The 922,746-nt window shown below is 72.5% G+C and carries 790 protein-coding genes, 1 tRNA gene, 10 pseudogenes and 2 riboswitches (2 of these 803 only partly in view); of the genes and pseudogenes, 427 read left to right on the top strand and 374 right to left on the bottom strand.

Annotated features, from left to right (window positions below; all coding sequences use genetic code 11):
* Both C6W10_RS04735 and C6W10_RS04730 read right to left on the bottom strand, forming a co-directional pair.
* Window positions 1–252, bottom strand: the 5' portion of a protein-coding gene (locus tag C6W10_RS04735; RefSeq protein ID WP_107256844.1) for a response regulator transcription factor. The gene continues 417 nt to the left of window position 1, outside the view; only the first 252 of its 669 coding nucleotides appear in the window; it begins with the start codon at window positions 250–252; its stop codon lies beyond the left edge, outside the window.
* Complete coding sequence (locus C6W10_RS04730; RefSeq protein ID WP_199853864.1) at window positions 249–1,610, bottom strand: sensor histidine kinase; 1,362 nt, start codon at window positions 1,608–1,610, stop codon at window positions 249–251. Before C6W10_RS04730 ends, C6W10_RS04735 begins: the two co-directional genes overlap by 4 nt.
* Window positions 1,611–1,816: 206 nt before the next feature.
* On the opposite strand from C6W10_RS04730, the pseudogene C6W10_RS04725 reads away from it, so the two are divergent.
* Window positions 1,817–2,508 (top strand): annotated as a pseudogene (locus C6W10_RS04725) (ABC transporter ATP-binding protein).
* Window positions 2,505–4,889, top strand: a complete 2,385-nt coding sequence (locus C6W10_RS04720; RefSeq protein WP_107256842.1) for an FtsX-like permease family protein — start codon at window positions 2,505–2,507, stop codon at window positions 4,887–4,889. The pseudogene C6W10_RS04725 and the gene C6W10_RS04720 overlap by 4 nt, the downstream one beginning before the upstream one ends.
* An 81-nt stretch (window positions 4,890–4,970) precedes the next feature.
* Here the strand turns inward: C6W10_RS04720 and C6W10_RS04715 are convergent, their stop codons facing one another.
* On the bottom strand, window positions 4,971–6,002 hold the full coding sequence (locus C6W10_RS04715; RefSeq protein ID WP_107256840.1) for a LacI family DNA-binding transcriptional regulator: 1,032 nt from the start codon (window positions 6,000–6,002) through the stop codon (window positions 4,971–4,973).
* A gap of 176 nt (window positions 6,003–6,178) precedes the next feature.
* Between C6W10_RS04715 and C6W10_RS04710 the strand changes: the two genes are divergently transcribed.
* The 10 genes from C6W10_RS04710 (at window position 6,179) to C6W10_RS04665 (ending at window position 19,271) form a co-directional block, all read left to right on the top strand.
* Window positions 6,179–7,351, top strand: a complete 1,173-nt coding sequence (locus tag C6W10_RS04710) for an amino acid ABC transporter substrate-binding protein (RefSeq protein ID WP_234359399.1) — start codon at window positions 6,179–6,181, stop codon at window positions 7,349–7,351.
* An 8-nt stretch (window positions 7,352–7,359) separates the two neighbouring features.
* Entirely contained in the window at window positions 7,360–8,247 is an 888-nt protein-coding gene (locus C6W10_RS04705; RefSeq protein ID WP_107256837.1) for a branched-chain amino acid ABC transporter permease, read from the top strand.
* Window positions 8,231–9,367 carry a branched-chain amino acid ABC transporter permease gene (locus C6W10_RS04700; protein WP_107256836.1) on the top strand — a complete coding sequence of 379 codons (1,137 nt, stop codon included), beginning with the start codon at window positions 8,231–8,233 and terminating at the stop codon, window positions 9,365–9,367. The genes C6W10_RS04705 and C6W10_RS04700 overlap by 17 nt, the downstream gene beginning before the upstream one ends.
* Window positions 9,364–10,194: an ABC transporter ATP-binding protein gene (locus tag C6W10_RS04695; protein WP_234361615.1), complete on the top strand. Its 831-nt coding sequence runs from the start codon at window positions 9,364–9,366 to the stop codon at window positions 10,192–10,194. Before C6W10_RS04700 ends, C6W10_RS04695 begins: the two co-directional genes overlap by 4 nt.
* Entirely contained in the window at window positions 10,184–10,990 is an 807-nt protein-coding gene (locus C6W10_RS04690; protein WP_107256834.1) for an ABC transporter ATP-binding protein, read from the top strand. The genes C6W10_RS04695 and C6W10_RS04690 overlap by 11 nt, the downstream gene beginning before the upstream one ends.
* A 62-nt stretch (window positions 10,991–11,052) precedes the next feature.
* Window positions 11,053–12,018, top strand: coding sequence for a hypothetical protein (locus C6W10_RS04685; RefSeq protein ID WP_199853863.1), 966 nt, complete (start codon window positions 11,053–11,055; stop codon window positions 12,016–12,018).
* Between the two features lie 44 nt (window positions 12,019–12,062).
* Window positions 12,063–14,162: a sorbosone dehydrogenase family protein gene (locus C6W10_RS04680; protein WP_107256833.1), complete on the top strand. Its 2,100-nt coding sequence runs from the start codon at window positions 12,063–12,065 to the stop codon at window positions 14,160–14,162.
* Window positions 14,163–14,331: 169 nt separating this feature from the next.
* Window positions 14,332–14,772 carry a protein-tyrosine phosphatase family protein gene (locus C6W10_RS04675; RefSeq protein WP_107256831.1) on the top strand — a complete coding sequence of 147 codons (441 nt, stop codon included), beginning with the start codon at window positions 14,332–14,334 and terminating at the stop codon, window positions 14,770–14,772.
* A 402-nt stretch (window positions 14,773–15,174) separates the two neighbouring features.
* Window positions 15,175–17,751 carry an alpha-L-arabinofuranosidase C-terminal domain-containing protein gene (locus C6W10_RS04670; RefSeq protein WP_107256829.1) on the top strand — a complete coding sequence of 859 codons (2,577 nt, stop codon included), beginning with the start codon at window positions 15,175–15,177 and terminating at the stop codon, window positions 17,749–17,751.
* The gene (locus tag C6W10_RS04665) at window positions 17,748–19,271 is read left to right on the top strand and encodes a family 43 glycosylhydrolase (RefSeq protein WP_107256827.1); all 1,524 of its coding nucleotides are present in this window, start codon (window positions 17,748–17,750) and stop codon (window positions 19,269–19,271) included. Before C6W10_RS04670 ends, C6W10_RS04665 begins: the two co-directional genes overlap by 4 nt.
* A gap of 79 nt (window positions 19,272–19,350) precedes the next feature.
* Here C6W10_RS04665 and C6W10_RS04660 read toward each other — a convergent pair whose 3' ends face one another.
* Window positions 19,351–20,208 carry a CPBP family intramembrane glutamic endopeptidase gene (locus tag C6W10_RS04660; protein ID WP_159104466.1) on the bottom strand — a complete coding sequence of 286 codons (858 nt, stop codon included), beginning with the start codon at window positions 20,206–20,208 and terminating at the stop codon, window positions 19,351–19,353.
* Between the two features lie 268 nt (window positions 20,209–20,476).
* On the opposite strand from C6W10_RS04660, the gene C6W10_RS04655 reads away from it, so the two are divergent.
* A complete protein-coding gene (locus C6W10_RS04655) occupies window positions 20,477–21,904 on the top strand; it encodes an MFS transporter (protein ID WP_107256823.1) in 1,428 nt (475 codons plus the stop codon).
* A 51-nt stretch (window positions 21,905–21,955) separates the two neighbouring features.
* Here C6W10_RS04655 and C6W10_RS04650 read toward each other — a convergent pair whose 3' ends face one another.
* Window positions 21,956–22,798, bottom strand: a complete 843-nt coding sequence (locus C6W10_RS04650) for an NmrA family transcriptional regulator (RefSeq protein WP_107256821.1) — start codon at window positions 22,796–22,798, stop codon at window positions 21,956–21,958.
* 81 nt (window positions 22,799–22,879) lie between these two features.
* On the opposite strand from C6W10_RS04650, the gene C6W10_RS04645 reads away from it, so the two are divergent.
* Window positions 22,880–23,821, top strand: coding sequence for an AraC family transcriptional regulator (locus tag C6W10_RS04645; RefSeq protein WP_107256819.1), 942 nt, complete (start codon window positions 22,880–22,882; stop codon window positions 23,819–23,821).
* Between the two features lie 55 nt (window positions 23,822–23,876).
* Here C6W10_RS04645 and C6W10_RS04640 read toward each other — a convergent pair whose 3' ends face one another.
* The 4 genes from C6W10_RS04640 to C6W10_RS04625 all read right to left on the bottom strand — a co-directional run bounded on the left by C6W10_RS04640 (window position 23,877) and on the right by C6W10_RS04625 (window position 28,343).
* On the bottom strand, window positions 23,877–24,317 hold the full coding sequence (locus C6W10_RS04640; RefSeq protein ID WP_107256817.1) for a hypothetical protein: 441 nt from the start codon (window positions 24,315–24,317) through the stop codon (window positions 23,877–23,879).
* Between the two features lie 121 nt (window positions 24,318–24,438).
* On the bottom strand, window positions 24,439–26,613 hold the full coding sequence (locus C6W10_RS04635) for a molybdopterin cofactor-binding domain-containing protein (RefSeq protein WP_234361614.1): 2,175 nt from the start codon (window positions 26,611–26,613) through the stop codon (window positions 24,439–24,441).
* Window positions 26,610–27,191: a (2Fe-2S)-binding protein gene (locus C6W10_RS04630; RefSeq protein WP_107256815.1), complete on the bottom strand. Its 582-nt coding sequence runs from the start codon at window positions 27,189–27,191 to the stop codon at window positions 26,610–26,612. Before C6W10_RS04630 ends, C6W10_RS04635 begins: the two co-directional genes overlap by 4 nt.
* Before the next feature lie 174 nt (window positions 27,192–27,365).
* Window positions 27,366–28,343 carry a YafY family protein gene (locus tag C6W10_RS04625; RefSeq protein WP_107256813.1) on the bottom strand — a complete coding sequence of 326 codons (978 nt, stop codon included), beginning with the start codon at window positions 28,341–28,343 and terminating at the stop codon, window positions 27,366–27,368.
* Window positions 28,344–28,442: 99 nt separating this feature from the next.
* Here C6W10_RS04625 and C6W10_RS04620 point away from each other — a divergent pair, with 99 nt between their 5' ends.
* The 9 genes and pseudogenes from C6W10_RS04620 (at window position 28,443) to C6W10_RS04585 (ending at window position 40,130) form a co-directional block, all read left to right on the top strand.
* Window positions 28,443–29,456: an ATP-binding cassette domain-containing protein gene (locus C6W10_RS04620; protein WP_107256812.1), complete on the top strand. Its 1,014-nt coding sequence runs from the start codon at window positions 28,443–28,445 to the stop codon at window positions 29,454–29,456.
* On the top strand, window positions 29,453–30,292 hold the full coding sequence (locus tag C6W10_RS04615) for an ABC transporter permease (RefSeq protein WP_107256810.1): 840 nt from the start codon (window positions 29,453–29,455) through the stop codon (window positions 30,290–30,292). Before C6W10_RS04620 ends, C6W10_RS04615 begins: the two co-directional genes overlap by 4 nt.
* A gap of 330 nt (window positions 30,293–30,622) precedes the next feature.
* Window positions 30,623–31,126: a hypothetical protein gene (locus tag C6W10_RS04610; protein WP_107256809.1), complete on the top strand. Its 504-nt coding sequence runs from the start codon at window positions 30,623–30,625 to the stop codon at window positions 31,124–31,126.
* On the top strand, window positions 31,126–32,541 hold the full coding sequence (locus C6W10_RS04605; protein ID WP_107256807.1) for a hypothetical protein: 1,416 nt from the start codon (window positions 31,126–31,128) through the stop codon (window positions 32,539–32,541). Before C6W10_RS04610 ends, C6W10_RS04605 begins: the two co-directional genes overlap by 1 nt.
* Window positions 32,538–32,846 (top strand): annotated as a pseudogene (locus tag C6W10_RS39610) (hypothetical protein); the annotation flags it as partial. The gene C6W10_RS04605 and the pseudogene C6W10_RS39610, both read left to right, overlap by 4 nt.
* Window positions 32,847–32,999: 153 nt before the next feature.
* Window positions 33,000–34,103: pseudogene (locus C6W10_RS04600) on the top strand (VWA domain-containing protein); the annotation flags it as partial.
* A 12-nt stretch (window positions 34,104–34,115) separates the two neighbouring features.
* On the top strand, window positions 34,116–35,228 hold the full coding sequence (locus C6W10_RS04595) for an AAA family ATPase (protein WP_107256803.1): 1,113 nt from the start codon (window positions 34,116–34,118) through the stop codon (window positions 35,226–35,228).
* Window positions 35,225–38,143, top strand: a complete 2,919-nt coding sequence (locus tag C6W10_RS04590; RefSeq protein ID WP_107256801.1) for a DUF5682 family protein — start codon at window positions 35,225–35,227, stop codon at window positions 38,141–38,143. The genes C6W10_RS04595 and C6W10_RS04590 overlap by 4 nt, the downstream gene beginning before the upstream one ends.
* A 118-nt stretch (window positions 38,144–38,261) precedes the next feature.
* Window positions 38,262–40,130, top strand: a complete 1,869-nt coding sequence (locus C6W10_RS04585) for an ABC transporter ATP-binding protein (RefSeq protein WP_107256799.1) — start codon at window positions 38,262–38,264, stop codon at window positions 40,128–40,130.
* On the opposite strand, the gene C6W10_RS04580 is transcribed toward C6W10_RS04585, so the two are convergent.
* Window positions 40,061–43,081 carry a BTAD domain-containing putative transcriptional regulator gene (locus C6W10_RS04580; RefSeq protein WP_107256798.1) on the bottom strand — a complete coding sequence of 1,007 codons (3,021 nt, stop codon included), beginning with the start codon at window positions 43,079–43,081 and terminating at the stop codon, window positions 40,061–40,063. The two genes, C6W10_RS04585 and C6W10_RS04580, sit on opposite strands and share 70 nt — an antisense overlap.
* Window positions 43,082–43,179: 98 nt before the next feature.
* Here C6W10_RS04580 and C6W10_RS37130 point away from each other — a divergent pair, with 98 nt between their 5' ends.
* On the top strand, window positions 43,180–43,365 hold the full coding sequence (locus C6W10_RS37130) for a hypothetical protein (protein ID WP_159079237.1): 186 nt from the start codon (window positions 43,180–43,182) through the stop codon (window positions 43,363–43,365).
* 79 nt (window positions 43,366–43,444) lie between these two features.
* Window positions 43,445–44,035, top strand: a complete 591-nt coding sequence (locus tag C6W10_RS04575; RefSeq protein ID WP_159104465.1) for a peroxiredoxin — start codon at window positions 43,445–43,447, stop codon at window positions 44,033–44,035.
* Here C6W10_RS04575 and C6W10_RS04570 read toward each other — a convergent pair.
* Window positions 43,988–44,440 (bottom strand): S26 family signal peptidase, encoded by a 453-nt coding sequence (locus C6W10_RS04570; protein ID WP_234359395.1) that lies wholly within the window; start codon window positions 44,438–44,440, stop codon window positions 43,988–43,990. The two genes, C6W10_RS04575 and C6W10_RS04570, sit on opposite strands and share 48 nt — an antisense overlap.
* Window positions 44,441–44,491: 51 nt before the next feature.
* Here C6W10_RS04570 and C6W10_RS04565 point away from each other — a divergent pair, with 51 nt between their 5' ends.
* From C6W10_RS04565 to C6W10_RS04530, 8 genes are all read left to right on the top strand, one after another.
* A complete protein-coding gene (locus tag C6W10_RS04565) occupies window positions 44,492–45,082 on the top strand; it encodes a MauE/DoxX family redox-associated membrane protein (protein WP_159104464.1) in 591 nt (196 codons plus the stop codon).
* Window positions 45,083–45,134: 52 nt separating this feature from the next.
* Complete coding sequence (locus tag C6W10_RS04560; RefSeq protein ID WP_107256792.1) at window positions 45,135–45,632, top strand: GNAT family N-acetyltransferase; 498 nt, start codon at window positions 45,135–45,137, stop codon at window positions 45,630–45,632.
* Between the two features lie 101 nt (window positions 45,633–45,733).
* Window positions 45,734–48,289, top strand: a complete 2,556-nt coding sequence (locus C6W10_RS04555) for a DUF6351 family protein (protein WP_107256791.1) — start codon at window positions 45,734–45,736, stop codon at window positions 48,287–48,289.
* An 87-nt stretch (window positions 48,290–48,376) separates the two neighbouring features.
* Window positions 48,377–49,945 (top strand): glycosyltransferase family 39 protein, encoded by a 1,569-nt coding sequence (locus C6W10_RS04550; protein WP_107256789.1) that lies wholly within the window; start codon window positions 48,377–48,379, stop codon window positions 49,943–49,945.
* 199 nt (window positions 49,946–50,144) lie between these two features.
* Window positions 50,145–51,167 carry an HlyD family secretion protein gene (locus C6W10_RS04545; RefSeq protein WP_199853862.1) on the top strand — a complete coding sequence of 341 codons (1,023 nt, stop codon included), beginning with the start codon at window positions 50,145–50,147 and terminating at the stop codon, window positions 51,165–51,167.
* Window positions 51,164–51,988: an ATP-binding cassette domain-containing protein gene (locus C6W10_RS04540; RefSeq protein WP_107256787.1), complete on the top strand. Its 825-nt coding sequence runs from the start codon at window positions 51,164–51,166 to the stop codon at window positions 51,986–51,988. The genes C6W10_RS04545 and C6W10_RS04540 overlap by 4 nt, the downstream gene beginning before the upstream one ends.
* Window positions 51,985–53,304: an ABC transporter permease gene (locus C6W10_RS04535; RefSeq protein ID WP_107256785.1), complete on the top strand. Its 1,320-nt coding sequence runs from the start codon at window positions 51,985–51,987 to the stop codon at window positions 53,302–53,304. Before C6W10_RS04540 ends, C6W10_RS04535 begins: the two co-directional genes overlap by 4 nt.
* A 207-nt stretch (window positions 53,305–53,511) precedes the next feature.
* Window positions 53,512–53,976, top strand: a complete 465-nt coding sequence (locus C6W10_RS04530; RefSeq protein WP_234359394.1) for a hypothetical protein — start codon at window positions 53,512–53,514, stop codon at window positions 53,974–53,976.
* A gap of 25 nt (window positions 53,977–54,001) precedes the next feature.
* Here C6W10_RS04530 and C6W10_RS04525 read toward each other — a convergent pair whose 3' ends face one another.
* The 7 genes from C6W10_RS04525 to C6W10_RS04495 all read right to left on the bottom strand — a co-directional run bounded on the left by C6W10_RS04525 (window position 54,002) and on the right by C6W10_RS04495 (window position 58,812).
* On the bottom strand, window positions 54,002–54,214 hold the full coding sequence (locus C6W10_RS04525) for a ferredoxin (RefSeq protein WP_107256783.1): 213 nt from the start codon (window positions 54,212–54,214) through the stop codon (window positions 54,002–54,004).
* An 8-nt stretch (window positions 54,215–54,222) separates the two neighbouring features.
* Complete coding sequence (locus tag C6W10_RS04520) at window positions 54,223–55,401, bottom strand: cytochrome P450 (protein WP_107263657.1); 1,179 nt, start codon at window positions 55,399–55,401, stop codon at window positions 54,223–54,225.
* Window positions 55,402–55,514: 113 nt separating this feature from the next.
* On the bottom strand, window positions 55,515–56,489 hold the full coding sequence (locus C6W10_RS04515; RefSeq protein WP_107256781.1) for an NAD(P)-dependent alcohol dehydrogenase: 975 nt from the start codon (window positions 56,487–56,489) through the stop codon (window positions 55,515–55,517).
* Window positions 56,486–56,719: a helix-turn-helix transcriptional regulator gene (locus C6W10_RS04510; protein ID WP_101365586.1), complete on the bottom strand. Its 234-nt coding sequence runs from the start codon at window positions 56,717–56,719 to the stop codon at window positions 56,486–56,488. The genes C6W10_RS04515 and C6W10_RS04510 overlap by 4 nt, the downstream gene beginning before the upstream one ends.
* 2 nt (window positions 56,720–56,721) lie before the next feature.
* Entirely contained in the window at window positions 56,722–57,177 is a 456-nt protein-coding gene (locus C6W10_RS04505) for a hypothetical protein (protein ID WP_234359393.1), read from the bottom strand.
* Window positions 57,178–57,328: 151 nt separating this feature from the next.
* Window positions 57,329–57,961, bottom strand: coding sequence for a GNAT family N-acetyltransferase (locus C6W10_RS37890; protein ID WP_199853861.1), 633 nt, complete (start codon window positions 57,959–57,961; stop codon window positions 57,329–57,331).
* An 11-nt stretch (window positions 57,962–57,972) separates the two neighbouring features.
* Entirely contained in the window at window positions 57,973–58,812 is an 840-nt protein-coding gene (locus C6W10_RS04495) for an FkbM family methyltransferase (RefSeq protein ID WP_107256777.1), read from the bottom strand.
* A 191-nt stretch (window positions 58,813–59,003) separates the two neighbouring features.
* Here C6W10_RS04495 and nhaA point away from each other — a divergent pair, with 191 nt between their 5' ends.
* Window positions 59,004–60,317 carry a Na+/H+ antiporter NhaA gene (nhaA, locus tag C6W10_RS04490; protein WP_107256775.1) on the top strand — a complete coding sequence of 438 codons (1,314 nt, stop codon included), beginning with the start codon at window positions 59,004–59,006 and terminating at the stop codon, window positions 60,315–60,317.
* Between the two features lie 103 nt (window positions 60,318–60,420).
* On the opposite strand, the gene C6W10_RS04485 is transcribed toward nhaA, so the two are convergent.
* The 3 genes from C6W10_RS04485 to C6W10_RS04475 all read right to left on the bottom strand — a co-directional run bounded on the left by C6W10_RS04485 (window position 60,421) and on the right by C6W10_RS04475 (window position 62,409).
* Complete coding sequence (locus C6W10_RS04485) at window positions 60,421–61,434, bottom strand: nucleotidyl transferase AbiEii/AbiGii toxin family protein (protein WP_199853860.1); 1,014 nt, start codon at window positions 61,432–61,434, stop codon at window positions 60,421–60,423.
* A gap of 134 nt (window positions 61,435–61,568) precedes the next feature.
* A complete protein-coding gene (locus C6W10_RS04480; RefSeq protein WP_107256773.1) occupies window positions 61,569–61,961 on the bottom strand; it encodes a DUF4180 domain-containing protein in 393 nt (130 codons plus the stop codon).
* Window positions 61,954–62,409 carry a helix-turn-helix domain-containing protein gene (locus tag C6W10_RS04475; protein ID WP_234361612.1) on the bottom strand — a complete coding sequence of 152 codons (456 nt, stop codon included), beginning with the start codon at window positions 62,407–62,409 and terminating at the stop codon, window positions 61,954–61,956. The genes C6W10_RS04480 and C6W10_RS04475 overlap by 8 nt, the downstream gene beginning before the upstream one ends.
* A 17-nt stretch (window positions 62,410–62,426) precedes the next feature.
* Between C6W10_RS04475 and C6W10_RS04470 the strand changes: the two genes are divergently transcribed.
* Window positions 62,427–62,858, top strand: coding sequence for an ATP-binding cassette domain-containing protein (locus tag C6W10_RS04470; RefSeq protein WP_107256769.1), 432 nt, complete (start codon window positions 62,427–62,429; stop codon window positions 62,856–62,858).
* A 63-nt stretch (window positions 62,859–62,921) separates the two neighbouring features.
* Window positions 62,922–63,656 carry a hypothetical protein gene (locus C6W10_RS04465; protein WP_159104463.1) on the top strand — a complete coding sequence of 245 codons (735 nt, stop codon included), beginning with the start codon at window positions 62,922–62,924 and terminating at the stop codon, window positions 63,654–63,656.
* A 34-nt stretch (window positions 63,657–63,690) separates the two neighbouring features.
* Here C6W10_RS04465 and C6W10_RS04460 read toward each other — a convergent pair whose 3' ends face one another.
* Window positions 63,691–64,713 (bottom strand): SMP-30/gluconolactonase/LRE family protein, encoded by a 1,023-nt coding sequence (locus C6W10_RS04460; RefSeq protein WP_199853859.1) that lies wholly within the window; start codon window positions 64,711–64,713, stop codon window positions 63,691–63,693.
* A gap of 196 nt (window positions 64,714–64,909) precedes the next feature.
* Here C6W10_RS04460 and C6W10_RS04455 point away from each other — a divergent pair, with 196 nt between their 5' ends.
* From C6W10_RS04455 to C6W10_RS04445, 3 genes and pseudogenes are all read left to right on the top strand, one after another.
* Window positions 64,910–65,254 carry a helix-turn-helix transcriptional regulator gene (locus C6W10_RS04455; RefSeq protein ID WP_107256765.1) on the top strand — a complete coding sequence of 115 codons (345 nt, stop codon included), beginning with the start codon at window positions 64,910–64,912 and terminating at the stop codon, window positions 65,252–65,254.
* Window positions 65,254–65,724: pseudogene (locus C6W10_RS04450) on the top strand (SRPBCC family protein); the annotation flags it as partial. The gene C6W10_RS04455 and the pseudogene C6W10_RS04450, both read left to right, overlap by 1 nt.
* A 107-nt stretch (window positions 65,725–65,831) precedes the next feature.
* The gene (locus C6W10_RS04445; RefSeq protein WP_107256762.1) at window positions 65,832–66,242 is read left to right on the top strand and encodes a VOC family protein; all 411 of its coding nucleotides are present in this window, start codon (window positions 65,832–65,834) and stop codon (window positions 66,240–66,242) included.
* Window positions 66,243–66,276: 34 nt separating this feature from the next.
* Here C6W10_RS04445 and C6W10_RS38395 read toward each other — a convergent pair whose 3' ends face one another.
* The 3 genes and pseudogenes from C6W10_RS38395 to C6W10_RS39605 form a co-directional block, all read right to left on the bottom strand.
* On the bottom strand, window positions 66,277–67,650 hold the full coding sequence (locus C6W10_RS38395) for a TrpB-like pyridoxal phosphate-dependent enzyme (RefSeq protein WP_107256760.1): 1,374 nt from the start codon (window positions 67,648–67,650) through the stop codon (window positions 66,277–66,279).
* A gap of 179 nt (window positions 67,651–67,829) precedes the next feature.
* Complete coding sequence (locus C6W10_RS38390; RefSeq protein ID WP_234361610.1) at window positions 67,830–68,216, bottom strand: hypothetical protein; 387 nt, start codon at window positions 68,214–68,216, stop codon at window positions 67,830–67,832.
* A gap of 136 nt (window positions 68,217–68,352) precedes the next feature.
* Window positions 68,353–68,886 (bottom strand): annotated as a pseudogene (locus C6W10_RS39605) (asparaginase domain-containing protein); the annotation flags it as partial.
* Between C6W10_RS39605 and C6W10_RS38380 the strand changes: the two are divergent.
* The 6 genes from C6W10_RS38380 to C6W10_RS04410 all read left to right on the top strand — a co-directional run bounded on the left by C6W10_RS38380 (window position 68,831) and on the right by C6W10_RS04410 (window position 73,388).
* Window positions 68,831–69,274, top strand: coding sequence for a hypothetical protein (locus C6W10_RS38380; protein WP_234361608.1), 444 nt, complete (start codon window positions 68,831–68,833; stop codon window positions 69,272–69,274). The pseudogene C6W10_RS39605 and the gene C6W10_RS38380 sit on opposite strands and share 56 nt — an antisense overlap.
* A 111-nt stretch (window positions 69,275–69,385) precedes the next feature.
* The gene (locus tag C6W10_RS04430; RefSeq protein WP_107256758.1) at window positions 69,386–69,964 is read left to right on the top strand and encodes an RNA polymerase sigma factor; all 579 of its coding nucleotides are present in this window, start codon (window positions 69,386–69,388) and stop codon (window positions 69,962–69,964) included.
* Window positions 69,961–70,869, top strand: a complete 909-nt coding sequence (locus C6W10_RS04425) for an anti-sigma factor (RefSeq protein ID WP_107256756.1) — start codon at window positions 69,961–69,963, stop codon at window positions 70,867–70,869. Before C6W10_RS04430 ends, C6W10_RS04425 begins: the two co-directional genes overlap by 4 nt.
* Before the next feature lie 75 nt (window positions 70,870–70,944).
* Complete coding sequence (locus tag C6W10_RS04420) at window positions 70,945–71,670, top strand: hypothetical protein (protein WP_107256754.1); 726 nt, start codon at window positions 70,945–70,947, stop codon at window positions 71,668–71,670.
* Window positions 71,667–72,467, top strand: coding sequence for a hypothetical protein (locus C6W10_RS04415; RefSeq protein ID WP_107256752.1), 801 nt, complete (start codon window positions 71,667–71,669; stop codon window positions 72,465–72,467). Before C6W10_RS04420 ends, C6W10_RS04415 begins: the two co-directional genes overlap by 4 nt.
* Window positions 72,468–72,497: 30 nt before the next feature.
* Entirely contained in the window at window positions 72,498–73,388 is an 891-nt protein-coding gene (locus C6W10_RS04410; RefSeq protein WP_107256750.1) for an ABC transporter ATP-binding protein, read from the top strand.
* Between the two features lie 22 nt (window positions 73,389–73,410).
* Here C6W10_RS04410 and C6W10_RS04405 read toward each other — a convergent pair whose 3' ends face one another.
* The 3 genes from C6W10_RS04405 to C6W10_RS04395 all read right to left on the bottom strand — a co-directional run bounded on the left by C6W10_RS04405 (window position 73,411) and on the right by C6W10_RS04395 (window position 78,545).
* On the bottom strand, window positions 73,411–76,791 hold the full coding sequence (locus C6W10_RS04405; RefSeq protein WP_107256748.1) for an NACHT domain-containing NTPase: 3,381 nt from the start codon (window positions 76,789–76,791) through the stop codon (window positions 73,411–73,413).
* Window positions 76,792–76,908: 117 nt separating this feature from the next.
* A complete protein-coding gene (locus C6W10_RS04400; protein ID WP_107256746.1) occupies window positions 76,909–77,445 on the bottom strand; it encodes an NUDIX hydrolase in 537 nt (178 codons plus the stop codon).
* On the bottom strand, window positions 77,442–78,545 hold the full coding sequence (locus C6W10_RS04395; protein WP_159104462.1) for a DNA-binding protein: 1,104 nt from the start codon (window positions 78,543–78,545) through the stop codon (window positions 77,442–77,444). Before C6W10_RS04395 ends, C6W10_RS04400 begins: the two co-directional genes overlap by 4 nt.
* A gap of 665 nt (window positions 78,546–79,210) precedes the next feature.
* On the opposite strand from C6W10_RS04395, the gene C6W10_RS04390 reads away from it, so the two are divergent.
* The 3 genes from C6W10_RS04390 (at window position 79,211) to C6W10_RS04380 (ending at window position 80,923) form a co-directional block, all read left to right on the top strand.
* Entirely contained in the window at window positions 79,211–79,417 is a 207-nt protein-coding gene (locus C6W10_RS04390; protein ID WP_107256744.1) for a hypothetical protein, read from the top strand.
* A gap of 38 nt (window positions 79,418–79,455) precedes the next feature.
* Window positions 79,456–79,845, top strand: coding sequence for an Imm1 family immunity protein (locus C6W10_RS04385; protein WP_159104461.1), 390 nt, complete (start codon window positions 79,456–79,458; stop codon window positions 79,843–79,845).
* A gap of 538 nt (window positions 79,846–80,383) precedes the next feature.
* Window positions 80,384–80,923: a hypothetical protein gene (locus C6W10_RS04380; RefSeq protein ID WP_159104460.1), complete on the top strand. Its 540-nt coding sequence runs from the start codon at window positions 80,384–80,386 to the stop codon at window positions 80,921–80,923.
* Here C6W10_RS04380 and C6W10_RS04375 read toward each other — a convergent pair.
* From C6W10_RS04375 to C6W10_RS04365, 3 genes are all read right to left on the bottom strand, one after another.
* Entirely contained in the window at window positions 80,920–82,185 is a 1,266-nt protein-coding gene (locus C6W10_RS04375) for a hypothetical protein (RefSeq protein WP_107256739.1), read from the bottom strand. The genes C6W10_RS04380 and C6W10_RS04375 overlap by 4 nt on opposite strands.
* Before the next feature lie 177 nt (window positions 82,186–82,362).
* Window positions 82,363–83,082 (bottom strand): hypothetical protein, encoded by a 720-nt coding sequence (locus C6W10_RS04370; RefSeq protein ID WP_234359390.1) that lies wholly within the window; start codon window positions 83,080–83,082, stop codon window positions 82,363–82,365.
* 291 nt (window positions 83,083–83,373) lie between these two features.
* A complete protein-coding gene (locus C6W10_RS04365; protein WP_159104459.1) occupies window positions 83,374–86,469 on the bottom strand; it encodes a tetratricopeptide repeat protein in 3,096 nt (1,031 codons plus the stop codon).
* Between the two features lie 71 nt (window positions 86,470–86,540).
* Between C6W10_RS04365 and C6W10_RS04360 the strand changes: the two genes are divergently transcribed.
* Window positions 86,541–87,407 carry an AfsR/SARP family transcriptional regulator gene (locus C6W10_RS04360; protein ID WP_107256735.1) on the top strand — a complete coding sequence of 289 codons (867 nt, stop codon included), beginning with the start codon at window positions 86,541–86,543 and terminating at the stop codon, window positions 87,405–87,407.
* Between the two features lie 48 nt (window positions 87,408–87,455).
* On the opposite strand, the gene C6W10_RS04355 is transcribed toward C6W10_RS04360, so the two are convergent.
* The gene (locus tag C6W10_RS04355) at window positions 87,456–88,034 is read right to left on the bottom strand and encodes an AAA family ATPase (RefSeq protein WP_107256733.1); all 579 of its coding nucleotides are present in this window, start codon (window positions 88,032–88,034) and stop codon (window positions 87,456–87,458) included.
* Between C6W10_RS04355 and C6W10_RS04350 the strand changes: the two genes are divergently transcribed.
* From C6W10_RS04350 to C6W10_RS04340, 3 genes are all read left to right on the top strand, one after another.
* A complete protein-coding gene (locus C6W10_RS04350) occupies window positions 87,977–88,384 on the top strand; it encodes a GNAT family N-acetyltransferase (protein ID WP_107263653.1) in 408 nt (135 codons plus the stop codon). The two genes, C6W10_RS04355 and C6W10_RS04350, sit on opposite strands and share 58 nt — an antisense overlap.
* A gap of 343 nt (window positions 88,385–88,727) precedes the next feature.
* The gene (locus C6W10_RS04345; protein WP_199853287.1) at window positions 88,728–89,408 is read left to right on the top strand and encodes a lytic polysaccharide monooxygenase; all 681 of its coding nucleotides are present in this window, start codon (window positions 88,728–88,730) and stop codon (window positions 89,406–89,408) included.
* Between the two features lie 300 nt (window positions 89,409–89,708).
* Window positions 89,709–92,156, top strand: a complete 2,448-nt coding sequence (locus C6W10_RS04340) for a M14 family metallopeptidase (RefSeq protein ID WP_107256731.1) — start codon at window positions 89,709–89,711, stop codon at window positions 92,154–92,156.
* A gap of 150 nt (window positions 92,157–92,306) precedes the next feature.
* On the opposite strand, the gene C6W10_RS04335 is transcribed toward C6W10_RS04340, so the two are convergent.
* The 3 genes from C6W10_RS04335 to C6W10_RS04325 form a co-directional block, all read right to left on the bottom strand.
* Window positions 92,307–93,692 carry a serine hydrolase gene (locus tag C6W10_RS04335; RefSeq protein WP_107256730.1) on the bottom strand — a complete coding sequence of 462 codons (1,386 nt, stop codon included), beginning with the start codon at window positions 93,690–93,692 and terminating at the stop codon, window positions 92,307–92,309.
* An 89-nt stretch (window positions 93,693–93,781) separates the two neighbouring features.
* Window positions 93,782–94,822: a 1-aminocyclopropane-1-carboxylate deaminase gene (locus C6W10_RS04330; protein WP_107256728.1), complete on the bottom strand. Its 1,041-nt coding sequence runs from the start codon at window positions 94,820–94,822 to the stop codon at window positions 93,782–93,784.
* Window positions 94,823–94,824: 2 nt separating this feature from the next.
* Window positions 94,825–95,475: a GntR family transcriptional regulator gene (locus tag C6W10_RS04325; RefSeq protein WP_107256726.1), complete on the bottom strand. Its 651-nt coding sequence runs from the start codon at window positions 95,473–95,475 to the stop codon at window positions 94,825–94,827.
* A 276-nt stretch (window positions 95,476–95,751) separates the two neighbouring features.
* On the opposite strand from C6W10_RS04325, the gene C6W10_RS04320 reads away from it, so the two are divergent.
* A complete protein-coding gene (locus tag C6W10_RS04320; protein WP_107256725.1) occupies window positions 95,752–96,813 on the top strand; it encodes a lytic polysaccharide monooxygenase in 1,062 nt (353 codons plus the stop codon).
* Between the two features lie 61 nt (window positions 96,814–96,874).
* On the opposite strand, the gene rpsD is transcribed toward C6W10_RS04320, so the two are convergent.
* The gene (gene rpsD, locus C6W10_RS04315; protein ID WP_107256723.1) at window positions 96,875–97,483 is read right to left on the bottom strand and encodes a 30S ribosomal protein S4; all 609 of its coding nucleotides are present in this window, start codon (window positions 97,481–97,483) and stop codon (window positions 96,875–96,877) included.
* 47 nt (window positions 97,484–97,530) lie between these two features.
* Between rpsD and C6W10_RS04310 the strand changes: the two genes are divergently transcribed.
* Window positions 97,531–98,265 (top strand): DUF2470 domain-containing protein, encoded by a 735-nt coding sequence (locus tag C6W10_RS04310; RefSeq protein WP_107256721.1) that lies wholly within the window; start codon window positions 97,531–97,533, stop codon window positions 98,263–98,265.
* Between the two features lie 37 nt (window positions 98,266–98,302).
* On the opposite strand, the gene C6W10_RS04305 is transcribed toward C6W10_RS04310, so the two are convergent.
* Window positions 98,303–99,229, bottom strand: a complete 927-nt coding sequence (locus C6W10_RS04305; protein ID WP_107256719.1) for an SDR family NAD(P)-dependent oxidoreductase — start codon at window positions 99,227–99,229, stop codon at window positions 98,303–98,305.
* A 389-nt stretch (window positions 99,230–99,618) separates the two neighbouring features.
* On the opposite strand from C6W10_RS04305, the gene C6W10_RS04300 reads away from it, so the two are divergent.
* The 3 genes from C6W10_RS04300 to C6W10_RS04290 all read left to right on the top strand — a co-directional run bounded on the left by C6W10_RS04300 (window position 99,619) and on the right by C6W10_RS04290 (window position 102,933).
* Entirely contained in the window at window positions 99,619–100,803 is a 1,185-nt protein-coding gene (locus tag C6W10_RS04300; protein ID WP_107256717.1) for an aromatic acid exporter family protein, read from the top strand.
* Window positions 100,804–101,010: 207 nt separating this feature from the next.
* Window positions 101,011–101,973 (top strand): hypothetical protein, encoded by a 963-nt coding sequence (locus C6W10_RS04295; RefSeq protein WP_107256715.1) that lies wholly within the window; start codon window positions 101,011–101,013, stop codon window positions 101,971–101,973.
* Window positions 101,974–101,979: 6 nt separating this feature from the next.
* Window positions 101,980–102,933 carry a hypothetical protein gene (locus C6W10_RS04290; RefSeq protein ID WP_107256713.1) on the top strand — a complete coding sequence of 318 codons (954 nt, stop codon included), beginning with the start codon at window positions 101,980–101,982 and terminating at the stop codon, window positions 102,931–102,933.
* Between the two features lie 5 nt (window positions 102,934–102,938).
* On the opposite strand, the gene C6W10_RS04285 is transcribed toward C6W10_RS04290, so the two are convergent.
* The 4 genes from C6W10_RS04285 to C6W10_RS04270 all read right to left on the bottom strand — a co-directional run bounded on the left by C6W10_RS04285 (window position 102,939) and on the right by C6W10_RS04270 (window position 105,760).
* Window positions 102,939–104,231 carry a caspase family protein gene (locus C6W10_RS04285; RefSeq protein ID WP_107256711.1) on the bottom strand — a complete coding sequence of 431 codons (1,293 nt, stop codon included), beginning with the start codon at window positions 104,229–104,231 and terminating at the stop codon, window positions 102,939–102,941.
* 8 nt (window positions 104,232–104,239) lie between these two features.
* Window positions 104,240–104,614 (bottom strand): hypothetical protein, encoded by a 375-nt coding sequence (locus C6W10_RS04280; RefSeq protein ID WP_107256709.1) that lies wholly within the window; start codon window positions 104,612–104,614, stop codon window positions 104,240–104,242.
* Between the two features lie 67 nt (window positions 104,615–104,681).
* The gene (locus C6W10_RS04275) at window positions 104,682–105,416 is read right to left on the bottom strand and encodes a cation transporter (protein ID WP_107263651.1); all 735 of its coding nucleotides are present in this window, start codon (window positions 105,414–105,416) and stop codon (window positions 104,682–104,684) included.
* Window positions 105,416–105,760 (bottom strand): helix-turn-helix transcriptional regulator, encoded by a 345-nt coding sequence (locus tag C6W10_RS04270; protein ID WP_107263650.1) that lies wholly within the window; start codon window positions 105,758–105,760, stop codon window positions 105,416–105,418. Before C6W10_RS04270 ends, C6W10_RS04275 begins: the two co-directional genes overlap by 1 nt.
* A gap of 196 nt (window positions 105,761–105,956) precedes the next feature.
* Here C6W10_RS04270 and C6W10_RS04265 point away from each other — a divergent pair, with 196 nt between their 5' ends.
* Window positions 105,957–109,736 (top strand): S8 family serine peptidase, encoded by a 3,780-nt coding sequence (locus C6W10_RS04265; RefSeq protein WP_107256707.1) that lies wholly within the window; start codon window positions 105,957–105,959, stop codon window positions 109,734–109,736.
* A 45-nt stretch (window positions 109,737–109,781) separates the two neighbouring features.
* Here the strand turns inward: C6W10_RS04265 and C6W10_RS04260 are convergent, their stop codons facing one another.
* From C6W10_RS04260 to C6W10_RS04230, 7 genes are all read right to left on the bottom strand, one after another.
* Window positions 109,782–110,777, bottom strand: a complete 996-nt coding sequence (locus C6W10_RS04260) for a helix-turn-helix domain-containing protein (protein WP_107256705.1) — start codon at window positions 110,775–110,777, stop codon at window positions 109,782–109,784.
* Between the two features lie 125 nt (window positions 110,778–110,902).
* Window positions 110,903–111,214 (bottom strand): NIPSNAP family protein, encoded by a 312-nt coding sequence (locus C6W10_RS04255; RefSeq protein WP_107256703.1) that lies wholly within the window; start codon window positions 111,212–111,214, stop codon window positions 110,903–110,905.
* 26 nt (window positions 111,215–111,240) lie between these two features.
* Complete coding sequence (locus tag C6W10_RS04250; protein ID WP_234361607.1) at window positions 111,241–113,736, bottom strand: DUF4132 domain-containing protein; 2,496 nt, start codon at window positions 113,734–113,736, stop codon at window positions 111,241–111,243.
* On the bottom strand, window positions 113,736–114,128 hold the full coding sequence (locus C6W10_RS04245) for a hypothetical protein (RefSeq protein WP_107256701.1): 393 nt from the start codon (window positions 114,126–114,128) through the stop codon (window positions 113,736–113,738). Before C6W10_RS04245 ends, C6W10_RS04250 begins: the two co-directional genes overlap by 1 nt.
* A gap of 66 nt (window positions 114,129–114,194) precedes the next feature.
* Window positions 114,195–114,944, bottom strand: coding sequence for an MBL fold metallo-hydrolase (locus tag C6W10_RS04240; protein ID WP_107256699.1), 750 nt, complete (start codon window positions 114,942–114,944; stop codon window positions 114,195–114,197).
* Between the two features lie 5 nt (window positions 114,945–114,949).
* Window positions 114,950–115,345, bottom strand: coding sequence for a RidA family protein (locus tag C6W10_RS04235; protein ID WP_107256697.1), 396 nt, complete (start codon window positions 115,343–115,345; stop codon window positions 114,950–114,952).
* A complete protein-coding gene (locus C6W10_RS04230) occupies window positions 115,342–116,067 on the bottom strand; it encodes a GntR family transcriptional regulator (protein WP_107256695.1) in 726 nt (241 codons plus the stop codon). The genes C6W10_RS04235 and C6W10_RS04230 overlap by 4 nt, the downstream gene beginning before the upstream one ends.
* A gap of 228 nt (window positions 116,068–116,295) precedes the next feature.
* Between C6W10_RS04230 and C6W10_RS04225 the strand changes: the two genes are divergently transcribed.
* The 11 genes from C6W10_RS04225 to C6W10_RS04170 all read left to right on the top strand — a co-directional run bounded on the left by C6W10_RS04225 (window position 116,296) and on the right by C6W10_RS04170 (window position 128,114).
* A complete protein-coding gene (locus C6W10_RS04225; RefSeq protein ID WP_107256693.1) occupies window positions 116,296–117,618 on the top strand; it encodes an ABC transporter substrate-binding protein in 1,323 nt (440 codons plus the stop codon).
* Window positions 117,615–118,577, top strand: coding sequence for a carbohydrate ABC transporter permease (locus C6W10_RS04220; protein ID WP_107256691.1), 963 nt, complete (start codon window positions 117,615–117,617; stop codon window positions 118,575–118,577). Before C6W10_RS04225 ends, C6W10_RS04220 begins: the two co-directional genes overlap by 4 nt.
* Window positions 118,574–119,422 carry a carbohydrate ABC transporter permease gene (locus C6W10_RS04215; protein ID WP_199853285.1) on the top strand — a complete coding sequence of 283 codons (849 nt, stop codon included), beginning with the start codon at window positions 118,574–118,576 and terminating at the stop codon, window positions 119,420–119,422. Before C6W10_RS04220 ends, C6W10_RS04215 begins: the two co-directional genes overlap by 4 nt.
* Window positions 119,419–120,195 carry a sugar isomerase domain-containing protein gene (locus tag C6W10_RS04210; RefSeq protein ID WP_159079229.1) on the top strand — a complete coding sequence of 259 codons (777 nt, stop codon included), beginning with the start codon at window positions 119,419–119,421 and terminating at the stop codon, window positions 120,193–120,195. The genes C6W10_RS04215 and C6W10_RS04210 overlap by 4 nt, the downstream gene beginning before the upstream one ends.
* 33 nt (window positions 120,196–120,228) lie before the next feature.
* Entirely contained in the window at window positions 120,229–121,170 is a 942-nt protein-coding gene (locus tag C6W10_RS04205) for a sugar phosphate isomerase/epimerase (protein WP_101365630.1), read from the top strand.
* Window positions 121,167–122,684, top strand: coding sequence for a xylulokinase (locus tag C6W10_RS37125; protein WP_159104457.1), 1,518 nt, complete (start codon window positions 121,167–121,169; stop codon window positions 122,682–122,684). Before C6W10_RS04205 ends, C6W10_RS37125 begins: the two co-directional genes overlap by 4 nt.
* Window positions 122,681–123,868: a M20 family metallopeptidase gene (locus tag C6W10_RS04190; RefSeq protein ID WP_107256685.1), complete on the top strand. Its 1,188-nt coding sequence runs from the start codon at window positions 122,681–122,683 to the stop codon at window positions 123,866–123,868. The genes C6W10_RS37125 and C6W10_RS04190 overlap by 4 nt, the downstream gene beginning before the upstream one ends.
* The gene (locus C6W10_RS04185; RefSeq protein WP_107256683.1) at window positions 123,865–124,743 is read left to right on the top strand and encodes an IclR family transcriptional regulator; all 879 of its coding nucleotides are present in this window, start codon (window positions 123,865–123,867) and stop codon (window positions 124,741–124,743) included. The genes C6W10_RS04190 and C6W10_RS04185 overlap by 4 nt, the downstream gene beginning before the upstream one ends.
* The gene (locus tag C6W10_RS04180; RefSeq protein WP_107256681.1) at window positions 124,740–126,011 is read left to right on the top strand and encodes a pyridoxal-phosphate dependent enzyme; all 1,272 of its coding nucleotides are present in this window, start codon (window positions 124,740–124,742) and stop codon (window positions 126,009–126,011) included. Before C6W10_RS04185 ends, C6W10_RS04180 begins: the two co-directional genes overlap by 4 nt.
* A complete protein-coding gene (locus C6W10_RS04175; protein WP_107256679.1) occupies window positions 126,008–127,045 on the top strand; it encodes a Gfo/Idh/MocA family protein in 1,038 nt (345 codons plus the stop codon). Before C6W10_RS04180 ends, C6W10_RS04175 begins: the two co-directional genes overlap by 4 nt.
* Window positions 127,046–127,223: 178 nt before the next feature.
* Window positions 127,224–128,114 (top strand): glycoside hydrolase family 19 protein, encoded by an 891-nt coding sequence (locus C6W10_RS04170; protein WP_107256677.1) that lies wholly within the window; start codon window positions 127,224–127,226, stop codon window positions 128,112–128,114.
* Window positions 128,115–128,215: 101 nt separating this feature from the next.
* On the opposite strand, the gene C6W10_RS04165 is transcribed toward C6W10_RS04170, so the two are convergent.
* A complete protein-coding gene (locus C6W10_RS04165) occupies window positions 128,216–129,091 on the bottom strand; it encodes a universal stress protein (RefSeq protein WP_107256675.1) in 876 nt (291 codons plus the stop codon).
* A 284-nt stretch (window positions 129,092–129,375) separates the two neighbouring features.
* Between C6W10_RS04165 and C6W10_RS04160 the strand changes: the two genes are divergently transcribed.
* The 11 genes from C6W10_RS04160 (at window position 129,376) to C6W10_RS04110 (ending at window position 140,833) form a co-directional block, all read left to right on the top strand.
* Window positions 129,376–129,849 carry a Crp/Fnr family transcriptional regulator gene (locus C6W10_RS04160; RefSeq protein ID WP_107256673.1) on the top strand — a complete coding sequence of 158 codons (474 nt, stop codon included), beginning with the start codon at window positions 129,376–129,378 and terminating at the stop codon, window positions 129,847–129,849.
* Window positions 129,850–129,970: 121 nt separating this feature from the next.
* Window positions 129,971–131,632 (top strand): carbamoyltransferase C-terminal domain-containing protein, encoded by a 1,662-nt coding sequence (locus tag C6W10_RS04155; protein WP_107256671.1) that lies wholly within the window; start codon window positions 129,971–129,973, stop codon window positions 131,630–131,632.
* Complete coding sequence (locus C6W10_RS04150; RefSeq protein WP_107256669.1) at window positions 131,629–132,654, top strand: glycosyltransferase family 2 protein; 1,026 nt, start codon at window positions 131,629–131,631, stop codon at window positions 132,652–132,654. Before C6W10_RS04155 ends, C6W10_RS04150 begins: the two co-directional genes overlap by 4 nt.
* The gene (locus tag C6W10_RS04145) at window positions 132,651–134,342 is read left to right on the top strand and encodes an HAD-IIIA family hydrolase (RefSeq protein ID WP_107256667.1); all 1,692 of its coding nucleotides are present in this window, start codon (window positions 132,651–132,653) and stop codon (window positions 134,340–134,342) included. Before C6W10_RS04150 ends, C6W10_RS04145 begins: the two co-directional genes overlap by 4 nt.
* Window positions 134,339–135,310, top strand: a complete 972-nt coding sequence (locus tag C6W10_RS04140; RefSeq protein WP_107256665.1) for a glycosyltransferase — start codon at window positions 134,339–134,341, stop codon at window positions 135,308–135,310. The genes C6W10_RS04145 and C6W10_RS04140 overlap by 4 nt, the downstream gene beginning before the upstream one ends.
* Window positions 135,295–136,512 (top strand): glycosyltransferase, encoded by a 1,218-nt coding sequence (locus tag C6W10_RS04135; protein ID WP_107256663.1) that lies wholly within the window; start codon window positions 135,295–135,297, stop codon window positions 136,510–136,512. Before C6W10_RS04140 ends, C6W10_RS04135 begins: the two co-directional genes overlap by 16 nt.
* Window positions 136,512–137,219, top strand: coding sequence for an SIS domain-containing protein (locus C6W10_RS04130; RefSeq protein WP_369937825.1), 708 nt, complete (start codon window positions 136,512–136,514; stop codon window positions 137,217–137,219). Before C6W10_RS04135 ends, C6W10_RS04130 begins: the two co-directional genes overlap by 1 nt.
* Window positions 137,216–138,790 carry a PfkB family carbohydrate kinase gene (locus tag C6W10_RS04125; RefSeq protein ID WP_107263645.1) on the top strand — a complete coding sequence of 525 codons (1,575 nt, stop codon included), beginning with the start codon at window positions 137,216–137,218 and terminating at the stop codon, window positions 138,788–138,790. The genes C6W10_RS04130 and C6W10_RS04125 overlap by 4 nt, the downstream gene beginning before the upstream one ends.
* Window positions 138,787–139,479, top strand: coding sequence for an SDR family oxidoreductase (locus C6W10_RS04120; protein ID WP_107256661.1), 693 nt, complete (start codon window positions 138,787–138,789; stop codon window positions 139,477–139,479). The genes C6W10_RS04125 and C6W10_RS04120 overlap by 4 nt, the downstream gene beginning before the upstream one ends.
* Window positions 139,476–140,522 (top strand): glycosyltransferase family 9 protein, encoded by a 1,047-nt coding sequence (locus C6W10_RS04115; protein WP_107256659.1) that lies wholly within the window; start codon window positions 139,476–139,478, stop codon window positions 140,520–140,522. Before C6W10_RS04120 ends, C6W10_RS04115 begins: the two co-directional genes overlap by 4 nt.
* Window positions 140,523–140,626: 104 nt before the next feature.
* Window positions 140,627–140,833: a hypothetical protein gene (locus tag C6W10_RS04110; protein ID WP_107256657.1), complete on the top strand. Its 207-nt coding sequence runs from the start codon at window positions 140,627–140,629 to the stop codon at window positions 140,831–140,833.
* Between the two features lie 37 nt (window positions 140,834–140,870).
* On the opposite strand, the gene C6W10_RS04105 is transcribed toward C6W10_RS04110, so the two are convergent.
* The 4 genes from C6W10_RS04105 to C6W10_RS37120 form a co-directional block, all read right to left on the bottom strand.
* A complete protein-coding gene (locus tag C6W10_RS04105; RefSeq protein ID WP_107256655.1) occupies window positions 140,871–146,387 on the bottom strand; it encodes a carboxyl transferase domain-containing protein in 5,517 nt (1,838 codons plus the stop codon).
* 201 nt (window positions 146,388–146,588) lie between these two features.
* Complete coding sequence (locus tag C6W10_RS04100) at window positions 146,589–147,842, bottom strand: MFS transporter (RefSeq protein ID WP_107256653.1); 1,254 nt, start codon at window positions 147,840–147,842, stop codon at window positions 146,589–146,591.
* A gap of 74 nt (window positions 147,843–147,916) precedes the next feature.
* The gene (locus tag C6W10_RS04095) at window positions 147,917–148,648 is read right to left on the bottom strand and encodes a DUF6766 family protein (protein WP_234361606.1); all 732 of its coding nucleotides are present in this window, start codon (window positions 148,646–148,648) and stop codon (window positions 147,917–147,919) included.
* A gap of 156 nt (window positions 148,649–148,804) precedes the next feature.
* Entirely contained in the window at window positions 148,805–149,032 is a 228-nt protein-coding gene (locus tag C6W10_RS37120; RefSeq protein WP_159104456.1) for a DUF2188 domain-containing protein, read from the bottom strand.
* A gap of 169 nt (window positions 149,033–149,201) precedes the next feature.
* Here C6W10_RS37120 and C6W10_RS04085 point away from each other — a divergent pair, with 169 nt between their 5' ends.
* On the top strand, window positions 149,202–150,179 hold the full coding sequence (locus C6W10_RS04085) for a DNA topoisomerase IB (RefSeq protein ID WP_107256649.1): 978 nt from the start codon (window positions 149,202–149,204) through the stop codon (window positions 150,177–150,179).
* A 69-nt stretch (window positions 150,180–150,248) separates the two neighbouring features.
* On the opposite strand, the gene C6W10_RS04080 is transcribed toward C6W10_RS04085, so the two are convergent.
* From C6W10_RS04080 to C6W10_RS04055, 5 genes are all read right to left on the bottom strand, one after another.
* Window positions 150,249–150,938 (bottom strand): DUF3618 domain-containing protein, encoded by a 690-nt coding sequence (locus tag C6W10_RS04080; RefSeq protein WP_107256647.1) that lies wholly within the window; start codon window positions 150,936–150,938, stop codon window positions 150,249–150,251.
* Window positions 150,935–151,378 carry a phage holin family protein gene (locus C6W10_RS04075; RefSeq protein WP_199853284.1) on the bottom strand — a complete coding sequence of 148 codons (444 nt, stop codon included), beginning with the start codon at window positions 151,376–151,378 and terminating at the stop codon, window positions 150,935–150,937. Before C6W10_RS04075 ends, C6W10_RS04080 begins: the two co-directional genes overlap by 4 nt.
* The gene (locus C6W10_RS04070) at window positions 151,375–152,061 is read right to left on the bottom strand and encodes a hypothetical protein (protein WP_107256645.1); all 687 of its coding nucleotides are present in this window, start codon (window positions 152,059–152,061) and stop codon (window positions 151,375–151,377) included. Before C6W10_RS04070 ends, C6W10_RS04075 begins: the two co-directional genes overlap by 4 nt.
* Window positions 152,062–152,465: 404 nt before the next feature.
* A complete protein-coding gene (locus tag C6W10_RS04060; protein ID WP_107256643.1) occupies window positions 152,466–153,266 on the bottom strand; it encodes an SDR family oxidoreductase in 801 nt (266 codons plus the stop codon).
* A gap of 221 nt (window positions 153,267–153,487) precedes the next feature.
* Window positions 153,488–154,672 carry a zinc-dependent alcohol dehydrogenase gene (locus C6W10_RS04055; RefSeq protein ID WP_107256642.1) on the bottom strand — a complete coding sequence of 395 codons (1,185 nt, stop codon included), beginning with the start codon at window positions 154,670–154,672 and terminating at the stop codon, window positions 153,488–153,490.
* Window positions 154,673–154,968: 296 nt separating this feature from the next.
* Between C6W10_RS04055 and C6W10_RS04050 the strand changes: the two genes are divergently transcribed.
* From C6W10_RS04050 to C6W10_RS04030, 5 genes are all read left to right on the top strand, one after another.
* Window positions 154,969–156,312 carry an extracellular solute-binding protein gene (locus C6W10_RS04050; RefSeq protein ID WP_107256640.1) on the top strand — a complete coding sequence of 448 codons (1,344 nt, stop codon included), beginning with the start codon at window positions 154,969–154,971 and terminating at the stop codon, window positions 156,310–156,312.
* Window positions 156,313–156,319: 7 nt separating this feature from the next.
* A complete protein-coding gene (locus C6W10_RS04045) occupies window positions 156,320–157,294 on the top strand; it encodes a carbohydrate ABC transporter permease (RefSeq protein WP_199853857.1) in 975 nt (324 codons plus the stop codon).
* The gene (locus tag C6W10_RS04040) at window positions 157,291–158,226 is read left to right on the top strand and encodes a carbohydrate ABC transporter permease (protein WP_107256638.1); all 936 of its coding nucleotides are present in this window, start codon (window positions 157,291–157,293) and stop codon (window positions 158,224–158,226) included. The genes C6W10_RS04045 and C6W10_RS04040 overlap by 4 nt, the downstream gene beginning before the upstream one ends.
* Window positions 158,227–158,343: 117 nt before the next feature.
* Window positions 158,344–158,760 carry a CBS domain-containing protein gene (locus tag C6W10_RS04035; RefSeq protein ID WP_199853282.1) on the top strand — a complete coding sequence of 139 codons (417 nt, stop codon included), beginning with the start codon at window positions 158,344–158,346 and terminating at the stop codon, window positions 158,758–158,760.
* Window positions 158,761–159,019: 259 nt separating this feature from the next.
* Window positions 159,020–159,979, top strand: coding sequence for a TIGR03557 family F420-dependent LLM class oxidoreductase (locus C6W10_RS04030; protein WP_107256634.1), 960 nt, complete (start codon window positions 159,020–159,022; stop codon window positions 159,977–159,979).
* A 49-nt stretch (window positions 159,980–160,028) separates the two neighbouring features.
* On the opposite strand, the gene C6W10_RS04025 is transcribed toward C6W10_RS04030, so the two are convergent.
* Window positions 160,029–160,538: a DUF6098 family protein gene (locus C6W10_RS04025; protein ID WP_199853856.1), complete on the bottom strand. Its 510-nt coding sequence runs from the start codon at window positions 160,536–160,538 to the stop codon at window positions 160,029–160,031.
* A gap of 95 nt (window positions 160,539–160,633) precedes the next feature.
* Here C6W10_RS04025 and C6W10_RS04020 point away from each other — a divergent pair, with 95 nt between their 5' ends.
* Window positions 160,634–160,939, top strand: coding sequence for a hypothetical protein (locus tag C6W10_RS04020; protein ID WP_159079225.1), 306 nt, complete (start codon window positions 160,634–160,636; stop codon window positions 160,937–160,939).
* 175 nt (window positions 160,940–161,114) lie between these two features.
* Here C6W10_RS04020 and C6W10_RS04015 read toward each other — a convergent pair whose 3' ends face one another.
* The 3 genes from C6W10_RS04015 to C6W10_RS04005 all read right to left on the bottom strand — a co-directional run bounded on the left by C6W10_RS04015 (window position 161,115) and on the right by C6W10_RS04005 (window position 165,103).
* The gene (locus C6W10_RS04015; RefSeq protein ID WP_107263640.1) at window positions 161,115–163,649 is read right to left on the bottom strand and encodes a glycoside hydrolase family 65 protein; all 2,535 of its coding nucleotides are present in this window, start codon (window positions 163,647–163,649) and stop codon (window positions 161,115–161,117) included.
* A 41-nt stretch (window positions 163,650–163,690) separates the two neighbouring features.
* A complete protein-coding gene (locus C6W10_RS04010) occupies window positions 163,691–164,671 on the bottom strand; it encodes a PfkB family carbohydrate kinase (protein ID WP_234361605.1) in 981 nt (326 codons plus the stop codon).
* Between the two features lie 72 nt (window positions 164,672–164,743).
* Window positions 164,744–165,103 (bottom strand): STAS domain-containing protein, encoded by a 360-nt coding sequence (locus tag C6W10_RS04005; protein ID WP_107256631.1) that lies wholly within the window; start codon window positions 165,101–165,103, stop codon window positions 164,744–164,746.
* A gap of 210 nt (window positions 165,104–165,313) precedes the next feature.
* On the opposite strand from C6W10_RS04005, the gene C6W10_RS04000 reads away from it, so the two are divergent.
* The 4 genes from C6W10_RS04000 (at window position 165,314) to C6W10_RS38370 (ending at window position 169,127) form a co-directional block, all read left to right on the top strand.
* Window positions 165,314–167,086, top strand: coding sequence for a glycoside hydrolase family 15 protein (locus C6W10_RS04000; protein WP_107256629.1), 1,773 nt, complete (start codon window positions 165,314–165,316; stop codon window positions 167,084–167,086).
* A 345-nt stretch (window positions 167,087–167,431) separates the two neighbouring features.
* Complete coding sequence (locus C6W10_RS03990) at window positions 167,432–168,208, top strand: hypothetical protein (protein WP_107256625.1); 777 nt, start codon at window positions 167,432–167,434, stop codon at window positions 168,206–168,208.
* A gap of 95 nt (window positions 168,209–168,303) precedes the next feature.
* Window positions 168,304–168,765, top strand: a complete 462-nt coding sequence (locus C6W10_RS38375; protein ID WP_107256624.1) for an SRPBCC domain-containing protein — start codon at window positions 168,304–168,306, stop codon at window positions 168,763–168,765.
* A 2-nt stretch (window positions 168,766–168,767) separates the two neighbouring features.
* Entirely contained in the window at window positions 168,768–169,127 is a 360-nt protein-coding gene (locus C6W10_RS38370) for a helix-turn-helix domain-containing protein (RefSeq protein WP_107256622.1), read from the top strand.
* A gap of 157 nt (window positions 169,128–169,284) precedes the next feature.
* Here C6W10_RS38370 and C6W10_RS03975 read toward each other — a convergent pair whose 3' ends face one another.
* Window positions 169,285–170,085: a TetR/AcrR family transcriptional regulator gene (locus C6W10_RS03975; RefSeq protein WP_107256621.1), complete on the bottom strand. Its 801-nt coding sequence runs from the start codon at window positions 170,083–170,085 to the stop codon at window positions 169,285–169,287.
* 85 nt (window positions 170,086–170,170) lie between these two features.
* On the opposite strand from C6W10_RS03975, the gene C6W10_RS03970 reads away from it, so the two are divergent.
* The gene (locus tag C6W10_RS03970; protein WP_199853855.1) at window positions 170,171–171,181 is read left to right on the top strand and encodes an ATP-binding cassette domain-containing protein; all 1,011 of its coding nucleotides are present in this window, start codon (window positions 170,171–170,173) and stop codon (window positions 171,179–171,181) included.
* Entirely contained in the window at window positions 171,178–172,020 is an 843-nt protein-coding gene (locus tag C6W10_RS03965) for an ABC transporter permease (RefSeq protein WP_107256619.1), read from the top strand. The genes C6W10_RS03970 and C6W10_RS03965 overlap by 4 nt, the downstream gene beginning before the upstream one ends.
* 57 nt (window positions 172,021–172,077) lie before the next feature.
* Here the strand turns inward: C6W10_RS03965 and C6W10_RS03960 are convergent, their stop codons facing one another.
* Window positions 172,078–172,905, bottom strand: coding sequence for an NmrA family NAD(P)-binding protein (locus C6W10_RS03960; RefSeq protein ID WP_107256617.1), 828 nt, complete (start codon window positions 172,903–172,905; stop codon window positions 172,078–172,080).
* 36 nt (window positions 172,906–172,941) lie between these two features.
* The gene (locus tag C6W10_RS03955) at window positions 172,942–175,230 is read right to left on the bottom strand and encodes a DUF6461 domain-containing protein (RefSeq protein WP_199853853.1); all 2,289 of its coding nucleotides are present in this window, start codon (window positions 175,228–175,230) and stop codon (window positions 172,942–172,944) included.
* 139 nt (window positions 175,231–175,369) lie between these two features.
* Here C6W10_RS03955 and C6W10_RS03950 point away from each other — a divergent pair, with 139 nt between their 5' ends.
* Entirely contained in the window at window positions 175,370–175,822 is a 453-nt protein-coding gene (locus C6W10_RS03950) for a GntR family transcriptional regulator (RefSeq protein WP_107256615.1), read from the top strand.
* Between the two features lie 124 nt (window positions 175,823–175,946).
* On the opposite strand, the gene C6W10_RS03945 is transcribed toward C6W10_RS03950, so the two are convergent.
* From C6W10_RS03945 to C6W10_RS03925, 5 genes are all read right to left on the bottom strand, one after another.
* On the bottom strand, window positions 175,947–176,375 hold the full coding sequence (locus tag C6W10_RS03945; RefSeq protein ID WP_234361604.1) for a hypothetical protein: 429 nt from the start codon (window positions 176,373–176,375) through the stop codon (window positions 175,947–175,949).
* A complete protein-coding gene (locus C6W10_RS03940) occupies window positions 176,359–177,018 on the bottom strand; it encodes a hypothetical protein (RefSeq protein ID WP_107256611.1) in 660 nt (219 codons plus the stop codon). The genes C6W10_RS03945 and C6W10_RS03940 overlap by 17 nt, the downstream gene beginning before the upstream one ends.
* Complete coding sequence (locus C6W10_RS03935; protein WP_107256609.1) at window positions 177,015–177,275, bottom strand: hypothetical protein; 261 nt, start codon at window positions 177,273–177,275, stop codon at window positions 177,015–177,017. Before C6W10_RS03935 ends, C6W10_RS03940 begins: the two co-directional genes overlap by 4 nt.
* A gap of 347 nt (window positions 177,276–177,622) precedes the next feature.
* Entirely contained in the window at window positions 177,623–177,826 is a 204-nt protein-coding gene (locus C6W10_RS03930; RefSeq protein WP_107256607.1) for a DUF397 domain-containing protein, read from the bottom strand.
* Window positions 177,819–178,703: a helix-turn-helix transcriptional regulator gene (locus tag C6W10_RS03925; RefSeq protein ID WP_107256605.1), complete on the bottom strand. Its 885-nt coding sequence runs from the start codon at window positions 178,701–178,703 to the stop codon at window positions 177,819–177,821. The genes C6W10_RS03930 and C6W10_RS03925 overlap by 8 nt, the downstream gene beginning before the upstream one ends.
* Window positions 178,704–179,024: 321 nt before the next feature.
* Between C6W10_RS03925 and C6W10_RS03920 the strand changes: the two genes are divergently transcribed.
* Window positions 179,025–181,103 carry a hypothetical protein gene (locus C6W10_RS03920; protein ID WP_159104455.1) on the top strand — a complete coding sequence of 693 codons (2,079 nt, stop codon included), beginning with the start codon at window positions 179,025–179,027 and terminating at the stop codon, window positions 181,101–181,103.
* A 53-nt stretch (window positions 181,104–181,156) separates the two neighbouring features.
* Here C6W10_RS03920 and C6W10_RS03915 read toward each other — a convergent pair whose 3' ends face one another.
* The 10 genes from C6W10_RS03915 to C6W10_RS03870 form a co-directional block, all read right to left on the bottom strand.
* Window positions 181,157–181,885: a GntR family transcriptional regulator gene (locus C6W10_RS03915; RefSeq protein ID WP_107256601.1), complete on the bottom strand. Its 729-nt coding sequence runs from the start codon at window positions 181,883–181,885 to the stop codon at window positions 181,157–181,159.
* Window positions 181,886–181,994: 109 nt separating this feature from the next.
* The gene (locus C6W10_RS03910) at window positions 181,995–183,197 is read right to left on the bottom strand and encodes a dipeptidase (RefSeq protein ID WP_199853852.1); all 1,203 of its coding nucleotides are present in this window, start codon (window positions 183,195–183,197) and stop codon (window positions 181,995–181,997) included.
* Window positions 183,198–183,233: 36 nt separating this feature from the next.
* Window positions 183,234–184,226, bottom strand: coding sequence for an ABC transporter ATP-binding protein (locus C6W10_RS03905; RefSeq protein WP_107256599.1), 993 nt, complete (start codon window positions 184,224–184,226; stop codon window positions 183,234–183,236).
* Entirely contained in the window at window positions 184,213–185,211 is a 999-nt protein-coding gene (locus tag C6W10_RS03900) for an ABC transporter ATP-binding protein (protein WP_107256597.1), read from the bottom strand. Before C6W10_RS03900 ends, C6W10_RS03905 begins: the two co-directional genes overlap by 14 nt.
* Window positions 185,211–186,080 carry an alpha/beta fold hydrolase gene (locus C6W10_RS03895; RefSeq protein ID WP_234361603.1) on the bottom strand — a complete coding sequence of 290 codons (870 nt, stop codon included), beginning with the start codon at window positions 186,078–186,080 and terminating at the stop codon, window positions 185,211–185,213. The genes C6W10_RS03900 and C6W10_RS03895 overlap by 1 nt, the downstream gene beginning before the upstream one ends.
* Window positions 186,077–187,252 carry a Xaa-Pro peptidase family protein gene (locus tag C6W10_RS03890; protein ID WP_107256595.1) on the bottom strand — a complete coding sequence of 392 codons (1,176 nt, stop codon included), beginning with the start codon at window positions 187,250–187,252 and terminating at the stop codon, window positions 186,077–186,079. The genes C6W10_RS03895 and C6W10_RS03890 overlap by 4 nt, the downstream gene beginning before the upstream one ends.
* A gap of 4 nt (window positions 187,253–187,256) precedes the next feature.
* A complete protein-coding gene (locus C6W10_RS03885) occupies window positions 187,257–188,138 on the bottom strand; it encodes an ABC transporter permease (protein ID WP_107256593.1) in 882 nt (293 codons plus the stop codon).
* Window positions 188,139–188,196: 58 nt separating this feature from the next.
* Entirely contained in the window at window positions 188,197–189,150 is a 954-nt protein-coding gene (locus C6W10_RS03880) for an ABC transporter permease (RefSeq protein WP_107256591.1), read from the bottom strand.
* Between the two features lie 35 nt (window positions 189,151–189,185).
* Window positions 189,186–190,823, bottom strand: a complete 1,638-nt coding sequence (locus tag C6W10_RS03875) for an ABC transporter substrate-binding protein (protein WP_107256589.1) — start codon at window positions 190,821–190,823, stop codon at window positions 189,186–189,188.
* Window positions 190,820–192,022, bottom strand: coding sequence for a dipeptidase (locus tag C6W10_RS03870; RefSeq protein WP_107256587.1), 1,203 nt, complete (start codon window positions 192,020–192,022; stop codon window positions 190,820–190,822). Before C6W10_RS03870 ends, C6W10_RS03875 begins: the two co-directional genes overlap by 4 nt.
* Before the next feature lie 430 nt (window positions 192,023–192,452).
* On the opposite strand from C6W10_RS03870, the gene C6W10_RS03865 reads away from it, so the two are divergent.
* Both C6W10_RS03865 and C6W10_RS03860 read left to right on the top strand, forming a co-directional pair.
* On the top strand, window positions 192,453–193,403 hold the full coding sequence (locus C6W10_RS03865; protein WP_234361602.1) for a GlxA family transcriptional regulator: 951 nt from the start codon (window positions 192,453–192,455) through the stop codon (window positions 193,401–193,403).
* A 13-nt stretch (window positions 193,404–193,416) separates the two neighbouring features.
* Window positions 193,417–194,064, top strand: a complete 648-nt coding sequence (locus tag C6W10_RS03860; RefSeq protein ID WP_107256584.1) for a DJ-1/PfpI family protein — start codon at window positions 193,417–193,419, stop codon at window positions 194,062–194,064.
* A 6-nt stretch (window positions 194,065–194,070) separates the two neighbouring features.
* Here the strand turns inward: C6W10_RS03860 and C6W10_RS03855 are convergent, their stop codons facing one another.
* The 4 genes and pseudogenes from C6W10_RS03855 to C6W10_RS03840 all read right to left on the bottom strand — a co-directional run bounded on the left by C6W10_RS03855 (window position 194,071) and on the right by C6W10_RS03840 (window position 198,645).
* Window positions 194,071–195,432, bottom strand: coding sequence for a condensation domain-containing protein (locus C6W10_RS03855; protein WP_159104454.1), 1,362 nt, complete (start codon window positions 195,430–195,432; stop codon window positions 194,071–194,073).
* A 445-nt stretch (window positions 195,433–195,877) separates the two neighbouring features.
* Window positions 195,878–197,209, bottom strand: coding sequence for a diaminopimelate decarboxylase (locus C6W10_RS03850; RefSeq protein ID WP_107256580.1), 1,332 nt, complete (start codon window positions 197,207–197,209; stop codon window positions 195,878–195,880).
* A 97-nt stretch (window positions 197,210–197,306) separates the two neighbouring features.
* A pseudogene (locus C6W10_RS39600) lies at window positions 197,307–197,546 on the bottom strand (Lrp/AsnC ligand binding domain-containing protein); the annotation flags it as partial.
* Window positions 197,547–197,829: 283 nt separating this feature from the next.
* Window positions 197,830–198,645, bottom strand: a complete 816-nt coding sequence (locus C6W10_RS03840; RefSeq protein ID WP_107256578.1) for an SDR family oxidoreductase — start codon at window positions 198,643–198,645, stop codon at window positions 197,830–197,832.
* 180 nt (window positions 198,646–198,825) lie between these two features.
* Window positions 198,826–199,059, top strand: a riboswitch (cobalamin riboswitch).
* A gap of 124 nt (window positions 199,060–199,183) precedes the next feature.
* Here C6W10_RS03840 and C6W10_RS03835 point away from each other — a divergent pair.
* The 3 genes from C6W10_RS03835 to C6W10_RS03825 all read left to right on the top strand — a co-directional run bounded on the left by C6W10_RS03835 (window position 199,184) and on the right by C6W10_RS03825 (window position 204,217).
* On the top strand, window positions 199,184–201,736 hold the full coding sequence (locus C6W10_RS03835) for a ribonucleoside-diphosphate reductase subunit alpha (RefSeq protein WP_107256576.1): 2,553 nt from the start codon (window positions 199,184–199,186) through the stop codon (window positions 201,734–201,736).
* Window positions 201,737–201,759: 23 nt separating this feature from the next.
* A complete protein-coding gene (locus C6W10_RS03830; protein ID WP_369938635.1) occupies window positions 201,760–202,842 on the top strand; it encodes a ribonucleotide-diphosphate reductase subunit beta in 1,083 nt (360 codons plus the stop codon).
* Window positions 202,843–202,945: 103 nt separating this feature from the next.
* Window positions 202,946–204,217 (top strand): cytochrome P450, encoded by a 1,272-nt coding sequence (locus C6W10_RS03825; protein WP_234361601.1) that lies wholly within the window; start codon window positions 202,946–202,948, stop codon window positions 204,215–204,217.
* A 73-nt stretch (window positions 204,218–204,290) separates the two neighbouring features.
* On the opposite strand, the gene C6W10_RS03820 is transcribed toward C6W10_RS03825, so the two are convergent.
* Genes C6W10_RS03820 through C6W10_RS03810 form a run of 3 tightly spaced genes read right to left on the bottom strand, consistent with a single transcriptional unit; the run spans window position 204,291 to window position 207,975 of the window.
* Window positions 204,291–206,687, bottom strand: coding sequence for an ABC transporter permease (locus C6W10_RS03820; RefSeq protein WP_107256574.1), 2,397 nt, complete (start codon window positions 206,685–206,687; stop codon window positions 204,291–204,293).
* Complete coding sequence (locus C6W10_RS03815; protein ID WP_107256572.1) at window positions 206,688–207,425, bottom strand: ABC transporter ATP-binding protein; 738 nt, start codon at window positions 207,423–207,425, stop codon at window positions 206,688–206,690.
* On the bottom strand, window positions 207,418–207,975 hold the full coding sequence (locus tag C6W10_RS03810; RefSeq protein ID WP_199853279.1) for a PadR family transcriptional regulator: 558 nt from the start codon (window positions 207,973–207,975) through the stop codon (window positions 207,418–207,420). The genes C6W10_RS03815 and C6W10_RS03810 overlap by 8 nt, the downstream gene beginning before the upstream one ends.
* A gap of 304 nt (window positions 207,976–208,279) precedes the next feature.
* Here C6W10_RS03810 and C6W10_RS03805 point away from each other — a divergent pair, with 304 nt between their 5' ends.
* The 7 genes from C6W10_RS03805 to C6W10_RS03775 all read left to right on the top strand — a co-directional run bounded on the left by C6W10_RS03805 (window position 208,280) and on the right by C6W10_RS03775 (window position 219,600).
* Entirely contained in the window at window positions 208,280–209,392 is a 1,113-nt protein-coding gene (locus C6W10_RS03805) for a glycerophosphodiester phosphodiesterase (RefSeq protein ID WP_107256570.1), read from the top strand.
* 268 nt (window positions 209,393–209,660) lie between these two features.
* Window positions 209,661–210,860: a low temperature requirement protein A gene (locus C6W10_RS03800; RefSeq protein ID WP_107256568.1), complete on the top strand. Its 1,200-nt coding sequence runs from the start codon at window positions 209,661–209,663 to the stop codon at window positions 210,858–210,860.
* An 84-nt stretch (window positions 210,861–210,944) separates the two neighbouring features.
* Window positions 210,945–212,342 (top strand): acyl-CoA synthetase, encoded by a 1,398-nt coding sequence (locus C6W10_RS03795; protein WP_107256566.1) that lies wholly within the window; start codon window positions 210,945–210,947, stop codon window positions 212,340–212,342.
* A 232-nt stretch (window positions 212,343–212,574) separates the two neighbouring features.
* Entirely contained in the window at window positions 212,575–213,879 is a 1,305-nt protein-coding gene (locus tag C6W10_RS03790; RefSeq protein WP_107256564.1) for a radical SAM protein, read from the top strand.
* A gap of 153 nt (window positions 213,880–214,032) precedes the next feature.
* A complete protein-coding gene (locus C6W10_RS03785) occupies window positions 214,033–217,395 on the top strand; it encodes a BTAD domain-containing putative transcriptional regulator (RefSeq protein WP_107256562.1) in 3,363 nt (1,120 codons plus the stop codon).
* A gap of 123 nt (window positions 217,396–217,518) precedes the next feature.
* Complete coding sequence (locus C6W10_RS03780; protein WP_107256560.1) at window positions 217,519–219,045, top strand: hypothetical protein; 1,527 nt, start codon at window positions 217,519–217,521, stop codon at window positions 219,043–219,045.
* Window positions 219,046–219,057: 12 nt separating this feature from the next.
* Complete coding sequence (locus C6W10_RS03775) at window positions 219,058–219,600, top strand: DUF3558 domain-containing protein (RefSeq protein WP_107256558.1); 543 nt, start codon at window positions 219,058–219,060, stop codon at window positions 219,598–219,600.
* 54 nt (window positions 219,601–219,654) lie between these two features.
* Here C6W10_RS03775 and C6W10_RS03770 read toward each other — a convergent pair whose 3' ends face one another.
* On the bottom strand, window positions 219,655–221,199 hold the full coding sequence (locus C6W10_RS03770; RefSeq protein WP_234361600.1) for a serine/threonine-protein kinase: 1,545 nt from the start codon (window positions 221,197–221,199) through the stop codon (window positions 219,655–219,657).
* A 185-nt stretch (window positions 221,200–221,384) separates the two neighbouring features.
* Complete coding sequence (locus C6W10_RS03765) at window positions 221,385–223,661, bottom strand: APC family permease (protein ID WP_107256554.1); 2,277 nt, start codon at window positions 223,659–223,661, stop codon at window positions 221,385–221,387.
* Window positions 223,662–224,215: 554 nt separating this feature from the next.
* Between C6W10_RS03765 and C6W10_RS03755 the strand changes: the two genes are divergently transcribed.
* Entirely contained in the window at window positions 224,216–225,175 is a 960-nt protein-coding gene (locus tag C6W10_RS03755) for an LCP family protein (RefSeq protein WP_234359575.1), read from the top strand.
* A gap of 252 nt (window positions 225,176–225,427) precedes the next feature.
* The gene (locus tag C6W10_RS03750; RefSeq protein WP_234359379.1) at window positions 225,428–226,981 is read left to right on the top strand and encodes a sugar transferase; all 1,554 of its coding nucleotides are present in this window, start codon (window positions 225,428–225,430) and stop codon (window positions 226,979–226,981) included.
* 18 nt (window positions 226,982–226,999) lie between these two features.
* On the opposite strand, the gene C6W10_RS03745 is transcribed toward C6W10_RS03750, so the two are convergent.
* The 9 genes from C6W10_RS03745 to C6W10_RS03705 form a co-directional block, all read right to left on the bottom strand.
* Complete coding sequence (locus C6W10_RS03745; protein ID WP_369937801.1) at window positions 227,000–228,250, bottom strand: DUF1501 domain-containing protein; 1,251 nt, start codon at window positions 228,248–228,250, stop codon at window positions 227,000–227,002.
* A 1-nt stretch (window position 228,251) separates the two neighbouring features.
* Entirely contained in the window at window positions 228,252–229,523 is a 1,272-nt protein-coding gene (locus C6W10_RS03740) for a DUF1800 family protein (RefSeq protein ID WP_107256549.1), read from the bottom strand.
* A gap of 27 nt (window positions 229,524–229,550) precedes the next feature.
* Window positions 229,551–230,813, bottom strand: a complete 1,263-nt coding sequence (locus C6W10_RS03735) for a hypothetical protein (RefSeq protein WP_107256547.1) — start codon at window positions 230,811–230,813, stop codon at window positions 229,551–229,553.
* Window positions 230,810–232,018 (bottom strand): glycosyltransferase, encoded by a 1,209-nt coding sequence (locus tag C6W10_RS03730; protein ID WP_107256545.1) that lies wholly within the window; start codon window positions 232,016–232,018, stop codon window positions 230,810–230,812. The genes C6W10_RS03735 and C6W10_RS03730 overlap by 4 nt, the downstream gene beginning before the upstream one ends.
* Window positions 232,015–233,628, bottom strand: a complete 1,614-nt coding sequence (locus tag C6W10_RS03725; protein WP_107256543.1) for a hypothetical protein — start codon at window positions 233,626–233,628, stop codon at window positions 232,015–232,017. The genes C6W10_RS03730 and C6W10_RS03725 overlap by 4 nt, the downstream gene beginning before the upstream one ends.
* Complete coding sequence (locus tag C6W10_RS03720; RefSeq protein WP_107256541.1) at window positions 233,615–234,814, bottom strand: glycosyltransferase; 1,200 nt, start codon at window positions 234,812–234,814, stop codon at window positions 233,615–233,617. The genes C6W10_RS03725 and C6W10_RS03720 overlap by 14 nt, the downstream gene beginning before the upstream one ends.
* Before the next feature lie 145 nt (window positions 234,815–234,959).
* Window positions 234,960–236,111 (bottom strand): trypsin-like peptidase domain-containing protein, encoded by a 1,152-nt coding sequence (locus C6W10_RS03715; RefSeq protein WP_107256539.1) that lies wholly within the window; start codon window positions 236,109–236,111, stop codon window positions 234,960–234,962.
* A 198-nt stretch (window positions 236,112–236,309) separates the two neighbouring features.
* Complete coding sequence (locus tag C6W10_RS03710) at window positions 236,310–237,905, bottom strand: hypothetical protein (protein ID WP_159104452.1); 1,596 nt, start codon at window positions 237,903–237,905, stop codon at window positions 236,310–236,312.
* 217 nt (window positions 237,906–238,122) lie between these two features.
* Window positions 238,123–238,530: a four-helix bundle copper-binding protein gene (locus C6W10_RS03705; protein WP_107256536.1), complete on the bottom strand. Its 408-nt coding sequence runs from the start codon at window positions 238,528–238,530 to the stop codon at window positions 238,123–238,125.
* Between the two features lie 404 nt (window positions 238,531–238,934).
* Between C6W10_RS03705 and C6W10_RS03700 the strand changes: the two genes are divergently transcribed.
* The 8 genes from C6W10_RS03700 (at window position 238,935) to C6W10_RS03665 (ending at window position 248,965) form a co-directional block, all read left to right on the top strand.
* Window positions 238,935–239,480: a DUF523 domain-containing protein gene (locus C6W10_RS03700; RefSeq protein WP_107256534.1), complete on the top strand. Its 546-nt coding sequence runs from the start codon at window positions 238,935–238,937 to the stop codon at window positions 239,478–239,480.
* A gap of 259 nt (window positions 239,481–239,739) precedes the next feature.
* Window positions 239,740–241,257, top strand: coding sequence for an L-arabinose isomerase (gene araA, locus C6W10_RS03695; protein ID WP_107263629.1), 1,518 nt, complete (start codon window positions 239,740–239,742; stop codon window positions 241,255–241,257).
* Window positions 241,258–241,399: 142 nt separating this feature from the next.
* Entirely contained in the window at window positions 241,400–242,527 is a 1,128-nt protein-coding gene (gene chvE / locus C6W10_RS03690; protein ID WP_107263628.1) for a multiple monosaccharide ABC transporter substrate-binding protein, read from the top strand.
* Window positions 242,528–242,950: 423 nt separating this feature from the next.
* Entirely contained in the window at window positions 242,951–244,567 is a 1,617-nt protein-coding gene (gene mmsA, locus C6W10_RS03685; protein ID WP_107256532.1) for a multiple monosaccharide ABC transporter ATP-binding protein, read from the top strand.
* 6 nt (window positions 244,568–244,573) lie between these two features.
* Window positions 244,574–245,836, top strand: coding sequence for a multiple monosaccharide ABC transporter permease (gene mmsB, locus C6W10_RS03680; protein WP_107256530.1), 1,263 nt, complete (start codon window positions 244,574–244,576; stop codon window positions 245,834–245,836).
* Window positions 245,837–246,095: 259 nt separating this feature from the next.
* Entirely contained in the window at window positions 246,096–246,572 is a 477-nt protein-coding gene (locus tag C6W10_RS03675) for a hypothetical protein (protein ID WP_107263627.1), read from the top strand.
* A complete protein-coding gene (locus C6W10_RS03670) occupies window positions 246,569–248,374 on the top strand; it encodes a glycoside hydrolase family 15 protein (RefSeq protein WP_107256528.1) in 1,806 nt (601 codons plus the stop codon). The genes C6W10_RS03675 and C6W10_RS03670 overlap by 4 nt, the downstream gene beginning before the upstream one ends.
* 120 nt (window positions 248,375–248,494) lie before the next feature.
* On the top strand, window positions 248,495–248,965 hold the full coding sequence (locus tag C6W10_RS03665) for a hypothetical protein (RefSeq protein WP_107256526.1): 471 nt from the start codon (window positions 248,495–248,497) through the stop codon (window positions 248,963–248,965).
* A gap of 26 nt (window positions 248,966–248,991) precedes the next feature.
* On the opposite strand, the gene C6W10_RS03660 is transcribed toward C6W10_RS03665, so the two are convergent.
* Together C6W10_RS03660 and C6W10_RS03655 are read right to left on the bottom strand one after the other, a co-directional pair.
* Window positions 248,992–249,810, bottom strand: a complete 819-nt coding sequence (locus C6W10_RS03660; RefSeq protein ID WP_107256524.1) for an NAD-dependent deacylase — start codon at window positions 249,808–249,810, stop codon at window positions 248,992–248,994.
* 79 nt (window positions 249,811–249,889) lie between these two features.
* On the bottom strand, window positions 249,890–251,059 hold the full coding sequence (locus C6W10_RS03655) for a glycosyltransferase (RefSeq protein WP_159104451.1): 1,170 nt from the start codon (window positions 251,057–251,059) through the stop codon (window positions 249,890–249,892).
* A gap of 37 nt (window positions 251,060–251,096) precedes the next feature.
* Here C6W10_RS03655 and C6W10_RS03650 point away from each other — a divergent pair, with 37 nt between their 5' ends.
* Window positions 251,097–252,200 (top strand): NAD(P)-dependent oxidoreductase, encoded by a 1,104-nt coding sequence (locus C6W10_RS03650; protein ID WP_159104450.1) that lies wholly within the window; start codon window positions 251,097–251,099, stop codon window positions 252,198–252,200.
* Here C6W10_RS03650 and C6W10_RS03645 read toward each other — a convergent pair.
* On the bottom strand, window positions 252,082–253,152 hold the full coding sequence (locus C6W10_RS03645) for a phosphotransferase (RefSeq protein WP_107256521.1): 1,071 nt from the start codon (window positions 253,150–253,152) through the stop codon (window positions 252,082–252,084). The genes C6W10_RS03650 and C6W10_RS03645 overlap by 119 nt on opposite strands.
* Window positions 253,145–255,805, bottom strand: coding sequence for a hypothetical protein (locus C6W10_RS03640; protein ID WP_107256519.1), 2,661 nt, complete (start codon window positions 255,803–255,805; stop codon window positions 253,145–253,147). The genes C6W10_RS03645 and C6W10_RS03640 overlap by 8 nt, the downstream gene beginning before the upstream one ends.
* Window positions 255,806–255,881: 76 nt before the next feature.
* Between C6W10_RS03640 and C6W10_RS03635 the strand changes: the two genes are divergently transcribed.
* Window positions 255,882–257,159, top strand: a complete 1,278-nt coding sequence (locus C6W10_RS03635; RefSeq protein WP_107256517.1) for a glycosyltransferase family 1 protein — start codon at window positions 255,882–255,884, stop codon at window positions 257,157–257,159.
* A 9-nt stretch (window positions 257,160–257,168) separates the two neighbouring features.
* On the top strand, window positions 257,169–258,425 hold the full coding sequence (locus tag C6W10_RS03630) for a PP2C family protein-serine/threonine phosphatase (RefSeq protein WP_234359377.1): 1,257 nt from the start codon (window positions 257,169–257,171) through the stop codon (window positions 258,423–258,425).
* Between the two features lie 133 nt (window positions 258,426–258,558).
* Here C6W10_RS03630 and C6W10_RS03625 read toward each other — a convergent pair whose 3' ends face one another.
* On the bottom strand, window positions 258,559–258,924 hold the full coding sequence (locus C6W10_RS03625; protein ID WP_107256515.1) for an STAS domain-containing protein: 366 nt from the start codon (window positions 258,922–258,924) through the stop codon (window positions 258,559–258,561).
* A 207-nt stretch (window positions 258,925–259,131) separates the two neighbouring features.
* On the opposite strand from C6W10_RS03625, the gene C6W10_RS03620 reads away from it, so the two are divergent.
* The 4 genes from C6W10_RS03620 (at window position 259,132) to C6W10_RS37875 (ending at window position 260,756) form a co-directional block, all read left to right on the top strand.
* Window positions 259,132–259,554 carry an ATP-binding protein gene (locus tag C6W10_RS03620; RefSeq protein ID WP_107256513.1) on the top strand — a complete coding sequence of 141 codons (423 nt, stop codon included), beginning with the start codon at window positions 259,132–259,134 and terminating at the stop codon, window positions 259,552–259,554.
* Window positions 259,555–259,793: 239 nt separating this feature from the next.
* On the top strand, window positions 259,794–260,273 hold the full coding sequence (locus tag C6W10_RS03615; protein ID WP_107256511.1) for a DUF2975 domain-containing protein: 480 nt from the start codon (window positions 259,794–259,796) through the stop codon (window positions 260,271–260,273).
* Window positions 260,273–260,479, top strand: a complete 207-nt coding sequence (locus C6W10_RS03610; protein ID WP_107256509.1) for a helix-turn-helix transcriptional regulator — start codon at window positions 260,273–260,275, stop codon at window positions 260,477–260,479. Before C6W10_RS03615 ends, C6W10_RS03610 begins: the two co-directional genes overlap by 1 nt.
* 112 nt (window positions 260,480–260,591) lie before the next feature.
* Window positions 260,592–260,756, top strand: coding sequence for a hypothetical protein (locus C6W10_RS37875; protein ID WP_199853278.1), 165 nt, complete (start codon window positions 260,592–260,594; stop codon window positions 260,754–260,756).
* Window positions 260,757–260,943: 187 nt separating this feature from the next.
* Here the strand turns inward: C6W10_RS37875 and C6W10_RS03605 are convergent, their stop codons facing one another.
* Window positions 260,944–262,089, bottom strand: a complete 1,146-nt coding sequence (locus tag C6W10_RS03605; protein WP_107256507.1) for a hypothetical protein — start codon at window positions 262,087–262,089, stop codon at window positions 260,944–260,946.
* 166 nt (window positions 262,090–262,255) lie between these two features.
* Between C6W10_RS03605 and C6W10_RS03600 the strand changes: the two genes are divergently transcribed.
* From C6W10_RS03600 to C6W10_RS03585, 4 genes are read left to right on the top strand one after another with little or no spacing between them, the layout of a single operon-like run.
* Window positions 262,256–263,296: a hypothetical protein gene (locus tag C6W10_RS03600; protein WP_107256505.1), complete on the top strand. Its 1,041-nt coding sequence runs from the start codon at window positions 262,256–262,258 to the stop codon at window positions 263,294–263,296.
* Window positions 263,293–265,509: a hypothetical protein gene (locus C6W10_RS03595; protein WP_107256503.1), complete on the top strand. Its 2,217-nt coding sequence runs from the start codon at window positions 263,293–263,295 to the stop codon at window positions 265,507–265,509. Before C6W10_RS03600 ends, C6W10_RS03595 begins: the two co-directional genes overlap by 4 nt.
* Complete coding sequence (locus C6W10_RS03590) at window positions 265,506–267,464, top strand: ABC transporter ATP-binding protein (RefSeq protein WP_107256501.1); 1,959 nt, start codon at window positions 265,506–265,508, stop codon at window positions 267,462–267,464. The genes C6W10_RS03595 and C6W10_RS03590 overlap by 4 nt, the downstream gene beginning before the upstream one ends.
* Window positions 267,464–269,251, top strand: coding sequence for an ABC transporter ATP-binding protein (locus C6W10_RS03585; RefSeq protein WP_107256499.1), 1,788 nt, complete (start codon window positions 267,464–267,466; stop codon window positions 269,249–269,251). Before C6W10_RS03590 ends, C6W10_RS03585 begins: the two co-directional genes overlap by 1 nt.
* A gap of 12 nt (window positions 269,252–269,263) precedes the next feature.
* Here the strand turns inward: C6W10_RS03585 and C6W10_RS03580 are convergent, their stop codons facing one another.
* Complete coding sequence (locus C6W10_RS03580; RefSeq protein WP_107256497.1) at window positions 269,264–270,511, bottom strand: NAD(P)/FAD-dependent oxidoreductase; 1,248 nt, start codon at window positions 270,509–270,511, stop codon at window positions 269,264–269,266.
* Between the two features lie 61 nt (window positions 270,512–270,572).
* Window positions 270,573–271,010 (bottom strand): RpiB/LacA/LacB family sugar-phosphate isomerase, encoded by a 438-nt coding sequence (locus C6W10_RS03575; RefSeq protein ID WP_107256495.1) that lies wholly within the window; start codon window positions 271,008–271,010, stop codon window positions 270,573–270,575.
* A gap of 185 nt (window positions 271,011–271,195) precedes the next feature.
* Here C6W10_RS03575 and C6W10_RS03570 point away from each other — a divergent pair, with 185 nt between their 5' ends.
* On the top strand, window positions 271,196–271,462 hold the full coding sequence (locus C6W10_RS03570) for a GlsB/YeaQ/YmgE family stress response membrane protein (protein WP_107256494.1): 267 nt from the start codon (window positions 271,196–271,198) through the stop codon (window positions 271,460–271,462).
* Window positions 271,463–271,507: 45 nt separating this feature from the next.
* Here C6W10_RS03570 and C6W10_RS03565 read toward each other — a convergent pair whose 3' ends face one another.
* On the bottom strand, window positions 271,508–272,440 hold the full coding sequence (locus tag C6W10_RS03565) for a DMT family transporter (RefSeq protein WP_107256492.1): 933 nt from the start codon (window positions 272,438–272,440) through the stop codon (window positions 271,508–271,510).
* On the opposite strand from C6W10_RS03565, the gene C6W10_RS03560 reads away from it, so the two are divergent.
* Window positions 272,439–273,833, top strand: a complete 1,395-nt coding sequence (locus C6W10_RS03560; RefSeq protein ID WP_107256490.1) for a PLP-dependent aminotransferase family protein — start codon at window positions 272,439–272,441, stop codon at window positions 273,831–273,833. The two genes, C6W10_RS03565 and C6W10_RS03560, sit on opposite strands and share 2 nt — an antisense overlap.
* A 172-nt stretch (window positions 273,834–274,005) precedes the next feature.
* Here C6W10_RS03560 and C6W10_RS03555 read toward each other — a convergent pair whose 3' ends face one another.
* Both C6W10_RS03555 and C6W10_RS03550 read right to left on the bottom strand, forming a co-directional pair.
* The gene (locus C6W10_RS03555; RefSeq protein ID WP_107263624.1) at window positions 274,006–274,896 is read right to left on the bottom strand and encodes a class I SAM-dependent methyltransferase; all 891 of its coding nucleotides are present in this window, start codon (window positions 274,894–274,896) and stop codon (window positions 274,006–274,008) included.
* A 20-nt stretch (window positions 274,897–274,916) separates the two neighbouring features.
* Entirely contained in the window at window positions 274,917–275,681 is a 765-nt protein-coding gene (locus C6W10_RS03550; protein ID WP_107256488.1) for an alpha/beta fold hydrolase, read from the bottom strand.
* A 237-nt stretch (window positions 275,682–275,918) separates the two neighbouring features.
* On the opposite strand from C6W10_RS03550, the gene C6W10_RS03545 reads away from it, so the two are divergent.
* Window positions 275,919–276,770 carry an alpha/beta fold hydrolase gene (locus tag C6W10_RS03545; RefSeq protein WP_107256487.1) on the top strand — a complete coding sequence of 284 codons (852 nt, stop codon included), beginning with the start codon at window positions 275,919–275,921 and terminating at the stop codon, window positions 276,768–276,770.
* 107 nt (window positions 276,771–276,877) lie between these two features.
* Here C6W10_RS03545 and C6W10_RS03540 read toward each other — a convergent pair whose 3' ends face one another.
* The 10 genes from C6W10_RS03540 to C6W10_RS03490 form a co-directional block, all read right to left on the bottom strand.
* The gene (locus C6W10_RS03540) at window positions 276,878–277,105 is read right to left on the bottom strand and encodes a ferredoxin (RefSeq protein WP_107256485.1); all 228 of its coding nucleotides are present in this window, start codon (window positions 277,103–277,105) and stop codon (window positions 276,878–276,880) included.
* Window positions 277,102–278,307 (bottom strand): cytochrome P450, encoded by a 1,206-nt coding sequence (locus C6W10_RS03535; RefSeq protein ID WP_199853981.1) that lies wholly within the window; start codon window positions 278,305–278,307, stop codon window positions 277,102–277,104. Before C6W10_RS03535 ends, C6W10_RS03540 begins: the two co-directional genes overlap by 4 nt.
* A gap of 156 nt (window positions 278,308–278,463) precedes the next feature.
* Window positions 278,464–279,108: a response regulator transcription factor gene (locus C6W10_RS03530; protein ID WP_107256481.1), complete on the bottom strand. Its 645-nt coding sequence runs from the start codon at window positions 279,106–279,108 to the stop codon at window positions 278,464–278,466.
* Window positions 279,060–280,364 carry a sensor domain-containing protein gene (locus C6W10_RS03525; RefSeq protein WP_107256479.1) on the bottom strand — a complete coding sequence of 435 codons (1,305 nt, stop codon included), beginning with the start codon at window positions 280,362–280,364 and terminating at the stop codon, window positions 279,060–279,062. Before C6W10_RS03525 ends, C6W10_RS03530 begins: the two co-directional genes overlap by 49 nt.
* 146 nt (window positions 280,365–280,510) lie before the next feature.
* Window positions 280,511–281,038 carry a MauE/DoxX family redox-associated membrane protein gene (locus tag C6W10_RS37110; RefSeq protein WP_159104449.1) on the bottom strand — a complete coding sequence of 176 codons (528 nt, stop codon included), beginning with the start codon at window positions 281,036–281,038 and terminating at the stop codon, window positions 280,511–280,513.
* 90 nt (window positions 281,039–281,128) lie between these two features.
* Window positions 281,129–281,950, bottom strand: coding sequence for an RNA methyltransferase (locus C6W10_RS03510; protein WP_107263623.1), 822 nt, complete (start codon window positions 281,948–281,950; stop codon window positions 281,129–281,131).
* 95 nt (window positions 281,951–282,045) lie between these two features.
* The gene (locus C6W10_RS03505; RefSeq protein WP_107256473.1) at window positions 282,046–282,945 is read right to left on the bottom strand and encodes a carbohydrate ABC transporter permease; all 900 of its coding nucleotides are present in this window, start codon (window positions 282,943–282,945) and stop codon (window positions 282,046–282,048) included.
* Window positions 282,942–283,907, bottom strand: coding sequence for a carbohydrate ABC transporter permease (locus C6W10_RS03500; protein WP_107256472.1), 966 nt, complete (start codon window positions 283,905–283,907; stop codon window positions 282,942–282,944). Before C6W10_RS03500 ends, C6W10_RS03505 begins: the two co-directional genes overlap by 4 nt.
* Window positions 283,908–284,027: 120 nt before the next feature.
* Window positions 284,028–285,317, bottom strand: coding sequence for an ABC transporter substrate-binding protein (locus C6W10_RS03495; RefSeq protein ID WP_107256470.1), 1,290 nt, complete (start codon window positions 285,315–285,317; stop codon window positions 284,028–284,030).
* A 627-nt stretch (window positions 285,318–285,944) separates the two neighbouring features.
* Complete coding sequence (locus C6W10_RS03490) at window positions 285,945–286,331, bottom strand: DUF1992 domain-containing protein (RefSeq protein ID WP_107256468.1); 387 nt, start codon at window positions 286,329–286,331, stop codon at window positions 285,945–285,947.
* Window positions 286,332–286,539: 208 nt separating this feature from the next.
* On the opposite strand from C6W10_RS03490, the gene C6W10_RS03485 reads away from it, so the two are divergent.
* The 3 genes from C6W10_RS03485 to C6W10_RS03475 all read left to right on the top strand — a co-directional run bounded on the left by C6W10_RS03485 (window position 286,540) and on the right by C6W10_RS03475 (window position 289,796).
* Window positions 286,540–287,727: a metallophosphoesterase gene (locus tag C6W10_RS03485; protein ID WP_107256466.1), complete on the top strand. Its 1,188-nt coding sequence runs from the start codon at window positions 286,540–286,542 to the stop codon at window positions 287,725–287,727.
* Between the two features lie 85 nt (window positions 287,728–287,812).
* Window positions 287,813–288,190, top strand: coding sequence for a VOC family protein (locus C6W10_RS03480; RefSeq protein WP_107256465.1), 378 nt, complete (start codon window positions 287,813–287,815; stop codon window positions 288,188–288,190).
* Window positions 288,191–288,296: 106 nt separating this feature from the next.
* Window positions 288,297–289,796 (top strand): hypothetical protein, encoded by a 1,500-nt coding sequence (locus C6W10_RS03475; protein ID WP_159104448.1) that lies wholly within the window; start codon window positions 288,297–288,299, stop codon window positions 289,794–289,796.
* Between the two features lie 28 nt (window positions 289,797–289,824).
* Here the strand turns inward: C6W10_RS03475 and C6W10_RS03470 are convergent, their stop codons facing one another.
* Window positions 289,825–290,532, bottom strand: a complete 708-nt coding sequence (locus tag C6W10_RS03470; RefSeq protein WP_199853277.1) for a GntR family transcriptional regulator — start codon at window positions 290,530–290,532, stop codon at window positions 289,825–289,827.
* 148 nt (window positions 290,533–290,680) lie between these two features.
* On the opposite strand from C6W10_RS03470, the gene C6W10_RS03465 reads away from it, so the two are divergent.
* From C6W10_RS03465 to iolC, 12 genes are all read left to right on the top strand, one after another.
* Window positions 290,681–291,442: a LamB/YcsF family protein gene (locus tag C6W10_RS03465; RefSeq protein WP_107256459.1), complete on the top strand. Its 762-nt coding sequence runs from the start codon at window positions 290,681–290,683 to the stop codon at window positions 291,440–291,442.
* Between the two features lie 226 nt (window positions 291,443–291,668).
* Window positions 291,669–293,000 carry a hypothetical protein gene (locus C6W10_RS03460; RefSeq protein ID WP_159104447.1) on the top strand — a complete coding sequence of 444 codons (1,332 nt, stop codon included), beginning with the start codon at window positions 291,669–291,671 and terminating at the stop codon, window positions 292,998–293,000.
* Window positions 293,001–293,129: 129 nt separating this feature from the next.
* On the top strand, window positions 293,130–294,395 hold the full coding sequence (locus tag C6W10_RS03455) for an ABC transporter substrate-binding protein (RefSeq protein ID WP_107256456.1): 1,266 nt from the start codon (window positions 293,130–293,132) through the stop codon (window positions 294,393–294,395).
* A gap of 37 nt (window positions 294,396–294,432) precedes the next feature.
* Window positions 294,433–295,293 (top strand): branched-chain amino acid ABC transporter permease, encoded by an 861-nt coding sequence (locus C6W10_RS03450; RefSeq protein WP_107256454.1) that lies wholly within the window; start codon window positions 294,433–294,435, stop codon window positions 295,291–295,293.
* A 22-nt stretch (window positions 295,294–295,315) separates the two neighbouring features.
* Entirely contained in the window at window positions 295,316–296,401 is a 1,086-nt protein-coding gene (locus C6W10_RS03445; RefSeq protein WP_107256452.1) for a branched-chain amino acid ABC transporter permease, read from the top strand.
* Between the two features lie 19 nt (window positions 296,402–296,420).
* The gene (locus C6W10_RS03440; RefSeq protein ID WP_107256450.1) at window positions 296,421–297,143 is read left to right on the top strand and encodes an ABC transporter ATP-binding protein; all 723 of its coding nucleotides are present in this window, start codon (window positions 296,421–296,423) and stop codon (window positions 297,141–297,143) included.
* Entirely contained in the window at window positions 297,144–297,845 is a 702-nt protein-coding gene (locus tag C6W10_RS03435; RefSeq protein ID WP_107256448.1) for an ABC transporter ATP-binding protein, read from the top strand.
* A 26-nt stretch (window positions 297,846–297,871) separates the two neighbouring features.
* Window positions 297,872–298,594, top strand: a complete 723-nt coding sequence (pxpB, locus tag C6W10_RS03430; RefSeq protein ID WP_107263622.1) for a 5-oxoprolinase subunit PxpB — start codon at window positions 297,872–297,874, stop codon at window positions 298,592–298,594.
* Entirely contained in the window at window positions 298,591–299,487 is an 897-nt protein-coding gene (locus C6W10_RS03425) for a biotin-dependent carboxyltransferase family protein (RefSeq protein ID WP_107256446.1), read from the top strand. The genes pxpB and C6W10_RS03425 overlap by 4 nt, the downstream gene beginning before the upstream one ends.
* Window positions 299,488–299,577: 90 nt before the next feature.
* Window positions 299,578–300,009: a VOC family protein gene (locus tag C6W10_RS03420; RefSeq protein WP_107256444.1), complete on the top strand. Its 432-nt coding sequence runs from the start codon at window positions 299,578–299,580 to the stop codon at window positions 300,007–300,009.
* Between the two features lie 169 nt (window positions 300,010–300,178).
* Window positions 300,179–300,925, top strand: a complete 747-nt coding sequence (locus C6W10_RS03415; RefSeq protein ID WP_107256442.1) for a cyclopropane-fatty-acyl-phospholipid synthase family protein — start codon at window positions 300,179–300,181, stop codon at window positions 300,923–300,925.
* A gap of 121 nt (window positions 300,926–301,046) precedes the next feature.
* Window positions 301,047–302,003 carry a 5-dehydro-2-deoxygluconokinase gene (gene iolC, locus C6W10_RS03410; RefSeq protein ID WP_234361598.1) on the top strand — a complete coding sequence of 319 codons (957 nt, stop codon included), beginning with the start codon at window positions 301,047–301,049 and terminating at the stop codon, window positions 302,001–302,003.
* A gap of 4 nt (window positions 302,004–302,007) precedes the next feature.
* Here iolC and C6W10_RS03405 read toward each other — a convergent pair whose 3' ends face one another.
* Both C6W10_RS03405 and C6W10_RS37870 read right to left on the bottom strand, forming a co-directional pair.
* A complete protein-coding gene (locus C6W10_RS03405; RefSeq protein ID WP_107256441.1) occupies window positions 302,008–302,679 on the bottom strand; it encodes a sulfotransferase family protein in 672 nt (223 codons plus the stop codon).
* Window positions 302,680–302,760: 81 nt separating this feature from the next.
* The gene (locus C6W10_RS37870; RefSeq protein WP_199853276.1) at window positions 302,761–302,934 is read right to left on the bottom strand and encodes a hypothetical protein; all 174 of its coding nucleotides are present in this window, start codon (window positions 302,932–302,934) and stop codon (window positions 302,761–302,763) included.
* 951 nt (window positions 302,935–303,885) lie between these two features.
* On the opposite strand from C6W10_RS37870, the gene C6W10_RS03400 reads away from it, so the two are divergent.
* Together C6W10_RS03400 and C6W10_RS03395 are read left to right on the top strand one after the other, a co-directional pair.
* Window positions 303,886–304,413 carry a DUF5994 family protein gene (locus tag C6W10_RS03400; protein WP_159104446.1) on the top strand — a complete coding sequence of 176 codons (528 nt, stop codon included), beginning with the start codon at window positions 303,886–303,888 and terminating at the stop codon, window positions 304,411–304,413.
* Between the two features lie 252 nt (window positions 304,414–304,665).
* On the top strand, window positions 304,666–305,139 hold the full coding sequence (locus C6W10_RS03395) for a nitroreductase family deazaflavin-dependent oxidoreductase (RefSeq protein ID WP_107256437.1): 474 nt from the start codon (window positions 304,666–304,668) through the stop codon (window positions 305,137–305,139).
* Window positions 305,140–305,163: 24 nt separating this feature from the next.
* Here the strand turns inward: C6W10_RS03395 and C6W10_RS03390 are convergent, their stop codons facing one another.
* The 5 genes from C6W10_RS03390 to C6W10_RS03370 all read right to left on the bottom strand — a co-directional run bounded on the left by C6W10_RS03390 (window position 305,164) and on the right by C6W10_RS03370 (window position 310,154).
* Window positions 305,164–306,243, bottom strand: coding sequence for a PmoA family protein (locus tag C6W10_RS03390; RefSeq protein ID WP_107256435.1), 1,080 nt, complete (start codon window positions 306,241–306,243; stop codon window positions 305,164–305,166).
* Complete coding sequence (locus C6W10_RS03385) at window positions 306,237–307,316, bottom strand: Gfo/Idh/MocA family protein (RefSeq protein WP_107256433.1); 1,080 nt, start codon at window positions 307,314–307,316, stop codon at window positions 306,237–306,239. The genes C6W10_RS03390 and C6W10_RS03385 overlap by 7 nt, the downstream gene beginning before the upstream one ends.
* Window positions 307,317–307,349: 33 nt before the next feature.
* Window positions 307,350–308,102 (bottom strand): cupin domain-containing protein, encoded by a 753-nt coding sequence (locus C6W10_RS03380; protein ID WP_107256431.1) that lies wholly within the window; start codon window positions 308,100–308,102, stop codon window positions 307,350–307,352.
* Window positions 308,099–309,025: a PmoA family protein gene (locus C6W10_RS03375; protein ID WP_107256429.1), complete on the bottom strand. Its 927-nt coding sequence runs from the start codon at window positions 309,023–309,025 to the stop codon at window positions 308,099–308,101. Before C6W10_RS03375 ends, C6W10_RS03380 begins: the two co-directional genes overlap by 4 nt.
* A gap of 70 nt (window positions 309,026–309,095) precedes the next feature.
* On the bottom strand, window positions 309,096–310,154 hold the full coding sequence (locus C6W10_RS03370) for a hypothetical protein (protein WP_159104445.1): 1,059 nt from the start codon (window positions 310,152–310,154) through the stop codon (window positions 309,096–309,098).
* A gap of 194 nt (window positions 310,155–310,348) precedes the next feature.
* Here C6W10_RS03370 and C6W10_RS03365 point away from each other — a divergent pair, with 194 nt between their 5' ends.
* A complete protein-coding gene (locus tag C6W10_RS03365; protein ID WP_107256425.1) occupies window positions 310,349–311,386 on the top strand; it encodes a LacI family DNA-binding transcriptional regulator in 1,038 nt (345 codons plus the stop codon).
* A gap of 46 nt (window positions 311,387–311,432) precedes the next feature.
* On the opposite strand, the gene C6W10_RS03360 is transcribed toward C6W10_RS03365, so the two are convergent.
* From C6W10_RS03360 to C6W10_RS03345, 4 genes are all read right to left on the bottom strand, one after another.
* Window positions 311,433–312,356 carry a helix-turn-helix domain-containing GNAT family N-acetyltransferase gene (locus C6W10_RS03360; protein ID WP_107256423.1) on the bottom strand — a complete coding sequence of 308 codons (924 nt, stop codon included), beginning with the start codon at window positions 312,354–312,356 and terminating at the stop codon, window positions 311,433–311,435.
* A gap of 101 nt (window positions 312,357–312,457) precedes the next feature.
* Entirely contained in the window at window positions 312,458–313,807 is a 1,350-nt protein-coding gene (locus C6W10_RS03355) for an NAD(P)/FAD-dependent oxidoreductase (protein WP_107256422.1), read from the bottom strand.
* 8 nt (window positions 313,808–313,815) lie between these two features.
* Window positions 313,816–314,184 (bottom strand): TcmI family type II polyketide cyclase, encoded by a 369-nt coding sequence (locus C6W10_RS03350; protein WP_107263620.1) that lies wholly within the window; start codon window positions 314,182–314,184, stop codon window positions 313,816–313,818.
* 387 nt (window positions 314,185–314,571) lie between these two features.
* Complete coding sequence (locus C6W10_RS03345; RefSeq protein ID WP_107263619.1) at window positions 314,572–315,444, bottom strand: BTAD domain-containing putative transcriptional regulator; 873 nt, start codon at window positions 315,442–315,444, stop codon at window positions 314,572–314,574.
* Between the two features lie 504 nt (window positions 315,445–315,948).
* On the opposite strand from C6W10_RS03345, the gene C6W10_RS03340 reads away from it, so the two are divergent.
* From C6W10_RS03340 to C6W10_RS03290, 11 genes and pseudogenes are all read left to right on the top strand, one after another.
* Entirely contained in the window at window positions 315,949–316,293 is a 345-nt protein-coding gene (locus tag C6W10_RS03340) for a TcmI family type II polyketide cyclase (protein ID WP_107256420.1), read from the top strand.
* Window positions 316,290–318,035 carry an acetyl-CoA carboxylase carboxyl transferase subunit alpha gene (accA, locus tag C6W10_RS03335; protein ID WP_107256418.1) on the top strand — a complete coding sequence of 582 codons (1,746 nt, stop codon included), beginning with the start codon at window positions 316,290–316,292 and terminating at the stop codon, window positions 318,033–318,035. The genes C6W10_RS03340 and accA overlap by 4 nt, the downstream gene beginning before the upstream one ends.
* Window positions 318,032–318,583: an acetyl-CoA carboxylase biotin carboxyl carrier protein gene (accB, locus tag C6W10_RS03330; RefSeq protein WP_107256417.1), complete on the top strand. Its 552-nt coding sequence runs from the start codon at window positions 318,032–318,034 to the stop codon at window positions 318,581–318,583. Before accA ends, accB begins: the two co-directional genes overlap by 4 nt.
* Window positions 318,584–318,602: 19 nt before the next feature.
* Window positions 318,603–320,030, top strand: coding sequence for an acetyl/propionyl/methylcrotonyl-CoA carboxylase subunit alpha (locus tag C6W10_RS03325; protein WP_107256415.1), 1,428 nt, complete (start codon window positions 318,603–318,605; stop codon window positions 320,028–320,030).
* The gene (locus C6W10_RS03320) at window positions 320,027–320,839 is read left to right on the top strand and encodes an SRPBCC family protein (RefSeq protein ID WP_107256413.1); all 813 of its coding nucleotides are present in this window, start codon (window positions 320,027–320,029) and stop codon (window positions 320,837–320,839) included. The genes C6W10_RS03325 and C6W10_RS03320 overlap by 4 nt, the downstream gene beginning before the upstream one ends.
* Window positions 320,832–321,209: pseudogene (locus C6W10_RS03315) on the top strand (cupin domain-containing protein); the annotation flags it as partial. The gene C6W10_RS03320 and the pseudogene C6W10_RS03315, both read left to right, overlap by 8 nt.
* Window positions 321,210–321,346: 137 nt before the next feature.
* Window positions 321,347–322,618 carry a beta-ketoacyl synthase gene (locus tag C6W10_RS03310; protein WP_107256409.1) on the top strand — a complete coding sequence of 424 codons (1,272 nt, stop codon included), beginning with the start codon at window positions 321,347–321,349 and terminating at the stop codon, window positions 322,616–322,618.
* Window positions 322,615–323,871: a beta-ketoacyl synthase N-terminal-like domain-containing protein gene (locus C6W10_RS03305; protein ID WP_107256407.1), complete on the top strand. Its 1,257-nt coding sequence runs from the start codon at window positions 322,615–322,617 to the stop codon at window positions 323,869–323,871. Before C6W10_RS03310 ends, C6W10_RS03305 begins: the two co-directional genes overlap by 4 nt.
* A 31-nt stretch (window positions 323,872–323,902) precedes the next feature.
* Entirely contained in the window at window positions 323,903–324,217 is a 315-nt protein-coding gene (locus C6W10_RS03300; protein WP_107256405.1) for an antibiotic biosynthesis monooxygenase, read from the top strand.
* A 185-nt stretch (window positions 324,218–324,402) separates the two neighbouring features.
* The gene (locus tag C6W10_RS03295) at window positions 324,403–325,824 is read left to right on the top strand and encodes a BNR repeat-containing protein (RefSeq protein ID WP_107256403.1); all 1,422 of its coding nucleotides are present in this window, start codon (window positions 324,403–324,405) and stop codon (window positions 325,822–325,824) included.
* A 245-nt stretch (window positions 325,825–326,069) separates the two neighbouring features.
* On the top strand, window positions 326,070–327,161 hold the full coding sequence (locus C6W10_RS03290; RefSeq protein ID WP_107256401.1) for a GDSL-type esterase/lipase family protein: 1,092 nt from the start codon (window positions 326,070–326,072) through the stop codon (window positions 327,159–327,161).
* Between the two features lie 183 nt (window positions 327,162–327,344).
* On the opposite strand, the gene C6W10_RS03285 is transcribed toward C6W10_RS03290, so the two are convergent.
* A complete protein-coding gene (locus C6W10_RS03285) occupies window positions 327,345–327,950 on the bottom strand; it encodes a TetR/AcrR family transcriptional regulator (RefSeq protein WP_107256399.1) in 606 nt (201 codons plus the stop codon).
* A gap of 165 nt (window positions 327,951–328,115) precedes the next feature.
* Between C6W10_RS03285 and C6W10_RS03280 the strand changes: the two genes are divergently transcribed.
* The 5 genes from C6W10_RS03280 (at window position 328,116) to C6W10_RS03260 (ending at window position 333,358) form a co-directional block, all read left to right on the top strand.
* Window positions 328,116–329,267, top strand: a complete 1,152-nt coding sequence (locus C6W10_RS03280) for a sorbosone dehydrogenase family protein (RefSeq protein ID WP_107256398.1) — start codon at window positions 328,116–328,118, stop codon at window positions 329,265–329,267.
* Between the two features lie 97 nt (window positions 329,268–329,364).
* A complete protein-coding gene (locus tag C6W10_RS03275; RefSeq protein ID WP_107256396.1) occupies window positions 329,365–329,871 on the top strand; it encodes a SigE family RNA polymerase sigma factor in 507 nt (168 codons plus the stop codon).
* Window positions 329,868–331,322 (top strand): hypothetical protein, encoded by a 1,455-nt coding sequence (locus tag C6W10_RS03270; RefSeq protein WP_107256394.1) that lies wholly within the window; start codon window positions 329,868–329,870, stop codon window positions 331,320–331,322. The genes C6W10_RS03275 and C6W10_RS03270 overlap by 4 nt, the downstream gene beginning before the upstream one ends.
* A gap of 238 nt (window positions 331,323–331,560) precedes the next feature.
* Window positions 331,561–332,547 carry an MBL fold metallo-hydrolase gene (locus tag C6W10_RS03265; protein WP_107256392.1) on the top strand — a complete coding sequence of 329 codons (987 nt, stop codon included), beginning with the start codon at window positions 331,561–331,563 and terminating at the stop codon, window positions 332,545–332,547.
* Between the two features lies 1 nt (window position 332,548).
* Complete coding sequence (locus C6W10_RS03260) at window positions 332,549–333,358, top strand: DUF4232 domain-containing protein (RefSeq protein WP_199853850.1); 810 nt, start codon at window positions 332,549–332,551, stop codon at window positions 333,356–333,358.
* 60 nt (window positions 333,359–333,418) lie between these two features.
* On the opposite strand, the gene C6W10_RS03255 is transcribed toward C6W10_RS03260, so the two are convergent.
* The 3 genes from C6W10_RS03255 to C6W10_RS03245 all read right to left on the bottom strand — a co-directional run bounded on the left by C6W10_RS03255 (window position 333,419) and on the right by C6W10_RS03245 (window position 336,645).
* Window positions 333,419–334,837: a glycosyl hydrolase family 18 protein gene (locus C6W10_RS03255; RefSeq protein WP_107256390.1), complete on the bottom strand. Its 1,419-nt coding sequence runs from the start codon at window positions 334,835–334,837 to the stop codon at window positions 333,419–333,421.
* A gap of 217 nt (window positions 334,838–335,054) precedes the next feature.
* Window positions 335,055–335,639: a TetR family transcriptional regulator gene (locus C6W10_RS03250; RefSeq protein WP_107256388.1), complete on the bottom strand. Its 585-nt coding sequence runs from the start codon at window positions 335,637–335,639 to the stop codon at window positions 335,055–335,057.
* Between the two features lie 10 nt (window positions 335,640–335,649).
* Window positions 335,650–336,645: an aldo/keto reductase gene (locus C6W10_RS03245; RefSeq protein WP_107263618.1), complete on the bottom strand. Its 996-nt coding sequence runs from the start codon at window positions 336,643–336,645 to the stop codon at window positions 335,650–335,652.
* Between the two features lie 248 nt (window positions 336,646–336,893).
* Here C6W10_RS03245 and C6W10_RS03240 point away from each other — a divergent pair, with 248 nt between their 5' ends.
* A complete protein-coding gene (locus C6W10_RS03240) occupies window positions 336,894–337,211 on the top strand; it encodes a DUF6582 domain-containing protein (protein ID WP_107256386.1) in 318 nt (105 codons plus the stop codon).
* 52 nt (window positions 337,212–337,263) lie between these two features.
* Here the strand turns inward: C6W10_RS03240 and C6W10_RS03235 are convergent, their stop codons facing one another.
* On the bottom strand, window positions 337,264–338,025 hold the full coding sequence (locus tag C6W10_RS03235) for a zf-HC2 domain-containing protein (protein ID WP_107256385.1): 762 nt from the start codon (window positions 338,023–338,025) through the stop codon (window positions 337,264–337,266).
* A gap of 175 nt (window positions 338,026–338,200) precedes the next feature.
* Between C6W10_RS03235 and C6W10_RS03230 the strand changes: the two genes are divergently transcribed.
* Window positions 338,201–338,782 (top strand): sigma-70 family RNA polymerase sigma factor, encoded by a 582-nt coding sequence (locus tag C6W10_RS03230; protein WP_107256383.1) that lies wholly within the window; start codon window positions 338,201–338,203, stop codon window positions 338,780–338,782.
* A gap of 61 nt (window positions 338,783–338,843) precedes the next feature.
* Here C6W10_RS03230 and C6W10_RS39435 read toward each other — a convergent pair whose 3' ends face one another.
* The 4 genes from C6W10_RS39435 to C6W10_RS03210 all read right to left on the bottom strand — a co-directional run bounded on the left by C6W10_RS39435 (window position 338,844) and on the right by C6W10_RS03210 (window position 345,301).
* Window positions 338,844–340,298 (bottom strand): ATP-binding protein, encoded by a 1,455-nt coding sequence (locus C6W10_RS39435; RefSeq protein WP_107256381.1) that lies wholly within the window; start codon window positions 340,296–340,298, stop codon window positions 338,844–338,846.
* A 48-nt stretch (window positions 340,299–340,346) separates the two neighbouring features.
* The gene (locus C6W10_RS03220) at window positions 340,347–342,005 is read right to left on the bottom strand and encodes an FAD-dependent oxidoreductase (RefSeq protein WP_107256379.1); all 1,659 of its coding nucleotides are present in this window, start codon (window positions 342,003–342,005) and stop codon (window positions 340,347–340,349) included.
* A 70-nt stretch (window positions 342,006–342,075) separates the two neighbouring features.
* A complete protein-coding gene (locus tag C6W10_RS03215; RefSeq protein ID WP_107256377.1) occupies window positions 342,076–343,131 on the bottom strand; it encodes a zinc-dependent alcohol dehydrogenase family protein in 1,056 nt (351 codons plus the stop codon).
* 88 nt (window positions 343,132–343,219) lie between these two features.
* Window positions 343,220–345,301, bottom strand: coding sequence for a M14 family zinc carboxypeptidase (locus C6W10_RS03210; RefSeq protein ID WP_107256375.1), 2,082 nt, complete (start codon window positions 345,299–345,301; stop codon window positions 343,220–343,222).
* A 685-nt stretch (window positions 345,302–345,986) separates the two neighbouring features.
* Between C6W10_RS03210 and C6W10_RS03205 the strand changes: the two genes are divergently transcribed.
* From C6W10_RS03205 to C6W10_RS03165, 10 genes are all read left to right on the top strand, one after another.
* Window positions 345,987–347,279, top strand: a complete 1,293-nt coding sequence (locus C6W10_RS03205) for a cytochrome P450 (RefSeq protein WP_159079217.1) — start codon at window positions 345,987–345,989, stop codon at window positions 347,277–347,279.
* 539 nt (window positions 347,280–347,818) lie between these two features.
* On the top strand, window positions 347,819–348,442 hold the full coding sequence (locus C6W10_RS03200; RefSeq protein ID WP_159079216.1) for a helix-turn-helix transcriptional regulator: 624 nt from the start codon (window positions 347,819–347,821) through the stop codon (window positions 348,440–348,442).
* Between the two features lie 322 nt (window positions 348,443–348,764).
* Window positions 348,765–351,302 carry a nitrate- and nitrite sensing domain-containing protein gene (locus tag C6W10_RS03195; protein ID WP_107256369.1) on the top strand — a complete coding sequence of 846 codons (2,538 nt, stop codon included), beginning with the start codon at window positions 348,765–348,767 and terminating at the stop codon, window positions 351,300–351,302.
* 20 nt (window positions 351,303–351,322) lie between these two features.
* A complete protein-coding gene (locus C6W10_RS03190) occupies window positions 351,323–351,700 on the top strand; it encodes a roadblock/LC7 domain-containing protein (RefSeq protein WP_107256367.1) in 378 nt (125 codons plus the stop codon).
* A gap of 97 nt (window positions 351,701–351,797) precedes the next feature.
* Window positions 351,798–352,997 (top strand): ABC transporter substrate-binding protein, encoded by a 1,200-nt coding sequence (locus C6W10_RS03185; RefSeq protein WP_107256365.1) that lies wholly within the window; start codon window positions 351,798–351,800, stop codon window positions 352,995–352,997.
* A complete protein-coding gene (locus C6W10_RS37865; protein ID WP_234361597.1) occupies window positions 352,994–353,911 on the top strand; it encodes a branched-chain amino acid ABC transporter permease in 918 nt (305 codons plus the stop codon). The genes C6W10_RS03185 and C6W10_RS37865 overlap by 4 nt, the downstream gene beginning before the upstream one ends.
* On the top strand, window positions 353,908–354,978 hold the full coding sequence (locus tag C6W10_RS37860; RefSeq protein ID WP_199853849.1) for a branched-chain amino acid ABC transporter permease: 1,071 nt from the start codon (window positions 353,908–353,910) through the stop codon (window positions 354,976–354,978). The genes C6W10_RS37865 and C6W10_RS37860 overlap by 4 nt, the downstream gene beginning before the upstream one ends.
* A complete protein-coding gene (locus C6W10_RS38355; protein WP_107256364.1) occupies window positions 354,975–355,721 on the top strand; it encodes an ABC transporter ATP-binding protein in 747 nt (248 codons plus the stop codon). Before C6W10_RS37860 ends, C6W10_RS38355 begins: the two co-directional genes overlap by 4 nt.
* Window positions 355,721–356,671 (top strand): ABC transporter ATP-binding protein, encoded by a 951-nt coding sequence (locus C6W10_RS38350; protein WP_234361596.1) that lies wholly within the window; start codon window positions 355,721–355,723, stop codon window positions 356,669–356,671. Before C6W10_RS38355 ends, C6W10_RS38350 begins: the two co-directional genes overlap by 1 nt.
* Window positions 356,672–356,806: 135 nt before the next feature.
* Window positions 356,807–357,622 carry a bifunctional 2-polyprenyl-6-hydroxyphenol methylase/3-demethylubiquinol 3-O-methyltransferase UbiG gene (locus tag C6W10_RS03165; RefSeq protein ID WP_107256362.1) on the top strand — a complete coding sequence of 272 codons (816 nt, stop codon included), beginning with the start codon at window positions 356,807–356,809 and terminating at the stop codon, window positions 357,620–357,622.
* A 257-nt stretch (window positions 357,623–357,879) separates the two neighbouring features.
* Here C6W10_RS03165 and C6W10_RS03160 read toward each other — a convergent pair whose 3' ends face one another.
* Complete coding sequence (locus tag C6W10_RS03160; protein ID WP_107256360.1) at window positions 357,880–358,128, bottom strand: flavin reductase; 249 nt, start codon at window positions 358,126–358,128, stop codon at window positions 357,880–357,882.
* Between the two features lie 3 nt (window positions 358,129–358,131).
* Window positions 358,132–358,494 carry a hypothetical protein gene (locus tag C6W10_RS03155; protein ID WP_159104444.1) on the bottom strand — a complete coding sequence of 121 codons (363 nt, stop codon included), beginning with the start codon at window positions 358,492–358,494 and terminating at the stop codon, window positions 358,132–358,134.
* Between the two features lie 231 nt (window positions 358,495–358,725).
* Here C6W10_RS03155 and C6W10_RS03150 point away from each other — a divergent pair, with 231 nt between their 5' ends.
* The 4 genes from C6W10_RS03150 (at window position 358,726) to C6W10_RS03135 (ending at window position 362,521) form a co-directional block, all read left to right on the top strand.
* On the top strand, window positions 358,726–359,523 hold the full coding sequence (locus C6W10_RS03150) for a helix-turn-helix transcriptional regulator (protein WP_107256357.1): 798 nt from the start codon (window positions 358,726–358,728) through the stop codon (window positions 359,521–359,523).
* The gene (locus tag C6W10_RS03145; protein WP_107256355.1) at window positions 359,510–359,701 is read left to right on the top strand and encodes a DUF397 domain-containing protein; all 192 of its coding nucleotides are present in this window, start codon (window positions 359,510–359,512) and stop codon (window positions 359,699–359,701) included. Before C6W10_RS03150 ends, C6W10_RS03145 begins: the two co-directional genes overlap by 14 nt.
* 208 nt (window positions 359,702–359,909) lie before the next feature.
* Entirely contained in the window at window positions 359,910–361,325 is a 1,416-nt protein-coding gene (locus C6W10_RS03140) for an NAD(P)/FAD-dependent oxidoreductase (RefSeq protein WP_199853848.1), read from the top strand.
* A gap of 299 nt (window positions 361,326–361,624) precedes the next feature.
* Window positions 361,625–362,521 (top strand): hypothetical protein, encoded by an 897-nt coding sequence (locus C6W10_RS03135; protein ID WP_107263617.1) that lies wholly within the window; start codon window positions 361,625–361,627, stop codon window positions 362,519–362,521.
* 36 nt (window positions 362,522–362,557) lie between these two features.
* Here the strand turns inward: C6W10_RS03135 and C6W10_RS03130 are convergent, their stop codons facing one another.
* Window positions 362,558–364,387: a glycoside hydrolase family 15 protein gene (locus tag C6W10_RS03130; RefSeq protein ID WP_107256353.1), complete on the bottom strand. Its 1,830-nt coding sequence runs from the start codon at window positions 364,385–364,387 to the stop codon at window positions 362,558–362,560.
* Window positions 364,388–364,580: 193 nt separating this feature from the next.
* Here C6W10_RS03130 and C6W10_RS03125 point away from each other — a divergent pair, with 193 nt between their 5' ends.
* From C6W10_RS03125 to C6W10_RS03105, 5 genes are all read left to right on the top strand, one after another.
* A complete protein-coding gene (locus tag C6W10_RS03125) occupies window positions 364,581–365,762 on the top strand; it encodes an aromatic acid exporter family protein (RefSeq protein ID WP_107256351.1) in 1,182 nt (393 codons plus the stop codon).
* Window positions 365,763–365,828: 66 nt separating this feature from the next.
* Complete coding sequence (locus C6W10_RS03120; RefSeq protein ID WP_234361595.1) at window positions 365,829–367,028, top strand: aromatic acid exporter family protein; 1,200 nt, start codon at window positions 365,829–365,831, stop codon at window positions 367,026–367,028.
* A 325-nt stretch (window positions 367,029–367,353) separates the two neighbouring features.
* Window positions 367,354–368,028 carry a C1 family peptidase gene (locus tag C6W10_RS03115; RefSeq protein ID WP_369938630.1) on the top strand — a complete coding sequence of 225 codons (675 nt, stop codon included), beginning with the start codon at window positions 367,354–367,356 and terminating at the stop codon, window positions 368,026–368,028.
* A 42-nt stretch (window positions 368,029–368,070) separates the two neighbouring features.
* A complete protein-coding gene (locus C6W10_RS03110; RefSeq protein WP_107256347.1) occupies window positions 368,071–368,409 on the top strand; it encodes a protease inhibitor I42 family protein in 339 nt (112 codons plus the stop codon).
* A gap of 200 nt (window positions 368,410–368,609) precedes the next feature.
* The gene (locus C6W10_RS03105) at window positions 368,610–369,056 is read left to right on the top strand and encodes a DoxX family protein (protein WP_107256345.1); all 447 of its coding nucleotides are present in this window, start codon (window positions 368,610–368,612) and stop codon (window positions 369,054–369,056) included.
* On the opposite strand, the gene C6W10_RS03100 is transcribed toward C6W10_RS03105, so the two are convergent.
* From C6W10_RS03100 to C6W10_RS03065, 8 genes are all read right to left on the bottom strand, one after another.
* Window positions 369,057–370,229: a 4-hydroxybenzoate 3-monooxygenase gene (locus tag C6W10_RS03100; protein WP_107256344.1), complete on the bottom strand. Its 1,173-nt coding sequence runs from the start codon at window positions 370,227–370,229 to the stop codon at window positions 369,057–369,059.
* Between the two features lie 101 nt (window positions 370,230–370,330).
* Window positions 370,331–371,617 (bottom strand): MFS transporter, encoded by a 1,287-nt coding sequence (locus C6W10_RS03095; RefSeq protein ID WP_107256342.1) that lies wholly within the window; start codon window positions 371,615–371,617, stop codon window positions 370,331–370,333.
* Complete coding sequence (locus tag C6W10_RS03090) at window positions 371,575–373,035, bottom strand: benzaldehyde dehydrogenase (protein ID WP_107256340.1); 1,461 nt, start codon at window positions 373,033–373,035, stop codon at window positions 371,575–371,577. The genes C6W10_RS03095 and C6W10_RS03090 overlap by 43 nt, the downstream gene beginning before the upstream one ends.
* Window positions 373,036–373,087: 52 nt before the next feature.
* Complete coding sequence (locus C6W10_RS03085) at window positions 373,088–374,689, bottom strand: thiamine pyrophosphate-dependent enzyme (protein WP_107256338.1); 1,602 nt, start codon at window positions 374,687–374,689, stop codon at window positions 373,088–373,090.
* Window positions 374,686–375,564: an ABC transporter ATP-binding protein gene (locus tag C6W10_RS03080; RefSeq protein WP_107256336.1), complete on the bottom strand. Its 879-nt coding sequence runs from the start codon at window positions 375,562–375,564 to the stop codon at window positions 374,686–374,688. The genes C6W10_RS03085 and C6W10_RS03080 overlap by 4 nt, the downstream gene beginning before the upstream one ends.
* Window positions 375,561–376,451 (bottom strand): ABC transporter permease, encoded by an 891-nt coding sequence (locus C6W10_RS03075; RefSeq protein WP_234361594.1) that lies wholly within the window; start codon window positions 376,449–376,451, stop codon window positions 375,561–375,563. The genes C6W10_RS03080 and C6W10_RS03075 overlap by 4 nt, the downstream gene beginning before the upstream one ends.
* Window positions 376,452–376,468: 17 nt before the next feature.
* Window positions 376,469–377,320, bottom strand: coding sequence for an ABC transporter permease (locus C6W10_RS03070; RefSeq protein WP_234361593.1), 852 nt, complete (start codon window positions 377,318–377,320; stop codon window positions 376,469–376,471).
* Entirely contained in the window at window positions 377,317–378,279 is a 963-nt protein-coding gene (locus C6W10_RS03065) for an ABC transporter substrate-binding protein (RefSeq protein ID WP_107256334.1), read from the bottom strand. The genes C6W10_RS03070 and C6W10_RS03065 overlap by 4 nt, the downstream gene beginning before the upstream one ends.
* Before the next feature lie 358 nt (window positions 378,280–378,637).
* Here C6W10_RS03065 and C6W10_RS03060 point away from each other — a divergent pair, with 358 nt between their 5' ends.
* The 7 genes from C6W10_RS03060 to C6W10_RS03030 are packed head-to-tail and all read left to right on the top strand — an operon-like array spanning window position 378,638 to window position 384,641.
* Window positions 378,638–379,819 carry an acetyl-CoA C-acyltransferase gene (locus C6W10_RS03060; RefSeq protein ID WP_369937769.1) on the top strand — a complete coding sequence of 394 codons (1,182 nt, stop codon included), beginning with the start codon at window positions 378,638–378,640 and terminating at the stop codon, window positions 379,817–379,819.
* 12 nt (window positions 379,820–379,831) lie between these two features.
* A complete protein-coding gene (pcaH, locus tag C6W10_RS03055) occupies window positions 379,832–380,641 on the top strand; it encodes a protocatechuate 3,4-dioxygenase subunit beta (protein ID WP_107256331.1) in 810 nt (269 codons plus the stop codon).
* On the top strand, window positions 380,634–381,299 hold the full coding sequence (pcaG, locus tag C6W10_RS03050) for a protocatechuate 3,4-dioxygenase subunit alpha (protein WP_107256329.1): 666 nt from the start codon (window positions 380,634–380,636) through the stop codon (window positions 381,297–381,299). Before pcaH ends, pcaG begins: the two co-directional genes overlap by 8 nt.
* Window positions 381,274–382,662, top strand: coding sequence for a 3-carboxy-cis,cis-muconate cycloisomerase (gene pcaB / locus C6W10_RS03045; RefSeq protein WP_107256327.1), 1,389 nt, complete (start codon window positions 381,274–381,276; stop codon window positions 382,660–382,662). The genes pcaG and pcaB overlap by 26 nt, the downstream gene beginning before the upstream one ends.
* A complete protein-coding gene (gene pcaD, locus C6W10_RS03040; RefSeq protein ID WP_107256325.1) occupies window positions 382,659–383,477 on the top strand; it encodes a 3-oxoadipate enol-lactonase in 819 nt (272 codons plus the stop codon). Before pcaB ends, pcaD begins: the two co-directional genes overlap by 4 nt.
* Window positions 383,470–383,850: a 4-carboxymuconolactone decarboxylase gene (pcaC, locus tag C6W10_RS03035; RefSeq protein WP_107256323.1), complete on the top strand. Its 381-nt coding sequence runs from the start codon at window positions 383,470–383,472 to the stop codon at window positions 383,848–383,850. Before pcaD ends, pcaC begins: the two co-directional genes overlap by 8 nt.
* Window positions 383,847–384,641 (top strand): IclR family transcriptional regulator, encoded by a 795-nt coding sequence (locus tag C6W10_RS03030; protein ID WP_234359369.1) that lies wholly within the window; start codon window positions 383,847–383,849, stop codon window positions 384,639–384,641. Before pcaC ends, C6W10_RS03030 begins: the two co-directional genes overlap by 4 nt.
* A 54-nt stretch (window positions 384,642–384,695) precedes the next feature.
* On the opposite strand, the gene C6W10_RS03025 is transcribed toward C6W10_RS03030, so the two are convergent.
* A complete protein-coding gene (locus C6W10_RS03025) occupies window positions 384,696–385,304 on the bottom strand; it encodes a DUF1349 domain-containing protein (protein WP_107256322.1) in 609 nt (202 codons plus the stop codon).
* Between the two features lie 197 nt (window positions 385,305–385,501).
* Between C6W10_RS03025 and C6W10_RS03020 the strand changes: the two genes are divergently transcribed.
* A complete protein-coding gene (locus C6W10_RS03020) occupies window positions 385,502–386,797 on the top strand; it encodes an Ig-like domain-containing protein (protein WP_107256320.1) in 1,296 nt (431 codons plus the stop codon).
* A gap of 135 nt (window positions 386,798–386,932) precedes the next feature.
* Here the strand turns inward: C6W10_RS03020 and C6W10_RS03015 are convergent, their stop codons facing one another.
* Both C6W10_RS03015 and C6W10_RS03010 read right to left on the bottom strand, forming a co-directional pair.
* The gene (locus tag C6W10_RS03015) at window positions 386,933–387,280 is read right to left on the bottom strand and encodes an Lsr2 family protein (RefSeq protein ID WP_107256318.1); all 348 of its coding nucleotides are present in this window, start codon (window positions 387,278–387,280) and stop codon (window positions 386,933–386,935) included.
* Window positions 387,281–387,562: 282 nt separating this feature from the next.
* Window positions 387,563–388,546, bottom strand: coding sequence for a LacI family DNA-binding transcriptional regulator (locus tag C6W10_RS03010; RefSeq protein ID WP_107256316.1), 984 nt, complete (start codon window positions 388,544–388,546; stop codon window positions 387,563–387,565).
* Window positions 388,547–388,953: 407 nt separating this feature from the next.
* Here C6W10_RS03010 and C6W10_RS03005 point away from each other — a divergent pair, with 407 nt between their 5' ends.
* The 7 genes from C6W10_RS03005 (at window position 388,954) to C6W10_RS02975 (ending at window position 397,128) form a co-directional block, all read left to right on the top strand.
* Window positions 388,954–389,898 carry an ABC transporter substrate-binding protein gene (locus C6W10_RS03005; RefSeq protein ID WP_234359572.1) on the top strand — a complete coding sequence of 315 codons (945 nt, stop codon included), beginning with the start codon at window positions 388,954–388,956 and terminating at the stop codon, window positions 389,896–389,898.
* 45 nt (window positions 389,899–389,943) lie between these two features.
* On the top strand, window positions 389,944–391,542 hold the full coding sequence (locus tag C6W10_RS03000; RefSeq protein WP_199853847.1) for a sugar ABC transporter ATP-binding protein: 1,599 nt from the start codon (window positions 389,944–389,946) through the stop codon (window positions 391,540–391,542).
* A complete protein-coding gene (locus tag C6W10_RS02995; protein WP_107256312.1) occupies window positions 391,542–392,597 on the top strand; it encodes an ABC transporter permease in 1,056 nt (351 codons plus the stop codon). Before C6W10_RS03000 ends, C6W10_RS02995 begins: the two co-directional genes overlap by 1 nt.
* A complete protein-coding gene (gene yjfF / locus C6W10_RS02990; RefSeq protein WP_199853270.1) occupies window positions 392,594–393,592 on the top strand; it encodes a galactofuranose ABC transporter, permease protein YjfF in 999 nt (332 codons plus the stop codon). The genes C6W10_RS02995 and yjfF overlap by 4 nt, the downstream gene beginning before the upstream one ends.
* A 187-nt stretch (window positions 393,593–393,779) precedes the next feature.
* The gene (gene araB, locus C6W10_RS02985; RefSeq protein WP_107256310.1) at window positions 393,780–395,447 is read left to right on the top strand and encodes a ribulokinase; all 1,668 of its coding nucleotides are present in this window, start codon (window positions 393,780–393,782) and stop codon (window positions 395,445–395,447) included.
* The gene (locus tag C6W10_RS02980; protein WP_107256308.1) at window positions 395,444–396,130 is read left to right on the top strand and encodes an L-ribulose-5-phosphate 4-epimerase; all 687 of its coding nucleotides are present in this window, start codon (window positions 395,444–395,446) and stop codon (window positions 396,128–396,130) included. Before araB ends, C6W10_RS02980 begins: the two co-directional genes overlap by 4 nt.
* A 179-nt stretch (window positions 396,131–396,309) precedes the next feature.
* Window positions 396,310–397,128 carry a 4'-phosphopantetheinyl transferase superfamily protein gene (locus C6W10_RS02975; RefSeq protein ID WP_159104442.1) on the top strand — a complete coding sequence of 273 codons (819 nt, stop codon included), beginning with the start codon at window positions 396,310–396,312 and terminating at the stop codon, window positions 397,126–397,128.
* Window positions 397,129–397,177: 49 nt separating this feature from the next.
* Here C6W10_RS02975 and C6W10_RS02970 read toward each other — a convergent pair whose 3' ends face one another.
* From C6W10_RS02970 to C6W10_RS02950, 5 genes are all read right to left on the bottom strand, one after another.
* Window positions 397,178–397,723, bottom strand: coding sequence for a YceI family protein (locus tag C6W10_RS02970; protein ID WP_107256305.1), 546 nt, complete (start codon window positions 397,721–397,723; stop codon window positions 397,178–397,180).
* A gap of 176 nt (window positions 397,724–397,899) precedes the next feature.
* Window positions 397,900–398,679: an LLM class flavin-dependent oxidoreductase gene (locus tag C6W10_RS02965; RefSeq protein WP_107256303.1), complete on the bottom strand. Its 780-nt coding sequence runs from the start codon at window positions 398,677–398,679 to the stop codon at window positions 397,900–397,902.
* A 128-nt stretch (window positions 398,680–398,807) separates the two neighbouring features.
* A complete protein-coding gene (locus tag C6W10_RS02960) occupies window positions 398,808–399,119 on the bottom strand; it encodes a hypothetical protein (protein WP_107256301.1) in 312 nt (103 codons plus the stop codon).
* 107 nt (window positions 399,120–399,226) lie between these two features.
* Window positions 399,227–400,306: a LacI family DNA-binding transcriptional regulator gene (locus C6W10_RS02955; RefSeq protein ID WP_107256300.1), complete on the bottom strand. Its 1,080-nt coding sequence runs from the start codon at window positions 400,304–400,306 to the stop codon at window positions 399,227–399,229.
* A 338-nt stretch (window positions 400,307–400,644) separates the two neighbouring features.
* Complete coding sequence (locus tag C6W10_RS02950) at window positions 400,645–401,097, bottom strand: hypothetical protein (RefSeq protein WP_234361592.1); 453 nt, start codon at window positions 401,095–401,097, stop codon at window positions 400,645–400,647.
* A gap of 104 nt (window positions 401,098–401,201) precedes the next feature.
* Between C6W10_RS02950 and C6W10_RS02945 the strand changes: the two genes are divergently transcribed.
* The 3 genes from C6W10_RS02945 (at window position 401,202) to C6W10_RS02935 (ending at window position 403,253) form a co-directional block, all read left to right on the top strand.
* Window positions 401,202–401,717, top strand: a complete 516-nt coding sequence (locus tag C6W10_RS02945; RefSeq protein WP_107256298.1) for a GNAT family N-acetyltransferase — start codon at window positions 401,202–401,204, stop codon at window positions 401,715–401,717.
* An 89-nt stretch (window positions 401,718–401,806) separates the two neighbouring features.
* Window positions 401,807–402,628: a MerR family transcriptional regulator gene (locus C6W10_RS02940; protein WP_107263609.1), complete on the top strand. Its 822-nt coding sequence runs from the start codon at window positions 401,807–401,809 to the stop codon at window positions 402,626–402,628.
* Between the two features lies 1 nt (window position 402,629).
* The gene (locus tag C6W10_RS02935; protein WP_107256296.1) at window positions 402,630–403,253 is read left to right on the top strand and encodes a GyrI-like domain-containing protein; all 624 of its coding nucleotides are present in this window, start codon (window positions 402,630–402,632) and stop codon (window positions 403,251–403,253) included.
* A 114-nt stretch (window positions 403,254–403,367) separates the two neighbouring features.
* On the opposite strand, the gene C6W10_RS02930 is transcribed toward C6W10_RS02935, so the two are convergent.
* On the bottom strand, window positions 403,368–403,898 hold the full coding sequence (locus C6W10_RS02930) for a DinB family protein (protein WP_107256294.1): 531 nt from the start codon (window positions 403,896–403,898) through the stop codon (window positions 403,368–403,370).
* A gap of 324 nt (window positions 403,899–404,222) precedes the next feature.
* On the opposite strand from C6W10_RS02930, the gene C6W10_RS02925 reads away from it, so the two are divergent.
* Together C6W10_RS02925 and C6W10_RS02920 are read left to right on the top strand one after the other, a co-directional pair.
* Window positions 404,223–407,327: a LuxR family transcriptional regulator gene (locus C6W10_RS02925; protein WP_107256292.1), complete on the top strand. Its 3,105-nt coding sequence runs from the start codon at window positions 404,223–404,225 to the stop codon at window positions 407,325–407,327.
* Between the two features lie 53 nt (window positions 407,328–407,380).
* A complete protein-coding gene (locus C6W10_RS02920; RefSeq protein ID WP_199853845.1) occupies window positions 407,381–410,809 on the top strand; it encodes a glycosyl hydrolase family 18 protein in 3,429 nt (1,142 codons plus the stop codon).
* Window positions 410,810–410,907: 98 nt separating this feature from the next.
* On the opposite strand, the gene C6W10_RS02915 is transcribed toward C6W10_RS02920, so the two are convergent.
* The 9 genes from C6W10_RS02915 to C6W10_RS02875 form a co-directional block, all read right to left on the bottom strand.
* Window positions 410,908–411,756: an alpha/beta fold hydrolase gene (locus C6W10_RS02915; RefSeq protein ID WP_199853844.1), complete on the bottom strand. Its 849-nt coding sequence runs from the start codon at window positions 411,754–411,756 to the stop codon at window positions 410,908–410,910.
* Window positions 411,757–411,860: 104 nt separating this feature from the next.
* Entirely contained in the window at window positions 411,861–413,450 is a 1,590-nt protein-coding gene (locus C6W10_RS02910; protein ID WP_107256288.1) for a glycosyltransferase family 39 protein, read from the bottom strand.
* Window positions 413,447–414,850 carry an MATE family efflux transporter gene (locus C6W10_RS02905; protein ID WP_107256286.1) on the bottom strand — a complete coding sequence of 468 codons (1,404 nt, stop codon included), beginning with the start codon at window positions 414,848–414,850 and terminating at the stop codon, window positions 413,447–413,449. The genes C6W10_RS02910 and C6W10_RS02905 overlap by 4 nt, the downstream gene beginning before the upstream one ends.
* Complete coding sequence (locus C6W10_RS02900) at window positions 414,847–416,484, bottom strand: glycosyltransferase family 39 protein (RefSeq protein WP_159104440.1); 1,638 nt, start codon at window positions 416,482–416,484, stop codon at window positions 414,847–414,849. The genes C6W10_RS02905 and C6W10_RS02900 overlap by 4 nt, the downstream gene beginning before the upstream one ends.
* A 143-nt stretch (window positions 416,485–416,627) precedes the next feature.
* Window positions 416,628–420,263: a type I polyketide synthase gene (locus C6W10_RS02895; protein WP_107256283.1), complete on the bottom strand. Its 3,636-nt coding sequence runs from the start codon at window positions 420,261–420,263 to the stop codon at window positions 416,628–416,630.
* A gap of 47 nt (window positions 420,264–420,310) precedes the next feature.
* The gene (locus tag C6W10_RS02890) at window positions 420,311–421,384 is read right to left on the bottom strand and encodes a hypothetical protein (protein WP_107256281.1); all 1,074 of its coding nucleotides are present in this window, start codon (window positions 421,382–421,384) and stop codon (window positions 420,311–420,313) included.
* Window positions 421,381–422,217 carry an ACP S-malonyltransferase gene (locus C6W10_RS02885; protein WP_159104439.1) on the bottom strand — a complete coding sequence of 279 codons (837 nt, stop codon included), beginning with the start codon at window positions 422,215–422,217 and terminating at the stop codon, window positions 421,381–421,383. Before C6W10_RS02885 ends, C6W10_RS02890 begins: the two co-directional genes overlap by 4 nt.
* Window positions 422,218–422,270: 53 nt before the next feature.
* A complete protein-coding gene (locus C6W10_RS02880; protein WP_107256277.1) occupies window positions 422,271–423,404 on the bottom strand; it encodes an ACP S-malonyltransferase in 1,134 nt (377 codons plus the stop codon).
* Window positions 423,401–423,865, bottom strand: a complete 465-nt coding sequence (locus C6W10_RS02875; protein WP_159104438.1) for an SRPBCC family protein — start codon at window positions 423,863–423,865, stop codon at window positions 423,401–423,403. Before C6W10_RS02875 ends, C6W10_RS02880 begins: the two co-directional genes overlap by 4 nt.
* A gap of 223 nt (window positions 423,866–424,088) precedes the next feature.
* Window positions 424,089–424,204: riboswitch (SAM riboswitch) on the top strand.
* Between the two features lie 13 nt (window positions 424,205–424,217).
* Here C6W10_RS02875 and C6W10_RS02870 point away from each other — a divergent pair.
* On the top strand, window positions 424,218–424,847 hold the full coding sequence (locus C6W10_RS02870) for a GNAT family N-acetyltransferase (protein ID WP_234361591.1): 630 nt from the start codon (window positions 424,218–424,220) through the stop codon (window positions 424,845–424,847).
* Between the two features lie 46 nt (window positions 424,848–424,893).
* On the opposite strand, the gene C6W10_RS02865 is transcribed toward C6W10_RS02870, so the two are convergent.
* Entirely contained in the window at window positions 424,894–425,652 is a 759-nt protein-coding gene (locus C6W10_RS02865) for a DUF6585 family protein (RefSeq protein ID WP_107256273.1), read from the bottom strand.
* A gap of 267 nt (window positions 425,653–425,919) precedes the next feature.
* Window positions 425,920–426,639 (bottom strand): DUF2625 family protein, encoded by a 720-nt coding sequence (locus tag C6W10_RS02860; RefSeq protein WP_107256271.1) that lies wholly within the window; start codon window positions 426,637–426,639, stop codon window positions 425,920–425,922.
* A 137-nt stretch (window positions 426,640–426,776) separates the two neighbouring features.
* Between C6W10_RS02860 and C6W10_RS02855 the strand changes: the two genes are divergently transcribed.
* Complete coding sequence (locus C6W10_RS02855; protein WP_107256270.1) at window positions 426,777–427,454, top strand: hypothetical protein; 678 nt, start codon at window positions 426,777–426,779, stop codon at window positions 427,452–427,454.
* A 179-nt stretch (window positions 427,455–427,633) separates the two neighbouring features.
* Here the strand turns inward: C6W10_RS02855 and C6W10_RS02850 are convergent, their stop codons facing one another.
* From C6W10_RS02850 to C6W10_RS02840, 3 genes are all read right to left on the bottom strand, one after another.
* Entirely contained in the window at window positions 427,634–428,728 is a 1,095-nt protein-coding gene (locus tag C6W10_RS02850; RefSeq protein ID WP_234361590.1) for a glycoside hydrolase family 5 protein, read from the bottom strand.
* 290 nt (window positions 428,729–429,018) lie between these two features.
* On the bottom strand, window positions 429,019–429,816 hold the full coding sequence (locus C6W10_RS02845) for a family 16 glycosylhydrolase (RefSeq protein WP_107263606.1): 798 nt from the start codon (window positions 429,814–429,816) through the stop codon (window positions 429,019–429,021).
* A 183-nt stretch (window positions 429,817–429,999) separates the two neighbouring features.
* Window positions 430,000–431,448, bottom strand: a complete 1,449-nt coding sequence (locus C6W10_RS02840; RefSeq protein WP_107256268.1) for an RICIN domain-containing protein — start codon at window positions 431,446–431,448, stop codon at window positions 430,000–430,002.
* A 716-nt stretch (window positions 431,449–432,164) separates the two neighbouring features.
* Here C6W10_RS02840 and C6W10_RS02835 point away from each other — a divergent pair.
* Window positions 432,165–433,034, top strand: coding sequence for a family 43 glycosylhydrolase (locus tag C6W10_RS02835; RefSeq protein WP_234361589.1), 870 nt, complete (start codon window positions 432,165–432,167; stop codon window positions 433,032–433,034).
* Window positions 433,035–433,174: 140 nt separating this feature from the next.
* Here C6W10_RS02835 and C6W10_RS02830 read toward each other — a convergent pair whose 3' ends face one another.
* The 9 genes from C6W10_RS02830 to C6W10_RS02790 form a co-directional block, all read right to left on the bottom strand.
* Entirely contained in the window at window positions 433,175–434,266 is a 1,092-nt protein-coding gene (locus C6W10_RS02830) for a LacI family DNA-binding transcriptional regulator (protein ID WP_107263604.1), read from the bottom strand.
* A gap of 11 nt (window positions 434,267–434,277) precedes the next feature.
* Window positions 434,278–435,042 carry a 2-dehydro-3-deoxy-D-gluconate 5-dehydrogenase KduD gene (gene kduD, locus C6W10_RS02825; RefSeq protein ID WP_107256266.1) on the bottom strand — a complete coding sequence of 255 codons (765 nt, stop codon included), beginning with the start codon at window positions 435,040–435,042 and terminating at the stop codon, window positions 434,278–434,280.
* Between the two features lie 2 nt (window positions 435,043–435,044).
* Window positions 435,045–435,869, bottom strand: a complete 825-nt coding sequence (iolB, locus tag C6W10_RS02820; RefSeq protein ID WP_107263603.1) for a 5-deoxy-glucuronate isomerase — start codon at window positions 435,867–435,869, stop codon at window positions 435,045–435,047.
* 42 nt (window positions 435,870–435,911) lie between these two features.
* Window positions 435,912–437,096, bottom strand: coding sequence for a glycoside hydrolase family 88 protein (locus C6W10_RS02815; protein ID WP_107256264.1), 1,185 nt, complete (start codon window positions 437,094–437,096; stop codon window positions 435,912–435,914).
* 82 nt (window positions 437,097–437,178) lie between these two features.
* Window positions 437,179–437,856: a ferredoxin-NADPH reductase gene (locus C6W10_RS02810; RefSeq protein ID WP_107256262.1), complete on the bottom strand. Its 678-nt coding sequence runs from the start codon at window positions 437,854–437,856 to the stop codon at window positions 437,179–437,181.
* 5 nt (window positions 437,857–437,861) lie between these two features.
* Window positions 437,862–438,752, bottom strand: a complete 891-nt coding sequence (locus C6W10_RS02805; RefSeq protein WP_107256260.1) for a carbohydrate ABC transporter permease — start codon at window positions 438,750–438,752, stop codon at window positions 437,862–437,864.
* Between the two features lie 5 nt (window positions 438,753–438,757).
* Window positions 438,758–439,621: a carbohydrate ABC transporter permease gene (locus tag C6W10_RS02800; RefSeq protein WP_234361588.1), complete on the bottom strand. Its 864-nt coding sequence runs from the start codon at window positions 439,619–439,621 to the stop codon at window positions 438,758–438,760.
* A gap of 119 nt (window positions 439,622–439,740) precedes the next feature.
* On the bottom strand, window positions 439,741–441,042 hold the full coding sequence (locus C6W10_RS02795; RefSeq protein ID WP_107256257.1) for an ABC transporter substrate-binding protein: 1,302 nt from the start codon (window positions 441,040–441,042) through the stop codon (window positions 439,741–439,743).
* A 10-nt stretch (window positions 441,043–441,052) separates the two neighbouring features.
* Complete coding sequence (locus tag C6W10_RS02790) at window positions 441,053–443,239, bottom strand: DUF2264 domain-containing protein (protein WP_107256255.1); 2,187 nt, start codon at window positions 443,237–443,239, stop codon at window positions 441,053–441,055.
* Window positions 443,240–443,677: 438 nt separating this feature from the next.
* Between C6W10_RS02790 and C6W10_RS02785 the strand changes: the two genes are divergently transcribed.
* Both C6W10_RS02785 and C6W10_RS02780 read left to right on the top strand, forming a co-directional pair.
* Complete coding sequence (locus C6W10_RS02785) at window positions 443,678–444,817, top strand: substrate-binding domain-containing protein (protein ID WP_107256253.1); 1,140 nt, start codon at window positions 443,678–443,680, stop codon at window positions 444,815–444,817.
* 247 nt (window positions 444,818–445,064) lie between these two features.
* The gene (locus tag C6W10_RS02780; protein WP_199853843.1) at window positions 445,065–446,513 is read left to right on the top strand and encodes an alkaline phosphatase PhoX; all 1,449 of its coding nucleotides are present in this window, start codon (window positions 445,065–445,067) and stop codon (window positions 446,511–446,513) included.
* 159 nt (window positions 446,514–446,672) lie between these two features.
* Here C6W10_RS02780 and C6W10_RS02775 read toward each other — a convergent pair whose 3' ends face one another.
* A complete protein-coding gene (locus tag C6W10_RS02775) occupies window positions 446,673–447,032 on the bottom strand; it encodes a hypothetical protein (RefSeq protein WP_159104436.1) in 360 nt (119 codons plus the stop codon).
* A gap of 468 nt (window positions 447,033–447,500) precedes the next feature.
* On the opposite strand from C6W10_RS02775, the gene C6W10_RS02770 reads away from it, so the two are divergent.
* Window positions 447,501–448,394, top strand: a complete 894-nt coding sequence (locus C6W10_RS02770) for a hypothetical protein (RefSeq protein ID WP_107256247.1) — start codon at window positions 447,501–447,503, stop codon at window positions 448,392–448,394.
* Window positions 448,395–448,502: 108 nt separating this feature from the next.
* On the opposite strand, the gene C6W10_RS37105 is transcribed toward C6W10_RS02770, so the two are convergent.
* Window positions 448,503–448,658, bottom strand: coding sequence for a hypothetical protein (locus tag C6W10_RS37105; protein ID WP_159104435.1), 156 nt, complete (start codon window positions 448,656–448,658; stop codon window positions 448,503–448,505).
* 68 nt (window positions 448,659–448,726) lie between these two features.
* On the opposite strand from C6W10_RS37105, the gene C6W10_RS02765 reads away from it, so the two are divergent.
* The 3 genes and pseudogenes from C6W10_RS02765 (at window position 448,727) to C6W10_RS02755 (ending at window position 450,960) form a co-directional block, all read left to right on the top strand.
* Window positions 448,727–449,464, top strand: a complete 738-nt coding sequence (locus C6W10_RS02765) for a uridylate kinase (protein WP_234361587.1) — start codon at window positions 448,727–448,729, stop codon at window positions 449,462–449,464.
* A 538-nt stretch (window positions 449,465–450,002) separates the two neighbouring features.
* Entirely contained in the window at window positions 450,003–450,527 is a 525-nt protein-coding gene (pyrE, locus tag C6W10_RS02760; protein ID WP_107256245.1) for an orotate phosphoribosyltransferase, read from the top strand.
* Window positions 450,528–450,561: 34 nt separating this feature from the next.
* Window positions 450,562–450,960 (top strand): annotated as a pseudogene (locus C6W10_RS02755) (cyclic-phosphate processing receiver domain-containing protein).
* 67 nt (window positions 450,961–451,027) lie between these two features.
* Here C6W10_RS02755 and C6W10_RS02750 read toward each other — a convergent pair.
* The 4 genes from C6W10_RS02750 to C6W10_RS02735 all read right to left on the bottom strand — a co-directional run bounded on the left by C6W10_RS02750 (window position 451,028) and on the right by C6W10_RS02735 (window position 453,271).
* Window positions 451,028–451,555: an HAD domain-containing protein gene (locus C6W10_RS02750; RefSeq protein WP_107256243.1), complete on the bottom strand. Its 528-nt coding sequence runs from the start codon at window positions 451,553–451,555 to the stop codon at window positions 451,028–451,030.
* 101 nt (window positions 451,556–451,656) lie between these two features.
* A complete protein-coding gene (locus tag C6W10_RS02745) occupies window positions 451,657–451,941 on the bottom strand; it encodes a hypothetical protein (protein WP_107256241.1) in 285 nt (94 codons plus the stop codon).
* Window positions 451,942–451,981: 40 nt separating this feature from the next.
* Window positions 451,982–452,503, bottom strand: coding sequence for a hypothetical protein (locus C6W10_RS02740; protein ID WP_107256239.1), 522 nt, complete (start codon window positions 452,501–452,503; stop codon window positions 451,982–451,984).
* A gap of 339 nt (window positions 452,504–452,842) precedes the next feature.
* Window positions 452,843–453,271 carry a nuclear transport factor 2 family protein gene (locus C6W10_RS02735; RefSeq protein WP_107256237.1) on the bottom strand — a complete coding sequence of 143 codons (429 nt, stop codon included), beginning with the start codon at window positions 453,269–453,271 and terminating at the stop codon, window positions 452,843–452,845.
* 87 nt (window positions 453,272–453,358) lie between these two features.
* Between C6W10_RS02735 and C6W10_RS02730 the strand changes: the two genes are divergently transcribed.
* Together C6W10_RS02730 and C6W10_RS39430 are read left to right on the top strand one after the other, a co-directional pair.
* Window positions 453,359–453,730, top strand: a complete 372-nt coding sequence (locus tag C6W10_RS02730) for a YciI family protein (protein ID WP_107256235.1) — start codon at window positions 453,359–453,361, stop codon at window positions 453,728–453,730.
* On the top strand, window positions 453,718–454,980 hold the full coding sequence (locus tag C6W10_RS39430; protein WP_107256233.1) for an RNA polymerase sigma factor: 1,263 nt from the start codon (window positions 453,718–453,720) through the stop codon (window positions 454,978–454,980). The genes C6W10_RS02730 and C6W10_RS39430 overlap by 13 nt, the downstream gene beginning before the upstream one ends.
* Before the next feature lie 181 nt (window positions 454,981–455,161).
* On the opposite strand, the gene C6W10_RS02720 is transcribed toward C6W10_RS39430, so the two are convergent.
* The gene (locus C6W10_RS02720; RefSeq protein WP_159104434.1) at window positions 455,162–455,758 is read right to left on the bottom strand and encodes a tetratricopeptide repeat protein; all 597 of its coding nucleotides are present in this window, start codon (window positions 455,756–455,758) and stop codon (window positions 455,162–455,164) included.
* Between the two features lie 229 nt (window positions 455,759–455,987).
* Between C6W10_RS02720 and C6W10_RS02715 the strand changes: the two genes are divergently transcribed.
* A complete protein-coding gene (locus tag C6W10_RS02715; RefSeq protein WP_234361586.1) occupies window positions 455,988–456,353 on the top strand; it encodes a hypothetical protein in 366 nt (121 codons plus the stop codon).
* Window positions 456,354–456,491: 138 nt separating this feature from the next.
* Here C6W10_RS02715 and C6W10_RS02710 read toward each other — a convergent pair whose 3' ends face one another.
* A complete protein-coding gene (locus C6W10_RS02710; protein ID WP_369937746.1) occupies window positions 456,492–457,025 on the bottom strand; it encodes a hypothetical protein in 534 nt (177 codons plus the stop codon).
* A gap of 218 nt (window positions 457,026–457,243) precedes the next feature.
* Between C6W10_RS02710 and C6W10_RS02705 the strand changes: the two genes are divergently transcribed.
* From C6W10_RS02705 to C6W10_RS02695, 3 genes are all read left to right on the top strand, one after another.
* Window positions 457,244–457,492, top strand: coding sequence for a zinc-ribbon domain-containing protein (locus C6W10_RS02705; protein ID WP_107256227.1), 249 nt, complete (start codon window positions 457,244–457,246; stop codon window positions 457,490–457,492).
* A gap of 200 nt (window positions 457,493–457,692) precedes the next feature.
* Window positions 457,693–458,298: a hypothetical protein gene (locus C6W10_RS02700; protein ID WP_159104433.1), complete on the top strand. Its 606-nt coding sequence runs from the start codon at window positions 457,693–457,695 to the stop codon at window positions 458,296–458,298.
* A gap of 171 nt (window positions 458,299–458,469) precedes the next feature.
* Window positions 458,470–459,009: an alpha/beta hydrolase gene (locus tag C6W10_RS02695; protein ID WP_107256223.1), complete on the top strand. Its 540-nt coding sequence runs from the start codon at window positions 458,470–458,472 to the stop codon at window positions 459,007–459,009.
* A gap of 387 nt (window positions 459,010–459,396) precedes the next feature.
* Here the strand turns inward: C6W10_RS02695 and C6W10_RS02690 are convergent, their stop codons facing one another.
* The 3 genes from C6W10_RS02690 to C6W10_RS02680 all read right to left on the bottom strand — a co-directional run bounded on the left by C6W10_RS02690 (window position 459,397) and on the right by C6W10_RS02680 (window position 463,485).
* A complete protein-coding gene (locus C6W10_RS02690; protein ID WP_107256221.1) occupies window positions 459,397–461,874 on the bottom strand; it encodes an excinuclease ABC subunit A in 2,478 nt (825 codons plus the stop codon).
* Window positions 461,871–462,473, bottom strand: coding sequence for a PadR family transcriptional regulator (locus tag C6W10_RS02685; protein WP_159104432.1), 603 nt, complete (start codon window positions 462,471–462,473; stop codon window positions 461,871–461,873). The genes C6W10_RS02690 and C6W10_RS02685 overlap by 4 nt, the downstream gene beginning before the upstream one ends.
* Window positions 462,474–462,804: 331 nt before the next feature.
* Window positions 462,805–463,485: a 2-phosphosulfolactate phosphatase gene (locus tag C6W10_RS02680; protein WP_159104431.1), complete on the bottom strand. Its 681-nt coding sequence runs from the start codon at window positions 463,483–463,485 to the stop codon at window positions 462,805–462,807.
* Window positions 463,486–464,085: 600 nt separating this feature from the next.
* Between C6W10_RS02680 and C6W10_RS02675 the strand changes: the two genes are divergently transcribed.
* The 5 genes from C6W10_RS02675 (at window position 464,086) to C6W10_RS02655 (ending at window position 467,544) form a co-directional block, all read left to right on the top strand.
* Window positions 464,086–464,448 (top strand): metalloregulator ArsR/SmtB family transcription factor, encoded by a 363-nt coding sequence (locus C6W10_RS02675; RefSeq protein ID WP_107256216.1) that lies wholly within the window; start codon window positions 464,086–464,088, stop codon window positions 464,446–464,448.
* Window positions 464,445–464,924: an SRPBCC family protein gene (locus tag C6W10_RS02670; protein ID WP_107256214.1), complete on the top strand. Its 480-nt coding sequence runs from the start codon at window positions 464,445–464,447 to the stop codon at window positions 464,922–464,924. The genes C6W10_RS02675 and C6W10_RS02670 overlap by 4 nt, the downstream gene beginning before the upstream one ends.
* Window positions 464,925–465,062: 138 nt before the next feature.
* Window positions 465,063–465,320: a transposase gene (locus C6W10_RS39595; protein ID WP_107256212.1), complete on the top strand. Its 258-nt coding sequence runs from the start codon at window positions 465,063–465,065 to the stop codon at window positions 465,318–465,320.
* A gap of 101 nt (window positions 465,321–465,421) precedes the next feature.
* A complete protein-coding gene (locus tag C6W10_RS02660; protein WP_304598409.1) occupies window positions 465,422–466,096 on the top strand; it encodes a response regulator transcription factor in 675 nt (224 codons plus the stop codon).
* 29 nt (window positions 466,097–466,125) lie between these two features.
* Entirely contained in the window at window positions 466,126–467,544 is a 1,419-nt protein-coding gene (locus C6W10_RS02655; protein WP_234361584.1) for a HAMP domain-containing sensor histidine kinase, read from the top strand.
* Between the two features lie 208 nt (window positions 467,545–467,752).
* Here C6W10_RS02655 and C6W10_RS02650 read toward each other — a convergent pair whose 3' ends face one another.
* Complete coding sequence (locus tag C6W10_RS02650) at window positions 467,753–469,828, bottom strand: MMPL family transporter (protein ID WP_234361869.1); 2,076 nt, start codon at window positions 469,826–469,828, stop codon at window positions 467,753–467,755.
* 416 nt (window positions 469,829–470,244) lie between these two features.
* Here C6W10_RS02650 and C6W10_RS02645 point away from each other — a divergent pair, with 416 nt between their 5' ends.
* The gene (locus tag C6W10_RS02645; RefSeq protein WP_107256204.1) at window positions 470,245–471,450 is read left to right on the top strand and encodes a monooxygenase; all 1,206 of its coding nucleotides are present in this window, start codon (window positions 470,245–470,247) and stop codon (window positions 471,448–471,450) included.
* A 267-nt stretch (window positions 471,451–471,717) separates the two neighbouring features.
* Here C6W10_RS02645 and C6W10_RS02640 read toward each other — a convergent pair whose 3' ends face one another.
* Entirely contained in the window at window positions 471,718–472,383 is a 666-nt protein-coding gene (locus C6W10_RS02640; RefSeq protein WP_107256202.1) for a response regulator transcription factor, read from the bottom strand.
* Window positions 472,384–472,853: 470 nt separating this feature from the next.
* On the opposite strand from C6W10_RS02640, the gene C6W10_RS02635 reads away from it, so the two are divergent.
* Together C6W10_RS02635 and C6W10_RS02630 are read left to right on the top strand one after the other, a co-directional pair.
* Window positions 472,854–474,002, top strand: coding sequence for a glutamate--cysteine ligase (locus C6W10_RS02635; RefSeq protein WP_107256200.1), 1,149 nt, complete (start codon window positions 472,854–472,856; stop codon window positions 474,000–474,002).
* 49 nt (window positions 474,003–474,051) lie between these two features.
* Window positions 474,052–474,963, top strand: coding sequence for an iron-containing redox enzyme family protein (locus C6W10_RS02630; RefSeq protein ID WP_234361583.1), 912 nt, complete (start codon window positions 474,052–474,054; stop codon window positions 474,961–474,963).
* A gap of 24 nt (window positions 474,964–474,987) precedes the next feature.
* Here the strand turns inward: C6W10_RS02630 and C6W10_RS02625 are convergent, their stop codons facing one another.
* From C6W10_RS02625 to C6W10_RS02605, 5 genes are all read right to left on the bottom strand, one after another.
* On the bottom strand, window positions 474,988–475,230 hold the full coding sequence (locus tag C6W10_RS02625) for a CDGSH iron-sulfur domain-containing protein (RefSeq protein ID WP_107256197.1): 243 nt from the start codon (window positions 475,228–475,230) through the stop codon (window positions 474,988–474,990).
* The gene (locus C6W10_RS02620; protein ID WP_107256195.1) at window positions 475,214–475,936 is read right to left on the bottom strand and encodes a methyltransferase; all 723 of its coding nucleotides are present in this window, start codon (window positions 475,934–475,936) and stop codon (window positions 475,214–475,216) included. The genes C6W10_RS02625 and C6W10_RS02620 overlap by 17 nt, the downstream gene beginning before the upstream one ends.
* A 214-nt stretch (window positions 475,937–476,150) precedes the next feature.
* On the bottom strand, window positions 476,151–476,948 hold the full coding sequence (locus C6W10_RS02615; protein WP_107256193.1) for a hypothetical protein: 798 nt from the start codon (window positions 476,946–476,948) through the stop codon (window positions 476,151–476,153).
* A gap of 499 nt (window positions 476,949–477,447) precedes the next feature.
* A complete protein-coding gene (locus tag C6W10_RS37850) occupies window positions 477,448–477,903 on the bottom strand; it encodes a DUF6069 family protein (RefSeq protein ID WP_199853842.1) in 456 nt (151 codons plus the stop codon).
* Between the two features lie 298 nt (window positions 477,904–478,201).
* On the bottom strand, window positions 478,202–479,203 hold the full coding sequence (locus C6W10_RS02605) for an RNA polymerase subunit sigma-70 (protein ID WP_369937737.1): 1,002 nt from the start codon (window positions 479,201–479,203) through the stop codon (window positions 478,202–478,204).
* A gap of 129 nt (window positions 479,204–479,332) precedes the next feature.
* On the opposite strand from C6W10_RS02605, the gene C6W10_RS02600 reads away from it, so the two are divergent.
* Both C6W10_RS02600 and C6W10_RS02595 read left to right on the top strand, forming a co-directional pair.
* On the top strand, window positions 479,333–479,680 hold the full coding sequence (locus C6W10_RS02600; RefSeq protein WP_107256189.1) for a PadR family transcriptional regulator: 348 nt from the start codon (window positions 479,333–479,335) through the stop codon (window positions 479,678–479,680).
* Between the two features lie 8 nt (window positions 479,681–479,688).
* Window positions 479,689–480,651, top strand: coding sequence for a hypothetical protein (locus tag C6W10_RS02595; RefSeq protein WP_159104429.1), 963 nt, complete (start codon window positions 479,689–479,691; stop codon window positions 480,649–480,651).
* Window positions 480,652–480,665: 14 nt separating this feature from the next.
* Here C6W10_RS02595 and C6W10_RS37100 read toward each other — a convergent pair whose 3' ends face one another.
* From C6W10_RS37100 to C6W10_RS02585, 3 genes are all read right to left on the bottom strand, one after another.
* Complete coding sequence (locus tag C6W10_RS37100) at window positions 480,666–480,824, bottom strand: hypothetical protein (protein WP_159104428.1); 159 nt, start codon at window positions 480,822–480,824, stop codon at window positions 480,666–480,668.
* Window positions 480,825–480,830: 6 nt separating this feature from the next.
* Window positions 480,831–482,981 (bottom strand): acyltransferase family protein, encoded by a 2,151-nt coding sequence (locus C6W10_RS02590; RefSeq protein WP_159104427.1) that lies wholly within the window; start codon window positions 482,979–482,981, stop codon window positions 480,831–480,833.
* A gap of 153 nt (window positions 482,982–483,134) precedes the next feature.
* Window positions 483,135–483,557: a GNAT family N-acetyltransferase gene (locus tag C6W10_RS02585; protein ID WP_234361582.1), complete on the bottom strand. Its 423-nt coding sequence runs from the start codon at window positions 483,555–483,557 to the stop codon at window positions 483,135–483,137.
* Between the two features lie 169 nt (window positions 483,558–483,726).
* Here C6W10_RS02585 and C6W10_RS02580 point away from each other — a divergent pair, with 169 nt between their 5' ends.
* Both C6W10_RS02580 and C6W10_RS02575 read left to right on the top strand, forming a co-directional pair.
* Complete coding sequence (locus tag C6W10_RS02580; protein WP_107256181.1) at window positions 483,727–484,968, top strand: sorbosone dehydrogenase family protein; 1,242 nt, start codon at window positions 483,727–483,729, stop codon at window positions 484,966–484,968.
* A 333-nt stretch (window positions 484,969–485,301) separates the two neighbouring features.
* The gene (locus C6W10_RS02575; RefSeq protein ID WP_159104426.1) at window positions 485,302–486,627 is read left to right on the top strand and encodes a cytochrome P450; all 1,326 of its coding nucleotides are present in this window, start codon (window positions 485,302–485,304) and stop codon (window positions 486,625–486,627) included.
* Window positions 486,628–486,695: 68 nt separating this feature from the next.
* Here the strand turns inward: C6W10_RS02575 and C6W10_RS02570 are convergent, their stop codons facing one another.
* Entirely contained in the window at window positions 486,696–487,886 is a 1,191-nt protein-coding gene (locus tag C6W10_RS02570) for an acyltransferase (RefSeq protein WP_107256178.1), read from the bottom strand.
* On the bottom strand, window positions 487,883–488,275 hold the full coding sequence (locus tag C6W10_RS37095) for a hypothetical protein (RefSeq protein WP_159104425.1): 393 nt from the start codon (window positions 488,273–488,275) through the stop codon (window positions 487,883–487,885). The genes C6W10_RS02570 and C6W10_RS37095 overlap by 4 nt, the downstream gene beginning before the upstream one ends.
* A gap of 1,214 nt (window positions 488,276–489,489) precedes the next feature.
* Between C6W10_RS37095 and C6W10_RS02555 the strand changes: the two genes are divergently transcribed.
* From C6W10_RS02555 to C6W10_RS02545, 3 genes are all read left to right on the top strand, one after another.
* Window positions 489,490–490,401, top strand: a complete 912-nt coding sequence (locus C6W10_RS02555) for an AraC family transcriptional regulator (protein ID WP_107256174.1) — start codon at window positions 489,490–489,492, stop codon at window positions 490,399–490,401.
* A 256-nt stretch (window positions 490,402–490,657) separates the two neighbouring features.
* Window positions 490,658–491,107: a nitroreductase/quinone reductase family protein gene (locus C6W10_RS02550; RefSeq protein ID WP_199853841.1), complete on the top strand. Its 450-nt coding sequence runs from the start codon at window positions 490,658–490,660 to the stop codon at window positions 491,105–491,107.
* A 126-nt stretch (window positions 491,108–491,233) separates the two neighbouring features.
* On the top strand, window positions 491,234–492,262 hold the full coding sequence (locus C6W10_RS02545; protein WP_107256172.1) for an aldo/keto reductase: 1,029 nt from the start codon (window positions 491,234–491,236) through the stop codon (window positions 492,260–492,262).
* A 104-nt stretch (window positions 492,263–492,366) separates the two neighbouring features.
* On the opposite strand, the gene C6W10_RS02540 is transcribed toward C6W10_RS02545, so the two are convergent.
* A complete protein-coding gene (locus C6W10_RS02540) occupies window positions 492,367–493,302 on the bottom strand; it encodes an AraC family transcriptional regulator (RefSeq protein ID WP_107256170.1) in 936 nt (311 codons plus the stop codon).
* Here C6W10_RS02540 and C6W10_RS02535 point away from each other — a divergent pair.
* The gene (locus C6W10_RS02535) at window positions 493,295–494,386 is read left to right on the top strand and encodes an SDR family NAD(P)-dependent oxidoreductase (protein WP_199853840.1); all 1,092 of its coding nucleotides are present in this window, start codon (window positions 493,295–493,297) and stop codon (window positions 494,384–494,386) included. The two genes, C6W10_RS02540 and C6W10_RS02535, sit on opposite strands and share 8 nt — an antisense overlap.
* Window positions 494,387–494,431: 45 nt before the next feature.
* Window positions 494,432–495,535 (top strand): alpha/beta hydrolase family protein, encoded by a 1,104-nt coding sequence (locus C6W10_RS02530; protein ID WP_369937728.1) that lies wholly within the window; start codon window positions 494,432–494,434, stop codon window positions 495,533–495,535.
* Window positions 495,536–495,671: 136 nt separating this feature from the next.
* On the opposite strand, the gene C6W10_RS02525 is transcribed toward C6W10_RS02530, so the two are convergent.
* The 4 genes from C6W10_RS02525 to C6W10_RS02510 all read right to left on the bottom strand — a co-directional run bounded on the left by C6W10_RS02525 (window position 495,672) and on the right by C6W10_RS02510 (window position 500,142).
* On the bottom strand, window positions 495,672–497,828 hold the full coding sequence (locus C6W10_RS02525) for a xanthine dehydrogenase family protein molybdopterin-binding subunit (protein WP_107256166.1): 2,157 nt from the start codon (window positions 497,826–497,828) through the stop codon (window positions 495,672–495,674).
* Window positions 497,825–498,808 carry a xanthine dehydrogenase family protein subunit M gene (locus C6W10_RS02520; RefSeq protein ID WP_107256164.1) on the bottom strand — a complete coding sequence of 328 codons (984 nt, stop codon included), beginning with the start codon at window positions 498,806–498,808 and terminating at the stop codon, window positions 497,825–497,827. Before C6W10_RS02520 ends, C6W10_RS02525 begins: the two co-directional genes overlap by 4 nt.
* Window positions 498,805–499,263, bottom strand: coding sequence for a (2Fe-2S)-binding protein (locus C6W10_RS02515; protein ID WP_234361864.1), 459 nt, complete (start codon window positions 499,261–499,263; stop codon window positions 498,805–498,807). The genes C6W10_RS02520 and C6W10_RS02515 overlap by 4 nt, the downstream gene beginning before the upstream one ends.
* Before the next feature lie 480 nt (window positions 499,264–499,743).
* Window positions 499,744–500,142: a hypothetical protein gene (locus tag C6W10_RS02510; protein WP_107256163.1), complete on the bottom strand. Its 399-nt coding sequence runs from the start codon at window positions 500,140–500,142 to the stop codon at window positions 499,744–499,746.
* Between C6W10_RS02510 and C6W10_RS02505 the strand changes: the two genes are divergently transcribed.
* The gene (locus tag C6W10_RS02505; protein WP_107256162.1) at window positions 500,141–501,013 is read left to right on the top strand and encodes a helix-turn-helix domain-containing protein; all 873 of its coding nucleotides are present in this window, start codon (window positions 500,141–500,143) and stop codon (window positions 501,011–501,013) included. The two genes, C6W10_RS02510 and C6W10_RS02505, sit on opposite strands and share 2 nt — an antisense overlap.
* Window positions 501,014–501,045: 32 nt before the next feature.
* Here C6W10_RS02505 and C6W10_RS02500 read toward each other — a convergent pair whose 3' ends face one another.
* Window positions 501,046–501,978, bottom strand: coding sequence for an SDR family NAD(P)-dependent oxidoreductase (locus C6W10_RS02500; protein ID WP_107256161.1), 933 nt, complete (start codon window positions 501,976–501,978; stop codon window positions 501,046–501,048).
* 101 nt (window positions 501,979–502,079) lie between these two features.
* Here C6W10_RS02500 and C6W10_RS02495 point away from each other — a divergent pair, with 101 nt between their 5' ends.
* Window positions 502,080–502,946: a helix-turn-helix transcriptional regulator gene (locus tag C6W10_RS02495; protein WP_107256160.1), complete on the top strand. Its 867-nt coding sequence runs from the start codon at window positions 502,080–502,082 to the stop codon at window positions 502,944–502,946.
* Window positions 502,947–503,085: 139 nt separating this feature from the next.
* Here the strand turns inward: C6W10_RS02495 and C6W10_RS02490 are convergent.
* Window positions 503,086–503,172, bottom strand: a tRNA-Leu gene (locus C6W10_RS02490).
* Window positions 503,173–503,326: 154 nt separating this feature from the next.
* On the opposite strand from C6W10_RS02490, the gene C6W10_RS02485 reads away from it, so the two are divergent.
* Both C6W10_RS02485 and C6W10_RS02480 read left to right on the top strand, forming a co-directional pair.
* The gene (locus tag C6W10_RS02485) at window positions 503,327–503,731 is read left to right on the top strand and encodes a RidA family protein (RefSeq protein WP_107256159.1); all 405 of its coding nucleotides are present in this window, start codon (window positions 503,327–503,329) and stop codon (window positions 503,729–503,731) included.
* 359 nt (window positions 503,732–504,090) lie between these two features.
* The gene (locus C6W10_RS02480) at window positions 504,091–504,573 is read left to right on the top strand and encodes an NADPH-dependent FMN reductase (RefSeq protein ID WP_107256158.1); all 483 of its coding nucleotides are present in this window, start codon (window positions 504,091–504,093) and stop codon (window positions 504,571–504,573) included.
* A 153-nt stretch (window positions 504,574–504,726) separates the two neighbouring features.
* Here the strand turns inward: C6W10_RS02480 and C6W10_RS02475 are convergent, their stop codons facing one another.
* From C6W10_RS02475 to C6W10_RS02465, 3 genes are read right to left on the bottom strand one after another with little or no spacing between them, the layout of a single operon-like run.
* A complete protein-coding gene (locus C6W10_RS02475; RefSeq protein ID WP_107256157.1) occupies window positions 504,727–505,482 on the bottom strand; it encodes an ABC transporter ATP-binding protein in 756 nt (251 codons plus the stop codon).
* The gene (locus C6W10_RS02470; protein ID WP_234361581.1) at window positions 505,455–506,294 is read right to left on the bottom strand and encodes an ABC transporter permease; all 840 of its coding nucleotides are present in this window, start codon (window positions 506,292–506,294) and stop codon (window positions 505,455–505,457) included. The genes C6W10_RS02475 and C6W10_RS02470 overlap by 28 nt, the downstream gene beginning before the upstream one ends.
* Window positions 506,291–507,475 carry an aliphatic sulfonate ABC transporter substrate-binding protein gene (locus tag C6W10_RS02465; protein ID WP_107256156.1) on the bottom strand — a complete coding sequence of 395 codons (1,185 nt, stop codon included), beginning with the start codon at window positions 507,473–507,475 and terminating at the stop codon, window positions 506,291–506,293. The genes C6W10_RS02470 and C6W10_RS02465 overlap by 4 nt, the downstream gene beginning before the upstream one ends.
* Before the next feature lie 407 nt (window positions 507,476–507,882).
* Here C6W10_RS02465 and C6W10_RS02460 point away from each other — a divergent pair, with 407 nt between their 5' ends.
* The 3 genes from C6W10_RS02460 (at window position 507,883) to C6W10_RS02450 (ending at window position 510,776) form a co-directional block, all read left to right on the top strand.
* Window positions 507,883–509,142 (top strand): LLM class flavin-dependent oxidoreductase, encoded by a 1,260-nt coding sequence (locus C6W10_RS02460; protein ID WP_107256155.1) that lies wholly within the window; start codon window positions 507,883–507,885, stop codon window positions 509,140–509,142.
* A gap of 162 nt (window positions 509,143–509,304) precedes the next feature.
* Window positions 509,305–510,039, top strand: coding sequence for a PIG-L deacetylase family protein (locus C6W10_RS02455; RefSeq protein ID WP_107256154.1), 735 nt, complete (start codon window positions 509,305–509,307; stop codon window positions 510,037–510,039).
* The gene (locus C6W10_RS02450) at window positions 510,036–510,776 is read left to right on the top strand and encodes a 4-carboxy-4-hydroxy-2-oxoadipate aldolase/oxaloacetate decarboxylase (RefSeq protein ID WP_199853260.1); all 741 of its coding nucleotides are present in this window, start codon (window positions 510,036–510,038) and stop codon (window positions 510,774–510,776) included. Before C6W10_RS02455 ends, C6W10_RS02450 begins: the two co-directional genes overlap by 4 nt.
* A 184-nt stretch (window positions 510,777–510,960) precedes the next feature.
* On the opposite strand, the gene C6W10_RS02445 is transcribed toward C6W10_RS02450, so the two are convergent.
* From C6W10_RS02445 to C6W10_RS02420, 6 genes are all read right to left on the bottom strand, one after another.
* Window positions 510,961–512,043 (bottom strand): endonuclease/exonuclease/phosphatase family protein, encoded by a 1,083-nt coding sequence (locus C6W10_RS02445; RefSeq protein WP_159104424.1) that lies wholly within the window; start codon window positions 512,041–512,043, stop codon window positions 510,961–510,963.
* Window positions 512,044–512,192: 149 nt separating this feature from the next.
* Window positions 512,193–513,251 carry a glycosyltransferase family 2 protein gene (locus C6W10_RS02440; RefSeq protein WP_107256152.1) on the bottom strand — a complete coding sequence of 353 codons (1,059 nt, stop codon included), beginning with the start codon at window positions 513,249–513,251 and terminating at the stop codon, window positions 512,193–512,195.
* Entirely contained in the window at window positions 513,248–514,261 is a 1,014-nt protein-coding gene (locus C6W10_RS02435) for a glycosyltransferase family 2 protein (protein WP_107256151.1), read from the bottom strand. Before C6W10_RS02435 ends, C6W10_RS02440 begins: the two co-directional genes overlap by 4 nt.
* Window positions 514,258–515,226 (bottom strand): UbiA prenyltransferase family protein, encoded by a 969-nt coding sequence (locus C6W10_RS02430; protein WP_107256150.1) that lies wholly within the window; start codon window positions 515,224–515,226, stop codon window positions 514,258–514,260. Before C6W10_RS02430 ends, C6W10_RS02435 begins: the two co-directional genes overlap by 4 nt.
* A gap of 38 nt (window positions 515,227–515,264) precedes the next feature.
* Window positions 515,265–516,284 carry an NAD(P)-dependent oxidoreductase gene (locus C6W10_RS02425; protein ID WP_107256149.1) on the bottom strand — a complete coding sequence of 340 codons (1,020 nt, stop codon included), beginning with the start codon at window positions 516,282–516,284 and terminating at the stop codon, window positions 515,265–515,267.
* Window positions 516,278–517,591, bottom strand: coding sequence for an aspartate aminotransferase family protein (locus C6W10_RS02420; RefSeq protein ID WP_234361862.1), 1,314 nt, complete (start codon window positions 517,589–517,591; stop codon window positions 516,278–516,280). Before C6W10_RS02420 ends, C6W10_RS02425 begins: the two co-directional genes overlap by 7 nt.
* 278 nt (window positions 517,592–517,869) lie before the next feature.
* Between C6W10_RS02420 and C6W10_RS02415 the strand changes: the two genes are divergently transcribed.
* From C6W10_RS02415 to C6W10_RS02405, 4 genes are all read left to right on the top strand, one after another.
* A complete protein-coding gene (locus tag C6W10_RS02415) occupies window positions 517,870–518,871 on the top strand; it encodes a glycosyltransferase family 2 protein (protein WP_107256147.1) in 1,002 nt (333 codons plus the stop codon).
* The gene (locus C6W10_RS37090) at window positions 518,868–519,005 is read left to right on the top strand and encodes a hypothetical protein (RefSeq protein WP_159079198.1); all 138 of its coding nucleotides are present in this window, start codon (window positions 518,868–518,870) and stop codon (window positions 519,003–519,005) included. Before C6W10_RS02415 ends, C6W10_RS37090 begins: the two co-directional genes overlap by 4 nt.
* Complete coding sequence (locus C6W10_RS02410; RefSeq protein ID WP_234361580.1) at window positions 519,002–519,718, top strand: polysaccharide deacetylase family protein; 717 nt, start codon at window positions 519,002–519,004, stop codon at window positions 519,716–519,718. Before C6W10_RS37090 ends, C6W10_RS02410 begins: the two co-directional genes overlap by 4 nt.
* 92 nt (window positions 519,719–519,810) lie before the next feature.
* Window positions 519,811–520,617, top strand: coding sequence for an AfsR/SARP family transcriptional regulator (locus tag C6W10_RS02405; RefSeq protein ID WP_159079197.1), 807 nt, complete (start codon window positions 519,811–519,813; stop codon window positions 520,615–520,617).
* On the opposite strand, the gene C6W10_RS02400 is transcribed toward C6W10_RS02405, so the two are convergent.
* From C6W10_RS02400 to C6W10_RS39585, 3 genes are all read right to left on the bottom strand, one after another.
* Entirely contained in the window at window positions 520,577–521,392 is an 816-nt protein-coding gene (locus C6W10_RS02400; protein ID WP_107256145.1) for a trans-aconitate 2-methyltransferase, read from the bottom strand. The genes C6W10_RS02405 and C6W10_RS02400 overlap by 41 nt on opposite strands.
* Before the next feature lie 125 nt (window positions 521,393–521,517).
* Window positions 521,518–522,609, bottom strand: coding sequence for a lysylphosphatidylglycerol synthase domain-containing protein (locus C6W10_RS39590; RefSeq protein WP_107256144.1), 1,092 nt, complete (start codon window positions 522,607–522,609; stop codon window positions 521,518–521,520).
* Entirely contained in the window at window positions 522,606–523,646 is a 1,041-nt protein-coding gene (locus C6W10_RS39585; protein ID WP_159104423.1) for a glycosyltransferase family 2 protein, read from the bottom strand. The genes C6W10_RS39590 and C6W10_RS39585 overlap by 4 nt, the downstream gene beginning before the upstream one ends.
* A gap of 130 nt (window positions 523,647–523,776) precedes the next feature.
* Here C6W10_RS39585 and C6W10_RS02385 point away from each other — a divergent pair, with 130 nt between their 5' ends.
* Window positions 523,777–524,301: an SAM-dependent methyltransferase gene (locus tag C6W10_RS02385; protein ID WP_234359351.1), complete on the top strand. Its 525-nt coding sequence runs from the start codon at window positions 523,777–523,779 to the stop codon at window positions 524,299–524,301.
* Window positions 524,302–524,371: 70 nt separating this feature from the next.
* Here the strand turns inward: C6W10_RS02385 and C6W10_RS02380 are convergent, their stop codons facing one another.
* The 4 genes from C6W10_RS02380 to C6W10_RS02365 all read right to left on the bottom strand — a co-directional run bounded on the left by C6W10_RS02380 (window position 524,372) and on the right by C6W10_RS02365 (window position 529,274).
* Window positions 524,372–525,748, bottom strand: coding sequence for a glycoside hydrolase family 6 protein (locus C6W10_RS02380; RefSeq protein WP_107256142.1), 1,377 nt, complete (start codon window positions 525,746–525,748; stop codon window positions 524,372–524,374).
* 107 nt (window positions 525,749–525,855) lie between these two features.
* Window positions 525,856–526,647 carry a class I SAM-dependent methyltransferase gene (locus tag C6W10_RS02375; RefSeq protein ID WP_107256141.1) on the bottom strand — a complete coding sequence of 264 codons (792 nt, stop codon included), beginning with the start codon at window positions 526,645–526,647 and terminating at the stop codon, window positions 525,856–525,858.
* A 190-nt stretch (window positions 526,648–526,837) separates the two neighbouring features.
* Entirely contained in the window at window positions 526,838–528,592 is a 1,755-nt protein-coding gene (locus C6W10_RS02370) for a DEAD/DEAH box helicase (protein WP_107256140.1), read from the bottom strand.
* An 85-nt stretch (window positions 528,593–528,677) separates the two neighbouring features.
* The gene (locus C6W10_RS02365) at window positions 528,678–529,274 is read right to left on the bottom strand and encodes a hypothetical protein (RefSeq protein WP_107256139.1); all 597 of its coding nucleotides are present in this window, start codon (window positions 529,272–529,274) and stop codon (window positions 528,678–528,680) included.
* Window positions 529,275–529,363: 89 nt separating this feature from the next.
* On the opposite strand from C6W10_RS02365, the gene C6W10_RS02360 reads away from it, so the two are divergent.
* The 9 genes from C6W10_RS02360 to ptsP all read left to right on the top strand — a co-directional run bounded on the left by C6W10_RS02360 (window position 529,364) and on the right by ptsP (window position 537,259).
* Window positions 529,364–530,206 (top strand): SDR family oxidoreductase, encoded by an 843-nt coding sequence (locus C6W10_RS02360; protein ID WP_234361579.1) that lies wholly within the window; start codon window positions 529,364–529,366, stop codon window positions 530,204–530,206.
* A 264-nt stretch (window positions 530,207–530,470) separates the two neighbouring features.
* Window positions 530,471–531,232 carry a DeoR/GlpR family DNA-binding transcription regulator gene (locus C6W10_RS02355; RefSeq protein ID WP_107256138.1) on the top strand — a complete coding sequence of 254 codons (762 nt, stop codon included), beginning with the start codon at window positions 530,471–530,473 and terminating at the stop codon, window positions 531,230–531,232.
* Window positions 531,229–532,173 carry a 1-phosphofructokinase gene (pfkB, locus tag C6W10_RS02350; RefSeq protein ID WP_107256137.1) on the top strand — a complete coding sequence of 315 codons (945 nt, stop codon included), beginning with the start codon at window positions 531,229–531,231 and terminating at the stop codon, window positions 532,171–532,173. Before C6W10_RS02355 ends, pfkB begins: the two co-directional genes overlap by 4 nt.
* 125 nt (window positions 532,174–532,298) lie before the next feature.
* The gene (mtlA, locus tag C6W10_RS02345) at window positions 532,299–533,474 is read left to right on the top strand and encodes a PTS mannitol transporter subunit IICB (protein WP_199853839.1); all 1,176 of its coding nucleotides are present in this window, start codon (window positions 532,299–532,301) and stop codon (window positions 533,472–533,474) included.
* Between the two features lie 33 nt (window positions 533,475–533,507).
* On the top strand, window positions 533,508–533,816 hold the full coding sequence (locus tag C6W10_RS37845; protein ID WP_199853257.1) for a PTS lactose transporter subunit IIB: 309 nt from the start codon (window positions 533,508–533,510) through the stop codon (window positions 533,814–533,816).
* 1 nt (window position 533,817) lies between these two features.
* Window positions 533,818–534,267: a PTS sugar transporter subunit IIA gene (locus C6W10_RS02340; RefSeq protein ID WP_107263594.1), complete on the top strand. Its 450-nt coding sequence runs from the start codon at window positions 533,818–533,820 to the stop codon at window positions 534,265–534,267.
* Window positions 534,264–535,304, top strand: a complete 1,041-nt coding sequence (locus tag C6W10_RS02335) for a zinc-dependent dehydrogenase (protein WP_107256136.1) — start codon at window positions 534,264–534,266, stop codon at window positions 535,302–535,304. The genes C6W10_RS02340 and C6W10_RS02335 overlap by 4 nt, the downstream gene beginning before the upstream one ends.
* A 13-nt stretch (window positions 535,305–535,317) precedes the next feature.
* Window positions 535,318–535,602, top strand: a complete 285-nt coding sequence (locus tag C6W10_RS02330) for an HPr family phosphocarrier protein (RefSeq protein ID WP_107256135.1) — start codon at window positions 535,318–535,320, stop codon at window positions 535,600–535,602.
* Window positions 535,595–537,259, top strand: a complete 1,665-nt coding sequence (ptsP, locus tag C6W10_RS02325; RefSeq protein WP_107256134.1) for a phosphoenolpyruvate--protein phosphotransferase — start codon at window positions 535,595–535,597, stop codon at window positions 537,257–537,259. The genes C6W10_RS02330 and ptsP overlap by 8 nt, the downstream gene beginning before the upstream one ends.
* 220 nt (window positions 537,260–537,479) lie before the next feature.
* Here ptsP and C6W10_RS02320 read toward each other — a convergent pair whose 3' ends face one another.
* A complete protein-coding gene (locus tag C6W10_RS02320; RefSeq protein ID WP_107256133.1) occupies window positions 537,480–537,704 on the bottom strand; it encodes a DUF2188 domain-containing protein in 225 nt (74 codons plus the stop codon).
* Window positions 537,705–537,927: 223 nt separating this feature from the next.
* Here C6W10_RS02320 and C6W10_RS02315 point away from each other — a divergent pair, with 223 nt between their 5' ends.
* On the top strand, window positions 537,928–538,743 hold the full coding sequence (locus tag C6W10_RS02315) for an SRPBCC domain-containing protein (RefSeq protein WP_107256132.1): 816 nt from the start codon (window positions 537,928–537,930) through the stop codon (window positions 538,741–538,743).
* 167 nt (window positions 538,744–538,910) lie between these two features.
* Entirely contained in the window at window positions 538,911–539,825 is a 915-nt protein-coding gene (locus C6W10_RS02310) for a pentapeptide repeat-containing protein (protein WP_234361860.1), read from the top strand.
* 88 nt (window positions 539,826–539,913) lie between these two features.
* Here the strand turns inward: C6W10_RS02310 and C6W10_RS02305 are convergent, their stop codons facing one another.
* Complete coding sequence (locus C6W10_RS02305; RefSeq protein WP_107263593.1) at window positions 539,914–541,140, bottom strand: multidrug effflux MFS transporter; 1,227 nt, start codon at window positions 541,138–541,140, stop codon at window positions 539,914–539,916.
* Window positions 541,141–541,487: 347 nt separating this feature from the next.
* On the opposite strand from C6W10_RS02305, the gene C6W10_RS02300 reads away from it, so the two are divergent.
* From C6W10_RS02300 to C6W10_RS02280, 5 genes are all read left to right on the top strand, one after another.
* Complete coding sequence (locus tag C6W10_RS02300) at window positions 541,488–542,549, top strand: DUF2332 domain-containing protein (protein WP_107256130.1); 1,062 nt, start codon at window positions 541,488–541,490, stop codon at window positions 542,547–542,549.
* 198 nt (window positions 542,550–542,747) lie between these two features.
* Window positions 542,748–543,767 (top strand): sugar kinase, encoded by a 1,020-nt coding sequence (locus C6W10_RS02295; RefSeq protein WP_107256129.1) that lies wholly within the window; start codon window positions 542,748–542,750, stop codon window positions 543,765–543,767.
* Between the two features lie 19 nt (window positions 543,768–543,786).
* Window positions 543,787–544,539: an IclR family transcriptional regulator gene (locus C6W10_RS02290; RefSeq protein ID WP_107256128.1), complete on the top strand. Its 753-nt coding sequence runs from the start codon at window positions 543,787–543,789 to the stop codon at window positions 544,537–544,539.
* Window positions 544,540–544,550: 11 nt separating this feature from the next.
* Window positions 544,551–545,162: a bifunctional 4-hydroxy-2-oxoglutarate aldolase/2-dehydro-3-deoxy-phosphogluconate aldolase gene (locus tag C6W10_RS02285; protein ID WP_234361578.1), complete on the top strand. Its 612-nt coding sequence runs from the start codon at window positions 544,551–544,553 to the stop codon at window positions 545,160–545,162.
* A gap of 84 nt (window positions 545,163–545,246) precedes the next feature.
* Window positions 545,247–546,338 (top strand): CapA family protein, encoded by a 1,092-nt coding sequence (locus tag C6W10_RS02280; protein ID WP_107256126.1) that lies wholly within the window; start codon window positions 545,247–545,249, stop codon window positions 546,336–546,338.
* 16 nt (window positions 546,339–546,354) lie between these two features.
* Here the strand turns inward: C6W10_RS02280 and C6W10_RS02275 are convergent, their stop codons facing one another.
* The 4 genes from C6W10_RS02275 to C6W10_RS37835 all read right to left on the bottom strand — a co-directional run bounded on the left by C6W10_RS02275 (window position 546,355) and on the right by C6W10_RS37835 (window position 550,506).
* Window positions 546,355–547,437 (bottom strand): ABC transporter permease, encoded by a 1,083-nt coding sequence (locus C6W10_RS02275; RefSeq protein ID WP_369938624.1) that lies wholly within the window; start codon window positions 547,435–547,437, stop codon window positions 546,355–546,357.
* A gap of 59 nt (window positions 547,438–547,496) precedes the next feature.
* Window positions 547,497–548,381: an ABC transporter ATP-binding protein gene (locus C6W10_RS02270; RefSeq protein WP_107256125.1), complete on the bottom strand. Its 885-nt coding sequence runs from the start codon at window positions 548,379–548,381 to the stop codon at window positions 547,497–547,499.
* 170 nt (window positions 548,382–548,551) lie between these two features.
* The gene (locus tag C6W10_RS37840; protein WP_199853838.1) at window positions 548,552–549,286 is read right to left on the bottom strand and encodes a response regulator transcription factor; all 735 of its coding nucleotides are present in this window, start codon (window positions 549,284–549,286) and stop codon (window positions 548,552–548,554) included.
* Entirely contained in the window at window positions 549,283–550,506 is a 1,224-nt protein-coding gene (locus C6W10_RS37835) for a sensor histidine kinase (protein WP_234361858.1), read from the bottom strand. Before C6W10_RS37835 ends, C6W10_RS37840 begins: the two co-directional genes overlap by 4 nt.
* A 339-nt stretch (window positions 550,507–550,845) precedes the next feature.
* On the opposite strand from C6W10_RS37835, the gene C6W10_RS02260 reads away from it, so the two are divergent.
* From C6W10_RS02260 to C6W10_RS02250, 3 genes are all read left to right on the top strand, one after another.
* The gene (locus C6W10_RS02260) at window positions 550,846–551,955 is read left to right on the top strand and encodes an LLM class flavin-dependent oxidoreductase (protein ID WP_107256124.1); all 1,110 of its coding nucleotides are present in this window, start codon (window positions 550,846–550,848) and stop codon (window positions 551,953–551,955) included.
* Complete coding sequence (locus C6W10_RS02255) at window positions 551,952–552,566, top strand: FMN reductase (RefSeq protein WP_107256123.1); 615 nt, start codon at window positions 551,952–551,954, stop codon at window positions 552,564–552,566. The genes C6W10_RS02260 and C6W10_RS02255 overlap by 4 nt, the downstream gene beginning before the upstream one ends.
* Before the next feature lie 77 nt (window positions 552,567–552,643).
* Window positions 552,644–553,111 (top strand): hypothetical protein, encoded by a 468-nt coding sequence (locus C6W10_RS02250; RefSeq protein WP_107256122.1) that lies wholly within the window; start codon window positions 552,644–552,646, stop codon window positions 553,109–553,111.
* A 38-nt stretch (window positions 553,112–553,149) separates the two neighbouring features.
* On the opposite strand, the gene C6W10_RS02245 is transcribed toward C6W10_RS02250, so the two are convergent.
* The 3 genes from C6W10_RS02245 to C6W10_RS02235 form a co-directional block, all read right to left on the bottom strand.
* The gene (locus tag C6W10_RS02245; protein ID WP_107256121.1) at window positions 553,150–553,989 is read right to left on the bottom strand and encodes an aldo/keto reductase; all 840 of its coding nucleotides are present in this window, start codon (window positions 553,987–553,989) and stop codon (window positions 553,150–553,152) included.
* A 123-nt stretch (window positions 553,990–554,112) separates the two neighbouring features.
* Complete coding sequence (locus C6W10_RS02240) at window positions 554,113–555,102, bottom strand: xanthine dehydrogenase family protein subunit M (protein WP_107256120.1); 990 nt, start codon at window positions 555,100–555,102, stop codon at window positions 554,113–554,115.
* Entirely contained in the window at window positions 555,099–555,620 is a 522-nt protein-coding gene (locus C6W10_RS02235) for a 2Fe-2S iron-sulfur cluster-binding protein (RefSeq protein WP_107256119.1), read from the bottom strand. Before C6W10_RS02235 ends, C6W10_RS02240 begins: the two co-directional genes overlap by 4 nt.
* A gap of 209 nt (window positions 555,621–555,829) precedes the next feature.
* On the opposite strand from C6W10_RS02235, the gene C6W10_RS02230 reads away from it, so the two are divergent.
* The 4 genes from C6W10_RS02230 (at window position 555,830) to C6W10_RS02215 (ending at window position 562,364) form a co-directional block, all read left to right on the top strand.
* Window positions 555,830–559,294, top strand: a complete 3,465-nt coding sequence (locus C6W10_RS02230; RefSeq protein WP_107256118.1) for a BTAD domain-containing putative transcriptional regulator — start codon at window positions 555,830–555,832, stop codon at window positions 559,292–559,294.
* Between the two features lie 144 nt (window positions 559,295–559,438).
* The gene (locus C6W10_RS02225; RefSeq protein WP_107263590.1) at window positions 559,439–560,422 is read left to right on the top strand and encodes an ATP-binding cassette domain-containing protein; all 984 of its coding nucleotides are present in this window, start codon (window positions 559,439–559,441) and stop codon (window positions 560,420–560,422) included.
* Between the two features lie 175 nt (window positions 560,423–560,597).
* The gene (locus C6W10_RS02220; RefSeq protein ID WP_107263589.1) at window positions 560,598–561,353 is read left to right on the top strand and encodes an ABC transporter permease; all 756 of its coding nucleotides are present in this window, start codon (window positions 560,598–560,600) and stop codon (window positions 561,351–561,353) included.
* Window positions 561,354–561,632: 279 nt separating this feature from the next.
* Window positions 561,633–562,364, top strand: coding sequence for a dienelactone hydrolase family protein (locus C6W10_RS02215; RefSeq protein ID WP_107256117.1), 732 nt, complete (start codon window positions 561,633–561,635; stop codon window positions 562,362–562,364).
* A gap of 183 nt (window positions 562,365–562,547) precedes the next feature.
* On the opposite strand, the gene C6W10_RS02210 is transcribed toward C6W10_RS02215, so the two are convergent.
* Entirely contained in the window at window positions 562,548–563,138 is a 591-nt protein-coding gene (locus tag C6W10_RS02210) for a TetR/AcrR family transcriptional regulator (RefSeq protein ID WP_107256116.1), read from the bottom strand.
* 95 nt (window positions 563,139–563,233) lie between these two features.
* Between C6W10_RS02210 and C6W10_RS02205 the strand changes: the two genes are divergently transcribed.
* The 3 genes from C6W10_RS02205 (at window position 563,234) to C6W10_RS02195 (ending at window position 566,063) form a co-directional block, all read left to right on the top strand.
* Window positions 563,234–563,935, top strand: coding sequence for an SDR family oxidoreductase (locus tag C6W10_RS02205; RefSeq protein WP_107256115.1), 702 nt, complete (start codon window positions 563,234–563,236; stop codon window positions 563,933–563,935).
* 90 nt (window positions 563,936–564,025) lie between these two features.
* Complete coding sequence (locus tag C6W10_RS02200) at window positions 564,026–565,081, top strand: SPFH domain-containing protein (RefSeq protein WP_107256114.1); 1,056 nt, start codon at window positions 564,026–564,028, stop codon at window positions 565,079–565,081.
* A 64-nt stretch (window positions 565,082–565,145) separates the two neighbouring features.
* On the top strand, window positions 565,146–566,063 hold the full coding sequence (locus tag C6W10_RS02195; RefSeq protein ID WP_107256113.1) for an NAD(+)/NADH kinase: 918 nt from the start codon (window positions 565,146–565,148) through the stop codon (window positions 566,061–566,063).
* Here C6W10_RS02195 and C6W10_RS02190 read toward each other — a convergent pair.
* The 4 genes from C6W10_RS02190 to C6W10_RS02175 all read right to left on the bottom strand — a co-directional run bounded on the left by C6W10_RS02190 (window position 566,060) and on the right by C6W10_RS02175 (window position 569,688).
* Window positions 566,060–567,259, bottom strand: coding sequence for a low temperature requirement protein A (locus tag C6W10_RS02190; RefSeq protein ID WP_107256112.1), 1,200 nt, complete (start codon window positions 567,257–567,259; stop codon window positions 566,060–566,062). The two genes, C6W10_RS02195 and C6W10_RS02190, sit on opposite strands and share 4 nt — an antisense overlap.
* A 501-nt stretch (window positions 567,260–567,760) precedes the next feature.
* Window positions 567,761–569,014 carry a formamidase gene (gene fmdA, locus C6W10_RS02185; RefSeq protein WP_107256111.1) on the bottom strand — a complete coding sequence of 418 codons (1,254 nt, stop codon included), beginning with the start codon at window positions 569,012–569,014 and terminating at the stop codon, window positions 567,761–567,763.
* A gap of 20 nt (window positions 569,015–569,034) precedes the next feature.
* Window positions 569,035–569,316, bottom strand: a complete 282-nt coding sequence (locus tag C6W10_RS02180) for a zinc ribbon domain-containing protein (protein WP_107256110.1) — start codon at window positions 569,314–569,316, stop codon at window positions 569,035–569,037.
* Between the two features lie 87 nt (window positions 569,317–569,403).
* Entirely contained in the window at window positions 569,404–569,688 is a 285-nt protein-coding gene (locus C6W10_RS02175) for a DUF427 domain-containing protein (RefSeq protein WP_107256109.1), read from the bottom strand.
* 239 nt (window positions 569,689–569,927) lie between these two features.
* On the opposite strand from C6W10_RS02175, the gene C6W10_RS02170 reads away from it, so the two are divergent.
* Entirely contained in the window at window positions 569,928–570,668 is a 741-nt protein-coding gene (locus C6W10_RS02170) for a D-Ala-D-Ala carboxypeptidase family metallohydrolase (RefSeq protein ID WP_107263588.1), read from the top strand.
* Window positions 570,669–570,850: 182 nt separating this feature from the next.
* On the opposite strand, the gene C6W10_RS02165 is transcribed toward C6W10_RS02170, so the two are convergent.
* From C6W10_RS02165 to C6W10_RS02125, 9 genes are all read right to left on the bottom strand, one after another.
* On the bottom strand, window positions 570,851–572,104 hold the full coding sequence (locus tag C6W10_RS02165) for a cell wall metabolism sensor histidine kinase WalK (protein ID WP_234361577.1): 1,254 nt from the start codon (window positions 572,102–572,104) through the stop codon (window positions 570,851–570,853).
* Window positions 572,105–572,177: 73 nt separating this feature from the next.
* On the bottom strand, window positions 572,178–572,858 hold the full coding sequence (locus C6W10_RS02160; protein WP_107256107.1) for a response regulator transcription factor: 681 nt from the start codon (window positions 572,856–572,858) through the stop codon (window positions 572,178–572,180).
* A 9-nt stretch (window positions 572,859–572,867) separates the two neighbouring features.
* Complete coding sequence (locus C6W10_RS02155) at window positions 572,868–573,797, bottom strand: S1C family serine protease (protein ID WP_107256106.1); 930 nt, start codon at window positions 573,795–573,797, stop codon at window positions 572,868–572,870.
* 39 nt (window positions 573,798–573,836) lie between these two features.
* Window positions 573,837–574,796, bottom strand: coding sequence for a VWA domain-containing protein (locus tag C6W10_RS02150; protein WP_107256105.1), 960 nt, complete (start codon window positions 574,794–574,796; stop codon window positions 573,837–573,839).
* A gap of 22 nt (window positions 574,797–574,818) precedes the next feature.
* Window positions 574,819–575,832: a DUF58 domain-containing protein gene (locus C6W10_RS02145; protein WP_107256104.1), complete on the bottom strand. Its 1,014-nt coding sequence runs from the start codon at window positions 575,830–575,832 to the stop codon at window positions 574,819–574,821.
* Window positions 575,833–575,920: 88 nt separating this feature from the next.
* A complete protein-coding gene (locus tag C6W10_RS02140; RefSeq protein ID WP_107256103.1) occupies window positions 575,921–577,006 on the bottom strand; it encodes a MoxR family ATPase in 1,086 nt (361 codons plus the stop codon).
* Between the two features lie 10 nt (window positions 577,007–577,016).
* On the bottom strand, window positions 577,017–577,241 hold the full coding sequence (locus C6W10_RS02135; RefSeq protein WP_107256102.1) for a hypothetical protein: 225 nt from the start codon (window positions 577,239–577,241) through the stop codon (window positions 577,017–577,019).
* Between the two features lie 186 nt (window positions 577,242–577,427).
* Window positions 577,428–577,679, bottom strand: coding sequence for a flavin reductase (locus tag C6W10_RS02130; protein ID WP_107256101.1), 252 nt, complete (start codon window positions 577,677–577,679; stop codon window positions 577,428–577,430).
* A 25-nt stretch (window positions 577,680–577,704) separates the two neighbouring features.
* Entirely contained in the window at window positions 577,705–578,046 is a 342-nt protein-coding gene (locus tag C6W10_RS02125) for a hypothetical protein (RefSeq protein WP_159104422.1), read from the bottom strand.
* 176 nt (window positions 578,047–578,222) lie between these two features.
* Between C6W10_RS02125 and C6W10_RS02120 the strand changes: the two genes are divergently transcribed.
* From C6W10_RS02120 to C6W10_RS02110, 3 genes are all read left to right on the top strand, one after another.
* Complete coding sequence (locus tag C6W10_RS02120; protein ID WP_107263587.1) at window positions 578,223–579,008, top strand: helix-turn-helix transcriptional regulator; 786 nt, start codon at window positions 578,223–578,225, stop codon at window positions 579,006–579,008.
* Window positions 578,999–579,187 carry a DUF397 domain-containing protein gene (locus C6W10_RS02115; protein WP_107256099.1) on the top strand — a complete coding sequence of 63 codons (189 nt, stop codon included), beginning with the start codon at window positions 578,999–579,001 and terminating at the stop codon, window positions 579,185–579,187. Before C6W10_RS02120 ends, C6W10_RS02115 begins: the two co-directional genes overlap by 10 nt.
* A gap of 179 nt (window positions 579,188–579,366) precedes the next feature.
* Window positions 579,367–580,659 (top strand): lipase, encoded by a 1,293-nt coding sequence (locus C6W10_RS02110; RefSeq protein ID WP_107256098.1) that lies wholly within the window; start codon window positions 579,367–579,369, stop codon window positions 580,657–580,659.
* Window position 580,660: 1 nt separating this feature from the next.
* Here the strand turns inward: C6W10_RS02110 and C6W10_RS02105 are convergent, their stop codons facing one another.
* On the bottom strand, window positions 580,661–581,278 hold the full coding sequence (locus C6W10_RS02105; RefSeq protein WP_107256097.1) for a TetR/AcrR family transcriptional regulator: 618 nt from the start codon (window positions 581,276–581,278) through the stop codon (window positions 580,661–580,663).
* Window positions 581,279–581,332: 54 nt separating this feature from the next.
* Here C6W10_RS02105 and C6W10_RS02100 point away from each other — a divergent pair, with 54 nt between their 5' ends.
* The 3 genes from C6W10_RS02100 (at window position 581,333) to C6W10_RS02090 (ending at window position 584,832) form a co-directional block, all read left to right on the top strand.
* Window positions 581,333–581,830 (top strand): SRPBCC family protein, encoded by a 498-nt coding sequence (locus tag C6W10_RS02100; RefSeq protein ID WP_107256096.1) that lies wholly within the window; start codon window positions 581,333–581,335, stop codon window positions 581,828–581,830.
* 92 nt (window positions 581,831–581,922) lie between these two features.
* Window positions 581,923–583,836, top strand: coding sequence for a molecular chaperone HtpG (htpG, locus tag C6W10_RS02095; RefSeq protein ID WP_107256095.1), 1,914 nt, complete (start codon window positions 581,923–581,925; stop codon window positions 583,834–583,836).
* 42 nt (window positions 583,837–583,878) lie between these two features.
* The gene (locus tag C6W10_RS02090; RefSeq protein ID WP_234361576.1) at window positions 583,879–584,832 is read left to right on the top strand and encodes a diacylglycerol kinase family protein; all 954 of its coding nucleotides are present in this window, start codon (window positions 583,879–583,881) and stop codon (window positions 584,830–584,832) included.
* 22 nt (window positions 584,833–584,854) lie between these two features.
* On the opposite strand, the gene C6W10_RS02085 is transcribed toward C6W10_RS02090, so the two are convergent.
* On the bottom strand, window positions 584,855–585,601 hold the full coding sequence (locus C6W10_RS02085; protein ID WP_107256094.1) for an HAD family hydrolase: 747 nt from the start codon (window positions 585,599–585,601) through the stop codon (window positions 584,855–584,857).
* 173 nt (window positions 585,602–585,774) lie between these two features.
* Here C6W10_RS02085 and smpB point away from each other — a divergent pair, with 173 nt between their 5' ends.
* Window positions 585,775–586,305, top strand: coding sequence for an SsrA-binding protein SmpB (smpB, locus tag C6W10_RS02080; RefSeq protein WP_107263585.1), 531 nt, complete (start codon window positions 585,775–585,777; stop codon window positions 586,303–586,305).
* Window positions 586,306–586,544: 239 nt separating this feature from the next.
* Here the strand turns inward: smpB and C6W10_RS02075 are convergent, their stop codons facing one another.
* A complete protein-coding gene (locus C6W10_RS02075; protein ID WP_107256093.1) occupies window positions 586,545–587,030 on the bottom strand; it encodes an FBP domain-containing protein in 486 nt (161 codons plus the stop codon).
* Between the two features lie 60 nt (window positions 587,031–587,090).
* Between C6W10_RS02075 and C6W10_RS02070 the strand changes: the two genes are divergently transcribed.
* Both C6W10_RS02070 and C6W10_RS02065 read left to right on the top strand, forming a co-directional pair.
* A complete protein-coding gene (locus C6W10_RS02070) occupies window positions 587,091–587,696 on the top strand; it encodes a TetR/AcrR family transcriptional regulator (RefSeq protein WP_107256092.1) in 606 nt (201 codons plus the stop codon).
* A 193-nt stretch (window positions 587,697–587,889) separates the two neighbouring features.
* A complete protein-coding gene (locus tag C6W10_RS02065; RefSeq protein ID WP_234361575.1) occupies window positions 587,890–589,440 on the top strand; it encodes an SGNH/GDSL hydrolase family protein in 1,551 nt (516 codons plus the stop codon).
* A gap of 91 nt (window positions 589,441–589,531) precedes the next feature.
* On the opposite strand, the gene C6W10_RS02060 is transcribed toward C6W10_RS02065, so the two are convergent.
* Window positions 589,532–590,560 (bottom strand): phosphotransferase family protein, encoded by a 1,029-nt coding sequence (locus C6W10_RS02060; protein WP_107256091.1) that lies wholly within the window; start codon window positions 590,558–590,560, stop codon window positions 589,532–589,534.
* 230 nt (window positions 590,561–590,790) lie between these two features.
* On the opposite strand from C6W10_RS02060, the gene C6W10_RS02055 reads away from it, so the two are divergent.
* Entirely contained in the window at window positions 590,791–591,114 is a 324-nt protein-coding gene (locus tag C6W10_RS02055; RefSeq protein ID WP_234359344.1) for a hypothetical protein, read from the top strand.
* 89 nt (window positions 591,115–591,203) lie between these two features.
* Here the strand turns inward: C6W10_RS02055 and C6W10_RS02050 are convergent, their stop codons facing one another.
* From C6W10_RS02050 to C6W10_RS01990, 13 genes are all read right to left on the bottom strand, one after another.
* Window positions 591,204–592,952, bottom strand: a complete 1,749-nt coding sequence (locus C6W10_RS02050) for a metallophosphoesterase (RefSeq protein ID WP_107256090.1) — start codon at window positions 592,950–592,952, stop codon at window positions 591,204–591,206.
* A gap of 120 nt (window positions 592,953–593,072) precedes the next feature.
* Window positions 593,073–594,095 carry a hypothetical protein gene (locus C6W10_RS02045; protein ID WP_159104420.1) on the bottom strand — a complete coding sequence of 341 codons (1,023 nt, stop codon included), beginning with the start codon at window positions 594,093–594,095 and terminating at the stop codon, window positions 593,073–593,075.
* A gap of 40 nt (window positions 594,096–594,135) precedes the next feature.
* Window positions 594,136–594,732 (bottom strand): hypothetical protein, encoded by a 597-nt coding sequence (locus tag C6W10_RS02040; RefSeq protein ID WP_107256088.1) that lies wholly within the window; start codon window positions 594,730–594,732, stop codon window positions 594,136–594,138.
* Window positions 594,733–594,745: 13 nt separating this feature from the next.
* Complete coding sequence (locus C6W10_RS02035) at window positions 594,746–595,621, bottom strand: hypothetical protein (protein WP_107256087.1); 876 nt, start codon at window positions 595,619–595,621, stop codon at window positions 594,746–594,748.
* Window positions 595,622–595,642: 21 nt separating this feature from the next.
* On the bottom strand, window positions 595,643–596,929 hold the full coding sequence (locus tag C6W10_RS39425) for an MCE family protein (protein WP_107256086.1): 1,287 nt from the start codon (window positions 596,927–596,929) through the stop codon (window positions 595,643–595,645).
* On the bottom strand, window positions 596,926–598,512 hold the full coding sequence (locus C6W10_RS02025) for an MCE family protein (protein WP_107256085.1): 1,587 nt from the start codon (window positions 598,510–598,512) through the stop codon (window positions 596,926–596,928). Before C6W10_RS02025 ends, C6W10_RS39425 begins: the two co-directional genes overlap by 4 nt.
* On the bottom strand, window positions 598,509–599,762 hold the full coding sequence (locus C6W10_RS02020; protein WP_107256084.1) for an MCE family protein: 1,254 nt from the start codon (window positions 599,760–599,762) through the stop codon (window positions 598,509–598,511). The genes C6W10_RS02025 and C6W10_RS02020 overlap by 4 nt, the downstream gene beginning before the upstream one ends.
* The gene (locus C6W10_RS02015) at window positions 599,762–600,745 is read right to left on the bottom strand and encodes an MCE family protein (RefSeq protein WP_107256083.1); all 984 of its coding nucleotides are present in this window, start codon (window positions 600,743–600,745) and stop codon (window positions 599,762–599,764) included. Before C6W10_RS02015 ends, C6W10_RS02020 begins: the two co-directional genes overlap by 1 nt.
* Window positions 600,742–601,776: an MCE family protein gene (locus C6W10_RS02010; RefSeq protein ID WP_107256082.1), complete on the bottom strand. Its 1,035-nt coding sequence runs from the start codon at window positions 601,774–601,776 to the stop codon at window positions 600,742–600,744. The genes C6W10_RS02015 and C6W10_RS02010 overlap by 4 nt, the downstream gene beginning before the upstream one ends.
* Window positions 601,773–603,107 (bottom strand): MCE family protein, encoded by a 1,335-nt coding sequence (locus C6W10_RS02005; RefSeq protein WP_199853836.1) that lies wholly within the window; start codon window positions 603,105–603,107, stop codon window positions 601,773–601,775. The genes C6W10_RS02010 and C6W10_RS02005 overlap by 4 nt, the downstream gene beginning before the upstream one ends.
* 4 nt (window positions 603,108–603,111) lie before the next feature.
* Window positions 603,112–603,915 (bottom strand): ABC transporter permease, encoded by an 804-nt coding sequence (locus tag C6W10_RS02000; RefSeq protein ID WP_107256081.1) that lies wholly within the window; start codon window positions 603,913–603,915, stop codon window positions 603,112–603,114.
* Window position 603,916: 1 nt separating this feature from the next.
* On the bottom strand, window positions 603,917–604,720 hold the full coding sequence (locus C6W10_RS01995; protein WP_107263581.1) for an ABC transporter permease: 804 nt from the start codon (window positions 604,718–604,720) through the stop codon (window positions 603,917–603,919).
* Between the two features lie 23 nt (window positions 604,721–604,743).
* Window positions 604,744–605,781 (bottom strand): ABC transporter ATP-binding protein, encoded by a 1,038-nt coding sequence (locus tag C6W10_RS01990; protein ID WP_304598408.1) that lies wholly within the window; start codon window positions 605,779–605,781, stop codon window positions 604,744–604,746.
* A 207-nt stretch (window positions 605,782–605,988) separates the two neighbouring features.
* Here C6W10_RS01990 and shbA point away from each other — a divergent pair, with 207 nt between their 5' ends.
* The gene (gene shbA / locus C6W10_RS01985; protein ID WP_107256080.1) at window positions 605,989–606,567 is read left to right on the top strand and encodes an RNA polymerase sigma factor ShbA; all 579 of its coding nucleotides are present in this window, start codon (window positions 605,989–605,991) and stop codon (window positions 606,565–606,567) included.
* On the top strand, window positions 606,564–607,736 hold the full coding sequence (locus C6W10_RS01980) for a hypothetical protein (protein ID WP_159104419.1): 1,173 nt from the start codon (window positions 606,564–606,566) through the stop codon (window positions 607,734–607,736). The genes shbA and C6W10_RS01980 overlap by 4 nt, the downstream gene beginning before the upstream one ends.
* A 24-nt stretch (window positions 607,737–607,760) precedes the next feature.
* Here C6W10_RS01980 and C6W10_RS01975 read toward each other — a convergent pair whose 3' ends face one another.
* The 3 genes from C6W10_RS01975 to C6W10_RS01965 all read right to left on the bottom strand — a co-directional run bounded on the left by C6W10_RS01975 (window position 607,761) and on the right by C6W10_RS01965 (window position 610,008).
* Window positions 607,761–608,159, bottom strand: coding sequence for a VOC family protein (locus tag C6W10_RS01975; protein WP_107256078.1), 399 nt, complete (start codon window positions 608,157–608,159; stop codon window positions 607,761–607,763).
* Between the two features lie 133 nt (window positions 608,160–608,292).
* Complete coding sequence (locus tag C6W10_RS01970; RefSeq protein WP_107256077.1) at window positions 608,293–609,330, bottom strand: glycoside hydrolase family 11 protein; 1,038 nt, start codon at window positions 609,328–609,330, stop codon at window positions 608,293–608,295.
* 420 nt (window positions 609,331–609,750) lie between these two features.
* On the bottom strand, window positions 609,751–610,008 hold the full coding sequence (locus C6W10_RS01965) for a carboxymuconolactone decarboxylase family protein (protein WP_234361573.1): 258 nt from the start codon (window positions 610,006–610,008) through the stop codon (window positions 609,751–609,753).
* Here C6W10_RS01965 and C6W10_RS01960 point away from each other — a divergent pair.
* Together C6W10_RS01960 and C6W10_RS01955 are read left to right on the top strand one after the other, a co-directional pair.
* Complete coding sequence (locus tag C6W10_RS01960) at window positions 609,992–610,483, top strand: hypothetical protein (protein ID WP_159104418.1); 492 nt, start codon at window positions 609,992–609,994, stop codon at window positions 610,481–610,483. The genes C6W10_RS01965 and C6W10_RS01960 overlap by 17 nt on opposite strands.
* A 117-nt stretch (window positions 610,484–610,600) precedes the next feature.
* Window positions 610,601–611,251, top strand: a complete 651-nt coding sequence (locus C6W10_RS01955; RefSeq protein WP_107256075.1) for a DsbA family oxidoreductase — start codon at window positions 610,601–610,603, stop codon at window positions 611,249–611,251.
* Between the two features lie 73 nt (window positions 611,252–611,324).
* Here C6W10_RS01955 and C6W10_RS01950 read toward each other — a convergent pair whose 3' ends face one another.
* Window positions 611,325–612,419 (bottom strand): DMT family transporter, encoded by a 1,095-nt coding sequence (locus tag C6W10_RS01950; RefSeq protein WP_107256074.1) that lies wholly within the window; start codon window positions 612,417–612,419, stop codon window positions 611,325–611,327.
* A 145-nt stretch (window positions 612,420–612,564) separates the two neighbouring features.
* Between C6W10_RS01950 and C6W10_RS01945 the strand changes: the two genes are divergently transcribed.
* Both C6W10_RS01945 and C6W10_RS01940 read left to right on the top strand, forming a co-directional pair.
* Window positions 612,565–613,449, top strand: a complete 885-nt coding sequence (locus tag C6W10_RS01945; protein WP_234361572.1) for a fructosamine kinase family protein — start codon at window positions 612,565–612,567, stop codon at window positions 613,447–613,449.
* A gap of 203 nt (window positions 613,450–613,652) precedes the next feature.
* Window positions 613,653–615,197 carry an alkaline phosphatase gene (locus C6W10_RS01940; RefSeq protein WP_107256073.1) on the top strand — a complete coding sequence of 515 codons (1,545 nt, stop codon included), beginning with the start codon at window positions 613,653–613,655 and terminating at the stop codon, window positions 615,195–615,197.
* Between the two features lie 48 nt (window positions 615,198–615,245).
* On the opposite strand, the gene C6W10_RS01935 is transcribed toward C6W10_RS01940, so the two are convergent.
* Together C6W10_RS01935 and C6W10_RS01930 are read right to left on the bottom strand one after the other, a co-directional pair.
* Window positions 615,246–615,467: a DUF397 domain-containing protein gene (locus C6W10_RS01935; protein WP_107256072.1), complete on the bottom strand. Its 222-nt coding sequence runs from the start codon at window positions 615,465–615,467 to the stop codon at window positions 615,246–615,248.
* A complete protein-coding gene (locus C6W10_RS01930; RefSeq protein ID WP_107256071.1) occupies window positions 615,467–616,333 on the bottom strand; it encodes a helix-turn-helix transcriptional regulator in 867 nt (288 codons plus the stop codon). The genes C6W10_RS01935 and C6W10_RS01930 overlap by 1 nt, the downstream gene beginning before the upstream one ends.
* A gap of 467 nt (window positions 616,334–616,800) precedes the next feature.
* Here C6W10_RS01930 and C6W10_RS38320 point away from each other — a divergent pair, with 467 nt between their 5' ends.
* Window positions 616,801–617,181 carry a hypothetical protein gene (locus C6W10_RS38320; protein WP_234361571.1) on the top strand — a complete coding sequence of 127 codons (381 nt, stop codon included), beginning with the start codon at window positions 616,801–616,803 and terminating at the stop codon, window positions 617,179–617,181.
* A gap of 93 nt (window positions 617,182–617,274) precedes the next feature.
* The gene (locus tag C6W10_RS01920) at window positions 617,275–618,018 is read left to right on the top strand and encodes a GH25 family lysozyme (protein ID WP_107256070.1); all 744 of its coding nucleotides are present in this window, start codon (window positions 617,275–617,277) and stop codon (window positions 618,016–618,018) included.
* 117 nt (window positions 618,019–618,135) lie between these two features.
* Here C6W10_RS01920 and C6W10_RS01915 read toward each other — a convergent pair whose 3' ends face one another.
* A complete protein-coding gene (locus C6W10_RS01915) occupies window positions 618,136–618,816 on the bottom strand; it encodes a TetR/AcrR family transcriptional regulator C-terminal domain-containing protein (RefSeq protein WP_107256069.1) in 681 nt (226 codons plus the stop codon).
* 196 nt (window positions 618,817–619,012) lie between these two features.
* On the opposite strand from C6W10_RS01915, the gene fabG reads away from it, so the two are divergent.
* The 3 genes from fabG to C6W10_RS01900 are packed head-to-tail and all read left to right on the top strand — an operon-like array spanning window position 619,013 to window position 621,443.
* Window positions 619,013–619,771, top strand: a complete 759-nt coding sequence (gene fabG / locus C6W10_RS01910; RefSeq protein ID WP_107256068.1) for a 3-oxoacyl-ACP reductase FabG — start codon at window positions 619,013–619,015, stop codon at window positions 619,769–619,771.
* 26 nt (window positions 619,772–619,797) lie between these two features.
* Entirely contained in the window at window positions 619,798–620,970 is a 1,173-nt protein-coding gene (locus tag C6W10_RS01905; RefSeq protein WP_107256067.1) for an acyl-CoA dehydrogenase family protein, read from the top strand.
* Complete coding sequence (locus C6W10_RS01900; protein WP_107256066.1) at window positions 620,967–621,443, top strand: MaoC family dehydratase; 477 nt, start codon at window positions 620,967–620,969, stop codon at window positions 621,441–621,443. The genes C6W10_RS01905 and C6W10_RS01900 overlap by 4 nt, the downstream gene beginning before the upstream one ends.
* Here C6W10_RS01900 and C6W10_RS37830 read toward each other — a convergent pair.
* Window positions 621,403–622,173, bottom strand: coding sequence for a hypothetical protein (locus tag C6W10_RS37830; RefSeq protein ID WP_199853835.1), 771 nt, complete (start codon window positions 622,171–622,173; stop codon window positions 621,403–621,405). The genes C6W10_RS01900 and C6W10_RS37830 overlap by 41 nt on opposite strands.
* A 68-nt stretch (window positions 622,174–622,241) precedes the next feature.
* On the opposite strand from C6W10_RS37830, the gene C6W10_RS01890 reads away from it, so the two are divergent.
* The 3 genes from C6W10_RS01890 (at window position 622,242) to C6W10_RS01880 (ending at window position 625,465) form a co-directional block, all read left to right on the top strand.
* A complete protein-coding gene (locus C6W10_RS01890) occupies window positions 622,242–623,060 on the top strand; it encodes a phosphotransferase family protein (RefSeq protein WP_107256065.1) in 819 nt (272 codons plus the stop codon).
* Between the two features lie 442 nt (window positions 623,061–623,502).
* Entirely contained in the window at window positions 623,503–624,810 is a 1,308-nt protein-coding gene (locus C6W10_RS01885; protein ID WP_199853834.1) for a polysaccharide lyase family 1 protein, read from the top strand.
* A gap of 325 nt (window positions 624,811–625,135) precedes the next feature.
* On the top strand, window positions 625,136–625,465 hold the full coding sequence (locus C6W10_RS01880; RefSeq protein WP_107256064.1) for a multidrug efflux SMR transporter: 330 nt from the start codon (window positions 625,136–625,138) through the stop codon (window positions 625,463–625,465).
* 99 nt (window positions 625,466–625,564) lie between these two features.
* Here the strand turns inward: C6W10_RS01880 and C6W10_RS01875 are convergent, their stop codons facing one another.
* A complete protein-coding gene (locus C6W10_RS01875; RefSeq protein WP_107256063.1) occupies window positions 625,565–626,155 on the bottom strand; it encodes a TetR/AcrR family transcriptional regulator in 591 nt (196 codons plus the stop codon).
* 386 nt (window positions 626,156–626,541) lie between these two features.
* Between C6W10_RS01875 and C6W10_RS01870 the strand changes: the two genes are divergently transcribed.
* On the top strand, window positions 626,542–628,029 hold the full coding sequence (locus tag C6W10_RS01870; RefSeq protein WP_234361570.1) for an MFS transporter: 1,488 nt from the start codon (window positions 626,542–626,544) through the stop codon (window positions 628,027–628,029).
* 147 nt (window positions 628,030–628,176) lie between these two features.
* Here C6W10_RS01870 and C6W10_RS01865 read toward each other — a convergent pair whose 3' ends face one another.
* The 4 genes from C6W10_RS01865 to C6W10_RS01850 form a co-directional block, all read right to left on the bottom strand.
* On the bottom strand, window positions 628,177–628,527 hold the full coding sequence (locus tag C6W10_RS01865; protein WP_107256061.1) for an MmcQ/YjbR family DNA-binding protein: 351 nt from the start codon (window positions 628,525–628,527) through the stop codon (window positions 628,177–628,179).
* 122 nt (window positions 628,528–628,649) lie between these two features.
* Window positions 628,650–630,866 carry a xanthine dehydrogenase family protein molybdopterin-binding subunit gene (locus C6W10_RS01860; RefSeq protein ID WP_107256060.1) on the bottom strand — a complete coding sequence of 739 codons (2,217 nt, stop codon included), beginning with the start codon at window positions 630,864–630,866 and terminating at the stop codon, window positions 628,650–628,652.
* Window positions 630,863–631,840 (bottom strand): xanthine dehydrogenase family protein subunit M, encoded by a 978-nt coding sequence (locus C6W10_RS01855; protein WP_107256059.1) that lies wholly within the window; start codon window positions 631,838–631,840, stop codon window positions 630,863–630,865. The genes C6W10_RS01860 and C6W10_RS01855 overlap by 4 nt, the downstream gene beginning before the upstream one ends.
* Window positions 631,837–632,298 (bottom strand): (2Fe-2S)-binding protein, encoded by a 462-nt coding sequence (locus C6W10_RS01850; protein WP_234361856.1) that lies wholly within the window; start codon window positions 632,296–632,298, stop codon window positions 631,837–631,839. Before C6W10_RS01850 ends, C6W10_RS01855 begins: the two co-directional genes overlap by 4 nt.
* Window positions 632,299–632,690: 392 nt before the next feature.
* Here C6W10_RS01850 and C6W10_RS01845 point away from each other — a divergent pair, with 392 nt between their 5' ends.
* Together C6W10_RS01845 and C6W10_RS01840 are read left to right on the top strand one after the other, a co-directional pair.
* Window positions 632,691–633,494 carry a hypothetical protein gene (locus C6W10_RS01845; RefSeq protein WP_234361569.1) on the top strand — a complete coding sequence of 268 codons (804 nt, stop codon included), beginning with the start codon at window positions 632,691–632,693 and terminating at the stop codon, window positions 633,492–633,494.
* Between the two features lie 95 nt (window positions 633,495–633,589).
* Entirely contained in the window at window positions 633,590–634,441 is an 852-nt protein-coding gene (locus C6W10_RS01840; protein WP_199853252.1) for an SAM-dependent methyltransferase, read from the top strand.
* A gap of 70 nt (window positions 634,442–634,511) precedes the next feature.
* Here the strand turns inward: C6W10_RS01840 and C6W10_RS01835 are convergent, their stop codons facing one another.
* Window positions 634,512–636,887 (bottom strand): M64 family metallopeptidase, encoded by a 2,376-nt coding sequence (locus tag C6W10_RS01835; RefSeq protein ID WP_107256058.1) that lies wholly within the window; start codon window positions 636,885–636,887, stop codon window positions 634,512–634,514.
* A gap of 231 nt (window positions 636,888–637,118) precedes the next feature.
* Here C6W10_RS01835 and C6W10_RS01830 point away from each other — a divergent pair, with 231 nt between their 5' ends.
* On the top strand, window positions 637,119–638,153 hold the full coding sequence (locus tag C6W10_RS01830; protein WP_107256057.1) for a TRM11 family methyltransferase: 1,035 nt from the start codon (window positions 637,119–637,121) through the stop codon (window positions 638,151–638,153).
* 63 nt (window positions 638,154–638,216) lie between these two features.
* Here C6W10_RS01830 and C6W10_RS38315 read toward each other — a convergent pair whose 3' ends face one another.
* Together C6W10_RS38315 and C6W10_RS38310 are read right to left on the bottom strand one after the other, a co-directional pair.
* Window positions 638,217–638,633 carry a M23 family metallopeptidase gene (locus C6W10_RS38315; protein ID WP_234359563.1) on the bottom strand — a complete coding sequence of 139 codons (417 nt, stop codon included), beginning with the start codon at window positions 638,631–638,633 and terminating at the stop codon, window positions 638,217–638,219.
* A 30-nt stretch (window positions 638,634–638,663) separates the two neighbouring features.
* Window positions 638,664–639,062: pseudogene (locus C6W10_RS38310) on the bottom strand (hypothetical protein); the annotation flags it as partial.
* A gap of 338 nt (window positions 639,063–639,400) precedes the next feature.
* On the opposite strand from C6W10_RS38310, the gene C6W10_RS01820 reads away from it, so the two are divergent.
* The 5 genes from C6W10_RS01820 to C6W10_RS01800 all read left to right on the top strand — a co-directional run bounded on the left by C6W10_RS01820 (window position 639,401) and on the right by C6W10_RS01800 (window position 645,593).
* Entirely contained in the window at window positions 639,401–640,516 is a 1,116-nt protein-coding gene (locus C6W10_RS01820) for an L-dopachrome tautomerase-related protein (protein ID WP_107256055.1), read from the top strand.
* 270 nt (window positions 640,517–640,786) lie between these two features.
* A complete protein-coding gene (locus tag C6W10_RS01815; RefSeq protein WP_107256054.1) occupies window positions 640,787–641,047 on the top strand; it encodes an acyl carrier protein in 261 nt (86 codons plus the stop codon).
* Window positions 641,037–642,266 carry a beta-ketoacyl synthase N-terminal-like domain-containing protein gene (locus tag C6W10_RS01810; RefSeq protein ID WP_107256053.1) on the top strand — a complete coding sequence of 410 codons (1,230 nt, stop codon included), beginning with the start codon at window positions 641,037–641,039 and terminating at the stop codon, window positions 642,264–642,266. Before C6W10_RS01815 ends, C6W10_RS01810 begins: the two co-directional genes overlap by 11 nt.
* Window positions 642,253–643,473, top strand: a complete 1,221-nt coding sequence (locus C6W10_RS01805) for a beta-ketoacyl synthase N-terminal-like domain-containing protein (protein WP_107256052.1) — start codon at window positions 642,253–642,255, stop codon at window positions 643,471–643,473. The genes C6W10_RS01810 and C6W10_RS01805 overlap by 14 nt, the downstream gene beginning before the upstream one ends.
* Window positions 643,395–645,593, top strand: a complete 2,199-nt coding sequence (locus tag C6W10_RS01800) for an AMP-binding protein (protein WP_159104417.1) — start codon at window positions 643,395–643,397, stop codon at window positions 645,591–645,593. Before C6W10_RS01805 ends, C6W10_RS01800 begins: the two co-directional genes overlap by 79 nt.
* A gap of 19 nt (window positions 645,594–645,612) precedes the next feature.
* On the opposite strand, the gene C6W10_RS01795 is transcribed toward C6W10_RS01800, so the two are convergent.
* The 8 genes from C6W10_RS01795 to C6W10_RS01760 all read right to left on the bottom strand — a co-directional run bounded on the left by C6W10_RS01795 (window position 645,613) and on the right by C6W10_RS01760 (window position 656,975).
* A complete protein-coding gene (locus tag C6W10_RS01795; protein ID WP_107256050.1) occupies window positions 645,613–646,644 on the bottom strand; it encodes a DUF4331 family protein in 1,032 nt (343 codons plus the stop codon).
* Window positions 646,645–646,780: 136 nt separating this feature from the next.
* Window positions 646,781–647,641 carry an ABC transporter permease gene (locus tag C6W10_RS01790; RefSeq protein ID WP_107256049.1) on the bottom strand — a complete coding sequence of 287 codons (861 nt, stop codon included), beginning with the start codon at window positions 647,639–647,641 and terminating at the stop codon, window positions 646,781–646,783.
* Window positions 647,641–648,597 carry an ABC transporter permease gene (locus C6W10_RS01785; RefSeq protein ID WP_234359334.1) on the bottom strand — a complete coding sequence of 319 codons (957 nt, stop codon included), beginning with the start codon at window positions 648,595–648,597 and terminating at the stop codon, window positions 647,641–647,643. The genes C6W10_RS01790 and C6W10_RS01785 overlap by 1 nt, the downstream gene beginning before the upstream one ends.
* A complete protein-coding gene (locus C6W10_RS01780; protein ID WP_107256048.1) occupies window positions 648,594–649,772 on the bottom strand; it encodes an ABC transporter ATP-binding protein in 1,179 nt (392 codons plus the stop codon). Before C6W10_RS01780 ends, C6W10_RS01785 begins: the two co-directional genes overlap by 4 nt.
* Window positions 649,769–650,983 (bottom strand): ABC transporter substrate-binding protein, encoded by a 1,215-nt coding sequence (locus tag C6W10_RS01775; RefSeq protein WP_107256047.1) that lies wholly within the window; start codon window positions 650,981–650,983, stop codon window positions 649,769–649,771. The genes C6W10_RS01780 and C6W10_RS01775 overlap by 4 nt, the downstream gene beginning before the upstream one ends.
* A gap of 230 nt (window positions 650,984–651,213) precedes the next feature.
* Window positions 651,214–654,372: a glycosyl hydrolase 115 family protein gene (locus tag C6W10_RS01770; RefSeq protein WP_234361568.1), complete on the bottom strand. Its 3,159-nt coding sequence runs from the start codon at window positions 654,370–654,372 to the stop codon at window positions 651,214–651,216.
* A gap of 264 nt (window positions 654,373–654,636) precedes the next feature.
* Window positions 654,637–656,052, bottom strand: coding sequence for an aminopeptidase P family protein (locus tag C6W10_RS01765; protein WP_107256045.1), 1,416 nt, complete (start codon window positions 656,050–656,052; stop codon window positions 654,637–654,639).
* Window positions 656,053–656,231: 179 nt separating this feature from the next.
* The gene (locus C6W10_RS01760) at window positions 656,232–656,975 is read right to left on the bottom strand and encodes a helix-turn-helix transcriptional regulator (RefSeq protein WP_107256044.1); all 744 of its coding nucleotides are present in this window, start codon (window positions 656,973–656,975) and stop codon (window positions 656,232–656,234) included.
* Between the two features lie 124 nt (window positions 656,976–657,099).
* On the opposite strand from C6W10_RS01760, the gene C6W10_RS01755 reads away from it, so the two are divergent.
* Window positions 657,100–658,341 carry an MFS transporter gene (locus tag C6W10_RS01755; RefSeq protein ID WP_199853833.1) on the top strand — a complete coding sequence of 414 codons (1,242 nt, stop codon included), beginning with the start codon at window positions 657,100–657,102 and terminating at the stop codon, window positions 658,339–658,341.
* Window positions 658,342–658,358: 17 nt separating this feature from the next.
* Here C6W10_RS01755 and C6W10_RS01750 read toward each other — a convergent pair whose 3' ends face one another.
* From C6W10_RS01750 to C6W10_RS01735, 4 genes are all read right to left on the bottom strand, one after another.
* Window positions 658,359–660,020 (bottom strand): extracellular solute-binding protein, encoded by a 1,662-nt coding sequence (locus C6W10_RS01750; RefSeq protein WP_159104416.1) that lies wholly within the window; start codon window positions 660,018–660,020, stop codon window positions 658,359–658,361.
* A 50-nt stretch (window positions 660,021–660,070) separates the two neighbouring features.
* A complete protein-coding gene (locus C6W10_RS01745) occupies window positions 660,071–660,967 on the bottom strand; it encodes a carbohydrate ABC transporter permease (protein ID WP_107256042.1) in 897 nt (298 codons plus the stop codon).
* Window positions 660,964–661,872, bottom strand: coding sequence for a sugar ABC transporter permease (locus tag C6W10_RS01740; RefSeq protein ID WP_234359332.1), 909 nt, complete (start codon window positions 661,870–661,872; stop codon window positions 660,964–660,966). The genes C6W10_RS01745 and C6W10_RS01740 overlap by 4 nt, the downstream gene beginning before the upstream one ends.
* 207 nt (window positions 661,873–662,079) lie before the next feature.
* Entirely contained in the window at window positions 662,080–662,949 is an 870-nt protein-coding gene (locus C6W10_RS01735) for an NAD(P)-dependent oxidoreductase (protein ID WP_107256040.1), read from the bottom strand.
* Window positions 662,950–663,160: 211 nt separating this feature from the next.
* Between C6W10_RS01735 and C6W10_RS39185 the strand changes: the two genes are divergently transcribed.
* Window positions 663,161–663,295 (top strand): hypothetical protein, encoded by a 135-nt coding sequence (locus C6W10_RS39185; protein WP_255419747.1) that lies wholly within the window; start codon window positions 663,161–663,163, stop codon window positions 663,293–663,295.
* Between the two features lie 129 nt (window positions 663,296–663,424).
* Here C6W10_RS39185 and C6W10_RS01730 read toward each other — a convergent pair whose 3' ends face one another.
* The 4 genes from C6W10_RS01730 to C6W10_RS01715 all read right to left on the bottom strand — a co-directional run bounded on the left by C6W10_RS01730 (window position 663,425) and on the right by C6W10_RS01715 (window position 667,225).
* Complete coding sequence (locus C6W10_RS01730) at window positions 663,425–663,799, bottom strand: hypothetical protein (RefSeq protein ID WP_199853832.1); 375 nt, start codon at window positions 663,797–663,799, stop codon at window positions 663,425–663,427.
* A gap of 170 nt (window positions 663,800–663,969) precedes the next feature.
* Window positions 663,970–664,818 (bottom strand): nickel/cobalt transporter, encoded by an 849-nt coding sequence (locus tag C6W10_RS01725; protein ID WP_107256038.1) that lies wholly within the window; start codon window positions 664,816–664,818, stop codon window positions 663,970–663,972.
* Window positions 664,815–665,489: a hypothetical protein gene (locus C6W10_RS01720; protein WP_107256037.1), complete on the bottom strand. Its 675-nt coding sequence runs from the start codon at window positions 665,487–665,489 to the stop codon at window positions 664,815–664,817. Before C6W10_RS01720 ends, C6W10_RS01725 begins: the two co-directional genes overlap by 4 nt.
* A gap of 68 nt (window positions 665,490–665,557) precedes the next feature.
* Entirely contained in the window at window positions 665,558–667,225 is a 1,668-nt protein-coding gene (locus C6W10_RS01715; protein WP_107256036.1) for a metallophosphoesterase family protein, read from the bottom strand.
* 307 nt (window positions 667,226–667,532) lie between these two features.
* Between C6W10_RS01715 and C6W10_RS01710 the strand changes: the two genes are divergently transcribed.
* On the top strand, window positions 667,533–668,012 hold the full coding sequence (locus C6W10_RS01710; protein WP_159079185.1) for a hypothetical protein: 480 nt from the start codon (window positions 667,533–667,535) through the stop codon (window positions 668,010–668,012).
* A 15-nt stretch (window positions 668,013–668,027) separates the two neighbouring features.
* Here C6W10_RS01710 and C6W10_RS01705 read toward each other — a convergent pair whose 3' ends face one another.
* The 4 genes from C6W10_RS01705 to C6W10_RS01690 all read right to left on the bottom strand — a co-directional run bounded on the left by C6W10_RS01705 (window position 668,028) and on the right by C6W10_RS01690 (window position 672,402).
* Window positions 668,028–668,816: an SDR family NAD(P)-dependent oxidoreductase gene (locus C6W10_RS01705; protein ID WP_107256034.1), complete on the bottom strand. Its 789-nt coding sequence runs from the start codon at window positions 668,814–668,816 to the stop codon at window positions 668,028–668,030.
* A 73-nt stretch (window positions 668,817–668,889) separates the two neighbouring features.
* On the bottom strand, window positions 668,890–671,049 hold the full coding sequence (locus C6W10_RS01700) for a glycogen debranching N-terminal domain-containing protein (protein ID WP_234361567.1): 2,160 nt from the start codon (window positions 671,047–671,049) through the stop codon (window positions 668,890–668,892).
* Window positions 671,050–671,236: 187 nt separating this feature from the next.
* Complete coding sequence (locus C6W10_RS01695) at window positions 671,237–671,911, bottom strand: DUF6766 family protein (protein ID WP_107256032.1); 675 nt, start codon at window positions 671,909–671,911, stop codon at window positions 671,237–671,239.
* Window positions 671,912–671,994: 83 nt separating this feature from the next.
* Window positions 671,995–672,402 (bottom strand): hypothetical protein, encoded by a 408-nt coding sequence (locus tag C6W10_RS01690; protein ID WP_107256031.1) that lies wholly within the window; start codon window positions 672,400–672,402, stop codon window positions 671,995–671,997.
* Window positions 672,403–672,542: 140 nt separating this feature from the next.
* Between C6W10_RS01690 and C6W10_RS01685 the strand changes: the two genes are divergently transcribed.
* Together C6W10_RS01685 and C6W10_RS01680 are read left to right on the top strand one after the other, a co-directional pair.
* The gene (locus tag C6W10_RS01685) at window positions 672,543–674,336 is read left to right on the top strand and encodes a thiamine pyrophosphate-requiring protein (RefSeq protein WP_107256030.1); all 1,794 of its coding nucleotides are present in this window, start codon (window positions 672,543–672,545) and stop codon (window positions 674,334–674,336) included.
* A gap of 106 nt (window positions 674,337–674,442) precedes the next feature.
* Window positions 674,443–674,568, top strand: a complete 126-nt coding sequence (locus C6W10_RS01680; RefSeq protein WP_369937670.1) for a hypothetical protein — start codon at window positions 674,443–674,445, stop codon at window positions 674,566–674,568.
* Window positions 674,569–674,664: 96 nt separating this feature from the next.
* Here the strand turns inward: C6W10_RS01680 and C6W10_RS01675 are convergent, their stop codons facing one another.
* The gene (locus tag C6W10_RS01675) at window positions 674,665–675,624 is read right to left on the bottom strand and encodes a methionyl-tRNA formyltransferase (RefSeq protein WP_107256029.1); all 960 of its coding nucleotides are present in this window, start codon (window positions 675,622–675,624) and stop codon (window positions 674,665–674,667) included.
* A 198-nt stretch (window positions 675,625–675,822) separates the two neighbouring features.
* Between C6W10_RS01675 and C6W10_RS01670 the strand changes: the two genes are divergently transcribed.
* Entirely contained in the window at window positions 675,823–677,175 is a 1,353-nt protein-coding gene (locus C6W10_RS01670; protein WP_107256028.1) for a lysine N(6)-hydroxylase/L-ornithine N(5)-oxygenase family protein, read from the top strand.
* Window positions 677,176–677,324: 149 nt separating this feature from the next.
* Window positions 677,325–678,989, top strand: a complete 1,665-nt coding sequence (mptB, locus tag C6W10_RS01665; RefSeq protein ID WP_107256027.1) for a polyprenol phosphomannose-dependent alpha 1,6 mannosyltransferase MptB — start codon at window positions 677,325–677,327, stop codon at window positions 678,987–678,989.
* A 73-nt stretch (window positions 678,990–679,062) separates the two neighbouring features.
* On the opposite strand, the gene C6W10_RS01660 is transcribed toward mptB, so the two are convergent.
* A complete protein-coding gene (locus C6W10_RS01660) occupies window positions 679,063–679,482 on the bottom strand; it encodes a CU044_2847 family protein (RefSeq protein ID WP_107256026.1) in 420 nt (139 codons plus the stop codon).
* 191 nt (window positions 679,483–679,673) lie between these two features.
* On the opposite strand from C6W10_RS01660, the gene C6W10_RS01655 reads away from it, so the two are divergent.
* The 4 genes from C6W10_RS01655 (at window position 679,674) to C6W10_RS01640 (ending at window position 682,696) form a co-directional block, all read left to right on the top strand.
* The gene (locus C6W10_RS01655; protein WP_107256025.1) at window positions 679,674–680,030 is read left to right on the top strand and encodes a DivIVA domain-containing protein; all 357 of its coding nucleotides are present in this window, start codon (window positions 679,674–679,676) and stop codon (window positions 680,028–680,030) included.
* A 145-nt stretch (window positions 680,031–680,175) separates the two neighbouring features.
* Window positions 680,176–680,898, top strand: a complete 723-nt coding sequence (locus C6W10_RS01650) for a restriction endonuclease (protein ID WP_107256024.1) — start codon at window positions 680,176–680,178, stop codon at window positions 680,896–680,898.
* A gap of 131 nt (window positions 680,899–681,029) precedes the next feature.
* Window positions 681,030–681,839, top strand: a complete 810-nt coding sequence (locus C6W10_RS01645) for a hypothetical protein (protein WP_159104415.1) — start codon at window positions 681,030–681,032, stop codon at window positions 681,837–681,839.
* Window positions 681,836–682,696 (top strand): hypothetical protein, encoded by an 861-nt coding sequence (locus tag C6W10_RS01640; RefSeq protein ID WP_107256022.1) that lies wholly within the window; start codon window positions 681,836–681,838, stop codon window positions 682,694–682,696. The genes C6W10_RS01645 and C6W10_RS01640 overlap by 4 nt, the downstream gene beginning before the upstream one ends.
* Window positions 682,697–682,990: 294 nt before the next feature.
* On the opposite strand, the gene C6W10_RS01635 is transcribed toward C6W10_RS01640, so the two are convergent.
* A complete protein-coding gene (locus tag C6W10_RS01635) occupies window positions 682,991–684,085 on the bottom strand; it encodes a LacI family DNA-binding transcriptional regulator (RefSeq protein WP_107256021.1) in 1,095 nt (364 codons plus the stop codon).
* Window positions 684,086–684,420: 335 nt separating this feature from the next.
* Here C6W10_RS01635 and C6W10_RS01630 point away from each other — a divergent pair, with 335 nt between their 5' ends.
* From C6W10_RS01630 to C6W10_RS01615, 4 genes are all read left to right on the top strand, one after another.
* Window positions 684,421–685,341, top strand: coding sequence for a carbohydrate ABC transporter permease (locus C6W10_RS01630; RefSeq protein ID WP_107256020.1), 921 nt, complete (start codon window positions 684,421–684,423; stop codon window positions 685,339–685,341).
* Window positions 685,334–686,209 carry a carbohydrate ABC transporter permease gene (locus tag C6W10_RS01625; protein WP_234361566.1) on the top strand — a complete coding sequence of 292 codons (876 nt, stop codon included), beginning with the start codon at window positions 685,334–685,336 and terminating at the stop codon, window positions 686,207–686,209. The genes C6W10_RS01630 and C6W10_RS01625 overlap by 8 nt, the downstream gene beginning before the upstream one ends.
* A gap of 84 nt (window positions 686,210–686,293) precedes the next feature.
* The gene (locus tag C6W10_RS01620) at window positions 686,294–687,583 is read left to right on the top strand and encodes an ABC transporter substrate-binding protein (RefSeq protein ID WP_107256019.1); all 1,290 of its coding nucleotides are present in this window, start codon (window positions 686,294–686,296) and stop codon (window positions 687,581–687,583) included.
* Complete coding sequence (locus tag C6W10_RS01615) at window positions 687,580–689,751, top strand: hypothetical protein (protein ID WP_107256018.1); 2,172 nt, start codon at window positions 687,580–687,582, stop codon at window positions 689,749–689,751. The genes C6W10_RS01620 and C6W10_RS01615 overlap by 4 nt, the downstream gene beginning before the upstream one ends.
* Window positions 689,752–689,821: 70 nt before the next feature.
* On the opposite strand, the gene C6W10_RS01610 is transcribed toward C6W10_RS01615, so the two are convergent.
* From C6W10_RS01610 to C6W10_RS01600, 3 genes are read right to left on the bottom strand one after another with little or no spacing between them, the layout of a single operon-like run.
* A complete protein-coding gene (locus C6W10_RS01610) occupies window positions 689,822–690,685 on the bottom strand; it encodes an ABC transporter ATP-binding protein (protein WP_369931407.1) in 864 nt (287 codons plus the stop codon).
* A 19-nt stretch (window positions 690,686–690,704) separates the two neighbouring features.
* On the bottom strand, window positions 690,705–691,769 hold the full coding sequence (locus tag C6W10_RS01605; protein ID WP_107256016.1) for an iron chelate uptake ABC transporter family permease subunit: 1,065 nt from the start codon (window positions 691,767–691,769) through the stop codon (window positions 690,705–690,707).
* Between the two features lie 4 nt (window positions 691,770–691,773).
* Window positions 691,774–692,844: a FecCD family ABC transporter permease gene (locus C6W10_RS01600; protein ID WP_369937662.1), complete on the bottom strand. Its 1,071-nt coding sequence runs from the start codon at window positions 692,842–692,844 to the stop codon at window positions 691,774–691,776.
* A 310-nt stretch (window positions 692,845–693,154) separates the two neighbouring features.
* On the opposite strand from C6W10_RS01600, the gene C6W10_RS01595 reads away from it, so the two are divergent.
* The 3 genes from C6W10_RS01595 (at window position 693,155) to C6W10_RS01580 (ending at window position 711,834) form a co-directional block, all read left to right on the top strand.
* Entirely contained in the window at window positions 693,155–694,180 is a 1,026-nt protein-coding gene (locus C6W10_RS01595; protein ID WP_107256015.1) for an iron-siderophore ABC transporter substrate-binding protein, read from the top strand.
* Window positions 694,181–694,252: 72 nt separating this feature from the next.
* Entirely contained in the window at window positions 694,253–711,595 is a 17,343-nt protein-coding gene (locus C6W10_RS01585; RefSeq protein ID WP_199853831.1) for a non-ribosomal peptide synthetase, read from the top strand.
* Complete coding sequence (locus C6W10_RS01580; RefSeq protein ID WP_107256014.1) at window positions 711,592–711,834, top strand: MbtH family protein; 243 nt, start codon at window positions 711,592–711,594, stop codon at window positions 711,832–711,834. The genes C6W10_RS01585 and C6W10_RS01580 overlap by 4 nt, the downstream gene beginning before the upstream one ends.
* Before the next feature lie 320 nt (window positions 711,835–712,154).
* On the opposite strand, the gene C6W10_RS01575 is transcribed toward C6W10_RS01580, so the two are convergent.
* From C6W10_RS01575 to C6W10_RS01530, 10 genes are all read right to left on the bottom strand, one after another.
* Complete coding sequence (locus tag C6W10_RS01575) at window positions 712,155–713,675, bottom strand: alpha-N-arabinofuranosidase (protein WP_107256013.1); 1,521 nt, start codon at window positions 713,673–713,675, stop codon at window positions 712,155–712,157.
* Window positions 713,676–713,709: 34 nt separating this feature from the next.
* Window positions 713,710–714,609: a carbohydrate ABC transporter permease gene (locus C6W10_RS01570; protein ID WP_107256012.1), complete on the bottom strand. Its 900-nt coding sequence runs from the start codon at window positions 714,607–714,609 to the stop codon at window positions 713,710–713,712.
* A 2-nt stretch (window positions 714,610–714,611) separates the two neighbouring features.
* A complete protein-coding gene (locus C6W10_RS01565) occupies window positions 714,612–715,556 on the bottom strand; it encodes a carbohydrate ABC transporter permease (protein ID WP_234361565.1) in 945 nt (314 codons plus the stop codon).
* Between the two features lie 25 nt (window positions 715,557–715,581).
* Window positions 715,582–716,940: an extracellular solute-binding protein gene (locus tag C6W10_RS01560; protein ID WP_107256011.1), complete on the bottom strand. Its 1,359-nt coding sequence runs from the start codon at window positions 716,938–716,940 to the stop codon at window positions 715,582–715,584.
* 308 nt (window positions 716,941–717,248) lie between these two features.
* A complete protein-coding gene (locus C6W10_RS01555; protein ID WP_107256010.1) occupies window positions 717,249–719,087 on the bottom strand; it encodes an ABC transporter ATP-binding protein in 1,839 nt (612 codons plus the stop codon).
* A 76-nt stretch (window positions 719,088–719,163) separates the two neighbouring features.
* Window positions 719,164–720,858 carry an ABC transporter ATP-binding protein gene (locus C6W10_RS01550; protein ID WP_107256009.1) on the bottom strand — a complete coding sequence of 565 codons (1,695 nt, stop codon included), beginning with the start codon at window positions 720,856–720,858 and terminating at the stop codon, window positions 719,164–719,166.
* Between the two features lie 197 nt (window positions 720,859–721,055).
* On the bottom strand, window positions 721,056–721,997 hold the full coding sequence (locus tag C6W10_RS01545; RefSeq protein WP_234361564.1) for a hypothetical protein: 942 nt from the start codon (window positions 721,995–721,997) through the stop codon (window positions 721,056–721,058).
* A 139-nt stretch (window positions 721,998–722,136) separates the two neighbouring features.
* Complete coding sequence (locus C6W10_RS01540; RefSeq protein WP_234361563.1) at window positions 722,137–723,576, bottom strand: M28 family peptidase; 1,440 nt, start codon at window positions 723,574–723,576, stop codon at window positions 722,137–722,139.
* A 142-nt stretch (window positions 723,577–723,718) separates the two neighbouring features.
* Window positions 723,719–724,087 carry a hypothetical protein gene (locus tag C6W10_RS01535; RefSeq protein ID WP_107256008.1) on the bottom strand — a complete coding sequence of 123 codons (369 nt, stop codon included), beginning with the start codon at window positions 724,085–724,087 and terminating at the stop codon, window positions 723,719–723,721.
* A gap of 95 nt (window positions 724,088–724,182) precedes the next feature.
* Window positions 724,183–725,166 (bottom strand): LLM class flavin-dependent oxidoreductase, encoded by a 984-nt coding sequence (locus C6W10_RS01530; RefSeq protein WP_159104414.1) that lies wholly within the window; start codon window positions 725,164–725,166, stop codon window positions 724,183–724,185.
* Window positions 725,167–725,622: 456 nt separating this feature from the next.
* Between C6W10_RS01530 and C6W10_RS01525 the strand changes: the two genes are divergently transcribed.
* Complete coding sequence (locus C6W10_RS01525) at window positions 725,623–726,666, top strand: LacI family DNA-binding transcriptional regulator (RefSeq protein ID WP_107256006.1); 1,044 nt, start codon at window positions 725,623–725,625, stop codon at window positions 726,664–726,666.
* Between the two features lie 84 nt (window positions 726,667–726,750).
* A complete protein-coding gene (locus C6W10_RS01520; RefSeq protein ID WP_107256005.1) occupies window positions 726,751–727,347 on the top strand; it encodes a hypothetical protein in 597 nt (198 codons plus the stop codon).
* A gap of 163 nt (window positions 727,348–727,510) precedes the next feature.
* Here C6W10_RS01520 and C6W10_RS01515 read toward each other — a convergent pair whose 3' ends face one another.
* Window positions 727,511–728,893 (bottom strand): endo-1,4-beta-xylanase, encoded by a 1,383-nt coding sequence (locus tag C6W10_RS01515; RefSeq protein ID WP_107256004.1) that lies wholly within the window; start codon window positions 728,891–728,893, stop codon window positions 727,511–727,513.
* A 323-nt stretch (window positions 728,894–729,216) separates the two neighbouring features.
* Window positions 729,217–730,419: a low temperature requirement protein A gene (locus C6W10_RS01510; RefSeq protein ID WP_159104413.1), complete on the bottom strand. Its 1,203-nt coding sequence runs from the start codon at window positions 730,417–730,419 to the stop codon at window positions 729,217–729,219.
* 300 nt (window positions 730,420–730,719) lie between these two features.
* Between C6W10_RS01510 and C6W10_RS37825 the strand changes: the two genes are divergently transcribed.
* Complete coding sequence (locus C6W10_RS37825) at window positions 730,720–730,887, top strand: hypothetical protein (protein WP_165436734.1); 168 nt, start codon at window positions 730,720–730,722, stop codon at window positions 730,885–730,887.
* Between the two features lie 84 nt (window positions 730,888–730,971).
* Here C6W10_RS37825 and C6W10_RS01500 read toward each other — a convergent pair whose 3' ends face one another.
* Window positions 730,972–732,096 carry an acetate/propionate family kinase gene (locus tag C6W10_RS01500; protein WP_107256001.1) on the bottom strand — a complete coding sequence of 375 codons (1,125 nt, stop codon included), beginning with the start codon at window positions 732,094–732,096 and terminating at the stop codon, window positions 730,972–730,974.
* 325 nt (window positions 732,097–732,421) lie between these two features.
* Between C6W10_RS01500 and C6W10_RS01495 the strand changes: the two genes are divergently transcribed.
* From C6W10_RS01495 to C6W10_RS01470, 6 genes are all read left to right on the top strand, one after another.
* Window positions 732,422–733,351: a hypothetical protein gene (locus tag C6W10_RS01495; protein WP_107256000.1), complete on the top strand. Its 930-nt coding sequence runs from the start codon at window positions 732,422–732,424 to the stop codon at window positions 733,349–733,351.
* Window positions 733,352–733,424: 73 nt separating this feature from the next.
* Window positions 733,425–735,905, top strand: a complete 2,481-nt coding sequence (locus C6W10_RS01490; protein ID WP_107255999.1) for a beta-L-arabinofuranosidase domain-containing protein — start codon at window positions 733,425–733,427, stop codon at window positions 735,903–735,905.
* A gap of 53 nt (window positions 735,906–735,958) precedes the next feature.
* Window positions 735,959–737,410, top strand: coding sequence for a glycoside hydrolase family 43 protein (locus C6W10_RS01485; protein WP_234361562.1), 1,452 nt, complete (start codon window positions 735,959–735,961; stop codon window positions 737,408–737,410).
* 86 nt (window positions 737,411–737,496) lie between these two features.
* Window positions 737,497–740,850 carry a discoidin domain-containing protein gene (locus C6W10_RS01480; RefSeq protein ID WP_107255998.1) on the top strand — a complete coding sequence of 1,118 codons (3,354 nt, stop codon included), beginning with the start codon at window positions 737,497–737,499 and terminating at the stop codon, window positions 740,848–740,850.
* A gap of 142 nt (window positions 740,851–740,992) precedes the next feature.
* Entirely contained in the window at window positions 740,993–742,789 is a 1,797-nt protein-coding gene (locus tag C6W10_RS01475) for a DUF6055 domain-containing protein (RefSeq protein ID WP_107255997.1), read from the top strand.
* 142 nt (window positions 742,790–742,931) lie between these two features.
* Entirely contained in the window at window positions 742,932–743,354 is a 423-nt protein-coding gene (locus C6W10_RS01470) for a helix-turn-helix domain-containing protein (RefSeq protein WP_107255996.1), read from the top strand.
* Window positions 743,355–743,373: 19 nt separating this feature from the next.
* On the opposite strand, the gene C6W10_RS39420 is transcribed toward C6W10_RS01470, so the two are convergent.
* Complete coding sequence (locus tag C6W10_RS39420; RefSeq protein WP_159104412.1) at window positions 743,374–744,951, bottom strand: restriction endonuclease; 1,578 nt, start codon at window positions 744,949–744,951, stop codon at window positions 743,374–743,376.
* Between the two features lie 278 nt (window positions 744,952–745,229).
* Here C6W10_RS39420 and C6W10_RS01460 point away from each other — a divergent pair, with 278 nt between their 5' ends.
* Window positions 745,230–745,736 (top strand): hypothetical protein, encoded by a 507-nt coding sequence (locus C6W10_RS01460; RefSeq protein WP_159079181.1) that lies wholly within the window; start codon window positions 745,230–745,232, stop codon window positions 745,734–745,736.
* A gap of 46 nt (window positions 745,737–745,782) precedes the next feature.
* Here C6W10_RS01460 and C6W10_RS01455 read toward each other — a convergent pair whose 3' ends face one another.
* Complete coding sequence (locus tag C6W10_RS01455; RefSeq protein WP_107255993.1) at window positions 745,783–746,691, bottom strand: YcnI family protein; 909 nt, start codon at window positions 746,689–746,691, stop codon at window positions 745,783–745,785.
* Window positions 746,692–746,885: 194 nt separating this feature from the next.
* On the opposite strand from C6W10_RS01455, the gene C6W10_RS01450 reads away from it, so the two are divergent.
* Entirely contained in the window at window positions 746,886–748,082 is a 1,197-nt protein-coding gene (locus tag C6W10_RS01450) for a monooxygenase (protein ID WP_234361561.1), read from the top strand.
* A 75-nt stretch (window positions 748,083–748,157) separates the two neighbouring features.
* Here the strand turns inward: C6W10_RS01450 and C6W10_RS01445 are convergent, their stop codons facing one another.
* Entirely contained in the window at window positions 748,158–751,664 is a 3,507-nt protein-coding gene (locus tag C6W10_RS01445) for a PT domain-containing protein (protein ID WP_107255992.1), read from the bottom strand.
* Window positions 751,665–751,913: 249 nt separating this feature from the next.
* Here C6W10_RS01445 and C6W10_RS01440 point away from each other — a divergent pair, with 249 nt between their 5' ends.
* On the top strand, window positions 751,914–752,816 hold the full coding sequence (locus C6W10_RS01440; RefSeq protein ID WP_107255991.1) for a DUF2726 domain-containing protein: 903 nt from the start codon (window positions 751,914–751,916) through the stop codon (window positions 752,814–752,816).
* A gap of 68 nt (window positions 752,817–752,884) precedes the next feature.
* Here the strand turns inward: C6W10_RS01440 and C6W10_RS01435 are convergent, their stop codons facing one another.
* A complete protein-coding gene (locus C6W10_RS01435; RefSeq protein WP_107255990.1) occupies window positions 752,885–753,985 on the bottom strand; it encodes a lytic polysaccharide monooxygenase in 1,101 nt (366 codons plus the stop codon).
* Window positions 753,986–754,279: 294 nt separating this feature from the next.
* Between C6W10_RS01435 and C6W10_RS01430 the strand changes: the two genes are divergently transcribed.
* Complete coding sequence (locus C6W10_RS01430) at window positions 754,280–754,936, top strand: hypothetical protein (protein ID WP_107255989.1); 657 nt, start codon at window positions 754,280–754,282, stop codon at window positions 754,934–754,936.
* 7 nt (window positions 754,937–754,943) lie between these two features.
* Here C6W10_RS01430 and C6W10_RS01425 read toward each other — a convergent pair whose 3' ends face one another.
* Entirely contained in the window at window positions 754,944–755,720 is a 777-nt protein-coding gene (locus tag C6W10_RS01425; RefSeq protein WP_159104411.1) for an HSP18 transcriptional regulator, read from the bottom strand.
* Window positions 755,721–755,820: 100 nt separating this feature from the next.
* Between C6W10_RS01425 and C6W10_RS01420 the strand changes: the two genes are divergently transcribed.
* From C6W10_RS01420 to C6W10_RS01390, 7 genes are all read left to right on the top strand, one after another.
* Entirely contained in the window at window positions 755,821–756,264 is a 444-nt protein-coding gene (locus tag C6W10_RS01420; RefSeq protein WP_107263564.1) for an Hsp20/alpha crystallin family protein, read from the top strand.
* A gap of 606 nt (window positions 756,265–756,870) precedes the next feature.
* Window positions 756,871–757,374, top strand: a complete 504-nt coding sequence (locus tag C6W10_RS01415) for a metallophosphoesterase (RefSeq protein ID WP_107255987.1) — start codon at window positions 756,871–756,873, stop codon at window positions 757,372–757,374.
* An 18-nt stretch (window positions 757,375–757,392) separates the two neighbouring features.
* Window positions 757,393–758,247, top strand: a complete 855-nt coding sequence (locus C6W10_RS01410; RefSeq protein WP_107255986.1) for an aminoglycoside phosphotransferase family protein — start codon at window positions 757,393–757,395, stop codon at window positions 758,245–758,247.
* A gap of 72 nt (window positions 758,248–758,319) precedes the next feature.
* Entirely contained in the window at window positions 758,320–759,723 is a 1,404-nt protein-coding gene (gene sthA, locus C6W10_RS01405; RefSeq protein WP_107255985.1) for a Si-specific NAD(P)(+) transhydrogenase, read from the top strand.
* A gap of 100 nt (window positions 759,724–759,823) precedes the next feature.
* Window positions 759,824–760,369: a glycosyltransferase gene (locus C6W10_RS01400; RefSeq protein WP_107255984.1), complete on the top strand. Its 546-nt coding sequence runs from the start codon at window positions 759,824–759,826 to the stop codon at window positions 760,367–760,369.
* A complete protein-coding gene (locus C6W10_RS01395; protein ID WP_107255983.1) occupies window positions 760,362–761,159 on the top strand; it encodes a MerR family transcriptional regulator in 798 nt (265 codons plus the stop codon). Before C6W10_RS01400 ends, C6W10_RS01395 begins: the two co-directional genes overlap by 8 nt.
* Before the next feature lie 198 nt (window positions 761,160–761,357).
* Window positions 761,358–761,924, top strand: coding sequence for a CHRD domain-containing protein (locus C6W10_RS01390; protein ID WP_107255982.1), 567 nt, complete (start codon window positions 761,358–761,360; stop codon window positions 761,922–761,924).
* A gap of 31 nt (window positions 761,925–761,955) precedes the next feature.
* Here the strand turns inward: C6W10_RS01390 and C6W10_RS01385 are convergent, their stop codons facing one another.
* The 4 genes from C6W10_RS01385 to C6W10_RS01370 form a co-directional block, all read right to left on the bottom strand.
* Window positions 761,956–762,357, bottom strand: coding sequence for a hypothetical protein (locus C6W10_RS01385; protein ID WP_159104410.1), 402 nt, complete (start codon window positions 762,355–762,357; stop codon window positions 761,956–761,958).
* A complete protein-coding gene (locus C6W10_RS01380; RefSeq protein ID WP_107255980.1) occupies window positions 762,354–762,605 on the bottom strand; it encodes a hypothetical protein in 252 nt (83 codons plus the stop codon). Before C6W10_RS01380 ends, C6W10_RS01385 begins: the two co-directional genes overlap by 4 nt.
* Window positions 762,602–762,787 carry a hypothetical protein gene (locus tag C6W10_RS01375; RefSeq protein ID WP_159104409.1) on the bottom strand — a complete coding sequence of 62 codons (186 nt, stop codon included), beginning with the start codon at window positions 762,785–762,787 and terminating at the stop codon, window positions 762,602–762,604. Before C6W10_RS01375 ends, C6W10_RS01380 begins: the two co-directional genes overlap by 4 nt.
* A 247-nt stretch (window positions 762,788–763,034) precedes the next feature.
* Entirely contained in the window at window positions 763,035–764,030 is a 996-nt protein-coding gene (locus C6W10_RS01370; protein ID WP_107255978.1) for a helix-turn-helix transcriptional regulator, read from the bottom strand.
* Window positions 764,031–764,267: 237 nt separating this feature from the next.
* Here C6W10_RS01370 and C6W10_RS01365 point away from each other — a divergent pair, with 237 nt between their 5' ends.
* From C6W10_RS01365 to C6W10_RS01340, 6 genes are read left to right on the top strand one after another with little or no spacing between them, the layout of a single operon-like run.
* A complete protein-coding gene (locus tag C6W10_RS01365) occupies window positions 764,268–765,059 on the top strand; it encodes an ABC transporter ATP-binding protein (protein ID WP_107255977.1) in 792 nt (263 codons plus the stop codon).
* Window positions 765,056–765,913 (top strand): ABC transporter ATP-binding protein, encoded by an 858-nt coding sequence (locus tag C6W10_RS01360; RefSeq protein WP_234361560.1) that lies wholly within the window; start codon window positions 765,056–765,058, stop codon window positions 765,911–765,913. The genes C6W10_RS01365 and C6W10_RS01360 overlap by 4 nt, the downstream gene beginning before the upstream one ends.
* The gene (locus tag C6W10_RS01355) at window positions 765,910–767,874 is read left to right on the top strand and encodes a long-chain fatty acid--CoA ligase (protein WP_107255975.1); all 1,965 of its coding nucleotides are present in this window, start codon (window positions 765,910–765,912) and stop codon (window positions 767,872–767,874) included. Before C6W10_RS01360 ends, C6W10_RS01355 begins: the two co-directional genes overlap by 4 nt.
* Window positions 767,871–768,761: a branched-chain amino acid ABC transporter permease gene (locus C6W10_RS01350; protein ID WP_107255974.1), complete on the top strand. Its 891-nt coding sequence runs from the start codon at window positions 767,871–767,873 to the stop codon at window positions 768,759–768,761. The genes C6W10_RS01355 and C6W10_RS01350 overlap by 4 nt, the downstream gene beginning before the upstream one ends.
* Complete coding sequence (locus C6W10_RS01345; RefSeq protein WP_107255973.1) at window positions 768,758–769,885, top strand: branched-chain amino acid ABC transporter permease; 1,128 nt, start codon at window positions 768,758–768,760, stop codon at window positions 769,883–769,885. Before C6W10_RS01350 ends, C6W10_RS01345 begins: the two co-directional genes overlap by 4 nt.
* A 33-nt stretch (window positions 769,886–769,918) precedes the next feature.
* Window positions 769,919–771,235 (top strand): ABC transporter substrate-binding protein, encoded by a 1,317-nt coding sequence (locus C6W10_RS01340; protein WP_107255972.1) that lies wholly within the window; start codon window positions 769,919–769,921, stop codon window positions 771,233–771,235.
* Window positions 771,236–771,361: 126 nt separating this feature from the next.
* Here C6W10_RS01340 and C6W10_RS01335 read toward each other — a convergent pair whose 3' ends face one another.
* Window positions 771,362–772,621 carry a glycosyltransferase gene (locus C6W10_RS01335; protein WP_107255971.1) on the bottom strand — a complete coding sequence of 420 codons (1,260 nt, stop codon included), beginning with the start codon at window positions 772,619–772,621 and terminating at the stop codon, window positions 771,362–771,364.
* A 210-nt stretch (window positions 772,622–772,831) separates the two neighbouring features.
* On the opposite strand from C6W10_RS01335, the gene C6W10_RS01330 reads away from it, so the two are divergent.
* From C6W10_RS01330 to hpnH, 9 genes are all read left to right on the top strand, one after another.
* Window positions 772,832–774,319 carry a glycosyltransferase gene (locus C6W10_RS01330; RefSeq protein ID WP_159104408.1) on the top strand — a complete coding sequence of 496 codons (1,488 nt, stop codon included), beginning with the start codon at window positions 772,832–772,834 and terminating at the stop codon, window positions 774,317–774,319.
* A 66-nt stretch (window positions 774,320–774,385) separates the two neighbouring features.
* Window positions 774,386–775,228, top strand: a complete 843-nt coding sequence (locus tag C6W10_RS01325; RefSeq protein WP_107255969.1) for a DMT family transporter — start codon at window positions 774,386–774,388, stop codon at window positions 775,226–775,228.
* Window positions 775,229–775,457: 229 nt separating this feature from the next.
* Window positions 775,458–776,387: a squalene synthase HpnC gene (hpnC, locus tag C6W10_RS01320; protein ID WP_199853830.1), complete on the top strand. Its 930-nt coding sequence runs from the start codon at window positions 775,458–775,460 to the stop codon at window positions 776,385–776,387.
* Window positions 776,384–777,262, top strand: coding sequence for a presqualene diphosphate synthase HpnD (gene hpnD, locus C6W10_RS01315; protein ID WP_107255968.1), 879 nt, complete (start codon window positions 776,384–776,386; stop codon window positions 777,260–777,262). The genes hpnC and hpnD overlap by 4 nt, the downstream gene beginning before the upstream one ends.
* Entirely contained in the window at window positions 777,259–778,635 is a 1,377-nt protein-coding gene (gene hpnE, locus C6W10_RS01310) for a hydroxysqualene dehydroxylase HpnE (protein ID WP_107255967.1), read from the top strand. Before hpnD ends, hpnE begins: the two co-directional genes overlap by 4 nt.
* Window positions 778,632–779,663, top strand: coding sequence for a polyprenyl synthetase family protein (locus C6W10_RS01305; RefSeq protein WP_107255966.1), 1,032 nt, complete (start codon window positions 778,632–778,634; stop codon window positions 779,661–779,663). The genes hpnE and C6W10_RS01305 overlap by 4 nt, the downstream gene beginning before the upstream one ends.
* On the top strand, window positions 779,663–781,666 hold the full coding sequence (gene shc, locus C6W10_RS01300) for a squalene--hopene cyclase (RefSeq protein ID WP_107255965.1): 2,004 nt from the start codon (window positions 779,663–779,665) through the stop codon (window positions 781,664–781,666). The genes C6W10_RS01305 and shc overlap by 1 nt, the downstream gene beginning before the upstream one ends.
* Window positions 781,667–781,680: 14 nt before the next feature.
* Window positions 781,681–783,174, top strand: a complete 1,494-nt coding sequence (gene ispH, locus C6W10_RS01295) for a 4-hydroxy-3-methylbut-2-enyl diphosphate reductase (RefSeq protein ID WP_234361559.1) — start codon at window positions 781,681–781,683, stop codon at window positions 783,172–783,174.
* 76 nt (window positions 783,175–783,250) lie between these two features.
* The gene (hpnH, locus tag C6W10_RS01290) at window positions 783,251–784,255 is read left to right on the top strand and encodes an adenosyl-hopene transferase HpnH (RefSeq protein ID WP_107263561.1); all 1,005 of its coding nucleotides are present in this window, start codon (window positions 783,251–783,253) and stop codon (window positions 784,253–784,255) included.
* 33 nt (window positions 784,256–784,288) lie between these two features.
* Here hpnH and C6W10_RS01285 read toward each other — a convergent pair whose 3' ends face one another.
* The 3 genes from C6W10_RS01285 to C6W10_RS01275 form a co-directional block, all read right to left on the bottom strand.
* Entirely contained in the window at window positions 784,289–785,050 is a 762-nt protein-coding gene (locus C6W10_RS01285; RefSeq protein ID WP_107255964.1) for an SDR family oxidoreductase, read from the bottom strand.
* 81 nt (window positions 785,051–785,131) lie between these two features.
* Window positions 785,132–785,989, bottom strand: coding sequence for a helix-turn-helix transcriptional regulator (locus C6W10_RS01280; protein ID WP_107263560.1), 858 nt, complete (start codon window positions 785,987–785,989; stop codon window positions 785,132–785,134).
* A 312-nt stretch (window positions 785,990–786,301) separates the two neighbouring features.
* On the bottom strand, window positions 786,302–786,541 hold the full coding sequence (locus C6W10_RS01275) for a DUF397 domain-containing protein (RefSeq protein WP_107255963.1): 240 nt from the start codon (window positions 786,539–786,541) through the stop codon (window positions 786,302–786,304).
* Between the two features lie 473 nt (window positions 786,542–787,014).
* Between C6W10_RS01275 and C6W10_RS01270 the strand changes: the two are divergent.
* A pseudogene (locus tag C6W10_RS01270) lies at window positions 787,015–787,602 on the top strand (GGDEF domain-containing protein); the annotation flags it as partial.
* 187 nt (window positions 787,603–787,789) lie between these two features.
* Window positions 787,790–788,059: a hypothetical protein gene (locus C6W10_RS01265; RefSeq protein ID WP_107255961.1), complete on the top strand. Its 270-nt coding sequence runs from the start codon at window positions 787,790–787,792 to the stop codon at window positions 788,057–788,059.
* Window positions 788,060–788,229: 170 nt separating this feature from the next.
* Here the strand turns inward: C6W10_RS01265 and C6W10_RS01260 are convergent, their stop codons facing one another.
* The 4 genes from C6W10_RS01260 to C6W10_RS01245 form a co-directional block, all read right to left on the bottom strand.
* The gene (locus C6W10_RS01260; protein WP_107255960.1) at window positions 788,230–788,634 is read right to left on the bottom strand and encodes a hypothetical protein; all 405 of its coding nucleotides are present in this window, start codon (window positions 788,632–788,634) and stop codon (window positions 788,230–788,232) included.
* 64 nt (window positions 788,635–788,698) lie between these two features.
* On the bottom strand, window positions 788,699–789,601 hold the full coding sequence (locus C6W10_RS01255; protein ID WP_107255959.1) for a carbohydrate ABC transporter permease: 903 nt from the start codon (window positions 789,599–789,601) through the stop codon (window positions 788,699–788,701).
* Entirely contained in the window at window positions 789,598–790,575 is a 978-nt protein-coding gene (locus tag C6W10_RS01250; protein ID WP_107255958.1) for a carbohydrate ABC transporter permease, read from the bottom strand. Before C6W10_RS01250 ends, C6W10_RS01255 begins: the two co-directional genes overlap by 4 nt.
* A gap of 40 nt (window positions 790,576–790,615) precedes the next feature.
* Entirely contained in the window at window positions 790,616–791,878 is a 1,263-nt protein-coding gene (locus C6W10_RS01245; RefSeq protein ID WP_159104407.1) for an ABC transporter substrate-binding protein, read from the bottom strand.
* A 253-nt stretch (window positions 791,879–792,131) separates the two neighbouring features.
* On the opposite strand from C6W10_RS01245, the gene C6W10_RS01240 reads away from it, so the two are divergent.
* Both C6W10_RS01240 and C6W10_RS01235 read left to right on the top strand, forming a co-directional pair.
* Window positions 792,132–793,127: a hypothetical protein gene (locus tag C6W10_RS01240; protein WP_107255956.1), complete on the top strand. Its 996-nt coding sequence runs from the start codon at window positions 792,132–792,134 to the stop codon at window positions 793,125–793,127.
* A gap of 5 nt (window positions 793,128–793,132) precedes the next feature.
* Window positions 793,133–794,713: an asparagine synthetase B gene (locus C6W10_RS01235; protein WP_107255955.1), complete on the top strand. Its 1,581-nt coding sequence runs from the start codon at window positions 793,133–793,135 to the stop codon at window positions 794,711–794,713.
* 28 nt (window positions 794,714–794,741) lie between these two features.
* Here the strand turns inward: C6W10_RS01235 and C6W10_RS01230 are convergent, their stop codons facing one another.
* On the bottom strand, window positions 794,742–795,941 hold the full coding sequence (locus tag C6W10_RS01230) for a PLP-dependent aminotransferase family protein (RefSeq protein ID WP_107255954.1): 1,200 nt from the start codon (window positions 795,939–795,941) through the stop codon (window positions 794,742–794,744).
* A gap of 927 nt (window positions 795,942–796,868) precedes the next feature.
* On the opposite strand from C6W10_RS01230, the gene C6W10_RS37085 reads away from it, so the two are divergent.
* The 3 genes from C6W10_RS37085 (at window position 796,869) to C6W10_RS01215 (ending at window position 799,311) form a co-directional block, all read left to right on the top strand.
* On the top strand, window positions 796,869–797,720 hold the full coding sequence (locus C6W10_RS37085; RefSeq protein ID WP_159104406.1) for a hypothetical protein: 852 nt from the start codon (window positions 796,869–796,871) through the stop codon (window positions 797,718–797,720).
* Between the two features lie 214 nt (window positions 797,721–797,934).
* The gene (locus C6W10_RS01220) at window positions 797,935–798,564 is read left to right on the top strand and encodes a response regulator (protein ID WP_369937634.1); all 630 of its coding nucleotides are present in this window, start codon (window positions 797,935–797,937) and stop codon (window positions 798,562–798,564) included.
* Window positions 798,565–798,711: 147 nt separating this feature from the next.
* Window positions 798,712–799,311, top strand: a complete 600-nt coding sequence (locus tag C6W10_RS01215; protein ID WP_107255952.1) for a response regulator transcription factor — start codon at window positions 798,712–798,714, stop codon at window positions 799,309–799,311.
* Between the two features lie 129 nt (window positions 799,312–799,440).
* On the opposite strand, the gene C6W10_RS01210 is transcribed toward C6W10_RS01215, so the two are convergent.
* The gene (locus C6W10_RS01210; protein ID WP_199853829.1) at window positions 799,441–800,559 is read right to left on the bottom strand and encodes an aldo/keto reductase; all 1,119 of its coding nucleotides are present in this window, start codon (window positions 800,557–800,559) and stop codon (window positions 799,441–799,443) included.
* Window positions 800,560–800,689: 130 nt separating this feature from the next.
* Here C6W10_RS01210 and C6W10_RS01205 point away from each other — a divergent pair, with 130 nt between their 5' ends.
* Window positions 800,690–801,322, top strand: a complete 633-nt coding sequence (locus tag C6W10_RS01205) for a TetR/AcrR family transcriptional regulator (RefSeq protein ID WP_159104405.1) — start codon at window positions 800,690–800,692, stop codon at window positions 801,320–801,322.
* A gap of 66 nt (window positions 801,323–801,388) precedes the next feature.
* Here the strand turns inward: C6W10_RS01205 and C6W10_RS39415 are convergent, their stop codons facing one another.
* The 5 genes from C6W10_RS39415 to lanKC form a co-directional block, all read right to left on the bottom strand.
* A complete protein-coding gene (locus C6W10_RS39415) occupies window positions 801,389–802,885 on the bottom strand; it encodes a carbamoyltransferase C-terminal domain-containing protein (protein ID WP_107255950.1) in 1,497 nt (498 codons plus the stop codon).
* A gap of 10 nt (window positions 802,886–802,895) precedes the next feature.
* A complete protein-coding gene (locus C6W10_RS01195) occupies window positions 802,896–804,689 on the bottom strand; it encodes an ABC transporter ATP-binding protein (RefSeq protein WP_107255949.1) in 1,794 nt (597 codons plus the stop codon).
* Window positions 804,686–806,563, bottom strand: coding sequence for an ABC transporter ATP-binding protein (locus C6W10_RS01190; RefSeq protein ID WP_107255948.1), 1,878 nt, complete (start codon window positions 806,561–806,563; stop codon window positions 804,686–804,688). The genes C6W10_RS01195 and C6W10_RS01190 overlap by 4 nt, the downstream gene beginning before the upstream one ends.
* 77 nt (window positions 806,564–806,640) lie before the next feature.
* Window positions 806,641–806,769, bottom strand: coding sequence for a SapB/AmfS family lanthipeptide (locus C6W10_RS01185; protein ID WP_101366223.1), 129 nt, complete (start codon window positions 806,767–806,769; stop codon window positions 806,641–806,643).
* Between the two features lie 19 nt (window positions 806,770–806,788).
* The gene (gene lanKC / locus C6W10_RS01180; protein WP_107255947.1) at window positions 806,789–809,662 is read right to left on the bottom strand and encodes a class III lanthionine synthetase LanKC; all 2,874 of its coding nucleotides are present in this window, start codon (window positions 809,660–809,662) and stop codon (window positions 806,789–806,791) included.
* 467 nt (window positions 809,663–810,129) lie between these two features.
* On the opposite strand from lanKC, the gene C6W10_RS01175 reads away from it, so the two are divergent.
* From C6W10_RS01175 to C6W10_RS01140, 8 genes are read left to right on the top strand one after another with little or no spacing between them, the layout of a single operon-like run.
* On the top strand, window positions 810,130–811,563 hold the full coding sequence (locus C6W10_RS01175) for an extracellular solute-binding protein (RefSeq protein ID WP_199853246.1): 1,434 nt from the start codon (window positions 810,130–810,132) through the stop codon (window positions 811,561–811,563).
* Window positions 811,538–812,512, top strand: a complete 975-nt coding sequence (locus tag C6W10_RS01170) for a carbohydrate ABC transporter permease (protein WP_199853245.1) — start codon at window positions 811,538–811,540, stop codon at window positions 812,510–812,512. Before C6W10_RS01175 ends, C6W10_RS01170 begins: the two co-directional genes overlap by 26 nt.
* Window positions 812,509–813,402, top strand: coding sequence for a carbohydrate ABC transporter permease (locus C6W10_RS01165; RefSeq protein ID WP_107255946.1), 894 nt, complete (start codon window positions 812,509–812,511; stop codon window positions 813,400–813,402). The genes C6W10_RS01170 and C6W10_RS01165 overlap by 4 nt, the downstream gene beginning before the upstream one ends.
* Window positions 813,402–814,544, top strand: coding sequence for an ABC transporter ATP-binding protein (locus C6W10_RS01160; protein WP_107255945.1), 1,143 nt, complete (start codon window positions 813,402–813,404; stop codon window positions 814,542–814,544). The genes C6W10_RS01165 and C6W10_RS01160 overlap by 1 nt, the downstream gene beginning before the upstream one ends.
* Before the next feature lie 30 nt (window positions 814,545–814,574).
* Window positions 814,575–815,807 carry a PHP domain-containing protein gene (locus C6W10_RS01155; protein ID WP_199853828.1) on the top strand — a complete coding sequence of 411 codons (1,233 nt, stop codon included), beginning with the start codon at window positions 814,575–814,577 and terminating at the stop codon, window positions 815,805–815,807.
* A complete protein-coding gene (locus C6W10_RS01150; protein ID WP_199853827.1) occupies window positions 815,798–816,736 on the top strand; it encodes a sugar phosphate isomerase/epimerase in 939 nt (312 codons plus the stop codon). The genes C6W10_RS01155 and C6W10_RS01150 overlap by 10 nt, the downstream gene beginning before the upstream one ends.
* A gap of 16 nt (window positions 816,737–816,752) precedes the next feature.
* Complete coding sequence (locus tag C6W10_RS01145) at window positions 816,753–817,907, top strand: Gfo/Idh/MocA family protein (protein WP_107255944.1); 1,155 nt, start codon at window positions 816,753–816,755, stop codon at window positions 817,905–817,907.
* A complete protein-coding gene (locus C6W10_RS01140) occupies window positions 817,904–820,942 on the top strand; it encodes a glycoside hydrolase family 38 C-terminal domain-containing protein (protein WP_107255943.1) in 3,039 nt (1,012 codons plus the stop codon). Before C6W10_RS01145 ends, C6W10_RS01140 begins: the two co-directional genes overlap by 4 nt.
* A gap of 9 nt (window positions 820,943–820,951) precedes the next feature.
* On the opposite strand, the gene C6W10_RS01135 is transcribed toward C6W10_RS01140, so the two are convergent.
* Both C6W10_RS01135 and soxR read right to left on the bottom strand, forming a co-directional pair.
* Window positions 820,952–821,158 carry a hypothetical protein gene (locus C6W10_RS01135; RefSeq protein WP_101366221.1) on the bottom strand — a complete coding sequence of 69 codons (207 nt, stop codon included), beginning with the start codon at window positions 821,156–821,158 and terminating at the stop codon, window positions 820,952–820,954.
* 179 nt (window positions 821,159–821,337) lie between these two features.
* Window positions 821,338–821,778 carry a redox-sensitive transcriptional activator SoxR gene (gene soxR / locus C6W10_RS01130; RefSeq protein ID WP_369938618.1) on the bottom strand — a complete coding sequence of 147 codons (441 nt, stop codon included), beginning with the start codon at window positions 821,776–821,778 and terminating at the stop codon, window positions 821,338–821,340.
* A gap of 130 nt (window positions 821,779–821,908) precedes the next feature.
* Between soxR and C6W10_RS01125 the strand changes: the two genes are divergently transcribed.
* Window positions 821,909–822,805, top strand: a complete 897-nt coding sequence (locus tag C6W10_RS01125) for an NAD(P)H-binding protein (RefSeq protein ID WP_107255941.1) — start codon at window positions 821,909–821,911, stop codon at window positions 822,803–822,805.
* 23 nt (window positions 822,806–822,828) lie between these two features.
* The gene (locus tag C6W10_RS01120; RefSeq protein WP_107255940.1) at window positions 822,829–823,287 is read left to right on the top strand and encodes a nitroreductase family deazaflavin-dependent oxidoreductase; all 459 of its coding nucleotides are present in this window, start codon (window positions 822,829–822,831) and stop codon (window positions 823,285–823,287) included.
* A gap of 70 nt (window positions 823,288–823,357) precedes the next feature.
* Here C6W10_RS01120 and C6W10_RS01115 read toward each other — a convergent pair whose 3' ends face one another.
* Window positions 823,358–824,413 carry an amidohydrolase family protein gene (locus tag C6W10_RS01115; protein WP_199853826.1) on the bottom strand — a complete coding sequence of 352 codons (1,056 nt, stop codon included), beginning with the start codon at window positions 824,411–824,413 and terminating at the stop codon, window positions 823,358–823,360.
* 238 nt (window positions 824,414–824,651) lie between these two features.
* On the opposite strand from C6W10_RS01115, the gene C6W10_RS01110 reads away from it, so the two are divergent.
* The gene (locus tag C6W10_RS01110; RefSeq protein WP_107255938.1) at window positions 824,652–825,842 is read left to right on the top strand and encodes a glycosyltransferase; all 1,191 of its coding nucleotides are present in this window, start codon (window positions 824,652–824,654) and stop codon (window positions 825,840–825,842) included.
* A gap of 91 nt (window positions 825,843–825,933) precedes the next feature.
* Here C6W10_RS01110 and C6W10_RS01105 read toward each other — a convergent pair whose 3' ends face one another.
* The 8 genes from C6W10_RS01105 to C6W10_RS01070 all read right to left on the bottom strand — a co-directional run bounded on the left by C6W10_RS01105 (window position 825,934) and on the right by C6W10_RS01070 (window position 834,674).
* On the bottom strand, window positions 825,934–827,196 hold the full coding sequence (locus C6W10_RS01105; protein WP_107255937.1) for a nucleotide sugar dehydrogenase: 1,263 nt from the start codon (window positions 827,194–827,196) through the stop codon (window positions 825,934–825,936).
* 166 nt (window positions 827,197–827,362) lie between these two features.
* Window positions 827,363–828,790, bottom strand: a complete 1,428-nt coding sequence (locus C6W10_RS01100) for a serine/threonine-protein kinase (protein WP_107263553.1) — start codon at window positions 828,788–828,790, stop codon at window positions 827,363–827,365.
* A 139-nt stretch (window positions 828,791–828,929) separates the two neighbouring features.
* Complete coding sequence (locus C6W10_RS01095) at window positions 828,930–830,021, bottom strand: ABC transporter ATP-binding protein (RefSeq protein ID WP_107255936.1); 1,092 nt, start codon at window positions 830,019–830,021, stop codon at window positions 828,930–828,932.
* A 12-nt stretch (window positions 830,022–830,033) separates the two neighbouring features.
* On the bottom strand, window positions 830,034–830,855 hold the full coding sequence (locus C6W10_RS01090) for a carbohydrate ABC transporter permease (protein ID WP_234359320.1): 822 nt from the start codon (window positions 830,853–830,855) through the stop codon (window positions 830,034–830,036).
* The gene (locus C6W10_RS01085; protein WP_234359319.1) at window positions 830,852–831,775 is read right to left on the bottom strand and encodes a carbohydrate ABC transporter permease; all 924 of its coding nucleotides are present in this window, start codon (window positions 831,773–831,775) and stop codon (window positions 830,852–830,854) included. Before C6W10_RS01085 ends, C6W10_RS01090 begins: the two co-directional genes overlap by 4 nt.
* The gene (locus C6W10_RS01080; RefSeq protein ID WP_107255935.1) at window positions 831,772–833,124 is read right to left on the bottom strand and encodes an ABC transporter substrate-binding protein; all 1,353 of its coding nucleotides are present in this window, start codon (window positions 833,122–833,124) and stop codon (window positions 831,772–831,774) included. Before C6W10_RS01080 ends, C6W10_RS01085 begins: the two co-directional genes overlap by 4 nt.
* A 273-nt stretch (window positions 833,125–833,397) precedes the next feature.
* Window positions 833,398–834,291 carry an SRPBCC family protein gene (locus C6W10_RS01075; RefSeq protein ID WP_107255934.1) on the bottom strand — a complete coding sequence of 298 codons (894 nt, stop codon included), beginning with the start codon at window positions 834,289–834,291 and terminating at the stop codon, window positions 833,398–833,400.
* Entirely contained in the window at window positions 834,288–834,674 is a 387-nt protein-coding gene (locus C6W10_RS01070) for a helix-turn-helix transcriptional regulator (protein ID WP_107255933.1), read from the bottom strand. The genes C6W10_RS01075 and C6W10_RS01070 overlap by 4 nt, the downstream gene beginning before the upstream one ends.
* 131 nt (window positions 834,675–834,805) lie before the next feature.
* Between C6W10_RS01070 and egtA the strand changes: the two genes are divergently transcribed.
* The 4 genes from egtA to egtD all read left to right on the top strand — a co-directional run bounded on the left by egtA (window position 834,806) and on the right by egtD (window position 839,361).
* Complete coding sequence (gene egtA, locus C6W10_RS01065; RefSeq protein ID WP_107255932.1) at window positions 834,806–836,035, top strand: ergothioneine biosynthesis glutamate--cysteine ligase EgtA; 1,230 nt, start codon at window positions 834,806–834,808, stop codon at window positions 836,033–836,035.
* Window positions 836,032–837,366 carry an ergothioneine biosynthesis protein EgtB gene (gene egtB / locus C6W10_RS01060; protein WP_107255931.1) on the top strand — a complete coding sequence of 445 codons (1,335 nt, stop codon included), beginning with the start codon at window positions 836,032–836,034 and terminating at the stop codon, window positions 837,364–837,366. Before egtA ends, egtB begins: the two co-directional genes overlap by 4 nt.
* 43 nt (window positions 837,367–837,409) lie before the next feature.
* The gene (egtC, locus tag C6W10_RS01055) at window positions 837,410–838,186 is read left to right on the top strand and encodes an ergothioneine biosynthesis protein EgtC (RefSeq protein ID WP_107263550.1); all 777 of its coding nucleotides are present in this window, start codon (window positions 837,410–837,412) and stop codon (window positions 838,184–838,186) included.
* A 209-nt stretch (window positions 838,187–838,395) separates the two neighbouring features.
* Entirely contained in the window at window positions 838,396–839,361 is a 966-nt protein-coding gene (gene egtD / locus C6W10_RS01050; protein WP_107263549.1) for an L-histidine N(alpha)-methyltransferase, read from the top strand.
* Between the two features lie 29 nt (window positions 839,362–839,390).
* Here egtD and C6W10_RS01045 read toward each other — a convergent pair whose 3' ends face one another.
* Window positions 839,391–839,804 (bottom strand): VOC family protein, encoded by a 414-nt coding sequence (locus C6W10_RS01045; RefSeq protein ID WP_107255930.1) that lies wholly within the window; start codon window positions 839,802–839,804, stop codon window positions 839,391–839,393.
* A gap of 81 nt (window positions 839,805–839,885) precedes the next feature.
* Here C6W10_RS01045 and C6W10_RS01040 point away from each other — a divergent pair, with 81 nt between their 5' ends.
* The 7 genes from C6W10_RS01040 to C6W10_RS01010 all read left to right on the top strand — a co-directional run bounded on the left by C6W10_RS01040 (window position 839,886) and on the right by C6W10_RS01010 (window position 847,529).
* Window positions 839,886–840,476, top strand: a complete 591-nt coding sequence (locus C6W10_RS01040) for a TetR/AcrR family transcriptional regulator (protein WP_107255929.1) — start codon at window positions 839,886–839,888, stop codon at window positions 840,474–840,476.
* Between the two features lie 314 nt (window positions 840,477–840,790).
* A complete protein-coding gene (locus C6W10_RS01035; protein WP_107255928.1) occupies window positions 840,791–841,378 on the top strand; it encodes a TMEM165/GDT1 family protein in 588 nt (195 codons plus the stop codon).
* Window positions 841,379–841,471: 93 nt separating this feature from the next.
* A complete protein-coding gene (locus tag C6W10_RS01030; protein WP_107263548.1) occupies window positions 841,472–841,687 on the top strand; it encodes a hypothetical protein in 216 nt (71 codons plus the stop codon).
* A 407-nt stretch (window positions 841,688–842,094) separates the two neighbouring features.
* Window positions 842,095–843,573, top strand: coding sequence for a polysaccharide biosynthesis tyrosine autokinase (locus tag C6W10_RS01025; RefSeq protein ID WP_107255927.1), 1,479 nt, complete (start codon window positions 842,095–842,097; stop codon window positions 843,571–843,573).
* Between the two features lie 40 nt (window positions 843,574–843,613).
* A complete protein-coding gene (locus C6W10_RS01020) occupies window positions 843,614–844,861 on the top strand; it encodes a glycosyltransferase family 4 protein (RefSeq protein WP_107255926.1) in 1,248 nt (415 codons plus the stop codon).
* Window positions 844,862–845,057: 196 nt separating this feature from the next.
* Window positions 845,058–846,833 (top strand): DUF4012 domain-containing protein, encoded by a 1,776-nt coding sequence (locus C6W10_RS01015; protein WP_107255925.1) that lies wholly within the window; start codon window positions 845,058–845,060, stop codon window positions 846,831–846,833.
* A gap of 69 nt (window positions 846,834–846,902) precedes the next feature.
* The gene (locus C6W10_RS01010; protein ID WP_159104404.1) at window positions 846,903–847,529 is read left to right on the top strand and encodes a hypothetical protein; all 627 of its coding nucleotides are present in this window, start codon (window positions 846,903–846,905) and stop codon (window positions 847,527–847,529) included.
* Between the two features lie 167 nt (window positions 847,530–847,696).
* Here C6W10_RS01010 and C6W10_RS01005 read toward each other — a convergent pair whose 3' ends face one another.
* Complete coding sequence (locus C6W10_RS01005; RefSeq protein WP_107255923.1) at window positions 847,697–848,191, bottom strand: MerR family transcriptional regulator; 495 nt, start codon at window positions 848,189–848,191, stop codon at window positions 847,697–847,699.
* Between the two features lie 28 nt (window positions 848,192–848,219).
* Here C6W10_RS01005 and C6W10_RS01000 point away from each other — a divergent pair, with 28 nt between their 5' ends.
* Window positions 848,220–848,774, top strand: coding sequence for a class I SAM-dependent methyltransferase (locus C6W10_RS01000; protein WP_107255922.1), 555 nt, complete (start codon window positions 848,220–848,222; stop codon window positions 848,772–848,774).
* A gap of 368 nt (window positions 848,775–849,142) precedes the next feature.
* Here the strand turns inward: C6W10_RS01000 and C6W10_RS00995 are convergent, their stop codons facing one another.
* Entirely contained in the window at window positions 849,143–850,009 is an 867-nt protein-coding gene (locus tag C6W10_RS00995) for an LLM class flavin-dependent oxidoreductase (RefSeq protein ID WP_107255921.1), read from the bottom strand.
* A gap of 80 nt (window positions 850,010–850,089) precedes the next feature.
* Between C6W10_RS00995 and C6W10_RS00990 the strand changes: the two genes are divergently transcribed.
* A complete protein-coding gene (locus tag C6W10_RS00990; RefSeq protein WP_107255920.1) occupies window positions 850,090–851,073 on the top strand; it encodes a pirin family protein in 984 nt (327 codons plus the stop codon).
* Window positions 851,074–851,229: 156 nt separating this feature from the next.
* Window positions 851,230–851,895: a hypothetical protein gene (locus tag C6W10_RS00985; RefSeq protein WP_107255919.1), complete on the top strand. Its 666-nt coding sequence runs from the start codon at window positions 851,230–851,232 to the stop codon at window positions 851,893–851,895.
* A 253-nt stretch (window positions 851,896–852,148) separates the two neighbouring features.
* On the opposite strand, the gene C6W10_RS00980 is transcribed toward C6W10_RS00985, so the two are convergent.
* The 3 genes from C6W10_RS00980 to C6W10_RS00970 all read right to left on the bottom strand — a co-directional run bounded on the left by C6W10_RS00980 (window position 852,149) and on the right by C6W10_RS00970 (window position 854,477).
* Window positions 852,149–852,799, bottom strand: coding sequence for a DUF1345 domain-containing protein (locus C6W10_RS00980; RefSeq protein ID WP_107255918.1), 651 nt, complete (start codon window positions 852,797–852,799; stop codon window positions 852,149–852,151).
* 15 nt (window positions 852,800–852,814) lie between these two features.
* Complete coding sequence (locus C6W10_RS00975) at window positions 852,815–853,120, bottom strand: DUF2795 domain-containing protein (RefSeq protein ID WP_234359318.1); 306 nt, start codon at window positions 853,118–853,120, stop codon at window positions 852,815–852,817.
* 184 nt (window positions 853,121–853,304) lie between these two features.
* Complete coding sequence (locus tag C6W10_RS00970; protein ID WP_107263547.1) at window positions 853,305–854,477, bottom strand: CaiB/BaiF CoA-transferase family protein; 1,173 nt, start codon at window positions 854,475–854,477, stop codon at window positions 853,305–853,307.
* 129 nt (window positions 854,478–854,606) lie between these two features.
* On the opposite strand from C6W10_RS00970, the gene C6W10_RS00965 reads away from it, so the two are divergent.
* The 6 genes from C6W10_RS00965 to C6W10_RS00940 all read left to right on the top strand — a co-directional run bounded on the left by C6W10_RS00965 (window position 854,607) and on the right by C6W10_RS00940 (window position 859,869).
* On the top strand, window positions 854,607–856,454 hold the full coding sequence (locus C6W10_RS00965) for a glycosyltransferase (protein WP_107255916.1): 1,848 nt from the start codon (window positions 854,607–854,609) through the stop codon (window positions 856,452–856,454).
* 165 nt (window positions 856,455–856,619) lie between these two features.
* Window positions 856,620–857,210: a molybdopterin-dependent oxidoreductase gene (locus C6W10_RS00960; RefSeq protein WP_199853240.1), complete on the top strand. Its 591-nt coding sequence runs from the start codon at window positions 856,620–856,622 to the stop codon at window positions 857,208–857,210.
* On the top strand, window positions 857,210–857,941 hold the full coding sequence (locus tag C6W10_RS00955; RefSeq protein ID WP_199853824.1) for a ferredoxin reductase: 732 nt from the start codon (window positions 857,210–857,212) through the stop codon (window positions 857,939–857,941). Before C6W10_RS00960 ends, C6W10_RS00955 begins: the two co-directional genes overlap by 1 nt.
* A gap of 22 nt (window positions 857,942–857,963) precedes the next feature.
* Window positions 857,964–858,290, top strand: coding sequence for a DUF6510 family protein (locus C6W10_RS00950; RefSeq protein WP_369931281.1), 327 nt, complete (start codon window positions 857,964–857,966; stop codon window positions 858,288–858,290).
* 218 nt (window positions 858,291–858,508) lie between these two features.
* A complete protein-coding gene (locus C6W10_RS00945; RefSeq protein WP_234361557.1) occupies window positions 858,509–859,234 on the top strand; it encodes a cyclopropane-fatty-acyl-phospholipid synthase family protein in 726 nt (241 codons plus the stop codon).
* Window positions 859,235–859,350: 116 nt separating this feature from the next.
* Entirely contained in the window at window positions 859,351–859,869 is a 519-nt protein-coding gene (locus C6W10_RS00940; RefSeq protein WP_107255913.1) for a TrmH family RNA methyltransferase, read from the top strand.
* A 179-nt stretch (window positions 859,870–860,048) separates the two neighbouring features.
* Here the strand turns inward: C6W10_RS00940 and C6W10_RS00935 are convergent, their stop codons facing one another.
* Window positions 860,049–860,729, bottom strand: a complete 681-nt coding sequence (locus C6W10_RS00935; RefSeq protein WP_107255912.1) for a TetR/AcrR family transcriptional regulator — start codon at window positions 860,727–860,729, stop codon at window positions 860,049–860,051.
* Between the two features lie 68 nt (window positions 860,730–860,797).
* Between C6W10_RS00935 and C6W10_RS00930 the strand changes: the two genes are divergently transcribed.
* The gene (locus tag C6W10_RS00930) at window positions 860,798–861,589 is read left to right on the top strand and encodes an SDR family NAD(P)-dependent oxidoreductase (RefSeq protein ID WP_107263544.1); all 792 of its coding nucleotides are present in this window, start codon (window positions 860,798–860,800) and stop codon (window positions 861,587–861,589) included.
* A 195-nt stretch (window positions 861,590–861,784) separates the two neighbouring features.
* Window positions 861,785–864,229, top strand: a complete 2,445-nt coding sequence (locus C6W10_RS00925; RefSeq protein WP_159104403.1) for a DUF4132 domain-containing protein — start codon at window positions 861,785–861,787, stop codon at window positions 864,227–864,229.
* Window positions 864,230–864,254: 25 nt separating this feature from the next.
* Here the strand turns inward: C6W10_RS00925 and C6W10_RS00920 are convergent, their stop codons facing one another.
* Window positions 864,255–865,358, bottom strand: coding sequence for a hypothetical protein (locus tag C6W10_RS00920; protein WP_107255910.1), 1,104 nt, complete (start codon window positions 865,356–865,358; stop codon window positions 864,255–864,257).
* Between the two features lie 346 nt (window positions 865,359–865,704).
* On the opposite strand from C6W10_RS00920, the gene C6W10_RS00915 reads away from it, so the two are divergent.
* Entirely contained in the window at window positions 865,705–866,409 is a 705-nt protein-coding gene (locus C6W10_RS00915) for a VOC family protein (protein WP_107263543.1), read from the top strand.
* Window positions 866,410–866,486: 77 nt separating this feature from the next.
* On the opposite strand, the gene C6W10_RS00910 is transcribed toward C6W10_RS00915, so the two are convergent.
* Both C6W10_RS00910 and C6W10_RS00905 read right to left on the bottom strand, forming a co-directional pair.
* Window positions 866,487–866,921: a VOC family protein gene (locus C6W10_RS00910; protein ID WP_107255909.1), complete on the bottom strand. Its 435-nt coding sequence runs from the start codon at window positions 866,919–866,921 to the stop codon at window positions 866,487–866,489.
* A gap of 70 nt (window positions 866,922–866,991) precedes the next feature.
* Window positions 866,992–867,717 carry a TetR/AcrR family transcriptional regulator gene (locus C6W10_RS00905; RefSeq protein ID WP_234361556.1) on the bottom strand — a complete coding sequence of 242 codons (726 nt, stop codon included), beginning with the start codon at window positions 867,715–867,717 and terminating at the stop codon, window positions 866,992–866,994.
* A 24-nt stretch (window positions 867,718–867,741) separates the two neighbouring features.
* Here C6W10_RS00905 and C6W10_RS00900 point away from each other — a divergent pair, with 24 nt between their 5' ends.
* The 4 genes from C6W10_RS00900 (at window position 867,742) to C6W10_RS00885 (ending at window position 871,744) form a co-directional block, all read left to right on the top strand.
* Window positions 867,742–868,875 carry an NAD(P)/FAD-dependent oxidoreductase gene (locus C6W10_RS00900; protein ID WP_234361555.1) on the top strand — a complete coding sequence of 378 codons (1,134 nt, stop codon included), beginning with the start codon at window positions 867,742–867,744 and terminating at the stop codon, window positions 868,873–868,875.
* 97 nt (window positions 868,876–868,972) lie between these two features.
* The gene (locus C6W10_RS00895) at window positions 868,973–869,839 is read left to right on the top strand and encodes an NAD(P)-dependent oxidoreductase (RefSeq protein WP_107255907.1); all 867 of its coding nucleotides are present in this window, start codon (window positions 868,973–868,975) and stop codon (window positions 869,837–869,839) included.
* A 150-nt stretch (window positions 869,840–869,989) separates the two neighbouring features.
* Complete coding sequence (locus tag C6W10_RS00890; protein WP_234361554.1) at window positions 869,990–871,279, top strand: MFS transporter; 1,290 nt, start codon at window positions 869,990–869,992, stop codon at window positions 871,277–871,279.
* 111 nt (window positions 871,280–871,390) lie between these two features.
* Window positions 871,391–871,744: a hypothetical protein gene (locus C6W10_RS00885; protein WP_159104401.1), complete on the top strand. Its 354-nt coding sequence runs from the start codon at window positions 871,391–871,393 to the stop codon at window positions 871,742–871,744.
* A gap of 148 nt (window positions 871,745–871,892) precedes the next feature.
* On the opposite strand, the gene C6W10_RS00880 is transcribed toward C6W10_RS00885, so the two are convergent.
* Window positions 871,893–872,918: a serine/threonine protein phosphatase gene (locus tag C6W10_RS00880; RefSeq protein WP_107263540.1), complete on the bottom strand. Its 1,026-nt coding sequence runs from the start codon at window positions 872,916–872,918 to the stop codon at window positions 871,893–871,895.
* A 157-nt stretch (window positions 872,919–873,075) separates the two neighbouring features.
* Here C6W10_RS00880 and C6W10_RS00875 point away from each other — a divergent pair, with 157 nt between their 5' ends.
* From C6W10_RS00875 to C6W10_RS00855, 5 genes are all read left to right on the top strand, one after another.
* Window positions 873,076–874,278 (top strand): MFS transporter, encoded by a 1,203-nt coding sequence (locus tag C6W10_RS00875; protein WP_107255905.1) that lies wholly within the window; start codon window positions 873,076–873,078, stop codon window positions 874,276–874,278.
* A gap of 324 nt (window positions 874,279–874,602) precedes the next feature.
* Window positions 874,603–875,355: an N-acetyltransferase gene (locus tag C6W10_RS00870; protein ID WP_107255904.1), complete on the top strand. Its 753-nt coding sequence runs from the start codon at window positions 874,603–874,605 to the stop codon at window positions 875,353–875,355.
* Between the two features lie 307 nt (window positions 875,356–875,662).
* The gene (locus C6W10_RS00865; RefSeq protein WP_107255903.1) at window positions 875,663–877,825 is read left to right on the top strand and encodes an MMPL family transporter; all 2,163 of its coding nucleotides are present in this window, start codon (window positions 875,663–875,665) and stop codon (window positions 877,823–877,825) included.
* Window positions 877,826–877,832: 7 nt separating this feature from the next.
* Window positions 877,833–878,522, top strand: coding sequence for a response regulator transcription factor (locus C6W10_RS00860; RefSeq protein WP_199853238.1), 690 nt, complete (start codon window positions 877,833–877,835; stop codon window positions 878,520–878,522).
* The gene (locus C6W10_RS00855; protein ID WP_107255901.1) at window positions 878,519–879,361 is read left to right on the top strand and encodes a cell wall metabolism sensor histidine kinase WalK; all 843 of its coding nucleotides are present in this window, start codon (window positions 878,519–878,521) and stop codon (window positions 879,359–879,361) included. The genes C6W10_RS00860 and C6W10_RS00855 overlap by 4 nt, the downstream gene beginning before the upstream one ends.
* Window positions 879,362–879,388: 27 nt before the next feature.
* On the opposite strand, the gene C6W10_RS00850 is transcribed toward C6W10_RS00855, so the two are convergent.
* Window positions 879,389–880,573, bottom strand: coding sequence for an MFS transporter (locus tag C6W10_RS00850; protein ID WP_199853823.1), 1,185 nt, complete (start codon window positions 880,571–880,573; stop codon window positions 879,389–879,391).
* A gap of 263 nt (window positions 880,574–880,836) precedes the next feature.
* Between C6W10_RS00850 and C6W10_RS00845 the strand changes: the two genes are divergently transcribed.
* From C6W10_RS00845 to C6W10_RS00795, 11 genes are all read left to right on the top strand, one after another.
* Window positions 880,837–881,223 (top strand): peptidase inhibitor family I36 protein, encoded by a 387-nt coding sequence (locus C6W10_RS00845; protein ID WP_369931275.1) that lies wholly within the window; start codon window positions 880,837–880,839, stop codon window positions 881,221–881,223.
* 111 nt (window positions 881,224–881,334) lie between these two features.
* A complete protein-coding gene (locus C6W10_RS00840; RefSeq protein WP_199853822.1) occupies window positions 881,335–882,117 on the top strand; it encodes an SDR family oxidoreductase in 783 nt (260 codons plus the stop codon).
* A 141-nt stretch (window positions 882,118–882,258) separates the two neighbouring features.
* Complete coding sequence (locus C6W10_RS00835) at window positions 882,259–883,425, top strand: pyridoxal-phosphate dependent enzyme (RefSeq protein ID WP_199853821.1); 1,167 nt, start codon at window positions 882,259–882,261, stop codon at window positions 883,423–883,425.
* 26 nt (window positions 883,426–883,451) lie between these two features.
* Complete coding sequence (locus tag C6W10_RS00830) at window positions 883,452–884,225, top strand: bifunctional 2-polyprenyl-6-hydroxyphenol methylase/3-demethylubiquinol 3-O-methyltransferase UbiG (protein ID WP_107255899.1); 774 nt, start codon at window positions 883,452–883,454, stop codon at window positions 884,223–884,225.
* Between the two features lie 113 nt (window positions 884,226–884,338).
* Window positions 884,339–886,951, top strand: coding sequence for a penicillin acylase family protein (locus C6W10_RS00825; protein ID WP_107255898.1), 2,613 nt, complete (start codon window positions 884,339–884,341; stop codon window positions 886,949–886,951).
* Between the two features lie 29 nt (window positions 886,952–886,980).
* Window positions 886,981–892,314 carry a non-ribosomal peptide synthetase gene (locus C6W10_RS00820; protein ID WP_159104400.1) on the top strand — a complete coding sequence of 1,778 codons (5,334 nt, stop codon included), beginning with the start codon at window positions 886,981–886,983 and terminating at the stop codon, window positions 892,312–892,314.
* Between the two features lie 19 nt (window positions 892,315–892,333).
* On the top strand, window positions 892,334–900,355 hold the full coding sequence (locus C6W10_RS00815) for a non-ribosomal peptide synthetase/type I polyketide synthase (protein WP_159104399.1): 8,022 nt from the start codon (window positions 892,334–892,336) through the stop codon (window positions 900,353–900,355).
* Between the two features lie 3 nt (window positions 900,356–900,358).
* Complete coding sequence (locus C6W10_RS00810) at window positions 900,359–904,996, top strand: non-ribosomal peptide synthetase (RefSeq protein WP_107255895.1); 4,638 nt, start codon at window positions 900,359–900,361, stop codon at window positions 904,994–904,996.
* A complete protein-coding gene (locus C6W10_RS00805) occupies window positions 904,993–912,933 on the top strand; it encodes an amino acid adenylation domain-containing protein (protein ID WP_107255894.1) in 7,941 nt (2,646 codons plus the stop codon). The genes C6W10_RS00810 and C6W10_RS00805 overlap by 4 nt, the downstream gene beginning before the upstream one ends.
* 410 nt (window positions 912,934–913,343) lie before the next feature.
* Complete coding sequence (panD, locus tag C6W10_RS00800; protein ID WP_107255893.1) at window positions 913,344–913,712, top strand: aspartate 1-decarboxylase; 369 nt, start codon at window positions 913,344–913,346, stop codon at window positions 913,710–913,712.
* 53 nt (window positions 913,713–913,765) lie between these two features.
* Window positions 913,766–914,812 carry a pyridoxal-phosphate dependent enzyme gene (locus C6W10_RS00795; RefSeq protein ID WP_159079166.1) on the top strand — a complete coding sequence of 349 codons (1,047 nt, stop codon included), beginning with the start codon at window positions 913,766–913,768 and terminating at the stop codon, window positions 914,810–914,812.
* A gap of 165 nt (window positions 914,813–914,977) precedes the next feature.
* Here the strand turns inward: C6W10_RS00795 and C6W10_RS00790 are convergent, their stop codons facing one another.
* Window positions 914,978–915,193 (bottom strand): MbtH family protein, encoded by a 216-nt coding sequence (locus C6W10_RS00790; protein ID WP_107255891.1) that lies wholly within the window; start codon window positions 915,191–915,193, stop codon window positions 914,978–914,980.
* A gap of 342 nt (window positions 915,194–915,535) precedes the next feature.
* On the opposite strand from C6W10_RS00790, the gene C6W10_RS00785 reads away from it, so the two are divergent.
* Entirely contained in the window at window positions 915,536–916,459 is a 924-nt protein-coding gene (locus C6W10_RS00785; RefSeq protein WP_199853820.1) for a TauD/TfdA family dioxygenase, read from the top strand.
* On the opposite strand, the gene C6W10_RS00780 is transcribed toward C6W10_RS00785, so the two are convergent.
* Window positions 916,450–918,207 (bottom strand): ABC transporter ATP-binding protein, encoded by a 1,758-nt coding sequence (locus tag C6W10_RS00780; protein WP_107255889.1) that lies wholly within the window; start codon window positions 918,205–918,207, stop codon window positions 916,450–916,452. The genes C6W10_RS00785 and C6W10_RS00780 overlap by 10 nt on opposite strands.
* On the bottom strand, window positions 918,204–919,925 hold the full coding sequence (locus C6W10_RS00775; protein WP_159104398.1) for an ABC transporter ATP-binding protein: 1,722 nt from the start codon (window positions 919,923–919,925) through the stop codon (window positions 918,204–918,206). Before C6W10_RS00775 ends, C6W10_RS00780 begins: the two co-directional genes overlap by 4 nt.
* Window positions 919,926–920,137: 212 nt before the next feature.
* Here C6W10_RS00775 and C6W10_RS00770 point away from each other — a divergent pair, with 212 nt between their 5' ends.
* Window positions 920,138–922,746 carry the start of a non-ribosomal peptide synthetase gene (locus C6W10_RS00770; protein WP_107255887.1) on the top strand. The gene runs 3,709 nt beyond the window's last position, so only the first 2,609 of its 6,318 coding nucleotides appear in the window; its start codon is at window positions 920,138–920,140; the stop codon falls past the right edge of the window.

Here is a 922,746-nt window from a genome sequence, read left to right as displayed (position 1 = left end):
CAGGATGATCACGCGCGGATCCCCGGTGGCGCCGGTGAGGATCCGCCGGGTGGCTTCCAGCCCGTCCATCTCGGGCATCCGAACATCCATCAGTACGACGTCCGGCACGGTACGCCGGACCGCGTCGACCGCCTCGGTGCCGTTGGTCGCCTCGGCGACCACGTCTATGCCGTCGGCGGTCAGGATCATCCGGAAGCCGGTACGGACCAGCGCCTGGTCGTCGGCGACGACGACGCGGAGCGGTGCGGTCACGGCGCCTCCAGCGGAATCCGCGCGGCGACCCGGTAGCCCCCGCTGAGCCGTCGTCCGGCCTCCAGGGTGCCACCGTAGACGGCCAGCCGCTCGCGTAGACCGATCAGGCCGTGCCCGTCGCCGGTCGAGGCGGAGACGCCCGGGGCGCCGCCACTGTCGGTCGCCTCGACCAGCAGTTCGTCGGTGCCGTACTCGACGAGCACCCGGGCGGTCGCCCCGGTGGCGTGCTTGACCGTGTTGGTCAGCGCCTCCTGGATCACCCGGTAGGCGGTCAGTTCGATTCCGGAGAGCAGCGGACGCGGTTCGCCGGTCACGGTCAGCTCGACGGGTATCCCGGTGTCGCGTACCCGCTGCACCAGCGCCTCGACCCGGTCGAGGCCGGGTTGCGGGGTCAGCCCGCTGGTGGCCGCCGGATCGGTGCCGTCACTGTCCATGGTCAGCAGCCCCATCACGTGCCGCAGTTCGGCCATCGCGGCCCGGCCGCCGGCCTCGACCGAGAGCAGCGCGTCCCGGGCCTGGTCGGGGTCGGCCCGCATCACCTTGCGGGCGGCTCCGGCCTGGATGACCATGACGCTCACGTTGTGCGTCACCACGTCGTGCAGTTCCCGGGCGATCCGGGCGCGTTCGTGCTCGGCGGCCCGGCGCAGCGCCTCGGCCTGCTCGTGCTCCAGGGCGGAGAGCCGGGCCCGGTCCTCGTCGGCACGGCGTTTCCACCGCCGCAGTCCGTTGGCGGCGAGGACGATCGGGATGAGGATCAGGAACGGGACGGCGTTGTCCGGGACGGTCGGCACCGCCGGCTCCCGGAGCTGGGTGTAGATGAACGCGGCCACCGGCAGGCTGGCCAGCGCGGGCAACCGGTAGGGGCTGTAGACGGCGGCCGTGTAGCCGGCGATCACGCAGGCGTAGAAGGAGACCCGCAACGCGGCGTTGAAGTCGCTGGCCAGCGGGGCCGTGACCAGGACGACCCAGAGTACGGCGAGCGGATAGCGGCGGCGCAGTACCAGCGGTACCACCACCACGAGGAGCATGAGGATCGTCCCGGCGATCTCGTAGTCCTCGATCGGCAGGAAGGGCTCGGGCATCTCCCGGCGCCGGAACGGATCGGGCGGGATCGGCGGCAGATCCGGCTCGGGTGGCTCCGGCGGCCCGGAGAGGTCCCGGCGGTCGGAGCCGACGACCGACGTCTGGTCGCTCCGGTCCTGACTGTCGCCCTCGACGATCGCGGCGAGGAGGAGGCCGAGCGCCAGCAGCCCGTCGAAGACCCGGCCGCGCCAGGAGAGGCCGGGCAGCGGACCGGACGGCTGTGTCAGCAGCCTGACCCGGGCCCACAGCCGGCTGGGCAGCCCTGCGCTCCTCACCGGGCCATTCTCACCCGCCGTATCCGGCCGGCGATATCCGCCGAGCTGACCACCCGGCTACCTCCGTCGACTACGCCGCAGGGATGACCCCGGCTCCGCTCATCCCGGGGCGGTACCGGATTTGCCTCCGGCGGCCGACGCCCGCGATCCGGCGCCGGACCTAGCGTCGAGCGGCCAGAGGCGCAGCGAGCAGGAGGGGATTCACCATGACCACACCGGTGATCGAGTTGAACGACGTGAGCCGCCGGTACGACGAGGGCCCCCGGCACTGGACGCCGTGTCGCTGCGGATCGCGGCCGGGGAGGCGGTCGCGATCCTCGGCCCGTCCGGCAGTGGCAAGTCCACCCTGCTGAACCTCGTCGCCGGGCTGGACCGGCCGAGCAGCGGCACGGTCACCGTGGACGGTGTCCGGGTCGACGAGTTGGGTGAGGCGGGCTCCGCCCGCTACCGGCGGGCGAAGATCGGCATGGTCTTCCAGTTCTTCAACCTGCTCGACGACCTGACCGTCGTGGACAACGTCATGCTGCCGGCGCAACTGGTCGGCACGGCCCGTACCGCCGCCCGGCGTCGCGCGATGGAGCTGCTCGGCACCCTCGGCATCGACCGGCACGCCGCCGCCTATCCCGGCCGGCTCTCCGGCGGCGAGCGGCAGCGGGTGGCGGTGGCCAGAGCCCTGATGAACCGACCGGCGCTGCTGCTCGCCGACGAGCCGACCGGGGCGCTGGACACCGCCTCCGGCGAGGAGGTCCGGCACCTGCTCACGGCCCTGCACGCCGAGGGTCAGACCATCGTGCTGGTCACCCACGACCTGACCCTGGCGCGGTCCTGCGCGACCCGCACCGTCCAACTCGTCGACGGCCGGGTCGCCGCCGACCGCGCGGTGGAGCCGGTCCGATGAGTGCGCTGGGCGGGGTGGTCCGGTCCGGGGTGGGCCGTCGCCGGGTGCAGACGGTGGTGGTCGGGCTGGTGGTGGCGATCGCGGTGACCGCCGGGGTACTCGGCGGGTCGCTGATGGTGGCCTCCACGGCACCGTTCGACCGGGCCTTCGCGCAGCAGCACGGCGCGCACCTGACCGCGCAGTTCGACGGCGCCAAGGTCGGCGTGGCGCAACTGTCGGCATCCGCCCGAGCCGCCGGGGTCGCGGCGGCGGCCGGCCCGTTCCCGACCGCGACGATCACCCCGGCCCCGGCCCGGCGTGGACCGGTGGAACCGGTCACGGTGGTCGGACGGGCCGACCCGGGTGGTCCGGTCGACGCCGTGACGCTGCTCGAGGGGCGCTGGGTGACCGGCCCGGGGGAGATCGTGATCCACGTCGACCACCGGCTCCCGAGGAGTCTCCAGCCGCAGCCGGGCGACGCGCTGGCGCTGTCGGACCCGGCCGGCGGCCCGGCCCTGACGGTGGTCGGGGTGGCCCGGTCGGTCAGCGAGACCGCCGGCGGCTGGGTGGCACCGGAACAGGTCACCGCGTTGACCGCGCCGGGCGCGGCGCCCGGATACCAGATGCTCTACCGGCTCGCCGCGAGCGACACCGCCGCGCAGGTCGACTCGGGCCGCGCCGCGATCGAGGCGAGCGTACCCGCAGGCACGCTGGCCGGGGCCCGTTCCTGGCTCACCACCAGGACCGACAGCGCCGGCAGCACGCTGCTCTTCGTGCCGTTCCTCATCGCCTTCGGGGTGCTGGGCGTACTCATGGCGGTGCTGATCATCGCCAACGTCATCGCCGGAGCGGTCAGCACCGGGACACACCGGATCGGCATCCTCAAGGCACTCGGCTGCACCCCGTCGCAGGTGGTCCGGGCGTACACGGTGCAGGCGCTGGTGCCGGCCGTGGTCGGCGCCCTGCTCGGCGTCCTCGCCGGCAACCTGCTGGTCGTGCCGGTCCTGGCGCAGACCAACGAGGTCTACGGCACGACGGACACCGGGGTCAGCCCGCTGGTCAACCTCCTGGTGCTCGCCGGTGCGCTGGTCACCGTCACCGTGACCGCCTGGGTCGCGGCGTCCCGGGCCGGCAGGTTGCGTACCGTCGACGTGCTCGCGGTCGGCCGCACCCCCGGCCCGGGACGCGGCCAGTGGGCGGCCCGGCTGGCCGCCCGGCTGCCGCTGCCCCGACCGGTGACCCTCGGTCTGGCCCAGCCCTTCGCCCGGGCGCTCCGGTCGGCCACCATCGTCGCGGCGATCGCGTTCGGCGCCGCCGCCGCGACCTTCGCCGTCGGTCTGGGCGCCTCGTTGAACAAGGTCCAGGCCACGGAGAACCACGGCGACGTCGTCATCCACCCGGGCGCACCGGTCTCCGGTCCACCGCCACCCGGGGGTGCTCCGGAGGGCCCGCCGAGGGTTTCGGCGGAGCCGCCGCCGCTGCCGGACCCGGTCGCGGTGGTCCGGGCCATCACCGCACAGGCCGGGACCAGCGGGTACAGCGGCGTGGCGCACACCGAGGTGACGATCGCCGGGCTGACCAGTCCGCTCGACCTGCTCGCCTTCACCGGTGACGGTTCGGCGTACGGCTACGAGATGATCTCGGGCAACTGGTTCGGTCGATCCGGCGAGATCGTGGTTTCCAGACCGTTCCTGACCGCCACCGGCACCGAGGTCGGCGACCGGGTGGTCCTGGTCGACCACGGCACCCGGATCGACACCCGGATCGTCGGCGAGGCATTCAACCCCGAATCCAGGGGCATGCAGATCCTCACCGCCGCCGCGACGCTCGCGGCCAGCCAACCCGAGCTGCGGCCGATGGAGTACCACGTCACCCTCGACCCCGGCACCGACCCGGCCCGGTACGTCGAGGCGCTGAACGCCGCGCTGGGACCGGTGGAGGCCACCGCCGAGGTCGTCGAGCAGGAGGTCGACGAGATCCTCGTGGTCATCAACACGCTGACCGGCCTGCTCACCCTGATGCTGGTCACGGTGGCCGCGCTGGGCGTACTCAACATGGTCGTGCTGGAGACCCGGGAACGCGTCCACGATCTCGGGGTGCACAAGGCCCTGGGGATGACCCCACGGCAGACCACCGTGATGGTCATCGCCTCGGTCGTCGTCACGGGTCTGGTCGGTGGCGCCGTCGGAGTGCCGGTCGGGGTCGTCATGCAGCGGGTGACCGTCGCCGAGATGGGCCACGCCGCGGGGTTCCACCTGCCCGCCTCGGTGATCGACATCTATCACCCCGTCGAGTTGGCGCTCTTCGGCCTCGGCGGCCTGCTCATCGCCGTACTCGGCGCGCTGCTTCCCGCCGGCTGGGCGGCGCGGACCCGTACCGCCACCGCACTGCGTACCGAATAGCACTGGACCGGCGCTCTCCGTGACGTGGCGGCGGAGAGCGCCCGGCCCGGACCCGTCCGGTGCGGGGCGTCCGGGGCGGAGTCAGCCGGGCACCGGCCCGGTCGAGTCGCGGATCACCAGCGCGTGCCCGGTGGGCCGGCGCCGTGGTCGCTTCGACCTCGGCCTGAGGGCCAGCTCCAGGGCCATCCGACCCATGTCGGTCATCGGCAGCCGGACCGTGGTGAGGCCGGGCGCCAGGTCCGCGGCGACCGAGACGTCGTTGAACCCGACCACCGAGACCCGCTCCGGTACGCCGACCCGGTGCGCCCGCAGCGTCGCGAGCACCCCGATCGCCATCGAGTCGTTCAGCGCCACGATCGCGGTGGTGTCGGGGTGCTCCCGCAGGATCCGTTCGGCGGCGGTCCGGCCGCCGTCGCGGGTGAAGTCGGTGTGCACGATCGGCAGATCCTCCAGGGCCAGCCCGTGCCGGCGCAGCGTGGCGGCCACCCCGGCGAGCCGGTCGATCACGGTGGTCAGCCCGCCGGTCGCGGCGACCACCGAGATCCGGCGGTGCCCCAGCGCCAGCAGGTGCTCGCCGAGGGCCCGGCCGCCGGCCTCGTTGTCCGGCAGCACCGCGTCCATCCCGAGGGGATGCCGGCCGATCACCGCGACCCGGCCGCCGAGGCTCTGGTACGCCGCCAGTTCCCGCCGCGCCTCGGCCTGGACCCGCGGATCGTCGTAGCCGGAGCCGGCGATCAGGATGATGCCGACCCGCTGGGCGATGAGGTGCCGCAGTTGCCGCAGCTCGCGCTCGGGATCGCGGCCGGAGTGGCAGATCTGCACCAGCAGGCCCTGCTCGTCGGCGACCTGGATGACCCCGCCCGCTATCTCGGAGAAGTACGGGTCCTCGACCTGGTGCACGACGAGTCCGACTGTCGAGCTGACGCCCCCGGCCAGGGTGCGGGCGTACGGGTTGGCGACATAGCCGAGTTCCCGGGAGACCTGCCGGACCCGGTCGGCGACGGCCGGGCTGACCCCGTCGCGGCCGGCGAGCGCCCGGGAGGCGGTCGCCAGCGACACACCGGCCCGTTCGGCGACGTCGACGAGGCGCAACCGCCCGCCAGGTTTCGGCATCGGCAACTCCCGGGACAACATCAACTACTGCGGCGGTACCTATTGCGAGTGACGCAGGACACAGCCTATGGTACGAAAGCGCTTACGAAAGCGCTTTCCTCACCCTCTGCAGAGGAGCGTCAGGAATGACATCCCGAGCGACACGTGCACGACGGGCAACGGCCCTCGGTGCGGCGGTGGCACTTCTGCTGGTGGGCTGCGGCGACGACGGCGGCGGGTCGGGCTCCTCCGACGACCCGATCGTCGTCGGGATCTCGCTCCCGCTGACCGGGGACTTCTCCGAGCCCGGCAAGGGTGTGCAACGCGGCTACGAGGCATGGGCCAAGATCACCAATGACAAGGGTGGACTGCTCGGCCGGCAGGTCGAGCTGAAGATTCTCGACGACCAGTCCAATGCCGACCGGGTGGTCGCCGACTACGAGCAGTTGATCGGCAAGGACAACGTGGACATCGTGGTCGGTCCCTTCTCGACCCGCCTCGTCGTCCCGGCCGCCCGGGTCGCCGAGGAGTACGGCATGCTCTTCGTCGAGCCGGCCGGCGCGGCCAAGGAGGTCTTCGCGCAGGGCTTCAAGAACCTCTTCTACGCGGCACCGGCCGTCGCCGACGACCACTACAACCACCTCGCCGAATACCTGCTGGCCCTGCCACCCGGGCAGCGGCCGACCACCGTCGCGTACGCCGCGATGGACGACCCGTTCGCCCAGGGCACCGCGTACGGGCTCAAGGCGAAGCTGGAGGCGGGCGGGGTGCGTACCGTCGTCGACGAGGTGTACCCGCCGAACACCACCGACTTCGGCACCATCGCCGCCAAGATCGCGGCCTCCAAGGCGGACATGGTGGTGGGCGGCTCGCAGTACCAGGACGGCGTGAACCTGATCGTCGCCCTGCAACAGCTGAGGTACCAGCCGAAGCTGGCGGCCTTCTCGACCGCGCCGACGAGCCCCGAGTTCGCCGCCGCGATCGGCAACAAGACCGAGGGCATCCTCGCGCCGACCGGCTACACCCAGAAGGCGCCCTATCCGAGCAACGTCGAGTTCGTGCAGAAGTACACCGCCCAGTTCGGCTCGCCGCCGGAGGAGGACGAGGCGAACGCGTACACCACCGGCCAGGTGGTGGCCGCCGCCGTCACCGCCGTCGGCTGCGCCGAGCAGGGGGAGTGCCAGCAGAAGCTGGTCGACTGGATCCGCGGCAACAAGGTCGAGACCGTCGTCGGGCCGCTCACCTGGGACGCCACCGGCAAGCCGCAGGGCGCGCACATGATCCAGCAGTGGGTCGGCGGGCAGATCCAGATCGTGCTGCCCACCGAGGCGAAGGAAGTCGACCTCGTCTACCCGAAGCCGGCCTGGTGAGGTAACGGATGCCGTCCGGCGCCCTGCTCTTCCAGAGCGTCATCCTGGGCCTGCTGCTGGGTGGGCTGTACGCCCTCCTGGCAGCGGGCCTGACGCTCTACTTCGGCATCATGCGGGTGGTGATGATCGCCCACTCGGCGTTCCTCATCCTCGCCGCCTACCTCGCCTGGTGGTCGCATGCCAGGCTGGGCGTCGACCCGCTGCTGTCGATGGTCGTCACCGTCCCGCTCTTCTTCGGCCTCGGCGTCCTGCTGCAACGGCTGCTGCTGGCCCGGCTGCGCCCGGTGACCCTCACCATGATGTCGGTACTGCTCACCTTCGCGATCGCCGTACTCATCGAGGGGCTGCTCGGCTACGCCTTCACCGGTACCCAGCGGCGGATCCAGCTCGGCTACGGCTCGGCCAGCCTCGGCCTCTTCGGCGCCCGGATCGCGGTGGTCAAACTGATCGCCTTCGGGCTCGCCGCGGTCGCGCTGCTCACGCTCTATCTGCTGCTCAAGCGGACCAGGTTCGGCTGGGCGCTGCGGGCGACGATCCAGCACCCGGACGCCGCCCGGCTGCTCGGAATCGACACCGACCGGGTCGCCAGCTTCGGCTTCGGGGTCGGGTTGGCCACCGCCGCCGTCGGCGGTACGGCGCTGGCACTGGACACCACCATCTACCCGTCGCTGCACTGGCACTGGATCGGCCCGCTGATGGCGATCATCGTGGTCGGCGGGTTGGGCAGCGTACCGGGGGCGGCGGTCGCCGCGATGCTGCTCGGGCTGGTGCAGAGCCTGTTGCAGATCCCGCTCGGCACCACCTGGGCGCAGACGATCTTCTATCTGGCCCTCTTCGCGACGCTGGCGTTCCGCCCGCAGGGATTCTTCGGAGGCCGGCTTGCCCAGCGCTTCTGAACTCGCACCGGCCCCGGCACAGCGGCTCGCCGGGCTGTTCCGGGTGGTCGTGATCGTGGCCCTCGCCGCCGCCGTGCTCTCGTTCCCGTCCTGGGCGCCCAACCCGTACATCCTCTCTGCCGGCGTCGTCGTGCTGAACTACGCGGTGCTCTCGACGGCGTGGAACTTCGTCGGCGGCTTCACCGGGTACATCTCGCTCGGGCACGGCGCGCTGGCCGGGCTCGGCGGCTATGCCACCGGCCTGCTCGTGGTCCGGGCCGGGCTGCCGAGCTTCGTCGCGCTCGCCGTGGCGACCCTGCTGGTGGCGGTGTTCGCGGTCCCGGTCGGCTACGCGGCGCTGCGGGTGCGCGGTGCGTCGTTCGTGATCGTGTCGATCGCCCTGGTGCTGATCCTGCTGCTGGTCTTCCAGAGCTGGGCGTCGTTCACCGGCGGGTCGCGCGGGCTGGTCGTGCCGCGCCCGTTCCCGGGGCTGCTCCGGCCCGAGCACCACCGGGTCTTCTTCTATCTGTTCGCCGCCCTGCTCGCGGTCGCGCTGCTGGTCTGGTGGCTGGTCGACCGGTCCCGCTTCGGGTTGGGGCTGAAGGCGATCCGCGAGGACGAGGACAAGGCGGAGTCGCTGGGCACCCCGACCTTCGGGTACAAGCTGGTGGTCTTCGTGGTGTCGGCCGGCTTCACCGGCCTGGCCGGCGGCCTCTACGCGCTCTGGTTCGGCGACCTCGACCCGGTCTTCCAGTTCTCCATCCTGACCGGCGCCTACCTGGTGCTGATGGCGCTGCTCGGCGGGGTACGCCAGCTCTTCGGCCCGCTGGTCGGCGCGCTGATCGTCGGCATCGGACTGGAGTACTTCAAGGTGGAGTTCGGCAACACCCCGCTGCACCTGGTCGCCACCGGACTGCTGCTGGCCCTGGTGGTGATGTTCATGCCGGACGGGGTGCTGCCGGCGCTGGGCGCCCTGGTCGACCGCTTCCTGCGGCCGGCGCAGAGTTCGATCCGCGAGGTGACCGCGGCCGAGTTGCGCGACCGCGCCACCACCGGCCCGGACGCCGGCCCGGCGACCGATCCGCCGCCCACGGTTCCCGTCGGTGCCCCCGACGGCCGGTCGACGGAGCAGCGGTCGTGACCGGCCGGCCGACCGGCCCGACGGGTCCGGCGACGAGCGGGACGTCGGGGCCGGAACAGGCGGGCGGCACGTCGAGCCCGGAACAGGCGAGCGGCCCGGAGAGCCTGGCGACCGTCGGGCTGACCAAGGCGTTCGGCGGGGTCACCGCGCTGGACGCGGCCACCGTGGCGTTCCGGCACGGGCAGATCAACGCGCTGATCGGGCCGAACGGCTCCGGCAAGACGACCTTCTTCAACTGTGTCACCGGGATGATCCGGCCGGACAGCGGGCGGACGTCGTACCGGGGCGAGGAGATCACCCGGCGGAGCCCGCACGCGATCGCCCGGGCCGGCATCGGGCGTACCTTCCAGCTCTGCCGGGTCTTCCCCCGGATGTCGGCGCTGGACAACGTCCTCGCGGCGGCCCGCCCCGTGGGGTTCCTCGGCCAGTTGCGGGGCGCCCGGCGCCGCGCCGAGCTGGACCGGGCCCGGGGCTGGCTGACCCGGCTCGGCATCGAGCACCTGGCCGACGTCGAGGCCCGGAACATGTCCTGGGGGCAGCAGAAGCTCCTGGAACTCGCCGGGGTGCTGATGAGCGGCCCGGAGACCGTGCTCCTCGACGAGCCGGCCGGCGGGGTCAACCCGGCGCTGCTGGACCGGATCGGCGCGCTGGTGCGGGAGCTCAACGCCGAGGGGAGGACCTTCGTGATCGTCGAGCACAACATGGACCTGGTGATGGGCATCAGCGACCACATCGTGGTCTTCGACCGGGGAAGGCCGATCGCCGAGGGACCGCCCTCGGTGATCCGTTCCGACGAGCGGGTGCTGGGGGCGTACCTTGGCATCTGAGATCGAACTCGTCGACGTCCAGGCCGGGTACGGGCGGGCGGCCCCGGTGCTGCGCGGGCTCTCCGTCTCGGTCGAGGCCGGCTCGATCGTCTGTCTCGTCGGCCCCAACGGCGCCGGCAAGTCGACGGTGCTCAAGGTGGCCAGCGGGCTGCTCAAGCCCCGCTCCGGCCGGATCCTCGTCGGCGGGGTCGACGTCACCGGCCAGGGGCCGCAGCGGATGCTCGCCGCCGGGGTGGCGCACGTGCTCCAGGGGCACAGCGTCTTCCGGGAGATGACGGTCGCCGAGAACGTGCTGCTCGGCGGCTACACCCTGCGGGACAAGGCGCTGCTGGCCCGGCGGGCCGACTTCGTCCGGGACGTCTTCCCGGTGGTCGCGCAGCGCTGGGGGAGCCTCGCCGGGCTGCTCTCCGGCGGGCAGCAGAAGCAGGTCGAGTTCGCCCGGTCGCTGATGGTCGAACCGAGGGTGGTGCTCCTCGACGAGCCGTCGATGGGGCTGGACCCGAAGGCGACCAGCACGGTCTTCGAGCAGGTGATCCGGATGCGCGACGCCGGCACGGCGGTGCTGCTGGTCGAGCAGAACGCCCGGCGGGCGCTGGAGGCCGCCGACCTCGGCTGTGTGCTCGACCTCGGCCGGGTGCACATCTCCGGGCCGGCGGCCGAACTGCTGGCCGACCCGCAGCTCGGCGACCTCTACCTCGGCGGCCGGCCCGGCGATTCGCCACCCGCCGTCGGCACGGCGGCCCGACGCTCCACCGACCAGGCGGGTGACGACGGCACCGGCGAACCCACCGGTTAGGGCCGGCGCGACGTCGGCCCGCCCGGCGCCACCTCGCCGCGACGCAGAGAGAGGTGTACCCGATGTCGAGACCCAGACGTACCGCCGTGGCCGGCGCCGCCACCCTGCTGGCCGCGCTGCTGGTGGCGACCGGCACGGCGACACCGGCCCAGGGGTACGGCGACCGCCACCGTGCCGTCCACCCCGAACTGCGGTACCGGCTCGTCGCGCACTACGACTTCGACCACCCGCTGCGCGGCGACCCGGCCCGGGAGCGGGACCTCGGCCGTTCCGGCACCACCCTCGACCTGGTCAACGGGGGCGCCGCGATGCGGGTGCCGGACCGGGCCCACCGGGGCAGTGGCCGGGCGGTGCAGACCCGGCAGGTCGACCCGGGCACCGCCGGCAACGACGACTGGAAGGCCGGCGTCTACGCGCCGACCGGGCTGCCCAGCCTGCACGCCTTCAACGGCGCCGCCGGGGCGAGCGTGCTGGGCTGGTTCAAGATGCTCGGCGACGGGCCCGCGCCGAACTCCAACACCGCCGACCCCGGCGACCGGTTCGCCGCGGTCGGGCTGGCCGGGGTACTCACCGGCGACTCGGACGGGCACGCCGTCCGGGCGCTGCTCGAACTCATCACCGTCGACGGCGAACTGCGGCTGGTCGCCCTCGGCCGGCGGCTGGACGGCGGCGAGTCGCAGACCTTCGCGGCGGCGGCGGACTGGCGGACCCTGCTGCCGGTCGGCGAGTGGGTCTTCCTCGCCGCCACCTTCGACTTCACCGACGGCAGTATGGCGCTCTATCGCAACGGCCGGCCGCTCGACGGCTTCTACACCCGGACCGACGACCCGTGGCAGGTCGCCGGCCCGGGGCGGCACCGCAGCAGCGCCACCGACCCCCGGGGCATCAAGATCGGCGGCAGTTTCCCGCAGGACACCCGGGAGCAGAATCCCTGCGACTGCCGGATGGACTCGCTGATGTTCCTCGACCGTGTCGTCTCGGCACGTCAGGTCGAGAAGCAGTACCGCCACGTGACCGGAGGACGTTGACCCCCATCCGCCGAAGTTCCCTCCCGAGAACGGAGTGACCCCGCGTGCGTACTTCCACCCGTCGGCTCCGCAGACCGCTCGGCACCGCCTCGCTCACCGCCGCCGCCGTCGTACTCTCCACTCTGGTCGGTGCGGCACCGGCCCGGGCCGCGGACGCGGTCTACGATCCCGTACCCGAACAGCAGATCCAGTCGCGGCTCGGGCTGGTCCTGACCGAGTACGCGGCGTTTCCGAAGTCGGAGCCGACGCCGGCACCCACGGATCGGCGGTTGATGCGGCAGGCCCGGATCAACACCATCATGGAGCTGCCGGACGGATCGGGCCGGCGGGCGGTACCCGACCTCAACGGCAGCCTCTATCTGGTCGAGAACGGCGTGCCGCACGTCTACCTCGACGTGGCCGGCACCTTCGCGCCGCGCTTCTTCTCCGGCCAGGGCCTCGGCCAGGGCTTCGGGTACGTCGCCTTCCATCCTGACTTCGGGCGCAACGGCCGGTTCTACACGGTGCACACCGAGTCGGCTCCGTCGACGACGGTGGTGCCGGACTACAGCCAGCCGGAGACCGTCTTCCACGGCATCATCACCGAGTGGACCGCCACCGACCCGGCCGCCGACACCTTCGCCGGCAGCCGGCGCGAGGTGCTGCGGATCGGCTTCGGCGGTCGGGTGCACGGCATCCAGGAGATCAACTTCAACCCGACCGCCCGGCGCGGCGACGCCGACCACGGCCTGCTCTACATCGCCGCCGGTGACGGCGGTGTCGGGGTACGCAACACCGACCCGCAGAACCTGGCGATGCCGCACGGCAAGCTGCTCCGGATCGACCCGGCCGGCAGCAACGCCCCGAACGGTCGGTACGGCATCCCGCCGTCGAATCCGTTCGTCGGCCGGGCCGGCGCGCTCGGCGAGATCTACGCGCTCGGGATGCGCGACCCACACCGGTTCAGTTGGGACCGGGCCACCGGCCGGATGTATCTCGGGCACATCGGCGAGCACGCCATCGAGGCGATCTACGAGGTGCGGGCCGGCGACAACTTCGGCTGGAGCGAGCGCGAGGGCGCCTTCGTCTTCGACCGGACGCCGGCCGACCCCTGTGACCGGATCTTCCCGCTGCCGCCGGACGACGCCAGCTTCGGCTACACGTACCCGGTCGCCGCCTACGACCACGAACCGGCGCCGGGCTGGGACTGCACCTCGGACATCGGCGTCGCGGTGGCCGGCGGTTTCGTCTACCGGGGCCGGGACGTACCCGCGCTGCGCGGCAGGTACGTCTTCGGCGACCTCGTCGACGGCCGGGTGCTCTACACCGAGGTCGACCAGATGCGGCGGGGTGCCGACCCGGCGCCGATCCACCGGCTCGCCCTCTTCGACGCGGCCGGCACCCCGGTGCGGATGCAGGACCTCTCCGGTCCCGGTGCGCCCGGCGACCCGAACCGGGTGGACCTGCGGTTCGGCACCGACGCTCAGGGCGAGCTGTACCTTCTCGCCAAGGCCAACGGGAAGATCTGGAAGGTCACCGGCACCCGGGAGTACGCCGGTGGACCGGTCGGCACCACCCGGGTCCGGGACACCATGCGGGCGACCAACTGGGCACCGGTCACCCCGGAGAAGTGGCGGTTCACCGGCAGCCAGGTGATCCTCGCCGAGGCGGGCGCCCAGCGCCCCGGCCCGCGCCGCCCGTACGAGTACGCGGTGCTGACCGCCGGGCCCGAGTTCGGCGCGGTGGAGATCAACGCGGAGGTACGCCTCGACACGCCGGTCGAGGAGACCAACCGGGACGTGATCATCGTGTTCGGCTGGCGGTCGGACGCGGAGTTCTACTACGCACACCTCTCCACCGACAACACGATCTATCCGCACAACGGAATCTTCAAGGTGGACAACGCCGACCGGGAACGGATCGACCACCAGTGGAACGGGCGCTCCGAAGGGGCGGCCCCGGCGATCACCGACGACCGCTGGCACCGGGTGCGGCTGGTGCACCGGCCGGCGAGCGGTGAGATCGCGGTCTATCTCGACGGCTCCCGGGATCCGCTGATGACGGCCGCGGACAGCAGTTTCGGCTCCGGCCGGGTCGGCTTCGGCTCGTTCGACAACGTCGGCCGGCTGCGTGACCTGAAGGTCCGGGGCACACCCGCCGGCTGATCCTGCGGTAGCGCCCCCGTCCCGGCGCCCATTCGACGACGGGACGGGGGCGGCTCTCCCGCCGGTCGGGCCGGGGTCAGTGTCTCGACCCGACGCGGGCTCCGGCGGGCGTACCAGCACCTCGGCGTACCGGACGGTGGCCGGGGGCGTGCTGACCTAGACTGCCGGAATGACCGATTCCTGGCCGTCTTCCGACCCCGGTGTGCTGCGGCTGCCGTCGGGGCGACTGGTGCGGGGTCGTGGCCTGCGCCACCCACTGCCGTCCGGACCGGTACCGACGTTCGGTGTGTACCTGCTCGGCCGCCCGCCGACGGAGATCCCCTGGCAGAGCCGGTGGGTGCGTTGGCCGGACTTCTGGCTGCCCCGCGACGACGCCGACTTCCGGGCCGCGCTCCGGCAGGCGTGGGAGCGGTCGGCGGAGGAACGTGTCGAGTTCGCCTGCGGCGGCGGCAAGGGTCGCACCGGCACCGCGCTGGCCTGCCTCGCCGTCCTCGACGGCGTGCCGGCCGAGCAGGCGGTCGCCTTCGTCCGCCAGCACTACGCCAGGGGTGCGGTCGAGACGCCGTGGCAGCGCCGCTACGTCGCCCGGTTCACCCCGGTCCCGGCCTGATCGGCTCACCCCGGTCCCGGCGTGATCGGCTCACCCGGTCCCGGCGTGATCGGGTGCACCTCCGTCCCGGTCTGATCGGGTTCACCTCGGCACCGGTCTGATCGGGCTCACCTCGGTCCCGCCTGATCGGGTCGACCCGGTCCCGGCCTGACGGGTTCGGGTTCACCCCCGTCCCGGCCTGAGTCGGGCCGGTTCGGTCGCCGGTCTGCGGCCGGCCACCTCCGAACGGCGGGTCGGGGTCGGCTGGTGCCAGTGGTGTGAACGCTAACCGGTTCGTCGGGTGTGGATCGGCCCAGGGTTGACACCGAATGTCGATCTATCTATGTTAACGCTCATCCGCGCCACCTACCGCTTCGGCGCAGCGGGCGGCTACCGGGCCGACCGGCAACGGACGGAGGAGCGATGTCCCGATCCCGCCCGACCCGCGCCCTCGCGGGCGCCCTGGTGCTGACCGGTGTGCTCGGCACCGTCCCCGCCGCCGCCTCGGCCGCCGCGCCCAGCACCGACTACACCGTCGAGGTCGACGCCGCCGGCACCGGTCCGGCGATCGCCGACACCATGTACGGGGTCTTCTTCGAGGACATCAACCGGGCCGCCGACGGCGGGCTCTACGCCGAACTCGTGCAGAACCGCTCCTTCGAGTACGACCCGGCGGACAACGCCGCGTACACCGGGATGACCTCGTGGGCCCCGACCGCGCCGGACGGGGCCCGGGGCACCGTCGCGGTGGTCGACGACACCGGACGACTCAACGAGCGCAACCGCCGCTACCTGCGGCTGGACCTGCCGGCCGGTGGACAGGGCTACGGCGTGGTCAACGCCGGCTACAACTCCGGCATCCGGCTCGACCGGCAGCGCTGGTACGACTTCTCGCTCTGGGCCCGCACCGGCGCCGCCGCCGGCACCCCGCTGACCGTCCGGCTCACCGACCCGGCCGGCGCCGACCTCGCCGCACCGCTGCGGATCGTGGTCCGGGGCGACGGCTGGACGAAGTACACCGGCAGCTTCCGGGCCACCGCGACCAGCGGTACCGGCCGGCTGGCGGTGACCGGGACCGGCGGCGGCACCGTACGCCTCGACATGGTCTCGCTCTTCCCCCGGGACACCTTCAAGGGCCGGCCGAACGGGATGCGCCGGGACCTGGCCGAGAAGGTCGCCGCGCTGCGCCCGGGCTTCCTGCGTTTCCCCGGCGGCTGCCTGGTCAACACCGGCAGCCACTACGGCTACACCGCGCCCGACTACCCCCGGCAGCGCTCCTACCAGTGGAAGGACACCGTCGGGCCGGTCGAGGAGCGGGCCACCAACGCCAACTTCTGGGGCTACAACCAGTCCTACGGCCTCGGCTACTACGAGTACTTCCAGTTCGCCGAGGACATCGGCGCGATGCCGCTGCCCGTGGTGCCGGCGCTGGTCACCGGCTGCGGGCAGAACCGGGCCACCGACGACCCGGAACTGCTGCGCCGGCACATCCAGGACACCCTGGACCTGATCGAGTTCGCCAACGGCCCGGCGACCTCGCAGTGGGGCGGCCTGCGGGTCCGGATGGGCCACCCGGCGCCGTTCGGACTGACCCACCTCGGGGTGGGCAACGAGGAGAACCTGCCGGACGAGTTCTTCGCCCGCTTCCAGCAGTTCCGGGCGGCGATCGAGGCCGCGTACCCGGAGATCACCGTGATCAGCAACTCCGGGCCGGACGACGCGGGCGGCACCTTCGACCGGCTCTGGCAGCTCAACCGGGATGCCGGGGTCGAGATGGTCGACGAGCACTACTACAACAGCCCCGAGTGGTTCCTCCAGCACAACGACCGGTACGACTCCTACGACCGCAACGGTCCGAAGGTCTTCCTCGGCGAGTACGCCTCGCAGGACAACCGGTTCTACAACGCGCTCGCCGAGGCGGCGTACATGACCGGGCTGGAGCGCAACGCCGACGTGGTGAAGTTGGCGTCGTACGCGCCGCTGCTGGCCAACGAGGACTACGTGCAGTGGCGGCCGGACCTGATCTGGTTCAACAACAACACCTCCTGGCCGTCGGCGAGTTATCAGGTGCAGAAGCTGTTCATGACCAACGTCGGCGACGAGGTGGTGCCGAGCCGCGCCTCCGGGACGCCGGCCAGCACGGCACCGATCACCGGGGCGGTGGGGCTGTCGACCTGGGCCACCAGTGCGGCGTACGACGACGTCACGGTCACCTCCGCCGACGGCGCCACCCTGCTCCGGGACGACTTCTCCGGCGGCGCCTCGCAGTGGAGCCACCCCACCGGACGGGGATCGTGGTCCGTTGTGGACGGTGCGTACGTGCAGTCCGACGCGGTCGCCGAGGACACCATGGTGACCGCCGGGGACCCGGGCTGGCGCGACTACGACCTGCGGGTCACCGCCACCAAGCGCTCCGGCCGGGAGGGCTTCCTGGTCGCCTTCGGGGTCCGGGACACCGGCAACTTCTACTGGTGGAACGTCGGCGGCTGGAACAACACCCAGACGGCGGTGGAGAAGGCCAGCGGCGGCGGCAAGCAGACGATGATCGCCAAGCCCGGCAGCGTCGAGACCGGCCGCGCCTACGACCTGCGGGTCTCGGTGCGGAACCGGACGGTGACCCTCTATCTGGACGGGCAGGAGTGGGGCAGCTTCACCGACGACCGGGTCGCCGAGCCGTTCCGTCAGGTGGTCACCCGGGACCGGGCCACCGGCGAGCTGGTGCTGAAGGTGGTCAACGCGCAGGCGTCCGAGGCGGCGACCCGGATCGACCTCGGCGACCGGGTGCGGGTCGGCTCCACCGCCCGGGTGACGACCCTGACCGGCGGGCCGGACGACGTCAACACCGCCTCGTTCACGCCGATCCAGCCCCGCGAGTCCCGGCTGACCGGGGTCCGGAACACCTTCTCGTACACCTTCCCGGCGTACTCGGTGACCTTCGTCCGGCTCGGCGTCACGGAAACAGCACCCGGAAGCGGAGCAACGGAGAGGACGGCGCGGTGAGCACCGACGGAGTCAGCCGGCGTGGACTGCTGCACGCGGCCGGGAGCGGCCTGGTCGTCGCCGGAGCGGCCGGCGCGCTGCCGCTGGCCACCGGGGGCGCGGCCTGGGCGGCGCCCGACACCGGCCCGGCGCCCGGCGCCGACCGGCGGGCCGGGTCGGCCGGCACCGGCCTGACCACCCGGAATCCGCTGGTCGCCCAGCGCGCCGACCCGTTCGTCACCCGACCGGTACGCGGCATGTACTACCTGACCGGCTCGGTGCCGGAGTACGACCGGATCGTGGTGCGGGGCGCGCCGACGCTGGACGGCCTGGCCAGCGCGCGGGAGCGTACCGTCTGGCGGCGCCCGGCCGCCGGCCCGATGGGTGGCTACATCTGGGCGCCGGAGCTGCACCACATCGACGGGCGCTGGTACATCTACTTCGCCGCCGGTGACTCCGACAACCCGTTCCGGATCCGGACCTACGTGCTGGAGTCCGCCGAGCCCGACCCCCGCACGGCGGCCGGCTGGGTGCTGCGCGGTCAGCTCGTCACCGCCTGGGACACCTTCACCCTGGACGCCACCACCTTCGCGCACCGTGGGGTCCGCTACCTGCTCTGGGCGCAGAGCGAGCCGGGAATCGCCACCAACAGCAACCTCTACATCGCCGCGATGGCCTCCCCGCTGGCGATCCAGGGCGACCCGGTGCGGATCGCCGTGCCGACGTTGCCCTGGGAGGTGCAGGGTTTCCGGGTCAACGAGGGGCCGGCGGTGCTGATCCGCAACGGCCGGGTCTTCGTCACCTTCTCCGCGAGCGCCACCGACGCCCGCTACTGCATGGGACTGCTCACCGCCGACGAGAACGCCGACCTGCTCGACGCCCGCTCCTGGACCAAGTCGGCGCAGCCGGTCTTCGCCACCAACGAGAACACCCGCCGGTACGGCCCGGGGCACAACTCGTTCACCGTGGCCGAGGACGGCGAGACGGACGTGCTCGTCTACCACGCCCGGGACTACCGCGACATCACCGGCGACCCGCTCTTCGACCCGAACCGGCACACCCGGGTGCAGCGGCTGTACTGGAACACCGACGGTACGCCCAGCTTCGGGGTGCCGGTCGGGGACGGCGGGCCGGTGCTCCGGTTCTCCCCGCTGGACGCGCCGGAGGCGTACGTCCGGCACTTCGGCTATCTGCTCCGGGTCGAGGGCGGGGTGCGGGAGGTCGCCGACACGCAGTTCCGGCTCGTGCCCGGGTTCACCGGTCCGGGCCGGGTGGCGGTGCAGTCGGTCAACTTCCCCGACCGGTACGCCCGGCTCGACGGCACCGTGCTGCGGGTCGACCCGTACGAGGACAGCGACGCGTACGCCGCCGCCGCGAGCTTCGTGCAGGTGCGTGGGCTCGCCGACCGGCGGGCGGTGTCGCTGCGGCTCGGCGACGACCCCGACCGGTACGTCACGCACGACGGCAACGGGCGGCTGACCGTCGGCCGGCCCGGCAACCGCCGCGTCGACCGGGAACGGGCCACGTTCCGGATCGGCTGACCGCCGGTGGCGGCTCCGGCTCCCGCCACCGCTGCGGGGCACGGATCAGGGTGCCCCGATCCGACCGCCGCCCGGTCGCTCAGCCGAGCAGCAGCGGCAGCAGGCTCAGCGAGTTGACCGCGGTGTGCAGTGCGAAGATGGCCCAGATGTTGCGGTGGCGGGCCCAGAGGTAGCCGGCGAGGAGGCCGAATCCTCCGTTCCAGGCGAGCATCACCGCGACCGTCTGCCACAGTGGACCGTCGCCGATCCGGTGCACGTGCATGAGTGCGAAGAGCAGCGAGGTGGCGACGATCGCGGGCCAGCGTCCGTACAGCGCCTCCAGACGGGTCTGCAACAGCGCCCGGTAGAAGATCTCCTCGGCCAGGCTCGCGGTGACGAAGGTCAGCAGGGTGGCGGCGAGCAGGTAGACCCGGTCGTACTGGCGGTAGCCCGACATGTCCTGACTGCCGGCGAGCGGGCTGTAGTAGAGCAGGTACGCCCAGCCGACCAGGGCGGGGAGCGGGCCGAGCCAGTACCAGCGGCTCGGCACGGCGCGTCGGTGTTCCCGGCCGCCCCGCCACTGCGTCGGCCAGCACCTCAGCACCAGCGCGGCGCCGCCGAAGAAGAGCAGGAGCTTGATCGGCGCGTACCAGATGCCGGGGTCGACGGCGAGCACCACGGCGGGGAGCAGCAGGGCGATCCCGACCAGCCCGGCCGCCTGCCGGCCGAGTGCGGGCCGCTCGGCGGCCCCGGCGGCCGGCATCGCCGGTAGCCGGAGCGGGACGAGCCGGACCAGCAGCAGGCCGACCAGGGTGGCGGCGACGATCCCGGCCAGCGGCTTGGCCGGCGCCTCGGCGTCGGCGGAGGTCCGCACCTCCGCCCCGCCGAAGAGTGCCAGTGCGGCCGGGGCGGCGATCAGCAGCGCGACACCGATACCGGTGAGGATCCGTCTGGGCATGGTGCCAGCGTGCCGACCGGGTCGGCCGTTCTCCTCGCCCGGCATGACGATTCGTCGCTACATCCTTTGATCCATGGTCTCGCCCCGCGCCGGGTTCGCCGGGTGCCCGCCCGCGCGCTTCGGCCCGGGAAATGTCGGGGGTGCCGACGACAATGGCGCGGGCTCCGATCGGGGGACCCGAGGCTGGTCCGTCGGCCCGGACGGTAACGGGTCCGGCGGGTTCGGGCCGTGACATCATCGAGCGGTTGTGACACGAGGGGGACGGGCGATGGACAGCGCCACGGGGGAGAGCCGACCGGGCTGGCTGCGCGGGCCGCTGCGCCCGTTCCGCAACGGGCAGTACCAGCTCCTCGCCGGTGCCCTGACGATGTCGCTCTTCGCCGCCGGGGTGTGGATGATCGCCGTCGTCTGGCAGGTCATCGAGATGGACGGCGGGCCCGGCGAACTCTCCTTCGTCTCCGCCGCGATGGCGGTCGGCATGCTGCTCACCACGCTGCTCGGTGGGGTACTGGCGGACCGCGTCCCGCAGCGCCGCATCCTGCTGGCGGTGGCCGGCGGCCGGACGGTCGCGATCGGTCTGGTCTCGCTGCTGGCCGTGACCGACCAGCTCCGGCTGTGGCAGCTCGCGGCGGTGGCACTGCTGATCGGGGTCGGCAACGGCTTCCACTTCCCGGCATATTCGGCACTGCTCCCCTCGATCCTGCCGCCCGAGGACCTGATGCCGGCCAACGGTGTCGAGGGGATGCTGCGGCCGACGATCATGCAGGCCGCCGGCCCGGCCCTGGCCAGCGTGCTGATCGCCGCCTGGTCACCCGGCGCCGCGCTGCTGGTGGTGACCGCGCTGGAGGTCGCCGGTGTGGCGTTCCTGCTGGCGCTGCGTCCGGTGCCGCTGCGGCACGACCAGGCCGCCCCGGCGGCCCACCCGGTCCGCTCGACGCTGATCGACCTGCGGGACGGCTTCACCTACATGGGCCGTACTCCCTGGCTGCTCGCCACGCTCCTCTACGCCTCGGTCCTGATCCTGCTGATCATGGGGCCGATCGAGGTGCTGATCCCGTTCGTGGTCAAGGATCGGGCCGGTGGCGGGCCCGGCGACCACGCGTTGGTGATGGCCGCGTTCGGCATCGGCGGCGCGATCGGCTCGCTGGGAATGGCCGCGTTCCGGATGCCCCGGCGCTACCTGACCATCATGAACCTCCTCTGGGGCCTGGGCTGCCTGCCGCTGGCCGTGGTCGGCATCGCCAGCCAGGTCTGGTTGATCGCCCTGGCGGTCTTCGCCGTCGGGATCTGCTTCTCCGCCCCGATGGTCATCTGGGGCACCCTGCTCCAGCGCCGGGTTCCGCCGCACATGCTCGGCCGGGTCTCCAGCCTCGACTTCTTCGTCTCGCTGGTCTTCATGCCGCTGTCGATGGCCATCGCCGGCCCGGTCAGCGCCGGCATCGGCCTCGGTACGACGTTCGCGCTCGCCGGACTGCTGCCCGCCGTGCTCGCCGGGCTGGCGATCGTGCTGGCCCGGATGCCGCAGGACGAACTGGCGCACCCGCTCGACGCACCGACGGAGCCGGTCGAGATACCGGCGGAGCTGGTCGACGCACCGGCAGAGCCGGTCGATGCACCGGCGGGGCCGGTCGGTCCGGCGACGGGGCCGGCCGATTCGGCCGACCCCGTCACCCCGGAGCCGGTCGTCCGGGTCTGACCGCCCCACCCCACCCCGGCCCGGGTGCGCGGTCCGGGCCGGGGTGGGGCGTCACCCGGACCAGATGCCGGTCGCGGCGGCACGCCGGGCGAAGTCGCGGAAGTCCCGGGGCTCGCGGCCGAGCGCCCGCGACACCCCGTCGGCCAGCCGCGCGTTGCGCCCGTCCAGCACCTCCACGAAGAGGTACGTCAACAGCGCGGCCACCTCCGCCGGCAACTTCTGCTCCGCCAGCATCGCGGCGTACTCCTCGACCGGGACCGTCCGGAACCGGATCTCCCGGCCGGCCGCCCCGGCGATCTCGGCGACGGCCTCGGCGAAGGTCAACAGCCGGGGGCCGGTCAGCTCGTAGAGCTGGCCGACGTGACCCTCCCCGGTCAGCGCCGCCTCGGCCACCTCGGCGATGTCGTCGGCGTCGACGAAGGGCTCTCCGACGTCACCGACCGGCAGCACGAGTTCGCCCTCGCGCAGCGGCGCCAGCAACTCGCCTTCGCTGAAGTTCTGGTTGAACCAGCTCGCCCGCAGGATCGTCCACTCCGCGCCCGAATCCTGGACCATCCGCTCGGCCAGCTGCGCCTCCTCCTCGCCCCGGCCGGAGAGCAGGACCAGTCGGCGTACGCCGCCGCGTACGGCGAGTTCGGTGAAGGACCGGACGGTCTCGGCGGCTCCCGGCACCGCGAGATCCGGATAGAAGGAGAGGTAGGCGGCGGACACCCCACGGATCGCGTCGGCCCAGGTGCTCCGGTCCCACCAGTCGAAGGGCGGTCGGCCGGAGCGGGACCCGACCCGGACCGGTACGCCCCGTGCGGTGAGCCGCTCCGCGACGCGGCGACCGGTCTTGCCGGTACCGCCGAGGACCAGGGTCAGGGCTGTGCTCTCGGGTTCGTTCCTCGTCATGCCCGTCAGTCAACTCGGCCTGGCTGCGACTTCCCATAGCCGAGAATCGCAATTCCATGTCTCAGCGTCTAACCTGTCGGCGTGGACGCGCTGACCGGACTCCTCGACGGGCCTCGGGCCCGGGGCGCCTTCCTGCTCCGGTCGGTGCTCGAACCGCCCTGGTCGCTGCGGATCCAGGACCGGGCACCGCTGACCGTGGTGGTGATGGTCCGGGGCAGCGCGGTCGTCCTGCCCGACACCGGCGGGTCCCGGTCCCTCGGGGTGGGGGACGTGGCGGTGCTGCGCGGCCCGGACCCGTACACCGTCGCCGACGATCCGGCGACCCCGCCGCAGGTGGTCATCCACCCGGGTCAGCGCTGCACGACGGTGCACGGGGAGAGCCTGGGCCAGGCGATGGACCTGGGGGTCCGGACCTGGGGCAACCACCCGGACGGCTCGACCGTGCTGCTCACCGGCACCTACCAGCTGGACGGCGAGATCGGGCGCCGGCTGCTCGCCGCGCTGCCGCCGCTGCTGGTACTGCCCGAGCAGGGGCGTCTCGGCCCGCTCGTGCGGCTGATCGGCGACGAGATCGTCAAGGAGGAGCCCGGTCAGGAGGCGATCCTGGATCGGCTCCTCGACCTGCTGCTGGTCACGGCCCTACGGACCTGGTTCGCCCGGACCGAGGCGCAAGCACCGGGCTGGTACCGGGCGTACGCCGATCCGGTGGTCGGGCGGGCGTTGCGGATGTTGCACCACAACCCGGCGCAGCCCTGGACGGTGGCGTCGCTGGCCGCCGCGACCGGAGTCTCCCGGGCCGGGCTGTCCCGCCGCTTCACCGAGCTGGTCGGCGAACCCCCGATGACCTACCTGACCGGCTGGCGGCTGGCGCTCGCGGCCGACCTGCTGCGGGAGCCGGACAGCACCGTCGCCTCGGTGGCCCGACGGGTCGGCTACGGCAGCCCGTTCGCCCTGAGTACGGCCTTCAAGCGGGAACGGGGCGTCAGCCCGCACCAGTACCGGGTCGGCGCCGCGCGCGGATAGCGGACGGGTGGCGGCACGGCTGGGGAAGGTGTCGGCCGCCTGCGCCGGTCGGCCGTCAGCGCTCGTCGAGCTGGTCGTCGAACGGGTCGTGGCCGAGGAGTTCGAGGAACGCCTCCCGGACGTCGATCCGGGTCGACTCGCCGCGCGCGGCATGGTCCCGGACGTGCTGGAACAGCGGCATCAACTGGCGGATCTCGTCGGCCGAGACGACCGCCACCAGCGGAGCGAGGTCGTCCGCACGGTCGATCTCGATGCTGACGAGGCCGGTCGCGGGCATCGCCGCGAACCGGAACGGGCCGAGCCGGTCCACCGTCACGGCGGGGGTACCGGTGCCGACGCCGGTGCGGGCGGCCCGCAGCGCGGCGATCCGCTCAAGCTGGTAGTGGGCCAGTTCCCGGAGCGTCGTCGACTTCTCCGGGTCGTCCCGGATCGCGCGTAGCCGGCGCTCGACGTCGTCGAGTTCGGCCGAACCGTCGTCTTCCCGCGAGCCTCGCATGACCGAAGGCTATCGATCCGCCGGCTGCGGCAGTCGCACAGGAGGTGCGAAGCCGCCCTTCAGGAAAGCCCTTGCCCACGCAGTACCCGCGACCACGGAGCGGCCGACGGTCCGCCGCCGGCTAGAGGGCGGCGACGATGCGGTCGGCGGTGATCGGCAGGTCGCGTACCCGGACCGAGAGCGCGTCCGCGACCGCGTTGGCGATGGCGGCCGCCGTCGGGCCCTGGGCCGCCTCGCCCGCGCCGACCGACGGCTCCGACGGGCGATCCACCAGGTGTACGTCGACCCGCGGCACCTCACCGAACCGCAGGATCGGATAGCTCTCCCAGTCCGCGCTGGTGACCCGCCAGCGGTCGAACCGGACCCGTTCCTTCAGCGTCCAACTGGTCGCCTGGACGGCACCGCCCTCGATCTGGTTGCGGACCCCGTCCGGGTTGACCACCCGACCCACGTCCACGACCAGCGTCAGCCGGCGTACCCGTACCTCGTGCAGGGTCTCCACCTCCGCCAGCACCGCGCAGTACGCACCCCGGTCCTTGTAGCGGGCGAAGCCGATGCCGTAGCCGACGCTCTCCTCGGTGCCGCGTCGCTGCCAGCCGCCGAGTTCGGCGGCGGTCGAGAGCACCTCCCGGGCCCGGGGGTCGGCGAGCTGGGCCAGCCGGTACGCCACCGGGTCCGTACCGGCGGCCAGGGCCAGTTCGTCCATGAAGGACTCGATGGCGAAGACGTTGGTGAACGCGCCGAGCGAGCGCAGCGACGAGGAACGCAGTGCGGTCCGCAGCGCCCGGTGGCCGTGGATCCGGCGCTCCGGGAAGGTGTAGATCGGCCAGGCGTTGCGGGTCGTCCCGCCACCGCCCCAGGCCGGTGGATCGGCCGCCGGTGGCGTCGGGCGGGACCGGTCCCGGTGCGTGGCGGCGAGCAGACCGGGGCTGCCGGCGTAACCGGGCCGGGCCGTGTGCCCCTGACTCCACACGTCGTAGCTCCAGGTCAGCACCGTACCGTCGGCGCCGACACCGGCCTGGACCTCGGCCACCATCGCCGAGCCGAACGGCGCCCAGGTCAGCTCGTCTCGGCGGCTCCACCGCACGTGCACGGGCCGGCCGGAAACCGCCCGGGCCAGCAGTACGGCGTCGAAGGCGGCATCGTCCGCGCCGTTGTGCCCGTAGCTGCCGGCGCTCTCGACGTGTCGCACGTCGACCCGGTCGGCGTCGAGTCCCAGGGCCGCGCCGATCGCCCGACCCAGCCCGTGGATGCCCTGGCTGTGGCTCCAGACGGCGACCGCCGTACCGTCCTCGGCCCAGCGGGCGGCACCGCAGCTCGGCGCCATCGACGCGTGGGCCAGGAAGGGCCGGCTGTAGCGCGCCCGCAGCCGCCGGACGACCGCTCCGCCGGCCTGCCCCGCCGGTACGCCCGGCCGGGCGGCGCCACCCGGCTCGGGTACCGGGATCGACTCGGCCGGACCCTCGCGCAGGAAGGTGGAGATGTCGTCCTCGTCCGGCAGGGTCGGCTCCTCGTGCCAGCGCGCCGCGCCGGCCAGTGCCGAGGCGGCCCGTTCGGCGTTCGCCTCGCCCTCGGCGACCACGCCGAGGAAGTCGCCGTCCCGGATCACCGCCTGCACCCCGGGCAGCCGCCGGGCGGCGGCGGTGTCGACCTCGACCAGGGTCGCCGCCGGTGACGGCGGCCGCACCACCCGGCCGGAGAGCTGCCCGGGCAGTGCGAGGTCCTGGATGAAGCGTGGCCGGCCGGCGAGCTTGTCGGGCAGGTCCAGCCGGGGCACGCTGGTGCCCACCCAGCGGGCCTGCTGCGCCGGCTTCGGCCGGACCGCCCCGGTCGCCTCCCGGTCCAGATCGACCCGGTCGGCCAGCTCGCCGTAGCAGGTGCGTCGGGCACCGGCCGCATCGGTGATCACACCGTCCTGGACCGTGACGGTCTGCGGATCGAGGGGCAGGGTCAGCACCGCCTCGGCAACGAAGAGCGCCCGTACCTCGGCACAGACCTGGCGGACCGCGGCGCCGGAGTCGGCGACGGAGAGGCTGCCGGCGGTGAGTCCCTCGTCGGGCCCCTCGACGGTGCTGGCCGCCGCCATCCGGACGGCGGCGAGGTCGACGTCGAGTTCGTCGGCGGCGATCTGGGCCAGCGCGGTGAGGATGCCCTGCCCGAGTTCGACCTTGCCGACCCGGACCGTGACGGTACCGTCCGGGTGCACGGTGATCCAGCGGGCGAGCCGTGGATTGGCCACCACCCCTCGGGGCAGCGGCGGCGTGCTGGTGGTGACTTCCGGAGCGTCGCCGTTCACCGCTCGACCGCCGTCGCCCCGTCGCCCCGGCCGGCCGGGTCCGTTCCGGTGCCGTCTGCGTCGTTCGGGTCCGGGTGGCTGGTGCCGGTGCCACCCCCGGTGGCAGCGGTGTCGACCATGGACTGTCCGGTCCGGAGCACGGCGCGGATCATCCGCCGCTGGGCACCGCAGCGGCACAGGTGCCGGTCGAGCGCGGCGGCGACCGTCGCCTCGTCCGGCCGCGGCTGCGCGGCGAGCAGCGCGGCCGCGCTGACCAGGATCCCCGAGACGCAGTACCCGCACTGTGCGGCCTGCTCGTCGAGGAACGCCCGCTGGACCGGATGCGGTACGTCGCCGTCGGCCAGCCCTTCGACGGTGGTGACCGTTCGGCCGGCGACCGACCAGAGTGGAGCGTCGCAGGCCGGCGCGGGTCGGCCGTCCAACAGGACGAAGCAGGCGCCGCAGAGGCCCTGGCCGCAACCGAACCGGGAGCCCTTGAGGCCGAGCACCTCGCGCAGCACGTGCAGCAGGGAGCTGTCGGCGTCGGCGTCGACCTTCCGCCGCTCGCCGTTGACGGTCAACTCGAATGTCTTTTCCATGTCCCAGGCTTCCCGGCGTCTCGGCTGTCCCGCAGAGCCTCGGGACGATGATCCACAGTCGGTTGCAGCAGCCTCGCCTACCTCCGGTCGGACGTCAACTCGCGCGCCGCCCGCCCGGCCGCCGCGATCCGGACCGTGCGAGGGTGACCCGGCTGCTGCCCCCCGTCCGCCGGCTCAGCCGCGTGATTCCTGGTCGGTCGCGGTCGCCCGCCGGAACCGCTCGCTCCACTCCCGGAGCTGCTCGGTCAGCTCGGGCGGGGAGAGCACCTCGAACTCCGCGCCGAGCGAGCCGAGCGCCATCACGGGCCAGTCCAGGGTGTCGGTGGTCATCACCATCCGGCAGTGCCGCTCGTCGACGTACTCGATCGTGGCCCAGCGCGACAGCCGCTCCTCGACGACGGCCAGCGGCGCCCGGACCAGCACCTCGACCCGGTACGGTGCGGGCAGGTTCTCGATGCCGGCCCGGACGAACGCGGCGGCGTCCTCGGCGGGGAGTTGCCGGGGGTGGAACCGGGCTCCGGTGCCGCGCGGGTCGTGCAGCCGGTCGAGCCGGAAGCTGCGCCAGTCGTGCCGGGTCAGGTCGTAGCCGACCAGATACCACCGCCGGCCGAGCGAGACCATCCGGTACGGCTCGACGTGCCGTTCGGTCCGCTGCCCGTCCCGGGCGGTGTAGCCGAAGTGCAGCCGTTCGGTGTCCCGGCACGCCTGGGCGACGGTGGTGAGGACCGCCGCCTCGACGGTCGGCCCGCCGTCGCCCCAGAGCGCCGGTACGGTCATCGCGCGCAGCGCGTCGACCCGCCGCCGCAGCCGGGCCGGCATCACCTGTACGACCTTGGTGAAGGCCCTGATCGACGACTCCTGGATGCCGGCGACCGCACCGTGCGCGGCGGCCTGCAATCCGACGGCGAGCGCGACGGCCTCCTCGTCGTCGACCACCAGTGGCGGCAGGGCGGCGCCCGGGGCGAGCTGGTAGCCGCCGTCGACGCCACGGTGGGCGTCGACCGGATAGCCGAGTTCGCGCAGCCGGTCGACGTCCCGGCGGAGGGTGCGGACCGAGACGCCGAGCCGGTCGGCGAGTTCGGTGCCGGGCCAGTAGCGGTGGGTCTGCAGGAGGGAGAGCAGGCGGAGGGTCCGGGAGCTGGTGTTCGCCATGCCGACAAGTCTGCCCGGCATTCAGGCCAGAAAGTGGCCGCTATGCCGCCTAGCGTTTCGGACATGACAGAACCGATCCTCCGACCGGGGGAGCAGCCCATGATCGACGCCCGCTCGCTGACCCGGGACTTCGTCGTGAGCAGCACCCAGACCGTGCACGCCGTCCGGGGCGTCAACCTGCGGATCGAACCCGGTGAACTGGTCGCGCTGCTCGGCCCGAACGGCGCCGGCAAGACGACCACGATGCGGATGCTCACCACACTGATCGCCCCGACCTCCGGCACCGCCACCGTCGCCGGCCACGACGTGGTACGCGAACCGGGCAGGGTCCGCCGGCACATCGGGTACGTCGGCCAGGGCAACGGGGCCGGGCACAGCCAGCGGGTCCGCGACGAGTTGCGTACCCAGGGCGCGATCTACGGCCTGGACCGGCGTGCCGCCCGGCGGCGGGCCGACGACCTGCTGGCCGACCTCGACCTCGGCGACCTCGCCGACCGGAAGGTCTCGGCCCTCTCCGGCGGGCAGCGGCGCCGGCTGGACGTGGCGATGGGCCTGGTGCACGCGCCGTCCCTGCTCTTCCTCGACGAGCCCTCGACCGGGCTGGACCCGCAGAACCGGGCGAACCTCTGGGAGCACATCCTGCGGATGCGCGCCGAGGCCGCGATGACGGTGGTGCTCAGCACGCACTACCTCGACGAGGCGGACTCGATGGCCGAGCGGGTCGTCATCGTCGACCACGGCGAGATCATCGCCGACGACTCGGCGGCGGCGCTGAAGGCGAAGCTCGCCGGGGACCGGATCGTGGTCACCGTCGCCGGGGACGATGCCCGGCCGCTGGCCCGGCTCGTCGACCGGCTGCCCGGCGCCCGGGACGTCGTCTGTGCCGGGTCCCGGGTCGAGGCGCACGTCGCCGACGGTCCGGCGGCGCTGCCCGAACTGCTCCGGGCCGCGGTCTCCGCCGGAGTACGGGTCGGCACCGCCCAGGCGCACCAACCCACCCTCGACGACGTGTTCCTCACCCTCACCGGCCGCAGCCTGCGCGAGGCCGGACACGACACCCCGACCGCGCAGGAGAGCCCGCGGGACCAGCAGACCCGGAAGGACCTCGCATGACCGCCATCGGTGCCACCGCCCCCTCGCCGACCCTGGTTCCGGCGGAACGCCGGACGGGTCCGCTCGGCCTGCTCCGGGACACCGGCATCGTGCTGGCCCGGGAACTGCGCCCGCTGCGGCACGACCCGTTCTCGCTCATCTTCGGCATGGTGCAGCCGCTGGTCTTCCTCGGCCTGTTCGGGCCGCTGCTGGTCGGCTCGCTCGGCGGCCAGGCCGGTACGACCCTCGGCGCCGGTGGCGTCTGGCAGTGGTTCGTACCGGCCATCCTGGTGATGACCGCCCTCTTCGGCACCTCGGCCACCGGAGCCAACCTGCTCTTCGAGTTCCAGACCGGTGCGCACGAACGGATGCTGGTCACCCCGCTGTCCCGCCCCTCGCTGCTGGTCGGCCGGGCGCTCAAGGAGATGGTGCCGCTGGCCGGGCAGGCGGCGATCATCGTCACGGTGATGATCCCGTTCGGCTTCCGGCTCTATCCGGTCGGCGCGCTGGTCGGGCTGGCGCTGCTCGCGGTCTTCGGCGTCGGGCTCGGCGCGCTGAGCTACTCGCTCGCGATCGCCGTACGCAAGCAGGACTGGATGTTCTGGGCCGTGCAGCAGACCCTGATCTTCCCGCTGATGCTGCTCTCCGGGATCCTGCTGCCGTTGGAGACCGGTCCGGGCTGGATGCGGGTCGCCGCGCAGTTCAACCCGTTGGCCTATCTCGTCGACGCCGAGCGCGCGCTCTTCGCCGGTGAGCTCGGCTCGTCGACCGTGCTCTGGGGCTGGGTCGCGGCGCTGGTCACCGCCGCCGTCGGCCTGACCGTCGGGGTACGCGCGATGGCCCGCAGCGCCGGCTGAACGCGATGGCCCGCAGCGCCGGCTGAACGCGATGGCGCGCGGCGCCGGCTGAACGTGATGGCCCGCAGCGCCGGCTGAACGCGATGGCGCGCCGGGGCGGTTGAATGATGGCCCGTCGGGGCGGCTGAGCGGTGGCCCGTCGGGGTGGTACGGCGGTCGCGCGCCGCACCGCCCCGGCGGAGGCCACCGCTGCCGAGAGGGCGTACCGCCACCGCCGGACGCCCGTCTGGAGGGTCGCCGCGCCGTTGTCCAGGGGCCCGTCCGGGTGTGGCGGAAAATGTCGCCGCGCCGGTCTATCTTCTCGGGGCATCGAACGAGAAGGGCGGGGTCGTGGGAACGATCGAGGACGGGTGGGAGCGGCGCAGTGTCGCCCGGGTGCTGCCGGCGGTGCAGCCCCGCAAGCTGGCGAAGGTCCCCTTCGTCGAGTTGGCGGACGGTCGGTTGCAGGGTGTCGTGTCGAGCGGTTCGGACATCGAGCGGGTCTACGTCTCGTCGATCGCCGCCGGCAGCCACGCCTTCAACTGCAGCACCAACAACAACCGCCCGTGCGGCGGGTTGCGTGGTGCGCCCTGCAAGCACCTGCACGCGCTGCTGGACGAGGCGACCGTGCAGTACGGCGTCGAGCGGGTCGCCCGCTATCTGCGGATCGACGTGGCCGACGGGGCCTCCTCCGGTGCCGACCTGGCGGCCCGGCTGAACGGCGCTCACCAGCCGACACCGGCGGCGGTGGTCTTCAGTCGCTTCCTCCGGCACCTGTCCTATCTGGAGGTCCCCGGCAGCACCGAGCCGCTGCCCGAACTGCACTGGTTTCCGGCGACGGGGACGGTCGGCTGATGCTCGCCACCCAACTGTCCGGGCTCGCCACCGTCGAGCCCGGGATCGAGGAGACGCTCGACCTGGTCGGCGGCTTCGACGACGGTTTCAGCCACGGTTTCGCCCGGCTGGGTGAGCAGCCCCGGGCGGCGCTGGCCGCGCTGGCCGACACCCTCGCGGTGACGCCACTGGGCGAACGGGTCCGGGAAGCGGTGGAGAAGGTGGTCGCGGGCTCCCTCGCCGACGAGCACCTGACCGCGCTGGCCGGCGGACGTGCCGCACTGCTCGGCGCGGTGCACGACGCGCTGCTCGCCCGGCTGGACACCGCGCTCGGCCGCGCCCGGGCAGACTGGACGGCACCCGCGCCGGCCGAGACCGCCGGGTCCGTGCCGGAGAACGTGCTGGCCGGCTGCCGGTCGTGGCTGCGCGAGCTGGCCATCGCGGGCTGGCGCGGCGTCGACCACGACCTGGTCGCCGCCTCGGGGCCGACCCTCGACGCGGCGCTCGCCGTGCCGGGACTGCGCCGGCTGGCGGTACTCCTCGACGGTCTGGCGGCCGAGCTGCGCGGCTGCTGTCCGGTGTCGACAATGGACAGGCTGCCGGCCCGGCGCTGGGCCGACCTGTGGGCCCGGGCCCTGTTGCTGGCCCAGCCCGGGGGCCTGCCGGCGGGGCTGGCCGCCGCCACGCCGGTCTCCGGTCGGCTGCTGCCGCTCGGTGCCGACGTGCACGAGCACGGCACCGCGATCCAGGTGCAGGTGCACGCCGTACTCGAACCGGCCGGTGGTGCACCGGCCCGGCAGGTCCGGACGAGCGTCGCGGCCGCGAAGGTGGAGACCATCGTCGGCCCGGCGGTCTGGCGACTGCTCGGCAGCCACCCGGTGCTGCTCGGCGCGCTCGCCAAGCGGCACGCCGTGGAGATCACCGACCTGCCGCTGCTGCCCGGCGGCGACCTGGTCTGGCGGGACGACCAGGCCCGGCCGGCCGAGCCGGCCGACCCGTTCGCCACCGCCCGGCTCCGGCTGCCCGAGGCGGTCGCCCCGGCGGTCGCCCCGCTGGACCGCCATCCGGTACGCATCGCCGAACCCGTCCTCCTGGAGGGCTACTCCGCCACCGCCGACGACCGGGGCGGAGTCACCCTGGAACTCGGTGGGCAGTCCCTGCCGGTCGACGTGTCCCGGCTTCCCCGCTGCGCGCCGCTGACCCCGGAGCTGGTCGCCAGGTCGTCGGCGTGTCTCGGCCTGCTCCGCTGGGACGCCGGCCGCTGGCTGCTGCAACCGCTCGCCGTGCGACACGGCTCGAAACGCGCGACGGCGGAGGCGCACACCGGCGACTGGGCGCTCGGCCCGACCGATCCCAGGGTGGTCAAGGCGGAGGCGAAGTCCGGCGACGCGGTGGCCGTACTCCGCGAGCGGGCGGGACGGTTGCTGCGGCGATGAGCGAGCAGAGCGGAGATCCGCGCGGCGGTGCCCGGATGCACGAGAACCGGCGGCAGGTGCTCTACTGGCGCCTGCTGGCCCGGCTTTTCGACCCGGACGAGCAGCCCGCACTGGAGTCGGCCAGCGTGGCGATCGTCGACGACCTCGGCCTGCCGGCGGCGCTGCTGGATCCGACGGTCTCGGTCGACACCATCGTGCAGCGCTTCCCCGAGCTCGCCACCGACCTGCGGGACCTGATGACGCCGCCACCCGCCGAGGAGGACGACACGGGCGGTTCCGGCCCGCACGGCGGTGACAGCGCGGTGCACGGCGACGGCGCGGTGCACGGCGACGGCACGAACGGCGGCGGCGCGGTGGACGGTGACGGCGGGGTAGACGGTGACGGCGCGGTGAACGGCGACGGCGCGGTGGACGGCGGCGGCGGGGTGGACGGTGACGGCGGTTCGGACGAGCAGGTCGGCGGCGTCGAGGTGCGCCGGGCCGCCCTGGTGTCGAAGTTGCTGCTCAACGTCTTCGCGACCGGTTCGGGCAACGTCACCGCCACCCAGTTGGCCCGCTGGCAGTCCGACGCCGGCTGGTTCGAGCAGGCACTCGGGCTGCAACCGGGACAACTGCGCAGCGGCCGGCCCGGCGCGACCAGCGGGCCCGGCGTCGGGACCCAGCCCGGCACCGGCGAGCTGGCCGGGGTGCTGGCCGGGATCGAGGGCGACCTGGTGCGCCGGATGCAGTTGCGCGAAGTGCTCGGCAACAGCGCGCTGGCCAGCAAGCTGACCCCGAGCATGTCGCTGATCGAGCAACTGCTGCGGGACAAGCACAACCTGTCGGGGGTGGCGCTGGCGAACGCCAAGGCGCTGATCCGGCGCTTCGTCGACGAGGTCGCCGAGGTGCTGCGTACCCAGGTGCAGCAGACCAGCGTCGGCAGCATCGACCGCTCGGTGCCGCCGAAGCGGGTGTTCCGCAACCTCGACCTGGAACGCACCATCTGGAAGAACCTCAGCAACTGGAACCCGGAGGACCAGCGGCTCTACGTCGACCGGCTCTACTACCGGCAGACCGCCCGGCGGACCACCCCGGCCCGGTTGATCGTGGTGGTCGACCAGTCCGGGTCGATGGTCGACGCGATGGTGAACTGCACCATCCTGGCCTCGATCTTCGCCGGGCTGCCCCGGGTCGACGTGCACCTGGTGGCGTACGACACCCGCGCGCTGGACCTGACCCCGTGGGTGCACGACCCCTTCGAGGTACTGCTGCGGACCAAGCTGGGCGGCGGGACGGACGGCACCGCCGCGCTCACCCTGGTACGCCCGAAGATCGCCGAGCCGCGCAACACCGTACTGGTGTGGATCTCGGACTACTACGAGGCGAATCCGCAGGGCGTCTTCGACGGACTGGCGGCGGCGCACCGCAGCGGGGTACGGGTGATCCCGGTCGGCTCGGTGAACAGCGGCGGCCAGCAGAGCGTGAACCCGTGGTTCCGGCAGCGCTTCAAGGATCTCGGTGCGCCCGTCCTCTCCGGGCACATCCGAAAGCTCGTCTTCGAACTCAAGAACTTCCTCAGCTAGGAGACCCACCGAATGACCGACATGTTGCGTGCCCCCGCCGAGGTGAAGTACGCCGAGGAACTCGACTGGCTGGAGTCGGTCGACGACGGCCCCAAGCCGTTCTCCTGGCGGCTCAGCCCGCGGATGGTCCGGCTCTTCGTGCTCGGCTCCGAGCGGGCCGACGGCCTCGACCGGGAGATCTCGCAGAAGTGGTTCGGCGACCGGAGTTTCGTCGAGCGCAGCATCGTGACCCTGGCGTCGGACCGGGGCCTGCTGTTGATCGGCGACCCCGGCACCGGCAAGAGCTGGCTCGCCGAGCTGCTCGCCGCCGCGATCTGTCGCAACTCGACACTGGTGGTGCAGGGCACCGCCGGCACCACCGAGGACCACATCAAATACTCGTGGAACGTCTCGATGGTGATCGCCCGGGGCCAGTCCCGGGAGTCGATGATCCCGTCGCCGATCATGACGGCGATGGAGCGGGGGGTGATCGGGCGGTTCGAGGAGCTGACCCGGTCGACCAGCGACGTACAGGACGCGTTGATCTCCATCCTCTCCGAGAAGTACGTCTCCATCCCGGAGCTGGACGACGACAACATCGTCTTCGCCCAGCCGGGCTTCTCGATCATCGCCACCGCGAACAGTCGGGACCGGGGCGTGAACGACCTCTCCTCGGCACTCAAGCGCCGGTTCAACTTCGTCCGCATCCCGGTGGTGACGAACAAGCGCAGCGAGGCGGAGATCGTCCGGTTCCGTACCACCGAACTGCTGCGCCGGCACCGGATCGAACTGGACGTGCCGCCGACGCTGCTGGACATCCTGTTGCAGAGCTTCGCGGACCTGCGGGCGGCGGCGGCCGCGGCCGGCAGCGACGACGAGAAGCTGGAGTCGGCGCTCTCCACCGCCGAACAGATCGGTGTGCTGGAGGACGCGATCCTGCACAGCCACTTCTTCGGCGACCGTACCCTCCGGGCCGCCACGCTGGCCGGCTCGCTGGTCGGCTCGCTGGCCCGACGTGCCCCGGAGGACCTGGCGATCCTGAACAAGTACTGGCACGGCGTGGTCGAGCCGCGCAGCAAGGCCGACGGCGGGTCGTGGCCGGAGTTCCTCGAAGGCGGTCGCGAGGCGATCGCGACGCTCTCATGAGCGCCGGCCCCTCCGTTACCCGCGTCGACGTCCCGGACCGGTCGGCGGGCACCTTCGCCCCGCTGCGCGCGCAGCTCGAGGCGGCGGCGACCACGTTCGCCGGTGGTCCGGGCGCGGTGGCCGAGATCCTCACCGGAATCGTCGACGACGTCGACCGGGCGCTGCTGGAGGAGCTGGAGATCTTCCCGGTCTGCCACCACTCGCCCGCCTCCGCGCTGGCGATGGCCCGCCGGCTCCGCGAGAAGCAGCCCGCCGTCATCTACCTGGAACTCTGCGAGGACCTGCGACCGCTGCTGGCGGAGTTGCGCAACTGCCGGCTGCCGGTGGCGTTGCAGGCGTTCGCCTCCGATCTCGACGGGTTCCCGTCGGCCTGGGCGCCGCTCAACATCGTCGCCCCGATCAGCGAGGCGTCGGCCGAATACCAGGCCATCGCGTACGCGCTGGAGACCCCGGGCGTCGAACTGGTCCTGGTGGACCGGTCGGCGGACCACGTCTTCCAGTGGACGCCCACCGCGTCGGCTGAGCCAGCCTTGGACATGGGGCCGGAGTCCGGGGAGGACGACGCGACTCCGGACGGGTCCGGCGGGCAGCCGGCGGAGGAGGCGGCCCTGCACGGGGAGGCGGTCGGGATCGGGATCGGCGACCTGCGTCCCCGGTTCGCCGAACTCCGGTCGTACCTGCTGCACCACGGCAGGGTGCGGCACTGGTCGGAGTGGTGGGACCAGTATGTCGAGCAGCCGCTCGCCGACGCCGACTACGACACGTACCGGCAGGTGATGGTCCTGATCGGCAGCCTGTTCCGGCGACTGCGTCCACCGGCCGGTTCCGGTCCCGACGACCGGGACGCCGACCGCGAGCGCTACATGTGGACCCGGATGCGTCAGCACATGGCGGCCACCGGCGTCGACCGGTCCCGCTGCCTCTACGTCTGCGGCGCCTTCCACGCGGCCAGCCCGGTGCAGGAGTTCGGCACCGCGCCCGGCACCCCCGACTGGGAGATCAGCCCGCGCACCGCCACCCGCTGGCTGTACGGGCTCATCCCGTCCAGCCACTCGGCGATCGAGCGGCAGTTCGACCTCGCCCCCGGGTCGGTGTCGATCGCCCAGGCCGGCTGGGCGAAGGCGGTGGGTCGGGGCGGTGTCACGCCGTACCAGCTTGCGGGGCAGCAGGCTGGCCGCAAGCGGGGCCGGGCGAAGAAGCAGCCCGCGGCAGCGGCGGCACCGGCACCGGTCACCGACCGGCTCTCCGGCTTCCTCTCCCGGCCGCCGGTGCTGGACGAGGTCGACGAGGCGGAGCTGCTCGGCTGGTGCGTCGACATCGTGCGGCTGGCCCGCCGCAACGGCTACCTGGCCAGCACCGCCGACGCGATCGCGGTCTTCGAGACCTCGATCCTGCTGGCCGGGATCCGCAACCGGGCCCGACCGACGCCCTACGACTTCTCCGACGCGGCGGTCACCTGCATCGAGAAGGACGTCGTTCCGGGCCGGCGGGACGTACGCCGGCTCTGTGAGATCCTGCTCGGTGGTGACCGGATCGGCCAGGTCGGCTACGACGCGCTGCCGCCGCTGGCCCGGGACGTCTTCGACCGGCTCGCGCCGCTGGGGCTGGCCCTGGAGACCCGCACCATCCAGCGGGCCCTGCTGGACCTGACCGCCCGTCCGGAGCTGGCGCCCTGCTCGGACCTGCTCTGGGTGCTGCACCGGCTGCTGCCCGACGGCGTCGTCCGGCCGATCATGGGGGAGCGGCGGCTCGGTGAGCGCTCCATCCAGGAGAGCTGGGACCTGGGCCTGGGCCGGCACCAGCGCGCGGTGATCGAGCTGGGCTACGAGGGCATCACCGTCGAACAGGTGCTGGAGAAGCGGCTGCGTCGCTCGGTCTGGGCTCCGGACGCCACCGCCGCGGTCGCGCTGGCGGCGGTCGAGGACGCGATCCTCTTCCTGCCCAGCCGGCGCTTCGTCGACGAACTCGGTGCGCGGGCCGTCGAACTGCTCTCCGCCGAGCGCACCGTGGACGACGCGCCCGAGGTGCTGCGCCGGATCCGCCGGCTGCTGGCGCACTACCGCAACACCGAGCCGGAGCTGCCGGCCTGGTGCGAGAGTTTCGTGACGACCGGGTACGCGCACTACTGCACCCTGCTGCCGACCGCGTTCACCGACGACGAGACCGGGGTACGCCAGGTCGGGGCGATGCTCGGCTTCCTCTTCTCGATGGAGAGCCTGGCGTTGTCCCTCGGCTGCGACCGTGCCCAACTGGAGTTGGCGGTGCGGCAGTCGCATCCGGAGGCCCCGGCGAAGGTGGCGCTGCTCTGGGCCGCCCAGTCCCAGCTGGGGCTGCTGTCGGTGGCGCAGCTCCGGTCCCGCTGTGCCGAACTGTTGGGCAATCCGCTCGTCGTGCCGGCGTTCCCGCAGTACCTGAGCGGTTTCGTCCAGGCGTTGGAGTCGGTGCCGACGCTGACCCCGTTCGTCGTGGAGGTGATCTCCGAGGCGTTCGCCCGGTTGCCCGACCCGGTGCTGCTGCCCTGGCTGCCGAAGCTGATCACGACGCTGCGGGAGCAGGGCCGGGAACTCGTTCCGCTGCTGGTCCGGGAGGCGGGTCGGACCTTCCCGGGAAGCCTCGCCGCGCTCGACGCCTGGGTGCCGCCGTGGTCGCCCGACGCGACCGTCCCGGTCGGGCCGGGTGCCGTGCCGGCCGGTGTCGAGGTGTCGTCGTCGGGGCCGGCGGTCGGGTTGCTGCGTGAGCATCCGGCCGCCTGCGACGCCGTTGCCGAGCTGCTCGGCTGCGATGCCGGCTGGCAGCCGGCCGGGGCGTCCGGGGGCGGGTCGCCGTCGAGCGGGGCGGCGTTGCTGCTGGGCGCGCATCCGGCGACCGCATCCGCCGTCGTCGAGCTGCTCGCCGGGACGGCCGGTTCCCGGTGAACCGGGCGGCCTCGCCGAAGGTGGTGGCAACGACCGGCAGCGTTTCCGGTGCCGGCCCGACCGGTACCTGTACCTTCGCTGTAGCTGCTCCTGGAGGTGGCGTCCGTACCCTCGCGCAATGATCAGCATCGCCCGGACCGCCCGGGCCGTCGCGGTGGTCTGGCGGTCCGGGCGGGCCAACCTGACGGCGTACGTGCTGCTCGCGCCGATCGCGGGCGCGCTGCCGGTACTGGCGGCCTGGCTCACCAAACTCGTCCTCGACCGGGTCGCGAACGCCTCCGGTGGCCCGATCCTCGGGGTGGCGAGCGCGCTGGCGGGCGTCTCCATCGGCCTCGCCCTGGTGCCGCACCTGACGAACTACCTGCGGGCGGACCTCGGCCGCTCGTCCGCCATCGTCGCGCTGGACCAGCTCTACGCCGCCACCGACCGCCTCGCCGGGCTGCGCCGGCTGGAGGAGCCGACCTTCCAGAACACGCTCCGGCTCGCCGAGCAGGCCGGGCGGGACGGGCCCGGCCGCTGCGTCGACGGGCTGCTCGGCCTGGTGCAGGGCACGGTGCTGCTGACCGGCTTTCTCGGCACCCTCGTGGTGATCAGCCCGCTGATGGCCCTGCTGGTGGCGGCCGGCGGCGTACCGGCGCTGGTGGCGGAGGTCCGGCTGAGCCGGCGACGGGCGAACCTGCTCTGGGAGATCGGGCCGGGCGAGCGGCGCGAGATGTTCTACGCCAGCCTGCTGACCAGCCTCTCCGCGGCCAAGGAGATCCGCCTGCTGCGGCTGGGCGGGCTGTTCCGGCGCCGGATGCTCGCCGAGCTGGGTACGGCGAGTGCCGCCCGCCGGGCCCTCGAACGCCGGGAGGTACGCGTCCAGGCGCTGCTCGCGATCCTGAGCGCGACGCTCTCCGGCGGCGGCCTGGTGTGGGCGGTCGTCACCGCCCGGTCCGGCGGGCTCACGGTGGGCGACGTGGCCGTCTTCGTCGCCGCCGTCGCCGGGGTGCAGAGCAGCCTGAGCACGCTGATCGACCACATCGCCGGCATCCACCAGGCGATGCTGCTGCTCGCCCACTACGAGCAGGTCGTCACCTGCCCGCCGGACCTGCCGGAGCCGACCCGGCCACGACCGGTCCCCCCGCTGCGGCGGGGCATCGAGTTGCGCGACGTCTGGTTCCGCTACGGCCCGGACCACCCGTGGGTGCTGCGCGGCGTGCACCTCTTCATCCCGGCCGGCCAGGCGGTGGCCCTGGTCGGCCACAACGGTGCCGGCAAGAGCACCCTGGTCAAGCTGCTCTGCCGGTTCTACGACCCGACCCGGGGCGCGATCCTCTGGGACGGTCTCGACCTGCGCGAGCTGCCGGTGGCGGAGCTGCGGGCCCGGATCGGCGCGGTGTTCCAGGACTACATGACCTACGACCTGACGGCCGCGGAGAACATCTGGCTCGGCGACGTCGACCCGACCGGCCCGGACCAGGTGCGTGCCGAGGACGCCGCCCGGATCGCCGACGCCGCCCGCCGGGCCGGCATCCACGAGACCATCGAGGCGCTGCCCCGGGGGTACGCGACGATGCTGTCCCGGGTCTTCGAACTGGACGGCGATCCGGCGGACGCGGGCGTACTGCTCTCCGGCGGGCAGTGGCAGCGGGTGGCGATCGCCCGCTCCGTACTGCCCCCGGCGCGGGACCTGCTCATCCTGGACGAGCCGAGTGCCGGTCTGGATGCCGAGGCCGAGCGGGACATCCAGCTCCGGCTGGCCCACTACCGGGCCGGCCGGACCAGTGTGCTGATCTCGCACCGGCTCGGTACGCTGCGGGACGCCGACCTGATCGTGGTGCTGTCGGGTGGGCGGGTCGTCGAGGCGGGCCGGCATGAGGAGCTGTTGGCGGTCGACGGCACCTACGCCACGCTCTTCCGGATGCAGGCGTCGGGTTACGCCCCGGCGGAGGCAGAGGCAGAGGCGGAAGTGGAGGCGGAGGCGGAGGCGACACCGGCCGGCTGACCGGCCCCGGCGAGGAACGTCTCGAGTACCCCGTCCCGCTGGCCGGGCAGGTCGGCGAAGATCAGGTTGGCGCGTCGGGCGTACCCGTCGGCCGCCGCCCGCTCGCCACGGCGCTCCCGTACCCGGCCGAGCTGCCGGAGCGCCGCCGCCTCGCCGTACCGGTCGCCGGCCTCCCGGGCCAGGGTCAGCGCCTCCTCGCCGTCCTGCTGGGCCAACGCCGCGTCGCCGATCCGCAGGTACACCTCCGAGCGGCTGAGCAGCGCCTCCCACTCGTCCTCCCGGTTGCCGGTCCGCCGGCACAGCCGCAGGCCGGCGGTGAGGGCCGTCAACGCGGCCAGGTGCCGTCCGAGTTGGCTCTGCGTGCGGCCGAGCGCGACCAGGGTGATCGCCTCGCCGACGGCGTCGTCGTCTTCGCGCCGCATCGCCAGGCAGCGGGTGAGGTGGACGTCGGCGGCCGGGAAGTCGCCAAGCTCGAACTCGATCTCCGCCAGGTTGTGCAGCGCCATGGCGAGCCACACCGGTTTCGCCTCGGCGAGCAGCCCGACGGCAGCCCGGACGAGTTCCGCCGCCCGGCGGGGCGAACCCGTCCGGTGGTGGAACCAGCCGAGGTTCTGGAGCGCGCGCCCCTCACCCTCGCGATCACCCAGCCGGCGCCACAGCCCGAGCGCCGATTTCAGCGCGCCGCGCGCCGCCTCCGGGGATCCGGTACGCCAGTGCAGCGTCGCGCGCAGCGGCAGCACGGTGGCCCGGGCGGCGTCGTCCCGGGTCAGGGTCGCCGCCTGCTCACAGACGCCGACCAGCGCGTCGGCCTCCGCCCACCGGTTGTGCTTCTGCAACCAGACGGCCACCGACGGAATCGCCTCCACGCAGAGCCGGCTCAGCTGCGGTGCCGCGTCGCACGCCTGGCGCGCCGCCGCGATGATTCCGGCCAGTTCGCCGTCGACCCAGCGCACGGCGTCGTCGATGGTGCCCAGTTCGGCGACGGTGGGCCCGGCGGCCAGCTCGGCCACCCGCTGCGGGCGCAGCAGCTGGCCCGCGCGCAGCACCGTGGTCAGATACGCGGTGAGCCCGCGCCGGACCGCGCGTTCGCGCTCGGCGGTCGGATCCACCTCCTCGGCCAGCTCCGCGCCGAAGAGCCGGAGCAGGTCGTGGAAGCGGAACCGGGCCGGCCCGATCGCGTCCAGCAGGTGCGTCTCGGTGAGCCGGTCCAGCAGGGTCAGGGCGCGCCGTTGCGGGACCCCGATGGTGACCGCCGCGAGCGGCAGCGGCAGCTCCGGCACCCGCAGCAGCGACAGCGACCGGAAGGCGGCCGCCGCCGTACGGTCGTCCGGATCGGCGCTGTCGAGCAGCTGGCGGTAGGTGTGCCAGAAGCTGGACCGGATGGCGAGGTCCTCCGCACGGAGTTCGTCGAGGCGTTCCCGCTCGTCGTCCAGCCGGCCGGCGAGTACCGAGACGGACCAGTCGGGGCGGGCCGCGAGTCGGGCACCGGCGATGCGCAGCGCCAGCGGGTGCCCGTCGCAGAGCGTCACGAGTTGCTCGGTCGCGTCCGGGTCGACCGCCACCCGGCCGTCCCCGCAGAGAGTGTCGAGGAGCTGCCGCGCCTCGGCGTCGCTGAGTCGGTCCAGCCGGAGCCGGAGCGCGTCGAGGGTGCTCGCCGGCCGGCGGCTGGTGACCAGGACCGCGCAGTCCCGACCGGCCGGGAGCAGGGATCTGATCTGCGCCGCCCCGGTCGCGCCGTCGAGGAGGATCAGCAACCGCCGGGCGGCGGTCTCGGACCGGAACCGCGCGGCCGCCTCGCCCAGGTCGAGCGGTACGTCCCTGGCCGGCACGCCGAGTGCGCGCAGCAGCTGACCGAGCGCGGACAGCGGGTCGAGACCGGGCATGCCGCAGGTCCCGCCCTGTAGGTCGAGGTAGAGCTGTCCGTCGGGGTAGTGGGCCGCGAGCCGGTGCGCGGCGCGTACCGCCAGGGTGGTCTTGCCCATACCGCCGGGGCCGTGCAGCACCACCACCGCCGGACCGGTCCGCGTCCCGTTCGCGGCGGTGCAGGCCCGCGCGATGGTACCCAGCTCGTCGACCCGGCCGACGAACGCGGCCGGGTCCGGTGGCAACTGCCGGGGTGGCCCCGGTGGCTCGCTGGGCGCGGCGGCCGGTGGCGGGTCGACGGGCTCGGCACTGGCGTCCGATGTGGACAGCTCCGGGGCCCGGCGCAGGATGGCCTGGTGCAGCCGGGACAGCTCCGTGCCGGGTTCGAGGCCGAGCTGGTCGGCGAAGACCGCCCGGGTCTGCGCGTACGCGGCCAGTGCCGCCGGGGCGTCGCCGGAGCGGTACAGCGCCAGCATGAGCTGGTGACGCAGCCGCTCCCGGTACGGGTGGGCGGTGATCAGCAGCCGCAGCTCGCCGGTGACCGAGGCGTGCTCGCCGCGCGCGAGGCGTACCTGGATCAGGTCCTCGACCAGCGACAGGTGTTGCTCCTCCAGCAGGGTGATCCGGGCGGCAAGTTCCGGCCCCGGGCGTACGTCCTCGGCCGGCCGGCCCCGCCACAGCTCCAGCGCGGCCCGGAATTGTGCGGTGGCGGTGGCGTGGTCGCCGCGATCCAGTGCCGCCCGGCCCAGCTCGACCGCGCTCTGGAAGCGGTGCAGGTCCAGCTCCTCCGGGTCGACCCGCAGCCGGTATCCGGCGGCACCGGCGACCAGCCGGTCGTCGTCGGCGGCTCGGCCCTCCAGTTCGGACAGCAACCGGCGCAGCCCGCTGGCGTAGGTGCGCAGGTTCGCCACCGCCGAGCGGGGCGGCTGGTCCCACAGCTCGCCGACGAGACGGTCCAGCGAGACCCGCTCGTTGGCCGAGAGCAGCAGGATGGCCAGCATCGCCCGCTGTTTCTGCGGGCCGACCGGCACGGCCCGACGGGCGGCGGTGATCCGGAGTGGGCCGAGTAGCTGGAATCGCAGGCTCAAGGCACCTCTACCAGTTTTGTATCGATGTTGTAGGTCGCCGTGTACCACGGCCGGCTACCGTCCGCGATCAGTCTAGAGATCCAGATTGGAGGTACGCGATGACCCGTCACGTCGGCACCCTGGCGGACCGGTTCTTGGCGCTGATGCTGCCCAAGACCACCGCCTCGGCGGTCTGCCAGCCGTCCTGCACCAACACCCCGATGTGCTGCCGGTTCACCAACACCCGGTTCAAGTGGCGCACCTGTAACAGCCAGTGCCAGTGCTGGTGGGGTACCGAGTGCTGAAGTACCGCCCGTGAGAGCGTCGCGGCCGGACACCCCCGGCCGCGACGCGCTCGTGCCCATTCCCGTCAGGAGCGAACCCGTGACCGTCGTCGTCGCCGTACTCGTCGTCCTCACCACACTCACGCTGTTGAACCTGCTGCTCACCTTCGGCGTAGTCAGGAAGCTGCGCGAGCACACGCAGGAGTTGGCCGCCGTCCGCCCGCCGGTGACCCTCACGGTCGGCGCGCGGGTACCGGATTTCACCGCGTCGACCGCCGGCGGCGAGGTCGTCTCCCTCGCCTCGCTGCGCGCGGCCGGTGCCCTGGTGGCGTTCCTCGCCCCCGACTGTTCGGGATGCCAGGAGCAGCTCCCCTCGGTACGGTCGGCGCTCGCCGAGGCGCTGGAGACGCCGACGGCGGTGCTCGTCGTGCTCACCAGGCTGCACCCGGAGCAGCCGGACCGGGAGGAGCGCGAGCGCGCCGAGCTGGTGGCGGCGCTGGGCGTCTCCGACACCCGGGCGGCGGTCGTCCACGAGCCGCTCGACGGGGCGCTCCAGTCGGCCTTCCAGGTCGCCGCCTTCCCCGCGTTCTATCTGGTCGGCACCGACGGGCGGGTGGCCGGGGTCAGCAACAGCGCCGCACAGCTAGCCGAGCTCGCCCCGGGGCGCGACGTCGTGCCCGCCGGGCGCTGATTCCACGGCGGCCCGCAGCCGTCGGACGACCACGCCCCGCACCAGTTCCGGTGCGAGTGCGCCGAAGGCGCGGGAGTCGAGGCTGTGTCGCGGTGCGTCACCGAGGACGTAGACCTGTCCCTCCGGCAGCGCCGCCACCCGCTTGACCATCAACTGTGTGGCGGCGTCGACGTCGCCTGAGGTGATCCTGATGCCGGGCGGCGGCAGGCAGACGACGACGGCGCCGACCCGCAGCCGTCGCCGGAATCCCCGCCGGAGCACGAGGAGCTGATCGCCGTCCCGGTACGTCGGGGTCATGCTGTCGCCGTTGACCCCGACGACCTGGAGCAGGGCGCGGGCAACCAGGACGGCGATCCCGAGCGTCACGAACGAGCCGGCGACGATCAGCAGAGTGGGTCCAGGCACCGCGCCACGGTAGCCCCTCGTGGGGCGGGCGATGACAGGAGGCGGGAGAGCGTGTCGTACGTGTCGGAGTTCAGCCGGTGGCTGCTCGTACTGGTCTTCCTGGCCTCGGCCGGCAGCAAGGTGCGGGGGCGGGCGGCGTTCCGGGCCTTCGCCGACTCGTTGCGGGCGATGGCGCTGCTGCCGTCCCGGGTGGTCGTCCCGCTGGCGGTCGCGGTGACGGCGGCCGAGGCGGCGGTGCCGCTGCTGCTGGTACCGCTGCCCGTCGCCGAGGTGACCACGGTCGGGTTCGCGCTGGCGGCGGCCCTGTTGGCGGCGTTCACGGTGGCGGTCGCGGCGGTGCTCCGCCGTGGTACCCGGGTCTCCTGCCGGTGCTTCGGGGAAGCCGCCGCGGCCCCGTTCGGCCGGCAGCACCTCGCCCGCAACGTCGTGCTGACCGTGGTCGCCGGGATCGGCGGGTACGCCTCGCTCGGTGGTACCCGGATGACGGTCGGCACGGTCGTGCTCGCCGTACCGCTGGCCGTGGTGGGGGCGCTCGTCGTCGTCCGCCTCGACGACATCGTCGCGCTCTTCCTGCCCGGCACCCCGGCCGGGGGAGCGGCCCGTCGCGGTACCGCCGTCCGGGGCGGCCGTTCGGCCGGCTGAGCGGCCGGGCTCGGAACGAGGTCGCCTCGGGTCCACCCGTAGTCTTCGGCGGGTGAGGGAGATCGTGACGTACCTGGAGCTGACGGCCCGCGACCAGTTCGTCCCGGCCGACCCGGTGCCCGGGCTGGCGCTGGAGCCGTTGGACCGGGACTCGCCGTTGGTCGTCGAGTTGCAGGTCGAGATCGGCGCTCCGCACGGCTGGCCGTGCGCGACCCGAACCGGGGAGGAATGGCGCGCCTGGTCCGCCCGCTATCCGGACCGGGTGTTCTGGCTGCTCTCCTTCGCCGGTGAGCCGGCGGGACTGGTTGCCTACGATCTCCATCCCGGCGACGAGGTGGAGATCGAGACCTTCGGGCTGGTGCCGAGGTTCGTCGGCCGGCGCCTGGGCGGGTACGCGTTGACGCTCGGGGTCCAGCGGGCCTGGGAGCTGACTCCCACCGTACGGCGGATCTGGCTGCACACCTCGTCGGTGGACCACCCGCACGCCCTGCCCAACTATCACCGCCGGGGTTTCCGCACCTTCCGGACCGAAGAGGGCGAACGCGGCTGAGCCGACGCCGACGATCTCGACAAGCGAACGATCCTCATGACATCGTCGGTGTCCGCCACCATCCGGGGCTGCCGGCTCCGGGGGGAGGAGACGGAGGGACGATGTCCGCGCTCAGCTTCCTCGCTCGCCGTCGGCGTACCGCTGACGGCACCGTCCACACCGGTCGACCCGGCCGACGGAGCCGCTCCGCCCCGCCCGCCGGGGCCGGCACCACGTCCGCCCGATCCCGTACCCGCCGGGGCCTCACCGGTGCCCTCGGCATCACCCTGACCGCCGTACTCGGCGCCGGCCTGGCGACGCCGGCCGCCGCCTGGACCGGCGGTGCCGGGCAGCGGCTCGACATCGAGGTCCTCTCCAGCCGAGCCGATCAGGTCACCGGCGGCGACGCGCTGGTCCGGGTCACCGTCGACGGCCGGACCGACCCGCGCTCGGTCCGGGTCACCCGTAACGGCGCCGACGTCACCCGCGCGTTCGGGGTCGACGGCCGGTCACTGCGCGGCGTCGTCGACGGGCTCCGGGACGGCGCGAACCTGCTCCGGGCGAGCGCCCGGTCGGCCCGTACCGCGACCCTGGCCGTACGCAACCATCCGATCTCCGGTCCGATCTTCTCCGGGCCACAGCAGTATCCGTTCCTCTGCCGCACCGAACAGAACGGGCTCGGCGCCCCGCTCGTGGACAACCAGGACGGGCAGGGCATGCGGGTGTCCGGTCCGGATGGCGCGATCGTCGGCTGGAGCCGGGACTGTGCCGCCCCGACCGTCACCGACCGGCTCTACCGGGCCGCCGACGGCACGTTCAAGCCGATGCCGACGGACGGCAGCCGGCCGGCCGACCTGACCACCACCCGCACCCTGGACGGCCGGACCGTCGACTACGTCGTACGTCGGGAACGCGGCACCATCAACCGGTTCGTCTACTCGATCGCGGTGCTGGAGGGGAACTGGAACCGGCGGGTCGTCTACCGCTTCGACGGCGGGGTGGCGATCGGACACGACCAGGGTCGGCTTCCCGGCGGGCACCTCTACCACGAGGGTCTCTCGCTCGGCTACGCCGTCCTCTACTCCACCGGCACCCGCACCGCCACCCACTACAACCTGGTGCTCGGCGGCGAGACCGCGCTGATGCTGAAGGAGCACTTCGTCGAGGAGTACGGCGTTCCGCTCTACACGGTCGGGGTCGGCGGCTCCGGCGGCGGCATCCAGCAGTACGTCTACGGCCAGAACTACGGCAACCGGGTGATCGACGCCGCGATTCCGCAGTACTCGTATCCGGACATGGCCACCCAGACGATCCACGTCGGCGACTGCGAACTGCTCGAGTACTACATGGACGTCACCGATCGCGCGAACCCGAAGTGGCGGGACTGGGAGAACCGGACCTGGCTGATCGGCATGAACGCCAGCGCCACGGTGCCGAACCCGTACCTCGGTGGTGCGCCCGGCTCCACCGAGTGCATCGAGGGCTGGCGCGGCCTGACCCCGCTGGCGCTGAACCCGCGCTGGTTCCCCGGCGACCCGCTCTGGGACCGGATGGACCCGCCCGGGGTGACCGAGACGGTGCAGTGGTCGCACTGGGGCGACCTGGTCAACATCTACGGCACCGGCCCGGACGGGTACGCCCGGTCCACCTGGGACAACGTCGGCGTCCAGTACGGGCTCTCGGCGCTGACCTCGGGCCGGATCACCCCGGCCGAGTTCCTCGACCTGAACGCCCGGGTCGGCTCCTGGAAGCCGCAGCCGGAGATGGTGCAGGAGGGCTGCCCGTTCACCCCGGCGGCCTGTGCCGACCCGGCCCAGTTCGACCCCTGGTCGTCCCGGAACATGCGCCTGTCGCCGGACGGCGGCCGGACACCGGCACCGCGTACCACGGGTGACCGGCGGGCGATCCGGGCCGCGTACGAGTCCGGCATCGTCTTCACCGGCGACATCGACATCCCGATCATCGACTGGCGGCACTACCTCGAAGAACAGCTGGACATGCACAACTCGCACCAGTCCTTCGCGTCCCGGCAGCGGATGCGCGACCACGACCGGGACGCCGGCAACCAGGTCATCTGGTTCACCGACGCCCGCCCGGCCGAGGCGCACGACCAGACCCCGGAGGCGCTGGCGGTGATCGACGACTGGATGGCCAACCTGCGTCTCCGGCCGTGGCGGGGCGTGCAGGGCAACAGGCCGGCGCTCGCCGTCGACCGCTGCTTCCGCACCGACGGTACGGAGATCGCCCGGGGTGACCGCGTCTGGGACGGCATCCTCGACAACCGGCCCGACGGCGCCTGCACCCGGCAGTTCCCGCTCTACGGGACGTCCCGGACGGTCGCCGGTGGGCCGATCGAGGGCGGCGTCTACGCCTGCGACCGGCAGCCGGTCCGGGTGGCGATCGCCCGGGCCTCTACGGATCGTGGCGCCCGACCGACGCCGAGCGGCGGCGCCTGGAGCAGATCTTCCCGACGGGGGTCTGCGACTACCGCTGACGCACCGCCGGCCACGAGCCGGCGCCCGACCTCCAGGCCGGGCCGAGCGGACCGCCTCGCGTCGAAGCTGGCGCGGTGCGGCCGAGCGGCCCGGCCGCGGTCTGTCCCGGCCACGGTGGACGTCGTCCCGGCCGGTCGTTCGGTCGTCGGTCCTGTTCGGAGGGCGTTGACAGCCTATACATAACCGTTAAGCTCTAACCGTTATGTATAGGCGGTCGGGGTTCGGGTCACGGGCTCGCCGGCACCGCCGCGCCAGGGGGAGGGGCGACCGATGACCGAGCACGCCGTCCGGCCGGCCGCGATCACCGCGGACAGCGCGCCACCGGGAGTACCCGAGTCGACCGCGACCGCCGACGGCGGGCGGGTCGCGCCGCCCCCGGTCGCCTGGCGACCGCTCGGCGCCGTCGCCGCGCTGGTCGGCACGCTGCTGTTGGCCACCAACGGGGGCTACGGCTACCACCGCGACGAGCTCTACTTCCTGATGCTCCGCCCCGACTGGGGCTACCGGGACCAGCCGCCGCTCACCCCGGCGATCGCTCGGCTGGCCGACACCCTCTCCGGCGGCTCGCTCTGGGGACTGCGGGTGCCGGCCACCCTCTGCGTGCTGGCGGCGCTGCTGCTGGCCGCCCTGCTCGCCCGCGAACTCGGCGGCGGCGCGCTCGCCCAGACCCTGGCCGCGTTCGGTCTCGGCACCGGGGCGGCCACGCTGATCTTCGGTCACGTGCTGCTCACCGCCGGGTTCGACGTGGTGGTCTGGCTCGGCATCGTCCTCTGTGCCACCCGGGCGCTGCTGCGCGACCAGCCGCGCTGGTGGCTGGCGGCCGGGGCGGTGCTCGGGATCGGGCTCTACAACAAACTGCTGGTGGCGCTCCTGCTGGTCGGGCTCGGCGCCGGGCTGCTCGCGGTGGGGCCGCGTCGGGTCCTGGCCAACCGCTGGCTCTGGGCCGGCGTGGCGCTCGCCCTGGTGGTCGGCGCACCCAACCTGGTCTACCAGCTCAGCCACGAGCTGCCCCAGGCCGACATGGCCGGCGCGATCGCCGAGAACAAGGGCGCCGAGTCGCGGACCACCTTCCTGCCCTTCCAGTTCCTGCTGATCGGGCCGCCGCTGGCGGCGGTCTGGCTCGCCGGCCTGGTCGGGCTGCTGCGTCGCCGGCCGTGGCGGCCGGTACGCGCGCTCGCCGTGGCGTACCTGGTCGTCTGCGTACTGGTGCTGGTCTCCGGCGGTCAGCCCTACTACCCGTACGCGCTGCTCGGCGTGCTCTTCGCCGCCGGGTGCGTACTGGTGGCCGAGTGGCTGCGGCGGGGGCGACGGCGGCTCCGCGCCCTCGTGGTCGGCGCGGCGTACCTGCTGAACGCGGCGACGAGCGCGGTGATCGCGCTGCCGCTGCTCCCGGTCGAGGTGCTCGGCGACACGCCGGTGCCCGGCATCAACATCACCGCCGCCGACTCGGTCGGCTGGCCCCGCTACGTCGACCAGGTGGTCCGGGCGTACGACGAACTCGCGCCCGCCGACCGGGCCGCGGCGGTCGTGCTGACCGCCAACTACGGCGAGGCCGGTGCGCTCACCCGACTCGGCGCCGACCGGCTACCGCCGATCTACAGTGGACATAACGAGCTGGGCTTCTACGGGCCGCCGCCGGAGTCGGCGACCGTGCTGATCGGGGTCGGCGTGGGCGAGGCGGCGGAGCTTCGCCGCTACTTCGGCGAGTGCCGGACCGCCGACCGGCTCGACAACGGGGTCGGGGTCGACAACGAGGAGCAGGGCGTGCCGGTCGTGGTGTGCCACGACCGGGGGCCGGCCTGGGCCGAGCTGTGGCCCCGGGTCCGGCACTTCGACTGATCCCGTCCCGGAGCGCCGGGCTGCGGGCGGGACAGTGCCCCGGCGGGCGTTCTGGTTTGATACGGCGGTAGCGGTGCGGACCACGCGCACCGCACCTTGCCGGTCGTTCGTCGCGAATCATCCGTCCCGAGGCAACCGATGACCGGCGGGCTGCGTCTTGTCAGGTGTCGGTCCAGGACTACGTCGGTGAGGGGTGCCGGTGCGAAGGCGACTGCTGCTGCGTTCGTGCGTGCTCGTGTTGCTCGTCGGTGCGGGCGCCGCGTGCAGCGAGTCGGATCCGGAGGCCCAGACCCCCGGACTGGCGGCCCGGGGCACCACGATGACCACGGCGAAGCCGGCCCGGCAGAATCTCGACAACCGGGTCAGCCTGACCGGCAGGGTCACCATGAACCCGGTCTTCGGTGTGGTGGCACCGGTCGCCGGGCAGATCCGCTACCGCGACGTCGACCCGCCGCAGAGCACGCCGACCAGGGCGACGCGGGTGGCCAGCGTCTGGGCCAAGGGCAAGTCGCACCGGGTCGACGTCCCGGCCGGTGCCGTCTTCGCCGGTCGGCTGGTCGACGACCGTTCCAACGTCACCGCCGGGATGCCGGTGGTGTCGGCGAAGCGGATCGGGTACGGGCTGGTCGCGGAGATCGACGGCGCTCAGGCGTACCAGATCTCGGACTCGCTGGCGACCGTGCAGGCCCAGATCAAGAACGGCCCCGGCCCGTTCGCCTGCAAGGTCCTCGGCACCATCGCCGCGCTGCCGGCCGGGACGATCCCGGACCCGCCGGCCCCGGAGCCGTCGACCGACCCGTCCGCCGGCCCGGGTGCACGCCCGGTCGTACCGGTCGGCCCGCCGCCGGACCCGGGGCGGCCGGTCGAACCCTCCGAGCCGACCGGCATGCGGCTGGTCTGCACGGCGCCGTCGAACGTCAAACTGATCAACGGTGCCACCGCCACCCTCCAGGTGGTGACGGCCCGGGCGAAGAACGCACTCGTGCTCCCGGTCGAGGCGGTCGCCGGAGGGCAGGGCAGCGGCAAGGTGGACGTGGTCGGCCCGGACGGCAACCGGGAGACCCGGGACGTGGTGCTGGGGCTCAGCGACGGCAAGGTCGTGCAGATCAGGTCCGGGCTGACCGGTGACGAGACGGTCGCCGTACCCGGACCCAACCTGCCACCGGCGAAACCGGCGCCGGGGCAGCCCGGCGGCCCGGCCGACCCGATGGGCGGGAAATGACGGCGCTGCTCGAACTGCACGGCATCACCAAGACGTTGAAGGGGCAGCGCACGCCACGGACGATCCTCGACGGCGTCGACCTCACCGTCGCCGAGGGGGAGAGCGTGGCGATCCTCGGCCGGTCCGGCTCCGGCAAGAGCACCCTGCTCAGCCTGATCGGCCTCTTCGACCGTCCCGACGGCGGCCGCTATCTGCTCGGCGGCCGGGACATCACCCGGCTGCCCGAACGCCGGGCCGCCGCCCTGCGCAGTGCCGAGTTCGGCTTCGTCTTCCAGCGGTTCTTCCTGCTGGGGCACCTCACCGCCGCCCAGAACGTCGCGATGGCCCTGGTCAACGGGCAGGGCTGGCTCCCGCGCCGCAAGCGCCGGGCCCGCACCATGGCCGCGCTCGACCAGGTCGGCATCGCCCACCTGGCGAAGCACCGCCCGGCCCGGCTCTCCGGCGGTGAACAGCAGCGGGTGGCGGTGGCCCGGGCCCTGGTCCGGGAACCTCGCCTGTTGCTGGCCGACGAGCCGACCGGCGCGCTCGACACCGAGACCGGCAACCTGGTGATCGAGGTGATGCGCTCGGCCACCGAACGCGGCTGCGGGCTGATCCTGGTCACCCACGACCGGGACCACGCCGACAAGATGCGCCGGGTGCTGCGGCTCAACGACGGGGTGCTCGCACCGGCGACCGCCACCCCGGACCAGCCGGCGGGGAGCCCGGAGCCGGGCGCGACCGGAGCCACCCCTTCCGGGGCCGCGCACTCCGCAACACCAGCGCCGTCCGGGACCGCGTCGTTCGGGACCGTCCCGGCGCCGGAAGGGGCGGGCCGGTGATCCGGCTCTCCGGGCGGTTCCGCTCCGCGCTGATCATCGGCGTCCAGGGCATCCGGGCCCGCAAGATGCGTACCTTCCTGTCGATGGTCAGCCTCTTCCTCGGCGTACTGGCCGTGGTGGTGGTGCAGGCCGGCGCCGAGACCCTCGAAGAGGCCCAACTCGCCAACCTCGCGCTACAGGTGGGCAAGGACGGCACCCGGCAGGCGTACCTTCCGGGCAGCCGGGAGACCGTCCGGGCCAGCTCCGAGACGCTGGCGGACCGGCCGGACGCGGTCGCGATCGTCACCCGGCAGGCGATCGTCGGCGAGCCCGGAGTCGCCCCGGTCAACCCCGGCGGAGCCCCGTTCGACCAGGCCGGTGGCTACGGCGGCCCGGGTGGTCCCATGTACTGCGACCAGTACGGCTGCCGCCCGACCTCGCCGGGCGGCGACGCCGGCACACCGGTGCCCGGTCAGGCGATCGAGTTGACCCTGACCACGTTGACCGGCGACATCCGCCAGTTCAAGCCCTTCCGGGAGGTTTCCGGGGAGTGGCTGGACTTCACCTCGGCGCCCTCCCTGGCACCCCGGCTGGTGCTCAACCTGGAGGCGGCGAAGGGCTTCAACCGGCACCAGGTGCCGGCCGAGATGCGCATCGACGGGGCGACGGCCAACCCGACGCCCCGGATCATCGGCGTCGTCGACGACGGCAGCCCGCAGCCGGTCGCCTACTCCCGGGCCGACGAACTGGCGACCTGGATGGCTCCGGCGGCCGACCCGAACGAGCTGGGTCCGGGCCTCCAGGTGATGTTGGCCCCGACTGCGGGCGAACTGGAGCGGCTGCTGGCGCTCCGGCTCGCCGCGGCCGGGATACCGGCGGACCAGATCCACTTCGAGACGATCGAGGCCCGCAAGCAGATCGCCCGGGACCTGGCGTTGATCCGCTGGATCTTCCTCGGCATGGCGAGCCTGGTCCTGTTGATCGGGGTCGCGGGAATCCTCAACGTCGGGCTGGCGACGGTCGGGGAGCGGGTCGAGGAGTTCGCGCTGCGCCGGGCGGTGGGCACCTCGCGGCTGCTGTTGGCCGGCATCGTCCTCGCCGAGACCCTGCTCACCGGCCTGTTGACCGCGGCCGCCGCCATCGGGGCGTCCGCGTTCGCCCTGAACGTCGCCGGCACCCTCTTCGCCGACCAGGCGCCGTTCCTGGCGGACACGGTGTTCCCGTGGCGCGCGGGAGTCGCCGGAGTCATCGCCGGCCTGCTGGCCGGACTGCTCGGCGGTCTGATCCCGGCCATCCGGGCCGCCCGCATCCCGATCGCGACCGTCATGCGCGCCTGACGGCGGCGCGGGGCCGCGTGCGGCCGGACGCCGCCATCCGGTACCCGGCTATACCCCGGGCGGACTGCGCCAACCCCGTACCCTCCGGCGCTCACGGACGTTCCTCGGAGATCCATTCCGGTCCGGCCGCATGTCTCGCCGTCGGCCGGGAACCGCACACGCACCGGACGACCGGGCGGGACGACGCGGCAGCGAGGGTGGTGGGGGATGGGCGCGAAGAGGCGACCGGCGGACCAGGATCCGGGCGGCCAGCTCCGGCCGGCTGACCCCGACGGCGGTCAGGCGGCCCCGGACGGGCAGGACCGCGGTCCGCAGTCGGTCGAACCGTGGGGCACCACCGGCGGTACGGAGGACCGGGACGCGCCGTGGGGCGCGGCCGAGGACTCGCCGCTGGACGAGGGGAGCGAGGAGGCCGGCCTGCCACCGGCACGGCGTGCCGAACGGCGGGCCGACGCGCAGCCGCCCCAACCGTGGCCGCAGGGGGCGGGCAAGCACGGGTTCGGTTCGGTCGAGCCGACCCGTACCCCGGAAGCGGGACCGGGCGGCGCCCCGGCCGACCCCGGGCCGGGTCGCCGGTTCTTCCCCGACGACACCGCGCTCGACGACCTCCGCAACAACCCGTTGCAGGAGGAGACCGGCATGCACTCCGAGGGCGTCAGCCGGCACGAGTAGCGCGACCCCGGCCCGGCGGAGGGGCTCAGCGCGGCGGGCCGGGCTCGGTGAGGGTCAGGGCCTGACTGGGGCAGAGGTGGACGGCTTCGCGTACCCGGCGGATCGTCTCGTCGTCGTCGGCCGTGGCGCGCAGGACGATCACCGTGCCGTCGTCGTCGTTCTGGTCGAAGACGGCCGGTTCGGTGAGTACGCACTGGCCGGCGCCGACACAACGCTCCAGGTCGGCCGTTATCCGCATCGCGTCTCCTACCAGGTGACCGGGAGCGAGTGCAGGCCGTAGACGGTGGAGTCGTCCTTGAAGGAGAGCTTGTCGGCCGGCACCGCCAGCCTGAGGTCGGGGATGCGGGCGAAGAGGGTGTCGAAGACGATCTGGAGTTCGACCCTGGCGAGGTTCTGCCCCAGGCACTGGTGGGCGCCGAAGCCGAACGCGATGTGGTGGCGCGCGCCGCGGTCGATGTCGAAGGTGTCGCCGTCGGTGAACGCGGCCGGGTCCCGGTTCGCCGCGTTGGCGAGCGTGATGACGCCCTCGCCGGCCCGGATCAATACTCCGCCGATCTCGACGTCCTCGACGGCGATCCGCGAGGTGACGTACTCGGCGATCGTGAAGTACCGGAGCAGCTCCTCGACGATCTGCGGTGTGACGGCCGGGTCCCGCTTCAGCGCGGCCAGCGCCTCCGGCCGCTCCAGCAGGGTCATCGTGCCGAGGGAGATCATGTTTCCGGTGGTCTCGTGCCCGGCGAGCAGCAGCAGGAAGCCGAGGCCCGCCAGCTCCTGGTGATCGGCTCCCTTGCCGAGCTGCCGGCTGAGCAGGTCGTCACCGGGTGTCTTCGCCTTCTCCGCGATCAGCGTGGCCATGTACTCGCGGATCTCCTGGGCCGCGGCGAAGCGTTCCTGCGCCGGGGTCGACCGGCGCAGCAGGTTCGCCGAGCGACTCTGGAAGAAGTCGTGGTCGGTGTAGGGCACGCCGAGCAGTTCGCAGATGACCAGCGACGGCACCGGCAGCGCCAGCGTCGGCACGAGGTCGGTCGGGCGTGGCCCGGCGAGGACGGCGTCGAGGCAGTCGTCGACGATCTGCTGGATGCGCGGGCGCATCGCGTTCATCCGCTTGATGGTGAACTCGCCGACGACGGCGCGACGGGCTTCACCGTGCTCCGGCGGGTCGAGCCCGATCAGCACCGGTCGTTCGTCGGCGGCGCGCGGCCGGCCGGGGGGCTGCAACGGATATCCGTCGCGCTGCCGGTCGGAGCTGAACCGTGGATCGGTGAGCATGGTGCGGATGTCTTCGAGCCGGCTCAGTGCCCACGCCGTCGAGCCGTCCGGCAGGGTCACCCGGGCGACCGGCTCCTGCTGTTGCAACCGCAGGTGTTCGGCCGGTGGCGCGTACGGGCAGCTGCGCTTCAGGGGAAGTACCGGAGAAGCGGTCATCGTGTCCTCTCCCATCGCAAAGGATGCTCAAGCAGACGAACTTCCTCCGCCGCAGCGAGCGTACCGCGATCCGGGGGGCCGCTGTCCATGGTGCTGATCCGACGCCGTGGCTCTCAGCCGGCCGGGTCCATGGTGACGACGATGTTGCCGTACTTGCCGCGGTCCAGGTGGCGGTGCGCCTGCGCGATCCGCGCCAACGGATAGCGCTCCGCGATGACCGGCCGGAGCGCGCCGGCCTCGGCCAGCTCCCGCACCAGCAGCAGGTCGCGGGTCTTCTCCGCCGCCTTCCGCAGCCCGGTGAAGGCGACGACCGCCTTCCGCCGGCCGAACGCGGCCGTCCACGGGGTCAGGAGCAGCAGGCTCGGCGACGGTACCGGACTGAGGTAGCGTCCGGCCGGGTTGAGTATTCGACGGCAGCGGCCGAACGTACTGGTGCCGGCCACGTCGAAGACGACGTCGTAGCTCTGGCCGGTGCGGGTGAAGTCCTCCCTGGTGTAGTCGAGCACGGTGTCGGCGCCGAGTTCGCGTACCAGGTCGAGGTGGGGTGTGCTGCACACCCCGGTGACCCGGGCGCCGAGGTGTCTGCCGAGTTGCACGGCGGTGCTCCCGACGCTCCCGGAGGCACCGTTGACCAGGAGCGTCTGGCCGGGGCGGAGCCGGGCCCGGTCGCGCAGGAACGCCAGCGCGGTCCCGTCGATCAGCGCGACCGCCTCGGCGAAGTCGAGGTTGGCCGGCTTGGGTGCGATGGCGCCGTCCTGGCGGACGCGGACGTACTCGGCGTGCGCGCCGAAGTCCGGCCCGGTGACGCCGACGACCTCGTCGCCGACCCGCAGCCGCGTCACGCCGGCCCCGACCGCCGAGACCACACCGGCGAAGTCGGATCCGAGCACCGTCCACCTCGGACGGCGGAGCCCGAAGAAGAGTCGGGAGTAGCCCGGCGAGCCGCGCCGGGCGGTACCGTCGGTCACCCCGACCGTCGCGGCGTGGACCTGGACGACGACGTCCTGGTCGCCGGGAACGGGGGTCGGGACCTCCTCGACCCGGACCACGTCCGGCGGGCCGTACGTCCGGTACACCGCTGCTCTCATGGCTGCTCTCCTCCGGGGTCGGGGTACTGGAACACCTCGTCGAGCGGCACCGCGAAGACCCGGGCGATCTGGAACGCCATCTCCAGCGACGGCGAGTATCTGCCCTGCTCGATCGCGATGATCGTCTGGCGGGTCACCCCGATCCGCTCGGCGAGCTGGGCCTGCGTCATCTCGCCGGCGGCGAAGCGCAGGGCGCGGATCGAGTTGGTGACCCTGGTGGGTTTGACCACGGCTAGATACCCCTGCGGTAGGCGCGGAGCTTGACCACCGACCCGACCACCGCGGAGGCGACGAAGCCGAGGTAGAGCACGTTCGCGATCCAGAAGTGCTCGGCCTCGAAGAGCGCCAGGCCGAGTGCCGCGAGCGCGGCGGTCATCAGCAGCCGCTGCCCGACGCGGTCACCGAGCCAGTGGATCTCCCTGTCCCGGACGTCGCCGGAGTGGCTGTCGCTGGGGCGGGCGATCTCGACCGCGATGCGGGCCACGATCGACGCGACGATCGAGACGCCGATCGCCAGCAGCAGGGTCGGCACGTATGTCACCGCGGCCACCGGCGTGCCGGCCAGCCGGCCCAGGACGACCGCGAGGTAGCCGAGGTAGACGGTGACGCCGACCATCAGGGCCACCCAGGTGCCCTTTTCCTCGTACGACATGGTTGCCGCCTTCGAGAGGTAAAGAATTATTGACATGTCGAAGAGTAAAGAGCCGTAGACATCATGTCAAGTTTTCTAGACACGATGCGGCCCGGCATCCCACTGACGTGGTGTTCCGGTGGTGGGGCGTTCGGGCCGGCAGCGGTGCGGAGCGGCCCGGCTCGTCCGCAGCGCTGCCGGCCGCGCCTCAGTGCGGTAGCGGCCGGTTGGTGTAGACGGTGATGCCGTAACCGGTGCCGTGCCGGACCCAGCCCGCCGCGTCGTAGAAGGCGGTGGTGCCGGCGACCTGGGGAACGGTCAGCAGCCACGCCGGCCGGTCGTCCGTCAGCGCCGCCAGCAGGCGCCGGCCGAGTCCGGCCCGCCGGGCCGCCGGACGTACGGCCAGCTCGGCGACCTCCAGCCAGCCGGAGAGCGTCTCGGTGGCCGGTCCGAGGAGCCGGCGTACCAGCCCGTAGGCGCGGTCGGCGGGGAACGGGGTCGGAGTGGTCAACCCGAGCGCGAAGGCCGGAACGGTCCCGTCGTCGGCATCGGGTCCGCCGAGCCCGGCGCCCTCGGCGAGGACGGCGACGAAGCCCGGCTGCCCGGCCCAGTCGGCCAGCAACTCGCCGAACCGGGCGACCCGCTCGGGGGAGTCGTTCCACGGCGGCGCGCAGAACACCGCCGCGTACGTCTCGACCAGCCGGTCGTGCAGCACCAGCGCCTCCGGCCCGGTCAGTCGGCGCAGTACCGGTGGCAGGTCGGCGTGGACGAACCGGTCGGGTTCGGCGCTCCGGAGCGGATCCGTCGCGGCGTGGCGGTGGTCCCGGTCCGAGGCGTGCACGATCCGGCAGCCTACCCGCCGCCGGTGGCGCCCTCGGCCCCGCCGGCCGGCGGATCCACCGCCCGACCCGGTGCGCGGGAGTGGTCCGGGCCGGTCCCGGCCGACGCCAGTCGGGCGTAGACGTCGCCGGACCGGCCCAGCGGGCGGAAGCGTTCGAGCAGTCCCACCAGGCCGGCGGCGTCCAGCCAGCGCTCGCTGGCGAACCGCATCGTCTCGACCGGCGAGTAGTTGTAGCGGTATCCGCCGACGGGCGCAGCGAGGTCGTCCACGATGTCCAGTGCGGCGATCGCGGCGTCGTGCGCCGACGGAAGGTACTCGAACGACAGCGCGGCCAGCGGTCGGCTGAGTCCGGCGAGGACGTTCGCCTCGAAACCCTCGACGTCGATCTTGCAGAACGCCGGTACGCCGTGCGCCTCGATGAGTTCGTCGAGGGTCGCCACCTCCACCTGCACCGCACGGTCCCACCTCACCCGCGCGAAGCTGCGGTCCGTGGTCACCGAGCGGATCCAGTCGGCCGACATCGTCGACACCGTCGGGGTGGCGGTGGAGAGTGCCATCGTCGCCCGACCGGATCGAGCGCCGAGCGCCGCCGGGACGATGGTGACGCCGTGGTCCCGGCGGAACGCCCAGCGCAGCACGCGCAGGCAGTCCGGCTGCGGTTCGACGGCGACGACCCGGGCGCCCAGCCGCCGCCAGATCCGCACCCGGCCGCCGACGTGCGCGCCGATGTCGAAGCCGACATCTCCCGGGCGCAGGAACTGCCCGTAGAGTCGCGCGGCCCGGCGCTGGGTGGCCGGCCGGCAGTGGTAGAGCAGCAGGGACCGGGCGATACCTCTGGCCCGGATGAACATGTTTTCAACCTAGCAGCGGCAATTGTCGTCCCGCTTCCGTTCGGAGTTGCCGGTCAGCCCCGGTACGGGCGCTCCACGAAGGTGGAATCCGTACTCGGCTGGGGCCGTGATCGCGGGTTCGGTAGGGTGGGACCCGGTGTGCCGGGAAGTCTGGTCGGCGGTTCATTCGTCGACCCACCGGAGGCACTGTGATGGCCACCCCCGGCAGCCGCATGCCGAGCCTCTTCGACCGGGGCAGTTGGCCCGAGGTTCGCCGCATCGGTGACATCCTGCGCGCCGAGACCGTCGGCGGCGTGTTGCTGCTGGTCGCCGCCGTACTCGCGCTGGCCTGGGCGAACTCGCCGTGGTCCGGGGCGTACCGGTCGCTCGGTGACCTCACGATCGGCCCCGCCGCCCTGCACCTGGACCTCTCCCTGGCGACCTGGGCGGCCGACGGCCTGCTGGCGATCTTCTTCTTCGTCGCCGGCTTGGAGCTCAAACGCGAGTTCGTCGCGGGGGACCTTCGGGAACCCCGCCGGGCGGTGCTGCCGGTCGCGGCCGCCGTCGGCGGCATGGCGGTGCCGGCCCTGATCTACGTGGCGTTCAACCTGCGGACCGGGGACGGGGCGCTGGCCGGTTGGGCGATCCCGACCGCGACCGACATCGCGTTCGCGCTCGCCGTACTCAGCGTGATCAACACACATCTGCCTTCGGCGATGCGGACGTTCCTGTTGACCCTCGCGGTCGTCGACGACCTGCTGGCGATCATGATTATCGCGTTCTTCTACACCAGCGCGCTGCACCTCGGCTGGCTGCTGCTGGCGCTGGTCCCACTGGCGCTGTTCGGCCTGCTGGTCCAGCGGCGGGTGCGATCCTGGTGGCTGCTGCTCCCGCTGGCGGCGGTGACCTGGGCGCTGGTGCACGCCTCCGGGGTGCACGCCACGGTCGCCGGGGTGGCGCTCGCCTTCACCGTACCGGTGTTGCGGCGCAAGCCGGGGCCCGGACCGGGGCTGGCCGAGCACTTCGAGCACCGGTTCCGGCCACTCTCCGCCGGGATCGCGGTGCCGGTCTTCGCGTTCTTCGCCGCCGGGGTCTCGGTGGTCGGCGCGGGCGGCCTGGGTGCGTCCCTCACCGACTCGGTCGCCGTCGGGGTGGTGGTCGGGCTGGTCGTGGGCAAGGCCGTCGGGGTCTTCGGCGCGACCTGGCTGGTGCAGCGGTTCACCCGGGCCAGGCTCGCCGAGGGGCTCAGCTGGTGGGACGTGTTCGGGCTGGCGCTGCTGGCCGGGATCGGCTTCACCGTGTCGTTGCTGATCGGCGAGCTGGCGTTCGGCGCCGGCAGCGAACGCGACGACCACACCAAGATCGGCGTACTCGTCGGCTCACTCCTCTCGGCGCTGCTGGCCGCGGTCGTGCTCCGGGCCCGCAACCGGCACTACCAGCGCATCCGCACGGTGGAGGAGCACGACGGCGACGCCGACGGGGTGCCGGACGTCTACCAGGAGCGGGACCAGAGCACCCGGGGATGATCCCGACACCCGCCCACCTGGCCGGGGCGTGCGACGTTCGACGCCGCGAAAGCCGCCCGAGGACACACTCGTGGTCGTCGAGGCGGAGCGTCCGCAGCGCCGACTACGGCGGCAGGTCCGGCGTGAGCGCCACGGCCAGCCGGTCGAGCCAGGGCGTCGGGTCGGCCCCGGCCGGCGGATGCCCGTCGGACAGGTCGGACCAGTCCACCACCCAGCCCCGGACCGCCGCCGGTCGCAGCAGCTCCGGGTCGGGAATGCGGCGCAGCAGCGTACGGAGCAGCCGGGCCGGGAGGCGTACCCCGGGCAGCTCGGCGAGCAGCACCGCGTCGTAGAGGTCCTTTCCGGCGCAGTGCCCGTCGGTCGCCTGGTCGGTGCAGAGCCACTGGAGTTTCCAGGCGAGCGAGAGCTGTGGCGTCGCCGCCCACACCACCGTCGGCGGGTCGGTGCCGTCCTGCCGGGGCACCGCGAGCAGTCGGGGCGGCTCGGGCAGCCGCTCGTCGTACGCGAAATCGAGCTGGACCGTGCCGGCGAGCGCGTCGCCGGCCCGCCAGGGCACGACGAGCCGGCTTCCCCCGCCGCCCTCCCCGGCGCGGTAGTCCGAGTCGTACGAGTAGCCCCAGGTGCTGTCCTCGACGATCCCCTCCGGGTCGACCCGGAGGTCGCCGACGGCCGTGGGGTGGTGGCGCAGCAGCTCGACGACGTCCCGGTGCGGGCTCGGCAGCAGCGCGGTCTCGGCGGCCTCGACCCAGTGCAGCCCCTCCGGCGGCAGCCGCGCCGGCAGGCCGCCGGTGTCGAAGTCCTCGAACATCCAGGGCTCGTCCCGGGGCACCCCGTGCACCGCCTCCGGCCAGAGCCGGACCGGGTCGAGGCGGTCGACGTAGGGGTGCGGGTGCAGGTCGTCCAGCGGGACCGGTGCGCCGGGCCGCACCACCCAGTCGAGGTCGCCGGGCTCGCGCGCCCGGTCACCGACCCAGGACCGCATCGTCATGCTGCCGCGCAGCACCAGGGCGTCTCCGCAGGGTGCCGCCGCGACCAGCGCGAGTATGTGGTCGAGCACGGCGAGTCGGGCCGCCCGCTCGTCGGTCAGGCCCGGTCCGGCCCCCGCCTGGCTGTGCACGCCGGGCAGGCTACCGGCCCGGTACGACGGCCACCGCCCGCCCGACGCCCGGCATCGGCGTCCGCGCGGCTCCGCCCCGGAAGCGCCGGGCCGGAACCGGCGGCTGCGGGCCGTAACCGACGGCTGCGGGCCGGTCAGGCCGGTCGGCGGTCCGGCCGGTCGGCCAGGGCGCGGAGCCGGTCGTCGAGGGCGTCGAGATCCGGTACGAACCAGATGTGGTCGGCCCGGTTCGACTCCTGGACCAGGGCGCGCAGCGCGGAACTGGCCGCGAGGTGCCCGGAGATGTCGCCGACCACCACCAGCCGCAGCCGGTAGTTGACGAACTTCTGCATCACCTCACCGGCGAAGCGGGTGCCGAGGGTGAAGAAGCTCGGGTCGAGCCGGCTCGCCGGCACCGCCACCACCGTGGCACCGAGGAAGGCCGCGCCGATCAGGTCCAGCGCGTCCTGCTCGGTGCGGATCGGCGGGCCGGCCGGGTCGCAGACCAGCACCGACGCGCCGGCCCGGTCCTGGATCTCGTCAGGCATCCGGCACCTCCCCGCCGAGCAGGCCGTTGTCGCCGTGCAGCACGGCGTCGAGCAGTTGTAGCAGCTCGGCGGTGGCGGCGGCGTCGCCGAGTATCACGATCTTCATCCGGCCTCGTTCCCCGTCGTGGACGATCTGCACCCGCAGCGGATGCCCCGGAGCGTGGTTGGTGTTCGCCCCGGCCAGCAGGAGGGTGCCGAGCCGGTCGGCTCCGGACCGGTCGATGCCGTCGACCTGCACGATGCTCGACACCTCGACCGTGGCACGGCCGCCGGGTCGGGCCGGGCCGGCGCCGCCGGTCAGCGCGTCCAGGTCGGCCCGGGCGATCCGGTACTGCTTGCCGATTCGTACCGCCCTGAGCCGGCCGGAGCGGATGTAGCCGCGTACGGTCCGGACGTGCAGGCCGAGCCGGTCGGCCACCTGCTCGACCGAGTACATTTCCTCACTCATCAGCACCTAACCTACCCCTGATAGGGAGTGATAGGGAAGGGAAGCAGCTCTCCGGCGGGCAGCGGCAGCGGGTCGCGATCGCCCGGACGCTCGCCTGCGAGCCCGACGTGCTGCTGCTCGACGAGCCGTTCGGCGCACTGGACGTGCAGACCAAGGAGGACATGCAGCTCTTCATCCGGCGGGTGTGGCGGGACACCGGTACCACCGTGCTGATGGTCACGCACGACGTGGAGAAGGTGGTCTTCCTCGGCCAGCGGGTGGTGGTGCCGACCAGCGATCCGGGTCGGGTCGCCGCCGACCTCACCCTGGAGCTGCCGGACGATCGGGATCTCGGCCTGAAGCGGACGCCGGAGTTCCTGACGCTGCGGGCCCGGGTCGAGGACCTGGTCCGGAGCTCCACCACGCCACCTGAGGGCACGCGGCGGCCAGGTACCGCCTCCTCGACGTGAGGTTTGTCCGATCTGCCGGCCGGGCAGTCCTGACGGAGCGACCGGATCACGACGGGGGATGCCATGCGCCGTTCTCGACGAGCCCTTCCCGCCGCAGTGGCGGCGCTCGCCCTGCTGGTCGGCTGTTCGGCCGAGGGCGACAGCGACGGCGACGGCAGCGCGGGGACGAGCCCGGGCGGCGGTCCGGTGACGGCGTCGACCGGGCCGGCCACGAGCGCGCCGAGCCGGCCGGCCGGCTCGCCGTCGCCGAGCGCCGGGCAGGTGATCGCCTCGTCGGCACTGCTCCAACCCGAGGATCTCGGCGGGGCGCGGCTCGAACCGCTACCGGAGGGCGACAACGCACACCTGCGGCCGACGCGGCCGTGCGCCGAACCGTACCCGAGCGACGCGACCCGGAGCGCGGCCGTGGCCATGCGGGCGTACGTCAGCCCCGGCCAGAACGAGACACCCCGGGTGGTGTTGCAGTACGTGGGGTTGCACCCGGGGCACGGCGGAGCGGCCTTCGCGGAGATCGCGGCGGCGGTACGGCGGTGTCCGGGCGGCCTGGGCGCGGGGCAGCACCGGTGGGAGGTCGCCGAGACCGGGGTGGCCGGCGACGAGTCGATGCTCCTGCGGGTCTCCGCCCGGTTCAGCTACGGCGACGAGGACGTCGTCTCCACCACCCCGGCCGTGCTGGCCCGGGTCGGCGACCATGTCACGGTCGTCGCCGACCTCGGCTGGGAGAGCGCCAGCGGCGCCGAGCCCTACGTCCGGGACCTGGCGGCGAAGGCCGTCGAACGCCTCCGCGCGGCCGAGTGACCTCCTGCCCGGCTTCGGCTGCCTCCCGCCAGGTCTAGCGGGCCACGGTCGGCAGGGCGAACTCGGCGACGGCACCGCCGTGCAGGCTGCCCAGCCAGACGGTGTCGCCGTGTGCGCGTACCCCGGTGACCATCGAGAAGCCCGGGATCGTGGCCTGGAGGTCGTACCGGAGCCGGCCCTCGGCGTCCAGCGCCTGCACCCAGGCGGTGTTCGCCGGCTTCGGTTGCAGCGGGTCCGGCAGGGCCCAGACCGCCCGGCGCACGGCGGGATGCCACGCGGAGACCAGGTCCAGCAGCGCGTTGCGGGGCGAACCCATCGCGATCCAGAGCAGCCCGTCGTCGTCCCGGGCGAGGTTGTCGGGGAAGGCCGGCAGGTTTTCGGCCAGCCGGTCCACCTCGCCGGTACGCGGCCCGGCCAGCCACCGCCGGGTGAGCCGGTACGCTCCGGTCTCGGCCACCACCACGTACGACCCGTCGGCGGCCAGCGCCACCCCGTTGGCGAAGTGCAGCCCGGTCAGCACCTCCTCGGTGTGCCCGTCCGGATGCCACCGGAGCAGCCGCCCGGTGCCGGAGTGTTCGAGCAGGTCCGCCTTCCAGTGCGCCAGGGCGAAGCGCTGGGAGGAGTCGCTGAACCAGACCGAGCCGTCGCCGGCCACCGCCGCGTTGTTGCAGAGCCGCAGCGGCGCCGACCCGACCGGGGTGCCGGCGGCGACCAGGGTGTCGATCCGGCCGGTGTCGGGATCGACCCGGAGCAGCCCGCGCGAGGCGTCGCAGACCACGAGTCGGCCGTCGGGGTCCACCTCGACGCCGAGCGGCCGGCCGCCGGTCTCGGCGACCACCTGTGCTCCGCTGCCGTCCGCCGCGAGTCGTACGAGTCGGCCGTCGGCGAGGCCGGTGTGGATCCGGCCGGCGGAGTCGACCGCGACGTCCTCCGGCCCGTGGCCGGGCACGGCGTGCAGGCGTACCGGTGGCATCGGGTCGGTCCCGCCGCGCTGCCGGGCCCGGGCCGGTGCCCGCTCCGGTCGCCACACGATGGGGTCGATCCGGGGTCTGGCCATGGCCCATGGTATCCATCCGGATCGTCGTCAGCGCCGGTCATGATCCGGCGCCGTCCACGTGTATGGCCCGACCGGCCGTCCACGTCGTCCACCCGGAACACGCTGTCCACACCGGACAGTTCGGGCGCGGCGGCTTGACGTCCGCACCGGGTGACGATATAAACCACATGGTTATAGAACCGAGAGGTTACGAAAGATGACTGCGGATCTGCTCGACGCGACCTTCGCGGCCCTGGCCGACCCGACCCGGCGGGCCATCCTCGCCCGCCTGGCGGCCGGCGAGGCGAGCGTCACCGAGCTGGCCGCGCCGTTCGCGATGAGCCAACCCGCCGTCTCCAAGCACCTCAAGGTGCTGGAACGGGCCGGGCTCGTCTCCCGGGGGCGGGACGCGCAACGCCGGCCCTGCCGGTTGGAGGCGCGACCGCTCAAGGCCGCCCTGGACTGGCTGGAGAACTACCGCGACTACTGGGCGGAGAGCTACCAGCGACTCGACGGACTGCTCGCCGAACTCCAGGCCGAGGGCGACGAGGGGCGGGCCTGATGAGCGACGGCGGCCGGGAGTTGACCGTCACCACCCCGACGGACCGGGAGATCGTGCTGACCCGGGCCTTCGACGCCCCGGCCGGGCTGGTCTTCGACGCGCTCACCCGCCCCGACCTGCTCCGCCGCTGGTTCGGCGCGCGAGGCTGGCAGCTCGTCGGCTGCCGGATCGACCTGCGGGTCGGCGGCGCGTGGCGGTTCGTCTCCCGGGGCCCGGGAGACGAGGAGATGGCGCACGGCGGGATCTACCAGGTGATCGAGCCGGCCCGGCGGCTGGTCTACACCGAGCGGTACGACGACCAGTCCTACCCCGGGGAGACCCTGATCGACCACCGGCTCGTCGAACGGGCCGGCGTGACCACCCTGACCAGCACGATCCGGTACGCGACCCCGGAAGGTCGGGACCGGGTGCTCCGCTATCCGATGCGGCGCGGCGTGGCCGAGGGCTACCGCCGGCTCGACGACCTGCTCGCGGAGCGGGTCGAGGCCCCTGTGACCACCCCGATGACCACGGTGCCCGGCGATCGTGCCGGCACCGGCCGGAGACCGATCTCCACAGACGCAGAGAGGCAGCAACCGTGAACTGGACCCTGGAAGTGGTGGTGGTACCCGTCTCCGACGTGGACCGGGCCAAGACCTTCTACGCCGACCAGCTCGGCTTCCACGTCGACCACGACACCCGGGTCGGCGACGACGTACGCATCGTCCAGCTCACCCCGCCGGGCTCGGGCTGCTCGGTCGTGATCGGCACCGGGGTCGTACCGGACATGCCGCCGCCCGGCTCGCTGCGCGGGCTGCAACTCGTCGTCGCCGACCTGGCCAGGGCGCGTGCCCAGCTCGTCGCGCGGGGTGTCGAGGTCAGCGAGATCCAGGTGCTCGGCGAGAACCCGCGCCCCGTCCCGGAGCCGCTGGACAACGTCGGATTCGTCTTCTTCAGCGACCCGGACGGCAACGGCTGGGCCGTGCAGCAGATCTCCTCGCGGGGCTAGCCTCCCGATCTGACGGATCACGGGTGGGCTGCGGCTACGCCGGCCCGGCCGGTACCGTCGGCAGCCCGGCGGTGGCGGCGTGCAGCTGCGACTCGGCGAGTTCGTGGTCGGTGAGGTCGCCGGCCAGATAGGCCCCGTAGGCGGCGAGGTCCAGGTGCCCGTGCCCGCAGAGCGCGGTCAGGATGACCTTCTCCTCACCGGTCTCCCTGCACCGCAACGCCTCCTCGATGCAGGCGGCCAGCGCGTGGGTGGGCTCGGGGGCCGGCACGATCCCTTCGGTACGCGCGAACCGCACCCCCGCCTCGAAGCACTCCCGCTGACTCTTCGCCACCGCCTCGATCAACCCCAGCTCGTAGATGTGCGAGATCAGCGGTGACATGCCGTGGTAGCGCAGCCCGCCGGCGTGGATCGGGTCCGGGATGAAGTCGTGTCCGAGGGTGTGCATCTTCATCAGCGGGGTCATCCCGGCGGTGTCGCCGAAGTCGTACGCGTAGACGCCCCGGGTCAGCGACGGGCAGCTCGCCGGCTCGACGGCCCGGATCGTCACCTCCATCCGGCCGGCCAGCTTCTCCCGGAGGAACGGGAACGCCAGGCCGCCGAAGTTGGAGCCGCCGCCGGTGCAGCCGACGATCACGTCCGGGGTCAGCCCGACCTTGCCGAACTGGGCGATCGCCTCCTCGCCGATCACGGTCTGGTGCAGCAGTACGTGGTTGAGCACGCTGCCCAGCGCGTAGTTGGTGTCCGGGCTCCCGGCGGCCACCTCGACCGCCTCGGAGATCGCGATGCCCAGCGAGCCGGGCGAGTCGGGCTGGCTGGCCAGTACGGCCCGGCCGGCGGCGGTGAGTTCGGACGGTGACGGATGGATGGTCCCGCCGAACGTCTCGATCATGATCTTCCGGTACGGCTTCTGGTCGTAGGAGGCGCGCACCTGCCACACCTCGCACTCCAGGCCGTACTGGGAACAGGCGAAGGCGAGGGCGGTGCCCCACTGACCGGCACCGGTCTCGGTGGTCAGCCGGCGGATTCCCGCTGCCGCGTTGTAGTACGCCTGCGGCACCGCCGTGTTCGGCTTGTGCGAGCCGGCCGGCGACACCCCCTCGTACTTGTAGAAGATCTTGGCCGGGGTGTCGAGCGCCCGCTCCAGCCGGTGCGCCCGGAACAGCGGAGAGGGCCGCCAGAGCCGGTAGACGTCCAGGACCTCTTCGGGGATCTCCACGTAGCGCTCGGCGGTGACCTCCTGCTCGATCAACGCCATCGGGAAGAGCGGGGCCAGGTCGTCCGGCCCGACCGGCGCCAGCGTGCCCGGGTGCAGCACCGGGGGCGGCGCGGCGGGCAGGTCGGGCACGATGTTGTACCAGCGACGCGGCATCTCCGACTCGTCCAGCAGAATCTTGCTCGGCTCACCCATGGTCCCGAATTGAACCGGTCGGGGGCGCCGATGTCCACGGTCGCCGCACCGTGCTCCACCTCGGCACCGGCGCGGCCGACCGGCGCGACCGGACGGAGATCGTGGTTTGCGCGGCGGCGCCGGTGCCGGGCGGACTCCGGTGACCACCGCTCGTCCGCCCGGCACCGCCGGTGTGCCGGTCAGTCCTTCGGGCTGCCCTTGGGGGCGGTGTTCCACTCCGGGTTTCCGAGCGTGCCGACCCAGCCGCGCACCTTGGCCACGTCGGCCGGGGCGAAGGCGAGGCTGAGCATCAGCAGCAGTCGGGCCTTCTGCGGCAGCAGGTCGTCCCCGGCGATGATCGGCGCGGTGGTGCTGCCGCCGTAGACGGAGCCGGAGCCGGTCCGGGTGGTGCTGACGAAGACGACTCCCTTCGCCGCCGCCGCGCTCCGGGCGCTGCTCTGCGCCGAGGAGATGCCGCCGGCACCGGTACCGGCGGTGACGATGCCCTTCACCCCGGCGTCCGCGAAGGCGGTGATCGCCTCCCCGCCGGCCTGCTGGTAGCCGTAGACCACCTCGACCCGGGGCACCGAGGTCGGCGCGATCCTCGACAGGTCGAAACGGGGTCAGCCAGCGCTTCTTCGTGTCACACTCCTCGACCCGGGCCGGTGCCCGGCCGACCTTGATGTTCGGCCCGTCGACCCAGCCCAGTACGCCCAGTTCCCGGGACTGGAAGGTGTCCATCCGGTAGGAGCTGGTCTTGGTGACGTCCCGGGCGGCGTGGAACTCGTCGCCGAGCAGCAGCACCGTGCCGTAGCAGTAGGTGGACTGGCTGGCCGCAAGCACGATCGAGTTGTAGAGGTTGGCGGGTCCGTCGGCGCCGATCACCTGCGGCCCGTCCGGGGTGACCGCCGCCCACGGGCGCATGGCACCGGTGAGCACCACCGGCTTGCGGCTCTGCACGGTCAGGTCCAGCCAGTACGCGAACTCCTCCATCGTGTCGGTGCCGCTGGTCACCACCACCGCGTCCGACTTCTTCAGGGCCGCCTCGACGGCCAGGGTGAGGGCGTGGAACTCGGCGATGGTGTAGCCGCCGGAGCCCTTGTTGCCGAACTGCACCGTCGAGACGTCGGCGACCTGGCCGATCTCCGGCTGGAGCCGGGCGACCAGGTCACCGATGGCGATCCGGCCGGACTGGTAGTCGGTGAAGCTGCTCCGAGAGGTGGCGACGCCGGAGATCGTGCCGCCGGTGCCGATCACCGTGACCCTGGGCTTCTTCGCCCTCGCCCCGGCCACCGCCTGGGCGTACGCGACGCTGTTGATCTCGGTCGGTCCGGTGACCCCGGAGACGGTGCCGCTGATCGGGGGGAGCGCCACCGCCGTCGGTGCGGGGGCGCGGTTGACGACCGAGACGACGGTGGCGGTGAGTGCCGCGGTGAGGACCGGAACCAGTACGGCGGTCAGGCGCCGAGGTGTCGGCCGGAGTCGACCGGGAAGGCTGGACAATGCGACCTCCAGTTGCGGGATGGGGGTGACGGCGATGGTGCGAGTCCCGGTTTTCCTCGGCGTTACAAGATCATTTCTCGTTGCCGCCTTTCGGAACGCACCCGGTCGACCGCCGATGTTGATCGATCTTCCGGGGTGGTAACCGCCGGTTCGACCGCCTTCGACGCCGGATTCGGTAAAGCCCACTGTGACGAGCGGCACATTCCGCGCCGGGACGTGAACCCGGGCGGGTCGGCCGGCTACCCAGGACGGGATGGATGACGTCGACCGCGCGCTGTTGCAGCGGGTGGCCGCCGGTGACCAGCGGGCCTTCGAGGAGCTGTACACCCGGCACGGCCAGCCGCTGCTGGCGTACGCCGAGGGGCTGCTCGGCGGCGACCGTGGGCGGGCCGAGGAGGCGCTCCAGGACACCTTCCTGGCCACCTGGCGGGGCGCCGGCTCGTTCGAGGGGCGGTCCACGGTGCGTACCTGGCTCTTCGGCATCTGCCGACGGCAGGCGCTCGGCCGGATGACCGCACACCGGCCGGCGCCGCTGCCGATGGAGGCCGCCGCCGAGGTGCCGGCCGGCGAGCCGGGGCCGGAGGCGGTGGCCCTGGCCCGGGCCGACGCCCGGGCGGTGGCCGCCGCGCTGGCCGCGCTGGCTCCGGCGCACCGGGAGGTGCTGGACCTCGCGTTCGGCGCCGGGCTCGTGCACGCCGAGATCGCCGAGGTACTCGGCATCCCGGTCGGCACCGTGAAGAGTCGGTTGTTCCACGCCCGGGCGGGGCTCGCCCGGGCGCTGCCCGACGACGCCGCGGCGGTCGGGCTCTCCGGACGGGAGGCGGCACGATGACCCACCCGGCTGACCTGCTGACGGCCTTCGCCGCCGGCACGCTGGCAGCCGACCGGGCCGACCAGGTGGCCCGGCACGTCGCGCAATGCCCCGGCTGCGCCGCCGAGCTGGCGGCCTGGCGACGGGTGGCCGACGCCGTCGGCGACCGTGTCGCGGCGGTCGCCGCACCGCCGGCCAGACTGCGCGACACGCTGCTGTCCCGGATCGCGTCGGCCCGGCCGGCGGTCGACGCGTCGGCGGTACCCCGGTATGCGGCACCGCTCGGCGGCGCCGCCGCCCGCCGCGCGGCGCGGATCCTGGCCGCGCAGCGCCGCCTGGTCGACCGGCGGATCTGGCTGGTCGCCGCCGTGGTGCTGGCGGTCGGCACCGGCGTCGCCGGCTGGGCACCGCCGGGGATCTCCGAACAGGTCCTGGCCATCGTGGTACCCCTGGTCGCGGCCCTCGGCGTGGCCGGCGCCTGCGGCAGCGGCGCCGATCCGGCCGGCGAACTGGTCGCGGCGAGCCTGACCGGGGTACGCGCGGTGCTGCTGGCCCGGCTCACCCTGGTGCTCGGGGCGATCTTCGGCGCATCCTCGCTCGCCTCCCTCGGCCTGGTCTGGGTCGACGCCGGAGCACCACCGGCACTCTTCGCCGCCTGGCTCGGGCCGATGGCGCTGCTCTCGGCGGTCAGCTTCGCGCTGTCGGTGCTCTGGCGACCGGCGGTCGGGATCGGGGTCGCCATGGGTCTCTGGGTGCTCCGGCTGCTCGCCGGCTCCAGCGCCCTGGACGGGACGGTGGACCGGCTGGTCGAACCGCTCTGGCGGACCAGCGGACCGCAGCTGCTGGTGGCGGCGCTGCTGATCGCCGGCACCGTCGTACTGCTGCCGCACCTGCCGGCGGTCGGACGCCGCGCCCACCCGGGGTGACCGGCCCCGGAATGTGGTCCGGGTCACCGGCCGCACCGTGAACCCCGGCGGCCCGCCGGCCCACCCAGTTGCGTGATGGCCCAACATTCCTGGCACGTTCCACTGCGGCGGGCCGAGTCCCGCCAACTGTGGCGGTACGAGGCGAGGCGCGCCGGCTGGGCGGCCGTGGCCACCCCACCGGCGGCACTGCTGGTCGCGGTGACCATGGCCCTGTTCGCCGGCAACGGCGGGGCCGGGCGACGGCAGATCGGCGACCTGCTGCTCACCGGCCTGGAGGCCGTGCTGCCGCTCGCCGTGGCGATGAGCGCGGTGACCCTGGTGGCCCGGGACGGCTGCCGCGAACTGCAACTCGCGCTCCCCACCCGGTACGCCCGCACGCTCGGCCGCCGGCTCGGGGTACTGGCGCTCGCCACCGTGCTCTCCGCGCTGGTCTACTCCGCCGGGGTCGGAATCACCGGCTGGTGGACCGGCCCGAACCCGCTCGCCTCGGCACTGGTCTGGGCGCCGCCGACGCTCTGGCTCGGCGCGCTGGCGGTGCTGCTCGCCGTACTCGGCCGCAGCGTCGTACTGGCCACCAGCGCGGTCGCCGGGCTGTGGCTCTGCGAGCAGGTCCTGGCGAGCCTGCTGGTCGGTCACGACTGGACCCGCCCGCTCTACCTCTTCACCACCAGCCGGGTGGGGACCGGGGAGGGCTGGCTGACGAACCGGCTGACGCTGACGCTCACCGGGCTGCTGCTCGCCGGTGCCGTCGCGCTGCTGCTGCGCCGGCCCCATCTGCTGTTGTCCGAGGAGGAGGAGTGAACGGGATGTCGGAACTGCTCGCGGTCGGCCGGTACGAGTTCCGGATGCAGGCCCGCAAGCGGTCGCTGTGGCTGACGACGCTGCTCCTGGCGGCGGTGATCGCGCTCTTCCAGGGGCCGCGCGGGCCCCGCTACCTGCCGGCGGACGCCACCGCGCCGGAGGTGATGGCCGGCTGGGCGCTGCTCTTCGGCATCGTCGTGCCGCTCGGCTTCGGGATGGTGCTGGCGGACCGGCTGGTCCGGGACCGCCGGCTCGGCACCGCCGCGCTGCTGGAGAGCCTGCCGGTCCGGCCGGGTCTGCTGCTGGCCGGGAAGTATCTCGGCGGGCTCGCCGCGACCGCGCTGCCGGCGCTGCTGGCGATGCTGGTCGCCGGTGGCTACGAGACCGTGCACCGGGGCGACCCGCTGATGCTCGGCTGGGCGGTACTCGCGTTCGCCGTGATCATGTTGCCCGGACTCGCCTTCGTCGCCGGGTTCGCCCTCACCTGCCCGCTGGCGATCTCCGCGCCGCTGTTCCGGGTGCTCTTCGTCGGCTACTGGTTCTGGGGCAACATGCTCGCCCCGGACTTCCTGCCCTCGCTGACCGGCACGCTGATCACCCCGATCGGCGACTACCAGGCGAGCTGGCTCTCCGGCGAGCTGGCCTTCTTCGCCGGCGCACCCGGCTGGCTCTCCTTCCTGCGCCCCGAGCCGGGCGCCGGCAGCGCGCTGCTCAGCGTCGCCCTGCTCGTCCTGCTCGGCGTCGCGCCCCTGCTGGTCACGCACACCCTCCTGTCCCGTCGCCGGCACGCCGCCTGACGCGTCCGGCTGTCGAAAGGCTCACCTCGCATGGACATCCAGACCACCGGTCTGACCCGCCGGTTCGGCCGGGTCACCGCGCTGCACTCGGTCGACCTCGACATCCCCGGCGGCATGTACGGCCTGCTCGGCGCGAACGGCGCCGGCAAGACCACCCTGATGCGGATCCTCGCCGGAGTACTGCCACCGAGCGGCGGGCAGGTGCGGGTCGGCGGCCACGACCTGACCACCGGCGCGGGCCGGCTGGCGGTGCAGCGCCGGCTCGGTTACCTGCCGCAGGACCTCGGCCTCTATCCCGACCTGTCACCTCGGGAGTTCCTGGACTACGTCGGGCTGCTCAAGGGGCTCGACGACACCCGGGCGCGGCGCCGGCAGGTCGACGAGCTGCTGGAGCTGGTGGCGTTGACCGACGTCGCCGGCCGGCGGATGAAAGGCTTCTCCGGCGGCATGCGACGGCGGGTCGGCATCGCGCAGGCGTTGCTCGGCGACCCCGCCCTGATCGTGGTGGACGAGCCGACCGCCGGGCTGGACCCCGAGGAGCGGGTACGTTTCCGGACCCTGCTGGCCAGGCTGGCCGGGCATCGTACGGTGCTGCTGAGTACGCACATCGTCGAGGACGTGGCGCAGACCTGCCAGCACGCGGCGGTGATGGCGGCCGGTCGGGTGGTCTACACCGGGATGGTCACCGACCTGGTCCGGGTCGGTGAGGGTGCCACCTGGGAGGTGACCAGTTCCGGTCCGGCGCCGACGGTCGGGGTGGTGGTCTCGGCGATCGGCCGGACCGACGGTACGCACTACCGGGTGGTCAGCCCGACCCGGCCGAGTGCGGACGCGAAGCCGGTGGCACCCTCCCTTGAGGACGGTTACGTCGCGCTGATGCAGCGGGCCACGACGTCGACGGCCTCGACCACTGCCGGTTGAGCCCCGGTCGACCGCAGCCCGGTCAGCCGGGCGGGGCGGGCCCGGCCGGGCCGCCGGCCATCGTGGCGGTGGCCCGCAGAATCGGTGGCAGGGTCGGGTCCACGCCGGCCTCGTCGAGCAGGTCGAGTCGTTCCAGCTCGTCGAGGACGGCCGTCAGATGCTCGGCCGTTGACGTCCCCGGCCGTGGGCGATTCCGCTCCACCAGCAGGTCCGGCAGGAGGTGCCGTAACAGCCGGGCCAGCTCCCGGTCGGCGTCCTCGTCCCGACCCAGCCACACCCGGACACAGCGCAGGTACGGCTCGGGTGGCAGCGGACGCGCCTGGAAGTACCCCTGGCGCGCCTGCCCGGTGGCGCTGGAGAGGATTCCGGCCGCGACCGGCGCCGGCAGGTCGGTGTCGGCGGCGAGCCGCTCCAGCAGCAGCGTCAGCGGCAGCGTCTCGAAGGGTCGGAACTCGCACATCCGGAGCCACCGCCGATAGACGGAGAGCCGCTCGGTCGGGGTGGTTTCGGAGAGCGGGGTCAGCAGGAGCGCGACCAGCTCGTGCGCCTCGGACCGCAACTGCGCCGCGGGCCCGACCCGAGCCACCTTGACGGCGTCGGGTTGGCGCGCGATCAGCGGGTCCAGCGCGTGTTGGGTCATGTCCTCGCCGACCCCGCAGAGCAGGTTCACCTCCCGGGCCCCCCACCGGAAGGTGACAACCCGGGGAACGTGCTCCGGCTGCTGGTCCGGCCAGACCTGGCCCATCGTCCAGCCAAGGTCGATCGGCGGCGGCGTCTCGTCTTCCGGACCGGCCAGCCGGAGCTGGATGTCCCGGTGCTCGCCCATGCCGACCCGGTCGAGCGCGACGGTCCGGACGAAACTCGTCCAGTCGGCCGAGAGCAGTTGTGAGCGCCACAGCAACACGTGCCGGTGCCAGGAGGGCACGACGTTGGTGCCGGCGCCGTAGAGGGTGCTGCCGGGGAGGGTACCGGCGGCGCAGACGGCGAGCAGCAACAGGTTGACCGAGTACGCGGCGTGCCGGGCCGGCACCGGCACCGGGCGGGGCTGGTATCGGTCGTACCGGTGCTCGGCGCGCGCCCAGTTCGCCGCCCGGAACAGCCCGATCAGCAGCTCGACCAGGCAGTTCCGGCGCTCCTGATCCAAAGTGGGCATCATCCCGGTCAGGAACTCCACCACCGGCGCCCGGCCGCAGAGCGCGGCCCACGAGGTGAGCGCGTGCAGCCGGCCGTCGTCCACCGGCTGCGGGTCGCCGAACGGCATCCCGAAGGGTGCGACGGCGGCCGCCTGCCGCGCTGCCACCATGCCGGCCAGGACGTGCCAGACGAGGCGCGCGACCAGATATTCGCCGAAGGTCGCGTGCAGAAACTCGTACGTCTCCAGCTCGTCGTCGCCGGCCGCCGCGTTGTCGGCCACCCGGGAGCGGTGCACGAAGAAGAACCGGCCGAGCACGATCTCGGCCGGGCGCAGCGGCGTGCGGCGGTGCTCGGCGGGTGGGCTGGACGGAGCCGGGCCGAGCAGCGCGCCGAGGTCGTCGTCCAACTCCTTCTTGGTGACCCACTGCGCACCCCGGTTGAAGAGCGCGAACGCGACCACCGACAACCGGTACAGCTCGGCGGCCACCGCCGCGTCCAACTCCGACCGGTCCAGTCCCGCCCGGTGCTTGGTCACCTCGCGGCGGGCGAACCGGTCCAGCAGCCGCTCGTACAACTCGTCGCGGCGGAGCTGGCCCGCGGCGCGCAGCGCGTTGCCGTCCGCGTCGTAGAGCGCGAGCATGAGCAGCAGCAGGGGTTGCTCGGCCAGCCTCCCGTGCGCGAGCACGGTGTCGGGGGCCAGCGGTGCCACGTCGCGCCGGGCGAAGTTCTCGGCGTTCACGGCGTTCCACACGTCCAGCCAGGCCGACACCCGCTCGGCGTCGAACGGCTCCAGCCGGACCGCGACCGTACCGTCCGGCGGCACCGCCCGGTCCGCCACGCTGGTCCGGCTGGTCACCACGACGACCACCGGCCGGCCCTGGACCGCCTCCCGGCGCTGGAACCGGGCCACCCGGTCCAGATAGTCGGTCTGGCTGATCCCGGTCGCCTGCAACAGTTCGTCGAAACCGTCGAGCAGCACCACCGGCAGGGCGCCGCCGGCCTCGCCGGCCAGCGCCGGCCAGTCCATCCGCTCACCGGTGACGTCCCGGACCGCGCGCTCGATCTGGTCCTGGAGGTCGGTGAGGGCCGACACGTTCCGCAGCTCGACCCGTACCACCAGGAAGTCGGCGGCCGGTAGCCGTGCCGCGAGCGTCCGGGTCAGCACGGACTTGCCCGAGCCGGGCTGGCCCAGCACCAGCAGCGGCGTCCGGGTGGCTCGCGGCGAGGTGAGGTAGCCCAACAGGAACTCCGGCAGGTCGTCCCGGACCGGCTGCTGCGTCCACCACCACTCGTCGCTGGGCCTGGCGTCGTCGCCGACCAACTCCGCGACCCGACACAGCGGCGGCACGTACGCCTGGCCGAGGGTCGGCACCGAGAGCCAGTCCGGCACCTCACCGGACTCGACGACGGAGTCGTCGAGAGTGTCGGCGTAGGCCCGACGCAGCGCCTCCGGCAGGTCGGCGGCGGTCCGGCCGGCCGCGATCCGGGCGAGCGTCCGTTCCAGTCCGGCGAGCGAAATGCCCAACTCCCGTACGTCGGCCCGCGCGTCGCGCAGCACCGCCAGCACCCCGCGCACCTCGGCCCGAGTCCCCTCGTGCTCGCGGAGCTGCGCCCAGAACGCCACCTCGGGGAAGTCGGCCGCGAGCCGCCCGAACAACTCGTCGTACCGGCGTATCGCCTGCTCGGGCAGCGGCTCCACGCTTGTCAGGAAGGCGGTCCGATCCGAGGGTGGCAGCCGCTCCCAGGCGGCGAGACCGGGCAGGAAACCCTCCAGTCGTACCGTGACGACCTCGTACATCAGTCGGAGTGCGCCGCGGAATTCCCCGTACGGTTCGTGCGGCGCCGGCCGAGGCACCGGCGAGGAGAACAACGCCCTGAGTGGCGAGCGTACGGTGCTCTCGATCTTGTGGCCGGTGAGGAGCAACTGCTCGTCGCGGGTCAACTCCAGTTCGGCGAAGGAGATCGGCAGGTCGAGTTCGGCCAGTGCCTCGAAATAGGCGGTGACCACGAGCACCGAGTGCGCGGCGGCCAGCCGCTCGGTACGGTCGTACCTGCCCAGCCCGTGCCACTGCTCGCTGGCCTTGCCGACCAGTTCCCGGCTCAGCCGGGCGAACTCCGCCTTGGCATCGAAGAGCGCGAGCAGTCCGGGCACCAGCAGCGACCCGCCGAGCAGCAGCCCCCCGGCCAGGTTGTCCAGGGCGGTGACGACCCGGCTGCGCCCGCCGCCGAGCAGACGTACGGCGTCGGTATACGAGTACGTGTCAGCCACCGGGCCATCATCGTCGAACGGAGAGCCGGACGGGTATCGCCGAGCTGTCCCGAACACGTCAGCCGGCGCGGTCACCGGTGTGCCGGGCCGTGACTGCCCAGCTCGCACAACACGTCGTCATCCGGATAGCCAGTCGTGCACCGACGTATGCAGGTAGCCCGCCGTGCCGTCGGTGCCGGCGGCCAGTGCCCGATCGAGCCGCTTCCAGACGTACGGCCTGAGTAACGTCGCCGCCTGGTCCACGGAGACGAACTCGAACGCCCTGATCTCCGGATCCGCCACATGGAGCGAAGCGATCTGTCGATCGTCGAGGATGCCGCCGTCGAAGACGAACATGAGGCTGTCGTCCCAGGGGCCGTGCGGTGCGACCCAATCGACCACCAGCATCGTGTTGAGCGAGAGTTCGAGACCCAACTCTTCCCGCAGTTCACGCTCGGCAGCCTGGTGCGGTGGTTCGTTCTGCTCGGCCATGCCGCCCGGGAGATCCCAGTCTGGTTTGTAACTCGGATCCACCAGCAGGATCTCACCCCGACCGTTCCGGATGAGGGCGTCCGCGCCGACCCGTTTGCGGGCCTGCCTGGAGTTACCCTCGGCGAGGTGCTCACGCCAGGCTGCCCGGTCGCGTTCGTACAGTGGCCGTTCTTCGCTGGTCATCGCGACCGACGTACCGCTGGCAGCTCATGCAAGGCCCCGGTGGTGCCGATCCACGCCCGGTCGAGCACAGCTTGTCGAAGCCGCTCGATCAACTCCGGAACGTCGCCGCATCGCTCGGTGTGGGACCTGAGCAGCAACGCCACGTGTTTCAGCCGGTCGAGGAGTACTGCCGAGCCGAGGTTCGTGGTGCTTGCGAGCACCTCGCGGACAAGAGCGCACGCCTCGTCCGGCCGCCCTTGGCCAAGCAGGGCCGTGGCAAGCGTGATCTGGGCGAGCGCACGGCTACGTACGTGACCGTGCTTGCGACCTGCGAGGGCCTGGTGTAGTCGTCGGGCCGCCTCGGCGAAGTCGCCTATCTGGAGAAAACACCGGGCTGCCTCCGCGGCGAGGGATGCTTCGTCGAACGGGCTCAACCAGCGTGAGGAGGGGGCAGATGTGCCCTGGAATGCTCTCTCGGCGGCGGTGATCGCCGCTACGGCCTCGACGGGGCGGCCGCCTGCGGCCAACCCGGACGCGCGGACTGCCTGTAGCCGAGCCTCAAGAGGGCCGTGCGGTGGCGCCTTCCGGAGATGTACCAGCCCGGCGTCGGCGTGTGCCACCGCATCCAGCGCGTTGCCATCCTGGTGGGTGAAGTGGCTGAGACTCGCACAGACCTGAGCGGCCAGTTGGCTGTCGCCGCTGATGACGGCGGTGGCGACCGCGTAGGACAGATGCCTGTGGGCCGTCGTCCTGGCGCCGCTCTCCAACGCCATCCAGGCCGCCATTTCGGCAAGGGAGGCTACAGATGCTGGTCGGGGGTGCGTTCGTGAACTTGCACCGGTCGATTGAAGCGCGGACGGGTACTGAGCGAGGTGGGCTGCGACTGTCGCGTAAAGGTGAGCGCCGCCGACCTCTCGATCGACGGCACGGAGCGAGTCCACAAACGGAAGCGCGATGTCGTCCGGACCAGGATGGGGCTGTGCTGGCGCACTGCTGGGCAGCACGAACCAGAGCATCTCCGCAGGCATGCCGAGTAGCAGCGCCCAGTCGACCAGCCGATCGAGGTCGCGTAGCCTTGGCCCGTTTTCCAGACGGCTGAGCTGGGCCTGCGACAGGTTCATCCAGCCAGCTACGAGGTCCTGGGGCAGCGGTCGTGGCCCGTGGTGGGGATGATGCCGGTACGCCCTGATCACGTGGCCGATGTGGCGCTCGGCGAAAGCATCGCGTAGCTCCCTCGCCCGCCAGAACCCGGAGGGCAATGGTGGCGGCGCGAAAAGGTAACTGCTGGCCTCGCCGCCGCAACGCCGACAGACTCTCGTGCGATTGTCTTTCGCCAGCCGCGTGCCACACCGGCGGCAGGCTGGCGGGGCTTTGCTGGACATGTCAGGACCCCCACGAGGGTTGCCGGTTGGCGTCGGGCAGATACCCGACGAGGTTATCGAACCAATGAGCTTTGCGTATATATCGCACCAACAACGCGTCATTCTCGCAGCCCAATCCGACCCGCAGGATCCAGCTACGGCCCGGGGCGGGTGCTGTGGCCACCGGTTTCCGCGATGTACGTCGCGCTGACCGACCCCGCCCGCCTCGGTGCCGATCCAGTCGACAGGTAAGGACGACGTCGGGAGGCACAGGTGTCCTGGTTCGCGGGAGCCGCCCGGAGGGCGGGGTGGGGTGGTGTTGCGGTTGGGGCGCTGGTGGGCGTACCCGGTCGAGCTGGTGGTGGTCGGCGGTGACGGACCGACCGGTTGATCGGCCGTCTGCGGCCGTCGAGGTTTCCGACGAGATGGCGGCGCACTTTCGGGACACGATGCGGACGCACGCCAACGATCCCGACCTCGGAGTCTGCGTGCGCTGTGGCCGGAGCCGGTGCGACGAGTGGCGGTGGGCTTACGAGCGGCTGGTCCTGGCCGGCCGGCTCGGCGACCTGCCCCGACCCGCCCGGCCGGGCGGTGGTGGGGCGTCCTCGGTGGACGCGGGAGCCGCCGGGTGATGGTGGCGGTGGGGTGGGGGTCGAGCAGATGGCGGGCGGTGGGCGACGTTGCCGAGTTGGATGCCCTGCTGGCCGGACTGGCGGTGATCTCGACCGGGCCGCAGGTGGTAGGACTGTATCCGCCGAGGTTTCTGGAGCCGGGTTTCCGGCCGGGCGGGCAGCCGGGGCTGCCGTCGTTGCAGCTGGGGCTCGGGCATCCAATGCGAGGATTCCTCTACTGGGCCGGACCTCACCCCAGCTTGGGCTACGAGCTGGAGTTGCCGTCATGGCCGGCCGAGGTGGAACGAATCGAGTTCGACTACGGCGGCGATCCGATCACCTGCGGTCCGAAGCTGGCCAGCGTGACCCCGGGCGCGGTCCGCGACGCTGCCCTGGAGTACGCGGCCACCGGCCTCCGCCCGACCCGGGTCCACTGGCGTGACAGCTAGTGCCTCGTCTTTGAAGGTTGATTGGGCAAGCCCTTTGGTGTGGGGCGTCTTTTGGCGAGCTGTCTTCCGGTCTTTGCGGTCGTCTCGGTAATCCGCTATCCGGATCACCGTTGCAGGCCGTGTGACGTGACGTGACGTGGCAGCGGCATCGCTGGGCGGACAGCCGGCAACCACAGGAGCGACCCGGCGGCGGAGCCAGGGGTAGTTGGCGCGGAGACTGTCGAGCTGGGTGCACAGGCGGGGCACGGAAACCGGGGTTGTCGACGGCGTGCTGCGGTTCGCCGTCGACCGGCCGGGCGAGACCAGGGTTCGGCAGCCCGGGAGGGTGGGCGCACAAGCGGGGCAGCTCGACAGTCTCCTCGGCGAGTATCACCACCCCGCTCCCCACCCGACGTCAGGAGATCGCCGGCTCAGAGTTGCCTGGAAGCATCGGGTTACCCGATCAACCTGTCAAAGACGGGGCACCAGCCCGGGGATGTGCTTGCCCGGACGGAAACGTCGATGATCTGGAACCGTCTGCGACGATACCCGGGCAGCGGTGTCGTCAATTCCCGGTACTGAACGCATTGGAGTGCCCATGCCGAGCGGCAGACCACTGCTGGCCGCGACGTTGCTGGTCATGGCCCTGGCGGGTTGCTCCGGCAGCGGAGAGAAGACGTGCCATCTGATTGGTGTCCCTGAGGGGATCGGCGTCACCGTCGACGCGGCGGTCGCGGGACGGGTGGAGACAGGGGAGTTGACGGTGTGCTGGAACGACTCCTGCCAGACGCGGCCGGTCATCCTGCAGCCGAGTTCCCGGATCGCGGACGAAACCTGCACCGGGAACGCGTCTGACTCCGTCTGTGCCGCGCGCGCGGAGCCGACGGGCGAGGAGTCGGGCTTCGTCGAGATTCCCGACATGCCGCCCGGCCCGGTCGAGGTGACCGTGGACCTGACCGACCCGACAGGCAGCCGGATAGTCGATCAAACGCTGACGGTCGACCCGAAGATGACCGACTCTCCCGGGGAGTGCGGGGGAGTCAGCCCGCAGGGCCGGATCGCGGTCCGCGCCGACGGGAGGGCGTACGCGGTCGGCTAGTCGATCGAGCGCATCGCGGCTGCGCTCCGGCGCCGCCAGCGCAGCAGCACCAGGACGGCGAGCAGCAGCCCCACGGCGAGGGCGGCGATCAGCCACGGCGGCGCGGCGAACGGGGACGGACGCGGATCCGAACCGCCGAACGCGGCCCGGACCAGCAGGTCACCGGGTACCTCCAGGTCGCTGACCCCGGCCGGGGCGGTCAGCAGCACCTGCTCCGCGCCGCCTGCGGTGACCGCCGCGAGCGCCGTCTGCCGCTTCTCGTGGTCCACCTCCGGCGACTGTCGCTCCACCACCGGGTCCGTGCCGCGCCAGGAGACCAGTTCGGTGGCCGAGCCGGTGACCGGGACCGGGGCGCCTGCCGGGCGGCCGGTGGCGGCGTCGAGGAACTCGATCCGCCACGAGCGGCGCAGCGTCTCGGCGATGTCTGCGCAGCGGGTCGTGCAGCCGTCGTGGGTCAGCAGGGCGATCCGCCCGCCGTCCGGTGTCCAGGCGGCCCGGCCGGCGAGCCGTTGCCGCTCGCCCAACTCGACCCGCCAGCGCACCGCGCCACTGACCGGGTCGACCACCACCAGCCGCTCCCGCTCGGCCAGTTGCGCGGCCGGGTCCGCCGGGCCGGTCACCGCCAGCGCCGAGCCGTCGGGCGACCAGGCCGCCGCACTGTGGCTGGCGAAGACGCCGACCGGCAGTACCCGCTGCACCCCGCTCCACGGGTCGACGACGAGCAGGTCGTCCGGCTTCGCCGGATCGTTGAGCTGCCGGTTGTCCGGCCCGTACGTGATCACCTGGTCGTCGTTGTTCCGGGTGGCGACGACCGACCTGCCGTCCGGGGACCAGGCCAGCGGGTGCAACCCCGGCGGGTGGGTACGCCGTTCGTCGCCGCTGCGCAGGTCGAGCAGGCCGCCGGTGCCGGGACGCAGATACCAGCGGCCGTCCGGTGAGAGGAGTCCGTGCTCCTCGCCGATGTTGATCGGCAGCAGCCGGTAGCCGCCGTCCCGGCCGACCACGACACCGGTGGACTCGAAATAGCGGGTGTTCGCGGTGAAGAAGAGCACCGAGGCGGGCCCGACCGGATGTTGGTCGACGGTCGCCTGCCAGAGCCAGGGGTTCCGCACCTGGCCAGGAACGATTTCGGCCGGGGCGGCGTCGCGGCGCGCGGCGAGCCAGCCGGGCGCCTGCGCCGCGGCGACGACGAGGGCAGCGGTGGCGGCCAGGGCAGCGGCTGCGGCGAGGTACGCCACGATCGGGGTACGGCGCGTCGGCACGGGACCATTAAAGCCGAATCGACCTGGCGAGCGGGCCCGCCTCCGGGATCGGACCGGGGGCGGGCTCGTGACGTGCGTCGGCTCTGCGGATCGGCTTCACCTCGTCGATGAGCGGCGCGTCGGGCTTCGGCCGCTCGGGGCGGCGGCACCGCCCGCGTACCGTCTCGATCCCCGTTCTCAGGAGAGGAAGGAGCCGTACCGTCCGTTGAGGATTCTGTCCTTCTGCGCCTGGCTGAAGTGGGTGTTCGGGTAGTTGTAGAAGGACGCCGACATCGGTGTGCCGTCGGTGTAGGTGGAGTCCGGCAGGCCCAGGGCGTGGCCGAGTTCGTGCACCATGCCGCCGTACCAGCGGTTCATGTTGCCGTTGATGCCCGCCGCCCCGTCGGCGTCGTGGCCGCTGAGGATGACCCAGCCGTTGCCGCCGCCGCCTCCGGCGCCCTCACCCTCGGCGCTGATCTCGCCGACGTTGATCCAGCGGCTGTCGGGTGCGCCGAGCCCGAACTTGCGCCTGAGCTCGGCCTGCATATTGCAGACGGTCCACCAGTATTTCGCGCCGCAGGCCGGGGTGTTCTCGTACCAGGTGCGCAGCTGGTCGCCGGTGACGACCTCGACCACCGGGTCGTTGAGCCGGAACGTCCGGCCCAGCTCCTGCCGGTAGTACCGTTGCGCCTCGCGCATCACGTTGGCGATGCCGTCCGGATAGCGCTGGTCGTACGCCACGTCGGCGGGCTTGAGCCAGAAGACGCGTACGGTCCCGTTCGGCGGGGCGGCGGACGCGGCCGGCGGTGCGACGGTGGCCGCGGCGAGGACGGTCGCCACCACCACGCCGATCGCCAGGCCGATGCGCCAGCCACGGCGTCTCGACCGCGTCGGTGGTCGCCTCTGTTCGGTTGCCATCTCGTTCGTCCTTCCGTTGTCCGGGCCGGAGGTGGCGGAGGCGGGACGGTGTGGCAGATCTGCCTCGACACTCCCCGGCGTCCTGGAGGCAGCGACCGGGCACCGGCGACGAGACGGTCCGATGGGGGCGGTCACCGGGCTGTGTCGTCGTCGGGGCGCTGTCGGCACCCGGCGGTCCGGATGCGCGGTCGCGGGTCTCACATCACACCATGACGGACGAAAACCTTTTCGGCAATGCTTCGACCAACATCAATGGATGCTTTTCCTCATCAAGTTGAGCAGTGGAATCCGCTACGGCTCCCGCCGAAAAGGTTCGCGGTCGAGCTTGTGCCGGACCGTCTCGGCCTCCGGACGGCCGAGGCGGTCGAGAACGGCGAGCGCCGCCCGCCAGGCCACCCTGGCTTCGGGTACGGCTCCGGTGGCGTACTGGGCGTCACCGAGGCGGTGCAGGGATTCCGCCTCCTGCGTCCACTGGCCGAGTTCCCGGCACAGCGCGACCGCCTGCCGCAGATAGCCGATCGCCGCGCCGTGGTCGCCGAGGAGGTGGTGGGCGTAGCCGAGGCTGTCCAGCGCACTGGCCTCGCCGCCCCGGTTGCCGTTTTTGCGATGCAGCAGCAGCGCCTGCTCGCAGTGCTCGATCGCCTCGCGGTGCCGGCCCAGCAACGCCTGACACCAGCCGACCGAGTTGAGCGCGCTGGCCTGCCCGTCCAGGTGACCCACCTGCTGGAACAACCGCAGCGCCCGCAGGTCGCTGCGGAGCGCGCCCGCCGGATCGCCCTGCCGTTCGGCCAGCCAGCCCAGGCTGCGGTGGGTGAAGGCTTCGCCGACGGTGTCACCGAGTTCGCCGAAGAGGTCCAGGGCCCGCCGGTACGCCGCCCGCGCGTCGTCGTGGCGCTGCAACCGCACGTACGCGGCACCGAGGAGCCGGTGCGCGTGCGCCTGGGCGGACCGGTCACCGAGGCGGTCGAGCGCCGGCATCACCCGGCCGACGGTGGCCAACCAGTCGTCCCAGTGTCCACGATGGTCGAAGAAGTTCACCAGCGTCCAGGCGAGCTGCCAGGCGGGGGCGTCGGATCCGGTGTCGACCGCCCGGGCCACCACGTCCAGCAGTACGGCGTGCTCGGCGGCGAACCAGGCCAGCGCCGACTGCTGATCGGCGAGCCGCTCGGGGGCCACCCCGTCGCCGGGTGGCGCGATGGCGATCGGGTCCCGCTGCGGCCAGATCAGCCGGTCGGCGGCGCGGGCCGTGTGCAGGTAGTGGTCGAGCAGCCGGCGTTCGGCGGCCCGTCGTTCCTCCGCCGGGTCGCCGCCGGCCAGCTCGACGGCGTACGCCCGCAGCAGGTCGTGCCAGGCGTACCGGCCGGGGGCCACCTCGGCGACCAGGTGCGCGGCGGCCAGCTCGGCGAGGACCGGTCGGAGCCGGTCGACTGGCTCGGCGGCGAGACTCGCCGCGGCCGGCGCGGTGATGCTGGGGCCGGGCGTCAGGGCGAGCAGCCGGAACAGCCGGGCCGCCGCCGGGCTGAGGGTGTGGTAGGACCAGGAGAAGACGGTACGGATGTTGGTGGCCGGACTGGCCGCCCGGAACCCGTCCAGACCCTGGTCGGCGTGGCGCAGCTCGTCGGCGAAGGATTCGAGCGGGAAGCGCGGGTTGCCGGCCGCCCGGGCGGCCACGATCGCCAGCGCCAGCGGGAGCCGGCTGCACCGGCTGACGATCTCCGCCACCGCCACCGGTTCGTCGGCCACCCGCCGGTCGCCGAGGCGACGGGCCAGCAACCGCCGGGCCTCCGGTTCGGAGAGCAGATCCAGGCCGAGCGGATGCGCTCCCTCGGCGGCGACCAGGTCGGCGAGCTGGTTGCGGCTGGTGACGAGTACGGCGCAGCCCGGCGACCCGACGAGCAGCGGGCGTACCTGGTCGGCGTCGCGGGCGTTGTCCAGCACCACCAGCATCCGCCGGCCGGCCAGCCTCGCCCGGTAGAGGCCGGCCTGGGCCGCCTCGGTGACCGGAAACTGCTGCTGCGGTACGCCGAGCGCGTCGAGGAAACCCCGGATCGCCTCACCGGGGCCGAGCGCCGAGCCGGTCTGGTCGAAGCCGCGCAGGTTGACGTACAACTGGCCGTCGGGAAACCGCTCCGTCACCGCGTGCCCGGCCCGGATCGCCAGGCTGGACTTGCCCACCCCCGGCGGCCCGGTGATGACGATGATCTCGGCCCGGTCGGTCAGGTCGTCGAGCCGGCGCCGGATGTCGTCGAGTTCCGCCTCGCGGCCGACGAAGCGGGCCGGGTCCGGCGGCAGCAGATGCGGCGCGACCGACCCGGCCGGCCCCCGTCCGTCGGTCTCGGCTGCGCCGGCTGCGCCCCGGCGATCCGGTCGATTCGGCGAAACGGACCCGGTGGCCGGAGCTGGCCCGGCGACCGGCGCTGGCCCGGTGGCCGGAGCCGGCGCGGTGGCGGAGGTCGGCGACGGTCCGCTCGCGGCGGGGTCCCGGACCGGCGGAGCGGTGCCGGCGGCGCTGCCCGGCCGTCGGTGCGGCGGTCGGTGCAGCGGCACGTCACGCCGCAGGATCTGACGCTGCAACTCCTGGAGGCCCGGAGCGTCGATGCCGCGCTGGTGCAGCAGGAGCAGACCGGCCCGGCAGAGCTGGGCGGCCTCGTCGACCCGCTGCTCGGCATAGAGGGCGACGGCGAGCAGCCGGCGCGACCCCTCGTCGTACGGCTCCTCGGCCACCACACCGGAGAGCTCGATGACCACCTCGCCGTACCGGCCGAGCGAGGCGAGCGCCTCGGCGTGGGCGAGCCGGGCCGAGCGGTGCAGTGCGTCGAGTCGGGCGACCTCGTTCAGCGCGAACGGCCGGTCGGCCACGTCGGCGAAGGCCGGGCCACGCCAGAGTCCCAGGGCGTCGTGCAGTACGGCCACCGCCCGGGTCGTCGCCTCGGTGTCGTTCGCCCGCAGGAGCTGCCGGGCCCGGGCGTACTCCTGCTCGAACCGGTGTGCGTCGATCCGCTCCGGAGCCAGGTCCAGCCGGTACCCCCGGCCGGAGGCGTTGCCGGCGCCACCGATGATGCCGGCGGCGCCGGGGGAGTCCGCCCGCAGCGCCCGGCGTACGTGCGACACGTGGCTGCGCAGCGTGGCCGGCGCGCCGGGCGGAACCGCGTCGCCCCAGAGCAGGTTCACCATCCGGTTGGCCGGCACCGACGTACCCCGGTTGAGCAGCAGGATCGACAGCACCTCGACCTGTCGCGGCCCGAGCCGGACCGGGACGCCGTCGCGCAGCACCCGCAGCGGTCCCAGCACCGAAACCAACAGCATCGCGACCTCGCACTTCGACGGCTTCTCGGCCCGGCAGTGGAACTTGTTGATGTTATCGGGGCGGCTCCACGTCCCTTCCACGCTTCTTCCACGCCCCCCGTGTGATCCTGAACGGACGGTGCTCTGCGGCAACGGGGGAGGGAGCGGTCGCGGTGGAACTCGCGGTCGGACTGTTGGGGCCGTTGGACATCCGTCAGGACGGGGAGCCGGTTACGGCGCCGGTCGGCAACCGGCGCCGCATCCTCGCCCTGATGCTGCTCGACGGCGGCGCCGTGTCGCGTACCAGGTTGGCGGCCGAACTGTGGGGCCGGGCGGCACCACGATCGGCACCGGCCAACCTGCGCACCTACCTGTCCGGGCTGCGGGCGTGGCTGGCCGACCGCGCCGACCTGGTACGTGACGATTCTGGTTGGCGGATCGTCCCGCCGGCCCGGGTCCGGTTCACCCTCGACGTGACCAGCTTCCAGGCCGCGCTGGCGCAGGGGCGGCGCGCGGCCCAGGCCGGTGATCTGGCGGGGGCGGGCGGACACCTGCGCCGCGCCGTCGGGTACTGGCGGGGAGCGCCGTTGCAGGACGTGCCGCAGGGTGGCCCGCTGGCCGCCCGCGCCGCCGTACTGGAGGCGGAGCGGTTCGCCGCCACCGAGGAGTACGCGGACCTGCTGGTCCGGACGGGAGAGTACGAGGCGGCTCGGGCGATGCTGCACGAGTTTCTCGGCGACCATCCGCACCGAGAGCGCGCCTGGGCGCAGCTCATGGTCGCCTGTTACCGCGGTGGCGACCTGGCGGGGGCGCTCGCCGCCTACCGGAGCGCGCGGGTCGCACTGATCACCGGGTACGGGATGGAGCCGGGCGACGAGCTGACCGCCCTGCACCGGGCGATCCTGCACCGCAGGCTTCCGAGCGAGCTGGGCCAGCTGTCCCGGTACCGGCCGGAGCATCCACCGCACCGGCACCTGCCGCGCCCGCCGACCCGGACCGTACGCCGACGGGAGGCCGCTGGATTCGCCGAGCCGGCGTGACCCCGCCGGCCGATTTTCCGGGGCGTTGCCGCTGGTCCCAGCCTTCCGCTACACCCGGTCCGGACTCGGTCGCCGGGCCTGGCCGAGGGCGGCGAGGACCACATTCAGTCGACCGTCGAGCGGTCCGGTCAGCTCCAGGATCGGTGTCTCCGCCCAGGCATCCAGCGGATCGTCGTAGGCCAGTTCCAGCAGCGCGTCGTTCATCCGAGAACGCAGGCCGGGCAACTCCGCCGCCGGCAGTACCTCTTCCGTCTCGGGCGTGACGACCGTGACGACCAGCAGATCGAGGCTCGCGAAGGCCGGCCGGAGCGTGCTGACGTCGGCCTCCTCCGAGGGGTCGGCGCCGGTCGCGGCCAGGTATGCGAGGTAGTCCAACGGCGTCCGATCGAAGATCATCCCCGACGGCGGCGGCGACGGCGACGGCGACGACGAGCGCAGGCTCCGCACCGAACGGACCAGCAGCGCCCGATAGTCCTCCAGCGACGGTGGAAACTGGAACTCGTATCCTTCCTCCTCCAGCAGGTAGTACGGCTCGTCCGCCGCGACGTGCCCCGCTAGGTGCGCGCACAGTGCCTCGACCAGCGTCGTCTTCCCGGTCCCGTGTGTCCCGGAGATCCCGACCCGCATCCGCGCCCCTGCCCTCCGGAGGATTTTGCGGCGAGCATAACCCCGCTCGCCATCCCGGACGCCGCAGATCGGCGCATCTCGATGCAGCCTGGGGACAGTGGGAGATCTCCTATCAATTGCGGCCGTCGTTCGGGGGTGGCGGCCTGGCATCGGCGACGATCAACGCCCTGGTCGAATGGTTCTTTTCGCACATGGAAGAGGAGATCCTCATTGCGGTGACCCAGGACGCCAACGAGCGATCGACGAGGCTCCTGGAGCGCAACGGCGCGACGCTCCAGCACCGGTTCGTGCAGTACGGTGCACTCCAGCGGCAGTACGAGTTCCGGCGCACGTCCCGCCCCCAGGGGTGACCGTGGGTAGCAGACGAGGCTCGGCCAGCCGAGCGCGGCAGCGGCCGGGAGGGTACGGTCGGATGGTCGCCGCGTCGGGATTTTCCTCGCGCGGGGTCGGGTCCAGGTGCTCCGGCGATGGTGGTAGTCGGCTGTGACCTGGGGTTATGTCTGGCAGCGTCGCTGCTCGCCGGATCGCCACAGACCGTCGCAACTCAACAAACTAGGCTGCACTAGCGGCGACTCCGGCGAACTGGACTCCCGGCGGCACTAATAGACGATCGTTGATATTTCGTTTCGTAGCTGTAATACTTCTGGAAGCGCTCCCAGACGGATCTTGAGCGCCGATGAAGGAGGATGCACAGTGCGTTCACACCACCACGACCAGTCTGGCCGGCGACCCCGGTCCGCCGCCCACCAGTCCCTCCGAGCGCTCGTCCTGGTGCTCGCCATGGTGGCCGGCTCGCTGGCCTGGACCGGAGCGGCCCAAGCTCACGGCACCATCGTCAACCCGGCATCTCGCGCCTACAAGTGCTGGCAGGCCTGGGGAAGCAACCACACCAACCCGGCCATGCAGCAACAGGACCCGATGTGCTACCAGGCGTTCCAGGCCAACCCCGACACCATGTGGAACTGGATGAGCGCGCTGCGGGACGGTCTGCGCGCCAACTTCCAGGGCAGTACCCCGGACGGCCAGCTGTGCAGCAACGGCCTCTCCAGGAACAACAGCCTGAACCAGCCCGGAGCGTGGAAGACGACCAACGTCGGCCGCAGCTTCACCGTCCAGCTCTACGACCAGGCCAGCCACGGCGCTGACTACTTCCGGGTCTACGTCACCAAGCAGGGGTTCAACCCGGCCACCCAGCGCCTCGGTTGGGGGAACCTCGACCTGATCACCACGACCGGCCGGTACGCGCCCGCCCAGAACATCTCGTTCAACGTCTCGACCTCGGGACGCACGGGACACCACATCCTCTTCGTGATCTGGCAGGCGTCGCACCTCGACCAGGCCTACATGTGGTGCAGCGACATCAACATCGCCTGATCGGCAAGACCGACAGTCGAGTCTGACCCGGCCCAGGACATCGTCCTGGGCCGGTTCAGTTTTTCCGGAACGTTGCCCAGCCGGGCCGGTGCTGAGCGAGCTGACGGAGCGTAACCGTTCCTCTGTGGTCGGTGATTGACAGAACGATCACGACGGCTTCAAGATTATCCAGCCCGGGCAGTAGGCAACGAGCGCCGCCGCTCCAGGTGGCTGTTGCATCCTGCGTGTCATCCAGCGGCCCGTCGAGTCCCCGACGGCCGGCCCCGCAAGGGGAGAACTGCGCAGAAAGGTTGCAACGCCATGTCAGATCTTCCTGGCTCCGGCTGGCGTCGCCGCGTCCTCGTCGCCGCGTCGGCCGCCCTCGCCGGCCTGCTCCTGGTCAGCCCGGCCACGGCTGGCGCGCCGACCCCGACCCCAGCCGGTTCCGACACCCGCGAACACCTCGATCTCGGCCGGCTCGCGGGCGAGGCGGCGAGCGTCGTGGAGGTCCTGCTCGCCGACAGCGGTGAGCTGGACAGGCTGGTCGCCACCGGCGTCGACCTCGACCACCACGTGAGCCGCACCGCGAGCGGCATCGTGGTGCACGCCGTCGTCACCCCGAACGAGGTCGCCACGCTGCGGGCCGGCGGCTACCGGCTCGGCGACGTACTCTTCACCCCCGCCGACTCGGCCCGCCGGATCGCCGAGCGCGAGGCGACCATCGCGGCCCACACGGCCGAGAACGAGGCGCTGCGCGAGACCCAGTCCCGCCGGGGCGCCCAGGCGCCCGCCGACGTCAAAATCATCCGGGCCGACTACTACACCTCCGGCACCGACCAGGTGCTGTCGGTGGAGGCGAAGTGGGCGCAGGGGCAGACCGCCACCGACGTCCTCACCGTCACCCGGGACAGCGGCCCCGGTACGCCGATGGGCTCCGGCGGCACCCAGACCATCGCCCGCTTCGTGGACGCCGGGGTGTACCTCTACCACCGTGGCGCCTCGACGGTGACGGCCCGGCCGAACTACATCCAGATCACCAGCCCGAGCGGCGACGTGGCGGTGGCCAAGGTGAACCAGTGGCTGCCCATCCCGAGGGAGAACCCGGAAGGCCCCGGCTACCAGAAGGACTTCGTCTCCAGCTACCTGACCCCGACCGAACTCTACGACCGGATCCACCAGCTCGCCGAGCAGTACCCGAGGCTGGCCGAGATCGTCGAGTTGCCGTACAAGACGAACGGCTACCGGCGTAAGGCGCAGGCGGTGCTCGGCAGCGCGAACCCGAGCCGGGTCGCGGTCGACTCCAAGGCGTGGGGACACGAGGGCGGCAACGACATCACCGTCGAGTTCGCCGACCCCGGCGCCGCCGACCAGACGCTGTCGGTGCAGGTGACCGGCAACGCCATCCGGGTCAGCCTCGGCACCGACGCCTCCGGCGCGGTCACCAGCACCGCCGCCGAGGTCGTCGCGGCGTTGAACGCCACCGCCGGATCGCTCGTCGTCGCCTACACCTACCGGGGCGACACCGGCGCCGGTGTGGTCGCGCCGGCCGCCTCGACGCCGCTGACCGACGGGCTGAGCGCGCCGGCCAGCGTCTCGCGTGACCCGCATCCGGTGTACGCGATCAGGATCGGCAAGGACCGCAGCACCAGGAAACTGGGTGTCCTCGCGTACGCCCAGGAGCACGCCCGGGAGTGGGTGCCGCCGCTGGTCACGATCGAGACCGCCGAACGGCTGCTGCGCAACTACGGTCACGACCGCAAGACCAGGGACCTGCTCGACAACCTCGACATCTGGATCGCGCCGTCGATCAACCCCGACGGCGGGCACTACTCGTTCTACGACTTCAACTCGCAGCGCAAGAACATGACGAACCACTGCCCGCAGACCGGGTCGGCGGACGCTCTCGGCCGCAACTCCTGGGGCGTGGACAACAACCGGAACTACACCGAGTACAGCCTCTTCGACGGCTACTCGGGCGCCTCGTCGAGCTGCACCAGCGGCACCTACGCGGGACCCGGCGAGCTGTCCGAGCCGGAGAACCGGAACCTCGACTGGCTCGCCTCCCGACCGAACATCAAGTTCTCGATGAACCTGCACTCCTCCGGCAACTACTTCATGTGGTCGCCGGGCGCGTACGCGACGCCGGGCCGGATCTCGGCACCCCGGCCGACCCTCGGCGAGGAGTCGTTCTTCTGGGGCGCCTCGTCCCGGATCCTCACCTCGATCAAGCGGCACCGGAACATGGCGGTCACGCCGGCCCGTACCGGCCCGATCTCCGACGTGCTCTACTCGGCCGCCGGGAACTCCGGCGACATGCTCTGGTACAGGTACGGCATCTACGCCTGGAACTTCGAGGTCGGCACCTCGTTCCAGCCGGAGTGGGCCGAAGCGCACGACGAGACGATGGAGTTCGCCAACGGACTCGTCGAGCTGATGCGGGTGGCCCGGGACTTCGACACCGACCGCAGGCGGCCGGAGAGCGGCCTCTCGGTCACCCGCAGCGCCACGCCCGGGATGGTGGACGTCAGGTTCGAGGTGAGCGAGCCGGCAGCGGTCTTCTACACCCTGGACGGCCGCAAGCCGACGTACTCGTCCACGCTCTACGGCTCGGCCGGCATCCGAGAGGGCGGCGAGACCCTGACCGTGCGGTACGGCACCAGGATCCACTGGTTCTCGGTGGACGCGGCCGGCAACGTGGAGAACAACTACCGTCCGGACGGTCGGGGCAAGAACTATCGCAAGGGCGTCGCCATCCCGCCCCGGCGGTGACGACGGCTCCGACCCGACCACGTGGCGGCCACGGCACCTCCGGGTACCGTGGCCGCCGCGTCGCGTCCGGTGGGCGTGCGGCGGTCCCGGGCGCTGGCGGGTACCGGCCGGGTTGCGCCGGACCCGCCGATCACCTCACGGACCTGCCGATCACCTCACGGACCGGGCGAGCAGGTCCGCCACGGCGGCGCGTACCGGATCGGGGTCCGCCCAGCTCCAGTTGGGGTGGGCCCGGTTGGTGAGCAGGGCCAGCACGAGTTTGCGGGCGGGGTCGACCAGCAGCGAGGGGCCGGCGAAACCGGTGTGGCCGAAGGTGCGCGGGGAGGAGAGCCGGCCCATGAACCAGGGCTGGTCGAGGACCACGCCGAGGCCGTGCGCGGAGCTGCGGTGCGGGCGGTCCGGGTCGACGGCCGGTTTGCCGGCGTTGTGGTTGCGCAGCATCCGGGCCACGGTCTCGGCGGCCAGGATCCGGGTACCCCGGTAGCTGCCGCCGCCCAGCAGGAGTTGGCCGATCGCGGCGACGTCGGTGGCGGAGGCGAAGATGCCGGCGTGTCCGGCGATCCCGCCGAGGTGGTTGGCGACGTCGTCGTGCACGGTGCCGCGCAACAGACCTCGGGAGGATCGGGCGTCGGTGGCGACCAGCCGGGTGGCCCTGGCGGTGGCCGAGAGCCAGGTGTTGGGGACGAAGCCGGTGTCGCGCAGGCCGAGCGGTCCGGTGAGGTTGCTCTTCAGGGCCTGGTCGAGGCGCTGGCCGGTGACCTTCTCCACGATCTTGCCGGCGACCATCAGACCGACGCTGGAATAGCGGAACGTGTCGCCGGGTGTCGCACCGGCGAGCAGCGGGGTGCTCAGCACGGCGTTCCAGCGGGCCGTGTTGTCCGGCAGGCCGGTGACCTTGGCGCCGACCGGGAGGCCACTGGTGTGGGTGAGCAGCATCTCGACGGTGACGCTGTCCTTGCCGGTACCGGTGAAACCCGGCAGGTAGCGGCGGACCGGGGCATCGAGGTCGACCCGGCCCCGCTCCACCTGCTGGAGCAGCAGGATGGCGGTGTAGACCTTGGTGACCGAGGCGAGGTCGAAGATCGAGTCGGGGCGCATCGGGACCCGTTGACCGGCCGGCAGGAGCTTCGGCCCGGCGCCGTAGCGCAGCGCCTCGCCGACCGCCGTGTGCACGGTGGCGACCCCTCGGACCAGGACCGTGGCGACCGCGCCGGGAAAGCCGCTGTGCTGGAAGGTGCTCGCGGTGGCGGGTAGCTGCCGCTTGAGCAGGGCGGTCACCTCCGCCGCGTACCCGAGGCGGTTGCCGGGCACCGGTTCCGGCGCGCCCGCCGGGCCGGGGGCGCCGCCGGGGGTCGGCGTACCGGTCGGCGCGGTACCGGCGACGTCCGCGCTTCCGCTCCCGGTCGTACGCGTCCGGTTGCCTCCGCCGCTCCACGCCGCGTCGGGTGCGGTGCCGTCGGGGCGATCGCAGCCGGCGAGGGTGGCGGTGGCGGCGGCGAGACCGGCGCTGACCAGGGTACGGCGGGTGATGCCCATGGCGGTGATCCTGACAGCCCGGGGTTCCTGGCACCACCGACCCGCCGTCCACGGTTGTCGGTCTGTCCGGCCGGCGTGACCCGGGTGCCTCAGCGGGTGACCGGACGGGTCTGGGTGAACAGGCCGCTGTAGGCGTTCAGGGCCGGCTGGCCGCCCAGGTGGGCGTAGAGGACGGTGGACTGCTCGGGGATCTCGCCGCTGGTGACGAGGTCGATCAGCCCGGCCATCGACTTGCCCTCGTAGACCGGGTCGATGATCATGCCTTCGAGCTGGCCGGTGAGCAGGATCGCCTCCAGGGTGGACTCCACCGGGATCCCGTAGCGGTCGCCGGCCCACCCGGGCAGGACGGTGATCTCGTCGTCGCGCAGCGGCCGGGTGACGCCGATCAACTCCGCGGTGGCCCGCGCGATCCGGGCGACCTGGGCCCGGGTCTCGTCGAGCTTGGCGCTCGCGTCGATCCCGATCACCCGGCGTGGCCGGGCACCGGCCTGCTCGGCGGCGGCGAACCCGGCGATCATGCCGGCCTGGGTCGAGCCGGTCACGGCGCAGACCACGATGGTGTCGAAGAAGACGCCGAGTTCACGCTCCTGCTGCTCGACCTCGTACGCCCAGTTCGCGAACCCGAGGCCGCCGAGCCGGTGGTCGGAGGCGCCCGCCGGGATCGGGTACGGCCTGCCGCCACGGTCCCGTACGTCCTCGATCGCGCGCTTCCACGAGTCCTTGAACCCGATGCCGAAGCCGGCCGGGTCGAGCCGGACCTCGGCGCCCATGATCCGACTCAACATGATGTTGCCGACGCGGTCGCTGACGCAGTCGGGCCAGTCGACCCAGTTCTCCTGCACCAGCACCGCCTTCATCCCCAGCGACGCGGCGACGGCGGCGACCTGCCGGGTGTGGTTGGACTGGTAGCCGCCGATCGACACCAGCGTGTCGGCGCCCTGCGCCAGCGCGTCCGGGACGATGTACTCCAGCTTGCGGGTCTTGTTGCCGCCGTAGGCGAGCCCCGCGTTGCAGTCCTCGCGCTTGGCCCAGATCGACGCGCCCCCGAGGTGGGCGGTCAGGCGCGGCAGCGGGTGGACCGGGCTCGGCCCGAAGGTCAGCCGGTGGCGGGGGAAGTCGGAGAGGGCCATCGTCACTCCTCGGTGGTCGGCAGGGTGCGCCAGGTGTCGAAGGCGACGGCTGCGGCCCGGTCCGCGTCTCCGGCGGCGCAGAGCCGGATCAGCTCGTCGTGTCGGTCGAGCGAGGCGCGGCCGGCGAGCGAGGAGAAGCGCAGCCGTTCGGCTCGCCGCAGCACCGGGGTGAACTGTTCGAGGACGGCGGTCAGCGCCCGGTTCGAGGTGACGCTCACCGGGACGGCGTGCAGGTCGTCGTCGGCCCGCAGGGCGGCCTCGACGTCGCCCTGCTCGATCGCGGCGCCGAACCGGTGGTTGGCCTCGCGCATCGCCTCCAGGTCGGCCCGGGTCAGGCTGCCCACCGCCTCGCGTACGGCCAGCTCGTGCATTGCCGCGACCACGTCGCGGGCGTCCCGGACGGCGCGCAGGTCCAGTGAACTGACCGTCGTGGAGCGTCCCGGCCGGGCCACGACCAGCCCCGCTTCCGCCAGTCGCAGCAGCGCCTCTCGGACCGGGGTACGGCTGACTCCGAGCCAGGCGGCGAGTTCCACGTCGCGGAGCTGCTCGCCGGGTGCGAGGCTGCCGTCGACGATGACGTCCCGGAGCCGGTGGTAGACGTCGTCGCGCAGCAGTCGACGGTCGATCGCGGGCGCGTGGCTGGGGACGGGCATGCAATATATTGCACATCGCCGGGATGATCTGACAAGCCCCGGAGCCCGCGCGACCGGTTCCCACCCGGGCGGCCGGCCGGGGAAACTCCCGCAATGAGATTCACATATTTAGATACGTCCAGTACGCTCACCGCGGGAGCCACCCAGCCACCGCGGGCAGCACACGAGTCCTGCCTGCGGTTCCGAGATCGTTGACGTTGGTGTCGGCGCGTGTTTCCTCGTGGGCCAGGGCATCCCGTCGAGCGACGCAGGCGTCGACGGAATGCTGGAGCACAGATGAAAGCTGCACGAAGAGCCCGCCGTCTGATTTTCGGTGCGGTCGCCGTACTCGTCACCGGGCTCACGATGGTCGTGATCAACCAGGCCGGCCCGGCCTCGGCGCACGGATCGGTCACCAACCCGCCGTCCCGGAACTACGGGTGCTGGGAGCGCTGGGGTGACGATCACCTCAACCCCAACATGGCACAGACCGACCCGATGTGCGCCCAGGCCTGGCAGGCCAACCCGAACACGATGTGGAACTGGAACGGCCTGTTCCGGGAGAACGTCGGCGGCAACCACCAGGCCGCCGTCCCGGACGGGCAGCTCTGTAGCGGCGGCCGTACCCAGGGCGGGCTGTACGCCTCGCTCGACGCGGTCGGCGCCTGGGTCGCGAAGCCGATGCCGAACAACTTCACGCTGACGCTGACCGACGGGGCCCGGCACGGTGCCGACTACATGCTGATCTACATCACCAAGCAGGGCTTCGACCCGACCCGCCAGCCGCTCACCTGGGGCAACCTGGACCTGGTGCTGCGTACCGGCAGCTACCCGACCACCGGGCTGTACGAGGCGCAGGTGAACGCGGGCAACCGCACCGGCCGGCACGTCGTCTACACCATCTGGCAGGCGAGCCACCTCGACCAGCCGTACTACCTGTGCAGTGACGTGATCTTCGGCGGTGGCGGCGACCCGACCAACCCGCCGCCGACCAACCCGCCGCCGACGAACCCGCCCCCGACCACTCCGCCGCCGACCACCCCGCCGCCGTCGGGCAACGGCGGCTGTACCGCGACGTACGCAAAGACGAACGAGTGGGCGGGTGGCTTCGGCGCCCAGGTCACCGTTCGGGCCGGCAACGCCGCGATCTCCGGATGGACGGTGGGCTGGACCTGGCCCAACAGCCAGAGCATCACCAACTCGTGGAACGCGACGATAACCTCGTCCGGGTCATCGGTGACGGCCACGAACGCCGGTCACAACGGCGCGTTGAGCGCCAACGGCAGCACCAGTTTCGGGTTCAACGGTTCCTGGAACGGCACGAACACCGCACCGACCCTGACCTGTACGGCCAGGTAGCAACAACCGTGACGGGGGTGGCACCGTTCGGTGCCGCCCCCGTTGCGCCGCCCGGAGCCGGTCAGCGTGAGTAGTACTCGACGATCAGTTGCTCGTCGCAGACGACGGGTATCTCGGCGCGGACCGGCAGCCGGTCGAGGCGGGCGGTCAGGCCCGCCAGGTTGACGTCGAGGTAGGGCGCGGGGCGTGCCGGGGCGTGTGCGCCGGCCGCGGCGGCGAGGAACGGCGTCTTCTCGCGGCTCCGCTCGGCGATCGCGATGGTATCGCCGGGGCGCAGCCGGGCGGAGGGTCGGTCGACGCGCCGGCCGTTGACCGTGACGTGCTGGTGGGTGACGGTCTGGCGGGCCTGGTAGATGGTCCGGGCGAAGCCGGCCCGCAGCACGAGTGCGTCGAGCCGGGTCTCCAGGTCGATCAGGAGTTCCTCACCGGTCTTGCCGGGGCGGTGCGCCGCCCGGTCGAACGCACGCCGCAGTTGCCCCTCGCGCAGGTCGTACTGCGCCTTGAGCCGCTGCTTCTCCAGCAGTCGGACCTTGTAGTCGCTCTCCTTGCGCCGCGCGCGGCCGTGTTGCCCGGGCGGGAAGGGGCGGTTCTCGAAGTACCGCACGCACTTGGGCGTGAGCGGGATGCCGAGGGCGCGGGAGCGTCTGACCTTGGGGCGTGTCTGGTTCATCCGTGATCTCTCCTGTGTAAGGTGAGCCTAACCTAACTGGAGGCGTCATGTCTGGCAACCAGCCCGCTCCCGTACCGGCCGCGACCCCGGCCGAACGCCTGCACTCGCTGCTCGTCGCGGCAGGCTCGCTGAGCCTGCGTACGCCCGGACACCGGGCGGAGCTGATCGGACGGCACCGCCTGGCATCCGGACGGTTGATCGTCGAGCTGCCCCCGGCAAGCTGCCTCGCCCAGCACCTGCGCCAGTCGGGCGAGCTGGCGGCACTGGTCGAGGCGACGGATCTGGCACCCGTCCCGATTCGTGACCGGATCCGGGCCCGCGCCACCCTCACCGGCTGGTTGACCGTGGCCGAGGCCCCCGCCGACGCGGAGCTGCCGGCCGTACTCGAGCCGGCCACGGCCGAACTGGTCACCGCCGACACGACCATCCCGATCGACCCGGCGGAGTTCGCCGCCGCCCGGCCCGATCCGCTGGCCGACAGCGAGGCCGACCTGCTCTGCCATCTCAACGACCACCACCCCGAGACGCTCGCGCGGTTGTCCAGGCTGGTGCCGCCACGCCGGCTGCACGGGGTACGCCAGGTCCGTCCGCTGGCGCTGGACCGGTTCGGCATCGTGCTCCGGCTGGAACATCCGGGCCACGACTCCGACGTCCGGCTGCGTTTTCCGGTACCGCTGCGGAGCGCGGACCAGTTGGTGGAGGCGATCGAGGCGATGCTGCACGGCAGCCACGCCGCCGCCGCGTCCGACGACGGCGACCGGCCCGGCGGCCGGGCAGGCTGACCGGCCCGTCAGCGCGGTGACCGCAGGCTGTCCCGGGTCAGCCGACCATCCGGTCGCACATCCGCCACAGCCGGTCGGCCTTCTCCGGGTCGATCGCGTAGTCGGCCACGGACGAGGCGAGTTCCGCCTGGTCCGTGGGCTGGATGGTGACCGGGGTGGCCTCGGCGCAGTCGTTGAAGTAGCGACCGGTGACCCCGGAGAGCAGCGGCGAGGTGGCCAGCAGCACGGAGGTGGCCGCGCCCTGCTGCGGACTCTTCTGTAGATCGACGGGAACACCCAGGTCGCCGCCGATGTACTGCTGGAGCCCGGTCGGGATGGCGCCCGGGTTGAGGGCGTTGGCCGTTATCCCCAGCCGGGCCCAGCGCCTGCCGGCGGCGACGGCGAAGAGCGCCACCGCGGTCTTGGCCTGCCCGTACGCCTGCTGCGGATGATAGGGGCGGGAGAGGTAGTGGATGTCCTGGAAGATCACGGGGGAGAGGTGGTGGGCACTCGAACTGACCGACACGATGCGGGCGCCCTCGGCCCGGGCCAGCGCGTCACGCAGTCCGACGGCGAGCAGGTAGTGCCCGAGGTGGTTGACGGCGAACTGTTCCTCCCAGCCCTGCGACGTGCGGCGCAGCTCGGGCAGGGCCATGATGCCGGCGTTGTTGACCAGGATGTGCAACGGCCCGTCCCAGGCGTCGACGAAGGTCCGGATCGACGAGACGCTGGTCAGTTCGAGGGGTACCACCCGCACGTCGGGGTTTCCGGTCGACGCCGCGATGTCGGCGGCCACCTGGCCGGCGTTGTCGTCCCGGGCGGTCACCGTCACCTGCGCCCCGGCGCCGGCCAGCGCCCGCGCCGTCTCCAGGCCGATGCCGGAGACCCCGCCGGTGACGATGGCCCGGCGCCCGGACAGGTCGATTCCGGCGACGACCTCCTCGGCGGTGGAGTGCCGCCCGTACGGTGTGACGATCCGTGCCATGATCCGTCTCTCGGTTGGTTCGCTCTCGGGTGGTCCCGCCCGGCAACCGTCCGTACCCGCCGCAGCGCGCTCCCCGTGCGCCGCGCGACGGGCGGTCCGCGTGGTGGTGCCGGTACCGGTCGCGCCCACGCTTCGCTCCCCATGATCGTCCGCCTGTCGGCCCCAGCATTCCCGTCCGGCACGACTTCAAGCGCGGGCGCTGCTTCGGCGGTTGGCCTCCGGTGGCGGGGCGCGAAGATTTCGACCCGGCGCCCGGAACCGCACCAGTCGACCGGATCGGGCGGGGCTCCGCGTACCCGCGGTTGGCATATGCCGGATCCGCCCGCCGTCGCCGTACTTCCTTCCTATCGTGGCACTGTGGTGGCCCGCAGACCGTCCGGGCGACGGTGATGAGCACCCAGCGGGTCGGCAAGGTTCGCGGCGCGCTGGTCGAACGGTGGCGCCAACTGCGGGCGGTCGAGATCGTCGTGGTGCAGAGCGCCGTGGCGGCGGCGCTGGCCTGGTTCCTGGCCGCGGAACTGGTCGGCAACCCACAGCCGGTGTTCGCCCCGATCGCGGCCATGGTCACCCTCGGGATCTCCTCCGGTCAGCGCCTGCGCCGGGCGGTGGAACTGGTGCTCGGGGTGACCGCCGGCATCGCCGTCGGCGACGGGCTCATCTATCTGATCGGGACGGGCTCGTGGCAGATCGGCGTGGGCGCCGTCCTGGCCATGACGGTGACGATCCTGGCCGGTGGGTCGGCGGGCGTCGTCTCCCAGGCGGCCACCTCGTCGGTACTGGTGGCCACACTGCGGCCGCCGACCGAGGGGATCTACTTCACCCGCCTGATCGACGCGTTGATCGGCGGCACCGTGGCGTTGGCGGTGATGGCCCTGCTGCTGCCGGTGAACCCGGTGACCGTGGTGTCGCGGGTGGCTCGGCCGGCACTCGACGTACTCGTCGACAGCCTGACCGGGACGGCGCGCGGCCTCGCGGAGCGCGACCAGGACCGCGTGCAGGAGGCGCTGGCCGCGTTGACCCGTGGCGAGGAGAAGCTCGACGAGTTCTACGACGTGCTGCCCGAGGGCAGGGAGGCGGCCACCATCGCACCCCTGCGCTGGCGGTCGCGGGCCGCGTTGCAGCGGTACGTGAAGGCCGCCGAATACCTCGAACGGGCGGTACGCAACGCCCGGGTGCTCACCCGGCGGGCGGTGACGCTGCTCCGCGACGACGAGCCGGCGCCGGCCGAACTCGTGGCCTCGCTCTGCGGGCTGGCGGAGGCGGCCAGGGTGGTGCAACGCGATCTTCGTCGCGGTTCGCTGCCGAAGGCGTCGAAGCTGGTCTGCCACGCCGTCGAGCAGGCGAGCGTGGCCTACCGGCAGGGTCTCGGCTTCTCCGGCAGCGTGGTGGTCGCGCAGGTCCGCGCGATCGGCACCGACCTGCTCGGCACGACCGGGCTGCCGCACGACGAGGCGGAGCGGGAGGTACGCCGGGCCGGCGGCAGGCCGGGAGACAGCTTCGAGGCCACCGACTCCGGTGGTACGGCGAATCCGACCGGCGCCAACCGGCGTCCCGACCACGGCGGCAGCGGCTGAGCGGATCGGGCGGCGCCGGCTGAGCGGCTCGACAGTGCCCGGGCGGGCGCGGGGTGGGGAAGGTGCGGGGCCCGTCACCGGGCACTGTCCCGGAGCCGTCGGTTCCACGGCCGTGTCGGGGTCTCCGGCGACCGTTGCCGGGCGATACGATCGGCCGTGGGTGAGCGCATCGTCGCGGTGGGCTGTCCGAGAGGACGTGGAGACCCGATGTCGGGGACGTCGCTTGGGATCGGCTTCGTGTTGGTGCTGCTGGCGTTCGTCGGCTGGACCGGATACCGGGCGGCCAGCGTCGGTGGCATCTGTCTGTTCCTGGCCGGTGTCGGACTGGTCCTCCAGGAGACCGTCGGATGGATGCCCGCCGACCGGGAGGCGGTGCTGAGCTATCAGCTCGGGGTGGTCGTCGTGACGGCGGCCGTCGCCATCCCGTTCGGCCTGCGTCGCCGCCTCGACGGTGTCGGCGGCATCGTGGTGGCTCTGCTGTTCGCGCTGGCCGCGCTCGGGGCATCCCGGTTCGCCGACCCCGACCCGGCACTACGGGTCGTACTGGGGGCGCTGACCGCCGCCCTGCTGCTGATCGCGCTGCACATCTTCGCCGAGGTACGGGTGCTGCGGCCGTACGCCGCCGTGGGGACGTACCTGCCGATCCGGCGGTTGTGCCGGGGGGCGATGCTGACCGCGCTGGCCGGAATCCTCGTCAACACCGCCAGTCTGCTGGCGCCACACCTCTGGCTCGCGCTCGGCCTGCTGTTTCTCAGCTTCACCTGCTTCGTCGTCGCGTTGCAGCTCGCGACCTTCGTGGTGATCCTCGTCCGCAACGGCGCGTTCGCGAAGGCGTGGGCCCGGCGGTGGTCGCGGACCCGGCGAGCGGCCGACACCGAGCTGGTCGGCTGGGCCGCGGCGGGCGCCGGTGCGTTGACGATGCTGGGGATTCCGGTGGCCGTCCCGGACGTTCTCCGGCCACCCGCGCCGGTCACGGTTGCGCTCCTCGTCCTCGGCGCGGGGTGTGTGGTGGCCGGCGGCGAGATGCTGCGCAGGATATTGGACCGGGCCGCTTCGCACCGGTACGGTCCGGAGCCACCGGAGAGCCCGCAGGTCGCCTCGGCGCTGCGCGGACTCGTCGAGTCGGAGCCGGTCTACCGGCTGCTGCCGGGCATCGCGCGAAGGTGGTGAGGGTCGGTGCGTGGCGCGATCCAGACCGGCACGCTGGTGCTGGTGGCGTGGCTGCTGATAGCTGCCCTGTTCCGTGGCGACGCCGTCGTGCAGGCCGGGCTGTCGTTGGCCCTGGCCACCGGTGGGCTGCTCTGGGAGTCCGTCTCGCCCTGGATGCCGCCGGACCTGCGGCCCGCGCTGCTGAACTCCGCCGTGACCCTGGTGGGCTCGGCGACGGTGGCGATCATGATCAGCATGCGCAGCGACGACCGCTGGCGGGCCTGGGTGGCGCTGCTCGGCGCGGCGGCGGTCACCGGCGCGCTGCTGCGGTACGACGTCGGCGAGCACCGGTCCTCGCTCATCATGGCCGCGACGGTGCTCGCCGTGGTGGCGGCCGGGGTGGCCGTGCACGTTCCGCTGGTGCGGTACGTGCTGCACCGCGAAGAAGCGCAGGCGGCGAGGAGTGTGCACGGGCTCTGGACGACCGCAATGATGTGGACGTTGCTGTTGGCCGTCGGCGTCGTCGCGCTGTGGCAGCAGACCATGCCGGGCTGGGCGGTGGTGCTGCTGGCGACCGCGTCGACCGCGGCCGGGATCGCGGCGTCGACGATCGGCTACACCATCGGGCTGATGTGGCGCCACCCCGGGTTCGCCGGGGCGTACGCGGTGCCGATGTCCCAGACCCGGATCGACGTCCGGGGCGCCCTGCTCGGCGGGGTTCTGCTGCTCTCCCCGAGCGTCGCCCTGCCCGGGATCGTGCGGGCGCTGGGTGGCGGCCCCGAGTGGGTGAGTGTGGTGGGCTGGATGAGCGGCGCCGTCGTCGTGGCCGGGGTGTCGAACGTCATGCGGGCGATCCGGCGTGAGGCGCTCCGGCAACGCCGCAACGCGCTGGCCGGACCGGGCTCCGCCGCCGTCCGGGACCGGGCGCTGGAGGAGCCCGTCTACCGGCTGCTGCCCGGGTTGGGCGGCGATCGCGACTGAGGCGGTCAGAGGTCCTTCATCGCGGCCTGTACCGCGCGGCGGTCGGAGACCGGCAGGCCACGTCTGCGCACCATCCCCCTGAGTACGCTGCGCGCCTGATCGGCGTACCCGTGACCGGCGAGTTCGGTCACCGCGGCGGTCTGGTCGGGCACCGGCAACCCGCTCGCGGACAACCAGATCGCCATCATCAGTCCCCAGAGGACTTCCGGGTCGTCGGTGCTGCCGACGTCCCAGGAGTCGACCAGTTCCGCCGCCCAGATCCGGTTCTCCGCCACCAGCGAGCTGAACTCGCGCATCCTCTTCAGCGCCTGGTGCGGATCGCCGTCGACGCCGAGGTCGCGGAGCGTCTCCAGGGCGCTTCCGGTCTCGCCGAGGTGGTCGAGTTCGGCCGCCATGCGCAGCCGGGCCAGTGCCGGCCAGCGCCGGTCCCGGGCGGCCTCGCGGAGCACGAACCGGTCCCGGCCCTCCTCGCCGGCCCGGCGTACCAGCAGGTCGACGTGCCGGAACGGATCACCCTGCGGTCCCGTGGACGGTGGCACCGGGTCGGCGCCGAGGTAGGCGACGTTCTGCACGAGCGCGAGGTCGCTGGCCGTGTCGCTGTGCACCTGCCTGGGTGCCGGCAGGCCGCTGCCGCGCATCCTGCGCAGCAGGTGCCGGTATACCGCGTCGACCGACAACAGCGGGGCTCCGTCGGGGATGCCGTTCCGCAGCGTGGCGATCAGCTCTCCGGTGAAGACGGTGTAGCGCTCGCCCTCGTGGAACAGCGCCTGGAGGTCGCCCGGTACCGAGGCGAGGGTGTAGGTGCCGGAGACCTCCACCTGGCCCAGCAGGTCGGCGTCGGCACCGCCGAGAGCCCGGATCGCCCGTCCGGAGTAGCAGCAGTCCAGGACGAGCACCCTGGTCCGGGCCGGACTCGCCTGTACGGCCCTGCGCAGCAGGCTGATCGGCAGCGCCGTGTACTCCGCCATCTCCGGGTCGGTGTCGGCGCAGGCGAGCAGCAGTTCGCCGTCCTCGCCGAGCAGGCCGTGCCCGGAGAAGTAGACGAGGAGTACGTCGTCGGCTTCCCGGCACCACGCCGCGACCTGCCGGATCGCGCGGTCCTTGCTCGGGTCGACCAGGGTGTGGCAGCTCTGCTCGCCGAGACCACCCAGCCGGGGGTCGCGGAAGACCCGGGCCAGACCGTCCACGTTGCCGGCCACCGGCGGGATCTCCGGCAACCCGTACCGGTAGTTCGCCGTGCCGACGAGGATCACCCGGGACCGGTCCGGGTCGGCGAGCCGGAGGTCCCTGGTCGGCATCGCCCGGCTCAGCTCTCGTCCAGGGTGCGGGAGAACTCCGCCACCATCTCCTTCAACTGGGCGATGTCCGCTGCCCGGACCCGGTCCGCGTTGATCGTGACGCTCCGGTTGCCCTTCTTGACGGTCGCGGTGATCTTGGCGCCACGGTGGCGCATCCACACCGACATCGTGCCGAGCAGAGCGGTCACCGCACCGCCGCCGCCCGCGGCGATGGTGATCGTGTCGAGCACCGCGCCCATCTGCCCCGGCCCCGGGTCGGGCCGCAGCAACCGGGTCCGGCCGGCGAAGTCGTCCTGCTCGCCGAGCCACCGCTGTAGCGACAGCACCTCGTCGAGGCTGCCGTCCACTGTCACCCGCAGGTCGGCCGGATCGTCAACCGTCACGGTGTCTGACGCTAGCAGCCGATCGGTGGCCCGGTCACCGACCGAGGTCGGCCTCCGCGCCCGGGTGTCAGTCCCGGCATCCGGAGCAGCCGGGTTGGCAACCGCACGCGTCGCCGCTGGTGACGGCGGCGACGGCCGGGTCGGGGTCGGGCGGCGCGCTCAGCGGTACGGCGCAGCAGGTGTCGCCGCGCCAGGCCTCCCGCCCCTCCCGGACCGCGACGGCGGCGATGACCAGCGCGGCGACCGGGTCGGCCCAGGACCAGCCGAAGAGGCTGTTCAGGCCGAGCCCGACCAGCAGTACCGCCGAGAGGTAGGTGCAGAGCAGGGTCTGCTTGGAGTCGGCGACCGCCGATCGGGAGCCGAGTTCCCGGCCGGTGCGACGCTGCGCGTAAGACAGCAGTGGCATCACGGCCAGCGAGAGCGCGGCCAGTACGAGTCCGACGGTGGAGTGTGCCGCCTCGGCGCCGCCGACGAGGGCGCGTACCGACTCGACCGTGACGTAGCCGGCGAGGGCGAAGAAGGAGATCGCGATGATCCGCAGCGCGACCCTCTCCCGCGACTGCGGGTCCCGGCCGGCGAACTGCCAGGCCACGGCCGCCGCCGAGGAAACCTCGATCACCGAATCCAGACCGAATCCGATCAGGGCGGTCGACGAGGCGAGCGTGCCGGCGGTGATCGCCACCACCGCCTCGACGACGTTGTAGGTGATCGTCGCCGCGACCAGCAGCCGGATCCGCCGGGCGAGCAGGGCGCGGCGGGCCGGTGTCGGGCCGGCCGGCCGCAACCGCAGCGGCGCGGCCATCAGCAGCAACCCCGGGTCGCGGCGTCGGGACAGGCGGCCGGGTCCACCGCCAGTACCAGGCCGAGCAGGTCGCCGAGGGCGTGCGCCATCCGGGCGTCGGCCAGCTCGTAGCGGGTCCGGCGACCCTCGGGTACGGCGACCACCAGGCCGCAGCCGCGCAGGCAGGCGAGGTGGTTCGAGAGGTTCTGCCGGGTGGTGCCGAGCAGCTCGGCCAGCTCGGCCGGGTAACCCGGGCCGTCCCGCAGGGCGAGCAGGAGTCGTGCCCGGGTCGGATCCGAGAGGGCGTGACCGAACCGGGCCAGCACCTGTCCATGCGTCAGCGTCTGCACGGCCCGATAGTACATCATTCGCTGTACTGTCCGCTGCCGGACGGCATACCCGCTGGGTGCACGCCGCGGTACCCGCAGTGGCGGGCCGGTGTCCACTTGGCGCCATGTCGCCTCTGCGGCACCGCAGGTTGCTGACCGGGGAAATGCTCCGGCCACAGACTCCGACTGTCGCCGTTGACGGCGTCTTCGTGAGAGTCGAAGGAGACCCGCCATGTCATCTCCGCTGGGCCGTACCGCCGCCGTGCTGGCCGCCGTACTCGCCCTCACCGCCGCCGGGCCGCCACCGGCGAGCGCCGGGCCGCCGACCGCCGTACCCGGGGCGACCGGACCGTCGGCCGCGCCCGGTACGGCCGGCGCGGGGTCGCGGGTCACCCTGGTCACCGGCGACGTCGTCGAGGTCTCGCCGGCCGGCGACGGCCGGTACGCCGCCTCGGTCCGCCCGGCGGCCGGACGGGAGGGGATCACCTTCCACACCCAGGAGGTGGACGGCGGGCTGCGGGTGCTGCCCAGCGACGTCGTGCCGTACGTCTCGGCCGGCACCCTGGACGAGGACCTCTTCGACGTACAGGAGCTGATCGCCGACGGGTACGCGGACGGCGCCACCGCCGGCCTGCCGCTGATCGTCCGGTACCGGAACCCGACCGCCGACAACGTCCGCGCCCTCGCCGGTATGACCGACGCCCGGCCACTGCCCAGCATCGGCGGCGCCGCGCTGACGGCCGGAAAGGACTCGCTGGCCGGCCTCTGGCGGACGGTCGCCCCGGTCAACCCCGGCTCGGCCCGCTCCACCGCCACCCTCGGTGCCGGGATCAGCCAGATCTGGCTGGACGGCCGGGTCCGGCCGGTACTGGACCGCAGCGTCGCCCAGATCGGCGCCCCGACCGCCTGGCGGGCCGGCCTCGACGGCACCGGGGTGACGGTGGCGGTGCTGGACACCGGGGTCGACCAGACCCACCCGGACCTGACCGGCCGGGTGAGCGCGGCCCGGAACTTCAGCGACAGCCCGGACCCCACCGACCGGCACGGCCACGGCACGCACGTCGCGGCGACCGTGGCCGGCACCGGCGCCGGGTCCGGCGGCACCCACAAGGGGGTGGCGCCCGGCGCGCGCCTGCTCGCCGGCAAGGTGCTCGGCGACGACGGCAGCGGCTACGACTCCTGGATCATCGCCGGGATGGAGTGGGCCGCCGAGCAGGGCGCGGCGGTGGTCAACCTGAGCCTCGGCGGCGGGCCGACCGACGGCACCGACCCGCTCAGCGAGGCACTGGACCGGATCACCGCAGACACCGGCACCCTCTTCGTGGTCGCCGCCGGCAACGAGGGCGCGGACTACAGCGTCGGTACGCCCGGCGCGGCCCCGTCCGCGCTGACCGTCGGGGCGGTGGACCGGGACGAGTCGCTCGCCGAGTTCTCCAGCCGGGGCCCGCGCCTCGGCGACGAGGGGCTGAAGCCGGAGATCACCGCCCCGGGGGTGGATATCGTGGCCGCCCGCGCCGCCGGCACCACCATGGGCCGCCCGGTCGACGACCGGTACACCGCCGCCTCCGGCACCTCGATGGCGACCCCGCACGTGGCCGGCGCGGCGGCGCTGCTGGCCCAGGCACATCCCGACTGGTCCCCGGCACGGCTGAAGGACGCGCTGGTCAGCACCGCCCGGAGCAACCCGGAACTGTCGGTGTTCGAGGAGGGCACCGGACGGGTGGACGTCGCCCGGGCGACCGGCCAGCGGGTGTACGCCAGCGGCCAGGTCGACTTCGGCCTGCACACCGACCCGGACGGCGCCGCCACCGCCCGTACCGGTGCGACGGCGGTGCCGGTCGGCAAGGTCGTCACGTACACCAACGACGGGCCGGCACCGGTGACCCTCAGCCTCGCCGTCCAGCTGGAGAACGTCGCCACCGAGGCACCGGAGACCGACGCCGTCACCACCGGTTCCCGCACCGTGACGGTGCCGGCCGGGGGTTCGGTGCAGGTGCCGGTCACGGCCGACCTGACGAAGCTGGACCGGGGACTCTTCGGCGGCTCGATCACCGCGACCGGCCCGGGCGGCCTGCTCGTCAGCACGGCGCTGGGGATCAGCCTGGACGGCCCCCGGCACCGGGTCACCCTCCGCGCCGTCGGCCGGGCCGGCCAGCCGGTGTCGGTGCCGGTCATCGCGCTGATGGGCGACAGCTACCGCTGGGACACCCTGGACTTCCTCTGGGCGGGGGAGAGCAAGACCGTCGAGGTCGGCGAGGGTACCTACCTGCTGCACGCGCTGATCGAGGACGGCGGCGTACTCGACGAGCAGGCCACCCTGATCACCGACCCGGAACTGCGGGTCGACCGGGACGTCGAGGTACTGCTCGACGCCCGCCGGGGTACCCCGATCCGGATCGAGACGCCCCGACCCGCCGAGCAGCAGTCGGTACTCAGCTACTACTCGCACCGGGTCACCGGCACCGGCCGGCAGATCAGCCACGGCACCATGCACTTCAGCACGATCCAGCAGGTCAACGTCACCCCGACCCGGAGGCTGACCAGCGGCCGATACGAGTTCTCGTCGCGCTGGCAGCTCGTCGCGCCGATGGTCCGCGCCGAGGTCGCCGGGGTCTCCGGCCCGCTCGACGTCAACCTGACCGGGCAGTCCCCGGCGTACGACGGCACCCGCCGCTTCCCGCTCGTGTACGCCGGCCGGGGCACCCCGGAGGAGTTGGCCGAGGCGAAGGTGCGCGGCGCGGCCGTACTCATCGAGTCGGCCAACGAGCCGGGCGGGGAGGACGCGCCGAGCGAGAGCGAGGTGACCGCGGCGGCGGCCCGGGCCGGTGCGGCGGTGACCCTGATGGTGCGCCCGGCGGACTGGTCGGCCTGGACCGTGTGGCGGCCCACCGGCGACCGTGAGCCGATCCCGATGCTGGCGGTGGCGAACGACGACGGCCAGCGGCTCATCGCGCGGGCGCAGCGCGGCCGGGCGACGCTGGCCCTGACCCTGACCACCTCCAGCCCCTACCTCTACGACGTACAGCACGTGGAACGGAACCGGATCCCGGACCGGATCGTCTACCGGGTTACCCCGGCCAACTCGACACGGATCACCACCCGGTACGCCGACAACGGCGGATTCCCCTGGGCAAAGGAGCAGCGGTTCGGATGGCGCCCCTGGCAGACCTATGCATGGAACGACACGTCCCGGTTCGTGGCGACACCGAAGGAGCGCGAGGAGTGGGTGACCACCGGCGACTCGGTCTGGCAGCACCGGGTGAGCCACGAGTGGCCGTGGAACGACTTCGGCGCGCTACAGAGCGGGATGGCCGAGCGGCCCACCAGCTACCGTGCCCGTAGCGCCGAGCAGACCTGGCTCGCCCCGGTGGTCCGCCCCGCCTCGCCGCGCGGGATACCGGAGCTGGTCTCCACCCGCACCGCCAACACTCTCGGGCTGCGGGTGCCCGAGTTCGTCGACGCCGAGGGCCACTACACGATCGGCGAGGCGTCCCGGGTCGCCGCCACGCTATGGCGCGACGGGAAGCTCCTCGCCGAGCTGCCCGACGCCCGCCGGGACGTACCCACCACCGGGCCGGAGGCCGGCTACCGGCTGGCCCTGACGACCGAACGCACCGGCGAGGAGTGGAGCTGGGGCACCCGTACCGCGACGGTGTGGCAGTTCCGGTCCGGGCAGCGGCCCGGCGACGAGGCCCGACCGCTGCCGTTGTTGCAGGTCGACTACGCCGCGCCGGTGGACCTGACCGGCCGGGCCAGCGGCCGGCCGCACCCCGTCGGGCTGACCGTCCGGCACCAGGACGGTCACGCCACTCCGAAGGGGACCAGCCTGACCGCCGAGGTCTCCTTCGACGAGGGCGCCACCTGGCGGGCCGTCCGGGTCACCGGGCACGGCAACGACTACCGGGCGAGTGTTCCGGCCGGGAAGGGCACGGTCTCGCTGCGGGTCCGGGCCGCCGACCGGTCCGGCAACGCGGTCACCCAGACCGTGATCCGGGCGTACGGCCTGCGCTGAGCGGGTTCCGGGCGGGACGGCAGCGCGCCGTCCCGCCCGGACCGGTCAGAGCCAGCCCCGGCGGGCGGCCTGGAAGGCCAACCCGGTGCGGGTGTCCACCCCGGCCAGTGCCATCAACCGCTCCAGCCGGCGCTGCACGGTACGCCGGCTGACTCCGAGCTGCGACGCGATCGACTTGTCGGGAAAGCCGGCCACGAAGAGCGACAGCAGGAACCGCTCGCCGTCGTCCAGGGCGTCGTCGGGTGCCGCGTCGGCGAGTCCACCCTGGTCGGCGTCCCAGCGGATCGGCGTCGCCCGGTCCCAGTGGCTCTCGAAGAGCGCCAGCAGCGCGTCCAGCAGCTCGCTGCGCCGGATCAGTGCGGCGGTCGGCTCCCCGACGTCGCGCTCGTCGTCCGGCACCAGCGGGCAGATCGCGGTCGACCGGTCGGCGATGGCGATCCGGACCGGCAACGTCGGCAGGGTACGGGCCTCCTCCCCGGCACGGACACTCTCCGCGATGCTCTCCAGCTCACCGGGTGTCTCCAGCAGGGCGCGTTCGTAGATCGCCCGGTAGCGCACCCCACGGGCCAGCGCCCCGGACTCCTCGGCGTTCTCCGAGCCGGACATGGCCAGCGGATTGGCCCGGCAGAACCAGAGGATCTCCTCCCGGGCCGAGTCCTGGAGGTCACGCAGCCGGTCGCGCAACGCGGCCGCGCCGACCACCACCTCCACCAGATGGTCGGCGTTGCGGCGCCGGGCGCTGGTCCGGTACTCCTCGGTCAGCGCCGCCACCGCCTGGCGGGCGCTCTCCAGCGACTCCTGCCGGCGCAGCAGGGTGTTGCCCAGCGCGACGTCCGGCGGCAGCGGCTCGAACACCGGGTCCGGGCCGGGTCGGGCCATCGCCAGTCCCTTGCTCCGCAGCGCCTCCAACACGCCGGCGGCCTCGTCGGGCGGCACGTCGGCCAGCCGGGCGAGATCGGCGGGCCGGGCCGCGGAGAGGCGGAGCAGCAGCCGGTACGCCCGCTCCTCCTGCGGTCGCAGCAGCCCGGTGTCGTCGAACATGCCCGTCTCCCCATTCCCCGTGGACTGCGAAGACTCTACGAAGCCCGGTCGGCTGGCGTGGTGGCCCGGGGACGCCGGCGCGGATCACGCCCGGCCGACGGGGCGGGCCGTCGACCGGTCGAGGGTCAGTCGCTCGGCAGGAGTGGACGCATGAAGGTCCGCTCGTACCGCAGCACACAGCCCGACTCGTCGCGGATCCGGTCGGCCGCGACGAACTCCGGATCGACGCCGAACCGCGCCCGGTAACGCTCGTAGGCGGCCAGGCTCTCGAAGCTGAACAGGGCTTCGGCCCGGTCGCTGGCTCCCTCGGCCGGCAGGAAGTAGCCGTGGTGCACGCCCCCGTGCCGGGCCACGAGTCGCATCCACGCGCGGGCGAAGCGTTCGAACGCCTCGATCTGCGCGGGGTCGATGGTGTAGTGCACGACGCAGGTGATCACCGCACCACCGTACGACGCCGGCCCCGTCAGCGCCGGAGCTGCCCGGTGATGGTGGGATCGGTGATCTGGGTGTCCTTCGCCAGCATGAACGCCTTGCTGAGGATGACGGCGAGCACCCGGTCGCCCTCGAACGGCAGGAAGACGTCGCCGGTCGAGGAGCCGGCCGTCTGCTTCGGCACGATGCAGAGGTATTGGTCGTTCGGACTCATCAGGATGTTGCCCGAGCCGAGGTGGATCCGGTAGGTGCGCAGGTCGCCCCGGACCACGAGGAAACGGCCGTCGACCCGCGCCCGCTCGGCGATGGCGAGCCGGGGGACGAGGCGTTCGAGCATCTCCCGGCGGGTCTGCGCGGTGCCGCTGAGTTCGCCGAAGCTGTAGGACGCCCAGTATTCGCGGAACCGTCCGCCGGGACCGCCGTCCTGCCAGGTCGGGTCGTTGCCGACACTGGCGACGCCGACGAAGAGGTCGACGTCGCGGAGGATCTCGCTGAGCACCAGCGGCGGGATCTCGGTCAGCGGTAGCGGTTCGGTCGGTTGCGCCTCCTGGGAGACCCACTGCTCGTAGCCGCCGCCACCGGCGTGCGCGTAGTGCTCCGGGGCGTCGATCGGATAGAACCGGACCTGGTCGGTGGCGATCCGCAGGTACGCCCCCGACTCGGTGGTGTCTTCCTGCCACTCGTCGCCGATGCCCTCGATCCAGAACTCCGCGCGCAGCCCCCACTGCGGCAGCTCCCGGGTGGCCGGCTCGTACGCGTCGTCGACCATCATCCGCAGTTTGTTGCGCCACCCGCGGGCCGCGGCCAGGGCGTGGAACTGGTGCTGGCGCAGCACGTGCGCGGCGTACCGGTTGGAGTAGACCCGGGTCTTCTCCTCGGCGGCGGTCAGCAGGTAGACCTCACGGTGTGCCTGCTTGAACGGCTGGGTGATCCGGTTGGTCTCCAGCCAGCCGCGCCAGGCGAGCACCTCGGCCACCTCGCGGCCGATCGGGTGCCAGAGCCGGACCGTCTCGCCGGAAACGATCTCTTTGTCCTCGTGCGTGCGCAGCGCGCCGTCGGCGAAGGCGCAGGGCACGTCGTCGACGAGCCAGATCAGCCGGCGGGCCAGCGTACCGACCAGCGGGTGGTCGAGGTAGCGGGCGCGCCAGGCGTCGAACGGCCAGACCCGCTGGGCGAGGAGTTGCCGGTCGAGGCGTTCCGCCTGGGCGGAGAGCATCTTCTCGACGTCCTTGACGGCGGCTTTGAAATCGGCGAGTTCCTCGGGGTGGGCGGACCGCACCGAGGCCGGTACGGACTTGACGACCTTTCCGGCGCCGTTGCGCCAGGTGACCGTGACCGTCCCGGAGGTGGCGTCCAGGGTCGCCGAGGCGTCGCCGAAGCGTTCGACCCGCACACCCACGTTGGTCAGCCCGTACGCCGGCACGGCGAGCTCCTCGACCTCGTCCCGGGTCAGGCCCAGCGCCGCCGCCCGGGCATCCAGCGCCGCGTTCAGCTCCTTGAGCGTGCCCTTGAAGGTGACCCGGGCGGCGAGCCGGGCGATCTGGGCGAGCGCCTCCTCGGTCGGGATCCGCGACAGCGCGTGGACCGCCGCGTTGGCGATCTTGGGGTTGCGTGGGCCGAGCCCGGCGACCTTGCGCAGCGACGTCTCGACGAGCGCGCCGAGCAGCCGTGCGGTCTCGGGGTGCTCGGGCAGGAAGGAGAGCACCCAGACCAGTCCCCGCAGCGGGGTGGTGTTGAACTGGTCGAAGGCCTCGTTGACGTCGTGTTCCCACTGGGTGCGGTTGAGCCGGAGCGTGCGCGGCTGCCCGACCAGGGCGAGCCAGCTCCGTAGCCGGTCACCGGGCTCGGCCAGCCCGCCGAGGAGTTCGCGGGCGGTCGCCTCCCACTTCCGCGACGGTCTGGCGCTGGTCGCGGTCGCCGCGTGCCGGAACAGCTCGTGCCAGCGACGGGCCTGGTCCGGGTCGAGCGCGGCGACGTCGGCGAGGGCGCGGTCGGCCCACGCCTCACCGGGGTTGAGCGCCGGTGCGTCCAGCCTGGCCAGCAGCGGCTTGAGCGCGTCGGCCGAACCCCAGTAGCCGTGCGCGACGGTACGGCGCATCACGGCGACGACCTCCGGCGGCAACGGCCGCCCGGCGTCGAGCAGGAGTTCGGCCATCCGCCGTAGCTCGCCGCCGCCGAAGTAGGCGGTGTGCCGGGCGGCGAAGGCGAGCGCGACCTCGGCCGACTCCGGGCCGCGGATTTTGCTGTAGGGCTTGATGAGGATCTTCAACAGCTCGTTGGTGACGTCGCGCTGCTCGGCCCCGGTGACCAGGCAGCAACGGTCGAGGATCGCCATCAGCAGCTCGGGCTTGCGTTCGGCGGCGACGAGCCCGAGCGCGTCGGTCACGTGCCGGCTCTCCGCGCCCCAGTCGCCGGTGTATCTGGCGGTGTAGGCCATGGTCTCGTCGGCGAGGCCCTCGACGTCACCGTGCCGGGCCAGCGCCGCCATCCGCTCGGCGTACTCGGGGAAGAGCAGCGGCGTCGACATCAGCCACCCACCAGCGGTACGAGCTTGAGGAAGGTGATCCGCGTCCCCCGGGTCAGCTCCACCACCGCGTCCAGCTCGTCGACCTGCCGGTCGTCGACGAGGACGATGAAACCGTTGCGAGAGAACGCCTCCAGGGCGCGGTCGGCCTGCTCCTCCGGGTCGATCCGGCGGGGCTGCCGGAGCTTGAAACCGTTGAGCGTCCGCTCGGTGTCGGTCGGCTGCACCAGGCCGCGGAAGAGGTCGCCGCCCTTCGCGTTGTGCTCGGCGACCTCCTGGAAGACGCGTCGGCGGATCACCTCCCGCAGCGGCAGGCGCTCCTCGAAGATCTCCAGGTGCCATGCGGCGCTGCGCTCGCCCGCGGTCGTCTCGTCGACGAAACTCACCATCGCCATGGCGCCGCAGTCTAGGGCGGCCCACCGACAGAGCGTCGGCCGTGCAGCGCCAGGAGCACCGGACGGTCAGGAACCGAGGACGTTCGGCGGCGGGACGAGCCGGCGGAAGGACTCCGCCGCCCGGGCGATCTCCACCCCGGCGTCGGTCAGCACCGGCTCGCCGTGCCCGGGGAGCAGGACGTCGACCTCCTCTCCGGCGAGGGCGACGACCGTCTCGGCGTACCGGTCGAGCCGGCAGTCGTGGATCGCCTGGATGCTGACCCGCCCGCCGGCGAAGAGGCAGTCCCCGCTGAACAGGATGGTGCGGCCGGCGCGCCGCAGCAGTACGACGAGGTGGCCGTCGCAGTGGCCGGGTGCGTCGACGATCCGGAGGTCGAGGTCGCCGGCCCGGACGACGTCACCGCCGGCCAGTACCCGGTCCACTCTGGCCGGTGCGAGCCGGTAGTCGGCCGGGTAGACGCCGGCCGCCCGGGCCACCGCCAGCGAGCTGCGGGACTCGTCGGCGGTGGCCAGTGCGGCCGAGGTCTCGGCGCTGGCCAGCAGGGGCAGCCCGGCGGCCTGCGCGGCGGCGGCGCCACCGGCGTGGTCGGCGTGGTAGTGCGTGACGATGACGCCGGTGAGGGCGGCCGGGTCGCAGACCTCGGCGACGGCGGCCAGCCAGGCTCGCGCACCGAGGCCGGTCCCGGTGTCGACCAGTACGCCGCCCTTGCCGTCCCAGATCAGGTAGCAGTGGCAGTCGTGCGGGTCGGTGCGGGCGTCGGGGTGGCTGCCGCTGCCGACCAGCCAGACGGAGTCGACCAGGGGGACCGCACCCATCGCGCTCAGCCCGCCTGGGTCGGGTCGCGGCGTACGGCCACGACGTCGACCTCGACCAGGATCCCGGCGAGGGTGCTGCCGACGGTGGTGCGTACCGGGTAGGGCGGCCGGAAGCGCCTGGCGTACACCTCGTTGTAGGCGGCGAAGTCCCGGTCGAGGTGTTGCAGGTGCACGGTGGCCTTCACGACGTCGCCGAGGCCCAGCCCGACGGTGCGCAGCGCGCCCTCGACGTTGTCGAGCACCTGCTCGGTCTGCGCGGTGATCCCCTCCGGGACGATGCCGGTGGCCGGGTTCTTCGGTCCGAAGCCGGCCGTCCAGACCAGCGTGCCCGTGTCGACGACGTGACTGTAGGGTCCGGCCGGTTCGGGCAGGTCCGGGCTGGTGTGGGCGGTCCAGGTCACTTGACGGTCTCCCTCGGTTCGGTGCTGGGGCGGTGCAGGTCGGACATGACCTCGTAGCGGTCGTGGCGGTAACGGGACCGGGAACGCTGCGCCGGGCGGCGGTTGGTGTCGTAGAAGATGTCGACGATCTCCAGCGCCGGGGCGTGTTCCGGCAGGCCGAGAAGTTGAGCATCGCGTGACGGTGCGGGCACGGCGCGTACTCGACGTCGGGCCGCCGCGACCACCACGCCGGCCCTGGCGAGTACCTCGTGCAGCGAGCCCTCCAGTTCGGCGGTTTCCAGGATGCGCTGGAACCGGGCCGGCAGGTGGGCGTCCTCCAGGCACATGGGCTCGTCGTCGGCGAAGCGCAGCCGCTCCAGCCGGATCACCGGGCTGTCGACCTCGACGCCGAGGTCGACGGCGACCTCTGGGGAGGCGGCGACCTCCTCGATCGCGACGAGCCGGCTGCTCGGGCGCAGCCCCCGGGAGCGCATGTCCTCGGTGAAGGAGGAGAGGTTGGGGCCCATGGCCACGGTGGGTCGGCGGACGAACGTGCCGAGGCCGGGGACCCGTTCCACCCGTCCGTCGGTGGCCAATGCGTCGAGCGCCTGCCGGACCGTCATCCGGCTGACCTCGAAGCGCACGGCGAGATCCTTCTCCGAGGGCAGCCGGGACCCGACCGGCAGGTTCCGGCACTGCTCGCGGAGAGCGTTCGTGATCGCGACGTGTTTCGGCGTTGACATGAAGTGAGCATCCCGTATCTCCGGCTGGCGGCCGTACCCGGCCAGGTCCGGTCCAGACCCGGTACTCCCTTGCTCTTGACTGGTCTAGACCGCCTCGGTATGGTCCGGAACATTATTCCAACACCGCTCGGTCCGTCTAGTCCGCAGCGTCGTCGTCAGCCGCACGAAGAGTCGTGACGATCCGGAAGCTCGCGGAACACCTGAAGGCCGTGAGAGGAGTACCAGCTCATGAGGTACGGGAAGGTCAAGCGGCTGACCGCCGTGGCCGTGGCCGCGGTGGTCGGGCTCTCGGCCGCCGCGTGCGGCGGTTCGAGTGGGCCAGCCGGTGACGACAAGACACTGATCCTGTGGCACATGGAACAGCCACCGAACCGGGTCGAGGGCTTCCAGAAGCTGATCGACGGCTACAACGCCACGAACCCGGAATACAAGGTCCAGGCGCAGGTCCAGGACTGGAACCAGATCTACACGAAGATCTCGGGCGCGGTGCAGTCGAAGACGCAGCCCGACATCCTCTTCACCATCCCCGACTTCACCACCTACGTACGCCCGCTCGGCGCCGTCCGGCCGGTGACCTCGCTGGTGGAGGAACTCGACAAGGCGCACACCTTCGGCGAGGCGGCCAAGGCGCCGTACCGCGACGACGACCAGTACTGGGCCGTCCCGCTCTACGGCATGGTGCAGATGCTCTGGTACCGCAAGGACCTGCTGGCCAAGGCCGGCATCAACGAGCCGCCGAAGACCACCGCCGAGCTGCTGGAGGCCGCCCAGAAGCTCACCCAGGGCAACCAGAAGGGGATCGCGCTGCCGGCCGGCAAGAACCTCGCCACCGACCAGGTGCTCTACAGCCTGATGCTGACCAGCGGAGCCGGGAACTTCTTCGGCCCGACCGGTGAGATCAACTTCAACACCCCGGAAACCGTCCGGGCCCTCACCCTCTACCGGGACCTGCTCAAGCAGTCGCCGTCGGACAGCGGCAACTACTCGTGGGGCGAGCCGCAGGCGGCGTTCAACAGCGGCGCGGCGGCGATGGCGATCGAGAAGGGGCAGTACCTGGCGCCGTTCGAGTCCGAGTCCGGCCGTCCGGCGAGCGACCTGGGCTGCGCCCCGATCCCGGTCGCGGAATCCGGCGGCAAGCCGGGCAGCATCTACTACTCCAACGCCGCCATGGTGATGTCCAACGACGACGCCAAGGCCGCCGGTGCGGAGGCGTTCCTGAAGTACGTCCTCCAGCCGGAGAACTACGGCACGCTGCTCAACTCCGAGCCGGGGCTGTTCCTGCCGCTGACCGCCGACGGTGCCACCGCCGAGTCGTGGACCAGCAACGAGGTCATCCAGAAGTACCGGGGCTGTGTCGACGCCATGCTCGAACAGTCGAAGACCGGCGCCCTGTTCGGCTTCGTCGACGGCCAGTACGTCGACTCCGTCGGCAAGATCTCCGGGCAGAACATCCTGGCCCAGGTCGTGCAGCGGATGTACAGCAGCGGAGAGTCGCCGGAGGCGGCGGCCAAGTGGGGTGACGAGCAGATGCGTGCGGCGGTCGCCAAGTGAGCAGCCGCAACGCGGTGCCGGGTACCGGGGAGGTCCTCCCCGGTACCCGGGCGGCCGGGCGGCCGGCGACGGCCGCCCGCCGTCGCCGACCCTGGCACACGCACCTGCTCGGGTACGGCCTCGTCGCGCCGCTGGTGCTGCTGATGCTCGGCGTGATTGGCTATCCGCTGCTGAACACGGTGCTGCTCAGCCTCCAGGACCAGGGTGTCGTCGGCAGCAGCTCGAACTTCGTCGGCCTCGACAACTACACCGAGGCGTTCGGCGACGGCGCGTTCTGGGCCGCGATCGGACGGTCCGGGATCTGGCTGGTCGGCAACCTGCTGGTGCAGACCCTCATCGCCTTCGGCACCGCGCTGCTGATCGGTCGCTCCGGGCGCTGGGCCCGGGCCTCCCGGACCTGGGTGCTCATCCCCTGGGTGATCCCCACCGTCGCGGTCGCGGTCATCTGGCAGTGGCTGAGCAACAGCAACTACGGCATCGTGCCGAAGCTCGCCGCCGCGGTCGGGATCGACGGGCTGGGCAGCCCGTTCGGGGACAGCGCGCTGGCGATGCCGGCGCTGATCCTGATGAACAGCTGGCACTGGTTCCCGCTCGGCGCGGTCGTCATCTTCGGCGCGCTGCGGACGATTCCCGGCGAGATCTACGAGGCCGCCCGGGTGGACGGCGCCGACGCCTGGCGGATCTTCTGGCGGATCACCTTCCCGCTGCTCCAGCCGGTGCTCTTCGCGCTCGGGCTGGTCGGGTCGCTCTGGTCGTTCAACATCGTCGACTCGATCTACCTGGTCACCAAGGGCGGGCCCGCCGACGCGACGACGACGGCCCCGATCTTCATCTACAACAAGGCCTTCAACCAGTTCCAGGCGAGCGATGCCGCCGCCGTCAGCGTGATCACGATCATCCTGCTGGCCGCCGTCGCCTTCTTCTACATCCGCGTCGCGAAGCCGAAGGAGGACTCGTGACATCCGCGCCACCCGTGACGTCCCGGCTGTCCTGGGCGCGGCTGCCGCGCCTGGTCACCTGGACCGTGCTCACCGCCATCGTGCTCGGCCCGCTCTACTGGATCACGATCTCGGCGTTCAAGGACCGCGAGGAGATCCTGCGTACGACGCCGACGCTGATCCCGACCCACCCGACCCTGGACAACTTCCGGCAGCTCTTCACCGCGACGGACTATCCGAGCTATCTCACCAACAGTTTCGTGATCGCCCTCTCCACCGCCTTCTGCACCGTGCTGGTGTCGTTCGCGGCGGCGTACGGGCTCTACCGGCTGCGCATTCCGGGCGGCAACAAGCTGGCCGGGGCGATCCTGGTGGCGTACATGATTCCGGGGACGCTGCTGCTGGTGCCGCTCTACCAGGCGTTCGCGGCGGTGGAGCTGATCGACACCAGGAACGCGCTGGTGATCGTGAACGTCGCGTTCACCGCACCGTTCTGCACCTGGCTGCTGCGCGGCTTCTTCTTCGCGATCCCCCGGGACATCGACGAGGCCGCCGCCGTCGACGGGGCCGGCCCGGTCCGGATGATGCTGCGGATCGTCCTCCCACTGCTCGCGCCGGGCATCTCGACCGTCGCCGTCTACGCCTTCGTCTTCTCCTGGACCGAGTTCGTCTTCGCCTCGCAGCTCATCGTCAGTGACCAGCTCAAGACCCTGCCGATCGGGCTCAGCGCGATCATGGGCCAGTACACCGTGAACTGGGGGCTGCTGATGGCCGGTACCGTCTGCACGGTCATTCCCGCCATCGTCCCGTTCCTCTTCGCCGGCCGCTACTTCGTCGGCGGGCTGACCGCCGGAGCGGTCAAGTGAGCGGCGCGGCGCCCGCCGAGGGCGCGGCGTGGTCGCCACAGGACGTCACCGCCAGCGGGTACGCGGCACGCGTGCAGGAGGTCCTCGGCCGCGCCCTGGCCGAGGAGCTGCCGGCGGTACGGCGGGCCGCCGAACTGGTCGCCCGGTCGTTCGCCGAGAAGGGACTCTTCTACGTCTTCGGCAGCGGCCACTCGCACATCTTCGGCGAGGAGGCGTTCTACCGGGCCGGCGGCGCGGTACGGGTCTGCCCGATCCTCAAGCCGGCGCACATGCTGCACGAGGGCGCGGTACGCAGCACGGTGCTGGAACGGGAGCACGGGCACGCCGAGGCGCTGCTGGCCGGGTACCGGCTCGACGGCGAGCGGGACGTCCTGCTGGTCGCCTCCAACTCGGGCGCGAACCCGCTGCCCGTCGAGGTCGCCCAGGCCGCCAAGGCGCGCGGCCTGCCGCTGATCGCGATCACCTCCCGCCGGTACGCCTCGGCGATCTCCCGGCCCGGCCCACGGCTGCACGACATCGCCGACGTGGTCGTCGACAACCACTGCCCGCCCGGCGACGCGCTCGTCGAGCTGGGCCCCGGGCTGCCGTCCGCCGGACCGTCGTCCAGTGTGGTCGGTCTGGCCCTGCTCGACGCGATCATCGTCGAGGCGCTCGGCATCCAGATCCGGCGCGGCGAGACGCCGGAGGTGTTCATGAGCGCGAACATGCCCGGCGCCGCCGAGCACAACAGCGAGGCCGCGCGGCGGATGTCCGACCTCGTCCCGCACCTGTAGCCCGTCGCACATCTGAGGAAGGGAAGAGACCCGGTGAAGATCAGTTTTGAGGTCTGGCCGAACATGCCCTGGGGTCGGCTGGAGGCCGCCGGCCCGGCCTGGAACTCCTGGGGGGACAAGCCGGCGACCTGGTGCGTGGAGCAGACCGCGAAGTACGGCTACGACGGTGTCGACTTCATCTTCGCGAAGCTGCTGGAGGCGCCGAAGGCCGAGTACGACCAGCAACTGCGGGACGTGCGGGCCACGGCGGAGCGGGTCGGCATCGACATCGGCTACCTCGGCCACCACACCACCTTCGTCAGCCCCCGTGAGTTCGACCGGGAGCGCGGCATCGAGTCCTTCAAGAAGGCCCTCGACGCGGCGGCCGTACTCGGTGCGAAGTCGGTCTGCACGCTGATCGGCGACGGCTACTACGACCCGCCGCTGAACGTGCTGCTCAGCCGGAAGGACGCCTGGCGACAGTGCCGGGAGGCGATCACCGAGGTGGCCGCGCACGCCTCGACGCTCGGGCTCAACGTCAGCATCGAACTGTTGCAGGGCACCATCCTCAACCGGGTCGAGCTGATCGAGCGGATGTTCGACGAGGTCGGCGCGAGCAACCTGCGGATGACGATGGACACCGGCGCCTTCTACGTCGCGGTGAAGCCGTTCATGAACGTCAAGCAGGCGATCAAGCGGCTCGGGCCGTACATCGACATCGTGCAGATCAAGGACGAGGTCGGGCTGCCGACGATCGTGCACTGCAACCACATCTGGTTCGGCGGCGGGCTGGTCGACTTCCGGGAGACGTACGAGGCACTCGCAGAGATCAACTTCGACGGGTACGTCAGCGTCGAGTGGGAGGGCTGGCAGGTCGGCGGCAACATCGGCGTCGGCGAGCCGGCCGGGGTGGGACTCGCCGACTTCGACCGGGTCGCGGAGGAGTCCCTGGAATACCTGATGGAGTTCGGCTTCGTCCCCCGGCGCAGCCGTTGACCGGCGCCGTACCGGGCAACGCCCTGCTGGTCGGCATCGACCTGGGTACCACCGGGGTGAAGGTGGTGGTGGTCGACGCCGCAACCGGCGCCACGGCGGCCCGGTCCTACCGGGACTATCCGTCGGACACCGGCCGGCCGGGGCGGCACGAGCAGGACCCGGCCGACTGGTGGCGGGCGACGTCCGGCGCCGTCCGGGAGGCGCTCGCCGACCTCGACCCCGGCGCGGTGGCCGGGGTCGGGCTGAGCGGCCACATGCACGCGGTGGCGCTATTCGACGACCGGGACCGGCCGGTGCGGCCGGCGATGACCTGGGCGGACCGGCGGGCCGTCGCCGAGGTGCGGGAACTGCGCGACCGGGACGACCTCTTCGGCGAGCTGACCGGCAACCCGGTGGTCGAGGCGTTCAGCGCCCCCAAGCTCGCCTGGCTGGTCCGGCACGAACCCGAGGCGGTACGCCGGGCCGTCCGGCTGGTCCAGCCCAAGGACGTGCTGCGGCACCATCTCACCGGCGACTGGGGCACCGACCCCACCGACGCGGCCGGCACCCTGCTCTACGACGTGGGACGGCGACGGTGGGAGCCCCGGCTCTGGGCCCGCTGCGGGGCGGACGAGCGGTTGGCGCCCCGGGTGCAGGGCTCGGCGGAGATCGTCGGAACGGTCCGGCCCGAGGCGGCCGAGGCGACCGGGCTGCCCGCCGGTACCCCGGTGGTGGCCGGCGGCGGCGACGTCTCCTGCGCCGCGCTCGGCGCCGGGGCGGTCGCCGACGGCCGGGTCTACGTCAACGTCGGCACCGCCGCCCAGATCGTCACCCCGGTCGCCGAGCCGAGGGCCGGCGTCGACCGGTTCGTCTTCGCCCGGGCCGGCGAGGAGGGCTTCCTCGGCATGGTCTCCTCGTACGCGGCCGGGCTGGCGATCCGCTGGGCCGAGCGGAACCTGCTCACCGGTGCCGCCCCGGAGGTACCGGACGGTACGGCGGACCGGCTCGCCCGGGACAGCCGCCCCGGCGCCGCAGGGCTGACCTTCCTGCCGTACCTGCTCGGTGCCAGCGCCCCGATCCACGACCCGGCGGTCCGGGGTGCCCTGCTCGGCGTGGCACCGGAACACGGACCCGCCGACATCGCCCGGGCCGTCCTGGAGGGCGTCGCGTACGCCTGCGCGGCGGCCGTCGAGCAACTCCTCGACGGTGCCGGTGCCGCCACCGAGATCCGGGTCGGCGGCGGGGTGACCCGCTCCGAGGTCTGGTGCGAGGCGTTCGCCGCCGCCTGCGACGCGCCGGTGCGACGGCTGGGCCAGGACGCCTCGCCGCGCGGTGCCGTCGCGCTGGCCGGGATCGGCGCCGGGATCTGGCCGGACGTCGCCGCCGCCTGCGCGGTGCTGGACGACAGCGCGCCGCTGACCGCCCCGGACGAGCACCGGAGCGCCTACCGGCGGGCCCGGCACCGCTACACCGCCGCCTCGGCGGCCGTCGCCGCGCTGCACCGCGACCCGGCCCTGACCGGTGGTGCCGGATGATCGGGCGGATCGACCCGGACGCGGTGCTGGCGGAGGCGGCCCGGCTGATCGCGATCGAGGGCCACCAGGACCATCCCGGGCAGGAGCGCCCGGTAGCCGACTACCTCGCCGACCGGCTGCGCGGCTGCGGCGCCGAGGTGGAGCTGCAACCGGTGCGGGGCGACCGGGCGAACGTGATCGCCCGGGTACGGGGCAACCGGCCCGGCCCGACGCTGATGCTCAACGCCCACCTGGACACCGTGCCGCCGTACGGCATGCCGGACGCGCTGCTGCCCAGGGTCGCCGACGGCCGGCTCTGGGGCCGGGGCGCCGTCGACATGAAGGGCGCGCTCGCGGCGATGATCGCCGTCGTCGAACTGCTCGCCGCCCCGGACGTCACCTTCGACGGTGAACTGCTGCTGACCGGGGTGGCCGGGGAGGAGAACGGCAGCCCGGGAATGCGGGCGCTGGTGGAGGCCGGCGTACGCGCCGACTTCGCGATCGTGGGCGAGCCGACGATGCTGCGGGTCGGCCGGGCGCACAAGGGCGCGATGTGGGCAGAGGCGACGTTCCGCGGCGTCGCCACGCACGGCAGCGTGCCGCAGGACGGGGTGAACGCCGTCTACCACGCGGCCCGGTTCATCGCGGCGGTCGAGCGGGACCTGGTACCCCGGCTCGACCGGCGCCGTCATCCGCTGCTCGGGCCCGCGACCGTCAACGTCGGGGTGGTGGCCGGTGGCGACCGCCCGCCGATGGTTCCCGCCTCCTGCGTGGTCCAACTCGACCGGCGGTGGCTGCCGTCCGAACGGCACGACGAGGTACTCGCCGAGCTGCGCGAGCTCGTGGCGGAGCTGCGCCGGGCGGACCCCCGGGTCGACGCGACCGTGGCGGAGATGGCCGGTACGTCGACCTTCGTGCACGCCCCGCTGGACTGCCCGCCCGACGACCCGTACCTGCGGATGCTCTGCGCCGTCGCCGCCGACCCCGAGCCGGTCGGGCTGCAGTTCTGGACCGACGCCGCGCTGCTCGCCGCCACCGGCACCCCGGCGGCGGTCTGCGGACCGGGCGACATCGCCCAGGCGCACTCCCTCGCCGAGTGGGTGCTCGTCGACCAGTTGCGCGGCGCGGCCGAGGTCTACTGTGCTATGGCGCAGCGGATGCTGTCGGTGCGCCCGCTGGAGACCGACGCCGGGGTGAGGGCATGAAGATGGTCAACAACGAGCGGAAGCCCGACGGCCTGCGGGCGGTCGAACGGACCGTCGCGGTGCTGGCGGCGCTGGCGGAGACCCCGTCGGGGGCGTCGCTGACCGAACTCGTCAAGGCGACGGAGATCCCGGCCACCACCCTGCACCGGATGCTCGGTGTGCTGCGCGGTACCGCGCTGGTCCGGGAGACGGCCGACGGCCGGTACGCGCTGGCCGCCGGCACGATGACGCTGGCCCGCTCCTATCTGGACGGGCTCGACCTGCGGCACGAGGCGCTGGGGGTGATGCGGCCGCTCTCCGCGCGGACGGGCGAGACCTGCCACCTCGGGGTACTCGCCCTGGTGCACGTCGTCTACATCGAAAAGATCGACAGTCCGTCCCGGGTCCGGATGCACAGCCGGGTCGGCCAGACCAACCCGGCGCTGACCACCGCGATCGGCCGGGCCATCCTCGCCCACTCACCGGCGCACGTGCTGGACGAGGTGGTCGACGCGCACCGGCGGCTCTCCGGCGAACGGACGGACCGGGCCGAGGTCGACGCGCTGCTGGCCGGGGTGCGGGCCGACGGCTACGCCCGGGACATCCAGGAGAGCGAACACGGCATCTGCTGCGTCGCGGCTCCGGTCTTCGACCACACCGGGCACGTCGTCGCCGGACTGAGCATCTCGGCCCCGGCGACGCGGTTCGACGCCGAGGCCGCCGGCCGGCTCGGCCCGCAGGTCCGGGCCGCCGCCGCCGACCTCTCCGGTCAGCTCGGCTGGCCGGGTGCGCCGATCCGCGACACCGCCGACCCGCAGGCCGACCCGGTCGACCGGACCCCGCAGCCGCGTCCGGCACCGGCGGAGCCGCCCTCCACGCCGGTGGCGGCGCCGTGAGGGATTTCACCGTCGGCTGTCTCCGGTGTCACCGGAGCACCGGCTTTCCCGCCTACCGCTGCCCGGCCTGCGGATCGCCGCTGGTGCTGGAGCTGGCCCCGGTCTCCGCCGCCGCCTGCCGGCCCGGCTCCGGGAACGGAGTGTGGCGGTACGCCGGGATGCTGCCCCGGACCGGACACGCGGTCACCCTCGGCGAGGGTGCCACGCCCCTGCTGCCGTTGCGGCTCGACGGTGTCGACGCGCACGTCAAGCTCGAGTCGCTGAACCCGTCGCTCTCGTTCAAGGACCGCGCGATGGCGCTGGCCGCGTCCGCCGCGCTGGACCGGGGACTCGAGGGGCTCGTCCTCGCCTCGACCGGCAACGCCGCCGTCTCGGCGGCCAGCTATGCGGCGGCGGCGGGACTGCGCTGCCGGGTCTTCTGCGCCACCGGCTCGAACGCGGGGGCGAAGGTGCGGACCGCCCGGGCGCACGGTGCGGAGGTGGAGTTGGTCGACGGCCACTACAGCGACGCGTACGCCGCCGCGACCCGCGCCGAGCAGGAGGGCTGGCTCAACGTCACCACCACCTACCGGAACCCGCTGCTGACCGAGGCGTACCGGCCGATCGCGGCCGAACTGGTCGAGGAGTGCGGCGGCGTACCCGAGGTGGTGGTGGTACTGGTCGGGGCGGGTCCGCTGCTGCGCGGCATCTGGCTCGGCTTCACCGACCTGCGGGACGCGGGCGTGACGACCGGTCTGCCCCGGATGGTCGGAGTGCAGGCCGAGGCGTGTGCGCCGCTGGTGCGGGCCTGGGGTGTGGCGGACTGGGAGTCGTCACTGCGCGAGCCGCTCGCGGTCGCCCCGACCGCCGCTACCGCGATCGCCGACGCGCTGCGCGGTTACGAGGACGAGGGCCTGCTCACCCTGGCCGCCGTCCGGGACAGTGCCGGCGCCCTCGTCGCCGTCGACGAGCCGGCGATCGCCGAGGCGGGCCGCACGCTCGCCCGCCGGGGGCTCTTCGTGGAGCCGGCGGCGGCCGCCGCCGTGGCGGCCCTGCACACCTCCGCCGTTCCGGCGGGGTCGCGCGCCGTCGCGGTGCTCACCGGGCACGGCGCGAAGGAGCCGTCCACCCTCGACCTGCTCACCGCCCCCGGCCCGCACGACCCGACCGGCTTCACCGGCCCCGGCCCGCACGACCCGGCCGGCTTCACCGACCCGGGCGATCCGACCGGCTTCACCGGCCCGGACCCGCACGAACCGTCCAGCACCACCCTCGGGAGGAACTCATGACCGGACCGACCGTCGCCATCGCCGGTGTGGGCCGGTTCGGCGCCCTGCACGCCCGCGTCTGGGCCGAGGCCGGCGCCCGGCTCGTCGGCCTGGCCGACCCGGACCCCGACCGGCTCGCCGAGGTGGCCCGGGCGCACGACGTGGCGGAGACGTGGAGCGACCTCGCCCCGCTGCTCGACCGGGTCCGCCCGGACGTCGTGGTGATCGCCTCCGACGAGGCATCGCACGTCGGGCTGGCGGTGACCGCGCTGGAGGCGGGGAGCCACGTCTTCGTCGAGAAGCCGCTGTCCCTGTCGAGCGTGGACGCCTGGCGGGTCGCCGACACCGCCGCCGCGCACCAGCGGCAGGTCGTGGTGGGGCACATCTCCCGGTTCACCGCGCCGATGGCCCGGATGCGGGCCGGCGTCGAGCGGGGCGCGGTCGGCACACCCTGCGCGCTGCGGCTGCGCCGGGACTTCAGCCGCGCCTGGTTCCTCAGCTTCGGCGACCGGGTGCATCCGGTCTGGGAATCCTGCATCCACGACATCGACCTGGCGATCTCGTTCGCCCGTACCCCGGTGCGCCGGGTGACGGCGATGTGCAGCGGTGCCGCCGGTGACGCGGCGCCGAGCGTGGTCAGCGCCCTCCTCGAGTTCGACAACGGGGTGATCGCGACGGTGGAGTCCGCCTGGCTGGTGCCGGCGACCGCACCGGGCACCCTGGACGACGGCCCGTTGACCCTGGACGGCGCCATCGTCGGCGAGGTCGAGGTGCTGGGTCTGGAGGGGATCCTCAAGGCTCGGCTGGTCAGCGACGCGCTGGTGGAGTGGACCCCGGCCGGGGTCCAGGTTCCGGACCTGTCGCTCTGGCCGGAGGAGGACGGCGTGGTCGGCGGGGCGTTGCGCCGCGAGGTCGGGTACGCCCTGGCGGTCTTCACCGGCCGGCGGAAGCCCGACGTGATGCCGGTCGAGGAGGCGTGCTGGGGCGTCGCGGCGGCCGAGGCGGTCGTCGAGTCCCTGCGTACCGGCGGGCCGGTGGAGCCCGCCCGGCGCTGACCGGGCCGGGGTGGTCCAACCGGTGGCCGCAGGACGCGAGCGCTCGGCCTCCAGCCGTCAGGAGAATTATTAGTAAAGCATGCTGATAGATTAGTAAAGTTTGTGAACAGAACGTGTTACGGTCACCTCCATCGATGTGCGGCGTCCACCGCCCGCACGTACCCAGGAAGGAGTGACCATGTCGAGACTGCGCGCTCTGGTCGCGTTCGCGGCGCTGGTCGTCGCCGCCGGACTCGTGGCGGTCGTCCCGTCGACCCCGGCATCGGCGGCGGCCTGCGCGGCACCGTGGCAGTCCTCGGCCGTCTACTGGGGAGGCGACCAGGTCTCCCACGGCGGTCGCAACTACCAGGCGAACTGGTGGACCCAGAACGAGAGGCCGCCGGGCACCACCGGCGTCTGGCGGGACCTCGGCACCTGCGGCGGCGGCACCACGCCGCCGCCACCGGGCGGCAGCTTCGCGGTGAGCGAGGCGCAGTTCAACCAGATGTTCCCGGGCCGCAACTCCTTCTACACGTACTCCGGGCTGGTCGCCGCGCTCAGCGCGTACCCGGCGTTCACCCGGACCGGCAACACCACCGTCCAGCGTCAGGAGGCGGCCGCCTTCCTGGCGAACGTGCACCACGAGACCGGCGGACTCGTGCACATCGTCGAGCAGAACACCGCGAACTACCCGCACTACTGTGACGCCGGCCAGCCCTACGGCTGCCCCGCCGGGCAGGCCGCCTACTACGGGCGCGGGCCGATCCAGCTGAGCTGGAACTTCAACTACAATGCCGCCGGGAACGCCCTCGGGCTACCGCTGCTGACCAACCCCTGGCTGGTGCAGAACGACGCGGCCGTGGCCTGGAAGACCGCCATCTGGTACTGGATGACCCAGAACGGTCCGGGCCGGATGACCGCGCACAACGCCATGGTCACCGGCGCCGGGTTCGGCGAGACCATCCGCAGCATCAACGGCTCGATCGAGTGCAACGGCGGCAACCCCGCGCAGGTGCAGAGCCGGATCAACAGGTACCAGCAGTTCGTCGGCATCCTCGGCGTGCCGGCCGGAGCCAACCTGTCCTGCTGAGCCAACCCCGGGCCTTGTCACCCGGCCGGTCGGCGGGTGACAAGGCCGCGGCGCTCCGGCACGGCGTGCCGGAACACCCCCGCCAACTCCCGATCGCGTGGTCAGTCGGTGGTCGTCGGGAGTTCCCGGATCACCGCGACCGGGCAGTGCGCGTGGTGCAGCAGTTGCTGGCTGATCGAGCCGAGCAGCAGCCCGCCGAAGCCGCCCCGGCCCCGGGAGCCCACGACCACCAGTCGGGCCTCCCGGCTCGCGTCGACCATCACCCGACCGGCCGGGCCGGGGACCACGTCGACGGCCACCTGGACCTGCGGGTACCTGCTCCGCCCGTCGGCGAGTACCTCGTCGAGTTCAGCCCGCTCGGCGCCGGCCTGCTCGTCCGGGCCGGATCCGGCCGGCTGCCCGCCCGGGCCGGCCGGCTGGTACGCCCGGACCACCCGCAGTTCGGCGCCGTGGGCCGCCGCCTGCGCGAAGGCGTACTCGAGGGCGAGCTGTGCGCACTCCGAGCCGTCCACGCCGACCACGACCGGCCCGTCCGGCCGCTCCCGCTCGCCCCGCACCACGACGACCGGGCAGTGCGCGTGCGCCGTCACGGCCACGCTGGTCGAGCCGAGGAGGAGACCGGTGAAGCCGCCGTGACCACGGCTGCCGAGCACCAGCAGACCTGCCTGTCGGGAACGCTCCCGCAGCAGCAGCGCGGCCGGACCGTCCGCGACGGTGCGGGTGACCAGCACCTGTGGGTGGGTCTGGAAGGCGTCGAGGATCGCGGCGTCGAGCATCTTCTGCGCGTCGTCCCGGACACCCTGGTCCGGCCAAGTCGTCGCCAGCGGGGCGACCGTGCTGGCGACGGCCGGCCACTCGAACGCGAAGAGCAGCGACACCTGTGCGCCGGTACGGGCCGCCTCGTCGAGGGCCCAGCCGAGGGCGGCCCTGGCGCCGTCGGACCCGTCGTAGCCGACGGTGATGGGGCGTACGTTCATGACATCCTCCAACCGGACTTCCCGGAACAATTTCCGCCTACCGGGCTCCTATCACAAACCGTAACAGTGCGTGACGTCTGCGGCGTAGGGCCGATGGTCGGTTCGGTAGGGGACCCTGTACCCGCCCCGGCGGGCCCGTATGGCCCGATGCGGAAGAGCGGGGCCGGTTGGCAGTGACATTCGGGTCCTTCGGCCCTGTCCGATCCCGGCCGGTCGGCGTGTCATGGAGGGAGGAAACCGCGCGGCGGACGGAACGGCGTACCCGAGCGGCGATTGGGGAAGTCATGACGAGCACCCGCGACCTGCTGGTCGAGCAGTCGTTCCTCGACGGCCTGGCCCCGGCCTGGCTCGACCGGCTCACCGCCTACGCCCACCCGGTGTACCGCAACCGCGGCTACCGGCTGTTCGCGGCGGGGCGCTCCGCGACGCGCTTCTGGCTGCTGCGCTCCGGACAGGTGGCACTGGACCTGCCCACGCCGGGCCGGGGCGACGTCGTCATCGAGACCCTCGGCCCCGGCGACGTGCTGGGCTGGTCCTGGCTCTTCGCGCCGCAGCGCTGGCAGTTCGGGGCGGTGGCGGTGGAGCCGGTCCGGGCCGTCGAGTTCGACGCGTCCGGGGTACGGCACCTGATGGCGGACGACACGACGTTCGGGTACGAACTCAACCGCCGGTTCATGGCCGTGATGCTGGACCGGCTCCAGGCCACCCGCACCCGCCTGCTCGACCTCTACGGCTACCCGGAGCACCGCGCCTCGTAGTCCGGGCCGGTGGCGGTGCCCGACAGCCGGAGCGGTCAACGGACTATTTGGACACTCCTCACTTATGGGAAGTTGCTGATCTTCCGTGTGAGGGCGCCCCGGGCCGGGTAGGAGCGCCGGCATGCGCGTACTCGGGATCAACGCGATCTTCCATGACCCGGCGGCCGCACTGGTCGTGGATGGCCGGGTGGTGGCCGCAGCCGAGGAGGAGCGGTTCAGCCGGCGTAAGCACGGAAAGCGTCCGGTCGCCTTCTCCGCCTGGGAACTGCCCGAACTCTCCGCCGCCTGGTGCCTGCGCCAGGCCGGCATCGACGCCGCCAGCCTCGACGCGGTCGCCTACTCCTTCGACCCCGGCCTGTGCCGGGACGCGGCCGAACTCGGCCTGACCGACCCGTGGGACTGGCTGCGGATCGAGTACGCCAAGCGGGCGCCGCAGTTCCTCGCCGAGGTGCTGCCCGGCCTCGACCCGGAGATCGTACGGTTCGTACCGCACCACGTCGCGCACGCGGCCTCGGCCGGGCTGGCCGTACCCCCGGACCCGACCGGCACGACCGGCTCGGCGGTACTCGTGCTCGACGGCCGGGGCGAGACCGCGAGCCACCTCGGCGGGGTCTACCGGGAGGGACGGCTGCGGCAGCTCGCCGCCCAGCAGTTGCCGCACTCGCTGGGCCTGCTCTACGAGGACCTCACCCGGCACCTCGGCTTCCTGCACTCCAGCGACGAGTACAAGGTGATGGCCCTCGCCTCCTACGGCGAGCCCCGGCACCTCGGGCTGCTGCGCGAACTGGTCCGGGTGACCGACGACGGCGGCTTCACCGTCGACCGGATCGACTGGGCCTCGCTGGCCAAGCCGCGCCCGCCGGACGCGGAGATGACCGGCGAGCACGCCGACCTCGCAGCCAGCGTGCAGGCCCGGCTGGAAGAGGTGATCCTCGACCTCGCGCGCTGGCTGCACGAGGCGGCCGACGGCCCGACCACGCTGACCATGGCCGGCGGGGTCGCCCTGAACTGCGTGGCCAACGCCCGGATCGCCGCCGAGGGCCCCTACCAGCGGGTGTGGGTGCAGCCGGCGGCCGGTGACGCCGGGACCGCACTGGGCGCGGCGCTGCACCTGGACAGCGTGCTCGGCGACACCACCGCGCCGATGCCCGGGGTCGACCTCGGCCGGGGCTGGACCGACGAGGAACTGGAGGCCGAACTGCGCCGCGCGGCGCTGCCGTACCGGCGACCCGACTCGATCGCCGCCGAGGCGGCCCGGGTACTCGCCGACAACGGCATCGTCGCCTGGTTCCAGGGACGCAGCGAGTACGGGCCACGGGCCCTCGGTCACCGGTCGCTGCTGGCCCACCCGGGCGACCCCGAGACGACCCGCCGGATGAACGACGTCAAGGGGCGGGAGCAGTTCCGGCCGATCGCCCCGATGGTCCGGGCCGAACGGGCCGCCGAGATCTTCGACGGCGTACTGCCCAGCCCGTACATGCTCTTCGTGCACCGGGTCGCGCCACAGTGGCGGGACCGGATCCCGGCGGTGGTGCACGTCGACGGCACCGCCCGGGTGCAGACGGTCGACCCCGGGACCGAACCGCTGGTGGCCGAGATGCTGGCCGAGTTCGACCGCCTCACCGGGCTGCCGGTGGTGGTCAACACCTCGCTCAACACCGCCGGCCGGCCGATGGTGGACACCCCGCGCGAGGCGATGGAACTCTTCGGCTCCGCACCGGTGGACCTGCTCGCCATCGGCCCGTACGCCGTGCACCGCGGCGACCTCGGAGCGGGGCGGTGATCAGCGTCGTCGTACCGACCCTCGGCCGGGACAGCCTCGCCGACCTGCTCGGCATCCTCGCCGGGCAGGTGACCGAGGGCGGTGAACTGGAAATCCTCCTGGTCGACGACCGGCCGACCGGCGGCACCGAGCTGGCCGTACCGGGGGCGCTCGCGCCGTACACCAAGGTCCTGCGCGGACGTGGCGCCGGCCCGGCGGCGGCCCGCAACCTCGGCTGGCGGGCGGCCCGGCATCCCTGGGTGGCGTTCCTGGACGACGACGTGCTGCCGGCACCGGACTGGCTGGCGCGGCTCCGGACGGACCTCGCCGTGCCGGACCGGGTCGGCGGGGTGCAAGGTGAGATAAGCGTGCCGCTGCCGGCCGGTCGCCGGCCGACCGACTGGGAACGGGTCACCGCGGGCCTCGCCGACGGCGAGTGGATCACCGCGGACATGGCCTACCGGCGGGTCGCGCTCGCTGCCGTCGGCGGCTTCGACGAACGGTTCCCCCGGGCCTACCGGGAGGACGCGGAGCTGGCCCACCGGGTACGCCTGGCCGGCTGGCAACTGCTCCGGGGCACCCGCGGCGTCCGCCATCCGGTACGCCCGGAGAGCCGCTGGATCAGCCTGCGCACCCAGCGGGGCAACGCCGACGACGCCCTGCTGCGCCGGCTCTACGGCCCGAGCTGGCGCACCGAACTCGGCATACCGGCCGGACGACGCCACCGGCACGCGGCCCTGACCGGCGCGGCGGTGCTGGCCACCGCCGCCCTGGGCGGTGCCGTGGCCGCCCGGGGTTCCCGACTCCGCCGCCCGCTCGTCGCCGTCGCCGCGCTGGCCGGTGCCGGCTGGCTGGCCGGTACCGCCCGGTTCGCAACCGCGCGGATCGCGCCCGGGCCGGGTACCCCGGCAGAGGTCGGCACGATGCTGGTGACCAGCGCCGTCATCCCGCCGCTCGCCGTCACCCACTGGCTGCGGGGCTGGTGGCGGCACCGCGCCGAGTTGCCACGCCCGATCGGGCGGTACCCCGGTGACCGGCGATGACCGGGCCGGCACGGCCGCCCGGACCGCTCTTCGACGCCGTACTGCTCGACCGCGACGGCACCCTGATCGAGGACGTGCCCTACAACGGCGACCCGGAAAAGGTACGCCCGATGCCCGGCGCCGGGGCGGCGCTGGCCCGACTGCGCGCCGCCGGACTGCGACTCGGGGTGGTCACCAACCAGTCCGGGCTGGCCCGTGGCCTCTTCACCGCCGCCGAGCTGGCCGCCGTCAACGCCCGGGTGGAGGAACTGCTCGGCCCCTTCGACACCTGGCAGATCTGCCCGCACGGTGACGGCGACGGCTGCCGGTGCCGCAAGCCCGCACCCGGACTCGTCGAGGCCGCCGCCCGGGCGCTCGGCACCGACCCGCGCCGCTGCGCGATGATCGGCGACATCGGCCGGGACATGACCGCCGCCCTCGCGGCCGGCGCCACCGGAATCCTGGTACCGACCCCGGTGACCCGGCCGGAGGAGGTCGCCGCCGCCCCGGCGGTCGCCGCCGACCTGGCCGACGCGGTCGACCAACTGCTCCGCCGGCAGGCACTGCTGCCCACCGGATCGACCACCGGCCGGACGTCGACGGCGCCGCGCCGGGCCGGCGGGCGAGCGGGCACGGTGCTGGTGGCGCGGAGCGACTCGGCCGGGGACGTCCTGGTCACCGGGCCGGCGATCCGGGCGGTCGCCGCCGGTGCGGATCGCGTCGTCATGCTCTGCGGCCCCCGGGGCCGGGGCGCCGCCCGGCTGCTGCCCGGCGTCGACGAGCTGATCGAGTGGCCGCTGCCCTGGATCGACCCGGCACCGGCCCCGGTGCGGCCGGACGAGATGCGCGAGCTGACCGCCCGGCTCGCCGCCGTGCAGGCGGACCAGGCGCTGATCTTCACCTCCTTCCACCAGTCCGCCCTGCCGCTCGCCCTGCTGCTGCGGATGGCCGGGGTACCGCTGGTCGGTGCGATCAGCGACGACTATCCGGGCAGCCTGCTGGACCTGCGCCACCGGGTGCCGACCGGGGTGCCGGAGCCGGAGCGGGCGCTGTCGCTGGCCGCCGCCGCCGGTTTCGCGCTGCCGGCCGGCGACGAGCCCACGCTGCGACTGCGGGCCGACGCGCTGACCGGACGACCGCCCGTCGACCTGCCGGCCGGCTACGTCGTCGTGCACCCCGGCGCGTCGGTACCGGCCCGGGCCTGCCCGCCGCAGCGCTGCGCCGACATCGTCGCCGCGCTCACCCGGGCCGGTCACCGGGTACTGGTCACCGGCGGCCCGGGGGAGCGGGACCTGACCGCACGGGTGGCGGCGGCCGGCGGCGTCGACCTCGGCGGCCGTACCTCCCTCGGCGAGCTGGCCGCGCTGCTGACCCGGGCCGCCTGCCTGGTCGTCGGCAACACCGGGCCGGCGCACCTGGCCGCCGCGGTCGGCACCCCGGTGGTCAGCCTCTTCGCGCCCACCGTCCCGTTCGGACAGTGGGCGCCCTACCGGGTACCGGTGGTGCGGCTCGGCGATGCCGGCGCCGGGTGCCGGGACAGCCGTGCCAGCGTCTGCCCGCTGCCCGGCCACCCCTGCCTGGACCGACTCGACCCGGCCGCCGTGCTCGCCGCCGTCGACCTGCTCGCATCCCGACCGCCACCACCACGAGCACCGGCCGGCTCCGGCTTCGGGGCCGGCCACCCGACAGCAGGAGGAGGCGCAGGGTGAACATCCTGCTGTGGCACGTGCACGGCTCGTGGACCACCGCGTTCGTCCACGGCAAGCACCACTACCTGGTACCGGTCACGCCGGACCGGGGGCCGTACGGCCTCGGCCGGGCCCGGACCTACGACTGGCCGGCGACGGTACGCGAGCTGCCTCCGGAGCGGCTCGCCGCCGAACCGGTCGACCTGGTGATCCTGCAACGGCCGGAGGAACTGGAGCTGGCCGAACGCTGGCTGGGCCGGCGCCCCGGCCGGGACCTGCCGGCGATCTACGTCGAGCACAACACCCCGAAGGGCGACGTACCGAACACCCGGCACCCGATGGCCGACCGGGACGACCTGCTCGTCGCGCACGTCACCCACTTCAACGACCTGTTCTGGGACACCGGCGCCACCCGCACCGCCGTGATCGAACACGGCATCGTCCCACCCCCGGTCCGGTACGACGGCAGCCTCGAACGGCTGGCGGTGGTGACCAACGAACCGGTCCGCCGCTGGCGGGTCACCGGAACCGACCTGTTCGGACACTTCGCCACGGTCGCCCCGCTGGACGTCTTCGGCATGAGCGTCGACGCGCTCCCCGACGCCGTCGGCCTGCCCGCCGACCGCCTCGGCACCTACGACCTGCCCCAGGCGCGGCTGCACGAGCAGCTCGCCCGACGCCGGGCCTACCTGCACCTGTGCCGCTGGACGTCGCTCGGGCTCAGCCTCCTGGAGGCGATGACGATCGGGATGCCGGTCGTCGTACTCGCCAGCACCGAGGCGGTCGCCGCCGTACCGCCCGAGGCGGGCGTCCTCTCCACCAACCTCGACACCCTGCGGGAGGCCGCCGCCTGGCTGATCGACGATCCGGCCGCCGCGCGGGCCATGGGTGAACGGGCCCGGCACGCCGCCACCACCCGCTACGGCCTCGACCGGTTCCTCGCGGACTGGGACCGACTGCTTCAGGAGGAACGATGCGCATCGCGATGATCTCCGAACACGCCAGTCCGCTCGCCGAACTCGGCGGCCCGGACGCCGGCGGCCAGAACACCCACGTCGCCGAACTCGCCGCCGCGCTGGCCGACCAGGGCCACGACGTGCACGTCTACACCCGACGCGACCAGCCGCACCAGGGCCCGGTGGTGCCGATGCGGGACGGGGTCAGCGTGCTGCACGTGCCGGCCGGCCCACCGGAGCCGGTGCCAAAGGACGAGCTGCTGCCGTACATGGCCGACTTCGGGCGCTGGCTCGCCCGACACTGGCAGGACGGGCTGTGGCGGCCCGACGTCGCACACGCGCACTTCTGGATGAGTGGCCTCGCCACCCTCGTCGCCGGCCGGCAGAGCGGGGTGCCGGTGGTGCAGACCTACCATGCCCTCGGCACCGTGAAGCGCCGCCACCAGGGCGCCGCCGACACCAGCCCGCCACAGCGGATCAGATACGAGCGGATGCTCGGCCGAGGGGTCGACCGGGTCGTCGCGCAGTGCCGCGACGAGGTGGCCGAACTGACCCGGATGGGCGTACCCCGCTCCGCCATCAGCGTCGTACCCTCCGGGGTCAACCCGGACGTCTTCACCCCGGACGGTTCCGCCGTCAGCCGGGAACCGGGCCGGCCCCGGCTGCTGGGCGTCGGCCGGCTGGTCGAACGGAAGGGTTTCCTCGACGTCGTCCGGGCGCTGCGGATGGTGCCCGAGGCCGAGTACGTGCTGATCGGCGGCCCCCCGGCGGCCCGGCTCGGCGAGGACGGGTTCGCCAACCGGCTGCGTGCGCTGGCCGAATCGGAGGGGGTCGCCGACCGGGTACGCCTGGTCGGGGCGGTACCCCGCGCGGAGATGCCCCGGTGGTACCGGTCGGCCGACATCCTCGTCGCCACCCCCTGGTACGAACCCTTCGGGCTGACCCCGCTGGAGGCGATGGCCTGCGGGGTACCGGTGCTCGGTACCGCCGTCGGCGGTCTCACCGACACGGTCGTGCCCGGCCTCACCGGCGACCTCGTACCGCCCCGTGACCCGGAGACGTTGGGCGCGGTGCTGCGTCATCTGCTGGCCGACTCGGACCGGCGCCACCGCTACGGTCTCGCCGCCGTGGAGCGGATCCGTACCGGCTACTCGTGGACCCGGACGGCGGCGCGGCTCGGCGCCGTCTACACCGCCGTCTGCGGTACGCCCCAGACCAGCGGGGCGGTGGCCTGATGTCCGAACAGCTTCTTCTCGACGCGCACCTGAGCCAGCTGTCCCGCGCCCTGCCCGGCTACCGTGACGCGGCCCGGCGGCTGAGCCGGTGGGGCGGCCAGCTCGCCCGGATCCTCTCCGACGGCGGGCGGCTGCTCGCCGCCGGCAACGGTGGAAGCGCCGCCGAGGCCCAGCACCTCACCGCCGAGCTGGTCGGCAAGCTCCGCGACGACCGTGCCCCGTTCTCCGCGATCGCGCTGACCGCCGAGACCTCCTCGCTGACCGCGATCGGCAACGACTACGGCTTCGCCGAGGTCTTCGCCCGGCAGGTACGGGCGCACGGCCGGCCCGGCGACGTCCTGTTGCTGATGTCGACCAGCGGCCGCAGCGAGAACCTGCTCGCGGCGGCCGACGCCGGCCGGCGGGCCGGGCTGATCTGCTGGGCGTTCACCGGCCCGGCGCCCAACCCGCTCGCCGACGCCTGTGCCGAGGTGCTGGCGGTGCCGTCACCCGAACCGCAGGTGGTGCAGGAGCTGCACCTGGTCTCCACCCACCTGCTCTGCTCCTACGTCGACCAGGCCCTGTCCCGGCCGCGCCACCCCGGCAACGGCCGGCCGGTCGCCGCCCGGGACGGTACGGCGCCGCCGTCCATGGCGCAGAACGGGTGGGATCCCTCCGGCGCGCGGCGGCTGCTCACCGTGCTCTCCAGCGAGGAGGCGTGCTCGTGAGCGCCCCACTGGTGGTGGTCGGCGACACGCTGCTGGACCGGGACGTCGACGGTCGGGTCGACCGGCTCTGCCCGGACGCCCCGGTGCCGGTCCTGGCGGAGGAGTCGGCCACCGACCGGCCGGGTGGGGCCGGGCTCGCCGCCCTGCTCGCCGCCGCCGACGGGCACGACGTCGCGCTGGTCACCGCGCTCGCCGACGACCCGGCCGGGGCCCGGCTGACCGCGCTGCTCACCGCCGCCGGCGTACGGCTCTATCCGCTGCCGCTGCCCGGCGCGACTCCGGAGAAGATCCGGCTGCGGACCGGCGGCCGGACGCTGCTCCGGCTGGACCGGGGCGGTGACGCGCAGCCTCCGGGCGAACCACCGGACGCCGCGCTGGAGGTCCTGGCCGGGGCGGGCGCGATCCTGATCAGTGACTACGGGCGTGGCGTGGCCGGACTGTCGGCGATCCGCCAGGCACTCGCCGGCAGCACCGCACCCGTGGTGTGGGACCCGCATCCGCGCGGACCGGCGGCGGTGCCCGGCAGCCGTCTGGTGACCCCGAACGAGGGGGAGCTGTTCCGGCTCACCGGCGACGCCGGCTCCGGGCCGCGACTGTCCGGGGTGGCCCGCGCGGCCCGGCTGCTGCGGGACCGGTGGCGGGCCGCCGCGGTCGCGGTCACGATGGGCGGCGACGGCAGCCTGCTCTGCCACAACGGCGGGGCCCCGCTGGTCGTACCCGCGCCGGTGGCCGCCACCGGCGACACCTGCGGTGCCGGTGACCGGTTCGCCGTCGCCGCAGCGGCGGCCCTGGCCGACGGGGCGCTCCTGTCGGAGGCGGTGGAGGAGGCGGTCCGGGTCGCCTCGACCTATGTCGCGGCCGGCGGCGCCGCCACGCTCCCTAGACCAACCGGTGCCGCCACGCTCCCTAGACCGGCCGGCCCAGGCGGATCGCACGCCGCAGCCGGAGCGGGCGGATCGCACGCCGCCGCCGGATCGCACGCCGCAGCCCGTCCGGGCGGGGCGCGCGACGTCGTAGGCGCGGTAGCGGGCGGCGGGCATCCGGTCGGCGCGCCGGGGGTCGACGGTGACGGGCGCGAGGCGGCCTCCGCCGTGCTGGCCCGGACCCGCGCGAACGGCGGGACGGTGGTCGCCACCGGCGGCTGTTTCGACCTTCTGCACGCCGGTCACCTGGCCACCCTGCGGGCCGCCCGGCGGCTCGGCGACTGCCTGGTCGTCTGCCTCAACTCCGACCGCAGCGTCGCCGAGCTGAAGGGTCCGGGGCGACCGCTCACCCCGCAGGCCGACCGGGCCGGTCTGCTGGCCGCCCTGGACTGCGTCGACGCCGTCGTGATCTTCGACGAGCCGACGCCGCAGGCGGTGCTCTCCTGGCTCCGCCCGGACATCTGGGTCAAGGGCGGCGACTACGCCCGGGGCGCCGACCCCGACCAGCCGGACCTGCCCGAGGCCGAGCAGGTCCGGCGCTGGGGCGGCCAGACGGTACTCGTGCCGTACCTCGACGGCCGCTCCACCTCCGGCACCATCGCCGCCGCCCGGGCCGGCGATCGTCAACTCGCGGAAGGACGACGATGAACAACCTGACCGACAAGGCGATCCTGGTCACCGGCGGCGCCAGCGGACTCGGCGCCGCCGTCGTGACCGCGGTGCAGAAGGCCGGCGGACGGCCGTACGTGCTGGACCGGCAGGCACCGGCCGACGGCGTGCCGTGGATCGAGTGCGACCTCGCCGACACCCGGGCCGCCGAGCGGGCCACCCGGCAGCTCGCCGAGCAGGCCGGCGGCCTCGACGGCGTGGTCACCGCCGCCGGTGTCGACACGCCCGGACGGCTGGCCGACGTCCCCGCCGAGGTCTGGGAACGGGTCGTCACGGTCGACCTCTTCGCCACCGCCGCGGTCGTCCGCGCCGCCCTGCCGGCGCTGGAACGCTCGCACGGCACGGTCGTCACCGTCGCCTCCACCCTCGGGGTCAAGGCGGTCAGCGACGCCACCGCCTACTGCGCGGCGAAGTTCGGGGTCGTCGGCTTCACCCGGGCCCTCGCCGCCGAACTGGCCGGCACGGTCGGCGTCACCCTGCTCGTCCCGGGCGGCATGCGTACCGCGTTCTTCGACGGCCGGGACGAGCAGTACCGGCCCGGCGCCGACGCGGTACTCAACGACCCCGGGCACGTCGCCGACGCGGTACTCTTCGCGCTCTCCCAGCCGCCGGGGTGCGCCGTACGGGAGCTGGTGGTCTGCGCCGAGCGGGAGAGTTCGTACCCGTGATCCTCGTGCTGCGCGCCCTCGGCATCGGCGACCTCGCCACCGCCGTGCCGGCGCTCCGCGCCCTCCGTGCCGCCTTCGCCAGAGACCGGCTGGTGCTGGCCGCACCCCGCTGGCTCGGGCCCCTGGTCGAGCTGGTCGGCGGCGTCGACGAGCAGGTCGACGTCGACGGGCTGGGCCCGTACCGGTGGCCGCCGATGGCTCCGGAACGGGCGGTGAACCTGCACGGTCGGGGGCCGCAGTCGCACCGGTTGCTGCGGGCCGCCCAGCCCCGGCAGCTGATGGCCTTCGCCTGTCCCGAGGCCGGCCACCACGTCGGCCCGGTGTGGCGGCCGGACGAGCACGAGGTCGCCCGCTGGTGTCGGCTGCTCGACTGGTACGGCATCGCCACCGACCCGTCCGACCTGGCGCTGCGCCGGCCGGCGCCGGGTGACCTGCCCGTCGGGGCCAGCATCGTGCACCCCGGTGCGAAGGCCGCCGAGCGGCGCTGGCCGCCCGACCGGTTCGCCGCGGTGGCGCGGGAACTGGCCCGCCGGGGACACCGGGTGCTGGTGACCGGCGCACCGGGCGAGCGCGACCTCGCCGAGGAGGTCGCCGCCCGGGCCGGGCTGCCCGGGTCGGCCGTGCTGGCCGGGCGCACCGACGTCGGCGAGCTGGCCGAGTTGGTCGCGCACGGCCGGCTGGTGGTCGCCGGTGACACCGGCATCGGCCACCTGGCCACCGGATACGGCACACCGTCGGTACTGCTCTTCGGACCGGTGGCACCGGCACTCTGGGGACCGCCGGCCGACCGCCCGTGGCACCGTGCCCTCTGGGCCGGGCCGGTGCCGGGGTGGCCATCCCCGGCCCGACCCGTTCCCGCCGCCCGGCAGCCGGAGCACGGCGCGTCGGGGCGGCCGGAACGGGTGCACCGGCGGGCAGGAGCGCCGTCGGCGGAGACGACGGTCCACCCGGCGCTGGCGGCACTCGACGTGGCGCAGGTCCTGGCGGCCGTCGAGCAGGTCGGGCAGGTCGAGCGGGGACGCCCGGCGGTCACCGCGCGCTGACCGGAGCCCGCCGGGCGACCGGACCGCCCCGGCTCCTGCCGGACAGCTCACAGCAACCTGCCTGAGCTGCGTAAACGCTTCGTCTTGCGGTTACGCTGCGCGGCATGGCGGGGGAGTGGGCGGTACTGCTCGGCGGGCCGGGCGGCGGCCAGCGGATGCAGGTGTCCGGGGCGACGGTGGTGTGGCGGGCGTGCCTGTACGAGCGGACCGCCGACCACCAGCGGGTCGGCGGCGCGGAGCTGCGGGTCTACGCGCACCGGCCGGACTGCTGTCAGGGGTACGGGCGCGGCGACGCCGACGGGTGCGAGTGACCCCTCCGGGTACCGTTCGTCAGCCTCGCCGCCGGTCTCAGCCGGCCACCGCCGCCCGCACCGTGCCGTGCCCGGGGTGACCGCCGTCCCCGGCCGGTTGCGACAGCCGTGACTCGATGGCCTCGATGACGCGTGGCCGCAGTTCGGCCGCCCGGATGACGGCGTCGACGGAGCCGACCTCGACGGCGCGCTGGATGCTGTGCACCCGGTCGAACTCGGTGGCCACCTCGCCGAGCTTCTCCGCCCGGACCGACGCGCGGAGTTCGTCGAGTTCCGCGGTCAGCGCGGCCCGGTCGGCGCCGGAGGCGGACCCGACCCGTGCCTCCAGGTCCCGCACCCGCGGGTCGGCGGCGGTGCGGCCGTCGACGTCACCGGAGAAGACCACCGCGGCGGCCGGGGCCCCGCCGAGCACCGAGGCGAAGGAGCCCTCCAGCGCCAGTACGGTCATCTCGGGGTTGAGCGCCTTCGAGAAGACCACGAACGCGCCGCCGTGGTACCGCGAGATCACGCAGAACACGATCGGGCCACGGAAGTTGACGATCGCCCGGCCGATCTCGGCGCCGTACTCCAGTTGCAGCTTCCGCATCGACTCCGGCGAGCCGTCGAAGCCCGAGAGGTTCGCCAGCACCACCAGTGGCCGGTTGCCGCTGGCCGCGTTGATCGCCCGCGCGGCCTTCTTCGAGGAGGCCGGGAAGAGTGTGCCGGCGGTGTAGGTGTCCGGGCCGTCGGTGGGCGGGAAGCCGCGCCGGGGCACCGTACGCGACTCGATGCCGAGCAGGCAGACCGGGATGCCGCCGAGGTGCACGTCCTGCACCACCGCGGTCTCCGCGTCGGCCATCCCCGCCCAGCGCTCCAGCACCGGGTGGTCCTGGTCGGCGAGCGCCCGCATCACCGTCCGGATGTCGAACGGCTTCTTGCGGTCCGGGTTCGCCGCCACCGAGAAGATCTCGCCGACGGTGCTGAAGTCGCTGCCGGGCATGGCGTGCGGGAAGTCGGAGACGTCGCGGTCGACCGGGTCGCTGGTGGGGGCGCGCCGGGGCGTCTCCTCGCCGGGGGCGACGTACGTGTGCTCGTAGTGCGCCATCAGCACGTCCCGGGCGGCGGTCAGGTTCGGCGCCCAGTACTGTGCCTGCCCGTTCGGGCCCATCACCCGGTCGTAGCCGCCGATGCCGAAGTTGTCCTCGGCCGAGACGCCGCCGGAGAAGTCGAGCGACTGCTTGCCGGTGAGCACCATCGCCGAGTCCGGCGTCATCACCAGGATGCCCCTGGTGTGCATGAGCATCGTCGCCTCGGCGTTCCAGTACGGCTGCGCGCCGACGTTGATCCCCGCGACCACGATGTTGATCTCACCGCCGTGCTGGGTGAACTCGACGATCCGCTTGAGCGCGGCGGCCACCCAGTCCATGTTCTCGGTGCCGGAGGTCATGGAGATCCGGGCTCCGGCGGAGAGCGCGTACCACTCCAGCGGCACCCGCATCCGCTCGGCCAGGTCCAGTGCGGCGATCACCCGACGGCACTCCGGCTCGGAGAGCGCACCGAGCGACTTCGTGGGGTCGCCGAGCAGCACGACCCGGGTGACGCCCTGCGGGTGCCCGGCGGTCGGGGTGCTGACCACCCCGGCGACGATCGCCGCGCTGTTGCGCCCCTTCGGCCGGTCGACGGGAACCAGCGCGTGGTCGCCGTCGAGGTCGTACTCGACGAAGTCGCCGAGCAGGCCGGTCAGCTCGTACGGGTAGACGGTGTTGCGGCTGCTCGCCCGGAGCACCTTCAGCCGGTAGTCGTCGAGCGGCTCGACCGGGTCGACCGGCGGGTCGCCGACGGTCAGTTCGGCTCCGCCGGTGGCGTCGAAGGAGATCCGTACGGCGATCTTGGTCAGCTCGCCGGTCCTGCGGTCGCGCTGCCGGGCGATGAAGAGGATCTCCTCCAGGCCGGCGCCCGCGGTCGTCGGGCGTACCCGCCCGGCGATCATCTCCATCTCCTCCCGGGTGAGATCGCTCGGCGGCCAGACGTAGATCACGATCCGGTTGGTGTTGAAGCGGGTCTTCGACGGTCGCCGCGCCTGTGCCCGGCGGATCGAGTCGAGGCAGGCGGCGACGGTGTCCTCGGTCGTCGGCAGCGAGACCAGCCGGCCGTCCTGCTCGCGCAGCTCGGTCAGGTCGCGCACCTGCGCGAACGCGACGAGGCGCTCGTCGGACGGGTTCTGCCGGGCCACGGCCTGGAAGAGATAGACCTCCTCGTCCAGGGAGGGCAGTCGGGTCAGGTCGAACTCGCGCAGCCGCTCCAACTGCATCCGCTGCGCGATGTACGGGTGCAGGCCGCGGATCAGCCGCTCCTCCGCCATCCCGGTGGTCGACGGGCGGAACGTGAAGTGGTGGTGCATCACCGCCCCGTGCCGCCCGGCGACGGTGGTGGTGAGCCGGCGGACCTGCGGCGGCAGCGGGTGCGCGCCGATGACCTCCAGCAGCCCGGCCGCCATCGCGTCGAAGTCCGCCGGCTGGTTCTCCCAGCCGAGGTAGAGGTCGGCGTCGACGGAGTCCTCGCCGCCGGCCACCTCGGCGAGCCCGCGCAGCGCGCCGCCCAGCGCGTCGAAGCGCACCGCCGCGGAGACCAGGCTCGAGTCCGCCCGCCGGGCGACCACGAACGTGCAGCCGCCGACCTGGCGGGTGTCGACGCCGGTGAGCCCCTTGTTGCCGTAGTACCGCCGGGTCAGCACCTCCAGCATGACCGCGTTGTCGAGGTCGTCGCGGACGAGTCGCTGGCCGAGCAACCGGACCAGGGGCTCGGTGCTGCGTACCATCTCGGCGATCCGCTCGGCGCGGTCCGGCGCGTCGGGGTGGGTGTCCAGGTGGCGCAGGTGCTTGCGGACCCGGGCGTAGACGAGGGCGCGGTTGCGGCGCAGCAGCGGCTGGGCGAACCAGGCGAAGACCACGCCTCGGGCGAGGTCGGCGACCACCGGGAACCGGACCTGTGTCGCGGCCACCAGCCGCTCCAGCGCGAGACCGGCCGGCTCGCGCAGCGTCTCGTCCGGCGGCGGCTCGCGCAGCCAGGCGCGCAGCAGCGTGGCGACGACCGTGGCGTCGGCGGAGGCGCGCTGCTGGGCGAGGAAGATCCGGAACACGGCGGCTTCCAGCGCGGGGGAGCGCTCCAGTTCGGTGACACCGTAGTGTTCGAGCGCCCGGGCGAGCCTGGCCTGGAACGCACTCGGCAGTCCGGCCCGCTCGACGTCGAGACTCTGTAGGTAGGTGTGGAAGTACTCCCGGGCGCTGTGCACGTGCGCCTCGCCGCCGCCGTCCTCACCAGAGGGCCGGTTGCGGCTCAGTTCGGCGAGGTTGGCGAAGACGTTGACCAGGTCGAGTTCCTCGGCCAGCGGCCGGTGGCCCTCCTCGATCGCCACCTGGCGGGTGGCGAGGTAGTCGTCGAGCACCCGGCGGTCGTCGTGCGGGTCGACGTCGAAGCCGAGCAGCAGGCCGCGCAGGTTTTCCTGGCCGCGCCGGGCGCGCTGCCGGGCCGGGATCTCCCCGGGCGCCACCGGCAGGTCCAGCTCGACGGAGGCGGCGGCCGGATCGTCGGCGGCCTCCTCACCGAGCGGCTCCAGCCGCAGCAGCGGCGCACCGGCCTGCACCTGGCTGCCCACCGACACGGCACATTCCTTCAGCCGCGCCCGGAACGGCGCCCGCAGCACCGTCTCCATCTTCATGGCTTCCAGCACGAGTACCGGGGCACCCGCCTCGACCTCGGCGCCGACCGGCAGCGGCGTGGCGACGACCAGGGCCGGCATCGGGGAGCGGACGACACCGCCCTCGTCCCGGCTGACCCGGTGCGTCACGCCGTCCACCTCGACCAGGTGGATCGGCCCGTGCGTGCCGGTGAGCAGGCGGTACCGGTTGCCGTTGACGACGATCTGTCCGCTGTGCCGGTCGAAGCGGTCGAGCTCGACGTCGGCGGTGCGGACGCCGCCGCCCGTCTCGATGCCGACCCGGAACCGGTGCGGGCTGATCCGGGCCACCCGCAGTCGGTAGCCGACCCCACGCAGCTTGAGATCCAACGGCCGGCCGCTGGAGTGCTGCACCTGCGGGCGCCCGCCGGACGCCGTCGCCAGCAGCCGCCGCCGCTCGACGCGTTCCTCTTCCTCGTACGTCTCGATGGCCGCCGCCGCCAGCGCGACGGCGGAGTGCCGGTGCGCGACGAGCCGGCCCTCGCCCCGGACCCGGTCGATCCAGCCGGTGTCCGCGCTCGCGTCGATCACCTCGGGCTGGTCGAGCAGGTCGAGCACGAAGCTCTTGTTCGTCGCACCGCCCTCGATGACCACCGTGGTCTCCGCCATCGCCCGGCGCAGCCTGCCGAGCGCCTCGTCGCGGTCCCGGCCGTACGCGATGATCTTCGCGATCATCGAGTCGAAGTCGGCGGGGATGGTGTCACCCTCGCTGACGCCGGTGTCCACCCGGATGCCCGGCCCGGCGGGCAGGTCCAGCCGGACGATCCGGCCCGGCGAGGGTGCGAAGTCCCGGTCGGGGTCCTCGGCGTTCAGCCGGGCCTCGATGGCGTGCCCGCGCTCCACCGGCGGCCCGCCCTCCAGCCGCCCGCCGGAGGCGACGTGCAGCTGCGCCTTGACCAGGTCGAACCCGGTGGTCGCCTCGGTGATCGGGTGCTCGACCTGTAGCCGGGTGTTGACCTCCAGGAACGCGAAGAGGCGGTCACCGGGGTGGTAGAGGAACTCGACGGTCGCCGCGCCCCGGTAGCCGACCGCGACGGCCAGCCGCTCGGCCGACGCCTTGAGTTCGGCGGCCTGCGCCGGGCTGAGTACCGGTGAGGAGGACTCCTCGATCACCTTCTGGTTGCGTCGCTGCACCGAACAGTCCCGGACGCCGAGCGCCCACGCGGTGCCCTGGCCGTCGGCGATGACCTGGACCTCGACGTGCCGGGCACCGGTGACCAGGCGTTCCAGGAACACCACGCCGCTGCCGAACGCCCGCGCCGCCTCCTGGCGGGTCCGCTCGAAGGCGTCGGAGAGTTCGGCATCGCTGGTGATCACGCGGATGCCGCGCCCGCCGCCGCCCGCGGTCGCCTTGAGCATCAGCGGGTAGCCGATCTCGGCCGCCGCCGCCAGCGCGGCGTCGAGGGTCTCGACCGCGCCGCGACTCCAGGGTGCGACCGGTACGCCGACCTCTTCGGCAATCAGCTTCGCGCCGATCTTGTCGCCCAGTTGGCGCATCGCGTCCGGGTTCGGCCCGACGAAGGTGATGCCGAGCTTCTCGCACAGTTCGGCGAAGGCCGGATCCTCGGCGACGAAGCCCCAACCGACCCAGGCGGCGTCGGCGCCGGACCGGACGAGCGCCTGCTCCAGCACCGCCATGTCGAGGTACGGGCGCGCCGAGGCGGGGCCGAGGTAGTAGCCGAGATCCGCCTCCCGGACGAAGGTCGCGGTACGGTCGACGTCGGTGTAGAGAGCGACGGTCTCGATCCGGGTCCCGGTCTGCGCAGCCAGCTCTCGGACCGCGTGGATGAGCCGCATCGCGGCCTCACCACGGTTGACGATGGCGATACGGCTGAACACCCGACCGACCCCTCCGGTAGACCCACGATCAACTCGCCACGGGACGGCTGCCCCCGGCAGTGATCACCCTGCTGCCTGGCGGCTGGCGGCGCCATGTCGTACGCACCGAACAGTACGCACCCCTGTTTGTAGGAACCTAACAAAAGCTTTTGGCTGTCTCCACCCCCTGATGGCCGGCACTGCCACCGGTCCGGTCGACCGTCAGCCGGACTCGACACCCGCGCGCGGGGTTGCCCGGGCCGCCGCCGGGGGTGCCTCGGCGGACGGGCTGGGACCGGAGACGCGGCGCAGCCCGCGTACCGCCGGAGCGAGCAGCAGGGCGACGCAGCCGAGTACGCCGACCGCGACCGAGGTCGCGAGCACCCGTTCGGCACCGACCAGACCGGCCGCCGGACCGGAGAGCGCCTGACCGATCGGCAGGCTTCCGTTCGAGCCCAGCACCTCGTACGAGGTGACCCGGTTGAGCAGCTGGGGCGGTATGTGGGTCTGCACGCTGGTCTGCCACATAATCGACCAGAAGGCCCAGGCCAGGCCGTTGACGGTCGCCGCGGCCATCAGCACCGTCAGCGGGGCGTGCAGGGCGATCGCCAGCGGCAGCAGCCCGTAGCCGAACATCATCACCGCACCGGCGGCCAGCGGCCGGTGCGGCTTGACGCGCAGCGCACCGAGCCCGCCGAGGATGGTGCCGACGGCGACGGCCGACTGGACCCAGCCGTACGCCGGGGCGCCCAGGCGCTGGCTGATCAGCACCGCGCCGAGCGGGATCAGCGGGCCGAACAGCACGATCCCGTAAACCGCCCAGATCAGGATCACGTTCCACATCCAGGTACGGGACCGGAACTCCCGCCAGCCGTCGGCGAGGTCGCGCAGCATGGAGCCGCCGGTGCCGGCCACCGGAAGCCGGCCCAGCCGCAGCCCGGCGAGGCAGGCGGCGCTGACGGCGAAGGCGCCGACCGCGACGGTGAAGACCGGACCCGCGCCCAGAAAGCCGAAGAGCAGGCCGGCGGTTGCCGGGCCGAGCATCTCGGCGAGCGAGTTGGCGACCTTGATGGTGGAGTTCGCCCGTTGCAGGTCGGTGGCGACGATCGGCACCATGCTGTTCACGCCCGGCTGGAACATCGCGGCGGCGGCCCCACTGACCGCCCAACAGAGCAGGAGCAGCCACAGTGGCGGCGTGCCGAGGAAGAACGCGGCGGCCACGACGGCCTGGGCGAGCATCCGGGTCAGGTCGGCGCCGACCATCAGCGGGCGGGCGCTGAACCGGTCGGCGAGTACGCCGCCGAAGAGGATGCAGCCGAGGAACGGGATCATCCAGGCGGCGAGCACGAATCCGACGCCACTCGCGCCGTAGAGCCCTCCGATCGCCAATCCGGCGCCGACCACGAGCATCGCGTCGCCGAAGAGCGAGACCGCCCGGGCCACCAGATAGTACGAGAAATTGCGGGTCCACAACACGTGTCGAGCGAATCATGACACCCGTGGCTGCGCCATCGGAGAGGATGTCGGCTCCGATCGGGATCGCCGGGCTGTCACGTCCCGGTTTCGTGGTGTGGGGTGTTGACCGGCTTCGACTCCGGCGAGCCGTGCTGGCGCAGGAAGACACTGAGCACTATCAGTGTGCCGACGGCGAGGAACTCGCTCTGCCAGTTCTGCATCGACTGGAACCAGAATTCGCTGCTGCCGAGGAACTGCCACGCCGTGACGGGCGGCGCACCGGAATCCAGCATCTGCTGTTCGTTGTACTCGGCGGTGCCGCCGAGCAGGTGCAGCACGAAGGAGGCGCCGAAGAGCAGGAAGAGCGCGATGGAGAGGCTGTTGCGGTAGAGCGCCAGCACCAGGCCACCGGCGCGTACCGGCCAGGGCGAGTTCGACTTCGCCTTCGTCGGATTGTCGCCGGGCCGGTCCTGGTCGGGGTCGGGCTTGGACTCGGCAGAACCCCGCTGCACCAGATAGACCGTGAGCAGCACGTACGCGCCCATCTGGAGGAACTCCGATTCCCAGTTCTCGAAGACCGCCTCGGCGAAGTGCCCGGTACCGAGGTAGCCGAGATAGCCCTCGGGCCGCAGACCGGCCTGGACCAGATCGTCGTTGCGGGTCTGCCAGCCGAAGAGGCTCTGCAACACGAGGAAGAGCAGGAACGCGCCGAACATCGTCACGGCCAACCCGTTGTTCCGCAGCCAGCGACGGAACCGGCGGGCCGGCTGCGCGCCGGCGGGGCGGCGTGCTCCGGGCCGCCCCGGTGCGAGGGTCTGCTGTCCCATGCCGGGACCTCCTTTCCCCGGAGGTGCACTTCCCGGGTCGGGGGAAATCCCTCCTACCCGGGCGATGCTTCCCGGCCCAGGTTCGCGGAAAACCTGGTCACGGCGTGTCGTGGCCGAACGAACAGAATGGAGGTTGCCGGCGGCGGGCGGACGGAATCAGCGCCCGAGCGGCGGAAGGGGGTCGTGCTGGTAGGTGTGCACCATTTCCACCTGCCCGAAGGGCCGGTGTACGACGAGCCGGCTCGGCGGATTCGCCCGGGCCACCCTGCGACCGGCGACGATCGCGTTTTCCTTGCTGCCGTAGCGCCCGACGACGGCCGAGTCGCGTTCCACCTTCCAGCAGTCGATTTCGGGGATCACGTGGTATTGCGCCCGGTCGGGCATTCTGCGCCTCCTGTCTGCTTCTCGGATAGGAGCTACCCAGGTAGCGGCAGGGGAAACCGGAAATCCATTCTGATGGATGCGGTCGCGTTCCGATCGGCGATCCCTACCGACCTGGCGTGCCCGAGTGGGTCCGGGGGTAGAACAGCAGGCATGGCAGCGATGGTGAGACATGAAGCTACGTCGCGCTGACCTGGGCGCGCCCGGTTACGGCCGCCGTCGACGGGGACGCGGGGTGACGTTTCTCGACTCCGAGGGGCGGACCGTCACCGACCCGGCGCAGCTGCGCCGGCTGCGGGGACTCGCCATCCCGCCGGCCTGGCGCGAGGTGTGGATCTCACCCGACCCCCGGGGCCACATCCAGGCAACCGGGATCGACGAGGCCGGCCGCAAGCAGTACCTCTACCACCCGGTGTGGCGGGAGCGGCGGGACCGGGAGAAGTTCGCGCACGTCCTTGAGGTGGCCGGACACCTCGGCCAGCTCCGCAAGCAGGTCGACCACGATCTGCGCGAGCGCGGCCTGACCCGGCCACGGGTGCTGGCCACCATCGCCCGCCTGCTCGACCTCGGAATGTTCCGGATCGGCGGCGACCAGTACACCGCCGGGGAGGCACCGACGTTCGGCGTCGCCACACTCCGGCCGGAGCACGCCCGGGGGTCCGGCGGCTGCGTCGTGCTGGAGTTCCCGGCCAAGGGCGGGGTGGAGCAGAGCCGACGGGTGACCGATCCCGAGGTCTGCCAGGTGCTCCGCAACCTGCGGCGGCGGCGCCGGGGCCGGGAGCGGCTCTTCGGCTACTGGGAGCGGCGGCGCTGGTGGGACGTACGCGCCGAGGACGTCAACGACTACCTCCGCGAGGCCAGCGGTACCGACATGACGGCGAAGGACTTCCGTACCTGGCACGCCACCGTACTCGCGGCCACCCGGCTCTGCGCGGCCGGACCGCGCAACTCCGAGGCGAAGCGACGACGGGTGGTGGCCGGGGTGATGCGGGAGGTGGCCGAGCTGCTCGGCAACACCCCGGCGGTGGCCCGGGCGTCGTACGTCGACCCCCGGCTGCTCGATCTCTATCGGGACAGTCGGCTCGGGCCCCTCGAAGGGGCGTCCGGCCAGGCGGCCGAGCAGGCGGTGCTCGCCCTGCTCGGCGACTGACCCGACACCCCGGCACGGCGGCCGCTGCGCTGCCCGGCCGGAGGCCCGGCGCGGGGTACGCCGACGCGGTCAGCGCCGACGTACCTCGCCCATCGTCTCCTGGGTCTGCCCGCGCAGATCCTCCGCCGAGGAGCGCGCCTGGTCCCGCATCTCGCCCGCGTGCTGGCCGGCGCGCGAACGGACCGACTCGACGGCCTGTTGGGCCGGCCCCCGCAGGTTCTGCTGTGCCTGCTGGGCGATGCCGCTGGCCTGCTGCTTGATCTGGTCGGAATGTTCGACGACCTCGTCGCGGAGCTTGCCGACCGCCCGGCGTTCCGCCGAACTCGCCGGCAGCAGCGCGGAGGCGAGCACACCGAGCCCGAACGCGACGAGCCCGGCGGCCAGCGGGTGCCCTTCGGGCATCTTCCGGGTCTGCTGCCCGAACTCCTGGATCCGGTGGCCGGCCGAGGAGATCCCCGCCTGCGACGTCTCCCGGGCCCGCTGCATGCCGCCGCGCGCCTGCTGCGCACCCTCCCGGGTCCGATCGACCGCGCCGGCCACGTCCTGGCGGGCGTGCTCGGCGGTACCCATCACGGACTCCCGCATCCGCTGCCAGGCGTTTCGGGCCCGGCCGGCCTGGTGCTGCGCCATGTTGCGCGGGTTCACCCGGTCGCCGATGTTGCGCGGGTTCATCCGGTCGCCGAGCGCGCTCAGGTTCTCGCCCAGGCGATCCTGGGTGCGGTCGACGTCGGCCCGCATCGAGCCTGGGTCCGTACTCATCCTTGTCCCCCCGATCGATGGTGTGTCCCGTCACGCATGGCGGAAGGCATCCGCCGGATCGACTCGGACGTCTGCGGCAGCGGCCGGAGACTGCGCGCCTGGCGCCTGGCCACCGCGACGAGGACGGCGGCGATCACTGCCCACACTCCGGCAACGACCAGCGCCGCCCAGCCCTGGTCCATCACGTTCGACAACCCCCACCAGAGGGCGTACGACAGGAACAGCAGCACCATCAGCGCGCCCAGGGCCGCGCCGCCGAACATCCCGGCGGCCTTTCCGGCGGTACGCGCCTCCTGCCGCAGTTCCAGTTTCGCCAACTGGATCTCCTGGCGGACCAGGGTCGACGTGTCGCGGGTGACGGCGCCGAGCAGCTCGCCGATCGAGGCGCGGGTGGGGTCCTGCTCCCGGTCCGCGCCGAGACCACCCGCCGAGACGCTCACCGCCGTACCTCGGTGGCTCGTCCGTCACCGGACCCGCCGCGCTGCCCCGCCTCCGGGTTGCCGTGCGGCTGCCCGGCCTGCGACGGGCCGGTCATCCCGGCCGGCCGTCCGAGCATCCCCGCGTCGGGATGGCCGGCTTCGGTCTGCCGTCCGTCCGGATGGGGCTCGGATCCGCCGCCGCCCTGCAACGCGTCGCGGGTCCGGGTCAGCCGGCCGGCGAGTACACCGGCGACGGCGGCCCCGGCGAGGAAGAGTCCCGGGTTGCGGCGGGCGTAGTCGCGCACGTCGTTGAGTACCATTCCGGGTTCCCGCTGGTCGAGCCACTGCGCCGCCCGCTGGACCCGGTCGGCCGCCTGCTGGACCAGGTCCTTGCCGACCCCCTGCTGTTCGCTGCGTTCGGACATCGCCCGCAGTTCGTCGCCGAGCGCCCGCAGACCGGACGCCGCGCGATGCTGCTGAGCGCTGGCCTGCTCTTTGAGCTGGGCCGACGCCTGCCCCATCAGCTCGTTGGCCTGCCGTCCCGCCTCGGCGGCGACGTCCCGGCCCCGGTCGGCGGCGTTGTGCGCCAGACCGCCTCCGGTCTGTGCCAACCGCTGTCCGGTCTCGGTGGCGCCATGCCGCGCAACCTGGGTCTTCGACCGGTGACCGTCACCGGTCGGGTCGGCATTACTGTGCTGTGTCATATCCGCCCCCAGCTTCGCCCGCGGTGTCGGCGGCCGGTTACCCCGCTGATCGGCTGATATACCGACTGCTACCGACCTTTCGCGCCCCGTGACCAGGGGCGACGGTGATAGTCGACGCGATCGCACCGGTCATCCGTTCTGTCCCGAACGGCGTGCGGGCGGCGGTATGGGGAGTGGAGTCGCAGACAGTGCCGCTGGCCCGAACAGCGCCGCCAGGCGGTCTCAGCGCGGCCAGGCGGCTCAGCGCGGCCAGGCGCGGCCAGGCGGCTCAGCGCCGCCGGGCGGCCCGGTGGCCCCGGTCGGTTCGGCCGGTCCCGCCGGGCGGCTCGTGGCCCGGCCAGGTCGGTTCGGCCGGGCGGCTCGGTTGCCCGGTTTCGGTGGGTTCGGTCGGTTCGGCCCGCGGCTCAGTCGCCGGCCGAGCCGGGACGGGAGAGCCTGGAGTGCAGCTCCGCCTTGACCCGCTCCGGGAGCAACTTGGCCGCGCCGGCGAGCAGCCGGTTGTGCACCGAACCGGCGACCACGTGGTCCTTGCCCGCCATCATCGCCTCGAAGCCGTGCCGGGCCACCTCGGCCGGGTCGTCCTTCGGGCCGGCACCGAGCCTGGTGTCGCGCATGTCGGCACGATCGAAGAAGTCGGTCTCGGTGGCGCCCGGCATCAGCGCGGTCACGGTGACCCCGGAGTCCTCGAGTTCGTTGCGCAGCGCCTCCGCGAAGGAGAGCAGGAACGCCTTGGAGGCGGCGTACCCGGCCTCGAAGGGCCCCGGCTGGGTGGCCGCGATCGACGAGGTGAACATGACCCGACCGGCGCCCCGGGCGACCATCTGCGGTATCCCGAGCTTCGCCAGGTGCACCGACGACCGTACGTTGAGGTCGATCAGCCGCAGTTCGTCGGCGAGGTCCGTCTCGGCGAACCGTCCGTTGACGCCGATACCGGCGTTGATCACCAAGGCGTCGAGGGGGCGACCCGTCGCGAGAACCCGGTCGTACGCCCGCTGCACGCCGTCGGGTGTCGCCAGGTCGGCCTGTACGGGCTCGACCGTGGCGCCGAGCGCCTCGACGTCCCGGGCGGCCTGGCCGATGCGGTCGTCCTCGGCGACGACGACCAGGTCGAAGCCGTTCCGGGCGAACTCCTTCGCCAACTCGTAGCCGATGCCGCTGGACGCGCCGGTGACCAGCGCGAGCGGCCGGCCTGAGGTGTCGGTCATGTCGGTGCTCCCTGCTGGTCTGCGGAACGGTCTGGTCTGCGGAACGGTTCGATCCGACGAACGGTTGGTCTGCGGAACGGTTCGCCGAGACGGTCGGCGCCGGCCGCGCAGCCCGCCGCGAGTCGGTCGGGTCGGATGATGCCCCGCCGGCCCCGCGCTAAACCGTCAGCCGTACCGACGGGTGCGGGACCGGCGTCGCCACGGGGCCGGCACCGACCTCGCTACGGGTTCAGCACCACCTTGATGCAGCCGTCCGTCTTCTTCTGGAACATCTCGTAGCCCTCGGGCGCGCGCTGCAACGGCAGCCGATGGGTACGCAGGTCCTGCACGCCGAGCGGATCGTCCTCCTCGGCCAGCAGCGGCATGATCTCGTCGGTCCAGCGCCGTACGTGTGCCTGCCCCATCCGCAGCTGGACGCCACGGTCGAACATCTCCATCAGCGGCATCGGGTCGAGTTCCCCGCCGTAGACGCCGGAGAGGGAGACGGTGCCGCCCCGGCGTACCGACTTGACCGCGGCGTGCAGCACGCTGAGCCGGTCCACCCCGAACCGGTCGGTCATCGACCGCGCCACCGCGTCCGGCAGCATCCCCACGGTGGTCTGGGCGAGCTTGCCCCACGGGGAGCCGTGCGACTCCATCCCGACCGCGTCGATCACCGCGTCCGGGCCCCGGCCGTCGACCAGGTCGAGGAGGGCGCCCGGCACGTCGTCGAGATCGGTGACGTCCACGGTCTCCACGCCGTGCCGCCGGGCCATCGCCAGCCGCTCCGGCACGAGGTCGAGCCCGATCACCCGGGCGGCACCGAGATGGCGGCCGACCCGGGCGCAGAGTTGCCCGACCGGTCCGAGCCCGAAGACGGCGAGCGTGCCGCCCGGTGGTACGTCGGCGTACCGTACCGCCTGCCACGCGGTGGGCAGGATGTCGGAGAGGTACAGGTACCGCTCGTCGGCTCCGGTCGCCGGCACCTTGACCGGGCCGAACTGCGCGTGCGGAACCCGCAGGTACTCGGCCTGGCCGCCCGGCACCGAGCCGTAGAGGGAGGTGTAGCCGAACAGCGCCGCACCCTTGCCCTCGGACCGGACCTGGGTCGTCTCGCACTGCGCGTAGAGCTGGCGCTGGCACATCCAGCACGAGCCGCAGGAGATGTTGAAGGGTACGACCACCCGGTCACCGGGACGGAGCCGGTCCACCGCCGGGCCGACCTCCTCGACGATCCCCATCGCCTCGTGGCCCAGGATGTCGCCCGGTTTCAGGTAGGCGCCGAGCACCTCGTAGAGGTGCAGGTCCGAACCGCAGATGGCGGTCGAGGTGACCCGGATGACCGCGTCGGTCGGTTCCTCGATCCCTGGGTCCGGCACCTCCGCCACCCGCACGTCGCGCTTGCCCTGCCATGTCAACGCCTTCACCGTGTCCGCCTCCCGTCGGCAGTGGGGATGACAGAACTGCTACCCGGGTGTCGGCTGCGTCAACCAGCGTCGACCGTCCACGCTGGCGCCGGGTGACACCGTGCCAGGCCGACTCCTCACCGTCATGAGATGTCGCCGTGAGTCACCGGTGGCCGTGCCCGTCGCGGCTCCGCCGACGGCAGATGGTGCAGATCACGCGGTATGAACCGGTCGAGCGTTTCAATCGGACGGCCGAGTGGAAGTAGTGACCCGCCGTGTTGCCCGGGGCGGCCGGGAGACGCGGGGGAGGGGGCATCATGCGGAGATATTCGGGCCTGGCGGCGACGTTGGCACTGCTCCTCGGGCTCACCGGTTGCGGCGGGGTCGGTGGCGGCGGCGACGACGGCGGCACCGGCGGATCCGGCCGGCTCAGCACCCTCGGCTTCAGCCTCTCGGACGAGATCGCGACCAGCCGGGTCGACGCCTTCAAGCAGGCCCACCCGGAGATCCGCGTGGAGATCACCGAGGGTGGTTTCGACGAGCAGCAGTTCCTCTCGGCGGTCGCCGACGGCAACCCGCCGGATCTCGTCTATCTGGACCGGAAGCTCATCGGCAGCTACGCCACCCGGGGCGCGGTCACCCCGCTCACCGACTGTGTGCGCGAGCACGGCATCGACGTCGACCAGTACCGGCCGGCGGCGCGCGAGCAGGTCACCCTGGACGGTGTCCTCTACGGCATCCCCGAGTTCTACAGCGTCCGCGTCGTCTACCTGGACGAGGCCGTACTCCGGCAGGCCGGAGTCACCCCCGACCAGGTCGACCTGGCGAACTGGGCCGGACTGCCGGCGCTGACCGACCGACTGGCCAGGGTCTCGAACGGCCGCCTCAGCCGGATCGGCATCGACCCGAAGATCCCCGAGTTCCTGCCGCTCTGGGCCAAGGCCAACGGAGCGGACCTGCTCTCCGCCGACGGGCGGACCGCCCGACTCGACGACCCGAAGGTGCTGGAGGCGTTGCAGACCACCTACGGCCTGCTCCAGCGGCAGGCCGGCTGGGACAGGTTCAAGGGCTTCCGGGACACCTTCGACTTCTTCGGCGCCGACAGCCCGCTGGCCCGACACCAGATCGGGGTCTGGCCGATGGAGGACTGGTTCCTCAACCAGGTGGCCAAGAACACCCCGGACGCGCAACTGGTCGTCAAGCCCTTCGTCGACCGGCAGGGCAACCCGCTCACCCTGGTCAGCGGTCAGTCCTGGGCGATCCCGAAGGGCGCGAAGAACCCCGAGGCCGCCTGCGAGTTCGCCAAGCAGATGACCGCGACCGAGACCTGGGTGGCGGCGGCGAAGGCGCGGGTCACCGCCCGGCAGGCGAGCGGGGCGCCCTTCACCGGCCTCTACACCGGCAACGCGGAGGCGGACCGCCGGATCATGTCGGAGATCTACCGGCCCAGCGGCAACCCCCGGTTCGACAACGCCGTGCAGACGATCCTCTCGGTGCAGGAGCACGCCTTCACCATCCCGGCTTCCCGGGCCGGCGCCGAGTTCGACAAGACCTGGATGGACGCGGTCAACCGGGTGCTGTCGGGGCAGAGCGAGCCGGCCGAGGCGCTGCGCCGGGCGCAGTCCGAGGCGACCGCCGCGCTGGACCGGGCCGCGAAGTAGGCCGACGATGGCGACCACCACCGTCGAGGTTCCGGCGGCCGAGCGGGCCGCCGGGACCCGGCGACGCCGCCGGATGAAGCCGCTGGCCCGGCACGAGATGCGCTGGGCGTACGTCTTCATCGCGCCCTGGCTGGTCGGCCTCCTCGTCTTCCAGGCGGGCCCGATGCTGGCCAGCCTCTGGCTCAGCCTGACCGAGTACGACGTGGTCAGCGCGCCGACCTGGACCGGGCTGGACAACTACCGGCGGATCGCCGACGACCCGATGGTGCTGCGCAGTCTCACCAACACGCTGTACTACACCGTGCTGCACGTGCCGCTCACGATGGCGGTCTCGCTCGGCCTGGCGATGCTGCTGCTGCGGGTGGGCCGGTTGCAGGGCTTCTTCCGTACCGTCTTCTACCTGCCGGTGATGACCCCGGCGGTGGCGATCGGGGTGCTCTTCCTGCTGCTGCTCAACACCCAGGACGGTCTCGTCAACCGGGGCCTGGCGGCCGTCGGCATCGACGGCCCGGCCTGGACCACCGACCCGGACTGGGTGATGCCGGGGATCGTCCTGATGAGCCTCTGGAGCCTCGGCTCGACCGTGGTGATCTACCTCGCCGCGTTGCAGAACGTGCCGCGCGACCTGTACGAGGCGGCGGACATCGACGGCGCCGGGGCGTGGGCGCGCTTCCGGCACGTGACCGTACCGATGATCTCGGGGTCGCTCTTCTTCACTCTGGTCGTGAACACGATCGCCTCGATCCAGATGTTCACCGAGGTCTACACGATGTACTTCGGGAACCGGGAGACACAGAACAGGTTCAACTCCGACGCGGCGACGTTCTACGTGATCCGGCTCTTCCAGGAGGCGTTCCAGTTCCTGCACATGGGTTACGCCTCGGCGATGGCCTGGCTGCTCTTCCTGGTGATCCTCGCCATCACGGCCGTGCAGGTTCGGCTCTCCCGGCGGTTCGTCTACTACGAGGGGCGGGACCGATGACCGAGACCGCGGCCCGGACGGGCGACGCCCTCGTCGTACCGCCGGCCGGCCCGGGACCACTGCCCCCAGATCGGGCCGGGGCGGCACCGGAGCGGGCGAGCGGCCGTTCCCGGTGGCGCCGGCTGCCGTTCGTGCTGGCGCTGGTCGGTGCGGCGCTGCTCTTCCTGCTCCCGTTCGCCTGGCTCGTCACCGCCTCGCTGCGCCCCCGCGAGTACATCTTCTCCACCGGCTTCCTGCCCGTGCCCTTCGCCCCGGAGAACTACGCCGAGGCGTGGTCGGCGATACCGCTGCTGAGCTGGCTCTTCAACAGCCTGGTGGTCGGCGTCGCCGCCGCGGCGGCGGTCACCGTCTCCAGTGCCTGGATCGCGTTCGGCTTCGCCTACTTCCGGTTCCCCGGCCGGAACCTGCTCTTCGGCCTGGTCCTCGCCACCATGATGCTGCCGTTCGCGGTCACCATGATCCCGACGTACCTGATCTGGTCGGAACTGCGCCTCACCGGCACCCAGGTGCCGCTCTGGGCCGGCAACCTCTTCGGGTCGGCGTTCTACATCTTCCTGATCCGGCAGTTCCTGCTCTCGCTGCCCAGGGAGTACTTCGAGGCGGCCCGGGTCGACGGGGCCAGTTATCCGCAACTCTTCTGGCGGCTGGCGTTCCCGTTGATCCGGCCCGCCCTGCTGGTGGCGTTCGTCTTCGAGTTCAAGGCGAGCTGGACCGACCTGATCAAGCCGCTGATCTATCTCCGCGACGAGGAGCTGTACACCCTGCCCCGGGGACTGAAGGTGCTGCTGGACCGGTTCGGATACGGCGGCGAACAGCAGTGGGAGATCGTCCTCGCCGGCAGCGTCATCGCCACCGTACCGATGATCATTCTGTTCTTCCTGGCCCAGCGGCACTTCGTCGAGGGCATCGCCACCACCGGCCGCAAGGGATGACCACCGGCCGGCACGGCTGGGTCACATCGCCCGTCGCGGAGGCGAAGACCGGCATCGAATCCCCAGCTTCTGGGTAGGAGGACCGACAAGCCCCGTCCCAAGAGAAGGTGATCTGTGATGACAACCGCACGGGAGATCATGACGCCGAACCCCACCTGCGTCGGCGAGAGTGAGGACATGTTGACGGCCGCCCGCCGGATGTCGGAACTCGGGGTGGGCTCGATGCCGATCTGCGGCAGTGACAACCGGCTCAAGGGCATGCTCACCGACCGCGACATCGTCGTGAAGGTACTCGCCCAGGGCCGTGACCCGGGCAGCGTGACGGCGGGGGAACTCGCCCAGGGCAAGCCGGTGACCATCGGCGCGGACGACGACGCCGAGGAGATCCTGCGCACCATGGGCAGCCACCAGGTACGCCGGCTGCCCGTGATCGACGGGCACGACCTCGTCGGGGTGGTCGCGGTGGCCGACGTCGCGCGGGCTCTGCCCGACCGGCCCGTCGGTGACCTGGTTGACGCCATCTCGCAGGGCTGACCCGAACGCAGCACATCGGGTGGACGGCACCTCCGGGGGCCGGCCGCCCGCCCCACATTTGGGCTCGACGGTACCGGCGCCGTCGAGCCCACTGGCGTCTCCGCCCTCGCCCGGATGCCCTGCCCTCGACCGGTGTCCCGCCCTCGCCCGATGCCCTGCCCTGGGCCGGTGCTCCGGCCGGTGCCGACTCTCCGGTCGCGATGACTGATTTTCCGACGATCCGGGTAGGGCGAGGTCACCCCTATTCGAGGAGGACGGCATGCGCATCGGCTACTTCCTGTCCAGTGAGGAGTACACCCCGGCCGAACTGCTGGAGCAGGCACGCGGGGCGGAGGCGGCGGGTTTCCAGGGACTCTGGATCTCCGACCACTACCACCCCTGGGTGGACGCGCAGGGGCAGAGCGGCTTCGTCTGGTCGATGCTCGGCGCGCTGAGCCAGGTCTCTTCGCTGCCGGTCACCACCGCCGTCACCTGTCCCACGGTCCGGATCCACCCGGCGGTGATCGCCCAGGCCGCCGCGACCACCGCGGTGCTGCACTCCGGCCGGTTCGTGCTCGGCGTCGGCAGCGGCGAGGCGCTCAACGAGCACATCTTCGGCGACGCCTGGCCGAACGCCGCCACCAGGCTGGAGATGCTGGAGGAGGCCGTCGAGGTGATCCGCGAACTGTGGCAGGGCGGGTTCGTGGACCACCAGGGCAAGCACTACCGGGTCGAGAACGCCCGGATCTACACCCGGCCGGAGACCCCGCCGCCGATCTACATCTCCGGGTTCGGGCCGAAGGCCATCGACCTCGCCGCCAGGATCGGCGACGGCTACATCAGCATCAGCCCGGACGCCGAGATGGTCAGCCGGTTCCGCGCCAACGGCGGAGGCGACAAGCCGTGCCAGGCCGGCTTCAAGGCGGCGTACGCCAGCAGCGTCGAGGAGGGCGCGAGGATCGCCTACGAACGCTGGCCCAACGCCGGGGTACCGGGCGAGCTGTCCCAGGTGCTGCCCTCACCCCGGCACTTCGAACAGGCCGCCCAACTGGTGACCCAGGAGCAGGTGAAGCAGGCGTTCGTCTGCGGTGACGACCCGGAGGCGCACCTCGAAATGATCGACAAGTACGCGCAGGCCGGCTTCGACGAGGTCTACGTGGCCAACACCGGACCGCACTACCAGGGACTCTTCGAGCTGTACGCCAAGCATGTCCTGCCCGCCGTCGGCGGCAACGGCTGAACCGCCGCCCGGCAGGTCGTCCACGGGCGGGCGGCGGGCACGACGTCGGTCAGGAGCCGCGCCGCCCGCCCCGGTCGTCCTGATCCGCGCGGTGCAGCGGCCCCCACTCCGCGGACCGCTGCCCCTGGACCACCAGGTCGGCTTCGTGCAGCGCCTTCTCACCCACCCAGGCGACCGGTCGGTGACAGATCACCAGCGGTTCGTTGTCCGGCCCCCGTCCGCACTCCCGGCCGGTCAGCACCCAGGGGGAGGCACCCGGTCCGCGAAGTTCCCGCAGGTGACAGTAGTCGTAGAGGCGCCGGGCGACCCAGATGTGCAGCGACCGGTCACCCCACCACGGCTCGACCCGGAGCGGGTTCGCGGACAGCCCCGGCAGCGGCACGCCGGTGAGTGAGTCCCGGCTGGTCTGCCCGGCCGCGCCCCGACCGACGTGGTCGGCGTCCGGACCGTGTGACCAGCGCACGTACAGCTCCTCGTCCGGTGGCGCCTGCCGGACGAGTTCGGCGAGCCCGGAAAGATCCTCGATCAGGTACATCCCTGTGCCCGCCCGCTCGTCCATGCCGTCACTCTGCCCCCGTACCGCCCAGGTCATTCCTGGTTCGTCGGCCGGGCGACGGGTGAGTGAACGGATCCGACCCTGGGTAGTGGGCAGTCATGACGACACATGACGACTCGATCCTGATAGGCGGCCCGCGAGACGAGAGCCTCGTGGCGGCCGGCGACACCGGGCTGATCGAACTGGAGATCGACGGACTGATCCACCGGTACATCCGGACGACCGCGACCAGAGAGGTCGGCGACGGCACGTACCTGGTCTACAACTACGACGGGGAGGTGGCGCCGGACGGCGGGAGTTCCGGTGCGGAGGACGCCCAGGACCGGGTGGCCTCCCCGCTGGCCGCCGGCCAGGCCACTGAGCTGCCCACCGGCCCGGGTGACCTCTCCGGGTCCCGGTCGTAACGTCCACCCGGCGCCGTCCGGGGCCCGCCGCCGGCAACTGTCCGGCTGATCCGGCGGGTCCCGGACGGCGTTCGGCGTGCCGGACCGGCGGTCGGCAGTGGTGCCGGAGCGGCGGTCGGCAGTGGTGCCGGAGCGGCCGTCGGCAGCGGTGCCGGACCGGCGGTCGGCAGCGGCGTCACCCGGGTACCGGAGCCGCCGGACCGGGCCGGGCCGGCGGCGGCGCGGCCTCGTCCGCGTCCGACCCGGCCGGCCGGATGGCGGTCACCGGCTTCCCGGCCGGGCGGCGTCGGGGAGCCCGGCCCGGGGGTGCGGGTGGTTCCGGCCCGGGGTCGGGGAGTGCCGGCAGCGGCAGGCGGCGGGATCGGCCCGGCCGCAGGTGCAGCGCCGTCCCGTGGTGGCGCAGCCGGATCCCCGCCTCGTCGGTACCGTCCCGGTCGGTACCGTCCCGGTCGGTACCGTCCTGGTCTGTACCGTCCCGGTCGGTACCGTCCCGCAGCAGGTACGTCGCCGAGTCGCCGGTCACGGTGACCCGGAGCCGGTGACCCCGCCAGCGCAGCGAGAACTCCAACCGGGTCAGCGCCGCCGGCAGCCGGGGCGCGAACGCGAGTTCGTCGCCCTGGTCACGGAGCCCGCCGAAGCCCGCCACCAGGGCGAGCCAGACACCGGCGAGGGCGGCGACGTGCAGGCCGTCGCGGCTCTGCTCCGGAAAGTCGTGCAGGTCCTGTAGGGCCGAGTCGGCGAGGTGGGCGTAGCCGAGTTCCAGGTGCCCCAGTTCGGCGGCGATGATCGCCTGTGCACTCGCCGACAGCGACGAGTCGCCGACGGTACGCCGGTGGTAGTAGTCGAAGTTGCGGGCCTTCTGCTCTCGTGTGAACAGCTCGGCGCAGTGCTGCATCGCGAGTACGACGTCGGCCTGCTTGATCACCTGCCGCCGGTACAGCTCCAGGTAGGGGTAGTGCAGCAACAGCGGGTACTCGTCGGATCGGGTGCCGGCGAAGTCCCACTCCTCCAGGGCGGTGAACCCGGCGCACTGCTGGTGCACCCCCCGTTCGGCGTCGTACGGCAGGTGCATCGCCTCGGCCGCCCGTCGCCAGGCGGACAGCTCCGCCGGCTCGACGCCGAGCTGTCGGGCCCGTTCCGGCAGCCGCTCGGCGGCGGCGACGGCCCCGAGCAGGTTGTGCCGGGCCATGACGTTGGTGAACAGGTTGTCGTTGCCGAGCGCGGTGTACTCGTCCGGGCCGGTCACCCCGTCGATGTGGAATCCGCCCGCGTCGTCGTGATGGCCCACCCGGTTCCAGAGCCGGGCCGTCTCGACCAGCAGCTCCAGACCGGCGTCGCGCAGGAACGCGAGGTCGTCGGTGGCGGCGACGTACCGCAGTACGGCAGCGGCGATGTCGGCGTTGACGTGCAGGGCCGCGCTCCCGGCCGGCCAGTATCCGGAACACTCCCGACCGTCGATGGTCCGCCACGGGAAGGCCGCGCCGGCCAACCGCAGTTCACCGGCGCGCTGCCGGGCCCGGTCGAGGGTGGCATGCCGCCAGCGCAGCGCCGCCTCGGCCGCCTCCGGCCGCAGGTAGGTGAGTACCGGCAGCACGAACGTCTCGGCGTCCCACATGGTGTGGCCGTCGTAGCCGTTGCCGGTCAGGCCCTTGGCCGGCAGCGGACGCTGTCCCGCCCGGGCGCTGGCCTGCAACACGTGGAAGAGCCCGAACCGTACGGCCTGCTGGAGCTGCGGATCGCCGTCGACGACCACGTCCGCGTCGTCCCAGAACCGGTCGAGATAGCCCCGCTGGTCGGCGCGGAGCCCCGCCCAGCCACGTCGTGTCGCCTCCGCGAGCGCCGTGGTCGCCTCGGCGACCAGCTCGTCGAACGGCCGCTGCCCGGACCAGGCGTACCCGACGAGTTTGGTCACCCGGAGCCGCTGCCCCGGCGCGAGTTCGGCCTCGACGGCGACCCGCACCAGGTCCGGGCCGGTGTCGACGTCGGCCTCGGCCCGCGCGCCGTCGAGCAGGTGCGTGACGGTGGCGACGATCCGCTGTCCGCTGCGCCGGGTCTGGTGGCCCAGTAGGCCGCCGAGACCGTCGACGCTGTGCCGCAGCGGCAGCAGCGGGCGTTCGAGGACGCTCGGGGCCCTCGGGTCGTCGCTGTCCCGTTCCGGCAGTGCCGGGTTGGCCCGGAGTTCCGAGTGCAGGCGGATCCGGACCGGGCGGTCGGCGGCGACGACCTCGTAGCGGATCGCCAGCACCCCGGGGTGGACGAACGAGACCAGCCGGGTACTGCGCACCTCCACCGCCGCCCCGGAATCGGCGGTCCAGCCGAACGATCGCCGGAGGGTGCCGTCGCGCAGGTCGAGGACCCGTTCGTGCCGGTGCGTGCCGCCGGCGGTCGGCTCGACCGGCTGGTCGTCGACGAAGAGCCGGAACCGGGTCCCCTCCGGCACACCGACCAGCACCTGGTTCTGCTCCGGGAAGGCGTAGCCGTTCTCCGGGTAGTTGAGGTCGTACTCCTCGTAGCACGAGTTGAGGTAGGTGCCGGGGTTGCCGCTGACGCCACCCTCCTCGAGCGTGCCGCGTACCCCGAGTCGGCCGTTCGCCAGCGCGAAGACGGACTCCAGGTCGGCCAGGGCACGGTGGCCTAGGCCCTCCTCCCGGATCTCCCAGGTCGGCTCCGCGGGGTCCGGACGGCCGGTCCTGGCTCGTGGTACCGGCATCGTCGGGTGCCGTCGTCCGCTGGTGGGGCCGGTCTCGACGGTCACGCCGGCCCGCCGATCCGCGGGTCCCCGCCCGGCTCGGGGTCGAGCCCCGGCACCCGGTTGCGCAGCGTGCTGCCGTCGAGCGCCGGGCGGCCACCGGGATGCCCGACGCTGGCTCCGCCGGCGGCCACCGCATACCGGGCCGCGTCCGGTGGCGGATCGCCGCGGAGCAGTGCCACGGTGAGGGCGGCGGTCAGGGCGTCTCCCGCGCCGGTGGTGTCCACGACCCGCTCCTCGGTGAGCGGCACCAGCAGATGTCCCTGGCCCCAGCGACGGTCCGCCCAGACGAAGAGGTTTCCCGCCGGCCCGAGGCCGAGCACGACCAGACCGGGGCCGGCGTGCAGGAGCTTCTCGGCGGCGGCGCGGACCTGCCCCGGGTCGTCGGCGGAGACGCCGGTCAACAGCCCGGTCTCCCGGTCGTCGGCCCGCAGCACGTCGGCGGCGGCCAGCAGCGGCCGGCGGTGCTCGTCGTCGGCCGGGGCCCCGTCGAGTACGAGCAGCCGGCCCGCCTCCCGGGCGAGCCGCGCCGCCGCCAGCGCCGCCTGCGGTGGCTGTTGGAGCTGCACGAGTACGGCGTCGGCGGCGAACGCCTCGGTGGCCGCCAGCACGTCCGCCTCGGTCAGCAGCATCTCGTCGGGCAGGTGTTGCAGGTAGCGCCAGCCACCGTCGGCGTCCAGCGCCTCCACGATCAGCCCGGTGGGGGTTCCGACCCGACGGCGTACCTGCGACACGTCGACACCGTCCCGACGCGCCTGGGCCAGCAGATCGTCGCCGACCCGGTCGTCGCCGGCCACGGCGAGCAGGATCGGCCGCGCGCCGAGCTGGGCCAGCGCGACCGCCTGGTTGGCGCCCTTCCCGCCGAGCAGCTCGCGCCGGTACCGGACGTCGGCGGCGCTGCCGGCCGGGGGCATCCGGTCGACCACCAGTACGAGATCGCGGGCCAGCTGTCCGATCACCAGAACCTGCGGGATAGCGCTCACGGACGTCCAGCTACCCAGAACCGGCCCGGGCTACTCGACCGGGCGAACCTGGGACGTGACCGGCCCGCCGGCTCAGGTGCCCTCGGTCATGACGGCGAGCAGGCCGGTCAGCTCCAGGACCCGGCGAACGTTCGCCTGGCAGTTCACCACGTTCAGCCCGGCACCCTGGTTGATCGCGCGGTTGTAGGCACGGACGAGAGTGGCGATACCGCTGGAGTCCAGGAAGGTGACGCCGGCCAGGTCGACCACGACCTTCTCCGGCTTCTGGTCCAGCAGCTCGTCCAGACAGTCCCGTAGGCTGTCGGCGGTGCTCATGTCGACTTCGCCGTCGGCTGCTACCCGGACCTCGGCGCCGTCGCGTACCACCGTCAAGGACAGCTCGGCGGCGGTGGATTCGAGATCCGGGGACATCTCCCACCTTCCGTCCGTCATCGCATCATAATGACACCTGCCGTGACCGGTGACGCGCAGGTCGGCGCTTGGTTCCCCGTCGACCCCGATCCGAACCCACTATGCCGGATCGACGCCCGTGCCCGATCATGACGGTCCGTGCCGATTTTTGGCGGCGCCGGGGGAGACGCGTCCCGGGCCCGGCCCTCCGCCCCGACCACTAACCGGGCCGAAACCGGGTAGTCGCGCGGAATGTCCGAGGCGGCGATCGCCGATTACGGTTTGCTCTCCGACTGCGCGTCGGCGGCGCTGGTCAGCCGGGACGGCTCGGTCGACTGGTGGTGCCCGGGCCGGTTCGACGCGCCGTCGGTGTTCGGGCGGCTGCTGGATCCGGACGCCGGCCACTGGCGGATCTGCCCGGCGGACGGGACGGGCGGGCAGGCGGAGCGGGCCTACCTCGACGACTCGCTGGTGTTGCGGACCGTCCACCACACCAGAGGCGGCGAGGTCGCGGTCACCGAGGGTCTGGTCGCGGAGCCCGGAGCGCGCGGGCACGAACTCGGGCAGAACTCCCCGATGCTGCTGGCCCGGGTCGTCGAGGGACTGGCCGGCCGGGTACGGATGCGCTGCGAGTACGTGCCGCGGCCGGAGTACGGGCTCGTCGTTCCGTACCTGCACTGTCGCGGCGACGAGGTACTGGCCGAAGCCGGCCCGTTGACCCTGGCCCTGCGCAGCCCGGTGCCGCTGGCGTGTGCGCACGGCCGGGCGCACGCCGAGTTCGACGTGGTCGCCGGTCAGGTGCTCGGGTTCGACCTGGTCTCCGCGCCGGCCTACGGCCCGCCGCCACGGCACCTGGAGCCGGTGTCGGCGCTCGCGGAGACGGTCGAGGCGTGGCGGGTGATCCGGGACCTGCACCCCTACCACGGCCGCTATCCCGAGTCGGTGCGGCGCAGTTCGCTGGTGGTGCAGGGCCTGACCTACCGGCCCAGCGGGGCGGTGGTCGCGGCGGTCACCACGTCGCTGCCGGAGCGGCTCGGCGGTGCCGACAACTACGACTACCGGTACGCCTGGCTGCGGGACTTCTTCCTGACCATGCGGGCGCTCTGGGTGACCACGTGTCCGGAGGAGACGGGGCGGCTCTTCGGCTGGGCGGCCCGTTCGGCGGGGCGCACCGGTGACGAGCCGGTGCCGATCATGTACGGGGTGGCCGGCGAGCGGGACCTCTCCGAGTACTCCCTCGACCACCTGCGCGGGTACGCCGACAGCCGGCCGGTCCGGGTCGGCAACGACGCCTGGCGGCAGCGGCAGCACGACGTACCCGGGGTACTGCTCAGCGCGTACCTGCTCCGTGACGCGCTGGGTGAGCTGTCGGAGGAGTCCAAGGCGCTGCTGGTCGGCCTGGCCGAGCAGGCCACCCACTGGCGGGAACCGGATTCCGGCATGTGGGAGGAACGCGGTCCCGGGCGGCACTACCTGGCGTCGAAGGCGCTCTGCTGGGGTGCGTTGGACAGTGCGGTGAAGCTCGCCCCGATCCTCGGCCCGCGTGCCGACGCCGAGCGGTGGGCCGCCGTCCGCGACGAGATCCGGAGCACGGTACTGCGGGACGGCTGGAACGAGCGGGTCGGCGCCTACACCGGGGTGCTCGGCTCGGCAGAGTTGGACGCCTCCGTCCTGGTGCTGCCCGGCACCGGGATGGTGGCGGCCACGGATCCCAGGATGCGGGCGACGATCGAGGCCATCGCGACCGGCCTCAGCACCGAGGGCCTGGTCCGGCGCTGGCCGGACGATCCGGCCGGCTTCGTGGCGTGCACGTTCTGGCTGGTCGAGTGCCTGGCGATGGCGGGCGAGACCGAGCGTGCCGTCGCGCTCTTCGAACGCACCGCCGCCCTCGCCAACGACCTCGGACTCTTTGCCGAGGAGATCGACCCGCGCACCGGCGCGCACCTCGGCAACACTCCGTTGGCGCTGTCACACGTCGGCCTCATCGGAGCGGCCTGGCGGCTCACCAGGCCCGGCTTCCTCTGAACCTCGCGCTACCTTCGGCCCGCAGGTCCACAGCGGCGGTACGTCACCGGTTCCGGCCGGTCGTTCACCGGGTGGGACGGTCCCGGCGACCGACGTACAGGCTGGCGGCGCACCAGAGCGCGAGGACGCCCGACAACCATGCCGCGACGACGTTGACCGGTCGGCCGAATCCAGTTAGGACCTGGCCCACGAACGTGCACGTCATAGCGGCCAGGAGCAGCCATTGGACGGCCCTGGGTACCCTGCTCATGCGGTCACTCCCTCCGATGCCCCCGGTCGGAGAGTCTGGTACCCGACGCAGAGCGGTGGCACTCGTCCCGGCTCGCGTGCTGGGACGATGTGTCCATGAGGCAGAACGCGCCGGTCGTGTCGGCCGCGCCGACCTGGCGTTGGTGGGGTCCGCTGCGGCTCGCGCTGGTCCTGCTCTGGCTGCTCGCGGCGGGCACGGCCTGGTGGGCGGCGCCCCGGGAGCAGAGCTACGACCGGGCGAGGGCGGACGTGCTGGACGGCCGGGTGAGCGCGTACCAGTGGGGCGACGGCTGGGATGTCGATCCACTGCCGTGGTTCCACGCTCCCACCCTGCATGCCTCCGGCACCCTCGGTCCGCTGTTCGTGTGGCGGACGCCCGACGGCCGGGTGCACTGGACCGACACCGGAAGGTTCGATCAGGTGAGCCTCGGCGGGACCGTCGAGCCGGCGGACTACTCCGGACCGGGCGCCGTCGGCATCGCCCAGCACCTCCGGGCGGCCGGCCTGGAGCACCGGGCCGGCGACGTCCACCCGCTGGGAGCCGCCGCCGTCACCGGGTTGGGCCTGCTCCTCGGCGCCGTTTTCCTCGGTGTTCTCGGCGCCGGGCCCGCCCCGGTACACGGCACCCGGTGGTTCTGGTTCTGGCTGGTGGCAATCGCACCGTACGGTCTCGGGTTGCTCTTCTGGTTGGGCCGGGACCGCCCGTGGTCGCGGTCGACGGCGCCGGTCGGCATGCTCGGCGGCGGCGAGCGGCGGGACCGGGGCGCTCTCGGGTTCGGCCTCGGCGTTCTCGCGGCGATCCTGGTCGGTGCGGTGCTGCTGTTCCTGCACGACGCCCTCGGCGACCGGTGGGTGCCGCGGTCGGGCGGCTGAGCCGACGGGGCGGCCGTCATGCAACCAACGGTTGCGCATGTCCGGTGGGTCCGCTAACCTGACGTGCAACCAAACGTTGCGAGAGGGTGACGAGCATGGAACTGGGAACGATCGAACGAGAGATCCACATCGAAGCCTCGCCCGAGGTCGTCTTCGACGTGGTGAGCAGTCCAGAGCATCTGCGCGGGTGGTGGCCGGACGAGGCGGAGTTCCCGGCCGTGCCCGGGGGAGCGGGGCGGATCGGCTTCGGGGACGTGTCGCAGGACGGCACCTGGGAGCAGTTCACCGTCGTCGACGCCGTACCGTCGCGGCTCTTCTCGTTCCGGTGGACCCACGCCGAGGGCGAGGTGGCCGGTCCGGGCAACTCCTTCCTGGTCGTCTTCGAGCTCGAACCCGCCGGCACGGGGACGCTGCTGCGGATGACCGAGAGCGGCTTCCGCGAGCGCGGCTGGGACGAGGCCAAGGTCGTCGCGGAGTACTCCGCGCACGTCACCGGCTGGGACTTCTACCTGCCGCGCCTGCCGACGTACGCGGCGAAGGTCGGGGCGGGGGCGTAGGCGTGACGGTCGACGACGACCTCTGGTCGGCGGTCGGCGACCCGACCCGGCGCCGGATGCTCGACCTGCTGCTGAGCGAGGGCGGCGGTACGGCGACCAGCCTGAGCGAGCACCTGCCGGTGACCCGGCAGGCGGTGGCGAAGCACCTCGTCGTCCTCCACCGGGTCGGCCTGGTGCACGCCACGGCCGCCGGCCGCGAGAAGCAGTTCCGCGTCGATCAGGATCAGCTCGCCCGCGCCGTCGCCCAGCTAGCCGACGTCGGTGCCGCCTGGGACTCCCGCCTCCGGCGCATCAAGCGGATCGCCGAGACGATCCAGCGCGGCGGGGACGCGGAGCACGGCACCGGGCAGCAGCGACGGTAGCCGGGAATGCGGAGGCGACCCGCTCACCGTGGCCCGGGGCTCGGTACACCCACGAGCCCCGGGCCACCGGAGTCGGGGTGGTGTGCCGGCGATGCCGATCCTGCGGTCGGCAGGTGGCCGGCGGTCGCGTACGTGATGCCGGGGTCGCCCGAGGATGTCACGGGCAACCGGCGGACCGATCGGTCCCGGTCGTACCGGCCGGCGGGTTCGAGCGGCGGGCGGCGAAGAACGTGGCGAAGCCGTCGAGCAGGCAGCTCAGGCCGAACTCGAAGGTCTCGTCCCACCCGGCGTCGAACGCGTCCTCGGCGAGTGCGGCCATCGCCGGATAGTTGCCCGACGTCATGGCGCGCTCCAGCACCGGCAGATGCTGGCTCCAGAACTCCTCGTCGCTGACCCCGGTCTCCTCGGCTGCCGCGTCGTAGAGGATCCGATGCCGGGCGTAGCCGGTGACGAAGCCGTCGAGCGTGACCATCACGCTGATCCGCTCCTGGCTGGTGAGACCGAGGTCGGCCAGCGCGGCGACGACGATCTCCGCCCCGGCGAGACTGTTCGGGCCCATCACCGGGCGGGTCCAGTTGACCTGTAGCAGCCAGGGGTGCGCCAGGTGCAGTCGGTACGAGTCGTGGGCCACCGCCGTCAGCAGTTGCCGCCAGCCCTTCTCGGCGGCCCGAACCGCCTCCTCGCCCGGACCGCTGACCCGGTCCAGCATCAGCGCGAGGAGTTCCGCCTTGCCGGGGACGTACCGGTAGAGGGTCATCGCGCCGACCCCGAGCTCGCCGGCCACCCGCCGCATGGAGATGGCGGCGGTGCCGTCCCGGTCGGCGACGGCGATCGCCGCGTCCACGATCCGGTCCAGGGTTAGCGTCGGTTTCGGTCCACGGGCGGGGCGCTCGGTGCCGCCCCAGAGCAGGTCGATGCTGCGTCGCAACTGCTCCGTGGGGCTGAGCTCGCTCGTCATGGTGCGGTCATCTTACAAGTCGGTTGTGATCTGGGTACGGCGTACGCTAATCTCCGTACACCGTACCCAGTCTAGGGGGTTTTCCGTGCCCAGTTCCGGCCACGTCGTCGTCACCGAGGGCCTACAGAAGCGATATCGCGACACCCAGGCACTGGCCGGGCTCGACCTCGCCGTGCCGCGCAGTCTGGTCTACGGCCTGCTCGGCCCCAACGGCGCCGGCAAGACCACCGCCGTACGCATCCTGTGCACACTGCTCCGCCCGGACGGCGGCCGTGCCGAGGTCGCCGGCCACGACGTACGGACCGAGCCCCGCCTGGTGCGCCGCCGCATCGGCCTGACCGGGCAGAACACGGCGGTCGACGACAACATCACCGCCCGGCAGAACCTGGTGATGTTCGGCCGGCTGTTCCACATCGGCACCGCCGCCGCCCGGCAACGCGCCCAGGAGTTGCTGGACCAGTTCGGCCTCTCCCACGCCGCCGACAAGACCCCGAAGAAGTTCTCCGGCGGGATGCGCCGCCGGCTCGACCTCGCCTCCAGCATGATCCTCGCGCCCGACGTGCTCTTCCTCGACGAGCCCACCACCGGGCTGGACCCGGCCGGGCGGCGCGAGGTGTGGCAGGCGGTCGGAGACCTCGCCTCGCGCGGCACCACGGTAGTGCTCACCACCCACTACCTCGACGAGGCCGATCGGCTCTGCGACCGGATCGGCGTCATCGATCACGGCAGGAACGTCGTCGAGGACACCCCGGACGGGTTGAAGCGCCGGATCGGCAACGAACGACTCGAAATCGTCGCCGCCGAACCGGCCGACCTGCCGACGATCCGCACCCTCGTGGCAAAGGTCGCCGCCGCCGGACGTACGGCCACGGTGGACGAGGGTGTACTCGCGGTCAGCGTGCCGGTGGACAACGGCGTGGCCGCGCTGACCGAGGTCGCCGCCGAGCTGCGCCAGCGGGGCATCGCCGTGGCCGACCTGGGGCTGCGCCGCCCCACCCTGGACGAGGCCTTCCTGCACCTGACCGAGGAACGCCGGGGCGCCGACACGCAGACCGGCACGATCCGCCCGACCGCGCAGCTGGAGGCCAGCAGATGACGACGATCCCTCTCGCACCGGAGACCACCGACACCCTCGGCAGCCGACTCAAGTGGGCGGTCGTCGACTGCTGGACCATCCTGATCCAGGAGATGGTGCACCTCGTCCGGCAGCCCTCCAACTTCGCCTGGCAGCTCGGCTTCCCGATCGTCATGGTGCTGATGTTCGTCTACGTCTTCGGCAGCGCCATGGACGTCTCGGGGCAGGGGGCCGGCGCCGGCTACCTGGAGTTCGCCATGCCCGGTCTCTTCGCCATGACCATGGCCTTCGGCTTCATGAACACCGCCTTCGCCGTCGCCATGATCAAGGAACGGGGCTTCATCGACCGCTTCCGCTCCATGCCGATGGCCTCGTCCGCGGTGGTCACCGGACGCGGCCTGGCCGACGTCATCCACGCCACGGTGGACCTGGCCATCCTGGTCGTCATCGCGCTGGTGCTCGGCTGGCGTCCCGGAGGCAGCCTCGCCGCGACCCTGACCGCCTTCGCGCTGCTGCTGTGGCTGCGTACGGCCCTGATCTTCGTCGGAATCCAACTCGGGCTGATGCTGAAGAACACCGAGGCGGCCGGGAACCTCTTCGCGCTCGCCTTCCCGTTCGGCATGGTCTCCTCGGTCTTCGCACCACCGGACCTGATGCCCGGCTGGCTCGGCGCGGTCGCCGCCTGGAACCCGGTCTCCTCCACCGCCGGCGCGATCCGGGAACTCTTCGAGTCTCCCGCCGTGGCCAGCGGGTACTGGATCGAGGAGCACGCCGTCACCACCGCCGTACTCTGGCCGGCGGTCATCACGGCGATCTTCCTCCCGCTGGCCGTACGCCAGTACCAGCGCCTCGGCCGCTGATCGCCAGCGCCGCCACCGCCACCCGGCCCGCCCGGTCGGTCTGGCTGGCTCGCACAGCTAGCCGGGCTCGACCGGCGCCTGGAACCTCTCCGCGTGCTCGGCCACCCACTGCGCGAACGTGCGTGCCGGGTGGCCGGTCACCTGCTCGACGGTGTCCACGACGGTCCTGGCGGCCTCGTCGGGAGCGGCGTACCAGCCGACGACGTATTCGGCCTCCGCCCGAGGTACGCCGGTGGCGATCAGCCTGTCGACGGCCTGTTCATGCGTGATCGGGACGAAGGTGATGTCGCGGTGGATGGCCCGGGACAGGATCGCGATCCGTTCGCGCGTCGTCAGCGCTTCGGGTCCGGTCAGGTTGTACACACGCTCCGCATGGCCGTCGTCGAGCAGTGCCACCGCAGCCACTGTCGCGATGTCGGCTTCGTGGACCAGCGCACTGGGAAAGTCGTACGGCTCGCGCACGACCCCTTCGGCCCGGATCGATTCGACCCAGGTCAACGTGTTGGACATGAACTCCTGCGGTTCCAGGCGTGTCCATCCCACACCCGAGTCCGCCACAGCCCGCTCGACCGGCCCCACCTCGCCACCCCACAGCACGGTGATCCGCTCCACCCCCGCGGCGACCGCACGTCGAACCAACTCCGGTCCGACCTCGGCGAGCCCCGTCGTCACCGTGACATGCAATCGGTCGGCGCCGTCGAGGGCGGCGTCCAACCTCTCCGGCATGGTGTGCGTACCGGCCACCAGCTCCACCTCGGCCGGAAACCTGCCGGTGGCAGCGGCCGGATTCCGGGTCAGGGCCCGGACTCGTTCTCCCCGGCGGACGAGTTCTGCCACCACGTGTCGTCCGGTGTTGCCGGTGGCCCCGGTAACAAGCGTCGTCATAGTCGCACCCCTCTCGTCGCCGACGACGCTAGAAGCTCAACCGCGCTTGACGTCAAGGATGTCGTCGCACCCGGGTCCGCCGGCACCGGATCGGGCTTCGGCGATCCGGGTCCGGGCCTCGGCGAGCAGGTCCGCCGCGTGCGGGCCGGCGGCGTAGCGGGCCGCGTCGACGGTGTCGATGACCGCTGCGACAGGGTCCGGATTCGTCGCCCGGTGCAGGGTGAGCCAGACCCATCGGTGCGTTCCGTCGTTGAGTTGGGATCGGCGGGCGCGCAGGTGCGCGTCCGTGGTCAGGGCACGGGCGGCGATGCTGGCGACGATGTCCGGGTCGGCGCCGATGCCGGCGTACCGGGCGGCCTCTGCGGCGACCTGCCAGGCCAGGTCCCGCAGTTGCGGTTCGGGTAGTCCGGTCAGCGTCTCGGCGACGTCCGCGAGCAGGTCACCGGGTCCCGACCGGCGTGGGTACAGCGTCGGTAGGTCCGGCACGATCCGGAAGGCGACGTCGGCGGCCTCGATCCGGGCCAGGGCTTCGGCGGTGATGCCGTGGCCGGTGAACCGCTCCACCGCGACCAGCCCCATCAGCCGCTTGCCACGGTGGTGGTCGGCGAAGTCGAGGTCGGCGAGCGTCACGGCGACCGGCGGTGGCGCCTCGATCGCGCCGAACGGCTCCACCGAGAGCAGCACCTCGCCTTGTTCGGCGAACGACAGCCGGGTCAGCGCGTTGACGTTCCAGTACATGCTGGCGGCCCGCCCGCTGGCGGAGGCCCGGGTCAGCACGGGTTCGGTCGAACCCTGCCAGCCGTTGTACTCGACGGCGACCACGGCATCGCCGACATCCAGTACCGCGACCCACGGATCGATCGACTGCCGGCTCATCAGCTCCTCGCCGATGGACCGCAGCGACTCCGGCCGGTCCGGGTCCGCACCGAAGGCGCGCAGCACCTCGTCGGCGCTCGCCCCGGTCACCACCGTGACCGTGGCGGCCTCGGCGAGGGCGCTGCGGCGCACCCACCGGTAGGCGGCCTCCGGCCGTTCGGGGCGCACGGGTTCGGGTTCGCCGCGCAGCCGGTGGCCGAGCCGGTCGGTGCGGGCGTACACGATTTCGGGTGCGCTGGGTGCCTGCCACACCACGAGTTCGTAGTACTCACGGTCGGGTTCGTCGGTGTCGTCCCTGCCCCGGGCGTGTACCCGCAGCCGGTAGTCGCCCGGCCATGGTGGGGTGGCCCGGCGCAGCCCCGGCTCACCCGAGTCGGGTCCGATCACCGAGGCGCCGCCGACGGCCGCCCGCCAGCTGACCTCGACGATCTCCTCCCAACCGGTCGCGACCTCCGGCGGCGGTCCGTCCAGGATGGTCAGGAGCAGCCGGACGTGTCCGCTCTCGGCACCGGTGCGGATCACCGCGCCGCCCGGGACGACGGTCACCAGCCCGTTGCCGCCGAAACCGACCTCCGGAACCTGATCGCCCTCCAGCAGCGCGAACCGGTGTCCCGACACCGGCACCGATCCGCTGGACCGGCAGGGCAGCAGGTACTCCGCCCTGGCCCGGGCCAGGACCGCCGCCGCGTAACCGGGCGGCATCGGGGTGTCGCGCAGCAGCAGTACCGCCGTGCCGATCCCGACGCCGAGCACGGCCGGTGGCGCCGTGGCCCAGCGGGGGATGCCCACCCGGGGCAGGACGGCGGCGGCGGTGGCCACGGCCAGCCCGAGCCATGCCGCGCCGTGTGCGGCAGCGACAGCGGACTCGTCGGTGATGTCGGGCGCGACCTCCAGCCGCAGAGACACCAGCGGATGCGCGGCCAGCCGGCGGGCCAGCACGACGACCAGCGGTACGGCACCGGGCCGGATCTGCCCCAGCAGGGCGGCACCGCTGACCGCCTCGCTCTGCCCGCCCATGGTGGCGATGGCGACGTTGCCGGTGAACGGCTCCGGCAGAAAGCCGGTCAGGTCCGGGGCGCCGGTCAGGTCCAGCTCCGCAACGGCCAGTTCCAGCGCACCGAGCAGGCGTTCGGTCAGCAACGCCGGCAGTGTGCCCAGTGCGTCCTGTACCGGCGAGCGGCTCGCCCCGGCCCGGCCGCCGGAACGAACCCCGGCGAAGGCTCGGGCCCGACCGCCGGAAGGGATCCCGGCGAACGCCAGGTGCGGGGCGGTCGGTTCGCGGATCGGCCAGACGTCGTCGTCGGCCATCGCCCGCAGCCGACCGAGTTCGGCCGCCGGTGTCGGCGGCACGCGGGCGACGAGCAGCGGCAACCCGGCGGCGACCGCTCCGGCCAACTCCGCCAGAACCTCGTCAGGAACATCGACGATTTCGTCAGGAACCTCGACCACAGCGTCTCGCGTCCTCCCCGTAGCGGACGGCGCATTCTAACCAATGACTCATCTCACGGCTGGTCGCCGATCCTTCGCCGGTCGCGCTGCGGATTATGGCGTATTGTCCTGCTACAACGGTTGCTACATCAGTGGAGGCATGGTGGGAAGGGGCGCGCTGGACGCGGTACCAGGGATAGTCATCGACACGGCGTCGACGGTCCCGCCGTTCGAGCAGCTGCGTGCACAGCTCGCCCGGCAGATCCAGGATCATGCCCTGGTCGTGGGTACCCGCCTGCCGCCGATCCGCCAGCTCGCGACCGATCTCGGTCTGGCCGCCAACACGGTGGCCAGGACCTATCGGGAGCTGGAGGAGGCTGGGCTGATCGAGACCCGGGGGCGGGCGGGCTCCTTCGTGTCGGCGGCCGGCGCGCAGGGGCGCGAACGGGTACGACGCGCCGCCGCCGAGTACGCGGCCGTGGTCGCCAGCCTCGGCATTGACCCGGACGAGGCCATCCGGATCGTCCAGGCGGCATTGACCACGGGTACCCGGACGTCGGCCGGAGGAGGTCGTACTACTTCCGGGAAAGGTCGTACTACTTCAGGGAAGTAGTGCCTTCGCTCGGCGTCGGAGGGCACTGTTTCCCTGAAGTAGCACGATCTCCAGGTGCAACGTGAGTCGGACCGCCCGACGCCGCTCTCCCGCAGTGTGTGGTCCAGCGTGATCAGGCTGATCTTCAGGCCCGCTCCGCGGCCTCGACGGCGTTCGCCAGCAGGTCATCCAGATCCTTGTCGGTGGTGTGCCGGCCGCCGAGAAGGTGCAGGATGGCTAGTCCTTGGATGCGACCGGCCATCTGGGGGTCGACGTCAAGGTCGAGACTTGGGTCGAGGGCGGCTCGGACCAAACTTTCCGCAGCGTTCGCGTCGATCTTTGGCGCTCCGGCGGGTGCGGCAGCCCGCATCTCCGCAACAAACAGCATGACCTCGCCTGCCGTCGTGCTCGCGTTGAAGCGCCGGTTGACCGCAAAGTAGAAGACAGCGCCGAGCAAGGTCGGGAAGTCATCCCATCCCTGCGCATCCAGCTCGGCCTCGATCCGGTCGTTGGCCGCGTGGTCGCCCTTCACCATCGTGCGGATGTATTCGACCATCTCAGGGCTGATCGTCATGGCGTTTCCTCTCGCGGTGCCTCTTGCCTGTCTTCCACATTGCCCGGACTCCAACTACAACTGCGCCAGCAGCCATGATGACGGCCGTAACCGGATGTTCCAACTGCGGCCGTTCGACCGGCGCGTTGGTGCTCGGTGTGGTCGAACCTGGGGTGCCGGTCGTGCCTGGCCCGCCTTTGAAACCGCCGAACATCTCCTTGACACCAGTCGTGACGGCTTGCTCGGTCTGCTTGAGCGCATCCTCGGTGTCGTCAGCCTTCTTCACATGCCTCCGAAGGAAGGTCTCCGCTCTGCTCCCAGCACTCTCCGCTTCGGCCGCGAGTCGCTCGCCCGACGGTGCTGCGGCTTCGGCGGCCTGGTGGGTGGGGGTTGAGCCTGGTGCGATTTTGTTGATGTAGGTGGTCAGGCTCTCGTTTGCCTTCGCGAGGAGCCGGGCGTACCGGGCGGCCTTCTCGCTCGCGGTGTGGCTGGCCGTGACGGCCTGACGGATGTGGTTGTGGTTGGTGCCCCTGGCGACCTCGGTGAAGTGTGCTTCGGCCTGGTCGGCGTCGGCTTGGGCACGCAATGCGGTGACGGCGGCGGCGTCCAGGCTTCGGAGCACGGCAAGCAACTGGGCGACGACATCGCCGACGCTGCCGGTCATCCGAGGTCGGCGAGGTAGGACGTGGCGTTGCCCTCGGCGGCGAGGAATCGGCCGACGGTCGGCCTCACCTCGCTCTCCGCCTCGGTCAGGTTCTTCCGCACCTTCTGGACTTCGCCATCCTGACTGTCGTGCAGGAGCTGGTGGGCACGCGCGATGGCTTCGGCGGCGTCGGAGGCAGCCTGCTCGAATGTGGAGCGGCTACGCTCGATTGCCTCGATGCCGGCGCGGAGGGTGGCCTTGACCTCATCGATCGTCACTGACTGCCCCCGGATCAGCCGGTGGTCTGGGGTACGGTGCCGCTGACCTGTTCGGCCGCTCGTGCGACTGCCACCCTCACGCCATCCTTGCTGGCCACGCTGGTCCTCCAGATCGCCGTCGTCGTATAGCCACCGGCGCGAGCCGTCGAGACACGACCCGAGTCAAGCTCCACGTCTGGCCGATGGCCGGACCCTATCGGGTGTGATCGATCGGTCGCTGCCCTGGAGCCGACAGCATGGGCTGAGAGACTTGAACGTCCGACTAGGTCAGGTCCTGCGCTTCGGGAATGGGGAGAACAGCAGATGCCCCCGGCCGAAGGCCGAGGGCCCTGGTTGGAGCGAATCGGTCAGCGGACGATGCTGGCGGTCTTGACTCCGGAGACGAAGGCGGACCAGGTGTACGGCGAGAAGGCGAGGACCGGCCCGGCCTGGTCCTTGCTGTCGCGCACGGCGACGACGTGTGTCAGGTTGTCGGCGACCTCGACGCACTCGCCACCGTTGCCAGCGCTCCGGCTGCTCTTGCGCCACTCGGCGTCGGTCAGGTCAACCATGGGTTAGCTCCCCGATGAATTTGTTGATCAGGTTCTTCGATTGTCCCTCATCCAGCGCCAGCCGGCTAAGGCTGGCCCAGACCTTCTCGTAGGCGGCGTATTCGGCTGCGCGGTCGAGGTAGAGGGCTCCGGTCAGTGACTCGCTGTAGACGATCGGTGGCTCGGGCGTATTGCGGTTACCGGACGGGAAGTCGAGCAGGACGAACTCACCCGCCACGGTGCCGTGGTGTGGACCGGCAGCCAGCGGTAGCACTCGAACCGAGACGTTGGGCAGGTCAGCTACCTCGATCATGTGTTGGAGCTGTTCGACCATTACGGACCGGTCACCGACTGGCTGCAGCAGCACCGCCTCGGAGAGGACCATCTCCACGTTGGGCGCGGGCGGCAGGCGCCGGGTCAGCAGGCTTTGCCGTTGCAGTCGCACCTCGACGGCGCGCTCCCGATCTTCGTCGCTCATCTCCGGCTGGTCGATGCCATACATCCCTGAGGCGTATCCACGGGTCTGGACGATGCCCGGTATCAGCGTGTTCTTGAAGAAGCGCAGTCGCGAGGCCACAGACTCCAAGCCGACGTACAGCTCGAACCACTCGGGGATGGCGTCGCCGTACGCGTGCCACCAGCCCTTGGCCTTCGTCTGGGTGGCCAGCCCGACCAGGGCGCCGACCAGTTCCGGCTTGACGTCGTAGAGCGCGCACATCGCCTTGACGTCGAGCGAGCGGACGACGCCGAGTCCACTCTCGATCCGCCAGACCTTCTGTCGGCTGCACTCCAGGGCGTCGGCCGCTGCGTCCAGGGTCACCCCGGCCTCGGTGCGGAGCTGCTTGAGCGTTCGGCCGAGCTGGCGGCGCGGCACGGTCGAACCCATGTCCTCGGTCATTTGATCACTCCCCGCGTTCGATTCTGCAACATCCTGCCGCCTCCGATAAAACGTCTATCCGTTGACCAAAAATAAGTCAACAGGCGATGGCGATTTCTCGCGAGAATTCGTTGCCACCCACCCGTCACACGCTACAAGATGGCCTTCGAGAGCGACCGTCCATACAGTTTCCGACTGGGTCGCCGCGCTGATCAACAATCCTCGGCGAAAGGATGATGCCGCCGTGCGCGCAAATCTCTGTCGTATTCATTCCACCTACCGCCACCGACCCGATCGCGATACCGACGGCTCACTCCAGACCGGGCAGTGGCGGGCGGGCCGATGACCGGCCGGGCCGTGGTGATCACCTGCCCGAGCTGCGACGGGCTGACATTCACGGTCGGCGCCTGCCTCTGCGTCGGCTACGGCAACCGAATCCTGGTCACCGACGATCCTGCACCCCGCGAGCCGTACCAGGAATGCCAGGTGTGTCGCGGCGTCGGACAGGTCGCGACCGCCTGCCATCGGTGCGGGCAGCGCGGCGAGCGGCGGGCGCAGCTCGTGCTGACCGTGGCCAACGTGGACACTGGCGAGGTCTCCTCGGCCAGTGTCGTCCCGGGCACGGTGCCGCCCCGGCCGGCGCCCGGCGGCGGTTGGCATCTGCCACTGAAACCGCTGGTAGACGAGCTGGCCGAATCCGTCGGCGCGGCCACCTGGTCGGACTGCCATGGGCAGTCGGGCGACGGGTCGGCCGTGCTGCTGCCCCGCGAGTGGAGTCCCGAGCTACCCGACGACCAGCGGCTGGCGCTGGAGATCCGAGCTATCGCCGGCCACCCCGGCGAGAGCTGGCAGGTGTACCTCGGCCGCAGCATCGCCCCGCCGGCGGTCGTCCCGGAGCGGCGGCTCGGCCAGCTCTGCGACCTCGCCGACCGGCTCTGCCTCGACCTGGTGCTGGAGGCACGCCGGCTGTGCCACGGCCACGACGATCTGCTCTGGGACATCCGCTTCGACGTACCCGGGGCGGCGGTGCCGGCGACCCGACGCGGAACGGCGTACAGCCTGACCGAGGCGCTCTGCACCGTGACCGTCTCGTCCGCGATTTCCGGTATCGCGGCGCGCGGCCTGGCCGCGCCGGCCCGGTACCTCGTCCCTTCGGTCGAGCCGGCGCCCGACCCGGCACGGCCCGTCCGGGACCTCGACCAGGTCGAGCGTCGGGTGGTTTCCGAGTGTGCCGAGCTGCGCACCGGGGAGCCGCTGCCCGGCGCCTGCGCGATCTGGCGGGACGGGCGCTGGTGGTACAGCAGCCTGCGGGTCGCCGACCGGACCGAACGGCTGGTCGAGCGGGAGACCGGCCAGCTGTTGCGACGCCGCACCGAGGTGCTGCGGCGGGGCTGGGAACCACCCGACCCCGACTGGCTCGGCGACGCGATCGCGCACACCCCGTGCCCGGCCTGCGACCCCGGCAACGGGCTGCGGCCCTGCTACTGCACCGTCGGCGCCACCGCGGTCGATCCCGACTGCGCCAGTTGCGGCGGCAGCGGCCTGCGCGCCGGGATGCTGACCTGCCACACCTGCCTGGACAGCCACCGGATCTTCCAGGGCATGGTCGTCACCCTCACCGACCTGGACCACCAGGTCGTACACCTGAACTGGCGGGCCGGCGTCGCCGCGCCCGCGCCGCTGGTCGCGACCCAGCCCGGCGGCAAGCCGGTGGTCCAGCTACCCGAGCGCTTCCGGCTGGCCACCCACGCCAGCACCTTCGGGGTACGACCGGAAGACCTCACCGAGGCCGACGGCGGCTGGCCGGTCGACCAGGATCTCCGCGAGGGGTACGTCACGCTGCACGTGACCGGCGTCGAGCCGCTGACCCAGCACCTCGCCCAGTCCGGCCGGGGCAGGCCCGGCGGCCGGCTGATCGTGCTGGCCGCACCACCCGAGGTGCCGCCGTTGCCGCACCTGATCCGGCTCGCCCCCGGCCTCGGCCTGGCGGTCGACGTCTCGGTACGCGACAACCGGCACAACGCCGACGACCCACTACACGTGCAGGGCGTCTGCTGGTACGTCGAGTTCACCGTCGCCCCGACACCTACGACGCCGGAGGCCGAGCCGGCGGGCCGGCCGACGCTGGCCGGGGCGATCGCCTACGGCCTCGACTACCTGGGCAGTGTGCTGGCCGAGGCGGTACCGGACGACCCCGCGCAACCGATCGCGGTGCCGCAGGCGCCGATGTCGGACCCGATCGCCGACCCGGAGCCGATGCTGCGCCGGCTCGGCGCGCACCGTGCCGGACAGTGGGTGACCGTCCGGTTCAGCGGCGCCGACTGCCGGATCGGAGTGCGCGAGCAGGGGACCCTACGTCATCTGGTCAGCGCCGCCGACCTGACGACCGGGCTCACCGCTCTCGGTCTGGGCGCTGGCTGACCCCGACGCCCTCCCGCTACGAGACCCGGGAGGCTTCGGCGTGCGGGGGAGGCTCAGGCGCCCCGGGTGATCCGCAGGGTCAGCACATCGGTCCGGACCGTGATGTGCCCGTGGAACAGCGCCAACCCCTCCGCGTTGTAGCCGATCTGGGTCGCGCTGACCAGCGGATGCCCGACCGGCACCTTGAGCCGGTCGACCGCCGCCTCGTCGGCGAGCACAGCCGCGAACTCGATCTCGGCCCGGCGTACCGGCATCCCGGTCGCGCCGGCCAGGAACTCGAACATGTCCAGGTCGATGCTGACCAGGCCGGACGGGTCGAGGTCACGCTCGCCGACCCGCAGCGGCAGGTGGTCGCGGATCCAGGCCGCCGCGACGCCGTCGACGGCGAAGAGGCGGTCCACCCGCCAGACCGGTGAGCCGACGTCCAGCCCGAGGATCTTCGCGCAGTCGTCCGGACACTCGGCCCGGCTCACCGCCGCGTCCTGCAACGCCGGCCGGTGCCCGGAGGCGGTGATCCGGTCCCGCAGCGCGGTGACGTCACCGATCGACACCGGCACCCGTTCGGCCGGCTCGCTGACGAAGGTGCCGACCCCCCAGGTCCGGGTCAGTACGCCTTCGGCGGCGAGCTGCCCCAGCACCTCCCGTACGGTGGCCCGGCTGACCGCCAGCCGCTCGGCCAACTCCCGCTCGTTGGGCAGCTTGTCACCGGTCCGGAACTCGCTGCCGATCAGATCGCGCAGTTGGACCTGCGCGGTCTGTAGCGCGGTTTCGCGCCGAGCCATCAACCCTCACCTCTTCGCTCCGCCGCGCCAGCTACGGCGTACGGAGTGTAGTAGCTGGGCACCCGCCGGATCGACGTCCGAGCGGGTGCACCCGCACCACCCGACGTCGTTACCAGACCTGTTCCAGTACCCGGATGGTGTTGCCGCCGATCACCTTGGCGATCTCGTCGTCCGAGTAGTCGTGCTTGACCAGCCAGCCGACGATGTTGCCGAACGCCTCGCCCGGGTTCTCCACCCCGGAGACGTACTCGACCCGGGGGTGCTCCGGCTTGTTGCCGGAGTCGTGCCCGTAGTTGCCCGCGTACGTCTTGTGCACCCCGACGTGGTCGCCGAACATCGTGTCCGGGCCGAACGTCACGTGGTCGATGCCGACCAGGTCGACGCAGTAGGTGAAGTGGTCCATCACCGACTCCAGCGAGTGCTCCAGGTGCGCCTCGGAGAGCGTGGTGTGCGGGGCCGCCTCGATGCCGATCACGCCGCCCCGCTCGGCGCAGGCCCGGATCACCTCGTCCGGCTTCATCCGGGAGGTGTTCCAGACCGACCGGGCCCCGGCGTGGGTGATGAAGACCGGTACCCGGCTCGCCTCGATGGTGTCCAGGCAGGTCTGATCGCCGGAGTGCGAGATGTCGATGGCGATGCCGAGCTTGTTCATCCGGTCGACGGCGCGTCGGCCGAAGTGGGTCAGCCCGCCGTCCCGGGCCTCGGAGAGCCCACCGCCGAGCATGTTCGCCTGGCTGTACGCGATGCCGAGCTGCCGCACCCCGAAGCCGTACAGGATGTCGATCCGGTCGAGTTCGTTCTCGATCGGGCTGCTGCACTCCAGCCCGGCGACCAGGGCCAGCCGGCCGTCCCGCTTGGCCGCCCGGATGTCGTCGAGCGAGGTGGCCAGCGTGACGTAGTCCTGCTGGTAGAGGTCGCTCATCCGCATCCCGAGGGCGTAGATGAGGTCGTTCCACTTCCAGCCGTTCTCGCTGGTGACGCAGGAGGCGCCGGCCATGAAGTTGTCGAAGACGGCGGTCAGCCCGGACCGGGCCAGCCCCTCGTAGCCGGTCCGCTGCCGGGCGGTCCGGTTGTAGGCGCGCAGCTCGGTGACGTCCGCCGGCAGGATCACCGGGTGCTCGTGCAGGGAGATCGCGATGTGCTCGGCGAGCAGGCGCGTGACCCGCTGCCGCTGCGCGTCGGAGAGCCCGAGGTCGTGTTCGGGCACCCGACCGATCTCCGGGGCCAGCTCGAAGACCCGGTAGTCGGCGTGTGGCTCCAGGTACGAGTAGGACTTGTGGCCCTGGTACCGGGAAGCGGGTTCTTGCAGCAAGACTTTCTCCTTACGAAACGCAGACGGTGCGAGCGGCTAGGCGGCGGCCAGCGGATAGTGGCAGGCGACCGCGCGGTCGCCGCCGGCCAGCGGTGGTTCGGTGATGGCGCAGGTCTCGGTCGCCTGCCAGCAGCGGGTCCGGAACCGGCAACCGGAGGGTGGGTCGACCGGGCTGGGCGGATCGCCGGCGAGGAGGATTCGCTTCCGCTCACCCCGGCCGACCGGTTCGGGTACCGGCACCGCCGAGAGCAGCGCCTTGGTGTACGGGTGTGCCGGCGCGTCGTACAGCAACTGCTCGGGACCGCTCTCCACGAGCTTGCCGAGATACATCACCGCCACCCGGTCGGAGATGTGCCGGACCACCGACAGGTCGTGCGCGATGAAGACGTACGCCACGCCCAGTTCCCGCTGGAGCCGTTCCAGCAGGTTGACCACCTGGGCCTGCACCGAGACGTCGAGTGCGGAGACCGGCTCGTCGCAGACGATCACGTCGGGTTGCAGGGCCAGCGCCCGGGCGATGCCGATCCGCTGCCGCTGCCCGCCGGAGAACTGGTGCGGATAGCGGTCCAGGTGCACGCTCGGATCGAGCCCGACCAGGTCGAGGAGTTCCCTGATCCGGTCCAGCCGGCGCCCCCGGTCGAGCACGTCGGGGTGGATCTCGAACGGCTGGAGCAGGATCTCCCGGATCGTCCGGCGCGGGTTCAGCGAGGTGTACGGGTCCTGGAGCACGATCTGGATCCGTCGGCGCAGCGCCCGCAGGTCCCGGCCCCGGGCGGCGTGCACCACCGCGTCGCCGAAACGCACCGAGCCGGCGGTCGGCCGCTCCAGCCCGACCAGCATCCGCGCCAGGGTGCTCTTGCCGCAGCCGGACTCGCCGACGATGCCGAGGGTCTCGCCCCGGCGCAGCACGAAGGAGACCCCGTCGACGGCCTTGACCACCCCGCCGGAGGTGAACGGCAGCCGCCCCTTCACCGGAAAGTGCCGGACCAGGTCGTCGACCCGGAGCACCAGCTCGTCATCGGCTGACATGCAGCAACTCCTCCCGGTGGTGGCAGGCGCTGGCCCGACCCTCGGGCACCGGCTCCAGCGCCGGCAGCGTGGCCCGGCAGACGTCGTCGGCGCGCGGGCAGCGCAGGTGGAACGGGCAGCCGGTGGGCAGCCGGGCCGGGTTCGGCGGGGCGCCGGGGATCGCGTACAGCTCCTCGTCGCGCCGGTCGATCCGGGGCATCGAGGCGAGCAGTCCCTCGGTGTACGGGTGCGCCGGGCCGGCGAAGATCTGCCGTACGGTGGCCCGTTCGACGATCCGGCCGGCGTACATCACCGCCACGTCGTCGGCGACCTCGGCCACCACGCCCAGGTCGTGGGTGATCAGCAGCAGCGCCATTCCGCTGTCCCGCTGGATCTCCGCGATCAGCTCCATCACCTGCGCCTGCACGGTGACGTCCAGCGCCGTGGTCGGTTCGTCGGCGATCAGCACGTCCGGCTCCAGCGCGATCGCCAGCGCGATCATGATGCGTTGGCGCATCCCGCCGGAGAACTGGTGCGGATAGTCGCGTACCCGATCCTTTGCCGCCGGGATGTGCACCCGGTCGATCAGCTCGATCGCGCGGCGCCGGGCGGCGGACCGGGAGAGCCCCCGGCGGACCCGGAGCAGCTCGCCGAGCTGCTCGCCGACGGTGTAGACCGGGTTGAGCGCGGCCATCGCGTCCTGGAAGACCATGCCGATCTCCTCGCCGCTGACCCGGTCCCGCTGCTTCGGGGTCAGGGTCAGCAGCTCCCGGCCGCGCAGCCGGACCGAGCCGCTCACCCGGGCCGGCGGCGCGTCGAGGATCCCCATCACGGCCTGCGCGGTGACGCTCTTGCCGGAGCCGGACTCGCCGAGGATCGCCAGCGTCCGGCCGGACTCCAGCGCCAGCGACACCCCGTTGACCGCGCGCACCGCGCCGGCCGACCCGGCGTCGCCGCCCGGCCCGGGGAAGCTGACCCGCAGCTCCTCGACCTCCAGCAGGGCCATTACCGGATCCCGGCCGAGTCGAGGAAGTCGCGTACGGTGCGCTGGAACAGCTCCGGCTCCTCCAGTTGCGGCGAGTGCCCGGAGTGCTCGAAGACCACCAGTCGCGCGTTCGGGATCAGGTCGGCGATCACCTGCGAGGCGGCGACCGGGGTACGCCAGTCGTGCCGGCCGACGGTGACCAGGGTCGGGCAGGTGATCGAGGGGAGCCGCGGCTTCAGGTCGTAGCGCGGCATGTTCTGCCCGAACGCGGCGTTGTGGGTCCGGTAGTGGAACCGGGTGGCGGCCAGCTTCGCGGCGTCCTTCGCCGGGTCGTGCTGGTGGTCGTAGAGCGGCAGGATCGCCTTCCAGTACTCCCGGAGCTGTTCGTTGCTCTCGAAGTGCCCGGTGCCGATCCGGTCGATCGCCCACTGTGGAATCGTCGTACGGTCGGTGTTCTTCGCCTTCTCGACCGCGAGTTCGTTGTGCCCGTTGTCGGCGGCGGTGTCCCGCAGGATCAGCGCGGCGACCCGGTCCGGGTGCGCGACGGCGTACTCGAGGGAGATGAAGCCGCCGTACGAGCCGCCGGCCATCACGATCGTCTCGTAGCCGAAGTGCTCCCGGATCGCGTCCACGTCGGCGACCCACTGGGCGTGGGTGAACGGCTCGTCGTCGCTGGACTCGCCGGAGCCGCGCGCGTCGAAGACGATCACCCGGTACCGGTCGGCGAAGGGTCCGAACGACCGCTTCGGCTCGGACCGGGAGCCGAGCCCGGGCGCCCCGTGGTGCACGATCATCGCCGGTGCGTCCTCCGGGCCGAACGCCTCGACCATCAGCTCGGCACCATTGATCTTCAGTCGACCCGCGAAACTGGGCGTGCTGTCGACGGTCATCGGACCTCCTCGATGATGTTGGACGCGAGATCGCGCGGATATCCGGTGAGCCGGCGCGGCCCGGCCTCCTCGACCAGTACGGTGTCGGAGATCCGGTAGCCGGCGTGCCCGGGTACGTAGACGCCGGGCTCGCTGGAGAGCAGCATTCCGGGCTCCAGCACGGTGTCGTCGCCGTCGGCGACCCAGGGCGCCTCGTGGTTCTGCAACCCGATCCCGTGCCCCTGCCGGTGCCGGATGTACTCGCCAAGCCCGTGCCCGCGCAGCACGTCCAGGCAGATCCTGTTGACCTCGGCGCAGGTGCGGCCGGCCCGCATCGCCTGGGTGCCCACCTCCTGCGCCTCCCGGTCCGCCTCGTAGTAGCGCCGCTGTTCCGGGGTCGGCTCGCCGATGACGAAGGTGCGTTCGCTCTCCACGAACCGGCTGGCCACCGCCGCGCCGAGGGAGAGGATCAGGGTGTCGCCGGGCCGTACCCGTCGCCGGGTCGGCAGGCCGTGCGGCAGCGCCGAGTTCGGGCCGGCGTAGACCAGCCCGCCGGCCAGCTTGGTGGTGTAGACCACCAGGTCGTAGTCGGCGTACATCCGGTCGGTGCCGTACCCGATCACGTGCCGGGCGATCTCGTCCTCGCGGGGGAGTTCGGCGCCCCGCCGCAGCGCGTCGGCGATCAGCTCCCGGCCGGCGGCGAGCATCTCGTCGCAGATCCGGGCCGCCGCCTCGTGGAACGGGATCTCCTCGGGAAACTTGCGCAGCCGCAGCTTCGCCACCGCGTCGGTGGTGACCAGCGTGCTGCCGCCGAGCGCCCGGGACAGCGCCCGGTACGCCCCGATCGACAGTCCGGCGCTCACTCCGATCTGCTTCGCGCTCCGGCCGGCCAGCGCCGTGCCGAGGGTCTGCTCGGCACTCACCACGCCGGGGAACTCGAAGTAGCTCAGCGTCTCGACGCCGACGCCCTGCTGTGCGGCGTACTCCTCGTCGAGGCGGGGGATGACCAGCAGCGGGTCGCCCTGGCGGGGCATCCAGAGATAGACCGGCCGTTCGGTGGCGATGTAGAAGAACCCGGAGAGGAAGGCCACGTCGGCGGGGGAGGTGGCCAGGAACCCGTCGAGGCCGCGCGCGTCGAGCGCGTCGGCGAGCCGGGCCCGGACGGACGAGTAGAAACTGTCGGGCAGACGCACGGGGTCAGCCTCCGTTCCGGCGGGGGTCTCGGATGTCGTTGAACCGCATGCCGGCGACCGTCGCGGCGAGTACCAGCAGCAGGATGGCCAGCGACGGGAAGAGGGTCTGCCACCAGGCGATGGCGACCACGCCGCTGCGCTGGGCGTTGAGCAGGATCCGCCCCCACGACCAGGCGTCCGGGTCACCGAGGCCGAGGAAGCTCAGCCCGGCCTCGGAGATGACCGCCCGGGAGGCGGTGAGCAGCACGCTGACCACGATCAGCGGTACCACCGCCGGCATGATCTCCCGGGTGACGATCCGCCAGCCGGTGGCGCCGAGCACCCGGGCGCCGTCGATGTACGGCATCGCGCTGACCACCAGCCCCTGCGAGCGGATCAGCCGGGCCACCTCGGGCCAGGCGAAGACGCCGATGATCACGGTCAGCGTCCAGACGCTGGGGTTGACGATCGCGGCCAGCATGATCATCAGCGGTAGCGTCGGCAGCGCCAGCATCACGTCGGTGACGACGGTGCCGACCGCGTCGACCCGGCGGAAGTACGCCGAGGCGAGCCCGATCGCCGTACCCAGCACGATGGCGATCAGCGAGGCCGCCACCCCGATCAGCAGGCTGGTCCTGGTGCCCCAGACCACCTGGGCGAAGATGTCCTGCCCGAGGTCGTCGGTGCCGAACAGGTGTCCGCCGGAGGGGGACTGGAGCACGTCGGGGCTGGTCCCGCCCGGCTCGTCGGCGATCAGCGGCGCGAAGACCGCGAGCAGCACCATCACCGCCAGCACGATCGCGGCGAGCAGCCCGGACGGCTGCCGGAAGAACGTCCGCCACGCCGAGCGGGCCCCGACGGTCGGCTCCGCCGCCGCCTCCGCCTCGGTCACCAACGGCGCACTCATAGCTGTGCCTTCCTGATTCGCGACTGCGGGGCTCGCAAACCCGGCTCACTCCTCGCACTCATAGCCGGATCCGGGGGTTGAGGACCGCGTAGAGCAGGTCGGTGAGCGCGTTGGCGACCACCACGGTGATGGCGAGCATGATGAACGCTCCTTGCAGGACGGGATAGTCGCGTTGCCCGACCGCCTCGAAGATCAGCCGGCCGACGCCGGGATAGGCGAAGACGGTCTCGGTGAGCACGGCGCCGCCGACCAGGGTGCCGAGTTGCAACCCCATCAGGGTCAGCGCCGGCAGGATCGCGTTACGCAGGCCGTGCTTCCACAGTCGACGCCGGCCGGAGAGCCCCCGGGCCCGGGCCGCCCGGATGTAGTCCTCGCCGAGTACGTCGATCAGGTTGGTCCGCAGCGTCAGCGCGTACGGGCCGAGCTGCACCAGCACCAGCGACGCGACCGGCAGCACCAGGTGGTGCGCCAGGCTCAGGTAGGCGGCCGCACCCCGGGTGTCGGGGTCGATCGCCCCGCCGATCGGGAACCAGCCGAGCCGGGCGCCGAGCCAGACCAGCAGCAGCATCGCCACGCTGGGCACGAAGAGCGCGTGCCCGGCGATGCCGAAGCCCTGGAGCAGCTTGTCCGGCCAGCGGCCCCGGTGTGCCGCCGCGGAGACCCCGATCGGGATGCCGACGGCGATGGTGAGCAGGAACGCCACCCCGGCCAGCAGCAGGGTCCAGGGCAGCCGGTCGAGCAGGATGTCGGTGACCGGCTGGATCTGCCGGAACGAGATGCCGAAGTTGCCGTGCAGCAGCTCGCGCAGGTACGAGACGTACTGTTCCAGCAGCGGCCGGTCCAGCCCGTACGTCTCCAGCAGCGCCGCCCGCATCTCCGGCGTCATGTCCCCCTCGACCATCAGGGTCGTGGGGTCCCCCGGCAGCAACCGGAGCAGGAAGAACGTCGCGGTGATCGCTATCCAGACGGTCAGTACGGCCTTCAGTGCCCGGTTGAGCATGAAGCGTGCCACGTGGGGGACCCCTCCCTTCTACCTCGTCGCGCCGGTCAGCCGACCGGCTTGACCTGGGCCAGCGAGTAGGCGGTGACCATGCCGAGCAGGTCGGACGGCGAGGCCACGAAGCCGGTGAACTTGCTTGCGTTGTAGGCGAACTGGAAGTTCTCCACGTAGAGCGGCGTCAGGTACGCCTGCTCGTGCACCACCTTGTCGATGTTCTTGATCTTCGTGGCGAACGCCGCCGGGTCGGTGGTGGCCGCCGCGTCGTTGATCAGCTGGTCCATCTCCGGCGACTTGAGCAGGTTGTAGTTGATCCCGCCGGGGTTGCTGGAGAGGTAGGTGCTGCGGAGCTGGTCCATCGGGTTGTCGAAGACGCCCCACTGCGACGCGTCGATGTCGTACTCGCCGTCCTTGGTGCGGGAGAGGAAGGTGTTCCGCTCCACGCACTCGTTGGTCAGCTTGATGCCGGCCTTCGCGGCGCTCTCCCGGAAGAGCTGGACCACCCGGGTGATGTTGGCGTTCGACTGGTCGCAGGCGACGCCGAGGTCGAGGCCGTCGAAGAGCCCGTCACCGTCGCGGTCGGCGTAGCCCGCCGCCGCCAGCTTCGCCTTCGCCCCGGCCGGGTCGAACGGGTACGGCTGGATCTCGGTGTTGTCGTAGTCGGCGAAGATCGGCGAGATCGGCCCGGACATCTCCTGGGCGTCACCCTGGAGCACCGACGAGATGATCGACTTGGTGTCCACCGCCATCGACAGGGCCTGCCGGACCTCCTGCTTGGCCAGGTCCTTGTTGGTCATGTTGTAGGTCAGGTGGGCGAAGCCGAGGGCGCCGACCTTGGCCATCTTGATCTTCGAGTCGTTCGCGAAGGTCTTCGCCGCCGACGCCGGGACCGGGGTACCCATCAGGTCGATGTCGCCGTTGCGCAGCGCCAGCATCATCGTGTTGACGTCCGGGTAGAGCCGGAACTCGACCTTGCCGACCGCCGGCTTGCCGCCGGGCGCCAGTGGGTACCTGTCGTTGCGCTTCATCACGTACCGCTGGCCCTTGGTGGCGCTCTCCAGCACGAACGGCCCGGCGCCGACCCAGTCGGAGTCGTTGGCGAACTTCGACAGGTCGCCGGCACCCTCGAAGACGTGCTTCGGCACGATCGACATCCAGAACCCGACGCCCTCGGCGAACGGCGCGTACGGCTGCGAGAGGTGGAACTTCACCGTGGTCGCGTCGGGTGCCTCGATCGAGGTGACCCAGGTCAGCTTGGCGGCCACGTTGCCGAGCTTGTACTTCATGATCGACTCGGCGCTGAACTTGACGTCCTCGGCCACCACCGGCTTGCCGTCGGTCCAGGTGAAGTCGTCGCGCAGGTGGAACACGGCGGTCTTGCCGCCGTTCTCGTAGGTGTACTCCTTGGCCAGCTCCGGCGCCTTCGTGGCGTTCTCGTCGATCCGCAGCAGGTGCGGGTACATCGCGTTGAGGATCCAGGAGTCGGTCTTGCTCAGCGACTGGAGCGGGTTGAAGTTCGACACGTCGGTGGTGGTGCCGATCCGCAGCACGTCACCGCCGCCGGAGTTCTCCCCGGACGACGAGTTGTCCTCGTTGAGCCCGCACCCGGACAGGCCGAGTGCGACCGCCGCGCCGAGCGCGACCGCGACCCGCCACCGGCGGGTACGGCCGGAGAATGTCCTGCTCACCAAACCTCCCGAAGAACGCGAATGATGTTGCCGCCGATGACCTTGGCGATCTCGTCGTCGGAGTAGCCGTGCGTGACGAGCCAGCCGACGATGTTGCTGAAGCACTCGGCCGGGTTCTCCAGGCCGGAGACGTAGGGCACCCGGGGGTGGTCGACGGCGCCGTGCGCCTTGCCGATCGCCAGGTGGCCGGTGAAGCTGTCGTGCAGCCCGACGTGGTCACCGAAGTTGGTGTCCGGGCCGAACGCCACGTGGTCGATGCCGACCAGGTCGACGCAGTAGACGAAGTGGTCCATCACCGACTCGATCGAGTGGTGTGGGTGCGTCTGCGAGAGCGTGGTGTGCGGGGCGGCCTCGATGCCGATCACACCGCCGCGCTCCGCGCAGGCCCGGATCACGTCGTCCGGCTTCATCCGGGGGGTGTCCCAGACGGCGCGGGCGCCGGCGTGGGTGATGAAGACCGGTACCCGGCTCGCCTCGATCACGTCCAGCGAGGTCCGGTCGCCGGAGTGCGAGACGTCGATGGCGATGCCGAGCTTGTTCATCCGGTCGACCGCGCGCCGGCCGAAGTGGGTCAGCCCGCCGTCGCGATCCTCGGAGAGCCCCGAGCCGAGCATGTTCGCCTGGCTGTACGCGATGCCCATCTGGCGTACGGCGAAGCCGTAGAGGATGTCGATCCGGTCCAGCTCGTTCTCGATCATGGTGGCCGCCTCCAGCCCGGCCACCAGGGCGAGCTGGCCGTTCCGCTTGGCGGTGAAGATCTCTTCCAGGCTGGTCGCCACCACCACGTAGTCCTGCTTGGCGATGTCGGCGAAGCGCAGCCCGATGTCGTAGATGACGTCGTCCCACTTCCAGGCGTGCTCGCTGGTGACGCAGCCGGTGCCGTTCATGAAGTTGTCGAACACCGCGGTCATCCCGGACCGGGCCAGTCCCTCGAAGCCGAAGGAGTTGCGTCCGGTGCGGTTGTAGTCCCGCAACTGCGTCACGTCGGCCGGCAGGATCTTCGGGTGCTCGTGCAGCGAGATCGCGGTCTGCTCGCGCAGCAGCCGGGCTACCCGGTCGGCTTGCTCGTTGGTCAGGCCGAGGTCGTGCGCGGGCACCCGGCCGAGTTGTGGGGCGAGGTCGAACACCTTGAAGTCGACCTGCGGGGTCAGATAGTCGAACGACCGGTATCCCGTATAGCGGGAAGCACGTTCCTGCACTGGTCAGCTCACCTCGGAACACTCAGAGGGATGAGGATGGAGGTCTGACCTCCTGCCTTTCCGGGACCGTACGTGAACTCGCTGCGCATTGGGAAGATCTCGTAACCTGACCGTTATCTGCCGCGCCTCGTCACCGACGCGTCGGAAATCTGCTGGTAAAAGCCATGACAGGGTGGGAATCGCCCGGCGTCGACAGCGCGGCCCCAGCCGCGACCGGCCCGCCGGCGAGTCGAAGAGCGACTTTTCGGAGGTCAGACCACTGCCGATCGGACCGTCCGGCGAACCCGTTCGGTCGACCGCTGATGCGGGCCCCGACCCAAAGTTTGGGACGTTGTTGGGGGCGGTGTCGCGCCGCCCACGAGCGGGGATGGCCGAAATCGTCAGTACCGTGTCATTGCCGCCACGACCACCCGGTGGAAACGATGGACGGGTGGACGACCGCCGTATCGTTTTCGTGATCTTCCCGGGGTTCCAAGTGCTCGACCTGACCGGTCCGCACGAGGTGTTCGCGCAGGCCGAACGGCTGGCGCCGGGCTACCGGCTGGAGACCGTCGCACCGCTGCCCGGGCCGGTCACCGCCAGCGGCGGCCTCAGCGTGCCGGCGGACCTCGGCATCGACGAGTGCGTCGGGCCGATCGACACACTGGTGGTGGTCGGTGGCGCCGGCCGGGTAGAGGCGTGTGCCGACCGTCGGTTGACCGACTGGCTCCGCGCGACAGCCGGCCGGGCCCGCCGGGTGACCGCGGTGTGCAGCGGGGCGTTCCTGCTGGCCGAGGCCGGCCTGCTCGACGGCCGGCAGGCGGTCACGCACTGGGGGAGCTGCGCCGAACTGGCCCGCCGGTATCCGGCGGTGACCGTACGACCGGATCCGATCTTCGTCCGGGACGGTGCCGTCTGGACCTCCGCCGGGGTCACCGCCGGAATCGACCTCGCACTCGCCCTGGTCGAGCAGGACCGGGGGGCCGAGACATCCCGCACCATCGCCCGCCGACTGGTCATGTTCGTCCAGCGTCCCGGCGGCCAGGCCCAGTTCAGCACCCAGCTCGCCGCGCAGCGGCCGGCCCGTGGCGGGCTGCGCCAGCTCCAGGACTGGGTGGTCGAGCACCTCGCCGACGACCTCACCGTGCCCATCCTCGCCGCCCGGGTCGGAATGAGCGAGCGGCACTTCGCCCGGGTGTTCAGCGCGCAGACCGGGCAGACCCCGGCCGCGTACGTCGAGGGGGCCCGGGTCGAGGCCGCCCGTCGCCTGCTGGAAACCACCGACACCCCGCTCGGGTCGATCGCCCGGCGCTGCGGATTCGGCACCGTCGAGACGATGCACCGTCGCTTCCGGCGCACGGTCGGGGTCACCCCCGGCCGGTACCGCCAACACTTCGGCTGAGAGGACCTCCGCGATGCGTATCGTGATCCCGCTCTTCGACCGGTTCACCGCCCTCGACGCCGTCGGGCCGTACGACGTGCTCAAGTTGCTGCCCGGGGCCGAGGTGGTCTTCGCGGCGACCAGTACCGGACCGGTCCGGAACAACGTCGGCAGCCTCGCCCTGACGGCCGATGTCGCGCTGGACGACGTCGACTCCTGTGACGTACTCGTGGTGCCCGGCGGCCCCGGCGTCGACGCTCACCTGGCCGGCGGGCCACTGCCGGACTGGATCCGGCGGGTGCACGAGGGCACCCGGTGGACGACGTCGGTCTGCACCGGTTCGCTGCTGCTCGGCGCCGCCGGACTGCTGCGCGGCCGTACCGCCACCACGCACTGGCGGAGCGCGGAGCGGCTGGCCTCCTTCGGCGCGACCTACTCGGCGCGACGGGTGGTCGAGGACGGCAGACTGCTCACCGCGGCCGGGGTCTCCGCCGGAATCGACATGGCGCTCACCCTGGCCGCGCGGCTCGCCGACCGGACCACCGCCGAGGCCATCCAGCTCGCCATCGAATACGACCCACAGCCGCCGTTCGACGCCGGGTCACCGGCGAAGGCGTCCCGGGCGGTCCGGGAGCGGCACGCCAGCGGCCTGCGGGCGAGCACCCGCCCGGCATCCGCCTGAGCGCGGTCAGTCGGCGGGGAAGGGCTCCTCGTCCGGCGGGCGGAGCGTCGAGACCGGACGCTCCGGGTTGGTGGCGACCAGGCTGAGCAGGAACGCGAGATGGGTGAGCAGGCTCTCGACCGTCTCCGGCGTGAGGTGCCGCAGGTCGTACCTGGCGTGCAGTCCGAGTCGCTCACCCGGTACGACGAGCAGGTTGAGCGGGTGGTGCGACGCCGACCACCGGCCGTCGAAGCGTACGGAGAGGGTCGACGCGTCGGCCGTACCGGTGAAGAGGTCGTTGTCCATCGGGTAGGTCTCGAAGTCGAGTACGGTCTCGAAGAGCGGCATCTCGGCGGGCGGCCCGGCCCAGGACCGGAGCATTGCCGGCGGCACGTGGTCGAACGGGCGGGCCAGGGCCTGACGTGCCTGCAACCCCCGCAACCACACCCCGACCGGCTGGTCGGGTCGGATCCGGACCCGGACCGGCACCGTGTTGGCAAGCGGACCGACCAGCGTCTCGGCTCCCGGCCCGGTCGCCCGGCCGGCGACCGTCGAACCGATGACGATGTCGTCGGTGCCGGTGCGGGCGGCGAGCAGCCGGGCCCAGCAGCCCTGGACGACCGCTTCCAACGCGAGCCGCTGCTGACCGATGGTGTCGTGCAGCAGACAGGTGTCCTCGCTGGTCAGTTCGAGCGGGTATTCGTCGAACGCGTCCGCCGGATCGCCCCGCCAGTCCGGCGGATCGCTCTGCAGCGGTCCGGGTACGGGCCGGTCGGACAACTCCGCGCGCCAGAACTCCTCCGCCTCGGCGAGGTCCCGCCCGGCCGACCAGGCGACGTGGTCGCGGAACGGCGTCGGAGCGGGCAACCCGGCGTCCCGCCCCTCGACGGCCGCCCGGTATTCGGTCAGCACCTCGCGGAGCAGGATCGGCAGGCTCCAGCCGTCGACGACCAGGTGGTGGGCCGTCCAGACCAGCAGGTGCTCGGTCTCGGAGACGCGGAGCAGGGCGAACCGGCACAGCGGCGGCACGTCCAGCACGAAGTCGCGGAGCCGGTCGGCGGCGAGGAGCTCGGCGAGTCCGCGTCGACGCTGGCACGCCCGGATGGTCCGCAGGTCGTCGAGGTGCCACTCGGCCGGCGCCGCCGCCGCGACGACCTGGACGTGGTCCCCGTCGTCGCCCCGGACGAACCCGGTGCGCAGCACCTCGTGGCGGTTGATCACCCGGTCCCAGGCCTGCTGGAACTCGGCGACCCGCAGCCGACCACGGATGACGAGGCGTACCTGCTGGAGGTCGCGGGCCGGGTCCGCCTCGTCCGAGACCGGGCGGAGGAGGTCGCGCTGGACCGGCGAGAGGGGGTAGCTGCCCCGTAGGTCGACCGAACTGGTCATCCCGTCACCTCCTGAGGTCGGGTGGACATGGCCGGAGAGCCGGGGACGACCAGCGGGCCCGGCGCGGTGGACACCCGGGACGCGAGAAGAACTGAGAGGCTCATCTGGGCAGTGACAACTCCCTGTTCGCGCACCTGCCGGTACGAGGGCGACGCCGGACGCAAACATGGAGATCCATGATTCGACGCCGAGTGTCGCCGACGTTACCAGGGGTGGTGCAGCGCTGTCTCCCCGCCACGCACCGGATCGGTGTCGAGCCTTTTTCGCCGGAAATGTCATCGCTCGCCGTTCCGCTGTGCGGAACGCCGCTGCCCACGGGCCAGCCCCACTGTCCACTGTGTGAGACGGCCGCGCCGGCCCGCCGCTGAGTTCGCGGGCCCGGTCGACCCCGGGACCTCCGGCGGGCGGCGACCGGGGCAGCCACCCGGCCGGTGACGACGCGCCGTCAGGCCGCCCCGGACTCGTCCACGTCGCGCCGCAGCAGGTCGTCCGGGGACTCCCGGCGAACCAGGGTGCTGATCCGTCCCTCCCGCACCACCAGCAGCGGCGGGCGCCCGACCAGGTGGTAGTTGGACGCCCGCGAGTGGTGGTACGCCCCCGAGCCCGCCACCGCCAGCAGGTCGCCCGGCCGGACGTCGGAGGGCAGGGTCAACCCGGGCACGACGACGTCGTCACTGTCGTTGTGCCGGCCGACCACCGTGGTCCGCACCGGATCGGCGCAGGTGGTACGCCCGAACAGCACCGCACTGTGCCGCCCGCCGCAGAGCGCGCCGGGCGGACAGTCCGTCATCCCGCCGTCGACGGCGACCAGGTGCCGGCCGTCCGGCCCCCGGTTGACCGACACCACGCGGTAGAGGGTGATCCCGGCCCGGGACACGATGGCCCGGCCGGGGGAGACCGTCAGGGCCGGCGTGGGCAGGTCGTGCCGGTCGGCGGCGAGCCGGAGTACCGCCCGGATCCGGTTGGCGAACGCGGCGAGGGCGAGGCTGGGGTCGGCGCCGGAGTAGGCGACCGCGTGCCCGCCACCGAGGTTCAACTCGGTCGCCACGACGCCGTACCGGGCACGCATGGCGGCGAGGAACTCCATGACCTCGCGTACCTCGCGCTCGTAGACGCTGAACCGGCTGAGCTGGTGGCCGACCGAGCAGTCCACTCCGACCAGTCGCAGCCGGGGCTGGGCGACGATCCGGGCCACCGCCCCGGCCGCCTCGCCGGAGCCGATCCGCAGCCCGAACCGGCAGTCCGCACCGTCGGCCGTCCCGGTGTCACCGAGCACCCGGAGCAGCACGCGCTGGCCGGGCGGAGCGGTCGCCGCGAGCCGGGTGATCTCGCCGAGCGACTCGACCACGATCGTGCCGACCCGGCCGGCGTACGCGGCATCGAGGTCCTCGGGGGTCTTCGCGCTGCCGTACATCACGATCCGGTCGGCGGGGAACCCGGCGGCCAGCGCGACGCGCAGTTCACCCGCGGAGCCGACGTAGAGCCGCAGCCCCTCCTCGGCGAGCCGGCGGGCGACACCCCGGCTGAGCAGGGCCTTTCCGGTGTACGCGACGCGACCCTCGCCGAACGCCGCGAGGTAGTCCCGGCAGCGCTGTCGCAGGTCCGCCTCGTCGAGTACGTAGGTCGGGGTGCCGTGGGCGGCCGCCACCGAGGTCATGGAGACCCCGCCCACCCGGAGGTCGCCGTGCTCGGCCCAGGCGGCGGTCGTCGGCCAGAACTCGGTCAGCGGGGTGCGCAGCGAGGAACGCAGCGACGGGATGATGTCCGAGAGCGTCATCGCGCCGCCCCGCCGTTGCGGCACGGCGTCCGGCCTGCCGGGTCAGGCTCGGCGCCAACGTCAGCGGGGACAGGTCGACCACCCCGACGACCAGGTGGGTGACGGTGCTCGCCGCCCCGCCCCGGGTACGCATCGCGGTGACCAGCCGATCCAGGTCGGGCAGGCTCGGGCAGTCGACCCTGACCACCAGATCGATGTCGCCGACGACGTGCCAGGCGGCCTCGACCTGCGGTTCGGCGGCGAGGAACCGCCGGAAGGGTGCCGGGTCGGGTCCGGACAGCCGGACGAGGACCAGGGCGTGGATCGCGGGCGGCGACTCCGCTTCGTCAGTTGTCACGGCACCGACGGTGGCGCGCGGGACGAGGCACCGCCAGCCGCGTTGACGCGCCGCATACGGCCCGGCCCGGTTTCCGCACGCCGCGGATACGCCCGGGTCCGGCTCGGCCCGGTTTCCGCACGCCGCGGATACGCCCGGGTCCGGCTCGGCCCGCCGGGGAGGTCCCGGTCCACGGGTACGGCGAGTTGACGGGGGTGCTCGGCGACGCCTGGCGGTCCCCGTGCCGGTGATCGGCGGCGCGGCCCTGCTCGGCGCGGGATGCCGTGCGGTCCGGTCGGCCGCCCTAGCGGGCCCGGTCCGGCGAGCCGGCGAGATACTCCGACCAGGTGATCCGCCCCCGGTCGCCGGTCCGGGAGACCAGCGCGCCCGCCCGGAAGGCGCGGCCGAGCCGACCCGGCACCGGCAGCCGGAGCAGCCGACGCCGGAGCTGCCGCGCCGCCAGCCAGTCCCGGGCGAGCGTGCCGGCGTCCAGTACCGCCGGCCCGCCGAACTCCTCGGTCGCCCCGCCGGGTGCGGCGGTCACCCGCCAGCGCAGGTGCGCGGCGACGTCGGCGACGTCGACCGGCTGCGCGGTGATTCCCGGATCGAGGGGCAGCACCGGCAGTCGGGCCAGCCGGCCCATCGCCTCGGCCAGGAACTCGTGGAACTGGGTGACCCGGAGCACCGTCCACGGCACCGGGCCGGCCGCGACCGCCGCCTCCGCCTCGATCTTGATCCGGAAGTACGGCCAGGGCACCCGGTCGGCGCCGACGATCGACAGGTACACCAGGTGCCGTACCCCGGCCCGGCCGGCGGCCTCGACCAGCCGACGGGTGCCGGTCACGTCGACCTGACGGGTGTAACCGCCCTGGTAGGGCGCGGACGCCAGGTGGACCACGGTGTCGACGCCGTCGACCGCCGCCGGTAGCCCCTCCCCGGTGGCCAGGTCGAGCCGGACCCGGCGCACCCGGCCGCCCTCCTCCGCCGGCCGGTCCGGGGCGGGTTTCCCGGTCGGCTCCGGAGTCCGGCTGGCGGCCCGCACGGTGTGCCCGGCCCGGGCCAGTTCCGGGGTGAGTACCTGGCCGAGCCGCCCGGTCGCCCCGGTGATCAGGATGTCCATCGTCCCTCCGTCTGTCGTCGGACCGGGCCGAGGCCGGACCGACGGGTCGGCGGCCGGGGCACGGTGGCATCGCAAGGACGGGGCAGGGCCGGCCGTTGTGACCGGGAGCGGACGCGGCCGTGAGGTTGCCGACACGCCGACACGACATCTTGGGGTATGACTTTCGGGCCAACCCTATATATGGTGTTGATCGCAGCTGGTTCGAGCGCCGCCCGGCGGTCGAGGCAAGAGGGAACCCGGTGGGAGTCCGGGACTGCCCCGCAGCGGTGAGTGGAAACGACCGCCGTCATCACGCACTGGGTCGTCCGGCCCCACAGCCGGATCCGCCTGGGAAGCGACGGCCAGTAGGCGAACCCGGGTACGCCCGTGGCCCGTCCACGAGTCCGAAGACCTGCCAGCGCGCCGCGTACGAGCCCGTACGCGGCGGTCCGAGGCCGCGCGGGACGGCCGACGCCACCGACGCACGTCGACGCGTGCCCGTCGGCGTCCCCGCGCGGCTTCCTGACGGACCGGAGGAGTCGAGTGCGAGGAGAGAGCTGTGACGGTCACCGAGGCCACGCCGAACGGGTCGGCGGCGGGAGACGGCGAACGGTCGACGACACGGGGAACCGCCCACCGGCCTGACTGGCGCGCCGGCCCGCCGCCGCTCGTCGAGCATGGAGGCGTTCGCGGTGGCCAGCCCGGTCAGGTCGGTCCGAGCGGCGGCGGCGCGACCGGACCGGCCGACGTCGACACGATCGCCCGCGCGGTGCGCCGCCAGGCCGACGACCTCCCCGACGTCGACCCGGTGCGGCTGGCGACCCGGGTGGTCAACGGCCTGCCCGAGGGGGCCAACGCCGCCGAGCTGCACCGGCTCTGCGTGCAGACCGCGGCCGAGCTGATCGGGGAGGAGCCGCAGTACTCCCGGTTGGCCGCCCGGCTGCTCGCCGGCTACCTCGAACAGGAGGTCCGGGGACAGGGCGTCGAATCGTTCAGCGAGTCGATCCGGCTCGGCCACCGGCACGGCCTGATCGGCGACGAGACGGCCGAGTTCGTCCGGACGTACGCCCGCGAGCTGGACGACGCCGTCGACCCGGCCGCCGACCGGCGCTTCGAGTACTTCGGGCTGCGTACGGTCTACGACCGCTACCTGCTGCGGCACCCGGTCGACCGGCTGGTGCTGGAGACCCCGCAGTACTGGCTGCTCCGGGTCGCATGTGGACTGTCCCGTACCCCGGACGAGGCGGTCGGCTTCTACCGGCTGATGGCGTCGCTGGCCTATCTGCCCAGCTCGCCGACGCTGTTCAACTCGGGCACCCGGCACACCCAGATGTCCTCCTGCTATCTGGTCGACTCGCCCCGCGACGAACTCGACTCGATCTACGACCGGTACGCCCAGGTGGCGCGGCTGTCCAAGTTCGCCGGTGGGATCGGCATCGCCTGGTCCCGGGTCCGCTCCCGGGGCGCGTTGATCCGGGGCACCAACGGCGCCTCCAACGGGATCGTCCCGTTCCTGCGTACCCTCGACTCGTCGGTGGCGGCGGTCAACCAGGGCGGCCGGCGCAAGGGCGCGGCCTGCGTCTATCTCGAACCGTGGCACCCGGACGTCGAGGAGTTCCTGCAACTGCGGGACAACACCGGCGAGGAGGCCCGGCGGACCCACAACCTGAACCTGGCCAACTGGATCCCGGACGAGTTCATGCGGCGGGTCGAGGCGGACGAGGTCTGGTCGCTCTTCGACCCGGACGAGGTGCCGGAGCTGCCCGACCTGTGGGGGGCGGAGTTCGACGCGGCGTACCGGGCCGCCGAGGAGCAGGGCCGCTACGTCCGGCAGGTCCGGGCCCGGGACCTCTACGGCCGGATGATGCGCACACTGGCCCAAACCGGCAACGGCTGGATGACCTTCAAGGACACCTCGAACCGGCTCTGCAACCAGACCGCCGAGCCGGGCAACGTGGTGCACCTCTCCAACCTCTGCACCGAGATCGTCGAGGTCTCCGGCGACACCGAGACCGCCGTCTGCAACCTCGGCTCGGTCAACCTGGCCGCGCACCTGGTCGCCGGCCCGGCCGACCCGGGCGGCGCGTCCGCCGCCGAGGACCGGATCGACTGGGTACGGCTGCGCGAGACCGTCCGGACGGCCGTGACCTTCCTGGACCGGGTGATCGACATCAACTACTACCCGAGCCGGGAGGCGGCGGCGAGCAATCCGCGCTGGCGACCCGTCGGACTCGGGGTGATGGGGTTGCAGGACGTCTTCTTCGCGCTGCGGCTGCCGTTCGACTCGCCGGCCGCGAAGGAACTCTCCACCCGGCTCGCCGAGGAGATCTACCTGACCGCGCTGGAGACCTCGGCCGGGCTGGCCGAGCGGTTCGGCGCCCATCCGGCGTACCCGCGGACCCGGGCGGCGGCCGGGCAGCTCCACCCCGACCTCTGGGGCGTGACCGGCCGCCAGACCGGGCGCTGGGCCGCACTGCGGGAGCGGATCTCGGCGTACGGGCTGCGCAACTCGCTGCTGGTCGCGATCGCCCCGACCGCCACCATCGCCTCCATCGCCGGCTGCTACGAGTGCATCGAGCCGCAGGTCTCGAACCTGTTCAAACGGGAGACGCTGAGCGGGGAGTTCCTCCAGGTCAACACGGCCCTGGTGGCGGAGCTGAAGGCGCGCGGGCTCTGGACCGAGCGGATCCGGGCCGCGATCAAGCGGGCGGACGGTTCGGTGCAGGGCATCGAGGAGTTGCCGGCGCGGCTGCGCGAGGTGTTCCGTACCGCCTGGGAGCTGCCGCAGCGGGCGCTGATCGACCTGGCCGCCGCCCGGGCGCCCTACGTCGACCAGTCCCAGTCGCTGAACCTCTTCATGGCCGCGCCGGACATCGGCCGGCTCAGCTCGATGTACCTGTACGCCTGGAAATCCGGACTGAAGACGACCTACTACCTCCGGTCCCGCCCCGCCACCCGGATCCAGCAGGCGACGGTGGCGGTACCGCCGGGGGCCCGACCCGCGCTGCCCGCCGCGACGCTGGCCGCCGTGACGCTGCCCCGCGCGGACCCGCCGGACGCGGCGCTGGCCTGCTCGCTGGAGAACCCCGAGTCCTGCGACGCCTGCCAGTGACCCGAGTCCTGCCACGCCTGCCGGTGACCACCACCGCCGCACCTTCCACCGCGCCCGCCGTCAGCGGCCGGCGCGCCGCCGACCGATCCACCAGCGACCGTGAGGGACCCATGCTGCTCGACCCCGGAATGGACCTGACCCTGCGCCCGATGCGCTACCCGCACTTCTTCGACCGGTTCCGGGACGCGATCCGGAACACCTGGACGGTCGAGGAGGTCGACCTGCACGCCGACCTGGCCGACCTGGACCGGCTCTCCCCGGCCGAACGGCACCTGGTCGGCCGGCTGGTGGCGTTCTTCGCCACCGGCGACACGATCGTGGCCAACAACCTGGTGCTCAACCTCTACCAGCACGTCAACTCGCCGGAGGGCCGGCTCTACCTCTCCCGCCAACTCTACGAGGAGGCGGTGCACGTGCAGTTCTACCTCAACCTGCTCGACACGTACGTGCCGGACGACGAGGAGCGGTTCGCCGCCTTCGCCGCGATCGAGAACATCCCGTCGATCCGCCGCAAGGCCGAGTTCTGCTTCCGGTGGATCGACTCCGTCTTCGAACTGCGTGAGCTGAAGACCCGGGCCGACCGGCGGGCGTTCCTGCTCAACCTGATCTGCTTCGCCGCCTGCATCGAGGGGCTCTTCTTCTACGGCGCGTTCGCGTACGTCTACTTTCTCCGGTCCCGTGGGCTGCTGCACGGGCTCGCCTCCGGCACCAACTGGGTGTTCCGGGACGAGTCGATGCACATGGCGTTCGCCTTCGACGTCGTCGACACCGTACGCCGGGAGGAGCCCGACCTCTTCGACGACGAGCTGCGCGGTCAGGTCCGGGAGATGCTCGCCGAGGCGGTCGAGTGCGAGGTGCAGTTCGCCGAGGACCTGCTCGAACACGGGGTCTCCGGACTCTCCCTCCCGGACATGCGGGAGTACCTGCGGTACGTCGCGGACCGCCGGCTGGCCCAGCTCGACATCGCCCCGCTGTACGGGTCGACGAACCCGTTCCCCTTCATGGAGTTGCAGGACGTGCAGGAGCTGTCCAACTTCTTCGAGCGGCGGGTCTCGGCGTACCAGGTCGGGGTGACCGGCACCGTCCGGTTCGACGACGACTTCTGACCCACCGGTACGCGCGCGGCGTGCCACTGCGGCGCCGCGCGCGTACCGCCGTGCCGGGCGCGTGCCGCCGTGCCGGGCGACCGGCCACCGGTAGCCTGTCCGGGTGACCGGGACACCATCGACGCGAGACCGAGCGCCCCTGCACGCCGCCTCCCTGTTCGACGCGCGGTTCATCGCCGACCCGTACCCCGGGTTCGCGGCCCTGCGCACGGCCGCCCCGGTGCACCGGCTCACCCTCCCCGACGGCGCGAACGTCTGGCTGGTGACCCGCTACGCCGACGTCCGGGCCGGGCTCGCCGACTCGCGATTGTCGCTGGACAAGGCGAACTCCCGCGACGGGTGGAAGGGGTTCTCGCTGCCTCCGGCCCTCGACGCCAACCTGCTGAACATGGATCCACCGGACCACACCCGGATCCGCCGGCTGGTCCGGTACGCCTTCGGACCGCAGCGGATCGCCCGGCTGCGACCGAGGATCGAGGCGGCGGCCGAGGAACTGCTGGACCGGATCGCCCCGGCCGGGCGGGCGGACCTGGTCGCCGAGTACGCCGGTCCGCTGCCGGTCACCGTCATCGGCGACCTGCTGGGCGTGCCGGAGTCGGACCGGGCCGCGCTGCGCGGCTGGACCGACGCGATGCTCGCCCCGCCGGCGGACGATCCCCGGGCAGCCGGTCGGGCGATACTGTCCATTCAGGACCTCCTGGTCCGGCTCATCGCCGACAAGCGCCGGAACCCGGGCGACGACCTGCTCACCGCCTTGATCGCGGCCCGGGACACCGGCGACGAGGATGCCGCCCCTGGTGTCGACGGCGCCGCCCGTGGTGAGGACGGTGCCGACCGGTTGAGCGAGGACGAGCTGACCTCGCTCGCCTTTCTGGTGCTCTTCGCCGGCTACGAGAACTCGGTGCACGTGATCGGGACCGGCCTGCTCGCCCTGCTGCGCAACCCGGAGCAGTTGGCGCTGGCGCGTAACGCTGCCGAGCCGTCGCCGGCCGCCGTCGAGGAACTGCTCCGCTACGAACCACCGGGTACGGTCGCGCTGCGCCGATTCGCCGTCACCGACCTCACCATCGGCGGGACCACCATTCCGGCCGGCGCCACCGTGCTGCTCTGCGTCGCCGCCGCGAACCGGGACCCCGAACGGTTCGCCGACCCGGACGCACTCGACCTGGAGCGGCCCGACAACGCGCACCTGACGCTCGGACACGGCATCCACTACTGCGTCGGTGCGCCGCTGGCCCGGCTGGAGGCGCAGATCGCGATCGGGGCGGTACTGCGTCGGTTTCCGAAGCTCGCCTTGGCGGTCGACCCGGCCGAGCTGGCCTGGCGGCCGTCGTTCCGGACCCGAGGGCTGAGCAGCCTGCCGGTCACCTTCTGAGCGGCGCGGTCACTGGTAGCGGACCAGGTCGGCGGCGGCGGTCACTGGTAGCGGACCAGGTCGGGGGCGGCGGTCACTCGTAGCGGACCAGGTCGGCGGCCCCGGTTCGGGCCAGCCGGCCCGTGGCCAGGACGCCCGCGAGCGCGCCGGCCAGGGTGGTCGCCGGCACGATCGCCGCGAGCAGCCCGGCGGAGGGGAGTTCGGCGAGGCCGGGGCCGGCACCGATGCCGACCATCACCCGGTCGGTGAGCAGCCGGAACACCAGCAGGCCGACCGGGAGGCCGACGAGGGCGGCGGCGAGGCCGAGCGCGGCACCGCCGGTCGCGGACTGGGCGAGGGTCTGCCGGACGGTGAACCCGACCGCGCGGAGCACGCCGAGGGTCCGGGCCCGCTCCCGGGCGCCGGTCAGCAGCGCGGCGGCCAGGTTGGCGAGGCTGACCAGCAGGACGAGGAGGGCCAGCAACCGCATCGCCACGGTGAAGGTACCGAGATCGCCGGGATCGGCGGACCGGGCGTGCACCGTGACGCCGGGACCGAGCCGGTCCCGCAGCGCGGCGGCCAGCGCCTCCGGGGTACCGGTCGGGGCGGCCGAGACCAGGTACGCGTCCGGTGCCACCCCGGGCAGCATCTCGGCCCGGTACATCAGCAGTTCTCCGGTGTCCTCGGTCTCGCTGTACCAGCCGACGACGGTCAGCCGCAGCGTCGTCTCGCCGGCCCTGATCTCGATCGTGTCGCCGAGTTGGAGGCCGAACCGGCGCAGCAGGCCGTACCCGACGATCGCCTCGCCGGGCGCCCGCAACGGCCGGCCCTCCCGGACCAGGAAGCGGGCGTCGGCGGGATCCCCACCGATCGCACGGGACAGGAACGTCTGGTCGCGGAAAGTGCTGCGCCGGTCGACCTGGCTGTACCAGCCGGCCGCGCCGGGCGTACCGGCCAGCGCGGCGGCCAGGGTGGCCGGATCGGTGCCGCCCGCCACCACGACGGCGTCGTACGGGTCACCGCTGCGGGCCGGCTCGGCGAGCATCCGGTCCACGGTGGCGGTGAAGCCGACCCCGACCACCACCGCCGCCACGGCGACCGCCAGGGCGGCGGCGGTCAACGCCGAGCGCCCGGGACGGCTGAGTACGGCGCCGAGGCCGTACCGGTAGGCGGGGCCGAGCCGGAGCCGGTCGAGCAGCCGGGTGGTCCGGGCCGGGGCCGAGCCGCGCGGTGGGGCGTCACGCAGTACGCCGGAGACGGGTTGCCGGACCGCCCGCCAGGCCGGCAGTACGGTGGCGGCGGCGAGCACCGTGCCGACCAGCAGGGCGGAGCCGGGCAACGACAGTGGGGTGATCCGCGGTCCCGGCCGGCCGAGTGCGCCGCCGAGACCGACCTGGAGGTACGGGGCGAGCAGGGTGCCGGCCACCCAGCCGGCGAGTACGCCCACCGCGCCGAGCAGCAGCGCCTCGGTGACCAGTCCGGTGATCAGCTGTCGGGTGGTGTAGCCGACCGTCTGGAGCAGCGCCAGCTCCCGCCGTCGGGCCAGCAGCCGGGCGGTGGCGGTGCCGGCCACCACGAAGGCGGCGGCGAGCAGGACGAAGATGCCGAAGCCGGCCAGCGAGGCACCGAAGATCCGGTCTCGGACGAGGATGTCGTCCCTGGTGTCCGGCCAGGGTTGCACTCCCTGGACCCCGGCCCGGACACCGAGCCTGGCGGCCACCGCGTCGGCCTGGTCGGCGTCGACCAGCCGGGCGACCAGCAGCGCGCTCGATCCGCCCGCCCCCGGCGGACCGCCCCCGGGCGCCCCGACCGGCTCACGCATGGCCGGTGATGTCGGGCTGCCGGCCGGCGGTGTCGGGCTGGCGGCAGGGGGTGTGGGGTTGCCGGCCGGCGGTGTGGGAGCGGGCGTGGCCAGGGTGGCGAGGGTGGCCGGATCGACGAAGAGCCGGATCGGGTCGCAGTCCGGATAGAAGCAGTCGGTCAGGTCGATCGCCGTGCCGACCACGGTCAGCGTCGCCGGCCGACCGCCGACGGTCAGCCGGATCTGGTCACCGACCCCGACACCGGCCTCGGTCGCGGCTGCCTGGTCGAAGACCACCTCCCCGGCTACGCCGCTCGCCGGCCACCCGCCGGTACGCAGCAGCGGCCGGCCCGGCGGGGAGGTGCCGGCGACGAGGGCGGTGATCCGGGCGTCGACGGAGTCCCGGCCGAGCGCGACCGCCGCGTCGAGGTACGGGCTCACCGGGGAGGTGGCCGCGAACGCCGGGTCCCGGCGTACCGCCTCCAGTGTCTCCGGGGCGCCGTAGACGACCAGGTCCGGCCGGCCGGCGTCGCGGTAGATCCGGTCCACCTCCGCACCGCCCTGTCCCTGCACCGACAGCCCGGCGACCACGCCGGTGGTGGCCAGCGCGGCGACGAGTACGGTGGCGATCGCGGTGGCCCGGTTGCCGCCACGCAGCCCCGAGCGGGCGAGCCGGAGGATGGCGGACACTCAGCCCTCCAAGTTGATCAGGTTGCCGAAGGTCGGCCGCCCGGCCGGGCCGGTCAGGTCCCGCTCGTCGACGATCTGCCCGTCGAGCATCGTCACCACCCGGTCGGCGGCCGAGGCGACCCGGTGGTCGTGGGTGACCAGCACGATGCTCTGCCCCTCCTCGTGACGGCGGCGCAGCAGGTCGAGCACGGTTTCGGCGGCGGCCGAGTCCAGTGCTCCGGTCGGCTCGTCGGCGAGCAGCACGTCGGGGCGGTGCACCACGGCCCGGGCCAGGGCCACCCGCTGCTGCTGCCCGCCGGAGAGTTCGGCCGGCGCGGCGTCGGCCGCCTCGGCCACGCCCAACTCGTCGAGGACCTCCAGCGCCCGCCGTCGGGCGTCGCGCCGCCCGACGCCCTGGAGCACCAGCGGCAGTTCCACGTTGCCGGCGACCGTCATCGTCGGGACCAGGTTGAGGAACTGGAAGACGAAGCCGACGTGCCGGCGTCGCAGCAGGGCCCGCTCGCTTTCCGAGCCGGTGTCGAGCCGCCGGCCGGCCAGCCACACCTCACCCCGGTCGGGACGGTCGAGCCCGCCGAGCAGGTGCAGCAGGGTCGACTTGCCGCAGCCGCTCGGCCCGGTCACCGCGACCCAGTCGCCGGTCGCCACCTCGATCGAGACGTCCCGCAGTGCGGCGAGGTCGCGTACGCCGCCGTGGTAGGTGCGTACCAGGCCGCGGGCGTGCAGCAGCGGGTCACTCATCGCCGTCCCCCTCCCAGGAGGTCTTGAGTTCGATCTGCGCCAGTTGCTGCTGACACGCCTCCAGCCAGCGCAGCTCGGCCTGAAGGTGCAGCGCGGACGCCTGCACCAGCAGGCCGCTGACGCTTCCGGCGGCGGTGCGGGCCGCCTGCTGGTCGAGGGCCCGGAGCGCCTCCAGGCAGCGTTGCCGGTGGTCGGTGATGACCGTCCGGGGATCCACGTCGGGTAGCAGTGGCGCGGCCAGCCGGGCGGCGACCAGCCGGAGCAGCACGTCCGGCTTGACCAGTGGGGGATCGGAACGGGCGGAGAGCCACTCGTGCAGTACCGCCGTGCCGGGCTCGGTGAGCCGGTAGACCTTGCGGTCCCGTCGGTCGCCACCGGACTCGGCGGTGTGTGCGACCAGCCCGTCCCGCTCCAGCCGGCCGAGGGTCACGTAGATCTGACCGATGTTGACCTCGCCGCCCGCGTCGGCGAAGAGCTCGTCGTAGCGCCGACGCAGCTCGTAGCCGTGGGCCGGGCCGGCGGCGAGCAGCCCGAGCAGAAGGTGTTTCATCCACCGACCTCCGATGCCTAGCGGCTAGAGCTTAACGGTTAGGCATCGGCGGTCAAGGGAGCGCTCGACCCGTACCCGGCCCGCCGGAGTGGACGGTCGGCGATAATTCCGTCGACCCGGGCGTAGCCGGGGAGAGGGGGTCCGATGACGGGGCTGGGTGCCGGGTGTCGACACCCCGGAGGTTCACCGTCCGGACAGCCGTCGCCCGACTGCTGGTCGCCCGGACGGGGTTGGATTCCAGGTCGATCCACGAGCGGAGCCGCGCCCGGCGGCACGGCCCCGCCTCGACCGACGGGAGACGACCTTGGCACGTACCCTTTCCTCGCTCGGCCTGGCCGGCGCGCTGCTGGCGACCGCCGTGGCGCTGCCAACCAGCCAGGCCGCCGCGCACGACGACCGGTCGCGGCCGGTGGCCGGTGACCGGCCGCTGGTGATCGCACACCGCGGCGCCAGCGGCTACCGTCCCGAGCACACCCTGGAGGCCTACCGGCTGGCGATCCGGATGGGTGCCGACTTCATCGAGCCCGACCTCGTCTCCACCCGGGACGGGGTGCTGGTGGCCCGGCACGAGAACGAGATCTCCGGCACCACCGACGTCGCCGCGCGCCCCGAGTTCGCCGCCCGGAAGAGCACCAAGACCATCGACGGTACGGCGGTCACCGGCTGGTTCACCGAGGACTTCACCCTGGCCGAGCTGAAGACGCTGCGGGCCAAGGAGCGGCTGCCGCAGGTGCGGGTGACCAACACCGCGTTCGACGGCCAGTTGCCGGTGCCGACCCTCCAGGAGGTCATCGATCTGGCCCGGAGCGAGAGCCGCCGGCTGGGCCGGAGCATCGGGATCTACCCGGAGACCAAGCACCCCAGCTACTTCCGGTCGATCGGGCTGCCGCTGGAGGAGCCGCTGGTGCGGGTACTCGGGAAGAACGGCATGACCGACAAGAAGGATCCGGTGATCATCCAGTCCTTCGAGACCGCCAACCTGCGCAGGCTGAACAAGCTGACCGACGTACGGCTGGTCCAGTTGCTGGACGCGGCGGGCCGGCCGTACGACTTCACCGTGGCCGGTGACCCGCGTACCTATCTCGACCTGGTCGAGCCGGCGAACCTGCGCTGGATCGGCGGTTACGCCGACGGGGTGGGGGTGCACAAGAACCTGCTGGTGCCCCGGGACGCGGCCGGCCGGCTGCTCGCCCCGACCGGCGTGGTCCGGGACGCGCACCGGGCCGGCCTGGTGGTGCACGCCTGGACGTTCCGGGCCGAGAACCAGTTCCTGCCGGCCGACTTCCGGATCGGGGCGGATCCGAACGCCCGCGGCGACATCGTCGCCGAGTACGAACTCTTCTACGGCCTCGGCCTGGACGGTGTCTTCAGCGACCACCCGGACACCGCCGTGGCGGCCCGCGCCGCCCTGGCCTGACCGCTGCGCTGACCCGGCCCGACGTGTCCGGCCGCTGACCCGGCCCGACGTCCCCGTCGGCTGACCCGGCCCGGTCGCGTGGCCGCCGGGTCGTCCGTGCCGCCGGGTCGTCCGTGCCGCCGGGTCGTCCGTGCCGCCGGTGGGCGACCGCACCTTACCGGGCGGTCGCCCACCGGTCCGCCAGTGCCCGGATTATGCCCGTCCGGGGGGCGGCGGCCGTGGTATGACTGCCGAGTGACGGGGCAGATCGGGACAAGGCGGACCGCCCGTGGCGGCCGATGACCGGGTCGGCCACCTCGGCGACTCCAGGAGCCAGGGCCGCGCCACCTTCCTGGAACTCTTCCTCGACCTGGTGTACGTCTTCGCGCTCACCCGGCTCTCCCAGCGGCTGACCGACGACTTCACCGTCAGCCGCCGGACCCTGCTCTCCGAACTCGGCCAGACCTTCCTGGTCCTGCTCGCCCTCTGGCAGGTCTGGCTGCTCACCGCCTGGGCGACCAGCCGGTTCGACCCGCGCCGGATCGAGATCCAGCTCGTGGTCATCGGGTCCATGTTCGGCGCCATGATCATGGCGGTGTCGCTGCCGCAGGCGTTCGGCGAGCGCGGCCTGGTCTTCGCCAGTACCTTCGTCGCGATCCAGATCGGTCGCCCGCTCTTCCTGGTGCTGACCCTGCGCGGGCATCCCCGGCAACCGGCGTCGATCCGGATCCTGTTCTGGTCGACGATCTCCTCGGTGGGCTGGATCGCCGGTGCGCTCAGTGGCGGCACCGGGCGCGGAATCTTCTGGACCGTGGCGGTGGTCCTGGAGTTTCTCGGCGCCGCCCTGCGTTGGCCGACACCGGGGCTCGGCCGCACCGACGTCAACGGCTGGAGCATCGCCCCGGCGCACCTGGCCGAGCGGTACCAGCAGGTGCTGCTGATCGCGCTCGGCGAGGCGATCCTGGTCAGCGGGTTCGTACTCAGTGCCGTCGGCTTCGCGGTCGAGCGGACCGCGACGTTCGTGGCGACCTTCGTCACCACCGTGCTCTTCTGGCGCATCTACTTCTACCAGCCGGAGAGGCCGTTGGCCGAGGCGTTCGACCAGAGCCGCGACCAGGTCAGGTTCAGCCGGGCGGCCGGATACACCCACCTGGTGATGGTCTGCGGGATCGTCAGCAGCGCGGTCGGCTACGGCCTGCTGATCAACGACCCGTACGCCGAACCGGACCCGGCCTGGGTGGCGGTCATCTTCGGTGGCCCGGTGCTCTTCCTGCTCGGCCGGGTGTGGTGCGAGTACGAGGTGCAGCGCCGGGTCGCGGTCACCCGGTGGTACGGGCTGCTCGCCTTCGTCCTGCTCACCCCCGTCGCCGCCGTGCTGCCGATGCTGGCCGTGCCGTTCCTCGCCACCGCGGTCCTGGCCGGGGTCGTGGTCGCCGACGTGCTGCGCGACCGGCGGCAGTTCGCGATCGAGCCGAACCCTCCGGTCTGAGCCGCCGGGAAGGCAGGTTCCGCACCTCCGCGCGACCGGGAGCGGCTGGCAGGATCGTCGGCAACCGACGGGCGGGAGGGACAGATGCTGTTGCCGGCGCTGGGTGGGGTGCTGCCGGACCGTCCGGACGCGGTCCGGGTCGACGGCGAGACGGCCTCGTGGGAGGAGTTGCGCGGCGCCGCCGCCGCGGTCGCCGGCCGGCTGGTCGGGGCACCGGCCGTCGCCGTGTACGCCACCGCCTCGCTCTCCGGCGTGGTCGGGGTGCTCGGCGGGCTGATCGCCGGCGTACCGGTGGTGCCGGTGCCGGCCGACGCCGGACCGGTGGAACTGGCGCACATCCTCACCGACTCCGGGGCCGTGCTGCTGCTGGCGGACACCCCGCCGCCGTACCCGGTGCCGGTGCCGGTCGAGCCGGTCCGCGCGGCGGGACCCGCCCTCCCCGGCGGCCTCCCCGAACCACCGGGTACGGCCACCGCCCTGATCCTCTACACCAGCGGCACCACCGGGGCACCCAAGGGAGTCCTGCTGACCCGGGACGCGATCGCGCACGACCTGGACGCCCTGGCGCAGGCGTGGGCGTGGACCCCGGACGACATCCTGGTGCACGGGCTGCCGCTGTACCACGTACACGGGCTGGTTCTCGGGGTGCTGGGGGCGCTGCGAGTCGGCTGCCGGCTGGTGCACACCGGCCGCCCCCACCCCGACCGGTACGCGGCGGCCGGTGGGACGCTGCTCTTCGGGGTACCGACGGTCTGGTCGCGGATCGCGGACGATCCCGGGTCGGCGCGGGCGCTGTCCGGCGCGCGGCTGCTGGTCTCCGGAAGCGCGCCGCTGCCGGAGCCGGTCTTCGCCCGGCTGGCCGGGTTGACCGGGCACCGGCCGATCGAGCGGTACGGCATGACCGAGACGTTGATCACGGTCAGCACCCGGGTCGACGGCGACCGCCGGCCCGGACACGTCGGGCTGCCGCTGTCCGGGGTGCAGACCCGGCTGGTCGACGACGCCGGTGCCGTGCTGCCGGCCGACGGGGAGAGCATCGGGGAGCTTCAGGTGCGCGGTCCGACCCTCTTCACCGGCTACCTCGGCCTGCCGGAGGTGACCGCCGCCTCGTACGCCCCGGGCGGCTGGTTCCGCACCGGTGACGTGGCGACGGTGGGGCCGGACGGTCAGCACCGGATCGTCGGCCGGGCCAGCATCGACCTGATCAAGAGCGGGGGGTACCGGATCGGGGCCGGCGAGGTGGAGAACATGCTGCTCGCCCACCCCGGCGTCCGGGAGGCGGCGGTGGTCGGCGCCCCGCACCCGGACCTCGGCCAGGAGGTGGTGGCGTACGTGGTCGGCGACGGCGTGACCGCCCAGGCGTTGATCGACTTCGTCGCCACCGGGCTGTCCCGGCACAAGCGGCCCCGCCGGGTGCACCTGGTGGACGCGCTGCCGCGCAACGCGATGGGCAAGGTGCAGAAGCGGCAACTGCTGGCCTGACCGGCCGGGTGGCGGGGTCGGCCGATCCGCCCGGATCCGGTCTCGCCGGGCCCGGGGCCGCCGGCCGCCGCGCCGATCTTGATCCACTCGCCGGGCCCGGTCGGGGCGCGGGTAGCGTGGTCGGGGGCACACCGCCGAGGAGGCGGTCGCCGGCCAGCCGGTGCGGGGTGCCATGGTGACGACAGGCTCGTCGGGAGATCCGACGGCGTCGTAGCGGACCGGAGGAGCGCGCGTGCAGACCCGCACTGATCTCGTCGAGAACCTGATGGGGCGCTTCCCGCACATCCCACGCGAGGCGGTCCTCAAGGAGGACCTGCTCCGCGGCGGCATGGCGTTCGACGACTCGGCGCTGACCGACAACGAGAACGGCGAGGTCAAGCCGAAGTCGTACTTCATCTTCTCCTTCGACCACCGGACCCTGCCCGAGCTGGGCACGGCGGCGCTGCGCCGGCCACCGGAGGAGATCGTCCTGACCGGCGGCCCGTACGAGCTGCGCCGCACGGTGGTCTCGGTGCGGGTCAACCCCGACTCGCCGTACCGGGTCAAGGACGGCGGCGACGGGGTGCTCCGGCTCTACCTGGACGACCGGCCGATCGCCGACGTCGGGCTGCCGCCGATGCCGGAGTACTACCGGCACACCCTCGCGGGCGGCAAGTCGGTGATGGAGGTCGCCCCCACCATCCAGTGGGGCTACCTGATCTACCTGACCGTCTTCCGGGTCTGCCAGTACTTCGGCGCCAAGGAGGAGTGCCAGTACTGCGACATCAACCACAACTGGCGCCAGCACAAGGCGGCGGGGCGGCCGTACACCGGGGTGAAGCCGGTGGACGAGGTGCTGGAGGCGATGGAGATCATCGACCGGCACGACACCCTCGGCGCCTCGAAGGCGTACACCCTGACCGGGGGAAGCGTCACCTCCAAGGTCGACGGGCTCGGCGAGGCCGACTTCTACGGCCGGTACGCCAAGGCGATCGAGGAGCGGTTCCCGGGCCGGTGGATCGGCAAGGTCGTCGCCCAGGCCCTGCCGAAGGCGGACGTGCAGCGGTTCCACGACTACGGGATCCGGATCTACCACCCGAACTACGAGGTCTGGGACAAGCGGCTCTTCGAGCTCTACTGCCCCGGCAAGGAGCGGTACGTCGGCCGCGAGGAGTGGCACCGCCGGATCCTCGACTCCGCCGAGATCTTCGGGCCGCGCAACGTCATCCCGAACTTCGTGGCCGGGATCGAGATGGCCGAGCCGTTCGGCTTCACCACCGTCGACGAGGCGATCGAGTCGACCACCGAGGGGTTGCAGTTCTTCATGTCCCGGGGGATCACCCCCCGGTTCACCACCTGGTGCCCCGAGCCGACCACCCCGCTCGGCCGGACCAACCCGCAGGGCGCGCCGCTGGAATACCACATCCGGCTGCTGGAGGCGTACCGGGCGACGATGGAGGCGAACGGCCTGAGCAGCCCGCCCGGCTACGGCCCGCCCGGGGCCGGCAACGCGGTCTTCTCGGTCAGCTCCTTCATGGACACCCTGCCGCCGAACTGACGCACCGGGCCGGGGCCGAGCCGCGGCTCGGCCGCCGCTCGGCGCAGGCCCGCACACCACCGGCGCCGTCAGTCATGCCGGCAGGACCAGGTCGGCGAGGCGGTCCGCGGGGTGCGGGGAGCCGGTATGGCGGGCGGCGGATAACCTCGTGCCGTGATCACCGGTGGGGGACGGGCACCGGTTGGCGACGAGGGGCCCGGTCGGGTCGGAGCGCCCAGACCGAGACTGGTCCGGCGGCTCGACCGGCTGGCCGCCCGCCGGTTCGTCGCCGTCGTCGCCGGCCCGGAGACCGGCAAGACGACCCTGCTGCGGGAGTGGGCGACCCGGCGACCGGCGGCCTGGCACACCGTGCTGCCGGCCGACCGTGACCCGCGACAGCTCTTCGACGCCGTCGGCGCGGCGCTTCGGGCGGTGGGTGTCGAGGTACCGGCGGCAGCGCGGAACCCGGCGCGGGCGTCGGACGGGCCGGCCGGGCTTGCCGGGCTGCTCGTCGAGGCGCTGACCAGCGCCGGCAGCGGTACGGGGAATGGTCCCGGTACGGGGGATGGTCCCGTCCGGCTGGTCCTCGACGACGTACACCTGCTGGGTGCCGGGCCGGCCGCCACCCTGCTGGCGGCGCTGGCCGCCGGACTCCCTCCCGGCACGGTGCTGGTACTCGCCGGACGTGAGCCGGTGCCCTTCCCGGTCGACTCGCTGCGATCCGCCGGCCGGCTGGGTGAGATCGGCCCGGCCGACCTCGCGCTCACCCCGGCCGAGGTACGGCGACTGCTGGCCCCGGCGGGCGCGGCGGCGCAGCATTCCGCGATCCGGCGCGCCGCGCTGGACTGTGCCGCCTGGCCGGGAGTGGTCGCCGCGATCGCCGGCCTCGCCGCCGAAACGGAACCTTCCGCCACCTCCGCCGCCACCTCCACCTCCGCCGCCACCTCCGCCTCCGCCGCCACCTCCGCCGCCCCCGCCGCCCCCGCCGCCACCTCCGCCGCCACCTCCGCCTCCGCCGCCGCCGGCCGCCGTCGGACCGCTGCGACCCCGATGCCCTGGCCCAGCGGCACCAGCGCGCCGGTGCCGCCCGGCCTGGCCGGCCTGACCGACCCGGCCGACGTGTCGTCGACCCTCGACGAGGCCGACCTTGCCGCGCTGTGGGTGCTCTCGGCGCTGCGCCGGACCGGTCCGGCGCCACAGCATCGGCACGTGGCGGCGTACGAGCGGGCGCTGCGCGGGCTGGCCGAGCGGCCTCGGCTCGGCGCCGGTGACCTCGCCCCGCTCCGGGCGACCCGGTTGGTCCTCGACGGACCGGCCGGGATCCCCGAGGTCGATCTGGTGCTCGCCGAGTCGGCGGTGCGGGACGGGCAGCCCGACGAGGCGTTGCGCTACCTGGCGGCGGTACCGGCCGGCATGCCGCTGCCGGCGGCACTGGCCTGGCAACTCGGTGCGCTGCTGCACCGGCGCGGCGAGTTCGACGACGCGGAGGCGCTGCTCGAACGCGCCGCACCGGGCGCCGCGACGGCGGGCGGGCTGGCGGATCAGGCGCAGGTCGTGGCGGGGCGGGCGGCGGTGCGCTGGGCCCGCGGCGACCGGACCCGGACCCGGGGACTCGCCGACGAGGCGGTCCGGCTGGCCGAGCGGAGCCGGGACGACGCGGCGATCGCGGCGGCGTACGTCGCCCGGGCGCTGGCCGCGTTCAGCGCCGGGGACCGGGCCGGCAACGAACACGCGTACGCCCGGGCGCTCGCCGCCGCCGTCCGCGCCGGTGACCTGGCCCAGCAGTTGCGGATCCACTGCAACGTCGGCTCCCGGCTGGTGGAGGAGGGCCGGTACCGGGCGGCGACCGAAGAACTCGGCGCGGCGATCGGGCTCGGCGAGCGGACCGGGCAGCGGCTGCTGCTGGCGCTGGCCCTGCACAACCGGGCCGAGGCGTGGCTCGGGCTCGGCGAACTCGGCCGGGCCCGGGCCGACTCCGACGCGGCGCTCAGCCTGTGGCAGCGCGACGGCTCGCCGCTGGCCGCGTTCGGGCTGCTGCTGACCGCCCGGGTGCACCGGGTCTGCGGCTCGACCAGCCAGGCGGTGGCCGGCTACCAGGCGGCGCTCGCGATGGCCGAACCCGACGGCAAAGCCCAGGTACTGATGGAGGCGTGCGCCGGGCTGGCCCGTACCCGGTACGCCGACGATCCGGCCCTGGCGGCCGAGTACGCCCGCCGCGCCCTGGCGATGCCGAGCGCCAACGGTCCGACCGTGGCCGAACTCGCCGCCGGCTGGGTGGCGCTCTGCTCCGGGGACGTCGACTCGGCCCACCGGCATGCCGAGCGGGCTCGGGCGGAGGCGGGACCCCGGCGCGACCCGGCCGGGCTCGCCGAGGCGATCGAACTCGCCGCGCTCGCCACCGCACTCGCCGACAGGACGGACCCGGCTGCTGCGGCAGGTCGGCGATCCCGGCCAGCCCGACCGCCGGATCCGACCGGTGGCGTCAGCGGCTCCGGCACCGGCCGGCTCCCGAACCGTCCGGCGGTGGCGCTGGCCGAGGCGGCGCAGATCTGGGCCGACGGCGGCAACGAGGTCGCGCTGGCCACGAACGCGCTGCTGCGGGCGCGGCTCGGTGCGGACCGGCCGGCCGAGGAGGTCGCCGGCCAGCGGCTGCACCGGCTGGGCGTACGCGAGGGTGCCTGGCACGTCGCCGGTCCGCTGGCGGCGATCGGGCCGACGCCGGTGCCCGAGGTCGAGGTGCAGACCCTGGGACACTTCGTGGTACGGCTGGCCGGGGTGCCGGTACCGGCGGCTGCCTGGCAGTCCCGCAAGGCGCGTGAACTGGTGAAGGTGCTGGCCGGTCAGCTCGGCCGGCCGTTGGGCCGGGAGACCCTGGCCGCCCTGCTCTGGCCGGAGACGCCGTCGGAGGTGGCGCTGCGCCGGCTGTCGGTGCTCGTCTCGACCGTCCGCGCCGTGCTGGACCCGGACCGGCGGCACCCGGCCGACAGATACCTGAACACCGACCCGGCCACGGTGCGGATCGACCCGGACCGGGTCTCGGTGGACGCGGTGCGGTTCCACGACGCGGCCCGCTCGGCGCTCGCGGCGGAGGGTGCGAGCCCGGCGCGGGGGCGTACCGGAGCCGACGGCGTGCCGCCGGTGCCGGAGGAGGCCGGCGGCGTGGAGTTACTGGGCCGGCTGGAGGCGGTCGTCGGGATGTACACCGGGGACTTCTGCGACGACGGCGAGGTGACCGGCGACTGGGTGAGCCGGCCGCGCACCGCGCTGGCCGAGTTGCACCGCGAGCTGGTTCGCCGGTTGGCCCGCCGGTGCCTGCGCAACGGCCGGCCGGAGGCGGCGGTCGGCTGGTACCTGCGGCTGACCGCCGAGGACGGCTACGACGAATCGGCGCACCTGGGACTGGTCGCCGCGCTCTCGGCGACCGGTCGGCACGGCGAGGCGGCGCGCCGCTACCAGGACTACCTGGACCGGATGCGGGAGATCGAGGTGGAACCGGCGGCCTTTCCCGGAGCCACCACGGGGAGGCCGGCCCCCTGAACGATTCCTGAACCGCCTCCGAACATCGCCGCCCATCATGGAGCCCGGACGGCGGGGCGCCGGGTGGCGCGGGTCGCCGGTGGCGGCCTGCCCGACTCGGCGGGTCGAGGGCGGAGGCGGCGGATGTGCGGTTGGCGGCGGTGGTGCGGCTCGCTGCTGGTGGTGCCCGTCCTGCTGGTCGGCATGGCGGGGTGCGGGCTCGATCCGGGTGACGACGGCGGCGCCCCGGCCGGCGGGACCGCCGCGAGCGAGGCGGGCCGCACCTACGGGTACGGTCCGAGCCGCGACCGGTCGATCAGGTACCAGCCGGACGTGGTGCTCGTCGAGGGTGGGCCGGACGCGATCCGGTCGGCCAGCGCGGACGGTACGACCTGGGTACTCGACGCGGGCGCGCCGGGCGCCGACGACCTCGAACCGGGCCGGATCATGTACGCCACCAGCCGGGCGGTCGGCCGGGTGGTGCAGGCGCGGCGCAGCGGGGACGATCTCGCCGTCACCCTGGCCCCGGTGACCCTGACCGAGGTGTTCCGGGACGCGCACTTCCGGACCGAGCGGCGGTTCGACGAGACCGACCTGGCGTACCAGGAGGTGCCGAACCTGCCCGGGGCGGTGAGCGTGCCGGCCGGGACGCGGTCGCCGGAGACCGCCGGCACCCCGATCGGGCTCGACGGCACCGACGGCGACGGCGTCGGAGCCGCGGCGCTGACCGTGCCGGCTCTGGCGGCGGCGCCGCAGGACGACGACGGCAGCATGGTCGTGGCGATGCGGCCGATCCGGCTCGCCCCGGCCGGGGGTGGCCGGCTGCCGCCGGCCCGGGAGCGGAACTTCGCGGTCAGCGTCGGGGACTGGGAGGCGCAGCCGTACCGGACGCCGGGCAAGCTCGGCCTGAAGATCGGGTACGCGGCCAACGAGAACCTCAAGGTCTACATCGACTTCGCGATGAACGTCGCCGACCTGCGGATCCGGGCCGACGTGCCGATCTCGAACGGGCGGATCGGCAGCAGCACCTTCGCGGTCGACGGCATCCGGAGCATCTCGGTCGACGTCTCGGCCGGGGCCGCGAACGGCGCGGACGACAACCGGAAGGTCCGGGTCGAGGTGCCGGTCGAGATCAATATTCCGATCGCGGGTGAGCCGCTGGTCTACAGCAACACCTGGAAGTTCATCGTCACCACCGGGCTGAGTGGCCGGAACACCACGGTCACGGCGGCCGGGGAATGGGCGGTCAACGGCACCCTCGGCGTGATCGGCGGTACGTTGCAGAAGCCGACCCTCTCGGTGGTGCGCAGCATCATGGACTCGATCACCGGCATCTCGATCGGACCCAGCGGGCTCGCCTTCGCGGTGGAGACGAAGATCCAGTTCGGCATCGGCATCCCGGCCGCGTTCGCCGGCCCGTACGCCAAGCTCGTGGTCGACCTCGGCGTCACCAACGGCTCGGCGCTGGGCGCCCCGCTGGCCCGCTGCGTGTCGGCGAGCCTGAACGCCAAGGTCGGCGGCGGATTCGGGATCACCGCCTCCTCGGTGGCGGTCGAGGCGCTACAGAAGCTGCTGCCGACGAAGCTGAAGTTCGAACTGGAGAGCGAGAAGCTCTGGCCGATCCACCGGGCGGCCCAGACCCTGCCGAACGTCCCGCTCTGTGTGGGCTGAGAGGAACCGCTGATGATCGTCCGTAGCCGCCCGGTGCTGGTGACCCTGACCGTGCTCGCGCTCGCCCTCGGCACCGGGTGCGGCCGGTTCGGCGGCGGTGACCCGCCGGTCGCCGCCCCGCAGGACGTCCAACCGGCCGCGACCGGTGCCGACCCGGCGGCCGAGCCGACCCCGGCGGAACCGGCGGCCGCGCCGGTGGACGCCTGCGCCCTGGTCACCAAGGCGGAGGCCGAGAAGCTGGCCGGTACGCCGCTGGAGGACGCCGTACCGGTCCGCGAGACGTGCAGCTACACCGGACCGGTCACCGGCCCGACCGCCCAGGTGGAGATCTACGTCGGGGACGGCGCGAAGAAGTTCCTCGACATCGAACGCGAACTGGGGCACGAGATCTGGCCGCTGCCCGGGGTGGGCGACGAGGCGTACGCCGAGGACGGCGCCGTCTTCGTCGCCAAGGGTGGCCGGTGGGTGGCGGTCAAGCTGGTACTGCTGAACGACCCGAAGGAGAGCCGCGAACCGCTGGAGGAGGTGGCCCGTACCGTCGCCGGCCGGATCTGAGCCCGGCCGGCGCCCTCTCCCCGACGGATCGTTCCGACGAGGTGCCCCAACCGGTCATTCCGAGGTGTTGGTGGTCGAGGGCACCCCGTCGGTACAGGTGATGGTCATCCGCACCTGGCGGTTGCCGTGCCGGAACCTGACCATCGTGGCCGCCGCCGGTCCCGGCTCGACCTCGTCGGTCCGGTAGGGGCGGTTCGGGGTCCACGACAGCAGCCAGGCGCCGCCGTCGGTGCAGGTCGCCTCCACCGATCCGCCGTCCGAGGTCAGGGTCCGCCCGTCCGGTGCCGGGGTCGACGGCGGCGGCGACTCCGGGGTCGACGGCGCCGGCTCGCCCGGCCCGCTCGGTGTCTCGCCGACCGGGTCACCAGTGACCGGCCCCCCACCCGGCTGTCCACCGGGGGGAAACCCGGTCACCGGACCGGGCACGGCGCTGGGCGATGTCCCCGGGCCGCCGACGAGCGGCGTCACCGGCCCCGGGTCCGGCGGTGGGGTGCCGGAGCCGCCACCGGTGCGCCCCGGCCCGCCGGTGTCCACGGTCGGCCGGTCGCTCGGACCGGGCTCCGCGGCGCCGCTGGGCCCGCCGAGCCCCGAGCCGAGCGGGTCGGCGAGCCAGAGCAGCAGCACGGTGACGGCGACCGCCGCCGCCCCGGTGGCCAGCACCCCGGCGCGGAACTGGGCGCCCCGACCGCCGGAGGCGCGGGGCACCAGCACCGTCGAGGGTTCGCCGTCGACCGCGGCCGGGGCCAGCGAGTGGGCGAGTTCGTCGTCGACGATCCGCACCCCGGCGGCCCGGGCGAGCACGGCGGCGACCTCGCGGGCCGCCGGACGCCGCTCCGGGTCCTTGTCGAGGCAGCGTCCACACAGTTCGACGACCTTCGCCGGTACGTCGGGCAGCGGCGGCAGCGGCGCCGGTTCGACGTACACGTGCGCCCGCAGCATCTGGGTCGCGGTCTCGGCGCTCCACGGCGGGCGCCCCGCCAGCAGACGGTAGAGCAGCACCCCGACGCCGTACACGTCCGAGGCGGGCACGACGGCGTCGCCGCTGATCCGTTCCGGGGCGAGATATCCGGGAGTACCGAGGAGTTCGTCACCCCACTCGTCCGCGTCGCCCGGTCCGACCGCGGCGGCGATGCCGAAGTCGACGACCTTCGCCCCGGACGGGGTCACCATCACGTTGCCGGGCTTGATGTCCCGGTGCACCAGGCCACGGTCGTGCGCGGCGGCCAGTGCCGCCGCCACCTCGGCACAGATCCGGAAGACGGCCTTCGGCGGCAGCGGCCCGGCCGCGAGCCGCTGTTCGAGGGTGCCGCCCTCGACGAGTTCCATCACCACATACGGGACACAGGTCAGGCCGGTGACCGATTCGCCGAAGTCGTACACCTGGGCGATGTTGGGGTGCGACAGAGCCGCCGCCGCCCGCGCCTCGTGCCGGATCCGCCGTCTCGACACCGGGTCCCGGGCGTGCGGGCCGGCCAGCAGCTTGACCGCGACCGGGCGCCCCAGCACCTCGTCACGGGCCCGCCAGACGACCGCCATGCCGCCCCGGCCGAGCTGGTCTTCGAGCCGGTAGCGGCCGCCGAGTACCTGCTGCGCCTCCACGGGGACAGTCTGCTCTGTGCTGGATGCGCCCACCCGGCCCACACGCCGGTTCCCGGCGGTGATTGTCCTCGATCGGGCAACAACTCGACCGAACGGTCGAGGGCGGGATTGGGCGGTGGTCGACGGGGTGGATGCGATCATCCGAGCGGCATGCCGAGGACGTCAGACCACGACGGCTCCGGGCGCTATTCGGGCAGGTGGACGGGGACGCTGGTGACCACCACCCCGGGTACGTCCCGCAGCGCGCGCCGCAGCCGCAGCTCGGTACGGGTGTGCAGCAGTTGGTGCCACAGGTGCCGGACCACGATCTCCGGTACCACCACGGTCAGGGTGACCTCCGGACGGACCGAGTGCAGGGCCTCGACGTACTGGGCCAGCGGCGCGATCACGGTCCGGTACGGCGAGATGATCGTCTCCAGCCGCAGGTGGTCGCCCCAGGTCTCCCACTGTCGGCGGAACCGGTCGGCCTCCTCCTGCTCCGGACTCAGGTGCACCGCGAAGGCCGGCTGCCCGAGCGACGCGGCGTACGCCAGCGCCCGCAGCGCCGCCAGGTTCAGCCGGGCCACCGGTACGACCACCAGGTGTCGTACCTCGCCCGGAGTCAGGTCGACCCGCAGGTCGCCCGGTCCGGTCGTCTCGGCCACCTCGTTCGGCCGGCGGCCCTGCTCCGCCGCGCCGGTCCGTTCGGCCCCGGTGCGGCCGTCGGGTCGGGTGGCGGCGGTGTCGGTGCCGGGCGTGGTGGCCGGCAGGGTCAGCGCCTGCCGCATCGCGTCGTAGTGCCACCGGATGTGCAGGCAGAGCAGCACCAGCAGCGGCACGGCGACCACCACCACCCAGGCGCCCTCGACGAACTTGGTGATCGCGGCGGTGACCAGGACCAGGGCGCAGAGCACCGCGCCGGTCGCGTTCAGCGCCGCCCGCCAGCGCCAGCCCGGGGCGCGGTGTCGGCGCCAGTGCATCACCATGCCGCTCTGCGAGAGGGTGAAGGCCAGGAAGACGCCGACGGCGTAGAGCGGGATCAGCGACTGGGTGTAGCCGCCGAACGCCACGAAGATCAGGGCCGCCGCCACGGCCAGCGCGATGATCCCGTTGCTGAACGCGAGCCGGTCTCCCATGTGCAGGAACCGTCGGGGGGCGTAGCTGTCCCGGGCCATGAAGAAGAGCAGCCGGGGAAAGTCGTTGAAGGCGGTGTTCGCGGCGAGCAGCAGGACCAGGGTGGTGGCGGCCTGGATCAGCGCGTACCACGGTCCGGTGCGGAAGGTCTCCCGGGCGAGCTGGGAGAGCAGCGTCTCGTCGGCCCGGGGGACCAGCCCGTTGAAGTGGATCAGGAGGGTCAGCCCGGCGAAGAGCACCACCAGGATGGCGACCATCCAGGTCAGGGTGGTCCGGGCCTGGCGCCACTCGACCGGCCGGAACGCCGGCACCGCGTCGGCAACCGCCTCGATCCCGGTCATCGAGGCCGCGCCGGAGGCGAAGGCCCGGAGCACCACCAGCAGGCCGAGCCCCTCCACCGCGCCGACCGGCGGCGGCGGGACCGGCTCGAAGCCCCGGCCCGCCGCCCGGGCCACGCCGACGACGAAGAGCAGGCCGATGGCGGCGATGAAGAGGTACGTCGGCGCGGCGAAGATCTTCCCGGCCGCCCGTACCCCGCGCAGGTTGCCGGCGAGCAGCCCGGCGATCACCAGCAGCCCGAACGGGACCGTGAACGGGGTCAGTCCGGGCAGCGCCGAGGTGATCGCCTGCACCCCGGCCGCCACCGAGACCGAGACGGTCAGCACGTAGTCGAGGATCAGCCCGGCCGCGGCGGTGAGCCCGAACCGGGGACCGAGGCTGTCGGAGGCCACCAGATAGGAGCCGGCGCCGTGCGGATAGGCGTAGACCGTCTGCCGGTACGACGTGCCGACCGTGATCATCAGTATCACCAGCGCGGCGGCGATCGGCAGGGAGAGCCCGAGTGCGCCGCTGCCGGCCAGTACCAGGATCGCGAGCATCGCCTCCGGCCCGTACGCCACCGAGGAGAGCAGGTCGGAGGAGAGCACCGGAAGCGCGATCAGCTTCCGCATCCGTTCCTGGAGCACCGCCGCGCTCGCCAGCGGTGGTCCGAGCAGGGCACGCCGGAGGGCGCCGGTGACCCGGCCGATCCGGGTGTCGGTGCTGCTCGTCGGGCCGGTCGCGGTCAACTGCCCCCGTCGCTCGGTCCGGAACATCTCGATCCGGCCCAGCCGGTGGAAGCGACTCGGCGCGGGCGGGTGCCGGTACTGCTCCAGGCTCGGATCCAGCGGCAGTACGGCGTCCCGGGGTGGACGGTCCCGCAGGTCAGACCGCCACCGCCGGCCGACCTCGTGCAGGGCGGCCAGCTCGGTCTCGTTCAGCGGCGGGAACTCGGCCGACGGGCTGAAGGTGATCGTCGGGTGCTCCGGCGGTGTGCCGCCGTGCCCGTTCCGCTCCTGCCGCCCCACCATGCTCCGCCTCGTCCTGCCCGCCTCCGCCTCGCACTGTCACCGATCCGGCTGGCCCACGGCACGGGAATGGCGATACTCGGCCGGAAAGTACGAGGCCGCCGAGCTGGCCGGAACCGTCGACAACCCGGTACGGCACGGCCGGCACCGGCACCGGCACCGGCACGGGCAGCGGCACGACGGATGTCGGGCTTGACGGCTATGCGACAGTCGCTCCCGCCGGCCCCGGACCACCACCTCGATCCCGACACGAACGTTGGTCGGCTCCGTGCCGCCGTCCCGGGCGGGCGGTTCGTCCGACGAGGTCATCGGGACGATCCGGGACCGTCCGTCGACCGTGGCTGCGCTGACCTGCGACGCAGCAGTACCGGTCGGACGGGCCGTGGCGGCCCGGATCCCGGCCACTACGCTGTTGCACCGGTCAGTAGCATCGAGCCATGCCACACCAACCCCAACTCGCGGAGTCCCACTCCACCGAGGTCATCACGGTGGCTCCCGACGGGAGGTCCCCGGGCGCACCGGCTCCGAAACGGCGGCGACGCACCAGGCGGATAGTCCTGATCACCCTGCTGGTGTTGGCATTGCTGGGCGGCGGTGGCGCGGTCGCGGCCGGCATCTATGTCCATTCGCTGGAGTCCGGCATCGAGCGGGTCGAGGCGTTCGACGCGGTGCCGGAGGAGTCCCGCCCGGTCAAGGTGGCGAAGGACGCCAAGAACATCCTGATCCTCGGCAGTGACACCCGTGACCCGTCCAACACCGGCGGCTCGCGCAGCGACACCATCATCCTCGCCCACCTGCCGGCGGACCGGTCGAGCGCCCAACTCGTCTCGATCCCCCGGGACACCTGGGTCAACGTGCCCAAGTCCAAGGACGGCAAGCACGGCGGCCGGGACGCCAAAATCAACGCGGCCTACGCCTGGGGCGGCATCCCGCTGATGGTGCAGACGGTCGAGAAGTTCACCGGGGTCCGCGTCGACCACGTGGCGCTCGTCGACTTCGCCGGCTTCAAGGAGATCGTCGACGCGCTCGGCGGCGTGCAGATCACCGTCGAGGAGGGGTTCACCTCGACGCACTCGCTGCTGCCGAGCGGACGCCGCGAGTTCAAGAAGGGCACCCAGGTGATGGACGGCGCGCAGGCGCTGGACTACGCCCGGGAGCGCTACGCGTTCAAGGACGGCGACTTCGCCCGGATCCGGCACCAGCAGCAGGTCATCCGCGCCATCCTGGACAAGGCCGCCTCCGGCGGTACGTTGGCCAACCCGGCCAAGCTGAACTCCTTCGTCCGGGCCTCCGCCGACGCGGTCTCGGTCGACAAGACCCTCTCGATGCTCGACATGGGCATGGAGCTGCGGCATCTGCGCAGCGGCAACCTCACCTTCGTGACGAGTCCGACCCAGGGCACCGGCCGGGTCGGCAGCGAGAGCGTCGTCTTCGCCGACCGGGACAGGGCCAAGAAGTTCTACGAAGCGGTCCGCCGGGACGCGGTGCCGGAGATCCTGAGCAACGCCAAGAACTAGCCCGGCACACAGCCGCGGTGTCTCGCAGTCCACATCGGATCGGTGACCGGGAGCCAGCCCCGGCCACCACCACCGGCTCGACGCGCCGCCGGAACACGGCCGCGACGGCGCGTACCGCCGGGTCGCCACCGGCCCGGTCGCGCCGGACGGCGCACGGGTGGCCCTGGAAACACGGGCGGCCGGGCCGTATCCTGCTGGCGACTTCGCACGGCCTCGGGATCCCGCGACCGTGTACCGGGGGAGGTCATGGAGATGACGAGATGGCCGGCAGTGCAGCCCGGCGCGGCGATGAAACGTGCGCTCAGTCACGACGCCGGTCTGTTGGCGCCGCAGCCGGTGGAGCAGTCCCGACCGGCCGAGGACGACCAGCGGACGATCCCACGCCCTCGCGCGGCGGACGAGCCCATGGGGCAGCGGCTCCAGCCCGGGCTCGACACCACCGCCGTGCTCCCGTACGCCGTCTCGGCCACCTCGAAGCGGACCCGCAGCCTCCGGGCCTGGATGGTGACCGCCCCGGTCGACCTGGTCGCCCTGCTGGTCCCGCTGCTGCTGAGCGACCGCTACTGGCGGGGGACGTTGTTCGCCGCCGGTCTCACGGTGACCATCTTCGCGGCCGGCGGGCTCTATCGGGGCCGGCGGCACATGAGCATCCTCGACGAACTGCCCACCCTCTGCGGCCGGCTGCTCGCCTCGGCCGGCACCGTGGCGATCATCGCCGCGATGCGGCACGGCTCGGTGGAGTACGTCGCCGGCTTCATGCGGGGCATCGCCCTCTCCGCCGGACTGGTCATCGTGGGGCGCACGATCACCCGACGTGCGGTGGTACTCGCACGTCAACGCCGCTGGGTGGAGCACAACGCCATCATCATCGGCAGCGGCCCCCTCTCGCTGGAGCTGGCCCGGCTGCTCCGGCGCAACCCCCGGTACGGCCTCCGGTTCGCCGGATGCGTCGACTCCACCCGCCGCCACCTCCCGGGTTCGGTGCCGCTGATCGGCACCCTTGAGGACCTTGAGGAGCGGATCGCGATGACGGAGTGCGACGTCCTGATCATCGCCGATCCGGAGTGCCCGGAACCGGCGCTGATGGAGCTGCTGAGCCGCCCCGCGAGCGCCGGCTGCGACCTCTGGGCGGTGCAGCGGCTCTGGGGGTCGCGTTCACCCGGTGGGATGCCCGACCACATCGGAGCGATCCCGGTCGTGCAGATCCGGTACACCACCCTCTCCGGGCCGCGCTGGGCGGTGAAGCGCGCCTCCGACCTCGTGCTCGCCTCGGTGGCGATCGTCGTGCTCAGCCCGGTCATCCTGTTCTGCGCGATGCTGACGTTCCTCGAAGGCGGCCGGGGCATCTTCTTCCGGCAGGAGCGGATCGGGCAGTACGGCAAACCCTTCAAGGTGATCAAGTTCCGTACGATGCGTCCCCGGGACGAGCACGAGTCACAGACCAACTGGTCCATCGCGGACGACCGCCGGGTCGGCCCGATCGGCCGGTTCATGCGGCGTACGTCCCTGGACGAGCTGCCCCAGCTCTGGAACATCCTGCGCGGCGACATGACCGTCGTCGGGCCCCGCCCCGAGCGCCCGTACTTCGTGGAGAAGTTCTCCGCCGAACACCCCGACTATGCGATGCGGCACCGGGTACCGGTCGGTCTGACCGGCCTCGCCCAGGTCAGCGGCTTGCGCGGGGACACCCCGATCTCCGACCGGGCCCGGTTCGACAACTACTACATCGAGAACTGGTCGCTCTGGCTCGACACCAAGGTGCTGGTCCGGACGATCGCCGAGGTGTTCCGCGGCGGTGGTCGCTGAGCCGTCGGCACCGGTCCGTCAGGCGGCGGCCCGGAGCAGCGGCAGCCACCTGCCCTGGAAGCCGTCGAGATAGCGCTCGGGTTCGGCGTCCAACACCGACTCGAGCAGGGTGCCGACGACGGTACGCAGGTCCAGGTCGGACTTGAGGTCGCCGTCGTCGAGATCGGCCAGGCTCGGCTGTTCGCCGTGGAATCCGCCGGCCACCCGGTGACCGAGCACGAAGACCGGGCCGGCGGTGCCGTGGTCGGTACCGTCCGAGGCGTTCGCCCTGACCCGCCGGCCGAACTCGCTGTAGACCAGCACCGTCACCTGCCGGCCCGCCTCGGTCCGGGACATCCGGGCGACGAAACCCGACAGCGCGTCGTCGAGCCGTTTCAGCAGGCTCTCGTGGGCGCCGATCTCGTCGGCGTGGGTGTCGAAACCGTCCAGGCTCACCGAGTAGACCCGGGTCGGTACGCCGGCCTCGACACAGCGCGCCACCAGCGCGAGCTGGGTACCGAGGGAACTCGTCCGGCCGGTGCCGGTGGTGAGGAGTTCGAGTTCCTGGCCCGCCGGGTCCCTCGGCGCCTGCTCCGCCTCCCGGATCAGGTGCTCCACGTGCAGCAGGTCTGCGTAGGCGGACGCGGCCCGGCCACGCAGTGCCGACTCGCCCGACTCGGACCGACCCAGCGCGGCGATCATCTCCGGCGTTATCCCGTTCGGCAGCTTGAGTCCGGCCGGGCTGACGCAGGCACCGGCCCGGCTCTCCCCGGCCAGCAGCGGCGGGAGTACGGGTTCGAAGCTCACCGCCGTCTCCGGCGACGCCGAGGTGCCGTCCAGCCACCGTCCCACCCAGCCGGTCGGCACCGGACTGGTCGGCGAGGCGGTCTGCCAGATGTCCATTGACCGGAAGTGGCTGCGGTCGGGCCGGGGATATCCGACGCCGAGGACGATGGCGAGCCGCTTCTCGTCCCAGAGCTTCTTCAGCCCCCGCAGCTTCGGATTGAGCCCCAGCCGGTCGTCGAGGTGCAACACCTCGGCCGGATCGTAGGCCAGCTCGGGCCGGGCCGAGTGGTAGGCGGGGTCCGCGTACGGCACGACGGTGTTGAGGCCGTCGTTGCCGCCGTAGAGGGTGACCACCACGAGCTTGCCGTCGGTGGCGGCCCGGGCGCTGTCCGCCGTGCGGAGCAGTTCGGCCAGGCCCAACGTGCCGGCACCGGCGGCCAGCGCGCCGGCACCGACCACCCCCGAGGTGAGGAGGAACCGCCGCCGTGTCTGTATGTCCATCATCTCAGGCCACCAGGTATTCCGGGCTCACGAGGCCGAGGGTCAGCAGCCGGCGCGGATCGCCGGCCGCGTCGCGCAGCACCGCGTACGTCCGGTTGGACCAGGTGTCGACGCAGAGCAGGTACGCCAGGTTCTCCGGGGTCAGCCGGTCGACCGCGGCCCGTTCGGCGATCTTGCCGGCGAGCCGGAGCCGGACCTGGGCGGCGGCGGAGGTCAGCCAGGCGCCACCGGCCCGCCAGCCGCCGACGTTGGGCGGTGCGAACGGTAGCTGGCCCAGGTCCTCCAGGATCTTGAGCAGCTCGTCGTGGGTCTCCGTCGGCAGCGCCGCCGGCCGGAGCCCGAGCTGCCGCAGGGCGCCGATGAACCACTCGATCGGCTGCTTGACCATCTCGCCGTTGGTCGCCTGGAACGCGTCGTCGGAGAACATCACCTTGAGCATCGCCATCGGGATCGGGAACGCGGCGACCATCCTGTCCCGCAGCGCGTCCGGCAGGGGACGGGTCGACGACCCGTAGCGGAACCAGAGCCGGGAGGCGATGAACCGTGGGCAGGCCTCCTGCGCCAGCAGCAGGTCGATCAGGGTGCCGGCGGTGAAGTCCTGCGTCGAGCCGAGGATCGTCTTGCTGCCACCGTCGTGTTCGGCGGGGTTGAAGACGGAGCGTTCCTGGGCGAGGCTGTAACGCCAGCCGGTCAGCGCCCGGCCCGCCTCCTTGACGTCCTTCTCGGTGTACTGGCCGATCCCGAGCATGAACAGCTCGAACAGCTCGCGGGCGAGGTTTTCGTTCGGTGCCCGCCGGGTGTTGCGGTTGCCGTCCAGATAGAGCGACAGCGCCGCGTCGACCACCATCTGCCGGGCCATCGTCACGAAGTCCGTCGACTGCCGGAAGGTGCGGTGCTGCACCATCATCAGCTGCGGGCTGCGGACCTTCTTGATCGAGGTGGCCCAGTGGCCGTGCCAGAAGAAGATCAGTTTCTCCACCGCCTGGTGGCTGGCGACCGTCATCCGGTCCACCCACCAGCGGGTGATCTGTTCGGTCTCGATCTCCCGGCGACGCTCGAAGGTGACCTTCTGCTCCGGAGTGGGATCGCGCTGTCCCGCGTACGGATCCCGGGCGAGTACGGGAATCGGGGCACTGGTTGCGCCGACGTCCGGGCCGGCGGGGGAGAGCAGGGCGGACATCGTCGCCCGGTAACCGGCCTGCTTCGCCGCGGACAGCTCGCTGGCGGTGGGACCGAAACCGGCCCGACGCAGCAGGAGCGCGACGACGTCGGTCATGTAGCAAACATAGGGGACGGACTCCGGTCAGGAAAACCCGGCCCGCGACCCGGCCGGGGCGGCCCGCCGACCGTCCGGCAGGCCGAGCAGCGCCAGGGAGTAGCCGACCATGCCGAGCGCCGAGCCGACGAGATAGCCGGTCGCATCCCAGCGGAGTGTCAGCAGTGGCGCCGCGACCACGGTGAGGCCGAGCATCACGTAGCGGGCCCGGAGCAGGACGTCGAACTCGCCCCGGACGAACCTGCTCAACGAGCAGCCGTAGGAGAAACCGAGCGCCGCCTTCTCCGCGCCCGCCGCGACCAGTGCGGCGCCGACCGGGATGAAGGCCAGGGCGGGCACGATCCGTCGACCGAGCAGCACCGCCAGGCCGAGCAGCACCGCACCGGCGGTCATCAGGGCCAGCGACAGCAGACCGTCGCGGAGATCCTGCCAGACCGTACGGCCGCTGTCGTCGCGCCGGCGGTAGATGAGCACCCGCCGGACGGTTATCGAGACGAACGCCAGCGGTGCGAGTACCTGTTGCAGGACCCGGATCACGCCGAGCGTGGCAGCCGTACTGACGAACGCGGTGACCTGGATCGCCAGTACCGGCGTCACGCCGAGCACGAAGGCGTCCAGCGAGGCGGCTCCGATGACCGCCCGGCGGGACCGGATCCACCGCAGCAGGCCGCGCAGGGCCGGCCGGCGGTCCGGCTGCCGGGCGGCGGCGAGCAGGAAGACGGCGTTCACCACCGCCCAGGAGAGGCAGATGCCGAGCGGCGAGCGCAACGCCGCGAAGCAGAGCGCCGCCGCCACCTGGACGACCAGCCAGAGCGTCGACTCCAGGAACGCCGACCGGGCGGCACCGGCGGCCACCGCCGCCGAGCGGCCGATGTCGAGCGCGATCACGAACGGGATGCCGGCCGCGTAGCCGAGGGCCAGCTCCACCGGCACGTCGGGGACGGCCAGACTGGACAGGAACGCGACGACGGCGCCGAGCAGGCCGCCGGCCAGCGCGGCAGCCACCGACCACCGGCAGGTCGCCCGGTCGGCCGGCCGGCCCTCACTCGCGGTGGCCAGCAGCGTCGCCTCGGCGAGGGTACGTTGCAGGACGCCGCAACTGAGCTGGAAGACCAGCATCGCCGGTGCGACGGCGCCGATCGCCGCCAGTCCGCCCGCGTAGCCGAGAGAGAGGCTGAAGACCAGGCTGGTGGCCATCAGCCCGAGCTGGCCCATGGTGAGGGCCGGAGTGGACCAGGACCGTCCGGCGGAGCGGGCACGCCCGCCGGTCGTCGTCGCCGTCTCCGTCACGCGGGTCGCTCCTCCCGGGTACCGGGCCGACCCTCCAGCGCCCGCGCGACGGCGCTCACCACGCCCTGCTCCAGGCCGATCGCCGCGCCCCGGCCGGGCGGGTTCGCCGGTTCCGCCTTCCCGGCGAGCAGCTCGTCGAGGGTACGGGCGGCAGCCTCCGGGTCCGCGAAGTCGGTGAAGGCGAACCGTCCACCCGAGACGGCGGCGGCCTCGGGCAGCCCGCCGACCCGCGAGACGAGCATCGGCCGGCCGTGACTGCCCACCTCCACCACCACCCGGCCGAACGGTTCCATCCAGGTCGACGGGATCAGCGCCGCGTCGATCCGGGCGCAGAACGCCTCGACGTCCAGCCGGCCCGCGAAGTCCACCTCGATCCCCTGCGCGGTGCCGAGGTCCGCCAACCGTCGCAGGTAGTCCGGCTGCCCCTCACCGGCGACCAGCATGGTGACCGCCGTGCCGGTGTTCCGCCGGTACGCGGCGGCGGTGCGGATCGCCGCCTCGACGCCCTTCACCGGGGCGATCCGGCCGAGATAGCCGAGGACCCGGCGCGTCGGGTCGGGGCGGTACCCCTCCGGCGCGACCGTCGCCGTACCGAGCAGCGGATAGGCCACCAGGCTGGTCTCCGGGCTGGTCAGTCCGGCCCGTTGCAGCTCGTCCCGGACGAAGCCGGAGACGCAGACGGCGACCGTCCCGGGTGGGGTCGCCCGGCGCATCACCGCCGTCTTGACCCGACAGTCGGCGCAGATGTCGGCGCAGTTTCCGCTTCCCCGACGGCGGGAGCGCCGCCAGCAGGTGTCGCTCAGGTCGTGGTACGACCGGACCAGCCGGATCCCGTTCGACCGGGCCCAGCGCAGCAGCCACGGGCCGGTACGGGAGATGTTCGTCGCCACCACCACGTCGGGCCGGTACGCCCGCAGTGCGCGGATCTGCCCGGACGCGACCGCCGGCAGCAGCCACGCGGTCAGCAGTTCCAGCGCCCGCCGGAGTGCTGAGTCGGCGTGCACCCGCCGGGCGTACGGCCGCCGCACGGCGTGCACGACGAGCGGCCCGTCCCGGTACACCTCGTCGGCCGGCGCCGGTACGAAGACCGTGACCTCGGCGGTCCGGGCGAGTTCCAGCGCGGCGGACCGGGCGGACCGCTCCGCCCCGCCGACCAGGTTCGGCCACCACCAGTCGGCGAGGACGGCGACCCTCGGCCGGCTCATCTCGGCACCTCGGCCGGCTCGCTCGGCTCGGTCGACTCCGCCGCCGGCTCGGTCGGCTCCGCCGCCGGCTCGCTCGACTCCGCCGCCGGCTCGGCCGGCTCGCTCGGTTCCGTGGCGGGCTCGGCGGGCTCGCCCGGCTCTGCCGCCGGCCCGGTCGCCCCGGCTGTCGCGGCGGTCTCGTCCGGCCTGGTCAGGCCCCAGATCCGGCCGCGCCAGCCGAGTACGCCGACCAGCAGCACCACGAACGCGGCACCGACGAACGGGATCTGCGCGCCGAGCGGCCCCCGCAACAGCCCGATCTGGCAGGCGGCGAAGATGACGGCGAGCGCGACCGGCAGGTGTGCCGGCGAGCTGTTCAACGCCCGGTCGAGCCGCCGGGCGAGCTTGCCGTAGCAGAAGAACAGCACCACCACGCCGACCAGGCTGAACTCGACGAAGACCTCGGCCCAGAACGGCAGGGCCAGGTTCTGGAACTCGTAACCCCGGCTGTCCGCGACGACGTTCCCGGCGGGGATCGCCTTGCCCTCCCACAGCGACCTCGGCACCCAGAAGAAGAGCGCCGAGATCAGGTGGTGGCCCCAGGTGTGGCCCTGGCTGTCGACGTAGAAGGCGGCGTTGACGGTCTGCTGGAACCCGTCGAAGTCCCAGGTGTAGTAGGCGTCCAGCCCCAGTCGCAGGTTGCCGCGTGACCGGTCGTTGCGGAAGAGGTTGGCCAGGGGATAGAGGACGGCGAGCCCGAGCAGCATCCCGACCGAGAACAACGTCCGCCAGCGTTGCCGCCGGAGCCTGACCAGCGCCAGGCCGGCGGCGAGCATCACACTGAACGACGAGAACCGGTTCGCGGTCAGCGGGTTGTTGTAGACGAGGTTCAGCGCGACCGCGACGGCCGTGGCGAGGGCCAGGATCAGTCGGGCCCGCGCGTCGGCGTAGCCGCGGTTGCGCCAGCAGAGCAGGCAGAGGATCAGCGCGACCACGCTGGTCGCGGCCGGCAGCGTGCTGAACAGCCCGAGGAGCGCGAGGTCCTGGCCGCCGCGCAGCCCCGCCTGCTCGATGGCGCGTTGCAGGTCGTCCCGGCTGGTGAACCGGACCGCCAGCCCGCCGGTGCGGGGCAGGCAGACCACCGCCATCACCAGGGCCAGCCCGGTCAGCACGATCGCCTTCTCGACGGTGACCCGGAGCCGGCCCGACGAGACCTGCCGGGGTGCGGGCAGCCGGCGGGCGTAACCGGCCCAGTACGCGGTGACGGCCAGGATGAGGATCACCTGAGCCGTCACGTAGTGCTGGTACAGCGGCAGGTCCGGCCAGGGGAGCCGGCGGTCCCGGATCTGTAGCAGCGGCGCGAAGCCGACCCACACCCCGACGAACGCCCAGAACGTCACCGCCACCGGTGCGAAGGACTCCGCGACGGTGGCGTGGTAGAGCGCGGCCAGGCAGATCGCCACCACGACCAGGCCGAGCAGCCCGGCCACGGTGGGCCGGGGGAGCACGGTGGTGACGCCGAGGAGCACGACCAGCGCGGCCCCGGCCACCGACGCGACGACGGGACCGGTACGCCAGCGGGCGGCGCGAAGGGTCGCGCCGGAGCCGGTCTCCCGGTCAGCGCGCTTCATCGCTGACCCACGACGTCACGTTGGCCGCGAAGACGTCCGCCGAGAAGGCGGCGGCGCGGGCGGTGATCCGGGACGGGTCCAGCTCGTCGAGGCGGTGCAGCGCGTCGGCGTACCGGCGCGGGTCCGAGGAGTCGAGCAGGAAGCCGGTCTCCCCGTCGACGACGGTCTCCAGCAGACCGCCGCGCCGGAACCCGAGCACCGGTGTGCCGCAGGCCATCGCCTCGACCGGGATGATGCCGAAGTCCTCGTGCGCGGGGAAGAGCAGTGCCCTGGCACCCCAGTACAGTTCGCGGAGCCGTTCCTGGGACGGGCGGTGCGCGAAGCTGACCGGCACCCGTACCCGGGCGGCGGCCCGCCGCAGCGACTCCTCCGCGGGCCCGGAGCCGGCGATGACCAGCGGCAGGCCGGCGGCGTCGGCGATCTCGATCATCAGATCGAAGTTCTTGTACGGAATCCAGCGCCCCACCCCGAGCAGGTAGTCGCGGTTCTGCCGGCGCTGCGACGCGGGCGCGTCCCGGTAGTAGTCCACGTCGACCGGTGGGTTGATCACCCGGGCGTCCCGCCCCCAGAACCGCCGGATGCGCGAGCGCACCTCGGCCGAGTTCGCGGCGTAACTGTGCACGTGGCGGCTGAGTCGCCGGTCGGTACGCCGCAACGCGGTACGGGGCAGCGCGAGGAGCCCGCCGGAGCCGCGCCCGTCGAAGTCGGGACTCCACAGGTAGCGGGCCGGCGAGTGCACGTAGCTGAGATAGCGGGTGTCCTCGTCCTGCCGCAGCTTCACGGTGTGCGCGAACGCGTGGCTGGAGGAGATGACGACGTCGAACCGCTCCCGGGTCAGGGTACGCCAGGTGAGCGGCATCACCGGCAGGGCCAGCGCCTTCGCCCGGCGCAGCGGCGTACGGGCCAGCCAGGACTCCCGGAACTCGAGTCCACGCCGGGCGTCCCGGTCCCGCCAGAGGACGAAACCGGTGGCGTGCGGGATTATCCCGTGCAGCGAGAGGAAGACGTTCTCCGAGCCGCCCGTCGCGCCGAACCACTCGTGTACCAGTGCGACGGAGCGTCCTGCCAGCGGTGCGGTCCGGGCCCCTGATGTCTCCGCAGATGACGCGGCGATCTCCGTTCCTCCCCTCGAACCCCGGGCACGGCCGCGCAGCCGTCGGTGAGCCGCCCGGAGTGCACCCGGCATCGGTCGCGCCGGCACGTGGCGTTGGCGGTAGCCCTGGCCGTGCGGCGAGCCGCGCCAGATAGTAGTACAGGCGCTCACTGCGGCACGGGCCTCACCGGTACCGGTCCGGTTCCACTCCGGCCGGTACCGGCGACTCTCGCGGTCGCTAACCCGCTCTGCCCCGGGCGAACCGTTGGACGCGGCCGGCGACGGCGATGAGGAGGACTCCGACGGCCGCCGAGAGCAGATAGCGGAGCCACTGCGCGGAATTCTCGACCGCGTCGCCGTCGACGTCGAGCCGGTGCTGTGCCCGCTCCCGGTACGTCTGCGCGGAGCTGTGCGAGGGTGCCAGCCGGAGGAGGTCGTCGAACCGTCGGATCGCCGTCGAGAACTGTCCCGCGAAGTAGGCGTGCAGCCCGTCCCGGTAGGCGCGGTCGACCTCGCTCAACCGGTTCGCGACTCCGGTACCGGCGAGCAGTGCGGCGACGGCCGTGGCGGGGACGAGTCGCCGGTTCCGGCCATCGGTCGCCGACGGGTCGCGGTCGGCGATGGCGAGGAGCCGACCCTCGGGGTCCAGCACCGGACTGCCCCGGAAACTCGGCCCGAGGCCGTCGCCGGCCAGCCGATCCGGTGCGGCGGCGGCGACCTCGACCGGTCGGGCCCGCTGCCGGTACTCGGCGGAGCCGGTGTCGGGCTCGTCGGGTCCGTACCCCAGGACCACGACCTGGCTGCCCGGTTTCGGGTCGGCACCGGCGTGCACCTCGATCGCCGACAGGCCCGACCGGGACATCTTGACCAGGGCGAGGCCCTGCTCCACGCCGAGCAGGGTGGTCCGGATCGCGGGCGTGGCGGTGCTTCCCGGCCGGGCGACGCCGAGCTGCCCCCACAGTGTCGACGCGGGTTGCTGGCCGGGACGCAGACCCGTGAAGGTGGCCTTCTCGCCGATGCTGCGGACGAAACCGTCCACCCCGTCGGCGGGCAGTCGCGCCGCCCCGACGAGGGTCTGTGCCAGCGCGTACCGGGCGTCGGCCAGCAGTTCCCGCTCGTCGGGCCGTACGCAGCCGCCGGCGGTGACGACGTGTCCGTCCGGGTTGACGATCACGCCACTGCACCGGCGGTGTACGGTCACCCGCTCCTGTCGGCTCGTGCCGTCCGGTTCGGCGTACCGCAGGTAGCCGGTGAACGTCGCCTCCAGATAGACGGTGCTCCGGCCGGCCACCGCGGTTGCCGGTTCGTTCGGGGTGAGCCCCGGTGCCGCGCTCGCGGGTGGGCCGGCCATGGCGACCGCGACGAGCGCGACCGCCGCCGCCGACGCCATCGCCGCGCTGCCCGGCCGAGCCGACCCGGCAACGCTGGCCCGAGGGATTCGCCGTCGACCCGACCAGCCACGCCGGCCGGCGTCGGTGTCCCGGTGCGACGAGGTCGGCTCTGCGCCGCGATGGACGTCTCTGCTCACTGCCGGCCCGGATCCGTTCTCGGCTGCGCACACATGCGATTCAAGATCGTCGATCTTCAATCAGAAGATCAACGTATCACGGAGGTAGTTCGCGACCCGACGGATCTGGCCGGCGCCGTCCACCGGCGAGGTCATCCGGAGCACGATCTGGCGGTCGACATCGGCACCGGTGCGGTAGTAGCCGATCAGGACCAGCCCGTAGCGTCGCTCCGGAGTCCCCTCAAGATGGAACGACTCGGCGTAGAGGGCGGACCCTCCGGCGCGGTTCCATTGCAGCCCCCAGGCCTCCTCGGCCAGGCGCATCCGGTAGCGCGAGTCGCCGTCGCACGGCGAGCATGACCGGACCACCAACTCGCCGCCGATCTCCGGCCCCGAACCCGGCGGTACCCCGCAGTTGTACTTCGCGTACCCCTCGGCCTGTCCGGCCGGCGTGCACTGCCAGGCCTGCGGAGTCTTGAGCGGGAAGCCGAGACCTTCGAGTTCGAGGGTGTGGAAGGGGAAACTCGGATTGAACTTCGGCCAGTCCGCCGGCCACTTCACCTCTTTCGGCGGCTCCTTGCCCGGCGCGACCGGCGGGGCGGTGGGGATCGCCACGGCGGACGGGGTGGGGCTGACCGACTCGGGGGCAGCGGTCGGTCGCGGCTCGGGGTCGTCGCCGTTGGCGGCCAGGGCGAAGATCGTCCCACCGCCGACCAGGAGCAGCACGACGAGTGCGGCGATGCCGATCCAGAGCCGGTTGCGGCGCGGCTTCGGTTCGGAGGGGACGATGTGCCGCACCGGCGAATAGAGCGGGTCGTATCCGGACGGGCTCGGCGACGGGTCGGCCGGGTACGCCTGCGGCATCTCGGGGAGCGGCTGCGGCGGCCCGGAGATGGAGTCCGGCGGTACCGAGACCTGGTAGGGCGGCGCGGAGTTCTGGTAGGGCGGCGCCGAACTCTGGTACGGCGGAGTGGAGATCTGGTGCGGCGGTGCCGAGGTCTGGTGCGGCGGTGCGGAGGTCTGGTGCGGTGGTGCGGAGGTCTGGTGCGGTGGCGCCGACGTCGGGGTGGCGTTCACCGGCGGCGTCGACTGTGGTGGCCCGGCCTGCCAGGGGGTCGGGGGCGGCACGCCCGGGGTGAGCCGGGTGGTGGGGCTGGCCAGTTCCTCGTCGTCGGCCGTCGCGGAGCCGGTCGAGCCGGGGCCGCCGGTCGAGCCGGAGCCGTCCGTCGAGCCGGTGGCGTTCGGCGCGACGACGGCGGTCTTCATGGTCGGCGACTCGTCGTCCCCGAGCTGCTCCTGGGCGGGCCGGCACTCCATGCCCAGCGCCGCGAACAGCCGCTCGGCGCCGTTGGCCTCGCTGGCGGCGTAGGCGACCCAGGGCGCGGGGGCGGCGAATTCGGCGTGCACGTAACGGGGACCGCCCGAACCGGGCTGCGCCAGTGCGTGCGCGGTGCCGGCGAATTCGGCGTGCACGTAACGGGGACCGCCCGAACCGGGCTGCGCCAGTGCGTGCGCGGTGCCGGCGAAGGCGTCCCGCCAGCGCTGGTCACTCGCGACGGCGGCGTCCAGCACAGCCACCGTGTACGAGTTGCCCTGCCCGTCGATGGCGGACCAGACGCTGCCGACCTGGCAGAGGCTGACCGCCTCGATGAACTGGTACGGACCCACTGGCTGCATCCCAACCCACTTCCGCTTCGCCCTGTGCGGATCCTAGCGAGGCGAGACCAGTGCGCCCGAGGCCCCTCCAAGGGGTCCGGTGGTCGGGTAGTGCCCGCCGCAGTCGTCCGGTGATAGTACCTGAGTACTGACTCAGGGTGTTCGGTGCGACGGGGACGAAGTGGACAGTGTCCGGACGAGCGGTCCGCTCGGTCGGGTCCCGGGGACGGATCGGCTGTCAGCCCATCGCCGCGAGCAGTTCCCGGGAGGCCCGTTCGGCCACCCGGCACGCCTCGGCGCAGATCCGGCAGTGCTCGTGCATCTTGGCGTGCCGCTCGCACTCCTCGGCGCAGGACCGGCAGGCGGTCGCGCACGCCTCGAGCAGGCTGCGGCTGAGGTTCGCGTCGTAGCCGGTGTGCCGGGACAGCACCCGGGCGGTGGCGGAGCAGACGTCGGCGCAGTCCAGGTCGGTCCGGATGCACTTGACGAGCTGGGCGACGTCCGCCTCGCTCAGGCAGGCGTCCGCGCACGAGGTGCAGGCCTGGGCGCAGGCGAGCAGCGCGTCGATCGACCTGGCCAGCAGGTCGCGGTCGAGGTTGATCTCTCCCGGGTACGTGGCCAGCATGGGTCGGGTGGCGGCAATCATCTCCGCGCCTCCTCGCGTCGGCGGTCGGCTCCGCGTTCGTGGGCCGTCCACCTGCCGATACCCGGTGCCGCCGAGGTTCATTCGGGGCGCGACCGGGCGGGCACTCCCTCCGGCTGGGACTGTCGAGCTGCCCCGTTTGGGCGCCCCTCGACTGCGTACCCGTGCTCTGGTCCCCGGTGTCCCCTCGGTGCCGGCCGCTCCGCCGCCCGCTCGGTCGCCCGGTCGCGGCGTCGGCTGCCCCGCCTGACGTCGGTTGCCCGGCGTGACGTTGCTTGTCCGGCGTGACCTCGGTTGCCCGGCCTGGGCGTCCGGGTCCGGCCTGAGGCCGGTTGCGCCGCCTAGAATCGCTACCGGGATCGCGCTGTTCCGTGCCGAGCTGTCGAGCGAACCGCGGAGGACCGGATATGGACGCCGCAACCGGTGCTGACGACGACCGACCGTCCGGGCCCGTGCCGGAGGGCGGCGCCCCGTTCCTGATGAGCGCCTGCCTGGCCGGCACCCGGTGCGCCTACGACGGCGGCGCCGCGAAGGAGGAGGTCGCGCCCGCCGCCGACGCCCGGGTCCGACTGGTCTGCCCGGAGGTGATGGGTGGGCTGCCGACCCCGCGCGACCGTGCGGAAATCGTCGGCGGGGACGGCTTCGACGTCCTGGACGGCCGTGCCCGGGTGCTGACCCAGCGGGGCGAGGACGTGACCGAGGAGTACCTGGCGGGTGCCCGGCGGACCCTGCGGATCGCCCGGGCTACCGGGGCGGCAGGGGCGGTACTCCAGGACTACAGCCCCTCCTGCGGCTGCCGGCAGATCAGTGACGGGACGTTCCGGCGCAACCGGGTGGCGGGCCAGGGTGTCACGGCGGCCCTGTTGCTGCGCAACGGGTTCCGGGTCGTGGCGCACCACGAGTACGACGCCTCGGCGCCGTTCCCACCCGACCCGGCGACACCCCGGGCCTGAGCGCCGAAAGGCCCGGGACCGAGCGCCGAAATGCACCGAGGCGGGGTGTCGAAGCCATTCACGTCGACCGTTCGACGTGCCGGATCGACCGCTCGACGCCTCGACGTACTACCTGCGGATTCCCCGGTCTCCCGTTACTGAAGCGTTACGGTGTACGGTTTGACTGCTCCAATGTTAGCGGTAACACTCGGCTCGCGACGTGATCGCGACCAGACCGTCGGGGCTGGCAGGAGCCATGCCCCAAGTAGGAGAGGTGGACATGCCGCCGGCCACGCATCCGCAGATCTGGTTCCTCACCGGCAGCCAGCACCTGTACGGTCCGGAGACCCTCGACCAGGTCGCGTCCCAGTCGCAGCAGATCCTGCGTACGCTCACCGGCTCGGGTCAGATCGTCGCGGACATCGTCTGGAAACCCGTCCTCACCGAGACGTCGGCGATCCGCGCGGTCCTGCTGGAGGCGAACGCCGACCCCGGCTGCCTCGGCGTGATCGCCTGGATGCACACCTTCTCGCCGGCCAAGATGTGGATCACCGGCCTGGACGCGCTGCGCAAGCCCCTGCTGCACCTGCACACCCAGCTCAACGAGGCGCTGCCCTGGGAGTCCATCGACATGGACTTCATGAACCTCAACCAGGCCGCCCACGGTGACCGGGAGTTCGGCTTCATCCAGACCCGACTCGGGCTGGCCCGCAAGACCGTCGCCGGACACGCCTCCGACCCGACCGTGGTGACCCGGATCGACGAGTGGGCCCGCGCCGCGCTCGGCTACGCGCACCTGCGCAACCTCCGGCTGGCCCGGTTCGGCGACAACATGCGCGACGTCGCCGTCACCGAGGGCGACAAGGTGGAGGCGGAGCTGCGCTTCGGTGTCTCGGTGAACACCTACGGGGTCAACGACCTGGTCGAGGTGGTGGACCGGGTCGCCGACCAGGAGGTCGAGCGCCTGGTCGGCGAGTACGCCGACACCTACCGGCTCGCCCCGGAGCTGGCCAAGGACGGCGACCGGCACGAGTCGCTGCGGTACGCGGCCCGGATCGAGGCCGGTCTGCGGGAGTTCCTCGTCGACGGCGGGTTCGGGGCGTTCACCACGAACTTCCAGGATCTCGGCGGGCTGCGGCAACTGCCCGGACTCGCCGTACAGCGGCTGATGGCCGACGGCTACGGCTTCGGCGGCGAGGGCGACTGGAAGACCTCGACCCTGCTCGCCGCGGTCAAGGCGATGGGTGCCGGATCGCCCCGGGGCACCTCGTTCATGGAGGACTACACCTATCACTTCGGGCCGGGTGAACCGAAGATCCTCGGCGCGCACATGCTGGAGGTCTGTCCCAGCATCGCGAGCGCCCGCCCGTCCTGCGAGATCCATCCGCTCGGCATCGGCGGCCGTGAGGATCCGGTCCGGCTCGTCTTCGACGCCACCCCCGGCCCCGGGGTGGTGATCGGGATGGCCGACCTCGGCGAGCGGTTCCGCCTCGTCGCCAACGAGATCGAGGTGGTGCCGCCGGACGAGCCGATGCCCCGGCTCCCGGTCGCCCGGGCGGTGTGGAAGCCGGCGCCGTCGCTGAGCACCTCGGCCGAGTCGTGGCTCACCGCCGGGGGGCCGCACCACACGGTGCTGACCCAGGCGGTGGGTTCGGCCACGCTGCGCGACTTCGCCGACATGCTGCACACCGAGCTGGTGCTGATCGACGAGCGGACCACGACCGCCGACTTCCGGGACCGGCTGCGCTGGAACCAGGCATACCACCGACTCGCCCAGGGTCTGCCCGGCCGGGGCTGACCCGACCGGCGGGGCACGCACCCGGGGGCACGTCGCCCGGGCGGCCGTGAGACCGTCACCCGCACCGGCCCGCCGACCGTCCCGTGACCCGGGCCGGCGGCGGACCGGGACCCGCACGCCGTACCAGGAAATGGAGGACCAGATGAAATTCGTCCGGCTCGCGGCGGTGGCCAGCGCCGCCACGCTCGCCGTCGCGCTCACCGCGTGCGGATCGAGCACCAAGACCGTGGACCAGGAGGCCGGCTCCGGTGACAACGCCGGGGCGCTCGTCGGGGTCACCATGCCGACGAAGTCCTCCGAGCGGTGGATCCACGACGGCAACAACGTCAAGGCGGGCCTGGAGAAGCTCGGCTTCAAGGTCGACCTCCAGTACGCCCAGGACGACATCCCCACCCAGGTGGCCCAGATCGAGAACCAGATCACCAAGGGCGCCAAGGTGCTGATCATCGCCTCGATCGACGGCACCGCCATCACCACCCAGTTGCAGAACGCGGCGGACAACAAGATCCCGGTCATCGCGTACGACCGGCTGATCCGCAACAGCCCGAACGTCGACTACTACGCCACCTTCGACAACTTCAAGGTCGGGGTGCAGCAGGCGACCTCGCTGCTGGTCGGGCTGAAGCTGAAGAACGAGGACGGCAGCGACGGCACCGCCAAGGGCCCGTTCAACATCGAACTCTTCGCCGGCTCGCCGGACGACAACAACGCCACCTTCTTCTTCAACGGCGCGATGTCGGTGCTCCAGCCGTACATCGACAAGGGCACCCTGGTGGTCAAGAGCGGGCAGAAGGACTTCAAGACCGTCGCGATCCTGCGCTGGGACGCCGGCACCGCGCAGCGCCGGATGGAGGACCTGCTGACCAAGACGTACAGCAGCGGGGTGAAGGTCGACGGCGTGCTCTCGCCGTACGACGGGCTGTCGATCGGCATCCTGTCGGCGCTGAAGAGCAACGGCTACGGCACCACCGGGCAGCCGTACCCGATCGTGACCGGGCAGGACGCCGAGGTTGCCTCGGTGAAGTCCATCATCGCCGGTGAGCAGTACTCGACCATCTACAAGGACACCCGGCAGCTCGCCGAGGTGGCGATCAAGATGGCCGACGCGGTGCTCAAGGGGAGCAAGCCCGAGGTCAACAACGAGAAGGACTACGACAACGGCAACAAGGTCGTGCCCTCCTTCCTGCTCGACCCGGTGATCGTCAACAAGGCCAACTACAAGGCGGCGCTGATCGACACCGGCTACTACAAGCCGGAGCAGCTCCAGTAGTACGGTCGCGGCGGTCGCCCGGGTGATCCCCGGTGCGGCCGCCGCGCCCGTGGCAGTAACACATGGGCACTCACCGACCCCTGGAGGCGATCCGTTGGCTTGGTGCTTCCCCATGGTTGGTAGCCGGGGGATTTCTGGCTCGGACCGCACCCGACCACCGTCTCGGAAGGAGGTGATCGCATGTCTCACGTCGTCGACGCCAGCACGGTCACGCTCTGCCGTGGCGAGGATCGTCCTCGCGGCGTTCCGGTCCCGACACGCGGTAGGTGTACCGCACCACCTCTTCCACACCCGCGAGCATCCCAGCCGCATCCGACAGTTCCGCCCACACGGAGGAGTCGACGTCATGTCGAAAACCAACGCCACGCCTGACCGCCCACTCCTCCCCATGGCCGAAACCACGGGTTTCCCGGGCGGCTCTTGATGACCGACGACATTCTGCGGATGCGGGACATCACCAAGACCTTTCCCGGGGTACGCGCGCTGCACGAGGTCAGCCTCTCGGTGCGCCGGGGTGAGATCCACGCGATCTGCGGCGAGAACGGCGCCGGGAAGTCCACCCTGATGAAGGTGCTCTCCGGGGTCTACCCGCACGGCTCGTACTCCGGGGAGATCTCCTTCGACGGCGAGCCCTGCGAGTTCGCCGACATCCGGGACAGCGAGCGGCGCGGCATCGTCATCATCCACCAGGAGCTGGCGCTCTGCCCGCAGCTCTCGATCGCCGAGAACATCTTCCTCGGCAACGAGCGGGCCAGCCGTGGGCTGATCGACTGGAACCGGACCAACCACGAGGCCGCCGAGCTGCTGGCCCGGGTCGGACTCCACGAGAACCCGGTGACCCAGGTCAGCGACATCGGCGTCGGCAAGCAGCAGCTCGTCGAGATCGCCAAGGCGCTTTCCAAGCGGGTCCGGCTGCTCATCCTCGACGAGCCCACCGCCGCGCTCAACGACCGGGACTCGGCGCACCTGCTCGACCTGCTGCGCGGCCTGCGCGACCAGGGCATCACCTGCGTGATCATCTCGCACAAGCTGAACGAGATCGCCGCGATCGCCGACCGGATCACCATCCTGCGCGACGGCCGGACGATCGAGACCCTTGACCCAGCTACCGACGTGGTGACCGAGGACCGGATCATCTCCGGGATGGTGGGCCGGGACCTCGACCACCGCTTCCCGCCGCGCGAGCCGCGGATCGGCAGCGAGGTGCTGCGGATCGAGGACTGGACCGTGCACAGCCCCAACCAGCACGGCCGGGTGGTGGTCTCGAACGCCAACCTCACGCTGCGGCGCGGCGAGATCGTCGGGCTGGCCGGGCTGATGGGGGCCGGCCGTACCGAGCTGGCGATGAGCGTCTTCGGACGGTCGTACGGGACGGACATCTCCGGCCGGCTGGTCAAGGACGGTCGGGAGATCACCGTACGGTCGGTGCGGGACGCGATCCGGCACGGCATCGCGTACGCGACCGAGGACCGCAAGCGATACGGCCTCAACCTGATCGAGGACATCAAGCGGAACGTCTCGGCCGCCGGTCTGAGCCGGCTGGCCCGGCGAGGCTGGGTCGACGACCACCGGGAGTTCCAGGTCGCCGACGAGTTCCGGGCGAGCATGAACATCAAGGCGCCGAGCGTGCTGAGCGTGACCGGCAAGCTCAGCGGCGGCAACCAGCAGAAGGTCGTACTCTCGAAGTGGATCTTCACCAATCCGGACGTGCTGATCCTCGACGAGCCGACCCGGGGCATCGACGTCGGCGCCAAGTACGAGATCTACTCGATCATCAACCGGCTCGCCGACGAGGGTAAGGCCATCCTGGTCATCTCGTCGGAGCTGCCCGAGCTGCTCGGCCTCTGCGACCGCATCTACACCCTCTCCGCCGGCCGGGTCACCGCCGAGGTGCCCCGCGCGGAGGCGACCCAGGAACACCTGATGCGGTACATGACCAAGGGCCAGGCCGACCACGGCGACGCCCGCACCACCTCGGACGACCCCGACCCGGCGGACGCCGCCGGGCGTCCGAGCGGACCGACGAACGGACAGGAGTAGACCTCGATGAGCGCCACCGCACCCACCAACGCCGATGTCGCGGTGAGCGGCCCCGGTCTCGGTGAACCGTCCGCCCCGGCCGGCGGTCCCGGCCGCCGGCTGTCGATCAACCTGCGGCAGAGCGGCATCTACGTCGCCTTCGCGTTGATCGTGCTGCTCTTCTCGGTGCTGACCGACGGGGCCCTGCTCCAGCCGCAGAACATCTCCAACATCGTCGTGCAGAACTCGTACGTGCTGATCCTGGCGATCGGCATGATCCTGATCATCATCGCCGGGCACATCGACCTCTCCGCCGGCTCGGTGGTGGCGGTCACCGGGGCGGTCGCGGCCGTGCTGATGGTGGAACACGACGTACCGTGGCCGCTGGCCCTGCTGATCACCCTCGTCGTCGGCGGGCTGATCGGTGCCTGGCAGGGCTTCTGGATCGCCTACTTCGGCATCCCGGCCTTCATCGTGACCCTGGCCGGCATGCTGCTCTTCCGGGCGCTCACCCTGACCGTCCTCGGCAACCAGGGCATCGGCCCGTTCCCGGACCCGGTGCGTACCCTCGCCAACGGCTTCACCGAGGGCTACCTCGGCAACGTCGGGCTCGGCCCGCTGGGCGGCGCCGACCTGTTCAGCCTGCTGGTCGGGATCGCCGCGATGGCCGGAATCGTGCTGGTGCAGTGGCGCGGCCGGATGGCCCGGCTCGGCTACCAGCAGACCGTCGAGCCGCTGCCGCTCTTCGTCCTCAAGCTCGCCCTGGCCGGCGTCGTGGTGATGACGGTGATCGTGCAGTTGGCCCGGTTCAAGAACCTGCCCTGGGTGCTGATCCTGCTCGCCGGGCTGATCCTGGCGTACTCGCTGCTGACCAGCCGGGCCGTCTTCGGCCGGCAGATCTACGCCGTCGGCGGCAACCTCCAGGCCGCGACCCTGAGCGGCGTCAAGGTCAAGTCGGTGATCTTCTGGATCTTCGTCAACATGGGCGTGCTCTCCGCGCTCGCCGGCATCATCTTCGCCGGCCGGCTCAACCAGGCCGGCCCGACCGCCGGCAACGCCTTCGAACTCGACGCCATCGCGGCGGCGTTCATCGGCGGGGCGGCCGTGCAGGGTGGCGTCGGCAAGGTGGTCGGGGCGATCACCGGTGGCCTGATCATGGGCGTGATCAACAACGGCATGTCGCTGATGGGCGCGCCGAGCGAGCGGGTGATGCTGGTCAAGGGCGCCGTACTCCTCGCCGCGGTGGCCTTCGACGTCTGGACCAAGCGCCGCGCCGGAGCCGCCCGGTAACTCGCTCGCCGGACCGAGCTGCCGTTCCCCGGTGCTCGCCCGGCGAGCCGTACCGTCCGGGAGCACGCTGCCGCATACGGTAGATATCCGGACGAATTCGGGTCGGGTGCGTGTCGAGGCGCCGGGCGCCCCGCTGCGCCGCGATCCCGCCCAGGAGCCAGGAGCCAGGAGCCAGGAGGCAGGTCGATGGTCGATCCGGTACGCGCCCCGGCGACCGGGCCCGGCCGGCGTGTCCCGGCGGTCGGCCGCGCCGGCTGAGATGGACTGGGCGGGATGGGCACTCTTCGGGGTGGTGGCCACCGCCGCGCTCACCGCGGCGATGATCGCCGCGCAGCTCGCCGGGCTCACCCGGGTCGACCTGCCGCTGATCCTCGGCACCCTGGTCACCGAGGACCCCGACCGGGCCCGGGTGGCCGGGTTCTTCATCCACCTGCTGACCGGTCAGGGGTTCGCGCTCGGCTACGCCGCGACGTTCGCCCTGCTCGGACGGGCCACCTGGTGGCTCGGCGCGCTGCTCGGCATGGTGCACGTCGGCATCGCGCTGACGGTACTGCTGCCGCTGCTGCCCGGCGTACATCCCCGGATGGCCTCGGCCAGGGCCGGCCCGGCCAGTACGGCGGTGCTGGAGCCGCCCGGCCTGCTCGCCCTGAACTACGGGATGCAGACCCCGACGGTCACGGTGGCCGTGCACCTCCTCTACGGGGCCGTCCTCGGGCTGCTCCTCCAGGCCCGATGAGCCCGGTCGGCGCGGCCGGGCCGGCACCGCCGATCGCGGACTACGGGCTGCTCGGCGACACCCGCACGGCGGCCCTGGTCTCCAGCGCCGGCGCGATCGACTGGATGTGCGTACCCCGCTTCGACGGCGCGCCCCTGTTCGGCAGGCTCGTCGGCGGTCCGGCGGCCGGCACCTACCGGATCGGCCCGGCCCGACCCGCCGAGCTGGTCGAGCGGCGGTACCGGCCGGACAGCACCACCCTGCGGACCACCTGGGCGATCGGAGAGCGACGCCTCACCCTCACCGAGGGGATGGTCGCCGAGGTCACCGGTCGACTGCTGCCGACGACCCTGCTGGTCCGGCGCCTCCACGCCGAGGGCGGCCCCGCCGACGCCGTCGTCGAGTTCGACCCCCGGCTCGGCGACGGCCGCCGGCCGCCCCGGACACGACGGCACGGGCCGGTCTGGGTCTGCGAGTGGAAGGGGCTCGCGGTCTCGCTGAGCTGCGCTCCCGGGCCGGTCGTCGAAGCCGGCCGGCCGGCCCCGATCACCGTCCACCCGGGCCGGCCGGTCACCTTCGTACTGGTGGTGGCCCACCGGGAACCACTGGTCCAGGTGGATCCGGAGGCGGCCTGGGAACTGCTGCGCGCCGACGAGACGTACTGGCGGACCTGGGTCGCCGACCTCGACCCCGAACTGCCGTTCCGGGACGCGGTCGCGCGTAGCCTGCTCACCCTGCGGCTGTTGACCCACTCGCCGTCGCATGCCCCGGTCGCCGCGCCGACCACCTCGCTGCCGGAGCAGCCCGGCGGGGTACGGAACTGGGACTACCGCTACGTCTGGCCCCGGGACGCCAGCATCGGCATCGCTGCCTTCCTCGGCGTCGGCAAGCCCGACCAGGCCCGGGGCTTCCTCGCCTGGCTGTTGCGGGCCAGTCGGTTGCAGCGACCGCGCCTGCCGGCACTGTTCACCCTGGACGGGCTGCGGGTGCCGGCGGAGCGGCAGCTCGACGGCTGGCCCGGCTACGCCGGCAGCATCCCGGTACGCGTCGGCAACGGTGCCGCCGGCCAGCACCAGCTCGACGGCTACGGCTGGGTCGTCGACGCCGGCTGGGTCTACGCGCGGGCCGGACACCGCCTCGACGCCGAGACCTGGCGGGCGGTACGCGGCTTCGCCGACGTGGTCGCCCGGCGCTGGCCGGAACCCGACGCCGGCATCTGGGAGCTGCGCCACCCCACCCAGCAGGTGCACTCCAAGCTGATGGGCTGGCTCGCGCTGGACCGGGCGCTGCGGATCGCCGAGACCCATCCGATCCCGGACCGGCAGCGGCGACGCTGGCGCGACGCCCGACAGGCGATCGTCGACGACGTGCGGGTGCACGGCGTCGACCCCGAGCGGGGCAACTACGTACGCGGCTACGGCTCCCGGGAGGTCGACGCTGCGCTGCTGGTACTCCCACTGCTCGGCATCGAGGACGCCGGCTCGCCCCGGGTGGAGCGCACCATCGAGGCGATCCGGAGCGACCTGGGCGCGGGCGGTCCGCTGCTCTACCGCTACCCGCCCGGCCGGGACGGCCTGCCCGGCTCCGAGGCGGCCTTCCTGCCCTGCTCCTTCTGGCTGGTCCAGGCGCTCGCCTGCACCGGGCGGCGGGCCGAGGCGGTCGAGCTGTTCCAGGCACTCCTCGACCGGGCGAGCCCGTTGGGTCTCTACGCCGAGGAGATGGACCCGGCGACCGGCGCCCACCTCGGCAACTATCCGCAGACCCTCACCCACGCCGCACTCGTGCAGGCCGTACTCGCGATCCGGTCGGCACCGGTCTCCTAGCCGTGCGCGGCCGGGGAGTGCGGTGCCGGATGGCCGGCGACGCCCGGGCGGGGACCTGCGGGGGTGCGCGGCTTTCGTACGATTCCCATCGTCCGAGCACACCGGATCGGAAGGCAGGCCGTGGACTCGTCTCTCGCGCTCCTCATCGGCGCCACCGCCGTCTGTGCCGGCGCCGTCGGCTACCTGGTCCCACCGCGCGCCCTCGGGCCGCGTCACGCCGCCGTGGCCGTCGCGGTCGGCGTCACCGGGAGCTTCCTGCTGATGCTTCTCCTCGCCAGCGTGGCGCTTCCGGCGGTGCTGGGATTCGTCGCCCTCTTCGCCGCCGCCGTCGCCTATCCGGTCTTCCGCCGCAACCTCGGTCCCCGCCGGGCCGGTGTGGCCGCCGCCGGCTCGGCGGCCGTCGTCACCGTGAGCTTCCTCTTCGTGGTCTACCTCGCCGTGATCGCCTTCATCGCCGCCATCGGCGTCTACCTGTTGCTCCGGGACCGGGTCCGGATCGCCCCAGCGCTGATCATGACCGGTACCACCCTCGGCGGGCTGCTCGCCGCCTCCGCGCTGGTCTTCTGGGTCAGCCTCACCTACGTCATGTGACACCACCGGGCAGCGCGCGCGGCGGATCAGATGCTTCCGCTGTACTGCCGGGCGGCGGCGACGAGGGCGGGGAGCACCTCGGCCGCGGTTCCGCGCAGGTTGATCGCGCAGACCGGGTCGAGCGGCGTCGGTTCCGGGTTCACCTGGATCACGGTGGCACCGGAGCGTGCCGCGATCCCGGGGATCTCGGCGGCCGGATAGACGACCCCGGAGGTGCCGACCGCCAGCAGTACGTCGCAGCCGGCGGCGGCCCTGATCGCCGCGCTCAACGCCGCCTCCGGGAGCGCCTCGCCGAACCACACCACGCCGGGCCGGACCAGCGCACCGCAGCGGGTGCAGCGCGGCGGCGGCAGCCGGCCGCCCTCGCCCGGATCGACGGCCCCGCCGTCCTCGCCCGGGTCGACGGCCCCGGCGTCCTCCGGCTCCGTCAGGGCGGCCGGGTGGGCGGCCTCGGCGATGCACCGGGGGGCGAAGAGGCTGCCGTGCAGGTGCACCGGGGAAGCGGAGCCGGCCCGCTCGTGCAGGTCGTCGACGTTCTGGGTCACCACCACCGTGTCGGGGACCAGCGCCTGGAGGGCGGCAATGGCGAAGTGCCCCGGATTCGGGTCGGCCCGGCGTACCCGGGCGCGCCGCCACTCGTACCAGCCCCACACCAGGTCCGGGTCGGCGTGGAACGCCTCCGGGGTGGCGAGTCGCGCCGGAGCGAAGCGGGCCCACAGCCCGGTGAGGTCGTCCCGGAAGGTCGGTACGCCGCTCTCGGCCGACATCCCGGCACCGGTGAAGACGACGACCCGACGAGCCCGGGCGAGCAGCCCGGCGGCCTCGGACGGCAGAACCTGCTCCATCCGATAGATCCTGCCACCGGGGGAGCGGGGGTGGCGCACGCCCGTTCGGCACCACCGGCGGCGCCCCGAGCCGATCCCCTCACCGTGCCCGCTCCTGCACCGCCTCGCGGTACAGCTCCACCAGCGTCCGCCCGTGCGTCGCCCAGGACCGGGGAGCGACACCGGCCGCCGCCGGGGGTGGACCGGCGGCGAGGGACTCGTCGATCGCCCGGGCCGTCGCCTCCACGTCGTCCGGGTCGACCAGCCGCGCCGCCGCGCCGAGCAGCTCCCGGTAGGTGGGGATGTCGGCGGCGACCACCGGCGCCCCGGCAGCCAGCGCCTCCATCGGCGGAAACCCGAAACCCTCGCTGGCCGAGAGACTGACCACGGCGCCGGCCCGCCGGTACAGCGCCTGCAACGCGCCGTCCTCGACCGCGCCGAGCAGCACCGCCTCGGTGCCGACCGGATGCTCGGCGACCTGATCGGCACCGGTACCGGTACCGCCGGGCGCGAAGTCGCCGCCGACCAGGACCAGCGGTACGCCGCGACGCCGGCTGGTCGTCCGGGCGTACGCGTCCAGCACGGCACCGATCCGCTTGTGCGCCCGGGCCAGCCCGACGTAGAGGACGAACCCGTGCAGCGGCGGTACCGCCCCGTCCGGCGGTGCCGGTGCGGCCAGCAGATGGTCGCTGCCCCACGAGCTGACCCGCAGTGGCGCGTCCGCCCGTACGCTGGCCCGGAACTGCCCGGCGACCGTCTCGGTCGGTACGACGATCCGGGCCGCCGTCGCCGCGAGGTGCGCCATCATCAGGCCGTAGTACTCCTCGTGGGCCGAGGCGGGGCGCGTCCGGGCGGCGGGTGCCGGCGGGGTCAGTGCGCGCAGTTCCGCCACCGCCCGGCGCAGCGCCGCGAGGTCGGCGGCACCGAACCGCGCGGCGAACGCCTGGTCCGAATAGCAGAGACCGGGATCGAGCAGCCGGACGACGTCGTGCACGGTCACCACCAGCGGGATGCCGGGATCGGGCCACGGGATCCGGTAGTCGAACAGGTGGATCACGTCCGCGTCGAAGCGTCGGGCGGCGTCGAGCAGCTCGTCCGCCTCCGCCGAGCCGTACCGGGGTGTCCCGGTCGGCGCCAGGACGTCGAGCCGGACCCGACCGGCGGACCGCAGCGCCGCGACGGTGCAGCGGGTGTAGCGACCGATGCCGTCAGGAGCGTCGATCCGCCCGTCCACCAGCACCCGGATCACCGCCGCCACCTCACTGGACATGGTGCGAACGAATGCATGGCCATCTATCCTTCCTGGCATGGGGCCGGGTCGCGCCAGCACGGCCCGCCCGGTGACCGTCGCCGGTTCTCCGGTGCTCGTCACGGGCGGAGCCGGCTTTCTGGGCATCGCCGTGGTCCGGCGGCTGCGTGCCGCCGGCCAGTCGGTCGCCATCCTCGACGACGGCAGCGCGGGCACGCTGCGCCGGCTGCACGCGTTCGCCGACGACGCCGGGGTGGTGCACCACCGGGTGAGCATCTGCGACGCCGACACGGTGGCCGAGCTGCACCGTGCCGTACGGCCCTGGGCCGTGGTCCACCTGGCGGCGAAGCACTTCATCCCGGACTGCGAGCGCGATCCGGAGGAGACCGCCCGGGTGAACGTCTCCGGTACGGCCAGCCTGCTCGCCGCCTGGCGGGCCCACCGTCCCCGGCGGTTCGTCTTCGCCTCCTCCGCGGCCGTCTACGCCGACTCCACCGGGCCGCTCTCCGAACGTTCCCGGTGCGCGCCGTGCACCGTCTACGGCGAGACCAAGCTGACCGGGGAGCGGCTGGTGCACCGGCACGCGGCCCGGCACGGGGTGGCCGCGCTCTCGGTCCGGCTCTTCAACCTCTACGGCCCGGCTCCGACCGCCGACCATCTGGTCCCGACGACGATCGCCCAGGCCCGGGCCGGTGGCGGGTTGCACCTGGGCGACCTGCGGACGGTACGCGACTACGTCTTCGTCGAGGACGCCGCCGACGCGGTCGTGGCGCTGCTGACCCGGGGCGCCACCGGCCGGGTGAACGTCGGCACCGGTCGGGGCAGCACCGGCCGGGAGGTGGTGGCCGGAATCCTGGAGGTGCTCGGGCTCTCCGGCACGGTCGCGCGCGATCCGGCCCGTACCCGGGTGTCGGACAGCCCGGCCGTGGTCGCCGACATCCGTCGGCTCCGCGCGCTGCTGCCGGCGTGGCGGCCGGTTCCGCTCCGCGAGGGCCTGGCGCGTACGGTACGGCTGCCAGCGGTCGAGCCTCGGCACGGCGCGGTCAGCGGTGCGTACCGGACGGCATCGGATCCGGCGCCGGCAGCCAGGTCAAAAGCTCCGGCCGACGGGCCCGCAACTGCACCGCCAGCCGTCGGGCGGCCGCCGGGCGGCGCTGGTTGAGCAGGTCGAACCGGCGTCGGGCCAGCATCAGCGGCAGCAGCCGGTCGAGCTGCTCGTGGTCGACCCCCGCGCCGTAACCGGCGACGGCCGATTCCACGGTGCCGCCGAGACCGAGGTCGACCGCGATGCACCAGGCCAGGTCGAGCATGGGCGGCCCGACCTGGATGGCGCCCGGGTCGAGCACGGCCCGCAGCCGGCTACCGGTGAACAGCACGTTGTGCCCGACCGCCATGTCGCCGTGGATCGCCGTCATCGGCGCCCCGTGGCAGGCCCGGTCGAGCGCCGCCACCAGGCGCAGCGCGCACGCGGGGTCGCGCAGCCGGATCTCGCCGAAGAACATCGCGGCGGTGCCCGGGGCGTCCAGCCGACGGCCGAGCACCGGTGCCCGGTCGTGCCAGCGGCGCATCGCCGCGCAGACCGCCCGCTGGCGGCGGGGCAGCAGCGGACCGGCGCCGCCGTGCGACCCCGGTACCCGTTCCAGCACGGTCCACCACCGGCGTTCGCCGCCGGCCAGGATCTCGCCGTGGTCGAGCAGGGCGGGTGCCGGGATGCCGGCGGCGACGCGTACCCGCTCGTAGCCGAGGCAGACCGCCAGCGTCTCGTGCCGACGGTGCTGCACCTTGATCAGGGTACGGCGGCCCGGCACCACGGCCACGCCGGTACGGTCCGGCGCCGGACCGTCGTAGGCGGGGCTGCGCGCCGCCGCCCGGACCAGCGCGTCGACCACCTCGCCCGGCAGCTCGCCGGCCGACGGCGTCGCCGCGTCGCTCAGGTCGAGCGGCCCGCAGGGCGGCACGCTCGCCCGCCGCTCGCCCGCCGGTGGCTCGCCCGCCGACCACTCATCCGCCGGTGGCTCGCTTGCCGGCCGCTCGTCCGCCTGCCGCTCGCCTGCCGGCCGCTCGCCTGCCGGCCGCTCGTCCGCCTGCCGCTCGTCCACCTGCTGCTCATCCACCTGGTTCGGCCGATGCCCGCCGGGCCCGGAGCATCCGCAGCGGTCCGCGCCAGCGTTCCCGCGCCAGCTCGGCCGAGTCGTACCAGCCGACCGCCGCGAAGTCGTGCAGCTCGTCGTCGTCGAGCCAGAGGCCGGCGACCGCCGCCCAGACCGGTGGGGCGAGCTGGTCGGCCCGGGCGTCGGCGGCGAGCGCGGCCGCCGCGGTCCGGGCCAGCTCCGGGCGGTCGGTCGCGAGCGCCGCGAGTACCGTGATCGCGTCGACCGGCAGCAGCTGGCCGACCACCCCGGACTCCTCGGTCAGCCGGTGGGCGCGGGCGAGCAGCTCGTCCACCTCCGCGCGGTCGCCCCGGGCGGCCGCCGCGACCGCCGCCGCCAGGTCGCACTGGGCGAGCCCGATCAGGTCACCCAGCGACTGGTTGAGTTCCCGGGCCTCCGGCAGCATCGACGCCGCGAGTTCCGGGTCGGTCCACATGGTGGCCAGGGCCAGGTGCCGGGCCGCCCGCGCCCCCCACAGCGGCGCGCCGGTGGCCCGGGCCTGGTCGAGGGCCTGCCGGAAGAAGCCGGCCGACCGGGTGAAGTCGCCGCCGTGCTGGTAGACGTGACCGAGCAGGTCCCAGGTCCGGGCGTCCTCCAGCGGCTGGCCGGCCGACGGGGGCGCGTAGCCGAGCACCTCGGCCAGCCGGCTGCGGCGCAGCGCCACCCCGGCCCGGCCCCACGCACCGGCGCTGCGCAGCAGCGGACCGGCCTGCTCCAGGGAGGCGAAGAACGCGTCGCCCTCGGCGTGGTGGCCGGTCGACTGGGTCAGCGAGCCGAGTTCGTAGGCGACGTACGCGTCGTAGGGGTGCTGCCACGGCGCCTGCGCCAGCGTCTTGAGGCGCTGGTACCTGGGGCGGGCGTCGACCTGCGCGGTGGACGCCAGCCGGGCCGCCTCGACCAGCCGGCGCAGTGCCGGCGCGGCACCGTCGGCGGGCGGCAGCGCGGCCAGCACCTGCCAGTGACCGAGCTGGCTGAGCGTGTAGGTCAGATCACCCAGCCGGTCCGGGAGCAGCTCGTGCTCGACCGCCGCCTGTAGGACCAGCAGCATCGCCGCCACCGCGCACTGGCTGCGCTGCGCGGAGACCACGGTGTCGCCGTCGTCGGATCGCCACACCTCCAGGCCGAGTTCGGTGACCCGGGCCGTCGCCCGGGCCGCCCGCTCGGCGCGCTCGGCGCCGACCCAGCCGTCGTCGGTGTACTCGTCGCAGGCGTTGATGCTCTGCCGGAGGGTCTGGTGGATCCGGTACTCCGGCCAGGTGCCCGCCGCGTGCCGGACGAAACTGTTGGTGAGGAACCGGTGGATCGTCGCCATCGCCACGTCCGGCAGCACCGCGCGGAGGATGTCGGCGTCGAACGCCGCCAGCAGTGCCGAGGCGCGCAGCAGGTTGCGTTCGGCGGGGGAGAGGTCGCGCATGATCCGCAGGACCAGCTCGGGCAGCGGACCGCCGAACTGGGCCGGGTCCGGCCGCTCTCCGCGCAGCGCCGCGCTGCGGTACTGGCTGACCGACAGTTCCAGATAGAGCGGGGAGCCCGCCGAGGCGTCGACGATGCGCCGGCGTACCGCCTCCTCGATCGCCGGTTCCCCGTCGGCGACCGTCAGCCGCTCCCGCAGGAAGGTGTCGGCGTAGTCGGGGGTGAGCCCGGCGAGGGCGTGCTGGTCGCCGCGCCCGTCCGCCCCGGCGAGACGCGGCCAGCGCTGGGTGCCGCCGTAGGTCAGGGTGACCGCGCGGACCGGGTCGTGCCAGCGCAGCGGGCGCCGGCTGGTCACCACGAAGAGCACGTTGGGCATGAGGTAGACCATCCGGGCGAGCAGGTCCTCCAGCAGCCCCTTCTCCCGGGGCAGTCCCTGCACGGCCTCGAAGGTGTCCAGATGGCAGACGGCCAGCGCCGGCCGTCTGGCCCGGATCCGCTCGATGTCCCAGGCGAGCAGGATCGGCAGGTAGCCGAGCATCCGGTCCGGGTCGTTCTCCTTGAGGATGAGGGCGAACGGCGGGAACTCGCGCTGGAGCCGGCGTACCTCGGTGGCCTCGCGCAACCGGCGTACCAGCCCGGAGGCCATCCGGTAGCCGACCTCCACCACCGCCACCGAGCCGAGCAGTTCGTCGACGACCCCGGCGATCTGCTGCGCCGTCTGCTCCCGGTCCTCCTGGCCGAGGAAGCCGCTGCGTTCGACGAAGTCGGTCAGGCTGACGCCCGGGTGCTTGAGTTCCCAGTAGACGGAGAGGCCGGTGTCGAAGGCGGTGAACGGCCGGCCGAGCCTGCCCAGCGCCGCCCGGACCCGCAGCACGACGGTCTCGAAGCCGAGGTTGCTGCCGTCGGCGAAGTCGAAACTGGCCACCATTCGCCGCTTCGGCAACTCGGGTGCGGACGACCCGGTCAGCTCGGCGCAGAACTGGTTGACCAGTGTGGTCTTGCCGATGCCGCCCTGGCCGTGAATCACGATCACGTTCTGCGCGGGCCGGCCGAAGTCAAGCAGGTCCGCCGTGCCGAGCGGCTCGGCCGCCAGGTCCCGGGCCCGGTTCAACAGCATCCGGGTGTAGTCCTCCCGGTCGGTGAACACCTCGTTGCGCCGGTACGGTCCGGCGGCACCGAAAACGAAGTAGTCGTCGAGGTCCACTTCGTCATGTAATCATCTGACTACATCGGTCGACATCGACTGATCCGGTGGAGACGTACGGTGCGGGGGAGGCGGCATGACGCGAATCCTTGTCGATGTTCGCGCCAACCAGCAGACCGGGATCGCCCGCTACGGCACCAACCTGCTGCGCGAGCTGGCCGTGTCGGCCGGGGCCGGCGACACGCCACGGCTGACCGCCTTCGTCGACCCGGTGCAGGTCACGTCGGCGCGGGAGGCGGTCGGGACGGCACCGGTACGGCTGCTCGTGGCCACCGAGCCGGACGGCTTCGTACGCCGCAGCGCCGAACTGCGCGGCCTGCTGGAGAGGGGCGGATTCGACCTCTACCACACCACCCACTACACGGTGGACCGGCACTGTCCGGTTCCGTACAGTTTCACCGTGCACGACCTGACCCGGCTGCGCTTCCCCGAGCACGACTACGGCCGGGAGCAGTTCGTCCGGCACTTCGGTGCCGCGCAGTGGACGGCGGTCCAGGCCGAACTCGCCGCGCTCGCCGACTGGGACGACGGGCGAGGCGGGCCGTTCCAGCGCTACTTCCGGGCGTTGAACCGGGTGCTCGCGGCAGATGCCACCCGGATCGTGGCGGTGTCCCGGGCGACCGGCCACGACCTGGTGGAGTTGCTCGGTGTCCCGGCCGACCGGATCGACCTGGTGCCGTGCGCGGTCCGCACGGAGACGTTCCACCGGCGCCCCGCCGCCGAGGTGGCCGCCGTGCGGGCCGAATACGCGCTCTCCGGCCCGTACTGCCTCTACGTCGGGCTCGCCGGTCCGATCAAGCGGTTCGACTGGCTGCTCGCCCGCTGGCTGGACGCCGCGCCCCGGTTCCCGGCCGGCGCCCGGCTCGTCGTGGTCGGCGGGTACGCCGAGGCGCGTGCGGAGGTCGTCGCGCTGCTCCGCGACGCGCCCGCGGCCGGCTCGGTGGTCTTCACCGGCAGGGTCGACGACGACACGCTGGCCGCGCTCTACTCCGGTGCCGCCGCCCTGCTGGTCGCCTCCCGCAACGAGGGCAACCACCTCGGCCCGCTGGAGGCGCTGGCCTGTGGTTGCGAGGTGATCTGCACCGACATCGCGCCGCTGCGCGAGACGGTCGACGGGCACGCGCACTTCTATCCGCTGGCCGACGCCGGCCGGCTGACCGAACTGGTCGGCGCCGCGCTGGGCGGTACGCTGCCGCCGGCCGCCGCCGGCTTCCCGGTGCCGCGCTGGTCCGACTCCGCCCGGGCGCTGGTCGACTCGATGCGCCGATCGCTGGCCGGGCGTGCCGGCACCCCACCTCCGGCCCGACTGCCTCCGGTTGCAGGGTCGTCGAACCCGTCGCGGTCGGTCTCGTAGGCTTCCGGCGTGCAGACTAGTCGAGGGCAGGTTCTCGCCGACCTGTTGGAGGCGGCGGAGAACGCCTCGCCGGTCGAGGCGGTCGAGGCGGTCACCCGGGAACTTGGTATGGCGCTCGGGGCGCGTACGGTCACGTTCCTGATCGCGGACCTCAGCGGCCGGGCGCTGGTTCGGCTGGCTCACGTGCCGATCGGGGGCACCGGCGAGGGGCGCCGCAACGGTGACGAGACCGCCACGGTGATGCCGTTCGACGGCGGTCCCGCCGAGCAGGCGCTACGCAGCCAGACGGTGCAGGTCGCCGGGAAGCCCGACGGCTGGACGGTGTTGGCGCCGGTGACCGACCGGGGTGAGGCGATCGGCCTGCTGGAGATGGTGCTGCCGGAGGAACCCGCCGAGGCCGCGCTGGCGGAGATCGCCCGTACGGCGCACGCGCTGGCCTTCGTGGTGATCGCCAACCGGCGGCACACCGACCTTTTCGAATGGGGGCAGCGCACCACCCCGTTCACCCTGTCGGCGGAGATCCAGCGCCGCCTGCTGCCCGGCGCGTTCACCTGTGAGGCCAGTGCCTTCACCCTCTCCGGCTGGCTCGAACCGGCCGCCAGCATCGGCGGGGACACCTTCGACTACAGCCTCGCCCGCGACCTGTTGCACTTCAGCGTCACCGACGCGATGGGACACGGGGTGACCAGCGCGCTGACCGCCACCCTGGGCGTGGGCAGCCTGCGTAACAGCCGCCGCCGCGCGGCTGGCCTGGTGGAGCAGGCCGAGGCCGCGAACGCCGCCGTGGCCGAGGACGCCATCGTGCCCGGCAGCTACATCACCGCGCTGCTCGGCCGGCTCGACCTGCGCACCGGGGTCTGCGCCCTGGTCAACGCCGGACACGTGCCGCCGCTGCTGGTCCGCGACGGTGCCACCCGGCCGCTGCCGCTGCCGGGCAACTTCCCGCTCGGCATGTTCGCCGAGGCCGGTTACCGCGCCGGTGAACTCGCGCTGCGACCCGGTGACCGGCTGGTGGTGCTCACCGACGGCATGCGGGAGCGCAACGCCGCCAGCCTCGACCTGCCGGCCCTGTTGCGGTCGTTCGTCGAACTGCACCCGCGCGAGGCCGTCCGGGCGCTGGCCGATGCCGTGATCGAGGTCAGCGGACCGACCCTGGCCGACGACGCCACCCTGCTGATCCTCGACTGGCACGGCGGGCACGGCGAGAACCGGCGAACCAGCGCCGGGGCCGACCAGACCCGGGTCAGCACGCCGCTGCCCGACTGACGTCCCGGCTGCCGTACCGCCCCGGCTGCCGTACCGCCCCGGCTGCCGTACCGCCCCGGCTGCCGTACCGCCCCGGCTGCCCGCGCGCCATCCCGGGTGCGGTGCCCGTGCCGGTGCCACCCGGGTGCCCGTGCTACCCGCGTGCGGTGCCGTCCTCGGTCGGCACGTCGTCCTCAGCCGCCTGCACGCTGTCGTAGACGCGGAGCACCTGGTCGACCGACGTGATCGTCAGCACGCTCCGCACCGCCGGCTGCACCGCGGCGACGCACAACCGGCCGCCGAGGTCACGGAACGCCTTGAACATCACCACCAGTGCGCCCAGCGCACTGGAATCCATGAATCCGACCCCGGACAGGTCCACCACCACCTGGCGGTGCCCTGCGTCGACGAGTTGTTGCAGGCTGTCGCGCAGCTGTGGAGACGTCGCCATGTCCAGGTCACCGGCCACCTCCAGTACGGTGCAACCCCGGCCTGGCCGGACCGCCACCAGCAGATTCACGACAGCCTCCCCACTCCGATGATCCGAACCCACCCTATGCGGCCGACGGCCGAACCGCCGCCGGCGAGCCGTACCGTGAGTCGGCACCCTGACCGTTTCAGCTCGGCAACCTCGGGTAGTTTTGATCACAATCACGACCTGTACATCCCGGCCAGCCTGTGACCCAGGTCCAGCGGGGTCACGGCTGGACCGAGAAGGAGCTGCGGAATGCGCGTGACCACGACGCTGTCGCTTCCGCGGCAGCCGTCCCCGGTGACCCGCGCCCGTCACGTCCTCACCACCCTGCTGAGCCTGACCGACGCGACCGAGGAGGCCTGCGGGCACCTCGCAGTACTCATCAGCGAGGCATGCGCCAACGCGGTGGTGCACGCCGAGCCGGAGAGCACGGTCGACATCACCATCGTGATCGACGAGCACGCCTGCCTGATCGAGGTCGGCAACCGGGGCAGCACCCCGGACCGCGCCGGGCTGCGTGCCGGTCTTCCCGACCCGCTCACGGTCGGCGGCCGTGGACTGCCCCTGATCGCCGCGCTCGCCGACACCGCCGTCTTCGTCCCCGGCCCGCCCGACCGGGTGCTGCTGCGCATCACCAAACACCTCACCGCGGTACCGGCACCACCGCGGGGATGATCTGACCTCCGGCCGGCTGGCGCGGCGAGCGTCGCCGCCGTTCCCCGGTCCGGCGGGGGTCGACGCCGCCCGGCCCCCCGGTGACCCCTTCAGCTCCCGAACCGGCTCCGAGCACGCCCCGGTGCTGGTGGAGTACGACGTCGTCGGCCGGCCCCTCCCACACCCTGTCGACCGTTCCCCGGCGCCCGGACGACTCCAAGCCTATTGACATTCGATAGGTAGCGAGTGATAGTCGATGCATGTTTACCGAACATCGAGCGGTCGCCCCACTCCGAGTCCTCCTGGTGTTGCTGTTCGGGGTGCTGGTCATGTTCCAGACCTTCTCGCTGCCCGGACAGTTCGCGTACATGGCCGAGCAGTCCCCGGAACTCGCGTACCTGAGGTGGCCGATGACCGCCGTCTCGGTCTTCTGGGTGCTCTGCGTCCAGGTGGTGATCGTGGCCACCTGGAAGTTGCTCACCATGGTCAAGAACGACCGCATCTTCAGTGAGGCGTCGCTGGCCTGGGTGGACGCGATCCTCTGGGCCATCGCCGCCGCCTGGATCGTCCTGGTCGGCGTGCTCCTCTACGTCGGTTTCAAGTCGGACGACCCCGGGCTACCTCTGCTGCTCTTCCTGATGTCGATCGGTGTCGCCGTGCTCGGGCTGCTGATGGTCGTGATGCGTGCGCTGCTGCGACAGGCCACCACACTGCGGACCGACATGGAAGCGGTGATCTGATGCCCATCGTCGTGCGCATCGACGTCGAACTGGCCAAGCGCAAGATGAGCGTCGGTGAGTTCGCCGAGCGGGTCGGGCTCACCCCGGCGAACGTGGCCGTGCTGAAGAACGGCCGGGCCAAGGCCGTCCGGTTCAGCACCCTGGAGGCCATGTGCCGGGTGCTCGGCTGCCAGCCCGGTGACCTGCTCGAGTGGGTCGAGGAATGAACCGTCGTGGCGCCGCCCGCCTGCCAGGCGCCCAACACACCGAACAGACCGACCACGTCGACCGGCGCACCGTCGGGATCGGCGGAGGGTCCGGCCCCGGAACGGAGAACCCATGAAGTACGTCCTCGTCGTCGTCGCCCTGCTCGTCGTCGCCCTCGGCGTCGCCGCCGTGCTGTACGGGGGAGCCGACGACTCGCCCGGCCTCCAGCTCATCGGCGTGCTGCTCGTCGTCGGCACGATCGCCTACGGCGTGCGGGTCGCCCGGCGCAGCCGGTAGCGAACGACCGCCTCGCCGCGCCGCTGCCACGCCGGTCAGCCCGACGGCCTCGCCGCGCGCGCCGCTGCCGCGCCGGTCAGCCCGACGGCCTCGCGGCGCCGCTGCCGCGCCGGTCAGCCCGACGGCCTCGCGGCGCCGGTGCCGCGCTGGTCAGCCCGACGGCCTCGCGGCGCCGGTGCCGCGCTGGTCAGCCCGACGGCCTCGCGGCGCCGTGCCGGAGGCCGGTGCGGACCAGCGCGGCCAACTCCTCCTCGCGGCCGGTCAACAGGTCGAAGTCGTGGAACGTCCGCAGTGCCCCCGGGCCCATGGTGCGCAGGGCGCGCTCGACCAGCGGGGTCTCCAGGCGGGCCGCCAGCCGCGCGGCGGTGCCCGGCCAGGTGCTGCGGAGTACCGCTCCCATCGCCACCGAAGTCTGCCAGAGCGCGTAGAGGTGCCGGTCGCCGATCTCGGCGCGCACCGTGTCGCCGGCCGGGATCCCGTCGACGGCCGCCCGGTAGGCGCCGGTCAGCCCGGTCTCGTCCCAGCCCTCGGCGGCGAGCACCCGGCCGGTGGGCAGCCGGGTCGAGTAGGAGCCGTCCGTGGTGTCGATGGTGGTGGCGGTGCCGTCGGTCCAGGCCAGGAAGGGCAGCATCGGCGGCACGTCGAGGACCGGCCCGGTGAGCGGCGCGGTCTCGCCGGCCGTCCCGGGACCGTCCGGGAGGAGGCAGGCGGAGAGCCGCACGCCGTGGTCGTGGTTGCCGATCAGGCTGGACCGGTCGTCGTGCTCGACGAGGTTCGGCACCGTCACCAGGCACGGCACTCCGGCCCGACGGAGGAAGTCCAGCGCGAGTTCGTCGTCGGCCCTGCCGGTCTCCGGCTGGGTCGAGAGGAAGGCGGCGAAATCGCGCGCCGTCTCGGCCGGTAGCGCCAGGGCCTGGGTCGGCACGTACGGATTCACCATGGGCACCCAGGAGGCGCCGGTCAGCGCCGCGAACCGGACCAGCGACGCGGTCCGGGAGCCCCACTCGACGAAGTAGCTGACCGCCGCCCGGGGCTGCCGGGCCAGGCTCTGCCGGGCCGCGGTCGCGAAGCCGGCCGGCAGCCGGACGTCGTCCTGCACCACGAGATGGTGGGTGGCCGCCGGGGAGACGGCGGCGTAGGCCAGCCGGGCGCTGCGGACGGTGCTCGGCGGCCCGTCCGGCTCCGGGTCGACGGCGAGCGCGGCATCCAGCGGGGCGAGACCGGCCGCGACCGCGCGGGCCTGGGGTAGCCGCCTCGGGTGTGTCATCACGGCGGCCGACAGCACGGGCTCCTCGGCGGCGGACCCGGGGGACTTCCGATCATCGACGGCCATGTGACCGGAGCTTAACGCATGGACGGACGTCGAACGGGGTACATAGACTCGCATAGATCGTCTCGGTGTTTGCCGCCGACGCCGGTCAGGCCGTCGCGCGGGTGTCACGGGGGAGCGTGAGACGGGTGTGCGACGCACCATGGCTGTGCCCGCCGGCGGTGGGCCGATGAGCCCGAAGGTCCTACAGATCTCGGTGCCGCGCGGCGGCTCCAACGCGGTCGCCCGGATGATGGGCCAGAGCCCGGACGTCGCCGCGGTACTCCGGTCCCGACTGTTGGAGGACGGCCGGGACGGGCTGTTCCGGGCCCTGCGCGAGGTCGAGCGGGAGGCGCCGGGCCGGTTGCCGTACGTCAAGGAGCAGGCCGCGTTCCTGCCCGACCATCCCGACGAGCTCTTCGCCCCGTACGACCGGTTCCTGGTCGTCGTCCGGGACCCGGTGCAACAGGTCGCCTCGGAGCTGCTCGCCGTACTCGGCAACCGGGAACTGCTCCGCGACAAGCTGGTCGAACGCACCGGCGTCCCGGTCGGACGGCGGGAGACGGCCCGGCTGCTCGACCGGTACGCGGTCGCCGCCTGCGCCGACTTCCCGATCGTCCGCTCCGGGGTGCGCGGCTGCTGGCAGGACGTGCTGGCCTACCTGCGGCGGACCCGCGACTTCCGTCCGGTGCACCGGCTGATCGGCGACCTCTACGACGTGCAGCCGCAGCGGCAGGGCTGCGCCTCGGACACCGAGTGGTTCAACCGGGCCATCTTCCGGGTCGGCGTGCTCTGCTGGCTCCGCGCGGTCGACCTCGTCGCCGCGCTGACGCGGGCGGGCGTCCGCAGACTCGCCGTCGTCGACTTCGGCGACCTACAGAGCCGGCCGCGACGGATCGCGGAGGTCTGTGACCGGCTGGCGGTCCGCTTCGACGAGCGCATGGTGACCGGGCCGTGGCAGCCGCCGGGCCGGTGGTTCGAGGAGGGCCTGGACCGCGACGAGGGACGCCGGTGGGTCGGCCGCGCCTGGACGGCGACCCGCCTCTACGCGTCCCGCCCGGTGCCGTGCGATCCCCGCACGTTGCCGCCGGTCGCCCAGCACGCGGTCTCGTCCAGTATGGAGAGTTATCGCGCCCTGCTCAGTCATCCGGCCTGCCTCTCGCCGGAGGACCCGGTCGCCTGGGGCGGTGCGGCGGCCGCGCCGGCCGGTCGGGGCACGGCGCGGCGATGACGGTGACCGGATCGCCGGTACCCCCGCACGCCGCGCTGGTGAACGCGGTGCTGCGGCGGATCCGGGGCTGGACCTGCCTGGCCGGCGTGCTCGCACCCGAGCTGACGACCCGACTGCGCGACCACGGCGAGGCCGTGGAGCTGCTGGCGGGTGCGCGCGGCGAGGCGATGGTCCGGGTACCCGACGCCCGCGTCGCCGCCGAGCTGTTCGTGCTGCTCGACCAGCTTGCCCTGTACGGCGGGCGGCAGCTCTTCGTGACGCCCCGGGGCGGCCGGGAATACCGGCTCAGCGACGCCTCGACGGTGACTCCGGCGCTGCCCCGGTCGCTCGTGCACGACCTCGCGGACCGGGTCGTGGCGGGGCGGGCGGTGCCGTACCAGGCGTGGCCGGGGCGGATCGACCGGATCGCCGTGATCACCCACGACCGCCCCGACACCCTCGCCGGCTGCCTGGCCGCCCTGCACGACAACCTGCGCCGCTTCGGGCGGCAACACGTCGAGGTGGTGGTCTACGACGACTCCGGTCCGGTGCACCGGCCCCGGGTCCGGTCGGTGGTGCACGAGGCCGGATCGGCGGGCCTGCGGATCCGCTACGTCGGGCCGGCGGAGAAGCACGCCGTGCGGGCCGCGTTCGAGCGGAGCCTTCCCGGCGGGGACGTCGACCGGCCGGTCCTCGACCGACTGCTCGGCGCCTGGCGGGCCGACGGCACCTGGGCGGGGTCCGCCGCCGAACAGCGGAACTGGGCGATCCTCTCCGCCGCCGGCCGGCGGGTACTGGTCTGCGACGACGACGTACGGCCGGCGGCGCTCGACGTCCCGCTCCCCGAGCAGCGCCGCGCCGCCGAGGCGGTGGTACGCGACGTCGAGCGGACCGCCCGGCCGGATGCCGGTACGGCCCCGACCGGGGAGCGGGGCGGCGCACTGCCGGCCGGGCGGCTGCTCGCCGGGCGGCTGACCGGCCGGACGACCCGGGCGGCACTGCGGGCGTACCCCACCGACCTGCTCGGCATCCTGGAGGAGACCGAACCGACCCTGGTCTCGGCCGCGTACACCGGACATCCGGACCGACGCAGTGCGCTGCTGCTGGAACGGTTCTTCGTGGCCTCGGAGCGCAGCATCGACGTCTGCGACAGCGATCCGCCGGTGCGGCACGTCCGGCAGGCGGCGCTGGCCGGGGGGCCTCGGAAGTTCCGGGGCGGCGCGTTCGTGACCAGCGGCACCGACGAGGGGGTCGAGTTCGCGGTCCGGCACGGACGCAACGAGGACTTCGCGCTCGCGCTCAGCCTGTTCGTCAGCACCGGGGGGCGGCTGCGGCCGCGCGAGTCCGGTGCCGCCTTCCTGCTGCACGAGCGCGGGCCACGGCACACCGGCCCGTTCCTGGCGCACCGGCAGGAACGGGAGGGCGACCTGGTCAACCGGCTGCTCGAAGAGGTGCGGCGGGGGTACGCGGAGACCTCACCGGACCGATTCGACCCGGACGCCTTCGGCCGCTACGGCCTGGCCCGGCTCGACGAGGACCTGCCCGACGCGACCGCGCGGCTCGCCGCCGAGCTGTTCCGGGACGGGTTGGCGTACCGGGGGCGGGCCGTGGCGCACCTGCGGTTCCTCTCGACCGTCGAGGCCCGGATCGGCGTGCCGGCGGCCGGGCGGGCGCTGACCCGGCTGCGGTCCCGCTGGTACGCCGACCAGGCCACCCCGGCCGCCGCGCTGCTGCGTACCGCCGCCCGGCTGCTGCGGGAGCGCCGCCCACTGCCGGCACCGGTGCTCACCGCCTGCGTGCAGGTACTCGTCCCGGAGGGAATCATCGCGTTCATGGACGTCAGGTCGACCCGGCGACGACTGCGTACCCTGACCGCCGACGAGCGGGCCGCCGCGATCGCCGTACTGGAGCGGGAGGCCGGCTGGTCCGACGGCCGCTGGGCCGGTCCGGTCCTCGCGGACGGCGCCACGACGGCGGTCGAACTCGCCGGCCGGGTCACCGCGAAGGCGGCCCGGACCCGTCGACTGATCGGCGAGATCGACACCGAACTCGGGTTGGCAGCGGTGCCCGCCGACCAACCGCCCGACCAGCGGAGCCGGGCTGCGGCGGGTACCCGGTTCGCCGCCGGCGTGCACGCGCGGGTCCGCGACGAGGTCCGGCTCTTCCTCCGGGCGCTGCCGTACGCCTACCGGTTGCGGTCGGCGCTGCCGGCGCTGGACGGGGCGACCCGGTGAGCTGGCGGGCGGAGGCGGTCCGGCCGCGCCTGCTGCTCCTCGGCGAGCTGCGGTCGGCCGGCCCGGGGCTGGTCGGCGCCCTGATCGGCGTCAACCTGGCCCTCGGGGTGCTGCCGGTGGCGTTCGTCGTCGCGAGCAGCGTCATGGTCGGGCGGCTTCCGGCGGCGATCGACGCCGGCCCGAACTCGCCGGCCGCGACCGGGCTGCTCTCGGCGTTCGCGGTGGCGGCGACCCTGTTCCTGGCCCAGCAGGCCCTCACGCCGGTGCAGGTCGCGCTCGGCGAACTCGTCCGGTTGCGGGTGGACGGTGCCGTGCACGACCGGGTCATCGGTGCGGCGCTCGGCGGCACCGGGATCGCCCGGATGGAGGATCCGGCGGCGCTGGACGCCCTCGCGGACGCGGCCCGCCGGCTGGAGAGCAACTGGGAGACACCGGGGATGGGCTGTGCCGGGCTGCTCGCCCTGCTGGCCCGGTACGTCCGGCTGGCCGGATTCGCGCTGCTCGTCGGCGTCGTGGTCGGCTGGCTCCCGGCGGTGCTGCTGGCGGTCACCACGCTGCTGTTCCGGTACGGTCAGCGCGGCGGCCTGCGGAAGTACTCGCAGGTGTGGGTGGCGGTGACCCCGCTGATCCGGCGGGGGCGTTACCTGCGCGGGCTCGTCCTCGGGCCGGGGGCCGCCAAGGAGCTGCGGGTGTTCGGGCTCGGCAGCTGGCTCGCCGAACGCTACGAGCGCACCTACCGGGACTGGCTGGCGCCGGTGTGGCGGGCCCGCCGCCGGGTCTATCTCTGGCCCTATCTCGGGTACACGCTGGTCGGGCTGGTGATCGCGGTCGGGGTCTTCACGGCCATCGCGGACGCCGCGACCGCCGGGATCACCCTCACCGAGCTGGCGCTCGCCCTCCAGGCGACGGTCGCGGCGCTGCTGCTCGGCGAGTACTACCCCGAGGCGGACTCGCCGAGCCAGTTCGGCATGCTCGTCGCCGGTGCCGTGGCGCGGTTCGAGCACGCGATGAGGCCGACCGCCCTCCCGCCGGTCGCCGGCCCGGCCGCCCTCCCGCCGGTCGCCGCCGCTCCGGCCGGGCCCGCCCGGGTTCGCAGCGACCGACCCGACGCCGGCCGCCCCCGCGCCGACGGGCCGGATCCGGCCGACGTGGCGGAGCCGACCGTCCGGTTCGACCGGGTCACGTTCGGCTACCCGGGTGGTGGGCACGACGTGCTCACCGACCTGGACCTGACGCTGCCGGCGGGCCGCTGCACCGCCCTGGTGGGCCTCAACGGAGCCGGCAAGACGACCCTGGTGAAACTGCTCGCCCGGCTGCACGAACCGACCGCCGGGACCGTCCGGTTCGGCGGCGTCGACATCCGCGACTTCGACGTCGCGGCCTGGCGCCGGCAGATCGGCGTGGTCTTCCAGGACTTCGTCCGGTACGAGCTGTCGATCGCCGACAACGTCGCCTTCGGTGCCGTGCACGCGCCGCGCGACCCGGACCGGATCCGGCGGGCCCTGCACCGCGCCGACCTGGCCGACCTGCTCGACGGGCTCCCCGCCGGCCTGGAGACGCCGCTGTCGCGCACCTACCCGGACGGCGTCGACCTCTCCGGTGGACAGTGGCAGCGGGTGGCGATCGCCCGCGCCCTCTACGGGGTGGAGTGCGGTGCCCGGCTGCTCGTCCTGGACGAGCCGACCGCCGCGCTCGACGTGCGGGCCGAGGCGGCGTTCTTCTCCCGGTTCGTGGCGCTGACCCGTGGGGTGACCTCGCTGCTCATCTCGCACCGTTTCTCCAGCGTGCGGCACGCCGACCACATCGTGGTACTCGCCGACGGCCGGGTGGTGGAGGAGGGCGACCACGAGACGCTGGTCGCCGCCGACGGCCGGTACGCCGAACTCTTCCAGTTGCAGGCCGAACGGTTCGCCGCCGAGCCCAGCGGTACGGCGCCGGACGGCGGTGACCGGTGATGACCGAGACGGTACGCGGCTGCGTCGAACTCGTCCGGCTCTCCTGGCGGCAGCGGCCGGCCAAGCTGATCCTGGCGGTACTCCTCAAACTGGCCGAGGCAGCCGCGTTGCCGCTGGTCGCCGCCGCGCTCGGCGCGCTGACCGACGCGGTGCTGCGCGGCGACCGGCCGACCGCCGTACTCGCCGGCTGCGCCGCCGCGGCCGGGACCGTCGCGGCGCTCACCCTCGGGCACTTCGCGCACATCGCCTACTTCGAACTCGGCGAGGTCAACCTCCTCACCAAGGACCGGCAGCTCATCGACGTGGTCACCGGCTCCCCGTCGATCGAGCACCACGAGCGCCCCGACTACGCGGACCGGATGCAGACGCTCACCCAGGAGTTGCAGCGGGTCGGCTGGCGCAGCATGGAGTCACTGCTGTCCGGGCTCGGTACCGCCGTCGCGGTGGCCGTCACCGCCGTGCTGCTCGCCCGGCTCCATCCGGCGCTGCTCCTGCTGCCGCTGGCCGCCGTACCGCCGATGCTGCTCGGGCAGCGGGCGGAGATCCTGCTCTCCCGGGCCCGGGACGGCACGGCCGAGACCGCCCGCCGCGCGCGGCACCTCTTCGACCTCGCCACGGACCCGCGCTCCGCCAAGGAACTGCGGGTCTCCGGGATGACCGCCGAGATCCGCCGCCGGCACCGCGCCCTGTGGCGGGCCACCATCCGCGAGCTGTGGCCGGCGGAGATCAGGGCGGCGCTGCTGCGCACGGCCGGCCAGTCCTGCTTCGCCCTCGGGTACGCCGCTGCGGCGCTGCTGGTGCTGCGCGACGCGGTGGCGGGTCGGCGCAGCGTCGGGGACGTGGTACTCGTCATCGCGCTGGCGGCGCTGGTCAACCAGCAGGTGAGCGCCATGGTGGGCCTGCTGCGGGACCTGCAACGGGTGGCGCTGGCCCTGGCCGGCTTCCGCTGGCTGCGGGAGCTGACCGCCCGGGCGCCCCGGCCGGTGGCGGACGCCGCCGTACCGGCGCGGCTGCGGCACGGGATCCGGCTGCGCGAGGTCGGGTTCGACTACCCGGGCACGGGGCGTACCGTCGCCGACGGCGTGGACGTGCTGCTGCCGGCCGGCTCCACGGTGGCCCTGGTCGGCGAGAACGGCGCCGGCAAGACGACCCTGGTCAAGCTGCTGAGTCGGATGTACGAGCCGGACCGGGGCCGGATCGAGGCCGACGGCGTCGACATCGCCCGGTTCCCGCTCGACGACTGGCGGGCCCGGATCGCGGTCGGCTTCCAGGACTTCGTCCGGTTCGAACTCGCCGCCCGGCAGGCGGTCGGGGTCGGCGACCTGCCCCGGGTCGACTCCGACGAGGCCGTGCTCGCCGCACTGGACCGAGCCGAGGGCGTCGACCTGGTCGACGAGCTGGACCGGGGGCTGGACACCCCGCTCGGCGGCTCACACCGGGACGGGCGGGAGCTGTCCGGGGGGCAGTGGCAGAAGATCGCGCTGGGCCGGGCGATGATGCGGCCGGCACCGCTGCTGCTGGTCCTCGACGAACCGACCGCGGCGCTGGACGCCGAGGCCGAACACCGGCTCTTCGCCCGCTACGCCGCCAGCGCCGGCCGGGCCGCCGCGAAGACCGGCGCCATCACGGTGCTGGTCTCGCACCGGTTCTCCACGGTGCGGATGGCCGACCTCATCCTGGTGCTGTCGGCCGGTCGGCTGGTCGAGGCGGGCGACCACGACGAGCTGATGGCGGCCGGTGGACTCTACGCCGAGCTGTACACCATCCAGGAACGCTCCTACCGCTGAGCGGGCGGGGGATCACCGGCGCAGCAGGTCCGCGGCGGCGATCCGGACCAGGGCCCGGGGGCCGAGCAGGCGCAGCAGGTTGCCCGGCGAACGGAACCGGGACATCGGGACGGCCCCGGAGAGTACCCCGAGGAACTGGTCGACGGCGGCCGGCCGTTCGCCGAGCGCGGCGAAGAGTTCCCGGTCCACCGCGCGGGGCGGCCGGAAGGAGGCCAGGTCGAGGGTGAGGTCGTACATCGGGGCGGCGGCGGTGTCCCGACGGGCCCGGTACCCGGCGAGTTCGGCGTCGAGCCGGCCGCCGCTGTCCAGGCCGGTGGTGACCGCCTCGACCAGCAGTTCGACGTCCCGGAAGGCGTTGCCGATGCCCTGGCCGGTGATCGGGTCCATCACCAGGCCCGCGTCGCCGACCAGTGCCCAGCCCGGGCCGTGCGGCACCCGGAACGCGTTCGGCACGTCCGGCGTCAGCCGGAAGCGTTCGGCCCGCTCGCCGGCCCGGACCCGGGCGCCGAGATCGCCGCAGCCGTCGAGGGTGCCGAGGTACTGGCCCTCGACGTCGGCCCGGAACGCCGGGAAGTCGGTGGCCCGGCCGGCGACGTAGGCGATCGTCAGGCCGTCGTTGGTGGGAAAGACCGCCACGGTACGCCCGGGGCGCTGGTAGAACTCTCCGCCGGAGACGGCGACCCCCGACCAGTACGTGTAACAGGCGAACGTACTCGCCGGGCGCTCCCGGTAGACGGCCGCCCGTACCCCGGTGGCGACCGTCGAACGCTTGCCGTCGGCGCCGATCACCAGCGACGCGGTCTCGGTCACCGGGGAGCCGCCGCGCTGCCGTCCGCGCACCCCCACCACCCGGTCCCGGTCCCGGACGAGTTCGTCGACGTCGAACCCCTCGCGCACCTCGGCACCCGCCTCGCGGGCCGCGTCGACCAGCAGCGCGTCCAGCAGGGTGCGGCGCGGGCTGTAGAGGGCGTCGACGCCCTGGTAGCCGGGGTAGCGGCCGGCGAGTACGACGTCGCCGGTGTCGAGCCGGATGTCGCGGGAGGCCGGAGTGCCGGCCGCCGCCAGCCGCTCCAGCAGACCCCACCGGTGCAGCCGGGCGACCCCCGGCACCTGGACCTGGTGCGTCGAGAGGGTGTCGCTGGGGAACCGGGCCCGGTCGACCGCGAGCACCCGCAGGCCCCGCCGGCCCAGCAACATGGCGGTCGCGGCACCGGCCACCCGGCTGCCGACGACGATGACGTCGTACCCCCGTGCCGGCACTCGGCGTCACCTTCCACAGCAGAGGGACGGCCGGAGCGGGGCGCCCGGCCGGTGGACCAGCTCACCGGGGCGGGCTCTGCCCCGGCTCCAGCTCGGAGATCCGGGCGATGTTCCCGGCCTCGTCGGGGTCGGGCCGGGGGGTGGCGAAGAACGCCCGGGTGACCTCGACGGCGACGTCCGGGGCGAGCCGCTTCAGGCTCAGCGCCAGCACGTTCGCGTCGTTCCAGAGTCGCGCGCCGGTCGCGATCCACGGCTCCCAGGCGAGTGCGGCCCGTACCCCGGGAATCTTGTTCGCCGCGATCGCGGTGCCGGTCCCCGTCCAGCACATCACGACGCCGAAGTCCGCCCGTCCCCCGGTCACCGCCCGGCCCACCTCGGCGCCGATCGTGGGCCACGGTGCGTCGGCACCGACCCGAACCACCTCGCCGAGCTCGGAAAGGTAGCCCAGCACCGCTCTGGTCACCTCGTTCTCGTCGTCGGCGCCGAAGGCGATTCGCATCCGGTCAGCATAGGACCGCGTCACCGCCGGCGGGTGCCCGGCGATAACCGGGGAGGGGTCGAGCGACGCTCGGCGGCAGACCGGACGCGGCGCCCGGCAGGCGGGTACCGGCCGGCGGAAGGTTTCTGCGAGCCGGCCAACGGGCACTGCCTCCCCGGTTCAACGACACGCGAAGGAGACTCAGCATGGAGATCAGCGGCATCTTCACCGCCCTCATCATCGGTCTGATCATCGGTGCCCTCGGCCGGCTCGTCGTACCCGGCAGGCAGAACATCCCGATCTGGCTCACCCTGCTCATCGGCATCCTCGCCGCCCTGCTCGGCACGGTCTTCGCCGCCGCCTTCGACGTCGCCGAGACCCCCGGCATCGACTGGATCGAACTCGCCCTCCAGGTCGGTCTCGCCGCCATCGGCGTCAGCCTGGCCGCAGGGCTCTACGGGCGCCGCGTCTAGGACGCGGCATCCGTCCCGGGACGGCGTGGACGGTACGGTCCACTCTCAACGACCCGGCACGGCCGGTGCGCGCGACCGGGTGCGTTGGATCAGTACGACGCAACCCAGTACCACCAGCGCGGCCCCGATCGACGCCGGGGTGACGGTCTCGCCGAGCAGCAGTGCCGACCAGCCCAGCGTGAGCACCGGTTGGGCGAGCTGGATCTGACCGACCTGTGCGATGCCGCCCCGGGCCAGGCCCGCGTACCAGGCGAAGAAGCCGAGGAACATGGAGACCAGGGTGAGGTAGCCGAACGCCGACCAGTTCACGGCGTCGGCCCGCGGGGGATCGGCCACCGCGGCGACGACCGTGACGGGGCCGGTGACCGGCAGCGAGAGCAGCAGTGCCCAGCAGATCGTGCGGGCGCCGCCCAACTCGCGGGCGAGTGCGCCGCCCTCGGCGTACCCGAGGCCGCAGAGTACGACCGCCGCGAGCAGGAGGAGGTCGGCCGGGGAGAGGGCGCCGTGCACCGCACCGCTGGCGACGAGGAACGCCAGCACCGCCAGCAGCCCGGCGGTGCTGGCGAGCCAGAAGAGCGGCGGGGGGCGCTCGCCGGCCCGCAGTACCGCGAAGACGGCGGTCATGGCGGGCAGCACCGTGATGACGACCGCGCCGTGCGCGGAGGTCTGGGTGACCAGCGCCAGCGACGTGCAGAGCGGGAAGCCGACGACGACGCCGAGGGCGACGACCGACAGCCGCCGCCACTGGTCGGGGGTGGGGCGCGGCGCGGCGGTGATCCACAGGTACGCCCAGGCCAGCAGCGCGGCGCCGACGGCCCGGCCGAAGGCGACGAACCACGGGTCGAGCTGCTGTACCGCGACCCGGGTGGCCGGCAGCGACATGCTGAAGGCGAGCACGCCCAGGGCGCCGAGGACGAGGCCGACCAGCCGCTCCGCCGTTACCGTGCTGGCAGCAGTAACGCTACTCTGTCCTTTCATGAATTACGGTAACGCCGCAGAGCGGGTTATCCAAGATCTGCGTCACCTCGTGACCGTCGCCGCCCCCGGCACCCGGCTCCCCTCGGTACGCGAGCTGACCGCCCGGCACCAGGCCTCGCCGGTCACCGTCGCCCAGGCGGTCCGGCAGCTGGTGGCGGAGGGGCTGGTCGAGGCGCGATCCGGCCGGGGCACCTTCGTCGCCGAACCGCCGCAGCGGCGGGCCGCACCCGACCTCTCCTGGCAGACCGTCGCGCTCGGCCCCAGCCGACCGGGTGAGGCGGAGATGCAGGCGTTACTGGCGTTACCGCCCGCAGGCGCGATCCCGCTCTCCGGCGGCTATCTCGACGCGGATCTTCAGCCCATCGCCGCGCTCGGCGCCGCGCTCACCCGCGCCGCCCGGCAGCCCGCCTCCTGGCAGCGCGGACCGGCGCAGGGGCGCGAGGACCTGCGCGCCTGGTTCGCCCGGGAGGCCGGCGGCGGGCTGCGCGCCGACGACATGGTGATCTGTCCCGGGGGACAGGCGGCGCTGTCGACGGCGCTGCGCGCCCTCGGCACGCCCGGCGACACCCTGCTCGTCGAGTCGCCGACCTACCTGGGTGCGCTGGCCACCGCCCGGGCGGCCGGCCTGCGGGTGGTGCCGGTACCCGTCGACGTCGACGGAGTACGCCCCGACCAGCTCGCCGCCGCTTTCGCCCGTACCGGCGCCCGGCTCTTCTACTGCCAGCCGCTGCACGCCAACCCGCACGGCGCGACCCTGGCGGCGCACCGCCGGGCCCGGGTCGTCGAGGCCGTACGCGACGCGGGCGCGTTCCTGATCGAGGACGACTACGCCCGCGACCTCACCATCGACGGGGAGAGCCCGCCACCACTGGCCGCCGACGACCCCGACGGACACGTCGTCCACCTGCGCTCGCTGACCAAGTCGACGGCTCCCGGGCTGCGGGTGGCCGCCATCGGCGCCCGCGGCCCGGCCGGCGCCCGGCTGCGTACGGCCCGGTTGCGTGACGACCTCTTCGTCGCCGGCCCACTGCAACAGGCCACACTGGAGTTCGTCAGCGCCCCCGCCTGGGCACGGCACCGCCGCATGCTGCGTACCGCGTTGCGGACCCGTCGGGAGGCGCTGCTGACCGCGCTCCGCCGGCACCTGCCCGAACTCGCCGGGCAGCCCGTTCCGCGCGGCGGCATGCACCTCTGGATCCGGCTGCCCGAGGGCACCGACGACGTCGCGCTGGCCGCCGCCGCGGCCGCCGAGGGGGTCGTCGTCTTTCCCGGCCGTCCCTGGTACGCCGCCGAACCCCCGGCCGCGCACCTGCGCCTCAGCTACGCCGCCGCCCCGGCCGAGCTGATGGACGAGGCCGTCCGCCGGCTGGCCCGCGCCTTCCGACCCTCCTGACTCCCCGCCGGTCCCCGGCACCCTGCGGATCGGTGACCCTCCCGGCGTCGACCCGCGCCCGAGCCGCGTCCCGGTCACGGCGGGGCCGTCGTCACCCGTCCAGTGGGAAGTGTCGTCGTCACCCGTCCGGTGGGACGTGTCGTCGTCACCCGTCCGGTGGGACGTGCCGTCCTCACTCGTCCAGTTGGAAGTGCCAGACGACCAGGGTGGGCATGTCGTCGACGACGGCGGCGGCCGCCGCCGGTGCGATCCCCGGCAGCGACCAGGGCCAGGTGTCCCAGGGTCCGACCACGGTGTCGGCGGCGGGTCCGGCGTCGCCGGCATCGACCCGGGTGCGCGGCTCCTCGCAGCGCCGTACCCGAAGACCGAGCGGCAGGGCCGCCCGCAGGTAGTCACCGGCCCGGTGCCGGTACGCCGGCAGCAGGCCGGGCTCCCCGGTGCCGGTACGCACCCGTGGCACCGAGCCCAGCGCCACCCGTTCCTGGTGGGCGTCGGAGATCACGAGGTGGCCGCCGGGGCGGAGGACGCGGGCGAATTCCGCGAACACCGGCTCCAGTGCGGGCAGGTGGGTGAGGGCCAGCGCGCAGACGACGAGGTCGACGTGGTCGTCCGGCAACGGCAGCCGGTGCAGGTCGGCGAGCCGGAACTCCGCGTCGGGGACCCGTTCGCGGGCCCGGGCGAGCATCTCGGCGGAACTGTCCACCCCGATCACCCGGTGTCCCCGGGCCACCAGATAGCCGGTGTGCCGGCCGGTGCCGCAGGCGGCGTCCAACGCGGTGCCGGGCGGCAGTGCGTCGAGGATCTCCCGTACGACCGGCTCCTCCACCTCCAGGAGCCCGTTGCCCGGTTGGTCGTAGGTCGCCGACCAGACGCGGTAGCCGTCGACCGTGTCGACGCGGCTCGCGGCGACACCTGCACCGGCCAGGGCGGGGCTGTCGAGCAGGTGCCGGATCTCGCGGATGCGCGCCTCGGTGAACTCGCGGTCGTACTCCCCGGCGAAGGCCCGCAGCAGGGCGACGCCTTCCAACCCGAGCAGGAACGCCAGCGGGTGCTGGTAGATCATCGGGTGCTCCGTCCCGCCCATCAGGCCGGCCGGGTCTCGCCGAGGAAGTCGAGGATCAGCGCGGTCGTCTCGGCGGGGCGTTCCAGGCTGGGCAGGTGGCCGGCCCAGGGCAGTTCGAGGTGTCGGGCGTCGGGCAGCAGTGTGGGCAGCCGGGCGGCGATCTGCCGGAAGTCCGGCAGGTCGTACCGGCCGGAGAGGGCGAGACAGGATGCGGTGATCCTACCGAGGTCGGGCTCGCCGAGATCGAGGGGCGGAACCTCCTCGGTGGCGGCGAGCTGCACCTCGAAGGCGTGCCGCTGCATCTCGCGTACCCGATTTCGGGTCGCCTCGTCGGCCTCGGGCCCCAGCCAGGTTCGGACGTTGAGCTCGACGGCCCCGGCGACGTCGCCGGCCTCGAGCAGTTCGTCCTCCTGCCGGCCGAAGTCCCGCAGCTCCGGACCGGGCACGTGGCCGGGCATGCCGGCGCAGAGCAGTGCCAGCCGGGTCACCCGGTCCGGCCATCGGGCGGCCACCTCCAACCCGACCCGGCCGCCGAAGGAGGCGCCGACCAGCGCCACCCGGTCGACCCGCAGCGCGTCCAGCAGGTCGTGCACGTCCTGCGCCTCGGCGTAGGGGCGGTCCGGCACCGGGGTCTCGCCGAAGCCCCGGAAGTCGCAGCGGATCACCTGGTAGCCGGCGTCGAGCAGGGCGGGCCACTGCGGATCCCACATCCGCCGGTCACAGACGGAGGAGTGCAGCAGCAGGAGGGCGGGGCCGTTTCCGGCGACATCGTGTGCGAGCGTCATCGCGGCCCACCCTAGGTCGGGCCCGGCCGGCCCACCATCGAATATCTCCGGCTGGCGGCCGTTGCGGGTGTGGGAATTACGCCATCCCATCGGTGTGGCGGGGACGGACTCGATAGGCTGACCGAGGCCGGCAAAGTCGACAATTTACGCAATTGTTGACGAGGTGCCGTGACTGAGCCGCCGGTCGACGCGGCCGCCGGGCCCGGCGGGCGAACCACGGGGGAAGGGGAGAGTCGGGTGCCCTATCTGACTGTCGGCGTGGAGAACTCCGCGCCCATCGATCTGCACTACGAGGATCACGGCGCCGGGCAGCCGGTGGTGCTCATCCACGGCTTCCCGCTCAGCGGCTCGGCCTGGGAGAAGCAGATCAACCCGCTGCTCAACGCCGGCTACCGGACCATCACCTACGACCGGCGGGGATTCGGCACGTCGAGCCAGCCGGCGGTGGGCTACGACTACGACACCTTCGCCGCCGACCTGAGCATCCTGATGAACGAGTTGGACCTCACCGACACCATCCTGGTCGGCCACTCGATGGGTACCGGCGAGGTGACGCGGTACATCTCCAACTACGGCTCCGCCCGGGTGAACCGGGCCGTCTTCATCTCGCCGATCCCGCCGTTCCTGCTCAAGACCGAGGACAACCCGGAGGGCGTCGACCAGAGCCTCTTCGACGGCTTCATGCAGAGCGTGATCACCGACCGGGCCCAGTACCAGACGTCGTTCCTGCACGACTTCTACAACCTCGACGAGAACCTCGGCAAACGGGTCAGCGACGAGGTGGTCCGGATGAACTGGAACGTGGCGGTGAGCGCCTCGCCGATCGGCACCCTGGCCTCCATCCCCGCCTGGCTGACCGACTTCCGGCAGGACCTGCCCCGGATCGACGTACCGGTGCTGATCATCCAGGGTGACGCGGACCGGGTCCTGCCCTACCCGGTGACCGGGCAGCGGATGCACGCCGCGATGCCCAACAGCCAGCTCGTCACCCTGAAGGGCGCACCGCACGGCATCCCGTGGACGCACGCCGACGAGATCAACCAGGCGCTGCTGGACTTCATCAGGACCCCGGTCGACGCGCTCCTCTGACCAGGCCCGGTCCGACCCGGGGCAGGCCGTCGGCCGGACCGGGGCGGGACCCGGTCGACCGGTTCGCCGAGCCCGTCCGGCGCCACCCGGGCGCCGGACGGTCCGCGTCACGCCTCGGGCGCGATGAGTCGCTGGTCCTCCGCGTCCCGCACCAGGATCGCCTCGACCGGGCAGGACTCGGCCGCGTCGACCACCGGGTCGGCCGGGTCGACGGTCTCGGCCAGCGGAGTGGAGAGCCCGTCGACGAGCCGGAAGTGCCCGGGCGCCATGCCGGCGCAGATCCCGGAGCCGATGCAGCGGTGCGGGTCGACGCTGACCCGCCAGGCGGCGCTCACCAGGCCACCGGAAGGGCGAGCGGTCCGCGTACCAGCAGGCCGCTCTTCCACGGCACCTCCGGCTCGGGCACCGCCAGCCGCAGTCCGGGCAGGCGAGCGACCAGGGTACCGATCGCCACCTGCAACTCCATCCGGGCGAGCTGCGCGCCGACGCAGTGGTGCACACCGTGCCCGAAGCCGACGTGCGGATTGACCTCCCGACCCAGGTCGAGCCGGTCCGGATCGGCGAAGACCGTACCGTCCCGGTTGGCCGAGCCGATCGCCGGGAGTACCGGCTCGCCGGCCCGGACGAGTACCCCGCCGAGTTCGACGTCCTCCGTCGCGTACCGGGGGAAGGCCGAGGCGGCGCCGAGCGGCACGTAGCGCATCAGCTCCTCGACGGCGCTCGGGATCAGCGTGGGATCGGCGCGGAGCCGGGCCAGCTCCGCCGGGTGCTGCAGGAGCACGTAGACGAAGTTCGGGATCTGGGTCACGGTCGTCTCGTGCCCGGCCGCGAGCAGCCCGGCGGCGAGCTGCACCAGCTCCTGCTCGGTGAGCCGGTCCTCGTTCTCGTCCCGGGCCCGCACCATCGCGCCGAGCAGGTCGTCGATCGGCTCGCGACGGCGGACCGCGACCAGCGCGCCGATGTAGCCCCAGAGGCTCTCCAGGTATTCCTGGATCTTCTCCGGGCTCAGCGAGGTGGTCGAGACGATCGCCTCCGACCAGGTGTGGAACCTGTCCCGGTCGGCGAACGGGACGCCGAGCAGCTCGCAGATGACCTGGATCGGCAGCGGGGTGGCGAAGTGCTCGACCAGGTCGGCCGGCGGACCGGCCTCGACCATCTGGTCGACCAGCCCGTCGGCGATCTCCTGGGCGCGGGTGCGCAGCAGTTCCACCCGGCGGGCGGTGAACGCCTTCGCCACCAGCCGGCGCAGCCGGGTGTGGTCGGGTGGATCCATGCCGAGCATGCCGAGATCCGGTTGCCGGGGCATCGTCCGGGGCTGGTCGCGCCCGACCCCGGCGGCCCGGCTGAACCGGGCGTCGCCGAGCACGACCCGGACGTCGGAGTAGCGGGTGGCGAGCCAGGTCTCCTCGCCGAAGGGCAGCTGCACCCGGATCAGTGGCTCGTCGCGGCGCAGCCGGGTGTAGTGCGGGTCGAGGTTGAGCCGGTCGGGGGCGGCGAACGGGTAGGGGCGGGCGGTCACCTGCCGGCTGTCCGTCATCTCGGATCCCTCCGTCGAGCGGGCGCGGTCGGCGCGACGGTCGGTGACGATCGGCTTGACCGTGGTGATCCGATCGGCCATCGGCGCCGGGTAAGGCACTGATGGCGGATAGTAGCGAACTACGCTGATCAATGCCATTGGTCACATAGGACGGTCTCAGGCGTTCAGGTACGCCAACACCGCCAGTACCCGCCGGTTGTCGTCCTCCGACGGCGGCATGCCCAGCTTGCTGAAGATGCTGTTGATGTGCTTGCTGACCGCCTTCTCGGTGACGAAGAGCCGGCCCGCGATCGCCGCGTTGGACCGGCCCTCCGCCATCAGGCCGAGCACCTCCCGCTCCCGGGCGGTGAGCGCGTGCAGCGGCTCCGCGCCGGAGCGGTTCGCCAGCAGTTCGGCGATGACCTCCGGATCCATCACCGTGCCGCCGGTCGCCACCCGCCGCACCGCGTCGACGAACTGGCCCACGTTGGAGACCCGGTCCTTGAGCAGATAGCCGATCGCACCACTGCGGTCGGCGAGCAGTTCCCGGGCGTAGAGCTGCTCGACGTGCTGCGAGAGCACGAGTACCGGCAGTCCCGGCATCCGGGTACGGGCCTCGATCGCCGCCTGGAGCCCCTCGTCGGTGAAGGTCGGCGGCAGCCGTACGTCGACCACCGCCACGTCCGGACGGTGCTCGACCAGCGCCGGCAGCAGCGCCGGTCCGTTGTCGACCGCGGCCACGACCTCGAAGTCGAACGCCTGGAGCAGCCGGGTCAATCCGTCCCTGAGCAGGGCGAGGTCTTCGGCGATGACAACTCGCACGGCAACTCCATGGTCACGGTCGTGGGCCCGCCGGGCGGGCTGGCCACGAACATCGTGCCATCAAAGGCGGCCAGCCGGCGCTCGATCCCCCGCAGGCCGGTCCCGCCGGCCGGATCGGCCCCGCCGGCCCCGTCGTCGCCGACCACCATGACCAGCCGGCCGTCGCCGTGCCGCAGCCGTACCCAGGCGTTGCGTGCGGAGCTGTGCTTGGCGACGTTGGCCAGCAGCTCGGCGGCGGTGAAGTAGACCGCCGACTCGACCGGGGCCAGCGGCCGGCCCGGAAGTTCGACGTCGACCTCGACCGGCAGCGGCAGTTTCAGCGCGAGCGCCCGGATCGCACCGGCCAGCCCGCGTTCGGCGAGTACCGGCGGATGGATGCCCCGGACCAGGTCCCGCAGCTCGCCCAGGGCCTGCCCGCTGGCCTCCCGGGCCTCGGCCATCAGCCGCCGCGCCGCCGCCGGGTCGCGGCTCATCAGCTCCTCGGCCAGCCCGATGCTCATGCTCAGCGCCACCAGCCGGGCCTGGGCCCCGTCGTGCAGGTCCCGCTCGATCCGACGCAGCTCGGCAGCCTGCGCGTCGACGGCCTCCGACCGGCTCTCGGTGAGCTGCCGGACCCGCCGGTGCAGCGCCGCCGCCCGGGTCGGTGCCAGCAGCGCCCGGATGAAGCCGGCGTGCGTCCGGTGGATCAGCTCACCGACGACACCGCCGAAGAGCAGGATCAGCGCACCCTGCGGCAGCGCCAGCAGCGCCTTGCCGAGGGTGTCGGCCGGCCAGACCGCGCCGTAGCCGTACCAGGCGTCGAGGGCCCAGAGCAGCACCGGCACTCCGAGCAGCCCCTCCAGGCCGTAGACCACCAGGCAGACCGGCAGCAGCCCGAGTACCAGCCCGACCGGTATCGACGTGAGCAGCCAGAGCAGGTCCCGCCAGGTGGCCGGGTCGGTCACCACCCACCGGTACCGGGCCCAGACGGTCATCCGCTCCGGCGCCGGCCGGTACGGGCTGGGCACCTCCCGGCCGGTCCACTGCCCCGCGATCCAGCGGTTCAGCCCGGCGACGTGGCGTACCACGGCGGTCACCGCGGGAAAGGCGAGGAGGCCCACGCCGAGCACCGTGAAGGCGAGGGAGAGCACCGAGAGCACCAGCAGGACGATGTTGGCGCTGACCGAGAGTACGGCCAGCAGCAGCCCCTCGCCGCCCTGGACGAGCCGGCGGCGGAGCCGGTGCGGTGGTGGCCGGGTGCTGGTCGCGGGGTCCATGCCGCCATTCTGGTCGACCGGCCCGACTCCGATCTGTGGTGCTACGACCACCACCGCTCGGGAGGTGCCACCCCGCTGCGTACCCGGCGTCGCTGGCCCCGGCCCGCCGAACGTGATACCCCCGACCGGGTTCGTCGCCGGCCGGGCTACCGGACCGGTTTGACCAGGGCGACGATGTCCTCGGCCGCCGTCGTCAACATGCCGAGGACCAGGCCGGTGATGCCGGCGATCATCGCGTACGCCGGGTCGAGGGCGGCCCCCGTGGACAGTCCGAGCACGCCCAGTGCCGCCACGCAGATCAGGGTCAGGTTCCGCACCAGGTGGGGGATGCCGAGCGGGGTACTGGAGGCGCCGAAGCACCGGCAGGGAGCGCGGTTGCCCCTGGCCAGGGCCAGTCCGATCACGACGGTGAAGGCGCCGAGCAGACCGATCGCGAGTGCGAAGCCGAGGACGCCGGCCACCCGCAGCGGCACCAGAAGCAGCGCGGCGGCGAGCGCCTCGGCCGTCACCGTCGCGACCGCCGCCGGCCGTACCGCAGCCTCCGGCAGTTGCCGCAACTCGCGCAGCGACCGGACGAAGTCCCGCCAGGCGGCCCTGGACGCGACCTTGTTGGCGACGGCCACGATGAACACCGCGGCGAGGAGTACTCGGCAGCCCACCTCCAGATACCGCACAACGGGGAACCTATCGGCTCCGCCGTCGTACGCCAACCGCCGCGACCCGCGCACACCGGCGACGGGTCGGGCGATCCGCCTCCGGACGCCTCAGGCCCTGCGGCGCTGTCGGGACGCCTCGTAGAGGGCGACGGTGCCCGCCGTCGCGGCGTTGAGCGAACTCGCCGATCCGGCGATCGGGATCCGGAGCATCCGATCGCAGGACTGCCGCCACGCCGCGCTGAGCCCGGAGGTCTCGTTGCCGACCAGCAGCACGGTGGGGCCGGTGAGGTCGTGCTCGGCGATCTCGACCTCGCCGGCCTCGTCGGTGCCGACGATCTGCACCGGCAACCCGCGCTCGCGCAGCGCGGCCACCCAGTCGAGTACGTCCCGGTGCGAACCGGTGCGGACCACCGGCACCGCGAAGAGCGAGCCGGTGCTGGCCCGGACCGCTCTCGGGTCGTACGGGTCGGCGGCGTGCCCGACCACCACCAGCCCGGCGGCGCCGAACGCGTCGGCGGAGCGGACCAGGGTGCCGATGTTGCCCGGTGCGGTCGGCCGGTCGAAGACCACCACCAGCGCGTCGGGCCCGACCGGGATCCGGTCCAGCCGGTCCGGCGGCAGACCCAGCACGGCGACGAGTTCCGGCAGCTCCTCGTCCTTGCCGCCGAGTTCGTGCAGCAGGTCGGGGGCGACCGCGACCCGGTTGCCGGTGGTCTGGTCGAGCAGGTCCCGGGCCCACCGGGACAGCGGCACGCCGTCCGGGTGCAGCAGCGCGTGCACCGGCCAGCCCTGCCGGACCGCCACGGTGATCGGCCGGACGCCCTGCACCAGGAACTCGCCGGCCCGCTGCCGCTTGGTGCGGTTGGTCAGCAGCGCCGACCACTGCTGGAAGCTGGCGTTGCGGGTGGTGACCCGCAACGTCCGGGGCACCCGGGCGGAGCTGCCGACACTGTCCGTACGCACCGCACGACGATACCGCCGGTCGGACCCGGTGCCGCCGCTGGCCGGCCGGACCGTCGCTCCGGCTACTTCGTCGCCCCGCTGGTGAACCCGTTGTAGATGAAGCGTTGCAGCAGCAGGAAGACGATCAGAGTCGGGACTATCACCAGGATGACCCCGGCCGAGATGACCTCCCACTGCGCCCCGAACGGCCCCTTGAAGCGGAACAGCGAGGTGGAGATGACCCCGAGGTCGCGGTCGGGCATGTAGAGGAACGGGATGTAGAACTCGTTGTACATGGTGATCCCCTTGATGATCACGACGGTCGCGATCGCCGGCTTCAACAGGGGAAGGATGATCCGCAGATAGATCGTGAGATGGTTGGCGCCCTCCAGGGCGGCCGACTCGTCCAGCTCCCGGGGAATCCCCCGGAGGAACTGCTGGAAGATGTAGATCGAGATGATGTCGGTGCCGAGGAAGAGCACGATCGCCGACCACCTGGTGTTGAACAGCCCGAGACCGTTCACCACCTGGAAGGTCGCCACCTGGGTGGTCACCCCGGGCACCAGGGTGGCCAGCAGGAACAGCATGATGATGGTCTTGCGGAACCGGAACTCGAACCGGTCCAGGGCGTACGCCGCCATCGAGCCGATCAGCACCGTACCGGCCAGCGACACGGCCAGGATGACCGAGGTGTTGACGAAGGCCCGCAGCATGCCGCCCTGGGTGAACGCCGTGACGTAGTTGTCGAGGTTGAACCAGTTGCCGGGCGGGTCGAACGGCGCCCCGTTGATGAACTCGTCGTTGGTCTTCAGCGAGGCCATCAGCAGGACCAGCAGCGGCGCCAGCACCACCAGGGAGGCGACGACCAGGGAGACGTACTTGAGGGTCACCGCGACCCGGGCGCCGAACGTGCCGAGCGGGGTGCCGGCCCGGGGCCGTCGCCGGGGTGGCGTGCCGGGGGAGCGGAGGGCGGTCAGGCTCACGTCAGGTTCACCTTCTCCTCGGGCACGACCCGGCGCTGGATCCAGGTGAGCAGCAGGATGATCACGAGGAGTACGACGGCCATCGCCGAGGCGAGCCCGACCTTGTAGTACTTGAACGCCATGTCGACGGTCTGGATCACGAAGGTCTCGCTGCCGTTCGCGCCGCCGGTCATGATGTACGGGATCTCGAAGACCGAGAGCGACCCGGAGATCGCCAGGATGAACGAGAGCCCGACGATCGGCCGGATGCCGGGCAGGATCAGGTAGCGGAACTGGTGCCACCGGTTCGCCCCGTCGATCTCGGCCGCCTCGTAGAGCTGGGCCGGGATCGACTGGATCGCGCCGAGGAAGAGTACGAAGTTCAGCCCGAGGTAGCGCCAGACCGACGTACCGGCGAGCGAATAGTTGATCACCTCGGGGTCGCCGAGCCACTGCTGCGACAGGTTGCCGAGGCCGAAGACCCGCAGTGCCGAGTCAAGGGTGCCGCCGGGCTGGAAGAAGTAGAGGAAGACCATCGCGATGGCGACACCGTTGATCAGGTACGGGAAGAAGATGATCCCCTTGAAGAGGTTGCGGAACCTGACGTTGAAGCTCAGCACGGTGGCGAAGTAGAGCGCCAGCGCGATCTGCAGCACCGACGCGCCGATGTAGTAGAGGCTGACCCGGAGCACCTCGAAGAGCTCGGGGCGGGTGGCGATCTCGACGTAGTTCCCGGCGCCCACGAACTCCTTGGTCGGGCTCAGGCCGTTCCACGAGGTGACGCTGTAGCCGAACATGTTGACGACCGGGACGTAGGTGAAGACCGCGAGCAGCGCCACCGGCACCAGCAGGAAGAGATAGGGGGTGAGGGGCTTCCGTCGGCGCGGCACCGGCCGGCGCGGACCGGTGGGTCCGAGCCGTTGCCGAAGCGCCGCGCCGGCCGACCCGGAGAACCGACTCGCGGTGTTCGTCGGAGTTGCCATGGGGAACGCAAACCTTCCGGGTCGAGCCGGACCGTACGTCGTCGCGCCGGTGGCGCGGGGCGGCCGGGTGACACCGTCACCCGCCCGCCCCGGGTGGTACGCGGATCCGAGGGCAGTGCCCTACCGGACCTTCGACCTCGTCTCCGCCCACTTCTTGTTCAGGTCGGCGAAGATCTGCTCCTTGGTCTCCTTCTTCGCGCCCCGGGCCGCGTCCACGATCCGCTGCCGGTACGTGCCGTCCCAGAGCGCGATCTCGGCGGCATTGCCGATCTTGTCGGCCAGCCCCTCCTCGCCCTTCGGCGCCGGGTTGTACTCGATGAACTCGGTCCCGGCGGCGGTCAGGTCGGCCAGGGTGCTCGGCATCGCCTGGCTGATCACCGGCGAGATGCCGCCCTGGTCGACCGCGTAGTTGGACTCCTCGGCGAACCAGTCGATCCAGGCCCGCGCGGTCGCCTTGTTCTTCGAGTTGATGTTGATGCCGTTGTCGTAGTCGCCGCTGATGACGGTGTGGAACTTGCCGTCGACCTGGGTCGGGAACGGCAGGTAGCCGATGTCCGCCTTGTCGGTGGCCGCACCCTGCATCTGCACGATCGACCAGGAGCCGAGCATCATCGTGGCGATCTTGCCGGTGCCGAGCATGCCCTTGGACTGCTCCCAGTTGGTGGTCGTCGGGTCCGGCTCGGTCAACCCGCGCTGCACCGCGTCGAAGAGCAGCGAGTCCATGATGTGGTGTTCCTTGCCGGGCGCCCACGGAGCGTCGTCCTTGGCCAGCTTGATCGCCGCGTCCGGGTCGCCACTGATCCCGCCTCGGTTGCCCTCCCACTGGCCGAGCGGCCACTTGTCCTTGTAGTTGGTGTAGAGCGGGATCGCGTCGGTCTTCTCCTTGATCGCGGCCAGCGCGCCGAGGAACTCCTCCGGCGTCTTCGGCGGCGCGGTGACCCCCGCCTGCTGCCAGACCCTCTTGTTGTAGACGAAGCCCTGCGCGTTGCCGGTGATGGTGAGGCCGTAGACCTTGTCGTCGAGGCGCTGCTCGGTGCGGACGAAGCGGTATTTCTTCTCCAGCTCGGCGACGGTGCCGAGCGGCTCGAAGAAGGTCGGCAGCAGGTCGGTGGTGACCGAGTTGGGGATGAGGAGCACGTCGCCGTACTCCTTGGTGTTCATCCGGATCCGGACCTCGCCCTCGTAGTCCGTGATCGCCTCGAACTTCACCGTGGTGCCGGGGTACTTCGCCTCGAACTTCTTCTTGTAGTCCTGGAAGACCGTGTCGACGATGTCGGTGCGCTGGGTCAGCACCGTGATCTCACCGGTGACGGCGCCGTCGGTGCCGCTCCCGTCGTCGCCTCCGCCGCAGCCCGCCGCCACGGCCAGCGCGAGCACGAGGGCGGCGCCGGTCAATCCGTGTTTTCTCATATGCGCGTCCCACCTTTCGGTGTCCACATTGACATTGCGATGCGTAGTGGCGCGCCTCGGGGAGGGTGGGATAGGCGGCGCGACTTGCAGGGAACGTACACGCGGGTTACAGCGGTGTCAACGACGTCACAACCCCTTGCCGGAGCTGAACTGTTAAGCGGGTAAACCGGTTCAGGCACAACGTCCGGTGTGTACCAGGTGACCAGCAGCGGAATGCCGGGGACGCCGGTCTGCGCGGGGCCGCGGCGGCGCCCGTGAACCGGTTTAGGACCGGCCGGCCCACCGCGTGGCCCGGCGGCCCGTAAGAGCGCACCCGCGCATACCGGTACTCAGCGACGGCCGACGCTATGTCTTTGCCGGTACGGTGACGCAATGTCTTTGCCGGTACGGCGGCGACGACAAGACGTCCGTTCGGCTGGCTAATGCGTCGCTCCGGCGTCGGCACACTCGGCCCGGAAGTGATGCCGAATGGTTCGTCGAATCGTCCGGCGGGCTGCGATGTGGACGGTGCGTCCCCGAGGCGGTGGCGTTCGCCCGCCCCGGCACCGGGACGGGGAACCGGCGGGCCGGTCCGGTGGGGGTGCGGCCAGGGCCGGGCGCCCGGCGGGCGGCCGACCGGCCGAGCCGCTACCGGCGCCGCTGCTTGCGCCAGGCTTCGACGACCCGCTCGACGTCGAAGGTCGGCAGCACCACCGGCGGCCCGTCGACCAGGCCGCGCCGGGCCAGCACGATCCGTTCGTTGAGTGCGGTCACGACGGACCGGACCGTCGACTCCGACGACTCCCGGGCCAGCCGCTGCGGCAGCTCCTCGGCCTCCTTGCGGATCATCAGCGAGGCCGGCCCGATGTCGGTCAGGTTCTCCCGGCGTACCCAGTCCCGGATCCACCAGTTCTCGTCGTATGTGCCGCCGTGTCCGGGTAGCGGCTTGCCGGCCCCGGGGAGGTTGTCGAACTCGCCGCGCTCCTGCGCCTCGCGGATCTGGCGTTCGATCCGGGACTCGTACCTGCTCGGCATCGATCGTCCTCCTCGTCCCGCCCCCGCCGGCCTGCGCGGATGTCGCCGGTACCGATTCTAGGCCGACGCCGCGTCGCGCCCCTCGCTGTGCCGGCGCTCAGCAACGTGGTCGAGGCGGCGCCGCCCGTGTCATGCTGCACGCACCGACGGCGAGGACGCCGTCGGCGGAGCCGGAGCACCGGCCAACCGAGCTGAGGAGTTCCCCGCCGTGTCAGCCAGCGAAGCGGCACCCGCGGTACCGGTCGCACCCGCCCGGCGGTTGCTGCGACCACTGCTGTTCGGCCTGACCCTGACCGCCATCCTGGCGCTGCTCTTCGGCGTGCCCTGGTGGACGCTGGTCGCCGCCGGTGCGCACTGGCCCACCGGGGTCTTCGCCGCCGGCACGGCGCTCTTCGCGGTGGCCCTGGCCGCGTTTCCGGTGCTGATGTATCTCGGGCACGGTCGGGGTCGGGACTGGGCGGCCCGGACCGGTGACACCCTGCTCGGCGTGGTCTGGGTGCTCTTCGTCTGGGCGGTGCTCGGCAACCTGCTGCGGGCCGGGCTCGCGGTCGGCGGCGTCGCCGATCCCACCCGGTCCCGGATCACCGCCGGCGCGGTCGCGGCCGTCTCGGTGGTGCTGCTGGCCTGGGGGTACGTCGAGGCGATGCGGCTGCCCCGGATCCGCCGCGTCGAGGTGCCGATCGCTCGACTCGGCGCCGGGCTGGACGGTCTGCGGATCGTCCTGTTGACCGACACCCACTACGGGCCGATCGACCGGGTCGGCTGGTCGGCCCGGGTGGTCGCGGCCGTCAACGAACTCGACGCGGACCTCGTCTGCCACACCGGTGACATCGCCGACGGCACCGTCGCGCAACGCCGGGCCCAGGCCGCGCCGCTCGGCGAGGTGCGCGCCCGGCTCGCCCGGACGTACGTGACCGGCAACCACGAGTACTTCGGCGAGGCGCAGGGCTGGCTCGACCACATGCGGGACCTGGGCTGGGAGCCGCTGCACAACCGGCACCTGGTCGTCGAGCGGAACGGCTGCCGGCTGGTGGTGGCCGGGGTCGACGACGCGACCGCAGGATCGTCCGGACGTCCCGGGCACCGCCCCGACCACGCCGCCGCACTGGCCGGCGCCGATCCGGAGCTGCCGGTGGTGCTCCTCGCCCACCAGCCGAAGCAGGTCGGCGCGGCGGTGGCGCACGGGGTCGACCTGCAACTGTCCGGGCACACCCACGGCGGGCAGATCTGGCCGTTCAACCTGCTGGTCCGGCTCGACCAGCCGACCGTGCAGGGGCTGACCCGGCACGGCGGGCGGACCCGGCTCTACACCAGCCGTGGCACCGGCTTCTGGGGCCCGCCGCTGCGGATCTTCGCGCCGAGCGAGATCACCCTGCTGACACTGCGCCGCGGCTGAGCCGCCGGGGAGCCCCGGCATGGGGGGTGACGCGTCGGGGTAGGAGTCGCGCCGACGGCTCTCGATCGCCTCCGGAGGTGGCCCCGTGCCCAGTCGCATCACCCAGTGGACCCTCGACGTGCGCGACGTCGACCTGATGGCCCGGTTCTGGTCCCAGGCGCTGGGCTACCGGATCGAGCCACGCGAGGACGGCAGCGCGAAGCTCTGGCCGCCGGACGAGGCACCGGTCACGGCGCCGAGCATCTGGTTGCAACCCGGCGCGCCGGAGAAGGTCGGCAAGAACCGGTTGCACGTCGACCTCGGGATGGATCGGGGCGACCCGGCCGAGGAACTGGACCGGTTGATTACTCTCGGTGCGCGTCGGGTCGACGTGGGGCAGCGTGGGACGGAGCCCTTCGTCGTACTCGCCGATCCGGAGGGGAACGAGTTCTGCCTGCTGGATCGCCCCACCCGTCGCCCCTGAGTCGAGCGCCCGTCCGGTGGTCGCCGAATTGCCCAGACATTGATGCTGGTGTATTTTCCCTGGCAGGATCCGACCGGTTTGGGCGGGCCCGGCGGAGGGAGCGCGCATGTCCGGATTCGGCACATCCACCCTACGGCGGGGACTCTCCGTGATCGCACTGGCGGCGGTCTGCGCCTGGAGCCTCGCGCCGCACCAGCCGGTCTCCGCCGCCGAGGAGTCGGCACCAACCAGCTCCGCCGCCACCGGTGACACCCTGTACGCGACGCTGCTGCCCGCAGTCGGCGAGGTCGAGACCCCGCAACTCGCCGTCCGCTGGCCGGGCCACCCGAGCGCGGCGTTGACCGTCTCCCTGCACGACGCCGGGCGGGACACCCCGCTGGTCGCCGGCCGGCCGCTCGACACCGGGGCGAACCTGGTCGCGCTGCCGCTGCCCGCCCGGGCGGCCGGCGCCCTCCGGCTGTGGGTCCGGGACGCCGCCGGAAGGGTGCTGCACACCTCGACCCGGGACCTCGACGCGCTCCGGCGCACCTCCGGCTTCGGCTGGACGGCCACCGACACCCGGGCGGCCGCCGCTCCCGGCCTCTACGCCGGCGGCACCTTCACCCGGGCCGGTGGCGCCGCCGTCGACCACCTGGCCACCTGGAACGGCTCCGCCTGGTCACGCCCGGGCGGCGGATCGGGCGCCGGACCGGACGGTTCGGTCACCGCACTGGTCGTCTACGAGGGCGACCTGATCGCCGGCGGCAGCTTCCTCACCGCCGGTGGGGTACGGGTGAACGGCATCGCCCGCTGGGACGGCACCGGCTGGGCGGCGTTGACCGGCTCCTCCGGCACCGGAGTGATGACCAACTCGCTCGACTTCGTCGACGCGCTGACGGTCTTCGACGGGGACCTGATCGTCGGCGGGCAGTTCCTCCGGGCCGGCGGGGTCACCGTCAACCACGTCGCCCGGTGGGACGGCGCCGAGTGGCGGGCACTGGCCGGGCCCGGCGGCGCCGGTGTGGACGTACCCTCGGTCTGGGACCTGGCCGTGCACGACGGCGCGCTGATCGTCGGCGGCGGGTTCAGCCAGGCCGGCGGCACGGCGGCGAACGGGATCGCCCGGTGGAGCGGCACTGCGTGGTCGACCCTCGGCACCGGCTTCAACGGCGACGTGCTGGCGCTGGCCGTGCAGGACGGCGCACTGGTGGCCACGGGCGGGTTCACCCAGGCCGGCGGCACCGCCGCGAACTACGTGGCCGAGTGGACCGGCAGCGCCTGGGCCGCCCTCGGCGCCGGGCTGAACGCCGAGGGGCGGGCGCTGACCGTCTTCGGCGCGGAGCTGGTCGTCGGCGGCACCTTCACCCAGGCGGGCGGGGCGGCGGCGAACTACGTCGCCCGGTGGGACGGGGCCCGGTGGGCCGCGTTGGGCGGTGGCACCGAGGACATCGTGCTGGCGTTGGCGGTGCAGGGCGGCCGACTCGTCGCCGGTGGCTTCTTCGCCCGGGCCGGCGGGGTGGCGGTGAACCACGTCGCCGCCTGGAACGGCAGCGCCTGGTCCGCCCTGGGCGGCTCGGCCGGAGTCGGCACCGACAACGGGGTGTACGCGCTGCACACCGTCGTCTGACGGCCGGTCGCCGACGTCCCGCACCCCGTCAGCGGCGTGCGGCCACGCTCTCCGGCACCCCGTCGACGTACGCGTCGACGAGTTGCCGCTCCGCGGTCCGCAGGTAGTCGTCGAGTACCGCGTGCGCCCGTTCCACCTCGCCGCCCCGGATCAGCTCCAGCAGCTCCCGGTGCCGGTCCAGATAGGGCTGGTGGAAGGTCTGCGGCGCGGCCATCACGTGGAACGCCAGCCGGATCTCGGCCAGCGCCTGCCGCATGATCTCCTCGATCCGGGGGCTGCCGGCCAGGCCGGCGATCGCCTGGTGGAACTGCATGTTGGCGGTGCCGACGTCGAACCACCGCTGCTGCGCCGCCGCCTGTTCGCCCTCAACCAGCGCGGCCTCGATAGCGTCCATCGCCTCGGCGGGGCTGTTGCGGGCGTTGCTGACGGCCGCGCACTCCAGCACCCGGCGGACCCGGTAGATGTCGACCACGTCCTGCACGTCGAGCACCCGGACGAAGACCCCCCGGTTGAGTTCGTGCACGACGAGCCGCTCGTGCATCAGCAGCCGGAACGACTCCCGCAGGGTGTTGCGGGAGACCCCGAGCGCCGCCCCGATCATCTCCTCGGAGAGCCGGGTGCCCGGTAGCAGGGCTCCCTCGGTGATCCGCGCCCGCAGTATCTCCGCCACCCGCTGCGCGGTGCTCGCCCGGGTGATCAACGAGCGGTCGTCCTGCAGCTTCGCCAGCCACGTCACGCGGTCATTGTCCTTCATACCGTCGGGCCCACAATCGAGAGAAGGTCCATGCTACGACGAAGTTACAAGTCAACATGACCATTGACGGATTGTTCAACAGTCTGCCAACCTGAACTCACGACGTACACCACGTCCCGCAGGAGGTGCGATGTCGGTGATCCTCGATCTCAACAGTGACCTCGGCGAGGGCTTCGGCGTCTGGGAGCTGGGCGACGACATGGCACTGCTCTCCGTCGTGACCAGCGCGAACGTCGCCTGCGGCTTCCACGGTGGCGATCCGACGATCATGCGCCGGGTCTGCGCCGAGGCGATCAGCCGGGACGTCTCCATCGGCGCCCACGTCGGCTACCGCGACCTGGCCGGCTTCGGCCGCCGCGCCATCGACATGGAACCTGACCGGCTCTCCGACGACGTGCTCTACCAACTCGCCGCGCTCGACGGGATCGCCCGCAGCGAGGGCGGCCGGGTCCGGTACGTCAAGCCGCACGGCGCGCTCTACAACCGCACCGTGACCGACCAGGCGCAGGCCGCCGCCGTGGTCACGGCCGTCTCCGCGTACGACCCGAGCCTGCCGATCCTCGGCCTGCCCGGCTCACAACTGCTCCGCCAGGCCGCCGAGGTGGGACTGAAGGCCGTCCGGGAGGCGTTCGCCGACCGCGGCTACCGGTCCGACGGCAGCCTGGCGAAACGCGGCAGTCCCGGTGCGCTGGTCACCGATCCGGACGCGGTCGCCCGGCGCTGCGTGAAGATGGCCACCACCGGGCAGGTGGCCGCCGTCGACGGGGCCCCGGTCTCGGTACGCGCCCGGTCGATCTGCGTGCACGGCGACACCCCGGGCGCCGTGCAGCTGGCCCGCCAGGTGCGCACCGCGCTACAGGAGGCGGGCGTCAGCCTCGCCTCGTTCGTCTGATCCTCCGGAAACCACCGGCACCACCGCCGGACCGGTGACCGTGGCCGGGCTGCCACCCGGCCGACGGTCACCGGGCTCCCGCACCTCAACGGCGGCCACCCGATGCCTCGGGCGGCCGCTCCGAACCCCAGTGACGCGCCGGCTCCGCCTTCCGGTTGGTTGGCCAAAGACGCGGAAGCGGCGCGCTGTCGAGGAAAGGTCGAAGATCACCTTGGATGTGCAGAAGTTGACTGAGAGTGTACGCGGCCGGCTGAAGCTGCTCACCGCCACCGGCATCGGTGCCGCCCTGCTGGTGATGCCGGGCACCGCCGTGGCGCAGCCGGCCGGGGCGGCCGGACCGGCGGGGGAGTGCTACGACCGCACCCTCCCGACGACGTACGAGGAGACCCGGATCGACACCCCGGCCCAGCCGGGCGGGGTGCAGGTGCCGAGCACGCTGATCGAGGTCGGCGGCTTCACCCCGTTCGTCACCCGGTTCACCGCCGAGCTGTGCGGGGCACGGTCGGTCGGCCAGGCCGACAAGCTGCTCCGGTCCCGTGGCGCCGAACTGTGGCGTACCGCCGTCGAACGGGCCCAGGGCAAGCGCTGGATGGGCAGCATCGAGCGGTACGACGACCGCCCGCTCTACTGGTCGCGGCTCACCGCCACCCGTGACCTTCGACAGTGGACACCCCGGTTCCGGCTCACCGACACCGCCCGGGCCGCCCTGCTGAAGACCTTCGAGTACGCCTCCCGGGGCATCTCCTCGACCGACTTCTCCACCAGCCGTTCGGTGACCCGGGTGCTGGTCAGCGGCTTCGACCCGTACCAGCTCAACGGGGAGATCCGCCGCTCCAACCCGTCCGGCGCGTCCGCGCTGCAACTGGACGGGCAGGAGTACCGGGTCGGCGACCGGCTGGTGCAGATCCAGGCGGTCTCGCTGCCGGTCACCTGGAGCGGCTTCGACCTCGGCTACGTCGAGGACGCCTTCGGACCGCACCTGACCCGGAACAGCCGGGAACGTGCCGACCTGATCATGACGATCAGCCAGGGCGGCCGGGCCCGGATGGCCATCGAGCAGTGGGCCGGCGCCTGGCGCGGCGGCAGCCCGGACAACAACAACGAGGGCACGCCGGAACTCGTCCCGCAGGTGACGAACTGGCCGCAGCCGGCCAGCAACCCGGAGTTCATCGAGACGACCCTGCCGTACCAGCAGATGATCGACGCCGGCACGACGCCCTGGTCGACGGCGCTCAACCCGCGGATCTGCGAGTGGACCGGCAACACCCGGCCGGACCCGACCAAGGTCTCCTGCCACGACAACGGTCCCTCCCCGGACGCCCAGGCCCAGGCCGGCGGCGGCGGGAACTACCTCTCCAACGAGAGCATGTACCGGTCGAACCGGCTCCGGCTCGCCCTCGGCGCCACCGACGTCCCCGGCGGACACCTGCACATCTCCTCGCTCGTCTACCCGCAGAACCCGCTGGACATCATCGACCCGCCGTTCGCGTCCGACCGCGCGCAGACCATCGAACAGACCGTCGCCCTGGTGAAGGCCGCGGGCGCGGCCGTCTCCTGAGTCGTCGGCCGGGCCCGGGGTGCCGGCAACCCCCGGGCCCGGCCGCACACCTGCCTCCCGAAGACCCCGTTGCGCGCCCCGAGCGGGACGGCGCCGGGCCTTCGCCATCGTCTCCAGAAAGGCTCGACCATGCGCAGGATCACCAGCGGCGCGGCCGCGCTCGTCCTCGCCGCCGCGCTCGCCGGCTGTGGCGGATCCGACGGCGCCGGTGCCACCGACGAGGTCAAGCTCGCCGGTCTCTGGCCGCTCAGCGGCCCCAACGCCACCCAGGGCACCGACGTACTGCACGGTGCCGAACTCGCCGTGGACGTCGTCAACAACGACCATCCCGGGCTGGACCTGCCGCTCGGGCCCGGCAAGGGACTGCCCGGGCTGGGCGGCGCCCCGGTGAAGCTGATCACCGGCGACACCCAGGGCAAGCCCGAGGTCGGTGCCGGTGAGGTCGACCGGCTGGTCACCGGCGAGAAGGTCGCCGCGGTGATCGGCTCGTACCAGTCCGGGGTGACGCTGACCGCCAGCCAGCGGGCCGAGCGGCTCGGCGTACCCTTCGTCAACGAGGCGTCCTCGTCGGTGGCGCTCACCGAGCGGGGCCTGAAGTGGTTCTTCCGGACCGGGCCGACCGACGAGACCTTCGCCCGGTCGATGTTCGACTACCTCAAGGCCCGGCAGGCGGCCGGCGCCCAGATCCGTTCGGTCGGCGTCTTCCACAGCAACGACCAGTTCGGCAACGACGGCGCCGGGGTGACCGAGAAGGTCGCCGCCGAGGCCGGGCTGCCGGTCACCGTCAACGTCGGCTTCGACCCCACCGCCGCCGACCTCGGCTCCCAGGTGGCGCAGGTGCGGAGCAGGAACCCGGACGTGCTCTTCGTGCTCGCCTACACCGACGCGGCGATCAAGCTGATGAAGACGCTCGACCAGTTGGACTACTACCCGCCGGCGCTGCTCGCCTACGGCACCGGATTCGCCGACCCGGCCTTCGCCACCGGGCTCGGCGCGCTCGCCAACGGCGCCTCCACCCGGGCGGCCTGGTCCGGCGAGATCGCCGAGAAGCGGCCGGCGGCCAAGACCGTGGCGGAGCTGTTCCAGCAGCGGTACGGCGCCCCGATGACCGAGAACTCCGCGCGGGCCTTCACCGCCGTACTGACGCTGGCCCAGGCGATCGACACCGCCAGGTCGGTCGAGCCGGCGAAGATCCGCGACGCGCTGCGCGGGCTGAACGTCCCCGGCGAGAAGACGATCATGCCGTGGACCGGGATCACGTTCGACGACAAGGGACAGAACACCGGTGCCGCCGGGGTGGTCGAGCAGATGATCGAGGGGAAGTACCGGGTGGTCTTCCCGGCCGACCTCTCCTCGGTCCAGCCGATCTGGCCGATGAACCAGGCACAGCGGTGAGCCGGCGGACCGGCGGGCGGCCGAGGGGGTCGGCGCCATGACCGACCTGCTCCAGTCCGTGGTCAACGGGCTGCTGATCGGCGCGGTCTTCGCGCTGGTCGCGGTCGGCCTGACCCTCATCTACGGCGTGATGGATGTGATCAACTTCGCGCACGGCGAGATGGTCATGCTCGGCATGTACACCTCGTTCTTCGCCTGGTCGCTGCTCGGCCTCGACCCGCTGCTCTCCATCCCGCTCGCCGGGGTCTCGATCGCGCTCACCGGCGCGCTGATGTACTTCGGCGCGGTCGGCCGGGTGCTCGGCAGGTCCCCGCTGGCCCAGGTGATCGTCACCTTCGGACTACAGGTCTTCCTGCGCGGGCTGGCCCAGTTCCTCTGGACCCCGAACACCCGGACCGTGCCCCGGCCCTGGGCCGCCGGGCTGCGCTGGGAGATCGGCCCGGTGGTGATCGGCGGGCCACAGGTCATCATGGCCGTCGGCGCGCTGCTCGCCACCGGCGCGGTCGCGTACTTCATGAACCGGACCCGGCTCGGCGGCGCCGTACGGGCCGCCGGGGAGGACCCGGCGGCGGCCTCGCTGATGGGCATCGACCCGCGCAGGATGTACGCCCTCTGCTGGGTGATCGCCGGCCTCGCCACCGGCGTCGCCGGAGCGCTGCTGATGAACTCCTACTCCGCCTCGCCGACCGCCGGGGTGAGCTTCGTGCTGATGGCCTTCGTGGTGGTCGCGTTCGGCGGCTTCGGCAGCATCACCGGGGCGGCCCTGGCCGGACTGCTCGTCGGAGTCGCCCAGGGCGTCGTCGGGCTCTACGCCCCGAGCTACACCCTCGCCGCCGCGCTCGCCCTCTATCTGGTGGTCGTGCTGGTACGGCCGCAGGGACTGCTGGGGACCAGATGACCAATCCGATCGAGGGGGGACGATGAGCGCCCCGACCGTACTGCGCCGGCCCTCGCCGACCCGGCTCGGCACCTCACCGGCCCGGCGGTGGCCGGCCTGGGGCACCGCCGGGCTGATCCTGGCGGTGCTGGCCGCGTACCCGCTGGTCTTCGCGGACTCGGCGGCACACAACATCGGCATCCTGGCGCTGACCTTCGGGATCGCGGCGACCGGTTGGAACCTGCTCGGCGGCTACACCGGGCAGATCTCCTTCGGGCACGCGCTCTATTTCGGCACCGGCGCCTACACCACCGCGCTGCTCGTCCGGCAGGGCTGGTCGCCGTGGCTGGCGATCGGGCTCTCGCTGCCGCTGGCCGCGCTGCTCGCCGCCGCCGTCGGCTGGCCCTGCTTCCGGCTGCGACACCACTACTACTCCATCGCCACCATCGCGGTCGCCGAGATCGTCTTCATCCTGGTCACCAACCTGCCCGGGCTCGGCCAGGCGAACGGCTGGGAGTTGCCGGTCGTCGAGTCCTCGCTGGCCAACCTCCAGTTCTCGCTGCTGGACAAGCGACCCTATTACTACGTGGCGCTCGGCTTCTTCTGCCTCGCCGCCCTGGCGGTCTGGCTCTTCCTGCGCGGCCGGGCCGGCAACTACGTCCGGGCCATCCGGGACGACCAGGAGGCCGCGGCGGCGGTCGGAATCGACGTACACCGCTACAAGCTCGCCGCCGCCGCGCTCTCCGGCGCGATCACCGCGCTGGCCGGCGGCTACTACGTGATGTACGTCCTCTTCGTCGACCCGCCCTCCGGGCTCGGCCTGGACCTGTCGGTGTCGTTCACCCTGATGGCGGTGCTCGGCGGGGTCGGCCGGTTCTGGGGGCCGCTGCTCGGCGCCTGGGTGCTGGTCTTCGTCCAGGACGTCACCCGGCAGGAGTTCTCCGGTAGCGGCCGCTCGATCGACCTGCTGCTCTACGGCGCGCTGATCGTGCTCGTCTCGATCACCGAGCCGGGCGGCCTGCTCGCCATCGGGCAGCGGCTCTGGGCGCCGGTCGGCCGGCGGCTGCGCCGTACCCGTGCCGGGAAAGCCGGTTCGGGGCCGGCCGGATCTGCTGAGGTGAAGGCATGACCGCGCGCGAGGAGGCGCCATGACCGGGACGCTGCTGAGGATCGACAACCTCTCCTGCCGGTTCGGCGGCCTCTGGGCCAACCGCGACGTCAGCTTCGAGGTGGCGCAGGGGGCGATCGTCGGGCTGATCGGGCCGAACGGCGCCGGCAAGAGCACGCTCTTCTCGATGGTGGCCGGCGCCCAGCGGCCCACCTCGGGCCGGTTGGAGTTCGACGGCAGGGACGTCACCGGCTGGCCGCCGCACCGCGCCGCCCGGGCCGGGGTGGGGCGGACCTTCCAGCTGATGCGGGTGTTCGGCTCGATGAGCGTGCTGGACAACCTCACCACGGCGGCCTTCGCCCGGCATCCCCGGCTGCGGGACGCCCGGCGCCGGGCCGGCGAGGTCGCCGAGCTGACCGGGCTCGGCCCGGTGCTCGACTCGCCGGCCGCGTCGCTCACCGCCGCCTGGAAGAAGCGGCTGGAGATGGGGCGGGCGCTGGCCACCGAGCCGAAGCTGCTCCTCCTCGACGAGGTGCTCTCCGGACTGACCCCGACCGAGGCGCGCGAGGCGGTCGAGATCGTCCGCGGCATCAACCGGGGCGGCGTCACCATCCTGATGGTGGAACACGTAATGGAGGTCATCATGCCGCTCTGCCACCGGGTGGTGGTGCTGCACTACGGGCAGAAGATCAGCGAGGGTACCCCGGAGCAGGTCGCGCACGACCCGACGGTGGTCGAGGCGTACCTGGGGAAGGCGCTGTAGATGCTGACCGTACGGGATCTGCACGTGGACTACGCCGGGGTCGTCGCGCTGCGCGGCGTCGACCTGCGGGTCGAGGCCGGCGAACTGGTGGCGCTGGTCGGCGCGAACGGGGCCGGCAAGAGCACCCTGCTGGCGGCGGTCTCCGGACTGCACCGCCCGGTACGCGGCAGCGTGACCTTCCTCGACGAGGACGTGAGCGGGCTGCCGGCGTACCGGATCGCCCGCCGGGGCGCGGTGCTGGTGCCGGAGGGACGGCGGCTCTTCGGCCACCAGACGGTGTTGCAGAACCTGCTGCTCGGCGGCTACCACCGCACCGCGACGGAGCGGGAGGCGGACCTGGCCCGGGTCTACGACCTCTTCCCGGTCCTCGCCGAGCGGGCCGGCCAGCGCGCCGGCACGCTCTCCGGCGGCGAGCAGCAGATGGTGGCGCTCGGCCGGGCGCTGATGAGCCGGCCGAAGCTGCTGATGCTGGACGAGCCCTCGCTCGGCATCTCACCGAAGTTCACCAAAATGATCTTCGAGGTGCTGGCCGAGATCCGCCGCGCCGGCACCACCATGCTGCTGGTGGAGCAGAACCTGCGGGCCGCGCTGGAGCTGGCCGACCGGGCGTACGTGTTGCAGACCGGCGAGGTGGTGATGGCCGGCCCGGCCGACGAGCTGGCCGCCTCCGACGAGGTACGCCGCTCGTACCTCGGGCTGTGAGCCGGTACGACGGGGCGGATGCGACGGTGCGGATCATTCCGGTGGGGCTGCGCGCGCTCCTGGTCGAGCTGACCGAGCCGGCGCAGACCGCCGCGCTGGTGGCACAACTGCACCGCTGGCGGGACCGGGGCGAACTCGGCGGCGTGCAGGACGTCGTACCCGGTGAACTCACCGTGCTCGTCGACGGGCTGGACGATCCGGCGGAGCTGACCCAGCGGCTCGCCGGCTGGCGGCCGGGCACGGCCCGCCCGCCGGGCGGGCCGCTGGTCGAGATACCGGTCCGCTACGACGGCGCCGACCTGGCCGAGGTGGCCCGGCACTGGGGAGTCGCCGAGCAGGAGGTGGGGCGGATCCACAGCGCACCGGAATACCGGGTCGCGTTCTGCGGCTTCGCCCCCGGCTTCGGTTACCTGACCGGCCTGCCGGAGCGCTACCACCTGCCTCGGCGCTCGGTGCCCCGGACCCGGGTGCCGGCCGGCTCGGTCGCGCTGGCCGGCGGCTACGCCGGGATCTATCCCCGGGACTCGCCCGGCGGCTGGCAACTGCTCGGCAGCACCGATCTGGTCCTCTTCGACCCGGACCGGGACCCGGTCGCGCTGCTCACCCCGGGCACCCGGGTCCGGTTCCGGCCCGTCGACGCCGACGGGGCCATCGACGCCGACGCCGACGCAGGCGGGCGCGGCGGGCGGACCGGCCGGGGCGGTGCGCGGGCGCCGCACGGCGCCGGGCGCGGCGAGCCGCCGGCATGACCGGCGGACGTTTCGTCGAGATCCTCCGGCCCGGCGCGCTCAGCACCGTGCAGGACCTCGGCCGGCCCGGACACGCACATCTCGGGGTACCCCGCTCCGGCGCCCTCGACCTGCCGGCGCACCTGCTGGCGAACCGGCTGGTCGGCAACCCGCCCGGGGCGGCGACGATCGAGACGACCGTCACCGGCGTCTCGGTGCGGTTCTGCCAGGCCGGCACCGTCGCGGTGACCGGAGCCTGGGCGCCGGTCACCGTGGACGGCCGGCCGGCGAGCTGGTCGGCCCCGGTCTCGGTGCCGGCCGGAGCCCGGGTCGAGGTTCGCGCCGCCCGGCGTGGGCTGCGCAGCTATCTCGCGTTCGCCGGTGGGATCGCGGTACCGCCGGTCCTCGGCAGCCGCTCGACCGACCTGCTCTCCGGGCTCGGCCCCGCACCGCTTGCCGCCGGGGACCGGCTGCCACTGGGCGAGCCACCCGGGCCGCCCGCCCCGGTCGACGTCGCCCCGACCGGCACCCTGGCCGAGGAGCTGACCCTGCGGGTCCTGCTCGGCCCCCGGGCGGACTGGTTCACCGACGACGCGGTACGCATCCTCGGCAGCGAGTGCTACCGGGTCTCCACCCTCAGCAACCGGATCGGGGTACGCCTGGAGGGGCCGGCGCTGCCCCGCCGGATCGGCGGGGAGCTGCGCAGCGAGGGGGTGGTGCTCGGCGCGGTGCAGGTACCGTCGGCCGGCTCGCCGGTGATCTTCCTGGCCGACCATCCGACCATGGGCGGCTACCCGGTGATCGGGGTACTGCACCCGGACGACCTCCCGCAGGTCGCCCAGGCGGCACCCGGCAAGCCGGTACGGTTCCGGATCGTCGAGCCCCGCCACCGGCCGCCGCCGAAACGGCCGTAGGCGGCCGGCACCCCTTACCTCGGCCCCGCCGGAAAGATCATGCTTGGATGGCAGCAGAGGCCGGGCCTGCCCGGCGGAGAGGAGCAGAAGATGACCGTGGCCACCCGTCCCGCCTTCCACCTGGCGATCCCGGTCGACGACCTGGCGCGGGCCCGCGACTTCTACGGCGGAGTGCTCGGCCTCGCCGAGGGACGCTCCGCGCAGGCGTGGGTCGACTGGGACTTCTACGGCCACCAGGTGGTGACCCACGTCGTACCGGCGGCCCGGCAGGCCGACGCGGGACGCAACCCGGTGGACGGGCACGACGTACCGGTGCCGCACTTCGGGCTCATCCTGCCGGTCGACGACTTCCACGCCCTCGCGGACCGGATCCGGGCCGCCGGCGCCGAGTTCGTGATCGAGCCGTACCTGCGGTTCGCGGGCGAGCCGGGCGAGCAGTGGACGATGTTCTTCCGCGACCCGGCCGGCAACGCGCTGGAGTTCAAGGCGTTCCGGGACGAGTCGCAGATATTCGCCAAGTGAGCCGAAAACCGCTGGACGGCGTGCGGTCAGCGACCTAGCGTCGGCCGCGTCCGTACCGATGCGACGTGCGAAGAGGTGCATTTCATGAGGGTCCCGCCCGCCCCGACCACCAACCCCGGGACGACCGCAGCAACCCCCATGACCTCTTCGCACGTAAGGAACATCAGAAGTGGACCTACCACGTAGCTTCACCATCCGGGAGAGCGGCCACCGCATCCACAACCCGTTCGACAGCCGCAAGCTCGCCACCCTGGGCGAGGCGCTGCGGCTCCCGCCCGGCTCCCGACTGCTCGACCTCGCCTGCGGCTCCGGCGAGATGCTCTGCACCTGGGCCCGCGACCACGGCGTCGGCGGCACCGGGGTGGACATCAGCACGGTGTTCCTCGGCCAGGCCGAGGCCCGGGCCGCCGAACTCGGCGTCGCCGACCGGGTCGCGTTCGTGCACGGCGACGCCTCCGGGTACGTCGCCGACACCCCCGTCGACGTCGCCGCCTGCCTCGGCGCCACCTGGATCGGCGACGGGGTCCCCGGCACCGTCGCACTCCTGCGGCGCAGCCTCCGCCCCGGCGGGATGATGCTGGTCGGCGAGCCGTACTGGCGGCGCGAGCCGGTCGACCAGGACTGCGTCGAGGCCTGCCACGCGACCAGTCGGGACGACTTCCTGCCGCTGCCCGAGACGGTCGAACGCTTCGCCGCGCTCGGCGCCGACGTGGTGGAGATGGTCCTCGCCGACCAGGACGGCTGGGACCGCTACGTCGCGGCGCAGTGGCTCAACCTCCGGCGCTGGCTCGACGAGAACCCCGACGACGAGCTGCACGCCGAACTGCGCGCGGAACTCGACACGGCGCCGGCCCGGCACGTCAGATACCAGCGGGAACATCTGGGCTGGGGCGTCTTCGTGCTGATCGACCGCTGAGGCCGGGCGGGCCGTGCTCCGCGCGCCGGGGCACGGCCCGCCGGGCGGGCGCCACGCCCGGGCGCCGCTGCGGGTACGCCAGATATTGACCGTCCGGTACGTACCGGGGTTACATGATTCGGTGACCTCGTTCGAGGTGGTCAGCATGGGGCGGGTGGGGGTGGACATCTATCCACTCCAGACCAACGCCCGGCTGCCCGACGTCGAGACGTTCGGAAAGTTTCTCGGCGGCAGCGCCACCAACGTCGCCGTGGCGGCGGCCCGGCACGGCCGGCGGGTGGCCCTGGTGACCCGGACCGGTGCCGACCCCTTCGGGGAGTACGTGCACCGCGCGCTGCGCGACTTCGGGGTGGACGACCGCTGGGTGAGCGCGGTCCCCGGGCTGCCGACCCCGGTCACCTTCTGCGAGATCTTCCCGCCCGACGACTTCCCGATCTACTTCTACCGCTACCCCAAGGCGCCGGACCTGGAGATCCGCCCGGAGGAGTTGGACCTGCCCGCGATCCGGGCCGCCGGGGTCTTCTGGTTCACCGGCACCGGGCTCTGCGAGCTGCCGAGCCGGGACGCCCACTTCGCCGCCCTCGGCGCCCGGGGACGCGCCGCGAACACCGTCTTCGACCTCGACTACCGGCCGGGTTTCTGGTCCTCCCGGGAGGAGGCCCGGGCGGCGTACGAGTCGGCGCTGCGGTACGCCACCGTGGCGGTCGGCAACCTCGACGAGTGCACCACCGCCGTGGGGGAGCGGGAGCCGCACGCGGCGGCCGAGGCGCTGCTCGCCCGGGGCGTACGGCTGGCGGTGGTGAAACGGGGGCCGGCCGGCGTGCTCGCCCGGACCGCCGACGAGGTGGTGGAGGTACCGCCGGTGCCGATCGAGGTGGTGAACGGACTCGGCGCCGGGGACGCCTTCGGCGGGGCGCTCTGCCACGGGCTGCTCGCCGGGTGGCCGCTGGACCGGACCGTCCGGTTCGCCAACGCGGCCGGCGCGCTCGTGGCGTCCCGGCTCGCCTGCTCCGCCGCGATGCCGACCAGCGCCGAGGTCGACGAGTTGCTCGCCGGACCCCGGCACCCGGTCGGCTGACCGCTCAGCGCTCGACGCGCAGTCCGGCCGGGTCCGCGAGCCGCTCCCGGAACGAGGCCGTCGTGTTCAGCAGCGGAAAGGGTTCGGCCGGCACGTCGACGCCGAGGAACTCGCAGAGCGGCTTCCAGCCCTGTGCCACGTCGAACTCGCCGAGCCGGTCGGCCGGTACGGTGGCCCGCACCTCCGCGAGGTGGTCCGCGTAGACCTTCAGGGCGTGCTCCCGGTCGTCGAACCGGCCGCCGAAGGTGCCCTGCCAGATCAGCGCGTCGGTCAGCCTCGGCTGGTCCAGCAACTCCGGACGGGTCTCGAACGCCTGCCGCAGCCCGGGTGGCGCCGACTCGACGTCGATGGTCCGGGACTGGTAGATGGTGCTGCGGACGCTGTCGTACCAGCGCTCCGGGTCGCGTACGGTCAACAGCACCTTCGCCTCGGGATAGAACTCGACCAGCTCTCGCCAGAAGTACACGCTCGGCCAGTCCACCGTGGAGTGATAACCGTCGAGCAGCCGTGACCAGTCCACCGGCCCGCCCCGGGCGGCCCGCAGCCAGTCACCGATCGTCTCCGGGTGTTCGAACAACTCCGCCATGTGGTGACACGGGCCGAAGCCGAGCAGTTCCAGCGCCTCCTTCGTCGACCTGGTGCCGGTACGCCCGAAGCCCACCCCGATGACCCGCAACTCGCCGCCTCCCTCTCCATATCGCCCGGTCCCAGTCAACAGGGTCGGCCGGCCGGGCGGAACGACCGGCGGCGCGCGATTTCAGGGTGCCGGCCGGTCGGCCAGCTCGGCGGGATCGAGGCCGAGGGTCGCGAGCAGACCCGCGTGGCGGACGCTGTCGACCCGGCCCGGCAACTCCCGGTCGATCCAGTCGGCCCTGACGTCCTGGCCGCGACCGCGCAGCCATTCGACGATTTTCACTTTGTCGATTTCCATTGATCCCTCTCCTCGCATGCGATTCCGGTCGGCTGCCGTAGGTCATTGGCCGGATCCTCGCCGGCCCCGCCGATGTAGTGCCGTGGAGCCTGGTCGCCTGCGTGGCGACCTCCGACGTTCCGTCCGACGTTCCGTTGGCGTCGGGGCACGCGTCGGTCGACGGGCCAACCCCCAACAGTACGCGGTGCCGGAGGCATCCACCGGCAGCGTGGATCCGCCGGCGGTGGTGCACTGGTTCCGGGGCGACCGGACGATCGCCCGCCCGGAGCTGCGGGCGGGGTGCTCCGGCGAGCACACCACACCGCGCCCGGGCGCGTACCCCCGATCGACGCGAATCCCGAATCCACCGGCTCGTTCTCCGGCGGGTGGGGAATTCCGACATCGTGCGCGTAGGGGAAATTGATTAAGGGCTAGGCTGAAAATGTTCTTGGACCCCGGCGCTACGGGTTTACGGACTCCGCGTACCACCGCCGAAATGAGGGTCCAGCGATGACAGGGTCTGTCAGCCCGGTGTGGCCGACCGGACGCCTGAGCGGTACCGATTCCGCTCCCTGAGCCGTAGCCCGCCCGTCGACTCCCTGAGCGCGCAGCCAGCCGTCGGCGGAAGCCCGCGTCGCCGGCCGCCCCGCCTCGGCAGTGTCGCCATCGCGGCTGCCGACACCCGGCGGCCCACAGCACCGGCCCGAATGCAGCACGCCAGCCGCCCGGGCCGGACGGTACGGGATCCTGGGCCTCGGTTCGAAGCCCAGGATCCCGTCCACCTTCGTCGAACCGCACCGGCGGTGCGGCAGCGACCGCGCGGCGAGCCGGCATCCGGCCGCTGGGACGACGACACCACGTCTGCCGGGCGCGCAAGACGCCCGGCCGCTCCGGGCCGGTGCCGGGACGACGTCCGGGTACCGGCCGAACGACTCCTCCGCCCATCTCCCGGTCCAGGAAGGATCGATGATCATGCTCACCGCAGGCCAACGCGCCACGAGGATCCCGTCGACACCGCCCTCGCAGCCCCGGCTGTCACTTCCCCCGGCCCGCGCCAGCGGAGCGGTTCTGGACGGTGCCTGGTGGCCCCGGTCCTGGGATCCGCTGGCCGAACTTCCCGGACTCATGGTGGCGCTCTCCGCCCGCTACGGACGGGTCCGCAACGTGGTACTCAACAGTGCCGCCTGGGACGGTCGGTTCCGCCGGTTCGTGGCCGGCGACGACGTGATCCGAGCGGGCTGGTTCAGCTCGCTGGAGCCCGCCCTGCTGGTCGCCACCACCGAGGCCGGAGACCAGATCGACCTGCTCGTCGTGCCGCCCGGCACCACGGCGGCGGCGGCCGAGCGGGTGATGACCATGGCGGCCGACCCGGCCAACACCCTGCGGGCACCGGCCATCCTCGCCGCCGACGGGAATGCCCGAACGGAGAGCACCGGGTCGCCGGGCGGTGACCGTCGCGCGGACCACGACGGGTACGCCACCGAGCCCGTCACCGCCTGACGACCGGTGTCGCCGTCCCGGGTGTCCGGTCGGTCGTCCGCTTCGCGATGTCGAGCGGCGGCCGCCCGGCTCCGTCCGTACGGGAGAACGTTGCACAGGACGGAGACGACGACGAGCAGAGTGTTCTGCTAGCCGGGCATGTCCCTGGACGGCTGTCTCGCCGGTTTGAGCGCCGGGCCGGACGTGGCAGGCTCTCGGAGGTCGTCACGTGACCTCCGAGACTCGACCAGCGACCCCAGAACGGACCGGACCATGGAGATCATTCGAAGGCCGGACCCGCCGGCCGGACTACGCCGCCGGCTCTGGCGGCTACCGATCTGGCTCTACCGGATGCGGCTCGGCCGACTGCTGGGCGACCGGGTCATGCTGCTCAGCCACGTCGGCCGGGTCTCCGGCGCGCGGCGGCAGGCGGTCGTCGAGGTCGTCGAACACGACGAGTACGCCTACGTGGCCGCCTCCGGGTTCGGTCCGCGCGCGGACTGGTACCGGAACGTCATGAAGACCCCGGCGGCCACCGTCCAGGTCGGCAACCGGACGATCGAGGTGACCGCCGCGCCGATCCCCGCCGACGACGGTGCGGAGATCATGGCCAGATACGCGCCGCGTCACCCGGCGGCGGCCCGGAGGCTCTGCCGGATCATGGGGTTCGAGGTGGACGGGAGCGTCTCGGACTATCGCGAGGTGGGCAGGCGGATCCCCTTCGTGCGGTTCACGCCGCGAGGCTGACCCGCCCGCACCCCCGGCGGCCCGTCAGGACCAACCCTCCCCGGCCGGGTCGGTCAGCAGTTCGGTCGCGCCGGCCCGGTCGGCCAGCCGGGCGCAGCCGGCCGGGTCGCGTTCGCCGTCGGCGACCACGACGTCGTAGCGCAGCCGCAGTTCGGTGCCGGGTGCGAAGGGGTACTCCCGGTCGAAGAACGGGGCCGGGCCGAGGCAGGCGTACGGCTCGGTGCGGACGAACCACCGGGTGGGTGCGCCCGGATTCGTCGGATCGTCCCGGAAGACCAGCGTCGACGCGAGGGTCTCGGCCGGTCCGAGACCGTCGTGCCGGCCGACGAAGCCGAGCCACGGGCCCCGCCAGCCCATCAGATCGTCCGCGCCGACCCCGGCCGGGGTCACCACCCGGCCGCCCCGGAACGAGCGCGGCCCCTGCCAGAGCAGTCCGCCGTAGCCGGCGTTCTCCCGCCCCTGGGTGGTCGGGCTGCCGATCGTGATCACCGTGTCGCCGTCGTTGCGCAGTACGGTCTCGAACCGCAGCCGCCACGCGCTCTGGTTGGCCCAGACCGCCACCGCCAGCCGACGTTGTTCGGAGACGACCCGGCGGCCGTCGCGGGTCACCCAGCGCAGCCGTTCGACCAGGCGTACGGCGTCGGGGTCGCAGCGCAGCACCGGGAAGTCGAGGTGTTCGACCACCCCGATGTTGTCGAGCCTGCGGTACCCCTGGCCGCGAAGGTAGGTCCCGCCACCCCAGAAGTTGTCCGGCCCGAAGTTGGAGATGCCGAAGCAGAGTCCCTTGTGCCAGAGGTGGTCGTGCGGCCGGTACAGGCTGACGACGTTGCCGGCGAGGGTCCGCAGCGGGTGGAGGTAGGGTCGCGGCGCCTCCTCCCGGGGCTCCGGCGGGGTGTAGACGTAGTGGAACAGCTCCGCACCGCGCCAGCCGACCCGCACCGACCGGCCGACGTCGTGGCTGACGGCCAGCCCGTTCCCGGCGCCGCCGGCCGCCGCGCCCTGCGCCGGAACGGCCCCGGTGGGCAGCGGCGGACGGGCCGAGGCAACGGGTACGGCCGGCGGGGGCGGTGCCGCGGCGGGCACCAGTGGACCACCGTTCACCATCGCGGCCCGTCCCCCTGCATCCGCCGGTAGAACGGCGACTCCTCACCCAGCTCGTCCGGCCGGACCGGTCTGCGGGTGAACGCCGACGCGTACACCCCGGCGACCAGTCGCATCGTCCGCCGGGTCTCCGCCGAGGTGACCGGTGGCGGGCTGCCGGCGCGCAGGCTCCGGAGCACCTCGGCGAACTGCGCCCGGTGGCTGCTGCGTACCCCGGCGGCACCGGTCCGCCAGGCCGCCAGCACCTCGTCGGCGTACTCCGGTGCCGGGGTGATCCGCCAGTCGTCGTCGCCGTAGCCGTACAGGTGGGTCAGCTCGACCGTGGCCCGCTCGAAGTCGAACCGCAGGTAGCTCTCCTCGCGGACCGACAGCAGGCTGTTCACCACGCTGGCCACCGCCCCGTTGGCGAAGCTGACGTGCGCCATGCTCAGGTCCTCGGTCTCGGACCGCCGGGCCTGCTGCCGGGCCAGGGCGGAGACCTCGGTCCAGTCGCCGAGGATCGCGCAGAGCAGATCCATCTGGTGGATGCCGTGCCCCATCGTCGGGCCGCCGCCCTCGGTGTCCCAGCGCCCCCGCCACTCGACGTCGAAGTAGGACTGCGGGCGGAACCAGGTGGTGTGGCAGACCGCCATCAGCGGCCGGCCCAGCACTCCGGCGTCGAGCAGGGCGCGCAGCCGCAGCGCGCCGGTGCCGAACCGGTGCTGGAAGACGGTGGCCAGCGCCGCCCCGTGTCGCCGCTCCGCCTCGGCCAGCTCGTCCAGCTCGCCGAGGTTCAGCGTCGGCGGCTTCTCGACCAGCACGTTGGCGCCGGCCCGCAGGCAGGCGAGGGCCAGCTCGTGGTGCGCGCCGGGCGGGGTGCAGACGTGCACCAGCTCGGGCCGCTCCTTCTCCAGCAGGCTGGCCACGTCGGGATGCCTCGCCGGTACGTCGTAGCGGTCGCAGAACGCCGACAGCCGGCCGGCGTCGGTGTCGACGGCGCCGACGAGGCGTACCTCGTCGCCGAGCTGCCGCAGCGCCTCGGCGTGCAGCCGGGCGATGTTTCCGGTCCCGACCACGGCGGCGCGGATGGGTTCCACAGGTGCTCCTTAGCGAGGTGGTGCCAGCGGTGCTCAGTCGCGCCGGGCGCGGAGCGGGTCGTACGGGGAGAGGAAGCCGCACATCCCCAGGGTCGTCTGCTCGGGTTGGACGATCCGGGTGACGGTGGCGTCGCCGAGGTGGCTGTGGTCGCCGCGCCGCAGCGCGTCGAGCTGTTCCCCGGTCTGCCGGCTCGCCGCCGCCGGCCCCTGCTCCCAGCGCTCCTGCCAGGCGTCGAGCTGCGGGCGTACCAGGGCGGCGGCGGCCGTGTAGAAGTCGTCGAGCGCGGCGGTGTCCCCGGTCGCGCAGCGGCGGCGGAGTTCGGCGAAGCCCTCGATGGCCAGGTCGCGGCGGGCCCGGGCCCGCTCGGCCGAGGGCGGGTCGGAGCCGTCCGGCCCGGTCAGCGAGACCGCCCGGCGGTACGTCGCCGGGTCGGCGAGCTGGTCCGGCGGCAGCGTGAGTACGGCGTCGCCGGCCTCCGGCAGCCCGCTGTTCTGCATGATCACGACGACCTGGAGTGCCCCGTCGTCGTTGACCGCCCGGTGGATCGTGCCCGGGGTGAACCAGAGCACGTCGCCGGGGGCCAGCGGTGATTCCTCGAAGCCCCGCCGGGTCAGGGTCTGTAGCCGTCCTCGGCCGCCGACCACCACGTAGCACTCGGTGCAGCAGAGGTGCACGTGCGGGGTGCCGCCGTGCAGGCCGTCGTCGGTCTGCCAGGGATAGACCCGCAGGTTGGTGATGCCGACGGCGCCGGGAAAGGGCGGCGGCGCCGTGTCGTCGCCGGTCATGGCGCGTGTTCCGCGGCGAACGCCTCGATCTCGGCCCGCTGCCAGGCCCGGTCGGCGAAGACCACCCGGTGGGCGAGCCGGAGGCTGTCGTCGGGCGCGAGCACCACCTCCTCGTCGAAGGCGGGGGAGGGGTTGACGGCCGGGAAGGGGGTGTTGCGGACGAACCACTTGATCGGTACGGCCGCGCTGGAGGTGCCGGCGAAGACGAGTACGGTCCCGCCGCCGTCGACCTCGTCGTGCTGCCCGGTGTACGCCAACCACGGAGACTGCCGACCCATGCTCTCCGGCCCGCCACCACCGTCGGCGGTGATGATCTCGCCATCGGTCCAGCCGCGCGGCCCCCGCCAGAAGAATCCCGTGTAGCCGGCGTTCGGCCGGCCGTGCGTGGTCGGGCTGCCGACCCGCAGCTCCGCGCCCCGGATATTGCGCAGTTCGGTGCGGAAGTCGAGCATCCAGGTGCCGCGTGCGGGGTCCACCCCGTGGATCCGCAGTTCCCGCCGCTCGGCGACCCAGTGTTCGTCGGTCGAGGTGATCCAGGTCAGCGACTCCCGCAGGGTCAGTTCGGTCGGGGTGACGTCGACCAGCTCGAAGGCGTCGTGCCGCATCCGGCCCACGTTGTCCCGTACGAGGTAGCCCTCGCCGTGCACGTACGAGTTGCCGCCCCAGAAGTTCTGCCCGGAGAGGTGCGAGATCGTCATCTGGAGACCCTTGTGCCACCGGTGGTCGTTCGGCCGGTACGCCGAGACGAGGGCTCCGTCGAGGGTGCGCAGCGGGTGCAGGTAGGGCTTGGGGCCCTCGAAGGCCGGCACCGGGGGGTCGTACACGTAGGTGGCGATCTCCACGCCGTCCGCGTCGACGACGATCTGGCGGCCGTGTTCGTGGGTCACGGTGATCCGGCCGGTGGTGTTCTCCGCGGAGGTCATGGAAGCGACGGTGCCTTTCGTGGCGTGGCGGTAACCGCTTTCCCGAGCTAACCGCCTTCCCTCGGCAACGTCAAGATCCAACACCACCTGAAAGACTTTCGGCCGCCGTCCCGCCGCTGCGGCCCACTCCGACCGGCACCGTCGGCCGGGTGGTGCGGTGGTAACCGGCGGTCGTCACCGCCAGCGCGACGCCCCAGCCGAGGAAGACCAGCTCGGTGCCGGCGACCGCCCAGCCGGTACGCAGCTCCGCCCAGGTGGTGGCCCCGGTGGCCAGCGCCTCGGCCATCATCACGATGCCGATCACCCCGTACGCGACCAGTGCCAGCGCGGTCACCCCGGCCGGCACCACGGCCAGCGCGGGCGGTACCCGGCGCCCGGCCAGCCCCGGCAGCCAACCGGGGAGGACCTGTCCCCACCGGGCGGCCAGGCCGAGCGTGAGCAGCCCGCCGAGCAGCGGCGCCAGCGTGAGCAGCAGCCCCGGCAGCACCCCGATCTCCTCGGCGGCCCGGCGCAGTTCGTCGGCGGGGATGCCCAACGGGACGCCCAGCAACCAGCAGGCGTGCGGCACGGTGAACCCGAGCACCGGCAACAGGAAGGCCGCGTACGCCCAGCGGCGGGTCCAGGCGGGCACCGGCCCAGGCTCCGGTCGACGCACCGGGGTGTCCCGGCGGGCCGTGCCGGCGGCAGCCGCGGCGAACGACAGCCCACCGCCGAGCAGCAGCAGCCGGCCCGTCAGGTCGGCCCAGTCGGAGGGCCGGCCGGCAAGCGCCATCGGAATCTGGAAGAGCAGGTGTCCCGGAAACGCGAGTATCAGCAGGGCCGCCGCGCAGACCCAGGCGGCGACCGCGCCGAGCCGACCGGGCCGGAGCGCGGCCACCGCCGCCACGGCGACGAGGGCGGCGCAGAGCAGCACCGAGCCCCAACCGGACCAGAACGGCAACGTCGCCAGCCGCTCCGCCCCGCATCCGTCGGCCATCTCGGCCGGTCCGGGCGAGCGGGTACGGTCACAGGCGGTGTAACCCCACCGGCCGCCGGTCGCCCAGTAGAGCCGCAGCAGTCCGTACCCGAGGGCGAAGCCGAGCGCGACCAGCGCGCCGCCCCGCCGGCCGGTCCCCGGTGTCGTGGTCATGCCCCGACGGTGCCGCAGCCGGGCCGGACCGTCCTCCCGCTGCGGAGGGAACCGGTCCCCCACACCGGGGGAGGGGCTCTCCGGTCGCGGCCGGCGCCACTGTGGACCGGATCGGGCCGGGCCGACGGTAGGGTGCGGATGCCGGGCGGGTCGCCGGCCCGGATGCACACCGACACCTCCTCGGGGCCGCCACCATGACCAGACGATCGTCCGGAACCGTCACGCTGATGGACGTGGCGCAGCAGGCCGGCGTCTCGGTGGCGACCGCGTCCCGGGTGCTCAACGGCAACGGCAGCCGCCAGGTGCGGGCCGACCTGATGGACCGGGTGCTCGCCGCCGCCACCGCGCTGAACTACTCGGCCAACGCGCCGGCCCAGGCGATGGCCCGGGGGCGCACCAACCTGGTCGGGCTGCTGGTGCACGACATCGCCGACCCGTTCTTCTCGTCCATCGCGGCCGGCGTGATGCGCGCCGCCGAGCGGTACGGCAGCACCGTGATGATGTGCAGCACCACCGGCCGGGCGGAGCGGGAACTCGACTACCTGGCGACCCTGCGCGGCCAGCGGCCCCAGGCGGTCATCCTGGCCGGCAGCCGGACCGCCGACCGGGCGCTGCGGGAGCGGCTCGGCGCCCGGCTGCGCAGCCTGGAGGAGGCGGGCGCCCGGGTCGCGCTGATCAGCCAGCACGTCCTGCCGATCGACACGGTGCTGCTGGAGAACCGGGACGGGGCCCGGCTGCTCGCCCGGCGGCTGGTCGAGCTGGGACACCGGCGGTTCGCCGTACTCGCCGGGCCGAGGCATCTGCTCACCGCCCGGGACCGGCTCGCCGGGTTCCAGGCCGGACTCGCCGACGCCGGTGTCGCGCTGCCCAGGACGCGGGTGGCGTACGGCGACTTCACCCGGGACGGCGGTTACCGCACCATGCGCGACCTGCTCGCCCACGACCTGCCGCCCAGTTGCGTCTTCGCGGTCAACGACGTGATGGCGGTCGGGGCCATCTCGGCACTGCGCGACCACGGGGTGCCGCTGCCCGGCGGGATGGCGGTGGCCGGCTTCGACGACATCGTCACGCTCCGGGACGTCACGCCGTCGCTCACCACGGTACGGCTGCCGCTGGAGGAGGTCGGCGCCGCCGCCCTGGAACTCGTGATGCAGCCCCGGGCCGAGCGGCCCCGGCTGCGCCGGATCCGGGCCGAGGTGGTCATCCGGGACAGCACCCCCGTGCTGGCCTGACCCGTTCCGACCGGCGGCGCGGATTCGCCGCTGCCCGGTCGACCGGTCAGAGCCGGCGCCACCAGGTCTGCTCCACCAGGTCCTGACCGAAGCTGTGGTGCGGGGCCTGTTCGCGCAGCTCGAAGCCGGCCTTCTCGTAGATCCGCCGGGCGTCGGCGAGGACGTCGTTGGTCCAGAGCATGATCTCGCGGTAGCCGGCCCGGCGGGCGAAGCGCAGGCACTCGTCGACCAGCCGACTGCCGATGCCCAGCCCCCGGGCCTCCGGCTCGACCAGCAGCAGGCGCAACTGGGCCACATCGTCGTCCCGGCGGACACAGAAGACGGAGCCCACCGGTGCGCCGTCCAGTTCGGCGATCCAGCCCTCCTCGCGGCGGGGGTCGCGCCGGTCGACGTAGTCGGCGACGATCCGGGCGATCATGGCCTCGCAGGTGATGTCCCAGCCGTACTCCTCGGCGTAGCGGACGCCGTGCCGGTGCACCACCCAGCCGAGGTCGCCGGGGCCGACCGGCCGCAGCAGGTACGCCCGGGGCGGCGGCGCCTCGCCGAGCAGGGAACGGATCGTGCGCATCGCCTCGACCAGCCGTTCCCGATCCGTGTCGGAGAGCCGGGTCAGCAGGCTCTCGATCTCGGTCTGGGTCCGCTCGTTGAGCAGCTTGTACGCGGCGCGCCCGGCGTCGGTCAGCGCGACCACCTGCCGGCGCCCGTCCACCGGCGACTGGCTGCGTTCGACGAGGCCGTCGGTGACGAACCGGGACAGGATGCGGCTCAGGTAGCCGGGGTCCAGTCCCAGTTCGCGGCGGAGTGCCGGCACCTCGGTGGCGGGGCACTGGGCCAGCTCGTAGATGACCCTGCCGTCGGTGAGCGAGAAGGGCGTCCGGACCATCCCCTCGTCGAGCACGCCGATGATCCGGGTGTAGAAGCGGTTGAAGTCGCGTACCGCGTCCGCCTGCACTGCCAGCGGGGAAGTCATATGCCTATTTCAACAAATCCTTTGCCATTGTCAAGGGTTTCCGTTCGGCCTGGCCCGGCAGGCGCGTCGGCCGTTGCCCGATCCGGCCCGGCGGCCGGTCCTCAGGTCTCCGCGCCGCGATAGTTGTAGAGCTCGTCGACGAACCGGCGGCGCAGCGGCGGAAGCCGGCTGGTCACGCTGAAATAGCCGCGCGCGGCCAGCATGGCGAGCCGGCCGATCACCGGCTTGTAGATCGGGTCGTCGCCGTTGGTGCCGTTGGTACGCAGCGAGTCGGCGACCCGGGCGAAGCCGTAGCGGATCATCTCCGTCTCGTAGTCCGCGATGCTGCCGAGCAGCGGCTTGGCGCCGGCCGCCGCCGCGACCAGTTGCCGGTGCAGCAGCGCGGCATCCCGCAACGCGGTGTTGGCGCCGACCCCCCGGCCCGGCGTCATGGTGTGGATGGCGTCGCCGAGCAGGGTCACGTTGCTGGCCGGCCAGGGCGCGACCGGTACCGAGGTGGCGACCTTGATCGGGATGACGCTGCCGGTGTCGCTGCACCGCAGCAGCTCGCGCAGGTTCGGATGCCAGTTCCGGGTCAGCTCCCGGGCGACCTCGGCGAGGCGCTCGCCGCGCAACTCCATCACGTCCGAGGGGAAGCGACTCGCCGCGCTCCAGATGATCAGGTTGATGCAGTCCCGGGTGTTGTCGAAGAGCAGCCCCGGCCACTGCCCGATCAGCCGGGCGTCGGTGACCCCGACCCCGGGCTTGACCGAGCCGCGCTGGTCCCACTTGAACTCCATCACGTGCAGTACGCCCATCACGCCGCCGGCACCGAAGATCAGCGAGATGCCCCGGTGCATCTCCTCGGTGAGCAGGGCACGGGTCCGCTCGGTCAGCGGGATCTTGCTGGCGATGTTGATGCTCCCGGCATCCCTGACCTCGGCGTGCGGCAGGTACTGCCGGCGTACCGCCGAGTGCGTGCCGTCGGCGGCGACCAGCAGGTCCCCGGTGGCCGAGCTGCCGTCGGCGAAGTACGCGGTGACCCGGCCGTCGTCGTGCTGCGCGTAGTGCGTGAACGTCTTGCCGAAGTGCACCACGTCGTCCATGCCGGTCAGCAGCACCTGGCGCAGCGTCATCCGGGAGACCGACTGGTCGATGCTGGTCGGGTCGGCCTCGGGGCGCAGCGCGAAGGAGGCCGTCCGGTGCAGTTGCTCGGTGAGCACGTTGAAGTATCCGGGCGGCCGGGCGCAGGTGGCGAGGAACGTGCTGAACAGTTCCGGCGGCAGGCACTCGCGCAGCGCCCGGCAACCGGTCGGGTTGATCCCGACCCGGTAGCCGAGCAGGCCGTCGCCACGGTCGCGGTACCGCTCGTAGACCGCGACGCTGATGCCGGCCCGCCGGAGGCCGTGCGCCAGGCACATGCCGCCGGTACCGGCACCGATGACGAGCACGTGTATCGGTCGGGCGGGCATCGAACCCCCTAGTTGGGGCTGCCGGCCGGGCTGGCCGGCGGCATCACGACCGTGGCGCCCGGGCCGTCCCAGCGGTAGAAGCACCGGGCCATCGCGTCGCGCGGCGACCGCCAGTTCGGCGAGTACGGCGAGATGTACTGTCCCAGCCGCTGCGTCACGCTGAGGAAGAGCGGATGCCGGTTCGCCTGTTCCAACCGGGACGGCCCGGAGTCGTCGGTCTCCATCAGGTGCAGGCAGAGGTCGTCGAGGTGGTAGAGCGAGCGGTGCCGCACACCGGTGACGGTGTGCAGGTCCGTGTCGTCGGACTCCGCGAAGATCTTGGCGATCTCCTCCTCGGTCCCCGGAACGATCCTGCCCACGATCAGCACGCGATTCATCTCGTCTCCCCACTGGCTGCGACGGCTCGGCTGGCTGCCCGTACCGGATCGGTCCGGACCGGGTCCGGCGGGCGCCCGGACCCGGTGCGGCCGGGACGACCAGCTGGCCGTCCGGTCGGGCCCGATCACCATGCCGACGGTGACGTCACCCGACCGTCACCGGCGGGTGTCGTCACGGTGCTCCTGCGGTGATGCCGCGGTGACGCCCCGCGCCGACGTGGGGCCACCTCGCGACCACAGCGCCACGCCCACAGCGGACGGACCACGCCCGGAGCCGACGGACCACGCCCGCAGCGGACGGACCACGCGCGGGGGCGGAGCGGACAGCGACAGCGACAACGACGGATGCGGTCGACGGCGCCGGCCGGGAAGCGGCGGGGAGACCGATCAGCGCCGCACCGGCATCGCCGGCATCGCCGACCGGCCCGGGTACGTCTCGGCGCGCTTCGCCGGTGGCCGGGCACCCGACAGGCGCGCCCCCGCCGGCCGGGAGATCGGCGCGAGCAGGTCACTGAGCAGGTCGCACATCGTCTCGGACGGCTCCAGTTGCAGCTCGCGGAGCAGCAGGTCGCGGTAGACGTAGAAGGCCTGGAGCGCCTCGTAGGCGTTCCCCTCGTCGAGGTGGATCTCGACGATCAGGCGGTGCGGCGTCTCCCGCAGCGGCTCGGCGCGGACCGCCTCCAGAGCGGCCTGCAACGCCTCGCCGTGCTGCCCGGCGTGCAGGTGACCCCGGGCGATGTCCTCCAGCATGTGCAGCCGGAGCTGGCGCAGCCGCTCCCGTTCCAGCAGGACCCACTCGTCGTACCAGCCGGGGAGCAGGTCGTGCCGTCCGGCACCACGGATCCGCGCCGCCCAGCGCGGATCACCGCCGTCGCGTACCCGTTCGGCGGCCCGGACGAGGTCGTCGATGTCCAGCCGTACCGCCGGGTCGAGGCGTACCGTGTCGCCGGCGGTGAGTACCGGGCAACTGCCCTCCTGGCGCAGCCGCCACAGCGCCGTACGCAGGGAGGACATCGCCCGCTCCTCCGGGGTGTCCGGCCAGAGCAGACCGGCCAGGTGTGCCCGGGTCGCGCCCGGCCGCAACCCGACCAGCGCGATGATCCGTTGCAGTCCACGCGGTACGACCACCGGCGTCCCGTCGTGCAGCAGGCTGAACCCGTCCAGCAGGAACAGGTGGATCGCCCGGTCGGGCTGGCGCCCGGACGGATGGGCGGGTGCTCCGTGCGCCCCGTCGTGTGGCGCGCTCTCCTGAGGAGTCACGGCCCCACCCTCCTGCACCCGGAACCCGTGTCCCGAAGTCCGCTCTGCCCGGACCGCCCCGTCCCAGCTCCCCGGTATGCCGATGCCGCTCCGCACGCCGGCCCGATCGGGCGACCGACACCGCAAAGCGTGACGAAGGTTATCAATCGCCGTTACGCTCGGTCAATCCGCCGGTCGACATTCCGACCTGGCCGTTCGGCCGCCGAGCAACCGCTCTGACCTGCGCATAAGCCCACCCGCTCGATCGCCGGGGCGCCGCTGCCGGGCTGTTCCACCGGCACGCGACCGGGCATTGTGCCGGTACGCCGTCACCGGAGCGTCACCGTGCCGGGGGGCGGTCGTACGCGATCAGGTGACATTCCGTTGACACCCGGTCGGCAGGGTGGTCACCAGCCGTTCGGACGAGGTCGCAGTCGGGGGAGAAGCCGGGGGAGAGGCTCTTTGTCGCGACCGGGTGCCGGTGTCACCCAACCGGAGCGCGGGAACCGCCAGGGAGGCTGCGCCATGGATCGCTCACTGATCGTCGCCAGGGTCGTACCGGCCGCCGAGGGGCAGGTCGCGCAGATCTTCGCGGAGTCGGACCGGACCGACCTGCCCCGGCTGGTGGGCGTACGGCACCGCTCGCTCTACCGGCTGCACGACCTGTACGTGCACCTGATCGAGACCGAGAGCCCGGGCACCGCCGCGGTGGAGAACGCCCGCCGGCACCCCGAGTTCGTCCGGGTCAGCGAGCGGCTCGCCCCGCACATCACGCCGTACCTGGCGAACTGGCGGGTACCGGCGGACGCGATGGCCCGCTGCTTCTACCGCTGGGACGCCCCGACCGAGCCCGCCGGAGTACGGCGATGACCGGGGGTACGCCGGCCGGCACGATTGGGCGCCGCGGCCGGTACGCCGAACTCGACCAGCAGCCCTGGATCCGCTGCCGTTCCTGCCCGGCGCTGCTCTACCGCAAGCGGCTGCGGCGCAACCTCGACGTCTGCCCGGAGTGTGGGGACCACCGCCGGCTGGACGCGCCCGAGCGGATCGCCCAGCTCGTCGACCGGGACACGTTCCGGCCGTTGCCCGGCCCGGCTGTCCAGGTCGACCCGATCGGGTTCGTCGACTCGGTGCCGTACCCGCAGCGGCTCGCCGCCGCCCGCGCGGAGACCGGCCTGGCCGAGGCGGTCCTCTGCGGTACGGCGACGCTCGGCGGGCACGGCCTGGTGCTCGCCGTGATGGACTTCCGGTTCCTCGGCGGCAGCCTGGGCTCGGTCACCGGTGAGCTGATCACCCGGGCCGCCGAGCACGCCCTGGGCAACCGCCTGCCGCTGCTCCTGGTCACCGCCTCCGGTGGTGCCCGGATGCAGGAGGGTGTGCTGGCGCTGATGCAGATGGCGACGATCAGCCAGGCGATCGCCGCGCTGCGCGAGGCGGGGCTGCTGACCGTCAGCCTGGTCACCGATCCCACCTACGGCGGGGTGGCCGCGTCCTTCGCCACCTGCACGGACATCGTGCTCGCCGAGACCGGTTCCCGGCTGGGCTTCGCCGGCCCGCGGGTGATCCGGGAGACCATCCGGCAGACGCTGCCGCCCGACTTCCAGACCACCGACTTCCTGCTCCGGCACGGCCAGGTCGACATGGTGGTGCAGCGGCGGGCGCTGCGGGCCAGGCTGCGCTGGCTGCTCGCCGCCGTCGCGTCGACCCCGGACCGTCCCTCCGGCACGGCGGCCGCGCCGGATCGGGAACGCCCGACCGGAGTCCTGCCGCCACCCGACCCGGACGACCTGGGCGATGCCTGGCGGATCGTCCGGTCCGCCCGGCACGCCGGCCGACCCACCACGCTGGACTACCTGGCCAGCGCCTTCGACGGCTTCGTCGAGCTGCACGGTGACCGGCTCGGCGTCGACTGCGCGGCGGTCGTCGCCGGGCTGGCCCGGCTCGGCGACCACTACGTCGCGGTGGTCGGACACCAGAAGGGGCACCAGCCCCGGGAGCTGCGGGCCCGCAACTTCGGCATGGCCAGCCCGGCCGGCTACCGCAAGGCGATCCGGGTGATGCGGCTCGCCGCCAACCTGGGCCTGCCGGTGGTGACCCTGATCGACACCCCGGGCGCCTATCCGGGGGTCGAGGCGGAGCAGCAGGGTCAGGCCGCCGCGATCGCCGAGAGCATCCTCGCGATGACCGGGCTGCCGACCCCGGTCGTCGCGGTCATCATCGGCGAGGGAGGCAGCGGCGGGGCGCTCGCGCTGGCGGTGGCGGACCGGGTACTCATGCTGCGCAACGCGGTCTACTCGGTGATCAGCCCAGAGGGCTGCGCCGCGATCCTCTGGCACGACCGGGCCGCCGTGCCACGGGCCGCCGACGCGCTCCGGCTCACCGCGCCGGACCTGCTGCGGCTCGGGGTCGCCGACGAGATCGTCGCCGAGCCGCCCGGTGGCGCGCATCGGGACCCCGTCGGGGCGGCCCGGTCGCTGCGTCGGGCGCTGCTGGAGAACCTCGGGCCACTGCTCGACGTACCCGCCGGGGAGCTGGTCCGGCGGCGGCGGCGGCGGTTCCGCAGGTACGGCGGGGCGGCCAGCGTGCTGCGCGCGGAAGCGGGTCCCGAGTGACCGCCGCGACCGTTCCCGGCCAGCCGGGCCCGGCCGGACCGGTACGACCGGAGCCGGCGGAGCCGCCCTCCGGCGAACTCGCCGAGCTGTGCCGGCAGGCGGGGCGGCTGCTGACCGAGACGGCCGGGCCGGTACGCCGGATCCACCTGCGCAGCGGCGAGACCGTGCTGGAGATCGAGTGGCACGGCACGTCCGGTTCGACCGAGCCGGGCGGCCCAGCCGGGCACACTCCGGCCGACCTCGCCACCGCCGCTCCGGCCGACGCCGCCGACCGTGGAAACCGACGCGTCGAGGGCGACGGTGCCGGCCGGCGGACCGTGGTCGCGCCGATGGTCGGCACCTACTACCAGGCCGCCGAGCCCGGTGCCGCCCCGTTCGTCGAGGTCGGCGACAAGGTGGAGCCCGGTCAGGTGGTCTGCATCGTCGAGGCGATGAAGCTGATGAACGAAGTGGTCGCCGACCAGGCCGGCCGGGTCGCCGAGCTACTCGTCCGGGACGGCGAGCCGGTCGAGTTCGGGCAGCCACTGATCGCCCTGCTACCCGCGTGACTTCCAGGACGGTGCGGCGGTGTTCGAGAAGATCCTGATCGCCAATCGTGGCGAGATCGCGCTCCGGATCGCCCGGGCCTGCCGGGAGCTGGGCGTACGTACCGTGGCGGTGTACTCGGTCGCGGACCGGGACTCGGCCGTCGTCCGGCTGGCCGACGAGGCGGTCTGCATCGGGCCGCCGGAGGGCCGGCTGAGCTACCGCAACGCCGCCGCCATCGTCGAGGCGGCCCGCCGGACCGGGGCGCAGGCCGTGCACCCCGGGTACGGGTTCCTCTCCGAGGATGCCGACTTCGCCGAGATCTGCGCCGACAACGGGCTCGTCTTCATCGGACCCCCGCCGGAGGTGATGCTCGCCCTCGGCGACAAGGCGCGGGCCCGGGCGCTGATGCGGGAGGCCGGTCTGCCGCTGCCGGCGGGGAGCCTGGCCACGGTCGGCACGGCGGCGCAGGCGCGCAGGGTCGCCGACGAGATCGGCTACCCGGTGATCGTCAAGTGTGCCGCCGGAGGGGGCGGGCGCGGGATGACCGTGGTCCGGTCGGCCGACGAGTTCGACACGGCGTACGAGCGGACCAGGATCACCGCGCAGGCGGTCTTCGGCGACGACCGGGTCTACGTCGAGCGGTACCTCGTGCACGCCCGGCACGTCGAGGTGCAGGTGCTCTGCGACGGGTACGGCAACGGCGTGCACCTGGGCACCCGGGACTGCTCGGTGCAGCGGCGGCACCAGAAGCTGGTCGAGGAGGGTCCGGCGCCCGCCCTGTCGGCCGGTACTCTCGAGGCGCTCGCCGAGTCCGCGCTGCGCGGCGCGCTGCGGGCCGGCTACACCGGGGCCGGGACCTTCGAGTTCCTGGTCGACGAGGCCGAACGGTTCTCGTTCATCGAGGTCAACTGCCGGATCCAGGTCGAACATCCGGTCACCGAGATGATCACCGGGGTCGACCTGGTGCACGAGCAGTTGCACATCGCCGCCGGGGTACCGCTGCGGCTGCGCCAGCCCGACGTCCGGCTCTCCGGAGTCGCGGTGGAGTGCCGGGTCAACGTGGAGGACCCCGACCGGGGGTTCGCGCCAACCCCCGGTCGGCTGACCAGGTTCGTCCCGCCGAGCGGGCCGTTCACCCGGGTCGACACGCACGGCTATCCCGGCTATCTGGTCGGGCCGTACTACGACTCGCTGCTCGCCAAGGTGGTGGTCTGGGCACCCGACCGGGATCTGGCGCTCGGCCGGATGGAGCGGGCGCTGCACGAGTTCGACGTCGACGGGCCCGGCGTACGCACCACCATCCCGTTCCTGCGCCGGGTGCTCGACGACCCGGGTTTCCGCAAGGGCCGGTACTCGACCGGGCTGGTCGACCGGCTGCTCGGCAGCGCCGACTCGCCGGCCGACCGGGACCAGGCCCGTTGCGCCGCCCCGTCCCGCACCGCCAACCTTCCGAGGAGGACCAGATGAGTGTCAGGCACGAGGAACCGGCGTTGACCGGGCCGACCCAGCGGGAGCCGGTGCCGTCGCCGGTGACGGCGGCGGAGATCACCGCGATCCTGGTCCGGCACTGTGGGCTGGACGCCGACGCGACGGCCGCCGCCCCCGGCGCCTCGCTGGAGGAACTCGGCATGGACTCGCTCGCGCTGCTCGAACTCCAGGCGGTGGTCGCGGACCGCTACCGGGTCCAGCTTCCGGACGAGGCGGGGCGGCTCAGCATCGCGGAGGTGGCCGAGCTGGTGGCTCGGCAGAGCGAGCCGGCAGACGTCCCCGCCGGGACCGGCCGGCCGGGTCACACCGAGAACAGCGTGCTGATCGCCGCCCCGTTGCCGCTGGTGTGGGACCTGACCAACGACGTGGCGGGCTGGACCGGGCTCTTCACGGAGTACCAGTCGGTGGAGATCATCGCGCGCAGCGGCGACACCGTACGGTTCCGGTTGACCATGTATCCGGACGAGAACGGGGTCACCTGGAGCTGGGTCAGCGAGCGTACCGCCGATCCGGTCCGCCGGGAGGTGCACGCGCACCGGGTGGAGACCGGGCCGTTCGAGTACATGCGGATCCACTGGCGTTACGCCGAGGCGCCGGGCGGTACCCGGATGACCTGGACCCAGGACTTCGAGATGCGTCCGACGGCACCGGTGAGCACCGCGCAGATGACCGACCGGATCAACGCGAACAGCCGGATCCAGTTGGACATCATCCGGGACCGGATCGAGCGGATCGCCGCCGAGCTGGAGGCGGCCGCGCCGGCACCGGCCGGGGTCGGCGATGAGTGAGCCGGGCCGCCGCCTGGTGGCCGCCCGCGACATCGCCCCGGACCGCCGTCGGGGTGGCGAGATCCGGGTACTCCTCGGCCCCCGCACCGTGGGCAGCGGATCGGGTTTCCTGGGGGTGGCGAACCTCGGCCCCGGTGAGCGGATCGCCGAGCACTACCACCCGTACAGCGAGGAGTTCCTCTACGTCGCCCGGGGGGCGATCGTGGTGGACCTGGACGACGAGCCGGTGCCGGTCGGCACCGGGGAGGCGTTGTACGTGGCGGTGAACGTCCGGCACCGGCTGCGCAACGTGGCCGACGAGCCGGCCGAGGTGGTCTTCCAGCTCGGACCGCTGGCCCCGCGCCCGGAACTCGGGCACGTCGACACCGAACCGGCGGCGGACACCGAACCGGCGGCGGGCACCGAGCCGGCGGCCGGTCGAACCGGAACCGGCGTACCCGTGACGCGGCGGGATGGCGCGGACCGGGCGGCGGCGGGCGCGGTCGCCGGTGGGCCGGAGGCCGGGCCGTGACCGGGCGCCGTGCCGTGGTGACCGGGATCGGAGTGGTCGCGCCCGGCGGGGCGACCCGGGACGAGTTCTGGGCGACCATCACCGCCGGCCGCACGGCGACCCGACGGATCAGCTTCTTCGACCCGTCGCCGTTCCGCTCGCAGGTGGCCGCCGAGTGCGACTTCGACCCGGTGCGCGCCGGACTCGGCGTCGTCGAGCGGCAGCGCGCCGACCGGTACGTCCAGTTCGCGCTCGCCGCGTCGATCGAGGCGCTGGCGGACAGCGGACTGGAGCTGACCGACGCGACGCGGGAGCGCACCGGAGTGGTGCTCGGCTCGGCGGTGGGCGGCACCATGCTGCTGGAACGGGAGTACGTGCAGGTCAGCGACTCCGGTGCGGACTGGTTGGTGGATCCGAACCGGGCCGGTCCGTTTCTCTACCAGGCGCTGATGCCGAGCAGTCTCGCCGCCGACGTCGCCTGCCGGCACGGCGTGCACGGTCCGGCCCAGGTGATCTCCACCGGCTGCACCTCCGGGATCGACGCGATCGGCTACGGCCAGCAGCTCATCTCCGACGACGAGGCGGACGTGGTGCTGGCCGGCGCCTCGGACAGTCCGATCTCGCCGGTCACGGTCGCCTCGTTCGACGCGATCAAGGCGACCACCCCGGACAACGACGATCCGGCGCACGCCTCGCGGCCGTTCGACCGGGACCGGCACGGGTTCGTCCTCGCCGAGGGTGCCGCGGTGCTGGTCCTGGAGGAGGCGGAGCACGCCCGGCGGCGCGGGGCGCGGGTCTACTGCGAGGCGGCCGGTTACGCCAACCGGAGCAACGGCTACCACATGACCGGGCTGCGTCCGGACGGTGTCGAGATGGCGCTGGCCATCGACGACGCGATGGCGCAGGCCCGGTGCGACCCGGCCGACGTGTCGTACGTCAGCGCGCACGGCTCGGGTACCCGGCAGAACGACCGGCACGAGACGGCGGCCTTCAAGCGGGCGCTCGGTCCGGCGGCGTACGGGGTGCCGATCAGCTCGATCAAGTCGATGGTCGGGCACTCGCTCGGGGCGATCGGCGCGATCGAGATGGCGGCCTGCGCGCTGGCCATCGAGCACGGGGTGGTGCCGCCGACGGCCAACTGGGCCAACCGGGACGACGAGTGCGACCTCGACTACATCCCGAACACCGCCCGGGAGTTGCCGGTGCGGGTCGCCCTCTCCGTCGGCAGCGGCTTCGGCGGCTTCCAGTCGGCGATGGTCTTCACCCGGTTCGACGGGCCGGAGCGGTGACCGGGCGGGCGGGCGGAGACGGGTCGCGGCCTCGGGCCGTGATCACCGGGATCGGTGTGGTGGCACCGAGCGGGATCGGCGCGGACGCGCACTGGAAGTGCGTACTGGCCGGGCAGAACCGGATCGCCCCGATCACCCTCTTCGACCCGGAGCGCTATCCCAGCCGGCTCGCCGGCGAGGTGGCCGACTTCGACGCGCTGCACTACGCCGACAGCCGGCAGTTGGTGCAGACCGACCGCTGGACGCACCTCGGCTTCGCGGCGGCCCGGCTCGCGCTCGCCGACGCCGGGCTGCCGGAGACGGCCGACGATCCCTACGGGTACGCGGTGACCCTGGCCAGCTCCTCCGGCGGCAACCTGTTCGGGCAGCGGGAACTGCAACGGCTCTGGCGTGGTCCGGCGCGTACCGTCGGGGCGTACCAGTCGATCGCCTGGTTCTACGCGGCGAGCGTCGGCCAGCTCTCGATCCGGCACCAGTTCAAGGGCCCGTGCGGGGTACTGGCCGCCGAGTCCGCCGGTGGGCTGGACAGCCTCGCCCACGCGGTACGGATGGTCCGGCGCGGTACGCCCGTGGTGCTGGCCGGCGGCACCGAGTGCCCGCTGAGCCCGTACGCGCTGACCTGCCAACTCCGGGGTGGACTGCTGAGCACCTGTCCGGAGCCGACGTTGGCGTACCGGCCGTTCGACGTGGCGGCCAGCGGTTACGTGCCGGGGGAGGGCGGGGCGGTCTTCGTGGTGGAGGATCTGGACCACGCCCGGGCCCGGGGGGTGCGCGGCTATGCCGAGGTCGCCGGCTGGGGCGCCAGCCACGACGCCCGGCACACCGACCGGCGCGCGGCCGGGGACCCGGTGCAGTACGCCCGGGCGATGCGGCTCGCCCTCGACCGGGCCGGCGTGCGGCCGGCGGAGGTCGACGTGTTCTTCCCGGACGCGCTCGGCGTCGCCCGGTACGACCGCAGCGAGGCCGAGGCGCTGTGGGCGGTCTTCGGGACGCGGCCGCCGCCGGTGACCACCCAGAAGCCGCTGATCGGCCGGGCGCACCAGGGCGGGGCGGCGCTGGACGTGGCAACCGCGCTGCTCAGCCTCCGGCACGGGGTGCTTCCGCCGACGGCCGGGCTGGACCGGCCGGCGCCCGGCTGTGAGCTGGACTTCGTCCGGGAGTCCGGGCCCCGGCGGGTGGACGTGGCGCTGGTCGGGGCGCGCGGGTTCGACGGTTTCAACAGCGCCGTGGTGGTCCGGCGCGGCCCGGCGTAGGCCGGTTGCAGAGCGGAGAGGACGACGGGCGATGTCGAAGGCCAGGGTGCTGTTCCTGATCCGGGTGCCGCGTGAGCGCACCGAGGACTTCCTGAAGGCGTACGAGCAGATTCGTTACCAGGTCGCCGAGGGCGTGCCGGGGCATCTGGTGGACCAGGTCTGCGAGGCGTCGAGCGATTCCGAGCAGTGGCTGATCACGAGTGAGTGGGCGTCACTGGCCGACTTCGAGGCGTGGGAGCGCAGCCCGGGGCACCGTGAACTGGCGGCGCCGCTGCGCGCCTGCATCACCGAGGCCAGGTCGATCCGGTTCGTGGTCCGGGAGGAGACCTCGGTCCGCCGATCCTGAGGCCGGCCCCTCGTGCGGGCCGGGCGGGACGCCTTCGACCGGGTCGGCCGGACGCCTTCGATCGGGTCGGGCCGGACGCCTTCGATCCGGCCGGACCGGACGGCCTTCCAGATTGATGGAGCTGGATGTAAGTTGAATCCATTCATCTGGGAGCGCCCGGTGGCGCCCGGCGCGAGGGAGAAGCCATGCCCGCCCCGTCCTCCCGTCGGGCCGCGTTGGCGGCGTCACTCGTCGTCGGGGTCGTCGCGGCGCTGGTCCCGCCGTCCCCGGCGGTCGCGGCGGCTCCGGGGGTGACCCGGCTCGGCGACACCCAGCTCGATCCCGCCGCGCTCTACTTCGTCTCCTACGACGGCCTGGTCAACAACAACTCGTACGGCGACGGCATCGTCAGCCACGCCGGCTACCAGTACGCGGCCTGGTACACCTCGACCCGCAACGCGGTGCTCGCCCGCCGGCAACTGCCGTCCGGGGCGTGGCAGACCCTGCAACTGTCGCACCGGTTGAGCACCAACGACTCGCACAACTCCATCGCGCTCGGCATCTCGCCCGGCGACGGCCGGCTGCACGTCGCGATGGACACCCACGACAGCGAGATCTACTACCTCAAGTCCGAGGCCGGGCTGGTCTCCGCGCCGGGCTCGCGGAGTTGGGAGGCCGGCCGCTTCGGCGCGGTGCAGCGCAGCCTGGACGGGGTCGGGCTGGGCGCCATGACGTACCCGCAGTTCCGGGTCGCGCCCGGCAACCGGCTCCAGTTCAGCTACCGGACCGGACGCTCCGGCAACGGCACCAACGAACTCGCCGAGTACGACGGCTCCACCTGGCGCCGGCTCGGTCGCTGGCAGTCGGCGACCGGCTCGTACAGCGCGAACGGCGCCACCAGCACCACCCGGAACATGTACCTGCACGGCCTGACCTACGGCCCCGGCGGCCGGCTGCACGCCGCCTTCACCTGGCGGGAGGGGAACTCCGCGGTCACCTGCAACAGCGGCGGCCTGACCAACCACGACACCGGCTACCTCTACAGCGACGACCAGGGCCGGACCTGGCGCAACAACGCCGGTGCGGTGGTCGGCACCACCAACTCGGGCAATCTGGTGTCGATCTCCAGCCCCGGGCTGGTGGTCGACCCGTTGCCGCCGAACCACGGGCTGATCAACCAGGAGAGCCAGGACGTCGACTCGACCGGCAACCCGCACGTGGTGATCAGCTACGTACCCGGCCGGTTCACCTCCTGCGTCACGTCGTACGCCTCGGCGCGCCGGGCCAACGGCCGCGCCTTCCACCTCTTCCGCAACTCCTCCGGAGTCTGGCGCAAGATCGAGATCCCGGTGCCGTTGAACGCGACCGGCCGGTCCCAGATCGTGCTCGACGCGGCCGACAACGCCTACGTGGTGCTGCCGTACGGCCGGATCGTCACCGCCAGCCGGGCCAGCGGCTACACCGACTGGACCGTACGCTTCGACGGCGCCGGGCTGAACGCCTTCGGTGAGGTGATCGTGGACCGGACCCGGGTGGAGAGCGACGGGGTGCTCTCCATCCTCTACCAGCGCTCCTCCAGCGGCACGACGCCCTCGCCGATCCGGGTGGTCGACTTCCGGCTCGGCTGACACCTCGTCCGGCAGGCACCGGGCCGACCGCACGCCGCCCCGTGCGGACGGTCCGCTCGCCCGCTCGTCCGCTCGCCTGTTCGCCCGCTCGTCCGCTCGTCCGCTCGTCCGCTCGGCCGTTCGGCCGTTCGGCGCACGTGCGGGCGCGTTCGCCGCTCAGCCGCGCGTCCGGCGGTCCCGGCGCCGGGTCGGGGCATTCAATGGATTCAATCGAAGATGATGGATGCGTTGGGAGGTGGGTCCCCATGTCGACGACCACGCGTCGGTGTGCCGGCGCACTGCTGGCGGTCGTACTGGTGACCGTCGCGATCCTGCTGCACGGTGGCCAGCGGGTGGAGGCGGCGGCCGGGGTCCGGGTGCTGCCACTCGGCGACTCGATCACCGACGGCTTCAACGTGCCGGGCGGATACCGGATCGACCTGTGGCAGAAGGTGGTGGCCGGCGGATACACCGTCGACTTCGTCGGTTCCCAGGCGAACGGCCCGGCCAGCCTCGGCGACCGTGACCACGAGGGCCACTCCGGCTGGCGGATCGACCAGATCGACGCCAACATCGTCAACTGGCTCAACACCTACCAGCCACGCACCATCCTGCTGCACATCGGCACCAACGACATCTTCCAGAACCGGGACCTGCCCAACGCACCGAACCGGCTGGCCGCGCTGATCGACCGGATCACCAGCACCGCACCCGAGGCGAAGCTCTTCGTCGCCACCATCGTCCCGGCCGGGTCCGCGAGTACCGACGCCCAGGTGCGCAGCTTCAACGCCGCCATACCGCAGATCGTGCAGACCCGGGCGAACGCCGGTCGACAGGTGTACCTGGTCAACATGTACGCCGCGCTCACCGCCGCCGACCTGGCCGACGGCGTGCACCCGAACGCGACCGGCTACAGCAAGATGGCCACCACCTGGTACAACGCCCTGCTGGCGGTGCCCGGCAGCCTCACCGACGGCGGCACCACCCCGACTCCCACCGGCACGCCCAGCACGCCGCCGACCGGCGGTCCGACGAACCCGCCGACCAACCCGCCGACGAACCCGCCGGCCGGCTGCACCGCCACGGTCTCGCTCAATTCCTGGAACGGCGGCTTCGTGGCGACCGTACGCGTCACCGCCGGCTCCGCCGGCACCACCGGCTGGACGGTCGACGCCACCCTGCCGTCCGGCACCACGATCACCAACGCCTGGAACACCCAGCGCAGCGGCAGCAGCGGCGCCGTCCAGTTCAGCAACGTGAGCCACAATGGACGGATCGCCGCCGGCCAGTCGACGGAGTTCGGCTTCCAGGGCACCGGCAGCGGAGCCGGTCTCACGCCGAGCTGTACCGCCCGCTGACCGCTGCCCGAGGCGCCGCGCACCGGTTCGGGACCGCACAGCCGGAGAGTGTCCGAACCGTACCGTGTCGATCGCGACCTGCCGGCGTCTCGACCCGACCCACCTGTCCCGGGCAGCAGCACCCGGGGCAGGTGGGTCGTCCGGTTCACCGGCCCGGGCGCACGACGGCTCGCCCTTCCGAGGTCAGCTAGCTCGCGGTGCCGCCCCGTAGAGCGCGTGGTCGACCAGCCGCGCGACGATCGACTCGTCGAACGGCACCCTGAGCACGAGCAGCCGGTGATAGCAGGCGCCCCAGAGTTGGTCGACGATGATGTCGAGATCGGCGTCCTCGCGCAGTTGGCCCTGCCGCTGCGCGGTCCGCAGCCGGGTGCGGGCGAGTTCGCGGCGGGGCAGCGCGTAGCTTTCGGACCAGGCCTCCGCGAGCGCGGGGTCCAGTTGGGCCGCGCCGATGAGTTCCGTGACGGGTTTCTCCGCACCCTCGTCCTTGAGTAGCCGGACGAACGCGCTGACCTGCGCGATCAGGTCGGCGCGAAGATCGCCGGTGTCCGGGAAGTCGAGGGTGCTGCGGCTCTGCGTGAAGTACGCCTCCGCGGCGAGCGCACCCGGCGACGGCCACCACTTGTAGAGGGTCATCTTGCTCGCCCCCGCCTCGGTGGCGACCCGGTCGAAGGTCACCGCTCGCATCCCGTCCCGCAACAGCAGGCGCCCCGCCGCGGCGAGTACGGCGGCCCGTACCTCGGCAGCCGGCCGGCGGCCGCGTCCCCGTCGGGTGGCAGCGGTCTCGGACATTCCCACTCCCTGCTTGTGGACTGCTTGTACATTTCTCTCTACGGCCGTAGTGTACAGATCGTACATATACTGGGGAGGTAGCTCATGCACTGGTCTGACCAGCGACGCCTTCGTCCAACGTCCAGACGGAGCCGAGACATCCGAGTCAGGGCGACGACGGACCGGATGGGAAACCCGACCGTGACCCGGCGCTCGCGATGGCGCGGGGCGGTCGTCGCCGCGTCGATCGCGGGAGCGCTGAGCGGATGCACGGACTCGGCCGGCGAGTCGACGGCGACGCCACTCCGGACGGCGCAGTCGAACGCCGCACCGACGGCCGGGATCGCGACCCTCGGTGAGCCGGACGAGCTGGTGACCGGCCTGGAAGCGCCGTGGGGACTCACCTTCCTGCCCGACGGGTCGGCACTGGTCTCCGAGCGCATCACCGGGGAGATCCTGCGCGTCCCCGCCGGGGGCGGCGATCCGCGGCCGGTCGGGACCGTACCCGGGGTCCGGGCCAGTTCGGAGGGAGGACTGCTCGGCATCGTCGCCTCCGCCGGGTACGCGACCGACCGCACGGTCTTCGCGTCGGTCTCCGGAGCGGACCAGAACCGGATCGTGGCGCTGACGATCGCCGCCGACTACGGCTCGCTCACCGTCGACCGGGTACTGCTCGACGGCATCCAGACCGCCGACCGGCACCACGGTGGCCGCATCGTCATCGGGCCGGACGGCCACCTCTGGATCGGCACGGGCGACGCCTTCGAGCCGGAGAACGCCGCGGCCGACGACTCACTCAACGGCAAGATCCTGCGCATCGCGGTCGACGGCTCCGTGCCCCGCGACAACCCGGGGCCATCCCCGATCTACTCCAGCGGACACCGCAACGTCCAGGGCATCGCGTTCGGACCCGACGGCACCCCCTACGCATCCGAACTCGGGCACCGCACCTGGGACGAGGTGAACGTCCTCCGCCCGGGCGCCGACTACGGATGGCCGGAGACCGAGGGCGTCGCCGGCTCCACCGGGGAAGCCCCGATCGCCACGCTGCACCCCGACGAGGCGAGCCCGTCGGGTGTCGCCTACGCCGAGGGGTCGCTCTGGATCGGTGCGCTCGGCGGCCAGCGGCTCTGGCAGCTTCCCGTCCAGGGCAGGGCGGCGACCGCCGACCCGATCGCCCACCTCGTCGGCGACTACGGCCGGATCCGAACCGTGCAGGTGGCCCCCGACGGATCACTCTGGATCGTCACCTCGAACACCGACCGCGCCACCTGGGGCGGCACCGACCCACGGGCGGGCGACGACCGTATCCTCCGAATCGAGGTGAACCAGGGCTGAGCCCCTCCCAGTTTCCACCGCTGGTTTTCCGCCGCCGTGCTTCAACCTTTCCGCCCCGCTCCGGGTCATTCGGGTAGCTGACAGAAGCGGAGAGCAGATGACCGTGGACGACGACGGCTTCCGGGAGTTCGTCGAGACACGCTACATGGACCTGTTACGGGTGGCGTACCACCTGACCGGGTCGGCGCCGGAGGCGGAGGATCTCGTGCAGACCGCCCTGGTCAAGGCGATGCGACGGTGGCGGCGGATCGACGAACCCATGGCGTACCTGCGCCGGGCGATCGCCAACCAGCACATCACGGTGTGGCGGCGCCACCGGGCGGTCGAGGTGCTGACCGCGATCCTGCCCGACCGGCCGGGGCGGGACGTGGCGGACCGGGTGGTGGAGCACCAGGCGCTGCGCGAGGCGATGCGCGACCTGCCCCGGCGTACCCGCGCCGTGATCGTGCTGCGGTACGTGGCGGACCTGCCGGAGGCGGAGGTGGCCAGGACGCTCGGCTGTTCCGTCGGCTCCGTGAAGAGCCGGGCGTCCAGGGGACTGGCCCGGCTCCGGGAGGCGCTCGGTCAGACGCAGGCGGTGGACGTGATGGGAGCGAAGGGATGAGGGTCGACGAGGAGGTCCGGCGGACGTTGGCCGAGATGACCGAGGAACTCAGGCCGGTACCCGATCCGTACGCCCGGGTGCTGGCCCGACACCGGCGGATCATGCGGCGGCGGGCGGTCGCGGCCGGTCTCGCGGTGGTCGCCGTGCTCACCGCGACCGGCGTCGCCGTCGCCAGCACCGACACCGGCCGGCGCGGCACTCCGGACGGTGGCACCGCCACCGCCAAGCCGTCCACGCCGGAGGAGACCCGCCTGGCCTGGGTCGAACGGCTGGTGCAGTCCCCGCCGCGCGGCTCGCTCGGCGCGGACCGGGACTATGTCGCGGCGCTGTCGCAGCAGGTCCGGCAGGAGCAGGCCGCAGGCCGGTTCGCCCAGCTCACCGGGGCGATGCGGGACATCAGGGTGCTCTACGTCGACGACGTCGGACCGCACCGGGTCGCCTTCGTCGCCTTCGTCCGGGCGGAGCCGGAGCCGCAGGCGCCGCAGAAGGAAGCGGATCATGTCGGGCGGTGGCTGGTGGCCGAGGCCGGCGCCACCCCGCAGGTGCTGGGCGACCCCTCCCGGGTCGAGGCCGTCTCCGTCCGGCTGATGCCCCACGAGCAGCTCACGCTCCGCAGTGAGGTCGGTGCGGGCGGTCTCTACCACGTCTCGATCGTGCCGGACGGGTGCCGCTTCGCCACCGCCGCGCGGGCGACGCTGACCTCGTCGGCACCGCCGTGGACCCCGGAGCCGACCGGCTCCTACCTGGTCCGGCCGCCCAACACGCTGCGGAACGAGTGGTGGCAGATCACCTGCGACGGCGTGGTCCGGCAGCGGCTCCCCGCCCCCCGGTCGGCGCTGCGGGGCGAGTTCACCGAGGCGGCACTCGACCGGACGATCTCCGCGGCCCGGGGCACCCCCGACGTCGAACACGCGCGCTCGGCCCTGCGCGAGTCGGACTCCTCGTTGCGTACCCACGCCCTCGCCCTGCCGTCCCTCGTCTGGGGCGGCCGGACCGCCGGCACACCCGGCAAGGAGTACGACGGCGTCGCGGCCGTGGTCGCCGGTCCGCTGCTCGGCGGCGGGTGGACCGGCATGGTGAACGTCAGGTACGCCCAGCCGAGGCCGGACGGTTCGCTCGGCAGCCCGCTCGGCTACTTCTCCACCGACACGGACCCGACCGACCCCCGGGCGCTGCTCGGCATACCGCTCGGACGGGAGAGCCGGGCCCTGCTCGTGGTCAGTCCGGTCGGAGCGACGCAGATCCGGGCCAGCCGGGACGGCCGGGAGGTGGCCCGGGCGGCGGTCGCCGACGACGCGGCGCTGCTCGTGGTGCCGTCGACCGAGAAGCTCGTCCTGGAGGCGCTCGACGCCGCCGGCAGGGTGGTCGGCACCGGCCCGGTCGCCGACACCGCCGTCGGCTCCGCCGAGTCGGACCGCGGCTTCCAACTGGACCGCTGGGGAGTGGACTGAGCCGCTCGTCCGGTCGGCGGTCCGCCGTGTCCGCACGATTCTTCCGGGCCGGGTGACCGCCCTGTGCACCACCGCCACCAGGGCTGATATCGGAACGCCTATCGGCGGATCCGCCGGATGGTCTTGGACGGCGCGGACCGGCCGGTGATTGGGTTTCCGCACTCGACCGCTCGGCCGGGCGTGCCGGCGCTGCTCAGGCGCCGCACACCCGGCCGGGCCCGATCGGAGGGGGAGACCCATGCCCGAACCTCGACTCGACCGCCGGGGCCTGCTCCGGACCGCCGCCGTCGGCGCCGCCGCGACCGGGCTCGCCGCCACCGTCGCACCGGGGCCGGCCGTCGCGGCGACCCGGCCGGCACCTACCGCCGCCACCGGGCGGCGGGCGCGCGGCGCCACCGCGACGTTCCGCTGGTTCGGTACGGCCGGCTGGCGGATCGACATCGGCTCCCGGACGGTACTCGTCGACCCGTACCTGAGCCGGTACCGGACCGGACTCTTCGACGGCGGGATGGACCTGGCCACCCCGCTGACCGTCGCCACCGGCACCGTCGACGAACACGTCGGCCGGCCCGAGACGGTACTCGTCACCCACTCGCACTGGGACCACTTCAACGACGTACCGCACATCGCGACGACGACCGGGGCGCGGGTGCTCGGCACGATGACGACGTACCAGCTCGGGTTGGCCTCCGGCATCCCGTCCGGGCAGCTCGGCCTGGTCAAGGGGGGCGAGGTCCTCGACTTCGGTGACTACACCGTCGAGGTGGTCGCCTCGCTGCACAGCCGGAACGCGGCGTACTCGATCGGCATCCCCGGGCTGCGGCTGAGCCGCCCGGCGAAGCCCGCCACCGTGGCCGACCTGCCCGAGGGCGACACCCTCGCCTACCAGCTGAGCATCAGGAACGGCCCGGCGGTCTTCTTCATGGGCGCCAGCGACTTCGTGGAACGGAACGTGACCGGGCTGCGGCCCGACATCGCGATGGTCGCGATGGCCGCCAGTGGTGCCACCCACGACTACCTGCCCCGGCTGCTCGCCGCGCTCGACCATCCGGAGATAGTGGTACCGGTGCACTGGGACAACTTCGAGACCGAGCTGCGGAATCCGCCGCCGATCGCACCGGCGGACCGGCCGCGCTTGGAGGCGATGATCACGGCGATCCGGAAGGCGTCGCCGAGGAGCCGGATCGTGGTTCCGGAGTACCTGACCGGCTACACGTTCGGCTGAGATGATCGACGAGACCCGGCAGGGTCGGAGAGGCTCCTGGATGACGATCGGCGTTCCGCCGTACCGGCTCGGGCGGTCGCGCCGGCTCGGCACCCTGCTCGGTGCGGTCGCGCTGCTCGCCGCGTGCAGCACGCCGAGCAGGCCGCCGATCCCCGAGCCGACCCTGACCGCCGAGCCGGCGCCGACCGCCGTCGAGTGTCCCGACGGCTTTCTGATCACCGCCGGTGAGGTGGAGCCCGCGCTCGGCCTGCGGGCGCTCGGGATCGAGCTGCGCAACTGCGGCACGGCTCCCTACCGGCTCGACGGCTATCCCGTGGTGCGGGTACTCGACCAGGAGCGGCGGCCGCTCGACGTCACGGTCGGCAACGGGTCGGCGCCGGTGAGCGCCCCGGACAGCTACGACGTGCCGCCCCGGCCGGTGCTGCTGGGTCCGGGCGAGACGGCGAGGGCCCGGGTGCTCTGGCGGAACACCGTCACCGAGTCGACCGAGCCGGCGACGAACGCGAGCTACCTGGAGATCGCGCCGGCGCCGGGGGCACCGACCCAGCTCGTCGCACCGGGCGGCGGGATCGACCTCGGCACCACCGGTCGGCTGGCGGTGAACGTGTGGCGGTCGCCCGCCGGTGACGGCCCGCCGGCCTCCGCTCCGCCGAGCGCGCCCGGTCCCGGTGTCGGCGAGGGTCCGACGGTCACGCCGAACGCGGCGGGTTCGGGTGTCGGCGACGGTCCGGCGGTCATGCCGAACGCGGCGGGTCCGGGTGCCGGGCTGGGTCCGGCGGTCGGCGGGAGGTCGACCGGCGGCGCGGGGTAGCCGGCGGGACGGCAGCCGGCCCGGCCGCTTGTGGCGACCGGGCCGGCTGCGGTGCCGGGATCAGGCCGGAAGTCGCCACACCTGGTTGGCGCCGCCGAAGCAGTCCCAGATCTGTAGCCGGGTGCCGTCGGCCGAACTGTTGTCGGTGGCGTCCAGGCACCTGTTCGAGGCCGGGTTGCGCAGGGTGCCGTTGCTCTGCGCCTGCCAGACCTGCGCGCCGGTGCCGTTGCAGTCGTAGAGCTGCACCTTGGCGCCGTTGCTGGTCGCGGCGGCGGTGATGTCGGCGCACTTGCCGAGCGCCCGCAGGGTGCCGTCGGTGCCGACCGTCCAGCGCTGGGCGTTGCTGCCGTTGCAGGCGTAGAGCTGGATCGCCGCGCCGTTCGCGCTGGAGGCCGCCGCGACGTCGACGCACTTGCCGCCGATGCCGGTGATCTGCCCGGTCCGGCCGGGCGGCGGGGTGCCGCCGCCCATCACCGTGTCGTAGATGGCACTGACCAGCGAGGTGGCGTTGTTGGTGTCCTGGGACAGCTCCCAGTTCATCATCCCGCCGGCGTTGGCCAGCGCCCACTGGGTCTTGCGCTTCACCGTCGGGATGCCGTTGTAGCACTGCTGGGCACCGCCGGCCGTGGTGCAGTCCCGGTTGGCGTTGGCCGGGTCCATCGCGACCAGCGCGGAGTAGGTGTAGTAGCCGGGGCGGCTGTAGAAGGGTACGCCGAGCACCGCCTTGCTGGCCGGTAGGCCGCGCGACTTCCAGCCGTTCACCGCGTTGATCGACCAGTCGTAGTTGGCGTGCGGGCTGCCGCCGTCGTACGCCATGATGTTCAGCCAGTCGACGTAGCCGAAGACGGCCGGTTGTACCCCGTTGACGCTGCCGCCCTCGGAGACGACGGCGGCGGTGAGCAGCTTGCCCCGGCTGCGGAGCTGGCCGCTGAGCTGCTGCATCAGGGCGGTGAAGTTGTTCGCCGAGGTGCCGGGGTCCGGGTACTCCCAGTCCATGTCGACACCGTCCAGGTTGTACTGCGTCACGAAGCTGATCACGCTGTTCACGAAGGTGGTCCGGCTGGCGGAGTTGGCGGCCAGGGCCTCGAAGGCGGAGTCGTCGCCGTCGTTCCAGCCGCCGATCGCGATCGACACCTTGACGTTGCTGCCGTGCGCCCGCGACACCAGCGCGGAGAGCTTGCTCGGGTTCTCCACGGCCCGCAGTGTGCCGTTCGGGTTCGGCAGTACGAAGGCGTAGTTGATGTGGGTCAGCTTGTTGTACTGGACGGCGTTGACGTCGCCGGCCCAGCTCGGCAGGTAGCCGACGCTCTTGAAGTTGTTGGGCAGCACGACGGCCTCGGCCGGGGAGAGCGGCGCGAGCGCGAAGGCCGTCCCGGTGGCGACGGTGGCGAGCGCGAGCGCTCCGGTGCAGAGCCTGGACCGCCAGCCGGGGCGGCGTCCCGGCGGGGGGACCCGCTCGGCGCTCGTGGTGGGTGACATCGACGTTCCCTTCTGTCGCAGGCCTCAGCCGCTCGATCCGACCTGGTGGGGGTGGGGGTCGCCGCGGCACCGGTGCGGCGGCGGCGGGGTTCGGCGCCGGCACCCGGGCGAGGCGGATCGGGATCGATGTCGCTGAGTTGCTGAAACATTAGGAAAGTTAACTAATAATGTCAATGCATCGCCCACCGTCGGGACGGATGCGGTGGCGTGCGCCGGATCAGCGGGGGCGGAGGCCGTCGAGCAGCAGGTCGCAGACGGCGTCGAGCTGCCGCTCGATCTCCGGGTCGGCCCAGTGGGCCGAGTGCGTCGGATCGTGGAACCGCGCGGTGGCGTGCAGGACCGCGCGGGCGGCCCGGGGCACGTCGGCGACGGCGAAGTCGCCCTCGGCGACCCCGTCCGCAATGATCCGGGAGAGCTGCGCGACGAGCCCGTCCAGCGACGCGGCGATCACCGTACTCGCCTCACCGACCAGCACGATGTAGGTGGCGAAGAGTTCGGGATCGTCGAGCGCCGTCGCCCGCTTCGTGCCGTGCAGCGTGTGCAGCCAGGAACGCAGCCGCTCCGGCGCCGGTGCGCTGCTGGCGGTCACCGCCGGCAGCTCCGCGTGCACCCGGTCCAGCCAGCGGTCGGCGACCGCCTCGCGCAGCGCCGTCTTGCTGGCGAAGTGCCGGTAGACGCTGCCGTGGCTCACCCCCAGTGCCCGGGCGACGTCGACCACGGTCGCCTTCGCCGGGCCGAAGCGGCGGAGGACCTCCTCCGCCGCTTCGAGGATCCGTTCCGGGGTCAGCGTCGAGTCGGCCATGGGCACTATTTCACCGTTCGCTGTCCAGGTGGGCCATCGCGGGGGCGGCGTAGCGGGCACCGGCGGCGGACCCTACGGGTACGGCCCGCTCGATGGCGGCCAGGTCGTCGGCGTCGAGCGTCAGGTCGAGCGCCCCGAGCGACTCGGCCAACCGGTCCCGGCGCCTGGCACCGACCAGCGGCACGATGTCGGTGCCCCGGCTGAGCACCCAGGCGATGGCGACCTGGGAGACGGTGGCGCCACGGGACTGCGCGACCTCGCGCAGCGCGTCCACCAGCAGCAGGTTCGCCTGGAGGTTGTCGCCGGTGAACCGGGGGCTGAACGAGCGGAAGTCGCCGGGGGAGAGCTGCCGGTCGGCGGTCCAGTGCCCGCTGAGCAGCCCCCGGGACAGCACCCCGTACGCCGTCACGCCGATGCCCAGCTCCCGACAGGTGGGCAGGATCTCCGCCTCGACGGTCCGGGACAGCAGCGAGTACTCGATCTGGAGGTCGGCGATCGGGTGTACGGCCTGGGCCCGGCGGATCGTCGCCGCGCCGACCTCGGAGAGGCCGATGTGGCGTACCCGGCCGGCGGTCACCTGCTCGGCGATCGCGCCGACGGTCTCCTCGATCGGCACCGCCGGGTCGAGCCGGCTGAGCCGGTACACGTCGACGTGGTCCGTGTCGAGCCGGCGCAGCGTGTACGCGAGGAAGTTCCGTACCGCCTCCGGGCGGCCGTCGGTGCCGTCCCAGCCGCCGTCCGGGTCGCGCAGCGCGCCGAACTTGACGCTGATCGTGACCTGGTCGCGGTTGCGCTCGCGCAGCGCCCGGCCGAGGAGCATCTCGTTGTGTCCGGCGCCGTAGAAGTCGCCGGTGTCCAGCAGGGTGACCCCGGCGTCCAAGGCGGCGTGGATGGTCGCGATGCTCTCCGTCTCGTCGGCGGGTCCGTAGAGGTCGGACATCCCCATCGTGCCGAGGCCGAGGGCGGAGACCGTGGGGCCGTTGGTGCCGAGTGTCCGGTTCTCCATGTTCTGCTCCTTCGTCTGTGCCGCCACTGCTCCGGCGGACCGGTTGCCGGCGACGTCCGGGCGCGGCGACTCCAGGCTGGCCGCTGGCCGGGGCGGGTGTCGCCGCTTCATCAAGTATGGACTGACGACTGACAGAATCCAAACTTTGTCAGCAAGTCGCTCAGGACGGCCGCCGAGTCGGCCGGCCGGTTATCGGCCCGCGCCGGGGGTACCAGAACCGGGTGGACGACCCTCGTCGGGAGGAAACCATGAAGACCACCTGGAAGCCCGTCGACCAGCACGGAGTGATCAGCAGCAAGCAGTCCCGTGAACTGCCGGACAGCGCGTTCGCCTTTCCGGGGAAGCGCAAGGAACCACTCACCGACGCGTCGCACGTCCGCAACGCCCTCGCCCGGTTCGACCAGACGCACGACGTCAGCGACGCCGAGCGGGACCAGGCGTTCGCGAACATCCTCGCGGCGGCCAAGCACTACGACATCCAGGTCGCCGAGTCCGACTGGCGGCAGCTCGGCAAGCTCCCGCACACGCCGAACCCGGCACACGGCGGGCGCGGCTCGGGCGGGTGACGGGCCGCCGACGGCAGCCGGCCGGTCGACGGGGCGGGACGGTCGGGAGGGCTCAGGCAGCCCGGTGATGGGTCCGCGCCTGGGCCGTGCCGGGTTGGGTCCGGACCAGCCGCAGGCGCGGCGGCGCGGGTGCCGGCTCCTCCTCGAACCTCGCCCGCCAGCCCGGCCCGGGGCGTCGCTCGTGCCGGGTCGGCGGCTCACCCGACTCGATCGTCGGGCGGGAGAGACCGAGAATGATCAGATAGCCGGCCAGGATCAGGCCGTGACTGAGGATCCGGCTGGGCTCGACCCGGCCGGCGATCGCGTCGTTGACCGAGAGCAGGGTCAGCACGGCGACGAACGCGGTCAGCGTGGGTACCAGACCCACCGGCCGGGTACGCCGCAGCGCGATCCAGGCGAATCCGGCCCCGAGCGCGACGTTCCAGGCGGCCGATTCGTGCCACAGGTGGTCGGGGCCGCCGCCGAACACGACCTGGAGGCCGTGCGGGTGCGCCGCCGAGCCGATGCCGGCGATCTGGGCCGCGCCGAGCAGGAACTGGGCGACGCCCACCACCCCGAGCGCGATCCGGAGCGTACCGGCCAGCCGGGCGAACCGGCTCGGCCCGGGAGCGGCGGCCAGAATGCTCTCGTCGATCTCCATCGGCGGCGGCACCAGGCTGGTCCTGGCCAGCCTGTTCAGCGCCGTCGCGCTCTCCAGCCAGCTCCGGCACTCGGGGCAGGCGGCGAGGTGGCGGTCCACCCCGGCCCGCTCGGCCGGGTGCTCCTCGCCGTCCAGCCGGGCCGACAGGGCTTCTCGATACTCTTCGCACCGCACACATTCATAGTCGGACCTGACCGGCCGTCGGTTCCCTCGGGGGTAAGCATTCCGGCACCGGCCCTGCCGTGACCGGCGGATGAGGGGCCGCCGGGACCTCATGATCGCCCCGGGCAGCGATCGGATGCCCACCGGGGGTATTCGAACCAAGCACCGGTACGGGTAGCTTTGGGGCATGCCTCCCCCCGGCGTCGAGAGCGACGAGATCACCAGCCTGGCGCTGGCCGCCAAGGCCGGCGACCGCTCGGCGGCAGCGGCCTTCATCCGGGCGACCCAGCACGACGTGCAGCGGTTCGTCTCCCACCTGGTCGGTGCCGGTGAGGCGGAGGATCTCGCCCAGGAGACCTACCTGCGGGCGATGCGCGCGCTGCCCCGCTTCGCGGCCAGGTCCTCCGCGAAGACGTGGCTGCTCTCGATCGCCCGGCGGGCCTGCGTCGACCATGTCCGGACGGCCATGCGACGACCCCGCGTGGCGTCGCTGCCGGACTGGCAACTCGCCGCCGACGCCGAACTGGCCCGGGGGAGCACCGGCTTCGAGGGCGCCGTGGAACTCGACCGGCTCCTCGCGGACCTGCCGGCGGACCGCCGGGAGGCGTTCGTCGCCACCCAGGTGGCCGGGCTGAGCTACGCCGAGGCGGCCGAGGTCTGTGACTGCCCGATCGGCACCATCCGGTCCCGGGTCGCCCGGGCCCGCGAGGACCTGGTCGCGGCGATGCGGACGGAGGGCACCGGCCGCCGGCTCCGCTCGACGAGCTGACCGCTCCGACCGGCAGCGCGGCGGATCAGGAGAGGGCGGCGGGTCAGGAGAGGGCGGCGGGTCAGGAGAGGGCGGCCTCGACCGCGCCCGGCTCGGGTCCGGAGATCGGCAGGCAGACCCGGAAGGTGGTACGCCCCGGCTCGGAGTCGACCCGGATGTCCCCGTGGTGCTTGTTGACCACGATCCGGTACGAGATGTCCAGCCCCAGCCCGGTCCCGTCGCCGATCGGCTTGGTGGTGAAGAACGGCTCGAAGATCCGGGACCGGACGTCGGCCGGAATGCCCGGCCCGGTGTCGACGATCTCCACCACGATCGAGTCGTCGTCCCGCCCGGTGCGTACGGTCAGCACGCCCTGCTCGCCGATCGCGTAGAGCGCGTTGTCGACCAGGTTGGTCCAGACCTGGTTCAGTTCGGCGGCGTAGACCGGGATCGCCGGCAGGCTGCGGTCGTACTCGCGGACGACCTGGACACCAGCCTTGATCTTGGCGTTGAACATCGCCAGCGTGGCGTCGAGCAGGTCGTGCACGTCCACCGTCCGGTGCGGTGCCCGGTCCAGTTGCGAGTACTGCTTCGCCGCGCCGACCAGCCCGGTGATCCGGCTCAGCGCGTCGTCTATCTCGCCGAGCAGCAGTTCGGTCTCGACGGTGTAGGTCAGCCACCGGATCGCCGGCTCCAGGTCGTCGGGGCGTACCGCCGTGCCGACCTGCTCCAGCCAGGCCACGTCGATGCCACCGGCGGTCAGCGTCGGGGCGAGGTCCCAGCCGCCGGTGACCTCGTGCGCGTCCAGCCAGTCGGCCAGGGCGTCCTCGGCGTCGCTGGTCTGGAGCGGGGAGAGCGTCGGTGCCGTGGCGGCCTGCTTCACCGCGGCCTCCTGGAGTTCGACCAGGCGTTGCAGCCGTTCCCCGTCCAGCCGGCCGTCGGCGATCATCGCCAGCTTGTGCCGCATCCCGGCGACCCGGTCCCGGAGCACCGAGGTGGCCCGGACGGCGGCGGCGGCCGGGTTGTTCAGCTCGTGGGTCAGCCCGGCCGAGAGCGAGCCGAGGGCCAGCAGCCGCTCCCGTTCGCCGACCACGGTCTGGGTGGTCCGCATGCCGAGGAAGAGGCCGTCCAGCAGGTGCATCGCCATCGGGAACCAGCGGCGCATCGCGGTGCTGATCACCTCGGCCGGCAGTACGAAGAGCGTCACGTCGGTGATCGCCCGCATCCCGTTCTGGTACGTCTGCACCCGCTGCTCGTTCAGGTAGGACTGGGTCGCCCCGCCGTACGCGCCGCGCTGGTCGCTGCGGGTGATCTCGACCCGGTCGCCCTGCACCAGCCGGATCAGCGAGACGGTGCCGTCGAGCAGCACGAAGAAGCAGTTCGCCTCGGCGCCCTCGACGAAGACGTCGGATCCGGCCGGCAGTCGCTGCACCCGGCCGTGCTGGTGGATGTAGTCGAGCTTCTCCTCGTCCAGCGACTCGAACAGGAACAGCGTACGCAGTTCCTCGATCGGCAGCCGCTCGTCCGATCCGGTCATCTCGTCACCCGATCCGTGTTCGTGGAACGTCTCCAACCCGAAGGAGCTTCACTGCGCCGCCAGGTACTGGTGGGCCAGTGAGACCACCATGGCACCCTCGCCGACGGCCGAGGCGACCCGCTTGATCGAGTCGGCCCGGACGTCCCCGGCCGCGAAGACCCCGGGCAGGCTCGACTCCAGCGGGTACGGATCGCGGGGGAGCGACCAGCCGGCCGGCCGCCGGCCGTCGCTGCTCAGGTCCAGCCCGGTCAGCACGTAGCCCCGGGCGTCCCGGGCCACCACGTCGGCCAGCCAGTCGGTGCGCGGCTCGGCGCCGATGAAGACGAAGAGCCAGGAGGCCTTCACGGTACGCCGCTGCCCGACCCGGTTGTCGCAGATGACGAGCTGCTCCAGGTGGTCGGTGCCCTCGCCGCCGACCACCTCGGAGTGCGGGTGCACCTCGATGTTGTCGATCCGTTCGACCTGCTCGATCAGGTAGTGCGACATCGAGCGGCGCAGGTCCGGGCCGCGTACCAGCAGGTGCACCCGGCGGGCGTGCCGGGCGAAATAGACCGCCGCCTGCCCGGCCGAGTTCGCCCCGCCGACGATGTAGACGTCCTGGCCGGCGCAGTTCGGCGCCTCCGTCGACGCCGAGCCGTAGAAGACGCCCCGGCCGGTCAGGTCGGCCAGTCCGGGCGCGGTGAGCTGCCGGTAGGAGACCCCGGTGGCCAGTACCACGGTGTGCGCGGCGATGGACGAGCCGTCGCTGAACCGGAGCAGCCGGGTCGCGCCGGCCGCCTCCAGCCCGACGACGTCCCGGGCGGTCAGCAGCTCGGCGCCGAACTTCAGCGCCTGTCGGCGGGCCCGGTCGGCGAGCTGCGACCCGGAGACCCCGTCGGGGAAGCCGAGGTAGTTCTCGATCCGGCTGCTCTGTCCGGCCTGGCCGCCGGTCGCCTGCCGCTCGACGAGTACCGTGCGCAGCCCCTCGGAGGCGCCGTAGACGGCGGCGCCGAGGCCGGCCGGGCCGGCGCCGACCACCACCAGGTCGTAGAAGTCGGCGGCCGGGGTGGTGGAGAGCCCGCACCGGTCCGCCAGTTCGGCCTCGGTCGGCTTCACCAGCGCGGTGCCGTCCGCGGTGATCACCACCGGCACGTCGGCCGGGTCGGCTCCGGCGGCGGCCAGCAGCCGCCCGCCCTCCGGCTCGTCGGCGAGCAGCCAGCGGTACGGCACCAGGTTGCGGGCGAGGAAGTCGCGGATCTCGAACGACGGCGCGGACCAGCGGTGGCCGATCACGCGTACCTCGTCCGGGGCGGCCTCCGGGGTCGCCGCCCAGGCGTCCAGCAGGCTGTCCAGCACCGGATAGAGCTTCTCCTCCGGCGGATGCCAGGGCTTGAGCAGGTAGTGGTCCAGGTCGACGACGTTGATCGCGTCGATCGCCGCGTTGGTGTCCGCGTAGGCGGTCAGCAGCACCCGGCGGGCGGTCGGGAAGAGGTCCATCGCGGCTTCGAGGAACTCGATGCCGTTCATCTGCGGCATCCGGTAGTCGGCGAGCAGCACCGCCACCTGGTCACCCCGGAGCTTGATCTCCCGCAGCGCGGTCAGCGCCTCCTCGCCGGAGGAGGCGCGGACCACCCGGTACCGGTCGCCGTAGCGTCGCCGCACGTCCCGGGCCACCGCGCGCGACACCGCCGGGTCGTCGTCGACCGTCAAGATCACCGGGTTCGCCATGGCACCAATGAAAGCATCCGGAGAGGGCCTTGACGAACGCCGATACCGACCCGCCGGTAGCGTCCGGCGGTCAGCCCCGGTCCGGCCGGATCAGCCGGATGCCGCCGACCGGCGGCCGGTCCAGCGTCGCCAGCGCCGCCGGGGCCTCGGCCAGCCCGATCGTCTCGGTCACCAGCTCCGCCGGTCGGAGCACCCCGGCGCCGACCAGGGCCAGCAGTTCCGGGTACGCGTGCGCGGCCATCCCGTGGCTGCCGCGCAGCTCCAACTCGTACGCGATGACCCGGTCCATCGGCACCGCCGGGTGCCCGTGCGCGGCCGGCAGCAGCCCGACCTGCACGTGCCGGCCCCGCCGCCGCAGGCTCTCGATCGACCCGGCACAGGTCGGCGCGCTGCCCAGCGCGTCCAGCGAGAGGTGGGCGCCGCCGCCGGTCAGTTCGCGGATCGCCTCGGCCACCGCCTGCGGGCCGGAGAGCGTGCCGGCGTCCAGGCAGGCGGCGGCGCCGAAGCGGCGGGCCAGCTCCAGCGCGGCCGGGCTGACGTCGACCGCCACCACCCGGGCGCCGCAGGCCACCGCGATCATCACCGCGGAGAGTCCCACCCCGCCACAGCCGTGCACCGCCACCCACTCCCCGGCGGTCACCCGGCCCTGCGCGACCACCGCCCGGAACGCGGTGCCGAACCGGCAGCCGAGCGCGGCGGCACCGGCGAAGCCCAGCTCGTCGGGGAGCCGGACCAGGTTGACGTCGGCGTGCTCGACCGCGACCAGTTCGGCGTACGAGCCCCAGTGGGTGAAGCCGGGCTGGGTCTGCCGCTCGCAGACCTGCTGGTCCCCGGCGAGGCAGGCCGGGCAGGTGCCGCAGGCGCAGACGAACGGGGCGGTGACCCGGTCACCGGGCCGCCAGCCGCGGACCGCCGGACCGACCGCCGCCACCACACCGGCGAACTCGTGCCCCGGCACGTGCGGCAGCCGGATGTCCGGGTCGTGTCCCCGCCAGCCGTGCCAGTCGCTGCGGCACAGCCCGGTCGCGCCGACCTGGACGACCACGCCGTCCGGGCTCGGCACCGGGTCCGGCACGGTACGCAGCTCCGGTCGCCCGCCGAACTCCTCGAACACCACCGCCCGCATGTGGATCATCCTCACACGGGTCGACCCCGGACCGGGCCGGGCCCCCTGCCGTCGTGGTGGCGACGGAGAGGGGGCCCGGCTCGATCGGTCAGGAGCGGTCCTGCTCCTCCTGCTGGGCGGCGTAGTCCCGGGCCACCCGGAGCAGCTCGACCAGGCCGCTGGCGTACTCCTGCGACTCGGCGTGCGCCTCGGCGAACGGCGGCTGGAAGCCGACCGCCTCCCACTCGCCGGTCGCCTCGTTCCAGATGTCGTTGCCGACCTCGAAGTCCCAGGCGAAGATGCCCAGCTCGTAGTAGAGCTGGTCGGCGGAGTTGCCGGCCGCCGAATAGAGCACGTCGGCGACCGGACCGGTCTGGGACGGCCAGGTGACGGTCTCCCGCACGCTGGCGATCGCCGAGACGATCCGCCGGGCGCTGTCCAGGAACATCTTCGACTCGTCTATCGACGGGCGGGGCAGCGGGATCCGCCCCTCGGCCTGGTACGCCCCCGGCGGCCACATGAAGTACCCGCCGTAGCTGTGCACGTTCATCGCGAACTTTATGTTCGGGTGCGCCTTGGCCAGGTCGATCACGTTGCGGCTCTCCGGCTCGGAGAGTTCGCCGGTGCCGGCGTACGAGCCGGAGAGGCAGTTGGTGCTGGCCCCGGCGTAGCCGTCGAAGAGCGAGCCGACCGTGTAGTTCCGGTTGACGTCCACGCCCCAGGAGTCCCGGTTGGCCGGGTCCCGCTGTGCCCCGGTGCAGTGGTTGACCAGGTTCTTGCGCTGGAAGTTGGCGTCGTGGAACGAGTAGTTCGCGCCGTCCGGGTTGACCGTCGGGATCACGAAGACGTCGACCGCCTCCAGCAGCTCCCGGGTCGCCGGGTCGGTGTTGGCGTTGGCCAGCAGCCGCTCGGCGAACTCCAGGGTGACCAGCGGGGTCGCCCACTCCCGGGCGTGCTCCTGGGAGTACGCCAGCACCCCGATCCGGGAGCCGTCCCGGTGTACGCCAATCCGCAGCGCCTGTACCGTCCACGGCTTCTTCGGCACCTCGGCGCCGGCCAGGCCGTCGTCCAGGCGTACCGGGCCGGCGACCGGCATCGGCAGCCCGGCGGAGCCGTTCTCCACGAAGGCCGAGAAGTGCTGCGGGTACCGGGCGGAGACGAACGCCGCCACCTGGTCGGTGCTGCTGATCGTCTTACCGGCGGCGTCGGTGGCCAACGAGATGGTAAGCACCCGGTCACGGTAAGTAGCCGACAATGGGCGGTTCGCCCGGCCGGGGTCGACGGTACGGACCTGCACGCCGTTCATCTTCTGGTCGCCGAACTTCACCGACTCGACCACGATCGCGGCGGCGGCCGGGTCGCCGAGGTAGCCGGCGGCGGTACGCCGGTAGCCCTGGGTCTTGTTCGGCAGGTCGATGACGTCGACCAGGTTCCGGTACTGCCGGGCCAGCCGCTTGATCCGGGCCTGTACGTCCACCGGCGTGACGTACGCGTCGATGAAGTCGGACTGGTAGCCCTCGGGCAGGGCCGGCGGGGTCGCGTTCGGCCACCTGGCCGGCGTGGTCGGCCGGGCGGTCCCGCCGAGACTGGAGGTCGCGGTGACCTGGGTCGGGCGGGCCGGAATCCGTTGCGGCTGCGCGTAGTGGTACTGGTATTCGCCGGCGTCGGCGAAGCGGACCAGCGGGAAGCTGCCGGTGGTGCCGTCGGCGGTACGCCAGTTGACGGTGATCTCCACGTCGGGGTCCTCGGCGGCGGTGGTCGCCACCTGGGTCTGCACGAAGGTCCGCCCCCCACTGGTCCACCAGTACGCCTGGAGGAAGTGCAGGGTGTCGACGGCGGCGACGGCGACTCCCCGCCGGTCCGCCGGGGCGCCACGTCCGGCGGCGCTGCGCGCCTGTGCCGCCTGGATGCTCTCGGTGTAGTGCCGGGCGGCGTCGCCGTCGCGCTGCACCACCTGCCGGGCGACGGCGCCGGCCGAGGTGAGCGCCGTGAGTTGCCGGCCGGTGAGCACCAGGTCGGCGAGGAGTTGACCGTCGCGTTGCCGGGGCCGGTTGGCGATGTCGGCACCCTCGGCGAGGAGTTGCCGGAACTGTGCCTCGTCGCGGAGCTGGACGCGGACCAGGGCGGTCTCGTCGGCGGCGAGGGTGATCGGGCTGCTCGCGGCGGGTGGCGCGGAGTCGGGCGCGGCCATGCTCGCTCCCGGGTTGCCGAGCGCCGCTGCGGTCAGGACCAGCGTGGCGGCGGTGGCCGTCCACCATTGTCTGGCCAACGTGGACCTCCTGACGGGTTGTCGAGGTGAGTGGTTACAGACCAGTCCCTTGATCGACTTATGTCAAGGCCCCGGCCCGCCCCGATGGTCCCGGGAGGGCCGGCGACCGTCCGGTGACCACTTGGGAACCCACGCGTTTCCGCAGAACGTCACGGGTGCGCCTCCGGAGCTGATTGGTATTGGCGTCGATCTACCCAAACCAACGCTCAGCCTGCACTGTTTGCGCCACAATTATCCGGTCCTTTCAGGACGGTGTGCCGGCCGGAGGGCCGGCGGTCCCGAGAGGGTCTCGCGACCCGGCTCGCCCGGGATCCGGTGACTGCGGGTGACGTCCGACCAGCCGGTGTGACCAGCCGGCAAGGTGCAGGGGGCAACTTGCACTCCCCGGGCCGGCGCGCCCTCCGCCGGGCCGCCCCGGTGCGCCGGGGCGGCGCCAATACAATGGCACAAACGAATACCTTGACTTACCGTCTGCCACAGCGCATCGTGAGATTCCCAGATGTCGTCGGAAGTTTCGGGGCAACTGATTCCCGATGGGTGCACTATTGCCATCGGATCGCCATCGGATCCCTACGACAGCGCGCCGAGCGTGGGCCAGGAGGCGGCCATGGAACTCAGCCCGTTCGCTGGTAGCTATCTGACCGACCCGGCCACGGTGTGGCGGGATCTGCTGGACCGTCCCGAGAGCGTGCACTACGCCGAGGATCTCGGCATGTGGGTGCTCAGCCGGCACGAGCACGTCCGGCAGGCGTTCGGCGACGCGGACAGTTTCGGCAACGCGCTCACCCTGGCTCCGGTGTACGAGATGTGTCCCGAGGCGCTGGCGATCGTGATGCGGCTCGACGCGCCGCCGACCACGGCCGCGGCCGACTCTCCGGTGCACACCCGCACCCGGCGGGCGTTGCGGGCCACCTTCGCCAACACCGGTCCCCGGGTCGCCGCCCAGTACGGGCCGATCGTGCGGCGCCGGGTCGACGAACTCGTCGAGGCCGTCGCCGCCCGCCGGGGCGAGGTGGTCGACCTGGTCGGAGAGTTCACCGCCCTGCTGCCCCTGCTGGTGGTGCTGGACATCCTCGGCGTGCCCGACCGGGACACCGCCCGGATCCGGCAGTGGGCCGACGGACAGATCGCCCTCGTCTGGGGTCAGCCCGACCCCGCCGAGCAGGTACGCCTGGCCCAGGCGCTGCTCGACTTCTGGCACTACTGCCAGGACCTGGTCGACCAGCGGGCCCGGGGCGACCTGGACGGCGACGACTTCGTCTCCCGGGCGCTGCGCTACCGCGACGGCGACGACGAGATCCTCACCGTGGCCGAGGTCGCCAGCATGGCCTTCAACCTTCTGGTCGCCGGCCACGAGACCACCGCCGGACTCCTCGCGCACGGCCTGGAACAGGCACTGTCGACGCCCGGCCGCTGGCAGCGCATCGCCGACGACCCGGCCTCCGTGCCGGCCTTCCTGGAGGAGGCGCTCCGGTTCGGTCCGGCCATCGACGGCTGGCTGCGGGTCACCCTGCGACCGGTCACCATCGGCGGCGTCACCATCCCCGCCGGGCAACGGTGCCTGCTCCTCGTCGGCGCCGCGAACCGTGACCCGGCGACGTTCACCGGTCCGGATCGGTTCGATCCGGACCGGGACGACGTCAAGGATCATCTCTCCTTCGGTTACGGTCCGCATTTCTGCATCGGGGCGGCACTCGCCCGTCTGGAGGCCCGGATCGCACTCGTGCGGCTCGCGGAGGCAATTCCCGGGCTGCGTCTGGTGCCGGGTCACGTGAGTAGCTACAAGCCCAATGTCGCGTTCCGTGCACACCGGATGCTGCCCGCGGTCGTCGATATCGCCGGTGCGCCCGGCGAACGGACCGAGGATCCGCCGGAGACCTTCGCCGGCTACGCCGCCTAGCCGATCCCGTGCCGACCGGCCGATTCCGCCACTGACCGGCCGGGCCGATCCCGGCCGGCGCCCGACGGCGGCTCCGGCTCGCGTGGAGCGGTGCGTCCGGCCCGGCGTGCAGCGGTGCGTCCGGCCGTCGGGTCGAGGCCCGCCCGCCCGGATCACGGTCCGTCAATGAACGGCGAGGGATCGATCGACGTCGTCATGTCGACGGGCCGCCGACGTCTCCGATCGCCGACCGATCAATGCCGAGTGTCGCCATTCGCCGTTCGCGGCGGAAGGGGTGAATCCGGGCAACCGGCGGGCCCGGGTTCCTTCCGAGATCATTTTCGTACCGTCAAGTAGATCGGCGTGCGAGGTTTTTCACTTACCGTCAACGATAGGTGGCGCGTAAGCCTTCACACCCGTCGCTGCGACGGTAAGAATTGGCCCCGGCAAATGCCGGGTCATGATCTGTCCCGGCGTCTCATGACCTGGTGCGACTGATCGGATCGCTGACCAACGAAGGTGAGCAAATGGACGCTGCGTCGTCAGGTACCGCGGAATCGATGGCCACCCGACAGTTCCAGCGCGAACTGCGCCGCTGGCGTACCCGCAAGGGGTTGACCCAGCGCGCCCTCGCCGACCGCGTGCGGTTCAGCCGGGAGACGGTGGCGGCGGTCGAGGCGGGTCGCCGGTACGGCAGCCAGGAGCTGGCCGTGCGCTGTGACGACGTACTCGGGACCGGGGGTCTGCTCACCGCGCTCTGGCCCCGGGTGGCGGTCGAACAGATCGCCGCGGACGGGCGGCGCGGGCCGCGCGGTGGCGCGGCCGGCGGTCCGGACGGGACCGGAGCCGATCCCGTGACCGCCGTCGGGGAGCGACAGTCCGTGGTGGACGCGATCGACGAGCTGCGGGACCTGATCGACCAGATGTTGCGGGTGCACTTCCCGGCCGGCTCCGAGCGGCCGCCGGTGGAGGCGGACCGGCTCTCCGAGGAGGCGGACCGCCTCGCGGCGCAGGTGCACCGGCTGCACGGCGACGACGCCGGCCCCTCGGCGGAGCCGCCGTCGGCGGAGGCGTCCCGGCAGCCGGCGGCCGAGTCGCGGCGGCCGGCGGCCGGCGAGCCCCGCCGGCCCTTCGTCGAGTCACACCGGCGCGGTCGGGTCGGCGCGCTGCGCCGCCGGCACTGAACCCCTCCCGACCCGGGGGTTCGCTGAGTCACGGCACAGCGGCGGCAGCGGTCGGCGGGGGTTCCGGCGGGGCCCGGCGGGTACCGCTGCCTGCATAGGTAACTGCCTGTTCATCGGCGGGTACAGATAGTGGTACGAGCTGTTTGTACCACGGTTAACCCTGTTGTCCGCCTCGCCGGTCCGGCGCAATGGGACTTGCTAACTGCAAGATGCAGATCTCCTCGATGACGAGCCGTGGGAGTCAGTCTTGGCCTCGACCACCCGATCCCACGCGGCCCGACCCCAGCCCGTACCCCGACGCGGCTGGAAGATCGCCTCTCGGATGCGCATCATCGTGGCCGCGCCGTTGGTGGCGGTCGTCGGGTTCGCCGGACTCGCGCTGGCAGACAGCGCCCGGCAGGCCAACCAGGCCAGCGACCTCGGCGTACTGGCCCAACTCGGCGCCGAGGCCGGTCGGCTGGCCTATCAACTCCAGCGGGAACGGGCGGCCGCGGCCGACCTGCTCACCGCCGCCACGCCCCGCCAGCAGGACACCTACGCCCGGCAGGCCGCCGACACCGACGAGATCGTCGCGCGCTACCAGCGCCAACGCGCGCTCGCCCCCGAGCCGGCCACCGGACCGGGCGTCGTGCTGGCCCGGATCGACAACGCGCTGGCCGACCTGCCGCCGCTGCGTACCCAGGTGCGTACCGCCGCGCACGCGGCCGTCTCCGCCACCACGTTCAGCTACCGGATCATCATCGCCGACCTGCTCGCCTACCGGGAGTCGATCGCCCAGGGCGTCGTCTCCGCCGAGGTCGCGGACGGAATCCGGGCCGCCGCCGCGCTGTCGAAGACCGCGGAGGCGCTCGGCCAGCAACAGGTGGCCGTGCTGCGGGCCATCGCCGCCGGCCAGCTCACCCCGGCGATGCAGCAGGACATCACCGCCGCCCGGACCGGCTTCACCGAATCCAGCCTGGCCTTCCTCGGCCTCGCCCCGGGCCAGTGGCAGGTCTGGTGGGAACAGGCCGGCAGTGGCAAGGAGGCGCTCACCCTGCAACGCCTCCAGGACCAGGTCTCCCGGGCCGAGATCGGCGCCCCGCTGGAGGTCGGCACCAACGCCTGGATCGGGGCCACCCAGGGCTGGGCAGCCCGGCTCTTCGAGGTGCAGCAGCGGGTCGACGCCGCCGTACTGGCCGATGTGGACGCGGCCCGCGTCGAGCAACGCTGGCGCGCCGTCGCCGAGGGCGCCGCGATGGCGGTCGCGCTGCTGCTGACCGTACTGGTCACCTGGGCGGTCGCCCGGCAGATCACCCGACGGCTGCGGCGGCTGCGGGACGCGGCGCACTCCGTCGCGTACACCGAGCTGCCGGCGATGGTCGCCGAACTGCGCAGCCTCGACAGTGCCGGCATCCACCCGGAGGCCCTGGCCCGGGCGTCCGCCTCCACACTGGAGGCCGTCAGCGGGGACGAAATCGGCGAGGTGGGCCAGGCGTTCACCGCCGTGCACCAGGCCGCCGTCCGGACCGCCGCCGAGCAGGCGGTCATGCGGGCCAACACCGCCGACATCTTCGTCCACCTCAGCCGCCGCGAGCAGCGCCTGGTGGACGCGGTACTCGCCCAGGTGGACAAGGTCGAGCAGGACGAGACCGACCCGGAGCGGTTGCAGCAGCTCTACACCCTGGACAGCCTGGCGACCCGGATGGGACGGATCAACGCCAGCCTCCTGGTGCTCGGCGGTGTGGGCGTCGGGCGGGTACGCCACGAGGACGTACCGATGCAGAAGGTCGTCCAGGCGGCGCTGTCCCAGATCGAGCACTACACCCGGGTCCGGATCGGCGTCGTCGACCCGGACGTGGCGGTCGCGGCCGACAAGGTCGACGAGGTGGTGCACCTGCTCGCCGAGCTGATGGACAACGCGACCACGTACTCGCCGCCGGAGACCGAGGCGTGGGTGACCGCGCGCAGCCTCGGCGACCGGGTCATCGTGCAGGTCAGCGACGAGGGTGTGGGGCTCTCGCTGCAACGGCTGGCACAGCTCAACGACCTGCTGGCCCGGCCACCGGCCACCGACGTGGCGGCGGTCCGGGCGATGGGTCTGGTCGTGGTCGGCCAACTCGCCGGCCGGCTGGGGGTGACGGTCGAACTGCGGCCCGGCCCCAAGCTCGGCACCATCGCCGAGATCTCACTGCCGGCGACGCTGATCCGGCCGGTACCGCCGGAGACCCAGTTGCTGGCGCCCGGCCGGCTCTCGACGATGCCGGAGGGCCGGGTGCGGGGCACCGCCGTGCCGGCCGCCTCGTCCACGGTCGGCCCGAACGATCCGGCCCGGCGACCGGTCGCGGAGCGGGCCCTGCCGGCCACGTCGGTCTTCCGGCCGGCGGCCCAGCGGACGGACCGGGGTGACGACCCGACCCAGGAACTCGTCATCTTCGAGCAGGTCAACAACTGGTTCCGTACCGACCGGTCGAGCCCGCCGGCCGGGGCCGCCACCGGCAACGGCGCGGGTACCCCGGTGCCGAGCAGTCCCGTTCCGGCCGGCCCGCCGGTCGGTGCGTCCAACGGGACCGACGGATCCAACGGCGGCTACGCCGCGACGGGCTGGCAGACCCGGGGTGACGACGGGTGGCGGGCGGCCACCGGGTTGGTCAACCCGGACATCTCCGGGACCACTCCGTCCGGGCTCCCGATCCGTCAGCCGCAGCGGCACCTCGTGCCGGGCGGCGTCGCCCCGCCACCGGAACAGCAGCCGGTCTCGGAGCACCGCGACCCGGCCGAGGTGGCCAACGCGATGGCCGCCTACGCCCGGGGCGTGGCCGCCCGCCGTCCCAAGCTGGTGAACGCCTCGGCGACAAGCGACGCGACAGGGAGTACTACGTGAACCAACGAGATCTCGGCTGGATGCTGGACAGTTTCGTCGAGCGGGCCCCGGAGGTCAGCCACGCGATCGCCATCTCCAGCGACGGCCTGATGGTGGCGTCCACCCGCAACCTGCCGCCGGACCGGGCCGACCAGCTCGCGGCCACCGGCAGCGGCCTGGTCAGCCTGCTCCGGGGCGCGGCGGGCTTCTTCGAGGCGGGTGCGGTGATCTCCAACGTCACCCAGCTCGAGGGCGGCTTCATGTTCTCGATGGCGTTCAACGACGGTGCCTCGCTGCTCGTGCTCGCGGCGCCCACCTGCGACGTCGGCAAGGTCTCCTACGAGATGACAGAACTGGCGAACCGGATTGGAGACGTACTGACGCCGGCCGCCCGCGCCGCGGTGGCGCAGCGACGCTGACGCGGCGGGGGTACCCGGGTCCGGAGCCAGTTCCGGCGACCCACCACCACGAGCACACCTTCCCCACAACCTTCCTCACCCCTCGACTGGAGAAGTCATGCCTTTCCCCACCGGTACGAGCCGGCGTCGCGCCCTGACCGGCGCGCTGCTCGCCCTCGGGTTGACCGTGGCCGGCAGCGCCTGCAACAGCGGCGGCGACACCGGCGGCACGCCGGGCACGATAAAGATCGGCCTGCTCGCCTCACTCTCCGGCACCTACGAGGCGGTCGGCACGGAGATCCGCGACGGATTCGAGCTCTACCTGCGGATGCACGACGGCAAGCTCGGCGGCCACAAGGTCGACCTGATCGTCGCCGACGAGGGCAACGGCGCGCAGACCGCCGTACCGGCGGCGACGAAGCTAATCAAACAGGATCGGGTGCAGGCGCTCACCGGCATCGTCGGCGGCGGTTCGGTGGCCGGGGTCGCCCCGGTGCTCGCCGAGGCGAAGATCCCGTTCGTCGGCTCCAACGGCAACCCCGGGCTGAAGGACGTCTCCCGGTCCTGGTTCACCTCCTACCTCTCCGACGAGCCGGGCGCGGCGATCGCCGAGTACGTGCGGGACAACGTCAAGGGCGAGGTCTTCGCGATCGGCCCGAACTACCAGGGCGGCTGGGACGAGCTGCGCGGCTTCACCGAGACCTTCACCGAGATCGGCGGCAAGCTCGCCAACCCGGACGGCAAGACGCTCTGGACGCCGTTCCCGCAGACGACGAACTTCCTGCCCTACTTCGCGAAGATCAAGGCGTCCGGTGCGGAGGCGGTCTTCACCTTCTACGCCGGCAACGCCGCCGTCGACTTCGTCAAGCAGTACGCCCAGTCGGAGATCAAGGACCTGCCGCTCTACGCCGCCGGCTTCCTCACCGAGGGCGGTGTGCTGAACGCCCAGGGCGAGGCGGCCCGGAACATCTACTCCGTACTCAACTACTCGCCCGACCTGGACAACGCCGAGAACCGCTCCTTCGTCGCCGCCTGGAAGGAGAACCACGACGGTTCGCCGACCACCTACGCGATGGCCTCGTACGACGCGGCGGCGGTGCTGGACAAGGCGATCGGCGCGGCCGGCGAGAACCCCACCCCGGAGGAGATCAACAAGGCGATCGCCGGGCTCGGCCAGATCGACAGCCCGCGTGGCACCTGGCAGTTCTCCAAGGAGACGCACTCGCCGGTGCAGAAGTGGTATCTGCGGCAGGTCCGGCAGGACGGGCGAGCGCTCTCCAACACGGTTGTCGGTGACCTGGCGACCGTGGGCGGATGATGCTGCAAGCGGCACGGGTACTCGGCCCGGTCGACCCGTACCTGATCCCGGCGCTGGACGGCGTCGCCTACGGGCTGCTGCTCTTCGTCGCGGCATCCGGGCTGGTGTTCTGCTTCGGCGTGGCGAACATCCTCAACCTGGCGCACGGCCTGCTGTACGCGATCGGCGCGTACCTCGCCGCGGCGGTGCTGGACGGCGGCTGGGGGAGCCTGCTGCTCGCCCTGGGCGTGGGGACGCTGGCGGCGGCCGGTGCGGGAGGTCTGCTCGCGGGCCTGCTCGCGCCGGTCGCCCGGCGGGACCACCTGACCCAGGCGCTGCTGACCTTCGGGGTCGCGCTCGCCGGGGGCGCCCTGCTGGTCACCGCCTTCGGTCCGGACAGCCTTCCGGTGCACATCCCCGCCGCGCTGGACCGTTCGGTGGAGGTGGCCGGGCACCGGTACGCGGCGTACCGGCTGGTCTTCATCGGGGTGGCGGCGCTGATCGCGGTGCTGCTCTGGCTGGCGGTGGCCAAGACCCGGGCCGGGATGCTGGTCCGGGCGGCGGTCGACGACGCCGACATGGTCGCCTGCCTCGGGGTGAACCCGGCCCGGATCCGGCTCGGCGTGCTCGGCGCGGCCGGCGCGCTGGCCGGCGCAGCCGGGGTGCTCGGCGCCCCGATCATCGGTCCGGCCCCGACGACCGCCGACACCGTGCTGCTGCTCTCGCTGGTCGTGGTGGTGCTCGGCGGCCTCGGCTCGGTCCAGGGCACCCTGCTGGCCGCCCTCGCGGTCGGCGAGATCCAGAGCCTCGGTGTCGCGCTGGCGCCGACCGCCGCGCCGTTCCTGCTCTTCGCGGCGATGGCCCTGGTGCTGGCCGTCCGGGCCCGTGGGCTGCCGGGTCGGTTCCTGCGGCTGCGTGCCGGGAGTACGACATGAGCCCGGCCGCCCGCCGCTGGCTGGTCCGGGCCGGGGGAGCCGGACTGCTCGCCGCCGCCGTGGCGGTGCCCTGGTCGGTGGACGCCTACACCACCTCGCTCTTCGCCCGCACCCTGGTGCTGGGGCTGGTCGGGGTGAGCGTGGCGCTGCTGACCGGGCTGGCCGGGCTGCCCACGCTCGGCCAGACCGGGCCGTACGCCGCCGGTGCCTACGCCAGTGCCCTGGTCGCGATGCACGTCTCGCCGGTCGGGGTGGTGCAGGTGTTCGCCGGGGCGGCGGTCGGGGCACTCTTCGCCCTGCTCACCGTCCCGCTGGTGGTGTACGCCCGAGGCGTGGTCGTCCTGATGATTACCCTGGCCATCGGTGAACTGACGGTGACCGCCGCCGGTCGGTGGACGTCCGTCACCGGAGGGACCGACGGGCTCGCCGGAATCCCGGCGATCCAGCCCGTCTGGGGCATGGCTCCGCTGGCCAGTGACCGGGCACGCTATCTGTACACGCTGGTCGTGGTCGGGGTGGTGATAGCGGCCATGGTGATGCTGCTGCGTACGCCGGCAGGGCTGCTGTTGCGGGCCAGCCGGGACGACGAGGCGCGGACCCGCGCCTCCGGACACCGGGTCACCGGTTACCTGGCGGTGACCTTCGTCGGGGCGGGTGCCGTGGCGGGGGTGGCCGGTTCACTGCTGATCACCGCACAGCAGTACGTCTCGCCGGCCGACTTCGGCTTCGACGTCTCCGCGCTGCTGCTGCTCGGCGTCGTGATCGGTGGTGCGGCGTCGATCGGCGGCGCGATCGTCGGCACCGCCCTGGTGGTCGCGGTACGGGACTGGCTCTCCGGCCTGCTGCCCGGGTACGCGCCGCTGCTGCTCGGCGGTCTCTTCGTGCTGACCGCCTATCTCTTCCCCCGTGGCGTGGCCGGTTCCTCGACCGAACTCGCCAACCTGGTCAGGTCCCGCTCGCGGGGCCGGACCGGGCCGGGGGATCGCCCCGGGACGGGAATCCAGGGCCGCCCGTCCCGGGGCGAACCCGTCGGCGCCGCGCACGTGTCGAACGGGGAGAGACGATGACGGCACTGTTGACGGCCGAGGCGGTGGTCCGCCGGTACGGTTCGCTGGTCGCGGTGGACCGGGTGGACCTGCGGGTCGCCGACGGGGAACGGCACGCCCTGATCGGGCCGAACGGTGCCGGCAAGACGACCCTGCTCGACCTGATCGGCGGGGCGACCCGGGTCGACGGTGGACGGATCCACTTCGACGGCCGGGACATCACCCGGCTCGGCCCGGCACGCCGGGCGAGGATCGGGATCGGCCGGATCCACCAGCGGCCGGCGGTGTGGCCGTCGCTGACCGCTGTGGAGAACGTCGTGGTCGCCGGCTGGCACCAGGCCGGCGGGTTCCGGGGGGTGCGTACCCGGGACCGGTTCCGGCGGCGGCTGCGCGAGCCCACGATGGCCCTGCTCGACCGGGTCGGCCTCGCCGGCACGGCGTCGAGCACGGCGGCGCACCTGTCGCACGGCCAGCGGCGCCAGTTGGAGATCGCGATGGCGCTGGCCGGCCGGCCACGCCTGCTGCTGCTCGACGAGCCGGCCGCCGGGCTCTCCAATGTGGAGGTCCACCGGCTGGCGGAGCTGCTGGCGGGGCTGCCCCGGGACGTCTCGGTGCTGCTGGTGGAGCACCGGTTGGACCTGGTGTACGCCCTGGCCGACACGGTCACCGTGCTGCACGACGGACGGCTGGTCGCCAGCGGCGAGCCGGACGAGATCCGCACCGCTCCCGCCGTGCGGCGGGCGTACGCCGAGGCGGTGCGGTGATGCTCCGGGTGCAGGGCCTGTACGCCGGCTACGACGGCGGTACGGTGCTGCACGACATCGACATCGAGGTGCCGGCCGGTACGGTGCAGGCGCTGGTCGGCCGCAACGGCGCCGGCAAGAGCACCCTGGTGCACGCGGTCGCCGGCCTGCTGCGGCCGTACCGGGGAATCGTCTCGGTCGACGGCGCGGACCTTGCCGGCAGGCCGGCGCACCGGGTGGCCCGGGCCGGTGTCGGGCTGGTGCCGCAGGGGCGGCGGGTGTTTCCCCGGCTGACCGTGGCCGAGCACCTGACCCTGGCCGCATCGCTCCGCCGCCGTGCCGGCTCGCGGTCCGGTCCGAACTGGACGGTGCCCGGGGTGTTGGAACTGCTGCCCCGGCTGGCCGAGCGGTTGGGCCACCGGGGCAACCAGCTCTCCGGCGGGGAGCAGCAGATGCTCGCCATCGCCCGGGCGCTGCTCACCCAGCCCCGGGTGCTGCTCCTCGACGAGCCGGGCGAGGGGCTCGCCCCGGATCTGGCGGCCCGGGTGCGGGAGCTGGTGACCCGGCTCGCCGGAGCCGGGCTCTGCATTCTGCTCGTCGAACAACAACTCCAGCATGCGATCGAGGTCGCCGATCGGATCGCGGTGCTGGACTACGGCCGGCTGGTCTTCGCGGACTCGACGGCCGCCGTGCGCGCCGACCCCGCCCCGGTGGAGGCGGTACTCAGTGTGGCGGGCGCGGCCACGCCGGCAGGGACCGGACCGGTCCCGTCCGGCCAGGAGTCGACGGCCCCGACCGGGCCCGGCTCCGTCCGTTCCGGGCCAACGGGAGGCCCGGGCGCGCTCGTCCCTGACTCCGACTCCCCGGCGGACCCCGCGTCCGCCCACTCCCCGGCGGACCCCGCGTCCGCCCACTCCCCGGCGGACTCCGCGTCCGCCCCGACCACATCCTCTTCCTCATCCGCACCCTGACAACCGTCGGATCCCGACGTTCGTCACAGCGCTGACTGGCGTGTCCGCACCGGCCCCCCATGCTTTCCCGGTGCCGACGCGCGATGACGCCTGGGCGGGTCGTCGTAACAGATCATCACGAAGGAGGTACCGATCGTGACTGCCACCCCTGTCAAGAGCAGCTACGCGTTCGACAACCGCTCGCCGGAGGCCGAGGCGCAGATGCGTGCGCTGGAGGCGTTCCTCGATCCGATAACGGCGGAGCGGCTCGCCCCGGTACTGACACCCGGCGCGAAGTGCTGGGAACTGGGCGCCGGGGGCGGCTCCATCGCCCGGCACATGGCCCGGGTCGTCGGCCCCACCGGCCTGGTCATCGCGACCGACATCGAGCCGTCCCGGCTGGAGCCGGAGGGGAACCTCGTCGTACGCCAGCACGACGTCCGGACCGGCGCGCCGGAGGGCGGCCCGTTCGACGTGATCCACGCCCGGCTCGTCCTGCTGCACCTGCCCGAGCGGCGGCGGGTACTCGCCGAGCTGATCGGTGCGCTGGCCCCGGGCGGTGCCCTGGTCGTCGAGGAGTTCGACTGCACCGCCGGACTGCGGGTGCTCGCCGCCCCGACCGACGACGCGGCGAAGCTCTTCCAGCAGGTGATGGAGGCGACCCTCGGCATCCTCCAGGACCGGGGCGCGGACCTGGCCTGGGCGCAGGACGTACACACCGAGATGGTGCTGGCCGGGTTGACCGACGTCGACACCATCACCCACTCGCAGAGCTGGCCGGGTGGGTCGACCGGGGCCTCGCTGCACGAGACGAACTCCCGCCAGCTCGAACCCCGGCTGCTCGCCACCGGACTCTCCCCGAACCAGTTGGAGGGGTTCCGGGAGCTTGCCAAGGATCCTGCCTTCGCCTCGCTCTCCTACCAGTTCGTCTCCACCCGGGGCCGGCGGCCGGACGGAGGCAGCGTGAACTGACCATCTCCCCGCGCCAGCGGGCGGCGGGTCGGGGCCGACGGCGGTCGCTCCCTCCCCAGCGACAGGCCACAGGACCCGCCGACCCGGCTGGCCCGGTCCGGCGGTCGACCGGAGCGCTACGGTCGACCGCCGGACCACCACATCGCCGAGGTGCACGACTTCCGTACCTTCCGGACCGGCCGGTAGGTGGTCGTTTCGCAGGCTGTCGAGCTGCCCCGCCTGTGCGCCCGGGTGCGCCTGACACCGGCCGCCACCGATCAGCGGCGGCGGGGCACCCAGTAGAGGATCTGTCCGGCGAGCAGCGCGGGATGCGTGTCAGGCAGCTCCCGCAGCGCGCGGGCGAGGTGCGCGCCGAGGTACACCATCAGGCCCACCCGGTCGTCGCGGTAGGCGGTGGCCAGCGCCAGCCGGGCGTTTCGGCAGGGCCAGGGGTCGGTGCAGCTTCGGCATCGGTACGACGGGTGCGTCGGAATGTGCTTACGCCAGCGCTCCTGCGGGCCGATCACGGGTCACACCCGGGCACCACGCCGGGCCCGGTGCTCCGGCCCGGGCGCCAGTCCGGCCGCCCGGCCGTTCGCCAGGTGTGGCCGGGCTGGCGCGTCCCGTCCTGGCCGGCGGTTGTTCGCCCGGGCCCGAGCCGGCGGGGCCGCTCCCGGTGCGTCGGGCGGCGGCGTGGCCGAGAGGGTACGAATCTCGGCCCGCTCCACCTCGGTCAACTGGACCGGCGGCGGCGGTTGGTACGGCGCGAGGATCACCTCGATCGAATTCGGGCAGCGCCAGCGCCAACCGCAGCGGCAGTACCGCCAGAGCCGGCGCCAGTCCCGGCGGTGGTGGGGACGTGGTCCGGTCAGATGCCGGAGCAGCCTTTTCATCGAACCTCCTCGGGAGTTGGAGGGAGCCGGTCCCGGCGGGGTCGGGACCGGCTCCCGGGGCAGGTTCCACCCGGGCGCTTGACGGTCACCGAGCAGTTCCGCTGGGTGACACTCTGCTGTGGACGGCACTAGGCTCGAAAGGCGATTGCGCAGGTCACGGCGCAGCACTGGTGAGCCGGCGGCGGCGACTGGCGAACTCCTGGCGATCTAAAACAACCCTCTGGAGGTCCGATGGAACACGAGGACGCATTCGCGTTCATCCGCGACCAACTCCGCAGGCAGCGAGCCCTGCGCGGTATGCCGCAGGAGGAGTTCGGCAAGCGGAGCAACTATTCGGCCTCGACGGTCTCCGCCGTGGAGACGGGTACCCGACCGGTCGACATGCCGTACGCCACCCGGGCCGACGAGATCCTGGAGACCGGCGGCCTGTTCGTATCCCTGCTGAAGGCGGCGCAGCGGGACAGCGAGCCCACCTGGTTCAAGCGCTGGCTGGACGCCGAGCGCACCGCAACGCAGCTCCGGAACTACCACCCGACCCTCATCCCCGGACTGCTCCAGACCGAGAACTACGCCCGCGCGGTGCTGAGTTTTGACGCTACCCGGCCAGAGGAGGAGGTCGAGAAGCTGGTCGCCTCCCGGCTCGCCCGGCAGGAGATCCTGACTCGGGACCACCCGCCGCTGATGATCGCCGTCCTCGATGAGGCAGCACTGCGCCGCCCGGACGCCATCATGGCTGAGCAGTTCGCGCACCTGCTGCGGATGGCCGAGCGGCCCTACGTTCAGCTACACATCATCCCCGCCGATGCTGGCCTGCACGTCGGCTATTCCGGGCAGTTCGCCCTGGCGAGGTCCGCCGACGGCAACTGGGTAGGAACCCTGGAGAACCAGCTAACCGACTTTGTCGTCGGGGACGAGGAGAGCATAGGCACGCTCCTCGCCCGGTGGGAGGGCGTTCGCGGCGTAGCCTTGCCGCAGGACCAGTCGCTCGCCCTGCTGAAGGAAGTGGAGAGCCAGCATGCGCCTCAGTGACGCCCGGTGGCGGAAGTCGACCCGCAGCGGCACCAACGGCGGCAACTGCGTCGAGGTGGCCGACAACCTGCCCGGCGTGGTCGCTGTGCGGGACAGCAAGGACCCGGCGGGCCCCGTGCTGACCTTCCGGCCGGCGGCGTGGCGGGCCTTCGTCGCCATTGCTGCCCGACAGCGCTAGCGCGGTCCCCGCCCGACCAGCGAGAGCGTGTGTGGTCGGGCTCAGGGCTTCAAACCCTTGTCCCTAGTGGACCGCGTCGGCCAGCAGCCTCGCGGCCGGTGTTCGCGCCGGCCCGCCGCAATGGTGATTCGCGTGAGCGCAATGTCGGAGAAGAAAGGCGGGCGATTCACCGCGGACAATTATCCCTGTCGAAAGGCATGGGAGGACCATGGGTCGCATCGTCGGCGGGCACGCGGTCGTTCTGGGCGCGAGCATGGCGGGCCTGCTCACCGCACGGGTCCTCGCGGAGTCCTTCGAGCGGGTGACGGTCATCGAACGCGACCGCCTGCCCACGGGCGTGGCGCAGCGCCGCGGCGTACCGCAGGGACACCACATCCACGCGCTGTTGGCTCGCGGCGCGCAGGTGCTGGACGGGCTGTTCCCCGGCCTGACCGCCGAGATCATCGCGAGCGGCGCACCTACCGGGGACCTGCTGGGCGGCATTCGATGGTTCCTGTCCGGCCATCGAATCAGGCAGGCGGACATCGGCCAGCCGGTCCTGTTCCCCAGCCGGCCGCTGCTGGAGTCCGGCGTGCGCGACCGCGTCCGCGCCCTGCCCAACGTCCGCGTCGCCGACGGCCTCGACGTCGTCGTGCCGACCACCACGGCCGACCGCCGCAGGGTCACCGGGGTACGGGTGCGCGGTGCCGACGGCCACATCACGGTCGTCGACGCGGACCTGGTCGTCGACGCGACCGGGCGCGGTTCGCGTACCCCGCTCTGGCTGGAGAGTTGGGGCTACACCCGACCGCGGGCCGACAAGGTGCATGTCGGGGTGTGCTACACCAGCCGTGCCTACCGGTTGCCGCCCGGCGCGCTGGGCAGCGACGCGCTCATGCTGCACTCCTGGCACCCCGGGCAGCCGCGGGGCGCCGGGCTCGTCGCGCAGGAGGGCGAGCGGTACCTGGCCACCCAGGTCGGGATGCTCGGCGACCAACCACCGACCGAGCTGGAGGGTTTCCTCGCCTTCGCGCGGAGCCTGCCCTTCGACGACATCTACACCGCGATCCGCGACGGCGAGCCGCTCGGCAAAGCGGCCACCTTCCAGTACCCGGCCAACGTGCGGCACCGGTACGAGCGGCTCTCCCGCTTCCCCGACGGGCTGTTCGTCCTCGGCGACGCAGTATGCGGGTTCAACCCCATCTACGGCCAGGGTATGACCGTGGCCGCACTCCAGGCCGCCGCGTTCGGTGACCTGCTGGCCGCAGGGCGCCTGCCCACCTCGCGACGCTACTTCCAGGCCATAGCCAAAGTCGTCGACGCGCCGTGGGAGATCGCCACCGGCTCGGATCTTGCCTTTCCCGAGGTAACCGGCCGCCGCACGGCACGGACCCGCATGGTCAACGCGTACCTGCCCCGGCTGCACGCCGCAGCCGCCACCGACGCCAGCCTGGGTGCCGCGTTCGTACGCGTGACGGGCCTGCTCGCTGCGCCCACCAGCCTGCTGCGACCGGATCGGGTGCTACGCGTCCTCCTCAGCCGCGACAGCGCCGCATCGAATGGCGCCGACGCGGTCGTACCTCCACCGGTCAACCTGCCGGCCGACCAGGCCGCCACACCACGCGGTCAGAGACCCGCCGCCTGACCATCGCAGTGGGTCATGTCGTAACAGTTGTAGGGCGCCGGGTACTGCCAGGTGACGATGTCGATCGCGTACTCCGCCGTCATGGGCGCTATCGGCACACGAACATGCGGCGCCGCCAGAGCGACACGTGCCGCGAGTGCATGATCCGCCGCGTACGGGTCGGGGTGGGTACGCCGTGCGGCGAATGTCCCGGACGGGCGAACGACGCTCCGCAGGACCGGGCCGCGAATCGGGTTGGTTCGATCACGCGACGGCCGGATGAGGTGGAACCGAGCGGGGCGGCGGCCCGTCTGATTGGCATGAGAACGTGGCGAGGTGTCCGGATAACCTGTGTCGGCGCACTGCTTCTGCTGGTGGCCGCCTGTGCCCGCGAGGGCACCGGGTCGGGCGGGGACGGGCCGGGCGGCGGATCCGGCGGCGACTCCGGTCCCGCCGACCCGAACGGTGTGGTGCTCCGGGTGGAGCAGGTCGGCGGGTTCGTGGCGCCGGCCTCCCGGCTGACCCGGGTGCCGACGGTGACGATCTACGCGGACGGGCGGGTCATCACCGAGGGGCCCCAGCTCGCCATCTATCCCGGGCCGGCGCTGCCGAACCTCCAGCAGCAGCGTCTCGCGCCGGACCAGGTCGACCGGCTGGTCGAGCGGGCCCGGGCCGCCGGAGTGGGCTCCTCCATCGATCTTGGCCGACCGTCGGTCACCGACGTCCCGTCGACCCGGTTCACCGTGTCGTCCGCCGCTGGCGTCGACGAGTTGGAGGTATACGCGCTCTCCGAGGGCGGGCAGGACGCGCCGGGGCTGACCGAGCCGCAACGGGCCGCCCGGGCCGAGTTGCAGAAGCTGCTCGCCGCGCTCACCGATCTCGCCGGGACGCTGGGGGAGGACAAGGTCGACCAGCCGCAGCCGTACCAGGCCCAGGCGGTCGCGGCGGTGGCGATCCCATGGCGGCCGGACGACAACGGGCTGACCGCCCCGCCGGAGATCGCCTGGCCCGGTCCGGCCCTGCCGGGGTCACCGCCGGCACCCGGCGTCGACCAGGGTTGCGTCGAGGTACGCGGCGCCGAGGCGACCGCACTGCTGGCGGCGGCAGCAAAGGCGAACGCCCGTACGCCGTGGACCTCCGGCGGCGACCGTTGGCAGGTCGGTCTGCGACCGCTGCTGCCGGACGAGACCGGCTGCGCCGACCTCTCCGTCGACTAGCTTCCGTTCCGTCTTACGGATCACGAAGGTCGCTGCTCAGGAGTTCCGGCCCGACCGTTCCGCCCAGGCGTGCAGCGCCTCCCGGTCACCGGCGGCGTCCAGGTTCAGCGCCGCCTCGATCAGGGCCAGATGGGTGAAGGCCTGCGGATAGTTGCCGAGCGCGATGCCGTCGGCGGTGAGCTGTTCGGCGTACAGGCCGAGTGGGCCGGCGTGCCGGCACAGTTCGGTGAAGGCGTCCCGGGCCTGCTCCACCCGTCCGGCCAGCACCAGGGCCGAGACCAGTTCGAAGGAGCAGAGCAGGAAGGCGCCCTCCTCGCCGGGGAGGCCGTCGTCGGTCGTGTAGCGGCGCAGCAGCGCCGGGGCGACACCGAGCCGCTCACGGATCCGGTCGATGGTGCCGAGCACCCGTGGATCGGTGCCGGGCAGGAAGCCGACCAGCGGGATGCGCAGCAGTGACGCGTCCAGCTCGGTCGACCCGTACGCGAGCACGAAGCTGCCGATCCCGGCGTCGTAGCCCCGGTCGAGGATCTCGGCGCGCAGGTCGTCCCGGGCCTGGCACCACGTCGACACCGGGGCCGTGTCGTCGCCGAGCATGCCGGCCAGGGTCACGCCCCGGTCCAGGCACACCCAGGACATCAGCTTCGAGTTGACGTAGTGCCGGCGCGGTCCACGGATCTCCCAGACGCCGTGGTCCTCCTCCCGCCACCGTTCGGCCATCGTGTCGACATGGTGCCGGAGCACCGCCCACTCCGGTTCGGTCAGCTCGCCGGTCAGCTCCTGGTACGCCAGCGCCGCATCCAGCACGTGCCCGTACGTGTCGAACTGCACCTGGTCGGCGGCTTCGTTGCCGATCCGGACCGGCGACGAGTCGGCATAGCCGCTCAGGTGCGGCAGAACCCGCTCCTCGGCCATGCGGCCGGCGATCCCGACCACCGGTGCGAGCCGGTCCGCCGATCCGGCACAGACGTCGAGCAGGAACCGCAGATAACGCCGGCCCTCCTCGGCGTGCCCGAGCCGGAACAGGGCGAGCAGCAGCAGGGCCGCGTCCCGGTGCCAGGTGTAGCGGTAGTCCCAGTTGCGTACCCCGCCGATCTCCTCGGGCAGCGCGGTGGTGGGCGCCGCGACCAGCGCACCGGTCTCGTCGAAGCAGAGTCCGCGCAGCACCAGGGCGCTGTGCCGGACGGCCGCCGCCTCCACTCCGGTGTAGTCGCTCCGGGCCGACCAGTCCCGCCAGATCCGGCAGGTCTCGGCGAGCAGGGCGGCTCCGTCACCCGGCTCGGCCGGCCCGTTCCCCTCCGGCGGGCTGCCGTAGCCGAGCACGACGTCCACGCTCTGCCCCTCGACGAGTTCGACCTCGGCGCAGAGGTCGGTGTCCCGAAGCTGAAAGGGCAGATCGGCGTGGAGGCGCAGACACGGCTCCGGGGTCGACCACCGCGAGCCGGTCAGCGACCAGCCCGGGTCGCGGCGGCCGTACTCCGGCCGGGCGGTGATCCGGACGGCCAGCCGGACCGTTCCGCGCTCCGCGGTGAGCCGGCGGACCAGCAGGCGGACGGCGTGGGTCGGCTGCTCGGCGGAGCCGGCCCGGAGGGCCAGGAAGTCGTGTCCGACGGCCGTGCCGGACGCCGTCCGGTAACGGCTCTCCAGCACCAGCGTCTCCGGCAGGTACCGCCGGTCCGGGGGGTCCGCACCGGCCACGGTCATCGAAAAGGCGCCGGCCCGGCGGTCCAACAGCCGGGCGAAGACCGCGTCGCCGTCGAACCGTGGCACGCAGAACCACTCGACCGCGCCGTCCGGGGCCACCAGCGCCGAGGTGTGGGTGTCGGAGAGGAAGGCGTACGAGTCGATCGGCGGGAACGCGTCGGTCATGCCGACTCCGACGGAATCCGCTCGGGCGCGGCGTGGAACCCGGAGGTCGGCACCGACGAGTACCCCCGTTCTGGGACTGTGCGCCAGGATGCCCGCGCAGCGCTGCCGCTAACCTCGGCCCGCACCGCCGCTGCCGGTTCTGGGCGGACGGCCGACGCGGGGTTCGACCGGGTCGAGCGGGGTAGTAACGCCCATGGCGCTCCTCCGGGCCCTCCGCGAGCGTGCCGTGCCGTCCACCGATGCCGACGGCCGCCGGATCAGCGCCGCGCTGGCAGCGCTGCACCGCCGGGGTCGGCGCAGCGGAGCGGCCCGACTGCGCCGGTTACGTACCTATCTGGTACTCGCCGTGCAGGCCGGGCTGGCCGCCGCGCTGGCCTGGGTGATCTCGCACGAACTCGTCGGCGCGGCGGAACCGGTCTTCGCCCCGATCATCGCGGTGGCGGTCGTCGCCACCTCGATCGACCGGCGGCTGCGCCGCAGTCTCGAACTCATGGTGGGGGTGACCATCGGGATCGGCGTCGGAGATCTGCTGATCGCGGCGACCGGCACCGGACCGTGGCAGATCGGGGTCATCGTCGCCCTGGCCATCATGGTGGCGATCGTGCTGCGGGGCAGCTCGTCGCTGATCACCCAGGCCGGCGGTACCGCCGTGCTGATCGCCTCGCTCACCCCGATGACGCAGGATCTCGAGGTACCCCGGTTCGTCAACGCCGGGATCGGTGGCGCCGTCGGCCTGACCGTCGCACTGCTGTTGCTGCCGCTGAACCCGCTGCGGCTGGTCCGGCGCCGGGTGACCCCGCTGTTCGAGCAGCTCACCAGGCAGCTCGCCGTGACCACCCGGGCGCTGCGGAACCGGGACGCGGAGCAGGCCCAGGACGCGCTGCACACGCTGTCCGGCGACCGGGAGCTGCGGCAGCTCCGGGAGGCGCTACAGGCCGCCCGGGAGGTGGTCACCTACTCGCCGTTGCGGTGGAGCCGACGCGGCACCCTGGCCCAGTACGAGGAGGGTGCCGAGCACCTGGAGCAGGCCTTTCGGGACAGCAGGGGGCTGGTCCGCCGGATCGCCAGCATGATCCGCGACGAGGAGCCGGTGCCGGACGAGCTGCCCGGTGCCGTCGAGCGGTTCGGCGCGGCGGTGCGGATGCTGCACCGGGAGCTGAGCGGTGGCCGGGAAGCCGACCGGACCAGGGCCGAGACGCTGCGGGCGGTCGCCGAGGCCGGCCGGGCCACGCGGGCCCGGCTCGGGTTCCACGGTACGGCGGCGGTCGCCCAACTGCGCACCATGTCCTACGACCTGCTCCGGGCCACCGGGCTCGACCGCTCCGATGCCCGTACGCTGATCCGCCGTACCTTCGTCACCGAGCACGCCGGGTAGTTCGCCCTGCACGCCGCGATCATGGCCCGGTCGGGTTGCCCGGCGCAGGGTCGGGTAGTAGCCGACATGCCGCCCCGCCCCCACTACCGGTCGCCGCTGGCCACGGTCCTGCACCGGATGCGCGGGACGGCCGGTCGAGCCCGGTACGAGGGGCGCCAGGCCACCCGGTTGCGAGTGCGGCAACTGGAGATCATCGCGGTGATCGCGGTGCAGGCGGGACTCGCGGCGGGACTCTCCTGGTGGATCGCGCACAACCTGCTCGGCAATCCGGGCCCGGTCTTCGCACCCACCGCGGCGGTCGGCACGATCGTCGCCGCCATCGGCCAGCGCGCCCGGCGCACGGTCGAACTGCTCGCCGGCGTGGGGCTCGGGATCGTCATCGGCGATGGATTGATCTTCCTGATCGGCACCGGACCGTGGCAGACCGCGGTCATCGTCACCCTGGCCATCGGGGTCGCGCTCGGCCTGGTGGGCCGGGGCGGGACGGTGGTCAGCCAGGTCGGCGGTACGGCGGTGCTGATCGCCACCCTCTCGCCCAGCGAGCGCGACCTCGAACTTCCCCGGATCGTCGACGCGGCGGTCGGCAGCGCGGTGGGGCTCGTCGTGGTGGCGTTGCTGCTGCCACTCAACCCGATCCGGGTCGTCAACCGGGCGGCCGCACCGGTCTTCGCCATCCTCATCGGCCGGCTCCGGGACACCGGGGCGGCGCTGCGGGAGCGGGACGTGGGCCGGGCCACCCAGGCGCTGGACGGGCTGCGCGGGATCGAGCCGGACCTGCGGCGGCTGCGGGAGGCGGTGAGCGGCGCGGAGGAGGTGGTCAGGGTCGCGCCGCTGCGGTGGCGACGCCGGCAGGAATTCGAGCGCCACGCCCGGGGCGTGGCGGAGCTGACCCGGGTGATCGAGGGCGCCCGCGACCTGGCCCGGCGGGCGATCACCGTCGTCGACTACCGGGAGCCGATCCCGCACTGCCTGCCCGACGCGATCGAGATGCTGGCGAGCGCGGTACAGGAGTTGCAGCACCAGGCGCGGATCGGGCGGGACACCGGGGGCGCCAGTCGTCGGGCACTGGTGGCGGCCCGGCAGGGTGGACGGACCCGCCGGGAGGGACTGCACAACTTCGGCGACGCGCTCGTCACGCAGTTGCGGGTCTGCGCCGCCGACATCCTCCGGGCCACCGGTTGTCCGAGCCGCCAGGCCGGCCGGGCGGTACGGCGGGCGGCTCGGGACGGCGAGCGGGCCAAACCGGCGTACGACGACGTGCAGTGACACGCCGGCAGTTCGGCCGGACTCGCCGGATCGCACCCACCGGATTGCCCCCAGGGCGCACAATGGGTGCCGCGGCGGCTACGGGACGGGTTCTGCGGCGATGTCCGGGCTGGCCTGACGCCGTCGGTGTCCAACCGCCCGTCAGGGCCCGGCCGGAGGCGAGTCGATGGAACAGGAGAGGCGTTTCGCGGTGGATCCGCCGGAGACGAGCGCGGGCAGCATTCCCGGTCCGCAGCTGCTCGGCCGGCTCTACCGGCCCGACCCCCGGGACTGGGACATCCCGCGACTGCTGGAGATCGCGGAGCCGGCCGAGTCGATCCGGCAGATGACGGTGGAGCAGGTGCTCACCGAGACGCCGTACTTCTCGGACTGGCGGGCGTACCTGGTCTTCTGGCGTTGGTTGCGGAGCCAGCGGCAGCCGACGACAACCCCGGCCCCGAGCCGGGACAGGGCGCCGGCCTGGGAGTTGACCGTACAGCTCGACCAGGGGCAGACGGGCCACTGCGTCGGCTTCGGCTGGGCGGGCTGGGTGGACGCGATGCCGGTCGCCGGCACCTACCAGAACGCCGACGGCCACGCCCTCTACTACGAGGCCAAGGTGATCGACGGCGAGCCCGGCAAGGAGAACGGCTCGACCGTCCGGTCCGGGGCGCTCGCCGTCCGGGAGCGGGGCCGGCTCGCCGCGTTCGCCTTCGCGCGCACCACTGCGGAGATCGACGAATGGATCGACAACCAGGGCTCGATCGTGGTGGGCACCGCCTGGACCGCCGACATGTTCAATCCGGACGAGAACGGCTTCGTCAAGCCGACCGGTGCCGGAGCGGGCGGGCACTGTTATCTGATGCTCGACCGGATCGAGTCCGAGGACGCATACCTCTTCCAGAACTCCTGGGGGACGGCCTGGGGTTGGGGCGGCCGGTTCAAGATGAAGCGCGGGGACTTCGACGGGTTGCTTCAGGATCAGGGAGAGGCGTGCTGTGCGGTGGAGTTGCCGCACTAGCCGGCCGGGGAACCGCCCGCCGCGCCGAGATCGGGGTACGGCGTGGCGCGCCTTGAGCTGACCGAGGCGGACGCCGGCCGGTCCTATCCGGCGGCGCCGGGGGATCTGGTGGTCGTGCAGCTCGCCGAGACGCCCAGTTCGGGCTACCGGTGGCAGCTCGACGCGGTGGACAGTGCGGTGCTCGCCCCGGCCGGGGACTCGTTCCGGCCGGAGCGGGAGGGGTGGGGTGGCGTCGGGAGCAGGCAGCTGCGGTTCACCGCGACCGGGGGCGGCCGGACCGCGCTGCGACTGGTGCTGTCGCGCGGCTGGGAGGCGGGGGAACGCCCGGCGCGGCGGTTCGAGGTGACCATCCACGTGACCGACCCGGTGCGGTCGGACTGATCGGCCGTTCAAATTGGAACTTTTCCAATTTGAACGGCGCGACTCGTTCGTCTCGCCTTTCACCTGCGAGTCCTGAGCGGCCGCAAGGGGGCGGGTAAAGGACCTATCGGGAAGGCTATTGACAGCTATCAATGTGAATGGATAGCGTGACTCTGCCGTGGGACCCAACAGCTATTACTGCTAGTCGCAAGGAGTGTCCCATGTCCAATGCCCGAGTCACCGACCTCGTGACCACGCTGTTCCGGATCGTGCTCGGCCTGCTGTTCGCCCTGCACGGCGCCGCCTCCCTCTTCGGGATCTTCGGCGGCAACCGGGGGAGCGGCGAGGCGATCGCGATCGGCACCTGGCCCGGGTGGTACGCGGCCCTCATCCAGTTCGTCGGCGGACTGCTGGTGCTGGTCGGCCTGAGCACCCGCCCCGCCGCGATCATCTGCTCCGGCTCGATGGCGTACGCGTACTTCGTGGTGCACCAGCCCGACGGGCTGCTGCCGCTGAACAACGGCGGCGAGACCGCCGCCCTGTTCTGCTGGTCCTTCCTGCTGGTCGCCGCCCTCGGCGGCGGACGGTGGTCGCTGGACGCGGCGCTCGCCCGGCGCCGGGGCCGCAGCGTGGCCCAGGAGCCGGCCACGGTGGCCGCCACCCCCTGATCAGACCTCGGGGAGACCGACGTAGTTCTCCGCCAGACTGGTGGCATACGCCCGAGACGAGGTGAGGTAGCGCAGCGTCGAGAGCTGCAACCTCGCCTCGTACGGGTCGTCGGTGTTCAGCCGGTGCAGCAGCGAGGTCATCCACCAGGAGAAGTGCTGGGCGCGCCAGACCCGCCGCAGCGCGGTGTCGGAGTAACCGTCCAGCAGGTCGTCCCGGCCCTCCCGGTACCAGGCGGCGAACGCGTCGCCGAGCAGCGTCACGTCGGCCAGCGCCAGGTTCATCCCCTTGGCACCGGTCGGCGGCACGATGTGCACCGCGTCGCCGGCCAGGAAGAGCCGCCGCCACCGCATCGGCTCCACCACCAGGCTCCGCATCCCGGTGACGCTCTTCTCCAGGATCGGCCCGGTGTTGAGCGTCCAACCCGGAACCGTCTCCAACCGGGTACGCAGCTCGGCCCAGATCCGCTCGTCGGGCCACTCCGCCAGATCGGTCTCCGGCTCCACCTGGAGATAGAGCCGGGAGACCTCCGGAGAACGCATGCTGTGCAACGCGAACCCCCGGTCGTGGTGGGCGTAGATCAGCTCCTCGGCCGCCGGGGCGGCCGCAGCGAGTACCCCGAGCCAGGCGAAGGGATAGCCGCGGTCGTACTCGGTCAGCTCGCCGGCCGGCACACTCGCCCGGCTCACCCCGTGCGAGCCGTCGCAGCCGGCGACGAAGTCGCATTGCAGCTCCTCGTCGCGGCCGTGGTGCCGGAACCGGATCACCGGCGAGTCGGAGTCGAGCCCGTCGAGGCGTACGTCCTCGACCTCGAACCGGAGGTCACCCCCGGCGGCCGTACGGGCGGCGATCAGATCCTTCACCACCTCCTGCTGGCCATAGACCGTGATCGCCCGACCGGTCAGCTCGGTCATCGCGATCCGGTGTGCGGCACCGCCGAAGCGCAGCTCGATGCCCTCGTGCCGGAGCCCCTCCCGGTCCAGCCGCTCACCCAGCCCGCACCGCCGGAGCAGGTCGACCGAGCCCTGCTCCAGCACGCCGGCCCGGACCCGGTGCTCGACGTACTCCCGGCTGCGGCACTCCAGCACCACCGACCCGATGCCGGCCCGGTGCAGCAGGTGCGACAGCAGCAGACCCGCCGGCCCCGCCCCGACGATCCCGACCTGGGTACGCATCGTTCACTCCCCGACCTCTCGCGACTCTCCCGAACCGACCTTCCGCGACTCTTCCGAACCGACCTCTCGCGACTCTCCCGAACCACCGGGCCGCCGGCACGTCACACCTGCCGGTCCCGGCCCGCACCGAGTGCGCTCACCGCCATCACCGCCGTCACCACGACCAGGGCGGCGAGCGGCAGGCCCCAGCCGGCGCTGGCGTCCCGGAGCGCGCCGACCAGCACCGGCCCGGCGGCGCTGAGCAGGTAGCCGATCGACTGCACCGCGCCGGAGAGCTGCCGGGCCGACCCGGGTGTCCGGGCCCGGAGCACCAACAGGATCAGGGTGAGACTGAGCGCGGCGCCCTGGGCAAGCCCGGCCAACACCGTCCAGAGCAGATACCAGGAGGGCACGGCCAGCAGGCCGAGCACCCCGGCCGCCCAGCCGGCGCAGATCACCAGCGCCAGCCCGCGCTGGTCGGGCCGGCGGACCGCCAGCGTCGGCACCACCAGCGCGGTGCCGATCCCGAGCAGGTTGAACAGCGCCAACGCCGCGCCCGCCCGGGTCGGCGCGACGCCCTGGTCCCGCAGCAGGCTCGGCAGCCAGGTGAGGATCGCGTAGTAGAGCATCGACTGGGTCCCCATGAAGACGGCGACCTGCCAGGTGACCGGCGAGCGCAGCACCCGGCCACTCGGCTGCGGCGGCTCCGCGGCCGGTGCGGTGTGCCGGCGGCGCACCTGGGGGAGCCAGCCGAGCGCCGCCACCCCGGCGAAGGCGCCGAGCGCCAGCAGGGAACCCCGCCAACCCCACCCCAGCGCGTACGCCAGCGGCGCGCTCACCGCCGCCGCCACCGTCGCCCCGGTGGTCATCGAGGCGGTACTCAACCCGGTCGCCAGGCCCGGCCGGCCCGCGAAGTGCTGCTTGACGGCGCTCGGCACCAGCACGTTGCCGACGGTGATCCCGGCGCCGATGATCGCGGTGCCGGCGAGCATCCAGCCCGCGTGCGGCAGGGTCCTGGTCAGGCTGCCCAGCACGATGCCGAGCATCGCGGCGAGCAGCGCCCACTCGATGCCGATCCGGCGGCCGAGCAGCGCGGCGAACGGAGAGAGCAGCCCGAAGCAGAGCACCGGCAGGGCGGTGAGCAGCCCGGCGGCGCTCCGACCCAGGTCGAGGTCGACCTGGAGTTCGGGCAGCAGTGGCGGGACCGCCGCGATCGCCGCCCGCAGGTTCAACGCCAGCAGCACCAGCCCGAGCAGCGTCAGCCAGCCGCCCCGGCCCATCCCGAACCGCCCGCCGCCCGGACCGGCCGAGCCGGCGTCGTCGCCCGGCTCGGCCGCCCGGGCGTCCGGGACCGGAGACTCGCGGTTCAGAAGGGGTACCTCGTGATGTCGCCCTGCACGGTCACCCACTGCGTCTCGGTGAACGCGGCGAGGTTCGCCGCCGTCCCGCCCAGCCGGGGGCCGTTGCCGGAGGCGGCCACCCCGCCGAACGGGGCGACCGCCTCGTCGCTGACCGTCTGGTCGTTGATGTGCACGATGCCGCTCGGCACCCGCTCGGCGAAGGCCAGCGCCTTCATCACGTCCCGGCTGAGGATGCCGAGCGAGAGGCCGTACTCGCTGTCGGCGGCGAGCTTCGCGGCCTCGTCCAGGTCGCCGAAGCGCAGTACCGGGGCGACCGGGCCGAAGACCTCGTGCGCGTACGCCGGGGTGGCCGGGGTGACGTCGGTGAGCACCGTCGGCCGGTAGAAGAGGTTCTCGTACGTCCCGCCGGTCACCAGGGTCGCCCCGGCGTCGACGCTGCCGGTGACCAGAGAGTGGATCTTGTCGCGCTGCCGCTCGTCGATGATCGGCCCGAGCGCCACGTGCTCCCGGGCCGGGTTGCCGACCGGCAGGTGTGCGGCCTTCTCGGCCAGCCGCTCGACGTAGTCGTCGGCGAGCGACTCGTGCACCAGGTGCCGGCCGGTGGTCATGCAGATCTGCCCCTGGTGCAGGAACGAACCCCAGGCACCGGCGGAGACCGCCAGCTCCAGGTCGGCGTCGTCGAGGACCACCAGCGCCGAGTTGCCGCCGAGTTCCAGCAGTACCCGCTTGAGGTGCCGGGCGGCGGCCTGCCCGACCTGGCGGCCGGCCGACGTCGAGCCGGTGAAGCTGATCAGGCGGACGTGCGGGTCGGCGACGAGCGCCTCGCCCGCCTCCGGCCCGCCCGGCAGCACGTGCAGTACCCCCGGCGGCAGGCCGGCCTCCTCGAAGATCCGGGCGACCGCGACCCCGCCCGCGACGGCGGTCCGCGGGTCGGGCTTGAGCAGCACCGCGTTGCCCAAGGCCAGCGCCGGGGCGACCGAGCGGACCCCGAGGATCACCGGCACGTTGAACGGGGAGATCACCCCGACCACACCGACCGGGAGCCGGCGGGCCAGGCTGAGCCGGGGCTGCGCGCTCTGGATGATCTCGCCGAGCGGGTGCGAGGCGAGCGCCGCCGCCTCGTAGCACTCCTGCGCGGCGGTATCCGTCTCCAGGGTCGCCTTCGGCGGCACCGAACCGGTCTCCCGGACGATCCAGTCCCCGACCTCGGCCGCGTGCTCCTCCCACAACCGCCCGGCCCGGCGCAGCACGGCGGCCCGCTTGTCGTAGGGGGTCGCGGCCCAGTCGCGCTGGGCCTGGGCGGCGCGGGCGGCGGCCCGGGCCACGTCGGCGGCGTTCGCGATCCCGGTACGGCCGATCTCGTCGCCGGTGGCCGGTTCCCGTACCGCCGCGTCACCGCCGTCGGCCCGGACCCATCCGTCGCTGAATATCCTGCCGTGCCAGTCGGTCGAGTCGAGAAGAGTCATCGGAACCTCCCTGGGGTGGTGGCGGTGCGCCGCCTCGGCGACGCGGAGCGGGTCACGGCGCGAAGTGCGGCTCCGGGCTGACGGCCACGTCGAGCAGCAGCGGTTCGGTCCGCTCGGCGAGGCCCGGCACCACCTCGTCGAGCACGGCGAGGAGTTCCGGATGGGTCCGGATCCGCCGGGCGGGGCAGCCGAACGACCGGGCCAGCCCGTACACGTCCACCTCGCCGAAGGCCGGCCAGGGCGGCTTGCCGCCGTACTGCTCGGTGAGCCGGTCCAGCACCGCGTACCGGCCGTTGGCCAGGACCACGTAGAGCACGCCGCAGCCGTACCGGGCGGCGCTCCAGAGTCCCTGCACGGCATAGAGCGCCGAACCGTCACCGAGGATCGCCACCACCGGCCGGGTCGGGTCGCCGAGTCGCAGTCCGGCCGCGGCGGGCAGCCCGAAGCCGAGGCCGCCCATCGCCGCGCTGACGAAGCCGCGCGGTTGCCGGGCCGGCAGCATCCGGTGCAGGTCCGGTCGGGTGGAGGGGGTCTCCTCGACGAGTACGACGTCGGCCGGCAACCGCCGGGCCAGCGCGGCGAATACGTGTGTCGCCCGCAGCGGCTCGTCGGGACCGGGTGGCGGCACCGGAGCCGGGCCGGGGCGCTCCGGGGCGGGACGGTTCCGTCGGGTCACCCGGGCGGCGAGGGCCTCGACGCAGGCGGCCGGGTCGGCCAGTACGGTGAACTCCGCCTCGCTGCGGTGCACCTCGGCCGGGTCGGCCGAGACCACCGCGACGGTCAGGCCCGCCGGCAGCAGCGGGCCGGGCTCGTAGACGTACTGCCGGAAGGCGGCGGTGCCGACCACCAGGGCCAGGTCGTGCCCGTCCAGCGTGGCGCGCAGCCGGGACCGGGCGGCCGGCAGGTGACCGGCGAACCGGGGATGGTGCTGCGGGAATCCGGCCCGGGCGCCGAACGCCTCCTGCCAGACCGGTGCGCCGATCCGGTCCGCCAGGCTCGTCAGCGCGTCCCAGGTCGCCCGGTCGTCCGCTCCGGCGCCGACCACCAGCACCGGGGCGGTGGCGGCGTCGACGAGCCGGGCCAGCTCGTCGAGCGCGGGACCGGGGGCGAGCACCGGCGGGTGGACCCGCTCCGGCGCGGCCCGGCCCAGCGACGGGTCGACCTCGGCGGTCCAGTCGTCCATCGGCACCACCACCAGGGCCGGGCCGCGCCGCAGGGTGGCCTCGTGCCAGGCCCGGCGTACCGCCGCCGGCACGTCCTGGGCCAGCACCGGCTGCTCCACCCAGACCGGGTACGGGCCGGCGAGCTGGTCGAGCCGGCCGGCGAGGAACGGCTCGGCGGCGAGGTGCCGGCGGTCCTGCTGCCCGACGAGCACCACCAGTGCGGCCCGGTTGACCCGGGCGGTGGCGAGCGCCCCGACGGCGTTGCCGAGGCCGGCCGTGGTGTGCAGGTTCACCACCGCCGGCCGTTCGGTGGCGAGCGCGTGGCCGGTTGCCATCCCCACCACGGAACCCTCGTGCAGGGCGAGTACGAAGGTCAGGTCGTCGGGCAGGTCGGCGAGGAAGGCCACCTCGGTCGAGCCCGGGTTGCCGAAGATCCGGTCCACGCCGTACCGGCGCAGCACCGTCAGGGTGGCGTCCCGGACCGTGGTCATCGGCTTCCCGCGTCCGTGGGCTGGCGGGCCGGCGTTTTCCCGTCCGCCGGCCCGGCGCCGGCGCTCCAGCCGCTCTTGGCCCGCTGGATCTGGCCGAACACCTGGGCCCGCAGTTCGGCGAAGCGGGCCGACGAGCGGGTGCCGAGCTGGTCCCGCTCGGCCGGCAGGTCGATCGCCACGTCGTCGAGGACCACGGTCGGCGAGCCGGAGAGCACCAGTACCCGCTGGCCGAGGTAGACCGCCTCGTCGATGTCGTGCGTGACGAAGAGGATGGTCACGCCGAGCCGCCGCCACAGCGACCGGACCAGGTCCTCCAGGTCGGCCCGGGTCTGCGCGTCGACGGCCGCGAACGGCTCGTCCATCAGCAGGATGTGCGGCTCGTACGCGACCGCGCGGGCCAGCGCCACCCGCTGCTGCATGCCGCCGGAGAGCTGCCACGGATAGGCGCCCGGCACGTCGCCGAGGCCGACGGCGGCGAGCGCCTCCTGCACGAGTTCCTGCCGGCGGGACCGGCTCAGGTTCTTCTTCTGCTTCAGCGGCAGCTCGACGTTGCGCTGCACCGTCATCCACGGGAAGAGGCTGCGGCCGTACTCCTGGAAGACCACGGCCATGCCCGGCGACGGACCCTGCACCGGCGCGCCCTCCAGGAGCAGTTCGCCGGAGGTCGGTGGGAGCAGACCGGCGATGCACTTGAGCAGGGTGGTCTTGCCGGCGCCGGAGGGGCCGACCACGCAGACGAGTTCGCCGGCACCGACGGAGAAGGTGAGGTCCCGGACCGCCTCGACCGACCGCCCGCGCCCGCTGTACACCTTGCGCAGTGCGCGGACGTCGAGCAGTGCCTCGGTGCCGCCCTGGCGGGGATCTGTCGGGTTCATCGCTGCCCATCGTCTCGTTGGGAGTGCCGCAGGCCGAGGTACCAGCGCAGGGCCGACCGCTCGAAGAGCCGCAGCAGCATGGCGAGCAGGAAGCCGAGCAGACCGAGTAGCAGGATTCCGGTCCACATGTCGGTGACCGCGAAGGTCCGCTGGAACTGGATGATGGTGAAGCCGAGCCCGTTGTTCGCGGCGAACATCTCGCTGATCACCATCAGGATGATGCCGACCGAGAGGGCCTGGCGCAGGCCGGTGACGATCTGCGGGGAGGCGGACCGGACCACCAGGTGCCAGAGCCGGGCCGGGCCACGGATGCCGTAGCAGCGGCAGGTCTCGGCCAGCACCTCGTCGACCGCCCGCACCCCCTCCACCGTGTTGAGCAGGATCGGCCAGACGCAGCCGGAGAGCACCACCAGCACCTTCATGGTGTTGCCGAAGCCGGCGAAGAGCATCAGCACCGGCACCAGCACCGGCGGCGGGATGGCCCGGAGGAATTCCAGCACCGGTTCGCAGAAGGCGCGGACCCGCCGGAAGGAGCCGATCAGGACGCCGAGCCCGACGCCGACGGCGACCGCGAGCAGGAATCCGGCGGCGAGCCGCAGCAGGCTCGGCAGCACGTCGGCGCGGAGCCGGTCGCTGTGCCACCAGACGTCGTCGAAGCTGGCCAGGATCTCCGACAGCGGCGGCAGGTAGAAGGTCTCGCTGTCGGCGGAGAGCACCCACCAGAGGGCGAGCAGCCCGAACGGCAGGCCGAAGACGGCGGCGCTCCACCACAGAGCCCGGCCGATGGCCGCCCCGATCCGTCGCCCCCGGCCCGACCCCGGTCGGCGGAGCACGTCACCGCTCATCGGCCGCACGTCACTGCTCACCGGCCGCACGTCACCGCTCACTGGCCGCACCTCACCCCTCACCGGGTGCCCTCGCCGCGTACCGAGGGGTGCCAGGAGAGCACCGCGCGTTCGAGGCGCCGGGCCAGCACGTTGACCGCCACCCCGAGCAGGCCGGTGACGATGATCAGGGCGTACATCGTGTCGACGGCGCCGCCGGACTGGGCCCGGTTGATCTCGTTGCCCAGCCCCGGGGCGCCGACGATCAGTTCGGCGGTGAACGCCAGGATCAGCGCCACGGCGGCGGCGAGTCGAACCCCGGTCAGCAGGTACGGCAGGGCGGTCGGCCAGAGCAGGTGCCGGATCCGGGCCCACCGGCCGAGCCGGAAGGTGTACGCGGTGTCCCGGGCGACCGGGTCGACGTCCCGGACGCCGTAGAGCACCTGGACGAGTACCTGCCAGAACGCGGCGTAGACCACCAGGAGCAGTACCGAGCGCAGGTCGGTGCCGAAGAGCAGCACGGCGAGCGGGATCAGCGCGACCGAGGGGATCGGCCGGAGGAACTCGACGGTCGAGGCGGTGAACTCGCGCAGCACCGGCACGGTGCCGAGGACGAAGCCGACCAGCACGCCGAGGGCGACCGCGATCGCCAGGCCGAGGAACCAGCCGCGCAGGGTGTCGGTGACCGCCGTCCAGAACCGGGGTTCGCCGAGCAGTTCGCCGAGGGCGACCGCGATCTCGCTGGTCGGTGGCAGGTAGTTCGCCGAGACCAGGCCCAGCCTCGGCACCAGTTCCAGCACGAGCAGGAAGGCGGCGAAGCCGAGCAGTCCGAGCAGGGCGGTGTCGCCGCGCGGCCGGCCGGTCCCGCCGGACCGGCCGGCCGGGGCCGGTGCGGTCGCGGCGGGCGGTGGCACGGTGGCGGCTCGGGTCACGGGAGCAGTTCCGCGACGTCGACCTTCTCCTTGAGTAGCCCGTCGGTCAGCATCAGGTCCGCCAGGGTCTGCACCGACTCGCGGTTGATCTCGGCGGGCCAGGCCGGGAGGGTGATCTTCGCGGCCACCGCCGGCTCGATCTTGGTGTACGTCTGGAGCACCTGGCGGGCCTCGTCCGGGTGCTCCTGGGCGTACTTCAGCGAGGTCTCCATCGCGGTCTTGAACCGCCCGGTCAGGTCGGCCTTCTGCGTGATGGTCTGCTCGGTGGAGAAGTAGGCCGCCACCGTCATGTTCGGGATGGCCTCGGCGAAGTTGTAGGCCACGACCCGGGCGCCCTGGTTCTGCGCGATGGTGAAGAACGGCTCGACGACCATGGCCGCGTCGACCCGCTTGCCCAGCACCGCCGCCGGCATGTCCGGGAAGGGCAGTTCGGTCCACTTGATGTTCGACGGGTCGCCGCCGGCCTTGCGGATCGAGGCCCGGGTGGTGGTGTCGGTGATGTTGTTCAGGTTGTTGATCGCGATGTTCTTGCCGGCCAGGCCGGCGGCGTCGGTGATCGGGCTGTCCGGCGGCACCACGACGCCGCCGAAGTCCGCGCCGGGCTTGCCGGTGGAGGAGTTCCCCACCGTGATCGCCTTGACCGGGATCCTCTGCGAGCGGGCGGTGATCAGCGAGACGACGTTGCCGAAGGCGAAGTCGAACTGACCACTGACCACCCCGGTCACCGCGATGGAGCCGCCGGTGGTGTTGACCACCTCGACCTCGATGTTCTGCTCCTTGAAGAAGCCCTTCGCGATGCCCAGGTGCAGCGGGGCGACGTCCACGATGGGGATCGCACCGACCTTCACCCGGTCCACGCCGCCGGATCCGCCCCCGGCGGGGTCGTCGGACGAGGATCCGCAGGCGGCGACGGCGAGGAGGGCGGCAACGGCGGTGCTGGTGGCGGCGAGACGGCGCATCGGGTCTCCCGGCGTCCGGCGGTCCTGTCGGGACCGGGCTGAAAGGCTCCCGAAGGAGCCCTGAGGGGTGGTGGTGGTCGCTAGCCGAACGAATGTTCTCATTTGGAACGTTGGCACAGTGACCGAGTTCACGTCAACCAGCGCCCCGCAACTTATCCGCAACGGCACCGGGCGCTGCGCCGAGCGGCACCGGGACCTCGTTGACGGATCCGGAGGCGGGGATTACGTTCGTCATAAGCACGGGAGTCCGCATGTCGAACGGGCGTTGACCGGTGGACCGGACGCGTCGAGGGGGCCCATGACGACGACCGCCGGTAGCGTCGGACCGACCCGGCGACCCCGGCAGTAAGGAGACATGGTGACCAACGACGTGTACGTCCTCGACGCCGTACGCACCCCGATCGGCCGGTACGGCGGCGCCCTCGCCGGAGTACGCCCCGACGACCTCGCCGCGCACGTACTGCGCGAGCTGACCCGGCGCAGCCCCGACCTCGACCCGGCCCGGATCGACGACGTACTGCTCGGCAACGCCAACGGTGCCGGCGAGGAGAACCGGGACGTGGCGCGGATGGCGGTCCTGCTCGCCGGGCTCCCGCCGACCGTGCCCGGCGCGACCGTCAACCGGCTCTGCGGCTCCGGCCTGGAGGCGGTGATCGGCGCCGCCCGGGCGATCGCGGTCGGCGACGCCTCGATCTGCGTCGCCGGTGGCGTCGAGTCGATGACCCGGGCCCCCTGGGTGTTGCCGAAGCCCGAGGCCGGCTATCCGCGCGGGCACGAGACGTTGCACTCCACCACCCTCGGCTGGCGGATGGTCAACCCGGCGATGCCGGCCGAGTGGACCGCCTCGCTCGGCGAGTGCACCGAGATCCTCGCCGAGCGGTACGGGATCTCCCGCGCCGAGCAGGACGCCTTCGCCGTACGCAGCCAGCGGCTCGCCGCGCAGGCCTGGGCCGTCGGGGCGTACGCCGACGAGGTGAGCGCGGTACCCGGCACCGAGCTGGAGACCGACGAGAGCATCCGGCCGGGCACCAGCACCGAGGCGCTGGCCCGGCTCAAGCCGGTGTTCCGGCCCGACGGCACCGTCACCGCCGGCAACTCCTCCCCGCTCAACGACGGGGCGAGCGCGCTGCTGCTCGCCGACCGGGCCGGTGCCGAGGCGGCCGGCCGGACCCCGCTGGCCCGGATCGTCTCCCGCGCCGTGGTCGGCATCGAACCGCAACTGTTCGGGATCGGCCCGGTACGCGCCGCCGAGGAGGCGCTGCGGCGCGCCGGCATCGGCTGGTCGGACCTGGCCGTGGTGGAGCTGAACGAGGCGTTCGCGGCCCAGTCGCTGGCCTGCCTGGCCCAGTGGAAGGAACTCGACCCCGAGATCGTGAACCCGCAGGGCGGGGCGATCGCCCTCGGCCACCCGCTCGGCTCGTCCGGCTCACGCATCCTCGGCTCGCTCGCCTGGCAACTGCACCGCCGTGGTGGTGGGCTGGGCCTCGCCGCCATCTGCATCGGCGTCGGCCAGGGCCTGGCCGTCGTACTGGAAGCCTGACCGGAGGACGGCATGACCACCGACCACATCCGTTCCGCGGACCCCGACCTGCCGACCGTCGACGCGCCGACCGGAAGCACCGCCGGCCCGACCCGCCCCGGCCGGCTGGTGCTGCCCCGCTACCGGCACGACGACCCGGACACCCACCCGCCGCTGCTCTTCCCCGACTACGGCTCCACCAACCTGCGCGCCCCGAAGCAGCCGCTGGCCCTGTTGCCGCAGCGGCTGACCGAGGTCACCGGGCCGCTGCTCGGGGAGGGCCGGCTCGGCGACCTGGACCACGACCTGACCCGGCAGCACGCCGGGGAGCCGCTCGGCCAGCGGATCATCGTGCACGGCCGGGTGCTGGACGGCAACGGCCGGCCGGTGCCGAACACGCTGGTGGAGATCTGGCAGCCGAACGCGGCCGGGCGGTACCGGCACGCGGTCGACAACTGGCCGGCACCGCTCGACCCGAACTTCACCGGGGTGGGCCGGACCCTGACCGACGCCGACGGCCACTACCGGTTCGTCACCGTGCAACCCGGCGCCTACCCCTGGCGGAACCACCCCAACGCCTGGCGGCCGGCGCACATCCACTTCTCCCTCTTCGGCCAGGCGTTCACCCAGCGGCTCGTCACCCAGATGTACTTCCCCGGCGACCCGCTCTTCTTCCAGGACCCGGTCTTCAACTCGGTCCGCGACCCGCTGGCCCGGGAACGGCTGATCTCCCGCTACGACCACTCGGTGACCGAGCCGGAGTGGGCGCTCGGCTTCGAGTTCGACCTGGTGCTGCGCGGCCGGGAGGCCACCCCCTTCGAGGACGGCGAGGACGATGACTGAGCAGCACACCGACCTGAGCCCGACCTTCGGTACCGGCCCGGCCGTCGACACCTCCGCCGAGCCGGCCGCCACGGCGGCGCTGGCCCCGACGCCGCCGCTCGGCTCGACGCCCGCGCAGACGGTCGGGCCGTACCTGCACATCGGCCTACTCTGGCCGGACGGCCCGGACGTGGTGCCGGACGGGACCCCCGGGGCGATCTGGATCCGCGGCCAGATCTTCGACGGCGCCGGTGAGGCGGTGCCGGACGCGCTGGTGGAGACCTGGCAGGCGGATCCGGACGGCCGGTTCGACCATCCGGACGACCCCCGGGGCGCCCGCCCGCCGTCGGTACCCGGATTCCGTGGCTTCGGCCGCAGCGCCACCGACCCCGACGGCCGGTACGAGATCCGTACCCTCCGGCCCGGTGCCCTGCCCGGCCCGGACGGTGAGACCGAGGCACCGCACCTGAACCTGTCGATCTTCGCGCGCGGCCTGCTGCACCGGCTGGTGACCCGGCTCTACTTCCCGGACGAGGAGGCGGCGAACGCCGCCGACCCGGTGCTCGGCTCGATCGACCCGGCCCGCCGCGCCACCCTGGTGGCCCGGCCGGCACCGGACGGCTTCCGCTTCGACATCCACCTACAGGGCCCGGATGAAACCGTCTTCTTCGCGGTCTGAACAGGCGGCCGTACCCGGCGCCGGGCTGCTCACCGGGCTCTCCGGCGCGGCCGAGGTGGACGCCGAACTCACCGACCGGGCACTGCTGACCGCGCTGCTCGACGTGGAGCGGGCGCTCGCCGAGGCGGGCGCCGACTGCGGCGTGCTGCCGCCGCCGGCCGCCGAGGCGATCGCCGGGCAGTGCCGGCCGGACCGGTTCGACCTTGCCGCGCTCGCCGAGGGCGCCGACGCCGCCGGCAATCCGGTGGTGCCGCTGGTCCGCCAGCTCACCGAGGCGGTACCGGCCGCCGCCCGGCCCTGGGTGCACCACGGCGCCACCAGCCAGGACGTGCTGGACAGCGCGTTGGTGCTGGTCGCCGGCCGGGCCGGTGAGCCGCTGCTGCGCCAGCTCGACACCGCACTCGCCGCCGCCGCCGGGCTCGCCGAGCGACACCGGGACACCGTGACGCTGGCCCGTACCCTCGGCCAGGCGGCCGCACCCACCACCTTCGGGCTGAAGGCCGCCGGCTGGCTGCTCGCCCTGCTGGACGCCCGGACCCGGCTCGCCGCCGCCCGGTCCGCGCTGCCGGCACAGCTCGGCGGGGCGGTCGGCACCCTGGCCGCGCTCGGCCCGGCCGGGCCGGAGGTGGCCACCCGGCTCGCCGCCCGGCTCGGCCTCGCCGCGCCCGCGCTGCCCTGGCACACCCGGCGGCAGCCGCTGCTCGACCTGGCCGCTGCACTCGGCAGCCTGCTCGCGGCCGCCGGCAAGATCGGCCTGGACGTCGGGCTGCTCGCCCAGACCGAGGTGGCCGAGGTCGCCGAGGGCGGCGGTCCGGGCCGGGGCGGCTCATCGGCGATGCCGCACAAACGCAACCCGGTGGATGCCGTGCTGCTCGGCGCGGCCGCCCGGCGCGGGCCGCACCTGGTCGGCACGCTCTTCGCCGCCGCCGTGCAGGAGCACGAACGGGCCACCGGCGGCTGGCACGCCGAGTGGGAGCCGCTGCTCGACCTGCTCCGGCTGGCCGGCGGGGCGGCCGGCCGGACGGCCCGGCTGCTGGCCCGGCTCGACGTACGCCCGGAGCGGATGCGGCACAACCTCGACGCGCTCGGCGGCCGGGTACTCGCCGAGGCGGTCGCCGCCCGACTCGCCCCGGCGCTCGGCCGGGCCGACGCGCACGACGTGCTGGCCCGGGCGGCCGCCGCACCCGACTTCCGGGCCGCACTGCTGGCCGACCCGGCGGTACGGGCCCGGCTCGGCGAGCCGGAGCTGGACCGGGCGCTCGATCCGGCCAACTGGCTCGGCTCGGCCGGCACCTTCGTCGACCGGGCGCTGCGGGAGTACCGGGCGTCCGGGGCGTACCCGAACACGGAGAACCCGAGATGACCTCCCGGCTGCACGCCTGCGTGGACGGGCCGGCCGACGCGCCGGTGCTGGTACTCGGCAGTTCGCTCGGCACCTCCGGGGCGATGTGGCAGCCGCAGCTGCCCGCGCTGACCCGGCGGTACCGGGTGGTCCGGTACGACCACCTCGGGCACGGCGACTCCGACGTGCCGGCCGGCCCGTACTCGATCGCGGATCTCGGGCACGCCGTGCTCCGGCTGCTGGACGACCTCGACGTGCCCCGGGTCTCGTACGCCGGGCTCTCCCTCGGCGGGATGGTCGGGATGTGGCTGGCCGTCAACGCCGCCGACCGGGTCGACCGGTTGGTGCTGCTCTGCACCTCGGCCCGGCTCGGTCCGGCCCGGGGCTGGCGGGACCGGGCCGCCGCCACCCGGGCCGGCGGGGTGGAGGCGGTCGCCGACCCGGTGCTGCGGCGGTGGTTCACCGAGGGCTTCGCGGCGAGCCGGCCGGAGGTGGTCGCCGAGTACCGGTCGATGCTCACCGCCACCCCACCCGAGGGGTACGCCGGCTGTTGCGAGGCGATCGCCGGGATGGACCTGCGGGACGACCTGGCCCGGATCACCGCACCGACGCTGGTGGTCGCGGGCGCGAACGATCCGGCGATCCCGATCGAGGACGTCCGGCTGCTTGTCGACCGGATTCCCGGCGCCGGGCTGCGGGTGGTCGGCGACGCCGCCCATCTGGCCAGTGTGGAGCAGCCGGACCGGGTCGCCGGGCTGCTCCTGGCACACCTCGAAGACCCGACCGGGGGCGGGCGGCCGGAACGGAGCGGGTGGAGGGAGTCGGTGGATGGATGACCGGGAGCGGCACGCGGCCGGCATGGCGGTCCGGCGCGAGGTGCTCGGCGACGCGCACGTGGACCGCGCCGTCGCCGGCACCGACGAGTTCACGGCGGACTTCCAGGACCTGATCACCAGGTACGCCTGGGGCGAGATCTGGACCCGGCCGGGGCTGGACCGGCGTACCCGCAGTTGCATCACCCTGGCGGTGCTCGCCACCCTGCACCACGACGAGGAGCTGGCGATGCACGTCCGGGCGGCGCTGCGCAACGGGCTGACCCCGGACGAGGTCCGGGAGGTTCTGCTCCAGGTGAGCGTCTACGCTGGCGTTCCAGCGGCGAACCGGGCGTTCAAGGTCGCCCAGGAGACACTGCTGCAGGAGGACGGGTGACCGAGGTGACCGAGGAGACGCCCCGGACCGGTGAGTTCGTCCAGTCGTTGGAGCGGGGACTCGCGGTCATCCGGGCGTTCGACGCCGACCATCCGCAGTTGACGCTCAGCGAGGTGGCCCGGGCGACCGGACTGACCCGGGCGGCGGCCCGGCGGTTCCTGCTCACCCTGGTCGAGCTGGGTTACATGCGTACCGACGGGCGGCTCTTCTCGCTGCGCGCCCGGATCCTCGAACTCGGCTACGCCTACCTGTCCAGCCTGAGCCTGCCCGAGGTCGCCCAGCCGCACATGGAGAGCCTGGTCGCCGAGGTACACGAGTCCTGCTCGATGTCGGTACTCGACGGTGACGAGGTGGTCTACGTCGCGCGGGTACCGACCAAAAGGATCATGACGGTGGCGATCAGCGTCGGCACCCGGTTCCCGGCGTACGCCACCTCGATGGGGCGGGTGCTGCTGGCCGCCCAGCCGACCGACTGGCTCGACAACTACCTCGACACCGCCGAGCTGCGTCCGCTGACCCGGCGTACGGTCACCGATCCGGCGCGGTTGCGGACCATCCTGAACCGGATCTGCAACCAGGGCTACGCGATCGTCGACCAGGAGCTGGAGGAGGGGCTGCGGTCCCTGGCGGCGCCGATCCGGGACGCCGACGGCGCGGTGATCGCCGCGCTGAACGTCTCCGCGCACGCCAGCCGGGGCAGCTCCGAGGTGATCCGCAAGGAACTGCTGCCGCCACTGCTCGGCACCGCGAAGCGGATCGAGGAGGACCTGCGCGGCGGCCAGCTACGTTAGCGGCGATCTTCCCGGACCTGGTTCGAGCCGTCCGGGAAGGACGGCCGGGCGGAGCTACCGGCCGTCCCGCAGGTCGGCCAGGCGGGTGGCGGAGAAGCTGATCCGGTCGAACCAGACCGGGCAGCCGGCGCCGGTCGGCGACTGCGCCGAGAGGCCGAACCGGAGCGGTGTCGCGGTCGGGTCGAGCCGGAAGTGCCGGACGAACTCCCACCACGTCCCGTCGGTGCTGGCGTGGAAGGCCCAGGCCGGGCCGAGCCGGGAGATCCGCAGCCAGAGCGGGGCGGCGTCGGCGACCACGAATCCGTTGGCGTCGTCGGAGACGTCGCGGGTGATCACCGAGACCACCATCGCGGTGCCCTGCGGTGAGTGCTCGTAGGCGAGCTTGGCCCAGTGCCGGGGGCCGGCGTGGAGCAGCAGGCTGCCGGCGTCGTAGGTGCCGGCGAAGCCGACCCGGACCCGGGCCGAGAACTGGAAGTCGCCCTCGGGTGCGGCGGTCAACAACCGGGGGGCGGAGAGCACCGGCTCGCCGCCGGCCGGGTCCACGAAGAGGTCACTCTGGGCCGGTGCGCTGACGGTGAGCGCGGTGACGTCGTCGCGGGCCCAGTCGGCCGGCGCGACCTCCCAGTCCAGGGGTGTCGGCAGGCCGAGATCGATCTGTTGCATCCGAGCAGGATGCCAGAAACCACCGCCTCCCGGGGTACCGGCAGGCCCGGGATCGGGGAAAACCGCCGGTGTCGGCGGGGTTTACCCCTTGGTTGAGCGGCGATTCCGGGGGTAATGGCGGTTCTCGCCGCGCTGCGGCGTGACCATCCGGGGCGAAAGCCTTGCGAGCGGGAGCGGAGGAATGGGGTGGGGGGAGCATGGTGATGAGGCGTCGAGCGGTGTTGTTGGTGATGCTCGTGATGACCGCCATACCACTGGTTCTGGCGGGCTGCACGGGCAATCCGCTTGAGCGGGTCGGTCGGCCGGCACCGCCACCACCGAAGCTGACGATTACCCCCGCAGCGCATAGCCGGGATCTGCCGACCAGTGTCGAGATCGGTACGGCGGTGACGGACGGGAAGGTCGCCGACGTGGTGGTGACGGATGCCAACGGCGTCCGGGTCGATGGCGCGATGCGTGCGGATGGTACGAGCTGGATGCCGAGCAAGGCGTTGGCGAACAAGCAGACCTATACCGCCGAGGTAACCGCGAAGAATGACGCCGGGAAGGCGGTCACCCAGAAGACGACCTTCAGCACCATGGACAAACCGGCTAAGCGGACCGTGAGCAACCTTAATCTGCAGAGTGACCAGACCTACGGGGTGGCGATGCCGATAACGGTTTCATTCGCCTCCGACATCCCGAAGGACGCCCGCGCCGGGATCCAGCGACGGCTGCTGGTCAGCACCGACCCGCCGCAGCCGGGTGTCTGGTCGTGGGACGAGAACGGCCGCCAGGTCTCCTACCGTGCTCCCGACTTCTGGCGTCCGGGTACCACGATCAGTGTCCGGGCCGCCCTGGACGGCGTACCGATGGGTGAGGGCAGCTTCGGTGACACCGACCGCACCGGCACCGCGAAGATCGGCAACCGGGTCTTCCTGGAGATCGACAACGCCACCAAGCAGATGTCGGTGTTCAAGGACGACGTGCTGGTCAAGAAGATCCCGGTCAGCCTCGGCAAGAGCAGCACCCCGACGTCGAGCGGCAAGATGGTGATCATGGAGAAGCACGAGTCGACGGTCTTCGACACCACGGGCTCCCCGGACCCCTACGTGGTCACCGTCTTCAACGCGCAGCGGTTGACCTGGGGCGGCGAGTTCATCCACGCGGCGCCCTGGTCCGTCGGGGAGCAGGGGGAGCGGAACGTCTCGCACGGCTGCACGAACGTGTCGGACGCGAACTCGGAGTGGTTGATGGAGACCACCAGGATCGGCGACCTGGTGACGATCAAGGGCACCGAGGTCACCCTCGACCAGGGCAACGGCTGGACCGCCTGGAACGTGAGCTGGGACGAGTTCGTCAAGGGCAGCGCCCTGCCGGTGCCCGCCGACGTCAGGCCGGCCTCACCGGCGCCGGGTGCACCGGCGAGCGGCGGACCACCGGCCGCCGAGAAGCGGCCGGCCGACAAGCCCGCCGCCCCGCCGACGCCGTCGTCGAGCAGCGGCGGCCGGTAGCTCGGCGGCCCGGCACGCGGGTGCCACCGGCGACGCTCTCGCCGGTGGCACCTGGTGTTACGGCGGGGGGTGGGTGACCATTCCGGCCCGCGCCCCGGCCGGGAATCGGCAGGTCCCGGCCCGTGCCCGGCCCGCTCACCGGCTGTTGTACGCCTGCACCACCGACGACGGAATGCGACCCCGCTCGGAAACCTCGTAGCCGTTCTGCACGGCCCATTCCCGGATGGCGCGGTTCAGGTCGCGGTCACTTCGGGTCGGGCTCGTGGTGCCGCCGCGCCGGACCGACCGACGGCTTTCCACCTGGCCGCGCCCGACCCGGCTGCCCGCGTGGATGTAAACATCGAGCGCCTTGCGGAGCTTGCCGGCGTTCTTATCCGACAGGTCAATCGTGTAGTTGACGCCGTCCAGGCCGAACTCGACAGTGCGGTCGGCCTCGCCGCCGTCGAGGTCGTCGGTCAGAAGTGTGATTACCTGCTTCGCCATGGTCGATTACTCCTCGTGAACATTTATTGCTAGGAGTCGAGTTTGACTGATCGCATGCCAATTCTGCAAGACATTGGATATTTCTCGCGCGTCGGCGGCGGCCGCCGGGACTTCACTTCTGGCGTCGACGCGCGCGGTATCCCCACCGGAGTAAGGCTTCCGTGGTATGCCGGCGTGGCGCCGCCACGGCAGGGTGGACGGGTGTCATTCTGGGCGTGGCGCGCTATCGGCGATTAATCCGCCCCCCGCATTTCGGGCGCGGGTCCCCGCCCGGTGCTCCGCTCAGCCGGGTGCCGGTCCGGAACTCGTCCGGGCGACGAAGCGGGGAGTCAACGAGACCCGCCGGTTGGTCCGACCGCCGCTTTCGAGTTGCTCGATCAGCAGATCCAGACTGCGTCGGCCCAGTTCGGCGAAGTCCTGCCGGACCGTGGTCAGCGGCGGCAGGAAGTAGCCCGACTCCGGTACGTCGTCGAAGCCCACCACGCTGACCTCGTCCGGTACCCGACGCCCGGCCTCGTGCAGGGCCCGCAGCGCGCCGAGTGCGATCTGGTCGTTGCCGCAGAAGATGGCGGTCACGGTCGGGTCGGCGGCGAGCAGCCGGCCGTGCTCGTAACCCGCCCGGGCGCTCCAGTCGCCGGGCCGGGGCGCCGGCACCGGGGCGCCGGCCGCGTGCAGCGCCTCCCGCCAGCCCTCGATCCGGTCCCGCGCCTCCGGCCAGTCCGGTGGGCCGGCGATGTGCTGCACGGTGGTGTGCCCGAGTTCGAGCAGGTGCCGGGTCGCCATCGCGGCGCCGGTGGAGTTGTCGATGCAGACCGTCGGTACGTGCTCGCCGCCGCCGCCGACCCCGACCACCGCCAGTCCGGCCGGCGCCTGGGCCAGGGCGGTCCCCACACTGCTCTGCGGGGCGATCGCGACGATCCCCTCCACGGACTGCTCGCAGAGCCGGTCGACCGCGTCCAGCACCGACTCCCGGTCCAGCGCGCGTACGCTCGCCACGCTGACGAAGTAGCCGGCGGCCCGGGCGGCCTGTTCGAGACCGTACAGAGTGGAGGCCGGGCCGAAGAGCGTGGTCTCGTAGGCGATCAGTCCCAGGGTGCGGGACCGGCGGGTGACCAGGGTGCGGGCCGCGGAGTTGCGCCGGTAGTTCAGCGCCCGCATCGCGGCGAGCACCCGGTCGCGGGTCTCCGGCCGGACGTTCGGGTGGTCGTTGAGCACCCGGGAGACGGTCTGGTGGGAGACCCCGGCCAGGCGTGCGACGTCGCGCATCACGGAGCCCCGGGTTCGGGGTACCGGGACGCCGGGCTGGTCACCGGCGTCGATACGGTCAGCTGTCAACAGCCGCTCCTTCGTCTCGGCCGGCCGCCTGGCGTGCAGGTCCGCCGACTTCCAGCATCACGGATCCATACCGTCGCCGGAAGTACCTCTTGACGGCCGGCATGAGAACGTTAACACTCACGAAACAGGAAGCCCTGTGGATCGTCCGGCGTGCCCAGAAGGTCGGCGTTCTCCGTGGCAGACTGGGCCGAATCCAGGAATCTCCGGCATCGCGCCAGCGGCGCAACGGGGTACTGGTCGGCCTTGCGTGTGAACGGTAACTACGACAGACAACGATGTTCCCAGGCGAGGAGGAAACGGTGCTGAAAAAGATCTCCGCCGTTGTACTCGGCGGACTGATGGTGACCGCGTTGGCCGCCTGCGGAGGCGACGGCGGCGAGGGCAGCGGCTCCGGAAACGACGATGGCAAGATCACGCTGGGCTTCGCGCAGGTGGGTGCCGAGAGCGGCTGGCGTACCGCTAACACCAAGTCCATCCAGGACTCGGCGAAGGAGGCCGGCATCGACCTCCAGTTCTCCGACGCGCAGCAGAAGCAGGAGAACCAGATCAAGGCCATCCGGAACTACATCACCCAGAAGGTCGACGTGATCGCCTTCTCCCCGGTGGTGGAGTCCGGGTGGGACACGGTGCTCCGCGAGGCCAAGGACGCCAAGATCCCGGTGATCCTGACCGACCGGGCGATCGACTCCCCGGACAAGACGCTGTACAAGACCTTCATCGGGTCCGACTTCGTGCTTGAGGGGAAGAAGGCCGGTGAGTGGCTGGTCACCGAGTACCAGGGCAAGAGCGAGCCGGTGAACATCGTGGAGCTGCAGGGCAGCACGGGTTCGGCGCCGGCCAACGACCGTAAGGCCGGCTTCGCGGACGTCATCAAGGCGGACCCGAAGTTCAAGGTGATCGCCTCGCAGACCGGCGAGTTCACCCGGGCCAAGGGCAAGGAGGTGATGGACGCCTTCCTCAAGGCCCACAAGGACATCGACGTGCTCTACGCGCACAACGACGACATGGGGCTCGGTGCGATCGAGGCGATCGAGGGCGCCGGCAAGAAGCCGGGCGTCGACATCAAGATCATCACGGTCGACGCGGTGAAGGACGGCATGCAGGCGCTCGCCGACGGCAAAATCAACTTCATCGTCGAGTGCAGCCCGCTGCTCGGCCCACAGCTGATGGACCTGGTGAAGAAGGTCGTCGCCGGTGAGACGGTGCCAGAGCGGGTGATCACCGAGGAGACCACGTTCAACCAGGAGCAGGCCAAGGCCGCGCTGCCGAACCGGCAGTACTGACCGAGGATCCCGCACCCGAACGACGCGACGGACGGAGGAGGGCGGATGGAGACGTCGGGGCAGCCCCGGGCGATCCTGACCATGACCGGCATCGGCAAGCGGTTCCCCGGCGTACGGGCACTCGACGAGGTCGACTTCCGGCTCTTCCCCGGCGAGGTGCACGCCCTGATGGGCGAGAACGGCGCCGGGAAGTCAACGCTGATCAAGGTGCTGACCGGGGTGTACGACGTGGACGAGGGCGAGATAGTCCTCGACGGCACCCCGGTCCGCTTCGCCGGTCCGTTGCAGGCGCAGCAGGCCGGGGTCAGCACCGTCTACCAGGAGGTCAACCTCTGCGCCAACCTCTCCGTCGCGGAGAACATCTACATCGGCCGGGAACCGCGCCGCTTCGGCGCCATCCACTGGGCGGAGCTGCGGCGCCGGTCCCGGCAACTGCTCGACGGGCTGGGGCTGGACGTCGACGTCTCGGCCCCGCTCGGCAGCCTCTCCCTGGCGGTGCAGCAGATGGTCGCGATCGCCCGGGCCATCGACATCTCCGCCAAGGTGCTCATCCTGGACGAGCCGACCTCCAGCCTGGACGCCGACGAGGTCGGGCAGCTCTTCCGGGTGATGCGCCAACTCAAGCAGGAGGGCATGGCGATCCTCTTCGTCAGCCACTTCCTCGACCAGGTCTACGAGATCTCCGACCGGATGACCGTGCTGCGCAACGGTCGGCGGGTCGGCGAGTACGCCACCCGGGAGCTGAGCCAGCTCGACCTGGTCAGCGCGATGATCGGCAAGGAACTCGCGGTGCTGGAGGAGCTGGAGGAGCAGCCCCGGCGCTCCCTGGCCACCCTGGAGCGGGGGCAGCCGGTGGTCGAGGCGGCCGGGCTCGGCCGGGGCGGCGCGGTCGCCCCGTTCAGCCTCACCATCCACCGGGGCGAGGTCGTCGGGCTGGCCGGGCTGCTCGGCTCGGGGCGTTCCGAGATCGCCCGGCTGCTCTTCGGCGCGGACCGGGCCGACGCCGGAGAGCTGCGGGTGGACGGCGAGCCGGTGGTGATGCGCGGCCCGCGCAGCGCGATGGACCGGGACATCGCCTTCTGCTCCGAGAACCGCCGCACCGAGGGGCTGGTCGCGGAACTCACCGTCCGGGAGAACATCATCCTGGCCCTACAGGCCGCCCGGGGCTGGTCCCGACCGCTGCCCCGGCGCCGCCAGGACGAGCTGGTCGACAAGTACGTCAAGGCGCTGCGCATCGTGCCGGCCAACCCGGAGGCGCTGGTCGGCCAGCTCAGCGGCGGCAACCAGCAGAAGGTGCTGCTGGCCCGCTGGCTGATCACCGAACCCCGGCTGCTGATCCTGGACGAGCCGACCCGGGGAATCGACGTCGGCGCCAAGGCGGAGATCCAGCGCCTGGTGGTCACGCTCTCCGACGGCGGGATGGCCGTGCTCTTCATCTCCGCCGAGCTGGAGGAGGTGCTCCGACTCAGCCACAAGATCGCCGTACTCCGGGACCGGCGGATGGTCGACGAACTCGCCAACGACGACGAGGTGACCGCCGAGCGGATCATGGCGATCATCGCCAGTGGACACGGTTCGGCGCCACCCGACGCGGCTGCCCGACCGCACGACACGGACGCGGTCGTCGTCCGGGAGGAGGTGTGATGGCCGGCCTCGTACGGCACCGGTTCTTTTGGCCCGTGCTGACCCTGGTGGTACTGCTGGTCAGCAACCTGTTCTTCACCCCCGACTTCTTCGCCGTCGACGTCCGGCAGGGGCACCTCTACGGCAGCCTGATCGACATCGTGCGGTTCGGGGCGCCGCTGATCCTGGTCTCGCTCGGCATGACCCTGGTGATCGCCACCGGCGGCATCGACCTCTCGGTCGGCTCGGTCGTGGCCATCTGCGGCGCGCTGGCCTGCCTGCGGATCAGCGAGCTGGGTGACCAGAACAGCGTGCTCGGGGTACTGATGGCGGTGGGACTCGCCCTCGGGCTGGCCCTGCTGCTCGGCGCCTGGAACGGCCTGCTGGTCGCCCAGTTCGGCATCCAGCCGATCATCGCCACCCTGATCCTGATGGTCGCCGGCCGAGGGCTGGCCCAGCTCATCACCGACGGGCAGATCATCACGGTCAACAGTTCGCCGTACAAGCTGATCGGCGGCGGCTACTGGCTGACCGTGCCGTTCTCGATCCTGGTCGCGCTGCTGGTCTTCGGGCTCGCGCTGCTGCTGACCCGGCGTACCGCACTCGGCCTGTTGATCGAGTCGGTGGGCGGCAACGCCGAGGCGAGCCGGCTGGCCGGCATCCACGCCCGGCGGATCATCTTCACCGGGTACGTCTTCGCCGCCTTCTGCGCCGGGGTCGCCGGACTGATGATCAGTTCCAACGTCTCCAGCGCGGACGGCAACAACGCCGGCCTCTGGATCGAGCTGGACGCCATCCTGGCGGTGGTGATCGGCGGTACGTCGCTGGCCGGCGGTCGCTTCTCCCTCGGCGGTACGGTGCTCGGCGCTCTGATCATCCAGACCCTCACCACCACCATCTACAGCATCGGCATCCCGCCGGAGACCACGCTGCTGTTCAAGGCGCTGGTCGTGACGATCGTCTGCCTGCTCCAGTCGCCGGCCTTCCGGGCCAAGGTCTTCGGCCGCCGCCGGAAACCGCCGTTGCCGCCCGCTCCGGAGCGCGAGCGCCAGCCGAAGGTGGAGGTGCCGGCATGACCGCCGTCCCCGGTACGGTCGCGAACGGGCGGGGCCGGATGCTGCGCCCGCAGCAGAAGTACCTGCCGATCTTCGCCACCCTTGCCCTGCTGGTCCTGATGTACAGCGCCGGGGTGCTGCGCTACGACGGCTTCTCCGACACCCAGGTGGTGCTGAACGTCTTCGTCGACAACGCGTTCCTGCTCGTGGTCGCGGTCGGCATGACGTTCGTGATCCTGACTGGCGGCATCGACCTCTCGGTCGGTTCGGTGGTCGCGCTGACCACCATGCTCTCCGCCTCGCTGCTGGAGGAGCGGGGCTGGTCGCCATACCTGGTGCTGCCGCTGGTGCTGCTGATCGGTGCCCTGCTCGGCTTCGCGATGGGCTGCATCATCCACTACTTCGAGATCCAGCCCTTCATCGTCACGCTCGCCGGGATGTTCCTGGCCCGGGGTCTCTGCTACACGATCAGCACCTCGTCGATCACCATCGACGACCCGTTCTGGACCTCGATCGCGCAGCAGCGGATCCGGTTCGGCGGCTTCTTCATCTCCACCAGCGTGGTCATCGCGCTGGTGGTGGTGGCGATCGGGATCTACGTGCTCGGCTACACCCGGCTGGGGCGCAACACGTACGCGATCGGCGGGAACCCGCAGTCGGCGCTGCTGATGGGGCTGCCGGTGGGGCGTACCCGGATCGCGGTCTACACGATCAGCGGGTTCTGCTCGGCGCTCGGCGGGCTGCTGCTCAGCTTCTACATGCTCTCCGGCAACAACGGGCACGCGGTCGGCCTGGAACTCGACGCGATCGCCGCCGTGGTGATCGGCGGCACGCTGCTGACCGGCGGCTCGGGTTACCTGGTCGGCACCGTGCTCGGGGTGCTGGTGCTCGGGCTCATCCAGACGATCGTCACCTTCCAGGGCGATCTCAGCTCCTGGTGGACCAGGATCGTGATCGGCGTGTTGCTCTTCGTGTTCATCGTGCTGCAACGCGTCGTGACCCGACGACAGACGTAGGCGGTGACCCGCCGGCCCGGGCCGGGCGGTGAGGCCGGCCGGGGCACCCCGGGGTTGGTGATAGCGCTAACACCGTGGTTGGCTGGCGGGTGGCGGAGGCGCCGACGGGTGCCGCCGCGAGCCGGTTCACCGGGTACGGGTGGTGGAGCCGGCGAGGGAGAACAGGGAACGTCCAGGAGGGACACGAGTGAGCGCTAACGGTGCGGACCGGTACGTGGTGGGCGTCGACTTCGGCACGCTCTCCGGCCGGGCGGTGGTGGTCCGGGTGTCGGACGGCGCCGAACTCGGCTCGGCGGTGCACGAGTACCAGCACGGGGTGATCGACGACCGGCTGCCGGAGACCGGGGCCGAACTCCCCGGCGGCTGGGCGTTGCAGATGCCGGAGGACTGGCGTTCGGTGCTGCGCGAGGCGGTGCCCAAGGCGCTATCCGCCGCCTCGGTACCGCCCGACGCGGTGATCGGGATCGGCACCGACTTCACCGCCTGCACCGTGCTGCCCACCCTCGCCGACGGCACCCCGCTGAACGAGGTCCCCGGGCTCGCCGACCGGCCGCACGCGTACCCGAAGCTGTGGAAGCACCACGCCGCGCAGCGGCACGCCGACCGGATCAACGAGCTGGCCGAGCAGCGCGGCGAGTCGTGGCTGCCCCGGTACGGCGGACGGATCTCCGCCGAGTGGCAGTTCGCCAAGGCGCTCCAGGTGCTCACCGAGGACCCCGAGGTCTACGCCCGGACCGAGCGGTGGATCGAGGCGGCCGACTGGATCATCTGGCAGCTCTGCGGGGAGGAGACCCGCAACGTCTGCACCGCCGGTTACAAGGGCATCCACCAGGACGGGCAGTACCCGTCCCGGGACTACCTGGCCGCGCTGCACCCCGACTTCGCCGACTTCGTCGAGACCCGGCTCGCCCACCCGCTCGCTCCGCTCGGCGGGCTGGCCGGCCGGCTCACCCCGGAGGCGGCGGCCGTGACCGGGCTGCCCGCCGGGATCGCGGTCGCGGTCGGCAACGTCGACGCGCACGTCACCGCCGCCGCCGCGAACGCCGTCGAGCCCGGCCAGCTACTGGCGATCATGGGTACCTCGACCTGTCACGTGATGGTCGCCGACACCCTGGCCGAGGTGCCCGGAATGTGCGGCGTGGTCCGGGACGGCATCGTGCCCGGCCGGCTCGGCTACGAGGCCGGGCAGAGCGGCGTCGGGGACATCTTCGGCTGGTTCGTCGAGCACTGCGTACCGGCCGGCTACGCCGAGGAGGCGGCCCGGCGGGGGATCGGGGTGCACGAGTACCTCACCGAGCTGGCCGCCGCGCAGCGCCCCGGCCAGCACGGGCTGCTCGCCCTCGACTGGCACAACGGCAACCGCTCGGTGCTGGTCGACCACGACCTCTCCGGGGTGATCGTCGGGCAGACCCTGGCCACCCGGCCGGAGGACCAGTACCGGGCCCTGATCGAGGCGACCGCCTTCGGCACCCGGACCATCGTCGCCGCGTTCGAGAACGCCGGGGTGCCGGTGACCGAGTTCATCGCCGCCGGTGGCCTGCTCAAGAACACCTTCCTGATGCAGGTCTACGCCGACGTGCTGCGCCGGCCGCTCTCGGTGATCGACTCCGACCAGGGGCCCGCGCTCGGCTCGGCGATCCACGCGGCGGTGGCCGCCGGGGCGTACCCGGACATCACCGCCGCGGCCGCCGCGATGGGCAAGGTCCGGCGGGGCGTCTACCAGCCCGACCCGGCCAGCGCCGACGTGTACGACCGGCTCTACGCCGAGTACGAGCGACTGCACGACTACTTCGGCCGGGGCGGCAACGACGTACTGCACCGGCTGCACGCACTACGCGAGGAGGCGCGCCGATGACCAGCGGCGAGCTCACCGGCACGGTCAGCGAGACGGTCGCCCGGATCCGTCAGGAGGTGTGCCGGCTGCACGAGCAGCTCACCCGCTGGGAGCTGGTCACCTGGACCAGCGGCAACGTCAGCGCCCGGGTGCCCGGGGCCGACCTGATGGTGATCAAGCCCAGCGGGGTGTCGTACGACGACCTCACCCCGGAGTCGATGGTGGTGACGACCCTGGACGGGGAGGTCGTGGACGGCAACCACTCGCCGTCCAGCGACACCGACGCGCACGCGTACGTCTACCGGCACATGCCGCAGGTCAACGGCGTCGTGCACACGCACAGCCCGTACGCCACCGCGTGGGCGGCCCGGGACGAGGCGATCCCCTGCGTGCTCACCGCCATGGCCGACGAGTTCGGCGGGGAGATCCCGGTCGGCCCGTTCGCGCTGATCGGCGGCGACGACATCGGCAAGGGGATCGTCGCCACCCTGGAGGGGCACCGCTCACCGGCGGTGCTGATGCGCAACCACGGTGTCTTCACCATCGGGGCCAGCGCCAAGGCGGCGGTGAAGGCGGCGGTGATGTGCGAGGACGTCGCGCGTACCGTGCACATCGCCCGGACCGGCGGCCCGCTGGTGCCGATCGAGCCCCGGCACATCGACGCCCTCTACGAGCGCTACCAGGGGGTCTACGGCCAGCGCTGACCTCCGGACCGCCGACCGGGCGCCGCAGGCCGGGCGGGTCGACGGCGCAGGCCGGGCGGGTCGACGGCGGCAGGCTGCGGGCTGGTGCGCCGGCCGCGCGGCTGGCATGCTCGCGCCAGAATGTTCTCCGGGCGGGCGGTCCGTGCCCGCCGTCCATCCGCGACCCCTGGTGGTGCCTGTTGACCGGATCCCGCCGCCCGCCCGCCGACCTGCCCGAGGCGGTCCCCCCGACGCCTGCCGCAGCGGGCGGGCCGGTGCCGCCGGCGCCGGGCGAGTGCCAGGTGTGGCGGCTGCCGATCGGTCCGGCGCACTGGGCCGGACCCGACGTGCTCGACGACGAGGAGCGGCAGCGGCACGCCCGGTTCCGGCGGGTCGCCGACCAGGAGCGCTACCAGGCCGCCCACGTCGGGGTACGGATGCTGCTCGGGCACTACCTCGGGGTACCGGCCGGGCAGCTCAGCTTCTCCCGGCACTGCCGGCACTGCGGCGCCGGGCACGGCAAGCCGGTGGTCGACCGGCCCGCCACCAAGCTCGACTTCTCGCTCACCCACTCCGGGGAGTGGGTGGCCGTGGCGGTCGCGGCCGACCCGGTCGGCCTGGACGTGCAGGAGTTGACCGACGGCACCGACGTGGCCGCGTTGAGCCGGAGCGTGCTGTCGCCGGCCGAGCTGCGCTGGTGGGAGGAGCAGCCGGCCGAGTCGGCCCGACGGGCGTTCTTCGGGTACTGGGCGCGCAAGGAGGCGCTGCTGAAGGCGACCGGACACGGCTTGGCCGTACCGATGAACCGGATCACGCTGACGCCGCCGGACGAGCCGGCCCGGCTGGTCGACTGGGCCGCCGGGAACCCCCTCGACGGCCCGGTGCAACTGCACGACCTCGACGCCGGCCCGGACTACACCGCCGCCGTCGCGGTCCTCTCCAGCCTCCCGGTCCGGATCAGCCTGGCGGAGTTCCCGGCGACGCTGGCTCCCGGCCGTCCGATGGCCGAACCGGCCTGATCCCCGACCGGCCGGGCGGAGGGCGGCCGGTCGCCGCCCGCTCGCACTCTCAACGGCGGGTCGCGACGATCTCCAGCGTCAGCCGGATCAGCCGGCCCGTCATCCCCCGGGCCCTGGTCAGCCCGAAGGCGTACCGGTCGATGGTGGTGCCGGCCCGGACGCTGAGTTCCGCCGTACCACCGGCCACCCGCTCGACGTCGAGCGTCACCGGTCGGGTGACGGTGCGTACCGTCAACTGCCCGTGCAGGGTCCCGCCGGCACCGGAGGGTACGAACCGCTCGCCCCGGAACCGCAGGTAGGGATGACCGGCCGCGTCCAGGTAGTCGGCCGAGCGGACGTGGGAGTCCCGGGGACCGAGCCCGCTGTCGAAGCTGTCGGCGAGCACCTCCGCCTCGGCCGTGGACTCCTCGACCGGGGTGGCCACCGTGATCGTGCCGCTGCCGATCCTGAAGGTGCCGCGTACCGGTAGCACCCCGAAGACCGCCCGGGTGTCGAACCGGATCACCGACCGTGCCGGGTCGATGGTGTAGGTGCCGGTCGGCACGTCCTGCCCGGGATCGCTCCCCGGCTGTTCCGCCCTGTTGGTCACGGTCATGGCCGCTCCGTCTCCTCCGTCGCTGGACGACACCGGTCTCCGCGCACCGGTTCACCATAGGTCGACGACGCCGCCGGGACCTCCGGCTCCGGCGCCCTCGGCCGCCGAACTCCCCGCCGAGCCGGAGCGGGCGGACCCGGGACCGGCCCGGGCAACGGCCAGGATCAGGGTCAGGGTCAGGCCGGCGGACCCGCCTCGATCTGCCGGCGCAACCGGGCCAGCCAGTCACCGTCCGGGGTATCCGGACCGACCACCAACCAGGTGACCCCGGCGTCGGCGTACTCGTCGACCGGCACCGCCGGATCGTGTGGCACCACGATCTCCCGGTCCGGCCCGACTGCGGCGCGTACCTCGGCGACCTGGGCCGGGGTCAGCCCGCCGACCGCGTCCCGGCCGAGCGCGAACACCCCGTCGTACCGGGCGGCCCGGTCCAGTGGACGTCGGTGCGGCCAGGTCGCGGCGACCCAGATCGGCGGCCGGGGCCGCTGCACCGTACCCGGCCCGAGCCGGGCCCGGACCCGGAAGAGCGGACCGTCGTGCGCCACCTCGTCGCCGCGCAGCAGCCCGTCCAGCACCACCAGCGCCTCGTCCAGCGCGGCCGCCCTGACCCGAGGGTCGGCCGATTCGCCGAATCCGGTGAAGTCGGTCTCCGGGACGCCGAGACCGACCCCGACCACGGCCCGGCCGGCGCTGAGCTGGTCGAGCGTGATCACCTCCTTGGCCACCTTCCACGGCCGTCGCCGGGCCAGCGGGGTGACCATCGCGCCGAGCCGGACCCGCCCGGTGGCGGCGCCGATCGCACCGAGCAGGACCCAGGGGTCGTGCATCGGCATGCCGTCGGCACCGAGGTGGTCCCAGAGGAAGAAGCCGTGCCAGCCCGTCCGGTCGGCCGCGACCGCGGCGTCGATCAGGTCGGCCGGCGATCCGGCCGGCGGGAGGGATATCGCGTACCGCATGCCAGCATGTCTACCGGCCCCGGTCGATCCTGTCTGTCCCGTCCCGCCCGCTCATCAGGGATCGGGGTAGCCCGCGCCGGTCGACCGCCCGGAGTGTCGGTCCGGCTCCCGCGCCGACCTGCCGGTGTTCAGAGACCGAAGACGTCCTCCTCGGCGCCCTGCCGGACACCGTCGACGAAGCCACGGAACGCCGGATCGTCCCGGTCGGCGGTCACGCTCGTCACCTGCTCCCCGGTCGCCTCGGCGACCGCGTCGACCAGCGGGGGATAGGTGAGGTCGACCTCGGCGAGTTCGTCGTCGTCGGCCTCGGCGAGGTTGATCACGTCCTGGAGCTGGTCTGCGTCGGTCTCCGGATCGCCGGCCCAGGTCTCGCCGAGGTTGAAGCACTCGTCGTACAGCGCGCGCTGGTCCTCGGTCCAGTCGTCGTCGTAGTTCCTCACGCCGTACTCCCTTCCCCGCCGACCATCTGAGCATGCCCCGAGAGATGCGGGAGGGTCGCCTGTTATCGCTATTTGCCCGTCGGACCGCGCTGGGGGCGCTGGCGGGATTACCCCCGATCGGCCTGGGTAACCATCTCGGTCCGGATGCCCGCGCGGGCGGCGCCGAGCGAGGCGACCGGGCCGGTCGACTCCCGGACGACGAGCCGGCAGGGCTGCCGGATCACCCCGGCGGCCCGTTCGCCGTCGAGCGCGGCGAAGAGCTGCTTGACCGCGGTCGCGCCGAGCTGTTGCAGGTTGAGGTCCACGGTGGTCAGTGGCGGCCGGCAGTCGGCGGCGAAGACCTCCCAGTTGTCGTAGCCGACGATCGCGACGTCGTCCGGGATCCGCCGGCCGAGGTCGAGCAGGGTCTCGGCGACCCCGGTGGCGATCTGGTCGTTCCCGCAGAAGACGGCGTCGATCTCCGGATCGGCGGTGAGCAGCATCCGGCCGGCGTGCCGGCCCCAGCGCTGGGACCATTCGCCGTACAGCGGGTCGCCGCCGGCCAGCGGCAGCCCGGCCTCGGCCAGTACCGAGTGCAGGCCGGTCACCCGGTCACGGGCGGCGCGGTAGGTCTCCGGGCCGGTGATGTGCCCGATCCGGCGCCGGCCGAGCGCGACCAGGTGCTCGACGGCCAGCCGCGCGCCACCGGCGTCGTCGGCGAGCACCGAGAGGTCGTTCGGGTCGTCGGACTCGCCGTAGACGTAGACGACCGGGACCGGGATGTCCCGGGTCAGCGAGGGGCGGATGTCGTTCGAGTCGCCCAGGATGATGAAGCCGTCCACCTGGCGGGCCAGCAGCGTACGGATGTAGTGCCGGCGCCGGATGACGTCCCCACGGGCGTCGCAGAGCAGTACGCACATCTGCTCGTTGCCGAGCGCGTTCTCGATGCCGAGCAGCACCGGGAAGGCGAAGCGTTCGCCGAGTTCGTCGGTGAGCAGCCCGATCGTCCGGGTACGCCCCGAGATCAGTCCCTTGGCCAGGGCGTTGGGGTGGAAGGAGAGTTCCTCGGCCGCCTCCAGGACCCGGCGACGGGTGGCCGGCGCAACCTCGTCCCGCGCGTTCAGCGCCTTGGAGGCGGTGGCCACCGAGACCCCGGCCCGCCGTGCCACGTCGGTCAGGGTCACTGATTGAGAGCGTTGTCTGACCACCGAAATCCTTTCGGACCGTCTTTCGAGAAGGCCGAGCCACCGAGATTCTAGTCTAGGCCGACTACGCCGTAATTTGCCCCTTCGCGGGGAACGGTGAGTACTCGCACAACCCGGTCGCTATCCTCCGAAAAGGTTTTCGGGATAGAGGTCTGCGTCGGCTGCGTCCGCCCGGCACGAGCCGAGTTCTGGACGCGACCGCCGGGCGTCCGCCGGCCGAACGGTGACCCGAGGGCGCCCGCGCGGGCCGGATATGACGGCGTGACCCGAGCGGCGCCCGGCGAGCGGGTGTGCGACGTGGGGGCCGGCGAGCGGGGTGTGCGGCGTCGGGGCCCGGCGGCTCAGCTCGCCGCGGCCGCCTGCTGGTTCCACATGGTGATCACCACGCCGACCACGAAGACCTGCACCGGCAACGGCAGCCCGGGCAGGTCGGCGGCGACGTCGCCGCGCCAGAAGCTGATCCGCTTCACCGAGCCGACCCGACGCCCGCCAGCGTGCAGTTCCTGCTCGGTGCCGAAGAGCGAGGCGCGCTGGAACTGGTACGTCTGCCCGGCGGCCTCGACCGTCCACCGCTTGCGGCCGACCCGGTCCGCCGAGGCGACGGCCCCGCCCGCCCCGTCGAGCAGGGTGTAGCGGGTTCCCCAGGCGTTGCCGCGCACCTGGTATCGCTGGCCGTCCAGCTCGAAGTCGCCGCCGCTGCGCCAGAAGGCGTCGTCCCAGGTCGTCACGACCCGGTCCCCGACGCTGATCTCGTAGCGGCTGCGCCACGCGCTCACCCTGCGGGCCTTCAACACCCCGCCAGGTTAACCGGGCTCGGCAAGGCGGCCCCGCCGGGTGCACCGGGGGGCCGTCGTGGCGCGGGAGAGCGTCGGACGGGGCTGGCTGGAAGAATCTGACCATGATCCGGATCCGACCCGCCGGTGTGGACGACGCGGTCGCGCTCGCCGAGGCGTACGTGGCCAACCGGCAATTCCTGGCCCCCTGGGAACCCGTACGCCCGGAGAGCTTCTTCACCCCCGCCGGGCAGCGTGCCCGGCTCCGACAGGCGACCCTGGAACGGGAGAACGGCACCGGCTACGGCTGCGTGATCGAACTCGACGGGCAGATCTGCGGCACCGTCACGCTCTCGGCGATCCTGCGCGGGCCGGCCCAGTCGGCGAACCTCGGCTACTGGGTCGCCGAGTCCGTCAACGGGCGCGGCGTCGCGACCCGGGCGGTGGGCCTGATCCTCGACGTCGCCTTCGGTGAACTGGACCTGCACCAGGTGATGGCCGGCACCCTGCTGCACAACACCGGGTCACAGCGGGTACTCGGGCGCAACGGGTTCGACCGGATCGGCGTCGCCCGGGAATACGTCGAGATCGCGGGGCGGTGGCAGGACCACATCCTCTTCCAACGCCTGTCCGACCGCTGACCGCGCAGGGGCGTACCCCGGGCACCGCGCCGGACCGGCCAGGTCGGCCGGCTGGACCCTCCCTCGATGGGAGGGTCCAAGATGTGGCGGTGACCAGGGAACTCCTGCCGATCGGCGCGTTCGCCCGGCTGTGCCGACTCAGCGTCAAGCAGTTGCGCCACTACGACGAGGTGGGCCTGCTGCGGCCGGCGAGCGTCGATCCGGCCACCGGCTACCGCTACTACCGGCGGACCCAGGTGCGGGACGCGATGGTGATCGCCCTGCTGCGCGGCCTCGACGTCCCACTCGCGGCGATCACCCGGGTGCTCACCGGCGACGAGGAGGCGCGGGCCGCCGTGTTGCGGACCGAACGGAGCCGGCTGGCGGAGCGGATCGCCGCACAGCAACGCAGCTGGCAGCTCCTGGACCGGCTGCTCACCGGTGACCTGCTCACCGACGGGCTGCTCCGGCACGAGGTGACCATGGCGCAGGAGCCCGCCCGCCGGCTGCTGGTCCGCCGCGCGGTCTGCGCACCGGAGGAGATCGGCGCGACGCTCGGCGGCGAGATCGGCCCACTGATGGCCGGGATGGCGGGCCTCGACTGGAGACCGCCGGTCTGGGGCCTCTTCCCGGTCGACCTGGGCAGCCAGCTCCGGGTCGCGGTGGGGGTGCAGAGCGACGTACCCGCCGACGCCGTGCCGGGGACGGCCGTCGAGGAGCTGCCGCCGGGTCCGGTGGTGGCGGCGGTGCACGTCGGACCGTACGAACACCTGACGTTGACGTACCAGGCGGTCTTCGCCTGGATCCACGAGCGCGGGCTGCGCCCGTGCGGCCAGGTGCGGGAGGCGTACCTGGCCGACCCGGTGACGACCGAGCCGGCCCAACTGGTGACCCGGGTGGTCGTGCCGATCGAGGACGAGGAGCCGAGCTGAGATGACCACCACGCCGACCAGGACCGATCTGAAGAAGGTGCATTCCCGGCTGTACGCGGCGGGTGCCGCCCCGGCCCTGGTGGAGGTACCGGAGTTGCCCTATCTGGCAATCGACGGTGTCGGGGACCCGGACGGCTCCGGATACCAGGAGGCGGTGCGGGCGCTGTACACGGTCGCGTACGGGCTGCGCTCCCGGCTGCGCCGGGCCGACGTGCTGGACTACTCCGTCGCACCGCTGGAGGGGCTGTGGTGGGGGTCGCAGGAGTGGGACCCGACCCGCCAGGACCGGTCGACCTGGAACTGGACGATGCTGATCCTCCAGCCGTCACAGGCGGCGCAGCCGGATCTGGTCGCGGAGGTGCTCACGGAGACGGCCCGGAAGAAGCCCGGGGTACCGGTGGACCGGGTCGAACTGCGCCGGTTGACGGAGGGAACGAGCGCGCAGCTGCTGCACATCGGCCCGTACAGCGAGGAGCGGCCGACCCGGGACCGGCTGATGGCCTTCCTCGACGAGTCCGGGTACCGGATCTCGGGGCACCACCACGAGATCTACCTGTCGAATCCGGCCCGGACGGCCGCGCCGAGGCTGAGGACGATCCTCCGCTATCCGGTGACCCTGCGCTGAGACGGTCCCGCCCCGGCGGGCGCCCGCTCGCGGCGGCCGGGACCCGTTCCGTGCACGGCAGGTCGGTCGTCCCCCACACCTCGCGGAACAGCGGTCCGTGCCCGACCCGGAGGCTCAGGGCATCGCACGAGCCTCGTGCAGCAGCCGGAGCTGGCCGAGTTCGGCGACGTTCTTCATCAGCTCCGCGTTGACCCAGGCGACCATGTGCGCGACGGTGTGCGCCGGGTCGCCCTGCCACGGGAACGGGGCGATCTCGTCGAGATCCGCCTCGGTGAGTCCGTCGAGCACCGACAGCCACTCGGTACGCAGGGCGCGCAGCCAGGCGATGGTCGCCGCGAGGTCGCCGGGCCAGTACACCTCGGTGCGGTCCGGCGGGGTGCGTCCCCGGGCGTGGTCGACGGTCGCGCTCCACCACCAGCCGAGGTGCCAGCTGAGCCAGCCGACGGTGGGAACCGGGACCGGATCCGGCTCGGTCTCCGACCAGTCCGGCAGCCATCGGCCCGCGTCGTCCGGGCGTACGGTCCAGGAGAGCGCGGCCGGCTCCCACAGCAGGTGGGCGGGCTCCAGCCGCTCCAGATGGTATTCGAGCAGCGACCAGGTCAGGTCGAACTGCCATCGCAGCAGCTCAGCACGGGATGCGGACACCGGGCGATCTTCGCATCGCAGCCGTGGCCGGGCGAGCGGTTATCCACGGATCAGAGGCTCCGACCCGATCCGGCGCCCGCGCCGAAGTTCGGACCGACACCCCGGGCGGGAGCCGGCCGGGGGACCGGCAGAGGGTAGTATCGATGTCTGAGCCGTCGTCCGCCGTACGCTGCTGCGCACTGGCGCGCGGAGCGTGGTCACGGTCGCGCCCGGGGCGGCGGTGGGTGCTCCGGCGGCTGACGCCGCGCCCGCCACTCCGCCCCGGATGCCGTCCGCGACAGCGCCGGACGGCCCGGCCACTCTTTCCCGACCAGGGTGTCAGCGATGACGCCGCGACGACGTTGCGCACCGGGCGGCAGCCGGCTGCCGCCCACCCCGTCCATCCCACTATCCACCGAGGACGATTCCGAATGTCACGAGTCGGCGCTGCAACCCGGTCGGGTCAAGGTCTCCGCCAGCCGTCCGTGGGGTGGCCGGGCTGACTGGCGTACCCGTGCCACGCCCGGTACGGCGGCGGCCGGGATCGAGCCAGGCGATCGTCGAGACGGTGCAGTACCGGACGGGGGTACGGTGACGGATCCGGACCGCCTTGTGGGGCGCGACCAGGAGCTGGGATTGTTGACCGCTGCCGTGGGCGAGCTGGCGCGCGGGCGGGGTTCGGCGGTCTGGGTCGAGGGTGAGCCGGGCGTCGGCAAGTCCGCGCTCGTCGAGGCGGGCATCGCCGCGGCCCGTGGCCTCGGTTGCGAGGTGTTGTGGGGTACGGCCGACCACCTGTCGCAGCGCTCCCCGCTCGGGGTGATGGCGAGCTGCCTGGGCGTCCGGGCGCGGTCGCCCGACCGGCGGCGCGCCGAGATCGCCGAATTCCTGCTCAGGCGCGGTCCCCGGCTCGTCCGCGACTTCGACGTGGTCTACGCGGCGGCGGCCGAGATGCTGGTCGCGCTGGTGGACGAGCTCTGTACGGCCGCACCCACCGTGCTCGTGATCGACGATCTCCAGTGGGCCGATCCGGCGTCGGTGACGGTCTGGCAGCGCCTCTGCCTGGCCGTCGAGCAGATGCCGCTGATGCTGGTGGGGGTCTGCGGTCCGGTGCTGCGTCGGCCCGAGGTGGTCAACGTCCGTACCGTGGTCAGCCGGCGCGACCATACCGTGATCACGCTCGCACCGCTCACCGAGACCGACACGACCACCCTGGTGGCGACGCTGGTCGGAGGCTGGCCGGGCCCCAACCTCGCCCGCTGGGTGGCCGCCGCGATGGGCAACCCGCTGCACCTGCGGGAGTTGGTCGAGGCGCTGCTGCGGGAGCGGATGATCCGGGTACGCGGCGACGTCGCCGACCTGCCCGACGACGAGGCCGACCGGGTCCCGGTGTCCCTGGCCGACGCGCTGAGTGGCCGGTTGAGCTTCGTACCCGACCTGGCGGTGCACGCGCTCGACACCGCCGCGATGCTCGGGCACGAGTTCGCCGTGACCGAGCTTGCCACGCTGGTGCGGGAACCGGTGTCGGTGCTGTCGGACGGGCTGAAGGACGCCGTCGCGGCCGGGATCCTGGTGCGCTCGGGATCGCGGATGGCGTTCCGGCATCCGCTGATCCGGCAGGCGCTCTACGAACGCATGCCGGTGCCGGTACGCGCGGCTCTGCATCTCGACGCGGCCCGCGTGCTCGCGGACGCGGACGGTGATCCGCTGACGGTCGCGCAGCAACTGCTCGCGGCGGATCAGCTCGGTGACCGGTGGGTCCGCGGCTGGTTGGTGGCGACGGCGCCGGTGGTGGCGGCACGCGCTCCCGATGTCGCGGCGACGCTCCTGCGACGGGAACTCGGCAGGCCGTCGGCGGCGGCCGGGGACCAGGCGCCGGTACTCGCCGCGCTGGCGCGGATCCTGCTCGGGATGGGCCGCCACTCCGAGGCCGCGTCGCACGCCCGGCGGGCGATCGCGGTGTTGACAGGCCCGGAGGACCGGGGCGAGATGTACTGGGTGCTCACCCGGGCGCTGATCGGTGGCGGCCGTACGGACGAGGCGCTCGACGCGCTGCGGGACGTCTTCGAGCAGCCGGGGCAGCTCGGTTCCTGGCACCCCCGGCTGCTGGCGTCCTCGGCGATGGCGCTGCGCGCCAGCCGGGGTGACCTGGTGGCGGCCGACGCCGCCGCCGTCGAGGCGCTGCACGCGGCCGAACTCTCCGGCGACGCGTACGCCATCGGGTACGCCCTGACGGATCTGTGGCTGACCGAGTCGGTCCGGCGGCGGCACCGCTCCGCGCTGGAGCGGGTGGACCGGGCGCTGCGGGTGCTCGGCGACGAACCGGACCATGCCGACGTGCGGATGTTCGCGTTGCACGCCCGGGTGTTCACCTTGCAGAACCTTTGCCGGTGGGCGGACGCCGAGGCGGCGGAGCGGCAGACCCGCCAGGTCGCCCGGGAGCCGGGCAACGCGATGGGTTCGGCGACCGGGGTGACGGCCGCGGTCCTGCTGTACTGGACCGGGCGGTGGGACGACGCGATCGCCGAGCTGCACTCGGTCGACGAGGACGGGCCCGGAATCACGTACGCCGGGCTGCGCGAGCGGGGGCCCACGGTGCTGCGGCACGGGGTGGCCGCCCTGCTCGCCGTCCGGCGGGAGAACCCGACCGCCGCCTCCGAACATTTCGCGGCCGGTTCGGCGTTCCCGGTGGAGACCCTCGCGGACCGGGAGAATCGGGATTTCCTGCTGGCCGCTCAGGCGTTGGCCGCCGAGCGGGACGGCGCGCTCCGGCTGGCCGTGTCGACGTTCGGCGAGATCCTGGACCGGCGTCCGGGCGAGATGACGCTGATCCACCAGTGGCTGCCGGACCTGGTACGCGTCGCGCTCGCCGCCGGGGACCGCGCTGCCGCCCGGGGTGCGGTGGAGGCGAGTCGGCGCGAGGCCGCCGCCGAGGCGGAGCCGTGGCGGGCGCAGGCCGCCCGGCTGCGCTGCGAGGGACTCTTCGGCGACGATCCGGCCCTGGTGCGGGCGGCGGTGGCCCACTACCGCGCGGTTGGTCCGGCCGTCGATCTGGCGGGCGCGCTGGAGGATCTCGCGGTGCTGCTCGCCGGGCGGGACACCGCCGCGTGCCGTGCCGCGCTGAACGAGGCGGTGGAGCTCTACGCCGGGTTCGGCGCGACCTGGGACATCCGCCGCACCGACGCCCGGCTGCGGCGGCGGGGGATCCGGCGGGGCGTCCACGGCACCCGGACGTCCCGCGCCGTCAGCGGTTGGCCGGCGTTGACCGACACCGAGCGCCGGGTCGCCCTGCTGATCGCCGAGGGCCGGTCGACGCCGGACATCGCGTCGACCATGTTCCTGTCCCGGCGTACGGTGCAGACGCACGTCTCCCGGGTACTGGCCAAGCTGGAGCTGCACAGTCGGGTGGAGATCGCCCGGGAAGTCAATACATTGACAAACATCGATAGGTGAAGCCGCGTCAGTTGCCTGATGTCCGCCGCCGGGAGGCCGGGGACGCTGTGGCGATGACGTTAGCTGCCCGGGTACCCCGAAGATCTCTGATCCTGCTCTCCGTCCTCACCCTGCTGGCCGTCTCCGGAGCCGTCGGCCCGGCCCGGCCCGCCGCAGCCGCCACGACGATCCCCTCCACCGCCGCCGAACGCGCCGAACTCGCCCAGTGGTGGGCGCCGGTGCACTTCCAGGACGTCGACACCAGCGGCGAGACCTCGTTCGGCGGCGAGTCCGACTACATCACGTCGTACGACTTCGACGGCGACCTCAACGGCCGCAACAACTGGGAGAACGCCAGCGAGTACCCGTTGGCGGCCCACGTCTACTACTCGGTGGTCCAGACCCGGAGCTTCTCCTACCTGATCTACATGTTCTTCCACCCCCGCGACTGGGCGGACGCCGCGCTCGACGACTACGAGGAGGACGCGACCGAGCACGAGAACGACGCCGAGGGCGCCCTCGTCGTCGTGGCCAACGACGGCTCCGCGCACGGCACGCTCAAGGCCGTCGTCACGGTGTCGCACAGCGACTTCTACTCCTGGGTACCCGAGGGCAGCGACTTCGCCAGCGGCGACGAGGACGTCGACGGGGTGATCGCGACGAGGGGCAGCCCGCACGACGACGGTCACCAGCGCCCGTGGACGGCCCAGCAGGCCGGCACCCACGCCGCGTGGGCCATGGGGGCCACCCGGAAGCCCTCCCCGGACCTCGGAGACCAGTTCCGCAACGGCGACGGCATCCTCTACCACCCCGGCACCACCGCCGAGGTGCCCGACGGACCCAACGACCGGGACGTGCAGTACACCCTGATCGACATCTTCGCCCAGAACGGCATGTGGGCCAACCGCAACCTGACGACGTTGTTCGCCACGTCGAACAATTTCGCCGGTGACGACGGCGGCAACCCGTACGGCGCCATCTGCGGCGAGGGCGGGGTGGCCGGACCGGCGGACGGCGACTGCCCCACCGACGCCGCCAACCCGGCGTGGGCCTGGGACGACTCCGACGACCTCCCGGGCCGGGGGTACCTGGCCACCAACCCCGCCGAACTCGTGCACAACTACTTCGACTGGCCGGGCAAGCCCGACTCCGCCGACCTCGGCTACACCTGGAACGCGTACAACGACGTCACCCCGGCCGACCCCGTGCGCAACGGCGGGGTGGGCGACCCGATGGAGCAGCACCCCGGTGGCGACGACGGCGGTGCCAAGCCGGCGACCGGTGCCCACCACACGTGCCGCCCGGACGGGATGACGCCGACCGCCGGCGTGACCGCGCCGTACTGCGACGTCTACCAGAGCGACGGCCGGGAGTGGCTCGGACAGGGCCGGTCCCGACGGGTGATCGGCTACTTCAACGGTGACCGCACCGGCGCCGACGGGACGCCGTACTACCTGGTCAAGAACATCCCGTGGTCGAAGGTGACGCACCTCAACTACGCCTTCGCGCACATCGAGAACAACCGGATCTCGGTCGGGCAGGCCGGTCCGGGCAACCCGGCGATCGGGATGACCTGGCCCGGGACACGCGGTGCCGAGATGGCTCCCGACCTGCCGTACCAGGGGCACTTCAACCTGCTGACCAAATACAAGCGGCTGCATCCACGGGTGAAGACGCTGATCTCGGTCGGCGGCTGGGCCGAGTCACGCGGCTTCTACACGATGACCACCAACGCCGACGGCACGGTCAACCAGGGCGGGATCGACACCTTCGCGGACTCGGCGGTCGACTTCCTGCGCCGCTACGGCTTCGACGGGGTGGACATCGACTACGAGTACCCGACCGTGCTGGACCAGACCGGCAACCCCGACGACTGGGACACGGCGCGGTCCCGCCGCCCCGGACTGCCGGCCAGCTACACCGCACTGATGAGGACGCTGCGCGAGAAGCTGGACCGGGCCGCCGCCACGGACGGCAGGTACTACCTGCTGACGTCCGCCTCCTCCGCCTCCGGCTACCTGGTACGCGGCATGGCGAACCAGCAGGCGCTGCGGTACCAGGACTTCACCAACCTGATGTCGTACGACTTCCACGGCACCTGGAACGACGTGGTCGGACCCAACGCCCCGCTCTACGACGACGGCAAGGACGCGGAGCTGAAGGAGCTCTACGAGACCCCGGAGTACGACGGCCTCGGCTACTTCAACACCGACTGGGCGTTCCACTACCTGCGCGGCGCGATGCAGGCGGGGCGGATCAACATCGGCATCCCGTACTACACCCGGGGCTGGCGGGGCGTCACCGGCGGCCAGTCGGGGCTGTGGGGGACGTCGAAGGGTACCGACTGCGCCCCCGGCACCGGCCTCGTCCGGCCGTGCGGCAACGGTGCCGTCGGCATCGACAACATCTGGCACGACAAGACCGCCGAGGGGGAGGAGCTGGGTGCCGGCGTCAGCCCGATGTGGCACGCCAAGAACCTGGAGAAGAACGTCATGCCCGGGTACGCGGACAGCGTCGGCCTGACCCCGGACGACGACCCCTCCGACGAGATCAGCGGAGAGTACGTCCGGCGCTGGGACGACACCACGAAGACGTCCTGGCTCTGGAACGACAGCAAGGACGTCTTCCTCTCCACGATGGACACCGAGGGCCTGGACGAGGTCGCCGACTACGTGATCGACAAGGGCGCCGGTGGCGTGATGATGTGGGAGCTGGGCGGCGACTACGACTGCCCGGCGCGGGTCACCGGCCAGGATCCCTGCCGGATGGGCTACACGATGACCAACAGGCTGCACGAGCGGCTGGCCGGGGTGGGCGCCTACGGGGCCAGCCGTAACACGGGCAGCTCCGTGACGATGCCGTCGGCGGCGATCGACGTCCACGTGGAGCTGGTGGAGTACGGCTCCACGGCCACGGAGCTGTGGCCGATGCAGCCCAAGCTCCGGATCACCAACAACACCGCCGGCACGCTCGGCGGCGGCAAGGACGTCGAACTCCGTTTCGACCTGCCCACCTCCACCCCGCCGCTGGTCAAGGACGGCAACTGGCAGACCGGACAGCAGGGCGGCAAGTGGCAGGTGGAGCCGGGACACACCGGCCCGAACGCCGGCGGCGGCCTGAGCGGCGACTTCCACCGGGTCGGCCTCAAGCTGGACTACTGCCAGATCATCCCGCCGGGAAAGAGCCTGGACATTCCGATCATCTACTACCTCCCGGCCACCGGACCCGTGAACACCACGCTGCGGGTGGGCGACCAGCGGTTCGCGCTCCTTTCCGAACACAACCGGGGATCGTCGCAGACGGCCCCACCGGCGGGCGGCTGCTCCGCACCGGCCTGGGACGCGAGCAAGGTCTACAACCCGGCGACCCAGCCGGTCGAACAGATCACCGTGAAGTACGGCGGCAAGGTCTGGCAAGCCAAGTGGTGGACCCAGGGCAACATTCCGGGTACCGGACCGGACGCCGACCATGAGCCGTGGCGGCTGATCGGCCCGGCGAGCTGAGCCAGCGGAGACCGGGGCGTCCCCAGGTCGCGACAGCGACGCGCGGGGCGCCCCGATTCGCGGCGCGGTTGCGCGCTTCCGAGCGGAGGGGCCGGCTCTCAGCCCCGTCGTCCGACGATCTCGGCCACCTCGCCCGGCCTGGACAGGAATGGCGCGTGTGCGGAGTCCAGCGTCACGACGGAGGTCGGATTCTCCGGGAAGGCGGCATCGGCCTCCGCGACGAGTACCCGCTGGAGCGCCGGGCGGATCGCCATGTCCCGGGCGCAGACGACGTAGGTGCGGGGGAGGGAGCCCCAACCGTCCCGGGTCAGCCGGGTGGTGCCGCGCATCATGCTGACCGGGGCGTCCGGGGTGAGCAGGCCCAGGGCGGCGTCGGCGACGACCGGGGCGACGTCGCCGTAGAACGCGTCGCGAAGCTGTTGACGATAGCCGGGATCGTTCGAGGCGAGGTCGAGCCGCAGCGCCCCGATCACCCCCGGATCGCCCCGAAGGGCGGGCAGCACCAGCGCGCCCGCGTTCTCCGGCAGCGCGAAGTACCCCTCGGCCGCCCGGTCCGAGCCGGGCATGATGGCGGCGAGGTAGACGGCGTGCGCCACCAGTTCGGGAACCTGCTGCGCCGCCCGGGTCAGGACGGGGCCGCCCATGCTGTGCGCCACCACCGTGACCGGGCCGCCACGGCCCAGCCATTCGATCTGCGAGACCAGCAGCTCGGCCGCTCGGTCGAGGTCCACCTCCGCCACCGGCGAGACCTCGGTGGCCAGCGCGGCCGGGTCGAACGGACGCACGGTCAGGCACTCGGGTCGACGGGCGCGCAGCCCGTGCCCGGCCATGTCGACCGCCAGGGTCGGGCGGCCGTACGGCACGAGCTGGGCGATGACCTCCGTCCAGCACCAGGCACCGTGCCAGGAGCCGTGCAGCAGCAGGATCGGGGTCGACCTGTGGGACATGGCCACTCCTTCGCGTTGTTGTCGAGGTTCTGTCGAGACGGCCTGCGGTGGGCGCGTCGCCGTACGCCGAGAACCGGGCGACGACCGGGGGGTGGGCGGAGCCCTCAGCGCCGCCCGGTCTCGCCGGTCGTCCAGGCCGGCTCCCGCGCCGGGCAGTCCCGCTGCCGGCAGCCGAGGCTGCCGGTCGGGTCGACCCGGCGCAGCACGACCGGTGAGTCCGGCGGCCCCCAGGAGGCGACCACCGAACTGTTCCGCCAGGCGCTCACCACCTCGGGCGCCTGTGCCCAACTGATCGCCGGCGTGCCGAGCAGCGACTCCATCGCCCGGCCGGCCAGCAGGTAGTCGACGTCGCGCCAGCCGTTCGGCAGTTCGGTGACGGCCTCGGGGTCGCGGTCCAGCTTGTAGTGCCAGACGGCGCCGTCCCACCCGTTCCCACTCCATCCGAGCCGGACCAGGTCGTTCCAGGTGTCGTCGTCGGTGAGCACCACCGTGTCCCGGGGCAGGCTGGTGGCGACGAACGACAGCGCCTGCCGGTACGCGGCGTTCGCGTCCACGGTCAGCGCCGTCCGGGCGCCCGCCACCCACGAGGGGGTTGCGGCCAGCACGGCCGCCGTGACCAGTACCGCCACCGCGACGCGGACCCCGGTCGAGCGGCGGCCGGCCAGCCGGGTCGCGGCACACCAGCCCCGCCACACCGCGTACCCGAGCAGCAGCGCCAGGAACGGCAACATTGTGATCACGTGCATCGCCGGCAGGTAGCCGCCGGGCCGCAGCCCGGCCAGGGCGAACACGACCGCGATCAACGCGACCCCGCGGGTGGCCCGCCGGGCGAGCCCCAGCGGGACGGCCGCCAACCCGAGCGACAGCAGGAACGCATCGAGGGACCACCACGACGCGACGATCCGATGTGCGGTGGAGCCGGGATCGAGGACGGACCCGGAGCCGCCGCGACCGTGCAGCTGCCACTCGATCGCTCCGAGCAACGGCAGCATGTCACCGCCGGCCGCGACACACACCAGCCAGCCGCCCACGACCAGTCCGGCGGCGGCGAGCCAACGGCCGGCCCCGGACGAGCGGGACCGGTCCTGGCCCGAACCGCGCAGCGCCACCAGGATGCCCAACCCGGCCAGGGCGGCGGTCTCCTTGCTGAGGATCGCGACGCCGAAGCACACCCCGGACAGCACCGGGCGGCGCCAGCGCGGGGAGCCGGTCGCCGTCGCGAGCGAGGCCAGCAGCCACATCAGCGCGATGTTGTCGAGCAGGACCTGCCGGCCGTAGTAGACCGCCAGCGGGGACAGGCACCAGATCCCGACGACCGCCGACGCCCCGGGTCGGGGCAGGCCGAGGTTGCGGCAGACGCGGTAGAGCAGGGCGGCGGAGACCACCATGACCATCGCCAGCACGGCTCGCCCGCCGACCAGGGCCGGCTGGTCGCCGGAGAGCCACTGCGCCGGGCGGAGCAACGCGGCCAGCTGGATCCAGCCCAGCGGCGGATGGTCGTACCAGTAGCTGTAGTGCCCGAGTCGCCCCTCGGTGACCACGGCCCAGGCCTGGGCGTAGTAGGTGCCCTCGTCGTCGTTGCCGAACTCCGGATAGCCGCCGAGGTTGGTCCCGTAGAGGACGGCCACGACGGAGAGGCAGCCCGCCAACGGCAGTGCGGCCCGGATCCGGGCGGTACGCCGGGTACCGGTCATGGCCGCCCCAGCGCGGTGATGCGGCCCCGGCGGCCGTCGGCCACCGCGAACACCGTGTATCCCAGGCCGACGAGCCAGCCGACGACGACCGCCCAGATCAGCCCGTCCACGCCGAAACGGTCGCCGAGCAGCGCCGACAGCGGCAGACGGACGGCCGCGAAGGAGAGCAGGGTGCAGACCAGCGGGATCGTGGTGCGGCCGAGACCGGTGACGTAGCCGTGGATGACGACCATCAGCGCGTAACAGACGAAGAACGGGTACGTGATGGCGATGTACCGGCCGATCACCCCGGTCACCGCCGGGTCGGCGACGAACAGCCCGGCGACCACGTCGCGGGCGGCGACCAGACCGACCGAGACCGGCACACTCAACGCGACGGTCAGTCGCACGCACCCGGCGAGCGCCGTCCGGCCCCGCTCCGGTCGACCGGCCCCGGCGTTCTGGGCGACCGTCACCGACAGCGCGGACGCCAGGGCGAGGAAGACCAGCGAGGCGAAGAGTTCCAACCGGACGATGACGGTGACCCCGGCGAGGACCGCCGTCCCCAGCTTGGCGACGATCCCGAGCAGCACGGTGGCGCCGAGCCCGATCACCAGGTGCTGCCCCGTGATCGGCAACCCGATCCGGATCCCGGTGCGCAACTCCCGGCGCACCGTGGCCACCGTCGGCGCTGTCCCGGGCCTGCCGCCGCGCTGCCGGGCCAGCCCGGACAGGCCCACGCCGGCGGCGAGCGCGCTCGCGCCGACCGTCGCGCACGCCGCCCCGGTCAGTCCCAGCTCCAGCGGCCCGACGAACCACCACACCAGCCCGGCGTTGAGTACGTTGCCGAGGCCGAGCAGCAACATCGAGGCGCGGGAGTCGCCACGGCCGCCGTAGACGGCGGAGATCGCGGTGAGCCCGAAGACGGCGAGCAGTCCGGCCGAGTACGTCGTGAGGAACAGCCGGGCGTCCTGCGCCACCGCTGCGCCGACGCCCATGGCGGAGAGGGCCGGCCCGGCGAGCACCAGCGTGAGCCCGAAGCCGACCAGCGAGCAGAACACCGTGCCGGCGGCCAGGGCGCGCTGGGCGGCGCGCTGATCGTGCCCGGCACCGGTGAGCTGTCCGATCCGGATCGAGAAGGCCCCGGCGAGCCCGTACGACCCGGTCGACAACAGGTACACCAGTCCCTGGGCGGCACCCACCGCAGCCAGTCCCGAGCTGCCCAGGTAGTGCCCGACGACCGCGCCGTCCACCAGCAAGTACGACTGCTGGAGCAGGCTGGACGCGGCGACCGGCAGCGCGTAGGACACCGTCCGGCGCAGTACCGGACCACGGGTCAGGTCGGTACGGTCGGCCGGGTCCCGTTCTCCGCTGGCCGTCCCGGCCCGGTGCCGCACCGGTACGGCCCGCTCGGCGGTCATCCGCCCCGGACGCCCGGCAGCGTCCGCCCGTACCCGAGGTCGTAGTGGACCAGCGCCGGCCACAGCTCCGGCCAGGGCCGGGTGGTGCCGGCGCAGAGCAGTACCGGCTGGCCCTGCGCGTTGTTCGACAGCCCGACACCGTTGTCGACCACCGCCGCCCGGCGGCAGTCCCGGAAGGCCGCGGAGACCACGGCCGGACTCTCGAACCCCACCAGTAGGACCGGCCCGGTGCCGGTGGGCGGCCCCCACCGGGCGTAGCCGGTGTGCCCGCTGAAGGCGCGCGGCAGCCCCAGCGGCGCTCCGTACACGTCGACGGCGCCCGCGTTCGAGTAGTTGGTCGTGAAGATCACCGCCTGGTCCCGGTCGGCCGGTGGGATCTGCTGCCAGACCCGCGAGACGGTATCCGCCAGCTCGGGCCAGCCCACCTCCTCGACGATCATCGGATTCAGCCGACCCACGCCGCTCGCCTCCAGGTGCCGGGCCGGGATCACCGGCAGGCAGCAGAGCACGTCGACCATGAACGCCACCGCCAGCACGGTGGCCAGGGCCGCCGGCCGCCGCGGGAGTCGTCGCCGGCCGCCCCCGCCGGCAGCCCGTCGGCCGCCCTCGCCGGCAGCCCGTCGGCCGCCCTCGCCGGTCGTCCGCGGGCCGCCTCCCCCGGAGCCGGGCCGGGGCGCGGCGATGGCTCGGCGGCCGCGAGCCAGCCACCGCTCACCGGCCAGGCCACCCAGGGCGGCCAGCGCCGGTCCCATGCCGCAGGTGTAGTAGCCCCGGCCGCGCATGACCATCACCAGGGCCAGCATCAGCAGGTAACCGACACCGAGTACGCGCGCCGGACGCAGCCGCCCGGCGCGGAAGACGTACCACAGTCCGCCGACGAACAGCGGCAGGGCCGGGGCCGCCAGCATGGTTGCCTGGCCCCAGAGCTGGCCCAGCGGCCGGCTCTCGGCCAGCGCCGCGATCGAGTCGGCGACCTCGGCCTGCGGCCAGCCGTGGGTCGCCTGCCAGTGGAGGTACGGCGCGACGGCCAGCAGGGCCGGCACCGCCCCGAGCGCGGTCCACCACGACCGCAGCAGCCAGCGGGGACCGACCAGCAGTACGGCGACGGCGAGGCACCCGGCGGCGACGCCGACCAGCATCTTGTTGGTCAGCCCCAGCCCCAGGGCGAGCCCTGCCGGGACCATCCAGCGCGGGTCGGCAGTGGTGCCGGCCCGGACCAGGCACCAGCAGAGCACGGCGGTGGCCAGCACGTCGAACGTCCCGGTGACGAAGAGGTGCCCGGTGGTCAGCGCGGTGCCCGAGGCGGCCCACAGGCTCGCCGCGACCAGGCGGGCGGTCGGACCGCCGCCGAGCAGGCCGGCCAGGGAACCGGCGACGACGACGGCCGCACAACTGGCCAGCGCCGCCACCGCCCGGACCACCTCCAGCCGTCCGCCGCCGAGCGTGAAGAGGGCGTGCACCGCGACCGGGTTGAAGGCCGGCTGGTCCGGATATCCCCAGGCCGGTTCCGCGCCGGCCCGGATGAAGTACAGCTCGTCGATGAACCAGCCGTACCGTCCGGCGGTCGCCATCAGCAGCCCGAACAGTCCGGCGGCGACCACCAGTTCCGGCCGTCGCCGGGCCAGCCTGGCCACGGGTACGGCGCAGGCGCGGTGAACGGGCCGCGGCCGTACCGCCCCGGTCGCCCCCGGACCCGTTCCCGCCACCCCTTGCGCTTCCCGTCGGTCGCGGGTGGAAGTCGGTGCACCGGCACCACGGGGTTCGGTGTGCGAGAGGCTCATTCGGAGCCTTCCGCCCACTCGGTTCCGGCGCCGGACTCGATCGTCTCGGCGATGCCCTGCACCGAGGCGGCGCCGAGCAGGTCGACCGGGTCGATGCTCAGCCCCAGGGCGCTGCTCAGGTTGCTCGTCACGGCCACCACGCCGAGCGAGTCGACGCCCAGCGTCCGCAGGTCGGCGTCGACCGGCACGGTACGGGCGCCGGTCGCGTGCGCGAGGCACCGGGCAACGGTCAGTTCCACGTCGGAGTACCCTCCGCCGGGCCGGCCCACCAGCTCGACGTCGACCGCCTGGATGGCGGCCCGGTTCCGGGCGGCCAACTGCTCCAGCCGGTCCGTCGCGGCGGCCACCGCCGCGTCCACCCGCTCGGCGATCTCGTCCGACAGCGCCATCCGCTGCGCCGGCAGCATCGCGACCAGTTCGCTGGTGTAGTCGAGCCGGCCGGCCAGGAAACGCCGTCGGTCCGACCGCAGCCCGGCCATCAGCAGGTCCAGCCCCTCCCGGGTACGCAGCGCCCGGAACACCCCGTCCTCGTTCGCGCCCGTGGTCACCGCCATACCGATGTCCCGCCAGGCCACCCAGTCGATCGCCAGCACCCGGGGAGCCGGGATGGACCGCCGGCCGGGATCGGCTCCGCGGGCGTCGCCGACCGTGGGCGCCGCCATGGCCACCGTGTCCAGGTAGTAGTTCGCCGCCGCGTAGTCGGCCTGGCCCAGCGACGGGAAGACCGCCGCGGCCGAGGCCATGTGTACGACGAAGTCCGGTGGATCGTGCCGGGTCAGGAGGTCCAGCAGATAGCCGCCGCGCATCTTGGGCCGGAGCACCCGCCGGAAGTCCTGCACCGTCCGGAACATGATCAGGTTCTCGCCCGGGACGCCCGCCGCGTGCACCACGCCGTCGAGGCGCCCGTGCTGGCGCCGGATCCGGGCCACCAGATCGGTGAGGTGCTCCTCGTCTCCGACGTCACCGCTCTCCACCCGGACGTCGGCCCCCAGTTCGACGAGGTCCAGCAAGGCGCGGGCCCGGTCGGCGAGCGGGCCGCCGTCCGGGCTGTGCGCCAGCCGCTCCCACTCCGGGCGGGGTGGCAGCGGGGTCCGGCCGGTCAGGTACAGGTGGATGCCTGGCGCCTGCTGCGCGAAGCGCTGCCCGACGGCCAGGCCGAGGCCGCCGGTACCGCCACTGATCAGGTAGGCACCCCCGGGCCGGGGCAGCCCGGCGTCGAGGTCGGCCCGGGGCGTCAACTCGGGGATCTCGCTGAACAGTTCGGCGTACGGCACACCGTCGCGTAGCGCGTAGACGCCGGGGGCGTCGGCGAGCAGTTCCCGGCCCAGCACGTCATCGGCGGTGGCGTCGTCGACGTCCACCAGGCGGACGTTCAGCGTCGGGTACTCCTGGATCAGCGTCTTGGCCAGCCCGGCCAGGGCGGCGTTCTCGGCGACCGCACCGCCGCCCGGTTCGACCGCCAGGGCGTTGCGGGTCAACAGCACCAGGGTCAGCTGGGCGGCTCGCCGCATCAGCTCCTTGGCCAGCAGGAAGAGCCCGACGACGTTCTTCTCGACCCGCCGGTCGAACTCCGCCAGCTCGGTGGCCGGTCGCGGCTCGAAGCCCAGGGCGAAGACCAGATGCGTCGGCTCGTCGGCGACGATCCGGTCGGCGGTCGCGGAGAACCGGTCCGGCGCCTCCGGGTCCGGCGGTGCCGGGCTGACCAGCCGTACGCCGGGCAGCGCGGCGGTCAGCCGGGACGCCGCGTCCGGGGTGTCCGGGTCGACGAGTGCGACCACCGACACCGGTGTGCCGGCTTCCGCCGCGCCGTCGACCGGAACGAAGGTCACCTGGTAGGCGCCGGACTGCCCGATCGGCCCGGTGCCGCCGAGCAGGCGCGCCTCCCAGTCGTCCGGGAACGGCACCCAGGCCCGGGTCTCGTCGAACCGGTACGGCACCAGGCTGACCGTCCGCGGAGCCGGGCGTCCGTCGGTGAACTGTCGCAGCAGGTCGACCTCGTCGCCCCGCTGCCAACCGACGCGCAGCCGTTCCAGCAGGCGGCCCCGGTCGTCCCGGTCGGCACGGACCCGGGGCGGATCACCGGCCAGGATCGCGGCCAGCCCGTCCCGCAGCTCGTCGATGTCCCGGACGATCAGCCCGACCCGGCGCTCGTGGTGGCTGCGCGAGACGTTGGCGGTGTAGCAGACGTCCGCGAGCCGCCGGTCGAGGTCACCCGGGGCCAGCCGGTCCAGCAGCGCACCCAGGATCAGCCGCAGCGACCGGTCGGTCCTGGCGCTGAGCGTACAGAGGTATTCGAGCCCGGCGTCGGGCTCGACCGCCGGATCGACGTACTCCTCGAGGACCACGTGCGCGTTCGTGCCGCCGAGGCCGAACGCGCTCACCCCGCACCGGCGGACCCCGTCGCGCTCCGGCCACGGTTCGAGTTCGGTCGGCAACCGGACCGGCGAGGCGGCGAAGTCGATGTCCGGGTTCGGCTGCCGCAGGTAGCCGAGCGGGGCGATCTGCCGGTTCCGCAGACCCTGCACCGCCTTGATCATTCCGAGGACTCCGGACCCCTCGAAGAGGTGCCCGGCGACGGTTTTGACCGTGCCGACCGCGCAGAAGCCGCGCTCGTCGGTCACCCCGCGGAACGCCCGGCTCAGGCCGTCGATCTCCACCGGGTCGCCGATCCGGGTCGCGGTCCCGTGCACCTCCAGGTAGCCGAGGGTGCGCGGGTCGATTCCGGCCTGCCGCCAGGCCGAGGTCAGCAGCCGGGCCTGCGACCGCGCGTCCGGACCGGTCATCGACTCGGAACTGCCGTCGTGGTTCACCGCGCTGCCCTTGATCACCGCGAGGACCTGGTCGCGGTCGGCGAGTGCCCGGTCCAGGCGCTTGAGCACCAGGGCAGCGGAGCCCTCGCCCATTCCGGTGCCGTCGGCGGAGTCGTCGAACGTCCGGGTCGTACCGTCGGACGACTCGATCCCGATCCGGGTGGAGGCGCGCTTGACCGGCAACAGCATCACCCGGGCGCCCGCCACCACGGCCATGTCGCAGTCGTCGGCGAGCAGGGCCGTCCGGGCCAGGTGCACGGCGACCAGCGACGCCGAGCAGGCGCTGTCCACCACCATGCTGGGACCACGCAGATCGAGCAGGTACGACAGCCGGTTGGCGAGCATCGTCGGGATGTTGCCGGTGATCCCGAGCTGGTTCACCGATGAGTCGATCGTGGACCAGTACTCGGCGTAGTCGCCGCCGGGATTGGCGGCGAAGCCGACGTACACCCCGGTCCGGCTTCCCCGGACCCGCTCGCCCAGGTAGCCGGCGTCCTCCAGGGCCCGGTACGTCGTGCGCAGTACGAGCCGCTGGTGCGGGTCGGTGAGCGCCGCCTGGGTCTGCGTCATCCCGAAGAACTCGTGGTCGAACAGGTCGATCCGGTCCAGGTAGCTGGCCCGGTGGTACTCGGGTCCGGTCAGCTCCGGCTGCTGGCCGAGGGCGGTCCGGTCCCGGTGACGGACGAAGTCGTCGACGTCCTGCCGGCGCCGGGCCGGAAAGGGCCGGGTGAGGCAGTGCCCGGCCGCCACCAGCTCCCACAGGCGTTGCGGATCCGAGGCCCCCGGGATCTCGACGGCCTGACCGATGATTGCGATGTCCATGCTCGGCACCTTCGCCTTCGGTGGTGGTCGGGAACGGCCGGTCCCGCTCAACCGGGAAGGGTGATCGTCACGGCTCCGGCGGCCAGCTCGGCTTTGAGCTGGCGCAGGCGGGTCACCTCGGCCGTCCGGAGGGTTCGCAGGTCACGGCGCCACGGGTCGAGGTCGTCCGGACCCTGGCCGGCGAGGTATCCCATGGACCGGCCCAGCAACTGGGAGAGCAGCTCCGCCAGCCGGCGGTACGCGGCCACCACCTCCGGGCTGTGCGAGGTGTACCGGAGGAACCGGTGGAAGAGGTTCCGGGAACCGGCGAGCATCCGCAGCAGGTCGGCGCTGGCCACCTGCTGGTCCAGGTCGGGGCGGCGGGCCCGGTCGGCGAGCAGCAGTTGGGGCAGGGCCTCGTACGCCTCGAACCCGTCCCGCAGCCCGGTGACCACCTGCCGGTAGCGTTCGGCGAACACCTCCGGTTGCGGCGCCCCGGTCCTGCGCAGGCTCAGGCAGTCCACGAACCAGTGCTCCGGGTCGGCGGTGGCGGCGGCCGTCACCTCGGCGACGGCCAGGTACTCGGGGCGGAAATCGGGTCCCTCGTCGGTGGTGTCCGGGGCCACCAGCCACGCACCGTCCTCGGAGACCCCGCAGACCATCACGCCGTGCGCGCCGCGCCCGCCGCCGTCGGGGCGCCCACGGCGGCGCATCAGGTCGGCCCAGTAGCCGACGTCGGCGGCCGGCGCGTAGAAGGTCACCGGCTGACCGGCCGCCACGAGTCCGGGGAGCCTCGGCAGCAGGTCGAGGTTGCCGTGTCCTATCCACTGCACCTCGTACCCCAGGGCGGCGAGGTCCTCAACGCCGCACAGGTCCTGCCGCATCGTCCACCGTGGCTGCTGCTGGATCGCACAGTGCCGGTGGTAGTCGGCGGTCCTGCCGAGCGCGCCGTAGCCGAGCAGGTCGGCCGCCGGGGTAACGGCCCGCAGGTAGGAGAGGGCCTGCCGTTGCCGGCACTCCAGGTACATCGTGGGGTCGGCGTTGACCAGCCGACCGGTGGCGGTCAGCTGCCGCACCGGGCCGACCGGGGAGGCCACCACCTCGGTGGCGGCGGAGACCGCCGCGCCCGCGACGGCCGTCACCGGACCGCTCCGATCATCGCGGTGAGGGTGCTGCCGTCAAGCTCGTCCACCTGGGTCACCCCGAGCCGGCGCAGCCGGTGCACCACCGCCACCCACTCCACCGGGCTGACCAGTTGCCGGGTCAGCAGTTCGGTCGCGGACCCGGGGTCGAAGTCCGCGCCGGTGACGCTGGAGACGACCAGGGTGTGCCCGGTACCGAACGAGACCTCCCGGAGGGTCCGGGCGAAGCGGATCCGGGCCGGAGCCATCAGCGGGGTGTGGAAGGGCCCGCTGACCCGCAGCGGCAGCACGTTGCTCGCGCCGGCGGATCGCAGCAGCCGCGACACCAGCCCCAGCTGGGCGGTCTGACCGCCGAGGGTCACCTGGCGGTCGCTGTTGCGGTTGGCGAGGAACACCTGGTTCAGGTTGCTGCGCCGGATCACCCGCTCGACCTCGTCGGCCGGCAGTCCGAGCACCGCCAGCATGCCGCCGTCCCGGATCTCCGCCATCGCCAGCGCGCGTTCCCGGACCAGGCGCAGCCCGTCCATCAGGTCGAGGATTCCGGCGGCTACCAGCGCGTTGAACTCGCCGAGGCTGTGACCGGCGAAGACGGCGTACTCGCGGGGGTTGTCCTCGGCGTGGGCGAGTGCCCGGAGCGCGTTCACCAGGAAGACGGTCGGCTGGGCGTACCGGGTGTCGGTCAGCTCCGCCACGTCGCCCCGCTCGGACATCTCGCGCGGCGACCAGCCCAGGACCTCCTCGGCGGCGGCGACGATCTCGGGATAGCGCCGGAACAGGTCGACGCCCATTCGCGGGCGCTGGGTGCCCTGTCCGGGAAATACCAGTGCGTACATGCGTGAACCCTTCTTCATGGTCTCTTCCGGGTCGGTCGCCCGGCGGCCGCAGTTCAGGCCGTCGCGACCGGCCGCACCGGGATGTACTCCAGGACGTCGCCCTGCGGTTCCAGGCATCTGCGGGTGAACATCCGCACCGCGACTCCCGGGCCGAAGTCGTACGCCCGCGACGGGCGGTGCTCGGCCATCACCGATCGCACCGTGGCCGACCAGTCCAGTGGCCGGCAGATCACCTGGGAGAGGCAGTCGGCGTAGAGATCTCCGGCCCGTTGCAGGTTCCGTGGAAAATCCGTGGCGTACACCGGCGCGGCGAGCCGGGCGCTGGTGATCGACGTACCGGCCCAGGCCCGGTCCGCGTTCAGGTGGTCGAGTACCGGCGCCAGCCGGCTGTTGTGGAACGGGACCGTACTGCGCAGGAAGGCGTAGCCGACGCCTGCCCCGGCGAGCGCCGTCCGGTGCCGGAACCACAGTTCGAGCAGTCCGCTGGTACTGCCGCACAGGACGGCGTCGCTGGGTCCGTTCACCAGGCCGAGTTCGACCGGGCGCCCGCCCTCCGTCAGGTGCTCGGCCAGCAGGTCGCGGAGCCGGTCCACCGCCAGCCCGGAGACGGCGACCATCGGCCCTGGCCGCTCCCTGGCGCCGCTGAGCTGAACATATCGGCGCACGAGACCCGGTTCGCCGTGCGGTTCACCGGCCGCCTGTTGGCAGCGCAGCAGGGTCAGGGCCGTCATCGCCATCGACTCGTGAGCGTCCCGGAGGAACTGCTGCTGGCCGCCGTCCGGCCGCAGTGCCGCGACCACCGCGGAGATCAGGCCGAGGCTGTGGCCGAGCCCGATCACCGGGCCGGACCACGCCGCCCGGGATCCGGGCCGGAGCAGACACAGGTGCATCAGGTGGGTGAGCAGCCCCTCGACCACCGAGGAGCGCAGTGCCGCCGGGGTGATCGGCGCCTGGTTACGCAGCCAACCGCGCAGCGGGATCCCGTCCGGCGGCAGGTGCCGAGCGTTTTCCGCGCCGAACCGGTGCACCGCCCGGTCGACGGCCTCCGCGGCGACGTCCAGGAGTTGCCGGTCAGCCGGTCGCCGATAGAGGTTCTGTAGCTGCCGGACCAGGCCGGGACCGGAGGTTCCGAAGCCGGAGAAGAGCAGAACCGAGGAGGTGGACCCGTACCGCCCGGAGGAGCTCATGCCGATCCTCCTTCCGGCAGGCCGTCGGCCTCTGCGGTCTTCTTCAGCGCGCTCAGCCAGTCACGCAGCGAGGCCTCCAGCGCGATGCGCAGGTTGGTCGGGTCGACCCGTACGGGCTCGCCGTCCCAGGACTCCTCGGTCCGGACGAGGACGCCCTCGGGCTGCGGGCTGAACGTCCACACGTGCAGGCCGTCGATGCCGCGTGTCCGGCCGCCCCAGGCGATGCGCCGCTGCGGTACGAGATCAGCGACCGTTGACGTGATCTCCAGGCCGGCGATGCGCCAGTCGAAGGTTGCGCCGACCCGCAGCGATCCGCGCAGGTTCGCCCGCTCGATGTGCGGGTTCCAGTCCGACCAACGGTCGATGTCGGTGTGCAGGTTCCACACCGTGCCGGGCGCGGCGCGGGTGAAGACCTCCAGTTCGATGACCACCGGGGCGTTGCGGTTGACGTCCATCGCCATATGCACAGCGTTCCGGGCCGGTCGACGGCGGACATCCGGCAACTGACGTGGCTTCATCCATAGAGGTTCATCGATATGTCCTGCCCGACGTCGGGTCACTGTGGACGCGGGCACGCCCGTCGGCGAGAGGTGCCCGTCAGCATGCGCACCTCTCGAACGCGCTGCTGCGGTATCGCGCCGACGCCTCCGGCGGCACCGAGCCGGTGCTACGATCGCCGGCACAGGTCATGAGCGCCAGCGCGAAGCCCCGGCTCGCTGGCCGGCAACCCTCCGTTCGCGGGCGGGGTGCTCCGGGTGAGGACCAGGCTCGGCACGAGCGATGCCGAGCAAGCCGCGAAGCAGGAGGTCCCAAGTGCCGTCGATCCCTTCCTTCGACCAGGACACGGCACCCGAACAGCACCCCACGCCAACCGGCCGGGTACGACTGCGTCTCGCCGACGCCGCCGACGCCGAGCAGATCGCCCGACTGCACGCCGAGAGTTGGCGTCGGCACTACCGTGGCGCCTACGCCGACTCCTTCCTCGACGGGGACGTCGCCGCTGACCGGCACTCGGTCTGGTCGGCCCGCCTGGCTGCCCCGACCAACAGCCGGACCGTGGTGGCCGAAGACGAGAGCCGACTCGTCGGCTTCGTCCACGTCGTGTTCGACCACGACCCCAGGTGGGGCAGCCTGGTCGACAACCTGCACGTCGTGCACGGCCACCAGCGGACCGGCGTCGGCTCCACGCTCCTGGCCCACGCCGCCCGAGCCGTCCTGGAACACGCGACGGCCGCACGGATGTACCTGTGGGTCCTGGAGCAGAACACGGCGGCGCAGCGCTTCTACCGCGCCTGCGGAGCCCGCAACGTCGAGACGGCGACCGTGTCACCGCCCGGCGGAGACCCGTCCCGACTCAACGGTGCTCCCCGCAAGTTCCGGATGGCCTGGCCGGACGTCACGGAGCCGAGTGGCCTCGACACCCGTCGCCGAGACGACGGGTAGCGCAGCACGCTCTCGGCGCCGGAACCCGCTCCTGGCTCCCCCCGGGTCAAGGCAGCGCGTTCGCCGGGTTCGCGGTCCCGCCGCGTGCCGTGGACGCGATCCTGAGCAGGCAGGCGAGATCCGGGATCGTCCTGACCTGCCGGGAAATGACCTGCTGGCCGGCGCGGTTCCAGATGCGCAGCCGCACCCGCCCCCGCTCCACCCGTGCGATCTCCGACCAAGCCACGAATCGCCGTCCGTCGCGTACTCCCAGGGCGCTGACCGTGATCGGGCCAAAGACGCTGGTGCCGGTCTCGGCGATCTCCGCGGTCCGGCGCGGGTAGGTCGTCTCGGTCACGGCCCGCTCGACGGCCCCGGCGAGCCGGCCCATGCCCGCGTACGGGGGCCTGGCCAGGTTCAGCGTCGTGCCGTCGGTCAGCTCCAGTACGCAGCGCGGGAACTCCTCCACCGGGCCGAGCTGGTAGATCCGGGTGGTCCAGACCCGGACGTGCGCGACCTCGGCCCAGCGGAGCAGGCGGGTCACGGTGCTCGTCCCGGTGGTGGTGAGCAGGCCACCGGTGCAGAGGTACAGGTGACGGCGGGACCTGCGCCAGGCGGGTACGGCGAACAGCACCCCGAGCCCACCGGCCCCGGCACCGATCGCCCGCCCGACCTCGTCGCCGAAAACCAACCCGGACACCCCGAGTACGCCGCAGGTGACGGCGAAACTCAGCTCCATCGCCACCGCCTGTCGATAGCGCTCGACCACCTCACCGAGGCCGGTCTCCGCGACGATCTCCGTGATCTCGGGCGGGCAGTTCCGCATCCGACGCTCACCTCCCGGACGATCCTGCGACGTATCGGTTCCCATCGTCGTCCGGGCGGTCAACGGGTCGCCGGCTGGAACGGCCGGGACCGGTGGCGGCGCGGGGTGCGCCACCACCACCACCGCTCGATGCGACGATCAGGTCCAGCTCGGTCGCCGGCGCTGCCCGCCACCGGCCAACGCTAACGACGCGGCGGCAGGGGCCACGCCGAACGCCCCCGACAGAGCCTCCACTCGACCCCGCGACCGACCGGCAAAGAGACTTGGCTACCGCACGTCGATCCGTACCGCTTCCGCGTCTGGATCGGCGGCGAGGAACGCGGCCGCCTCGTCCTGGATCGCGAACAGTTCCCGCAGCGGGGCCGGCCGACGTGCGGTGGCGGCGAGGTCGTCATGCGCCTCGCTGGACCACAGGAACGGGTAGACCGCCAGCCCGTGTGACGCCGGCAGTTGCTCGACCTCGGCGCGCCATCCGGGCCAGCGCTGCGACTCGTAGAACTCGGCCGTCCCGCCGGCTGCGATCCAGGACAGCCAGGCGCCGTGCCCGCAGCCGAGCTCCTCCCACTCCAGGCTGTCGGGCGCGAAGTAGCAGACCTCACCGGGCTCGCCCGGGCGGCCGATGGCGGCCGGATCGGCGCCGCTGACCTCGAACCGGCCGCCGAGCACGTCGTGGCCGACCAGCAGGGCCGCGGGCGGTTGACCGTCACCGGGTAGGCCGTTGGCCTCGGCCAACGAGGGCAGACCCCGCTCGGGGCTGCCGCCGCCGAGCACCCGCAGCCAGCCGCCGTCGACCAACCGGCCGCCGGTGTGCAGCGCCAGGGCGCCCAGACGGGACCGGGCGGTGACCTGGAGCCGGTGCAGGCAAGCCCGACCGGCCTCCGGATCGACCGGAAGGACTTCGACCGCCGGGCCGAGCGCGGCCAGCTCCGCTTCGAGTACCGGCCATGCCGGGTCCGGAGTGTGGATCAGGTCGTCAACGGGCCGCATCGCGCCATTATGGGTCACCCGCCGGAAGGAGGCGGTGCGGCGCGGACGGCGACGGGGCAGGGCGCGCGGCGACCGGGCGCAGGTGGGCGCGTCAGGTCAGGTGATCGAGGCGCTGTCCGCCGAAGTAGGGTCACCCGGTGACCGCGTACGACATCGCCGCCGGACTGCCCGGCATCGAGCGGCTGCGGCGGCGCTGCAAGGCACTGGCCGTGCTCGACCGCATCATCGACGACGGGGACGGCTACTACGCCTACACCTCGGCCTGGGGTGCGGACGAGGCGGCGCTGATGAGCAACGGCAGCGGCGACGAGTGGGCCGTGGTGTTCACCGCCGACGGCGCGTTCATCCGGGTCTTCGATCACGAGTCGGCGATGTCGCCCTACGGCGGTCCGGACCACGAGCTGTGGCCGGGCCTGCTCGACGGGCTCCCCGTGGTGTTTCGTCCGCTGGTGGAGGAGCCCGCCTTCTGCGACGAGGCCGGGCGGTTCGTCGCCACCGCGGTGCTGTGGCGGTTGGTTGGCGACGACCGCTGGCACGCCGGTGAAGGCATCACCTTCCCGCCACCGAGCGGGTTCGACGACGGCGGGCCGGACGGGTCCGGGATGCTCGAGATCCTGCTCGACGACATCGTCGACCGGTTCGTCGAGTTCGCCGCCGACTACTACGAGATCGAGCCGGACCGGGCGGCGGTGGAGCACGTCGTTGCCCACCGTCCCCTCACCGACACCGTGCTGCGGGCGCTGAACCCGCGACACACCCTCGCCGACCTGACGGAGGACCTCGCCGCGATCGGTTACCCGATCACCGCGAGGTAACGAGCACCAGGTTCCGGCCCGGTCACGAAGGTACCCGTGGCTCCACCGACCCGGACGGCGCCCCGGTGCCGAGCACGACGCACGACGCTCGGCACCGGGGCGCCTGGTACCGCGAATCGCCGATCAGGTGGCGACGAGCGTTGGGCGGCGCGGTCCACCGCCCGTGGCGGGGATCGGAGCTACAGTCCCCAGCCGTACCGGATGCGGTCGCGGCCGGAGGCGTTGCGGACGGTCAGGTTCAGGTTGGTGCCGCTGCCGCTGAGGGCGAACATCGAGTAGTGGTCGTAGCCGAGGCTTCCGGTCGGCTTGCCGCCGAGCGCCGGCCAGTAGGTGCCGCCCATCCGGTTGTCCCGCATGACCTGGGTGACGGCGCGGATGTGACGCACGAAGTTGTCGGTACTGTTCGCGTTGGCGTAGTCGAGGCCGGTGGACATCGGTGCGCCGTACTCGGTCACGACCGCGCGGGAGGCGCAGTTGCCGAGGCGGGTCTGGATGTGGCTCCGGAAGGCGTCGTACGTCATCGCGCTGTAGAAGAAGGCGTAGTGGTGGAAGGAGAGCAGCGTCCCGCTGAAGCGGCTGTCGTTGCAGACGTCCCGCAGGTCCTGGCTGTAGCCGGTACCGCCGATGAGCACCCGGCTCGGCACCGCCGAGTAGTGGTAGCTGAGCCAGTTCGCTGCGACGTTGCGCCAGTCCGCCGAGCTGTAGCCGTGGGGCTCGTTCATCGGTTCGAAGTAGACGTTGGTGTTGGAGCCGTAGGTGTTGGTCACCCGGGACCACATCGTGTTCCACGCGGCGAGGTTGGTGATCCTGCCACCGGAGGCGGCGCCGTCCTCCCAGTAGGCGAGGATGACCTTGAAGCCGCGGGCGGTGGCGGCGTCGATGGCGCCCCGGTAGTTGTTCCACCACGTCGTACCGACGGTGTGGGTGTTGATCGGCAGCCGGACCGTGTTGACGCCGACGGCTGCCATGTCGTCGTAGAGGGCGTTGGCCTTGGCCCGTACGGTCGCGTTGCTGTCGGACTGGCTCAGGCCCTGGACGACCAGCGGGCCGGTGCTGAAGTTGTCGCCCAGCACGGCCCAGTTCATCCCCCTGAACTGGTTGGTGGCCGCGCCGGCCGGGGATGCGCCGCTGACGGCGGCGACCGGAATCAGCGCCACCGCGGCGAGGGCGCCGACGAGGACGCGACCGAGTGGTCGTCGACGGGATGTCGGTACCTCGTCGGGTCGAGGGTCGGGCATGCCTCGGCCGATCTGGATGCCCTGCTGCGTTGTCAATGTCTCGTCCTTCCTCTTGGTGTGCACCGGTGGGGCCGACCCGGGACGGGAAACGCCGTGGCGGCGGGCCGCAACACTCCAGCAACATCTTCTTAATTTAATGTGAGCGCTCACACCATCTTCCGAACCGACTCGTTCACAAACAGACATAGACGAACATGCGCCGGGATCAGGGACGGCCCCCTGGACGATCGCCGCGCTGACCGGACGCCACGCCGACGGGTCGCCCGGACCGGCCCCGGCTGGTGGGCCCCGGCGGGCCGCGCCCACGTCCCGGTCCGCCGGGGTCGTCAGTTACGGGTACGGCCGAGGTAGACGTTGCGGGCGCGGTAGAGGGTCTCCGCCGTCGGGCCGGGTGAGCCGGAGGAGCCCTCCATCTGGAGGTTGATGATCAGCCACATCGGCTTGCCGACGAAGTTGGACCCTCGGTGCTGACCCTTCCACTGACCGTCGAGGTAGTAGTGGATGTCGACGTCGGTCGCGTTGACCTTGGCGATCCAGACCCGGTACTCGTGCCACGCGCCCGGGTTCGACACACCGACGATGGTGTTGTCCCACGCCCCGTCGTAGGTGTTGAACCAGTTCCGCGCGTCGCCCTTGTATTCGAGTATGTCGCTCTCCGGCGGCCAACTGTTCGCTCCGGTGAGCCAGAACGCCGGCCAGGTGCCACGACTCGACGGTGCCTGGAACTCGCCGCGGACCTCGTAGTTCGGGAACTGGTCGTTGACGAGTACCTGATCTTTCGCGTGGATGGCGCCGGAGTGGTACCGGATCGGCAGGTGTGGGTCGGCCGAGCTGGTCCCCTCGTCCCAGGTGATGCGGGTGGCCTTGATGTTGAGTTGTCCGCTGGGGGAGAGGTAGACGTGGTTGGTGTCGGTGGCGCTCGCGTACATCCGGGCGCTGCCGTTGTGGTCGGAGCCCCACGGGTAGCGGAAGTTCCACTCGGCCATCAGCGCGTTGCGGTCGGCGAACGACGAGCCGTCGATCAGCGTCTCCCAGGCGGCCGCCCGGGCCGGCGGTTGGGCGAGCATCACGGTGCCGGCGAGCAGGGTGGTGAGGGCGAGCGCGGCTCGGACTGTCCGGGTCATCGTCACCACCTCTCCGCGCCGCGCGGACAGCACATCGGTGCTCTGGTCATCACTTCTCCGCCTTTCTCCACGGGGTCGGGGACGATCGGATATCGCGGCCACCTTCCGGGTCGCCGTCCGGGCCCGGTGGCGAACGCCCGTGCCGACCGGGGTCGCCCGGGGCGCGCGGACCGGTGCCGGCTCTCAGGACTGGGTGCGTGTCCACTGCTGGTTGGTGCCGCTGCCGCAGGTGTACTGGGTGATGTCGGTGCCGTCGGTGGTGCCGCTGCTGACCACGTCGAGGCACTTGCCGCTGTGCCGCGCCCGGAGTTGGTAGTAGCTGCCGGTGGCGACCCACTGCCACTGCTGGTTGGTACCGTTCCCGCAGGTGTACTGGACGATGTTCGCGCTGTCGGCGGTCGAGGCGGATGCGACGTCGAGGCACTTGCCGCTGTTCTGGTTGACGATCCTGAAGTAGCCGCTGCCGGCGTCCTGGAACTCCCACTTCTGGTTTCCGCCGCCGTTCCAGCCGTACTGCTTGACCTCGGCGCTGTTCGCCGTCGAGCTGCTCACCACGTCCATGACCTTGCCGCTGTGCCGGGCGGTGATCCGGTAGTACGGCGGTGACTGGCCGGTGATGGTGCCGGTGCTGGCGTCGATGGTGATCGACGGGTACCAGTCGAGGCGCATGCTGGTGCTGGACGGGAAGGTGATCGGCAGCCAGACGTACTGGGAGTCGTTGACGGGTCCGCTCCAGGCGCCGGCCCAGCGGTCGCCCATGTAGAGGTAGCTGGTGGTGGAGCTGCCCTGGATCGGGAGTACGAACGTCGGCTGGGACCGGAAGGTCGTCGAGTCCCCGACGTTGGTCCAGCCGGTCCACGGGCCGGAGATGCTCGACGCGGTGGCGTACTTGGCCTGGTTGGGGTTCCAGCCGGTGGCCGCCGAGGTCAGCAGGAAGTACGTGCTGCCCCGCTTGAACATCGCCGGTGCCTCTCGGTGGGCGTCGTTCCAGAAGTTGCCGACCAGGGTGGCGACGTTGAGGTAGTCCGCGGTCAGCCGGTAGATGTGCAGGTCGTAGTTCTCGTCGGCGGCCGAGATCATGTACGCGGTGCCGTTGTCGTTGTAGAGCGTGATGTCCCGGGACATGTGCTGGCCGAGCGGCCGGAAGCTGCCGTGGTAGGTGTAGTTGCCGTCGACGGTGGCCGACGAGGCGACGGCGGCGCGGGCCTCGCTGTAGTTGGAGCCGTTCTCCTTGTGCATCCACATCACGTACCGACCGGTGCTGGCGTTGTAGATGACCTTCGGCCGCTCGATGTTGGCGACCTGTAGCTCGGACGCGGACGACTGGGTGAGGACGTTGTTGCGGAACTCCCAGTCGCGCAGGTTGGTGGAGCGGTAGACGGAGACCGCGCGGAAGGTGTTGTCCGCGTTGCGGTTCTCACCGAACCAGTAGTAGTAGCTGCCGACCTTGAGCACCCCGCCGCCGTGGGCCTGTAGCAGGTTGCCGCTGGTGTCCCTGAACTGCGTCCCGTTGGTGATGGTGACCGGCTCCGCCTGGGCGGGCGTGCTCGTCCCGGCCACCGCTGTCACGATCGCCGCCGCGGTGACGGCGAGCGACAGCCCCAGCGATAGCAACCGCCTCTCCCTCTTCACTGCTGTGTCCCTTCTGATCGTCCGGTGTGGTCGGGCGGGCGGCCCGGCCCTGCTGTGCCGCCTGGCACGTCCCGGCCCCGGCCCTCCGGTGCTGGCGCCGGCCTCCGACCGGCCAGCCAGGTCGCCGGTGTTGACGGTCCGGCAACACCTTGGTAATCGAGCGTCAACCAGCGCGCCATACTTCGAACCGATTCATCCACGGACATTCATAAACGAACATCAGTGGCTGCCGCGACGTGTCCGATCCGCGCTAGAATCATCTGCCCAGCTCAGGCTTGGAACGTCGGAGCCAGTCTATAGATGAGCGTCGAAGGCCGTTGCCGGTGGTCGGCCTCGCCGGAGCCCGACGCCACCATCGGCGCGCACCGACCGCCGGTGGCCGGCTCCGACCGCCGGACCGGCTGCGGCGCACGGAGCGGTACGGGGGGAGGATTGGCAGTCTTCGAGGGTTGACAGGGTCCGATGTGATCGCTAACACTTCTCCGCAACGCCGAACGCACCACCGATGGCGTCCCGCCGACGCGGATGCCCGGCCTGCGACCGTGAGCTCATAACCCTTGCAGCCCTCGGAGGCCAACCTCAGGCCACCGGCCCTCGGTCGCGTACCAGGGGAGACCCTCCCCCCGATGTGAGCGCTCACAGAGGTCGGATCCGGGATCCCCGCTCTCCGACGAGATTCCCAGGAGGTAGCCGAAGTGGTAACCGACGAGACGGTCGTGTCCGGTCGTGGCCGATGGTGGGCCGCACTGGTCGGGGTGCTCATGCTGGTGGCCGGTCTGCTCGCCGTGCCGGCCGGCCCGGCCAGTGCTGCCAGCAGCTACGTGTACACCACCTTCAAGGGCGACGGTGCCGCCGACCAGGAACTGTGGGTCTACCAGTCGACGAACGGCACCAGCTTCAGCGTCCTCGCCGACACCAACTACCGGGGGCCGACCGGCGTGTTGCGCGATCCGAGCATCATCAGACACAACGGCCGGTACTACATCGCATACACGGTCCAGTCGTGGACCACGAACTCGTCCCACTTCAACGTCGCGACGAGTACCGACCTGACGTCCTGGACACACGTCGCGAGCGTGGCCTCGGGCATCGCCAACACCCGCTTCGTCTGGGCACCGGAGTTCTTCGTCGAGGGCAGTACGATCCGGATCATCGCCAGCGTCGCCCAGACGACCTGCTCGGCCTGCTTCCGGCCGTACGTCTACACGGCGCAGAACAGCACGCTGACCTCGTGGAGCGGTCCGGCGCAGATGTGGGGCCTCGGCACGAACCACATCGACACGTTCGTCGTGAAGGACGGTGCGACGTATCACGCGTTCGTCAAGGACGAGACGTCCAAGTACATCGAACACTGGACGACCACGGCGGGCCTGACCAGCGGATGGGTGCAGCGTGCCGCGCTCTGGACGGCGGGACACGAGGGGCCGTCGGTGCTCCGGATGGACGACGGTACCTGGCGGATCTACATCGACCGTTACACCAACGGCGGGATCTGGACCGCGACGAGCCCGGACCTGAACACCTGGTCCGGCATCACCCGGGTGTCCTGTTCCGGCTGCCGGCACGGCACGGTCGCTCGCCGGTGAGCCGGCCCTCGGGCCCGTCGCCTCGTCCGGACGTCAGGGCGAGATCCGAACGGAGAGGTCGGTAGGCCGGCGTCCGGTCGCTGTCCTCCGACTCCGCCACCCTGCCGGAACCACAGCCACCCACGTCATTCGCCAGCCCGCTAGTGAAGTGGTGACAGTGGCAGCGACGATCCGCGGACGACCAGTTCGGGCGCGAGGAGTACGCGGTGTGGAGGGCGCCGCTCGCCGTCGAGCAGACGCGACACGATGAGCTCGACGGCGAGCCGCCCGACGTGGCTCTTGGGCGGCCGGACGGCGGTGATCGCCGGATCGGCGAGGTGGGCGATCTCGTCGTCGTAGGAGACGATCGCCAGGTCGCCGGGGATGGCGATGCCCAGCTCGGCGCAGAACTGGGCGACGGCGATGGCGTGCGGATCGCTGTGGACGATCAACGCGGTGATCCTGGCGAGCCTGCAGTGCCGGAGGATCCGGACGATGACGTCCCGCTCCCCGGGCGCCGTGACCGTCTCCTGCAACACGAGGGCGCCGGAGGTTCTGGGATCGGTGGCGGCGGTCCGCCAGGCGCGCCCCAGGTGCTCCGAGGTCGGACTGCCCTGCGCGAGGACCAGACCGATTCGTCGATGCCCCTGCTGCCGAAGGTGGTAGACGGCGATCTCCAGACCCAGGGAGTGGTCGCTGCGTACCCATTCGATCTGGCGGGTGCCGGGCGTCCACCGACGCGGTTGACGTTCGACCAGGACGGTCGGCACCGGTAGCTGGCCGATCCATTCGAGAATCTCGTCGGCGTCGTCGCCGTCCAGGCTCGGTGCGAGCAGCAGGCCCTGGACCTGCCGGGCCTCGACGAGGCGGCCGATCTGGCGGCGGTCCTCGTCCGGATCGTAACTCGAACCGCGCAGTTGCACCGTGACGCCGAGCGCCGCCGCGGCGGCGCGGGCACCCGCCACGATCGGCGGCCAGTAGAAGTCGAGCGAGGGCACCACCATGCCGATGGTGAAGCGGACGGCGGCCCGTCGGGGCTGGCTGAGGGTGTTGTTGCCCGACGGCAGCGTCGCACCGCCGTGCACCTTGGCCACCAGGCCGCGCTCGGCGAGGGCGGCGATGTCGCGGCGGATCGTCAGCTCGCTGACCCCCAGCTCGCGGGCGAGGTCGCGGACCCGTACCGCACCACTCCCGCGAAGCTCCGCGAGCAGCCGCTCCTGCCGCTGCGCGCTGAACAGTCGATCTGACTCCACGATCCGCACTCCTATCGGGCGAGCCAGCCTCCGTCCACCGGAAGGACGGCGCCGTGCACGTACCGGGCGGCGTCGGAGGCGAGGAAGACCACGGCGCCCGCGAGGTCCTCGGGCGCGCCCCAGCGCCCGGCCGGGATGCGTTCCCGGATGGCGCGTTCCCGGTCCGGGTCGGCGCGCAGCGGCGCGGTGTTGTCCGTGGCGATGTAGCCGGGGGCGATCGCGTTGACGTTGACTCCGCCAGCGGCCCACTCGTTGGCCAGGGCCCGGGTGAGGCCGACGACGGCGTGCTTGGCGGCGGTGTACGACGGGACCCGGATGCCGCCCTGGTAGGAGAGCATCGACGCCACGTTGACGATTTTCCCGTACCCCTGGCCGAGCATGACCCGACCGGCCGCCTGGCACAGCTGGAACACCGCGTCGAGGTCCACCCGGAGCACCGCGTCCCAGTCCTCGGGCGGGTGTTCGAGCGCGGCGGCGCGGCGGATGATGCCGGCGTTGTTGACCAGCACGTCGAGGCGGCCGAGTCCGGCGACCACCGCCTCGACCGCGTCGGCGAGCGCGGCCGGCCCGGCCGTGGACAGGTCGGCGGGTACGACCAGCACCCGCCGCCCCAGTCGCTCGACCGCCGTGACGGTGTCGGCGGGCTCGGTGCGGCCCAGCAGGGCGATGTCGGCGCCGGCCTGGGCCAGTGCCGTCGCGATGGCCCGGCCGATGCCGCGGTTCCCACCGGTGACGAGGGCGACGCGGCCGCCGAGCCGGAAGGTGTCCAGGACCATCGCTACAGGCCCATGCTGCGCAGGGTCGGTACGGTCTGGCCCACCCAGGCCAGGTCGGCGTCCTCACGGGCACCCTGGGTACGCTGGGTGCCGGCGAGGAACCACAGGAAATAGGTGGTGTAGCCGGGCGCGCTGACCACGGTGTGGTAGCCCTCCGGCATCATCTGCATCACGTGCTCGCGGATGGTGGCGTTCTCCTCGTAACCCTCGTCGGTGTAGACCCGGCTGATGCCGAACCCGCCGGCCGGGTCGACGCGGTAGTAGTACATCTCCTCGTGCGCGGCCTCCGCCGGCAGGTTGTCGACCCTGTGCCGGTGCGGCGGATAGGTGCTCCAGTTGCCGGAGGGCGTGTAGGTCTCCCCGACGATGAGCCGGCGGGCGGGCAGCTCCGGCTGGGAGATCTCGGTGAGGATCTGGTGGTAGGTACGGCCGAAGTTGGCCGCGCCCCACCGGCCGCTCGCGACCTGCTCCGGTGCGATGACGTAGGGATCGGTGGCCAGGTCGCTGGGCGCGCTGGGCAGGGCGATCTCCACGTCGGTGACGGCCTCGACGGTGACGGTGGCGCCGGCAGGGATGTAGACGGAGTGCGGCTTGCCGGAGAAGACGTCCGGACGCCGGCCGACATCCGCGAAGAGGTGTTCGCCGACGGTGAAGCTCGCGGTGCCGCCGAGGACGACCGCGAGGATCTCCCGGCCGTCGGAGTCGCCGGTCCAGGAGCCGCCGGCCGGCAGCCGCAGCAGGCTGAAGTCCAGCAGGCGGCAGGGGTTGAAGGGCAGCGTGTTCCGGCCGTCGGCGGCGGGGATGGTGCAGTGGTAACGGTAATCCATGATCACCTTCCGGGGTGGCGGGCTGGTCGGGGGCGGCGGCGGTTACCAGGGGCTGGTCCAGTCGGGGATGGTGGCGCGGGTGAGGGCCTCCAGATAGAAGTAGTCGCCCCAGAGGTTGCCCTCGTCGACGCCGATCCCCTTGGGCTTGTCGTAGACGCCGTGCAGGATCAGCGCGTTCGAGGCCGGACCGCCGTCGGTGGCGTAGCCGTCGGCGAGGGAGCGCAGGATCCGGCCGGCGGCCGACCGGTACCGGTGGGCGACGTCCGCGTCGGTGAGGTTGTCGGCGAGTTCGACCAGGCCGCAGGCGGCGATGGCGGCGGCCGAGCTGTCGCGATCCTGGCGGCTGCCGTCACCGAACTCCAGGTCCCAGTAGGCGACGTGGTCGGCGGGTAGCCGGGCGAGGAAGCGGTCGGCGCAGGTCCGGGCGGCGGCGAGCAGGCCCGACTCCCCGGTGTACCGGTGGTTGAGGCTGAATCCGTAGATGCCCCAGGCCTGGCCACGGGCCCAGCAGGAGTGGTCGGCGTGGCCCTGTTCGGTCTCGCCGCGCAGTGCCGCCCCGGTCTCCGGGTCCCAGTAGAAGGTGTGGAAGGTGGTGCCGTCCGGGCGCAGGATGTGCCGGCGCAACTGCGCGCTGTGCCGGCGGGCCGCGCTGGCGTAGCGGCCGTCGCCGGTGGTCTGGCTGGCCCAGAAGAGCAGCGGAGTGTTCATCAGGCTGTCGATGATGGTGCGGCCGCGCTGGCGGGGGTCGTCCAGGTCGCCCCAGGCCTGGATGATCCCGGCCGGTTCGAGGACCCGGGTCATCAGGTGGTCGGCGGCGGCCAGGGCGGCGGCCCGGGCGCGCGGGTCACCGGTACGGCGGGCCGGGATGACGCAGGAGAGGGTGTAGAGGAACCCGAGGTCGTGGGTGTCCAGGTCGATGCCCCGGGCGACCCTGGTGGCGAAACTCCGCACGTGCGACATGGCGGCCCGCTGGTAGCGGTCGTCGCCGGTGAGGTCATGGGCCAGCCAGAGCATTCCGGGCCAGAAACTGGTGGTCCAGCCGACGTTGGCGCCGGAGGGCTGGCCGGCGGTCGGCGGCCGCAGCGGGTAGCGGTTGTCGACGGTGGTGTCCGCGGGATACCGGTCGGCGAAGCTGTCGATGTTTGCGTCGAGGGTACGTATCGCGGCGGCCACCGCGGCCGCCATCGCTTCGGCGTCGGGGCCGGGACGGACGTCGGTCGCCGTCATGGATGCTCTTCCTCCTCGTGGGTCCGGGGCCGGTGCCGCCGGTGTCCCGGTCCGGGCGCCGGGGCCGTCGACGTGCGTCCGCTCAGGTGATCTGCGGCGCCGTCGTCGGCGGGTCGAGCGCGGGACGCAGGCTGAACCGGCTGTTGGCCCAGACGACGTAGAGCAGCGGTGCGGCCGCCACGCCGAGCGCGATCGCGGGCCGGGCCACGAAGAGCTGCGTCAGCAGTGCGAGGACCAGCAGCGACGCGGCGCTGAGATACCAGCGGCGCACCGCGAGGTAGCCGCAGGCGCGGGCCACGTCGCGAAGCCGTGCGGCGGGTCGCGCGGCGATCGCCACCAGCCCCAGCAGCCCGGTGGCGGCGGTGAGTACGGTGAGCACGGCCAGGATCGGCAGCGTCAGCGCCCCGGCCCGGTGACCCCACACCGCGTACGCGTCGACGCCGAGCACGACCAGGATGGCCGTGGCGACCGCGGCCCAACACGTCGCCGGCCGGGCGGTGGCCCGCCAGGCGCGACCGAACGTGCGCAGCAGGCCGGTGCCGGTGCCGTCGGAGTAGGCGGACATCAGCGCGAAGACCCCGCAGAGCGCGGGCGCGCAGGTGGGTGCCACCAGTGCGTAGAGCGGCCAGGCCCGCGCCGCCTCCGTGGTCAGGGCGAGCACGACCAGCGGCAGGCAGCCGGCCACCAGCAGCAGGTTGCTGACGAGCGCCAGCCAGACGCCGTCGAAGACGGCCGAGATGGTGTTGTGGCGCGAACGCATGCCGCTCAGCCCTTCAGTCCGGTGGTGGCGATGCCCTCGACGAAGTACCGCTGGCCGAGCAGGAAGATGACCGCGACGGGGAGTACGGAGAGCACCGAACCCGTCATGATCAGCGCGTACTCCGCGTTGTACTCGTCGATGAAGGTGCGCAGTCCAAGTTGGATGGTGCGCAACTCGGGACTGCGCAGGTAGATCAGCGGGCCGAGATAGTCGTTCCAGGTGGTGACGAAGGTGAGCAGGGTCAGGCTGGCCAGCGCCGGCCGGGACAGCGGCAGCATGATCCGCCGGTAGATGCCGAACTCCGTCAGCCCGTCGACCCGGGCCGACTCGCTCAACTCCTCCGGGATCGTCTCGTAGTACTGCTTCATCAGGAACACACCGAACGCGCCGAACGCCTGGAGCGCGACGATCGACCACAGCGTGTTCGACAGCTGGAGTTTCGACATCAGGATGAACTGCGGAATCATGTAGGACTGCCAGGGCACGGCGAAGGTGCCGAGATAGGCGAGGAAGAGCAGGTTGCGGCCGGGGAAGCGGATCCGGGCGAAGCCGTAGGCGGCGAAGCTGCCGGTGAAGACCTGTAGGAAGGTGACGACGACCGAGAGCAGCAGGGTGTTCCTCAGCCACGTCGTCACGTCCGAGCGCTGCCAGATGTCGAGGTAGTTGTGCCAGACCACCGGATCGGGAAGCCACTGGATCGGGATGGTGAACACGTCGTTGTTGGTCTTCAGCGAGGCGACCACCATCCAGTAGAACGGCAGCAGCAGGCCGCCCGCCGCGAGCGCGAGGGCGGCGTACCCGGCGATCCGCCAGCGACGTGCCGGGACGCGTCGGCGGGTGGGCCTGCCGCCGACGGGTACGGTGACGGCCGGGGCGGGCGCGGGGAGGTCGGTCACGGTCGTCAACTGTTCCTCCGCTTGTTGACCATGAACTGGATGACCGTGATGCCGAAGCAGATCGCGAACAGCACGATGGAGACCGCCGAGGCGTAGCCGAACTGGTTCTCCTCGAAGCCCTTCTGGTAGATGTACTGCGAAAGCACCAGTGTGGACTGTCCGGGGCCGCCGTCGGTCATCACGAGGATGAGGTCGAAGACCTTGAAGCTTTCGATGGTGAGCATCACGGTGACGAAGAAGGTGGTGTGGCGCAGCCCTGGGATGGTCACGTTGACGAACCGCTGCCAGGGTGTGGCGCCGTCGAGCTGGGCGGCCTCGTAGAGCTGGGTCGGGATGGTCTGAAGGCCGGCCAGGAAGAGCAGCATGTAGTAGCCCATGTAGCGCCAGGTGCCGACGATGATGACCGCCGGCATCGACCAGTCGGCCGAGGTGGTCCAGCCCGGCGGGTGACCGATCCCGACGGCGCCCAGGAAGGCGTTGACCGGGCCGTACTCGGGGCTGAAGAGCTGGTTCCAGACCACCGCGATCGCGACGATCGAGGTGATGTAGGGGAGAAAGGCGACGGTACGGAAGAACCGCACGCCACGCAGCTTGCGGTTGAGCAGCAGCGCCAGTCCGAGCGATGCCGCCATGGTGAGCGGGATGTGGAACACCGTGTAGTAGGCGGTGTTGCGCAGCGCGGTCCAGAAGCTCGCGTCGCCCCACATCCGCCGGAAGTTGGCGGTACCGGTCCACTCGGCCACCCCGAAGACGTTCCAGTTCGTGAAGGCCAGATAGAACAGCACCACGACGGGTACGAGGGTGAGCAGGGCGAAGCCGGCGAAGTTCGGCAGGATGAACGACCAGCCGGCGAGCGTGTTACGCCACACCGATCCCCTGCGTCTGGGCCGCGTCTGCGGCATCGTTGCCATTGAGACTCTCCGGGAAGCGTTCGGCTCGGAGGCGGATCCGGCGTGTGGCACGGCACGCGCCGGACCCGCCACGGGGGTCACTGCTTGATGACCTCGTTCTTGGCGCGGTTCTGCGCCTCGTTCAGCGCCGCCTCCACGCCCTTGCTGTTGGAGAGGATCACCGAGTGCGTCTCGTCGAGGACGTTCTGCACGCCGGCGGTGTGCTTCGACACCGGGTTCTCCGGCTTGATGGTGTGCGTGGCGTACGCGAACTTCGACAGGTCGTCCTGCGGAACCCCGTCCAGCCCGAACAGTGCGGCGGTGACGGCATCGGTGACCTGGGCCGGGGTGATGCCGATCCCGGCCAGTGCCTTGCCGGCGTCCTGACCGGCGACGTACCCGAGGAACGCCTTGGCGGCGGCGACCTTCGACTTGCCGATCCTCGGATTGATGCCCATCCCGGTCGGGTCGCCGAAGGTGACCGGCGTGGCGGCGGTGCCGGTGGTGGATGTGTCGAACTGTGGCGCCGGGGCGATGCCCCACTCGAACCTGTCGGCGTCGCCGCTCTTGCGCTGGTTGAGCAGGGCGGCCACGTACCAGGTACCCATCGGCATCATCGCGGCCTGCTGCTTGCCGAACTGGGCCTGGTAGGTGAGCTTGTTGGTCTTCGCGGTGCCGAACGTCGGCTGCGCGCCGACGGCCTGTAGCTCCAGCGACCGCTCGTAGTACGGCCTCAGGTAGCCGAAGTCGCCGGAGAGCAGGTCCGCGTTCGGGGTCTGGGCGAGCGCGAAGCCCTGCACGGTCGACTGGAAGATGTGCTGGTAGGCGCCGGTCGCCTTCGAGCCGGCGGCCCTCAGCCCGGTGGTCAGCTGCTTGGCGGCGGCGGTGTAGTCGTCCCAGGTCCAGCTGCCGTCCGGCGGGGCGACCTTCGCCTTGCCGAACAGTTCCTTGTTGTAGAACAGCACCCACGAGTCCTGCCGGTACGGCACGGCGTACGCCTTGCCGTCCACCTGGTACGGCGCCAGCGCCGGCACCGAGCCGAGGTCCTTGGCGGTGTCGGAGACGTCGAGCAGTTGCCCGCCGCTCTGGTACGTGTAGAAGTTCTTGAGATTCTTCAGCACGTAGACGTCGGGCGCGGTGCCCGCGGCGAGGTCGGCGGTCATCTGGGTGTCGTAGTTGGCGGCGTCGTACTCTTTGAGTTCCACCGTCACGTTGGGGTGCGTCGCCATGAATCCGTTGGCGAGGGTCTTGAACTCCGGCGTGGAGGAGAGGCTCCACCCGGCAAGGCTGATCGTCACCGGGGCGTTGGGGTCGGCTGGCTCGTCCTCGCCGCCGCAACCGGCGAGGACGAGGGTCAGCGCCGTGGCGGCGCCGATGACGGCCGGTATCGCGCGCTTCATCCCTTTCTCCTTAGGTCAGGGGCCCGAGCGGGCCCGCACTGCTAGCAGGTCGCCTGACGGCGGACCTGGCCACTGCCCCGGGTCCGGGCCGGTCGCCGGGCGGGTGTCCGCGCTGCCCCGTGTCCAGCCGGATCTCCGTGCCGGCGCCGTCCGGCCAGTCGACCAGCACGTGCAGGCCGTCGGCGTCCTCGTCCAGCGCGGCCCGACACGGCCGGTCGAAAGCGGTGGCCGCCGATTCCCCGGACAGCTCGACGAGGGTGGCGATCCATTCGCCGGGCCGGACGGGATGGTCCAGCCAGGGCACGACCAGTCCGCCGGCCAGCGGCCCACCGTCCGGGACGGTGGTGGCGCCGGCCTCCGGGACGGCGGTGGCGCCGGCCGTTCCGGCGCCACGGAGCGCCGCCAACCGGCTGGTCAGGCCGGCGCCGGTCACGGTCGCCACCCCGCCGCCGCAGTCGGCGGTCGGAGCACCGGCAACGGCCCAGCCGCCGATCCGCAGCCGCAGCGCAGCCGCCTCGACGCCGTCGGCGAGGCCGTCGACGCGGGTCAGGCGTAGCTCCCAGGGGCCGCGGACCAGCGAGTACACGGTGAGCTGCCCGGCCGGACGGAACCGGCCCGTACGCCCGCCGCCGTGGTCGCGCTGGCCCGGCTCCGGGTCGACCCAGTGGGCGAGCGCACGCGACCCGGCCACGCCGACGCCGCCACCGTTGCCATCGCCGTTGCCGCCGTTGCCGTTGCCGTCGCCACCGTTGCCGGCGTTGTCGTTGCCGGCGTCGTCGCCGTCTGGGTGGAGTCGCAGGGTCAGTAGGCGCATGCCGGCGCGGTGGGTGGCCCGGCCCGCGCCGTCGACGAGGGCGACGGACTGGTCGAGCGGATCGACCCAGCCGCTCTCGGCGAGGACCGGGCTGGTCGCGGTGGAGTAACCGAGCCGGGCGTAGAGCGGGGAGTCGCCGACCGTGGCGCCGTCCAGCGCGTGGTCGGTGCCGTGGTTGACCACCCGGACGATCCCGTCGGCGCGGGTCGCCGAGACCAGCCAGCCCGGTGCGCGGATGGTGCGTACCGTGTCGTGCTCCTCGACCGGGAGCGGCCGCTCGGGCTCCGTCCACACCGGATGGTCGGCCGGCAGCGCGATGCCGAGCAGCCCCTTGCTGGCCCAGTACGGCGAGCCGGGGCCGGAGTACGACTGGGCCAGCCTCGGCCACGGCCGGTGCCAGCCGAGGGTGAGCAGGCCCCGGTCGGCCGGGACGCCGTGGTCGACGAAGTGCCGCACGATGCCGGTGGCGGCGCGGCGCAACCTGCCGAGGCTGACCGAGGGTACCCCGGCGATCGTGCCGACCCAGAACGGCGCTGCGGCGGCGAACCGGTAGATCAGGCTGCGCCCCTGGATCAGTGGCGACCCGTCGGCGCCCACCAGGGCGACCGCGTCCCGCAGGCACCGGTCGAGGCCGGCGACATCCCGCTCGCGGCGCTCGGCGGCCAGGTCCGCCGCGCCGGCCATCCGGGCCCACAGCGTCGGATACAGGTGCAGGGCCCACCCCACGTAGTGGTCGTAGGCGCGCTCCGGCCCGTCGGACATCCAGCCGTCGGCGCGGGCGAAGCTGTCGTGGGTGGCCAGGTCCTCGGCCATCTCGTCGAGCGCGTGCGGCCCGCCCACCGAGCGCAGGAACGTCTGCACGACCAGCCGGAACCAGACCCAGTTGATCCGCGGGTAGGTGTGGTCGCCGACCGCCGGGGCCAGGTAGTCCACCACCCGCTCCCGCACCGTGCACGGCAGCCGGTCCCAGATCCACGGGCGGGTCATGTCCAGGATCAGCGCGATGGAGGCGGCTTCCACCTTCGCCTGCGGGTGCTCGTCCAGCCGTACCCAGCGCTCCGGCGAGGCCGGATCGGTGCCGGCGGCGATGCCCGTCGAGTACCGGTCGACGAGGTCGTCGACGCCTGCTCCCCGGGCACCGGCGATGCGGAAACCAGCCAGCAGGAACGTACGGGCGAAGCCCTCCAGGCCGTCGACGGCCCGGCCGTAACCGCCCTCCGGGCCGGGAAAGCTGACGAGAGCCTGATTGGCGGAGGTGAACGGCCGGGCGGCGGCGAGCATCCGGTCGGCGAGGGCCAGCCAGTCGTCGCGGCCCCAGCTCGCTGTCGTCCCGGCGGCCGGGCGCCGCCGCGCTGCCGTCTGGTCGGTGCTGTCGGGGATCATCCGGGGTCCTGTCGCATCGATCCGCCTCCGTGGCAAGTGGCGACTGGGCGTCGACCGCAGATGTGACGTACAGGCAACGGCCGGGTTTCCGAAGTAAAACGCTCACAACCGAGCAAGTCAATGACGTTATCAAACCGAGATGAACATTAACGAACACAAGAGCGCACGGAGGTTGTGCGCCTTTGCTGGGCCGGCTCAGCCGTCGCGGCTGGTGGAGCCTCTCCTCAGCAGGGACGGAGCGCGTCGACCCGTCGTCCGCGCGGACTCCGTTGGGCCCCGGGGCTGGCTGGGTGATCAGACTCGACGCCAGCCGTGGTGTCATAATCGCTCTGATACGATCAGAACCGTTCATGACCGTCCTGTCCATCCGAGGAACCATGGTCCGGAGACCGCCTCGCCGGCCGTGCGGTGGTATGACGTGTTCCCTGGAGGTAACAGATGACCCTGGACGGCAGTGGCACCAGCCCCGTGGAGAACCGGGCGCCCCTACAGGTCGCCCGCCGTCAGCAGCTGCTGGCTGCGCTGCAACGCGACGGAGCCATGCGGATCTCCGACCTCTCCGAGGCGCTCGGCGCCGCCGCCATCACCATCCGGCGCGACATCGCCCAACTCGCCGCCGAGGGGCTGGTACGGCGGGTACACGGTGGGGTCGCACTCATCACGCCGGACGAGGCCCCGGTGTCGGAGGAGGCACCGCCCGTCGGCCGGAACTCCCTCGGTGGACGTACCCTCGGCATGCTCGTGCCGTCGCTGGACTACTACTGGCCCGACGTGGCCCGGGGTGCCGAGGAGGCCGCCCGGGAGCTCGACATGCGGCTGGTGCTGCGCGGTTCCTCGTACGACACCGACGACGACAAACCCCAGCTCGAACGTCTCGTTGACCGGATGGGCGTCGACGGGCTGGTCATCGCGCCGAGGATGGACACCTCGACCGCGGAGCGGACCATCGACTGGCTGGCCCACGAGGGCGTCCCGGCCGTGCTGCTGGAGCGTACGGCCACGGTCGGCGCCCACCATGCGGTGATGGAGTCGGTGGTCACCGACCACGCGCTGGGTGCCGCCATGGCGGTGCGGCATCTCGCCTCCCTCGGCCACCGCAGGATCGGCGTGGTGCTGGACGCCGACAGCCCCACCCGCCCGCACGTACGCCGGGGATGGCTGGAGGCCGTGCACGAGTGCGGGCTGGACCCGGCGTCGACCGTCGAGGTCGTGCTGCCCGACTCGCGCTCGCCGGAGCGGGACGCCCTGCTCCACGAGGTCCTCGACCGCTGCCTGGCGACCGGCACGACCGCGCTGCTGGTGCACGCCGACGCGGAGGCGATCGCCCTCGTGCAGCACTGCGAGGAGCGACAGCTGTCGGTGCCCGGCGACCTCTCGATCGTCGCGTACGACGACGAGGTCGCCGGCCTCTTCAGCCCGCCGCTGACCGCGGTGCGGCCGCCGCGCCGCTCGATCGGCCGTGCCGCCGTACGGCTGGTCGCCGACCGCCTCGCGGATCCCGCCCGCCCCACCCACCGGGTCGTGATCAGCCCGTCCCTGCGCGTCCGGGAGTCCACCGCCGCACCGCGCGGAGGCTGACGCTGACGCCCGAGCCACCGGCCCGGCACGAAGCGGCCACCGCGTCGCGCCGCGGGCGAGAGTCGGGTGCCTGAATCGACCCGGCCGCGCGGTCGCTGGGTGATACGTCGTCGCCTGGGCGATGCGTGAAGAACCCTGATCCTTCACCGCGATGTCATCGATCCATCGTATGGATGACGCGTCGCCGTCGGTCCGCAGGAGTTGGTTGGCAAGTCGTCGTACTTGTCTTGAACAGGAGCCAACCCACGTGCGTCCCTCTCGTCGTACCTTCCTCGCTGGCGGCGTCGGCGTCGGCCTTGCCGTCGCCGGTGGCCTGCCGTCCCTGGCCCAGGCTCACCCGAGCCGGCCCCGCCCGCCGGTCGGGGCCGGTCACGTGCCCTTCCCGCCGATCGTGGACGATCCCGACGGAATCCTGGCCCTGCCCGAGGGCTTCAGCTACGCCGTGGTCACCCGGACCGGTGTCACCCGGCTCGACGGCGGCCAGGGACTCACCCCGGCCGACCACGACGGCATGGCCGTCTACGACGCCGGCCGGGGCCGCTACACCCTGATCCAGAACCACGAGATCGATCCGGGCGCCGAGTTCGGCGTACCGCACGTCAAGGGCACTGTCTACGATCCCGGCGCCGTCGACGCCGGTGGTTGCACCGTGATCAGGACCGACCGCTCGGGCCGCAACCTCGGCGAATTCGTCGCACTCTCCGGGACCGTCGCCAACTGCGCGGGCGGGCCCACCCCGTGGGATACCTGGCTGACCTGCGAGGAGACCGAGGACCGCGCCGGGGACGCCTGGGAGGAGGGCGGCCGGTCCGGCACATTCCAGAAGGACCACGGGTACGTCTTCGAGGTCCGGGCCGACGGCAGCGCGGACCCACGGCCGATCAGGTGCCTCGGCCGGTACGCCCACGAGGCCCTGGCGATCGACAAGGACCGGACCAGGATCTACCTCTCCGAGGACGCCGACGGGCCCAACGGCCTCTTCTACCGCTGGACCGCCCCGCGCGGCGTCAAGCTCGGTCCCGGTGTGCTCACCCGGCTCGCCCCGGACGCAGGCGTACTCGCCGCGATGCAGATCATCATGGACGACGGCTCGGTGCTGCCGGACGTCGCCTACCTGACCTCCGCCCAGCTCGGCCGCCCCTTCCCCGTACGCTGGATCGAGGTGCCCGAGCGCGACGCCCGGACCACGCCGGTACGCGAGCAGTTCACCGACGGCCAGGTCACCCGGGGACGCAAGTTCGAGGGCGTGTGGGGCACCGACGAGGGTGTGTACGTGGTCAACTCCTACGCCTGGGAGGACGGTGACCTCCCGGCGGACGCCGCGCCGCACGACGGCATGGTCTGGTTCTACGACTACCGGGCCCAGACGATCCAGCTGGTGACGTACTTCCCACACCAGACCGCGTCGGAGGAGGGAACGCCGGTCAGGTACGACGGCCTCACCTTCGACGGGCCGGACAACGTGACCGTCACCCCGTGGGGAAGCCTCGTGCTCGCCGAGGACGGCTCGGGCGCCTCCCACGTGCTCAGCGCGATCCCGGGCGGCCCGACGTACGCGATCGCCCGCAACCAACTCAACGACTCGGAGTTCTGCGGGCCGACCTTCACCGCCGACGGGAAGGTGCTCTTCGTCAACATGCAGGATCCCGGCCTGACCCTGGCCATCACCGGCCCGTGGGAGAGGTACCTCGGCTGACCGGAGCCGAACCGATCGGTGGGGTCAGGCCGTCAGCCTGACCCCACTCGCGTCACGCCTTCGATCCACGGTGAGACGCGGGCTCGGCCATGGACGGCGCTGGCGGGTGGCCGGCCGGCTCCGGTCACCCGGGCGAAGGGCCTGTGCGGCGGGGCGTCCTCAGCCACCGTGGCGCCGTAGGAACGCCTCCGTCCGGCGTTGCTGCTCGCGCGACGCCCGGCCCACCTTCAGGACATCACCGTCGATCACGGCCCGGACGGAGGGCACCGGCCGGCCGACCAGCCACTCCCGCAGCAGCCCGATCACGACAGGCAGCGCCGCCGGGACCAGGTCGACCAGCAGCGCGCCCATGGCGAACGCGTCCACGGGCCCCCCACCGGCCGGTACGTCACCGTGGCGCACCGAGGCGACACCGTCGGCGGCGCGCTCCAGCAACCGGTCGCCCAGCGCCATGGTTTCCTCGGCAAGCTCGACTATGTCGGACGTCTCGCCCGGCGCGACGAATATCCAGAGCTGCACCCGTGTCGCCTCCCGCCTCGAACGCCCGGATGACCCCGGGCTACATGCGACAGTCTCCCGACGAAACGCAACGGCGGAGCAGGCAGTCGCGTCGGCGGTGTGCTGGCCTGCCCGCCGACCTCACTTCCGAGACCTGCGGCGTAGCCGGAACCGAGCTGCGCCGACCGGCTGCTCGTCTACCGCCGAAACGACCGCAGCTGGTCAAGTTCGGGCCGGTCAGCGGGTCACCACCGAGCGGGAGGCCGCTCCCGTTCGCGGGGGAGGCCGGCTGGCGGGCCCGAACCTAGCGTGGGCGGCATGCGGAGAGAGGAACGGCTTGACGGTGCCGGGCCGGCACTGCCGGTGACCGGCGGAGCAGAAGGGTCGCGGTCATCCGCGGCGTCGAGGGTCGCCCACGCCCCGGGCACGACAACGGGGGGCTACTGGTCGAGTGTCGGGCGGATAGCAGCGTACGGCGCGGCGTTCGCGATGGCGCCGTACTTCGTCATGAAGATCTTCTGGACGATCGACGGGCTGCGCGGCGGCGGACTGCACGAGGGTGCATGGAGCCACCTGAATTGGGCGGCCGTCAACGGGCTGACGGTGGCGATGTCGGGGCTGGCCATACTGCTGGGCCTCGCGCTGGCGCAGCGATGGGGCGCGCGGGTGCCAGCCTGGCTGATGCTGCTCCCGGGCTGGATCGGGATGGGCCTCCTGGTGCCGATGATCCCGCTCATCCCGATTCTCGCGCTGGTGAACACGAACACCGGCGAGACCGCTACGGAGGCACCGATGACTGCCTGGGAGGTCGGTCTGCTGGCGGTGTCGTTCGCCGGGTTCGCCCTCGGTATGGCGATCGCCGCTCCGGTCTACGCCTTACGGCGGTGGCCGGAGGCGTTCTCCGGCAGGAGTCTTTCTGCGCGGCATGGCGTACGGGTGACCCTGGCCCGCTTGGCAGCGGCGCTCTGCGTCCTCCTCGGCCTGCCGCAACTGTTCTGGGGGTTCGGCGGGACGATCGGCCTGAACGGGGCGACGCTCGACAGCCGCGACGGGCAGTGGCACCTGCTCACCCTGAACAGCGGTGTGTGGGCGTTGGTCGCCGCGTGGGGCGCGTGGACGCTGACCCGCCACACCGGCCGGGCGCCCCTACTGCTGTCGTGGCTGGCTTCCGGGTTCCTGTTCGCGTGGGGGTCGTGGAAGGCGGTCTTCTCCTTTGCGGTGACGCCGGAGTTCCCGCCGCCGGAACCGCCGTGGGTACTGGCGCAGCAGAACCACTTCGGCGCCGTTGCCGGGCTGCTGATCCTGGTCGTCGTTCTTCTCACGGTGTCCGACAGGGCCGAGCGTGGCCCTGCGGTCGACGGGCCAGCACCGGGTGTCCGCTGATCTGGATTGTCGCCCGCCGACGGCAGCGAAGACGGATCACTCAGGTGGAATGATCGGTCCTTGAGATGGCCAGGAGGGGTTGGCCGCGTTGCAGCCCGGTGCCGGAGTTCAGCATTCGTCCCTTGCCAGGCGCGCGAACTCGTCAACGGAGATGCTCTTCTGTACCTCTTCGTTGGTCTCGATGGTGGTGATCAAAATCGAGAGCGGCAGACCCGGATCGCTGGTCTTGGCTGTTCCGCTCGCCCGGGTGTGGTTACGGACCACGATGAGCCCGGTGGGCGTAAGGTCGGGTCGACGTGAGCAACCTTCGCGGGACTGGGACGGGGCAGGACATGGACCAAGACACCCGCGACGAGGTGCTCGGCCGTCTGGCCGAGGCGGTCGGGGCCGTCACAGTCGCGCACCCGACGCGGGTTGCCGTCGACGGACCGCCCGGCGCAGGCAAGACCACGCTCGCCGACGAACTGGCCGTTGTTCTGGGCACACTGGGCCGCCACGTCATCCGCGCGACGATCGACGATTTCCTCTTCCCCCGGGCAGTGCGCTACCCGCGTGGCGAGTACTCGGCGGAAGGCTGCTACCTCGACACCCACGACTACGAGGCGCTGAACCAGGTTCTGCTCGATCCGCTCGGTCCGGGCGGAGATCGGCGCTTCCAATCCGCGGTCTACGACCGCACAGCGGATGCTGTGCTGTCCCCGCCGGTCACGACCGCCCCCGCCGACGCCGTACTGGTCTTCGACGGCGTCTTCCTCATGCGCCCGGAACTGATCGATCGGTGGGATCTGCGCATCTTCGTCTCGACCGCGCTAGAGAAGACCGTCGATCGTGCCGTGATCCGGGAGCGGCGGGTGTTATCGCGGGCCGAAGTCGAGCGGCGCTGGCGCGAGCGTTACATCCCCGCCCAACAGTTGTACTTCGCTACGGTTCGCCCGACCGATCACGTCGACATCATCGTGCACAACGACGAGCCTCAGCAGCCGGTCTGGGAGACCCGGACACACCGACTACAGTCAATTCGGCTTGTCCGCAAGGAAAGCCATACCGGGGCTGGCCTCGACCCAGCGTGATCGGTGCGTCGAGGTCCAGGCGTACAAGCAGAGGCGGAGGCAGATCAGGGCGACAGCCGGTCGAGGTTCTTGCGGGCGCGGTCGTAGCGCATGGTGGTGCGGGGTTCAGGCGGTTTCGGCGCCCACAGATTGCCGCCGCCAACGTTGCGTCCGGCGTCGACTGCCGAAGCCCCGGCGCGGGAGTCATCGTGTTTTTCCTCGGCGATGAAGGCGTCGAGTTCGGGGCGTGCATGCGGAACTTCGCCGGGAGGTAGGTTTCTCGCTCCGTGCTGAACGCCGCGGTGAAGAGCGCGGTGTCGAGCGATAGGGTCACGTGAGCGACGGCTTCCACCTGGGCGGCGCTGGCGACCTCCGGCTTGGGCTGATGTGCGGCGTCCAGCTTGTCGATGCCATCCGTGCCGACGAACAACCCCAGGCGCCGCGTGTGCTCTGCGGCAGTCGAGGCCTTCGGGCTTATCGGTAGAGCTACGGTCGAAGATTGCTTCCCCGAGTCGGCAGGGATGCTTCCCCGAGTCGGACTGGGTGAGAAGCTGAGCCTGTGACCTACCCACTCGCCCGCCGTGTCTACGACACCTGCCATTTGACCGGACGTTTCCGTCTCCGATCGGGACAGGTCAGCGAGGAGTACTTCGACAAGTACCTGTTCGAGGGAGAGCCGGGGGTTCTGCGTGAGGTGGCCGAGGCGATGGTGGTCCTGCTGCCCGAGTGCGACGTGTTGGCGGGGCTGGAGATGGGCGCGATCCCCCTCGCTACCGTGATGTCCCAGCTGACCGGGTTGCCAACCGTCTTCGTGCGCAAGCAGGCCAAGGAGTACGGCACCGGCAAGATTGCCGAAGGCGGCCCAGTGGATGGACGGCGCGTGGTGCTGATCGAGGACGTCGTGACCACCGGAGGGGCACTACTGGCGTCGTGCCGCCAACTCCGGGCGATCGGCGCCCAGGTCGAGACGGTTGTCTGCGCCCTCGACCGCGAGCAGGGCGGCCACGAGAACCTGGCCGCCGAAGCGCTACAGCTCCGCGCCGCCCTCACCCGCCACGAACTGGAGGCCTCCATGAAGGCGTAGCAGTTGGACGCCGCCCGATCGGCGGCAAATCCGGATGTCGGATCATGACGGTACCGGGCATCATCTTCGTGTGGATGCCCGCCGATCGATTGTCTTGGTCGATGACCTTCGTTCGTTCGTGGATGGCCGTTGTGCCGAGGTGGCCCGTACCAGCGCTGTCGGTGTTGAACTCCTCGATCGGTACCGGGACCGGCGCTTGGACGAGCTGTGGCTGGACCACGACCTGGGCGGGGACGACACGATCTGGCCGGTCGTGGAGGTTCTGTAACGGGCCGCGTTCGAAAATCGCCCCTTCGACGTTGGCGTCATCAACGTCCACTCCGCCAACCCGGCCGGCGCCGCAATGGTCGCCCGGGCTCTACGGCGCTGGGGGTATCGCGTCCAGGTTGCGTCGGGCTCCACGGACGTCGGCTATCTCGACGGGCCCGTGTGAGCTGACCGGCTCGAACGCGCCGCCCGGCGGCGGCCACACTCGGACGGCGGCAGATGTGCGCAGTCGATCAACGGGTCTCGTTCAGCTGATCGAGCCATTGGCGCACTGCCGTGAGGTCGGTACCGGTCAGTCCCAGATGCGGGTCGACGCGGTGCAGCAGCGCTGGCTGCGGGTGGTGCGCGGCCACCCATCGTCGGTCGGCGTCGGTGGTCTCGTCATCGAGCCAGACGAACGGTCGTCCTGCCGCCCACCGGGCCAAGGGTGCGGTCTTCCAGTGCACGCCGCGTGGTGGTTCCTCGTCGGCGTCGGGCCAGTCGACGATGGGAGCAGCGGGAAGGTCGAGTCGGGGCGCGACGACCTCGTTCGCCTCGGCCATCCAGGTGCTCGCCCAGACTAGGTCCCCTGGTAACGCGAGTAGGCGGTGGCCATCCTCGGGGTCGAGACGATCCAGTAGCGGATTGCCCGAACGGTCGGGAGTGTGTCCCGCACCGCTACCCAAACGGTGGTCGGCGCCGGCGGCTGGACGGGGTCGGAACGGGATGAGCACACCGTCGATGTCGACAAAGATCAACGGTCGCGGGACGCCGGCAAGCATGCCCGAACCGTACGCTGATCCATGGTCCCCTGGACGCCGACTGGGTCGAGCGACCCGTGACATCCTCCGGAGCACACGACGGCGGCATGCGAGGATGCCTGCTAATTCCGACGGCCGTCGGTCAGGTGGATGTGACGTAGCCCTGGACCGAAGGCGGCAATTCCGCCGATCCACAGCGACGGGGGCCCGAACGTCTCGATGACCTCGGGCAAGGCGCGGTCCTGCGTCACCCATCCGCCGATTTCGGTGCGCAACCGCTGGAACTCCACCTCCGACAACACCCGGTCCAGCTCTAGCCAGCCGGACCATTGAGCGATCTCGGCATAGACGGAGGCCGTGACATCGCGCAGGGCGTATGCGGGCAGGATCTGGCCGTATGCGCCCACGGAGCGATCGGTTCGCGACAATAGAGGATGCCCGCAGGGCTCAGCCGCGGAAGGCATACAGGTACACGGTGACAGCGTCCGATGCGTCGAGGTTGAACAGGACTGATCGGCATGTACCGTCGGCGGTTGGTTGCTCCTCGGCGATGCCGGAGACGGTCTTGGCGGTTTCGGGGTCCCACAGGTTGCCGCCACCGACGTTGTGTTTCGCCTCGACTGCCCGAAGCCCAGGTACGGGAGCCACAGCGAACTTCGCCGCGGCGATGAAGGCATCGAGCTCAGTCCGGGGTATACGAAACTTCGCCGAAAGCAGGGTTTCCAGGCCGTTGCTGTATGCGGCGGTGAGTAGCACGGTTCCGGGCGGTAGGGTCACGTGGGCGATGGCTTCCACCTGAGCCGCGCTGGCGACCTGCGGACTCGACTGGAACAGATCGATTTCGTTGGTGCTGGCGGTCAGCGCGACCCCACCGCACGCGATCAGCGACAGCACCAGGCTGATGCACGCAAGTACGAATGCACCGGTGCCGCGTCGATTGCGGGTCGTCGGGGCAGGGTCCTCGATCATGGCTGGCACGATACGGTGCGCACGCTCATCGGCAGATCCGCACGTCACCGGACCGCCTTCATCGTTACGTCGGGTAGTTGGTTAGCCGCACGCCTCGGCCGATTCCTTCTCTGTCGGCCACCCGTAGGCACTGCCGACGTCGATGGTTGCTTGTGCGTGCCGGCGTACCTGGCTCTGCACCCGGAACCCGTACGCCGACACCTGGACGCTCGCGGCCGGTATCGAAGGAAGATAACGCGAAGCGCTCGCTGCGGCGAAGCCCAGGCAGCCTGAGGCCAGCCTCCGGCCGAGGCCTGCCGCCGACGGATGTCGGAGGCAGGCCCGGCGCCCCTGTCGACCTCAGTTGGTGGGGGTCAGCCCGATCGAGGCGCGGAACGAGCCGTCCATCTCGAACGGCACCGACTCGTGCTCGTGCGTCACCAGCCAGCGCCCGTCGATGCGGCGCAGCCCCAGCGTCACTCGGAACCACAGGCTGAAGCTCTCGGTCGAGCCGCGAGGCACAGCGGTCAGGCAGTCGAGGCTGGTCGCGAACGCCACGTCGCCGTCCGTGGTGATCTCCAACTGGGTGACCTCGCGGCGAGGCGGCGCCTCGAAGGTGGCTATCCAGGCCTCCAGCGCGGCCGGGTTCCGGCCGTCGCCGGGCTGGCGCAGCGGCGGGGCGAGGGTGTACTCGACAAAGCTGGGCGTGTAGTACGACAGGATGGCCTTGGCGTCACCCTCTTGCAGCAGCGCGGCCTTGCCCTCGATGACTTCCCGGATCTCGTCCATGACAGGTCCTACCTTTCTCTCTCGCCCGGGATGTCGAAGCCGGGCCGGCCAGTTTCGACATCCAGACGAGAGAAAAGGAGAGAAGCCATGAAATACCTGCTCCTGATTCAGTCGAACCCGCAGTCGCTGGCCGTCTGGGAGACTCTGACCGATCAGCAGCGGACCGACTTCGGCCTCGGTCACCTGCGACTGACGGAGGAGATGCGCGAGGCCGGCGTGCTGGTGGTCAGCGAAGGGCTGGGCGACCCGGCCCTGGCCACCCAGGTCTCGGTGCGCGACGGTAGGACGATCACCTCCGATGGCCCGTACGCCGAGGTCAAGGAGCACCTGGCCGGCTTTTACCTGATCGACGTCGCGGATCTCGACGAGGCGGTCGCCTGGGCGGCAAAGGCGCCGGACGCCGCGTACACCCGGGTCGAGGTGCGCCCGATCCTCGATATGAGCACATGGGAGCTGTGACCGGGCTGCCGGACCTGTTACGCGACTGCGCGCCGCAGGTCCTGGCCGCCGTCGTGCGCCGCTACGGCGACTTCGAGGCCTGCGAGGACGCGGTGCAGGAGGCGCTGATCGCGGCCGTCCGGCAGTGGCAGCAGTCCGGCATCCCGGAGCATCCGCGGAACTGGCTGATCGCCGTGGCGAGCCGCCGGCGGGTGGAGCTGCTACGCAACGAGACGGCCCGCCGCCGCCGCGAGGAGGCGGTCCGGCTCGAGCCCGTGCCGCAGGTCCGCGGCGACGACGAGCTGGCGTTGCTGCTGCTCTGCTGCCATCCCGCACTGAGCGTGCCGGCGCAGGTCACGCTCACCCTGCGGGCGGTCGGCGGGCTCACCACCGCGGAGATCGCCCGGGCGCTGCTGTTGCCGGAGGCCACCGTAAGCCAGCGGATCAGCCGGGCCAAGCAGCGGATCCGCGACACCGGCAGCCAGTTTGAGATGCCCGCGCCGGGCGAGCTCGGCGAGCGTCTCACTGCGGTCCGCCACGTGCTCTACCTGACGTTCAACGAGGGTTACACGGCCAGCTCCGGCGACGCGTTGAACCGGGTGGAGCTGACCCGGGAGGCGATCCGGCTGACCCGGCAGCTGCATCGGCGGCTGCCGGACGACGGGGAGGTGGCCGGGCTGCTCGCGTTGATGCTGCTCACCGACGCACGCCGGCCCTCTCGTACCAGGCCGGACGGCGCCCTGGTCCCGCTCGCCGAGCAGGACCGGCGCCGCTGGGACGCGGACGCGATCGCCGAAGGCGTCGCGATCATCACCCACACGCTGGCCCGGGCCCCGATCGGCCCGTTCCAGCTGCAGGCTGCGATCGCGGCGGTGCACGACGACGCGGCGCGCGCCGAGGACACCGACTGGCCGCAGATCCTCGCCCTGTACGGGATGCTGCACGCACTCGCCCCGAGCCCGATGGTCACACTGAACCGGATCGTGGCGCGTGCCATGGTCGACGGCCCGGAAGCCGGGCTCGCCGCTCTGGACCAGATCGCCGAGGATCCGCTGATGGCTCGGCACCACCGGACCGCGGCGGTACGGGCCCACCTGCTGGAGCTGGCCGGCGACCGGGCCGGGGCGCAGGAGCATTACCGGCTGGCGGCGCGACTCACCCTGAGCCGGCCCGAGCAGCGCTATCTGGAGACGCGGGCCGCGCAGCTGGCATCGGACCGAGGCATCCGGGCCGTTGGCCGGCGTCAGGTGTCGCCGCCCTGGCCACGTTGAAATGAGTTCATTGATCACGAACGGCGGCTGCCGTATCAACCGCGCGTTGTCTGCGGCAGAAGCGGATGCCGGAACATGTGCCGGGCGATCCGGCGGGTGGTTCGTCTGGACGATACACGCGGCCGTTGACGTTCTCGGCACGTCGGCGCGACAGTGGCTGCTGCGGCTATGCCCGCTAGGTTCAGCGGTCCAGCTCCATCAGGGTGAGTTCGCCGCCGCATCGAAGGCACGGCACGTTGAACGCCGAGTCGGCGTCGCCGATCAGGCAAGGAACGCAGAACACCTCGTCGCAGGCCGTGCACTGCATGCCGACCTTGGGTGAGATCACGTTGACGTCAACGCTCGCCGGCTCCGTCCGGTGCACGGGCCGGTGGCACTCGCGGCAGTAGTCGATACCCCGCCGCCGCATTGTGATCGCCGCTTGCGGGTGGCCGAGGCGCGCGGCGTGCACGATGTGCTCGTCGGCCTCCGCAAAGCGGCCGAGCTTGCCGAGGGCCATGCCGAGTGCGTTGTGCGCCTCGAAGTACTCCGGTCGCAGATCGAGGCACGCGCGCAGCGGCTCGAGTGCCTCCTCCCACCGACCGGCGTTGGTTAGCGAGACCCCGAGGAACAGTCGGCAGCTCGACGAGCCCGGATCGGCGCCGGCTGCCTCGGCGAACCCGTCGGCTGCCTCCGACCAGCGCCTCTGATCGAACAGCGCCAGAGCGCGCTGGTACGTCGCCCGCGACTGCTCGACGTCCGAGCGAATGGCTCTGCTCTTGCGCGAGAACAAACCCACCCGCACCTCCTTCGACGACCGTCTCATCGTAGGCGTGGTGCCCGCGACGCTGGTTGATCTCCGGAAGCCCCAGAGCCGAGTTGGCTCCTCTTGGGAGAACCCGTCCTGACCGCCACGAACCGACCGGCCGAGCATCGACGGTCACCCTACGAGCGCCGCGGTAGGTGTAGGCCCTTCACCTACTGTGTCGTCTGTCACCGAGCGATTGACCGACCGATGGCGGCGCGAAGTGGCCGAACAGGAGGAGGCGGTCGGCGCCGGGACGCTGCCTCGTAATGAGGCGTATGCGGCGACCGCATGGCCGACGGAGTTCGTCGCTGGCGTCGACGCGGCCCTGGCGGCGTATGAACGAGACGTCGCCGAGCTTGGAACCACCCCAGCCGACCCGGCCGTCTGGGCCGCAGTCGAACGGGCCGTGCTCGCCCTCAACGGTGTCGACGAAAAACTCGGAGGCCACATCGACACCATTACCCGCGAGGAACTCTGCGAGTACATCGACGTCGTCATGACGGCGGCGGGCGTCGATGTGGACGCACTGGCCGCTCGCCGGGGACGCGACGGCAGCGGACTCACCGACGAGTGGCGCGACTGGTAGTACACCAGATGCTTGTTGTCCGGATCGACCGCGCGGCGAAGTTTCGTGACGCAACGGTCTGGCCAGTGAGGCTAGTGTGGTGTCGGCAACGCGATTTCTGCGGTAGATCCTGATGCCTTCACCTCGATCCACATATCCCTAGTGTTCTTGTTCGGGTTCGCTGGTTTGGCGAGGACCGCTCGTTGGATCTTCTGCCGACGAGCCGGCGTCCAGCAGATTGGCTGCTTCTTCGACGATGGCCGCGAACTCGTCAGGTGGGATCCTGGCGACGAAGACTTTGCCCAAGTCCTCTGGGAAGGGATGCCTCGCACGCCAGAACCGGAAGATGATCACCAGGTCGTCGTCCAGGTAGGCGTACGCCGACACGTTGTCGACGGACTGGCCCCACCGCATGAACCAGAACTGCTCCCGGAAGTCGGTCTCGTCCCCGTGTAGCAACCGGAGAATCTCCTCCGGCGCAAGGCCCGGGAAGGGGCAAGGCCTGATGTCGCGTTGGCGCACCCGCTGCGCATCCAACCGCATGTACCAAGAGATAGACGGGACGTAGGTGACGTCATCGTCAGTGGTCAGCCATTTGTCGGCCGCCCACAGGTTAACGACGCGGAGCGCTGGCGACTTCATCTCGCCTACTTCCACTGCGAACGTCGCTCGGTCACCGAATCGTCGTGTCATAGGGCAGCGAGGCTAGCAGCCACCCGACCGGTAGCTGACGGTGCACGTATGCCTGCTCGGTGCACGCTCATCGGCATTACCGTGTGTCGGCGCTGTTGCTCCGGGCTCCGAGCCACCTGGACCGCCGTCCAGGGCTGAGCCGGCTGTCATCGGGGTATCACCGTGGAAGAGCCCGGCGAACCCGCACGGGACGCGATCCAGGCGAACAGGGGTACCGCATGTTTCTGATCTTCGGTCTGCGCACCAAGTCGGAGCGGCTGGGGCTGGTCCCGATGGCCTGCCGGGTCTGCGGGCAGTCCGGCAGCATGCTGCTGGTGCGCGAGGTCACCCGGTTCAGCCTCTTCTTCGTGCCGCTGTTCCGGGTCCGGACGAAGCACGTGCTCTACTGCACCAACCCGCTCTGCGGCGCGCGTACCGACATCGGAGCGGGCGAGGCGCGCCGGTTGCTCGCCGGAGCGTCGCACTGACCGGATGCGCGGCGGCCAACCCCGGTCAGCCAGCGCCAGGCACGGGGGAGTCGGCCAGGGAGCGTGACGGCTCCCGTCCCGGGTGCTCGGCAGGTCGCTGCACCGCGACGGCGCGACCCTGCCGTCGCACCGATCGATGGTGGTGATGGCGTGCTGTACTGCCAGGCATGAGGCAGCGGGCAGGTCTGATCATGGGTGTGGTGGTGCTGCTCGTCGGGGTAGGCGGTCTGGCCGGTTGGCGGTGGTGGCGCAGCCTGCCGCCGTACGGGCCGGAGGTGTTGGCCGCGACCGCGACGCTGAATCTGGTCGACCAGGCCACCGCGGACGCCGCGTTCAGCCAGGGCAACACGGAGCGGGCCGGCGATGGCGACCAGATCTTTCTCGGCCGGGTGGCTTGGGAACGTCCGCCCGATCCTCAGGTTGACGCTTCGTTCCGGATCGTGGTGCTGGACAAGGGTACCCGCCGCATGCCTGGCTTCATCACCGTGACGTCGGCGCGGCCGGACGAGGTGGGCGCCGGCTCGGACGAGGCCCTGGGCCGGGCCGAGGAGCGCTATCCCTGGCTACAGGGCATCGGTATGCGCAAGGTCGACGGCGGGTTCGTGAGCGCTGGCAGCGCCGTCATGGTGTCGTCGGTCGACGCGTCACCGGTGACCTTCGTCTTCGTGCTGCACCCGCAGCGTCCGGGAACGCCACCCGAGCGGGCCGTCGCCGCCGCGCCCGCTGCGGTCAGCGACCTGCTGGTCGCCCTGATCAGCGTGGGACCGGATCAGCAGGTCTACTGGGCCCAGCGCCTGCTGAACTGAGGCTCTGTCACATGGACGGTAGGCAGAGCGGTTCGTGTTGCGACCCTGGAACGCGATCGGGGGAGGCAGCACCGGGAACGGGAGATAGTCATACCGCAGTCACTGTCAGCACCGGCACCCGCCAGACGGCATGACAGTGGAGCGCTGGGTTTCGGTCGCTACAGTCATCGAATGCTAGCTGGAGTGGTCGTCCCCGGACTCGGCTACGGTGCGCAGGCACCCCTGCTTGACCTTGCCAGGGAGGGGCTCTCCGACCGCGACGTACCAGTGGAGACGGTGACCTGGACCGTTCCGGACGGCCTGCTCGACATCGGGCCGGAACCATTCGTTCGGGCGCACGTCTCTGCGGCACTACACCGGTTGTCCAGCGCGGCACCCGCCGCGCAGCCCGTGATCATCGCGAAGTCGCTCGGTACCTATGCCGCCATGCTCGCGGCCGAGCGGCAACTCCCAGCGATCTGGCTGACGCCGCTCCTGCACATCGAGCTCATAGCCGAGGCGATCGGCCGAAACCCCGCGCCCACACTTCTTGTCGGAGGAACCGGCGACCCCAGTTGGCTACCTGACATCGCCGCGGCAACGGGCAAGAGGGTCGTCACCATCATCGGCGGCGATCACGGCTTGCGGCCACCCGGACCGCTACGGAACTACGCGCAAGCCCTCGGCGACGTCGGTACCGCGATCGAAGAATTCCTGGCCCGGCTCTCGTAGCCGGCACCGCTCCCTCAACTGCCCAGCTGCCGAGGCCAGGATAGAAAGCCTTACTGATTCGGCCGCCGCAGATCGATCGCCTCTGCCGTACCGGCGACAGATCCCGAGAACACCTACTGCGCGGGGTCGAGGAGCGGTCAACGCGTGAGATGAGCGGGCCCGCTTCGGCGGGCTGACTGTCGGGCCGCGTCTGCTGATCGCCGAACGTCCGGTCGGGCGAGCGCTCGTCGGCCCAGCCCGCCGGCCGCCACCCCGCATGTTCGGCGGCGCGCCGAGCCGCCGACGTACCTCGATTTCCGGCGCGTTGTGCGCGGCCGGCGGCAGAAGCGTGCCCGCAGTCCCGGCGGGATTGTTCGGGTCCGGCCTGCTCTTCCCGGTGGGTGCGGATCATGTGGTGAGGCGCAGTAGGTGTGGCGCGGTGGGGCCCGTGCCGCGCGCGACCAGTGCGGGTGGGCCTTCGTTGATGATCCGGCCGCCGGCGGCGCCGGCACCGGGACCGAGGTCGATGATCCAGTCGGCGCTGGCGGCAGCATGGGGGTTGTGCTCGGCGATGACCACCGTGTGCCCGCGGTCCAGCAGGAGATCGAGGGCGCCGACCAGCCGCTGGGTGTCGGCGGGGTGGAGGCCGGTGACCGGCTCGTCGAGGATGACCAGGCCCGGATCGCGTCCGCCGCCGCCACGGACGATCGCTCTGCTCAGCTTCAACCGCTGGGCCTCGCCGCCGGAGAGGGCGGTGCCGCTCTCGCCGAGCGTGAGGTAGCCGAGGCCGACGTCGACCATGGCCTGGAGAAGTGCGGCAAGCGGCGGCGGTTCGTCGAAGAGGGTGGCGGCGTCGGCCACGGTGGTGGTGAGCACCTCGTCGATGGCCAGACCACGGTAGCGGACGGCGAGAACATCGGGGCCGTAGCGGCGGCCGTCGCACTGCGGGCAGGTGAGGTAGGTGTCACCGAGGAACTGCATGTCCAGCTTGACCCGGCCGAGTCCTTGGCAGGTTTCGCACCGGCCGCCGGGGGAGTTGAAGGAGAATGCCGAGGCGCTGAGCCGGGCGCTGCGGGCCGCGTCGGTGCCGGCGAAGAGTGGTCGGATCAGGTCGAACGCCTTGGTGTATGTCGCGGGGTTGGATCGCGGGGTGCGGCCGATTGGCCGCTGATCGGCGACGGTGACCCAGCGCAGCGCGTCGAGACCCGTGATGCTGCTGACCGCGGTCGGCGGTTCTCCGGCGAGTACGGCGGCGACGGAGTCGGCGATGATCCGGTGCAGCAGGCTGCTCTTGCCGCTGCCGCTGATCCCGGTCAGGCAGGTGAGCCGGTGCAGCGGAATCCGGACCTCGCTGGCCGAGACGTTGTGCGCGACGGCGTCGTGCAGCACCAGCCATCCGTGGCCGTGGCCGTCGCCATCGCCGTCGCCATCGCTGTCGCCGTGGCCGGGTGGTCGTTGTGTGCGGCGTAGCCGGTAGTCCGGCTCCCGCAGGTACCGGCCGGTCACCGATCGCTGGTGGTGCGCGATCTCGGCCGGCGGGCCGCTGGCTATCAGTTGCCCGCCGTCGCGGCCGCCGCCGGGGCCGATGTCGACGATCCAGTCGGCGCGTGCGATCAGGTCGGGGTCGTGCTCCACGAGCAGGACCGTGTTGCCGGCGTCGCGCAGCTCGACCAGGATCCGGAAGAGGTGGTCCTTCTCCACCGGGTGCAACCCGGCCCCGGGCTCGTCGAAGACGTACGTCAGGCCGGTCAGGGCGGTGCTGATCTGCGCCGACAGCCGGGCTCGTTGCAGCTCGCCGCCGGAGAGCGTCGGCGCGCCTCGGGAGAGTTCCAGGTGTCCCAGCCCGAGCCGGATCAGCAGGTCGAGCCGATCGTGCAGCTCGGGGACCAGGACCTGACCGACGCTGCGCTGGGCCTCGTTGAGTCCCGTGTCGACCGCCCGGATCCACTCCCGGACCCCGTACACCCGGTCGTCCGTGACGTCCCGGAAGGTCCTCCCGCCGAGGGTCACCGTTCGCGCGATCTCGCCGAGGCCGGTGCCGGCGCACGTCTGGCACTCCCGCCGGTCCAGGAACGGCAGGTAGATCGGCTTGGCCTCCGGGCCGGCCGCCGCGTACGCCCGCTCGATCTCCGCGACGGCCCCGTCGAGCGCGCGCCTGGTCCGGTACGTCAGCTCGGTGCCCTTCCTCCGGTTGCTGCCGGTGTACACGACATCGATCTGCGCACCGCCGGTGCCGTAGAGCACAGCGCGCCGGAACTCCTCCGGCTGCTCCCGCCACGGCCGCTCCAGCTCGGTGCCGTGGTGCTTGGCGAGTGAGGGGAGCGCGAGTTCCTCACTCGACCGCCCCTGGCCGAACCACGGCGAACCGCCATCGAGGAGGGCACGGTCGGGTCGGGACACGATGAGGTCCGGTTCGGCCCGGACGATTTCGCGGGTGCCGATGCACCCCGGGCAGATCCCCTCCCGGCTGTACGGGTCGAACTGCGCCGGGTGCAACGGCCCGGTCCAGTCGTTGCCCGACGCCAGCGGCCCGAGTCGGGCGAAAACCAGACCGAGGTACGCCTCCAGCCCGGTCAGGGTGCCGAGCGTGGAGTTCGGGTTGCTGTTGGCGTTGCGCTGGTCGACCGCGAGCGTGGCGGTGAGTCCACGGATGCGGTCGACCTGGGGACGGTTGCGCGGGGTGAGGAACTTCCGCACGTACGGGTCGAACCCCTCCACGTACCGCAGTCGGGCCTCGGCGTGCAGCGTGTCGAGGACCAGCGAACTTTTCCCACTGCCGCTGACGCCCGTGACGGCGACGATCGCGTGGTGCGGCAGCCGCACATCGATGCCGCGCAGGTTGTGGGTCCGTACGCCGACAGCCTCGATCCAACTCTCACCGATCATCCCGCTGCTCCTCCTTCGAGGTGAGGATCAGGTCCTCCTTCGAGGTGAGGATCCAGGTCTTCCTTCGAGGTGAGGATCGGGCCGAACTCGTCGAGCCAGCGCATCTCCGCCTCCAGCAGCCTCACCTGGCGGAGGAACAACGCCGAGTCCAGCGCGCCGATCCGACCCTGCGCGAGGTGTTCGCCGCGTTCGGCATCGAGGTCGGCGATCGTCGCGGCGAGCACCTCCCGACGCCGAGCCAGGTAGCCGGCCAGCTCGGCCGGGTCGCCCACCCGGCCGAAGAGCAGCGCGACGGCGAGCGGATCGGGCCCGAACCGCAGCTCGCAGATAGCCCTCTCGCGCAGCCCGCGCAGCTCCCGCCGGCCGGCGTCGGTGATCTCGTAGACAGTGCGCACCGGGCGTCGTCCGACCTGCTCGACGGCCACCGCCCGAACCAGCCCCTCGTCGCCCAGCACCCGCAGCTCGCGGTACAGGGCGCCGATCCCGATGCCGCCCCACTGCGCCACCTCGGTGTCACGGGCGATGAGCTTGATCTGGTGTCCGTGCAACGCGCCCTGACTGTCGAGCAGACCCAACACCATGAGCCTGGATAGATTCACGATTCTAGTATCTCGAATCCATCTAGCTAGCGCCAGACCTGACCGCTCCACTCGCCGGAACCGATCAGCCCGATCCGCGTTCCTGGTGACGACGTCTCCGTCGCGTCTGGACGAGGGACCGCCGCGCAGAGACCGAGAGCGCGCACGAGCGGGGCTTGTCCGGGTACGAGCGTGGGTCCGACAGGTTGAACCTGCGGCGTACGGAGAGTGACGTGCGCCGGTGCCCGGCGCGCCGGTTTGGGGCGGGCGCCATCGGTCGGCGGCAGTAGAGTGCACCCGCTCGGTCCGTCCGACCATCCTGGCCTGATGTCGGCCGGCAAGGATGCGGCGTTCAGCGTGGCACCCTCGTTAGCGCGACGTGGTCCCGGCGGACCTCGCCCACCATCGCGAACTCGGATCGGTCGACGTCGCAGCAGATGGGAAGATCCTTGGACAGGTCAACCCGTTCGGGCGCGGATTGCCGTGCATACGCACGGACGTGTTCGGCGGCGCCCTCCATGATGCCCGCGATCAGGTCTGTCCGCCTCGGCCTCGATCCCTGGAGAAGGCCGCTCAGATATCGCGCGCAGGCCTGGTCCTCAGCGGTCCGCCCGGTGCAGACAAGAGTGCACGCGGTTTCGGCGTGGTTCGTCCTGATCCATCGGGCGGTGGCGCCGACGTTGAGTGCCGACACCGCGAGCAGCACTGCTGGATCCGGGTACCGGACGAGCCCGCGCGTACCGTTCGACGTCGTCTGAATCAACCGCCGGCCGTCCAACTGCGCCATCGACATCTCGAACGGCGAGTTCCCGAAGTCGAAGTCCGCTGGCTTGAGCCCGTTGATCTCGCCCACGAGAAGGCGATCCGGGTGCAGTAGCCGCAGATTTCGGCCCACCTCGGCCGAGGGCGCGCAGACTATTTCCGTTGCGCCACGCTCGAAGGCGATCGCGGCGGTCGTGAAGGCACGGATGACGTCGATGACGATGACGACGGTGTTGGGCGGGACCTCTGCCTCCATACCTACGATCGACACAGCACGCGATTGTTCACGGTACAAAGTCCGACCTGCAAGAACATTTCTCCGGGCGCGACCGGGCCGCATGGCCATCGGCATCATCGGACGCTACGAGCGAGCCGTACGCCGCCGCGCTCTGTGACACGTACGCCGCCCGCCGCCGATTCTGCGGCAGATGGGGATGCTCACCAGAGCCGACCTGAGCGAGGACTGCCGTGACTGTGCGCAGGTTGCCGGGCTCGGCGTGCGGTGAGCCTAGGCTGTGCACCGTGGAAGGATGGGCGTTGTTCCTGCTGTGCCCGTGCGCGTTCTTTGTGTCGGTGTTCCTCGCCGCGACCCTGATCCTTTGGTCTCAGACCAGGCCGGGCGGCCGGTAGCTGAGTCGGCGGTCGAGAGCCGGCGCCGACGTGTGTACCTGGCGGCCGCTCCCGGTTGTCGGGCTTCCGGCCCGAGCCAGATCCCGTAGTTCGGCAGGTCCAGGTGTCGCTTGACGAGGTCGCTCGTCAAGCCCGATGACGCCCCGAACCGCGGCAGGTCAGTGCATCCGAGCATGACTCTCTGAGCCGGTCAGCGGATGCACCGTTGCGTAAAGCGTAACCTGTTGGTTACGCTTTCGGCGTGGACGAGGTGGCGGCGGCGATCGCCGATCCGGTACGGCGGGAGATCCTGCTGATGCTGCGCGACGAACCGCTCTCGGCCGGGCAGATCGCCGACCGGTTCGTCATCAGCAGGCCGGCGGTCAGCCGTCACCTGCGCGTGTTGCGCGAGGCGGGCCTGGTGCGCGATACGGCGGAGGGACGTCGGCGCGTCTACACGCTGGTCACCGCGCCGCTCGACGAACTGACCGGATGGCTGGGACGGCTGATGCGCCCGTCCGGCTGGCAACACCGCCTCGACGCGCTGGAGACCGAGGTCTACCGCACCCGCCGCGAGCGGCACACCGCCGCCGGGCGACACCCATCCCAGAAGGAGATCGCATGAGCCCGACACCCACCGGCCGGCTGTTCGGCCAGGACCTCGTGCTGACCCGTACGTTCCGCGCTCCGTTGGCTGACGTCTGGGCGAGCCTCACTGACTCGGCGCGTACGGAACGCTGGTTCGGCCCGTGGCAGGGCGAGGCGGCGCCGGGACGCACGATACAGGTCCAGCTGGTGCACGAGGAGGGCAAACCCTGGATGGACATGACCATCGACGCGTGCGAGCCGCAACGTCGGCTGGCCGTTTCCGCCGTGGACGAGCACGGCAGTTGGCATCTGGACATGGTGCTGGCCGAGACTGCGGGTGTGACCGAGCTGCGGTTCACGCAGCACCTGACCGAAACCGAGGGCGTCGGCGAGGTCGGCCCGGGCTGGGAGTACTACCTGGACGCGTTGGTAGCCTCGCACGACGGCCGCCCGGCGCCGAACTTCGATGACTACTACCCGGCGATGAAAGAGCACTTCGAAGCGCAGCGGTGAACGCACCGCACCCAGCCCGCCCCCGGGGCCGGGCGAAGTCGCGTTCCGGAGTCGGTAGAGACCCCGAACCTCGGACCCCGGCCGGGATTCAGGTCGCTCGGGTGAGTTCGGCGAACGCTGCGGTGACCCGGAGCGCCGCTGGCGTTTGCTGTCCGACTTGAGATCGTCCGCAGACTGGCCGACCAGCGCGGCTTCGCCGTGAATCCGCGCCGCTGGGTCGTCGAGCGGACCCTGGCTTGGCTGGCCGCCTGCCGCCGGCTCGCTCGTGACTACGAACGAGTGCCCGAAGTGTCCGAGGCGATCATCCGGTGGGCGGCGATCGTGGGCATGGCCCGCCGGATCACCCGCGGCGAACCGGCCCGCTGGCAGACCCGCCGAGCATTCAACCGGACCTGATCACCACCCCTCTCGAACACGTTCTAATCCTGGCCTCAGGTTGATCGGGCAGGATGAGCGGAAAAGCATCGACTGGAGAGGGGCGGGCCGGCGTGCGAATCATGATCGCGGATGACGAGGCGGCCATCCGTGAGTCGCTGGAGCGGGTGCTCCAGGTCGAGGGTTACGACACCAGCACGGTCGCCAACGGTCTCGCCGTGCTCGACGGGGTCGGTGGTGACGCGCCGGATCTGCTGATCCTCGACGTGATGATGCCCCGCCTCGGCGGGTTGGAGACCTGCCGGCGGTTGCGGGCGGCGGGTCGGGATCTGCCGGTGCTCATGCTGACCGCCCGGGATCAGGTCTCCGACCGGGTCGCGGGGCTGGACGCGGGCGCCGACGACTATCTGCCCAAGCCGTTCGCCACCGAGGAGTTGCTGGCCCGGGTCCGGGCTCTGCTGCGCCGCCGCGCGCCGGGCGACGACGAGTCGCAACTCCTGACGTTCGCCGACGTCCGGCTGGATCCCGACAGGTTCGAGGCGTGGCGGGGTGGGCGGCCGCTGCACCTGACCCGGACCGAGTTCTCCCTGCTGCAGGTCCTGATGCGCAACGCGACCCGAGTGTTGACCCGTGACGCGCTGTTCGAGGCGATCTGGGGCTTCGACATGAGCACCACCGCCAACAACCTCCAGGTGTATGTGAGCTACCTGCGCCGCAAGATGGAGGCCGAGGGTGAGCCGCGATTGATCTACACGCTGCGCGGCTTGGGGTACACGTTGCGGGAGACTCCTCCGTGAGCAGGCCCGCCGGCTGGCAGCCTCGCCGGGTGACCCGATGGTGGCGCCGGCGGTCCCTGCGGACCAGGTTGACGGTGATCGCGGCGACGGCCATCGCGGTCAGCGTGTTCGTGGCCTTCCAGGTGGCCAGCGAGCTACTGGACTGGGAGCTGCAGGACAGCGCGGAGGATCAGTTGCGCGCCGACTCCCGCGTCCTGGCGACGGACGCGGAGCGCGCCGGTCTGGCGCAGGTCCAGCTACCGCCGTATCCCGGATCCGGTCGGCTGGTGCGGGTCATCCTGTCCGACGGCTCGACCCGGACGCCGGTCGGCCAACCCGCGCTGCCTCCGGTCAGCGAGGACGCCGGGCGCGTGGCGCAGGGCGCGTTGGCCGACCTGATGGAGTCGAACGACAGCGACGACGAGGGCTACGTCGTCTACACCCTGCGGGCGGGCGACGGCGCGGTCCAGGTGGCCCGCGTCACCGACGACAGCCCGATCAACCAGTTCGGGTTTGGCATGCTGCTGATCGGGCTGCTCTGCGTGGCCGGGGGCGCCCTTGTCGGGCGGACCGTGGCGCGGGCCGGGCTGGCACCGATCGACCGGCTGACCGCCGCCGCGGTACGTGTCGCGCACACCCGGGATCTCGACGCCGACATCCCGGATGAGGGCGGTGGGGAGATCCGGCGGCTGATCCAGTCGATCAACGACATGCTCGCCGCGCTCCGGGACTCCCGGCGGGCCCAGCGGCTGCTCGCCGAGGACGCCGCCCACGAGCTCAAGACCCCGCTCACCAGCCTGCGCCTCAACGTCGAGCTGCTGATCCGGCTCGATCGGCGCGGCACCCTGGACAGCGCCCTGCCGGCGGAGAGCCGGACCCGGCTGCTCGACGATCTCGGCGCCCAGGTGGCCGAGTTGAGCACCCTTGCCGCCGAGCTGACCGACCTGGCGCGCGGTGACGTCAGCGACGAGAGCGCGGAGCTGCTCGACCTCGCCGACGTGGTGGTGGCCGCCGCGACCCGGGCGCGTTCCCGCGTGCCCGACATCGAGGTCGCGCTCGACGTGACCTCCGTGTGGGTGAGCGGGCGGCCCGCTGCGCTCCAGCGGGCGGTGCTCAACCTCCTCGACAACGCCGGCAAGTGGTCTCCCGCGGGCCAGCCGGTCCAGGTCCGGCTCCGCGCCGAGGGCGCGTCGGCGGTGCTCGACGTCGACGACGCCGGGCCGGGCATCGACGCCGCCGACGTGCCGCGGGTGTTCGACCGGTTCTACCGCGCCGACAGCGCCCGGGCGTTGCCGGGATCCGGTCTGGGGCTGTCGATCGTGCAGCGGGTCGTCGACGCCCACGGCGGCCGGGTCGCCGTCGCCCGGTCCGCACGCGGTGGCGCGTTGCTTCGGGTCGACCTTCCGGCCGCGGCCCCGCCCGCCCCGATCGCGCGGCTCACCGCCGGGGAGGACACCGCGCTGCGCTGACCTGCCCCGGCGGGGTGGCGCAGGACGAGGGACGGCGGCCCTCGGGCATCGGCCCCGCGCGGTTCACCGTCGGGGCAGGGCACCGCGGTGCGCCGACCCCAGCCCCGGCCGCACGGCGCAGGACCAAAGGGCGGCGAGTGCCGGGCCCAGGAAAAGATCCGGGACGGGGTCTGGGTCCCCGTCCCGGATCTCGTCCGTGCCGCCGCGCTCAGCGTTGCAGCGCGAGCTCCTCGTCGTCCACGAGCGGCCGTTGACCGTCGGGCGGCTGCACCGGTCGGGACAGCCGGCTCGGCCACCACATCCGCCGGCCGATCAGCAGGGTGAGGGCGGGCACCAGGACCGACCGCACCAGCAGGGCGTCGAGCAGCACGCCGAAGGCGACCAGGAACCCGACCTCGATCAGCATCACCAGCGGAAGTGTGGCGAGGACCGCGAACGTGGCCGCCAGGACCAGGCCCGCCGAGGTGATGACGCCACCGGTGGCCGAGAGGGCTTTGAGCATGCCGTCTCTGGTGCCGAGACGTACGGTCTCCTCCCGGGCCCGGCTGGCCAGGAAGATGTTGTAGTCGACGCCGAGCGCCACCAGGAACAGGAATGCCAGCAGCGGCACCGAATAGTCGATGCCCTTGAACCCGAGGATCGTGTCGAAGACGAACACGCTGCCGCCGAAGGCTGCGGCGAATGAGACGATCACGGTTGCCATCAGGACCAGCGGGGCCACGATCGCTCGGAGCAGCAGCCCGAGGACGATCAGGACGACGGTGAGCACCAGCGGGATCACCAGCTTCTCGTCGCGGCTGGTGGTTATCTCTGTGTCGAGGTTCTCCGCGCTCGGCCCGCCGACGATCGCCTCCGCCCCGCTCACCGCGTGCACGGCGGCGCGCACCCGCTTGATCGTGTCGTACTCCGCGGTGGAGTCCGGCGCGTCCGTCGGGAACACGGAGATGTCGGCCCAGCCACCGCTGGTCTGGCCCGGGATGGCCTCTGCCACACCGCGGGTGCCCTTGACGATGTCGAGCACCTGCTCCTGGTACGCCGGCCGCGTGAAGATCGTCATCGGCTGGCCGCCGAGCTCCGGGAAGTGCTGGCGGAGAACGGTGAAGCCGGTGACCGATTCCGGCGCGGACAGGAACTGGTCCTGCTCCCGCAGGGCGCCGGTGTTGCCCGCCAGCCCGATGGCGAGGACACCCATAACTCCGAGAGAGCTGAGCGTCGCCACCCACCGGCGGCGGCTGATGGCGGCGCCGAGCCGTCCCCACAGCCCCGGCTTCTCCTCCACTGCCGTGCTGAACCGGGGGATGGCCGGCCAGAAGATCCGCCTACCGAGCACCACGAGTACCGCCGGGAACAGCGTCAGCATGGCGATCAGCGCGCACAGGATCCCGGCCGCACCGATCGGGCCCAACCCGCTGGTGCTGTTCAGGTCCGCGACGAGCAGGCAGAGCAGGCCGGCGACCACGGTGGCCGCGGATGCGACGATGGCCGGCGCCGCGCCGCGTAGCGCGTGGACCATCGCAACCCGGACGTTCTCGTGGTGGTGCAGTGCCTCCCGGTACCGGGCGATGAGCAACAGCGCGTAGTCCGTGCCGACCCCGAACACCAGGATCGTCAGCAGCGCCGAGTTCTGGTCGTTGACCACGATGCCGAAGCCCTTGACGAGCAGGTAGACGGTCGCCATCGCAGTCAGCGCGGCCGCGCCCACGACCACCAGCGGGATCAACCACAACACCGGGCTGCGGTAGGTGAGGATGAGCAGGAGCGTGACGACGACGACGGTGGTGAGGAACACCTGCAGGTCGATGCCGTCGAAGACGGCGTCCATGTCGCCGTCGACCGCGGCCGGGCCGGTCACGTCGAGTTCCAGGCCGGCGGGGCGGTCCTTCGCGGCCTCACGCAACGGGCCGACGATGGCCTCCGGTCCGCCGTAGGTCGTGTCCACATCGAGGGCGAACATCATCGCCTTGCCGTCGGAGGAGAGTCTCGTCGGTGAATCCTCGTCGTCCTCGCCGGCCGCCGTCGTCGCCGACGGCGGATACCGCTTGACAAGGGTGTTGTAGTGGCGCTCGACCGTCGCGCGGTCGGCGTCGGTCATCCCGCCGGCGCGGTGGTACACGAAAACGAACGTGTTGTCCTCACCGCCGGGCAGACTGTCCTCCAGCGCCGCCACCTTGGTGGACTCGGCACTGGCCGGCAGCGTGTCCACGGCTCTGTCGGTGGTGACCGAGCTCAACTTCCCGCTCAGCGGCACCATGACCGCCGCCAGCGCCACCCACAACCCGATCACCAACCACGGCACCCACCGCCCTGCCAACCGACCGGCCGACGCTTCCCCGGACGGCGCTGCGTTGACTGCCATCACTAGCCTCCTACATACGGGTTCCATCGCTTATCTGGTGCCGACTTCGTACCGAGCGAACCTGAGGCGACCGTTAAAACGGCACTCAGGCCCGTTGGCCGACCCAGGTGCCCAGATGACGTCGCGGACCTGGGCCGCAGTCACTTCGGCGACGTCGTCGGCCGGGCCGTCCATCGCCGATGCACTTTCGTGGGCGTGAATTCGGGCCCAGTTGCGACGGGCCTTGATTCTCGTGCGGGTGTCGAACGGCGCTCCGGAGAGCAGTACCGTGGTGCCACCTCCCGCCCGAAGATGACGACTGCGGTACGACGAAACAGGACGGAATCGGGCCTAACGTTCAGGCCATGACGAAACCTGATAGCCCACTGTGGAGGTTCGGGGCGGCAACCACGGCGCTGGCGACGGCGTTCGCTGTCGCCGCCTGCGGGTCGGACGCCGACAACACTGCGGCGCCCGCTGCGGCCGGCTCGCACAGCGCGCACGCGGGCGGGTCGTCGGCTCCACCGCAGCCGCTGCGCGCCGGCGAGCGGTTCGTCGACCTGAAGATGGCCGAGGCCTACACGCCCGCGCCGCCGGAGGGCGGCGGCACGGACGAGTACCGGTGCCAGGTGATCGATCCGGGCCTGACCAAGGCGCAGTACCTGACCGGGACTCAATTCATGCCGGAGAACGTCGCCATCGCGCACCACGCCATCGTGTACGCGGTGCCGCCGGGCGGCGCTGCCGCGGTGCGCGAGCAGGACGCGAAGACCCCCGGCCTCGGCTGGCAGTGCTTCGGCGGGACCGGCGTGGACGGCGCCGAGGTAGAAGATGGGGACGCAGCGTGGGTGGACACCTGGGCGCCGGGTGCCACGGAGACGCTGCTCACCCACGACGCCGGCTACAAACTGGAGCCGGGCAGCCTGGTCATCCTCCAGATCCACTACAACCTGCTCGCGACCGATGGCAAGCCGGCCGGGTCGGACCGTTCGGCGGTGCGGCTGCGGCTGACGGACGGCACGCCACAGACCCGGGAACTCGTCACGTGGTCGCTCGACGCGCCGATCGACCTGCCCTGCGCCGCCGACGAGTCGGGGCCGCTCTGTGACCGGGCGGCCTCGATCGCGGACGTGACGAGGCGGTTCGGGCCGGAGGTCGGCGACATGGCGGACGATCAGCTGGAGGAGTGCGGCCAGAGCGCGCCGAAGCCTGGTGACACCCAGACCTGCGACCACAAGGTGCCGGTGCCGACGACGCTCTTCGCCGGTTTCGGCCACATGCACCTGCTCGGGCGGGCCATAAAGGTAGAACTCAACCCGGGCACGCCAAACGCCAGGGTCGTGCTGGACGTGCCGCAGTTCGACTTCGACAACCAGCGGCTGATGACGCTGCCGTCGCCGGTGGAGATCGGTCCGGAGGACACGCTGCGGGTGACGTGTACGCACGACGCGGGGCTGCGCAAGCGGCTGCCACAGTTGAGCAAGCTGCCGCCGCGCTACGTGGTGTGGGGCGACGGCACCAGCGACGAGATGTGCATTGGCATCATGACGGTCTCCCCCCGCAAGTCCTGAGGAAGCGTCGAACGTGTGTGAGCTCACTGAGGTCAACAAAGCTGAAGAAACAGCTCTGAGCTCACACACGTTCCGCACCGAGCTCACACGCGTGCGGGCGTCGTGGCGGTCGGACGGGCGGGCGGTGACGTGGGCGGCTGCACCCGGCCCCGGAAGCGGAGCGGTAGATCACGCGGAGCGGATCGGCCCGGAGCGGTGCGGCTCGGAACTACGGTCGCGCTCTGACGGAACTACGGTTGCGCTCTGACGGACGCGCGAGATGAAGCGCTAGATCGGCCGGGTGAGTCTCAGGTCGTAGGCGAGGATGACGGCCTGGATCCGGTCCCGTGCGCCGATCTTGGCGAGGACCCGCCCGACGTGGGTCTTCACTGTCGACTCCGACAGCGTGAACCGTCGCGCGATCTCGCCGTTGGTCAGGCCATGACCGATGGCGACGAGGATCTCGCGCTCCCGGTCGGTCAGGGAGTCCAGCCGGGGGTCCTCCCACACCGGCCCGCAGAGGTCGTCGTCGAGCCGGTCGGCGAACGCGTCGAGCAGCCGCCGGGTCAGCGGCGGCGCGATCACCGCGTCCCCGGCGGCGATGGCCCGGATGCCGGCGAGCAGCTCCTCGGGGCGGGCGTCCTTGAGCAGGAAACCGCTCGCCCCGGCCCGCAGCGCGGCGAGCGCGTACCGGTCCACGTCGAACGTCGTCAGCACCAGGACCCGTGAACGTCCACCGGCGGCGACGATGCGCCGGGTGGCCTCGATCCCGTCGACGCCCGGCATGCGGATGTCCATCAGCACCACGTCGGGATGCAGCTCGGTGGTCCGCCGAACGGCCTCGGCGCCGTTCTCGGCCTCGCCGACGATCTCGGTGTCGGGGGTGCTCTCCAGCAGCATGCGGATCCCGAAGCGCTGCAGCGGCAGGGCGTCCGCCACGAGCACAGAGATCATGAAAGGCTGCCTTTCAGGGTTGCGTGTACGCGGTCCAGCCGCCGTCCCGTGCGGGGCGGCGCCGACCGTGCCGCCATAGATCGTGGCGCGATCGGCCGTGCCGGCGAGGCCGAGACCGGCGTCGCCCGGCGATGCCTACTTCGTACCGAGCGAACCTGAGACGATTGTTAAGAACGGCGCTCAGGCCGGTTGGCCGCCGGCGCGGGTTCGTCGTCGGGCGGGCCGCTGTCGTGCACGACGATGTCGACCCGAGCCTGGCAGGAGTCGGCCGCAGACCCAGAGCGTCGGTGACGACGAATCGCTTGCGGCCAGACGAGACCGGACGGGGCGAACCCGTGCCCAGTGGCTCCTGCCGGCCGCCGCCGGGGGCACCCGGGCGTTGGCGAGCCCGAAGGATGGCCGGTCAGCTGCCCGCCGACCGGGCGTACCGAACGTTTGTCCAGGAAATCCGATGGGTACCAGGCCGCGTTATGAGCGCGCTGACCATGGGGGTCGAGGAGGAGTTCCTGCTCGTCGACCCGGCGTGCGGGGCGACCCTGCCGGTCGCGGAGAAGGTCGTCGCCTGCGCCTCGGCTGCCGACCTGCCGGCCGGGGCGACCATTCAGCGGGAGCTGCGAGACACCCAGGCCGAGGCGGCCACCGGTGTATGTGTGACCGCCGCCGAGCTGCGCGCGCATCTCACCGCGGGCCGCCGGGTGGTGGCCGCCGCCGCCCGCGACCATGTGGCGGTCGCGGTGGCCAGCGCCTCTCCGGTACTGGAATCCGGTGGCCGGGTGCCATCGACCCTGGCCCGCTTCGTCGCCATCGACGACATGTACGGTGAGGTGACCCGCGATTACGAGGCGTGTGGCTGCCACGTACACGTCGGGGTGCCCGACCGGGACACCGCGGTCGCCGTGGTGAACCACCTCGCCCGCTGGCTGCCGACCCTCCTGGCGCTCTCGGTCAACTCGCCCTTCTACCAGGGCCGGGACACCGGCTACGGCAGCTGGCGAATCGTCCAGCAGTCGCGCTTCCCCGGCTCCGGACTGGCGCCGTACTTTCGGGATCACACCGCCTTCCGGGCGGAGGTGGGCCGGCTCGTGGAGTGCGGCGCGTTGGCTGACGAGGCGCAGACGTTCTGGTTCGCCCGCCCGTCGCCCAAGCTGCCCACCGTGGAGATTCGGGTCGCCGACACCGCGGCCACCGTGCCGGAGGCGGTCCTGCACGCGATGCTGGGCCGGGCGCTGGTTCGGGTCGCGCTCGACGACCTTCGTCGCGGACGGGAGGCCGCGCCGGTGCCGGCGCAGATGGCCGCCGCCGCGGTGTGGAGCGCCGCCCGCTACGGGCTGGCCGGTCCCGGCGTCGATCTCGAACGGTCGCGGCGGGTGCCGGCCACCGAACTGGTGACCGCGCTGCTCGACCATGTGCGGGACGCGCTCACGGAGACCGGAGACCTGCCGGGGGTACACGCACAGCTCGACCGGCTGCGGTCCGACGGCACGGGCGCCGAGCGCCAGCGTCGCGTCGCCGGGACGGGCGGCCTGCCGGCAGTGGTGACCGATCTGACCCTGCGGGATGAATCCGACGCTCCTGGGTATTCCGAAGCGGCCCAAGCCTCGGAGGAACCTCATGGCTAGCCACGCTCTCACGCTTCCCGCCACCCGCGGCCCGCTTTCGACGGCCGTCGTGCGTGCCCTGACCGACGGGGCCGCGCCCAGCCCCGTGGTGAACGGCGCCGACCCGTTCGGCGACGACCTCCAGCTCGCGCTGCACCTCTGCTACGAGTTGCACTACCGTGGTTTCGCCGATGTCGACCCGGAATGGGAATGGGATCCCGACCTGCTGCGGCTGCGCGCCGAGCTGGAGGCGGTCTTCCTGGCCGCGTTGGCCGAGCAGGTCGAGGGCGGGTCCGACGTGACAGCCGCCCTGGAACCGCTGCTCGTCGAACCGGTGCCAGGCTCCGGTGTCAGCCACTTCCTGCGGGACAAGGGCGAATGGTGGCAGCTGCGCGAGTACTTCGTCGTGCGCTCCATCTACCACCACAAGGAGGCCGAGCCGCACGCCTGGGTCATCCCTCGCCTGGAGGGGCGGGCCAAGGCGGCCCTTGTCGCGGTCGAGTACGACGAGTTCGGCGCCGGCCGGGCCGAACGGATGCATTCCCGCCTCTTCGCCGACCTGCTCGCCGCCGCCGACCTCTCGCCCGACTACCTGGCCTACCTGGACCAGGCACCGGCGTGTGCCCTCGCCACCGTGAACATGATGTCGCTGTTCGGGCTGCACCGACGGTGGCGGGGCGCGCTGGCCGGTCACTTCACCGCCGCCGAGATCACCACCGGTCCCAGCGCCCAGCGGATGGACGAGGCGCTGGCCAGGGTCGGCGCCGACCCCGCCTGCCGGCTCTTCTACACCGAACACATCGAGGCCGACGCCGTACACGAGCAGGTCATGCGGCGCGACGTCCTCGGCGACCTGCTCGACCGCGAGCCGGAACTCGCGGCGGACGTGGTGTTCGGCATCCAGGCGACCACGCTGCTGGAGGACCGGCTCGGTGAGCACCTGCTCGGAAGCTGGCGGGCCGGCCGGTCCGCGCTACTCTGACGCCCGGTTCTCGGCGCCTCGGCGCTACTCGGACGCCTGATTGTCGGCGTCCACCGTCTGGTTCTCGGTGTCCACCCGCACCCGGCGGCGGTGGCTGGTGTCGCACAACGGGTAGCGCTTGCTCCGGCGACACACACATACCGCCACCATGAACCGTTGCGAGCAGACCGTGGTGCCGTCCGGCAGAACCAACTCCACGGGCCCCTCGACCAGTACCGGCCCGCCGGGCACCACGACCACCCGGCGCGGCTCAGGCGTGCTCGGCACGGATCACCACCAGGTCCTCGTGCCGCTGCCCACGCCGGATCAGACCGGCATCTTCCAGATAGCCGGCACGAGCCCGCATGACCGGGCCGAACGGCACCCGCCGCCGCGCCACCACCGACGTCCGTAGGCCACCCGCACGCAACATCTGGAGCGACCGCTCCACCCCGGAGACGTGCGAGTGCACCAGCAGCGCGAAGCCCGTGGCGGACAACAGCCCCGGTGCCGCCGTACAGAACAGGTCCAGCAGGGCACGCCCGTGCGGTCCGGCGTCCCAGGCCCGGTCGCGCCCGGTCGGCGCCGCCGCCGAGGGCGAGGGCACGTAGGGCGGGTTGGCGAGGACCACGTCGTACGGCCCCTCCGTCGACGCCCGGCCCGACGTGGCAGAGACCGGCCCCAGGAGCGAGCCGCGCCGTGCCCGTACCGGTAGCCCGCGCGCCCAGGCGTTGAAGCGTACGGACATGACGGCCCGCAGGGAGACATCCACCGCCGTCACCTCGCCCGCACCGAGTCGGGCCGCCACCACCGCCAGGGCTCCGCTACCCGTGTACATGTCCAGAACCCGCGCGCCGGGTGGGATCGGCGCGGCAGCCGCCGTCTCCGCCAGCAGTGCGGTGTCGGCCTGCGGGCGGTACACCCCGGGGAGCCGCAGCAGCGGGAAGTCGAGGTCAACCCCGGCTGGCCGTCCGGTGACCGTGGATACCGTCATGTGCCCCCCAAGAGCAGTCACGTGCCCGCTGCCCCCCAAGATCAGACAACGTGCCCGCCAACGTTCCCTGATCCCGGTACGCCAAACCCACGAGCCGGCCGTCGCCGCCGGCAGCGCAGGCACGACGTGGGGCGCGGACAGGGCCGACCTGGTGGTGCCGACGACCGGAACCACCACGTCGGCCCTGCCGCACCGGGGCGGCCCGTGCGCAGGATCAGCCAGGGCCGTACCGGCGGTTGAAGAGGGTGACGTCGCCCTCGACCAGGTCGGAGAGGCAGGTGGCGTTGTCGGGGCAGGCGTAGACCTGCACCCACACGGTGGCGCGACCGCTCACGAACCTCTCCGGAGCCCTCGCCTCGGCCGCCCACCGTCTGACCGTCCCGTCACAGGTGGGCGCGTCCAGACCGAAGATGTCGGAGACGGTGCGCCCGCCGACCCGCTGGAGCAGTTCGCCTTCCACCCGGGTGTAGTGGGTGGCGCGACACGTCACGGTGCCGGAGAGCCGGGCGAACCCGGTACGCGGATCGACCCAGCCGCTCGGGTCGAGGGTGACGCCGAGCACCGCCGGCCCGTCCAGCTCGAAGGTGAAGTCACCGCCCGGGGGCGACCAGGGAAAGGCGCTCACCATCAGGTGGTACGTCGTCCCGGCCTCGGCGGACCAGGCGCCCCGGTTGGAGCCGCAGACGACCGGCGTCAGGGCGCCACGGGTGCCGGTGAAGACGCTCAGGAAGGCGCCGTACGGCTGCGCCGTGCCGGTGGCCACGTAGAGGCCGCTCCGGGTCGGGGTGAACCGGTACCAGACGGAGGAGACGACGCCGTTCGCACACGGCTCCGGGTCGTCCGCCGCCGTTGTCGCCTCCGCACTGGAAACGGTGTCGGTGAACGGTAGGGCCCCGCTGACCGGGATCGCGTTGTCGAAGTCGTCGTTGTCGGGCGGCGCCGCCAGCGCGGTGCCCGGCCAGCTGAGCAGCGTGACGGCGACGACGGCGGCGACAACTGTCGTTCGTTTCATGAAGGACCTCGTCTCTCTGCGCTTCCGCCTTGCTGGGTTGCTCGGACAGCGATGCCTCCTTGGACCGGTGCACTCGACGACCGCCCCGTTCCGGCGACCGACTTCGCAGCCGTACCGGGCGGTGCCGGTCGTTGGGCACGGCCGACGGATCCGGCCCGGACCGTTGGCGCGGCCGCCGGGCACCCGCCGCCGGACGATGGCGCGCTGTGCGCCGTGAGCAGGGCGACCGGTGCACGGCGGTACCCGCAATTTTCCCGGCGGGGTCGGCTCGCGCCATCCTGCGTACCAGGGTCGGTCAAGCGGGTACGACTGCGAGGAACTCCGGCCCTCCAGCCGGGTCGCGACGCCGGGGGAGAGGACCGCGTCTCCGCGCGGCCCCCTCCCTCGGCGCGTCCTTCCACGGGTTCCCGATGGAGCCCGCCTCCACGGCGGGCAGCACGCCGCCGTCGGATACCTGCGGATCGGGCGCACGCCCGTGCGTCCCGCCCTTTCCCGTTCGTCAGTCGGCCAGCGTGCGGAGGGCCCGCGCCAGGCTGGGGATCATCACCGCCGCAGGGACGAGGTGTAGCCCGAGGAGGGCGGCGGTGGTGGCGGTGTTCGCCCCGGCGAGGAAGGGCGGAACCATCGAGATCGCGGTCAGCGACACCGCCGTCCAGACGAATCGCTCGGCGGGGCGAGCACTCCACCGCAGCAGAGCGGCGGCAATGCCGATGCCCACCACCGAGAAGAAGCCGGTCACCACGGCGAACCCGGAGAGCGGGATCGTCTCGCCACCCTCGGGGATCTCGAAGTCGACGCCAGCGGCCCCGGCGAGCGCGGCGGCGAGGGTGGTGGCCACCACCGCCGCGAGCGTGGCAACGAGGCCGGTGACGGCGAGCCTGCGGAGTCGGTGCGTGTGGCTGACCCGGCCCGATGCCGGGGCTGTGACGACGCGGGTGTCATCCATGCTGTTCATGTCGTTCCTCCATCATCCGGTAGGTGGCGTACGGGGTGTGTCGACTGGCATGTGGCGGTCCTGTCCCTGGGGGTGACGACGCACAACCTCGCCGTGCGAGGGCCGGGGTTGCGCAGGGCGCGGACGCCGGTGCCGCGGAGCCAGAACCCGGCGTCCGGTCCGAGGACCGGCCCGGGCTCGCCGTCGCGCAGCTCCAGTTGCACCCGTCCGCAGATGACGACGACGAAGGCGTCGTCCCACTGCGCCGCGACCACCGGGACACGCGCGCCGCCGCGCAGCGCGAGCGTCCACACCGCGACTACTCCGTGCCGTCCGCCGGCAGGCGCTCCGGCAGCCCGAGCCGCGGGAACTGGTCGTCGTGGAAGGTGATGATCTCGGTGATCGCCCCGCCGGTGACGCGCAGGACGTCGATCGTCAGCGGCAGGTACGCGCCATCCCGCTCCCGCCAGTGGTAGAAGGCGACGGCCGGCTGCCGGTTCACCGAGGTGGGGACGGCGCGCAGACCCGTCATGCCCTCGAAGCCGTCCTCGACCCAGTTGTTCAGCACCGCGTCGCGGCCGACGTACAGGCCCGGGGTGGGTGGCATCGAGCAGCGGACGTCCTCGCGCAGCATCGCGGCGAGCCGGCCGATGTCCGTGGCCACGCTGGCCTCGGTGAAGCGGCGTACCAGCTCGCGGGTGCCGGCGTCCTCCTCGCCGCCGGCCCAGTCCTGCCGCTCGGCGGGCAGGTGCTCCCGCATGCCGGCGCGGGCCCGCTGCAAGGCGCTGTTCACGGAGTTGACGGAGTCCCCGAGGAGCTCCGCGACGTCCTTCGCCGGCCAGCCGAGCACGTCCCGCAGGATCAGCACGGCCCGTGGGCGGGGCGCGAGGTGCTGGACCGCCACCAGGTACGCCAGTTCGATCGTCTCGCGCGCGACGGCAAGGGTCTCCGGCTCGTCCGCGTCGGCCGCGGGCAGCTCGTCGAGCAGCCGGTCCGGGTAGGGCTGTAGCCACAGCACCTCGCCGCCGGTCGCCGGCTCCGGGCGGCACTTGGCGAGCAGGTCCAGGCAGGCGTTGGTGGCGATCCGGTACAGCCAGGCCCGGAACGTCGACCGCCCCTCGAAGGTCTCCCGCCGCCGCCAGGCGCGCAGGAACGTCTCCTGCACAGTGTCCTCGGCGTCCTCGAACGACCCGAGCATCCGATAGCAGTGCACGTGCAGCTCCCGCCGGTGCCGCTCCGCCAGCCCCGCGAACGCCGGTTCGTCGATCTCGCCCAGCCCGCTCACGCCCAGCTCCTCCAGCCGCGTGTCCGCACTCATCACGTCATCCTTCCGCTTGTCGTGTCCCGTCGTAGGTGTGACGGGTACGGGCCCGACAACTCATCACTCGGGCTGGCACGCGCGCTGAGCGACATCCTTGCTATATATATCGTGAGGCGATATATATAGTGCATGGATATCAGCGAACAGACGTTCCTGATCCTCTCCGCCCTCGCCGACCAGCCCCGTCACGGCTACGCCGTCGTGACGGAGGTCGACGAGATGACCGGCGGCAGGATCCGGTTACGGGCTGGCACCCTCTACGGGGCCCTCGACCGCCTGGTCACCAAGGGGCTCATCGCCCCCGACCACGACGAGGTGGAGAAGGGCCGGCTACGCCGCTTCTACAGACTGACCGAAGCGGGGGCGGAGGCCCTCCGCGCCGAGAGCCGGCGGATGGCCAGCGCGGTCCGGCTCGCCGAGGAACGCCTCAACAAGCGGGCCGCCCGCAACGCCCCGAACCTCGGGACCATCGGATGAACCCGAACATGAGCCCTCTGGAACGACGATATCGACGGCTGCTGCGCCTGCTGCCGGCCACGCACCGCGCCGCCCGTGGCGAGGAACTGCTCGGGCTGCTGCTGGACCTCGACCACGGCCGCCAACACCCGAGCCGGCACGAGACCCTGAACCTCATCGCCCTGGCCATCCGGCTGCGCCTCACCACGCCCGTCACCGCCGCCGCCCTCGGCACCGGACTCAGCGCCCTGCTCGTCGCCGCCGGCACCCAGCCCGCCGGTGACACCCTGGACCTGTTCACCGGTGCCGTCCTCGCCACCGACATGCCGGCCGTCATCTCCAGCTGGCCGGAGATAGTCGCTATCGGCCTGCTGCCCCTCGCACCGCTGATCGCCTGGCTGTGCGGCGCGACCCGGACCGCCCTCACCCTGCAGGCAATCTTCCTGACGGCCACCGTCGGTTGGTTCGTCATCGGCCTGCTCGGCGGGGCCGGCATGGGCATCAACCCCGGCCAACAGCTCTTTGCGCACGCCGTACCGGTCCTGATCCTCGTCCTGCTCGTGATCGCCGACCGCGAGCGGTGGAGAGTACCCCGGCCGCGCCTGTTCTGGTGGGCCCTCGTCCCGCTCGGGATCCTCGCCTGGAAAGGCACCGGAGAATGGGGACGCCACGGCGTGTACGTTCCCGAGGCCGTCCCGACGATCCTCGGCATCCTCGCCGCCGCAGCCATCGCCGCGGCAGCCGCGGTGGCAGTCCGCCGCCACCGCCCCGCCGTCATCATCGGCGTCGGGCTCACCGGCTTCGTCGCCGGATGGCTCATTCCCGACCCGGTGCTCTCCAACACGGCGATGCAGCACTTCAACCGCCAGCCGCTACCACTGGCCATCCTCATCACCGTGATCGCCGCCACCGTGGCCGGCCTCAGCCACCTCGTCCGTCGCCACAACCCCGAGGTGCGGTCGCTGTCACCCGACGATCCCGTGACGGGCTGAACGCCAGCTCCGGATCAGACGAGCGCCGACCGCAGCCTTCCGACCCGGCGGATCGCGTTGAGGAGCTGGACGACGGCCCGCCACCGCCCACCGCGAACGAGCTGACCCGGGCTCGGCGCCACCCCGCCCTGCACGCCGATCCCGGTGGCGGGCCGGCGACGACCCGGGCGCACCAGGGTTCACATCCCGAGGCGCGGGCCGATCCGTTCGTCCAGGACCCGCCACAGCAGCCGCGAGTAGGCGGCCGGCATGTGGTTGCCGTCCCGGAGTGTGACGACGTTGCCGATCAGGGCCGGGCAGACCGACGCCGTGCAGAACCACGGCGTCGGGTCGATGACGGTGACTCCGCGCTGCGTCGCGGCGGCTGCGATCATCGCGCGTCGTCGCGGCTCCAGTTGCGCGTCCCGTACCGGTGCGTGGCAGCGGCGCGCGTCGGTCAGGTGCCGGGCGAGGCAGTCCAGAACCGTCGCCGGCAACCAGGGTGTGTCGTTGATCAGCACAACCTCGCCGGCATGGGATCCGAGCTCCTCCAGGGTGCGGATCCAGCCGTCGGTCCAGACCTGGTCCCGGTCGATGAAGGAGTCGACCGGTTCGCCGAAGGTGAAGTCGGTGGAGGAGGTGACCACCAGCGCCGGCCGCAGGTCGGCGATCCACTCCAGCATGTTCCGGCGCCACTCGACACACTCGTCGAACGGACGGTCGATGGAGTCGAGACGGAACCGTACCGAGGCCGCGCTGCAGAATCCCTTGACCATCACCACGAGGCGCCACCCGCGGGCTTGCGCGATCTCGTCCAGGGCGGGGAACCAGCTTCCCGCGTGCGAGTCGCCGAAGAGTACGACGGTCTGCCGCGCCGCCGGGTCGCCGTAGACACACGGGCGCGCCGGTGCGGTGTCGGTGATCTTCAGTACGACGCAGCCGTCCCGGAACACCGTGGGGGTGTCCGCGGTGACGTCGGGCAGGGCGGGGGAGAGGTTGGCTGGTACCGCGGTGGCCTCGGCGCTGGCGGCGACCAGCCGGACGAGTTCCTCCTCGGCGGAGCTGGCGGACGACAGCGTCGCCGCGGTGTCGACCGGTGCCCCTGGCCCCACCACCGTCGGTCGCAGCAGCAGCATCGGTAGCGCCACGGCGAGGACGAGCCCGGACGACGCCACGGCGAGCCCCAGCGTCCGCCGAGGCTTGGACTCCAGTCGGGGAAGGCGGCGGATCGGGTTCTCGACGAGGGCGTAGGTGATGGCGGCGGCGGCCAGGGCGGCGGCGGCGAGTCCGAGGTTCTGCCCGAGCGAGCCGGCGCCGCCGATGATGGCCGGCCCGAGGATCAGGAAGGGCCAGTGCCAGAGGTACCACGAGTACGAGAGTCGTCCGATCCACTGGAGCACCCCCGTCGAGAGGAGCCCGGCGGCTCCTCCGGCCGGCGCCGAGCAGCCTCCGGCGATCACCAGCGCCACACCGGTCACCGGCAGCAGCGCCGCGTACCCGGGGAACTGGGTCGAGGCATCGAAGAGCAGCGCGGCTGCCGCGACGGCCGCCAGCCCCGCCCAGGTCATGACGGCGGCGACCCGGCCGGGAATTCCGGCCAGGGTGCCAGCGGTGAGGGCGACGAGGGCGCCGACCGCGAGTTCCCAGGCTCGGGCCGGGGTGACGAAGTACGCGTAACCAGGTGAGTGGATCGTGAGCCAGGCCCCGAAGGCGAAGGAGAGTACGGCGACCGTGCCGACACCGATCAGCAGCGGCAGGCCGTTGTCGGGGCGACCGGTACCCCGACCGCGGTTGCCCCGCCGGCCGAGGCGCCAGGCGAAGAGCGCGATGAGCAGGAGCGGCCAGACGAGATAGAACTGTTCCTCCACCGCCAGCGACCAGAAGTGCTCCAGGGGCGACTCCCGCCGCATCGCGTCGAGATAGTCCACGTTGTTCATGGCGAGGAGGAAGTTGAGGCTGTAGGTGGCGCTCGCGGCCGCCTGTTTGGCGATCCACTGCGTCTGGAGCGGCAGCCACAGCCAGGACGCGACCAGTGTGACGAGGAGGGTGAGCACGGCGGCGGGCAGCAGCCGCCGGGCGCGCCGGGCGTAGAAGGCCGGGAGGGAGATGGAGCCGCTGGTGGCGAACTCGCGTAGCAACACGGTGGTGACGACGAAACCGGAGATGACGTAGAAGACGTCGACGCCGACGTAGCCGCCACCGAGGAGGGGTACCCGGGCGTGGTAGAGCACGACGAGCAGTACCGCGACCGCCCGCAGCCCCTCGATGTCCCGCCGGAATCCGCCGTTGCGACTCGGGTGCCCGGCGGGCGGGCGAGTCGCGGCGGCCGGCAGAGCGGCATGAACCGCCACGGCGCCCTCCAAACCCTCAAGATCTGGATAGTTCTACCATCCGGAATGGGGCGAACGGGCCTTTACGGAACAATCCGCCGGATTTCTTCCAGAGCGACGTCATGGCAGTAGCGGCGGCGGCCCATGGACCACCCCGGAGCCAAGCTGAGGTGATCACGAGACGCTCGGCTCCCAGAGCAGCATCTGGCGGTGCTGGCTGAAGCCGTTGCGCAGGTAGAAGTCGACCGCGCGGCGTCCGGAGTGGACAGTCACGTGCAGCAGCCCCCGCGTACGGGCCTCGGTCAGGATCGCGGCCATCAGCGCGACGCCGACGCCGCGGTTGCGGTACTCCGCACGTACCTCGACCGACTGGATGTCGCCGTACCACCGCTCCGGCGACTCGTTGCTCGGCACCCGTTCCGCGACGAGGAGCCAGGCCGCGCCGACCACGTACCCGTCGATCTCCGCGACGAACGGCAGGTGCGTCTCCGCGTGGGCGGCAACCCATTCGGCGTACCCGCCGAGCCTGTCCCCGTCGATGCCGCGCAGTTCCGCGAGCACCGCCACGTCCGCCACGCTGGCCCTCCGTACGATCACCCGGCGGAGCCTAGGCGAGCCCGGCACCGGCGACCCGCCCGCCCCCGGGGACTCCATGCCCTGCCCGGAAAGGCGGCGAGGCGACGATTTGGATATTGCCAGAAGTCGATGTACGGTGGGAACGCTCCCAGATCGCGTCCTCCACTCCACTTGCTCGAGGAGCTGAAACATGTCGCGACGGCGTCGTCGCCCGGCCGTGCTGGCCGGGTTGCTCGTTCTGGCCCTCTATGCGTTCCTGTTGCCGCCGGCGTCGGCGGCCAGCACCGCCACGGCCGGCGCACCCCACACCCGCGCGGTGCCACTCACCGAGCTGACCGTGGTGTCCGAACAGGTGGCCTCCGGTCTGCAACGTCCGATCGCGCTCACCGGGCTGCCGGACGGCCGGTTGCTGATCGCGGAGAAGAACGGCACCGTCCGTGCCTACCACCCCGACACCGGCTTGGCGGCTGAGCCGGTGCTCGACCTGACCGCCCGGATCGACACCTCGGACAACGAGCGCGGCCTCCTCGGCATCACGCCCGCGCCGAACTTCGCGCGGACCGGGATCCTCTACGTCGCCTACACGAGCCTGCCGGCCGGCGCGCTGACCCTGGCGCGAGTGCCCATCGGCGCTCCTGAGCGGGTGCAGGTGCTGCTCACCCAGGAGCACGCCGAGTACGGCAACCACAACGGCGGACAGGTCGCGTTCGGCCGCGAAGGCTACCTCTACTGGTCCCTCGGCGACGGCGGCCACGCGAACGACCCGTTCAAGTCCGGTCAGGACCTCGGCACCCTGCTCGGCAAGATCGTACGGATCGACGTCAACCGCACCTGCGGCGCGAAGCCCTACTGCGTACCCTCCGACAACCCGTTCGTCCGCACCCGGGGCGCGCGGCCGGAGATCTGGGTCTACGGGCTGCGCAACCCGTGGCGGTTCTCCGTCGACCCGGTCGACAACTCGCTGTGGATCGGTGACGTCGGCCAGGGCCTGATCGAGGAGGTCAACCACATCCGCCCGTCGCAGCGTGGGGCGAACCTCGGCTGGTCCTGCCGGGAGGGCACCCCGGTCTTCGACCCGGAGCAATGCCGGCCGGGCGTGCGGTACACCGACCCGGTCTTCGAGTACGAGCACTTCATGACGGAGAGCTGCTCGGTGACCGGCGGCGTGGTGTACCGGGGGTCCGCCACCCCGGAGGCATGGGGCACCTACATCGCGAGCGACTACTGCTCGACCCTCGCGTTCGCCGTGCGCGCCAAACCCACGGGCGGCTACGAGTCCGCCACGATCGGCAACTTCCCGATCCAGCCGACCGCGATCGACGTCGACGTGCACGGCGAGATCTACGTGCTCAGTGACCTGCCGGGATGGCTGAGCCGGGTGCGGTTCGAGCGGGTCCAGCCGGCCTCTGGCGGCGGGGCGGCGAACCGCTGAACTCCGGGGTGATCCCTCGGCATCCGCAAGACCCCACGGGGACGGCCGCGTTCGGGCGGCCGTCCCCGGCTCACTTCGACCAGCCCTCGGGTGCGTTTCCTCCTGGTGAAATGCCACCGCGCGGCGGCCCGCCGCTCGTGGAGGCGGTGCGGGCGTGCAGCGCACGCCGGCCAGTGAGGCCGAGCTGGTGCCGAACTCTTGGCTGCTGGCGACAGCGATGGTGACGACCATCGCTGCGCAATGCGGGGCCAGGGACTGGAAAGGGGTACGGCGCGTGGAAATATAGTCGACGTAGGTCGATCAACTGAACGGGGGATCACCGTGACGACACAGTTGTCCAAGGCCATCGCCGTACCGGGTCCGGCCGGACATCCGCTCCTCGGCATGCTGCCGGCGCTCCGCCACGACCTGCTGGGATCGATCCTGGACGGCTTCCACACGTACGGCGACGTGGTGGCCTACCACGTCGGACTGCCTCGGGGGCCACGTGCCGTCAGCGTCGACGTGGTGAACGTGCACCACCCCGACGGCATCCGTCAGGTCCTCACCACGCCTCAGGTCTTCAGCCGCCGCGCGAGCGCGTACGAAATCCTTCGGGAGTTCATCGGTGAGGGACTGCTGACCAGCGACGGAGACCGTTGGCTGCGACAGCGGCGGACGCTGCAACCGCTCTTCACGCCGCGCCGGGTGGCCCGCTACACCGAGCTGATGGCCGACGAGGCGGCCCGCGTCGTCGACGACATGGCGGTCACCACGGGATCCGTCGTGGACCTGTACCAGGTCATGCAGCGTTACACGATGCGGGTGGTCGGCCGGGCACTGTTCGGCGACGACATCGACGAGGTCGTCCCCCGTCTCCAGGAGCTCATGCCCATTCTGGGCGACCTCGCGCTGGCGCGCGCCCTACAGGTTGTCAAGCTGCCGCTGAGCTGGCCGACTCCGCGATCCCGCCGGATCACGCAGGTACGTGCGACCCAGTACGAGATCATCGACCGCATCATCGCCGCCCGCCAGCGAATGGGCGGCGAGGAGAACGAGGATCTGCTCAGCCGGTTGTCCGCGGCCGAGGATCCGGAGACCGGGCAGGCGCTGTCCATGGAGGAGATCCGGGATCAGATGCTCGTGTTCCTGCTCGCCGGGCATGAGACGACCTCGGCCGGGCTGGCCTTCACCATGCACCTGCTGGGTCAGCATCCCGAGGTGCAGGAACGGGTCGTGGCCGGGATCGGCACGGGCGACGAGGAACTGGTGCGAGCTGCGGCCATGGAAGGCATGCGGCTGTACCCACCGGTGTACAGCATGGAGCGGATGGCCGAGTCTGACGTGGTTGTCTCCGGTTACCGAATTCCGGCCAATACCAAGGTGGTGGTTGCGCCCTGGGTCACGCACCGGCATCCGGAATTCTGGCCCGACCCGGAGCGCTTCGAGCCCGACCGGTTCCTCGGGCAGCAGGAGCGGCCGCGCTACGCCTACTTTCCCTTCGGTGGCGGGCCGCGCAGTTGCATCGGGGAACACTTCGCGCTGCTGGAGATGACCGTACTGCTGAGCGCGTTGCTCGCCCGTTACCGTGTGGACACCCGCGACGAGCGGCTGGAGGTCGTACCGATGGTCACTCTGCGTCCGGCTGGCGCGGTCCGGGCCACGCTGACGGTCCGGTGAACTGATGCCCTGGCTGATCCGGACAGGATCAGCCAGGGCACCGGGTTCGGCCCGGCGTCCGGCTGCCGCTAGCTGACTCGGGTCCCGTCACCCGTCGCGACGGGCATCGGCTCAATGGCAGGCGAAGCGGTAGCCACTGCGGCGGGCTGAGGGCCGGCGGCAGGTTTCCGGGATCTGGCGAACCGGCGCATCATCGGCCGTTCCACTCCGATGTGAAGCAACGATGCAAAGCCGAGCGTCGCCAGGTAGGCGCCGACCATCACGGCCAGCGCAGCGGCGACACCGAAGCCGTTCGGAGACATGTTCGCGGCACCGTACAACACCAGGATGTGAATGAGGTAGAAGGCGAAGGACGTGTCGCCCAGCCAGCCGGCGACCCGCCCGCGCAGCGGTGAGCGGTGCCCCTCGACGTCCGCCCGCGCCGCGGCAGCCACCAGCAACGCGAGCGGGATGACCATCGCCGCGACCACCGAGTAGAGCAGCGGCACGACCTCGGAAACGCCGTAGAAGGCCAGCGTGACAAGTGCGGCGGCGGGCAGGCTCAGCCTGAACCACAGCCCCCGCATGACGAGCTGGGCGATGACGATCCCGAGGACGAAGTCCAGCATCCGCATCAACGGGAACTGTTGTACGAACCAGAACTGCGGAAATGCCGCGTCCGCGTAGGTGTACGTCGGCTCGTCCGGAAGGAACGTCGTGGAGACGGCGGGTGCGACAAGCATCGCGGCGACAATGCCACCCGCGATCGACCAGAGCCAGGCAGCGGAGAGCCTTCGGATGCCGGCCAGCAGCCACGGGAACGATGCGTAGAAGAAGATCTCACAGCTCAGCGACCAGCTCGGCGGATTGACTCCGTTGAAGATGAACTCATTCGGAATCCAGCTCTGCACCAGCGCGACGTTCGCCAGCGTCGGCCACAGCGGCGCGCCCCCTTGTACCAGCACCAGAAGAACGATGAACACGGCACAGACGACCAGGTGGTTCGGCAGGATCCGGGCGGCCCGGCGGCGCCAGAACCGGCGATTCGGCTCGTGGTCGGGAGCCGACCAGGTCAGGACGAAACCGCTGAGGATGAAGAAGAAGCCGAGCGCGGCAGATCCGGTACGGCTGAGAACGGCGTACCACCAGTCGTCGACCCGCTCGTCGGCGAAGAAGCCGAACAACGTCGTGTGGGAGAAGAAGACCGTTACCGCGGCGATCCCCCGCAACCCGTTGAGCGTCGGCAGCTGCCGGGCCATACGTCCCGCCTGCTGTGTCATCCGCGGCCACCCTCCGTTGTTTCGGACATCTCCTGTCTGCGTACCGGCCGGCGCGTCCGGAACGCCTCCTCCGCGATGTCGGCCGCGCGTCGCACGCCGTCCAACTCCGCGATCCGGCGTTTGTGGTGCTGCGCTTTCGCGTGGTAGGCAGGGCCGTCGCTCACCTTGTCGATGGCCGCCCGCAGCCGCGCCGGACTCACCTTGTGCACCGGGATGAACTCGCCCGCGCCAGCTTGTGCTCCCGCTCGTCGTGTAGTGGCGTATTGCCGTCGAGCAGCCGGGAGCCCGTCCGCGACGTGCCCCTCGAAGGGAATGGAGTACGGGTAGGGCTTGGCTGCGCGAGCCTCCTGGCTCTCGGTGTGTGACTGGCAGCGACCGGAGATATCCACTGTCACCACGGTTCGCGAAACCCCTCTCATCTGGTGCCTCGGGTGCATCGGGCCGTTCTGAGGACCTGCTGCTCCAGTGGTCGGCAAACCGCTGTAGGCAGTGGCGCACCGGGGATCGAGATCGGCCAGCACGTATCCGCCGTGCGGAGGGAGGTAGGCGGTCGTCTCTCCCACCCGCTGGTTCCGCCCGCTCGCAGGCTGAGCCAGCACAGGACGCCGCGGCTCGACTCGGTGAACCGCAGCGCGAGGGCGTTCCTCGTCCCCGGCGCAGTGGTGGCGGCTTGGTCGCAGATGACGGCCGGAGGTGCTATTGATGCGACTGGGCCGGCCGCCTCGCCCGACGAGCGACGGCAGCGACGCGGCTCCCGACCTTGGACACGCCGCCAGCGGTCTTGCTGGCGTCGCCGTCCGACCATTTTGGAGGTGAGGAGGCAAGTCCAGGCCACTGCGGCCAGAGGGTCGGTTCAAGGTCGACGCACACCGGCCGACATCAGCCAATAGGCTCGTGAAGATCGGCGCTAGTCTTGCCGGCTTGTTCGGTAGCGCTCCTCGGGAACCAGGGTAAGAACCCAGGGATGCGGCGCTATGGCAGCGCAGGAAGAGTAACGTTGCGGTGGCAGCGCATAGATCATTGGTCCCCCGATCCGCTGTCTACATCCACCAGCGGCGATCGCTTGACGATCTCTCTGGAGCAGGATGCTACGCCGGATCCGCAGCGCGAGTCCAGTCCACTTTGTTACCGCGACACCTCCCGGCCACTGCGCCCGTGCTGCCCTCCAGGTAGCTTGCGCCAGGTGGCAAGCGAGAGGGTGAGATCAAGCGAATCTCAGTCCGTTGGACAAGATCAACGAATAGTCGGTACTGAAAGCGGTCCCGCACCGGGGGCGCCGCCTACCCCCACTGATGGCGCTCCTCGCCGTTACCTCCTGGCTGGTCTCGTCTGGCTGCGGCGTCTGCGGCCGGATCATGGACTCTCACCGGGTCCACGGCCGACCCGGCTACCGCTGCCGCCACGGACACACGAGCACCCGCACCAGGACCTCTCCCAACCGAAGATCCTCCGAGGGTGATCGATACCGTAACCCCACGCGAGACGGCCCCAGAAACGAAATCATCGTAAAGTCGCGGATCGGCCGCAGGACCGTAGCGTAGCGTTGCGTCACGAGCCCCTCCCTGCCGGTCGATCGCCGCGAGTTCTGTGTTCCACTCGTGAGATGTCCCTGCACGAGCTGCGCGACCTGCTGGAACGGCATGTACGTCCCGATCTGACCACTGCGATCGACGGCGTCCGGATCTGCAAGATCGACCCCGGCGCTTCTCCGGTGACTTCGATGTCGGGCGCCGTTCTGGCGATCATCGCCCAGGGCGGCAAGCGCCTCGCGCTGGCGGACCGAATGTACGAGTACGGCGTCGGTCAGTACCTCGTCGCCTCGGTCGATCTCCCGGTGACGGGGCACGTTGTCGACGCGGGCCCGGGTCACCCCGCACTCGGTTTCGGGATGACCCTGGAACCTGCCGCCGTCGCGGAGCTGCTGCTGGAGGTCGGGCCGGGGGATCTGCCGGGTTCCCCCGGTACCGCACGGCCGGGAATCGCGGTCAGTGACGCCCCGGACGAGTTGCTCGACGCCGTCGTGCGGCTGCTGCGCCTGCTCGACCAGCCCCGGGATCGGAAGGCGCTCGTCCCGCTGTTCAAGCGCGAGATCCTCTGGCGGTTGATGACCGGGGAACAGGGTGACCTCGTCCGTCAGCTCGGCCTCGTGGACAGCGGCCTCAGCCACATCACGCGGGCGGTGCGGTGGATCCGGGAGAACTACGCCCGGCCGTTCCGTGTCGAGGAACTGGCCCACCTCTCGGGGATGAGTGTCTCCGCCTTCCACCGGAACTTCCACGCGGTGACGGCGATGAGCCCGATCCAGTACCAGAAACACATCCGCCTGCAGTCGGCGAGATTGCTGCTGGCGAACAACCCCCACGACATCACCGGCGTGGGCAGTCGCGTCGGATACGACAATCCGTCCCAGTTCAGCCGCGAGTATCGGCGCCTGTTCGGTGTTCCGCCCAGCATCGACGCGGCACGCATTCGCGGTGGAGCCGGCCCCGCCGCCGGTGCGCCGGCGTTGCCGTGAAATCGCCGGCGCGAAGAGGATCGTGCAACTATCCGAGACGATTCTGCTAGCACGGAGTTTGCGGCCTTGTTTTGCTGGAATTACGACCGGAACGGACACAGGATTCCGGACCAGTGCTGGCAGAACAGGAGGCAAGGGATGAAGGTCGGCAGACACTCAGCCCCCACCAGGGGAGAAGCATGAATCACCACACCCTGGGCCGGACCGAAAACGACGGGGGCGAGGTGCCCCTCGACGACGAACGGCCGATGAGACCGTGACCGTGGATGACGCCGTCGCGCGAGCCCTCGCCATCGGACCGGACTCCTCCCCGGCTGAGCGCACCATCGACATCACCACGCTGGGCGCCCGCACCGGCATTCCGCGCCGCATCGAGATCTGGTTTCACCGCGTCGACGGTCGCTGGTACCTCAGCGGCATGCCCGGACCCCGCAGTTGGTACGCGAACGTGCGCGCCAACCCGCGGTTCATGGTGCATCTCAAGCACGGGGTCAAAGCCGACCTGCCCGCGACCGCGGTGCCTGTCGACGAGCCGACCCGACGGCGAGTGATCAGCGCGATCCTCGACCTCCAGAACCGGCCCGAGATCGCCGCGCGGGTCGCCCGGCGCCAGGAGTTCGACGACTGGTTCGCGCGTAGCCCGCTGGTCGAGATCGTGTTCGACGACGAGGAGCTGCGGACGGCGTCCTCAGCGCGGTCCGGATAGTCCGGGCCTCAAGACATCGGTCGCGTCTTCTGGTCGGGTTCCCGGCCTCGGCGCGTCAGGCTCTTTCCCGCCGCGCCGTTCGCCGGCGCCGGCCACTCAACACACGCCCTCACGGGAGACAGAACCATGAGATACCGCTCACTGGGCCGGACCGGAATCCAGGTCAGCCCCTATGCCCTCGGCACCATGATGTTCGGTGCTCTGGGAAACCCCGACCACGACGACTCGATCCGGATCATCCACCGGGCGCTGGACGCGGGAATCAACTTCGTCGACACCGCCGACGTGTACTCCCAGGGCGAGTCCGAGGAGATCGTCGGCAAGGCACTCAAGGGCCGCCGCGACGGCGTCGTGCTCGCCAGCAAGGTGCACTACCCGATGGGCGAGGACCCGAATCACCGGGGCAACTCACGGCGCTGGATCATGACCGCGGTCGAGAACTCCCTGCGCCGCCTGCAGACCGACTACCTCGACCTCTACCAGATCCACCGCCCTGACCCGACGGTCGACATCGAAGAGACGTTGTCGGCGCTGTCTGACCTGATCCGCAGCGGCAAGGTGCGCGCGATCGGCACGTCGACCTTCCCGGCCTCGGAGATCGTCGAGGCGCAGTGGGTCGCGGAGCGGCGCGGCCTGGAGCGCTTCCACGCCGAGCAGCCGCCGTACTCCATCGTCAACCGGAGCATCGAACGCGAGGTCCTGCCGATCGCTCAGCGCTACGGGATGGGCACCTTGGTGTGGAGCCCGCTTGGCCAGGGGCTGCTCACCGGCCGACACCGCAAGGGCAAGCAGACCGACACCCACCGGGCCGGCCATACGCCGCAGTACTTCAGCGACGAGCGGAAGCTCGAGGTGGTCGAACAACTCATTCCGCTCACCGAGAAGGCCGGCCTGCCGATGGCCCACCTCGCGATGGCGTTCGCGATCGCCCACCCGGGCGTGACCTCGGCGATCCTCGGCCCACGAACCATGGAACAGCTCGACGACCTGCTCGCCGGTGCCGACGTCACCCTGGACGACGAGATCCTGGACCGGATCGACGAGATTGCCCCGCCCGGTACCGACGCCGGCCCCAACCAGGCGGCCTACACACCGCCGGCCGTCTCGAACGTGAACCTGCGCCGCCGGCCGATCGCCGAGCGTTCCGCGGCCTGAGACGACCGCTTCGGTTGCGCCGGGAGCATCGACTGGCTGTCAATGTCGGAGCGAGAGATCCTGCCGCCGAGCGGCGCATGGTGACCCGTGCGCCGAGTGATCGATTAGACGGCCGCGCCGTGGGGGATGGGGCGCTCGTTGCGTGCGCGGTGCCGGTAGCGCAGGGGCGATTCTCCGGTCTCTCGTTTGAATGCGGTGCTGAATGCGGCCTCAGAGGCGTAGCCCAGGTCGACCGCGAGGGAACCGACGCGCACGTCGGCGCCGCGCAGAGCCCGCTGGGCCAGGAGCATCCGGTAGCGGCTGAGATAGGTCAGCGGCGGGACGCCGGCCACCGTCCGGAAATGCCGGGCGAACGAGGAGCGTGACATCGCGGCGGCGCGCGCCAGGTCCTCCAGGCCCCACGGCTTTCCGGGCTCGGAGTGCATGAGTTCGAGGGCGGGGCGCAGCCGTTCGTCGGTCAGCACCCGGAGCCATCCGGGCGGTACCTCGGCCTGGTCGAGGTAGGCGCGGAGGGCTGAGAGTACGAGGAGCTGGGCGTATTGCCGGATTGCGAACGCGGAGCCGGTGCGGTTGCCGGCGATCTCGTCGAACAGTTGGTCCAGGAGTCCACGCATGCTGGTCGCGGCCGACGCCCGGACGTGTCCCACCGGCGGCATTGTCCGCAGTAGCAACTCGCGGCCGGCCGGGTTGATGTCCACGGCGGTGCCGATGACGATGTCGTCGGTGCTGCGGTCGGCCTCGGTAAGGCCGGTGAAGTTCTCCTCGGGCCCGATCGGCCGGCGTGGTCCGGTGCCGGTGCCGCCCTCCTGTTGCAGCCATGACCGGTTGGTGAGGATGGCAACGTCGCCCGGCGCGAGTTCGATCGGCTCGTCGATGCCGTCGGTGAGCAGCCGGCCGTGGCCGGACACCATGGCGATGAGCTTCAGCGAGTCCACGCAGGGCGACCGCGCCACCCACGGGCCACGCGCCGCGAACCCGCCGGCCACGACACCTCGGATCTCGACGAGGTCGAACACCTCGGACAGCTGGTCGTTGCGCATCCTGACACTCTCGCGAAACAAATGTGGACTGGCAAGTATTCAGCGTCCAGCCACGGTTTCGCAGACTGGAACCACGCCGCGTTGGCAGACCGAGGAGTTGGTTCGAATGTCACATCAGTTCGTGGACGGATCCCGGACGATTGTCATCACCGGCGGAAGCAGCGGCATCGGCTTCGCAGCCGCCACCGCGATCCTGAGGTCGGAGAATGGGCCGTGGCACGTGGTGCTGCCGGTCCGGGACGCGGTCCGGGGCCAGGTCGCCGTCGAGACGCTGAGCGCCGGCGCCGCAGCGGGCAACACGGTCGAGGCGATGGCGATGGATCTGTCGGCGCTCGCCTCGGTCCGGACGTTCGCCACCGAGCTGACCGCCCGCGTGGAGTCGGGCAGGATCCCTCGGGTGCACGCTCTGGTGTGCAACGCCGGCGTACAGATGGGAACCCGCCTGACCCTGACCGCCGACGGCTTCGAAACCGCCTTCGGCGTCAACCACCTGGGCCACTTCGTGCTGGTCAACGAGCTGCTGCCGGTGCTGCGGGCGCCCGCACGCGTTGTCGTGGTCTCTAGCGGCACCCACGACCCGGCCGCGCTGAAGGTCGGCCCGGCCCCCGCGTGGAGCAACGCGGAAGCCCTGGCCCACGGCATCCTCGCGCCGTCGGCCGCCGGCGACAACGCGCTCATCGCCGGTCAGCGCCGCTACAGCACCTCCAAACTGGCAAACATCTACTTCACCTACGCCCTGGCCCGTCGCCTGCCTGACGGCGTCACCGCCAACGCCTTCGACCCCGGCATGGTCCTGGGCACGAGTCTGGGACGTTCGCTGCCCGCCCCGGTGCGGTTCGTCTCCCGGCACGTCCTGCCCCACCTGACGTGGCTAATTCGCCGGGCGGTGACGCCGCACATCTACTCCGCGTCGAAGTCGGGCAGCGCGCTCGCCTGGCTCGCGACCGCGCCGGAGCTGGCCGGTACCACGGGTCGGTACTTCGCCGGGCGCACGGCCATCCGCTCGTCGGACGAGTCCTACGACACCGTGCGCGCGGACGACCTGTGGAACGACAGCCTCTCGCTGACCGGCGTTCGAGCCTGACCGACTCGCGACATCGCGGCCCAGAACTGTGAAAGGAACACCATCATGAGTGAATCGAGTTGTCCGGCCGACTCCGTCGGCGGGGCGGCCGGGATGTCGCGGCGTACGGTGCTGTCCGCCGGGATGGGCCTGGTCACGGTCGGTGGCGTAGCTGCGGTCGGCGCCGATGCGGCCGAGGCGACGGTAGGCACCGATCGGGTCAGCGCCGGTCATCCCGGCGGGCACGGTCGGATCATCTCCGTCAGCCCGGTAACGCTGCCGGCGCCCGGCCGTGCCGCGCCTCTGGAGGTACGGGTCTCCGCCCCGGTGACCGGACGCAACCTGCCGGTCATCCTCTTCGCCCACGGCCACGGTCAGGTGAACTTCCTCAACTCGTACCTCGGCTACGGTCCGATCGTCGACTACTTCTCCTCGCACGGCTTCGTGGTGATCCAGCCCACTCACCTGGACGCGATGGCGCTCGGCCTGCGTGAAGCCGACGACCCAGACGCGCCCCTGTACGCGCGGGCGCGGGCCGAGGACATGTCGCGCATCCTGGATCAGCTCGACGTGATCGAGAAGGCCGTGCCGCAGCTTGCCGGCCGCCTGGACCGGGACAAGGTCGCCGTGGTGGGCCACTCGTTGGGCGGGCACACGGCCGCCCTGCTGCTGGGCATGCAGTTCGACGATCCGTCTCGGGGCGGCCGGAAGGTGAGCCTCGCCGACCGCCGGATCAGAACGGGTGTGATGATCGCCCCGCCCGGCCGCGGCGGCGACGCGCTGCACGACCGGGTGGCCGAGCTCTACCCCGCCCTGAACGCCCCAGATTTCTCCACGATGCGGACGCCCGCGCTCGTCGTCGCAGGCGACAAGGACCTCTCCACCACCTTCACCGACCTGGGCCCGCGCTGGCGGATGGACGCGTACTTCCTCTCCCCGGGTCCCAAGTCGCTGCTCACCGTGTTCGACGGGGAGCATCAACTCGGTGGAATCTGCGGATACGACTCCGTCCTGACCACGGACGAGAACCCGCAGCGGGTCGCCGCGATCAGCCGGCTGACCTCTGCCTACCTGCGCACCGCGTTCGATCGCCGGGATCCGGCCTGGCAGCAGGCGCGTGACGCGCTGACGACCGGAGCCAACCCGATCGGACGGGTCGACTCCAGGTAAGCCCAGTGATCCGAGCCAGTTCGTGAGGCGGCGGGTGGTGAGGCGGGTGACAGGCAGGCATGGACAGGAACGGCGCGAACGTCCGGGGTCAGCAGGCCACCGGGAGACCTGGCCACTCCGTCGACATGAGGGTCGGTCACAAGAGTTTGTCCCGGGTGAACGGGACATCCCGGAGGCGGAGGCCGGTGGCGTGGTAGATCGCGTTGCCGATCGCCGCGGGCACCCCTGTTCCGGGTGTCTCACCAAAGCCGCGTGCGCCAAGGGATGGTCTGTGGTTGTCGTCCGCGCGATCGACGAACAGGGCTTCCACCGACGGGACATCGGCGCAGACCGGGACCAGATAGGCGGACAGGTTGGGGTTGACGACCCGGGCCGTGTGAGGATCCACCACCGTGTGCTCCATCAGCGCGAAGCCCAGGCCCCATGTCACGCCGCCGATCACCTGTCCGCGCGCGGTCCGGCGGTTGAGCACCCGCCCTACGTCGTAGGCGGCCACGACGCGGCTCACCCGCAACGCGCCGATCCGTGGGCGTATCCGGACCTCCACGAACACTGCTCCAGACGTGTGTCCGGGTACGTTCCGCCTTTCGCCCTGTACCTCGAGCACGCTGCCACGGCGACGCATGATGCCACGGAAGGTGTCACGGCGACGGCGGTCGCCCCGGGCGTACAGCCGACCGTCCTCCACGACCACCTCCTCGGCCGGCACGCCATACAGATCGGAATGGGGGTCGGCGACGGCGAGACGTACCACGGTGTCTCGCGCGGTCCTCGCCGCCTGATCCACCGGACCGACCACGCTCGGCATCGTGGACGAACCCGCCGAGATCGACGCACGGGGAAACTCGGTGTCGCCGAGCAGCGTCGTGACGTGGCCGAGCGGTACGCCGAGCCCATCGGCAGCGACCTGAGTCAGCACGGTGTAGGTGCCGGTGCCGATCTCCTGGCTCGCGGTCCGCAGGGTCGCCCGCCCGTCCAGCCCGACGGTGAGCGAGGCGAAGGACTCGATCGAGTTGAAGCTGTGGAACTCGGTAGCCATGCCCCAGCCCACGTACTCGTCGCCAAGCCTCATCGACCCCGGCCGGGGATCGCGCCGCTCCCAGCCGAACGCCTCGGCCCCCATCCGGTAGCACTCCAGCAGGTGGTCGCTCGGGTCGGTCGTGGTGTGGTTGCGTACCCGCACCTCCACGGGGTCGATGCCGACCTCGTAGCTGAGCTCGTCCAAGGCGGTCTCAAGAGCGAAGTGAGCAGTCGTCTCGGGTGAGCGCATGTAGCTGGACGTGTGCAGATCCAGCTTGACGCCCATCTGCCGTACGTGGACGTTCGGGCAGGTGTAAAGGTTGATCGTGGAGTCACTGGAGTTGTAGACCCCGTTCTCGGTACGGCTCAACTGCTGCGTCGAGGTGTCGACGATCGCGGTCAGGACACCCTGCCGGGTCGCGCCGACCTGCAGCCGGCGACTGAACTCGGAACGGTGGCCGTTCGAGGTGTACATCTGCGCCCGGGACAGCACCAGCTTTACCGGGCGTCCGACGAGCCTCGCCGCCTCCGCGGTGAGCAGGGTGTGGGGATAGACGGGCCCCTTGGCGCCGAAGCCTCCGCCGAGGTAGGGCGAGACCACCCGGACCTTGGTCAGATCGGTGATGCCGAACGCTTGAGACACGATCATGCGGGTGAAGACGACGCCCTGTGCGCTCTCGTAGAGAGTCAGCTCGTCGTCCTTCCAGACGGCGGTGGTGGTGTGGGGCTCGATCGGATTGTGATGCTGCATCGGGCTGCTGTAGGACCCCTCGATCCGGACCGGCGCCTGCCCGAGGGCTGCCTCGGCGTCACCGCGGACGTACTCGTTCTCCCTTTCACGGAACGCGGGCGGCAGGAACGCTTCGTCCATCGCGTCTGCCAGCCGTACGACGGCCTCCTCGGCGCGGTAGCGCACGCGCACGAGATTGGCGGCCTCCTGTGCCTGCTCCAGCGTTTCGGCCACCACGTAAGCGACCGGCTGCCCGTTGTGGTGGATGCGGGCATCCTGCATCGGCACGAAGCCCTTGGTGTACGGGAATGCCGGCACCGTGAACCTCCGCATGTCGCGGTGGGTGTAGACCGCCACGACTCCGGGGTGGGCCAGCGCCGCACGGGTGTCGATCTCGAGGATCTCCCCCCGGGCGATCGTGCTCATCACCATGAACCCGTGCAGCGCGTCGGTCAACTCGTTGTCCGCGGCGTAACGGGCCGCGCCGGTGACCTTCACCCGGCCGTCCACCCGCTCCACGCCCTGACCGACCAGCTCGGTCATCGCATGCCTCCGAGATCGCTGAGGACGCTCGCCAGCGCCCGCTGAACGAGTTGGACCTTGAACCTGTTGTCCTCGTACGGCCTGGCCTCCCGGACGAGGGCCCGGCCCGCGTTGTCGATCGCCGCCTCGGTGAGCGGACGGCCTTGTAGCGCGGCCTCGACGCGCGGATCCCGCCACGGACGCGTGCCTATCCCGCCGAACGCCAGTCGCACGTCCTGCACGACACCGCCTCGCAACTGGAGCGCGGCCGCCACGGACACCACAGCGAACTCGAAGGTCGCCCGGTCGCGCAGCTTCAGGTAGCGCGAGTGGGTGGCCAGGGATGTGCGTGGGACGTCCACCCCGGTGATGAGGTCTTCGCTGCGCATCACCGTCTCCTTCGCCGGGGTCGACCCGGGCAGGAGGTAGAAGTCGGAAATGGGGACGGCCCGGGCTCCGTCAGGGCCGAGCAGACGCACCCACGCGTCCAGCGCCGTCAGCGCCACCGCCAGATCGGAGGGATGCGTAGCGATGCAGTGGTCACTGCAACCGAGAATCGCATGCCCGCGGCTGTACCCGTTGATCGCCGGGCAGCCACTGCCGGGAGTACGCTTGTTGCACGGTGAGGCCGGGTCACGGAAGTACCCGCACCTGGTGCGTTGCAGCAGGTTCCCGCCGATCGTGGCCATGTTGCGTACCTGTGGCGAAGCCGAGGCCAGCAGCGCCTCCGACACCACCGGGAACGCCCGCCTCAGCCCGGAATGCTCGGCGACCTCCCGCATCCGGGCCAGGCCGCCAACGCGCAGCCACCGGGAGTCGAGAGCGATCCGGTTGATGCCCAGCTGGCTCACATCCACCAGGTGGTCGTGAACCTCCGCTCCGTCCCGCATCAGGTTGAGCAGGTCGGTGCCGCCGGCGATGAACGTCGAGTTCGGTGTTCTGGCGGCGATCCGTACCGCGTCGGCCGGATCTTCCGCGACCGTGTACCCGAATGCCCTCACCGCCCGATCTCCTCTGCTGCGTCGGCGACAGCCGCGACGATGTTCTGGTAAGCCGCGCACCGGCACAGGTTTCCGCTCATCCACTCCCGGATCTCGGCCTCGGAACCTGTGTGGCCTTCGTCGATACAGGCCACGGCGGACATGATTTGACCGGGAGTGCACGCACCGCACTGGAACGCGTCGTGACGGATGAATGCCTCCTGTACCGGGTGCAGGTCATCGCCTCGCGCCAGTCCTTCCACGGTGGTGACCTCGGCGCCCTGCGTCATGACCGCCAGGGTCAGGCAGGATTTGATCCGCGCACCGCCCAACAGCACCGTGCAGGCGCCGCACTCGCCCCGGTCACAGCCCTTTTTCGTGCCGGTCATGTGGAGGCGTTCGCGCAGCGCGTCCAGCAGGGTCACCCTCGGCTCCACCGTGACCGCGTGGCGCTGCCCGTTGACCGACAGGGTGATCTCGGCCGCCGCGCCGGCGGCGACGGTGTACGCCCGGGCGGCCGTGGCGTGCGATGTTCCGGCGACAGCCGGACTCGCGACGGGTCCTGCTGTCGCCCCCGCCATACCCGCCGCGGCCGCCGTGACGGACATCAGAAACGTGCGGCGGCTGAGGTCCCCGTTTTCCGGGCCGACGTCCCCGTCTGTCAGGGCTGAGGCATTCTCGTCACTGGAGGTTTCCATGATCTGCCTTTCGTAGCGGGACCGGGCGGACGCCGCCGGAGTTGCCGATCACGAGGTCTGTTGTTCACCACGGCGCTGGGCGACGGCACGGCGACCGTTCCTTTGCAGACCGCCCGTGACGACGGCGAGGCGCTGGTGCCGCCTGAACTGGTCTGTGCTGCGGTCATGCCGTCAACGCTGCGGTGTGGCCGCAGGCGGTAACAGTTGCTCCCGAAGGAGGGGATGACATCCCCTCCTTCGCTCCCGTCGCGACCAGGTTCATCCCGCCGCGTGCGAACCAGCAGCCGTGCCGGGCGTCTGCGGCCGTGTGATCAAGACGTGCTGGTCGCGGGCCAGGCCACCATGCCCGGCAGTCGCCGCCGGTCGAGGGGCGTCGAGACGGCGGATGAACCCCGGCCACAGACGGCGGCCGTAAGCATCGACGAAGACCATCCGGATCGGACCGGGCGGGTTCGCCGGGCTGTGTGATGGCGACCCGCTCGAACTGCTCGAGGCGGCGACCGTGACGATGACGTTGTTGCCTGCCTCGAGGAACCGCCGCGCCAGGGTCATGCCGTCAATCCCGTGGCCCTGCCACAGGTGGTGACAGACGGCGCCGAAGGTGGGGATGACATCCCCCTTGGTCGATGCGTTGCCGCCGGGGGACGCTAGGCCCATGCCGACGACCAGATACGCCGAACTGGGCGCCTTCCTGCGCTCACGCCGCGACCGGGTACGTCCCGCCGACGTGGGGCTGTCGCCGGGACCGCGGCGACGGGTTCCCGGGCTGCGTCGCGACGAGGTCGCGGTGCTGGCCGGTGCCTCGGTGGAGTACTACACAGAGCTCGAGCGCGGCGCCGGCTCCCAACCGTCCGACCAGATGCTCGCCGCGCTCGCCCGCGCGCTGCGGCTCAGCCATGACGAGCGCGTCCACCTCTACCACCTGGCCAACCGCCCAATTCCCGCGCAGGGCGGTACGGCGTCGCACGTGCACCCGGGCATGCTCGACCTGCTGACGCGCATCGGGACGACACCGGCCATGGTGATCACCGACCTGCACGCCGTTCTGGTCCAGAACCCGCTCGCGGTTGCGCTGCTCGGCGACTTGTCGGTGCATCGGGGACGCTCGGCCAGCTTCGTCTACCGCTGGTTCGTCGACGTCGGGTCGAGGCAGGTCTATTCGGAGGAGGACCACGCGCGACAGTCCCGTTCCTTCGTCGCTGACCTGCGCGCAGCGGTCGGGCGCCGCAGTCCCAGCGACGCCGAGGCGACGCACCTGATCGACGAGCTGCTCCAGCGATCATCGGAGTTCTCGGCGCTGTGGGCCGAGCACGACGTGGCGGTCAGGCGGGATGAGCGCAAACGGATCCTGCACCCGACGGTCGGGTTGCTCAACCTCAACTGTCTCAACCTGTTCAGCGAGGACGGCCGGCAGCGGCTGCTCTGGTTCACCCCGGCCGCCGGCACCGACGCCGCCGACAAGCTGGCGCTGCTGACCGTCGTCGGTACGCAGTCGATGGAACCCGACCCGGGGCGGCCGGTCCGATGACGACGTCGAGGAGGAGCAGGCATGTGCGCCCGCTATGGCGCCGCGTCCGCCCGTTCCAGCAGCTCTGCGGTGGCCGCCCACAGGCGCCGCTCCCGGACGCGGTCGAGGGCGACCGGCTGCACGTCCGTCGGCTTCGTCTTCACCACGAACGCGCCGTCGCGCAGGTGCGCCCACTTCTCGTCCACTGCTATCGCGGCCAGCAGTGGCCCCGAGCGCTGCGGCGTCGACACACCCGGAACGCGGCCCAGGGCGCGGCCGATCGCCTGGAACGCTTTGGGAGCGCCGCGGCCAAGCGCGGTACCGGGCATCCAGCCGGGCTCGAACACCGAGACGTTGATTCCGGCGCCAGCGTGGCGTTGCAACTCGTGGGCGTAGTACAGGATCGCCAGCTTCGCGTTGGAGTAGGCGATCCCGGCCTCGGTCATGCCCGGGTTCGTGTCGCCGCCTGCGGGACGGGCGAGTTCGACCGGGTCGGCCCAGCTGGCCTGCGGCACGTGCAGCATCCGGCGCCACACGTTGGCGCTGTAGGTGTTCGACCCGACCAGCACGACCCGGGCCGGGGCGGTGAACGAGTCGAGCAGGTCCCCGATGAGCTGCGCGTGCGCCAGGTAGTTGACGGCGAAGGTCATCTCGTAGCCGTCGGCGGAAACCCGGCGGGTGTCAGCCGACATGACACCGGCGTTGGCGACCAGCGCTCGCAGCGGGCGTACCGTGCCGGAGGCGAGCAGGTCGCGTACGGTGGCCGCGGCGGCGCGGACGTCGGCCAGCCGCGACAGGTCGCAGCCGATCTCGCGGACCCGCACGCCGCGGGCGCGGGCCTCGGCTGCGATCGCGGTCAGGTTCGGCCCGGCGCGGCCGACCAGCAGCAGGTCGGCGCGTCGCTCGGCTAGGGCGAGCGTCGTGTGGCGGCCCAGGTTACGCGTCGGGCCGGTGATCAGTACGGTTCCGGGTTCGGTGGACGTCATGGTCCCAGGTTGCGGGTCCGGCGCGGCGTCAGGCAGTCGTGCGGTTTTCGTAGGACTGCCAGGGCCAGGACAACCTCCTTCGGGCCGCGCAGACTGGACGGGTGGAAGCGTGGGAGTTCGGCCGTACGGTGCGCCGCTGGCGCGACCGGATCGCGCCGGAGAACGTCGGCGTGCCGGTCGGGCGGCGCCGCCGGGCCAGCGGCCTGCGCCGCGAGGAGGTGGCCGCGCTCGCCGGCATCTCCACCGACTACCTGACCCGGCTCGAGCAGGGCCGCGCGACCGCACCCTCGGCGCAGGTGGTGGAGGCCCTGGCCCGGGCCTTGCGCTTGGCCGACACCGAACGTGACCTGCTGTACCGGTTGGCCGGGCACGCCGCGCCCGGCCTGGACGTAGTGCCGTCGCGGGTCACCCCGAGCGTGCGGCGGCTGCTCGACCGGCTCGCACACACCCCGGTGGTCGTCTACGACGCGAGCTGGACGCTGGTGCTGGCCAACGCGCCCTACGACGCGCTGATGGGCGACACCTCGACCTGGGGCGGCCTGGAACGCAACGCCGTCTGGCGCAACCTTGCCGGCCTGCCGACGCGAGTCGTGCACACCCCGGTCGAGCAGGCCGACCATGAGGCCCGGCTCGTTGCCGACCTGCGCCTGACCGCCTCGCGCTACCCCGGTGACCACGCGCTGCGGCGGCTGATCGCCGAACTGGCCGCCAAGAGCCCACGCTTCGCCGAGTTGTGGGACACCCAGCCCTCGCCGCTGTCCGACCCGTCCAGACGCAAGGTCGTCGACCACCCGGCGGTCGGACGCATCACCCTGGACTGCGACACGCTCGTGGTCGCCCTCGACGATCTCCGCATCACCGTCTACACCGCCGAGCCGGGCACTGAGGACGCCGAACGCCTTGCCCTCGCCGTCGTCCTGGGCACCCAGACCCTCGTCGACCAGCATCAACGCCGCCACCGGGAGTGAACCACCCATACGGGGAGGGGCTCCCGTCTGGAACGACATCGGCGTGCCGTGCCCGTCGGGCGCCCATCCGGTACGTAACCAGGGCAGATGCCAGCACGCAATCGAATCTGGTTCATGCCTGGTGGAAATCCACCAGAACTGGTGTCCGAGGGGGGACTTGAACCCCCACGCCCTATACGGGCACTAGCACCTCAAGCTAGCGCGTCTGCCATTCCGCCACCCGGACCTGCATTACGGCACTGAGCGACCGTCGGAACGATGATCTCGCCCGTCGGCCATCCGCAGTGCCGCACGGGGGACAACTGTACACGGCGCCGGTAGATCACGCACAGCGGCATACCCCGAGCCGTCGGGGCGCTCTACCCCGCAGACTGGGCACCATGACGATCTCCCGCAGCAACCCTGACGGACTGCATGTCACCCCGGGCTACCACCATGTCACGATCGTCCCGGCCGGGCGTACCGCCTATCTGGCGGGACAGTGTCCGCTGGGTCCCGGAGGTGTGCTGGTCGGTCCGGGCGACTTCGGCGCACAGGTGGACCAGGTCGCCGCCAACACCATGATCGCGCTCGGATCGGTGGGCACCGGACCGGAGCACGTGGTCCGTACGGTGATCTACGTCGTCAGCGCGGACCGGGACGTGCTAGCCGAGGTCTGGCGACGCTTCCAGGCGTCCTCGCTCGCTCCGGCGTTCACCAGTGCCAGTACCCTGCTCGGGGTGGCCCAGCTCGGCTTTCCGGACCAGTTGGTGGAGCTCGACGTCACCGCCGCCCTGCCGATGTGATCCGCTGGACGCGAGAGGGTGTTCTGGCGAACTGCAACTGTCGGTGCTGGTCGAAGCACCTTCGATCATGATCGACAAGATCAACCGACCGTGCCGGCTCGTCACCCGATCGGCCGGGCATGATCGCCAGCGCTCCGGCGGCAACCCTGTGGCCGGCGTGCCGAAGAATCAACAGACTAGAAACCCCTTCAACCTATCGAGTAGATAGGATTTACTGGACGGGCGAACGGACGCACGCACACCGGACGTCGGCTCGCTCCGGCGGCCGTGTCCGACGTCAGGCAGCACCACGGTGGACGGCCGCTGACCCCGGCGACCGGGATGAGGGCGCCGGATACCGGCGCTGGGCGGAGGAACACGTGAGCGAGATCGTCGTCGTCTCCGGCAACCCGCGACCCGGGTCGCGTACCCAGGGACTCGCCACCTCGGTCGGCGAGGTGGTAGCCCGGCGGGAGGGCGCGGCACCACCCGTCGTCGTCGACCTGGCGGTGTACGGGCCGGCCCTGTTGCTACCCGAGGACCCAGGCGTGGCCGATGGGATGGCGACGGTGCGGGCCGCCCGGATCCTGGTGGTGGCCAGCCCGACCTACAAGGGCAGTTACACCGGCCTGCTGAAGGTCTTCCTCGACCGGCTGCCACACCAGGGGCTCGCCGGAGTGGTCGCGCTGCCGATCACCGTCGGCGCCAACCCGGAGCAGGCCGCCCAGTCGGAGCGGCACCTGCGCGGCCTGCTCGCCGAACTCGGCGCCGAGGTGCGCCCCGGTCTGGCGGTACCGGAGTCCGCGCTCGGCGACCCGGATCTGGCCGCCGGCTACGCGGCCACGCTGCCCGTCCGAGCCTGACGCATCGGCCCGCCGCCGTCGGGCCTGACGGACCGGCCCGCCGCCGTCCGAGCCTGACGGACCGGCCAGCCGCCGTCGGGGCGTGACGCACCGGCCCGCCGCCGTCCGGACCTGGCGCAGCCCGCCGCCGTCGGGCGCCCTGGTCGCGCCCGGTCAGGTGCCGGCATCGCCGTCCCGCGCCGGGCGTACGCCGAGCTGGTCGAGGAGGTGCCGGCGCAGCGGCCCGAAGCCGGGCTGGTCGGGAGCGCGGGGTCGATCCAGCGGTACCGGTGCGTTCTGCACGATGCGCCCGTCGTCGAGTACGAGGGTGCGGTCGGCGAGCAGCAGTGCCTCGTCCACGTCGTGCGTGACCAGCAGCGCGGCGAAGCCGTGCTCGGCGTGCAGCCGCCCGAAGAGGGTCTGCATCTTCAGCCGGGTCAGCGCGTCCAGCGCGCCGAACGGCTCGTCCAGCAGCATCAGCGCGGGCTCGCGTACGAGCGCCCGCGCGAAGGCGACCCGCTGGGCCTGACCGCCGGAGAGTTCGGCCGGCCACGCCCGGCCCCGCTCGGCGAGCCCGACCTCGGCGAGCGCGACGGCGACCCGCTCCCGTACCCCGGGACCCGCGACGCCGAGCGAGACGTTGTCGGCCACCCGTTTCCACGGCAGCAACCGGTGCTCCTGGAAGACCACCGCCTGGCTGCCGGCCCGGGTGATCTCACCGGTCGCCTCGGGGTCGAGCCCGGCCAGGATCCGCAACAGGGTGCTCTTGCCGGAGCCGCTGCCACCGAGCAGCGCCACTATCTCGCCCGGTGCGACGGCGAGGTCCACGCCGTCGAGTACGACCGTCGCGCCGAAGGCACGGCGCACCCCGTGCGCGGTCACGACCGCCCGGGTGGCGGTGCTCAGACCGCCTGGAGTCCGCGTCGCCATGTCAGGGTCCTCCTCTCGGCCACCCGCAGTGCCAGGTCGGAGAGGAGGCCGAGCAGCGCGTAGACGAGCAGGCCGAGCAGGACCACGTCGGTCTGGCTGAACTCGCGGGCCTCCATCATCAGGAAGCCGATCCCGGTCTGCGCGTTCACCTGCTCACCGACCACCAGACTCAGCCAGGCGGCGCCGAGGGCCAGCCGCAGGCCGAGGAAGAGCGACGGCAGGGCACCCGGGAGTACGACGTGCCGGATCCGGGCCAGTTGGTTGAGTCCACAGCTCCGGGCCGCCTCGACCAGGCGTTCGTCGATGTCCCTGATCCCGGCGTACGTGTTGAAGTAGATCGGGAAGAACGCGCCGAGCGCCACCAGCGTGATCTTCAGCGACTCGCCGATGCCGACCCAGATGATCAGCAACGGCACCAGCCCGAGGTGCGGCAGCATCCGGGCCATCTGCACCGGCGGGTCGACGAGGTCGTCGCCGAGCCGGAGCAGACCCGCCGTGGCGCCCAGCACCAGCGCCAGGGTGCCGCCGATGGCCAGCCCGATGCCGGCTCGGGTGAGCGAGTCGAGCAGGTGCACCCCGAGCGTGCCGTCCCGGGCGAGCCGCCAGCCGGTCTGGGCCACGGCGCTCGGTGCGGAGAGCTTCTCCGGCGGCAGCAGACCGGTCTGGGACGCCACCTGCCAGATCAGCAGCAGCCCGACCGGGGTGACGACGCGCCGCCAGCGTCGCGCCGGTCGGTGCCGGCGCTCGGGCCGCCGGACGGCCACCGGGGCGGCCGGTGCACGAGTGGGTTTCTCGACCAGGGTGTCCGTCACCGGAACACTCCGTCGAATCGAGCGTCCACAAGGGACGCGATGTCGACCCGTTCCGGGATCAGTTCCAGTTCGGTGAAGCCGTCCGCGATCGCCTGGAGTTCGGCGCCGATCTCGGGGGTCACCGGGGCGAGCGGTTTTGCGCTGCGGGCCAGGGCACGGGCGGTGGTCGGCTCGTCGATCTTCAGCTCGGGTGCCAGGATCTTCGTCCGCTGCTCCGGGTTGGCGATTCCCCAGTCGGTGACGCTGCGGTACGTCTCCAGGAACGTCCGGATCTGGTCGGGCTTGCGCTCCAGGGCCTCCGGCGAGACGAGGATGTACTCGCGGTTGCTGGCCAGCCCGGTGGCGTCGGCCAGAATCTTCACTCCGGGCTGCTCGGCCAGCGCGAAGTACGGGTCCCAGATGATCCAGGCGTCGACCTGGTCGTTGTCGAAGGCCGGACGCGCCTCGGCCGGCTTGAGGTACTTGACGTTGATGTCGGCCAGCGTCATGTGGTGCGCTTCCAACAGCTTGACCAGCAGCCAGTTGACGTTCGACCCCTTGTTCAGCGCGACCGTCTTCCCCCGGAGGTCGGCGAAGCTGCGGTAGCCCTTGGCCTCCTTCACAAGTACCGCCTCGCCCTGCGGCACCGGTTCCGACGTACCGATGATCCGGAACTTGATTTTTCCGGCTGCCGCGAAGACCGGTGGTGCCTCGCCGACCTGGCCGATGTCGATCGCGCCCGCCTTGAGTGCCTCGGTCAGCGCCGGTCCGCTCTCGAACAGCGACCATTTCACCCCCGGAGCCTCGCCGCGGGCCTTGACCAGGCTGAGGCCGCCGAACCGCTGGTAGCCGACGAGCAGCTCGCCGGTCTCCGCTCCGGCGCTGTCGTCGCCGCATCCGGCAACCGCCCCGGTGGCCGCCAGCACCAGGGCGAGCAGGCCGGCGAGGAGGGTACGCGGTCGCCGGGCGGAGCGGCTCGGGGTGGGCCGGCCACGGCCGCCGTCCTCGGACCGGCGACGGCTCCCGTCCGGTCGGCGAGCGGTCCGATCCGGCCGGTCGAGACTGTCGGACCGGTGGAGACTCTCGGGCCGGCCGGGACCCTCGGGCCGGTCGGGACCCTCGGACCGGCCACGGCCGGCGGGCCGGTGCGGACCGTCGGCGGACTGGCGACGGTGGGGAGGGCTGGGGGTGCGGTGAACCATCGGGATGCTCCTGGAGAGGTGTGATCCGGTGCCGGCGGCAACGAACCGTCGGCACCGCACGGGTCGGCAACGAACCGTCGGCAACGTCGACAACGAACCGTCGGGGCGGGCGGCGTGGTGCGGGCGGCGTGGTGCGGGCGGCGGCGTGGTGCGGGCGGCGGCGTGGTGCGGCGGCGTCGGTGCCGAGCCGGGGCGCCCGGACCGGCACCGGGGGCGCCCCGGATGCGGCGAGGCGCACCGCGCTGCGACCGGCCGCCGGCTTAGCCTACTAAACCGATAGGATTTATGGATAGAGTGTCGGAGCCAGAGATCGGAACGGCGGCAGCGGCCCGTCCGCGACGCCGCTGTCGGCCCGATGCCCCACCTGTCCCGCCCGCGATCCGGGCGTAGCCCACCGGAGAGACACCATGACCCTCACCTTCCACTGGTTCCTGCCGACCTACGGCGACAGCCGGGACATCGTCGGCGGCGGGCACGGACTGCCGGCGGGCACCGCCGGAGGCGCCCGGCCGGCCACCGTGGCGTACCTCGGGCAGATCGCCCGGACCGCCGAGCAACTCGGCTTCGTCGGTGCCCTCACTCCCACCGGCGCCTGGTGCGAGGACGCCTGGCTGGCCACCGCGATGCTGACCGAGGTCACCGAGCGGCTGAAGTTCCTGGTGGCGTTCCGGCCCGGACTGACCTCGCCGACCCTGGCCGCGCAGATGGCCTCGACCTTCCAGCGACTCTCCCGCGGGCGGCTGCTGCTCAACGTGGTCACCGGCGGGGAGTCGCAGGAGCAGCGCGGCTATGGAGACTTCCTCGACAAGGACGCCCGGTACGCGCGTACCGACGAGTTCCTACACGTCGTACGGGCGCTGTGGCGCGGCGAGGCGGTCAGCCACGCCGGAGAGCACCTGCGGGTCGAACAGGCTCGGTTGAACCGGCTGCCCGACCCCGCCCCGCCGATCTACTTCGGCGGCTCCTCGACGGCGGCCGGCCCGGTGGCGGCGCGGCACAGCGACGTGTACCTGACCTGGGGCGAGCCGCCCGCACAGGTGGCGGAGAAACTGGCCTGGATGCGGCGGCTGGCGGCCGAGACCGGTCGGGAACTCAGGTTCGGGATCCGGTTGCACGTCATCGCCCGGGACACCGCCGAGGCGGCGTGGGCACAGGCGCAGCGGCTGCTCGACGGCATCGCCGACTCCGACGTCGCGGCCGTCCAGGCCGGACTGCGGCGCAGCGAGTCCGAGGGGCAACACCGGATGCTCGCGCTGCACGGCGGTTCCCGGGATCGGCTGGAGGTGTCGCCGAACCTCTGGGCCGGGGTCGGGCTGGTACGCGGAGGTGCGGGTACGGCGCTGGTCGGCAGCCACAGCGAGGTGGCCGACCGGATCGCCGAGTACCACGCCCTCGGCATCACCGAGTTCATCCTCTCCGGACATCCGCACCTGGAGGAGGCGTACTGGGTAGGCGAGGGTGTACTGCCGATCCTGCACCGGCGCGGGCTGTGGCAGCACCCGGCCGGCGAAGCCTCGGCAACGGTTGCCGAGGTGCCCTTCGCCGCCACCACGCCGAACGGAACCGCCACCACGCCGAACGGAACCGCCACCACCCCGGACGGGACCACCCCGGACGGGACCACGATCCGCGACGGCGCCGGTCTCCCGAGTGGTGCCGGTCGGTGAGCGGCCGGTAGCCCGCCGGATCGATGGCCGACCGGCCCGGATTGTTGACAATGTTATTGGTAATCGGTGTGGCCGCCCCTATGATCGGTCTGCCTCGGCAAGCGTGGCGGCTCCACCCCGGACCTACGACGTATCCACGGAACCGCTCGGGAAGGATTGTCGATGACAGCGTCTCCGATCGGGCGCGGTCCGATCCTCGTGGTGAGCGCACATGCCGCCGACTTCGTCTGGCGCGCCGGTGGCGCCATCGCCCTCGGCGCCTCCCGGGGCCAGCAGGTGCACGTGCTCTGCCTCACCTTCGGCGAGAAGGGTGAGTCGCAGGGACTGTGGAAACAGCCCGGCATGACCCTCGACCGGGTCAAGGAGGCCAGACGAGACGAGGCGGGCCGGGCGGCGAAGGTGCTCGGCGCCGACATCGAGTTCCTCGACGCGGGGGACTACCCGCTGCGCGCCACCGACGACCTCTACGACAGAGTCGTCGCGACGATCCGCCGGGTCGACCCGGCGGTGATCCTCACCCATCCGGCCAAGGATCCCTACAACCTCGACCACGCGCTGACCCACGAGATCGTGCTCCGGGCCCGGATGGTGGCCCAGGCGGCCGGACACGACCGGGACACCCGACCGATCGGCGCCCCGAACGTGTTGCAGTTCGAGCCGCACCAGCCCGAGCAGTGCGGCTTCGTGCCGAACCTGCTGCTGGACGTCAGCGCCGTCTTCGGCCGCAAGGTCGAGGCCATGCGGATCATGGGAGCCCAGGGGCACCTGGTCGGGTACTACACGGATCTCGGCGTACGGCGCGGGGTGCAGGCGGTCCGCAACGGCGGCGACCGGTCGATCACGCACGCGGAGGCGTACCAGCGGGTGTTCCCGGTGGTCGGAGGCGAGCTGCTGTGACGGATCACGTCATCGTCCGGACCGACGCCGCTCCACCGCCCGACGCCGTCGCGCAACTCGCCCGGCAGGGGGTGTCGACGGTGCACGAGGCGCAGGGCCGGACCGGGCTGCTCGGGCACCTGCTCAGACCGATCTACCCGGGTGCCCGGATCGCCGGTCGGGCGGTCACCGTCTCCGCCCAGCCGGGCGACAACCTGATGATCCACGCGGCCGTCGAGCAGACCCGGCCCGGTGACGTACTCGTGGTCGCCTTCACCTCGCCCAGCACGGACGGCGCCTTCGGCGAACTGCTGGCCACCTCGCTGCGGGCCCGTGGTGTCCTCGGTCTGGTCATCGACGCGGGCTGCCGGGACGTGGCCGCGCTGACCGAACTCGGCTTTCCGGTCTGGTCCCGCGCGGTCTCCGCGCAGGGCACCGTGAAGGCGAGCCCGGGCTCGGTGAACGTGCCGATCGTGCTCGGCGGCGCCTACGTGCGTCCGGCCGACGTGATCGTCGCCGACGACGACGGAGTCGTGGTGGTGCCACGCGAACGGGCCCGGCAGGTCGCCGCGGCCGGGGCCGAGCGCGAGGCCAGGGAGGAGGAGAAGCGCCGGCAACTCGCGGACGGCGTGCTCGGACTGGACATGTACGGTCTCCGACCGCTGCTGGACCGGCTCGGTGTCCGGTACGTCGACGCCACCGGCCGGGACGACGGGCAGACGCCGGCCGCCGACCCGACCGAACCCGACACGCGGTAGGACCTCAGCACCGCCGAACGACGGATTCGACTCGGCCACCGAGGCCGCCCGGCGGGGTGCGCCCGACCACCGACCACCGGCCCCCACCAACGATCCGATCCCGGCCAACGATCCGACTCCGGGCAGCGATCCGACTCCGGGCAGCGATCCGACTCCGGTCGGCGGTCCGACCGGGGTGGGCAGGTCATCGCAGTGAGAGCACCAGTTGCTGCGGGCGATGGTCGGAGACGCCGTTGGTCGACCCGCCGAAGTGGTAGGAGTGCACCCGGACCGCCGCCGAGACGAAGGCCCAGTCCAGTCGCCACAGGCGGGGCCAGCCGGGCGAGTCCGACCAGGTTGCCGGATAGCGGGCCGAGGACGCGTAGCCGGCATCCCGGAGCCGGTCGGGGAGCTTGGCCAGGTCGCCCATTGCCGGACTGGTGTTGAGGTCGCCGACGACCAGCGTCGGCTGCGGATTGGCGGCCACGTCCCGGGCCAGCGCCCGCCACTGCGGCTCGCGCTGCGCATGCTGCTGCCGGATCACCCGGTAGAACTCGCCACCCAGCGGACTGTGGTCCGGCACCAACTGCACCGGCATGTGCAGGTTGTAGACCGACAGTACCCGCCCCGCCCCGAGGTCAAGATCGGTACGCAGCACCTTGTACCGCCACTGCTCCGTCGTGCCCCACAGCGGCGGTGGCATGTCCGGGGCGTCCAGCGGCAGCCGACGCAGGATCGGATGGCGGGACAGGGTCACCAACTCGCCGACGACCGCGACGTGAAAGCCCGGAAACTCGGTACGCAGCCGCGCCAGTTCCGCCTGACCCGGTCCTGAGGAGTGCTCGTACCAGTATTCCTGGAGCAGGTAGACGTCGGCGTCGGCGGCCTGGAGCAGTGCGTACAGGCCGTCGGTCTGGCCGCCCTCGTCCCAGTACCCGGTGTTCCAGCTGAAGACCCGGATCGCGTCCGGTGGGGGAGGACCGTCACCGCCGGCGAGCCCGCGCAGGTTGAACCCGGACAGCGGCCCGCCGAGCAGCAGCGCGGCGGCGGCCAGCAGTGCCACCGGTCGGCGCGAGCGGCGACACGGCGCGGCCGCCACGGCCAGCAGCAGCGGTACGCCGAGGAAGGCCGGCGGCGGCACCGCGTCGACCGCGAGCCACAGCCACCACCGTCCGCTGAACACCAGGTGTGCCACGGTGAAGGCCAGCCAGAGCGCCCCGGTGGCGACGAGCGCACTGTAGAGCCACCACCGCCAGCCGCGCCGCCCCCGCCCGACCACACTAGACACCGGCTCCGTCCCCGCCGCCGGCCCTGCCCCTGCCGACAGCTCCACCTCAGGGGGCAAGGTAAAGCCGGAACCCGCTGGGTCAAGGCTGCCCGGAGTGCCGGTGGCCGGCCCTCCGGGCAGCAGCCCGTCACTGCCGGGGACGGCGACCGTCACGCGGGGCCCCGCAGCGGGCTCGGGTCGACCGGGAACGAGGCGTCGTAGAGCCGGCGGAACGTACCGGAGGCGAGCCACTGCACCGCGCCGGTGGCGACCCCGGCGGTGATGGTGACGTTGACCAGGAAGTGCAGTCCGGCGAAGAAGACCAGGAAGGGTACGCCGTGCCGGCGGCGGACGAAGCCGTACATGCCGGCGTCGCAGGCGAGCGAGGCGGCCAACAGCCCGGCGGGGACGATCAGCCCCCACGGGCCGAGCAGCAGCGGGACCGCCAGCGCCGGCAGTACGCCGAACGCGGCCAGGCTGCCCCAGGCCCGGGCGGCCGTCTCGAAGCCCTGCCCGAACCGGCGGGCCCGGGCGTAGAGCGGGATCCGCAGCCGTCCCCGGTGGAAGAGTTTGCGCAGCAGCCCGCGCAGTTCGTGGTCGTGGTCGTGCCGGCCCCGGACCAGCGAGGTGAGGACCAGCCGGTACCGTCGGCTCAGCCGATAGCCGTAGTCGACCTCCTCGGTGTGCCGCAGACCCGGGTTGAACGGGCCGATCTCCTCGAAGACGGGCCGGCGCAGCACGCAGACGGCCGGGAAGAGGAACGACACGTCACCTTCCGAACTGATCGACCAGTAGTGATATTGCAGGCCACGGTACCGGGCCACCGCCGTGTCGTGCAGCAGCGGCTCGGGGTCCTCGATTCCGCAGACCGCGCCGATCCGCAGGTCGCCGAGGATCAGTCGTACCGCGTTCGCCACCGCCTCCGGGGCCAGCACCAGGTCGGAGTCGACGTAGCAGATCAGCTCGCCGCTGGTGTGTGCGGCGCCGATGTTGCGGGCCCGCCCGCAGCCGCCGTTGCGCCCGGTGCTCACCACCCGTACGCCGAGCGCCTCGGCGACCGCCACCGACTGGTCCGTCGAGCAGTCGTCGACCATCAGGATCTCGATGTTCGGATAGGTCTGGTCCAGAATCGACCGCAGGCACAGGTCCAGCGACTCGGCGTAGTTGTAGTTCGGCACGATCACCGAGACCAGCGGGCCGTCGCCCGGCCGTGCACCGTTCACCGTCATCGGGTGGCCACCTCCGGCCGGTCGTAGAGCCCACGGAACCGCCCCGAGACGAGCCAGGCGGCGACGCCGGAGATCGCGGCGACCGCGATCACCAGGTTCAGGAGGAAGTGCATCGCGACGAAGTAGCCGAGGAAGAGCAGGCCGCGTTCCCGGCGGACGAACCGGTACATCGGCAGGTCGCCGGCGAGGCAGGCGGCGAGCGCGGCGAGCGGCACCGCCAGGAACGCCGCGCCGAACAGCACGGGCAGCGCGCACGTCAGCACGGTGAGCAGGGCGGCCACGCTGACCCAGGCGCGCGGTCCGCTGCTCAGCCCGCCGGGGAACTCCGGCTTGCGGGCGTACATCGGGATGTGCAGGGCGGTGCGGGTGAAGACCTTGCGGACCAGGACGCCCAGGTCGGCGTCGTGGTCGTGCACGCCGCGCACCTTGGGGGAGAGCCAAATCTGGTACCGCTGGGCGAGCCGCATCCCGTAGTCGGCGTTCTCGGTCTCCCGCAGTCGCGGGTTGAACGGCCCGATCTCGGCGAAGACCCGGGCCGGGATCGCCAGCAGCGCGGTGTAGAGGGTCATGATCCGTCCCTCGTCGGCGATCAGCCAGTAGGACTGCTGGAGGCAGCGGTATTCCTCCAGCAGGCTGTCCCGGACCAGCGGTACCGGATCGTAGTTGCCGCAGATCGCCCCGATCTGCGGATCGGCGGTGAGCAGCTCGACCGCGTTGGCGACCGCGTCCGGCTTCGCGGCCACGTCCGAGTCGACGAAGAAGAGGATCTCGCCGTGCGCGTTCGCCGCGCCGAGGTTGCGGGCCGCCGCCGGTCCGGAGTTGCTCGGGGTACGCAGCACGCGCGCCCCGTAGGACTCGGCGACCGCGACCGAGTCGTCGGTACTACAGTCGTCGACCACGATCAGTTCCAGGTTCGGATAGCTCTGCGCCCGCAACGCCCCGAGGCAGAGCCCGAGTGCCGTGGCGTAGTTGTAGTTCGGCACGATGACCGAGACCAGCGGTGTGTTCATAGATCCATCCAGTTCAACAGGTCGGGATAGCGGGCACCGAGTTCCGCCAGGGTCAGCGTGGTGCCGATCAGGACGGCGCTGGCCACGATCATCCGGTCCCGCAGCAGGGCCCGGATCGGGTCGCCGCCGGACTGCCGGACCAGTACGGCCTGGAGATAGCGGAACGCGGCGAGCAGGCCGAGCGGCACCACCACGGCGAGGGTGACCGGGCGCCACGGCCCGAGCGGCGCGTCGGTGTTCAGGTAGAGCAGGAAGGTGGTGCTGGCCAGCGCGGTGTTCAGCCCGAGCAGGTGGTCGGCGAGCAGCACGTTGTAGCCGGCCAGCGCCGGTCGGTGCGCCGAGCCGGCGGCGGCCAGTTCGTGTCGGCGCTTGCCGAGGATCAGCACCAGGCAGCCGGCGAAGACGGCGGTGAGCAGCAGCCCGGACGGCGCCGCCCCGCTGGCGGCGTACCCCTGGAGGACCCGCAGCACGAAGCCGGCGGCGACGACGCAGATGTCCAGCATCGGCAGGTGCTTGAGCCACCGGCTGTAGGCGACGCTGAGGCAGAGGTAGCCGACCAGCGGCCACCACGGCAGGTCGGGGCCGACCAGGACCAGGCCGAGCAGCGTCCCGGCCAGCCCGACCGCGAGCAGCCAGGCCAGGGGTACCGGCACCAGGCCGGCGGCGACCGGACGGTTGCGCTTGACCGGGTGGGTACGGTCCAGCCGGCGGTCGACGATGTCGTTGACGACGTAGATCGTCGAGGCGGCCACCGTGAAGACCAGCACCGCCCAGCCGGTACGCAGCAGCGCCGCGCCGGTCCACAGTGGGGTGTCGAGCAGCGCCAGCGGTACGGCCAGCAGGTTCTTGACCGCGTGACCGGGTCGGGTCAGTGCCAGCAGGTGCCGGGCGAGCCGGGGGGCCGGGATGCCGCGTCCCGCTGCGGCCGGTACGGCGGTCTCGACGACCGTCTCGACGGCGGTCACCCTCGGCTCCGCTCAGAGAAAGACACCTTCGACTCCGATCAGAAGAAGATCTTCGCGAGGGAGAGCACGCCCTGCCGCCACGGGTCTCGGCTGGTCCGGCCGCCCCGGGACGGACGCGTCAGGTGGCGTTCCGCGCGCCACCACTCGTAGGTGCGCAGGATCGCGTCCTCGTTGGACAGTTTCGGGGCGAAGCCCAGTCGCTCGACGGCCTTGTCGATGCTCACGTAGGAGTCGTACCGGAGCTTGTGCAGCAGCCGCCCGTAGACGGGGGAGAGCCGGCTGCGCTCCAGCAACTCCAGGGCGAACAGCGCGGGCCGGGCGGGTATCCCGACGACCCGCCTGCCGTGCCCGGCCGCGTCCAGCACCGCCTGGAAGTCCTCGCGCAGGGTACGGAACCGTTCCGCGGCCAGGTTGTAGGTGTCGCTGGCCACCTCGTCGGGTGCGGCCAGCACGGTCAGCACCGCGTCGACCAGGTCGTCGACGGCGAACATCTGGATCCGCACGTCGCCGCGGCCGAGTACCGGAAAGTTCCGGCCCTCCTCGGCCCACTCGAAGAGCATCGCGAAGAGTCCCATCCGGCCCGGCCCGAGAAACGTCTTCGGCCGCAGGATCGCGACCGGGAGCCCGTCGGCCCGGTACCGTTCGGCGATCTCCTCGGCGGCCACCTTCGCCGCGCTGTACGTGTCGACCGGCTCCCGGGGGTGCTCCTCCGGGGTCGGCACCTGGCGGGGCAGCCCGTAGACGGCGGTCGACGAGACGTGCAGCACCCGCTCCACCCCGGCTCTGCGGGCGGCCCGCAGCACGTTCCCGGTGCCGTCCACGATGATCGAGCGGATCTCGGCGGCCGGATAGCTGGGCAGCGCCGCCGCGCAGTGCAGCACCGCCGTCGCGCCGTCGGTGGCCCGCGCCATCACCGCCGGATCCCGGATGTCGCCGACCACGGTGACGCCGGGATCCGGCCGCAGGTCCACCCCGCACACCCGGTGCCCGTCGGCGGTCAGCCGCTCGACGAGCCGGGAGCCGAGCATGCCGGCCGCCCCGGTCACGGTGATCACCACAGCGCAGACCCCACCTTCTGCGCGACGAACCGGGTGACCAGCTTGGCCAGGCCCTGCTCCAGCACCTCGCCGAGCGCGTCGCAGGCCCGCTGCACGTCGGCCGGGTCGGTGACCAGGGACGGGCCGAGGATCAGCGGGTTGCGGCCGTTGAGGGTGTAGTAGGTGAAGATGTCGTGGTCCCGGTAGAGCGCCTGGATCACCGCGCAGGTGACCAGCTTCGCCTTGAACCTCGGGTCCCGGGCCATCCCGGCCGGGGCGAGCCGGGCCACCAGGTCGAGGATCTTCGGGCCGCCGTCGATCTGTACGCCCCAGAGCGCGCCCGCCCCGGCCACCCGGCCCACCGCGTCCGGGAACTCCTTGGCCAGCCGCTTCAGCGCCGGTTCGAGTACCCGTTCCAGCTCGCGGGCCCGGGCCGGGTAGTCGTCCTCCACCACGATGTTGATCGCCTCCAGCGCGGTGACGCACTCCTCGCCCATCCCGTAGTAGGTGGTGCTGGTGCTCTGCAGTAGCGCGTCGGTGAGGTTGTCGTACGCCTTCCGGAACACCCTTTCCCGCGCCACGAATGCAGAAATCGATGACTTTCCACCGCCGAATGACTTGGATGTGGTAAGGACGTCCGGGACCAGCTCCGGATACCGCATGAAGTAGAAGAGACTGCCGGTCTTACCCCAACCGGTGTAGATCTCGTCGAAGATGAGCACGATGTCGTGCCGGTCGCAGAGCTGCCGAATGCCGCGCAGGAAGTCTTCGTCGCACCAAGTCACGGTGGAGGCGCTGAACGGCTCGACGATGAGAGCGTAGACATCGTCCGGATGTGCCTCGACCGCCTCCCGGACGGAGTCCAGATTCCCATACGTAAATGGAACTATGCCGGGAATGGTGGGAAAGCTGAACGAGGGTTGACCGGTGAGCCCGCCCGAACCCAGCAGCTTTCCGTGGAACCCGCAGTCGGCCCGCAGGATCGTCCCGCGCCGGCCGCCGTGGTACTTGTACGCCAGCTTCACCGCCCCCTCGACCGCCTCCGCACCCGAGTTGGGCAGGAAGGACATCCGCAGGTCACCGGGGAGGAGTTGGGCCAGGTTGTGCCCGAGCGCCGCCAGGTACGGCGAGAAGTACGTCTTGTGCACCTCCATCCGCCGCTGAGCCGCGAACCGTTGCCGGGCGGCCAGGATGCGCGGATGGTTGTGACCGTGGTTGAGTACGCCCACGCCTCCGGTGAGGTCGAGGACGCGGCGGCCGTCGCGGAGTACCAGGTGTGCGCCTTCGGCGTGGTCGACCAATTCCCGGCCGAACCCGAACGAGGTCATCAGGCTGACCTGGCTCGCGTTGACGTAACGACGATAGAGGTCGTGCACCTCGCGAACGGTGAGTCGATCGCAATCGGACAGGCTGACCAGATTGGGCATGTCGTGACGCTATCGATTGGTACGGGATCTTCTCTGGATCGGTGCTGGACGCAACCTTGACTACGTAAGGCAACGCTTGCCAGTCGACAACCGACTGGATAGCTTGGTCGCGACGGAGTAGATCTCGTAATGTCAATGTCCCTGACGGTTGTCCCGCAATCCCGCTGAGGTGGGTGAACATGTCGCCGACGGTGTCGGTCATCATCCCCGTACACAACGGCTCGAAGACTCTCCGCGCCTGCCTGGCGGCCGTCTACGCGCAACGGCACCCGGTCACCGAGGTCATCGTCGTCGACGACGCCAGCACCGACGACACCCGGGAGATCGCCGCCGAGTTCCCGTGCCGGCTGCTGGTCACCGACCGCAACGCGGGGCCGGCGGCCGCCCGCAACCGGGGCATCCGGGCCAGCGTCGGCGAGCTGCTCTTCTTCGTCGACTCCGACTGCGCCCCCGAGCCCGACGCCCTGGCCAACGCGCTGGCGATCCTCACCGCCGAGCCGGACGTCGCCTGCGTACACGGCATCTACGCGCTCCGGCCGCTGCACGACGACGGCCCGGTCGAGGCGTACCGGCTGCTGCACGGCCACTACTGGCGGCTGCGCCACGTCGGCCGGGTCCGCACCACCCTCTTCGCGGTCTGCCTGATCCGCCGGGCGGTCTTCGCCGACGTCGGCGGATTCGACGAGCGGCTGCGCGCCTCCGAGGACGTCGAGATCGGCGACCGGATGGGCGACCGCTACGGCATCGTGCTGACCGACACGGTGGTCTGCCGACACGACGACGACAGCCACCTGGGTCGGCTGCTGCGCAAGCAGTTCGGCCGCTCCCAGCTCCTCGTCCCGGTCGCCCGGGCCGAGCGCGGACCGGCCGGGATCCGGGCCAACACCCCGGCCGGACTGCTCAGCGCCGCGCTGGTGCCGCTGACCCTGCCGCTCGGCCTGTACGCCCCGGTGCTGCTCGCGGTCCCACTCGTCCTGCTGGCGCTCTTCGTCGCCGCCGACCCGGGACTGCTGCGCTTCGTACTGCGTCGGCGCGGCCCCGGCTTCGCCGCCTTCTTCTACGCCGTGCACCTGCTCGTCCAGGTGACCATCGTGGCCGGTGCCGTCGTCGGAGGGCTGCGGCACCTGGTGGACCGGGACTTCGGCCCGGCCCGGGTGCCCGCCGCGAAATCGCCGCGATGAGCGGGCCGATCGGTGGCCGGGGGCGCCTGCCGGAGATCGGCGTCGACGAGGTCCCGGCCCGGGTGGAGCGGCTGAACCCGGACGCGGCGAGCCTCCGGCGGAACCCCGGCCCGGACGAGGCGGGCCGGCGATGACCGGGCAGCCGGGCACCGGGCGAATCTCCTGGCCGTACCTGTCGGCCCAGGCGTTGCACTACCTGTTGTTCGCGCTCCGGGCACAGCAGTTCCGGTGCCGCCGGCCGATGCTCGGCGACGGACACCGGCCGGTCTTCGGGGTGGCCGGGCAGAGCGTGGCACTCACCGTCGACGACGGGCCGCATCCCGAGTGGACGCCCCGGATCCTGGACCTGCTCGACCGGCACCGGATCCGGGCCACCTTCTTCCTGATCGGCGCCCGGGTCGCCGAACACCCCGGGCTGGCCCGCCGGATCCGCGACGCCGGACACCTGGTCGGCAACCACTCGATGACGCATCCGCAGCCGTTCGCCGCGCTGCCCGCGCCGCGGCTGCGTAGCGAGATCGTGGCGGCGCAGCGACAGATCGAGGACGCCGCCGGGACCACGCCCCGGCTGTTCCGCGCACCGGGCGGCAACTGGTCGTCGACGGTACTGCGGACCACCGCCGACCTCGGCCTGGTGCCGGTGGACTGGACGGTCAACCCGAGCGACTGGCGCAGCCCGGGGGTGGACCGGATCGTCCGGCGGCTGTCCCGGTGCCGGCCCGGGCACGTCCTGCTCTGCCACGACGGCGGCGGCGACCGGTCGCAGACCGTGGCGGCCCTGGAAACCGTACTTCCCCGGTTGCTCGACCGGGGACTGCGGTTCGTCGTACCCGGTGCCGACCGGTAGTGACGACGTGCCGTTTCGCGTACGACGACGCCGGGCAGCGTGGCCCGGCCGTGCGGGGGGAAGCAGCGATGCCTCTCTAGGGGGAAGTGAAGATGTCGGAAGACGACCTGAAGATCCTGCTGCTCGGCCCGATCCGGGCCGAGCGGGGCGGTACCAACCTCTACCTGGGCACTCCCCGGCAGCGGGAGGTGCTCGCCGTGCTGGCACTGCGCTGCGGGATGGTGATGTCGGTGCCGCAGATCGTCGACGCGATCTGGAACGGGCGCCGGCCCGATTCGGTGGAGAACATGGTGCACACCTACATCGGCCGGCTGCGCCGGGTGCTGGAGCATCCGGGCCGGCCGCCGGCACTGGCCCGGGTACTCCGGTCCACCCGCCCGGGATACACCCTCGACGTCCCGGCGGTCGCCGTCGACGTCACCCGGTTCGAGCACGACGTCAGGGTGGCCCGGGCGGCCCGGGCCCAGGGCGAGCTGTCCCGGGCGCTCGACTGTTTCCAGCAGGCGCTGTCCCGCTGGTCCGGCCTGGCGCTCCAGGAGGCGACGGGGCCGCTGGCCGAGGCGGAACGGATCCGCCTCACCGAGCTGCGGCAGGACGCGGTGGAGGAGGCCACCGGGGTACGGCTGCTCCTCGGCGACGTGGAGAACCTCGTCTCCGAGCTGCGCTGCATGCTCGCCGAGCAGCCGATGCGGGAGCGGCTCTGGGAACTGCTGCTGGTGGTCCTCGGCCAGACGTCGCGGCGGGCCGAGGCGCTGACCGCCTTCGAGGACGCCCGGATCACCCTGGCCGACCGGCTCGGGGTGGAGCCGGGACACCGGCTCCAGGACCTGCACCGGCGGCTGCTGCGCAGCGAACCCGTCACCGTGCGGCCGTGGTGGGAGCGGCGGGTCCCGGTCTGATCCGGGCGACCGGCTCGGCGTCACCCGACCGGAAGTCGCCCGAGGGGGCGCGACCCGGCCCGGTGTTGCCCGGCCCGGCGTGACCCGGCTCGATGGCCGGCTCGGCGGAATCCAACCCGGCGGATCCGCCGCGCCCGGGGCCATCGGCCCGCTCCATCCCCTCCTGACCGGTCAGCACGAAGAAGGCACCGGCAGGACCGTCCCCGAGGCGCGCGGGGACCTCCTCGGCGACCGAGAGGCCGCAGGCCCGGACGATCCGGGCGAACTCCTCGGCCGGGGCCTCGTCGTAGATCTGCACGACGATCCGGCCCCGGGGCGTCAGCATCGCGGGCAGCCGCCGCAGCAGTTCGGCGGCCTCGGTCTCGGTCAGGTAGTAGACGACCTCACGGAGCAGGATCGCGTCGTACCGGTGCGTCGTGTCGAAGGTGCGGATGTCGGCCACCTCGAACGTGGTGTCCGGCCGGTCCAACGCCCGGGCCGCCTCGATCGCCCGGGAACTGAGGTCGACACCGTGGTACTGCCGGTATCGACCCGGCGTCAGCGGCAGGTTGGCACTGGTGCCGCAACCCAGGTCCAGAATCGCCGGTCGGGGCGCCCAGCTCTCGATCAGCGACAGCGGCATGTCCCCGTCGGACATGTCGTCGAGATAGCGCCAGAACCCCAGGGCGTACTGGACGTTCCACCACGCCCTGTTGATCCTGGGATTGGCTCGGACGAGTACCCGTACCGGGACTCGGATCAGCCGTGCCACCGCACGGACCAACGCATTCGACATGGTGTCACCGACATTCTCGACGTGGACGCGATCATTTCTCGACCTGGACGGGATCCCGGCGGTTTCCGGGAACGACGACGCTTTCCAACTGGCTGGCTGGACGACCGGCGGGAACGGGATCCGGGTCAGCCGGTCAGTGCGGGGTCGGCACCACCGCGAGGGCCGAGCCGGCGCCGGTGGACGTACTGGGCGAGCAGCAGCCCGCCCGCGCCGACCGCGACCTCGCTGAGTGCGCAGACCAGCCGGCTGGTCAGCACCACCGGGGCGGCCACCGACACCGGCATCACCGTCGACAGCCCCACCATCAGCACCGCCTCCCGGACGCCCAGCCCGTCCGGGACGACCATCACCAGCAACCCGGCCACGGTGGCGGCGGCGAAACCGGCCACACAGACCAGGTAGGACCGCAGCGGCGGGGCGCCGGCCGTCACCGCCAGCAGCCAGAGGTGGTGCCCGGAGACCACCCAGGAGAGCGACTGCGTGGTGATCGCCCGCCGGACGCCGGCCCGGGACGCGCTCACCTGCGGCGGTGGCCGGCGCAGCAGTCGCGCCGTCCCGGCGAGCCCCCGGTTGAGCAGGTCCGGGCGGACGAAGAGCGCCACCAGCGGCAGTACGGCGAGCAGCATCCAGCCGGTCGCCCGGTCCAGTACCGCCGGCCCGGCCGCGAGGCCGACGGTCATCCCGGTCAGCGCCACCACCACCCAGCTGAGTCCGAAGACCCCCGCGAGTCGTACCGCTCCGACGTTGATCTCCTTACCCATCCGGAGCAGTACCGGCAGCGCGACGAACCGGCCCGGGACGAACTTGGCGAGGAACCCGACGAAGAACAGCCGGGCGGCGGTCCACCGGTCCACCGCCGCACCGAGGTCGACGAAGAGCACCTGCCAGGAGTGGTACCCGAGCAGCAGCCCGACCGAGTTGACCAGCAGCGCGCCGCCGAGTACCAGTCCGACCTGGACCGGGTCGAGCCGCTGCGCCAGCGCCCGGACCGGTGTCCAGTCCTGGTCCCGCAGGAACAGCACCAGCCCGGCCGTCAGGGCCAGCACGAAGACCACGACCAGCAGTTGGTTGACCCGCCGCCACCAGCCGGGCCGTCGCCCGATCGCGCGCCGCACCGCCTCGACCGCCGCGCCCAGCCGACCCCGGCCAGCCCGGTCGACCGAGCCGGTCTGGCCGGTGGTGCGGGTCGCGGGGGTCGGGCCGGGTGGGCGGGTCACCGGGTCGACTCCGGGGCCAGCGGGGCGACCCGGCCGGGCCGGGGACGCCGGAGCAGGGCCCGGCCCAGCCCGAGCGCCAGCCCGGTGAACTCGGTCAGGTGGGTCAGGAACCGCATCCCGGTGGCGAAGAGCAGGAAGCCCGGCCCGCGCTGCCGCAGTGCGAACCCGAGCAGCGCCCGGTCCGCGCCGAGGAAGGCGACCAGCCCGGCCAGCGGCACCGGCAGCAGCCACGGTGACCAGGCGGCCAGCGGCAACCCGGCCACCGCGAGGGCGCTGCCGAAGAGTCCGACGACCGAGCCGAGGTCGATCCGGTGCGGCGCCCGCCGCTCAGCCTGATCCACATCGGACTTCGCCGGCCCGGGTGCCCAGCGCGCCGCGACGACCGCTCCGGCGTACGTGCGGGCTCGGCGAAAGTGCTCCGACAGGTACGGCCCCAGCCGGTCCACGTCGTCGTGCCGGCCCACCACCCGGTCGCTGGTGCGGATCTCGTACGACGCCGGCAGGCGGGTGCCGAACTCGACGTCCTCGGCGTCCCGCAGCCGTTCGTCGAAGCCGCCCACCAGCTCGAAGACCGCCCGGGGAACGGCGGTGAGCGCGAACATGGTGATCGCGGTGACCCCGACGTCCCGGCGCCGCCAGAAGTGTTCGAAGAGCGTCTTGTAGGACTCGACCGGCCCGTCCGGGAAGAGCGGCGTCAGGTCGTAGATCCCCTGCACCACGCCGCAGCCCGGATGGGCCCTCAGTTCCGCCACCGCCCCGGCCAGCGCGTCGGGCGCCAGCGCGATGTCCGAGTCGACGAAGAACAGCAGGTCACCGCCGGCTCGGGCGGCACCGGCGTTCCTCGCCGCCGAGACGCCCCGGTTGGCCGGGAACGCCAGTACGGTGCAGGGGAACTCGGCCGCGATCTGCCGCGACCGGTCGGTACTCGCGTCGTCGACGACGATCACCTCGGCCGGCGCGCGGGTCTGCGCGTAGACCGCGGCGAGACAGGCCCGGAGGGTCTTTTCCTTGTTGTAGTTCGGGACGATGACCGACACCCGCGCGAATTGCGGGTCGACGGTGTGGTCGAGTGAAGACAATGTGCCTGGTCACCCCCTTTTTCCCGGCGGGCCGGTAAACGGTAGCAACCGGCGTACCCCAATTTCTGGAGCCGGTCTGGATTACCCAGTGCGACGGAGGCGGCGGCGCGGTCCCTACGATGACAGCCCGAACTACTACTACTTCGAGGTGGAGATGAGCTATCAGGTGGAGCCGGTCGGCCGGGTGATCGGCGGCCGGGCCGAGGCGTTCGAGGACGAGTGGCGGGACGTGCGGTCCGTGATCCGGATCGCCGAACACCTGCCCGCCGACGCGGCCCTCGGGCTGGCCGACTTCTCCCACCTCGAGGTGGTGTTCCTCTTCGACCGGGTCGACGCCGACCGGGTGAGCCCGGCGGCCCGGCATCCGCGCGGCGACAACCGTTTCCCGGTGGTCGGCATCTTCGCCTCGCGGGGTCCGAACCGGCCGAACCGGCTCGCCGTCTCGCGCTGCCGGCTGCTCCGGGTCGACGGCCGGGACCTGCACGTGGCCGACCTGGACGCCCTCGACGGTACGCCGGTGCTGGACGTCAAGCCGTACCTGCGGGAGTTCGCCCCGCGCACCCCGGTGACCCAGCCGGGCTGGGCGGAGGAGCTGATGCGGAACTACTACTGAGGGCGGGCCGCTGCTCCGGCTTGCCCGGCCGGAGCACGGTCGCAGTCAGAGCGCCGTCCAGAGTGGTCAATCAGAGCGGCGGCCAGGCGTTGGCCAGCAGTTGCCGGAAGTGCGGCGGGAACCACTCGCCGACCTGCGGGGCGTTCTGCATCGCCCCACTGGTCACCGTCGGGAAGAGGTGCGGGCGGTACGTCGGGTCGCACATCGGCTCGTACGGCCGGTTCGCCCCGAGCACGTCGCTGGCCCCGTCGGACTCGCCGGGCGGCTTGATCCAGGCGTACGCGTCGATGCCGGCCTCCGGAGCCGCGACCGGCCGCTCGCCGAGTCCGGCGCCGACCTGGTTGCACCAGTTGCCGAGATAGCCGCGCCGGTCGGTCCGGCCCGCCTCGACGTACTCCTCGGCGCTGGTAGACGGTCCCGGGCCGGTGGGCCGGGCCGGTCCGCCCCAGCCGTTGCGGGAGGTGTCGACCAGCATGCCGATCCGGGTGGAGAAGCCGACGGCGACCAGGTGCTGGCGCAGTTGCCGGGCGTACGGCAGCTCGTCGACGTACGCGTTGCCGGCGATCCAGGGCGTCTCCCGGACCGGCTGGCCGTGCACCACGTCGTCGACGTCGAGGTAGGGCTCGCGCAGTACCGAATAGTTGGCGACGTTGACGGTGAAGCCGTGCACGGCCGCCGGGGTGCTGCCGGCGGTGGTGGCCGCCTGGTGTAGCAGTGCCGCCGTCGCGGCCCCGTCGTCCGACCAGCCGAGTTGGCCGTGGTGGCTGGCGTCGAGGTAGGCGTAGACGTTCGGCACGGTGGCCAGCCGGGCGAGCGCGTAGCCGATGCCGGCGAGGTGCACGCCGCCGGCCTTGGCACGGTCGCAGCCGGCGGTCGCGGCGGGGCGCGGCGAGGTGTGGGTGACCAGGTTCGGCAGCGAGTTCGGCTCCACGACGGTGACGATCCGCAGCCCCGCGTAGCTCGGATCGGCGAGGATCGCGACGATCGGGTCGACGAACTCGGTCCGGTACCGGTCGAGTTCGTCGATGGCCAGCTCGCCGTAGCCGACCCGGCGGTTGCAGTCCCGGCCGGGCAGGTTGTAGAGGATCAGCTGCACCAGGTCGGCGCCCTGCGCCAGCGCCGAGGTCAGGTGGGCGCGCAGCCCCATCCGTCCCGGCGTGCCGCCGATGGCGGCGATCCGGTCCAGCCAGACCCCGGTCGGCTGGTCGGCGACGGCCGCCCCGCCGGGTTCGGCGCGGGCCCGGGCGGACCACTCCGGGTTCACGTACGCCGTCGCGCCGAGGTAGGGGTTGTCCACCGGGGCTCGGTCGACGTCGGCGGCCCGGTCGAGGTCGGCGGCCCGGGCGGGGGAGGCGGGCGATCCGGCCAGCAGCAGCGCCAGCATGGCCAGCACGGTCAGGGCCCGACGGGGTCGGGCCGACGCGGGTACGGGCAGCGGCAGTGTCATGGGTTCGCTCACCCCGCGAGATCGGGTCGTCCGACGACATCGAATTGATGATTGTGAATCGATAGTACTCCGGTACGCCTGGTCGGCGGGGCGTCGCGGTCGTCCGGTCAACCAGCCCGGGCGAGGTGTACGGAGCACGGTCGGGGACCGGGAGTACGGCCGACGGCGTACCGGAACGCGTTGTCGAGGCGGTAGCCGCCGTCCGGCTGCCGGAACGGGCGGGCCGCGTCCCGTACCGTCGGCGCGGTGGCGGCGATCGTCTCCGGATCCTCGCCCAGCAGTACGCCACGCACCAGCGCGTCGTCGTCGGGCACGTACCATGGCACCTCGACCAGCCCCGCCGCCACCAGGTCGAGCCCACCGTCGGCGAGCAGACGTTCGAGACCACCGGGCTTCCGCAGCTCGCCGTCGGGCAGCGGCTCCTCGCCGGCGGCGTACGCGACCGCCCGCTCGACCGTGTCCAGGTCGTTGTGCCGCCCCTCCGCCCAGTTCGCGATCGCGACCAGGCCACCGGGGCGGGTGACCCGGACGAACTCGGCCAGCGCGTCCAGGGTGTCGTCGGCGAACTGCACGGCGTTGACCGAGGTCACCAGGTCGAACGTCCGATCCGGCCAGGGCAGCCGCTCGGCCTCGCCGATCCGCAGGTCGGCGGTGGGCAGCCGGGACCTGGCCAACTCCAGCATCCCGGGCGCCGGGTCGATCCCGGCGGTCGTCGCGCCGAGCCGGTCGAGATAGCCGAGCAGGTCGCCACCGCCACAGCCGACGTCGAGCACCCGGGAACCCGGCCCGATCCCGCCGGCCGCCGCGACGACCCGCCAGACCGGCTCGGCGAAGCCACCCCACAGTTCGGTCCAGCCCGCGGCGACCGCCGACCAGCGATCCGGGTCCGCCCCGTCCACCTACCCCTCCTCCGATGACGGTCCGTCGGGTCCGCCGGGTCCGCTACCCCGTCCCTCCGGCACCGGCGCCGACCCACTGACAGCGTCGACCCGGCCCCGTCGCCTGTCGCCACGGGCGGCGACCTGGCCCTGCCGCCGGTCGCCACGGCCGGCGACCCGGCCCCGTCGGCGGTCGCGGCGGGGCGGCGACTCAGCCGTCGCGCTGGTCGCGGCCGACTTCGCGATCCCGGCGTACCGTCGCCTTGCGCCCCTTGATGGTGCTCTGCCGGAGCCGGGTGATCACCTCGTTCGCCGCCGACCTCGGCACCTCGACCAGCGAGAACCGGTCGGCGATCTCGATCGAGCCGATCTCCCGGCCGCTGACCGCCGTCTCGCCGGTGATCGCCCCGACCAAATCCTGCGGGCGGATCCCGGCCCGCCGGCCGACCCCGATGAAGAGGCAGGCCATGTCGCCGGAGCGGGGCCGGGCGGCGCGCCTGTCGTCCCGGCCGCCGTCCCGGCCACCGTCGCGGCGGGCCCGGCCGTCCCGGTCGGACCGGAACGCCACCTGCGGGATGTCCTCCTCCTCGTCGACCGGGCCGCCCCCGGCCGACTCGTGCGCCAGCTTGACCGCCGCCAGCGCCACCTCCATCACGTCGAACTCGTCGGTGAGGGTCTCCACGATCACCCGGAACGGGTCGAGGTCGTCCTCCAGCAGGCTCTCGTGCAGCGCCGCCCGGGTCATCTCCAGCCGCCGGGTCCGCAGGTCGGCCACGGTCGGAATCTTGTCGATCGAGATCCGCTGCCCGGTGGTCCGCTCGATGGTCTTGAGCATCCGGTGCTCGCGCGGCTCGGCCAGGGTGATCGCCACCCCCTGCCGGCCGGCCCGGCCGACCCGGCCAATCCGGTGCACGTAGGACTCCGGGGCCGACGGCACGTCGTAGTTGACCACGTGGGTGAGCTGCTCGATGTCCAGCCCCCGGGCGGCCACGTCGGTCGCCACCAGCAGGTCGGCGGTACCGGCCCGGAGCCGGCCCATCACCCGGTCCCGCTGCTCCTGGGTCATCCCGCCGTGCAGCGCCTCGGCCCGGTAGCCGCGACCGTTCATCGTCTCGGTGAGCCGGTCGACCTCCTCCCGGCTGCGGCAGAAGACGATCGCCGCGGTCGGCGCCTCGACGTCGAGTACCCGGCCGAGCGCGGCCGGCTTGTGTGCCCGGGCGACCACGTACGCGGTCTGCCGGACCAGCGGGGCGGTGCCGGTGGGTGCCGGCTGCCGGCCGATCTCGATCCGGGCCGGGTCCCGCAGGTACTGCCGGGCCATCCCGTCGATCCGGGCCGGCATGGTGGCGGAGAAGAGCACCGTCTGCCGCTGCTCCGGTACGTGTTGCAGGATCGCCTCGATGTCCTCGGCGAACCCCATGTCGAGCATCTCGTCCGCCTCGTCCAGCACGACGGTCGCGAGTCCGTCGAGTCGGAGGGTGTCCCGGGCGATGTGGTCCAGCGCCCGTCCCGGGGTGGCCACCACCACGTCCACTCCGCCGTCCAGTGCCCGCAGTTGCCGGGCGATCGGCTGACCCCCGTAGATCGGCAGCACCCGTACGCCGAGCTCGCGGCCGTACCGGTGGATCGCCTCGGAGACCTGCACCGCCAGTTCCCGGGTCGGTACCAGGATCAGCGCCACCGGCGCACCGGAACGCCGCCCCTCCGGCAGCCGGTGCAGCAGCGGCAGCGCGAACGCGGCGGTCTTCCCGGTCCCGGTGGCGGCCTGGCCGAGCAGGTCCTGGCCGGCCAGCAGGGGCGGGATGGCGGCCCGCTGGATGGCGGTCGGCTCCTCGTAGCCGAGCGTGCCGAGCGCGTCCAGGAGTTCGGTCCGCAGCCCGAGGTCGGCGAAGGTGCCGGAGCCGTCGTCGGAGTCGTTCGGGCTGGTGCTGACCGGCGGAGCGGGTGGTGCGCTGTCGGAACTCATACCCGTCAGCTTTTCACCACGCCCAACCGGGCGCTGCGGCGACCGGCGGATCCCGGCCGTGCGCCGTCCGCCGGCCGCCGGCCGGTCAGCGCATCGACCGGCTCCGGGGCCAGCCGTTCAGCGCCGGAAACTGGCGCAGGTACCGCTCGCAGCCGAGGGCGAAGTCGTCGTCCGGCGGCGGGGCCAGCCGGGTCGCGGCGACGAACCGGCCCGGGTCGGTCGGCCCCGGCCGGAGCATCCGGATCTGCTCGTCGACGAACTCGCCACCGGTCAGCCCGGCGGCGGTCAGCGCCAGGGCGGTGGCCAGCACGACGCCGACGCAGGTGCGACAGGGGCTGAAGACCGCCTCCACCCCACCGCCGGCCTCGGGCAGGTGGTCGATGACCGTCAGCCACACCACGTCGCCGCTGGCCGGGACGTCGATCTCGTAGTGCGCCGTGCCGGGGCTGGTGGCGGACTCGGCCGGGATCGGGTCTCCGATGCTGGTACCGGCCAACTCGGCCGGGTCGAGGCGCCGCCCGGGATCGACCCGCTGCCCCTGGACGTACCGCCGGTCGGCGACGACGTCCAGGTCGGGTACGGGTACCGGGCCGAGCAGTTCGGCCAGGGTGTGCCGGGCGCCGGCGAGCAGGGCGGCGAGGGTGGTGGGCCGGGCCAGCGTGGCGGCGAGGTCGACGGACATCCCGGAACGGTAGCGGGCACCCCCGTGCGGCCGGACCGTCCCGGCCGGGGGAGTGCCGAGCGGTGCGGGACGGGACTACTGTCCGCATCGTGAATGCTGACGCTGTCCGGTTCGCCCTGCCCGGTGCGGCCGTGGTGGTGACCGGGGCGGGTTCCGGCATCGGCGCGGCGCTGGCCACCCGGTTCGCCGCCGAGGGTGCCCGGGTGCTGGTCAACGACCTCGACGCCGACGCGGCCCGGGCGGTCGCGGCCCGGACCGGCGGCGAGGTCTTCCCCGCCGACATGGCCGACCCGGCGGCGGTCGCCGCGCTGGTCCGGTACGCCCGGGAGCGGCTCGGCCGGATCGACCTCTTCTGCGCCAACGCCGGAGTGCTCGGCACCGGCGGGCTGGACGCCACCGACGAGACCTGGGAGCAGGCCTGGCGGGTCAACACCATGTCCCAGGTGTACGCCGCCCGGGAGCTGCTGCCCGACTGGCTGGCGGCCGGACGCGGCCGGCTCCTGGTCACCGCCTCGGCCGCGGGTCTGCTCACCCTGCTCGGCGCCGCGCCCTACTCGGTGACCAAGCACGCGGCGGTCGCGTTCGCCGAGTGGCTGCGGGCGAGCTACGCCCACCGGGGCGTCGTCGTGCAGGCGCTCTGCCCGCAGGGGGTACGCACGCCGATGCTCGAGCAGGGCGAGGGCCCGGGTGCCGCCCTGCTGGCGGCCGGGGCGGTCACCCCGGAGCGGGTCGCCGAGGAGGTGGTGGCGGCGCTGGCCGACGACCGGTTCCTGGTGCTGCCGCATCCGGAGGTGGCGACGTACTACACCCGGCGGGCGACCGATCCGGAGCGCTGGCTGCACGGGATGAACCGGGTGCAGCGCGACCTCGAACGCTCCGCCGCGGAAGGCGACACCGACGGCCACGACGGGGGCGGGACCGGGCCCCGCTGACCGGTCCCGCCGTACGGCACCGGCTCGGCCGAAACCACACAAACGGGTATCCCTGTCGGTTTGTTTCCGGTACTGCCGGACCGTGCCGAGCGACGCTCGGTCGGCCGAGTCCGAGAAGCGTCCAGGCTAGCTGGGTGGATTGTCCTGGATCGAGCCTTGCTGCGTCGCCCAGATGACCAAACTGTTACGAGAGCATGTTGACGACCCACAGGAACGGGCGTAAACAGAAGGGAAGCAAAAACGATCGGGCGGGAGATCCAACAGATGTACGCCGAGGAACGTCAGCAGGAGATCCTGCGTCTGGCCCGCGAGGCGGGTCGGGTCGACGTGATGGCGCTGGCCGAGGGCATGAACGTGACCGCGGAGACGATCCGGCGGGACCTGACCGTGCTGGAGCGGGCCGGCGTGCTCCGTCGGGTGCACGGCGGGGCGATCCCGGTCGAGCGGATCGGCTTCGAGCCCGCCCTCGCCGCCCGGGACGCCGTACTCATCACCGAGAAGGAGCGGATCGCCAAGGCGGCGCTCGCCGAACTGCCCGACGAGGGCGCGGTCATCCTCGACGCCGGCACCACCACCGCCCGGCTGGCCCAGCTCCTGCCCTCGGACCGCGAGCTGACCGTGGTGGTCAACTCGCCGGTGCTCGCCTCCGCGCTCGGGCTGAAGCCCAACCTGACGGTGCTGCTGCTCGGCGGCCGACTGCGCGGCAAGACACTGGCCACAGTGGACGACTGGGCGCTGCGCCCGCTCGCCGAACTCTACGTCGACGTCGCCTTCATGGGCACCAACGGCTGCTCGGTCGAGCGCGGGATGACCACCCCCGATCCGGCCGAGGCTGCGGTGAAGCGGGCGATGATCGGTGCCGCCCGCCGGGTCGTACTGCTGGCCGACCACACCAAGATCGGCAACGACTACCTGGCCCGGTTCGGCACCCTGGCCGACCTCGACCTGCTGATCACCGACAACGGGGTGGACGAGGAGCTTGCCGACGACGTCGAGGCGGCCGGCGTACGGGTGGTACGGGCATGATCCTCACCGTCACGCTCAACCCCAGCCTGGACCGGGCGATGGAGATCGACCTGCTGGTCCGGGGCGAGGTGATCCGGGCCGCCTCCGCACACCTCGACCCGGGTGGCAAGGGCGTGAACGTCTCCCGGGCACTGCTGGCCAACGGCGTACCGTCCCGGGCGGTACTGCCGGTCGGCGGCGAGGAGGGGGCCCAGCTCGTCCGGCTGCTGGAGGGCGAGGGCGTCGAGCTGCTGGTGGTGCCGATCGCCGGCCGTACCCGGTCGAACATCACCCTCGCCGAGCCGGACGGCACGGTAACCAAGATCAACGAGTCCGGCCCGGTCCTGACCGGGCCGGAGTTCGCCGAGGTCACCAGCGCGGTGCTCGCGGCGTCCGGGGCGGCCGACTGGGTGGTCGCCTGCGGCAGCATGCCGCCGGGGCTGCCGGTGACCGCCTTCGGCGACCTCTGCGCCCGGCTGGTCGACGCCGGAGTGCGGCTGGCCGTCGACACCAGCGGGCCGGCGCTGCGGGCCGCCGCCGAGGCCGGCGCGGCGCTGGTCAAGCCGAACCGGGAGGAGCTGGCCGAGGCGGTCGGCGCCCCGCTGCACTCCCTCGGCGACGTGGTCGACGCCGCCGCGCGGCTGCGCGGCTGGGGTGCCGGCGCGGTGCTGGCCAGCCTCGGCGCCGACGGCGCGGTGCTGGTCGACGCCGACGGCGTGCTCACCGGCGAGTCGCCGGTGGCGCGCCCGAAGAGCACGGTCGGGGCCGGCGACGCGCTGCTGGCCGGCTTCCTGGCCGCCGGCGCAGCCGGTCCGGACGCCCTCGCCGAGGGGCTCGCCTGGGGCGCCGCCGCGGTCAGCCTGCCCGGCAGCCGGATGCCCGGCCCCGGCGACCTGGCCCGGAACACCGTCCGACTCCACCCCCGACCGGACCTGGTCCGGCCACTGCTGCCGCAGGGGTGAGCCGGTCATGCCAGCAACACGACGAGAACACCCCGGACGTCGGCCCACCCCCGGAACCGACGGCGTGACATTCGAACCCGGCCGCGTTCGGTAACGCCGGCCAACTCTGCGAAGGAGTCCCCCTCATGGCCGTGTCGTACACCCCGGAGGTCCAGGGCAGCGGCTTCAAAGCCCGGGTCCAGCGGATCGGCGGTCACCTGGCCGGAATGGTCATGCCCAACATCGGGGCGTTCATCGCCTGGGGCCTGATCACGGCGCTCTTCATCCCGACCGGCTGGCTGCCCAACGAGGACCTGGCCAAGCTGGTCGATCCGATGATCTTCAGCCTGCTGCCGATCCTGATCGGCTACACCGGCGGCCGGATCGTGCACGGCCAGCGCGGCGCGGTGGTCGGCGCGGTCGCCACGGTCGGCATGATCGTCGGTGCGGACATCCCGATGTTCCTCGGCGCGATGATCATCGGACCGGCCGCCGCCTACCTGATCAAACTCTTCGACCGCCTGGTCGAGGACCGGATCCGGCCCGGCTTCGAGATGCTTGTCGACAACTTCTCCGCCGGCATCATCGGCGGCGGCATGGCGCTCTTCGGTGTCTGGGGGGCCGCCCCGGTGGTGGGCCGGCTCAGCGACTGGGCCGGCAGCGGAGTGGACTGGCTGATCGGGCAGAACCTGCTGCCGGTCGCCTCCGTACTCGTGGAGCCGGCCAAGGTGCTCTTCCTGAACAACGCGATCAACCACGGCGTACTCTCGCCGCTGGCGGTGGCGCAGGCGCAGGAGACCGGCAAGTCGATCCTGTTCATGATCGAGTCGAACCCCGGCCCGGGGCTCGGCCTGCTGCTCGCCTTCTTCCTCTTCGGGCCGCGCTCGCTGCGCCCGAGCGTGCCGGCCGCCGGCATCATCCACTTCCTCGGCGGCATCCACGAGATCTACTTCCCGTACGTGCTGATGAAGCCGCGGCTGATCCTCGCCACCATCGCCGGTGGCGCCGCCGGGGTCGGCACCTTCATGGTCACCGGCGCCGGACTGGTCGCCACCCCCTCGCCCGGCAGTATCTTCGCCTACGCGGCGGTCACCCCCCGGGGCGGCTGGTTCGGCATGGTGCTCGGCGTGCTGATCGCCACCGCGGTCTCCTTCGTGGTCGCCTCGGCGCTGCTCGGCTTCGGCAGGCTCAACGGCGAGCCGAAGACCGACGAGGTCACCGACGGCGCGACCGACGACCCGGCGACGGCGCCACCCGCCGACGAGGCCCGGGACCGCGAGACCAGCCCGGCCGTGGCCCGCTCCGCCACCGCCCAGAGCTGACCCGACCACCGGACGAACGAGAGGGGTACCGCCATGGGCAGCATCAACGGCAAGGACATCCACAAGGTCGTGGTCGCCTGCGACGCCGGGATGGGCAGCAGCGTCATGCTCGCCAGCCAGCTCCGCAAGCAGCTCAAGAAGTACTCGGTCACGGTGGAGCACACCCCGGTCAACTCGATCCCGGGCGACGCCGACGTGGTGATCACGCACAACGGGTTGGCCGCCCGGGCCCGGGCCGCCGCGCCCGACAAGGTCGTCGTGCCGTTCCAGGTCTTCCTCGGCGACCCGGCGGTGACCGCCGTGGTCAAGGCGATCGAGTCCGGTGGTGAGGTCAGTGGCTGAGCTGACCGGAGACCTCCTCGACCGGCGGGCGATCCGGCTGACCGAGGTGGCCGCCGACCGCGACGACGCGATCCGGCGCTGCGGCGAGGCCCTGGTCGACATCGACGCGGTCCATCCGGAGTACGTGCGGACCATGCTCGACCGGGAACGCTCCGTCTCCACCTATGTCGGCGAGGGGGTGGCGATCCCGCACGGCACCCTCGCCGGCAAGGACCTGGTGCACCGGGACGCGCTCGCGGTGCTCCGGTTTCCCGACGGCGTCGACTGGGGCGGCCAGCCGGTCACCGTCTGCGTGGCGATAGCCGCCCGAGGCGACGGCCACGTCGAGCTGCTGGCCAGCCTCGCCGAGATCCTGCTCGACACCGACCGGGCCCGCGCGCTGCGCGAGGCCACCGACCCCGAAGACGTGCTGGCGCTGCTCACGCCGGCACCGGAGGACAGCAACCGATGAAGGCCGTTCGATTCCACGCTCCCGGTGACGTACGCATCGAGGACGTCCCCGAGCCCACCCCGGGGCCGGGTGACGTCAAGATCCGGGTACGCAACTGCTCCACCTGCGGCACCGACGTCAAGATCTCGAAGTTCGGGCACCACCACATCCACCCGCCCCGGGTGATGGGGCACGAGATCGCCGGTGAGGTGGTGCAGACCGGCTCCGAGGTCACCGGCTGGGCCCCCGGCGACCGGGTACAGGTGATCGCGGCGATCCCGTGCGGCACCTGCCCGGAGTGCCGGCGGGGCCGGATGACCGTCTGCCCCAACCAGGAGTCGATGGGCTACCACTACGAGGGCGGCTTCGCGCAGTATCTGGTGGTCCCGGCGAAGGTGCTCGCGGTGGACGGGCTGAACCGGATCCCGGACGGGGTCGGCTTCGCCGAGGCGTCGGTGGCCGAGCCGCTGGCCTGCGTACTCAACGGGCAGGAACTGGCCGGGGTCGGCCCCGGCGACGACGTGGTGGTGGTCGGCTCCGGACCGATCGGCTGCCTGCACGTCCGGCTGGCCCGGGCCCGGGGCGCCGCCCGGGTCTTCCTGGTGGAGCTGAACCGGGAGCGGCTGGAGATGGCGGCGGCGCTGGTGCACCCGGACGCGGCGATCTGCGGCTCGGAGGTCGACCCGGTCGACGAGGTGCTGAAGCTGACCGACGGGCGCGGCGCCGACGTGATCATCACGGCGGCGGCCTCGGGCGCGGCACAGGAGCAGGCGGTGCAGATGGCCGCCCGGCAGGGCCGGATCAGCTTCTTCGGCGGCCTGCCCAAGGACAACCCGATCATCTCGCTCGACTCCAACCTGGTGCACTACCGCGAGTTGACCATCGTCGGCGCCAACGGCTCCAGCCCGGCGCACAACGCCGAGGCGCTGCGCCTGATCGCCACCGGTTCGGTGCCCGTCTCCGACCTGATCACCCACCGGCTTCCGTTGGAGCGGGCCATCGACGCCTTCGGCGTGGTCGCCCGGGGCGAGGCCATCAAGGTCACGATCGAACCCTGAGAGGGAGGCCATCATGGCTACGCGTACGGTGACGGTCGGCTCCGCCAGCGGCCTGCACGCCCGCCCGGCGGCGCTCTTCGTCGCGGCGGCCGGGGCCGCACCGGTCCCGGTGACCATCCGGACCGGCGAGAAGCGGGCGGTACCCGCCAACAGCATGCTCTCGGTGCTCTCGCTCGGCGCCAAGCAGGGCACCGAGGTGGTGCTGGAGGCCGACGGCGAGGGCGCCGAGGCGGCCCTGGACGGTCTCGCCGAGCTGCTCGCCCGGGACCTGGACGCGGAGGAGCCGGCCGATGCCTGAGCCGGCCGGGCCGCTGGACCTCCAGGGTGCGCTGCACGGCATCGGGGTCAGTCCGGGCGTCGCCGGTGGGCCGGTGCTCCGGGTCGCCGGGGTGCCGGCGCTGCCCGCACCGACCCCGGTGACCGACCCGGCGGCCGAGGCCGACCGGGCGGTGGCGGCACTGCGCGAGGTGGTCGCCGAACTGCACCGCCGGGCCGACCGGTCGGGGGAGAAGACCCTGGTCGACGTACTCCGGGCCCAGGCGATGATGGCCGAGGACCCGGTGCTGCTCGACGCCGTACGCGAGAAGGTGCTGGCCGGGTCGGACGGGCCGCACGCCATCGACGCGGCCTTCGCCACCCACCGCGCCGCGTTCGAGGCGGCCGGCGGATACCTGGCCGAACGGGTCGCCGACCTCGACGACCTGCGCGACCGGGCGGTGGCGGTCTGCCTCGGCCGACCGATGCCCGGGGTCCCCTCGCCGGGGCACCGGTACGTGCTCACCGCCTGGGACCTGGCCCCGGCCGATACCGTCGACCTGGACCCGGAGCAGGTGGTCGCGCTGCTCACCGAGTCCGGCGGCCCGACCAGCCACACCGCGATCCTGGCCCGCGCGCTCGGGCTGCCCGCCGTGGTCGCCTGCCCCGGCGCCCGCGACCTCGTCGAGGGCACCACGGTGCTGGTCGACGGCGTGACCGGCCTGGTCCGGGTCGACGTCGACCCGGCGGAGGTGGCGGTCGCCACCGCTGCGGACCGGGAGCACCGCACGGCGGTGGCGGCGGTTTCCGGCCCGGGGCAGACCTCGGACGGGCATCCGGTCGCCCTGCTGGCCAACATCGGCTCGGCCCGGGACCTGGCGGCGGCCGAGGAGGCCGAGGGGGTCGGGCTGTTCCGCACCGAACTGCTCTTCCTCGACCGGAGCCGGGAACCGTCCCTGGCCGAGCAGGCCGAGGCGTACCGGGAGGTCTTCGCCGGGCTGGCCGGGCGCCGGGTGGTGATCCGCACCCTCGACGCGGGCGCCGACAAGCCGCTGCCGTTCCTGCACCAGGCCGACGAGCCGAACCCGGCACTCGGGGTACGCGGCCTGCGGCTGGCCCGGCAGCGCCCGGAGCTGCTGCGTACCCAGTTGGCGGCGATCGCCCGGGCGGCCGAGCAGACCGGGGCGGAGGTCTGGGTGATGGCGCCGATGGTCGCCACCCGGGCCGAGGCGGCCGAGTTCGCCGACGCGGTGCACGCGGCCGGGCTGCCGAAGGCCGGAGTGATGATCGAGGTGCCGGCGGCGGCGCTGCGCGCCGGTCAACTGCTGGAGGTCGTCGACTTCCTCAGCGTCGGCACCAACGACCTCAGCCAGTACACCTTCGCCGCCGACCGGCAGTCCGGCCTGCTGGCCGAGCTGCTGGATCCGTGGCAGCCGGCCCTGCTGCGCCTGATCGGCGAGGTCGGCGCCGCCGGACGTGCCGCCGGCAAGCCGGTCGGCGTCTGTGGCGAGGCGGCCGCCGATCCGCTGCTCGCCCCGGTGCTGGTCGGACTCGGGATGACCAGCCTGTCGATGTCCGGGCGCTCGCTGGCCCCGGTGCGGGCGGCACTCGCCGGGCGTTCGTACGCCGACTGCCTGCGGCTGGCCCGGCTGGCCCTGGACGCCGACGACCCGGCGCGGGCCCGCAAGGCGGTCGCCTGACCAGGGCAATCGCCTGAGCAGGGCGGTCGTCTGAGCGTGCCGGCCGGCTGCCCCGCCACCTCGGTCGCCCCGACACCTCGGCTGCCAAGCCGCCTCCGCTTGGACGCGGATCGGCTGAGACACGGATCGGCCCACGCCGGTGTGCTGGCGTGGGCCGATCCGTAGCTGCTCCGCCGGGCGCGGCCGGGGGCTGCTGTGCCGTCGTCTCCGGCGGCTGCTCTTATCCGGCGGGCGGGAAGGGGTCGTCGCGGTAGGTGTGCTCGGTCTCGATCTGGCCGTCCTGCTTGTGTACGACGAGCTGGCTCGGCTGGTTCGCCTTGGCCGCGTCACGGCCGGCGCCGAGCGCGCTCTCCTTGGTGTCGTAGCGTCCGACCACTGTGGAGCCATGCTCCACCTTCCAGCCGCTGGCCTCGGGAACGACGTGGTACTGCGTCCGGGATGCCATCTGATCCCTCCTGGTCGACTGTCGGTTATGGAGAAATAGCTACCCCGGTGGCGGAATCGGAAACCATCACCTCTGGTCGATGTGCCGCGCCGTGCCGTGTCCGCGCCGTGCCTTCTCCGGCCCGTCGCGGCTGGGAGTCTTCCGCCGACCGGTTGACATGCAGCCACCTGGCTGCCTATTGTCATAGGCAACCAGTTGGTTGCATGTTCGGGGGATGACGGGGATGGACGAGGTGTTCAGGGCGCTCGCCGACGGCAGTCGCCGACGGCTGCTGGACAGCTTGAACACCCGCAACGGGCAGAGCCTGCGGGAGCTGTGCGCGGGGCTGGCGATGACCCGGCAGTCCGTCAGCAAGCACCTCGCGGTGCTGGAGGCGGCCAACCTGGTCACCACGCTCTGGCGCGGCCGGGAGAAGTTGCACTACCTCAACGCCGAGCCGATCAACGCCATCGCGGACCGCTGGATCAACCAGTACGACCGGGCGCGGGTGCACGCACTCGCCGACCTCAAGAGCGCATTGGAGCAGGAACCCATGGGCGAGCGCGAATTCGTCTACACGAGCTACATCAACACCACCCCGGAGCGTCTCTGGCAGGCGCTTACCGATCCCGCCTTCACCAGCCGGTACTGGGGAGTCACCTTCGAGACCGACTGGCGGGCCGGCTCGGAGATGGTCTGGGTGCACAACGGCGTACGGATCGTCGGCCCGGAGCAGGTGGTGCTGGAGGCCGAGCCCTACCGTCGGCTCTCGTACGCCTGGCACGACTTCAGCCCCGAGTTCGCCCGGGCGTACGAGATGGATCCGGCGGAGGTGGCCAAGCTGGCCGAAGAGCCGCGCAGCAGGGTGAGCTTCGAGATCGAGCCTCGCGGCGGTGCGGTGCGGCTGACCGTCGTACACCAGGGTTTCGCGCCGGGCAGCGCGCTGCTGGAGAGCGTCAGCGAGGGCTGGTCGGAACTGCTCTCCAGCCTCAAGACACTGCTGGAGACGGGCGAGCCGCTGCCGCAGGGAGAGCCCGAGGCCGCGCCGACGGCCGGCTGACCCGCCCGGTAGGTACCCTTTAGCCAGCTCAACCATGCGGCGGGCCCGGCGCGGACGGCGCCGGACCTGCCCTCCGGCTCGCTTCCTGGAGATCGACTATCTTGTCCGGCACCTCCCCGCCCGACGCACCCCCGACCGGCTCCGACCCGGCGGGTCGGCGGCGCGAGCTGCGCGCCGACTGCGAGCGCTGCTTCGGGCTGTGCTGCGTGGTGCCGGCCTTCGCCGCCTCGTCGGACTTCGCCATCGACAAGCCCGCCGGCCGGGCCTGCCCCAACCTCCGGTCCGACCACCGCTGCGGCATCCACCGCGACCTGCGCGAGCGCGGCTTCGCCGGATGTACCGTCTTCGACTGCTTCGGCGCCGGCCAGCAGGTCGCCCAGATCACCTACCGGGGGCGGGACTGGCGGACCGACCCGGAGGTCGCGGCGGGGATGTTCGAGGTCTTCCCGGTCGTCCGGCAACTCCACGAACTGCTCTGGTATCTGGCCGAGGCCCTGGCGCTGGAGCCGGCCGAGCCGCTGCACGCCGAGCTGGCCGCCGCCCGTGCCGTGACCGAAGGGCTCGCCGACGGCGATCCCTCCTCGCTCGCCGCCCTGGACGTCCCGGCCCACCGCCGGAGCGTCAACGAGCTGCTGCTGCGGGCCAGCGAGCAGATCCGATCCCGGACCGGCCGACAAGGAGCCGACCGGAGGGCGAGGGCTGGTCGGGCGGGCGCTGGTCGGGCGGGGACTGGGCGGGCGGGAGTCGACCGGCGGGGGGCCGAGCTGATCGGGGCCGACCTGCGCCGTGCCGACCTGGTCGGCGCCAACCTGCGCGGGGCGTACCTCATCGGCGCCGACCTGCGCGGCGTCGACCTGACCCTGGCCGACCTCACCGGGGCGGACCTGCGCGGCGCCGACCTGCGCGGTGCCGACCTGACCGGCAGCATCTTCCTCACCCAGGCCCAGGTCGACGCGGCGGTCGGCGACGCCCGGACCGCCCTTCCGGCGGCCCTGCACCACCCCACGCACTGGACCCGTCGCCCCGTTCCTCCCGCCCACCCCCCACGGCACCGGCCCACCCACGCCCGCCGCCGTTCGTGATCAGGTAGCGTCCGGCTCGCGCGGGGCGGCCGAACGCTACCTGATCAACGGGGCGAAGTGTGTTGGGGTTGGTGGGCTGGGCGCTTGGTCAGTGGGCGGTGGCGGGGGTGACCTCCGGGGTGGGCACGGGGGAGAGCTGGGTCGGGCGGACGACCAGGAGCAGCACGGCCAGCGCGGCGACCATGCCGCCGGCGATCACCAGCCCCATCCCGACACTGCCGTTGCCGAGCACGCCGACCAGCGGCGCCAGCAGCGCGCCGATGCCGAACTGCACCGCCCCGAGCAGCGCCGCCGCCGTACCGGCCGCCTCGCCGTGCCGGCTCAACGCCAGCGCCGGAGCGTTCGGCATGGCCAGACCGGAAGCGGCGAGCACCACCCAGAGCGACACCAGTACGGCGGGCAGCCCACCGAGCCCGGTCGCGGCGAAGCCGAGCAGCGCGAACCCGGCCAGCGTGCCGACGGCCAGCGCGGTGACCAGGATCCGCTGCGGGGCGTACCGGCGCAGCAGCCGGACGTTGAGCTGGGAGGCCCCGATCAGGCCCACCGCGCCGGCACCGAAGACGATCCCGAACTGCTGCTCGTCGAGACCGTACTGCTCCTGGAAGACGAAGGAGGAGCCGGAGACGTACGCGAACAGCGCCGCCATCGCCAGCCCGGCGACCGCGACGAGCCCGACGAACGTACGGTCCCGCAGCAGCGAGCGGTAGACCCGGGCGGTGCCGCGTACGCCGCCACTGCGCCGCCGGTGCACCGGAAGCGTCTCGGGCAGCTTGAACGCGGCGAGGACGACCAGGACGATTCCGAAGACGCCGAGCGCGACGAACACCCCGCGCCAGTCCGTCCAGCCCAGCACCGCGCTGCCCAGCGTGGGCGCCAGCACCGGGGCGGCACCCATCACCAGCATCAGCCGGGAGAAGATCCTGGCGAACGCCGTTCCGCTGAACAGGTCGCGTACCACGGCCATCGCCACCACCGATGCGGCGGCGGTGCCGAGCCCCTGCAACACCCGCAGCACGCCCAGCGCGCCGATGTTCGGGGCGACGACGCAGAGCGCCGAGGCGACCACGTGCAACACCAGGCCGGCGAGCAGCGGTACCCGCCGGCCCACCGCGTCCGACAACGGGCCGATCAGCAGTTGACCGAGGGCCAGCCCGGCCAGGGTGCCGGTGAGGGTCAACTGGACCGCCGCCTCGGCGGTACCGAAGTCGGTGGTGATCGCCGGCAGCGCCGGCAGGTACATGTCGATCGTCAACGGCCCGATCGCGATCAGCGCCCCGAGTACGAGGACGAGCCGCAGCCGTTCCCGGCCGGTCATCAGGTCGCCGGGCGTGGCGGGCGGCGCGGACGCCTCGACGTGCGCGGCGGTGGCGGTCATGAGGCCCTTCCCGGCTGGTGGTCGTGGGTCTGAACAGGAACAGCGAAGATCACACCTGCCTCCAACCGCTGGCGCTCCGGCACATTCCCGGTCGATCAAGAGGTGCTTCAGTTCACAGCCGTCCGGCCGCCACGCACCGGATACTGGTACGACGCCCGGAGCCGACCGAATCGCCATCCCCGGCACGGAACCGGTACGACCGGGCCCGAACGTCGCCGCAGTGGTTCTCCGGACCGGCCGGGTAGCTCCCGACCGGGACCGGATCGTCGGAGACAGGAACGAGGGACATGGCGACGGTGCGGGAGATCGAGGAACTCTCCGAACACTTCGCCGCCGGGCCGGCGACCTTCACCACCTCCCCGCTCTACCGGGCGCTCTGCCCGGTGGTCGCGGGGGACCGACCGACCCTCGAACTGCTGACCGGGCGGCGGCCGGGGCAGCAGGCGTCGTACCTGTTCTTCGGGGCGGCACACTACCTGCTGCTGGCCGGGGTACGGCACCCGCTGCGCGACTTCTACCCGTCGCTGGTCGGCTCGTCGGCCGCCGAGCCGGCGGATGCCGGGCCGGTACTGCTCGACTTCTGCCGCCGGTACCGGGCCGAACTCGGCGAACTGGTTCGTACCCGCCTGGTGCAGACCAACGTCGTACGTCGGGCGATCGCGCTGCGGTACGCGCTCTGGGTGGTCGGGCGACACTGCCCCGGGCCGGTGCACCTGGTCGAGGTGGGGTCGAGCGCCGGCATCCACCTCCAGGTGGACCGCTACCGCTATCTCCTCGGCGAGCAGGTGTTCGGGCCCGCCGACGCCGCCGTCACCCTGGACAGCCGGTGGCTGGGCCGAGGGCCGTTGCCGGACCTGGACGACGTACCGCCGATCGCCAGCCGGACCGGGGTGGACCTGAATCCGGTGGACGTCACCGACGAGCGGGCGCGGCGCTGGCTGCGGGCGCTGGTCTGGCCGGAGAACCGGGACGCGGCGACGCTGCTCGACGCCGCCCTCGACGCGGTGGCGGCCGACCCGCCCGCCGTCGTCGCCGGTGACGCGGTGCGGGTCTGCCCGGAACTGGGCCGTGGCCTGCCGCCCGGTGAGCCGAGGGTGGTGTTCCACGCGGCGACCCGGATGCACGTGCCGGTGCCTCGGCGGGCGGCCTTCGACCGGGCGATCGACTCGATCGGGGACGGCGGTCCGCTCTATCACGTCTGGCAGGAGCCGCCGTCGGCGCCGCACGGCGGGCAGGTCGCCGACCCTCGCGGCGAACTCGCGATGCACGGTCCGGACGGCGTGGTCGTACCGCTGCTCCGGGTCGACGGTCACCTGCGCTGGCTGGGTCCCCTGGACCCGGCCGGCTGAACCCGCGCGCCGGCCGGCGGTGGAGGTGACCGGCGGGACGCCAGCGGGGGTGCGGGCGGTGGTGTTCCTGCTCACTCGCCGGCCCTCCGCCGGGCGCGGGCCGTCGCGGCGGGGCAATCGCTGATCTAGGGTGAATCCCTCGGCAGGCGGTGCAGATAGTGAGCTGTTGGTGCAACATGTGCACCAGATGGGAGTCCGATGCCCCCGGTCCCGACGGTCGACACCGACTCGACGACGCCGCCGACGCGGACGCCGCCGCTCGACGCGGTCTGCGTCGGCGAGACGATGGCGATGGTGACCCCGACCCCCGGCGGGCGGCTGGACGCCGAGTCGACCTTCGTGCTCCGGGCCGGCGGCGCCGAGTCCAACGTCGCGATGTTCCTCGCCGCACTGGGCCACCGGGCGGGCTGGGCCAGCCGGGTCGGTGCGGACCCGCTCGGCGAGCTGGTCGTCGGGCAGGTCCGGGCGGCCGGGGTGGAGACCTCGCTGGTCGAGGTCGACCCGACCCGGCCGACCGCCGTCTACCTCAAGGACCCCGGCCCGGACGGTACGAAGGTCTACTACTACCGGAGCGGTTCCGCCGCCGCCGGCATGGATCCGGGGTACGCGGCCCGGGTCGACGCGGTGCCGGCGACCGTACTGCACCTGAGCGGCGTGACCCCGGCCCTCTCGGAGAGCTGCCGGGCGCTGGTCCAACGGTTGATGAGCAGCCGGCCGGCGGGACGGCGGCTGGTCTCCTTCGACGTCAACCACCGGCCGCAGCTCTGGCCCGACCGGGGCACCGCCGCCACCGAGCTGCTCCGGCTGGCCCAGGCCGCCGACGTGGTCTTCGTCGGGCTGGACGAGGCGGCGCGGCTCTGGGACGTCAAGGAACCGGAGGACGTCCGCGCCCTGGTCGACCGGCCCGGCACCCTGGTGGTGAAGAACGGCTCGGTGGAGGCGCTCGCCTTCACCGCCGACGGGGTCACCGTCGAGCCGGCCCGGCCGGTCGAGGTGGTCGAGCCGGTCGGTGCCGGCGACGCGTTCGCCGCCGGTTGGCTCTCCGGCGCGCTGCGCGGCCTCGACCCCGCCGCCCGGCTGCGGCTCGGGCACCTGGTCGCCGGTGCCGCGCTCGGCTCCGTCTCCGACTTCGCCGAACTGCCGGCGGTGGCGACGATCTGCGCCGCGCTCGGTATCACCCTGGACGACTGGCACCGGCCCGCCGGCCGGGCGGCCTGAGGCGGGGGGAGTCCGAGCAATGTCCCAGACCGTCGAGCGAGCCCTGCGCATCATCGAACTCTTCGCCGAGCGGCCCCGCGCGCTCGGCGAGATCGCCGACGACCTCGGGGTGCACCGGTCGACCGCGCTGCGGCTGGTGCAGACCCTCGAACGGGGCGGGTTCGCCCGCCCGGTCGACGGCCGCTACACGATCGGCTTCCGGATGGTGGCGATCGCGCAGCACGCGGTGGAGCAGCTCGACCTGCACCCGGTCGCCCACCCGCACCTGGTCCGGCTCGGCGACCGGTACGGCCACACCGTGCACCTCGCCCAACTCGTCGACGACGAGATCGTCTACGTGGCCAAGGTGGACGGTCGCGGGGCGCTGCGGATGCGGTCCCGAATCGGCCAGCCGGTCGACCCGCACACCTCCGGGGTCGGCAAGGCGATCCTGGCCCACCTCGACGAGCCGGCCCGGGAACGCCTCCTGGCCCGGCTGACGTACCCCCGGCACACCGACACCTCGATCACCGACCCGGCGCGGTTCCGGGCGGAGCTGGCCCGGATCGCCGAGCGCGGCTGGGCCGAGGACGACGGCGAGTTCGAGGACTTCGTCAACTGCGTCGCCGTACCGGTCCGGGACGCCCGGGGGCGGGTCGTCGGCGCAGTGTCGCTCACCGCGCTGCGCGCCCTGGCCCCGTTGGAGCGGCTCCGCGAACACCTGCCGGAGCTGACCGCCACCTGCGCCGCGATCTCCCGGGACCTCGGCTGGACCGGAGAACACCGATCATGAACGGAGCCACCGTGCCGAACCCTTCCACGACCTTCTTCGACACCCTCTTCGCCGACCAGCCGGTGATGGCGATCCTGCGCGGGTTCGACCCGGACCGGACGGTCGAACTCTGCCAGCGGGCCTGGGACGCCGGCATCGACGTGGTCGAGGTACCGGTGCAGAGCCCGGACGCGCTGCCCTCGCTGCACGCCGCCATCGCGGCCGGCCGGGACCGGGACCGGTCGGTCGGCGCCGGCACGGTGATCACCCCGGAACAGGTCCGGACGGTGTACGAGGCCGGCGCGGTCTTCACCGTGGCACCCGGGTACGACCCGGAGGTGGCCGCCGAGTGCTTCCGACTCGGCCTCGCCCACCTGCCCGGGGTCGCCACCTCGTCGGAGATCGGCCAGGCGCTCCGTGCCGGGCACACCTGGCTCAAGGCGTTTCCGGCCAGCGAACTCGGCACCGGCTGGCTCCGGGCCCAGCGCGGCCCCTTCCCGGCGGTCAAGTTCGTCGCCACCGGCGGGGTGGACGCCGACAACGCCGCCGACTTCCTCGCGGCCGGTGCCCGGGTGGTGGCGGTCGGTTCCGCGTTGCAGGACTCCCGCCAACTCGACCTGCTCGGCCGGCTCGTCCGCCGGTAACCAGAAGCAGCCGCGCGCAACGTTTTCCGGTGGCGACGCCTCCGGCGGACGGTTTCCCGGCGTGCCGCCGCGTACCCTCGCCGGATGAGCGGCGGGGCGGTGCGGGCGTGCCGGGCGGTGCTGGCCGGGGTCACGGCCGGGGCGATGCTCTTCGGATGCTCGGCGGAGCCGGAGGCCGAGCCGAGCCCACCCGGGGCGTCGGTGAGCCCGCCGGCTCCGGCGCCGACCAGCCCGGCGGCGACTCCGGCGGCGCCGGTCGAACTGCGGCTGGCGTTCGCCGGTGACGTCCACTTCACCGGGCGCACGCTGCGGCTGCTCGACGAGCCGGAGACCGCGTTCGGCCGGATCGCGTCGACGCTGCGGGACGCCGACCTGACCGTGCTGAATCTGGAGACGGCGGTGACCGGTCGGGGCACCCCGCAGCCGAAGCGGTTCCACTTCCGGGCGCCGGAGAGCGCCTATCCGGCGCTGCGGGCCGCCGGGGTGGACGCCGCCTCGATCGCCAACAACCACGTGCTGGACTACGGGCAGGTGGGGCTGGCGGACACCCTCGACGCGGCGGCGGAGGCGGACTTCCCGGTCTTCGGCGCGGGGCGGGACGCCGACGCGGCGTACGCGCCCTGGCTGACCACGGTACGCGGGGTGCGGATCGCCGTACTCGGCATGTCGCAGGTGCACGAGCTGGCCGGGCAGTGGAAGCCGACCGCGAACCGGCCCGGGGTGGCGATGGCGTTCGACACCGCGCGGGCCACCGCCGCGGTACGGGCCGCGCGGGAACGGGCCGACCTGGTGGTCGTCTTCATGCACTGGGGGATCGAGGGGAACCGGTGCCCGAGCGGCGAGATGAAGAGCTTCGCCGGCCGGATGGCCCGGGCCGGGGCCGACATCGTGCTCGGTACGCACGCGCACACGCTGCTCGCCGACGGCTGGCTCGGCCGGACGTACGTGCACTACGGGCTCGGCAACTTCCTCTGGTACGGCGACTCGAAGAGCACCGACTCCGGGGTGCTCCGGCTGACCGTCCGGGGCCGTACGGTGGTGCGCAACGAGTTCCTGCCCGCCACGGTCTCCCGGACCGGTCAGCCGGTGATCGTCTCCGGCGCCGCCCGGGAGCGGATCGAGGAGCGGATCGGCGCGGCGAGGCGCTGTTCCGGCCTCGCCGCGACACGATCCTGAGCCCCGGCCGGGCTCCTCAGGAGACCCGGGTCTCCCGCTCCTGCCACGCGGCCCGCAGCGAGGTCTTGCCGTTGGTACGCAGCAGCGAGCCCTCGTAGAGCCGGGCGGCGAGCGCGATGCAGAGCGCGGCGGCGCCGAGCAGGAGCAGCAGCGCCAGGATCGGCTCCCAGGGGGCGGCGTCGCCGAAGAAGAGCCGCAGCGGCATCGCGGTCGGGGCGGAGAGCGGCACGTAGGAGAGCACCGCCATCGCCGTCGGGTTGCTGTTGAGGAAGATCACCAGGAAGAACGGCACCATGATCACCAACTGTGCCGGGCCGGACGCCCCGCTGATGTCCTCCTGCCGGCTGACCAGCGCGCCGGTGACCGCCCAGAGCGAGGCCAGCAGCACGAAGCCGACCACGAAGAACGGAATGAACCAGGCGATCGCCGGACCGAGCTGACCCAACAGCCCGGCGTCGCCGCCGACGGCCTGCATGGAGACCACCGCGACCAGCGCGATCAGCGCCACCTGGCCGAACGCGAGCGCGCCGTTGCCGAGTACCTTGCCGGCGAGCAGGGCCCGGACCGGCACCGCCGCGACCAGGATCTCCACGATCCGGGTCTGCTTCTCCTCGGTGACGCTCTGCGCGATCTGCACCCCGAAGCTGATGGAGACGAAGAAGAAGACCATCGAGAAGGACATCGGCACCAGGAAGGCCAGCACCGGGTCGACCGCGTCCGGGTCGAGCAACTGCACCGGGGGAGCGCTGCTCAGCGCCCGGACCACCGAGTCCGGGGTACGGTCCATCGCCAGCACCCGGAGGCCGCCGGCCCCGTCGCCCGGCACCACGGCCGCGTCGGCGTCGCCGTCCCGGACCATCTGCTCGGCCGCCGCGACGTCGGTGGCGGAGACCACCTCCATGCCGGCCCGGTCCAGCATCGCGCCGGCCTCGGTGGAGCCGACCACCGCCACCGTCGAGCTGCTGTTGGCGAAGAGCGCCGGCAGCACCGTGCTGGCCGCCGCGATCAGCAGGAAGAGGAGGGTGCTGATCAGGAACGTCCGATCGCGGATCTTGACCGCGATCTCCCGCCTGGCGACCAGCTTCGTCGCGCCCCACAGCGTGGTGCGGGCGGCGGCCGGGTCGGACTGCGACCGGGTCGGGGACGGTGCGATCGCGGTCACTGGGTTACCTCCCGGAAGATCTCGGCGAGCGAGGGGACGATGGGGCCGAAGGCGCGTACCGGGCCCCGGGCGAGGGCCGCCCGCAGCACCGTCTGGTCGTCGGCGGGGTCGGCGAGTTCGATCACGACCCGTGCGCCGTCGAGGTCCACGATGGAGACTCCGGGCAGGTCCCGGATCCAGCCGGCGTCGGTGTCGGAGACGAGTTGGTAGCGCGGGGACGCGTACCGGGAGCGGAGTTCGGCACGGCTGCCGGCGGCGCGTACCGCCCCGGCGGCGATGATCACCAGGTCGTCGCAGAGCCGCTCCACCACGTCGAGCTGGTGGCTGGAGAAGAGCACCGGCACCCCTCGGGCGGCCCGCTCCCGCAGCACCCCGGCGATCACCTCGACGGCGATCGGGTCGAGCCCGGAGAAGGGCTCGTCCAGGATCAGCACCTCCGGGTCGTGCACCAGCGCCGCCGCGATCTGGGCCCGCTGCTGGTTGCCGAGGGAGAGCTTCTCCAGCGGGTCGTCGGCCCGCTCGGCCAGACCGATCCGGTCGAGCAGCTCGTCGACGCTGCGCCGGGCGGCCGGCGCGGTCAGCCCGTAGAGCCGGCCGAGGTAGACGAGCTGCTCCCGGACCTTCATCTTCGGGTACAGGCCGCGCTCCTCGGGCATGTAGCCGAAGCGCTGCCGCACGGCCCGGCTGACCGGCTCGCCGTTCCAGGTCACCGTCCCCGAGTCGGCGGAGAGCAGGCCGAGGATGATCCGCATCGAGGTGGTCTTGCCGGCGCCGTTGGCGCCGACGAAGCCGGTCATCCGCCCCGGGGCCACCTCGAACGAGATGTCGTCGAGCACTCTCCGGCCGCCGAACGACCGATCGACGGACGCCACGCGCAGCATCCGGCCTCCTTCGCCAGGTCTTCCGCCGGCGCACCCTGCGCCAGCGGAGACGAGGTTAATCCGGCCGGCCCCGGCTGACGTCCGCCGTGCGACGGAACCGCAGGGATGATCCACTTCCGCCGCCGGGCGCCGCGGGTATGACCGGGCGACGCGCCCGGCGGCCGGGCCGGTCAGCCGCCGGCACCGCCCGGGGTCACCACCCCGTGCTCGTACGCGAAGACCACCGCCTGGGTACGGTCGCGCAGCCCGAGCTTCATCAGTACCCGGGAGACGTGCGTCTTCACGGTCGCCTCGCCGAGCAGCAGCCGCTCGGCGATCTCGGCGTTGGAGGCGCCCCCGGCGAGCTGCACCAGTACCTCCCGCTCCCGTTCGGTCAGCTCGGCCAGCCGGCGCCGGTCGAGGTCGGCGGGGCCGCCCACGCCGGGCTGGCCGGGCGTCCGGGCCGCCGCCCCGGCCGGGGTGGCGAAGGTGGCGATCACCCGTCGGGTGATCTGCGGGGCGAGCAGCGCGTCGCCCCGGGCGAGGATCCGGACCGCCTCGACCAGGTCCTCGGGTGAGCCGTTCTTCAGCAGGAATCCGCTGGCCCCGGCCTGGAGTGCGGCGAAGAGGTAGTCGTCCCGGTCGAAGGTGGTCAGGATCAGCACCGCCGGCCCCTCCGCCCCGGTGGCCGCCACGATCTGCCGGGTCGCCGCCAACCCGTCCAGGTGCGGCATCTCCACGTCCAGCAGTACGACGTCGGGGCGCTGGGCGAGGGCGAGTTCGACCGCCCGGCGGCCGTCCGCCGCCTCGCCGACCACCTCGAAGTCCTCCTCCGTCTCCAGGATGATCCGCAGGCCGGCCCGGACCAGATGCTGGTCGTCGGCGAGGAGGACTCGGATCGGGGTCTCCTGGTTCGGCTCGGTCATGCCGTCGCCCTGGCGGGGGAGGCGTCGGCGGCGCCGGGCTGGGCGATCGGGAAGCGGGCCCGTACCCGGAAACCGCCGTCGGGCCGGGCGCCCGCCTCCAGGCTGCCGTCGTGCGCGGCGACCCGTTCGCGCATGCCGATCAGGCCCAGCCCGGCGCTGCCGCCGGATCGGGGCGGCGCGGCGGCCAGCCCGCTGCGGCCGTCGTCGGTCACCTCCACCTCGACCTCCCGGCGCAGGTACCGGACCCGTACGTCGACCGCGCTGGCCCGGGCGTGCTTGATGGTGTTCGTCATCGCCTCCTGGACCACCCGGTACCCGGCCAGGGAGACCGACTCCGGCACCGGCACCGGCGTGCCGTAGATCTTGTACTCGACGGCGAGCCCGGCGTCCCGGGCCCCCTGGAGCAGGCTGTCGACCTGCTCCAGCCCGTAGCCGAGCGATTCGTCGGCGGCGCCCGCGTTGCGCAGTACCCCGAGCATCCGGCGCAACTCGTCGACGGCGGTACGCGCGCTCTGCTCCACGGCGGCGAGCGCGGTCTTGGCCTTCGCCGGGTCCTTGTCCATGACCCGCCGGCTCGCGCTGGCCTGCACCCCCATCACCGAGACGTGGTGGGCGACGACGTCGTGCAGCTCGCGGGCGATGCGGACCCGTTCCTGGTTGACCGCCCGCTCGGCGTTCTCGGCCCGGGACCGGCGCAGCTCCTCGGCCTGCACCTCCAGCTCGTGCTGGCGCAGCGCGGAGGTCCAGGTGCGGTTGCCGAGCACGTAGGCCAGCAGGAAGAAGGCGAGGTTGAACAGCACGCTGGTGAGCGCGACGGCGACGAGCGGCGAGATCGGGCCGGCCGCGCCCGGGAATTTCGCCTCCACCGACGCGATGCTCAACCCCGCCGCGATCACCAGCCAGGCGAACATCGCGACTATGACGCCGATCCTGATCCGGGCCGAGAGTCGGCGGTCCCGCCCCCAGGCGCCGAGGGTGTAGAGGGCGATGAAGAGCGTCGTGGACGCGACCCATACCTCCGGAACGTGTCGGACCTGGGCGGCGGTGAAGATCGCGGCGAGCACGCTGGTGCTGATCTCGGGATGACTGCGTCGCCAGATCAGCGGCAGGCCGCCGGCGACGGCCCAGGCGAGCTGCTCCGGCCAGGAGGGCGGGGTGCCGAGCGGGAAGCTGCCCATGCTGTTCGACAGCACCACGCTGAGCACGCCGAGCGCCGCCATCGACAGGCCCAGGTAGAGGTCGCGTCGGCGCTGCTGCCGGGTCGGCCCGGGGCGGACCCACGGGCCCGCCGGGGCGTTCCCCGGCCCGCCGGTCGGTGCCGTGTCGTCTCGTCGTGCGCTGCCAGCCTCCACCCGACATGAATAGCGTATCCGCCCGGTCCGGCGCATCTTCGACCTGCCCGGATGGCCGAGATCACCCTGCGTGTACGCCCCGATCCGCCGGGTACCGGATCTGGTGCTGCCCCGCCTCCGCCCGGCCCGGCGGAATAGTTGACACGGCAAGTATGTTGTGCGGGGCAGCCCGGGCGTTGGCTCCCGGGACCGAGTGAGGAGCTGGCGATGCAGTTCGGGATCTTCAGCGTGGGCGACGTGACCACCGACCCGACGAACGGACGGGAGCCGTCCGAGGCGGAGCGGATCAAGGCCATTGTCACCATCGCGTTGAAGGCGGAGGAGGTCGGCCTCGACGTCTTCGCCACCGGTGAGCACCACAACCCGCCGTTCGTGCCGTCGTCCCCCACCACCATGCTCGGCTTCATCGCGGCCCGGACCAGCCGGCTGCTGCTCTCCACCGCGACCACCCTGATCACCACCAACGACCCGGTGAAGATCGCCGAGGACTACGCGATGCTCCAGCACCTGGCCGACGGCCGGGTCGACCTGATGATGGGCCGGGGCAACACCGGACCGGTGTACCCGTGGTTCGGGCAGGACATCCGCAACGGCATCCCGCTGGCGATCAACAACTACGACCTGCTGCGCCGGCTGTGGCGGGAGGACGTCGTCGACTGGGCGGGCAAGTTCCGCACGCCGTTGCAGTCGTTCACCTCGACCCCGCGGCCGTTGGACGGCATCCCGCCGTTCGTCTGGCACGGCTCGATCCGCAGCCCGGAGATCGCCGAGCAGGCCGCGTACTACGGCGACGGGTTCTTCGCCAACCACATCTTCTGGCCCAAGGAGCACACCCAGCGGATGGTGGGCCTCTACCGGCAGCGGTTCGAGTACTACGGTCACGGCGACGCCGACCGGGCCATCGTCGGCCTCGGCGGCCAGGTGTTCATGCGGCCCAACTCGCAGGACGCCGTACGCGAGTTCCGGCCGTACTTCGACAACGCCCCGGTCTACGGGCACGGCCCGTCCCTGGAGGACTTCACCCGGGAGACCCCGCTGACCGTCGGCAGCCCGCAGCAGGTGATCGACCGCACCCTGACCTTCCGCGACTACGTCGGCGACTACCAGCGGCAGCTCTTCCTGGTCGACCACGCCGGACTGCCGCTGAAGACCGTACTGGAGCAGTTGGACATCCTCGGCGAGGAGGTCGTACCGGTGCTGCGGCGGGAGTTCGCCGCGCTCCGCCCCGCGCACGTACCCGAGGCGCCCACGCACGCCTCGATGAAGGCCGAGCGGGCGGCGGCGGGCGAGGCGGCCGAGGCGGGAGCCACCCGATGACGGCCCGGACCATCGCGGTCGTCTCGGCCGGGCTGCGGGTGCCCTCCTCCACCCGGCTCCTCGCCGACCAGCTCGGCGCGGCCACCGCCGCCGATCTCGACCGCCGGGGTGTGCCGGTCCGGACCGAGGTCGTCGAGCTGCGCGACCACGGACACGACGTGGTCAACCACCTGCTCGCCGGCTTTCCGTCCACGGCGCTCAAGCTGGCCCTGGACACCGTCTCCGGTGCGGACGGGCTGATCGTGGTCACGCCGATCTTCAACGCCTCGTACAGCGGCCTGTTCAAGGCGTTCTTCGACGTGCTGGAGGACGACGCCCTGGTCGACCGGCCGGTGCTGATCGGCGCGACCGGCGGCACCGCCCGGCACTCGCTCGCGCTCGAACACGCCCTCCGGCCGATGTTCAGTTACCTGCGCGCGGTGGTGGTGCCGACCTCGGTCTTCGCCGCGCCGGAGGACTGGGCCGGCGGCAACGCGCAGGGCACGCTGCGCCGCCGGATCGACCGGGCCGCCCGGGAACTCGCCGAGCAGGTCGCCGGCCGCGAACCGGCCGAGGCCGTCGACCCGTTCCGGCTCACCACCACCTTCGACGAACTGCTGACCGGCGACTGAGTCCGCCCGGCCCCGCCGACCCGGGCCAGGGGTGCCCGGGGCCGGGCCGGTCCGGGTACGTCCGGTTGAATGAGCCGATGACCCCACCGGTGCCCCGGGCCATCACACAGGCGACCATCCGTGCCGTCGAGGCGGTCCGGGCGCGGGACCCGGACGCCCTCGGCGAGGCGGGCGGCGACCTGGCCCTGCTCCCCGCCGAACAGGTCGGGCTGGTCCTCGGCGCCGTGCTGCGGCTGCTGCTGGAGCAGGCGCATCCGGACGGACTGGCCGGCGAGGACGTCCAGGCCGTACTCGTGCGGTGTGCCCGAAGCAACGCCGGCTGGCTGCCGGGGCTGGACGTCGGGGTGTTGGCGCTGCTGCTGACCGGTGCGCTCGGCGTACACCAGATGACGGACGAGGCACCGCCGGCCGATCCGGCGGCGGTGGCCCGGCACGCCCCGCTGCTCGTCGCCGACCTGCTCGCCGTCACCGGCGGAGCGGTCGGCGACCACCTGGCTGCCGCCCTGGCCGAGATCGCCGTCGCGGAGACGATGGAACTCCCCTGACCGCAACGCGACGGCGCCCGGCCGGAGCGGCGAACGGGTCAGTGTCCGGTGGTGTCGGAGTCGGTGGCGGCCTGCTCGCCCCGGTCCAGCGCGGAGAGCGCGGCGACGTCCTCCGGGGCGAGGGTGAAGTCGAAGACGTCGATGTTGCTCTTCATCCGGTCCGGCGAGGCGGTCTTCGGGATCGGGATCAGATCCAGGTCGAGGTGCCACCGGAGCACGACCTGCGCGGGGGTCCGGCCGTACCGGTCGGCGATCCCGGTCACCACCGGGTGGGTGAGGAGTTCGCCGCCGTGCCCGATCGGCCCCCAGGACTGGGTGGCGATGCCGTGCTCCCGGTGGTACGCCCGCGCGGCGTCCCGGGTCAGCGTCGGATCCAACTGGATCTGGTTGACGTCCGGCGTCACGTCCGTCGCGGCGCGGATCCGGTCGATGTGCGCCGGCTTGAAGTTGGAGAGCCCGATGGCCCGTACCCGACCGTCCCGGAGCAGGTCGGTCAGGCCCAGGAAGGCGTCGACGTACCGGTCCTGCCAGGGCATCGGCCAGTGGATCAGATAGAGGTCGAGGTAGTCGACGCCGAGCTTGCCGACACTGTCCTGGAACGCCTCCCGCACCCTCTCCCGACCGTGCCACTCACCGTTGAGCTTGCTGGTGACGAAGAGTTCCTCCCGGGGCACCCCCGAGGCGCGCAGGCCACGGCCGACGCCCACCTCGTTGCCGTACTTGTAGGCGGTGTCGATCAGCCGGTAACCGGCCGCGATCGCCTCGGCGACGGCCCGCTCCGCCTCGGCGTCGCGCAGCGGCCAGGTGCCGAAACCGAGCTGCGGTATCCGGGCACCGTTCGCCAGCGGTCGGGTCGGCACGGTCGACTCTGCGTTCATGTGGTTGATCTCCTGCGATCGGGGTCCGGCCCGGCGGCGCGGGCCGGCGCGGTGCGACGTTCCTGATCAACTTACCCGCGCGGCCGTACCGGCCGCCGAGGTGGCGACACGGTGGAGTCGGGCTCAGCCGGACCCGTCGACCAGGTCGAGCAGGGTACGGGTCAGCGTGTTGCGGGCCAGCGGCACCTTGAAGGCGTTGCCGGGCAGCGGCTGGGCGTCGGCGAGTTCCGCCTCGGCGGCCGCCCGGAACCGGTCCTCCCGGGCCGGGCCGCCGCGCAGCAACTCCTCGGCCCGACCGGCCCGCCACGGCTTGTGCGCCACCCCGCCGAGCGCGATCCGGACGTCCCGCACCACCCCGTCCACGACGTCGACCGCCGCCGCCACCGAGACCAGCGCGAAGGCATACGCCGCCCGGTCGCGTACCTTGCGATAGCGGGACCGGGTGGCGAAGGCGAGTGGCGGCACCTCGATCGCGGTGATCAGCTCGCCGTGCGCCAGTACGGTGTCCCGGTGCGGTTCGTCACCCGGCAGCCGGTGCAGTTCGGTCATCGGGATGCGCCGCCCGCCCTCCGGACCCTGGGTGTGCACGACGGCGTCCAGCGCGACCAGGGCGACGGCGAAGTCCGACGGGTGGGTCGCGATGCACTCCGGCGAGGTGCCGAGGATGGCCAGTTCCCGGTTGTAGCCGCCGATCGCCGAGCAGCCGGTGCCGGGCTCCCGCTTGTTGCACGGGGTGGTGACGTCCTGGAAGTACACGCACCGGGTGCGTTGCAGCAGGTTCCCGCCGGCCGTCGCCAGGTTGCGTAGCTGGCCCGAGGCACCGGAGAGCAGCGCCTGGGAGAGCACCGGATAGCGGCTCCGGACCAGGGGATGCGCCGCCAGCTCGCTGTTCGGGGTGGCGGCGCCGATCCGGATGCCGCCGTCGGGCAACTCCTCGACCTGGTCCGAGGTCAGCCGGCGTACGTCCACCAGCAGGTCCGGCGTGGCCACCTCCAGCTTCATCAGGTCGACCAGGTTCGTCCCGCCGCCGAGGAACGCGCCGTTGGGTGCCTCGGCGAGCAGCGCGACGGCACCGGTCACGTCCTCGGCCCGGGTGTACCGGAAGGGCCTCATCGCCGGGCCAGTTCCTGGATCGCCGGCACCATGTTCGCGTACGCGGCGCAGCGGCAGAGGTTGCCGCTCATCCGTTCCCGGATCTCGTCGGCGTCCAGACCCGTCGGGCCGCCGTCGCCGGCCGGGAGACGGTCCGCGGTCACCGCGCTCGGCCAGCCCGCCTCCGCCTCGCGCAGCATCGCCACCGCCGAGACGATCTGCCCGGGCGTGCAGTAGCCGCACTGGAAGGCGTCGTACTGGATGAAGCACTGCTGCATCGGGTGCAGTTCGCCGTCGGGTGCCAGGCCGGCGGCGGTGACGATCTCGGCCCCGTCGTGTGCCACCGCGAGGGCGAGGCAACTGTTGACCCGCCGCCCGTCCAGCAGGATCGTGCAGGCGCCGCACTGCCCGTGGTCGCAGCCCTTCTTCGGGCTGGTGTTGCCCAGCCGCTCCCGGAGGGCGTCGAGCAGGGTGGTCCGGGTGTCGACGGTGACCCGGTGAGCGGTCCCGTCCACCCGGAGGCTGACCTCGGCATCCATCCTTCCGGCCTCCCGTGGTCGAGTCGCGGACGAACACCCCCAAAAGTAGCTACAGCAAGGCAGTAAAGGGTTCAAATGCGCAAAACCCTCGGACGGGTACGGGTCGTGCGGGTCACCGCCGGGCCCCTCCAGGGGCCGCCAGCACGGCGATGCCGCCCCCGGGCCGAGGGCGTGCCGGCCGCCGCGCGGCGTGGGCGACAATCGACGCCATGCGGTTCGGCATCCTGGGCGCGACCGAGGTGTACGCGGGCGACGGCCGGCGCCTCGCCGTCGGTGGTCCGCGCCTGCGTGCCCTGCTGGTACTGCTGCTCCTCGACGCCGGCCGAGTGGTCTCGGCGGACCGGCTGATCCAGGGCCTGTACGGCGACGCCCCGCCCAGCCGGGCCGGGAACGCGTTGCAGTCCCAGGTCTCGCGGCTGCGCCAGGTGCTCTCCGGCGTCGACGGGCCGGAGCCACCGGTGGAGTTCCATCCGGCGGGCTACCGGATCGCGGTCGAGCCGGAGGACGTCGACCTGCACCGGTTCACCCGGCTGGTGGCCGAGGGCCAGCGCGCGTTGGCCCGGGGTGACCGCCCGGCTGCCGTCGAGCTGCTGCGCGCCGCGTCCCGGCTCTGGCGCGGGGAGCCGTTGGCCGACGTCCGGGAGGCACCCTTCGCCCGGGCCCAGGCGATCCGCCTCGACGAGTTGCGGCTCGCCGCCGTCGAGGACCGGGTGGCGGCGGAACTCGACCTCGCCGGGGCCGGACCCTCGGTGGCGGAACTGCGGGAACTGGTGGCGGCGTACCCGCTGCGGGAGCGACTTCGCGGCCAGCTCATCCGCGCGCTGCACGCCGCCGGCCGCCGGGCCGAGGCGCTGGCCACCTTCGAGGAGGCCCGGCAACTGCTCGCGGCGGAACTCGGCACCGACCCGTCTCCGGAACTGGCCGCGCTGCACGTGGCCGTGCTGCGCGACGACCCCGCACTGCTCCCGGCCGGAACGCGCCGCCCCGGCCCCGCCCGGCCGGGGCCCGCCGGTCCAGCCGTCGAGCCCGCGAGTCCAGCCGGCGTGGCCGCCGGTCCAGCCGCCGATCACGGCAGGTCGGCCGTCCCACCGGCCAGTGTCGACGGGGAGCCGGCGACGGTCGACCGGGGGCCGGCCAGGGTCGACGGGGAGCTGGCCGCGATCGACGGGGAGCTGGCCGGGGCGGCCGTCGGGCTGCCCGGGCAGCTCAGCAGCTTCGTCGGTCGGGAGGAGGAGCTGGCCCGGGTCGGCAAGCTGCTCGGCGAGGGACGCCTGGTCACCCTGCACGGCCCCGGTGGCGCCGGCAAGACCCGGCTGGCGATCGAGGCGGCCGGCCGGCAGTCCGGCGAGGTCTCCCTGGTCGAACTCGCGGCGGTGACCGCGGGCGCGGACATCGCCTCGGCGGTACTCGCCGCGCTGAACCTGCGGGACGCCGCGCTGCGCGCCCAGGGCGGCCCCCGGGACGCGGCCGACCGGCTGGTCACGGCGCTCGCCGATCGCAGCCTGCTGCTGGTGCTGGACAACTGCGAGCACCTGGTCGCCGACGTGGCCCGGCTCGTCGCCCGGCTGCTCGGCGCCTGCCCGACGGTGCGGGTCCTGGCCACCAGCCGGGAGCCGCTCGGGCTCACCGGCGAGGCGCTCTGCCCGGTCTCCGGACTGCCCCTGCCGCCGGCCGAGACCGCCGCCGAGGCCGCCCCGGGGTACCCGGCCGTCCGGCTCTTCGTCGAACGGGCCGCCGACGTGTCACCGGGCTTCGCCGTCGGCCCCGACAACCTTCCTTCGGTACTGCGGATCTGTCGTACGCTCGACGGCCTGCCGCTCGCCATCGAGCTGGCGGCGGCCCGGCTGCGGGCACTGCCGGTCACCGAGGTGGCGGCCCGGCTCGACGACCGGTTCCGGCTGCTGACCCGGGGCAGCCGGATCGCCCAGCCCCGGCACCAGACGCTGCGTGCGGTGGTGCAGTGGAGCTGGGACCTGCTGGACGAGGCCGAACAGCGGTTGGCGCGCCGGCTGACGATCTTCGCGGGCGGCGCCGACCTGGCCGCCGTCGAGCGGGTCTGCGGGCCGCGCGACGCGGGCCGAGACGATGCGAGCCCCGGCGATGCTGGCCGAGGCGATGCTGGCCGAGGCGATGCGGGTCCAGGCTGTGCGGGCGCAGGCGATGCGGGCCGGGGTGACGGGGAGCTGCTCGACGTGCTCTCCAGTCTGGTGGACAAGTCCCTGGTGGAGGCGGGTGGCGGGCGCTTCCGGATGCTGGAGACGGTGCGCGCGTTCGGCGCCGAACGGCTGGCCGAGGCCGGCGAGGCGGAGGAGCTGCGGCGGGCGCACGCGGCGTACTTCCTCGAACTGGCCCGTACCGCCGACCTGCGGCTGCGCGGCGCGGACCAGTTGGACTGGCTGCGCCGGCTGGACGGCGACCGCGACGACCTGCACGCCGCGTTGCGCCGGGCGATGGCCGCCGGAGACGTCGCTACCGCGCTGATGCTGGTCGCCGCGCTGTCGTTCTACTGGTGGCTGCGCGGCCTGCGGGGGGAGGGGGCCGCGCTGGCCGCCCAACTCGTCGAGCAGCTCGGCGGCGACCCGCCCCCGGAACTCGCCGAGGAATACGCCCTCTGCCTGCTGCACGCCTCGCTCGGCGGGTACGGTTCGGGCCCGCAGGGGGTAGAACCGGCCGCCACGATCCTGTGGAGCCTGGGCCGTCCACCCCGGCAGCCGTTTCTGCTCTACCTCTCCGGGGTCGCCAACGGTCCACCGCCGGAGATGGCGGCGAACCTGCTCAGTACCCCCGAAGGCTGGATCGGGCTCATCGGGAGCGACCCGTGGAGCCGGGCACTGGCGGCGCTCGGCATGGGGATGGTGCTGATGCTGGAAGGCCGCTACGAGGAGGCGTACACCAGGCTCAACCAGGCGTTGGCCGACTTCCGGACCATCGGGGAGCGCTGGGGCACGATCCTGGTGCTGACGATCCTGATCGAGTTGGCGTACCGGCGCCGCGACCACACCCACTCCGAACTGGTCGACGAGGCGCTGCGGCTGGCCGACGAACTCGGCTCGATGCTCGACATGGCGGAGCTGCTGCGTACCCGGGGCGACGGTCGGCTCGGCATCGACGACCTGGCCGGCGCGACGGACGACTACCGGCGGGTACTGGAGCTGGCCCTGCCGGCCGGGGCGCCGGAGCTGCTGGCAGCGGCCCACCTGGGGCTCGGCGAGATCGCCCGGCGGCACGGTGACCTGGACCGGGCACGCCGGCTCTGCGAGCAGGCGTTGGCGGAGTGCCCGACCGGCTGGTTCGGGGCGGAGGGGATACGGCTCGCCGCGCTCGTCGCCCTCGGGCAGATCCTGGCGGCGAGCGGTGACGAGGTCGGGGCGCGGGCCCGGTTCCGCCAGGTGCTGGGCGCGACGGCGGGGGTGTGGGAGCTGAGTACCCTCACGATCGCGGTCGAGGGCGTGGTCGGACCGGTACTCCAGGACGGCGACGCCGACCGGGCCGCTGTGCTGCTCGGCGCGGTCGTGGCGTTGCAGGCCGGTTTCGGCAGCGCCGCGGCGATCGACGCCGCACCGGTCGCGGTCGCCACCCGGGCCCGGCTCGGCGACCCGGCGTACCGGCGCCTGCTCGCCCGGGGTGCGGCGCTGAGCCGGGAAGCGGCGCTGGCGGCCCTCGACGCCGCCTGACCGGAGGCGACCGCACCGGCCCGGCGGTGTGGGCCGGTGCGTGACCGGCCAGCGCGGCGGTCAGCGGTCGGTGCGTGACCGGTCAGCGGGGGTCGTCAGCGATCGGTGCGCGACCGGTCAGCGCGGTCGGCGACGGTCTACGGCATGACAACGCAGACATCAGCGGTCGTGGCCGAGGGACTGCACAAGCGGTACGGCGCGACCCGGGCCCTCGACGGGTTCGACCTCAACGTGCCGGCCGGCACGGTGTGCGGGCTGCTCGGACCGAACGGCGCCGGCAAGACCACGGCGGTGCGGATCCTCGCCACGTTACTGCGCTTCGACTCCGGCCGGGCTCAGGTGGCCGGGTACGACGTGGTCCGGCAGCCCGACCGGGTCCGGGAGGTGATCGGGCTGACCGGGCAGTACGCGGCGGTCGACGAGGTACTCAGCGGCCGGCAGAATCTGATCCTTTTCGGTCGGCTGCACCGGTTGTCGACTCGGGCGGCCCGGCGCCGCGCCGACGAGCTGCTGGAGCAGTTCGGGCTGACCGCCGCGGCGAGCCGGTCGGCGGCGGAGTACTCCGGCGGGATGCGCCGCCGGCTGGACCTGGCGGCCAGTCTGATCATGACCCCCCAGGTGCTCTTCCTCGACGAGCCGACCACCGGGCTCGACCCGCGCAGCCGTAACCAGCTCTGGTCGGCGGTACGGAGCCTCGTCGCCGACGGCACCACCGTGCTGCTGACCACGCAGTACCTGGAGGAGGCGGACCAGCTCGCCGACCGGATCCTGGTGGTCGACGCCGGGCGGGTGGTCGCGGAGGGCACCTCGGCCGAGCTGAAGGCGCGGATCGGAGCGGACCGGATCGAGGTGGTGGTCCGGCACGCGGCGGAACTCGGCACGGCCGCCGGGATCGTGGAACGTTCCTCCGCCGGGCCGGTGACGCTCGACGCGGAGATCCGGCAGCTCAGCGCCCCGGTCCTGGACCGGGTGGCGGCGCTCGGCGACGTGATGCGGGCGCTGCGGGACGCCGGGATCGCGGTCGAGGACATCGGGCTGCGCCGGCCGACCCTCGACGAGGCCTTCCTGCACCTGACCGGGCACCAGGTCGGGGCGGCGCAGCCGGGCCGGGCGGGGGTGCCGGCGTGACCGGGGCGGTGGTGGGACGGCCGGACCGGCCGGGCCGGTACGACGACGAGCGAAACGGGGTAACGCCATGACGAGTACGTTGCAGGCACAGCACCGGGCGCCGCAGGTGCCTCCGGTACGGCCGACGGCCGGGCGTACGGCCCGGTTGCGTCGTGCGGTGGTGGACGGCTGGGTGATGACCGGCCGGAACATGTCGCACGTGATCCGCTCGCCGGAAGAGATAGCCATCTACTTCAGCCTGCCGATCATGTTCGTGCTGGTCTTCGGCTACGTCTTCGGCAGCGGGATGTCCATGCCCGGCCAGGGCAGCTATCGGGAGTACCTCCTGCCCGGCGTCTTCGTGATGACCATGCTGTACGGGCTGGGCGCCACCGCCAGCGGTATCGCGATGGACGTCAGCCGGGGCGTGGTGGACCGGTTCCGGTCGATGCCGATGGCCCGGACCGCGCTGGTCACCGGGCGGGCCGGTGCGGACCTGCTCCGCGCGCTGCTGGAGATGAGCATGCTGGTGGTCTGCGGCCTGCTGGTCGGCTGGCAGTGGCGCAACGGCCTGCTCGACGCGCTCACGGCGGTGGGGCTGATCCTGCTGCTCCGGCTCGCGCTCACCTGGGTCGGCATCTTCCTCGGGCTGATGGTGCCGAACCCGGACACCGTCGGAGTGATCGTCTTTCCGCTGGCCTTTCCGCTGACGGCGCTCTCCAACGTCTTCGTGGCGCCGGAACTGATGCCGGACTGGCTCGGCGCGATCTCGTCGTGGAACCCGCTGTCGGCGACGGTGGCGGCCAGCCGTGAGCTGTTCGGCAACCCGGGGACCGGCGGAAACTCCTGGGCGGCGGAGCACGCGCTGCTGCTGGCGGTCGCCTTTCCGCTGCTGCTGATCGCCGTCTTCGCGCCGCTGGCCGTCCGGCGGTACCAGCGGCTGAGCCGTTGACGGCGGTCGGTTTGCCGGTTGTCGTGTGACGGCGGTCGGTCTGCCGGCTGTCGTGCGGCGGCGGTCGGCTTTGCCGGCTGTCGTGCGGCGCTCGTGCCGGGCCTTCGAGAAAACGGTTTGGCGGAGCATGGCGACCCTGCTAGCTTTCCGGAGGCCGTGCGAGAGACCGAGGAGGTGGTACCCGTGAACGTTTCGACATGGGTGCTCCCCTGCGGGGTCACGGTCGGGCGATAGGTCGTCCGGGAGCGCCGTTCACGAGCACTCCCGAAAGGCACGACCGTGGAATTCATTGCTGAACAGCGCCTCGACGACGGCGTCCTCGAACGCGGGTTCACCCTCGGGGAGGTCCCCGGCATCCTGTGGACGCCCGGATCCGCGTCCGCACCGGCCCCGCTGATCCTGCTCGGCCACCCCGGCGGACTGCGCAGGATGTACCCCCGACTGGTGGCCCGGGCCCGGCACTGTGCGGCGGAGGGCTTCGCCGCGGCGACCATCGAGCTTCCCGGTAGCGGTGACCGGCCCCGGTCCGCCGCCGCCGAGGAGGCCCGCGCCGACCTGCACCGGGCGCTGGCGGCTGGCGAGCCGGTCGACGACGAGATCGTCGACCGGCTCGTCCTCCCGCTGGTGGAGAAGGCGGTCCCGGAGTGGCGGGCCGCCCTGGACGCGATCCTCACGCTGCCCGAGATCGGCGGCCCGGTCGGGTACGCGGGAGGGGTGATCGCCATCGGTGTCCGGCTGGCGGCGGTCGAGCCGCGCATCTCGGCCGCCCTGCTGTTCGCCGGGAGTTTCGTGCCCCGCACCATGTTCGAAGAGGCCCGGCAGGTCACCATTCCGCTGCTTGTCCTGTTGCAGTGGGACGACGAGGGAAACGACCGGCAGTTGGCCCTGGACCTGTTCGACGCCTTCGGCTCCGGGGAGAAGACGCTGCACGCCAACATGGGCGGGCACACCGGCGTCCCGCACTTCGAGGGGGACGACGGGAACCGGTTCTTCGCCCGGCACCTGAGGTGAGGCCGGGCCGTCAGGCCGGCGACAGCCAACCGTCAGGCCGGCAGTAGCCGACAGGAACTGCCGGCGGCGCTGCGCGAACGGTCCGGGTCAGCCGGTGCCGGGCTGGGCGTCGGACAGGGCGGTGTCGGGCTGGGCGTCGGACATGGCGGTGCCGGGCTGGGCGTCGGACATGGCGGTGCCGGGCTAGGCCTCGGACATGGCGGTGCCGAGCTGGGCGTCGAGCAGTGCCGAGGCGGTGAGCGCGGCCAGCCCGTCCAGCCCGACACCCTGGGTCACGGCCCGGCTGGCCGACCCGTCGTAGACGATGGTGAGCTGCCTGGCCAGCGTCTGCGGATCGCGGGCACCGGCCAGCCGGGCCTGCTCGGCGAAGAAGTCGGTCAGCCGGTCCTTGTAGCCCCGGGCGACCACGCTGGCCGGATGGTCGGGGTCCCGGAGTTCGACCGCCGTGTTCAGGAACGGACATCCCCGGAACTCGGCTGATCCGGACAGCTCGTCCAGGTGGGCGAAAACGGCGAGAATCCGCTCGCGGGGGCCGAGACCGGATGCCTGGTCCGGCAGGTGCGCCGCGACCACCGCCGGGCCGCACGCGTCGAGGCTCTCCGCGACCAGGGCGTCCTTGGTCTCGAAGAGCTGGTACATGGTCCGCTTGGAGACGCCGGCCACCTGGCAGAGCCGCTCGACCCCGGTGGTGGCGATGCCCTCCCGGTGGAAGAGCTCGGCCGCCGCCCGGAGCAGCCGGCCGCGGGGGGTCGCCGGGTTGGTCGTCGAGGTCATGTTCGCAGCGTACCCGCCCTGCTTGCGGATGGAAACCGATCGGTTTACGGTGGTGGAAACCGATCGGTTTTCCGTCCTTTCCGAAAGGCACCACGATGCAGATCAGAGACGCCGTCGTCCTCGTCACGGGCGGCAACCGTGGGCTCGGCCGGGCGATCGCCGCCGAGGCGCTGGCCCGGGGCGCCCGCAGGGTCTACGCCACCGCCCGCGATCCGCGTACGGTGACCAACCCCGACGTCGTGCCGCTGGCCCTGGAGGTGACCGATCCCGAGTCGGTCGCCGAGGCCGCCCGGCGGGCACCCGACGTCACCCTGCTGGTGAACAACGCGGCCGGCCTGGTCGCCGCGAACTTCCTCGACTCGCCGGTGGAGGACGTCCGCCGCGAGTTCGAGGCGAACTTCTTCGGCCCGCTCGCCGTGACCCGGGCCTTCGTGCCCGGCATGGTCGCGGCCGGCGGTGGCCACCTCCTGACCATCCACTCGGTGCTCTCCTGGCTCGCCCTCTCCGGCTCGTACAGCGCCTCCAAGGCGGCACTCTGGTCGATGAGCAACTCGCTGCGGCTGGAACTGCTCGCCAAGGGCGTCGGGGTGACCGGGCTGCACGTCGGGTACGTCGACACCGACATGGCCGCGCACCTCGACGTGCCGAAGGTCGCCCCGGAGTACGTCGCCCGGCAGGCGCTGGACGGTGTCGAGGCCGGCGCCTTCGAGGTACTCGCCGACGACGTGACCCGACGGGTCAAGGCCGGGCTCTCGGCGGATCTCGCCGCGCTCTATCCGCAACTCGCCGCCGCCTGACCGGGGTCGCCGGGCAGTTTATCGGCACCTTGACGCGAAATACGATCTCCTTTATCGTCATGGCGACGAAAACAGGGGAGGGGGCGCGTCATGGCCGACGTGACCAGGCGGCTGTTCCTGCGACACCTGCGCGGGGCGCCGACCACGTGGATCCGGCACACCGTGCGGGGCAGGGTCCGGCACGAGGGGATCGGACAGTCCTTCTGGTACCGGCCGCTGGTCGGCGTACTCAGCGAGGTGCCGATCGACGACCGCGAGCTGCCGCTGCTGTTCCACGCCCGGACCAGTGACTTCGCCGACGTCACCGTGCAGGCGACGGTGACGTACCGGATCGCCGACCCGGCGCTGGCGGCGAGCCGGCTGGACTTCTCGGTCGACCCGCACAGGGGCGTCGCCCGGGGCCGCCCGCTCGACCAGGTCGCCACCCTGCTGGCCGAGCTGGCCCAGCAGCCGGCGCTGGACCTGCTGGCCCGGGTCCCGCTGGCCGAGGCGCTCACCGACATCGCCGGGGTCCGCGAGGCGGTCTCGGCGGCGCTGCGCGACGAGGGCCGGCTGACCGACGTGGGCGTCTCGGTGGTCAGCGCCCGGGTGGTGGCGGTGCGCCCCGAGCCGGAGATGGAGCGGGCGCTCCAGACGCCGACCCGGGAAACGGTGCAGGTGGAGGCCGACCGGGCCACCTACGCCCGCCGGGCCCAGGCGGTCGAGCAGGAGCGGGCGATCGCCGAGAACGAGTTGCAGAACAAGATCGAACTGGCCCGCCGGGAGCAGCAGTTGGTGGAGCAGCACGGCGCCAACTCCCGGCGCAAGGTCGAGCTGGAGGCCGCCGCCGACCTCGCGGTCGCCCAGGGCAAGGCCGAGCGGGAGAAGGTGACGAACGCGGCGGCGGCCGAGCGGGCCCGGGTGCTGGCCACCGCCGAGGCGGAGAAGGAGCGCACCCTCGCCGGGGCGAAGGCCGACGGGGTACGCGTGATCGGGCTCGCCGAGGCCGAGGCGGAGACCGCCAGACTGGCGGCGTACCGGGACCTGCCCCCGGAGGTACTGCACGCGCTGGCGCTGCGCGAGGTGGCCGGGCAACTTCCCGAGATCGGCCAGCTCACGGTCACCCCGGACGTGTTGACCGGCCTGCTGGGCCGGCTGTCCCGGTGACCGGGCCGGCACCGGCCACGGCGGGGCCGGCGCAGCGCCGGGCGATGCTGGTGGGGTGGGCCGGATGAGCGCCACCCTGGCCCCGAGGGTGGTCGTGGTGAGCCGGCGCAGCGAGCTGGACGAGCTGCTGGCCCACCACGGCACCCGGGCCGCCGCCGGTTACTACCTGCACCAACGGGGGCGTGACCTGGCCGAGGTGGTGGCCCGGCACGAGGCGCTCCAGGTGGCGCTGACCACCGTCGGCGCGGCGATCCCGGCGGACTGGCGGCGGGGCCGGACGGACCGGGACGACCTGCCCCGGTTTCCGTTCGCCCCGGAGGACATCGTGGTCGCGGTCGGCCAGGACGGGCTGGTCGCCAACGTCGCCAAGTACCTCGACGGGCAGCCGGTGATCGGGGTCGACCCGGAACCGGGGCAGAACGCGGGCGTACTCGTCCGGTTCCGGCCGGAGGCGGTCACCCGGCTGCTGCCGACGGTGGTCGCCGGACGGGCGCCGGTGCGCGAGCGGACCATGGTCCGGGCCGTCCTCGACGACGGTCAGGAACTGGTCGGGCTCAACGAGGTCTACGCGGGGCATCCAGGTCACCAGTCGGCGCGCTACGTGCTCTCCACCGCCGACGGCCGACGGGAACGCCAGTCCTCCTCGGGTCTGGTGGTCGGCACCGGCACCGGAGCCACCGGCTGGTGCGCCTCGATCGCCCGGGAGCGAGCCGCCGCGCCGCCGCTGCCGGCGCCGGAGGAACCGGCGCTGTGCTGGTTCGTCCGGGAGGCGTGGCCGTCGCCGGCCACCGGCGCCTCGCTGACCGCCGGGCGGCTCGGCGCGGACGAGACGCTGGAGATCGTCGCGGAACGGGAGCGGCTGGTGGTCTTCGCCGACGGGCTGGACAGCGACCACCTGACGATGGCCTGGGGGCAGCGGTTGACCGTCGGCCCGGCCAGCCGGCGGCTGCGCCTGGTCGAGCCCGCAGGCTCGCCTGGCTAGTCGTCTCCGGTCACCAGGGACCGTCCGCCCGGGGGCGGTGCCGTGGAGGGGGTCATGCGCATGGTGTCGAGGACGGCGACACCGCCGAGGACCGCAGCGCCGGCAGTCGCGGCCACCAGTGGAGGCAGGAGCAGCAGAGCCGGGGCCAGCAGTGCCAGTACGAGCACCGCGAGAAATCTCCGCGTGTGCATGGTCGCCCCGACGGCGCGTTCGAGGGCGATCCGCCCGAACAGGAACAGCGCGGGTCCGCCGAGGATGACGCTGATCCAGGCCGGTGGGGTGTGACCGATCGGATGGCTGATGACCAGTTTTCCGCCGACCGAGATGATGAGGATGCCGGCCACCATCATCACGTGGGCCCGCGACACCGCCCGGCCTATGCGGACCGGCTCGTAAGCGTGCGCGACGGCCTTTTCCATCAGTGCTCCGGCGCGGTAGATGTAGATTCTCCAGACCAGCACCGTCGTAATGAACGTCACCGCGAACGCCGCGTTGCGCTGGGCCTCGAAGTCGCCGAAACCGTGAGCGATTCCCGCCGCGAGGATCACCTCACCGAGTGCGACGGTGAACAGTTGTCGGTAGCGCTCACCCAGATGCTCGCCCGCGGGCGAGAACTTCGGCACCTGGACAGCGCCACGCCCGGGTACGGGGAAGCGCAGCCTGGCCATCACGTATTCCAGGGTTATGGCGAACGCCCACAGGGCCACGCGGGTCGGACCGTGCATGAATCCCCCGACGATCCACGGAACGGCGGTCAGCGCAAACCAGAGGAGCCCCTGTGCGACGGTCTTCCGCAGCTCGTGGCCGCGCAGAAAGACGAACAGGAAGACGTCCCGACCGATATGAAGTGACACGTACGTGATGGCGAAGAGCATCCCGCGTTTTTCGAACGCCCCGGGGATGGCGACCGCCATGACCAGCGTACCGATCATCGTAGCGAAGATCAGTAGCTCGATCGCCGGTCGAGACGGGTCGAAGGTGTCGCACACCGACGCGGTGAAGGTCCAGATCGAGAATGTGGCGAGCAGCAGTATCAGTGTCTCTAGCGCGCCGATCCAGTTCAGTTCGTCCAGCAGTGCTTCGCCCAGTCGCAACAGCGTCAGGATGAACGCCAGGTCGAAGAACAATTCCAGGAACGTGGCCCGCTGGGGCATCTCGATCTGCCGCATCGAGCCGGTCGCCCTGTCCGTGCTCATCGATCCGTTCCTCCTCGCGGCAGTTCACCCGCGTTTCGTCGGTGGGCGCCCGCCGGCTGCGGGCCGGTTCGACCGGAACCCGGCCGCGTCGTCAGGTGATCGGTACGGCCGGGACCCGGCCGCGTTGAGGCACGGTCATCAACGCCTCGGGTACCCGGAGTATCGAAGGCGGGGCGGTCGGGCCGTAGGCTGCGGCGACCGGGCGAGGGTCGACCCACCCCGGCCGACGACCAGGTGATTGGTGCGGAGCGAACCGGCCGATGCGGCACGCCACGGCGTGCCGCTGCTCGTTAACGTCCGGCGCGAAGGCCGTGCAGGGCCGCCTTCCGGCCCCGGGCCCGGCGACGGTCGGCCACCTGGCCGGTGCATCGCGGCTTCCCCAGCCCCGTGTGCCACGTCGACTTCCATCCAGGTCCCGGAGTCTGCGGTCGTCGCTAGGACCCGCCGTCAACGTCGCGGACGGTGTCGGGTGTCAGGGTCGCGGCCAGCGTTGTCAGGGGCTCAGAACGTCGCCTTCGGGGCGCCCTGGCCCGGGTTGACCCGGGTCGGTCCGGCGCCGGAGGGGCGTACGTCGACGTCGAAGATCGCGGTCGGCAGGTAGACCGTCGCGCAGGCGTTCGGGATGTCCACCACCCCGGAGAAGCGCCCCTCGATCGGGGCGGCACCGAGCAGCAGGTACGCCTGCTCCGGGCTGTAGCCGAAGCGGGTCAGGTATTCGACCGCGTGCAGGCAGGCGCGCTGGAACGCGAGCTGCGAGTCGAGATAGCGCTGCTCCCCGTCCGTGCTGACGGAGATGCCGGAGAAGGCCAGCCACTGGCTGTACTGCGGAGCCACGATCCCGGGCAGGAAGATCGCGTTCTCCGACACGCCGTACATGGTCATCCCGCCCTTGATCACGTCCACGTGCAGGTCGATGAAGCCGCCCATCTCGATCGCACCGCAGAAGGTGATCTCACCGTCGCCCTGGGAGAAGTGCAGGTCGCCCACGGAGAGGTTGGCGCCGGGGACGTACACCGGGTAGAAGACCCTGGTCCCCTTGGTCATGTTCTTGATGTCCTGGTTGCCGCCGTTCTCCCGGGGCGGCGCGGTCCGGGCCGCCTCGGCCGCGACCCGGTCGAAGTCGCCGCCGGTCAGCGAGCCGAGGATCGCCCCGTCCGGCAGTGGCGGCAGCGACAGCGGAGGTACCCGGTCCGGGTCGGTGGCCCGCAGCGCTCCCTCCCGCTCGTTCCACTTCGCCAGCAGCGCCGCCGAGGGGGCGGTGCCCATCAGACCCGGGTGGATCATCCCGGTGAAGGTCACCCCGGGAACGTGCCGGGAGGTGGCCTGCTGCCCGCTGAAGTCCCAGACCGCCTTGTAAGCGTCCGGGAAGTAGTCGGTCAGGAAGCCGCCGCCGTTCTGCTTCGGGAAGATGCCGGTGTAGCCCCAGCCCTGCCCGGCGAGCGGCCCCGAATCCTCCTGCGGAATCGGCCCCACGTCGAGGATGTCGACCACCAGCAGGTCGCCGGGCTCGGCACCGCTGACCGAGAACGGGCCGCTGAGCGCGTGCACGATCTGGAGCGGCGCGTCCCGGACGTCCTCGGCCGAGTCGTCGTTGTGGATCGCGCCGTCGAACCACTCCCGGCAGTGCACCCGGAACGACTGGCCGGGCCGGACGGTGGCGACCGGTGGGATCTCCGGATGCCACCGGTTGTGGCCCATCAACTCCTGCTCGGTGAACTTCTTCGTCGAGTCCAGTGGAAACAACAGCTCCGGCATCGCGGCTTCCCTTTCACCCGTCAGGGTCGTGGCAGACGGGCGTGCCCGGGATGGACCGGCCGGGCCGCCGCGCCGCGTCGGCCGGGGACCCGGGACACCACCTCCGGTGCTTCGGCGCTGCGGCCGGCCCGGTCGAGGGCCGCGACCAGGGGCCGCGGCATGGCACGCAGCGACGGCGCCGAGAAGACCCGGGCGGCCTCCGCCGCGCAGGTCGCGCAACGGACCCGCGCGGGAGCCTGCCCGATCGGAAACCGGGCCGGGAAGACCCCGTCCCGGGGACACCGGTACTCGTACGTCGCCACGGCTTCAGGATCGGACCCGGTGGGGTGGCTTCGCAGGCTAATGCCGCAATTGGCGGCCTACGGGTGGTCTGCCCGGACGGCGGAGGATCAGTCGACGACCGTGACGTCCTTCCAGAAGGCGACCCGGTCCCGGACCATCTCGGCGTCCGGCTTCGGCGCCGGGTAGTACCAGACGGCGTCGACGCTGCGCCGGCCCTCGTGCTCCAGGGTGTAGTACGACGCGGTGCCCTTCCAGGGGCAGACGGTGTGGGTGTCCGACTCCCGCACCAGGTCGTCCCGCAGGGCCGTACGCGGGAAGTAGTGGTTGCCCTCGACCACGACGGTGTCGGTGCTCTCCGCGACGACCAGATCGTTCCAGATGGCTTTCGGCATGTCCGCCAGCCTATGCCGACCGCCGCTGACCCGCCCCCGTCCCCGCTCCCGCCCCGGTGGCCGGGGCCGAAACCGTCCCGCCGTCGCCAGGGTTCGTCGGCGGCGGGGCGGTGAACGGTGCGTCTCCGAGCGGTGAAGGAAACCGCCGCATCACAAAAGGTCACTGCAAGATATTGACTTGTGATCGGCGGACAGCCATCCTCGTCGATATTCAACCCCCGCTCGGTATGGAGGACCCCTTGTTCAGACGTACCGTCAGAATCCTCGCGGCGCTCACCATGGCGGCCGCGGCCACCCTCGTCGCGACCGTGACCACCGCCGGACCCGCTCAGGCCGACGGCTGCTACACCTGGGGCCGGACCCTCTCGGAGGGAATGTCCGGTGAGGACGTACGACAGTTGCAGATCCGGGTCGCCGGCTACCCCGGCTACAACGCGGTACTCACCATCGACGGCGCCTTCGGTCCGGCGACCCGAGCCGCGGTGGTCCGCTTCCAGCAGGCGTACGGGCTCGGCGCCGACGGCATCGCCGGCCCGCAGACGTTCAACCGGATCTACGCCCTCCAGGACGACGACTGCACCCCGGTGAACTTCAGCTACGCCGAGTTGAACAACTGCAACTCGGACTGGTCCGGTGGCGCGGTCTCGGCCGCCACCGCCCGCTTCAACGCCCTGGTGAACATGTGGAAGCTCCAGGCCATGCGGCACGCCCTCGGCGACCAGCAGATCCGGGTCACCAGCGCGTTCCGCAGCCACGCCTGCAACAACGCGGTCGGCGGCTCGGCCACCAGCCGGCACCTCTACGGCGACGCGGTCGACCTCGGCGTCAGCCCGCACTCCCTGTGCCGCCTCGCCCAGCAGGCCCGTAACCACGGCTGGCGGGAGATCCTCGGCCCCGGCTACCCGGGACACAGCGATCACACCCACGTGGCGCACAAGTCGAGCCGTACCTGGTCGGCGAGTTCCTGCGGCGTTTCCTGACCGTGTCCTGGGCGCCCGTCGGCGGCGGGGCGGGCGACGGGACGGTCGACGGCGGCCACACGCTCGCGGCGGGGTCCTTCCGATCCGGAGGGACCCCGCCCCGCTGCCGGGGCGGCGGTCGGAAGTCAGGGCAGCAGCGAACGACCAGGGCAGTGGTCGACCGTCAGGGCAGCGGTCGACCGTCAGGGCAGCGGGGAGGAGGTCGGTGGTTCGGTGTCGTCGGTGCGGTCCGCGGCCGGCAGCCAGAGCACGAAGGTGCTGCCCCGGCCGACCGAGGAGAAGAGCGCCACCTGCCCGCCGTGCGACTCGGCGATCTGCCGGACGATCGCCAACCCCAGCCCGGTACGCCGCTCGGCCCCGGCCGCCGGATCGGCCCGGCCGCGCCAGAACCGGTCGAAGACCCGGGACTGGTCGGCGGCGGCGATCCCCGGCCCCTCGTCGGCGACCCCGACCCAGAGCCAGCCGCCGATCCGCCCCGCCGCCACCGTGACCGTGCCACCCGCCGGGGAGAGCCGTACCGCGTTGGAGAGCAGGTTGCCGACCGCCCGGCGCAGCGCGTCGTGGTCACCGATCAGCGACAGCTCGGGCCGGAGGTCGTACGCGACGGTGACCTGGCGGGCGGCGGCGACCGCGGCGAACTCCTCGCCCGCCTCCCGGGCCACCTCGTCGAGCAGCACGTCGGTGTCGGCGAGCGCGTCGGCGCGGCGGCGGGCCGTGGCGAGCAGGTCCTCTACCAGCCGGGACATCCGGGTGGTGGCCCGGTCGATGACGGCGACGGCCCGGTTCCGCTCCGCGTCGGTGGCCTCCGGCGCGTCGAGCAGCGAGGCGTCCAGGTTGGCCCGGATGATCGCGAGCGGGCTGCGCAGTTCGTGTGAGGCGTCGTCGATGAGCTGGCGCTGGGTCCGGAACGCCTCCTCCAGGCGGTCCAGCATCGAGTCGATGGTGTCGCCGAGTTCGCGCAGCTCGTCCCGGGCACCGGTCAGCCGGATCCGTCGGGACAGGTCGGTGGCCTGGATCTCCCGGGTGGTACGCGCGATCGCGCCCACCGGTCGCAGCGCTCGGCCGGAGAGCACCCAGCCGATGCCGAGGCTGGCGACGAAGAGCCCGGCCAGCGCGATCAGGGAGTAGTTGCGCAGCGTTTCCAGGGTACGGAAGTTGACCTCCGACTCGATCTCGTCCACCTCGGCCACCGTCAGCGTTCCGACGGTACGGCCGTGCTTGACCACGTCCGCCTCGTACTGGTTGGTGATCGGCTTCGGGTTGGTGCTGTACTCCACCGCCAGATAGGTGACGGCGAGCCCGGCCCCGGCCAGCGCGAAGAGCAGCGTGGAATAGAGCACGGTGAGCCGGAACCGGATCGACCGCACGAACGGCAGCCAGCGCCGCAACCGCCGACCCCCCGGCGCACCCGGCACGCCACCTCCCGTCACCGTCACCCTCGGCTCCACGCCACCTCCCGCCACCGTCACCCTCGGCTCCACGTCAGGCCGCGTCCCGCCGGGCTCCACGTCACGCCACCTCCCGCAGTCGGTAGCCGCGTCCGACGACGGTTTCGATCGCCTCGCCGCCGAGCTTGCGGCGCAGCGTGCCGACGGTGACCCGGACGGTCTGGGTGAACGGGTCCGCGTTGGCGTCCCAGACGTGTTCCAGCAGCTCCTCCGCCGAGACCACGTGACCGGGGCGGGTCATCAGGTATTCCAGCACCCCGAACTCCTTGCGGGTCAGGTGCAGCCGGTTGCCGTCCCGGCTCGCCTCCTGCCGGGCCACGTCGAGCTGGAACGGGCCGACCCGCAACACCGCCGAACCGCCGCCGGAGTCCCGACGCAGCAGCGCGCGTACCCGGGCCAGCAGTTCGGCGAGGGCGAACGGCTTCACCAGGTAGTCGTCGGCGCCCTCGTCCAGCCCGCGTACCCGGTCGTGCAGCGCGCCCCGGGCGGTGAGCATCAGTACCCGTAGGTCGCTGCCGCCCTCGACCGGTACCTCGCCGCGGCGGATCGCGTGGCAGACCGCGAAACCGTCGCCGTCGGGGAGGTTCAGGTCCAGCAGCATCAGGTCGTACGCGTTGACCGCCAGCCGCTCGTACGCCTGCGCGACGTCGGTGGCGACGTCCACCGCGTATCCCGCGCGGACCAGGCCGAGCCGTACCGCGTCGGCCAGGTCCTCCTCGTCCTCCACCACCAGTAGCCGCATGATCCGACGCTATCCACCGTTCCTGATGATCCGCTCGGCCGCCCGCTGGGCCCGGTCGATCGGGATCGCGAAGCCGATCCCGATGTTGCCGCTGCCGTCCAGGGTGGCGATCGCGGTGTTGACGCCGACCACCTCGCCCCGGGCGTTGACCAGCGGTCCGCCGGAGTTGCCGGGGTTGATCGAGGCGTCGGTCTGGATCGCGGCCTGCCGGGCGCCGCTGTCGCCGAGCCGCACCTGGCGGTCGAGCGCGCTGACGATGCCGGCGGTGACGGTGCCGGAGAGCCCCAGCGGGGAACCGACCGCGAGCACCGGTTCGCCGACCCGGACGCCGTCGGCGGCGAGCCGCAGCGGCCGCAGCGCCCCGGCCGAGGCGACCCTGAGCACCGCGATGTCGCTGCCCGGGTCCCGGCCGACCACCTCGGCGGAGAGCCGTCGCCCGTCCTGGCCGACCACGCTCACCGTCGTCGCGCCCGCCACCACGTGGCTGTTGGTGACGACGTGCCGCTCGTCGACGGCGAAGCCGGATCCGCCGGCCCGGCCGGCCCGCACCGACAGCACTCCGGGCAGGGCGGTGGCGGCGGCACCGACCAGGTCGTTCGGCACCGCGCCGCCGCTCGGTCCGGGAGTCGGCACCGCGCCGCCGGCCCCGGGGCGCGGTGACAGCGGGGTCGCCGGTGGGGGAGCGGCCAGCTCCGACGCCGGCCCGTCCGCCGCCACGTATCCGCCGGCCAGCGCGCCGGAGGCCGCCGAGAGCGCCACCACCGCCAGCCCGGCCAGCAACGTCCGCCGCCACCGGGCCGCGCCGGCCGCCGGCTCCTTTTCGGGTACGCCGACCGGGGCGAGCGGGCTCGGCCAGGCGTCCAGCGCCGGGGAGACGAAGCCCGGTCCCCGGGGGCGGCCCAGTCCCGGTGGTGCCGCCGTCACCTCTGTCTGCTCCATCTTCCCGTCACTCCCTCCACTGTGGAAATGGTGGCCCGGTCAGGGGATCCGGGCGAACCAGAACATCGACGCGGCGGCGGCGAGCAGCGCCAGGATCAGCCCGATGCCGATGAACCGGGCGGAGACGTCCTGCCGCTCCAGGGTGTAGCCGACCGAGCTGCCGATGTCGGCGTAGACGGCCCGCAGCTCGTCGCCGCTGCCCGCCTCGTGGTAGCCGCCACCGGTCCGCTCGGCGACCATCCGCAGCGTCTCGCCGTCCACCGGTACGGTCATCGGCCGGTTGCCCTGCTCGATCACGCCGTCCGAGGTGCCGAACGCGATGGCGTCCACCGGTACCCCGGCACTCGACGCGTCGGCCGCCGCCTGCTCCGGGTCGCTGCCGGAGGTGTTCGCGCCGTCGGAGAGCAGCACGATCCGGGCCGGCGGTGGATCCTCGGCGGCCTGCCCGTCCAGGGTGGAGATCGACTCCAGCGCGGTGCCGATCGCGTCCCCGATCGCCGTACCCTGCTGACCGGTGCCGCCCTCGGCGAGCCGGTCGATGCCGGCCGCCAGCAGTTGCCGGTCGGTCTCCGGTGGGACGAAGACCGAGGCGTTGCCGGCGAAGGCGACCAGTCCGACGTTGAACTCCTCGGGCAGCCCGTCGACGAACTCCCGGGCCGCCGCCTTGGCCGAGCTGAGCCGGTCCGGCGGTACGTCGTCGGCGAGCATGGAGAGCGACACGTCCACCGCGATCACCACGGTGGCCCGCTCGCGCGGTACGCGTACCTCGTCGCTGGGGCGGGCGAAGCCGACCACCAGCAGCCCCAGCATGCCCAGGAAGAGGCTTGCCGGCACGTGCCGCCGCCAGCCCGGTCGGCTCGGCGCCACCCGGTCCAGCAGGCGCAGGTTGGTGAAGCGGACGGCGTAGCGGCTGCGGCGGCGCTGCATCAGCAGGTACGCCACGGCCAGTGCCGCCACGCCGGCCAGCAGCCACAACCGGCCTGGGCTCTCCAGCGTCATGATCCCTCCTCGTCCCGTCCGGTCACGCCGCGCCGCCCGCCGGACCGCCGACCGGGCCGGGGGTACGGGCTGCCGCCGCCAGGCGGCGCTGGGCGTACACGTGCCGGACGATGTCGGTCACCCAGTCCCGGTCGGTACGCAGCGCCAGGTGCGCGGCCCCGGCCCGGCGCAGCGCCCGCCGGAGCAGTGCGCGCTGCTGCCGCGCCGCGTCGGCGTACCGTTCGCGCAGCCGCCGGCTGCCGGTGGAGATCTCGCGGCGCCGGCCGCTCTCCGGGTCGACCAACGTGATCAGTCCGACGTCCGGCAGGTCCAGTTCGCGTGGATCGGTCACCTCGACCGCCAGCACCTGGTGCCGGACGGCGAGCCGGCGCAGCTCGGTCTCCCACTCGGGCCGCTCCTCGGCCGAGTCCCGGCCCGGCGGGTCGCCGGCGGGGTCCGGCAGCCCGTCGAGCCAGTCGGAGACGACCACCACCAGACCCCGGCGCGGCGCCGCGCGGTGCAGCCCGGCGAGCGCCTGCGCCAGCGATGGTGGCCGGGACCCGGCGGGGCCGCGCGGCGCGGCCAGCAGGGTGTGCAGCAGGCCGAGCAGATGCTCCCGACCGGTACGCGCCGGAAAGCGCCGGATCCCGTCCGCGCCGAGCAGGTGCCCGCCGAGCCGGTTGCCGTGGCTGGCCGTCAGGTAGCCGATCGCGGCGGTGGCGGCGACCGCCAACTCCCGCTTCTCCAGCTCTGCGGTGCCGAAGTCCATGCTGGGGGTGGAGTCGACCAGGACCCAGGTGGTCAGTTCCCGGTCGGCGTCCACCTCCCGGACGTGCGGCACCCCAGTACGTGCGGTCACCGCCCAGTCCATCCGGCGTACCTCGTCCTCGCCGGGCCGGTACTCCCGGCTGCCGGTCAGCTCGCTCCCGGCGCCCGGCAGCAGACCCAGGTGCTGCCCGTGCAGCAGCCCGTCGAGCCGACGGGTGATCGCCAGCTCCAGCCGGCGCAGCCGACGGTGTGGCGCGAGGTGGTGCACGGTGGCGTATCCCTCGTTCATTCGGTGCGTCTCCCGTTCCTCCGGTCCGTCCGGTGTGGCGGGCGGCGCGACCACGGCCGCCCGGCCCGCCCGCCGGGTCGCCCGCGACTCACGCCGCCCGCTCCGCCCGCCGCGCGCCCTCGGCCTGCTGTCCCTGTTCCGCCTGCTGCGGGGCTATCTGCGGCGGTGGTACCGCGCCGACCAGCCGGCGCACCACCGACTCGGCCGAGATCCCGTCGGCGACGGCGTCGAAGGAGAGCACCAGCCGGTGTGCCAGTACGTCGACGGCCAATTCGGTCACGTCGGCCGGCAGCACGTACTCCCGGCCGCGCAGCAGGGCCAGCGCCCGGGCGGCGGCGACCAGTCCGAGGGTGGCCCGGGGACTTGCGCCGTAGCCGAGCCGCGCCGAGAGGTCACCCGCGCCGAACCGGTCCGGATGCCGGGTCGCCACCACCAGCCGCACCACGTACTCGGCGATGGCGTGGTGCACGAAGACCGCCCGAGCCCGGTCCTGGAGGGCGCGCAGCCGAGCCGGGTCCAGCACCGTACGCGGCTGCGGCCGGGCGGTGCCCATCCGGTAGAGGATCCCCAGCTCCTCGGCGTCGGTGGGGTAGTCGACGAGTACCTTCAGCAGGAACCGGTCGCGTTGCGCCTCGGGTAGCTGGTAGACGCCCTCGGACTCGATCGGGTTCTGGGTGGCCAGGACCAGGAACGGCTCCGGTACCGGATAGCTGCGTCCGCCGATGGAGACCTGCCGTTCGGCCATCGCCTCCAGCAGCGCCGACTGCACCTTGGCCGGTGCCCGGTTGATCTCGTCGGCGAGGACCAGGTTCGCCATCACCGGGCCGAGTTCGACGTCGAAGCTCTCCGAGGAGGCGCGGTAGATCCGGGTGCCGACGATGTCCGACGGGACCAGGTCCGGGGTGAACTGGATCCGGGAGAAGGTTCCGCCGACGGCGACGGCGAGGGTCTGCGCGGCGAGGGTCTTCGCCACCCCGGGTACGCCCTCCAGCAGGCAGTGCCCGTCGGCCAGCAGCGCGGTGAAGAGCCGTTCCACCAGCCTGTCCTGCCCGACGATCACCCGCTTGACCTCGAACATCGCCTGTTCGAGCGCGACGTGCGGCGCTTCGGGCGCGACGTGCGCCGCCTCCGACGGGACGCTCGGTGTCTCCGGGCCGGCTTCGGTGAGGCTCATCGGCGGTACCTCACAGGCCGGCTTCGGCGGGCGTGGCCGCGCCGCCGTTCTTCTCGGGGCAGTCCTTCGGTACGTCGACCGTGCTGCCGAAGACGTTGCCGTTGTTCTCGGTGACGATCCGTACCGTCTTCTCCGAGTCGGCCGGGTCGTCGGCGTACGCCGCTCCGGCGACGCCGACGGCCGCGACGGCCGCGGCACCGGCGAGGGCCAGCCCGGCGATCCGCTTGATCCGCATGGTCCCTGTTCCTTCCGTCGAGGTTTCTGCTCGGGCCGGGCGCCCGGAGCGGGGTTGAGTGGAGAACCGGGCGCCCGACGGAAGTCATGACATCAGGAGGGACCGAAAAGGAGCCGAAGGTCGAACCTGCCCCGGGCCGCCGTGGGGGAGCGGACGACCCGGGGCGGCCGGTCGGGTGGCGAAACGTCAGTTCTCCTCGGGCAGCCAGCCGAGGAAATGCACGGCCAGCGTCACGGCATCGCCGCGCGGTTGGTCGGCCAGTGCGGTCAGCAGCTTGCGGGCGAGGTGCATCCGCAGTCCCTGCCGGTCGTCCTGGTACATGGCGAGCAGGACGAGTCGGGCCGGCTGGCAGGGCCATTTCGCCCCGCAGGCCCGGCAGAGGAAGAGCGGACGGGTGTGCACGTGTGGACGGCGGCGGCTGAGCAGCGGCCGGGTCATGCTGTTCCGCCCGGCCCGGGTCGATTCACCGCACCGCGCGGTGGGTCTGGGCCGGAGTCGGCGAACCGGCCCGGCCGGTCTCATGGATGCCGGCGGAGGTCCGGAGCGGAAACCGGCTGTTGACGGCACGGGCGCGCGGCAGCGGAGGCGGCGGGTCCGGCGGTCCGGCCGCCGCGCGAACGCCGGTCGGCGGCGGCGGATCCGGGGGTACGACGATCGCCCGGTCCGCCTTCGGCGGCGGCGGGTACGGCATCGGGACGAGTTCGACCGAGTCCGGGCAGCGCCAGCGCCAGCCGCATCGGCAGTACCGCCAGAGTCGCCGCCAGTCCCGGCGATGGCGCGGTTTTGTTCGACCTACCGGAATCATTGGTTTGTTCCCTCCTTGAATTGGAATCGGGTGACGGTGCGAGTGGGAGTTCTGCCCCTTCCACAGTGGGCTTTTCAGCCCTATCCTCGGAAGGCGTCGCGCCGGATTGTGGGTGGTCACGGCGCATTGTGAGCGGTGTGTGGCGCGCCGGTCAGACCTGTGAGGACGGTGTGAGGATGGATGATCGAATTCGCTATCTCCTCGACGAACTCCGCCTGACCCGAGACGCGCGCGGAATGACGCAGGAGGATCTCACCCGGCATATTCCGTGGGCGGCCTCCACCATCGCGATGATCGAGAGTGGGCGCCGTAAACCGCCGCCCGGTTTCTGGACCGCCGTCGACGGCGCCCTACAGACCGGTGGCGCACTCGGCCGCCTCGCCGCCCGCCTCGGCTCGCCACAGTGGTTCATCGAGTGGTCGGCCGCCGAGCAGGGCGCCGTGTCGCTGCGATGGTACGAGGCGTTGGTCGTGCCGGGACTGCTACAGACCGAGGCGTACGCCCGCGCGGTGCTCACCGACGCGGGGTTGACCAACCTGGAGGAGGTGGAGCGTCGGCTTGCCACCCGTCTCGCCCGACAGGCGGTGTTGACCCGGGACGATCCGGTGGATCTCACGGCCGTGCTCGACGAGAATCTGCTGCACCGCCCCATCGGCGGACCGACCGTGATGCGCGAACAGGTGGATGCGCTGGTCACCGCCTGCGCCCTGCCGCACGTGCGGCTGCACGTCGTCCCGATGTCGGTCGGCGCGTACCCTGGGTTGAACGGATCTTTCGTGATCGCCACCGCGCCAGACCGGGCCGAGACCGGTTATCTCGACAACCAGTTGGCCGGGCAGGTGGTCGACGGGGCGGACGACCTGGCGTTGCTACAGCGGGCGTGGGAGGCCGTTCGGAGCCAGGCGCTCCCGCAGCAGCAGTCCACCGAGTTGATACGGGAAGTGGCGGAGAAGTGGATCTGACCGGCGCTCAATGGACCAAGAGCACCCGGAGCAGTGGCAACGGGGGCGCCTGTGTGGAGGTCGCCCGAAATCTGCCCGGTGTGGTCGGGGTGCGCGACAGCAAGGACCCGGCGGGGCCGGTGCTGACGTTCGGCGGGACGGCCTGGCGCTCCTTCGTCCGGGACGTCCCGGCCCGCTGACGCCCGGTAGGCCAGGCGCCCTCGTACCCGGGTATTCCGCGCGGCGCGAGGGCGTCACCGTGTCCGGTCATCGGACACCGACCCTGGTTTCCGGGCGAGACTTCCCTGAGATTTCTCCGGGTCGCGGTGGGCACCTTCGGCAGATGTGCCGGGATGCCGGCGCGAACCAGTCTGTGGGCATGCGAATACCTTCTCGACGCTGGCTGCTCGGTGGGCTCGTGGCGCTGCTGGCGGTGTCGGTGCCGGCCGCCGCGCCGGCCGCGTTCGCCCGGACCGGGCCGCCGGCTGCCGGTCCGACCGGACCCGCCGGCTCCACACCGCTGCGGCTGAGCCTGCCCGAGCCGACCGGGCCGTATCCGGTCGGCACCAGCGAACTGCACCTGCTCGACGCCGCCCGCCCCGACCCGTGGGTGGAGGGGCGGCCGAGGGAACTGATGGTGAGCCTCTGGTACCCGACGCTCACCGCCCACGCCGGCCGTCCGGCGCCGTACCTGCCGCCGCTGGCCGCGCAGCGGTTCGCCGAACGTACCGACGCGCAGCTCGGGCTGGCCGCCGGTCAGGTCGACTGGGCCGGTATCGCCACCCACGCCCGCGCCGGGGTGCCCGTACGCCCCCGGCGCGGCGGCCACCCCGTCGTGCTCTTCTCACCCGGCGGGGGCGTAGCCAGGGCGCACGGCACCATGCTGGTGACCGAGCTGGCCAGCCGGGGGTACGTGGTGGTGACGGTGGACCACACCTACGAGACGCCGGAGGTCGAGTTTCCCGGTGGCCGGGTCGAGACGCAGCGGCTTCCCGACATCGACCCCACCGAACTCAACCACCGGATGCTCGACACCCGGATCCGGGATACCCGTTTCGTCCTCGACCAGCTCGTGCTGCTCGCCCGGGGTGGCAACCCGGACGCCGAGGGCCGGCGCCTGCCGCCCGGTCTCGGCGCCGGGCTCGACCTGTCCCGGGTCGGCATGTTCGGCCACTCTGCCGGGGGCTTCACGGCGGCCGAGACGATGCTGGTGGACCGCCGGCTGGACGCCGGGGTGGACATGGACGGCAGTCTCGCCTACAGCTTCTCGGCCGGGGACTTCGGCGACGTCGTGCACCAGGGGCTGGACCGGCCGTTCCTGCTGATGGGGGCGGGGCAGAGTTCCGGGGCGCCGCACACGCACCAGCACGCCCGGGACTGGGCGGGCTTCTGGGCGCACTCCACCGGCTGGAAGCTGGACCTCTACGTGGCCGACGGCGAGCACTTCACCTTCACCGACCACCAGGCGTTGCTGCCGCAGCTCGCGGAGGTGTTTCCGTTGCCGCCGGATCTGGTCGCCGGCTCGATCGGCACCGTCGACCCGGACCGGATCGTCGGATCGCTGCGGGCGTACCTCGGCGCCTTCTTCGACCAGCACCTTCGGGGATGGCCGCAGCCGCTGCTGCGGGACCCGTCGCCACGGCATCCCGACGTGACCTTCGTGCGGCCCTGACCTACGGCGCGGGTGTCCGTCCGGTCGGGCGGGCACCCGCGCTCTCGGGTGGGCCGGTCGGCAGGCCCGCCTGGTAGCCGACGGCGAAGGCTTCCAGCGCCGCGTCGGTGCCGGCCCGGTCGCCGGTGGCGAGCAGGTCGAGCAGCAGTCCCCGGATCACCGCCAGTCCGAGTCGGGCGTGCGTGCGGGCCAGCTCGGCCGGTACGCCCCGCCGGGCGGCGAGTTCGACGTTGAGGTCCAGCCAACTGTCCACCACCCCCTCCAGCAGCGCAGTCGTGCCCGGATAGCCCTGCACCGCCTGGCCGTACAGCTCGAAGAAGAGCCGCTCGTACGGCCAGAGCGCCGGGTCGGCGAGTCGTCGCCACATGCTCCGGATCGCGTCCGCCGGTGCGGTGGCCGGGTCGAACTCCAGACTGGCCAGTGCGGCCCGCTGCCGGCGCTCGATCTCCCGGACCACCTCGACGAGCAGTCCCTCCTTGGAGCCGAAGTGATAGATCAGCATCCGGTGGCTGGTGCCGAGGTCCGCCGCCAACCGGCGCAGGCTCAGCGCGCCGACGCCCTGGTCGGCGATCCGGTCCACGACGCGGGCGAGCAGCTCTTCGCGTACTCCGGCAGGCATGTACCATACGGTACACGTACCAGTTGGTACAGAAGTCGGGGGAGGGTGCGGACAGTGGCGCGACAAGAGATCGACGTACGGGTGCACACCACGGCCAGTCCGGCGGTGGTCTACGCGTTGCTGGTCGACGGTGCCGGTTGGCCCGGCTGGTCACCGCTGGACTCCTTCGAGCTGGAACGCCCCGGTGCGGACGAGCCGGAGGGCGTCGGCGCGATCCGGATCTTCCGGACCGGCCGGGTGACCAGCCGCGAGCGGGTGGTCGAACGGGTGCCGGACCGCCGGTTCAGCTACGAACTCCTCTCCGGGCTGCCGCTGCGCGACTACCGGGCCGACGTCGACCTCACCGCCGAGCGCGGCGGCACCTCGATCCGCTGGCACTCCACCTTCGCCGCCAGGCTGCCGGGCACCGGCTGGCTCTACCGGCGGGCGCTGGGCCGGTTCGTCGGCCAGGTCGCGGCCGGCCTCGCCGCGCACGCCGCCGCCGTGGCCGCCGGTGACCACCCAGCGGCCGGGAGTACGGGTCTGCGCGGTCCCGATGCCGGGGTCAATTAGTATGGCGCCGGCTATCCGGAGCGTAACCGTGTGATCCAGACTCACCGGCGGCGCTCCGTCGTTGGCGCAGCGGGCATTTCGTGGAGGATCACATGAGCACGGGGACCGAGACTTTCGAGTTCCAGGCCGAGGCGCGTCAGCTACTCCAGCTGATGGTCCATTCGATCTATTCGAACAAGGACATCTTCCTGCGGGAACTCATCTCCAACGCCTCGGACGCGCTGGACAAACTGCGGCTGGCGGCATTCGCCGACAAGGAACTGGCGGTCGACACCTCCGACCTGCACATCGTCATCGAGGTCGACCGGGAGGCGCGTACCCTCACCGTCCGGGACAACGGCATCGGGATGTCCCGGGACGAGGTCGTCATCCTCATCGGCACCATCGCGAAGTCCGGCACGGCGGAACTCCTGGAAAAGATCAAGGAGTCCAAGGACGCGGCCGGCTCGCAGGACCTGATCGGACAGTTCGGCGTCGGTTTCTACTCCAGCTTCATGGTCGCCGACAAGGTGACCCTGCTGACCCGGCGGGCCGGCGAGTCCACCGCGACCCGCTGGGAATCCGACGGCGGCGCCACCTACGTCGTCGAGACCGTCGACGAGGCGCCGCAGGGCACCTCGGTGACCCTGCACCTGCGGCCGGAGGACGCCGAGGACCAGCTCTTCGACTACACCGCCGAGTGGAAGATCCGGGAGATCGTCAAGCGCTACTCGGACTTCATCGCCTGGCCGATCCGGATGTCGGTCGAGCGGACGGACAACGACGGCAAGACGACCACCGAGACCGAGACGCTCAACTCGATGAAGGCGCTCTGGGCGCGGTCGAAGGACGACGTCAAGGAAGACGAGTACAAGGAGTTCTACCGGCACCTCAGCCACGACTGGACCGACCCGCTGGAGACCATCCACATGCGGGCCGAGGGGACCTTCGAGTACGAGTCGCTGCTCTTCATCCCGTCCCGCGCACCGTTCGACCTCTTCATGCGGGGCGCCAAGCGCGGCGTGCAGCTCTACGTCAAGCGGGTCTTCATCATGGACGACTGCCAGGAGCTGATGCCGGAGTACCTGCGCTTCGTCAAGGGTGTGGTGGACGCGCAGGACCTGTCGCTGAACATCTCCCGGGAGATCCTCCAGAAGGACCGGCACATCCAGTTGATGCGCCGCCGCCTGGTTAAGAAGGTGCTCTCCACGGTCAAGGAGATGCAGGCGAACGACGCCGAGCGCTACCGGACCTTCTGGTCGGAGTTCGGCCGGGCGGTCAAGGAGGGCCTGCTCGACGACTTCGACAACCAGAAGACGATCCTGGAGATCGCCTCGTTCGCCTCCACCCACGACCCGGAGCAGTTGACCACCCTCGCCCAGTACGTCGAGCGGATGAAGGAGGGGCAGACCGACATCTACTACTCGACCGGCGAGTCCCGCACCATGATCGAGAACTCGCCGCACATGGAGGCGTTCCGGGCCAAGGGCTACGAGGTACTGCTGCTGACCGACCCGATCGACGAGATGTGGGTCTCCTCGGTGCCGGAGTTCGACGGGAAGAAGTTCCAGTCGATCGCCAAGGGGCAGGTCGACCTCGACTCCGAGGAGGAGAAGGAGAACGCCGGTGCGGAGCGGGAGCAGCAGGAGAAGGACTTCGCCGACCTGCTCGGCTGGCTGACCACCCAGCTCGCCGAGAACGTCAAGGAGGTGCGGCTCTCGTCCCGGCTGACCACATCACCGGCCTGCATCGTCGGCGACGCCCAGGACATGACCCCGACCCTGGAGAAGATGTACCGGGCGATGGGGCAGGAGATGCCGGTGGTGAAGCGGATCCTGGAACTCAACCCGACGCACCCGCTGGTGACCGGGCTCCGCGAGGCGTACGGGCAGCGCAGGGACGACCCGACCGTGGCCGAGACCGCCGAACTGCTCTACGGGATGGCGCTGCTCGCCGAGGGCGGCGAACTCGGCGACCCGGCCCGGTTCACCCGACTGCTCGCCGAGCGGCTCGCCCGTACCCTCTGAGTACGCGCTTGGTGGCCCGGGTCGCTGGGTAAGACCCGGGCCATGACCAGCACGATGACCGCCGAGCCCGCCGCCGCCCCGACGCCCGGACCGGCTGTGACCCCGGCCCAGGTGGCCCGGGTCGCGGTCGTCGCACACCGGAAGAAGTCCCTCGGCGGTGGGCTCGACGAACTCCGCTCCCGGCTGCGTGGCGCCGGGATCGAGGACCTGCTCTGGTACGAGGTGCCGAAGAGCCGAAAGGCGCCGAAGAAGGTACGCAAGGCGCTCGACAAGGGCGCCGAGCTGATCTTCGTCTGGGGCGGGGACGGCATGGTGCAGCGCTGCTCCGACGCGCTCGCCGGCTCGGATGCGGCCCTGGCGATCCTGCCCGCCGGTACGGCGAACCTGCTCGCCAGCAACCTCGGCATCCCGGAGGATCTGGCCGAGGCGGTCCGGATCGGGCTGACCGGGCCGCGCCGACGGCTCGACCTGGGACGGCTCGGCGGCGAGCACTTCGCGGTGATGGCCGGCGCGGGTTTCGACGGGGAGATGATCCGGGACGCGGACCGCGACCTGAAGGATCGACTGGGCCGGCTCGCGTACGTCTGGACCGGGCTGCGGCACGTCCGCAGCGAGACGACCCGGATGCGGATCAGGGTGGACGGCGCGGACTGGTTCGAGGGGGAGGCGAGCTGCGTACTCTTCGGCAACGTCGGCACCATCACCGGCGGCATCCCGGCCTTCGACGACGCCCGTCCCGACGACGGCTGCCTGGAGGTCGGCGTGGCGACCGCCAGCGGGGTACTGGACTGGGTCCGCACCCTGGGGCAGATGGCGGTCGGCCGCTCCGACTCCTCGCCGTTCGTCCGGATCACCCGGGGCCGGAAGATCAACGTCCGGTTCGCCGAGCCGATGACCTACGAGCTGGACGGCGGCGCCCGCGACCGGGTAACCCGACTGAAGGCCCGGGTCGCCCCCGGCGCACTGACGGTCTGCGTACCGGAGGAGGGGTCCTGAACCCCGACCGGCTGCGCGCGGGTCAGTGGGCGGAGCCGGCGAGCCGATCGTCGTCGGCCTGCCGGCTGCGCAGCCGGGCGGGCAGGTCGAGGATCGAGTCGAGCCGGCGGGCCTCCGGCACCGGGCTGCGGCGCTCCGGGTCGATCAGGTACGCCCGGATGCCGGCCCGCTCGGGCCCGACGAAATCGGGCCGGTAGCTGTCGCCGACGAAGACCGCCGAACCGGCGTCGATGCCGAGGGTCTCCAGCGCGGTGGCGTAGATCCGGGGGTGCGGCTTGCACCAGCCCAACTCCACCGAGGCGACGACGGCGTCGAAATACTGCGCCAGCCCCATCGCCGCGAGATGGTCGGGGACCAGTCCCGGCTGGTGCGTGTTGGTGACGACCGCGAGCCGGTGGTCGCGGTGCAGGTCGCGTACCAGTTCGGGGACGCCGGGGAGGTAGCGCACGCCGGTGTTCCACTCGCGGACGTACTCCCGGACGAACGCGTCGGCGTCCTCCGGTGCCGGCGACCGGCCGAGGAGGTCGGTCAGGAAGACCGTGCCGACCTCGATCATGGAGAACTCGGAGTCGTTCTCCTCGCTGCGCCGGTCGAACTCGGCGAAGGCGCCCGACCAGGCGGTCAGGAACTCGGCGTAGTCCAGGTCGACGCCGAGCCGCCGGAGCAGTGCGTGCGAGCCCGGATAGCCCTGCTCGGTGCGACTGGCCGAATAGGCGACCAGGGTGCCGAAGAAGTCGAAGAGGACATGGCTGGGGCCGGCGGCAGGCATCGGGGAATTATTCCATCCGGCCCCGATGTCGACCCTCGGCGACGCCGGGAAAATCCGTCGATCCGGTGCTGACCTGGTGCGTATAGTCTGGCTGCCCGGTGCGGCCGGGCGGCCCGGGCAGCCGGGTCGAGACGCTGCGGAGACACGCTGCGGAGACCCTCTGCGGGGAGACGCTGCGGGGAGACGCTGGGGAGGTCGTCGCGTCCAGGGAAGCCGAGCGCAGGCTCATCGCCTCGAACAAGAAGGCCCGGCACGAATATGCCGTCCTGAAGACGTACGAGGCGGGGATCGTGCTGCGTGGCACCGAGGTCAAGTCGCTGCGGGCCGGGCAGGCGTCGCTGGTCGACGCGTTCGCCCAGGAGCGCGACGGTGAACTCTGGCTCTACGGGCTGCACATCGCGGAGTACGCCTACGGCACCTGGACGAACCACCAGCCGAAGCGGATGCGGAAGCTGCTGCTGCGGCGAGTGGAGATCAACAAGATCCTGGACCGGATCCGCGATCCCGGGCTGACCCTGGTGCCGCTGGCACTCTATTTCTCGAACGGCTGGGCCAAGGTCGAACTCGGCGTCGCCCGAGGCAAGCGGTCCTACGACAAGCGCCAGGCGCTGGCCGAACGGGACGCCAACCGGGAGATCGCCCGGGAGCTGGGGCGACACCTCAAGGGCATCTCCCAGCGGCAGCGGACGACCCGTCGCTCCTGACCCGCCGGCTCGGCCGACCGGCGTCGCCGTGGGTCGGTCCGGCGTCAGCCCGGCGGGCCGTTTCGCCCGGGGCCAGGCCGCTTCGCCCCGGGGTCAGCTGGGCTTCGCCCGGGGTCAGCTCGGTTTCGGTCGGGATTAGCTCGGTTCCGGTTGGGGTCGGCTCGGCTTCGCCCGGGTCAGCTCGGTTTCGGTCGCGGTCAGCTCGGTTTCGGTCGCGGTCAGCTCGGTTTCGGTCGGGGTCAGCCGTTGACCCGGGCGAGGAAGGCGGCGAGGCTGGCCGTGGTGCGTTCGATCTTCTCCGCCAGCGTGATCGTCTCGTCGAGGCGCCGCCCGGCGTCCTTCTTCCCGCGCAGATAGAGCGAGCAGGCCAGGTCGGTGCAGAGGTAGGCGCCGACCGAGTTGCCCTGCCGGCCCTCCCGACCGGCCTTGCGCGCGGTCATCAGCGAGACGCCGTTCCCGGTGTGGGTGGTCAGGCAGAGCGAGCACATGCTGCGCCGGACCCGCCCGGTCTGCGGCGCCACCCGCAGCGCGACGCCGACGAGCCCGCCGCCGGACTCGGCGACCAGGTAGGCCCGCTCGTCGGCGGCGGGGTCCCGCCAGCCGAAGAACTCGAGGTCGGCCCAGGCGCGCTCGTCTAGGTCCCTCGGCACCGTGAGACGCTTCGCCTCGCCCTTGGTGCAGTTGACGAAGGAGGCGCGGATGGCGGACTCGGTCAGGGGTACCATAGGGACTAGCCTAATATCTCTAGGCAAATATACGATGATCCTAGGCGTGAGGTGTGGCACATGACGCGTGCGGGGCTCACCGCCGAGCGGCTGACTCTGGCGGCGGCGGAGCTGGCCGACGAGGTCGGCTTCGAGAACGTGACCATCTCGGCGCTCGCCCGCCACTTCGGCGTCAAGGACGCCAGCCTCTACTCCCATGTCCGCAACGCCCGCGACCTGCGGGTCAGGGTGGCGGCACTGGCCCTGACGGAACTCGCCGACCGGGCCGCCGCCGCACTCGCCGGTCGCGCCGGCCGGGACGCGCTGGCGGCCTTCGCCGACGCGTACCGGAACTACGCGAAACAACACCCCGGCAGATACTCGGCGGCGCAGCTCGAACTCGACCCGCAGACGGACACGGTCGCCGCCGACGCGGCCCGCCGGCACGCCGAGCTGACCCGGGCGATCCTGCGCGGCTACCGGCTGGCCGAGCCGGACCAGACCGATGCGGTACGCATGCTGAACAGCACCTTCCACGGTTACGTGAGCCTTGAGCGGGCCGGCGGATTCCGGCACCACCCCCGCCCGGTCGACGACTCCTGGGCCAGGACGGTGGATGCCGTCGACGCCGTGCTGCGAAACTGGCCGGCGCCGGTGAGCGCCGCAGACCAGAAACCGCCCGGGTAACCCTCGCGTCCCGGGGTGGGCGATGGCGGCCCCTATATTTGTCCGCAGCCGAAACCCCCGCCGCTCCCGATGCCCGGCAGCAGCGGCGTGCGGGGGAGACCGCGACAGAAGCCGGAGGTGGCCGTTGCTCAGCCTGGTGACGGTGGGAATCCGCACCGCCCTGCTCGTCGCCGGCTCGTCCGCTGCAGCCGCCGTGAGCGAACCTACGGCGGTGGCCGACCCCGCGACCGAACCGGAGGCGGTGGCCGACCCCGCGACCGAACCGGAGGCGGTGGCCGACCCCGCGACCGAACCGGAGGCGGTGGCCGACCCCGCGACCGAACCGGAGGCGGTGGCCGACCCCGCGACCGAACCCGAGGCGGCCGCCGAGCCGGCGACCGAACCCGAGGCGATCGCCGAACCCGTGACCGTGGCCGAACCTGCGGCGGTGGCCGAGCCCGCGACCGTGGCCGAACCCGCGGCGGTGCCCGCGCCCCGGGGCGCTCCCGACCGGGCGGGGCCGGGCGAACCGGGTGAGGTCGTCGCGGCAGAGCCGACCGGTCGCGCCGACGGCGGCCGGGTCGGGCAGCGCTGGGCGACGAGCTGGGCGTCGATGCCGCAGCTCGCCGAGCCGGAGAACATGCCGCCGCCACCCTTCACCGAGCCCGGCCGGGTGCTGGCCGACAGCACGCTCCGGCAGACCGTCCGGGTGTCGGTGGCCGGGTCGCGGATCCGGCTGCGCCTCTCCAACGCCTTCGGCGGGGCGCCGCTGCCGGTCACCGCCGCCACGGTCGCGCTGCCGGAGGGCGGCCGGGCCGGGGTCAGCGCGATCCAGCCCGGCAGCGCACGGCCGGTGACCTTCAGCGGTCGGGCGTCGGTGACCGTACCGGTGGGTGCGCAACTCGTCTCCGACCCGGTCGACATTGCCGTACCGGCCCGCGCCAACCTGACCGTGACGCTCTATCTCGGGCCGGGACAGGCATCGGATCGGATCACCGGGCACCCCGGCTCCCGGACCACCTCCCACCTGCTGCGCGGCAACCACGTCGCGGCGTCGACGCTGCCCGGTGCCACCCCGGTCGACCACTGGTACCTGCTCAGCGCGCTGGAGGTGCCGGCCGGGCCCGGCACCCGGGTCGCGGTGCTGCTCGGCGACTCGTTGACCGACGGGCGGGGTTCCACCACCAACGGCAACGACCGCTGGCCGGACCAACTCGTGGACCGGCTGCACGGCCACGACCGAACCCGGGACGTCGCGGTGCTGAACCAGGCGGCCGGCGGCAACCGGGTACTCGCCGACGGGCTCGGTCCTAACGCGCTGGCCCGGCTGGACCGGGACGTACTGGCGCAGAGCGGCGTCGCCTGGCTCGTGGTGTTCGAGGGGGTCAACGACATCGGCACCGCCGAGGCCACCGAGGCCACCCAGCGGGCGGTCGCCGACGACCTGCTCACCGCGTACGACCAGATCGTCACCCGGGCGCACGCGCGGGAGATCCTCGTGTACGGCGCCACGCTGACCCCGTTCGGCGGCAACCCGGACTACGACGACCCGGCCGGGCTCCGGGAGGCGACTCGACAGGCGGTCAACCGGTGGATCCGGGGCAGCGGCCGGTTCGACGCCGTGATCGACTTCGATCGGGCCGTACGGGATCCGGCGGACCCCCGGCGACTGTTGCCGGCCGCCGACACCGGCGACCACCTGCATCTCAACCCGACCGGTTACCGGCTGCTCGCCGACGCCGTCCCGGCCCGGCTGTTCCACTGAACGGTGCGCCGTGACCCGGATCAGTCGATCCGCAGGCTGACCGGGGCCGGCCCGAGATCAGTCGACTCGCGCCCTGACCGGCCGGCCCGGATCAGTCGACTCGCGCCCTCACCGGGGCCGGTTCCGGGATGAGCGCCGCCAGCCAGGCGGCCGGCGCCGTCGTGTGCTCGGGGGCGATCAGCGCCGGACCGCCGAGAGCCCGCTGCCAGTCGGGCGCGGTCGCGCCGCGCAGTGCCCGCTGCCAGGAGACCGCCCGGCCGACCTTCGCGACCCGCAGCGCCAACCGGACCGAGTGGCGCAGGTCGGCACGGTCCCGCAGATCGGTCCAGGGTTCCAGGTAGGCGTCCCGGAGCCGGGACAGCTCCGGACCCGCCGGGTCCACGCCGAGCTGGTCGGCGGCGACGTTCAGCGCCACGAGCAGGCTGCCGAACGGGTGCGCCAGGCAGGCGTCGCCCCAGTCGAAGAAGCGCATTCCGGCGGCGCCGACGAAGACGTTGCCGTCGTGCAGGTCGTCGTGCTGGATCGACGCCGGCAGCCCGTCGGCGTCAAGGTCGGCGCACCAACTGTCGTACTCGGGCAGGAGCGCGACCAGCGCGGCCCGGTGTGGCTCCGCGAGCCGGACCGTCGGATCGGCCAGCAGCCCGGCCAGCGCGGCCGGCATCCGGGCCGGGCGGAGGTCCGGCACGCCGAGCCCGACCAGCCGGTCGGCGTGCGGGGCCACCGCGCGCTGAAGACCGGCGTACGTCCGCAGCAGCTCCGCCCAGCGGGCCGGGTCGGGCCGCCCGGTCAGCTCCCGCAGGATCGTCCCGCCGTCCGGCCCGAGAAACCAGCCCCGGCCCCGGTCCACCGCCAGCGGCGCCACGACCAGTTCCGGCACCAACTCCGCCAGCGCCTCGACCACCCCCGCCTCGAAGGCGTTGGTCGGCACGTTCGCCTTGAACCACATCCGACCGGCGCTGGTCTCCACCCGCCGCACGATCGACCAGGCGCGCACCCGGACGGACTGGACCGGGGCGGTGGCGGCGATGCCCCGCTCGGTTAGCCGATCCGTGATCCAGGCGTCGCTCTCGGCCCGCCAGCCGGCGTCGAGCCGGTCCTCCGCGGAGGTCTCTGCCGTCACGCCGTCACGCTAGTGCCCGGCGGCCGGAGCAGACATCCGCTTTTTCGACGCCCCGGGCTGGTGGCGGCTGGCTGCTGCCCTCCGGCCGGAAATACCGTATTCAACTCAGCATGCCGCAGACCAGGACATCCGCCGGTCCGGTACGGCCACCGGCTGCGGCGGGGCCTCGCCCGGCGGGCCCGGACGGCTCCGACGAGTAGCGGAGCAACGGTTCGGGTATGGATCGCGGCATGAGTGAAGAGACGAGTGACCGGGTCGAGAACCGGGCCGCCCACCTGCTCCCGGAGGAACGCTCCGTGGGCAGCGACGACCCGGAGGCGCAGGCGGCGGCGGTGCTGGCCGACTCGGACCGGCGCGAGGCGGGGGCGGCGGTGCTGGCCGAGTCCGATCCGAGGACGACGGAGTCGGAACGCCGCGTCGCCGAGGCGGCGGCCGCCCCGGACTCGTTCCTGGAACGGCGTACCTCGGAGGACACGGTGACCCCGGACGGGAGCGTGGCACCGGAGCAGACCGCCGCGTCCGGGCAGGCGGCGACCCCGGAGCCGCCGGACTGACGGCCTGGGACCGACACCCGACGCCTGTGACTGAGTCCGACGTCTGGGATTGACGGTCCGGCACTGACGGCCGGTCGGGGTGCCGGGGATCAGGTCAGCGGGAACTCGTCGAAGAGCAGCACCGGGGCGTCCGGGTCGCGGGTGTCGAACCGATAGGACCGGACCACCCCGGCCGTCGAGTCCAGGACCGAGAAGACCGTGATGTCGTCGCTCGCCACGTAGGGCAGCGGGGCACCGGTCGGCCCGGTCAGCGGCGCGACCGTCGGGACGACCGGCGCCAGCCCGCCCGGATCACCCTGCCGGACGTGGTCCGGCCCTGCCGGCAGGTTCCGGGCGGCACCGGACGACACGTCGTACGCGCCGTAGCTGTTGCCGACGTTCGAGGTCTCCAGCCAGTTGACCCCGGCCGGATTCCGGAACCGGTTCCACAGGTGCGCGTGACCGTTGTGCACCAGGTGCACTCCGGTGGCGCAGAAGAGCGGTTCGAGGTCGCGCAGGATGTGGTCCTCGGCCAGCGGGTACGCGTACCGGACCGCGCTGACCGCCCCGGTGGTCGGGTCGCGCTCGACCGTCGGCACCGGATCGGTGAACGGCGGTGTCGAGTTGTCGCCGAGCCCGTGACCGGGATGGTGGAACATCACCACCCGGTACCGCGCCGCGCGGGCCTCGGCCGAGGTCAGCTCCTGCGCCAGCCAGCGGTACTGCGCGGAGTCCCGGTGCACCGGCTCGAAGATGAACTGGCCGTGCCCCCACCGTTCCGGGTGGGCCAGGTCGGCCACGTCCTCCTGGAACTTGCCCCGCCCGACCGGCACGTGCGGGCGCCAGATCGACGTGACGAAGAGCGTCACCAGGTGCACGTCGCCGATCGTCCGGGACCACCAGCGGGGGCCGCCCGCCGCACTGCGCGGGTACGGGAAGAGTTCCTCGTACGTCGTGACGTCCCAGGACCGCCGGCACAGTTCCGCCTCGTCCAACTCGTCCAACTCGTCCAACTCGTCCAACTCGTCCAGCTCATCCGACTCGTTCGAGCCGTCGGCCCGGCATCGCTCGCGGGCCACGTCCCTCGGCTGCGGGTCGTTGAACTGGCTGTCCAGGCTGGCCGTCTCCGACCACCGGCCCATCACCTCGTGGTTGCCGATCGCCGGGAAGATCGGGGTGTGCTGCAACAGCGGGGCACCCCGGTAGGTCCGGCCGGCGATCGGTGTCTCCGCCCGCCCCGTCATGCCGGCGAAGAAGGCGGGACCGGTGGCCGCGTCGAACCAGTCGCTGGCCCGGTCGCCGACGTTGACCATGTCGCCGGCCATCAGCACCCCGTCCAGCCGTACGCCGACGGTCTCGGCCACCTTCTCCAGGTTGGCCGCCGTCATCGCCTTGAGCTGGTGGTCGCTGCTCAGCAGCAGCCGTACCCCCGCCCCGGCCGGCGCCGCCGGAGCCAGCGAGTAGACCGCCGTGACGGCGATCCGGTCCGGACCGTACGGCGCGACCACCCGGTACGGCGTGCGGCCGGGCGCCAGCCCGGTGACCCGGGCCAGGTGCCGGTACACCGGTCGGCGGGTCGGCGTCGGATAGCTCCGCCCCGGCACCCGGGACCCGGCGTCCTCCCGGGTACGGGAGAGCGGGTGGGTCTGTGCCACGAACCGCCGCCACCCGGGGCCGGACGGCTGGTCGCCGGAGGCGGCGTCCCAAGCCTGCCGGGGCGACATCCCGGCCACCGCCGGGCCGACCAACACGAACCCGCCGGTGCCGGGCTCCTCGGTGTGCCAGGCGACCCAGACACCGTCCCGGTCCGGATCCAGCAGGTACGGCTCGCAGAGCAGCGGCGCGGAGTACTCCGTCATCGCATCTGATCTTCCGTCATCGCGGACAGTCAACCATCCGGTGCCGGGCCGGTGCGGATCCGGTCCGGCCCCCGCCGTCCCGATCTGTCTGGCTGCGGGTGCATGGCCCGGCGGCGGGGGTCAGCCGAGCGGGTCCCAGTGGCTCGCATAGCGGAGCAGGGACTGGGCGAGGTCGGGGTGGCTGCCCGCCCACAGGTCGTCGAAGAAGAACCACTGCTGGTAGCCGAAGACCTCGTCGGTGTACATCGCCAGCTGGGCCAGGTGCGCCGAGACGAGCAGCAGCGACCGGTCCGGGTGCGCGTCGGCGGGCATCGGCGGCAGCGCCGCCCGGCGCGCGGCGACCGGATCGGTGTCGTCGGCGCCGTCGGGCAGCTCGGGCCAGGGCTCCCAGATCGGTCCGTGGAAGCCCGGCCACTCCACGGCCCGGCGCAGCGCCGGCTCGATCGACTCGTCCGCCGGGTCGAGCAGCAGCGCCAGCACCTTCAACTCCGGCGGCCAGTCCGGGTCGGGCCGCCCCGGCGCGACGAGCCCGGCCCGCAGCCGCGCGGCGAGCCCCGGCAGGCGTACCCCGGGGAACACCTGTGCCGGGGTGGTGGCGATCGACGCGCCGTCGTAGAAGGTCAGCAGCACCGCGTAGGTGGCGCCGGCACCTCCGGCGGGCGGCATCGCCGGCTGGGTGGGAACCGCTGGTACGAAGGCGGTGTCGGGGCTCTCCGGCGCGGTGACCTCGGCGGGCAGCGGCCACGACTGGAACAGGTAGGCCAGCCGGTCCGGCGCGGCGGCCGGCACCTCGTCGTCGAGGAGGAAGTACGCCAACTCGACCTCGTCGTCGTCGGTGTACGCCCGCACGGAGTGCTCGGTGACCCGCAGGTGGGTCTCCGGCTCACCCTCGAGGTAGAGGTGCTCGCACAGCAGGTCGTGGAGTTCCCGCCAGTCGCGCGGCGGGTCGAGCTGCCGCCGCACCGCCTCCTCGAAGATCGAATCCAGCCCGTAGACGTCGACGCCGAGCTGCTCCTCGACCCACTCCTCCGGGTCCTCGACGGTCCAACCCAGACGGAACCAGTCCAGCACCCCCACCCCCGGCAGGTGGCGGACGTGCTTGCTCAGCGGCCCCTCGTAGTGGGAGCGGTAGACGAAATACACGCTCGGGATGATGCAGCACGGCACCGACATTCCCGTACGGTCAGATGGCGGTGGCCCGGGCCACCTTCCACTCGCCGCCGACCCGGTGCAGTTCGAGGACGACCCGGTTCTGGTCGACCTTCTCGCCGTCGGTGTTGGCGTTGCGCCGGTACTGGTTCAGATAGACCAGCAGCTCCACCTCGGCCGACTCCGCCCGGATCACCCCGCTGGCGGAGACCTCCGCGAGCACCACCGCCTGCTCGGCGACGGCCGTCGACTTCAGCGCCGAGGTCGTCTCGGCGTACTCGTCGGCGAAGGCGCCGGTCACGAAGGCCCGCCCGTTCGCCACGCTGGCGTCGAAGCTGCGGTAGTCGTAGGAGAAGATCGCCTTGGCGGCCGGACCGGCGGTGGCGAGCGCCTGGCGTACCGCCGAGTCGCGTTCCTCGGCCCGATGGTGGGCGTACCAGGCGGTGCCGGCGGCTGCGGCGGCGAGCACGGTGGCGACCGCGAGGGCGAGGTGCAGACGGCTGCCGGCGTAACGGCGGCGCCGCGCCGGGGCAGCCTCGCCGCCCCGTTCCGCGCCGTCGGCCGCCGGCTCCTCGCCGGTACGGCGTCCGGGGCGCAGCCGTCGGGCCAGCGTGGCGATGGACGATCGCATCGGAGAACTCCTCTCAGCCGACGAACTGGAGCCGGGAGACCAGCCAGGTGTCGGAGTCGCCATCCCTGGTCAGGTCGACCTGGATCCGGTAGTGCGCGGGCCGCCCGTCCGGGGCGTTCACGTTCTTGACGGTCGCGTCCATCGCCACCAGTACCACCGCGTGGCGCCGGTCGCCGGAGAGCAGGCCGGCGCGCAGCACCGTACCCCTGGACTCGACCTTGTTTTCGAGCACCGCTTCCCGGACCTTGGCCTGGCCCCGGACGAACTCCTCCTTGAACTCCCCGGTGGCGCCGGCGGTGATCCGCTGGAGGTCAATGTCCACACTGGAGGCGCTGACCGAGACGAAGTTGACCGTGGTCTGCCGTGCGGCGGCCAGGGCCTGCCCGTGGGCCCGCTCGACCGCCCTCTCCTCCCACCAGCGATAGCCGAAGACCCCGGCCAGGGCGAGTGCCGCACAGAGCGCGGCGACGAGCGCGACCGTGGTGCCGAGCCGCCGCCCGGAGCCCTTCCGCCCGCCGTTCACCGCGTCCTCGGTCGAGCCCGGGTCGCCCGTCGAATCCGCCCTACCGGTGCCGGCCGCCGTTTCGGTCGAACCCGGCTCGTCCGTCGCGCTGCTCCGCTCGGTCTCCGGCTTCTCCGCCGGCTCCTGGTCGAGCCGTTCGAGGATCTCCTCCACCGGGTCCTTGGCGGTGGCCGGGACCCGCCGGGTCACCGTACGCCGGGTCGCCGCCCGTCCGCCCCGGGCCGGTTGCCGCGTCCCGTCGCCCGACCGCCGTGTCCCGCCGGCCGGAGCCCGTCCGGTCGACTGCCGGGGTACGTCCGGGGTGCTCGGATCGGCCGCTGCCGTGCCCTTCACCAGTTTCAACCTGCGTTCCTCACCGCTGCGCATCGGTCGGCTCCTCGGGATCGGTCACGGCGCGAGGCCGGCGAGTAGGAGTTGCTTCCAGGACTGGTCGCCGGCGAGCTGGTACTGCCCACCGGTCGAGCCGAAGGAGAGCGGTCCGCCGGCCGGACCCAGCGCGACTCCGGTCGCTGGGTCGTAGCCGGCGACCGTGGCCGGGGAGACCGGCGGGGCGTCCTCGGCCGGTTCGACCGGTTCGGGCAGCGCCGGGCCGCCGGGCCGGGGCGGCGCCGGGTCCGTGCCGCCGGGGCGGGGCGCCGCCGCGCTGCCCCGGACGCTGGAACCTCGGGCCGCCTCCGCCGACGTGCAGCGGGTGGACCCGTGGTAGACGCAGGCGGGCGGATCGGCGATGTTCACCACGAGTCCGAAGTGCACGGTGCCGTCGCCGGGGGTGACGGTGAACGCGCCGTCGACCACCAGCGGATAGACCACCAGCAGTTGCTCGATGCCGGGCAGCCGCCGGGCGGCCACCCCGTTCACCGCGACCAGGTTGCCCAGCAGGGTGCCGATCGACGGGTCCAGGTCGCGGAGCAGGCCGACGAGTTCGGTCGCGGCCGGCGGCCCGTCGGCGAGGATCCGCCGCAGGTCCGGATCGGCCGCCCGGACCGTCTCGGCGAGCCGGGCCAGCCCGTCCGCCCAGCGCCGCAGCGCTTCGGCGGACTCCTGCTGGGTACGCAGCACCGTGCGCCCGTCCCGAATCAGCGTCACCGTCTCCGGCAACCGCAGGGTCGCCTCGGCCAGCAGTGCGCCGCTCGCGTCGAGGATCCGGCGCAGTGCCGCCTCGTTCCCCTCGAAGGCGACGCCCAACTCGTCGATCACCACCGCCAGGTCGTCCGGGTCGATGGAACGGACCAGCGAGTCCAGGTTGGCCAGCAGGGTCTCCGGGGCCAGCGGGGTGCCGGTACGGTCCCGGGGGATCACCGCGCCCTCCGGGAGGTATGGCCCGCCGTCGCGTTCGGGGCGCAGGTCGACGTACTGCTCACCGACGGCGGAACGCTGCGAGACCACCGCGCGCAGCGCGTCGGGTACCCGTACTCCCTCGTCGAGCCGGAGGGTGACCCGGACCGCCCCGTCGTGCAGGTCGACCGCCTCGACCCGGCCGACCGGGACACCCCGATAGCTGACCGACGCGTTCGGGAAGATGCCCCCGGCGTCGGCGAAGTCGGCGTGCAGCAGATAGCCGTGCCCGAGCAGCCGGTCGCCGAGCCCGACGTAACGGACGGCGACGTAGCTGATCCCGAGCACGCTGACCAGCAGGAACGCCAGTACCTGGAGCCGGGCGGTACGTCCGATCATCGCAGCAACCCCCCGCCGAGTACGTCGAGCAGCCCGCCGGTCCGCCCGTTCGTCGCCCCGTCCGGCGGGGGCAGCAGGCAGCCGGGGGAGAGGATGGCGCCCAACGGCAGTTTGGTGCCGGGCGGGAAGACGGTGCCCGGCGGCACCACCCCGCCGGGTGGCAGCAGCCCGCCCGGCGGCAGCAGCGACCCGGGCCGGAGCAGTTCACAGCCGGGCGGCAACTCGCACTCGGGCAGCAGCGGGGGCAGCCAGTCGATCGGCAGCAGTCCGCCGACCGGCAGGCAGATCGGTGGCAGTACCCCGGGGAGCAGCGGTCCCACCCCGCCACCCGGCCGCTCGTCGTCGTCACCGCCGCCGGGGCGCTGCCCGCCGCCGGTCGCACCGGGCCGGTTGCCCTTGGCGCCGCCGCCGGGCCGGGTCGCGTTCTTCGGCGGCGGTTTCGCCACCGGCTTGGCCGAGAAGAGGTTGGCCAGGATCGCCGCGGCGTCCAGGTCGGCGGTGACCGCCAGGTTGACGTAGTCGCCGACGATCGCCCCGGTGACGTTCGGCGGGAATGGGTACGACAGCATGAAGTCGAGCGACTTCGGCAGCGCGTCGCCGGCCCGGACGAGCTGTTCGAGCGTCGGTTGCAGGGCCCGTACGCTCGCCACGAGATCCTCCCGGCTCTCGGTGACCACCCGGGAGCCCACCCGGCCCAGTTCGCCGAGGGCGGTGACCGCCGCGCTGAGCTGCTCCCGCTGCTCGGCGAGTACGGTGAGGCCGGGATCGAGGGCGGAGAGCGCGTCCCCGATCACGGCGCGTTGCCGGGCCAGCCGATCCGTCAGCCGGTCCAGCGCGTCCACCGCGCGGACCAGGTCCGCCTTCTGCCGGTCGAGCCCGGTCACGAAGGTGTCCAACTGGCGCAGTGCGTCTCGGGCGGCCGGCTCCCGGCCCTGCAACGCGGCGGCGAGTTCCTGGTTGATCGTCTTGAGCTGGGCCAGCCCGCCGCCGTTGAGCAGCAGCCCGAGCGCGGCGAGCACCTCCTCGACCTCGGCCGACCGTTTGGTCCGGACCAGCGGGATCACGGCGTCGTCGCCGAGTTGCCCGGCGGCCGGTTCGGTGACCGGGGCGGCCAGGGCGACGTACTTCTCGCCGAGCAGGCTGGTCTGCCGGACGGCGGCGGTGGCGTTGCCGGGCAGCCGCACGGTGCGGTCGATCCGGAGCCGGACCAGGGCGGTCCAGCCGCGCAGCGAGATCTCCTGCACGCTGCCCACGGTGACGTCGTTGACCTTGACGGCGGCCTGCGGCACCAGGTCGAGCACGTCGGCGAACTCGGCCGTGATCTGGTACGCCGGCCCGTTCGGCGCGCCGCCGGGCAGCGGCAGGTCGGCCAGCTCCGGGACGATGCAGCCGGTCACCCCGACCGTCGCCGCCAGCAGCGTCGCGACCGCCCGGCCCGCCGACCGTCCACCCCGGAACCCAGCCGCCGCACGAGCACCACGGAACCCGGTCGCCGGACGAGCGAAGCGGAGCCCGGCCGTCGGACGAGCGCCACGGAAGAACCCGCTCGCCGCACGAGTGCCGGGGGAGTCGGGCCGGTTCATCGGAGACCTCGCAGGATGCCGCCCAGCGTGCGGTCGAGCGACACCTCCGGCCCGGGCGCACCCGGTGCCGGTGTGGGCTCGCCGGCATCGGCGGCCGGCGGTCGCGGTGTCGCGGGTGCGGGCTTGGCGGACGGCGGCAGGTTGAGCAGCTTGCGCAGCTCCTCCGGCAGCGGCAGCCGCTTGAGCTGGAGGGTCTCGGCCAGCTCGAAGCAGCGCTTCGGCACCTTCGGCACCGGCAGCGCGTCGGCCAGGGTGGCGCAGACGTACGCGGCCGGGTCGTACGGCCCGAGCAGGTTGTCCCGGGTGTCCAGGGTGCCGGAGCGGGCGTTGTAGGCCAGGTTCAGGTTGGAGAGGGTCAGCGGTGCCACGTCCAGGATCTTGATCAGCGCCTTCTGCTGCCGGACCAGCACGTTCGTCACGTCCGCCAGCGCCTCCACATTGGATTTGAGCAGCGCCCGGTTCTCCCGGACGAACCGGGTCACCTCGCCGAGCGCGGTCGCCAGGTTGCGCAGCGCGGCGGCCAGGTCGTCCCGTTCGGCGGCGAGCTGGCCGGCCACGTCGGCGAGCCGGGAGTTGAACGCGCGCACCTGCTGGTCGCTGCGGGCCAGCGCGGTGGTGAACCGTTGCAGGTTCGCCACCGTGCCGAAGAGGTCCTGCCGCCCCTCGGCGAGGGTGTCCAGGGCCTGGGAGAGCCCGTCCAGGGTGTCGTGCAGGTTGTCACCGTTGCCGGCCAGGTTGGCCCGGGCGGTGCCGAGCAGGTCGTCCAGCGCGCCGTCGGCGTTGGCGCCGTCCGGGCCGAGCGCCCGGTTGAACTCGTCGAGCGACCGGTAGATGTCGTCGATCTCCATCGGCGCCATCGTCCGGTCCACCGGCAGCACGGCGCCGTCGGGCAGTCGGGCGCCGCCGGAGTAGGCCGGGGTGAGCTGGACGTACCGGTCGCTGACCAGGCTCGGCGGCACGATCACCGCCGACGCGTCGGCCGGGATGTCGTGCCCGGCGTCGTAGCGCAGCTCCATCCGGACGGTACGCCCGACCGGCTCGATCGAGACGACCTCGCCGACCCGCACCCCGAGCACCCGTACGTCGGAGCCGGGGTGGATGCCGACCGCCCGGGTGAAGTGCGCGACCAGGGTCTGCTGCGGGGTGCCCCGGTGCAGCAGCACGAACGTGGCGGCGGCGGCCACCACCACGATCACCCCGGCGGCGAGCAGTGCCCGGCGCCGGTTCGGCGGGGCGAGGAGCCGGCGCATCAGCGACCTCCCGTCGGCACGTACGGCTGGAGCAGCCCGCGCAGGTACGAGTCGAACCACCGCCCGTTGCCGAGCACGTTGGTGAAGGCGTCCAGGAACGGCCCCATCGTCTGCAACGTCCGCTCCAGGTCGTCGCGGTTGCGTTGCAGCGTCGCCACCACCCCGCGCAACTGCCGCAGCGTCGGCTCCAGCGTGGTCCGGTTGTCGGCGACCAGCCCGGAGAGCTGGCTCGCCAGGTCCCGGGTGCCGACCAGCAGCTCGTGGATGGCGTCGCGTCGCCGGTGCACCTCGTCGAGCAGCAGCGTCCCGTCCGCGACCAGCCGACGGAACTCCTCGTCCCGGTTCGCCAGCACGTCGGTGACGCCCCGGGCCCGCTCCAGCAGCTCGCGCAGCTCGGCGTCCCGGCTGGCGACCGTGCGGGAGAGCCGGGAGAGCCCGTCCAGCGAGGAGCGGACGCTGCCGGGCGTGTCGGCGAAGGTCTCGGCGAGGGTGGTGAACGCGGTCGCCAACTGGGCGGTGTCGATCTCTTCGAGCGTGCCGGCCAGCCCGGTGACCGCCTGCATCACGTCGAACGGCGACGCGGTGCGGTGCAGCGGGATCTCCGCCTCCTCGGCCAGCCGACCCGGCCCGGCCGGGGCGAGTGCCAGATATTTCTGGCCGAGCACCGTCTTGATCCGGATGGTGGCACCGGTCTCGGTGCCGAGCCGCAGCTCGCCGTCGTCGATCCGGAACCGCACCCGGACGTACGGGCCGGTGCCGTTTCGGGCCAGGTCCACCTCGGTGACCTCGCCGACGCGTACCCCGGCGACCCGGACCTCGTTCCCCTCGGCCAGCCCGCTGGCGTCCCGGAACGCCGCCGCGTACGCCCGGTCGCCGAGCGCCGCGATGTCGTCCAGCCGGAACGCGGTCAGCAGCAGGCCGGTCAGCACCACCAACCCGATCACGCCGACGGCGACGGGATTGCGTTCCCGGAACGGTTTCACCGGGCACCTCCTGATCCGGCGCAGCGGGCGGCCTGGGAGCTGAACGTCGCCGGGTTGACGGCCTGCCCGCCGAGGGCCAGCCGGCCGTCGAAGTCGCAGACGAAGAGGTTGAGCCAGGAGCCGTCCGAGGCGACCCGGGTCAGCGCCTCGTACCGGTCGGGCAGCCGGCCGAGGGTGCCGTCGATGACCGCCGCGTTCCGGTTGAGGGTGCCGGCGAGTTCGCCGAGTTCGGTCACGTCGGCGGCGAGCGCCGGCCGGGCGTCGACGAGCAGCGCGGCGGTGCTGCCGGTGAGTTTGCCGAGGTTGACCAGGGCGGCGCCGATCGCCTCGCGGTCGCCGGCCAGCCCGGAGACGAACTGCTGCAACGCACGGATCGTCTGGTCGAGTTCGGCGTCCCGGGAGTCCAGGGTGGCCAGTACCGAGTTGAGGTTCGTCACCACCCGGCCGATCACCGCGTCCCGGTCGGCGAGGGTGTTGGTCAGCGAGGCGGTGTGCGCCAGCAGGCTGGAGACGGTACCGCCCTCGCCCTGGAGCACCTGGATGATCTCGTACGCCAGCTTGTTCACGTCCTGCGGGCTCAGCGCGGTGAAGAGTGGCCGGAACCCGTTGAAGAGGGTGGTCAGGTCGAGGGCCGGGGTGGTCTGGCCGATCGGGATCAGCCCGTCCGGGCGCAGCGGCGGTCCGCTGCCGGGGCCCTCGGCGAGCGCGACGTAACGCTGGCCGATCAGGTTGCGGTACCGGATCTTCGCCCGCACGGTGCTGCGGAGCGGCACCTCCTCGGTCAGCCGCAGGGTGACCTCGGCGACGGTGTCCTGCACCACCCGGATCTCGTCGACCTGGCCGACCCGGACCCCGGCGATCCGCACGTCGTCGCCGGGCAGCAGGCCGGTGACGTCGGTGAACCGGGCCCGATAGCTGGTGCCGCCGAACGAGAACGACCCGAGCGCGTGCCCGAGCACCCCGGTGAGCAGCAGCGTCACGGCGGCGAACGCGACCAGCTTGACCAGCGGCCCGACGGGTACCCGGCTCATTTGACGTTCACCACCGCTCCGCGCAGCAGCGGGCCCCAGAGCAGCACCGCGATGTCGGGCACCTGCACCGGCAGGGTGTCGGTGGCGGCCCCGATGATCGGCTTGAGCAGGTTCTGTTCCTCCTCCGTGCCGGCCGTGCCCATCGCCGGTGGGCTACCGGCGGTCGGGGCGGCACCGGTGCCGGTGGCGGTGCCGGCCGGGGGCTTGCCGACCGGGAGTTTCACCGGGCCGGGGCGGGAGCCGCCGTGGTCGTAGCCGTCCTCGATCCGCACCTCGGGGGCGGGTGGGGTCGGGTTCGGCAGTTCCCGGCACTGTGGGCCGGTCGAGGCGGCGTACACCGGGGCGTCCCGGCCGGGCTGGTAGGCGCCGTTGTCCCGGGTCACCTCCAGCGTCACGTGCATCCGGCCGTTCCGGAACACCTCCTCGGCGCGCGGCTGCGCCCGCACCAGCCCCTGCATCAGGCACGGATATTCCGGCGAGTACGCGGCCAGCAGTTCCAGTACCGGTCGGCCCAGCTCGCCGAGCCGGACCACCTGGTCACCGTGCCGGTCCAGGAAGAGCCGGCCCACGTCGGCGGCGTCGGTCGACTCGGCGAGGAAGGCCGCGAGCTGGGTCCGCTGGTCGGCGACGGTCCGCGCGGTCGGGGTGACGTCGCGGAGGATGGCCAACAGGTCCGGCAGGGCCGCGTCGTAGGAGTCCAGCACCGCCGCGAGCCGCCGGACGTCCTCGGTGAGCGTCGGCAGCTCGCGGTTGAGTTCGCGCAGGTAGTCGTCGAGGGTCTCCAGGGTCTGCCCGAGCTGCTCGCCGCGACCGTCCAGCGCGGTGGCCAGCGCGGCCAGGGTGCTGGCGAGCTTGTCCGGGCGGATCGACTGGAGCAGCGGCAGCGCCTCGTCGAGGACCCGTTCCAGCTCGACGCCGTTGCGGCTGCGGTCCTGGCTGATCACGGCACCGTCGCGCAGCGGGGCGGCGGTGGAGCCGGCCGGGGCGAGCAGCGCCACGTACCGCTCGCCGAAGAGGGTCTTCGGGAGCAGTCGGGCGGTGACGTCGGACGGCACCTGCCCGATCCGGTCCGGGTCGAGCGCGAGCCGCAGCCGGGCCCGCGCCCCGTCGCTGTCAACCTCGCGTACCTCGCCGATCGGCACGCCGCGCAGCTTCACCTCGGCACCGGGGCTGAGCTGCACCCCGGTCTGGGCGGTGTAGAGGGTCACCCGGGCGACCGGGGTGAAGACCTTGCGGTACTGCAACACGGCGAGCGTCAGCGCGGCGACGAGCACCACGACGAAGACGATGCCGAGGAAGCGCCGGCCCAGTGCCGACCCTCGCGCGTTCACCCGCTCACCCCGCGATCCGTACGGTCGTGGTCGCGCCCCAGATGGCCAGCGACAGGAAGAAGTCGACGATGTTGATCGCCACGATGGCGGTACGCACCGCGCGGCCGACCGCGATGCCGACCCCGGCCGGCCCGCCGCTGGCGTGGTAGCCGTAGTGGCAGTGCACGAGCACCACGATCACGCTGAAGACCAGTACCTTGCCGAACGACCAGAGCACGTCCACCGGGGGCAGGAAGAGGTGGAAGTAGTAGTCGTAGGTGCCCGCCGACTGTCCGAAGTAGAAGACCGCGATGCTCCTGGTCGCCAGATAGCTGGAGAGCAGGCCGACCACGTAGAGCGGGATGACCGCGACGAAACCGGCGATCATCCGGGTGGTGACCAGGAACGGCAGCGACGGCACCCCCATCACCTCCAGGGCGTCGACCTCCTCCGAGATCCGCATCGCGCCGAGCTGGGCGGTGAAACCGGAGCCGACCGTCGCCGACAGCGCCAGCCCGGCGACCAGCGGCGCGATCTCCCGGGTGTTGAAGTAGGCCGAGACGAACCCGGTGAAGGCGCTGCTGCCGAGCTGGTCGAGCGCCTGGTAGCCCTGGAGACCCACCTCGGTGCCGGTGAAGAAGGTCAGGAAGCAGATCACCCCGACCGTGCCACCGGCGACCGCGAGGGCACCCCGACCGAAGCTGATCTCGGCGAGGAGTCGTACGACCTCGCGGCGGTAGCGGTGCAGCGTCCGTGGCGTCCAGGCGAACGCCCGCAGGTAGAAGGCGAGCTGGCCGCCGAGGTTGTCCAGGGTACGCAGCACCGGCATCTCACATCCCCCGCTGCGGTACGAGCTGGAAGTAGATCGCGGTGATCACGAAGTTCAGGGCGAAGAGGAGCATGAAGGTGAGTACGACGCATCGGTTGACCGCCTCGCCGACCCCCTTCGGCCCGCCCCGCGCCGTCATCCCGTGGTACGACGCCACCAGCGCGGCCACCGCACCGAAGAGCAGCGCCTTCACCTCGCCGACGACGAGATCGGAGAGTTGACCCAGCGCCTGGAAACTCGCCAGGTACGCCCCCGGGGTGCCGCCCTGCATCACCACGTTGAAGAAGTAGCCGCCGGCCACCCCGACGACGCTGACCAGCCCGTTGAGCAGCGCCGCGACCAGTGCGGCGGCGACGATGCGGGGTGCCACCAGCCGGTGCACCGGGTCGATGCCGAGCACCTGCATCGCGTCCAGCTCCTCGCGGATCTTCCGGGCACCGAGGTCGGCGCAGATCGCCGAGCCACCCGCCCCGGCGATGATCAGTGCGGTCACGATGGGGCTGGCCTCGCGCACCACGGCCAGCACCGAGGTGGCGCCGGTGAAGGACTGGGCGCCGAGCTGGCGTACCAGGGAACCGAGCTGTAGCGCGATCACCGCACCGAACGGGATCGCCACCAGCGCGGCCGGCAGGATCGACACCGAGCTGATGAACCAGGCCTGCTGGACGAACTCGCGGACCTGGAACGGCCGCCGGACCAGCCCGCGCAGCGCGTCAAGGCAGAAGGCGAAGAAGTGGCCGGAGCCGCGCAGCCCGGCGGTGACCCGGGCCGGACCGGTCTGCCCGGTGCCGGTCGGCGGCTTCATCCGCCCGGTGCCGGTCGGCGGGCTCATCGCAGCGCCTCGGTCGGCTGCCAGACGCTGCCCTGCACACCCTGGAACGAGCCGGCCGGCGGTGTGACGCCGTGCTCCTCGCACCATCGGCCGGGCGGCTGCTCGGCCGGGCGGGGCCGCCCGTCGGAGGGGGCGAGTTGCAGCGGGATCGCCGGCAGCGGCGGCAGTTCGACCCCCGCCTCGGCCTCGGCCGCCAACTCGTCGGAGTCCTTCTCCTCGGCCATCCCGATCGGGCCGATCCGCTGGGCGTTGAGGAACTGCCGCACCACCGGTTCGGTGCTGGAGAGCAGCATCTCGCGCGGCCCGAACATGGCGAGCCGACCGTGGTAGATCAGCCCGATGTTGTCCGGCACCGTGCGGGCGGTGTTGATGTCGTGCGTGACGATCAGGAACGTCGCGCCGGTCCGCTGGTTGAGGTCGATGATGAGCTGGTTGAGATAGGCGGTGCGCACCGGATCGAGCCCGGAGTCCGGCTCGTCGAAGAGGATGATCTGCGGGTCCAGCACCAGCGCCCGGGCCAGCCCGGCGCGCTTGCGCATGCCGCCGGAGATCTCGCCGGGCAGCTTCCGTTCCGCGCCGAGCAGCCCGACCATCTCCAGCTTCTCGTGCACCACCGCCCGGACCTCGGACTCCGACTTGCGGGTGTGTTCGCGCAGCGGGAAGGCGACGTTGTCGTAGATGTTCATCGAGCCGAACAGCGCGCCGTCCTGGAACAGCACGCCGAAGAGCTTGCGGACCTCGTAGAGGGCGCGTTCGGAGAGCCGGGGGAGGTCCCGGCCCTCGATCCAGATCGCCCCACGGTCCGGCTTCAGCAGCCCGACCAGCGTCTTGAGGAAGACCGACTTGCCGGTGCCGGAGGGGCCGAGCAGCACGGAGATCTCGCCCGCCGGCAGGGTCAGGCTGACGTCGGACCAGACCGGTTGCCCGCCGAAGGACTTCGTCAGCCCCTCGACCCGTACCTCGACGCCCATCCGCGCACCCGCCCGCCGCAACTCCCGGTGGACCGTCCGTCCACCGCCGTCTCTGGTGGACATCGCGTCGGGCACGCCGCGCGTAACAGCGAGGGCCGGTAATTCTTCGACCACTTTCCGTGGGTACGGCGTCGAGCCCGCCGGCCCGGCGGAGCGCACCCCGGCGGTGGTGCGATCCGGCGGCTCCCGATACGGTGCGGTTGACCCGCCGGTAACTCCAGGCGTGGTGCCGGACGAAGGTGTGGCCCCGACGAAGGTGCGACCGCATAGATGACCGCAGCACCCGAGACAGATCTCGTCGCACGTGCGGCTCGGCGTGACCCCGAGGCGACGGCGGCACTGCTCACCGAGGTCCGCCCCGGCCTGGTCCGGTACTGCCGCGCCAAGCTCGGCCGGATCGGCGGCGCGTACGCCACCGCCGACGACGTGGCCCAGGAGGTCTGCCTGGCGGTGCTCCGGGCGCTGCCCCGCTATCGGGACCAGGGCCGGCCCTTCTCCGCGTTCCTCTACACGATCGCCGCGCACAAGGTCGCCGACGCGCAGCGGGCCGCCATCCGCGACTCGGCGGTCACCACCGACGCCCCGCTGCCGGACGAGCCGGACGCCGAACCCGGCCCCGAGCAGCGGGCCGTCGCCACCGACCTCGCCCGCCGGCTCTCCGCGCTGCTGGCCCGGCTCCCCGAGGTGCACCGGGAGATCGTGCTGCTCCGGGTGGCGGTCGGCCTCACCGCCGACGAGGTCGGCGTCATCGTGGGGATGTCGGCCGCCGCGGTCCGGGTGACCCAGTCCCGCGCGCTGGCCCGGCTCCGCGCGCTGGCCGGCACCGCCCTGGACGAGGTCGCCGCATGAGTACGCTGCGAAGCGGAGCAGAGCGAGACGACGGTACGGACGCGCGCAGCGACGCCGTGCCGGGGCGGGATGGGACGTTGACCGGTCGGGAGGACCCGCACCTCGATCCGACGACCGACCCCGGTCCGGCGGTGGTCGACGCCGACGAGTTGTTGCTCGACGCGCTGGGGCGGGGCGGACCGGTGCCCGGCGACGACCCGCTGGCCGGGGCGCTCGCCGCCTGGCGCGCGGAACTCGACGCCGACCTCCCCGCCCTCGGCCTGGACGACCTCCCCGCCCTCGACCTCGACGACCTCCCCGCCCTCGGACCCGCCGACCTGCCCGCCCTCGACCTCGACGACCTCCCCGCCCTCGGACCCGCCGATCTGCCCGCCCTCGGCGCCGATGGCGCGCCGCGTCGGCTCGGAGCGCGTCCGGGCGGCCTTCGCCCGCCCCGTCCGGCGGTCCCCGCCCGCCGGCCGCGCCCCGGTGTGGCCGCCGGCCGGAGGCATTCCGGGCGCCCCGGTGCCGGGCCACCCGGCTCCGCCCGCGACGGCTCCGGGCCAGCCGGGTCCCGCCCGCCGCTGCGCCCCGGCCGGCTCCTCCGCCGGCTCGTCCTCTCCGGTGTGGTCGGTGTCGTCGTGACCGCCCTGCTCGGCCTCGGCGTCAACCACGCGGGGCCGGCCAGCCCGCTCTGGCCGGTCGCGGCGGCGGTCTATCCGGACCGGTCCGCGGTCCGCGCCGCCGAGCACACCATCCAACTCGCCCGGGAGGCGCTGGCGGAGCAGCGCTACGCGCAGGCGCGCGCCGAACTGGACCGGGCGGCCGTGCAGGTGACGGAGATCCGTGACCCGGCGGAGGCCGGGCGGCTGCGTACCGAGATCGAGCGGGTCCGGCTCGGGCTGCCCGGGGTGGCGGACCGCTCGGAGGCGCCGGCCGGCGAGCCGTCGACACCGGACCGGCCGGCGCCGACCACACCCGCTCCGGGGCGTACGCCGGCTCCGGCGCGTACCCCTGGCGGCGCCGCACCGCCGACGGTGCGGTCCGGTCCGGCGCAGCCGCCACCGGCGAGCCCGTCGGACCGGCAGGTGCTGCCGCTGCCGTTGCCGCCGGTACTGCCGTCGCTGCTGCCGTCCGGGCTGCCGCTGCTGCCCAGCGGCTGCGTGCTGCTCTGCCCACCCGACGACTGACCGGCCGACGTGGTGTGGCCGGAGTCAGCGGGCGCCTTCCTCCACACAGAAGACGTTCCCCTCGGTGTCCGCCAGTACGACGTAGCGGAGGCGGGTGCCCGGTGGCTCCGGGTCGGCGTCGGTGGGGTAGTGGGGCCAGTCGACCCGCCGGGCGCCGAGTGCGACGAGCCGGTCGACCTCCTCGTTCAGGTCGCGGTCGTCGGCGGTGAGGTCGAGGTGGATCCGCGGGAATCGTTCGGCGGGGCTCTCGCTGACGTCCATCGCGATGGCGCTGCCGGAGACACCGGGGGGCGGTTCGAGGACGATCCAGTCGTCCCCGGCGTACCGGGGTGGCCGGCGTACGTAGCCGAGCGCCTGCCGCCAGAATTCTCCGGCCCGCTTGTCGTCGGTCACCCCGAGCGAGATCTGGCTGATCCTCGTCACGCCGGGAGCCTAGCCGGAAACAGCAGTGTGGCGCGGCGGCCGATGGCCGCCGCGCCACAGGAGCGGTGTTCCGGTGTTCGGGTCAATCCGCGCCGCGAGTCACCGTCGGCACCGCATCCCACCCCACCCAGGGTCAGCCGGTTGAGCAGCTCGCGGTGGGTGTGGTGTTGTTGCCGTTCTTGTAGAGCGTGATCCCGAAGTTGTTGCCGTTGCCGTTCGGGCGTGCCGTCAGGGTGCCGCTGCTGCCGCTGACCGAGGCGTTCCAGCTGTTCTGGAGGCTCTGGCTACCGTTCGTGCGGATGCTGACGACCCAGTTGCTGGCGCCGCTGACCGAGAAGTTCACGTTGAACCGGTCGCTCCACTCGTCGGCGCGGCTCACGCTGACCGAGCAGTTGCCTCCGCCACCCGGCGGCGGGGTGGTCGGGTTGGGGCCCGGGTTGGACCCGCCGCCGCCCTCCCGGACGGTGATGTCGGAGCTACCGTTGCTCTGGTAGCCCTCGGTCGCCATGACCTGGTAGGCCCAGCTGGTGCCGAGGTTCAGGCCGGCGCGCGCCCAGGCGTCCATGTGGTTGCCGAAGGTGATCGTGCCGCTGCTGCGCTTCTGCTGCCGGACGCTCCAGTACTGGTAGAACGTGGCGGTACCGTCGATCGACGGCTGGTTCACCCGCTGGCTGCGGAGGATGTCGTAGGTGCCGCCGTCGGTGGTGACGGTGCCCAGCCGGGTGGCGCCGCTGCTCGGGTTGTAGCTACCGAAGTTCTCCACGACGTAGTACTCGATGAGCGGGCTTCGGGTCCATCCGTACAGGGCGAGGTAGGTGTTGTTGTTGCCCGGGTTGTAGGTGCCGGAGTAGCTGACCGTCCGCCGGCTACCGCTGGACCAACCCTTGCCGCCGACCCAGTTGTTGGTGCTGTTGCTCCACGAGCTGGAGTACCGGCCGTTCTCGCGCAGCGTCATGCTGGCGTTGCCGCTGTCCTTCCAGAACGAGAAGTAGAACCCGTTGTGCGTGCCGGTGGCGTTCGAGGTGAGGGTCCGGTCGGCCTCGGCGTGTGCCGGAGTGCTGACCGCCACCGTGCCGGCGACGGCCATCGCTGCGGCGCAGGTGGCACCGAGGAGCAGCCGCATCCGGCCGCGTCCTCTCGGTCTGGTGGGGGTCTGGTTCAGGTCGTTCATGTACTTGCATCCTCCTCGGACGGCTGGCGCGGGGCCAGCAGCGCGGTACGCCCCCGGCGGGGCCGCCGGTGGCCCGTGACGGGCGTGGGACGTCGGAGTCGTACGCGCGGTGGTGGTGGTGGACCGGTCGTCGCGCGGTCGACGACCGGAGGAGCGATCCGTGGTGGTGAGCCATCGACAGATATGGAGGTCTGTTGATGGCGACAGTATTGGTCGGCTTCCGGTCACATGTCAACGCTTCCCGGAAATATTGCGGAAACCCTCTGCTGGTAGCGATTCGCTCCGAGATCGTTTCAGCAGGTCAGTGCGTCGGCTGACCGGTCGGGACAGCGGCTCGTCGGCCGGAACGACGGTCGGGTAGCCGAGATCCGGAGGGGCGTGACCGAAAGTTACGGAGAACTTCCGGACCATGTACGCCGGTCAGCCCCAGTTCTGCGGGGCCGGCTGCCGGGTGGTGACGTTGATCCGGTTGAAGAAGTTGGTGGTGGCGATCCAGAGCACCAGGGCCGCCAGCTCCCGCTCGTCGAAGTGCTTGGCCGCGTCCGCCCAGATCTCGTCCGGTACGGCGTCGGCCCGGTCGGCCAGCCGGGTGGCCGACTCGGCGAGGGCCAGCGCCGCGCCGGCCACTCCGGAGGCGGACCTGCCATGCCAGCGCGAGATCGTGGACGCCTTCCTCACCGCCGCACGCGGCGGCGAGGTCAGCACGCTGCTCACCCTGCTCGACCCGGACGTGGTGATCCGGGCCGACCGCACCGCCGTCCGGCTCGGCGGCCGTGCCGAGATGCGCGGCGCGGAGCAGGTCGCCGGCTTCTTCGCCGGCCGGGCGCAGGGCGCGCGGGCGGCCGTCATCGACGGCGCGCCGGGTGCGGTGGTGGTGGTCGGCGGCCGGGTCCGGATCGCCATCAGCTTCGTCGTCGGCAACGGCCGGATCATCGCCGTGGACGCGGTCGCCGACCCGGAGCAGTTGGGCGAACTCGACGTCACCGATGTGGCCTGGTGTCCCGGGCCTCACCCCTGGAATGAACCCGACGCACATCGGGTTACCGAGAAGGAGCAGCAAGGGAGCCTTGATGAGTCTGACCAGGTCGGAGGCGGAATTGGCGGCAGCCGGGTCGGCTGCCCGACCGGCCGCCGAACCGGACGTACCAGGTGACGAGCCGACAGAGCCGGCACCGCTTCCGGCGGTCCCGGGGCTGGTGATGCTCACCGGCGGTGACGACGCCCCGGTGTGCTCGGACGGAACCTGCCGGTAGAACCGAGGAGAAGATCAGTGCAACTCGAAGTCTGGTCCGACATCGTCTGCCCGTGGTGCTACCTCGGGAAGCGGCGGCTGGAGACGGCGCTCGGGCAGTTCGAGCACGCCGACGAGGTCGAGGTAGTCTGGCGCAGCTTCCAGCTCGACCCGTCCTACCCGAAGGGCGAGCCCCGGCCCGTCCCGGAGGCGCTGCGGGAAAAGCTCGGCGCCTCGCCGGCCCAGGTCGCCGCGATGCAGGGGCACGTGACCGCGCTCGCCGCCGAGGAGGGGTTGGACTACCACCTCGACCGGTCGATCATGGCGAACACCTTCGACGCGCACCGGCTGACCCACCTCGCCCGGGAGTACGGGCTCGGCACCGAGCTGCACGAGCGGCTGATGCGGGCCAACCTGATCGAGGCGGAGAACGTCGACGATCCCGAGACGCTGGTCCGGCTCGGCACCGACGTCGGAGTACCGGCCGAGGCGGCCCGCCGGGTGTTGGCCGGCGACGAGTACGCCAGGGACGTCGAGGCGGACATCGCGCAGGCCCGGGCGTTCGGTGCGAACGGCGTACCCTTCTTCGTGCTGGACCGCAGGTACGGCATCTCCGGTGCGCAGCCGGTCGAGGCGTTCCTCTCGGCGCTGCGTACCGCGCACCAGGAATCGGGTGCCGGGGCCCGCTGAGGCGTCGATGCACCGCGCGTCGGGTGGGGCCGGCGGTAGCCTGCCGCACCCGACGCCGATCCGTCGACTAGGGTCACCCGCCATGGGCGCTATCAAGCCGTGGCATCTCCTGACCCTCGTCTGCTGCCTCGTGCCGCTGGCCGTCGTGGTGGCCGGCGCGGCCTGGTACGCCATGCGACGCCGCTGACCGCCCCCGGCGCCGCTCCGCCGCTGACCGCAGTGGGTGCCGCGCCGCCGACGGCAGCGGATGCCGCGCCGTCGACCTGGGGCGTGGTGTCGACGCGGAGTGCACGGCCAGGGCGTTGACCGTCACGATGACGGCGATCCCGGCCCACTCGTGCGGTGCGAGGAGCTGACCGAGGATCACGATGCCGGCCAGCGCGGCGAGTACCGGGTGCACGCTCATGAACACCCCGAAGAGCCGGGCCGGAACGGTACGCAGGGCGACGAGGTCGGCGGCGTACGGCACGACCGAGCTGAGCACGCCCGCCGCGACCGCGTAGAGGATGGCGGTGCCCTCCAGGCGTCCCCGGGCGAGCAGGATCGCCGCGACCGGCAGGTAGAGCGTCGCCGACACCAGGGTCGCCGCCGCCGGTGCCTCCAGACCGGGCAGCCGGGCGCCGAGCAGCCGGTTGAGCAGGATGTACGCCGCCCAGCACGCCGCCGCGAGCAGGCCGAGCCCCACGCCCAGGTAGTCGCTGGCCGGGCCGGGCAGGACCAGCACGTAGACGCCGAGGCAGGCGCCCGCCGCGCAGAGCAGGTCGAGTCGGGTCCGGGAGCCGGCCAGGGCGACGGCGAGCGGGCCGAGGAATTCCAGGGTGACGGCCAGCGCGAGCCCGATCCGGTCGATCGCGGTGTAGAGGCTGAGGTTCATCGTGGCGAAGACCAGCCCGAGCAGCAGCGTCGGCCACCACTGCGCCCAGGTGAAGCGGCGCAGGTTCGGGCGGGCCGCCGGCCACAGTACGGCCGCCGCGACGAACTGGCGTACCGCGACGACGCCGGCCGGGCCAAGCGTGCCGAACGCGTGCGCACCCACGGCGGCACCGACCTGGTTGCTCGTACCGCTGCCGATCATCGTGGCGATCCCGCGCAGCATCGACCCGCGCCTTCCGTCGGCCGGGGTGGACGCGGAGTGGCCGGCCTGTCGGTCCGGGCACTCGGCGGTCATGGCTGCACCGTGGACGTGGTCATGGCTCCAGTCTTGACGGCGTCGAGAGCCGCGCGAAACGCACCCGCTGTGGCCACTACGCACGCTCACATAAGATCTTGCGGACAAGCACCCGGACAAGCATCCGGACAAGGAGGAGCCTGTCGTGACGCGCTCGGCGACGTACCTGCTGGAGTGCATGCTCCGGGCCGGGATGCGGGACGTCGTCACGGTGGAGCCGGCGACGGGTGGGGTGGCGGCGCTCGCCGGCATCGCCACCCGCCGGGACGCGCCGCCGGTCTTCGTCAAGGCGTTCGCCGAGGCGCCGGCCGACGACGTCTTCGTCACCGAGGCCGAGGGGCTGGCCGCGCTGCGCGAGCTGGGCGGCGTGGCGACCCCCGAGGTGGTCTTGGCGGACCGGGAACTGCTGGTCCTGTCGGTGCTGCGGCCGAGGCCGCGCAGCGAGACCTTCTGGGAGCGGTTCGCGCACATGCTCGCCCGCCTGCACGCGAGTACGATCCATCCGCGCTTCGGCTGGCACCGCGACAACTGGCTGGGCCGCCGCCGGCAGCTCAACACCTGGCATGACGACGGCTTCGCGTTCTTCGCCGAGCACCGGCTGCTTCGCTGGCTCGGGGAGCCACGCGTCGAGGCGGCACTCGACCGCGACGACCGGGCGGCGCTGGAGCGGCTCTGCCACCGGCTGCCCGACCTGCTGCCGGAGCGGCCGGCCTGCCTGACCCACGGCGACCTGTGGGCACAGAACGTCCTGGCCACTCCGGACGGGCGGCCGGCGCTGATCGATCCGGCGGTCTCCTACATGTGGGCCGAGGTCGACCTCGCCCACGTCTGGTCCACCTCGCCGCCGCCCGAGGCGAAACGGTTCTTCGACGTCTATGCCGAGCTGACCTCCCTCGATGCCGACTGGCAGGCCCGGATGCCGATCGTCCAGCTTCGCCAGCACCTCGCCGTACTGGCCCAGTTCGACGACGACTGGGGCGCGGGCGACCAGATCCGGGGCACCCTCGCCCCGTTCCGGACCCGAGCCTGAGCAGCGGCCGATCACCGAGAGCAGCGGCCGATCACCGAGAGCAGCGGAGTCGCCGACGCGCGGCTGACGCGGCGTTGGCGCGGGCCGCCGCCGTCGATCGTGCTCCGGTCTGGTCTGGTCCGGTCCGTCGTGGTTTGGTGCGCAGCCTCGGCCTGAATGCTAGATGGTTGTGCTATCTAGATAGCGCGGCTACCGTGCCGGTCATGACTTCCAAGCTGACCCGGCGGGGCGTACTCGTCGCGGGTACCGCGGCCGGTCTGGTGGCGGCGGCGGGACGACCGGCGGCGGCATCGACCCGCCGGGTGCGGCCGACCGTGCCGGCGGAGCTGTTCACCCTCGGCGTCGCCTCCGGGGACCCCGCGCCGGACGGGTTCGTGCTCTGGACCCGGCTCGCGCCTGAGCCCCTGGAACCGGGCGGGGGCATGCCGCCGGGGCCGGTGCGGGTGCAGTGGCAGGTCGCCGAGGACGCCGGATTCCGCCGAATCGTCCGCAGCGGCACCACGACCGCGGTCGCCGACTGGGCGCACTCGGTGCATGTCGAGGTCACCGGACTGGCGCCGCACCGGCCGTACCACTACCGGTTCCGGGTCGGCGGCCGGATCAGTCCGGCGGGGCGGGCGTGCACGCTTCCGGGGTACGGCTCGGCACCCTCGGCGTACCGGTTCGCGGTGGTCTCCTGTCAGGACTGGCAGAACGGCTACTACGCCGGCTACCGGCACATCGCCGAGGAGGCGATCGACCTCGTCCTGCACCTCGGCGACTACCTCTACGGGGGCGAGATCTCCCCGCAGGGGACCGAGGACACCCCCGGCTATGCCCGCGCCGCGCTGCCGCCGGAACCGGTCCGGGCCGAGCCGCACACGCTGGAGCAGTACCGGCTGCGGCACGCCCTCTACAAGACCGACCCGCAGTTGCAGCAGGCGCACGCGGCGGTGCCCTGGGCACTCACCTGGGACGACCACGAGGTCGCCCCGAACTGGGGCGGCGGCCAGGCCGCCGATCCCGTCTTCGCCGCCCGGCTGGCCGCGGCCCGGCAGGCGTACTACGAACACCTGCCGCTGCGCCCCGCCGCCCGCCCCGGCCCGCAGTTCCGGCTCTACCGCAGCCTCACCGTGGGCGACCTGCTCCGGCTCAACATCACCGACACCCGCAGTTACCGCGCCCCGGGAGACATGCTCGGCGCCGCGCAGGAGGCATGGCTGACCGGAAGCCTCGCCAACGCCGGCACCCGGTGGAACGTCACCACCGCACAGGTCCTGATGGCCCGCTTCGACTACCAGCCCGGCCCCGGTCAGACCTTTTCGGCGGACAAGTGGGACGGCTACCCGGAGAGCCGGGCGCGGCTGCTCGACACGATCGCCGTTCGGGGCGTCCGCAACCCGGTGATGCTCTCCGGTGACATCCACGTCAACATCTTCAGCGACCTGAGGGTCGACTTCGACGATCCCGGGTCGCCCACCGTGGCGACCGAGTTCACCGGCGCCGCGATCAGCAGTCGCGGTACGACCGCCGAGGAGGAGGCGGGGACCCGGGCTCTGATCGCCGCCGAGATGCCGCACGTGCGCTACTTCGCCGGGTACGACCGCGGCTACCTGCTCTGCCAGCTCGACCGGCAGCGGTGGCGTACCGACGTCCGGGCGGTACGCACCGAGGGCTGGCGCGGTCAGGTGACCAGTCCCGACGCGGACGTCCGTACGCTCGCGTCGTACGTGGTGGAGGATGGGCGGCCCGGTGCCGTCCCGCTCTGACCCGACCGCGCCGTCGAGTGGCTGAGTGGAGACTGTCGGGCGCCGGGATCAGGCGGGCGGGAAGTCGAACTCGCCCTCCTTGGCGCCGGCCAGGAAGGCGTCCCACTCCGGTCGGGTGTAGACGATCACCGCCGCGTCCGGTGCCTTGCTGTGCCGTACGGCGACCCGGCCGGAGCCGTCCAGCAGCGGACCCGCCTCGACACAGCTCCCGCCGTTGCTCGCGCTCTTCGTGCTGATGTGCCAGGCAACCGCCGGCAGGGACTCGCTCATCACAGCTCCTCTGCGATCGTCGCGATCAGCCTCGCCGACCCGGCCGGGTCGAGCGCCATCTGCTGCAACCGAGCGTACGCCTCCGAATACCGCTTGGATTTCGGCGCTTCCATGAAGAGCCGGCCGCCGAGGTGTTCGGCGTAGGCGACCTCGGGGTAGGGCTTGGGCATCCTGAACAGCCAGAATGAGCCGTCGAGGCCGGGGTGTAGGCCGACGGTGGCGGGGAGGACCCGGACCTGCACGTTGGGCCGGCGCAGCAGCTCGCCGAGGTGCTTCAGTTGGCCGCGCATCAACGCCGGGCCGCCGACCGGGCGGCGCAGCACGCTCTCGTCGATCACCGCCGAGACGGTGACCCCGAAATCGGGCTCCAGCACCCGCTGCCGATCCAGCCGCAACTGCATCCACTTCGCCACCGAGAACGGGGTGGCCCGCTTCCCCTCGGCGTTGCGGATCACCGCCTCGGCGTACTCCGGGGTCTGCATCAGGCCCGGCATCAGCATCGCGTCGAAGGAACAGATCTGCTCGGCCCGGGTCTCCAGCCAGGGAAAGTCGATGAACGAGGCGTCGACGATCTCGTCGTAGTCGTCGTCCCACCGGTCGGTCCGCCAGGCGTCCTCGGCGAGCTGGATGAGGTGCGCCCGGGTACGCGGATCGTGCTCGCCGTAGAGGTCGAGCAGTGAGACGACCACGCCACGCCGGAACGGCCACTCGGCCCGTTCCCAGCGGGCGACCGAGGAGTAGTCGCGCTCCAGGAATTCGGCGGCGCGTTTCAGGGTGAAGCCGCGCTGCTCGCGCAACTGGCGCATCTGCTGCCCGAGCCACTGGGCACGCAGGGTCTGCACGAAGGATTCGTTTCTCGTCGGCATGATCCACCTTTCGGACGCGATTGGCCGCAGTCAGGGAATTGGTGTCTCTTGCACCAATCCCGGAGCCGCTGGAAACGTGGTCTCCGGGTGAAGGGTGATCACCGGCCCCCGGGAAACTCCGGTGCAAGCACGGCAACCGCGGCTGGGCCAACAGCCGAGAAGGTGACGAGGGCGGGCGTCGCGGGTGGCAGCCGCACTACCGGACCTCGTCGGGTCTCCACTAGAGCGTCGGGATCGGGTCACGACCCCGGCTCCGAACCGACTTGCCGAATACCTATCACGGAAAGGTGGCGGGGCGCGACCCCGAGCATTACTCAATCGACCGATCCACACTCGGACAGCCCTGGTGCCGTACCGCCGGAAAGGCTGCGGTGTCAGGGCGGGGCGACCCGGCCCGCTCGGCAATCGGGCCGGGTCGCCCCTTCCAATGCCGGACAGTTCTGCGGAGAGGAATCAGCGTGAGTCCGATGCGCCTGTTGCGAACGATCGGCGGCCCGGTGCCGGGGCGGCGCCGTACGCCACCGAACCAGATCGCCGACCGGGTCCTCGATCCGTCGCCCCGGGATGCGGCACCGGCATCCGGCGGGCGGGACGGGGCGGCACCCCGGTATCTGATCCGCCTCCCGGCGACCAGTGCCGACCTCGCCGGGGCGGTCGAGTTGGCGTACGCGCTCGCCCGGTCGATCGGTTTCCTGCCGGAGATCGAGGCGGGGCGGGCCACGGTTTGCGCGGAGGACGCGCCGCACGTACACCATCGGGTTTGCTGTGACCTGCTGTTGCCCGGTGGTCGCCGCTGCGCATCGCGGGCCGACCACGACGGGCCCTGCGCCGCCGAGCCGGCGGACTGATCGGGAAAATTAACTACGAAACCTCTTGCGATCATAGACAGATATCTTCAACTATGGGCGTCGATACCCTCCATACCCCCATCGGGAGGATCGATGAGCGACTCCGGACGCCGGGCCACCCGCCCGGGCCACCTGCTCAGCTCCGTGCTCACCGTGGCCGCGCTGGTCGCCGCCACCCTCGCGGTCACCGCCGGCCCCGCCCAGGCCGCGACGACCCCCGGCATCGACGTGTCGCACTACCAGGGCGCGATCAACTGGACCAGCGTGCGCAACGCCGGCATCCAGTGGGCCTACATCAAGGCCACCGAGGGCACCACCTTCAAGGACTCGCGGTTCAACACCAACTATCCGGCCGCGCACGCCGCCGGGGTGATCCGGGGCGCCTACCACTTCGCCCGCCCGGCCGCCTCCAGCGGCGCCGCCCAGGCCAACTACTTCGCCAGCAACGGCGGTGCCTGGTCGGCGGACAACCTCACCCTGCCCGGCGCGCTCGACCTGGAGGCCGGCTGCCACGGGCTCTCCCAGAGCGGCATGGTCGCCTGGATCCGCGACTTCCTGAACACCTACCGGGCGCGTACCGGCCGGCACGCCGTCATCTACACCACCACGAGCTGGTGGAGCAGCTGCACCGGCAACTACTCCGGCTTCGCCGGTACGAGTCCGCTGTGGATCGCCCGCTGGGCGAGCGCGCCGGGCGCCCTGCCCGCCGGCTGGGGCTTCTACACGATGTGGCAGTACACCTCGACCGGCAGCGTGCCGGGGATCTCCGGCGCGGTGGACCGGGACTGGTTCAACGGCGCCCGGGACCGGCTGCTGGCCCTGGCCAACAACACCTGACAGCCAAGGCCCTGGCCAACAACACCTGACAGCCAAGGCCCTGGCCAACAACACCTGACAGCCAAGCGGATCGGCGTCCCCGTCGCGGCGAACCCCCGGCCGCGACGGGGACGCCGGTCAGCTTTCCGACAGCGGTGTTTCCGGCAGCGGTGTTTCCGGCAGCGGTGGCAGCGGGCCGACGATCCGCTCGTAGGTCCGGGCCAGACCGTCGATCAGGGCGTCCAGGCCGAGCGCGAAGGCGCCCTCGTCGACGCTGCGCTGGTGCTCGGCGAGCCGGTGTGCCTGACCCAGGTGCGGATGCGCGGCGTAGAGCCGCGGGTCCTCGACGAAGCCCCGGGCGAACGAGCCGAGCGCCGAACCGGCGACGAAATAGCGCATCAGCGCGCCGATGTGGGTGGCCCGGGCCGGCGGCCAGCCCGCCCTGACCAGCCCCCCGTAGACAGCGTCCGCCATCGCCAGCGCCGCCGGCCGCCGCCCCGGCCCCTGGGCCAGGTACGGCACGATGTTGCTGTGCGCGGCGAGCGCCCGCCGGTAGGAGTGCCCCCAGAGCCGCAGCGCGTCCCGCCAGTCGTGGCTGGCGAAGTAGGAGACGTCGACCTCTGCCGTGATGGCGTCGGCGACCGCGTCGAGGATCTCGTCCTTGGTGGCGAAGTGGTTGTAGAGCGACGGGCCGCGTACCCCGAGTTCGGTCGCCAGGCGGCGGGTGGAGAGCGCCGTCAGCCCCTCAGCGTCGATCAGCGCGGCGGCGGCCTCGACGATCCGCTGCCGGCTCAACAGGGCCTGACGAGGTCGCGGCATGCTCGGTCGCCCTCCTGCTCGGGGCTATGGACGGGCCATTGGCTGGGGGGTCGGGTGGGGGACTGGCGCGGGAAAACTTCCAGCGCTAGTTTAGCGGGCAACGGCCGGGACACCGCCGGCCCGGGTTGCCGGCAGGGCGGCGCTCCGCTCGGAGACGCGCTCCCGGTCACCCGAAGTCACCAGCGAGGAGTGCAACGTGGGCAGATTCGCCGACCGGGTCGCCGTCGTCACCGGGGCGGCCCAGGGGATCGGTGCGGCCACCGCGCGGCGACTGGCCGCCGAGGGCGCCACCGTGGCCGTCGTCGACCTGGCCGCCGAGCGGGCGCGGCAGACCGCCGACGAGATCGTCCAGGCCGGCGGAAAAGCCAGCGGGTACGGCTGCGACGTCACCGACGGCGCGGCGGTGTCGGCCACCTTCGACGAGGTCGTCGCGGCGTACGGCCGGCTCGACGTGCTGGTGAACAACGCCGGGATCACCCGGGACAACCTGCTGTTCAAGATGCCGGCCGACGAGTGGGACGCGGTGATCACCACCAACCTGACCAGCATGTTCCACTGCTGCCAGGCGGCGCAGCGGCACATGGTGAAGGCGAAGTACGGCCGGATCGTCAACCTCAGCAGCCGCTCCGCGCTCGGCAACCGGGGCCAGGTCAACTACGCGGCGGCCAAGGCCGGGGTGCAGGGGCTCACCGCCACCCTGGCGATCGAACTCGGCCCCTTCGACATCACCGTCAACGCCGTCGCACCCGGTTACATCGCCACCGCGATGACCGCGGCCACCGCCGAGCGGGTCGGCGCCACCCCCGCCGAGCACCAGAAGTACGCGGCCGAGCAGACCCCGCTGCGCCGGGTCGGCCAGCCGGAGGAGGTCGCGGCGGTGATCGCCTTCCTGGCCAGCGACGACGCCTCCTACGTCAGCGGCCAGACGCTCTACGTCAACGGCGGCGCACGCTAACCGCTGCTCGGGGAGAGGACGACACCATGGACTTCTCGCTCGGTGACGAGGAGCGGGCGATCCGGGACACCGCCCGGGCGTTCATCCGCAACGAGGTGATGCCGCTGGAGTCGGAGGTGCTGCGCCGGGAACGCGCCCACCAGCCCGGACTGCGCCGCGACGAGCTGCGGGAACTCCAGCTCAAGGCGAAGGCGTTCGGCTTCTGGGGCCTGGACACCCCCGAGGAGTACGGCGGGATGGCGCTGCCCGCCGTCACCCAGTCGCTGATCTGGACCGAGATCGGGCGCAGCTTCGTACCGTTCCGGTTCGGCGGCGAGGCGGACAACATCCTCTTCGAGGCCGACGCGGCGCAGCGCGAGGAGTTCCTGATCCCCACCATCGAGGGCGACCGGATCTCCTGCTTCGCCATCACCGAACCGGGCGCCGGCTCGGACGTGGCCAACATCCGGCTGCGGGCCCGGCGCGACGGCGACGACTGGGTGCTGCGCGGCGAGAAGACCTTCATCACCAACGGCAACGACGCGGACTTCGCCATCGTCGTCGCGGTGACCGACCCGGACCGCAAGGTGCACGAGGGCGGCGCGACCGCGTTCCTGGTGGACCGGGCGATGGGCTGGACCTCCGAACCCATCCAGACGATGGGGGAGGGCGGGCCGGCGTCGCTGGTCTTCGACGACGTACGCGTGCCGCACCGCAACATCCTCGGCGAGCTGGGCCAGGGCTTCGCCCTCGGCATGCGCTGGATCGGCAAGGGACGCTACCTGATCCCGTCGCACGCCCTCGGCATCGCCGAACGCGCCCTCGGGATGGCGATCGAGTACGCCAACACCCGGCAGACCTTCGGCAAGCCGATCGGCGCCAACCAGGCGATCCAGTGGATGATCGCCGACTCGGAGACCGAGCTGGAGGCGGCCCGCTGGCTGGTGCTCCGGGCCGCCTGGACCGTCGACACCGGTAGCGACTCCCGGCACGCCACCTCGATGGCGAAGCTCTACGGCGCCGGCATGGTCAACCGGGTGGTCGACCGGGTGATGCAGATCCACGGCGGCATGGGCTACACCCGGGAACTGCCGATCGAACGCTGGTACCGGCAGGTCCGGCTGCTGCGCATCTTCGAGGGCACGGACGAGATGCAACGGCTCATCATCTCGCGGGACCTGCTCCGCGGTTACACCAAGCTCGGAGGGCATCTGGAATGAGGACCTTCGCCTCCCTCACCGAACTCGCCGGGGCGGTCGGCGAGCAGCTCGGCCCCGGCCCGTGGCACCGGATCGAGCAGGACCGGGTGAACGCGTTCGCCGACGCCACCGGGGACCACCAGTGGATCCACGTCGACCCGGAGCGGGCGGCCACCGGCCCGTACGGGACGACGGTGGCGCACGGCTTCCTCACCCTCTCCCTGCTGCCGGTGCTGGTCGGTCAGCTCTACCGGGTCGAGCGGATCCGGCTGGCGATCAACTACGGGCTGAACCGGGTGCGTTTCCCCGCGCCGCTGCGTACCGGGGACGCGGTTCGGGCCGGCGCGGAACTGCTCCAGGTGGATCCGGTCGCCGGTGGCGGGGCGCAGGTGGTCCTCCGGGTCACCGTCGAGCCGGAGCGGGGCGGCAAGCCCTGCTGCGTCGCCGAGACCGTCACCCGGCTCTACGCCGAGGAGGAGCTGGGCGCGCCCTAGCTGCGGTTCTCGGTCCTGCCCTGCTGCCCAGTGCCAGCTGATGTTTGACAGGTGATCTGTGCGCTCGGGTCGACCTTGCGGGGTTGTTACTAACTCCAGAGGTCCTGGCCTTCTCGGCCGGAGGGGGGTCGAGGGCGAGGAGGTCTTCGTGGAGGCCGTCGAGTTGTCGTCCGGTGATGTGACCGGTGCGGCTGATCTCGGCCAGCGTCCAGGACGGGACCTCGGCGGTGGCCCGCTCGTCGTCGCCGAGGTGCTGGAACATCGCGAACACTGTTTCGTAGGCCACGGCTCGGGCTAGCTGGGTGAGATCGGGCTGGCTTGCTCCCGCATCGAGGGCCCCGTCGTGCCAGCTGTCGATCATCTGTGGCCAGAGTGTGCGTAGGAATCGGTAGCGGGCAAGCTGCGGAAGGTTCTCCTCGATCTCGGAACGGGTCCACCCGTGGGGGTCGGCGCAGCCGAGTTCTTCCAGTACGGCTGCCAACTGTCGTGCCTGGGTTCTGACCTCGGCGGGTAGGCGCTGCAACCAGATCTCCTGCTCTTCCACGTGCAGATTGAAACATTCGCCGGCCCGGGAGGCTGGCTCGTTGTCATGCGGTGACTGGATGCTGTTTGCGGGTCGGCGGGCTTCGGTCTGGGTGAGGGGTTGCTTGGTGATGCGTCGGATGGTGCGGGTGCCGTCGTCGCAGTGGATAGCCAGCTCGGTGGTGGTGACGTCGACCGTGCTGGTCACGCGGGCTTCCGGCCGCAGGGGGACCGAATGGCGCTGCTGCGCCGAAAGCGCTGAGTTACGGTGCTCCGATGCAGGCGCATGCGGCCCGGCGGGCAACACAGGCAGCCATGTCGATCGCCTCATCGCTCGGCCTGACCGCCTACGACGCCGCAGTCCTGCACAACTCGAACAAGCTCACCCTGCGTCTGCAGCCCTGCGACGTGCTGGCACAGGTGGCACCGGCGGCGCACCAGTGCGCCCAGCTTGAAGTGGATATCGCTAAGCGACTGTTCGAGGTCGGGAGCCCGGTGGCCGCGCTGGAAGCACCCGAGGTCTTCGTCTGGGACGACTACGTGGTCACTCTGTGGACCTATTACGAACCGGTGACTACTCAAGCGATCCCACCCGCGGATTACGCCAGAGCGCTCGAACGTCTGCACGCCGGAATGCGCCGGGTCGACCTGCCCACCCCGCACTTCACGGACCGGGTTTCCGAGGCCCAGACGCTCGTGGCGGACCACGACCGAACGCCGAAGCTAGCCGACGCGGACCGGAATTTTCTCGCCGGCACGTTGGACCGCCTGCGCGAAACGGTCGGCGATAGCGGCCGAGCCGAACAACTGCTGCACGGCGAACCTCACCCGGGCAACCTGCTCTCGACCCCGATCGGCCTGCTCTTCATCGACTTCGAGACGTGCTGCCGGGGGCCGATCGAGTTTGACCTGGCCCACGCACCCGACGAGGTCGGAAATTCTTACCCGGGCGTCGATCACCACCTGCTCCGAGATTGCCGGACCCTCATGCTGGCGATGATCACTACCTGGCGCTGGGATCGTGAGGACCAATTCCCCGACGGCCAGAGCCTCGGCATCGAGTGGCTGAGCGAACTCCGGGAGGCGGCCCGGTAAGTTACCGAGTCCCGTCATCGGCACACTCGGACGTCGGCCGACGCAGGAGGCAGGCCACGGAGCGTACGCCTCCCAGTTGGGTGGCGCGCACGGGCGGCGGCTCCTCGGTCGTGGCGCTGTGGTGGGGTGGGCCATTGCTGTCGTCCGCCTTCGCACCGGTACGAGCGGAGACAGAATCGGGCGCCGGCCGCGCTCGGCTGGCGCCAGATGATGGTGGAGGGGTGTGACCAGGGCGCATGGGGCCGGGCCTGTGACCAGGGTGGGCGGGCGCCGTCGACGTCTGGATCTGAACACCGACGGGTCGGACCGGTGTCGCGGCGACGGGACCGTTCCGACCGGCACCCTGTCCGGACGTCGGCGGGTTCCGGGGCGTTGACCTGCCGGAAGAAGGCTTGATACCTTTCAATATCGAAGCCCTTCGACGTTTGTCAGGGAGAGTGTCGTGTCGCGAGGAGCCCGCACCCGCACCCTGCTCGTGTGCTACGGGACAGCGGTGATGCTGGCCGCCACCCCGGTGTCGTCGACTGCCGCCCCGCCCGCCGCCGCACGGGCCGAGCAGCCCGGGACGCTGGCGGCGGCGCCGGCCTTCCCCGGCGCGGTCGGGTTCGGCGCCGCCGTGACCGGTGGGCGGGGTGGTGCGGTCTACCACGTGACGAACCTCAACGACTCCGGTGCCGGCTCGTTTCGGGACGCGGTCAGCCAGGGCCCCCGGATCGTGGTGTTCGACGTCGGCGGGTACATCGACCTGGCCTCGCCGCTGAGCATCAAGAGCAACATCACCGTGGCCGGGCAGACCGCGCCGGGCGACGGCGTCGCGACCCGGGGATACCAGGTGTCGCTCTCCAACGCGGACAACGTGATCGTCCGCTACATGCGGTTCCGGCACGGGTTGACGCCGAACCAGAACCGCGACGGCATCACCATCAACGAGGGCAGCAACCAGATCTTCGACCACGTGTCGGTGTCCTGGGGGCGGGACGAGAACTTCTCCATCAACAGCAGCACGAACATCACCGTGCAGAACTCGATCATTTCCGAAGGGCTCGACCCGCACTCCTGCGGCGGACTGATCCAGAGCGACGGGGTGACCCTCTACCGCAACCTGTACGCACACAACAAGACCCGGAACCCCAAGGTCAAGGGCCGCAACCAGTTCGTCAACAACGTCGTCTACAACTGGGGTTCCGACGCGTACATCGAGGGGGACTCGGCCGGTCGCAGCGACGCCAACGTCATCGGCAACTACTTCGTCAAGGGCCCGTCGACCGGCTCCGGCGGCCCGTTCACCCGGGGCAATCTGAACTTCCACATCTACGCGGCCGGCAACTACTACGACGAGGACAGGGACGGCACCCTGGACGGCCGGGCCACGACCACGGCAGACCTCGGCACCGTCGTGGTGGAGCCGGTACCGTTCGCGTTCCCGGCCGTACCGACGTCCTCGGCGGCGGCGGCGCACGCGGCGGTCGTCGAGCAGGCCGGCGCCGCCCTGCGCCGGGACGCCGTCGACCGTCGGCTGATCGCCGAACTGACCCGCCAGACGGGTGCGATCATCACCGACCCCGCCGCCGTGGGCGGGTTCGGGACGCTAGCCGGCGGCACCGTCCCGGCCGACGGCGACCGGGACGGCATGCCGGACGTCTGGGAGCGGTCTGCCGGGCTCAACCCGGCGAACGCCGCCGACGGCGACGACTACGGCGCGGACGGTTACACCAACGTCGAGCGGTACCTGAACAGCCTGGCCCGCTGACCGTTCCCGGCACGGCGCTCTATCGATCCGAGAGAATTACTGGTGCCATCGGTCGACGATGAGCACCTCGTCGTCACCCGGCTCCTCCACGTCCGATATGGGCCATCCAGTCGCGCTGCTCCAGAACGTCGCCAGTTGGTACGAGTCGGCAGGGTCAACGGTGACGTGGCGGAGGATCATGGAACAGACGATGGCCAGCGGCTTCCGTCTTAGCAGGGCTGCCAGCCGAGAGGCGACCTCTACCCGCAGTCCAACCTGACCCAGCTACCCGACTCCGACGCCTGCCTGGCTAGTACCTTGGGCAAGACCGGCCGGGAGGAATGTCATGCTCGCCTACCTGTTCCTGTTCGTGGCGATCGGTGCCGAGGTCTTCGCGACCAGTACCCTCAAGGCGACCCACGGGTTCACCCGGCTCTGGCCGACGGTGGCCTGCCTCGCCGGCTACCTGGTCTCCTTCGTGGCGCTCTCCCAGGCGGTCCGGCAGGTGCCGGTCGGCGTCGCCTATGCGATCTGGTCCGGCCTCGGTACGGCGGCGATCGTCGCGATCGGCGCCACCTTCCTCGGCGAGCCGATCACCCTGACCAAGATCGCCGGAATCGGCCTCATCGTCGCCGGAGTGGTGGTGCTCAACGTGGGCGGAGGGATGACACATTGACCGTCCGCCGCCTGCCGCGTCGTCGGGTGGCCCGGCGCTGACCCGCGCGACCCCCGTCGGCCCGCCGGTCCCGCACCCACCGATCCCGCAGCCGGAGTGTTATCTGCCGGGCTGGTCGGAGCCGGGGGCGTGCAGGCCGTCGAGGGCGACCCCGAGCACCCGCTCCAACTGCCCCGGATCGGTGTACTGGACCTTGGTGATCCCGCTGAGCAGCCGTACCGTGTCGTCGAAACTCACGTCCGCCCGGACGACCCCGGCGGCCTGGGCCCGGGCCAGCAGCGGCTCGCCGGCCGCGTAGATCTCGATCCGGCAGCTCTGGAAGAACTCCGAATCGTGTGACAGCTCCTCGGCGAGCGCCCGTTTCGTCACGGTGTATCCGACGAACCGCCGCAGCCAGCCGGCGAGGGCCTCCCAGGGTGGCTGGTCGGCCAGCTCGGTGGCGGTGCGGGCGAGCGCCTCGACCTCGTCGAGATAGAGGCTCTCGAAGAGGTCCCGCCGGGTGGGGAAGTGTCGGTAGAGGGTGCCGATGCCGACCCCCGCCCGCCGGGCGACCTCCTCCAGCGAACCGGCCGCGCCGTGCTCGGCGAACACCTCCTGGGCGGCCGAGACCAGGGCCTGGCGGTTTCGCCGCGCATCCGCCCGTCTGGGCCGGCCGGCGAGGTTCGCGGGCGTCGAACCGGAGCTGGTCATGGCACACGTCACCCCGTCCCGGTTGCAAGCGGAGGTACCCCTCCGCTACGTTTATGCGGAGGCACCCCTCCGGAACGCCAATACCGGAGTCGTGCCTCCGCATACCGTACCTCGGGCGGGTCCGACGGCGCCGCCTACCTCGGGTTGGCCCGGCAGTGCCTACCTCGGGCGGGTCCGACGGCGCCGCCTACCTCGGGTTGGCCCGGCAGTGCCTACCTCGGGTGGGCCCGGCAGCGCGATCGACCGGACGACGCGCTACACCGGGCCGAAGCACCCAGGGCGCACGGACCCACGCCCAGCCGACGGGCGGACCGTCGACCGGTGAGCCCGGCCGGCCTCCGATCCCCGATCGGGCCTCGAAGCACCAACACATGGGAGTTCCATCCGTGACCCGGTTCATCCGCCCCGCCTCCCGGCGGGCGACCTTCGCCGTCCTCGCCGCCGGCGCCGGCTTCTTCGCGATGTTGCAGTCGCTGATCAGCCCGGTACTACCGACGATCCAGCACGACCTGCACACCTCGCCGAACACCGTCACCTGGGTGCTGACCGCGTACCTGCTGTCTGCGTCGATCTTCACGCCGATCCTGGGCCGGATCGGGGACATGGTCGGCAAGGAACGCATGCTGGTCGTCTCGCTGGCCGCCATCGCCGCCGGCTCGCTGGTCGCCGCGCTCGCCCCGAACATCGGCGTACTGCTGGTGGCCCGGGTGGTGCAGGGCGTCGGTGGCGCCGTCTTCCCGCTCTCGTTCGGGATCATCCGGGACGAGTTCCCGGCCAGCCGGATGTCCTCGGCCATCGGCGCGATGTCGGCGATCATCGCCGTGGGCGGCGGGCTCGGCGTGGTGACGGCCGGGCCGATCGTCGCCGCGCTCGACTACCGCTGGCTGTTCTGGATTCCGCTGATCGTCGTCGCGGCGACCGCGCTGGCGGCGTACCTGTTCGTACCCCGGTCACCGGTGCGCACCCCCGGACGGATCAACTGGCCCGGCACCGTACTCCTGGCCGGCTGGCTGGTCGCGCTCCTGCTCGGGGTCAGCAAGGCCCCCGAGTGGGGCTGGGGCTCCGGCCGGGTACTCGGCCTGCTGGCCCTGGCCGTCGCCGGCCTGCTCGGCTGGGTCGTACTGGAGAGCCGCTCGGCCAACCCGCTGATCGACATGCGGATGATGCGCCACCCCGGCGTCTGGACCACCAACCTCGTGGCGCTGCTCTACGGCGCGGCCATGTTCGCCATCTACGCCTTCCTGCCGCAGTTCGTGCAGGCCCCGACGAGCGCCGGGTACGGGTTCGGCGCCAGCATCACCGCCGCCGGCCTGCTGATGCTGCCGATGCTGGTCACCATGTTCGTGGCCGGGTTGGTCAGCGGGCGGCTGGAGCCGAGGTTCAGCGCCCGGGCCCAACTCGCCACCGGCACCGCACTCAGTACCCTCTCCGGCGCCTCCCTGGTGGTCGCCCACGACGCGCGCTGGCAGATCGGCTTCGCCGCCGGCCTCTTCGGCCTCGGCATCGGGCTCGCCTTCTCCTCGATGACCAACCTGGTGGTCCGGAACGTCCCGGCCAGCCAGACCGGGGCCGCGACCGGAATGAACGCCAACATCCGCACCATCGGCGGCGCGATCGGCGCGGCGGTGATGAGCAGCGTCGTCACCGCGAACCCGCAGCCGAGCGGGCTGCCCCGGGAGGCCGGCTTCACCCACGGCTTCGCGATGCTCACCGTGCTCTCCCTGGCCGCCATGGTGGCGGCCCTGCTGGTGCCCTCCGGTCGCCGTGCCGTCCGCGAACGCCGCCGGGCCGAGACCGAGCAGCCGGTACCGGCCGACGCACCGCTGCCCGCCGGGTTCCCCGGACCGGCGCTGCCCGCCCCCGCCAACGGCTGAGCCGCTGCGACCGCCCGACGGCTGAGCCGCTGCGACCGCCCGACGGCTGAGCCACTGCGACCGCCCGACGGCTGAGCTGCTGCGACCGCCCGACGACTGACCCGCCGCGACCCCGCCCGGCGGCCTCCCGCTGCGAGCTGCGGCGGGTCAGGTCGTCGGGCGGTCGCGTTTGGGCAGCTTGGCGACGACCGCCGAATAGGAGGCGTCCACCGCCTCCCGCAGTTCGTCGTCGGGGATCCCCGCACCGAGCCGCAGGGTGTTCCAACCGGACCGCCCTATGTAGGCCATCACCGACGCGTCGTCCGGAAACCGGTGCAGCCACTCGTCGGCCACCTCCCGGTTCGGGCCGCACTTGACGCCGACGCTGGACCGCGACTCCTGGCCGAGGAAGGCGAAGACCTTCGGCCCGACCTTCGCCACCACGTCGCCCTCCCACGGCTCGTCCTGCCAGGCACCCGGCTTCGCCAGGCAGTAGGCGAGCATCTCGGACCAGGTCACCGGTCTCCTCTCCGTGGGTGGATCGGGCATGATCCGCCCATCCTGGCAGACGAGCCGACCCCGGTGGGGTCCCTGGCGAAACCAGCGTCCTTTCGGATTCGCGTCCGGTCGACGTGCCCTGCTCAGTCGAGCAGCTTGTCCAGGCTGATCGGCAGCTCCCGGATCCGCCGCCCGGTGGCGTTGTAGACGGCGTTGCCGATCGCGGCGGCGACCCCGACCGTGCCGATCTCGCCGATCCCCCGGGCACCGAGCGGGTTGAACAGCAGGTCCGGGTGGTCGAGGAAATGCACGTCGATCGGGGGTACGTCGGCGTTGACCGGCAGCAGGTAGTCGGCGAAGTTGCCGTTGGCGATCCGGCCGGTCTCCGGCTCGACGGCGGCACCCTCCAGCAGCGCCTGGCCGATGCCGAAGATGACGCCGCCGATGATCTGGCTGCGGGCGGTCTTGGCGTTGATGATCGCGCCGCCGTCGATCACCGTGGTCATCCGGCTCAGCCGGGGCTCACCGGTCAACCGGTTGACCCGTACCTCGCAGAAGTGCGCGCCGAACGAGGTGAAGGCGTACTGCCCGTGCTCCGGGCCGGGACCCGCGCTGCCGGTCGCCTCGACCCCCTCCGACCCGACCGCGCGGAGCAGCTCCGGAAAGCCGATCCGCCGGTCGGGGGCGACGAGTTCACCCCGGTCGTACCGGACGTCGGCGGCGGGCACCCCGTGCAGCGGCGACCGCTCGTCGGTCACGGCGAGGGTGATCAGCGCCGTCTTCGCCGCCTCGGCGGCGGCGGCCACCGCCGGGCCGGTACTCGCGGTGGAGGCCGAGCCGAACGAGCCGATGTTGGCGGCGAGGGTGGAGTCGCCGAGGTCGCTGCGGATCCGGGAGACCGGCAGGCCGAGCGCCTCCGCACCGAGCACCGCCAGCACCGTCCACATTCCGGTGCCGAGGTCGGCGGTGGCGCTGGCGACCGAGACGTCGCCGTCGGGCCGGAACCGCACCTGCACCGAGGCCGGGAACCGCTCGCCGGGATAGTTGGCGGTGGCCACCCCCATCCCGACCAGCCACTCGCCGCGTACGACGGCACCGGGCGTCGGGTTGCGCCGGGCCCAGCCGAACCGCTGCGCGCCGACCCGGTAGCACTCGTCCAGGTGCTTGCTGGACCACGGCACGTTCCGGCCCGGATAGACCGTGGCGCTGTTGCGCAACCGCAGCTCGACCGGATCCAGCCGCAGCTCGGCGGCGAGTTCGTCGAGCGCGGTCTCCAGCGCGAAGGAGCCGGACTCCTGGCCGGGCGCCCGCATCCAGGTCGGCGGCGGCACGTCCAGCGTCACGATCTTCTGGTCGAGGTGCAGGTTCTCCGTCTTGTAGAGGTAGCGCGAGGTGGTGTGCGCCGAGTTCTCGAAGATGCCGCCCGAGGCGGACTGGCTGGACCAGACCTGGTGCTTGATCGCGACCAGCGTGCCGTCCCGGCGGGCACCCAGGCTCACCGTCTGGCGTACGGCGGAGCGGTTTCCGCTGACCGTGAAGGTCTGCTCCCGGGTCAGCACCACCTTCACCGGCCGGCCCAGCGTACGCGCGGCAGCCGCGGCGAGCAGCGGATGCGCCCAGGTGGCGATCTTGTTGCCGAAGCCGCCCCCGACGTGCGGGCTGACCACCCGCACCTTGGCCGCCTCGACGCCGAGCGCCGCCGCCATCGCGCCGACGGTCAGCGACGCGCTCTGGGTGCCGGTGTAGAGGGTCAGGGCGCCGTCCTGCCAGGCGGCGACGCAGGCGTGCGGCTCCATCGCGCTGTGGTGCTTGCCCGGCTGCTGGTAGGTGCCGGAGACGGTCACCTCGCTGGCCGCCAGCGCCTCGTCGATCGAACCGACCCCGTCGGCCAGGAACTCCAGTCGGGCCGGCTCGCCGGTGATCGGGCCGGGGTCGGTGGCCCCGGGGATGCCGTCGGCGAGCGAGACCGCCGGTGGCCGTACGTCGTAGTCGGCCCGGACCAGTGCGGCCGCGTCCCGGGCCTGCTCGAACGTCTCCGCCACCACCAGCCCGATCGCCTGGCCGTGATAGTGCACCTCGGTGTCCTGCAACGGCAGCCAACTGTGCCCGACGCTGAACGGGGTGCCGGTGCCGAGCAGCGCCAGCGAGCGGAACGGGGTGTAGACGGCGAGTACCCCCGGGGCGGCCTCGGCGGCGGCCACGTCCATCGCCCGGATGGTGCCCCGGGCGATCGTGCTGACCAGCAGGTAGCCGTGGGCGAGCCGTTCGACCGGCTGGTCGGCGGCGTACCGGGCGCCGCCGGTGACCTTGAGTCGGCCGTCGACCCGGTTGACCGAGACCGTCCGTGCAGCGCCGCTCATTTCGACCCCACCAGGTTCGTCAGGGCGCGCACGATGGTGCGCCGGACCAGCGTCGTCTTGAACCGGTTGTGCGCCAGCGGCCGGGCCGACTCGACCGCCAGGGCGGCGGCCGCCTCGAACACCTCCGGCCGGGCAGCCTTGCCGCGCAGCGCGTCCTCCACCGCCGGCAGCCGCCAGGGCCGGGTGCCGACCCCGCCGACCGCCACCCGTACGTCCCGGACCACGCCAGCGCGCAGGTCCAGCGCCACCGCCGCCGAGGCGAGGGCGAACTCGTACGACTGCCGGTCCCGGATCTTCAGGTACGCCGATCGGGTGGCCCAGGGCAGCGGCGGCACGGTGACCCGGGTGACCAGTTCGCCCGGACGCAGGTCGTGCTCCCGCTCCGGGGTGTCGCCGGGCAGCAGGTAGAAGTCGGCGAGCCGGACGTCCCGGGTGCCGCCCCGGCCGACCAGCCGGACGCGGGCGTCCAGCGCGACCAGGGCCACCGCCAGGTCACTGGGGTGGGTGGCGACGCAGGAGTCGCTGGTGCCGAGGATCGCGTGGCCGCGGTTCTCGCCGTCGACGGCCGGGCAGCCGGAGCCGGGCTGGCGCTTGTTGCAGCCGGTGCTGGTGTCCCGGAAGTAGCCGCAGCGGACCCGTTGCAGCAGGTTGCCGCCGATGCTCGCCATGTTGCGCAACTGCGGTGAGGCGCTGCGCAGCAGGGCCTGGGCGATCACCGGGTAGCCGGCGGTCACCAGCCGGTGCCCGGCGACGTCGCTCATCCGTTCCAGCGCGCCGACGTGCAGCCCGTCCCGGTCGGCGGAGACGCCGCGCAGCGGCAGCCGGTTGATGTCCACCACCTGGCGCGGGGTCATCACCTCGAGCTTCATCAGGTCCACCAGCGTGGTCCCGCCGGCCAGGTACGCCGTGCCGGCACCGCCGCCGGCCAGCGCCTGCGACACGTCCTGCGCGGTCGTGTAGTCGAAGGGCTTCATCGGTCCGCCCCACTGCGCCGGGCCGTCCGGACGGCGGCCACGATGTTCTCGTACGCCCCGCAGCGGCAGATGTTGCCGGACATGTGTTCGCGGATCTCGTCGTCGGAGCCGGTGTGCCCCTCGTCGAGCAGCGCGACCGCCGACATGATCTGCCCCGAGGTGCAGAACCCGCACTGGAAGGCGTCGCAGTCGATGAACGCCTGCTGCACCGGGTGCAGTTGGTCGCCGTCGGCCAGCCCTTCCACGGTGGTGACCCGTCGGCCGGCGGTAGTCGCCGCCAGGGTCAGGCAGGCGAGCACCCGACGGTCGTCGACGTGCACCGTGCAGGCGCCGCACTGACCCCGGTCGCAGCCCTTCTTCGAGCCGGTCAGCCCGAGCCGCTCGCGCAGCGCGTCGAGCAGGGTCACCCGGGAGTCGATCCGCAGCCGCTCGGTGCGGCCGTTGACCAGCAGGGTGATCTCGACGGTCGCGGCGCGGGCCGGTTCGGGTGCCGGCGCCGCCCCGGCGGGTTCGGCCAGCCCGGCGCCGATCGCCGGCCCGGCGGTCGCGCCGACGGCCAGCCCGGCCGACGCGACCGCCGTCCGGTGCAGCACTCCACGCCGGGACACCCCCGGGGTGGGGACGTCGACCGTGGGCGAGTCCGATCCGGACCCACTGCTCATGAGACACACCTCCGCCACGTGCCGCCGGCCGGTGCGGGCACGTACGGGTACGCGCGGTGCGGTGCGGCACCGGAGCACGGCCGGGGCCTCCCAGTGAATCAAAGAACATGGTCGATGTCGATGCGTTGGGTGCGGAACCGGTCGCACCGGGTGGCGCCATTCATCGATATCTGTCATGCTCTTGCGCCATGGTCCGGCTGACGAAACGGTTTCCCCTCATCCTCCTCACCGCCGCCGCGGTGCTGGCCAGCGGCGGCGCCGCGCAGGCCGGCGGCGGCCCGGCCGGGCACGGTGGCGGCCACGGCGGCTGCGGTCCCCGTACGCTGCTCTTCTGCGAGGATTTCGAACGGCTGCCCACCGGTGGCGCCGCCTCGCTGGCCTGGGGCATCGACACCAAGGACGGCACCCTGACGGTGGAGCGGCAGCGGCGCGACAAGGTGCTGCGGGTGCACACCGAGGGCAACGGCCGGGCCTTCCTCAAGGTGGACGACTTCGCCGCGCCGGGCAACAGCTTCTACGGCCGGATCCGGTTGAAGGTGGACGCCTTCCCGACCGCGCCGGACTGGGCCCACTTCACCCTGGTCGAGGCGACCGGGTCGGGCAGTGCCGAGGTGGTACGCCCGATCGGCGGCCAGTGGGCGCCACCGCTCGGCGGCTCGTACTGGGGTGTCGGTGCCGACGGCGGCCCCACCGGTGACTGGACCAACTGGCGGGAGTCCGCACCCACCGTCGAGGACCGCTGGCAGTGCTTCGAGTGGCAGTGGGACGCAACCGACAACCGGGTCGCGGTCTGGATCGACGGCGTCGCCCAGCCGGAGATGACGGTCACCACCACCGAGCACGGCGGCAACCCGGTCGACTTCGTCCTGCCGCAGGCCGACACGGTGAAGATCGGCTGGCAGCTCTACCAGGGCGGTCCCACCCCGGACCACTTCGACCTCTGGCTCGACGACATCGCGCTGGCGTCACACCGGGTGGGCTGCGGTCGCTGAGCGGGACACGCACTCTGGCCGACACTCGCAAAGGGAGGGTCGACGGAACCGCTACCCTGGTGTTCCGTCCCCTCGATTCGTACGGAGCTGATCTCGTGACCGCGCCAAACGACGGAGGCTACCCCGCCTTCCCGATCGACGTCCCGACCTCGGCCCGGATGTACGACTATTCGCTCGGCGGCAAGGACAACTTCCCGGTGGACCGGGCGGCCGTGCAGTTCGTCAACTCGCAGTACCCGGCCAGTCTGGACGTGACCCGGGAGAACCGGCTCTTCCTCTATCGGGCCGTCCGATTCCTCGCCCGCGACCTCGGCATCACGCAGTTCCTCGACCTGGGCAGCGGGCTGCCGACCCAGGCGAACGTGCACCAGGTGGCGCAGGAGTTCCAGCCCGACGCCCGGGTGGTCTACGTCGACGTCGACCCGATCGTGCTGGCGCACGGGCGGGCGCTGCTGGCCGACGACGCGACGACCCGGGTGATCGCCGCCGACGTCACCGAGCCGGAGAAGATCCTGGCCGACGAGGACGTCCGCGAGATGATCGACTTTTCCCGGCCGGTCGCGGTGCTGCTCTTCTCGGTGACCCACTCCATCGTCGACGACGACAAGATCCGCCACCTGCTGGCGGTGCTGCGCGAGGCGATGGCCCCGGACAGCTACCTGGGCTACTCGCAGTTGGCCGGCACGGACCAGGCCGGGGTGGACGCCGGCAACGCGATGGTGAAGAAGATGGGCATCACCTGGAAGAACCGCATGGTCGACGAGGTGGCGGAGTTCGTCCGCGACTTCGAGCCGGTCGAGCCGGGGCTGGTCAACGTGAAGACCTGGCGTCCGGACCCGACCCAGCCGCCGCTGGCGCCGGTCGACGAGGCGCTCCGGCCCTACCTGGGCAAGGGCGCGGAGGAGACCCGGTTCTACGAGTACGGCGGCGTGCTGCGCCGACCCTGACGGTCCGGCTCGGCCGTGGTGGGACGATGCCGGAGCACCGTCCCACCACACAGGGCGTCAGCCGGTCGGGTCAGAGCCGGGCGCAGTCACCCGACCGCAGTCCACGGATCTCGTTGCGGGCCCCGAAGTCGGCCACCCGGCCGTTGCCGGTGCAGGAGAGCGCCCCGGTGATCCGGTTGCCGGCCAGCGCCAGCCCGTGTTCGCCGGCCGCGTTGCCGGTCAGCCGGACCGCGCCGCGCAACGTACTGCCGGCACTCGTCACCGACCCGGTCGTCCCGCTGACCTGCACCGATCCGCTGACAGTGGTGCCGAGCAACTGCACCACCGCGGCCCGGTCGGCGCTGATCCCGCCCGCGACCGTCCCGCCGGAGACGACCAGCGAGGCACCCGGGCGTACCGTGATCCGGCCCGCCACCCGGGCGTCCCGCAGACAGGTCACCCCGCTGGCGACGGTCAGGTTGCCGGCCTGGGCGCCGGAGATCGTCCGGGTGCAGGCCGGCGCGGAACCCGGCAGCACGGTGGCCCGGAACTCGTCCGCCGAGCCGATGTTGCCGGCGGCGTCGATCGCCCGGTGTTCCACGGTGTGCGTGCCGTAACCCGGTTCGGTCTCCTCGAAGACCGCCTTGGAGAGGCCGCCCGAGCCGAGGTTGCCGTAGACCAGCGACTTCACCACCGTGCCGGTCGGGGTGAACAGGAACGGCGTACCGGCCGGGGCGTCCGGCCAGCCGAAGTAGTTGAACCAGCCGTCCCGGTCGAGCCGGAACTCGCCGACGGTGAACCCGGGCCGGTCGTCGGTCGGGTCCAGCCCCATGGTGAAGCGCTCGAAGTAGACGTGGTGCGGGGTCTCGCCCGGCAGCGTGGCGGCCGGCGTGGAGAGCGTCGCCGTGGTGCCCGCCTCGACGTTGTCGACCGTCCAGGTGCGGGTCTCCGAGTCACCGTCCGGGGCGGCCGGGTCGGTGACCGTGGCGGTGAGCCGGTAGCTGCCCGGGGCCAGCCGCAGCGCCCCCAGGTCGAGGTTGCGGCTGTTGTGCGGGTTCGGCAGCACCGTGCCGTCCAGCCGCCAGGTGACGTCGAGGACCCGGTCGACCGGGTGGGTCGTCTCGACGTAGACGACGTCCTGGCCGCCGACCGCGCGGTCGCCGGTCGGGGTCGAGGCGGTGAACGCCACCGCCACCTCGGTCGGCGGGCTCGGCTCGGCGCCGACCGTCCACTGCCGGCTCTGGGTCAGCGCCGGCCCGTTGCGGATCGCCGGGTCCCGGACGAACCCGGTCGGATCCGAGACCGTCACCCGTACCACGTCGCCGGGCCGCACGCCCAGGTCGGCGAGGTCGAGGTTGCGGCTGTTGTTGGTGTCCGGCACCGCCACCCCGTTGACCGTCCAGCGCACGTCCAGCTCGTGGTAGACCGGATGCTGGGTCTCCACCCAGAGCACGTCGGTGCGGCCGACCGGCCGGTCGGTGGGGGTGGCGGAGAGCGCCATCGCGTTGGTGTCGCGGCGGCCGGAGATCCGCTGCGTCATGATCTCCCGGCTGACCTGGTCGTAGTGGAAGCCGATCCAGCGCATGATGGAGTGCTCGCTCGGCCGCCAGACGCCGGAGGTGGCGTACATGCCGCTCTCGTAGCGGCCGATCGTGCCGCCGGACTCGCTCTCCTCGCCGAGCCAGCGCCACCACTTCGCCTGCTGGTCGATCATCTGCTGCTCGGTGAGCCGGGTGTGGTGCCGCGAGTTCGGCTCGGCGCAGTCGTCCGTGCAGTACGGCCCGCCGGGGTCGGGCCGGTTCGAGTACGGGTACTCGTCCTGGAGCTGCCCCAGCGAGTGCCCCAGCTCGTGCGGGCTGATCAGGGGCCCCTGCGGGGCGCCGCCGGAGGTGGTGGCGTTGGTGCCGCCGATCCCGCCGTACGTGTCGGTGTTGGCGATCGCCAGGATCTGCCGGTTGCTGGCGGTGACCCCGAGCGGCGCGACGAGCTGCTGGAGATAGCGGTTCAGCGCCTGCGTGCCGTACTGCTGGAAGGTGATGCCCCGGGCGAGCGGGTTGGTGCAGCCGTCCGCGTAGTGCAGCCCGAGCGGGGTGATCCGGTCCGGGTCCGGCGGGTCGTCGTCCGGGTCGCAGCGGATGCCGGACTCGCCGGAGACGATCTCGATCACGTAGACGTTGAAGTAGTTGCGGTAGCTGCGGTACGGCTCGATGCTCCACTGCACGTTCATGTGCCGGTCCACGTCGGCGTGGAACTTCGGCAGCTCGGCCGCGGTGTAGCCGTCGCCGAGCAGGATCAGGTTGAGCCGCTCGCTGGCCGGGCCGGTGACCTGGAGCGGGACGAGCCGGGCGCTGCCCACCTCGGGCTCGGCGGCGGCCCGACCGGGCTCGGCCAGGCTCAGCGTCCCGGCCACCAGGGCCAGCGCAGCGAGGGTGGCGAATGTCGGCCTTCTCGACGCGGTCAGTCTCATCGATGTCACCTGCCGGATCGGGGGTGGTCGGTTCCGGGCGCGGACCCGGGACGACGACGGTCGGCACAGATCATCGGGGCAGGCTAACCCGCCGCGTCGGCGCCGGTCATCCATCAACTGCCGCAAGTATTCGCCGCCGTACCGACACCCCGGTTGACCTCGGCGGAAGCGTCCGGAAGGCCGGCGACTAACATCGACCGGTCGCAGTCGAGCGAGGTGCCGGAAGGGCAGATGACCCAGTACGCGTTGTTGATTTCCCCGTCGGCGAACCGTGTCTACGCGGACGCGTCGGTGGCGCTCACCCGGGCCGAGTTGGCCGTCTTCGACCGGGCGGTGCTCGGCGGCCGGCTCGGCGACATCACCGAGACCGTGCTCGGGGGCGCCCGCTACGTCACCTTCACCGCGGACCGGCTCGACGAACGCGACGTCGGCTACCTGGCCAACCTGTCGTCGATCTACGTGCTCTTCGAGGTCACCGGCGGGCTGCTCAAGCCGGTCGAGCTGCGCCCGCTGGACCGGTTCGACGACGACCTGCTGACGATCCCGAAATATCCCGGCAAGACCAACGAGCAGTTCACCAAGCTGCTGCTCAACGTGACCCTGCTCTCCTCGGCGTTCGCCCCGGAGATGCTGGACCGGACGTTCCGGGTGCTCGACCCGCTCTGCGGCCGGGGCACCACGCTCAACCAGGCGCTGATGTACGGGTACGACGCCGCCGGGGTGGACCACGACCGGGCGGACTTCGACGCGTACGCGACGTACATCCAGACGTGGTTGAAACGCAAGCGGTTGAAGCACCGGGCCGAGTCGGGGCCGGTACGCCGCAACCGGCAGGTGGTGGCCCGACGGTTGCAGGTCGACCTCGCCGCCGACAAGGAGTCCTACCGGGCGGGCCGGACCCAGCGGCTGGACGTGGTGCAGGTGGACACGCTCCGCAGTGCCGAGTTCTTCCGGCCCGGCACCCAGGACCTGCTGGTGGCGGACGCCCCGTACGGCGTGCAGCACGGCAGCCGCAGCACCGGGCAGCGGCTGGCCCGCAGCCCGCTGGCCCTGCTCGCCGAGGCGGTGCCGGTCTGGGCCGGTCTGCTCCGGTCCGGTGGGGCGCTCGGCGTCGCCTGGAACACCCAGGTGGCCCGCCGGGACGAGGCGGCCGGGGTGCTCGCCGACGCGGGCCTGGAGGTGCTGGCCGACGGCCCGTACCTGGAGTTCGCGCACCGGGTCGACCAGGCGATCGTCCGGGACATCCTGGTCGCCCGAAAGCCCTGAGGAACGTGTGGGGGAGGGCCCCTGCCACACCGGAGACGATGAGCAGGGGCCCCTCCGCACGGCTCAGTAGCTGCAACCGCTGGTGGGCAGGCTGCTGGCGGCGGGCGGGGTGACGCCGTCGTAGAGGGCGAGCAGGAAGTTCTGCGGGCAGCGGCGGGTGCTGCCGGTGCGGATCCCGAAGTGCAGGTGCGGGCCGGTCGAGTTGCCGGTGTTGCCGGTCGAGCCGATCCGCTGCCCGGCCGTGACGGTGGCACCGGAGGCCACCGACCAGGCGGAGAAGTGGCAGTACGTGTAGATCGCCCCGTCGGTGCCGGTCAGGTTGATGCCCTGGCCGCAACTGGTGTCGTTGATCCGGACCACGGTGCCGGCCCGGACGGCGTACGCGGCGGTGCCGGTCGGCACCGGCAGGTCGATCGCCGGATAGTCGTGGTGCGGGTCGTCGTACTCGCTGCGCGGCAGTGCGGTGCGGGGCAGCGGCATCGAGAAGGTGGTGCCGCCACCGGTGGCGGTGGTGATCCGGACGGCGTCGGCGACGACGTAACCGGTGCCGCTGGTCCACCGGCTGACCCCGACCGCGTTGTAGTCGCCGGCGGCGAGCGGGAAGGTGCCGAGGCTGACCCACCGGCCACCGTTGGCCCGCTGGTCGACCGGGACACTCTGGTTGCCGCTGGTGGTGGCGACGATGAACGGGGTGGCGCTGTTGTAGCCGGAGTCGGCCGGGTAGAAGACCTCCACCAGGTAGCTGCCGGCGGCGGGGACGTTGACCTTGAACCAGGCCACGTCGCTGGCGGTGGTGTCGGGGGTGGCGTACCGGTAGTCGGGGCCCTGCCGGTCGGCGGACCAGGTGGACGTACCCCAGTTGGCGCTGGCGGTGAAGCGGCCGGCGGTGGCGTTGTCGACGGTCACCGTCGCGGCGCTGGCCGGGGTGGCCGTGAGCAGGATCGGGGCGGCGATTGCGGCCGCGGCGAGGATGGCCAGGCTACGTGCGTATCCGGTCTTCATCTGGAGCCCTTCGGCGCAGGCGGGGCGAGAAGTTGAAGGTATTTAACCAATCGAAGGCGCTCTTGGAAAGACTTCTACATAGACGTCCGACTGTGCCTCCGGATGCCGGCGGGCGCGGCGGCGGGATATTGCGGTAAATTCGGCTATTGGGGTATTGCGCGGCGGTGTGCGGCTTACAGTGGCGTGGTGGTCGAGCCGGTCGCCGGCTCGACCGGTCGGTGTGCGGACGGGCCACGGGGGGCCGGATGAGCGACGAACTGACCAGCGACGAGCCGTTCGGCCGGCTGGAGACCGTGCACACCTTCCCCGGCGCCATGCCGACCGGGGTGACCGTCTCCCGGCAGGGGCGGATCTTCGTCAACTTCCCACTCTGGGGAGACCAGGTCGACGCCACCGTCGCCGAGCTGCGCGACGGGACCTGCGTGCCCTACCCGGACCGGGACTGGAACCAGCCGTCCGGCGACGACGACGCCGGCTCCTTCGTCTCGGTGCAGAGCGTCGTCGTCGACCCGACCGACCGGCTCTGGGTGCTCGACACCGGCAGCCCGAAGTTCCGGCCGACCCGCCCCGGCGGCCCGAAACTGGTCTGCGTCGACCTCGACACCAACCTGGTCACCCAGACCATCGTCTTCCCCGCCGACGTCGCGCTGCCCACCTCCTATCTGAACGACGTCCGGTTCGACCTGCGCCGCCGCTCGGCCGGGGTCGCGTTCATCACCGACTCGTCCAACTCCGGACCGAACGGCATCGTCGTGGTGGACCTGGCCAGCGGTACGGCCTGGCGACGGCTGCACGACCACCCCTCCACCAAGGCCGAACCGCTGGCGACGTTCCGGCCGCTGGTCGAGGGACGTCCCTTCCTGATGTGCCCGCCCGACGGGCCGCCGAGCCCGGTCTCGATGGGCGCCGACGGGATCGCGATCTCGGCCGACGGCAGCCGCCTCTACTACTGCCCGCTCGCCTCCCGCCGGCTCTACAGCGTCTCGGTGGACGCGCTGGTCGACCGGTCGCTGGACGAGGCCGAGGTGGCGGCGACGGTCCGCGACGAGGGCGACAAGGGCTCCGGCTCCGACGGACTGGAGAGCGACGACGCCGGCCGGATCTACCTCACCGCGTACGAGCAGAACGCCGTACTGCGCCGGCACCCGGACGGCCGGTACGAGACGCTGGTACGCGACCCGCGCCTGCTCTGGCCGGACACCATGTCCGTCGCCGTCGACGGCCACCTCTACGTCACCGCCAACCAGCTGCACCGACAGCCCGACTACACCGGCGGGGTGGACCGTCGACGCCGCCCGTACGTGCTGTTCCGGATCAATATCGACGCCGGCCCGGTGGCGCTGCTGCCCACTCCGGTGTGAACCCGATCATCGACGAGTGATCAACGACAATGTCTGTGGCAGAACCGACCATCATCCGACAGTGAAAGATCGTCCGGTGCCGATACGGAGTTTTCCGTTCCGGACCGACCTGATCGGGTTGCGGTAACGAGCTGTTCGGTCGGCGCGAACAAACTCTTTGGTCGCATCTCCAGCGATTCCCGCGTCGTTTCCTTCCTGGAAAACTTCACTGTGAGCCCACCCGCAAGTTCCACGAAACGTGGCCAGCGGTGATCGGGAAGGGAGCCGGACTTGGCAGAGCGAGACAGGGTGTCGGCCGCCGTCCTCCGGGACCTGGCGGCGGAGATCTTCGAGGTCAACCCGGACGAGATCACCGAGGGGGCGGCCTTCTACGAGGACCTCGGGATCGACTCGGTGCAGAAGGTCGAATTCGTCGTCCGGATCGAACGGCAGCTCGGGGTACGGCTGACCGACGAGGAGGCGGCCGGACTCCAGGACTTCGGCGACACCCTCGCCGTACTCCGGGATCGGGGCATCTCCGTTGGACCGTGACCGGAGCCGGGCCGGCCGCCCGGCGGTGGTGATCTCCGGAGTCGGCGCGGTCTCCGCCGCCGGCCTCGGCGCCGACGCGCTCTGGACGGCGGTGACCGGGCGCCGGGTGCTGACCGGCCCGGTGAGCAGGTTCGACATGTCCCGCTACCCGGCCCGGTGCGCCGCCGAGGTGCCGCCCGGCGCGGTCGCCGACCTCGACGCGATGGTGCCCGGCCACGACTCCCTGGCCGCCCGGTTCCTCGCGCTGGCCGCGCTGGAGGCGCTCCGGCACGCCGGAGTTCCGGAACGGGACCGGACGCACCGGCTCGGCGTCTTCGCCGGCACCGTGATGGCCACCCGGCCCATCCTGGACCGGGGGATCGGGACCGGCCGGCTCGACGTGTCCGGCCGGACCTGGGCCCGGCCGGACACCCTGCTGGACACCCTCCGCGAGACGGTCGCGGTCAGCGGCCCGACGGTGCTCTTCGCGCCCGGCTGCGCGGCCGGGAACAGCGCCATCGCGGCCGGCGCCCGGGCGGTCGCGGCCGGCGAGGTCGACGTCGCGGTCTGCGGCGGCGTCTCCGAACTCTCCCTGGAGATCCTCGCCATGTTCACCTCGCTGCGCGCCCTCGCCGTCGACACCGTGCGGCCGTTCGACGTCAACCGGCGCGGCACCATCCCGGGCGAGGGCGCCGGAGTCCTGGTCCTGGAACGGGCCCACCGGGTCGCGGCCCGGGGCGGGCGCCCGCTGGCCCGGCTGCTCGCCTGCGCCACCGCGGCCGACGCGCACAACCCCACCCAGCCGCACCCGGACGGCAACGGCCTGGTCTCGACCATCCACGGCTGCCTCGACCGGGCCCGGCTGACCAGCGACGACGTGGACTGGGTCTGCGCGCACGGCACCGGCACCCAGGCCAGTGACGGCATCGAGGCCCGGGCGGTCGCCAAGGCGCTCGCCGGCCGGCGCCGCCCGGTGGTCTCCTCGATCAAGGGACAGTTCGGGCACGCCGAGGGAGCCGCCGCCGCGCTGGAGGCGATCGTCGCGGTGCAGGCGCTCGCCGCCGACCTGGTGCCGGGCAACGTCACGCTGATCGAACCCGACCCGGCCTGTGGCGGCATCGACCTGGTCGAGCCGGCCGGCCGGCGGGCCCCGGTCGGGGTCGTGCTGAGCCAGGCGTTCGGCTTCGGCGGCGGCGTCTCGACGGTACTGCTCGGAAAGGACGACCGTGCCGCCGGTTGACGACTGTCTGGCCGTACGCGGCCTGGGGCTGCGGCTGCCCGGCGTGGCCGACGCGGCGCAACTGGCCCGACTGGTCGACGGGGCAGCCGTAGCGCCGGCACCGGTACGCCGCTTCACCGCCCCGGAGACCGACCTCGCCCCGCTCGATTGGCGCACCCACGCCCCGGTCCCGCCCCGACTCCCGGCCGCCGTCGCCGGGCGGGGACTGCGGGCCGTACCGCCCGAGTCCCTGCTCGCGCTCGCCGTGGCCGCCGAGGCCGGTACCGCCGCGTCCGACGATCCACCCGACCCGTGGCAGGTCACCTCGCTGGTCGACCCCGTCGAGGCCGGCCCGGCCGCCGTACTCTGGGCCAGCTCGACCGCCGGGCTGGCCGAGTACGCCCGGGTCTGCGTCGAGGCCGCCACCCTGGATCCGGGGCTGACCAGCCCGATCCTCGGTCCCGCCTCGGCCTTCAACGGACCGGCCGCGACCGTCTCCATCCGACTCGGCCTCGACGGCCCGAACGAGACGACCACCGGCGGCAGCACGGCCGGGCTCACCGCACTGGTCGAGGCGGCCCGGCTGCTCGCCGACGGCGAGGCGGCCCGGGCCCTGGTCGGCGGCTCGGCGACGGTGAGCCGGTGGAGCCTCGCCGGCCTCGCCGACGGTTTCGTCGCGGGGGAGGGCGCCGCCTGCCTGGCCGTGTCGCCGTGCCCGGACGACGAGCCGGGCATCCGGCTGGGACGGTTCCGCCGGACCACCCTCGACCGCAGCGACCTGGCGGCAGGATGCCGCGCCCTGGTCCGCGCCGCCCGCCCCGCGGGATCGGGCAGGGCGGCCGGACCGCCCGCCGGTGCACCGCCGACCCGCCGCGCGTCCGAGCACGACGCGCCGGTCGGCGGTGCACCGGCCGGGCCGGTCGGCACCATCGTCTCCACCGTCGACACCGAGCTGGTCGAGGCGCTCGGGCAGGGGGCGCACCGCCCGGTCTGGCACCTGGAACGGGCACTCGGCGACTTCGGGGCGGCCGGCGGCCTGCTGGCGGCGGCCTGCGCCGTCGCGTACTGCGCCAGTGCACCGGCACCGACGAGCCTGCTCGCGGTGGCGATCGAACCGTCCGGCAACGCAGCCATCCTGGAGGTCTCATCATGGGGAGCGCCAACCTCGTCGAGCGGCTGGTGGGGCGAGCGCTCGCGTCCGGTCGGGGCGAGCGGCCCGCCTACCTGACCGGTGCCGGCGAGCGGCTCGGCTACGCGGAGCTGTACCGCGCGGTGCGGTGCTACGCGGCACGGCTGGCCGAGGCCGGCGTCGGCCCCGGCACCCGGGGCCTGGTGGTGGCCGACGACGACCTGCCGACCGCGGTGGCGATCCTGGCACTGTGGTGGCGGGGCGCCGTGGCGGTGCCGGTGAGCCCGATGCTGACCGGGGCGGAACTCGGCTTCATCGCCGGGGACTGCCGGGCCGGCTTCCTGCACGCCGACGAGGCGGGCGCCGCCCGGGCCGACCAGGCCGGCCTGACCGGACTGCCCCAGGGAGGTGCACACTGGCTGGCGCCCGGCGGGCCGCCCTCACCGCCGCCGGTCAGCCATCCGCCCGCCGAGGTGCTGCTGATCCAGTACACCTCGGGCAGCACCGGCAAGCCGAAGGGGGTACTGCACACCGGGGCCGGCGTGGCCGGGGTGCTGGACGGCTTCGGCCGGATCCTCGACCTGCACCCCGACGACCTGGTGCTCTCCACCGCCAAGCTCTCCTTCGGGTACGGCTTCGGCAACTCGCTGCTCTTCCCGCTCGCCGCCGGTGCCGGGGTACTGCTCAACCAGGGGCCACCCGACGTCTACCGGCTGGCCGCGACGATCGCCCGGCACCGCCCGACCGTGCTCTGTGCGGTACCCCGGATCTACGCCGCGCTGCTCGACCGGGCCGGCCAGGGCGACCCGACGGACCCGACCGGCATCCCCGACCTCGGTTCGCTGCGGCTGGCCGTCTCGGCCGGGGAGCACCTGCCGGCGTCGCTCTGCGCCGACTTCACCGGCACCTTCGGCGTGCCGCTGGTCAACGGGCTGGGCGCGACCGAGGTGCTGCACATCGTGCTGGCGACCCGGGGCAGCCAGCCCGGCTCGACCGGCCGGCCGGTACCGGGCACCACGGTGACCGTCCGGGACGACGCCGGCCGGGTCGTGCCGGACGGGACGGAGGGCCGGCTGCACGTGGCCGGTCCGTCGGTGGCCGCCGGCTACCTGGACCGGCCCGAGTCGGCGGCGCGGACCTTCGCCGACGGCGGCGCCTACACCGGGGACATCGTCCGGCAGGACCCGGACGGGGAGCTGCGATACCTCTGCCGGCACGACGACCTGATCAACATCGGCGGTTACAAGGTCTCGCCGCTCGACGTCGAGGCGGCGGTCCGGGACCTCGACGGGCTGGCCCAGTGCGCGGTGGTCGGCGCCCGGGACGGGTCCGGGCTGGAGCAGGCGGTCGCCTATCTGGTGCCGGCTCCCGGCGTCGACCCGGGCGCGCTGCGCCGGGCGGCCCGGGCCGCGTTCCGGGCCGGGCTGCCGCCGCACAAGCGACCCGCCGTCGTCGAGGTGGTCGAGGCGCTGCCGACCACCTCGACCGGCAAGCTCGCCCGGTTCCAGTTGCGCGCCCGGGCCGGCGAGCCGGTGACGGTCCGGATGCGGGTACTGCGGGACGGGCCCGGCCGGACCCTGGTCTGCATCCCGTACGCGGGTGGCTCCTCCGGGGCGTTCACCCGGCTGGCCCGGCACCTGCCCGGCTCCTGGCGGGTGGTGGCCGGCGAGGCGACCTACTCCGACGGTGCCACCATCGCCGACGCCGCCCGCGCCTGGTGGCGGGCGAGTACGCCGTACCTGTCGGACCAGGCGGTGCTGTTCGGGCACAGCCTCGGCGCGGTGCTGGCCGCCGCGGTGGCCGAGGCCGCCGGGGACGGGTTGGGCGCGACCCCGGTGGTCCTCTCCGCCCCGCCGGTCCTGCCCGGCACGCAGCGACCGGCGCTGGTCTCCGACGACGACGAGACCCTGCTCGCCGGGCTGCGCGACACCGGTCTGCTGCCGACCAGCGGACTCACCCCGGAGGAGGTGACCCGACTGCTGCTGCCCCGGTTCCGCCGGGACATCGCGCTGGCCCCGGAGGGCTTCCAGGGGGTGGGATCCCGGTCGGTGCACGTGCTGCTCGGCACCGACGACGGGCTCTGCACCCGGGACGCGGTCACCGCCCGGATCTCCGTCGACCGGATCGCCAGCCTGCACATGGTGCCCGGGGACCACTACTTCGTCGCCACCAACCCGGCCCGGACCGCCGAGGTGCTCGCCGGGATGTTCCGGGACTGACGGCGACCCGGGGCCGCGGTCAGCGTGCCGCGACCACGTACGGGAACTGGTCGCTGCGGGCGCCCGCGTTCTGCTGCGCGGTCAGTCCGGCGGTGGTCGCCCGGTTCAGGATCAGCGAGAACATCGTCTCCGGCGCGTTGCAGGCCAGGGTACGGCCGTTGAAGCCGTTGAAGCCGTAGTTCGCCGGAGTACCGGTCCGGTACGGCAGCAGGTCCGGCAGCAGCCGCCGGGCCACCTGCTCGCCGTACCCGGACGGGTCGAGCGAGGTGCCGTTGGCGGCCACCACCCCGGCGATCAGTTGGGCGATCCGGTCTCCGTCGGCGCTGGCGTCGGTCTCCGGGTGGCCCAGGTTGGCGCTGCTGGCCCACTCGGTGTCGACCGGTTGGCGCAGGATCGGCCAGACCATCGGGTGGCCGAAGCGGTTCACCTGGCGCCAGCCGCCCGCGTCGGTGGCGAGCTTGCTGGTGATCCAGGTGCAGATGTCGCGGCCGGTGCCGAGCCGCGGATCGTCGTCGGGGATCTCCAGCACGATCGACTGGATGGTGGCGTCGGCGAAGCTGTTCTTGGCGGCGTCCGAGCGCCAGCCCGTCAGGTCCAGCCGGGCGCCGTCCTTCACCGCCGAGTCGATCGCGGCGAGCAGCGTCAGGTCGATGTAGAACGGGTCCATCGCCCGGCCCGCCCAGAGCCGCAGCCCGTCCGGGCCGGAGATCATGGTGTGGGTACGCCCCTGCGCCACCAACTCGCCGGTCGCCGAGTCGTCCGGCGCCTCCGCACCGGTGAGGATGTGCAGCCGGACCGCCTGATCGCCGCTCTGGTCGGCCTCGTCGAAACTGATCCGGTAGGTGAGGTTCTCCACCGGCGCGCCGTCGAGGTGGACCTTGAACTCGTACCGGGCCTCGGGGTGGAAGCCCTGCTTGGCGTCCTTGCCGGCCGCCGAACTGTTCATGTTCATGACCAGGACCGTGCCGTTCTCGCCCGGAAAGACGAACTGGTCGGTCAGGTCGAGCCGGGTGTCCTGGAGGGCGAGCGGGGAGTCGAGATGATGCGACACGGATACTCCTGGCGGGCGAGGCAGCTAGGACTCCTGTCTACTAGGTGATTCGCCCCGCTTTCAGGGTTATCGCGAAAATGGCCGGCGGTGCCGCGGCCCGGGATCGGAGCTGCCGAACCCGGGCCGCGACCCGACCTCAGTCGATGTCCTCCCGGACCCGGGCGACCAGTTGGGTCGGATTGACGTACCGCAGTGCGATCACCAACAGCACCAGCATCATCGTGGTGTACATGACCGCCATCGCGTCGATGGACTGCTGGGCCCGGATGCCCGCCGCCGACATGGAGTAGTACAGCGCCACCACCAGGGTCTGCGAGTCCGGCCCGGCGGTGAGGAAGGTCAACTCGAACATCCCGACCGTCCGCACCAGTACCAGGATCGAGGCGGCCAGGATGCCCGGGGTGAGCAGCGGGGCGAGGATCCGCACGAAGATCTGCCGGGTACCGGCCCCGCACATCCGGGCCGCCCGCTCCACCGCCGGATCGATCTGCTCGATGAACGGCGTCATGGTGAGGATGACGAACGGCACCGACGGCACCAGGTTCGCCAGTACCACCCCGGAGAGATGCCCGGCGAAGCCGTACTTGTAGAGCACCGTGGCCAGCGGGATGCCGTAGGTGATCGGCGGCATCAGGATCGGCAGCAGGAAGAGCAGGTAGAGCAGCCGCCGGCCCGGGAAGGAACGGCGGGCCAGCACGTACGCGGCGGGCACCCCGATCAGCACCGAGATGCCGACCACCAGCAGCGACACCTCCAGGGTCACCAGCAGCACCTGGAAGAGGCCGAACTCCTGCCACGCCTGCCCGTACCACCGGCCGGTGTAGCCCTGCGGCAGCCAGGTGTCGTACCAGCGGTCGCCGAAGGAGCTGACCAGCACCGAGCCGATCACACCGGCCAGGTTGACGAAGAAGAACGCCACCACGCCCCAGATCAGCCAGGCCGCCGGCCGGGCGACCAGGCGACGGCGGCGGGGCGCCGGGGCCGTCACGGAACTCATCAGCCCTTCCCTCCCGCCGTCGATCCGGTGTAGAGCAGGGCCCGCCAGCCGAGCACGGCGGCGATCACCAGCAGTTCGACCAGCCCCATCAGCACCGCGATGGTGGCCGCCAGCGGATAGTCGTACTGGACGTACGCCGCCTCGTACGCGGCGATCGAGATCACCCTCGTGGTACCGGCCGGGTCACCGACCAGGATCGCCGACGGGAAGACGCTGAACGCCAGTACGAAGGTGAGGCAGAACGTGGTGGCCAGGCCGGGCGCCAGCAGCGGCAGGGTGATCCGGCGGAACCGCTGCCACCAGCCGGCGCCGAGGGTCGCGGCGGCCCGCTCCAGCGTCGGGTCGATGCCCGACAGGTACGACAGCACCAGCAGGAAGGCGAACGGGAAGCCGGTGATGACGATCGAGAAGAACACCCCCCAGTAGTTGTTGGTCAGCCGGACCGGTTCGTCGGCCAGCCCGACGTTCAGCAGGATCCGGTTGAACCAGCCGGCGGGGCCGAGGAAGTTGAGCAGCCCCTGCGCGGTGAGCACCGTGCCGAGGGTGATCGGCACCACCAGTACGGTGGTGAGCAGCCGCTTCCCCCGGAACCGCCCCCGCATCCGGTAGGCGATCGGCACCGAGGCGGCGACGTTGAGCAGTGCCGCCGGCAGCGACAGCTTCAGCGTCGTCCAGATGGTGTCCCGCTGGTACGGGTCGGAGAAGAACTCCTGGTACGCGGCGAACGGCCCGCCCTCGGTCGGCTGGAACGACAGCCCGACGCCGTAGGCGAACGGATAGATGAAGAGCACCAGGACGAAGAGCGCGGCCGGGGCGAGCAGCAGGAGTTGCCGGTCGATGCCGCGTTCGGCCAGCCGGTGCCGCAACGCCACCCGGGTCCCGGCCGGGGCGCGCGGCTCGGTCGGGCGCTCGTCGGCCGGCCCGCCGGTCCGGGGTGGGGTGGCGGTGGCGCTCACCGGGAGCCTCCGGTGGCCGGTTCGTCCACCGGCGCGTCGGCGGAGTCGTCCACCGGCGTGCCGGCGGGCTCGTCCGGCGCCGCCCCGGCCGGTCCCGGCTCCCCGTCGGACCGTCCGGACGGCTCGGCCAGCGGGAAGACCAGCAGTCGCCCGGGATCCACCGCGATCCCGATCCGGTCGCCGAGCGCCGGACGCTGGTCGGTACGCAGGTTGAACTGCACCCCCTCGGCGGTACGCGCCTCGACCGCCACCTCCCGGCCCTGGTACTCGACCACCTCCACGGTGGCCGGCACGCCCGACTCCGGCCCGGTGATCCGCAGGTCCTCGGGGCGGACCCCGGCGATCACCTCGGCTCCGGCGGTGACCGGCCCGACGGCGGTGCCGACCAGCCGGATGCCCTGACCGGTCACCACCACCTCGGAGCCGCCACCGGACTCCACCCGCAACCGCAGCAGGTTGCGGTAGCCCATGAAGTCGGCGACGTGCCAGTTCGCCGGCCGGGTGTGCAGCTCCTCCGGGGTGCCGATCTGCTGCACCCGCCCCTCGCGGAGCACCACCAGCCGGTCGGCCAGGGAGAGCGCCTCCTCCTGGTCGTGCGTGACGTAGACCGTGGTGAGCCCGAGCGACTGGTGCAGCCGGCGGATCTCGGTACGCATCTCCAGCCGCAGCTTCGCGTCCAGGTTGGACAGTGGCTCGTCCATCAGCACCAGGGTCGGTTCCAGCACCACCGCCCGGGCGATGGCGACCCGCTGCTGCTGGCCGCCGGAGAGCTGCCCGGGCAGCTTGTTGGCGTGCTCCTCCAGCCGGACGAGCCGGATCGCCTCCTCGGTGCGCCGCCGGATCTCGGCCCGGGGGAGCCGGCGCATCTGGAGGCCGAAGGCGACGTTGCGGCGTACCGACATGTGCGGGAAGAGGGCGTAGTTCTGGAAGACCATGCCGAAGCCGCGTTTCTCGGCCGGCATCGTGTCGAGCCGGGTCTCGTCGGACCAGATGCTGCCCCGGGTCAGCGGGAGCAGGCCGGCGAGGCAGTTCAGCGCGGTCGACTTGCCGCAGCCGGACGGCCCGAGCAGGGCGATGAACTCGCCCCGTCGGACCGTCAGGTGCAGGTCGGCCAGCGCGTCACGCCCGGCAAAACTCCGGCTCACGCCCTCCAACCGCAACTCCGTAAAACTCACTTGCTCACCTTCGCGCCGCCGATCTCCCGGTCCCACCGGCTGAACGCCTCGACCAGCGCCTTGGCGTCGAGCGGCACCTCCAGCGGGTTGTTCGCGATCAGCTGCTCGTACTCCGGGCGGCCGTACTTCTCGATCGCGTCCCGGCTGGCCTGCGGCGCCATCGACAGCGGCACGTCCTTGATCGCCGGACCGGGGTAGAAGTACCCCTGGTCGTACGCCTTCGCCTGCTGTTCCGGCGTCAGCATGTGGTTCAGCAGGGCCAGGATCGCGGCCTGCTTGTCCGTCGAGACGCCCTTCGGCACGACCGCGTAGTGCGCGTCGGTGACCCAGTGGAAGCCCTCCAGCGTGCCGATCTTCGCCTCCGCGGGCACGGTGCCCAGCACCCGGGGGTTGATGTCCCAGCCGGTGGTCGAAACGATGATCTTCGCCGACCCGTTGGCCAGGTTCTTCATCGTCTCGCCGGTGCCGGACGGATAGAGCCGGACGTACTTGTTCAGCTCGGCCAGGTAGGCCCAGGTCTTCGTCCAGCCGTTGACCGGGTCCTTCGGGTTCGAGTCGCCGAGCAGGTACGGCAGGCCCATCAGGAAGGTCCGGCCGGGGCCGGAGTTGGACGGGCGGGCGTACTGCACCGCGCCGGGGTTCGCCTTGGCGTACTCGAGCAGCCCCTGCGCCGTCGTCGGCGGGTTCGGCACCTTCGACGGCAGGTACTCGATCAGCGGCCCGGACGGGTAGTAGGTGACGGTCACCCCGTGGTTGCCGGCCAGCTCCTGCATCGCGGCCGCGCCCGGCAGGTAGTTCGCCATCCCCGGCAGCCGGTCGGCGTGGGTCGGCAGCAGCGGGGTCCAGAGTTCCTGGTCGATGCCGGCGGCGAGCCCGTCCACCCCGGTCAGCACCAGGTCGATCTCGACCCGGTTCGCCGCCTGCTGGGCCTTGACCTTGCCGACCAGCTCCGGCGAGGGCGACTTCGAGTACGTCACCCTCGACACCGTGTCCGAGTTCTTCGCGACGAAGTCGTCGATCATCGCCTGGGTGAGTTGCAGGTTGCCGGCGACGTCGAGGATGTTCAGTACGACCGGCGAGCCGGGCTTGTCCGGCACCGCGCCCCCGGTCGGTCCGGGCGCGGCGCTCTCCGGCGCACCACAGCCGGCGGCGACCAGGCTCAGCGCGGTCAGGGCCGTGGCGGCGAACAGCCGGCGTTGGCTTCGACGCATGGGCATTCCTCTCTCTCGGTTCGGCGATCCTATGTTGTCGCGCGTGCTGTCTGTGCTGCCTGATGAACCTTTTCAACCTCCCGCTGCGGTCCGTCTTGGCCGCAGAGGGAGGTCGGGGTGGGTGCGTCGTGCTGGCTGATTTGAAAAGTTTCAATGTGTGTGGGCGGTCCGCCCCGACCCGTCCGGGCCGGGGCGGACCGCCGATGGAGCAGCTGCGACGCAGGCGGGTCTCAGCGGCCGACCCGCCGGCTCTCCGGCGGACCGAGATAGCTGTACGGCAGCTCGGCGGTCTGCACCACGAGCTGCTGCACCACCACGGTCGGGTCGACCATCCAGAACTTCAGGGTGTGTACGCCCGGCCCGTCGACCGTGTGCGTGGTCGTCGTGACGTTGACGTTCTGTGAGGTGTTCCGTTCCCACTGCCGGTTCATCGAGGTGTCGTTCGCCCCGGTGGCGGCGGTGACGTTGACGATCTGCGGTGCGGCGCCGTCGATCGAGACGGCGTAGCGCAGCCCCTCGGTCGGCAGCACGTTGTTGCGCGGCGAGAGGTATGCCGAGACCTTCACCGGGCCGGCGGAGGTCAGCGTCAGCTCGTACTCCAGGCGCGGGCTGTTCCCGCCGGGCGTCCGGCTCGGGGCGGTGACCGGGAACGGGGTCAGCCCGTCACCGGTCCGGCCGAGGTCCGGGATCCGCTTCCAGTACACCCCGCCGGTGTTGACCGCCCGGGTGTGCTGTTCGGCCGGGATCGAGACGTAGCCGTTCGCCTCGACGTGACCCCGGGGGCGCAGACCCTGCGGGTTCTCCACCCTGGCCTGCACCAGCACGCTGGCGCCGTCCGGGCCGGTGACCGTGATCGGCACCGTCGTGTCGCCGCGCGGCGCCCGCCGCCAGTCGACCCGTACCTCGACCCGGACCTGGTCGGTCACCCGACCGCCGGTACGGCTGAGCTTCAGCCAGGGCGCACCGGCGCGGACGGTGTAGTCGAACGGCACCGAGCCCCGGTTGAAGACCTCGATGTACTGCCCCGGCTGGCTCTGGTACGGGCTGAACGTCGGCAGTACCGCCGGACCGGTCTCGGCCGGCCAGTACTTCTCCGAGCCGTCGATCGCGACACCCAGTTCGGCGGTGGCCGGCAGCTCGATCCGGCGCAGGTGCGGATAGAAGGCGTCCGGCAGCGCCTGGTGGTTCAGTTCCGGCTGCTGCCAGGGCGCGTTCGGGCCGTAGCGCGCGACGTCGCCGTACCCGATCTTGGGTTGGGTCTGGAAGCCCCGCCACTTCCCGCCGGCCAGCGTGTTGTTGTAGTAGTCGGACATCGCCTGGTCGGTGTCGAAGTGTCGCTGGGCGAGGTCCGCCATCGCGTTGGTGGCGGCCCGGCCCTGCGCGGCGTAGAGCAGGTTGGTGAACTGCGCCTCGCGCAGCGCGTAGAGGTTCGCCGTCGCCGCCACCTGGTAGTGCACGAGCTGGTAGTAGGCGTCGTCGTAGCCGTCCGGCAGCCGCTCCCGGACCCGCTCCGCCCGCTCGGCCAGCTCCGCCCACTCCCGCACCACCCGGCGCATCTCCTGGTAGGCGGTCAGGCTGTACGGGTTGTCGTCGGTGTAGACCACCGCCGAGGAGTCGGTGGCCGGATCCTTCGCCGGGTCCACGGTGATCCGGCGGTTCAGCAGCTCCGGCTTGCGCCGCGCCTGGAGCTGGCCGTACTCGTGCAGGATCTCGCCGATCTCCCCGGCGTACCGGTCGGGGAAGTTCTGCGCCGCGTACTCCCGCTGCCAGTCGTCGAGCTTCTCGATCGGGATGCTCTCCGGATCCCAGGCGTAGTCGAGGAAGAGTTGCAGCGGCAGCTCCTCGTTCTTCATGTCGCCGACGTTGACCACCCAGAGCCGGTCCACCCCGTAGCGGTAGGTCAGGTTGAGCTGCTCCCAGGTGCTGGCCAGGTTGATCGTGTCGACCCACTTGTAGTTGCGGCCGCCGCCGACGTAGTCGAAGTGGTAGTACATGCCGTAGCCGCCGGGGCGGGCCGGCAGGCTCTGGTCCGGCAGCTTCCGCATGTTGCCCCAGTTGTCGTCGCAGAAGACCACGGTGACGTCGTCCGGCGGGCGCATGCCCCGGTCCCAGTAGCGCTGGACCTCCTTGTAGAGCGTGAAGACCTGCGGGATGTCGGGCAGCGCGCGGTCGCTGGACTCGGCGAGGATCTGCCGCTGCGCGGCGATGATGCTCTCCATCAGCTCGATGCCGTCGCCGTCGGGCAGGCTGACGTCGCCGTTGCCGCGCATGCCGAGGGTGACCACGCCCTCGAAGTCCTGCTCCTCCATCCGCTCGATGCCGTCCCGCCAGTACTCCTTCAGCGCCGCGGAGTTGCGCCGGAAGCTCCACTCGCCGGTCCCGCCGTACGGGTCGGTGCCGCCCCGGGCGTGCCGGTTCCACTCCTCGATGCCGCGCATCATCGGCGCCTCGTGCGAGGTCCCCATCACCACGCCGTACTCCTTGGCGGTGGCGTGGTTGGCCGGGTCGTCCTCGGCGAAGGCGCGGCCCCAGACCGCCGGCCAGAGGTAGTTCGCCTTCAGCCGGAGCATCGTCTCGAAGACCTTGGCGTAGAAGTGCCGGTTGAAGCCGCCCTCGTAGCCGGGGGCCAGGCCGGGGCCGAAGAAGTTCGGTGCCCAGGTGCCGAGCGCCGGGTTCTCGTCGTTGATGAAGAAGCCCCGGTATTTCACCGCCGGGGTGCCCTGGCTGTGCCGGCCGGGCAGCACGTGCAGCTCGTCGCTCTGCCGGGCCGGCACGTCGTCCCACCAGTACCAGGGGGAGACGCCGATCTGCTTCGACACCTCGTACGTCCCGAAGATCGTGCCGCGCTGGTCACTGCCGGCGATCACGAAGGCCCGGCGTACCCCGGGCAGCGGGTTGGCGACGATCTGCTGGAGCGAGGTCTCCCACCGGCCGGCGATGCCGCGTACGTCGAGCTTGCCGGCGGCGATCAGCCGGTCGATCAGCGGGCTCTTCCCGATGGTGCCGACGAGCACCACCTCGCCCTGCCGCGGCACCTGGTCGGTGACGACCGCCGGGCGTACCCCGGTGACCCGCTCGACGTCGGTGCGCAGGTCACCGGCCGCCCGGACCACACCGGGATGGTCGCTGGCGCTGACCACCAGCGTCGCGGCCCGACCGCGTTCGACCAGTGGCAGGCTGTTCGGCTTCGACCGGGTGGAGACGAAACCGGCGGGATCGTGTCCGGAGTCGACGCCGCGCCCGCCGGAGGAGGAGGCGGCGGCCGAGGAGACCAGGGCGGGGGTGGCCGTGACGGCGAGGGTCAGCGACAACAGCATCCGCCAGGCCTTCGGACCGGCGGATCGGCGGGGGACGGGTGCCGGTGGACCGGCGAGGATGGACCTGCTCATTCCGCGCTCCGGGGCGTAAGGAGGTGGGCATGACCGGGAGTGTGTGGCAGCGAAATTTTCGGAAGAGTTCCGGAAAGGCAATCTAAACAGGTATCGATGCACGGTCAAGTGCCCGCGATCCGTGCGGCGGGGAATTCGGGTACGGAGCGAAGCCGCCGCTAGACGATGGGTTGCCGCCGATGTACACCGCGAAAATTCCGGGAATGGCAGTGATTTGTTTCAGCTACGTTCGGTCGACAGTGCAATTCGCCGAGGTGATTCCGCTCAGCCGGCCAGCCGGGACATCCAGCTCTGCACGTCGTCGGCGGTACGCGGCAGCGCGGCCGAAAGGTTCTGGCTGCCGTCGGAGGTGACCAGCAGATCCTCCTCGATCCGCATCCCCAGCCCGCGCAGCTCCGCCGGCACCAGCTCGTCGTTCGGCTGGAAGTACAGGCCCGGCTCGACGGTCAGCACCATGCCGGCCTGCAACTCGCCCTCGACGTACCGGGCGGCGGTGGCCGGGGCGCAGTCGTGCACGTCGAGCCCGAGCATGTGCCCGGAGCCGCAGAGCGACCAGCGGCGGTAGAGCTGCCGCTGCGGGTCCAGCGCCTCCTCCACCGAGCAGCGCAGCAGACCGAGGTCGACCAGACCGGCGGCGAGGACCGACATCGCCGCCCAGTGGTAGTCCCGGAACGCCGCCCCGGGCCGGAGCTGCCCGATCGCCGCGTCGTTCGCCCGGCGTACCAGCTCGTAGAGGTCCCGCTGCACCGGGGTGAACCGGCCGTCGACCGGAAGCACCCGGGTGATGTCGGCGGTGTACCGGGTGCCGACCTCGACCCCGGCGTCCAGCAGCAGCAACTGGCCGGGGCGTACCGGACCGGTGTTGCGGTTCCAGTGCAGTACCGCCGCGTGCGAGCCGGCCGCGACGATCGGCTGGTAGCCGACCTCCTCGCCGTCGGAGCGGGCCCGCCGGGCGAAGGTGCCCTCCAGCCACCGTTCACCGCCGCCGGCCAGTGCCTCCGGCAGGGCGCGTACCACGTCCTCGAAGCCGCGCACGGTGACGTCGACGGCGTGCTGGAGCTGCCCGACCTCCCACTCGTCCTTGATCAGCCGCAGGTCGGCCAGGGCCACCACGAGCTCGCTGTCGGCGACCGGGTCCGTCACCGGCACCAGGGCGTCCACGGCCGGGTCGACGCTGCGCCTGAGCCGGATCCGACCGGCCGCGGCGAGCGCCTCGGCCAGTTCGCCGATCGGGCGGCAGCGGATCTCCAGCGCCTCGCCCAGAGTGGCAAGGTCGGCCCGGGGGCCGTTCCAGACGATGCCGGCGTTCCGGTCGGTCCAGTACTCGGCCGTGCCGGGCCGGGGCGGCTCGTCGGTGTAGAGCGTCGGCTCACCCGCCGGGTCCAGCACCAGCACGCCACCCCGGTCACCGTCCCCGGTCAGCCAGGTGTAGTCCGAACCGGGCCGGAACCGGAAGTACTGGTCGTTGCTGCGTACCGGTGCGCCGCCCGCCGGGACCACCAGGTGTTCGCCGGGGAACATCCCGGTCAGTCGGGCCCGCCGCTTCGCCGCCCAGGCCGCCACCCCCGGATCCGCCCGGACCGGCGCCTCGCTCGGCGCCCAGCCACCGAGCATGAACTCGGCGAGCGCCGGAGGCACCGGCAGGTCGTGACTACTGGTGGCGGGGACACGCTCCGACATGCCTGGCCCTTTCGCCGATGCGGCCGTACGGCCGGCGGTTCGCCTACTGGACCTCACCTTTGCCGCGAAACCGTGGTGTCGCAAGGGCGTCGCGGCAACTCCCTACGGACGTACCGGGGCGGCGGGGGAGGGTTCCGGCAGATGTCCGAAGACAGCTCCGGGCCGGCTGGCGGTGGCGGTCAGCTCCGGGGTCGGCCGTCGGCGGCTGGGGCGGGAAACTCCGGCAGCAGGGCGGGGAGTTTCCGGGCGCCCCTGGCGGTGATCGCCAGGGCGCGTTCGCCGTCCTGACGGTGGACGAGCCCGTCGGCGACGAACGCGTCGAGCACCTCGGCACCGAGCACGCCGCCGAGGTGCGGCAGTCGATGGTTGCGGTCGAGGCAGGCGGTGGCGAGCTTGCGCCGCCCGGGCCGTACGGCGTCGAGGTCCACGCCGAGGTCGCCGAAGGCGGTCGGGTCCGGGCCGAGCCGCAGCTCGTCGTGCCGCCCGTCGGGTGGCAGCAGCGCGCCCCGCTGGACCAGGGCGGCGAAGACCGCGACGCCGAGCCGGCCGGCGCAGTGGTCGTAGCAGGTGCGGGCGGTCTCGGCCGGCGACGGTGGCCGGGCGGGTCGCGGGCCCGGCGTCTCCGGGCGGCCGTGCCGGGCCAGCGCGGTGAGCACGTCGACGGTGTCCGGACTGGCCAGCCGGTAGACCACGTGCCGGCCGCGCTGCTGCACGGTGACGAGTCCCCGGGCGCGGAGCCGGGCCAGGTGGTTGCCGAGCCGTGGCGCGCTGACCCGTAGCGCGTCGGCGAGCTGGGTCATCGTGTGCGGACCCTCGACGGCCAGCAGTTGCAGGGCGGTCAGCCGGATCGGGTCGGCGAGTTCGCGGGCCAGCGAGGTGGCGGCGGCCAGCGTCGGGTCGTCGGGATCCACCCAGCCGGTCATGCCGCGTCCCTCCTCCGGTCCGTAGCGGCAGCCTAGCACCATTCATAGTTTCCTGAACTCCGGTTGCGGGCCCGGCCGGACCTCGCTACGTTCACTTTTCAGAGTTAGCTGAAGGGTGGTGGATGTGTCGACGACCGTGGTGACGAGCGACCCGGACACGGACGAGGTGACCGCCGGCGGACTGCGCCGGCTGCTCTGGGGCCGGGGCGTCTCCGCGCTCGGCGACGGCATGTGGTTCACCATCTGGGCGCTCTACCTCACCCGGGTCGTCGGCATCCCCGCCGGCACCGTCGGGGTCGGCATGGCGGTCGCCGCCGCCTTCGGCCTCGCCGCGGCCGTACCGCTCGGCGCCCTCGCCGACCGGCACGACCCGCGCCGGGTGCTGGTGGCGATCGCGGCGGTCCGGACCGTCGGCATGGCCGGCTACCTGCTGGTGGACGGGGTCTGGAGCTTCCTCGTCGTCACCGTCGCCTTCGTCGCGCTCGCCAACGGCGGCAGCGCGGTCCGTACCGCCCTGGTGGCGGCGCTGGTGCGCGACAACGGGGCGCGGGTACGGGAACTGGCCCGGCAACGGGTCGCCCAGCACGTCGGGTACGCCGCCGGTGCGGGACTCGGCGCCGCCGTCCTCGCGGTGGACCGACCCGTCGGCTACACGGTCGCCATCGCCGTCAACGCGGTCACCTTCGCGGTCTTCGGGATCGTCGCCGCCACCGTCCCCGGCCGGCGGACCGGCGGCCCGGCCCGACCGGTCCGGGCGAACGTCCGGGCCGCCCTCGGCGACCTGCCGTACGTCGGCGTCAGCGTCGCCGTCGCGCTCTTCTCGCTCTGCTGGGCCATGCTCTCCACCGGACTACCGCTCTGGATCGCGGAGTCGACCCGACTGCCGCTCGTGCTCAGCGGCATCGTGGTGGTGATCAGCTCCGTCGGCATCGCCGTCGGCCAGGTGCCGGCGACCCGGCTCGCCCGCACACCCGCCTCGGCCACCCGGACGGCCGTCTGCTCGGGCGTCGCGCTGGCGGCGAGCTGCCTGCTGCTGGCCACCACGGCCGGCGGGGCCGGGCCGGTGGCGGTCACCGTCGTGGTGGTCGCGGCACTGGCGCACCTCGCCGGTGAACTCGGGTACGTCGCGTCGAGCTGGACCCTCTCGCTGGGGCTGGCCCGGGAGCGGGCGCTCGGCGCGTACCAGGGGTTGGCCGAGGCGGCCACGGCGACGGTGCAGATCTTCGGACCCGCCCTGTTCACCCTCGCCGTCGGCACGTACGGCACCGTCGGCTGGCTCTTCGTCGCCGCGATCTTCCTGATCGCCGCGGCGCTGCTTCCGGCGCTCGTCCGGCGGGCCCTGCGGGACCGCCCGGTCAACCCCTGACCACCGCCTCGCCGACCCTAGTCGCTGCTGTTGGCGATCGCCTCCTCGAACTCGCCCCGCACCTTGTCGCCGCCGGTGCTGCGCCACTGCTTGAGCACCTCGCCCCAGGCCGAGACGGACTTGCGGCCGCTGAGGATGTCCATCTGGGCGTCGTTGACGATCGTGCCGAGCTGACCGGACCGCCGGGACCAGGTGTCGGAGAAGAGTCCGAGGGTCGGGTCCTTGACGGCGGTCGGAATGATCGACTTCTGGTACTCGTACGACTTGCGGGTCGCCGCCGCCTCGCCCGGCACGAAGATCACGTCCGGGGCGTCCACGATGTAGCGGATCCCGAGTACCGTCTGGCTCACCCCGGCCTGGGTCAGCTCCGGCCCGCCGCCGGTCATCCGGTAGTGCACCCCGGCGACGCCGTACCGGCGCAGCAGCCACTCCTCGGTGCCGAACGGCGCGGCCAGCCAGTTGCAGACCTTCAACAGCGCCCGGATCCGCCCCTCGTCGGCCTTCTTGAACGCGGTGAAGTTGTTGGTCGCCGCGGCCTGCCAGGTGGCCGCGAACCCGCCGCCGCCGTGCAGGGGCGGCCGCATCCCGCCGATGTCGAAGTCCGGGCCGGCGATGTTCTCCGCGTAGAACTGCGGCCAGGCGGTGTACCGGTCAGTGATCATCAACGCGCTGCCCGCGTTGAACCACTTCTTCGTCGGCGCGTTGTTGCTGAAGCTGTCCGGATGCACCACGCCGTCCTTGACCAGCCGGGCGGTGTCGGCGAGCGCCTGGGTGAACTCCTCGCTCTCGTACGCGCTGACCAGCCCGCCGCCCTCCAGCTTCCACCGCCACGGGTTGCCGAGCATCTGCCGGACGAAGTCGAGCGGTGCCTGGGCCAGCGCCCAGCGGTTCGCCCGGGCGTCGGTGACCTTGCGACAGACTTCCCGGAACTCGGCGAAGCTGCCCGGCTGGAGGTCGGCGCCGAGCTGCTTGAAGAGGTCGTCCCGGCGCATCATCAGGGTGCCGCCGATGCCCCGGGGCACCGGCAGGCCGTAGATGCCGCCGTTGTAACGGCAGTCCCGCCACGCCTCGGTGGGCAGGTTGGCCAGGAACGGATACTCCTGCACCGCGTTGCCGGAGAGGTACGGGCTGAGGTCCTGGCACTTGGCGGCGAGCCAGGCCGGCAGGTTGGCGGTACCGGCGGGCAGCCCGTTCGGGGTGAACAGCGCCGGCACGATGACGTCCGGCAGGTCGTCCCCGGCGACCAGGGTGGCGAACTTGGTCGGCATGTCCGGGTTCGGCACGATGGTCAACCGCAGGTCGACGCCGAGCCGCCGGTTCATCTCCTGCCAGAACGGGTTCTGCCCGACCGCGGGCGGCACCGGCGAGTTGGTCAGGACGAAGGCGGAGAACTCGCCGCCGTCGCCGGGCGGACCGTCGGTCGCCTTCACCGGCGGCTCCGGATACTTCAGGAAGGCGTCCAGCAGACCCTGCCGGTTGCCCTTCAGGTCCGGAGTGACCCCGGTGTACGGGATGTAGTTCGGCAGCCGGGCCGAGCCGCTGGCCCTGTTGCGGTCGCCGCCGGTGGCGGTGCCGCCCTCGCCGCAGCCGGCGAGCAGGCCGGGGGTGGCGACCATGGCGGCGGTACCGAGCGCGCCGGTGAGAAATTGTCGGCGTCCAATCGCCGGTTGACTGGTCATCGTTGCTCCTTGGCGTAACGCCTGCGGGAATCGGGGGAGGAGGAGCGGTTTCAGCCCTTGACCGCGCCGATCAGTACGCCCTTCGTGAAATGCCGCTGCACGAAGGGATAGACGACGAGGACAGGGACGATGGAGAGCACCAGGATGGCCATCTGGATCGCCTCCTGGGGCGGAAGTGCCGCGCCGGCCGAGCCGAGCTGGTCGACGCCGAGCTGGGTCTGGTTGACCACGTACGTCCGCAGCACGAGCTGCAACGGCCACTTCGCGGTGTCGTTCAGGTAGAGCAGGGCGCTGAAGAACGCGTTCCAGTACGCCACCGCGTAGAAGAGGCCGATCACCGCCAGTACGGCCTTGCTCAGCGGCAGGACGATCCGGAACAGGATGGCGGCGTCACCGGCACCGTCCATCCGGGCACTGTCGATCACCTCCCGGGGCAGGTCCATGAAGAACGCCCGCAGGATGATCACGTTGAACGCGTTGACCGCGACCGGCAGGATCAGCGCCCAGTAGCTGTCCAGCAGCCCGAGGCTCTTCACCACCAGGTAGCTCGGGATGATGCCCGGGGCGAAGAGCAGGGCGAGGAGCACGACCATCAGCAGCGGCCGGTGCGCCACCGACCGGGGACGGCTGAGACCGTACGCCAGCAGGATGGTGGTGGCCATGCTCAACGCCGTACCGGCGACGGTGACGAAGATGCTGACCAGGGTCGCCCGGGTCACCACGCCACCGGAGAGGATCGCGGAGTACGCGGCGAAGCTGACCTCGTCCGGGACGAGCACGAAGCCGCCGTCCCGGGTGATCTGCTCGTGCGTGGCGAGGCTCGTCGAGACGATCCCGAGGAAGGGTACGACCACCGCCGCACAGCAGACCGCCAGCACGACGCCCTTGAGCGCGCGTACCGGTCGGGACGCGGCGGGGACACCCGCGATGGTGGCCCGGTTGCTCATCGCTGGTAGACCCCCTGCTCTCCGAAGCGGTGCGCGAGCCGGTTGGCGCCGAGCACCAGGAGCAGCCCCACCAGGCCCTTGACCAGCCCGACGGCGGCGCTGACCCCCCAGTCACCGGCGAGGATGCCGTTGTTGTAGACGTACGTGTCGAGCACCTCGCTGGCGTCCGCCCCGACCGCCGCCTGCTGGAGCACGATCTGCTCGAAGCCGACGGTGAGCGCGTCACCGAGCCGCAGGATCAGCAGCAGCACGATCAGGCCGCGCAGTCCGGGCAGGGTGATGTGCCAGAGTTGCCGCCAGCGGGTGGCACCGTCCACTGCGGACGCCTCGTAGAGCGTGCCGTCGATCCGGGAGAGCGCGGCCAGGAAGAGGATCGTCGCCCAGCCGGCGTCCTTCCAGAGCACCTGCCCGGTGACCAGGGCGAAGAAGGCGTCCGGATTGCTGACGATGCTGACCGTGCCGAGGTCGTGGTCCCGGAGGAAGTTGTTGAGCAGGCCGCCGTCGCCGAGCAACTGCATGAAGATCGCCACCACGATGACCCAGGAGAGGAAGTGCGGCAGATAGAGGACGCTCTGCACGGTCCGCTTGAGCCGCTCGGACATCAGGCTGTCCAGCAGCAGCGCGAGGGCGATCGGGGCGGGGAAGACGACCAGCACCTGGAGCAGGGTGATGATCAGGGTGTTGGTCAGCGCGTTCAGGAATGCCGGGTCGCCGTTGACGATGATCCGGAAGTTCGCCAGCCCGGTCCACGGGCTGTCGAGAATTCCGACGTACGGCTGGTAGTCCTTGAACGCGATGACGTTGCCGAGCCACGGTAGATAGTGGAACGTCAGCAGGAGCGCGACCCCGGGAAGTGCGGCGAGCAGCAGGATGCGGTCCCGCCGTATCCGTTCCCACCACGACAAACCGGCCCACCCCATTCAGTACCGCCGGATGCGACGCGTGAACACGATGGATCGCGACAGTTCCGGAAGTCGGCTGTTACATCCGGGTAAACCTAGAGTCACCCCTGAAGAGCGTCAAGACACGAATCGATGCCGTCGGCACCACCTGCCGAGCCGCGCGGGTGAACCCGTCCGGGGCGGTGCCCGGCAGCGGATCGTCGCGGCTGCTCAGTGCTGGAGTGCCCGGGCCAGTACCGTGACGTCCTCGTCGCCGAGCCCGTGCTCGACGGCCCGCTGCCACTGCGCGGCCAGGCTGTTCGCCACCGGGAACCGGTCGATGTCGACCTCGTAGAGCGCCAGGTTGACGTCCTTGAGCCCGAGGGAGAGCGAGTACTGCGCCGAGTACTCGTCCCGGCCGATCCGCTCCAGCTTCTCCGCCGCCCAGGGGGAGACCAGCGGGCTGCCCTGCAACGCGCCGAGCACCGTCGCCCGGTCCAGGCCGAGGGAGTGCCCGAGCGCCATCGCTTCGGCGATCCCCTCGGCCAGGAAGGCGAGCAGCATGTTGTTGACCAGCTTGAGCCGGGAACCGGCGCCGACCGGGCCGGCCCAGACGGTCCGCTGCCCGAGCGCGTCGAAGACCGGGGCGATCCGGCCCCGGGCCTGCTCCGGGCCGGAGGCGAGCACCACCAGTTGACGCCGTTGCGCCGGACCACGGCTGCCCGCCACCGGGGCGTCCAGCAGGATCACGTCCGGGCGCTGCTCGCGGGCCAGTCCGGCGATCCGCTCGGTGTCGGAGACCCCGATGGTGCTCATCTGGGCCCAGATCGCGCCCTCGGCCATCGCGGCCAGCATGCCCTGGTCGATCGCGATGGATCGGACCGCGTCCCCGTTCGTCACCATCGTGATCACCACGTCGGCCCCGCGTACCGCGTCGGCCGGGCTGTCGGCGACCTCGGCCCCCTGCTCGCCGAGGAGCCGGGCGGGTCCCGGGCGGCGGTTCCAGACGACGGTCGGCAGGCCGGCCCGGACGAGGTTGGCCGCCATCGGCTGACCCATGCCACCCAGCCCGAGTACGGCCACCCGCTGCGTCTGCGCCATCGGTGCTTCCCCTCGTTGCGACTGCCCCCGTCCGGCAGCGTAGGTGACCGGGCGGCGCCGCCGACCCGAAATCGAGTCGACTCGTTCTGCCGCCGGCACGGTCTTCGGTGGTCCGGCGGGGGACAGAGCCTCCGGTCAGCGGGATCGGAGAATGATGTGAGCGATCACAACCGCTGAGGCGGCGACCGGTGCAGCCACGTCGTGACCGATAGTGCACCTTCCTGACCTACTCGGCCAGTTCCTGCAACACACCCAGAAGATCGGCTGGAACTCCGACGGCACCCCCAACCCCGGCGTACCGGTCCGCACCGGCACCACCATCGCCGGCCCCTCCGGCGACTCGTAACCACCTACACGGCCCGCTGGGACGCCTGCGAAGCGCGGCGCCCCAGCCCGGCCACGAGCCGCGACGACATGCACGACGCATTCCCGGATTCTGATCCGACGGGGGCGGGTCAGCCGTGCATCGGCAGCCCTAGAAGGGCGGCCAGTGCGAACCGGGAGGCGGCGTGGGGTGCACCCGCTTCCCGCCGCGCATCCCCGGCGGCCAGCGCCGGTCGATGACGGCCGCGGCCTCCCTACAGGCCAGGCAGGCATCGGGCCAATCCGGCACCCACGGGTACGCAGAGGCGCGCAGGCCGTCGTGCCGAATGCCGCACAGGGTGGTGCCGTACTCCTCGTGGCTGGACGCCTCGTCGTAGGCGTGGCCCACGCCCTCGGGCAGCTCCACTGCTTCTGCCCGTTCCCAGCGCCGGTGCATGGGCCGGTACTGCGGCCGTGAGACCTCCTGCGGGTGGTGTCCCAGCTCGGTCCAGGCGTAGCACCAGGAGCAGAACCACCGCTCCCGCACCGGCAGGTCCGACCTCCTTCGCGGTTCCGCTACCGGCATCCGTCGCATCTGGTGGCCACAGACGTCACAGGTCACGTCCCGATCCTTCCGGACGGCGCGGGAGCCCCCAAGCGACCGCCTCGCGGTGCAGGGTCGCCTCCCGGCGGACCGGTCGGCGAATACTACTCAGCTCAGCCGGTCAGCACCGAGAGCGCGGCGACCAGGTAGAGGCAGCCGCCGAGACACACCGCGATCCCGGCGACCGCCGGCAGCCAGGCCGCGGCGGTCGCCGCCATCGGCCAGCGTCGAACCGTACCGGTCAGCAGCGCGACGCCGCGGATGGTGAGCACCCCGACCCCGGTCAGCGTGCCGGCCATCCCGATGCCGAAGGCGAGCACCAGGACGAGTGCGTCCAGGGCCCGGCCGGTCAGCAGGCCGCTGACCAGCACCAGGAACGCGGAGGGCGAGGGCAGCAGCCCGCCGGAGAGGGCCAGCAGGGTCAGCCCACGCCGGGACCACGGATCGGTCGGCGCGGGTACGTCGTGCCGATGCCCGTGCGCCTCCGCATGATCGGGTACCGGTACGGCCCCGTGCCCGTGCCCGACCAGGACCCGGCCGTGGTCGTGGCTGTGGCTGTGGGTGTGCGGGTGGGTGTGGGTGTGGGTGTGCGGGTGGGAACCGGCGCCGCGCAGCTGTCGCCAGCTCAGGTGTGCGCCGACCCCGATCACCAGCAGCCCGGCCGCCACCTGCATCCACGCCGTCAGCGTCCTGGTGCCGAGGCTCGCGGCGCCGCTGAGTCCGACCCAGGCGAGCGCCAGCACCAGGACGGAGAGGGTGTGCATCGCCGCCACGATCACGCCGAGCCGGACCGCGTCCCGATAGCGTCCTCTGGTGCCGACCAGGTACGCCGCCGTCACGCTCTTGCCGTGGCCCGGGGCGACCGCGTGCGCGGCGCCGACCCCGAGCGCCACCACCAGGGCGAGCCAGAAGACTCCCCGGCCGTCGAAGAGGGCGACCAGCCGGCCCTCGAAGCCGGTCACGACCGGCTCCGGGAACGCCGACGCAGCCGTACCGTGACCAGCGCGGCGACCCCGACGAGCAGGGCGGCGCCGACGCCGGCCAGGGTGGCTACGGTGCTGCCCGGCAGCCCGCCCGCGCCGGGCGTGAAACGGACCCGATGGGTCTGCTCGGCGGCGGTGAAGAGCGTCCGCTCCGGTGCGGCCGGGGTCTGGCTGGTGAGCATCGTCCGGTACGCCTCGTTCAGGTCGGTCAGCGCGCCGACGGTGACGTCGAGGTCGACCACCTCCGCCGGGCAGTCGAAGACGAGCCGGGCACCCTCGTCGAGCAGCCGGTCGAGGGTGTCGAGCCGGCCCGGGCACGGGGTGCCGCCCTGCCGCACCGCGATCCGTTCCAGCAGGTAGTCGTGCACCCGGGGCGAGCGCTGGAGCTTCTGCTCCCCGGTCAGGTCGGTCGCGACCGCGCCGAGCGCCGGGTCCTCGAAGGCGCCGAGGGACTGGCCGAGCGCCACCCAGTCGTCCTCGGCGGCGAGCCAGGCGAGGTTGACCCGGGAGCCGTGCACGCTGATCCGGGCGGTGGAGGGCGGGCCGAACGGGTGCGCGGCGGCCGGGGCGGCCGGGACGGCGAGCGCGGCAAGCACGGCGAGGCCGGCCAGGCCGAGCGCGACGGCCGGGGACGGGAAGCGGGCGATCAAGGAGTCTCCTGACGTACGAACCGGGCCCGGACCACCGCCCCGAGGCGACGGTCCGGGCCGGGTGGGAACTACTTCGTCACGGTGATGGCCGGAGTGGTGATCTGCTGGTTCTCGCTCTCCAGGTAGACCACGTGGCTGGTGTTCTTCTTCGCCGAGGGCGGCAGCGCGAAGCTGTACTCGAGCCGGCCCAGCTCGTCGGCCCTCTTGTAGCCGATGAACACACCCTTCCTGCCCGCGCCGTCCTTGGCGTTGCGCAGGTAGACGGTGACCTCCTCACCGGGGTCGTAGCCGTAGGCGTCGACCCTGACCCTGCCCTTGGCCTCGACGATGGTCTTGTTGACCCTGGCCTGCTCGCCGACGGTGTTCTCCGGGGTACGCAGCTCGTTGACGGTGCGCTCACCGGCGGCGTTCTTCCGGATCACGACGCCGTCGTGGTGCTGGCCGTTGGCGTACCGCGCCTCGTAGCGGATGCTGTCGCCGGTGACGTCGATGAGCTGGTAGAGCTGCTTGTCCTCCGCCTGGCTCATGATGTCGGCGTTGTTGTCGGTCCAGACCGAACCGTCGACGTCGTACATCTTGCCGCCGGAGACCGACACCGCGTAGACGGTGCTGTCGTGCACGGTCAGCGACCGGCGCGACGAGGTCACGCTGCCCCGGCCGTACGTGTGGTCGTGGCCCTGGAGCACCAGGTCGACGCCGTACTTCTCGAAGAGCGGGCCCCACTGCGCGCGGACCACCGGGTTGTTCCGGCCCTCCGCGGTCGAGTAGACCGGGTGGTGGAAGGTCACCACCGTCCACTTGTTCGGGTTGTTCTTGAGCAGCCCCTCCAGCCATGCCGTCTGCGCGGCCATCACGTCCGGGATGCCCTGCACGTTGGTGTTCAGGCCGATGAACCGGACACCCTGGTAGTCGACCGTGTACGCGGTCTTGGCCAGCTCCGCCGGCCAGCCCGCCGGCCCGTTGTCCGGATACGGGAACTGCGGGGTCCAGAACGACGAGAGCGCGCTGCCGCTGTACTCGTGGTTACCGGGGATCGAGATGTTGTTGATCTGGCTGTCGATGAAGCCGCCGGCCTGGTACCACTGCCCCCACTGCTCCTCGCTGTTCGCGGAGTCGATGAGGTCACCGGCGTTGACGATCAGCCTGGCCTGCGGACGGTCAGCGAACGCCTGCCGGAACACCCGGGGCAGTGCCGAGTCGAGGTAGTTCTGCGCGTCGCCGTAGTAGATGAACGAGAACGGCTTGGCGTCGGCGGTCGCCGTGGTGAAGTCGGTCCAGGCGCTCCAGTTGGTGCCGTCGCCGACCCGGTAGGTGTACCGGGTGCCCGGCTTGAGGCCGGCGAACTCCACGGTGTGGTAGGTCGAGGCGTACCCGAGGGAGGTGTTGACCGACCTGGTCGACATCGCCTTGACGACCGAGACCGTGCCGGCGGCGGGCGTCACCTGGCCGAGCGCGGCGGGCGCCTCCAGGATCTCGGCCTGGGCCCACTCGGGGGTCGTCTCGGCCCGCCAGGTCACCCGCTGGGAGGTGGCCGGAGCGGTGGTCGGGGTGAGGATGATGCGGTCGGGCATCGGGGACGGCCGGTGGATCTCGGCGGCCGGGTACTTGCCGGGTGCGGCGTCACCGAACGCCACCGGGCTGACCGCGAAGCCGCCGACGAGCATGGCGGCGGCGCCGATGGCGGCAAGCCTGGCCCGCCGGGAGCCCGGAATCCAGGGTCTCTTGACGTCAGTCACTACAGGGATCACCTTTCGGGTGAAAGCGGGTACTGCCGCCGGCCCGCAGCCGGTGGCCAAGGGCATTCATCCAGAGGTGGGCGACGGGCGGTCGACCGTCGACTGGCCGCCGGGTGAACGGGCCTGACCAGCGGATTAATTCATGATCAACAGGCGGTGTCCGGTGCCGGGCTTCATCCTGGGGAGATCCTCCGGCCATCGGCGGGGAACCGGCCGTTCACCCGGGTCCACCTACCATGCCGGCGGCAGGTCGGCCCGGGTCGTCGCCTGCCGGCAGCCCGCCCGACCGTCGACCGTACGGAGCACGATGAAACTGCCGTCCCGCCGCTGGGCGGTGGTCGCCACCGTCGGCACCCTGGCGGCGCTCGCCGCGATCGAACCGACGGTCGGGCCGCCGATCGTCAAGGGGGACAGCTTCGTCACCGCCCAGACCGGTGGCCTGCTCAACATCGAGGGCGGCGAGTGCTTCTCCGACCCGGTGTACTCCCGGGAGGCCGCCGAGGTGGTCGTCCGGTACGAGCCGTGCGAGTCCGGCGCCGACAACCAGTCGTACGGCTTCCTGCGCGCCGGTGACGGGCCGTGGGACCGCGCCGGACTGGCCGACTTCGCCTGGCGGGGCTGCCGGGGGTACTTCGACCGGCGCTGGCCGGACGGCAACGGCGGCACCCTCGACTTCTATCCGGTCCTGCCGACCGAGCAGACCTGGGCGGACGGCGACCGTACGGTGATGTGCGTGGTCTACCGGCCGCGCGGCCGGCTCACCGACTCGGTGCTGCCGCTGCGGTGAGCCGGGGGTGCGCGGTCAGGCGCGGAGACCGCCGTCGACCGGCAGGCAGACGCCGGTGACGAAGGAGGCACGGTCGCTGAGCAGCCAGGCGGCCGCCTGGGCGATCTCGTCCGGCTCGGCGGCCCGGCGCAGCGGGGTGAGTTCGTTGAGCCGCTCGACGGCGGCCGGCTCGTCGTCGGCCCACTGCCGGATCACCCCGGTCATCGTGGTGCCCGGGGCGATGGCGTTCACCCGGATGCCCTCCGGGCCGTACTCGACGGCGGCGGTCTCGGTGAGGCTGTTCACGGCCCGCTTCGTCGCCGCGTACGGGCCCAGTCCCGGTGCGCCGCGCAGGCTGCCGACACTGCTGACGTTGACGATCGCCCCCGAGCCGGCGGTGGCCCGGATGGCCCGGATCTCCGCGGTCATCGCGAGGAACAGCCCCCGGTAGTTGACGGAGGTGACCAGGTCGAAGTCCCGCTCCGTGGCGTTCACCATCGGGGTGTGCGGGATCGAGATGCCACCGTTGTTGAACGCCACGTCCAGCCGGGCGTGCAGCCGGATCACGCTCTCCACCGCCGCCTGGACGCTGGCCCCGTCGGTCAGGTCGGCGATCACGTAGTCGGCGGTACCGCCCGCGTCGCGGATCTCCCTGGCCACCTCGGCGAGTTCGGACTCGGTCCGGGCGGCCAGCACCACGGTGGCACCCTCGCGGGCGAAGAGCCGGGCAGCGGCGGCGCCGATGCCGCGACCCGCGCCCATCAGCAGCGCGACCTTGTCGCCGAGCAGGCCGACTCTGCCGCCCGGGGCGTTGGTTCCGGTCATGAGGTCACTCTCTCATCACGGAACGGTGATCCGCAGGTACGCTCCGCATCTGCTCGTTCCGGTCGCGCCCGGGTCACCGGGAGAGGTGGACGTGGCCCTGGTCGCCGGCCGCCTCCAGGTCCCAGCGCTTGCCGAAGGCCTGCAACCGGCCGAACCTGATCCGGCCGAAGTCCGTCGGCAGGTGCGGGTCGATCAGCAACTGACCGTCGCGGGCGTCCAGGCCGAGCAGGGTACGGACGAAGAGCAGCGGCGCCGCGCTGGCCCAGGCCTGCGGGGTGCACGCGGTCGGGTACGGGACCGGCTTGCGCCCGTACGAGCGGTCGTAGCCGGCGAACGCCTCCGGCAGCCGGTGCGCGGAGAAGTCCGCCGCCTCCAGCATCGCCACGATGACCCGGGCCGCCTCGTCGCGGTACCCGTACCGGGCCAGCCCGTGCGCGATCAGCGAGTTGTCGTGCGGCCAGACCGTGCCGCTGTGGTAGCCGATCGGGTTGTAGCACCTGTCGGTGGTGGAGGTGGTCCGGATGCCCCAGCCGGAGAACATGTGCGGGGAGAGGAGCTGGCCGGCGATCACCCTGGCCCGCTCCGGCGGCACGATGCCGCTCCAGAGCAGTTGCCCCATGTTCGAGGTCATCGAGTCGATCGGCCGCTTGTCCCCGTCGAGACCGACGGCGTAGTAACCGCCCCGGTCGTCGATCCAGAAGTCCCGGTTGAACCGCTCCCGGAGCTGGTACGCCTCGGCGCGCAGCCGCTCGGCCAGTTCCGGATCCCGCAGCGGGCCGTCGGCGAGTTCGGCGATCCGGAGCTTCGCGTCGTAGGTGTAGCCCTGGATCTCACAGGTCGCGATCGGCAGTACCGGGATCGAGCCGTCGGAGTAGGCGATGCCGTCGGGGGAGTCCCGCCAGGAGTGGTTGCCCAGCCCCTGCGGCGAGCGGGTGGCGTACTCGACGTACCCGTCCGCGTCCAGGTCCCCGTAGCGGTCGATCCAGCCCAGTGCGGCGTGCACGTTGTCCCGGAAGCGCCGGACGAAGTCCTCGTCCAACGTCCAGCGCCAGTACTCGGAGAGCAGGATCAGCCAGAGCTGGGTCGCGTCCGAGGTCCCGTAGTAGGGGTTGTGCGGCTTCTCGCCGGTCCGGGTCAGCTCGCCGCTGCGTACCTCGTGCAGGATCTTCCCCGGCTCCTCGTCCCGGAAGTCGTCCAGCCTGGTGCCCTGGTAGTTGGCGAGCGACCGGATGGTGCCCCGGGCGAGCCGTGGCCCGAACGACAGCGACTGGTACGCCGTGACCAGCGAGTCGCGGCCGAAGACGGTGAGGAACCAGGGCAGGCCGGCGGCCGGCAGCACGATCGTCTCGTCGCCGATGGTCTGCTCGATCCGCAGCGCCACCAGGTCCATCTTGGACTTCTCCATCACCCGGCTCAGCAGGTCGGAGTCGAGATCCTGGGTGGGACACTCCTCCCGCCAGGTGTGCGTGGGATCCTCGCCGACCAGGTCGAAGCCCTGGCCGAACCGGCGGTGCAGCGAGGGCATCTCGGTCGGCCGGCGGGGCAGTGCCACCGACACCTCGGCCTGCCACTTGAGTCCCGGTTCCAGGCGCAGGTCCCAGATCAGGTCGTTCTCCTCCACCCGGTCGGCCGGCGGCGACACCTGGATGTCGGTGACGGCGGTGAAGTCCGCGTTGCGGTAGGTGAAGCAGAGCCGGGAACCGTCGGTCGAGTAGTCCCGGGTGATGCTCGCCGAGCGGTCCCGTACCCGTTGCTTGATCTCGAAGAGGTCCGCGAAGTCGGTGCCGACCCGGAGCCGGAGCTGCACCGACTGCACCTCGTTGGCGAAGCACTCCAGCTCGATCCGTTCCTCCATCGCGTCGCTGATGAACCGCTGCCGGCGGACCCCGACGCTGTTGGTCGGCACGTGCGGCAGGTCCGAGTTGGTCAGGAAGAAGGCCGCCGAGTCGTCGTCGACCAGCCCCGAGCTGAGGATCAGCAGCGGCGCCCCGCCCAGGGTCAGCTCCCACTGGCTGAGCAGCCGGGTGTCGTCGTGCACCAGCCCGCCGATGGTGCCGACCGGTACGTCCCCGGCGGCGTTGCTCACCATGAACGACCGGCCCTCCACCACCGCCACCGCGTCCGGCCCCAACTCCGGCGGCTGGGTACGCACCACCGAACTCGGGGCGTTGGCGCTCGTCACCACCCCGGGGGTCGGGTCGGCCGGGGTGGGACGCCGGACAACATTCGTCACGGCAGCCCCCTTCGCCGGCACGAGAAGCGCGGCCATCCTGTCGACGCCAGCCTAGGCAGCGCCGGGGCGGCACCGGTGCCGAACGCGGGAACCCGCTCCTCGACCTGTCCGGTCCGGTACCGGAAGGGGGATTCGACGGCTCTGCCGAGCAGGTCCGAGATCATGCGGCGATGGCCAGCGTCGCTGCTCAGCCTTCCACGCCGGTGGCGGTGTGCGCGGCGCCGACGGGCTTGGACTGTGACGATCCGCGCTGTCGCAGATAGATGGAGAGGACCACCATCGAGGTGACCGCGAGCAGTTCCGACTGCCAGTTCTGTAGGGTGCGGTTCCAGAAGTCGGGTTGCCCCAGATACTGGCCCCAGGACACCGGGTCCTGGAGGTTGCCGAGTTGCTCCTCGTTGTAGGCGGCGACCCCGCTGATGGACTGGGCCAGCCACGACAGCAGGAAGATCGCGCCCATGACCAGGCCCAGCGAGTGGGAGAACAGGGCCCGCCGCAGGCCGCCGACGCGGGCCCAGGCCGGCGACGTGTCGGCGGCGTGCGCGCCGACCATCTGGTCCTCGTCCGATTCGGGGCCGGCCTTGTCGAGTTCCTTGGACTCCGGTGAGCCCTTCTGGAGCAGCCAGACGGTCAGGAAGATGTAGAGGAAGAATTGCAGGTACTCCGACTGCCAGTTCTCCGTGACGTCGACACCGAAGCTCGCCGACGTCACATACCGGCCGAGCGACACCGGTGGAAGGCCCTCGCTGAGCTGCCGCTGGTTGAAGTCGGCATGCCCGGCGAACGCCTGACCGACCAGGGCACCGAGGAACAGCAGACCGAAGACCAGACCGAGGGAGTTCTCGCGCAGGAAGCGCCTCACCGGTGCAGCACCCCCAACACGGAGAAATAGATCAGACCGGCGGCGACCACGAGCAGCAGTAGAACGAACTGGAGTCGCATGGTTCAACCTCCCTGGAGCACACAGTCGTAGGGCTCGTCACCCCGGGCGGTGCACCCCGCGGCGACCACGCGCCAACCGCCGGGGAGGACGGCGAGGAAGACGGTGTCTCCGCTGAGCCGCACCTGTGCCCGCTGGCCGTACACGTCACTGGCGACCACCACCCCCGGTTCGGGCAGGTCCTCGGCCAGGATCGCCTCCGCGCACGGCTTGTCGGCGGACTGCTCCAGCTCAGCGGCGGTGTCGGGTGCCAGCAGAGCGCAGGCGGCAGTCCCGTCCTCGGCGGTGACGGCGGTCAGCGTGCGTACCGCGACGGCAGCCGCCGCGTCGCCGCGGTCGGTCACCGAACCGCACCCGGCCACGGTCAGTACGGTCAGCGCCGCACTGCCCACCGCCACACCTGCGAACCTCATGCGGGGCTACATCCCCCCGCGTGACGCTCCCCAACCGGGATCGTGTCACCGATTCGTATCGGAGCGGTGCGATCCGCCCGGTTCGACCAGGCGCCTGGGGGTAAGGCGCAGGGTGGGAGGGTCGAGACGAGGAGGCGGCGGTGGCGGACGCGACGGTGTCGGATCTGGTGGTGTCCCGGTTGGCGGACTGGGGTGTGGACCGGGTCTTCGGCTATTCCGGGGACGGCATCGACGGGGTGATGGGCGCGCTGCGGCGCGCCGGTCGGCCGGAGTTCGTGCAGGCCCGGCACGAGGAGACGGCCGCGTTCATGGCGTGCGGGCACGCCAAGTACACCGGCGGGCTGGGCGTGTGCCTCTCCACGCAGGGGCCGGGTGCGGTGCATCTGCTCAACGGCCTCTACGACGCCCGGCTGGACTCCCAGCCGGTGCTCGCGCTGGTCGGTCAGCAGGTGACGTCGGTACTGGGCAGCGGCTACCAGCAGGAGATCGACCTGGTGCGCCTCTACGGGGACGTGTGCGCCCAGTTCGTGCAGACCGCGTACACGCCCGAACAGCTGCCCATGCTGTTGGACCGGGCGATCCGCACGGCGCTGGCGACCCGCAGCCCGACCTGCGTGATCCTGCCCCACGACGTGCAGACAGCCCCGGCTCCCAGCCTGCAAGCCCACCAGCACGGGGTCATGGTGACCAGCCCCGGGCTGCCGGTGCCCGAGCTGCGCCCCCGGGCCGACGACCTGCGGGCCGCCGCGGAGCTGCTCGATGCCGGCGAGCGGGTGGCGATCCTGGTCGGGCAGGGCGCCCGCGCCGCCGCGGCCGAGGTGGTGGAGCTGGCCGAGGCGCTCGGGGCGGGCGTGACGGCGTCGCTGCTGGGCAAGCCGGTGCTGGACGAGGCGCTGCCGGTGCACACCGGGGTGATGGGCCACCTGGGCAGCACCGCCAGCAGTGTGCTGATGCGCGAGTGCGACACGTTGCTGATCGTCGGCAGCAACGACCCGTGGTCGGAGTTCTATCCGGCACCGGGGCAGGCCCGCGCGGTGCAGATCGACATCGACGGCCGGCGCCTGGGCGTACGGTACCCGGTGGAGGTGCCGCTGCTCGGCGACGCCGCCGAGACCATCCGGGCCCTGCTGCCGCTGCTCACGTCGCGGTCCGACCGAAGCTGGCGGCAGCGGATCGAGGACGAGGTGGTCCGCTGGCGGGACATCGCCCGGCGCCGGGCCACCGCCGAGGCCGAGCCGCTCAACCCGCAGTACGTCCTGCACGCGTTGACCGACCGGCTGCCCGGGGACTCGCAGGTGTCGGTGGACGTCGGCTCGGTGACCTACTGGTACGCCCGGCACCTGCGACTGCCCGTCGGTGTCGACGCGCACCTGTCCAGCACGCTGGCCTCGATGGGTTCGGCGCTGCCGTACGGGCTGGCCGCGAAGCTCGCCGCCCCGCACCGCCCGGTGGTGGCCCTCGCCGGGGACGGGGCGATGCAGATGAACGGGCTCGCCGAGCTGCTCACCGTCGCGCACCGGTGGCGGGACTGGGCCGACCCACGGTTCGTGGTGCTGGTGCTGCACAACCGCGACCTGGCGGAGGTGAGCTGGGAGCAGCGGGAGATGGAGGGCGATCCCCGCTTCGTCGACTCCCAACGCCTGCCCGACGCCCCGTACGCCGGCTGGGCCGAGTTGCTGGGCCTGCACGGCGTCCGGGTCACCACACCGGCCGAGGTCGACGCCGCCTGGGACCGGGCCCTGTCGGCGGACCGGCCGACGCTGATCGAGGCGGTCGTGGACCCGGCGATTCCGCTGCTGCCGCCCGCCCAGCCGTACGAGAAGGTCGCGACCATGTACCAGGCGCTCAGGCGGGAGGAGACCGAGCTGAGCCGGCGGGCGCTGGCACACCTGCGCCGCGAACGGGCGACCGAGGGCTTCGACGACCCGCACTGACCCGGACGGGTCGTCGTCCCGCGTCCAGGTGAGTCGCCGGTGGAGCAACCCCGGTGCGGGTGGCGGGGCGACGTGCAGGATCGCTTGTGGACGATCAATAGCATCGGTGCCATGGGTGCTGGGCGGGCTCCGCCTCGGGCACGGCGACGGACAGCTCACCATCCCGCTGGGTGCCCGGGCGACCATCGACGCCGCCGCCGGGACCCTGACCGTCGAGGCGGGCGTGCGGTAGCCGACCTCCGCCGGCCCGGTGGTGGCCGTCCCCGCCGGAGGGCGTCAGCCTCGCGAGGACGACCACCACCGGCGGTGGCGTCTGCGGCTCGGCTTTCTAGAGCCGGCCGTCCGGGTAGCGGGTCAGATAGCCGCCCATGGTCCGGAAGTAGTCGCCGGCGGCGTGTTCCCGGCCGTCGTCGGTGCGTACCCGGGTGATCGCCAGGCCGGGGCGGTGCCCACGGCGCGCGTCGGCGCCGGCCACGATGACCACGCCGTCGCCCTCCCGGTAGAAGATCCGGCCGGGCGTGCCGCCGTAGCGCCCCTCGGAGACCCGGGCGGCCAGGATCCGCAGTCGCGCGCCGTCGTGGTGGGTGAAGGCGTTCGGGTACGGGTCGGACTGCGCCCGGACCAGCCGCTCGATCTCGTCGGCCGGCCAGTTCCAGTCGATCCGGCTCTCCTCGATCGAGCGCTTGTGGAAGAAGCTCGCCTTCGAGCGGTCCTGCGGGGTCCAGTCGGTGCGGCCGGAGGCGATCAGCGCCAGTCCGTCCACGGTGATCGGGCCGAACAGCTCCAGCGTGCGGTGGAACAGGTCGGTGGTGGTGTCGGTCGGGCCGACCGGTATCGCGCGTTGCAGCACGATGTCGCCGGCGTCGAGCGTCTCGTCCATCAGGTGCGCGGTGACCCCGACCTCCTGCTCGCCGTTGAGCAGCGCCCAGATCAGCGGGCTGAACCCGGCGTACGCGGGCAGCAGCGAGTCGTGCACGTTCAGCGTCCCGTACGGCGGCAGGTTGAAGATCTCCGGCGGGATCCAGGTACGCCAGTTGGTCGCCACGATCACGTCGGGCGCGGCCTGCCGGAGCCGCTCCATCAGCTCGGGGTCGCCGGGGCGCTTGCGCAGCAGCACCGGTACCTCGTGCTTCTCGGCCAACTCGGCGACGGAGTCGTCCCAGATCTTCTCGTACGCGTGTTCACTCTTCGGATGCGTGACGACCAGGGTCACCTCGTGCTCGGAGTCCAGCAGCGCCTGTAGGGTGCGATGCCCCCAGGTCTGGTAGCCGAACATCACAACCCGCATCGACGGTCTCCTCTTCGCCTCGGTTCGTCTCGCCCCGGTCGTACCGGTCAGGTGGTCCATATTGTTCTTGACCTTGGTGTAGGTTAGCCTAACCTAAATGCCACGGATGGTCGACCGTCCGCGCCAGCCGCACCGGGTCCGCACGGGATCCAGTCCTCCACCACGCCGCCGATTGGCCGGCAGACTGATGGGACAGGTATGTCACGAACCAATCGCAGCGACGACTCCCAGGTGCACGATCTCCTCGGCATCGGCTTCGGTCCGTCGAACCTCGCCCTGGCCATCGCCGTCCGCGAGGCCAGCGCCGGCCCCGGCGGGATCGGCAGCGCCGTCTTCCTGGAGCGTCAGCCCAGCTTCGGCTGGCACCGGGGAATGCTGCTCGACGACGCCACCATGCAGGTGTCGTTCCTGAAGGACCTGGTGACGCTGCGCAACCCGGCCAGCGGATTCAGCTTCCTCTGCTATCTGCAGAGTCGGGACCGGCTGATCGACTTCATCAACCACAAGAACCTCTTCCCGTCCCGGGTCGAGTTCCACGACTACCTGGAGTGGGCGGCGGCACAGGTCGACGACATGGTCCGGTACGGGCACGACGTGGTCGACGTACGCCCGGTCTGGCAGGACGGCGAACTCGACCACTTCGAGGTGCTGGCCCAGGCCGGCCCTTGCTCCGCCGCCCCGGTCAGCTACCGGGCCCGCAACCTGGTGCTGGGGGTGGGGCTGCGGCCGTACCTGCCGGCCGGGATCACCCTGGACACCCGGGTCTGGCACAGCCGCGACCTGCTGCCCAACCTGCGTGACCTGGTGCCGTCGGAGCCGACCCGGTTCGTCGTGGTCGGTGCCGGGCAGAGCGCGGCGGAGGCCGTCGACCACCTGCACCGCGAGTTCCCGGCCGCCGAGGTCTGCGCGGTCTTCTCCCGGTACGGCTACAGCCCGGCCGACGACAGCTCCTTCGCCAACCGGATCTTCGACCCGGGGGCCGTGCACGAATACTTCACGGCGCCGCCGGAGGTGAAGCAGATGATGCTCGCCTACCACGGCAACACCAACTACTCGGTTGTCGACTCCGAACTCATCGACGAACTCTACCGGCGGGTCTACCAGGAGAAGGTACGCGGCGTCGAGCGGCTCCGGATCCTCAACCTGACCCGGCCGGTCGAGACGGTCCGTACCCCCGACGGGGTGCGGATGGTGGTGGAGTCGCTGGTCAGCAACGAGAAGACCGTGCTCGACGCCGACGTGGTGGTCTTCGCCACCGGATACCGCCCGGTCGACCCGTTCGACCTGCTCGGTGAGGCGGCGCAGGTGTGCCTGCGGGACGACGCCGGGCGGGCCCTGGTCGACCGCGACTACCGGCTGCGGACCGACCCGGAGGTCCGGGCCGGCATCTACCTCCAGGGCGGCACCGAACACAGCCACGGCATCTCGTCCTCGCTGCTCTCCAACACCGCCGTCCGGGCCGCCGAGATCCTCGGCTCGATCCGCGCCCGCGCCGCCGGCCCGGCCCTCGACCGCGAACCCGAATACGTCGGCGCGCCCGGCCCGGCCTGACACTGCTGACGGGCCACTCGTTCTCGTCAGCCGTTCCGGTCGTCGGCGCTGCTGCGGTCTGCGGACGGTCGGCGGACGGTCGGCGGATGTTCGCCGGCAGGTAGCCGGGAGCGGGGCGGAGGTTCACCTGCCCCGGCGACCCTGCCCGGATGCGGGAGAGCCTCTTACCGGCCCGACTGCGCTGGCTGGGACTGCTCGGCAGCGCGCTGACGGCGGCCAGCGCCCACCTCGCCGGCTCGGCCACCGACCGGGGGCCGGGCTGGGCGGTCGGCGTCGGGTTGTGGCTGCTCGGCGCCGGTGGGCTGGTCGCCGTCTGGTGGCGGCTGCGCGCCGTCACCGCGCCGGGCTGGCTGCTCGCCACCGGGGCGCTCTGGGCGGTGCCGCTGCTGCTGGCACCGCCGCTGGGCAGCACCGACATCTACGCGTACGCCTGCCAGGGCGAGATCGCCGCCGCCGGGCTCGACCCGTACGCCGTCGGGCCGGACGCGCTGCCCTGCCGGTGGCTGAACCGGGTCGCGCCGAGCTGGCGGGAGACACCCGCACCGTACGGCTCCCTCTGGCTGCTCGTCGAGGAGTTCGCCGCGAGGGTGTCGGGCGGCCACCTGCCGCTCGCGGTGACCATGCTGCGGCTGGTGGCGATCGGCGGCACCCTGCTGGCCACCGCCGCCGGCGCCCGGCTGGCCCGGCACTGTGCCGGTGACCCGGCCCGGGTGGTCTGGCTCGGCGCGATCGGCCCGCTGCCACTGGTACACGTCGTCTCGGGGGCGCACAACGACGCGCTGCTCGCCGGGCTGGTCGTACTCGGACTGCTGGCCGCCGTCGAATTGCGTACCGTGCCCGCCCGGCTGGCCGTCGCCGGGGTCGCGTTCGGGGCCGCCGCCTCGGTCAAGGCCACCGCGCTGGTGGTGGTGCCGTTCGCGCTCGCGGTCGTGCCGTGGGCCCGCACCGGTCGGCGCCGGATCGCGGCCGGGGTGGTACTGGCCGGGGCGACCCTCGGCAGCTTCCTGCTGCTGGCCGGCGTGACCGGGCACGGCCTCGGTTTCGTCCGGACCTGGCCGGCGACCGCCGGCAGCGTGCAGTGGTCGTCGATCCCGACCGGCATCGGCATGGCGGTCGGCTACGGGCTGCGCGCGGCGGGTAGGCCGGAGGCGTTCGGCAGCGCGGTCGAGGTGGCCCGGCTGCTGGGGCTGGCGGTGCTCGGCGGCGTACTCCTGCTCGCCTGGCGTCGGGCGCTGCGCGGCGGCGTCGCGGTCGCCGTGCCCGCCGCCGGGGTCGCGCTGCTCGCCACCGCGCTGCTCGGCCCGGTCTTCTACGCCTGGTACGCCCTCGCCGGGATCGCGGTGCTGGCCGCGACCGCCGCACCCCGGGGACGGTTGGGTGTCCTGCTCGACGCCGGCTCCGCCGGGCTGGTCTTCCTCACCCTGCCGGACAGCCTCGGCCTGGTCACCAGGACCAAGCTCCCGGGCGCGCTGCTCGACCTGCTCCTGACCGGCTGGCTGCTGGCCCGCCGGGCGGGGCGGAGGCCCACCCGCCCGGCCCGGCCCGCCCGACCGCCGGCCGGTCGCTCGGGGGAGTCGGCCGGCAGGGGGTCGCGGGCAGGTGGTCGCGTCGACGGATTTTCAGCCAGCGCGCCCGGGCGTTTCCGGATGCTGGTGCGGCGCCCACGGCTGGTGCTCGGACGCTCCCCGGAGTTGGCCGGGGATTCGCGGACGGTGCTCGGCCGGGTCGACGCGTGGCGACGGCGCCAAATCCGTGCCCTCCTCGGGCGGCGCCGGATCCGTGCGCTCCTCGGGCGGCGACGGTCGCCGGTGTAGCGGGGGAGTCTCCGACCGCCTGCCGCAGGCGATTCGGCCGGCGAGCGGGAGCGGGTGTCGACCCGGCGTTCGATCAGTCGGCGCTGCCCGGTCCGGTCGGGTCCGTCGACGCCGAATCCGGCTCGGCGTTCCGTTCCTCGGCCGGGTCCTGGTCGGCTTCGGCGGCGGTCGGGTTCGGCGTGCCCCGGTTCCACTCGAAGGTGACCTTCATGTGGGCCTCGCCGGTGGTCTCGGCGACCACGAAACCACCTTTCGCCGCCACCTTGAGACCGAACTCGATCGCCACCCGGTCGGCCCCGCCCGCGTCGCGGGCCTGCGCGGCCGCGCTCTGGGCCAGCCGGTGGAACCGGTCGAAGGCCTCGCCGAACGTCTCCGACAGCCGGGTCACCACCTCCCGGGAACGACCGGCCGGGGCGACCCCGGTGACCTGGTGGGTCACCTCGACGAGCACGGTGCTCTCGTCGTCGACCGGGATCTCCACGTAGTAGGTCATTGCCGTCCTCACCCGTCGACGAACTGCGGCCGACCCAGTCTAGTGGCGAACCGTGGCCATTCCGGAGCGCCGCAGGGGCCGCGGGCGGGTGCCGTCGACCGGGCGACCTTGTCCGACGTCGATACCCTCGAAGGTCCAGACGGAACGGTCCAGTCCAGCAGTGTTCCAGCTCCCCATCAGGAGGCCGGTCGATGTCCCAGCTGACTCCGTCGGATATCCGCAACGTGTCCTTCCGGAAGCCGACCCTCGGTCGACGCGGGTACGACGAGCAGGACGTCGACGAGTTCCTGGACAGGGTCGAGAGCACCATCTCGGCACTGATCGAGGAGTTGACGGTGCTGGGTGGGCGACCCACATCTACCGTCGCGCCGGCCGTGACAGCGGCCGGAGTGGCGACCGGAGTGGCGACCGGCGGAGTGGCGACCGAGCCGCAGGCCGCGATCCTCGCCCAACTCGAAGAGATCAGGGCCCGGCTCACCCGCATCGAGGCCGCGGTCTCGGGTGGTGGCCCGAGGTCGCCGTTCGGCGACCCGCTGTTCCGAAGTTGACTCCGCGAGTGACGCGTCAGTTGACCCCGCGAGTGAGGCGCCAGTTGGCGCCGCGAGTGACGTGCCAGTTGACTCCGCGAGTGACGCGTCAGTTGAGTCCGCGCGTGACGCGGCGGCGGTCGTTGCGCCCTCGCCGGGAGACCTGATGCCGCGAGTGCACTCGTACACCCGCCGGGACGGCACCCGGGTTCGCGGGCACTACCGCTCCCGTACCCGCCGTTCGCGCCCCCGGCGCTCCTATCCGCGCCGACGTCACGGCGGCAGTTCGGCGCCGGACCGGCCGGGCTGGTGGCTCGGCGCGGTGGTCGGCGCGCTGGTGCTGGCCTGGGTGGTCGTCGACTTCGTCCAGCGGCACCCGGTCTGGGCGGTCGTCATCGCCGTGGGCTTGGCGGCGGTCGGCGCCGGAGTGCTGACCCTGCTGATCCGGGCGCGACTGCGCGACGCGACCGGGTCGGCGGTACGCGCCCGGCACGTCGAGGCGACCGACACGATGACCGGGGCCGAGTTCGAGCGGTGGGTGGCGGCCCTGCTGAGCCGCTCGGGCTTCTCCCGGGTGACGGTCTGCGGTGGTGCCGCCGACCGGGGCGCGGACATCACCGCCATCTCCCCGGACGGTCGGCGGGTGGTCGTGCAGTGCAAGCGGCACAGCCCGACGAACCGGGTCGGCAGCGCGGCGATCCAGCGCTTCGCCGGCACCTGCCGGAGCATCCACCGGGGCGAGGTCTGCGTGATCATCACCAACGGCTTCTTCGCCGCCGGTGACGGGCTGCGGCTGGCTCGCGAGCTGGGGATCGGCCTGGTTGACCGGTCGGACCTGGGCGACTGGGCGTACGCCGGGCTGCCACCCGGGTCGCTGGGCCGGTGCTGAGTCGCCTGGCCGACTGTCGGAGCGCCGTGTCCAAATTGGCTCTCGCTGTCAATCTCGCGACTCAACCGGTGAACGCCGGTCGTCCGCTCGTGCTCTGGCGGAGCGGATCGGCCGTCGCTAGGTTCCTCGGCATGACATCGGCACGGCAGCGGGTTGCGGAGTTCTGGGACGCCCACACTAACGAGTGGCTCGACGGAGCGGATAGTATGTCGGATCCCCTCCCTAAGTGGTTCGAGGCATATCAAGGCGTTGGGCCCGGCGAGGTGACTCGGCATGGGTTCCCGGAGCCGTTCCAGGGCGACCTGCTCGGCATAGAGCACTCGCCTCGGGTGGTCGTGCTCGGCCTGAATCCCGGTCGCTATGAGCCGCTCTTCCAGGCCCGCAACGGGATCTTCGCCGACGAAATCCGCCAGACGGGCTCGTACACGAAATGGGCTTTGGGTTTTCCCTACCTGAGTTCCACCTGGACGGATCGCATGGGCGACAACCGCTACCACAAGGCACGACTGCGGTTCGCCCGGAACTGGCTCGATGATCCTTCCGCCGAGCACCGTGATCTGCTGATCTTCGAGTGTTTCCCGTGGCACTCCACCGTCATCACCGCGCCACTGCGGCCGGCACCGGAGATCATCGACGAGTTCGTCTGGCGGCCAATTGCCGAGTTTGGGGGCATCCGAGAGGTATTCGCCTTTCGGCGATCGTGGGACCACATCGCACAAGCGCTGGACCTGAGATTGACCGGCAAGTGGGGCCGAGGTGGCGCCGACTACGGATCGGCTAAGTGCGTCAGGGCGGTGCGGACCTACGCGTTGCCGTCGGGGCAGTCGCTCGTTATCGAATGGCATCAGGGCAGCGCTGGCCCGCCGAGCCCTTCCGAGACGGCCCTTCTCCGCACGGCGTTGCAGGGCGCTGGCAGTCACGGCCCGGGCGTGTCGGCATGAACTTCACCAGCGATCCGGCGACCACTGCCAACCGTGTTGAAATGCTCCGCCGCTACATGGCAGGGAACGTCCTTGACCCGACGGGGCGGTGCGTCTGCCGCAACCTGGGGGGTTGCCGGCGGTCGACGCTGTTCACGCGGGAGGGGGCGCGGCGGTCCGAGGCGGTCTTCGCCGAGGCGCAACTCTCACACGTAGGACGTCATTATGACCTGGCGTACAACGGGAAGTCGTGGCGCATCCTGGTCGTCGCCATCGAGACAGGTCGGCCTCGTGCCGGGGTCACGTTAGATGAACGGCGGGCCGAGGTGCTCGAATCTGCCGCGCTGCGCTTCGGAAACCGCAATCCGCACATGAAGGGGGTGACGAGCGCACTGCGACTGGCCGTCGGGCGGGCGCCCGGGGACGACCTTGGGGGCGAGTTTCTGCGGATGCGAGACGGCCGCGCCTACGTACATCTCTTCGACGCCTACGCCATGGCGAATCTGAGACTGTGCTCCGTGATAGCGGGCAATGCAGGCAAGTCATTGGGGAACGCGACGATGGATCGCAACTGCCTGCCGCATCTGGCGGCGACAGTGAAGACTCTGCGGCCGACGTTCTGCATCGTCCAAGGCGCCGGGCTCTACCGCGCCCTCGATCCGCTAATGGCCAACCGGCGCCCACTCGGTCCGCATCTGGAGCAGGTTGAGGTCGCAGGCGTCAACATGTTGGTCGCCGCGCTGACCCACCCATCGGCCCGCGGGATCCACCGCTGGGGTGCACTGACGGGGGTCCCTTATCTGTACGAAACGGTCACCCCTACGATCGCGGCGGCGCACCGACTCCTCGTCGAGGGGCGTGGACTCGGCCGACAGTAGGGCGCTATCGGCCGACCGCTGACCCGTCTGACGTGGCGTCGGGTGAAGGGTGGAAGCAGTAAAGCAACACCGAGGACGGCAACCGTGGCTGTCCGCGCTTCCACTGAGCGGGCTGATCACCGAATGCGTCTTTCATTATCGCGAAAGAGACGGACCTATGTCCGGGACCTGTGCTAGTGGCGGCGTAGCGGCTGAGCCCGCCGCGTCCACGCGACCGGACCGTCCGCCCGGTCGGGTCGACCAGCCGGTCGCCGTGCACGCTGATCCAGCCCGGTCCGGTCATCCCCACCGCCCCTACGCTCGCCCGGCCGGTACCGGGCCGGTGCTGTCCCGGACCAGCAGTCGGGGTTGGAAGTGCACGTCGTGTCCGGCCGGACCGCCACCCAGCAGTGACCAGAGCCGGTCCCAGGCCTGCCGGCCGAGTTCGTTGCGCGGGATCGAGGCGGTGGTCAGCGGCGGGGTGGTGTAGCGGGCGAACGGGATGTCGTCGAAGCCGGCCACCGACACGTCCCTGGGTACTCCGATGCCGAGTTCGTGCAGGCCGCTGAGCGCGCCGAACGCCACCATGTCGTTGAAGGCCACCACCGCGGTCGCACCGCTGCGCAACACCGCGCGGGCCGCGCCGTGCCCGTCGTCGAAGGTGGCGCCGCAGTTCAATTCGGTCAGCGCGCAGACCGGTTCGGCGGCGCAGCCTGCCCGCAGCGCGGCCCGGCGTTCCCGGTCGGAGGTGCTGGCCGCCGGTCCGGCCAGGTAGACGATCCGGCGGTGGCCGAGGGCCCGCAGGTGGCCCACGATCGCGGTGATCCCCGCCGCGTAGTCGACCGAGAGCGACGGGACGCTGCTGCCCGGCAGGTCCCGGTTGAGCAGGACGAGCGGGGCGAGCCGGTCGCTGAGGGCGCGCAGTTCGGCCTCCGGCACCCGGGGCGAGGCGAGGACGAGTCCGTCGGAGCGGCGGCGCGCCTCCACCGCCAGGATCGCCTCCTCGGCGACGTTCTCGTTGGACTCGGCGACCAGCAGCCGGTACCCCCGGCCGGCGGCGGCGTGGCTGAGCCCGCGCAGCACGTCCTGGAACATCGGGTTGGAGAGGTCGGGGACGATCAGCGACACCGTGCTGGTGCGTCCCAGCGCCAGGCTGCGGGCGACCAGGCTCGGCTCGTAGTTCAGTTCCGCGGCGGCGGCGCGGACCCGGGCGGCGAGGTCGGCCGCCACGGTCGGGCTGCCGTTCATCACCCGGGAGACGGTGGCCCGGGAGACTCCGGCGGCCTCGGCGACCCGGCCGATCGTGGCGGCGGGCCGGTCGGAGCGGGCGGACCTGCGTCGACCCGGTCGCGCCGCGCCGGTCGGCTCGTCGGCCGGCTGCCCGGCGCGGCGGTCTCCGGTCAGGCTCATCTCGAATCTCCCAAGGGTGGCCGCTGTTGGCGGCCGTCCATCCAGGACATCGCGCCGGGTCGTCCGCCGACGCCCGGGTGGCCATCCGGTGGGCCCGAAGATACCGGTTGCTCGATCTTGATAGCAACCGGTTTCTTCGATCTGTCGCCGATCCGTGCCACCACGTTCGCACAGCTAGTTAGGGAGAGGTCGATGCGTTGACAGTTGATGTTGGCTTTGTTAGAAACTGGTTACTCAGCCCGGATCCGGGGCCCCGCGGGCATGGTGGGCGTGACGGCAGGACGGGTAGGCACCGAGGCTCCACCCGCGACGTATCTCCGCCGAAGGGTGCTCCGATGAGCGATCGCACGGGCAGACCCGCCGCCACCGCACGGTCCGGGCCGCGTCGCCGGGAAACCCGGGTGGCGTACGGCTTCCTCACGCCGTGGATCGTCGGGATGGTCGTCTTCACCATCGGGCCGATCCTGGCCTCGCTCTACCTCTCCTTCACCGACTACACCCTGCTCAGCCCGCCCGAGTGGCTGGGGCTGGAGAACTACCGGCGGATGCTGGAGGACTCCCGGCTGCACAAGTCGCTGCTGGTCACCTTCCAGTACGTCTTCGTCTCCGTACCGGTGCAGCTCGCCCTCGCCCTCGGCCTGGCGATGCTGCTCAACCGGGGCGTACGCGGGCTGCCCATCTACCGCTCGGTCTACTACCTGCCGTCGCTGCTGGCCGGAAGCGTCTCCATCGCGATCCTCTGGCGGCAGATCTTCGGCAGCGAGGGGCTGGTCAACCAGTTGCTGGCGAAGGTCGGCATCGAGGGCGTGAGCTGGGTGTCGCACCCGGACTACGCGCTGGGCACCCTGGTCGTGCTGAACGCCTGGACGTTCGGCGCGCCGATGGTGATCTTCCTGGCCGGGCTGCGCCAGATCCCGAGCATGTACTACGAGGCGGCCTCGGTCGACGGTGCCGGCGCCGTCTCGCAGTTCTTCCGGATGACCATCCCGCTGCTCACCCCGATCATCTTCTTCAACCTGATCCTCCAGATGATCGGTGCCTTCCAGAGCTTCACCCAGGCGTTCGTGGTCAGCGGCGGCAGCGGCGGCCCAGCCGACTCCACCCTGCTCTACACGCTCTACCTCTACGAGCGCGGCTTCGGCTCGTTCGAGATGGGCTACGCGTCGGCGCTGGCCTGGACGCTGCTGGTGATCATCGCCGTACTGACCGGCCTCAACTTCCTCTTCGCCAAGCGATGGGTGTTCTACGGTGACTGACCTGACGACCAGCGCCCCGGTGCGCCCGAGTGACCGGGCCGACCCGCCGGCCCGGCGGATCACCAAACACACCCTGCTGATCGTCTTCGGCGTGGTGATGGTCTATCCGCTGCTCTGGATGGTCTCCAGCTCGGTCAAGCCGACCGAACTCATCTTCCGGGACCCGTCGATCTGGCCGCGCGAGTTCGACCTCGGCAACTACACCGGCGGCTGGACGGCGCTGGAGCACCCGTTCCAGCACTACCTGTGGAACTCGGCGGTGATCGCGGTCGCCTCGATCGTCGGCAACCTGCTCTCCTGCTCGCTGGCGGCGTACGCCTTCGCCCGGCTGGAGTTCCGGGGCCGGCGGATCCTCTTCGCCGCGATGCTCGCCACGATGATGCTGCCGATCCACGTGCTGATCGTGCCGCAGTACGTCCTCTTCTCGCAGCTCGACTGGATCAACACGACGCTGCCGCTGATCGTGCCGAAGTTCCTCGCCACGGACGCCTTCTTCATCTTCCTGATGGTGCAGTTCATCCGCTCGCTGCCCCGTGAACTCGACGAGGCGGCCCGGATGGACGGCTGCGGGCACGTACGGATCTACTGGCGGATCATCATGCCGCTCTCCGTACCGGCGCTGGCCACCTCGGCGCTGTTCACCTTCATCTGGACCTGGAACGACTTCTTCAGCCAGCTCATCTTCCTGACCAACCCCGACCTCTACACGGTGCCGGTGGCGCTGCGGTCCTTCATGGACGGTCAGGGCGAGACCGCCTGGGGTCAGCTCTTCGCCATGTCCATCGTCGGACTGGCGCCGATCTTCGGCTTTTTCCTCGCCGGGCAGCGTTATCTGACGCAGGGGCTGGCTACGACCGGCCTCAAGTGAACCGTTCCAACCCCTAGCCCCGGCACCGTCGCCGGGAACCGAAGCACCCGTCGCGTCACACCCACCGTTCGCGAAGGAGTTCCGATGAGAGTCAGATCCATCCGGACCCGCCTGGGCACCGCCGTCGTCTCCGCCGCCCTGCTGCTCTCGGTCGCCGCCTGCGGCGACTCCGGCGGCGACGGCGGGCCCGTGGAGTTGCGGTTCTCCTGGTGGGGGAACAACGACCGGGCCCAGGCCACCCAGAAGGTGATCGACGCCTTCCAGGCGAAGAACCCGGACATCAAGGTCACCGGTTCGTCGTCCGACTTCAACGCGTACTTCGACAAGCTCGCCACCGAGGTCGCGGCCGGCGACGCGCCGGACGTCATCACGCTGGGCGGCGCCTACCCCCGGGAGTACGGCGACCGGGGCGCACTGCTCGACCTGGGCCGGGTGAAGAACGAACTGAAGACCGACAAGATCGACGCCGCCGCGCTCGGCAACGGGCGGTTCGAGGAGAAGCAGTACGGCGTACCGACCGGGGTCAACACCTTCGCGCTGGTGGTCAACCCGGCGGTCTTCGCCAAGGCGGGCGTGCCGCTGCCCGACGACAGCAGCTGGAGCTGGGACGACTTCACCCGGATCGCCCGGGAGATCTCGGCGAAGTCGCCGAAGGGCACCTACGGGGTGGCCGACCCGAGCACCGCCGACATGTTCGACCTGTACTCCCGGCAGCGCGGCGAAGGGCTCTACACCCCGGACGGCAAGGTCGCGATCAGCCGGAACACCATCACCGAGTGGTGGACGATGACCACCGGGCTGCGCGACGCCGGAGCCACCCCGCCGGCCTCGGTCACCACCGAACTGGAGGGCCAGCCGGCCCCGGAGCAGACGCTGATGGGCCGGGGCCTGGCCGGGATGCAGTTCGACTGGAGCAACCAGCTCGGCGCGCTGCGCAAGGCCTCCGGGCAGCCGCTGGAGCTGCTGCGGGCACCGGGGGAGAGCGGCCGGGCCGGGATGTGGTTGCAGGCCTCGCAGATCTACACCGTCAACGCCCGGACCGAGCACCCGAAGGAGGCGGCGAAGTTCGTCGACTTCCTGGTGAACAGCCCCGAGGCCGGGAAGATCATCCTGACCGACCGGGGCATCCCGGCGAACTCCGAGGTGCTGACGGCGGTGCTGCCGGCGCTCAACGCCGACCAGTCCGCGCAGGCCAAGTTCATCGAGAAGGTCACCCCGCAGGTGGGCCCGCCGCTGGTGATCGGGCCGACCGGCTCGACCGACACCCGGCTGATCCTGCAACGGCTCAACGCCGAGGTGCTCTTCGACCGGAAGTCTCCGGCCGACGCGGCGGACGAGTTCGTCAAGCAGGTCGAGGCGGCGATCGGCAAGTGACCGCCGACCGGGGCGGGGACGACGGCCGGCGGGCGGAGCGGGGCGGGCCGGGGATCGACCGGCGGGCCCTCGTCGACCGGCACGCGGTCGAGGTGACCGGCATCCTGCCGGAGTCCCCGCTCTCGGTCGGCAACGGCGAGTTCTGCTTCACCGTCGACGTCACCGGATTGCAGACCTTCCCGGAGCACTACCCGGTGGGCAACCCCGGCGGCAGCGGCACGCCCGGCACGCTGCTCGGCACCCAGGCACAGTGGGGCTGGCACAGCCTGCCGGCCGGGCGGGCGTACGACCTGGCGGAGACCCGCCGGGCCTACCCGACGCCGCGCGGCCCGATCGAGTACGTCGACATGCGCAGCACCCTCTCCGGCACCGCCGAAGCCCCGCAGTCGCCCGCCGAGTCGTGGCTGCGCGGCAATCCGCACCGGCTCGACCTGGGCCGGATCGGGCTGGTCCGGACCACCCGCCCGGCCGGCACCGGGATCAGCGCCCGGGCGCCGGAGCCGACCGAGCTGACCGACCCGCACCAGCGGCTCGACCTCTGGACCGGCACCATCACCAGCCGGTTCCGCCTGGACGGCACCCCGGTGGCGGTCGACACGGTCTGCCACCCGGAGCGCGACGTCCTCGCCGTACGCGTCGCCTCGGCGCTGCTCGCCGAGGGCCTCGCGATCCGGATCGCCTTCCCGTACGGCTCGGCGCAGTGGAGCAACGCCGCGGACTGGTCCCGGCCGGAGGCACACTCGTCGGTCCTGCGCCCGACGCCGGACGGGGCGCTGCTGCGCCGGGTACTCGACGACACCGCGTACTCGGTCGGGATCGGGCTGCCGGACGGCGCCCGGATCCTGCACGTCGGCCGGCACGAGTTCCTGGTCGTCGCCACCGGGCTGCCCGCCGTCGAGCTGGTCGTCGCGTTCGTCTCCGGCGCCGGGTCGGCGGACGGCGCCGCGCTGCCGTCCTATCCCGAGGTGGCCGCCGCATCCGTCCGGCACTGGCCGGAGTTCTGGCGCGGCGGCGGCGCGGTCGAACTCGCCGACAGCCGCGACGGTCGGGCGGTCGAACTGGAACGGCGGGTGGTGCTCTCCCAGTACCTGACCGCGGTGCACTGCGCCGGAACGCTCCCGCCGCAGGAGACCGGCCTGATGGTGAACTCCTGGCGCGGCCGGTTCCACCTGGAGATGCACTGGTGGCACGGGGCGCACTTCCCGCTCTGGGGCCGGCCCGGCCTGCTGGAACGCAGCCTCGGCTGGTACGCCGGCATCCTGCCGCGGGCCCGGGAGACCGCCCGACGGCAGGGCTGTGCCGGTGCCCGCTGGCCCAAGCAGGTCGGCCCGGACGGGCGGGAGAGTCCGAGCCCGATCGGGCCGTTCCTGCTCTGGCAGCAGCCGCATCCGATCTTCCTCGCCGAGCTAGTCCGGCGGACCACCGCCGACCCGGAGGCCGCGCTGCGCCGGTACGCCGACGTCGTCCTCGACACGGCGGCGTTCATGGCCGACCACCCGGTCCGGGGCGAGCGCGGCTACCAGCTCGGCCCGCCGCTGGTCCCGGCCCAGGAGTCGTACGCCGACCTGCGGGAGAGCCTGACCAACCCCACCTTCGAGCTGGCGTACTGGTGCTGGGGGCTGCGGATCGCCCAGCGCTGGCGGGCCCGGCTCGGCCTGTCGCCGGAGCCGTCCTGGGAGCGGGTCGCCGCCAACCTGGTCCGGCCGCACGTCCGGGACGGGGTCTACGCCGCCGTGGACGTGCCGCCGTACACGGTGCGGGACGACCATCCCTCGATGCTGTACGCGCTCGGCCTCGTCCCGCCCACCGAACTGGTCGACCCGGAGGTCATGCGGGCCACCCTGCACGGGGTACTCGCCGACTGGGACTGGGCGTCGACCTGGGGCTGGGACTATCCGGCCATCGCGATGACCGCGACCCGGCTGGGCGAGCCGGGTACCGCCGTCGAGGCGCTGCTGCGCCCCGAGGCGAAGAACGGCTACCTGCCGAACGGGCACAATCGGCAGACGGCCGCGCTGCCGGTCTATCTGCCCGGCAACGGTGGGCTGCTCGCCGCCGTCGCGCTGATGGCCCGGGGCTCGGACGCGGACGGCGGCCGGCCGACACCCGGCTTCCCGGACGACGGAGGCTGGACGGTCCGGCACGAGGGGCTGCACCCGATGCCCTGACCGGCTCGCCCGGCGGCCGACCCGGGCGGGTGGCCGCCGGAGGCCCGTCGCCGGTCGACCGAGGACCGCCTCAGGCGCCGGCGGCCACCGGTACCAGCGGACGGGGGTGGTGCCGGCTGGTCGGGATCACCAGCGGGGTGCCGGTCAGCGGGTCGAGGCTCACCTCGCACCGCACGTCGAAGACCTCGTCGACCACCTCGGCGGTGACCACACTCGACGGGGCACCCTGGGCGACGACCCGGCCACCCTTCATCGCGATCACGTGATCGGCGTACCGGCACGCCTGGTTGAGGTCGTGCAGCACCATCACCACGGTCCGGCCGTCCCGCCGGTTCAGATCCACCACCAGGTCGAGGACGTCGATCTGGTGCGACAGGTCGAGGAAGGTGGTCGGCTCGTCCAGCAGCAGCACCGGGGTCTGCTGGGCCACCGCCATCGCGATCCAGGCCCGTTGCCGCTGCCCGCCGGAGAGTTCGTCCACCGGCCGGTCGGCCAGCTCGGTGACGCCGGTCGCGGCGAGGGCCTCGGTCACCGCCCGCTCGTCCTCCGGCGACCACTGCCGCCACCAGGTCTGGTGTGGCGAGCGGCCCCGGCCCACCAGGTCGAGCACGGTCAGGCCGTCCGGCGCGACCGGCGCCTGCGGCAGGATCCCCACCTGCCGGGCCACCTGCCGGGTGGGCAGGGAGTGGATCGCCCGACCGTCGAGCTGGACGCTGCCGGCCGTCGGGTTGAGCAGCCGGGCCAGCGCCCGCAGCAGGGTGGACTTGCCGCAGGCGTTGGCGCCGACGATCACACTGATCCGGCCCGCCGGTATCACCAGGTCGAGGTCGTCGACGACCACCCGTTCGCCGTACGCCAGGCGCAGCCGTTCGGCCCGCAGTTCGGGCTGGTCGGCGGCGCGGCCCGGCGGGGCGTCGAGCACGGTGTCGGTGATGGTCAGATCCACGGTCACGTCAGCCTCCAGAACCGGCGCGGTTGGCCCGGACGAGCAGCCAGAGCAGGAACGCCGCGCCGACCGCCCCGGTGACCACGCCGACCGGCAGGTCGACGTCCGGGATGATCCAGCGGGCCACCAGGTCGCTGGCCGAGACCATCAACGCCCCGGTCAGCGCGGACACCAGCAGTGGCGGCGCGGAGAGCCCCGCCAGTCGCTGGGCGATCTGTGGTGCGGCCAGTGCCACGAAGAGCACCGGCCCGGTGGAGGCGGTGGCGAACGCGACCATCGTGACGCCGACGACCACCAGGAGGAGCCGGGCCAGTTGCACGGGCGTACCCAGCCCCTGGGCCACCTCGTCGCCGAGGTGCAGGGTCCGGGTCCACCGTCCGAGCAGCATCCCGGCGGGGAGCAGCACCAGTACGGCGACGGAGAGCGGGCCGACCGTCTCCCAGCCGCGACCGCTGAGGTTGCCGACCAGCCAGCCGAGCGCCGCCTGCGCCTCGGCCAGCTGGGCCCGGGTCAGCAGGTAGTCGGTGGCGCTGGCGGCCATCCAGGAGACGGCGATGCCGACCAGCACGATGCGGTAGCCGGTGGCGCCCCGCCGCCAGGCGAGCAGGTAGATCAGCGCGGCGGTGATCAGCCCGCCGACCAGGCCCAGCGCCGGCAGGCTCAGCCCGGCGCCGCCGAGCACGATGGCGGCGACGACGGCGGTGGTGGCACCGGCGTTGATGCCGATCATGTCCGGGCTGGCCAGCGGGTTGCGGGTGATGGTCTGGAAGATCGCTCCGGAGACGGCGAACGCGGCACCGGCGAGTACGGCGGTCAGCGCCCGGGGCAGCCGCAGCTCCCGGACGATGAAGACCTGGCCCGGGTCGCCGGAACCCCAGAGCGCGGGGACCACCCGCAGCGGGCTGACCGGGTAGTCGCCGGTGGCGATGCCGACGCAGAAGACCACGAACGCCAGGGCGGCGAGCCCGAGGCAGCAGATCAGCACCCGCCACCGGAGTACGCCGGAGACCGGTGGCCGGCTGATCCGGAACGGGGTACGGCCGCCGGTGCGGCGCAGGTCGAGGAGGGTCATCGGGTCAGAGCTCCGCGAGCCGGCGGCGCCGGACCAGCATGATGAAGAACGGGCCGCCGATGAAGGCGGCGATGATGCCGACGCCGACCTCGCTCGGCCGGGCGATGACCCGACCGATGATGTCGGCCAGCAGCAGCAGGCTCGGCGCGAGCACCATGGTGAACGGCAGCAGCCAGCGGTGGTTCGGGCCGGTGATCAGCCGGGCCACGTGCGGCACCACCAGACCGACGAAGACGATCGAGCCGGCGACCGCGACCGCGGCTCCGGCGAGCAGGGTCACCGCGAGGGTGCCCTGTAGGCGTACCAGTCCGACCCGGCGGCCGAGCGCGGCCGCGACGTCGTCGCCGAGGGCGAGGCTGTTCAGCGCCGGGGCGGAGGCCAGCGCGAGTACGGTGCCGACGGCCAGGAACGGCAGCAGTTGACCGATGGTGCCGAAATCCGGCCCGGAGAGCGAGCCGGCCGCCCAGAACCGGTAGCGGTTGAGCGCGTCCGGGTCGCGCAGCACGACGGCGCTGGTCAACGAGTTGAGCAGGAAGGTGATGGCCACGCCGGCCAGCGCCACCTTGACCGGGGTGGAACCGCCCCGGCCGAGCCCGCCGAGCAGGTAGACCACCACGCTGGCCAGCAGGGCACCGGCGAAGGCGAACCAGATGTAGCCGTAGAGCGTGGCGATGCCGAACCAGGCGATCGCGAGGACGATGCCGAGCGCGGCACCGGCGGTGACGCCGAGCAGGCCGGGGTCGGCGAGCGGGTTGCGGGTCAGCCCCTGCATCAGGGCACCGGAGAGACCGAGTGCCATCCCGACCAGCAGGCCGAGCACGGTGCGCGGCAGGCGTACGCCCCAGACGATCGCCTCGATCTGCGGGTCGGCGGTGCGCGCGCCGGCCCGGTCGAGCAGCGTCTGCACCACCTGGTCCAGCGGGATCTGCCGGCTGCCCACCGCGACGGAGAGCAGGGAGAGGACGATCAGGACGGTCGTGGCGACCAGGAAGAGCCCGACCGGACGTCTGGATCGGTGACCCGTCGCCCGGGCGGGCGCGGGTCGGCTAACCGGTGTTGCCTGGTCGGTTGTCACGCGGTCCTCGGGTTTCTTCCGCCGAATGTGTCGGGGGCTTCGCTTCTTAGGGTAGGTATACCTTAGTTCACGGCTTCGATGGATGGGGAGGTCGTTCCGGCGAGCCTGTTGAGGTTAGGTAAGGATTACCTTACTATCACGGTCATCGGAACCGGCCAACGGTGCCGTGCCCGAGGTCAGGCAACAGGTCGCCCGGCGTCGCGCGACCCCATTCCCGAGCCCGCGCCGAGCGCCGGGCCTCGCCGAGACCGATTTCCACCCGGCCGCCCCACGGCGCGACGGGGACCCGACAGAGACCGAAGAGGAGCCGATGTCCACCACACCTGCCCGCACGAAGCGTCCACGGCCGGTAGCCCGACTCACGGCGGCGCTGGCCGTCCTCGTGGTCGGCCTGGCCGGTTGCGGTGGTGGCGACGACGGTGCCGACCCGGCGCCGTCCGCGAGCGCCGGCGGCACCTTCCCGGTGACGGTCGAGCACAAGTACGGCAGCACCGAGATCACCAAGGCGCCCACCCGGGTGGTCACGCTCGGCCTCAGCGACCAGGACCCGGTGCTCGCCCTCGGCGTCGTGCCGGTCGGTGCGATCGACTGGTTCCTGGAGCGGCCGTACGGCAAGTGGCCGTGGGCGCAGCCGCTCTGGGGCAGCACCCCGCCGGAAATCGTCGGTGAGCGGGACGACTACAACCTCGAAAAGATCGCGGCACTGCGACCGGATCTGATCATCGGGCTCTACTCCGGGATGACCCAGGAGCAGTACCAGAAGCTCTCCCAGCTCGCCCCGACCGTCGCCCAGCCGAAGGGCTTCGCCGACTACGCCGCACCCTGGCAGGAGATGACCCGGCAGGCCGGTCGCGCGCTCGGCAAGCCCGAGCAGGCCGACAAGCTGATCGCCGACGTCGACGCCCGGTTCGCCAAGGCCCGGCAGGAGCACCCCGGTTTCGCCGGCAAGACCGTCGCGGTGGTCGACCCGTACGAGGCCGGCAAGTACGCGGTCTTCGCGCCGAGCGACCCGAAGGTGGTCTTCATGACCCAGCTCGGCTTCACGGTGCCGGAGAGCATCGTGCAGGCGGCCGGCAAGGAGTACGCCGCCGAGATCGGCTCCGAGCGGCTCGACCTGGTCGACGTCGACAAGCTGCTCTTCCTCACCTCGGACGCCAGCGCCGAACCCCGGGTCAAGGCGGACAAGGTCTACGCCACCCTCGACGTGGCGAAGCAGAACCGGGCGGTCTTCCTGCCCTACGAGAACCCGCCGATCGGTGGCGCGCTCTCCTTCAGCACCGTACTCAGCGTCCCGTACGCGCTGGACCAGATGCTGCCGCTGCTCGGCGACGGCTGACCGCCGGTCGATCCCCGACACCACCTTCGTTCCGGACCGTTCCCACCCGCTCGCGAGAGGCGGTACCTCGTCGTGCCCACAAGTGACCTGAACCGTGCCGAGGCCGGGCCGACGACGGTGGGGCCGACGGCGCCGGAACGGCACCGGATTCTCGTCGAGTGGAACGCCACGGTCCGGCCGGCACCCCCGGCGACCTGGCCGGAACTCTTCGCCGGCCAGGTACGCCGGGCACCCGACGCGGTCGCGGTGGTCTGCGAGGACGTCGAGCTGACGTACGCCGAACTCGACGCCCGGGCCGACCGGCTGGCCCGGGCGCTGCGGGCCCGGGGAGTCGGGCCGGAGCGGGTGGTCGCGCTCTGCCTGCCCCGCTCGGTGGACATGATCGTGGCCGAGGTGGCGGTGCTCAAGGCCGGCGGCGCCTACCTGCCGGTGGACCAGGACTACCCGGCCGAGCGGATCGGCTTCATGCTCGCCGACGCCCGGCCGGTCTGCCTGGTCAGCACGACCGAGCTGGTCGGCGAGCTGCCGGAGACCCCGGGACTGCCGAGGCTGCTGCTCGACGAGCTGACCGGGACCGATCAGGTCGAGGTCGGCCCGACCGAGGCGATGCCGGCGCTGGCCCCGGAGAACGCCGCCTACGTCATCTACACCTCCGGGTCGACCGGCCGACCCAAGGGGGTCGTCGTCTCGCACGCCGGGGTGGCCAAACTCGTCGCCACCCAGAGCGCCCGGCTCGGCGTCGGGCCGCAGAGTCGGGTACTCCAGTTCGCCTCGCCCAGCTTCGACGTGGCGTTCTGGGACCTCTGCCTCGGGCTGCTCTCCGGCGGCCGGCTGGTGGTGGTACCGGCCGAGCGCCGGGTGCCCGGACCGGCGCTGACCGAGTACGCCCACCGGCACGGCGTGACCTTCATGATCCTGCCGCCCGCGCTGCTCGCCGCGATGCCCCGGGAACTGACCCTGCCGGCCGGGGCGACCCTGCTGGCCGGTACCGAACGGGTCTCGCCGGAACTGGTCGCCCGGTGGGCACGGGACCGGCCGATGTTCAACGCGTACGGGCCGACCGAGGCGACGGTCAACTCGACGCTGGGGGAGTGCGACCCGGCCACCCCGCCCGGTGGCGTGGTGCCGATCGGCCGCCCCGACCCCGGCACCCGGTGCTACGTGCTGGACGCCGCCCTCCAGCCGGTGCCGGTCGGCGCCACCGGCGAGCTGTACCTCGGCGGCACCGGGCTGGCCCGGGGCTATCTCGGCCAGCCGGGGCTGACCGCGCAACGCTTCGTCGCCGACCCGTACGGGCCGGCCGGCGGGCGGCTCTACCGCACCGGTGACCTGGTGCGCTGGCTGCCGGACGGGCGGCTGGAGTTCCTCGGCCGCGCCGACGACCAGGTGAAGATCCGCGGCTACCGGATCGAGCCGGGCGAGATCGAGTCGGTACTCGCCCAGCATCCGGCGGTCGGCCAGGTCGCCGTACTGGCCCGGCCGGGGCGCGACGGTCAGCAGCGGCTCGCCGCGTACGTCGTACCGGCGCTGGACCGGCCGGCGGACCGGGACATCGAGTCGGCCCGGGTGGACGACTGGCAGCGGCTGCACGAGCTGCTCTACACGGCCGGCCGGGTAGAGCGGTTCGGGGAGAACTTCACCGGCTGGAACAGCAGCTACGACGGGTTGCCGATCCCGCTGCCCGAGATGCGCCAGTGGCGGGACCGGACGGTGGAACGGATCCTCGCGCTGCGCCCGCGCCGGGTGCTGGAGATCGGTGTCGGCAGCGGGCTGCTCCTGGCGAAGGTGGCGCCGGAGGTGGAGTCGTACTGGGGCACCGACCTCTCCCCGGCGGCGATCGAGGCGCTGCGCGACCAGGTGGCGGCGGTGCCGGCGCTGGCCGGTCGGGTCGAGCTGCGCGCCCAGCCGGCCGACGTCACCGACGGACTGCCGACCGGCTTCTTCGACACCGTCGTGCTGAACTCCGTGGTGCAGTATTTCCCGAGCGTCGACTACCTGGTCGACGTGCTCCGCCGGGCCGTCGCGCTGCTCGCCCCCGGCGGCAGCGTCTTCGTCGGCGACGTGCGCAACCTGCGGCTGCACCGCACCCTGCGCGCGGCCATCGAGGCGGGCCGCCGCCGGCCGGACCCCGACGGCCGGCGGGCCGCGCTCACCGCCGTCGAGCAGGCCCTGCGCTGGGAGGGCGAGCTGCTGCTCGACCCCGACCTCTTCCCGGCGCTGGCCCGGCAGGTGCCGGCGATCGCCCGCGCCGACCTCTGGGTCAGGCGCGGCCGCGCGCACAACGAACTCACCCGCTACCGGTACGACGTCGTGCTGCGCACCGCCGCCAGCGCGGAGGAGTCCACGGTGGACGATTCCGTCGAGCTGTCCTGGGACGAAAGTCCCGGCGGGCTGACCGGGCTGGCCGAGCGGCTCGACTCGGCGCGCCCGGCCGTCCTGCGGGTGACCGGGGTGCCGAACGCCCGGCTGGACGCCGACCTCGCCGCGTACCGGGAGCTGACCGGTGAGACCGGGCCGGCCGGCGGGACCGGGTCGACCGTCGACCCGGAGGCGGTCTACGAGCTGGCGCGACGGCACGGCTACCGGGTCGAGGTCACCTGGTCCGGTACCGGTGACGAGGGCCGCCTCGACCTGCTCTTCACTCGCCCGGACACGCCATCCGCCGGACCGGCGTACCGGCCCGTGCTGCCGGCGGAGCCGGCCCCGCCACAGCGGTACGCCAACCGGCCGGCGCCGTTCCGGGACGTCACCGCGCTCCTCGCCGAGCTGCGCACGTACGCCCGCAGTTGGCTGCCCGACCACATGGTGCCGGCCGCCTTCGTCCCGCTGCACGAGCTGCCGGTGCTGCCCAGCGGCAAGCTGGACCGGTCAGCGCTGCCGGCGCCGGACTTCGCGGCGGCGAGCACCGGAGCCCGGCCCCGGGACGCCCGCGAGGAGGTGCTCTGCGCCCTCTACGCCGAGGTGCTCGGGCTGTCGGAGGTGGGGGTGGAGGACGACTTCTTCGCCCTCGGCGGGGACAGCATCGTCTCGATCCAGCTCGTGATCCGGGCCCGCCAGGCGGGGCTGGTGGTGACGCCGCGCCAGGTCTTCCAGCGCCGTACCGTCGCCGAGCTGGCGCCGGTGGTGGAGTCGCTCTCCCGGGAGGTCGAGGACGACCCCGAGGCCGGGGTCGGCGAGTTCCCGCTCACCCCGATCATGCGCTGGCTGGACGAGTGCGGCGGGCCGGTCGACGCGTTCGCGCAGTGGCTGGCGGTCCGGGTACCGGCCGGGGCGACCGTCGAGCGGCTGGCCGCCGCGCTCCAGGCGGTGCTGGACCGGCACGACGTACTCCGGTCCCGGCTGCACCGGGCCACCCCGGAGCGTCCGGGCCGGCTGGTGGTGCCGGCGCCCGGCACGGTGCCGGCGGCGGACCGGCTGCACCGGGTCGACGTTGCCGGGCTGACCGACGAGGCGCTGCGGGACTGGCTTTCCGCCGCCGCCGACGAGGCGGGCGCACGGCTGGACCCGCAGGCCGGCGTGATGGTGCAGGCGGTCTGGCTGGACGCGGGCCCGGACCGGGCCGGCCGGCTGGTCGTGGTGGTGCACCACGCGGTGGTCGACGGCGTCTCCTGGCGGATCCTGCTGCCCGACCTCGCCGCCGCCTGGACCGACGTGCTGGCCGGCCGGCCGCCCCGGTTGGAGCCGGTCGGCACCCCGCTGCGCCGCTGGGCCGAACTGGTGCACGCCGACGCCGAGTCGGCACGGCGGACCGCCGAGCTTCCACTCTGGACGGAGCTGCTCCGTGGCGACGACCCGGCGCTGGCCGACCGCCCGCTGGATCCGGTCGGCGACCTCGCCAGCGTCCGCCGGCTCACCCTGCGGCTGCCGGCCGAGCAGACCGCACCGCTGCTCACCAGCATTCCGGCGGCCTTCTCCGCCGGGGTCAACGACGTACTCCTCACCGCGCTCGCCCTGGCGCTCGCCGACTGGCGCCGGCGCCGGGGGACCGGTGTGCCCGGACCGGCGCTGGTGGCGCTGGAGGGGCACGGCCGGGAGGAGGAGCTCGCCGACGGCGTCGACCTGTCCCGCACCCTCGGCTGGTTCACCAGCATCTTCCCCGTCCGGCTCGACACCGGACCGATCGACCTCGACGAGGCGCTGGCCGGCGGCGAGGACGCCGGCCGGGCCCTGAAGCGGATCAAGGAGGGGTTGCGGGCCATCCCCGACCACGGCCTCGGGTACGGGCTGCTGCGGCACCTCAACCCCGAGACCGCCGCCGTACTCGCCGGGCTGCCGCAACCGCAGATCAGCTTCAACTACCTCGGCCGGTTCGGCGTGGAGTCGTCGCCGGACGGCTGCTGGACCGCGCTGCCCGGGCTCGGCCTGCTCGCCGGTGGCTTCGACGCGGCCATGCCGGTGGCGCCGTACACGCTGGAGGTGAACGCCTTCACCGAGGATCGGCCGGACGGGCCCGGGCTCGGCGTGACCTGGGCCTGGCCGGCGGCACTGCTGTCCGAAGAGGACGTTGCCGAGCTGGCGCAGGGCTGGTTCGCCGCGCTGGAGGCACTGGTCCGGCACGCCGCCCGGCCGGGAGCCGGCGGGCCGAGCCCGTCCGACTTCCCGCTGCTGACCCTGCGGCAGGAGGAGGTGGACGCCCTCGCCGCCGCCGTACCGGCGGTCGCCGACGTGCTGCCGCTGACCCCGTTGCAGGAGGGCTTCTACTTCCACGCGGTCGCCGCCGGCCCGGAGCGGGACCCGTACCGGGTGCAGCAGGTGATCGAGCTGCGCGGACCGCTGGACGCCACCGCGCTGCGCCGGGCCGGGCAGGACGTGCTCGACCGGCACGCCCCGCTGCGGGCCGCGTTCCCGCAGCTCGCCGACGGACGGCCGGTGCAGCTCGTCGCGGAGGGCGTCGCGCTGCCGTGGCGCGAGGTCGACCTGACCGGGTACCCCGAACCGGAGCGGGCGGCCGAGTTCGAGGCGCTGGCCGAGGCGGAGCGGGCCGCCCCGTTCGACCTGACCCGGCCGCCGCTGCTGCGCTGCGTACTGGTCCGGTGGACGGAACAGCGGCACAGCCTGCTGCTCACCCACCACCACATCGTCACCGACGGCTGGTCGGCCGGGGTGACCCTGCGGGACCTGCTCGCCCGGTACGCACCCGGTGGCGAGCCGGAGCGGCTGACCCCGGTCACCCCGTACCGCCGGTACCTGGAGTGGCTGGCCGGTCGGGACCGGGCGGCTGCCGGCAACGCCTGGCGGGCCGCACTCTCCGGACTGGACGGTCCGACCCGGCTGGCTGCCGAGGCCGACGAGGGCTTCGACGGGATGTTGCACCCCGAACGGGTCCGGGTGGCGCTGCCGCCGGAGGTGGCCGGCGCGCTGGCCGGACGGCTCCGGGCGGCCGGGCTGACCCTGGGCAGCGTGCTGCACGCCGCCTGGGCGGTGCTGCTCGGCCGGCGCCTCGGCCGGCGCGACGTCGTCTTCGGCAGTACGGTATCCGGCCGGCCGGCCGAACTCGACGGCGTCGAGGCGATGGTCGGACTCTTCATCAACACCCTGCCGGTGCGGCTGCGCTGGACTCCGGCGGAACCGCTGGCCGAGCTGGCCGGTCGGCTCCAGCGGGAGCAGGCCGAACTCCTCGACGCGCAGCACCTCGGGCTGCCGGCGATCCAGCGGCTGGCCGGCGGCGGCGAACTCTTCGACACCCTGGTGGTGCTGGAGAACTATCCGGTCGACACGATCCCGCGCCACCCCGGCGGGCTGGAGTTGGCCGGGGTCGAGTTCCGGGAGGCGACCCACTATCCGGTCACCCTGCTGGTCTCGTCGGCCGGCGGGTCGCCGGAGTTGACCGTGGAGTACGACCCGGACCGGATCGACGCCGCGACCGTACGCCAGCTCCGTACCGGGCTGGCCGAGGTGCTCGGCGCGTTCGTCGCCGAGCCGGACCGGCCGGTCGGGCGGATCGACCTGCTGCCGTCGGCCGACCGCGACACCGCGCTGACCCGGCTCGCCGGCCCGGTCCTCCCGGTGCCGCCGGAGACCCTGCACGGCCTGGTCGCCGCGCAGGCGCACCGGAGACCGGACGCGGTGGCGCTGATCGACGGCGAACGGCGGATCGACTACGCCGAGCTGGACCGTCGGGCCGACGCGCTGGCCCGGCGGCTGGTCGCCCGGGGCATCCGGGCCGGCGACATCGTCGCGGTGGCGGTACCCCGGTCGGCCGAGCTGGTGGTGGCGCTGCTCGGCGTGCTGAAGACGGGTGCCGCGTACCTGCCGCTGGACGTGACGCATCCCCGGGAACGACTCTCCGTGGTCCTCACCGACTCCGGCGCCCGGGCCGTCGTATCCACTGTGGAGGTGCTGACCCGGCTGCCCCGGCCGGCCGACGTGCCGCAGCTGCTGGTCTCCGCGACGGTGGAACCGGAGGGACCGTCGAACGTGGTCGTCCCGGCCGGTGACGGCGGCGACCCGGAGGCACCGGCGTACCTGATCTACACCTCGGGATCGACGGGCCGCCCCAAGGGAGTACTCGTCGGCCACCGGGCGATCGTCAGCCAGCTCGCCTGGTCACAGCGGCGGTTCGGGCTCGGCACCGACGACCGGATGCTGCAACTCGCCCCGGCCGGCTTCGACACCTCGGTCTGGGAGATCTTCTGGCCGCTCTCGGCCGGTGCCGCCGTGGTGCTGCCCGGCGAGGACGAGGCCGGTGACCCGAGCCGGTTGGCCGGGCTGGTCCGCCGGCACCGGGTCACCGCGGTCACCTTCGTACCCTCGCTGGTCGAGGCGTTCCTGCTCGCCGACGAGCTGACCGCCGACCCCGGCTGGGCGGCCAGCCTGCGCTGGGTCTCCTGCGGCGGCGAGGCACTCGCCCCGGAGCTGGCCCGCCGCTGGCACGCGCTCACCGGCACGGCGCTGGACAACTTCTACGGACCCACCGAGACGGCGGTGCAGGTCACCTGGTGGGCCAATGACGGCGGCGCGGAGCGGACGGTGCCGATCGGCCGCCCGGTGGCCAACACCCGGCTGTACGTGCTCGACGACTGCCTCCGGCCGGTGCCGGCCGGCGTACCCGGCGAGCTGTACGTCGCCGGAACGCAGCTCGGGTACGGCTACCACGCCCGGTACGGGCTGACCGCCCAGCGTTTCGTCGCCGACCCGTACGGGCCGGCGGGGCAGCGGATGTACCGCACCGGTGACCTGGTGCGGTGGCGTACCGACGGCGTACTCGAATACGTCGGTCGGAGCGACGACCAGGTCAAGATCCGGGGGCACCGGGTCGACCTCGGCGAGGTGGAGACGGTGCTCCGGGCCGCGCCGGGGGTGGCGCAGGCGGTCGCCGCCGCCCGGGTCGACGGTCGGGGCCGGACCGGTCTGGTCGGCTACCTGGTGCCGGTCGCCGGGCGCCGGCTCGACGTCGAGACGGTCCGCGCGGCGGCCCGGGCCGGGCTGCCCGAGTCGATGGTGCCGAACCGGTTCGTGCTGCTCGACACGCTGCCGCTGACCCCCAGCGGCAAGCTCGACCGGGCCGCCCTGCCCGCACCGCAGGACACCGGCCCGCCGGCCCCCGCCGCCACACCGGCGCCGGCCGGAGCGTCCCTTGTAGATTTCTCGGCAACGCCGGCCGGGGGCGGTACGGCCGAACGGCTGCTCCGGGAGGTCTTCGCCGAGGTGCTCGGCCTGCCCGAGGTCGGCGCCGACGGGGACTTCTTCGCCCTCGGCGGTGACAGCATCCTCTCCATCGCGGTCTCCAGCCGGGCCCGCCGGCACGGGCTGGCGGTCGCCCCGCGCGACGTCTTCCGGCACCGGACCCCACGGGCGCTGGCCGAGGCCGGCGGTGGCGACGCCGCCCTCGCCCCGGCCGACACCCCGACGGCGACGCTCCCGGCTCCGGTCGCCGCCACCGCCGGAACCGATGTGGACCCGGACGAGCTGGGTGAGGTACCGCTGCTGCCGATCGTGCACTGGCTCCGGGAGACCGGCCTGCCGATCGACCGGTTCACCCTGAGCACCCTGCTGGTGGTACCGGCCGAACTGGACCTCGGATCCCTGGCCGCCGTACTCCAGGCGGTGCTGGACCGGCACGCCGGCCTGCGGCTGCGGCTGCGCCGGATCGCCTCGGTGCTCTGGTCGCTCCAGACGACTCCGGTCGGCACCGTCCGAGCGGCCGACCTGGTACGCCGGGTCGACGTCGCCGGGCTGGACGAGGCCGGGCTGCGCGCCGTGCTGACCGCCGAGTCCGCCGCCGCCACCGACCGGCTCGCCCCGGACGAGGGGAGCATGCTCCAGGCGGTCTGGTTCGACTCCGGCGACCGGCCCGGCCGGCTGCTGCTGGCCGCCCACCACCTGGTGGTCGACGGCGTCTCCTGGCGGATCCTCCTGGCGGACCTCGCCACCGCCTGGGCCTCGGTCCGGGCCGGGCAGCCGCCCCGGCTCGCCCCGGTCGGCACCTCGCTGCGGCGCTACGCCCGGGTGCTCGGCGAGCACGCGGGCCGCCCCGAGCGGCTGGCCGAACTGCCGCACTGGGTCGAGACGCTCGCCCCGGGCGCGGAACTGCTGCCGGGACAGCCCCGGCCGACGGCGGGACCGGCCCGCCAGCACGTCGTACGCCTCGACCCGGCGCAGACGCTGCCGCTGCTCACCGCCGTACCGGCGGCGGTCGGTGGCGAGGTCACCGGGGTACTGCTCGCGGCGCTGCGGCTCGCGGTGACCCGGTGGCAGCACCGTCACGGCCGTGACGGCGGAGCCGACCTGCTGGTCGACCTCGAACGGCACGGCCGGGAGGAGATCGAGCCGGACCTCGACCTCTCCCGCACGGTCGGCTGGCTCACCAGCGTCCAGCCGGTACGCCTGCCGGCCGGCACCGACCCGGTCGAGCTGCTGCGTACGGTCGGCGAGCGGATCCGGGCCGTACCGGACGGCGGCCTCGGCCACGGGCTGCTGCGATACCTGAACGCGCAGGCGGCGCCGATCCTGGCCGGCCTCTCCTCGGCCCAGCTGCTCTTCCACTACTACGGCCGGTTCCCCGGCGGCACCGACCTGCCCTGGACGCCGGCCGCCGAGTCCGACGCGATCAGCGTGGTCAACGGCGGATTGGACCTGTCCCACCTGCTCCAGGTCGACGCGGTCGCCACCGAGACCCCGGCCGGGCCGGTGCTGACCGCGACCTGGACCTGGCCGGACGGCGTGCTCGACGAACCCGAGGTGACCGGGTTGGCCGCCGAGTGGCTCGACGCGCTGCGCACCCTCACCGACGCCGTGGCCCAGCCATCCGCCAGCACCGTGACCCAGCCGTCCGCCAGCACCGTGACCCAGCCGCCCGCCAGCACCGTGACCCAGCCGCCCGCCAGCGCCGTGGCCCAGCCGCCCGCCGGCACTCGTCCGGACCGGGCGGAGCAGCGGCCCGTGATCGCGGCCGGGCTGTCGCTCGGCCCCGACGAGATCGACCGGGTCGTCCGGAGCAGCCCGGTACCGGTGGCGGAGATCTGGCCGCTCTCGCCGTTGCAGGAGGGCCTCTACTTCCACGCCAGTTACGACACCTCGGCGCTGGACGTCTACACCGCACAGGACGCCTTCGACCTCGGGTACCGGCTGGACTCCGACCGGCTGCGCCGGGCCGGCGCCGCGCTGCTGGCCCGCAACCCCGGGATGCGGGCCGGGTTCGCGAGCGTCGGGCTGAGCCAGCCGGTGCAGTTCGTCGCGGTGGCCCCCGAACTGCCGGTGACCGAGGTGGACCTGACCGACCTCGACCCGCAGACCCAGCGGGCCCGGATGGCCGAGCTGATGGCCGAGGACCGGCGTACCCGCTTCGACCTGACCCGGCCGCCGCTGTGCCGGCTGCTGCTGCTCCGGCTCGGCGACGACCGGGACCGGCTGGTCGTCAGCCACCACCTGGTGCTCTGGGACGGCTGGTCCGAGGAACTCTTCGTCGAGCAGCTCTTCACCCTCTACGAGCGCGACGGCGACGACCGGGACCTGCCGCCGGCCGGCACCTACCGCGACCACCTGGAATGGCTGGCCGGCCAGGACACCGAGCTGGCCGCTCAAGCCTGGCGGGACGCGCTCACCGGGCTCGCCGAGCCGACCCTGGTCGCCCCGGAGGCGAGCCTGACCCCGGTCGTCCCGGACCGGGTCCGGGCCGAGCTGCCGACCGCGCTCGGCGACCGGCTGCGCGGGCTGGCCCGCCGGCACGGGCTGACCCTGAACACCGTGCTCACCGCCGCCTGGGGACTGGTCCTCGGCGGTCACCTCGGCCGCACCGACGTGGTCTTCGGGATGACCGTCGCCGGCCGGCACGCGGACGTACCGCACGTGGAGAACGTCATCGGGCTCTTCCTGAACACCGTGCCGGTACGCGTCACCGCCGAACCCGGCGAACCGGTACTGCGCCTGCTGCGCCGGCTGGGGGAGCAGCGGATCGAACTGATGCCGCACGACCACCTCGGGCTCGGCGCGGTGCAGCGGGCCAGCGGGCACGCCCGGCTCTTCGACACGCTCTACGTGTTGCAGAACTTCGTCGACGAGGGCGAGTCGGCCCGGCTGCGGGACCGGCACGGGATCGCCGCCGTCGACGGGGTGGACGCCACGCACTATCCGCTGACCCTGGTGGTCACCCCGGCGCAGCGGCTCCGGGTGGCGCTGGACCACCGCCCGGACGTCGTACCCGGCCCGGTGGCCCGGAGCCTGCTGGACCGGTTCGTCGCACTGCTGGCCCGGCTGGTCGCCGAGCCGGAGCTGCCGGTCGGCCGACTCGACCTGCTCACCGGGGCGGAACGGGCCGAACTGGCCGAGGAGTGGACCGCCACCCGGCACCCGATCGGCACCGAGTCCGTCGCCGACCTGCTCGCCGAGCAGGCCGCCCGGACCCCGGACGAGGTCGCGCTCGTCTTCGCCGGCCGCACCCTGACGTACGCCGAGTTCGACGCCCGGGTCAACCGGCTGGCCCGGCTGCTGGTCGCCCGGGGCGCCGGCCCCGAGCGGGTGGTCGCGCTGGCGCTGCCCCGCTCGATCGAGATGGTGGTCGCGCTCTTCGCGGTACTGCGCAGCGGAGCCGCGTACCTGCCGCTGGAGCTGGACCATCCGGCCGAACGACTCGCCTTCGTGCTCGCCGACACCGCGCCGATGTGCCTGCTGACGGTCACCCCGGTCCGGTCCGGGCTGCCGGCGACCGACACCCCGACGGTGCCGCTGGACGACCCGGCGGTACTGGCCGAGCTGGCCGAACTCTCCGGTGCCGCGCTCACCGACGCCGAACTCCCGGCCGGATTCGCCCGGACCGATCCGGCCCGGCTGGAGCACCCGGCGTACCTGATCTACACCTCCGGCTCCACCGGGCGGCCGAAGGGGGTGGTGACGCCGTACCGCGGGTTGACGAACATGCAGCTCAACCACCGGGAGGCGATCTTCGACCCGACGGTGGCGGCGGCCGGTGGGCGGCGGCTGCGGATCGCGCACACCGTCTCGTTCGCCTTCGACATGTCCTGGGAGGAGCTGCTCTGGCTGGTCGAGGGGCACGAGGTGCACGTCTGCGACGAGGAGCTGCGCCGGGACGCCCAGGCGCTGGTCGCCTACTGTGACCGGCACCGGATCGACGTCGTCAACGTCACCCCGAGCTACGCGCACCACCTGATCGAGGAGGGGCTACTCGACCGGTCCGAGCCGGCCGAGGAGATCGCGCGGCACCGGCCGGTGCTGGTGCTGCTCGGCGGCGAGGCGGTCTCCGAGGCGGTCTGGAATCGGTTGCGGGACACCGAGGGTACCGCCGGCTACAACCTCTACGGGCCGACCGAGTACACCATCAACACCCTGGGCGGCGGGACCGGGGAGAGCGCCACCCCGACCGTCGGGCGGGCGATCTGGAACACCCGGGCGTACGTGCTCGACGCGTACCTGCGGCTCGTGCCGCCCGGTGCCCCCGGTGAGCTGTACATCGGCGGGATCGGGCTGGCCCGGGGCTACCACCGGCGGCTCGGGCTGACCGCGCAGCGGTTCGTCGCCGACCCGTACGGTGCGCCGGGGGAGCGGATGTACCGGACCGGTGACCTGGTCCGGCGCCGGCCGGACGGGAACCTGGACTTCCTCGGGCGCACCGACGACCAGGTGAAGATCCGGGGGTACCGGATCGAGCTGGGCGAGGTCGAGAGCGCGCTCGCCGAACATCCGCTGGTCGCGCACGCCGCCGTGGTGGTCGACGCCAGCACCGTTCCCGGGGTACGCCGGCTCGCCGGCTATCTCGTCCGGGCCGCCGCGTGGGCGGAGTCGGACGACGACACCGTACTGGCCGACGTCCGGGCGGAGCTGAAGCGGCGGCTGCCGGACTACATGGTGCCGGCCGCGCTGGTACCGCTGGACCGGTTGCCGCTGACCGTGAACGGCAAGCTCGACGTGGCGGCGCTGCCCGCCCCGACGGTCCGGGCCGGTGCGGCCTCCCGTCCGCCGGCCACCCCCACCGAGGAGGCCCTGCGGGACCTCTTCGCCGACCTGCTCGGGGTGCCGCGGATCGGCGTCGAGGAGAACTTCTTCGATCTCGGCGGCCACTCCCTGCTGGCGATCCGGCTGGTCAGCCGGGCCCGGGTGGTGCTCGGGGCCGAGCTGGCGATCCGGGACCTCTTCGAGGCGCCGACCGTCGCCGAACTGGCCGCCCGGATCGACACGGCGGCCCGCGACGACGCGGCCCGGACCGACGCCGCCGAGCCCGGCGCCGGCCGGATCCCGCTGCTCCCGGCCGAGCGCCCCGCCGTGCTGCCGCTCTCCTTCGCGCAGCAGCGGCTCTGGATGATCCAGCAGCTCGCCCCGGAGTCGGCGGCCTACAACTTCCCGATCGCGGTACGGCTGCGCGGGGCGCTCGACGTCGCGGCGCTACGTGCCGCGCTGGCCGACCTGACCGGCCGGCACGAGACGCTGCGTACCCTGCTCGGCGAACGGGACGGCCGGCCGTACCAGCGGGTGTTGCCGGCGGACGACGCCCGGCCGGTGCTGGAGACGGTCGACGCCACTCCGGCCGAGGTGGCCGGGATCGTCCGGGAGGCGGTACGCCGCCCCTTCGACCTGACCACCGAACCGCCGCTGCGCGCCACCCTCGTCGCGGTCGACCCCTCCCCGGGTGGGGCACCCGAGCACGTCCTGGTGCTGGTGTTGCACCACGTCGCCACCGACGAGTGGTCGGACGGGCCGTTCCTGCGCGACCTCGGCACCGCGTACGCGGCCCGGCGGGCGGGACGGGCGCCGGACTGGGCACCGCTGCCGGTCCAGTACGCCGACTACACCCTGTGGCAGCGCCGGCTCCTCGGCGACCCGGCGGACCCGGGGAGCCTGGCCGCCCGGCAGCTCGACCACTGGCGTACCGCATTGGCCGGCGCGCCCGAGGAGCTGGTGCTGCCCACCGACCGGGCCCGCTCGGGACGCCCGGACCCGGCCGGGGCCGAACTCTCCGTGCCGCTGCCCGCCGAGGTCGGCGCGGGGCTGCGCCGGCTCGCCTCCGGCACCGGCACCAGCCTCTTCATGGTGGCGCACGCGCTGGTCGCGGCCCTGCTGCACCGGCTCGGTGCCGGCACCGACATCCCGCTCGGCGCGCCGATCGCGGGGCGGGACGACGCCGCCCTCGACGACCTGGTCGGCTTCTTCGTCAACACCCTGGTACTCCGGACCGATCTCTCCGGCGAGCCGACCTTCACCGAGCTGCTGGCCCGGGTACGCCAGACCGACCTGGCCGCCTTCTCCGCCCAGGACGTGCCGTTCGAGGCCGTGGTCGAGGCGGTCAACCCGGCCCGTTCGGTCTCCCGGAACCCGCTCTTCCAGGTGATGGTGGTGCACCGCAACCGGAGCGCCGAGTGGAGCGGTCTCGCCGGACTGACCGTCACCGACGAGCCGGTCGACACCCCGGCGGCAAAGTTCGACCTGGTCTTCGACTTCGCCGAGGCCGTCGGCGAGCCGGACGGCGCCGGGCCCGTCGACGAGCGGGACGGCGTCGGTGACGGGGCGCTGAGCTGCCTGCTGAAGTACCGGACCGACCTGTTCGACCGGGAGACGGTGGCGCTGCTCGGCGAGCGGCTGCTCCGGCTGGCCCGGGCGGTCGTCGCCGACCCCGACGCGCCGCTGGGCCGGATCGACGTCTTCGTCGGCGACGAGCGGGACCGGGTGCTGCGCGACTTCAACGCCACCGGCCGGACCGTGCCGGAGGAGACCCTGCCGGCCATGTTCGCCGGGCGGGTGGCGCAGACCCCGGAGGCGGTCGCCGTGGTCGACCGGCAGCGGACCCTGTCGTACGCCCAACTGGACGCCGAGGCGGCCCGGATGGCCCGACTGCTCGCCGGGTACGGGGTCGGCCCGGAGACCGTGGTCGGAGTGGCGGTACCCCGCTCGGCGGAGACCGTGGCGGTGGTGCTCGGGGTGCTCCGGCTCGGCGCCGCGTTCCTGCCCCTGGACCTCGGCCACCCGGCCGAGCGGCTGGGATACATGGTCGAGGACTCCGGTGCCCGGATCGTGGTGACGACGCCGGAGGCCGCCGAGCGGCTGCCGGAGCTGCCCGGGGTGCACCGGCTGCTGGTCGAGCCGCTCCAGCCGGAGCCGGTACCGGTGACGCCCGTCGACCCGGCCGGGACCGGGCCGGTGGTGCCGGCCGGACTGGACCACTGCGCGTACGTCATCTACACCTCGGGCAGCACCGGCCGGCCCAAGGGCGTGGTGGTGTCGCACGAGGGGCTCGGCAGCCTGGTTGCGACCGCCGTCGACCGGATGGGGGTGGACGCCTCCTCCCGGGTACTCCAGTTCGCCTCGACCGGCTTCGACGTCTTCGTCTTCGAGCTGGCCATGGCGCTCGGGGTCGGTGGCCGGCTGGTGATCGCCCCGGACGAGACCCGGGCGCCCGGCCGACCCCTGGTGGACCTGCTGGAGCGGGAGCGGGTCAGCCACGCGATCCTGCCGCCCTCCCTGGTCTCCGCACTGCCGCCGGACTGCCAACTGCCGGCCGGACTGGTCGTGCTGGTCGGTACCGAGACGGTGCCGCCGGACGTGATCGGGCGGTGGGCACGGCGACTGCGGCTCTTCGCCGCGTACGGGCTGACCGAGGCGACGGTCAACTCCACCCTCTGGCGGGCCGAGTCGGACTGGTCCGCCGCGGTACCGATCGGCCAGCCCGACCCGAACACCCGGGCGTACGTGCTGGACGAGCGGCTCCGGCCGGTACCGCCCGGGGTGGCCGGCGAGCTGTACGTCGGCGGCCGAGGGCTGGCCCGGGGCTACCTGGGCCGTCCCGGGCTGACGTCCGAGCGCTTCGTCGCCGACCCGTACGGCCCGGCCGGGGCCAGGATGTACCGCACCGGTGACCGGGCGCGCTGGCGGACCGACGGCATCCTGGACTTCCTCGGCCGGGTCGACGACCAGGTGAAGATCCGGGGATTCCGGATCGAGCTGGGCGAGGTCGAGGCGGTACTCGCCCGACACCCGGGGGTACGCCAGGCGGCGGTGGTGGTGCACCGCGACGCCGACCTGACCCGCCTCGCCGGGTACGTCGTGCCGGCCGCCGGACCGCTCGACCCCGCCGAGGTACGCGCGCACGCCGCCGAGGCGCTCCCCGACTACATGGTGCCGTCCGCCGTGCTGGTCCTCGACGGTCCGCTGCCGCTGACCGCCAACGGCAAACTGGACCGGCGTGCCCTGCCGGCGCCGGACTGGGCGGCGCTGACCGGCGACGACGCGCCGGTCAGCCCGGCAGAGCAGACCGTGGCCGAACTGGTCGCCGAGGTACTCCGGCTGCCGAAGGTCGGGATCTCGGACAACTTCTTCGCCCTCGGCGGGCACTCGATGGCGGCGATGCGGCTGCTCGGCCGGATCCGCGCGGCGCTCGGCGTCGACCTGGCGGTCCGGGACATCTTCGAGGCGCCCACGGTGGCCGGGCTGGCGGACCGGCTCGCCGGGGCCGTGGCGCAACGTCCGGCGCTGCGCCGGGCAGAGGGCACGGCCACGCCGGTCGCGGCTCCGGTGCAACGGATCTGGTGGGACCTGCACCGGGCGGGAGCCGAGCGGCAGGCGTCCGGCCGGACGGGCTGGGACCTCGCCCTGGTGGTCCGCGCGGGCAGCGGACCGGGTGACGCGCCGGGCGACGCGGCGGGCGACGCGGCGCGGCTGGACGTACCGGCACTGGAGGCGGCGCTCGCCGACCTGGTGCGACGGCACGAGCCGCTGCGTACCGCGCTGGCGGCGGGTGCGGCCGGCGAGCCGGTGCCGGTGCCGGTGGGCGACCGCGCACTGCTGGAGGTGCTGCCGGAGAGCGGGGCGCCGCTCGACGACCTGATCACCGAGCTGGTCGGCGACGGGGTGGACCCGACCCGGGAGCCGCCGCTGCGGGCCCGGTTGCTGACCGGTCCGGGTGGCGATCGGGTACTGCTGCTGACCATGCACTATCTCGGCGTGGACGAGTGGTCGGTGGTGCCGCTGGCCCGGGACCTCGGCACCGCGTACGCGGCCCGGGTCGCCGGTCGGGCGCCGGAGTGGGCGCCCCTGCCGGTCGGCTATCCGGACTATGCCCGCTGGGCGGGTACCCTGCTCGGCGATCCGGCTGACCCCGGCAGCCGGCACGCCCGGCAACTCGAATGGTGGCGGGGAGCGCTGTCCGGCGTACCCGATCGGCTGGCGCTGCCGACCGACCGGCCGCGACCGACGGCGCTCTCCGGGCGCGGCGGCCGGGTCGAGTTCGTGCTCGACGCGGCGTCGCACCGGGCCGTCGACGAGCTGGCCCGGCAGACCGGGACCAGCATGTTCATGGTGTTCCAGGCCGCCCTGGCCGCGCTGCTGCACCGGATCGGCGCGGGCCCGGACGTCCCGATCGGCACCCTGGTCGCCGGTCGGACCGAGGCGGCCCTCGGCGACCTGGTCGGCTGCTTCGTCAACCCGCTGGTGCTGCGCACCGACACCGGCGGCGATCCGACCTTCACCGAACTGCTCGGCCGGATCCGCGAGGCGGACCTGAGCGCCTTCGACCGCCAGGACGTCCCGTTCGACGCGGTCCGTCGCGTCCTGCCGGCGGGCGTGGCGCTGCCGCAGGTGCTGCTGGTGCACCACGAGGAGGCCGGGTTGGACGGTCCGGACGGTGCTGCGGCGCTGCGGTTCGAGCCGGTGCCGACCGGCACGACCCGGGCCGAGCTGACGGTCAGCTTCTACGAGCCGCTCGGCGACGGTCCGGTGCAGGGCGAACTGGACTATGCGGTCGAGCTCTTCGACCCGGCGACCGCGCGCCGGCTCACCGACGAGCTGCTCGGGCTGCTCGCCTCGGCCCTCGCCCGACCCGGACTGCCACTCTCGGCGCTCGGATCCGGCGCGCCCTCGGCACTCGGATCCGGCGCGTTCCCGGCGCTCGGACCCGACGCCGCCGACCAGGCGCCACCCTCGCCCACCCAGTCCGACGGCGTCACCGCCGGACGTCCTGAGAGGATCGACTCATGACCACCAATCCGTTCGAGGACCCGGACGGGCAGTACCTCGTGCTCGTCAACGACGAGGGGCAGCACTCGCTCTGGCCGTCCTTCGTGGACGTACCGGCCGGCTGGACGGTGGTGTTCGGCGCGGATGGCCCGCAGTCCCGGGACGCCTGCCTGGCGTACGTGGAGGAGCACTGGACGGATCTGCGTCCCCGCAGCCTGCGGGAGCGGATGGCCGCTGCCACGGCCGAGCCGGGTAGCTGACCCCCAGTCACTGCTGACACTGTCGAGCTGCCTCGCTTGCGCACCCGCCCTTCCGGGGGCGGGGTGGTTGTTGCGCGAGGGACTGTCGAGCTGCCTCGCCTGTGCACCCGGTCTCCCGAGCGCCCCGGCCCGGGCCAGGTCCTCCGATCCGGCCCGGCCGACCCGAGTCGGCCGGGCCGAGTCGACCCGCAGCGCTGTGCGCAGGCTCGGCAACGCGCAGTCGGGGCACCCTTGTTCTCCGTGCCCCGCCTGTGCACCCAGCTCTACAGTGCGCCTGCCAGGTATCTCCGGCTCGGCCGTCGAGGGGCGGTGCCTGGTCTTCAGCTCTGGGTGGCGTCGGCGGCGGTCAGCCGGATCATGTTCCAGGAGAGCGCCGGCAGGACCACGCTGAGCCGTCCGCCCTCGACCTTGAGGTCGGCGAGCCGGCTCGGCGTCACCCGCTCGGGCGCCTCCGCGCTGTTCGTCGCCTCGGGGTCCGAGTCGGTCAGCACGACGTGCTCCCCGGCGACGAGCCCGGCGCAGGCCCGCAGGTCGACGTCGAGGGCGAGCGGTTCCCGCTGGTCCCGGTTGACCGCGAAGAGGGTGACCGCGCCGGACTCGTCGTCCCGGACGGCGGTCGCGGTGACCGTCGGCACCTCGCCGTGCCGGGCGGTGTCGTGCGACCGCCCGGTCGGCTCGACCCGCAACACAGTGCCGCGACCGTGCCGGGAGGTGAGCGCGAACGGGTGGTACGTCGGCTGCACCCAGGCCGGCCCGCCCGGTTCGCTGCGGATCGGCGCGATGACGTTGACGAGCTGCGCCAGACAAGCGATCTTGACCCGGTCGGCCTGCCGGAGCAGCGAGATCAGCAGATCGCCGACGACCACCGCGTCGACCACCGAGTAGACGTCCTCGATCAGCCGGGGCGCCTCCGCCCAGTCGAGCTTCTCCTCCCCGACGAACCGGCTCTGATACCAGACGTTCCACTCGTCGACCGAGAGGTTGATCCGCTTGCGGTGCTTGCCGACCGCCCGGACGTGGTCGCAGGTGGCCACCACCGACTCCATGAACCGGTCCAGGTCGACCGCGCTGGCCAGGAAGCTGTCCCGGTCGCCGTCGTGCTCCTGGTAGTAGCTGTGCACCGAGACGTAGTCGACCAGGTCGTAGGTCTCCTCCAGTACGGTCGCCTCCCAACTGCCGAAGGTCGGCATCCCGCTGCCGGAACTGCCGCAGGCGACGAGTTCGATCGAGGGGTCGACCCGGCGCATCGCCTGCGCGGTCTGCGCGGCCAGCCGGCCGTACTCCCGGGCCGTGGCGAACCCGGTCTGCCACGGGCCGTCCATCTCGTTGCCGAGGCACCACAGCTTGATGTCGTACGGCTCGGGGCTGCCGTGCTTGCGCCGCAGGTCGGACCAGTACGTCCCGCCCGGATGGTTGGTGTATTCCAGCAGGGTGCGGGCGGCGTCCACCCCCCGGGTGCCGAGGTTGACCGCCATCATCGGCTCACTGCCGACCCGGCGGGTCCAGCCGACGAACTCGTCGACACCGACCTCGTTGGTTTCGATGGAGCGCCAGGCCAGGTCGAGCCGGCGGGGCCGGGACTCGCGCGGGCCGATGCCGTCCTCCCAGTTGTAACCCGAGACGAAGTTGCCGCCCGGATAGCGCAGTACGGGCACGCCGAGCTGGCGGACCAGCTCCGCCACGTCCCGGCGGAACCCGTGCTCGTCGGCGGTCGGATGTCCCGGCTCGTAGATCCCGGTGTAGACGCAGCGCCCGAGGTGTTCCACGAACGAGCCGTAGATCCTCGGGTCGACCTCGGCGATCCGGAATGCGGGATCGATGGTCAACGCGGCCTGGTGCACAAAACCTCCAACGGTCGATCTTCGGTGCGGTGGGTCAGCCTTTCAGCCCGGTGCCGGCGATGCCCTCGACGATCCGCCGCTGGAAGAGCAGGAAGACCAGGACCAGCGGCAGCGCGCCGAGGACCGCCGACGCCATCGTGTCGGCGTAGCGGATGCCGTAGGTGCCCTGGATGGCGGCGAGGCCGACCGGGATGGTCATCAACTCCGGGTCGGTGACCGCGAGCAGCGGCCAGAGCAGGTTGTTCCAGCTCCAGACGAAGGTGAAGATCGTCACGGCGGAGACCGCGGGCCGGGAGAGCGGCATGACGACCCGACGGTACGTCCGGAAGAAGCCGGCGCCGTCCATCCGGGCGGCCTCGTCGAGGTCCCGGGGGATCCCGTCGAAGAACTGCTTGAAGATGAAGATCGCGATGGCGGTCGGGACCTGCGGCAGGAACACCGCCCACCAGGTGTTCAGCAGATGCACACTGCCGAGTTCCCGGAACTGCGGCACGATCAGCACCTGACTCGGGATGAGCAGGCCGCAGAGCACGAACCAGTAGACCAGCCGGCGGTACCGGAACCGCAGCCGGGACAGCGCGTACGCCGCCATGCTCGCGGTGAGGACCGTACCGGCGGCGGCCAGGGTCGAGGTGACGAAGCTGGAGAGATACCAGCTGAGCATGTCGCTCTGGGTCAGCACCGTGTGGTATGCGCCCAGCGTCGGATTCTCGATCCACCAGGTCGGGTCGGTGGTCTCCGCGTTCGGCTTCAGCGAGGTGTCCACCGCCCAGGCCAGCGGCACGAGCCAGAGCAGCGCGAACGCGACCAGGATCCCGATGCAGCAGCGGTTGAAGAGCCGGAGTCGTCGGTCGACCGAGTGTGCCAGCGCCGCGCTACCGGCCTCGGTGCGGCGGTCCCGGTCGGTGTCGCGGGTCGATTCGAGTAGTGCCATCCTCACACCCCCGATTCCTGGCGGCGGGTCATGACCAGCCAGACCGTGGAGACCGCCAGTACGAGCAGGAAGAACAGGGTGGACGCGGCGGCGGCGTAGCCGGTCCGGTAGTCGGTGAAGCCGACCTCGTAGACGTACTGGAGCGCCGAGCGGGTGCTGAAGTTCGGGCCGCCGCTGGTCATCAGGTACATCTGGTCGAAGACCTTCAGCGAGGCGATCACCTGGAGTACCACCACCAGCGTGGTGGTGCGGGCCAGCAGTGGCAGGGTGATCCGGCGGATCTGCTGCCACGGCCCGGCGCCGTCGATCGCGGACGCCTCGTAGAGGTCCCGGGGTACGTCCTGGAGGCCGGCGAGGTAGAGCACGAAGTTGAAGCCGAGCGTCCACCAGACGGTGGCGATCGCCAGCGAGACCATCGCCCAGGACGGGTCGCCGAGCCAGTTCGGCGCGGTGAGGCCGAGCGCGTCGACGGTCCGGCTGAACAGGCCGAGTTCCGGCGTGTACATCCACAGCCAGATCAACGCCACCACGGCGGAGGGCAGCACGTACGGCAGGAAGAAGGCCAGCCGGAAGAACCAGCGTCCCCGGCGGGCGCGCTCGGCCAGCAGCGCGAAGACCAGCGCCAGCAGGACCAGCGGCGGAGTGGTCAACAGGGTGAACCAGGCGGTGTGCCAGAGCGCCCACCAGAAGTCGGGACTGCCCAGCGCCTCGGCGTAGTTGTCCAGGCCGGCGAAGTCGCCGAGCCCGGGTCGGACCAGGCTGGTGTGGAAGAAGCTCATCACCAGCCCGTAGAGCGCGGGGCCGATGATGAAGAGCAGGTAGAGCGCGAGGAACGGGGCCAGGAAGAGCAGCGCCGGCCGGCCATGCCCGGGCCGCTGCTCGGCGGTCGGCGACGGCGAGCCGGATCCGGTCTCCGTCCGGTCGGGGGAGTGGGTGGTGGTGGCCACGGCATACCTCCTCGATGAGGTCAGGTCACACCGGTGACGGGGTCTGGGCGAGGACGGAGAGCTGCGTACGGATCTGCGCGATCGCGGCCTGGGGGCTGAGCTGCCCGGCCTCCACCGCGCCGACCGCCGAGCCGATCACGTTCTCGAAGTTGGAGGCGGAGCCGGAGTACCAGGCGGGCGGGTCGTAGACGGCGGTGTCCGCCGCCGCCGCGTAGCTCGACTGTGGACTGAGCCGGCGGTAGGCGTCGCTCTCGGCGAACGGCAGCCAGGTCGGGACGTGTCCGCCCTCCGCCCAGGTGAGGCTCTGGTCGAGAACGAAGCGGACGAAGTGCAGCGCCCGGTCCAGCCGGGCCCGGTCGGCGTCGGGGCGGGCCGGCAGGATGAGGGTGTGCGAGTCGGCCTGCACGGCGTGTGGTCCGCCGAAGATGTTCGGCACCAGCGTCATCCCGAACGGCATCTTGGCGGTCTGGAAGGTGCTGATCTCCCACTCGCCGTTCAGGTGGAAGCCGACCTGCCCGGTGGCGAACATCGCGATAGCGCCCGGGTAGTCGGCGCCGCCCGGGATCAGCCCCTCTTCGACGGTGAGGGCGCGCAGGTAGTCGAGCACCCGGCCCGCCTTGGCGTCGTCGAGCACCACCCGCGCGCCGTCGTCGGCCAGGATCTCGCCTTCGAGCTGGGAGTAGAGGGTCTGGAAGAACCGGAACGGCGACGCCGGGTCGGAGTTGATGCCGTGGGTGGCGGCGTACCCGCCGGTCACCTGCTTGACCCGGGCGAGCGCGTCGACGAACGCCGCCTCGCCGACGATCGGTTTGAGCTGGCCGTCGGAGTCGAGCAGTCCGGCCTGCTGGCAGATCTCGGTGTTGTAGAAGAGCACGAACGGGTGGGTGTCCAGCGGGACCGCGTACGCCCGGCCGTCGACCAGCCCGGCCTGCCAGGCCCGCTGGTTGAACTTCTCCGGCGCCATGCCGTGCCGGGCCAGGTCCTCGGGGCGCAGTTCCTGGAGCAGTCCCGCGTCGACCAGGGTCTTCATCCGGGTGAGGTGCGAGATGGCCACGTCCGGCGGCTCCTCCCCGACGGTGGCCAGGGAGAGCTTGGTGTAGTACGGGTCGCCCCAGGCCAGCGTGATGGCCTTGAGCGGGATGTCGGGGTTCGCCCGGCGGAAGGCGTCCTGGATCTGCTGCATCCGGACGCCGTCCCCGCCACCGAAGAGGTTCCAGTATTCGATGGCGCCGGGCGCCGCGTCGGTCTTGAGCAGTCCGGCGCCGACCGGGCTGGCGCAGCCGGCGAGGGTGGCGGCGCCGGCACCGGCGAGCGCGCCGAGCAGTACGCCGCGACGGCTCAGCGCCGGTCCCGGGGGTCGGGGGGCGGGTGGCGGACCGTGCATGGTTCCCCTCCTGACCGGAGTAGTCGATGAACCGTTTCAGGCACCAATCCCGGGCTCCGGTGGGTACGGCGACACGGCGCAGCACCGGTGGTCGCCTACCGGAGCGGCCGATGTTAGCGATCACACTGGTGCAGATTGTTGCCGGTCGTGTGGAGTGTCGTCAATCGTTGCTCGCCGTTTTCCTGCCCAAACCGGCGCGGTCGGTCCTCGGTGCCCAGCCGGCCGGACGGTCCCGGGCCGGGGCGGCGTGACCGGGCGAGTTCCTATCGTTTCAACCGGTACCCGGCACCGAGCCCGAAGCGGGAGCCTCAGCCCTCGGTGCTGGTCGTCGGCTCCGGCTGCCGCTGCTCCGGCAGCGGGTCCGGCCGGGGCGTCTCCCGGGTGCCGGTCCAGGCCGCCCAGAGCGCCGCGTACCGGCCGCCGGCGGCGACGAGTTCGTCGTGCGTGCCGGTCTCCGCCACCCGACCGGCGTCCAGCACGATGATCCGGTCCGCGGCGGCGGCCTGGGTCAGCCGGTGTGCCACCACCAGCCCGGTACGCCCGTCCAGCGCCCGCGCCGCCGCCGTCTCCAACTGCCGGGCCCCCGCGCTGCCGGCCTCGGCGGTCGCCTCGTCCAGGATCGCCACCGGCGGCGCGGCGAGTACCAGCCGGGCCAGGGCCAACTGCTGCGCCTGCGCCGCCGTCAACCGGTGCCCGCCGTCGCCGACCACCGTGGCCAGCCCGTCCGGCAGCGCGCGTACCCAGCCCAGCGCGCCGACCCGGTCCAGCGCGGCGAGCAACTCCTCGTCGGTGGCGTCCGGCCCGGCCAGCCGCAGGTCCTCGGCGAGCGGCCCGGCGAAGACGTGCACCTCCTGGCTGACCAGCCCCACCGTCCGCCCGGCCACGACGCCGAGATCCTCGATCGGTACCCCACCGAGCCGGATCCCGCCGCCGCTGGGCCGGTGGATCCCGGCGATCAACTTGGCCAGCGTGGTCTTGCCGGCACCGCTCGCCCCGACCAGCGCGACCCGCTCGTTCGGCGCCACGTGCAACGTCACGTCGTGCAGTACGTCGTGCCCCGGCACGTACGCGTGCCGCAACTCCTTCGTCTCCACGCCGCCGTCCACCGGCACGGGCCGGTTCTCCGGCTGCCGACGCACCGGCAACCCGGTGACACCGACCAGCCGGACCAGGCTGGCGACGGCCGACTGCGCGTCGTCGACCAGGCTCAGCGCGGCGTTGAGCGGGCCGAAGAGGTTGTGGAAGTAGAGGGCGGCGGCGGAGGCCGTACCGACCGAGACCGCGTCCGCGCGCACCAGCAGGAAGCCGGTCACCAGTACGGCGGTCAACCCGACGAACTCGGCGAGGTTGAGCCGCCCGAAGAAGCGGGTCATCAGCCGGATTCCGCGCAGCGTCAGCTCCACCGCCGCGACGGAACTGCCGGAGACCCGGTGCAGGTGCGGCTCGGTGAGCCGGAACGCGCGTACCGTCCGGGCGCCGCCGACCGTGTCGAGCAACTGCTGCTGCTGGGCGCCGTGCGCCACCCGCTGGCTGGCGTAGAGCGGCTGGGCGCGGCGGGCGTACCACCGGGCGGTGTGCAGCTGGATCGGCACCGCGAGCAGCGCGGCGAGCAGGAACCGCCAGTCGAGTACGGCGAGCCCGACCAGCGTCAGGGCGATGGTCAGGCCGGAGCGGGCGAGCTGTGGCAGTGCGGTCCGGACCGCCTCGGCGATCACGGTCACGTCCCCGGTGACCCGCGCGGTGAGGTCACCGGACCCGGCCCGCTCGACCTGCTCCAGCGGCAGGTCCAGTACCCGGTCGATGAACCGTTCCCGCAGGTCCGCGAGCATCCCCTCGCCGAGCCGGGCGACCTGGGACAGCCCCAGCGCCAGCGTGACCCCCTGGACGACCGCGACCAGCCCGAGCAGCACCGTCGGGGTGGTGATCGCGGCGGGTGGCCGTCCCTCGACGACCAGGTCCACGATGTAGCCGAGCAGCGGCGCGGTGAGCAGCCCGACCGCGGTGGAGCCGACGAGCAGGCCGAGGGCGCGGCCGGCGAGCCAGCGGCGCGGCCGCAGCAACTCGGCCAGGGTGTGTCGGACCTGCCGTCCGGTCGCGGTCGGCAGCAGCTCACGGACCGGCTGGTCGGCGCCGCCGGGCTCGCTCATCGGGAAACTCCTCGCGTCCTGGTGCCCCGGCCGCCGTCGACCTGTGGGGAAGGTTCCCGGAATCGTCGGCCGGCGTTCATCGCAGCACCGACGACCGGTAGCCGGCGTCCCGCCGGATCAGGTCGGGATGGCTCCCCTCGGCCCGCACCACGCCGCCGTCGAGCAGTACCACCCGGTCGGTGACCGCGAGCAGCGCCGGGCTGGTCGTCACCAGCAGCGTCGTCCGGCCCTGCCGGAGTTCCCGCAGGCCGGCCGCGATCCGGGCCTCGGTGGCCGCGTCGACCGCGGTGGTCGGATCGTGCAGGACCAGCACCGGCGGCTCGGCGGCGAGCGCCCGGGCCAGGGCCACCCGCTGACGCTGCCCGCCGGAGAGCGACCGTCCGCGTTCGGTGAGCAGCGTGTCGATTCCCTGCGGCAGCGTCCGGGCCACCTCCGCCACGTCGGCGGCGGCCAGCGCCCGGCGTACGTCGGTGCCGGCGCTCGCCGCCGCGTCGACGTTGTCCCGCAGGGTCCCCTCGAAGAGGTCGGCGTCGTGCGGGGCGACCAGGATCGCGGCGCGCAGCCGCTCGGGGTCCAGGGTGTGCAGGCCGACGCCGTCCAGTTCGACGCTGCCGTGCTCCGGGTCCACGTCGCGACCGAGGCAGCGCAGCAGGTCGTCGGCGATGGCCGGGTCGGTCGCCACGACGCCGACCAGTTCGCCCGCGCCGACGTGCAGGTCGACCCCGCAGAGCGTGCCGTGCCGGACGTCCCGCAGGTCGACACGACCGCGTACCGGGGTGTCGGGGGAGCCGTCTCCGGTGGGCGTCGCTGGAGGTGCGCCGAGCACCGAGGCGATCCGGTCGGCGGAGGCGCGGCCCTGGGCGAACTCGGCGTTCACCCAGCCGAAGATGGAGAGCGGTCCGAGCAGGAAGAGCGCCAGGCCGACCGCCGCGACGAGTTGCCCGACGGTCAGGTCGCCCTGCGCGGCCAGTCGGCCGCCGAGCAGGCCGACGGCGGCGACGAAGAGTCCGGTGATGATGAGCAGGGTGCCGTCGTACCAGGCCTGGGCCTGGGCCGCCCGGACCGTGGCGGCGAGCGACTCGCGGCTGGTCCGCCGGTAGCGCTGGGCGGCGGCCGGGGCCGCGCCGAGACCCTTGAGTACGCGCAGGCCGGCGACGAGGTCGGCGGCCACCCCGGAGGCGTACGCCGCCCGCTCCTGCTCGGCGTGGCTGCGCCGCTCCAGCGGGCGGCCGAGTCGATGGGCCAGCCAGAGCAGCAGCGGTGCGCCGACCAGCACCAGCAGTCCGAGCGGCACCGAGACCACCAGCAGGGCGACGCCGCCGACGAGCAGGCCGGTGGAGGCTCCGATCGCGGTGGCGAGGGCCCGGTTCACCGAACCGACCCGGTCGGCGTCACCGGTGGCGGTGGCGACCAGGGCACCCGGCAGCCGACCCGTCTCCGCCCCGCCCCGGTGGTCCAGGATCCGCCGGGTGAGCGAGAGCCGGAGCTGGTGCGCGGCCTGCTCGACGGCGCGTTCACCGGTACGGGCGCTGAGTCGGAAGCTCGTCGACAGCACCGCGAACACCACGGCCAGTACGCCGATCCAGCCGATCAGGTCGACCACCCCGCCCCGGCCGACGGCCCGGTCGATGACGACACCGATCAGCACCGGTACGAGTGCCTCGCCGGCCTGGTGACTGGCGCTGAGCCCGGCGCTGGCGAGTACGTGCCGGAGCTGTCCGGTGATGGCGCCGGTCAGCACGGTACGTGCCGTGGGACTGCCGGTCGGCACGCTCGGGCTCCCTCGCTTGTCGAACTGAAGGTTAGGCTAACCTACCATCGCGGCGGGCCGGTCCCAGCGCCCTGCCGGACCGACCCGCCGCCACCTCCGCCCGGCAGCCCCCGTCACGCCGTCGACGGCCGGGCACCCCCGTTACGCCGTCGACGGCCGGGCACCCCCGTGACGCCGTCGACAGCCGGACCGTTCCGCTATGCCAGGAAGATGATCGTGATCCCGACGACCACGTCGACGACCCCGCACCACTCGGAGAAGCCGCGCGGAACCACCCGGTTGGCCCGGTGGTGGGCGTAGTCCCAGACCCCGTGGGCGAGCCAGCCGAAGCCGACCAGATAGCGGCCCAGATCGTCCGGCACCATCAGGGCAGCACCGATCAGCAGCAGGTAGCCGGCCAGCCCGGCGAGTTGCACCGCGAGGATGCGCCGGTCGCCGAACTCCCGGCGTACCGCGCCGATTCCCAGGTAGGCGAGGGGGAGGATCAGCATCACCCAGGCGTCGAGGACCAGCGGGTTCGTCCAGTTGTCGATGGTCACCACCAGGGCCAGCCAGGTCGGCCAGCGCCGTTTCAACAACCCGACCACGCGGCCGGCTCCGCTGTCCGAGGCGATGACGGCCGGGGCCGGGTGACCGCCGGCCGGATGCGCAGCGCTGTACTCGTCCACCCGGCGGAGCATCACGAGCAGCATCGCCGGCAGCATCAGTACGTGACCGGCCGCCATCAGGAACTCCCCGCTCACCGCCCCGAGCCAGTACGGCGGAAGGAAGAGCAGGAACGGCAGGTACATCGCGGCGCCCATCTCGGCGACCGGAGCCCAGCCGTGGCCGCGGTGACGCATCCAGATGGTCATCGCCAGCGTCATGTTGGTGGCCATCACCAGTGCGCCGAGGTCGGGACGGCCGAGTACCCGGGTCAGGTCGAGCCCGGTGGCGGCGTCGACGGCGGTGGCCAGCACCTCCCACACCGGGCCGAAGAGCAGCATCCCGACGACCATCGCGATGACCATCTCGGCGAAGTGCCGCAGGAAGTGCCGTACGGGGCGGTGTCGGGGCGTACCGGAGTGCCGGGAGTGGCTCTCCGGGATGCCGGCGGATTCCGTGTTCCGGACCGTGGTGTCCGGCGTGGTGGCTGTCATGGCTCAAGGCTGTCGGTGCCGCCGCTTAACCGGCAGCCGCGCGCCGCACGGTTCGACCATGCGGATCGCATGGTTTGACCGTGCGGCGCGGCCGACAGCCGGCCGCCGGCCCGGGCCTCGACCCGGGCCGGCGGCTCGGTCAGGGGCGCCGGGCGGTGGCGTACGCAGCGGTGCCGATCAGCTCCAGCGACACCTGGAGCCGGGAGAGGCTGATGTTCTTCTCGATGGTGTCCTCGGGGCTGTGGTACGGCGGCTCCAGCAGCGCCGGAGACTCCTCACCCCGCCAGGAGAAGTTGGCACTGGCGATGCCGACCTCCTGGAACGACTGGTGGTCGCTGGAACCGCGCTGGGTAACCGGGGAGATCCGGGGCTGGTAGCCGAGCCGGGTCGCGGCGGCGGCGACCTCGTCGGTGGCCCGGTTCGCCAGACCGTCGAAGGAGAGCAGCCAGTACCGGGTCGCCGGATCCCAGCTCGTCGCCACCATGTCGTTCTGGTAGACGGCGACGATCCGGTCCCGCTCGGCCTGCGGCAGTTGGGCGACGTAGTAGCGGGAGCCGAGCAGCCCCTGCTCCTCCGAGCCCCAGAGCCCGAACCGGATGGTCGCGTCGACGGGCAGGCTGCGCAATACCCGGGCCAGTTCGAGGCAGAGCACCGTACCCGAGCCGTCGTCGTTGGCGCCCGGGGCGCCGATCACCGTGTCGTAGTGCGCGGTCACCATGACCACCGGGCTGTGCTGGCCACCCCACCGGGGCGCCCGCTCGGCGAGCACGTTGTGCGAGGTGAGGCCCCGGTGCGCCGAGGTGGCGACGGTCAGGGTCAGCGGGCGGGCGGCGAGCCGCTCCCGCAGCCGGTGCTTCTGCGCCTGGGCGACGCCGACCACCGGGATCGGCACCGGCGAGGTGGCCGAGCCGGGCAGGGTGGGCGAGAACGCCTGCGCCCGGCGCGGCTCCGCGAGGTCGGCCGGCAGGAAGACCACCGCCGCCACCCGCTTGGCCACGGCGGTGGCGACCAGGGTCTCGCGCTGCGCCGCGACGTAGTCTACGAGTACGACCTTGCCGGCGACGTCCGCCGGGTAGTTTTCCGGTGCCCCGGCGCCGACGTCCACCACCCGGCCGGTGACCCGGGTGTCGAGGGCGGCGTGTGGCGACGCCCCGACCTGCCAGTTCAGGTCGTCGGGCAGGCCGGGACGGGAGCTGAGCTGGCCGAGGAACTTGTCGGCGACGGTGAACGGCTGGAGCGTCGTCCGGTAGCCGAGGTCGTCGAGTTCGTCGGCGAGGTATTTCGCGGCGGTCCGCTCGGAGGAGGTGCCGCCGATGCGCGGGCCGATCCGCTCGGAGAGATGCCGCAGGTGGTGCAGCGCCCGCCTGGCCGAGACACGGCCGGCGACCAGCCGGTCGTGCACGCCCAGGCTCGGTGGACGGACCGCACCCGGGCGCTGGTCGGTCACCGCCCAGGCCGGGCCGGCGGTGGCGAGGGCGGCCGCACCGCCCAGGCCGAGCGCGAGCGCCCGGCGTCGGTTGACCGCGAACTTCTCCGGAGCCTCGGCGTCGGCGGCGGGGGAATCGGGGCGGCTCTCCAATGTGGTCCTCCTGGTTGCGCCGGTCCGGGCCGACATCACCGGCGTGCGGACCGCGGGGATGGTCACCGTCGAAAGAACGTGGTCGCGGTGGGGGAACTCGGGGTTACGGTGCAGTGAATGTAGCCCTGCCCGACGACCGAATTCAAGATCGAATTACCGGGCCGCCGCTCTCCGGGTCGACCGGCGCCGGCTCGTCGGGGCAGCCGGGCGCGTCCAGGTAGGAGTGCAGGAGTTCCGGCGGGGCGCCGGCTTCGAGCAGCAGGTCGACGGCGTTGATCGCATACCAGTTGTCGGCGACGGCGTGCATGGCGGCGGCCTGGGCGAGCAGGTCGGGGTCGGCGGCGAGATCGGCGAGCTCGGCAAGGGCGGTGGCCCGGACCAACCCCTCGCGATAGCCACCGGCGTAGTCCGTGGCGATCCGGTGCACCCGGGTGAGGACGAGTCGGCGGTCGGTGGGCTGCTGGGCGGCGAGGCGGGCGGGGCCGCCGGCCTGGTCTCGGCTGTCGTACACCTCGATATTCTATCGTACATGTGTTCTAATCGTGCACCCGGGAGGGTGCTGGCGGCAGCCGTCCACAGTGGTCGAGCGTGGAGCGGAGTCGCAGCTCAGCCGCGTTGACGCAGCCGCTCGACGAGTTCGGCGAAGCGTTCGACTGCGGCGGTGCCGTCGGTCGCGGCCACCTGGAGGGCCAGCACGTCCGGGCGGAGCCGGTCGAGCAGCAACTGACAGAAGTCGAGGAGTTGCCGGGGCTCGCCGACCCGCCGATACCGGGCGAGGATCGCCGCCGGGCCGAGCCGGTCGGCCCGCTGGCGCAGCCGGCCCGGGCTCGACGCCACCAGCCGACCGGGGGTACGCAGCCCGCGCCAGGGCCGCAGCGCCCGCAACGCCTCGTCGTCGCTGTCGGCGAGTACGACGAAGCTGCTCAGCACCACCCTCGGTGGCGTACGCCCGACGGCCGAGGCCGCCGCCCGAGCCACGTCCACCACCTCCCGGCCGGTCCGTTCGGGGTCCTTGACCGAGCTGACCACCCCGTCGGCGAGCCGACCGGCGGTGGCCGCCGAGCGGGGACCGGCCGCCGCCAGGTGCACCGGTACGCCGCTCGACGGTGGACTGTGCAGCCGGATCGAGGAGACCGGATAGTACGCCGCATCCGGCTGTTCGACGGTCTCGCCGGCCAGCAGCGGCCGGATCAGTCCGAGCGCCTCGGTCATCCGGGCCAGCCGCTCCGGGTACGGCGGAAACCGGCCCAGCGGTGCCTCGTTGATGCCCTCCCCGGTGCCGACCCCGAGTTCGAACCGGCCGCCGGAGAGCCGGTCGAGGGTGGCGGCGGCCTGCGCCACCAGTACCGGATGCTGGCGGAACAGCGGGCAGGCCACCGCCGAGACCAGCGTGGCGCTCCGGGTCGCCGCGGCGACGGCGCCCAGCGTGGCCCAGCCGTGCCCGGCCGCACCGGCGTCGTCCACCCAGGGCTGGAGGTGGTCGGAGACGAGGATCGCGTCGAAGCCGGCCTGCTCGGCCCGGTGGGCCTGGGCGACCAGCAGCTCGGGCTGCCACTCCTCGTGACCGAGGAACCAACCGAACCGGGTCACCGGACCCCCTCCGCTATCGCTGGTGCCGTCCCGGGCTCCGGCGGCACCGCGTCCGCTGCAATGCTGCGGACCGGTGGCGCCGGGTTCGTTGCCATGCTGCGGACCGGTTGCGCGGCGTCCGTTGCCGTGCGACGGACCGGTGGCGCCGGGTTCGTTGCCATGCTGCGGGCCGGTTGCGCGGCATCCGTTGCCGTGCGACGGCCGGTGGCGCCGGGTTCGCTGCCGTGCCGTGTGCGCCGGATGCGCCGGGGGGTGGTGCTGCCGCGTCCACGGTCGAACCGGTGGCGGGATGGACCGGACGGCCGGGGTCGAAAGCCGGCCAGAAACCATATCATCATCGATGTAACAACCCCGTCGAGTGGCGCCTCGGCGTGGCGCACCGACCAGGCCGGGGTCTGCTCGGCAGCCGCCTAGCCTGGACCCACCGTCGATCAACGCACGTCCCGGGAGCAGATCATGAGATCTCAGCGCCGCGACCTCGGCAGGCCCACGTTGAGCGAGGTCGCGGCCCGCGCGGGCGTCGGGCGCGGCACCGCGTCGCGGGTGGTGAACAACTCCTCCCAGGTCAGCCCGACGGTCCGGGCCGCGGTGTGGGCGGCGGTCCGGGAGCTGGGGTACGTGCCGAACCGTGCCGCCCGGGCACTGGTCACCCAGCGGACCGACTCGGTCGCGCTGGTCATCTCCGAGTCCGGGGAGCGGGCGTTCGGTGAGCCGTTCTTCGCCGGCATCGCCCGGGGGGTCAGCGCCGGACTCGCCGACACTCCGCTGCAACTGTGGCTCTCCTGGATCCAGTCGCCCGGCGGCCGGGAGAAGATGGAGCACCAGCTCACCGACCAGCACGTCGACGGGGTGATGCTGATCTCGCTGCACGACGCGGATCCGCTGCCGGGCCTGCTGATGGAGCGGGGACTGCCGACCGTCCTGGGTGGACGGCCGGCCCGGATGCTCGGCCTGGGCGCGCAGCCGGCGTACTTCGTCGACGTGGACAACGCGGGCGGCGCCCGGCAGGCGGTCGAGTACCTGATCGGGATCGGCCGGCGGACGGTCGCCACGGTCGCCGGGCCGCAGGACATGGGTGCCGGGGTGACCCGGCTGGTCGGCTACCGCGAGGCGCTCGTCGCGCACGGCCGGCCGGTCTCCGAGGACCTGATCGACTACGGCGACTTCAGCGCGAACAGCGGCATCGAGGCGATGCGCCGGCTGCTGCACCGGCGAGGCGACATCGACGCGGTCTTCGCCGCCTCCGACCTGATGGCGTTGGGAGCCATGCAGGCGCTGCACGAGGCCGGCCGGCGCATCCCGGCGGACGTGGCGGTGGTCGGCTACGAGGACTCGTCGCTGGCGCTGCACGCCAATCCGCCGCTGACCTCGGTGCACCAGCCGGTGATCACGATGGGGACGGAGATGGCCAGGCTGCTGGTCGCGCAGATCCGGGGCGACGACATCCCCTCGCCGGCCGTCTTCCTGGACACCCACCTGGTCCGCCGGCAGTCGGCCTGAGCTTCGGCGCCGACGGTCCGGGCCGGTCGTCGGGGCCGGATCCGCCGGTTCCGGCCGGCGTGCCGGGTCGGCTACCGTCGGCCGGTGACACCGGACCTCGACGCCTGGGACCCGTGGCCGCCGTCGGTGGTCGCCGAACGGCTGGCCGGGCTCGACCTGCCCTGGTGCGTGGTGGCCGGCTGGGCCGTCGACCTCTGTCGGGGCGGACCCTCCCGGCAGCACGACGACCTGGAGATCGCCGTCCCGGCCGAGCGGTTCGACGAGGTACGGGAGCGTCTCGGCGACTGTGACTTCGCCGTACCGCACGACGGCCGGCTCCTGCCGCCGACTCCGGAGTCGATGCGGACCAGCCATCAGACCTGGGCGTACGAGCGGGCCGTCGGACGCTGGCGGCTGGATGTCTTCCGGGAGCCGCACGACGGGAACCTCTGGATCTGCCGGCGCGACCCGCGGATCCGCCGCCCGTACGCCGAGATCATCCGGCACGATCCGGACGGCGTTCCGTACCTGCTGCCGGAGGTGGTACTGCTGTTCAAGGCGAAGGCCACCCGGGCGAAGGACGAGGCGGACTTCGGCACCGCACTGCCGCTGCTCGACGACGACGCGCGACGCTGGCTCGACGACGCACTGGCGCTGGTGCACCCGACACACCCGTGGCGAGCCCGACTGACCACCGGCTGACCTGACCACCGGTTGACCTGACTCCCGGTTGACCTGACCACCGGCTGACCTGGCCAGCGGCTGACCGGCCGCCACCGGCCAGATGGACGGTCGCGGCCGGGTCGAGGCCGCCGGCCGGGCGGTGCGGACACCGCGCGGCCGGCGGGGGAGCGGGGTTGCCGGGTCAGCCGGCGGTGCAGGACCTGACCTGTGGTCGGGCGCTGGAGTTGCCGTTCATCATGGTGGTGAAGCCGAAGCTGTTGCCGCTGCCGTTGGAGCGCATCGTCAACACGGTGTTGTTGCTGCTCAGGCTGGCGCTGCCGCTCCAGGTGGTGCTGATCGACTGTGGTGAGGTGACGGCGACGACGACGGTCCAGTTGCTGGCGCCGCTGACGGTGACCGTGGTGTTGTACCGGTCGCCCCAGACCGTACCGGCGGTGGTCGAGGCGGTGCAGCCGCCGCCGCCCGGGGGCGGGGTGGTGGGGTTGCCGCCGGGCGGCGGGGTGGTCGGGTTGCCGCCGGGGTTGCCGTTGTTCAGCGCGGTGAGTACGGCGTCGTACGCCGGCTTCTTCTGACCACTCCCGTTGAAGAGCAGCGGGCTCTCGCCGGACCGCCACGAGTCCGAGTCGCGGATGCCCCAGACCGTGATGCCCTTGCAGCGGGCCACCGCGAGACAGTCGTTGGTCACGTTGCGGTACGCGTCGGCGGGCGCGTTCCGGATGTCCAGCTCGGTGATGTGCACGTCGACGCCGAGGGCGGCGAAGCTGGAGAGTGTGGTGCGGTAGTTGCTCGGGTAGTTCGAGCCGCCGGTGAAGTGCGACTGGAGGCCGACGCAGTCGATCGGTACGCCCCGGGACTTGAAGTCCTGGACCATCCGGTAGACGGCCTGGGTCTTGGCGTCGTTCCAGTTGTCGATGTTGTAGTCGTTGTAGCAGAGCTGCGCGTTCGGGTCGGCGGCGTCGGCGGCCCGGAAGGCGGCCTCGATCCAGTCGTTGCCGGTGCGCTGGAGGTTGGAGTCGCGGCGGGCTCCGCTGCTGCCGTCGGCGAACGCCTCATTCACCACGTCCCACCAGGCGATCTGGCCCCGGAAGTGGGTGGCGACCTGGGTGACGTGGTTGAGCATGGCCTGCCGCAGGGCACTGCCGGACATGTTCTGCATCCAGCCGGGCTGCTGCGAGTGCCAGGCCAGGGTGTGGCCGCGTACCTGCATGCCCCGGCTGCGGGCGTGCTGCACGATCCGGTCCGCGTTGCCGTACGAGAACTGGCCCTGTTGCGGCTCGGTCGCGTCGATCTTCATTTCGTTCTCGGGCGTGACCTGGTTGAACTCGCGGTTCAGGATGGTCGTGTACGCGCTGTCACCCAGCCTGCTCGCCGCCACGGCGGTACCGAAGTAGCGGCCGCCCCGCTCGGCGGCGGAGGCACCCAGGGTGCTCGCCGCGCTGGCGGTGTTGGGCAGCGCGACGGCACCGGCGGTGGCGAGCATGCCCACGGCGCCGAGCACTAGCGCGAGTCGGGACCGGTAGCGCGGCTTCGGACCCCTGGCGCCGTCGGTGGAACTCCTGATCATCTCTGCCCCTTCTGGCGGGTGGCCGGACGGGCGCATGGTGGTGGTCCGTCCGGGCGTCACGGTGCGGGAACGGTCGAGGTCGCCCTGATCCGCCACCGTCGATCGCGGACGGGCGGTGTGGATTCAATCGACTCTAATGGATGGAAGTGTTGCATCGCCGCTCCCGGGGGTCAACGTTTCCGCAACACTTTCGATGCGCGTCGTCAGCTCTGCTGTCTTGGAACCTCCGTCGCTGACCAGGTGCGTCGGCGCCCTCGGCCGGGTTGCGCGACGGTGGGTCCGGACGACCGTGGATCACTGCGAGCTGCGCTGTTCCGGAACTTTCACCGCATCGGTTCCTCGGCCGGCGGAGCCGGCGGGACGCGTCCGCGCCGGCTCACCAGCAGCATGCTGCGGACCGCCGCGGTCGCCACCACCCCGGTCGAGAGGGCGGAGAGCGCCAGCGGGCTGAGCACCAACCCGAGCGGGCCGAGCGCGACGAGCACGACGACGGCGCCGAGATGGGTCCGGGAGCGTACGCCGAGGATCGCGTTCTTGAACAGCAGGAACCCGGTCAGGAAGAGCGCCGGGCCACCGAGTACGGCGCCGATCACCGCCGGCCTTGCCGCGCCGTTCGGCTGGTGCAGCACGAGGTCGTCCCCGACCGCGGTGACGATGACGCCGGCCACCATCGGGATGTGCAGATAGGTGTACGCCGACCGGCCGAGCCGGCCCGGCTCCTCGGCCTCGACGATCACCTGGCGGGCCGCCTCGGCGCTGCGGTCGAAGTAGATCCACCACAGCGCCACGCTGCCCAGGAAGGCGCTGCCCAGCGCGGCGAGGGTCGGCCAGCCGTGCCCCAGGGCGCCGAAGACGGTGCCGGTGACCAGGATGGACTCGCCGAGCGCGATGATCACGAAGAGTCGGGCCCGCTCGGCCAGGTGGGCCCCGTTGATCGCCCACTCGGTCGGATTCGACCGGCCCCATCCGGGCACGTAGAAGCCGCAGGCGGCCGCGGAGCTGTCCAGGGTCACCGCCGCCACCCACAGGCCGAGCCGGAGCGGGCCGGAGGCGAACCCGCCGGCCAGCCAGAGCGGTGCGGAGGCGGCCCGCCAGACGGCCAGGCGCTGGAAGTTGCGGTGCAGGTCGGAGCGGGCGGCCAGGGCGGTGGCGACGAAGAGCGAACGCCCCACCGAGAGCGCCACGTACGCCACGGCGAACCAGAGCCCACGGTCCCCGTACGCCTCGGGCAGCGCGGAGGACGCCACCAGGCTGATCCCCATCAGCGCGATCAGCAGCACCCGTACCCGGGGCTGGTCCGGGTCGAACCAGTTGGTGATCCAGGCGGTGTCCACCCAGGCCCACCAGACGGCGAGCAGCAGTACGGCGGCCCCGGCCGCGCCGGTCGGGTGCAACCGGTGCAGCAGCAGCTCGGTCAACTGGGTCACGGCCAGCACGTAGACCACGTCGAAGAAGAGTTCGATGGTGGTGACCCGGGAGTTCTCCGGCCCGCGCAGCACGTCCGGTCGCCCGCCAGGGCTGGTCAACCTGCCTCCACCCGGGGTCGGCCCGCCCACCGTGGCGGGCAGCAAGCGGATGATGAGGGATAATCACCAGATTATGCCGTTTGATGCTGTAATACTGCTGTATCCGGCTGGCGGCGTGATCCGGATGGGTGGCGCGTGGTCGCTCGACCCGGCCGGCGGCGCCGGGTCGGCCCGGCGGGGTCGTTTGCGGGCCGGTCCGGACGGGGATGCGAAGCACTCGATCGCCGGAGTGCGCCAGCTCTCGTGACACCGAGACTCCCGAGGGTCGTACGAGACGGGGGATGCCCCAGCGGAGGAGACATGCCGGTACTTGCCAAGAAGGTCCTCACCTGGCTGTTCGTGGGTTTCCTGATCTTCTTCATCGCGTTCCGTCCGGACGGCGCCGCCGAGCTGGTCGAGACGATCGGGGCGGTGCTGATGGCGATCGCCCAGGGGATCGGCGACTTCCTGACCCGACTGATGGCCTGACCGGCCCTCCGGCGGCCTCCGCCGGGGGTGCGGCGGCACGCCGCTGCTCGGCATCCAGGCCCGGTGCGGCCGGTCGGGGCGGGGTCAGCGCAGTGCGGCGAGGGTCTCGACGGCGACCTGGAGGTCCTCGCGGGGCTCGACGACCAGTACCGGCACCGCGGCGCCCGGCGGCGAGACCACCGCGTCGGCCTCCCGGTTGCCGCCCTGCGGCGGCGTGACGCCGAGCAGGCCGAGCCCGGCGCAGATGTCGTGTCGCACCTCCGGCTGGTCCCAGCCGATCTCGCCGGTGAAGACCAGGGCGTCCAGCCGGTCCAGGCTGGTCGCGGCGGCGGCCAGTTCACGGCGTACCCGGTGGGCGTAGACCTCGAGGGCAAGTGCCGAGACCGGGTCGTCCGGGGCGGCGGCGACCAGGTCGCGGGTGTCGGAGGAGCGGCCGCCGGAGAGGCCGAGCAGCCCGGATCGCGAGTTGAGTCCCTCGGAGAGCTCGGCCAGGCTGAGCCGGTCGTCCCCGAGCAGCCAGAGCAGCATGCCCGGGTCGACCGCCCCGGAACGTTTCGACATCGGGATGCCGTCCAGCGGGGTGAATCCCATCGAGGTGTCGACGCTGCGGCCGTCCCGGACCGCGCAGACCGAGGCGCCGCCGCCGAGGTGGGCCAGCAGGAGCTGGAGGCCGTCGGCGGGCCGGCCGAGCAGTTCGGCGCAGCGGCGCAGGGCGTAGGCGTACGACAGGCCGTGGAAGCCGTACCGGCGCAGCCCCCACCGCCGGCGCCACGGCGCGGGCAGCGGGTAGGTGGCGGCGGCCGCCGGCAGGTGGGCGTGGAAGGCGGTGTCCGGGCAGAGCACCTGCGGCACCTCGGGGAGCTGTTCCGCGATCCGGTCCAGCAGGTGCAGTGCGGGCGGCAGGTGCAGCGGGGCCAGCGTGGCCAGGCCGTCGAGTTCGGCCCGGAGCGCGTCGTCCACCCGGGTCGGGGTGCGGACCAGGTCACCGCCGTGCACCAGCCGGTGGCCGACGGCGTCGGGCGGCGGGTGGGCGGCGAGGAAGTCGCGTACCGCCCGGTCCGACTCGACCGACCCGGGCGGCTCGCCCCGGGTCAGGCGGTCGGCGACCTCGCCCGCCCGGACGTAGTCGAGCCGGAGGCTGGCGGACCCCGCGTTGGCGGTCAGTACGACCGGCGGGTCCGGTGGCGACCCGCCCGTTCCGGTCGGCATCCCTGCCTCCTCCGCCCCGTCCGGTCGGCAATGTCGACCGGTTACCCAGCCCGCCGGTCGCCACGCCCGGCGTACCTGCCGGTACACCCTTTCCGAAACAGTTTCGAGAACCTTTTCGGAACAACCGCGAAGATCAACCGCTGTTCCCGGCGATCCTTCTGGTGCGGCGTTACGTCCTCGTAATATGCGCAACACCTTGCCGAAAACCTTTTCGTACGCCATCGTGTGCTGAACGCCGAAACCCACCACCCCGCCGATCCCTCCGGCGGACCCGGCGCCAAGAAATTGATCATCATCAATCGCTTGAGCGAAGGAGGAACTGACGATGAGGCGATGGTGGCAGGCCCTGGTGCCACTGCTCACGGCGGTCATGCTGGTGAGTGGCGTCGGGGTCGCACAGGCCGCACCGGCCGGCGACCCGGCCCGGGACGCGGGCGCCGGCGCGTTCGACACCGCAGCGGCGGCCGACGCGGCGGCGGGCCGCGAGGGGACCGGCCCGACCGTGCTGGACACCTGGAATCCGCCGGCCAACCTGGTCACCCCGCTGGACCAGGTCTGGCGGCACCAGGAGCAGACCTACAACAACGGCAACCTGTACGGGTTCCGCAACTACGGCTGGGACCAGCTCTTCGCCAACCGGGGTTACATCAACTACTGCGTCCGCTGGGACTCCTCGGCCACGGTGACCGCCGCCCAGCGCGACCAGATCCACGCGACCCTGGCCCGGCAGTACAAGAAGTGGATGGACGTGATGGTGGGGCACAACGCCTTCCCGTACACGGACGTCCCGGTCCGGGTGGTCGGTTGGGCGGTCCGCAACCGGTCCCAGTTGCAGTGGTCGGACAACTCGGTGGACATCTACGTCAACGACATCCGGGAGAACGCCCCGCAGTGCGCGGCGCCGTGCGGCCGGTTCTTCAACCAGAACGGCCAGTACCCGAACTGTCCCGGCGGCGCGGCCCGGCACTACGACCACTCGCTCTGGCTGACCGACGGCTTCGGCGGCGGTGCCGGCGGTGACTGGGGCCAGCGGATGGGCCGCGAGTACTACATGAACAACCTCAACACCGCGGACATGACCATCCTGTTGCACGAGATCGGCCATACCTACGGGCTGGACGACTTCTACGACTGGACCCCCAGCGGAGTCAGCAGCTTCATCATGAAGGCCGGCAGCGCGAGGTCGATCACGGAGTTCGACCGCTGGATGTTCCGGGACTGGTGGCGGCACCTGAAGAGCCGCTACGGCTACTGAACCTGGTCGCTCGACCCCTCGGGTCGCCCGGCCGGTCGGCCGGGCGACCCCCGCCCCCGGAGGTCACCACACCATGCCCTCACCCGCCCTGTCCCGCCGATCCCTGTTGCAGACCGGCGCCGCCGTCGCGGTTGGCACCGCGGTCGCCGGCACGCTGCCGGCCGCACCGGCCGCCGCGGCCCGCGCCGACATCGGCGTCTCCGCGTACCCGTTCCCGCTCTCCGCGGTCACCCTGCTCGCCGGCCCGTTCCAGGCCAACGCCGGCCGTACCCAGGCGTACCTGAACTTCCTCGACCCCGACCGGCTGCTGCACACCTTCCGGCTCAACTACGGACTCTCCTCCTCGGCGACCGCCTGTGGTGGCTGGGAGTCGCCCAGCACCGAACTGCGCGGCCACTCCACCGGGCACGTGCTGACCGCGCTGGCCCAGGCGTACGCGAACACCGGGCAGGCGGCGTTCAGGACCAAGGGCGACTATCTGGTGGCCCAGCTGGCGATCTGCCAGAACCGGGCCACCGCCGCCGGCTACAACACCGGCTACCTGTCGGCGTACCCGGAGAGCTTCATCGACCGGGTCGAGGCCCGGCAGCAGGTCTGGGCGCCGTACTACACGCTGCACAAGATCATGGCCGGGCTGCTCGACATGCACCTGCTGGCCGGCAACGCCCAGGCGCTCGACGTGCTGACCCGGATGGCGGCCTGGGTGAAGTTCCGCAACGACCGGCTGTCCCAGACCCAGCGGCAGAACATGCTGGACACCGAGTTCGGCGGGATGAACGAGGTGCTGACCAACCTCTACCAGCTCACCGAGAACCCGGACCACCTGACCACGGCCCGCTACTTCGACCACGCGGAGATCTTCGACCCGCTGGCCGCGAACACCGACGCGCTGAACAACTACCACGCGAACACCCAGATCCCGAAGATCCTCGGCGCGATCCGCGAATACCACGCCACCGGCACCACGCGGTACCGCGACATCGCGGTCAACTTCTGGGACATCGTGGTCGGCCGGCACAGCTACGTGATCGGCGGCAACTCCAACGGGGAGTACTTCAAGGCGCCGAACCGGATCGCCAGCGAGCTGTCGGACAGCACCTGTGAGTGCTGCAACACGTACAACATGCTGAAGCTGACCCGGCAGCTCTTCTTCACCAACCCGGCTCGGCTGGACTACCTCGACTACTACGAGCGGGCGCTCTGGAACCACCTGATCGGGGCGCAGAACCCGAACTCGTCGCACGGCTTCCACTGCTACTACGTGCCGCTGCGGGCCGGCGGGACCAAGACGTACAGCAACGACTACAGCAACTTCACCTGCTGCCACGGCACCGGGATGGAGACGCACACCAAGCTCGCCGACAGCATCTACTTCCACAGCGGCGACATCCTCTACGTCAACCTCTTCGCCGCCTCCCGGCTGGTCTGGCCGGGCCGGGGGATCACCGTGCAGCAGGACACCACCTTCCCGGAGGCGCCGTCGAGCCGGCTCACCATCACCGGCTCGGGTGCGATCGACCTACGGATCCGGATCCCCGGCTGGGCCACCGGGGCGCAGGTGCGGGTCAACGGCGCGGTGCAGTCCGGAGTGGCCGCCGGCAGCTTCGCCCGGATCAACCGGAGCTGGGCCTCCGGCGACGTGGTCGAGATCAGCCTGCCGATGGCGCTGACCCGGGAGGCCACCCCGGACAACTCCACGGTGCAGGCGGTCAAGCACGGGCCGATCGTGCTCGCCGGGGCGTACGGCAACAGCAACCTCTCCGCGCTGCCGACGCTGAACCCGGCCACCATCACGCCGACCTCGACGCCGATGCAGTACACCGCGACCGCCAGCACCGGGACGGTGACCCTGCTGCCGTTCTACAAGATGCACGGCCAGCGCTACACGGTCTACTGGACGGTGACGGCCGCGCCGCCGGCCCCGTTCGTCGCGCACTACCGGTTCGACGAGACCGCCGGCACCTCCGCCGCCGACGCCACCGGCAACGGCAAGACCGGCACGCTCACCGGCGGCGCCGGCTGGAGCACCGGCCGGACCGGCAACGCCGTCAACCTCAACGGCAGCGGCGCGCACGTCAGCCTGCCGGCCGGACTGCTGGCCGGTGCGACCGCGTTCACCGTCGCCACCTGGGTACGCCGGACCGCCGCCGCGGCCTGGGCCCGGGTCTTCGACTTCGGCACCGGGACCGGGGCGTACCTCTTCCTCACCCCGCAGAGCAGTGCCGGCACCGTCCGGTTCGCCATCAGCAGCGGCGGCGCCGGGTCGGAACAGCAGATCAACGGTCCCGCCGCCCTGCCGGTCGACACCTGGACGCACGTCGCGGTCACCCAGACCGGCAACACCGGCGTGCTCTACGTGGGCGGCGTCGAGGTGGCCCGGAACACCGCGCTGACCACCCGGCCCTCCGCGCTCGGCTCGACCACCAACAACTGGATCGGCCGGTCGCAGTACTCCGGGGACCCCTACCTGACCGGCGCGGTGGACGGCTTCCGGGTCTACGCCCGGGCGCTGAGCGCGGCCGAGATCGCCGAACTGAACTCGACCGGGCTGTGACCCCGACGTTCCGCCCGACCACCATCACCCGACACCGAACAGGAGAAGAGAGCGTGCGCAGCAGACGATGGTTCCGGGTCGCCGCCGGAGGGGTCGCCGGGTTGCTGGCGGGAGCCGGGCTGGTGATCCCGGCCGGACCCGCCTCGGCGGCGAATCCGATCATCACCAGCATCTACACCGCCGACCCGGCCCCGCTGGTGGTCGGCAACACCATGTACATCTACGCCGGCCGGGACGAGGCGCCGACCGGTGACAACAACTTCCGGATGCGGGAGTGGCACGTCCTCTCCTCGACCGACGCCAACACCTGGACCCACCACGGCGCCCGCGCCTCGATCGCCACCTTCCCGTGGGCCGGCGCCGACGCTTGGGCCAGCGAGGTCGAGCCGCGCAACGGCAGGTACTACTGGTACACCTCGGTCAACGGCCGGGGCGCCGGCTGGATGGACATCGGGGTAGCGGTCGCGGACAGCCCGCTCGGCCCGTTCACCGACGCCAAGGGCGGCCCACTGATCAGCGACAGCACCCCGAACTCCTCCGGGCTGAACATCGACCCGACGGTCTTCGTCGACGACGACGGGCAGGCGTACATCTACTGGGGCGGCTACTGGGGCGCCCGGGCGGCCCGGCTGAAGTCGAACATGATCGAGCTGGACGGGCCGGTGGTCACCCCGACCGGGCTGACCAACTTCTGGGAGGCCCCGTGGATGTTCAAGCGCAACGGCCTCTACTACATGATGTACGCCGCCAACGACACGAACGGCTGCGTCACCTCGTCCAGCTACGCCTGTCAGCGGTATGCCACCGCGACCAACCCGATGGGGCCGTGGACGCACCGGGGCATCGTGCTCGGCCAGGTTTCCTCGACCACCAACCACGCCGGGGTGGTGGAGTTCAACGGCCAGTGGTACATGGTCTACCACACCGCGAACGCCCCCGGCGGGGGTAACTTCCGCCGCTCGGTGGCGGTGGACCGGCTCTACTTCAACGCCGACGGCACGATGCAGCGGGTGGTGCAGACCAGCACCGGCCCTGGCCCCGGTCCGGGACCCGGTCCGGGCGGACCGCCAACCGGCACCAACCTGGCGACCTCGGCGACGGCGTCCACCTCGTACGTCTCGTCCTGGGAGAGCCTGGCGGCGCTGAACAACGGCGGCGTACCGGCGAACTCGGCCGACAAGAGCAACCTGGCGTACGGCAACTGGCCCGAGCAGGGCACCCAGTGGGTCGAGTACACCTGGCCGTCGGCCCGGGACGTGAACCGGATCGCGACGTACTGGTTCGACGACGACCAGGGCATCGACCTGCCCGCCTCCTGTCAGGTGCAGTACTGGACCGGCAGCGCGTACGCGAACGTGCCGGGCCAGTCGAGCTGCGGGGTGGCCGGCAACACCTACAACGTCACCACCTTCAACTCGGTGAACACGACGCGGCTGCGGCTGAACATCACCTCCCGGTCGGGCTTCTCCACCGGCCTGCTGGAGTGGCTCGCCTACCAGCCCTGAACCCCGGTCCGTCGCGGGGCAGACCCCCTCCGCCCCGCGACGGACCGGTCCACCCCCACCACTGAATCCCCTTTGGAGGTGACCCGATGCGTTTCGCACCGGGTAGCAAGTTCGGACCGGGTAGGAAGCGGAGATCCTGGGCCGCCGGGCTGGCGGTACTGCTGGCCACCGGTGCCCTGGTGGCCCCGGGCGCCCCGGCCACGGCCGCGCAGACGATCGGTTTTCCCACGTTCTCCGGGCCGGCGATCCCGGCCCCGCCGGTCGGCTACAACACCGGCAACACGATGCAGGCGATCTACAACGCCGAGAGCGGCGGCACCGACTTCTGGCTGGACCGGCTGCTCGCCCGCCCCGGCAACGACCCGGCCGGCACCTGGCTGATGACCCGGGGCCGGGGCATGTTCATGTACACCCACAACCCGGCCCAGATCGGCTTCGCCGGCAACGCCGCCTACTGGGACAACATCAGCAGCCAGGCCGCGTACACCGTGGCGGTCACCCCGGGCACCTTCACCGAGCAGGTCTCCAGCCGGTGGCAGTCGCCGAGCCACTGGCGCGGCGTCTACACCAGCGGCTCGGTCCGGGTCGAGGTGTCGAAGTTCATCACCGCGCAGAACGTCGCGGTGACCAACCTGAACGTGGTGAACAACGGTTCCGGCTCGGTGACCCTGCAACTGCGGGCCACCTCGCCGTACGCCACCTCGGGCAGCGGCAGCGAGCTGACCGGGACCCGGGCGGTGAAGAACAACCTGACCACGCTCTATCCCCGGCTCTCCGGGGACGGGTTCACGGTCAGCTCGGGCGGGCTGAACCGGTCGGTGACGCTCGCCGCCGGGCAGTCGGTCAGCACGAAGGTGCAGCTCGGGTTCGTCGCCAACGAGATCCCGGAGTCGCTGACCGAGTACAACGCCTATCGGGGCTACACCCCGGCGACGGCGTTCGCCACGCACGTGCGGGCGTACAACCGGTGGTGGGCGGAGAACATCCCGTACATCGACGTGCCGGACGCGGCGATCAAGAAGAACATCTACTACCGCTGGTGGCTGATGCGCTTCAACTACCTGGACGTGGACATCCCCGGCCAGGACTTCCAGTTCCCGACCTCGGTCGAGGGGGCGCTCGGCTACAACAACGCGATCGTGCTGACCCAGCCGATGCACATCGACGACCTGAAGTACCTGCGGAACCCGATCTACTCGTACGGGCCGTGGACCTCGGTCGGGCAGGTCTCCCGGAACGGCCGCTTCATGGACAACCCCGGTGACCCGGAGAACTGGTCGAACTCCTACACCCAGTACGTCGCCGAGGCGGCCTGGCGCAGCTACCAGATCCACGGCGGCCAGCCGGCGATCGTGGCGAACCTGGCCCGTTACGCCGAGCAGGACGTCAAGGGGCAGCTCGCCAGCTACGACACCAACAACAACGGGATCATCGAGTACGACTGGGGCGCGATGACCGGGAACGACGCCGACGCGGTGTCGTTCCACTGGCGGGCCGGCAACCTGGACCGGACCGAGGGCGCGTACGTCTGGAGCAACGCGATGGCGGCGGTGCAGGCGTACACGCTGCTGGGGAACACGGCGAAGGCGAACGAGATGCAGACGATCGCCGACCGGATCCGCAACGGCATCGTCAACGTGCTGTGGAACCCGTCCCGGCAACTGCTGGAGCACAGGCACGTCTCGACGAACACGCACGTGCCGTGGAAGGAGATCAACAACTACTACCCGTACTCGGTCGGGCTGATGCCGAACACCGACCAGTACCGGCAGGCGCTGCGCCTCTTCGACGACCCGGCGGAGTATCCGATCTTCCCGTTCTTCACCGCCAACCAGCGCGACAAGGCCGCGGCGGCCGCCGTCGGCCAGCCGGGCAGCAACAACTTCTCCACCATCAACTCGACGGTGCAGTTCCGGCTCTACTCGTCCGTGCTGCGCAACTATCCCAACCAGTGGATGACGGCGGAGAACTACAAGCAGTTGCTCTACTGGAACGCCTGGGCGCAGTACATCGGCGGCAACACCCAGTGGCCGGACGCCAACGAGTTCTGGGCGGACTGGAACCCGTCGTCCCGGACCATCGCCTACCGGTCCTGGATCCACCACAACATCCTGGGCAGCAGCAACTGGACGGTGGTCGAGGACGTCGCCGGGCTGCGGCCGCGCACCGACAACACCATCGAACTCTCGCCGATCAACATCAACTGGTCGCACTTCGCGGTGAACAACCTGCGGTACCGCAACATGGACCTCAGCGTGGTCTGGGACGACCCGGCCGACGGCGTCACCCGGTATTCCGGGGTACCGCAGGGCTACTCGGTCTATCTGAACGGCACCCGGGCGTTCACGGTGGACCGGCTCACCCGGGTGCTCTACAACCCGGCGACCGGCGCGGTCACCCTGCCGGCCGGCGGCACGACCAGCTTCAGCACCGCCGTGTCCGGGCTGCAACTGCCGCAGCAGGTGGTGCAGAACAGCGCCCGGATGGTGGACATCTTCGCCAAGGCCGGCGCCGACCTCACCTCGACCACGCCGAACCTGGCGCAGGGGGCGACGGCGACCGCCTCGTACACCGCCTCCGGCACCTCCACCGGGGCGGCGATCGACGGCTTCCCGATCAACGAACCGATCTGGGGCGCGTACGGCTCGCCGAACGCCACCGACAGCTACGAGCTGAACTTCGGCCAGGCCCGGGCCGTCGACGAGGTACGGCTCTGGTTCCGCAACGACCGGGCGACGAACCGGTACCGGCCGCCGGCCTCGTACAACGTGCAGTACTACAACGGCAGCGCCTGGGTGAACGCCGCGTCCCAGGTCAAGACGCCCGGCACACCGCAGTCCAACTACAACCGGGTCAGCTTCACCCCGGTCAGCACCGCTCGGCTGCGGGTGCAGTTCACCCACGCGTCGGGATCGGCGAAGACCGGGCTGACCGAGATCAAGGTCTACAACCGGGGCGGCGGCAACCCCGATCCCGACCCGGACCCCGATCCCGATCCCGACCCGGAGCCGGGCGGCAACGTGGCGGGGGCGGCGACGCCGTCCGCGTCGTACACCTCGGCCTGGGAGAGCGTGGCGGCGCTCAACGACGGGATCGATCCGCCGGCTTCCAACGACACCGTCAACCCGCGCTGGGGCACCTGGCCGAACACCGGGGAGCAGTGGGCCGAGCTGACCTGGCCGACCAGCCGCACCCTGAACGCCGCCGAGGTCTACTTCTTCGACGACAACGGCGGGGTGCGCGTCCCGGCCTCCTGGAAACTCCAGTACTGGACCGGCAGCGCCTACGCCGACGTGCCCGGTGCCAGCGGCTATCCGGTCGCGGTCAACCAGTACAACCGGGTGAGCTTCCCCGGTCTCGGCACCACCCGGCTGCGGGTGGCGCTGACCAGCGGCCAGGGCTCGGTGGGGCTGTTGGAGGTGAAGGCGTACAGCTCCTGATCCCGGCCGCCCCCGAACCAACCCCGCACAGGGCCGCCCGGACGCCCCACCAGGGCGTCCGGGCGGTCCGGGGTAGACCCCCGGCACCGCACCCCACCAGCACCGCACACACCGTCCCGACGATTCCTGGGGAGAACTTTCGATGACCACTCCGACACGGTGGCGTCGCGGCGCGATCGGCGTCGCGGCCTCGCTGGCGCTGGCCGCCTCGGCCGCCGCCGCACCGGCGGCCGCCGCCCCGGTACCGGCTGACGCCGCCACCCCGGCGGTCGCGGCGGCTCCGGTCGCCGCCGCCAAGAGCGTCTACATCCCGGCCCGCTGGGCGAACGGCGAGGTGCCGTGGACCTCCAGCCGCACCCGGGAGTCGACGAACTTCATCCTGCTCTGGGGCGACCGCTCCGGCACCGATCCGCGCAACGCGCCGAGCGCCTACCGGTTCGACCCGGACAACATCCTGAGCCAGTTGGAGAACCTCTACGCGTTCTACGTGCACACCATGCGGTTCACCCCGGAGACCGGACTGCTGGCCCAACACAAGATCATCGTCATCGTCACCCGTACCTGGTCGACGGTGCCGTTGGACGCCTGGGCCACCGGCGGCTCGGTGGACAACCGGGTAGGGGTGATCAACATCGCCCCGGCCGCCGCCGCGCCCGGCTCCTGGGGCCTGGCGCACGAGCTGGCGCACGTCTTCCAGTGCTACACCTTCCTCGGCCGGGCAGGCTTCGGGCTGACCCACGCCAGCGCCGGCACCTTCTGGGAGGCCAGCGCCGAGTTCATGGCGATGCAGGTCTACCCGACCGGCAGCGCCGGTGACCTGACCCGGTTCATCCGGACCGAGAACCTGGCCTACAGCAGCAGCCGGCACCACTACGGCGCCTGGATGCTGTTGCAGTACATCAAGGACCGGGACGGGCTGGCGATGTTCAACCGGATCTGGAACGAGGCCCGCAACACCGAACACCCGCTGGAGGTGTACCGGCGGATCACCGGAATCAGCCAGGCCGAACTGAACCGCCGGATGGGGGAGTACGCCCAACGGAACGTCACCTGGGACTACTCGAACCGGGCCGACTTCATGCCCTTCGTCAACCGGCTCTACCCCTTCGTCACCGCGTACAACGGGGTCGCGGTGGAGGCGGTCAACGCCACCGCCGGGCACTTCCGGATCTCCGACGCGCTGGCACCGTCCGACTACGGGTACAACAAGATCAAGCTGGTGCCGGCCTCGGACGGCGCCCTGATCCGGCTCCGGCTGCGCGGGCACGTCAACTCGGCCGCCCAGTCCGGCTGGACCTTCGGCTTCGTCGCCGTCCGCAACGGCACCCCGCGCTACGGCCCGCTGCTCACCAGCAGCGACGGCCAGCTCAGCTTCCAGACCCAACCGGGGGAGCGCGAGGTGTACCTCGTGGTCACCGGCACCCCGGGCGTGGTGCACAGGTACGCCTTCCTGGACGGGTACCCCAGGAACTACCGGTACCCGTACCAGTTCCGGCTGACCGGCGCGACGCCGTCCGGCTTCGAACCCGGCTACGTCCGGCCGGCGGCGCCGGGCGGCGGACGCTGGCACAGCAACGGCGGCGGCTGGGTCGACAGCCGGGCCACCGTCGCGGCCAGCGCCTACGTCGGCCCCCGCGCCGCCGTCTACGGCCGCGCCACCGTCACCGGCAACGCCCGGATCGAGGACCTGGCCTGGGTCAACGACGGCGCCACGGTCGGCGGCAACGCGGTCGTCCGGCAGAACGCCCTGGTCCAGGGCGGGGCCAACCTGAGCGGCAACGTGCTGGTCGGCGGCGACGCCGAACCGTCGGTACCGTGCGGCGCCGGCACCTACCTGATGTTCGCCCCGGAGCGCGGCTGCGACGGTCGGGGCGGCGAGGCGGACGTCAACCCGGCACACCCGGTCTTCAGCGACGCCGACCTGGCGATCACCGGCTGACCGCCGGACGCCCCGATCCCGGTCCCGACCCCCGGTGCCGGCCGTCGAACCGCACGGCCGGCACAGGGCGGGTAAGCAGGGGTACGAGTTGTCGGCCGATCCACCCCATGTGACCATTGCCGCCGGACCAAGGAGGCGCACCATGACCGAGCCGAACACGGGCGCGGACCCGGAGTCGAAGCTCGGCGACGGCCGGACGGACTGTGCCGGCGACCACGTCCGGGCCTGTACCGTTCGCGAGGTTCTGGACCGGGTGGGCGGAAAGTGGAGCATCGGCATCATCATCGAGGCGAGCCGGGGACCGATCCGCTTCACCGAACTGGAACGCTCGGTCGAGGGGATCAGCCGACGGATGCTCACCCTCACCCTGCGCAACCTCGAACGCGACGGGCTGCTGGTCCGGACCACCTATCCCACCGTCCCGCCCCGGGTCGAGTACGTCGCGACCGAGATGGCCCGGGAACTCTACGACTCCCTGCTCGTACTGACCGGCTGGGCCGAACGGCACCGGCAGGCGATCGCCGCCGCCCGGGAGGCGTACGACCGCCGGCACGGAATCGCCTGACCTCGGCCGGCGGGGCGGGTCAGCGCTCGTTCGGGTCGATCCGGGCGCGCACCTCGGCGTGCTCGGCCAGCAGGTGCAGCAGGTTGGAGCCGTCGATCAGCTCCAGCGGCTTGCCGGAGGCGAACTCGAACGACTCCGGACCGTAGCCGCTCGTCGTCACCAGGATGCCCTTGGTCGCCCCCTCGCCCAGCACGGTGCCGAAGAGGTCGCGTACCGCCGAGACGTCCATGGTGCCCCGGTCGCGGCGGGCCTGGATCACCACCTTGCCGCCGAAGATCGGCCGGGGGTCGAACGCCACGCAGTCGATCCCGCCGTCCGGCGCGGTCCGGGTCGTCCGGGTCTCCAGCCCCAGCTTGCCGAAGAGGGTCCGGATCAGGTCCTCGAACTCGGTCCGGCTCAGCTTGTGCAGGTTGGGTCGCTGGTCGAGGTCGGCCAGCACGTCCACCTCGTCGACGAAGCGCTTGTCGACCACGTCGAACTCCAACACCGGATGCACCGGCACCAGATCCTCGGGCCGGGGCGACAGGGTGGCCCGCAGGTGTCGCAGGCAGGCGGCCGGATCGACCTTCGCCAGGTTGATCGCGGTGAAGGCGTCCCGGCTGGTCCGCAGCGTCACCAGGCAGGGCCGGACCGCCTGCCCGGTGCCGGGGTGGGTGGTCTCGACGATGCCGTTGAAGACGATCGTCTCCACCAGCCGGGTACGGTCGGCCTCGAAAAGCTCGTGCACGGTACGCAGCGCCACCTGGGTGATCACGTCGGCGTAGCGCCGCCGGATCTCGTCCGCCGAGCGGGCCACGGTCTGCACCTCGTCGCCGGCCTTGACGTAGCGGTATTCCCGGACCTTCGGCACCACCGCCACGGTCGGCAGCAGGTATTCCACCACGATCAGCCGGGAGTCCGGTACGTAGGCGAGCCGGTAGCGCTGCGGGAAGTCCTCCGGATAGACCGAGTTGCCGAGCACCAGCCCGAAGTACTTCACCACGGCGTTCGGCTCGGCGGCGGCCAGCGCGGCGCCGAACTTCTCGATCTCGGCGTTGTGGCTGGCGACCTGGGCGTCGAGCTGCTGGCAGTGCTGGTCGTACTTGCGCCGGGCCTGGGCGAGTCGCTGCTGCCGGGCCGTCTCGCCGGCCGTGTGCTTGGCCTTGGCCTTCTCGAACGCCTGCTCCGCCTCGGTCAGCAACTGCTGGTAGCGGGCCTCGCCGCCGAACATCTTGCCGAGCGCGTTCGGCGGGGGCGGCGCGAACCGCCGCCAGTCCGGCGCCCGCAGCGGCACGTCCAGCTCACCCGGCTTGAACTCCGGATAGCTGGCCTGCTTCTTCAGCCGTTCGAGGTCGATGTGGTCGTCGATGGCCAGGGTGGTCTGGAGCAGGTTGTCCAGCTCGTCCAGCTGGGACTGGAGGTTGGCGTTGGCGGCCTTGACCCGGGCCGTCCTGGCCTCCACGTAGAGCCGTCGGCGCTCCCGCTCGTCGGCCTCCGCCGCCCGCTCGGCGGCCCGGCGGGCGTGCTCGGCCTCCCAGAGCATCTGCTGGTGCTGCTGGTACGGGGTGGTCGATGCCCGTTGCCGCGCGTGCACCTGTTGTGCGTGCGCCCGCTGCATCTGCCCCATGATGCCCATGTACGTCCCCGATCAGCGTCCAGCACCGTTCACCCCTGGTGACCGGTGGCGTTCCGTGCCCCGAGCTGACGCCCCTCTCCCGGCGTGCCGTCGACCGCCATCGCTTCGATGCACATTTTCGTCCCAAGGCGACGGGCGCGTCCAGCGGGGACCTCAGGGTAGCCTGCGGGACGAACCGCCGGACCGGCCCCAGAACGCCCCTGGTGACGGCGGGGGTGGCCGAGCCACCGGCCGGGTCGGGCGGTGCTAGGGTGCCCCGGGTGACCGACGCAGATGTGCACCTCGCCGCCCAGCCGCGCCTCGACACCGTCGTGACGGAGTTCTCCACCGACGCGCGGCGGCTGCGCAGCGACTACGCCGGGATGGCCTGGATCGGGGACCGGCCGGATGCCGAGAGCGGCCAGTTGGGTCCCGACTACCGGCAGCGGAGCGTGGACTCGCAGCTCTTCCTCCCCGACACCCACTGGTACGACGTGGACGGGCTCGACGACGTCGAGGTGCAGGTCACGGCGGGTCTGCTCCAGGTGGCCGGTACCGCGTTGCGGACCCAGGGGCTGGTCGGGGCCATCGCCGAGCCGGTGGTCGAGTTCTTCGAGCACCCCGAGGGGCTCCCGGGGGTGGGGCTCTGCCTCGGCCTGCGCGGTCAGATCTTCTCCAACCTCGGCGTCTCCTACCGGGTGACCGTGCTCTGTGCCCCCGAAGCCGTGCTCCGGCGCGGCGAGACCGCCCAGCCCGAGGAGCAGGCCGAGGAGACCGGCACCGCCTGATCCACCCGTCCCGCCCTGCCCGCCCGGGCAGGGCGGGACGGCCGGCTCACTCGCGAAGCCGCCAGGCCCGTCCGCCGCTCGCCGTCCGCTCGCCCGAGGACGTCTCCGAAGCCGTACCCGAGGATGTTTCCGAAGCCGCCGGGTCGGCGGACGTGTCGGGCGACCCCGGTTCCGTCGCCCCGGAGGCGCCGTCCGGCCCCGCCGGGGCGGCGTCCGTCCGGTCGGCGGCGGCGTTCCCGGGGCGGGGCCGGCGCAGGTACAGCCAGGCGGCGACGGTCAGCCCGAGGACCAGTCCGACGATCAAACCGGTGGTGAGCGAGCCGGAATCCGGGTCCGCCTCCTCCGCCGCCGCGCTGCCGTCCGGCGGCGCCGCCGCCCCGGGCGCCGCCGCGTCGGTCGGGCCGGTCGCGGCGGCCGGCGGCGCCAGGGTCAGCACCGGCGCCGGGAAGTCCGGCTGCGGCACCTCGGCCGAGGGCGGCTGGTTCCAGTTCGTCACGTGGCCGTCCGAGTACGTCTGCGTCACCGCGAAGGTCATCTGGTCGGTCTGCGGCATCGGGCCGAGCGACACCACCAACTCGGCCGGGCCACCGCCCGCCGCCGGGGCGCCGGCCCGGGTCCAGACGATGCTGGCGACCACCTCGGTGACCTGGCCGTGGTGGATCCCGCCGAGCGTCTGGTCGACCTTGCGCATCGTCATCCGGGGCGCCCACTGCGGGTCCGACATCGGGTACGTCTCCGCGACCGGAGCCGACTCCGGCATCGACAACTCGATCTTGGTGGTGTACGCCGGTGCCCGGTCCTCGGTGACCCGGAAGGTCAGCTTCGCCGCCCCGCCCTGTACGGCCTGCCCCGGCGTCACGGTCACGTCGGCGGTCGCGGCACCGGCGCCGAGGGTGGTACCCGCGACGGCGGCGGCGACCAGGGCGACGACCCAGCACCTTGCCCTGTGGCGCACAGCAGAAGTCCCTTCGTCCGGCCGATACTCCGTGTAGTTCGGCTCCCGAGCGAAAAAGGTTCAACCAACGGGCGGGTATGTTACGCCGGCCGCTCGGGATGCCTTCGCCACCGGTTAAGGGCTATCCTCCGGAAGGCCCGACTTTCATCTGATAGTTGGCGGTCGGCCCGGATCCTGGGTGGAGCTGCGACGTTATGAAGAACATGCATCGACGCGTACGCCCTCTTGTCGTCGCGGCCGCCTCGCTGGCCGCGATCCTCCTCGGTACCTCCTGCGGGGCCGATCCGGACGCCGGCCCGCCGCCAGCGGCCCAGCCCAGCGCCACCGGCACGCACGGCGGGTCACACGGCACAGTCGACATTCCACCGGCCGCACCGCTGCGCTCCGGCGAGCGGTTCGTCACGCTGAACCTGGCGCAGCCGTACCGGCCGGCCGCGCCGAACGGCGGCACCGACGAATACCGGTGCTTCCTGGTCGACCCGGGCCTCACCGAGGCCGCGTTCCTGACCGGCAGCCAGTTCCTGCCGCAGAACGGCGCCATGGTGCACCACGCCATCCTCTTCCGGCTCGACCCGGCGCAGGTGGCGTCGGCCCGCACCCTCGACGCGGAAACCCCGGGCGACGGCTGGACCTGCTTCGGCGACGCCGGGATCGGCGCGGCGGCCTGGGTGGCGCACTGGGCGCCGGGCGCCAACGAGACACTGCTCGCACCGGGCCTCGGCTATCCGATGCCGCCGGGCAGCCAGCTCGTGATGCAGGTGCACTACAACCTGATCGACGTACGGGCCGCTGGCGACGACACCGACCGCTCCGGCGTCCGACTACGCCTCGTCGGCGGCCCGGAGGAGGTAGAGCCGCTGGTCACCGAGCTGCTGACCGCTCCGGTCGAGCTGCCCTGCGCCGCCGACGAACGCGGCGAGCTGTGCCAGCGCGAGGCCGCGCTGCGGGACGTACGGCAGCGGTTCGGGGCGGAGGCGGGCGAGCAGGCGGAGCGGCTCAACGAGTACTGCAACCGGGGCCGAGCCCCGGCCGCCGGCAGCACGCAGCACTGTGACCACCAGGTCGACCGGGCCGGCCTGGCACACGCGGTCGCCGGTCACATGCACCTGCTCGGCAGGGCGATCAAGGTGGAGCTGAACCCCGGCAGCCCGGGGGCGCGGACCCTGCTCGACATCCCGAACTACGACTTCGACCAGCAGGCCGTCCGACCGCTGCCGCAACCGGTCGCGGTGCAGCCCGGCGACGTCCTCCGGGTCACCTGCCGGCACGACGTGACGCTCCGGCAGCGGCTGCCCCAACTGCGCAACCTGCCGCCCCGCTACGTCGTCTGGGCCGAGGGCACCAGCGACGAGATGTGTCTCGGCATCGTCATCATGTCCCGACCCGACTGACCCGCCCACGGTCCCGCCGGACGGTCGTGCTCCGGCGGGACCGGTCGTGCTCGGCGGCGGGCGGTCGGGGCGTAGTCAGGCCATCGCGACGTCGAGGGCGGCCGACCGGACGTCCGGCACCGGATGGCGACGCAGCCGGTGCAGCAGCTCCTGCCACGGCCGGCTCCAGCCGTACCGGCCGCCGGCCCGGGCCAGGGCCAGCGCGAAGAGCGCACCGGCCGGGTCGGTCCGGCCGGCGAGCCGGTCCGCCGCGTCGAGCAGCACGGCATCGGACGGGACGCCGGTACCGGCGGCCACCCGCTCGCCGAGCCGGGTGGCGAGCCGGTCCGCCAGCACCGGCCGGTCGGCGAGCAGCCCGGCCAGCGCGGCGAGGTCCGCGACCAGTTCGTCGGGTACGGCGGTCTCCAGCCGGACGAGCTGCGCGAAGAGCCGCCCGGCCGCCGGTACGAACTCCGGCTCCGTCGCGAGTAGCCGGGCGGCGGCCACGACCGGCTCCCGATCCCGCTCGGGTCCGGCCGTGCCGGCCCAGTCGACCGCGGTCGCCACCAGCTCCTCGATCCGGCGCCGGGCCGGCCGGTCGACGGCCGGGCCGCCCGGATCGCCGTCGGCGCCGTCCAACCTGACCAGCGCCGCCAGCGCGGCGACCAGCGGACCCCGGTGCGCCGTTCCCTCCGCCGCCGACGGATCGACCGGTCCGGCACCCGGCTGCGCCGTGCCGTCCGCCGTCGGCGGGTCGACCGGTCCGGCACCCGGCTGCGCCGTGCCGTCCGCCGTCGGCGGCTCGACCGGTCCGGGACCCGGGTCTGCCGGGCCGGCGGCGGTCGGCACGTCGAGCATCCGGCCGAGGGCGGTGACCACGGTCGGCCAGATCTGCTCGCTGTGCAGGTCGGAGACGGCCGCGACGACCACCGGGACGAGGTCGCCGGCCCAGGGCGCCCAGTCCGGCAGTACCGCCCAGGCCGCCCTCGCCACCGTCCGGTCCGGATGCCCGCAGGCACGTACCACCAGTGCGGCGTACCTGCGGCGGTCGGTCGCGGCGGTCGCCTCGGCCTGCTGCGCCAGTACGGCGAGCAGGTCCTCCCGGCTCCCGTCGGCGGCCTGCTCGACGATCTGCCAGCACGTCGGCTGGTCCAGCCGGAGCCGGGCGGCGGAGACGATCGCGGCCCGGACGTCGCGGTGCTGGCCCTCCTGCCGCCAGGCGTCCCAGAGTGGTCGCATCGACTCCGGCCCGCCGAACCGGGCCAGCAACCGGAGCGCCTCCTTGCGGCTGGTCACCTTGCCGCGCCCGGTCGCGATCTCCCCGAGTACGCCCGGCAGCAGCGACGGTGCGACGAACCGTGCCGCCCGGCCGGCGGCGTAGGTGGCGACCCGGGCCCGGTCGCCGTCGGCGTGGCCGAGCAGGATCGGCAGCGCCTCGGCGGGCCGGTCGGTCCAGGGCAGTGCCCCGAGCGCCGCCTCGGCGAGGTTGACGTTCGGCGAGTCGACCCAGCGGGTGACGAACGGCAGGCCGTGTTCGGGTAGCTGGGCGGCGGCGGAGATCGCCTGCGCACGGGTCTGCACCGGAGTGCCGGCGTCGGCGGCGACCCGTTCCAGCAGCTCCGCCAGGGCGCGCTGCTGACGTGGCAGCCAGCGGCCGGCGTACCGGGCCGACGGGGGTGTCCAGCGGGTGCCGGCGCTGAGGAACTTCCCGGCCGGTACCGGGCCGGGCAGCACCAGGTCGAGCAGGTCGGTGCGGCTGGTGGCGACGATCTGCCACACCTCGTTGATCCGTACCGTCGACGGGTCGACCCGGAGCACCTCGGCGACCCGTTCCGACCGGGTCGGTGGGTCGTCGAGCCAGAGCCGGACCGCCTCCCGGAACTCGTTCGAGACCACCTCCGGGTCGATCGCCCGGCGCAGCAACCGTTGCAGTTCCGGTATGTGCCGGGCACGCCGGCCCAGCATCCGGGCCACCGCGGCGACCGGCTGGTGACTGCCGCGCTCGATGGCGCGGTCCAGCCAGGGCCGTACCGTCGCGAAGAAGTCGTGTTCCTGCCCCCGGCGCAGGCCGCTGTCGAGCTGGCCGAGCCACGGCAGCCGCCGGTCGTCGAAGAGCCGCTCGAAGGTCCGCAGCGACCACCGCACCAGCGCCGACCGGTCCGGGTGGTGCCGCAGCACCGCCACCGCCAACTGGCTCAGCGCGCCGCGACTCGCCCCCGACGCGTCCCGGGCCTCGGTGGTGTCCCGCGCGATCCGGTCCAGCGTCGCGGGCGAGGCGGAGCTGAGCAGTCGGGGCATCGCGGCGAGTGCCAGCAGGGCGCGGCTGCGGACCGGATCCTGCTCGTTGCGGAGCCGGAGCAGCCGGTCGACGGCGTCGGCGACGGCCGCCGGGTCGGCGCTGCGCGCGGCGGCGGCCAGCAGCAGTTCGTAGCCGGTGGCCCGGTCGTCGGCGTCGGCCCGCCGCAGCGCCGCCGACAGCGCCGGCTCCGCCTCCGGCCAGGGCAGGTACGCCGTGTACCGCAGCGTCCGGGCCTCGTCCTCGGCGATCTTCGGCAGCGCCAGGATGCGCCGCACCTCGCGGTGCCGCCAGGCGTGCGGCAGTACCGTCAGCACCTGGTCGGAGACGAGCAGCTGAGCCCGGTCCAGCGGTGCCGTCGCGGCGTCGTAGAGGGTTCCCCGGTGCCGGGGCGGCAGCGCGGCGAGCAGGTCGGCGAACCGGGTGTCGTCGTCCCGGAGCCGCTCGGCGAGGGGTACCAGTTCGGTCGGGTCGCGCCGGCCGAGCCGGTCGAGCAGGGCGGTCGGCAGCCGGGTGTGCCGGAGCCATCCGGCCCGGGCGGGATCGGTGAGCAGCCGGAGCACCCGGGCCGGGTCGGCGGCGGCCAGCACGCCGTAGCTGGCGAGGTCGCCGGGGAGCCGGCGGGTCGGGGCGTACCGGTCGAGCAGGTCGAGGATCCGCCCCGGCGCGCGGTCGGCACAGCGGAGCAGGTGGTGGCCGCGACGCATCCACCAGCGTTCCCGGGCCGGCGCGTCGAGCCCGGCCAGTACCTGCTCGGCGTAGTCGAGCGTGATCTCCCGGTGCCGGCGGAGCAGCCCGGACCAGTTGTCGATCGCGTGGTCGAGTTCGGGCAGCAGCCGCCGCACCGTCTCCGCCCCGCAGCCGGGCAGCAGCCGGGCCGCCTCCGCGTCGCCGTAGCGTCCGCGGACCACGTCGAGCAACGCCTCGGCCCGGTCACTGTGGGTCGACCGGGCGAGCGTCCGGCAGACCAGCCGGCGGGTCTGGGCCGACGCGTCGGCCACCAGCGCGACCAGGTCGTCGGTGTCGAACCGATCGGCCCGGAGCGCGGCCCGCAGCGCGGTGCCCCGGATCGTCGGGTCGGCGTCGGCGAGCGCGGCGGCGATGCCGGCCTCGTCGCGGCCGATCAGCGCCATTGTCAGCGCCAGGTGGCGCTGGTACCGGTCGCCGCCGCGCAACTGGGCCTGTACGTCGGCGAGGGTTCCGTCGCCGGCCAGCGCCCGTACGGCCGGGGCGAGCCGACGGAGCCGTTGCGGGTACGGCAGGGGATCCAGTTCGCGGAGCAGCCGCTCGGTGGGGGTGGTCGACACGGTGACCCATTCTGCCGAGCCACCCGGCCCGGCCGCGCCCGCATTTCCGTCCCGCGCCCGCGTTTCCGTCCCGCGCCCGGGTTTCCGCCCCGCGCCCGGGTTTCCACTCTCGGGCCGACCCGCTTCGGCGGCCACGGCGACCCGGACCGGCGACGCGCGGCCGGCGGCGGGTTCCTAGCATGGTGGGGACCTGCCGCCGGACGGGCGGTGTAGCCAGGCGGCGAGCGGATGTTACGGACCAAGGGACAGATGGCAGAGACTGGTAGCGGCGGACAGCCGTCGACGCGATCCACCCGGCTTCCCGCCGAACCGGCGGCCACCGGCGCAACGATCGAGCGGGCGGGTCGGATCGTCCGGCCCGACCAGCGGCTCGGCCAGCTCGTGCCACGCCGTCCCGAGGGCGTCACCGGCGGCCAGTGGAACGCGGCCAGCCGGGCGCTCTTCGACTTCGTGGTCTCCGATCCGGACGGTGCGGCGGCGTCGTTCGCGGTCGAGCTGGTCGACACCAGCGTGCAGACCCCGCAGACGCACCGGGACGACCGGATGAAGCACGCCGTCTGCGACGCGGTCGGCCTGGAACTGCTCCGGATCGAGTCGGCGACGTTGCAGCCGCGCACGCACGGCCGGCGGATCGTTGAGTACGTCATCGACGCCCGCGCCTTCCAGGCCGCCACCGGCGACCCGGCCGAGTACGCCGCACTCGCCCCGGACGCGCCGCGCAGCTACCGCGACATCGTCGGTCGGTTGCCGGACGGCAGCAGCGGGCACGTCAACGACCTCGGGGCGGCCGCCCGGTCGGCGGCGGTGGAGGCGTACGTCAACCGGGAGCTGGTCGACCCGATCCTGCGCAGCCTGCACCTGGACTGGAAGGACGGCCCGGCCGAGGGTTGGGCGTGGCTCCAGGTGCGACCGGGGGCGTACCTCTTTGAACGGGTCCGGGTCTGGCAGCAGCGCTTCAGCTGCGGGATCGAGCCGGGCCGGCTCGCCGAGGACCTCGCCACGATGGCGGTGGGGGAGCGGCTCCGGCTGCGCGAGACCGTCGAGTTGCCGTTGACCGGCCGGGACCGGCTGACCGGCGAACTCGACGGGTTGCGCCGCCGTCGGGACGAGTTGCTCAACCCGTATGCCTTCGAGCACGTCTCGTTCGACTAGCGGGTGGCCGTCGGGCCGGGTCCGCGCCGACACGGATCCGGCCCGACGGCTGGTCGCCGCCGCAGCGGTCAGGTGGTGGCGGTGCAGCTCAGGGTCGGTACCGGGTTGCTGCCGGTCTGCGACCCGAGGAACCCGAAGGTGGTGCTGGCACCGGCGGCGAGACTGCCGTTGTAGTCGGTGTTCCGGGCGGTGACGGCCGATCCGCTGCTGGTGACCGTGGCGCCCCACGAGTTGCTGACCTGTTGCCCGTTGGCGAAGGTCCAGGTCACCGTCCAGCCCCGGATCGCGGCGCTGCCGGCGGTGACCCGTACGTCGGCCTGGAAACCACCGGACCAGGTGCCGGTGACGGCGTACGCCGCCGTGCAGCTACCCGTGCCGCCGGCCGGCGGGGTACGGGTCGGCGTGGTGGTCGGCGGCGGGGTGGTGCGGGTCGGCGTCGGCGTGGGGGTACGGGTCGGCGTCGCCGTCGGCTGCGGGTTGCTGCCGCCGAAGTTGACGTCGCTGCACCAGTAGTAGTTCTGGTCGGCGTGGCTGGCCTTCCAGATCACGAAGACGATGTGCCGGCCGGACCGTCCCGGCGCGCTCACCGGCATCGTGATGGAGACGCCGTTCAGCACGGAGTCACCGGTCTCCCGGGTGCCCTCGCCGGGGGCGTACCGGCCGGTTTCCCGGACCAGTTCGAGGTCGCCCCAGCCCAACCGCTGGGTGAGCGGGTTGAACCCCTGTCGGGTGACGTAGATCCGGAAGTAGTCGGCGCCGTGCAGCGCCTGGTCGTGCACGGTGACGTTGAAGCTGCTGCCGACGTTGGTGGCCTGCCAGTTGCCCGGGTTGTCCAGTGCGGCGTACCGGATGCCGCCGGTCTCACCGGCGCTGCACAGTTGGCCGCTCGGCACGGCGGCCTGGTGGTTGCCGTTCACGCCCTCCCGGTAGAGCCCGTTCCAGTTCCACATGGCGCTCGGGTCGGCCTGCCAGGCCTGCCAGCACATCGGGTCCTGGGTGGCCATCGCCGGGTTCTGGAAGTCGTTGCCCCAGCGCTTCCAGCAGCCGTAGTTGCGGGAGGCCGGGTTGATCGTCGAGCCGTGCGCGTCCGCGGTCTGCTGGGAGATCGCGAGGGCGGCGGCGAGGAGGACGACCGCGCTCGCCGCGACCGCGAGGATCCGCAGGACCATCGGGACGCGGCGTCGGGCCGGATTGAGGGGTTGGGCGAGCGAAGACATGGGATCCCCCAGACGTCGATTGCACGGGCGAGTACCCGGGAGGCTGCCCGGCGCTCCCGTACTGTCCGCCCGGCTCCGGTGGCGGTCCCTGGACAGAGATTCACATCGCTGGATGGTGCTTGTCAATAGTTTGGGGTCTCAACAAATAGGCGTGTGCCGAGCCCGGCCGGACCCGGCAGCCGACGGCCGGCAGCGGCGGCCGACGGCCGTACCATCGCGCGGAGGCGTGGTGATCGGGGAGGCGGGATGGAGACGGGGTCGACCGGCGCGGTCCGGCCGCAGAGTGGCCGGGGCGACGCCCTGGCGCGGATCGCGGCAAAGGTCGAACTGTTGCGGCGGGTCGAGGCCGAACACGGCTTCGGTGTGGTCATCGAGGAGTCGACCGCCGCGCTGGAGCCCATCCCGGAGCTGCCGGACGGTCTGGTGGAGGTGTTCAGCCTCTTCCGCCGGCTGGAGGGGAGCTACTTCCGGTTCGTCCGGCCGCCCGAGATCGACAGCGCCGCCGCCTGGGCGGGCCGGGAGTTGTGTGCCACCGACGACCTGCTGGGCTATCCGCTGACCATCGGCTACGAGATCCGGGAAATCCCCGTCGACCTGGTCGCCGAGCGGAACCTCGGCCCGCCGATCCGGCTGGACGTCGAGACCGGCAGCGTCTATTTCATCGACACCGACGAGTATCTCTACCACGTCAAGGGCATGCCGGGGGAGATCGAGGTCGAGGAGTTCGCGCCGGACGTCGTCACCTTCTTCGACGAGTGCGTGCTCGGCGCCGGGTACCCGGAGTTCGTCCGGGACATGTGCGGTCCGGCCGCCCTCGACCACCGGGTGCGCAAGGGCCGGTTCAGGGGGCAGTACACCGACACCTGGCGGCGACTCCTGACAGCGGCCGGGCTGGCCCGCTGAGCCGTGCTCAGCCGCGCGGCTGGCCGCGCCGCCGGGCGGTGCGCTGGCGTACCTCGTCGAGGTGTTCGTTCATCGCGTCGACCTGGGCCGCGAGCGCCGGATGGTCGGAGCGGAGGTGTCGCCGGGTGTCGGCGAGCGGCCGGACCAGCGCGTTCGGGTCGGTGCCGCCGAGGGCGTCGTGCAGCCGGTCCAGGCTGGGCCGGGCCGCGGAGCCGAGATCGGTCAGCGCGGTGATCTGCCCGGCGAGCTGGCGCAGGTCGGCACCGTTGTCCCGGGCCCAGCGGGCGGCCGCGCGGTCGCCGGCCCGGCGGTCGCGCTCGGCGCGTACCCGATCGTCCCGGGTCTGCGGCGCGGCGTCGTCCTCGGCCGGGCGCAGTCGCAGGTAGCGGCGCTCGGCGGCCTGCCGGCTCGCCACCCCGAGGGCCGGTGCCAGCTCGGCCCAACTGGCACCGCGTTGCCGGGCGGCGGCGATGAGTCGGGGCTCCCAGGACTCGAGGTCGGCGCGGAGTTGCCGGAGCAGGACGAGGGCCGTGAGGACCTGGTCGAGCGCCACCTCGGCGCCGTCCTGCTCGCCCGCCGTCGCCACCGTCCCGGCGCGAGCCGCCGGCCGCTCGACCCCCCGGCGCGGGCTGGGGGTGGTCGGGTCGCCGAGCCGGGTGGTGACCGCCAGCACCCGGTCGAACGCCGCGCCGGTCGGCGTCGCCGGTGCGCCGGCTCCGGTTGACCGTGCCCGCTCGGCCCGCCCCTGCTGATCCATCCGTTCCCGCTCTCGACCTCGTGTCATCGCTGAGATGACGATTTCACTTGTCATCGTTCCGACGACATGATACAACCGAGGTGTCGCGCATTGACAGCACTGTTGCCAGCACTAGGAGGTGGATCCGATGTTGATGCGCACCGACACCTTCCGCGAACTCGACCGGTTCGCGCAGCAGGCCCTCGGCACCCTGAGTTCGGGCACCTGGTCCCGGCCGACGGCCATTCCGATGGACTCCTACCGCAACGACGACGAGTTCGTCGTCGCGTTCGACCTACCCGGGGTCGCCCCGGACGCGATCGAGATCAACGTAGAGCGCAACCTGCTGACCGTCCGCGCCGAACGCCGGCCGCCGGCCCTCGGCGAAGGCGCCCGGGTCCAGGTCTCCGAACGACCGCTCGGGGTCTTCTCCCGGCAGCTCTTCCTCGGCGACGGCCTGGACACCGACCGGATCGAGGCGAGCCACGAGAACGGTGTGCTGGCCGTGCGGATCCCGGTGAAGGAGCAGGCGAAGCCCCGTCGGGTGGCGATCACCTCCGGCGGATCACGACAGAAGGTCATCAGCGCCTGACAGACAGAGCCGGACGCTCCGGCGGTTCGCCGGACTTCCGGTGTCGTCGGTGGTGGGGGGTGACGGAAATGCACAGCGGCGTACGGCACGAGCACTCGACGACCCGGTCGGTCAACGAGGCATTCGTCGAGCTGGTTCAGCGGGACGACGAACTCATGCGGGCAGAGTTCGAGGCGCTCATCGACGCGTGCTGGAACCAGCCGCCACCCCCGCCGCCGGCCCGACCACAGCCGGGGCCACGACCTCCACTGTGGCCCGTCGAACCACCCGACGGCGTGCGGTTCGTCGCCGTCGAGGCTGGCCCCACCGCCAACCGATGGCGCAGGCAGCGCGGTCCTCCGGGCAACCGGACGGGCCCAGCGACAGACTGAGGCAGGTGATGACCCGACCGCATCTCTCGTCATCTCTCGTCGATTTCTCTCCCACGGGTGCGGCGGACGGCAAACCCGGTGGCGCGACGACGGTCCCAGACACCGCGCCAGGCGCGTAGGCGTACGGCCGCGCCGGCACCCGAGCACCACTATCGGCCCGGTCCACCCCAGGTGGGCCGGGCCGATGCGGTCGTCCGGCCCCTCCCCGGGAGCCGTCGCGGGATAGGGTGGGGGCGTGCGCCTGGTGCTGATGGCGGACACCCACGTGCCGAAGCGCGCCCGGGACCTTCCGTCGCAACTCTGGACGGCGGTCGACGAGGCGGATGTGGTCATCCACGCCGGAGACTGGGTGCACGAACCGCTGCTCGACGTGTTGGAGTCCCGCGCCGCCCGGCTGGTCGGGGTGTACGGCAACAACGACGGCCCGGAACTGCGGGCCAGGTTGCCGGAGATCGCCCGCGTCGAACTGGCCGGCCTGCGGGTCGCGGTGGTGCACGAGACCGGCCCGGCCGCCGGGCGGGAGCGGCGCTGCGCCGACCGGTTCCCCGACTGCGACCTGTTGGTCTTCGGCCACTCCCACATCCCGTGGGACACCGAGGCGCCGGGCGGGTTGCGGCTGCTCAATCCCGGCTCGCCGACCGACCGGCGCCGCCAGCCGTACGCCACCTACCTGACCGCAGAGATATCGGACGGCCGGCTCGACGAGGTCGTACTGCACCGCCTGCCGCGCCGGACCTGACCCGGAGGAGACCTGACCATGCGTACCGAGCTGATCCGGTACGCGCGGCAGGTGCTCGGCTCGGCACAGCTGGTCGCCGACCGGTCCTGGGGGCACGGGGTGGCGCGCGTGCTGGAAACGCGGGACGGCGACGGGGCCACCTGGTTCGTGAAGGGGCACGCCGACCCGGAGCGCTACCGGCGGGAGCTGGCGGCGTACCGGCGCTGGGTGCCGGGGCTCGGCGGGCAGGCACCGAGGCTGCGGGCGTACGACGACGACCGGTGCGCACTGCTGCTCTCGGCGGTACCCGGCGAGGCGGGCCTGGCACACGTCACCGATCCGGAGGTGCAGCGCGCGGCGGGGGTACTGCTGCGCCGGCTGCACGGAACCGAGGCGCTGCCGCCCTGGCCCGACCTGGCCGCCGGCAAGCTCGACGAGTTGGATCGGCTCTCGGTCCGGGCGAGCCGGCTGCTCGAACCCCGGGAACTCGACTTCGTCCGGGCCGGACTGCGCGACCTATCCGGCATTGCGGCACCGGCCCGGGTACCGTGCCATCTCGACTACGGTCCGCGAAACTGGCTGGTCACCGGCGCCGACCGGCACGGCGCCGAACGGCGGGTGCACGTGATCGACTTCGAGTGGGCCGGACCGGAGGTCTGGGCCAACGACCTGAACCGGCTCTACTTCGGCCCGTGGCGGGGCCGGCCGGACCTCGCCGACGCATTCCTGGCCGGCTACGGGCGTACCCTCGACGACGCCGACCGGGCGATCCTGCACGCCTGCGCGGCGCTGACCGCCGTCTTCATCGTGGTCTGGGCCCAGCGGCGCGGCGAGCCGGGTTTCGCCGAGGCGTGGCGGCAGAACCTGCGCCGGTTGATGGACGGTTGGCGGTGAAGGGGCAGCCGCGCAGGGTGACCGGCCGATCGGCCCCGAGCGTTCCGATCACCGGCCTGCCAGACTGTGGGAATGCATGACTTCGACGTGCTGGTGGTGGGTTCGGGACCGGGCGGCCAGAAGGCCGCGATCGCGGCGGCCAAGCTCGGCCGCCGGGTGGCGGTGGTGGAACGGCAGCACATGGTCGGCGGGGTGTGCATCAACACCGGGACGGTCCCGTCGAAGACGCTGCGCGAGGCGGTGCTCTATCTGACCGGACTGAGCCAGCGGGAGGTCTACGGCCAGAGCTACCGGCTCAAGGACGACATCACCGTCGCCGACCTGACGGCGCGGACCCAGCATGTCATCGGCCGGGAGATCGACGTGGTGCGCAGCCAGTTGACGCGCAACCGGGTACGGCTGATCACCGGGACGGCCCGGTTCGCCGACCCGCACACGGTCACCGTGACCGACCCGGTCGGGCGCGAGTCGAAGGTCACCGCCGAGAAGATCATCATCGCCGTGGGTACCCGACCGGCCCGACCGGCCAGTGTGGACTTCGACGAACGTACGATCATCGACTCGGACGGCATCATCAACCTGGAACGGGTGCCGAACTCGATGGTCGTGGTCGGTGCCGGGGTGATCGGCATCGAGTACGCCTCGATGTTCGCCGCGCTGGGCAGCAAGGTCACGGTGGTGGAGCGGCGCGACCACATGCTCGAGTTCTGCGACCTGGAGATCGTCGAGGCGCTGAAATACCACCTCCGGGACCGGGCGGTGACGCTGCGGTTCAGCGAGGCGGTGGCGGCGGTGGAGCGGCACGCCCGGGGCGCCATCGCGGTGCTGGAGAGCGGCAAGCGGATCGCCGCCGACACCGTGATGTACTCCGCCGGCCGGCAGGGCCTCGGCAGCGAACTCGACCTGGAGAACGCCGGACTCGCCGCCGACGCGCGGGGCCGGATCGAGGTCGACGCGGAGTTCCGGACGGCGGTGCCGCACATCTACGCGGTCGGGGACGTGATCGGCTTTCCCGCCCTCGCCTCCACCTCGATGGAGCAGGGCCGCCTTGCCGCGCACCACGCCTGTGACGAGCCGGTCCGGGCGCTGCCGGAGGTGCAGCCGATCGGCATCTACACCATTCCGGAGATCAGCTTCATCGGCCGGACCGAGGACGAACTCACCCGGGACAAGGTGCCGTTCGAGGTGGGCATCTCCCGCTATCGGGAACTGGCCCGGGGTGCGATCAGCGGCGACTCGTACGGGATGTTGAAGCTGCTCGTCGCCCCGGAGACCGGTCGGCTGCTCGGGGTGCACATCTTCGGCACCGGGGCCACCGAACTCGTGCACATCGGGCAGGCCGTGATGGGCTGTCAGGGCACCGTCGACTACCTGGTCGACGCGGTCTTCAACTATCCGACGCTGGCCGAGGCGTACAAGGTCGCCGCGCTGGACGCGATGAACAAGATGCGGCACCTCGCCCGACTGCGTGACTAGCTCCACCCGGGCACGAAACGTCGGTCGCGTCGCAGCGACAGGACCGGACCTGCGAACTCAGCTTGACCCTCACGTCGCGTGAGGGTGGACGGTGTAACGCATGAGCGATTTCTTCGACGCATTCGAGATGAGCCCGCTGTCCGAGCGGGGGCCGAAGGCGGTCGCGCCCGAGGTGTTTCGCGGCATCTACGCGATGCCGGTGTTCGTGACGATTCCGACCTCCGACCTGGCGGCGTCGACGGACTTCTGGGTACGCGGTTTCGGATTCATCGAGCTGTTCAGCATTCCCGGCCAGGTGGTCCACCTGCGCCGATGGGCATTCCAGGATGTCCTGCTCGTCCCGGCGGCGGCGGGCGCCGAACGAACCGAGGCGCCGGCAATGAGCGTGAGCTTCGCCTGCGTACTGGACGAAATCGATCCGATCGTGGCGGCGTGTACGGAACTTGCGCCCGGCAGCGTCACCGGACCGCGTGATACGCCGTGGACGACCCGGGACGTCGAAGTCGTCACCCCTGAACGGGCCCGGGTCGTGTTCACCGCCCCCAAGGAATTCGACCCTGACAGCCAGGAGGCGCGTGATCTCGCGTCGGTCGGGATCGTCGCCCCAGGATCGGCGGACGAAGGTCACCGTGGCGAACATGGTTAGTCGCGAGGCCGGTGTCACGGTGGGCGCGGCCGCCGAGCTGGTGGGGGTGACCGTCCGCACGCTGCATCACTGGGACGAGATCGGCTTGGCGTCGCCGTCCGTACGCACCACCGCGGGCTATCGCCAGTACACCGAGGCAGACCTGCAACGTCTGCACCGGATCGTCGCCTACCGGGAGGCCGGGCTCGGGCTGGACGCGGTGCGTGAGGTGCTCGACGACGCGACCGCGGAGATCGGCGCCACCCTGCGCGAGCAGCGTGCCCAGCTCGCGGAGCGGATCCATGACCTGCAACAGCTCGACGACCGTCTGGAACGGATGATCCAGGCGCACGAGCGCGGCATCCTCTTGAGCGACGAGGCGCAGTCGGAGACGTTCGGCGCGGAATGGGACGCGCGCCGGTCCCGGGGGGCCCGCGCCGTGTGGGGAGACTCCCCGCAGTGGGCGCAGTTCGCCGAGCGCTCTGCTTCCCGCACCCGGGAGCAGTGGCAGGCACTCTCCGCGGCGATGACCGCCTTGCAGCGCGATCTGGGCGACGCCCTCGACCGGTGTGTCATCCCGGGCAGCCCGGAGGCGAACGCGCTCGTCGAGCGCCACCGCGAGATCTTCTCCAACTTCTTCCCGCTCACCCGCCAGATGCAGGTGTGTCTCGGCCGGATGTTCGAGTCCGACCCGGGCTTCGCCACCTACTACGACGGGATTCGGGCCGGGCTGGCCTCCTGGTTCCGGCAGATCATCGACGAGTCCGCTCGGGCACACGGGATCGACCCCGACACCGCCACCTGGCGGTAACCGGTAACCACGTCGTTCCCCGGTGCCCGGCGCCGGGCCTTCCAGCAGGCTGCACCACGGCCGACGCGGCGGTTGCCGACCCTGTCGGCAAGTACTCTCTGTCCACGATCCGTCACTTCGGTGTCGTGTCCCGGCTGGCGCCCGTCCGGTTGAACCGGGTGACGAGCACTGGCCGGAGCGGATCGGGGAGGCGCGACGATGATGATCCGACGATGGTATGGCGCGGTGGTCTCCGTGGTCGCCCTCCTGGCCGCCGGGGCGGGCACGGCCCGGATCGCGTACGGCAACGCCGACCGCAACGACGACGACCCGGAACGCTGGGGCGTCGTACGGGAACGGCTGACCGGCTACCAGGAGGACCCGTTGGTGATCTCGACCAGCGGCAGGGGCGGGTTCCGCTTCGCGGTCGACGAGGAGGGCCAGGAATTGACCTACCGGCTCGGGTACGAGTCGTTGGAGGGGACCGTCACCCAGGCGCACATCCACGTCGGCGGCCGGGCCCAGAGCGGCGGAATCAGCGCCTTCCTCTGCACCAACCTCGGCAACGGGCCGGCGGGCACCCAGCCCTGCCCACCGGCACCGGCCACGGTCAGCGGGACGATCCGACCGGCCGACGTGATCGGCCCGACCGCACAGGGGATCGAGGCGGGACAGTTCGCCGAGCTGGTCGCGGCGGTACGGGCCGGTGCCGCGTACGTCAACGTGCACAGCTCGCGCTATCCCGGCGGCGAGATCCGGGCGCAGCTCTGGCGTCACCGGCACTGACCGGGCAACCCGTCCGCCATCCGCCCGAGCATCACTCCAGCCCGGTGATCCGGCGCAGCTCCTCGTCGGTCGGGACCACTGTGGGTCGGAGAGCCTGCACCGCTGGCGGCAGGTAGTCGTCCCGGACGGCCTGCAACCAGCACGTCGCGACCTGGATGCGGGTGCAGTCCGGCAGGGCGCAGGGTCGGCAGCCGTCGACGCCGTACGGCCAGTGGTTGGTGAGTATCTGCCGGGCGACCGTGGTCACCAGCCTCTTCCCGTCGTCACCGGGCGGCGGGAGGTGATCGGTGACGACGACCCAGAGTGCCCATTCGGCGGTCGGGCACCAGCGGGCCCGGCACTCGGCACAGCCGCGCCCCTCGGCGTGGTCGGTGATGATCCGGTGTGCCCAACTGATCGCCGGTCCCGGCGTGCTCTCCGGCAGCATGCTCACCGAACCCGGTCCAGGGCCGCGCGGACGTCCCCGGCCGTCACGCTGGCCGGCAGAGTGCCGCCGAGCAGCACCCGGACCGCGTGCTCCCGGCGGTGGACCTCGGTCGCCCAGGACCAGAGCGGGCAGCCGTCCGGCCCGCACCGGCCGCACTCCCGCAGCGCGTGCGTACCGAGCACGAGGCGGGCGAACGCGCACTCGACCGGGACCGGCCACTCCACCGTCAGCCAGCGCCGTACCATCCGGATCACCGTCCCGTCACCTCGATCTGGACGCCGATCGTGCCGGCGAGGTCGGCCCGCGCCTGGCGGCGGCGGACGATCCGAAGCATCCGCATGCAGCCGCCCCTCGGCGCACACTCCGCGCACCGGTGCCCGGCGAGGTGCTGGGCCACGATCTGCTCGTCGCTCTGCTGCTGCCTTTGCTGGATCATGGTGGACCTCCTGCCCGCCACGGCGTCCCGGATCGCAGATCACGGAGCGCCGATCACCTTGATCGGCTGGCGCCGGCCGGGCCTACCCACGGGGAGCCTCGGCCCGACCGGCCAGGGGTACCGTCGCCGGCTGCGTACGCCCGACCGGCACCCCCACCCGCAGCGTCGCCCGATTGGCACGGTGAGATCCAGCTCTTCGGCGTCCGCCGCATGTCCGGTGCCGTGCGCGGTGATCCGGACGAACCCGTCAGCAGGTGCTGAGCGCCTCGCGGTACTCGATCGTCCACTCGGCATCGCGCTGATCGTCCGGCAGGCCGTCCAGCCCGGCACGCAGGTTCTCTGCGGCGGCGGCCCGGTCGCCGAGCGCCAGGTACGTCAGTCCGAGACCCATCCGGGAGAATGTCGGCGTCAGCCAGTAGGCGGCTGCCGGCGCGCTCGCGGACTCGGCCGCCTCGGTGAGGTCGCTCGCTTCGCCGAGCAGACGCCTGGCCGCGCCTCGGTCGCCGAGCAGCGCGTACCCGTGGGCTGCCTGTACCGCGTCGCCGACCCGTTGCAGCACCGTCGAGCCCGGGGTGTGGTACGCGGCCAGGAAGTGCCGAACGATGCCGCGCGGGTTGCCCCGCTGGCGTTCCAGGTAGCCCCGGAAGTTCTCCACCTGCGCCGCGAGCGGGCCGCTGTCGACGGCGTCGGCCTGGTCGGCCGCCTCGGTCAACACCCGCGTCGCCTCGCTGTCGTTGCGGCCCTCGGCGTAGAGCCAGCCGATGAACTGGGTCCATTCGGCGATGACCTCGTGCAGTTCGGCCGCGTGCGGCCCCCGGGCCTGTTCGGCGAGGCTCTGCACGGTGCGCCACTGCGGCACGGACCACGGCAGCATGGCCGGTGCCTGCAACACGTCGTCAAGGCGGCGCTGCGCGGCCAACGTCTCGGCCAGCATGTGCACGGTGGCAGCATCCAGCCGGGAGGGCTGCGCGATCACGTACGCGATCCGTTGGTCGTCGTCCGGGGTGGTCACGGCCGGTGCCTCGACGACCAGCGCGGCGAGCGTCCCGCCTGCTTGCAGGACGTCGTCCAGACGTCGGGCGGCTTCGACGGTCGGCCGGCACCTCGACGTCTCAAGGTCGTGCAGGTGGCTCTTGCCGTAGTAGGCGCGGCGGGCCAGGTCCCGCAGGGACATACCGCGGGCGGTCCGCAGCTCCCGCAGGCGTGCCGGGAATCGCGGGTCGACGATGGGCGGGTGCGGCATGGCGTACCCCCAGGTTACGGCTGGGCTGGTGGCGGTCGGGACCGCGACTGGCGAACCGCCGCTTCGGACGGTACACCCGCCGTCGACCCGGATCACTGACGTCGAACGGCGATCCACCCGACCTCGATCCGGCGGAAGTGCGCCCTCGACCACGATGCTCTTGACGGAACGTTGCCCCCTGGTTAATGTCCGGTAACTTTGTGACCCGCGCCACAACCGAGAACCGGGGGTTCCCGGATGCTGCAGGTGCGCAATCTCGAGGTCGTCTACGACGACGTGATGCTGGTGCTGCGCGGGGTGAGCCTCGCCGTACCGCCCGGCGGGATCGTCGCGCTGCTCGGCGCGAACGGCGCCGGCAAGACCACCCTGCTACGGGCGATCAGCGGTCTGCTCGACGTGCACGACGGCGCGGTCACCAAGGGCACCGTCACGCTCGACGGGGAACCGATCCACCGGCTCCGCCCGGCCGCCGTGGTCCGCCGGGGCGTCTGCCAGGTGATGGAGGGCCGCCGGATCTTCGCCGAGTTGACCGTCGAGGAGAACCTGCGGCTCGGCGGGCACACCGCGCATCGGCAGATCCCGGCCCGGCTGGAGCACGTCTTCGGGCTCTTCCCAGTGCTCGCCGCCCGCCGCCGGCAGACCGCCGGATATCTCTCCGGCGGCGAGCAGCAGATGCTCGCGATGGGCCGGGCACTGATGGCGCAGCCGCGCTACCTGCTGCTCGACGAGCCCAGCCTCGGACTCGCCCCCCGGCTGGTCGACCAGGTCCGGGAGCTGATCGTGGCGATCAACTCGACCGGGGCCGGAATCCTGCTGGTCGAGCAGAACGCGACCATGGCGCTGGCGCTGGCCACCCACGGCTACGTACTGGAGACCGGCCAGGTGGTGCTGGACAAGCCGGCCGAACAGTTGCTGGCCGACGACGACATCCGGGAGTTCTATCTCGGTCTCGGTGCGGCGGCCGGTGCGGGCCGACGCTCGTTCCGCGAGGTCAAGCACTACCGGCGGCGCAAGCGGTGGTTGTCGTGACGGCGGTGGTGCGGCAACGGGCCGCCGATCCGGTCGAGGCCGACCCGATCCTGCGGTTCGAGGCCGTCCGGCTGCACTTCGCGGGCGTACGCGCCATCGACGGGGTGAGCTTCACGGTCGGCCGGCACGAACTCTTCGCCATCATCGGGCCGAACGGCTCGGGCAAGACCTCCATCTTCAACGTCCTCTCCGGGGTGTACCGGCCGCAGACCGGTCGGGTCGTCTTCGACGGGGTGGACCTGGTCGGCCGCCGGCCGCACCACATCGCGGCGCTCGGCATGGCCCGGACCTTCCAGAACGTCGAACTCTTCGGCAACCTCACCGTGCTGGAGAACCTGCTGCTCGGCCGGCACCACCACATCGGCTACGGCCCGCTCGCCGCGATCGCCTGGCTCGGCTCGGCCCGCCGGGCCGAGATCGCCAACCGGGCCGCCGTCGAGGAGATCGTGGACTTCCTCGAACTGGAACGGTGGCGGCGGATGCCGGTGGGTCTGCTCCCGTACGGGGTGCAGAAGCGGGTCGAGCTGGGTCGGGCCCTGGCGATGGAGCCGAAACTGCTGCTGCTCGACGAGCCGGTCGCCGGGATGAACCTGGAGGAGACCGAGGACATGGCCCGGTACGTCCTCGACATCCGCGACGAGCTGGACATCCCGATCGTGCTGGTCGAGCACGACATGGGTCTGGTGATGGACCTGGCCGACCGGGTGCTGGTGGTCGACTTCGGCCAGGTGGTGGCGACCGGCAGCCCGGCGGAGATCCCGCACCATCCGGACGTCGTGCGGGCCTACCTCGGCGGCGACGCGTCGAAACCGGCGCAGCGTGCCGGCGATCCGGGACGGGAGGAGCCGCGATGACCGATCCCCGCGCCGCAACCGTACCGGCCGGCGACCCGACCGGCGACGACCCGGCCGGCGTCCCGACCACCACCGCCGCCGGCCCGTCCGGCGACGCCGTCCCGGCCAGCACCATCGCGGTACGCGTCCGCGACCGCGCCCTCGCCACCCCGGACGCGGTGGCGATGCGGGAGAAGGACCGGGGCATCTGGGCGGAGGTGACCTGGGCCGACTACTGGGACACGGTGCAGACCGTGGCGCACGGGCTGCTGGCGCTCGGCGTGCAGCCGGGCGACCGGGTGGCGATCCACGCGGAGAACCGTCGGGAGTGGCTCTTCACCGACGTGGCGACCGTGGCGCTGCGGGCGATGACGGTGGGCCTCTATCCCACCAATCCGGCGCCGGAGGTCGGTTACCTGCTCTCGCACTCCGGCGCCCGGGTGCTGATCGCCGAGGACCAGGAGCAGGTCGACAAGGCGCTGGAGGTCGCCGCCGACTGCCCGGAGCTGGAGCGGATCGTCTATCTCGAACCGCGCGGCATCCGGCACCGCTACCGGCATCCCGCGCTGCTCGGCTGGGACGAGCTGCTGGCGATCGGCGCCGAGCACCGGGCCGCCGAGCCCGGGGCGGTGGCCGCCCGGATGGCGGCGGCGACCGCCGGGGACGTCGCCACGCTGATCTACACCTCCGGTACGACCGGGCCGGCCAAGGGCGCGATGCTGACCGTGGCCAACGTGGACTTCGCGATCCGGGTACTCGTCGACGACGGCGGGTTCACCGATCCGCCGCCAGGACCGCACGACCTGCTGCTGTCGTACCTGCCGCTCTGCCACGTCGCGGAGCGGATCTTCACCACCTGGTTCAACGCCGGTGCCGGGGTGCAGGTGGCGTTCGCCGAGTCGATCGACACCGTGCGGGCGAACCTGCGGGAGGTGCAGCCGACGATCCTGTTCGGAGTACCCCGGATCTGGGAGAAGATCCTCGCCGGGGTGACCGTCCGGCTGGCCAACGCCTCGCCGGTCAAACGGTGGAACGCCCGGCTGTGGCTCGGGGTCGCCGACCGGATCGCCGGCACGCTGGTCCGGACCGGTGGCCGGCACACCGCCGCCACCCGACTGGGGTACGCGATCGGCTGGCTCTTCTGCTACCGGGCGCTGCGGGTGCGGATCGGGATGCGCCGGGTCCGGTACGCCGCCTCCGGTGCCGCCCCGATCGCCCCGGACGTGCTGCGGTTCTTCATGGGCATCGGCGTCCCGATGCACGAGGTGTACGGGATGACCGAGAACACCGCCGTCGCCACCGGCAACCGGCCGGGCCGGGTCCGGCTCGGCACCGTCGGCGAGCCGCACCCCGGCGTCGAGCTGCGGATTGACGAGGAGACCGGCGAGATCCTGACCCGGCACGGGGGCGTCTTCGCCGGCTACTACCGGGATCTGGCGGCGACGGCGGCGGTGCTCGACGCCGACGGGTGGCTGCGGACCGGCGACGTCGGCGAGTGGGTCGACGGCACGCACGTGCGGATCACCGACCGGGCCAAGGACATCATGATCACGGCGGGTGGCAAGAACGTCGGCCCCTCCGAGATCGAGAACGCGCTGAAGGCGTCGCCGTACGTCAAGGAGGCGATCCTGGTCGGCGACCGCCGGCCGTACCTGACCGCGCTGATCGGGATCGAGTTGGAGACCGTGGGGGAGTGGGCGCAGCGCGGCGGGCTGGCGTACACCACCTATCGCGACCTGGCCGGCAAACCCGAGGTCCGGGCCCTGGTCGAGGAGCTGGTCGCGACGGTCAACGCCGGGCGGCCCCCGGTCGAGCAGATCCGGCGGTTCGCGCTGCTGCCCAGGGAACTCGACCACGACGACGGTGAGCTGACCGCCACCCAGAAGGTACGCCGGGCCGCCGTCGCCGAACGGTTCGCCGACCTGATCGACGAGCTGTACCGGCGCGGGCCGGCGAAGACCGACCCGGGGGAGGCGGGATGACCGAACTCGCCGAGAGCCTGCTGCGCGGCCTGGGCACCGGCAGCGTCTACGCCCTGCTCGCCCTCGGCTTCGTCATCATCTACAAGGCGACCCGGGTGATCAGCTTCGCCCAGCCCGCCTTCATGCTGGCCGGCGCGGTCCTGGTCACCTACCTGGCCGGGCCGGTCGGCTTCTGGGTGGCCGTACCGGTCGCCGCCGTGCTCACCGCCGGGCTGGCGCTCGGGGTGGAACGGGTGGCGGTACGCCCGATGGTCGGCCGGCCGGCGTTCGTGGTCGCCATCATCACCCTCGGGGTGGACGTCGCCGTCCGGGTGGTGGTCAACGGCTTCATCGGGCTCGACGTCCGGCACGTCGGCGACCCGTGGGGGCTGCGTACCGTGGCGGTCCCCGGCACCGCGATCGACCTGCAACAGCGGCACCTCGCCGCGCTGCTCGCCACCGCCGTGCTGATCGCCGGGCTCTTCGCCTTCTTCCGCTACACCCGGATGGGGCTGGCGATGCGGGCCGCCGCCTACGACCAGGAGGCGGCGCTGGCCCAGGGCGTCTCGGTCGGCGCCGTCTTCGCCCTCTCCTGGGGGCTGGCCGGTGGCCTGGCGGCGGTGGCCGGCACCTTCGCCGCCGCCGGAGCCAGCGTCGACGCCGCGCTCTGGCTGATCGCGCTGACCGCCCTGCCGGTGATCATCCTCGGTGGGCTGGACTCGCTGCCCGGCGCGGTGGTCGGCGGGCTGGCCGTCGGGACGATCCAGGAACTCACCGCCAGCTACCAGCAGCACGCGCCCTGGCTCGGCGGCAACGTCTCGGTGATCAGCCCGTACGTGCTGATGCTGCTGGTCCTGCTCGTCCGCCCGTACGGGCTCTTCGGCACCAGGGAGGTCGAGCGGGTATGACGATCGCGGGGCGGCGTACCCGGCCGCGCGGCCGGCCGGAGCTGCACACCTCGTACGCCAGCGAGCTGGCCCTCTTCGACACCCGGGCCAAGCGGGTGGCGGTGGCCGGACTGCTGATCGTCGCCCTCTGCCTGCCGTTCCTGCTCACCGACGAGTGGCTGCAACTGCTGGCGCTCTGCTGCGTCGCCGCGATCGGGGCGATCGGGCTGGGACTCGTCACCGGGTACGCCGGCCAGGTCTCGTTGGGGCACGCGTTCTTCCTCGCCGTCGGCGCGTACACGGCGGCGGCGATCAGCGGTGACCCGGACGGCCGGGTGATCGGCTTCGGGGTCACCAACATCGCGGTCTGGCTCCCCGCCGCCGGCCTGCTCGCCGGGCTGGCCGGGATCCTCGTCGCCCCGCTCGCCACCCGGCTGCGCGGGCTCTACCTGGCGATCGTCACCCTCGGCCTGGTCTTCATCGGACAGCACGTCTTCAGCGAGTGGTCGGCGCTGACCGGCGGCGCCGGGGTCGGCCGGCCGGCGGCCACCCTGGAGTTCTTCGGCCAGCCGATCGCCGCCACCGGCCCGCTCGGCACCCGGGACCAGAAGCTCTACTGGCTGATGCTGCTGCTCCTGCTCGGCTTCGCACTGGCCGCCGCCAACCTGGCCCGGTCGAAGGTGGGGCGGGCGTTCACCGCGATCCGGGACCGGGACATCGCCGCCGGGGTGATCGGGGTGAACCTGGCCCGGTACAAGACGATCGCCTTCGCCGTCTCGTCGGCGTACGCCGGCTGCGCCGGGGCGCTGCTCTACACCATCACCGGGTTCTTCGACCCGGGCTCGTTCAGCCTGCTGCTGTCGGTGCAGTACATCGCGATGGTGCTGATCGGCGGCGCGGGCACCATCTCCGGCGCGATCGCCGGGGCGTTCTTCATCACCCTGCTGCCCCGGTTCACCCGGGAGTTGCAGGCGTGGGTGCCGTTCCTCAGCGCCCAGCCGAACGAGGTGCCGAACGTCTTCCAGGTGGAGACGATCCTCTACGGCGTACTTCTCGTCGTCTTCCTCATCTTCGAGCCCCGGGGCCTGTTCGGGATCTGGGTACGGGTCCGCAACTACTGGAAAACCTGGCCGTTCTCCTACTGAGCTGCTCCGCTCCTACCGACCTGTGAGGTAGCCATGGGAAGGAACAGACCGTCCGGCTCCGGACCGCGTCGGATCGCCGCCGCGACCGTCGCCCTGCTGCTCTGCGCCGCACTCGCCGCCTGTCGCGGCGGGGACACCGAGACCGACGCCTCCGGGGTGAAGACCGACGTCGGGGTCACCGCCGAGCCGTGCCCGGAGGCGGTGGACCGGAACAAGGGCTGCATCTACCTCGGCATCATCTCCGACCTGACCGAGGGGCCGTTCCGGGCGCTGGCGGTGCCGATCACCGACGCGCAGAAGGCGTTCTGGAAGCGGGTGAACACGGCCGGCGGGATCGGCGACTACGAGGTCGACGTGACCCGTTGGATCCGGGACAACAAATACAACCCGCAGACGCACAACCAGGCGTACCAGGAGATGAAGCCGAACGTGCTGGCCCTGGCCCAGACCCTCGGCTCGCCGACCACCGCCGCCATCCTGGCCGACATGAAGGCCAGCAGCGTGGTCGCGGCGCCGGCCGCCTGGACCTCGGCGTACGCCTTCGAGGACGTGATCGTCGAGTCCGGCGCCAACTACTGCCTGGAGTCGATGAACGCGCTCGACTACGCCCGTGAGGCGCACGGGGTCAAGTCGGTGCTGGCCGTACACCTGGCCGGCGACTACGGCGACGACGCGGCGGCCGGCGCGAAGCTCGGCGCGCAGAGCCTCGGGCTGACCTTCAGCGCGGTGAAGACCGACTCCGGCGCCGACAAGCAGGCCGGTGCCATCCAGGCGATCCTCTCCGGCCGGCCCGACCTGGTGATCCTGACCATGGGGCCGGCCGACGCGGCGGCGATCGTCGGCCAGGCGGCGGCCCGGGGCTTCACCGGCCGGTTCATCGGCACCAGCCCGACCTGGAACCCGGCGCTGTTGGCCAGTGCCGCCGCCCCCGCCCTGCTGGCCCGCTACGAGCAGACCGCGCCGTGGGACTCGTGGGGCACCGACACCCCCGGGCACCAGGCGTTGCGGCAGGCACTGGGCCAGATCACCCCGAACGACGGGTACACCTCCGGCTGGGTCTGGTCGTATCCGATGAAGGCGGCGCTGACCAAGGCGGTGGCCGACGGCGACCTGACCCGGGCCGGGCTGCTGGCGGCGGTGAAGTCGCTGACGTCGGTCGACTACGAGGGCATGCTGCCGGCCGGTGCCGGCAACTACGCCGCCGGCCCGAACGACGGCGCGGTCCGGGTCACCGCGGTGTACCGGCCGGACCGGGCCGCACCGACCGGGGTCAGCCAGGTCCGGCCGTTGACCGCCGGCCCGACCGCGCAGGCGTACGCCCTGGACGGGCCCTGCTACGAGAAGCTCTGAGCGCGGCGCTGCGGGACCGCGCGGCGGTGCGGGACCGGCCGTCCGGGGTGCGGGACCGCGCGGTGGTGCGGGACCGGCCGTCCGGGGTGCGGGCGGGCCGGGATCGAGCGGGCCGTGGTCGGCCGGTCAACGGGCCAGCCGGTCGACCACGGCCACCACCGCGCCGGCACCGTCCTCGGCCGCCATCAGGTCGGCGAGGGCCTCCGCCCGGCGCCGCAGCCCCGGCTCGGCCACCGCGGCCCGGATCGCGGTGGCCAGCCCGGCCTCGTCGAGCCGGCGGAACGGCAGCACCGTCGGACCGACCCCGAGGGCGGTCAGCCGGGCGGCCCAGAACGGCTGGTCGGCGAAGACCGGTACCGGCACCGCCGGCACCCCGGCCCGCAGACCCGCACCCGTGGTGCCGCAGCCGGCGTGGTGGACCAGCGCGGCCATCTGCGGAAAGAGCCAGTCGTGCGGTACGTCCCCGACGGTGATCAGGTCCCCGTCCCGGTCCTCGACCCGGGCCGTCCCGGCGTCCCGCATCCCCTGCAACACGCCGCGTACGCCGGCCCGGCGCAGCGCACCGGCGACCAGGGCGTGCAGTCCGTTCCCGGTGTCGGCCAGGCTACCGAAGCCGACGTAGACCGGGGGTGGGCCGGCGGCGAGGAAGTCGACCAGTTCGGTCGGCGGCTGCCAGCCGGGGCGGGCCGCCGGCCACCAGTAGCCGACCACGTCCAGCCCGGCCGGCCAGTCCGGTGGCCGGGGCAGCACGGCCGGGCTGTACCCGTGCAGCACCGCCCAGCCGTCCCCGTCGGCCAGCCGGGCCAGGGCGCCGAGTCCGACCGGTGGCAGGCTGAGTTCGGCGCGCAGCCGCCGGGAGGCGTCGGCGTACACCCGGTCGACGAGGAGCCGACCGAGCCGGCCGGCGAGCCGGTTGCCCCAGCCGCCCAGCGAGCGCACCCCGAGTACGACCGGCGGGAACGCCCGGGTGGGAGCGGTCGGCTGGAGGAAGACCCCGAGGCACGGGATGTTGTGGTACTGCGCCACCGAGTAGCCCAGCGGTGCGGTCGTACTGGACAGCAGCAGTACCTCGGTGTCCGCCCCGGCCGCGGCCGCGATGCCGGTGCCGACCTCGGCGACGAACCGGCCGCCGAGCCGGACGAACTCGACCAGCTCGGGGGCGACCGGCAGGCTCCGGGAGCGGTGTCCTCCGGCGTGGGCGGCCCGCAGCGCCGACAGGTCCCCGGCGATCGGCCGGAAGTCCAGGCCGGCTCCGGTGACGAGGTCGGCGTACGGCTCGGGGGCGGCGAGCGCCACCCGGTGACCGGCGGCCCGTAACCGGGCACCGAGCCCGGTGTAGGGCGCGACGTCGCCGAGGGAGCCGGCGGTGACGATCAGGACCCGCATGGCGACCTCCCGGTGGGCCGGGGCTGCGACCGGTGGCGCCGATTCGCGCTTCGACCGGAGCGTCGCGGGGTATCCGGAGTCTACGTCCGGCCGCGGGTCCGGGTCGGGGGGTTCGGGCAGATGCGGTGCCGGAAAGGTTCCGCTGCCGCCCGACGGAAGCCGGTCTGGCCTTCCGAGGATTCTTCGCACCTCCTGCGGGTAGATGGCCGGATGACGTTCAGATCCGGGCGGTCCGAGGCGAACCGCAAGGAGGCGTCCGAGCCGCCCGCCAGCGGCGTCGGTGAGCGGCGTCCGCGCGTAATGATCATCTACGCCAGCGCGGGGGCCGGACACGACGGCGCGAGCCGGGAACTCGCCGGCCGGCTGCGCGAACGCGGCCTGCTCGCCGACTGCGTGGACCTGGCCGACATCTTCCCGTGGGGACTGGGCCGGCTGCTGCGCGGCACCTACCACGGCATGCTGAGCCGGCTGCCGTGGATCTACGGGCTGCTCTTCGCGATCGGCGGGAACTTCAGCCGGGCCGCGCCGATCACCCGGGCGTTGCTCCGGCCGGTGTGGCCCCGGGTACTCCGGATGCTGCCCCCGGACACCCGGGCGGTGGTGTCGACGTACCCGGTGGTCAGCCAGATCGTCGGGCCGCTGCGCCGGGACGGGCGGCTCGCCGTACCGGTGGTCACCTATCTGACCGACTTCGCGGTGAACCCGATCTGGGTCTCGCCCGGCATCGACGTGCACTGCGCCGCGCACCGCACCACCCGGGCCGAGGCCCGGGCGCTCGGTGCCGGTGAGGTCCGGGTGGCCGGCCGACTCGTCTCGGCCGGTTTCCGCCCGGGCTCGCCGGCCGAGAAGCGCCGCGCCCGGGAGCGACTCGGGCTGCCCGTCGACGCCCGGCTCGCGCTGCTGGTCGCCGGCTCCTGGGGCGTCGGCGCGGTGGCCCGGACGGCGGCCGAGATCGCGCGTACCGGGGTGGCGGTCCCGGTGGTGGTCTGCGGCCGGAACGAGACGCTGCTGCGCCGGCTGGAGCGGCGCCGCACCGGATACGTCTTCGGCTGGGTCGACGACATGCCGGAGCTGCTGCGCGCCGCCGACGTGCTGGTGGAGAACGCCGGTGGACTCACCGCGCTGGAGGCGATGGCCTGCGGTCTGCCGGTCGCGACCTACCGGCCGATCCCCGGACACGGCCGGGCGAACGCGGCCACCATGGCCCGGGCCGGGGTGGCGACCTGGGTACGCCGGGTCGCCGAACTGGGCCCGACCCTGGTCCGGCTCGCCGACGGTACGGCCGGCGAGCGGCAGCGGGCCGCCGGGCTGGCCCTCTTCGAGACCGATCCCGCGATGGTGGTCGCCGACATCGCCCGGGGCGGTGCGCTGCCCGAGCCGGCGACCGAGGGGGCGGGACGGGCGTCCTCGTTCGACGCCCCGACCACCGCACCCGCACGGGCCGACGAGCCGCTCGGCACTCCCGCCCTGGTCGACGGTTCGCCGTCGCTCGACGCTCCCGCCCTGGTCGACGGCGCGGCGCCGGCCGGTCCAGAGGTGCCGGCCGAGGTCCCGGCCGCCGTGGCGGCGGTGCCGTCCCGCCGGACGCTGACCCGCTGGGTCGGGCTGCGGGCCGGCGTGGCGAGGTTGCGGATCGGCGCGGACCAGCCCCGGCCCGACGGTACGCGCCCGGCGAACCACCCGGACCGGCAAGGCTGACGTGCGGGCCACAGATCGTGCCGCCCCACCGGTGGCGGGGCGGGCCGGAGCCCGAGGTACGACCCGGTGAACGGCATCGCCATCCTGCTCGGACTCGCCTCGGCCGCCTGCTTCGCGGTGAGTTCGGTGCTGGAACAGCACGCCGCCAAACAGGAGCGGCCGACCCGGACCATCGACCCGAGGCTGCTGATCCGGCTGCTGCACCGGCGGCTCTGGCTGCTGGGCTGGGTCCCGGACGCGTTCGGTACCGTCCTCCAGGCGCTGGCGCTGCGCTTCGGCGCACTCGCCCTGGTCGAACCGCTCCTGGTCAGCGGACTCTTCATGGCGATTCCGCTGGAGGCGGCGATCGAGCGGCGCCGGCCGCACCGCCGGGACATGCTGGTGGTGGTGCTCGGGGTCGTCGGGCTGACCGGGTTCCTGCTCGCCGCCAACCCACGCGGCGGGGTGCAGGAGCCGAAGGCGTGGTCCTGGATCCTGGTCGGGGTCGCGATCGGCGCACTGGTCGCCCTCTGCCTGCTGGTGGCCTGGCGGACCCAGGACGCGACCCGGGGCCTGATGCTCGGCATCGCCACCGGACTGCTGTACGGGTTGGCCGCCGCCCTGGTGAAGAGCGTGATCGAGAAGCTGCCGGACCACCCTGTCGAGGTCTTCACGGACTGGCACCTCTACGCCCTGATCCTGGTCGGCGGCACCGCGCTGGTGCTGAACCAGAACGCCTTCCAGGGCGGCCCGATCGCGGCCCCGCTGACCGCGATCGCGCTGCTCGACCCGTTCACCGGCGTGCTGATCGGGGTCTTCGCCTTCGAGGAGCGACTGTCGCTGGAGGGGCCCCGGCTGCTGGCCGGGCTGGTCGCGGTGGCGGCGATGACCGTCGGAATCTGGATGGCCCGGCGGACCCGGTCAAGCTGACACGCCGGCCGCCACCGTCGATCCACCGGACCGGTCCGGTCGATCCGGGCAACGCCGCGACGGATGGTCGAACACGCCGAGAGGAATTCGGCAGGCCGCACCGCCCAGGGTGGGAATTTGGGTACTCTCGGTGAAGATTACTTAGCGCGAGTGGTGGATTACGACCAATCCGGCGCGGCGGTCTGGCGCGGCCCCGCTGAGCCGGCTGGACCTCGCGAGAGGCGGCAGTGTGCTTCATCTGACCGACGACGCTCCCGACCATCCGCCCGCGGATCGGCCGGGTGGGCGCCGGCAGCCGGACACCGTACTGGCCGGGGAGAACTTCCCCGTCGCGCTGCGCGTCCTGCCGGCACGGATCCGCCGGCACCTGCTCGCCCTCTACTGGTACGCCCGGTACGTCGACGACCTCGGCGACGAGCCCGACGAGCGCGGCCGGGACGAGACACCGGCGACCCGGCTCGCCGGGCTGGACCGGTTCGACCGCGAGGTACGCGCCCTCTACCACGGCCGGCTGCCCCGGCACCCGGTACTGGTCCGGCTGGCACCCACCGTGGTCGACTGCCGGCTGCCGATCGACCCGCTGCTGCGGCTGATCGAGGCGAACCGGCGCGACCAGGCGGTGCGCCGCTATCCGACCTTCGGCGCCCTGGTCGACTACTGCCACCTCTCCGCCGACCCGGTCGGCGAGCTGGTGCTGCACGTCTTCGGGGCCGCCTCGCCGGACCGGATCCGGCTCTCCGACCGGATCTGCACCGCCCTACAGGTGGTCGAGCATCTCCAGGACGTCGCCGAGGACCGGCGCCGGGGCCGGATCTACCTGCCGACCGAGGAGTTGGCGGCGGCCGGGGTGTCCGAGGAGGACCTCGACGCGCCCCGGGCCGGTGACCGGCTCCGTACCGTCGTCCGGCGCCAGGCACAGCGCGCCGCCGACCTGCTCGACGCCGGTGCGCCGCTCGTCGCCGACCTGCACGGCTGGGCCCGGCTGGCCGTCGGCGGATACGTCGCCGGTGGGCGGGCCGCGCTCGCCGCACTGGCCCGGGCCGACCACGACCCGCTGCCCGGGCCGCCCAAGCCCACCCGGGCCGGGATCGCCGCCGCCTGGCTCCGGTCGTACCGGCCGCCCCGGGTCGCCCTGCGCCCGAGCGGGGTGCGCGGATGACCGCCGACGCCGGACTGGAACGCGCCTACCGGGAGTGTGCCCGGGTGACCCGCAGCCAGGCGCGCAACTTCTCGTACGGGATCCGGCTGCTCCGCCCCGACCGGCGCGCCGCGCTCTGCGCCGTGTACGCCGTCGCCCGGCGCATCGACGACATCGGCGACGGCGAGCTGCCCGCCGCGACCAAGCTGGCCCGGCTCGACCAGATCCGGGCGGCGCTGCACCGGCTGCCGGAGGCCGGCGGGGATCCGGTACTGGTCGCCCTGGCCGATGCGGCGGCCCGGCTGCCGATCCCGCTGGCCGCCTTCGACGAGCTGGTCGACGGCTGCGTGGCGGACGTCCGGGGCGCCCGCTACGAGACCTTCGAGGAGCTGGTCGGCTACTGCCGCTGCGTCGCCGGGTCGATCGGCCGGCTCTCGCTCGGCGTCTTCGCCCTCCGCCCCTCGGTGGACCGGTCGGCGGCCGCCGAACTCGCCGACACCCTGGGCATCGCGCTGCAACTGACCAACATCCTGCGGGACATCGTGGAGGACCGGGCCGCCGGCCGGGTCTACCTGCCCCGCCGCGACCTGGAGCGGTTCGGCTGCACCCTGGAACTCGGCCCGGACGGCGCGCTGACCGACCCGCCGGACCGGCTCACCGCGCTGCTCCGCTGGCAGGCGCACCGGGCCGAACGCTATTACCAGAGCGGGCTGCGGCTGCTGCCGCTGCTGGACCGGCGCAGCGCGGCCTGCGTGGCGGCGATGGCCGGGATCTACCACCGGCTGCTGGCCCGGATGGTGGCCGACCCACTGGCGGTGACCCGGCAGCGGGTCTCGCTGCCCGGCTGGGAGAAGGCGTACGTCGCGGCGCGGGCGATGACCCGGAGCGCACCGTGACCGACGGAGGGGTCTGCGTGGTCGGCGGAGGGCTGGCCGGCATCGCCTCGGCGGTGCGGCTGCTCGACGCCGGGCACCGGGTGACCCTGGTGGAGGCCCGTCCGGCGCTCGGCGGGGCCACCTACTCGTTCCGGCGGGGCGAGCTGACGGTGGACACCGGGCAGCACGTCTTCCTCCGCTGCTACCAGCAGTACCGCGACCTGCTCGTCCGGCTCGGCAGCGCCGACCGGGCGGCCGTGCAGGACGGGTTCGCGGTGCCGATCCTGCGGGCCGGCGGGCCGCCGCACGTACTCGCCCGCAACCGCCGACTGCCGGCCCCGGCGCACCTGCTGCCGGCCCTGCTGGGCTACCGCCCGCTGCGGGTGGGACAGCGGCTGGCGGCGGTACGGGCCGCCGCCGCGCTACGCCGGGTCGAACCGGACGACCCGGCCGCCGACCGGGTCAGCTTCGGCGCCTGGCTGACCGCGCACGGGCAGGACGCGCCGACCGTGGCCCGGCTCTGGGAGCTGATCTGCACCGCGGCCCTGAACGCCCCGCCGGAACGGGCCTCGCTGGCGCTGGCCGCCCGGGTCTTCCGGACCGGACTGCTCGACCGGGCCGACGCCGCCGACATCGGCCGGCCGACCGCGCCACTGTCCGAACTGCACGGTGCCCCGGCGTCCGTACTCCTCCGGCAGCGCGGCGCGACGGTCCGCACCGGGGTACGGGTGCAGCGGATCCGGGCCGACCGGGGCCGGTTCCAGATCTCCGGTGACGGCGTCGAGCTGACCGCCGACGCGGTGGTGTTGGCGGTGCCGCACCCGCAGGCCGCCCGGCTGGTGCCGGCCGAGGCCGCCCCGGACCGGGCGCGCTGGGCCCGGCTGGGTGCCGCGCCGATCGTCAACGTGCACGTGCACTACCAGCAGCGGGTCACCGAACTCGAGTTCGCGGCCGGGCTGGACACGCCGGTGCAGTGGGTCTTCGACCGGACCGCGCCCGGCGGCTCCGGCCAGTACCTGGTGGTCTCGATCTCCGCCGCCGAGCAGGTGCTGGGCGTCCGGGCCAGCGACCTGGTCCGGACCTACCTGGACGCGCTGGCCGAACTCTTCCCGGCGGCCCGGCAGGCCCGGGTCCGGGACGCGTTCGTGACCCGGGAACCCCGGGCGACGTTCCGGCAGGGGCCGGGCTCCCGCAGTGCCCGGCCACCCGCCCAGACCCGGGCGCCCGGGCTGGCCCTGGCCGGCGCGTGGACCGACACCGGGTGGCCGGACACGATGGAGGGCGCGGTACGCAGCGGCCACCGCGCCGCCGACGTGGTCCTCGCCCACCTCGGGTCCGCACCGACCCAGACGGCAGGCACCGGCATGACCGGGCGCGACGAGGAGACGAGATGACCGTGATGCTGCCCAGCGTCCTCGCCCAGGTGGACGAACTCGTCCAGCCCGAGATCCGGGCGACGCTGGAACGGATCGACGAGCGTACCCGGCTGGTCGCCGGCTACCAGCTCGGCTACTGGGACGCCGCGGGGGAGCCCGCCGGCCGGGGCGGGAAGGGGCTGCGCCCGGCGCTGGCGCTGCTCTCCGCCCAGGCCGCCGGCCAGCCGGTACGCCGGGGCCTGCCGGCGGCGGTCGCGGTGGAGCTGGTGCACAACTTCTCCCTGCTGCACGACGACGTGATCGACGGTGACCTGGAGCGCCGGCACCGGCCGACGGCGTGGGCGGCGTTCGGCATCGGTCCGGCGATCCTGGCCGGAGACGCCATGCTCGGCCTCGCCGACGAGGTGCTGGCGGACGACCCCACCTTGGACGTACGCGCCGGACTGAGCACCATGCACACCGCGATCCGGCGACTGATCGCCGGGCAGGCGGCCGACGTGGCCTTCGAGTCCCGTCCCGACGTCACCCTCGACGAGTGCCTGGCGATGGCCCGGGACAAGACGGCGGCGCTGCTCTCCTGCTCCGCGACGCTCGGCGCGGTGCTCTGCGGCGCCCCGACGGCGCTGGTGGACGGGCTGGCCCGGTACGGGGAACGGCTCGGCCTCGCCTTCCAGCTCGTGGACGACCTGCTCGGGATCTGGGGTGAGCCGGCGGTCACCGGCAAGCCGGTCCTTTCCGACCTGCGGGCCCGGAAGAAGTCCGTACCGGTGGTCCGGGCCCTCACCTCCGGCGGTCCGGCCGGTGACCAGCTCGCCGAACTGTACGCCCGGACCGGCGAACTCTCCGCCGCCGACCTGGGCCTGGCCGCCGAGCTGATCGAGGAGACCGGCGCCCGGGACTGGACCGAGAAGCAGGCCGACCGGCTGCTCACCGAGGCGCTGGCCGAACTGGACCAGTTGGGCGAGCCGGGTTCGACCGGAGAACGCTCCGACGTGCACGCCGACCTGGTGGCGATCGCGCACTTCATGACGGGACGGGACCACTGATGGGCGCGACGCTCTCCACCAGCGACGGCAACCCGACCGGCGCCCGCCGCGACGGCATCCTGATCGAGGGACCCGGTCCGCTCGGCACCGGCGGCGAGGGGCAGCGGAGCACCGCCGAGGCGGCCCTGGACCGGGCCCGGGACCTGCTGCTCGCGCGGCAGCAGCCGGGCGGCTGGTGGCAGGGCGAGCTGGAGACCAACGTGACGATGGAGGCCGAGGACCTGCTGCTGCGGGAGTTCCTCGGCATCCGTACCGAGGTGGAGACCGAGCCGACCGCCCGGTGGATCCGCTCGAAGCAGCATGCGGAGGGCGCCTGGGCGACCTTCTACGGCGGGCCGGGCGACCTCTCCACCACCATCGAGGCGTACGCGGCGCTGCGGCTGGCCGGTGACCCGCCGGACGCCGAGCACATGTGCCGGGCCCGGGACTTCGTACTCGCGCAGGGCGGCATCGAGCGGAGCCGGGTCTTCACCCGACTCTGGCTGGCGCTCTTCGGCGAGTGGCCGTGGCACCGGCTGCCGGCGATCCCGCCCGAGGTGGTGCTGCTGCCGTCGTGGTTTCCGCTCAACGTCTACGACTTCGCCTGCTGGGCCCGGCAGACCATCGTGCCGCTGTCGATCGTCCGCGCGCTGCGCCCGGTACGCCCGCTCGGCTTCTCGCTCGGCGAACTGCGTACCGGACGGCCGACGCCGCCGGAGGAGCGGCGCGGCAAGGGGCGCTGGATGCACCGGCTCGACACGGCGCTGCGCGGCTACGAGCGGCACCCGGTCGGCCCGGTACGCCGCAACGCGCTGCGCCGGGCGGCCGAGTGGATCGTGGCCCGGCAGGAGGCCGACGGCTCGTGGGGCGGCATCCAGCCGCCGTGGGTCTACTCGCTGATCGCGCTGCACCTGGTCGGCTATCCGCTCTCCCACCCGGTGCTGCGCAGCGGGCTGGCCGGGCTGGAGCGGTTCACCGTCCGGGAGGAGACCCCGGACGGACCGGTACGCCGGCTGGAGGCGTGCCAGTCCCCGGTCTGGGACACCGCGCTGGCGATGGTCGCGCTCGCCGACGCCGGGGTGCCGGCCGACCATCCGGCGCTGACCACCGCCGCCGACTGGCTGCTCGCCGAGGAGATCCGGGTCCCCGGCGACTGGTCGGTACGCCGGCCCCGGGTGGAGCCCGGCGGCTGGGCGTTCGAGTTCGACAACGACGGCTACCCGGACACCGACGACACCGCCGAGGTGCTGCTCGCACTGCGGCGCTGCGGGGCGCATCCGGCGCTGCGGCCGGCGATGGAGCGCGGGGTCCGCTGGCTCTGCGGGATGCAGTCCGCCGACGGCGGCTGGGCGGCGTTCGACGCGGACAACACCCGGGCGATCGCCCGCGACCTGCCGTTCTGCGACTTCGGCGAGGTGATCGACCCGCCGAGCGCGGACGTCACCGCGCACGTGGTGGAGGCGCTCTGCGCGGAAGGGCTGGCCGCTTCGATACCGGTCCGCCGGGGCGTGGCGTGGCTGCTGCGCCACCAGGAGGCCGACGGTTCCTGGTTCGGCCGGTGGGGCGCCAACCACGTCTACGGGACGGGTGCGGTGGTGCCGGCGCTGATCGCCGCCGGGGTACCCCGGGAGGACCCGAGGATCGTCCGGGCGGTCTGCTGGCTGCACCGGCGGCAGAACGCCGACGGCGGCTGGGGCGAGGACATGCGCTCGTACCGCGATCCGGCCTGGCGGGGTCAGGGCGACTCGACCGCCTCGCAGACCGGGTGGGCGCTGCTGGCCCTGCACGCCGCCCGCTCGGACGACTCGGCGTCGGTCCGGCGCGGGGTGGACTGGCTGGTGCGTACCCAGCGGCCGGACGGGGGCTGGGACGAGCCGCAGTACACCGGCACCGGGTTTCCCGGCGACTTCTACATCAACTACCACCTCTACCGGCTGGTCTTCCCGGTCAGCGCGCTCGGCCGGTTGCTGCGCGACCCGGACGACTTCGCGCGGCTGCGCACCGATCCGGGAGAGCCCAGTTGAGGAACGGAAACTGGGTGCTGTTCGCACCGATGCGGGCGGAGGCGATCGCGCTGCGGCGCGGCCTGCCGCCGGGCGCACCGCTGCGGCGTACCGGTCGGGGACCGGCCCGGGCGACGGTCGCCGCCGGCCGCAGCGACGCCGCCGCGCTCGCGGTGGCCGGCATCGCCGGTGGCCTGGTGCCGACGTTGCGCACCGGCGACGTGGTGGTGGCCACCGAGGTACGCCGGGCCGGCGTCGTCGGCGGTGCCCCGGTGCCCTGCCCGGCCGCCCCGATGATCGCGGCGGCGCTGCGCCGACGTGGCCTGACAGTCCACCTCGGACCGGTGGTGACCAGCCGGCGGATCGTCGACGGCGCGGACCGGACCCGGCTCGCCGCCACCGGCGCGATCGCGGTCGACACCGAGTCGGCGGCGCTGCTGGCCGGCGCCGCCGGCCGCCCGATCGCCTGCGTACGGGTGGTCGCCGACGTGCCACCGCATCCGCTGTACCGGCCGGCGACGCTCGGCCGGGTGATCGCGGCGCTGCGGGTGCTGCCGCGGCTCGGCCCGGCCCTGTCGGAGTGGGCGGCGGCGACCACCGCCCGGCAGGTGGTGCTGGCCGCCCCGCGGTCGTTCTGCGCCGGGGTGGAGCGGGCGATCAGCGTGGTGGAGCAGGCGCTGGACCGGCACGGCCCGCCGGTCTACGTCCGCAAGCAGATCGTGCACAACCTGCACGTCATCGCCGACCTGCAACGCCGGGGCGCGGTCTTCGTCGACGAGCTGACCGAGATCCCGGACGGCGCGACGACGGTCTTCTCCGCGCACGGGGTGGCGCCCGCGGTCCGGGCCGCCGCCGCCGACCGGGGACTGCCGGTGATCGACGCGACCTGTCCGCTGGTGACCAAGGTGCACAGCGAGGCCCGCCGGTTCGCCGGACGGGGCAACACGGTGCTGCTGATCGGGCACGCCGGGCACGAGGAGACCGAGGGGACCCTCGGCGAGGTGCCCGGCCGGATCGCCCTGGTGGAGTCGGTCGGCGACGCGGAACGGATCGAGGTCGCCGACCCGGACCGGGTGTCGTACCTGGTGCAGACCACCCTGGCCGTGGACGAGGTGGCCGGGGTCCTCGACGTACTCCGGCGGCGGTTCCCCGCGCTGACCGGACCCTCCTCGGACGACATCTGCTACGCCACCACCAACCGGCAGGCGGCGTTGCGCGAGGTGGCCGCCGTCGCCGACGTGGTGCTGGTGCTCGGCTCGGCCAACTCGTCGAACTCCCGGCGCCTGGTCGAGGTGACCGAGCGCGGGGGCACCCCGGCGTACCTGGTCGACGACGTGGAGCAGGTCGACCTCCGCTGGCTCGCCGGGGCCCGGACGATCGGCGTGACCGCCGGTGCGTCGGCGCCGCCGTGGCTGGTCGACCAGACCGTGGCGGCGCTGGCCGGGCTCGGCGCCGACGCGGTACGGGAGCACAGCACCCGTACCGAGGATGTGCACTTCACCCTTCCCAAGGAGATCCGAACGCCATGACGGGGACCAGTTCGCGCAGCGTCGCGTGGGACAGCCGCGCGCCGATCGACCGGCCGACCGGAACGGGGTGCTGACGATGGGCATGCCACTGCGCCAGAGCCTGCGGGTCGGCCGCTATCTGATGGAGCAGAAGCTGCGTCGGAGGACGCACTTTCCGCTGCTGGTCGAGCTGGAGCCGCTCTTCGCCTGCAACCTGGCCTGCGCCGGCTGCGGCAAGATCCAGCACCCGGCGGACGTGCTGAAGCGCCGGATGCCGGTGGAGCAGGCGCTCGCCGCGATCGAGGAGTGCGGGGCGCCGATGGTCTCCATCGCCGGCGGCGAGCCGTTGATGCACCCGGAGATCGACCGGCTGGTGAACGAACTCGTCAAGCGCCGCAAGTACGTCTTCCTCTGCACCAACGCGGCGCTGCTGCGCAAGAAGCTGCACAAGTTCACCCCGTCCCGCTACTTCTCCTTCGCCGTGCACATCGACGGGCTGCGGGAGCGGCACGACGCCTCGGTCTGCAAGGAGGGCGTCTTCGACGAGGCGGTCGAGGCGGTGCGGGAGGCGAAGCGGCGCGGCTTCCGGGTCACCAGCAACACGACGTTCTTCTCGACCGACACCCCGCAGACGGTGATCGAGGTACTCGACTACCTCAACGACGACCTGGGCGTCGACCAGATGATGCTCTCCCCGGCGTACGCCTACGACAAGGCGCCGGACCAGGAGCACTTCCTCGGTGTCGCGGAGACCCGGGCGATGTTCAAGAAGGCGTTCGGCGAGGGGCGCCGGAAGAAGTGGCGGCTGAACCACTCGCCGCTCTTCCTGGACTTCCTGGAGGGCAAGGTCGACTTCTCCTGCACCGCCTGGGCCATCCCGTCGTACTCGCTCTTCGGCTGGCAGCGCCCCTGCTATCTGCTCGGCGACGGCTACGCGCAGACGTACCGGGAGCTGATCGAGACCACCGACTGGTCGGCGTACGGCCGGGGGCGGGACGCCCGCTGCGCCAACTGCATGGCGCACTGCGGGTACGAGCCGACGGCCGTGCTCGCCACGATGTCGTCGCTGCGCCAGTCGATCCGGGCGATCCGCGCCAACTGACCGGTGCAGGCTGGCCGCCCGGCGCCGGGGCGGTCAGCCGAACCGGTCGGCGAGCCGGCGGTAGGTGGCCGGCAGGGTGGCCCGGACCGCGATCGGCAGCACCATCCAGCGCGGCAGGCAGACCTCGTGCCGGCCGGTGAGCATGCCGGTGAGCAGGGCGTCGGCGGCCCGTTCCGCCGGCACCGGCCGGGGGCGGCGGCGCGGGTACGGCCGGCCCCGGCGGGCGAAGAACGGGGTGTCCACCACGGCGGGGACGAGTTCGGTGACCACGATGCCCCGACCGGTCGTCTCCTTGCGCAGGCTGTCGGCGAAGACGCTCAGCCCGGCCTTTGTGCCGGCGTAGACCGCCTCCTCGCGTACGCCGAGCCGGCCGGCGATGGAGCCGACGAAGCCGAGCCGCCCGCTGCCCCGGTCGAGCATCCCGGGCAGCACCGCCCGGGCGAGCAACATCGGGGCGGTCAGGTTCGCCGCCACCAGCGCCTGGATCTGGGCGTCGGTCATCCCGGTCAGCGGCCCGGCGAAGCCCTGCCCGGCGTTGTTGACCAGGATGTCGACCCGTCCTGCACAGTCGAGTACCCGTCCGGCGAGCGCCTTCGTCCGCTCCGGGTCGGTCAGGTCGCACGGGATCGCCGTACCCCCTGAGGCGGCGGCGACCGCCGCGAGCCGTTCCGGGTCGCGGCCGCTGAGGAAGACCCGCGCGCCGGCACCCGCCAGCCGCCGGGCGGCGGCGGCGCCGATTCCGGAGGAGGCGCCGGTGACCAGGGCGACGGCGCCAGCGAGGCGGCGGGAAGTCATATCGGTAGTGTGGCCCATTCGGCGCCGGTGGACCGGACGGAGCGCCGAACCGGGTCTGGCCGTGAGAGCGGCGGCCGGGGCTCAGGACTCGAGGTCGGCCAGGGCCGCGCGGAGGAACGCCGGGGTCTCGGTCGGCGGGACGGCTTCGACGCAGAGCCGTTCCATCGCGGCGGCGTAGTAGTCCACGTCGTCGCGCTTGTCGAGGTAGAGCGCGCTGGTGAGCTGTTCCATGTAGACGACGTCCGGCAGCTCCTGGTCGGGGAAGCGGAGCAGGCTGAACGCGCCACCCGCCGCGGCGTGCCCGCCGGCCCGGAACGGGATCACCTGGACGGTCACGTTCGGCAGCTTGCCGACCTCGATCAGGTGCTCGAGCTGGCCGCGCATCACGCCGACCCCGCCGATCGGGCGGCGCAGCGCCGCCTCGTCCACCACGGCCCAGAGCTGTGGCGCGCCCGGTCGGGTCAGCACCTTCTGCCGGTCCATCCGAAGCTCGACCCGCCGTTCGATCTCGTCCGGCGGGGCACCGTCGTGGGCGAGCAGCACGACGGCCCGGGCGTAGTCCCGGGTCTGCAACAGCCCGGGAATGTACTGCACCTCGTAGGCCCGGATCAGCGCGGCGGCGGCCTCCAGGCCGAGGTAGGACTGGAACCAGTTGGGCAGCACGTCGCCGTACCGGTGCCACCAGCCGGGGTTGTTGGCCTGCCGGGCCAGGGCGAGCAGGGCGGAGCGTTCACTCTCGTCGGTCACCTGGTAGAGGGTCAGCAGATCGGCGACGTCTCGTTCCTTGAATCCCACCCGGCCCAGCTCCATCCGGCTGATCTTGGACCCGGACGACCTGATCTCCCAGCCCGCGTCCTCGCGGCTGACGCCCCTGGCCTCCCGCAGCTTCCGCAACTGGCTGCCGAGCAGGATTCGCAGCACGGTGGGGCCGCCCGCCATCCCGGGGTCGGCGGCTCCACCCGCGAAGACCGGCCCACCATCGACGATCGGTCCACCGTCGGCGACCTCGCCGTCCGGGACCGAGTCATGGCCGGATGGAGCCATCGTCACGTGTCGCCTCCACACATGCTCGACGCAGCCCACCGAGGGCTGGGCCAAATCCGTCGGTAAGCATGCCATGGCTGGACGGTGAGGAGGGTAGACCCAACGCGCTAATTTTCTCGACCCTCGTACAGTCGGGGCTCGCGCCGAGCGTGTCGGGACGGTGGCGAACGGTGGTGTCGGCGTACCGGACGCCGTAGGTACGGTCGGCTAACCGATGAGGTTGTCGAAGTCCCCGTCGCGGGCGCCGAGGATGAAGGCGGTGATCTCGTCGATGGTGTAGATCAGCGCCGGGCCGTCGGGGTCCCGGGAGTTGCGGACGGCGATACCGGCGCCGCCGGGCAACTCGGCCATCTCGACGCAGTTTCCGCTGGGGTTGCTGCGGCGGCTCTTCTGCCAGGCGAGGGTGGGCAGCTGGCCGGTGGACATGCCGTTGTACGTCTGAATCATCGCCAGTCTTTCTGGGGGTTCCGGAGGGCTGGGGGCGGTGGGCGTCGCGTAGGCCCGACTGCGTACTGATTCCTCCCCGTGGACGCGTCCTCAGCCGTGACGGTGCGTGGAGCATCCGTCTGGTCATCTCTGCATGACCATCTGCACGTGCATTCGCTCTTGCGCCTGCACCTGACAGCGAGCATGATAGCGCGGTAAGGGTGTGTCCGTTTGTTCACTTTTCGTGATGGAGGCGGGGGGCCGTTGCCAGCGCAACCGAAGCGTCGGGGACCAGGCGAGATCGCCGACACGCGCGCCTGCCTGGGCAGATGGTCGCCAACGGATCGCAACGGCGCAGTTTCGGCCCGTGCTGGCGTACGCGAACTTGGATCACGGACAGTCACCAGTTACTCCCGGCAACCGGCCTTCGGACACGGTCCGGGTCCGGCCCACGACCGCGCCCCACGCCGGGTCTCCTGAAGGGACACGACACCGTGGATCCCTTCACCCTCGCGGCCGGCGCCGCCGCGGTAGCGGGCCTCGGCGCGGCCTGGCGGATGCGCGGCCAGGTGCGGTTAGCCCAGGCGGAGGTGGTCCGGCTCCGCGAGGAGTTGCAGTCGGAACGGCACGCGGCCACCCACGACCCGCTGACCGGGCTGCTCAACCGGCGGGCCTTCTATCAGATCGGCGCCGCACTGGTCGCCGATCCCGGCCGGCCGCCGCTGGTCGCGGTGGTCCTGGACCTCGACGACTTCAAGCAGATCAACGACCGGTTCGGGCACGCCGCCGGGGACCAGGTGCTGGTCGCGGTCGCCTGGCGGTTCGCCGCGTACGCGGGCAACAACCTGGTGGCCCGGCTCGGCGGCGACGAGTTCGCCGGGCTGCTCGCCGGGACCCGTGCCGACGGCCGTTGGCTGCACCAGTCCGCGCGACGGCTCGCGGAACTTCTCTCCGCGCCGATCCAGGTGGCCGAGCGCGACCTGCGGGTCACCGCGTCGATCGGACTGGCCCCGGTGCACGGCTGCGCGCAGTTGGCCGAGGTGCTCGACCTCGCCGACGCCGCGATGTACCGGGTGAAGACCCGGCGGGCCCGGCTCGCCCCGGGCGATGTCGACGCGGCCGGTTGCGTCGGCCCGCTCGGGGGGTACGTGCAGAGCCAGGCGCAGCTCGCCCGGTCGAGCAGTACCGGCGAGACCACCGGCACGCCGGCCGTGCCCCGTGAACTGATCGAGACGACACCCGGTGCCGAGTCAGGAGGGCAGTGACAAGATGCCAGTACCCAACGTGGATCCGCACCGACGGAACCCGGCGGAGATCGACTCCACCGCCAGTTACCGGCCGACCGACCCGGTCTGGGTCTACCGGTCCGGCACCTGGCGGGCCGGAGTGGTCGAAGCGGCCTCGGCGCTGGCCGCGACGGTCACGTACCGGCCGAACAGTGCCCGGGGCACCGGGGTGGACACCCTCACCGCGCAGTACATGATCCGGCGGCAGGAGCCGGACCCGTTGCTCGACGGCGAACCCGCCGGTCGGCGCTAGGGATCCGGGCGGACCAGGGCCCGGTCAGCCGGGCCCACCGCCGTGCGGGCGGCGCGGTGCCGCCCGCCCCGGCGCGGATCGCGCCAAACGACAGCGGCCCACCCATCGACGATCCCACCGAACGTCCCCTCTCCGCCCACGCCTGACGATCCGGCCCCGGCGGTACGAGTTCAGCGGCGGCGTCGGCCCGCGTAGGCGCCGAGCGCGGCGACCAGTCCGGTGCCGAGTGCCGAGCCGAGCGCCACGAGCACCGCACCGATCACCCAGAGCCCGTCGGCGTCCGGATCGGTCGCGGCGTCGACCGAGAACGCCACGGTGAGTACGGCCGGCACGACCACGCCGGCCAGCCAGGGCCGGCCCCGGCGCCCCGCCTCGAAGACCAGTACGGCGAGGACCACCCCGAGCCCGACCACCTGCCAGGCGGAGTACGGCCCGGTCTGCGTCCCGGTCACCGGATCCGTCTCCTTCTGCTGGTCCCAGCCGAGGAACGCCCAGTACGCCAGCGCGGTGAGGCCGGCGAGTCCGACGGTCCAGAGCGGGGTGTGCCGGGCCTGGGCCGGCTGCCGTTCGGTCATGCCCCGACTCTCCACCATCGACCGGGCCCGGACCCGAGTACCCCTACTCAGCCGGTGCGGTCGGTCACCCCTTCAGCCCGGAGGTGGCGACGCCCTGCACCAGGAACCGCTGGAAGAAGAGGAAGAAGAGGATGACCGGCACCAGGGCCAGCATCGACATCGCCATCAGCGCCCCGTAGTCGGAGATGGTGGTCTGGTCGATGTAGAGCTGCAACGCCAGCGGCAGTGGGTACTTCTCCGGGGTGCTGAGATAGATCAGCGGGCCGAAGAAGTCGTTCCAGCTCCAGATGAAGGTGAAGATGGCCGTGGTGACCAGGGCGGGGCGGGACAGCGGCAGCACGATGTGCCAGAACGTGGCCCAGTGGCCGGCGCCGTCGATCCGGGCCGACTCGTCCAGCTCGGCGGGGATGGTCCGCATGAACTGCACCATCAGGAAGACGAAGAACGCCTCACCGGCCAGGAACTTGCCGACCAGCAGCGGCAGGTAGGTGTCGACCAGGCCGAGCCGCTGGAAGACCGCGTACTGCGGGATGATCAGGACGTGGAACGGTAGCAGCAGCGTCGAGATCATCAGCGCGAACATCGTGGCCCGGCCCCGGAAGCGCAACCGGGCGAAGGCGTAGCCGGCGAGCGCCGACGAGACGACCGTGCCGACCACCGAGAGCCCGGCCAGCAGGGCGGAGTTGCCGAAGAAGCGCAGTACGCCGATCCCGGCGAGCCCGTCGGCGGCCCGCCGGTAGTTCGCCGCCGTCGGTTCGGTCGGCAGCAGTTCCAGGCTGCCGAGGATGGACTGGGACGGCTTGAACGAGGCGGCCACCAGCCAGCCGACCGGGTAGAGGAGCACGGCCAGGATCGCCAGCGCCCCGAGGTGCCAGGCCAGGCTGCCCCAGCGGCGGCGCGGTGCGGCGGGGCGTCCGGCCACCGCCGGAGGCGGCGTTCCGGTCCGGGGTACCTCGGTGGTGGTCATCGCTGGTCTCCGGCGTAGTGCACCCAGCCCCGGGCGGTCCGGAACAGGAACGCGGTCACCAGGCCCACGCCGAGCAGCAGCATCCAGGCCAGCGCCGAGGCGTAGCCCATCTGGAAGTCGGCGAAGCCGCGGTCGTAGAGGTAGACGGTGTAGAAGAGGGTCGAGCCGGCCGGGCTGCCGTTCCGGCCGCCGATGACGTACGCCGAGGTGAAGATCTGGAAGGAGTTGATGGTCTCCAACAGCAGGTTGAAGAAGAGCACCGGCGAGATCATCGGCAGCGTCACCGACCGGAAGCGGCGCCAGCGGCCGGCCCCGTCGACCTGGGCGGCCTCGTAGAGTTCGGTCGGCACCTGCTTCAGCCCGGCCAGGAAGATCACCATCGGCGCGCCGAACTGCCAGACGGCGAGCAACACCAGCATCAGCAGCGAGAGGTCGGGATTGCCGACCCAGCCGCCGATGTCGATGCCGACGGCGCGGAGCAGCCGGTCGACCACCGCGTCGTCGCTGAACAGTGCCCGCCAGACGATCGCCACGCTGACGCTGGCCCCGATCAGCGACGGCCCGTAGAACGCCGCCCGGTAGAAGCCCTCGCCCCGGCGGCGCTGGTGCAGCAGCAGCGCCACCGCGAGCGCGGCGGCCAGCTTGACCGGTACGGCGACCAGCACGTACGCGCCGGTGACCCGGACGGACTGGAGCCAGCGCGAGTCGTCGAACATCCGCCGGTAGTTCTCCAGCCCGACCCACTCCGGGGCGGTGAAGAGGTTGTAGTCGGTGAACGAGAGGTAGAGCGAGGCGGCCATCGGCCCGACGGTCAACAGCAGCATGCCGAGGATCCACGGGGACAGGAACAGATAGCCGGCCGGTCCGTCACCCGGCCGTCGCCCCCGTCGTCCCGGTCCGGCGCCGGCCCGGCGGGGGCGCGGCGCCGGACCGGCCGGCTCGTCCCGGCGTACGGCTGTCTGGCTGGTCGTCATGCGCTGCTGGCGCTCCCTCCGGGCCGGCGCTGCCACCGCTTCAGGAACCGAGCTTCTGCTCCGCCTCGGCGAAGAACTCGTCCACCGCCCGGGGGACCGTGATCCGGCCGTAGTGGAGTTCCTCGCTGATCCGGATGAAGGCCGCCTCGACCCCGCCGGCACCCTTCGGCGGTGCCGGGGGAGCCTTGGACAACTGCTCGGCGATGCTCTTCTCGAAGGCGGCGACCTCGGCCAGCGGGCCCTGGAGCTGGGCGGCGGCGCGCTGGGCGTTGGTCGCCGGCAGGCCGCGGTTGCCGCCGAAGATCCGGCCGACCTCGGGGTCGTTGATCAGGAACGAGATCAGCTTTGCCGCCGCCTCCGGGTGTTTCGTCCGGCTGGAGGCGCTGAGCAGCATCGCCGGTTTCAGGTACTGGCCGAGCTGTCCCGGGTTGTCGGTCGGCACCGGGGCCAGCTTCAACGGGGTCTTGACCTCGGCCGCGTACCGGACGAGGAAGTTGTCCCAGCCGAGTTCGGAGGCGATCAGGTCGTCGACGAAGCCGGAGCGGGGCTTGATCTGCACCGCCTTGTCGACCGGCAGCACCACCTTGGCCCTGATCAGTTCCTGGCCCTCGGTCCAGAACGCGCTGAGCTGCTCCCTGGTGAAGCCGAGCTTGCCGTCCGGGGTGAAGAGCTGTCCGCCCTGCTGGCGCAGCCGCGCTTCGAGGTTGTAGATGATGCCGGTGTAGTTGCCGCCGCCGTAGCTGTCGGTCGCTTCGGTGATCTTCGCCATGCCGCTGCGGTAGTCCTGCCAGGTCCAGCCGGCGGCCGGTTCCGGTACGCCGGCCTTGGCGAAGATCGCCGGGTTGTAGTACAGGCTCCAGGTGTTTCCGCCCACCGGTACGCCGTACAGGGCGCCGTCGACCTCGCCCGCGCCCTGGAAGCCGGGGAGCAGGTCGGTCAGTACGAGGTTGTCGCCGGTCTGCTTCCCCAGGTCGTAGAGCACACCCCGGTCGGCGTACTCGCGCAGGTAGGAGAAGTCCATCTGGAGTACGTCCGGTGCGTTGCCGCCGGCCGTCTCGGTGGCCATCTTCTGCCAGTACGCCTCGTACTCCTGGAAGCTCGGTGTGACCTTGACGCCCGGGTTCTTCGACTCGAAGAGCGCGATCGCCTGCTTCATCAGCTCGGCGCGTTCGGCATTGCCCCACCAGGAGTACCGGAGGGTGGCCGAGCCGGACTCGGAGTCGCCGCCGCCACAGCCGGCGAGCAGTGCGCCGAGGCAGACGAGCGCGGCGCCAGTCGCCACCACGCTTCTGAAACGTTTCATCATGGGCGTGAAACCTCCCGGGACCAGCGCGCCGGAGACGGCATCGGACGGGGCGAGGGTGCGAGTACGAAAAGCTTGTGAGGAAGGTTAGGAGATTGATCTACGCCCGTCAATGCAGCGGTAAAACGTTCCAAACATCGGAGTGCTGGCGTCGAGCAGCCGGAGCAAGATGCATTTTTCCGGTTTAACGGGTGTTACGGTCAAAACCGGCAGTATTTTTCGGGGTCACGCCGAAACCTGGGAGAGGCCGGACATGCCCAGCCAAGAGGTCGCCGGGGAGATCGGATCACCGATCCGGCCGAGCGGGCAGCAGCAGTCGCGCGGGACCGCCGGCCGTACCCTGCGCCCGGCCAGCGGAGCGTCCCTCTCCGAACTGGTCGGCTACCGGGCGGCGGTCGCGGAGCTGCTCGCCGAGGTGGCCGGCCACACCGGCCGCGACGAGCTGCCCAGACTGGAGCGGACCCTGACGGACCGGATCACCGGCCCCGACTTCGCCGCCGTACTCGGGACACTGCCCGGCGGCGCCGCCGACGCCGCGCACCGGCTCGTCCGGGAGATCCGGGACTACCGGCCGAACAACCGCAGCGCCGCCCGCGACCTCGCCGGGCTGATCCGGATCTACCTGCTCTCCCGGATCGACGCCATGTGGTGGGGACACCTGCCCGGCTTCTCGACCGACGCCGACCTGCACCGCTGCGCGGAACTGGTCGACCTCGACACGCTGCGCCGCACCGACCTGCTCCGGTTCCGCTACCGGCGACCGGCCGGGCACCTGCTCGGCCGGGCGGCCCGGGCGCTCCGGCGCCAGGTCCGGCCACCCGGGACACCGCCGGCCGGCCGCGCCGCCGTACCGGCGACCGGCACCGGACCACGGACCACCCGGACCCGGCCCGAGGTGGTGGCCCTGCTCAACCAGCTCGCCGTCGACCTCCGCCGGCGCCGTCCCGGCCCCACCCCGCCGCTCCGGGTGACCAGCCTCGCCCGCAGCCTGGAACACCAACACCGGCTCCGGGCCCTCGGGTACGCGGCCATGCTGCCCAGCGGGCACTGCCTCGGGTACGCGATGGATCTTGAAATGTCCTGGCTGCGCCGCCTCGACGCGCCCGGGATGGTCGCCGCCCTGCTGCGCGAGCGGCAGGGCTGGGGCGACGTCAACGTGATCGACGAGGGTCAGACCTGGCACGTCTGTGTCAGCCCGCGCGCGGCCAACCGGCTGCGCCGGGACTTCCTGACCGCACTGGGAGGTTGAGCGGCATGTCCGGCATCGTCCTTCTGCTCGGTCCCGGCGCCGACCGCCGCACCTTCCACCGGATGATGGCCGAACTCACCCCACGCGGCGACCTGGCCGAGACCAGGCTCGGCCCCGACCTGCTGGCCGGCGTCCAGCGGCTGCGGATCGTCGACCGGGAGCGGGCGGTGCAACCCTGGAGTTCCGCCGACGGCCGGTGGCTGCTCTGCTACAACGGCGAGGTCTACAACCACCGGGAACTCGCCGCCGAACTGCGCCGGCTCGGCCGGGCGCCGCGCACCGAGAGCGACACCGAAGTCGTCCTGGAGGCGTTCCTGGCCTGGGGACCGGAGGCGGTCACCCGGCTGCGCGGCGAGTTCGCCCTCGCGCTCGCCGACACCGCCACCGGACGGCTCTACCTGGCCCGCGACCCGCTCGGAGTGCGACCGCTCTACTGGTCCCGGCACCTGCGCCGGTTGCACGTCGCCTCCGAGGTCAAGGCGCTGGTGCCGATCGGCGCGCCGATCTCGGAGCTGCCACCCGGCCAGCACGGCTGGGCCGACGCCGGCAGCGGGCCCGATCTGGTGCCCTACCTGGACCTGGCCCGGTCCGGCGCCGGGCAGCCACCGGTCCGGGACACCGGGGAGGCGGCGGCACTGCTCCGCGAGGCCGTCCGGGACAGCGTCCGGGTCCGGGTCGACACCGATCTCACCGTCGGAGTACTGCTCTCCGGCGGGCTGGCCAGCACCCTCACCCTGCTGCACGTCCGGGAGTTCCACCACGACTGCGTGGCGTTCACCGTCGGCACACCGGAGAGCCCGGACGTGCGGACCGCCCGCCGGCTCGCCGCCGACCTCGGTGTGCACCACGAGGTGATCGAGATACAGCCCCGGGACGTCCGGCTCGACGACATCCGGGCGGCCATCCGGATCTCCGAACTCACCGAGTACGCCGACCTGATCGACGCGGTCGTCTCGGTCCCGCTCTTCCGGCGGGTCCGGGACCTCGGCGTCCGGGTGGTACTCAGCGGAGACGGCGCCGACGACCTCTTCGGCGGGCATCCGGGCTCCGGCCGGGTCGGTCCGGAAGCGGCCGGCCGGCTCTTCCGACACCGGCTCCGCAACCTCTGCCGGACCGGGTTGCAGCGGGTGGACCGGACCAGCCTCGGACACGCGGTGGAGGCCCGGCTGCCCTTCCTCGACCTTTCCCTGGTCGAGTTGGCGATGCGGCTGCCGGCCGAGCTGAAACTGCGGGACGGCCGGCGACAGTGGCTGCTCCGGCACGCCTACGCCGACCTGTTGCCGCAGTACGTCCGGGACCGGCCGAGGGAGCCGATGGCGTACGGGTCGGGGCTGCACGAGGGGGTACGGCCCTACCGCGCGCTCTTCGCCCGCCAGTACCGGGCGTTCGGCTACGAACTGCTGGAACCGGTACGCCGGGACTTCGACACCGTACTGGTGCGCTGCGGCCACGACCTCGACCGCGCGGTCGAGCGGGGCGCCGCCCGGCCGGACGTCTTCGAACACGCCCGCGACCTGGCCGGGATGGCGAGATGGAAGGTCGGCCCGGCGTGGCGCCGGCTCACCGGCTCCGGCCGACAGAACTGAACCGCCATCGGGAGGTGCCGCCCTCGGTTCAGCCCGGCAGCGGGGTGGGCCGGCTCGACAGTCCGGCCTCCCGGTAGGCCACGGCGAGCCGGCGTACCCCCTCGGCCAGCGTCTCCGGATCACACATCGAGTACGACAGCCGCAGGTGGCGGTGCCCGGTGTCGGTCACGAAGAACTGCCGGCCGGGCAGGTACGAGACCCCGGCGGCCTCCGCGTACGGCAGCAGTTCGGTACCGCCGTGCGGGTGCGGCAGCCGCAGCCAGAGGAACCAGCCGCCCCCGGGTACGGTGAACTCGGCCTGCGGCAGCTCGGCGCGTACGGCCGCCACCAGCGCGTCGCGGTGCCGGCGGTACCGGATCCGGATCGCCGCCACGTGCCGCCGGTACGCGCCGGACGCCGCGAACTCGGCCAGGGCCAGCGCGCTGGCGTGGTTGACCCCGCCGCCACTGTCCACGTAGCCCCGTGCGGTCACTGCCGCGACCAGGGATGCGGCCCCGGTGAGCCAGCCGAGCCGCAGCCCCGGGGCGACGCTCTTGGCGAACGACCCGATCCGGACCACCGTCCCCGGCTCGGCACCGCTGAACAGCGAGGCCGGTGCCGGCGGCGGATAGGCGAGTTCCCGATAGGTGTCGTCCTCCACCACCGGTACGCCGGTGCGGGCGGCCACCGCCACCAGGGCGGTACGGCGCTCCGCCGGCAGGCACCGACCGGTCGGGTTGTTGAAGGTCGGCACCAGGTAGATCATCGCCACCCGCCGGCCCTGCCGGGTGAGCGCCCGGATCAGGTCGGCGGTGGCGGCGGGATCGATCCCCTCCTCGTCGGCGGGGGCGGGCACGATGTCGACCCGGTGGTCGGCGACGACCCGCAGCGCCAGGTGGTAGGTGGGGGAGTCGACCAGTACGACGTCGCCGGGCCGACAGAGCACCGAGGCGACCAGGTCGAGCGCGTGGGACGCGCCAGCGGTGACGAAGACCTGCTCGGGTTCCGGTGCCACCGAGTCCACCTCGGCCAGCCGTTCGCAGAGCCACTCGATCAGCGGCCCAGGGCCGGCCGAGTGGCCGTAGGTGAGCGCGGCCGCGCCGTAGCGGCGCAGCGCCGAACGGGTCGCCTCGGCCCAGGCGTCCACCGGCAGCGCCGCCGGGTGCGGATGTCCCCAACCGAGGTCGACGCTCCCGGCCCGGCTCCGGAACTGCACGATGGGCAGTGCGGGCGGGCGCGGTGCCGTCATCCACTCACCATAGGACAGCCCGGGCTCGCTGGTCGGCCGGACGGATCGCGACCGAAGCTGGCTGACTCGGCGGTACACCGTGCACCGTCTCGACCGCCCCTTGTGCTCCGTCCCGGCCGTACCGCCGGGTACGGCGTGAGTGAACCAATACTCCTCGCCGCGCCCGCGAGCCGGCGTGGCCCGTCGGGTGCATCGTGATAGACACTGCGTTACGCTTTCGTTCCTGTCCGCCGACTCGAGGAGCGCTTTCGCGACATGGCCCTGGTCTCAGCAGTCCGGCGCGTGCCGGGTCCGGGCAGGCCGGGCCCCGGTAGGCGTACCGTCCGACTGCTGACCCGAGTCGCCCTGCTCGGCGGCGGTGCGCTGGCCGGGTACGTCCTTCTCGGCATGCTCGACGGGCCGGCGCTCGCCAGCGACCGCGACGCGTCGGCGACCGCACCGCGACCGCTCGGCTCGCTCGTCGAGACGGTCGCGCCGGGATTGCCGGGACTGCTCGACGATCACGTTCAGTTGCCTCGAAAAGCGACACCCGAGACCGATCGCCCCACTTCCGGCCCGACCCGGACCCGTCCGGAATCCACCCGTTCGGAGCGGTCCCGTCCGGAGTCCGCCCGTCCGGAGCGGACCCGGCCCGAGCGGTCCCGTTCGGAGCGGGCCCGGCCCGAGGGGTCCCGTCGGGAGCGGGCCCGGCCGGCCACCGGGGCCGAGCGGGATGGACCCGCGTCGCGGCCGCAGCGGGAGCACTCCGCCGGCCGGTCCACACACGACGGTTCCGCGCCCGACCCGGAGCGCGGCGAACCGGCGCCGGGCGCCGGAGGATCGGCCCCCACGTCCCGATCGCGGGACGGGAGCGCCCCGATCCGGCCGGACCGGGCCACGGCCGAGACCGTCCAACCGGCCACCGTCCTCGGCACTCCGCTTCGGACGGTGCTCCCCGAGACGCCGCCCGCACTGCCCGTGGTGACCGAGGTGGTCCCGGACCTGACGGCCGCGCTGCCCGTGGTGACCGCCGTGGTTCCGGAGTTGACGGCCGGGCTGCCCGTGGTTCCCGACCTGGCGGCCGGGGTGCCTGCGGTGACCGCCGTGGTTCCCGACCTGGCGGCCGGGATACCTGCGCTCACCGCCGTGGTGCCGAAGCTGGCGGCCGGGGTGCCCGTGCTGGCCGGAGCGGTTCCGGACGTGGTGGCCGGGGTGCCGCTGGTGCTGGAGGCGCTGCCCGAGGTGGTGGCGGGCGTCCCGGCAACGGCCGAACGGTGGCCCGAGCTGCTCGGCACGGTACCGCAGATCGTGGGCAGCGTGCCCGTCGTCCGTGACGTACCGCACGGCGGCCGCCTCGACGCACCGTCGCCCCGGCTCCTGGCGGACCAACCGGCGCAGCCGGCTCCGGCGCCCGCCGTGCCGTGGCCACCGGTCTCCGCGCCGGCACAGGCCCAGCCGGCCGCCCCGGTCCCGGTTCCCCTCGAACCGCCCACGTTCTCCCCGCCGCTGCGGCAGCCGCTCGATCCGGGTGCCGGCAGCGCGGCGGGCGCGAGCCGTCCGTCGGTTCCGCGTGCCGTCGCCCGGGACACCAATCCCGGGTTGCCGTCCACGCCCCATCCACCCGTCGACAGCGGTGCCGGCACCCAGCAGGCCGGGCCCACGCAGTCCAGTGGCGGACAGGCCGCCGCACTGCCGGCCACGCCCGGCTGGCAGCCGACCACACGATCTCCGTCGGTTCTGCCCGGCGGAGGTGCCAGTCCCACCGGCCGGTCGCCGGGCGTACCAGCGCTGCCTGGCTGATCCGCCCCGGCGGCCGTACTTCCGGTCGCTTCCTCCGTCTCCGCCGTGGCCGGCCCGTTCCTGCGGGCACCCGGTGGAAGCCTCCGTCGGTGCACCGGGCACCGCCGTACCCGTCGAGGTGGCGGGCCCGACCGACGGCGCCGTACTCAATCGTGCTCGTGATCGGCTCCGGTCGGGTGGTGACCCGCTCGGACGTCGAGGTTGTCGCTGAGTCGTGTACCGAGATCGGAGTGACCTCGTGATCCGGATTGTGATCGTTGAGGAGATGGGTTTGTTGCGGGGGGCGTTGCGGGCGGTGTTGTCGAGTGAGGAGGACCTGGACGTGGTGGCGGACCTCCACGAGCCGGGCGAGTTGGTGGCGGTCGCCCGTCGGCGCCGGCCGGACGTCGTCGTGGTCGACATGGAGCTGCCGGGTGCCGACATGCTCGACGTGGTGGCGCAGCTCGGTGTGGAGGCGCCGGGCAGTGCGGTACTGGCGTTGAGTACCCAGTTGACCCCGGAGGCGCTGCAACGGGCGATCCGGGCCGGCGCCCGGGGCTTCGTCGACAAGAACCTGCCCCCGGCGGAGCTGGCCCGGTTGGTCAGGGCGGTGGCGTTCGGCGAGCGGGTCTTCGACCCGGTCGCCGCCGTAGCCGCGCTGAACCCGCCGGAGAGCCCGCTCACCAGCCGTGAGCTGGAGGTGTTGCGGGTGGTCGCCGAGGGCCTGCCGCTGAAGGAGATCGCCCGTCGGCTCTACCTGGCGCACGGCACGGTGCGTAACCACCTCTCGGTGATCCTGCGCAAGACCGGGACGCGGAACCGGCTGGAGGCGGTCCGGCAGGCCCAGCGGGCGGGTTGGATCTGACCGGCCCCGTCACCGGCACGTCCTGGGCCGGGGCCGACGGCGAGGAACGCGTCGGCGGCCCCGGTCGCTCCAACGGGCGCACTCGGCGTGCTCGTGTTTGAATGTTCACGCGGGGTGATCTAGCGATGACAAGTAGCAGGGGGGAACGTGATACGAACGCTGCTCGCGCTGAACGGCGCTCTCATCCGTGGCGCCCTGGCCTTCGTGCTGACCACTCAGGACGACATCGAGGTCGTCGCGGAGGTCGACCGAGCCGAGGACATCGGCACGGCGCTGCGGATGCAGCGTCCCGACGTGGCCATCGCGGACGTCAAGCTCTTCGGGGCGGGGGCCCTCTCCAACGGGGCCGCACCGTCCGAACCGCCTCCGGTACTGGTACTGGTGGACCCGCGTCGACCGAGGGTGCTCGGGGACGCGTTACGTGCCCAGTGCCAGCGCCTCGGGTTCCTCGGCAGCGACGTCGGCCCGGAGCGGGTGATCGAGGCGGTACGTCGGCTCGCCTGCGGGGGGTCCGTGGTGGACGCCGATCTGGTGGTCGCGGCGCTGGCCCGGGACAACCCGCTCACCGAACGGGAGGTGGAGGTGCTGGAGATCGCCGCCGAGGGGTGGCCGGTGGTGGAGATCGCCAGCAAGCTGTCCCTATCCGCCGGTACCGTGCGTAACCATCTGTCGCGGATCGCCGGCAAGACCGGTGCGCGTACCCGGATCGAGGCGATCCGGATCGCCCGGGAGAGGGGCTGGATCTGAACCGTGCCGTCCGGTGCGGCACCGGGAGGGACCGCAGATCGCAGGCCGGTGGCGGGCGGGACGGTCGCCGTCCCGCCCGCCGTCGTGTCCCGGGCGCCGGTCGGCCCTACCGGGGGACGCCGGTCGGCCCTACCGGGGCGTGCGGGCGCCGGCGAAGGCCTGCTGGATCCAGTTCGGATAGGCCGGCGGCAGGCTGCTCACCTCGTCGAGGTCGGCGAGGTCCTGCGGGCTGAGGGCCAGCTCGGTCGCGGCGATGTTGTCGGTCAGTTGGTCGAGCCGGCGGGCGCCGACGATGACGCTGGTGACCGCCGGGCGGGCCAGCAGCCAGGCGAGCGCGACCCGGGCCGGGCTGACCTGGTGCCGGGCGGCGACCGCCCGGAGTACGTCGAGCACCCCGTGCCCGCGTGCCGGGTCGATCAGCGGAAACTGGGAGTACTCCGGATGCGCCTGCCGGGAGCCGTTCTCGGCGACCGTTCCGGTCCGGTCGGTCTTGCCGGCGAGGAAGCCGCCGGCCAGCGGGCTCCAGACCGTCAGCCCGACGCCCTCCGCCTCGGCCATCGGCAGCAGGTCCCGTTCGGCGTCCCGGCCGACCAGCGAGTAGTGCGCCTGGACGGAGACGAACCCGGCCCAGTCGTGCCGGGCGGAGATGCCGAGCGCCCGGCTGACCTGCCAGGCGGCCAGGTTGGCACAGCCGATGTAGCGGACCTTGCCCTGGCGTACGGCGTCGTCGAGGGCGCGCAGCGTCTCCTCGAACGGGGTCAGGTGGTCGAAGTTGTGGATCTGGTACAGGTCGATGTGGTCGGTCCGCAGCCGGCGCAGGCTGTCCTCCAGCGCCCGCATGACGTGCAGCCGGGACTGGCCGTTGTCGTTGGGGCCGGTCCCCGTCGGCGCGTGCACCTTGGTGGCGAGTACGACGTCCCGGCGCCGCTGCCCGAGTACCTGGCCGAGCAGCTCCTCGGACTCGCCGTCGCTGTAGACGTCGGCCGTGTCGATGAAGTTGATCCCGGCGTCGAGGGCGGTGCCGACGATCCGGTCGACGTCCTCCCGGCCCAGGGCGCCCAGCTGGCGGTAGATCGGGTGGTTCTCCCCACCGAAGGTCATCGCCCCGAGCGAGATCTCCGAGACCCATACTCCGGTACGCCCTAGTAGGCGGTATTTCACGGTCTGCCCCTTTGTGTCGTGCTCGATCGCGGCGCTGGGCCACTCCTGCCCGGTCACCGAAGCCGTCCCGGACACTGCGTCGGACACAGTGTCCGAGGCAATGCTAGCGCGCCCTCCCGGGTCGCTCCGCCGACGCCGTACACCGGTCCTGACCAGCTCCTCGGCGACCCGCCGCCGCCTCGCCGCCGCCTCGGCGGGCCGACCTAAGATTTCCCACATGCCATCGATCACCCGGCGCCGCGCGCCCGACCCCGACCGGCGCGCCACGGTCGAGGCCCAGGTCCTCGCCGCGACCGAGCGGCTGTTGGCGGAGGGGACGAGCTTCACCGAGCTCGGGGTACAGCGGATCGCCGAGGCGGCCGGGGTGGCCCGCTCGACCTTCTACACCCACTTCCGGGACAAGTCGGAACTGCTCATGCGACTGGCCGGGACGATGCAGACCGCCAACTTCGACATCGCGAGCGCCTGGCGACCGGAGAGCGGCGTCGAGGCCCTGGTCGACGCCTTCCGACAACTACTCGGGATACACCGCCGGTACGCCGCCGTGATCAACGCCGTCAACGAGGTCGCCGCCTACGACCCGGCGGTACGCCACTTCTGGCGTACCGGCGTGGCGCGGTTCTCCGACAACACCGTCCGGCTCCTCGCCGAGGACCAACGGGCGGGGCGTGCCCCGGCCGACCTCGACGTGGACGCCGCCACCCGGGTCGTCGTGGTGGGCGGCGAGAGCGCCATCATCGACCACATCGCCAGCTCCGGCGGGGACAGCAGCGGCGACGACGCGTTCGCCCGCGAACTCGCGTTGATCTGGTGGCACGGTGTCTACCGGCGACCCTCGACGCCGGACTGATCAGCGCCGCCGGACTGATCCGCGACACCGGACTGATCCGCGACACCGCCGATCCGCCGGGGCGGCTCAGAGCACGGGCACACCCGTCCGGCTGCTGAACCGGCGGGCGTCCGCCAGGTCGTTGACCAGCGGTTCACCCTTGAGGTTCAGGCTGGTGTTGAGCAGGATCGGGCAGCCGGTCCGCCGCTCGTACTCGCCGAGCAGGTCGTAGAGGCCCGGATGCTGCCGCCGGGTCACCGTCTGCACCCGGGACGTCCCGTCCACGTGCACGATGCCGGGGAAGGCCCGGGGATCGCGACACCTGGCGGTGAACTGCATGTACGGCGACGCGTCGACCGGCATGTCGAAGTACCGCTCCGCGACCTCCTGCCGGACCACCGGGGCGAACGGGCGGAACGGTTCCCGCCCCTTCACCCGGTTGACCCGGTCCCGGCTGTCCGGCCCGCGCGGGTCGGCCAGCAGGGAGCGGTTGCCCAGCGCCCGGGGACCGAACTCGGCCCGGCCGCGTGCCACCCCGACCACCCCTCGGGTGGCCAGCGCCCCGGCCAGGGCCGCGACCGGGTAGTCACCCTCGATCAGGGTCCCCAGGTACGGCCCGGTCCAGTCGAGCTGGTGGCCGAGGACCGCCGCCGCCGCGCCGAGGCTCGACCCGGCGTCCCCGGGGTTCGGCAGCAGGGTCACCCGGTCGAAACCGCTGCGCCGGGCGAGCAGTTCGTTGGCGACACAGTTGAGCCCCAGCCCGCCCATCACGGTCAGCGTCGCCGCGTCGACCCGGCTACGCAGCCAGCGCGCCGCCCCGAGCAGCACCTCCTCGGTCACCGCCTGGATGCTCGCCGCCAGGTCCGCCGGATCGGCCCGGGGCTGCCAGTCGCCGATGCCCCGGTGCACGTTGCGACGCAGCCGGAAGGTGGGCGGGGTCAGTTCGATCAGGTCCGTCTTGAGCTGCCCGACGTACCGGGGGCGACCGAGCGCGGCCAGCCCCATCACGATGAACTCCTCCTCGTTCGGCTTGAACCCGCAGCGCCGGGTGAAGGCGCTGTAGAGCAGCCCGAGGCTGTGCGGATAGCGGCAACGGGCGAAGACCCGGTAGACGCCGTCGCGGAACTCGCCGAGGGTGAACGTCTCGAACTCGCCGATCGCGTCGGCGGTGAGCACCGCGGTGTGCCGCTCGCCGCTGGTGAAGTGCCCGGCGGCGGCGTGCGAGCGGTGGTGCCCGACGTACCGGATCGGCACGCCGCGCAGTTCGGGCAGGTCGAGCCGGGCCAGGTAACGGCGGGGCAGGTCCTCGACGTCCACGGCGTGCCGGAACTGCCCGGCCCGTACGTGCCGCAGCTTCTTGCGCAGCGGGTGCTCGTACCAGGCGATCAGGTCGGGGCGGCCGAAGGAGAGCGCCTCGGCGAGCAGCCCCGGGGCGAGGTCGGGATCGTTCTTCCGGCGCGAGTACCGTTCGGCGTGGCCGGCGAAGAGGATCTCGGCACCCCGGACCACACAGGCCGACGCGTCGTGCGACAGCGCGCTGAGACCGAGTACCTGGGTAGGCCCGAGTGCCCGAATGGCTGCCATCGAGACAACTCTATATAGCGGGTACCTCGCTGGAAACGGGATCGCCCTGCCAGTGCCCGACCAGTTCCCGATAGGTCGCCGAACGGGCCAGCAGTTCGTCGTGCCGGCCGCACAGCGGACGGCCGCCGTCGAGGATCAGCACCTGCCGGGCCCGCAACGCCGAACTGATCCGGTGTGCCACCACCACCAACGCGCCCGGGCGGGTGCCGAAGACCTCCTCGACCGTCGCCTCGGCCACCGGGTCGAGATGACAGGTCGCCTCGTCCAGGATCGCCAGCGGCGCGGGGGAGAGGTACGCGCGGACCGCCGCGACGAGTTGCCGTTCCCCGGCGGAGAGCGCCGTCGGGTCCACCGTGGCGGTCAACCCGCCGAGTCGGCGTACCAGCGGCAGCAGGCCCAGTCGGTGCACCGCCGCGTCCACCCGGTCCTGCCCCGCGCCGGGGCAGAGGTAGCGCAGGTTCTCCAGCAGCGTACCGGCGAAGACGTACGCCTCCTGCGGGATCATCACCCGGTGCCGGGCCAGCGTCGCCGGATCGGCGGCACCGATCGGGGTCCCGCCGAGCAGCACCGTACCGGCCTGCGGCCGGAGCAGTCCGGCGAGCAACCCGGCCAGGGTGGACTTGCCGGCCCCGCTCGGCCCCACCACCGCCAGGTACGCCCCCTCGCCGAGGGTGAGGTCGAAGCCGTCGAGGACCGGGCGGGCCCGTGGGCCGTACCGAAAGGTGACCTCGCGCAGCTCCGCCCAGGCCGACCCGGCCCGGTACGCAATACCGGCGGCGGCACCGGTGCGGGGCGGCACGGCGTCGACCGCACCGACAGTGGCGAGACCGTTCAGGGGTGTGTCGGTGTCGGATCCGAGCGTGGTGGCGGCGAGGATCCGGTCCAGCGTCACCGCGAACCGGAGTCCGCCGCCGGCCACGCCCTGCACCAGCGCGTGCAGCGCGGGTTGGAGACCGGTGGCGACGTACACCAGGGCGCCGAGTACCGCACCGGCGGTGAGCCCACGCCGGACCAGCCAGGGGGCGGCCAGCAGCAGTACCGCCAGCGGCAGCCAGCCGCCGACCGCGAGACTGAGGCTGCGCAGCGCCGCCATCCGGGCCAGCGCGTGTTCGGCCCGGGCCTGCCGGTCCACCTGCCGGCCCACCCGGTTTGCGACGATCTCCTGCGCGCCGCAGGCCACCACGTCCCGGTGCCCGGCGAAGGCCGCGCCGGCCGCCTCGCCGAGCCGCTCGTCGGCGGTGACGTAGTCGCGCTGCCGGGCGACCATCGCCGGCAGCGCGGCGGCGAAGAGCACCAACCCGGCGACCAGCGGTACCGCGACCACCCCCGCCACCACCGGAGTCAGCGAGAAGAGCCCGAGCAGGGCCGCCCCGGCGGTGAAGAGAAAGCCCCGGACCACCATCACCAGTCCGGCGAAGGTGTCCCGGACGATCTCCACCTGATGGGTCAGCCGGGCCACCGCCGAGGTCTCCGGCCGGGCTCCGGCGGCGGTCGACCGGTGCAGCGCCCCGGTGACCACCCGGCCGGCCAGCTCGTCGCGGAACGGCTCGACGACGTCGCCGAGGCAGGCGTACGCCCGGTTGGTGCCGACCGCGCCGATCACCACCGCCACGGCCAGTACGCCCAGCCAGGCCAGCCCGGTCTCCGGCCGGCCGGCCAGGAATCCGTCGTCGACGGCCCGGGCGGTCAGGTAGCCGGCGAGCAGCGTCGGCAGCGCCTCGGCGGCCGACCACCCGGCGAGCCGGCCGAGCGGGCGGGCCCGGCGGCGCAGCGCGGTGGCGGTGAACCGGGTGACCCCGCTCATCGCACCGCCTCGGCCGATGGTTTCGCCGCCTCGACCGGCGGCTCCGCCGCCTCGACCGATGGCACTGCCGCCTCGGCCGGTGGCACTGCCGGCTCGACCGATGGCACTGCGGGCCCGATCGATGGCTCCGCCGCCTCGACCGGCGGCTTCGCCGGCTCCGCCCGGGGTGGCGCGGAGGCGGCGAAGACGCCCCGGTAGGCCGGATCCCGCCACAGCCGACGGTGCGGGCCGACGCCGCGCAGCCGGCCGCCGTCCAACCAGGCGACCAGCTCCGCGGCGGCGGCGGTGGCCACCCGGTGGGTCACGACCAACCGGGTACGCCGATCCGGGTGCGCGGCGACCGCCGCCGCGATCCGGTGCTCGGTGGCGGTGTCCAGGCTGGAGGTGGCGTCGTCGAGGATCAGCAGCCGCTGCGCGTGCAGGGCCCGGGCCAGCCCGAGTCGCTGCGCCTCGCCGCCGGACATCGGGGTCGCGTCGAGCCGGCTCTGGTAGCCGTCCGGCAGCCGCTCGACGAACTCGTCGATCGCGGCCGCCCGGGCCACCGCGCCGAGCCGCGCCTCGGAGCCGGCGGCGGAGCCGAGCGTGACCGCCTCCGCGATCGTCTCGCCGACCAGCACCGGCCGTTCGAAGCCGTATCCGACCGCCTGCCGCAGCGCGGAGCGGCTGAACCGGCGCAGCGGTACCCCGTCGAGGAGTACCTCACCGGCGTCGGGGTCCCGCAGCCGGCCGGCGACCGCGGCCAGGGTCGACTTGCCCGCTCCGGAGGGGCCGACCACGGCGACGGTCGCGCCGGGCGGTACCCGCAGGTCGATTCCGTCCAGCACCGGCCGGCCGTCGTCGGCGTACACGGTCACCCCGGTGAGGACCAGTCGGCCGGTACCGTCGGGCAGCGGCGCCGTCCCGTACGACCTCGGCGGTTCGGCCAGTACGGCGGCGACCCGCTGCGCCCCGGCCCGGGTCCGGACCAGCCGGTTGAGCGTGGCGACGATGCTGCCCAGCCCGGCGCCGAGCGCGGCGTACTGCACGGCGGCGAAGAGCTGACCCGGGGTGAGTCGCCCCTGCGCCACCGACCAGCCGCCGACCGCGACGATCGCCAGTTGCAGCAGCGGGGCCAGCGCCGCCGTCCGGCCGGAGGCCCGGGCCAGCGTGGTCCAGGTGCGGATACCGTGGGCGCGCAGCTGCGGCAGCGGCTCCAGTACCCGGTCGATCTCGGCGCGGACGGTGCCGGCGGCAGCGATGGTGCGGGAGCCGTGCAGCGCCTCGGCGAGCCGCCCGGCGATCCGACCCTGTACCCCGAGATAGCCGGCGGCGGCGGCCGAGGCGTCGGTGACGAAGGCGCGCAGTCCGGCGGCGAGCAGCAGCAGCCCGGCGCCGAACGTGACGGCGAGGCGCCAGTCGAGCAGCAGCAGCGCGACGACGCTGCCCAGCGGGGGGAGCGCGGCGGCCACTCCGAATACCACCGTGCTCCCGGCCTGGCCGGAGTCGGCGGCCTGTCCGACCAGCCGGCCGACCAGGTCGCCCACCGGATAGCGGGTGGCGCGGCGCGGATCGAGGGCGAGCAGGTGCCCGAGCAGCCGGTGCCGCAGCCGGGCGGTGGTGCGGGCGGTGCCGGCACCGGCGGCCAGGTTGCTCAGCGTGTCGGTGGCGACGATCAGCACCACCAGACCGCAGGCGGCGAGTGGCCACCACCGGTCCGCCCCGCCGAGCGCGGCGTCCACGGCCAGCCCGAGCGCGGCCGGTAACAGCAGTTCGGCCACCGCGCCGAGCAGCGCGGCGGCCGCGAGGGCGACGGTCCAACCGCCGCCGTACGCGATCGCCTGCCGGAGGAGCCGGTTCCCGTCGGCCTGGACCGGCCGGTTCCCGTCGGCGGCCACGCGTACCACCCTTCCGTCGACACGGGGTTGCCCTGGGCGGGGACGTCTGCCCACCCAGGGCCCCGATGCTGACCTGATCAGTTGCAGGTCGTCACGGACAGCGAGCTGTCGCCGCACAGCAGCAGGCTCGCGCGGCTACCGCCGCCACCGCCGCCCCCACCGGTGCGGTCGGCCAGCTCCATCCCCTGAAGGTCCAGAAGCGCCATGGTTGTTTCACCTCCTCCTTTACTGTTCGGTCCGATGTGCCCCTCGCGGCAGCGAGGGGAGTCTGGTCGCGCCGGTCAGCGGCGCGAGGAAGGGCAGCGTCACCGGCTCGTCGTGCCGGGCCATCCCGGTGGCGAGCAGTACGCCCGCGCTCCCGGTGGCCAGGTCCATCGACAGCCGCAGCAGTTGTTCGCCGGGGAAGGCGAGGAAGCCCTGGTACGGCAGCGCGTGCCAGGCCAGCCGGCCCACCTGCCGGTCCAGTTCGGTCCGGTCGTCCTCCCGGTCCGCCTCGGCACCGCTCGGCCGCTCCCCGGTCGGGTGGCTGCCGTCGGGCGTCCGCGCGGCCAGGTAGGCGATGATGCCGGCCCGTCCGGCGAAGAGCCCGGACTGTGCGTAGAACGGTGCCCGGGCGGCCCGCCGTACCGCGTCGGCGGACTCGGCGAGTTCCGGGTCCGGCCGGTGCCGGAGGTACTGGTCGAGCACCAGTCCGATGCCGACGCTGCCGTGTGCCAGGTACGGCATGGTCCGCCAGCCCTCGTTGACCTCCAGCGCCCCGTCCGGGCGTACCACGCACCGGCGCAGGTCGTGCCGGAGCGCGTCACCGGCCCGGTCCAGCAGTCCGGTGTCACCGCTGCGCTCGTAGAGCCGGAGGAACATCAGGGCCGGGCCGCTTCGCCCCCGGGTCAGTCCCGCGTACGGGTGCTGCCCGCCGCTGATCTGCGCCCCGGCGCCGGTGCTGCCGGCGGTGTCGCCTCCGGCCGGCGCACCGGCGCCGTCGGCCGACCGGTCGGCGACCAACTCGGCGGCGCGCCAGGCAGCCTGCCGTAACGTCGGTTCACCGGTCCGGTCCGCCATCTCGGCGAGGTTGAGCGCTATGCCGGAGAGCCCACTCACCAGGTCCTCGCCGAGTTCTTCCCAGGGCTCTCCGAGGCAGATGTCGAGTACGTCGAGCGCCTCCTGCCGGCGGCCGAGGTGCTCCAGGGCGTACGCCACCCCGTGCAGTCCGTCGTAGAAGCCGCAGCGGGTACCGGAGGCCGGGCGCAGGGCCCGCTTCACCAGCCAGTCCTCGTACTCCGGGTACCGGCCGGCGCCGGTGGCGTGCAGCGCGTGCAGGACGCCGGCGGTGCCGTACCCGAGGTTCAGGCCGCCGGTGCGGAACTGGTCGATGTCGCCGGGGAAGAGCCGGTCGTCGCGGTCCGGGGTCGCGCTGGCGAGGATGGCGCCGGCGATCCGGTCGCGCAGTCTCGGCCAGGCCGTCGGGTCGGCGGCGAAGTCCTCGGCCCCGGGCACCGGGTGGGTGGCCCGGCCCCGCGCCGGGTCCCCGGCGTGGCTGGCCGGCAGCGGTTCTCCGGCGCCGATGTTCGGCACCTGCTTCTCGGGGCGGGCCGTCGGCGTCGCGTCGGCCGTCGGCATTGTGTCGGCCGTCGGCGTCGTGTCGGCCGTCCGCGTCGTGTCGGCCGTCCGCGTCGCGTCGGTGCGGATGGCGTCGCCGGTGATCTCGGCGACGGCCGCGTCCAGGAAGTCGCGCGGCACCGGGAAGTGCGCGGCGACGACGTCGGCGAGGTGCGCGGCCTTGGCCGGGGCGAGCCGGACCATCTGGGTCAGCGGCAGGAAGAGGGCGAGCCGGAGGCAGGCCAGGGCGTAGCGGTCCACGGCCAGCCCGGTCCGGTCGCGCGGGGCGGCGAAGGCCTGGTTGCGCAGCGCGGGGCGGGTCGCCTCGGCCACCGGCGCGGCGACCTCGAAGTCGACCAGGGTGACCCGGTCGTCCGGGCCGACCATGATGTTGAACAGGTGCAGGTCGCCGTAGACGATGCCGTGTGCCGCGATCGCCTCGACGGTCCGCTCCACCTGCTGGTGGATCCGCAGTGCCCAGTCGGTGTAGTCGGCCAGCTCGGCCGGGGTGGCGTCCGCGTCGACCAGCGGGTAGCGCTCGACGATCAGCTTGTTCAGCGCCCGGCCCTCGACGAACTCCAGGGCGAGGAAGTGGTGGTCGCCGAGGACGAACTCGTCGTGCACCCGGGCGATCCCCGGCACGTCGGCGAGCCGGCGGAGCATCTCGGCCTCGCGGTGCAGTCGGGTGATCGCGTCGGTGCCGGTGGCGTCCAGCCCGGCGTGCGGGCGGGCCTCCTTGAGTACCACCTGGGCGTCGGTGCGGGTGTCCCGGCCGACGTACAGGCCGCCGCCGTTGGAGAAGTGGATCACCCGTTCGATCCGGTACGGCAGGTCCGTGGTGGTGGTCGCGTTGCGGGCCGCGAGGTGCGGGCCGAGGAACTCGGGCAGGGTCACCCAGTCCGGTACGTGGAAGACCGGGTCGCGCCGGTCCGGTACCAGGGTTCCGGTGCCGTCCTCGATCGCGGGTACCACCTGGCCGTCGTCGCCGACGCAGTACCGGGCGGCGAAGCCGCCGTACCGGACGTAGACCGGGCCGGCGCCGTAGCGCAGGTCACTGAGGATGTACGGCCCGGCCTCGCCGTCCAGCCGTTCGGCGAGCTCCTTGCAGGCGAGTTCGAGTTCGGCCTCGTCCCGGGGGTAGATGGTGACGAACTTGCCGCTGGAGCCGCGCCGGGCGTACTTCGAGTTGCGCATCAGCAGCATCCGCGGGCCACGGAGGAACTTGAACGAGATTCCCCGGGGTACGCAGTAGTCGAAGACGCTGTCCAGGATCCGGTCGGCATTGTCGAGACAGGCCGACACGTGGATCTTCCAGCCCTGCTGGGGGAGCGTGCCGTCCTCGGGGCCGTAGATCAGCCAGTCGTCGCTCGGCTCGCGCTGCCAGCCGGCCGGCACCGGCCGGTCGGCGGCGGTGAACCCGGCGGCGGCGGTCGCGGAGGTGGTGCTGAGCGAGTCGTAGAACAGTGGATCGACCGCACAGTAGGCGTCGTATCTCTCGTCCATCTCGCGGCTCCTCGGGTGTTCCCTGGGCGACCGTGCTCCATCGATGCATCCGAGTCTCCTGGTCGGGTCCGAGGTGTTACTAGTGTGTTAAGTCATCCCCCAAGGTGCGTCATGCACGGGTACCTATGACAAATGTCAGGGCCGCCGGCCGAATGAAAACCATCAATATTGCTAAATCCGGATATACGAATCACCGCTGGTTGGAGACGTCTGTTCCGGTACGTCCGCGATCGCGGAGCGGCGTCGGTGGCCCGTCGGGCGAGCCCTCCACTGCGGCCTGACCGCCCCGGGAGCCGGCCGGTACACCCGGGGGAGGGCAGGGGCGCGCGGCGCCGACGGCGAGGTCAGCGGTCCGCCTCGCGGTTGCCGGTGGATTTCGAGTAGATCTATTTACGTCGTCAGGCTGTCATGACATTCTGCCAAAGGTGAGGTCGTTCGAGATCGATCGTTGGCGCGGGGAGGCGGACATGTCAGATCGGCGCAGGCGCCGGTGGGGCCGTACGACCGGACCGGCGGTCGGCCGCGCGACGGGCGCGGTCGGCACCGTGCTGGCGATGGTGCTGGCGGCCACCGCCTGCGGGGACTCCTCGGAGCCCGCCGGCAGGGACGCGAAGAACATCACGCTGACCATCACCGACAACGCGATCGCCGGAGGCAAGAACTCCCGCAGTGCCGAGTGGATCCAGAACTGGGTGATCCCGAGGTTCGTCGAGGCGCAGAAGGCCAAGGGCGTGACCGCGAAGGTGACCTTCCTGCCGAGCGGCGTCGACGACGAGCAGTACAAGACCAAGCTCGCGCTCGACCTGCGGGCCCGGTCCGGCGGCGACGTCATCTCGATCGACGGCATCTGGGTCGGGGAGTTCGCCCAGGCCGGATACCTCAAGCCACTCTCCGAGGTGGCCGGGGCGGAGACCGACTCCTGGGAGGGCTGGGCACAGATCCCGGAGGCGGTGCAGGGGCTCGGCCGCTTCGAGGAGAAGCGGTACGCCATCCCGATCGGCACCGACGGCCGGGTGCTCTACTACAACAGGAAGCTCTTCGGCCAGGCCGGCCTCCCCGCCGACTGGCAACCGCGTAGCTGGCAGGAGATCCTCGACGCCGGCACCAGGCTGAAGAGCCTGCCCGGGGTGACCCCGATCCAGATCAACGCCGGCACCGCGATGGGCGAGGCGACCAGCATGCAGGGCGCGCTGCCGCTGCTGGCCGGTGCCGGCGGCGAGGTCTACGCGGACGGCAAGTGGAGCGGCGCCACCGCACCGGTCCGGGACATGCTCGACTTCTATGCCAGGGTCTATGCCGGCGGGCTCGGCGACCCGCTGCTGCAACAGGAGGCGAAGGGGCGGGACAAGGCGTTCCAGCGGTTCGCCGAGGGCAAGGTCGGCATCCTCGCCGAGGGCGACTACTTCTGGCGCAGCGTCGTCGAGCCGAAGGCCGGCATCGCCAAGATGGCCGACCGGGACGCCACCGTCGGCTACGCGCTGATCCCGGCGAAGAACCCCGGGGCCGGCATCCGGGGGCAGGACTTCGTCAGCATGTCCGGCGGCAGCGTCCGGGTGCTCAACCCGCACTCGAAGTACCCGACCCAGGCGTTCGAGCTGCTCACCTTCATGCACTCGGCGGAGGCGGTGAAGGCGGAGCTGGGTGAGGTACCCCGGATCACCGCCCGGACCGACGTCAACAACGAGGTGCTGGCCGGCGACCCGATGCTCAGGTTCGTGGCCGAGAAGGTCCTGCCGATCACCGCCGCCCGGCCGCCGCTGGCGGTCTATCCACAGGTGTCGGTGGCGATCCAGGAGGCCACCGCGGCGGTGGTCGGCGGCAAGGCGCCGGACGTTGCGGCGGCGGACTACCAGAAGAAGCTGGCGGGGCTGGTCGGTGGCGCGGACAACGTCGTCTCCTGACCCGACCACCGTCGACACCGGCGGGTCCGCGACACTCCGGGCCGACCCGGGTACCCCGCTGGCCCGCCGTGCCGACGCCGCCGGGCTGGGCCGGACCCTGGCGGGCGGGTTCGTGCTGCCCGGCCTGGTGCTGATCGTCCTCTTCCTGGTGGTCCCGGCACTCTGGACCATCTACCTCGGCGTCACGAACTACCGGCTCACCGGGCTGGCCGCGGCCGACCCGCAGGTGGTCGGGCTGGACAACTACACCGCGGCCCTCGGTGACGAGCGGTTCCGTACCTCGCTCTGGCTCACCCTCCAGTTCGTCTTCGGCTCGGCGGTGCTCGGCCAGGCCGGGCTGGGTTTCGCGATCGCCTGGTCGCTGCGTGACCGGCACGGCCCGGTACGCCGGGTGGTGGAGGCGCTGGTCCTGCTCGCCTGGATCCTGCCGAGTTCGGTGGTGGCGTTCCTCTGGATCGCCCTGCTGGACCGGGACGCCGGCACCCTCAACGCGCTGCTCGGCACCCCCGGGATGGCCTGGCTGCTCGACCACCCGATGCTGTCGGTGATCCTCTTCAACACCTGGCGCGGCACCGCCTTCTCGATGATGCTCTACGGCGCCGCCCTGCAGAACGTGCCGCCGTCGCACCTGGAGACCGCCCGGCTGGCCGGGGCCTCGGGCTGGCAGCAACTGCGCGACGTGGTCTTTCCGCGCATCCGTGGGCACGTGCTGACCAACCTGCTGCTGATCAGCCTCTGGACCTTCAACGACTTCACCCCGTTCCTGATCACCGCGGGCGGTCCCGAGCAGCGGTCCGAGATCCTCCCGGTCTACGTATTCAAGATCGCCCTATCCGGTGGTGAACTCGGGTTCGGCGCGGCGATCTCCTTCCTGATGCTGCTGATCAACCTGGTCATCGCGCTGGTCTACCTGCGCACCCTCGGCCAGCGGCGGGAGGCCCGGCGATGACGGCCGGCCCGGAGACGACGACCCGTCCCGCGCCGACCGGTCCGGCGGCGACCGGCCCGGCGGCGACCCTCGGCTGGCGGGGCGCGCTGGCCCAGATCGGCCGCTACACCTTCGTCTCCCTGGTGCTCGGCTTCTTCGCGCTGCCACTGCTCTGGCTCGCCACCGCACCCTTCGACCGGACCCCGACGATCACCACCTCGCTGCCCGAGTTCACCCTGGACAACTTCCGGGCCCTGCTGGACAACCCGTACGCGCTCCGGTCGCTGTGGAACTCGATCCTGCTCTCCGGCGGTACGGCGGTCCTGGTGGTGACGTTCGCCGCCTCCGCCGCGTACGCGCTGAGCCGGGTACGGATGCCGGGCCGGGACGCGCTCCTCTACGGACTCCTGCTGCTCTCCTCGATCGTCACCGGTACCGCCACCATGGTGCCCCTCTACGAGCTGGCCTTCCGGCTCAACCTGATCGACTCCCGGCTCGGCGTGATCCTGATCCTCAGCGGAGGGCTGCTGCCGGCGGCGATCTTCATCCTGAAGGACTTCATGGACGGCACGCCGACCTCGTACGAGGAATCGGCCCGGGTCTTCGGGGCCAGCCCGGTGCAGATCGTCTGGCAGATCGTGCTGCCGATGGTCCGACCCGGGCTCGCCACCGTGGCGGTCTGGGCGGTGGCGAACGTCTGGGGCAACTTTCTGGTGCCGTTCCTGCTGCTGCGCAACCCGGACAAGGCCCCGGCAGCGGTGATCATGTACACCCTCTACACCGAGGGCGGTCAGGCGAACCTGGCGCTGCTCTCGACCTTCTCGCTGCTCTACTCGCTGCCGGTGGTGCTGATGTTCGTCTTCGTCAGCAGCCGGTACGGCTTCCGGTTCCACGGAGGGATCAAGCGCTGATGGCCGCCATCACCCTGCGCCGGCTCGGCAAGGTCTATCCCGGCGGTGTCCGGGCCCTGGACGGGCTCGACCTGACCATCGCCGACGGCGAGTTCTTCGCACTGCTCGGGCCCTCCGGCTGCGGCAAGACGACCCTGCTGCGGACCATCGCCGGGCTGGAGGTGGCCACCGAGGGCGCCGTCGAGATCGGCGACCGCGACGTCACGAACCTCCAGCCCGGTCGCCGGGACGTGGCCATGGTCTTCCAGGACTACGCCCTCTTCCCGCACATGACCGTCGAGGAGAACATCGGCTACCCGCTGCGGATCAAGAAGGTGCCCCGGTCGGCCCGGCGCGACAAGGCCGCCGGGACCGCCGCCGAGCTGGGCCTGACCGGGCTGCTCGACCGGCGCCCCGGCCAGCTCTCCGGCGGCCAGCAGCAGCGGGTCGCGCTGGCCCGGGCGATGGCCTGCCATCCGCAGGTCTTCCTGCTCGACGAACCGCTCTCCAACCTCGACGCCCGGCTCCGGCTGGAGGCCCGGACCTTCCTCAAGCGGTTGCAGCGGGAACTCGGGGTCACCTGCGTCTTCGTCACCCACGACCAGGCCGAGGCGCTGGCCCTGGCGGACCGGATCGCGGTGATGGAGGGCGGCCGGATCCGTCAGGTCGGCACCCCGGTCGAGGTGTTCCGCCGCCCGGCGAACACCTTCGTGGCCGGGTTCATCGGCTCCACCCCGATGAACCTGCTCGACGCCGAGGTGGCCGGCGACGCGGTGCTGGTCGCCGGGACCCGGCTGCCGCTGCCCGAACCGGCCCGCACCCTGGTCGCCGACGGCGACCGGGTGGTCTACGGGGTACGCCCGGAGTACCTCGACCTGCACCCCGCCCCGGTGCCGGACGCGCTCTCCGGCCGGGTGGTCGTGGTGGAGAACCTCGGCAGCAGCTCGCTGGTCTCGCTGGACCTGCCCGACACGGACGGCGTCTCCGGGGTCGGTCTCCAGGTGGTGGTGCCGGAGGGCCACGAGCCGGAACTCGGCGACACCGGTTGGGTGCTGCCGCGCGAGGGCCGTTCGCTGCTCTACCGGGACGGCGAACTGCTCGGCGCCGCCGCACCGGCCGGCGCCCCGGCGGTGGTCGGCGGTGCGGTGGGCGGATCTGGCTGACGGGACGGACGAGCGGATCGAGGTGCGGCAGTGCGGGACCGGGTGACGACGCACCGGGGGCGATGGACCCTCGACGACCGCGCGGCGGAGATGATCCGGCCGCTGCCGGTGGAGGTGCCGCCCGGCACCGCCGCGCTGAGCGTACGGCTGGACTATCCGCACGAGGCCGGGGTGCTGGACCTCGGCTGCCAGGGTACGGCCGGCTTCCGGGGCTGGTCCGGTGGTTCCCGGGACGCGTTCACCGTCGCCGTCGACTGGGCGACCCCGGGCTATCTCCCCGGCGAGCTGGAACCCGGGCAGTGGCAGGTGCTGCTCCGGCTGCACCGGATCCCGCCGGACGGGCTGGACTTCACGGTCACCGCCACCACCAGCGGCACCCGACCGGCACCGCCGGAGCCGGCCCCCGCCCCGGCCCGGCCCGAGCGCCGACCCGGCCGACCCGTACCGGCCGTCGACGGGCTTCGCTGGTTCGCCGGTGACCTGCACGCGCACACCGTGCACAGCGACGGCTCCAGCACGGTGCCGGAACTTGCCGCCCTCGCCGCCGGCCAGGGCCTGGACTTCCTCGCGGTCACCGACCACAACACGGTGAGCCACCACCCCGAACTGCCCGCCGCGAGCGCCCGGTACGGCGTCACCCTGCTCCCCGGCCAGGAGGTGACCACCGACCGCGGCCACGCCAACGTCTTCGGCCCGACCGGCTGGATCGACTTCCGGAGACCGGCCGACGAGTGGGTCGCGGCGGCGGAGCTGGCCGGCGGGCTGCTCTCGATCAACCATCCGCTCGCCGTCGACTGCGCCTGGCGGCAGCCGCTGCGGAGTCGGCCCCGGCTGGCCGAGATCTGGCACTCCGGCTGGTGGGACCGGACCTGGGGAGCGCCGCTGGCCTGGGCGCAGGCCTGGCGGCCGGACGTCGTACCGGTCGGTGGCAGCGACTTCCACCGGCCCGGGGACCCGGCACCGGGCACCCCGACCAGCTGGGTACTGGCCGAGGCGGGGCAGGACCCGACCTCTGCCCCGGACGCCGGGGCGCTGCTGGCCGGGCTGGCGGCGGGGCGTACCGCCGTGTCGGCCGGGCCGGACGCGCCGCTGCTGCTCCGGCTCGGTGCCGAACTGCTCGCCCTGGACGCCGACGGGACGGTGCTGATCCGGCCGGACGGGGCACGACAGGTGATCCGGGGCGACCGGGTACTGCTGCCCGCCGTGAACGGGCTGCACCTGCTGGAGTCGTACCGGACGGAGGTGATCGCGCTGTGCGCCTGACGACGGACGACCCCGCACCCCCGGCCGCAGCCGTACGGGTGGCGAACGCGCCGGTCAGCTTCGGCATCTACGCCCCGGACGCGGCGCCGCTGCACCCGGAGGAGCTGCTCGACGGGCTGGCCGAGGCCGGTTACCGGGGCATCGACAGCGGCCCGCTCGGCTACCTCGGCACCGGAGCCGGGCTCGGGCGCCGGCTGGACCGGGTCGGCTTCGGCCTGGCCGGCGGCTGGGTGGATCTGCGCTTCGCCGACCCCGACGGGTTCGCTGCCGACCTGCCCGGTCTGGACGCCGCGCTGGACGTCTTCGGCGCGGCCCCGGTCGACGACCCCCGGTTCGCGCCCCGGCCCACGCTGGCCTGTTCGGCCGACCCGGCCCGGATGGCCCGGCCGGGCGTGCCACACGATCCCGGCCTGGCCCTGCCGGCGCACGCCTGGCCGGGCTTCGCCGGCCGGGTGCAGCGGGCGGCGGACCGGTGCCGGGAGCGCGGCCTCGAACCGGTGTTCCACTACCACCTCGGCACGGACGTGGAGACGGCGGAGGAGGCGGACCGGCTGCTGGAGCTGACCGACGTCTCGGTCTGCCTGGACACCGGTCACCTCTGGCTGGCCGGCGGTGACCCGGTGGCGGCGGTACGCCGTTGGGGTGCCCGGATCCGTCAGGTGCACGTCAAGGACGCCGACCTGGCCGCGCACCACCGGGTCCGGTTGGCCGGCGGCGGGCTGACCGAGGTGGTGGCGGCCGGCGGGTTCTGCCGGCTCGGTGCCGGCGGGGTGGACATCCCCGGGGTACTGGCGGCGCTTGGCGAGATCGGCTACGCGGGCTGGCTGGTGGTGGAGCAGGACGCCCCGGCCGGCCGCCGCGACGTCGCCGCGATGCTGGCCGAGCAGCGGGCCAATCGGGAGTATCTGCACGGGCTGGGTCTGCGGTGACGGGCGGGGTGCGGGTGTGAGCCCGGGGAAGCTGCTCCGGGTGGCGGTCGCCGGGCTGGGCGTGATCGCCCAGACGGTGCACCTGCCGCTGCTGGAACGCCGTCGCGACCTCTTCGAGCTGGTCGCCGTCGCCGACCTGTCGCCGAGCCGTGCCCGGGAGGTGGGCGGGCGCTACGGCGTACCCGAGCGGTGCCGGCTGGTCGACGGCGCCGAGCTGCTCGACGTCGCCGGCCTGGACGCGGTGCTGCTGCTCACCTCCGGCTCGCACGGCGACCTCGCGGCGGCGGCGCTGCGCCGGGGCGTACCGGTCTTCTGCGAGAAGCCGCTCGCGCACACCCGGGCCGAGGCCGCCGAGCTGGCCCCGCTGGCGGCCGGGGAGGACCGGCTGATGGTCGGCTACATGAAGCAGTACGACCCGGTGGTGGTCGAACTCGCCCGCCGACTCGACCGGATCGGCGGCGCCGGGGCGGTGCACGCGGTCGAGGTGACGGTGCTGCACCCGAGCGGCGGGTCGCAGCTCGCCGCCCACCGGCTGGCACCGACACCGACCGACGCGGACGGTGAACGGGTCCGGGGCTTGCGCGAGCGCGCCGACGAGCTGCTGACCCGGGCGGTCGGGCCGGACCCGGCGGTCCGGGCGCTCTACCAAATCATGATCAACAGTGTCTCGCACGACCTGTCCCTGCTCCGGCTGCTGACCGGCGCACCGGGCACGGTGCAGCACGTCGCGCTCTGGCCGGCCGAGCCGGCACCCGGACACGAACCCTCGGTCGAGGTCAGCGGCGAGCTGCCGGCGGGCGGCCGGTACGGCATCCGCTGGCTCTACCTGCCGGACTACCCCGGCTACCGGGAGACCGTCACCCTGCACCACGCCCGGGGCTCGTTCGAGCTGGTCTTCCCGACCCCCTACCGGCCGGACCGGCCGGCCACGCTGACCGTGCGGGACGGGAACGACGGGGACGACGGGGTCGAGCGCCGCTGCGTCCACCGGGGCAACGTCTCGGCCTTCGAGCGGCAACTCGTCGCCTTCCACGCCATGGTCACCACGGGTGCCCCGCCCCGGACCGGGCTGGCCGGCGGCACGGCCGACATCGTGACCAGTCAACAGGTGGTCCGCCGGTTCGGGGAGCTGACCGGTACGGCGGTGGGTGGAGAGGCGGCGACCGGATGACGACGGACGGGCGTGGGCGGGCCGGGGCGGGCGTACCGGCGAGCATTGTGGTGGTGCCGCACACCCACTGGGACCGGGAGTGGTACGAACCGTTCCAGCGCTTCCGGCTGCGCCTGGTCGCGCTCCTCGACGAGGTGTTCGAGCGGATGGAGCGCGACCCGCGCCAGCGGTTCACCCTGGACGGCCAGCTCGCCGCCGTCGACGACTACCTGGAGGTACGCCCCGAGCGGCGGGACCGGGTCGCCGCCCTGGTCGCGGCCGGCCGGCTGGCCGTCGGCCCGTGGCAGATCCTGCTCGACGAGTTCCTCTGCTCCGGCGAGAACATCGTCCGCAACCTGGAGCTGGGGCTGCGCCGGGCCGCCGGCTTCGGCGCCGCCATGCCGGTCGGCTACCTGCCCGACATGTTCGGGCACGTCGCCCAGATGCCGCAGATCCTGGCCGGTGCCGGGCTGGCACACGCCTGCGTCTGGCGGGGTGTGCCGGACCGGGTACGCAGCTCCGCCTTCGCCTGGACGGCACCGGACGGCACCACGATCCGGACCGAATACCTGCACGGCGGCTACGGCAACGCCGCCGGCCTGGTGGACAACCCTGCCCTGGTGGCCCGCCGCGCCGCCGAGCTGGCCGAGCGGCTCGCCGCCTGGCGCCCGGACGACGCCGAACCGACGGCCCCGATGCTGGCGATGTACGGCGCCGACCACGGCGCCCCGGCCGCCGCCACGCCCGACCTGCTGGCCGAGGCGGCGGAGCGGACCGGTCTGCGGCTGCGCCTCGGCACCCTGACCGACTACTTCGCCGAGCAGCCGACCGGGGTCGCCGGCCTGCCGGAGGTACGCGGCGAACTTCGCTCACACGCCCGGGCGAACATCCTGCCCGGGGTCTACTCGGTGCGGGCGCACCTGAAGCAGGCGATGGGCCGGGCCGAACGCTGCGTCGAGCGGTACGCCGAACCACTGCGCACCCTCTGGTTCGACGCCTCGGCGCAGCGCTTCCTCGACATGGCCTGGATCCGGCTGATCGAGGCGAGCTGCCACGACTCGGTGACCGGCTGCGGCTGTGACGAGACGGCCGAGCAGGTGGCGACCCGGATCGCCGAGGCGGAACAACTCGGCCGGGCGGTGCACGACCTGGTCGGCGGGCGGTACGCCGCCGGCACGCCCCGGGACGGCTACGCGGTCTTCAACCCGACGCCCCGCCCCCGGACCGCGCTGGTGCGGCTGGACGTCGCCCTGCCGGGCCCCGGAGCCCCGGTCGCCCTGCACACGAGCGCCGGTCGGATGGTGCCCACCCAGCGGCTGGCGGCCGCACCGACGCTGCTCGCCGACGACTGGTACGACGAGGCCGACCTGCCCGTCGTGCTGGCCCGGCTGCACGGCACCGAGCTGTACGGCCAGGAGGTCACCCGGTGGTCGGTCTCGCCGCCCCGGCCGGCCGGTCCCGACGGATCCCCCGGTCGGCCCGGCGCCCTCACCTTCCACGTCGCCCGCCACGGTGACCAGGCGTTCGACGTCGCGGAGGTGCGGGCGGCCCTGGCCGAGGCGACCGCCCATACCGACACCGCCGACACCGCCGGCACCGCCGGCACCACCGATCTTCGTCCGGCCGCCGCCGAGCCGCACGGATCCGTCGCGCACGCTGACCCGGGCAACGGCTGGGCGGGCTGGCCGGGCGGTACCGGTCGGCGGTGGCGGGTGCGGATCCTCGCCGAACCCCGGGCGACGGTCGCCGCGCTGGTCGAGGTGCCCGCACTCGGCTGGACCAGCGTCCGGCCGGTACCGGCGGACGGCGCCACCCGGAACGATCCGGAAGACGCCGGCACGCTCGCCGACAGGGACGCGGGGCCACCGCCGGCCCGGGCCTGGGGCCGGACGCTGGACAACGGGCTGCTCCGGGTGGAGGTGGCCGACGACGGGACACTGGGCCTGCACACCCCCGACGGGCTGCGGGTCGAGGGACTCGGCCGGATCGTCGACGGCGGAGACGTCGGGGACAGCTACAACTACGCGCCGCCGGCAACGGACTCGCTGGTCGACAAGCCGCAGTCGGTGCGGACCGCGATCCTGCACGAGGGACCGGTCACGGCGGTACTCGACGTGCTGCGTACCTATCGGTGGCCGGTGGACGCGGAGGTGGCGGCGGGGACCCGCTCGGTGCGTACCGAGTCGGTGACCGTGGCGACCCGACTGGAGCTGCGGGCGGCCGAGCCGTTCCTCCGGGTGACGGTGAGCTTCGACAACCGGTCGGCGGACCATCGGGTACGGGCACACCTGCCGCTGCCGTCCCGGGCCGACGTGTCGTACGCGCAGGGCCAGTTCGCGGTCGTCGCACGCGGGCTGACCAGTGAGGGCGGTTCCGGCGAGGTACCGCTGCCGACCTATCCGGCGGCCGGCTTCGTGACGGCCGGCGGTGCCGGTGGCTCGCTGGCGGTGCTGCTCACCCAGCCGAGCGAGTACGAGTTGGTCGACGACGGCCGGGAACTGGCACTGACCCTGCTCCGGTCGGTCGGGATGCTCTCCCGGAACCGGAATTCGATGCGGGACGAGCCGGCCGGGCCGCAGGTGCCGACGCCGTCGGCACAGTGCCGGGGGGAGCGGACGGCCGAGTTCGCGCTGTTGCCGTTCCGGGGCGGGTGGCATGCCGCAGGGGTGCCGGCGGCGGCGGAGGCGTACCGGCACGGGTTCCTCAGCTTCGCCGGCACCGGTCCGGCCGGCGGTGCCGTCCCGCCGGCCCGGACCGGTCTCTCGGTGGCCGGGGGCGGGGTGGTGCTGAGCAGTGTCCGGGACCGGGACGGCCTGGTCGAGGTGCGGGTGGTGGCGGAGCATCCCGCCGACACGGTTGCCACCCTCGGGGCCGGTCGGCCGATCCGCGCGGCGCGCCGGGCCGACCTGCTGGGTCGGCCCGGCGCGGCACTGTCGGTGGGTGTCGACGGGTCGGTCCGGCTGCCGCTGCGGGCCTGGGAGATCGCCACCGTGCAGCTCGAACTCGCCACCGGGAACCCGGGCGCGGACGACGAGGAAACCGTCGACCGGTACTGACCGGCCAGGTCAGCGCGACGGCTCGGGCACGTCGCACTCGATCTCGGGGTTCAACCCGACGTAGTTGAGCGGTCCGGCGATCACCGTCACGATGGTGGTGCCGACCTCGGCGCAGTTGTCGTTGCTGCGGTCGAAGTAGCCGCGCTGCCCGGCGGCGATCGCGCCGATGATCAGCCAGAGCAGTACGATGACGCCGCCTATCGATCCGTAACGCATGAGAGCCTCCTCGGGGGTGGAATGCGGATCGCCCCGGCGCGCTGACCGGCTGCGAACCCCCTGCCGGCCCCGGCCCGCCGGGAGTGTTGCGGACCTGATACCCATCGCCCGATCCCGTGCAAACGCCGCCGTTGCCCGAGGCGGGGCCTGAGTCGTCCGGCGGGCGGCGGCGGGACCGGTCACTGCATCCGGCGCGGTCCCGAGCCCTGTTCGCCGAGTACGTCTCGCGGGTTGACCAGCCCGCACTGCTCGAAGGAGAGGCAGCCGCAGCCGACACACTCGGTGAACAGGTCGCGCATCCGCTCCAGCCGGGCTATCCGGTTGTTCAGTTCGGCGCTCCAGCACTCCGATGCGCGGAGCCAGAACTCCCGGGTGGGCGCGACGCCCTCGGGCAGGAAGCCGAGCACCTCTCCGATGACCGACAGCGGGATCCCGACGCTCTGCGACGCCCGGATGAAGGCGACCTTTCGCAGGGTGCTGCGGTGGTAGCGCCGCTGATTTCCGGAGGTACGACGGCTGCCGATCAGCCCCTGCCGCTCGTAGAACCGCAGTGCCGACGCCGGTACGCCGCTGCGCTCGGCCAGCTCGCCGATCGTGAGTTCCTCCGCCTGCCAAGAGATTGCCGTCACCCCGCCGAGGCTAGCTTGACTTGAACCTTTGTTTAAGTCCGAGCCTGGGGTCGGCGGTCCCGCACCGGGGCCCCGGGCCGGCCACATCCGGTCGGCCCCGCTGCTACGAAGGGGAACCGACATGGGCGACAACCGAACAGTCCTGGTCATCGGCGCGACCGGGAACGTGGGACGGCACGTGGTCAGCGGGCTGCTGGCGGCCGGTGTCGGCGTACGGGCGCTGGTCCGGGATCCCGACCGGGCCGACCTGCCCGACGGCGCCACCCCGGTCCGCGGCGACCTCGCCGATCCGGCCGGGCTGGCCCGGGCAGCCGCCGGGGTCGACGGGGTCTTCCTGCTCTGGCCGTTCTTCAGCACCGAGCTGGCCCCGGCGGTCGTGGACGCCGTCACCGCACCCGGGAGGCACGTCGTCTACCTCTCCGCGATGAACGTCCGGGACGACCAGGACCCGGCCCGCAACGGGTTCTGGGGCGAGGTCGAGCGGCTGGTGGAGGCCTCCGGGTCGACCTGGACCTTCCTGCGCGCCGGCGGCTTCGCCACCAACACCCTGGAGTGGGCGGAGCAGATCCGCGCCACCGGAACGGTCCGCTGGGTCTACGGCGAGGCGGCCCGGTCACTGATCCACGAACGTGACATCGCGGCGGTGGCGGTCCGGGCGCTGACCGAGCGCGGGCACGCCGGCCGGAAGTACGTGCTCACCGGGCCGGAGCCGGTGACCCAGGCCGAGCAGGCGCGGCTGATCGGCGAGGCGATCGGCCGGCCGGTGCACTGGGTGGAGATCCCGGTCGAGCAGGCTCGCCGGGAACTCCTCGCGGCGTGGGGCGACGGCAGGCAGGTCGACGGGGCGCTGGCGTACTGGGCGGGGCTGGTCAGCGAAGCGGAGCCGGTGACCCAGATTGTGCGGCAGGTGACCGGGGTACCGGCGCGTACCTTCCGGGAGTGGGCGGCCGACCACGCGGACGACTTCCGCCCACTTCCGGTGCGGGACCTCGCACCGCACGGGGGCGGTAGGCTGTGATGCCGGACGGCCGGGGGAGACCGATGACCGGGACGCACGACGAACGGGACGAGGCGCCGGGGGAGGTACGGGACAGCCCCACCGGTTGGGTGTCGGCGCACGTCCGGCGCTATCTGGAGACCGACGGGGCGGAGGGACACGACTACCAGGGCTTTCCGACCCTGCTGGTCACCACCCGAGGACGGCGGACCGGTGCGCTGCGCAGGACCGCGCTGATCTACGGCCGGGACGACGACCGGTACGTCGTGGTGGCCTCGAACGGCGCCGCCGCCCGCCACCCGAACTGGTTTCTCAACCTGCGGGCAGACCCGTCGGTGCGGGTACAGGTCCGGGCCGACCGGTTCGCCGCCCGAGCGCGGGTGGCGGACCCTGCCGAGCGGCCCCGGCTCTGGGAGTTGATGGCGGGAATCTTCCCGATGTACCGGACGTACGCCGAGCAGACGTCCCGGCAGATCCCCGTGGTGCTGCTGGAACGCCACTGAGCCACCGGTCCGGTCCGGTTGGGTCGAGTCCGGGCTGGACCGTCGGCCGGGACGGGGCAGCGGCTGCCGACTATCCGGCGGCTGCCCGGACGAGTCGTCCCCGCAGCAGCACCGCGCTGGGGTGGTCCAGCCGGTCGAGGTCGTCGCGGGGGTCGTCGGGATAGACGACGGCGTCGGCGGGAGCGCCCGGAACCAGGCCCGGCAGGCCGAGGTAGTCCCGGGCGGTCCAGGACGCGGCACCGAGCGCGACGTGCGGGGGTACCCCGGCGGCCACCAGCGCGCGCACCTCGTCCGCGATCCGTCCGTGCGGCCGGGAGTCGGTACCGGCCAGCAGCGTGACCCCGGCCTCGGCGGCGGCCGCGACCAGTGGCCCGTGCGCGACGGCACCGGACAAGCCCCAGCGCCGACGTGGGGTGTCGGCGGCGTCGCGCAGCCGGTCGAGTGCGCCGGTGATGATCGACAGTGTCGGGGTCAACGCGGTGCCCTGCTCCGCCATCCGGTGCAGCAGGACCGGGTCCAGGTGCATGCCGTGCTCCACCGAGTCGACCCCGGCGGCCACCGCCGCCGCGCCGCCCGCGGCGTGCTGGGTGTGCACGGCGACCCGGCCCCCGGCGTCGTGCACGGCGGTCACCACGGCCCGGAGTACCTCCACCGGCAGCGGGTCGTCGCCCGGCAGCCAGTCGGCGATCACCTTCGCCCAACCGGTACGGGCGGCCTGGGCGGCGGCGACCTCCGGCAGGTCGGCGTGGGCGGCCCGGCGGCCCCAGTCGGCGAAGAACTGGCCGTGCTGGGCGATCCAGGGTCCGGCGTGGACCGCGCGCGGCAGGTCGGGGTCGATGCCGAACCAGGGCGGTGGCTCACCGGCCAGGCCCGGCGCGCGGATCAGGGTCACCCCGTGTTCGGCGTGCCGGCCCAGGTCGACGCGGAGCAGTTTCTCGTCCAGCGGTCGACCGGGCGCCTCGGCCCCGGGGTGGGTGTGCGCGTCGACCAGGCCGGGCAGCAGCCACCCCTCGGCGACCAGTTCGGCGTTCCGGACCGGGTCGGTGGTCCAGCGGTCGCCGTCGGCGTACAGGTCGACCCACTCGCCGTCGGGCAGGGCGCGCCCGCGTACCCGGAGGACGCTCACCGGGCCCGGCCGGAACTCGCCCGGGGTTGCGCTGTCATGGGCGACCACATTACCGGCAGACCCGGCCCGCCGACCTTCGTCGACATCGGCCGATCCGGCCGGTCGGCCACTGTCGACCCTCCAAATTTGCCAGATCATCGGTCTATCTCTACAGATAGGCGTATAACGGGATCAAAGGTTGATTTCGGCGCGACCGATCACCGGATCGGTCCTGCCGCGACGCGCGAAAGGTCTGGTCATGCGACCGCTTCGGGTGCTGCGGATCATCTCCCGAATGGCTGTGGGCGAGGCCGCGCCGCAGGTCGGCGCGTTGATGCGTGGGCTGGACCCGGACCGCTTCGAGCAGCGGCTCTACGCGGGCCCGGTCGAGCCGGGTGCCGGCGACTACCGCCGGCTGCGCGCCTCCGACGTACCGGTCAGGGTGCTGCCCGCGCTCCGTCGCCCGGTCCGGCCGGTCGACAACATCCGGGCCACGGCCGCGCTGATCGCGGAGATCCGGCACTTCCGGCCGGACCTGGTGCACACCCACGACCTGCGGGCCGGCCTGCTGGGCCGGGTCGCGGCGGTCACCTGCCGGGTGCCGATCCGGGTGCACAGCTTCCACACCCATCCGTTGCCCGGGTCACCGCCGGTCGCCGGCCAGCTCGTCGCGGGCGCCGAGGCGGTGCTGGCCCGGGCCAGCCACGCGCTGGTCGCGGTCGGTGCCCGGGTACGCGACGACCTGCTGGCCGCCTCGATCGGCCGCCCCGACCAGTACATCGTGATGCCGCCGGGGGCGAGCCTGTCTCCGCTGCCCGAGCAGGCTCGGGCGCGGCGCACCCTCGGACTGCCCGAGACCGGGCCGGTGGTGGCGTACCTCGGTCCGCTGAGTACGCCCAGACGGCCGGACCGGTTCCTCGCGGTAGCCCGGGCGGTCCGGCGTACCCGCTCCGATGTCCGGTTCGTGGTCTGCGGCGAGGGTGACCGGTTGGCCGAGACGGTCAGGGCGGCCGCCGCCAGCCGGATCGAGGTGACCTTCCTGCCCTGGCGGTCGGATCTGGAGACGGTCTACGCCTCCGCCGACCTGGTGTTGCAGACCTCGGACCACGAGGGGACGCCGCTGACGCTGGTCGAGGCCGGTCACGCCGGCCGGCCGGTGGTGGCGACCGACGTGGGCGGCACCGCCGAGGTCGTCCGGCACGACCGGACCGGACTGCTCTGCGACCGCCGGGACGTCGACGGGCTGAGCCGGGCGGTGCTGCGGCTGCTGGGCGACGACGAGCTGCGGCGGCGGATGGGTCGGACGGCGCTGACCGAGACCAGGGAGGCGTTCGGCACGCCCCGGCTGGTGGCGGCGACCCGGGACCTCTACCACCGGCTCGCGATGGCCCGGGGCTGCTGGCCGACCGAGCACGTCGAGCCGGTCGGCGCGCTGGCCCGCGCCCGCTGACCCGCGCTGCCGTCTGGCGAAGCGACACCGACTTTTTGACGAAGCGACTGGGCACCGACCCATCCGCCTCTGCGGACATGCTCGGTGGGGGTTACAGCCGCTCGACCACCGGGCCGCGGCAGCGGTCGCGGCTGTCGAAGACGTACCGGGCGGTCTTGATGATCATGTCGTAGTCGAGCCCGTCGTGGTCGGTGACCACCACCACCGCGTCGGCGAGCCGGACCTCTTCCTCGGTCAGCTCGACCATCGCCAGCTCGGTCGGCACGTGCCGGGGGTCGGCGTACGGCTCCACCGCCCTGATCCGGGCCCCGAGCGCGTGCAGCCGGCCGGCGAGGTCGATCGCGGGGGAGTCCCGCAGGTCACCGGTGTTCTTCTTGTACGCCAGGCCGATCATCAGCAGCCGGGCGCCCCGCAGCGGGCGACCCCGGCTGCTCAGCCCGGCCATCACCCGCTGTGCCACGTACTCCGGCATGGTGTGGTTGATGTCGCTGGCCAGCTCGATGAAGCGGAACTGCCGGCCGAGCCGGCGCTTCACCTGCCAGGAGAGATAGCAGGGGTCGATCGGCAGGCAGTGCCCGCCGATCCCGGGGCCCGGCCGGAACGACATGAACCCGAACGGCTTGGTCGCCGCGGCGTCGATCGCCTGCCAGATGTCGATGCCGAGCTGGTGGCTGAAGGTGGCCAACTCGTTGACGAGTGCGATGTTGACCTGGCGGAACGTGTTCTCGATCAGCTTGGTGAGTTCGGCGACCCGGGTCGAGTCGACCGGTACGGTCCGCTCCACGATCCGGCGATAGAACGAGTCGACCCGGTCCAGCGCCGCCGGCCCCATCCCGGAGACCACCTTCGGCGTGTTCTCCAGCCCCCAGACCGGGTTGCCCGGGTCGATCCGCTCCGGACTGTAGCCGAGGTGGAAGTCGTCCGGACTGCGCAGCCCGCTGCCCTCCTCGAGCAGTGGCCGGAGCAGTTCCTCGGTCGTACCGGGATAGGTCGTCGACTCCAGAATGACGGTGCAGCCGGGGCGGACGTACGGGGCGAGTGCCGCCCCGGCCTGCTCCACATAGCTGAGGTCCGGTACGCCGTCCCGCAGCGGTGTCGGCACGCTGATCACGCAGACGTCGAAGTCCCGGGCGTCGGCGTAGTCACTGGTGGGCAGATAGCGGCCGGTGGCCAGGGCCGCGCCGAGCCGCTGGTCGGAGATGTCCTCGACAAAGGATTCCCCGCTGCCGAGTCGCTTGATCCGGTCGGTGTCGAGGTCGAGTCCGACCACGTCCAGTCCCGACTCCACGGCGGCCACCGCGAGGGGCAGGCCGACGTATCCCTGACCAACGACGACCAGCTTTTCCCTGCTCATAGGGGCTCCCACCGGGCTTCGACAACGTCGAGCACACCTTAGGGGGATTTATCGTTGATCACCTTGGAAACGGGGATAAAGGGAAGTATTTCGCGCTCTGACCGACGACACGACCCAGCGCACCGTCTGTAGTGCGGAGACTACCAACGGTGCGATGCCGTACGGCTCAGCCGTTGCCCGGTTCGACCGGCCCGCCACTGCCCGGCGGGTTCTCCGGACCGGTCGGCGGATTCGTCGGCGGCGGATTCGTCGGCGGCGTCGACTCGGTCGGCTCCTCGGTCGGCTCGCTGTCCGGAGTCGGGCTCGGCTTCGGCGAGGTGGTGGGACGCGGTCGGGGGGTGTCCCGAGGACGGTCCGGGTTGGTCTCCTGCCCGTCCGGTACCGTCGCCGACGGCTGATCCGGGATGTGCGCCTCCACCGTCGCACTGCTGCTGGGCGTCGGGGACGGCGGCGCGTTCGTCGCCGGGGCGTCGTCGGCCATCTTGAGGGCGATCACCGCGGTCACCACCGCCGCGCCCAGTCCCACCACGGCGGCGATCCCGGCCAGGGTGAGGATGCCGATGCCCGGTTCCCGGTCCCGGCCGCCCGAGCCGACCACCGGATTGTCGGTCAGCGTGCTCGGCCCGCTCGCCGCGCCCGCACCGCCCGCCCGGCCGGCGCCGCCCGCCGCCGCGCGGACGCCGAGCCCGGTGACCGCGGTCGGCGACGGTGCCGGGGCGATCCCGCCGCCGTCGACGCCGCCCGCCGCGTCCGCCGCCACCACCTCCGGGTGGATCGCGGCGGCCCGGGCCGCCGTCGCCATCGCCGCCGCGTCCGGATACCGGTCGGCCGGGTCCTTGGCCAGGGCCCGGCCGATCAACTCGGCCACCGGAGCGGGTACGTCCGCCGGCAGCGGATCCGGATCCTCGTGCAGGTGCTTCACCGCGACCTGCAACGGGTTCTCCCCGCTGAACGGCGGCTGCCCGGCCACGCACTGGTACGCCACCGCGCCGAGCGCGTAGATGTCGGTGGCGGCCGACACGGGCTTGCCGGCGGCCTGCTCCGGCGCCATGTAGAGCGCGGTCCCGGGTACCGCGTTCGAGCTGGTGATGCTGGTGATGTTGACCGAGCGGGCCACCCCGAAGTCGAGCAGCCGGACGGTGCCGTCGGCCTGCACCAGCAGGTTGCTCGGCTTGACGTCGCGGTGCACGATCCCGCCCTGGTGCGCGGCGTGCAGCGCCTGGGCGACCTGCGCCACCACGTGCATCGCGTCGACCACGCCGAGTCGGCCGGTGTCCCGGATCCGCGCGGAGAGCGGCTCGCCGTCGACGTACTCCATCACCAGGTAGTCGGTGCGGCCGGTCGGCAGTTCGTCCTCGCCGTAGTCGAAGACCTGCACGATGCCCGGGTGGTGCAGGGTGGCCAGCATCCGGGCCTCGGCCCGGAACCGCGCGATGAAGTCGGGGTCGGCCAGCAGCGAGGGAAGCAGCACCTTGACCGCGACCCGACGCCCGAGCACCACGTCGGTACCGCGCCACACGTCGCCCATCCCACCGGTGGCGACACGCTCGTCCAGGCGGTAACGCCCGCTGAGCAGGACTCCCGATTCCAGCACGTGCACACCGTACCCAGCGGGGCGGGCGGGTACCCAATCGCGGCGGCGGCAGCGGGGCATCGACCGGATGGAGCCGTGGATCACCGTACCCGGAGGGCACCTCGACCGCTCCACCGCCCCGGCCGGGCCGGTCGCCGGATCAGCCGGGGACGCCGATCGCGGTCGAGTCGGCGGGGTGGTAGCAGCGCAGCCGGTCCGGGTCGACGGCGAGCCAGACCGGGCTGCCGGGGGCGATCCGGAACGTCGACGGCGCCTGCACCTTGAGCTGCCGGCCGGCCAGCTCCACGGTGAGCAGGATGGCCGCGCCGGTCGGCTCGACCACCTCCACCCGGGCCGCCAGCCGGTCCGGCCCGTCGGCGTCGTGGACCTCGATGTTCTCGGCCCGGACCCCCACCGTGACCTCGTCACCGGAATAGTCGCCGAGCAGTGGTGGTGCGGGGGTGGACTGGTCGCCGATCCGCAACCGTGCCGGGCCGTCGGTCCGGTCCACCCGGGCCGGCAGGAAGTTCATCGGCGGGGCGCCGAGGAAACCGCCGACGAACTCGTCGGCCGGGTGGTCGTAGACCTCCAGCGGCGGGCCGATCTGCGCCACCCGGCCCTCGCGCAGCACCGCGATCCGGTCGCCGAGGGAGAGCGCCTCGGCCTGGTCGTGCGTGACGTAGACGGTGGTGGTGCCGAGCTTGCCGACGATCCGCTTCAACTCGGTGCGGAACTCCATCCGGAGCAGCGCGTCCAGGTTGGACAGTGGCTCGTCCATCAGCAGCACGTCGGCGTCGGTGACGATCGCCCGGGCCACCGCCACCCGCTGCCGCTGCCCGCCGGAGAGCTGCGCCGGATAGCGGTCCAGATATTCCGACAGGTGCAGCAGTTCGGCCGCCTCGCCGACCCGCCGGTCGATCTCCGCCTTCGGCGTCTTGCGCATCGTCAGCCCGAACGCGATGTTCTGGCGTACCCGCATGTGCGGCCAGATGGCGTACGACTGGAAGACCATCGACAGGCCACGCTGCCGGGCCGGCAGCTCCGTCACGTCCCGGCCGCCGATCCGCACGCTGCCGGAGTCCGGGGTCTCCAGCCCGGCGATCATCCGCAGCAGGGTGGTCTTGCCGCAGCCGCTCGGCCCGACGAGGACCAGGAACTCGCCGTCGCGCACCTCCAGGCTGATGTCGTCGGTGGCGGGGGAGCGGGTTCCCGGGTACGTCTTCACCAGGTTCCGCAGCACGATCTCGGCCAACGTTCGTCCCTCTCAGCGGATCGTGGTTCCCCACATGTTCAACAAGTAGCGGCGCATGAACGCGATGAAGACCAGGGCGGGTACGACCAGCGCGAAGCCCCCGGCGAACCGGAACGCCAGCGGCGAGTCGGCCAGCGTCGAGAGCACCTGCGCCGGCAGGGTACGCCGGTTGAGGGTGAGCACCGCCGCCCCGAGCACCTCGTTCCAGGAGGTGACGAAGGTGAAGATGGCGGCGGCGGCGATCCCGGGCAGCGCCTGCGGGAGTACCACCCGGGCGAACGCCCTCGGCGCACTGGCACCGAAGACCATCGCCGCCTCCTCGTGCTCGACCGGCACCGCCACGAAGATCGCCGACGTGATCAGTACGGTGGTCGGCAGCGCCAGCGCGGTGTGCAGCAGCGCCACCGCATAGGTGGTGTCGTAGAGCCCGGTGGCCAGGAAGACCCGGGCCAGCGGCACCGAGAGGACCACGATCGGCAGCGCCCGGGTGAGCAGCAGGAAGAGCTGGTACGGCTCCCGGCCCCGGAAGGCGTACCGGGCCACGGCGTAACCGGCCGGCACCCCGAGGACCAGCGACAGGGCGAGACTGAGCAGCCCCACCTCGACCGAGTTCTGGAACCCGCCGACCACGCCGGTGCTGTCCAGGAAGACCCGCATCGTCTCGGTGGAGACGTCGGTGGGGAGCAGCGAGAGCGGGAAGCGGTTCAGCGACTCCCGGCTGGAGAGCGCGGCCAGCGCGATCAGATAGATCGGCAGCCCCATGAAGAGGGTCACCGCGACACAGGCGAGGTGGATCGCGATCGTGCGGCGCCGGGCCGCCCGCAACCGGCTCACCGGCCACCGCCGGTGGCGGCCGGGTCGCGCAGCACCCGCAGGTAGACCACGGCGGTGCCGAGCGACATCAGCATGATCACCAGGGCGATCGCCGCCGAGACTCGTTCGTTCTGCAACGCCACGTACCACTGGTAGGTCTCGCCGACCAGCAGCGGAAAGCTCCGGCCGGTGAGCGCCTGGGCGACCGCGAAGGTCTGCAACCCGAGGATGGTACGCAGGATCAGCGCCACCTGGAGGCTGGGGCGCAACTGCGGCAGGATGATGTACCGCAGCCGCTGCCAGTACGTCGCGCCGAAGACCGCCGCCGCCTCGTCGTAGTCGCGCGGGATGTTCTGCAACCCGGCCACCACGATCACGAGTACCAGTGAGGTGGCCCGCCACAGCTCGGCCAGCAACACCGCGACGAACATGGTGGTGTCGTTGTCGTAGGAGAGCCAGGCGTAGCCGTCGCCGAGCCCGAGGTGGGCCAGGACCGAGTTCAGGTAACCACGGTCGGCGAAGATCGACAGCCAGACCAGCCCGGCGGCCAGGTCGCTGATCGCCAGCGGTACGCACCAGACGTAGAAGTAGAACGACGACAGCCTCGGCCGCTCCCGCAGCAGCAGCGCCATGGTCAGCGCGAACGCGAACTGCAACGGGATCAGTACGACGATCAGCAGTGCGGTGTTCCGGGTCGCCGTCCAGAAGTAGGGATCGTCGAGCATCCGGCGCAGGTGGGCCAGGGTGGGCCCGTCGGCGCCGGTGAACGCCTGCCCGACCCCGACCACGATCGGCCAGAGGAAGAGCGCGGCCAGGAAGATCACCGAGGGGGCGACCAGCAGTGCCGCCGTCGGTACCCGGGGACGTCCCCGCCGCCGGTCCGGGCGGGCCGGTGCCGTCCGGGACGGTTCGGTGGGCGCCGGATCCGGCGCGGTGGTCACTGCACCCGGCACGTCTGCCCCGCCGCGACCGGGTCCGGGCGCCAGCAGGGCACCTTCACCTCGTCCAGGATGGTGTTGAGCTGCTGGGCCTGCCGGTCGAGGACCTGCTGCACCGGACGGCGGTCCAGACAGATCTCCTTGAAGCAGTTCTTGAAGATCTGGGACACCTCGCCGTCCTTGGCGCCCAACCCCACCGGGGGCAGGGCCAGCACCGCACCCTCGGCCTCCTGCTGCCGGCGTACCGCCTCGGCCTCCAGCGCCACGGCCGGCGGCAGGTCGGTCGGGAGAGCGGCCTCGACCACCGGGAAGAAGGCGTTGCGGCGCAGCACCTCCAACTGCACGTCCGGGGTGGTCAGCGCCTCGATCACCTGGCGTGCCCGGTCCGACTCGGGGGCGCCCTTCGGGATCGCCAGCCCGGCGACCACCAGCATGTAGCCGAGCCCCTTCGGGCCGCGCGGCGCGGGCGCCATCACCCAGTCGTCCGGCTTGTCGCCCGGGGCGTTGACCAGCCGGGCGACGTGGTCCCAGGCGATCAGCACCTCACCGCGTTGCAACGGCTCCTGCATGTTGTCGTAGTTGGTCGACGCGGGTGCGGTCTGGGCCCACAGCTCTACCATGTACTGCCAGGCCCGCACCGCCTCCGGGCCGCGGAAGGTGGTCATCTGGCCGCCGGTGAAGCTCGGCAGCAGGTAGCCCTGGAAGAACCGGTGGTAGAGACCCTTCGGGCCACAGGGCAGGCCGAGGACCGGCTTGTTGCCGTTGGCCCGCCGGGCGTCGCCGACCCAGGTCAGAAACTGGTCGTACGTCAGGTTCTGCACGTCGGCACCGCTGGGCAGCCACTGCAACGCCCGCTTGTTGACGGCGAGCACGTACGACGCCTGCATCCACGGCAGGTAGGTGGTGGCGCCGCCGGCCAGCTTGCCGAGCTGGGCGAGGTCGGCCGGGAACTTCCGGTCGGCGAGCTTGCCGGCGAGGTCGTCGAGGTTTTCGAACTTGTCGGCGTGCGGGGCGAAGTCGCCGTGCAGCCCACCGGCGAGGCTGACCTGGACCCGCCCGGCACCGACCTGGGAGGTGATGGTCGAGGAGAAGACGTTCGGCTCGACCGTGTTGTACGCGACCGCGCCGCCGGGCACCCGGTCCCGGAGGATCTGCTCGAACCGCTGCCGCTCCTCGACAGGGGTGAACTGGGTGGAGAGGAAGGTGATCGAGCCTTCCTCGTCCGAGCCGCTGGTCGACGCGCCGCCGCAGGCGCCGAGGAGTGGCGCGGCCCCGGCGGCGATGCCGAGCCCGAGCAGCCGGCGCCGGTCGAGCCGGAGGTCGGTGCCGGGCGTGCCTGCGTGTCGTGCCATCGTGCCTCCCCGTGACGGTGGTGCCGGCCCGGTTCGGCTGCTGAGCGGGCACCGGTGCCGGCTGGAGCGGAGTGTCACAAGTGCACATATTCGCAAGCTTGGTGTCAAGCCGGGGGCGGCGTTACGGTCCGTCCCGTTATCGAACCGGCGCCCCGCCGAGTCCGGGTCCGGCCGGGCCCTGCTCCGCTGTGTGAGCCGGCCGAGGTCCTCGGCGGCAGCTCCCGGGCCGAGGTCTCGGGCGGCGGGCTACCGGCCGAGGTCCTCGGCGGTGGGTCAGCCGGCGAGCCGGTCGGCCTCTTCGGCGAGCCGCCGGGCGAGCGGTTCGATCCGGGAGCGCCAGGCGACCAGCGCGGTCGCCCGGTCGCCGGCCGCGTCGGCCGGGCCGGTCTGCTCGAGTACCAGCCGGGCGCCGTGGCCGGTGCCCTCGGCCAGTTCCCAGCGGATCCGCCCGGCCGGGACCCCGGCGGCTTCCCAGGAGTACTCCAGCAGCGTCGGTGCGGCCAGCGCGGTCACCGGTCCGGCCGGGAACTCGTCGGTGGTGAAGCCGGGCGGGGGCGGTGCGCCGAGCGTGGCCGGCCGGTCGGGTGCCGCCCCGGTCAGCGCCGCCCAGACCGCCTCGGCGGGGCGGGTCAGTTGCCGTTCGAAGCGCACCCGCCAGCCGTCCGGGCCGGTGTCGGCGACGCCGTCGGCCAGCCCGAACCGCTCGACGTACGACTCGTGCAGCCGTCCCGACGGTCGCGCCGACTGGTCGACGGGTCGGCCGTCCAGCACGTGTTCGAGCGCGTCGAGGCAGAGTCGCCAGCCGGAGGCGAAGCTCGCCGCACCGGCCCGGTCGTCGAAGACGTGGCTGAACACCAGCAGGCAGCCCGGACCGTCCGGGTGCAGTTCGATCCGGAAGAGTTCCTCCTCCCAGCTGAAGGCGAACAGCCGGGGCGGGTCGTACGCCTCGATCCGGCCGACCGACTCCGGCGGCGCGTCCGGGCCGGACCCGAAACTGAAGGTCATCCGCCCGCCGGGGCGGGGGTCCAGCCGTACCTCGGCGGGAAACCACTCGCGGAGGTGCTCGGGCTCGGTGACGGCGGGCCAGACCTTCTCCGCCGGATGGGTCAGCCGGCGCTCGATGCGCAGCACCTGGCGTCCGTTGGCGGTGTCCAGGCTCTCGTTCACGACAACTCCTCGGTGTTCGGTTCGGGCTCGCGCTCGGGCTCGCGCTCGGGTTCGTGGTCGGGGAAAGTGTCGGACCCGGATGGCATGGTGTTCAGATGGCGTTCAAGCGCATCGATCCGGCTGGACCACATCCAGCGGTACGGTGCGAGCCAGGCGTCGAGTTCGGCGAGCGGTTCGGGGCAGAGTTCATACCAGCGTCGTTGCGCCTCCGGGCGGACCCGCACCAGCCCGGCGTCGCGCAGCACCCGGAGGTGTTTGGAGGTGCCCGGTTGGGTCAGCCCCAACTGCTCGGTCAGCTCACCGACCGAGCGGGGACGCTCGCGGAGCAGGTCCAGGATGCGTCGCCGGACGGGCTCGGCGAGGACTTCGAACGGCGTGATCACGACGGTTAACATACCAAGCCAGTAATATGCCGAGCAAGTTATGCACGCTCACGCTCGGCAACAGTCCGGAGCGTGTGCTCCGGAAAACCGGGTAAGGGGAGTCGGTTCCCCAGGAGGGAGGACCCGCGCCGATGCCATCCGACCTGGACAGCGGCACGATCCTGCGGGCGGTGGAGGACGCCGAGGGTTACGTCGCCAAGATCTGTTTCAAGACCGGTCCGCCCAGGCTCAGCGGCGTGGAACTGGAATGGACCGTGCACGACGCGGCCGTTCCGAGCCGACCGGTCGACCCGGCCCGGCTCCGTACCGCACTCGGCCCGTACGCCCCGACCACTCTCGATCCCGACAGTCCCGCCCAACCGCTGCCCCGTTCGGGCACGGTCAGCGTGGAGCCCGGCGGCCAGGTGGAAATCTCCACCGCCCCGCGTAGCTCCCTCGGCGAGTTGCACGAGAGCACCACCTCGGACCTCGCCCACCTCACCGATCTGCTCGGCGCCGCAGGTCTCGTCCTCGGCGACACCGGCATCGATCCGCACCGGCCGCCGACGCCGGTGGTCGACACCCCCCGATACCGCGCGATGCGCTGTGCCTTCGACCGGCTCGGCGCGGCCGGCCGGACGATGATGTACAGCACCGCCGGGCTCCAGGTCTGCCTGGACGCCGGTACCGCCGACCGGTTCGCCGACCGGTGGGCCGCCGCGCACGCGTTCGGGCCGCCGCTGCTCGCGGTCTTCGCCACCGCCCGCCGGCACGCCGGTCGGGACACCGGCTGGGCCTCGGCCCGGATGGCCGCCTGGCAGTTCATCGACCCGGCCCGGACCCGTCCGGCCTGGTCACCGCCGTCGCAAACCGCCGACCCGGTCGGCACCTGGGTCCGGTACGCGCTGGCGGCCCCGCTGCTCTGCGTACGCCGGGACGGCGCGGACTGGACCGTTCCGCCCGGGATCACCTTCCGGGACTGGCTCGGCGGCGCACTGCCCCGGCCGCCCACCACCGACGACCTCGACTACCACCTGAGCACCCTCTTCCCGCCGGTACGCCCCCGGGGGTACCTGGAGATCCGTTACCTCGACGCCCAGCCCGGCCCGGAGTGGATCGCGCCGGTCGGTGTGCTCGCGGCGCTGCTGGAGGACGACCGTGCCCGGGACGCCGCCCGGGCGGCCTGCGAACCGGTCGCCGGCCGGTGGGTCGACGCGGCCCGGCGCGGGCTGCGGGACCCCTTGCTGGCCACGGCGGCCGACACCCTGCTCGACCTCGCGCTGCGGTCACTGGACCGCACCGGTCTGCCCACGGCGACCCGCGAGGAGATCACCCGGATCGTGGCGCGACGGCTCGCCGCCGCGCGGAAGGGACCGACATGACCGACGTCCGATCCGACAACGGGCCGACCGGGTCGCTGCGCGACCGGATCGCCACCGAACTCACCCGGGCCCGGGACCGCAGCGTCCGGCTCACCGAGGCGGTCGACGACGACGACCTGGTCCGGCAGCACTCGCCGATCATGTCCCCGCTGGTCTGGGACCTCGCGCACGTCGGCAACCAGGAGGAACTCTGGCTGGTCCGGGACGTCGGCGGCCGCCCGCCGGTGCGCCAGGACATCGACGAGCTGTACGACGCCTTCAAGCACCCCCGCCGGGACCGCCCGGCCCTGCCGCTGCTCGGTCCGGCCGAGGCCCGACGCTATGTGGCGACCGTCCGGGACAAGGTCTTCGACCTGCTCGACGGCGTCCGGTTCGACCACGGCCGGCTGGTCGCCGACGGGTTCGCGTTCGGCATGATCGCCCAGCACGAGCAGCAGCACGACGAGACCATGCTCGCCACCCACCAGCTCCGCAACGGCCCGCCGGTACTCTCCGCACCCGAGCCGCCGGCCGCGGTGGTGCCGGTCGCCGGTGAGGTGCTGGTTCCGGCCGGCCGGTTCACCATGGGCACCTCCACCGACCCGTGGGCGCTGGACAACGAGCGCCCCGGCCACCCGGTGGAGCTGCCGGCGTACGTCATCGACGCGGCACCGGTGACCAACGCGGAGTACCTCGCCTTCGTCGCCGACGGCGGCTACGCCGACCAGCGCTGGTGGAGCGAGGCGGGCTGGCGGCACCGGTCGTCGGCCGGACTGACCGCACCGATGCACTGGCGGCGCGACGGGGCCGGCTGGGGCTGCACCCGGTTCGGCCGGTTCGGTCCGCTGGTCCCGGACGAGCCGGTGGTGCACGTCGGCTTCCACGAGGCGGAGGCGTACGCCGCCTGGGCCGGCAAGCGGCTGCCGACCGAGGCCGAGTGGGAGAAGGCGGCCCGCTGGGACCCGGAGAGCGGCCGGTCCCGCCGCTACCCGTGGGGCGACGAGGACCCGACGCCGGAGCACGCCAACCTCGGGCAGCGGCACCTCGCACCGGCACCGGTCGGGGCGTACCCGGCGGGCGCCTCGCCGCTCGGCGTACACCAGCTGATCGGGGACGTCTGGGAGTGGACCTCCAGCCCGTTCCTCGGCTATCCCGGGTTCACCGCGTTCCCGTACCGGGAGTACTCGGAGGTCTTCTTCGGCTCCGACTACCGGGTGCTCCGGGGCGGCTCCTTCGGCACCGACCCGGTGGCCTGCCGGGGTACCTTCCGCAACTGGGACCTGCCGATCCGCCGGCAGATCTTCAGCGGCTTCCGGTGTGCCCGGGACGCCCGGCCGGAAGAGACGGCGTGACCCGTCCCGACCGTTCGCCCGGCCGGCGGAGCCGGGCCCGCTGATGTGCCGTCACCTGGCCTATCTGGGCCCTCCGCTACCGCTGGCCGGGCTGCTCTTCGACCCGCCGCACTCGCTGGTCCGGCAGTCCTGGGCGCCCCGGGAGATGCGCGGCGGCGGCACGGTCAACGCCGACGGCTTCGGCGTCGGCTGGTACCCGGTGGACGGCCCGCCGGTGCGCTACCGGCGGGCCACCCCGATCTGGGCCGACGACACCCTGCCGGTGCTGGCCGCGGCGACCACGGCCGGCGCGGTACTGGCGGCGGTGCGCTCGGCCACCGTCGGCATGCCGGTGGTGGAGACCGCCGCCGCCCCGTTCGCCGAGGGACGCTGGCTGTTCAGCCTGAACGGTGCGGTACCCGGCTGGCCGGACTCGATCGCGAGCCTGGCCGGCCGGCTGCCGACCCGGGACCTGATCACCCTGGACGCCCCGACCGACGCGGCCCTGCTCTGGGCCCTGGTACGCCACCGGCTGCGGGCCGGGGCCGGGCCGGCCGAGGCGGTGGCCGAGACGGTCCGGGAGGTGGCCGCCGCCGCTCCCGGTGCCCGGCTGAACCTGCTGCTCACCGACGGGCATCTGGTGGTGGCGAACACCTGCGGGCACGCGCTGTCGGTCCGGTCCGGCGGCGGGTCGGTGCTGGTCAGTTCCGAGCCGCTGACCGAGGAACCGGGCTGGCGGCCGGTCCCGGACGGGCACCTCGTGGTCGCCGCCGCCGGCCGGGTCGACGTCACGCCGATCGGCCCGGGGTCGGCGCCGAGCCGGCCGAGCGGGGGTTCCTGAACGACCGGAGTGGGAGTTGCCGAGCGGCCGGAGTGGGAGTTGCCGAGCGGCCGGAGATGGGGGTGCCGAAGCGCGTCCGGAGTTGGGGTTGCCGAGCGGCCGAGCGGGGCGCGAGCCGATCGCGGTCGCCCGGTGGGCGGTCGGGAGCGGCCGGCGTAGCGAGAGGACCCGTCGCAGGGGCGGCGGCGTCGATTGAGGGGAGTGTGCGGGTGACCGCGGATCCGTTGGAGATACACCTGGAGGAACGGGACCTGGAGCTGGCGCTGCGCAGCGACGTCCGGACCGGGCTCACCGCGACGCCCCGGTGGCTGCCGCCGAAGTGGTTCTACGACGCCCGGGGCAGCGAGCTGTTCGAGGAGATCACCCGGCTGCCGGAGTACTACCCGACCCGGGCCGAGCGGGCCGTCCTGGCGGCTCGGGCCGGGGAGATCGCCCGGCTCACCGACGCGAAGACCCTGATCGAGCTCGGTTCGGGTTCGTCGGAGAAGACCCGCCTGCTGCTCGACGCGCTGACCGCGCAGGGCGACCTCGGCACCTTCGTACCGCTGGACGTCTCGGTCAGCGCGCTGGAGCGGTCGACCGCCGAGATCGCCGCCGCCTACCCGGGGCTGCGGGTACGCGGCATCGTCGGCGACTTCACCCGCCATCTGGACCGGCTGCCCACCGGCGGCCGACGGCTGGTCGCCTTCCTCGGCGGCACCATCGGCAACCTGCTGCCGGCGGAGCGGGCCGAGTTCCTGGCCGCGCTCCGCTCGGCACTGGAGCGGGGCGACTGGCTGCTGCTCGGTACCGACCTGGTCAAGGATCCCGGGATCCTCGTACCGGCGTACGACGACGCGGCCGGGGTCACCGCCGAGTTCAACCGCAACGTGCTGCGGGTGCTCAACCGTGAACTGGGCGCGGATTTCGAGGTGGACGCCTTCGACCACGTCGCGCTCTGGGACCCGGAGCGGCGCTGGATCGAGATGCGGCTGCGGGCGCGGCGGCCGATGCGGGTCCGGGTACTCGACCTCGACCTGGCCTTCGCCGAGGGGGAGGAGTTGCGCACCGAGATCTCGGCGAAGTTCCGCCCGGAGGACGTCGACGCGGAACTGGCCGCCGCCGGCTTCACGGTGCGGGCCCGCTGGACCGACGACGCCGGCCTCTTCGCGGTGACCCTCGGCCAGGCGGACTGAGCCGGGCCGAGGGTCGCGGCGGTGTCCGGTCAGCTCTCGACGTACTGCTCCGCGTAGGTCGCGGTGGGCGGGATCGGGGTGATGACGTCGATCAGTACCCCGTTCGGGTCGGCCACGATGAAGTGCCGCTGTCCGAAGTCCTCGCTGCGCAGTTCCAGTTCGGCGGGGAGTCCCGCGTCGAGGACGAGTCGCCGCCACTCGGCGTCGACGTCGGTCACCTCGAAGTTGAGCAGTAGTCCCCGCGCCGGGGTGCGGTACGCCTCGGGGAGCGTCGGGTGGTCGTGGGCGAGGAGTGCGAGTTCGTACCCCGCCGGGCCCGGACGCCGGAGGCTGACGTACCAGTCGGCCTCGAAGGTCGGCTCGAAGCCGAGCAACCCGGTGTAGAAGTTCCGCGATTCCGCCAACCGGGAGGTGCAGATCACCGGATAGAAGCTGGTCAGCATGAGGACTACCCCTTTTCACATACCGTTGGTATGTGAAGGTAAGCTAGTTCGCGTACCGTCGGTATGTCAACGGAGGGCGCGATGCCGAATCTCAGTCGGCGGCAACAGCGGGAGCAGACCCGGCAGACCCTGCTGCGCGAGGGCCGGCGGCTCTTCGCGGCCCGGGGATACGCCGGGGTCGGGCTGGCGGAGGTCGTCCAAGCCGCCGGGGTCACCAAGGGCGCGCTCTACCACCACTTCGACGGCAAGGCGGCGCTGTTCCACGCGGTCCTGGCCGAGGTGCAGCAGGAGGTCGCCGGGCGGGTGGTCGCGGCGGCCGAGGCCAGGGACGATCCGTGGACCCGGTTCACCGCCGGCTGCGAGGCGTTCCTGGCCGCCAGCACCGACCCGGAGGTACAGCGGATCATGTTGGTCGACGGACCGGCGGTACTGGGTTGGGCGCAGTGGCGAGCGCTGGACGAGGCCAACTCGGCGCGCCACCTGACCGAGGCACTCGGCACGCTGATCGAGACCGGGGTGCTCGCCCCACAGCCGGTCGCACCACTGACCCGGCTGCTCTCCGGCGCGATGAACGAGGCGGCCCTCTGGCTGGCGACCTCAAAACGGCCGGAGGACGTCACGGAGACCGTCACCGCCCTGACCCGGATGCTGACCGCCCTGCGGGCCAGCTGACCCGCCAGCTGACTGCCCTGCGCGCCACCCGACCCGCCCGGGACCCGACCGGCCGCCGGGGCGCGCCGTCGGCCCCCGGCCGTGCTCATCGGACCGCCGAGGGTGCGTGGGCGCCGCCCGGCGTACTCGGGTAGGGTCGTCGGCAGCGAAGGGGAGTAGCTCCCAACGTCGTGGTCGACATACTGGTGTGCGCGCGTCGCGCACCCGGCCACGCGGCCTCACCCCCGGTGGGGCGGGCGAGACCTTCGACTCAGGCAGTAATGCCGGGTCGAGGTCGCCCACGCCCCCGCCCGGCATCGACCGGGAAGGGTGACATGGAGGACTTCAACACCGCCTTGGCGATCAGCTTCGGCGTCATCTTCGTGGCCGAGTTGGGCGACAAGTCGCAGTTGATGGCGTTGACCTTCGCCACCCGGTTCAAGGCGTTACCGGTGATCATCGGGATCACCGTGGCGACCTCGGTCGTGCACCTGGCCTCGGTCGCCCTCGGCGTCGGGCTCGGCGCCGCGCTCCCCACCGGCTGGATCGCCCTCGTCGCCGGGCTGGCCTTCCTCGGCTTCGGGCTCTGGACGCTGCGCGGCGACTCGCTCACCGAGGAGGAGCGGCGCAAGGCGGAACGGACCCGCCGCTCCGCGATCATCGCGGTCTCGATCGCCTTCTTCCTGGCCGAACTCGGCGACAAGACCATGCTGGCGACGATCACCCTGGCCACCCAGCACGGTTGGTTCGGCACCTGGCTCGGCTCCACCGTCGGCATGGTCGCCGCCGACGCCCTGGCCATCGGCGTCGGCCGGCTCCTCGGCCGCCGCCTGCCGGAAAAGACCATCCGGTACGGCGCCAGCGCGCTCTTCGGAATCTGCGGCATCTGGCTGCTGGTGGACGCGGTCCACCAACTGACCTGACCGATCCCGGTGTGGGACGGCCGGGATCCGGGTAGCTGGTTCGACGGCCAGCGGGCTGTCCGGCGGAGCGTGGCCCGAACGGAGGATCACTGCATGACCAGGCACGATGAGCCGAACGAGTACGGGTTCGCTGGCGACGTGGCGTTGCCCGAGCCGGAACGGCCGCACAAGCGGGACGTGGTCGCCGAGGAGGCCGAGGACGTCGCCGTGCCCGGCTCGGACCTGTCGCGCGAGTTCCGGGAGGCGCTCGCCGACTCGGACCAGGTGGACGAGGCGGACGAGGGCGGGGAGCGGCCCCCGACGCGTTGAGTCCCGGACACCATCGACGGCGCCGGCCAGGTTTGGCCGGCGCCGTCGTCTTTCCGTCGTCTTTCCGTCGCCTTTCCCGCCACCGCCACAGAAGCCGCAGGGGCCGCAGCAGCCGCCGCCGTCCCGACCGCCCGTCTCCGGCTGTCGGCGGGCCTGTCGGCCCCGTTCCTGCCGTTCCGTCCCGGCTAGCTGACGGCGCCTCCGCTCCGGCGCTTCGCGGGCACGCCGCCGGTACTTATCCGACGGTATTGGCCCGACTGCGACTACTGAGGGCGCTCAATCATCTACATTCGGTAGGAACTGTGACGCGACAAGTCGGAACTTTTTCATACTGTCGCATTTTTCGTGATCATTAGATGTCTTCGGCACCCCTGACCGGTTGGTGCTGAGACGGAAGGCCGGGGCTGATGGATCTGCACACTTACCTGCGCGCGCTGCGCCAACGCTGGTGGGTGGTACTCGCGACCGTCATGGTCGCGCTGGGCCTCGCCGGGTTCGTCACGGTACGGGCGACCCCGCAGTACGCCTCCTCGGTGACCTTCTTCGTCACCTCCTCCGGGCAGGGCATGACCGACGCGTACCAGGGCAGCCTCTTTCTCCAGCAGCGGGTCAAGTCGTACGTCGACCTGCTCAGCAGCGACCGGTTGGCGCAGACCGTCGCGGCGGAGGAACGGGTCGGGCTCACCGCGGACGAGGTACGGTCCCGGGTCAGCGCGCGGGTCGAGGCGGACACGGTCCTGCTCTCCGCGACGGTCACCGACACCGACCAGGCCCGGGCGCTGCGCCTCACCGAGGCACTGGCGGCGCACTTCGTGAAACTCGTGCACAGCATCGAGACCCCGCCCGGGGCCAAGGAACCACCGATCAAGATCGAGGTGGTCGGCGGCCCCCGGGTGAACGCCGAACCGGTCTCCCCCCGGCCGGTCCGCAACCTCGTGCTGGCCGGAGTCTTCGGGCTGGTGCTCGGCGCCGCGCTCTCCGTGCTGCGCGGGCTGACCGACACCACCTTCCGGGACGGCGAGACCCTCCAGGAGGCGACCTCGGCGCCGCTGCTCGGCAGCATCCCGTACGACGGGCACGCCCGGTCGAACCCGCTGATCGTCGGTACGGCGGCGCAGACGGCCCGGGCCGAGGCGATGCGGAAACTCCGGACCAACCTGCGCTTCGTGGACGCCCAGGAGCCGGCCCGGGTCATCGCGGTGACCAGCGCGGTGCAGGCCGAGGGGAAGTCCACGCTCGCCTGCAACCTGGCGATCACGCTCGCCGAGGCGGGCTGGCAGGTACTGCTGGTCGACGCGGACCTGCGTCGGCCCCGGGTCGCCGGCTATCTCGGGATCGGCTCCGGCGCCGGCCTGACCGACGTGCTGATCGGCGAGGTGGCGGTCGAGGACGTACTGCAACCGTGGGGCGACAAGTCCCTGCTGGTGCTGCCGGGCGGCTCGGTGCCGCCGAACCCGAGCGAGCTGCTCGGCTCGAAGGCCATGGCCGACCTGCTGCTGTCGCTGCGCGAGCTGACCGACATCGTCATCATCGACACCCCGCCGCTGCTGGCCTTCACCGACGGCGTGGTGGTCGCGGTGCAGGCCGACGGTGCGCTGCTGGTGGCCCGGCAGGGCAAGACCCCGAGCGCGCAGACCGCCGCCGCCGCGCAGGCGCTGCACTCGGTCTCCGCCCGGGTGCTCGGCTGCGTGCTGAACATGTCGAAGGAAAACAAGATCGACGTCGAGCAGTACCGGGCGTACCGCAAGGGTGCGCCGGTGGAGAGGCTTCTCGCCACCCGTGGCGAGGCGTCACCCGCCGCCGACCCGGTGCGCGTCCCCCCGACCGACGCCGTGGCCACCACGTCCGCGGACAACACGGAGGAGCTCGACCGGGTACCGCGATGACGCGGGCTCGCCCGGTCGCGGGGTGATCGGGGGATGAGAAATGAAGATCGGCATTATCTCGTACTGGTTTCCGCCGGAGCCCGCCTTCATACCGGGCTGCCTGGCCGAGGAGCTGGCCGCACGCGGCCACGAGGTGCGGGTGCTCACCGGGTTCCCGAACCATCCGACCGGCCAGGTCTACCCGGGTTACCGGCAGCGGTGGCGGCACCAGACCGACGAGGGCGGGGTGCTCGTCCGGCGGGTGCCGGCGTACGCCAGCCACGACGGTACGGCGGCCCGGCGGGCGGCGCGGCAGCTCACGTACGCGATGAGCAGTGCGCTGGCCGCCCCCGGGTTCCTGGCCGGGGTGGACGCGCTCTACGTCCACTTCCCGCCGGCCGGCGCGTACGCGGCGGCGGCGCTGCTCCGGATGCTGCGCCGGGTGCCGGCGGTGGTACACGTCCAGGACATCTGGCCGGAGGGGGTGACGCCGCCGCCCGGTGAGGCGGGGCGGGACCCCTCGGCCGGGTTCACCCACGGACTGCTCACCCGGACGATGCGGGCGATCTACCGTTCGGCGGCCGGGATCGCGGTGATCTCGCCCTCGATGCGGGACGTGGTGATCGAGCGGGGCGCCGATCCGGAGCGGGTACGGGTGGTGCTGAACTGGACCGACGAGCGGCTGTTCCGGCCGATGGGCACCACCCCGGCGGCCCGGCGGGCGATCGGGCACCGGGGGATCACCACGGTGATGCACGCCGGCACGATGGGCCCGTTCCAGCGCGTCGACACGGCGGTCCGGGCCGCCGCGGCGGTCAACGGCAAGATCGACCTCGATCTGGTACTGGTCGGGTCCGGGCCGGAGGAGCGGCAGTCCCGGCAGCTCGCCGAGGAACTCGGCGCGACAAACGTCCGGTTCCTCGGCTGGCGTCCACCGGCCGAGATGGCCGACCTGTACGCCGCCGCCGAATACCAGCTCGTGCTCCTGCGGGACCTTCCGGCGCTGCGCGGTGCGGTGCCGGCGAAGTTGCAGGCGGCGCTCTCCGCCGGGGCGCCGGTGGTCGCCTCCGCCGGTGGGGACACCGCCGACCTGGTGGAGCGGGCCCGGGCCGGACTCTCCTGCCCGCCGGAGGACTGGCAGGCGTTGGCGGACCGGTTCGCCCTGGCCGCGGTGATCCCGAGTAACGCCCGTGCGGAGATGGCACAGCGGGCCCGGGACAGTTACCTGTCCCGGATGTCGCTGCGGACCGGTGTCGATCAGATGGAACAGATGCTGGCCGAGGCGGCGGTCAGCCGCCGACGGCGTTGACCTGGGTCTTCGCCCGGCGCGGCAATGATCTTCTGCCCGGTTCGTGAGCCTTTCTCACTATAAAAGTGCAAAAGCATCATAAGACCCCTTGAAATACCAACCACGAACTCTCCACCGTGCTATAGAGATATAGGCGCAAACTGCGTTGTGTCTACTTCATCCGAGTAAGTCGAAAGCGGTGGTGGCAGTGGGGGACATGTCCCCGAGACGGCGGACGGCGCGCCGTCGAGTGGTCCGGCGGCAACTCCGCCGGGCCCTGCTCACCGCACTCGTGGTCGGCTGCCTGCTGGCCGTCGCCGGCGGGTGGCTCGGACTGCGCGGCTGGCAGGCCGGTGGCCACCTGGAGAACGCCGCCAGCTTGGCCCGGGAGCTGAGCCAGCAGGTGCTGGACGGCGAGACCGCGCAGGCCCGCCGGACCCTGGAGGCGCTGCAACAGCAGACCGCCGCCGCCCGGTCGCGTACCGGTGACGTCGGCTGGCGCGCCGCCGGCTCCGCACCGTACGGCGGCCGGAACATGGCGGCGGTCCGGGAGCTGGCGGTCGGCGTCGACGACCTCGCCCGGCGGGCCTTCCCCGCCCTGGTCGAACTCAACCCGCAGACGCTGCTGCCGAGCTCCGGACGACTCGACCTGGCCGCCCTGCGCGGCGCGATGCCCACGCTCGTCGAGGCGGACAGCACCGTCCACCAGGTCCGGGACCGGATCCTGACGGTGCCGACCTCCGGGCTCGTGCCCACGGTCCGGGACGCGGTGTCGCAGTTGCGCGCCGAGCTGGACCGGCTGGCCGAGGTGACCTCCGCCGTCCGGCGCAGCGGCGCGCTGCTGCCCACCCTGCTCGGCGCCAACGGCACCCGGACCTACCTCGCGGTCTTCCAGAACCTCGCCGAGCCCCGGGCCACCGGCGGGATCTTCGGCGCCTACGCCGTCATCCGGGCCAGCAAGGGCGAGGTTAAGCTGGTCAAGCAGGGCCCGGCCACCGACCTGAACACCTACGGCAAGCCGCCGCTGCCGCTGAGCCGCGAGCTGCGCGCGCTCTACACCGACCTGCCCGGGATCTATCCGGCGGACGTGAACCTCACCCCGCACTTCCCGACCGCGGCCACCCTGATCCGGGAGATGTACCGGCGGGTCGGTGGCGGCACCGTCGACGGCGTACTCGCCACCGACCCGGTCGCGCTCTCCTACCTGCTCAAGGCCATCGGACCGGTGCCGGTACCGGGGCATCCGACCCTCACCGCCCCCACGGTGGTGCGTACCCTGCTGTCGGACACGTACCGCCGGCTCGACAAGCCGGCCCAGCAGGACAACTACTTCGCCGCCTCGGCCCGGGCGGTCTTCGACGCCCTGCTCAAGCGTCCGGTGAACCCGCGCGCCGTGGCGCAGGCGGTCAACACCGCCGTCGCCGAGCGCCGGATCCTGTTCTGGAGCGCGCACGCCGGCGAGCAGCGCGAACTCGTCGACAGCCGGCTCGCCGGGGTGCTGCCCGAGCAGGAGTCGGTGCAGAACGTCGGCGTCTTCCTCAACGACGGCAGCGGGGCGAAGCTCGGCTACTACCTGCACCGCTCGGCGGAACTCACCGTCGGGGACTGCCGGGCGGACGGCAGCCGGGAACTCCACCTCCGGCTCACGCTCCGCTCGTCCGCGCCCTCCTCGGGGCTCAGCAAGTCGGTGCGCGGCCTCGCGCTCTCCGGCGACCCGTACACCGCCCGGGTGCTGGTCTCGATCTTCAGCCCGGTACGCGGCTCACCGCTGCGGGCCCGGCTGGACGGAAAGGCGACGCCGATGGGCGGCGGCGTCGAGCGGGGGCGCCGGGTCGGCGTAGTGGTCGTCGACGTCGGACCCGGACGAACCCGCGTACTGGAGATGGGGCTGTTGACCCCGCCGAAGGCCAGTGGCGAAGCCGAGTTGTGGCTCACTCCCGGCCCGACCCCATGGACCACCCGTGTCAGTTCCGCACCCGCGTGTGGCCAGTAGGCCCGCACGTCAGGACAAGTCATGCGATCCGTTGTGAACGTCATGCGATCAGTAGAGAGAGGATCCATCATGCGGCTATCCCGCATCATCGGCTCGGCCGTGGCGACGCTCGCCACGGTGGGCGCGTTCGCCATCGCGGGGTCGCCCGCACAGGCACAACCACTACCACAACCGCCGTACCCACCACAGGCACCGGCGTTGACGGTCAGCGACCCGACGGTCGAGGTGGGTGAGACCTTCACCGTCTTCGGCTCGGGCTTCGGCGGTAACGAACTCGTCCGACTCACCTTCACCCGTACCCCGCTGGCGCTCGGCGCCGAGGCGGCGGTGGTGGACACCGGCGGGGTCGGCGCGATGCTGCCGATCGCCCAGGCGCCGACGGTGTACCGGGATCCCACCACGATCACCGTCCGGGCCAACGTGACCGGGGAGTTCTCGGTCCGGGTCCGGTTCACCCGGACCGGCACCGTGACCATCACCGCGACCGGTCTCACCACCGGTCGGGTGGCGAGCACCACGGTCAGCATCGTGCAGGCGCAACCACCGCTGCCGGTCACCGGTAGCAGCACCGGGCCGCAGATCGCGCTCGGCACCATGTTGCTGATCGCCGGCGCGCTGCTGGTGCTGGTGGCGGTCGCGTGGCGGGCCAAGGGCCGCCGCCGGGGCCGCTCGCGGGAGCTGACCTCGGTCGGTTGACCATCGCGCGGGCGGTGCATGCCGACCCGCGGGTAGCAGGGGCGCCTGCCGGACGAGACACCTCGTCCGGCAGGCGCCCTCGTTCTCGTTCAGGCGCCTTTCTCCGGCGTTCTCGTTCAGGCGCCTTCTCCGGTCAGACGTCTTGTCTGGTCAGGTGCCTTCTCCGGTCAGACGTCTTGTCTGGTCAGGTGCCTTCTCCGGTCGGGCGTCTTGTCCGGTCGGGCGCCTTCTCCGGTCAGGGTGTCGAGCCGGCAGCCGGGGCCCTGCACCAGTCGCTGGAAGTCGGGGCACTGGAGGAAGTCCTCCACCGGGCAGTCGAGCGCGTGGTCGAGCAGGTCCCGGGAGGCGGTCGCGACGGCGATCCGGCGGTCCAGCTCGTCGCGGTGCCGCTGGAGCACGGCCCGGCGGGCCGCCGCGTCCTCCACGCCGAGCATCATCCGGAGCTGGTCGAGGCCGATGCCCACCTCGCGGCCGCGCATGATGATCGCCACCCGGGTGAGCTGGGCGCTGGTGTAGCGGCGGCGGCCGTTGACCCGCCGGTCCGGCTTGATCAGGCCGACCGACTCCCAGTGCCGCAGGACGTGGGTGGCCAGCCCGAACTGGGCGGCCAGCTCGCCGATGGTCAGCTCGGCGCCTTCGACCGGTACGGGGCTTGACTTCATGTTGACATTAACATGCAGAGTGGGCCCCATGGTCAAGCGAGAGAGCGCCCGCCGGGCCTGGGACAGGCGAGCGGCGGGCTACGACAGGGCGGGCGACCGGATGGAGCGGCTGACGATCGGGGACAGCCGCGAATGGATTTGCGCGCGGGCCCGGGGTCGGACCCTGGAGGTCGCCGTCGGCACCGGCCGCAACCTCTCCGGGTACGCCGAGGACGTCGAACTGGTCGGCGTCGACCTCAGCCCGAAGATGCTGGCGGCGGCCCGTCGCCGGGCCGGACTGCTGGGCCGGCGGGTCGAGTTGCGCGAGGGCGAGGCGGAGCGGTTGCCCTTTCCCGATGCCTCCTTCGACACCGTGGTCTGCACCCTGGCGGTCTGTGCCGTCGCCGACCGGGCCGCGGCTCTCGCCGAGATGCGTCGGGTACTCCGTCCGGGCGGCCGGCTGCTGCTGCTCGACCACGCGGAGCGGCGTTGGCTGCGTGGACGCCCCGCCGACCTCGCCGCGCGGCTCGGCTTCGTCACCGAGGCCCGGGACCGGCTCCGGCTCGGCCTGATCGAACGACTGGCTGCCCGGAAACCGGCCTGACGGGCAGGCGCGACGGTCGGCCGGCCTCGGGGGGCCGTGCAGGGCGGTCCCTTCCGGTCGCGCTTCGACGCCGTCCCGCCCGGAGTGCGGCGGGTCGGCCCGCAGCCCCCGGGGTCGGCGACCGGACGACGGTCGCCCCCCGATCCCTTGCGGCCCTCGTCCGGCACCTGCCCGCGTCGCGGCTCCGCCCGGCCCGCCGGTACCTCCGCCGGCCAGTCAACAACCTCGACCGCGGTCGAGGTCAACACGGCGCACCCGCACCGTCGGGGTGACCCGGTGTCAGGCAGCTCAGGCAGCTCAGGCAGCTCAGGCAGCTCAGGCAGCTCGGGCGGGTCGGGTGTGGCGGCCGGAACGGCGGCCGGTGCCGCTCAGGCCAGTGCGGCGCGGACCGCCGGTACCACCTCTTCGGCGAAGATCCGGGATTGCCGTTCCCGGTCACCGCTCGGCCAGAAGACGAAGGTGTTCAGCCGCTGCTCGGTGTGCAGCCGGGTCAGCGTCTCGACCCAGCGCCGGACCGGGCCGTGGAACGGGTCCCGGTCCTCCGGGCGGACGAGCCCCATCACGTTGTAGAGCCGGACGATCCGCCCCGGATCCCGGCCGGCCGACCGGGCGGCCTCGTCGATCAGGAGGTTGAGTTCGCCCACCCGCTTCGGCGGCACGTACGGCGCCGACACCGACCAGCCGTCGGCCTTCGCGCCGACCAGCCGGACCGCCTTCGGGCCGACCACACCCAGCCAGAGCCCGATCTCGTGCGCCGGCCGGGGCCCGGGGCGCAGCCCCTGCACGGTGTAGTGCCGGCCCGCGAACTCGTACGGCTCACCGGCCCAGGACGCCCGGATGACGTCGATCGCCTCGGCCAGGGCGGCCCGGGCGGTGCCTCGGTCGCGGCGCGGGCCGCCCATCCCGGCGATGGCGTCGGCGAAGCCGCCCGCGCCCAGCCCCAGTTCGAACCGCCCGCCACTGAGCACGTCGATGCTGGCCGCCTGCTTGGCGAGCATCGCGGGCGGGCGCAGCGGCAGGTTCGCCACGTTCGGAAAGAGGTGCACCCGATCGGTCCGGGCGGCCAGCCAGGTGAGCACGGCGAAGGTGTCGAAGAATCCGTCGTTGTACGGGTGGTCCTGGACACCGACGTACTCGATGCCGCTGTTGTCGGCGATCGCGGCGATCCGTTCGGCGATGGCCAGGCCACCGACGTTCGGGTCCACGTTGAGGCCGAATCTCACCGGCTGGTCCATACCGCCAGTCTGGCACCGGGGCGGCGCCCGCGCTCGGTCACTCGGGCCTGGTGCCCCGCCCGGCGGCGTAGGCTCGACCGGTGAGCATCACCGAGCCGATGCCGGGGGAGACCCTGCCGCCGGGCACGGGGGCGGGCGCGGACACCGAGCCGACCAACGTGCTGCTGCCCGGCCACGACGTGCCGCTGGGCCGCTACACGACGGTGCGTCGACTGTTGCCCCAGCGTCAGCTCCGCACCATCGGTGCCTGGTGCTTCGTCGACCACTTCGGTCCCGACGACGTGGCCAACCGGCCCGGCATGGGGATCGGGCCGCATCCGCACACCGGGTTGCAGACGGTGACCTGGCTGGTGCACGGCGAGATCCGGCACCTGGACAGCCTCGGCAACGACCAGCTCATCCGGCCGGGTCAGCTCAACGTGATGACCTCCGGCCACGGCATCGCGCACGCGGAGTACTCGCCACCGGAGCATCCGCCGACCCTGCACGGCCTGCAACTGTGGGTGGCGCTGCCCGACGCGGCCCGGTCCGGCCCGCCCGGCTTCGCGCACCACGCCGAGTTGCCGGTGCTGACCGAGCCGGACTACTCGGTGACCGTACTCGTCGGCGAGCTGGCCGGGGTCCGGTCACCGGCGGTGGTGCACTCGCCGCTGCTCGGTGCGCAGCTCTGGCTGCCCGACGGCGGTACGGCCCGGTTGCCGCTCACCGCCGGGTTCGAGTACGGCCTGCTGGTGATGTCCGGGGCGGCCGAGGTCGGCGAGGTGGCGCTCACCCCCGGCTCGCTGCTCTACCTCGGAGCCGGTCGGGCCGAGCTGGTGGTGCGGGCGAGCGGCCCGACCCGGCTGATGCTGCTCGGCGGCGAGCCCTTCGACGACGCGCTGGTGATGTGGTGGAACTTCGTCGGGCGCTCGCACGAGGAGATCGCCGAGGCCCGCGCGGACTGGGCGGCCGGCAGTCTCCGGTTCGGCCGGGTGCAGGGCGACGACTCGGAACCGCTGCCGGCTCCGCCGATGCCGACGACCCGGCTGAAGAGCCGCGACCGGCACGGCCGCACCGTCGGCTGAGGCCGGCACCGCACACCGGCCAGACCCGCACCCACCGCACACCGGCCGGACCCGGACGCGTCGCACGTCGGCCCGGAGCCGGCGCACCCGACCCTCGGTGCGGAAACCGGCGGCCCCGGCCAGCTTTGGCCCGACCCGTCGTGGGTAGTCGCCGGCATGGCGACCACTGCGACGACGAGCGTCGAGGACCGCAAGCGACTCGTCCGCCGGCTGGTGGCCCGCAGCCGGGGCTTCGCCGAGGAGTACGGCCTCCGGGTGACCAACAATCCGGCGAGCCTGTTCCAGGTGCTCTGCCTGGCGATCCTGCTGCGCCGCACCGGTGACGTGCGACGGGCGGTCGAGCCGGCCCGGGCGCTGCGGGACGCGGGCTGGGAGAGTCCGGCCCGGATGGCCCGGTCCCGCCCGGAGGCGCGGGCGGCGGTGCTCCGGGAGCACGGTCGGGGCGCCGACGCCGACCGGTTGGCCGGCACCCTGGGTGAACTGGCCGAGGTGCTCGTCGCGCGCTACCAGGGAGACCTGCGCCGGGTGCGGACCGCCGCCCGGCAGGTGCCGGCGCGGGAGCGCGCGTTGCTCGCCGAGTTGCCGGGAGTGGACGCCGAGGTGGTCGAGCTGTTTCTGCGCGAGGTGCAGGCGCTCTGGGCCGAGACGGCGCCGGTCGCGGACCGTCGGGCTCTCGCCGCCGCCCGCCGGCTCGGGCTCGGACGCTCGGCGGCCGACCTGGCCACGTTGGCCGGTGGCGGCGAGTCGGAGAGACTGGCCTGGTTGGTGGGTACCCTGGCCAGGATCGACCTGGAGGACAGATACCACGAAATCGCCCGTTGAGCAGCGAAAGAGCGTGCTTTCCCGCACAGTTTCCCGGATTCCTGACCGAACGGTCCATCCCGCATCATAGGATGGGTGGGCGGCGTCAGCCAGCCTGGTTCGGGCCGGCCGCCGCGGTCCGGTGAGCGTGTCCGGTTCGGACGTGTGACCTCACCGGGGTACTGGCGGACGTGGCGCCCGGGACACGCGTGCGAGCGCGGATGTGACGGGCGCCCCGTCCGGTACCCCAGCTCCACTCGGGACGGATGATCGGTCACTGGGCCAGTCCGGCGAGCAGGTTGATGGTCGCGGCGATGATGACCGCGCCGAACAGGTACGACAGCAGGGCGTGCCCGAGCACCGTGACCCGCATCGCCTTCGTGGTCAGGTCGGTGTCGGCGACCTGGAACGTCATCCCGATGGTGAACGAGAGGTACGCGAAGTCGGTGTACCGGGGCGGGTCGTCCTCGTGGAAGTCCACCCCACCGTCCTCGCCCGTGTAGTAGAGCCGGGCGTAGCGGGAGGTGAAGACGGTGTGCACCACCGTCCAGGAGAGCAGCACGCTGACGATGCCGAGTCCGATGTGCAGTTCCCGGTCGATGCCGCGCGCCTCGTGGTCGGTGGCGAGCAGGATGCCGATCGCCGACAGGCTCGCCAGTCCGGCCCCCAGCAGCACCGCGTCCCGTATCGGGCGGCTCGGGTCCTCCCGGACGGCCAGCTCGGCGGTCTGCCGCGAATCCCTGTACCACAGCACCCGCCAGGCCCACAGCAGATAGGTCGCCGCCGCCGCGTCCCAGCCGATCAGCGGCCCCATCAGCGGCGACAGCACGATGGTGGCCGGTATGCCGACGCAGACCCCGACCACCATGATGACGGCCATCTGGATCGAGGCCTTGGGCGGGTCGTACCAGGTGCCGCGCCGCATCCGCGGAACAGCGGGTCAGATCTGGCGCATGTGCCGGGCGACCCGCTGGTGCGTACGGTCGCGGGTCTTGGCGGCCAGCTCCGCCGGAGTGGCGTCCGGGGCCAGGTCCGTCTTGGCGGACCGGGCCACCTCCTCGGTGTTCTGGTAGTCCACCGGCGGCATCCCGCGCAGCGCCTGGAGCACCTCACGGGGCGCCCCCGCGCGTTCGGCCTCCCGGACGATGTCCTCCTTCGGCGCCGGAAAGTCCATCGACTCCAGGTACCGCAGTACGTCCGCGTTGGTCACCATGGGATCCCGCTCCTCGCCGGTTGGCTGGTTCACCGGCCGGCCGGATACCCGTTGCGGGCACCCTCACGCCTACCCGGAGGGAGGGATCACCGCGCAGCACCGGGGCCGACCGGGCACGCTCGGGTCGGCGGGCCTGCTCGACTGGCTGCACCGGGAGGAGGACGCCCGCGCCAGGTTCCGCCGGCGCGCCAGGTTCCCCCACTGCCGGCCGGGGACGTCAGCCGACGGCGCCGTCGGTACGCAGCCGGCGGATCCGGTCGGCGTCGAGGCCGAGTTCGCCGAGCAGTTCGTCGGTGTGCTCGCCGGGCTGCGGCGGTGGCCGCCGGATCGCCCCCGGGGTCCGGCTGAACCGGGGCGCCGGTGCCGGCTGCTCGGCTCCGGCGTGCACGACGAAGACGTCCCGGGCGGCGAGGTGCGGATGCCGGGGCGCCTCCGCCCAGTCGAGGACCGGCACCACGCAGGCGTCGGTCCGCTCCAGCAGCGCGGCCCACTCGTCCCGGGTACGGGTGCGGAAGAGCCGGGCCCACGCCTGGTGCAGCGCCGGCCAGTTCGCCGGATCGTCGCGGTCCAGCGCCTCGTCCGGCGGCAGCGGAAAGCCGGTCAGCCGGACCAGTTCGGCGTAGAACTGCGGCTCCACCGCGCCCACCGCCAGGTGCCGGCCGTCGGCACACTCGTAGGTGTCGTAGAACGGGGCGCCGCCGTCGAAGATGTTCACCCCGCGGTCGTCGCCCCACCGGCCCATCCGGCGCATCGAGTGGATCATCGTGGCCAGCAGTGACACCCCGTCGACCATGGCCGCGTCCACCACCTGTCCGGTGCCGCCGCCCCGGATGTCGAAGAGCGCGCAGACCACGCCGAGGGCGAGCAGCATCCCGCCGCCGCCGAAGTCGCCGACCAGGTTCATCGGCGGTACCGGACGCTCGCCGGCCCGGCCGATCCCGTGCAGTACGCCGGTCAGCGCCAGATAGTCGATGTCGTGCCCGGCGTACCGGGCATTCGGGCCGTCCTGCCCCCAGCCGGTCATCCGGCCGTAGACCAGTCGGGGGTTCACCGCCAGGCAGTCCTCCGGGCCCAGCCCGAGCCGCTCGGTGACGCCCGGCCGGAAGCCCTCGATCAGCACGTCGGCGCTGCGGACCAGGTCGAGCACCACCTGCCGGCCGGCCGGCGTCTTGAGGTCGACGGCGAGCGACCGGCGACCCCGGTTCAGCAGGTCGGGATGGGGGGTGCCGAACCGCTCCGGCCGGACCTCGGCCACCCGGTCCACCCGGACCACGTCGGCGCCGAGGTCGGCGAGGACCATCGCGGCGAAGGGCCCGGGGCCGATGCCGGCCAGTTCGACGATCCGGACGCCGGAGAGTGGGCCGGCGCCGGCCGGTCGGGGTGCGATCATCCGTGCACGATAGGACACCGCACCCCATCCCGGTCCAGACGTCGTCGGCGGCCAGGTCGCCGCCACCGGTTCCCGTGTCGGCCCGCCCGGTTGCCGCCGATCGGCCGGAACAGGGCTTATCGTCACGGGGTGGAGCGGCTCGGTCACTGGCGGCTGGTGGGTGCGCCCCGCCCAGGCCGGGCCGAACGGCTCGGTCGTCTCGTCGGCCTGCGGGTACTGCGCATCCCGGGCCTGCGCCGGGTACTGGTCGTCGCCGGCTCGACCGACCGGCTCCGGGACCTGCTGGCCCGGCCCGCCTCCCTGCACCCGACCAGGCGCGCGATCGTCGTCGTGGCGTACTGGCGGGCACCTCGGCGCGGCTGGTCGAGTGGCATCGGGCCGCTGGAGCACCTGCGCCGGCACCGGGTGGCGCTGCCCGGCCGGGGGCGGGGGACCGCCGTCGTCACCGTCCGGCTGTCCCGGCCGGCGCAACTGCGCGAGGTGCTGCGGGCCGCGTTGCCGGCGCTGGCGCCGGAGCGGCCGTTGCCGGCACCGGCCGGGCCGAACCTGACCAGCCAGGCGACGCTGCCGGCGTACCTGCCGGCGGGCGGGGCGGTGCTGCTCGGCGAGCTGGTCGGCAACCCCGACATCCGGTCTCACGACGTACTGCTGCGGGGGGCGGGCAGCGAAGACGAGGGTGCGGGCGTGCTGCCGTACGCGGTGTGCTGGCAGGCCAGCCGGCACGGGCTCCAGGCGCCGGGGGCCGCCCCGGCCGTACTGGTCGACGCGCGCCGGATCAACCCGCGTGGCCGTCGACCCGACTGCTACCAGCCCGACGCCCCCCGGGTACGCCTCGACTTCGCCGCGCAGAGCCGCCGGCCGGGCGCCGGGTCGTACCCGCTGGCCGGGCCCGGGCTGACCGCGCCGGTGCTCGCCACCCTGCGCCAGACCGCCGTGGTCGACTGCCCGCAGGTCCCCGACGCCGAGCCGGTGGCGGTGGCGGCGCTGCTGGTCCAGATCGCGATGACCGGTGCGGTGCTCGCCGTCCCGGCGCTGCCGGAGCGGGTCGCCGGGCTGATCGCGCCGGAGCTGCGGGCCCTGCTGACCGCCCCGGTGCCGCAGGCCGGGACGCTGGCCCTGGAGGCGCGCAGCGTCCGGCAGCGGCGGGCGGCGCTGCGCGGGCACGCCGGCGCGTTCGCCCTGCCCCGGCTCACCTCGGCGGTCTTCCCGCCGCTGCGCCCGGTGCCGTCGGTGAGCGCGATCCTGTCGACCCGGCGCCCCGAACGGCTGCCGGAGGCGGTCCGGATGCTGGTCGGGCAGACGTACCCGGAGCTGGAGATCGTGCTCTGCCTGCACGGCGTCGAGCTGCCGGAACCGGTCCGGGCCACGCTGGCCGACTCCGGCCGGCCGTACGAGATCGTCCGGGTGCCGGGGAGCGCCAGCTTCGGTGCGGCGCTCGGTGCCGCGACCGGGCGGGCCCGGGGCAGCCTGGTCAGCAAGTTCGACGACGACGACAGCTACGCCGCCGAACACGTCTGGGACCTGGTGCTGGCCCGGCACTACTCCGGGGCGACCCTGGTGGGCAAGGGATCGGAGTTCGTGCACCTGGAGACCCGGGGCGTGACGCTGCGCCGGCCCTCCGGCACCGCCGAGTCCGACTGCGAGGTGGTGGCCGGCGGCACGATCCTGATCGCCCGGGGAGACCTGGAGGCGGCCGGCGGCTGGCGGCCGGTGCCCCGGTCCGTCGACTTGGGACTGCTCGACCGGGTACGCCGGGACGGCGGCGGGATCTACCGGACCCACCCGCTCGGCTACGTCTACCACCGGCGGGCCACCGGGCACACCTGGGATCCGGGCCAGGACTACTTCCTCGACAGCGCCTCCGCATACTGGCCGGGGTTGCCCGCCGAGGTGCTGGGTGAGGTCGAGACTGCGCCGGGCCGGCCGGCCCCGGACCAGCGGACCGGATCGGCGACCGCCAGACCGGACCGGTCCTGACCACGCTCCCGCGCCGCCGCCGTTCCGGCCCGTACCGCTGTCTGCTGTGCCGCCGTTCGCTGTGCGGCTGTGCCGCCGCCGTTTCGCCGGGCCACCGCTCGGCCGGAAATGGCCGGTTGTAACCTGCGGTGCACCGGGAGGTGGTAGGACTAGCGGGTGGGCATCGTGTCACCAGGCTTCCAGGGCCGGCGTCGGCAGTCCGGGCCGAACCTGCCGCCGGGGCAGTACCTGACCGACGATTTTCCCGTGCTCTCCGCCGGCCCCACCCCCCGGGTGCCGACGACGGACTGGGAATTCGTCATCACCACCGAGACCGGCGCCGAGTTCCGGTGGAGTTGGGACGAGATGTGGGCGTTGCCCAACGAGACGCCGACGGTGGACATCCACTGCGTGACACACTGGTCGAAGCTCGGCACCAACTGGCAGGGCGTCTCCCTGGACACGCTGCTCGACGGCGTCGACACCGCGGCGGACTACGCGCTGGTGCACTCGTACGGCGGCTACACCACCAACCTGCCGCTGGACGACCTGCGCGACGGCCAGGCCTGGGTGGTGCACCAGTACGACGGTGCCGACCTGCCCGCCGAGCACGGTGGCCCGGCCCGGCTGCTGGTGCCGCACCTGTATTTCTGGAAGTCCGCGAAGTGGGTGCGCGGCATCCGCCTCGGCCTGACCGACGAGCCCGGTTTCTGGGAGACCGCCGGCTATCACGATTACGGTGACCCATGGCGCGAACAGCGGTACCAGGGAGACTGATGAAGCGGACCGGCTGGTGGGTCGCCCGGGTGGTCGACCGCCGGACCGAGACCGCCACCGCCGGCACGCTGGTGCTGGAGGTGCCGGACTGGCCGGGGCACCTGCCCGGCCAGCACGTCGACCTGCGGCTGACCGCCGAGGACGGCTACCAGGCGGCGCGCAGCTACTCGATCTCCGCGCCCGCCGACGGCGACCGGATCGAGGTCACCGTCCAGCGGGTACCGGAGGGCGAGGTCTCGCCGTACCTGCTCGACGGCCTCTCGGTCGGCGACCAGATCGAGGTTCGCGGCCCGGTCGGCGGCTACTTCGTCTGGCGGATGACCGACCCCTCGCCGGTGCTGCTGGTCGGCGGTGGCTCGGGCATCGCGCCGCTGATGGCGATGATCCGGGCGCGCCGCGAGGCCAACAGCCGGGTACCGTTCCGGTTGATCTATTCGGTCCGCTCCGAGCAGGACGTCTACTTCGCCGACGAGCTGCGGCGGCGTGCCCGGGACGACCGGGGACTCGACGTCGCCTACGTCTACACCCGCGAGGTGCCGGAAGGACTCTCCGCCGAGGCGCACCGGATCGCCGTCGCGGACGTCAACACCCATGGCTGGCCGGCACAGCTCGAACCGGTCAACTTCGTCTGCGGTCCGACCGGCTTCGTCGAGGCGGTCTCCGACATCCTGGTCGCGCTCGGGCACGAACCCCGGCGGATCAAGACCGAACGGTTCGGGCCGACCGGCTGACTCCGAGGACCCTGGAGGCGAGATGACCGAGCAGCTCCGACCAGACCCGGGGCGGATGGACTACCTGGACGGCAACATGCTGGCCGGGCCGATGCGGGACGTCTTCGCGGTGGACGTGACCACGGCGACCGGCCGGTGCGCCTCCTGCGGCCGGACCGGCCCGATGGCGGCGCTGCGGGTCTACACCAACGCGCCCGGGGTGGTCGCCCGCTGCCCGGCCTGCGAGGAGGTCATGCTCCGGCTGGTGCGTACCCCGAGCAGCGCCTGGCTGGACCTGCGTGGCACCACCTTCCTGCAGATTCCGATGCCGGCCGAACCGGCCAGGATGCCCGGCCCGACCGCGACGTAGCCGACGTCCGCCCGGCCGAGCACGATGTCGCCGGTCTCCGGGCATCCGGGCGCGGCGCGGCCGGACCGCAGCGACGATCCGGGCGCGGGGCGGTGGAACCGGCAGCGACGATCCGGGCACGGGGCGGTCGGACCGGCAGCGGCAATCCGGGTGCGGATTGGCCGGACCGCAGCGGCAATCCGGGTGCGGTGACGATCATCGGCTGGCACACTCGGCGGGTGCCTCCCGCCGATGATCCCGCCAGCGTCCGCTACGCCCGGATGCGCTGGAACACGCCGCTGTCGGAGGAGCACGCCGAGCTGTTGCTGAGCCGGCTCGACGTCCCGGCCGGCGGGTCCGCGCTCGACCTCGGCTGCGGCTGGGGCGAACTGCTGCTGCGGGCCGTGGCCGGCGGCGAGGCGGCGCTCGGCACCGGCGTGGACACCGACGCAGCCGCCCTGGAGCGGGGCCGCCGGGCGGCGCGGGAGCGGGGGCTTGCGCAGGTCGACTTCGTAGCTCAGCCGGCCGCCACCTGGCGCCGACCGGCCGACCGGGTGCTCTGCCTCGGCTCGGCACACGCCTTCGGCGGGACGGCCGCCGCGCTGGCCGCCCTCGCCGACCTGGTCCGACCCGGTGGCCGGCTGCTCTTCGGCGACGGCTTCTGGGAACGGGCGCCCTCGCCGGAAGCGGTCGAGATCTTCGGCGCCGACGTGCTCAGCCTGCCCAATCTGGTGGAGCTGATCCGGGGTGCCGGTTGGCGGGTACTGCACCTCTCCACCACGGACCAGCGGGAGTGGGACGACTTCGAGAGCACCTGGCGGGCCGGCCGCGAGGAGTGGCTGCGGGCGTACCCGGACGATCCCCGGGCCGCTGGCGTACGCGACGAGCTCGACGCCCGGCTGCGGGAGTACGTCGGTGTCTATCGTGGACTGTTGGGACTCGGGTACTTCGTGCTCGGCCGGTGACCGCGGCAGGTCCGACCGCTACACTGGGGCGAACGGTTTCCCGTCGATGGCCCGTGTGCGCCGAGAAGCACACCTCGAATGATCGACATCTTCTGCGGCGGAGCCGCCGTCCGCCGATGAGTCCGGCGATCCGGGTCCGTCCCCGCCGTGAACTGGCCGCCGCCCGCCGTCGCCGGGCACACCGCTGCTGGGGGCACCTCGTCGCGGCACCCCTGTGGCCGATGCACCACGCCAACCTCGGCACGCTGCTGCGTACCTGCGACGCGGTCGGCGCCTGTCTGGCCGTACCGCCGTGGCGGTGGGTCGACGAGGCGCTGGCGCGCGGGAACACGCTGCGCCGGCCGAGTTGCGTACACCGGGTCGGCGATCCCGTGCGCTGGCTGGCGGCGGAGCGCGCGGCGGGTTCCCGGGTGCTCGGCGTCGAGTTGACCGACGAGGCGGTCCGGCTCGCCGACCTGCCGGTTGCCCGGCGCCGTACCGTCGTGGTGCTCGGGCACGAGTCGAGGGGTATCCCGCCGGAGGTGCTGGACAGCCTCGACGCGGCGGTCGAGATCCCGATGGTCGGCACCGGGCTGAGCCTGAACGTCGCGGTGGCCGGCTCGCTGGTCCTCTACAAGCTCGCCGGCCTGGTCTGACCGTCGGCCGGCGGCCCGGCCGGACGCGATCTCCGCCGGGCCGCTGCCACCGGCCACCAGCGGCGTCCACTCTTTGGGCGTCCACTCTTTGGGCGTCCACTCTTTGGGCGTCCGCTCGTCCGGGCGTCCGCTCTCCGGGTTTCCCGCTCTCTCAGGTTTCCCGCTCTCTCGGGCGTCCGTTATCGCCGGCCTCCGGACCGGGGGTCGACGACGTCGTCGCCGAAGGCGGCGGCGAGCGCTTTGGCGATCAGGTCGGGTAGCTGGCTCCGGCCGTCGTCCTTCGCCCAGCGCACCAGCGCGGTGTGCATGGCGGCGAGACAGGCGCTGGCCGCTGCCTGGGTGTGGAACGCCGTCTCCGGGTCGGCGGCGGGGTCCGTGAGCGCGTCGACGATGGCCTGCTGGAGGGCGTACTGGTTGTCCAGGTGCCTGGCCCGCAAGGCCGGCGTCGAGGTCATCAGCTGGAGGCGGGCGAGCAGGAACTGCTCGTTCCCGCTCAGGTCGTCTCCGTGGCGGCCGGCCGTCAACGACGTCGCCGCGTCGATCAGCGCGCTGCCGATGCGGCGAGCCAGCGGCTGCGCGGCGGGAGACGCCACGATCCGTTCGGCGATGAGCTGGCCGTACTGGTCGACCAGGACCAGGTCCTCCTTGGTGGGGAAGTGCCGGTACACGGTCATCGCGGAGACGCCGGCGGCTTCGGCGACGTCGGCGACGGTGGTGGCGTCGTACCCGCGCTCGGTGAACAGCCGTACCGCGTGCGCCTGGATGGTCCGCTGCGTTTCCGCTCGCCGCTGCGCTCGCAGCCTTGAGGAGTGCGCTCGCGGCGAGGAGTGCGCTCGCGGCGTTGAGGACTCGTCGGGCATGTGGTAGACACTACCGCACTGGTAGTCACTAACAGTTCGGTAGTAACTAACATTGGAGGGTGCTCGCCATGAATGACCTGACCGGTAGGACCGCCCTGGTGACCGGGGCGTCGCGCGGCATCGGACGAGCCATCGCCCTCCGGCTGGCGGCCAGGGGTGCCATGGTCGTCGTGCACTTCGGCACGGACCGGGAGGGCGCGGCGGCGACCGTCGACGAGATCGGACGTACCGGTGGAACCGCCCTCGCCGTCCGCGCGGAGCTGGGCGTCGACGACGACGTCGAGACGCTCTTCGCAGGGGTCGAAGCCGGCCTGGCCGGCCGGCCGCTCGACATCCTGGTCAACAACGCGGCGGCTCCGCCCGCAGGTCCGCTCGGGGTCACGACGCGGACCGGGTTCGACCACCTCTTCGCGGTGAACGTGCGGGCGCCGTACTTCATCGTCCAGCGCGCACTGCCGCTGCTGCCCGACGGTGGCCGCATCATCACGATCTCGTCCGTGGCGACCCGGATGGCCAACCCCACCCAGACCTCCTTCGCCATGACGAAGGGCGCGGTCGAGACGATGAGCATGACCCTGGCCAACCAGCTCGGGACCCGAGGGATCACGGTCAACGCGGTCGCCCCGGGCGCCACCCGGACGGCGACCAACGGGTCGGCCTTCGAGGCGCCGGGTCTGACCGAACTCGTCGCCGGGATGACGGCGCTCGACCGGCTGGGCGGGGCCGACGACGTCGCCGAGGTGGTCGCGTTCCTCGCCTCCGACGCCGCGCGCTGGATCACCGGCCAGGTCGTCGACGCCAGTGGCGGCCTGTTCCTCGGACCGCGCGCCCTGAGCGCGGCCGCCGGCGGGAACTCATAGCCCGGCAGACCCCGTAGCGGGGCGGGACCGTAGCGGGGGCAGAACTCGTAGCTCGGCAGAATCCGTGGTGGGGTGGAATCCGTAGCGGGGCAGGTAGCGGGGAGGGCCGGTAGCGGCGCGGACCCATAACGGTCGGAGGTCCGCCCTAGACTGCGGCGCCATGATGCTGCGAGTCGTGTCGCGGGCCGGTGCCTGATGTCCACTGTGGAGCACGAGACGGTGATGTCGGTGCCGCTGTCGCCGCACGCGGCCGGGTTGCTGCGCCGGATGACCGACCCCGACCGGGAGGCGGGGCAGGCCGCCCGGCAGCAGCCGGCGGAGCTGGCCCGGGTCGGCGACCGGGAGTTCGGGGTACTGGTGGTGGCCGCCCGCAACCTGCCGGGCCCGGTGAACGGGGTCCAGCATCCCGGCTGGGCGGTGCGCTGGGCGGTGGAGGAGGCGCTTCGGAAGCGGCAGCCGACGTTCACTCCGGAGTCGTGCGCGGCACTGCTGGCGACGCTCGGGGAACGGGCCGCAGCCGAGCCGTACGCCGCCGATCCGAGGCTCGCCACCGCTGCCCTGCTCCGCTGCGACGGCCCGTGGCCGGAGTCCGCGAGGCGCTCCGCCGGTGCCATCGCCCGGGGCGTGCTCGGGTACGGCCGGGTCGCCGAGCCCTACGCGGTCGCCGCGCTCGCCGGGCTGGCCGGTGGGCTCACCCGGCCGGTGCTCTCCACACTCTTCGCCTGGTCGCGCCACTCGTTCGCCCGCGACGAGTTCGAGCTGCTGGCGAAGCTCGGGACGACCGCCCAACTCCTGGTCGCCGAGGTCGGGCCGAACCAGTCCTACCTCTGCCCGCCGCAGCTTCCCGACGCGTGGCAGCGACTCGCCGCCATCGACGAGTACGCCGCCTTCGCCCGGCGGGCGCTCGGCGCCGCGTACGCCCGGGTGGCGGCGATCCAGGCCGGCGAGCTGCCGTACGCGGCCGATCGGGCGTTCGGCAGGGACGAGGTCGAGACGCTCGGCCGGGCCGTCCGGATCGCGCTGCTCCGCGACGAGCCGTGGCTGCCGGAACTGCTCCGCCCGTTGCTGCTCGGCGTCGCGGTCGCCCCGACCAGCGCCAACACCCTGCCGTCGCAGGCGCTGCTCTACGAGGTGGCCCGGGCCGCCGGCGACTTCCCCACCCCGGAGGCGCTGGCGGCGCTGATCGCCGCCCGCGGAGTGGTCCGGCACCGGGGCGTGCCGAAGCAGCTCGACCGGATGCTCAAGCGGGTCGAGCGCGGGCTCGCGGAGCGATCCGATGCCGTGCTGCGCCTGCCCGACCTCGGCTTCGATGCCGACGGCGGATGTGTCGTCCCGGTCGGTGACCACCAGGCCGTGCTGACCGCGTCGGAGGAGGTGCTGCTGCGCTGGCGTCGCGCCGACGGCACGCTCTCGGCGACCGTGCCGGCGTCGGTCCGACGTGACCATCCGGAGCGGCTCAAGGAGCTGCGTGCCCGGGTCAAGCAGGCCAGGGAGCAGCTCACGGCGTTGGCCCGGATCCTGGAGGCGGGGCTGCCGGCGGCCTCGGCGCAGCCGTACCGGCAGTGGCGGGAGGGGTTGGCGGGCAACGGGCTCGGCTGGTCGGTGGCCAAGCGGCTGATCTGGGAGTTTCCGGACGCGTCCGGGCGGTGGCGGGCCGGGCTGCCGGACGACGACTGGCGGACGGGGGATCCGGACGGGTCCGGCGGGCTGTTCCGGGACGTCGCGGGCGCGCCGCTGCCTCCGCCCGATCCGGACGCGCCGATCCGGTTGTGGCATCCGGTCCGGGCCGGGGTCGAGGAGGTCCGGGCCTGGCGGGAGCTGATGACCGCGCGACGGTTGCGGCAGCCGCTGCGGCAGGCGTTCCGCGAGGTGTACCTGCTGACTCCGGCCGAGGAGGAGACCGCTGACCACTCGCTGCGTTTCGCGGCGCACATCGTGCACTACCGGCAGCTCTACGCGCTGCTGAAGGGGCGGGGCTGGACGATCGGGATGCTCGGACCGTGGGACGGCGGGGACAGCGCGCAGGCGTACCGGGTGCTGGCCGGCGGAACGTGGCGGGTCGGGCTGCACACCGACTACCTCGGCGAGGAGGGGGTGGAGTGTGCCGGTACCGGCCGGGTGTGGTTCGAGCGGACGAGCGCGGGTGCCTGGCGGTCGAGCCCGCTGACCGAGGTGCCGGCGGAGCTGTTCAGCGAGGCGATGCGCGACGTGGACCTCTTCGTCGCGGTCGCCTCGATCGCCGCCGACCCGTACTGGACGGACGGGCACACGCGGTACCTCGACTACTGGCGGCACGAGAGCAGGCGGGAACTGGGCAGCAGCGCCCGGATCCGCCGCGAGGCGCTGGCCGGGATCCTGCCCCGGACGCGGATCGCCGACCGGTGCACACTCACCGACCGCTATCTCGTGGTCCGGGGCGAACTGCGGACATACAAGATCCATCTGGGCAGCGCGAACATCCTGATGGAGCCGGACGACTCCTACCTCTGCATCGTGCCGGAGCGCAGGAAGACGTCCGGTGACCTCTTCCTGCCCTTCGAGGAGGACCGCCTCGGGCTGATCCTCAGCAAGGCGTTCCTGCTCGCCGACGACGCCCGGATCACCGACCCGTCGATCCTGGCGCAGCTGCGCCCCCGGTGACGATCCGGACGTCGCCCGGCGGGCGCTACTCGCGGGAGGTGAAGGTGCCGAGGAAGTCGTGCGGTGCCGGGCTGCCGGTGTTGTCGAAGCAGAGCGTGTCGACCTCGGCGGCCGGGGCGGCGGAGAGCTTCCAGGGTTGGGTCAGGTGACAGTAGTTGGCGCCGGAGCCGTAACCGGTCACCTGGGCGTGCGTCTCCTTCTCGGTCAGGAACGGATAGGTCACCAGGTAACGGCCGGCCGGGGCGAGCGGGGCGGACGAGTTGAACCCGAACCCGCCGGCCGGGTGGTTCCAGTTGGTCTGGCCCGCACCGGCGGAGAAGAAGTAGCCGGTGTACTTCGGCGGCCCGAACGAGCCGTAGACGGCCCGCTCACGGTGGTACGACAGGGTGAACTCGCTGTTCACCGGCGCGCCGGTCTGGTCGAAGCAGCTGACGTACCCGATGATGTCGAGGCCGCTGGCGCCCCAGCGCGCGACCTTGCAGCGGCGCGGCCCCGCGTTCGGTTGCACCGCCGTCACCTGGAGGTCGCCGGCGAGCGTGCCCGCCACCCCCACCCCGCCCAGCCGGACCTGGTAGAACCCGACCCCACCCGGTACGACGCCGACCCCGCCGCCGGCCGAGTTGTACGCCTGCACGATCGCCGCCGGTCCCCACTGGAGCCAGGCGTGACTGCCCTCGACCGTCGGCACCAACCCCGAGCTGTACGTCCAGAGCACCGTGAACCGGGTGTCGTCCCGTTCCCCGCCCGGCTTGTGGCACTGCACGTCGACGATCTCGTCCGCCCCCGACTGTCCCCAGCGGACGATCTCGCAGTAGTGCCCGGTCCGGTTCACCGGCGTGACGTGTACGTTGCCGCGTGAGCCGGCGCCGATCTGCGGAAACCTGATCAGGTAGCGGCCGGGCGCCTGCCGCATCCCCTCGGCGAAGAGCCCGGGGAAGGCCGTCTTCCAGCTACCCCACTGCCGGGTCGGGTCGAGCACCGTCCAGGTGGCCGGCAGGCCCGGAGTGTCGACGTAGGCGAAGCCGAACCGGTCGGCGGCAGCGGCTCGGCCCGGCGCGGGCGGGCCGAGGACGGTGGCCGCCAGCGCGGCGACCAGGGCAGTGCCGAGGATGCGGGGACGGAGTCGCATCTGGCCTCCAATCGGGATGGTTCGATGTGTGCTCCGGAGTGTGCGATTCGGGCCGTCCGTCCGCTGTCGGTTCCCCGGCAGTCGCGGCGCGGCAGCGCCTAATCCCATCTGCGGGCGTAGCCGGAATATGCAGCGGTATCCGGAAGGCGACGGAGGGGGCGGTGATGCGCGCCGGATCCGGAACGCGGCGGGAGGGGCGGTGGTGCGTGCCGGTTGCTGTTGCCCCGGGGTCACTTCGGTTGCCTGGTGGTGATGTCGATGGCGCGCCGCATCGTGGTACCGAGGCACGCGACACGCCTCCGCAAATCCGCTTGTCGTCGTGCTGGCCCGTGTCTACCGTGCGGTGATGCTTCCCGGACTGCTGACGATCACGTTCGATGCGCACGACCCGGCTCGGCTGGCGCAGTTCTGGGCCGACATGCTCGGCCGCGAGATCGTGAAGGACGCCGACGGCGTGGGGCTACCCGGCCCGGACGGGCAGCTTGGTCTCCGGTTCGTCCCGAGCCGGGCGGAGAAGGTGGGGCTGAACCGCGTGCACCTCCACCTGACCAGCGTCAGCCAGGACGATCAGCAGCACACGGTGGCGAGAGCGTTGCAGCTCGGTGCCGGCCACCTCGACGTCGGGCAGCGACCCGAGGAGGGGCACATAGTCCTCGCCGACCCCGAAGGCAACGAGTTCTGCGTGATCGAACCGGACAACGCGTTCCTCGCCGGGTGCGGCTTTCTCGGTGAGCTGGCCTGCGACGGGACCCGCGAGGTCGGCCTCTTCTGGAGCGAGGCGCTGGGCTGGCCGCTGGTCTGGGACCAGGACCAGGAGACCGCGATCCAGTCCCCGCACGGCGGCACCAAGGTCGCGTGGGGAGGGCCGCCGGTGGCCCCGATAAAGGGGCGGAATCGGCAGCGCTTCGTCCTTACCCCGGCCGACGGCGACCAGCAGTCGGAGGTCGATCGATTGGTCTCTCTCGGGGCCACTCGGTTGGAGAGCGGCGCGGACGGCGCCGTCGTGCTGGCCGACCCGGACGGCAACGAGTTCTGCGTGACGGCCACCTGACCACAGAGCCGTCTGTTCGCCGAGAAGATCATCACCGTCCGCTGCCGCGCATCCTCATGCGCGGCCCACTCGCCCACTCAGTCGAGGCAGAACTCGTTGCCCTCGACGTCCTGCATCACGAGGCACGATTCGTTGTCGTCATCGGCGGGCAGTAGTCGCACACGTACCGCGCCGAGCGCGACCAGCCGCGCGCATTCGGCCTCAAGTACGGCCAGCCGCTCCGCGCCGACGAGTCCGGTACCGACCCGCACGTCGAGATGCACCCGATTCTTGACGATCTTGCCTTCCGGGACGCGCTGGAAGTACAGGCGCGGGCCCACACCCGACGGGTCGACGCAGGCGAAGGCCGAACCCTGACGCTCGGGCGGCAGCGACCGGTTGAAGTCATCCCAGGTAGCGAACCCCTCCGGGGGCGGCGGTACGACGTACCCCAACACCTCGCACCAGAACCGGGCGACACGCTCGGGTTCTGCGCAGTCGAAGGTGACCTGGACCTGCTTGACCGACGCCATCGGGCCAGCATAGAGGCGGGGTCTTCGGTCGTCCCCAGAGACCCTGTGGGGGCCAGCGGGAGAGCGGAGGTCACGGGTGGGGATGGTTGGTGATGCCGTCCAGGACGGTGACCAGGTTGTGGTGGAAGGTTTCCTCGGCGTCGAGGTGGGCGCCGTCGACGACGAGCCGCTCGACGGTGGGGTAGCGGCCCGTTCCGAGCATGCGTGTCAGGTAGGGCCCGAGTGCGGCCTGCCAGGCGGTGACGTCGGTGCCGGTGGAGCGGGCGGTGCGTCGCTCGGTGACCTCTCTGCGGAGCGCTCCGACGATGAAGGCGTTGAGCGCGCCCAGGGCCCGTTGAAGGTCGTCGATGTCGCGTACGCCGGGGGCCTGGCTGAGCGCCGCCGCGGTCGATTCGCCTACCGCGAGCGCGTGTGGTCCCATGTGTGGCCGTCCGCCGAGCAGGTCGGCGAACCACTCATGATCGAGGGCGGCTTCGCGGGTCCGGTGAGCGATGGCGAGTAGCGTTGCGCGCCACTCGGAGTGCTGGCCGGCCTCGGCGATCTGGGCATAGACGGCGTCGACCATCAGGTCGAGCAGCTCGGATCTGTTGGTCACGTAGTCGTAGAGCCGCATCGGGCCGACGCCGAGTTCTTTGGCGATCTTGCGTACCGACAAGCCGTCGAGGCCGTGTGCGTCGGCGAGCCGGATCGCGGTGGCGGCGATCTTTGCCCGGCTCAGCGGCACGGGCGCCGCCCTCGGTTGGGGCTCGGGCCGTTCCCAGACGGGCAGCGGTAGGTTACCGTACGGCGTATCCATGAGGTACAGCGTACGGTAAGGGAGATGACGATGCGAATCGCGATCGCCGGTGGTGGCCTCGGCGGCCTGACGCTGGCCCGAATCCTCCACCGGCACGGCATCGACGCGGTGGTGTACGAACGCGAGGCAGGCCGATCCGCGCGATCCCAGGGCGGAATGCTCGACCTGCACCCGGAGTCCGGGCAACAGGCCCTGACCGAGGCGGGTCTCACCGACCGGTTCCGCTCAGAGGCGCGGCCGGAGGGCGAGGAGCATCGCATCCTCGACCCGGCCGGACGCACCCTCGTGCACCACAAGCCACAACCCGGTTCGTTCTCCGGACGTCCTGAGATCGATCGGCGAAGACTGCGTGATCTTCTGCTCGACTCGCTCCCGGCCGACGCGGTTGCCTGGCAGCACCGGCTCGTCGCGGCGACGCGACGGCCCGACGGGGGCTTCGGGTTGACCTTCGACGGCGGCCAGAGAGCCGACTGCGACATCCTCGTCGGCGCGGACGGCGCACGCTCGGTCGTCCGGTCGCTGCTGACCGACGCGGGACTGTCCTACGTGGCCACCCTGGTGGAGCTGAGCATCGACGACGCCGACCGGCGTCACCCGGAGCTCGCCGAGCTGGTCGGCCCCGGAAACCTGTGGTGCGTCGGCGTGAATCAGATCCTCGCCGCGCAACACCTCGGCGATGGCACCATCCGCGTCGGGGTCTCCCTGCGCGCGGAAGAGGTCGACCTGGACACATATCGCAGCAAGCGGGCCCTGCTGGACATCTTCGCAGGCTGGGACCCGAGCCTCACCGCACTCATCGAAGCCGGCGACGGCGCGCCGACACCTCGCCGGATCGAAGCGATGCCGATCGGTACCCGATGGGCCAACCAGCCGGGAATCACCCTCATCGGTGACGCCGCGCACCTCATGCCGCCGGTCGGCGAGGGGGCCAATCAGGCGATGCTCGACGCCGCCGAACTCGCTGCGGGACTCGCCGCCAACCCCGCCGACCCGGACTCGGCGATCCGGACCTACGAAGCGGCGATGTTCCGCAGGATTCACCCGATCGCGGAGATGTCCGCGCGGGTCCAGGCGATGATGCTGTCGCCAACCGCGGCCGACGACATCGTCCGGTTCTTCGCGCCACAATCCGCCGAGCCGGCACCCGCGGATCGATGACGAGGGACCGCGCGGGGTCCCCGATCGACGGCACGACGGTGCGTTGCGGTGCCGCGCCCATTGACATCAAGTGAGGTTGAGGTTCGACGATCGTGTGATGGCGGGATTCGACAGGCCGACACCCGGAGTCGCGATCGTCGGCACGGGGGCCATCGGTCGTGCGGTGGCGCATCGACTACTGGCAGGCGGGCGCGACGTCACGGTCTGGAACCGGACCGAAAGTCGCGCCAGGGAACTGGTGGACGCGGGGGCACTGCCAGCGCGGTCCGTCCGGGAGGCGGTGTCGTCGAGCACCCTGGTCCTGCTGACCGTCAAGGACCACGCAGCGGCGGAGCAGTGCCTTGCCCAGCTCGACCCGGACCTGTCGGGGCGGACGATCGTCGGGATGTACACGGGTACCCCCAGCGAAGCCCGGCTGGCCGCCCAGCGGGTCGCCAGCCTCGGCGCGCAGTACCTCGACGCGGGGATCCAAGCCTCGCCAGAGATGATCGGCACCGATGCCGCGACCATCCTCTACAGCGGAGCGCCGCAGGCGTTCGAGCAGCACCGGACGACTCTCGAACTGCTGAGCCAGCCACGGTTCGTCGGTACGGCGCCGGAGGCGGCAGCGGTCTGGGACCTCGCCCTCTTCGGAGTGTGGTACGACGCCCAGCTCGGGCTGCTGCGGGCGCTCGAAACGGCACGCGCGGCAGGTGTCGACCTGGTGGAGTTCTCCCGCACCGCGAGTACCCAGCTCGGCCACGTGGTCGCGGCGGTTTCCGCCACCGTCTCGGAGATGCAGCAGCGCAGCTACCCTGCCGGCCCGGCAGATCTCACCGAACATCTGACGGTCCTCCGGCACCTCATCGAGCTGCGGGCCGGTCGACGTCTCGGCGACGGCGGACTGCCGGAGGTGGTGGCGAGGATCGAAGCGCTCATCGCCGCCGGTCGCGGTGGCGAGGGTCTGACCGCGACCGTCGAGTAGCGTACGGGCGATCCACACCCGCTCCGGCGATTCCCGCCGGCAAGGGCTGGCTTTGCCCACCGGTCAGTTTGCCTATCGGTCAGATTGCCCATCGGTAAGGCTGTCGTGCCGCCGGGTCGACGCGTTGATCCCGCGCCTTAGCGTGGCAGGGTGGCAGCACCCCGGGCGGTACCGCCGGCGGCGATGAGTCGCCGGCTGACGTTCCTGCTCGCGGTCGCGGCGGGAGCGGCCATCGCCAACCTCTACTGGGCGCAGCCGCTGCTCGACTTCATCGCAGGCGATCTCGGTGCCACCACCACGAGCGCCGGCTGGCTCGTCACCGCCACCCAGATCGGGTACGCCGTCGGCGTGCTGCTGCTGGTGCCGCTCGGTGACGTCGTCGACCGCCGCCGGTTCGTCCCGATGATGCTGCTGATGTCGGCCGCCGCGCTGCTGCTGTGCGCGCTGGCACCGTCGATCGGGCTGCTCCTCCTCGCACTAGGCGTGCTCGGCGTGACGACGATCTCCGGGCAGGTCCTCACACCGCTCGCCGGGGGCCTTGCCGGGGACGCCGAACGCGGCCGGGTCGTCGGTGCCGTCGGGTCCGGAACCCTTACCGGCATCCTGGCCTCCCGCACCATCAGCGGGTTCGTCGCCGGCACCGCCGGATGGCGTACGATCTTCGCCCTCGCCGCGGTCGCCGCCGTCCTGCTCGCGGTCCTGCTGTACCGGGCGATCCCACCAATGGCACCCCGGACGCGCATGTCGTACCCGGCGCTGATCGCGTCGGTCGGCGCGGTGGTCATGCGCGAGCGGGCGGCCCGATGGACGCTGGTCCTCGCGGCCACCGGGTTCGCCGTCTTCTCGCTGTTCTGGACGGGGCTGACGTTCCTGCTCAGCGGTCCGCCGTTCCGGTACCCGGTGCAGGTGATCGGGTTGTTCGGTCTCGCCGGCCTCGCCGGTGTCCTCGTCGTCCAGCATGCCGGTCGGCTGCACGACCGTGGTTGGTCGCTTCCGGCCACCGGCGCGGCATGGGTACTGGCCCTCGGCGCCTTCGTCTGCGCGGCGTTCGCCGGCCGATCCGTCGTACTCGTCGTCATCGTGATCATCGTGATCGATATCGCCCTCCAGGGGCAGGCCCTCCTCAACCGAGCGCGGCTGTTCGCCCTCTCCCACGAGGCCCGCAGCCGGCTCAACACGGCGCTGGGCACCGGCAACTTCGTCGGTGGTGCGGTCGGCTCCGCCACCGCGGCAGCGCTCTGGTCCGTGGGCGGCTGGAGAGCGGTCACGATCGCGGGGGCGGCGCTCTGTTGCTGCGCGCTCACGGTGTGGGCGCTGGGACGTCGCGGTCCGCTCGTGATCCGGGCCGCCGTTCCCCCGAACAGCCCTCCGGAAACCTTCGGCAACCGCGCGACATCCGGGCATGGTGCCCGATTCGCGCCGGATCCGGACCCGCGATGACCGCTCGTACGCGGTCCGCGCGTCCGCTTCCCGTTCCGTGGTACCGCCCCGGCGACGGATCGTGGCACCGCCGGATGGCGGCCTGGGGGCGTGGCGGGGAAGATCGAGGTCATGGCGAAGAGAGCCGCCGGGTGGGCGTGGTCGAAGGTCAGCCCGATTCACGGCGCTGCTCGCGGGGACGTCGCTCCGTGCTCCGGCCAGATCTACTCCTACCGGTACCGCTGCTACCCGCCCACCGACCGCTTCTACGAGCGCTGTGTCGGGCTGGCATGGTGCTCGAACTGCCGTGAGTACTCGGGGGGCATGGTCTTCGTACCGCGCGACGAACGCCTACCGGACCTGCTCGCCGAACTGCCCACGCCCGAGCGCGAGCGGCTGGTTCGCAGCGAGGCGAAGCTGCTCGACCACCTTGATCGCCTCGTCCGCCGAGGGACCTGGCCGGGACGGCCGGGAGCCCAACCGTAGTCGCCGGATCAACCAGCCCTGCGCGCCCACCCGGCGGTGATCGACCGAGCGCGGCGACGACCGTGGCGCAGCGCGCGGAGCGACAGGGGCCCTACCGTGCGCCCGGGTGCCGGCGGAGGCGGAGTTGCCGCGAGGCGGCACTCCTGCGCTACCGGGCTGCCGGCCCGTCCTCCGGACCGGGATACTCGGCGTGTACGTCGCCGCCGAACAACTGCCAGTAGAAGTCGTTCATGCGTGCCGCTGCCGGAGCGTGTCGGGCGAGGATCCCGGCCACGCTCGCGGGCACGTCCGGCGGGATGTCACCGTCGGCGCATCGGCGTACGTACTCGTTGCGGGCGACGGGGCCGCCGCTGGCCGGCATCGGCACCCCGCAGACCCTGGTGACGAGCCAGTTCACCAGCGTCATCGCCGCGTACCCGGCGTCGTGGTCGGCGTGCCGGGCGACGAAGTCGCGTTCGGCGTCGGAGAGGTCGAACCTCGGCGAGATCGCCAGCCCGAAGTCGACGAGGTGGATCCGCTCGCCGTCGGAACGCAGGTTGCCGAAGTGGCCGTCCATGTGCAACAGCTCGCGATCCCGCAGGAACGCGGTGACCTCGGCGAGCTGCCGCTCGATCGTCCCGGCTCTGCCGATTGGGTCGTCGTTGAGCCAGCCGGGCAGCGGGTGCGGGATGTGTTCGAGGAACAGTACGAGGCTGGAGGTCGCGTCGGCCAACTCCCCGAGCCGAGTACGCACGGCCGCGGCGCCGCCGACCCGGCCGAGTACCGCGTCGACGTCGAGGTGCTCGGCGGCGGTCGGCGGGCGGCCGGGGAGCACCCGCCAGTGGTACAGCAGCGGAAACGATTCGACCTCGCCGGCCAGGACCGCCTCGGTGACGACCAGGTTGGCGGCCAACTCGCGCCAGACGTTGGGGCTGGGCCCGCCGATGCCGTACTGGCAGTAGGTCGGCAGGTCGAAGAGGTTCGCCGTACTGTGCGGACGGGCCAGCTCCCGGTCGGTGATCGGGATCCGCTTGACGAAGACCGGCACGCCGTCGACGTCGAGGATGACGGCGCCGCCGCCCACGCCCACGGAGACGAGGGGCGCGGTGTCGAGCAGCGCCGCGAGTTCCGCGTCGGGACGGGCGGCGAGCGCGACCGAGACGCGATCGTGGTGGAAACCTCGGACGGCCAGCATCGCGCCCATCATGCCAGCGGGCGGTGGCCGCGGCAGCGGCCACGCCCGCAGCGCAAGGGAAATAACGACTTGACAGTCCAGATAGTCTGATCCTCCGTACTTTCGGCGGACCGTGAGTTGCGAGGGGGCCCTGCCCGCTCAAGACTCAGGAGCCGTAATGCGCCGGGCGCCCGCCCTCTCCTTCCTGCTCGTCACCGTCTTCCTCGACATGCTCGGGCTCGGCCTGATCGTGCCGATCCTGCCGGCCCTGATGGCGGACGTGACCGAGGACGCCGCCTCGGCCGTCCTCTGGTCCGGCCTGCTCGGCTCGATCTACGGCCTGTTGCAGTTCGCCGTCTCGCCGCTGCTCGGGCGGCTCTCCGACCGGTACGGCCGACGGCCCGTCCTGCTCGCGTCGCTGGGCTGCCTCGGCGTCGACTGGCTGGCCCACGCGACCTCATCCACCCCCTGGACGCTCCTGGTGTTCCACGCCCTCGCGGCCGCTTGCGCCGGAACGAAGACGGTGGTCAACGCGTACATCGCGGACGTCACGGAACCCGAGTCGCGGGCCCGCGCCTACGGCTTGGTCGGCGCCGCGTTCGGGCTCGGTTTCGTCGCCGGACCGAGCATCGGGGGCCTGCTCGGTGCCGTCGACGTACGCCTGCCGTTCTTCGTCGCCGCCGCGCTCTCCTTCGGCAACGTCGCCTACGGCTGGTTCGTCCTGCCGGAGTCGCGGCCCGGCGACCGGACCACCCCACTGAGCCTGCGGATGGCGAACCCGGTGGACGCCATCGCCGTCGTCCTGCGCCGGCCGGTACTCGGACGGCTCGGGTACGCCCGCTTCTGCGCCGATGTCGCCCGGATGACCCACCAGTCGATCTGGACGTTCTTCCTGACGTACCAGTTCGCCTGGAGCACCGCGCACGTCGGCGTGGTGATGGCGGCCGGCGCGCTCGTCGGCGCGGTCTTCCAGGCGCGCGCCGTCGGCCCGGTGGTCCGCCGGCTCGGTGACAAGCGCGCGGCGGTGGCCGGCAGCCTGCTCGGCGTCGCGGCGCTGCTGGGTACGGCGTTCGTCTCCGTCCCCTGGATGCTCTATCTCCTCCAGGCGGTCGGGGTGCTCGGCTCGGTCGGTGGCGCGGCCGCGCAGTCGTGGATCTCCCGCAACGTCCGGGCCGACGAGCAGGGGGTCGTGCAGGGCGCGCTGACCGGGATCGGCGCCGTCGCGGAGACCGTGGTGCCGATCGTGGCCGGCCTGGCGTTCGGGTGGGCGCTGACCCACGGGTCACCGGGCCTGGTCTTCCTCGGTGCCGCCGCCTTCGCGGCCGTGTCGGCGTTGCTGCTGGCCAGCACCCCCGAGGTCCGGAGGGCGCCGATCGGCTAGCTGGACCGTCGGCCCGGAGATGTCCGGTGGTGTCGTTCGGGATGGGCGCCGGGTCATCCCTTCTGCTCGTATGCGCTCCGAGTCCCGTCCCAGGGCCTGACGACGGCCTGATCCCCGCTGCCGGCTCTGCCGGCGCAGGCATAACGCCAGGGGGTGCGGGTAGGCGGGCGGTGGCGCCGGGGAGTCGTCGGAGGCCCGACGGTGGCAGTGGCGGTGGCAGACGGCTGCCCTCGCGCGGATCCGAGAACCGACGGACGTACCAGCAAGGCGAGGTGACCTGCGGCGGGGGCGGACTTCCGCCCCGATATCGAGGTTGTCGAGGTTATGCGCTTCCTGCCCACGATCAAGAGCAGAGCCGACATCAGCGGCACGGCAACGGTGCCGAACCCCGCTTCCACGGCGACCGAACTGGCCTCCGGTCGGCTCCTCCTGCGGCCGGCGACGCACGAAGACCTCCCCGCGACGGCTCGGGCGCACGTCCTCCTCCTGCCGTTCGGGCTGTTCCCGTCGCTCGGGGCGCGCTTCGTCCGTCGCTGGCAGCGAACGTTCCTCGACTCGCGGCACGGCGTCGGCTTCGTCGTCGTGGACGCCACGGCGGCGCCGGAGGAGTTGGTCGGATTCGTGTTGGGTACCAGTGACCAGGCCGCGTACACCACCGGGCTGATGGCGGACCGGCGCACGGTGGCGTCCCTGGCGGTGACCGGGTTCGCCGCGCTCTGTCTCCGGCCTCGGGTCGCCGTCCGCCTCCTGCGATCGCGGGTACGTCCGTGGACACGCCGGCTGCTGCACCACCGGGCCGCGCCGGCACCGGCCCGGTCGACCCCCGACGCGCAGGTGGCCGTGATGACCGCGCTGGCGGTACGGCCGGACTGGCGCAAGGGCGGAATCGGTGAGCGGCTGGTGGAGCACTTCGTCGAGTACGTCCGGGGTGCCGGCGCGACCTGGGTCGAGTTGCAGACCTCGACCGGACCCTTGGGAGCGGTCGGATTCTACGAGCGGTTGGGGTGGGAGGCCGGATCCCAGCGGTCCACCCCGGACGGCGACGTCATCCGCACCTATCGCCGGGTCCTGCGCTGAACCCGTCCGTCCAGGCGGGCGATGTCCGCTCGTCGTACCCCTGGTCGGGTTCGCCTGGGGCTACGAGCAGGATCCGGAGGACCGGCTCCGACTGTCGCCGGTGCGGTTGCTCGGGCCGACCGACTGGGACGGCCATCGCCGCTACCTGGCCGACCGGTACCCGACCTGGCGGTTCGGCGACGGGAGTCCGCTCGCCGGTCAACACTGACGGCACCGTCAGGCAACCGTCAGGTTCGCCGACGCCCGGTCGTCAGGCCCGGACGGTGTGCTGAGACTCCTCGATCCACGACCACGGGAGTCTGCCGTCATGGCCGCACTGCTCTACCGGCTCGGTGCCTGGACGTACCGGCGCCGCCGTACCGTCCTGGTGGCCTGGCTGGCCGTCCTCGTCGCCGCCGGGGCACTCGCCGCCACCGCTGGCGGCCCGTACCGGGACGACTTCTCGATCCCCGGCTCCCGCGCCCAGCAGACCCTGGACACCGTCGCCGAGCGGTTCCCTGCCTCGTCGGGCGCCTCCGCGCAGGTGGTGTTCGTCGCGCCCGCCGGTCACCGGGTCGCCGAGCGGAGAGCCGTCATCGAGCAGACCCTCGGCGCCGCCGCGAAGCTGCCGCAGGTGGCCGGGGTGGTGGACCCGTTCACCGCGAAGACGGTCTCGGCGGACGGTCGCGTCGCGCTGGCGAACGTGGGCTACCACCGCAAGCGCGCCGACCTGGCGGACGGCACCCTCGCGGCGCTGGAGGACGTCATCCGACCGGCCCGGGAGGCCGGGTTGCGGGTCGAGTTCGGCGGGTCGGCGTACGACAGCGCCGACGAGAGTGGCCACGGCACCGAGGCGGCCGGGTTGCTGATCGCGCTGGTCGTCCTCGTCATCACCTTCGGTTCCCTGGTGACGGCCGGGCTGCCGCTGCTCACCGCGCTGCTCGGGGTGGGCGTCACCGTCGCCGGCCTGACCACGGTGGCGGGGATGCTGACGCTGCCGCCGACCGCGCCGGCCCTGGCCCTCATGCTCGGAATCGCGGTCGGCATCGACTACGCGCTCTTCATCGTCGCCCGGCACCGGTCCCAGTTGGCGTCCGGCATGCCCGTGGCCGAGTCCGCCGCCCGGGCGACCGGCACGGCCGGCACCGCCGTGGCGTTCGCCGGGCTCACCGTGGTCATCGCGCTGGTCGGGCTGACCGTCGTGCGGATCCCGTTCCTGACCGCGATGGGACTGGCCGCGTCCGCCGCCGTGGTCGTCGCGGTGCTGGTGGCGGTCACCCTGATCCCGGCCGTGCTCGGCTTCGCCGGAGACCGGCTGCGCCCGAAGCCGGGCTCGCGGGCCGTCCGGCATGCGGCCGGGGACGGCCGGAGCGGCATCGGCGGGCGCTGGGTCCGGCTGGTCACCCGCCGGCCGCTGGTCAGCACGCTCGCTGTCGTCGCGGCGCTCGGCGTAATGGCCGTACCGGCGACCGGGTTGCGGCTCGGGCTCACCGACAACGGTTCCGCCCCGGCGGCCAGCACGCAACGGCAGGCGTACGACCTGATTGCCGCCGCCTTCGGACCGGGCTTCAACGGCCCGCTGCTGGTCCTGGCCGACCTCGCGGGCAGCGGCGACGGACAGGCCGCCGCCAGGGGGCTGGCCGAGCGGCTCGGTGCGGTGGACGGGGTGGTCGCCGCCGGGCGCCCGCAACTCTCCGCGGACGGCCGGTACGCGATGCTGACGGTGATTCCCGAGACCGGGCCGCAGGACGAACGTACCGAACGGGTGGTGGCCGACCTCGAGGCCGTGGGCGGGGGATCTGTGGCGGTGACCGGCGTGACCGCGATCGGGATCGACATCTCCGCGCAACTGGAGGCTTCGCTCGTACCCTTCGCTCTGGTCGTCGTGGGTCTGGCCCTTCTGCTGTTGCTGCTGGCCTTCCGGTCGCTGGTGGTGCCGCTGACGGCGACCCTGGGCTTCCTGCTCTCGGTCGGCGCGACGTTGGGCGCGGTGGTGGTGGTCTTCCAGTGGGGCTGGCTCGCCGATCTGGTCGGGGTCGCGCGGACCGGGCCGGTGATCAGCTTTATGCCGATCATCCTGATGGCGGTGCTCTTCGGCCTGGCGATGGACTACCAGGTCTTCCTGGTCAGCCGGATGCACGAGGAGTACGCCCACGGCGGCGACCCGGGACGCGCGGTCAGTCGCGGATTCCGGGCCTCGGCCCGGGTGGTCGCGGCGGCCGCCCTGATCATGATCTCGGTTTTCGCGAGCTTCGTCCCGGGCGGCGACGCCACGCTGAAGCCGATCGCCTTCGCGCTCGCGGTGGGTGTCCTGCTGGACGCCTTCCTGGTCCGGATGACGTTCGTGCCGGCGGTGCTGGCGCTCACCCGGCACGGCGCCTGGTGGCTGCCGCGCTGGCTCGACCGGGTACTGCCGAACCTGGACGTGGAGGGTATGCAGCTCAGCGGGCCGGTGTCGGAGCAGTCTGCCGTCCCCGTCGCAGTGGTGTGATGGGGAGGTGGACAGCATTCTGGTGGTGGACGACGATCCGGGCCTGCGGGAGCTGCTGGTCTCCGCGCTGCGGTTCGCGGGGTTCGAGGTCGAGGCCGTCGGCGACGTCCCGGCCGCCCTCGCCGCGATCGGGGCGGGTACGCCCGACGCGATCGTGCTGGACGTGATGCTGCCCGGTACGGACGGCTTCGACCTGCTGCACCTGCTGCGCTCGCGGGGCGTCCAGGTGCCGGTGATGTTCCTGACCGCCCGCGACGAGGTGGACGACCGGGTGCGCGGCCTGCGTCTGGGCGGCGACGACTACCTCAGCAAGCCGTTCAACGTGGTCGAGGTCGCCGCGCGGCTGGAGGCGCTGCTGCGGCGCTCCCGGCACCTGCCGCCGACGGTGCCGGAGGGGGTGCTGCGCTGCGGCGACCTGGAGATGGACGAGGCCCGGCACACGGTGACCAGGGGAGGGCGCCCGATCGAGCTTTCCCCGACCGAGTTCCGGCTGCTGCGCTACCTGCTGGCCAACAGCGGGCGGGTGGTCTCCAAGGCGCAGATCCTGGACCACGTCTGGCAGTACGACTTCGGTGGCGACGCGGCCGTGGTCGAGCGGTTCGTCTCCAACCTGCGACGAAAGATCGACTTCGGCGGGCCGTCGCTGATCCACACCGTGCGGGGATTCGGATACAGCCTGCGGCCGGTGCCGCAGTGAACCGCTCCGCGAAATGGCGGCTGGCCCTCGTCGCGCTCGTCGCCGGCCCGGAGGCCGCCGCGATCACCGCCAAGGTGCAGCGGGCCTTCGACGCCCAGCGGCGGGCCGAGGAGCGGCTGCGCAGCTTCGTCGCCGACGCCAGCCACGAGCTGCGTACGCCGCTGGCGACGATGCACGGCTGGATCGACCTCTACGTCCAGGGTGGACTGCGCGACCCCGAGCAGCTCGACCACGCGATGGAACGGATGCAGGCCGAGGTGGGCCGGATGCGGCTGCTTGTCGACGAGCTGGCGCTGCTGGCCCAGCTCGACGGGGCGCGGCCGCTGGACCTCGGACCGGTGGACGTGGTGGCGGTGGCCGGCGAGGTGGTGGACGACGCCCGGGTGGTCGGCGCCGACCGAACCATCACCCTGGACGGCGTGCCGGCGGCGGTCGTCGACGGGGACGGCCCGCGCATCCGGCAGGTGCTGCGCAACCTCGTCGGCAACGCGGTGCAGCACACCCGGCCCGGCGCGCCGGTCACGGTGACCGTCAGCGATCAGGGTGCGGAGGTGGTGGTCACGGTACGCGACGAGGGCGACGGGATCGCGCCCGAGCATTTGCCGTACGTCTTCGAGCGCTTCTACCGCGCCGACCCCAGCCGCAGCCGCGACGGCGCCGGCTCGTCCGGCCTGGGTCTGGCCATCGTCGAGGCGATCGTGGCCGCGCACGGCGGCACGGCCGGGGTCACCTCGGTACCCGGGCGGGGCACCACCGTCCGGGTCACCTTCCCGGCGAAGGCTCTCCCCGCCGGGCCGGAGCGCACCGGTCGGCCCGCCCGACCCGGTCGGGCGCGCTGAGCCCGGCCGTCGCCCGGTTCCGGTGTGCTAGCGCGGACTCGTGGCCCGGCGTACCCCGAAGAGGGCGACCAGGGCGAGCAGGATGACCGCGACGGAGTATTCGTCGGCGGTCCGGGGCAGACCACCGGCGTAGACCACCAGGAAGCCGGCGATGACGGTCGGCAGGCCGAAGCCGACGTAGCAGATGACGTACAGCAGGGAGAGCACGCCGGCACGTTCGTGCGCCTCGACGAGCGGCATGACGGTCTTGAGGCTACCCTGAAAACCGCCACCGAAGCCGATGCCCCCGAGCGCGAGGCCGACGAAGAAGCCGGGGACGGAGCTGGCCATGACCGACACCAGCGTGACGGCCATGCCCAGGATGAGAGCGGTGATCCCGACGAGGATCACGGTCCTCGCGGCGGTGTCCCGCATCAGCAGTACGGCGACCGAGCCGAAGAGAGCGAAGACGAAGAGCACCAGACCGGCGGTCACGATCGAGGTGTTCATCAGGGCGCGTACCAGCGCCGGACCCAGCGCGCCGAAGAAGCCGGCCAGCGCCCAGACCGCGAAGAGCACCGGCGCGACGACCAGGACCGGGCCGCGCACGGCACGGGGCAGCCGGATCTCCGGCCGGAGGCTCCGGCGCGCCCCCGCCGTCGGCGTGACCGTCTCCGGCATCAGCGCGAGCGCCACGGCCTGGATCAGCAGGACGCCGAAGAGGACGACGTACACCAGTCGGGTCGGCGCGGGCAGGAAGCGGATGAACAGCGCCGAAAGCAGGGCACCGCTGCCGGTTCCGATGCCCGGGGCGATCGCGTTCGCGAGTGTGCCCCGGGCCCGGTCGATGTCGAGCATGGCGGCGCCGACGGCACCGGTGGCGGCGCCGGCCGCGAGCCCCTGCACGAGGCGGGCGGCCAGCAGCGCGGGTACGCCGTCGGCGAAGACGAAGATCACCAGCGAGGCCATCTGCACCGCGATCGCCACGGCCAGGACCGGACGCCGGCCGACATGGTCGGAGAGCCTGCCGAAGGTGAGCAGCGACGCCAGCACGGCGACGGCGTAGACGGCGAACACCACCGTGGTGGTGATCGGCGAGAAGTGCCAGCGCTCCTGGTAGATCCCGTAGAGCGGGGTCGGGGCTGCCGACGCGGCCAGGAACGACACCAGGATCGACGCGAGCAGCAACAGGGAGACACCCGGTGGGAGTCGCGTCCGCCCGGCGATGCTCATCTCGGTTCCTCCGTCGTACGGGAAGGGCCGGGCCGGCCACGTCGCCGACCCGGCGGCCCCCTGGCTGGTGGGCCGTAGCGGGGTACCCGTTGTCCCCCGTTGCACGCAGGGCGGCGATCGGTGCGCGACGGGCCGGATTTCGAGGAGATCGAGTCCGCTGTCACCGGGCGGGAGTTGCTGTCAAGGGCCGATCTTTGTCCGCTGCCGCGCCGGACGACACGTCGATATAGTCCGAACCAACAATCCAACTCACGGAGGTCGATGTGTTGGTAGGGCGTCTGCGTTCCTCTCTGCTCGTAGCGGGTCTGTCGGTGGTGGCTCTGTTGGGTACGTCCGGTGCCGCCTCGGCGGCCCAGGTGTCCACAAGCGACGCCGCGACCTGTCCGTCGAATGCTCTCTGCCTGTACGACGGAGTCGGATTCACCGGTGAGATGTTCGCCGTGACCTCCCTCAACCCCAGCGGCACCTGTGTGAGCCTGGTGGACGCGGGTTGGGACGACCGGGCCCACTCCGTGCGGAACACGCACAGCCGCAGCTCGGCCATGTTCATGAACGACGACTGCCTCGGCGACCCGTACCAGGTCTCGGGCAACTCCAGCATCTCCAACCTGGGCACGTTCACCCCGGACAGCGTCTGGGTGCAGCGGTAGGGCCCTGACCCGGCGGTACGCCGTGCCGGTACGGCCGGGTCCGATGTCGCGTTCGACGGTCGCAGGCGGGTACCCGGTACCCGCCTGCGACGTCCGGGCCGGGAGCGTGCGGTGCTGAGACTGTGTCAGGACAGGGTCGTCGTGGTCACCGGCGGCACGTCGGGAGTCGGCGAGGCGGTCGCCCGGACAGTCGCCCGCGAGGGCGCGGTCGGGATCGTCGTCGCCGGCCGGGACCGCGAGCGTGGCGCCGCGGTGGCCGCCGCGCTGGCCGGCCCGAACTGCTCCGCCGAGTTCGTCCCGGCACACCTGGAGGACCCGGACGACTGCCGGGCGGTGGTCCGGCGGGCCGTCGAACGGTTCGGCCGGGTCGACGCTCTCGTCAACAGCGCGGCGGACACGGCACGGTCCACCCTGGACGAGACCACGCCGGCCTTCTTCGACCGGATGATGGCGGTCAACGTGCGCGCGCCGATGCTGACGATGCAGGAGGCGATCCGGGACATGCGCCGCCGCCGGGCCCCGGGTGCGATCGTCAACATCCTCTCGACGAGCGCGCACGGCGGGCAGCCGCACCTCTGCGCGTACTCCACCTCGAAGGGCGCGCTGGCGACCCTCACCCGCAACGTCGCGCACGCCCACCGCCGAGACCGGATCCGGGTCAACGGGCTCTGCCTGGGCTGGACCGACACCCCGCACGAGGACCGGGTCCAGCGGTCGTTCCACGGCCGGGCGCCGGGCTGGCTCGCGGAGGCGGAGGCGGCGACGCCGATGGGTCGCCTGGTCAAACCCTCCGAGGTCGCCGAGATGGTGGCGCTGCTGCTCTCCGACCGCGTCGGCGTGGTGACGGGCTCGCTCGTCGACTTCTCCCAGGACGTCCTCGGCTGCGCGGACTGACTCCACCCTGTTCGACTGATCAAGATGGACTCTTGAACGGAGGTTCTCCCTGGTGACGTGGCGTGCAGGCACACCCGTCGGCGCGGTGCCCCCCGGCGGGACGCCGGCCGGCAACACGGTGGCGGGCGCGGAGGAGACGACGTGGGCGAGGTGACCGGGACCCGCCGGGTGCACGGGTGCGAGCTGCTGGAGTACCGGTACGGGCCCGACCTGGTGCCGCCGGCCGGGCCGGTCACCTCGATGTGGCGGTACCGCTCGCTGCTGCCGGTCGACGACGGCCCGGTCCGGTACCCACTCCCGGTCGGCGGTACGCCCCTGGTGGCGCCGCCCCGGCTGCGCGCCCGGCTCGGCGTGCCGGAACTCTGGCTCAAGGACGAGACCCGGGGCCCCAGCGCGTCCAACAAGGACCGGGCCACCGCCCTGGTCATCGAGGACGGACTGCGGCGCGGGATCTCCACCGTCACCACGGCGTCGACCGGGAACGCGGCGGTGGCGACCGCGCTGGGCGCCGCCGCGGCCGGCCTGCGCGCCGTGATCCTGGTGCCGGTGGACTGCGATCCGGAGAAGGTGTCCCTGATGCGCTCCGCCGGTGCGCTGGTGGTCCGGGTGGCCCGGGGCTACGACGCCGCGTTCGACCTGTCGCGGAAGGCCGCCGCGACCTTCGGCTGGCTCGACCGCAACACCGGGGCGAACCCGCTCACCACCGAGGCGAAGAAGACCGTGGCCTGGGAGATCTGGGAGCAGCTCGGCCGCCGGTGCCCCGACGTGGTGGTCGCGCCGGTCGGCGACGGGCCGACGCTCGCCGCGCTCGCCAAGGGCTTCGACGAACTGGTGCTCTGCGGGGCGGTGCGCCGGCTGCCCCGGCTGGTCGGGGTGCAGGCCGCGGCCTGCCAGCCGCTGGTGCACCGCTGGGCGGGTACGGCACCGTCGGCGCGGACCACGGACCCCGCCGGTACGGTGGCGGACGGCATCGCCGTGGACCGTCCGGTCGCCGGTGACCTGGCCCTCGACGCGGTACGCCGAAGCGGCGGCGCGATGGTGGCCGTCTCCGACGCCGCGTTGCTCGACGCGGTACGGCTGCTCGCCCAGTCGGCCGGCGTCGGCAGCGAACCCGCCGGTGCGGCCGCTCTCGCCGGCCTGGTCGCGGCGCTGGAGCAGGAGCTGCTCGACCGCTCCGAGAGCGTCGCCGTGCTGGTCACCGGTCGGGAGTTGCGGGCCGGCCCGGCGGCGGCCGGTCCGGACGCGCCGGTCGTCGACGGCGACCTCGACGAACTGGCGGAGTGTCTGGCGGTCGCCTCCGACGCCTAGCGGCGGCTCGGTGAGAATCTGGTCCGGTGGACTGGGTACGGGACTTCTACACACGGACCGGTCGGTGGTGGGGGGACGCGGAGGGGCAGGTCGGGGAGCGGGACCACCGACGGGTCACCCTGCTGCACCGGTACGTCGGCGAAGCACCGGCGCGGGTGCTGGAACTCGGTGCCGGGTACGGGACCACGGCACTCGCCGCCGCGCGGGCCGGACACGACGTCACGGCCGTGGAGATCAGCGACCGGGCCGACCGGGCCGCCGGGCTGCCGGAAGCTGCCGGACCCGGCACCCTGACCGTGGTCAAGGACGACTTCTACCGGGTACGACTCTCGGGACGCTTCCCGGCGGTGTGCTACTGGAACGGCTTCGGTGTCGGTTCCGACGCCGACCAGCGCCGGCTGCTGCGACGCGTCGCCACCGAGTGGCTCGCCCCCGGCGGCACCGCCCTCGTCGACGTGATGAACCCGTTCGTCTGGGCGCGTTGGGACGGTGACGAGGAGGAGAAGCCGGCGCGACCCGACGACGGCTATCCGTACGCGGTGTCGAACCGCACGGTCTTCGACCCGGTCACCTGCGTGGCGGTCGACACCTGGTGGGAGAGTGGCAGTCCCGACCAGCGGATCAGCCAGTACCTGCGCTGCTACACGCCGGCAGACCTGATGCTGCTGCTGGAGGGCACCGGCCTGCGCCTGGATCGGCTGGTGGTCGGCGAGGAGGAGACGTCGGTGGTGCCCCGGCCGGGATCGACCGCCCTGCTGCGCGAGCATGACGAGTACCTGGCCGTGCTCCGGCACGGTTAGGTACCCGCTCACGGCACGGACGGCGGCGGTGCCGGGCACGGGTGGCGCCGGTCCACCGTGTGCGAGCGGTTAGACCTGTCTCGATCGCTCGGGGCGTCGTAACCTCCCCGGGCATGAGGATCTCGGCCACCGCGCTCCGGCGCATCCGTCGGGTCGGCCTGTGGTCGGCCGTCGTGGCGGTGGTGGTCGCGATGGCCGCGAGCGGGTTCGCGCTGTGGAGCGTCCGGCACCCCTTCCCGACCACCGACGGCGAGCTGCGGCTGGCCGGGCTGACCGCTCCGGTCACGGTGCTGCGGGACGGCAACGGGATCCCCCAGATCTACGCCGAGAACGAGGACGACCTGTTCCGCGCCCAGGGGTACGTGCACGCCCAGGACCGCTTCTGGGAGATGGACCTGCGCCGGCACATCACCGCCGGCCGGCTCGCCGAGATGTTCGGGCCGGACCAGGTGGAGACCGACGTGTTCGTGCGTACCCTCGGCTGGCGCGAGGCCGCACGCGCCGAGTGGGACCGGCTGTCGCCGGACGCGCGGCGGCGGCTGCTCAGCTACGCGGCCGGGGTCAACGCCTGGATCGAGGCGAACGGCGGCCGGGACGCCCACCGGGGCAAGGCGTTGCAGTATTCCGTGCTGGCCGTACTGAGTCCCGGCTACCGGGTGGAGCCCTGGGACCCGGTCGACAGTGTCGCGTGGCTCAAGGCGATGGCCTGGGACCTCGTCGGCAACCTGTGGCAGGAGATCAACCGTGCCGCCGTGGTGCTGGAGGGTCGCAGCCGGACCCAGGCCGAGGAGCTGTATCCGGCGTACCCGAGCGAAGCGCACCAGCCGATCGTCCCGATGGAGCCGGCAGCCGGCCCGGAGGCCGAACCCCGGCGTAGCACGCCCGTCGGCGGCCTCTCCCCGGACGACCTGGAGCAGGCCCGGGACGGGCTGGAGACGCTACGGCGGGCGGCGGCGAGCCTTCCGGAGCCGGTCCGTCCGGGTGGTCCCGGTACGGGATCCAACTCGTGGGTGGTCGCCGGTGCGCGCACCGCCTCCGGCGCACCCATCCTGGTCAACGACCCGCACCTGGCACCCTCCCTGCCCGGCGTCTGGTACCAGCTCGGGCTGCACTGCGACTGCGGATACCGGGTCGCCGGCTTCAGCTTCGCCGGGATGCCCGGTGTGGTGATCGGGCACAACGAGCGGATCGCCTGGGGCCTGACGAACCTGCCCACCGACGTGACCGACCTGTATCTGGAGCGACTCGACGGTGACCGTTACGCGGTCGGCGACCAGTGGCGTCCGCTGGCGGTCCGGGAGGAACGGATCAGCGTCGCGGGCGAGTCGGCGCGTACCGTCCGGATCCGGCACACCCGGCACGGGCCGCTGCTCTCGGACGCCTTCGGGCAGTTGCGCGACATCGGCGCGAAGCCGCCGCTCGGTCCGGACGGCGCCCCGGCCGAGACCGCCCAGCCGGCGCCCGGTGCCGGCTACGCGGTCGCGCTGGCCTGGACCGCGCTCGAGCCCGGGCGCAGCATCGAGGCGCTCTTCGCGGTCAACCAGGCCAGGAACTGGGCCGACTTCCGCGCCGCCACCGCCCTCTTTGACAGCCCAGCACAGAACTTCGTCTACGCCGACGTGGACGGCAACATCGGTTACCAGGCGGCGGGTTCGGTGCCGGTGCGCGGGGCCGGCGACGGGCGCTGGCTGTCGCCGGGCTGGGATCCCGCCTACGACTGGACCGGCCGGCTGCCCTTCGCCGAGCTGCCGCACCTGTTCAACCCCGAGGGCGGCGTGATCGTCACCGCGAACCAGGCGGTGACCGCGCCGGACTCCCGCCGGTGGCTCACCGCGGACTGGTCGTACGGGTACCGCAGCGACCGGATCGGCGACCTGCTGGCCGAATCGGCGGGCCGGCGGCTCGACCTGGCCGACATGGAGCGGATGCTGACCGACGACCGCAACGGACTGGCCCCGGAGCTGGTCCCGGCGCTGCTGGCCGTGCCGGCGGACCGGCTCGGCGGTGGACCGTCCGCCGGGCGGGACCTGTTGCGGGACTGGGACTTCCGGCAGCCGGCCGACTGCGCCGACGGCGGTGCCGGTTGCCGCTCCTCGGCCGCGGCCGCGTTCTTCAACGCGACCTGGCGGCACCTGCTGGCCGGAGTCTTCGACGAGCTGCCCGAGCACGAGCCGCCGCTCGGCGACGACCGGTGGTTCGTGGTCGTGGCGAGGCTGCTCGACCAGCCGGACGCCTCGTGGTGGGACCGGCAGGAGACCGGTCAGGTCGAGCGGCGCGACGACATGCTCGCCGCCGCGATGCGGGCGGCGCACGAGGAGCTGACCGCCGCGCAGGGCGACGAGCCGGACGGGTGGCGGTGGGGCAGGGCACACACCCTCACCCCCCGGGACCAGAGTTTCGGCGTCTCCGGTGTGGGTGCGGTCGAGTGGCTCTTCAACCACGACCCGGTGCCGGTCTCCGGCGGTACCGACGCGGTGAACGCCACCGCCTGGAACGCGGCGGACGGCTACGAGGTGACCGAGCTGCCGTCGATGCGGATGGCGGTGGACCTGGCCGACCTGAACGCCGCCCGCTGGGTGCAGGTCACCGGCAATTCGGGGCACGCCTACCACCCCCACCACACCGACCAGCTCGACGTCTGGCGTACCGGCCGGATGCTGCGGTGGTACTGGCTGCGCGCCGACATCGAGGCGGCGGCCGAGGACACCCTGACCCTGCGGCCGTAGCCGGGCCGGACGACCGGGAGGAAGGCAACGTGACGGACGTACCAGCCCAGCGTCGATCGACGCTTGCCGATGTGTTGCGCTGGCGCTCGGAGGAGCAGGCGGAGCGCCTCGCCTTCGCGTTCCTCGGCGACGAGCCGGACTCCGAGGCGCGCTGGAACTACCGGACACTCGACTCGCGGGCCCGTGCCGTCGCCGCCGCCCTGCGCGACCGGTGCGTTCCCGGCGACCGGGCGCTGCTGCTGCACCCGCCCGGCCCGGAATACGTCGCGGCCCTCTTCGGCTGCTGGTACGCCGGCATCGTCGCCGTTCCGGCCTACCCGCCACGGGCCGGCACCCGCACCGAACGGCTGGTCGCGATCGCCGACGACGCCCGACCGGCCGTGGCGCTGACCACCGCCGCGCTCGGCGACGCCGTCTCGACCAACTGGAGCGGCGCGACGATCGCCACCGACACGCTGACCGAACCGGCCGGCGAGCCCGCGTCCGGTCCGGCCGGCGGATCCACGGCCGCGCTGTTGCAGTACACCTCCGGCTCCACGGCCGCGCCCAAGGGCGTCCTGCTCAGCCACGACAACCTCACCGCCAACTCCACGCACATCCAGCGTTCCTTCGCCAGCGGACCGGAGAGCCACGCCGTGGTGTGGCTGCCGCCGTACCACGACATGGGGCTGATCGGCGGGCTCCTCCAGCCGGTCTGGGCCGGCTTCCCGGTCACCCTGATGGCACCGACCGCCTTCCTGCGCCAGCCGCTGCGCTGGCTACGCGCCATCAGCGACACCCGCGCCGACTGCAGCGGCGGCCCCAATTTCGGGTACGAGATGGCGCTGCGCCGGGTCCGCCCGGAGCAGCTCGCCGAGCTGGACCTGAGTGCGTGGCGGGTCGCGTTCAGCGGTGCCGAGCCGGTGCGGGCCGACACCCTGCGCCGGTTCGCCGAATACTTCGCCCCGTGCGGGTTCCGCGAGGACGCCTTCTACCCCTGCTACGGGCTCGCCGAGGCGACCCTGCTCGTCACCGGTGCCCCGGCGGGCCGGCCGCCGGTCAGCGCCCGGTTCGACCGGGACGCCCTCGCCGAGGGCAGGGCCGTAGCCTCCACCGCCGGCACCGAAATCGTCGGGTGTGGAGGGTCCATGCCCGGCCAGTCGGTCCGGGTGGTGGATCCACAGACCGCCGAGGCCGTGCCGGACGGGCGGGTCGGCGAGATCTGGGTCAGTGGGCCGAGCGTGGCACAGGGGTACTGGGACCGGCCGGCGGAGACCGCGCGGACGTTCGCCGCCCGGCTGGCCGGCGACCCGGACGAACGCTCCTGGCTGCGCACCGGCGACCTGGGTTTCCTGCGCGACGGCGAACTCTTCGTCACCGGCCGGCTCAAGGACCTCGTCATCCTGCGCGGCCGCAACCACTACCCGCAGGACATCGAGGCGACCGCCCAGCGGGCCGACCCGGTGCTCCGCCCCGACTGCGGCGCCGCGTTCGGGGTGCCGGTCGATGGTGAGGAGCGGCTGGTCGTCGTCCAGGAGGTGGAACGCGGTCGGACCGTCGACCACGCCGCCGTCACGGCCGCCATCCGTACCCGGGTCGCGGCCGAGCACGACGTCGTGCCGTACGCGGTGCTGCTGACCCGGCCGGCCACCATCCCGCGTACCACGAGCGGCAAGGTACGGCGGCAGCGCTGCCGCGAGCTCTACCTGGCCGGGGAACTCGTCGGGCTCGCCCACGACGTCCTGGAACCCGCCCCGGACGGGGAGGTCGACGAACCCGCCACGGTGACACCGGCCGACCTCGCCGCCGCCGACCCGCACACCCGACGGCGGATCGTCACCGAGCTGGTCCGGCTCGGCGCCGCCCGGGTGGCCCGGCAGCCGGCGGAGGGGTTCGACACCGCCCGGCCACTCGTCTCGTACGGCATCGACTCGGTGAGCGCGGTCGGGCTCCAGCATCGGATCGAGACGGCCACCGGGGTACCGGTCGCCGTCGGCACCCTGCTCGGCGGCGGCAGTGCCGACGACCTCGTCGACGAGATCCTCACCGGGCTCGCCGCCGCGGCCCGACCCGCCGCCGAACCCGGCACCGGCGGCGGCCCGGACGGCGAGCTTACGCCCAACCAGCGGGCACTGTGGACGTTGCAGCGGATCCTGCCCGACTCGACCGCGAACAACCTCGGCTGCGCGGTACGGGTCACCGGCACCTTGGACGTCCCAGCCCTGCACCGCGCACTGCGGGACCTCGTCGAGCGGCACGACGCCCTGCGCACCAGCTACCCGTCCCGGGGCGGCGTGCCGGTCGCGGTGGTGCACGAGGCGGTCGACGGCTGGTTCGGACACGTCGACGTCACCGGCCTGAGCAGCACCGCGCTGCTCCAGCGGTGCGCCGACGAGGCCGACCGGCCCTTCGACCTCGCGCGCGGGCCGCTGCTGCGGGTACGGCTCTACACCGGGGCCGGCGACCCGCTGCTGCTGCTGGCCGCACACCACATCTGCCTGGACCTCTGGTCGGCCGAACTGCTCCTGACCGAACTCGGCGAGCGGTACCGTGCCGCACTCGGTGGACAGGGTGCTACGGACCGGCCGCCCGCACCGCCGTACGCCGGGTACGCCGCCCGGCACCTCCGCGCGATCACCGGGTCGGGGGCCGAGCCGGCACGGTCGTACTGGACCCGGCGGCTGGCCGGCGCACCGCCGCGTACCGTGCTGCCCGCCCCCGGCATCCGTCCGCCGGTCCGGCGGTTCCGGGGAGCGACCCGGCACAGCGACCTCCCCGGCGATTTGGTCGACCGGCTACGCGCCCTCGCGGCGGCCGAGGGGACGACGCTCTTCACCCTGCTGCTGGCCGCCTACACGGCCCTGATCCACCGTTACAGCGGCGCGTCCGACCTGGTCGTCGGCACCCCGGCCGGTGCCCGGGTCCGGCCCGGCGACGCCGACGTGGTGGGCTACGTGTCGAATCTCCTGCCGCTGCGCAGCACCGTCTCCGGCGAACCGTCGTTCCGTACCCTCCTCGGCCAGGTCCGTCGAGAGCTGCTGGCCGCCCTGGAGCGTCAGGAGTACCCGTTCGCGTTCGTCGCCGACGCGCTCGGCGGCACCCACGACCTGAGCCACGCGCCGGTGTTCCAGACCATGTTCGCCGTCGCCGCCGCCCACCCCGGTGGCGATCCCGTGCTGGCCGGCCTCGTCCTCGGCATCCCCGGCCAGCACGGCCGGCTCGGCCCGCTCGAGGTCGACGCGGTGCCGCTGCCCCGGGTGGCCACCCCGTTCGAACTGACGCTGACCGTCGCCGAGACCCCGACCGGGGCGGTCGCCTCCTGGACCTACGACACCGACCGGTACGACGCCGACACCGTCGAACGGTTCGCCGAGGGGTACGGCGCCCTGCTCGCCGCCGTCGTCGCCGACCCGGACCAGCCCGTCTTGCGGGCACCGCTGATGTCGGCGGCGTCGCGGGAGTGGCTCCTGTCGGCGCTGACCGGTGACCGGGCTGCCGGTGCTGATGCCGGTGCATCCGTGCTTGAGCGGTTGGTGCGGGTGGCGGGTTCGAGCGGGGACGCGGTGGCGTTGTCGGACGACTCCGGTGTGTCGGTGACGTTCGCCGAGGTGGCGGAGTTGGCGGGTCGGTTGGCGGGGGTGTTGCGTTCGGCGGGGGTGGTGCGGGAGTCCGCTGTCGGGGTGTGTGTGCCCCGTGGGGTGGATCTGCCGGTGGTGGTGCTCGCGGTGTGGTGGGCGGGTGGGGTGTACGTGCCGTTGGACCCGTCGTTGCCGGCCGCGCGGTTGGCGGAGATGGCGGGTGCGGCGGGTGTTTCGGTGCTGGTGTCCGGTGTGGACGGTGCGGTGCCGGACTTTACGGGTCGGGTGGTGGATGTGTCCGGGGGTGTGGCTGGGGTTGTGGGGGACGGGGTTGTGGCGCCGGTGGGTCCGGTGGTGGGGCAGGGGGCGTTTGTGGTGTTCACGTCGGGGTCGACGGGGCGGCCGAAGGGTGTGGTGGTGGAGCACGGGCAGTTGTGGAATCGGTTGGTGTGGATGTGGGAGGGGTTTGGTTTTGGGGTGGGGGAGGTGGTGTGTCAGAAGACGAGTGTGGGTTTTGTGGATTCGGTGTGGGAGTTGGTGGGTGGGTTGTTGGCGGGGGTGCGGTCGGTGGTGGTCTCGGACGAGGTCTCCCGGGACCCGGTACGACTCGTCGAGGTGCTCGCCCGCGAGCGGGTGACCCGGCTGCTGCTGGTGCCGTCGCTGCTGCGTTCCATCCTGGACGCGGTGCCGGACCTGGGTGCCCGGTTGCCGGAGCTGCGGATGTGGGTGAGCAGTGGTGAGGCGTTGCCGTGGTCGTTGTGGCACCGCTTCCAGACCGCGATGCCGCACGCCCGGCTGGTCAACCTCTACGGCTCCTCCGAGGCATGGGACACCGCCTGCTGCACCGAGCCCGGATCCGCACCGGTGGCGGCGTCGGTGCCGATCGGTCGGCCGATTCGGGGTGTCCGGGTGTATGTGCTGGATGGGGTGGGGGAGTTGGTGCCGGTCGGTGTGCCGGGGGAGTTGTGGGTGGGCGGTGCGGCGGTGTCGCGGGGTTATCTGGGTGAGCCGGTGTTGACGGCGGAGCGTTTTCGGCCGGATCCGTTAGGGCCGGTAGGTGGGCGGATGTATCGGACCGGGGATCTGGCGTGTGTGTTGCCGGATGGTCAGGTGCAGTTTCTGGGCCGGGTGGATCATCAGGTGAAGGTTCGTGGTGTGCGGGTGGAGCCGGCCGAGGTGGAGGCGGCCCTCGAACGACACCCCGAGGTACGGACCAGCGTGGTGGTCAGCCATCCCGACGCGGCCGGGCGGGACCGGCTGGTGGCGTACGTGGTGCCGGCGGGAGAGCACCGGCCGACCGTCACCGCGCTGCGGGCGTACCTGCACGAACGGCTGCCCGACGCGTTCGTGCCGTCCACCTTCGTGCACCTCGCCGAGCTGCCCCGCAACGCCAGCGGCAAGGTCGACCGGCCCGCGCTACCGCCGCCCACCGGCGAGCGGCCGCACCTCGACGGCGCCTTCGTCGCCCCCCGCTCCGTGGTCGAGCGCCGGCTCAGCGAGATCTGGGCGGAGGTGCTCGGCGTGGACCGGGTCGGCGTGCAGGACAACTTCTTCGACCTCGGCGGCACCTCGCTGACCCTGGTCGAGGTGCACGAACGCATCGTCGCGGCGTTCGACGTCGACATGCCGGTGGTCCGGCTCTTCCAGAACCCGACGATCCAGGCCCTCGTCGCCCACCTGGACGGCGGGGCGGCCGAGGGAGCCGACCGGCTGCGCCGTGGCGCCGAGGACGCGGCGCGGCGCCGTCGGGCCCTGGCCGGGGGCCGCGCCCGCACCGCCCGCGCCGCCGGAACCGAACCGCAGTGAGCCGACCGCAGGGGGTCTCGTGAACGACACCGACATCGCCATCGTCGGCATGGCCATCCGCTGCCCCGGGGCGGCGGATCTCGACCAGTTCTGGTCCAACCTCCGCGCCGGGGTCGAGTCGGTGAGCTTCTTCGGCGCGGAGGAGATGGAGCCGCCGTCGTACCTGCCGGTGGACCAGAGCGCCGAAGGGTTCGTACCGGCCGCCGGTGTCCTCGACGGCGCCGACCTCTTCGACGCGGAGTTCTTCGGCGTCTCGGCGTCCGAGGCCGAACTCATGGACCCGCAGCACCGGCTCTTTCTCCAGTGCGTCTGGGAGGCGATGGAGGACACCGGCCACGACCTGACCCGGGGCGACCTGACGGTGGCCCTGTACGCCGGCTCCACCGCCAGCACGTACGGCCTCTCGGTGCTGCGCGGCGCCACCTCGGCGGTGCGCGCCTACCAGGGGGTGATCGGCACCGACAAGGACTACCTGCCCACCCGGGTCTCCTACAAGCTCAACCTGACCGGTGAGAGCGTCGCGGTGCAGACCGCCTGCTCCACCTCGCTGGTCGCGGTGCACCTGGCCTGCCAGAGCATCCTGAGCGGGCAGTCCGAGGTGGCCATCGCGGGCGGCGTCGCCGTGCAGACCCGGCAGCGGACCGGGTACGTCTTCAACCCGAACGCGATCTTCTCGCCGGACGGGCACACCCGGACGTTCGACCGGGACGCCCACGGCACCGTCTTCGGCAACGGGCTCGGTGCTGTCGTCCTGCGGCCGCTGCCGGACGCGATCCGCGACGGCGACCGGGTGTACGCGGTCATCAAGGGCACCTCGGTGAACAACGACGCCGCCACGAAGGTCAGCTACACGGCGCCGAGCGTCGACGCCCAGGCCGCCGTGGTGGCCGGCGCGCTGGCCTTCGCCGGCGTCCCCGCCGACACGGTCGGGTACGTCGAGGCGCACGGTACCGGCACCGAACTCGGCGACCCGATCGAGGTGGCCGCGCTCACCCAGGCGTTCCGGCGTACCACCGACCAGCGCGGCTTCTGCGCGCTCGGCTCGGTGAAGACGAACATCGGTCACCTGGACGCGGCCGCCGGGGTGGCCGGGCTCATCAAGACGGCCCTGGCGCTCTGGCACCGGGAGATCCCGCCCAGCCTGAACTTCAGCACGCCCAACCCGCGCATCGACTTCGCCGGCAGCCCGTTCTACGTCAACACCGAACTGCGGGAGTGGCCGGCCCGGGAGTTCCCCCGCCGGGCCGGCGTCAGCTCGCTCGGCATCGGCGGCACCAACGCCCACGTGGTGCTGGAGGAGGCGCCGGTCGCCGCGCCCGCACCGGTCCCCGGTACGCCCGCGCGCCCGGCGCACCTGCTGACGCTGTCGGCGAAGAGCGCCGAGGCGCTGCGTACCCTCGCCGACCGGCACCGGGCCCACCTCGCCGCGCACCCGGACCTGCCCGTCGCGGACTACTGCTACACCGCGAACGACGGGCGTGCCGCCCTTCCACACCGGCTGGCCGTCGTCGGGGACTCGGCCGGCGCGCTCGCCGGGGCGCTCACCCGCCATCTCGGCGGCACCGGACGCCGGCCCGGCGTCGCGGCCGGGCATGCCTCGCGTCGTCCGGCGACCGCCTTCCTCTTCACCGGGCAGGGGCGGCTGCACCCCGGTGCCGGTGCCGGCCTGCGCGACACCGAACCGGCCTTCCGGGCCGCCTTCGACGAGGTGGACGAGGCGCTCCGCCCGCATCTCGACGAGCCGGCGCACCGGTATCTCGACCCGGCGCACCCCGCCTCGGCCCAGCTCGCCGACACCCGGATCGCCCAGCCGATCCTCTTCGCGCTGGAATACGCGCTGGCCCGCACCTGGCTGCGCTGGGGGCTGCGCCCGGAGGCGGTGCTCGGGCACAGCCTCGGCGAGTACGCCGCCGCCTGCGTTGCCGGCGCCGTGAGCCTGCCCGACGCGGCGCGGCTGGTGGCCGAACGCGGACGGCTCACCGCCGAGGCCGTGACGGGCGGGCTGATGGTGGCGGTCCTCGCCGAGGAGCGCGACGTCACCCCGCTGCTCGGCCCCGGTGCCGGCGGCATAGCGGTGGCGGCGGTCAACGGTCCACGGCACACCGTCGTCTCCGGCGACCGCGTCGCGGTCGAGGAGTTCGCCGAACGCTGCGCCGCCGCCGGCCTGCCGGTCCGGCCGCTGCCCGGCGCGGTGCCGTTCCACTCGCCGCTGATGGACCCGATCCTGCCCGCCCTGCGGGAAAGCGCCGCGACCGCCCGGTTCACCGAACCGCGCATCCCGATGGTCTCCGGCCGCACCGGACGGTTCGTCGGCGGCGCCGACGAGCTGGAGCCCGGGTACTGGGCCGCGCAGGCCCGGCAGCCGGTGCTCTTCGCCGCCGGGGTCGGCGCGCTGGTCGAGCACGGTGTCGAGGTCTTCCTGGAGATCGGACCCCATCCCACCCTCGCCCCGCTGGGCCGGCGGATCGCGCCCGATCCCGGGTTGACCTGGCTGTCGTCGCTGGACGCCGAGCGCGACCCGACGCAGACCATGCTCGCGGCGCTCGGCGGCGCCTACGTCGCCGGGGTGCCGGTCGACTGGCGGGCGTTCGACGGCCACCGGCAGCCCCGCCGGGTGACGGTGCCGAAATACCCGTTCGCGCCGAAGCGGTACTGGCTGCCCGAACCGGAGGCCGCCCCGCCGGCCGTACCCGGCACCCGAGAGCCGGACTCGACCGCGCGAGGGCCGGAATCGACCGTGCCGGAGTTGGCGCCGACCGCCGGAGAGCCGGAGTCGGCGGCGGTACCGACCGAGCCGGATCCGGTACCGGCCGCCGTGCCGGAAGGCGTCGCAGCGCACGACGTACTGGCCCGGTTGCGGGACCTGACGGCGCGGCTGCTGCGGGTGAGTCCCGAGCGGGTCGACCCGGGCGCGTCGCTGCTGGAGATCGGACTCGACTCGCTGGTCCTGATCGAGGCGGCCCAGGTGATCGAGTCGACGTTCGGGGTACGGCTCACCGTCCGCCAGTTGCTCTCCGAGCTGACCACGCTGGAGGCGGTCGCCGGGCACGTCGCGGCGGAGTACGACCCGGCCCGGCACGCACCGCCGCCGGCATCCGAGGCAGCTCCGGTGGGGGCGGCGGGGGCGACGCCAGCGGCGACCGCCGGGGCGGGGGAGGCGGAACCGGAGGCGGTGCCGGGCGCCGAGCCCTTCGTACCGTTCCGGCCCATCGTCGTGCGGCGGACCGGCGCGACCTCCGGCAGCCCGCGCGCCCTCGCCAACCTGATCACCGAATACACCCGGCGGACCGCCGGCTCGCGACGGCTCGCCGCGACCCACCGCCCGGTGCTGGCCGACAACGACAACCGGGTCATGTCGGACTTCCGCATGGCGATCAAGGAGATGGTCTATCCCATCGCGGCGGAACGGTCCGCCGGCGCCCGGCTCTGGGACGTCGACGGCAACGAGTACGTCGACGTGATGATGGGGTACGGCTCGAACCTGTTCGGCCACTCGCCGCCGTTCGTCACCGAGGCGATCCGCGAGCAGCTCGATCGCGGTGTGCACATCGGGGTGCAGTCCGATCGGGCCGGCGAGGTCGCCAGGCTGCTGGCCGGGCTGACCGGGGCGGCCCGGGTGGCGTTCTGCAACTCCGGCAGCGAGGCCGTGATGATGGCGCTGCGGCTGGCCCGCGCCGCGACCGGCCGGACCAGGGTGGCGATGTTCGCCGGCTCCTACCACGGGATCTACGACGGCACACTGGGCAGCATGCGGCGGCTGCGGCCCGACCTGCCGCCCGCGCCGGTCGCCCCCGGCATCCCGCAACGCATGGTCGACGACCTGATCATCCTGCCGTACGCCGACGAGGCGGCCCTGCGGACGCTACGTGCCCAGGGCGACGACCTAGCCGCCGTACTCGTGGAGCCGGTGCAGAGCCGCCGGCCGGACATCCAACCGGGATGGTTCCTGCGGGAACTGCGGGAACTGACCACCGGGTCAGGAGCCGCGCTGGTCTTCGACGAGATCGTCACCGGGCTGCGGACCCGCCCGGGTGGCGCGCAGGAGTGGTTCGGGGTACGCGCCGACCTCGCCACCTACGGCAAGGTGCTCGGCGGCGGCCTGCCGATCGGCGCCGTCGCCGGTGACGCGCGGTTCCTCGACGCGGTCGACGGCGGCACCTGGTCGTACGGCGACGACTCCTTCCCGTCGGCCGAGACGACGTTCTTCGCCGGCACCTTCTGCAAGCACCCGCTCGCGATGGCCGCCGCCTCCGCCGTGCTCGCCGAGCTGACCCGGCGGGGGCCGGAGCTGCACGACGCGCTCAACCGGCGCACCGCCGAGATGGTCGAACGGCTCAACGACTTCTTCGCCGAGGAGGCGGTGCCGATCCGGGTGGCGCACTTCGGATCGCTCTTCCGATTCTTTTCCACACAGGACATTCACCTGCTTTATTACCACCTGGTCCTGCGCGGTGTGCACGCCCGGGAGGGGCACAACGCCTTCCTCTCCGCCGTGCACACCGACGAGGACGTCGACCGGATCGTGCACGCGGTCCGCGAGGGCGTCACCGCGATGCGCGCGGCCGGGCTGCTGCCCGCCGGGGAGGGGCCGGTGCTGCACACCCCGGCGGCACCGTCCGGGGGACCGGCCAGGGAGGACCGGGTACCCGCCCCGGCCGTCGTCGGCGCGGACGAGCGCTCGCACCCGCCGGGCGGCGTGCGCGCGGACGACCCGACCTGTCCGCTGACCGCCGCGCAGCGTCAACTGTGGACGGTCGCGCAGTTCGATCCGCAGGCCTCGGTGGCGTACCACCAGACCAGCGTCCTGCGACTCCACGGCGACCTGGATCTCGACGCGCTGCGCGGCGCGGTCCGGGCGGTGGTGGCCCGGCACGAGGCGCTGCGTACCGTCTTTGACGACGACCAGGCCCGCTGGCAGCGGGTGCTGCCGGCGGCCGAGGTGGACGTGCCGCTGGTGCCGGTGCCGGCCGAGCGCGGTGCGGACGTGCCGGCCTGGCTGGCCGAGCGGGAGCGCCGCCCCTTCGACCTGGCCGCCGGGCCGCTGATCAGGTTCGCCGTCGCACCCTCCGGGCCGGACGAGCACCTGCTCGCGCTGACCGTGCACCACATCGTCGCCGACGGCTGGTCGGTCGGCCTGCTGCTCCAGGAGATCGGTGCCGCCTACACGGCGCGGCGGCGCGGTCAGGCGTGGCAGCCGCCGCCGGCACGGCCGTTCCGGGCGTACGTGACGGAGTTGGCCGAGCGCCTGACCGGGCCGGACGCCGCCGGAACCGAGCGGTACTGGTTGGACCGGATGGCCGGCCCGCCGCCGGAGCTGGACCTGCCGACCGACCGGCCCCGCCCGGCAGCTCGGACGATGCGCGGTGCCCGGTACACCACCACCCTGGACACCGGCCTGGTCAACCGGTTGCGCGCGGTCGGGGCGCCGGGCGGGTCGACGCTGCTCATGGTGCTGCTCAGCGCGTACCAGGTGCTGCTGCACCGGCTGACCAACCAGCCCGACGTGGTGGTCGGGGTACCGGTCAACGGGCGCGGTGCGGCGGGCGCGGAGACGACCGTCGGGCACTGCGTGGACGTACTGCCGATCCGGGCCACGGTCGACGCCGACCAGCCGTACACGGCGCTGCTGCGCCAGGTCAGCGACCACCTGCTCGACGCGTACGAGCGTCAGGACCATCCCTCCGGGCTGCTCGCCGAGCGGCTGGGTGTGCGGGTCGACCCGGCCCGTACGCCACTGTTCCGCACGGTCTTCAACCTCGACCGGACGGTACGCCCACCGGACCTCGCCGGCCTGCGGGTCGAGGAGCTGGAGCTGCCGGTCGCGCACGCCCAGTTCGACCTCGGGGTGAACGGGGTGGAGTCCGGCGACGGCTGGCGCCTGGACTTCGACTACAGCACCGACGTGCTCGACGAGGCGACCGTGGCGAGATGGGCCGGCCACCTGGTGACGCTGCTGCGGGCGGTGGCCGAGGACCCGGGGACGCCGGTGGGCCGGCTGCCGCTGGAGTCCGGGACGGAGTGGGCCCGGACACTGGCCCGGTGGAACGCCACCGACACGCCGTACCCGCGCGACCGCACCCTGCCCGAACTCTTCGCCGCCCAGGTGGCCCGGACCCCGGAGGCGGTCTGTCTCGTCGACGGCGAGCGCGTGCTGACGTACCGGGAACTCGACCGCCGGACCTCGGCGCTGGCCGCACATCTGGTCCGGTGCGGCGTGCGGACCGGTCAGGTGGTCGGCGTCTGCCTGCCGCGCGGCGTGGACGCGGTCGTCGCGGTCCTGGCCACCCTCCGGGCCGGCGCGGCCTACCTGCCGCTCGATCCGGCGCAGGGCCCGGAGCGGCTCGGCGCGGTGCTCGCCGACAGCGGCAGCCGGCTGGTCGTCACCCACCCGGCGTCGGCCCCACCGGACCTGCCGGTCCCGGTGCTGGACGTCTCGACGGCCGACTCCGAGACCGAGTCCGGGTCCGAGACCGAGTCCGGGTCCGAGACCGAGTCCGGGTCCGAGACGGAGTCCGGGAACGAGTCCGAGACGGAGGCCGAAGCCGAGGCCGGTCCGGGCCCGGCCGAGGCGGCCGGCAGCCCGGTCGGCCCGGAGGAGGCCGCGTTCGTGATCTACACCTCCGGCTCCACCGGCCGCCCCAAGGGGGTGCTGGGCACCCACCGCGCGGTGGTCAACCGGCTGCACTGGTCCTGGCACACCCAGCCGTACGAGCCGGGCGAGGTGTGCTGCCAGAAGACCGCCATGACGTTCGTGGACTCGGTGGCGGAGCTGTTCGGGCCGCTGCTCGGCGGGGTGCCCCTGGTGGTACTGCCGGCGGAGGTCACCGGCGACCCGGCCCGGCTGGTAAGGGCGCTCGCGGCGCACCGGGTCAGCCGGATCGTCCTGGTGCCGTCCCTGCTCCGGGTCGTGCTGCACATCCTGGAGGCGACCGGTGAGCGGCTGCCGGCGCTGCGGCGCTGGACCGTCAGCGGCGAGACGCTCACCGCCGACCTGGTGGCCCACTTCCGGCGGCTGCTGCCGGACGCGACGCTGCTCAACCTCTACGGGACGACCGAGGTGATGGGGGACGCCACCGGCTACCAGACCGGCGTCGAGACCGGGCCGGTGCCGATCGGCCGCCCGCTGGCCAACACCCGGGTGCAGGTGCTGGACCGGGCCGGGCAGCGGGTCCCGGTCGGGGTGGTGGGCGAGCTGTACGTCGGGGGCGACGGGCTGGCCCGTGGCTACCTGAACGCCCCGGACCGGACCGCCGAACGCTTCGTCCCGGACCCGTTCGGCCCGCCCGGCGCCCGGCTGTACCGCACCGGCGACCTGGCCCGCTGGCGGGTCGACGGCCAGCTGGAGTACGTCGGCCGCACCGACCACCAGGTGAAGATCGACGGCGTACGGGTGGAGCCGGCCGAGGCCGAGAGCGCGCTGCACGCCCACCCGGCGGTACGGGCCGGCGCCGTCATCGCCCGGCGCACCGCCTCGGGCGGGCACAGCCTGGTCGCCTTCGTCGAGCCGCACCCCGGCGCCGACCCGGCCGGGATCGTCGACTTCCTCCGCGCCCGCCTCCCCGGCTACCTGGTGCCGGCGGCCGTCGTACCGGTGCCCGCGCTGCCGCTCACCACCAGCGGCAAGGTGGACCGCGCCCGGCTGCACCGGTTCGAGGTGCCGGAACCCGGCGGCGACCTCGTGCCGCCGCGTACGCCGGTCGAGGAGGCGCTGCACGACATCTGGCTCGACGTGCTGGGCCGGCGGCGGGTCAGCGTCGACGCGAACTTCTTCGACCTCGGCGCCACCTCCCTGAACCTGATGCAGGTGGTGGCACGGATCCGGACCGTCCTCGGTGTCGAGGTCCCCGTACGGGACCTGTTCACCGCCGCCACCCTCGCCGGGATGGCGGAGGCGGTGGAGTCCGCCCTGCTGGCCGGGGCCGCCCGCGACGACGGCGTGGCGGAGCTGCTGGCGCAGCTGGAGCGGATGACCGACGAGGAGGCCGAACGCGAGCTGAACGGGTCCGCCTCGGCGCGGACGAGTCAAGAGGGGACGAGCTGAACGATGAGCGAGTCACAGGACCACCGCCTGCGGGCCGACGCCCTGTCGCCGGCCAAGCGTGCGCTGCTGATGCGCGCCCTGGCCGAGCGGGCCGCCACCGCCGACGGCATCCCCCGGCACCCGGAGCGGCGCAGCGGGCCGATGTCGTTCGCCCAGCAACGCATCTGGTTCATGCACCAGTACGCCCCGGAGAGCCCGGCCCTCAACGACCACGTGGCGCTGCGCATGCACGGCCGGCTGGACGTCGACACGCTGACCCGCGCACTGCGCGAGGTCGTCGCCCGGCACGACGTGCTGCGTACCGGCTTCCACCCGGTCGACGGCGTACCGACCCAGACCGTCGCCGACCCGCCCCCGGTCGAGATACCGGTCCGCCCGGTGCCGGGGACCGGCCCGGCCGACCGCGAGGCGACCGCGCTGCGGATCGCCCGCGAGCACGTGCGGCGCCCGTTCGACATCGCGCGCCCGCCGCTGCTGCGCCCACTGCTGCTGGCGATCGACCCCGAGGACCACCTCTTCGTACTCGCGATGCACCAGGTCGCGCTGGACGGCTGGTCGCTCGGGGTGCTCACCCGGGAGATCGTGGAGCTGTACCGGGCGTACCGCACCGGGGCGGCGGCGGAGCTGCCGGAGCTGCCGATCCAGTACCTCGACTTCGCCCGGTGGCAGCGCGCGAACACCGACCGGCACGCCGGAGACCTCGACTACTGGCGGCGCCAGCTCGACGGGGCGCCGCCGCTGCTGGAGCTGCCGACCGACCGGCCCCGCGCGGCCGACGCCCGCGGCGACGGCGACGTGCACCGCTTCACCGTCCCGGCACCCCTCCTCGGCGCCGTGGACAGCCTGGCCGAGCAGACCGGGACGAGCCGGTTCATGGTGCTGCTCGCCGTCTTCGAGGTGCTGCTCGCCCGGCACAGCGGCGAGGCCGACATCTGCGTCGGCGTCCCCGTCGCCAACCGCAACCGCCCGGAGACGGAGAACCTGATCGGCTTCTTCGTCAACACCCTGGTGCTGCGGCTGCGGACCGGCGGCGCGACCAGCTTCCGGGAGGTGCTGGACCGGGTACGCCAGACCGCGCTGGACGCCTTCGGGCACCAGGACCTGCCGTTCGAGCGGCTCGTCGAGGAGCTGCAACCCGAGCGGGACCTGCGGCAGACGCCGCTGTTCCAGGTGATGTTCGTCCTACAGAACGTTCCGCGCCCCGAGGTCGAGCTGCCCGGCCTCACCGTCCGGCCGGCGCCGCTGCACAACGGCACCGCCAAGTACGACCTCACGCTGGAGCTGTTTCCCGCGTCGGACGGGCTGCTCGGGCTCCTGGAGTACAGCACCGAGCTGTTCGACCGGGACCGCGTCGCGCGGATGTCGGCGCACTACCTGACGCTGCTGCGGGCGGTCGTCGACGACCCCGGTGCGGACGTCGCACGGGTACCGCTGCTGACCGGGGACGACTACCGCCGGACCGTGCTGGAGTGGAACGACACCGCCGTACCGGAGGAGTGGCCGGGCTGCGTGCACCATCTCGTCGAGCGGCAGGCGGCCCGTACCCCGGACGCGGTCGCGGTGCGCTGCGGCGCCGACGAGTCGACGTACGCCGGACTGAACGCCCGGGCCAACCGGATCGCGCACGCGCTGCTGCGCCGGGGCACCGGCCGGGGCGACATCGTCGCGGTGCTGGCCCGACGCGGCGTCGACTACCTCGCGCTGCTGCTCGGCATCCTCAAGACCGGCGCCGCCTACCTGCCGATCGAGCCGGACGCGCCCGCCGAGCGCCTGGCCGACCTGGTGCGGCGTAGCCGCTCCCGGACCGTGGTCGCCGGCATCCGGCTGGACGACCTCCGCACGGCGCTCGACACCGCACCGCCCGGCGGATCCGACGACGACGCGCGGCCACGGATCGTACCCCTGGCCGAGCTGACCGAAGTGGACGGTGTGGCCGGCGACGAGGCCGACCCCGCACCGCGCGGCGGCCCCGGCGACCTCGCCTACGTGCTCTACACCTCCGGCTCCACCGGCGTGCCGAAGGGCGCGATGGTGGAGCACGCCGGCATGCTCAACCACGTCACCGCCAAGCTGGACGACTGCGGGGTGACCGCCGGTGACGTGGTGGCGCAGAACGGCCCCCAGTCGTTCGACGTGTCGGTCTGGCAGTTCCTCGCCCCGCTGGTGCGCGGCGCGGCGGTCGAGGTCTTCACCGACGAGGTGGCCCAGGAGCCGGCCCGGCTGCTGGCCGAGGTGGCCCGGACCGGCGTCACCGTGCTCCAGGTCGTGCCGGCGGTGCTGCGTGGCATGGTCACCGAGGCCGCCGCGCTCGGCGCCGCCCGTCCGGCCCTGGGCCGGCTGCGCTGGATGGTGCCGACCGGCGACGCGTTGCAGGCCGACCTGTGCCGGGAGTGGTTCGGGCTCTATCCGCACGTCCCGGTGCTCAACACGTACGGCTCGACCGAGTGCTCCGACGACCAGTGCCACCTGGCGATCACCGGCCCGGATCAGCTCGCCGGCCCGGCCGTGGTCGCCATCGGCACCCCGATCCGGAACATGCGCGCCTACGTCCTCGACCGGTACGGCGCGCCGCAGCCGGTCGGCCTCCCCGGCGAACTGCACATCGGCGGGATCGGGGTGGGACGGGGCTACCTCGACGACCCGGTACGCACCGCCGAGGTGTTCGTGCCCGACCCGTTCTCCGCGCTGCCCGGCGCCCGGCTCTACCGCACCCGGGACCTGGTACGGCAGCGGCCGGACGGCGTCATCGACTTCCTCGGCCGCACCGACCACGTGGTCAAGGTACGCGGCCACCGGATCGAGCCGGGCGAGGTGGAGGCGGCCCTGAACGCACACCCGCGGGTCCACGAGAGCGTGGTGGTGGCCCGTGCCGAGGCGGGCGGTGAGAAGCGGCTCGTTGCCTACCTGGTGCCGGCCGGCGACGCGGCGGCGGACGGCACCGGTGACGGCGAGCGGGTCGCCGGTTGGCGCGGCGTCTTCGACGAGGTGTACGGCCAGGACACCGACGACACCGGGCTGAGCCGGCGGGTCTGGACCAGCAGTTACACCCGTCGGCCGCTGCCGGACGCGGAGATCGCCGAGTGTGTCGCGGACACCGTCGGACGGATCCGGGCGCTCCGGCCACGGCGGATCCTGGAGCTGGGCTGCGGCACCGGCCTGCTGCTGCGCCGACTCGCACCGCACTGCGACGCCTACCACGGCACCGACCTGTCGGCGGAGGCGGTGCGCCGGCTGCGCGCGGCGACGGCCGGTCAGCCGGGGATGCCGGAACTCGTCCTGCGGCACCAGGCCGCCGACGACTTCGCCGGCATCGCCCCGGGCGACTACGACGTGGTCGTGGTCAACGAGGTCGTGCAGTATCTTCCCGGCGTCGACTACCTGCGGCGGGTACTGGCGGGCGCGGCCCGCGCGGTCCGCCCCGGCGGTGCGGTCTTCGTCGGCGGGGTGCGCAGCCTCCCGCTGCTGCGCGCCTTCCACGCCTCCGTCGCGCTGGCCAACGCCGATCCACAGTCGACCGTCGGCGTGCTCGCCCGGGAGGTGGACTGGGCCGTGCGGGCGGAGAAGGAGCTGGCGGTCGACCCGGAGTTCTTCACCGCCGTGCTGCCGGAACTGCCCGGGATCGGCGCCGTCGAGATCGAGCTGAAGGGCGGTCGCGGCGACAACGAGTTCACCCGGTTCCGCTACGACGTGACGCTGCGGGCCGCCGCGCCGGCACCGGACGGTCCGGTCCGGGTGGTCGGGTCGCCGGCCGGATTCCGCGACGCCCTCGCCGTCGGCGACGGTGCGACCGTGCTGCTGCGCGGGGTGCGCAACGCGCGACTCGCCGAGCCGGCCGCGCTGCTGGACCTGCTGGCCGACGCCGACACCGACCCGGACACCCCGGTGCGGCACCTGCGCGACCTGGTCGCCGCGCGGGCCGCCGGGTGGGACGGCGTCGACCCGGCGGACCTGGTGGAGCTGGCCGACAAGTACGAGCGGCGGGCGGTGGTCTCCTGGTCCGGTACCTCGCCGACCGCGTTCGACGTGGTGTGCCGTCCGGCGAACGCCGCAACCGGCCAGGAGCCGGTCCGCGCCACCCGGGCAGCGCTGCCGGCGTCCTGGGACCGGTTCGGCAACACCCCGATGTCCGGCGCCGCCGACGACCGGCTCGTCGAGGGGGTACGCGACCACCTGCGGCAGCGCCTCCCCGGCCACCTCGTACCCGACGCGTTCGTGGTGCTGGCGGCCCTGCCGCTCAACACCAGCGGGAAGGTCGACCGCAAGGCACTTCCGGCGCCGGGCCGGGCCAGCGAACGGCCGTACGTGCCGCCGTCCACCGAGACCGAGCGCGCCGTGGCGGAGATTTGGACGGCTGTGCTGGACGTCGAGCGGGTCGGCGCCGACGCCCGCTTCTTCGAACTCGGCGGGCATTCCCTGCTGGCCACCCAGGTGCAGTCGCGGGTCCGGGACCGGTTCGCCGTCGAACTGCCGCTGCGCAGCATGTTCGAGCACGACTCGGTGGCCGCGCTGGCCGCCGAGATCGACCGTCGCAGTGTCGCGTCGGCGGGCGGTGGAGCCGACCTGGCGGGGCTCGTCACCGAGGTGGAGGGGCTCAGCGACGCCGAGGTGGAACGGATGCTGGAAGAACGGGGACTGGCGTGACGGAACTGTCGAGCCGGATCGACGGGCTCTCGCCACGGCGGCGGGCCCTGCTGGAGCAGTTGCGGCGGGAGCGGTCGGACGCGGTCCGCCGCCGTCCCGAGGGTACGGTGGCGCCGCTCTCCTCGGCGCAGCAGCGCATGTGGTTCCTCGACCAGTACGACGCCGGCAGTGCCGTCTACAACGTCTACGTCGTCGTACGGCTCTCCGGCCGCCTCGACCGTGACGCCCTCGCCGAGGCGGTCAGCGGGGTGGCCCGACGGCACGAGATCCTGCGCACCGTCTACCCGTCCCGGGACGGCCGGGCCGAACAGGTGGTGCTGGCCGCCGAACCGGTGCCGCTGCCGGTACGCGACCTGACCGGCCGGCCCGCCGCCGAGCGCTACGAGGCCGCCCTCGCCGAGGCCGTGGCGGAGGCGCGGGTGCCCTTCGACCTGCGCAACGGGCCCCTGCTGCGGGCCGCCCTGCTCCGGATCGACGCCGACGACCACCTCTTCGTCCTCACCATGCACCACATCGCGGCGGACGGCTGGTCGATGGGGGTGCTGGTCCAGGAGGTGGCGACCGGCTACGCCAGTGCGGTCGCCGGGGAGACCGCCGCGCTGCCCGAGCCACCCATCCAGTACGCCGACTACGCGCAATGGCAGCGGGACCGGCTCGGCAGCGGCGCGCTGGAGGCCGGACTCGCGTACTGGCGGGAGCGGCTGACCGGCGCGTCGGCCCCGGTCGAGCTGCCCGCCGACCGGTCCCGCCCGCCGGTGCGCGGCGACCGGGGGCGGCGACACCTCTTCTCCCTCGACCCGGAGTTGGTCGCGCAGGTGCGGCGGCTGTGCCGGGCGCACGACGTCACCCTCTTCATGGCGCTGCTGGCCGCCTTCACCGCCCTGCTGGTGCGCTACACCAGCCGGGCCGACGTCCCGGTCGGTACGCCGATCGCCAACCGCACCCGCCCGGAGTTCGAGGGCCTGATCGGCTTCTTCGTCAACACCCTGGTCCTGCGCACCGAACTGGACGGCAACCCCACCTTCCGGGAGATCCTGCACCGGGTCCGGGAGGTCACCCTCGGCGCCTACGAGCATCAGGAGGTCCCGTTCGAGCGGCTCGTCGAGGAGCTGCGACCGGACCGGGACCCCGGCCACACGCCGCTGTTCCAGGTGATGTTCGTGCTCCAGAACGCGCCGCTGCCGCCGGTGACCGTGCCGGGGCTCACGATGGGCGTGGTGGACGTGCACAACGACACCGCCAAGTTCGACCTGACGCTGGTGATGACCGAGCTGGGCGACCGGGTCGAGGGGTGGCTGGAGTACGCCACCGACCTCTTCGACGACGCCACCGCGCAGCGGATCGCCGGGCACTACCGGACCCTGCTGGCCGGCGCCGTCGCGGCACCCGAGCGCCGGCTCTGGGAGCTGCCGGTCCTCGACGCCGACACGCGACGGCGGATGGTCCGGGAGTGGAACCGCACCGGCACGCCGCCGTCGACGGTCACCGCCGTGCACCAGCGGATCGCCGCACTCGCCGCCGCCGAGCCGGACCGGATCGCCGTGGTCGGCGCGGAGCTGCGGCTGCGCTACCGCGAACTCGACCGCCGCGCGAACGCGCTGGCGCACCGGTTGCGCGAGCGCGGCGTCGGCCCGGACGTGCCGGTCGGGGTCTGCCTGGAACGCTCGGTCGACCTGGTGCTGACCCTGCTCGCGGTGCACCGGGCCGGCGGCGCCTACCTGCCGCTGGACCCGGACCTGCCCCGGCAGCGGCTGGACTATCTGCTCGACGACGCCGGTGCGGCCACCGTGGTCGCCCGGCCGGACCATCCGCTGGCCGCCACGGCGGCGGCGCTGGTGCTGCCGTACGGCTGGGCCGCGACCGCCCCCGAGGCGGACGCGCCGCCGGCCGGCGAGGTCACCGGCGACCACCTCGGGTACGTCATCTACACCTCCGGCACGACCGGGCAGCCGAAGGGGGTCGCCAGCACCCACCGGGGCATGGTCAACCGGCTGGAGTGGATGGCGGCCGAGTACCCGCTCACCGGCGCGGACCGGATCCTCCAGAAGACACCGGCCAGCTTCGACGTCTCGGTCTGGGAGTTCTTCTGGCCGCTGATGGCCGGTGCCGGGATCGTCGTCGCCCGACCCGGCGGGCACCGCGACCCGGGCTACCTGGCCGAACTCATCGTCGACGAACGGGTCACCGTCGTCCACTTCGTACCGTCGATGCTGCGGGCCTTCCTCGACCATCCCGACGCCGCCCGCTGCACCGGCCTGCGGCACGTGGTGTGCAGCGGCGAGGCACTCGCACCGGACCTGGTGGCCCGGTTCTACGAGGTCCTGCCCGGCAGCCGGCTGCACAACCTCTACGGCCCGACCGAGGCGTCCATCGACGTCACCGCCTGGGCGTGCCGTCCCGAGGACTCCGCCGGTACGGTGCCGATCGGCCGGCCCATCGCCAACACCCGGACGTACGTGCTCGACCCGTGGCTCAACCCGGTACCGGTCGGCGTTCCGGGTGAGCTGTACCTCGCCGGTATCGGGCTGGCCCGGGGCTACCTGAACCGGCCGGCGCTGACGGCGGAGCGGTTCGTGCCCGACCCCTTCGGCACCGAACCGGGCGGCCGGCTGTACCGCACCGGCGACCGGGCCCGCTACCGTCCCGACGGCGCGATCGAGTACCTGGACCGGATGGACCGGCAGGTGAAGATCCGTGGGTTGCGGGTGGAGCCGGGCGAGATCGAGGCGGCCCTGCACACCCATCCGTCGATCGCCCGGGCGGCCGTCGTCGCCCGGACCGAGCCGGCCGCACCGGCCCGGCTGGTCGGGTACGTCGTCGCCGCCGGCCTCCCGCCGTCCGTCGCCGACCTCCGCGGCCACCTGCTCGACCGGCTGCCCGAACACATGGTGCCGGCGACCTTCGTCTTCCTGGAGAGCCTGCCGCTGACCCGGAGCGGCAAGGTCGACCGGGCGGCACTGCCGGAGCCGGACGACACCCGCCCGGAGATCGGCGAGTTCGTCGCGCCCGCCGGCCCGGTCGAGGAGGCGCTGGCCCGCATCTGGTCCGACCTGCTCCGGCTCGACCGGGTCGGCGCCGGGGACAGCTTCTTCGCGCTCGGCGGTGACTCGATCCGCAGCATCCAGATGCTGTCCCGGGCCCGCGAGGAGGCCGGGCTGGACCTGTCGCTGCGGCAGGTGTTCGCGGAACCGACGATCCGGGCGCTGGCCCGCGCCGGCCGGCCGGGGGCGGAACGGGGGCCGGTGACCGCTGCCGGGGAGCCGTTCGCGCTGCTGGCCGAGGCGGACCGCGGACGGCTGCCGGAGGACGTCGTCGACGCGTACCCGCTCTCGGTTCTTCAGCACGGCATGATCTTCGACAACGAGTACCGGTCGGACTTCTCCATCTACCACGACGTCTTCGGCTTCCACCTGCGCGGGCCGTTCGACGCCACCGCCCTCGACACGGCGGTGGCCCGGCTCGTCGCCCGGCACCCGGTGCTGCGTACCTCGATCGACCTCGCCGGCTACGCCGAGCCACTCCAGCTCGTCTGGCGCCAGGGGCGGGTACCGGTGCGGGTGGCGGACCTGCGCGGCCTGGACCCGGCGGCGCAGCGGGAGCGGATCGCCGCCTGGACCGACGCGGAGAAGGTACGGCCGTTCGACTGGACGGTGCCGGCGCTGCTCCGCGTCCAGGTGCACCGGCTCGGCGACGACGAGTTCTGGTTCTCGCTGAGCTGCTCCAACACCATCCTCGACGGCTGGAGCGTCTCCACGCTGCTGACCGAGCTGTTCCGGGCCTACGACGCGGAGTTGACCGGGGCGACGGCAGCCGAGCCGCCCGCGCCGCGCAGCACCTTCCGCGACTTCGTCGCCGCCGAGCGGGCCTGCCTGGACGACGAGGAGACCCGGCGGCTCTGGCGGGAGCGGCTCGCCGACGCGGTCGCCACACCGCTACCGCGCTGGCCCCGGCCGGCGGACGCGCCCGCCGGCCCGGACGGGGGTCGTCGCCAGCGACGTGTGCGGGCGGTGCCGGTGGACGAGCCGGTCGAGACCGGCCTGCGGCGGCTCGCGCGCGGCACCGGTGTCCCGCTGAAGAGCGTCCTGGTGGCCGCCCATCTCAAGGTGGTCGCCGTGCTGGCCGGCCACGACCGGGCCGTCACCGGCATGGTCACCAACGGCCGGCTGGAGGAACCGGACGCGGATCGGGTGCTCGGGCTCTTCCTCAACGTGGTCCCGCTCGTCGCCGACCTCTCCGGCGGCGACTGGACCGCCGTCGTGCGCCAGGTCTTCGACACCGAACGCGCGCTGCTGCCGCACCGGCGCTATCCGGCCACCCGGCTGCGTCCGGCCGTCGGTCAGGAATGGTTCGAGACCGCGGTCAACTTCGTCAACTTCCACGTGTACGACGCGCTCGGTGACCTCGGCGCCCTCGAACTCCTCGGCGTGGACACCTTCGACGACACGAACTTTCCGCTCTGGACGGAGTTCAGCGTCAATCCCCGCTCCGGTCGAATCGAGCTGGAACTCTCCTACGACGCGGCCGTACTCGCCGACGAGCAGGTCGGCGCCATCGGCGGCTACTACGCCGCCGTGCTCGCCGCGATGGCCGCCGACCCGTCGAGCCGACCCGACCGGGTCGACCTGCTCCCGGCGGCGTCGCGGGAGTGGTTGCTCTCAGAGGTGGCCGGTGACCGGGCTGCCGACGTGGTTGCCGAGGGTTCGGTCTTCGAGCGGTTGACGGCGGTGGTGGAGTCCACTGGTCCTGCCGTGGCGTTGTTGGACGACTCCGGTGTGTCGGTGACGTTCGCCGAGGTGGCGGAGTTGGCGGGTCGGTTGGCGGGGGTGTTGCGTTCGGCGGGTGTGGTGCGGGAGTCGGCCGTCGGGGTCTGCGTACCGCGTGGGGTGGATCTGCCGGTGGTGGTGCTGGCGGTGTGGTGGGCGGGTGGGGTGTATGTGCCGTTGGATCCGTCGTTGCCGGCTGGGCGGTTGGCGGAGATGACGGAGACCGCCGGTGTCTCGGTGCTGGTGTCTGCTGTGGAGGGCTCGGGCGTGCCGGGATTCGCGGCTCCGGTGATCGACGTGTCCGGGGGCGTGGCTGCGCTGGTGTCGGGTTCGGCGGTTGGGGGTTCGGTGGTGGCGCCGGTGGTTCCGGTGGTGGGGCATGGGGCGTTCGTGGTGTTCACGTCGGGGTCGACGGGGCGGCCGAAGGGTGTGGTGGTGGAGCACGGGCAGTTGTGGAATCGGTTGGTGTGGATGTGGGAGGGGTTTGGTTTTGGGGTGGGGGAGGTGGTGTGTCAGAAGACGAGTGTGGGTTTTGTGGATTCGGTGTGGGAGTTGGTGGGTGGGTTGTTGGCGGGGGTGCGGTCGGTGGTGGTCTCGGACGAGGTCTCCCGGGATCCGCTGCGCCTGGTGGACGTGTTGGGGCGGGAGCGGGTGACGCGACTCTGGTTGGTGCCGTCACTGTTGCGCGCGGTCCTGGACGCGGTACCGGATCTCGGTGCCCGGTTGCCGGAGCTGCGGATGTGGGTGAGCAGTGGTGAGGCGTTGCCGTGGTCGTTGTGGCACCGCTTCCAGAGTGCGATGCCGCACGCCCGGCTCTTCAACCTCTACGGCACCTCGGAGATCTGGGACGCGACCTGGCACGACCCGTACGCGAGCCCGGTCCCGCCGGTGGCGGCGTCGGTGCCGATCGGTCGGCCGATTCGGGGTGTGCGGGTGTATGTGCTGGATGGGGTGGGTGGGTTGGTGCCGGTCGGTGTGCCGGGGGAGTTGTGGGTGGGTGGGGTGGGGGTGTCGCGGGGTTATCTGGGTGAGCCGGTGTTGACGGCGGATCGGTTCCGGCCTGATCCGTTCGGGCTGGTGGGGGCTCGGATGTATCGGACCGGGGATCTGGCGTGTGTGTTGCCGGATGGGCAGGTGCAGTTTCTGGGTCGGGTGGATCATCAGGTGAAGGTTCGTGGTGTGCGGGTGGAGCCGGCCGAGGTGGAGGCGGCCCTCGAACGCCACCCCGGGGTGCGCCAGGCCGTCGTCGTCGCCCGGGACACCGGCACCGACGAGCCGTACCTCGCGGCGTATCTGGTCCCGGAACCCGGCCGTACCCTCGACCCGACCGAGGTGCGGCACACCGCCGCCACCGACCTGCCGGCCCAGCTCCGACCCGCCCGGGTCGCCGTACTCACCGATTTGCCGCTGACCAGCAGCGGCAAGGTCGACCGGCTGGCGCTGCCCGAGATAGCGGCCGACGCGAACCCGGGCGGCCCGTACACCCCGCCGCGCGACCCGGTCGAGTCCACCCTCGCCGCCGTCTGGGCCGAGGTGCTCGGGCGCGACCGGATCGGCGTCGACGACAACTTCTTCGACCTCGGCGGGGACTCGCTGCGCGCCGTCCGGATCGTGGCGCGCAGCCGGCACCGGCTCGGCGTCGACGTACCGGTGGCGGCGGTCTTCCAGGCGCCGACCGTCGCCCAGCTCCGCCGGTGGATCGCCGACTCGGCGACACCGGCGGCGCCGGTACCGCAGCAACCGGACGACACCGGCCCGGCGCCGCTCTCCTTCGCCCAGCAGCGGCTCTGGTTCCTGCACCAGGCCGATCCGGGGAGCGCGGCCTACAACGTGCACTTCGCCGTACGGATCCGTGGGCCGCTGGACGTGGCCGCTCTGCGCCACGCCGTCCGGGAGGTGATCCGCCGGCACGAGCCGCTGCGCACCACGTTCGCCGTGCTCGACGGCGTACCGGCGCAGGTCGTGCGGCCGGCGCCGGACGACCCGCTGACCGTCGCCGTGGCCCCCGCCGGTGCCGAGGCGGACCTGCGGACAGCGGTACACGAGGAGATCCACCGCCCCTTCGACCTGGACCGGGGGCCGGTCCTGCGTGCCACGCTGCTGCGCACCGCACCGGACGAGCACGTCGCGCTCCTCGTCCTGCACCATGTGGCCTGCGACGCCTGGTCGATGCCGGTGCTGTTGCGGGAGCTGGCGGCGCTCTACACGGCGGCCCGGGCGGGGCGGCCCGACCCGCTCGGCCCGCCGCCGGTGCCGTACCGGGAGCACGCCCGCCGGCAGCGGGTGGCGTACTCCGGTGACCGCCTCGCGGCCCGGCTCGACTACTGGCGGGAGCGCCTCGCCGACGCACCGGACACCGCCGACCGGCTGATCGACCGGCCCCGACCGGCCCACCCGGGGTACGCGGGTGGCACCGAGTCGACCACGCTGGCCCGGCCGCTGGGTGCCGGCGTCCGCGACCTGGCCACGGCGAGCCGGGCCACGGTCTTCATGTGCCTGCTGGCCTCGTTCGCGGTCGTGTTGCACGCCCGCACCGGGGCGGAGGACGTCCTGATCGGCACCGACCTCGCCGGCCGGGACGACCCGGGGCTGGACGGCCTGGTCGGCTTCTTCGTCAACCAGATGCCGGTGCGTACCGACCTGTCCGGTGACCCCACCTTCCGGGAACTGCTCGGCCGGGTACGCGACGACTTCCTCCGCGACCAGGCCCGGGAGGTACCGTTCGACCGGCTGGTCGAGGCGGTCGGCGGGGAGCGGGACCTCTCCCGGGCGCCGGTCTTCCAACTCAAGCTGGTGCACCACGACGTGCCGGACGACCTGTTCAGCCTGCCCGATCTGCGGGTGACCGAGCTGCCGGTGCACCGCGACACGACCCAGCTCGACCTCAACCTCCGGGTCACCGGCTCCGGCGACGAGCTGCGGCTCTCCGCCGAGTACGACACCGACCTGTTCCGCGGCGGCACGGTGCGGGCGATTCTCGCCGAGGTCACCGCCGTCCTCCGGGCGGTGACCGCCGATCCGGGGACCCGGCTGGCGACGCTGCGCGCCGCCGTGGCGGGCGCCGCGGAGCAGCATCGGGCCGGCGAGCGGCGGGAGCTGCGGGCGGTGAGCGCGACCCGGCTCCGGCAGGCGCGGCGTCGGGCACTGCCGGCACCTGATCCGGGCGCCGGGTGAGGCGTTCGAGTGTTCATCCTGGGCGGTCGATCATCCGATCGGCTGGTCAGCGCGCCGGCCCCGCCGGCACCCCGCACCCGGTCGCGCCCCGCCGCTCGGGCGCCCCGCCACTCGGGCGTCCCGGCGGTCGGGCGTTCCGGCGGTTGGGCGTCGCGCCGGTCGGTCGTCCCGCGCCTCCGGTTGCGCGTGGCTGCGGTGGGGCGTGTGCGGGTGCCGGTGTGGTCCGAAAAGGACGGTCGTGGGAGTGCGCCGGTCCTCTTTGCCGATCGACGGGTTGGCACTAGCATTCCCCATTAGTGGTGATAAATAGCCGCCCGATATCTCTGTCGATGCGCGGCGCGGTGTGCCACACAGTTTCCGTCGTACCTCGCCCGGAGATTCCGAAATCTTCGCCAGGAAAGGGTCCGCCAGTGTTTCGTACGATGGTGAAATCGAAAATCCACCGGGCCACGGTCACCCAGGCCGACCTGAACTACATCGGCTCGCTTACCGTCGACCTCGACCTGCTCGACGCCGCCGACCTCATCGCCGGTGAGCAGGTGCACGTCGTCAACGTGACCAACGGCGCCCGCCTGGTGACCTACCTGATCGAGGGGGAGCGCGGCTCCGGGATCATCAGCGTGAACGGGGCCGGCGCCCGGCTGGCCCACCCCGGCGACATCCTGATCATCATCGGGTACGGCGTCGCCGACACCGAGACGGAGTCCGTGAAGCCGAAGGTCGTGTTCGTCGACGGGAACAACCGGATAGCGGATCTCGGCCACCTCCTCGACCGCTGATGCCCGACGCCGGAAGCCCGACCGTCACGGGCCAGCGCGACACGAGCGGACGGGTGGGCTCCCCGCTGCGGCTGGCCGCACACACCGACACGCCCCTGTGGCCGGTGCTGGTGCGTCGGCGGGGCGGCGAGCATCCGCTCTGGCTGAAGCTGGAGCTCTTCAACCCCACCGGCTCGATCAAGTACCGCACGGCGGTCGGGCTGGTCGCGGCGCTGGACGCCGAACGCCCGCTGGCGCCGGGCACCCAGGTCGTGGAGTCGACCTCGGGAAACCTCGGCCTCGCCCTGGCCCGGGTGCTCTCGCTGCTGCACTGCCACCTCACGGTCGTGGTCGACCCGAAGGTGCCGGCCACCGTACGCGACCGGCTGCGCGCCGAGGGCGCGGTGGTGGCGCCGGTGGACGAGCGGGACACCCACGGCGGCTACCTGCTCACCCGCCTGGCCCGGGTACGCGAGCTGTGTGCGGAGGACCCGGCACTGCGCTGGCCCGACCAGTACTCCAACCCGGCCAACCCGGGGGTGCACCGGGACATCACGGCCCGCGAGCTGCTCCGCCAGACCGGCGGCGACCTCGACGCGGTACTGGTCGCGGTGAGCACCGGCGGCACGCTCGTCGGGATCAGCGAGGGAGTGCGGCAGGCCCGGCCGGGCGTGCGGATCTACGCGGTCGACGTCCAGGGTTCGCTGGTGACCCGGGACGTCGGCCGCTCGCACCTGCTCACCGGCATCGGCTCCAGCCGCAAGTCGTCGTTCCTGCGCCCGGGGCACTACGACGAGGCGCTCCGGGTGCGTGACGTGGAAGCCTTCGCGTACTGCCGGATGTTCCTCGACGACACCGGCCTCGCGATCGGGGGATCGGGCGGGGCGGTCCTCGCCGCCTACGTCGGGGGGCTGCCGGCGGCCACGGGCGGGCCCCGCCGGCCGGTGGCGGTCATCCCGGACGGCGGGGACAACTACGGCGTCACCGTGTACGACGACGGGTGGCTGGCCCGGCACGGCGTGCTGGACGAGACCCGGGCGGTCCAGGAGGCGGCCCGGGCGGACGGGGTCGGCTTCGACGGGTCGGCGCTGGCCGCCCCGCTCGGCGGCTGGCGGCGCTGACCGGGCAAGGAGCGGCGCTCGACCCGGGCGAGGAGCCGCGCTGAACCCGGGCGAGGAGCCGCGCTGAACCCGGGCGACGAGCGGCGCTGAACCCGGGCGAGAAGCGGCGCTGGACCCGGGTGCGCCGGTGGCGGGTGGCCCGCCCCGGCACACCACCGGCGCCGGTCAGGCCGTCGCCTCCATCGACCGGCGCAGGCTCAGCGGGCGCATGTCGGTCCACACCTCGCTGATGTGCTCCAGGCACTCGGACTTGCTGCCCGTGCGGCCCACCTCCCGCCACCCGGCCGGGATCTCCCGGTCGGCCAGCCAGATGGAGTACTGCTCCTCGTCATTCACCACGACCGTGTACCGCCGGTCGTCCTGATCGTCGTCGAAGGCCATCCCTTTTCCCCTTTCTGTGCGCCGGCCAGGCCCGGTTCGCCGGTCGATGCTAGGGCACCACTCCGGCGGCCGACAACGATTCCGTCACGGGCCGGGAACGTGCCTCATTTGCCGCCCGGCGCCGCGCTGGTACGTTTCTCCACGCCGGTTGCGGCCCCTGCGGACGACGCGGAGCAAAGACGGCCGGAAATACAGCGGCGAGCAACGGACGAAAAGGTGCGAGAAATGGCGTCAGAGGCACCCGAAAAGGCGTCGCGGGGTCCGAGGAGCCGGCGACGTACCGCAGTTGCCGGGTCCGCGCTGGTCGACAGCGGCCGGCTCCACCCCGACCGGAACCTCCCGGTGCTGATCCGTCCGGCGGTGCCCGGCGTGCAGCTCGACCAGTGGGCCGTGGCGCACCGGGACGTGATCGAGGAACACCTGCTGGCCTCCGGCGCCGTACTGCTGCGCGGCTCCGGCATCACCGACCCGGCCCGGTTCGACGCGTTCATGGCGGCGCTCTATCCCGACCTCGTCGCCGAACACGAGCGGTCGTCACCACGGCACCAGGTCAGTGGCAACGTCTACACCTCCACCGACCACCCGGCCGACCAGTCGATCTTCCTGCACAACGAGATGTCGTACTCGGTGCGCTGGCCGATGCGGATCGGCTTCTGCTGCGTCACGGCGCCCGCCACCGGCGGCGCGACGCCGATCGCCGGCACCCGCGAGGTCCTCGACCTGCTGCCGGTGCCGGTGCGGGAGGAGTTCGCCCGCCGTGGCGTGCGGTACGTGCGCAACTACGGCGACGGGCTGGGCCTGCCGTGGCAGACCTCGTTCCACACCGACGACCGGGCCGAGGTGGAGCGCTACTGCCAGGAGAACGGTCTCACCGCCGAGTGGAAGGACGGCGACCGGCTGCGCACCACCCGGGTCGCGCCGGCATTCGCCCGGCACCCCTCGACCGGGGAGACGGTGTGGTTCAACCACGCCACCTTCTTCCACGTCTCCACTTTGGAGCCGACCCTGCGGGACGCCCTGCTGGCCGACCTCGGGCCGTACGGCGTGCCGACGAACAGCTTCTACGGCGACGGCGAGCCGATCGAGCCGGAGACGCTGGCGATCCTGCACGCCGCGTACGACCGGGCGACCGTCTCCTTCCCCTGGCAGGAGGGGGACGTGCTGCTGCTGGACAACATGCTGGCCGCGCACGGCCGGGCCCCGTTCACCGGGCGCCGAAAGGTCGTGGTGGCGATGGCCGACCCGGTCGAGGCCACCTACGCCTGACCGTGCCAGGCCCGCCAGAGCCTGGCGTACACGCCGTCGGTGGCCACCAGCTCCTCGTGCCGGCCCACCTCGATCAGCCGGCCCCCGTCGAGCACCGCCACCCGGTCGGCGTCGTGCGCGGTGTGCAGCTTGTGTGCGACCGCGATGACGGTCCGCCCGGCGAGCAGGGCGGCCAGCGACCGTTCGAGGCGCCGGGCCGAGCGCGGGCTCAGCGCCGCGGTCGCCTCGTCGAGGATCAGCACCGCCGGATCGACCAGGACCAGCCGGGCCAGCGCGAGCTGCTGGGACTGCGCCGCGGAGAGGGCATGCCCACCCGCACCGACCCGGGTCTCCAGCCCCTGCGGCAGCGCCTCGGCCCAGCCGAGCGCGTCGACGGTCCGGAGCGCCCGTACCACGTCGGCGTCGACGTCCGGCGGCAGCGGTAGCCGTACGTTGTCGCGCAGCGACCCGGCGAAGACGTGGTTCTCCTGGGTCAGCATCGCGACGTACCCGCGCAGGACCTCGGGCGGCAGCGCGTGTGTCGGCACCCCGCCGATCTCGACGGTCCCGCCGTCGGGCAGGTCGATGCCGCTGACGAGGCGTACCAGCGTGCTCTTGCCGGCCCCGCTGGGCCCGACGAGCGCGAGCCGTTCGCCGGGGGCGACCGTCAGGCTCACCTCGTGCAGTACCGGCGTGGCGTCGTAGCCGAAGCGCACCGCGCGCACCCGTACTCCGTTGCCGTCGGGGCGGATCGAGGTCTCCGTCGGGCGGCACGCCGCACCCTGCTCCGCCGCGTTCTGCACCCCGACGACCCGGGCGAGCGCGGCCGAGGCGAGCTGGAGTTCGTCGAGCCAGCCGACCAGCGCGTCGAGCGGTTCGACCAGCAGCCACGCGTAGACGGTCACCGCGACGACGTCACCGAGGCTCACCGCGCCGCGCTGGTACTGCACCGCGCCGAGGATCAGCGCCGCCAGCACCGTCAGCAGGTACGACAGCTCGACACCGGGCAGCCATTCGGTCCGCAGCCGCAGCGTGTGGCGTTCGGCGGCACGCACCTCGGCGATCGCCCGGTCGGTGTCGGAGATCCGCCTCGGGCCGAGCCGCAGCGCCTCGACCGTCCGCGCCCCGGCCACGGTCTCGTGCACCACCGCGTTCACCCTCGCCCACGCCGCGGTCTCGGCCCGGTAGCCGGCGGGAGCGCGGCGCAGGTAGCGCCGGGTGCCGAGGACCAGCAGCGGCAACCCGGCCGCAAGGCAGAGCGCGAGCGTCACGTCGGTGAGCAGCATCGCACCGACGGTCAGCGTCGCCACGGCCGCCGCGACCACCACCTCGGGTACGGCGGCGCGCAGCGCGTACGACAGCGACTCGACGTCGGAGGTGACCCGGGTCAGCAGGTCGCCGGCCGGGGCCCGCTCGACCAGTGGCAGCGGCAGCCGCAGCACCCGGTCCATGAACCGCTCCCGGATCCGGGCCAGCAGCTCCTCGGCGAGGAGGGCGGCGCGGCGGCGGGCCGCCAGCACGAACGCCGCCTGGACCAGCAGCACACCGGCGTAGCCGGCGGCGAGCGTGTCGACCCGGGCGACCGGGGTGCCGCGCTGCACGGCGTCCACGATGGAGCCGAGCAGGCGCGGGCCGACCAGCGCGGCGGCCGCCGCCACGACATGCAGCCCGAGGATCAGGCCGAGCCGGCCACGGTGCGCGGCAAGCAGTTCGCGGGCGTACGACCAGACCGCGCGACCGGACGCGACCGGCAGGGCGGGGGCGCTCACGGTCGTACCGCCGTCTCGGCGGCGCCCCGGCCGACGTGTGCGCGGTAGCGCTCGTCATCGGCGAGCAGGCTCGGATGGCTGCCCTCGGCCACCGCCCGCCCGCCCTCGACCAGCACGACGTGCTCCGCCCGGGCCAGCAGCAGCGGGCTCGCGGTCAGCAGCACCGTGGTCCGTCCGGCCCGGGTCCCCGGCAACGACTCCGCCACCCGCGCCTCGGTGTGGGCGTCCAGCGCGCTCGTCGGTTCGTCCAGCAGCAGCACGTCCGGGTCGGCGACCAGCGCCCGGGCCAGCGCCAGCCGCTGCCGTTGCCCGGCGGACAGGGAGCGGCCCTGCTCGGTCACCGGCCGGGACCAGCCCGCCGGGTCACCGCTGAGCAGGTCTTCGGCCGCCGCCGTGGCCAGGGCCAGCTCCGGCGGCACGCCACGGCCGGCGCGGGGCGGGGCGAGGGTCTCCGCCAGCGTGCCGGCGAAGAGCACCGCGTCCGCGTCGACGAGCAGCACCCGCCGCCGCAGCTCCGCCAGGGGCAGCCGATCCAGGGGTACGCCGCCGAGGCGGACGTCCCCGGCCGCGTAACCGGCCAGCCGGGCCGGTACCGCCACGGCGTCGCCCGGGTCGAGGCAGACGATCGCGGTGAGCCTGCCCGGTCGTACGGTCACTCCGTAGTCGTGGTCGACCAGCCCGACGTCCCCGTCCGGCGGGGAGAGCGGCCGGGCCGGTTCGGGCCGGTCCCGCCCGATCGTCAGCAGCGCGTGCACCCGGCGTGCCGAGACCAGCCCCCGGGTCAGCGCGACGACCGCGTCCGACGCCGCGCTCAGCGGCAGGAAGAGGAAGGCGGCGTAGCCGTAGAAGGCGGCCAGTTCGCCCGCGCTGATCCGACCCGCCGCGGCGGCTCGCGCCCCGAGCCAGGTGACGGTGACCAGCACCAGACCGGGGAGCAGCACCTGTGCGGCGTACATCGTGGCCTGGGTCCGGGCCGTGGCGACCGCGGTGTGGCGCACCTGCTGCGAGGCGCGGTGGTAGCGGGCCAGGACGTTCTGCTCGCCGCCGATGCCGCGCAGGACCCGCAGCCCGGCCGCGATGTCGGCGGCGACCGACGCGGCCCCGGCGAGCGCGTCGCCGACCCGGCGCTGGCGGCGTTGCAGCGGTGCGGCGAACGCGCCGACCGCCGCGAGCGTGACCGGCACTCCGAGTACGACCACGGCGCCCAGCGCGGGTGACGCCGCCAGCAGGAGTACCGCGATGACGACCACCGAGGCGACCGCCCCGGCCAGGTTCGCCGCCGCGACCAACGCGAATCCCACGTTCGCCGACTCGATCCCGGAGAGCGCCACCACCTCACCGGCGACGAGTCGGCGCCGGACGGTGTCGCCCAGCCCGGCCACGTGCCCGACCGTGAGCCGCTGCACCCGGAAGCCGGCTGCCAGCCGGATCGACACGGAGACCCGGTGCGCCCAGACGCTCGCCACCGTGCTCAGCACACCCACCGCGCCGACCGCGCCGACCCATCGGGCGAAGACACCGTCCGCTCCGCCGGCCACCAGCGCGTCGACGGCCCGTCCCACCCCGGCCGGGATGAGGCTACGGGTGCCCATCGCGACGACGGCGAGCGTGCAGCCGTAGACCAGCAACCGCCACTGCCGCTTGGCGATCCAGCGGAACAGCACGGCCGCGGAGCGCAGGTCCGGCCGCTCCACGGCATTGTCGTCGGGTCGGCGCACGGTCGGAGGGTAGCCCGCGACGGCGCTTCCCGAGAGTGGACAGTTCGGTTACCGTCCACATTGCGATCGGCCGATACGACCTGGTCGCCTTCGCCGTCCTGGCCCGGATCGCCGCACTGGCGCGACCGGGTCGGCCACGCGGGAACCGTGCGCCACAGGCGGCCAGGAGTGTGTGGTGTCTCAACCGACGTACCGTCCGATGGGGGTCGCCCGTGACTGTCACTGAGAACGCGGAGGCCGGTGGCGCCGGAGCCGGTGAGGCGTACCGGCTCTCGCCGTTGCAGCAGCGGATCTCGACCGTCGCGGCCGGTGAGCCCGGGCCCTACCTGGTGCGCGGCGTGGTCGCGGTGGACGGGCCGCTGGACGTGTCCGCCCTCGGCACGGCCGTCGACGCGGTGGTGGCGCGGTACGAGATCCTGCGCACCGGCTTTCCCACCCTGCCGTCGATGAGCCTGCCGGTGCAGGCGATCGGGCCGGCCCGGCCGGGACGACTCGACGTGGACGGCGCCGTTCCCGAACCCGGACCCGACGCCGACGCCGTGGGCGGTGTGCGGACCCCGCCGCGCTTCCGGCTCACCCGGCTCGGTCCCGGCCGGCACCGCCTGGAGGTGACCGCGTCGGCGATGTGCCTCGACACCGGCTCGATCGGCCCGCTGACGGCGGCGATCGCGGCGGAATACCACGCTGCCGTCGGAGGGCCGGCCCCGACGGCCGAGCCGGTGCAGTACGCCGACCTGGCGGAGTGGCTCAACGAACTGCTGGAGTCGCCCGAGTCGGCCGCCGGCCGGGACCACTGGCGGGGACTGTCCGAAGAGGACGGCGTCCGGGAGGCGCTCGCCAGCGACCTGCCGTTGGTGGAACCAGCTCCCGACCCGCGATCCGACCGGTTCACGCCCCGGGGCTGTCCCGTCCCCGTCGAGGCGGAGACCTCGGCCGCCATCGACGATTTCGAGGCGACGTCCGACGCGGTGCTGCTGGCGGTGTGGCGGGTGCTGCTGGCCCGGCTCACCGCCGAGCGGCGGGTCCTGGTCGCGGTGGCCGCCGACGGCCGCGACGACGAGGAACTCGCCGACGTGGTGGGGCCGCTCACCCGGTTCACGCCGCACCTCGCCGCCGTCGATCCACAGTGGTCGCTGCGCGCCACCGTCGAGCGGCTCGGTGCGGCGGACGCCGAGAACGGCCGGCTGCACCAGTACTTCGGCTGGGACCTGCCGGCCGAGGCGGCCACCCCGTACGTCCCGCTGGCCTTCGAGTACCTCGACCTGCCCGGCGCCGTGCAGGCCGGCCCGGTGACCTTCCGGGTGGTGGACGCCGAGGGCCCCGCCGACCGTTTCGACCTGAAGCTCTCCGCCGTGCGTACCCCGGACGGGCTCGCGACCGTGCTGCGCTACGACGCGGAGGCGCTCGACGACGCCACCGCGTCCCGGCTCGCGGCCCACCTCGGGCAGCTGCTCCGGGAGGCGCTGAGCCGCCCCGACACCCCGATCGCGGAGCTGTCGCTGCTGCCCCCCGCGCAGCAGCGTGCCCTGCTGGCCGGCACCTGGCGGGCCGCACCGCCGCCGACCGTCGAGCCGATCTGCTTCCACCACCGCTTCCAGCACCGGGCGGCGAGCACGCCCGACCGGCCGGCGGTGGTGTACGGCGACACCACCCTCACCTTCGGCGAGCTGAACGCCCGGGCCAACCGGTTGGCCCGGCACCTGGCGACCCGTGGTGTCGCCGCCGAGACCCTCGTCGGGGTCTGCCTGCCGCCCGGCCCGGAGCTGCCGGTCGCCGTGCTGGCCGTGCTGAAGGCCGGCGGCGGCTACGTACCGCTGGACCCGGACGGGCCGGCGGAGCGGGTCGCGTTCCAGCTCCGCGACGCGGGACTGAAGCTGGTCGTCACGGTCGCCGAGGTCGCCACCCGGCTGCGCCTGCCCTCGGCCGAAATGCTGCGGCTGGACACCGACCTGCCGCCGGCCGACCCGGACGAGCCGACGGCGGACCCGGCGCCGGTGGCCGGCCCGGACAATCCCGCCTACGCCATCTACACCTCCGGCTCCACCGGGCGGCCGAAGGGCGTCCTGGTCAGCCACCGCGCGCTCGCCGCCTTCCACGACGCCATGCGGGCCGCCGTCTACGGTGGACACCTCGACCGACCCGCCCGGGTGGTGTTGAACGCCCCGGTCACCTTCGACGCCTCGCTGCAACAGCTCGTCCTGCTCCTGGACGGGCACGAACTCCACCTGCTGCCGCCGTCGCTGCGGCGGGACAACCACGGGCTGGTCCGGTACCTCCGGGGCCAGGGCATCGCGGCGGTGAACGCCACCCCCACCCAGTTGGCCACGCTGGTCGACGCCGGGCTGCTGGCGCCGGCCGGCGCCGACGGGACACCGCCGGCCCTGCTGATCGTGGCCGGTGAGGCGCTGCCCGGTCCGCTCGCCGCGACCCTCGCCGCCGCGCCGGCCACCGCCGTCTACAACTGCTACGGCCCGACCGAGGCGACGGTGAACGCCACCTACCTGCGGCTCACCGCCGACGTGTCGGGTGCGGCGCCGCCGATCGGCCGCCCCCTGCCCGGATACCACGTCTACGTGCTCGACGAGCGGGGTCGGCCGGTACCCCCGGGCGTGCCGGGTGAGCTGTACCTCGGCGGGCCGGGGCTCGCCCGTGGCTATCTCGGCCGCCCCGACCTGACCGCCGAGCGGTTCGTCCCGGACCCGTTCGGCGACGGTGGACGCCTCTACCGCACCGGCGACCTCGGCCGGTACCGCGCCGACGGGCGGCTCGACTTCCTGGGCCGGATCGACGACCAGGTGAAGATCAACGGCTTTCGGGTGGA

The organism is Plantactinospora sp. BB1, assembly GCF_003030385.1.
Taxonomy (GTDB): domain Bacteria; phylum Actinomycetota; class Actinomycetes; order Mycobacteriales; family Micromonosporaceae; genus Plantactinospora.
Note: the sequence above shows the minus strand (reverse complement) of the source record. Positions and strands in the feature narration are given on the sequence as shown.

Coding starts and splice junctions, on each gene's coding strand:
- C6W10_RS04720 (WP_107256842.1), top strand. CDS start 2,505: ATGAGTGCGCTGGGCGGGGTGGTCCGGTCCGGGGTGGGCCGTCGCCGG.
- C6W10_RS04715 (WP_107256840.1), bottom strand. CDS start 6,002: ATGCCGAAACCTGGCGGGCGGTTGCGCCTCGTCGACGTCGCCGAACGG.
- C6W10_RS04705 (WP_107256837.1), top strand. CDS start 7,360: ATGCCGTCCGGCGCCCTGCTCTTCCAGAGCGTCATCCTGGGCCTGCTG.
- C6W10_RS04685 (WP_199853863.1), top strand. CDS start 11,053: ATGTCGAGACCCAGACGTACCGCCGTGGCCGGCGCCGCCACCCTGCTG.
- C6W10_RS04675 (WP_107256831.1), top strand. CDS start 14,332: ATGACCGATTCCTGGCCGTCTTCCGACCCCGGTGTGCTGCGGCTGCCG.
- C6W10_RS04670 (WP_107256829.1), top strand. CDS start 15,175: ATGTCCCGATCCCGCCCGACCCGCGCCCTCGCGGGCGCCCTGGTGCTG.
- C6W10_RS04660 (WP_159104466.1), bottom strand. CDS start 20,208: ATGCCCAGACGGATCCTCACCGGTATCGGTGTCGCGCTGCTGATCGCC.
- C6W10_RS04655 (WP_107256823.1), top strand. CDS start 20,477: ATGGACAGCGCCACGGGGGAGAGCCGACCGGGCTGGCTGCGCGGGCCG.
- C6W10_RS04650 (WP_107256821.1), bottom strand. CDS start 22,798: ATGACGAGGAACGAACCCGAGAGCACAGCCCTGACCCTGGTCCTCGGC.
- C6W10_RS04640 (WP_107256817.1), bottom strand. CDS start 24,317: ATGCGAGGCTCGCGGGAAGACGACGGTTCGGCCGAACTCGACGACGTC.
- C6W10_RS04630 (WP_107256815.1), bottom strand. CDS start 27,191: ATGGAAAAGACATTCGAGTTGACCGTCAACGGCGAGCGGCGGAAGGTC.
- C6W10_RS04625 (WP_107256813.1), bottom strand. CDS start 28,343: ATGGCGAACACCAGCTCCCGGACCCTCCGCCTGCTCTCCCTCCTGCAG.
- C6W10_RS04620 (WP_107256812.1), top strand. CDS start 28,443: ATGATCGACGCCCGCTCGCTGACCCGGGACTTCGTCGTGAGCAGCACC.
- C6W10_RS04615 (WP_107256810.1), top strand. CDS start 29,453: ATGACCGCCATCGGTGCCACCGCCCCCTCGCCGACCCTGGTTCCGGCG.
- C6W10_RS04605 (WP_107256807.1), top strand. CDS start 31,126: ATGCTCGCCACCCAACTGTCCGGGCTCGCCACCGTCGAGCCCGGGATC.
- C6W10_RS04595 (WP_107256803.1), top strand. CDS start 34,116: ATGACCGACATGTTGCGTGCCCCCGCCGAGGTGAAGTACGCCGAGGAA.
- C6W10_RS04590 (WP_107256801.1), top strand. CDS start 35,225: ATGAGCGCCGGCCCCTCCGTTACCCGCGTCGACGTCCCGGACCGGTCG.
- C6W10_RS04585 (WP_107256799.1), top strand. CDS start 38,262: ATGATCAGCATCGCCCGGACCGCCCGGGCCGTCGCGGTGGTCTGGCGG.
- C6W10_RS37130 (WP_159079237.1), top strand. CDS start 43,180: ATGACCCGTCACGTCGGCACCCTGGCGGACCGGTTCTTGGCGCTGATG.
- C6W10_RS04555 (WP_107256791.1), top strand. CDS start 45,734: ATGTCCGCGCTCAGCTTCCTCGCTCGCCGTCGGCGTACCGCTGACGGC.
- C6W10_RS04550 (WP_107256789.1), top strand. CDS start 48,377: ATGACCGAGCACGCCGTCCGGCCGGCCGCGATCACCGCGGACAGCGCG.
- C6W10_RS04540 (WP_107256787.1), top strand. CDS start 51,164: ATGACGGCGCTGCTCGAACTGCACGGCATCACCAAGACGTTGAAGGGG.
- C6W10_RS04530 (WP_234359394.1), top strand. CDS start 53,512: ATGGGCGCGAAGAGGCGACCGGCGGACCAGGATCCGGGCGGCCAGCTC.
- C6W10_RS04525 (WP_107256783.1), bottom strand. CDS start 54,214: ATGCGGATAACGGCCGACCTGGAGCGTTGTGTCGGCGCCGGCCAGTGC.
- C6W10_RS04520 (WP_107263657.1), bottom strand. CDS start 55,401: ATGACCGCTTCTCCGGTACTTCCCCTGAAGCGCAGCTGCCCGTACGCG.
- C6W10_RS04515 (WP_107256781.1), bottom strand. CDS start 56,489: ATGAGAGCAGCGGTGTACCGGACGTACGGCCCGCCGGACGTGGTCCGG.
- C6W10_RS04505 (WP_234359393.1), bottom strand. CDS start 57,177: ATGTCAATAATTCTTTACCTCTCGAAGGCGGCAACCATGTCGTACGAG.
- C6W10_RS04495 (WP_107256777.1), bottom strand. CDS start 58,812: ATGTTCATCCGGGCCAGAGGTATCGCCCGGTCCCTGCTGCTCTACCAC.
- nhaA (WP_107256775.1), top strand. CDS start 59,004: ATGGCCACCCCCGGCAGCCGCATGCCGAGCCTCTTCGACCGGGGCAGT.
- C6W10_RS04480 (WP_107256773.1), bottom strand. CDS start 61,961: ATGCCTGACGAGATCCAGGACCGGGCCGGCGCGTCGGTGCTGGTCTGC.
- C6W10_RS04475 (WP_234361612.1), bottom strand. CDS start 62,409: ATGAGTGAGGAAATGTACTCGGTCGAGCAGGTGGCCGACCGGCTCGGC.
- C6W10_RS04465 (WP_159104463.1), top strand. CDS start 62,922: ATGCGCCGTTCTCGACGAGCCCTTCCCGCCGCAGTGGCGGCGCTCGCC.
- C6W10_RS04460 (WP_199853859.1), bottom strand. CDS start 64,713: ATGGCCAGACCCCGGATCGACCCCATCGTGTGGCGACCGGAGCGGGCA.
- C6W10_RS04455 (WP_107256765.1), top strand. CDS start 64,910: ATGACTGCGGATCTGCTCGACGCGACCTTCGCGGCCCTGGCCGACCCG.
- C6W10_RS38395 (WP_107256760.1), bottom strand. CDS start 67,650: ATGGGTGAGCCGAGCAAGATTCTGCTGGACGAGTCGGAGATGCCGCGT.
- C6W10_RS04430 (WP_107256758.1), top strand. CDS start 69,386: ATGGATGACGTCGACCGCGCGCTGTTGCAGCGGGTGGCCGCCGGTGAC.
- C6W10_RS04425 (WP_107256756.1), top strand. CDS start 69,961: ATGACCCACCCGGCTGACCTGCTGACGGCCTTCGCCGCCGGCACGCTG.
- C6W10_RS04420 (WP_107256754.1), top strand. CDS start 70,945: ATGGCCCAACATTCCTGGCACGTTCCACTGCGGCGGGCCGAGTCCCGC.
- C6W10_RS04410 (WP_107256750.1), top strand. CDS start 72,498: ATGGACATCCAGACCACCGGTCTGACCCGCCGGTTCGGCCGGGTCACC.
- C6W10_RS04400 (WP_107256746.1), bottom strand. CDS start 77,445: ATGACCAGCGAAGAACGGCCACTGTACGAACGCGACCGGGCAGCCTGG.
- C6W10_RS04395 (WP_159104462.1), bottom strand. CDS start 78,545: ATGAACCTGTCGCAGGCCCAGCTCAGCCGTCTGGAAAACGGGCCAAGG.
- C6W10_RS04390 (WP_107256744.1), top strand. CDS start 79,211: ATGGCGGCGCACTTTCGGGACACGATGCGGACGCACGCCAACGATCCC.
- C6W10_RS04370 (WP_234359390.1), bottom strand. CDS start 83,082: ATGGCAACCGAACAGAGGCGACCACCGACGCGGTCGAGACGCCGTGGC.
- C6W10_RS04355 (WP_107256733.1), bottom strand. CDS start 88,034: ATGCGGGTCGGGATCTCCGGGACACACGGGACCGGGAAGACGACGCTG.
- C6W10_RS04340 (WP_107256731.1), top strand. CDS start 89,709: ATGTCAGATCTTCCTGGCTCCGGCTGGCGTCGCCGCGTCCTCGTCGCC.
- C6W10_RS04335 (WP_107256730.1), bottom strand. CDS start 93,692: ATGGGCATCACCCGCCGTACCCTGGTCAGCGCCGGTCTCGCCGCCGCC.
- C6W10_RS04330 (WP_107256728.1), bottom strand. CDS start 94,822: ATGGCCCTCTCCGACTTCCCCCGCCACCGGCTGACCTTCGGGCCGAGC.
- C6W10_RS04325 (WP_107256726.1), bottom strand. CDS start 95,475: ATGCCCGTCCCCAGCCACGCGCCCGCGATCGACCGTCGACTGCTGCGC.
- C6W10_RS04320 (WP_107256725.1), top strand. CDS start 95,752: ATGAAAGCTGCACGAAGAGCCCGCCGTCTGATTTTCGGTGCGGTCGCC.
- rpsD (WP_107256723.1), bottom strand. CDS start 97,483: ATGAACCAGACACGCCCCAAGGTCAGACGCTCCCGCGCCCTCGGCATC.
- C6W10_RS04310 (WP_107256721.1), top strand. CDS start 97,531: ATGTCTGGCAACCAGCCCGCTCCCGTACCGGCCGCGACCCCGGCCGAA.
- C6W10_RS04305 (WP_107256719.1), bottom strand. CDS start 99,229: ATGGCACGGATCGTCACACCGTACGGGCGGCACTCCACCGCCGAGGAG.
- C6W10_RS04300 (WP_107256717.1), top strand. CDS start 99,619: ATGAGCACCCAGCGGGTCGGCAAGGTTCGCGGCGCGCTGGTCGAACGG.
- C6W10_RS04295 (WP_107256715.1), top strand. CDS start 101,011: ATGTCGGGGACGTCGCTTGGGATCGGCTTCGTGTTGGTGCTGCTGGCG.
- C6W10_RS04285 (WP_107256711.1), bottom strand. CDS start 104,231: ATGCCGACCAGGGACCTCCGGCTCGCCGACCCGGACCGGTCCCGGGTG.
- C6W10_RS04275 (WP_107263651.1), bottom strand. CDS start 105,416: ATGGCCGCGCCGCTGCGGTTGCGGCCGGCCGGCCCGACACCGGCCCGC.
- C6W10_RS04270 (WP_107263650.1), bottom strand. CDS start 105,760: ATGTACTATCGGGCCGTGCAGACGCTGACGCATGGACAGGTGCTGGCC.
- C6W10_RS04265 (WP_107256707.1), top strand. CDS start 105,957: ATGTCATCTCCGCTGGGCCGTACCGCCGCCGTGCTGGCCGCCGTACTC.
- C6W10_RS04260 (WP_107256705.1), bottom strand. CDS start 110,777: ATGTTCGACGACACCGGGCTGCTGCGACCGCAGGAGGAGCGGGCGTAC.
- C6W10_RS04250 (WP_234361607.1), bottom strand. CDS start 113,736: ATGTCGACGCCGCTGCTCTTCCCCGAGTACGCCGAGCGGATGGCGGCG.
- C6W10_RS04245 (WP_107256701.1), bottom strand. CDS start 114,128: ATGGCGATGGTGAGTTTCGTCGACGAGACGACCGCGGGCGAGCGCAGC.
- C6W10_RS04240 (WP_107256699.1), bottom strand. CDS start 114,944: ATGGGTGCGGTCCCCCTGGTCGACTCCGTCTGGCTGGTCGGCAGCGGC.
- C6W10_RS04230 (WP_107256695.1), bottom strand. CDS start 116,067: ATGTCAACGCCGAAACACGTCGCGATCACGAACGCTCTCCGCGAGCAG.
- C6W10_RS04225 (WP_107256693.1), top strand. CDS start 116,296: ATGAGGTACGGGAAGGTCAAGCGGCTGACCGCCGTGGCCGTGGCCGCG.
- C6W10_RS04190 (WP_107256685.1), top strand. CDS start 122,681: ATGATCGGGCGGATCGACCCGGACGCGGTGCTGGCGGAGGCGGCCCGG.
- C6W10_RS04185 (WP_107256683.1), top strand. CDS start 123,865: ATGAAGATGGTCAACAACGAGCGGAAGCCCGACGGCCTGCGGGCGGTC.
- C6W10_RS04175 (WP_107256679.1), top strand. CDS start 126,008: ATGACCGGACCGACCGTCGCCATCGCCGGTGTGGGCCGGTTCGGCGCC.
- C6W10_RS04170 (WP_107256677.1), top strand. CDS start 127,224: ATGTCGAGACTGCGCGCTCTGGTCGCGTTCGCGGCGCTGGTCGTCGCC.
- C6W10_RS04165 (WP_107256675.1), bottom strand. CDS start 129,091: ATGAACGTACGCCCCATCACCGTCGGCTACGACGGGTCCGACGGCGCC.
- C6W10_RS04160 (WP_107256673.1), top strand. CDS start 129,376: ATGACGAGCACCCGCGACCTGCTGGTCGAGCAGTCGTTCCTCGACGGC.
- C6W10_RS04155 (WP_107256671.1), top strand. CDS start 129,971: ATGCGCGTACTCGGGATCAACGCGATCTTCCATGACCCGGCGGCCGCA.
- C6W10_RS04145 (WP_107256667.1), top strand. CDS start 132,651: ATGACCGGGCCGGCACGGCCGCCCGGACCGCTCTTCGACGCCGTACTG.
- C6W10_RS04135 (WP_107256663.1), top strand. CDS start 135,295: ATGCGCATCGCGATGATCTCCGAACACGCCAGTCCGCTCGCCGAACTC.
- C6W10_RS04130 (WP_369937825.1), top strand. CDS start 136,512: ATGTCCGAACAGCTTCTTCTCGACGCGCACCTGAGCCAGCTGTCCCGC.
- C6W10_RS04120 (WP_107256661.1), top strand. CDS start 138,787: ATGAACAACCTGACCGACAAGGCGATCCTGGTCACCGGCGGCGCCAGC.
- C6W10_RS04110 (WP_107256657.1), top strand. CDS start 140,627: ATGGCGGGGGAGTGGGCGGTACTGCTCGGCGGGCCGGGCGGCGGCCAG.
- C6W10_RS04095 (WP_234361606.1), bottom strand. CDS start 148,648: ATGGGACAGCAGACCCTCGCACCGGGGCGGCCCGGAGCACGCCGCCCC.
- C6W10_RS37120 (WP_159104456.1), bottom strand. CDS start 149,032: ATGCCCGACCGGGCGCAATACCACGTGATCCCCGAAATCGACTGCTGG.
- C6W10_RS04085 (WP_107256649.1), top strand. CDS start 149,202: ATGAAGCTACGTCGCGCTGACCTGGGCGCGCCCGGTTACGGCCGCCGT.
- C6W10_RS04080 (WP_107256647.1), bottom strand. CDS start 150,938: ATGAGTACGGACCCAGGCTCGATGCGGGCCGACGTCGACCGCACCCAG.
- C6W10_RS04070 (WP_107256645.1), bottom strand. CDS start 152,061: ATGACACAGCACAGTAATGCCGACCCGACCGGTGACGGTCACCGGTCG.
- C6W10_RS04060 (WP_107256643.1), bottom strand. CDS start 153,266: ATGACCGACACCTCAGGCCGGCCGCTCGCGCTGGTCACCGGCGCGTCC.
- C6W10_RS04050 (WP_107256640.1), top strand. CDS start 154,969: ATGCGGAGATATTCGGGCCTGGCGGCGACGTTGGCACTGCTCCTCGGG.
- C6W10_RS04045 (WP_199853857.1), top strand. CDS start 156,320: ATGGCGACCACCACCGTCGAGGTTCCGGCGGCCGAGCGGGCCGCCGGG.
- C6W10_RS04040 (WP_107256638.1), top strand. CDS start 157,291: ATGACCGAGACCGCGGCCCGGACGGGCGACGCCCTCGTCGTACCGCCG.
- C6W10_RS04035 (WP_199853282.1), top strand. CDS start 158,344: ATGACAACCGCACGGGAGATCATGACGCCGAACCCCACCTGCGTCGGC.
- C6W10_RS04030 (WP_107256634.1), top strand. CDS start 159,020: ATGCGCATCGGCTACTTCCTGTCCAGTGAGGAGTACACCCCGGCCGAA.
- C6W10_RS04025 (WP_199853856.1), bottom strand. CDS start 160,538: ATGGACGAGCGGGCGGGCACAGGGATGTACCTGATCGAGGATCTTTCC.
- C6W10_RS04020 (WP_159079225.1), top strand. CDS start 160,634: ATGACGACACATGACGACTCGATCCTGATAGGCGGCCCGCGAGACGAG.
- C6W10_RS04015 (WP_107263640.1), bottom strand. CDS start 163,649: ATGCCGGTACCACGAGCCAGGACCGGCCGTCCGGACCCCGCGGAGCCG.
- C6W10_RS04005 (WP_107256631.1), bottom strand. CDS start 165,103: ATGACGGACGGAAGGTGGGAGATGTCCCCGGATCTCGAATCCACCGCC.
- C6W10_RS04000 (WP_107256629.1), top strand. CDS start 165,314: ATGTCCGAGGCGGCGATCGCCGATTACGGTTTGCTCTCCGACTGCGCG.
- C6W10_RS03990 (WP_107256625.1), top strand. CDS start 167,432: ATGAGGCAGAACGCGCCGGTCGTGTCGGCCGCGCCGACCTGGCGTTGG.
- C6W10_RS38375 (WP_107256624.1), top strand. CDS start 168,304: ATGGAACTGGGAACGATCGAACGAGAGATCCACATCGAAGCCTCGCCC.
- C6W10_RS03975 (WP_107256621.1), bottom strand. CDS start 170,085: ATGACGAGCGAGCTCAGCCCCACGGAGCAGTTGCGACGCAGCATCGAC.
- C6W10_RS03965 (WP_107256619.1), top strand. CDS start 171,178: ATGACGACGATCCCTCTCGCACCGGAGACCACCGACACCCTCGGCAGC.
- C6W10_RS03960 (WP_107256617.1), bottom strand. CDS start 172,905: ATGACGACGCTTGTTACCGGGGCCACCGGCAACACCGGACGACACGTG.
- C6W10_RS03950 (WP_107256615.1), top strand. CDS start 175,370: ATGGTGGGAAGGGGCGCGCTGGACGCGGTACCAGGGATAGTCATCGAC.
- C6W10_RS03945 (WP_234361604.1), bottom strand. CDS start 176,375: ATGACGATCAGCCCTGAGATGGTCGAATACATCCGCACGATGGTGAAG.
- C6W10_RS03940 (WP_107256611.1), bottom strand. CDS start 177,018: ATGACCGGCAGCGTCGGCGATGTCGTCGCCCAGTTGCTTGCCGTGCTC.
- C6W10_RS03930 (WP_107256607.1), bottom strand. CDS start 177,826: ATGGTTGACCTGACCGACGCCGAGTGGCGCAAGAGCAGCCGGAGCGCT.
- C6W10_RS03925 (WP_107256605.1), bottom strand. CDS start 178,703: ATGACCGAGGACATGGGTTCGACCGTGCCGCGCCGCCAGCTCGGCCGA.
- C6W10_RS03920 (WP_159104455.1), top strand. CDS start 179,025: ATGACCGGCCGGGCCGTGGTGATCACCTGCCCGAGCTGCGACGGGCTG.
- C6W10_RS03915 (WP_107256601.1), bottom strand. CDS start 181,885: ATGGCTCGGCGCGAAACCGCGCTACAGACCGCGCAGGTCCAACTGCGC.
- C6W10_RS03905 (WP_107256599.1), bottom strand. CDS start 184,226: ATGTCAGCCGATGACGAGCTGGTGCTCCGGGTCGACGACCTGGTCCGG.
- C6W10_RS03900 (WP_107256597.1), bottom strand. CDS start 185,211: ATGGCCCTGCTGGAGGTCGAGGAGCTGCGGGTCAGCTTCCCCGGGCCG.
- C6W10_RS03895 (WP_234361603.1), bottom strand. CDS start 186,080: ATGACCGTCGACAGCACGCCCAGTTTCGCGGGTCGACTGAAGATCAAT.
- C6W10_RS03885 (WP_107256593.1), bottom strand. CDS start 188,138: ATGAGTGCGCCGTTGGTGACCGAGGCGGAGGCGGCGGCGGAGCCGACC.
- C6W10_RS03860 (WP_107256584.1), top strand. CDS start 193,417: ATGCGTATCGTGATCCCGCTCTTCGACCGGTTCACCGCCCTCGACGCC.
- C6W10_RS03855 (WP_159104454.1), bottom strand. CDS start 195,432: ATGACCAGTTCGGTCGACCTACGGGGCAGCTACCCCCTCTCGCCGGTC.
- C6W10_RS03850 (WP_107256580.1), bottom strand. CDS start 197,209: ATGACGCTCTCGGACATCATCCCGTCGCTGCGTTCCTCGCTGCGCACC.
- C6W10_RS03840 (WP_107256578.1), bottom strand. CDS start 198,645: ATGGACATCCTGATCACCGGGGCGACCGGGCGGCTCGGCCAGGTACTC.
- C6W10_RS03815 (WP_107256572.1), bottom strand. CDS start 207,425: ATGAGTGACCCGCTGCTGCACGCCCGCGGCCTGGTACGCACCTACCAC.
- C6W10_RS03810 (WP_199853279.1), bottom strand. CDS start 207,975: ATGAAACACCTTCTGCTCGGGCTGCTCGCCGCCGGCCCGGCCCACGGC.
- C6W10_RS03795 (WP_107256566.1), top strand. CDS start 210,945: ATGCTGTTGCCGGCGCTGGGTGGGGTGCTGCCGGACCGTCCGGACGCG.
- C6W10_RS03780 (WP_107256560.1), top strand. CDS start 217,519: ATGTGCGGTTGGCGGCGGTGGTGCGGCTCGCTGCTGGTGGTGCCCGTC.
- C6W10_RS03775 (WP_107256558.1), top strand. CDS start 219,058: ATGATCGTCCGTAGCCGCCCGGTGCTGGTGACCCTGACCGTGCTCGCG.
- C6W10_RS03765 (WP_107256554.1), bottom strand. CDS start 223,661: ATGGTGGGGCGGCAGGAGCGGAACGGGCACGGCGGCACACCGCCGGAG.
- C6W10_RS03750 (WP_234359379.1), top strand. CDS start 225,428: ATGACGAGATGGCCGGCAGTGCAGCCCGGCGCGGCGATGAAACGTGCG.
- C6W10_RS03745 (WP_369937801.1), bottom strand. CDS start 228,250: ATGATGGACATACAGACACGGCGGCGGTTCCTCCTCACCTCGGGGGTG.
- C6W10_RS03740 (WP_107256549.1), bottom strand. CDS start 229,523: ATGACCGACGTCGTCGCGCTCCTGCTGCGTCGGGCCGGTTTCGGTCCC.
- C6W10_RS03730 (WP_107256545.1), bottom strand. CDS start 232,018: ATGAGCCGGCCGAGGGTCGCCGTCCTCGCCGACTGGTGGTGGCCGAAC.
- C6W10_RS03725 (WP_107256543.1), bottom strand. CDS start 233,628: ATGAAGCGCGCTGACCGGGAGACCGGCTCCGGCGCGACCCTTCGCGCC.
- C6W10_RS03720 (WP_107256541.1), bottom strand. CDS start 234,814: ATGCCGGGTGCACTCCGGGCGGCTCACCGACGGCTGCGCGGCCGTGCC.
- C6W10_RS03715 (WP_107256539.1), bottom strand. CDS start 236,111: ATGGCGTCGGCGGCGGCGGTCGCGCTCGTCGCGGTCGCCATGGCCGGC.
- C6W10_RS03710 (WP_159104452.1), bottom strand. CDS start 237,905: ATGCAGCCAGTGGGTCCGTACCAGTTCATCGAGGCGGTCAGCCTCTGC.
- C6W10_RS03705 (WP_107256536.1), bottom strand. CDS start 238,530: ATGATTGCCGCCACCCGACCCATGCTGGCCACGTACCCGGGAGAGATC.
- C6W10_RS03700 (WP_107256534.1), top strand. CDS start 238,935: ATGGACGCCGCAACCGGTGCTGACGACGACCGACCGTCCGGGCCCGTG.
- araA (WP_107263629.1), top strand. CDS start 239,740: ATGCCGCCGGCCACGCATCCGCAGATCTGGTTCCTCACCGGCAGCCAG.
- chvE (WP_107263628.1), top strand. CDS start 241,400: ATGAAATTCGTCCGGCTCGCGGCGGTGGCCAGCGCCGCCACGCTCGCC.
- mmsA (WP_107256532.1), top strand. CDS start 242,951: ATGACCGACGACATTCTGCGGATGCGGGACATCACCAAGACCTTTCCC.
- mmsB (WP_107256530.1), top strand. CDS start 244,574: ATGAGCGCCACCGCACCCACCAACGCCGATGTCGCGGTGAGCGGCCCC.
- C6W10_RS03675 (WP_107263627.1), top strand. CDS start 246,096: ATGGACTGGGCGGGATGGGCACTCTTCGGGGTGGTGGCCACCGCCGCG.
- C6W10_RS03670 (WP_107256528.1), top strand. CDS start 246,569: ATGAGCCCGGTCGGCGCGGCCGGGCCGGCACCGCCGATCGCGGACTAC.
- C6W10_RS03660 (WP_107256524.1), bottom strand. CDS start 249,810: ATGGAGCAGGTTCTGCCGTCCGAGGCCGCCGGGCTGCTCGCCCGGGCT.
- C6W10_RS03655 (WP_159104451.1), bottom strand. CDS start 251,059: ATGTCCAGTGAGGTGGCGGCGGTGATCCGGGTGCTGGTGGACGGGCGG.
- C6W10_RS03650 (WP_159104450.1), top strand. CDS start 251,097: ATGGGGCCGGGTCGCGCCAGCACGGCCCGCCCGGTGACCGTCGCCGGT.
- C6W10_RS03635 (WP_107256517.1), top strand. CDS start 255,882: ATGACGCGAATCCTTGTCGATGTTCGCGCCAACCAGCAGACCGGGATC.
- C6W10_RS03620 (WP_107256513.1), top strand. CDS start 259,132: ATGCGCGTGACCACGACGCTGTCGCTTCCGCGGCAGCCGTCCCCGGTG.
- C6W10_RS03615 (WP_107256511.1), top strand. CDS start 259,794: ATGTTTACCGAACATCGAGCGGTCGCCCCACTCCGAGTCCTCCTGGTG.
- C6W10_RS03610 (WP_107256509.1), top strand. CDS start 260,273: ATGCCCATCGTCGTGCGCATCGACGTCGAACTGGCCAAGCGCAAGATG.
- C6W10_RS37875 (WP_199853278.1), top strand. CDS start 260,592: ATGAAGTACGTCCTCGTCGTCGTCGCCCTGCTCGTCGTCGCCCTCGGC.
- C6W10_RS03605 (WP_107256507.1), bottom strand. CDS start 262,089: ATGGCCGTCGATGATCGGAAGTCCCCCGGGTCCGCCGCCGAGGAGCCC.
- C6W10_RS03600 (WP_107256505.1), top strand. CDS start 262,256: ATGAGCCCGAAGGTCCTACAGATCTCGGTGCCGCGCGGCGGCTCCAAC.
- C6W10_RS03595 (WP_107256503.1), top strand. CDS start 263,293: ATGACGGTGACCGGATCGCCGGTACCCCCGCACGCCGCGCTGGTGAAC.
- C6W10_RS03585 (WP_107256499.1), top strand. CDS start 267,464: ATGACCGAGACGGTACGCGGCTGCGTCGAACTCGTCCGGCTCTCCTGG.
- C6W10_RS03575 (WP_107256495.1), bottom strand. CDS start 271,010: ATGCGAATCGCCTTCGGCGCCGACGACGAGAACGAGGTGACCAGAGCG.
- C6W10_RS03570 (WP_107256494.1), top strand. CDS start 271,196: ATGGAGATCAGCGGCATCTTCACCGCCCTCATCATCGGTCTGATCATC.
- C6W10_RS03560 (WP_107256490.1), top strand. CDS start 272,439: ATGAATTACGGTAACGCCGCAGAGCGGGTTATCCAAGATCTGCGTCAC.
- C6W10_RS03565 (WP_107256492.1), bottom strand. CDS start 272,440: ATGAAAGGACAGAGTAGCGTTACTGCTGCCAGCACGGTAACGGCGGAG.
- C6W10_RS03555 (WP_107263624.1), bottom strand. CDS start 274,896: ATGATCTACCAGCACCCGCTGGCGTTCCTGCTCGGGTTGGAAGGCGTC.
- C6W10_RS03550 (WP_107256488.1), bottom strand. CDS start 275,681: ATGACGCTCGCACACGATGTCGCCGGAAACGGCCCCGCCCTCCTGCTG.
- C6W10_RS03535 (WP_199853981.1), bottom strand. CDS start 278,307: ATGACGGACAGCCGGCAGGTGACCGCCCGCCCCTACCCGTTCGCCGCC.
- C6W10_RS03525 (WP_107256479.1), bottom strand. CDS start 280,364: ATGGACCCCGCGACCAGCACCCGGCCACCACCGCACCGGCTCCGCCGC.
- C6W10_RS03500 (WP_107256472.1), bottom strand. CDS start 283,907: ATGGCAACTCCGACGAACACCGCGAGTCGGTTCTCCGGGTCGGCCGGC.
- C6W10_RS03495 (WP_107256470.1), bottom strand. CDS start 285,317: ATGAGAAAACACGGATTGACCGGCGCCGCCCTCGTGCTCGCGCTGGCC.
- C6W10_RS03490 (WP_107256468.1), bottom strand. CDS start 286,331: ATGCCGAGCAGGTACGAGTCCCGGATCGAACGCCAGATCCGCGAGGCG.
- C6W10_RS03475 (WP_159104448.1), top strand. CDS start 288,297: ATGTCCGGATTCGGCACATCCACCCTACGGCGGGGACTCTCCGTGATC.
- C6W10_RS03465 (WP_107256459.1), top strand. CDS start 290,681: ATGTCGGTGATCCTCGATCTCAACAGTGACCTCGGCGAGGGCTTCGGC.
- C6W10_RS03455 (WP_107256456.1), top strand. CDS start 293,130: ATGCGCAGGATCACCAGCGGCGCGGCCGCGCTCGTCCTCGCCGCCGCG.
- C6W10_RS03450 (WP_107256454.1), top strand. CDS start 294,433: ATGACCGACCTGCTCCAGTCCGTGGTCAACGGGCTGCTGATCGGCGCG.
- C6W10_RS03445 (WP_107256452.1), top strand. CDS start 295,316: ATGAGCGCCCCGACCGTACTGCGCCGGCCCTCGCCGACCCGGCTCGGC.
- C6W10_RS03440 (WP_107256450.1), top strand. CDS start 296,421: ATGACCGGGACGCTGCTGAGGATCGACAACCTCTCCTGCCGGTTCGGC.
- C6W10_RS03435 (WP_107256448.1), top strand. CDS start 297,144: ATGCTGACCGTACGGGATCTGCACGTGGACTACGCCGGGGTCGTCGCG.
- C6W10_RS03425 (WP_107256446.1), top strand. CDS start 298,591: ATGACCGGCGGACGTTTCGTCGAGATCCTCCGGCCCGGCGCGCTCAGC.
- C6W10_RS03420 (WP_107256444.1), top strand. CDS start 299,578: ATGACCGTGGCCACCCGTCCCGCCTTCCACCTGGCGATCCCGGTCGAC.
- C6W10_RS37870 (WP_199853276.1), bottom strand. CDS start 302,934: ATGGAAATCGACAAAGTGAAAATCGTCGAATGGCTGCGCGGTCGCGGC.
- C6W10_RS03400 (WP_159104446.1), top strand. CDS start 303,886: ATGCTCACCGCAGGCCAACGCGCCACGAGGATCCCGTCGACACCGCCC.
- C6W10_RS03395 (WP_107256437.1), top strand. CDS start 304,666: ATGGAGATCATTCGAAGGCCGGACCCGCCGGCCGGACTACGCCGCCGG.
- C6W10_RS03390 (WP_107256435.1), bottom strand. CDS start 306,243: ATGGTGAACGGTGGTCCACTGGTGCCCGCCGCGGCACCGCCCCCGCCG.
- C6W10_RS03380 (WP_107256431.1), bottom strand. CDS start 308,102: ATGACCGGCGACGACACGGCGCCGCCGCCCTTTCCCGGCGCCGTCGGC.
- C6W10_RS03375 (WP_107256429.1), bottom strand. CDS start 309,025: ATGACCTCCGCGGAGAACACCACCGGCCGGATCACCGTGACCCACGAA.
- C6W10_RS03370 (WP_159104445.1), bottom strand. CDS start 310,154: ATGACCACGACACCGGGGACCGGCCGGCGGGGCGGCGCGCTGGTCGCG.
- C6W10_RS03365 (WP_107256425.1), top strand. CDS start 310,349: ATGACCAGACGATCGTCCGGAACCGTCACGCTGATGGACGTGGCGCAG.
- C6W10_RS03360 (WP_107256423.1), bottom strand. CDS start 312,356: ATGACTTCCCCGCTGGCAGTGCAGGCGGACGCGGTACGCGACTTCAAC.
- C6W10_RS03355 (WP_107256422.1), bottom strand. CDS start 313,807: ATGCCCGCCCGACCGATACACGTGCTCGTCATCGGTGCCGGTACCGGC.
- C6W10_RS03350 (WP_107263620.1), bottom strand. CDS start 314,184: ATGAATCGCGTGCTGATCGTGGGCAGGATCGTTCCGGGGACCGAGGAG.
- C6W10_RS03340 (WP_107256420.1), top strand. CDS start 315,949: ATGGATCGCTCACTGATCGTCGCCAGGGTCGTACCGGCCGCCGAGGGG.
- accA (WP_107256418.1), top strand. CDS start 316,290: ATGACCGGGGGTACGCCGGCCGGCACGATTGGGCGCCGCGGCCGGTAC.
- C6W10_RS03320 (WP_107256413.1), top strand. CDS start 320,027: ATGAGTGTCAGGCACGAGGAACCGGCGTTGACCGGGCCGACCCAGCGG.
- C6W10_RS03300 (WP_107256405.1), top strand. CDS start 323,903: ATGTCGAAGGCCAGGGTGCTGTTCCTGATCCGGGTGCCGCGTGAGCGC.
- C6W10_RS03295 (WP_107256403.1), top strand. CDS start 324,403: ATGCCCGCCCCGTCCTCCCGTCGGGCCGCGTTGGCGGCGTCACTCGTC.
- C6W10_RS03290 (WP_107256401.1), top strand. CDS start 326,070: ATGTCGACGACCACGCGTCGGTGTGCCGGCGCACTGCTGGCGGTCGTA.
- C6W10_RS03285 (WP_107256399.1), bottom strand. CDS start 327,950: ATGTCCGAGACCGCTGCCACCCGACGGGGACGCGGCCGCCGGCCGGCT.
- C6W10_RS03280 (WP_107256398.1), top strand. CDS start 328,116: ATGGGAAACCCGACCGTGACCCGGCGCTCGCGATGGCGCGGGGCGGTC.
- C6W10_RS03275 (WP_107256396.1), top strand. CDS start 329,365: ATGACCGTGGACGACGACGGCTTCCGGGAGTTCGTCGAGACACGCTAC.
- C6W10_RS03270 (WP_107256394.1), top strand. CDS start 329,868: ATGAGGGTCGACGAGGAGGTCCGGCGGACGTTGGCCGAGATGACCGAG.
- C6W10_RS03265 (WP_107256392.1), top strand. CDS start 331,561: ATGCCCGAACCTCGACTCGACCGCCGGGGCCTGCTCCGGACCGCCGCC.
- C6W10_RS03260 (WP_199853850.1), top strand. CDS start 332,549: ATGATCGACGAGACCCGGCAGGGTCGGAGAGGCTCCTGGATGACGATC.
- C6W10_RS03255 (WP_107256390.1), bottom strand. CDS start 334,837: ATGTCACCCACCACGAGCGCCGAGCGGGTCCCCCCGCCGGGACGCCGC.
- C6W10_RS03250 (WP_107256388.1), bottom strand. CDS start 335,639: ATGGCCGACTCGACGCTGACCCCGGAACGGATCCTCGAAGCGGCGGAG.
- C6W10_RS03245 (WP_107263618.1), bottom strand. CDS start 336,645: ATGGAGAACCGGACACTCGGCACCAACGGCCCCACGGTCTCCGCCCTC.
- C6W10_RS03240 (WP_107256386.1), top strand. CDS start 336,894: ATGAAGACCACCTGGAAGCCCGTCGACCAGCACGGAGTGATCAGCAGC.
- C6W10_RS03230 (WP_107256383.1), top strand. CDS start 338,201: ATGCCTCCCCCCGGCGTCGAGAGCGACGAGATCACCAGCCTGGCGCTG.
- C6W10_RS39435 (WP_107256381.1), bottom strand. CDS start 340,298: ATGACCGGATCGGACGAGCGGCTGCCGATCGAGGAACTGCGTACGCTG.
- C6W10_RS03220 (WP_107256379.1), bottom strand. CDS start 342,005: ATGGCGAACCCGGTGATCTTGACGGTCGACGACGACCCGGCGGTGTCG.
- C6W10_RS03215 (WP_107256377.1), bottom strand. CDS start 343,131: ATGCGGGCGGTGGTGTTCGAGGAGTTCGGCGGGCGACCGGAGCTGCGT.
- C6W10_RS03210 (WP_107256375.1), bottom strand. CDS start 345,301: ATGGCCGCGCCCGACTCCGCGCCACCCGCCGCGAGCAGCCCGATCACC.
- C6W10_RS03205 (WP_159079217.1), top strand. CDS start 345,987: ATGGAACTCAGCCCGTTCGCTGGTAGCTATCTGACCGACCCGGCCACG.
- C6W10_RS03200 (WP_159079216.1), top strand. CDS start 347,819: ATGGCCACCCGACAGTTCCAGCGCGAACTGCGCCGCTGGCGTACCCGC.
- C6W10_RS03195 (WP_107256369.1), top strand. CDS start 348,765: ATGCGCATCATCGTGGCCGCGCCGTTGGTGGCGGTCGTCGGGTTCGCC.
- C6W10_RS03190 (WP_107256367.1), top strand. CDS start 351,323: ATGCTGGACAGTTTCGTCGAGCGGGCCCCGGAGGTCAGCCACGCGATC.
- C6W10_RS03185 (WP_107256365.1), top strand. CDS start 351,798: ATGCCTTTCCCCACCGGTACGAGCCGGCGTCGCGCCCTGACCGGCGCG.
- C6W10_RS37865 (WP_234361597.1), top strand. CDS start 352,994: ATGATGCTGCAAGCGGCACGGGTACTCGGCCCGGTCGACCCGTACCTG.
- C6W10_RS37860 (WP_199853849.1), top strand. CDS start 353,908: ATGAGCCCGGCCGCCCGCCGCTGGCTGGTCCGGGCCGGGGGAGCCGGA.
- C6W10_RS38355 (WP_107256364.1), top strand. CDS start 354,975: ATGACGGCACTGTTGACGGCCGAGGCGGTGGTCCGCCGGTACGGTTCG.
- C6W10_RS38350 (WP_234361596.1), top strand. CDS start 355,721: ATGCTCCGGGTGCAGGGCCTGTACGCCGGCTACGACGGCGGTACGGTG.
- C6W10_RS03155 (WP_159104444.1), bottom strand. CDS start 358,494: ATGAAAAGGCTGCTCCGGCATCTGACCGGACCACGTCCCCACCACCGC.
- C6W10_RS03150 (WP_107256357.1), top strand. CDS start 358,726: ATGGAACACGAGGACGCATTCGCGTTCATCCGCGACCAACTCCGCAGG.
- C6W10_RS03145 (WP_107256355.1), top strand. CDS start 359,510: ATGCGCCTCAGTGACGCCCGGTGGCGGAAGTCGACCCGCAGCGGCACC.
- C6W10_RS03140 (WP_199853848.1), top strand. CDS start 359,910: ATGGGTCGCATCGTCGGCGGGCACGCGGTCGTTCTGGGCGCGAGCATG.
- C6W10_RS03135 (WP_107263617.1), top strand. CDS start 361,625: ATGAGAACGTGGCGAGGTGTCCGGATAACCTGTGTCGGCGCACTGCTT.
- C6W10_RS03130 (WP_107256353.1), bottom strand. CDS start 364,387: ATGACCGACGCGTTCCCGCCGATCGACTCGTACGCCTTCCTCTCCGAC.
- C6W10_RS03125 (WP_107256351.1), top strand. CDS start 364,581: ATGGCGCTCCTCCGGGCCCTCCGCGAGCGTGCCGTGCCGTCCACCGAT.
- C6W10_RS03120 (WP_234361595.1), top strand. CDS start 365,829: ATGCCGCCCCGCCCCCACTACCGGTCGCCGCTGGCCACGGTCCTGCAC.
- C6W10_RS03115 (WP_369938630.1), top strand. CDS start 367,354: ATGACGGTGGAGCAGGTGCTCACCGAGACGCCGTACTTCTCGGACTGG.
- C6W10_RS03105 (WP_107256345.1), top strand. CDS start 368,610: ATGTCCAATGCCCGAGTCACCGACCTCGTGACCACGCTGTTCCGGATC.
- C6W10_RS03100 (WP_107256344.1), bottom strand. CDS start 370,229: ATGCGTACCCAGGTCGGGATCGTCGGGGCGGGGCCGGCGGGTCTGCTG.
- C6W10_RS03090 (WP_107256340.1), bottom strand. CDS start 373,035: ATGACTCTTCTCGACTCGACCGACTGGCACGGCAGGATATTCAGCGAC.
- C6W10_RS03085 (WP_107256338.1), bottom strand. CDS start 374,689: ATGACCACGGTCCGGGACGCCACCCTGACGGTGCTGCGCCGGTACGGC.
- C6W10_RS03080 (WP_107256336.1), bottom strand. CDS start 375,564: ATGAACCCGACAGATCCCCGCCAGGGCGGCACCGAGGCACTGCTCGAC.
- C6W10_RS03065 (WP_107256334.1), bottom strand. CDS start 378,279: ATGCGCCGTCTCGCCGCCACCAGCACCGCCGTTGCCGCCCTCCTCGCC.
- pcaH (WP_107256331.1), top strand. CDS start 379,832: ATGACCACCGACCACATCCGTTCCGCGGACCCCGACCTGCCGACCGTC.
- pcaG (WP_107256329.1), top strand. CDS start 380,634: ATGACTGAGCAGCACACCGACCTGAGCCCGACCTTCGGTACCGGCCCG.
- pcaB (WP_107256327.1), top strand. CDS start 381,274: ATGAAACCGTCTTCTTCGCGGTCTGAACAGGCGGCCGTACCCGGCGCC.
- pcaD (WP_107256325.1), top strand. CDS start 382,659: ATGACCTCCCGGCTGCACGCCTGCGTGGACGGGCCGGCCGACGCGCCG.
- pcaC (WP_107256323.1), top strand. CDS start 383,470: ATGGATGACCGGGAGCGGCACGCGGCCGGCATGGCGGTCCGGCGCGAG.
- C6W10_RS03025 (WP_107256322.1), bottom strand. CDS start 385,304: ATGCAACAGATCGATCTCGGCCTGCCGACACCCCTGGACTGGGAGGTC.
- C6W10_RS03020 (WP_107256320.1), top strand. CDS start 385,502: ATGGTGATGAGGCGTCGAGCGGTGTTGTTGGTGATGCTCGTGATGACC.
- C6W10_RS03015 (WP_107256318.1), bottom strand. CDS start 387,280: ATGGCGAAGCAGGTAATCACACTTCTGACCGACGACCTCGACGGCGGC.
- C6W10_RS03010 (WP_107256316.1), bottom strand. CDS start 388,546: ATGCGCGACGTCGCACGCCTGGCCGGGGTCTCCCACCAGACCGTCTCC.
- C6W10_RS03005 (WP_234359572.1), top strand. CDS start 388,954: ATGGTGACCGCGTTGGCCGCCTGCGGAGGCGACGGCGGCGAGGGCAGC.
- C6W10_RS03000 (WP_199853847.1), top strand. CDS start 389,944: ATGGAGACGTCGGGGCAGCCCCGGGCGATCCTGACCATGACCGGCATC.
- C6W10_RS02995 (WP_107256312.1), top strand. CDS start 391,542: ATGGCCGGCCTCGTACGGCACCGGTTCTTTTGGCCCGTGCTGACCCTG.
- yjfF (WP_199853270.1), top strand. CDS start 392,594: ATGACCGCCGTCCCCGGTACGGTCGCGAACGGGCGGGGCCGGATGCTG.
- C6W10_RS02980 (WP_107256308.1), top strand. CDS start 395,444: ATGACCAGCGGCGAGCTCACCGGCACGGTCAGCGAGACGGTCGCCCGG.
- C6W10_RS02970 (WP_107256305.1), bottom strand. CDS start 397,723: ATGACCGTGACCAACAGGGCGGAACAGCCGGGGAGCGATCCCGGGCAG.
- C6W10_RS02965 (WP_107256303.1), bottom strand. CDS start 398,679: ATGCGGTACGCGATATCCCTCCCGCCGGCCGGATCGCCGGCCGACCTG.
- C6W10_RS02945 (WP_107256298.1), top strand. CDS start 401,202: ATGATCCGGATCCGACCCGCCGGTGTGGACGACGCGGTCGCGCTCGCC.
- C6W10_RS02935 (WP_107256296.1), top strand. CDS start 402,630: ATGACCACCACGCCGACCAGGACCGATCTGAAGAAGGTGCATTCCCGG.
- C6W10_RS02925 (WP_107256292.1), top strand. CDS start 404,223: ATGACGCCGCGACGACGTTGCGCACCGGGCGGCAGCCGGCTGCCGCCC.
- C6W10_RS02920 (WP_199853845.1), top strand. CDS start 407,381: ATGACGTTAGCTGCCCGGGTACCCCGAAGATCTCTGATCCTGCTCTCC.
- C6W10_RS02915 (WP_199853844.1), bottom strand. CDS start 411,756: ATGTCCCACAGGTCGACCCCGATCCTGCTGCTGCACGGCTCCTGGCAC.
- C6W10_RS02910 (WP_107256288.1), bottom strand. CDS start 413,450: ATGACCGGTACCCGGCGTACCGCCCGGATCCGGGCCGCACTGCCGTTG.
- C6W10_RS02905 (WP_107256286.1), bottom strand. CDS start 414,850: ATGACCGCCGAGCGGGCCGTACCGGTGCGGCACCGGGCCGGGACGGCC.
- C6W10_RS02895 (WP_107256283.1), bottom strand. CDS start 420,263: ATGGACATCGCAATCATCGGTCAGGCCGTCGAGATCCCGGGGGCCTCG.
- C6W10_RS02885 (WP_159104439.1), bottom strand. CDS start 422,217: ATGTACGCACTGGTATTTCCCGGACAGGGCACCCAGCGCCCGCGAATG.
- C6W10_RS02880 (WP_107256277.1), bottom strand. CDS start 423,404: ATGAGCTCCTCCGGGCGGTACGGGTCCACCTCCTCGGTTCTGCTCTTC.
- C6W10_RS02875 (WP_159104438.1), bottom strand. CDS start 423,865: ATGGCGATGGACGTCAACCGCAACGCCCCGGTGGTCATCGAACTGGAG.
- C6W10_RS02865 (WP_107256273.1), bottom strand. CDS start 425,652: ATGCGGAACTGCCCGCCCGAGATCACGGAGATCGTCGCGGAGACCGGC.
- C6W10_RS02860 (WP_107256271.1), bottom strand. CDS start 426,639: ATGCGGCCCGTTGACGACCTGATCCACACTCCGGACCCGGCATGGCCG.
- C6W10_RS02845 (WP_107263606.1), bottom strand. CDS start 429,816: ATGACCCGGACAGTCCGAGCCGCGCTCGCCCTCACCACCCTGCTCGCC.
- kduD (WP_107256266.1), bottom strand. CDS start 435,042: ATGGTCCTGGACACCTTCCGGCTCGGCGGCCGCGTCGCCCTCGTCACC.
- iolB (WP_107263603.1), bottom strand. CDS start 435,869: ATGGATTACCGTTACCACTGCACCATCCCCGCCGCCGACGGCCGGAAC.
- C6W10_RS02815 (WP_107256264.1), bottom strand. CDS start 437,096: ATGACGGCGACCGACGTCCGTCCCGGCCCCGACGCCGAAGCGATGGCG.
- C6W10_RS02810 (WP_107256262.1), bottom strand. CDS start 437,856: ATGCGTTCGCGCCACAACACCATCTCGGCCGTCTTCGACGGCGTCTGG.
- C6W10_RS02795 (WP_107256257.1), bottom strand. CDS start 441,042: ATGAAGCGCGCGATACCGGCCGTCATCGGCGCCGCCACGGCGCTGACC.
- C6W10_RS02790 (WP_107256255.1), bottom strand. CDS start 443,239: ATGATCCCCGACAGCACCGACCAGACGGCAGCGCGGCGGCGCCCGGCC.
- C6W10_RS02785 (WP_107256253.1), top strand. CDS start 443,678: ATGACCCTGGACGGCAGTGGCACCAGCCCCGTGGAGAACCGGGCGCCC.
- C6W10_RS02770 (WP_107256247.1), top strand. CDS start 447,501: ATGGCGCCGTACTTCGTCATGAAGATCTTCTGGACGATCGACGGGCTG.
- C6W10_RS02765 (WP_234361587.1), top strand. CDS start 448,727: ATGGACCAAGACACCCGCGACGAGGTGCTCGGCCGTCTGGCCGAGGCG.
- C6W10_RS02750 (WP_107256243.1), bottom strand. CDS start 451,555: ATGCTTGCCGGCGTCCCGCGACCGTTGATCTTTGTCGACATCGACGGT.
- C6W10_RS02740 (WP_107256239.1), bottom strand. CDS start 452,503: ATGATCGAGGACCCTGCCCCGACGACCCGCAATCGACGCGGCACCGGT.
- C6W10_RS02735 (WP_107256237.1), bottom strand. CDS start 453,271: ATGGACGAGATCCGGGAAGTCATCGAGGGCAAGGCCGCGCTGCTGCAA.
- C6W10_RS02730 (WP_107256235.1), top strand. CDS start 453,359: ATGAAATACCTGCTCCTGATTCAGTCGAACCCGCAGTCGCTGGCCGTC.
- C6W10_RS39430 (WP_107256233.1), top strand. CDS start 453,718: ATGGGAGCTGTGACCGGGCTGCCGGACCTGTTACGCGACTGCGCGCCG.
- C6W10_RS02710 (WP_369937746.1), bottom strand. CDS start 457,025: ATGACACGACGATTCGGTGACCGAGCGACGTTCGCAGTGGAAGTAGGC.
- C6W10_RS02705 (WP_107256227.1), top strand. CDS start 457,244: ATGTTTCTGATCTTCGGTCTGCGCACCAAGTCGGAGCGGCTGGGGCTG.
- C6W10_RS02695 (WP_107256223.1), top strand. CDS start 458,470: ATGCTAGCTGGAGTGGTCGTCCCCGGACTCGGCTACGGTGCGCAGGCA.
- C6W10_RS02690 (WP_107256221.1), bottom strand. CDS start 461,874: ATGATCGGTGAGAGTTGGATCGAGGCTGTCGGCGTACGGACCCACAAC.
- C6W10_RS02670 (WP_107256214.1), top strand. CDS start 464,445: ATGAGCCCGACACCCACCGGCCGGCTGTTCGGCCAGGACCTCGTGCTG.
- C6W10_RS02660 (WP_304598409.1), top strand. CDS start 465,422: ATGATCGCGGATGACGAGGCGGCCATCCGTGAGTCGCTGGAGCGGGTG.
- C6W10_RS02645 (WP_107256204.1), top strand. CDS start 470,245: ATGACGAAACCTGATAGCCCACTGTGGAGGTTCGGGGCGGCAACCACG.
- C6W10_RS02640 (WP_107256202.1), bottom strand. CDS start 472,383: ATGATCTCTGTGCTCGTGGCGGACGCCCTGCCGCTGCAGCGCTTCGGG.
- C6W10_RS02635 (WP_107256200.1), top strand. CDS start 472,854: ATGAGCGCGCTGACCATGGGGGTCGAGGAGGAGTTCCTGCTCGTCGAC.
- C6W10_RS02620 (WP_107256195.1), bottom strand. CDS start 475,936: ATGACGGTATCCACGGTCACCGGACGGCCAGCCGGGGTTGACCTCGAC.
- C6W10_RS02615 (WP_107256193.1), bottom strand. CDS start 476,948: ATGAAACGAACGACAGTTGTCGCCGCCGTCGTCGCCGTCACGCTGCTC.
- C6W10_RS37850 (WP_199853842.1), bottom strand. CDS start 477,903: ATGAACAGCATGGATGACACCCGCGTCGTCACAGCCCCGGCATCGGGC.
- C6W10_RS02600 (WP_107256189.1), top strand. CDS start 479,333: ATGGATATCAGCGAACAGACGTTCCTGATCCTCTCCGCCCTCGCCGAC.
- C6W10_RS02595 (WP_159104429.1), top strand. CDS start 479,689: ATGAGCCCTCTGGAACGACGATATCGACGGCTGCTGCGCCTGCTGCCG.
- C6W10_RS02580 (WP_107256181.1), top strand. CDS start 483,727: ATGTCGCGACGGCGTCGTCGCCCGGCCGTGCTGGCCGGGTTGCTCGTT.
- C6W10_RS02570 (WP_107256178.1), bottom strand. CDS start 487,886: ATGACACAGCAGGCGGGACGTATGGCCCGGCAGCTGCCGACGCTCAAC.
- C6W10_RS02555 (WP_107256174.1), top strand. CDS start 489,490: ATGTCCCTGCACGAGCTGCGCGACCTGCTGGAACGGCATGTACGTCCC.
- C6W10_RS02545 (WP_107256172.1), top strand. CDS start 491,234: ATGAGATACCGCTCACTGGGCCGGACCGGAATCCAGGTCAGCCCCTAT.
- C6W10_RS02540 (WP_107256170.1), bottom strand. CDS start 493,302: ATGCGCAACGACCAGCTGTCCGAGGTGTTCGACCTCGTCGAGATCCGA.
- C6W10_RS02530 (WP_369937728.1), top strand. CDS start 494,432: ATGAGTGAATCGAGTTGTCCGGCCGACTCCGTCGGCGGGGCGGCCGGG.
- C6W10_RS02525 (WP_107256166.1), bottom strand. CDS start 497,828: ATGACCGAGCTGGTCGGTCAGGGCGTGGAGCGGGTGGACGGCCGGGTG.
- C6W10_RS02505 (WP_107256162.1), top strand. CDS start 500,141: ATGCCGACGACCAGATACGCCGAACTGGGCGCCTTCCTGCGCTCACGC.
- C6W10_RS02510 (WP_107256163.1), bottom strand. CDS start 500,142: ATGGGCCTAGCGTCCCCCGGCGGCAACGCATCGACCAAGGGGGATGTC.
- C6W10_RS02500 (WP_107256161.1), bottom strand. CDS start 501,978: ATGACGTCCACCGAACCCGGAACCGTACTGATCACCGGCCCGACGCGT.
- C6W10_RS02485 (WP_107256159.1), top strand. CDS start 503,327: ATGACGATCTCCCGCAGCAACCCTGACGGACTGCATGTCACCCCGGGC.
- C6W10_RS02475 (WP_107256157.1), bottom strand. CDS start 505,482: ATGGCGACGCGGACTCCAGGCGGTCTGAGCACCGCCACCCGGGCGGTC.
- C6W10_RS02465 (WP_107256156.1), bottom strand. CDS start 507,475: ATGGTTCACCGCACCCCCAGCCCTCCCCACCGTCGCCAGTCCGCCGAC.
- C6W10_RS02460 (WP_107256155.1), top strand. CDS start 507,883: ATGACCCTCACCTTCCACTGGTTCCTGCCGACCTACGGCGACAGCCGG.
- C6W10_RS02455 (WP_107256154.1), top strand. CDS start 509,305: ATGACAGCGTCTCCGATCGGGCGCGGTCCGATCCTCGTGGTGAGCGCA.
- C6W10_RS02440 (WP_107256152.1), bottom strand. CDS start 513,251: ATGACGGTGAACGGTGCACGGCCGGGCGACGGCCCGCTGGTCTCGGTG.
- C6W10_RS02435 (WP_107256151.1), bottom strand. CDS start 514,261: ATGAACACACCGCTGGTCTCGGTCATCGTGCCGAACTACAACTACGCC.
- C6W10_RS02420 (WP_234361862.1), bottom strand. CDS start 517,591: ATGACCTCGTTCGGGTTCGGCCGGGAATTGGTCGACCACGCCGAAGGC.
- C6W10_RS02415 (WP_107256147.1), top strand. CDS start 517,870: ATGTCGCCGACGGTGTCGGTCATCATCCCCGTACACAACGGCTCGAAG.
- C6W10_RS37090 (WP_159079198.1), top strand. CDS start 518,868: ATGAGCGGGCCGATCGGTGGCCGGGGGCGCCTGCCGGAGATCGGCGTC.
- C6W10_RS02410 (WP_234361580.1), top strand. CDS start 519,002: ATGACCGGGCAGCCGGGCACCGGGCGAATCTCCTGGCCGTACCTGTCG.
- C6W10_RS02405 (WP_159079197.1), top strand. CDS start 519,811: ATGTCGGAAGACGACCTGAAGATCCTGCTGCTCGGCCCGATCCGGGCC.
- C6W10_RS02400 (WP_107256145.1), bottom strand. CDS start 521,392: ATGTCGAATGCGTTGGTCCGTGCGGTGGCACGGCTGATCCGAGTCCCG.
- C6W10_RS02380 (WP_107256142.1), bottom strand. CDS start 525,748: ATGACACTGCCGCTGCCCGTACCCGCGTCGGCCCGACCCCGTCGGGCC.
- C6W10_RS02370 (WP_107256140.1), bottom strand. CDS start 528,592: ATGAGTTCCGACAGCGCACCACCCGCTCCGCCGGTCAGCACCAGCCCG.
- C6W10_RS02365 (WP_107256139.1), bottom strand. CDS start 529,274: ATGTCCGTCGACCTCGCCGCCACGCTGGCCCGGCCCACCACCCTCGCC.
- C6W10_RS02355 (WP_107256138.1), top strand. CDS start 530,471: ATGTACGCCGAGGAACGTCAGCAGGAGATCCTGCGTCTGGCCCGCGAG.
- pfkB (WP_107256137.1), top strand. CDS start 531,229: ATGATCCTCACCGTCACGCTCAACCCCAGCCTGGACCGGGCGATGGAG.
- mtlA (WP_199853839.1), top strand. CDS start 532,299: ATGGCCGTGTCGTACACCCCGGAGGTCCAGGGCAGCGGCTTCAAAGCC.
- C6W10_RS37845 (WP_199853257.1), top strand. CDS start 533,508: ATGGGCAGCATCAACGGCAAGGACATCCACAAGGTCGTGGTCGCCTGC.
- C6W10_RS02335 (WP_107256136.1), top strand. CDS start 534,264: ATGAAGGCCGTTCGATTCCACGCTCCCGGTGACGTACGCATCGAGGAC.
- C6W10_RS02330 (WP_107256135.1), top strand. CDS start 535,318: ATGGCTACGCGTACGGTGACGGTCGGCTCCGCCAGCGGCCTGCACGCC.
- ptsP (WP_107256134.1), top strand. CDS start 535,595: ATGCCTGAGCCGGCCGGGCCGCTGGACCTCCAGGGTGCGCTGCACGGC.
- C6W10_RS02320 (WP_107256133.1), bottom strand. CDS start 537,704: ATGGCATCCCGGACGCAGTACCACGTCGTTCCCGAGGCCAGCGGCTGG.
- C6W10_RS02315 (WP_107256132.1), top strand. CDS start 537,928: ATGGACGAGGTGTTCAGGGCGCTCGCCGACGGCAGTCGCCGACGGCTG.
- C6W10_RS02305 (WP_107263593.1), bottom strand. CDS start 541,140: ATGACCGGCCGGGAACGGCTGCGGCTCGTCCTCGTACTCGGGGCGCTG.
- C6W10_RS02300 (WP_107256130.1), top strand. CDS start 541,488: ATGGCGACGGTGCGGGAGATCGAGGAACTCTCCGAACACTTCGCCGCC.
- C6W10_RS02295 (WP_107256129.1), top strand. CDS start 542,748: ATGCCCCCGGTCCCGACGGTCGACACCGACTCGACGACGCCGCCGACG.
- C6W10_RS02290 (WP_107256128.1), top strand. CDS start 543,787: ATGTCCCAGACCGTCGAGCGAGCCCTGCGCATCATCGAACTCTTCGCC.
- C6W10_RS02280 (WP_107256126.1), top strand. CDS start 545,247: ATGAGCGGCGGGGCGGTGCGGGCGTGCCGGGCGGTGCTGGCCGGGGTC.
- C6W10_RS02270 (WP_107256125.1), bottom strand. CDS start 548,381: ATGCTGCGCGTGGCGTCCGTCGATCGGTCGTTCGGCGGCCGGAGAGTG.
- C6W10_RS37840 (WP_199853838.1), bottom strand. CDS start 549,286: ATGACCGAGCCGAACCAGGAGACCCCGATCCGAGTCCTCCTCGCCGAC.
- C6W10_RS37835 (WP_234361858.1), bottom strand. CDS start 550,506: ATGGCGGCGCTCGGCGTGCTCAGCGTGGTGCTGTCGAACAGCATGGGC.
- C6W10_RS02260 (WP_107256124.1), top strand. CDS start 550,846: ATGCAGTTCGGGATCTTCAGCGTGGGCGACGTGACCACCGACCCGACG.
- C6W10_RS02255 (WP_107256123.1), top strand. CDS start 551,952: ATGACGGCCCGGACCATCGCGGTCGTCTCGGCCGGGCTGCGGGTGCCC.
- C6W10_RS02250 (WP_107256122.1), top strand. CDS start 552,644: ATGACCCCACCGGTGCCCCGGGCCATCACACAGGCGACCATCCGTGCC.
- C6W10_RS02245 (WP_107256121.1), bottom strand. CDS start 553,989: ATGAACGCAGAGTCGACCGTGCCGACCCGACCGCTGGCGAACGGTGCC.
- C6W10_RS02240 (WP_107256120.1), bottom strand. CDS start 555,102: ATGAGGCCCTTCCGGTACACCCGGGCCGAGGACGTGACCGGTGCCGTC.
- C6W10_RS02235 (WP_107256119.1), bottom strand. CDS start 555,620: ATGGATGCCGAGGTCAGCCTCCGGGTGGACGGGACCGCTCACCGGGTC.
- C6W10_RS02230 (WP_107256118.1), top strand. CDS start 555,830: ATGCGGTTCGGCATCCTGGGCGCGACCGAGGTGTACGCGGGCGACGGC.
- C6W10_RS02225 (WP_107263590.1), top strand. CDS start 559,439: ATGACAACGCAGACATCAGCGGTCGTGGCCGAGGGACTGCACAAGCGG.
- C6W10_RS02220 (WP_107263589.1), top strand. CDS start 560,598: ATGACCGGCCGGAACATGTCGCACGTGATCCGCTCGCCGGAAGAGATA.
- C6W10_RS02210 (WP_107256116.1), bottom strand. CDS start 563,138: ATGACCTCGACGACCAACCCGGCGACCCCCCGCGGCCGGCTGCTCCGG.
- C6W10_RS02205 (WP_107256115.1), top strand. CDS start 563,234: ATGCAGATCAGAGACGCCGTCGTCCTCGTCACGGGCGGCAACCGTGGG.
- C6W10_RS02200 (WP_107256114.1), top strand. CDS start 564,026: ATGGCCGACGTGACCAGGCGGCTGTTCCTGCGACACCTGCGCGGGGCG.
- C6W10_RS02195 (WP_107256113.1), top strand. CDS start 565,146: ATGAGCGCCACCCTGGCCCCGAGGGTGGTCGTGGTGAGCCGGCGCAGC.
- C6W10_RS02190 (WP_107256112.1), bottom strand. CDS start 567,259: ATGAGCACGGACAGGGCGACCGGCTCGATGCGGCAGATCGAGATGCCC.
- fmdA (WP_107256111.1), bottom strand. CDS start 569,014: ATGCCGGAGCTGTTGTTTCCACTGGACTCGACGAAGAAGTTCACCGAG.
- C6W10_RS02175 (WP_107256109.1), bottom strand. CDS start 569,688: ATGCCGAAAGCCATCTGGAACGATCTGGTCGTCGCGGAGAGCACCGAC.
- C6W10_RS02160 (WP_107256107.1), bottom strand. CDS start 572,858: ATGCGGCTACTGGTGGTGGAGGACGAGGAGGACCTGGCCGACGCGGTA.
- C6W10_RS02155 (WP_107256106.1), bottom strand. CDS start 573,797: ATGGAGCAGACAGAGGTGACGGCGGCACCACCGGGACTGGGCCGCCCC.
- C6W10_RS02150 (WP_107256105.1), bottom strand. CDS start 574,796: ATGACGCTGGAGAGCCCAGGCCGGTTGTGGCTGCTGGCCGGCGTGGCG.
- C6W10_RS02145 (WP_107256104.1), bottom strand. CDS start 575,832: ATGAACGAGGGATACGCCACCGTGCACCACCTCGCGCCACACCGTCGG.
- C6W10_RS02140 (WP_107256103.1), bottom strand. CDS start 577,006: ATGAGCCTCACCGAAGCCGGCCCGGAGACACCGAGCGTCCCGTCGGAG.
- C6W10_RS02135 (WP_107256102.1), bottom strand. CDS start 577,241: ATGCGGATCAAGCGGATCGCCGGGCTGGCCCTCGCCGGTGCCGCGGCC.
- C6W10_RS02130 (WP_107256101.1), bottom strand. CDS start 577,679: ATGACCCGGCCGCTGCTCAGCCGCCGCCGTCCACACGTGCACACCCGT.
- C6W10_RS02125 (WP_159104422.1), bottom strand. CDS start 578,046: ATGATTCCGGTAGGTCGAACAAAACCGCGCCATCGCCGGGACTGGCGG.
- C6W10_RS02120 (WP_107263587.1), top strand. CDS start 578,223: ATGGATGATCGAATTCGCTATCTCCTCGACGAACTCCGCCTGACCCGA.
- C6W10_RS02110 (WP_107256098.1), top strand. CDS start 579,367: ATGCGAATACCTTCTCGACGCTGGCTGCTCGGTGGGCTCGTGGCGCTG.
- C6W10_RS02105 (WP_107256097.1), bottom strand. CDS start 581,278: ATGCCTGCCGGAGTACGCGAAGAGCTGCTCGCCCGCGTCGTGGACCGG.
- htpG (WP_107256095.1), top strand. CDS start 581,923: ATGAGCACGGGGACCGAGACTTTCGAGTTCCAGGCCGAGGCGCGTCAG.
- C6W10_RS02090 (WP_234361576.1), top strand. CDS start 583,879: ATGACCAGCACGATGACCGCCGAGCCCGCCGCCGCCCCGACGCCCGGA.
- C6W10_RS02085 (WP_107256094.1), bottom strand. CDS start 585,601: ATGCCTGCCGCCGGCCCCAGCCATGTCCTCTTCGACTTCTTCGGCACC.
- C6W10_RS02075 (WP_107256093.1), bottom strand. CDS start 587,030: ATGGTACCCCTGACCGAGTCCGCCATCCGCGCCTCCTTCGTCAACTGC.
- C6W10_RS02070 (WP_107256092.1), top strand. CDS start 587,091: ATGACGCGTGCGGGGCTCACCGCCGAGCGGCTGACTCTGGCGGCGGCG.
- C6W10_RS02055 (WP_234359344.1), top strand. CDS start 590,791: ATGAGTGAAGAGACGAGTGACCGGGTCGAGAACCGGGCCGCCCACCTG.
- C6W10_RS02050 (WP_107256090.1), bottom strand. CDS start 592,952: ATGACGGAGTACTCCGCGCCGCTGCTCTGCGAGCCGTACCTGCTGGAT.
- C6W10_RS02040 (WP_107256088.1), bottom strand. CDS start 594,732: ATGCGATCGTCCATCGCCACGCTGGCCCGACGGCTGCGCCCCGGACGC.
- C6W10_RS02035 (WP_107256087.1), bottom strand. CDS start 595,621: ATGCGCAGCGGTGAGGAACGCAGGTTGAAACTGGTGAAGGGCACGGCA.
- C6W10_RS39425 (WP_107256086.1), bottom strand. CDS start 596,929: ATGATCGGACGTACCGCCCGGCTCCAGGTACTGGCGTTCCTGCTGGTC.
- C6W10_RS02025 (WP_107256085.1), bottom strand. CDS start 598,512: ATGAACCGGCCCGACTCCCCCGGCACTCGTGCGGCGAGCGGGTTCTTC.
- C6W10_RS02020 (WP_107256084.1), bottom strand. CDS start 599,762: ATGCGCCGGCTCCTCGCCCCGCCGAACCGGCGCCGGGCACTGCTCGCC.
- C6W10_RS02010 (WP_107256082.1), bottom strand. CDS start 601,776: ATGAGCCGGGTACCCGTCGGGCCGCTGGTCAAGCTGGTCGCGTTCGCC.
- C6W10_RS02000 (WP_107256081.1), bottom strand. CDS start 603,915: ATGCCGGTGCTGCGTACCCTGGACAACCTCGGCGGCCAGCTCGCCTTC.
- C6W10_RS01995 (WP_107263581.1), bottom strand. CDS start 604,720: ATGAAGCCGCCGACCGGCACCGGGCAGACCGGTCCGGCCCGGGTCACC.
- C6W10_RS01990 (WP_304598408.1), bottom strand. CDS start 605,781: ATGTCCACCAGAGACGGCGGTGGACGGACGGTCCACCGGGAGTTGCGG.
- shbA (WP_107256080.1), top strand. CDS start 605,989: ATGACCGCAGCACCCGAGACAGATCTCGTCGCACGTGCGGCTCGGCGT.
- C6W10_RS01980 (WP_159104419.1), top strand. CDS start 606,564: ATGAGTACGCTGCGAAGCGGAGCAGAGCGAGACGACGGTACGGACGCG.
- C6W10_RS01970 (WP_107256077.1), bottom strand. CDS start 609,330: ATGAACGACCTGAACCAGACCCCCACCAGACCGAGAGGACGCGGCCGG.
- C6W10_RS01950 (WP_107256074.1), bottom strand. CDS start 612,419: ATGACCGCCGAGTGCCCGGACCGACAGGCCGGCCACTCCGCGTCCACC.
- C6W10_RS01940 (WP_107256073.1), top strand. CDS start 613,653: ATGACTTCCAAGCTGACCCGGCGGGGCGTACTCGTCGCGGGTACCGCG.
- C6W10_RS01935 (WP_107256072.1), bottom strand. CDS start 615,467: ATGAGCGAGTCCCTGCCGGCGGTTGCCTGGCACATCAGCACGAAGAGC.
- C6W10_RS01930 (WP_107256071.1), bottom strand. CDS start 616,333: ATGCCGACGAGAAACGAATCCTTCGTGCAGACCCTGCGTGCCCAGTGG.
- C6W10_RS38320 (WP_234361571.1), top strand. CDS start 616,801: ATGCGCCTGTTGCGAACGATCGGCGGCCCGGTGCCGGGGCGGCGCCGT.
- C6W10_RS01920 (WP_107256070.1), top strand. CDS start 617,275: ATGAGCGACTCCGGACGCCGGGCCACCCGCCCGGGCCACCTGCTCAGC.
- C6W10_RS01915 (WP_107256069.1), bottom strand. CDS start 618,816: ATGCCGCGACCTCGTCAGGCCCTGTTGAGCCGGCAGCGGATCGTCGAG.
- C6W10_RS01905 (WP_107256067.1), top strand. CDS start 619,798: ATGGACTTCTCGCTCGGTGACGAGGAGCGGGCGATCCGGGACACCGCC.
- C6W10_RS01900 (WP_107256066.1), top strand. CDS start 620,967: ATGAGGACCTTCGCCTCCCTCACCGAACTCGCCGGGGCGGTCGGCGAG.
- C6W10_RS01890 (WP_107256065.1), top strand. CDS start 622,242: ATGCAGGCGCATGCGGCCCGGCGGGCAACACAGGCAGCCATGTCGATC.
- C6W10_RS01880 (WP_107256064.1), top strand. CDS start 625,136: ATGCTCGCCTACCTGTTCCTGTTCGTGGCGATCGGTGCCGAGGTCTTC.
- C6W10_RS01875 (WP_107256063.1), bottom strand. CDS start 626,155: ATGACCAGCTCCGGTTCGACGCCCGCGAACCTCGCCGGCCGGCCCAGA.
- C6W10_RS01860 (WP_107256060.1), bottom strand. CDS start 630,866: ATGAGCGGCGCTGCACGGACGGTCTCGGTCAACCGGGTCGACGGCCGA.
- C6W10_RS01855 (WP_107256059.1), bottom strand. CDS start 631,840: ATGAAGCCCTTCGACTACACGACCGCGCAGGACGTGTCGCAGGCGCTG.
- C6W10_RS01845 (WP_234361569.1), top strand. CDS start 632,691: ATGGTCCGGCTGACGAAACGGTTTCCCCTCATCCTCCTCACCGCCGCC.
- C6W10_RS01835 (WP_107256058.1), bottom strand. CDS start 636,887: ATGAGACTGACCGCGTCGAGAAGGCCGACATTCGCCACCCTCGCTGCG.
- C6W10_RS01830 (WP_107256057.1), top strand. CDS start 637,119: ATGACCCAGTACGCGTTGTTGATTTCCCCGTCGGCGAACCGTGTCTAC.
- C6W10_RS38315 (WP_234359563.1), bottom strand. CDS start 638,633: ATGCCGCTGCCCCGCACCGCACTGCCGCGCAGCGAGTACGACGACCCG.
- C6W10_RS01820 (WP_107256055.1), top strand. CDS start 639,401: ATGAGCGACGAACTGACCAGCGACGAGCCGTTCGGCCGGCTGGAGACC.
- C6W10_RS01800 (WP_159104417.1), top strand. CDS start 643,395: ATGGGGAGCGCCAACCTCGTCGAGCGGCTGGTGGGGCGAGCGCTCGCG.
- C6W10_RS01790 (WP_107256049.1), bottom strand. CDS start 647,641: ATGAGTTCCGTGACGGCCCCGGCGCCCCGCCGCCGTCGCCTGGTCGCC.
- C6W10_RS01775 (WP_107256047.1), bottom strand. CDS start 650,983: ATGCGTCGAAGCCAACGCCGGCTGTTCGCCGCCACGGCCCTGACCGCG.
- C6W10_RS01770 (WP_234361568.1), bottom strand. CDS start 654,372: ATGAGCAGGTCCATCCTCGCCGGTCCACCGGCACCCGTCCCCCGCCGA.
- C6W10_RS01765 (WP_107256045.1), bottom strand. CDS start 656,052: ATGTCGGAGCGTGTCCCCGCCACCAGTAGTCACGACCTGCCGGTGCCT.
- C6W10_RS01760 (WP_107256044.1), bottom strand. CDS start 656,975: ATGACCGGCTGGGTGGATCCCGACGACCCGACGCTGGCCGCCGCCACC.
- C6W10_RS01750 (WP_159104416.1), bottom strand. CDS start 660,020: ATGACCAGTCAACCGGCGATTGGACGCCGACAATTTCTCACCGGCGCG.
- C6W10_RS01745 (WP_107256042.1), bottom strand. CDS start 660,967: ATGAGCAACCGGGCCACCATCGCGGGTGTCCCCGCCGCGTCCCGACCG.
- C6W10_RS01735 (WP_107256040.1), bottom strand. CDS start 662,949: ATGGCGCAGACGCAGCGGGTGGCCGTACTCGGGCTGGGTGGCATGGGT.
- C6W10_RS01710 (WP_159079185.1), top strand. CDS start 667,533: ATGAAACTGCCGTCCCGCCGCTGGGCGGTGGTCGCCACCGTCGGCACC.
- C6W10_RS01705 (WP_107256034.1), bottom strand. CDS start 668,816: ATGACCGGAACCAACGCCCCGGGCGGCAGAGTCGGCCTGCTCGGCGAC.
- C6W10_RS01690 (WP_107256031.1), bottom strand. CDS start 672,402: ATGAGGTTCGCAGGTGTGGCGGTGGGCAGTGCGGCGCTGACCGTACTG.
- C6W10_RS01675 (WP_107256029.1), bottom strand. CDS start 675,624: ATGCGGGTTGTGATGTTCGGCTACCAGACCTGGGGGCATCGCACCCTA.
- C6W10_RS01670 (WP_107256028.1), top strand. CDS start 675,823: ATGTCACGAACCAATCGCAGCGACGACTCCCAGGTGCACGATCTCCTC.
- mptB (WP_107256027.1), top strand. CDS start 677,325: ATGCGGGAGAGCCTCTTACCGGCCCGACTGCGCTGGCTGGGACTGCTC.
- C6W10_RS01660 (WP_107256026.1), bottom strand. CDS start 679,482: ATGACCTACTACGTGGAGATCCCGGTCGACGACGAGAGCACCGTGCTC.
- C6W10_RS01655 (WP_107256025.1), top strand. CDS start 679,674: ATGTCCCAGCTGACTCCGTCGGATATCCGCAACGTGTCCTTCCGGAAG.
- C6W10_RS01650 (WP_107256024.1), top strand. CDS start 680,176: ATGCCGCGAGTGCACTCGTACACCCGCCGGGACGGCACCCGGGTTCGC.
- C6W10_RS01645 (WP_159104415.1), top strand. CDS start 681,030: ATGACATCGGCACGGCAGCGGGTTGCGGAGTTCTGGGACGCCCACACT.
- C6W10_RS01640 (WP_107256022.1), top strand. CDS start 681,836: ATGAACTTCACCAGCGATCCGGCGACCACTGCCAACCGTGTTGAAATG.
- C6W10_RS01635 (WP_107256021.1), bottom strand. CDS start 684,085: ATGAGCCTGACCGGAGACCGCCGCGCCGGGCAGCCGGCCGACGAGCCG.
- C6W10_RS01630 (WP_107256020.1), top strand. CDS start 684,421: ATGAGCGATCGCACGGGCAGACCCGCCGCCACCGCACGGTCCGGGCCG.
- C6W10_RS01620 (WP_107256019.1), top strand. CDS start 686,294: ATGAGAGTCAGATCCATCCGGACCCGCCTGGGCACCGCCGTCGTCTCC.
- C6W10_RS01605 (WP_107256016.1), bottom strand. CDS start 691,769: ATGACCCTCCTCGACCTGCGCCGCACCGGCGGCCGTACCCCGTTCCGG.
- C6W10_RS01595 (WP_107256015.1), top strand. CDS start 693,155: ATGTCCACCACACCTGCCCGCACGAAGCGTCCACGGCCGGTAGCCCGA.
- C6W10_RS01580 (WP_107256014.1), top strand. CDS start 711,592: ATGACCACCAATCCGTTCGAGGACCCGGACGGGCAGTACCTCGTGCTC.
- C6W10_RS01570 (WP_107256012.1), bottom strand. CDS start 714,609: ATGGCACTACTCGAATCGACCCGCGACACCGACCGGGACCGCCGCACC.
- C6W10_RS01560 (WP_107256011.1), bottom strand. CDS start 716,940: ATGCACGGTCCGCCACCCGCCCCCCGACCCCCGGGACCGGCGCTGAGC.
- C6W10_RS01555 (WP_107256010.1), bottom strand. CDS start 719,087: ATGAGCGAGCCCGGCGGCGCCGACCAGCCGGTCCGTGAGCTGCTGCCG.
- C6W10_RS01545 (WP_234361564.1), bottom strand. CDS start 721,997: ATGACAGCCACCACGCCGGACACCACGGTCCGGAACACGGAATCCGCC.
- C6W10_RS01525 (WP_107256006.1), top strand. CDS start 725,623: ATGAGATCTCAGCGCCGCGACCTCGGCAGGCCCACGTTGAGCGAGGTC.
- C6W10_RS01515 (WP_107256004.1), bottom strand. CDS start 728,893: ATGATCAGGAGTTCCACCGACGGCGCCAGGGGTCCGAAGCCGCGCTAC.
- C6W10_RS37825 (WP_165436734.1), top strand. CDS start 730,720: ATGCCGGTACTTGCCAAGAAGGTCCTCACCTGGCTGTTCGTGGGTTTC.
- C6W10_RS01500 (WP_107256001.1), bottom strand. CDS start 732,096: ATGCCGACCGGAACGGGCGGGTCGCCACCGGACCCGCCGGTCGTACTG.
- C6W10_RS01495 (WP_107256000.1), top strand. CDS start 732,422: ATGAGGCGATGGTGGCAGGCCCTGGTGCCACTGCTCACGGCGGTCATG.
- C6W10_RS01490 (WP_107255999.1), top strand. CDS start 733,425: ATGCCCTCACCCGCCCTGTCCCGCCGATCCCTGTTGCAGACCGGCGCC.
- C6W10_RS01480 (WP_107255998.1), top strand. CDS start 737,497: ATGCGTTTCGCACCGGGTAGCAAGTTCGGACCGGGTAGGAAGCGGAGA.
- C6W10_RS01475 (WP_107255997.1), top strand. CDS start 740,993: ATGACCACTCCGACACGGTGGCGTCGCGGCGCGATCGGCGTCGCGGCC.
- C6W10_RS01470 (WP_107255996.1), top strand. CDS start 742,932: ATGACCGAGCCGAACACGGGCGCGGACCCGGAGTCGAAGCTCGGCGAC.
- C6W10_RS39420 (WP_159104412.1), bottom strand. CDS start 744,951: ATGCAGCGGGCGCACGCACAACAGGTGCACGCGCGGCAACGGGCATCG.
- C6W10_RS01450 (WP_234361561.1), top strand. CDS start 746,886: ATGAAGAACATGCATCGACGCGTACGCCCTCTTGTCGTCGCGGCCGCC.
- C6W10_RS01440 (WP_107255991.1), top strand. CDS start 751,914: ATGGCAGAGACTGGTAGCGGCGGACAGCCGTCGACGCGATCCACCCGG.
- C6W10_RS01435 (WP_107255990.1), bottom strand. CDS start 753,985: ATGGTCCTGCGGATCCTCGCGGTCGCGGCGAGCGCGGTCGTCCTCCTC.
- C6W10_RS01430 (WP_107255989.1), top strand. CDS start 754,280: ATGGAGACGGGGTCGACCGGCGCGGTCCGGCCGCAGAGTGGCCGGGGC.
- C6W10_RS01425 (WP_159104411.1), bottom strand. CDS start 755,720: ATGACACGAGGTCGAGAGCGGGAACGGATGGATCAGCAGGGGCGGGCC.
- C6W10_RS01420 (WP_107263564.1), top strand. CDS start 755,821: ATGTTGATGCGCACCGACACCTTCCGCGAACTCGACCGGTTCGCGCAG.
- C6W10_RS01410 (WP_107255986.1), top strand. CDS start 757,393: ATGCGTACCGAGCTGATCCGGTACGCGCGGCAGGTGCTCGGCTCGGCA.
- sthA (WP_107255985.1), top strand. CDS start 758,320: ATGCATGACTTCGACGTGCTGGTGGTGGGTTCGGGACCGGGCGGCCAG.
- C6W10_RS01400 (WP_107255984.1), top strand. CDS start 759,824: ATGAGCGATTTCTTCGACGCATTCGAGATGAGCCCGCTGTCCGAGCGG.
- C6W10_RS01395 (WP_107255983.1), top strand. CDS start 760,362: ATGGTTAGTCGCGAGGCCGGTGTCACGGTGGGCGCGGCCGCCGAGCTG.
- C6W10_RS01390 (WP_107255982.1), top strand. CDS start 761,358: ATGATGATCCGACGATGGTATGGCGCGGTGGTCTCCGTGGTCGCCCTC.
- C6W10_RS01375 (WP_159104409.1), bottom strand. CDS start 762,787: ATGATCCAGCAAAGGCAGCAGCAGAGCGACGAGCAGATCGTGGCCCAG.
- C6W10_RS01370 (WP_107255978.1), bottom strand. CDS start 764,030: ATGCCGCACCCGCCCATCGTCGACCCGCGATTCCCGGCACGCCTGCGG.
- C6W10_RS01365 (WP_107255977.1), top strand. CDS start 764,268: ATGCTGCAGGTGCGCAATCTCGAGGTCGTCTACGACGACGTGATGCTG.
- C6W10_RS01355 (WP_107255975.1), top strand. CDS start 765,910: ATGACCGATCCCCGCGCCGCAACCGTACCGGCCGGCGACCCGACCGGC.
- C6W10_RS01350 (WP_107255974.1), top strand. CDS start 767,871: ATGACCGAACTCGCCGAGAGCCTGCTGCGCGGCCTGGGCACCGGCAGC.
- C6W10_RS01345 (WP_107255973.1), top strand. CDS start 768,758: ATGACGATCGCGGGGCGGCGTACCCGGCCGCGCGGCCGGCCGGAGCTG.
- C6W10_RS01340 (WP_107255972.1), top strand. CDS start 769,919: ATGGGAAGGAACAGACCGTCCGGCTCCGGACCGCGTCGGATCGCCGCC.
- C6W10_RS01335 (WP_107255971.1), bottom strand. CDS start 772,621: ATGCGGGTCCTGATCGTCACCGCCGGCTCCCTCGGCGACGTCGCGCCC.
- C6W10_RS01330 (WP_159104408.1), top strand. CDS start 772,832: ATGACGTTCAGATCCGGGCGGTCCGAGGCGAACCGCAAGGAGGCGTCC.
- hpnD (WP_107255968.1), top strand. CDS start 776,384: ATGACCGCCGACGCCGGACTGGAACGCGCCTACCGGGAGTGTGCCCGG.
- C6W10_RS01305 (WP_107255966.1), top strand. CDS start 778,632: ATGACCGTGATGCTGCCCAGCGTCCTCGCCCAGGTGGACGAACTCGTC.
- shc (WP_107255965.1), top strand. CDS start 779,663: ATGGGCGCGACGCTCTCCACCAGCGACGGCAACCCGACCGGCGCCCGC.
- hpnH (WP_107263561.1), top strand. CDS start 783,251: ATGGGCATGCCACTGCGCCAGAGCCTGCGGGTCGGCCGCTATCTGATG.
- C6W10_RS01285 (WP_107255964.1), bottom strand. CDS start 785,050: ATGACTTCCCGCCGCCTCGCTGGCGCCGTCGCCCTGGTCACCGGCGCC.
- C6W10_RS01280 (WP_107263560.1), bottom strand. CDS start 785,989: ATGGCGGGCGGCCCCACCGTGCTGCGAATCCTGCTCGGCAGCCAGTTG.
- C6W10_RS01275 (WP_107255963.1), bottom strand. CDS start 786,541: ATGATTCAGACGTACAACGGCATGTCCACCGGCCAGCTGCCCACCCTC.
- C6W10_RS01265 (WP_107255961.1), top strand. CDS start 787,790: ATGCCAGTACCCAACGTGGATCCGCACCGACGGAACCCGGCGGAGATC.
- C6W10_RS01260 (WP_107255960.1), bottom strand. CDS start 788,634: ATGACCGAACGGCAGCCGGCCCAGGCCCGGCACACCCCGCTCTGGACC.
- C6W10_RS01255 (WP_107255959.1), bottom strand. CDS start 789,601: ATGACCACCACCGAGGTACCCCGGACCGGAACGCCGCCTCCGGCGGTG.
- C6W10_RS01250 (WP_107255958.1), bottom strand. CDS start 790,575: ATGACGACCAGCCAGACAGCCGTACGCCGGGACGAGCCGGCCGGTCCG.
- C6W10_RS01245 (WP_159104407.1), bottom strand. CDS start 791,878: ATGAAACGTTTCAGAAGCGTGGTGGCGACTGGCGCCGCGCTCGTCTGC.
- C6W10_RS01240 (WP_107255956.1), top strand. CDS start 792,132: ATGCCCAGCCAAGAGGTCGCCGGGGAGATCGGATCACCGATCCGGCCG.
- C6W10_RS01235 (WP_107255955.1), top strand. CDS start 793,133: ATGTCCGGCATCGTCCTTCTGCTCGGTCCCGGCGCCGACCGCCGCACC.
- C6W10_RS01230 (WP_107255954.1), bottom strand. CDS start 795,941: ATGACGGCACCGCGCCCGCCCGCACTGCCCATCGTGCAGTTCCGGAGC.
- C6W10_RS01205 (WP_159104405.1), top strand. CDS start 800,690: ATGCCATCGATCACCCGGCGCCGCGCGCCCGACCCCGACCGGCGCGCC.
- C6W10_RS39415 (WP_107255950.1), bottom strand. CDS start 802,885: ATGGCAGCCATTCGGGCACTCGGGCCTACCCAGGTACTCGGTCTCAGC.
- C6W10_RS01195 (WP_107255949.1), bottom strand. CDS start 804,689: ATGAGCGGGGTCACCCGGTTCACCGCCACCGCGCTGCGCCGCCGGGCC.
- C6W10_RS01185 (WP_101366223.1), bottom strand. CDS start 806,769: ATGGCGCTTCTGGACCTTCAGGGGATGGAGCTGGCCGACCGCACCGGT.
- lanKC (WP_107255947.1), bottom strand. CDS start 809,662: ATGGACGAGAGATACGACGCCTACTGTGCGGTCGATCCACTGTTCTAC.
- C6W10_RS01175 (WP_199853246.1), top strand. CDS start 810,130: ATGTCAGATCGGCGCAGGCGCCGGTGGGGCCGTACGACCGGACCGGCG.
- C6W10_RS01165 (WP_107255946.1), top strand. CDS start 812,509: ATGACGGCCGGCCCGGAGACGACGACCCGTCCCGCGCCGACCGGTCCG.
- C6W10_RS01160 (WP_107255945.1), top strand. CDS start 813,402: ATGGCCGCCATCACCCTGCGCCGGCTCGGCAAGGTCTATCCCGGCGGT.
- C6W10_RS01140 (WP_107255943.1), top strand. CDS start 817,904: ATGACGACGGACGGGCGTGGGCGGGCCGGGGCGGGCGTACCGGCGAGC.
- C6W10_RS01135 (WP_101366221.1), bottom strand. CDS start 821,158: ATGCGTTACGGATCGATAGGCGGCGTCATCGTACTGCTCTGGCTGATC.
- C6W10_RS01125 (WP_107255941.1), top strand. CDS start 821,909: ATGGGCGACAACCGAACAGTCCTGGTCATCGGCGCGACCGGGAACGTG.
- C6W10_RS01120 (WP_107255940.1), top strand. CDS start 822,829: ATGACCGGGACGCACGACGAACGGGACGAGGCGCCGGGGGAGGTACGG.
- C6W10_RS01110 (WP_107255938.1), top strand. CDS start 824,652: ATGCGACCGCTTCGGGTGCTGCGGATCATCTCCCGAATGGCTGTGGGC.
- C6W10_RS01105 (WP_107255937.1), bottom strand. CDS start 827,196: ATGAGCAGGGAAAAGCTGGTCGTCGTTGGTCAGGGATACGTCGGCCTG.
- C6W10_RS01080 (WP_107255935.1), bottom strand. CDS start 833,124: ATGGCACGACACGCAGGCACGCCCGGCACCGACCTCCGGCTCGACCGG.
- egtA (WP_107255932.1), top strand. CDS start 834,806: ATGCCATCCGACCTGGACAGCGGCACGATCCTGCGGGCGGTGGAGGAC.
- egtB (WP_107255931.1), top strand. CDS start 836,032: ATGACCGACGTCCGATCCGACAACGGGCCGACCGGGTCGCTGCGCGAC.
- egtC (WP_107263550.1), top strand. CDS start 837,410: ATGTGCCGTCACCTGGCCTATCTGGGCCCTCCGCTACCGCTGGCCGGG.
- C6W10_RS01045 (WP_107255930.1), bottom strand. CDS start 839,804: ATGCTGACCAGCTTCTATCCGGTGATCTGCACCTCCCGGTTGGCGGAA.
- C6W10_RS01040 (WP_107255929.1), top strand. CDS start 839,886: ATGCCGAATCTCAGTCGGCGGCAACAGCGGGAGCAGACCCGGCAGACC.
- C6W10_RS01035 (WP_107255928.1), top strand. CDS start 840,791: ATGGAGGACTTCAACACCGCCTTGGCGATCAGCTTCGGCGTCATCTTC.
- C6W10_RS01030 (WP_107263548.1), top strand. CDS start 841,472: ATGACCAGGCACGATGAGCCGAACGAGTACGGGTTCGCTGGCGACGTG.
- C6W10_RS01025 (WP_107255927.1), top strand. CDS start 842,095: ATGGATCTGCACACTTACCTGCGCGCGCTGCGCCAACGCTGGTGGGTG.
- C6W10_RS01020 (WP_107255926.1), top strand. CDS start 843,614: ATGAAGATCGGCATTATCTCGTACTGGTTTCCGCCGGAGCCCGCCTTC.
- C6W10_RS01015 (WP_107255925.1), top strand. CDS start 845,058: ATGTCCCCGAGACGGCGGACGGCGCGCCGTCGAGTGGTCCGGCGGCAA.
- C6W10_RS01010 (WP_159104404.1), top strand. CDS start 846,903: ATGCGGCTATCCCGCATCATCGGCTCGGCCGTGGCGACGCTCGCCACG.
- C6W10_RS01005 (WP_107255923.1), bottom strand. CDS start 848,191: ATGAAGTCAAGCCCCGTACCGGTCGAAGGCGCCGAGCTGACCATCGGC.
- C6W10_RS01000 (WP_107255922.1), top strand. CDS start 848,220: ATGGTCAAGCGAGAGAGCGCCCGCCGGGCCTGGGACAGGCGAGCGGCG.
- C6W10_RS00995 (WP_107255921.1), bottom strand. CDS start 850,009: ATGGACCAGCCGGTGAGATTCGGCCTCAACGTGGACCCGAACGTCGGT.
- C6W10_RS00985 (WP_107255919.1), top strand. CDS start 851,230: ATGGCGACCACTGCGACGACGAGCGTCGAGGACCGCAAGCGACTCGTC.
- C6W10_RS00980 (WP_107255918.1), bottom strand. CDS start 852,799: ATGCGGCGCGGCACCTGGTACGACCCGCCCAAGGCCTCGATCCAGATG.
- C6W10_RS00970 (WP_107263547.1), bottom strand. CDS start 854,477: ATGATCGCACCCCGACCGGCCGGCGCCGGCCCACTCTCCGGCGTCCGG.
- C6W10_RS00955 (WP_199853824.1), top strand. CDS start 857,210: ATGAAGCGGACCGGCTGGTGGGTCGCCCGGGTGGTCGACCGCCGGACC.
- C6W10_RS00950 (WP_369931281.1), top strand. CDS start 857,964: ATGACCGAGCAGCTCCGACCAGACCCGGGGCGGATGGACTACCTGGAC.
- C6W10_RS00940 (WP_107255913.1), top strand. CDS start 859,351: ATGAGTCCGGCGATCCGGGTCCGTCCCCGCCGTGAACTGGCCGCCGCC.
- C6W10_RS00935 (WP_107255912.1), bottom strand. CDS start 860,729: ATGCCCGACGAGTCCTCAACGCCGCGAGCGCACTCCTCGCCGCGAGCG.
- C6W10_RS00930 (WP_107263544.1), top strand. CDS start 860,798: ATGAATGACCTGACCGGTAGGACCGCCCTGGTGACCGGGGCGTCGCGC.
- C6W10_RS00925 (WP_159104403.1), top strand. CDS start 861,785: ATGTCCACTGTGGAGCACGAGACGGTGATGTCGGTGCCGCTGTCGCCG.
- C6W10_RS00920 (WP_107255910.1), bottom strand. CDS start 865,358: ATGCGACTCCGTCCCCGCATCCTCGGCACTGCCCTGGTCGCCGCGCTG.
- C6W10_RS00915 (WP_107263543.1), top strand. CDS start 865,705: ATGCTTCCCGGACTGCTGACGATCACGTTCGATGCGCACGACCCGGCT.
- C6W10_RS00910 (WP_107255909.1), bottom strand. CDS start 866,921: ATGGCGTCGGTCAAGCAGGTCCAGGTCACCTTCGACTGCGCAGAACCC.
- C6W10_RS00905 (WP_234361556.1), bottom strand. CDS start 867,717: ATGGATACGCCGTACGGTAACCTACCGCTGCCCGTCTGGGAACGGCCC.
- C6W10_RS00900 (WP_234361555.1), top strand. CDS start 867,742: ATGACGATGCGAATCGCGATCGCCGGTGGTGGCCTCGGCGGCCTGACG.
- C6W10_RS00895 (WP_107255907.1), top strand. CDS start 868,973: ATGGCGGGATTCGACAGGCCGACACCCGGAGTCGCGATCGTCGGCACG.
- C6W10_RS00885 (WP_159104401.1), top strand. CDS start 871,391: ATGGCGAAGAGAGCCGCCGGGTGGGCGTGGTCGAAGGTCAGCCCGATT.
- C6W10_RS00880 (WP_107263540.1), bottom strand. CDS start 872,918: ATGCTGGCCGTCCGAGGTTTCCACCACGATCGCGTCTCGGTCGCGCTC.
- C6W10_RS00875 (WP_107255905.1), top strand. CDS start 873,076: ATGCGCCGGGCGCCCGCCCTCTCCTTCCTGCTCGTCACCGTCTTCCTC.
- C6W10_RS00870 (WP_107255904.1), top strand. CDS start 874,603: ATGCGCTTCCTGCCCACGATCAAGAGCAGAGCCGACATCAGCGGCACG.
- C6W10_RS00865 (WP_107255903.1), top strand. CDS start 875,663: ATGGCCGCACTGCTCTACCGGCTCGGTGCCTGGACGTACCGGCGCCGC.
- C6W10_RS00850 (WP_199853823.1), bottom strand. CDS start 880,573: ATGAGCATCGCCGGGCGGACGCGACTCCCACCGGGTGTCTCCCTGTTG.
- C6W10_RS00825 (WP_107255898.1), top strand. CDS start 884,339: ATGAGGATCTCGGCCACCGCGCTCCGGCGCATCCGTCGGGTCGGCCTG.
- C6W10_RS00810 (WP_107255895.1), top strand. CDS start 900,359: ATGAGCGAGTCACAGGACCACCGCCTGCGGGCCGACGCCCTGTCGCCG.
- C6W10_RS00790 (WP_107255891.1), bottom strand. CDS start 915,193: ATGGCCTTCGACGACGATCAGGACGACCGGCGGTACACGGTCGTGGTG.